Consider the following 922,746-nt stretch of genomic DNA (forward strand, 5'->3'; position numbering starts at 1 on the left):
CAGCATTTTCAGGAGTTACCGATATGCTGCTCGAGAATAAGAAGACAGGCAAACCCGGCGTTTATCACCGCATCAAAATGCACCAGGACTTTAACGGTCCGCTTAAAAAATTGGTGACCGATCTTAAGGCCATCAACAAGCGTTATGTTCAATTGGGACTTAATTTGGAAGCGGCCGATCAATTCCTGGAAGAGCGGATCTGTAAGGCGCGTAAATACCTCACCAACCTGGCCAACATTCTGTCAAGCGGTTACGTGAGTAAGGATGGCATTTTGCAGGCTGCACGCGAGATACTGGCCTCCATAGGGGAGACACATTCTGCTTACAACCTGGTACAGATCCTGCAGAACAAAGGCATCAAAGCTCAACTGATCGACCTCAGCGGCTTTGATGATCACCGGTCGTTCACCATCGATCAGCGGATCAGGAACGCTTTTCGTCATATTGACCTTAGTGACAGGATCTGCGTGGTGACCGGTTACGCAAAAGGTACCGAAGGCATCATGCGCGAGTTCGATAGGGGATACTCAGAGGTTACCTTCAGTAAGATCGCGCAGATATTGAGGCCGAAGGAGGCTATCATCCATAAAGAATATCACCTGTCGAGCGCCGACCCGGTCCTGGTGGGTAAGGAGAATTGTGTGCCGGTGGGCTACACCAACTATGACATTGCCGATCAGCTGGCCGATGTAGGCATGGAGGCCATCCATCCCAAAGCTTCAAAACCACTTGAGATCAACAATATTGACCTGCGCATTAAGAATACCTTTGAGCCGTCACACCCCGGCACGCTGATCACGTGCGATCATGTTGGTCAGCACAAAAAGGTTGAGATCATTACCGGATCAGACAAGTTACTCATCATCGATATTTACGACCCAAATATGGTAGGGCATGTAGGCACCGACCTACAGATCATGGAGATATTTGCGCGCCATGAGGTCAGCTATACGTTCAAGGCCACCAGCGCCAACAGCATATCCATCGTGATATGGGAAAAAGATCATAGCAAAAAGATGATCAGCGAGCTGACGGCCCAGTTTGAGAAGGTGAGCGTTGAACCCGTGGCTATGGTTTGCCTGCTGGGATCCAATATGGACAGGCCCGGGTTGCTTTCAAAAAGCGCAGCGGCCCTGGCAGCCGAAGGCATCAATATCATGAGTGCGGGCTTTGCCTTACGCAAGGTAAATATTCAATTTTTGGTGGAACGAGAACATTACAAGCGTGCGATCATTGCGCTGAACCACGCTATGGCGCCTGTAAAGGAAATGGAGTTGGTATGAAAGCACACAGACAACATGGACCAGCCTACTTTGCCCATCATCGCGAGATAGAGGATGTTGGCCAGATGAACCAATGCCCTATAAGGCCGGTTTGGGTCACTGATGAGCCGGAAGCTCAACTGACCAATACCGTTACGTGGCTTAGGTTACAGGCGCACCGGTTGCAGTACCGCCTATTATACGCCGATGTGGTGGTGTGCTGCACTTACATCTTGTTCATTTTTACCACGCTACGCTTTCATACCATGGTAGCATCTGACCGTTGGCTGTATGTGCTTACTATGATGGTGTTGTTCGTTAGCTGCGTAGCTTTCATAGGTGTACACCTGGCGCCTCACCGGCGTGACCGATCGCGCATGGAACAATTGGGCAACGATTGGGCGGGCTATCGTACATACCTGCAACGCTGGCCGCTGGTATTTAAAGCGTACTCAGCTTTCGTGTTGACCGCGGTACTATTGTTCGCTTACAACGAACGGTCGCCTTCAACGGGTATGATCACCGGTTTGTTAATGGTGACAGGCTTGCTCTTTGCGTTCGGGGTCAATATGATCTTCAAGACCCTGCAGGCCAGGCAACATACACAAAGCTACATAAGCCAGGCCACCGGGCACTTGAAGTAAAGGGGTAGAGATGATGATCAAACCACCATCTCTACCGTTTCTCTGAACACCAGATGAAAGTCAGGCGTTTGCAGCCAGTCGATGGTGCGGTGCATGCGTGTATCTATGGGTCCCCAACGGTGAGGCTCGCCATCCATACTGATCACGATGCTTGGCGTTTTAAAAGCAGCGGCCATGTGCGATACGCCTGTACAGTTAGAAATGAGTAGCGCCGCATTTTTGATCAATACACCCACAGCACCCATGCTTGTTTTACCTGAAGTGTTAATGGCTTCATGACGCATGTGGCTTTTAACTTCATTAATGATAGCAGCCTCTTCTTTGGTCCCTGTCAATACTACCTTGTAGCCTTGTTCGGCACAATGGTCGGCAAGTGCAGCAAAATACTGGACAGGCCATTGGCGCCAGGTTCCGCGCGAACCGGGGTGTACACACACGTACCGGCCAGGTTCAATACCCAGATCCAACTCATGATAGGCCTTTTCATCATCGGCCGTTAATGGGAATTCCAGGTCGTGGCCCTGCGATTCTACGCCCAAAAATTCCATCAATCCCAAATGTCGCTCGATCTCATGGCCGCGGTCGGGGTAGGGCATAAATAGCCCGTTATCAGGTGCATAATGTCCTTCAATGGTGTAGCCTGCTGTATATTTAGCACCAAATAGCTCTACCATCGGGTTTACCACTGATCCGTTCCCCTGCATCTGTATTGCCAGGTCATACTTACGGCTTTGCACCTCGGCGAAGAAACGCGTTACGTCCTCTGGCTTAAAAGCCTGCTCGGGCAAGCCGGGATAGCCAGGGAAATGAATGAAGTCGTTAAAATACCGGTCGAATCGTTGTATGAATGAACTGCCCCAAGGCATACCGGCCAGCGTAATTGTGGCGTCAGGATAGGCATTGCGCAAGGCCCTGACAGCCGGGATAATGCAAAGCATGTCGCCCAGTTGCAGGGCCCTGAAAATGATGATGGATCTTATTTCGTTAACGGGAAGTTTCATTGGATTCAAATAAATAGAACACGGTATTTGATAGCGCCATACCATTGCCAATACACAGAGGCAAAAGGTATCACCAGCGAGGTGACCACCATTTCGGTAACATGTTTGGCCGATAGGTCAGTATTTGCCAGGCGTTTGTAAATGAACAACGTTGTGAAGCTAAGCCAGGCCACAATGCCCACTACTAACAATTGTTCGCGCCCGGTCACCAACCCGATCAATAACAGGAGGAACGATAGGATTATCGAGTAGTACAAAAGTGGACTGATCGGTCTTATCTTTTTGCGGAATAGCTTCGGGTGCTTTTTATACAGCAGGGCATCATACATCGTTTTCTTTTGATCCTTGATGCTTACGCCCCAATTAGCGGCCCGAACCGGATGCGTCACCACGGCACCTTTGACCTTTTTGATCTCGATCTTGTTCCTGATCAGGTTGAAATGCAGGTCGCTGTCCTCACGCCAGGCCATACCAAATCGCTCGTCAAAGCCGCCCGCTTTTTCCAAGGCCTTTTTGGTACAAGCACAATTGGCCGTGATGAAATCGGCCGTTTGCAGGTTGGTTGTATTCAGCTCATGGTCAGTAGGGCGGTCGTTCTCTAAAGGTACCACCACACGTCCGGTCAGGGCAACGTCTTGTTCAGGGTCACAGTTGGCCACAATGTGCTGCAGCCAGTGCATGTGCGGTATACAATCATCATCGGTAAAGGCAATGATCTGTCCCTGGGCATTTCTCCAGCCGTGGTTACGTGCCGCGGCCGGGCCCTTTTTTTCAGGTAATTCCACCAGCCGTAAAAGCGGCCTGTCATACCCGGCCCACTGGCCGATCAGTTCCCGGGTGCGCTCGTCAGGTCCGTCGCTGATGATGATCACTTCGTAGCTGCCCTTATCGAACTTTTGCTGCAATAGTGCATCAATGCACTTTTTAAGCAAGTGCGGCCGGCGATAGGTGGGCACGACTACTGATACTACGATGCTCATTTCTCGATCACAAAAGATCCGATCACCAACGCATCGAACGGAGAGGTCCAGAAACATTCTACTGCGTCTCGCGGGGTGCAAACGATCGGTTTGCCAAGGGTGTTGAATGAGGTGTTGACCAAAACGGGTACACCAGTCTTGCGTTGAAAAGCTTTTAACAGGTCGTAATAATTTTTATGCTGATGCTCGTTAATGGTCTGTATACGGGCCGTACCATCGGTATGACGTACCGCTGGGATCTGGTCGGCCTTGTCTGGCTTTACATCATAAACAAAAAGCATGAAAGGCGAATATTGTGCACCCTCGAACCAGTTGGCCGCTTCTTCTTCCAGCACCACCGGAGCTACCGGCCTGAAATCTTCACGGTCCTTAACCTCATTAAGGCGTGCCTGCATCTCCGGCGTGATCGGTGAGGCCAGTATAGAGCGGCTGCCTAATGCCCGCGGACCAAATTCCATGCGGCCCTGGTACCAGCCAATGATCTTGTTCTGTGCCAGTATATCAGCCGTTTCTTCGGCAATGTTGTTCAGCTTACGGTAAGGCACCTTCCACAACTTGAGTGAGCGCTCGATCTCGGCATCGCTATACTCAGGTCCCCAGTAGCAATGGGTCATTTCAAATTTGAGTTCCTGGCTATCGCGTACCTTGGCATCCACATAAAGGGCAGCGCCTAAAGCCGTACCATCATCACCTGAAGCTGGCTGAACCCAAATGTTCTTGAAAGCGCCTTTGTCGCGAATGCGGGCGTTGGCTACGCAGTTGAGTGCCACGCCACCGGCCAAACAAAGATTCTCTTCCCCGGTACGTTGTTGCAACCAACTGGTCAGTTCCAGCATGCTTTCTTCCAAAACTAACTGCAAAGAGTGCGCTATATTGAAGTGATGCGAGGTGAATTCCTCATGGCGTAAACGTTTAGGGCCAAAGCGTTCCTCAAGGCGTTGATCAGTGATGGTATACTGACCGTCCTGGCCCAGCTTCACGATCTCACGGAAATCATCCACGAATTCCGGTTTGCCATAAGAAGCCAGGGCCATTACCTTGTACTCGTCAGACGAATGGAGGAAACCCAGGTAAGTGGTCACATCCTCATAAAGCAGACCCAAAGAGTGTGGCATGTTCACCTGACCGATCCTTTGCAGATCATTACCGTTACCTATGCTGTAAGTGGTGGTGGCCACTTCGCCGCGTCCGTCCACCGTCATTACCGCAGCACTCTTGAACGGTGAGCAATGGAACGCGCTGGCTGCATGAGCTACGTGGTGATCTACAAAATGCCATTTTTCACGCGGGATATTGCAGCCAATAAAGCGTTTTTGAAGATGATGAGGATAACCATCGCGCAGTTGACCCGGTGCATTAATAATCGATGAAAGGAACAGCGGGTCCCAAACGTTCCTAAAGTCATCGCCGAGTTTCGAAGAACCCTCTTCAAAAGGTATCTCTATGGTCGACTTACCTTTGTATTCGTCACCGATCAATTGATACGGGTCGAATGAATAGGCGATATGGTCAATGTCGTTGATATGTATATCAGCTACCTGAAGGCAGTAATTGATCGCATGGAATGGGAGTTCCCAAGTGGAAAAGGGCACCGGCCGTTTACCGTGTTTGAAATGAGTGAAGCGTTCTTCTTCGGTAGCGGCGAGCAGCACGCCATCTTTAATGATACACGCTGCCGAGTCGTGAAATACGGCGTTAATGCCCAATACGTACATGGATGGTAGAGTTTAGTGATGATTTTTAAATTGATCATACTAATTACAAATACCTGATACGCTTGTTTATTAAAACATAAATATTTTAATTATTACTAATTGAAGGTCATCTATTAGGTAAGATCTGCATTATTGTTAATTTTTTATGAACCGCAAACAAGAACGGCCCGCCTATGTTAGGCGGGCCGTTATCTTATAAATTAAGCAAGGTCAAACCATGGTATCGGTATAAGTACCATCATGTTGTGGCCTGAACAAGCGGCTCATGTTTTTGCGTACCACCGTAGAAGGATAGTAGATCCCGTCGGCAACTCGTCGGCCCAAATTAGCACGTAACCTGCTCCGTAACCGCGACCGCATATGCAGCACCAGTTTTTGTCGATCGATCTCGCCGCGCTCCTTCACATTATGGAGTAACCTTAGTGACAGCAGTGCCAGTAGACCACCGATCACAAAGAAGTAGTTCCAGCCTTGCAAGGCCAATAGTTTGATATCCTCCACACCATGAGCGCTTGTCCACTGGATGGTCCAGTTAAGTTGATGGCTGGCAAAAAAATCTGCCAGCGAGCCACCGATCATTGGGGCGATCGTCGAGAAGAAAGCCACCAGCATATTTTTGGTAGATATATAGGCGATGGCCTCACTGTTAGGGGCCAGTTTGATGCCAATATTAGAGATAGCCAGGTTGATACCCGCAGTAGACACTCCACTCAAAATGTGGATCACGGCCAGCATAGTAAGCATGGCGTTGGAGTTACCCGGCATAGCCGTAAAGGCGAAGGCGATGATACATGCCACATAAGTAGGACCGCAAATGCCAATGATGTTCTTGTTGCTGAAACGGTCAGAATAACGGCCCCAGAGTTTAAGCGAGATGATGCTGCTGATCTGACCAACGATGCCCAGACCAATGATGTATGCCACAGATATGCCCAGCGTGCGCATCATGTACACCGCAAAGAAAGGCGTAGCCAGATTGAGTGCGAATGCCCAAAATGAATTAAAAATAAGCAGGTTACGGAAATTGGTGTTGCGTAACGGTTTGCTGAAAAGGGTGAACAACTTATCATTGATCACGGCTGCCTTAGGTTCTGGTGTGCGCAATAGCAAGCCCACGCTGATCATGCCTAATACCCCACCCAGCATGAATAGCAGGTTATAGGTCAGTATCTCATAATGCGGGTAATGCGTCTTCACATAGTCGATGCCAACGGCGGTGGCCAGGCTCAGGGTCACGTTAAGGGTTTGCGCCAGGCGGCTTCTTTTAGAGAAGAACGAGCCAAGGCGTTCGCCGGGGATCAGGTCCTTCATCCACGAGTTCCAGGCCGCACCACCGATATCACCGAAGATGTGCTGAAAGAACAGCAGCATGATCAGCACCTGTACGCTGGTGCCTTTGGTGAAAAGGAAAGGGATCACGCCAATGGCCAGCAATGGCAACCGCGCTAAAAAGTTGAACAACGCCGTCACCGCTTTACGGTTGTTGAAGCGTTGCACCATCCAGATGGCAGCCAGCTGGAACATGGTGGTGAAAGTGGGCAAAGCGGCCAGGATACCCAACTGAAAGTTGGTAGCCCCCATGTTAAGGGCCATGGCGGTCAAAAAAGTGCCACTGGTAAACACTACCATGGCTTCGGCCGATAGGCCGTCGGCAATTACCAGATCAAGGCCTCTGTTCAATTGAACGGCCGAGATCTTCTCAGAAGGACGTAAGTTCATACCATACGGCGCTATAAGCAGCGCCTGTTCTGCGTTTAATTAATAGTTTTTAAATAGGGGGTAGCCGGTATTACCCGGCTGATCCAATAACAGCAAAACATCTGCCTTATTGCGTTAAATGCAGATATTTGCCGTAAAAATAAGTTTTTACGCAGTTCTTGCCCATAAGTTAACCCTGAGCGTACATTGATGACCTTTAATTGATAAAATAGCAAGGAACGGATCTGCACAAAACGGGGCATCGCTTCCGAGGAAGCGATGCCCCACTTGACTATGCGATGCGACTAAAAACAAAAAGCGCCTCAATGCTGAGGCGCTTTTTGTCAGATATACTTCCAGACGCTTATGGCTGGCCAGCACCGCCCGATGATCCGTAGATCGCACCGGTGGCAAAGCTGCCATCATTAGCGGCAAGCTGCACATAGATCGAGGCCAGCTCGGCTGGTTGGCCTGGGCGGCCGAATACCGTTTGACTACCAAAATTCTTAAGCTTTTCCATGCTGGCGCCGCCGCTCACTTGTAGTGGTGTCCATATCGGTCCAGGGGCCACGCCGTTCACACGGATGCCTTTAGGACCCAATTGCTTTGCTAACGATTTAACGTAGTTCATGGTAGCGGCCTTGGTTTGCGCGTAGTCATATAGGTCGGGTGTAGGGTCATAGGCCTGCTCAGAGGTAGTACCGATGATCACCGAACCCGGTTTTAAATGTGGCAATGCCGCTTTAATGGTCCAAAAAGGTGCATAAATGTTGGTCTTCATGGTCCAGTCGAATTGCTCAGAGCTGATATCCATGATGGACTGGTGCGCCTGCTGCCTGCCGGCGTTGTTCACCAATATGTCCAATCCACCAAGAGCGTTCACTGCATCCTGTACCATTTTTTGGCAAAAGGCCTCGTCGCGCAGATCGCCCGGTATGGCCACCGCTTTACGGCCGGCCGCACGTATCAGTTCTACCACTTCTTTAGCATCAGGTTCTTCGGTTGGGTAGTAGTTGATGGCCACGTCGGCACCTTCGCGGGCGTAGGCAATGGCCGCTGCACGGCCCATACCTGAGTCACCACCGGTAATAAGGGCTTTACGGCCCATCAAACGGCCCGAGCCTTTGTAGCTTTTCTCGCCATGGTCGGGGCGAGGGTTCATCTTACTCACCAAGCCCGGCCACGGTTGTGATTGCTCCTGGAACGGTGGTTTAGGATATTTGGTGGTCGGATCCTCTAAAACAGGACCGGCCGGGTAGTTCGGTGTCACTGCACTATCCGTAGCGCCTAATACGGGTGATACGGCAGCTACCGCCAGGCCCGCACCTAATCCGCCCACCAATTGGCGTCGTGTTAGTTTTTCATGTTCATTCATCGGTATATGTAGTTTAGTTAGATGTTTCAGGTAATTCGATCTGTTCAAGGTCCTTAGTGGCCGGGCCTGTCACTACTTTGCCATCAATGTCATAGCGGGCGCCGTGGCAAGGGCAGTCCCAGCTTTTCTCGCAGGCGTTCCAGGCCACGTTACAGCCCATGTGGGTGCAAACCGGGCTTAAAGCGTGTACCTTGCCAGCGTCATCTTTGTAGGCAGCCAGTTTTTGACCATCAATATCGATCAGTTTGCCGGTGCCGGGTTCCAGTTCATTGAAGCTGTCCAGATGTTGGCCCTTGAACTTGTCGGCCACAAAGTGGTAAGCTACATCGGCATTCTCTTTTATAAATTCCGTAAAGCCATCGATCGGCTTCATCCTTTTTGCGTTAAACAACTCTGTCAAAGGGTTCTCGTTCCCAAGGATCATATCGGCAAGTATCGCACCGCTCACGCTGCCCAGCATCATACCGTTACCGTTATAACCGGTAGCGCAGTAGGTGCCATCGGCCTGTAGAGGCATTTGGCCAACGTAAGGCAAACCATCCACCGGCACATAATATTGCGACGACCACTTGTACACTACGCTTTTAACATTGTAGTACTGCCTCACATAATTTTCCAGGTCATCAAATGCCTGTTCTGGGTCGTCATGGCCGGTCTTGTGATCATTGCCACCCACCAATAATAATTTTTGACCGTTCACCACATGCGAGCGGAAGTAGTGGTAAGGCTCCTGTAGGTCGTAGATCAGCGCATCGGGAACATCTTCGTGGTCAACCAATTCAACTCCCAGCACATAGCTGCGGTATGGGGCACATTTCATGTTGAACACATTGATATGTGGCGGCATGTGGGTAGCATAGATCACGTTGCTGGCTTTGATGGTGCCATTTGCCGTGGTAGCCGTGTGCACACCCTCATGGCATTGTACCTCATTCACCATCGTATGTTGCAGGATCACGCCGCCGGCTTTCAGGTATTCGTTAGCCAGAGCGCTCAAATATTTTAACGGGTCAAATTGTGCCTGACCGTCCAGCATTACAGCCTTTTGGTAGGGCACTTTTACCGGTACTTCATTCACATATTCGATCGCTACTCCTACTTTGGTAGCACCATCGTAAAGATCTTTCAATTGTTTTTCCTGTTCGTCATCCTCGGCATAAACATAACCGGGGCGGGTCTCGAGGTCGCAGTTGATCTTGTACTCAGCCACATTATCGGTGATGGTATGGTATCCATCCAGTATCGCCTGTTTGAATAGCTTGGCGCCTTCTTCTCCAAAAGCGCTTTCAGCCTCAGTGTAAGTGGTGTCGGCAAAAGTATTGATATGGGCGCTGGTACCACCGGTGGTGCCATAACCAATAGTAAAGGCCTCGGCCACTACCGTGCGTTTGCCTGCGGTCTGTAACTTCAATGCAGCCGTAAGTCCCGTGATACCTGCACCAACGATCAGCACATCATAAACGGTGCGTTCGTTAGCATGCATGACCGGGATAGACGTTTTGACCGAGCGCTGCCACGGGCTTATCTGGCGGCCGTCTCTGTTTAGCGTAGATACTTTGCTTTTCATGGAGTGATCGTTTGTAAAGCAACTACAACAGAACAATAACTTGTGTTTGAAAGGTTGTTATTTATAGTATTTATTTTATCGTTTTAATTAAGTGTTTCCAAACCAACGAGGCTAAATGGTGTTGAAACATCAACTAAACATTGTTGAAATTCAACTTTAAATTAAAACCTATGAAAGCAGCAGTTTTTCACAAACCGGGCGACATCAGTGTCGACACGGTGGATGACCCGAAGATCGAGGATGCCAATGACGTGGTGCTTAAAGTAACATCGACAGCGATATGCGGTTCTGATCTTCACATTTTGAGTGGCGGCGTGCCGCAAGCCAGCGACCTGGTAATGGGCCACGAGTTCATGGGGATAGTGGAAGAGGTCGGTCCGTCCGTGAAAAAACTTAAGGTGGGCGATCGCGTGGTGGTACCATTCCCCATAGCATGCGGGCATTGTTTTTTTTGTACCCACGGTGCCTCGCCAGCTTGTGAGAACTCCAACCACAAACATTACGGACCCGATGGCGACCTGACCGATAAAAAAGGTGGCGCCTTATACGGTTACACTGATCTGTACGGCGGCTACTCGGGCGGCCAGGCAGAGTATGTGCGGGTGCCTTACGCCGATGTAAGTCCGCGTATCGTTCCTGATGATCTGACCGACGAGCAGGTGTTGTTCTTGACAGATATATTCCCTACAGGATGGTCGGCCATTGACTGGGCGCAACTGAAAGGCGGCGAGACCGTGGCCATTTTTGGTTGCGGACCTGTAGGCCTGATGGCTCAAAAGGCTGCCTGGTTGAACGGCGCAGGCCGCGTGATCGCGATCGATCCGGTTAATTACCGTTTGGAGAAGGCCAAGGCGGTGAACAAGGTGGAGACTCTGAACCCGAACGATGTGGATGTGGTAGAAGCCATACGCCAAATGACCGGTGGCCGCGGTGCCGACGTGTGCGTGGATGCCGTAGGCTTTGAGCCCGAGCGTGGTGTGATGGACCGCATCAAATCGGCCGTTAACTTTGAGGTGGGCAGCATGAAGGTGTTGGATATGGCCTTCAAAGCGGTAAGGCGCTATGGCACCGTGACCGTGATGGGCGTGTATGGTTCGCCTTACGACAACTTCCCGATGCACCGCATCTTCGATAAAGGTATCACCATTCGCCAGGGACAGGCTCCGGTACTTAATTACATTGACCATTTGATCGATCTGGTAAAGCAAGGCAAAGTGGTGCTGGATGATATCATCAGTCATACCCTGCCATTGAGCGAAGCCGCAAAAGGTTACGAGATATTTCAGAAAAAACAAGACGACTGTACCAAGGTGGTATTGAAACCTTGGTCGTGATGAAGGTACCCCAAATAAAGGGTAAGGATCCAAACATAATTATTCACTTAAAATTTCTTCAATTTCCCCTTAATGGGATGTAAAGGAGGCTTATATTATGAATGCCAAACAATGCGCATTGATCACCGGGGCCACCAGTGGTATCGGTTTAGAGTTGGCCAAACTTTTTGCGGCCGATGGTTATGATCTGGTGTTAGTGGCTCGCGATCAGCAAGGTCTTGATTCCACGGCATCGTTATTAAAGCAAACAGGCATCGAGGTGACCACCATCTCCAAAGACCTATTCGACCGCCAGGCAGCATTTGATCTGTATGATGAGGTTATACGAAAAGGCATCCGGGTAGATGTATTGGTGAATGATGCTGGCCAAGGCCTTTACGGCGAGTTCAAGGATAACGACATTGAACGAGAGCTCAAGATCATTGACCTGAACATAGGTTCGCTCGTGATCCTCACCAAGTGCTTCCTGAAAGATATGGTGAGCCGTAACGAAGGTAAGATCTTGAACCTGGCTTCGATCGCCAGTAAAGTTCCGGGTCCATGGCAGGCAGTATACCATGCTACCAAGGCGTTCGTGTTGTCATTCAGCGAATCTATCCGCGAGGAGTTGAAAGATACCAATATCACCGTGACCGCCTTGTTACCGGGCGCTACCGATACCGATTTCTTTAATAAGGCCGGTATGCAGGAAAGCCGCATCGTGCAGGATAAAAGTTCATTAAGTGATGCCGCGGATGTAGCTAAAGATGGTTATGAGGCAATGAAGGATGATAAAGACAAAGTGATATCAGGGTTTAAGAACAAAGTACAGATCGCCATGAGCAACCTGACTCCGGACCCTGCCGTGGCGCACATGATGAACGAACAACAAAAACCGGTGAACGAATAATATGACCCACCGGCAAGTAAAGGCTCCCGCCATCACGGGGGCCTTTTTTGTGCTCAAGTTGTGTTACAGAATTGTTCTAACAAATAAACGATTTAACAAGATCCATCTGGCTACAGCAGAATGATCTAATTATTGGTAAAATAATGACATTAATATGGTTAAAAATTGCCATTTTAATAATTAAAAGCTGAGATATTTAATTAAGAAAAATATTTTAAAACTAATAAGTAAAAACGGTGTCTTTATTTGCACACTCAAGTGCGAGTGAAATAAACACTACAAAACTTATGAGAATATTTACCTGGCATATACATGGTAGTTACCTTTTCTACCTATCGCAGGGAAATTATACCATTTATATTCCTACTAAACCTGAAAAAACAGAAGGTTATTACGGTAGGGGAGAGACCTTCCCATTCGGTCCAAATGTGATCGAGATACCCGCCGAGGAGGTGAGGAACCATGAGTTCGATTGCATCGTATTCCAAACCAATCAAAATTACTTAAAAGATCAGCACGAGATATTGAGCGAGGAGCAACGGGCCTTGCCGAAGGTGTACATCGAGCATGACCCTCCACGCCAGCATCCTACTGATACTAAACATATTTTAGACACACCCGACGTGACGTTAGTGCATGTTACCCACTTTAACCGTTTGATGTGGGATAGCAACAGCACTCCAACACGCGTGATCGAGCATGGTGTTACCACTTCACCTGTAAAATATAAAGGCGACCTGAACAAAGGTATTGTAGTGATCAATAACCTGCCTACCCGGGGCCGCTTACTGGGTGCCGATGTGTTCTTGCAAGTGCGCGATCAGGTGCCTTTGGATCTGGTAGGCATGAACACCGGCAACTGGGGTTTGGGCGAGGTGCTGCATCCTCAACTGCCCGATTTCCAGAGCCGCTACCGGTTCTTTTTTAACCCGATACGATACACCAGCCTGGGGCTGGCCATTTGCGAGGCTATGATGATGGGGATACCCGTTGTTGGCCTGGCCACTACCGAACTTTCGGCCGTGATAGAGAATAGTCACTCCGGCTTTATACATACCGATGTTGACTATTTGATCGACAAGATGAATTTATTGATAGCTGATCCTCAATTGGCCCGCGAGATAGGCAATAACGGTCGCGAAGTGGCACTCAAGCGCTTCAACATACAACGTTTTGCCAACGACTGGGAGAATTTATTTGCCGAAGTTACCGCTACGAGAACTAACGCCGACCTGCTATCGGCCTAAAAACGTTTGTTATGAATACGCAGCAAAAAAGGATTGCTTTCATCAGCGAACATGCATCGCCGTTGGCCAGTTTAGGAGGAGTTGATACCGGTGGCCAAAATGTTTATGTTGCTCAATTAGCCAAGCATCTGGCCTCACAAGGTTACCAGGTAGATGTTTTTACCCGCCGCGAAAAAGAGGATGCTCCTGAGATCGTGAATTGGGTACGTGGCGTAAGGGTGATCAATGTTACCGCTGGCCCTGCTCAAATCATCATCAAAGAAGACATCCTTCAATATATGGATGATTTCCGCGATAATATGATTGCTTTCATCATTGATCAGCAATTGCATTATACGCTTGTTCATGCCAATTTTTTCATGTCGGCCCTGGTGGCCATGGGCATCAAAAAGGAGTTGGATATACCATTCGCAGTAACCTTCCATGCTTTAGGGCATGTAAGGCGCATTCATCAGGCCGAGGCCGACAAGTTCCCGGCGGAGCGTTTACTGATCGAGGAGCTGGCCGTGCAACAGGCGGACCGCATTATTGCCGAATGCCCTCAGGATAAAGAGGACCTGATCAATTACTACAACGCACCTGAGGATAAGATCACCATCATTCCTTGTGGTTTCAGTTCGTCGGAGTTTTACCCGATAGATAAAGAATGTGCCCGCAAGATCACCGGCTTGCCGCAAAACGAGCATATCCTGCTTCAACTGGGTCGCATGGTACCCCGCAAAGGCATCGATAATGTGATCCGTGCTTTAGGTAAAATGAAGCATACCGGTAAACCGGTCAAACTGGTAGTAGTAGGGGGGGAGTGCGAAGAACTGGAAGAAGAAACTTGTCCTGAGTTTGCCCGCTTAATGGACGTGGTACGCCAGAACGGTGTGGAAGGTTCAGTGATCTTCACTGGCCGTAAGGACCGCAGTGAGTTGAAATATTACTATGCTGCTGCCGATGTGTTCATCACCACACCGTGGTACGAGCCATTCGGTATCACGCCACTGGAAGCTATGGCATGCGGCACACCAGTGATCGGTTCAAATGTAGGCGGCATCAAATACAGTGTTGCCGACGGCGAGACCGGTTGGTTAGTGCCTCCGCACGACCCTGAAGCTCTGGCCGATAAACTTGACGAGGTGATCGGCGATGGAGTAGAGCTTTACCGTGCCGGCGATAACGCCATTAAGCGCGTGAACGAACACTTCACCTGGGCCGAGGTGGCCCGCCAGGTGCACTTGTTATATCGCAACATGCAACCGGTGATCGCCAGGCCGCTGGTGACCCTGAGCAGTAACGAACAGGCCGCTTGATCCCATGAACAAGGCGATATTTTTAGATAAGGACGGTACGCTGATACCTGATATCCCGTACAACGTAGACCCTGCGCTGATCACCCTGCAACCGGGCAGCGCAGATGGCTTACAGCGGCTATTGGAGAATGGCTACATTTTTATCGTCATTACCAACCAATCGGGCGTGGCCAGGGGAATGTTCCATGAACATGACCTCCAGGCGGTAGAACAGCGTATGCAAGAACTGTTGGCCACGGTCAACATCCCGCTAACGGCATTCTATTATTGTCCGCACCATCCGGACGGCACGGTGACCAGCCTGAATATCAAGTGTGATTGCCGCAAGCCTTTACCGGGAATGATCCTACGTGCCGCGCGCGAACATAATATCGAACTTTCGTCATCCTGGATGATCGGTGACATTTTAAATGATGTAGAAGCGGGGAATCGTGCCGGATGTAAGACTGTGCTTATCGATAACGGCAACGAGACCGAGTGGCTGCCCGGCCCATTCCGCACGCCCACTTATACTTGCCACAGCATCGATCAGGCGGCTAACGAGATACTAAGTCTGCAACTTGCATGAGCTGGAAAGAGGTCAGGAAAATATTGGTGATCAAGCCCGATAACATGGGCGATCTTATCATGAGCGGTCCGGCCATAAGGGCGTTAAAAGAGACCTTTAATGCTCATATCACCGTACTTACCTCAAGTATGGCAAGCGGTATAGCCAAGCTCATGCCTGCTATTGACGATGTATTGGTAGTTGACCTTCCGTGGGTCAAAACTGCTGACCGGCCGAATCCTTCAGTGTTTCAGCAGGTCGTTTCTATGATCAGCGAAGGTGAGTTCGATGCTGCTGTTATCTTTACCGTATTTAGCCAAAATCCTTTACCCACTGCCATGCTGGCCTACCTGGCCGGCATACCGCGCATACTGGCTTACTGCCGCGAAAATCCATATCATCTGATCACCGACTGGGTTCCTGACCAGGAGCCCTATGAATTGATCAAACACCAGGTACGCCGCGATCTTGACCTGGTGGCCGCTATTGGTGCAACACCGCAAAGCGAGCATCTGCAACTGATGAAAGACCCGGCCCTGAACACGATAGTAGAGGGTAAAATGACCAGCAACGGTATAGATGTTGGCAAGCCCTGGATGCTGTTACACGCCGGTGTCAGTGAGCAAAAAAGGCAATATCCTACAGAGCATTGGATACAGGTAGGTAAGCAAGTTATAGCGCAAGGATATCAGGTGATCTTGACAGGTTCCGGCTCCGAAACACTACTGGCCGCCGAACTGGCCGATCAGATCGGTGCTGGAGCTATAAGTATGGCCGGCATGTTCCCCATAGCTGAATTTGTTGAGTTGATCAGGATTGCACCAGCGTTGTTGTCGGTCAATACGGGTACTATACATATAGCGGCCGCTTGCCAAACGCCTGTGGTGGTGCTTTACGCACAAACCAATCCTCAACATACCCCATGGAACTGCCCTTCGGTGGTATTAGAATATAGTGTACCCCAACACTTACGCAGTAACAACGAGGTGATCGCACACCTCAACCGCACGCTGTACGATCAGTACAAGGCCGCCCCTGATGCTCATGAAGTGATATCGGCCGTGATACAGGTCACCTCAGGCATAACAGCCAACAACTATCAGGAATAACCGAACGTTCCCAACGAAAGATCTCATATATTAGACGGCTATAAATGACCTGTTATGGTAATATCGTACAGGGCAGTATATGGTAGCTGGCTAAGTATGTCGAACGATCTTCTGGACCGCGCTTCGTGAGATGAGCCATATCGTTCTGTCTGGCTATGCTTATTATCCATATCGATCCATACCTTGTCTGCACACAAAGCCCCTGACCGAATTACGTATTTGCCGAACAAAAAACACTATACCTGTGTATTAACAATAAATAAATGCCTTTGGACGGATTGAAGAAGGGAAAGTTCAGTTTTTCCCAGGAAACCATTAAACAAGATTTTGAGTTGCTTACCGTGGCACTCGACGCGTCTATATCAGGGATCATCATCACTGACAATCAACAACCTGATAATCCTATTATTTACTGTAATAAAGCCTTTGAGAACATAACTGGTTACAAACGTAAAGAGATCATTGGCCATAACTGTCGTTTTTTGCAAAAAGACGATCGCGAGCAGTCTGTAAAACAGGTGCTGAGAGAAGCAGTTGAAAAAGGTGAGATGTGCATCGTAGAGATCCGTAACTATAAAAAGGACGGTACACTCTTTTGGAACGAACTTTACATGTCGCCGGTCAAGAACGCCGAAGGTGTAGTGACGTATTTCATCGGCGTACAGAATGACATCAGCCGGCGCAAAGCGGCCGAGCAGGAAGTTAAGCACAACCAGGCTCAAATGGAGCAACGCATCCAGGAGCGAACCAAAGACCTGAAAGAGAGCCAAGAGTATCTTTCCAGCATTGTGCAAACGGTGAGGGAGAGTTTGATCGTACTTTCACCTGACCTGAAAGTGCTTTCTGTCAACGATCACTTTGTACGTACCTTCAAGGTAACGCGCGAAGAGACCGAAGGTGAGTTGCTGTACGCTTTGGGTAATGGCCAGTGGGATATACCTGAGCTTAAACACTTATTGGAGCAAGTACTGCCGACCAATAACCCGGTGATCGACTTTGAGGTACAGCATGATTTCCCGCATATCGGTAAAAAATTGATGCTGGTGAATGCCTACCGCATCGAATTGGAAGGTTCGTTTAAAGACCGGATCCTGATCGCGATCGAGGATATCACCGATCGCAGGGCCATTGAGCAACGCAAGGATGACTTTTTGTCGATCGCCAGTCACGAGCTCAAGACACCACTCACCACTATAAAGGGCTACATACAGATCATTAACAGGATATTACCTCAAACTGCCGACGAAAAGTTAAAGAATGCCGTGGGTAAGACCTCACTTTATGTTGATCGTTTGAACAGTTTGATCGGTGAGTTGTTGGATGTATCACGTATACAGTCAGGCAATATAGAGTTACACAGCGAACCGTTCGATTTTGACGAGATGCTTCGTGAAGCGGTGGACAGTATACAGCGGGCTACACAAGGGCACGAGATCAAGGTGAGCGGCTCTACCGGTTGTACGTTCAACGGAGATGAGTCGCACATTACCCAAGTGGTGACCAATTTGTTAAGTAATGCGATCAAATATTCGCCGGATCGCAAAAGTGTTGATGTGCATGTGGCTCAGGTAAGCGATTTTATCAAAGTATCGGTCACTGATCACGGTGTGGGTATACCACCCGAAGATCGTGACAAGGTTTTTGAACGTTTTTATCGAGTGGGTAACATTCAACAACGCTTCCCGGGTATGGGTATCGGCCTCTATGTATGTTCTGAGATCATCAAGAACCATGGCGGCACCCTTTGGGTAGAAAGCGAATTGGGTAAAGGTTCAACTTTTAATTTCACACTTCCTTTAAATAAGCACGAGGGAGGACACGATGGCGAATAAGATATTGATCTGCGACGATGACGAAGGCATATTAGATATGCTGGAAGTGATCTTTAGTTATGAGGGTTTTGACGTTACAGCCGAGACCAACAGCTTAAAGGTACACGAATTGATCCTTGCTGAAGCGCCTGATCTTGTGATCATAGACCTTTGGATGCCGGTAATATCAGGCGATCAGGTGGTAAGAGCACTGCGTGAGGACCCCCAAACGGCTCATATACCGATCATGGTCATATCGGCCAGTAATGATGGCCGCCAGATAGCTTTGGAGGCGGGTGCCGATGATTTTCAGGCCAAACCATTTGATATAGATAAATTGGTTGCCAAGATACATGACATGCTAAGCATTGCTTGATCTTAGGTCACTCGTTCATGATCCGCATTTTAGTGTTCGCATCGGCATCTGTTGTTTTGCGCCCGTTATTTGGTTATAAACATACGGAGCGAGCCTCATAATACTTATTTTATATCGATCAATATCGGCACAATATATATGCCCTTTATCATCGATACTTGTACATTATAATCGTCGTTCGTTCGTTTCAGGTCAATGCCTTGCTAAACGCACGATACCAAACCTGTAAAGGGTCAAATTTTCTAGCAGATCACATGGACAATAGTATGATCGAAAGTACCGAACAGTTCCTTTCAGGTGGTGGCGAGATGGGTAAGCTCATCCGCTCGATGGATTGGTCAAAGACCGCCCTTGGCCCGGTAGAGACCTGGCCGCAAAGTTTGCGTACTTCGGTCAGTCTATGTTTATCATCCACTTTCCCGATACTCATCGCCTGGGGCCCCGAGACCATTCAGATATACAACGATAGTTACCGCCCCATCTGCGGTGCCAAGCACCCGGCATCAATGGGGCAAAATTTTAGGATATGCTGGGAGACCGCACTCCCTGTAGTGGGCGACGCCTTTAGTCGCGGCGAACAGGGCGAGGGTACCTACATCAGCGACCAGCGCATGTTCCTTGATCGTTATGGTTACTTGGAAGAGAGTTGGATGACCTTCTCCTTTGCGCCTATTCGTGATGAGAGTGGCGGGGTAGGCGGCATATTTCACCCGATCACCGAGACCACGGTAAAAATGCTGAGTGCCCGACGCACACAAGTGCTGCGTGAACTTGGCGAGGCCATAGCCAAAGCAAAATCCATAGGCGACATTGGTACCGCTACGGCGGCCAAGTACCAGGACTATGTTCTTGATATACCCTTTTTGCTGATATATGAGGTGGATCAGATCACTCGTAAGGCCAAGCTGGTCAGTCATTCAGGTTTGACCCTGGGTACTGCCATGGCACCGGAGACGATCGATCTGGAAGCGAATGACGGACAGAACGCTTGGCCGATGGCTACTTTGATGGAGCAAGGATCCATGCAGGAAGTGAACGATCTGGAAGGCCGTTTTGGTAAGTTCGAGTGTGAGCCTTACGATATCGCTCCACACACCGCCATGATGGTACCTTTAAGGGTGAGCGGCCAGGAAGATCTTTTCGGTTTTGTGATAGCCGGCGTGAGCGCTTGCCGTGCCCTTGATCAGGATTACCGCAACTTTTATGACCTGCTTTGCAACACTTATAATACGGCGTTGTCAAACGTTTACGCATATGAGCAGGAGCAAAAACGTGCCGAAGCGTTAGCCGCTATCGATCGGTCGAAAACGGCTTTCTTTAGCAATGTTAGCCACGAGTTCCGTACACCGCTTACGTTGATGCTTGGTCCGCTGGAGGATCTGCTTAACAAACGATCGCTGCCAGAGGATGTTAAGGCATCGATCACCTCTACGCACCGCAACGCCTTGCGCTTGTTGAAGCTGGTGAACAACCTATTAGATTATAGCAGGGTAGAGGCTGGCAGGGCGCAGGCATCCTACCAAAAACTTGACCTGGCCGAATTGACCACCGACCTGGCCAGCAGCTTCCGTTCCATCATTGAGAAAGCTGGTATGCGGCTCAAGGTAAATGCTACCCCGCTCAAAAGCTCGGTGTACGTTGACCGGCAGATGTGGGAGAAGATCGTGCTCAATTTATTGTCTAATGCTTTTAAATATACATTGCATGGTACCATTTCGGTAGATCTATTGCAAGAGGGTACGGAGGCCGTGCTGAAGGTGACCGACACTGGCGTGGGTATTCCCGAAAAGGAACTGCCGCACATGTTCGAACGCTTTCACCGGGTCGAGAATTCGGCCGGGCGCACGCATGAAGGGACAGGCATAGGCCTTTCGCTGGTTCACGAGTTGGTGCACTTGCACGGCGGTGACATCAGTGTGACCAGTACCGAAGGACAAGGCAGTACGTTCACCGTACGCATACCTACCGGCAGCGCGCACTTACCACAAGAGCACGTACTCAATGTGGCTAAGGAGACCGACTCCACGGCGTTAAAGGGCGCCTTTTTACAGGAAGCTTTCAGCTTGCTGCAGGAAGAGACACAGACCCAATATACCGGCGAGGACGCGAGCATGACCGGCGACGTTGTCGTACACCAGGATTTTACGGTCACTAAAGATACCCGCATCCTTGTTGTGGATGATAACGGCGATATGCGGGCATACCTCAAACGCTTGCTGGAGCCTTATTTCACCATCGATCTGGCAGTGAACGGTGCCGATGCCCTGCAAAAGATACATGACCTTAACCCCGACCTGGTATTGAGCGATATCATGATGCCGGTGATGGATGGCAAGGCCATGTTAGAACATATTCGCCGCTCGGTAGGTACCATGCGTTTGCCGGTCATCTTTTTATCGGCCCGTGCCGGTGAAGAGGCCCGTATCGACGGGTTGGAGGCAGGTGCTGATGATTACCTGGTGAAACCATTCTCGGCAGCCGAGCTGCTCACCAAGGTTCGCGCACAGATCAAGATCGCCAATACCCGTAACCACGCCGAGCGCCAACTGCGTGATCTGCTTACCGAGGCGCCGGTGGCCATTGCCATTTACCGTACCCCGGGACACATCATTGAATTTGCCAATGCCCGTATGCTGGAGTATTGGGGAACCACCACCGACCAGGTGTTAGGCAATCATCTTTTGGATATACTGCCCGAGTTGCGCGAGCAGGGCATGGACAAGATCATGGATGATGTTTATAGCACCGGCGAACGCTTTGTGTCGGGCGAGATCGCCCTATCGTTGATTAAGAACGGTAAGCGGGAGAACAGCTTCATCAATCTGACGCTGGAAGCTCTGCGTGAGGAGGACGACAAGATCACCGGTATGATCGCCGTAGCTAACGATGTGACCAAGCAGGTGATCGCCCGCCAAGAAGTAGAAAAAGTGACCGATACGCTGACCATGGCCATGGAAGCGGCCAATATGGGTACATGGAGAAGTGATTGGGGTACCAATGATCTCATGGTCTCGGCCATTGGCAAAAGCATACACGGCATGGATGCCGATACGAATATGTCGTTCAGTGATGCGATGGAACTGGTGGTGCCTGAGCACCGTGAAAGGGTGTTGAGTGCCATACAAGAAGCAGTGACCGGTAAAGGTCGTTTTAATGAGGATTACCAGATCACGCCAATAGGTGCCAGCAAGAAAAAGTGGATCAATACCACCGGCAAAACTGAGTACAATAGTAATGGCGATGTGTTGAGCGTGGTAGGCACCCTGCTCGACATCACCGAATCAAAAGAGGATAGCCAACGCAAAGACGACTTTATTGGCATGGTAAGCCATGAGTTGAAAACGCCGCTCACGTCATTAAGCGGTTATACCCAACTGCTGCAAATGCATGCTGGCAAAAAAGACGATGCTTTTGCCAAGGACAAATTGGAAAAGGTATCGGCTCAGGTACGCAAGATGACCAAACTGATCACTGGCTTCCTGAACGTATCGCGTTTAGAGGCGGGTAAGATACACTTGGTAAAAGACACTTTCGAGATCAACGAATTGATCCGCGAGTGCGCCGACGATGCCAGAACGATCAACAGCAGTCACCAACTGATATTTGAACGTTCAGCAGATATTTACGTGAATGCCGATCAGGATAAGCTGGGCTCAGTGATAACCAACCTGATCAGTAATGCGATCAAGTATTCGCCTCATGGCCAGCGCGTCATGATCAGTGCTGTAAAGCAGGATGATCATGTACTGGTGAGCATCAAAGATGAAGGGATGGGCATTAAGGCCGATGACCTGGAACGTTTATTTGACCGTTACTACCGTGTAGATAACGTGCAAATGCAGAACATAGCCGGTTTTGGTATAGGCTTGTATCTCAGTGCCGAGATCATCAAACGCCACAACGGCCGCATATGGGCCGAAAGCGAGGTTGGCAACGGTTCAACGTTCCACTTCACGCTACCGGTGGTATAAAATATGCAAAACGCCCCTGATCGGTAATGATCAGGGGCGTTTTGCATATAAGGCCTTTCATTGCCTCAAAGTGGGAAAAGAAAAGTTGTAATATTATTTAAGCTTTGCCATCGCGTTGTACGCTGATCTTCAACCGTTCTGATGGGCAGGCGTGGTCATACAGGTGCTGTATACGTTGCGATGGGCCGATATTACCGTTCAGCCAGGTCTTTACCTCGCTGCGCTCCAGCATGGCGGGCATACGGTCATGGATCTGGGCCATGGCACTGTTGGGTGGCATAGTGATCATGGCACAGGTAGGGAGTAGCACGTTGGTCTTGATGTCGAGCCAAATGTCCCACAGGCCTGCTATATAAAAATGCTCACCATCGGCCCGCTCGATCTTGTACATTACCTCTTGCTCGCGGTTGTACTCAAAGAATGCTTGAACCTTGATGATGCAGTGCTTATGCCCGATCAGCTCGCGCCATAATGGCACAGTGTTCAAGCTCTCGATGCGGGCGTGCTTGTGTTTGCTATGGATCTTGTCATCATCAGGAGTAAGTAGACCCCAACGGTAATATTGTACCTTATCAGGCATGGCATCGGTCACCACCGGCAACATCGAGCCCGGGTTGCCCGTGCCGTTAGGCTTAGGCTGGTACTTGCGTCCATCGCGCCCGGTAATTACAGTATCCTTATTTTCCCCGATCAATACTCTTCCGCACATAGTCAATAAGTTTATAAACAAAGCTAATAAAATTAGCAAACACTTGCAAGCGATCGCCTGTAAATTAACGGGTGGTCATGATGTCGTGCCACTTGGTGGTGTACTGCTTGCTCAGGAACTCCTGTTTCATGGCCCATGTGCGCTTGTGGCCTTCGGTGGCTACGCGCAGGGTGCCACGGCCATAACGGTCATTCAGCTGATCCATCAGGTGTGCCAGTGCCTGCTGGCGGCTATTACCATAACTGCTAAATGCATTGTACTGTATCTCACCGGCAGGGATGATGCCCGTGGCTCGAACGCCCGTTTTCAAATAATTATAACCCGGTTGCCAAATGGCGCGTAATCCCTGTACACATATACGGGTGAACTCCAGCGTGCTGTTGGCCGCAAAGGGTATCTTGAGCGTAATGCTGGGGTAATGCTGATCGTGTATAACGTTATGCTTGTTGGTGCGCAGGTAAACGGTTAAGGTGAGCGCCATACTTTTTTGCTGCCTCAATTTGAGCGCCACGGTAGCCGCATGCATGGCCACGGCCTCCTCGATCATGCCCAGGTCGGTTTGGTAAGTGTTAAAGCTTTGGCTCGATTCAATGCCTTTTGACCGCTCGGCCACATCGCGGATCACGTTGCAGGGTATGCCCCAAAGCTCCTGGTGCAGGCGCCAGCCCTGCACGGTCATTTGCTGGCGTACCAGGTCGGGTTTCAAGGACCTGAACTGGCCGGCCGTTTCGATACCCATCTCCTTGAGTTTGTTATAATAGGCCATGCCCACGCCCCATACATCCTCGATCGGAAAGTCATTGATCACGCGGTCCACCTCGTCCATCGTATCTAACACCAGGTACTCCCGATGGAGTTTTTTTGCGGCCTTGTTGGCCAATTTGGCGAGCGATAAAGTCGGTCCCACGCCAATGGTGATCGGCAGGCCGGTATCATGCATCACATTATGGCTTATTTTGGCCGTGTGTGCTTTCAGGTCTAGCCCCGCCATGTTGCCCATGGCCATAAAAGCCTCGTCAATGCTGTACACCATCAGGGTATATGTGTAGCGGGCCAGGTTGTTCATGAGGCGGGCGCTCATATCGGCATATAGCGGGTAGTTGCTGCTAAAGATCACCGCATCCTTCTCACTTAGCAGGCGGCGCACCATAAATTCGGCATCACCCATTTTGAGGCCTATGGCCTTGGCCTCGTTACTGCGGGCGATCACACAGCCGTCGTTATTAGATAACACAACGATCACCCGGCCCTTTAGCTTAGGCTGAAAAAGCGTTTCACAGCTTACGTAGCAATTATTGATATCAACATGCGCAAACACGACTGTACCTCCCTATACGTTGCTGAGGGGTGATCACCGGATTAAGCGTAAGGGTGACCACGCCCCAGCACACCCAATGTTCCTGTTCGCTGATCACCACGGTCTCATCGGGCGTATTGGCCTTCAACACCAGCCGGTCCTTTTCAGGGCAATACTCGCGCGTATAAAAGTCGCCCTCGTGATAGAACACCACGATGCTGCCCGGTTGCGGCCTTAGGGCACGGTCGATCACCAGGATGTGGTCCTGACCGATCTGGTAACCGGTCATGGCCTCACTGCCCATCCGCATAAAATAAGTGTTGTCGGGGTCGATCACCGTGATATCAGTAATGTCAAGCGTAGGTTCCTCATGCGTAAGCATGGGTAGCCTGAACCCTAACACGTCTCTTTTAGTGGTCTGTTTCTTAATTCGCAACATTTTATACTAAAAATATTAGCAAATATAAGCCACCGATCTGGCAAGTCAAGTAATTGTGGAAAGATGGTGAATAATTAGCACAACCTGCGGTGATACGTAGGAGGGGCGTTGGCGGTGCTTAAACGTGTGAGCGGGAGTGAGGTGACCTTATGAAAAGATAAGCCGGGCTATCAGGCCCGGCTTACGTTTTAGTTCTTTGGAGCGGTCTTTTTAACCGATGTTTCGCTGGCTTTATAGCTTACGTTCTCGGTGCCGTCGGCCTTCTTAGGGCCTACCACCGTCTTAGAACTGCTGGCCTTGTGCTCGGTATGTTTAGCAGCGCTTCCGCTATGTTTCGAATGCTTTGACCTCTTGGTGGTCTTCACCACTTGGGTGGTCTTAGTTTGTGCATAGGTCAATGTGGTGCTCATGCCTAACATCAGCATAACGAGCAGGGTCGATACCTTTTTCATATGTATGTTTTGAATAGTTGTTTTGCTTTTAACACGGCATGCGGTCCATTTGTTCGGTTCGATGTTGGTTGGTGGGCGCATTGCAGGTCGGGGCCCTTTCCGTTGAAGCATACCCGTATCGCGCTGTGATGTTTGGCCGGGCTGCCTAATATGAGATATATCGACAAAAAGTTGAACAGAATGTTCGAGCGCTATTCGGTTATTTTGAACCGCATAACCAATTAGGATGCATGAGCCGGACCAGCTCCCGCCATGTCTCATTTGCAGAACCTGAGTTCTCAATCCTCGGTCTTAAAAAAGCTACAGTAGTACAAAAGTGCCGCTATAGGCTTCTCATTGCCGACATCGCCGCAAGGCTTTGCAGAATATTGACCTATTAAAGGAGCCGATAGACGCTATATCAGCATCAGTTCGATACGATCCGCTGGTCGCATTCTGGCTGGTTATGCCGCAACACTCAAGAACCTGTTCCCTCCACCAAGAGGTGCCAGTTACTATATATATCAATTATCAACAACAACAAAAACCACTTAATGAAACATGATGCAATTTTACTTGATCACTGAATTTGACCGAACGGCGTTGGTTAAACGCTGGTCGGTATTTTTATGTGCGCTGCTCTTGCCGCTGCTGTCGCTGGCTCAAACCCGGCAGGTAAAGGGGGTAGTGACCGATGCCACCACCGGTGAGCCCCTGGTAGGCGTTACCGTACGGGTAAAGAACACCACCTCGGGCACCAGTACCGATGTGAAGGGCGCATTCAAACTTCAATTGGGTGCCAATGCGGTGCTTACGGTATCTTACACCGGCTACGAGGCGCAAACCATTGAGGTCGGCGACAAAGAACAACTCGATGTTAAGCTTGCCCAGGGCAGTAAGGCTCTTGACGACATTGTGGTGATCGGTTACGGTGTGTCCAAAAAGCGTGATCTGACCGGCGCTATTGCCCAGATCAAGCCCGACAAGATCGCCGACTCGAACCCTAACACCACGCAAGATATACTTCGTGGTACGCCTGGCGTTACCGTAGGGCTCGACCCCTCGGCCAAGGGCGGCGGTACCATCCAGATCCGTGGTCAGCGCTCGGTATACACCGCCGGCGGCCATAATGACCCGCTGCTGATCCTGGACGGCACCATTTTTTACGGTGAACTATCAGAGATCAACCCTGATGACATCGACCAGATCGACGTGTTGAAAGATGCTTCGGCATCGGCCGTTTACGGTGCTAAATCGGCCAATGGCGTGCTCATCATCACCACTAAAAAAGGCAAGAAGGGCAAGCCCAAGATCAACCTGACCTCCAACTTAGGTTTAGTGACCATGGGTGCCAACCGCAACGTTTTCGGGCCCGACGAATACCTGCAATACCGTCAGGACTGGTACACCGCTGGTACCTACGGTGTTAACCCAACTACGGGCGCCTACGAGGCGTATCAATCGGCCTCGCAAACGCAGCCCGGTTACTACGCCAAGCCTGATGACCTGTCTAAATACGGCGTTTCATTGGCACAGTGGAGAGGTTACACCACCAATACTTCTGGCGCATCTGATAAGGAGATATGGGCCAGGCGCCTGCTGCTGGATGGCGTGACCTTGAACAATTACCTGAACGGTAATACTTTCGATTGGTATAAGCATAGCTTCCGTACCGGGTTCAACAATGATCATAACCTGAGCGTATCAGGAGCCAGCGATAGGATCAACTATTACATGTCGCTCGGTTACCTTTCTAACCAGGGCGTGGTGGTAGGCAATAACTACTCGGCCGTGCGTTCAAACTTAAAGGTAGAAGGCAAGATAACCGACAGGCTTGATATTGGTGCCAACGTGAACTTTCAACGCCGTACCGATGGTGACCTGGCGGTGGACTGGGACAAGCAGATCCGCTCTAACTCGCCATTTGCCAGTTACCGTGATGCGAATGGCAACCTTGCCGTTAACCCAATGGGCGATACCTTTGTGCCTAACCGTGGTTACAATTATGATTTTGACCGTGGCTACCGCGATCTGGATAAAGGCTACACGGTGTTCAACACCATCCTTACGGCGCGTTTAAAATTGCCGTTCAACATCACCTACTCATTCAACGGTGCGCCGCGTTTCCAGTTCTTTCATGATCGTTACTGGGAGTCGGCCAGTCATCCTAACTGGAAAGGCACCAACGGTTTAGTGAACCGTGAGGCCAGCGAACGCTTCGATTGGTCGTTCAACAACACCATTAACTGGGAGCACGAATTTGCCCGCAAGCACCGCGTTGCCGTTACCCTGGTGCAGGAGGCCGAGCAAAGACAGCGCTGGATGGACCGCATAGAGGCCCGTAACATACTCCCGAGCGATGTACTGGGCTACCACGAGACCTACTACGGCGACAAGAACAAGAGTAGCTATGATACCGACGACGTGAAAGAGACCGCCGATGGTATGCTGGCCCGTTTGTTCTACGCTTATGATAACCGGTACATGCTCACCACATCTGTACGTCGTGATGGTTACTCTGCGTTCGGGTCGTCAAACCCAAGGGCTACTTTCTTTTCGGCTGCCTTTGCATGGACGTTCACTAACGAAAAGTATTTCCATTTTAAACCGATGAGCAGTGGTAAGCTAAGGGTGTCATGGGGACAGAACGGTAACCGTTCGCTTAATAACCCGTACATCGCCCTGGCCAACTTAGGCGCAGGTGCCGGTGCCACCATGGGTTATATAGATGCCAGCGGAAACCTGATCCAGTACCGCTACCTGCTCATGGACCGCCTGGCCAACCCGCAATTAAGCTGGGAAAAAACAGAGGCGTTCAATGCTGGTATCGATTTCGGTTTCTTTAATGAGCGTATCACCGGAACGTTCGATTATTATATCACCCCAACGGTAGATATGATCATGAACCGGTCGTTGCCTGACTTTGCAGGTGTGAGTAACATTACCACCAACCTGGGCAGGGTTGAGAACCGTGGCTTTGAGTTGAGCATCAACTCGCGCAACATCTACAACAACAACTTTACCTGGAGCACCACCTTTGGTTTCTCAAAATATAAGAACACGATCAAAAAGCTGTACGGCATTTATGATGATGTGCTGGATGCCAACGGTAACCTGATCGGCCTGAAAGAGCGCGACGATATATCGAACGGTTGGTTCATTGGCCAGCCTATCAACTCGATATGGAACTACCGCGTGACCGGCATTTGGCAGGCCAACGAGGTAGATGAGGCCAAAAAGTATGGTCAACGCCCAGGCGACCCCAAGGTTGCCAACAACTACACAGCCGATGACAAGGTGAACGCAGATGGTTCGGTTACGCCGGTTTACAACAACAACGATAAGGAGTTCTTGGGTCAAAGCAGTCCGCCGATCATGATGTCGCTCCGCAACGACTTTACTTTCAAGAACTTCAACTTCTCGTTCAACATGTATTCGTACTGGGGGCACAAGAGCACTAATGGTGCCTATTTGAACCAAACCAACGGCGGATCAGAGGTGACCTACCTGTGGAACTCTTTTGTAAGGCAGTACTGGACGCCCGAGAACCCATCGAACAGCTTTGCCCGATTAGATTCGAAAGGTCCGGCAGGGGTGAACTCGCCTAACATGCTGATCGATCGCTCGTTCGTTCGCCTTGAGAACGTAACGCTCGGTTACACCATTCCTTCCAAACTATTAGCCCGGGTGAACATCGAGAAGCTGAGGGTATTTACCTCGGTACGTAACGTAGCGGTTTGGAAAAAGGACAAGAACTGGGATTACTGGGATATAGAGACCGGCTCCATAGCCCCAAGGATATTCACCTTTGGATTGAATGTAGGCTTTTAAAGATCAACACCAAAATGAAAAAACATCATTACCCCATAAAGAATAAAGTACTGAAGGCTGCCCTGATCCTATCAGGTGTAGCTACCATGCTGGGCTGTAAAAAAAGCTTTTTGCAACCCGAGCCATTGTCATTTTTTGAACCCGATGCCACCTTTACCACCCAAAGTGGTTTGGACGCCGCCATGGCCATCAGCGATCGTCACCTGCGTTCATACTGGACCTATACCTCTTATGTGGATCTGGGCCGGCCAATGAGTACCGAGTACATGTTCACCGATGTGGCCGTTGCCGGTAAGACCGATGACGGTAATATATTTGCTGACATTGCCACTCGCTTAACGCCCACCGATATGCCTGAGCGCCTGCCGTTCTTTTGGGGCGAAACGTATAATGGCATCAAATACGCCAATACCATCATCACCTATGTGGATAGGGTAGAAGGCCTGTCGGAAGCCACCAAGAACGAATACCGAGGCAGGGCAATGTTCCACCGTGCGTTCAGGTACATGGCATTGTGCTTCCAATTCAAGGATGTGCCGCTGATCACTAAGTTACTAAGGTCGCCCAAGGTGAATTACAAGTCAACCAAGCGTGAAGCGATACTGCAATTCATCACGGCCGATATGGAAAAGGCGGTACGTTGGGTGCCCGAACAATCGCAAATGAGCCTCACCGGCCTGATCAACAAAGGTGCCTGCCGCCAGTTATTGCTCAAATGCTACCTGGCTACCGGCCAGTGGGACAAGGCCATAGCACAGGCCGATACGCTGATCAACAACTCTGGCTACTCGCTTATGACAAATAATTTTGGTACCTTCATTAGCCCGTACTCCAACGTATGGCCAGTGACCCGCAACGTGATCTGGGACCTGCACCGACCCGAGAACAAAGCCATCAGTGCCAACAAGGAGGCCATACTGGTGATGATCAATCGCAACAATACCGATATGGGTATCAACATGAATGCCATCCGTAACTGGGGCCCCATGCTTGACAACGCCGCCACTACCACGCCCGATGGTAAACAGGCCGTGCGTTACTATGCACCATCCAACGCTAACTACCGTGCGCAGTATGATTACAACCGCGCACTGGGCAGGGGTATTGGTATCATCCGCCCTACTTACTACGCTCAAAAAGGTGTGTGGAACCTGAACAGCATCAACGATCAGACCGACCTGCGCCACAGCTCGGCATCAGGCAACTGGGTCACCATGGAATCGCTGAAATACAACGAGCCCAGCAGTGCCAACTTTGGACAGAACCTGCGCCTGCGTGCCACCAATGGTACGCTTTTGTGTAAGGATACCATCCGCAACTGGTTCGATTACCCACATTACAAGTACTACATCGAGGACCCGGTAGCCACCCAGAACATCAACAGTGCCGATCACCGTGGCGGAGCCGGCGACTGGTACCTTTACCGTTTGGCCGAGACCTACCTGCTACGTGCTGAAGCTAAATTTTACAAAGGCAATATAGCCGGTGCTACCGAGGACGTGAACATCATCCGCCGCCGTGCGCAGTGCAGCCGCCTGTACACTACCGTGAATATTGGCGACATCATGAGCGAGCGTGCCCGTGAACTGCACATGGAGGAGTGGCGCTTTACAGAGCTGAGCCGCGTATCATACAGCCTGGCCCTGAGCGGCAAGTCGGACGAGTGGGGCAACACCTACAGCGTGGACAACCTGGCGCAGAACAGCTACTGGTACCAGCGCATACAGCATTACAACGATTTTTATAACAAAGGCAAAGTGACCGTGCGGAACCGCTCGTACACCATCGCTCCGTACAACCTCAACTGGCCTATCCCGCAAAACGAGATCGATGCTAACGGCGGAAACCGCTTAAGCCAGAATTTTGGTTATAGTGGCTACGATGCCTCGGTAGCCAAGTGGCAGACCTGGCAAGATGCCGTGGCCGACGAAGACTCTTTTTAAACCGAAAGACCCGGACGCAAAGGCCGATCTAAAAGTCTAAATAAAAATGGCAACGTCTAAAAAGCGTTGCCATTTTTTGTATCCATCCACTCTAAAAATAAGTAATGACTCGACGTTCGTTACCGAATCAGAAAATTCAAGAAAAAACAAGAAATCCAGACAAAAAGCTATGCTTTCTTAACAAATTCAGACTTTAACGCCATGGCCCCAAAACCATCGATCTTACAGTCGATATTGTGGTCACTATCCACTAATCTGATGTTCCTGACCTTGGTTCCCGACTTTATACCATGCGGTGATCCTTTTACCGGTAAGTTCTTGATCACCACCACGCTGTCGCCATTTTGCAGGATATTACCGTTGCTGTCCTTTACAATAAAGCCTTCTTCGGCGGCGGCCTCCTCTGGCAATTTCCACTCGTGGCCGCACTCAGGGCAAACCAAAAGATCGTTCATTTCATAAGTATAGGCCGATGCGCAAAGTGGGCAGGCAGGTAATTCAACTGACATAGGGGTATCAAAGTATTTGCTGCAAAGGTACGAAATCCGACATGACAACGGTTGGTTGTAAGCATCAGTAGGTGTATACAAGCTATAAAAAGCCTGTTTGAGCTCATTATAAAGGCATTTGTTCTGTTTAAGCTTGATGCGGCAGCCGTATCAAAACTTTGAAAAGATGGTCCTGCGCAGCAAGTTCGAGCTTGCCCCGATGCGCCTCAATGATCTCGCGACAAAGCCATAGGCCCACACCTGTGCCGTTATCCAGTATGTTATTGCGGTAAAAAGCGGTGGTAAGTTCGGTGGTATCCAGCGTAGGCTGTCTGATCGCATTCTGTGTACTGATCAGCACTTGATCCTGATCAGTGTCAAAGGTCAACTTGACCTCGATCACCGTGTTAGCAACACTGTATTTGATAGCGTTGATCAATATATTGGTGAGCACGATACGTATCTTTTCCTTGTCGGCCATTAGGGTCAATTCAGGCATTTCCTCATCCAGTTTAATGCTAATGCTCAGCCCCCTGTCAGTGCAGAGCGGCTTAAGCTGATGGGCGATCTTCATGCATGATTCAGACAGATCAAAGCACTCACAATGAAGCTGTAGGCGTCCGGCTTTGATCTGGCCGATCAGTAAGAAATCCTCCACGATCTTTTGCAAGCGGCCGATCTCGGTTAGCTGGCTGCTCAAAAGTGAGGCCAACATCTCGTCGGTATCTGATCTCTTTAAAGTCACTTCTAATTCGGCCCGCATAATGGCTAAGGGCGTTTTCAATTCGTGTGAGGCTGAAGCGAAAAAGTTCTGTTGTTGTTGAAGGGACAGGTCTATCCGTTGCAGCATCTCGTTGATGGTCTCGGCCAGTACCTGCAGCTCATCCTGGCTTTGTTTTACCGGAACACGCTCTTGCAAATGTCCTGCGGTGATGCTTTTGGTCTTGTTGATGATCTGTTGTAAAGGCTTTAAAAAGAACCGTGCCAGCCAGAACGATATCAAGCCTGATATGAGCACGCTCACCAGCGTACATAACAATAGAAGCAGCAAAAGATACTGCAAGGTGGCTTGAAGGGCGCTTGAGCTAACGGCCAGCATCAACTCAGCAGGATTTTCATCACTTGCATTACTCACATAAGCTATCCTGAGCCCCAAGGTATCGCTCACGCCGGTGCGGCGGGGCAGGGGGATCTTGCCTATGGTGCCCGGGGAAGTGAATAGCTGGGTCTTGGTGCCATTAAAGTTGCGCGCGAACACCTTTATTGATGTGTTCTGGTCAGGCAAGGGGATGATGACCGGGCTCACCTCTGTTTTGTCGAGCAGTGCATTGGCGCGAGACAATAGGTAGCGGTTGTGGTCGGCAATTATCAGTTCGCGTATCTTACGGTAGCTATATAGGTTCAGCAGTATACTTAATAGCGTGAACACTAAGGCAAAAGCCATGGTGATCTTTAAGCGTATGCCATATCTTGTGCCTGATGCCATATCAACGCGCTTGCGCTTTTAACGTATAACCCCTGCCGATCACAGTATGAATAAGCGGGTGCTCGCTATCCTTATCGATCTTTTTGCGGAGTTGGTAAAGGTGTACCTCGATCACGTTGCTACCCGGGTCAAAGTTCATATCCCAAACTTTTTCGAGGATCTGGGTCTTAGTGACAACCCGTTCGGCATTGTTCATCAAGAATTCGAGTAAGGCGAATTCGCGGTTGCTTAGGTTCACAGCCTTATTGGTGCGTGTTACCTCTCTCGAGTAAAGGTCCATCTCCAGGTCCTCATAACGTAACTTAGCGGTTTGTTGGTTGGTGTTGCGGCGTTGCACGGTGCGTACCCGTGCCAGCAGTTCGTCTAACTCAAATGGTTTCCTGAGATAGTCGATCGCGCCGAGGTCAAGCCCTTTGATCACATTGTCGGTGTCGCCGAGGGCACTTAAAATGATCACTGGCACTTGCTTTCCAAAGCTTTGCAGATTCTTTAGTACGTCGAAACCATTCATGCCGGGTAGCATCAGGTCGAGTAGGAGCAGGTCGTAGTCGTTCACCATCAAGGTCTGCAAACCGGCGGAACCATCAGTAACGTGATCACAAACGTGGCCGTTCTGCGTGAGGCCTGCGCAAATGTATTTGCTCAGCTTAGGTTCGTCCTCTATCAACAGTATCTTCATCGTATCCTAAATGTTCTATCGTCAATGGTGATGCTGACCACAACATATACCTGGTCATGCTGCGCGTTCACAAAGCCTTGGTCATCATTGCGTTGCACCGCGAGAAGTTTAATGTTTAGGCCCTTTTTGATCAGTGCCTGTATATCTTCCACCTGCTCGGGCCTGAAATGGAAAAGTTTACCGCCCGACCTTAACGCCACCACGCCGCCGTAGCTATCGGTAAGTACCGTCGGCCGATCCAGAGTGAACGCTAAAGGTCGCTCTTCTTGCGGCACACGCGGAGGGGGCGGTGACTGATCAATGTTCGCTGACTTTCCGGTCCTCACATCCTTTACCGCATGCAGTTCGTTGCCTATCGCCTCGTCTTTCGGTCGGGTATCATAGGTGATCAGTACGTCCTTACCAGGCTGAGCGACAGATAGCACTGCACGGGCCGCATGAGGGTGAAACTCGTAGGTGAGCAAGCCTTCTCCGGCCTTTTCCAAACGGATGCCATTGATATCCAGATGTTCATTGTGAATGTAATCCTTTACAAGCCCCTCAATCTCTTTGAGCTCCCGGCCCGGTCGCTCCAGCGGTCTCGGTGGCAGGCCATCCACGGGCGGCGGTGGCGGCGGACCCGACCGGCCGATCTGGTAAACCAGCACGCCGATCACCGATAACAGCACAATGATACACACGATCAAAACGATCGTTACGGTCGAGAACGGTCTGGTTGGTCGGTCGGCCATGGGTGGGTTATTAAATGCTAAGCACTGATCAGCTATGTAATGCTTGTAACGCAGAACGTAAAGTGATCACAGATGTTTGAAGTATAACAATGGCCACCCGCATAGGTGGCCATTGCGTTTTATTTTAAAGATGCTATATATCATCTTACCAGATAGGTCTGCCCAGCGATCGACAGAGTTCTCGCATCGGTCACCTCGATATTCTTGGCAAGCACCACGCCTGGGCGGGGCGGCCTTTGTACGCCAGTACCTGACAGTTGAGTGCCCACCTTCAAGCTCGTTCCCAGTTGCTCAATGGCTGGAGGAGGCAAAGCGATAAAGGTTTTTGAATTAAGCACGATACCGTTGATCATGCCACGTTGATCGTGGTTCAGTTCTGATATACTGCCCGAAAAGTTGGCGGTCTTTTCTACCGGTAGGGTTTGTTCTACGGCTGGCGGGGTATCGGTAATGGTAGTGCTGCCTGCTTTCACGCTGTATAACCGGAATGCTGGACCATCTGGTGTATCATCGTATACACCATTGATGCTTACCTCGGCGCCTTTGGCAGCGGCTTTCATAAGCTGCGCGGCCAAGTGCGGCGGAAACTTAACGGCAATGTTCTTTTCGCTGCTTCTCAGGGTCAAGCCGTCATATTCGTACCGGTCGTTGGCGTTATATTCTACTACTTTGCCACTGATGCTGGTCAATGCTTTTAAAGCCTGTGACGGTGGAAATGGCCGGTCTTTACCTGCGCTTGGGCCCGGACCTTCCATGGGTCGTTGCGGGGGAGGAGCAGGAAGGTTTTGCTGGGCGTTCACTTCAAGGGCTGAGAGCACAACTACGGCGGTCAGCGTTAGGATCTTTGATGCATTTTTCATATCTCTACAGTTTTATTTCTTTAATTATTGACTCAAAGTTCCTGAGTCCAACTGAAGCGGACATGAAATGCACATTAATTTTTCTTCATCTCGTCATGAATAATGGTCACACCTGAACGATATCATTCTTGATCGCATAGAGTACCAGGCCGGCCAGGTTCTTGCTTTCGGTCTTGAGCAAAAGATTGGCCCGGTGAAAATCGATGGTCTTGGTGCTCACGAACAATTCTTCGGCGATCTCGGCATTGGTCTTTTCCAGGCAAAGCAACCTCAATACTTCAACTTCCCGCTCGGTCAAATTGTTCAGCACCGGGTTTGACCGGTTACTGTTGCTGAATTTTTTTTGCAGGGTGCCGAACACATACGCGTTCATATAATAACCGGTGGTGTGTACGCTCTGTATGGCAGTGATCAGCTCTTCCTGTGTGCAATCTTTATCAAGGTAAGCGGCGGCACCTGCACGTATCAAGCTGGCGATCAGTTGAGGTTCCCGGTGCTGTGAGAGCATGATCGTGCGTACGTCAGGATGGTCGCGTTGTATCGCTGCGTTCAACTTTACGCCATCTATGCCGGGCATGTCGATGTCTAATATGGCAATATCCGGACGGGCGGTACCGTTGGCAAGATCGTTCAGGAAGTTTTGCCCGTTGGCATAGCTGTTGACCACGTACAGGCCTTCCACATTGGCGATCGCCAACCCAAGGATCTGCCTGAATATATTTTGATCATCTACTATTACGATACCTACCTTTTCCATGAACGCCTAAAATTAAAGTTTATGCCCCATTAATGAAAGATGAGATGTGTTTTTGAACTGTTACGGCATATTATTCCGATCAGATCTGAATACTGTAAGAACAATTTCATCATAAGCAAACCTATGTCACCTTCCAAGCGTTCTGCTTCATATCACCGCCTGACCGTTCTATTCGTGCAAAAAGCTACTCAAAGCATCGGACTTACAAAGGTCATTCATGGCAATAGCCAGGAACATGAGGATGTGCTTGCCATTGAAGAACCATTAGAGATCAGGTTGGCTTACCAGGAGGCTGGCATAAGCAAAGTTAAAAGCATTTCGGTCACTATGCGTACGCCCGGCCGTGACGCTGATCTGGCCACCGGCTTTTTGTATACTGAGGGGATCATTAACAGTATCGATCAGATATCAGCCGTAGGTCAAACTGCTTTTACCTGTGCCGAGAATAAAGAGAATATCATCCAGGTAATACTTAAAGACGGCGTTGTTCCGCATCTTCAAAACACCGACCGAAACTTTTATACTACATCCAGCTGTGGCGTGTGCGGCAAAGGTTCGATCAACGCCATCCGTACCGTAAGTTCCACCGAACGCTCGCCCGATGAGTTGACGATCAGCACTGATCAACTCTACGGTCTTCCGCGTGCACTTCGTGAACAGCAAGCCATTTTTGACGATACGGGAGGCTTGCATGCCTGCGCACTGTTCAACACGTCAGGCGATCTGACGTTGTTGCGCGAGGATGTGGGCCGCCATAATGCTTTGGATAAGCTCATAGGCGCTTCCTTGCAAATGGGCCAGCTTCCGCTCAATGATCACATACTGCTGCTGAGCGGGCGTGCAAGTTTCGAGTTGATACAGAAAGCGGCGATGGCCGATATCCGTATCGTTGCAGCTATAGGTGCCCCTTCAAGCCTGGCGGTACAATTAGCCGAGGAATTCAATATCACGCTGATCGGTTTTTTACGTGATCAGCGCTTTAACATATATACATTGCCCCACCGGATATTACTATCAGTTCATGAAAATTCGTATTAAAGGAAACACCGTACGCTACCGGTTAACAAGATCAGAGGTGGATGCCTTGCAGGCAGATGGACACCTCGAAGAACATACGCAGTTCATCAGCAACACGATGACCTACGCTATTGAAAAAGCCGACGCGCCACAGCTTCAAGCTGACCTGACGCAAAATAAGATCACTTTATTGATACCTGCTCCGGCGCTTCAGGAGTGGGCCACTACCGAACAGGTAGGGATGGACCATCATATGCCGCTGCCCGACGGCGGGTCGTTATATCTGCTGCTCGAGAAAGACTTTAAGTGTATCGACGGCGACATGACCGAAGACCAGTCCGACTATTTTGAGAACCCTCATTTAACTTGCTGATATGAAACAGGATAACGAGTCTCGATCGCCCAAAGCAGAGGACCCGGCAGAGCTATCAGAACTTAAACGTTCGGAACCGGAAGATATAGCTGCCGGTTTCGAGGCAGTGTATGAATCATTTAAACATGCACTAAAGGAAGGGGGAATGATCAGGGCCGGTAAGGCGTTGCTGAACCTCAATCAAAAAGGGGGCTTCGATTGCCCGTCGTGCGCCTGGCCCGATCCTGACGATGATCGGTCGGCCATAGCCGAGTATTGCGAGAGCGGTGCCAAGGCGGTGGCCGAGGAGATCACCACCAAAAGCTTGAAGGCCGATTTTTTTGCGGGGAACTCAGTTTATGATCTTTCATTACTGGACGATTACGAGATAGGTAAGAAAGGCCGCATCGCACAGCCCATGTACTTACCCGAAGGTGCTACGCATTATCAGCCCATTAGTTGGGACGATGCTTTTAAAACGATAGCTGGTCACCTCAACCGTGCTGCTGATCCTAACCAAGCCATATTTTACACGTCAGGCCGTACCAGTAATGAGGCGGCGTTCGTATACCAATTGTTCGTGAGGCAATACGGTACCAACAACCTGCCCGATTGCTCCAACATGTGTCACGAATCTACCAGTGTGGCGCTCAAAAAACAGTGTGGATTGGGCAAGGCCTCCATTAAGTTAGATGACCTTTATCAGGCCGAAGTGATCATCATCATCGGTCAAAACCCCGGTACCAACGCACCGCGAATGCTGTCGGCCTTACGTAAAGGGCGCGAGAACGGTGCCAAGATCATCGCCATCAATCCCATGCGCGAGACCGGCCTGATCGGTTTCTCTGATCCACAGAATGTCAAAAGTGCGTTGCATCTCAATACCAAGGTATCTGACCTATACCTGAAACCCAAGATCAATACTGATCAGGCATTGCTCAAAGCTTTGCTAAAGAAGCTATGGGACGAGGAGCAAAATGCTCCGGGTACGGTGTTCGATCATGATTTCATTAGCAACTACACCACCGGCTATGACGAGTTGATGGCCGCTGTAGCGGGTTACGATGCCGATGATCTGTTGGCTTACACCGGCATCACCCAAGCCGAGATGCACGAGCTTGTAGAGATGGTTAAGAACAAGAGCAAGATCATTTTTTGCTGGGCCATGGGCGTTACACAGCATAAAAATGCGGTGAATACCATTTATGATATCATGAATATCCTGCTCCTTAAGGGCAGTATCGGTAAGCCGGGTGCCGGATCTTGCCCCGTACGTGGGCACAGCAACGTACAGGGCGACCGCACCATGGGTATTTGGGAAAAGCCTGAAAAGGCCATGCTGGATAAGCTGCAAAGTATATACGGATTTGATCCGCCCCGTGAAGAGGGTTATGATGTGGTGAAAGCCATCAAGGCCATGCACGAGGGTAAGGCCAAGATCTTTTTTGCCATGGGTGGCAACTTCTTGTCGGCAACGCCTGATACCACTTACTCGGCCAAGGCACTAAGGCAGTGCGACCTGACCGTGCATGTGAGCACCAAACTTAATCGGAGCCATTTAGTGCACGGCAAAGAGGCGCTAATTCTGCCGTGCCTGAGCCGTTCTGATAAGGATATTCATGACGGTATGGAGCATTTTGTTTCCACTGAAGGCACGACCGGCGTAGTTCAATCTTCTAAAGGGGTGTTAGAGCCTGTTTCAGAACATTTGCTGAGCGAGGTGCAGATCATTTGCCGCTTGGCTAAGGCCACCTTCGGCCCTTCAAGCGTAGTGAATTGGGATGCATTTGAAAAGAATTATGATACTATAAGGGATGATATCGAGAAAGTGGTCAAGGGTTTTGAGAACTATAACCAGCGGGTCAGGGTGAAGGGAGGCTTCTATCTGCCGAATGGTCCGCGTGAACGTAAGTTCGATACGGAGGCAGGCAAGGCATATCTGATCGTGACACCGTTCGAAAAACGTACGATGAATGCCGGAGAGCTGATCATGATGACCATCCGAAGCCACGACCAGTTCAATACTACCATATATGGATTAAAAGACCGGTATAGAGGCGTGGGCAACGAGCGACGGGTTATATTCATGAACCTCAAGAACATGGAACAGCAAGGCCTGCGTAAAGATGATGTAGTGGATATTTACAATCATCATAACGGTGTGGAACGGGTGGCACGCCAGTTCATTGTAGTGGATCATGATATTGCAGAAGGTTGTGTGGCTACCTACTTCCCAGAGACCAACGTACTGGTACCGATCGATCAAACTGCCGACGAGAGTGATCAGCCAGCATCAAAGTCGGTCATCGTAACACTGAAGAAGACGGTGCGTAATGACAGGAAGTAGCTCAGTTGAGCGCGTACTTATTTAAATATGTTGTACAAGGGCATGGTATTTGAAACCTTCAACGTGCACATACATGCTGAAGGTATATTATCATTCGTATTAGCTAAACGACCATGGATAAACAGACATTAAAGACAGGCGCACGCATATTGCTCGGTGCCAATTTGATCGTAGCAGGAGTAGGTCATTTGACCTTTGCCCGTAAAGGTTTTCAGGCACAGGTACCCAATTGGGTGCCGCTTGAAAAGGACAACACCGTAGTATATTCCGGCTATGCAGAGATAGCATTGGGAAGCGCCATTTTGTTCACGCCAAAAAAGTATCGCTCTACCGTGGGCAAGATCGCTGCTGGTTTTTTCGCAGCGGTATTCCCGGGCAACGTTGCGCAATATGAGCATCATCGCAGTGCTTTGGGCCTTGATACAGATAGAAAGCGCTTTGTTAGGCTCTTCTTCCAACCAGTACTGATCGGTTGGGCACTGGCCAGTATGAGCGATGATAAATAGGTCGTTCGATCGACCATAATTAAAAAGGGATCTGACATCAGGCCCCTTTTTGGTAGTGTTTGGGTGGCATCAGCTTCGTTACATCACATCCTACGCACTTGCGTTTGTGTGGGTTTGCTTAACTAATACTATATTGCGGTATTATAAGCCAAACGCGTTCGCACTCATGCGTCTCTTTCTTGTCATCACTTTTTTAAGCTGTTACTGTTCTGCTGTGCTAGCCGCGCCCAAATATGCGTTCACGCCCATTGATGTTAACAGCGGTCTTTCGGGTAACCAGGTCAGGAACATTGCCCAATTACCCGACGGGAGGATGGCCATCATTACCCAAGGGCTTATCAATATATATGATGGGGCCAGATTCGAATATCTTCACTACAACGAGAATAATAGCGTAAAGCTTTCGGGGTATAAAGGTTTTCATCATGTATACATGGGAGCTAACGGTTATATGTGGCTCAAGAACTATCACCAGTTGTTCATCATTGATGTAAAGCACGAACGTTTTGCGCCATCTCCTCAACAGGTGCTTCGCTCGATGGGTGTCACTTTTTCTATCAGTGACATATTTATGGATATAGCACACCGGTTGTGGCTAGTGAGTGATAATGACGACCTTTATTTGCTGCCCGAGGGCAAGGACCGGCCACAACTTTTTCATAAAAAGATCACCTCATTGGCCGGGAAAGATGATCAGGTGTATGATGTTGCGGTGTTGGATAACAAGCTTTTCCTCTTTTACCGCTCAGGTATAATGATCTGCTTTGATCTTCGTACGGGCAAAGAGGTGTATCGACAGCAGTCGCTGACCGATGAACAACGCGAAAAGTATGCTCAAACCTCATTTGTGATACCGGCCGAGCATCAGCTTTATCAACTGCGCAACGGCGTGGGCGGTGGTACCATGCTGAGTTATGATCTTGCCAAGCGGAAATGGAATACTGTGATGCAGGCCCAAAAATGGTTGAATTACCTATCGGTCGAGCAGAATGGAGGTATTTGGGTGAGCGGTGCCGAGGGGATGTGGAAGATCGACAGAACGCTTGGTGACCGAGAGTTCATTCCGCAACTACGGCTGGTAGACGGGCAGGTGATCACTACCGAGGTGAGCACTATTTTTCATGATGATCAGGGTGGCATGTGGTTAGGTACAATTAACCGTGGGTTGCTTTACTATCACCCTGATCGCTTCAAATTTAAAAATGTAGGCAAAACGCTATTCCAAATAGACCCAGGCGCCACGATCAATGTGTCGGGATTTGCGCAGGTAGATGGTCAGCATGTGCTGGTCGGTACCTTACAAGGTCTATATCTATACAATAGTGTCACCGGGGCCATGGAAAGGTTGCAAGCGGGCAACGGATCGGTTTGTTTGTCGTTGATGCCTGACAAAAAAGGAGGTGTCTGGATAGGCACCGAGAGGGATGGACTTATATACATGGATGCACGTCGTGCGTTGCATCGCTATCCTTCGTCACCATGGCAGGTTCATTCCATAACTTATCACACAGATACTACCTTAGTGCTAAGCACCAATGGTGACGGCTTTGGTATCTTCAACACGGCCAACGGTAAATATAGCCGCATCGAAGCCAGCAAGGGCGAAGGCCTCCACGATATATTCCAAACGGCCTTTATTGGCCAACGGCTTTTAGCTGGCATTTGTCCGGGTGGCTTTTTCATTTATGATACGCAAACCAAAAAGCTCAGGTTCAAGGCCGATAACAAAGACTACAACGCCATACTGGTCGAACGTGATAAGCATATCTGGCTGGGTTCGCAGGATGGTTTGCAACTGTGGGATAGTTCAATGAAAAGGCTGAGGTCCTTTTATACCACAGACGGACTGATCAATAATTACATCCAGTCGATCATACAGGTGGCCGATGGTTCGCTTTGGGTGTCAACCTCGGGCGGCCTTACCCAGATCCGCACCGTGACGGATGCCGATGGCCATAAGCGTTACCTGTTCTCTGGCTTTAACCGGTTGGATGGTGTGATCGCCAATGAATTTTGGGATCGTTCAGTATACCTGGACGCTTCGGGAAACATCTATTGGGGTGGTACGGATGGATTCAACATCTTGCCGGTCGGGCGTGCCCCTGCACCGAAATTGAAGAATAAGCCGCTGTTCGTGAGCTTCTATCTCTTCAATAAAGAGGTGGAGCGTGGTGTGGATTATGAGGGTAACGTGATCTTGAAAGACGCGTTACTACGCACACAAGAGATCACTTTGGAGCACGACCAGGACTTCTTCAGCCTTGAGTTCTCTGCCTTGAATTACGTCAATCCGCAGCAAACCTATTATCGCTACCAGCTGATCGGTGTGGACCAACAAGAACAAGAGCTCAGATCTACAGATGGTAACGGCCGCTTTAATTACACCGACATTCAGCCAGGCACTTATACGTTCAGGGTGAGGGCGTCTGACAATAGCAACAACTGGCAGGACAATTACGCGGAGGTCAAGGTCATCGTTAAAGCGCCGTTCTGGAGAACGGGGTTGGCTTATGTGTTATATGTCGTGATCGTTATAGGCGCCATCACTGCCGGCATCTGGTACTATCTTGGTAAAAAGCGCGCTAAGCTGGTGCTGGAACAAAAAGAGAAGCTGGATGAAATGAAGACCGCGTTCTTTAAAAATGTGAACGCCGAGATCAGGGAGCCGTTGGCCCATATCATAGAGCCGCTGGATACCATTTTAAAGCAAACGGAGGAGGGTAGGCTGAAGCTACGCCTGAAGGAGATACAAAACAACGCTCGTGATCTGCAAGATCTGGTTGGACAGCTATCTAAAGGGGTGCTATCGCCTGTCGAGGCTGATGAGAACGAGCTGAACATGGATGTGCTCCTTCTCAACATGCGCAAATTGCTGGACACCCAGCAGGAACGTAAGCAGCATGCCGAGGAAAAAAGCAGTAAGGAAGTGGACAATGAGACTTTGCTTACCGCTGCAGATGAAAAGCTGCTGCAGCGTGCATTGGCCTTCGTACAAACCAATATGGATGATCCGGCCTACACAGTGGAGTCGTTAAGTAAAGACATGGGTATGGATCGTACAGGTCTGTATCGTAAGCTGGTGCACATTATTGGTAAAACGCCTACCACCTTTATCAGGTCGGTCAGGCTCAAACGGGCAGCGCAACTTTTAGAAGAAGGATCAAGCGTTGCGGAGGTGGCTGACAAGGTAGGCTTCAATACGTCGAGCTATTTGACCAAGTGTTTTCAGGAGGAGTTCGGTATGACGCCATCCAACTATGTTGCATCGTTAAAACGTTCGCAAAACCTCTCTAATTGATCAAATTTCAACTAATTTGTTAAAAGTTTCAACATAATTGATAACGCCGTGCGGGTGTTGAGCATACATTTGCTCTACCAAAACGAACCAATTATGATGAAAAAGAGATCAGTGAGTGCACTTGTTTTTTGGCTTACTGTTTCAACGGCCTTAGCGCAGGGAGTGGTCAAAAGCCCGTCGGTAGCTCAGGTGAAAGTGAACGACACAGAGGTGGCGGTACAGTTCTATTCGCCCTCGATCGTTAGAGTATTCAAAACACCTGTAGGCAAGCCTTACCAGAAAAAAAGCCTGGTGGTGATCAAGACCCCCGAAAGTGTGAAGGTATCACAGATCAATAACGGCAACGACCTGGTGTTACGTTCAGCGGCCTTGAAAGTGGTAGTTGACCGCACCAGCGGAAGCTTAGTCTTTTATGACCTTGCAGGAAAACGATTATTAAAGGACAGCATCACCACCTTTACTCCAAAGGACGATGCCGGCACATCCTCCTACACTGTAAAAGGCTATTTCGTACTGGATAAAGTAGAGCCGATCTATGGTGTTGGGCAGGTAATGGACGATAAGTTCAACAGGCGTAATTCTACCTACCTCATGAAGAACGAGAATACCTTCACCTATTCGCCGTACTTTATGTCGGCCAAGGGGTATGGCGTGTATTGGGATAATTATTCGATATCTGAATTTGTCGATAAGCCCGGCGACCTATCGTTTCAAAGTCTGGGCCATTGCGCCGACTATTATTTCATGTACGGGAAGAACGCAGATGGCGTGATCAAAGAGGTGCGTGACCTTACCGGTAAAGCACCAATGCTGCCGTTATGGGCGTACGGGTTCTTCCAAAGCAAGGAGCGTTACAACACTCAAGAAGAGGGGCTTAAGGTGATCAAAAAGTATCGCGAACTGCAGGTGCCTATCGACGTACTGATACAGGACTGGCGCTATTGGCCAGAATTTAACGGCACGGATAGCGCCTGGAACTCTCAGCGTTTTGACCCGGCACGGTTTCCGGAACCTAAAAAATGGGTTGACGCGATCCATAAGCTAAACGCTAAACTCATGATCGTGACCTGGCCGGGTTTCGGGCCTAAGACAGATCAGCGTAAGGAGTTGGAGGCTAAAAAAATGATACTCAACTTTGATACCTGGCCTCCTAAGAGCGGCGCTAAGCCATATGATGTGTTCAACCCTGAGGCATTGAATATCTATTGGAAATATTTGAACAGCCGCATATTCAGTTACATTGATAACGATGGCTGGTGGCTCGATTCAACTGAGCCCGACCACATTAATGTAAAGGAGTCTGACTTTGATGTGCCAACGCATCTGGGTTCTTATCGTAGCGTCAAGAACGCTTTTTCGCTCATGCATAATGGTGGCATAGCCACGCACCAAAAGGGATTTAACCAAAACAAGCGTGTTGTATTGCTTACCCGCTCAGGTTTTGTAGGCCAGCAGCGTTACGGCTCAAACACCTGGAGCGGCGACGTGGCATCTACCTGGGATATGCTGCAAAAGCAGATACCTGCTGCGCTCAACTATACCTTGATGGGTATACCCAACTGGAACAGTGATATCGGTGGTTTCTTTGCTGGCCGTTGGAACAAGGAGGGCGGCAACAAGAACCCTAAATACCAGGAGCTTTACCTGCGCTGGATGCAATTTGGCACCTTTTGCCCCATGATGCGATCGCACGGTACTGATGTGGCTCGTGAGATATTCAACTTTGGCAGCCGTGGCGATTGGTGCTTTGATGGTCAGGAAAAAATGATCAACCTGCGTTACCGTTTGCTCCCATACACGTATAGCACATCGTGGGATGTGTCGCATAATGATGGCACGTTCATGCGTCCGCTGATCATGGACTTTATCGCTGATCCAAAGACCCACGACCTGGGTGGTCAGTATATGTTCGGTCGTTCGATCATGGTTTCGCCAGTGACCAAACCAGAGGTGACCAACTGGCCGGTTTACCTTCCTGCGGGTACACAATGGTGGGATATGTGGACCGGTGAAAAACACCAAGGCGGGCAAACGATCGACAGGGCAGTGCCAAAGGATATAATCCCGTTGTATGTAAAGGCCGGTTCCATCGTGCCCTGGGGACCAAAGGTGCAGTACACCAACGAGAAGAACTGGGAAGATCTGGAGCTGCGAATTTATCCCGGTGCTAACGGCACATTTACCTTGTATGAGGATGAGAAGGACAATTATAACTACGAAAAAGGTATCTATAGCACTATTGATATCAAATGGAACGATCAGCAAAAAAAGCTGACCCTATCGGCTCGCAAAGGCAAATTCCCGGGGATGCTGACCTCACGCAAATTTAAAGTGTGTGTAGTAAGGCCCGGTGTTAACGTAGGTATGGAGCCTAACGTGGCCACAAAAGTTGTGAGCTATAAAGGTGACCCATTGACCGTGCAGCTATAGAAAGCGAATTGTGGTAAAATGATAAATAGCATAGCTGGCATACATGGGTTTCATGCCAGCTGTGTTTAATGACCTATAGACCAATTAATGGTGATGTGTCAGTTCAAAGCTGACATGAGCTGTCTATTCATAGATAATCAACCATGTTGACCAACCTATTTGAGCGACGCTAAAAACGTTAGTGTCACCAAATAACACCTATGCAGCTAAGCTAGTTAAGCGTTGGCTGTAATGAGCGATCTATGCCTATTTGTTAATACGATCAACGCCCTAAAAAGGCGAATGGGACCGCTTTGCCAAATTTTTAACCAATAACCAAATAATAAACTATGCAGAACTTTACATTCCAAAAGTGGCTAAGAGCACCGGCACTTGCCATTTTATTATGTTTGCTGTTTTACCTGCGAACCAATGCCCAAACCAACCCGATCATTGGCCGGGTGACCGACAGCAAGTCGAACGAACCGATCGTTGGGGCGACGGTGCGGGCTAAGGCCGGCTCAGTTTCTACACAGACCGACGAGTCAGGTCGGTTCTCACTCCGGGTCACAGATACCACTACTTTGGTGATCAGCTTTGTGGGGTATCAGACCAGGGAACTTAAAGCCAGCCGCCCCGCACCCATGGTGATCACATTAGATGCCAAGACGGGTAGCCTGGACGAGATCGTGGTGGTGGGATACGGCCTATCCCAAAAAAGAGCTACGCTATCAGGAGCGATATCTACGGTAAGCGGCGAGGAATTATCGCATGCCCGCACGGCCACTGCGCCGGGTGCCTTGGTGGGCAAGGTGCCGGGTATCAATTTCAGGCAAACCACCGGTAGGCCAGGCAGTGAGCCGGCCATCCAGATCCGGAACTTCGGTACACCACTCATCGTTATCGATGGTACCATTCGTGATTATTCCAACTTTTCGCAAATGGATTTCAACGATGTCGAAAGTATTTCGGTACTGAAGGATGCCTCTGCATCTATTTATGGTATGCAAGGCGCTAATGGGGTTATCGTGATCACCACCAAAATAGGTAAGCGCAATACTAAGCCTACGGTCACCTACCAAAATTATTTTGGTATACAAACGCCATCAGGATATAACAAGCCTGCCGATGCCGTGACCTACTTGCGTGCATTGATCCAGGATGAGACCTATAATGATGTTCCGGATAACCAACGTACCATCACCCGTGCCGAATACGATAAATGGGTGAACAAGGTTGATGATGAACATACCTCATTCGATTGGTACAAATACATATGGCGTACAGCTCCTCAATATTACAACAGCTTCGGCTTCTCAGGTGGTTCCGAGAACATGGATTACTACGTAAGCGCAGGGCACCTGGTACAAAAAGGCTCGCTACGTGACTTTGAAGGCTTCAGGCGTACCAACTTTCAGGCTAACATCAACTCCAACATCAGCAAACGCTTAAAAGTAGGTGTGGGGGTGATCGCCAGGCTTGAACATACCGAGCAGCCAGGCTTACCCGGCGACGACTATGGTTTTGCCGAGCAAACCGCTTTCCGCAACCTGCCTACCCGTAAGCCTTACTATAACGATAACAAGCAGTTCCCACTCATCTCAAGCCCGGCCGATCCGCAGTTCAGCTATGGGTGGATAGGCTACAATACCTCGGGGAAGTATCAATTGGAGAACAGGGTAGTGCAGCTGAATGGCAACGTGGAGTTCGAGATATTGAAAGGCCTTAAGGCGCGCGGGTTGGCGAGTTACTGGTTCCGCAATTCGGTATCTGACCTGTTAGAGAAAGCACCGGTATTATATGCTTTTGACCAAGCCAAGCAGTCATATAACATTGCCTATCAAGGCAGTGGCCGCTATGTGGAGAGGAACTTCCAGAACAGCGAAGAACTATCGACCAACTTACAGCTGGAATACAAGCGCAGCTTTAACAAGCACAATTTTGATGTGGTGGCTGGTGCCGAGATGCGAAAGGCCAAATATCCACGCCTTTATGTTCTGGGTAGCCCAACCGCCAACGGCATCGCCTACTTGTCTACCAGTTCATTAACAGCCATTACCGATGATATCAGCTTTACCCAAAGCAGATTAGGCTATATCGGCCGTCTTGATTACGACTACGATGGCAAATACATCGCCCAATTCTCGGGTCGCTATGATGGTACCTTCTTTTACGCTCCGGGCAAACGCTTCGGCTTCTTCCCGTCAGGGTCTTTGGCGTATCGTGTATCGCAGGAGGATTTCTGGAAGAACAGCAGCTTCCTATCCAATAACATTAACGACTTCAAGATCAGAGGTTCGTACGGGGTGTTAGGTAAAGAGTTGGGTACGGCACTGTCATACATCACCGGTTACAACTATAACCAGGGCTCGGCCATACTGAACGGTGCTGAGGTGATATCAAGCCGTGTTACAGGCCTTGCTACCAGTAACATCTCTTGGGGCAGAGTATATACCATGGACTTTGGTGTTAACATTACGGTGTTGAACAACAGGTTGAGTGGTGGTTTCGACTGGTTCGACCGTCATCAAACCGGTGAATTGGGTACCCGTAACAATATCCGTATCCCAAACGAGGCAGGCTTCTCGCTACCGGCCGAGAACTTGAATGGTGACCACACCCGGGGTATCGACTTTTCACTGAACTGGAGAGATAATGTAGGCAAGGTGAATTATTGGGTAGGGGGTAACCTGACCTCATCAAGATGGATCACCGGCGAACGCTATAATCCAAGCTGGTCAAACGCCTACTCACAATATCGCGACCTCAGCAATGTGGAAGGCCGCTATCGCGATGGAAGTTTCCAATTAGTGGCTGTAGGGCAATTCAAAACCTGGGATGAGATAGCCCGCCACCCGATCGACCAGGATCACAGGGGTAACACCACCATACGCCCGGGCGACTACATCTACGCCGATACCAACAATGACGGATTTATCACCGACCTGGACATGAAGAACGTTACTTACCGCGTGAACAGCGGTACACCGTGGGTCAACTTTGCGTTCAACTTTGGCGCCAACTGGAATGGGATAGACTTTAGGGCCGATCTGGTGGGATCAACAGGCTCTACCTATGAGCAGCAGAGCTACATGCGTTATTTCGACCCGGTTGCTAACGTGTCACAATATCTGGCTGATAATTCCTCGTGGTATAATGACATCTGGAACAAGAACAGTGGGATCAGTGTGGGCAAGTACCCGCTGCTCACCAAAGGTGTGAATAATTGGATGAACACGCATTGGCCTAACAGTTTTTGGCAAACCAACGTGAACTACGTTAAGCTGCGCAACATAGAGCTGGGCTATTCGCTTCCGACATCAGTACTCAAAAAGATAAAATTCTCAAACTTCAGGATATACGTTGCCGGACAGAACGTGCTTACGGTATCGAACATGCCGGGGGGCCTTGATCCAGAGATCGTGTCCAATGCAGGTATTTCATACCCTAACCCAAGAGTTTACACTGCCGGTGTACAGGTCAAATTTTAATGTAACGATCATGAAGAACAAAATATTAGTTGCGGCCCTGTTCATGTATACAGCGGTCGTGTTATCAGGATGCGTAAAAACTAACCTGGATGCTAACCCTACCAATACCCTGCTCGAGACCAATGTTTTTAGCGATAGAGCATTGATGCTATCGGTATTGGCCAACTTTTATATATCTGTGAATTACGGTCAGCAAAATGGTGACTATGGTTCCTATCACCTGCTTGACGAGGCAAGCATCATGTATGGCCCTGCCACCACGACCGACAACGAACGGCAGATACCACGCGATTTCTACCGTGTGTATGACTACGGCCTGGTAAGGCGGATGAACCAGTTCTTGAAGGGTATCAATTCGAGCTCGGCAAAGACCGTCCTGTTGGAGTCGGATCGGTTGGATATGGAAGCGCAATGTCGTTTCTTGAGGGCCTGGTATTACTTCTGTATGGTGCGTTCGCTGGGCGGAATGCCTTTGGTGGGCGATGAAATATTCGATTACCAATCAGAGAGCGACATCCCTAAGATGCAGATACCACGTGCTACAGAGGCTGCTACTTACCGGTACATTATTAACCAGTGTGAGGCAGCTGCGACCAACTTGTCGGCCAACAAGACCACCAATGGGGCGGTGGCAAATCGCTGGGCAGCGCTGATGCTGAAAGCCCGTGCGGCGGTATATGCAGCTTCTACAGCTAAGTATGGCAGCTCTATCACACCATCGGTGCGTACAGCAGGCGGAGAGGCTGGCATACCTGCCGATAGTGCCGCTAACTTCTATAGATTAGCTTTCGAGACCGCCGAGCGCGTGATCAACCAAAGTCCTTATGTGCTGCAAAAAGATGCCTCGAACCCTGGCCTGGCATTTTATCGCGCTACCAGCGTTAAGGCAGGCAATACTGAGGTGATATGGGCCTTTGATCGGCTTGCACCCAACCAGGTGACCCAATTCACCAATTTTGTGATGCCATACTCACAACGTGATTATAGCGAAGGTAACGGCTTAGGAGCAGTGTTGAATCTGGTAGAAGCCTTCGAGAACAAAGATGGCTCCGACCCAGCCATCAAGACCACCAATGCCGATGGTAGCTACGTGTTCTATAACAGTGTCGAAGACCCGTTCACCGTGAAAGATGCTCGCCTGTGGGGAACCGTGATCTGGCCAAACGCACCTTACCGCAACGTAGCAGTTAGCTTACAGGCCGGTCAACTTAATCGTAGCGGAAGTTCGTATGTGATCAAAGCCGGAGCAGTGGGTACTAAAGATGCTTCTGGCGAATTGATCACCTCGGTCAATGGCCCGATCTCTAACTCTGACAACTATGTGAATAAGACAGGTTTCCTGGTACGCAAATTTTTGGATGAGACCGCTAATGCCGGCCTAAACCCAAGATTCAGTGAGATGTGGATGCCTAAGTTCCGTATATCGGAGGCTTATCTTATCGCAGCGGAGGCGGGCTTTGAGTTGGGCGACCGTATCACCGCTGCCGTGCAATACATCAATACGGTACGCAGCCGTGGTAACGTGCAGCCACTCACCGCGGGTACGCTCACCTTTGCCAAGATCGTGAACGAATACCGTGTAGAATTCGCTTTTGAAGATCACCGATTTTGGGATCTGAAACGCTGGAGGTTAGCCCATACGCTATGGAACGGCACCTTGAACAACCCGACCGCACAGATCTACTCGTTATATCCGTACAAGGTGGTGAGCCCAGGCGATGCCAATAATGGTAAGTGGGCGTTCATCAAACAAATATCATACAAGCGTGCCACCACACCATTGTATTTCCCTTTGACCAATTATTACGGAACGATCGATAACTCTTGGATCACAAACAATCCAAAACTGGTGATCAATCCGCTTCAGTAAACCATTAGATATTATACCAAATGAAGAATTTAATTCAAAATATAATTGGCCTTTTGGTGACACTTGCCATAGCCCTGAGCTTTGCAGGTTGCAGTAAAGAGATCGATAACCGCCAGTACCCATCATCGGTGGTGTCGGGTCGCTTTCTTTACAATGGCCAGCCTGTACAAATATTAGGTACCGCTACCGAGGATGATAATATGCTGCAGCTCACCCAGACCGGTCCGGGTACCTGGAATCCCGGCTTTATCAAGATGTTCGCCCGTGAGGATGGTACATTCACCATCAACACTTTTGATGGCGATTACTATTTGCGAATAACGCCGGGCCGTGGCCCTTGGGTGCCTAATAATGACACTGTTAGATTCAACCTGAGTTCTAAAAAAGAAGGCGTGACCTTTAATGTGACGCCGTACTTCTGGATCAGCAACTACGCCAGTACTTATACCGACTCGGTGTACACGGCCACCTTTGACCTTAACAAGGTAGTGTCCACCGCGGGGCTCGAAAGGGTAGTGGTGTACTTTGGTAATACTGCCATAGTAGATAATGTTTCAAGGATCGTTGAGCGTGGCTACACTACGCTGCAACCGGGAAGCAACCGCATCACCGTAGATCTGAAAACGCTAACATCGGCAGAAAAGGTGAGTTTGGCCAAGACCGGACTACTATTCGCACGTGTGGGCGTAAAAACGCAGGGCGTACGCGACCTCATTTTTAGCCGAACGGTGGAGTTGAAGCGGTGACGTTCCGGGCCGGTAAAGCTCTGTGGCCAGGTATGCCAGGCCGCAGAGCTTTATTTGCTGGTCTTTGGTTTAAGTTCGTAGATTTAAAATATGCAAAAATATATCACAGCTCTGTTTTGTTTGAGTTTGCCGTTCAGCGGTCAACTGTCTTACGCTCAATCGGTAAAGAAGGGTAACCCTGTACTGGAAGGCCACTATGCCGACCCTGACGTTATGTACTCCCATCTGACCAAAAAATATTACATCTACCCCACCAGCGACGGTTTCAAGGGGTGGAGCGGTAAATATTTTAAGACCTTTTCATCCACCGATCTGCACAATTGGAAGGACGAAGGTAAGATACTGGAATTAGGTAAGGATGTGCAATGGGCCGACCGTAATGCATGGGCGCCATGCATCGAGGAAAAGAAGGTCAACGGCAAGTACAAATATTTCTACTACTTCACCGCAGCGCAAAAGATAGGTGTGGCGGTGGCCGATTCGCCTACCGGGCCTTTTACTGATTTGGGCAAGCCACTGATCGCCCAGCTACCCGCCGGTGTACGGGGCGGACAAAATATCGACCCCGATGTTTTCACTGATCCGAAGACCGGCAAAAGCTACCTGTATTGGGGGAACGGCTTTATGGCCGTGGCCGAATTGGGTGACGACATGGTGTCTATCAAACCAGAGACCACCACTTTGCTGAAACCTGACCGTACTTTTAGGGAAGGTACTTACGTGTTCTACCGTAAAGGCACTTATTATTTCATGTGGTCTGAAGATGATACCCGCAGCCCTAACTACCGGGTGCGCTATGCCACTGCACCATCGCCAATAGGGCCGCTGACGATACCAGAGAATAACATCGTTATTCAAAAGGACACTACGGCCGGTATCTACGGCACCGGGCATAACTCGATATTGCAGATCCCCGGCAAAGATCAGTGGTACATCGTTTATCACCGGTTCGAGTACCCTAACGGGATCAACATGGGCGATGACGCCGGCTACAACCGCGAGGTATGCATCGACAAGCTCGAATTCAACAAGGATGGCAGCATCAAGCAGGTGGTGCCTACTCATGACGGGGTCACGCTTTCAAAAAAATAAGTGAACGCACGCCAGCTACTGAAATGGAGAGTATGGCCTAAGCTACATTCGATCAACAATGAGATACGACAAATTCTTATGGGCGGCACTAGCCGCCCTTTTCATGAACACCACGACCCGCTCGCAGCCGGTAAGTGATCGATCAAAGGTCGATCAGGACGTCCAAGCGTTGGTCATACCAACAGGATACACGCAAAACCTTCATTGGGATCTGCCGTTAGATACGGTCGGCGCCAACGGCTCTAAGATCACCTGGCGTTCCAGCAATGCCTCTTACGTGAGCGATCAGGGCAAATTGCTCAGGCGCGCACCCTTATCAGGCGGTCGGGTCAAGGTCAAAATGACCGCCACGGTAACGGCCGGGTCAGAACGGCGCACACGTACTTTTCCCGTCACCATAGCGCGTGAAGAGCCAAAGTTCGATGGTTATCTTTTCGCGTATTTTGAAGGTTCGGGACCAAATGAGTCGCAGGAGCAACTGCGTTTTGGCGCCAGTGCCGATGCGGTGCATTGGATGGCCTTGAACAATAACCAGCCGGTCATTCCATCGGCACAGATATCGGCCACGGGGGGCATACGCGATCCGCACATTTTGCGCGGAGAAGACAACAGGTCGTTCTACATGGTGGCCACCGATATGTTCACCATCAAGGACGGCTGGGGCCATAACCCAGGTATAGTAATGCTTCGGTCAAAGGATCTGATCAGTTGGTCGCATGGTGTCATTGATCTGCAAAGCAGCTATCCGCAAAAATTCCCTAATGTGCAATGGGTATGGGCGCCGCAAACTATCTATGATCCTGATGCCGGTAAATATCTGGTATACTTTACGGTGAAACTTAAGAATGACCCCGCGCTCGACTTTTACTGCGCCTATGCAAACGAAGATTTTACCGACTTTGAGAGTGAACCCCAACTAATGTTCAAAGCTAAGTATGGTGCCATTGATGGCGACATTATTTATAAGGATGGCCTTTACCACTTCTTTTACAAAGGCAACACGAAGGACGCGAATGGCAAAGAGGTGAAGAATGGCATACAGCAAGCCATCGGTAAAACCTTAAAAGGCCCGTGGGTAGAGCAGTTCAAATACCTTGATGCATACTCAGATAAGCACGTATCGGTAGAAGGCTCGGGCGTTTTCAAGCTCAACAACGCTAACACCTACATATTGATGTACGATCTGTACGGCAATTTACGATATGAGTTTCAGCGAAGTAATGACCTTTTCAACTTCACCCAGGTGCCCGAATCTTTCACCAAGAACTTTAACCCCCGTCATGGTACGGTGATCAGCATCACCCGGAAGGAAGCTAAAAAGCTTGCTGAAAAATGGGCTGGCGTGCCCGCTGAACTATTGGATACTAACATCAATAAATAAACTCCTATGAAATATCGCTTCCTTTGTCTTGTTTGGATCTGCTCGCTGACGGTCGTTTGCCTGTGTTCATCTAAAGTATCCTTTGCACAAACTGATAACGAGCCTCTGTTTCATTTCAAGTCGACAGGTAATCCGGTGATCAAGCACAAGTTCACGGCCGACCCGGCCGCACTGGTAGTAGGCGACACACTTTGGCTTTTTACAGGACATGATCAGGCCGGCGGGCAGTCAGGCTATAAGATGAAGGACTGGTGCGTGTTCTCGACCACTGATCTGCAAAACTGGACCGAATACCCGACCCCACTCAAGATAACTGACTTTAGCTGGGACCATACCGGCAAAGCATATGCCTCTCAGGCGATCAGCCGCAACGGCAAATATTACTGGTATATCAGCACCGATGGTTCGGGTATCGGAGTTGCCGTAGCCGATCGTCCGCAAGGGCCATATAAAGATGCCATCGGTAAGCCGCTCCTTACCAATGCCGATTGCTTTGCATCTAAGCATTACTGGACCTGTATAGACCCATCGGTGATGATAGATGCCGACGGTCAGGCCTGGCTGTTTTGGGGTAATGGTGTTTGCTACTATGCTAAGTTGAAAAGCAACATGATCGAGATAGACGGCAAGGTGAACAAGATCGACTTTCAGGGCATTAAATTCGAAGAAGCACCATGGATACATCAATATAAAGGCAATTATTACCTGTCATATGCGTCCGGTCTGCCAGAGAAGACGGCATATGCGATGGCAAAAAAGATCGATGGGCCTTATCAATATAAAGGCATCTTGAACGAGTTGGCGGGTAACTGCGGCTCCAATCATCACGCCATAATTGAGTTTAAGAGCCAGTGGTACTTTGTCTACCATAACGGTGGCATTGAGCGCGATGGTAACAGCTTCAGCCGCTCAGTATGTATCGACCGTTTATATTATAACCGCGACGGGACGATGAAGAGAGTACACATGACCACTGAAGGTGTTCAGGGTACCAAGAAGTGATCACTCTCCACATTGACCCGGTCATGTCTAAAAGCAGATGCTGAACACTTTTTGATCTGTGCTGTTTAAAAGGTGACTGACCTATGAGCACTTATCCGGGTACCGAATCGATCTCAGTTAACGAGGCTATTACGAAAGGCCGCCAGATGCTGCTATTGCCGCGCATCTTATTGGTTGCTGGGCTCTTCTTTTTCCTCTTTGTGTTAGCGCTCATCTTTATCGCTGTTACACAGGGTCCGCCAGAAAATGTCAAGGTGTGGGCGATCATGGGGGGGGTGGCTGTAGCCGTTGGTCTGCTGTTCTTTTGGCTTCCATATTGGTTTTGGAGCAAGCGAACCACGCAGTGGAAGCTGTGGGCATTTGGTCATGTGGATAATGTGCACGAACTAAAGATCATGGCAACTGAGGCTAACCTTTGCCCGGTTTACGGATCGGTAATGGACAAGCTACAGTTGCAAACGGCCAGCGAGCGACAACGGTGGCGCGATTTGCAAGACCGGTTCACTGTACCGGAGATCTTTAGAGATGATCCCGACGTGCCTGCGGTCTCTGAGATCCGTTATTCCAAATTCCACATGGTCGTTAACTTCCTTTTGGGCGCAGCGCTGGTGGTCACCGGGATAGCGATCTTGTTTTTGGCATTTAAAAATGATTCCCCTACGAGCTTAAAGTTGGTAGGGGCTTTGCTGACCATTGCGCCGTTATACATGATGTTCAGATCTATTGAGCGCATATTCACTACCCGTCCAGTGATCATCATGAGCAACACAGCATTGGTAACCCAACTTACAGGGCCGCTTCATTGGGATCTTGTTCATGATCAACAGGTGCGTCGCATCAATAGAGGGCGCAATACCATACGATATTTATTGATCTTCAAGCATCCAGGAGGTATGGCTGAGATCGATGTTACCGAACTGGCCATCAGCAAAGCCGAATTGGAACGTTTGATGCGAGTATACAAACACCGATATGCAGCAGGTATCAGGTAAGGTGTTTGAGGTTTCCTGAAAGTTCCGATATGCTTCATTGCAAAGCCCTGGGATACATCTTAAATCGATCTGTTGATCAGATGCCCTCTTTGTTGAGCTTTTCCTAAAAGAACTCTACCGCAACTTGATCCTGCAGCAATAGTTGTAACTTTACGCAACGGATCAATTATATACCCTTTAGTGTTAGTACGGAAACAACGATATTGGTGGGCTGGGCTTATCTTATTATACCTGTTCAACTTTTCTCGTGCGGTGGCGCAAACGTCGGCTCTCAAGTTCGATCATTTGTCGTTCAGGGAAGGCTTGGCGCAAAGCCCTATCTCTACCATTTTCCAGGATCAGCAAGGCTTCGTATGGATCGGGAACTGGAAAGGATTGACCCGCTATGACGGCTACGGCTTTCGTCGTTTCAAACACCAGGATGGCGACAGTCTGACTTTAAGCAATAACCGTGTCAACAGCATTTGTCAGGACGTTAACCGATACCTTTGGGTGGCTACGTCAAACGGCCTGAACCGGTACGATACTGCAGCCGAGACCTTTAGGCACGTCGGTATCCTCAACATCAAGGGCGGCCGTAACTTTGCTTCATCAGTGATCCAGGATGCGGATCATAACCTGTGGGTGGCCACATTTGGCGGTGTGAAGCAAGTGGACACCGCCCATCTCCAACTGACCGACCTCCCTTCATTAAAAAGCCCCGGCAACGATGAGGTGGCCAACGGCATAACCTTCACCCTATATCAGGACCGTTTGAAAGCGATATGGATCGGTTTGCGCAAAGGCGTCAAGCGATTTGACCCACGAACCAAAAAGCTTTTGACCTTGCCCAACGGCGTAGCACAGGATCAGCAACTCATGAATGCCAAGGTGTTGGTGATACGTCAGGACCGCAAGGGGTGTTTGTGGTTCGGCACTGAGACATCCGGCGTTTTCAGGTATGACCCTGCCAGCGACAAGTGTATGCATTACAGACATGTCGATGGCGATGGGAACTCGTTACGGTCCGACTGGATCAAAAGCATACTGGTACGAAACGACAATACCGTATGGATAGGTACCCGGCAGGGACTCAGTATATTTGATCAGGAGCATCAGCGGTTCGCCAACTATACCCATGATCTGGTGAACGAGCATAGCCTAACCGATAATACCATCTGGAGCTTTTTGCAGGATAAGGCGGGGGGCGTATGGATCGGCACCTTTGCGGGTGGTATCAACATCCATTACCCGGCCAATAATAACTTTACCAATATAGGTGAGCGCGTAGGCGCTGAGCTGGGCTTGAACCATCCGGTGGTGAACGCGGTGTTAGAGTACGAGCAACGCAACCTTTGGATCGGAACTTACGGCGGCGGCGTGAACCTGATCGACCGGCGCACCAACAAACATGAGTATTACTCGGTCAAGAACATCAGGCAGGGCAATTCCAGCAACGGTGTAAAGTGTATTGCCGATGATCATAAGGGCAACTTATGGATCGGCACCTTCGAGGGGCTATGCCGGTTCAATAAAGTCACCAAAGCGGCCACTTACTATAAATTTCCAACGCACGAGGGCAAACTTACTGAGAGCCTGGTGAACTGCGTACTGCCCGAGGTGGATGGCGTATGGGCCGGTACCAACGGGGGAGGTCTACAATTCCTCAAACCCGATGGCTCTTTCGTGACCATGAAGCATGATGCCAGTAATCCCCGTACGGTAAGCGATAACTTCATCACCTCGCTTATCCATGATGCCCAAGGCAATGTTTGGATCGGTACGCAGAACGGACTGAACCATTACGACCGTTCCAAAAAACAGATCACGGCCTGCTATAAACACAAGGGCGAATTTTCGCTCACCCACGGCACCGTCACCAACCTGTTCTATGATCCCAAGGGCAGGCTATGGGTGGGTACCGAAGGCGGCGGACTGAATTGCTATGATGCCCGTACCAGACATTTTTACGCTATTGATGCCCGTTTAGGCATCACTGACGAAGTGATCCATACCACCGTTGCTGATCGCGAGGGCAATATCTGGACCAGCACCGATGATGGTCTCTTCCGTATCAGGTTGCTGAATGATCAGTTCCCATTTACGGCCAGCAACACACGCATCACCCGCTTTTCTTCGAATGATGGTTTGGCCAGTAACCAGTTCCTGAGCAACTCGGGCATCCTGTCGCAAAACGGCGAGCTGTTATTCGGCGGCATCAACGGCCTTACCATATTTCATCCTGGAAGATTGTTGAAAAACACTTACAAGCCGCCGGTGGTGATCACTGGCCTGTCGATCAGGAACAAGCCGGTGGTGGTGAATGGAGAAGGTTCGCCGCTTAAAAGATCCATTACCGGAGCACAAGAACTGAAATTGAAATATGATCAGGGATATTTTACACTCGATCTTGCTGCATTGAATTACAATGACCCGTCGAACAACCAATATGCCTACCGGCTGAAAGGCTCGAGCGATGGCGATAGCTGGCATTACGTTGGGCACCAGCATTCGGCCAGTTACACCGACCTGCCCGAGGGTGATTATGTGTTCGAGGTCAAGGCCGCTAACAACAATGGTGTTTGGAATAGTACGCCTACCAAATTACATATTGTTGTGCTGCCTCCTTTGTGGCGCACCTGGTGGGCTTACGCGTTGTATGTGATCTTATTCATGGTCATACTTTACGTGGTGATCCGATTCTTCAGGAGCCGTGCCCGTTTAGAGCGCGACCTGTATCACGAGCACTTGCACAACGAACGACAGGAAGAGCTTTACCGTTCAAAGCTGAACTTTTTTACCAATATATCCCACGAGATACGCACGCCGCTCACGCTAATCATTGGTCCGTTGGAGAGACTGATGGAGGCCACGCGTGAGAATGCGCCCGTGTTCAAACAGTTAGGCACCGTGCGCAACAATGCCGACCGCTTGATGCGTTTAGTGACCGAATTGCTTGACCTGCGCAAGGCAGAAGAAGGGCACTTGAAATTATATTATGCGGAGAGCGACCTGGTGTCTCTTGCAAAGGAGATCTATCTGTCATTCCAAGACTTGGCGGTAAGCAAGAATATAGACTACACTTTCCAGTCATTCGCCGATCAGGTTTTTCTGTATTTTGATAAAGATCAGCTGGAAAAAGTGTTCTTTAATCTGCTTTCTAATGCATTTAAGTTCACGCCTAATGGTGGGCGCATCACGCTGACCATCGCGCAAGCAGCGGGAGAGGTTGTAGTAACAGTGACCGATAATGGCAAGGGTATTCCTGAACACAGCCAGAAAGACCTGTTCAAGGATTTCTTTCAGGTGGATGATCCGCAGGGCTCACCGATCGGTACGGGTATCGGCCTGGCCTTGTCCCGCAACATCGTTGAGCTGCATGGTGGCTCTATATCGGTGGACAGTAAGTTGGCCGAGGCCGGTGTTGAGGGCATGACCACCTTTACCGTGACCTTGAAACAAGGCAAAGCACACTTAGATGCCAGTCGGATCGTTGATCATCATATAGGTGCCGACGAGATCTCGCATTACCAGATACATTCTCAAGCGAATGGGTTGGCTGAGCAACAGCATAGCATAACCTCAAATGCCAATGGATCCACTATACTGGTGGTAGAGGATAACGATGAGGTAAGGCAGTTCATCATCGGGGCCTTGCAGGAAAAATATCGCGTGATCGGCGCTGCTAACGGAACGGCCGGGTTGGCTGAGGCGTTGATGCACATGCCTGATCTGATCGTTACCGATGTGATGATGCCGGAGATGGACGGTACCGAGCTATGCCGCATGATCAAGACCGATGAACGGCTCGACCATATTCCCGTCATTATGCTTACGGCCCGCGCTGGCCACATTCATCAACTGAGCGGTTATGAGCATGGCGCCGATGCGTACGTAACCAAACCTTTCAGTGTACAACTGCTGCAGTTGCAGGTGAGCAATATTTTGTCGTCTAAAAAAGCGCTACGCCAAAAGTATGCCCGCGAGTTATTGTTGCAGCCTCAACGCCCGGCCGATGTTCTGTCGCCCGATGAGAAGTTCCTGCGTAAGCTGATGGCCGTCATCGAGAAGAATATGGAAGACCCCGAGTTCGGAGTGACCGGCTTGATGGACCAGATCGGGATGAGCAAGAACGTGCTGTATAAAAAGGTGCAGGTATTGACCAACATGTCGGTAGCTGATCTGATCAAATCGGTCAGGCTTAAACAGGCCGCTCAATTGCTTGATCAGCAAAATATGGGTATCGCCGAGGTGGCTTTTGCCGTAGGCTTTAACGATCGCAAGTACTTCAGCAAGGAGTTCAAAAAACAGTTCGACCTCTCACCTTCAGAGTACGTGGCAAGCAAGGCAGCTACCACCACCACCAACTAATTATCTTTCCCTACAAAACTGACGACACCGATCAAATTGTGGCCTACAGCTGCGATCAGGGAAGATATTACCCCCATTTAAGGACGTTTGACACCCCCATTAGGCGCCCCATACGCCCATATTTGCCCTACCAATTAACCAATTAGTACTTTATGAGAATACTTTATCTGACGTAGAGCTCAAGCTCTTTATCGCTTGCTTTTTTCTTGAGCAAGGCATCATCTGCGGTGGCATGGCCCCGCCCAAAAGTGAACCAATTAACCCATAAACCTCAATACATGCACCAACTTTACAAGTTAAAAGTGTCTGTTGTTGGCGGCTATACCGATCAGTTCAAAAGCGTGGTTCGCAACCTGGTGTTGCTTCTGTTGCTTTGTAGCGGTATCAACGTATACGCCCAGCAAACCATAACGGTGACCGGCACCGTTAAAGATTCAAAAGGGGAGGGCCTGCCCGGCGTAAGCGTACGGCTGAAGGACTCTCAAACCGGTACCATTACCGACCCTAAAGGCAAGTACAGCCTTCGCGTGGCCAATAATGCTACGCTGGTGTTCAGCTACATTGGCTTCGGTACCCAGGAAGTAACGGTTGCCGGCAAACCGGTGATCGATGTGGTGATGGGCGATAACGCCACTGGCCTCAACGAGGTGGTGGTGTTAGGCTTTAACCAGCAACAAAAGAAATCATCGTTAACGGCAGCGGTAAGTACCGTAAGCGGTCGCGAGATCCTGCAATCGCCAACGGCCAATACTACCAACAGCTTAGTAGGTAGGGTTACCGGTGTTACGGCCATACAACGTAGCGGTCAGCCGGGATCCGACGGTGCCGTTCTGAACGTGCGCGGTCAATCTACCTATAACAACTCGGGTGCGATCGTGGTGGTGGATGGTATCGAGCGCCCTAACTTTGGCGACATCGACCCTAACGAGATCGAGAACATCAGTATCCTGAAAGATGCGGCCTCTACTGCTATATACGGTATACGCGGTGCCAACGGTGTGATCGTGGTGACCACCAAAGTAGGCCGTATTGGCAAACCTAAGGTGAATTATACCGGCAACTTCAGCTTGCAAACCTACACCGGCATACCTAAGGCACTGAACGCGTATGACAATACCCGTTTGATGAACGAAGGCTTGCGCAACGAAGGCCTGGCCCCACGCTGGACAAATGCCGAACTACAAAAATTTAAGGACGGGTCAGACCCCTTGGGTTACCCTGATGTGAACTGGTTCGAATACCTAACCCGTAAGCTGTACCCGCAAACACAGCACAATGTTAACATCAGCGGTGGTACCAACGTGGTGCGTTATGCCGTATCGGCCGGTTATTTGAGTCAGAGCGGCATCTTCAAAAAGTTCGATTCGCCGTTCGGCATCAACTCGCAGCCTAACTATCATCGCTATAACTTCAGGAGTAACCTCGATATCAACCTGAGCAAAAGCCTGACCGTGAGCGTAAAGCTGGGCGGCCGTATGGAGCAGCGTTACCAGCCTGCTGGTCTGCGTGCTTCATCAGGTAACTTTTCGTATGATAACCTGGAGGGTATGATATCCCGTATCCTGCAAACGCCATCTTTTGCTTACCCGGTCATGCTGCCTGACGGCCGCATCGCGCAAAACTCCGAGGTGGGTACCAACATTTGGAACCCCTTAGCGGTGATCACCCGTTGGGGTACTCGTAACGATGACAACAACACGGTAGAAAGTACCTTTAACCTGAACTGGAAACTGGATAAGATCACCAAGGGCCTGACCTTTACCACCAACTTTGGTTATGACTCGTACTACACCAGCGCTACCCGCCGTAACGCGGTATGGGCTGCCTACACCTACAACCGTCAAACCGGCGAGATCACGCTATCGAGCGATCGCCCGCGTGATGAGCCTTTAAGTACATTGATATCAGAGAGTGGTGGTACACAGCGCACCAACATTCAAACCGGTTTTAATTACAATCGCACTTTCAACAATGATCATAACGTGAGCGGCCTGTTACTCGGTACCCGCCAGCTGATCAAGGGTGAGGGTACTACACAGTACACGATACCACCGCGTGCTGCGCAAGGTATACTGGGCCGTGTCACTTATAACTTCCGCGAGAAATACTTTTTCGAGGCTGATGCAGGCTACAACGGTTCAGAGAATTTTGCCAAGGGCCGTCAATACGGTTTCTTCCCAGCCATCTCTGCCGGTTGGACGCTCACCAAAGAAAAGTTCTTACAGAACGTACAATGGCTCGACTTCCTCAAGATCCGCGGTAGCTGGGGTAAGGTGGGTAATGATCAGTTAGATCAGCGCTTCCTGTTCCTGACCAATTACGCGGTGACCACCAATGGTGTGCAATTTGGTCAGGTGACAGCGCCTACCAACGGGCAGATCGTGACGTTGCCTAATGGCACGGGTAACCCGGCCATCAACGGCCTGGGTAACGATCAGGTGACCTGGGAGACCGGTATCAAACGTAACATCGGTTTCGAAAGTGAGTTCTTCAACCACCGCTTAAAGATCAACGTCGACCTCTTTGATGAAAAACGATCAGACATCCTGACCGACCGCCGTTCGGGCCTGCTGGCCTTCGGTCACCTTTACCCATCGTTGAACGTGGGTAAGGTATACAATAAAGGTTACGAGGTAGAGATGGATTACACGCACAAGGTTGGTGAGTTCACTCTCGGGCTGAACACCCAATTATCATTCGCCCGCAACCGTATCGATAACGCCGATGAGCCCGTTGGTTCGCCCGATTACCAAAAGCTGCAAGGCCACAGGGTAGGGCAGTTCTTCGGGTACCGTACCGCAGGTTTCTTTACCTCACAACAAGATATTGATAACTCGGCCAAGGTGACCTTTACTGATAAGAGCATCCCCGGCGATCTTAAATATGTGGACTACAACGGTGATGGTGTGATCAATACTGATGACCGTGTGGCCATAGGCTACTCGCGCATACCGGAGTACACCTATAGCTTTACACCTCGTGTAGCATGGAACAATATCGCCTTATCGGTACTATTCCAGGGTGTGGCCAATGTAAGTTCCGATGTCTTCCTGTCTGAGCAGAACAACGGTCAGCAAATGTATGAGTTCATGCTCGACCGCTGGACACCGGCCACCGCCGCCACTGCCACCTGGCCTGCCATACACTCGCGTTCAAGCTCGTACCCTAACTATCAGTTGAATGATTTTGTATTGCAGAACGCTGCTTACCTCAAGATCCGTAACGCCGAGCTGTCATGGACACTACCATCCAACTGGGTAAAGGCCATGAAACTGGCTAACGTGCGGGTATTCACTAACGGGCAAAATCTGTACACCTGGACCAAATTCAGGATGTATGTGGACCCCGAGAACGTCAACTTATCCAACACCAGTTTCTCTAAACAGTCGCTGTACCCGTCATCACGTGTATTCAACTTTGGTGTCAACATTCAATTTTAAACAGTTATGAAAGCATATAAACTATTCACTGCTGTATTGGCCATGGGCCTTTTGACCCAGGTCTCTTGTCAAAAAGATTACCTCGACAGAACGCCGGGCGTTACCCTGCCCGAAGATGCTGTATTTGCCAGCCCGGTACTGGCCTCACAATATGCCATCAATGCCTATAATTTTTTGGTAGATGATTACGTGCGCTTCAACGACCATAGGGGTACCACCTCACAGGCATCTGACGAGGCGGTTACCGGTAACCTCGACCCATCGGTACTGTACCTGAACCAGGGCCTGTTCCATGACCATTCAGAAAAGGTGGCCTCGCTGAACGACATCCGTGATATATGGAGCCGTGAATATAATGGCATCAACATTACCAATACGATGCTCTCTAAAATGACCACTGTGCCATGGACCAACGCTGACCAGGCCAAAAGGGTAGAAGGGGAGATGCACTTTTTGCGCGCCTTCTTCTATTTCGAACTGATCAAGAGGTTCGGTGGCGTGCCTATCATGGATAAAGCTTATGGGGTAAATGATGACATCGACTTCCCCCGTGCCAGCTACACCGAATGCGTGAACTTTATATTGGCCGACCTGGCCAAGGCACAGGAGCAGTTGCCACGTGTAGAGGACCTGGCACTTTCAGAGAACGGCCGCGCTACCGTAGGTGCTGTTAAAGCACTGAAAGCCCGTGTATTGCTATACGCTGCAAGTCCGCTTAACAACGAGACCAACGATGTGGCGAAATGGGCCGCGGCCGCTGCTGCTGCTAAAGAGGTGATGGATATGGGCTCGTATATGTTACAGCCTACCTATAAGGATATATTGAACGTCACCTCATCTACCGAGTACATTATGATGAAGGTACGGGCCACCCGCCCCAACACAGAACCAAAAGTGATCGACTTTGCGCAATCGCCAGGCTCGGCAGGCGCTAACGGGCAAATGAATCCTACACAGAATCACGTTGACCTGTACGAGATGACCAACGGCAGGGCCATTACTGATCCTTCATCGGGCTATGATCCGCAAAAACCATATGCCAACCGCGATCCACGCATGACCTGGAACGTGATCTATAACGATGAAACTTACCAATCGCGCAAGATCGAGATGTGGTCGCAAACCAATGCAACTACAGGCGCGATCACCTACGGCCGTGATTACAATGCCAACAACATCATATACACGGCCACCCGCTATTACTGCCGTAAAATGTGGCCCGAGGTCTACATCAACAAGGTTGCGGGTGCTACCTACATCAACTTCCTGTTCTTTAGGTATGCCGAGATATTGCTGAACTACGCCGAGGCACAAAATGAGGCTGTTGGTCCGGATGCCAGCGTGTACGCGGCCATTAACCAGATCCGTGCCCGTGGCGATGTGAATATGCCTGCGCTGCCTTCAGGCCTTACCCAGGCGCAAATGCGCGACCGCATCCGTAACGAACGTGCCGTGGAACTGGCCTTTGAGGATCACCGCTGGTATGACATCATGCGCTGGAAAAAAGGTGTAGAGATCGTGGCTCAGCCAATATACGCCATGAACGTGGTGAAGAACGCCAACGGCAGCTTCACTTACACCAAAGTGCTGATGGCCACCAACTACCAAAAGGTGTTCAAGGATTTTATGCACCGTTACCCGATCCCACGCTCAGAGATATACAAGAGCCAGGGCAAACTGATACAAAATCCGGGATGGTAGGTCCCTCCGTCACAACAGGGATCACCTTATTAAATCAAGTAACGATGAGATCGAACAGATACATTTACATCATATTCACGGTGCTTTGCTGCCTTATCGCGGGCGGCAGCGCCACCGCTCAAAAGCTCGATGAGCCGATCACCATATCGGGCAAGGTACTGGATGCACAAAAGCAGCCACTGGCCGGGGTGAGCGTGTTTAAACAGGAATCAAGGACCGCAGTACAAACAGCCGCCGATGGCACCTTTAGCTTACAGGCACTGCCTACCGAGCTGATCCTGTTCCAGTACAACGGCTACATCACCCAAACCAAAAGTGCGGGCGAACTGAACAAGACCGAAGTGATCATGCAGGCCGCACTGATCGATGCCGGCGATGACGACGATGTGTACATTCCGTTTGGTGTACGCAAGAAGCGCCAGCTGACCGGTACCATCAGCACCGTAAAAGGCAGCCAATTACCGCAACTGCCATCCTCTACACTCAACAACGTATTGGTAGGGCGTTTGGCCGGCTTGTACATCCAGCAAACAGATGTTGGCCCGGGTGCTGATGCCGCCACCTTTTTGATCCGTGGGCGGTCGTCATACAACAGCAACCAGGCGCCATTGATATTGGTGGATGGCGTACAGCGCAACTTTACCGATATGGACCTTAACGAGGTGGAAAGCGTGAGCGTTTTCAAGGATGCTGCCTCGCTGTCATGGTACGGCATGAACGGTGCTAACGGCATCATATCGGTACGTACTAAACGCGGCTCGGCTACCCGTACCCGCATTACCTTTGATGCGCAGGGCGGCGTACAAACACCAATGGACATCACCCGCCCGCTGGATGCTTACACTTACGCCAACTTATATAACGAGGCGCAGATCAACAGCGGTGGCAATGCCGTTTACGATCAAACCGCGTTAGATGCCTACCGCAACGGCACCGACCCGATCAAATACCCGAACAACAACTTTGTGGATCGCTTCATTAAAAAAGCGGCACCTACTCAGCGCTATGTGGCCACCATAAGCGGGGGCAATGCCTTTGCCAGGTACTTTACCATGATCAGCTATTTTAACCAGGATGGTCTGTACAAAGGCGCCAGTAACCCGGTGTATAATTCTAACAGCAACTTCAAGCGCTATAACTTCCGTACCAACCTGGACCTGCACGTGAACAAGAACCTGGATGTACAGGTGGATGTGGGCGGCCGTATCAATGACCTAAGGCACGCCGATGCCACCAATTCAACCATATTGGGATCTATCTATACCACCCCGGCCAATGCATACCCAGTATTGAACCCTGATGGTTCGTTCGGCGGTACCTCGTTGTTCCGCACCAACCCTTTGGGTTTGCTGACCGCCGATGGCAACACTAACGACCTGACCCGCTTTTTACTGGCTACCCTTACTGCTAAACAAAAAGTTGGTTTCGTACCGGGTCTGTCTGTAAATGTGCTGTTCTCGTATGATATCCGCAGTAATTACACATCAGGCTACAGTCAGGACTTTGCCGTGTACGAGCCAGGCAGCACCGCGGGTACCTACAACTCTTTTGGCACGGCAGTGCCTTTGGCCTTCGCCAGCACCGATTTTAACAGCAACCTACGCAACAATGAGTTTTGGGGTGGTTTTGATTACGACCACAACTTCAATAAACACGGCATCAATTTTAGCACCCGCTATACCCGCAGCGTGATCGCTGCGCCAGGCTCGCTGGATGACAAGGCCGAAGGCTGGTCGAACCGGCTGACCTACAATTACAACCAGCGCTATTTTGTGGATCTGATCGGCAGCTATTCGGGTTCGCAGGTGTTCGCGCCGGGCAAACAGTGGGGATTCTTCCCGGCGGTATCAGCAGGGTGGATCATCTCTGACGAGAGCTTCCTGAAGGATGTGAAATGGCTGAACTACTTCAAGCTCCGTGGTTCGTACGGTGTGGTAGGCAGCGATGTCTACAGTCTGGGCCGCCGTTACGCTTACAACAACTACTTTAGCCGCGGGCAGGCCGGTTTTATATTCGGTACCGGTTTCGCTGCCCCGGCTGCCACCACGCAGAACGCTTTGGCCAACCCTGACCTGACCTGGGAGAAGGCCAAAAAGACCAGCATCGGTTTCGATACCAAGTTCTTTGGACAGATGATCAGCCTGAGTGCCGACTACTTCCAGGAAAACCGCAGCGACCTGCTTACTAACGCCTTGACGCCAAGTATTATTGGCCAGTCGGTGATCCAGGTGAACGCCGGTAAGGCCCGCTACCGCGGCTTTGAGACGGAGCTGAACTTCTACAAAAAGATCGGCAAGGTGGCCGTGAACGTGTTCGGTAACTACACCTACCAAAAAAGCAAGGTGTTGGCCATCAACGAAGAGGCTGGTCTGCCGTCATATCAAAAGTCATTAGGACACAGCATCAGCAGTGTGATGCAGGTGAGCTCATCGGGTACTACCTATGTGAGCAACTTCCTGCAGGCCGACGGTATCTTCCAAAGCGATGCCGAAGTGGCGTCTTCACCGGTTCAGCGTTTTGCTGGCACGGTCAAAGCAGGCGATATCAAATACAAGGACATCAACGGCGATGGCGTGATCGATAACCTCGATTTCGTACGCACCGACTACAACTTCGTTCCTAAAGCTTATTATGGCTTTGGTGGCTCGGTCAAGTATTCCAATTTTGATGTGGCCTTTACCTTTCAGGGGACCACCGGCCGTACCATCTCGATCAATAACATCGTGAACAGCGGTACCGCCAATAACGGCTACCTCAACCAGTTCAGCGTTGACCGTTGGACACCGGCTACCGCAGCAACAGCGCAGTTTCCGCGCCTGTTAGTGGCCGATCGCAACAACAATACCCAGAACTCCGATTTCTGGCTGCGTAACGGCGATTACCTGCGCCTTAAACATGCCGAGTTGGGCTATACGCTTCCGCTGAACTGGGTGAGCAAGATCAAACTGTCGTCAGCACGCATTTACCTGAGCGGTTTTAACCTGCTCACTTTTGATAAGCTCGATGGACTGAACATCGATCCGGAGATGCCGCAGTCGGGCTATGTGTTCGCTTACCCCAACCTGCGCACTTACTCACTGGGCCTAAACGTGAAATTTTAACCGTACCATACTTTGAACATCATGAAAAGTACTACATACTTCATTTATACAGCAGCCATGCTGGTGATAACCATTGCGGGCGGTTGCAAAAAATACCTTGATGACGGCAGCGTTACCGAAGGCCCCATCACCGAGCAACAGGTTTGGGCCAATAACGATTACGCCCGCGGCGTGCTCTACAGCGCGTACAATGCCGTGCAAGACCGCTACGACATCGACGATAACGGCGCCATGCAGGCATCAGCTACCGACGAGGCCGTTAACTCGAACCTGAATTCGAACATCTACACCTTCACCAACGGCACCTGGAGCCCGTTCCGTACGGTGGATGATGTGTACAGTGCTATGTATACCGGCTTGCGTCGTGCTAACCTGTTCCTGGCTAACGTGGATGGCAGCAATGTGGTGAGCGTACCCTCTGAATTAAGCACTACCACCACTTTTGATTCTACCCTGGTCGGCCAAAAGGCCAGGCTGAAAGGGGAGGCGTTCTTTCTACGAGCTTACTTCCATTTTGAGTTGCTGGAGCGTTATGGCCGCATCGTGCTGGCTACTAAAGTGCTGAGCACCGATGAAGAACTCAACCTACCACGCGCCAGCTTCGACGAGGCCGTTAACCGCATTTTGTTGGATTGCGATTCGGCCATACAACGCTTACCCGCTTGGACCAACTCATGGTCAAACAGTAACAAAGGCCGTGCAACGCAAACCGCTGCTATGGCGCTTAAGTCGCGCTTGTTGTTATACGCTGCAAGTCCGCAATATAACCCAAGCGGTGATGCGGTCAAATGGCAGGCGGCAGCCAATGCAGCCAAGGCGCTTATCGATCGTAACCTGCACTCGTTGAGTACCTCATATGCCAACGTGTTCTTGTTCGGTACGGCACCATACAACTCGGAGGTGATCTTTTCGGGCCAGCCTAGCAGCCGTAACGACATCGAGCAAAATAATGCTCCGGTAAGTTATGATGGGGCCTTAGGCCGTACCAACCCCACACAGGAAATGGTAGATGCCTTTGAGATGCGTACCACCGGCAGGCCTATCAGCGATCCGCTATCAGGCTACAGCGCTACCGCGCCATATACCAACCGTGACCCACGTTTCGACCTGGTGATCCACTACAATGGCAAGACCTATAAAAGCAAGACCATCGATACTTATATAGGTGGTAAGGATGGCATAGGCGCCAACGTGAACGCTACCAAAACAGGCTATTACATGCGTAAGTTCTTTAACGATGGTGTGACCTGGAATCAGCAAAGCAACACCAGTTCGCGCCGTCCGTGGGTGATCTTTCGCTATGCCGAAACGCTGCTGAACTATGCCGAGGCTCTTAATGAGGTGGCCGGACCTACCGCTGATGTGTTACGCAGTGTGAACCTGGTACGCCAGCGTACCGGCGTGGCATTACCGGCATTGCAGATCACTAATCCTGCCGGCAACGGCTACGTACAGCCCACGAAAGAAGCCATGCGTGAGCGCATCCGCAACGAGCGCCGCGTGGAGCTATGCTTTGAAGGCCACCGCTTTTTTGATGTACGCCGCTGGAAAGAAGGTGCACGCTTTTTCAATGTACCGGTAACCGGTATGCGCATTACCCGCAACACCAACGGTACATTCAATTACGAGCGTTTCCAGGTGCAGAATCGAGTATTTGCCGATAAGAACTACCTGTACCCGATATCACAAAGCGAATTGAACCGGGCACCGTCACTGGGACAAAACCCGGGTTATTGATACTAAACCGCCCGGCCGGCACCACCGGCCGGGCATTATACGAATACCAAATCATATGCAAAGATCACGTCTGCTTATTATTCTACTGCTAACTGTTGTTACCAACGCGTTCGCCCAGGCGCCGCTTATCCAGAACATTCAAGGGCGAAAACTGCTGAGCCTCAACGGTCGCTGGAACTACATTGTTGACCCTTACGAGAACGGCTTTTACGATTATCGGCACGAGGCCTTTGATGCCTCGGCATCAGGTACCGGCGGTTTTTACGACGACAAAAAACCAAAGGACAAAGGCGAGTTGCTGGAGTACGACTTTGAATACGCGCCTACCATGAACGTACCGGGCGATTGGAACTCTCAGGCCGAAAAGCTGGAGATGTACGAGGGAACGGTATGGCTGCGCCGCAAGTTCAATGCTGATCCGCAAAGCGGCAAACGCTACGTGCTGTATTTCGGTGCGGTCAACTACGAGTCGCACGTGTACCTGAATGGTAAAAAGCTGGGCATCCACAAGGGTGGTTTCAACCCGTTCCAGTTCGAGGTGACAGGCAAACTCAGAGCGGGGGAGAACAGCATCGTGGTCAAGGCCGATAATACCCGCCACCAGGATGAGATACCTACCATCAATACTGATTGGTGGAACTATGGCGGTATCACCCGTGATGTGTTCGTGGCAGAGATGCCGGGCACTTACATTGCTGATTACAAAGTACAGCTGGCCAAAGGCGATGCCGGCCGTATTGAAGGTTATGTGCAGTTGAACGGCAAAGACCTTTCGCAGCAAGTGACCCTCAACATTGCCGAGGCCGGTATAAAGACCACCGTCAAGACCGATGCCAGCGGCAAGGCGCTGATCAGTATCCCGGTTAAAAAGCTAAAATATTGGTCGCCCGAGGAGCCTAAACTTTACAGCGTGAACATTAGCGCCGGTACCGACGCCGTGACCGATAAGATCGGCTTCCGTACCATCCAGGTAAAAGGTACCGACATTCTATTGAACGGCAAGTCGGTGTTCCTGAGAGGGATATCCATACACGATGAGAACCCACTGCTTAAAGGCCGCAACCGCTCTACCGGTGATCTGCGTATGCTGCTTACCTGGGCTAAAGAACTGAACTGTAACTACGTAAGGCTGGCGCACTACCAACACAATGAGGAAATGATACGCCTCGCCGATGAAATGGGCCTGATGGTTTGGGCGGAGGTGCCGGTATACTGGACCATCTCGTGGCAAAACCCTGCCACCTTTCAAAATGCCCAGGGCCAGCTTACTGATCTGATCACCCGCGATGTGAACCGCGCCGCCGTGATCGTATGGTCTATCGGTAATGAGACACCGGTGAGTGAGCCCCGCCTTAAATTCATGGGCGATCTGGCCGCTAAGGCGCACAGTCTGGATGATACGCGTTTGGTATCGGCCGCACTGGAGGTTCACCGCAAAGGCAACGAGGCCATTGTTGATGACCCACTGGGCGAAAAGCTTGACCTCGTTAGCTTCAATGAATATGCCGGTTGGTATTGGGGCGGCGACCCATCGGGCATCACCAAGTACAACTTCAACATTAAATACAAAAAGCCGGTAGTGATCACCGAGTTCGGGGGCGATGCTTTGGCCGGTTACCATGCCGATGCCAATACCCGTTGGAGCGAGGAGTACCAGGAAGCCCTTTTCAAGAACCAGATCGCTATGCTGGGTAAGGTAAGCGCACTGCGCGGCATGACCCCATGGATCCTGGCCGATTTCCGCTCGCCACGCCGCCAGCACCCGGTGTACCAAAATTTCTGGAACCGTAAGGGCCTGGTATCTGAGACGGGTAAAAAGAAGATGGCCTTTTGGGTGCTCAAGAACTTTTACGACGAGGTTCAAAAGAAATATCAATAAACCAGGCATTTGCGCCCTTGATAGCTGGCCTCACCGGTCGGCTACCAGGCACACGTGCGATCATCCATTCAAGCTGATGAAAAAAAATATCTTGTTGGTGGCCATCCTGTCAAGCTCGATGGTATGTGCCTGTTCAAAGCATGGGGCTACCACTGACCCTAACCCGCAGCCTCCTGTGGTGACGTCGCCCCCGGTGACCACCGAGGGAAGCTTACGAACGGCCATGCCATTCCCATTTGGTGCGGCGGTCAATATCAGCTTGCTCAAAAGCAATGCCAGTTACAGGGCCGTAGTGGTAAAGGAGTTCAATAGCCTTACAGCCGAGAACGCCATGAAGGCATCCGCCCTCCATCCGCAGCAAACCACTTTTGACTGGACCGACGCTGATTACCTGGTAGACTTTGCCCGGCAGAACGACAAGCGCATCCATGGCCACACGCTGATCTGGTATAAATCATTACCGTCATGGATCACCAATTTTCAGGGTGATGCAGCAGCTTGGGAAAGCGTGTTCAAAACGCACATCCAAACTATCGTAAGCCACTTTAAAGGCAAGGTGACGTCGTGGGATGTGGTGAACGAGGCCTTTGAAGATGACGGAACCTTACGCAATAGCATTTGGTTACAAAAATTAGGTAACGACTACATAGCCCGTGCCTTTCAATATGCCCATGAGGCCGACCCTGACGCCCAGTTGTTCTACAATGATTACGGCAACGAGTATGGCCCCACCAAACGCACGGCCATCCTGAACCTGGTGAATAACCTTAAGAGTCGCGGCATACCGATCAACGGTATAGGTATGCAAATGCACACCCGCTACAACATGACCGAAAGTAACTGGACCACGGCCATTAATACGGCAGCACAGACCGGCCTCAAGGTGCATATCTCTGAACTGGACATTGCCATGAACCCTGACAATGACCAAAACCTGACCTTTACAGCGGCGCTGGCCAATACACAGGCACAAAAGTACCTGTACATCGTAAAGGCTTATAATGCCATACCAAAGGCACAACAATTCGGTATCACTACCTGGAACGTGAGCGATGCCGATACCTGGATCACAGGCAACTATAACCGGCCCGACTGGCCCTTGCCTTTTGACAAGAATTATAACCGCAAGCCAGCGTACCAGGGAATTTTAGATGGGGTGAAATGAGAAGCTAACCATTAAAACCAATATACCTGTTATGAGAAATGTATCATTGACCTTAGTTGCTGTATGCATGGCGGTGGGCGCCTGCAAAACAGACAAACTGGATCAGCCTGTACCCGGTAACGCCGCTGACACCAAAACAGCCCTTGCCGATACGATGAAGATCCTCAAGACCGCCAACGCCAACATACCTATAGGTGCGGCGGTAAGTTCGTCGTTACTATCATCGGTTGGGTCGGCCTACCGCGAAACGGTCAAGAGGCATTACAATGCCATCACTGCCGAGAACGACATGAAGATGAACGCGCTAAACACCTCAAAGTATGTGTGGAACTTTGCGGCCAAAAGCACCATCCCGCAATTTGCCAAGGACTTTGCTTTTGACCGTATCCATGGTCACGTATTAGTGTGGCACCGGGCCTTACCATCGCATGTTACGGCCATTTGGACGGCCAGCGCATCGGCCACGCAAAAGCGGGATACGCTGGATAATATGATGCGCCGCCACATCACCAACACCGTTGCTTACTATAGCAACAACTTTTTAGATGCCAGTGGTAAACCGTTGGTCAGATCTTGGGACGTGGTGAACGAGGCTTATGATGATTCAGGTGTACTACGCACCGGCAACGCCGCCGAAGGCAGTATCTGGATGAACTATATGGGCGAGGACTACATTGAAAAAGCGTTCCGTTATGCCCGCCAGGCGGCCAATGCCAATGGCAACACCGACCTGAAGCTATTCTACAACGATTATGGTCATGATTACAGCAGCAGCAAGCGCAACGCCATATACAACAAGGTGAACGCACTAAAATTACTTACCGAAGGTGGTAAACCTATTATTGATGGGGTGGCCATGCAAATGCACATCCGCTACAATACGCCTAAAGCCAATGTGGAGGACGCCATCTTAAAAATGAAACAGACCGGTCTTAAGGTGTTCATCTCCGAACTGGATATCAACCTGCGCACCGCAAGCGACCAATCTGCCGGTACGGTATTGTCGGCATCAGATATCGCCACGCGTGAGCTTTTGCAAAAGCAGTTGTATAAGGACGTAGTGGAGATATACACCCGCATAGTGCCGGTGAACCAGCGCTGGGGCATCACACTTTGGAACGTGGGTGATGGCGATTCGGCCTGGGGCGATGATGCTAAGGCTTGCTTATACGATCTGAACTATACGCGCAAGACCAATTTTTATTACTTCTATGATGGCTTACAGATCAGGCCATAATATCTGACACATTTTATGCGAAATATCGACCGCTTTTTTTGCCTTACCCTCACAGTATGTTTAACCGCCGGAGCTGCAAAAGCTCAAAAGAGAACTATCGACCAAAGGGTCGATAGTTTGCTCCGGCTCATGACACTGGAAGAGAAGGTGGGCCAGCTGAACCAGTACTCGGGTAAGGATGTTACCGGACCGGTGAACGCCAACAACACCAACCAGCTTAACGATATCAGCAAGGGCCTGGTAGGGTCGATGCTGAACGTGAGAGGGGTGAAGGATACCCGTCAGATACAGGCGGTGGCCCTGCGCTCGCGCCTGAAGATCCCGTTGCTGTTCAGTATGGATGTGATCCACGGTTACCGCACCGTGTTCCCGATACCATTGGCCGAGGCTGCCTCGTGGGATATGGAAGCGATTAGGAGCTCGGCCCACATCGCGGCAAAAGAGGCAGCTGCGGTAGGTTTGCACTGGACCTTTGCGCCCATGGTAGATGTGGGCCGCGACCCGCGCTGGGGCAGGGTGATGGAAGGTGCAGGCGAGGACACCTATCTCGGTTCTATGATCGCAACGGCCCGGGTGAAAGGTTTTCAGGGCGAAAAGCTGGGTGGTACAGATGCCGTGATGGCTTGTGCCAAACACTTTGCCGCCTACGGCGCCGCCATGGCGGGCCGCGACTACAACGCGGTAGATATGAGCGATAACATGCTTTGGCAAACCTATTTGCCGCCGTTCAAAGCCGCTGCTGATGCAGGTGTGGCCACGTTCATGAACTCCTTCAACACCCTGAACGGTATTCCTGCTACAGGTAACAGCTACCTGCAGCGCGATATACTGAAAGGCAAATGGGGCTACAAAGGCTTTGTGGTGAGCGACTGGGGTTCCATAGGAGAGATGGTGGCCTGGGGTTACGCTGCCAACAATGAGGACGCGGCTACCAAGGCCATTATAGCGGGCAGTGATATGGATATGGAAAGCAAAGCTTACATAGGCCACTTGACCCAACTGGTAAAAGATAAAAAGGTGGACGTTAAGCTGGTGGATGATGCGGTAAGGCGCATCCTGCGTAAAAAATTTGAATTGGGCCTGTTCGAAGACCCGTATCGTTTCAGTAATGAGGCCCGCGAACGCGAGGTGCTGAACGACCCGCAACATAAGCTGATTGCCCGCGACGTGGCCCAACGCTCGATCGTACTGCTCAAGAACCAGAACGAACTCCTGCCGCTTGCCAAAAGCGGTAAGACCATAGCCGTGATCGGTCCGCTGGCCAAAAGCAAGCGTGACCTGGAAGGTAACTGGATCCCTTTGTCAGATACCACCCGTGTCACCAGTTTGTATGAAGGCCTGCAAAGTACCGATGGCAAGAACCGCTACCTGTACGCCAAAGGCACCGACATCATGGGCCGGGAAGATGCTTTTGAGGAAGCCATAGCGACCGCTAAAAAAGCCGATGTAGTAGTGATGGCCCTGGGCGAAAGCTGGGATATGAGCGGAGAAGCCAAATCGAGGGCCGACATCAGCCTGCCGGGCAGACAAACCGAATTGTTCAACGCCATAAGCGCTACCGGTAAGCCCATAGTAGTCGTACTGATGGCAGGTCGTCCGCTCATATTCGAGGACATAGCCAACAAGGCACAAAGCGTGGTTTACGCCTGGTGGCTGGGAGCCGAGGGCGGTAATGCTATTGCCAATGTACTGTTCGGCGACTACAATCCGTCGGGAAAATTGCCGGTCACCTTCCCGCGATCGGTCGGACAGATCCCGCTGAGCTACGCCGGGTACAGTACCGGCAGGCCGGTGAAAAACCCCCGCGACATCAAGTACAAGTCGGCCTACATAGACCTACCGAACACGCCGAAATACGCCTTTGGACATGGCCTGAGCTACACTACATTTAAATATGGGAATTTGAAGATAAGTGATACAAAAATCAAGAAAAACCAAGTTTTACAAGTAAGTTTTGATTTGAGCAATACAGGCAAGTACTCGGGCGAAGAAGTGGTACAACTTTACCTGCAAGATCCCATAGCATCCGTAGCACGGCCGCTCAAAGAGCTCAAAGACTTCCAAAAAGTGATGCTCAAGGCCGGCGAGACCAAGACCATCACCTTTAAGATCGATAGCGACAAACTCTCGTTCTATGACCCACAAATGAAGTGGGTGGCCGAGCCCGGTAATTTCAACATCATGATCGGCAGTGCTTCGGATGATATCAGGTTGAATTCTTCTTTCGAATTGACAGACAAATAGTTAAGTTAAGCGATATCGTTAATTAACATCCTTGACCAACCCGTTCAGGTATACCTCCAGATCGGTATATAATGAATCGTTCTTGTGGCCTGAACCGTCGTTAGGGTTGTTGGGATCCAGGCCATGCTGGGTCTCCCAATCGTCAGGTATACCGTCCTGATCGGTATCCTTGGCTGGTGGCAAGCTCTTGAGTTCGGGCCATCCGCCCACATCTTTCTGCGAATCGATAATGCCGTTGTGATCTTTCCCCTCGGTCGGGCTTCCACCTACCAGGTCCTGTAGTATGCGCAGGTCCACCTGGTCGCGGTGTAAATTGGCCCCAACCTTTTGTATCACAGCATGATAGGCATTTGTCGCCGTCTGCATGTCGATCATCTCCACTCCAAAAGGTTTATCGATCATGGCCGCTGTGGCAGAGGTCTTTTTTTGACCTTGTACTCCCAGAGCGTTATCCTGGGTGACCTTATCATCGCCGGCCAAAACATTGCCTTTGATGTAAAATTGACCGAACGGTTCCCATGGTTCAATGATCCGGTCGGCATTTTTGACCGTGGCCGGGCCGGCCTTGTAATAGTTGTTCACCACATTGTAACGTCCTTTTTCGCCTCCATAAGTGGCGTTGCTGCCCCAATTGAATATAACGTTGTTCACAAAGTCCACCAGCTCATCCGGCTTGTTCGGAACGCTCTCTGAACCACCGAAACGCGGGTTACGGCTGGTATGGCTTGCTAAAAGGTTGTGATGAAAAGTGGCGTTCTCACCTCCCCAAATGCCCCCGTAACCGTGTGGGCCTTTTTCATGAAAGGAGTTCTTCATGCTTTCGGCCACTATGCACCACTGCATCGTAAAGTCGCGGTTCCAGTACATGGAGGCCGTTTCATCTATGGACCAGCTCATAGAACAATGATCGATAATGATCCTGCTGTGGCCCCTGCCGTTAAAAGAATCATCCTGGTGTTTACGCTCATCGCCCATCCGGAAACGCATATAACGGATGATCACGTTATCGGCATCTACGGTGGTCGTATAATTCTTGATGCAGATGCCATCGCCCGGTGCCGACTGCCCAGCAATGGTCACATCACCGTTCTTGATCACCAGCGGACTTTCGAGGGCTATGGTACCTGAAACTGAGAATACGATCGTTCGTGGGCCTTTTTGTTTGATGGCCGCTCTTAGGCTACCTGCACCATCATCATTTAGATTGGTAACTATGCACACCTTGCCACCCCTGCCTCCGCTTGTATACTTGCCAAAACCCTCGGCACCCGGAAATGCGGGTACAGGGTCATTTAATGTTTTGGAAAGTGCTGAGGCCTGGTAACCTAACGACCCTAACATCATGATGAAGAGATACTTTTTCATATCAAGGAAATGAGAAGGCTACCGTTAAGGTAGCCTTCGTTTATTTAGTAGATCAATAGCCAGGGTTTTGGGTCAGCATTGGGTTGGCATCAATGGATGGTTGCGGTATGGGCAGTACCTCCCTGCTATTAGGTTTAAAGTACTGGGCCACACTGCTGTTGTAAACTGCTGTAAGTGAGCTTACCCAATTCACTCGGGTGTATCCGCTTGGCACTGTAGAAGGTGATGGCGCGTAAAGTGAGCTACCATAATTGATCGTAGGTTGCGCGTTCTGATAGGTCATGGTCTGTGGCAGGTTATTGTAAGGTGCCTGCTTGTTGAACATGGCGGTCAGGTTGTTACGAGTATCGGTCAACGTCGAATTGAATAGGTTCCAGCGGATCAGGTCGAACTTGCGCAAACCTTCGCCACCGAATTCGAACAAGCGCTCGTTGTTGATGGCAGTAAAGAAGCCAGCCTTATCTGTCGGTATGGTGCCGATCTTGGTGGCATCGCCATTGAAACCTCTCAAGCGTACTTCACGCAAGGCGGCAATGGCCGCTGCCGATGGCCCACCGCTGATCTCGTTATCCGCCTCAGCGAACATCAGCAACACGTCGGCAAAGCGAAGGATAGGCCAGTTGATACCAAAGTATTGGGCGGCCGAGTTGACCGGGATAGCCGGGTTGGTGATCCAATCGCGACGGAACTTTCCACTTGGAAGGCCGATCAGGCGTTGTAAGGTCTTGGTGCCGTCAAAGTTGAAGAAGTAAGGGCAAATGGTCACATCACGACGGGCATCATTCGGGTCGAAAGCGTAAAAATAGGTAGGTACGGCAGTGATGCTGGAGTTACCCAAACTGGTGCTTCCGTTCACGCTCCGTGGACCGTCATAGTAGCCCAACTTGCTATCGGCCACACCCGAGCCACCGGCCATCGCTACCTCGAACATGATCTCGCCTGTAGGATCAAGGGTATGCGCATCCACATAATTCTTGAATAGGTTCTGGAAGCTGCTGTTCAGTGTATGCTGGTCGCGGCGTTGTAAAAGGTCGTTACACTCATCACGAGCAATCTGGTAGTATTTTAAATAATCGGCTGTGCGCTCTACCTGGCCGGTCTTCGTATTGAGGCGGTAACCACCTCTGGCCAAGGCTATACGGGCACGTAATCCTTTAACAGCACCTTTGGTGATACGCTCGTCGCGTACCACTTCGGTACGCCATGGCACCAGGCTTTCGGCAGTAAGCAGGTCGCTGAGGATACGTTCGTAGATCACCGTTTGATCGGTACGTGGCACGTTCAGCGTGGCTTGGTCCGATGATGGTTCCCATTGCACGGGCACATCGCCCCAATTGCGCATCAACTCGTAGTAGAACTGTGCTCTAAGGGTCAGCGCCTCGCCATGTAATCTCTTTAACAATACCTGGTCACTTGCACTACCATTGGTGTACGCCGGCATTTTGGGTATGTATTTGATGCAGATATTGGCACGCTCGATACCGGTATACAGGTTCTCAAAAGGCGCTTCTATCTGGGCATTTTGCGGAGTGGCCTGGTAACGGGCTATGTCACGCCGGTCGTTATCGGGCGAGGTGTTGCTGGCCGGGCCCACAAAATCATCGGCATCAACAGTGTAATACATACTGAGGCGGATGCCGTAGCCTGAATCGCCCGCTAAACGGGCATAAATGCCCAGCACAGTGCTGGTCGCGGTGTTAACATTGGAAAACGCTGCTTCGGTAGAGAATGCCGATACAGGCTGCTCGTCCAGGTATTTTTTACATGACCCTAAAAACGTAAGCATCAATGTGCAGCTTACTCCTAAGATATGGTATTTAAATTTTTTCATGACTTGTTTCATTATAAGCTAAGATTGACACCAAACAGATAGGTACGGCTGCGTGGGTACGCAGAGTAATCAACACCCGGAGTTACAGGAGTTCCGCGACGAGCGTTCACGTCAGGATCATAGCCGGAATAGCCGGTGATCAGCCCCAAATTGTTGCCGGTCACATAAACCCTCAGTTTGCTTATTTTGATCTTTTTCAGCAGATCGGTCTTGAAGGAGTAGCCCAAGGTCAGGTTGTTCAATCTCAGGAAAGACGCGTTCTCCACCGCCGATGAGGTAGGATAGAAGGCAGCGCTTCCGGTAACAGGGATAGAATATTTGGCGTTAGCATTGATGGCCGCTAACTGGTCAGGCGCAACACCGGTCACTACACCGTTGCTCACGCGTTGTACCACGTTACCGCTGCCGTCAATAGTTCTCCAGCGGTCGGCTGTTTGAGCTAATAAATTAGTGTTAGAGGTATAGCCGTTAGTGAACTCGATCTTATTAGCGTTAAATACCTGACCTCTCAACTGGAAGTTCACGAAAACGCTCAGGTCGATACCTTTGTAGGTGAATTGCTGGTTCAAACCGCCGGTGATCTTTGGTATAGTGTGGCCGATCACGGTCTTGTCAGCCTCGGTGATCACGCCATCGCCGTTAACATCTTTGAATTTTACCAGGCCGGGTTGAGCAACGCCGATCACTTTTGATGGGTCAACTGCACCTGATTTCAAGGTATACACTTGAGTGGCCGGGTTGTAATTGAAGTCTTCGGTCTTGTAAAAACCATCGCTCACATATCCCCAAACACTACCCACCGGCTGACCGACCTTCACAATAAAGTCTGCAGGTTGGCCTGATACACCCCATCCTGAGCTTTGCAGGTAGGAGGTTTGTCCCGGAGCAAGTGCAAGCACTTTGTTCTCGTTGTAAGAGATGTTAAAGTTAGTGCTGTAAGTGAACGACTTTTTCTGGATGATGGTGGCGTTCAACTGGATCTCGGCACCTTGATTTTGTGTCTTACCAACGTTACGCAGTTGCGTGGCATAACCTGAGCTGGTTGCAACGGGTACGTTGATCAGCAGGTCATTAGTAGTATTGCGGTAAGCATCTAATGAGATCTGGATACGGTTGTTCAGGATACCCATGTCCACACCGATATTCTTGGATACGGTGGTCTCCCATTTCAGGTTAGGGTTAGGCAAATAGGTAGGTACGAAGCCCACTGCGGTGGTGCTTTCGTTCAGGCCGTAAAAGGCGTTGGCGCTGAATGCTGGGGTGAATAGATAGTCGGGGATACGATTGTTACCCGATGTACCGTAGCTCAGACGCAGTTTCAGGTCAGATACGGCCTTTACGTTCTTCATGAATTTCTCATCAGACACGCGCCAAGCGAATGATCCCGAAGGGAAGTAACCCCATTGTTTACCCGAAGCAAATTTGGAGGAACCATCGGCACGGAAGGTGAATGTGAAGTAGTACTTTCTGTCTAGCGTATAGTTACCTCTGCCAAAGAACGAAAGTAAATGGCTGGTCGCATAGGTGTTTTGGGGGAAGGCTGGCACGATAGTACCAAGGTTCAGCTGGTTAAGGGCTGTTACCGGATCAACACCTACCGGGAACAACTTGAATTGGTTGTTCAGTGATTCGGTGTGATAGTTATAGAACTCGTTACCCAGGATCAGGTTGATATCATGATGTTTGGACTTTGCAGCAGCGTTGTTAAAGGTCAACACGTTGGAAATGTCCATGGTGTTGATGCTCGAATTCACGGTGCCTGCCAAGGGTTGGCCGTTACCATTGATACGCGCGTTCGCCGTATAAACGTCGTCAAAGCTGTTCATCTTCAGCGATGTGATATCAAAGCCCAGCGTCGATCTGAACGAGAAGTATTTGTTGAACGAGTAGTTCACGTAGCCGTTCAGGTTGGTCACGGTCTGGTAGTTCTTGCGGTATTGTGAGTTGGCATTTACTACCGGGCTCAACACACCCAGATTGTTGCCCGCGGCATTGGTCTCATCAAGGTAAGCCTGATCGATCACATCATCAGCTGCACCGGTAAGGTTGAACGGACGATATTTTACACTGTTACGTAGGTTGTTATAGGTGGAACCGCTTGCGTTCGAGGTTCCGGCGCCATTCACCACCTGAGAGTTATAACGTGCATTAAAGCCTACCTTCAAATGGTCTGACACGGTATGGTCAAAACGGAAGTTGATCAGGTTACGCACATAATCGGAGTTGATCACGGTGCCCTCATGCTGATCGTTGGTGTAGCTCAGGTTGAACTGGGTGGTCCTTGAACCCCCATTCACGCTGATGTTGTGCTGTTGTTGCAGCGCAGTACGGCCTAAGGCGATCTTTTGCCAATCTACAAATGGCACGTTCTTAAAGCGTGAAAGTGAATCGAAGCTGCGGCCGTAATTGCGGATGTACTGGGTACTGTCTGAACTTGGGCTAAAGCGGTTACGCTCGTACTGGTACACTACGAACTCGTAAGGGTCAAGCACTTTCAGCTCACGGGCCAGTTTGCTTATGCCTACGTAGCCATTGTAGTTCACGGTGGTCTTCTGTTCGCGACCACCTTTGGTGGTAATGATCACCACACCGTTGGCACCCCTGGCACCGTAGATAGAGGTGGAGGCAGCATCCTTCAACACGTCAATGGATTCGATATCCTGCGGGGAGATGCTGTTCAGACCATTCTCGACCTGCACCCCGTCAATGATGTAAAGGGGAGAGTTGTCTTGCGTGATGGAACCACCGCCACGTACACGGATCTTGATATCAGCATCGGGCGAACCTTCTGATGAAGTGACCTGCACACCTGCCAAACGACCCTGTAGTGCCTGCCCGGCCGATGCAACAGGTATGTCGCGTAATTGCTTCGCCGTTACTGATGATACGGAGCCGGTGAGGTCGCGCCTTTTTACGGTGGCAAAACCAACGGCTACTACATCGTTCAATTGTTGGGCATCATCCTGTAGTTTGATGCTCACTTGGGTTTGATCAGCGGCCACCGTAACTTCTTTGGCTTTGTAGCCAATGTAGCGGATGGTAAGCGTGACGGGGCCGGCAGGTGCATCAAGTTTAAAGCGGCCTGCGACGTCAGTTTGCGCACCGCGTGTGGTACCCTTGATCAGCACACTGGCGCCCACAATGGGGTCGTTGGTGTCCTGATGGTTCACCTGACCGGTGATCTGCCGGTTCTGTGCCCACGCCACTGTCGACAAAAGCGTCAGGAAGCAGGCGGTAAGTAAAGATCTCATCATAATGATATAATTGGGGGTTGTTAATTGGCAACAGAACATCCTGATCGTAATGGCAAAGCAAAGCCATCGCGACGTCAGATCAGCATCAGAAAGTAACAGTAATAGTTAGTTTATATTGGTCTATAGACAAGGCGCCTAGATAGCGTGATAGTAGTGCCGCCTTGCTCTGTAACAAGATTAGGGAGCTACACCGAGAAAAAAAAGGATCAGGGCCATAAAAAACTATGCAATCGTTTGCGGAGCATGTACCGAAGATCAATATTGGACCGTCAAGAGATGCTGCACAACATCGGATCAAATATCCGTATGAACGTCCTTTTTCATTTAAATGTCTTTTTGAAAATAATCTACTAATTCTATAGATATTGTTATTTTCTTATCTATATTTGCAGTGTCAAAACAATGTTCTTTGTGATACTTATCCAGAAAGACCGAGGGAAAAGGCCCTGAGAAGTCTTAGCAACCTGTACCTGTCATCGGTGTAAAAGGTGCTAATTCCTGCTTCCGGTAACGGAAGAAAGATAAGAAGGCAAGTAATACTTGTCATCCACCGCTCCTGGTTCTTCGGTATAAGTGATCACTGGTTTATTAAAAAGCATCAACTTATACACTCATGAAAAAGCTCAGTACTACATTTATCTACAAAGCCTTGTTAAGCGTCCTGTTTGTAGGAGGCGTGGGCGCTGTCAACGCACAAACTAACTCGCAAACGGCATCTACTGCAAAAGTGGCCGATGCCGATCGTGGCTATCTGGTAAAGGTGGGTGACCAGGCACCAGATGATTTTGAACTGGTATTAGATGATGGTCAAAAGACCTCTCTTAAGCAACTACGTGGAAAGGTAGTAGTATTGCAATTTACCGCCAGCTGGTGCAGTGTATGCCGTAAAGAGATGCCACATCTGGAGACCGACGTTTGGAACGCCTATAAGGATAAGAACGTGGTGCTGATCGGTGTAGACCGTGATGAGCCTTTAGAAAAAGTACAAAAGTTCCGTAAGGACATACAGGTAAGCTACCCGCTGGCTTTAGACCCCGGTGCCGATATCTTCGGTCGTTTTGCCGATAAAAAAGCAGGGGTGACCCGCAACGTGGTGATCGATTCCAATGGTAAGATCGTTTTCCTGACCAGGCTTTATGATGTGAACGAGTTCAACACCATGGTTAAGGTGATCGACGGACTTGCCGGTAAGGCATCACTTAAAGCCTCTTTATAATATTCTCAAAGCTGATATGTAAAGGTCGGTATCTGCGCCGAAGGGCACGGTGCCGACTTGCATGAGCTATATCTTCCATGACCATGACATCGAATGTCTATCTTAATATCCCGCTTGCTCCCCTTATGCAAGCAGTTGGCGACCAGCGATCACATGCGATATTTGTAAGGTGTTGTAGCTGATCATATTCATGTCCTTATAGGTCTGTGTTTCACAGATCTTAAGTATCTTAACTTTAATTCTTCCACCATTCACTTTCTTTATGAAAACAATAAAGATACTGGCCATTTTGTGCCTGGCCGGTCAGTACAACTCCTTCGCACAGAACGCGACCATCAAAGGCTTTACTGCATCATCTGCCGGTAAGCAATCACAGGCCGAACAGGCTTTCGATAAAGAGCTAAGCAACGTTCGCATTGGTCAGCACATTAAAGAGCTGGCTGCTCGTCCACATCACTTAGGTTCGCCCGGTGGCAAGGCGGTTGCCCAGGCAGTACTCCAAAAATTCAAACAGTATGGTTGGGATGCACAGATCGAGACGTATCAGGTGCTATTCCCTACACCCAAGACGCGTTCACTCGAACTCATATATCCTACAAAGTATACCGCTAAGCTGAAAGAGCCTGCCTTTGCCGAGGATGCTACATCAGGTCAGGATGGACAGCTGCCCACTTACAATGCGTGGGGAGCCGATGGCGATGTGACCGGCGATCTTGTATTTGTCAATTACGGCTTGCCTGACGACTATACTCAACTGGCCAAATTGGGCATTGATGTAAAAGGTAAGATCGTGATCGCTAAATATGGCCGCTCGTGGAGGGGTATTAAGCCAAAGGTGGCTTATGAGCACGGCGCGATCGGTTGCATAATTTATTCAGATCCTAAAGATGATGGCTTTTACCAGGGTGAGGTTTATCCTAAAGGACCGTTCAAGAATGATCAGACCGTTCAACGCGGGTCGGTAATGGACATGGTGATCTATCCCGGCGACCCACTCACACCTGATGTAGGCGCAACAGCAAAAGCCAAAAGACTGAACAGAAGCGACGCTCAGACCATTTTGAAGATACCCGTGTTACCGATCAGTTATGGTGATGCTCAGCCATTATTAGCTGCACTGGGTGGCCCGGTAGCACCGGCCGAATGGCGCGGAGCGTTGCCGATCACTTATCATGTTGGCCCAGGCAAGGCCAGAGTGCATTTAAAGATCGATCACAATTGGGATATCGTGCCTGCTTATAACGTGATCGCCAAGATCAAGGGAAGCCAGTACCCTGATCAATGGGTGATCAGGGGAAATCATCACGATGCCTGGGTGAACGGTGCCGATGATCCTATCAGCGGTTTAGCGGCCGAATTAGAAGAAGCGCGATCGATCGGCTTATTGGTAAAGGCCGGTATCAAACCTAAGCGTACGTTAGTGTACTGCGTGTGGGATGGTGAGGAACCTTCGCTATTGGGTTCTACCGAATGGGTAGAGGACCACGCCGAGGAACTGAGAAAGAAAGCAGTGGCTTACATCAATTCGGATGGCAATAGCCGTGGCTTCTTAGGCGCAGGCGGTTCTCATGCTTTGGAGGTCTTCACCAGCGAGATAGCTAAAAGCGTGACCGATCCGCAGACGGGTGTAAGTGTTTTTGAACGCAAAAGAGCTAATGACGCCGTACGCGCGTCATCGGCTAAGGCACAAAAAGCCATTTTGAAGCAGGATACTTTATCGCTGTCGGCATTAGGCACCGGATCTGATTATTCAGCGTTCCTTCAGCATTTGGGTATCCCTACGCTCAACCTCGGTTATGGCGGTGAGGATGCTGGTGGTGATTACCATTCTATTTATGATTCATATGACGACTATGTACGTTTTAAGGATAGCAGCTTTGTATACGGTGTAGCATTGGCACAAACGGCCGGCCGCGCAGTACTGCGTCTGGCCAACGCCGATGTGCTGCCATTCGACTTCACCAGTTTGACTAAGGTGATCACTCAGTATGAGACCGAAGTAAAGCAACTGACCGACCAATTGCGTGAACGCTATACTACTGACGCCCTTCTGGCCAGCACCAATAGCTACAAACTGGCGGCCGACCCTAAAGAACGATACACGGCTCCGGAAGTGAGACCCGCAGTTCCCACATTGGACCTGTCACCCTTTGACCAGGCACTGGCACGGCTCAAACGTTCCGCAACTGCACTTAATGCTGTTAGCGGCACCGCATTGACCGATCAAAAGGTAGCGCAGCGATTCAACCAGGCCGTTTATCAGGCCGAAAAGGGTTTGCTGGTAGCCGAGGGATTACCTAAGCGCCCGTGGTATCGTCACAGCATTTACGCGCCCGGCTTTTACACCGGCTATGGTGTCAAGACCTTACCCGGCATCCGGGAAGCTATCGAGCAAAATAATTGGGAAGAAGCCCGCCAGCAGATCGCTGTGGCCGCCAAAGCCATCGATCAACTCAGTACACAACTTGACCACATAACTCAAGGACAATAAGCACCTAACATTTTATGAAATATAAACTTTTACTATTCCTGTTCTTAACGGGGTGGGCGTCCTATGCCCTTGCCCAGGAGCGAAAGATAAACGGTACCGTTACTCAAGAGGGTACCTCCCAACCTTTACCTGGGGTTAACGTCAACGTTAAAGGGCAAAAGAAGAATACGCAGACAGACCCTGATGGTAAGTTCAGTATCGTGGTTCAAGGAAACAATGATGTGTTGGTCTTTACTTACGTAGGTTTTGATAATAAAGAAGTACCGGCAAGCAGCAATACCTTTGCCGTGCAGTTGAAGCCCTCCAACAATAATTTGAACGAAGTGGTGGTGGTGGCTTACGGCACAGCCAATAAAGCTACCTACACCGGTTCGGCATCAGTAGTGAACGCTGCCGACCTTGAGAAGCGCCAGGTATCCAACATCAGCCGTACGCTTCAAGGGGTGGTACCCGGTGTACAGTCGGTAGCGTCAGGTGGCCAGCCAGGCAGCGAAGCTACTATACGCTTACGTGGTATCGGCTCCGTGAATGCGTCAAGCGATCCGCTTTACGTAGTAGATGGTGTGCCATTCTCAGGTAATATCAACTCGATCAACACCGCCGATGTAGAATCTATCTCAGTGTTGAAAGATGCATCGGCAAGTGCTCTGTACGGCTCAAGGGGTGCCAATGGCGTGATCATTATCACCACCAAGCGCGGTAAGTTCAACGCCAAGCCGACCGTTACTTTCAGCGCCAACACCGGCTATTCGTCACGTGCGGTGAAAGATTATGAATTTGTGAGCACTAACGATTACTTCCAATTACAGTGGGAGGCCTTACGTAACACTCAGCTTGACCAAGGGAAGACCGCTCAGCAAGCCGCTCAATTTGCCAGTACTGAGTTGGTCAGTAACTTGAAGATCAACCCTTATGGTTCAGCATATCCCAATCCGGTGGGGCTTGATGGTAAACTTGTGGCAGGCGCTACGCCGCTTTGGGACGACGACTGGAGCAAGTCTTTAAGCCACACAGGCATACGCCGCCAGGTGGATCTGGGTATAAGTGGTGGCAGCGCCGATTCTAAATACTTTGTTTCGGGCGGATATCTGGACGATAAGGGTTTTATCGTGGGCTCGCACTTCAGCCGTTTCAATACCCGTGTCAATTACAGTACCAAGGTCAATAAATGGTTCGAGGCAGGTGTTAACGTTGCTGCATCTACCACCTCTCAGGATTCGCCTCCGCAAACCGACAGCAGCCAAGGTAACTTTGCCAACTTTGGCAGGCTCGTGGCCGATATTTATCCTGTATACGAACGAAATGCCGACGGAAGCTACAAGCTTGACGCAAGCGGCAACCGCATCTATGATTTTGGTAACTACCGCCCAAGTGCTGCGGCCACAGGCAATAATTTGCTGGGCATCGCTGAACTGAATAGGTACAACAACAAGCAGGACGCTCTGACCTTTCGCGGTAACCTGCAGTTCAATATCATTGATGGTCTGAAGCTCAAAAGCAGTGTCAATACTGATTATAACAACCGCAGTGCTTTATCTTACACCAACCCTTTCTTTGGATCAGGTATCACTGGCGGCGGTTCGGTCAGCAAGAGCGCATCACGCACTGTTGGATATACCATCAACAACTTACTAGACTATACCTTCAATGTGGCCAATGCGCATCATTTCAATGTGTTGGCAGGGCAGGAGGTGTACATTTTGAACATATCAGGTCTGTCGGGCAGCCGCAGCAATTTTGGCTTTGGCGATAAGCAAGAGCCTGCTGCAGCATCATTGCTTAATAGCTTTACCGGTAACTCTGATCAGTATAAACTATCCAGCTTTTTAGGAAAACTCGATTACAACTTCGATCAGCGTTATTACTTATCTGCCAGCTTCCGTCGCGATGGTTCGTCAAGGTTCAGCCCAAGTTCGCGGTGGGGTAACTTTTGGTCGGTAGGTGCATCATGGAACGCCAAGGCGGAAGACTTTTTAAAGAATACCTCATGGCTGAATGCTTTTACCGTACGTAGCAGTTATGGTGCTCAGGGTAACGACAACCTCGGTAGTTACTACGCTTACCAGGACCTTTACTCGATCTACAATAGCTTAGGTCAGGCTGGACTGGTGACTTCAAGGCTACCCACGCCGGGCCTCAAATGGGAGACCAACCTGAACTTTAATGCAGGCGTGGACTTTGCCATCTTAGATAACCGTATCAGCGGTACCTTCGAGGTATATCAGCGCAGATCCAAAGACCTGCTGTTCAGCCGTCCGTTGGCGCCGTCATTAGGTTATACCGCTATCGATGATAATATCGGGTCGTTACGTAATAACGGTTTCGAAGGCCAGATCAACCTGGTGCCTGTGGTCAATAAAGATCTGAAGTGGACGGTCGGTTTCAACTTTGGTCATTACAACAACAAGATCACCCGACTGCCGCAAAAAGAGATCATTGCAGGTTCGATCGGTCAGTTAGGTTCCACCAAAAAGCTGACCGTGGGAAGTTCAGTATATGATTTCTATATCCGCGAATGGGCCGGTGTTGACCCATCTAACGGTAAACCGCTTTGGTACAAGAACACTTACACCACCGATGCTGCTGGTAACCGTACCGTGACCGGCCGCACCACTACCAGCGTTTATGCTGAGGCAGATCAGTATTTTTCAGGTAGTGCACTACCTAAATTGTATGGTGGCTTTAACACCAGTTTAAGGTACAAGCGATTCGAGTTGTACGCACTAGTGGCCTATAATATCGGCGGTAAGATATTGGACCTCGACGAAGTGATGATCCTGCATACCGGTGAGAACACCGGCCGCACCTGGAGCAAAGAGATACTGAACCGCTGGACGCCGGATAACCGGAATACTGATGTGCCCCGCCTGACCACCGTTACCACCAACTGGAACAGTATTTCTACACGCTTTTTGCATGATGCCAGCTATGCGCGCTTAAAGAACGTGAGTTTGACCTATAGCCTCCCTGATCAATGGACCAGCCGCGTCGGCCTTAAAAATGTAAGGGTTTATGCACGGGGCGAGAACCTGCTCACTGTTTACGGCCATAAAGGGATGGATCCTGAGCAGGCAGTAGATGGTGTGACCTTCTATCGTTACCCTGCTCAAAAGACCTACACTTTTGGTTTGGACCTATCTTTTTAAATACTAACATCATGAACTTAAAATATACCATCAAAGCATTTTTTGTTGTCGCCGTATTGACCTTGTCGGCTTGCAGCGATGACTTTTTTGAGACCTCACCCTCCGGCGACCTGACCGGCAGCGAGACCTATTCATCTACCAAGAACATCGATGCGCTTATCAATGGTACGCTCCGCTATTTAATGGAGACCAGCACCTCGCAAGATAACCCTGGCTTGTCGGCCATCACCCTGACCCACGAGGTAATGGGAGAGGATGCCATAGCCCGTGACGGCGTGTATGGTTTTCGCGACTCGTACCCTTACCGCGACCCGTTCGATAACACCACCCGTCGGGCTTTATTCTTCTGGAGCTTCCAATATAAAGTGATCGATAACTGCAATAATATATTGGCCAATGTAGATGCGGCAAGCGGCACTGAGGCCGAGCGCCGTTACCTGAAAGGGCAGGCCTATGTCTTAAGAGGATTTGTTTACCTCAATTTGGTGAGGCAGTATCAATTTACTTACGCTAAGGATAGAAATGCCAAAGCGGTACCGGTGTACACCAAACCTACCGACCCAACATCGGCACCTAAAGCCCGGGCTACCGTGCAAGAGGTATACGACCAGGTGATCGGCGACCTTACGCAAGCCGAGACCTTGCTGGCAGGCTTCACTCGTAAAGTTAAGAACCGACCGGATGTGAATGTGGTGAAAGGTCTATTGGCAAGAGCCTACCTTACTCAAGAGAATTGGTCATTGGCAGCCACTAAGGCACGCGAGGCCCGTTCGGGGTACAGCATCATGGAAGCTGCTCAGTACACCCAAGGGTTCAATGACGTAAGCAACGTGGAATGGATATGGGGGCATCCGCAGCAGGCCGATCAAAACCTGGGTGGTGCGTCATACTTCGCCTATATAGATGTGACACCTGCCGCAGGATATCGCAGCATCATGCCTGATCCTTATTTCAGGCAGTTGTTCGCCGATGGTGATATCCGCAAAACGCTGTTCGATGTGGTGACCACCTCGACCGACCCGCTGTATCGATGGATCAGGTACAAAAAGTTCATTAATAAAGCGGATCAGTCGGGTCATATCGTACTCATGCGTTCATCTGAAATGGCGTTGATCGAGGCAGAGGCCAAAGCCCGTCAAAGTGATCTGGCAGGAGCGGTATCCGCTTTGAACGAGTTGCGCGTTAAGCGTAACCTGCCTGCTGTGGCAGCCGCCAGTTATACCCAGACCCAACTCATAGATGAGATACTGACCGAGCGTCGCCGTGAACTTTGGGGCGAAGGTTTCAGGCTTTATGATCTTTTACGCACGCAGCGTGCACCCGTACGTAAGGAGTCGGTAGAGACCGTTCGTGTAGGTTCGGCCGATGTGGTGATCAAGGGACATTATGTGCTCAAGTTCCCGGATAATAGCAATTTGGTGCCTAACAGTCCTTACTACTTATTTCCGATACCGGTTAACGAGTACAACACCAACCCGAACTTGTAGTAGTCGGGAGATATATAAATTATTTAACGCCACATTGCTTTGATCGGTAATGTGGCGTTTTTGTATATTACATAGAAGAGATCGTTCGCCGAAATATCTAGATGTGCAGGTCGACCGACAGATCAGTATCATTAAAAGATAGCATACCATCAGTATAAACACCGATCGACCGCGTAATTAGTATTTGATATTGACCATGATGAGGCCTCCAAGATCCGCACCTTTAATAATGATATTCGTCCTGATGCTTTGGGTTTCACAAAACGTTTGCGCCTTGCCGTTCAATGATGGAGCAGGTAAAGCTAATTCAAAAGAGATCATACTGATCGCAGGGACCAAAAGCCATGACCCAGGGGAACATGAATACGAGCGTACCGTGCGGCTGATCAAAGTGATGCTTGATCATTCTGGTCTCCGAAATATACACACAAGCTACTACCTCAACGGCTGGCCACCGGCCGACAGTTTGCTTGACCACGCTGATCTTATTCTCTTTGTCACCGATGGTATCGACGGTATCAACTTTAAAAGTGCGCCGTTCATGACCGATCAGCGCATGGCTGTCATCCAGCGGCAGGTCGATCGTGGGTGTGGTATCGCTTTGCTGCACTTCTCGTTGTTCACCACGCATCAGTGGGGGCAAAAGTTTTTGGAATGGGCGGGTGGATATTATGACTGGCAAGACGCCAACGGAGATAAGCGCACTTATTCGTCACTGCGAATGCTGAACGCAGACATCACCCTGCCCAGCCTAAAGCACCCGATCAGCAATGGTGTGCGGCCGTTCAAGCTTAAAGAAGAGGTTTATTACAACATGCGTTTCCAGGATAATGGAAAGCGCATTATTCCTATACTACAGGTTGACTCATTGGGAGGAAGAACTCCGCTTGGAGACGTGGTGGCCTGGGCTTACCAACGCAGGGATGGCGGTCGTGCATTCAGTGCTACGATAGGTCACTTTTACTCCAATTGGAAGGATGATAACTTCAGAAAAGTATTGATCAATGGATTGGTGTGGGCATCAGGCACCAAAGTGCCTTCTAACGGCGTAAAGGCCCGCTACTATGATGATCAGGAGGTGGCTAAGTACCTTGACCAACACTGACCACTCACACTGATAGCTAAATTAATATCAGCATCAGGCAAAAATAGACACCTGTTTATCCGTCGTTTTGTATTGTTTTGTGGTACCAATACAAAACTTATGAGAGGTTTCTATTCAAAATTCATTGTCGTTGTGGCCTGCGCCCTCAAATTAGGGTCGGCAGTGGCTCAGCCTGGATTGCAAAGTAATGCTGTCAAAAAGGACTGGTGGCACATCGAATCCATTCAGCCTTATAAGCTTCCTGTGAGCGCTACCAAAATGTCGTTCATCAAGGTAAAAGAGAACTCTTTTATTGATGACAAGGGCAAAGTAGTGGTCTTCAAAGGTCTCTCTATTTCTGATCCTGATAAATTGGTGAAGGAAGGGCATTGGAACAAAAAACATTTCGAAGTGATCAAAAGCTGGGGTGCTAACCTCATCCGTATCCCTGTTCATCCGGTAGCCTATCATCAACGTGGCGTGGAAGCTTATATCAAATTGTTGGATGAAGCGGTCAACTGGTGCTCGGAACTGGGTATATATGTGCTGATCGACTGGCATGCTATAGGCAACCTGCAAATGGAGATCCTGTCGCAAGACATGCACAAGACCACCAAAAGTGAGACCTTCAATTTTTGGCGTAACATTGCCGAGCATTACAAGGACGTACCTACGGTAGCCTTTTACGAACTATTTAACGAACCCACCACCTACGATGGCCAGTACGGTACCGCCAGTTGGGATGGCTGGAAAACGATGATGGAGCAAATGATCGATCTGATCTATGTATACAATAAGAACGTTGTTCCGTTAGTGGCCGGATTTAATTGGGCTTATGACCTTACGCCTGTGCGTGAAAATCCCATCGCCCGCCGAGGTATAGGGTACGTTACACATCCTTATCCGGGTAAGCGTGCGGTACCGCGCGAGGATAAATGGGAACTCGATTTTGGTTTTGTAGCCGATAAATACCCGGTTGTTGCCACCGAGATAGGCTTCATGCCGGGCGACGAAGACATCAATCTGAAAGATGATGGCGTTTATGGTCCATCGATAGTAAAGTACTTCAAGAAAAAGGGTATATCGTGGGTAGTCTGGGTATTCGACCCTGACTGGATCCCTCAAATGATACAAAACTGGAATTACGAACCAACGAAGCAAGGCAAGTTCTTTAGCGATGCCATGAAGAGTAAGTGATCATATCACGCATACTGCAAGCCACCGAATAATGTTGGTGGCTTTTTCATGGGCCGACCAACAGATAGTAGCAACTATTTGCAGCAGGTTGAGACCGATCGCTAAATGAGCGACTAAGCCGACATAAGGATAGGATAAAAAAGTATCATTCCATTCGATACCTTAAAACCTGAGGTACTAGCAGACTACTAACAGTGCTTAAAACACAGCCCTTAACTTTATAAGTGAGCGATAATTTCGTCTAGATAAAGTACTCTATTATGGCTTGTTATGCACTTTTGTCGATACTTGGCTAAAAAAGTATTAGAAATACGTTCATAAAACCGTGAATTTTAGTGATTATAAACCTGCCTGTATATCGGGGCTGTAACACCAACATCAGCACATCACGTAACGGGCTTTTTTGCAAGAACACACACACTGGGCTCGAGCCAGTGGCTTTAACCAATTATAAATTATGAAAAAAGGAAATTTTACTTTTTCTCCTCCACCTCCGCTGCACGATACATCTCCCATTGATCAAAGTGATCTCGTTATTTGCAGCATTTGAACCGTACAGATCTTAACTGACCAAACGATCGATTATGAACCATTCAGACCAAAAATATGAACGGCTTGTCTCTGTACGCATTAAACTGCGGCAAAGGGACGGGCTTAAGACAAAAGGCCATCAAGTAAATTTGTGGCGATCATTGCTTTTATTTTTGCTGACCTTATTTATAAGCATAGGGCAGCCAACCATCACACTTGCACAAAATGCTGCACCGGGCACCGTATCAGGTGTAGTTACTGACGACCGTGGCGAGGCCTTGGTAGGAGTGAGCATAAAGCTCAAGAACGGCCAGGCAGCGGCACAAACTGATGTACGCGGCCGTTACACCATCAAGGTACCCGGCAAGGATGCTACATTGATATTCACTTACTTGGGTTATTCACCCGTTGAAAAACCGGTAGGTAACACCACTACACTGAACGTGCAACTGGCTGCGGTGAACAGCAAACTTGACGAGGTAGTGGTTATCGGCTACGGCAGCGTGGCCAGGCGTGACGTTACCGGCTCGGTGGCATCAGTTAAAGGCGATGACCTTACCCGTAACGTGCCTGTGAGCGTTAACCAGGGCTTACAAGGTATGGTAGCTGGTGTTCAGGTTAACCGTAATGACGGTGCACCCGGTGCAGGCATCAGCTTGACCATTCGTGGTGCTAACTCATTCACCGGTAGCGAGCCATTGTACGTTATCGATGATATACCAGTGGTATCTGCTCCTACACCGGGTGGTGCGGAAGATAACTTTCAAACCATCAATGGTTTATCCTTTCTTAACCCGCAGGATGTGGAAAGCATCGAGATCTTAAAAGACGCATCAGCTACTGCTATATACGGTTCAAGGGGTGCTAACGGCGTGGTATTGATCACTACCAAAAAAGGCAAGGCAGGTAAAGACAAAGTGACCCTGATCGCCAACACCAGTTGGGCTACGGTATCTAAAAAAGTGGATATGCTGGGTGCTTACGAGTATGCCGTGTTGCAGAATGAGGCCGCGCAGAATCTGACCACTTATTACGGTTCACAGTTGTCGTTACCATTCCCCGGTAACTACGGACGCGATGCCGTGACCTTACAAAACAACGTTTACCGTCCTAAGCCTGAAGATTATATCAACGGATTACCGGCAGGCACTGTTTATCCTGAAGGATTCAAAGGCGTGAACTGGCAAGACCAGATCTTTCGCACTGCCATGACCAAGGATTACACCTTGCAAGTTGCCGGTGGTAGCGATAAGGGTAGTCACTTGATCTCGGGAAATTACCTTGATCAGGAAGGTATCATTAAACGCACCGGGTTCAAACGTTACGGTCTGCAATTGAACATCAATCGCAACGTGAGCCGCTTCTTCCAGATCGGTACCAACAGCAACGTCACCTATACCAACTATGTATTAGGTAAAACGAATACTTCGGGTGCTCAACCAAGCTTGATCAGCTCGGCTTTGTTCTTCCCGCCAACATGGCCTTTGGATGATCCTTATGCTGATGCCAGGCAACAGTACGTAAATGCCGCAGGTTTGAGTAACCCTATATTGTCGATCAACAACTCCGACGACCGTACTAAATCGGTACGTGTTTACACTACTGGCTATGCACAGTTGAACTTTACGCCTTGGCTTAACTTCAGGCAGCGTATCGGTTACAACTACAATACCAACATGCGTCAAACGTATTACAAACGTAGCATACCTGAAGGCCGTATACCTGGTGGGCAAGCTTCGGAAGCCAACAACAGCTACGCGCAGTTGACCCTCGAGTCGTTATTGAACTTCAGGAAGACGTTCAATAAGGTACACACCGTAAGTGCAGTGGCTGCGTTCACATACGAAAAAGGCCAGGCCTATTGGAATGAGCAACGCGCCAGCAACTTCCCTAATGACCTGACCGGGTACTGGAACCTTGCTGCAGGTTTGACACAAGCTCCTTTTTACAACTACCGTGAAGACAATTCACTGATGTCGGTGTTGGCGCGTATCAACTACAGCTATAAAGGTAAATACCTCGTGACCGCAAACTTTAGGCGCGATGGTTCAAGCAAGTTCACCGAGACCAACAAGTACGCTAACTTCGGTGGTTTGGCCTTTGCCTGGACAGCCAGCGAAGAAGATTTCATCCGTAACCTGGGCGCTTTCTCGAACTTGAAGCTGCGTACCAGCATCGGTGGTACCGGTAACCAGGGTATAGGCCCATATGGGACCTTGAACCGTGTTATATCGGCAAATGCTATCGTGGATAAGGATGGCAATATCGGCTCGGGTTATCGTTTAGATGATGGCCGCGGCATAGTGGATCCTGATCTGAAATGGGAGACCACCACCCAGGCTGACGCCGGTTTGGACATGGGTTTCCTGAACAACCGCTTGAACGTAACGGTAGATGTTTACTACAAAAAGACCAAAGATCTGCTTCAAAGCATTAACGTGGCCCCAAGTACAGGCTATCGTACCAAGCTTACCAATTTTGGAACTGTAGAGAACCGTGGTCTGGAGGTGAGTGTACAAGGTGCTATTCTTCAAAAAGCTGCCTTTAAGTGGGGAGTTAATGCTAACATCGCCTTCAACCGCAACAAAATAATGGACCTGCCTGCTGATCAGTTCGCTCAGCGATTGTATCACGGTGTTGATCAGGTGCTTATCCAGCGTAACGGGCAGCCGATCGGCGCTATCTATGGTTTGATCGAGGATGGCTTCTATGACAATATAGCCGAGGTTCGTGCTGATCCGCGTTGGGCCGGGTTAGATGATACGCAGCTTATTCAAAAATTGGGCACCATCAAGTATAAAGATACCGATGGCAACCGTAGCGTACTGAGCCAATCGACCGACCGTGTGATCATCGGTAACACCAACCCTGATTATACCTGGGGTATCACCAATACTTTCAACTACAAACGTTTCGATTTCAGCTTCTTTGTGCATGGCGTAATGGGTGGCGACATCATCAACACTAACCTGTTGAAAGTAAGGCTAAGCAATACCGGTAACTCTACCGTTGATGCATTTAACGGCCGCTGGACACCAGCCACTGCTGCTACCGCAACATGGCCACGTGCCGATGCCTCATCTACCATGGAATACCTTTTCTCGAACAGGTACATTGAGGATGGAACATTCGTTAGGTTGAAGACCATAAACTTAGGCTACACCTTTAAAACTCCTAAAAAGTATTTAGGCGATATCAATGTATATGGCACCGTGAGCAACGTGCTTACGATCACCAAATACAGCTGGTTCGATCCAGATGTGAACTCTTTCGGCGGCGACGCTTCGCGCCGGGGCGTGGATATGAACTCTTATCCTAATGCACGCACCTTTACATTGGGTGTTAAAGCATCTTTTTAACCGATCAAGAACCTAGAAAATGAAAAGAAGAAATATCAAAACAGCTTTGATCGCCTTTTGCGCCGTATTGATGTGCGGTTCATGCAAAAAGGCATTAGAAGAAAAACCATATTCGTTCATCGCACCCGAGCAGTTAGGCGACTCAAAAGAAGCGGCTCAGTTATGGGTGAACGGGGTAAAGAGTTCGTTTACCACCGGCGGCTTTTTTGCTTACGCCATATTCAACAGGGTATATGATGTGGATAGTGATGATGCTACCGGACCAAACTGGGCGTTCGCAGCTACCGGTGCCGGTAACTTTCAGGAAAATACCGATATACGTGCGTACTGGTTCGATCTTTACAACCTGATATCAAGATCCAACAATGCCATCAGCCGCATCACCGCCATGACGGCTATCGATCAGCCATCAAAGGATAACGCTTTAGGTGAACTGAACTTTTACCGTGCCTGGGCTTACTTTACCTTAGTAAGGGCATTTGGCCCGGTGCCGTTGTACAAGTTCTCGGTAACTGACGGAGAAGACCCAGATCAGCCGCGAGCTTCGGTAGCTAACGTCTATGCATTCATCATAGAATGTTTGAAGCTATCGGAGACCCAGTTATACAGCCGCAAGAACGCCGCTTATAAAGCTGGTACTGTAAGCCAGGAAGCTGCTAAGACCATGTTGGCCAAAGTGTACTTAAATATGGCTTCGGGGGCGTTATCAGGAGCGCAGATCACCGTATATGGCGGCCCTCAAGGCAAAAGTGGCGCACGCCTTAACCCGGTGGCCACCACTTATACCAAATCTGTAGTTGCCGGCCACGAAACTTTCAACGCCCGCGACTACTTCACATTGGCTCGTAACAAAGCTAAAGAAGTGATCGATGGTGCTGATGGCAACACCGGCCTGTTCTCGACCTGGGAGCAGATCTGGCAAAAAGGTAACCGCGGTGGCAAAGAGCATTTGTGGATGATGTACGGCCGGAGCAATAACGAGGATTTCGGTAACTTTTTGACCTATCACTATTCAGGTATCGAAGGTGCCAATGGTGCACGCGTACAAAGTGGCGGTGGTTTTTACGGCTTGTCAGATCACTGGTATAACTTATTTGAAACGAAGGACGCACGTATTCGCCAAGGCGTGGTGCATAAATGGTTGAATTACCGTGGCGATAAGCAATGGTATCCAAGCAAAGAGGTAGGCAGCACCGACCCTGCGGTAGGTTATGATCCTACTTATGCCTACTCTGACGATGATAGCCATATCGCTTTAGTGACCAAATACTATGATGTGGCGGATCGAACCGTTTTCCGTACCGATGCCGCTTACCCATGGTTGCGTTATGCGGAAACGTTACTGATCTATGCTGAGGCAGACAATGAGGTGAACGGACCTACCGCCGATGCGGTGAATGTTGTCAACCAATTGCGTACCCGCAGTAATGCCACACCGGTTTCCGTTGCTGATTTTAACCAGCAATCGTTACGCTCATTCATCGTTGAAGAACGTCGCCGTGAGCTGGCAGCAGAGGGCAGCCGCGCCTGGGACCTAAGAAGATGGGGCATATACCTGCAAGTGATGAATGCCATTGGTGCCGTTGATGCCAATGGAATCGTTAAGAGCCGTCAAAACAGGCATTTGCTGTTCCCACTGCCGATTGACGAGATCAATGGTAACAAGAACATTGATGGTAATAACCCTGGCTGGTAAGCTGATCCTATATCATAACCAATGATCAATTATGTATTATGAGAACGTTTAAATTCAAACATCATATCATCATGCTGAGTGCGGTAATGGCCGCGCTCCATCTTACAAGCTGTAAAAAAGATCAAAGCAGCGATAACGATTGTAGCGGTACTCCGGTCATCACCAAAGTGGTAAAGTCTACCGATCGTTCCGTTACACTGTCCTCCGGAGACCTGCGTCAGTTCGTGACCATACAGGGTTCGAACCTGTGTGGTGTCACCGAAGTGATGTTCAATAACATTAAGGTCACCTCGGCCGATTTTTATGCAACGGCTGACGAGATCACAGTACGCGTACCGGCCAGCGTGCCAAGTTCAGATCAGATCACCAATAAGATCACTGTCAATACCCCATCGGGTAACGCCACCACTAACTTTGTGGTCAACATACCGCCAATATCCATAACAGGTGTTGACAATGAGTACGCGCCTGCAGGTACCACCATGACGCTGCTTGGTCCAAGTTTCGGTATTTACGGCTTTACGGGCGGTAAAGGCAAAGTTTTCTTTGGTACTACCGAGGCTACCATCACCAAGGCAACGCCTGATACCTTGCAAGTGACCGTGCCGGCTGGTGTCCAACAAAATTCGGCTATTAAGGTGGTGGCCGACAATGGCAACAGTGCAACTTATAAGTATCCGTACATGGATAACACCAACCTGGTATTTGACTTTGACACCAAGACCGGAACAGCTACTGGGTTCATTACTAACAGCGCGACCCCTGGCGCTATCAGCGGCAAGTATGTCCGCGTAGCTAAAACTACCGGAACCTGGGCCGCTGATGAATTCATCAGGGGCGTGGGAAAGATCCCAGCTGATGCAGTGAGTAACCCTGATCAATATCTGTACAAGTTCGAGATCAATACGCAGGTGCCGTTCAACCAACAGGGTATTCGTATGTGGGCTGATTATGGTGATAGCGGTACTTATTATTTGTGGAATCCGACAGTATCGCCGTTCGATACCCGTGGTAAATGGATCACCTATTCGATCCCACTTCTGGATATCGTGAAAAAAGCGACCATCACGGCCCGTACCAACAACGACTACACGTTCAGAGCGATCGTTTATGGTCCAACGCCGTTCCAGATCGATCTTTCAATGGACAATATTCGTATCGTACATAAGTGATCATTTAGATATGAAAAAGACACTAAAGATATCGGGCATAATGCTAACGCTTAGCGCATCAGTGTTCGCGCAGTCAAACGCTTTTAGCCTTACCAAAATACTTAACGAATATGCTCCGACAGGAAGCACGATGGTGATCATCGGTTCACAACTGAAAAGCAATATGGTTCCCGGTAAAGCTAAGGTACTGTTCGGCTCAACGGAGGCTCCGATCACCCGCGTGACCGACGATAGCTTGTATGTAAAGGTGCCTGACAACGCTGCTCCAGGCACCACTGTGAAGGTGATCACGCCCGGCGGAGAGAAGAGCGTACCATATCCCTACAAAGACAAAAGGAACGTCATTTTTGATTTTAACTCAGGCTCAGGCAGTGACTATGTGACGAGTAGTGCCAAGCCGGGTCCGATCGATGGTAAGTACGTACGGATCGAGAAGGAGATACCCTCATGGTCGGTGATCGATCTGATCCAGGGCAACGTGACCATGCCGGCCGAGGCGGTAACTGACCCGTCAAAATACGTTCTCAAGTTTGAAGTGAACACCTTAAAGCCATTCGATGCGAACATGATCAAGATCATGATCGATGGCGACTATCATGAGGTGAACACTTATCTATGGAGAAGCAGGCAGCCATTTGATACCAAAGGGCAATGGCAAACTTACACCGTTGAGCTTGATAAGATCATCAATACACCTTTAAAAGCGTCGTTGAACAAGCATAAGTTCAAATTATCCTATCACGGTAATGGGGTGCTGGATGCTGATATGTCCTTCGATAACTTCCGTGTTGTTCCAAAAGAAAATTAAGTACTTGCAAGGGCAGCCAGGCTGCCCTTGCTCATTTAAGATGCAATGATCAAAACGATAAACAAAGCAGTTCTATTCCTGGCAAGTGTACTTTTGTTGTTGGGTTTTACTTCACAAGACTCCGTAGCACAAGAGCAAAGATTTTACTATTGGAACACCATCCAGAACTTCCGTAAGCAGGACAGTTTGCAGGCGCCACCTCAAAATGCTATACTCTTTGTGGGCAGCTCGTCCTTTACTAACTGGCACAACGTTCAGCAGATGTTCCCTGACCGTGTGATCATTAATCGGGGTTTTGGCGGTTCACAATTGCTGGATGCGAAACAATACTTTGAACAAACCAAATATCCCCAAAAGCTCAAACAGATCGTGCTTTATTCAGGCGATAATGATATTGCCTCTGGCGCTTCTGCTCAGGAGGTGTTCGGCCGCTTTAAGCAGGTGTATGAGCTTATCCGCAAAGATCAGCCTAAACTACCCATCGCCTACCTTTCTATCAAAGGTTGTCCGGGCAGGGCGCGTTCCATACCTGTAGTAAAAGAGACCAACGCGCTGATCAAAGAATTTCTGGCTATGCAGAAAAACACCGCCTATGTAGATGTCTTCTCTGCCACAATGGACAGCGAGGGGCAGCCTATTAAAGAGATCTATGTGGAGGATGGTGTGCACATGAATCAAAAAGGTTATGATATATGGGCTTCGGTGCTTAAGCCATACCTGGTGAAATAAGAAGTGAAACTAAAAATATCATTATATTTCTTTTGGATAAGTAACTGACCCGTCCTCCGTTCCCATTCATGAAAAGATCCTTGTTTTTGACTGCCTTGGTCTTGCTCGCAGTTGCCGTTAAGGCGAATGTACGTTTGTCACCTTTATTCGGCGACGGCATGGTGTTACAGCGCAATAAGCCTATCACGATATGGGGCTGGGCTGATCGAGGCGAGAAAGTGACCGTCAAATTTCAGAAGCAGACCAGGACCGCCATCGCGAACAAGGACGGCAAATGGCGGGTGATATTGAACAGCGAACCTGAAGGCGGGCCGTATCAGATGACCATCAAAGGCAAAGATCAGCTGTTGTTAAGTGATGTGTTATTGGGCGAGGTTTGGTTGTGTTCGGGACAATCGAATATGGAATTCGCCGTTCGTTCGGCCAATAACGCCAGCAGAGAGATACTGGAGGCTAACAATACTCAGATCCGGCAATTCAAAGTTCCCAACACCATATCCAAGCAGCCACAAGACGGCCTTACAGGCGGAAGTTGGCGACCGGCCACGCCGGAAAATGTGGGTGAATTTACTGCCGTTGGCTACTTTTATGCAAAAGAGCTTTACAAGCAACTGAAAGTACCCATAGGTTTGATCAATTCTACCTGGGGAGGGACCGACATCGAGACCTGGATCAGCAGGCCAGCATTGGAGAACAGCGATATATTCCGGTCAATGGCTAACGTGCTGCCACCGGCAGCAGATCTTGATGTGGTCATCAAAGCGCGGAAGGAGCAATTATTAGCTACGATAGAAAAACTACAAAGCGGCTTGCCAAAGGATACTGCCGAGATATCCAAGTGGCGGGAACCGAAGTTTGACGATACAAAATGGCCTGAGATGCCTGTCCCTGCCTTTTGGGAAGGTACCGTAGATGGACTGGATGGAACGGTTTGGCTTCGGAGGACCTTTAATATCAGTAAAAAAAATGCAGGCAAACTTGCCGAACTTCATTTAGGGATGGTCGACGATGAAGATGTAAGTTATTTGAACGGTGTCAAGGTGGGAGGGATGAAGGAAGGATATAACACCCAGCGTGTGTACCCTATCACTGCCGGGCTTTTAAAAGAAGGAGCCAACACCATTGCCATACGTGTACAAGATAACGGTGGTGGCGGTGGGGTGACCGGGAAACCCGATGATATACAGCTGTTAGTAGGTGAGGATACGATCGGTCTTGCAGGTCAATGGAAGTTCCAAGTGGCTTCTTTATCTCAGGCCACAAATAATAACGCAGACCCGAACGTTTTTCCAAGCCTGCTGTACAACGGAATGATCAGCCCATTGGTCGATCATTCGGTCAAAGGAGTGTTGTGGTATCAAGGTGAGAATAATGCTCAGCGGGCGGTGCAATACCGCACTGCCTTACCATTGCTGATCAATGATTGGCGCAAGAGTTGGAAACAGCCTGACATGCCCTTCTATATTATCCAGATCTCGAGCTGGAAAGCATCAGGCGGAGACAGTAGGCTCGGTAGCCAATGGGCCGAATTGCGCGAGGCCCAAACAATGGCCTCAAAGCTACCGAACACCGGATTGGTGGTCACGGTAGATGTGGGAGAGACCAATGACATACATCCTAAGGACAAACAGGATGTAGGTAAACGTTCGGCCGCTTTATCGCTGGCGCGATCATATGGAATGGCTTTGCCATATCAAGGCCCTTCATACAAAAGCATGCAGATCAAAAATGGTAAAGCGATGTTGACCTTTTCTGATGCTGAGGATGGCTTATGGGTAAAAGATAAATATGGCTATATTAAAGGCTTCGAGTTAGCCGGAGCCAATGAGCGTTTCTATTACGCCAAAGCGACCCTTGATGGAAACAAGGTGATACTGGAGAACCCAAATGTGAGCGTACCGGTAGCGGTACGTTATGCCTGGGCCGATGATGCCGGTGATGCCAACTTGTACAATAAGGCCGGTTTTCCACTGGTGCCTTTCCGCACCGATGACTGGAAGACCGTGACCGCTAATATGAAGTATACGATAAAGTGATGAAGTGTAACTGGACGATCGCACTGCTGATCATGCTGGCTTTAGGTATAAATGCAACTGCTTATGCACAATGCAGGCCTACTCATTTAAAGTGCGAATATCTGACCGATCCGCTCGGGATCGACACACAAGAGCCTCGTCTTACCTGGAACCTCGCCGGTTGTACGCAGGGCGGTCGCCAAGTATCGTACAGTATCGAGCTGGGGACCGACCCGGTCAAACTTGCCAAGAATGACGGCATCATTTGGCGGTCGGGTAAGGTGGCCTCTGATGATATGCTGGTGGCTTTGCCAGCTGGTAAGTTAAGTTCATTCACGCATTACTACTGGCGTGTCACCATAATTGACAACAACGGTAAAACCGCTACATCAGATGTGGCTGGCTTTGAAACGGCCATGCTTAATAAGTCCGACTGGCAGGGGGGCTGGATCACTGATGGTATCGACGTGAATGAAAAGCCTGCAGGGTACTTTCGTAAAGCGTTCAAGGCCAAAGGTGCGATCAAGAGTGCGCGAGCTTACATCGCCGCTGCTGGTTTATATGAATTACAGATCAACGGTAAAAAAGTCGGTGATCATCGGCTCGACCCCATGTTCACCTGTTTTGACAGGCGTAACCTGTATGTGACGCATGACATCACCTCGATGCTGACCACCGGCAACAATGCCATAGGCGTCACCTTGGGTAACGGTTGGTTCAACCATGTCTCGACCGCGGTTTGGTTCTTTGACAAGGCACCTTGGCGCGCACGGCCAAAGTTCTGTATGGATATACGTATCACATATCAGGATGGTACCACGGAAGTTATTAGCACCGATAATTCCTGGCGCACCTCACATGGCCCGATAACATTCAACAGTATTTACACGGCGGAGCACTACGATGCACGTTTAGAGCAAGCCGGTTGGGATACTCCAATTTTTATTGATACCACCTGGAAAAATGCCATCTACACATCAGCTCCTTCGCAACACATCGTTTCGCAACAGATGTATCCCATTCGCGATGTTAAAGAGTTGAGACCTGTAAGCGTGAAGAGGCTCTCTCCGCTTTGTCATGTGTTCGATCTTGGACAGAATATAGCCGGCGTGAGCGAGATCACCGTAAGAGGTAATGCAGGTGCCAAGCTAAGGTTGATCCATGGCGAACGATTGAAGAAGGACGGTCATGTGGATCGCTCCAACATCGACTACCACTATCGCCCAACAAATGACCAAGACCCGTTCCAGGAAGATATTTTGATCCTGTCGGGAAAAAAAGAAGATAGTTTCAGAGCAAAATTTAACTACAAGGGCTTCCAATACGTGGAGGTGGTAGCCAGCGAGCCTGTCAACCTGAGCGCTCAAAACCTGAAGGCCTACTTTATGCACAGTGATGTGCCTGCGGTAGGCAACATCAGTTCGTCAAGCACATTACTGAATAAGATCTGGCAGGCTACCAATAATTCATATCTGTCGAATCTATTTGGTTATCCAACAGATTGCCCGCAACGGGAAAAGAACGGCTGGACCGGCGATGCGCACATCGCTGTGGAGACCGGGCTCTACAACTTTGACGGGAAGACCGTGTATGAAAAATGGATGGCCGACCATCGTGATGAGCAGCAGCCCAACGGTGTGCTGCCGGCTATCATACCCACTGCCATGTGGGGGTATGATTGGGCCAATGGCCCTGACTGGACGAGCACCATTGCGATCATTCCCTGGAACCTGTACCTGTTCTACGGCGATACACGACCGTTAGAGCAGAACTACGACAACATTAAACGTTATGTTGACCACATTACCAGCGTTAGCCCTTCGGGCTTGACCGACTGGGGGCTGGGCGATTGGATACCGATCAAGTCGCGATCGAATAAGGAGTTAACTTCATCGATATATTACTTCATCGATGCCAACATACTGGCTCAGGCAGCAAAAGCTTTAGGCAAACAAGCTGATGCACAGACCTATCACGCATTGGCAATGAAGATAAAAGATGCGATCAATGCCAAATTCTATGATCAGCAAAAGGGCATTTATTGCTCTGGCTACCAAACGGAATTAAGCGCGCCACTTTACTGGCGATTGGTGCCCGATACTGAACGAGCCAAAGTGGCCAAAAATCTTGCCTCAAGGGTAGAGGCTGACGGCGGATTGGACGTCGGCTTGTTGGGGTCGAAAACTATATTGAATGCTTTGAGCGAGAACGGTTATGCTGATCTGGCTTATAAACTGGCCTCCAATGAGTCATATCCTTCATGGGGCTGGTGGATCAAGAACGGCGCGACCACACTTTACGAGAACTGGAAGATCGAAGGTAGCTCTGATATCTCGCTAAACCACATCATGTTCGGCGAAATAAGTGCATGGTATTACAAAGCGTTAGGTGGGATGTTCCCGGATCCCGGTTCGCCAGGCTTCAAGAACGTGATCTTAAAGCCAAATTTTGTTAGCGGCCTGGAGCGTTTTAGTGCAACGCATACCGGTCCGTACGGTGACATCATTTCATCATGGCAACGCAAGGGGCAAAAGGTTAGCTATGAGGTGACCATTCCGGCTAACAGTATTGCCACGCTATCCTTAAAAGCATCAGTGATCAAGGCGAGATCAGCCTCCGACGAGGTAAACTTGAGTAAACCGGTAGGTGGTAAATATATCTTACAACTTCAACCGGGGTTCCATAAGTTCGATATACAATTGTAGATTAAACGAAAACTCTCACACCTGAGAAATTCTCGCGGAACTCTTTAGGGGTACAACTCTTTTTCTTCTTGAACAAACGGTTAAAGTTCGACATGTTATTGAAGCCGCACTGGTAAGATATCTCGGTCACCGAATGGGTGGTATCGATCAGCATCCGCGAGGCATGACCCAACCTGATCTCGTTAAGACTATTAATAAACGTATTGCCGGTTCGTTTTTTGATGAAACGGCTAAAAGATTCGTCGGTCATGTTCACCAGTTTGGCCACATCATTAAGGGATATCTGATTGTGATAATTAACGTTCATGAATTCAAAGGCCTTCTCTAACCGGCGGCTGTTGTAACTGAAGTTCTTATTGTTCAAGAACGAGGTGTCAGATAAGGAGAATATCTTGCGCGAGGTAGAAAGATCGTGCAGAAGGCTGATCAGGTCCATCACTGAGTCGAAACCGCTTCGCTGACTCAAGGCCAGGATCCTTTCCCTTACCGCCTCTATGGTGCCTTGCGGAAAAGACACACCGCGTGCGCTCATATCGAACATCTTTTTGATGAAGCTTAACTGGTTGCGGCTCAAGAACTTTTCATCAAAAAGATCTTTGTGCCACTGTATGGTCACTTCGGTGATCTCGGTAGTACATTGATGGGTGAACCAGGCATGGGGAGTGTTAGGACCGATCAAAACCAATTCCAGGTCATCGATCACATCTATATGATCACCTACTATACGCTTGGCACCTTTAGCATTTAGTATCAGGTTCAGTTCGTATTCGTCATGATAATGAAGCGGAAAATTGAACTCTTTTTTGACCCTCGAAAAAATGGTGAAACAGTCAAAAGGTGTTAAGGGAGTGATCTCCTTAAATACGTTCTTGTGCAGGTTTTGCATAACGATAGGTACAGTGAATGAATTGAGGTTTACATTTTAAATGTATTTTAAAGTTAAGCTAAAGCAAAAATAAATATGAAAATTATAGGTGTTTGGCTAAAAAAGTATTAGTACTAAAACGCTGTTTTGGGCAACTTTACAATATATAAACCTGAATAGCTCTATGCCTTTTTTTACTCTAATTCATAGGTCCTGTAATGCTTGTGCCATGATAACCGGTCATGCCTTTAACGGTAAATCCCGTCATAGTGGTGTCATGATCAATAATAGTGATATGGCTAATATCCGTTAATTTAATACTTCAATAAACACGGATGAAGCTACAGGCTATTGATATAAGTATCATCGTATTCTACCTCGTCATGATGGTCATGATCGGTTGGTTCTATAAAAACAAGGCCAAGCAGAATAAGGAAAGCTACCTAATGGGTGGTAAGAAATTGCCTTGGTACATGCTGGGTCTGAGCGACGCATCAGACATGTTCGACATCAGCGGAACCATGTGGATGATCTCGCTTTGCTTTGTTTACGGCTTGAAAAGTATCTGGATACCGTGGTTATGGCCGGTGTTCAACCAGGTGTTCAATATGATGTTCCTGGCCAAGTGGTTGCGGCGCTCAGGTGCCAACACCGGGGCGGAATGGCTGGCCACCCGCTTTGGAGTGAGCGGGAAAGGCGTTAAGGCGTCACACAACATCGTGGTGGCGTTCGCGCTGATCAGTTGCCTCGGCTTCTTAGCTTATGGTTTTGTGGGACTTGGTAAGTTCATCGAGATTTTCATTCCCTGGGAATTGGTGAAAGCCTACGTGCCGTTCAACGTGGCTCCGCAGTATGTTGCGCACTTTTACGGTATCATATTCACCCTGTTCGCAATGTTCTACTCGATTTTAGGTGGTATGCATAGTATCGTGGTGGGCGATGTGATCAAATACATCATCATGACCGTTGGTTGTGTGGCCATAGCTATCATCGCTTTCACGCACCTGAATGGTAAACACCTGAACGTTCCTGCCGGATGGAGCGACCCGTTCTTTGGCTGGCGCCTTGACCTGGATTGGAGCAACATAATTGCCGATGCCAATAAGAAAATTAAAGAGGACGGCTTCAGTTTGTTCGGTATCTTTTTTATGATGATGCTATTCAAGGGCGTTTTCGCCAGTTTGGCCGGGCCACCGCCAAGCTATGATATGCAAAAGGTGCTGTCGACCAGTAGCCCAAAAGAAGCATCAAAAATGACAGGTTTCGTGTCGATCGTGCTGCTGCCCATTCGATATTCAATGGTGATCGGCCTTACGGTGCTGGCCTTGCTATATTACAACAAGATCAACATCAGCGTAAATGGCACCACCGACTTCGAACGTATACTGCCTGCCGCCATCAATACATTTTTGCCTGTCGGTATACTGGGCCTGGTATTAACCGGTCTGCTCGGTGCATTTATGGGCACCTTTTCGGGCACCTTGAACGCCGCACAAGCATACATCGTTAATGATATCTACTTGAAATACATCGACTCTGAGGCGCCTAACAAAAAGATCATCAGGCTAAATTATATAGTGGGCGTGGTAGTGGTAGCGATAGGGGTGTTGCTAGGCTTTTTTGCCAAGGATGTGAACAGCATATTGCAATGGCTGGTAGGTGCACTTTATGGTGGCTACATAGCGGCCAATATGTTGAAATGGTACTGGTGGCGATTCAATGCCAACGGCTTTTTCTGGGGAATGGCTTCGGGCATCGCCGCAGCCCTGGTGTTCCCTTTCATTTTTGACCAAGTGCTTCCGCTGTACGTATGGCCGTTATTGTTCGTGATCTCGTTAATTGGCTGTATAGCCGGAACATATACTGCTCCGCCTACTGATGAAGCGGTATTAAAGAACTTTTACAGCACCGTAAAGCCGTGGGGCTTTTGGGGACCGGTACACCGTTCGGTTACCATCGATGCTCCTGAATTTAAGGCCAATGGTCATTTCGGGCTCGATATGTTCAACGTGGTGCTGGGCATCATATCGCAATGCTGCCTTACCATACTACCCATGTACCTGGTATTATCGATGAAACTTCCGCTTATGGTCACCATCGGTATCCTAATAGTGGTGCTGAGCATTCTCAAAAAGACCTGGTGGGACAAACTCGAAGATTGATCTTATAAAGTGATACATCACATGAATACAAGTTTTAAAAGCAGACTGGATGGCCTGATGAGCAGGCACGCTGAACTTATTGACCGACCTAATCAAAAACTGACCTCACCTAACGGTATATTTCATCGGTATGAATTCCCGGTACTGACCGCAGATCATGCGCCGCTGGAATGGAGATATGACCTTAATGCGGCAAGCAATCCGTATTTAATGGAGCGTTGTGGCATCAACGCGATCTTCAACGCCGGAGCGATCAAACATGAAGGTAAGTACCTGATGGTGGCCCGCGTGGAGGGTTTGGACCGCAAATCATTCTTTGCGGTGGCCGAAAGCGATAACGGTACCGACGGATTCAAGTTCTGGGACTATCCTATAGAGATGCCCGAGACCGAGGAGCCTGACACTAACGTATACGATATGCGCCTGGTGAAGCATGAAGATGGCTGGATATACGGACTCTTCTGTACTGAAAGGCGTGACTCTTCGGCACACGAAGGTGATCAGTCGGCCGCGATCGCGCAATGTGGTATCGCCCGCACCAAAGATCTGAAAAACTGGGAGCGATTGGCCGACCTCAAGACGCCATCGCCTCAGCAGCGTAACGTGGTATTGCACCCGGAATTTGTGGATGGTAAATATGCCTTTTATACCCGTCCGCAAGACAGCTTTATAGAGGCTGGCAAAGGCGGAGGCATCGGATTTGGCCTGAGCGATTCTATTGAGCATGCCGAGGTAGAGCAAGAGATAGTGATCGATAAAAAGGTATATCATACTGTTTATGAGGCCAAAAATGGTTTAGGTCCAGCACCCATTAAAACATCAAAGGGCTGGCTTCATTTGGCCCACGGCGTACGTAATACTGCGGCAGGGCTTCGTTATGTGCTGTATATGTTCATGACCGATCTGCAGGATATTACTAAGGTGACCAACAAGCCGGCAGGGTACTTTATGGCGCCTGAAGGTGAAGAACGTATCGGTGATGTTTCCAACGTATTATTCAGCAACGGTTGGATCGCCGATGAGGACGGAACGGTATTTATTTACTACGCCTCGTCAGACACTCGCCAGCATGTGGCCACTTCCACTGTCGATAAACTTGTCGACTATGTGCTCAATACCCCAGAGGATAAGTTCCACTCAGCAGGCTCGGTACAAACCATCGCAGCCATGGTCGATAGTAACAAGAAGATCATTGCTGACGGTACTTTAGTGTAGATGAAGTTTTAAACATACCCTTAGCCGACCAGTATATTCATTCGAACATTATCCCATGAACAGGATCATTTTTATGCTGACATCTCTTGCGCTGTTCGTTTGTTCAAGCTGCGATAGGGTAGAACCATATAAAGATACCGTCGACTGGTCGAACCCCGGCGGCGACGCAGGACAGACCAAGTACTCGGCTTTAACACAGGTCAATACCAACAATGTAAAGAAGCTTAAAGTTGCCTGGACCTTCCGTTCGGGAAACATGGATGGTAACGTTCAGTGCAACCCGCTCATTATTAAAGGCATCATGTTCGTGACCACACCGTCGCAAACCTTGATCGCCGTTGACGGTACTAATGGAAAGATGCTTTGGCGTTTCAAACCCTCGCGCGACGGCGAAAAGCTCGGCGGTATCAACCGAGGTGTGGTCAGTTGGGGATCTGGCGAGGACGCCTATCTTTTTTATACAGCAGGTAATTACTTGTATAAAGTGGGCATGTACAATGGCTATGCCGACGAAAGTTTTGGCGACAAAGGTCGCGTTGATCTTAATGCTGGACAGGTAAGGTCACCTGATAAGATGGCCATTACCTCACCGGGGGCACCAGCGGTATTCAAAGATCTGGTCATCTTAGGTGCATTAAGCTGGAGCGCGCCAAGCAACGTAAGTGCTTTTGACGCCCGTACAGGTAAGCGTGTTTGGAAATTCAACACCATACCGCAACCCGGCGAATATGGTCATGATTCCTGGGGCGACAAGAACTTCTGGAAAGATGGAGCCGGCATCAACGTTTGGGGAGGTATTACGGTGGACAAGGAAAGCGGGATGGTGTTCTTCCCAACAGGGCAACCCAAAGATGACTTCTACCGTGCCGAAAACCGTGGTCAACAGCTTTACGGTAATAGTATAGTAGCCCTGAACGCTAACACCGGTACACGGATCTGGCACTACCAGGCCATACATCATGATCTGTGGGACCTGGATCTGCCATGCGCTCCTGTACTGGTCGACCTCAATTCTAACGGTAAAAAAGTAAAAGGGGTGATGCAGTTGACCAAGACAGGCAATGTCCTGCTGTTCGAGCGCAGCACCGGTAGGCTACTATCAAAGGTGGTCGAAACACCTGTGCCGGCATCGACCCTACCGGGCGAGTATGCTTACCCGACTCAGCCCAAGGTGATCTGGCCGAAACCTTTCGCCAAGCAGGTGGTCACAGCCAATGATGTAACCTTTCGTACACCTGAAGCCCGCCAGGCAGCGTTGAGAACGATCGCTGAAACGGAGCAAGGCTGGTTCCTGCCGCCTTCTAAAAAAGGTATTCTCTATTATGGCATACATGGAGGTGCCGAATGGGGCGGAGGGTCTTATGATCCGCGGGAGAATGTGCTTTACGTAAATGCCAATCAGCTGGCGTGGCTGATCAAAATGAAAGACATCAATGAGTCTGACGACCCTAATAGCGAGCCCATGAGCGCAGGCAACGCCGTATTCCTCAAAATGGGTTGCCCAAGTTGTCATGGTGCCGACCGCAAGGGACAAGGGTCTATACCCGCGCTGACCGAATTAGATAAAAAATACAAGGAAGAGGACATCGTCAATATCCTGAAGAACGGGCGTAAGGCGATGCCAGCTTTCCCACAAATAGAGGAAAAGGACCGTAAGGATCTGGTGGACCTTTTACTGAACAAAAAGAATGTACAAGCGCCAAGGTCGGTATCCGGCAAGCATGAATACCGGTCGTTAGGTTACAATAAGTTTCTCGATGCTGACGGCTACCCGGCCACGGCACCACCGTGGGGAACCTTGAACGCTGTAGACCTGACCACTGGCAAGATCAAATGGAAAGTGCCATTAGGCGAGTACCCCGAACTGACCAAAAAAGGAATGCCCATCACAGGCACCGAGAATTTTGGCGGAAGCCTGGTGACCAAAGGTGGACTGGTGTTCATTGCTGCCACACGCGATGAGAAATTTCGGGCTTTTGATAAGCACACGGGTAAGATCTTATGGGAAACAAAGCTTCCCTATGGAGGGTACGCTTCGCCAAGTACCTACGCTATCAACGGGAAACAGTACATCGTGATACCGGCCACAGGTGGTGGTAAACTTGGCGGCAAAACGGGCGATACCTACGTTGCATACGCACTACCTTAACATAACAGACCCATGAAAAAGCTTATTTATGCAATAATTTCTGCCGGCTTGATATTGTCATTGGCCGCCTTCACGATGGTGAAGCACTACAAGGGTGTCTTTGCTAAAAGCAATTTGGTGGCATGGTGTATAGTGCCATATGACGTGAAAGAGCGCAATGCCGAACAACGTGCGCAGATGCTCAATAAGCTGGGAATAACCAAACTTGCTTATGATTGGCGCGATAAGCATATTCCATACTTTGACGAGGAACTGAAAGCGCTGAAGAAGCACAATATCAAGTTGCAGGCGTTCTGGTACATGTCGGGTCCTGATCCTCAGCACGACGCTAACTTAAATACCATATTAAACGTGTTGAAGCAGAACAATGTTAAAACACAACTATGGCTCATGATGATCGGTGTGGATATGACCAACATGACTCAACAGCAAAAGATAGATACCCTTTCAAAGCCCGTGAAATATATCGCTGAGCAAGCTGCTAAAATAGGCTGTACCGTAGGCTTATATAACCATGGAGGCTGGTATGGTGAGCCCGAGAATCAACTGGCGATCGTCAAAAACTTGAAAATGCCGAATATTGGCATGGTCTACAATTTTCACCACGCCGAAGAACAGGTAAAGCGTTTCCCTAAGTTCTATCCGCAGATGTTGCCCTACTTGTATACGGTCAATATCTCAGGACTGAAAGGGAGCGACCCGGCTAAAGTGGTGCCGATAGGAGAAGGAGATTCCGAATACCAAATGGTGAGGCAGATCCTGAAAAGCTCTTACAAAGGCCCTATTGGCATTATCAACGAAGAGACGCACCCCGACGCAGAGCAAGGCCTGCTGATCAACATGCACGGCCTTGAAAAGGTGTTGACCACGATCGGTGATACTCAAGACCTCCGAACCTATCAAAGTTCCGGATCAAAATAGATCTGAACGAAACCTTACCTAAACCGATACACAGGTCTGTACTTAGTTTATCGTGGCGGTTGCTTCCTGCAACCGCTATTTTTTTGACCGTGACCTTTCCTCCAACAGCAATACCCAGTCGTTATGTGAACCTGACGTAGGCGGCGTAAAAGCCCGTTGATGGACAGCGTTATAACTGCCGATGTATCGCCTTTGACCTGTCCGTGGATCGAACCACCAAGCTTTTAGCGGTCCTTTCATTGTGGAAAGATCGGTCACTACATCTTGGCCGATCGCCAGGTAGATGATCGCTGTTGTTCGTTGACGGTTAATGGCTGCGGCGATATAAGTGCTGTCATGCTGAGCATTATTTTTGACCAATATGCTGTCAGGTATCAGCTGATGGAAACGTTCGTTGAACAGGGCTTTCAGGAACTTGATCTGTTCGGCGCCTTTGCTGTGCAAGGCTTCTTTCCAGTCACTGGTGCAGGGTATCACATAGCTGCCGCCTTTTTTGAACATCTGCCATACCGAATTGTGACCATAGGTATGTCCACAAGCGCCGGATAACAAATTCCAATAAGCATGTACCCGCACGTCATGATCATCAAAATAGCCCTTCTTGAAATGAGCTAGATCGACCAGTAAGCTGTCTCTATTCAAGATCGAAGGAGGCACGGTAGGTTGGCGGTCTAACGTCATGTAGGTCCAAAACTCTAAGGGTATGTCTTCGTAGGCCGGTTCGGCATCTAAGAAAGGCTTGGTGGGTGATTGGTGATAGTCAGTGTGGGCGAATTTATAAACGGGCATATAACGGTGAGCATGGCCGCTTTGGTAAGTGTTGAGGTCGATCCATTGGTCATTTTGAAACCACCGCGACGATGAACTTTCGCCAGCAGGATGATAAGTGATGAGTTGCTTACTCCCATTACCTTTTAGGCCGGTGGCCATCGCTTTCCAAATATTAAAAGCTTCGGAGCTGGCAACGTCGCGGTCGCCGCCCAGCATCCATATGATAGGTCTACCAGCGAATCGTTTCCCGAGATATTTTCCGTAGCTCAGTGCTTTTTGCTGGTCGATTATGACCGGGTCTTTTCCGGGGCGGTTAGATGGCACCTTGTCGGCCCATGTCGGGAGCACGGCCATATACAACCCCAGCGATGCTGCCTTTTTGATCACATGGTCAATGTGGTCAAAGAACGCCTCATTAGGTCGCGTGATTTCATTATTTAAAAAGGGTAATTGACCGTATGCGTCGGGCTTACTCAAACCACTATCTTCGGAAATAATGACGGCTTGTATCACGGTAAATCCCTGCCTGGCCCTTGTTTCCAGGTAATGGTCAGCTTCCTGATCATCAAGTTTATGAAAAAGTTCCCAGGCGGTGTCACCGAGCCATAGGAATGGCTTGCCGCGTTCATCGATCAGGTAGCGCTTGTTGGCCGACACCTTCAGCGTTTGACACTCTGCTGCCAAAACGGTACATATAAGCAAAACAGTAAACAGGAAACTTCGCATAAGAGGTAAAAATGGTCGTGCTAAAATATCCATCATTTTCAACAAAAGCCCAATTGATACGATCAGCGGAATATTCCGGATAAAATAGTATTATAAGCTGGTGGTGTGTAGACGTACTTTTGATGACAATTTATGCGATGACCTAAACATCGCACACCTGATCATTATGAGAAGATATATTTATACTGCACTCCTGGCATGCATTGGCCTGACGAGCGTGAACGCTCAGTCGTTGACAAAACTCAAAGCTGGTCCGGCGCCATTTGGCCTTAACCTGGCAGGCGCCGATTTTGGCCAGATACCCGGCACCTATGAAAAAGATTATGACTACCCGACCGCTTCGGACATTGACTATTTAAAAAGTAAAGGCTTTAGGTTGATCAGGCTGCCATTTTTATGGGAACGCTTACAACCACGATTGGGAGGACCTTTAGATACCTTTCAGGTCAATAAGCTGGTGGCTGTGGTGGACGCGGCTGAAAAAAGGAACATGCTCGTGGTGCCCGATATGCATAACTATTGCCGCCGAATGATCAATGGCGAACTTACACTGATCAATACAAAAGGTGTGACCATAGGTATGGTGGCTGATGCCTGGAAAAAGCTCGCCATGATCTTGAAAGACAAAAAAAATATTTGGGGCTACGGCATGATGAATGAGCCGCATGATATGCCTGACACCACCGCTTGGTTCAACATAGCCCAGGCGATCATTGACCAGATCAGGACCGTTGACAAAAAGAACGCGATCGTGGTGGGTGGCGATGACTGGAGCTCAGCAGCTAAGTGGATGGGCAGCAGTGATCACCTCAAGAACCTAAAAGATCCTGCCAATAATCTTATCTTTGAAGCACACCTGTATTTTGACAACGACGGTTCTGGTACCTACAAGTATACCTATGAAAATGAAAAAGGTACCCCTGAGACCGGCGTTCAACGCGCTGAACCATTTGTACAGTGGTTAAAGCAAAATAAACTAAGAGGCTTTATAGGCGAGTATGGAATACCGGATGACGATGAACGCTGGCTTTTAACGATGGATAACTTTTTAAAATATCTTCAAGCCAATGGCGTCAATGGTACTTACTGGGCGGCAGGACACCGTTGGGGCGATTATAAGTTAGCTGTGCAACCAGTGAACGGGGCCGAACGACCGCAGATGAAGGTGCTGTCAAAGTATCTGTTCGTGAAGAAGTAATAACTAACGCTACATGTCAATATTAGGCCATATCATCCGCATCGATGACATGGCCTTTTTAATTATGGAGCTTTCTGCGCAAGCGATCTCAGCAATTCCGGGTAAAGATCATCTATCTTTTTAGCGGGAGCGTACGCTCTTACTTTCTCTAACGTCGATGTGAACAATTCCATCCTGGTGAAACCTCTTGCGCCCATCACGCTGATGACCTCTTGCCTCGTTTGATCATAAAGCGACCGGTCATAATGATCACGGCAGTAAAGCAGGAAAACGCCAAAGGTCATATACTCATTAAATACTTTCATTGGGGTTGGATAGGCATATATCCCATCTGCTTTTTCGTTCACCCAGTCGGCTCTCTTCTTAAACACACTGTCAATTACCTTTTCATTGGCATATGACGGCGGACCCACGTAGTTGTGGTCTATCTCGGTGAACATTACACGGGTATTAAATATTTCATCCTGGATCTTTGAGCGTTTGGCGTCGTGCTCAAGAGGTGGCAGCACCATCAGGATCTGCGTGAAGCCTTTATCCCTGAACACTGTGGTATAATTCATCCCGTTAATGAGCGGCGAACACAAGATCAGGTAATTATTGATCTTGGTCTTAAAGTTCGTCTCAAGCCACTTCCACTGCTTAGCCAGGCTGGCTTCTGATTCATATTCGTTGATCAGCTTGGTATAATAAGCCCGGTGCTGAGCATAAAACTTTTGGAACTTTGATGTTTTAGCGAATTCAGCGATCTGCGTTCTGTAAGTATCTAACGGGTTCACGTTGATCGTTTTATTGGCTACCTGTCTTGATGGAAACACGTAAACAGCGTTTCGCTTCAGGCTTGTTCCTGAAAGATCATAGGTCATCGCGTTGCCGGTGATGAATATGTAGTTGTACAACGAAGCGGTCAGGAGCGAGTCGAACGTTTTGATGATAGGTTCGTTGGCGAAGGGCTTGAAATGACGAAGCACGTCCTGATAATAAGGGGTGCTTTGATCCACCATATCATCGTTAGCCAGTCCCGTTGGTGTGATGGCCAACATGATGTGTAATAATTCTTTAAGTGGGGTGATCTCTACGCGCGCCTTCCCATTGTTGGCCTTTTGAAATGCAGTGTCAAAACTGACCTTTTCCTGCGCAGTTGCTCGTAATAAACCTGTTGTGAATAGAAGAAAAAATAAAAGTCGTTTCAATTGCTGTGATGATTTGAGGGTTAAGTGAAAAGTAAATTTACGGCGGCAAAGGTAAAATTTTAACTGTAACGCGTGGCTTGTCAATAGCGATCATATTGTATGATGCTGTATAAGTGAGCGCAGAGGTAGCCGCAGGGCCGATCACAGCCGGTTGAATGATCATTTTGTTCTGAACATTACAGTTGTCCCTTGGCTGGTCTAAATATAACATTCGGTGATCCGAGAGGTGGATAAAAGAAAAGTGCCTTACATCATTGATGTAAGGCACTCCAACATTTGCCTGAATACCTGATGAGCTATCGCCGATCAGGAAAGGCGCTATGTATTAGTTCAAGTAGCAGTGGATCTTCATTGCCCAAGTGTTAATTTGCCTGGCTCGATCCCATATTCAAGTTTCCAGCGGTCGAGCACAGGTTGCTCAAGAGCTGTTTGACGGTACTCATCAGGTGCCATGATGGGTACACCATAAACGATCGGGTATATCCGCTGACACTTGGTGCAACTCAATAGGCCTTCCTGTATGTTCTGTTCAAGATCCTGTGCAAGTATCTTCAAGTTAAGGTCGTGCTTGTCAAAAGGACAGCAGAGTTTAGCGATGGTCTGTAATTTCATTTTAAAGCGTTCTGGTAAAGTTTAACGGTCGTTCGCGGGTCGTTCGAGCTCATAATGCCTGATATGACGGCTACGCCATCGAACGGTGCGCGCTGCCGTAATGGTGGGATGTTCTCAGGTGTTATGCCTCCTGAAACAAAAATGGGTAGCTCAGTAAGTTGACGGGCTTTTTGGACCACCTCTGGCATAACGATGGAGCAACTGCTTGCCGAGGATGATGGGAACATAGCGCAAAAGGAAACGTAGTCCAACCGTTGGTCGTGTGCCCAACGTATCACGTCCAGGTCGCCCGAACAGGTGATTCCGGCCGTGAATGGTCTGCTGATCTTACTCCGTATCTCAGCAAAATCCGGCGGGATGCTGTCGAAGTGTACACCGTCCAACTCCGGAGAGCGTAGCATTAATTGCCAGTCATTATCGATAAGCAAAGGCGTGTGATGTATCCGACAAAGGCTACCCACACGAGCGATCAATTCAAACTTGTCGGTGTGTGCCGGCCAATTATTCCAGATTTGAACGGCCGCCAATCCCGCTTTAAGTGCTTCTGCCAATTTAGTAAGCAATTCGTCGGCTCGCATTGAGGGATCGATCACCAGGTAAACTCCACCATTGATCTTTTTCGATACGTTCATCTCCATCCTTTCTTTAAAGCGTTAAAGAATGCCGCCCAATACGGGTCTTTCTCATAGTAGGGAAGTGGTTCTTCTTTGTCGTTAGTGATCAAAACACATTCGGTGTTTTCTGTGAACTCGCCGATCACTGTCCCTTTGATGTGTTCTGCGGTAAGCACCGCCAGAACTTGTTGCTCAGAACCGGTTTCTACCGCAATGATCATGGAACCAGCGCCGATACAGAACCGTGCGTCGATACCAAAGAGTTGGGTCACCTGTTGTTGCGGATGGCCGGTCGGTAGCAGCTCATTATCAATGCGGACGCCGATACCGGAAGCTTTGCACATTTCATAGACCGCACCAAGCACTCCGCCCTCGGTCACATCGTGCATGGCGGTGATCTGCTGCGTACTTGCGGCAGCCAGCGCATCAGGCAGGGATGAGATCTGGTAGAACGATTCACAACATGCATCATAAATTTCCTTGCCAAGATGGTGCTGCACCGTTTGGGGGAAGCTCATGGCCAGCACAGCAGCTGATAAGAGCGCACAATCCTTAGTTACAATGATCTTGTTGCCTGGTTTTGCTTGGCCGCTCAACCGTATCTGATCCAACGGTGCAGTAAGCAACATGGTGCCACCGCCGGCAATAGTTGAATGTTGGCCTTCGATATTGCATGTATGACCGCCGGTTATTGCCACACCAATTGCCTGACAGTATTGGTGTATGTGATCCCAATATTTTGTGAGGTCGTCCTGACCAAATTGCGGAGGTAGATTCAATACCATTTGTGCATACATAGGTGCGAAGCCCGTGGTAGCCATATCATTGGCCATCAGGTGTACCGATAGCCACGCTGATGCCGCTAAGCCTAATGAGGGGATAAGCGAAAGTGGATCACTCGTCATCGCTAATCCCATGTTATTCCCCAGGTCTATCACGGAGACATCCACACCGAAGGCCGGACCTTGTTCAACGTTCTGACGCTTATATCCTAAACGAGGCAGAATGAGTTCGTCAAAACTGCCGCCATCTATTTTTCCGGAGAATTGAGACATAACTATCGAGCGTCATTGAACTTAACGTACAATCCAAAGAAATCACCTACCGGAACACTCCATTGTTGCACAGGGAACCATTCAGGCAAACCGGTGCAGGTCCATTCTAAACTATACTCACGACCATTCAGCGCTTCCGTTATCTTCTCGATCAGTAGGGCAGGAGTGTAAAAGGTAGCAGTGACGTAGAACGGGTTCTTACCGAATAACTGCTGAACGCGGCGGCGCAATACCTTGGGCGAATTTCGATTCATCATTCCAAAGGCGATGCCATGCTTACCCACCCGAGCCGCTTCCCTGATCACCTTGACCGGGTCACGATAATATTCAAAAGTGGTAATGAATGCCACAGCGTCGAACGTGTCGTCTTTAAAGGGCATGTAATGTGAGTCGGCATTGACCAGGTCGCCCTTAAATAGATGCGCTGCCTGCCCTAACATAAAAGGAGAGAGGTCGCCGCCCGTAGCATCGATACCGATCTCGTGCCACCAGCGTGTGAAACGGGTAGTGCCACAGCCAAATTCCAGTAACTCTTTTACCCGCTGGTCTTTACCCAGCAGTTGGGCCATCACCTTTTTTTGCCAAACTTCGGCTCGTTTGTAGCGGCCTTCATACCATTGTTCGTAGGTATCAGTATGCTCACGGTTAAAGAACCATTCTTTTCGGCCTTGCCAATTGGTAAGGCTGCGGGTCATTAAGCCAAAGTCGGCGTTCTGCTTCAGATCCATTTTAAACAGGGTTAAACGTAAAAAGCCTTGCTTCGCTGCCAGATCTTCATGGCATAGAAACAAGGCTTTACCTATTGGATAGCAGCGATCGCTGCCAGCAGTTGATATCAGGCCTGTGCATCCCTACGCCGGTATTATCCGTATCAGGTTTATCGGGTATCATCTCAGCCTTTACTTGTAAGTAAACAGCACCCCGTGCAAGTATGGCGGCAATGTAGGAACTATTATGTTAGTGGGCAAATAAAAAAATGAGATCTTGTTGTTAGGTGAAGTAGTAAAAGATACTTTCCTTATCACCGGAGTAGTTGATTTTACCGAAGACCATAGGGCTTTCAAGGTCAAGCTGCAATAACGACCCGGCCGGTCATATGAATTTTTGATCACAGATAGAGCCTTTAGATCTAGAGCCGGCTATCCGCTTGAACCTTATGCCGTAAAGTTCGAAGTGAAGTAGTTGTCGATCGTTGATACCGGTAAACAGCCTTTGCATCGATGATGTAAGAGCTGTTCTATTACGGGAGACACCTATCGAAAGTTCGATCACAGTATCTCAGCTGTTTCATTCAACGTGTGTGCAACAGCTACTTTGAACACCTTGAATGACACCTTTTGATCTCCTTTACCGACTGGGGCAACTTGACATTCGTAGTGAACGAGATCATTTGCATCAAATGGGATGTGAAGGCTACAGGGTTGCCGAAGCGTCTAATATCGTATGGGATAAGGTGGAAAATACGATGCGAAGGTGGCCTCATCGCCTGAGGTTAAAAGGGGGCTTGCTGCTTTTGCCATAGCCAGGTCAAGATGCAAAGCGATAAGAGTGGCGGCACTATTAATTATATAGCTTTGTGAACTTCTGACCTATGAAAAAAGATAAAGTAGCTTATTCGATACTGGAGTTGGCTTTGGTGGCCCAAGGGGGTACGTTTAACGAAACTTTGAAAAATTCATTGGCTTTGGCTAAAGAAGCTGAGGCACTGGGCTACTCTCGTTTTTGGTTCGCTGAACATCATAATTCAGCTTATGTAGGTAGCAATGCACCCACATTACTGATCGGATATGTGGCTGATAACACTCGAACGATCAAGGTGGGCTCGGGTGGCGTAATGCTTCCTAATCACTCCCCATTGGTGGTGGCAGAGCAATTTGGAACCTTGGCGCATCTTTATCCAGGGCGTATCGAGATGGGATTGGGCCGAGCGCCCGGTACAGACGGCGAAACTGCACAGGCGATACGGTCGGACTTTATGCGCGCTGCACACTCGTTCCCGCAAGAGATCGAAAAGATCGAGCGATATTTTGCAAAAGAAAATGCTAATGCGAAAGTACGCGCCGCGATCGCGGAGGGAGTGGAGGTGCCCATCTATATCTTGGGTTCCAGCACTGACAGTGCTCACCTTGCCGCTCAAAAAGGGCTGCCTTATGCATTTGCAAGCCATTTTGCTTCAACTCATTTGCTAAATGCGCTTGACATTTACCGTCGTGAGTTTCAGCCATCAGAAACTTTGGAAAGGCCATACATTATCGCAGGGGTCAACGTCATCGTTGCTGAGAGCGATGAACAGGCTGAACGCTTGTTCACCACCCTGATCAACATGTTCGTTGGGATACTGACGGGCAGATCCCAAGGCCTACAACCACCGACCGAAATGACGGACGACTTCAGGGAAATGCTTGCCCATCCTACGGTCCATCAAATGCTCAAATACTCCTTTGTGGGCAGCAAGGATACCGTAAAGGCCAAGATCAAGGCCTTTTTGGATGAAACGGAAGCTGATGAGTTGATCATGGCTTGCAATACCTACGATTTCGAGGACCGCTTGCGATCAACGCGGCTGTTCGCGCAGATAATAGAAGAGCTCAATCAAGCTTGATAACTGGTTGACCTTCAACATTACTTATCTGACGAAACCCATAGGGACTAATAATCCTGATAATTAGCCTCGGCATTACGCCCTCATACTAACGTCCGTTGAGCTGAGTGATTATGCTCATTTCCCCTGTTTGCAGTTAGTAAAGCTGTCTTATATATTTCGAACAGCTCTTTGGTCTCGTTAAGACAAAAACAAGGCGTTTGAACAGTTATAAAAATACAAAAAGCCGCAAATTTCATATTTGCGGCTTTTTGTAAGACTGAATGGTCGTCTGCGGTGAGGGAGGGATTCGAACTTTGTTTGAAAATTAGCCCTAACGCCTATATAATGCGGTTTTTGAAAAATAGGTCTCGTTAAAGACCCGCTCAAATCATATCAACTTATATCAATCTGATAATGCAAGTTACTAATTATTCTAGATAAGAGGCGAATTTTTAGCATGTATGTTATGCAAAGAGTAGTATCGAAATTTAATTGCAGTTTAAGCTCAATCGTCGTTATTATGGTAAAACACCTGTTGATAGTTAATTGTCCTTATTCCAAACATGTGAATCTGGAATTATTTGACAGAATACCGTGCACTGGCTTTAGCCTGAAGCTACGGGGAAAGTCAATAAGATAATCGCCCACATCCAGCGTGAGCCAGCCAAATTGCAGGTTACTACAACTTGCAAGTCCCATACTTCAAAATATCAAGACCAAATACTTCAGTGGTTCCCTCAAGGTCATATCTATGGTTTAACATTCAATTTACCGCCTTCGGTATGTGCATTGAACTCCGGCGCATACATGCTTTGTACAGTGCTAATACCTGTAGCAAAATTACCTGGTTGCGTTACCCGTAAGCGATACTCCAGTACATAACTGCCTTTGGCTAACCTGTCAATAAAGAAATTAGTGCAAACATCACGGCTTACCTGGTAATAATATAAACCATCCTGGTATTTTGCAGACGATAGTACATCTAAAGGTTCGGTACCTGCCGGACGCATATCCTTCAGGTGAATGTACTCGTAGTCCCGCCCGGCTTTTAAATAAACAACCACTTTCAGCAAGTCACCGGTTTGAGGTTGGTGCAGGGCATCAACAGCCGTAAGCACTTCTCCTGCATTATCGCGTTTTACAATAAAGTATTTACGTTCCAAATGCAAATCGGTATTGGATGGTGTGATTTTATCCAATTGCTCCGTATACTGCCAGTGGAGGGCGCCCCAGCTTATTGTGTTTCCTTTATTGCTTACCTGTAACTTGCCTAACTCGGGTTTAATTTGTTCATTTACCCAGCTGGCTTTTACATACCCTGTTCCTTCTTCGGCTTTCAGATCAGGTTTTAACAGTTTCAGTGACTGACTGCTTAATTGAATATCGGTAGCTTCTGTAACGTTTAACAAATTAATTCCTTTACTCATGAGCAACGCATAACAAGCGGTGGCGGTAGCTTTTGTAGTTGACCAATTGTTTACTTGTTTGTTTCGCAACAGCCATATTTTCATCTCGTCAACAGCTTTGGTGTGGTTACCCACCTCGGTAAACAGCTCAATCATGAGAGATTGCGTTTCAACGGGTGACTCGTACCAAAACCAGCCATGACGGTTTTTTACCCAGTACATACCCATTTCGTCGGATTGCTGTGCCGATTCCAGCAGCGAGCGCATAATCTGTTTTGCCTCCTCGGTGCGTTTATACCTGTGTAGTGTGAGGGCAATAAGGCCCTGCTCATAAAAGCTTTGTTTTTGCCATTGCTTAGCAGCCTGATCTAGGTAAGCTTGCTGCACCGCCCCAAGTGGCTTGCTTAATGCTGCTTCGGTAAAGTAGCTACGGGTATACCACGCATGCACTTGTACAGGGTATAGGTGCTCCGGCTTATCTAGCTTGGCATTTTTGGTTCCAGGTAAGGCATCAGCCATTAGTTGTTTGTCCAGATAAGCCAACGCTTTTTCGGTAATGGCCTGCTGTACATAATTAGGTTTGTTAATGCGTTGTAGTTGCCCCAGCCCTGCAAGAATATGTTGAGTAATATAACGGTCAGTACGAGTGCCGCCAAACCATGGGAAGCTGCCATCTGGTAATTGCTTTTTCAGTAATTTATTTAAAGTTTGGTCTTGCTCGTAACCAAGTTTGTTCAAATCAAACAGCAAGGCCAGGCGTTTATGCTGTTCATGTTCGCTTTGCGCATTTAGGAGCCAGGGCGTTTCTTCTAACAATATATTTTTTAATTCCGGGTTCTTTTCCAGGTTTGACAAGAAGGCTTTGCTGTCGCCGGCTTTCCAGCGGTCAAGCACCTGGCTAATTTGCGGGTTTTTATTAATAATTGCGGCTGAAAGGGTGTTGGCGAAATACCGGCTAAAAGTTTGCTCGGCACACTCGTACGGATACTCCATCAGATAGGGCATAGCCTGTACCGCATACCACGCGGGGTTTTGCGTGTACTCTAATGTAAGTGTTTTGCTTTGCAAGTTGGTGCTATTCGGCTTTATCAGCTTATCAAAAGTGAAATTGCGGGTTTGGCCAGCCCGTACCAGTATGGGCACCGTTTCGGTAACCAGCATTCGGTTGCTGAGAACGGGTAGGGTGTTCTCTTCGCCATCAGTATGTTCTGCGCTTGCGGCCGTGATACGATAGGTAACCGGATTCAAACCAGCTGGTATAATCAATGTAAAGCTCAGGGCCTTGGTGCTGTTGCCGGCTATTTCAAACCTTTGCTCGCCTTGTTGCGGTTGGGCTATTAAATCGACGGGTTGCATGTTTAAGGCATTGAACCATTGCAGATGGACGGCTCCCTTCAGTGTTTGGGTGGTTAAATTAGCCAGCCGGGCCGATACGGTTATGGTATCACCTTCCCTGAAAAAACGTGGCATATTGGCGCTAATCATGAGTTGCTTTTGTGTTACAGCCTCTTGTTCCAATGTGCCCATAGCCAGGCTTTGCGTATGTGCAAAAGCTTTAAAGTGCCAGCGGGTTAAGGCATCGGGCATGGTAAAATCAATCAGTATTTGCCCTTTTTCATCGGTATGTAGTTGTGGATAGAAAAAAGCGGTTTCATTAAAGTTTTTACGTATAGTAACAGGTTTAATTAGCCTGATAGCAGGCTCTGCAGCCTTCAAATCTTGCTGAACAGGAGGATCTTTCTCGCGCATCTGCTCATCTGGTTTTACAACTGGGGGCGGAAAGCGTACTTGATCAACCTTTGGCTTACTAGTATAATCCTTACTCATATAGCCAAACGCCCTATCTTCAGCTACGGCACTACTTACGGGCGCATTGCCAACCGGTTCATCAATCCGCACAGTTTGCGTTGCATCGCCATGAATTGATTTTACACCCGGGTCGGCAGTTGGTAGATCAAATAGTCTCCTTTCTAAAATGATGGTAAGCCTCTCACTTGGTTTCGTTGATGCCTCGGTAACCTGATACTCGGGATGCGCAAATTGCAGTATAGCGTTTTTAGGTACCTTAATTCTGAAGTATCCTGATGAATTGGTACGGGTAGCTATTTTAGAATATTTTATTTTTACTATAGCGTTGGGTAAACCAAGACCTGTATTTTCGTCTGCTACCAAGCCAATTACATCGTATCCAAGCTTAATAAGCTTCGCATTTTTAAGGTATAAGGTTGCCAGTGCATTGTCTCTTAACCCTGCATTTTTTAAGTATCGGGTTTGTTCAATATACTGCGTATAATCATACCCGTAGCCGGCCAAACCCAGTTCTTCGTACTTGCGCTCAATAGGAATGTCGGGTATTCCAAAGTAGGCACTGGTTGGCGCACTTTCGGTAACATTAGCTAACTCTGTATCATCCCAGGTAAAATAGTCAGACGAGCTAGATCCTTGATTTAGGTTGTAAGCCCAACTGGCTGCCGGGGTAATCTCATCCAGCGAAGCATCATACATAGTTGCTACCATTTCGGCCATTTCTTTGGATGGTCCATCGTTGCCTACCTGCAAACGCCATTGTTCTTTCTGGCCAGGCTGCAGTTTATTGCGGTAGGTAAGTAACCGCAGAGGAAGATTTTTGCCGGTATCGTTTACGGTAACATTTTGATAAGAGGTGTATAGCCGGTTATCCTTAATCATTAAAAACTGCACCTGAATGCTGCTTTTTCCTGCCATCGGCTTTACATCAATGGTTTGCTGGCTGGTGCCACTTAGTTTTAGCCACTTAGAAGATAGCAATGTGCTGCCATCATAGGTTTCCATCAGTACCGTGGCTTCCCGGTTAATGCCTATCCTGAATTCTGCCGACTTGCCTTTTTGTATAGTTATGGATATGGGTGTCACCCAATCTTGCATCCTTTGAGCAGGCGCAGGTTCGTTAACCACCTGCAGGTATTGTATCAACTGTACAGTATCGCCCTGAAGGCTTTTGCCACTGATAGTAACCTGATAGGTGCCCGACGGCTGCTTATGTAGTTCCTGCAAATTCAGCATCGGCCGTTGTATGGTATCGGTCACGAGGTCTTTGGTGAATACCTCACCAGCTTTAGGCCACTTGGTAACATCATCTTCCTGTTGATAGGCATAATCCGGAAAACTTGCTTTAAAAACATCACGGCTTAAGAGAGTTAAATCCGGCACCGCCCATAAACGAGATTTGAACACCTGAAGTGGGTGGTTCAGCGTATATACGCTAACATTTATGTTGCCGGCCAATGGCTGGTTGTTCAGGTTAGTAAAGATTATGGGCAGTAAATGCTCAGTTTGAGTCGTTAGCTTTTCAGGTAGCGTTATGTTTAATTTAATGGGCTGGTTACTTACGTTTACTGTTTGCTCGGCAGGTTGTGTTTCGCCACTGCCGTCGGTTACTGTGGCGCTAATTTGATATTGGTACGTTAAGAGGCGTCCAACTTCATTGTCCTCGGCTTTAAACTTAATTTGAAACTCGCCGTTGTTGTCGGCAATTACCGTATCCGCCTCCAAATCATTTACTGCATCCGGAACGTCTCCATTTTCATCATCGGCAGGTTTGTCTTTGTTTTCATAATTCAAATCGATATGGTAAGCTACCCGCGCTTGTGAGATACCATAACCCGAAAAGGCGGTTACTTTGCCTTGCAGTACCACCGTATCGTTTAGACGGTAACTTTGCTTAACAGGCAAAAACGTTACCTGAAAGGTAGGCCTTTTGTATTCCTCTACACGGATACTGGCACTGCCAAGTGCTGTAGCAATCTGGAAACTACCGTTCAGCAGGCTAGGCGGCAAGATAAAAGATCCGGTTGCTGAGCCAAACTCATTGGTGCGTAAGTTTTGAGTTTGCAGCTTTTTGCCATACTGGTCTTTCAAAAAGATGTCTATAGCCTGATTCGGCAATATCGAATTTAGGCCTTTTGATTTTTGCAGTTGTAAGGCCTTGATATATACGGTTTGCCCCGGCCGGTAAATTTCCCGGTCGGTAAAAATGATGGTATGAACAGCAGGCAGGTTGTCATAATCATCATGTTGCCTGCCCGACGTGTAATGGTCTTTTTGTAACAGATAATCGTTCTGTTGTTTCAACTCAATATCGTAATATTCTTGCGCAAACTTGAATAAAAACTGGCCGTCTTTGTTTGTTATCCCTTGACTGATGATATGCTTTTGAGATTGTTTACTATTCTCATTCTTGTTAGAAACAATTACCTGAACACCGTTTAACGGCGCACCTGTTTCGCGGTGCAGTACCCTGACCTCGTGCATACCATTGGGCAGCCTGCGCGAGCTGTACGCCAATGCTGACAACTGAAATTTTACCAGTTGTGTTAATCGTTCATTGTGTGCTGAATCTTCCAGCAGCAAAACATAATGCCCGGTACTTTGCGGATTAATACTAAACTCCACACGATGTTTACGGTAGTCGTGTGGGTTGGGTAAAGTTAAAAAATCGTTCTGCACCGGTTTAATGCGCCGCAGATACAGTAGTATTTCCGGGCTTGATTGCAGTCCGTTGCCATCATAATCTTTATTCAGTTTCCGCAGCCGCTCTTGTTGTTTTTGCGTGAGCTGCAAAATTTTAAAACGGATAGCATTCAAATTACGATACTCCAGCAACGCCAGCAGAGGGCGACCGGGCACGTTTACATTTTCAACGGTTGCCGTTAGTTGTTGCTGCTTAATTTCTTTAATTAGTTGAAGAGCATTTTGTCCGCCTATACTAGTGGGAAAGTTTTTAGCCGCTTTTTGCAAATAGTATAAGGCCGTAACCAGGCTGTCTCTGTCATCATAATACTTTCCAATAAGCACCAAAGCATCTGCGCTGATAGGTTTATCGGCTACGGATGTGGCTACCTGGTTTAAACTCCGCAGGTACAAAGTGTCTTTTGGGGCAAATGATGCTCTGCTATGAATGAGTTCTAAACGTTTGATAGCTAAATCAGCCAGAGCTTCACTGCTATTATCTTTTAAGTGAAATTGCGTGCCCTGTTGCAGATAATAAATACCCTTGTAAAGCAATGACGCGGTATCTGTAGGGTTTATGGTTAAAGTAGCAAAGGTATGGTTATCGGCAAAAAGCTGACGGTCGTTTATGTTAAACGGCTTATGCGGCCGGGGCAAATCCAGCTCATCATTAAGGTAAAAATCAAGTGCCCGATGCAGCAGCAAGTCATACAAGGTTGGGCGCAGGTAGCGGGTTGCTTTATCGCCAATTAAAGCAGCATCCAGTGCATCAACAGATGTTTGCTGCTCTTTTTGCCAGTTTTGCAAGGAGCTTTGATACAGCTGGCCGGTATACTTGATTAGTGTTTGTGAATCCCAGCGGGTAAAGTCAGGATCCGGACTATCTAACCGACTGCGCCTGCTTATTTCCCAGCGGTTATCCTGATAATACTGCCAGTACATTTCGGCAAGTAACGATTGAAGTACCGGCTTTACCGGATAAATTGCTTTTTGTATATCGTTGTGAAGCCTTTTTAAAATGAGGGTAAGTGCTTCTTCCTGTAAATAGCGTTGAAAGCGGTTGCGATACAAGGCAACTTTTACTAACTGTGCGGCATCATTGTTTTTATGCGCCATTTGCTCCAGCTTATCAACCTCAGCTAATGCCGATTTTGGTAGGCCTACATTGGCTAAAGAGTCGATACGAAAAGCCTGGTTGTTGTAGTTCTGAGCAAATACGAGTTGGCAGATGCAGGTTAACGATAAAATAAGTAACCCTTTTTTGATAAACGAAACGCGGTAAGGCATAGCTTATAGTGGTTAAGCGTGGAAGGTATTAGGTGAAGGATTTCTATTAATCGAGTTTGAAAACTTTCTGCGGTATTATATTTCGAGTGAATTTATTTTTCTTCTACTACGTTATTTGCTAGTGCCTCAACATGATTGTATCTCTCCAGCGCTCTCGCCAAATTTTGTTTTATTTGTTTTACCAATATCCGCGGTCTGAGTATTTTTATTTTTGAACCAAAGCCTAACAGCTCCCTTTCCAATTCATAATTCAGGATAACCTTTATGCTGAAGACTTTTCCGTCATTCTCTTCCATCAAAAATTTTTGAGTGTGGTGCAGCGGCTTGGTGATAATGTAAGGTGCATTGGCATTGTCTATCCAAAACACCACTTCACAGTCGCGCTGACCTAGCGATTTGGTTACGCCGATGACATCATTATAATAAGTTGTCAGGTCAATTACTGTATTTTCCCGGTACACATCCTCGTGTTCCTCAATCGACTCAATCCGGTCTAAGGCCAAATTTAGTAAGTGTCCGCCCCTGCCATGGCGCATACCTAATATAAACCAGCGGTTGCGGTATTCTTTCAACAAGTATGGACTAAAGCAAAAGGTGCTGGCTTCCCGTGCCTTAAAAGATTGATAAGTGACACATAATGTTTTTTGGGCCACAATAGCCTTGCGTATCCCTTCAATATACTCGAGCCCCTTCAGATTATCATTCCTTTCAAAATCAACTACCGGCGGGCAGTGTGTTTTTTGTGAGTAGATTTTGTCCTCCAGTTTACTCACCATCTCATTCAGGTCAGCAAAGTGGTTAAAGCCTTTGAATTGCTTTAATAAGCCGGATACTTCGCTGAGCACCTGCATGTCCTGCTGGCTGATGGGGCTGTTGGTGATACTGTAGTTTTTATCGGCGTAAGTATAATACTTACGGTCGACCACAATGATCGGCGCCTCATATCCTAGCTTATTGCTGCGCATCATCTCAATATCCGCCTGTACAGACCGGCGGCTTACGCCCTTGTCAATGCCTTCAAACTCATACAGAGCGTCCGAGCAGGCATCAATCAAGTCCTCCAGCGTCCATCTCTTGTAACGGTTGCGCAGGCAGTTATCAATGGTACGATAACGAATGAGGGCATTGCGGTTGACAGGCATAAGGTTGAAATATTTTTATAAATATGAATATTATTTTTTACTACGCAAAAAGGCTGCGCACCGGCAGCCAATCTTTGCATCGTTGGTGGCGTGCATGGCTGTAAAAAGAGGGACATACACGCCTAACCAAGGGAATAGTTTTATATTAACCATTCAATCTTTAACCTGATGTTATTAACGATTACTACCACGCATTCGCCAGCTACCGACCTGGGCTACCTGCTGCACAAGCATCCGGATAAGTTGCAAACCGTCGAGATTGCTGCCGGTAAGGCGCACATATTTTACCCCGAAGTAAGCGAGCAAAAGTGTACTGCGGCATTGCTACTGGATATTGACCCCGTTGGCTTGGTACGCAGCGAAGGCCCTAGAGGAAACGACTTTGCACTGGAACAGTATGTAAACGACCGGCCTTATGTGGCCAGTTCATTCATGAGCGCGGCTATTGCCAAAGCCTATTCATCGGCCTTAAATGGCAGGTGTAAAGACAAACCGGAGTTGCCTTTGGTAGCTATGCCTTTTGAAGTTACAATGGCCGTTCTTCCGGTTAAAGGCGGTGAAGGTGTTCTTCGCATGCTGTTTGAGCCGCTGGGTTATGAGGTTACTTGTATCCGGCATGAGTTGGATCCAGCCTTCCCTCAATGGGGCAACAGCCGGTACTTCACCGTAACGCTTAAGCATAACCTTACTTTGCAGCAACTGCTATCCCATCTGTACGTACTCATACCGGTTTGCGATACCGATAAACACTACTGGGTATCGAAAGATGAAATAGAAAAGCTGCTCACCAAAGGCAAAGACTGGTTGGAGGCGCATCCTTCAAAAGAAATGATCGTACGGCGGTACTTAAAAAACCAGCGCTCACTGGCCAATCAGGCTTTAAGTGTGCTATTGAGCAAGGATGAAAGTGAGGAAGAAAGCGTTACTGAAACGGAAGAAGTGCCGGACCAGGTTGAAGAACCAAAAGTAAAGATTCATGAACTGCGGCTGCTGGCTGCCAAAGAAGTGCTGCTGCAATCGGGTGCCAAGCGGGTAGCCGATTTAGGTTGCGGCGAAGGCCGGCTCATCAAACTTTTGCTGCCCGAAAAGCAGTTCGAGTACATTTTGGGCATGGACGTGAGCTACCGCTCTCTTGAGATTGCCAAAGAGCGCTTAAAGCTGGAGCGCATGCCCGAAAGGCAGGCCCAGCGCATACGACTCATTCAAGGCTCAATGACCTACCGCGACAAGCGCCTGGAAGGGTTTGATGCTGCGGCACTGGTAGAAGTAATTGAGCATTTGGATGAACCAAGACTGGCAGCCCTCGAAAAATCGGTTTTCGCATATGCGCGTCCGGGAACCGTAGTGGTGACCACCCCCAATGCCGAGTACAACGTACGGTTTGCTAATTACGAAGAAGGCAAAATGCGCCACACCGATCACCGCTTTGAGTGGACACGCGCGCAGTTCGCTGATTGGGGTAACCGTATTGCGCACGAGCATGGCTATACCGTAACCTATCAGCCCGTTGGCGAGGAAGATGGAGAGGTAGGCGCCTTAAGCCAGATGGCTGTGTTTACTTATACCGGTCATGTAGCAGATACAGTATTTAAAACATTAGAAGCATAACAACATGTCAACTATAAAAATACCGGAACTTTCTTTAGTAGTGCTGATGGGCGCTACCGGATCCGGAAAATCAACTTTTGCCAGGAAGCATTTTAAACCTACCGAAATTGTATCGTCTGATACCTGCCGTGGTTTGGTAAGCGATGATGATAACAACCAGGCTGCTTCATCGGATGCCTTTGCCTTGGCAAGATACATCACCGGCCTGCGTTTGAAACGCGGTTTATTAACCGTAATCGATGCCACTAACGTACAGGAAGAGGACCGCCGTGACTGGATTAAACTAGCCCGCGAGTTCCACGTACTCCCAGTTGCCATTATCATTAATGTACCTGAAAAGGTTTGTGTAGAACGTAATAAGCTGCGCAGCGACCGTAATATGGGGCCGCATGTTATTCCGAAGCATATCTCGCAGCTAAAGCGAAGTTTTAAAAAGCTGAAATATGAAGGTTTCAGGCATATAATTGAGCTCCGATCACAGGAGGAGGTAGATGCTGTTACCGGAATCATCCGCGATCCACTGTACAACAACAAGAAGCAGGAGACCGGGCCATTGGATATCATTGGCGACGTGCACGGCTGCTATGACGAGTTAACAAAATTACTTACCAATTTGGGTTATGCCCATAACGGTAGCACTTGGTCGCATCCCGGAGGCCGGAAAGCGGTATTTGCAGGCGACCTGGTAGACCGCGGGCCGAAAACACCCGAGGTACTGAAACTGGTAATGAGCATGACCAAAGCTGGTACCGCCTATTGCGTACCCGGCAACCACGATGTGAAATTAATGCGCTGGCTTAACGGCAAGAATGTGCAGCCTAAACACGGGCTGGAACAATCTATTGCACAGCTGAGTAACGAAACGCCGGCGTTCAGGGAAGAGGTAAAGCGCTTTATTGATGGGCTGGTTAGCCATTATGTGTTCGACGAAGGCAAACTGGTCGTCGCCCATGCCGGTCTGAAAGAAGAAATGCAGGGTCGTGGTTCGGGTGCTGTACGGGAGTTTTGCTTGTATGGGGAAACCACCGGCGAGATAGATGAGTTTGGTCTGCCCATCCGCTATAACTGGGCCAGTGAGTACAAAGGGAAAGCGACTGTTGTATACGGGCACACTCCCGTAACGCAGGCACAATGGCTTAACAATACCATTGATATTGATACCGGCTGCGTATTTGGCGGCTCATTAACCGCTTTGCGCTATCCGGATAGAGAACTGGTTTCCGTAAAGGCAGCACAAGTTTATTGCGAACCGGTAAGGCCCTTGGACTATAAAGCGCCTGTAGCTGAACTGAGCTTACAGCATGAGAATGACCATGTGCTGGATATAGCTGATTTTACCGGCAAGCAGATTGTAGAAACTAAATATGGTAACAACGTTACCATCCGCGAGGAAAACGCTATTGCCGCCCTGGAAGTGATGAGCCGTTTTGCTGTAAATCCAAAATGGCTCATTTACCTGCCACCTACTATGAGTCCGTCAAAGACAAGCATACTGGATGATTACCTAGAATTTCCGACCGAGGCTTTTGAGTATTATAAAGAAAATGGTGCAGGTAAGGTAGTATGTCAGGAAAAGCATATGGGTTCGCGTGCGGTGGTCATTGTGGGTAAAGATGAAGATGCCATCCGCAAAGCCTTCGGTATTACGGGTGAAGGTATAGGTACAGTTTATACCCGTACCGGCAGAGCGTTTTTTAACGATAAAGCGACTGAGCAAGCTTTATTACATCGGCTAAACGAGGCCCTGATCGTCTCCGGCTTTTATGAGCGGTTTGATACCGACTGGGTATGCCTGGATACAGAGTTAATGCCTTGGAGTGCCAAAGCACAGGCTTTACTGGAAACCCAGTATGCAGCAGTCGGCTCGGCGGCAACACATGCCTTGGCCGAAACCCGCAAGGTGCTGGAGCAATTTGCAAACAGAAGCAGTGCAGCAGAAGAATTAATGAATGCCTACCAAGCGCGACAAGCAGAATCCGGCCTTTTTGTAGAAGCCTACAGGCGTTACTGCTGGCCCGTACATAGCCTGGAAGATTACAAGCTGGCACCGTTCCATATCCTGGCTACTGAAGGTAAGCAGTGGACCAGTGAGAACCATGAATGGCATATGGAAGAAATCAAACGCGTTTGCCTGGCCGATCCTGCCATATTGGTGGCAACGCCTTACGGTATTGTTGATTTGGATGATGCAGCCAGCGTGCAGGAAGCGACCGACTGGTGGCTGACCTTAACAGCAAAAGGTGGCGAAGGCATGGTGGTCAAACCGTATGATTTTATTACGACCAACAAAAAAGGCTTGATACAGCCTGCTATCAAAATCAGGGGCCGCGAGTATCTGCGCATCATTTACGGGCCCGAATATACTGAGCCGCAAAATATGAGCCGCTTAAAGGCCAGGGGCCTGGCGGCCAAAAGAGGCTTGGCTTTTCGGGAATTTGCTTTGGGCGTGGAAGGCTTGGAGCGTTTTACAGCCCAAGAGCCCTTGAGGCGGGTACACCAATGTGTGTTTGGTGTGCTGGCAATGGAGAGCGAGCCGGTTGACCCAAGGTTGTAAATCAAATTGTTAAAATAATGAATGAAACCATACGGATGAAGCTGCTCGAACTGGAGCAGCTTCATCATATAAAAATATTGTATGCCTGTGAGTCGGGTAGCCGGGCCTGGGGCTTTGCCTCGCCCGACAGCGATTTTGATGTGCGGTTTATCTATGCCAGGCGCATGCAGGATTATCTGCGGATAGCTGATACGCCTGATACGTTGGGCTTGCCGGTAAACGAAGTGCTGGATATCAGCGGCTGGGACGTGAGGAAAGCACTGCAACTTTTCCTGAAGTCGAACAGCCCTCTTTATGAGTGGCTGCAATCGCCTATTGTATACCAGGAGGATAATGACTTTACCAGTGAGTTAAAAGCAATGATGCCTCAATACTTTTCACCCAAGGCGAGTGCTAATCACTATTTATCTATGTCGCATAACACACTCATGCAGGATTTGCAGGCAGAGCAGGTAAAGCTTAAACGTTACTTTTATGCCTTGCGCCCGGCATTAGCCTGCCTGTGGGTCGTACAAGAGAAAAGAGTACCGCCTATGGAGTTTGAGCCGCTAAGGATATTAATTAAAGATGATACTGTTCAAAAGGCGATAGATGTATTGATGCTCAGAAAGCAAGCTGCAGATGAAAATGCATTGATAGCACCTGTTAATGTACTGAACGACTGGTTAACCTCGACGCTCACTTATTGTAAAGAACAAATGTCTTTACTGAATAGTACCAGGCGGACGACTGAGGAACTAGATGACCTTTTTAGGCGAGCTATAACATGATGACTTATCCCGAACTCAAGCAGCAAAAGCAACTCATCCTATTAGATTGTATCAGTGGCAGCACGGCTTATAACCTGAAGGTTGCGGGTTCTGATACGGATAAGAAAGGCGTGTTCATCATGCCGCAAAATCAGTTGTATGGCTTTAACCGGCAGGAGCAGATCGCCAATGAGAGCAATGATGAGGTATACTTTGAGATAGGCCGCTTTTTGGAACTGCTTACAAAGAACAATCCTAATATATTAGAATTGCTGAGCACGCCTCAGCAGTTCATCCTGTATAAACATCCGCTGATGAACCTGATCAAAGCCGAAGATTTCCTGTCAAAGCTTTGTTTGGAAACCTTTGCCGGTTATGCGCAAACGCAAATTAAAAAAGCACGCGGACTGAACAAGAAGATTAACAAGCCGCTGGATAGCGAGTGCAAGTCGGTATTAGACTTTTGTTACGTGGTGCAGGGAAACGGCAGCGTGCCGCTACAGGCATGGCTTAGCGAAATGGGGTATTCGCAGCAACACTGTGGCCTGACGGATCTGGCTCATTTTCGTGATGTGTACCTGCTGTACCACCAATCGCAATTAACGGATGGTAGCTGGTTTAGGGGTATTATATCCGGGCCGGATGCGGATGATGTGCAGTTAAGTCCGGTTCCTAAAGGCATAGAATCATTAGCTGTGATGAACTTTAATAAAGATGGTTATTCGGTGTATTGCCGGGAGTACCGGGAGTATAAAGCTTGGGAAGAAAAGCGCAATCAACTTCGTTACCAAAGCACGCTGTCGCATGGCAAAAGCTACGACGCCAAGAACATGATGCACACTTTCAGGCTGCTGAATATGGCTGAAGAGATCGCTTTGTATCGTGAGGTCAGGGTGCATCGAAATGACCGGGACTTTCTGCTCAATATTCGAAATGGCGAGTTTGAATTTAATGCACTGATGAAAATGGTCGAAGAAAAAATGGAACGAATCAGAGAGGTATATCAAAAATCTGCTTTGCCGGACCAGCCGAATTTGCATAAAGCGGAAGATTTATTGATAGAAATTAGAAAGCGCTTTTATGCAGGCAATTGAATTTATAGATTACTTGAGATTTAAGTATTGAAATCACAATCTTGTTTAGCTCTTTTCCAAATAAATCCATCCAAAACATAATGTGTTGATTGCGGCAAGGCGAGCAGGGGTATTAATAAGGCCAGCGTTAAAGAATCATTTATTAAAGGCAACTTATTAAAAGCCTGAAAAAATGTAGTGTGCTCACGCCAAACAAGTCCATCCCATAAGCCTTCCTCTACATATGCCAGTAGAATTAAAAATATCACAAAAACCAGCACTCCGGTATATGGCCTAAAGGCGGCCCTTAAAAGCGGCCGTTCATTTGCATTGCTTTGCTTCAATCGTTTTTGTTCCATTAGCCATACCAGCGCCATGTAAGGAATGCCATGAGAAATCACGTTTAAGGTAGTGAAAGCCATATCACCATTGTAATATACAATGCCGAAGTACCAGGATAGAAAGGTGCCCAGTACAATAAGATTACGCGGTAAATTGATTTTTTGGGACTGTAAAAAGAACACAGTCTCTTTTACTAAATAGGTTACTATTACAAAAGCATATAGCCAACTGCCAACTGTTGATATCCAAGCTGATCTAAATATCAGGAAATCACCATTAATAAACCAGTTGAACTGCCGGCCACCTGCTACATGCCAATAAACCAGTGGATATAGTGTTGCTGTGTAAATGGCCAACGTGTCTATGCGTCTATATAATTGAGCTTGTTGCTCTTTGCGGCTGTACAAGCGCATAAAGCCATATTGTTGCCTGATAAAATGAAATACTGCCAGGTAGGCCAGTATGCGCCAAAATATCATGCCATCAATATTGTACAATAAAACCCCAACCACATAGCACAGGAACGGTATTACTACCAGCATTGGCTGCTGCCTTATGGCTGATAAACGAAAATAAGTACGGTACAAAGTGCTGTATACATGCGCTACGTCTATCATTACAACAAGCAAAACCCAATATATCAATGGCATAGCTGATGTTGTTTTAAAAGCTTCGGGAAAGCAGGCCACTGCCAACAAAGCCAAAAATGGTGGAGACAAAATAAATATGCCATCCACCAGGCCCGAGCTTAACCAAGGCTGTTTATTTGGTTTAAGCGTGTTCATGCCTGCTCCAGTACTTGGGTCGCGGCTTGTATGCCCTGATGAAAAGCTTCTTCAAACACCGAAATCCCGCTTAAATCAGTGTGGGCAAAAAAGATCTGATTGTTTATAGGTTGCCGGGCCTTTGTACGCATACCTCCCCAGATATAGTTTACCGCAGGGCTGATCATCCCGTGCCCCCATAGCCATAATTCTGCTTCCTCAATATGTGGGGTGATGCCCAGATGCAGCTTTTCCATTTCCGGAATAATGATATCCAGCCATTGCTCGTAAGTGCGGGCATATGCAGCCAATCGGGACACCCGTGGTTCTTGATTGCACAAAGGCAGGTAGTAAGTAAGCACTTTTTTATTTTCGCGCATGCTTACGCTTTGCTGATTGGCATTTACATAGCCTACCGATGGCGTATTGTAAGCTACATTATCCCAGCATAGCTGCACCCCTTTTGCATACGGTAAACTATCTACGGTAAGGTTGGCTATAAGCCACGGGCTGTAGTGCATTGCTTTATAATCAATTCCTGGCCGGTTGGTGCCTTTGAGCAAGCGCTGATTTACAAACTGTGGTGATGCCATTATTACCTTGTCGGCATAAATGGTTATCGTTTGATGGAGTTGAATATCATACACTGTTACAGCAACCCGGTTTCCATCCGGCTTTATAGCGTAAGCCATCTGATTGGTTTTAATGTGTTCCGTCACCTCATCACGAAGCCTGCTCATGAGCCAGCCGTTGCCTTCGGGCCAGGTCAAAACAGCATTGTCTTCGGCATTAGCCGCTTTTCCTTTGCGGGCCGCAAAATAATGCAACCCTGCCCATGCAGATACTTTATCCGACAGGACGCCATAATCATCCTTACAGCAATAATCTAAATACCAAAGCAGATGCTCAGAGGTGAAACCGTAGGTTTTCAGGTAGTCTTTAAACGATATCTGATCTAGTTTCCTATAAGCGTTGTCTGTTGAACTTTCATCGAGCGGCAATGTAAAGGCATATCTATCATCCTTACCTTTAGCTTGCTTTAGGGTGTTAATTAGTTTAAAGAAACGGTCAATCTGTTGCTTATCTTTTGTTGGTACACCAAAGTCGGGTACCAATCCTTCCTGCCATTCGCCGTTGATCAGCAGCCGCTCTTCGGGGTCAAAGCACAAGTAATACTCGTTATAAAAGGGCAGTCTTTTGTCATTAAAGCCAGTAATTATATTATGTTGTTGCAGAAACTCTATAAGCAAGCCATCATCGTTATTCACAATGGGCAGATAGTGGGCGCCTAAGGGATATTTTGAAACAGCATTGCTGCCATAATACGCATTGCCGCCTGCATGGTTTTCCAATTCTAAAACTTCAAAGTTGTGTTCACCTTGCTTTTTTAACCAGCGCGCGGCAGATAAACCCGATATCCCGCTGCCTACAATCAGCGTCTTTACAGTTCTAGACTCGGTAGGAACGGGCAGTTGCAATTTATCGCGGAGTATGTGGCCTGCTTTGTGGTTGGGTCCGTTTAGTTTGCCTTTAATGTGTGCATAGGCCTGTTTGTGACCAGTTACTTTACTTACACAGTTTTGTAGCATAACACCACCTACTGACAAACCCGCACGCAGCAGAAAGGAGCGGCGATTGATACTGCTTAGCAACTGGCTGCGCTTATAAAACGGTCGACCACTCATCTTCAAAATATTTCACCAGTATCTGGTTATTTAAACGGTTTACGCTGGCCGGCAGCCGCGCCATATCTCTTGGAAAGTAAAGCATCTGCTCCAGCGTACCTTTTGACATAAAACGTAAACCCGGTAAATACTTATCTGGAACGTGATAGGAAGGCTTGTACATGGCCATAATATATCCCCATTCGCCAAAAGAGGGTACATAATTGTGATAGGGTACCGTATGCAAGCCCACCGATTGCAGGGTTTTTTCCACTGTCCAGAACGATTTAGGTGCTACATACGGCGAGGTGGACTGAATAACCATAATCCCGTTTGGTGATAGCAAACGCTTGATGATGCTGTAAAATTTATTGGTATAAAGTTTACCTACCGAGTAGTTGGACGGATCAGGGAAATCAATAATGATAGCATCATAGTTGGTATGCTGCATACGTGCCCAGGCAAAGGCATCGGCACTGATTACCTTTACTTTAGGTGATAGCAGCGAACGCTGGTTAAGTTTAATCAGCATTTCATTGGATTGGAAAAGCTCCGTCATGCCTTTGTCCAAATCCACCAGTGTAACACTTTTAACTTGTGGGTACTTGAGAATTTCACGTACAGCTAGTCCATCACCTCCGCCCATTACCAGTATATTTTGCGCCTGGGGTAATGCTTGTAATACCGGATGTATAAGTGCCTCATGGTAGCGGTATTCATCGATAGAGCTAAACTGCAGGTTACCATTTAAAAACAATCTTAAATCGCGCCCGCGTTTGGTTAGGATGATACGCTGGTAAGGTGTGCTTTTAGAATAGATGATGGTGTCTGCATAGGTTAAACTTTCCGAAAAACTGGTGATGACATTAGCCAGCACAAAACCGGTTAATAAAGCAATGAGACTGATGATAGATGCGCTTTTCAGATAGCGTACCGCGTTAATTTCTGGAGCAAAGCCAAAGCATACCAGCAATGCTACGCCAACATTAAGTATACCAAACAAGTAAGCGGTGCGCACCAACCCCAAGTATGGAATCAATATCAGCGGAAACACGAGCGAAGCAATGAGCGCACCAATATAATCGAATGTAAAAACTTTGGATACCAGGTCTTTGAATTCATATCGATCTTTTAAAATGCGCATGAGCAGCGGAATTTCCAGACCTACCAGTATACCGGTGATGGATACTAAGCCATAAAGTACCAGGCGGAAGGAGCTGACGCTCTCGAACACCATAAATAAAATAGTAGAACTGGTTCCGCCTACCAGTCCCACCAGAATTTCGATTTGGATAAACCATGATAGCAGGTTTTTCTCAAAGTACTTGGAAAGCCACGAGCCAATTCCCATTGAGAAAAGGTAAACGCCAATGATGGTAGAAAATTGGGTAACAGAGTCACCCAGCAGATAACTGGCCAGCGTACCAGCTATGAGTTCATAAATCAGTCCGCAGGTGGCAATAATAAAAACGGAAATAAGGAGCAGGACAGGAAGCCTTTTATGCATAACCAAAATTATTTATGATAAAAATGAGCACCGTAACCGCCGCCATGATGACCGCCTCCTGTACTATGATATTCCGTGTTGCGCTCTACATTGCCGCTTTCCCAGTAAGCAATGCCATGGAGCGTAGCATAAGTAAACCAACAGGCTATAGCCAGGGCTATGATAAGATAGAATTTATTAAGCTTTATATTTTGAGCATTCATTTCTATTCGTCGTCTGTATGATAAGGGGAGAAGTCGCTGTTCATCCAACGTTGCTTTTCAAAACGTTCCATGCGGTAATAGCAATAAAACGGGTAAAGGCACAAAAAGAAGATAGTGACCAATATATTACGCCACAGCACCACATTTTCGGTAACGGTAATTTCAATATTGGGTATAGATACGGATCCGGCAAACGGGTAAATGTTTAAATGATATTGCCCGCTCGGAATATTGGAGAGCAGTACATCGGCTGTTGTACCACCTTCCGACCAGCTTTCGCCATCTTCATAACCATGATAATATTCAATACTCTCGGTAACCTCCCAGGTTTCGTTGGTTTTGTCATTCACGAGTACAATTGTGGTTTCCGACCAGTTGTTGTCGACATTTGATGTGATATCAAACTCAAGCGGGGTTGCATTATCTACCTTGAACGACGCCGTTTTTATGGGTTTAAATTCTATATTCCGATTTGTATCTGCAATATATTGGTCCGGCAGATTAGAATCCAGTTTAGTTTGACTGCTGTCACTCACGCCAAACCGGATAGCTGTATCTATAATTCCCGCTGATACGGCAGTGGTATCCCGGTTAGCTGGTGAACTTGCGGTTAACGGCAATACTTGGCTGAATACTACTTTACTTGGCCTATCAATACTAAATATCAAAGCCACCACCAGCACAGCCAGTATAATGAATGGCGTAATCCAGGATATAGATTTCCATCGGGCATAATGCTTGGAAGGTTCATTCGGCGCAATGCCAAGCTTGGTTGAGAAATCGGCTACCGGTATTTTAAAAGCTTCTGCTATTTCGCGGGTTTCTGTGTATTCGCCTTTGTACCAATTTTTTATGTTCTTGCTATGTTTATCCTGTTCTTTAACTAACAGATAAGGCGGTGCAATAAACTCCCATGATCGCACTTTTTCTTCCAGCACGTTCCAGTCGTACTCGCCCAGTATACCTGTAATTACCGGGGTGTATTTATTAAACAAGCTATATTCAATGCCATTACATTCAGCTCCACTAATGTCATCATAAACTTTCTCCAGTTCCGGAAATTGTTCCTTGCCTGTTATAAAGTTCCATTGCCCCTGGTATTCTGACAGAAAAGCATATCCTTTGTTGAAATTGTAAAGCATGTACTCTTTCCAGTTGTAAGTGGTACCGGCTTCCACTTTTTCCATATAACCAATTACCTTATAGGGTAAGCCTTTCAGCTCGGCCTGGCTGCCCAGCGGTATAAGCGGTTTTAATTTCGGCTTTGGTGCCGGTGAATGTACAAGGTGAAAGCCTTTTTCTGAGTAGTTGATGTAAGAGTTGCAGGCGCAACAAACAAAGTAATCGCACGCTTCAGCATCGTAAAGCGTGATCTCATGTTTGCACTTAGGGCAGGTTATGTGCTGCTCTGCTGGAAATGCCTTTAAATTAATAGTTGCCATGCTTATCGGGCGATTTCCTTTTTGTGGATTTCGGTACCATCAAAAAAGCTTAGCACATCCTGATAAATACTGCGGGCTTTTGCACTGTTGTCTTTTTTATAATTAGACAAAAATACATCAAAGGTAGCCAGTTGATACTCGGGCCAGGTATGGATAGACAAATGGGATTCTGTTAGACAAACAACTGCGGTGAAGCCTCCGCCTGGAAAATCGTGATATACTTCACCTACATTCTGAAGCCCGTATTTAGTGATGAGCTGTGTAAATAACGTTTTACATGGAACATTAGATTGCAGTAAAGAAGTTTGCGCGGTGTTAAATTCAGCTAAAATGTGAAGGCCCGGTTGATAACTCATTTAAATTAATTAATCAGGCATTAAATATATTTAAATAGTTTTTAAGGGTAAAATTTAATAGTAATACAGATTTTTAGCTTTTAATACAACCGGCGTTTAATTTAGTTATGCTTGCTTTTAAATCTCCTATTATCCAACTGAAGCTGTTCTGTTAAATGTAGTTTGCAATAATTTACAGAGTTGATTTTAAAAGGTTATTGGAATATGTGAAGCGTTATTGTACTGGCTACGTAGAGGACCGTACCCATTATAACAGACATAAGTAAGCAGGGAAGATGCTATAATGCACGAAGTGAGTTTTCCTAAGGATTGGTCGTGGCCAAAACCCTAAAATGTATCTCATTAAATTTCAAACCGTCTTTTCGAACCTCGTCTTTCATTCTCTTTTACATCATTGACAGAATGCTTATAGGTTTCATTAGTTTTTATCAATAGATGGACCTCTGGGCTCAAGCGTTCGTGTAGTAGCCCGTAATCTGCAAGCTTTTGCGGATACTGTAAGGCGTTCTCTTGATAGTAGGTAAGTAAAGACCGTTGAAAACTCATAATTAACTGATTCTTTCCTGTGATACCTGTATAGATGAAATCTGACTGATCAAAATAGAAAAAATATGTGGCAACGTTTTTAAAGCTTTCATTGAAGTTGATTTTAATGTTGTTACCACTGATAATTAACCCGCTTTGTTCGATGCTTCGAAAAGCAACACGTTCAAGCGAATGCTGAGGACTATCCAAAAACAATACTACGAGAGATGTGTGATAACCTGCATGCCGGGCTTCGTCAACTAAATTTTTAAAAGAAGAGTCATTAAAGACAGTTTCTAGTATAATGTCTTTTCTTGCAGTGAGAGCTTGGGTGAATATTTCCTTTGTTCTTCCCTTATAGACATCTGTCATGATGACCTCAAATCCTTGCAAGGCATCAAGACGCGTTCGGATAAAACTTGACTTCCCGGCCGCATTAGGGCCCACCACAAAGACAAGCTCTGGTTTTCTCATCAAGGTCGAAGCTGTTTGATAATGGTATCCTGAACTTTAACAGGTAAATCATTTTCATCAGTAATGATCGTGACGCTAACTAAGTATTGTTCGCCGGTAGGTAATTCCTTGCGGTAGAATTCTCCATCACCTTCGTACCTTGCATAAAAAGGATTACCGAGTTCGAATGCCCGTTGTCTGCCGAGTTCATGAATGTTATCGATGTTAGTCAAGAGTCGGTCAACTATTGGTGATCTTTCCATATTGCAAAATACGTTATTTTAGCGGTTAAACGGTTAAAGTTCTTAAAATCCGGATAGAAAGAACAGGTGAAGTTCGCTTTTATCCAGTACCTAATACTAACCCCGTGCCAAAATTACTACTTGGCGGTTTTGCTGATTGAATTGTATTTGAAGTCCATTGCTTAGTTAAAGAAGTTCGGCGCTGGTTTCCAACCCTGTGAATCATCAGTTGTATTCCATTATGCTTGAGGAGGCAGTCTCATTTGTTTTTATTGGAAGTTATCAAATCAGAAACTGTTATCTGCAAATCATTCTCCTGCTTGAAAAGGTTACACTTTAGTTTTCTATATCTAACCTGATTTGATAGTAGGGAGGGAGGCCTTTTTTATTTAGAACATAGCCTTTTAAGTACTATTAATTATAAACTTTCATCTCCAATTAATAAGCGGGTTTAGAAAGTAAAAACCGATTAAATAAATCTTCCATGGGAAGATATTACATGTCGTCGGGAATTCTCTCTATTCATGGGCCCGGCTCTTAGCTGCACCTTTGTAATGTCAAAAGACAATAACAAAATTTAAATAAATCAAATCATGAAAAATTTCCCAATCCCAACCAAAGAACAAGTTTCTCCAGCAAACCAAACCATTTTTGATAACCTGAATGGTATGGTAGGTTTCGTACCTAACCTGTATGCTATCTTCGCTCACTCTGATACCGCCTTAAGCGATTACCTGGCTTTGCAAAACAGAAAGTCATCTATTCGCGCTAAAGAACGTGAAGTAATTAACTTAGTGGTTAGCCAGGTAAATAACTGTTCTTACTGCTTAAGCGCACATACTCAATTTGCCAAAATGAATGGTTTTACTGATGAGCAAATCCTTGACATCCGTCGTGCAAACATCAGCTTTGATCCTAAACTGGATGCTTTAGCTAAACTGGTAAAAAGCACTACTGAAAACCGCGGCCATGCAAGCGCAGAGGTGTTAGAAAACTTCTTTGCAGCAGGCTATACAGAATCTAACCTGATCGATGTAGTGATCATCATTGGCGATAAGATCATCACCAACTACCTGCATGCTTTAACTGATATTCCGGTTGACTGGCCTTTAGCTCCTGAACTGGAAGCAGCTGCCGTTTAATGATAATTCCCGGGAGGTGTACTTCACCTCCCTTTATTTCACTGCTTTAATTTTCCTGTTAACCTCTCCTAAAACAAACTACATCATGGAAACTAATAACACCCCAGCATATTTTACCCGTTTTGAGCACCTGAATATGAGCCGCAGCGCAAACGGTGTCCTAACTGTTCACTTTACTACTAACAACGGTCCGATCGTATTTACCGGTACTGACCACCGCGAATTTGTAGAGGCCTTCAGTCAGATCGCTCAGGACCGCGACAACAAAGTGGTCATTCTGACTGGTACCGGTAACGAATTCTTTGCCCAGATTGACGGACCCAGCTTAGGCGATATCACCAATCCACGCGACTGGGATAAAACCTGGTGGGAAGGTCAGCAATCGCTGCAAAACCTGACCAGCATTGGCGTACCGGTTATATCCGCCATCAACGGCCCTGCTATTGTACACTCAGAATTTGCCTTAACTGCCGATATTATCCTCGCCAGCGAAAAAGCTTATTTTCAGGATTACCCTCACCTAACTTTCGGCATAGTTCCCGGAGATGGCATGCAAACCGTTTGGGCAAGGGCATTAGGAGAATACCGTAACAAATACTTCCATTATACCCAACAAAAAATTACCGCTGCTGAAGCTAAAACATTAGGCGTTATTGCTGAAGTGCTGCCAGACAATGAAGCCCTGCTCAACCGCGCTAATGAACTGGCAGAACAGTTATTGAACATCCCGGAACTGACCCGCCGCCATATGCGCGCCATGTTTATCGCACCATTACGTAAAGCCTTATTGGAGCAGGTAGGTTATGGCTTAGCCGTAGAAGGCATCACCGCTACCGACCTTAGAATTGCTGCCGAAGAAAAAGCCAAACAACAAAATAACGCTTAAATACAAGAAATAATGGATAAACAAACTATCAATACCCCAACCTTAGCCACCGAACTGGCAGACTTTCAAACCTCTTGGAATGCTAAAGCGCCAGAAGGCTTGCAGGACAAATTCGAGAATGGAGTAGAAGAAATAAAAGCGTTGAACGATACGGCATTAAAGGTTGGTGATATTGCTCCCGACTTCGAACTGAACAATGCCTTAAACCATCCAGTTAAACTTGCTGACCTGTTAAAAAACGGCCCGGTAGTATTAAGCTGGTACCGTGGCGGCTGGTGCCCATATTGTAATATTCAACTGCGCTATCTGCAAAGTTATCTGCCTCAGTTTAAAGCCGCAGGCGCTATATTGGTTGCACTTTCGCCGGAATTGCCCGATAAATCACTAACTACAACGGAGAAGAACAACCTTGAGTTTGAAGTACTGACTGATTATAACAACGAGGTAGCGTGCCAGTTCCGTATTGTCTTTAAGCTGAACGAAGAATTGATCGACATCTACAATGACTTCCACAAGCTGGAAACCTACAATGGCGTAGCTACAAACGAACTGCCTGTTCCGGCAACCTACGTAATTGGAACCGACGGGGTAATCAAATATGCCTTTGTTGACACCGATTACCGCAAGCGCGCCGAGCCCGCAGAAATTCTAGAAGTTCTTAAAAGCTTATAACCATGTGGAATTTAAATAAAAAAAAGATACTGATCACCGGTGGCACTAAAGGTATAGGCCGGGCGGCCGTCATCGAAATTTTGAAACTGGGTGCCGAAGTGCTGTTTACTGCCCGTAACCAGGATGAGGTTGCATCCTTTGAACAGGAGCTTCAGGAGGCGGGATTCGCCGCGACCGGACTGGTTAGTGATATTGCGGATACAGCGAATCGCCACGAGGTGATTACCTGGATCGAGAAGCATTGGGGTGCGCTGGATGTACTGGTTAATAATGTCGGCATGAATATCCGTAAACCCACATTGGAATTTACAACCGAAGAGTACAAAAGGATATTAGATGTAAATCTCATAGCACCTTTTGAACTTTCACGCAGCCTCCATCCTTTATTGGTTAAAGGCCAAAATCCTGTCATTATCAATGTAGCTTCCATTGCCGGTTTTCTGGATGTACAGACTGGTTCGCCCTACGCAATGTCTAAAGCAGCTTTGATACAACAAACAAAAAATCTGGCAACAGAGTGGGCAAAAGACGGCATCAGGGTAAACGCCCTTTCGCCCTGGTTTACGGAGACACCACTTACCGAGGCGCTCCTTTTGAATGAAAGCAAAGTGCAGGACGTGCTTAGCCGGACACCTTTAAAGCGCGTGGCCCGTGCAGAGGAAATGGCAACCATAATCGCTTTCCTGGCTATGAATGCTTCCTCTTATATCACTGGTCAGAATATTATTGCCGATGGTGGCATGAGTGTTACAGCACTGCTTAGCCGCAGCTAAAATGCAACACATCACAAATCTTCAGTAATTTTTGCCTCAAAGTTTCCTTTGAATACATTAAGGGAAGTACGGCAAACATTTTTAAGTCAATTTAAATTACCTCATTATTATGGAAAATAAACAAACTGTATTAGTTGTTGGTGCTTCCCGCGGGTTGGGATTAGCCCTGGTAGAAGAATATTGCAAACGCGGATTCGACGTTATCGCGACAGTTAGACAGCAAACCGATGCATTGCAGGGTTTACAAAAACAGTATCCCGAAACCCTGGAAATACATGAACAGGTGGATGTTGTAAACCTGGATAGCGTTCGTATTTTACATAACAAGCTCAAGGGACGCAAGTTAGATGTGCTGTTTGTAAATGCAGGCATCAGTCGTGCAAATGAGTTAACTCCATTGCAGGTTGAAGAACAGGATTATATCGATATGATGCTGACGAACGCCCTTAGCCCGATGCGCGTGGTTGAACTATTTCATGAAGATTTAGTACCTAACGGAGTCATTGCACTCATGTCATCCGAATTGGGCAGTATTACCAATGCCAGCGCTTTCTGGGAGTTGTACAGTTCAAGCAAAGCAGCACTAAATATGCTGGCTAAATCATTTGCCGCCCGCCATTCTAATGATTCCAGGGCGATGCTGCTGATTGCCCCCGGATGGGTAAGAACAGACATGGGTACTCAGGATGCGATATTAGATGTATCTGAAAGTATTCCATTGGTGGTAGACGTGGTTACTCAAAACGCAGGAAAGCCCGGGCTGCGCTACGTAGATCGTTTTGGAAAAATCATACCTTGGTAAATGCATAAAAGAGCCATACAGTTGCTTGTGTAGTTGTATGGCTCTTTAAATAATCGGTCTTATAAGTCTATGGCTGCTCCGGGTGGCAATAGTTTTAACCGGTTGGCAATACCTAGGGCTGTAAAGCTTTGTTGCAATGCCTCTCCTGATTCGGTATAGTGCGACCAGCCTTCAAAATGCACCGGTATAATGGTTGAATCAGGAAATATTGACGCAGTATCCAGGGCATCGTTCGTACTCATGGTTATACTGAATGGTCCACGGGGCTTTGCTGCTCCTGCAAATATGAATACATATTTAGGATTAAATTTCTGAGCTACCTCTTCAACGCCTTCATAGAATACAGTATCGCCGGTGAGGTAAATTTGCATCTCCTTGGTCTCAACGATAAAACCTATCACGTCGCCGGTTATTTTTTCACTACCGGCCGGTCCGTGTCTTGCCGGGGTAGCGGTAATGGTTACTTCTTCGTTAAGCTTTATAGTTTCCCATGGATCCAATCCGATTGCATTGCCACCTAGTCTATCTGCGCCGACTTTCGTGGTGTACGTATGCTGAACGTCAGGTAGAAGTTTACGTCCGGCCTCATCCAGATTATCACCGTGTTGGTCATGGCTTAGCAGCACCAAGTCTATTTTTCCGATATCGGTAGTCGCCGGCCCTTCAGTTTTCCAATAGCCAAGGTTTTCACCAATCATAAAAGACTTGCCTTTAGGATCTAAAGTAGGGTCTGTCATTATTCGTAAACCACCGAAGTCTAAAATTACCGTAGGTCCACCGATGTAAGTAACACTATTCTTCTTGATCATCATTTTTAAATTTATTCTTTTTTGAGCATCCCTAAGGAGATACGAAATTTTCACAATCCTAATCTATAGGCCAGAGTAGTAGTCATACCCTTGTTCTGCCCAATAATCGCGTGGGCGCCTATCGCTGAAGCTGATCTTGCCAATACGTTTGAGATTCTTGATCCCATATTTAACGGGAATGATTAACCGGAGGGGAGCGCCATTCTCAAGCGGCACCGGTTTGGCATTCATCTCGTAAGCCAATATGGTTTGCGGATGCAGCGCGCTTTCGCGGTCGAGCCCAATGTAATACTCGCCATTAGGTGTCTCCATGCCGACATAATCTTTTTGAGCCAGGCGCTGCAGGCCATAGTGATCGACAAGGTCCGCGAATTTGAGACCACCCCAATATTGTATCTGGTCCCAGCCTTCCACACATTTGAAAGAATACACGATCTCGGTTTTAGGCAGCGCCTTAATTTCGTCTATACCTATTTTCAGTAAATCGCCACCAGGCTTAACTATTTCAAGTTTCCAGTCAGCCGGATTAAAGCCGGTATCATCAATTCCGATATCCCCATTTGTCCGCACCTCTTTAGCAGCCATTGACTTGGGATAGATCTTTACGTGGTGGTCATTGCTGAAGAACCGGCGAAAGAAAAGCTCTGTTTTATTCAGCGCCTTCCTTAAAGGTTTACGGGCACCCGCTGTTATACCCGACGTTTCTTCCGGCGAATGATAAAGCGCTTCCCAGCCCCCGGCAGCAGCGGCGCCCAAGCCTAAAAAGGTGGCAAAAGATATGAAATTCCTTCGTTTAATCTTTTTATTGATCAGTTCGTCAGGGGTTGTCGTTTTTTGATCTTTGATTTCCATAAGATTTAGTTTAAAGAAACAGGCGGCGTTTCATTTAAAACAGTTATTTCTTCGGGATCGGGTTTTTCGACAATTTCAAAGCCTGAAACCACTGAGCGGAAATTATTCCATCCCGCCAGAACTACCTGTACCACATGAATAACAAAGAAAAGCAGGTACCCGATGGTTAAGGCAAAGTGCAGGATACGGGCCAGATGATAGCCGCCGCACAGCCAGGTTGCCCAATAAAACTGAACCGGTTTGTAGATAGCCAGGCCGGTAAACACAGAACCAGCCCCCATAACAATGATGGCGGTATAAGCAATCCGCTGTGCGGCGTTGTACTTTTTTTGCGGAGGCGCCGTTTTCCGGATATGCAGATCGTGCAATACTACCAGCCAGGCCTCTTTAAACGAATGCCGGTTAGGTATCAGTTCGCGCCATTCTCCTGATATCAAGGTATAAAGCACATAAAAAACACCATTGAGCGTAAAGAACCACATGAATAAGAAATGGAATGCCATGCCTTCTGATAACCGGTGCGGGATGCTTAGCCAATTATAAAACCAATCAGGAAAAAAGCGGACGAAGGTATGACCGAAAATGGTAATCTTATAAACATCATTGGCCCAGTAAATCAGCAGGCCACTCCAGATCATAATCGTTAAAATTGGAAAGTTCACCCAGTGGGTCCACCGCATCACCAGCGGATGTTTTTCTTTGATCAATTTCATAAATCAGTACATGAAGGCGTTACTTATTAACAAGGTTTATTTTGAAGAAACAGCATTTGTAAACCTTATATCGTTCAACGGTACCTTAGCAGCGGCGCTGATCATACCATTAGTTGAATTTTGAATAAGGGCGATAATTTCTGCATACTGCCCGCCGAAGTCCGATGGAAGCTCAAGAACTGCGTTGCCGCTGCTTTTGCCATTTAGGGCTACGGTTTTAAGATTGCGCACAATCTGTACATGAGCAAGTGTATGTCCGCTATTCTCTCCTCTTTTAACATTGGTAACGCCTGACTTCTGTACAACTGCTACTATCAAAACTTCATTAGCTTTAGGTGCATCTGCATGATATTGCACCTCGATATATTTATTTCCTGATTTAACTACTGATAAGTTAAGGTGGTAAGCAGACGAAGATTGCAGCCCGGCTTTAATGGCATTCCGTAAAGTACCTTCTTCGGAACCTACAAACTCCTTTTTGCCGTTTACGATAACCTGCGGCGTATAAACCTGATCAGTATTTAACCATTTGCTGTATTGCTGCTGACGAACTGAATAAGCATGGTCGCTAAAAACATCTTTCCAGCCTAACCGGTTCCAGTAGTCAACATGGTAAGCCAGGATGTACACGGGCTGATCATGACTTTCTTTCTCAATTCTGGCAACCAGTTGGTCTGCGGGCGGACAACTGGAACAGCCCTCTGAGGTAAACAATTCAATCACAGCAAAACCCTTATCGCTTGCCGCATAAGATGACTTATCTTTAATAGGATTTGATTTTGTAAAAAGGGCGAGGCTGGACATCACGCCAACCAGCATAAATATTTTAAATGTTTTCATGTCGAAATTCATATTTCCTCCTTGGTAGGAATAAGCAATAACTCCTTACAATAATTTTTACTTTTTTTTGTAAGGTTCATCTTTTGAATCCGACTAAGCAGTCGCCGGTAAATACGGACAATAATTGCTATCGTTTATATCGAATTATTATGCAAATCGAGAAAAAGGATTTGGAGAATACAACAGCTACTTCTATCAACCCTCACCTATGGGTAAGCCGACATGCGGACTACCTTTATTCTTATGCGCTAAGTCGTTTGAATGACGAAGATTTAGCCCGCGATCTTGTGCAGGAAACCTTCCTGGCAGCGTTAGAGAAGGCTGACCAGTTTAAGGGCAACAGCACAGAACGAACATGGCTTACCGCTATATTAAAATATAAGGTAATAGACATCTATCGCAAGAAATCATCTCAGATTGTATTGAAGCCAGATATTGCTCATGCAGAAAAAGAACAGGAAGATTTTTTTGACCCTGAAGACGGGCATTGGAATGTGTCTCACCGGCCTCAACTGCTTGGAATAGAAGAAAATGATCCTTTTACCAATAAGGAGTTAGCCGCTATACTTCACCTATGTATGAAAAAGCTTCCGGTGTTGTGGCTCTCTGTCTTTACCATGAAGCATATGGGTGATGAGGCTACGGAAAACATCTGCTCCACTTTAAAGGTATCGCCGTCTAATTTCTGGGTGATCATTCATAGAACAAAGCTGAATCTGAGGGCCTGCCTTCAAAAAAACTGGATTTAAGGAGGTATTGATATGGGAGAATTAAAGAAAATTGCCTACAACTGTAAAAAGGCTACTCTGCTGATCGAAAAAAAGCAGATCGAGTCACTTACACTTCGCGAGAAACTGGAGCTGAAGATCCATCTGGCAGGTTGCTCTGTTTGCCGGATCTTTGAAAAGCAAAGCGTGATGATTAATCAGATGGTCAAAGATTTATTTAAAGAGTCAGCGCAACGCGATATCAAGCTGGCCGACGACTATAAAAAAGAATTGCAGCAGAAGATTGAAGAGAAGCTGAGCAAATAAATTTTTATTTTTTGTAAGGTCCTGCGGTTATTAACGACTACCAGAGAAAACACAATTTAATAACCAAAGACTTTAACAAAATGAAAAGCTTAAAATCAATTTTATCAGTGGCCGCAGTAGTGGCTTGTTTAACTGTTACCGCTGAAGCTAAGACCCTTACGGCTGTTGCTGACACCTCTAAAATGTCTAAAATGGACCACAAGATGGACAAGAAATCGAAGATGTCCAAAATGGATCATAAAATGGACAAGAAGGCTAAAAAGATGGATAAAATGTCTGACGATAAAATGGACAAAAAGCCAGCCACAAGTAAAATGTAATATCATGGCCCGGTGTTAAGCCGGGCCATTTTAGATTTCCTAACTCCTGATTTTTATCATTATGAATATGCTTCCTATATACTCACGGTATAAACGACTGTCTTTTATTTTGCTGCTCATTTCGGGCCTTTCTTACACAGGCCAAGCAACTGCTAAGAATTCAACTACAAAACAATTAATCTATGTCCGCGATACTGTTCCGGCTAAACCAACTGATATCAGCCCATTGCTCATCGGCGAATCCGTGCCTGCTGTAACTTTACCGGATGCAACAGGTAAACCTATTTCTTTGAATGATAAAATAGCGGTAAAACCGACGATCCTGATTTTCTACCGCGGGGGCTGGTGTCCGTTCTGTAACAGGGAACTGGCCGGCGTTCAAAGCATTGAAGCTAAACTTCGTGGATTGGGTTACCAGATCATCGCGATTAGTACAGATAGCCCGGAGAACCTTAGCAAGAGTATTGATAAGCATAAATTAACTTACACCCTTTTGTCAGACAGTGAACTTTCCGCTTCAAAACAATTCGGCATTGCATTCGTGGCGCCTAAAGCCTACGAGAAAACCTTAATTGAAGGCTCTAACGGTAAAAATGCAGATAAGCTTTTGCCTGTACCTTCTGTATTTATACTTGACACAAAAGGTACTATTCAATTCGAGTACATCAATCCGGATTTCAGACAAAGAATAAGCCCTGATCTGTTAAATGGAGTTGCGGAGGCCTTAATGAAAGATGCTAAGGCAAAAAGTTAATTAACGGTTGGAAGTAATGAAGGGCATAAAATCTTCTAAAATCCTGGTAGCATTAATATCATTATGTATGCTTGTTATAAACGGTGAGGCGGCCTTGGGCCAACATCGTACTAAAGCAAAATATGGTATAGCGTTTATTGACAATTCATGGAATGATGCGTTAAATAAGGCAAAAGCTGCCCATAAATACATATTTGTAGATGCCTATGCTACTTGGTGCGCGCCATGCAAGCAACTGAAAGCAACTACTTTCAGCGATGCCAGGGTGGCTGAATACTTTAACCGAAATTTCGTTAACCTTTCTTTGGATGTAGAGAAAGGAGATGGTGTGGCATTTGGTTCGAAGTGGGATTTACAATCCTATCCAACCTTGTACTTCTTTGATAGCGATGGCAATCTGATTAATCGCTATGAAGGTTTTATTACTTCGCTAGACTTATTAGCACTGGCTCAGAAATTGAACCAGCAAAAAAAGTAATCCTAAACATTTTAATAAGCGGTTATCTATAAGACTAACCAAGTTATGTTGTTAATATTAGCCCCACCATACCGGAGAAGTTACTGCCCGACTACAAAAAAGTCTTCGCAAAACACCTTCCAAAGGCTATCGCGAAGACTTATTCCTGGCCAGTTGTTTATTTGCAGCTAAAACATCGACCTGCTCAATAACAGGAGGTACGGCTAACAACTCCGGAGCGTGTTCCATTAAGGCCTGGGCAATCTGTCCGCCTAAATGCGCATTTCGCCCCTCTTCGGTTTCGAATGTATCGAAAATACCAAACGTAGAGGGGCCTGTTTGCAGGGCATACCAGTTGATGGTTTCTGATTCCTCCTAAGCCAGGGCTAATGCACTTTTAATAAATTCAGCCACTTCCAGCTCTTTGCCCGGTTTCGCTTCCAGGCGCGCTATTAATGCAAACTTTACCATTGTTGTAATTTTTAGTTAGTTGATAAGAAAATTTTATCTGTTGTTATAACAAGCCGGTTGTAACACCACCATCAACAACAAGATTGTGTCCTGTTAGATATGATGATTTGTCCATCGCTAGAAAGGCTATAGCTGCTGCAACTTCTCCATCTTGCGCAATCCTATTTAAAGGCGTACGCGAAGTTATTTTAGTAACCTTTGCCTCATCGGTAAAAACGTTTTTAGTTAGTGGCGTATAAGTAAACCATGGTGACACCGTATTCACCCTTATACCAGCGGAGCCCCATTCAGCCGCAAGGTTACGTGAAAGCTGTATTAAGCCTGATTTTGCCATTCCGTATGGTGCACCACTTTTTAGAACATCATAAGAACCAGCTACGGAGGCTACATTAATGATCGATGCCTTTCCGCTTTTTTCTAAAAAGGGATATAGAATTTTACATAGCTCGAAAGGAGCGAGCAAATTAGTGTCCATAAGGCTTAGCAGGTCGCCCGGCTCATAATCTTTAGAAGCTTTACGAATATTAATTCCGGCATTGTTAACTAAAATATCCAGTTTACCCCAGTTACCAGAAATCCACTCCGTTATAGCTTCACGATGGTGATGATCGGTAACGCTTCCTGCAAGGGTATGTCCGTTTAATCCCAAAACAGATAATTGCTGTTTTGTAGCAGCAAGTTCTGCTTCGTTACGGGCCGTAAACAGCACCTCAGCGCCAAGCGACGCTAATTCTTTAACTACCGCTTTGCCGATGCCTTTAGACCCGCCTGTTACCAACGCCTTCTTGTTTTCCAGATTCCAGTTCATAATTATGAAAATGAGTTGTTTTATTTTGTAGGGCGAGGAGGTATAACCTTACAAGGTTTTTGAATTTTTTCTAATCTTGCCAAGGTAAACAGCTTGCTTTTCCACCGTGGTTTTTTGTAAGCTATGTCAAATTGGCTTCTTAGATGCCACTTAACAAAAAGCACAAGTAAGAATTCACCTACTTGTGCTTTCATAAACTTCCTGTTACTACTGTTATTTAAGCGTCACCTTGATAATATTTGAAATACCGGGCAAAGTGGTAAATGTATTCGGGTTAGGAACCGCTGTTATCGGTTGACTCTCTTTAAGTGGTGTTCCTGCAAGATTGAATTGGGTGATGCCAGCGCCAGGGAACTGGTTGATAGCAGTACCGTCATCATATAACTGAATACTTCCTGATATATCACCTTTCTGGGTAGCATCTACGCCGTTGCCCGTAGTAGCAAAGAACCAGTCATTTGAAAAGCCGTACATGGTTGCTATAGCAATCCGGTCACCCTGGCCAATTGTAAGTTGTTGCGAAACAACACCACCCGGCTGACTGCCAATAACCGGCAACAATACCTTTGTATTCGGTGCTGATAGCACGTAAACTGCTTTAATACCTGGCTTGCCTTTAAGGTAGGCTGCTAACGTATCTGCATTGCCTTTTTGTGCCAATGGCGTAAGTCCCTGATTACGATCTAACTCGCCCGTTTTATAAATCGGATTATCAATACCATTGTAGACAACAACCAGTACCGGTGATAACGGTGTAAAGATCCCGGTGATACTTTCAATGTAAGCTGCCAAAGGTGTGTTGTCTCCCGCTTCGGCAATATTCGTTAAACCGTTTGCAGTAGGTTGTCCGGCTGTATAAAGCGGGTTTGGACTTTGCAAGGTTCCACCTACTATGTAAGATACAGACCAAACGCCCGGGCTAAGCGGCGTTTCATTGGCTGTTCCTCCGGAAGTATTTTCCAGGGTAAGAGTAAATACAGAATTACCTTTGTATTTTAACGTCGCTTTGACAAGCTTAGAGGCTGGCAAATAGCTGTTGCCTTGTGCATCTGTACCATTTACTTCAGTAATATTTTTTACATCCGCCGTGCCCGGATGACTGACATTTGCACTTGGCTTTTGGTTAATTCGGGTACCGTTATCCCATAATTTAATTTGAGCGGATACATCTCCTTCGATAGGATTTCCACTGTTATCGTAAACCTGTATACCCGGACTAGCAGGGGCAAAAAACAAGTCGTTAGACCAGCCGTACATTGTAGCAAAGCTGATAGCCTCACCTTTAGCAGCTGAAAACTGAATAGAAGTGGCCTGACCAGGTAAAATTAAAGCCGGAGAGCCTGAACCCTGGAAAGTTCCCGATTCTACCAAGGGTTGTGATTTAAGCACATTTTCTACAATAATAGTGGATTGCTGGGTGGGTGCTGTTGACGAATCTTTTTGATCTTTCTTGCAAGCGGTAAAGGCTAACGGTAAGATAGCTACCAATAAGCCGCGGTTGATTTTTTGAATAAAATTCATTTTAGATATTTTATCCAATTTGTCGGGCCTGGATAATTAGCCTTACATTAACTTTGTAATACAAGTGTCAGACCTTAACCTATAGAACGCTTGTATCTTCTTACCAACCCTTTCGAGATTTTAATCTTCCAATAAGCGATGATAAGAATGACAAAATCTCCTGTTAATCGGCGGTTTGTATGAGGCTAAATGACGCGAATAGAGCGTAAATGCTACTACAGAAGTAAATTTCCGGCTACTGATGACATAATAAACGGATGAGAAGTTAGGAGGTTGCCTGATACCAAGTTTCGTGAAATAAGATAAATCACTTATCTAGTAATTGAAAAATTTGTCAGTAAATTTCACTAAAATGAGCATTATAAAAATAAGTCGATACAGTGTGCCGTGGAAATTCCTGCATCGGAAATCAACAAATCATTATAAATATCCCGCCCCCTGTTTTCACCAAAGATCATCAACAATCAGGGAAACAGGGGGGTCCTCAAACGGGCTCTGCATCGCGGAGCCGTCCGGCACTTTTCAAAACAAGGGGAAGTAATCCCCCTTGTTCGCTTTAATTATAATGTAGTGCGTCCGCGCCATGACTGGCAAAATCCCGGCAAAGATCGAAGGCGGTTTGCGCCCTTTGTTTAGCCGTCCCGTCCATGATCGACTTAAATTTGGCTTCGTCGTTTTTGAAGCTGCGTACGTTTTGAAAGTAACCAGTAACGGCATTGTACGCGCCAAATACTGTTCCTGCGGTCGTCTCGATCTGCTGGGTCGGGCTGCCTAAAGCATACTCATAAACGCTGTCTACCATGTTCGTGTAATGGTAAGAAAGCTGGTCCGATTTGCCTTCGGCTAAGCTTTCTAATACTTCCTTGTTGGGTGCCATAGCGATCTGTATCAGCTTTTTAACCTCGGCATCCGTGATGCGCACTTTGGCCCACCGGTTAAACAAGTCTCCCATTTCATGGCTTAATTCTCTGCTGATACCGATAAGCGTATGCGCCTGTTTCAGCCGTTCTGCTGCGGATGCGGTGTGACGTATCTTGATTGCGCCCGAATGATCACGCATGGCTGCATTAAGCGTGTTGTTACATACAATCCTGATTGGCGTAAACGCTGCCGTTATACTACCAAAACCGTCGTGCGAAGTGGTTAGAAACAAATACTGCTCTATCCAGTCCTTAACGCCAACACGAATATAGTCGGGTAACTTGGCGGTAATAAAAACCCGTTCGCCGTTCCCTAATGCGCCTGCGGTCTCATACAAGATACCATCGCCACCGCCCACAATGGCGTCAAAAAATGAAAACACATCACGGTTCTGTACCACTTCATAATCATTGCCGACAACCCCCAAAACCTGCTCCGTGTCTGCCCGTACAGTGGCAAAAAAATTAGGTACTGAAATTTCAGGTATTATAATATCGTCGCTGCCTTCGCCTAAGTGGTTAGCGGTATCATACGTAAACAAAGGGCGTTTTTCTACAATATAGTCCAAACCCGCGTGCTGTATCGCTTCGGTACTGGTGGGATAACGGTCAATGATCTGCCCTAAACCGTGCCAGGCTTTTTCCTTTACACTCATAAAGCTGTGTTTGCCTGTTCTCTGATTGAAATTGATCTGATGTGCCATTGCTTTAATTTTTAATGTTGCGTGTATTCATGGGTATGATCTCGGTACGCAGTACCTGTACATTTTCAGTGCTGGTAATTTTTACGTCGCTGTTTTGCAGTTCTGCAATTGCGTCGTGTATAACAGGGTGTGTGGTCTTGATGGTCACTTTCACCAATAAAAAAATCTTGTCTTCCATCGCCTTAACATTGATAAGTGTTCAGAAAATCTCTAAATTCCAGTCGAAACTGTGCTGGATTGTCCTGCGCCAGTTGTTCGGCGTAACCCTCCCAATATTTGGTTGGTCAGTTCTATAAATTGCTCGTACATGGGAGTTGCTGTTTTAAGTTAATCTTTGGAAATGCTCCCGACTAAGCCGTGAGCAATAGCCGTTCAGGCATTAGGAAAAACGATGTTCGCTTCGATATCCGCCAATTTTTCATGGCAGGCATCAAAAATGAATTGTGCTACCATGCGGATCAAGTTTGGCGTATTGGTGACGAACTCACGGCGTTTATCATCCTGAATAATGAGTTTGCAGCCCTGGTAAGGGTTGCTTTCCAGTTCGTCGTTACCTTCCAGTAGTTGTACCTCAAAATCTTCTAAGGTCTTGATACGTGCGATCAAGGCTAAACGCTGGATAGACAATCGGTGGAGGTCATTTACAGATCTCAGGGTCTGCTCTAAGTTCAACGCAAATTTTTCAGGCTTAAATTTGACTTCCGCCGCTTTAGGTGCTTTCATTTCTTCGGAGGCAGGTGTGTTCGCAGGGTTAAGGGGTTGGTTATCCACTGCAGCGGTGCTGCTGGTCGTAGCCTGGGCAGGCGCAGCTTCCACAGCTTGTAAAATGTCGGCTGGTTTTTCATCGGTTGTGTTTCCATGTTCTTTAGCTTCTTTGCCTGTCAGGCTTGGGAGGTTCCTGGTTCTGTTTGCTTCAACGCTGGCTTTCACTGCTGTACCTTGTACACCGTTCGCATTTTTTTCTGCTGTTTTCATTTCTAATGAATTTTAAAAGGTTAAAAAATTTGTTTTCTCATTTCCCTCTTTCCCCAAAGACTTCCCTTAAAAGCTATTTTTCAAAAGAAAAAACGGTAAAAAAGAAAGTCAAATAAGCGGTCGTGAGCCAGAGCGGGAGAACTATAAGTCCCGAAGGGTGGCCGCAGCGAAGCGAAGGACATTATGCGTTCGTACGTGACGGCTGACCGAAGATCGACGCCGCTTTTGTCCGTTTTCGTTGGAAAATAGCACCTCAAAAAGTCCACTTTAAAAAATCAGCAAGTGCAGGAATGCAGGCAAGCGCCGCTTTTCCCGGCGAAGAGAAACAGAGCGGGTAAACAAGCGAGGTCCGGAATGATGCGCTTGCAGGACGTTGCCTTTCTTACCTCATCAGCGGATGCTTTAGCGGCACAGCCATAAGGCAGGAGCTGCACTTTTTGCCTTCTAAACTGTCAGGGATCGCAATGGCATCCTTTGCAAAAGATAAAATGGAGAGCCTGACCGAAGGGACAGCCAAAGACACCATCATAAAAATCGATGGTATATGCACTTATAGTTATTTTTAATCAGGTGATCAAGAACCCCGATCCGAATGGCTGGAATGAGCAATAAAAAGGAGATTTTATTTAGCGTATTTGCTTAAGACCACTGGCTTCCAATCCGACGATGATATAAGACAGTACATAAAGCTCCTGACCGATCATTATGTCAGAAGAGATCATCATCAACCTGGTAGACCGTTTTGGAACTATTCGGATCGCATAGGCATAGTCAAACAAGAGGTGGACCTCAAAAGATCTAAGTTTATCGATGAGAAAAAGTAAACAAATGCATTAACTGCCAGTGATCTTTCCGCTTTTAGTTTTTGCCCGGTATCCTATGTGCTCGACCGAAGCTTTGAGATCGAACATCCGAGTGATCAGAACGAACTTGAACTTGGTACAGAATTTCACGGACGGCTACTAGCTGCCAAAAGGAAATATGTCAGGGACACAGATAATGGAGATCTTTCTTCAGTAGAAACCTACAATAAGGGCATTCTTACTGTGATCAGAGCCAGCACCCTTATTTATGCAAGCCATAAGGAGCAGGAGCCTTTTTATAACCTTCAGGAGAATTTTTGGGGCGAACCAGATCATATTTTTTGGATGTGACTGGCACCAGGTTCGTTTTCGAAGAGAAATTTTCCTATAAACGTGACCCCGCCAGGCTTTCAGAGGATGAAAAGAGCTACGACCGGTATGATCAGAAAAACCGCGATCATGAAGCTGAAAAAAGCGAACGAATCGGAAATATAAGAAAGTGCATTTCTATGAGAATCACATTCTTCAGATCTATTCTTATATTAGAAATCACCCGGATAGTGTGAGGTATGGTTATCTCAGCTATTGGTACTATGATCTTGACGAGTCGGGACCTTATATACATAAATACGACGTCAAAGAGATCTTACCGACTGAAAGTTACGAACAAAAATATCAGGAGGTAAAATTAGGTATTGAAGCTTTGAGCAAAACCAAAGTTCATCTTACAGAGGCGTTAGCTATAGATCATAAAAAATGTATGAGGTGTTCTGTAAACAAGTATTGTGGCCATAAAAGGAAGCGATCAATGGTCTGACTTTTCCTTATCATCATGGTTTCTTAAGGTCGTACCTGGCTGACTTCCCTGCAAACTGGTTAACCAAATATAATTTTAGATATTCTAAATTGTTTTTAGATTTGCAAAACAAGCGAAGGTCATGGTTGTCATTAGCTATAGTACTTACGGGATTTCTTTGACATCCATGCGGGTGCTAAAGATGCGTTGAACAATTGGTACCGACTGGTGAGCCAGGCAGACTGGGCGAATTTCCATGAAGTGAGATCCATGTTTAACACAGTGGATGCTGTAGGCAACGACCGCTTTGTATTTGATATCAGAGGCAATCATTACCGCATCGTGGCAATGATCTTTTTTGATATCAGGACGGTTTATATTCGGTTCGTAGGAACACACAAGGAGTATGACCGGATCGATTGCTCGACGATCTGAGAGAACGGGCACCATAAACCGCCTATGGAGAAAGGCGGCAGAACATTCAATGGATCTTTTTGATCAACGGAACTGATGAAAGAGATAAAAAGCGAAGCCGATTACCAAGATGTAATGGCGAAGATCGACGGCCTGATGGCCAAGGGAAGCGATAAGGTTTCCAAAGAAGAACTTGCAGAGATCCGTTCTCTGGCGCAAGCCGCACAAAGCTTTAAACAGGCTAAGTATGTGATCGAGGCACCCACTACGATCGTGGGTATGATCGAAATGCGCATGTTTGAAATGAAGCTCAAACAACGTGAGTTGGCTCAAAAACTGGATGTCAGCGATGCCAAGCTTTCACTCATTATGAACGGTAAACAAAAGCCAGACGTTTCATTTCTAAAGGCGGTCCACACGCAGCTTAATATTGACGCTAATTTTTTATTAGAGCATGCCTAATAGTTGCTAACAAGCGCTCTATCAAAGCTTAACCAGACATTTGAACCCTTCGAAAGTCCTTCTGACACATGGCTTTCGTCGCTATTGAGCGCGTCGCATTTGTTACGACCTTCGCCGGTAAATCTACAAATTCCCTAATTCCGACCTTGTCCCCGTGAACCCCCGATCTATCCCTGTTTTCTTCCAATGAACATCCGAAGTTTTTCCGACCTCAAAGAGTGGATACAGGGCGTACCTAAAATGCCCTTTCTATTTGTAGGATCCCTCCTGTAGTTTCATCAACAACTATCATCGGAGCTGAAGATGCTCCGCAATTAGTGTGAACAGGTGCACCAGCACAATCAAGAACATCAATATTCTGAAATGAAGGGATCCGTCACTCAGCTAGAATATATTGTACAAGGGCAGCAAAAAGCATCGACCTTTTTAAAGGGCCGATGCTAGCAACGGTCAACTATCTCACCCATAAGTCCTATCACTTAGAAATGGTCCTAGTTCCTCCATTGTTATCAAGAACAGCAAGCAATTAATTCGCGTCTTAGGTCCCAACACCTGGAGTAATCCTTAATTCACTTGCTGTATATCTTCCGATGTGGTTAATGCATGGCGATACACGCGGTCTTGATTTACACACGCAAAGATCCTATTGATCAATTTGTTCCTTACAGCGTTCAACACCGCCATTTTTGGTTTTCCTTCAACTATAGCTTTGCGATGATAATAGAACTTGATCTCCCGGTCATGACGTATAGCATTCAGCGAACAAATATGCAGCAAAGCTTTAACGCGCCTGTTGGCTAATGGCGAGACCTTTCCTTTACCTTTGTGTAAACCGGAGTCTTTCACAAACGGTGCGACACCAGCGTAACAGGCAAATTTCTTTGGTTGAGATATATCTTTAAATTCATTGGTCGTCAAGATGATCTGCACAGCGGTCACCGGGCCGACATTAGGTACCGAAGTGATCAGCTGATTAAGTCGCTTCAATAAAGGGTCACTTTGGATCAGTGCATCTATCTCCCGCTCAATAGCTACGAGGTCAGCGTTCACAGCAAGAATGCTGTTCGTACAAAGGTCGGTCGTAACTGTATGTAATTTTCGTTTAATGAATGTACTTTGCTCTTTAAGCGATGAGCGCAGGGACATTTGTAAAGTTTGTAGCCTTGTCCGAAGTCCATCAAGCATGGCCAAGAGCTCGATTTCAGGGCGTTTGGGTATCCATAGCCGTAGCGATCTTGCGTTCTTTAGTGCATAGGAAGCGATCCTTACAGCATCGATCTTATCATATTTTCCACGTATCAGCCCCAGGGAGCTCTTGATCTGTAATGCATTTTCCAAACAGACATTTGCTTTTACTTTTCTTAATACGGAAAGAAGGTGATTGCAATAATATCCTGTGTTTTCCATACAAAAGAATGATCGCGACATCGTAAAAGAGGGGAGGGCCTTTAATTCCGTTAAAAATTGGTGAATAGCTTCAAGGTCATTGCTACCCACTTTGTGAAAAAGCAATTTTCCGTCAAACATCACAGCATAATCCAATTTGTTCTTGGAAACATCGACACCTACGATGTAATTATAATTCTTTGTTCTTTTTTTGGCCAAGCCTCTCTTCAATGATCGATCAACATCCATATTTAGTGACAAATCCAATATTTACTTAAAAATACTGTTCACATATTAAACAGCTATAAGTTGAGCGTTAAATTATCGGTCGCAGCATGACCGCAATGTCGAGACATGTTTGCAAATATCCACACCGATGAAATGCCTGAATTTCTTAGTCGTGAAGTTCTGTTTCAGCGTATCTATTAATGGTGGCGGATTAATAAGGCGACCATCGATCTCAGGTCCATTTAAATTTGCTTAATTTTCGTTCGACATTTGAGTATCGCCTCGATCTTGAGTGTCGCAAATATCGCCGCCGAGATCACAGGGTCTTTAATTTGAGGTAATTGATCATCGTGAGTCTGCTGTCCCCGTTGTTCTATAAGTGCTATCCCGATAAAGAGCATGTGCGCCATTTCGAGCTTGTCAATGTGATCATCGATCGTCAGCTCATGAAGTTCGGTGCCGACGTTGTTCATATTGTATGCCCTGATCTCATCAATGATCTGGTCGACCGAGTTTTCAATCAGTTCAAGGGTATCGAACAATTCCCGGATCTTCATCTTTTTATCATGTTACATCAAATTCAATTGCCGACGTGATGCGGAAGTTGACCACAATATCAATCCGGCGGAACTGTATACATTTATCGCTATAACGAACGATGCGTTCAGTGAGACGATCTTTGCTCACCCTACGGCTGTACAGGCAGCCTCTATGAACTACTAAACTATTCTCATATCTTAGTTGGACCACTTTCTCTATTCCATTATTAAGATGATACCCGCTGCCGCAGCCTTATAGGCGATCTTATCCTTCAAACCCTGATAACCCCAATTGCGTATCAATAGGGGGTCTTCCTTTGCAGTTACCTCTTTGTTCTCCTGGCCGACCAACAAGATCGTTCCCGCCTGATTGCGGACGCATATGTCAATCAGTTGTTTGCTGTACTTATGGGTCTGCTGCTCACAATATCGATGTTCGAGACCATGGAAGCGTTCCAGATTTTTGTGTTGACGTTTGATTCCATGGTCGTTACGGTTATAATTGACGCTTTGTTGTGCGCGCTTATATGCTGCCTGGATAGCCAGTCTTTTATAGAAGAATTCCTCTTTATTACCGATACCAAAATGTTGGCTACCGATCATAACGGTAAGAGGACGCTGCGGGGACAATGATACCTCAGCGATCACAGCACTGTCCAGTGTTTGGATCGTACGGTCCTGCCGATACGAAATGTATAAGAATATGCGCGTCCTTTCTAATTTCAAATAGCAGCCAGAGATCTTTGTTCTTCCCCGGAACACATCCCGCAAAAGATCACGCTTGTCATAACCTTTGCCGATCCAGGTGATAAACGGTACCCCGAATAAAATGAACCTGAAATTTTTACCATCCTCTGCCATGTCAAAACGTTTGATACTAATCGTACTGAAAGGCAAATGAATGTCCCTTTTAAAATTGGTCAATGACCTTTCACCCGTATAATAAAGTTTTCGGTTCTGCTGGAAGGAGACATGTAGACGACCGTTCAAAGTATTCAAGATATCAGTGGGTATCTCACCTTTGAACCGGTCGGACAATAACCGGTAGGTAGAGTTCATATGAGAACTGGTCAGTATACCATCCTTATCAGCTTTTATACTGCAAAGCTTAGCACGAGTGCCCTTGTTAAGGTACAGGATCTCTTTGATCTGTTCCTGTAAGTATAGATGCGTATAAATATAGTTCGCGCTTCTAAAGGCGATCTTTTGCCAGCTATATAATCGTTCCTGGTGAGCTTTGACCTCCGCAGCATCATTTCTATCAATGAACAATTGGATCTTACGGGTGAACATCATGCAGCTTTCTCCTTTCTCATTTGCTGGTGGGCGATCACGAAGGCCCGCTGTATATCAGCCTGCTGAATGTTCATCAATTTTGCGATCTCGGCAAAGCTGTAACTCAGTTCGTAACGGTAGCGCAGTATATTGGCCTGTTCTTCCGTAAGGCCTCCGGTGAGTACGACCTGTTTCCTGATGACCTGACCATCGGAGACAACTGCGCCGCTGATCAGTATGCTTTTGAGGAGCGCAATGGTGCTTTCGATCCGTTTAGCTGCCACGTAGCAGGATACGCCACCTAGATGCCAGGCGATACGCTCATAGTCGAAACCGTGCCGCAATAACAGATCAATCACTTGCTTTTGGCTTCCAGGCAGGCCGGGCAACACAGCGAACAATTGTGCACGTTGCCGTTCCCGCTCCATGTTTGCCGCCTCAGTAACGGCCTGGCCATTCTCTTGGCGATCGACGGATCCAGGGTCGATCATGAAGTGATCTGCTGCATTCTCGATGCCGTCAATTTGGATCAGGCCACGGTAGAACCGGGTAGAGGGAAGCCTATAATAACGATAAACCGCTTGTTTGATCTGGTCATGCAGGAAGTCATTCAAGTGTCCCAGATCCTTGATGTTCACCCTACATTGCCAAAGGCGTAAAAAGCCTTCCTGGGCGATACTGGTGGCCGCTATATCTTCCTTGACCATTCGCTGCGCCATGTAAAGAAAGTTGGGAAACAATTTGCGGTACAAAAAGGCAAATCCAATCTCTTGTGCTTCTCTGAAAAGCTCAAAGTGTACGTGGAACTCTTTGCTATATTTGACCGCTGATCGTGACATTGTGAACGCAAATTACGACCAATAGGGGATGTACCGAACCACCACTAGGTTGTAAAACACAATATCACAGTTGTTTAATACAACCCATCAGGTTGTATCGGACGCGGCAAATTTTTGATTATATTTGAGCTATGGCAGAAACAATACATATCGGAAGAAAGATCAGCCGTATCCGGGAATTAAGAGGTATGAAGCAGGATGCTTTAGCTGCGCAATTGGGTATTAGTCAGCAGGCTATATCTAAGCTAGAGCAAAGCGAAAATGTTGAAGATGAAACTTTAGAAAAGGTTGCCAAAATTTTAAACGTTTCACCAGAAGCTATCAAGAATTTTAGCGAAGAGGCTGTTTTTAATAATATTAACACTTTCCATGACAACAGTTCTTTGAACGATTATAGCTCGTTATTAAATTATCAGTGTACTTTCAACCCTATCGATAAAATTGTAGAGTTGTATGAGCGCCTGCTCAAAAGTGAACAGGAAAAAGTCGAGCTACTTAAAAATTCCAAGTAGTTATTGTGACCAAACTGTTCGTCAGCGGCTTCCCTTTAGAGATCACGGAAATGGAACTGGCCAGGATGTTGGGCCCATATGGTGATATCAGTACGATCAAGATCATCAGGGACAAACAGACCCGTAAGTGCAAAGGTTATGCATTTATCGAGATGGTCTCACCCGAAGCTGCCGAAAAAGCGATCGAGGCACTTGATGGCGTGGAGATGCAAGGCCGTCCTCTAACCGTTAAGATCACGGAAGATAAACCTGTTCTGTCAGCCACTAACTACCGTAGATCTTTTGCCGCTCCTTCAATGAAATTCAACGAGAGCTTTAAAACAGATCCATCTGGTCGTCCAAAGCGCCCAAGACGAACATTGCAATAGTATAGATCATCGTTCATTCTTTGACCCCTATTTCTTGGGTAATGTGCTCGCGAACGTGAGGGAAGTTATGTTACGCCTGCATTACTTTTCATACAAGTTCTCATAGCTTAATATTTTTGTTGTTCTATTCTATGCAATTTGGAACATAATTGTACTATTTATACAATAGAAATGTTTGTTGTATATATGATCCAATAAATGCCATTATTGTATGTTATATGAAGCTGGCAGATCATCCTTGGTACAAGTGGGGTCAGCTAACGAATCAAGCCCGATCGTATGAAAAGCAGAATGATCTTAATGGCCGACATTATCGGCAGTGGAGAATACGATCAAAGATCTCTGAAGTCATTTTAAAGATATCCCCCTATTGATGAAGATGACCAGGAGATCATTTCTGATCATCCGAGGATAAATGCATGCCTTTCAACAACAAGATAAAACAATCATTACTTTAACAATACTGGCATGTTCACGAGAAAGGGAATCAATTCAAAGGTCGGAGGAGGAGTTCTGCTAATTGCTCTAAACTTATATCAAGGTGATCCGCAACATCGGTGGCTTTAACATGGTCAAGCAGATCGGGATAGCGGCGTATCAGCTTGTTGAACCGGTCACCATAGCTCATTGATCGCCGTTAAGTTCCACACTCGCCTTGAACATATACTCTGCTAAAACGCGACGACATTTCTCAAATTCGGGATAGCCTGTTGTGATGGCGTCAAGCGCTTCATAGCTCAACGATGCTACTTGTCCTGCTTTTTGTACTTCAATATTGTCAGCAGCGCCATTCTGATCATAGAATCCACGCCCGGCAATAAGCAATTCACCCGGCCCACGGAACCATAGAGTGCGTTCTTTATACTCATCTATATAAAAGCATCTTACATAACCGTCAATCAAAAAAAACATTCGTATGTCCTTATCCTCTTCAATTATTAACAGGTCATGTTTTTCAATATCTGTAATCTGGATACAAGCCGACAGTGCCTTTACGACCTCGGGCGATAGGGGAGAGAGGTCATTCAAAAAGCCGATAAAGGATATCGCCATAGTTATTAAAAATGCCAGGCCGTAACCGGCCTGGCGAAAATCAAACCTTCAATTTATTTCTGTTGGAACGCTTTGTTTCATGAGACACCTCCTGTGTCCCTTCTGTTCTTTTGGTCTCTTTAGCAGACCTTGCTGAAGTGAAGAGCAATTCCTCCCGCCTGACCTTTTCTCTATGCTCATTGAACACCGAAACGGTCTTATATTGCGGGTCAGCGGCGATGTAATATTTTCGGTCGCCCGTTTCACCGCTTACGGTCACTTGCTGTGCATTGCCTTTTTTCAACGATCTAAGCAGGTCATCTTTCGCCTTAGGGCTTTCCATTTCCTTGATCCCTTTACCGGTAATAACCTTCTCGATGTCATAACCATAATTCTCATGATAGTGTTTCATCTTTTTGCTGCCCTTATCCGTAAGGTTCTGGTCATCTAATGCCAACCAAGCCGTATAACGCTGGCCTTCCAGATTCGTTAGTTGTTTTTGCACAGCACGTCCTTCCATCAGGTTGAACGCCTCTTTAGCAGTGACCCCATGACCTTTATTGATATAAAAGGTCTGCGCGTCTCCCTGCGCCTGTCCGTTCGCATCAGTGATCCTGGTATCGTACTTGTTAAAGAAATATATCTCCTGTTCATTCCCTGCTTTGAAATGCAAGGTATGGTCGACATTCTTATTATCGAACCGATGGGACGTGTTCAAAGTGAACTCCGGCAGCCGGGCGTTGATGTTGCGTTCCAGTTCCTCATTCATTTTGTCGCCGAACCCCAGGTTCAGCAAACTTTTCTTCAGAAATTCTGCATTTTGTGTATTCATAATTGTGGTATTTATTTTTCAACCTGGTCTTTCACAAGTGATAGGGTCAGAGTGACTAATGATGGCGCTCATTAAAGATCTGCACGCAACTAGAAGGGGCTGAGACCGATGCATGTGACCCCTCTTTTAAGGATATCTCAGTCTCGAAACTTCCGAACCTTTTTTCATTCGGCGTGTTCGTATGCCGAAGGTGATAGTTACCAACACCGATCATCTTTGCTATCGCTGTCAAAGTTCAGTACGATATAATGCCTGCCTTGAAGCGATGCGTTGCTTTTTTGAGTAATAGACCAATGGTTATAGACATTCTTAAAAGTTCAACAAATGCCGATGCATCTATGCCATAGTATGTATTCGAGATCCGACCTTTTAAGCACTTGCTCTTTGTTATATTAATTTCCCTTTTTGAGCAGTACCGGGTACTCATCGCTTAGTTTAACTTTGATCTTTTTCATCTTTTTGCTGAAAAGGTCTTTGGCGGCGTTGATACCACCCGCAGCAGCCTGTCCCGCGATGGACTGGTCCATGCTCATGATCTGCATGCTTTGTAGGGTCTGATCAGCATTATTGCTGGTCACGCCGCTCAGTTCCGCTTCAGGTGCTGGTATGCCGGGCATTCCGTCCTGGCTGAATACCGTAAGCTCGACCGGTATGATCTGGGTCCCGAGACGGATGGTCTTGATATTGACCAGCAGCCGCTGGTTAACCACATGCCCCGTGCCGAAAAGTTCCTGCCCCTTTTCCAGCAATTGTCCTTTGATCGTTGCGGTGTCGGTCAGTCTTAGTTTAACGGCCGCGCCATCGGCCACTTTCTGTTTCCCATCGATCACGGCCGGTATCGCACGGAACGGTTTAGCAGGTTCGGTAGATCTAGTTTCTTCTTTTGACGGAGCCGCATTGGGGTTCTGTATGGCCTGTATCTTATCCAGCATCTTGTCGAGTTGCTTCAACTCCGGGTCCGGCTCGTTAGCAGATGCGGTTTGTTGCCGCATCATCCTATTAAGGCGTTTGACCTGCGCCGGGTCGGGTTCATCCGCATAATGCGATGAACTTGCCTTCGGCTCATTGATCTGTTTGTTGAGTTTGGCCAGTTTTTCTTGTATGGCGTCGGCCTGTGCATCGGCATTTTGGGTGCTGTCCTGTTTTGACGTACCATTTTGATCGAGCCCGACCGCTTTGAGGAACTCGGGGGAGACGCCGTTCTGTCCCGAATCACGTTTGGCCGATTGGTAGATGGTAAGCTTGTCACTTTTCTCTTTGTCCTTGAATTGCGCCTGCGGCAGATCGGTATCGAGGCCTTTGTTCTGTACGATGGTTTGGCCGTCTCCTTTACCGCCGCCCAATGCCCAGAAAGCGAGCGTCAGGAACGGGATCACCAGTAGCGGCAATACTAGCAGGAACTTCTTTTGCTTCTCCATATTCGTTATCGTTTATGTGTTGAACTAATTGGTGGCAACTCCCCTGATGGGCTGCCGATGTTGACCGGGGTACTAATGCAGAAAACTTTTGCATCGAAGCTGATGAACCGTATACAGATCCAACCGACCAGGATAATGACCACGAAGCTTAGGATGAGCAGCCATTTACGGGTGCCGTTGTCCTTTCCGTTGAACCATTGGCTTAGCTTTTCAATTGATGTCTGTATCATGGCGTGCTGGTTGTCGTATCACGATTAATGATGGTTTCCCATTTCTCGATGAGGAAACCATGAGGGTTATTGTCGGAGCGGCCTACATTACGCAGGTAGCCTTTGGTGATCAGTACTTTGTGGATGGTCGAGGTCGCCCTTACCAGTTTCTCTTTGGCATAGCATTTAAAGAAATAGGGATAGCTATTCATATTGAGCTGAATGCTGTCTACCTGTATCTCCTGGCTGATGTTACCCGAGATGAGGTTATTGTAATAGCTTTTCTCCTTTAAGCCATTGTACTGGTTACTGGCGCTTTCATCCGCCAGGTATAAAGCCTTGCGGATATTGCCCTCGATCACTTTCTCATCCGGGTCGAGCGTAAAAAAGTAATGATGGAACATTTTGATGTGGTCACGTGCCTCCACCGGAATGTTCTCCCTGCGATCTGCTGACATCGCTTCTAATGCTTTACCATTCGCCAGTACGTACACTTTGGCATCTGCCTTTTGGTAAGCGCGAAAGGCCAGGTACATGGCGGCGATGGCGATCAGTGCACTGGTGATGATGACGAGCGCGACGATCCGTTTGTTCTGCTGGAACGCCGTTTCGATGTTTCTTAAATGACTGAACATGGTGTTTATGTTTTAGGGTTTCCATTGAGTTTTTCGGCCTGGTAGGACGATGGCTGTTTATCTGCACTCTTGTTTTGACCATCCCACGTGTAGCCGGAGTTGGTGATGATGTTACCGCTGCTTTGAGACCTCTGTCCTGATGAAACGTTGCCTATGCTACCGAGCGAATTGCGTACATTACTGACAGTTACTCCCGTCAGGTTGGTCACTTTGTTGAGCAGGCCGTTGGCACCACCGGGATGGATAATTAAACCGGTCACGGCAGGTACGGTGAAATAGCCGATGATACCGATCAGCAGGAAAATGAGATAGGCGGTGTCGGTGGAACTGAAGAACGTATCTCCGGCATTTTGCACCTGCTCGATGTCCAGTTTGAGCATATTCTCCTGCACCTTACCGATGATACTGCCAAAGATGTTGGCCACCGGTAACCATAGGAAAACGTTGAGATAACGTGACAGCCACGACGTGAGCGTATGCTGGAAGCCGTCGAACACCGACAGGCCGAAGACCAGGGGGCCGAGGATGGCGAGCACGATCAGGTAAAAAGTGCGGATGGTATTGATGCAAAGCGCAGCTGCCTCGAACACGACCTGTAACACTTCGCTCAGCCATTGCTTCACACTATTGCGGAACCTAAAGCTCGCTTTATCCATGGCGAACTTGACATCATTGCCCAGCCCGGAAAGCATGCCTTCATTTTCGCCGGTGGGATCATCGGGGTGGGTGTACTTGTACCATATGTCGCGGTCACCTTCCCCGTCATTGCCGACATACATCTGCCAAGTATCGGTCTTTTCGATAGCTGCCTGCTTGGCTTCGAGCAGTTTGGCAATGGCCGCATCGGAGTTCTTCACCATGCCTGCCGTAGCGGTCACGGTCGGCTTCATCACCCCGTTGATCATACCGATCACGGCCGGGAATAATAGGATTGCCATGCCTAAAGCGAAAGGACGCAACAGTGGGTACAGGTCGATGGATTCCGCGTTGGCGATATGCCGCCATACTCTTGCTGCGATATACCATAAGGCACCGAAGCCGGCGATACCACGCGCCACGCCGATGAGCTGGCTGCACAGCGGCATCATCTCATCATAGACCTGATCCAGCACGCTTTGCAGGCCGTGGATATCGGTTGCCAGGCCTTCGGCACGGGATAGTAAGGGAGAGACCATCCCCGTCAGGGCCAGTACGGCGCCGATGAATAGTTTCTTTTTCATAGCTATAGGTTTTTTGAGGTTTCTATTGGATACCGTAAAGCTGCTTGAGCGTCCGGGTATCGTTCAAGTCCTTGCTGCGGCCAAGGCTGAGCATGACGGCCTTACGGTTGAACCAGCGCAGGAACTGCAATTGTTCCGTGCTGTTGGTATAGATCCGGTCAATGGCACGCAGCCTATCATCATCTGTCATCCGCAACTCATTCGCTTTCATCACGGAGCCTAGGTCATCGACATTGTTATTGCTTTGCTTCACCAATTGGTCGAACACGTTATCAATGTAGCCGAGTTCCTTATTATTGAAACTGCCGCTCTTTCGAAAAAGATCGCGGTAGCGTTTGTATTCGTTCACGAGATCGTACTGCTGTTCGATGACCTGGTTTACCCTTGGGTTATCCCGCACCGCCGGGCTGACTGCCAATAAACCTGTCAGGTAAACGTTGTGCAAATTGAAGTTGCCTTTCGATAGGTTCGAGATCGTACCATAGCCCTGCTGGTAGATCTGGTAACCCTTTTTCATATCCGAGAGGATAGCCTTGAACTGCGTCAGCTTTTCGATGTTGAGCGCTAACTGTTGCAGTTCATCGGCCTGGGCATTGGCTTTCATTGTTATGAGGAGGATGCTGCACAGAATGAGCAGGCAACCTTTCCATTTATTTATCGCTTCCATATAACTTCTTTATGGTGTTCACGTCCTTAAGCTCTTTATCCTTTTGCAAAGCATAGAGCCTGACCTCTTCGGTCATTGCTGCGGCAAAACGGTAGTTGTCCTGCATGTTGTCATACAGGCGGCCGATCTGCCGCAGGCGCTGCTCATCGCTCATTTCGGTTCGGTCGTTCTCCAGTATGATCTGTAGGTCGTGTAACTGGCCATCACAATCTTTCAGCAGCGCTGTGCAGGCATCTTTTACATGCTGCTTTTCCGTTTGGTTGAGCCCCCTGGTGGCTTTGGCCTTTGCGGTCTGTTCCAGTATTTCACGCTGCCAGCGCAGGATGGCTTTGACCTGCGGGTCGTTACTGACGACCGTGTTCACCGTTTTGAGGTTCGTATAATAGCTTTCATGCAGGCCATACTCTTTGCCGACATAACTACCGATAGAACCCAGCCCGCCTTTGGCGATGTTATAGCCTTTCATGGCGTACTGCTTGTACATCCACAGGGCTGAGATCTGCTGGAGCAGGTATTTGCGCTGCGTCTTTTTTTGATCGAACCATTCGGCGAACGTTTGTGCCTGCACGTGTTGCTTGCCGATGACCAGGGTCATGGCGGCAAAGGCCAGCAGACTTTTTGCCGCTTTTTTTAGCGTGCTGGCTTTGCGGTATGCTTTTTCAATGGAAGCCATAATATTGCTTGATGGTGTTCACTTCGTTCAGGTCCTTGCTGCGGTGCAAACTCAGGATCATGTTCTGGTTATTGTATTGCTTCAGGTCCCCATAGTTCTCATCGAGACGGTCACCCGCCTTGTTGATCATCTCCAGCCGCTGCTGGTCGGTCATCTGCGTTTTACCGGGGTTGATGGCGAGCATCACCTGGTCAAGGTTCTTGGCGCTGGCATCCAGTATGCCTAAATACACTTTCTGCATCTCGGCCAGTTCCTCCGGCTTGAAATGCTTATCGGCACCGAACAGCTTCCAGGCGCGCTGATATTCCCCGACGAGAGCGACCTGTTTCATACTGACCTCTTTGACCCGCTGGTAATAGGCGATGGCCGACTTGACCTTGCGCAGTTCTTTGTAATATTCATCATAGAGTTTGCGCTGCTTATCCGTCCAGTTGGAGATCTCATCCAACCGGAACTTGGCCAACTGGTTCTCGATCGTCTTTTGGGTGTTCTGCAACCAGATCGTTTTGTTCTGCAAGCGCTGCACCTGCAGGTCGATCGCTTTGATCACTTTTTTGATGATCGTGGTGATGATCTGGTACTGGGCATTGGCCTGGTAGGTGCCGAATGACAGTATTGCGGCGATCAGTAGTATTCTCAATGCTTTCATGGCGCTTTGGTGTAAATTGTGTGACCGATGATGACCTGATCCTCTTTGAACAGCACCGGCGGTGCGTTCTCGCTGTTGATCTGCCACGTTCGTGTTTTGTGTCCCTCTGGTAGCAGCTTACCCTTACGTATCTTTTGATAACCCGTTCGCCTGGTGATAAAATTGCCGTTTACGATGAGCGTATCATCGGCCACCGAGTATTCACCTTTCAGGTGGGCGGTATAGATACCGTCATGATTGGTTGTATTCTGGCAGGCGATTGCATTGATGGCGATGATCGCTATGATCACGATAATGAGGTACTTTTTCATGCGGCTTTCTCCTTTCCTTCTTTTTCTTCCTGCACGATGACCGAAATGGCTTTTTTGATATCGCCATACTTGGCCTGGCACTTTTTCACTTTGGCCTTCTCGCTCGATTCGGTGGTATAGGTCCAGTATTCCTCGCGGCTTACTTCCGTGCGGTACACGCGGGAGAGCTGGCCGTTCAGACTGATGAACACTTCCTTGTAGCGGTACCTCGGGTCGTTCGCGCGGTTCATGCTCATGATCATCGCCGTCTCCTTATCGGTGATGCCTAAGAGTTGCTGGATCTTCGGGAAATCGTTCTGGTACTTGCGTTGGTCGAGCAGGATCTTACAGTCACTGTTATTGATGATGGCCTGTTTGACCACGGGTGAACTGATGATATCCTCGATGTCCTGCGTCACCACCAATGCTTCGCCAAAATACTTACGCACCGTTTTGAACAGGTATTTGATGTATTCGGCCATGCCTTCCCTTGCGATCGCTTTCCAGGCCTCCTCGATCAGGATCATTTTTCGCGTCTCCTTGGGTAACTTGCGCATCTTGGAAACAAAGGTCTCCATGATGATGAGCGTCACCACCGGGAACAGGATCGGGTGATCTTTGATATTGTCCAGCTCGAACACGATAAAGCGACGTTGCAGCAGCTCGAGGTTTTCGGTGGCATTGAGCAAATAGTCATATTCCCCGCCTTTATAGTACGGCCGCAACACGAACAGCAGGTTATCGATGTCAAAGTGTTTATCTTTTACCTTGCTTTCCTTCATCGTTTCGTAGAACGGGCCTTTCAGGAACTCGTAGAACGTATCGAAGCAGGCAAAGCCATCCAGTTGCTCATAGTAATGGAACAGCGCATCGGAGATCGCGATGTATTCAGAGCGTTGCACGCCTTCATCCTCTTTTTTCCATAAGGCCAGGATCATGGCCTTGATGCTTTCCCGCTTTTCAGTATCGAGCGTATCGCCTTCACCTATATGGAAGGGATTGAAGCTGATCGGCTTTTGCTCACTGTAGGTGAAGTAATAGCCGCCCACGAACTCGCATAGGCCTTCATAACTATGGCCAACATCGACCAGTACGATATGGGCACCCTGTTCATAGTAGCTACGCAGCAGGTGGTTGGTGAAGAACGACTTTCCGCTGCCCGATGGGCCTAAGATGAACTTGTTGCGGTTGGTAGTGATACCGCTCTTCATCGGTTCATCGCTCAGGTCGACGTGAAGGGGCCTGCCGCTGAGGCGGTCACCCAGCCGTATCCCGCAGGGTGACACGCTGCTCCGGTAGTTGGTCTCCAGGTTGAGGAAACAGCAGGCCTGCTCAGCGAACGTATCAAAAGTATCGTTGATGGGCAGGTCTCCCGCGTTGCCGGGCAGACCAGCCCACCAGATCTGCGGCGCACCATCCGTTTCCTGTTTGGGCTGGGCGTCCAGTTGCGCCAACGCCGAACTGACCTTGTTCTTGACCTCTTTTTGTTCATTGAGGTCACTCGTCCAGGCAAGGATATTGAAATGGGCTTTGACCGGCAACCGTTGCTGGCTGATCGCCTCATTCAGGAACTCCTGTATGGCATCATGACCGATGGCATTCTCCCGCGAGTAACCGGCGAGCGAACGCAGCCTTAGCTTTTTCGCTTCGAGCGCTTTGATCGTTTTGGCCGCATCACCGATGATGAGGTACTGGTTATAGATGTGGTCACAATCCAGCAGCGCACCGACCGGTGTGGTAAAACCCGTGCTGAACTTGGTCTTGTCCGTGCTGTAGGCATCATAGGTGACCCTTGGCCCGCACAGGGCGGGCAGGTCGTTCACATCGGCCAGGGTAAAGAGCTGGCCGTGATCATCACCGATCCGTATACCGTCCTTCAGGTGAATGTCCCGCAGTAGCGGTTTGTCGGCATCGCCCAAGAGGAAACAGTATTGTTCCAGTATACCTGCCTTAATTTCTGTACCTGCAAGTTCATCATTGCTCAACCTTCGCAGTTCCACGAGGCCGCTGTCCTCCAGTACGCGCTTGAACTGCCCGGCCTGGTCGGTGAAGTCGCGGAAATGTTCGGCGCTTACGGCTTCTTTCGGGGTGATGTGCCTGCGCATCAGCGTGCTCATGGCGCTGCTCACGGGCCTATGGTTGTTGGGACGTTTGGTGAGCATCATCAGGCAGCGATGGTCGAGATACGGCCGCTCGTTGAAAAAACGCTCGCTGGCCTGGCTCAAAAAGGTGTGCTCACCAAATGCTGCTTTGTAACCTTTACTGGTAAAACGGTCCTGTTTATGGAAGATGCTGTGTTTCGGGAGAAGCCTCACCGCTTTCACCCAGGCCTGGTGAAAGGCCATGTATTCCTCGTTGGAAAGGGTGAACAGTTCGGGCAGGCGCACCTCGAAGGCAATGGTCACATCACCATGGACAGAGACCATCGCGTCATGCTCCACTTTACAGATCGGAAAGATGTGCTCAGCGCTTTTCATAAAAGATCCTCCTTGTGCTGAATTTGATGTAATTGGGTATTTGCCGTTTGGCGGCCATTTTCATCAGGCCGTGCTCGCCATACTTATGACTGAGTTGGAAGACCTTATAGAACAATGCACTGCCCGATCCCAATATGACCGACAGGCAGATGTATATCTTGATGCCGGCCAAGTATAGGACCGTGAATAAAAGCAACAATAGCACTAAGCCTATACCCAGGTACATGATGTATTGAGCCTGAAGTCCCTTGAACTCGACAGGCCTGTTGATACCTTTATTGATCGCGTACATAAGCTGATATTTAAACGCCAAAGAATGACTTGAGAATGGTGGAGACGACGACCAAAAAGATGCAACCACCGAACCAGGCAGACGCCACCTTCCCGGTATCACCGTCACCATCCTGAAATTTCTTGTAGACCTTTACGGCACCGACCAACCCGATGATCGCGCCTATGGCGTACATCAGACTTGTGCCACCTTCAAAATAGCCTTTGACCTGGCCGGTCGCTTCATTGATACCCGCGTTGCCGTCCTGGGCATATAGGGGAAAGGTAAATGTGAGCAGCAAAAGCGTGATCACTGAGCTCCTCAGATTATCGTACCGGGAGATCTTTTTTTTAATTTCTTTGATCTTCATGATCTTGGGTTAAATGGTTACAGATAATGTTAATTGGTTTGTTCGTGAAATTCAGCGACCGTAACGGGGAAAGGGAGTTTGGACCGGGCCAGCCCAGCTATCTGTTCAATGGAACTTCGAAGGTCAATAGCTGCGAGACAACGTTCATAAGGGCCGACCAAGATCCTAAAGAGTGTGAGGAATCCTTCTTTGTCGTTGGTCTCCCGAAACGCATCAATTAGTTCGTTCGCCTGCTGATAAAGGCCTTGACCGGCTGAAGGGGGCTGATCTTTGTTCTGGTGAGTAGTGGGAGAGGTATCCCTCTTTTCGATAAGCTCATCGACTGGGGCGAATCGCAGTTCTTCCTGATCGACAAAACTGACATCTGCGCTGTCCCGAGCATCGCCCAGTACATGACCGGTCGGGCGTGGGGAGGGAGTGTCGGCGTCCGGAGGCGATCGACGCTTACTTTGAAAAGCCTTGAAAAAAGCCTCCCGATAATAGCGGGCAATGACATAAAGATAATAAAGCCCTGCAATAATGATAACGGCTGCAAAATATTGCTGCCAGGATACGTTAGACAACATGATACTTTACTTTAAAGGTCATCTGCACCATGCAGCGACCGGTAAAGCAAAGGTTGGGTCATTCGGATCATTTTATTCACACCTCATGTAGAGGTGATGTGTTTTTTTATGAGTACTGGCATGTCTCGTGCGTCAGAACTAAAAATTCATAGAGCTTTGACCATGGGCATCATGGTCGAACTTCTCATCGATCCTCCTCAACAGCGAGATCTTCAATTTATCGAGGAAAGCCGTGCGGTCCTTCTTCCGGCGGGTGATATCCGTGTATTTGTGATAATAGGCACCGAGTTCAATGTGGAAAACCATTTGGAAACAGTTCACCACCGAACGGATCTCTACATTACCGTTATTGAATACACCCGCAGCTACAAGCGCATAGATCAGCTCGATGAGGTCGGTCTTGTTAAAGGTCCAGGTCAAGGGTAGTTCCATATCTTGCTCTGTACGGGCTTCGTCCGGATTGTTGATCCTGATCAGTTCTGTGTTCAGAAACTCCTGGTATCGTTCGTTGGCAATGATATTTGACAACTTATAATCGTGGCTGGTGGAATAGATCTCATCCTCTTCGAATTTTTCCAGTTCCACATGCACATCGAAGCCACCCCTGGTAAAATAGACCCGATCCATCAGCGTTGAGCCTGAACGATAATATTGATAAAAAGCTGCGTTATGGTCGAAATACCGTTTAAGGTCGGCCAGTTCCGAGTAGATATATTCCTTGAGGTGATCTTCGGCCCCGGTAGGGCGTTTCATCAGGAAATTATAAACGCTGATAAAATAGATGTACTTGCTGTAAAAACGAGGCTTTACGACCTTAAAGAACTCGATCTCTTCATCGGTGTCCTGAAATACATAACTGGAAATGTAATTCTTAAGTTTTGCCATCGCTTTTTTACAAATCATGATAGAGCTTTTATAACGGGAGGCGAGAGACTCCCCATTCCCCGAGAGCTCATTCAACTCATTTTCCAGGGCAGTAAAAAGTCGGTCAGCTATCGTATGCATAAAGTGAAAAGGTATGTACTGTTAACTTTTACGCAATACTAAAGATAGGCGTTACCACATGTTTATCGAAAATTAACGTTTTGATGCATTATTATTAATATTTGAATTTGACGATATTTCTTATGGATCAATTTGCTAAAGTATTGATCAGTTGATGGATATCATCGCGTATCTGTTGGTAGCAGGATAGGATCAAGTCTGGATCAGCAGGTCTGACAGGAGGGATGTCCTGATAATTACGCTCTTCCTCGGCGATCGCCTGATGATCGTTCTGTATCTCATTATGGAAAACTTTATGTTCGATCTTTACGGTAGGGTCATCAGCGACCATACCCACGAAGTGTCCAGATGACAGGCCTGCGATCTTAGAAGGAGGGATGGCGAGATCAAGTTGGGTCGAACGGCTAACTGAGGTGTCGCTGCTGTTGATCGATACGCTCTCTTTTTGTTGGTTGATCTTTCCGAAACGCTCTGAGAGTTGCTTGGCTGTATCACCGGACACCTGTCCGCTGATCACATTGCCGACAATATTCATAATGACCTCTGCCTGATCCCGGCCATATTCTTTTTTAAGCTGACTATGGTCCTGTACAGCTAGTGTGACCGCCACTCTATTGGACCTGGCCGTGGCGATCAGGTTATCGATACCGTTAAAGTAAATGGTCGGGAACTCATCAAAGATCAAACTGCATTTTTGACGGCCTTTCTGGTTCACCAGCTTATTGATGCGGTTGATGTATAGGGATAGAACCGCACCGTTGACCTGTGCTTTCTGCGGGTCATTCGCCAGGCATACGATCTTTGGTGCTTGCGGGTCGTTAATATCCAACGATAGGTCATTCCCACTCAGAACATAGTAAAGTTGTGGCGATGATAATCGCGCCAGACTGATCTTTGCACTTGCGATCTGACCTTCCAGTTGATCGAACGCTTCGTTCTTCCAGGCCGAGATAAAAGGGTCGATCAAGGCCTGGATCTGGGGTTCCTTTGATAGTAGGGTAAAAAGCTCGTGATAATCAGCCTGCGCCAGTTCGATAACGTGGGGCAAGGTACAAAAGCGCCCGTTCTCATATTTCCTAAGGAACCACATGATAGCCGTCACGAAGTTGATAGGCGACTCGACGAAGAAATCACCCTGCTTCTTGATCCATTCCCGGTTCAAGCCGAGCATAATGGTCCGGCTGGCATCTAATGCATCGGTAATGTCCAGCATCGTTTCGGGCCCTAAGGGATTTGCCCGATGCATGGCCTTTTCGAGGTCGATCACATACAGAGATGGCCTGACCGGGTAGAGATGACCATATCGCAAAAGGGTGTTGTAAACGATCTTGGTCAGGTCGTCATATTTGAAGTCATATACGAGCATGGAGAATCCTTTTCTGATATGCTGAGTGATGATGTGCCTGATCACAAAATATGACTTACCCGAGCCTGGGCTGCCACAGATCAAGGTACCTCGAAAAGGGTTGATGATATTGATCCAGCTTTTGCGGACCTTGCCTTTGAGCCTATACATGGCAGGCAGGTTCACTGAATACTCATTCTCCAGCAATCGTTCCTCCTGAGGGAAGGTCTCATTCTCCAAGTTGAACACATCCTCGCCCGATCTCAACTTCAATCTTCTGAACAATAAACTCAGACCTGAGAGCAGGAGGAGATACCCCACCATGGTCAAACCTATATACAGTATAGCTTTGAAACCTGTATCAAGCCTGGTGTCCAATACAAAACCACTTAACCAAAAGAGCAAAAGCCCGGTAAGACAATACGTGATGATCGTTCCAAGGCAGATCTTCTCGTCTTTTTTGCCTTTGCTTCCCAGCAACGAGATTAGTAATGTGATCAGGCTTCCTGCCTTGGCCCAAAGCATACTTTGAAAGATGAACAACTGCGAGACCGGGAGCAGCAGCCTGTTCACGATGGTTACGCTGAGGCCCCAGCTCCGAAATGTGGTGAAGCAGCATAAATAGAAATGGATAAATAGGATAGCCAGGCTGATGAACCTTGTAAGGTCGATGACCTTTCGTAAAGCCTGTTCGTTCTCACCGGTTTGCATGATTTCATTATTTAAAGTGAATGACCTCTGCGCTTTTTCTTACGCTTTCTTTGCTGGGTATCTCCAATAGTGTCCGTACGTTCTCTTTCTCCCTGAAAAAGGACCTCGATAGCCGACCGGTCATCATAGTGTTGCCCATCATCGCTCACCAAGGATGATCTTATAGATAGATCTGTACGTAACACCATAGTTTGCTGGGGCAGAATCGCCGGATCAGTTCTCTGCGCAAAATGTTGAGAGAGACCGTTAGCGCTGTGTTCTTTGCATAGATCGCTGCCATTGAATACCGCCTTAATGTGATGATCAACGAAAGTGACGCCATACAGCCTGCCATCGTTGCTGTGTCTGAAGATGGCATCGATATTTTGATCCTTCAACTTCACCTGAAATTCAGCTGTCGTATTTGAGTTAGCAAGTACCTTGTCAATTCGATCTCTTAGTTCTACCCTAAGAACTTTTCTCAGTACCTCATTCAAGGTAAACCGCCCCTCAAGAGTTCTGATCGTTGGCTTGCCATAAATGCTACTGGCCTTAATGGGGACGCCGATCTTACCACCTTTAACATCTAAAGCCCAATAGACCAACCCGTTCTTCTCGAACATCTTCGATTCTTTGCCACCTCGGTCAGCGGTCACATTGAAGGTGTTCAGTACAGCATTCAATTCAGGAAGGCTGGTAAACTTGTAGGTGCGCAACACCTCGTTGACCACATTGGTTATTGCCCGTTTAGTTTCTGACCGACCATAGGTGACCTGCTCCAGGGATAGGGAGGGGAAAAGCTTTTGATCTTTCCTCTGATCTTCTGCCTTGATCAGTCCAAAATCTTTCTCTACCTTTTTTCTAGATAGCTCTGACGCCTTATTCGCCAGCAAATGAAAACTGATCCTATCTCCGTCCGGTCTGATATTCGTCGAAACGATATGGAGGTGCGGATGACCGGCATCGTAGTGCTGATAGACCAAATAGGGCTGCCTGCCAAACCCTAAACCTTCCATGTACTCATTTGCTATCTGCTGCAACGTTCCCTGACCTAAATTTTCGCCCATGGCAAAGTTCAACGAGACATGCAGCGCGTTGACCTGCGTACGTTCGTTCCTTCTGGTCAGGTCTGTCAACCGCTCGACCTTGTTATCAAAAGTGAGGTCACACGGTTCCTTCAGATAGCCCTGAGCCATGATCAGTTCTGCCTTTCCCGAACACACTTTGTGTTCGTTATAATTTATTGCGCCGACGATACATCGTCCGGTCTTAATTTTTGCGACCATAGTTCTGAAAAGTTTTGCATCCGCTCTTTGATCTGGGCAATGGCCGGGTCTACTTTGGTCCCGATGATCGACATCAAGGTCAGCCAGAGCCGGTTGTCGGCCGAACCATGTGCAGCGTTGATCTGCCGGACAGCTTGATTCAAACTATTGCCAATGGCATTGAGCTCCCTGCGTAATAATGAAAGCTCCTCCAGCATGTCATCCATAGAGCGGTCGCGATAGTTGACCGTCACCGGTCTCTCCAAAAGAACGCACCGAATGTACTCGCTCATTTTGCGGAAGCGTGTCTTTTTGAAACGCCGGTCGATCAGCAGGAACTCACCTGGTTTGAACCTTGTCGTGATCTTTCGTTCACGGTTCTCTTGTTCATTTTCCATACCACTCGTCATTTAAATGGACCGACTTCGGAGGATCATTGCCAAGCCCCCAGGACCGACTTTGGAGGGGAGGGCAAGATCCCGTTGTCGGACAACGGTTTATCTTGCTGATCGCGAAAAAGTGCGATCTCGGCCTTCTACAAAGTCCTCGATCCGGATTTGTTAAACTTAATACGACACACCGTAAAATGACGACTGTCGTAATCTGCGTTTGGCTTCCTGCCGATGGTTGTAGATCCATTCAGCTGCACAGACTTTCCAATTGTAAATGGTGCCGCCGGTCGGAGTCTTCCATCCGCGAGCCTGATGCTCGTTGAAGAATTCATCCGTCAATTCACCTTCGCCTTTTTGGTCAAAATAGATGTGCAAAACGTCCTTGTCAGGTGGCATGGTCGTCCCCATGCCGTCGTGAATTTGCAGGGTATGTTTGCTGCTTTGCCTGACCTCATTCGGCTGCCTTGGCAAAGTGCGTTTGGCTTTGCGTTTCATGCCATCTTGATTTGATCGTTCAACTTGCCGGAGCCCATCAGCTTTTCGATTTCCTCGGAATTGTAATAGGTGATACCACCCAGTTTTTTGAAAGGGATCAGGCCCTTGTCCCGAAGATATTGCAGTTTGCTTTCGGACAGGCGGAGCATTTTTTTGATCTCAAAAGCTTTTAGCCAATGGTGGCCAGGCTGACCAGGTTGTTCTTTCAGTAGCTTTTTAATATCGACAATTAGCTGTTGCTTAAAGTCGAGTAAGTCCTGAACCGTGATCAGCTGATTACGGTTAACTTTAAGAAAGTCCTGTGGGATTTCATTATGATCTGCCATAGCTTAAAATTTAGCGACAGCAAATGTGAAGAAGTGCAAAATAAATTTATCACACCTCATGTACGAGGTAGGGTATTTTATAGCTAAATAGGGGATGGAATTTAAATGTGAAAGCTTGATAATGTTCAGTTATCCATTATTGACCTATCTAGGTAAGTTTGATTATAGTGGTCTATTAATTAAAGATAAATTCCGCAGTTTGACTTGGGTGGCATTTGGTTGTATTAATGAAGGGCTGAATCGAATGGGATTAAGCTTGTGATTAAACAACGTCTGCAACGATTGTAAAATGGATATTTCAATTTAGAAACAACTGTGATATTTATATTCCGGTGGTGGCTTGATTTGCCTCGAACCATTTGCCCTAATAATAAACTTTGCACGAAAATTAACACAGAGATTATCAACCATTATTTGAGATTTACTAATGGATTTAGTATATTTATTTGTGATTGAGGCGGTTAAAAATCGGGCCTTATTATACCATTCAATAAATTAATAAATTTGCATATGGAAATGACATTAATGCCTACCAAACCGGGACAGATAGTATAAATTATTTCCGATGTTCCGGATCTTGAATCTTCTGACGTTTACATCGTTTCTGAAGACCCTATAGATATCGCCGATGACGATGATGTGCTTATCGTACGTCTTAACGAACTTCAGCGTAATATTCGTAATCCGGAAAAAGCGGAAAGGATTTCCGTAAAAAAAGACCAGTTAGTGGTGGTCAGCGAGGACCTTGCCAGCCACATTCAGTCATGGAACGATAAAGGAAATTAAAGTATCAGCAAATGAGTTTTTGAAGAAATAATGCCTATCCCTTCATTAAGGTTATAGAAATTAGTGAAGATGAATTTATCCTGTTACTGAACGGGCTCGACCGGGAAGACATTATCGAGTGGCTGATGTAGAATGATCCTAACGGCATTTACAGTGATGAGCAATTTCTAATAGAATTTGGCAATGTAATGCCCAGAGACGAAGGAAATGAAATAATGCTGCGCCACGCAGAAGAAAACAAAGTGGTAAAAATTTAAAAGTTACAGGTATGATCACATGCATTGGAACGTTGGAGGATGTGAAAATTTTCGTCAAACAATTGGTTAAAGAAGGATTAAACTATCATCCCGATGATGATTTTAGTCAATATATCAATATTCAGACTGACAAGCCAACCTACTCTCCGGAACAAGCCTCCCTTAGAAATAAATTAAATATTCAGTGCTTTAATGTCTGCGAGGTTCTAGGGATAGATATTTATGATGTAGCTCAGGAGGTATTTCTGATGAAAACAGGGCTGGATAAATACATCCCTTTGCCATCACAGGTTTCCTGACCTGTTTTGGCACCTTAGTTGCCTGATAGAAGATATGAGCGATGTTCATTCCAAAGAAACACGAAGTTTCAATATGTCGCGTATCCGCGGCAAAGATACGAAACCCGAATTACTCGTAAGAAAATTCCTGTTTGCGGCAGGTTTCCGTTATAGGCTGCATGACAAAAAACTTCCCGGAAAACCCGATATAGTATTACCCAAATACAAAACTGCTATTTTTATTCATGGCTGTTTCTGGCATGGCCATGAAGGATGTCGCTATTATGTTGTTCCTAAAACTAGAAGTGAATGGTGGCTGAATAAGATCACCTCCAATAAAATCAAAGACAGCCGCGATATTCTTTCGTTAAAGGAAGAAGGATGGAAAATCCTGACCATTTGGGAATGTGATCTCAAGCCTAAGGTGCGTTCTGCAACCCTCTCTCTGTTAACTGCCAAAATCGGCGGCTAATATTTTGATTATGCCTATTGTTTAAAGGCAGATTTTTCGATAGCTTTCCTGATTATATTTAACAATTAAAGACTGCTTCTGCACCATACTCAGCCACAACTGTGGCCTGATGGCCAAGCGGTGAAATTTAGCTTATGCCTATTCCAATCATAGATATTTTTGCGGGCCCAGGTGGACTGGGAGAAGGATTTTCCGCGTTTATCAATGAAGAGAACGAACGCGCTTTTAAGATCGCGCTTTCCATTGAAAAGGATACTCTGGCGCATCAAACGCTGCGGCTCCGCAGTTTTTTTCGTCAGTTTGCGCCGGATGAAATACCTGAGGATTATTACAGCTTTACGCGCGGGGAAATTACGATCAACGAATTGTATAACCGCTGGCCGGAACAAGCAACACATGCCAGACAAGAAGCCTGGTGCGGGACATTGGGTGACCCTGACGAACGCGATCTCAATGCGGTTTCCGACGATGAGGTAGATCAACGGATTAGAGAGGTGCTCAATGGCGAAACTAACTGGTTATTGATCGGAGGCCCCCCTTGCCAAGCATATTCTATTGTTGGCCGCTCTAGGCGGCAGGAAAAAATTTTGAATGAACAGACAGATAAACGGGTTGGGCTTTACAAGCAATACCTCCGCATACTGTCGGTACACAGCCCCGCGATTTTCGTGATGGAAAATGTAAAGGGGATTCTTTCTGCCGAGACCTCAGAAAATCAGGTTTTTTCAAAAATACTCAACGATTTGTCCGATCCCGCATCGTCATATTTGTCGGACAATGATGCAGCCTGTGCCGATATACAATACCCAAGTTACCGGATTTATTCATTAGTTAATACACCGGACCAGATTGATATTTATGGAAATCCGGAATACCAGCATAAAAAATTTGTTATTAAAGCCGAGGAACATGGCGTACCACAGACCCGGCATCGTGTTATTCTTTTAGGCGTAAGAAGTGATATAGATGTAATTCCTGGGATTATTCCACGGCACGCTGAAGTCCCAGTTTCAGATGTTATCGGTGGCTTGCCAGCTTTGAGAAGTGCACTATCGAAATCAGACAATACATTTGAAAACTGGCGAAGGCTGATCAGTGGTATACTTGGCGAAGCTGTAATGGATGGAGCAGATGATGCTGTAAAAGATGCAATCAGGAACCGTGCAGAAAATATGGAGGAACCACCATTTGGTACAGGAGCTGATTTTTTACCTGTTTTAGACGCAGGTACAGACTATTTGCCGGAATGGTACCTCGACCCAAGGATTGGAGGTGTGTTAAATCATGCATCCCGTGCACACATGGATAGTGACCTTCACCGGTATTTGTTTGTTTCATCATTCGGACAGGTCAGAGGGATTTCCCCAAAGCTCAGTGATTTCCCTGAACGATTGTTACCAGCGCACGGCAATGTTCGCCAAGGTATCGAAGAAAAAAAATTCGCTGATCGTTTCCGTGTTCAACTGGCAGGAAGAGCATCCAAAACAATTACAAGTCATATTTCAAAGGACGGACATTACTATATACATCCGGATCCTGCACAATGCCGGAGTCTTACGGTAAGGGAAGCCGCTCGCCTGCAAACTTTTCCGGATAATTATTTTTTCTGCGGTCCCAGAACATCCCAATTCCATCAAGTCGGGAACGCGGTGCCGCCATACCTTGCCTTTCAGATCGCTTCGGTCGTAAACCAGGTTTTTGAACAGGCTTTTGCAAATTTAGCAGATGATCTCCGCCCATAAGAAGCATGACAACTGAATCTCAACCATCAACCGAATCCGCAGAACCAAATCCTGAGTTTCTGATCAAGTCTATTGCTGAACAGGGTTATAGTTTAGAAACCGCACTTGCGGACCTGATGGATAACTCTATCTCTGCGAAGGCCGATTTGATCGAAGTAATGATCCGGATGGATGATGAGCCATTTACTCTTTTTCTTGCGGATAACGGTGATGGTATGAATGAAGACGCTCTCCGTAAAAATATGCAGTTCCCAAGCAGTTCGCCAGAGGGCAGCCGTCAGCAAATCGATCTCGGTCGTTTTGGCCTTGGTATGAAAACGGCATCTTTTTCTCAAACACGGCGGTTTACCGTGCTTTCCAGGAAAAAAGGAACCTCTGATTACTCAGGCCGTACTTGGGACGTTGATTATCTGAAAAAAGCAGGATGGAAGCTAATTATAAATACGCAGGAAGAAGTATCTTCCCTACTGGCAGCATGGCAACATTTATCAGAATCGCATCTGAACGGTTTTGATGGTTTTAAGCCAAATACGCTGGTCATTTGGCAAGGGCTGTTCAAGTTCGAAAGTTATCTGGAGACCAATAACCGACAAAAGGCGCTGAAAAAAGAAATTACTGAAGTTACCAGTGAGTATCTGGCTTTGGTCTTTCATAGATTCATGGAGCGTGCCAACAAACCGCTCCGTATCAGAATAAATAATAGTATTATAACCCCATTTAACCCTTTTCCTGAAAACGAAAAAGATTTCCGGCAAATGGAATTTCGGCAAAAGAGCTTCCGCAGTGACACGATAAAGATGGAAGGATTTATTCTGCCCTCGCGGAGTATTGAAGAAAGCCGGGATAATCACAATATCTGGACCACTAAAAATCGTGGCTTAATGGATATGGAAGGTATTTATCTGTACCGGGCGGACAGGGTTATTTTATTTGGAGGCTGGAACGGACTGATCAGGAAGGCACCTAGGCTTCAACTAGCACGTTTGCGTGTCGAAGTTGGAAACAGCGTTGATCATTTGCTTCACCTTAATGTTGCAAAATCACAGATTGCTATACCGCATGACCTGAAAAACGCATTTGAGAATTATATTACAGAACTTAAAACAGAGGCCGAAAGAGAGTATTTTAACCGCGGAGTTCATAAATTTTCAAGTGTCGGAAAGAAGGATTCAGTTCAGTTGTTTCAGCGCAGGTCTTCCAGTAAGGGAGTATTGCTGGAAATCAATACCGACTTTACGCTGGTAAGTAACTTGGCAGCTTCGCTTGATGCGCGTCAGCAATCTCAGTTTCGCCTCATTATGAGAATGGTAAATACTACTGTCAACCAGATTAAACAATCACACCAGGATGTAGGGTTTGTCGAAAACAACGATGTTCATAGAGGGCTTAACAGTAGTGATATTAAATTATTTATTGAAGAACTGAAGGCTTCAGGCATCAGTACCGATCAGATAAAAAAGGAAATATTACCTGGTCTGGGCTATTCGCTCAGTTCTTTTCCAACCGACGTACGCAACCTATTGAATCTATCTTAATGGCAAAAAATAACAGAGATTATATTGATCGCATGAAGCTTCTGGTAAGCGGCAAATTTGAAAGTTACCGTCAGGTGAACACTGCCGTAACCCGCGAATTTTTCGAGGCTCCCGGCCTTCGTGATGAGATAAGAGCTAATATGAAGATGCTTGCCGGCATGGGAATCCCTGTACCCGGCGAAGATAAGTTCGACGATCTTTTTACAATAGCGCTCAGGGAGTCCCGTCTTGCTCATACACAGGGGATGACCCCAAGCGTATCGCTCAGCAGTAAAGACGCAAGAAAACGCAGCTGGCTCACACCGCAACGAATTGCCGCTCTCAAGTGGGACGATGATGAACTCATCACGTACAGGGCGCGGTATCTGGGCTTCCTGAAGAAAATGGGGCGTTCAAGGTCTTATATTAAAGAGACAAAGAGGTCCAGCCTGGAGATCCTGAAAAAAATGGGTGATCCTTTATCTCAGGAACCATTTTTTGTAAGAGGGTTGGTAGTTGGAAGCGTGCAGTCAGGCAAAACGGCAAATTTCAATGCAGTGATCAACAGCGCTATAGATGCGGGATATGACCTGATCATTGTTCTATCCGGAATCATGGAGGATCTCCGCAGCCAAACACAAAAGCGAATTGAAAAAGAGGTAGAGGGTAAATATAAGGCCGGTAGTTTTATAGGTGTGGGCGAGATATCATCCTTTGGCTCCCTTGGTGCCTATCCTGACGTAAAACAAATCGTCGTGCCCACTTCTCCGGATACAGACTTCAGTAAATCCATTAAGGAAGCTGATTTTTCCCTGAACAATAAGAATATTCTTATTTGCAAAAAAAACACAAGTGTTCTAAAAAATCTTTTGCTCTGGCTTCACAGTTATCTGAATAAGAATAAGGATAAGATTAACATTCCCTTTCTGATTGTTGATGATGAGGCTGATAATGCTTCACTCAACAATTTAGGCGAGAAGGGGATAGAATATGCCTCGGTCATCAATGGTCATATCCGTGCATTGTTGGCTCTGTTTAACCGCAAAACTTACCTTGGATACACTGCCACGCCTTTTGGCAACGTCCTGCAGGATCGGAATGAAGCGCCGGCATTAAAGTGGCGGATCGACGAAAAAGCAGGGGGTGAAATACTTACCACCTATTTTGATCTTGAAAAAAGCCTTTTTCCTGATGATTTTATAGAGTTGCTTTTCCCACCACCAAATTATGTGGGTCCAAAGCATTTTTTTCGTACACGCCTTGACGAGGTAGTTAAGATAGACCCGCTTATAGCACCGCCGGTCAGGGACTACCGCCCGTCATTCCCGGAAAGGGTTTGGAAAGATGATGCCAGATCCGGTCAACCCGGAACACCGGCATTTGAACATACCCGTGAAACGCGGGCAGCGGCGAAGTCAGACCGTTTTCCCGTAGTTCTTCCGGAATCGCTTAAGGATGCGGTCATGTGTTTTTTCGTATCTGTTGCTATACGTATCAGCCGTAAACCGGATATGATAGACTCTGCGGTTTTTCAACCGCATAATACGATGCTGATACACATTTCCCGGTTTACGGAGTGGCAGACAAGGACAAAAAATCTTATTCAGGATTTTGTTGATGAATTGACCCGTGACCTTGATTCTGACCTGCCCTCTGATAAAAATTCTGTCTATGGTGTTTTCGAACGCATCTGGTATAAGTATTACGCATATGTTATAGAAAACATCAGCAGTTATCTGCCCCAGGGATATGATGATCCTTTTCTAATTCCTAAAACTTTTGAAGATATTAAACCACTGCTCATGACGGCGATTTCCGGTGTTGAGGTCAAAGCGATTAACAGTGAAACCAAAGATTCACTTGAATATCCGGATCACACGGAAAAGAAATATATCGCTGTTGGTGGAAACCGGCTTTCGAGAGGCTTCACGCTCGAAGGCCTGACCATCAATTACTTTATTCGTAATACTAATTTTGCGGATACATTACTGCAAATGGGGCGCTGGTTTGGTTACCGGCCAGGTTACCTGGATTGCTGTAAACTCTTTTCAACCGCAGATTCACTGGAAAAGTTCGATCAGACCACCTATACAATGGAGGATCTTGAACAGAAATTTATAGATATGAACCGCGACCCGGAGAATACACCTTCCAAGTATGCTCTGCTGGTGCTTAAACATCCGGGCACGCTCAGGATCACCCGGCCATCCATATTGAAAAATGCTAAAGAAGTAAACTGGTCATTTTCTGATCAGCTGGAACAAACAACTTGGTTCAGTCTTGATCCGGTGCGGATTAAAACTGCATGGGATGCTTTCAGGACGCATACTGTAAAGAGAAATAATCGTTTCACATTTGAAAAAAATGGTTACATGCTGATCTCAGATGCCACGACAGAGGATGTGATCAGCTTTTTAAATCTTCCCAATACTTTTCTTGACGATAATCGGAAACCAGGAGAGAACTATTTTGCTGATCTGATCGCCTTTATACGTCTGGCCAATCAAAACGATAAGCTGATCGACTGGACAATAGGTGTTAAATTAGCCGGAGCGAGTGACACAACACTTGATAAAGAAGAAACCGGATTTGTAAAGGATATACAGTTGACCCAACGCAGCGGACCTGACCCCGAAAAATCTGGAAGATGGCTTAATTATATCAGGGACGAGCACATTTTCCGTGCAGGCGGAAATTCTGCTAACATCGTGACTGGCTCTAACGATATGGCTGTAGCTCTTACGGATGAAGAAGAAGTCAAAGCCAAAAAAGATTGGCGCGACGAACTGTACATTCAGCTTAAAGCTGAGAATCCCAGTTGGACCGAGGACGAATTGCAAAAAGAGATCAGACGTAAAAATATTCCGGAAAAAGCATTCAGACAAAAGATGAATCATCGTCAGGGAGTGCTGATGATATATCTGATCGACACCGCCGAAGTTTTCAGGCACCGGGGACGCGATATAGAAGAACTTGCAGCTGTTCGTGAGCATGTTGGAACAGATATACCACTGATCGGTTATGCTATGGGAATTCCACCATTGGGCGTTGATATCGGTGGTACTTATCTGCAAAGCAGACATCATCCGGAGCCAGAACCACCTGCGCCGGATGACGACAATTATGATGACTACAAAACAATATTGGAATGATGATGACAGTTGCCGCACTTGAACCAGTATGGCCTGAACTCCTTCATTCTGGTAGTTCAGAATTTGAGTTTAGGAGAATAGATAGCATCTGTATTCCCGAATTAAATATCGGAGTGAATGGTAAACTGCATCGTTGTCTGATCCTTGAATTGCCTAAGGGAACGCTTGGCAGCTGGCCGACAGTCATCAGAGACAATCTCAGCCTTTGCTGGTATCCTGACACCGCCTACATTGTTGTTGAGCTGCTTGATGCAAGCTATAATGATCTTTTTAACGACCTTATAATTTCTATCTACCGGCAGGTTTCCGGACTGTCCCGCGCAGATGAATATATTAATGGCCTGATCCGGATCTTTAATAAATGGAGCGGTTTTTTCGACTCACGACAAACCGGACGAATGCAACCTGAAACACTCCGAGGACTAATCGGAGAACTTATCATCCTGAGAAATCTGATTGGGCCAGCAGCTCCTGATGCGGTTAACAGTATTTTGGCGTCATGGAGAGGACCTTACGATGAGGTAAGGGATTTTATTACAGATGGCCTGGATACTGAGGTAAAGACAACGGATGGCAATTCGGATATACGTATTTCCAGCGAATTTCAATTGCAAACTGAAACAGGTAAAGAACTGCATCTTGCAGTGGTAGTAATGGAACCAGACCTGACCGTTGGGATTTCATTAAAAAGCCTGGTCAACGAGATTCGGGTATTGTCTGATACTTTGCTCGCTGATCCGTCTTTATTACCTGATGCTTTATTTCAAAAGGGGTTAACCTTCAGGAATTTATCCGACTATGATAATTTCCGGTTCCGCATCCGGAGGATTATTCGTTATGACTGTTTGCAGGATGGCTTTCCTGCTCTTTTAAGAAATGACCTTCCACTGGCAGTATATCAGGTTACCTACCGGTTACGCCTCTCCCTGCTCAGTAGTTTTATCATTCAAACAACGGAAATGTAATGGAAATTGACGAATATCTGATCTACCGTAAAGAACTGCTTGCTGAATCGGCAGATAACGACGGTTTTGTACAGCAAAATCTTTTTCTTTCCGAAGTGTTGCCTTTGATGGCAGATGCCCGTTTGATCGATTCAGAAGAATGTAATGATGCCTATTATACCTATCCGCAGGACAACCTGAAAATTAACGGTTACCTGGTAAACGAATCAGGCGAACGCCTTCAGCTTTTTCTGGTAGATGAATCGTCGATTGACCTGAACGCTACAAACGAGAATTTAAAAATATCCACAAAGGTGCACTATGATACTCAGTTCAAGCGTGCGCTCCGTTTTGTTTCACAAGCGGTGAAAGGTCACCTGACCGAAGAGCTGCAATTATCAAGCCCTGTACGTGCGCTGGCTACACAACTTGCATCAGGTGCCGGTGCAGACCAGTTCGATGTAATCGAGATATTTCTTATTTCAGCGACAGCAACTGTTGACAACCGCGGCTCGTTTCCACAGCCGCGCCGTCTTGAGTTCGAAGATGAGAAACTCAGCATCACGTTTAGTCACAAGCGTGAACGTACATCTAAAGAGTTATTGGTACTCAAAAGTCTTATTGACCTGAATTTTTTATACAACGTAGTCATCTCACAGGGCAGTCGGGAGCCACTGGTTATTGATTTTGAAAAAACATTCGGCTACCGTGTTGAAGCACTGGAGGCAGCAAGTGAGGATAATTTCGAGTCATACCTTTGTGTGCTGCCCGCAATTGTGCTTGCTGATCTTTATAAACGGTACAGTTCCCGCCTGTTGGAGAAGAACGTTCGGTCATTTTTGCAGTTCAAGGGTGCAAATGCAGGCATCCGGGAAACTATTCGTAAAAATCCTGAAAAATTCATTGCTTACAATAATGGTATCACGGTAACCGCGACGCATATGGACCGGATTACAGAAAATGGGCGGATTTATATCCGGTCGCTGCGTGATTTTCAGATTGTCAATGGTGGCCAGACGACCGCAAGTATCTTTTTTACACGGAAGGACGGATTTTCTGTGGATAAGGTGCGTGTGATGGCAAAAATTAATGTTGCACGGGATGTCCCGGAAAATAAACTGGACGAACTTATATCAAACATCAGTAAATTTTCTAACTCACAATCCAAAGTATCTTCCGTCGATCTTGATTCAAGAAACCCTCAGCTTACCCGTATCAAAGCACTATCAGAGAGTATTATTACTCCGACCGGTAAACGCTGGTTTTTTGAAAAGGCCAAAGGGGAATTCAACACTAAACTACGTATCGCCGGCAATAATCGAAATCGCATCGAACGCGATTACCCGCGTGACATGCGTTTTTCTAAAGAACAATTAGGAAAATACTTCACTTCATGGGGAGACCAGCCTTATGTAGTTAAGAAGGGTGGTGACAAAGTATTCCGCTACTTTATTGATGCCATTTCAGGTGAGGATACCCTTAATAAACCTGAAATTGACAGGGCTTTTTATGAAATGCTGATTGCCAGGGTCATTCTGTTTAAAAGTTTCGAAAATATTTACGGGCAGGGGAAAAATTCAATTGGTCAGATCAGGTCTGCGGTGGTGCCATATTCAATTTCAGTAATTTACCGATACACTGACGGACAAAAGGGAGGCAGATTATTTGACCTCGCCAAGTTGTGGCTCAGGGAGGGGATTGAGGAAGATCTGTCTGAGTTTGCACGCCAGCTCATGGAGTTGATGAATGACCTGATCCGTAAATATGCTGCCAGCGATGACTTGGGCGAATACTCAAAGCGGAAGGAATTATGGGAAGGCATCAGGGAGAGTACTGAACTGAGTTCTTTTATGAACACGCAGTTTGCTACAGAGATTTTAGATAAATTTACTGTACCGAGGGGTGTTGCAAAAGAAAAGGCTGGAAAGAGAAATAAGACTAAAGAAGTCGATTTCGGATTGCTGAACGCCAATGTCACCATCTTTAGCAGAACAGCGGATTTTTACCAGAAGCTTGGGTTAAAGCTGGCTGACAAGATAACCACCGCACAACGAAAGAAGGTAGATCATATAGCTCATTGTATCGCCAGTAAAAAGGATATACTTCCTGAATATGTCGAGTTTGAAAAAGAACTTATCCGCAACGTCCGGACATCATGGCCGGATGTTTTGAATAGCATCGATATTCCGCAGCAGGACCACTGGATGATTGCATTCTACGGTATAGTTTCCCTGTACAACCGTTGTGTGTCAGAGAAGCTTGATGTATCTTCGGAATTTCAGAAGCAGCGCGAGCTGGCTAAAGTACGGGGACATAAATACTATTCAGTTTATGATGAAATAGGTAAAACGTTGGCCGGTGGCCAGCCACCCTCCATTAAATTTTTAGAAAACGTTAACTATTTTTCTCAGTCGGTACACAAGCAATAACGTCAATTATTTATATTTTTATTGATTGACTATCAATGCGATGTTTTATAAAGATTAAATGAAAGCAAAGATCTTGGACAAAAAATTAGAGGTGAGGCATGAAATTGACAGAGACATAATCAAAACGTGTTATTTGGTAAAATTGTCCCTCAAAGATTATATTCTGGCTTTACCACCTGATTATAAATCGTATTACGTTCAAAGGGAAATCGTTCATAATCCCTATCTGGATAATTTGATTAACACAGTATTGAATGAAGGCCATATCCCTTCGATCGTACTCATAATAGATTATGCCGTAAACACTGAAACATCTCCGGATTTGGATATCCAGGAATTTAAAATTTTGGATGGATTGCAGCGAACACATCGTTTAAAGGTGATTTGGGATACTATTCAACTCCTTAATGATGCGATAAAAACCTCTACCGATATTTTGGATTTTGGCAGGCTAAAAATCAGTAGAGAATACTCCAAGCAAATTAATCAAATTGAATCATCATCCAATATTCTGTCGAAACTGATCGAATATCAAAAAAGTCATCTGGATGAAAATATTGAAGACAAATTTGCCAAAAATTTCATGTGGTTTGAAGTCTGGTCAGGATTAGACCCCAATGAGGAAGTTCAGAAAATGCTTATCTTAAATGCCGGGCATAAGCCGGTTAAAACAAAGCACCAGTTAGAATTATTGTTTAATAACCTCGTGCCGATAATCACTAAAACATCTACCAGTGACTTTCAGCTGATCAAGGAAAAGGAACAATCATCGATTCAACACAGTAAAAATCGCGCTGTGGGGCATTTCCATTTTTCGCACATAATTAGTGCTGTATTATCCTATGAAGCGGGAAAACCTGTTACAACGAACATCAATTTGATTCAAAAAACTCAAAACGAAGACTTCAATGACGAATTTGATATCAAATATGACTACGATTTCTTTAAAACATTTATTACTACTATAGTAAAATTCGATAAATCGCTACAGGCTGTTTATAAAGAACTCGGTACTCAATGGTTAGGCAGAGAAATTACGCTGGTCGGTTTATTTGCTGCATCCGGCAAACTTGCAAAAGAAAAGAATAACCTTTCTTTTTACGAAGTCTGTGATATAATTGACAGGCAAATAATTCAAAATCCCCCAGTTTTGGATCTTGCTGGATTTGAAAAGGCCCGGAACAGTTTAGATCTTAGTAAGGTAAATATTGGCAATATAAATAAGACTGCTGTTTATGATGGACTTTATGATATTTTAACCGGCAAGGTAACCCAGAAGATTAATTGGCAGATTTATTTTAAGACCGGTATCGATGAGAACAATTAATGCTTTATACGATAACCTAATCTTATTGCTGGATACATTAGTTGGTGCAAATGCAGATGCATTTGAATTGACATTGGCCGAACCTGATAAAACAAAGTTTGCAACGATTATAACAAGTCTTATAGATGAGCAAAACATTGTAGATGCAGCCAGGGCCGGTGGGCTCATATATCAAAACGCTGATCTGATCATACAATCATTAAACAACCTTACTAATGATTTTCCGGGATTTTTAACGCCAAGAAAGGACCAGATTATAAGCTATCTGATTTTATTTAAATTTTTAATTAAAAATTGGACTCTTATCCCAAATCACAGATTAAGACCTGCGATTTTTAAGCTAAAAGATATTCAGATAGGCTCAATTTTACATAAAAACTATTTCTATCATGACACGGCTGATTTAGCCAATTCTGTTTTTTTGCTAACGTTAAATAATGTTACAGAATTATATGATTATCTTGACTCCTGTACAATCTCAGAGATTTTAATTTTGCATGTTCTTGTAAAATTGGATGCATCGGTAGATCTGGCTCATGACACATTTATTTTAATCAGATCGCAGCGAACCTACAATACAAAACAGATATTGTCATTCGTCAAGTTTCAGATGATAATGGAAGGAATGTTCACTCATCAGCCTTATGAAATAAATCATATCCCGGCTACAACAAATCGGAAAAGAATAAAAATTGGTAATGGCTACCACCAATTTGCGGATACATTAATGATCCTGAGTGAGTATAATTATCAAAAAGACCTCCTTGATAAATATTTAAGACTTTATCATGTACTGGAGAATAATATGTACAGGACTCAGATTGTAAAGGTTGAAAGGGAATCAACCGGCAGTGTATTTTCAATAAGGGAATTTCAGCGCCTATACAAGAAAATAACCAAAGGTGAAGAGGATGTTCTCGGCGGATTATTTAAGGATGCTTTTGAGTTGGATTATGATCCAAACCCAGTAGTTAAGTTGAAAACGTATATAATGTCTCTGCTAAAAACCGTTAGGACAGGTATGACGCCAGTAGTGATTAATGCCATGTTTACACGCATGAATTTAAATATTGATGTCAATACAGTCACCAACGGAAGCCTGCTCAGTTTTTATACTTCAGTAGTATATAAGTTTCGCAATTCAATGGTGCATAATAGAGAAACAGAGTTTCACCTAATGCACGAAACTCTTTCAAACGACATAAAGCGCTTTATTGAGCAATTTTTGATTCCGACTATGGAGGAAATGGTCATTTTATTGACTGTCGAACGGAACTCAGTTGTGTGGTACACGAACCCACATATTAGTGTCTACCAAGAGTAATTATTCAATTATCAGACACCATTTGCAGCACTTTCATAAGCTTGACAGTCCATTATATGCAGTTGTCGATTACTTTGGAAATGAGTTTTTTTATTTTCCGCTAAAACTTCTTTCGGCAACATCGGAAGCCCTCTGATAATTAATTTTGGTGTATGCGTTAGGAACGCGACACGAAAGTTGTAAGAGAAAACAGCCTTCCTAGCAATGGGCAAAACACCCTATTACGCAGCTAGACCCGTTGCCAAACTTTATATTGTAGAAACCGATGACTGATTACACAAGCAATACAATCCATAGACTAAAATAATTTTCCTTTGCTTTACTTTTCAAATATAAAGAAAATGTTACTTTTTGATCATTTGTAAATATGGTGAACAAGCAAACTACGATATATTAGGGCTTTTATCAGCCAAAATAACATCAATTAATAATTCACTTAAAAGTGCGCATTTTGCAGTTACTAAAAATCAAAAAGCAATAAAGTTTCATGATAACCCTGTTCATCTAATCGCAAATTAAATCATCGGATGGGAAATATAAATTGATCCGCACCAATTTTTGTTGCTATATTGAGGGCTATCACTTTTGCCTTGTATTGCACCATTGCCAATACTGTTATGGCGCGCTTAAACTCCGCTCAAACGCAAGCAGCTTACTGATGAATGACGAAAATCCCATAGGCATTGATATTGTAAAGCACCCTAATTCGTGAGCAGCATTGTAATTATCTTCGTATATATGTGGGAAATAACCTACTCATTATGGCAACGCAAAACCTATTTATTCCCTCGGGCATGTATTTCGGGGTAACAGATCTACCGAAAGAAGTAAATGAAAACCAAAAGTTCTCGGTCAACCTGAGTGATAACCGCCCCGAAAGGATCATTGAATATACGCCCTACGATACCTGGGTTCAGACCGAAGGCTTTCCCATGCTGGATTCACACCTTGAACTGTTGGGCCGGGCGATCAAAATCAATTTTAAGGAACTATTTTCAATTGCATGAAGCGCCGACTGACCAATGGATGAACTCGAAAAGCTTTCAGGGGAACTAAAAACCTTTGTGGCTAGGTATGACCCTGACGCTTTTATTACCCGTACCACTTCCCTAGTCAAAGGCATCACGATGCCTTCGCAGCAAGCTGCCATACGCGGTTTGATCTCACCCTTGCGATAGTTGCTTTACTTGGCTTACCTCAACCTTTCGTCCGATCCGGCAGAAGTTACCACAAGCAGTTTTCCGCAAAACGAATGGGATCATATCAAAAGGCAGCTTTACTTGATCAATGAAATCTACGATACGACTTACGGTGAACAAAAAGCAATAGCGGATAGTCAGGACGGGGAACAACTGGCCAAAAGAGCGGTAGCTTTATCGACCTATAACGCCTTTTTTCACCAAGGACCGCTTAAGTTTGAGGAACAGATCATTGAAAAGATACAGCAGGTCTTTAAGCATGTGCATAAGGAAGTGCTGGCCGGGGTAAAAATTTCACCGGACGATCTGATCGCTATCTATGACATAATGGATAATTTGCAACATCAGAAGATCAACCGCCGTTTTCGTAAGGATGAGGCGGAGGAACAGCAGTTTCTGGATGAAATCCGGCAGGGGATCACCAGCGGTGCTTTTTCTTTTCAGGAAGGCATGAGGACAATTGCCGAAAAAGACTACGAACTGTTCGAACTGGAAACAAACCCTGCCGCCGGTCATTTCTTTACCAGGGATGAATTAACGGACCGTTACGACGCGCAAAAGGTGGACGTGTTCCTATCCTCATTTTCTATTACCCGCCAGCAAGATAATGGATTTCTATTCTTTAGCGGCAAAAACAAGGTATTGTCAAAGCCGGTTTACCGGATGAACGATGGCCGGTATTTGGTCATCGACTATAAACTGTTGCTCGATGCCATCTACAGTTTCCTGACCGACGCAGCGATTGCCGCTGTCGGTGACAGTAATCGCATTACCCGGACTAGGGACAAATTTTTAGAGTCTAAAACAGCACAGATATTCCGTGATTTTTATGCAGGGGATAAAAAGGCCGTCTTTTATGAAAATTATTATGTTGATGGCTCCGAACATGATTTGCTAGTGCTTTCCAACAAAACCGCGCTGATTATTGAGGCGAAGGCCGGAAACGTGCGCGAACCTTCCTTTGACCCTGACCGGGCCTATGATAAGATCAAAAAGGACTTTGATAAAACCATTAAATATGGCTACGAGCAAACCTTTAAGATCAGGGAGTATTTTATTGACCGGCAGCCGTTTGAAATTTTCAATGAAAAAAAAGAACGCCAGGCGGCCATCAACCCAAAAGATTTCAAACAGGTGTTTTCTATTATAGTGACCCTCGAAAAGTTCGGGCATATACAGAATGACCTGGCTTTTATGCTGGAGCTGTTCGAGGACGACGTTAATCCCTGGTCGGTCTGCATCGACGACTTCGAAATATTCTTGCTGGCCATGAAAAAGAAAGGCTTTATGACCCAGGACTTTCACTTGTTCCTGAACCTGCGGCGTGTCCTGCATGGCAACCTGATCACCAATGATGAAGGCCGGATCACCGGGCATTTTCTCACCCACCGGAATTTTCTGAAAATGCGCAATGCCCACGGCACCTACCGACCGGTAGCGGCTGAGGATATGATTTATGACCAGCTGTATGAGAAGGTGCTGGGCTTCAGAGACGAGCGAATGGCCGACGTTAAAAGGGACCCGCGATACACGAAGCTATATTGATGATGTAACAGACAGCCGGGAGTTTATATAAGTTCTTCACGTTGTGCTCATCGCTCATTTGCTTTCGCCTGGTAACTCATCGCTTAATTTGGAATAGCGCCATTCCAGGTGTCGGCAATAGCCATCGATATCAGGAAATACAGAGGCGCTGTTCACACCCATGATGTGCAATTGTTTCCGGATAGCCGCGAATTGTGCAGCAGGAATGGTTACCTTGGTCAGCTTCTTGCTGAAAGTACGGTGCGTTTCAAACCTGATCATTTTGCCGCCTTCGTTGATTTTATGGACAGTGAATACGCCGGACTGCGCGGATATTCTTCTGGATACTACCGTGGAACGGAATATTTTGGTGATCTTGTTGCTTAACGGGTCGATCAGCTCTGTGTTGGTTCTGAAATCTTTGACGTCAGCATTCAATATCCAGACTACCCCGTCAAGCGGCTGTTTATTTTTGTCGATTTTCGCGGGCCTCGACACCGTGAACCACAAAGCGACTAAAGCGCTGTAGGTCCAGTCCAGCAAGCGCGTTGGCAGGCCATGATGCTGTGCCAGGGCCAGCAGGTCCCAATTATTTTCAGGCTGAAATTCAGATAAAGGCAGTATGCCCCGCTTAAATTCCTCCAGCATCAGTTTTTCGATATTGGTGATCTTTCCCTTTAAGGTTAACCGTGCCAGTTTGGGCAATAAGGGACTGTCGGAGTTCTGCCCCCGGAACAACAGGTCGGTTTTATTGCCCTTGTTTTCACTATTGGTTTTTATCTTTTCTATCAAGGCTGCATAGTCTTGGATATTTATCACTTCCTGAAAAGAATAATTAGGCATATGGAAAGGAATGAATAGTTATTTTGGTGTAACACCTTAAAGTTATCAGTTTTATTGTAACATTTGTCACACAGGCACAGTGTTGTATGGGTTATACTTCTATGCATTCGAACGTATTAAATCAAATGTCATAGATAAAATTGAAAAAAGGTATCGAAATCTCGCAAGGGTAAAGACTTCTGTAGGCAGTGTATCAAATCTCCTATACGCGGTTTATCTACAATAGATAACTATTTATTATCTATATAATTTCACTTGTATAACAAGGCTTTGCAAACCCAAAGCCTTGTTAGGACTGATTGAAAGATGAAATTGTTGTATCTCTGATTATAGCGATAATTTACTTTGAAGCATTTTCATATCTTCCTTCAGCTTCCGTTCTACCACCTTTGCATAAATTTGCGTAGTTGTAATTTTTGTATGCCCTAAAATCTTACTTACTGTCTCAATAGGTACACCATTGGACAATGTTACGGTCGTAGCAAAAGTGTGCCTGGCAATATGGAAAGTAACGTTTTTGATAATGCCGCAGCGATCAGCAATTTCTTTTAGGTAACTATTTACCTTTTGGTTTGATATTTTCGGAAAGACGCGGCCATCATACAGTGAACGTTCGTTGTCTTGATACTTATCAAGTATAGCGAGAGCTTTAGGTAAAAGCGGTACAACAACTGGAATTAAGGTCTTTTCTCGGCATGTCCTGATCCATCGGTCGCCGTCAGCACCTGTTACGATATGCTCCGGTTCCAAGTTACTTACGTCAACATAAGACAAGCCAGTATAACAGCAGAACACAAACATATCCCTAACCATTTCCAAACGCTCAATGCCAAAATTCTTTTCCTCAATAGCTTTCAATTCCAGCTCGCTTAATTGCTCTCTAATAACCTTTTGTATCTTCAATTTGTAAGTAGCGAAGGGGTCATTATTTATCCATTGGAGATTTAATGCGAGGTTAACCATCTTTTTTAAACGGATAATGTGTTTCATTACCCCGTTGTTGTTAAGCGGCTTTTGATGATCTTTAGGTTTATGGTTTCTAAGGAACACTTCGAAGTCTTTGACGAATTTATAGTTCAGCTGATGAAGGTAAATGTCGTTTGCATTATATTGTAATCCTAAGAACTTCAATAAATACCGCTGAGTGACATAATAATGTTTCAGGGTACTCCATTTCAATTCTTCAGTAGAAGTTTCGTTGTGGTAGCTTATAAGGCGGCTCAGCGAATAAACTTCTGCTTCTTCACCGAGATACAGATCTTTAACCGCTTTAGCCGATAACATTTTCCTTTTGATCTGGAGCTCTTTATAACTATTCCCGATGGCAAGCCTTACTTCTTCAAGGTAATTATTAATGGATTTGACTTCGTCTTTATTACCCTTGGCGGCTCCCTTGCCGCCGTCCCAATTTTTGGGATCAACATTCTGTTTTAATGCGATGTAAGCACGCTGCCGATTAACGGTAACGCATGCATAGATGGGTTCTTTTCCGTCTTTCGCTTTGTCAGGACGGGTGGTAAAATGAATACCGAACGACTGTGATGTTTGCATAAAATTTAATTTTTGAGTTTTAATGTTTCATACTTCATCCCGTTTCAGGTAACACAATAGGTAACACAAACACTTTGAAAATTGACTTTAAAACGTAACTTTTAACGTTGTAATAAACTGTATTTCAATTCATTGAGGTGATTTGTGTTACCTAAGTTAAAAACAAAAAACAGGTAGTCGGATAGGTAACGAGAACCTTGGCTTTACAAAGGGTTGGTAAAGGGATAATTAATGAAAAAACCCCTTAAATCGCTGATTTAAGGGGTTTTCGGGGGTAGAGCTGGTCTACTTTGTGCGCCCACCTGGGCTCGAACCAGGGACCAAAAGATTATGAGTCTTCTACTCTAACCGACTGAGCTATAGGCGCGGTTATTTTGGAGATTTTGTTTCCGGCTGCAAAGTTAGATATTTGCAGCAAATCCCCAAATTCTATATGCAAAATATTAAGAACATCATATTTGATTACGGCAACGTGATCTTCAGTATCAACTTTGCCAAGGTGCAACAGGCGTTTAATGCGTTGGGCATCAGTAATGTCGACGAATTCTACGGTCACTTGCAGCAGGATGCCATTTTTGATGCGTTCGACCGCGGGCAGATCACCGCTGCCCAATTTAGGGACAGGATACGTGAGAAAGCTGGCCGGCCCGAATTGACCGATGACGAGATCGATACCGCATGGAACAGCATCTTGGTGGGTATAGCCGAAGGTAACCACGAGCTGTTGCTAAAACTGAAGGACAAGTACCGCACGTTCCTGCTAAGTAATATCAATGATATTCATTATCAATATATTATGAAGTATCTGAAGCGTGATTTTGGCTTTGATAATAACGACCACCTGTTCGAGAAGGCTTACTACTCGCATTTCACGGGAATGCGTAAACCTGAAAAGGCCATATTCGAAAAAGTGCTGAACGAGAACGGCTTAAAGCCCGAAGAGACCTTATTCATTGATGATAGTCCGCAGCATTTGGAAGGGGCTAGGGCGTTGGGGATACATACTTTTTTGATGACAGCTCCCGATACCATACAGTTATTTGCAGAGCGCGAGCGCTTGTTATAACACACTATTCACGTGTTACAGAGCGCGGTATGCAAGAGCATGCCGCGCTTTTTTGTTGAATTTTACAGATATTTCTTGAAAAATGTTGTTTTTTCTTGCTTTTCCGAACGGCCATTGGCCCTGTCAGAGCGTTAAACTGTTACATCGGTGAAACACATTCCGTACACCAAGGGGGGCTTCAACCAAGGTCAATTAAATTTTTGCAGCAACTGTAACATACTTAATTCACATGGCGTCTGTTGGAAAAATTAATTATCACAATAGCACTCATGTCGTCCTTGTCTCGTTCTCTGTACTTACTGATTGTTCTTTTGTTCGTCTTTGTCTCCACAGGCTTTGCCCAAATTAAGCATCAGCTTAGGGGCAAATTGCTGATCAATAATAACCCGGCTTCCGGTATCTCCGTTCATTTGTTGCGGGCCAATGATGGTTCGCTGGTCAAGCTTGAATTGAGCGGTGCCGATGGCGGTTTCCTGTTCGAGGGTATGGCGCCAGGCAAGTACAATGTAGCCATTACCGATATGATGGTGACCGCTTACAGATCAGCAGATATTGAGCTGAATAAAGACCTTGATCTTGGCAACATCACTCTTAACGCGAGTACCACCGCATTGAAAGAAGTGAGCGTACGGTCGGCCAAGCCATTCATTCAGCAACAATATGATCGCACGGTGATCAATGTGGAGGGGAGCATCACGGCCGCGGGGAGCACGGCACTTGAGATATTGCAGCGTGCGCCCGGGGTAACGTTAGACCAGGCCGAGAATATTCGCCTTCGCGGCCGCAGTGGTGTGCTGGTCATGATAGATGGTAAGCAGGTACCCATGACAGGGGAGGACCTGGCTACCTACCTCAAAGGCTTGCCCGCCAACGCGCTCGAACGCATCGACCTCATTACCGAGCCATCGGCCAAGTATGATGCGGCCGGCACCGCAGGTATCATCGATATAAGGCTAAAGCGCAGCAAAACTGCCGGCTGGAATGGCAACGTGACCGCCTCATATGGGCAGGGAAAATTGCCCAAAGGCAATACCGGGTTTGACCTCAGTTACCGCAATAATAAACTCAATGTATTCACATCTTACAATTTTACACGCCGAAGCGACCGCTTGTTGCTCACCTTGCAACGCAGGTTCCTGAATGCTGATGGCAGCCTGCAGAGCGGCTTTGATCAGGACAACTATACTGATAACTTTGTGAATGCCCACTTGGGCCGTTTGGCTGCCAACTACGGTCTATCGTCCAGCACCGTGATAGGTTTTACCTCGAGTTTGTATGCGTCAGACATTCGTACACCCGGCGGTAACTACTCGCTGGCCAAGAACGATCAAGACAAGGGCGTATCATACAGCACCAATAGCTTCCTGAACTATCGCTATCGTACCAACCCGAGCTTTAACCTAAACCTTTTGCACAAGTTAGATACTGCAGGCAGGCAGCTGACCGTCGACCTTGACCAGTCGCGCTTTAACACCCGCGAAGATCAGGATTACACCACCCGGTACTTTGACCTGCAAGGCACCGAGCAGCGCCGGCCGTACCTGCTTATTGGCGACCTTGATGGCTACCTGACCGTTCGTTCGGCAAAGGCCGATTACGTGCAGCCCTTGAAAAACTGGAAGGGCCGCTTTGAGGCCGGCATGAAAAGCAGTTGGGTAAAGACTGATAATGATATCGTTTTTTACGACCGCAGTAGCGGTGCCAATGTGGTCGACCAAAGCAAGACCAATCGTTTTGTTTACAATGAGAACATCAACGCCGCATACGTTAACCTGTCGGGCAACCAGCAACTGTTCAAGTGGCAGGTAGGGGTGCGTGCCGAGCATACGCATAACAAAGGTGTGCAAACCAAGAACGATAGCACCTTCCGCAATAATTACCTACAGTTGTTCCCAAGCGCTTATGGCAGCTATCAACTCAGCAAGAACAGTGAACTGGGCCTTACTTTGAGCCGCCGTATCGATAGGCCCTCATACCGTCAACTCAACCCGTTCCGCTATTACATCAATGATAACACCTATCAAAGCGGCAACCCTTACCTGCAACCGCAGCTCACTTACTCGGCCGAGGTAACGTATACCTGGCAGCAAAAATATATCCTGTCTTACAACTACGCCCGTACCAGTAATTACATCCTGTCGCTACTGATCCCTGAGCTGGGAGCAAACAAGCAGGTTCAAGAGACCAGCCGTAACCTGGCCCGTTTCAATTATCAAAGCGTTAGTTTGAGCATACCTGTTGAGGTAGGGAAGTGGCTTAGCAGTACCAACAACATATTGGCTTACTATGGCCGCTATGTGGGCAACCTGGCCAATACCAACATTCGTAATGGCAGGGTAGCCTTCAACATTAATAGTAACAACCAGTTAAAATTGGGCAAAGGTTGGATGGGAGAGGTAACGGGCAGCTTCCAATCGGCAGAGATACTGGGATTGGAGGATGTACGCTCGATCTGCTACGGAAACGTGGGTATCATGAAGCAACTTTGGAAGAACAAAGCCAATCTAAAACTCAACGTGTCTGACCTGTTCTACACCAACAAAACCCGTGCTACCGACCGTGCCACCGGTTACCTGGAGCATTATGTGCAAACGCGCGATACCCGTGTGGCCACGCTTAGCTTCACCTATCGCTTTGGGAATACCAAAGGCCTGCCTAAACCTAAGAACGGTGGGGCGGAGGAAGAGAAGCGCAGGGCGGGTTAAGCATTGCACCTGTAGGCACATGGACCGCAAAGGATCTGGTTAAGCACCTGCAGTTGTCAAAACTTGCGCAGGCTACCTTGATAGCGCAGCGTATCGCTCACCCAATTGCCTCCCTTCGATCGCCGTTTTACAACAGTATAGCCTAGCTGTTCGCGTTGCTTGCGCTTGGCGCGCAGGTTGTAGTAGAACTCGTGCTCGCCAGTTCTCTTCATGGGGAATATCGCACCCTTGATAGGGTCATATATCTGCATGCTATCGGTATCAGTGTCTCTAAAATTCGTTCTGTACCAGTAAAAGCCATTGGGGAACGAGGTCAATTCCAGGGAGTCGGTACCTGTAGCATTGTACAGTTGTACTTGTCGAGGCGCTCCTAACACCAGGCAACCGGAGACAAAAACGGCTACGGTGCATACGAGGAGTAACGTGCGATGATGGCTCATAAAGCTTAAGTTTAGCTAAATATAAGCAGATCGTGTTCGATCGTCAAACAGTTTTAGTGTTTATCGGTCAGTTCGATACCGTTGATAGGAATGGTCATTTGTAGCTAAGGCTACTCTAATTTAATTGTCAAGTTGTCATGGGCCATATTGTGGCAAGCTATTTGAACATATATATTTGTTAAAACTTAAAATAAAATAGATCATGGCCTTAGAAATTACAGACGCTAACTTCGACGAATTAGTGTTAAAATCAGATAAACCCGTATTAGTTGACTTTTGGGCAGAATGGTGTGGCCCATGTCGTATGGTTGGTCCGGTGGTTGAAGAGATCGCTAAAGATTATGATGGTCAGGCCGTTGTGGGTAAGGTCAATGTTGATAATAACCCAGGAATCTCAATGAAATACGGTATCCGTAACATACCTGCGTTATTGTTCTTCAAGAACGGCGAGATCGTTGACAAACAGATCGGTGCGGTGCCAAAATCAGTACTGACCGAAAAATTAGGTAAGCAATTAGCGTAAGCCAAAGGCATACTTAGCATATACAAAAAGCGTTACTTTGATCAGTAACGCTTTTTTTGTTTTACTTTAGAGGGTACATGGAGCCATTAAATACCAACCAGGAACTGCGCCAGCTGGCCAACCTCGAACTGCTGGCCCGGCAGGTGGTCGAGGGTTTTATTACCGGGTTGCACCAAAGCCCGTTCCATGGTTTTTCTGTAGAGTTTGCCGAACACCGTGCCTACAATAGTGGCAGCTCCATCAAAAATATCGACTGGAAGCTTTTTGCCCGTACCGATAAATTGTTCGTTAAGCAATTTGAGGAGGAGACCAACCTGCGGTGCTATCTGCTGCTCGATACTTCATCAAGCATGAACTATCCTGAAAAGGGAATGAGCAAATTGCTGTACTCGGTGTATGCTATGGCCTCGCTCATGTACCTGTTCAAAAAACAACGCGATGCCTTCGCCCTCGGGCTGTTCACCGATAAGATCGATTGGCTAAGCCAGGCACGCTCTACCTCAACGCACCTGTTCTACCTTTTTGGCCAGCTCGAAAATGCCTATCAGGAACCGCGTACAAAGGCTTTCACCGATCTGAGCAACGTGATCCATCACCTTGCCGAGGAGGTGCACCAACGATCACTGATCATTATATTTAGTGACATGCTGGAGAACAGTATGGATGCGGCCCGCTCGCAAGCCCTTTTCGCGGCGCTGCAACACTTGCGTTATAATAAACATGAGGTGATCGTATTTAATGTGAACGATCGCCTCCACGAACTGGAGTTCGGCTTTGATAACCGCCCGCACCAATTTATTGATATGGAGAGCGGTGAAGAAGTGAAGGTACACCCGGGCCGCGTGCGCGAAAGCTACCGTGCGGCCATTGACAGTTATCGCCATGATCTGGAGCTTAAATGCGCCCAATACCAGGTGGATCTGGTTGATGCCGACATCAATAACGGCTACAACGACCTGCTGAAAGCCTACCTGGTGAAGCGAAACAAAGTGATCTGAGCAACAGGTGAATTTAGTATGAATTGTTAAGATCTTGGGTACGGTGCTTTGTTCCTTATGCTATCGATGTTTATGTACCTGATCAGCCGGGAGCCCTCAGCTTCCGAAGAGAATGGATGGACAGGACCTTTGCCTTTTACCAATATTCGCAACCGGGCGTGGTGCATTTTCTGCCTGCTCATCGGGCTTATATTCCTTACAAGATCTTTGCCCGTGGTATCCGGGTTCTTCTTCCCCGGGTTTTGACACCTGCCTTTTGTGTAAATAAGTATAACTACACAGGGATGTGTTACGTATCAATATGTAAAAAAATCAAACCATCGCCTTTATCATTTGTGTAAATAAATGTCATTTGACCCATTGTTGCGAATTAAAAATTTATGCATTTGTACAGATCAATTATGCTGTTCAAGTGTTATAACAACTAATATTATCCAGTTATATGAGACTTTCTATCGAGCGTAAAGGCGTTAAGGTAAATCCAGATCCCAAACGTGTAATTGCCCGTTTCTTTTTCAATGGTAATGAACGTTCAAAAGATGTGATACAACGTGTGATGGAGGTTGAAGAGGATAAGGTATTTGGCTTGATATCGCCATTACTGCAAGAATACTCCAGCCGTCACCGTAATATTACCCGCGTACTTAACCGCCACTGCGCTAAGTTGAAGCCTTTATTTGGCGAGTTGGGTATCGATTTCGATTCGCTTACGGTGTACCGTAAACTGCTGATCGGTTCATACTTTACTCATGAATACTCGATCGAGTCGGCCGCGTTCTTCAACCCATCTATTGTTGATGACCCCGACCAAAGCGACCTGGAAGAAGGCGAACGCCGCGTGATCATGAGCTTCAGAGCAGTGGGTGAGGGTCACATCTCCTCGATCACCTTTCGCCGCGCTTTATTTGATAAGAATAACAATATCACTGTTTTACCTGCCGGTACCTACATTGACGAGGCCGAGATCGTGCGTAACGCGGTATACAATAAAAAGCTTTTTTTTGAAAAGGCCGTGACCACACAGATCAACATTGATGTGCTGCGCGAGCTGGAAAGCAAACTCGACCATCACTTCGAGTATTCGAACCTGCGAAGAATGATCCTGGATTCGCAAAAGCTACAGGACGATGATATGCGCCGTTTGGAGTACGACAAGGTGTTGTGGCTGGCCGATTCATACTACGAGATCGTGTTCTCTTTGGATACCGATATATCTGACCGGGTGATCTTCCCGATATCTGAATATGAGCGTAAGGGTATCGAGGATGCGCGTTTTGTTAAATTCTTTAACGAGGACGGGAGCTCATCATATTATGCCACTTACACGGCCTATGATGGTTCGCTGATCATGCCTAAGCTATTGCAAACCAACGATTTTATTAATTTCCGCATTATGCCCCTGTATGGCGCCGGTTCGCAAAACAAGAACTTGGCCCTGTTCCCGCGTAAGATCAACGGTAAGTATGTGATGATATCGCGCATTGATGGTTGCAACAACTACATCATGTACTCCGATAAGATCAACGTTTGGGAAGAACCGGCGGTGTTGCAAAAGCCTAAGTTCAATTGGGAGTTTATCCAGATCGGTAACTGCGGTTCGCCTATCGAGACCGAGGACGGTTGGTTAGTGATCACCCACGGTGTAGGCCCGATGCGTAAATATGTACTGGGTGCAAGTTTGCTTAAACTAGACGACCCTGCTGTAGAGATAGGCCGCCTTAAAGAGCCCTTACTTACCCCGAACGCCGAAGAGCGCGAAGGTTACGTACCGAACGTGATCTACTCGTGCGGCTCGGTCGTGCACAATCATAAACTGATCCTACCATACGGCTTTAGCGATTATTCTACCTCTTTTGCTGAAGTGGACCTTAAAACGCTGTTGAATAAATTAAAAGAGGACGGCGTATAAGCCAGATGCTTGATATGCAGACTCGACGTAAAGCTGAGTCTTTACGGTATATCTATAAACAAGAAAGGCTGATCAAAACGATCAGCCTTTCTTGTTTATAGGTCGTCTGTCCTTGCCGAGTCGTGCCAGCGTGAACAAGCTTCTATCAGCCCAATATCTGTTGATATAGTTTGTAGTAATCATCTACCATCTTCTCGCTCGAAAAGTTGGCCACCGCCCAGTCATGGCAGGCCTGGCGGTCGATCCGGCCCAGTTGACCAACAGCTTCTACCGCCTGATTCACATCATTCACCAGGAAACCGGTCTGTTGATCTTTGATCAGTTCAGGCATCGAGCCTTTATTGAATGCGATCACCGGCGTGCCGCAAAGCATCGATTCAGCCACGCTCATACCAAATGGCTCGTTAAAGTTAATGGGGTGCACTAGGGCAGCAGCGCTACCTAAAAGCTCCTTGCGCTTATCAGGACCGGCGTGGCCTACATAAATGATCTGCTCATTGTCAATGAACGGCTCTACACGCTCACGGTAATAATTAACATCCTGAATGATGCCTGCAATGAGCAGCTTACGCCCGGTACGCTTGGCGATCTCTATGGCCTCGGCCGTTCCCTTGTCATGATGTATGCGCCCGAAGTATAACAGGTGCTCATCAGCGTTGGCACTAAAGTCAAATTCACAAGTATTTAAGCCGTTGTAAACGGTACCGATGTAATCCAGCTCCGGGCTACGGTCGGCATTACTGATCGACACATAGTGCGAACTGTCGTTGTACTTTTTATATACCGGAATGATGCGCTGCGATGAAAAACCATGAATGGTGGTGATCACCGGCGTTTTGATCAACCGGGAATAGGTAAGCGGTAAAAAGTCGAAGTTGTTATGGATGAGGTCGAACTGATCGGCCTTTTCCATCAGGTTGCTGATGTGGAGGCATTCCAAAACTTTAGCGTCCTGATTACGCTCCTCTTCGTAACCGGCCTCGCAGATCGCGTCTAACTTGCCAGCGGTCACCGAATCGCCGGTAGCAAAAAGGGTGACATCCGCACCCTTTTTGACCATTCCTTCGGCAATATTTGAAGCGACCTGTTCCCATGGCCCGTAGTGCCTGGGCGGTGTGCGCCAGGCAACGGGAGATAGTACAGCCACTCTCATGTTAGCAAACCTGTACCTTTTGACCCACCTTGTTGTATTCGTACTCCAGCTCAAATGCTTTCAGTACGGTAAGGTGTGATATCATATAAGCTAATGTACTTTCGGCACCCTGGTTACGGTTGATACCAGTGGGCATCAAACCATCGCAGCAGCCTTTTGTTTCGTGATCGTACAATGGCGCACGCAAGGTATTTTCACCCAGGAACCATTTGTAGCTCAGGAACATTTTCTCGATATACTCCGGCTGGCGCAAGGTCTCGTAAGCCTGGAAGTGCATCAGCACCATAGCCATGGTCTCGATCGCCTGCTGATCAAAGGTAGGGAAGGTACCACCACGATAATACCAGCCATCGTTACCGATCGGGCTCAGATAACCGTTAGATAGCGTCAATTTATCCAGGAAAGCCATTGATTCCAGCGCGATAGCTTTAACTTTCTCGTTGCTGGTCACTTCGTATGACATCAACAGTGCCAACGGCAGGATAGCGTTGTCATAGGTCATCACTTCCTCGAACCAATGCCACTCTGGTGATGAGGTCTTTTCATAAGCCTCTACCAATGGGTCGGTCAGGCGGATCAATTCCGCGATCATACCTTCATCGGTAGGGATGGCCTTCAGGTAAAGTGATATACCGATGATGGTGTTAGCCATACCACGGATATGCTCCAGCTTACGGAAGTGCGGGAACGAACGGTGGAACAATTCCATCGCAAATTCACGGTATGAGTTATGCGCTGCACAGCTGATCAAATGACCCAATGCCCAAATGGTACGACCGAACGAATCCTCAGAGCCAACCTCGTCCAAATAACGGCGGTCAAAGCTCAGGAAGTTACGGAAGTTACCGTCATCGGTTTGCATGTAGTGGATATAGCTCAGGTATACCGGCAGCAATTCAAATGCTTCAGGGCTTTTGTTGCGTTGGTAAGCCATCAGCGCCATGATCAGTGCGCGTGAGTTATCGTCAAGGCAGTAACCTTCTTTCAGGTTAGGGATGCCGTATTTAGCATGTTGTACGATACCGGTATCATCGGTCAAACGGATCACGTGAGCCAGGTTGAAGGCCGGCATGATCTCAGGATCAACGATGCTGTTACGCAGGATCTTGTCTCTAAAATCGTGTTTGGCGGCAGCTTCCTGAGCCACTTTGATATATTCGGCACCGATCACCGGGTAACGTAGGTGCAGGCCATACTCGTAAGCGTTGCTCTTGATCTCGGCCAGCTTATTAGGGTGGTCAAGCAGGTCGTTCACCTGGTCGGCCAGCATATCGGCATCCTTGAAATCGAACAAGCGGCCACGGCCACCATCCAACAGTTCGGTTGCATGCCAGTATGGGGTCGATACCACCGCTGCACCGGCACCTACCGCATACGATAATGTACCGCTGGTGATCTGTGCTTCGTTGTGGTATGGGGTAACATATACTGTAGCTGCGGTCAGGTAATTGATCAGCTCTTCTTCAGCAACGAATTTGTTGATGAAGGTCAGGTGATTAGATACCTTCAATTGAGCAGCCAGTGATTTCAGGTGATCACGATATTCTTCACCAGAGTGTTTAACTACACCTGGGTGAGTATTGCCCAGTATCACGTACATCACATCCGGGTGTTTGGCCACGATCTTTGGAAGAGCCTTGATCACTACTTCCAAACCTTTGTTACGGCTGATCAGACCAAAGGTCAACAACACTTTCTTGTCTTTGAAAGCGCTGATCTTTTGTACCGGATTGTTCTCTGGAGCTTCCAGATCAGGCACACCGTGTTCGATGATCTGAATTTTTTCGGCAGGTATGTCGTAGATAGAGGTCAGGAACTCTACCGCGCGGTTGCTCATCACAATGATCTTTGATGATTGCTCAGCGATCTCACGTACAATGATGCGTTGTGCGTAGCTTGGCTCGCGTAATACGGTATGCAGGATCGAGATCAATGGTTTCTCTAAACGGTTAAGTAATGGCAGAATGTAGATGCCGCTTTCGCCGCCATAGATACCGAACTCGTGTTCCATCACGCAAACATCAGCTGAGCTGGTGTTGATGTAATTAGCTGCGCGGATATAGTCTTTTTGATGATTTTGCCTAATGATATATTTGACCTCCGACGGGTACTCGTATTCTTGCAAGCTTTCCGAGTCGTTAACAGCTACTACAAAACCGCCTTCCGACAATGAATTTCGTTTGGGGAAATTAGCATTGATGGCGCGCATTAAGTTTTGATTGAACGTAGCTATTCCGCACTCGCGTGGTGGATAGGTGGAGATATAGGCAATTTTCATGTTTGGTATATAGATAGTTGTTGTTTCGAATTTGCTCGGTTCAAAAGGTGCTAAAGGTTATAGTGTACACTTGTGACCTTTATAAAGGGCATAACTACCGGCCGTTGAACATATTTATGGTTGCTAAGCCATTTTGTATCGATAGTTACCCAATAAATGCATAAACTATACCAGATCCGTAAAATAGAGGCAAAACCGCACTTAAAAAATGCTTGGAAGAAAAAGCCCGGTCATCAATGTCATGACCGGGCTTAAATTATGTTGCCGAAGTGCTCACTTACACCTGTTACGAGGCATAAAAATTCACCGCCTCGATAATGATCGCGCATGCCTCTCGGATCTGCTCATGGGTAATGATCAGTGGTGGCGCAAGGCGCATTGAGTTGCTGCAATGCAAGAACCAGTCGGTAATGATACCATGTGCGATGCAGCGGTCAATGATCTTTTTATTCAATTCGAAGCTTTCCAGTTCTGCGGCCATCATCAGGCCTTTGCCGCGTACTTCCTTAATGGCGGGGTGCGCCAGCAGCTCATGGAACAAGGCTTCCTTTTCGGGCACCTGGGCGATCAGTTCTTTACTCAGCAAAACCTCCAATGAGGCCAGTCCTGATGCACAGCAAACCGGGTGGCCGCCAAAGGTGGTGATGTGGCCTAATATCGGGTTGTCCTTCAAAGCGCCCATCACTTTGCCCGATGCGATAAAGGCGCCCAATGGCATACCGCCTCCCAAGGCTTTTCCCAACACCAATATATCGGGCACTATGCCAAAATGCTCAAAGGCGAACAATTTTCCGGTACGGCCAAAGGCGGTCTGGTTCTCATCCAGTATCAACAGCGTGCCTGTCTGGCTGCAACGTTTACGTAAGGCCTGCATATAGGTTACATCAGGCACCCGTATGCCTGCCTCGCCTTGTATGGTCTCTATCATTACCGCGGCCACCTCATCGGTGATCAGGTTCAGGTCATCCATATTATTGAAGGTGATGAAGCTGATTCCCGGTAACAAAGGCCGGTACGCGCTCTTGAACTCTTCGTTACCCATGGCGCTCAATGCACCCTGGGTGCTGCCGTGATAAGCATTATGGCAAGCAATGATCTGGTTGCGGCCGGTATGGCGCTTAGCCAGCTTCATGGCACCCTCAATGGCCTCGGCACCCGAGTTGGTAAAGTACACCGAGCTCAGCGGCTCAGGCAGGAGGGAGGTTAACTTTTCGGCAAAGCGTACTTGCGGGGTTTGCACGTATTCGCCATATACCATCAGGTGCATGTACTGATCTACCTGGTTCTTGATCGCCGCTATCACCTCCGGATCGCCATGGCCTATGTTACTTACGCCAATACCTGAGATCAGGTCCAAATAGGGTTTGCCCTCAGGGCTATACATATATACGCCCTGTGCACGCTCAAACTCGAGCATCAAGGGCATATCAGTAGTTTGAGCATTGTTGGCTAAGAACAGTTGGCGTAACGTTAACATGCCGCAAAAATACTAAAAGTTGAACGGTACTATCAATGCTGGCACAGTTAGGTATGGTTGTTGCAAAGAGATGTACATATGGCCGCAAGCCATAGCTCCAAGTGTTAACCAAAAGATAATTGAAGAAGGAGACCAAACCATGAAAGAGCAAGAGAACATGAAGAACAATGTGCAAGGCACCACCACAGCCGACCGCAACTTCACCGACCAAAAAGAGATGCAAAAGATGAAAGGCATCAGTAATTCAGGAGGCCAACGGTCAGACCAAACATCTAACCGCGATGCCAACCGAAAGCAGGAGAATAAGAAGCATTAATGATAGAGGCCCGCTAATTTTAGCGGGCTTTTTATTTTATGCTGTCAACGCCGATCAATTACCAACATCACCGACTTGTTACCTGATACTTCGATACTGATCTATAGCTATTAGTTGTATTGCTATTGCCGATATATCGGATGTTAAATATTTGATATACAGCAATCTGTGTAATTATTTCATAGTGGATATACACGCCATAGCATTGTCAGTGTAGACGTTCGGCCAGTTGGTGGATAGTACATATAGATAACCTTCGATGTCGATTTTCGTAAAAGGGATGATCAACGTATATTTACGGTACTGATAATGCCCCTGTTGAAAGCCATACTATTGGTGTGTTTTGCACTTTGCTTGACCATTGGTCGGGCTATGGCTTTACCCGTGAATCAGGGTGGTGGTGCCGATACGCTCAATACCCTCAATATTACTGATTACGAGAAGCTGGTCAAGCAATATCGTTATTACAAACCCGACTCAGCCATTTACTTTGCCAACATGGGTATTGACCATGCCCGCCGCATGCACGATGGTAAGGGTATTGCCATGATGCTGAATCAGTTGGGCATGATCGATGATAACCGAGGCGATTTTGATGCCTCTCAGCCTAAGTACATGGAGGCGCTGTCCATCTACAAACGCATAGGCGATGCAAAGGGACAAGCGGCGGTGATCATCAGGTTAGGAGTGGTCGAGCTGCGTAAAGGAAATTATGATAAGGCCATCGCCTACTTTTTACAATCATTAAAGGTAAGTGAGCGTAGTAATAATACTGCCGGGCGTATGGAGGCCTATTTAACCGTGGCCGAAGGCTATATCGGCCAGAAAAAGTTCGATGTAGCGCTCAAGTACCTCACCATTGCCGAGAAGATCAACAATACCATTCCTTTCTCCAACCTTTCGCTCAATATCTACAACAATTTTGGGGTAGTGTATCGCGAGTTAGGTTTGAACGATAAGGCCAAGGCTTATCTGCAAAAAGGCATCGCGCGAAGTGATGAACCGCAGTACCAGGGGCTTAACATTACCCTGATCAATAACCTGGCTAAGGTATACAACAAGGAGGGAAACAAGGCCAGGTCGATCGAGCTGCAACGCTCGGCACTGGCCAAGGCACGCAAGATACAGAACTACCTGCGCGAGCTGCAGACTCTGACCGGCCTGGCCGACACCTATGGCGCTGCCAACAGCAAGGAGGCGCTCTTTTATTTTAATGAAGCCTTGCAACTGGTGAGGGAAAAGGGGGCCCGCAAACAGCAGCTCGAGATACTGGGCCGCATGTCTGAACTGTACAAGCACGACCGTAACTTTGAAGTGGCGTTAAAGCTAAAGGAAGAGCAGAACGCACTGGCCGATAGTTTTTTTTATAAGGCCATGTCAAAGCAGGTGGTCAGCCTTCAGGCCGAGTACCAGTTATATCGTTCGCGGGCTAAGGTTCGGGAACTTAAACAGCAGAACAGCAGCCAGATATGGCAGCGTAACTTCTACATTGGTTTAAGTGGCGCATCGGTGTTCACAATATTTGTGATCGCCTTTTATTTCTTCCGTACACGTAAACTTAACAAGCTGCTCAATGTGGCCAATACTGATCTGATCGAGTCGAACCTGGTAAAGGATAAGCTATTCTCGGTATTGGCGCATGACCTGCGTGCACCATTTGCCTCGGTGATCGATCTGATGTATCTGCTGGAGGATGATGACGTTGAACCGGAGGAAAGAAAAGCCTTGATGAAAAAGCTGACCACTGCGAGCAACGTTACTTTAGAGACACTCAATATGCTGCTGAAGTGGGGCGAGATGCAGATCAAAGGGGTGAAGCTTAACACCATGATCTTCCAGCCCAAGCCAGCCGTGGCCAGGGTGCTGGGCCTGATCGCCTCTAATGCTGAGAAGAAGCATGTACGCGTGAAAGACCTGGTAGACCCTACGCATACCATCATGGTGGACTCAAATCACTTCGAATTTGTGGCGCGTAACCTGCTATCCAACGCTTTAAAATTTACCCCGTCGGGTGGATCGATACAGATCAGTTCGCGCGTTAACGAGGTTAGCGGCGAGGTCATCTTTTCGGTGAAGGATAGTGGTGTGGGCATTAAGGCCGAACGATTGGCCCGCATTTTTGATATTGGCAATGCCAGTACCAAAGGTACAAATAACGAGACCGGTACCAGCCTTGGCTTGGTGATCTGTAAAGAATTTATAGAGCTGAACAAGGGCCGTATATGGGTAGAGAGCATCATTAAACAGGGCTCAACTTTTCACTTCTCGTTGCCACTATTTAAGGTCACTACACCCACACCGCCCATCATTATCCCTACAGAGCGGACAACCGGCGAAGCCCATACTTAAGCTTTGACCACCAACTGCGCGGTATTGCGGCTTAGCTGCTCCAGCAGGATCTGCTTGCCTTGTGCCAATTGTTGTAGTTCCTCCGCCTTATAATGACGTAAGGTGATCAGCGATAGATCATCGTTATACTTCACATTAAAATTGGCCCTCAGATCGGTCAATAAGCGTTCGAATCGTTCGGGCACCAGGTCAAAGCATACCGAAAGGCTCAGTGCCGAGGTTTGCATCACACTGACCTTGATCTGGTTGTTGGCGAATAATTGATATACGGCGCTAAGCTGATGCTCAGTAATGAACGAATGATCTTTTGCCGATACCGATAAGAGCACCTGACGTGGCTTAATAATAATGATCGGCTTCTCGAATGCGTCTGGCCCTGACTCACTGATCACCGTGCCAGGGGCATCGGGCTCATTAAATGACCGTACCAGCAATGGGATGCCGGCGTTCTGCAACGGTTTGATCGTTTTAGGATGGATCACCGTAGCGCCGTAATACGTCATCTCGATGGCTTCAGTGTAGGATAGGCGATCGAATTTTACCGTATCATTGAATAACTTAGGGTCGGCGTTAAGAATGCCTGGTACGTCTTTCCAGGTGGTTAACGAAGTAGCGTTAAGACATGCCGCAAATATCGATGCCGTGTAGTCGGATCCCTCGCGGCCTAGGGTGGTCGTAAAGTTCTCTGATGTGCCCCCTAAAAATCCTTGGGTCACTACGATACTCTTAGACAGCATAGCCGGCAATTCGGACTGAATAGAGATGCAGGTCTTGTCCCAGTCCACCACGCCCTCGCGGTACGTATTATCAGTATGGATGTAACCTCGCACGTCCAGCCAGCGGCTGGTAATGCCGGTGTGTGCCAGGTAGGCGTTCACGATGCGGGTCGAAAGGAGTTCGCCTACTGACACCAGCTGATCATAAATAAAATCATAGGTATCTACAGGCTCATCTTCCAGCATCCAATCGATCTCTACAAATGTATTGTTGATCTCGTCGAATACCGGGTGCTGATCGCCGAACAGTTCATGAACGATCTGATAGTGATAGTTCTTGATGCCATCGTAAAGCTCATGCACGTTATCAGCTTGGTCAAAGTAGGCCTTGGCCAGCTCTTCCAGCGCGTTGGTGGTCTTGCCCATGGCCGACACCACGATCAGCAATTGTTCGTCCTGATAGCGTTTAACTATGGCGGCCAGGTTGGCCACGCCCGCTGCATCCTTTACCGATGCACCTCCAAATTTGAATACCAGCATTTATTTAGTGTATCGTGCGGTCACGGTGCCCGGCTGTATCAACGTTTTGATCTGTGCGTAAGGCACATCAACGGTGGTTTGCCCGGCGGCATATGGTTTGATCTCGTACTGATTGTATAGGAACGTTAATCCAAGAGGGGTGATCAAAAAGTTCTTGTTCAGCGCGAATCTGTCGTCCTTAAAAAAGTAATTGTCTTTCAATGAAGCCGTCTCGGTCAGGTTCTCCTGCTTGCGAAAGATCTTCTCGGCCACCTTGTTGAGTTCGGTCTCATAGCCGGGCTTGAGGATGTTCTCCAACTCTATTTTCTTGTCGGCCTTTACATCCCAATTGATGTAACGGGTCACGGTGCTGCCATGCGCGCCACCTGCATACATATAGCCATCGTAGGCAAGGGTCACCAGGCTGCTATCCTGGCGCACTACACTCACTTTGCCATCCAACTCAAAGGAAACGCCTTTGCGGTCAGGCTCGTCGCGTTTAAAATCTTTGTAATCTTGCAGGAACTGACCGGTCAGGATCTGCAGGCCCGCCTTGCCCTTTTGAGGATCGAGCAGCATGGCCAGGCGTGTTACTACCGTATCGTTAAGCAGCGGTTGGTTGTCAAATACCGGGTACTTGAATTTTACTGAGGTGCAGTTAGTGTCGGCTTTGCTCTTGCAATCATCGGCCTGGGTATTGATGGCCGTAAATTTATAGGTGAGCGTATCGGTGTATACGTTAGGGGTATCTACTTTGGGCTTGTCTTGAATACAAGAAGCCATACCTGCGCATATACCTGCTAACGTGAAAAGTTTTATTGCTTTCATGGTCGATAATTTTGTACTTGTTCGGTAGTGAGCGATGCGTTCAACCAGCCAGCCTCTAAACCTGCTTCATATTTATGGTAGAAGTTGATGGCCGGCTCGTTCCAATCCAGGACCTGCCAGCTCATGCCGTTAAAGCCAAGCTCACTCGCTTCTTGTACAATGCGATCAAATAATTGTTTGCCAATGCCTTTGCCGCGCCACTCCTCGGTCACGATCAGGTCCTCCAGGTAAAGGCGGCTGCCTTTCCAGGTAGAGTAGCGCACATAGTACAACGCAAAGCCTACGATGTAGCCTTCAACCTCGGCCACGAAGGCCTTCCATACCGGTTTAGCGCCAAAGCCGGCCTCCTCAAAGTGCTGTAGAGATACCGTGACCTCTAACGGCGCACGCTCGTAAACGGCCAGTTCGTTGATCAGTTCCAGCAGGCGGGGACAATCCTCGCGGTGTGCTACTCTTAAATGTGCGCTCATGATCAAATATCCTGAATGTCGGGCATATCGGTCTTACCGGGGCCTTGCAGCTTAACGCCCGAAGGCACCGGGTAAACACGGCCACCAAATATAGTGCTGCCCATGCGTACCATGGTGCTGCCCTGTTCAATAGCTATCTTATAGTCTGAAGACATCCCCATCGACAGGGTATCGAAATTGTCATCCTTGCGGAAGAAGCTTTGGGTGATGCCATCAAAAAAGGTATCCAGTTCGTAGAACTCTTCCTTGATCTGTTTCTCGTTATCGGTATTGGTGGCAATGCCCATCAACCCCCTGATTCGCACGTTATGCAATTGCGCGAATTCTTCGGACCGTAACAGCTCGATCACTTCATCAAAGCCCAATCCGTACTTGGTGTCCTCATCGGCAATGTACACTTGTAACAGGCAATCGATCACGCGGTGGTTCTTGGCGGCCTGCTTGTTGATCTCGAGCAACAGCTTCATGCTATCTACCGATTGTATCATGCTCACAAAAGGAGCGATGTACTTCACCTTATTGGTTTGCAGGTGACCGATCAGGTGCCACTCGATGTCCTTCGGCAGCTGTTCGTACTTCTCCACCATTTCCTGAACCTGATTCTCGCCAAAAATCCGTTGCCCTGCATCATATGCTTCCTGCAGGTCCGTTATGGGTTTGGTCTTTGATACGGCCACTAGCGTAACGTTCACACGGTCGAGTTCGGTTTTAAGGTTGGTTATGTTATCGGTAATGCTCATTTAATGCGTAAATTTGCTCAAGTGTTCCCTATGAGGCTGCTAAATTACAGAATGCGTTCATATAAGAAGTTGTTTTTTTTATTGCCATTGTTTCTGCTCGCCTGCAAAAATAAGAATGAGCCAAAAGGCATTATTTCGCAGGACGATATGGTGGATATACTGGTCGATGTGCACATCATTGATGGCAGCCTGTTCGAGATGCCGCAGCAACCCGATACCTTGTATAAATACAGCATCAATAAGTACCTGAATACATTTAAGAGCCACCGTACCGATAGCGCTACCTTCAGAAGGAGCTACGCATATTATGCCAGGAAGCCCGACGAATTGCTGGCTATCTACGACAAGGTATTACCCATCCTGAAAGGCAAGGTGGACTCTTTAGCCAAGATCCGCGTAAAGGCCGACTCGCTTTTGCGCATCAAACAGAACCAATTGAACGAAAAGTTGGCCAAACGTGCTGCCGATTCGATCGCCCGCGTCAACAAACGCAAGGCCGACTCGTTGAAAGAACTGCAGGGGCAGGGTAGTACCCGTGCCGCCGCACCCAAACAGAAGATGTTATAATGTTATATCCCGATAATAGTGCTGACAAACTGGGCTTTACCGAAGTAAAAGAGCTCATTAAAGCACATTGCCTGAGTGTTATGGGCCAGCAAATGGTCGATAAGATACAGGTGATGAACAATTTTGAACTGATCCAACGCTTTATGGGTCAGGCGCAGGAGTTCAAGAACATCCTGCAAAATGATCAGGCTTTGCCGATCAATCATTTTTACGATATCAAGTCGCTGGCCGGTAAGGTCCGCATCGAGGGTACCTTCCTGTCTGAAGAGGAATTTTTCCAGGTTCATACCTCACTGACAACCGTTTTTGCGGTGATCAGCTACTTTAACGAGCGCGCGGGTCAGTACCCCAATCTTGAGGCGTTGTTCGAGCATTTGCCTATAGAGAAGGCTATCATCAAAAAGATCGATATGGTGCTGGATGCCAAAGGCAAGATACGCCCTAACGCATCGCGCGAGTTGCAGGAGATCACCTCGGGTATCGCTAAAGCTGAGCAAGAGGCACGTCGTAAGATGGACCACATCTTCAAAAGTGCATCATCCAACGGTTGGACGGCCGATGGTACGCTGACCATTCGAGATGGCCGTTTGTGTATTCCGCTGCTGGCCGAGAACAAGCGCAAATTAAAAGGTTTCATCCACGATGAATCGGCCACCGGGCAAACCGTTTACATGGAGCCAGAGGAGGTATTCAGCCTCAATAATCAGATCCGTGACCTGGAATTTGAGCGCCGCCGCGAGATCGTGAAGATACTTACCCAACTAACCGACGAACTGCGCCCGTACGTGCCGTTGCTACTGGCCTATCATGGCCTCCTAACCAAGCTCGACCTCGTGCGTGCTAAAGCGCTTTTTGCTATCGATATCGAGGGAGAGATGCCAGCATTGGTGAACGAGCCGCGTTTACGGCTGATCAATGCCCGTCATCCTTTGCTGTTCCTGAGCTTTAAAAAGGAGCAGCGTACGGTGGTGCCGCTTAATGTACATATCGATGAAGGCGTACGCATCATCACGGTATCAGGCCCCAACGCGGGTGGTAAATCGGTTTGTATGAAGACCGTTGGCCTGCTGCAAATGATGGCCCAGGCGGGGTTGCTGATCCCGGCCGATGGTAGCAGTACAATGGGGGTGTTCAGGCAAATGTTCGTTGATATAGGTGATGACCAATCTATCGAGAGCGACCTGAGTACCTACAGTGCCCACCTGAGCAAAATGAAGCACTTTGTAGAAATGGCCAACGCCAAGACCATGATCCTGATCGATGAGTTTGGTACCGGTACCGATCCGCAATTTGGCGGACCGATAGCCGAGGCCGTGCTCGAATCATTGAACAACAAAAAGGTGCGCGGTATGGTGACCACTCACTACAGCAACCTCAAAATATTCTCGAGTAATGCCGAAGGTATAGAGAATGCATCGATGCTGTTCGATAATACACAGATGCGGCCGCTTTATCAATTGGAGGTGGGCAAGCCGGGCAGCTCTTATGCGTTCGAGATCGCGCAAAAGATCGGTTTACCGCAGCCTGTGCTCAGCCTGGCCCGCAATAAGATCGGCGATAACCAAAAAAAGGTGGATACCTTACTGGTGGATCTGGAGCGCGAAAAGAAAGAGATATACGACACTAAGGTACAGCTTAACCGCCAGCAAAAGCGCGTGAACGACCTGCTGGCCGAGAACGAAAAGCTGAAAAGCTACCTGGAAGAGAACCAGAAGGCTCTGATCCGTGATGCTAAGCAGCAGGCTAAAGAGATCATTAGCAATGCCAATAAGTTGGTGGAAAATACCATTAGCGAGATCAAGAGCAGCCAGGCCGATAAGGAACGCACCCGCGAACTGCGCGCCAACCTGGACCGCGAGCTGCAAAAGAACACCGTTAAACAAGCACCCGCAGCTGCGAAGCCTGCCGCCGACGAAGAGATCAAAGTTGGCGATTGGGTGAAGCTTACCGACTCGGAGACCACCGGGCAGGTGATGGAGATCGCCAAAGATAATTTGATCATTGCCATCGGTGATCTGCGTACCGTGACCAAACGCAAGCGCGTGCAAAAGGTGTCACGTAAGGAAGTGCCGAAGGAGATACGCCGGGCGGGCACCAGCGCGTCATCAAGCAGCGATGTGGCCAACTTTAGTCCCGAAATAGATGTGCGCGGCATGCGTGGCGAAGATGCCATCCATTCCATCGAAAAGCTGCTGGACAGGGCGATCATGATGAGCTTCGGCTCGCTCAAGATCATCCATGGCAAAGGCGACGGCATTTTGCGCAAACTGATCCGCGGCTACCTCAAAAAATACAACGAGGTAAGTCACATGGAAGACGAGCACGCAGACAGGGGCGGGGATGGCATCACTTATGTATATTTGAAGTAAGGAGATCAGATCTTATGGCTCCCTCAAGCGTCCCGCTTGTGATTCGCAAAACAACTGTTTAAAGTGGTCAGCTTAGTGTAACACTGACTAAACATTTGCTTCCAGCGTAGTCTCACACTTTACTGGCGTACGCGTGTCGGGTGTGTCCTTGGCGATCAGGTCTTTACTATTTGGTAATTAAAACGAAGGCCTTAATAACTATTCCGGTATGTGTATAGTCTCTAAGACCTTTCAACTTGGTCACACGCGGCACGCGTGCGCCAGCATGAGATCGTTAGATCAGCAACTAAAAAAATGTTTTATTTAAGCGAAAACAAGAATAAAATTTCATTCTTTGATCAATCTTTTACTCCCAGATCCAATGTCAATGGGACACTGAGTTCCGTTCTCATTTGCTCGTATTCCTTCTTGTCGTAAGGTCCATAAACATTTGAGTATTTTTTTGTCTTTGTATCAAAGAAGAGCTTTGCTCGTTTGTCGATGATCCAATACTGTTTGAGTGGACTTTGAAAGAAAGCTTGATCAGCCTGGCTTAAATTGGAGTATCTCGGCATTATACTATCTCTATCTTTTTGAACAACGACAATAAATGTTGAGTCAAAAGCAAAATTCAACACCTTGCCTCCAATAATTTGTGTTGGTGCGTCGCCTCTTATTCCTTTATCCGTGACGATAATGGGATCTCCTTCTTGTGCCGAATATGCAAGCTTATAATTATTTCCTAAATTGATGCCAGGATCTTCATTACAACTGCAAAGAAAGATTGCTAATAAGTAAGTTAATTTTCTCTGTCTCATTTGGTTACTGTTACCGAACCTCTAAACACCACCCTGTGCTGACTTACGCGTGTCGCGTGTGTCCTTTGCGAGCAGATCATCTAAATCAACTTTCAACTTGGTCACACGCCGGCACGCGTGCGCCAGCGAGGAGCGCCTTATACCTTATTTATACCGTAATAATTAACCATGAAGGTTTTTGAATTTAATAGCATATACAAGCGTAACTACCGACACGACAATATAAATAATTAACCAACGCTTATGACTTCGGATATTTGAAGCCTTGTGTACCTCACTCATGATTTCATGTTTTTTATATAGGAGTGATAAAATAAGATAAACAGGCAGAAAGAAGAAGATAATAGAAGCCATGTAAAGTGTACCTCCGCTTTTCCCAATTAAACTTGTGAAGAAAAGACTTAAATCAAAAAAATTAACAATTGAGAACAGGTTTATGAACAGTAAGAATGAAAGAGCCAACAATGCGCTTTCATAAGCTATGGGCGCCGTGTTACGACTGTTCTTATAATGATCATAAAATATAAAAACTACGTATCTCATGAGTTCTTACAAAGATATTAAACGTCTGTGCTAGCGCAGGCGTGCCGCGTGTGCTTTCTAAGATATAATTTATAAAACCTTTATCATTTGCATAGTTAGCGATCTAATATTCAGTCGCAAATAAAAAGCCCAGATGGTTAAGGTCGGGCTGAACTTGGTCACACGCGGCATGCGTCCGCCAGCATAAGTATCAACTCACTTGACTCTTAAAACAACAAAGCCCCGGCCGTAATGACCGGGGCTTTTATTTGAAAGGAGTTGTACTGTTAATTACAGTTTGCCGAGCTCTTGTACAAGGTCGATCAATTTGTTAGAGTAACCCCACTCGTTGTCATACCATGATACCACTTTCACGAAATTGTCGTTAAGGGCGATACCGGCTTTAGCGTCGAATATAGAGGTACGTGCATCACCTAAAAAGTCTGATGATACCACTTCATCCTCAGTGTAACCCAAGATGCCTTTCAATTCGCCTTCAGAAGCTTCTTTCATGGCAGCTTTGATCTGCTCATAAGTAGCAGCTGTTTTCAGGCGTGCGGTAAGGTCAACTACTGATACGTCGGCAGTTGGTACACGGAATGACATACCGGTCAGTTTACCTTTTAACTCAGGCAATACCAGGCCAACGGCCTTAGCAGCACCTGTAGATGAAGGGATGATGTTCTGGTAAGCGCCACGGCCACCTCTCCAGTCCTTAGCCGATGGACCGTCAACTGTTTTTTGGGTAGCAGTTACTGCGTGGATGGTGCTCATCAAACCTTCTTCGATACCGAACTTATCGTTCAATACTTTAGCGATAGGCGCTAAACAGTTGGTAGTACATGAGGCGTTAGATACGATGTGCTGGTCAGCTTTCAGTTGCTTATGGTTAACACCCATCACAAAGGTAGGAGTATCATCCTTAGCAGGGGCCGACATTACCACTTTCTTAGCACCAGCATCGATGTGTTTTTGAGCGGTCTCTTGAGTAAGGAACAAACCTGTAGACTCAATGATCACTTCAGCACCTACATCACCCCATTTTAGGTTAGACGGGTCTTTCTCAGCAGTTACACGGATGGTCTTACCGTTCACTACCAGGTTACCACCTTCAACCTCTACGGTACCGTCAAACTTACCGTGGGTCGAATCGTACTTTAACATATATGCCATATAGTCAGGCTCTACCAGGTCATTGATACCTACAACCTCAACATCCGGACGAGCGATAGCTGCCCTGAAGGCCAAACGGCCTATACGGCCAAAACCATTGATCCCTATTTTCATACTTTTTTTAATTTTTACTGGAATAATAAGTTAATAAATTATTGATAGGTTCTTTTACTATGTTAGCAATTAGTATGCCCGCCCTTGAGGCGGCATCCTGTAATTCTTTTTTAAAGGTGGCGGCTACCGATCCGGCAAAAAAGATCTCGGCCTCGGGGTACTGTTGCTTAAGCGGCAGCACATATTTACTGATCAGCAGGTCGAAACCTTTAGCCAATATGTCCTGTAAAAAGGGGTCCTGCAGGTTGTCGCTGTAAAACTCGGCCATTGAACTCAGGAACAACGCTGGCTGGCGCTGATGGTACACCTTTTCCATAATGATCTTACGGTCGGCATCGTACTTCTTCACGAATTTCTTGCGCAGGTTCTCAGGCAGCGTTTCGTTAAGATAAGCTTTTACGAGTTGGCGGCCCAGCCAATTACCCGATCCCTCGTCGGCCAGTATATAGCCTAAACCAAAGTTGTTTGGCTTGATCTTTTTGCCATCAAAAAAAGCCGCGTTGGAGCCACTGCCACAAATGCAAACGATACCCGGCTGGCTCTTGCTGCTGGCTATGGCCGCGCCCAGCATATCATGCTCTACATTGATGCGGGCAAATTTGAAGAACGAGGTGAAACTGTTGGTCACCGCATCCTTAAGCTCCTTGTTCACTACACCTGCACCAAAAAAATAAATGCGTTTGATCTCTTCGGCGTGGTGGATTAGGTTGATATTCTTGTTCAGCAACTGCAGGATGTGCTTTTCGCTGTTGAAGAACGGATTGATACTACTGGTCTTGAAAGAAGCGACGGTACGGCCCTTGTCGGCCAAACGCCAATCAGCATAATTAGAACCACTATAAATTACTGCGACCATGTATCGTTTTAGTACCTGTGAGCGCGGCAAATATAACAACTTTGCCGACTTTGCATGCCTAAGTTGAGATATTACGTGTAAAAATTACACCAATGTGTCGGGCACGTTTGCGTGTTATATAAGGCGCTAAATTTCACGATATACTTGCGGGTGTACATTAAAAATGTATACTTGTAATTATAGGATCTAATACACTTTGGTGACCAATGCCAATAACCTTATTTTGCACGATATAAAACACTAAGCCCTTTGGAAAAAGAAGTGATCAAATTCGAATCTGAATTCTCGATAGACTGCGTGATATTTGGATTTGAGGCCGGAGAATTGAAAGTTCTGCTCATTGAGCGTAAGGATAACCCGTACAAAGAGTGGCTGGCGCTGCCCGGTAACCTGGTGATGAATGATGAGGGAATAGAGGAAGCGGCCGTACGTATATTACACGAACTAACCGGGCTCAACAACCTTCATATGGAGCAGTTCCATACATTCGGGGCGGTCAACAGGCACCCCAGAGGACGCATTATCACGGTGGCTTATTATGCCCTGATCCGCATTGATAGCCAAAAAGAACTGCGCCCCGGTAAGCTGGCCAGTAAGGCGCTTTGGCATAGTGTTACCGACCTGCCTAAACTGGCATTTGACCATACCGAGATCTTCAAGACCGGTTTTCATAAACTGCGCCGCCGCCTGAGCTATCAACCCATAGCCTATGAGCTGCTGCCCGAAAAATTTACCCTTACTCAACTACAGCAGCTCTACGAGGCCATCTTGAATAAAAAGCTCGATAAGCGTAACTTCCGCAAAAAGATGCTCAGCTACGGCTTTTTAAAAGAGCTGGATGAGAAGCAAAAGAACGTATCTTTCCGCGCCGCCAAGCTCTACAAATTTGACCGCCGAAAATACAGCAAGATCTTCCAGAACGAGATCGGGGTAGATATGTGATGAGAGAGGTTGGAGGGCAGTTCATGGGGGGGCTGTTGGTGTCAGGAACGTTAGAGTCAGTAAGTGTGATACTTCTCACCAAGCGTTTCAGGTGTTACATCAGTGTAACGACATTCCCCAACTTTCCCCACTTTTCCGGGTCATAAAACTCGTAAAAACCCAACTTTTTCAAGAAAAAACTGCATTTATCCAAAATGTAACACCGAGTGTAACTCTGTGTGAAGCAAATGTAACAGTGAAAAGATGATCAGCTGCAACCTCGCCAACAAACAGTCCTTAAACAACAAAAGCGCCCATAGGAGGCGCTTTTGTTGTTATGTAAGATAAGTTTTATGACAGCTTGCTTGGTGCCAGTTCCAGGTGGAACTTCACCAGGTTGTCTATAGGTGAGCGGATGATGTTACCCATCTTCATACCGTTCTCGGTGACCACTTCTTCCAACACGTTACGGAAGTTATAACCTACCGAACCAATGCAGTTAAAGCTGTAGTTCTGGTAGTTAGGATAGTGGCAAACCAGGTTGCGGAAAAAGTCTTGGAAGGATGTTTTTACCAGGTTGCGGGTGTATTCGATATGCACGTTGTTATCATACACGAATTTGCTGAAACCAGCGCAAAAACGGTTGGCCAGTGGCTGTGAGTATACGCGGTCGTTCACATCATCAGGGGTTAGGTGATAGGTATCCCAAAAATTCTTGCGTACGGCCTCGGGCATATAACCACGCAGGTAATCGATCAGCAATTTTTTACCGATGTAGCAACCGCTGCCTTCGTCACCTAATATATAAGCACCTGAATCAATGTTCTGCAGGATGTCTTTACCATCATAGATACAGGTGTTGGTGCCGGTGCCTAAAATAGCTGCAAAACCTTCATTATGGCCCAGTAAAGCGCGGGCGGCAGCCATCAGATCATGACCGATGTTCACTTTAGCACCGGCAAAAACTTCCCTCATGGCCTTGGCCACGATAGCCCGTTTTTCATCGGTGGAGCAGCCGGCACCATAATAGTTCACCTCATCTATCTGGCTCTTGTCAAGGTCGGCAGGTAAGTTGTTATGCAACGACTGTACAATATATTCCGGACTTACGAAGTAAGGGTTATATCCTTCAGTATTAAAGTACACGATCTTACCTTCGTTATTCACCAAGCACCAGTTAGTTTTGGTCGAGCCGCCGTCAGCTATTAATTTCATGAGGTTTGTTATGATTAAGTGGGGTTAAATGTAGGCTTTATGTATCGATAATAAAACTAAATTGTAAAAAACACACTAACTACCGACTTACGTAAACAACTAGTTACATGAGGAAGGCCTCATCAAATGAAGAAGATATTTGCACCAAGTTATATTAGATTGCGTGTGAAAAATTACTATATATTTGCAGGCTATCTGTGTTTAAAAAATGTTCGACCAAACGTCACATCATGTTCCATCTTCCTTGCCACAACTGCATGACGTCAGGATCGCTGTTATAGGATTAGGGTATGTAGGCCTTCCATTGGCGGCGGCGTTCGCTACCCGTTTTCCTGTTGTGGGATACGACCACTCCGAAAACCGCATCACCGACCTCAAACGTGGCTATGACAAGACGTTAGAAATATCTTCGGAAGAGCTTATGTCGGTGATCATTGGTGATCGTGACCAAAATGGATTATTTTTCTCCGCTGATGTAAGCGACATAAAAGACTGTAACATATATATAGTCGCTGTACCAACGCCTACGGATGTGCATAATCGGCCGGATTTGGACCTCATAAAAAAGGCCAGTGCAACGGTAGGCTCCGTGATCAGCCGTAGCGACATCGTTATTTACGAGTCCACCGTTTATCCCGGTTTGACCGAAGAGATATGTATACCGATCGTTGAGAAGGCATCGGGGCTGACTTTCAACGCTGATTTCTACGCCGGTTATTCTCCCGAGCGTATCAACCCAGGCGATAAGGTGCATACGCTGACCAACATTATCAAGGTCACCTCTGGTTCTACACCTGAAGTAGCTGATCTGGTCGATGACCTATACAAAACCATTATCACCGCTGGAACGCATAAAGCACCAAGCATCAAAGTAGCCGAAGCTTGTAAAGTGATCGAGAACTCACAGCGTGACATCAACATAGCCTTCGTGAACGAGATCGCTAAGATCTTCAACATACTGAACATCGATACCCAAGCTGTATTAGAAGCGGCCGGTACCAAATGGAACTTCCTTAATTTTAAACCGGGCCTGGTGGGAGGGCACTGTACTGGAGTGGATCCATATTACTTGGCTCAAAAAGCCCAAGAGGTGGGTTACCATCCAGAGATTATCCTGGCAGGCCGTCGCATTAATGACGGCATGGGTACTTACGTAGCTCAGGAAGTTGTCAAGCTAATGATCAAGAACAATATCAGTGTTAAACATGCTAATGTGCTGATATTGGGTTTTACGTTCAAAGAGAATTGCCCGGATGTGAGGAATACCAGGGTTATAGACATTATATGCTCTTTAAAGGAGTATGATATTGATTGCCAAGTGTATGACCCCTGGGCCAACAAGATTGAGGTGAAGTTTGAATATGGCATTGAGCTGTTAAATGACTTGAATTCAAATTATGATGCTATCGTTTTAGCTGTAGCCCATGACGAATTTTTGCAATTAGAATATTCAGCGCTAAAAAAAAGAACTGATACGGTGATATATGATATTAAAAGTGTGATACCTGAAGATAAGGTGAGTAGTCGTCTGTGATGTAATTCTCTTATTAACAATGCCTTGCGAATTTATTTCATTGAGCGCTCTTATAGACCATGGAATTACCTGTACTTATCGATCTTCAGCTTCATTGAGTTAATGAAAAGTTATTTATTTTTGACAGACGTACGTAAAGAAAATTATTAGTGCCTTTGAAAAATTTTGACCTGCTCTTTAAATGGTGTGCTATAGTAAGCCTTCCTTTAATAATGTCCTCCTGTTCTTCGATTAAGAACGTTAAGTACTTTACAGATATTCCTGATAGCCAAAAAATCACAAATCTTGCAACTTTGAAATACGAGGAACCGCGTATTCAACCTGATGATATATTATCGATCAATATACAAACAGTTGACCCAAGTGCTACTAAGGTCTTAGCCACCGGAACACTTCAAAATTCGGCAGTGGGTGCCACCACAGCCGGAAGCACAGGGTCACAAACAATTTCTGGCTATTTGGTCGATAACAGCGGTAATATTGAATTGCCAGTGCTGGGAAAGATCAAAGTTAGCACTTTGACCACTGAACAAGCAAGAGAAGAGATTCGGGCAAGGGCCACCAAATTGTATAAAGATCCAACAGTAAATCTACGTTTTGCCAATTTCAAAATAACGGTAATGGGAGAGGTAGCTAAGCCAGGTGTATATGTAGCATCCAATGAAAAGGTCAATATATTAGACGCATTAGGCTTAGCTGGTGATATCACCATTTACGGCAAACGTGAAAATATTGCGCTGATTAGACAGTTTGAAGATGGTAGCCGAAAAATGATTAGGCTTGATTTAACTAAAAGCGAAATTTTAAACTCTCCTTATTATTACCTGAGGCAGAATGATTATTTGTATGTTGAGCCTACAAAATCTAAGGTTGTGTCTTCTGATGCTATTCAAAACAGAAACATATCTATCATCACTGCAGTTACTGCTTCCTTGATTTCACTGATTGCCATTATAATAAGTCGCAACTAACTTTATGACTAATTTGAATCATAATATAAATACAAAAACTTCAGGCGAATCTGATAGCATTGATTTAAAAGCGGTTTTTTATAAACTAATTGGTAACTGGCAGTTGTTTGTGATTAGCTTAGTTATCGCCTTGTTAGCTTCATCCATTTATTCTTATTACGCTCACCCTTCTTGGAGTATTTCAAGTAAATTGCTAGTAAAAGATGATAAAAGCAATGCTCAAGGTGCATTGAGCGGTACCTTAAGTGGAGACATTGGATCAATATTTAATGCGAAAAGCAATGCCGATAATGAGATTCAAATCATAAAATCAAGGACTTTAATGCATAATACTGTTAAAGATATGCAGTTGAATGTTAGTCTTTTTTCAAAAAATGGAGCAAAAAAAAGAGAAATTTATGAAGAAGCACCGTTTAGTGTTCATTTAATTTATAAAAGCGATACTTTGAATTATAGGGAATACCAGATTCAAGTCCTAAACAATAAAGAGTTTAATATATCTAATAGTGAAGATGAGATTGTACAAAAAGCAAAATTTGGACAAATAATTCATCTTAAACAATATGACGTTATCTTATATTATAAAAGTGGGAAAAAATATTTACCTAGATATCTAGTGTCGGTACAGGACATTAATCAAACGGTTGATATATTTTCAAAGCGCTTCGCAGCCACTCTGTCAGATAAACAAGCCACCACAATAGATCTGTCTTTTATTTATGATCATCCAGCAAAAGGCGAGGCAATATTAAATAGGTTGATGCAAATATATCTGTCTTCTAACATCCAAAGTGAAAAGCAGATAGCTGATAGTGCAATGGCCTTTATTGATTCACGGATAGTGCTCGTTTCAAGTGAGTTAACAAATATTGAGAAAAAATTCGAGAGGTTTAAAACCAACAATAATATTGCTAACATAACAGAGCAATCTAAATCTTTAGTCTCTAATGCAAGTGAATTTTATACTAAGCTTGCACAACAAGAAACACAATTAGCTGTAGTTTCAGATTTGGAAAAATATTTGAATAATCCTCAAAACAAAAATATAATACCAAGTTCATTAGTTAATCCAGCCGATCAATCATTCGGTTTAGCTATAAATGCCTACAATGAATTATTGTTAAGCAAACAAAAGGCATTGCTATCTTACACAAGTTCCAATCCAGTAATTGAAAACTTAGACAAACAAATAAATGATTCTAGAACTAACTTACTTCGTAATATAGAAACATATAAAAAGTCCTTGCAAACCGGACGAAATTCATTAGCTCAACAAAATTCTGGAATCACTGGCCAACTTAAACAATTACCTAGTAAGGAAAGAAACTATCTTGACTTTGCGCGCCAACAAAATTTAAAGCAAGAGCTATATTTATTTTTATTGCAAAAACGCGAGGAAACCGCTATCTCTCGAAATTCTACTATATCAAGCTCAAGAATCGTTGATTTTGCTAAGGCTGACTTCTTACCTTTCAAACCAAAAAAAATAATTATTTATGCTGTAGGATTTATATTAGGTCTAATAATTCCCGCTATGTATTTATTTGTGAAAGAATTTTTCAATTTAAAGATTAATAGCAAGAGCGATATTGAAAGAATAACCCCTGTAACGATACTAGGGGAAATTGGTCACAATAGTGACAAGCAAAGTTTAGTTACCGGTAACAACTCCCGTTCTGTAATTTCAGAGCAATTCAGAAGCTTGCGCACCAATTTGCAATTTGTCATAGATTCTTCTAAACCAAGTGTGATATTGTTCACCTCAAGTATGAGCGGCGAGGGTAAATCATTTCTATCCCTTAATTTAGGAAGCGCTTTATCGTTAACTGATAAGAAAGTGGTGTTTATGGAGATGGATTTACGTAAACCAAAACTGTCAGAAAGCATAGGATTGGATATAAACAATGGTTTTAGCAATTATGCTATTTCTGATGCCAACAATTATGACTATAAAAAATTATTGAAGCCTTTAAGCTTCAATAAAAATTGTTTTTTGATCTCATCAGGGCCGATACCTCCGAACCCTTCCGAACTATTAAGTAATGGAAAGCTTGAAAGACTTTTAGAAAATCTTAAAAAAGATTTTGATTATATTATTATCGATTGTGCACCCGTTGGATTAGTAACTGATGCACTAATGATACACCGTTATGTTGATTTAACTTTTTACGTGTTAAGGCAAGGATTTACCTATAAATCTCAATTACACGTATTAAACGAATTATTAGGAACAAATAAATTGAAGAACATCTATTTGATCGTCAATGATATAAAAAGTCAAAAGGCAGGCTATTCTTCTTATAAGCAAGCCTATGGTTACGGCATTGAAGAACAAGACAACTCAGTATTTTCAAAATTTAAGTTCTGGAAATAATAATCAACCTTTATTGTTTAACATCTACTAACAAAGTAAAATGAAAGTTGTAATTCTAGCAGGAGGCTTAGGCACTAGATTATCAGAAGAAACTGTATTAAAGCCGAAACCTATGGTTGAAATAGGAGGAATGCCTATTCTATGGCATATAATGAAGATTTACTCCACTTATGGCTACAACGAATTTATTGTTTGTTTGGGCTACAAAGGGTATGTTATAAAAGAATATTTTGCAAATTATTTTTTACATAAATCTGATGTTACTATTGATTTGACAAGTAATTCGTTAAGTGTTCATGATTCGCAAGTTGAGCCTTGGAAGATAACGCTTGTGGATACAGGTAACGATTCGATGACAGGTGGAAGAATAAAACGTATTAAAGATCATGTAGGCAACAATCCGTTTTTGCTTACTTATGGTGATGGCGTTAGTAATGTTAATATAGCAGAGTTAGTTAGTTTTCATAAAAACCATAGAAAAATGTGCACCGTTACTGGTGTTCAACCCTCTGGCAGATTTGGAGCACTGAATATAACACCAGAAGATCAAGTATTATCATTTATGGAAAAGCCGAAGGGGGATGGATCATGGGTTAATGGTGGTTTTTTTGTTTGCGAACCAAAAGTTTTTGATTTCATTGAAGACGATTCGACAACTTGGGAAAGTGAGCCTATGGAAAATATTGCCGCAGCCGGAGAGATGTTCACCTATAAGCATCATGGTTTTTGGAAGCCAATGGATACATTACGTGATAAACAAGAGTTAGATACGGAATGGAATGCAGGTAAAGCAAAATGGAGAATCTGGTAAATAATAAAACAATGTTTGAAAATATCTACAAAGGAAAAAAAGTACTAGTAACCGGCCATACGGGTTTTAAAGGCTCGTGGTTATGTTTATGGCTAAAGATGCTTGGAGCGGATGTTTTTGGAATTTCGAATGAAATTTATAAAGCTCCAAATCTGTATGAAGCTGCAGATATTGACAGTCAGATTGTGTCTCATATAGCCGATATACGAGATTTAAATAAAATGACCAGTTTAATTAAGAATATACAGCCTGATTTTATATTTCATTTAGCAGCACAGCCAATTGTAAAATTGGCATATGAGGAACCTGTAGACACATTTACAACTAATATAATTGGTACTGCCAATATATTAGAAGCATTGAGAGTTTTAAACTACCCTTGTATAGCTATTATGATAACAAGTGATAAATGCTATGATAATGTAGAGTGGGTATGGGGATATCGTGAAACAGATCAGCTTGGTGGAAAAGATCCCTATTCAGCATCAAAAGGAGGTGCCGAATTAATAATCAAAACTTATTTTCATTCTTACTTCAAGAAAAACTCATCTGTAAAAATAGCTTCTGTAAGAGCAGGTAATGTGATAGGTGGCGGAGATTGGGCTGCAAATCGCATCGTCCCAGACTGTTTCAGAGCTTGGGCTAGCAATGAAAAAGTAGTTATTAGGAGCCCTAATGCAACACGTCCTTGGCAGCATGTACTTGAACCACTGAGTGGATATTTACGTACAGGACAACTATTACATCAAGAGAAAATTGATAACGGTGAAGCTTATAACTTCGGTCCACCGACAGATAAAAACTACACCGTCATTGATCTTATAAAGGCATTGGCCAACGATTGGGATGCTGACAACAAAGACATTTTAAATGTTGAGGATTCAAATTTTCTGGAATCTGGTTTATTAAAATTAAATATCGACAAAGCATTATTTGACATGCAATGGATACCTACGTTGGATTTTGATCAAACTGCAATATTTACATCAGAGTGGTACAAAAATTATTATCAAAAATTGACTGATCAGGACTCTCTTCAATTTACAACAATTCAAATTGAGCAATATGTTAGAGTTGCTCAAAGCAAAGACATTTCATGGGCACTGAGATAATTAACGGTGTTTATTATAGTCCTCTTAATATAATCTCCACAACGGGTGGAACCGTTATGCACGCAATAAAAGGTATTGATGAGTTTCTGCCCTCTTTTGGCGAATGTTATTTTTCAACAGCAAAAAGTAAAGATCCGAAGGCTTGGAAAAAGCACAGTCGTATGATTTGTAACTTGTTTGTACCCAAAGGAGAAGTCAAGTTCGTGTTCTTTGACGATAGAGTAGATAGCGTCGATTACAAACAAATAGCCGAATTTAATTTAGGTCAAAGTAACTATGGTAGGTTAACAATTTTTCCTAACGTGTGGTTTGGTTTTGCTGGAGTTGCTGATAACGAAGACAGTTTGATTTTGAATGTCGCTAACATACTTCATGAACCTTCCGAAAGCTCCAGGTTGGAACCTGATACAGAAAAAATACCCTACGTTTGGAAATTTTAATTATGAAGGTACTTGTAACAGGAAGTTCTGGCATTTTAGGTTCAGATATTTGCAAGCAGTTAGAGCTTAAAGGTTGTAATTACATCGGCTTCAACTCACAGAATATCAAGCTTGATGACTTTGAAGATGTAAAAGCTAAAGTGATAGGCTTTAATCCCGATATCTTAATACATTGCGCAGCATTAACAAATGTTGATTTGTGTGAGGATGAAAGAGGACTGGCCTATACGGTTAATGTAAACGGTACACAAAATGTTGCCATGGCAGCTAATTTAGTAAATGCAAAAATGATTTACATAAGTAGTTGCGGAGTTTATGGTAACGGTAAAGCAACACCGTATATTGAAACCGATCCAACAGAGCCTCTTAATTATCACCATTTTACTAAACTTGAAGGAGAAGCAAAAGTTTTAGAGTGTTGTACTAAAGGGATAATCATAAGGCCGGGTTGGTTATTTGGTGGCAATCTCTCGCACCGGAAAAATTTTGTTGAAGCGCGGCGACGTGAGGCGTTAAATGTTAATGAGTTAAATAGTGCAAACGATAAAATTGGCTCGCCCACGTTCACATCTGATTTGGCAAAGCAAATACTGCATTTAGCACGTCAGGATGCCTATGGAGTATTTAATGCTGTAAATGAAGGGTGTGCATCAAGGTTTGACTATGTTACTGAGATAATTAGAAATTTGAATATAAAAGTAAAGGTAAATCCTGTTTCATCAAATAATTTTCAGCGTAAGGCTAATATGCCTGATAACGAGTGTCTCGAAAATTTTAATCTAAGTAGGAGTGGTTTAAATATTATGCGTGACTGGAAAGATGCACTTAAAGATTACATAGATTCACAATATAGAATATAATTATATGTATACCATAATTGGTGCTGGCCTGGCAGGATTGAGTACAGCCGATCATTTAAAGAAAGCAAATGTTGCTTTTGAACTTTACGAAGCTAAAATGCATGGTGGTGGGCATATTCATAGCGAAACAGTTAACGGGTTTACTTGGGATGAAGGGCCACATGTATCATTTACTAAATATAATTATGTTAAAGAATATTTTGCAGATAATTGTGAGCAGAAATTTTTAGAATATCCAGCAGATCCCACTAATTATTATCATCACAGCTGGATACTTCACCCTGCACAGTCTAACATGTATGCCCTGCCGGAGCCATTGAGGCAACAATGCATTGATAGCCTTTTGCACGAAAGAGCGATACAGACCGCTGAAAACTATGTGCCGGGAAATTATAAAGATTGGATAAATTATGCTTTCGGAAAGGTGTTTGCTAATAATTTGGCCGAAGTATATACTCAAAAGTACTGGACCACAAGTGCTGAAAACTTAACCACCGATTGGATTGGTAAAAGGATATATTTTCCTGCAATACACGACATGGTTGAAAGTGCTAAGGGCCCTCTTAATAAACCAACCCATTATATTAGTAAAGTAAGGTATCCAGCCAAAGGTGGGTTTTATTCATTTATAAAAAAAATTGAGAATGACTTAAATATCAATTATGGTCATGACTTAAAGTATATCTCGTTTAAGCAAAAAAGTCTACAATTTGCTAATGGCACTGTTATAGATTTTGACAAACTTGTATTAACTATACCTTTGCCAACAATAATTGCGAAAAGTGACGCACCTGCTGATATTAAATTAAGAGCAAAGCAACTTAAGTGTTCACAAGTTCTCATTGTTAATGCAGTGATAGATCATACGCCTGCCGTAACTAATCATTGGATATATGTTTACGATAATGACATGTATTCTACACGTATAAATTTTACTGATCTGTTAGCTCCTGAAAATGGAGTGAGCGGTAAATGCGGTATACAGGTTGAGGTTTATTTTTCTGATTACCGCCCGTTTAATCATGATACTCAAAGCATTACTAATCATGTTTTAAATGAACTTATACAAATGGGCTTAGTTAAAAGTATAAACCATGTTGAAAGTTATCATACTAAGTTTATCAACTGGGCAAATGTAATTTTTGATAAAGATCGGGAGCAAGCTCAAAACGCCATTTTTAACTGGCTTACAGAGGTTGGTATGGTTAGGGAAACAGAAGATATATATCCTATGACTGAGTGGGATACTAAAGAAATAACTAAACTTGGTGATGTCATTTTAGCAGGGAGGTTTGCCCAATGGAAGTATTACTGGACCGATGATTGCGTCTTGCGTGGTAAATATATTGCTGATTGTGCAGTTATTAAATAATGTGTTCTATAAAATTATACAGAAGTTAAGTTGATACCTCTGGGAATACCAGAGGTATCATAGAATCCTCAAACGAAAATAAATTTGAAAAAAAATCTTCTATATAATATTTTACTAACAGTTAGTCAATTTATCCTTCCACTAATTAGCTTTCCGTATGCGTCTCGAATAATTGGCCCTCAGGGTATTGGAACTGTTAATTTCGTTGACAGTTTTACTCAGTATTTTGTTTTAATAGCTGCTTTAGGTATTCCTTACTATGGTGTTCGAGAAATAGCGAAGGTTAAGGATGATAATGAAAAAAAGTATAAATTGTTTAGTGAAATATTTTTCATCCACATAGTTTCCGCTGTTATAATATCTTTGGTCTATTTATTAGTTTCGTTATTTATACCACAACTTCACCGGAATTTGAGTTTAGTTTACATTGGTGTCAGTATTATTATGGCTAATGTGTTTTCTTTAGAGTGGTTTTTTCAAGGCATTGGAGAGTATTCGTATATAGCAATAAGATCAATATTGGTAAGGTCTTTATCAGTTTTATTACTTTTCGTTTTGTTAAAAAATTCTAAGCAGGTAGAGGTATATTATCTGATCTTGGCAAGTGTATTTATCTTGAATGGTATATCAAATTTTTTATACATACATAAAAAAGTGAGGATTAGTTTTTCAAACCTCAAATTGGATCAGCATTTTAAGCCTCTTCTTGTTATACTTAGCTCAAGTTTAGCAATTAGCGTTTATGTATATATTGATAATATTTTACTTGGTTTCTTGCAAAATGATGAAGCTGTTGGTTATTATTCAACCTCTGTAAAAATCGTAAAAATTCCTTTAGCATTACTTGGTGCTATCAGCACTATTATAATTCCTCAAATAAGTAATTTTTATCATAAAGGTAATATTGACGAGGTTAGATCTCTAATAGATAAGTCGTTCAATTTTGTTTGTTTATTTGGTCTTCCGGTAATGATCGGTTTAACATTAAATGCCGAATTTCTTATTACAATTTTTGCGGGAGAAAAGTTCAAAAATGCCATTATCATTGTTGAGATACTTTCGCCTATCATTTTTTTGATCGGCCTAAACAATTTGTTTGGAGTGCAAATATTAACGCCAATTGGGAAAGAAAAATTTTTGTTGAGGGGTGTGATTGTGGGTATGATATTTAGCTTGATAATAAACTTACTATTAGTACCAAAATATTCTTATATAGGATCAGCTATTGCAAATGTTATAACAGAAATCATAGTTACGGCTTTTTGTTTTAAGTACTCTAAAAAGTTTATAAAATATACACCTGATTTAAAGGTACTATCTCAGTCTTTTTTTGTATCCATATTATTTTATCCAATACATAAAGCAGTTGGGTGTTTACAAACACCAGTATTATATAAGGGCTTGTTCAGTATAGTAGCTTGTGCTACAATTTATCTTGCTTTTTTCCTTTTCCTTTTTAAAAACAAATATATTGACGCAGTTAAGCATAATGTTATGAAGAAACTATCAATAAATAAAGGTTAGATGAGTATGACCAATCGTACTTGCGCGTTAATTATCACCTACAATAGGATTGATTTATTAAAGGAATGTATAGCTGCCATTAAAAAACAATATATCATACCTAATGAAATTGTAGTTGTTAACAACGCATCAACCGATGCAACACAACACTGGTTAGATCAACAAAGCGATTTGACGGTTTTAACTTTAACAACCAATGAAGGGCCTGCCAAAGCTTTTGCATTTGGGTTTAATTATGGTATTAAAGCAGGCTTTGAATGGATATGGTGTATGGACGATGATACCATACCAACTCCAGGAGCATTGAGCGCACTACTTGATTTTTATCATAAATTAAGTGAGCAGGACCAACGGAACATAGGTTTTTTGGTAAGTGAAGTGCTTTGGACCGACAATAGCATATATGTAGGAAATTTGCCATGGTTTAAAAAGCAAAATGAATCTAATCAAATTCTCGCAGCTACTTTTGTATCAAGTTTTTATAAAGTGAGCTCTATTCGCACGATTGCTTTACCAAGAAAAGAGTTCTTTCAATGGTACGTTGATGTTGAATATACTTGGCGAATATCGGAGCGATTTGATTGTTATTATGTGCCCGATAGCAAGGTTATCCATAAAACTGTGGAAAACGTTAAAGTAAAGTGGAAAAATGTAAATAATCAAAGCTTTGAAAAATATGCTGGGGGACTTACTAATTATATTTATTTAATTAAAAATAATGTATTTACGTTCTCATTTTACCAGCGTTTTAGAGGTTTTACGGCGTCTATTTTAAGGGCGTATTGGTATACATTGTCTAACACCAATAATAAAGTTAAAAATTTAGGGATTTTATATTATAAAATAAAATCCGGCTTAAAAATGCGTGTGACGGACGATTTTAGCAATTAATAATATGGAAAGTTTTAACGGTAAAAGAGTGATTCTTATAGTTCCATTTTTTTTTGAATATCATATAATGCTAAAAAAGGAATTGGAAAAAGCAGGAGCTCATGTTTTATTACTTGAAAATAAACTTCAAAAATTAGACCCTTTAGCTGTAAAATCTAAAATTTTGGCATTACGGAAGTTGGTGTACCTCTTTTCAGACTTAAAAGAAAAATATGTTAAAGAAAGCATATTGCCAAAAATTGAAAATCAAAAGTTTGATTATTTAATAGCTATCAATGGTTTTTCTATAACACCCTCTCTTGTTAAAGCCTTAAAAGTTATCAATCCACAAATAAAGACAATTCTTTATTTGTGGGACACATTAGCAATATTTGACTGGCGTAAATTATTTAACGAATTTGATAAGGTGTTAACGTTTGATAGGAATGATAGCAATAATCTAAATATAGACTATTTGCCCAACTTTTACCCCGCCAATGTTGAAAACAAAAATGCAATATCCACCAATTTCGCTTATGATCTGTTTTTTATTGGCACCCAGCATCATGATAGGTACCATTTACTAAAAAAGATATATGAAGAATGTAAAACAGACCTCAATCTTTGCATTAAGCTTTTAATCAAATATAAAGGGGCACTTCATAACAAATTAATTTATAGCATTTTTAAAAACTTAAACTCAAAAATTAGTTTTGTAAGTAACTACGTTGTTAATTATGAATTAGCCGAAAAAAAAATATCTTTTCCATTTCTCATGTACAAGGGTATGCCTTACCAAGAGATTGAAAAACTATTTAATATGTCAAAGGCTGTTTTAGACATAGATCTTCCTTATCAGGCCGGTTATTCACACAGATTAATTTTGGCTCTTGCAACTGGTAAGAAAGTAATAACCACAAACAAATGGATTGCAAACGAGAAATTTTTTAATCCAGACGTCATTAGCATAATAGATAGGAGCAATCCTGTTATAGATACTACTTGGATACATAAGAAGATCAACGAAACCCAAGGAAGCTCAATTTTAAACTTGAGAATAGATAATTGGATCACGCAGCTGGTTTCGTAGAAAACTGATGGTAAAATTCACTTACAGATATTTGATATTGCTGATACTGGCATTTGTAGCACAGGATCTGGTACTACTAGCACTTATAAATACTAACCAAATAGGCCTTGTATTTCCTGTAATTGCAGCTAAGGAAGCTCTTATAGCTATATATTTAGGAGCGATTATTTTTTTTACCCGAAAGTTTAAAATTGATTTCTTTTTGAACTCAAAATATGAGTTGCAATTGTGGTTTCTGTTAATAATAGTTGCGTTATTATATGTTATTATAGGTTTAGGAACTTTTCCGGCAACTGGTGTATTGTATGAAGGTCGTGCCATCTTTATGCCTTTAATATTATATTTATTAGGCGGTATTATGGGACATTACTTTAATAAAGATAGTTTATATTTACACAAAGTGGTTAAGTGTATCGAGACGGCTACTATCATTTTAGCATTATCAGCCATTATAGATTATTTTTTCTTGCCCGTTTCTTTTTGGGAAAATATTAAGGCCGGTAGCTTAGATACGATTAAGGGCGGCTTTACATCAAGTGGCAGTTTGCCAGACAATTTTTTCTCGGTATTTGGCAGACGCGCGTTAGGTTTAGCTATAAATCCACTATTGTTGTCTTATTTATTAATACCAGGATTATCTTTTTTTTTATCAAAAAAGAAATATCTTTTTGCATTGCTAACTTTCTCAGCAATGGTCCTGAGCTTTTCAAGACTGCCCGTGTTGGCGGTTTTAATCAGTTATGGAGTTTTTAAAACGAGATCATATGTGAAGGTTGTTTTGGTGGTAGCACTTTTCCTGCTTTTGATAAGGTATTTTGATAGGATCGTTTTTATATTTTCTGATGCATCAGCGGTAGGGCACTATTCAACATTTACTACAGGGCTTGATTATTTTCTAAATAACCCACTAGGGTATGGCGTAGGATCGGCTGGTGTGTTTGCTTTTAATTACTCCGACATGTATGCCGAAAGCGCGGTATTGAATTTATTAAACCAAATTGGCATTCTTGGTTTTTTATTGTATGTTGGAGTTATAAGCTTTGGCTTATTTAATAAAAGAACAGCTTTTAAAAATGAGATGATGTTTATGAGTTCTGCATATTTTATTACAGCTTTTCTATCGCCGCAAATTTTTGTTATTAAAGCTTCCTTTCTTTTTTTTATCCTATTAGGGATCAATAATAAATCAATTAGCAGTGCTTAAACTCGAATCCAAATTTAATATAAGTGAGTTAATAGGTCATGATGTAACATTTGCCAATCCATATTCCTGGCAACTCCTCAGCGAGGCCGACCCGAAAGCTATTGCTCAATTCAAAATATTTGTTGATGGCATTTTATTGGTAAAGGTTAATAACTTTTTTACTGGAGATAAAATCGATAGATATAGTTTTGATGATACTTCTATAGCTCCTATTGTTTTTAAATATGCTTGTGATCATAAACAGAGTATTTACTTGGCAGGAGGTGTTCCGGGAGTAACAAAATCAGCTAAAGAATATATAAGCATGAATAACCCGTCCATTAATATTATAGGTAACTGTGCGGGGTATTTTGCTTCAAATGAAGAAAGAGGAAAATCCTTAAATGAAGCCTTAAAAAGTGACATAGTGATAGTGGGGATGGGAACACCATACCAGGAGTACTTTTTAACAGATTTGCGAAACAAAGGCTGGAAAGGTACCGGTTTTACTTGCGGTGGTTACATGGATCAGCTAGTAGAAAGTAAAGGAGGAAATTACTACCCAGATTTGGTTAACAAATGGAACGTCAGAGCACTATATCGCTTATTCCGTGAACCTGGTCGATTATGGAAGCGTTATTTAATAATGTATCCGCTATTTTTATATTCTTATTTAAAAAGTAAACGCAATAAAGGATAATGAAGGTTCTATTTATCGGATTATCAAATAATGACAAAGTTAGGGGGGTTGAGCAGTACTGTATTAATATTGTGAAGTTTCTAGCTAAAAATCAAGATTTGCAAATTGATTTGTTATGCGGACAATGGCAACGCAACTATTATGATCAATTAGCTGCTGCTAATGTTAATATTTTATGTGCACCCTGTGGAAGATCAAAGCTAAAACGTCATTTTTTTCTTATAAAGTCTGTAAAGCAATTAAGCAATAGCTATGATTTAGTGCATTACTGTAATACACTACCTGTCTTCAGAAAAAACGCTGTGCCAACAGTGATTACCATTCATGATATTGCAGAGTATAAAATACGACAAAAATACACCTTAATACAAAGGCTGTATCGCAAACTGGTAACCAAGCTTTCATCTTCAATAGCCGATAAAATTATTACTGTAAGCAATTTCTCTAAGGATGAAATTGTCAATGCGTTACATATAGCGCCCGATAAAATAAAGGTTATTTACAATGGTATTAATCATTTGCCATTTCAGTTTAATTACAATACCAAAGTTGATTTTAACAATAAAAAATATATATTATATTTTGGTGTACTCGAACAAACCAAAGGTATACCTGAATTAATTAAGGCGTATGAACAAATTGCTGATCAAATAATTGATTATAATTTAATTTTCATTGGAAAGAAGGGAAATGAGTTTGAGTTTTTGCAACAACATTTATCTGATAAAATTAATTATCTCGGCTTTTTAGATTACGATGACCTATATGCTCATCTTCATTATGCATCATGTATGGTTTTTGCATCAAAATACGAGGGTTTTGGTTTCCCTATTTTAGAAGCATTTATATTTAACGACAATATAATAACTTCAAATACAAACTCACTTGGCGAAATAGGGAAGGATTTTGCCATTTGTATAAATCCTGAGTCAGTGGATGAATTATCAGATGCGATACTACAGACAATCAAATTCCCTAAAAGCTTTAAAACCGAGGAAAAAGCTGTAATACTAAACAAGTACCGCTGGGAAAATGCTGCTTATCTAACATACCAGTCCTATCGCGAATTAATAAAGAATTTATAGTTCTTGGATTAACTTATTTATGTTCCAAAAAAAAATACTATCATTTATAGTTGCACTAATTGTTATGTGCTTCTTGAATTTAGATGCATCGTACGCGCGCTTTCTTAATATTAAGGCTTACGGTGCAAAAGCAGATGGTAAAGCCAACGATACTAAAGCAATTTTAAAAGCATTGACATTGTTGAAAGACGATGATACACTTTATTTCCAAGGAAAGTTTTTAGTCACTCCCGAATATTCAATACAAAATACATGGGAAGCGGCGCCAGTAATATTTAATCTTCCTAATAAAAGGTTTACAATTTTGGGTGGGTCAACAGCAGAGTTTATTTTAGGCAACACAAAAGGAAATGCGCTATCAATATTTCGTACAGCTTTTTGCTCAACTAAAAAAATTGTTATAAAATCAATTAAGATAATTGGTAAAGGAAACAAAGGGGTAGTAGGGAATTTGATTGACGGCATTACAGTCAATGGGAGTAAGTTTGGTGAATTTAGTGATATAAGTATTGTTGATACCAAAAGGCATGGTATATATATGATTTACGGTGCGAGTTACAACACATTAAAAAACATTAATGTAAAAGGTACAAATCGTGAAATGCTTGGCTGTGGGTTACAGTTGGAAGGTGCATCAAAAAATATATTTGAGAAAATTCGGTTAATAAACATAGGTGCAAATGGCATCGATGTCAATAAATGGCAGTGCGGAGGCCTCTATAATTGCGGAAACAAATCACCTTACACTCAGGTTATCTATTCGTTAGGTAATAAGTTCAGTAAGATTCTAATTGATAATACCGGTGTTAACAATAACACTTCCTATGGTGCAGGTGGTTCTTGTAATTTTGACGATGATTATTACGGAGTTAATATAATCAATGGTAGTGATGATAACTCCTTCGATAACATTGAAATTAAAAACGTAAGGTTGAACTCGGGGGATATTTTACCCAAAAAAAGTACTTATCGTGCTGCCTTAAGATTAATGAGTGTTAAAAATTGCACATTAAAATGCAAAAAAATAGTTAACTCGGAATATGTTGCTTACTTACAAAGTGCACCTAACACCACAATTAATGTTGATTACGCAGAAGTTACGACTGAGTTGCTGTCTGAGGATAATTCGACATATACTCCAAGACTAAAGGTTAAAAAACGTTTAATAATTCATAAGCTTACTGATTTCAACTAATAAATTTGTCAGTGATTGACACTATTGATATGACCACTTCTAGAACCCAGTTATATCTTGATATAGATTCCTAAACGTGCTGCGTAAACCAATGCTTACCATTTTGGTGTTATTAATATAAATTGCGTTGGTCTCTTTACGATATAATAATCCGAGCTCAATACGTAGATTATATTTAGCGTTTAACAAGTACGCAGCTTTGGCTTCTGCATAGTAAAGGTTGGTTGCTAGACCTTGGCCAACGTAGTTACCCTCCGTTGCATAATAGCTATTAGGTAACGTATCTTCGATTGGGCCTGCATAACGTTCTTGGGTGCGGTAGTCCAAAAGTATGTTTTTACCCCAATTTGTACCATTTACATCCAGGCCATAACGGCTGTACGTCAATTGACCTGAAAGGTCAAATCGCTTATAACTATAATTCAGCATACCCAAGCCCTCTTTAAAATTAGCGCCATATGGGTGTGCTAATGATTCATTGTTATGACTGTAACCAATAACAGAGCTTGTTTGACTATAGGTATATGGCTTGGCTTCATTGTATTCAAGCAAATAGTTTAACTTGGCAATATTAAAAATATTAGTCCCTCTCAACCCCACTTGCCACCCAAACTTGTTGCGTGAGCTGCCTTTACCTGAAAAAAAATTTTTTGCTTCAAATTCATCGAGGGCAAATTGTCCATAAACTATTACTTTGTCAGTAAGTTTATATTTTCCGTTAAAGCCTATTAAAGCATTATCAGGTGAACCATTGGCAGCCTCAACAGGTCGTAAAAATATGATAGGGTGGCCATAACTAAAATCAAAACCCCGTTTGTTTCCTTGGGGATCATTATCTGCCCAAATGATAGAATCAAAAAAGCCCAGCGATAAACGGTTGGTAACGCTCCAATCTAAATAGTGAAATACCCCCCATTTTTTCTGCAGCCCCAATTGCGAGCTTATTACCGGAGCGTTTCTATCTGTCATATAATTCCACATCACGAGGTATTTTACGTCGCCTACGGTTGCGGTAATTCTAAAAAATGAATACGGAGAGCCAAAATCAGATAATAACATTGAACGATAACCATCACCGATAAAATTTTTATCATAACCAGCCGCAATATTTATGTATTTATTAGCGGTGTATGAAAGTAGTGCTGTTACGTAAGACCAATCTTTGGTTTTAGATGTTATGGAATTACGATTATATGCTTGGCCGGGAACCATACTGGTTTGGTTAACATAGGTGTCAAAATAATTAGCAAACACTGCCTGATTCTCAAATCCGCTTGTGTAAAAGTAAAAGTTCTTACCAATGGTCCCACCGATCTGGTAGCCACGCGTATTGAGCCAGGTGGTGCGCGAATCGCTAATGTCACGACCTATGGTAAGGTCTGGCAGGTAATCGGCAAAAAAGGTGTATTCATCATTTTTTATGTCGATCAAATGCTCGTTAAATAGCTTTCGGTGCACCCAGCTATGTTTAACGGAGGTATCAACACCCAGCTCCATCAATGCTTTGTAACGGGGTTGTATAACCGGGTCGGCTATAATGTATGGTTTTATTGAACTGTGGAACTTGTTACGGGTAGAATAGACCGAATCGCTGAGCTTTTGATAGAACTGGTAGCTATAAGGTTGATACTGTGCCTGTGCCAGGGCACTGCCTGCACACGTAACTAAGCCTGCGGCTGCAAATAACTTTTTGAATAGGGTAAGTTGATGTTTCTTCATAGCAGTGTTGGTGGCAAATATACTAACATAATCTAAGGAGTATATCTGTAACGCAGTGAGCGGCCTCATAAATGATCATGACAGATAAAACCAAATATATAATGAGGCGTTTACCTCAAGCATAAACGCTTAACTTAGGCGGCTGTTTCATGTCGTTTAGCTTTGGCATAACTTACCTTAATGTACCACGTCAATACCTCTGCAAATATTTTAGTTATCGGCGATCTGATGATCGACCATTATGTTCATGGCGATTGCAATCGCATTTCTCCTGAGGCACCGATACCGGTAGTTGAGATAACTCATGAAACGCATACGTTGGGCGGTGCAGGTAATGTTATCAAGAATATCAAGGCCTTAGCGTGTAATTGTAATATCGTATCGGTAGCCGGCAACGATGGTGAAGCGGAGCGGGTCATATCATTACTTGCCGAGAACGGTGTTGATGGCATGGGGTTAGTGAATGATCCCGGGCGTTGCACCACCATCAAATCACGAGTGCTGGCTGTAAATCATCAACTGATCAGGATGGATAGGGAAGTTACCCGGCCTATTGAAGCTGACGTAGAAGACGCTATCATGGCTAAACTACAAGGCATGCTCAACGACCACGACATTGTCCTGATCTCGGACTATAACAAAGGTTTGCTCACAACCTCCTTATTAGCTAAGGTGATAACTATGTGTCGTGACGTAGGCAAGCGCGTGCTGGTAGACCCTAAAGGGCTTGATTTTACCAAATACAAAGGTGCCACACTGATCAAACCTAATCGTAAAGAAGCCGGCTTAGCCACTGGCATCAACATAAGCGACCGTCAGAGCCTTGAAAATGCTTGCCGTAAATTAAAGGAATTGGCCGAATGTGAGAGTGTGATCGTTACGCTATCTGAAGACGGTATTGCTATCTTCACAAATGATCAGTTAACCGTTATCCCGACGAAGGCTTTAGGAGTGATCGATGTTACCGGTGCAGGCGACACAGTACTGGCTTCGTTAGGGGTAGCCATAGCTTCAGGACTTAGCTTGACCGAAGCATGTGAGTTCGCTAATTTGGCAGCTGCAGTAGTGGTGAGCAAGGTAGGCAGTGCAACTGCAACCATCAATGAAATAAATAGCCGCCTTTCTTAGTACATCTACATATATGGATACATCTATACAAAATATTTTTGGCGAGCATATACAAGTTGCTCAACAAACAAGGGAAGTACTCTCAGGTAAGATAGAACAAGTTTGTACCATCATTCTTGACTGCCTTTCACGTGGCAACAAGGTTCTGTTGTTCGGCAACGGGGGAAGTGCATCTGACGCGCAGCATATCGCTGCCGAATTTGTTGGACGATTTGTCAAGGACCGCAGATCATACCCGGCCATAGCGCTCACTACAGATACATCAGCCCTTACTGCTATCGGTAATGATTATGGTTTCGAACGTGTGTTCGAGCGCCAGGTAGAAGGCCTTGCTGTAAAAGGGGATGTGGTTATTGGTATATCTACAAGCGGTAATAGCCCAAATGTGCTACGCGGGTTGCAGTATGCTAAAAAGCTTGAGTGTGCGGTGATAGGCATGTCTGGTAACGATGGTGGTGCAATGAATGCGCTTTGTGACATCAATTTAGTAGTGCCCTCAACCATAACTGCACGTATACAAGAAATGCATATTTTGACCGGGCATATCATATGCCAAATGGTTGATGAGAGACTTTGAGATCTCAGTAGCCATAGCGTTAGATATAGATAAAACAAGACCCGAACAGCCTAGAAGCAGTGTCCGGCTGTCTTGTTTTTAAACGTTATGATCAGTATATAATTGGTTAAAAATTAAAATATATCTGCTATTTTAGCGAACTATTCTGAATAAGCATTTCGCTTATGGGTGTTATAATAATATGAGTCACAGATACGCAACCTTTATTAAAGCCATCAATCTTTCTGTTGATTATGTTATTCTAAATCTGAGTATGATCATTGCCTATATCATAGTCGATCGGTCATACATCATGTGGCTTAACAACCACAATTATCTTCCCATCGTTCTGGTGTTCAATCTGATCTGGCTTTTGTCAGCCAATATCACGCGGTTTTACGAACAAGTTCTGAATAAGGACTCTATTAAAACCTATAGGGGAGTGTTCAAGACCTATCTACTGTTCGTAAGCTTGATCTGTTTTACGGTATTGATCATTATCGGCACCAAAGCTTATTCGATCACGCGTCAGTACCTGTTCTATTCACTGGCCATGTTCGGCTTTTTGCTGGGCACCTGGAAGTTGATCTTTTTGGCGATACGCCGCAGCGATCGGGCATTGCTAACCGATTTCAGGCAGGTGGTGATCGTAGGTGGCGGCCGTATAGGTAACGATCTGTTGAACTTTGTAACCCACAACCCAGAGAGAGGCTATAAGATTTTAGGTTTTTTTGATGACAACCGCGGCACTATCAGTGATAACCTTTATTTGGGCGGTACAGATAAATGTATCCAGTACGTTAAGGATAACCGCGTAGATGAGATATTCTGCACGTTGCCCAATTCGGAATCAGATAAAATAGAAAAGCTGATGATGGATGCCGATAAGAACCTGATCAGGTTCAAGTTGGTGCCTGAGTTCTATTACACACATAAGCCTACCTTTGTACAAAACTTCGGGCATATACCGGTGATATCCATCAGGCCCGAGCCATTGGAGAACATGCTCAATCGTTTCTTCAAACGTTTGTTCGATATCTTATTCTCTCTGTTCATTATACTTTTTGTGTTCAGTTGGTTGATGCCTATTTTGGCTATACTGATCAAAATGAGTTCTAAAGGTCCTATATTCTTTGTGCAGGTACGTTCAGGACGTGACAATGAAGCGTTCAATTGCTACAAGTTCAGAAGCATGAAGGTAAATGCCGACTCAGATGCAAAACAGGCTACGCGCGGCGATACCCGGATCACCAAAATAGGAGCGTTCCTTCGTAAAACCAATCTTGACGAGCTGCCTCAGTTCTTTAACGTGCTAATGGGTAACATGACCGTTGTTGGTCCGCGTCCACACATGTTGAAACATACCGAAGATTATTCAAAACTGATCGACCAGTTCATGGTGCGCCACTTTTTAAAACCTGGTATTACCGGCTGGGCACAGGTGAACGGTTTGCGCGGTGAGACCAAGACCACCGAGGATATGCTGCAACGCGTTGAAGCTGATGTTTGGTACCTTGAGAACTGGTCTTTCCTGCTCGACCTGAAGATCATTTTCCTTACCTTTTGGGGTACTGTAAGGGGGGATAAGAACGCTTTTTAACTTGACCATAAATTTAATCGGTTAATATTCAGTACTCTTAACATAAATAACTTTTTTTGTTTTTGAACTTAATGAGATAACGCTATATTTGCACCTCTCAATAACCAAAGGCGCGGAAGTGGCGTAATTGGTAGCCGCACCAGACTTAGGATCTGGCGCCGCGAGGCGTGGGGGTTCGAGTCCCTTCTTCCGCACTATAAAAAAAGCTCTCATATCGAGAGCTTTTTTTATGTCCGATGTTTTTATTCCGTCACCATATCAATTTTGATAGTGAAATATTGTGGAGACAGTTACTGATGCTTACATTGGTCATTATGAAAAGATATCTTCTGCTTTTTATGATCTTGATGACGCTTTCAGCGTATTCGCAAGGTAACCTCAATAACTATAAGTATGTGATCGTTCCAGAGAGGTTCGCTTTTCAAAAAGACGATGATCAGTATGCGCTTAACAGCAGCACCAAGCTACTGTTAGAACAAAAAGGTTTTACTGTCTTTCTTGACAACAAGGATCTGCCTGCTGATGTAGCGAATAATAAATGCGCGGCGCTTACCGCCGACCTTCAAAATAATAGCGGGTTATTTTCCACCAAATTAATTTTGCTTTTAAAAGATTGCAGAGGTGAGACTGTGTTCAAAAGTGGGGTAGGTAGTAGCCGTGAAAAAGACTATGGTGCAGCATACAACATGGCCTTAAAAGATGCCTTTGTCTCATTAGAAAAGGTGCCTTACAGATACGCAGGACCAGGCGAGACGATAGCACAGCAGCCTGCGACAGTCAATGTTGCTACAACGGAGACCGTGGCGGTGAGTGATAAAAGTAATGCTCAAGCAGAAATCAAGACCAGCTTAAATACTACGTTATACGCTCAGCCTATTACCAATGGTTACCAACTGGTTGATGTTACGCCAAAGAAAGTGCTCACTTTATTGAAGACCTCGAAAGCCGACCAATTTATTGCTTACAATAATGGAGGTGTGAGCGGCGTGGTATACAAAGCCAATGGAGAATGGGTCTACGAGTACTATAAGAACGATAAACTGATAAGCGAAAAATTAGCCATCAAGTTTTAAGGAGTGATGACCGACCGGCCCTCTACTTTTCAGTATCCCACCAGATTGTGGTCTTAGGAGGCCTACCAAGTGTATAGGGTTCACCGATACGTGGTACGTTCAGCTGAATGTTAAGTTTTTCGGCAGCGGGTAAAAGCTTTTTGATCGGCTCATTCCATGGATGATCGGCCTCTTCAAATTTAGCCCAATGTATGGGCTGTAGCATATCGGCTTTGAGGTCTGTTGCTGCTTGCGCACTTTGACCAAGTAGCAAGTGGGTCCATGGCCAATTAGGGCTGTATTGACCGCATTCCAATAAAGCAAGATCAAATGGGCCGTATTTTTCACCGATCTTCTTAAAATGTGAGCTATAGCCACTATCTCCACTATAATAGATCTTGTACCTGCCTGACCGGATCACGAAAGACGCCCATAGGGTCTTATTCGATGCACTGTATGATCGGTTGCTTTTATGTTGTGCAGGGGTGGCGGTGATCTCAAGTCCGCCGCTCAATGTGGTCGACTGGTCCCAGTTGAGTTCGATAATCTTCTTTCGGTCAAATCCCCAATATATCAGGTCCGAACCGATACCTAAAGGTACTACGGCCAGTTTAATGCGGTCTTTTAGTTTTTTAAGCGTTCGATAGTCCAGATGATCGTAATGATCGTGCGAAATGATCAGCACGTCTATAGGCGGCATGTCCTTAGCATGGTAGTGGGTAGTGCCCGGAAACGCTGTCATGACGCCCGGTATCGGTCCCGCATGATCACTGAATACCGGATCGATCAGGACATTCCCTTGTTGTGTCTTGATCAGCAGAGAGGAATGGCCGAACCATACAACAGTAGGTGCAGTTGCTTTTAAACTTTTGAGGTCGGTTTTAACCCACGGCAACTGGTGAGATGGCCTGATGGTGGATGGCTTGGTCTTCAGGAATAACCAGCGTTTATGTTTAGTGGCAGAATCAAGGTTGCTGGTCTGATTTTGGAAACCGCCATTCTTGTAATTAGCTAAGCTATCCAATGCGGTCAATGCGTCGCCTTCAGGGTCTCGTCCCATCGAGCGTATCACACCGCAACTTGCCAATACAGATATCAAAAACGCTGATAATATATATCCAAACCAGTTCCTTCTCATTGAAAAAAATAACGCAATGATCAGGCCGATCATTGCGTTATCAAGTAGGTGTGGCCTTACAGCGTTTAGTCAGCGTCGATAGCTTTGCTTAGCATCCTGACCTCTTTGATAAGAAGCGGGAACGCCGGTTCAGCCATACCGCCGTGGTCAAAACCTTGCAATTCATAGAGGCGGGTCGCTTTGTGGCCCGCCAGTTTCATCATGCGCGATAGGTAAGCGTTCTCTTCGTATCGGCCATATAGTTCCATCTCCCGGTCGCCGGTGATAAGCAACATGGGAGGTGCATCAGGCCTTACAAAATATAAAGGAGCGTACTCGTCAATAGTGGGCTGGGTCTCTTTAATGCCCCGTTCTTTACGGATGGTGAAATGCGTGATGGCCTGACCACTGAAGGGGATAAGCCCCGCGATGGAATTCGCATCGATCTTGTATTTGTCCAGGTACTTTTTGTTCAACGTACACATCATGCCCAAGTAGCCACCGGCCGAATGACCTGAGATAAAGATCAGTTTGGTGTTACCGCCGTACTGTTTGGCGTGACCGAATACCCAGGCTATTGCTGCCGCGGCATCTTCGATGTATGCAGGAGCGGTGGCGGTGGGAGACAAGCGATAGCCGACCCCAACAATGATGTAACCTTTGTTCTTGAGCGCTGCCGGCAGTTCTTTCTTACCGGCAGTTATGCCGCCACCATGGAACCATACGATGGTCGGCGCGTTCTTAGCGGCCTTTGAATAATAGATATCCAGCTTGCATTGTGACGCCATATAAGGGTCTTTCTTGACCGTATCGGCGTAGTAGGGTATGTCGGTCTCTGTTACGTAATTGTCCTGCGCCGTAGCGCTGAGACCGAAGAGTATGAGAAAAACGAGTAAGTACTTCTTCATAAGTTGATCAGGTAAGCGGTAAATATGCGATTATTCGTTGAACACGTCATGGTTATAGCAAGGCTTTTACAATGCACAACGGGTAAAATACATGTAGGCGATTCTCCGAGGTATTTTTAGCTTTGGCATTTTATTGCTTTCACCATGCATTTAAAACGTATTCTTCCCATTGCCTTGGCATTTTGCTTGTCGTTATTATTGACAGACCGGACCCACGCACAGCACATCACCGTTAAGAATGGCCAGTTCATGCTGGGCAATAAGCCTTATTACTTCGTAGGGGCTAATTATTGGTATGGCGGCTTGTTGGCCATTGCTAAAGATCCTGAAGTCGGTAAAGCCAGGTTACGCAAGGAATTGGACATGATGAAAGCCAATGGCATCACAAACCTGCGTGTGCTGGCCGGTGGAGAGGGCGAAGGCCTGATGAACGGCGTGAACCGTGTGAAACCTGCCCTGCAGCCCAAGCACAATATCTTTGATCCAGAAGTGATGAAAGGCTTGGATTACCTGCTTTATGAAATGGGTAAGCGAAAAATGTACGCCGTGCTTTACCTCAGCAACGAGTGGGATTGGAGCGGCGGCTTTTTGCAGTACCTGATCTGGAACGGCAAGTTGAGTAAGGACAGTATCGAGAACAAGGTCGACTGGCCTACGTTGCAGCGCTACTCGAGCCGGTTCTATAGCTGCGAGCCTTGTGTGCAGGATTACAAAAAGCAGTTAGAGTATGTGGTTAAGCATGTGAATACCTATACCAAAAAGCCATATACGCAAGACCCGGCCATCATGGCGTGGGAATTGGCCAACGAACCTCGCCCTATGCGCCCCGAAGCGGTGGAGGCCTACAAACAGTTCACCTCAAGCATGGCTGCCCACATCAAACAGTTGGATAAGAACCACTTGGTAACCCTGGGTACAGAAGGTAGCATTGGCACGCAAGAATCTACAGAGTTATTAAAGGAGGTGCATGCGCCTGCACAGGTCGACTACCTGACCATACACATCTGGCCCAAGAACTGGCTTTGGTTTAGCGATACCAGCATCGTGAAGGGGATGCCTACCGTGATCAAGAACACCAAAGATTACCTGTACAAGAACGTGGAGGTGGCTAAAGCGCTCAACAAGCCGATCGTGATCGAGGAGTTCGGTTTGCCACGCGATCGACACTCCTTTGAGATCAGCTCAACCACCTCATCCAGAGATAAGTATTATGCATCCATATTTGAGGAACTCTTAAAAAGCAAGCAAAGCAACGGCATCATAGCCGGAGCTAACTTTTGGGCTATGGGCGGTACCTCACGACCTATACCCGGCCAACTGTTCCACAAGGATGGTGATGATATGATGGGCGATCCGCCGCAGGAGGAACAAGGCCTTAATGCGGTTTTCGACAGCGACCGCACTACCTGGGAAGTGATCAAAAAGTATGCATTGATGATCAAATAGAGCGATCGCCAAATTTGTAATGGGGTGTCGTAATAGGCCTGTGGATGGGTAGAATGCGACAATCGGCCACCTGCTCTAAGTGTTACATTTGCGTGTTGAAGTGTTACATTTGGTGTTACATTTCGATATTTTGTATGCTTTTTCTGGAAAAAGTTGGGTTTTTGCAAGTTTTGCAATGCGCGGAAGTGGGGAAAGTTGGGGAATTTTGTTACATCGGTGTAACACCTGAAACGCCGGTTTGAGTTGAACTTTTCGTTGGTCGGCAAGCTGCTGATGCCTGTCCATTAAGCTACGTATGAGGTCGGTCCTCCACCGCTCATCAGCCCTGTGTCACGAACCACAGTCGAGTGTACTGCCCGTAACGTGTGTTGATAATACTTCTTATCTTTGCGCGCTGATACGAGACCCGTCACCATTTGAGCACCATCCGGATATATCGCCTGTTAGGCTGTTGCCTTTTCCTCTTCACCTCTTTGGCCGTTCGGGCGCAGGATGAAAAAAGCATCTCGCTGCCGCAATTGCTCAAAGGCAAAAAGAACGTTACTGATACCGTTGTAACTGCCGATACCGGCCGTGTGCCGCAAAAGGACCTGCCCGATGTTTTCCGTAGCTTGTTCAAGATCAAGGCTTCACCCGAGCCCGATTCGGTGACCTCCAAGCCGCAATTCTCTTTGGTACCCGCCGTGGGTTACACACTGGTGTCGGGCCTGGCCGCCGTGCTGTCGGGCAATATCGCTTACCGTAACGGTCCGCAGGCGCGTATCTCTACCGTTGTGCTCAGCGCGTCGTATACGTTCAAAAAACAATTCATTCTGCCGTTCCATACCTACATCTGGACGCACGACAACGAATACTATTTTGTGGGCGATTATCGCTTTTATAAATATCCACAAAGCACCTTTGGGTTAGGCAGCAGCTCTGATATTCATGCCGAGGATCCGATGGATTTCTCTTTTGGCCGTTTTTACCAGACCGCCTACAAGCACATGGTGAACAATTGGTACGCGGGCGTAGGCTATAATTTTGATGCCTATTGGGGCATCTCGCACCAGGGACCGCTCAATAAGGCCACGTCAGATTATGATGCCTATGGCGTTATGGAGCGCGGTCTGTCGTCGGGCCTTACCCTCAATGTATTGAACGATTCGCGCGACAACTCTATCAATCCATCAAAAGGCTGGTACTTTGAAACCAGCTACCGTAATAACCTTACAGCTTTGGGCAGCACCGTTCCGTGGCAGTCCATCATTGTGGATCTAAGGAAGTATATCAACTTCCCGGCAAGCACGAAAAATGTGCTGGCCTTATGGTCATACAACTGGGCCGTACTGCACGGCAAGCCGCCATACCTGAGCCTGCCCAGCAACTCGTGGGACCCTAACAGCGCCACTGGTCGTGGTTATATTCAGGGCCGTTTCCGCGGGGCGCAGCTGTTCTACCTCGAGAGTGAGTATCGTTTCAACCTCACCCGCAACGGCCTGCTGGGCGGTGTGATGTTCGCTAACGCACAAAGCGTATCGGCTCAGCCAGGTACCCGCTTACAGCGCGTGCAACCGGCGTTCGGTCCGGGGTTGAGGGTCAAGCTCAACAAAGTATCCCGCACCAATATCTCCGTCGATTACGGCTTCGGCCGCCAGGGCTCGCGCGGGTTGTTCATCGATGTAGGCGAGGTGTTTTAAGTAAGCTCAACCCTTCATCGTTTTATGTCGTGATGGGAGCCTGTAATATCATTCGAGATTCGCCTTGTTCTTCTCCGTTGGTGTTCGGTCAAATAACAAGCGGCTCACTAATGGACGCACGAAAATTAGTGTCATTCGTCTTCATTCAATTTCATTACTTTTAACGCTGAATGGAAAACAAGAACGACCCGAAGACCATTAACGCGTGGGCAATGTTCGATTGGGCCAATTCGGCCTATAACCTTGTCATCACCTCCACCATCTTCCCGGCCTATTACGCGGCTATAACCGTCACCAAGGAGCATGGCGATCAAGTGACCTTTTTAGGGCACCGATTTGTGAACACCGCCTTGGCCGATTATGTGCTTGCCGCTGCCTACATGGTGGTAGTGCTACTGCTGCCCATCCTGACCTCCATTGCCGATTATAAAGGCAACAAAAAGAACTATATGCAGCTGTTCACCTGGATCGGTGGTATAGCTTGCTGTGGCCTGTACTTTTTCAAGTTAGACACCCTGGAGCTGGGCATGTTATGCTTTGCCCTGGCTGCTATTGGCTATTGCAGCGGAGCCGTTTTTTACAACTCGTACCTGCCGCAGATCGCCACGTTGGATCAGCAGGATAGGGTGAGCGCCAAAGGTTTCACTTACGGCTACATAGGCAGCGTGCTGCTGCAGGTCATTTGCTTTGTGTTCGTATTAAAACCCGATCTGTTTGGCATCACCGATGCCAGTTTTCCCGCAAGATTGTCGTTCCTGTTGGTGGGCTTATGGTGGATCGGTTTTGCGCAGATCCCATTCGCGCGTTTACCCAAAGGCCAGCCCAACACCACCAAAGTGTATGACAGCGTGATCAAGGGTGGCTTTCAGGAGCTTGGTCATGTGTGGCACAACATCCAGCAAATGCCGGTGCTGAAACGCTATCTGTCGGCATTCTTCTTTTACTCGATGGGTGTACAAACGGTCATGTTGGTAGCCACTGGTTTTGCGGCCAAAGTACTTCACCTGGCTGATGCCGAACTCATCGCCACCATACTGATCATCCAACTGGTGGCCATTGCCGGGGCCGCGCTCATGTCACGGCTATCGTCCATCTATGGTAACATTAAAGTATTGATGGGCGTGGTGCTGATATGGATAGGGGTATGTATAGCCGCATATCTCACCCAAAACAAGGTACAGTTTTACATACTGGCCGTAGTGGTGGGCATGGTGATGGGAGGCATACAGTCGCTGTCGCGCTCCACCTATTCTAAATACCTGCCGCAAAACATTACCGATACGGCCGCCTATTTCAGTTTTTACGACGTGACCGAAAAACTGGCTATTGTGATCGGATTGTTTACTTTTGGCTTTGTAGAGTCGCTCACCAACAACATGCGTAACTCGGCGTTGGTGCTGACCATATTTTTCATTGTGGGCCTGGTGCTCCTTGCATTGCTGTTAAGGATGCCTAAACAAAATTTAGAAGATCTGCCGGCCTAAGCCTGTGCCGATCGTAGTGTGATCATGAAAGTTGAGATATTTGTTCCGTGCTTTGTTGACCAATTATACCCCGATACCGCTTTCAGCACGATCAGGGTACTGGAAAAGGCCGGGTGCGAAGTTAATTATAACCCCAACCAGACCTGCTGCGGTCAGCCCGCCTTTAATGCAGGTTTTTGGGATGATGCTAAGGCGATCGGCAGCAAATTCCTGAATGATTTTGGTGATGATGATATCATCGTTACCCCGTCGGCCTCCTGCACAGGCATGGTGCGTAATTACTATAACGACCTGTTCACTAACACCACGGCGCACAACAAATGCCGTTCTATACAAGGTAACATTTACGAACTGTCTGACTTTTTGGTGAACATCCTGCAGTTCGACAGTTTTGGCGCCGAACTGGAAGGCCGCGCCGTTTACCACGACAGTTGCGCGGGCCTGCGCGAATGCAAGATCAAGGATGAACCCCGCCGGCTGCTATCAAAGGTTTACGGACTGGAGATGGTAGAACTTCCTCACAACGAGACCTGTTGCGGCTTTGGCGGCACCTTTGCCGTAAAGTTCGATGCCATATCGAGCGCTATGGCACAGCAAAAGGTAGAGAACGCTTTGGCGGTAGAAGCCGATTACATCATCTCTACAGATGCCTCATGCCTGCTCCATTTACAAGGCTACATCGATAAAAATAACCTGCCGATCAAAACCATACATATAGCCGATGTATTGGCTAACGGTTGGGGTAACGTATAGTAACAGCAAATGCATCCTAACTATAAAAAAGCTACCTGGCTATCTCTGCTTGACATGGTGCTGGGCATATTGCCGATCCTGTTGGCAGGAACTTTCAATGCGCCCGTTATCCGGTCATTAATGATCGCGATACTTATGGGCGCGGCTATCGCATTACTCATATCAATGGGTTATAACTGGATGAAGTGGGTCTTATTAGTGTTGATCAGCGTTGGATTCTTTTCATTGATCAGTGATCTGATATCGATTATCAATTCATCGAATATCACAAGTGTTGACCTGCTTAAGACCATCATTGCCATCGCAACATATATTATCGATGTTGCTATAACGGTCTTGCTTTTCAGGGTGCCTAAAACTGATGATTTCACTTCTGCCAATGCAATAAATTCTTAAAATTCCGGTTCAAGGCCTTTATTATTCCTACCTTTGTACCCCAATAAAAGATCACTCTTGTAGGTGATCAGCTAACCCATTTTTTCAAACACAGAATCATAGTTGTAGATGATCAACATTACACTTCCTGATGGTTCCGTTCGTCAGTACGACAAAGGGATCACTTCCATGCAGATCGCACAGTCCATTTCTGAAGGACTGGCCCGTAACGTTTTAGCCGCCGAGGTAGATGGCGTTGTTTGGGACGCCAGTCGCCCCATTGAGCAAGATGCCAAGGTTAAACTGCTTACCTGGACCAATGATGAAGGTAAGGCCACCTTTTGGCATTCATCGGCCCACTTAATGGCCGAGGCTTTAGAGGCCCTTTACCCGGGTACCAAATTCGGTATCGGTCCGGCCATCGAGACCGGTTTTTATTACGACGTTGACTTTGGCGATCGCACCTTTTCACAAGACGATTTTAAGGCCATTGAGGATAAGATGATCGAACTGGCCAAGACCAAGGCCGAGTACATCCGCAAGCCGGTAAGCAAGGCCGAGGCCATTGAATACTTTACCGAAAAAGGCGACGAGTACAAGCTTGACCTGATCAAGGACCTGCCTGATGGCTCGATCACTTTTTACAGCCAGGGCAACTTTACCGACCTTTGCCGTGGTCCGCACATCCCTAACACCGGTTTTGTTAAAGCGGTGAAGCTGATGAACGTGGCCGGCGCTTACTGGCGTGGCGACGAGACCCGCAAGCAACTGACCCGTATATACGCCGTTACCTTCCCTAAGGCCAGCGAGCTTACCGAATATCTGCATGTGCTGGAAGAAGCCAAGAAGCGCGACCACCGCAAGCTGGGTAAGGAACTCGAATTGTTCGCTTTCTCAGACAAGGTGGGCATGGGCTTGCCTTTATGGTTGCCAAAAGGCACCGCCCTGCGCGAGCGTTTGGTCAACTTTTTACAACGTGCCCAGGTATCGGCAGGTTATGAGCAGGTGATCACCCCTCACATTGGCCACAAGAATTTGTACGTGACCTCGGGCCACTACGAAAAATATGGAAAGGATGCTTTCCAACCCATCAAGACCCCGCAGGAAGGGGAGGAGTTCTTCCTGAAACCGATGAACTGCCCGCACCACTGCGAGATCTACAAGACCAAACCACGTTCATACAAAGATCTGCCGGTGCGCTTTGCCGAATTCGGTACTGTTTATCGTTACGAGCAAAGCGGCGAGCTGCACGGTTTGACCCGCGTACGTGGCTTTACTCAGGATGATGCGCACTTGTTCTGTCGTCCTGACCAGGTGAAGGATGAGTTCAAAAAGGTTATCGACCTGGTGTTGTACGTATTCTCGGCCCTTGGCTTTGAGGATTATATAGCACAGGTATCGTTACGTGACCCTGAGAACAAGACCAAATACATTGGCACCGACGAGAACTGGGCCCTTGCCGAGCAGGCGATCATTGAAGCAGCCGCCGAAAAAGGCCTGCCGACCGTGGTAGAGACCGGCGAAGCAGCTTTCTACGGTCCAAAGCTCGACTTTATGGTGAAAGATGCCCTGGGCCGTAAATGGCAGTTGGGTACCATCCAGGTAGATTACAATTTGCCTGAGCGTTTCGAGCTGGAATATACTGGCAGCGACAACCTTAAGCACCGCCCGGTCATGATCCACCGTGCACCGTTCGGTTCACTGGAACGTTTTGTGGCCGTACTGATCGAGCACTGTGCCGGTAACTTCCCGCTGTGGTTATCACCTGAGCAATATGTTATTTTGCCTATATCAGAAAAGTATGAAGATTATGCAAAAAAACTTTCACAGATGTTAAATAATTCCGATATTCGCGGGCTAATTGACTTCAGGGATGAGAAGATCGGACGTAAGATCCGTGACGCCGAGGTCAAAAAGATCCCATATATGCTGATCGTGGGCGAGAAAGAAGCGGCCGATGGCACGGTTTCTGTTCGTAAGCACGGTACTGGTGATCTGGGAAGTATAACCATTGAAGAATTTAAACAACAGTTAATTAAAGAAATAACCATCTAACTTGGCATTAAATAGACCGCATTTCAGAGGCCCTCGTCCTCCTTTCAAGAAAAAGGAAGCAGAGCACAACATCAATAATTTCATCAAAGCACCAGAGGTGCGCTTAGTTGGCGACAACGTTGAGCAAGGTATATTCTCTACCCGCGAAGCTTTGGCCATTGCGCAGGAGCAGGAATTGGATCTTGTGGAGATATCGCCCAACGCGGTGCCGCCGGTTTGCCGTGTGATCGACTATAACAAGTTCATCTACGAGCAAAAGAAGAAGATGAAGGAGATCAAAAGTAACGCCAAGCAAACGATCATTAAAGAGATCCGTTTCGGGCCTAACACTGATGATCACGACTTTAACTTCAAGCTGAAACATGCGATCAGCTTTTTAGAGGCCGGTGAAAAGGTGAGGGCTTACGTACACTTTAAAGGTAGGGCCATTGTTTACAAAGAGCAGGGCGAGATATTGTTACTGCGTTTTGCCCAGGCTTTAGAAGAAGTGGGTAAAGTTGAGCAATTACCTAAGCTGGAAGGCAAACGTATGTTCCTGATCGTTGGTCCTAAAGCGGCTAAAAAGTAGATCTTCAGATGTGCAGATGTGTGTGAACGCAAATGTGCAGATGAAAGAGCCAGGCGGAAATAGCAGAGATAACTTAGTGTGGTCCATTTGCACATTTATCATCTGCACATCTGCATAATTGTTATATATTCGCGTTTTAATCCGCAGTTGATAAGATAAGTAAGCAAAGCAGTTCATCTGCGAATTTATGCATCTGCACAGCTGCACATCCAAATAAATAAGTGTTATGCCAAAAATGAAGACCAATTCCAGTGCTAAAAAGCGTTTCAAGCTTACTGGAACCGGTAAAATCGCTAGAAAGAACGCATACAAAAGCCACATCTTGACCAAGATGTCGACCAAACGTAAGCGTGCCTTAGGTCACACCAGCATGGTTGCTGATGCCGACATGGGTAACGTTAAACGTATGCTTTGTATCGGAAAGTAATTCATTAAAATTTTAACCAGGTATTCGAGTATGTAAAGTTCCTCATAGGAGGGCACTCACTACCAAAAAAGCAAAAAAATGCCACGTTCAGTTAACGCAGTAGCGTCGAGAAGACGCAGGAAAAAGATCATGAACCTTGCAAAAGGTTACTATGGTTCACGCAGCAAGGTTTACACCATTGCCAAAAACACAGTAGAAAAAGGTTTACAGTACGCTTACCGCGACCGTAAGACCAAAAAGAGAGAGTTCCGCGCTTTATGGATCCAGCGTATCAACGCCGGTGCCCGTCAGTATGGTATCTCTTACTCACAATTGATGGGTAAGTTGAACGCCAGCGAGATCGGTTTGAACCGTAAAGTATTGGCCGACCTGGCCATGAATCATCCAGAGGCTTTCAAAGCCGTGGTTGACGCTGTTAAATAAGCAACTCGCTCTATATAACATCAAAAAAGCCCCGTTCATTTATTGAATGGGGCTTTTTGCGTTAAGCGCTTTTTGACGATCACGGGTTGGTGGACCATAAGCCTACTTCTTTCACAAAGGCGCGTTGCGGCAGCTTCAGGTTGTTCACCACCAAAAAGGCCAGGTCATCAGGTTGTAGCACTTTCTCTTCGTTACCATCGGTGAATTTGGCGCTCAGTGTCATTTCGGTGGCGATGGTGCTTGGGTTCACGGTCATGACGCGGATGTTGGACTTGCGCACCTCCTGCATCAGCGATTCAGTAAGGTTGATCAGCGCGGCTTTGGATGCTCCGTAAGCGCTCATCTTGGCAGCGCCCTTTAAGCCTGCGGTAGAAGCGATGTTGATCACGTCGCCCTTGCCTTGCTTGATGATGATCGGCAACACCTCGCGCAGCATGTAGAACGTACCGAACACGTTCAGTTTGAACACTTGTTCCCATTCCTCTACAGGGGTTTCTAATACGCTGCCTACGCTCAGCATGCCCGCGTTGTTGATCAGGATATCAATGGTGGTCAGCTTTTCGGTGATGCTGGCCACGGCGGCTTTAACCTGCATGTGGTCGCTTACATCGGCACTGGCAACAGCTACGCTGATAGATGGGTCTATGCGTTTGGCTTCTTCAGCAACGCTTTCAATATCTTTACTGGTGCGGGCGATCAGGCCCACGTTCACACCTTCGGCTGCTAAGGCCAGGGCCATGGCTCTGCCTAATCCTTTGCCTGCGCCGGTTATGATGGCGGTCTTTCCTTTTAATGAGTTCATTTGGTAAATGTTATCGTTCTGTTGTTCAAAAGTTGAAAATGTTGCCAAAAATAATGCAATTCTCAGCTTGAACCGAAACAGTATAACGATCAGCTCGTGGTTATGCTTGCGCGAAAAGTAAATTAAAGGGGACGGCTGAAGTGTCGCTACTTCTTATCGTCGAGGTCGAGGGCGTGGTCTACCTTGGCGTTCTGTCCACTCCAGATCTTTACCGCCGACCATGGTTGGGCAGGCGCACTCCAGTATTCGTCAGTTTCGGACAGGCCTAATGGCAGGAAGATATTGGTGCACAAGTATAAGCTGCCGGTGGTGATGTAATAATCGGCCAGGCCGGTTTGATGTCCGCAAAGGCCCAGGTTGAGCCAGCCTTTATCAGTAAAGGTGCCCGGCGCATCAAGCGTGCGGTGTACCACTGCGGTCAGCGCTCCGCGTACTTGCGCAGGGGTAAGGGATGCAGGTAAGCGCTTCTGTAATGCCATATTGGCCAAATGCTGAAAGGCACCGCCCCGGTAAGCGATCGAGCGACCGGTGGCCGCAAAGGAGCCATCGGAATTAATGAGCATTTCCTGTATCTCGGCATAACGCTTGGTGGTCTTATCCAGGAGGGTGGTATAGGCGCTGTAGGTCTTGCGCTTGTTGTTGAAGATATCCAGAATGGTTGACAGGAACGGTTGGATCACATAGCTGTTATAATAGTCTAATTTAAAGTGCGGACCGTCATTAAATAAGCCATCGCCGGCGTACCAGTGCTCCATAAATTCGCGTATCCCGAACTCCATCCGAACGGCGTCATACTCCAGGTCATACTTGCAAAAGAACGCCTCGACCATCCCGCTGAACAGGAGCCAATTATTGTAGCTGGGCATGGTGTTGCGCGTGGTCTTCAGTACGGTGATCACCCGCTGTTTGCTGGTATCGTCCAAATGTTCCCAAAGCCAGGGGCAACGGATCAGTCCTAAGGCAAAGAAAGCACCATCTACCAGCGGTTGCGGACCGTCCCATTTTAAATAGTCGTGTGCTTTAGGGTTCACAGCGTTGGCAATAGCCTTTAAGGTCCATTGACGGTATTGGTCGCGCAGTTTAATTTCCTGCGGCTGCCCGCCTTCAAGGTTGAGCCATGGGGCAATGCCGCTCAGTGTACGACCGAAGGCTTCCAGGTAGGTCACCTTTGACCGGGTGTCGCGGTCGTCAGGAGCATCGGCCAGGGCCACCACCATGTTCTTTTTCAACTCATCATTGGCCAGGTTCAAGATCACCGGACGGGCCACCTTGTCGAGCATGGCCAGATTATACGTGCGGTCGTTCACCTTTTGGCGGGTCTGCGCATAGCCAGTTGCAACCTGGATAATGAGCGCCGCACACAACATCCATACTTTGTTTTGGGAGGTGAAGTTTTGAATGTTCATGCGCGGCGTCATTGGGTTTGATAGGGTCAGGTATTGGTATCTTAATATCTTTTGAGGCAACGGATCACATCCCTGCCATTGATCGGGCCATGTTGTATTTCAAGTTGTAGGTGCCTGAGCCAACTTCCAGCTTCAGGTCCTGGCCATCTTTTTTTATGTCGCGGATGGCGTCCACCTCTTTTACCGGACGATCACCTTCGGTCACTGCAACTTGTGCGGCCTTCGGCAAAACAATAAGAGCAGTAGTGTTAACTGGGACCGTAACGGTCAGGTTCATCACATCGCCGTTGAGCGTCCATTTAGAGCTGACTTGGCCATAACCGGTCTCCAGTTGAGCATTCACCATTTTGAGGTTGCCACCCGGATGCGGCGCTATCGTGATGCGTTTATAGCCGGTACGTACATCATCGGTATTGATGCCAGCCATCACACGGTACATCCAATCGCCAATGGCGCCATAGGAGTAATGGTTAAAGGAATTCATGGATGGATCCTGCAGGTCGCCATTGGCCTTGATACCGTCCCAGCGCTCCCAAATAGTGGTGGCACCTTTTTTAACAGGGTATAACCATGACGGGTAGGTGTCTTGCAGCAGCAGGGTATAAGCTATATCATCATGGCCAAAGCGGGTGAGCACGTGGCACAGGTATGGCGTACCTAAAAAACCGGTGGTCAAGTGGTTGCCATAATCGCTGATGTTCTTCACCAGCCGATCAGCCAGTTGCTGGCGCTGATCTTCAGGTAACAGGTCAAATTGCAGGGCCAGCAAGTAGGCGGTCTGTGTGCTGGATACGGTGCGGCCATTAGGCGTAACGTACTCCTTCATAAAAGCCTTTTTGATCTCCTTTAGCAGGTCGCTGTATCTTTTTACATCATCATCTTTACCTAACACACGGGCGGCATCGATCATGATCTGGGTCGAGTGGGCGTAAAATGCTTCGGCAATGAGGGTCTTGTCGGTAACGGCTGCCTTTCCGGAATCATCGGTAGGGCTTGGGCTGTAGAAGCACCAGTCGCCAAATTGGAATCCGGTGTTCCATAAGTTATCTACCGATACACTTTGTATGTAGCCTACCCACGCCTTCATGCTCGCATATTGCTGTTCCAGCAGGCGCTTATCTCCATATACCAGATACATATTCCACGGAACGATGGTGGAAACATCGCTCCATCCGGCCACACCGGCCGATGTTTTAGGCATCATGTTAGGGATGGTCCATGGCACGGCGCCGTCCTCACGCTGATCGATCGACAGGTCTTTGAGCCACTTACTGAAGAAACCATTCACGTTCATGTTGTATGCAGCGGTACGGCTAAAGGCTTGTGCATCGCCGGTCCAGCCCAGGCGCTCGTCGCGTTGTGGGCAATCGGTAGGTACATCAACAAAGTTGCCTTTTTGCCCCCATTGTATATTGTGCTGCAGTTGGTTTAATAAGGGGTTCGAGGTAACTAAAGTACCGGTAGGCGCCATGTCAGAGTACAATGCCACTGCTCTGATCTTTGAGGTGTCCACCTTTCCGCCATAACCCTTGATACGTACATAGCGGAAGCCCTGATAGGTAAAGTGAGGCTCATACGTGCGTTCGGCATCTCCCTTGAGCACGAACTTGTTCTGGCATTTGGCACCCCGCAGGTTCAGCGTGTAAAAGTTGCCGGCTTTGTCCAGCACCTCGGCATGTTCTAACTTGATGATCTGGTTAGGGCGGCCCTTCATTTTCAGTGTTACCCAGCCTACCAGGTTCTGACCAAAATCGATCACGGTATCTTTTTGAGGGGTGATGATGAGTTTGGCCGGATGGAACACTTCATGTTTTTTGACCGGGGGGCCTACCGGCGCGATCAGCTTGCTTTGGTCTGCAGCCATCATTTTTACCGGGCGCCAGGCCTTGTCGTTATAAGTGCTCAGGTCCCAGCCCTTTTTTTCAAAACGGGTGTCGTATACCTCGCCATCATAAAATGACGAGGAGCGTATCGCACCTTCGGATGTCTTCCATTTACCGTCGGAGTTGATGGTGGTCTTGCTGCCATCGGTGTGGGTGATCTCGAGCTGATAGAGTAGGGCAAGTTCCTTGCCATAGATGTTCTTCCATTTTTCAAGCTGGCCGCGATACCAGCCGTCACCTAATACAGCGCCGGTAGCGTTAGTGCCACTGGTCAAAAGCGTGGTGACATCGTACGTTTGGTATTGTAAACGGTTCTTGTAGCTGGTCCAGCCCGGTGTAAAGTGGTCATTCCCCACGCGACGGCCATTGATAAAGCATTCGTACACACCATGCGAAGTGATATATAATCTTGCTGACCTCACGGGTTTGCTGAGGTTGAAGGTAGTACGGAACAGCGGGCTCGGGCCGTTAACGGTATCAGCTGGGTTGGGCGTCCCTATCCATTTAGCTGTCCAGTCGGCAGCATCTAGTAGCGCCATCTCCCAATAATTGACAGGGCTCCAGGCCGAGGTATTACCATGGTCATCCCAAACGCGAACCTGCCAAAAGTAGCGCATCCGTGAGCGAAGTTGCGGGCCTTCGTATTCCACAAAGGTTGAGCGGTCGCTGCTTACCTTGCCGGTCTGGTAAACGAGGTCCTTACCCTGTGCAAGTGCCTCGGCCGAGCTGCCTACGCGCAACTCATAAGCGGTTTGCATCGTGTTGCGCTGGCTCGAGGTCAGCTTCCAGCTAAAACGGGGTCTCATTATGTCGATACCGACAGGGTTACGCTGATACTCGCACGTTAGCCCATTCACGGCAAGCGTTTGGGCGAACGCCGGGATAGTGGCCGTTAGTATCATCAGCGTGAACAACCATCTTGCCTGCATGAAGCACTTGTTGAAGCGTATATAAAGAGCTTTGTTGTTTTTGCTATGTGACGGTCCGTTCATTATCGTGTGTTTAGGAGGTGTATCGATAGCCGTTATTTATTAAGGGTGAGGGTCACGTAGGTCAATTCGGTAGAGTTAGGGCCAACCATTACGGTAAATTTGCCACCCTCAGTGATCCATTGCCCATCCTTCCAAAACTCCAGGGCTCTGCGGGTGATGGGGATGGATACCTGTTTGGACTGTCCGGGCTCGAGCGTTACCCGGGCAAATCCTTTCAACTCTTTGGCGGGCCGGGTGAGCGATGATAGCTCATCATGCACATAAAGTTGCACGATCTCGTCGCCCTTCATTTTGCCGGTGTTGGTCACGGTCACCTGGGCATATACCGTCTCGCCATCGGTCATGCTGGACTGGGACAGGTGCAGGTCGGTGTATTTGAACTGAGTGTAGCTGATGCCATAACCGAAAGCAAATGTCGGATCCCAGGCGGCTTGCCATAACTCACGCGGGCGGCCCGGTGCAAGGCTATTATAAAAGGAAGGTGTTTGGCCAACGTTACGCGGGTAAGTTACGGTAAGCTTACCACTCGGGTTGATCTTGCCGAATATGGCCTCGGCCACGGCGGTGCCGGTGTTTTGGCCCAAGAACCAGCCATCCAATATGGCACCCACATGATCCTTAGCCCATTGTATGGCCGGTGGTCGGCCATGGATCAGTACCAGGATCACCGGTTTGCCTAATGCCGCCACGCGCTCCAGCAACTGCTGCTGCTGTCCGGGCAGGCTAATGTCGTCACGGTCAATGTTCTCCATCACGGTCTTAGCATCATCGCCCAGCACCAATACGTTCACGTCAGACTGGCGGGCGATGTTAAGCGCTTCTTCGATCTGGTCGGGCTTGGGGTTCTGTATGTCAGTACCTTTGCTGTAACGTACCTGCACACCGTTACCCGCCATTTGTTCAATGGCCTTCCTCACGGTGACAAAGTATTTGGGTTGCTGGGTAGAATAAGTGCCTAAACGGATGGTGTCGGCGTTTGGACCGATCACCCCGATATTCTTGATCGCGCCGGGTTTAAGCGGCAGCAGGTTGTTCTTATTTTGCAACAGCACGATGGATCGGCGTGCAGCTTCCAAAGCGAGTTCATCATGCTTTTTATCGTTCAGTACCGAAAGGTAATTTTTGCGCGGGCTGGAAAGCGAAGCATTGATCTGCGAGAAGAACACATCGGCGCCATCATCCTTGCTGCCGGTACCTTTTTCCATAAAGCTCATGTCCTTCCCCAGCGGAAACTCCTCTTGCTGCAAACGCAACAAGTATTTGTATTGTAGCACTTTGCGCACCGAATTGTCGAGTAAATATTGCGGGATGGCTCCAGCCTTCACGCCGGCAATAAGGTCAGGCCCGTAAAGACGTTTAGGTCCCCAGGGTTGTTGCCAGGCTAACTCGGTGGTCACGCCGGCTTCGAGTGCCTTCCGAATAGTCTCATAGCGGTCGGCGGTCACAAAAAAGCGGTCCTGTACCCAGCGGATATCATTATTGTCAGATACCACCAAGCCATCGAACCCATAAGTGTTGCGTAGCACGCCCACCAGCATATCAGTATTGATGTGGCAAGGAACCCCGTTCAAGCTGTGGTGGGCCGGCATAATAGCACCAACATGTGCTTCTTCCACCGCAGCGCGGAAAGGAGGGAGGTGTACCTCATGCAAACTCCGCAGCGATATCTCGACCGCTGCACCGTTTTCGCCACGGATGGGTTCTCCATCGCCTACAAAATGTTTAGCGGTGGCCACTACATGGTCTTTATCAAAACGTTGCGCACCGCGGCCTTGCAAACCATTAATGAACGCTACGCCAATGCGGCTTACCAGGAAAGGGTCCTCGCTGTAAGCTTCTTCAAAACGACCCCAACGAGCCTCGCGTACCACACCCAGCATGGGGGTATAAACCTGGTGTACGCCCAAAGCCCTGGCCTCGCGGGCGATCGCGGTGGCCACACGTTCTACCAAAACGGTATCCCATGAGCAAGCTAAACCTATCGCCTCCGGGAGAGATGTAGTACCTGATGCTACGACGCCATGTAAGGCCTCGCCCGCTTGCATGTGCGGGATGTTGAGCCTCTTGTTGGCGTTAGGGTAAAATGAAGCCAACTGATGTGCCTTTTCTTCGACGGTCATTTGCCCGATCAGTGTCTCGATGTGTTGCCGGTCTTGCGTGCTTAGCGGAAAATAGTTGAAGGGTCGAGACCCCTGACCATGTACGGCCAAGCCAAAGGCACAGCATAAGGACGCAAGCAGTACTTTGTTTCTCATTTTTCAGTATTGGCATTGTCAGGACCGGGCCTGTAGGTTAATTGATCATCACCACCATCTAAATAATAGATAGGGTGTGTACGCACACATAGCGTTTACAATGATAAGCAAATACTAATGATATAAGCAAGTGTGCGCGCACACTTTTAATTTTTCAATAATAGTAGCTATCCGGTGGTAGGAACCAAATGCAAGGTGATATATGGATCTTAGCCACAAATTTATCTTGAACTCATACCGCCTGAAACAGTAAGCGAGATATCGATCGTGTCGTCCTCATCGATGTAATATTGAAGGTTCTCCTTGGTCACCACGTCGAGCGGTAGGTGCTTCACGCTTTTTACCTGTTCTTTGAATACGAGGTGCCGAGCAAGGTAATGTATACCCCAATAGCCCTGCCCGTGTGGGTTCTGGTTGATCAGGAAGCTGATGGTGCCTTTATTAAGGTAATTGATGTTGCGGGTGATCAGGTCATACCCAACAATCCTGATGTGACGGATGCGGCGCTGTTCAAGGTACGCGGCTATCTCATAAGCCTTTGAGGTGGTCACATAAATGCTCTTAAGGTCGGGCGTGTTCTGGCAAATATCATCCAGTTGGGTAGTGAACGCCGCAAAATCGGCCCGTCGTAGTTCGGTTCGGAGCAAATGATATTTCTCGTTCAGAAGGTGCTGCGTAAAGAAGTCACGAAAGCCTCGTTCCTTGTTCATGAGGTGTGCCGAGTTGCTGGTCTCCTCATCAATATGTGCAATGAGCACGCTGCAAGGGTCAGGCTGGCCATACTCGATAAGCTTGCCCGCCAAAAAGCCGCTTTGGTATGAGTCCTGCCCAATGTAGCTTAGTCGGCCGCTGTCGGCTATATCAGTATTAAAGAACACATAAGGTATGCCTTTGTCGGTCCATTGCTCAATGAATGGTTGCGTTTCCTTGTAAAATATAGGGGGGATAAATATGCCGTCGGGCTGGCTGTCGGTCAGCTCCTGAGCTTTCTCCACAAATGATGCAGACGAGTACGGATCGAACACGAAAGGGTGAACAGCGACCTTGTAGCGTTTGAGTTCGCTTTGGGCTTTCTCGATACCGGCCTTGGGCGCATCCCAATAGGGGTCGGTCTGGTTGTCGGGCATCAGCACTGCTAAATGATACACCTTATTAGAAACCAGTGCCCGTGCCATCAGGTTAGGCTCGTAATTCATTTCACGCGCCACTTTCAGCACGCGCTCCCTGATCTGGTCAGACACGCGACCGCGGTCGTGCAGTACGCGGTCCACGGTGCCAGTGGATACATTAGCTTTAAGGGCGATATCTTTGATACGAATACTTTTCACAGGCTATTAAGCGATCTCAAATAAGAAATCTTCGAATTTTCCATCTTAACATAACACAATAATAAGATTTTGAAGTGACATGATGTGAACGTACGCTATAAAATTCAAAATAACGCATTCAAACGAATTACAACAATGTTGTGTGCGCACACAAAAAGTTTAAATAAATTTGGATTGATGATATTCGTTCATTAGGTTTGGGAAGAGAACATCGAACCGACCGTTGAACCACTTGTTCTCGAGCCCTGTATTTTATGAACAGTTCCCTTAAGTCAGCTACCATTAAAAAGGAGATAGTGCCGCTGTTGACCTACCCTTTTTCGGACCCGAGCCCTGTGCCCGAGTTCGGTAGGCTGTACCCGTACAACCGTTTTGACGGTTACACCGACAAGGGCACGATGCAGGATTGGGAAATGATCGTGCTGGAGAACGACCACATCAAGCTTTGGGTGAACCCCTCCGTAGGCGGCAAGATCTGGGGCGCTATAGAAAAGCGTACGGGGAAAGATTTCATTTACTTTAACCATGTAGCTAAATTCAGGGACGTGGCTATGCGCGGTCCGTGGACCTCAGGCGGAATGGAGTTCAATATCGGGATCATCGGTCATGCGCCGTCCTGTTCGGCCCCGGTGGATCACTTTATTCGTGAGAACGCTGATGGCAGTGTAAGTTGTTTTATTGGTGCTACCGACTGGCCATCGCGCACCAATTGGATGGTCGAGATCCTGTTGCCGGGCGATACGGCTTACTTTACCACGCGTACCATGTGGTACAACAACAGCCGGTTGGAGCAGTCTTATTATCAATGGAACAACATCGGCGTAAAAGCTGCCGGTGACCTGGAATACGTTAACCCCGGCAACCAGCGCATCGGTCATGATGGCAAGGCATTAAGCTGGCCTGTGGATGAACAAGGAAGGCAGATCTCCTGGTACGACCGCAATGATTTTGCCGAATACCGGTCGTATCACATTTTTGGTGCTTATTCTGATTTCTGGGGATGTTACTGGCACAACGACCGGTTCGGCTTTGGTACTTCGTCGGCCTATGACGACAAGCCAGGCAAAAAGATTTGGATCTGGGGGTTGTCGCGCTATGGCATGATCTGGGAGGATCTGCTTACCGATAATGATGGACAATATACGGAGGTGCAATCGGGCCGTATGTTCAACCAAAGCATATCGGCCAGCAGTCGCACGCCGTTCAAGCATGGCTCTTTCACACCGTATGTTCATGACCATTGGGATGAGCATTGGTTCCCGGTGAGCGGTATTGATGGGTTTACGTATGGCAGTAGTACATTTTCGTTCTATATAGATGGGTCGGCCCAGCCGTCGGTGCTTCAACTGGTGGCTAACCAACCATTATCAGGCGAGATCAGGGTCGCGGCAGGACAGGATGTCTTGGTTCAAAGGCATATCGAACTCGATACCCTTCAACGCGAAGATCTAACTTTGCCTAAAGGCGGCGCCAAAGACATTTGCCTATATTTTAACGATGAGTTGCTGTATGACGGACTAACGGTGCATCGACCATTAAAGCGTCCGTCACATGCACCTGCTGATGTTGATCAACATTCGGTTCATGAGTTATATACGCAAGCCAAAGAGTGGGAGCGCCAGCGTTTTTACGAACGCGCAGTGAAAGCCTACCATGTCTGCCTCGAAAAAGATCGCTATTACCCCGACGCGCTGACCGGTATGGCCGGTATCTATATCAGGCGGTGCCTTTATACTGAGGCGCAGGAACTACTGCTCACCGCGCTTTCCATAGATACCTATCACCCGCAGGCCAACTATTTGCACGGCATAGTGAACGCCATTACAGGTGATATAGCCGATGCCAAGGATGGCTTTTCGATCGCATGTCGCTCGGTGGAATACCGGACGGCTGCTTACACCGAGTTGGCCAAGCTACAGGTCCGTGAGAAGCAGTTTAAAAAAGCTTTATCGTATCTTGATAGATCGCTGGAGTATAATGTCAACAACCAGCAAGCCATTCAATTGAAGGTAGTGGTCGCTCGCTTGCAAGGAAAAGTAGACGAGGCATTAGAAGCTGTCGATAAGCAATTACACGCTTACCCGCTTGACCACGTGACGCGCTTTGAACAGTACCTTTTAGGAGAGACAGATGCATCAGCTTTCAAACAGGGCATAACCAGTGAATTACCACACGAAACATACCTCGAACTCGCCGCTTTCTATCTGGATCTGCAGTTGTATAAGAATTGTATGGAGGTGCTGTCGCTGTCGCCAGGGTATGTGATGATCACCTTGTGGAAAGCCTATGTTGCGGCCTTACAACGGTCGGCCCAGCAAGCAGATCAGTTGTTGCGTGAAGCTGTCGATATGGACCCATCGTTCGTTTTTCCGCACCGGCAGGAGGATGTGAGGGTGTTGGAATGGGCTGTTGGGCGTGAACGATCGTGGAAGCTGAATTACTACCTCGCGTTGGCTTATGTCCAAATGCTGCGGAAGGATGAGGCGCTGGAACTGCTTTTAGCGTTCGGCAATGGGCCTGATAATTACGTATTATATCTGGTGCGGGCGGAGTTGCGGCATGAGGCTAACCCCGCCGCCTGCGAGGCTGACCTGCGCAGAGCCTTGGTATTAGCGGGCACTGATCATCGGGCGGTCTTGGCACTATCAAGATTCCTGGCCGACCATGGCCGGTGGGCTGAAGCGGTGAAGGTGGTAAGTGCCGGTCATCGGGCTGACCCTGAAAATTACTATTTGGGACTGCACCATGCGGCCTGCCTGATGCACACAGGACAATACGAGCAAGGCATTGACCTCATGAACCGCTTAAAGGTACTGCCTAACGAGGGCGCTTCGGACGGGCGTAAAGTGTGGCGCGAAACACACCTCAATGCGGCGATAAAGGCTATGGACGAGCAAAACTGGGAGCAGGCACTCCACTACATCGACCAGGCCCGTATTTGGCCCGAACATATGGGCATAGGCCGGCCGTATGAGGTTGACGAGCGTTTAGAGGACCTGATGGCATTTTTGTGCATCCGGCAAGATGGTCGCGAAGGGGATACAAGTGAGCTTATCGAAAGCATCATCAGCTACCGGGATCAACATCCCGATACACCATATAGCGCAAATGATACTGCCGCTCTCTACCTATTATTACAGCAGCAGCGCACAGCACAGGCTCAGGAGCTGTTGGCCAACTGGCAATCGCAAGATCCTCAAGACCTGGCTGGGCGGTGGACGGAGGCTTTTGTAAAAGGTGATCAGGATGGCTTGAACGCTATTGGGCGGGAAGAAGTCCCAAAGCGGATACCATTGCCTTACGAGATCCTATTTGAGGACCGAAGCTTTGCTTTTATCAAAAAGATGTACGACCGGAATTGGATCAATATGCCTGCCGCCATCGAAATTAATTTGTAACCGATCATTAAAAATATAATCAAATGGCTGAACATCGATCAGTGGACCTGTCACTACACCATGGTTTGGTGTCTGACTTTTTTAAATGGCCTTCAACCCCCGAAGAGTGGGAGCCATACCGACTTACCCAGGAGCAGGTGGACTTTTTTAATGAGAACGGCTACCTGGCCAACATCAAATTTTTAGAAGAGTGGCAGGTAGATAAGCTTAACGAGGACCTGGCCGCTATTGCCGACCCTGAGCACCCGGATCATTCGCTTTTCTACCAGTTCTTCTCCAATGCTTCTACAGATAAGGATTCGGTACTATTCCATGCGCTTGGTGCCTGGCGTATCACGGCGCCGTTTCACGACATTTTGTGGAACCCGGCCTTTGTGATGGCTGCCAGCCAGTTACTGGGCAATAAGGCGGTGCGCTTTTGGCATGATCAGTTGTTTTGCAAGCCGGCCAATCATGGCGGCGTAGTGGCCTGGCACCAGGATTACTCTTACTGGACCCGCACAGGGCCTATACAGCATTTGACCTCTTGGGTAGGGCTCGATGATGCCACCACCGAGAACGGTTGCATGTATTACGTGCCGGGCAGCCACCGCTGGGGGCTATTAGACAAACCTGAACTGGCCGGCGATATGGAAGGCCTGATGGAATTCTTGACCGACGAGCAAAAGGCCCAGTTCAAACCTGTCCCGATCGAATTGAAACGGGGCTATGGAACCTTCCACCATCCGTTGTTGGTACATGGGTCATACGAGAACCGTTCGGCCCGTCCGCGTCGCGCCTATGTGCTCAACGTATTTGCCGATGGTACCATCACCAATTCAGACAAAGAACTGATGCCGGGTACGCCACACATCCCTAAAGGAGAGAAGATACAGGGACAATTCTACCCTGTGGTATTTGATCCTGCAGAGGTTTAAGCCGATGCCGACAGCACTTTGAGACGGTGAAGATATTATATTTTTGTTCGCGTTGGGGGATGGAGCACTTGCCACCTGCGGAGCTATGCCAAAAGGTGAAGGATGCCGGTTACGATGGTATCGAGACCAGTCTTCCTGACGATGAGGTAGAAGCCAAAGAACTGTTAATGGCTATTGCCGACCATGACCTGCAATGGATCGGGCAGCATTGGGATACCGTGACGCCTGACGCTGGTCAGCATATTACGGAATTTGAACAGCGGTTGCGCATGATGGCAGCTGCCAGACCGCTGTTCATTACCTCCCATACAGGCCGAGACATTTTCAGTTTTGAACAGAACATCGATCTGCTCGAACTGGCACGTCGGATCAGCAAGGAAACAGGCGTTAGCATCATTCACGAGACACATCGTGGCAAGTTCAGTTTTGCGGCACACCTGACCGTACCTTATCTGCAAAGATCACCATGGCTGCGATTAACGCTTGATATCTCTCACTGGTTCTGCGTGGCTGAAAGCTATTTGGCTGATCAAGCACCCGCCGTTGAATTGGCTATACAACATACTGATCACATTCATGCCCGTGTAGGGTACAAGAACGGTCCCCAAGTGCCTGACCCGCGCTCACCGGAATGGGAGGAAGTGTTGAACGCCCATTTGAAAATTTGGGATAAAGTGCTTAAATTACGAAAGCAGGAGGGATATGCACAGTTCACGATCACGCCTGAATTCGGTCCGTGGCCTTACATGCATCTAACTCCTTTTACCGATACACCGCTCAGCGACCAATGGGAGCTGAACGCTCATATGATGAAGCTTTTGAAATACAGGTACGCTAACCTGTGACCCGACCGACTATCATGTTACAAAGCAACGAGACCATTACTACCCCCCAGATCAATAACAGCTATGTGAGGCAGATCTGCATCATTGGCGCCTTCTTCTTTATTTTTGGCTTTATTACCTGGGTCAACGGAACGCTGATCCCCTATCTGCGCATCGCCTGCGAGTTGGAAGAATGGCAGGCCTACCTGGTCACCTTCGCTTTTTATATTTCATACACCGTAATGGCCATTCCCTCGAGTAAATTGCTCGAACGCACGGGAATGATCACCGGTATGCGGATAGGCTTGGTGGTCATGGCCGTTGGTTGTTCGTTGTTCATACCGGCGGCTTTGCTGCGTTTTTATCCCTTGTTCTTACTCGGGTTATTTGTAGGTGGTGCAGGTATGACCTTGCTGCAAACGGCCGTGAACCCATACATCACTTTATTAGGCCCTGCCAACAAAGCTGCCCAGCGCATCAGTATCATGGGTATTTGTAACAAGCTGGCGGGCGTGCTGGCGCCATTGATATTGGGTGCGATCATCCTTAACAACTCGGGCGATCTGATCAAAGAACTGGCGGCGTACAGTCCGGATGAGAAGGTGGCCCGGTTAGATGAATTGGCCCGTATGGTGATCATGCCTTACACAGCTCTGACGGCTATCCTACTGATCATTGCTTACTGCATCAAGTTCGCCCATTTGCCCGAGATCAAACCACCATCAGTAGAGGTGGAAGATGGGTCGGCGACCGCACCGGTCAAAAGTGGTAACACCGACCTACTGTTAGGTTTCATCGCTATATTTTGCGTGGTCGGGCTGGAAGTACTTGCCGGCGACACGATCGGCAATTACGGGTTATACCATGGCCTCAACCTCGATGTGGCGAAAAGCCTCACATCATTCACCTTGGCCTGTACGGTGATCGGTTACCTGTTCGGCGCGTTCGCGATCCCGCGCATGGTATCGCAAGAGAAAGCTTACCTGTATTCGTCAAGCTTAGGGATGGTAATATCGCTGGCCGTGCTCTTTGTACCTGGTATTGGGTCGGTGGCTTGTGTGGCACTTTTGGGTATGTCCAACGCACTGTTATGGCCTGCAATCTGGCCACAAGCATTGAAAGGTTTGCATGGTGCCAGGTTGAACCGTGGCGCCGCCATCCTGATCATGGGTATAGCCGGTGGTGCCATACTGCCGTTAGTATATGGCTGGCTGGCCAGAAGCACCAATAACCAGGTGGCTTACCTGCTGCTGATCCCGTGTTACTTATTTAACCTATATTATGGTATGCGTGGCCGGAGGGCGACCGCTTAAGCTTACCTTAAACTATAACGATGATCTTGCACCGTTGATCATGTTCAGAGATGTACTCGAGCCCTTATCATTACAGAGCCTGGCTACAGGAATTTGTTAGGATGACGGTTTTAGTGTAATTTTGACACCTGCATCAATACCCGCGCAAACTCTATGAAAGTAAATATCAGGATCAAAGATATCGCTTTAAAAGCCAACGTATCCACCGGTACGGTAGACAGGGTTTTGCACAACCGCGGCAATGTGAACGAGAAGGTAAAAGAGAAGGTGCTCAAGATCATCAGCGAGATGAAATATGAGCCTAACTACATTGCCCGCGCGCTGGGATCTAATAAGACCTATCACCTGGCCGCGCTGATCCCTGACCACTCGTTTGATTCATACTGGCTGGCTCCTAAAAGCGGCATTGAAAAAGCCGAAAAAGATCTGGGCAAATTTGGCATACAGGTGCATCAATACCAATTTGATCCTTTCGATGCCAAGTCATTTGTTAAGGCAGCCAAAGAGGTGACCGCCGCCAACCCGGATGGCATCTTGCTGTCGCCCATATTCTACCGCGAGGTATTGCCTTTTTTTGAGGCATGGCGCAATGAGAATATTCCTTTCGTGCTTTTCAACACGCAGATCGCCGAGTTCGATCCGTTGAGTTATATCGGGCAGGATTCTTACCAGAGCGGTTATTTGGCAGGTAAACTGATCCATTATGGCGCTAAGCAGCCCTCATCGGTATTGATCGTGCACATCGACGAGGAGATCAGCAACGCAGCTCACTTATTGAAAAAGGAGCAGGGCCTGCGCAACTTCTTCCTGCATAATGACCTGGCCGACCGTTATCCCATCGTAAAGGCCGAACTGAACCGTGCCGATATCAATTCGTTCAGGCAAAAGCTGAATGAGGTATTTGAAAGTGAACCTAACATTCGTTCGGTGTTCGTGACCACCTCCAAGGCGCACGAGATCGCTAAACACCTGGAGCAACGCCATTTGCCCGATGTGAACATCGTTGGGTATGATCTGCTTCCGCAGAACTTGTATTACCTGAACAAGGGCACCATCAGCTTCCTGATCAATCAAAACCCAAGGGGACAGGGGTATTGGGGCATAAATCAACTGGTAGAACACTTGGTGTTCAAAAAAGAGGTAGCACCAGTAAAGTTCCTGCCGTTAGATATCATCACCAAAGAGAATTTGAACTACTACTTGGACGAGGATACCAACTGATCCTGAGTTGCGCCAAATTTGATGTGCCCAAAAAATTGGGGCAAGTGGAAATTGGGCGTAGGCCAGTTGATCGGATTCCAGCTGAGGTAATGCGGCTCAGGTAATTCATCGCCACACTTATAAAAGTTTCCACGCGCTGTTGATGAAAACAGGTTTGACGACTTGTGCGCAAAGAAAACATCAACAGGAATATCCAATGTCAGTTCCCAATTCATCCGACCATCGCTACCTTTCAGCATTATATTTGAGCTGATCTTCCTGATCAATTCAACCGGTGCTACCTTGCGCTCACCACCGGGTTTGCCGTAGGCCATGTAACAGGTGCCCAGGCAATTGAACTCGAGGTTGTAATAGGTTTCGTCGTCATCAAATGAGATGAAGAACTCCACGCACGAATCCTTGTGAACAAAACTGTTAGGCTTTGTGAAGCGGGCCAATACATGGCTTTCCTGCACGTAGTATTTGAGCAACAACCGATCATGCTGATGCCCGATCGCAAAGGCGCAATCGGGCTTTTTGAGACTATCGTGCCATGGTGCTGATGTTATGCTATGCCGGGGTAATAGGTCGAGCATAGCAGAAACATCATTGATGGATCCATCCCATGCAAGCTGATCAAGTAATGGTACGATGAGGGTTTGTGATCCAGACATGGCCGGCTATCAATTAACGTTCAACGCGTTCTTTTCGGTAGCCCATTTTGTCTAACGGTGGTGCTACAAAACCGGGTAATTCATTATAAATGATCGAATTCTTTTTCAGGCGGAAGTCCAGTTTGCGGTAGTCCTTGAAGCCTGGGTCACCTATGGTCTCAAAGTTTCGCTTATCAACGTGTAGCAGCGTTGTGTCGCCCTCGACCTTATGCTCAATGTTCACCATCACGTTCATGTAAAAAAGGTTTCGTTGTGGCGAGGTTGGTCCTTGGTCAAAGTAGTTCTTCAGTTGTGGGTAGGCCGTAGAGTAGGGCGGCTGTAGGTAATTAACAGCATTCAGGCGTTTCTCGAAGAGTCCACCGCGTTTTACCACACCTTTGGCCCAGTTGTTCAACCGGCGGTCGATGTGCATGGCATAGCGGTTGTTCAGGAAGATGTTGTTGATGTAGCGGTTATCCTGCCCGCCGCCAATAAAGCCCGATACCTGCCCGGCCCGGTAAAATATATTACCGATCACATCCATACCACAGGCGCCGTCATCGTTGTAAATGGCCATGGTCTTGTTCATGCCGCCCACGTTGTGGAAGAAGTTATAGCGAACCGCATTCCCACGTTCAGACGGGTCACGGCCGATATACACCGCGCCCATATCATCCACTTCCAAAGTAGTATGATGGATATCGTTATACTCGATCACGTGGTTGTTGCCGTGTATATAAATCCCGACCGATGGACTGTTAAATATCTCGCAATTGGATATGCTGTTACCCACACCGGCGATGTAGATGCCGGGGCGATAGGTCTTCTCAATGCGGTCAAAATCATGCAGCTGGCAATTCTTAACAAAATTGTTGGCGGGGGTAAGCGTCAAACGGTCGCCGCCCTGAATGTAAAAGCCGCCTGCACCAGTATTATACAGCACACAATTCAGGATGCCGTTATCGGTACCGGCCTTGCTGTCGAACGTAGGATTCTCGTAGTTATAAGCCGGGATATCGCCCCATACACGCGATATCGGCGTGGGTGTCTTTTCGTCCTTGCTGGGCTCCATGCCGCGGCCCATGAATACGCCCATCATGCCAAGGTTGTAAAAGGTGCAGCCATCAATGCGCACATGGTCGGTCTGCTCCATGTAAATGCCCATTCCGCGGCTGGTAGCGAACCGGATATTTTCGATACGCACATTCTTCACACCGTTCAATTCCATCAGTGGAGCCTCGTTGATGGATATGTCTACCGTCTTGAGGTCTTTAGGCGGTAAAAAGTAGAGCGTATGCGAGGCGGAGTCCACGTAATATTCACCCGGTACATCTATTTCTTCGGGAATGTTGTAGGCGTAATAAGCCCTCCACGGTTTACCACTGGCAAAGCCGTAACGGGTGGTCATGGCGGTGGTGATGATGCGGCGTATGGTATCCACCTTGTCCACCGGTACCGCGTCATCGGCGTATCCCCACATAAAGAAACCCGTTAGCCAGGCCTTTTTTGGCTCCTTCCATTTGGATGGGCGCGGGTCATCATAGAAGAACGTTCCCACACGTTTGGCCACATCGGGTTTAGGATTTTTCAGGGTATCTGTCCAAGGGCGAATGGCTACCATGCCTTTACCTTCAGGAAGGCTTTCAAAAGCGGCTTCGGGTATCACCTTGGTGTAGTTCTTTAACTTCAAACTGTCGGGGTTGATCACCGAATCGATAGGAACGGTGCCCTTGTTAGGCCAGCGGGCGATCACGCCCGGGTTACTGTTAAAAAATACTTCCATCCATGACGGACCGAATGGCCGCCCGAAGCCGACCGGGCGTAGTTTCCCAGGGTCGATGTTCAACGCCTTCAGGTCGATCTGCCTGATCTTGTCCCGAAATTCCGGTTGAAAACGTGTATAAAAACCTTTATCGCTCACGGCTTTAATCATATCCGCAGGCACAGTTCTGCCGCCGTGCAGCGTCACCAGGTCCTTTCTGTAAGCTTTGATGATCAAGGCAGTGGTAGAGTTCCAGTTCTTGCCTTCTAACAGCTCGACCGAGCGCTCCACATGATAAGAGCCGCCGCGAACAACTATCTCTATCTTTTTGCTTCCGGCAGCTTTGGCCGATGCCAGGCTGATCGCTTTCTCTATAGAGCTCACGGGGTCATTTGAGGTGCCTGAAGCACTTGGCGAGCCCGAAGTCGATACATATATCTGATTTGCCGATTGGGCTTTTGCATGTGCGCTGATCAGCAAAAGCGCCGCAATTGCCGGTCGTGCTATAACGTTAAAAAAAGTATATCTCATCAGCCGGTCGTTATTTGCGTTCAACCACGATCATGTAACCCTTTGCTGGTTCCAGCGTAAGTTCTTTTTGCAGGTCAATGTTCTTTTGGTCCTGGAAATCGGTTATAGCCGGTATAGTGGCTTTTACACCATCAGGTGTCATGCCCAATGCGGCCCAATTGATGTTGAGGCGGGTCTTTTGCGCTTTGTCTGAGTAATTGGCTACCGATATCAGCACCTTATCCTTGCTTTTGTAAATGGTCACCGCGGCTTCGCTGTTGTCGGCACGTACGGGGCAAGTAGGATTCCAAAAACCGATCATGTCCTTCTTCTCGATCTGGTGTTCATCCCAAAACTTCCACATGTGCTCAGGTGTGCGCGACCGGAACCAGCCCAAACGGTTGGTGATGCCATAATTCATGCCGCGCCACATATTACCACCTTTGTTCAGCATTTGCGAGGTGAGTCCAAAGGGAATACCGCTGATCTCGACCAGCCAGTAGTCAGGTGCCAGGTCGTAGTTGCGTGCTTCCCCGATCCAGATCTGGTCAATGTAAGGCAGTTGCTCCATGTAAACGTTTAACGATGACGCGTACTTGCCGTATTGATTGTAGTGGTTCCAACTGTGCATATCAATGCGCGAACCCGGCCGCTCGCGGTCGAGGATCTTACGGGTGCGCTTCATGGTCTCACGGTCAAGCGCCAGGTCATCAAGGTACAAGCCATCGATGTTCAGATTACGACACATCCAATCCAATCCACCTAAATAGAAATTGTTGATACGGCTATCGGGCGAGGTCAACACCGCCAGATCTTGGCGGCCCTTGTATTTGCCGTGGGTAAAGGTGGCTACCCAACCCGGTATAAAATTGTCTTTAAAGTTCTGTTTCAGCCATGGGTGTACGCCTTTTGGGTTCACCAATGTTCGCGCTTCTGAACCTGGGCCCGGCATAATGATCTCGGTACCTAGGCTGCGCATGGCCCATATCTCTTTGGTATTTACTGATATCTCGCGTGTGGTGTAGTAAATCTTGGTCTTAAGACGATGGGCATGGCTACTATCAATGAAGGCCTTTAGGTCAGGAGTGTTCTCATCCATAAAAGGGTAATCGAGGTACGGGTAAATGTCCTTTTTATGATGGATATTGATGATGTTAGCACCGTGCTCGATCGCCGAAGAGATAAAATGCTTCACCGTATCAACATCGGTGTGGTAGTAACGATCGCCAAATTGAATGATCTTATTAATGGTCTTGAAAGGGGTGATCGATAGGTCGAAATCAAAGTGATAGGTTTGACCCTTGCGCAATATGCGCTGACCTGAATACGCTTTTAATAAGGCACCCTGATCGGCCGACGTGGAAGTGATATCGATGCCGCCCTTTTTACCGTTGCCCCATGATTCGGGTTCGTTGATCGGGCTGAACTCATAGTATATGTTGACCAACTGACGCTTAAAGTTAGCTCCTTTGAACTTGATCTTCAAGCCGCCGTTCACGCCTCCCATCCAAACTTCGTCCTGGTCTTTGTTGATCACATCCCATTTCCAGTTCCATTTGGCCGGACGATAGCCACCTTCTTTATCGAGGCCCATCATATAGAGCGATTTGTCTTTGGTCATGGGCAATTCCAGGTAAATATCGTCGACCGGTATGTCCTTTACAGGCGTGACATCCAGTTGATAACCCATAAAGCCATCAAATTCGGCTGATCCTTTTACCACGATGTTCACATTAGGGTTGCTGAGCGTTGTGGTCCAGCGGGTGCCGCCCGGCAGCGCATCCTGGTAACGTATGGCACTGGTAGTAAAAGGTAGCTGTTTACCATCTTTTTGTACCACGAACCTGAACTTGTTCGACAAGATAGGCTCGGCCTTAGGCATAATATAGGCATTGTTGTGGTCAAAATAACTGCTGATGTTCTGCGGCAAGCCATCGGCACCTAAGGTGATGTCGCGACCGAGTATCTTGATATAGTTATCGGTACGCTCTACTTGTTGATATCCATTGGTAATGTCGTTATCGCTGCCGATGCGGGTGTTCAACCAGGCTAGTCTCGACAGGCCTACCTCACTATCAAAGCCGTGATCAGCTATCTTGCTGCCTTTAACATGAATGTTAATGTTGACCGCCGTTGAAGGCAAGCCGGTGGCTTTGATCACCACCACGCCTTTTAGGTCGCCACTGGCGTTATCAGGTAGCTGAACGCCGAACCAAAGCGGTTGTACGTGGTTTGCGGCTACTTCAAGCTTCTTTTTATAGTTTCTTAATTTAAAGTCTACGCCCTCAGTGTTAAAGCAGGTCACATCAGTGATCTTACGCTTGGCCGCGTCGGTAACACCGCTAAAATCGGTGCCGAGGCGGTGCAGGGGCTGGCCCACCGCGTATACACCGATCTGGAACACGTAGTACTCACCCGGGCGGGCGGTGCCTTCAAAGCTGGTAAGCTGTGCTGCGCTGCGGTTCAGCCAGGGTTTGGGCAATGAATCAAGCAGGCGGATCGAATTGGACCTGTCCTCAGGGAACGTCAGGTACTTTTTACCTGGGAATTTGCCTAAGAAGCGCTTTACGCTTGCGGCGTCGGCCGGATAGGACATCTTGGTGGGCCTTAAGCCAACATCGCCGGTAAGCTGTGTCTCTCGTATGGCGTCTACATCGATGGCATGTTTCTTTTTATCCTCATCATTTTGACTGAACGCATGTGTGGTGGCACATACTAAAAGCAGGAGTAAGGTTCTCTTCATGGTCAGGTACTTGATCGCAGGTGTTAATATATAGAATATAATTGGCGAGTAGCATGAGTGTGGTAGGTGGCCTTCAGCGCATTGCGAGCATCCTGGCCTTATAAATATTCGTACTCAGCGTATCGTATCCAAAAATATAAATAAATTTTAAATTTGTGTGCGCACACAAATTGTTTTTATATATTTGTTTGCGCACACAGTTATTCCCATATCTTTACGAACACTTTATTTTATATCTAATCGCTATCGTTGTATGCAAGCACCGTTACGTTCCGTTGATACGTTAAAAAAAGTTACCGGCCATTTTAAGATCAGTGGTCAGGTGGCAAACATATACGCTTATGGTTCAGGCCATATCAACGATACGTATCGGGTAGTGAACGTCGATACAGATAAGCCGGACCACTTGCTGCAATGCATCAATTCTTACGTTTTTAAAGATGTGCCCCTGCTTATTAATAATATCAGGATCGTCACTGGTCATATTCGTCAAAAACTGCAACAGGTACCAGGCGCCAATGCAGATCAGGAAGTGCTGACGCTGATCACTACAAAGGATGATCAATATTTTTATATGGACGAGGATGGTGTCTACTGGCGTATGTACCTCTTCATTAAAGACACTCTATCCTATGACCAGGTGACCACAGCCAGGCAAGCCTGCGAAGGGGGGAAGGGGTTTGGCAAATTCCAGTCAATGCTGACCGACCTTGATGCTAACCTGCTTGGTGAAACGATCGCTGATTTTCATAACATCGAATGGCGGTTCAAGAACTTTGATCAGGCACTCTCGGCCAACGCGATGGGCCGTGCTGAGGGTGCAACTAAGGAGATCAAGATGGTGAACGCCAGGAGGGAGCAAATGGCAGCTATAATGAATATGGGCCGCCGTGGCGAATTGCCTTTACGCATCACTCACAACGATACCAAGTTCAATAACGTGCTGTTAGACAAGAATGATCAGGCGCAATGTGTGATCGATCTGGATACGGTGATGCCGGGCTACATTGCGTATGACTTTGGCGATGCGATACGTACCATAGTCAACACCGCCGCTGAGGACGAGGCCGATTTGTCAAAGATCGATGTTGACCTGGAGCTTTTTGAGGCATTCACTCAGGGCTTTTTACAAGATACTGCCAAAGCGTTGACCGAGGCGGAGATCAGCTCGCTGGCGCTGGGAGCTTTACTGCTACCCTTTATCGTAGGCTTACGCTTTTTGACCGACCACCTGGATGGCGACAAATATTTTAAGATCCGTTTCCCTGACCATAATTTACAACGCGCCCGTGCGCAGTTAAGGCTCACCGAACGCCTGGAGGAGAAGTTCACGGAGTTGCAGCAGATCATTGCAGCCGCAGCGCAGCGATACCGTACCGAGATGCTTATTAACCACTAATTATAAACCTAAATAATGAACCCTAACACCGACGCGTATGAAGAGAACCAGACCATTATCATGTTATCCTTCTGAATTAAGGATAACAAGAGCACTGTTTTCATGTGCACTGATCTTAATGATCAGCTTATTAAGCGTCCGGTCGCGGGCGCAAACCATGCCTGTAAAGGGTAAGGTGACCGACGCCGCCACCGGAGAAGCGCTCATTGGCGTTACCGTAAAAGCCTCGGCAGGTGGCGCCGCAGCTACCGACCTGAACGGTATGTTCACCGTGAACGCCGACCCCAAGGGCAGCCTGACCTTTACTTACACCGGTTACACGGCCAACACCGTTAATATCGGCGGTCAAAGTACGGTCAATGTCAAACTTACCGCCTCGAACAGGCAACTGACCGATGTGGTAGTGGTAGGTTACGGCACACAAAAACGAAAGGATCTTACGGGTTCCATCGCTTCGGTAAAGATCGAGGGTGGGCCCAAGGAAAGCGTACCTTACGTGAACGCACTGGAGGCCATTCAAGGTACTCCCGGCGTTAACGTAGGCCCGTCAACCGGTGCAGGTGTTACACCTAACATCCTGGTGCGTGGTCAAAATTCCATCAGTGCAAATACCAACCCGCTCATCTTATTAGATGGGGTGATCTTTAACGGTGATCTGAACCAGATCAACATGAACGATATCGCTACTTACGACGTACTGAAAGATGCGGCATCGACATCGATCTACGGTTCCCGTTCACAAAATGGCGTGATCTCCATCACCACCAAACGTGGCCGCAGCGATAAACCGCTGATCAATTTCAACGCTTACTATGGCCGCCAAAGCTGGACCCGCGTACCTAAAATGCGCCAGGGCGACGACTACATTCAATGGCGCCGCGACCTTGCCGCAGCAAGGGGAGCAGCTACCGACATCAATTCCGTTTTCGGTCAAACGCCATACATCCTTCGCGCCATCAATAGCGGACAGACCATCAACTGGTTGGAAGATATTCAGCAGCCGGCACCCATCCAAAGTTATGATGTTAGCGTGTCAGGCCGTTCGGAGAAGACGAATTACTACTTCTCGGCCGGGTACATCAACCAAAAAGGTGTGCTTTATAACGACAAGTTCAGCAAGCCCAACATCACCCTGAAGGTGGATAACAATATCACAGATTGGCTTACAGTAGGTGTGAATGGTTACTACTCATCCAGAGATTACTCGGGTATCCCTTCCGATCTGTACATGGCCACTTATTTGTCTCCATACAGCTACAAGTACGCTGATAACAGGCCAGACCTGCTGCAACGCTACCCTGAAGGTTTAGCATCCAACTACAACCCTTACTGGGGCAACCCAAGCACCAGTACATTAGGTTCGGTGGATGATAATATGGAAAAATATAGCAGCATACGTGGTACCGGTTTTGTGACCGTTAAGTTCCCGTTCGTTAAAGGCTTATCATACCGCCTGAACGTGAACGGCGAGCGCTCTACTGTCAATATCGCTAACTTTCACCACGAGCAATATGAGGTGAACACCTTGCTGGCGTCTGATATCGCTAACCCTACGCAGTTCCTGTCAAGGGCTTACGGTAACAAAACATCAGCCACCACTACCACTTACCTTTTTGATAACCTGTTAAGCTACACCCGCAACTTCAGCGGCCATCAAATAGATGCGTTAGTGGGTTACACCCGCGATAATACCGTGACCGAGACCTTGATAGGCAACGGTAATGACTACGGAGCGTTCGGTAGTACCGTGTTAGGTTATTATGGCCTTCAAAGTGCCACCACACAGCGTGTAACGAGCCGTTATCTGCAGGTATCTAACATTGCCTACATCGGTCGTTTAAGCTACAATTACAAAGGTAAATATTATGGCCAGGTAAGCTTTAACAGGGGCGGTTACTCGGCGTTCGCGCCGGGCAAAAAGTTCGGTAACTTCCCTGGTGCGTCGATCGCATGGGTGCCTACCGAAGAGGAGTTCATGAAGAACGTGAGCTGGTTGAATAACCTGAAGATACGTGCCTCATACGGCCAGACCGGTAATCAGGGTGTGTCGCCTTATGCTACTCAAGCCACCGTTGCTACTACTGTTGGTTCGGCCAACTACCCTTCGCCGGGTTACACCGTATTCGGGGGCACTTCTTATCAGTACAGCTTCCCATCGCAACTGGGTAATCAGAACCTGACCTGGGAGAAGACAGCGGCCGTTAACTTAGCACTAGATTTCTCGGTGTTGAAGAATCGTTTGAGCGGTACCATCGATGTGTATCGTAGCAAGACCACTGACCTGCTGTACACCCTGGCCCTGAGCCCGGTGAATGGTTTCCCAAGCGCCCTGACCAACATTGGCCAGGTGAACAATAAAGGCATCGAGGTCTCTTTGAACTCCGTGAACATGAGCACTCCAGGCGGTTTCCGTTGGGAGTCGGGCTTTGCGTTCTGGCTTAACCGCAACAAACTGGTTAAATTAACTGGTATCATCAATCCGGCTACTGGCAAAGAGAACGATGACACCGGTAACAGCCTGTTCATAGGTAAATCGTTAGGTGCGATATATGATTACACTGTGGATGGTATCGTGCAGACCAGTGATGCTGCTTACATCGCTGCCAACACAGGTGTTGTACCAGGCGACGTGAAGTTCAAAGACATCAACGGCGATGGCAAGATCACCTCAGCCGACCGTTCGGTGATCGGTTACAGCAAAGAGAACTACAACATGAACTTGTCGAATACACTGACCTACAAAAATTTTCAGTTGTACTTCAGTATCAACGCGATCATTGGTGGGGGTAAGGATAACTTTTACATGTCGACCAACTTAAGAAGCCTTAACCCAGGTGCGGTGCAGATCGGTAACTGGTTGAATCTTCCATACTGGACGCCCACGAACCCTAACAACGAGTATCCACGCGCCAACTACAACAACCCGTTGGGTTACGGCTTTTACCAGGAGCGCACGTTCGCCAGGTTACAGAACTTAGCGTTCAGCTACCTATTCCCTAAAAAGATGCTGGACCGTATCAAAGTATCGAACCTGAAGCTTTATGTGAGCGGAACCAACCTGTTCACGGCCACTAAGTGGATCGGTCTGGATCCGGCGAACGGCGCGCAGATCGGTGGTAACGGTGGGTCGACCAACACGTCGGTCAACCAGTCGACACCGATATTAAGGGCGATCACTTTTGGTTTAAATGCTGGCTTTTAATTATACACAACATGAGAACGTATAAACTGATACTAACCATGATCACGGCCGCTGTAGTACTTGTTACGGCGTCGTGTAAAAAAGATACCGACTTTTTGGAGGAGACCCAGAAAGATAACCTGAACAGCAGCAATTCCTTGCTTAATCCTGCGCAGTTCCAATTAATGAGCGCATCGTTCTACACCTACGTACAGCGCTTCTATAATTCGGCCGATGGACCGAAAGACGGCTGGTTATTGGGCCTGGGTACCGATGTTTGTTTTGACCCACGCGACGTAACCTCCAAGTACAACAACTGGAGCATTGTGAACGGTACCGATAACTACTCGGGCGATTGGTTCAACTGGCAATACATCATCATCAAGATCGCTAACACGATCATTGCCGGTGCGGCCAACCCTGCAGTTACCTGGCAAAATGATGCACAAAAGAACGCTACGATCGCCGAGGCACGTTTCTTTCGTGGTTTTGCGTACCGTAACCTGGCCAATGTTTTTGGCGATGTGCCGATCCTGGAAGCACCGGTCACCGCACCACGTAACGACTTTACCCGTAACGCACGCGCCGATGTGTATAAATTCGCGCAGGCCGACCTGACCTTTGCCGCTGCTAACCTGCCTTTGACCACCACCCAGCCTGGCCGTGTGGTACGTGCCGCAGCCGACCATATACTGGCCGAAGTTGACATCAGTTTGAAGGATTATGACGGTGCTATAGCTGCCACTACTCGTATCATTAACGGTACTGATGGTGCTTACTCGCTGGTGAACGCCCGCTTTGGCACCCGTGCATCTGAAGCCGATAAAAATTACTACTATGACCTGTTCGTGATGGGTAACCAAAACTACCAGACCGGTAACCGAGAGAGCATCTGGACCGCACAATTCGCTGTTACCGCTACAGGTGGTGCTATCCCGGGCGGGGTAACGTTCTCTACCCGTCCGCTGATCGAGCGCATGATGTGGTGCAGTTGGTACGGACAAACCAAGTTCGGTTACAATGGTACCGCGGTGGACTCTACCGGTAGGGGTGTGGCTTACGTTCGTCCTACCAATTACACCAACTACACCATTTGGCGTAATTCAGGTACCGACATTCGCAATAGCGAGACCTGTATCAAACGCACTTACTACTATGGACCTAACATTCCAGCCAGCGTGGGCCGCCCGGGTCAGGTGGCTAACAAAGCCCTGCTGACCACCCGTGATGATACCTGTATCTACATTTATCCTAACTGGAGCAAGTTCGGTACCGATAAGCATGTGAACGCCACGCCTGACGCCGGCTATGTGCGTAACTTTTACATCATTCGCTTACCTGAGACCTACTTTCTGCGTGCTGAGGCATACTTGGGTAAAAACGATGCTGCATCGGCAGCGGCGGATCTTAACGTGGTGCGTAGCCGTGCTAAGGCAACGCCTGTTGCAGCCTCTGATGTGAACATCGATTACATTTTAGATGAACGTGCCCGCGAATTATTTGGCGAGGAGTTCAGAATATTGACGTTGGCTCGTCTCGGATTAGTGTACGATCGTACGCGGCGCTTTGGCAGTCCTGAATCGGCGGCGTCGGTGCAGCAATACAACAACCTGTTGCCAATTCCGCAATCTTCCATCGACCTAAATAACGGTGCACCGATCGGGCAAAACCCGGGCTACAGATAGTCTCTTGTTCGTTTTTTTAATAGTTTAGTTAGCAAGAACGGCGGGACCACTAAGTGGCCTGCCGTTCGTTCTTTAAGGCTATATCGTTATGCGTAAATTGGGTTTGCTAACCATAAAATGGGCCTTTTGGGTTCTGGCGGTATCTTGCTTCCTCTACGCTGGTCAGATCAATGCTCAAGCACGATCAAATACCGAATCTTCAGTGTATCAATACAGCGCTCCCATAGGTTCCCGACAAGCATATCTTTGGATCCCGCCCAAGTGCGAGCAGGTGAGGGGTTTGATCGTGTCATTCGCTAACATGTTGGAGCGTCATTGGTGCGAAGACCCCATTATTCGTAAAGCAGCTGCGAAAAACGATCTAGGGATACTGCTGATCGAACCTTCGGCAACGGGTGTCGACGCTAACCTGACCGTATCCGGTAAGCAAGCATTCCTACAATTGCTGAAAGCTTTGGCCGATAGCTCGGGCTATAGCGAGATAGCGAAAGTGCCATTTATTCCCGTCGACCATTCGGTGCATAGTGTTTTTTGCTGGAACTTGTGTGCATGGTTACCTCAGCGCGTTATAGCAGCCATTCCGGTAAAGGGACAGCCTATACCAGATGATGCGAACATAGCCGGTATACCATTTTGCTACATCATTGGCGAAAATGACGAGTGGCCTTTGACCAAGAACGGCAAGCCCTTTGATCGCAACTACATTTGGCCTTACATGCGCAGTAGCGTAACAGCGTTGCGAAAGAAGGATACCAATAACCTGGTTGGAGTGGCTACCGACCTTGGCGGCGGGCATCTGGACTGGCCAACCCAGCTATCAAATTTCATGGCGCAATTTATTGAGAAAGCTTGCAAATACAGATCCAGTAAGGAAAAAGAAGGAGAGAATGCTCATGAACTTTTACCCATCGACCCGCAAAAGGGCTGGCTGACCGACACCGAAGGACTTGACCCTGACCGTTTCAAGCCGGCGCCTTACCTGCGATATAAGGGCAACCGTCAGAACGCCTACTGGTTCTTTGACGAGGAGATGGCTCGCACTGCCATGAACCTTGCAGGCGACCGTAAGGCGCGTAAAATGCAAATGGTCGGTTTTAAGCAGCGTGATACGATCATTGATCTGAACGGCGATCCTTATGTCTCGTTAGCATTTCAACCGGAAAAAGATCGAATGTCATTTGGAGTCAGATCAGTCTTTTTGGATCACATACCTCGGGAATTGCCAGGGGCTGGACGTTCATTAGGCCATGCTAAAGGACGGATAAGGCTGAGCGTGATCTGCGGACCTGCCAGGCAGATGGCTGATGGCCTCTTCAAGATCGATTTCGACCGGTATAGCCTTAACGACATTTGGCTAATGGCCAGTCACAGCGGTGATCATGACCACGGGCGCGCTGTACAGCCGGCTCGCATTCGCCTGGCGGTAAAGCTTACGCCGAACGATAACGCAAATATCTCCTTTGAACTGATCGGTGATCAGCATGCAGGTCGTTCAAAAGAGGTTCAGCTTAGAGCTAATTGCACAACGGGTTCGCCGGTCAGCTACTTTGTCAACAGCGGTCCGGCCATCGTTAAAGGTGATAAGTTATTGTTCACCGCTATCCCTAAGCGTAGCCGATACCCCATATCGGTCACCGTAACGGCTTGGCATTGGACCTATGATGACCTTGCAAAAGCTAATTATGTTGGTACCATGTCACAAAGTTTCCAGCTTACTAAGTAACGATTCACAGGCATTTCGAACCTGACCTATCGGTACGGCAACTTGTACATCAGCGATAACGCTGCGCCGTATCCTTCGCCGGTGTTACGGCCGGCAACCGTATAAAATAACGACAGGTTGAGGTTGATCCTTTTATTGAAAGAATGACCATAATTGCCCGCTACACGCACGTAATTAAAATCACGGTTGGCCAGTAGGTTGTTTACCGATCGTTTGTCAGAGCTGATAGACCTTCCTGCACCTGCATTGACGCCTAATTGGTTCCACCGATCAAGCGAATATCCAAGTGATACATCGGCCAGGTATTGCTGCGGAGCACCGGTGCCTACATATTGGCTAAAGCCCAGGTCTACGTTGTAAGAGGTCTTGCTGCTCAAACTACCACTGTTAGACAGGTGGACGGTGCCCCCGGCGTTACCCAAGCCGATATAACGTGAACTGGTGTTGGTATACAAGGGCATTATTGCGCCGGTGTACACAGAAATGTAATTGGAGTAATTGAAGTTGAAAAGATTATACGTGAGGCCCAATTGCATATCGCCTAAACTGGTGTTGTTGACCGCTCCACCCGGATAAGTGATGCGCTGATAGATGACCGGTACGCCAATATTCACATCCAATCTGTTCGATATACCATAAGCCAGGTTGACGCCAAAAGTAGTGGCATTGAAACTTTGACCATTTCCTTCGCGGTAATTGCCGTTCTGATCCCAGCGGTTTTTAGCGATGTATTGCGATAGCGAACTTGAGAGTATAAAGTGCTTTTTACCTATTGGCCAGCCAGCTTGCGCGGTACTAAAAGAAAAGAGGATAACTGAGGTGGCTAATAGAATACTTTTTTTCATTGAGTCAAGGTTTAGGATCATGGGAGAAGGAAAAATTCGCGCAGCCAGCTATACTGATGACGGTAATAGATAGGGTCGACCTCATGCGCCTTATCAGCGCTCACCCATAGTTCTTTCTGTGAAGTACCCAGTTGGTTGAACATCGCCACGCTGCATCGTGGTGGGCATAATTCATCCATCAAACCGATTCCCATCAGCACGGGGCATTGTACATCGGGCGCAAAATGCATGGGGTCGTAATAATCCCACACGCGGTACATTTCCTCCATGCTGGCCGATCGGCCTCTTCGCTTAACAAAGTTATTCAGATGCCAAACAGGTGTCTCATTCTTAGGCGGTACCTTCATGGTGATCACCGATGCTTCACGCAGGTCTGAATATAGGGGAACCTCTGTAGTGACACCTTTGATACGCTGATCTAACGCTGCCGTTACTACGGCCAAACAACCACCCTGGCTACCACCGTCAATAGCGATCCGGTTCACATCCATTCCCAGGTAGCCGTGGCTCGCCAAAAAGTCCACACCACGTAAACAGTCCATATAAACAGCACGGTAGATGTAGTTGTCCTTACTTTCTAAATGGTAATTATTATACTGAATACCGAAAGTGTTGATCGCATCTTTGCTGTTGCCATTACCTCTTACGTTCAACTGAAATACCGCAAAGTCATCCTCGATCATGCTTGGTTTCATTTCTACCAAATACCCCGGCACACGATACCTGATCGGGATGAATTTATCCTTTTTGACCGGTATAGTGAGCCATCCCTTAATCAGGGCATTACCCCATGAGCGCATCTCCACCAAGTACACCTTGATCTCGGGCGTTGAAAGGTTCTTTTGCTCGGTCACCTTATAGTCGGGTTGTATCTTGTCGAGCATTTGGCGGCTCTTTTTCCAAAAAGCGTCGAAATCGGCCGGGCGGTGTTGAGGAGCCGCGATCTTGAACGGTGCTATGCCGAATACCTTTTTGATCGTATCATCATAAGCCGTCAAATTCATGCGGATACTCAGTTGGTAAAACCCCGGTGGGTTAGGAGGAAGTTTGAACTTTACTGTTTTGCTACCCCTGCGGCCAAGCGCTATATGTACCGAGTCCTCAAAAAGCTGTTTACCCTCGTCAGTAGATACAGTGTATGAGAATTTGCCTTCCTGCTTTAAACGGTAAGTGCTTTTCAAGTCTACCTTATAATCGATGTAAGAGGCCTCATCAAAAATAGCGTTGGCTGTTCCGGCCTTCACTTTGATAAGTATCTCGCCATCTTCTTCGTTTTCTTCTTTATCGGCTCCATCGGCCGAGTGACGGGGCGGGGGCGAAATTACAGAGCCGGTCTTAGATGGTTTGACCAGTTGAGCTAAGGTAAGCGCGTGTGTGAGTAAGATCAGCATACCACAGATCAGCACAGATCTGAGACAGGTTTTAACATTCATTTAATATGATATGAGTCGGTGGGTCGATCAGGCGCAAGCTTTTCTCAACCGGTTATATAAAGTTTTGCGATTAATGTTCAAAAGGTTGGCCGTTCGCGTCCGATTATAATTCGTGTTCTTCAGAACGGTCAGGATGTGGCCCAGTTCATGCGTGTATCGACCGCCTTTGAGGAATTGAAGCATTTTTTCGGCCTTGAGGACGGTGAGTACCTCTTGTTCGTCCCCGTGTTTAAGGAGCTGCGCGGCAATGATATCGCTCGGTAATTCCTTTAAAGTGATGTATTTCCCTGTGGCCAGCAAAGCGGCACGCCTTACCATATTACGCAACTCGCGAATGTTGCCCGGCCATTCATACCCTTCAAAAAGATCTATCACATCATCATCGAACCCAGCAATGCTCCTTCCGGTCTCCGCGTTGGCCTCTTCCAGAAAGCTGTTCGCGAACAGACGGATGTCTTCGGTACGTTGGCTCAATAACGGTGTTTCAACGGTCAGTTCATTAAGGCGGTAGTAAAGGTCCTCACGAAGAGTACCTACTTTCACGGCAGAGCGGAGGTCGCGGTTGGAGGCCACAATGATCCTAACATCGATAGAATGTTCCTTTATAGAACCTACCCGTTTCAATTTCTGCTCCTGGATCACCCGCAATAATAAGGCCTGCACATCGTAGGACAGATTGCCGATCTCATCCAAAAAAAGCGTTCCACCATTGGCGATCTCAAAGTACCCGACCTTTAAGGTATCGGCACCAGTGAATGCACCCGCTTCGTGGCCAAAAAGTTGGCTTGGTGCAAGTTCGAGGCTTAAAGTTCCACAGTCCACCGCTACAAAAGGCATTTCACTGCGGTCGCTTTGCTGATGAATGCTGCGTGCCATGTGTTCTTTACCGGTACCACTGGCGCCTTGAATAACCACGTTGCATCGCGTGGAAGCAATGAGCTCGATATGGCGCTGTATAGCCTTTGATATAGCGCTGATGCCGGTCACCATTGGTCGTGCTTTAATGGGTGCTACGTAATGGTACTCAGCTTCCGCCTCCGGTTCTGTCAACGCGTTTTCGATGCATTCGATCAATTCGGCCGTGTTGAGTGGTTTCACCAGGTAATCATGAACACCGTTCCGAGCCAGCTCAACGGCCAGTTTTACGTCAGGGTAGCCGGTCATCATCACCACAAGAACATCTGGCTGATGTTGATTGATATATTGCAAAAGGTGCCCCCCGGTGGCGTTACCAAGGCGATAGTCTGTCAGCACCAGGTCTACCGGTCGCTTCAACTGCGACACTGCTGCCGCGTAATTGAAAGCGGTAAGTACATGGTAGCCTTGCTTTTGTAATAGTTTAGCCAACAGTAAAGTGGTGTTGACCTCGTCATCAACGATCAGGATGCTTTTTGGCATTATGAGTTTTATCAATTAGGGAAGCTTGAGGGTGAGGCCGAAGCATCTGCCAAATATTACTGCCGTGAACGTTAGTATACCAGGAAAACGATCGGAGTGAATATCAAAATAGGAGCCTTGCCGCCACCCTTAAACCTTCCGCAATATTATAATACCACGAGATCTTATTACCGGGTGTAAACCCGCAGTTTTCAAAACTGGGATCTTAACTAACTCGCTGGTATTTTTACCAGCTTTACAGCAGGTGTTTTTAGCGGCATACCGCCCGTTGATATTTATCCTATGTAAAGCTCATTACCGAAAAATAGATAAGTATTATGTGGTGGAAAATCGCGAAATTAGAAGCGTATTAGCATTTTGCTCGGCAAATGTCGTATAAGTTCAGGTCATTAATCTTCGGTTCATATTAGATGTCGATAAAGATCCATCAATACCCTTTGATCAAAGCGTTCATCAAAGGGTGGAAGCATCTTGTAGGGCGTACTGATGAATTTCAACTGGAGGGTCGAGTATTCCATTCTCTGATCCTGTTCAGCGCGGTCATAGCGGTCTTCAACTTGATCGTTTACCTGTTGCTTGGCGCTTACAGTGTGGCGTTAACCTTTGCGGTCAATCTCCTTTATTACGTGATATTGCTGTACTTTTCCCGCTTCAAGCACATGACTAAGTGGTGCGTCATCGTAGACGCCGTTCTGCTCAATGTTCTTTTGGCATTTAGTTATTTTGAGAACGATGGTATCGGTGGTCCGACCATTTTGATGTATAGCGCGGCTTTCATCGGGCTGTGTACCTATGTGCCTTACCGTTCGGCGTTCGCGCTATTGAGCATCAACGTACTAATGGTTTTCGGCGTGCAGTGCGCCGAGCTAAAGTTTCCGCAGTGGATCGATCACAGCTACGTTACCGCGCTTCAACGGCACACCGATATGTTCTATGTGTACATCAGTTCATCGGTATTGATCTTCCTAGCCATTTACGTATTGCGTACAAACTATCACCGCGAGAACAGGCTGGCCATTGACGAGGCTGATCATTTAGCCGTGGCCAATGCTGAAAAAAGTAAGTTGTTCTCCATCATTGCGCACGACCTACGGTCGCCGCTGGCGCAGATCAACCATTACCTGCAATTGCTGGGCCGTGTCGATATCGATGACCCTACCCGGTACAGCATTGAGACCCAACTGAGCGAGATCACCAACAATACAGGACTGATGCTCACCAATCTGCTGTCGTGGTCGCGCAACCAAATGGAAGGTAGCATGACCGTGAACCTAACACCCGTGAACGTGCTACAAGTGGTAGAGCAGGTGACGCAAACCATCCAGTACGCGGCCGCTACCAAAAACATCGATATCAATGTAAAGGTGAGTGATGATGTGAATGTGATGGCCGATGCTGACCACCTTCAGATCATTGCGCGTAATCTTTTGCAAAATGCCGTGAAGTTCACTCACCAGCATGGTAAGGTGAGCGTTGGATGTAGCCGTGAGCGTGACGATGTGATCATCCACATTCAGGACAACGGCATCGGGATGACCGCGGAGCAGCAAAAGAACGCATTCCATTCCAGCATTAAGGCCTCGTATGGCACCAATATGGAGAAAGGTGTAGGGCTTGGCCTAACGCTAAGTTATGAGTTCGTACAGGCACTGGGTGGCGAGCTTTGGTTCGAGTCAGCAGTGAACGAAGGAACCACATTTCACATCCGCTTACAATCGGCTTGAGTCGGTCGCAGGCATCACTGTGATCGAATGGAGCCAGGTTTGTGGATCGGATAGGGTGATCGCAAATCTGATCGCTGTGCTACATGACCCAACAACCTTTACCTAAGTACATCCCGGCGCTCACGGGCGTACGTGCCCTGGCTGCCTACCTCGTTTTCATCTCGCATTACGACTATGTTTTCGATGGTAGCTTCCCGCATATCGTGCAAAGATCTCTACAAGAGTTCCACATAGGGGTAACTATATTTTTTGTGTTGTCGGGCTTCCTGATCACTTATCGATATTATTATAATTTTTATCTCACGTCCGATCGGTTCAGGCAATATCTTAAGAATAGGATCGCTCGCATATACCCGATGTATTTCCTGCTTACGATCTGCGCTTTTGTATATGATTACTTGACTCGTGATGCAAATGCCGGTAGCGCCCTGCCCAACACTTTTGTTCTCTTGTTGATGAACCTTACATTTTTAAGAGGGTTCTTCAATGACCTTAAGTTCACGGGCATAGCACAAGGGTGGTCGCTCACAGTAGAGGAGTGTTTTTATTTTGCGGCACCTTTTGCTTTTTGGTTCCATAAACGATACAAAAAGCTGCTCTTGCAGCCGGTGGTGATCATTGCCACAGGTGCTTTGCTGGTACTGATGTTTGGCCATTTAGATTGGTATGGCTTCTTCGGCAACATGACCTTTATGATGATCCATACCTTCTTTGGCCGCTGTTTCGAGTTCTTTGCGGGAATATATCTGGCGCTCGTGTTATTGAACAAGGGGATGCCTAATGGTAATAGGTCGAATTATACCTACCCGGCGTTCGCACTGATTTTTGTTTGTCCGGTCGTGATGGGATTGCTACCCATACCTCATGGATGGTCGGCAGGGTTACATCATCCGATAGGCATCGTGATCAATAATTTTGTGCTTGCTTCAGTGATCGCCATATTCTTTTATGGATTGATCACCGAAGCCACCTTCCTGAAAAAGGCGTTAGCCTCACCTTTAGCCGAGCTGTTGGGTAAAAGCTCTTTCATCTTTTACCTCATCCATCTTGGCTTTTTTCGTGATCTGCTGAATAATGGTCTCAACCTGTTGAATGATCAGGTATTCGAGTGGTATGACCGCCGCCGGCTCGACTGGCATTCTCCGTTCGAGAACGATGTGGTGAACCTGGTATTGCAGTTTGTTCTCCTTAACCTGATCTCTATATTTTTGTACAAGTGTATCGAGGAGCCGTTGAATCACCGTATCCGAAGGTCCAGTTTATTGATACGGCCTAAGCAGCGCTGATCAACTGTAAATAAAAATGGCCTGTACTTGTGATCAAGCACAGGCCATTGGCTATAGTGGGCAGATCAATTAACGCTTGGCAAAAAAGCCACTCCCTTTGATCCATACCACCAGGTTGTGGCTATTCAATTGGTTGTACGCTCTGAAAGCGGTAGACGGGGCAATGCCCAACAATTTGCTTAAGGTATTCAATGACGGCAAAGGCTGGCTGCGATCAAAACTGGCGTTCTCGATAAGTTTTTGTAACTGCTGCGCCAATTGTGATGAAATAGGAACAGCCGACTTTACATTGATCTTGATCTTGTTGAGGTCGATAACGCCCGAAAAGGATGGTGCCCTTTTTGCTGGCCGCTCGGTCAGGTAAGTAGAGTTAGTATACATAGCTTAATAATTGGTTGGTGTGGCCTGTAGCCGGCGTTGGGTTCCGGCTTATTGGTTATATCCAAAATTACCGGGCTGACGTTTTTGAGTCCGGTAAAAACGTGTCATAATACCATGAGAATCGTGTCAAACTGCCTAAAAACAGTGTTTTTATTCCAGAAATGCACTGTTCTAATTTATTAGACACCCGGCACAGCGATCACATAAATTTCTTAGATTTGAGATACCAATTATTAAAAAACATCATGCTACTGTACGGCGCATGGTCGTTGAGCAAAGCCAACTGACCGGTCGGAAATAGCATGTCGACCTTTATGTCTGATCTGACGATATTTTACCGGGTGATCCGCCTTGTGCTCATCGCGTTGCTTGTGCCGCTGTGCGTGGTAGCGCAAACGCCTGAATTGCGTTTCGAGCAAATGACATCAGAGAATGGCCTGCCGCAAAACACCATACATGGTATATCAAAGGACAAATATGGTTTCATGTGGTTCGGCACGTGGTCGGGCCTTTGTCGGTTCGATGGCTACAAGTTCCGCATTTACCGGTACGACCCTGCCGATAAGAACAGCATCATAAACAGCCGGATCCACAACGTTATCACGGATAAGAACGGCGATCTGTGGATAGAGACCTTCGATACCAATATCATTTGCCGTTACAACTATCAGCACGATAATTTTGAACGCTACCCGCGCAAAGCGATAGCGCCCATGCTACTTACCCTGTTGAATCACCGTACGCATTGTCGTAACGTGGAATTTATATATGGCAACACCAAGTGGGAGATGGACGATGAGGCGAATGCCCTATTAGAGACCGACCTTAGGACCGGTATCCGCAAGCCGCGCCTCTCTGACCGTATGGACCGCTGGTCGCTCAATGATAGTTATGTGACCGATATCTATCTGGATGATAACCAATTATTTTGGGTGGGTACCTTTAGTAATGGCTTCAACAAGGCCAACCTGAAAGGAAAACCATTCCATACCCACTATCAGCACTCGGCCGGGTCGACCTCGGTAGCCGATGATATCGTCAGGTCTATAACCGAAGACAAATTTGGTAACCGCTGGATAGGTACGCGCGATAAGGGTGTGATCATGGTTAGGAAAGACCATTCGACCCTACAATTCAGGGCGGTACATAAGGATAGCTCAACCTTAAGCAGCGACCTGATCAAAACGGTTTTCAGTGACTCGAAAGGCCGCACCTGGGTGGGCACTAAAAAGGGCTTGGACCGGTACGACCCGACGAACGGGCAATTTAAACATCGCAGGATCGACCTACCGCCCAACCTATCGGTCTACGGGGTAATGGAAGATGAGGGCCATGATCTTTGGATATCAACATGGGGCGGCATCTACCAATATGTAACAGCGACCAACAAGCTGAAGTTTTTCGACCCAGCCAAAACACTGGCCAGTTCGCACGTGGTCACTATTTTGAAGGATCACCGTAAGCAACTTTGGGTGGGTACCGAAGGCGGCGGGGTGAGCGTGCTGAAATTGAATAAAGCTGGCGAACTGGAGACCGTGAGATACCTTTATCATGATGATGGGAATAAGAATTCCCTCAGCGACGATAGGGTGTACAGCATATTTGAGGACGCCGAACGCTTCATATGGATCGGTACCGGCAACGGACTAGAACGCTTCGATCAGCAAAAAGGCACCTTCAAACATTTTTCGGTGTCACCCAACGGACTGTCGAACGCCACGATCGCTGGGATCACTGAAGATGATAATAGCAATATTTGGCTGAGCCACAAGCGGGGCATATCGCGCATCAATAAAAGAACCTTTGCTGTGCGGAACTATTCGGCTCATGACGGATTGCAGAGCAACGAGTTCTCCGATGGAGCGGTATTTAAAAGTCCAACCGGAATGCTGTATTTCGGCGGTAATAGGGGGTACAACACCTTTTATCCTGATAGCATCCGCGATGATCATACCATTTCGCCCATCGTACTTACCGAATTGCAGGTATTGAACATACCGGTGGAGGTAGGTAAGGAGGTGAACGGACGGGTATTGTTGTCGAAGCCGTTATACCTCAACAACGAGATAGCACTTGATCACAAGGACAAAAGTATCGCCATTGAGTTCGCGGCGCTTGATTATGCCAGTCCTAAAGGCAACCGTTATGCCTACATGCTGGAAGGCTTTGATAAGGATTGGATCTATACTGATGCATCCAGGCGGGTAGCTACTTATTCCAATCTATCCAGCGGTAACTACACGTTCAAGGTACGCGCGGCTAATAGTGACGGGATTTGGAACCCTCAGCCACGGGTGCTTACTATAAAAGTGTATCCGCCGTGGTGGGCAAGCGGCTGGGCCTACCTGGCTTATGTGATCATAGCCGCACTTATTTTGCGTGCGGTATACATCTATTTTAGACGCTTTATTGGCTTGAAGGCCAAATTGGGGTACGAAGCGCTTGTTCACCAAAAGGAGTTGGAGTTGCATCAAAGCAAGATCGAGTTCTTTACCAATATATCGCACGAGATCAAGACGCCGCTATCGCTCATTTTGGCACCTATCGAACAGTTGAAGGAACAGATCGGCGACGACCCTAAAGCGAGTGGTCATCTGCAAACCATGGGCGCTAATGGTAGCCGGTTGCTCAAACTGATCGATCAATTGCTGGACATCCGCAGGCTGGAGAGCGGCCATGAGGTGTTGCGCAAGGAACAGACCGAGATCATCGGCTTCATCGAACAGGTCATCAGTTCATTCAAACGCTTCGCTGCCGATAAGAATATTGCCTTGGAACTCGTGACCGATATCCGGAAGCTTTATATATCCTGCGATCGCGACAAGGTAGAGAAGACCATCGTGAATCTTTTATCCAACTCGTTAAAGTTCACCAATAGCGGTGGCGCAATTCAGGTAGGATTAGATGTCGTGCGGACAGGCACAAAGTCGGAAGTGCAGATCACTGTTACCGACAATGGCTGTGGCATAGCTCAGCAAGATCAGGAGCGTGTGTTCAAGCCGTTCCAACAGGCCGGAGCGCTCAACAGGGGAGGGACCGGACTTGGGCTTTCGTACTCACGCGCTTTGATCGAGTTGCATGGCGGAACCATCACAGTGGCCAGTGATCAGGCAAACGACGGCTCCCGATATACCCGCTTTACAGTGACCATTCCTACTGTTGTTTACTCAGAGGATGAGTTATTGAATAGGGAGGTGAATGAAGAAGCATCTGCGCAGATAGAGTTGCCAGACACCTCTGATGCTTTGCCAATGCCGGTGAACGAAAGGGTAGATATAGACGGCCGCCTGCCCCTGATCCTCTTAGCCGAAGATAATTATGAGTTACGCAAATATCTAAAAAGCTGTTTTGTAGACAACTACCAGATACTGGAGGCCGAGAATGGCCTGCAAGCGCTTGATCTTTCCCGCCAGCATTTGCCCGACCTGATCATCAGCGATGTGATGATGCCGGAGATGGACGGCCTAGAGTTTTGCCGCAGGATCAAAGGCGACGCCTATACCAGTCACGTACCGGTCATCCTGCTTACTGCGCGTGCCCCTATCGAATACCAGATAGAGGGTATAGAGACCGGTGCAAATGATTACATGACCAAACCCTTCAACGTAAGGCTACTGAGTCTGAAGATGCGTAATCTGTTGTTGGAGCAACAGAAGTTGCGCGACAAGTACAAAGCAAAGGTGGTGATCCAGGCGCAGGTGAACGATGCGGTATCGCCTGATGAACGATTGCTCGACCGTTTGGTACGGTATATCGACGAAAGGATAAGTGATACCGACCTGGGTGTAGATGACCTTTGCAATGAGGTGGGCATGAGCCGCAGTCAGTTGTATCGCAAGCTAAAGGCGATCAGTGGACTCACCGTAGCTGACATGATCAGAAGCATCAGGCTAAAGCGGTCGCAAGTATTGCTGAAGGATAGCCGATACAACGTTAGCGAGGTGGCCTACATGGTAGGCTTTAACGATGTGGACTATTTCCGTAAATGCTTCAAGGCCGAGTTCGCGGTCTCTCCGTCGGAGTTTGTTAAGGCCTCATCGATGGCAGACGGCGTTAAATGATGGGATCCACTTCATAGAACACTGAATCGTCTTCTTTGATCAAATCCCAACGATCTTTTTTAAAAGTGAACGAAATACTATGACCGTTTTTTAAGCCGTAGGCCGTCTCTCTGTAATATATTGTCCAGAAACTTGACAATATTTTAAGAACTCACCAAGCGATCTGACAATATGAAAAAAGTGCATGTGTTCGCAGACAGTGCAGGACGGTTGCGGCTAAGGTTGTCAATAATTTAGTTCTCGATAAGATAGTATATCGCATTGCCAATATCATATACTACCTACTTAACCAATTAAAACCCAACGTATGAATAAACTTTTACCTGATCTTTCCGGGCTTGCTGCAACGCTCTATTTGATAATTGTTGAACCGATACTTATCAAGTGAAATACGAGCGATCAGTTAGCTCTATCCCTTTCCCATTAATCATTCCATTTAAAATTTAGACCTCGTATGAAGTGTAAATTACTTAGAGATCTTTGTGCCCTTTTTTGCCTGCTAATACTCTTTACAAGTTGCAGAAAAGCTGCCTTTGAAGAGTATTACGGCCGTCCTGACAATTTGCAACCACCCATATATCAGGTGCTGGACGCACGGGGCAACTTCAAGACGCTCCTGACCGTGATCGACCGCTCGGGTTATAAGAACACACTGAGTGCCGCCGGTTACTGGACCTTTTTTGCACCTAACGATGCAGCTTTTCAAAAATACTTTACAGATAACAACCTTACGCTGGCAGCTATAGACTCAACGGCTGCCCGTAAGATCGTGACCTACTGTTTGGTGTTCAACGCTTTCAAGACCGACCACATTGCTGATTATCAATCGCAGGCGGGCTGGGTGGCTAACAATGCTTATAAACGCCGCACGGCATATTATGATGGTTTTTACACCGGCGATGGTCCGGATGGCAGTTCGACCGTGCTGCTGTCGGCCAACCGGAACGCAGGTAATAACGCCACCAATTTTGTTTTTGGCGATAACAATAACAAGTATATACCATACTTCTATTCATCGTTCATGCAAGCCAAGGGTTTGAGTGCTACGGATTACAATTTTTTCTACCCTAACAGCACCTACACCGGCTTTAACGTTGCCGACGGCACTGTAGTTAACCGCGACATATTGGCCGAGAACGGCGTGATCCATGAGATCGATCGGGTGATATCGGCACTTCCGAGCCTGGAGCAGCAACTGGCCGGCAATAGCCAGTACAGTGAGTTCAGGAAGTTGGTAGAGCAGTACATGGTGACCTACACCCAAAATGCCGATGCTACTTCACGGTACAACACCCTTACCGGCAAAAGTAACAAGGTATATATCAAGCAATACTCCAACCTGTTGGCCTACGCTTTCGGTAACGAGAACTATGTCAAATTGCAGGACAACGATGGACAGACCGATGGATATTCTATGTTCATCCCCAACAACACGGTGTTTACGCAATACTTGAATAATACTATACTTGAGTTCTATGGCGCCGTGAACAAGTTGCCGGGCAGCATCATTGCCGACCTGATCAACTCTCACCTGTTCGCTACATCTGTATGGCCGACCAAGTTCAGCACCACCAATAACTTTTTAGGCGAGCCGGCCCGGTTCAACGTGAGCAATAACATCATTGAAAAGAAGTTGTGCAGCAACGGTCTTTTCTATGGCACCAATCAGGTGCAGGCCGCCAACGTGTTCAGCACCGTGTATGCAAGGGCCTACCTCGATCCCAACTACTCGCTCATGACGCGCATCCTCAATAATGTGAAGATAGCAGTGACCAATCCGGGCATTCGTTATACGCTGTTCATGGTGCCTGACGCTACGCTGCGTGCCATGGGTTATGATTATAATACGTCGACCGCACAATTCACGTACACCCTCAACGGTACCACGACCAGCGGCAACGGTCCGCGCGATAACCTGCAAAGGCTGATCAACCTGCATATCGTACCAACGCCTAACAATGAGCTTAATAGCCTTGCCGGCCAAGGTATCATCGAGACCTACGGCAACGAGTACATCAAGTGGAACGGCAACACGGTATTCGCCGGTGGCAACGTAGAAAAGAACCAAACGATAGGAGTGGGTGGCAATCGTGATTACGTGAACGGACGGGTTTACTACCTGAGCAGCGGTTCTATGGAATATCCGGTAAATACACTGTCGTCACAGATCGCCAAATATGCAAATACCACTACTGCGCCATACTATGATTTTTATCAATATTTGATCAGTTCAACGGCTTACAACCCGACCAATCAGGAGATAGCAGGTTTGGTGGCGGGAGCCAGCTATACCATATTTATCCCTACCAGGGCCGCTATGCAACAGGCAGTACGTGACGGTTATTTACCCGGAACGGTATCTGGCAGCACCGTAACATTCACCTACAACCCATCATCAGCTGATGATAAAGCCAAGGTGGCGCGCTTCATACAATACCACATTCTGGATGGTGCCACCATAGCTACCGATGGCAAAAAGGCTTCTACCCAAAGCGGTTTCCCTACTTTTTTAACAAATCTATTGGGTGACAAGGTAGAGATGCTGGTGTACAATCAACTAAATAACATGACCGTTACCGACAGCTTTGGCCGCGTGGCCCGAGTAGTGAATGGCACCACGTCGAATAATCTGGGTACCCGCACCTTGTTCCACCAGATCGACAATTATTTAAGATATAACCTTTAATGATCAGCGACCGATTTATGAGAAAAACCTTATACCTAATTAATTACCTGGTCGTTGCTATCTCTATCCTCTCGGCTGTGCACGCACATGCGCAAACTGCCGAACGGGTACTGATCAAAGGCCGGATCACCGACTCAAGAGATAAACTGCCTGTGGTAGGCGCTACTGTGGTAGAGCAGGATAAAGACAAGCGTACCATTACCGGCGTAGCCACCGATATTGACGGTAACTTTGCCATCAAGGTAAGCGACGTTACGCACAAGCTTTCGATCTCCATCATTGGTTACAAGACCAAGATATTAGATATCGGCACCCGTAGGATCTTCAATACCACATTAGAATCCAACGCCAACTCGTTAAGTGAAGTGACCGTTTCGGCCCGCTCACAGGTGAATAACGGTAGCGGACTGACCATCGACACCCGCGACAAGACCACTTCTACTTTTACGCTGAACGCTAAGGATGTAGAGGAATTACAGGCCACCACCATTGATCAGGCCATACAGGGACGTGTTCCCGGTATGGATATCGTGTCGAACTCGGGTGACCCGGGTGCAGGTATGCAGATCAAGATCCGTGGTACCAGTACCATCAACGGCGCTACCAACCCTCTCATCGTGGTAGATGGTGTGCCCTTCGAGACCTCAGTGCCTTCGAGCTTTAACTTTGCTACCGCCGATAACACCCAGTATGCTGACCTTTTAAGTATCGCTCCGTCCGACATTCGGGATATATCCATCCTGAAGGACGCGGCAGCTACTGCGGTTTGGGGCTCACGCGCGGCAAATGGCGTATTGATCATTAACACCAAAAGAGGTACCAGGGGTGCACCGACCATCAGCTATACTTTTAAAGGTACCACTACCCAGCAACCAAGCGGTATACCGCTGCTTACAGGTGACCAGTATTCTACCTTCATCCCGGAGATGGTGATGAACGTTACGGGCGCTCCGTTGAACACCTTTACCAACAAAGAATTTGAATATGACCCGAGTAACCTGTATTACTATAAGAACTACAGCCAGAACACCGACTGGATCAAGGCTATCTCGCGCCGTGGTAATGTGTTGGACAATAACCTTTCCATATCAGGTGGTGGCGAAAAGGCCAGATACTTTGCCTCAGTAGGTTATAACAACCAGGTAGGTACTACGGTTGGTACAGGCTTGAACAGGTTGAACACCCGTTTGAATTTGGACTACATCGTGTCTGACCGTATTCGCTTTACCACGTTTGTATCGTATGCGCATACCAACACGCAGTACAACTACGCGGCAAGTAACAACGGTACAGGAAGCGATGGTGTGCGTTCTATAGCGGCCATCCGTGCACCTAACGGGTCAATTTATGAGTACAATGAGTTCGGAATATTAACGCCTAACTACTTTACACCGGCATCGAACGTTCAGGGTCAGTACCCTGCCACTTACAACCCGGTGGCTATGGCCAATTCGGCCATCAACACCCTGGTGAATGACCGTATTACGCCCCACTTTTACATCCAGTACAATGTGGTTCCGGGTATCCTAAACGCAACAAGTGATGTGGTGTTCGACATCAATAACGGTAAACAGAACCGTTTTTTACCTCAACAGGCTACTGGTCGTCCTTACACCGAAACCAACGTGAACAGGGCTTCTATCTCTGACTACGATACTTACAACATCGCCACGAAATCAAATCTGGTCTACACGCCAAAGCTGAACCCTAAGCACTCGTTCACCGGTTTATTGTCTATTCAAACCAATGACGTGCGTTCGTTAACGCAAGGTCAGCTGGCCACCAACACAGCGTCGGACCAATTGCAAGACCCCGCCTCACCGGGCCGGTTAACAAGCGATGGCGCCATCTTTTCATCGATATCGCAATACCGCACCGCATCAGCATTGATCAATGGTCAGTACAAGTTGCTCGATCGCTACATTATCAACGCGGCTTTACGTGGCGACGGTAGTTCACGCTTTGGTTCAAGTAAACGTTACGGTCTGTTCCCATCAGTGTCGGCACGCTGGCGTATATCGGGCGAGCCTTTCATGAAAGGTACCGAAAGCTGGCTTGATGACCTGAGCTTACGTGGTGGTTACGGCGAGAGTGGTAGTGCTCCCAATGGCGATTACCTGTTCTACAATAACTATGTGAACACCACTACCAATTACCTTGGGCAATCGGGTCTTTACCCTAACAACATCCAGTTAGATAACCTGAAGTGGGAGAACCTGCAGGGTATGGATGCCGGTATCAATATCATCATGTTCAAGAACCGTTTGAACGTTGACTTCGGCGTATACCGTAACCGTACCAAAGATCTGCTCACTACGATCAATTTGTCATCGTTCAATGGCTACAACTCAGTGTTGCTGAATGCCGGTACGCTGGATAATCAGGGTTTTGAGTTGAGTATTTTCAGTACGCCATACAAGTCCAAGGACCTCATCATTGACTTTAACTTTAACATCGCTACCAACGTGAACGCGTTGCGTTCAGTATCACCGTACTATCCTACGCAAACTGGTAATACTAATACCAACGGCTCGTACTTGTCACTGTTACAGGTGAACAATCCATTGGGGTCGTTCTATGGTTACAAGTTCAAAGGCGTTTACAAAGATGCCGATGCGACCATTGCCCGTGATGCCAATGGCAATAAGATACTGAGCCCTGACGGCAGACCGGTGCAAATGCGTTTCAACTACCCGGCTACTGATTACCAGTTCCAGGCAGGTGATTCTATGTACGAGGACATCAACCATGATGGTAACATCAACTATCAGGACGTGGTTTACCTCGGCAATGGGACGCCTAAATTCACCGGTGGTTTCGGTCCGACGTTCACCATTAAGGGTAACCTGAAGATACAAGCGTTCTTCAACTTCCGCACCGGCGGCCAGATCATTAACGGTACCAAAATGAGTACCACCAGCATGTATGGTTTCAACAATCAAAGTACTGCGGTACTGCGCAGATGGCGCGTACCGGGCGATGAGACCGATATGCCACGTGCCTTGTACCGTGCAGGTTACAACTGGCTTGGATCTGACCGTTACGTAGAGGATGGAACCTTCCTGAGGTTCCGTTCGGTAACCGCCCGTTATACCTTCAATAAAGCGTTAGCTCGCAGGTTAAAGACCAAGAACTTGAGTATGTACCTCACTGCTGAGAACCTGCTCACCTTTACCAAATATACTGGCCAGGACCCGGAGGTATCTACAAGAGGCGAGGGTATCACACAGCAAACGGTAGATTACTCGACCACGCCACCTCTCAAACAGTTCACTTTAGGTTTAACCGCATCATTTTAATACCGATCAAGCTTATGTTCAAAAAATTAATATTTCAAACGCTCCTGATCGCGTCACTTACTGTTTCGGTGAGTTCATGCAACAAATACCTCGAGCTACGCCCTCAGGACGGCATCACCCGCGATAAGTTCTGGCAGTCAAAAGAGCAGATCAAGTCGGCCGTTATTGGTTGCTATATCGCTATGCAAGTTCCGTTCGGTGGTCGCCCGGCGCCAGCAGAGTCATTCTTTGTTTGGGGCGAATTAAGAGCCGATATGATAGCACCAGGCCTGGGTATGGGTGTTGACGAATTGAACGTTGTCAATGCTACCATACTATCTACCAACGGTGTTACCGACTGGCGTAACTTTTACCGGGTGATCAATTTTTGCAACACCATCATCGATTTTGCGCCCGGCGTAAAAGATGTGGATGCCACCCTTACTGATACTGAATTGCGGGGTTACCTGGCCGAGGCGCTCACCATTCGTGCACTCATGTACTTTTACCTGGTTCGCAGCTTTGGCGATGTTCCGCTGAAGCTGAAGTCCACTTCATCAGACTCAGAACTTGTGCAGTTGGCTAAAACCCCACAACCAGATGTGCTGAAACAGATCGTTGCTGACCTTAAACTGGCCGAAACGTATGCGACCACTACTTACGGCGATAACGCCAGCGACAAAGGCCGCGTGACCATTTACACCGTGTATGCCATGGAGGCCGATGTGTACCTGTGGATGGATAATTACAACGAATGTATAGCCGCTACCGATAAGATCATCAACTCCAATAAGTTCGGGTTGGTAGCTGGTAACAACAACTCCTGGTTCAATATTCTTTATGGTGTGGGCAATTCCGCAGAGAGCATCTTTGAGCTCCAGTTCGATCAGCAATCGCTCAATCCATACTTCACCATGTTCTCCACCAACCGCAGGAGGTACCTGGCAGGTCCGAACACGCTTGATGAGGTGTTCGGGGTGGATCTGGTGAATGATATCAACTTTGACCTTCGTGGTATCGATGCTTCGATCCGTCCTGATGATCAAAGCATTTACAAGTACATTGGCTTAACGCCTGATGTGGCCCGTACGCAAGATGTGTCATACGCGCACTGGATATTTTACCGCTATGCCGATATTTTACTCTTGAAAGCAGAAGCTTGTGCACAGATCGGCAGGGGACAAGATGCACTGACCATCATCAACACTTTACGTACACGTGCCCATGCCATCACTGTATCGGCTGAGAGTCCGTCGCCCGAAGATGTGGCTGGCGTGACCAACTACGTATTGCGCGAACGTGCCCGCGAACTGGCTTATGAGGGTAAGCGCTGGTATGACCTTTTGCGTAATGCCAAGCGTAATAATTACGCCCGCCTCGACCTATTGACCGCGGCAGCCATCAGATCGGTACCCGGTACCGTGCAGCAATCGGCGCTCAACAAATTGAAAGATAAGAACAGCCATTACTTTCCGATCTTTCAGTACGAGATACAGACCGATCCAAACCTGATCCAAAATCCTTTCTACAAATAGTTAGTGAACTTAATTGTAAGCAAAATGAAAAAATCAATGCAACGGGCAATGCCAGCCATGATCGTAATGACCGGCATTTTGATGGCGTTTTTGTTGAATGGTTGCAAACGTGAACATATCACTTACGGCACTACTACAACGGTGAACATGTATAGCTACCTTGAACAGGACGCCAACCAATTCTCGATGTTCAAGCAGATCATTGATAAGGCGGGTTACTCGAGCTTCCTGAACACCTACGGCGCTTATACGCTGTTCGCCTCTACCAACGATGGCGTTAAGGCCTATCTGAAAGCCAGCGGCAAGACCAGTGTAGACAATATCGATGAGGCCACCGCCAAAAAGATCATCAGCATAAGCCTCATCTCTGACACCATAGGCACACAATTATTCACTGATGGTAAGATGCGTACACCTACGACTTCGGGCCAATACCTGATCACAGGTGCGGCTAATAACAGCGGCGTGTCAAGTATCACGATCAATCGTCAGGCTAATTTGGTGAAGGGTAACATCTCCACCGGTAACGGCCTGATCCATGTGATCGATAACGTATTGCTGCCAGCCTCGTTAACACTGGCTCAAATGGTGGAGCAGGACCCAAAATACTCGATCATGTCCGAAGCGTTAAAGGCCACCGGGTTTTATGACAGCCTGAACGTGGCCAGCACCGCCCAAACCAATGTAAGCCGAAAGTATCTGACCCTCATCGCCCAAACCAATTCTGTGTTCGCGGCGGCAGGCATCCCAGACTTCAGTACCCTGAAAGCTAAATATTCGACCACGGGCAACCCTAAAAATCCTACAGACAGTTTGTATCTGTTCGTGGCTTACCGCGTGTTCCCTGAACTGGCATATCTGTCTGATGTGGTGGCCGCATCGTCGCACCCTACACTGGCCCCATTAGAGGTGACCACCAGTATGCTCGACGGCGAGAAGGTGTTGTTGAACAACGATTACTTTAACGGTGTACTGGAGCCCGGCGTCCAGATCGACCGCTCATTGAGCGACAATTCAGCATCTAACGGTGTATTGCACTCGGCTGCTGCCAACTACAAGATCAAAGTGCGCAAACCTACAGCCATCTATTTTGACCTGGCCGATCAGCCTGAGATCCGTCGTGCACCAGGTGTGTACCGCGCATTGGGCAAGGGCACTGTGCCATACATCAACGGCGACCTTGCCGACGTGTCATGGAACTACAAAGGTGCTGCTGGAGAAAAGCTTTATTACGGTACCACCGCTGCGGTTCCTGCCGCAAGCGACTGGTACTACGGGTGTGACTTCCTGATCTTTGGTGACCGTTTTAGGCCAGGTACCAATGGTATGTCTGATATTACCTTCAAGACCCCGTTATTGGTTAGAGGACGTTACAAGGTTTGGGTAGATTGGAAGCGCAACGCCGGTAACTTACCTGTGGTAGTAAGCTTTGATAATCAGGCTTTACCTAACACCTTCGCCTATTCAGAAGTGGTAAGCGACAGGGATGGTGACGCTTTGCTCGAGACCAAAAACCTAAAGCGCTATACACAATCACCGTTGACCAGCAACTCGAACGGCCACGTGAGCAAGATGGTGGGCGTGATCAACGTGACCACTACCGACAGGCACTTCATCAAGTTTGCGGCCACCGGCGATAATGGTAGCGTGAACATTTGGATGGATGTGGTAGAGTTCAGGCCTATCGATATGCCAAGCCAGATATTGCCCAAGCTGACCCGCGACGGAAAGACCGCATTTTAACGATCAGCTGCTGATCAGATCAAACACATACTGACCGACCAATAAATGAATAATTATAAGAATAGATATATGCTGGCCCTCGCGTTACTGGTAAGTACGCTGTGGGCATGCAAAAAGCAATGGAGCGACCGCACTGCCGTGACCGACCAGCAGCTGGATAAGAACCTGATGCAAAAGATACAGGAGAATAAAAGCCTGAGCACTTTTGCCGGTTATTTGACCAAGTTGGGTTACGATAAGGTATTGGCCGCATCAAAGACCTATACCGTTTGGGCACCCGATGACCAGGCACTACAAAGCGTAGATCCGGCCGTAGTTGCCGATACCGCCAAACTCCGCGTATTCGTAAATAATCACATCGCCAACCTGGCGTATTTCACTGGCGATGCCAAGCCCACCTTGCGCATCCGTACCTTGAATGGTAAAAAGGTGAATTTTTCAGCCACCACGGTAGAGGAGGCCAACATCACCGCTCCTGATCAGTACGTGAGCAATGGTGTACTGCATGTAATCAATAAGGCACTATCGCCTAAGATGAATATCTCAGAGTACGTCAGGAATTTGAGCAACGTAGGTCTATTGCACAAGGGTTATCTGCTAAGGCAGGATACGTCTTATGTGGATACTTCGAAGGCCACGGTGGCCAGCGTTGATCCCGTTACCGGTAAGCCGGTGCTGGTACCCGGTACAGGTTTGGTGAATCAGAACAAATACTTCAGGAATGTGGCAGATCTGGCCAGCGAAGATAGTCTATACACCTACTTTGTACTTACTGACGCTGCCTACACTGCTGAGCGTAATAAGGTTAGCCGCTTCTTTGCCACCAGTTCTACTGATACCACCATGAATATACTGGCCGCTTATAACGTACTTAAGGACGTTGCGGTTAAAGGCTCGATCAAACAAGCTGATCTTACCACATCGCCGCTGTTTTCGGTCAAAGGCGTTGCCGTACCTGTAAATACCAGCGCGATCGTGCAGAGCTACACTGCCAGTAACGGCATGGTGTACGTGGTAAGCAGTATGGATTTTACGCTGAGCAGCAAGATCACCCCGATCGTGATAGAAGGGGAGAAGCCAAGCTTTTTCCAACGGAGCGATAGGCGTGATAATTACCAGTACCGCACCAAGAAAGATCCGAGCGGTAATATTTATCAGGATCTGATGGTGTCGGGAGCTAACCTGCCGGCATCTTACTTTGCGGCTTACAAGATCAGCAACCTTTACACCTGCCAGTACCGTGTAAGCTGGCGCTGCATTAATGACTTTGGCTACGCCACGCCGACCAATATATCGCAGCGTTTAGGTTTCAGCCAGATCACGCCGGCTGCGGGCACTACTACGTACACCTCGCTGGTGCAGTTCCCTTATACTGCCGTCACACCGTTGAATTATAACGAAGTGATCCTTACCGGTGCACCGGTAAGTGTGGTACCGGGCGCTACCATCAACTCTACCGGCGGTACCCTCAATGTGACCAAGTACAACTCGATCAACATGTTCTTACAGGGCAGCACCGGCACCGCGCTAAATACCAACATATTTACCGCCGATTACATCAAACTTACTCCTATACTTTAATACCACAGAGCTTACTATGCAAGATTTTACCAGATCAGTTTATTTGATACTATTCTTTATGTGCGTGCTTGGTGGTATTAAAGCCCATGCGCAAACAGATAGTTTGACCAGGCAGCAGGTGGATAGCGTGGCCCGTTACAAGGCTGATTCGTTGACCCGTGCACAGGGCAAAAAGATCAGCGGCGTTTTGAAAGATGCTGCCACGGGCAAACCCGTGTCAGGTATGAACATTAGCGTGGCCCAATACTCAGCCGCCATAAGCGACGAAAAGGGTGCCTTTACCATCAGCGTACCCAATTACGATGCATTGCTATTGATCAAGGGCCAGGACTATCAGCCTAAAGAAGTGCCGCTGAAAGGCCGCAACAAGTTGCCGGTGATCATATTGTTCGAGGATGCATACAACTCGATATACGATGTGGCTAAATTTCCTTATAACACCGTGCCACTGAACCAGACAGCTAATGCCGTTAGTTCCGTGAACACGCAAGGTGCTTGGGAGCCCACCAGCTTGGAAACGGCCGACAGCTACCTGCAGGGCAAAGTGGCCGGGTTGAACGTGGTGCGCCGCTCGGGCACGCCCAACATCGGTGCTAACCTTTTCCTGCGTGGCTTCAATTCACTGGTAGGCACTAACGCGCCTTTGTTAGTGGTTGATGGAATGATCTATGACACCTTCCATTACGGAAGCTCGATCATAAGAGGCCATGTGCACAATCCCTATGGCAACATTGACCTGCGCGATGTGCAGAACATCACGGTGTTAAAGGACGCCGCGGCAAGTGCTTACGGCACTAAAGGCGCCAATGGCGTGATCCTGTTATCTACCAATGGTAACCCGGCACTGGCCACCAAGATCGACCTGGGTATCTATAGCGGTTACAACTACATCAACTCTGGCTACCGTTTGCCAATGATGAAGGCCGGCGACTATCGTACATACCTGTCAGACCTGCTGCGCACCAGCAGCATGACACCGGAGCAGATCGCTGCACAACCTTACTTTAATGACAACCCGTCGGCAGCCGGTTATGCCGACTATCACAACGAGACCGACTGGCAAAAGCAAGCCTTCAAAAATGGCTTTAACCAAAACTATAATCTTCGCGTTTCGGGTGGTGATGATATCGCCCGCTATGTGCTGTCGTTAGGCTATGCCGACAATAAAGGCATCACCCGCATGACCGACCTGAGCAGGTTCAATACCCGTTTCAATGCCGACCTGAACATAAGCCAGCACTTTACCGTGAACGCTAACTTCTCGTTCACTTACAACCAGCAAACGCTTAAAGATCAGGGTGTGTCACCAAAGACCAATCCACTTTACCTGAGCCTGGTAAAAGCTCCTTTTCTGCGTGTAAGGCAAACCAACGCCGCCGGTGTCGAGTCGCCTAACTTGGCCGATGTGGACATCTTTGGCATCGGTAACCCGGAATCGGTACTGCTAAATGCTCAGGAATATAACCGCAACTACCGTTTCTTTGGTAATCTGAATTTTAAATATCAGTTCAACCGGTACCTGTCGGCACAAACGCTTATCGGTATCACTACCGATAAGGTAAGAGAGAGCTACTTCATCCCACGTGCCGGTGTGGCTAATGATACCACGGCCACCGCAATACTAGATAGCCGTTTGGGTAGCCAGGTGCAACGTTTGTACAACATTTACAGCGATACGCGGATCAATTACAGCCGCACCTTTGACCGTATTCACACCGTTGGTCTGAACTTGGGTACCCGCTACACACAGTATAACACCTCCACCAACTTCAACTATGGTTTCAATTCTGCTCTAGATCAGCTGATCTCGGTAGGTACAGGCGACCCCGCATTGCGTCGTACCGGTGGCGAACTGGGTAAGTACCGCTGGATAAATAACTATCTAACCGCTAATTACCAGCTGTATAACAAGTACATCTTCGCGTTCAACCTGAGTGCTGATGCCTCATCGCGATTTGGTAAAGAGGCTGATGGATTGAACGTAGGTGGCGTTAAGATGGCGGTGTTGCCATCACTTTCAGCTGCGTGGGTGGTGTCATCTGAGCGCTTCATGTCAAGCCTTAATTTTATCGAACTGTTGAAATTGCGTGCCAGCTATGGTCTTACCGGTAATGATGATATTGGCAACTATGCCGCACGCCAGTACTACGTGTCGCAGAACTTGTTAGGTATGCAAGGCCTGGTACGCGCCAGCTTTGGCAACCCTTACCTTCAATGGGAATTGAACAAAAAGCTCGACATCGGCTTTGATGCCTCTTTTATGCAAGAGCGTTTAAGCATCAGTGCCGACTATTACCGCAACACCACCAGCAAAATGCTGACCCAGGAGACCGCGCCATCTGCCTCAGGCTTATTGTATGTGATGAGCAACAACGGTGGTATGCGCACAAGCGGTGTGGAGTTGTCGGTGAACGGCCGTATCATCAGCACACCTAACCTTAAATGGGACTTGGGCTTTAACATCGCCACTTACCGCAACAAGATCACCGCGTTGCCGGGTAACAGCATGCAAACCTCGTACGCTGGCGCTACTATACTTACCCAGGTGGGTATGCCAGCGGGAGTATTTTACGGTTACAAGACCAACGGTGTTTATACCACCAATGCAGAAGCAGCTGCAGCCGGAATATCTTACCGCAATGCCAAAGGCGACCTGGTACCGCAGCGTGGTGGCGATATGCGCTTTGTTGATGTGAATGGCGACAAGATCATTGACGATGCTGATAAGCAAGTGATTGGTGATCCTAACCCTGAGTTCACTGGCGGCATCACTACAGGTGTGACCTACAAACGCTTCAGCATTAACGCTTTGGTGACCTTTACCAAAGGTAACCAGGTGTACAACTATACCCGTCGCCAGATCGAATCGGGCAGCTCACCGGCAAATCAATCATTGGCCATGCTGAACAGGTGGCGCGGCGATGGCCAGGTGACCAGCCAGCCACGTGCCTCATACGGCGACCCATCGGGCAATGCCTCGTTCTCTGACCGCTGGATCGAGGACGGCTCTTACATGCGTTTGCGCACCCTTTCGATAAGCTACGATGTGCCGCTGAAGTATAAAGGATTCAAGTACCTGAAGATCTATGCTACCGGTAACAACCTGGTCACTTTCACCAAATACCTGGGTTACGACCCTGAATTTGCGCCTACCGGCAATTTGCTTACCAACGGTATCGACAATACGCTGGAGCCACAGTTCAAAACGGTACAACTGGGCGTACGCATAGGCATTTAATTTTTGATAAGACCCTGATCTGAATAAGAACATGAAAAGACACTTACATACCATAACTATCCGGGTGTTATTATCGGCCGCCATGCTGATGACCTTCTCGTGCAAAAAAATGCTCGATATTGAACCTGAGACCAGTGTTGATATCTCTAACCACTACCGCAATATCAATGATGCTAACGCCGCCGTGATCGGTATCTACGGGCAGATATTGGGCATTGCCGATCGCTATATCATCTTGAACGAACTGCGTGCCGACCTGGTGAGCCCGACCACCAATGCTGATCAGTACCTGCGCGAGATCAGCACCCACACGGTATCGGCCAACAATCCCTGGGCCGACCCACGTCCATTCTACAAGATCATCCTGAACTGTAATGATGCGCTCAAGAACTTCGACATTATGGTGAAGGCCGCAAGGATGCGACCTGAAGAATATGCGCAACGCGCCGCCGATGTGAACGCCGTACGTGCCTGGTTGTACTTGCAATTGGGCATACACTGGGGCGAGGTACCTTATGTGACCGACGCCCTGGAAGATATCGATGCGTTAAAAGACCAAAGTAAATATCCAAGGTTAACGTTCAATGCCCTGCTTGATAATTTGATCGCCAGCGTGTCTTCGGGTTACCTCGACTACTATAGCGCGGCTACCACCACTACTGGAGCCACCAGCACCTCGCTGATCACCACGGTGGATGGTTACCCTACCAATTTGTTCTTCATTAACAAACGTTGTTTACTGGGCGACCTGTACCTATGGCGCGGCCGTTACACTGATGCGGCTACTCAATACCGCTATGTGACCGAGCAAGGCTACCGTAACGACGGAGCAAGCACCAATACCGGTTTCTGGCAGTTCAAACCTAACTACAACGTGTTCAACGTGGCTTATTCAAGAGCAGGCGACGAGACGTCACTGATCGATGACAATACTTCGGTATCAGGTTGGAGAGCCATTTTTGGCGCTGCTACCCAAGGCACAGAGGTGAACACAGAGTGGATATGGTCGTTACCCTTTGATAAGAACTTTGCACCGACCAACCCGTTGATCGATCTGTTCTCGAACCAGGGCGGACGCTACCTGCTCACCGCATCCCAATATGCGGTGGATAAGTGGAACTCAGAGACCCAGAACAATGGCTTCCCTTATGATGCCCGTGGCCGTTTCTCGGTACGTAACGTAGCAGGGCAACGTGTGATCATGAAGCCTTTATATAATTACCTTACCGGTGCCAACTTTACACCGGGCAGTGTTTTGCAAAAGCAAGGACGCTGGCTGTTGTACCGCTCAGGTACGCTTAACCTGCACTTTGCTGAAGCAGCTTGCCGCGACAATTACGTTGATGTGGCTTATTCACTTACTAACGCAGGCGTTTTGCAGGTTTTTAGCAGTATTTTCCCAACACCGGCAGCGATCAGTAGTGGCCGTAACGTACCTACTGACGCTACCAACATCATGATCACCAACAAACCTGCGCCTTATGACCTTGATGCCCGCTATGGCGATGTGCCATTGTTCCGTGCACCTTGGCACAGGCAGATCGGTACCCGTACCCGGGCCAACCTTACCCTGCTGCCGATCGATATCATCAACGGCGGACCGAACCGCGGTGGCGACATGATCCGTATGGAGAACGCCATCATTGACGAGGACGGGTTGGAATTGGCCTTCGAAGGCCAGCGCTGGGGCGATCTTTTGCGCATCGCACTTCGCCGCAACGACCCAAGCTTCATCGCTTCACGGGTATATCAGAAGTTGCTGCGTGATGGCAACGGCCAGGCCGGAGCGGCTCAGACCAAGCTAAGCACTGTGAGCGGACTTTACCTGCCGTTCAAGCTTTAAGCTCATATCAACCGATAAAAACTGACGATAGCCCGGCCAATGACCGGGCTATTTTTTTGAGGTAGGACGGAGGTCAACGTTACATTTAGAGGTGCCGATACACTGGCTTTGTAACTTTATCATACTAACGAATTAGGAGACCAAACAAATGGTGGTGTATTTTCTTATTAAGAAAATGTTTCACGTCTTAGCCGCTCTCCGTTGAAAAAGGAAGATATCAAACTCTGGGATATCGACCGTATCCTTTTTGGTCAGGAGGGCCCCGCCTTTTTGCTTGAGGTATTGGCACGTACATTCCTCACTTACATTATTTTACTATTTATAGTCAGGTGGTTAGGCAAGCGTATGAGTGGACAGTTATCCGTGCTCGAAATGGCGGTGATGTTAACCCTCGGGGCTATCGTATCGGTCGGGATGCAGATACCCGACCGTGGCGTGCTGCTGAGTGCTGCGGTGCTGCTTTTTATCCTGACCTTTCAAAGAGGCTTGGCGTGGCTGGGTTTCAAAAGCCGCAAGGTAGAGAACCTGACCCACGGAACGCTGGATATATTGGTGATGGATGGCATTATGCAATTAGAAGCCATGAAGCGCTGCAGCATTTCGCGTCAGCAACTATTTGCACACTTACGCACCAAGAATATAACGAACCTGGGCGCGGTGAAGAGGGTGTACCTTGAAGCCAGTGGACTATTCAGCATTTATTGTGCTGAGGACGAACGCCCCGGTCTGCCGCTATATCCACCTATAGATGAGAAGATATTGAACGGACGGCTAAACGACGAGCTGGTATCATGTACCCACTGCGGACTGACCTGCGCCAAAGAACCCCACCAGCCCCATTGCCAGGATTGCGAAGCTAACGAATGGACCGCCGCTATCCGATGAAGATGATCGATCAAAATACCCTGAACGAGTGGCAACGCATTTTTATTGGCGAGGTGCCGGGCGCCTTTTTCATTGAACTTTTTTTCCGCGCGATCGTCATCTACCTTATTCTTGTGTTTTCCATGCGGGCTATGGGTAAGCGTATGTCCTCGCAATTGAGCCGTAATGAGCTGGCCGCATTGGTGTCGCTGGCGGCGACCATCGGTGTGCCCTTGATGGCGCCCGACAGGGGAGTGCTGCCGGCGGTGATCATTGCCATAACGGTGGTATCTACCCAGCGCATCATTGCCCGATGGGCATTCGGCAACCAGGAATTTGAACGCATATCACAAGGAAACGTAAGCATCCTGATCTGCGATCATGTGATCGATGTGAAGGAATTGGAACGCACCGGACTGTCACAAGAGCGGTTATTTGCGGAGCTAAGGTGCAACGCCGTGCTGCACCTGGGCGAGGTGGATAGATTATACATAGAGGCCAATGGCGCCTTTACGCTCATCCGGTCGGAGGAGTGCGTTAACGGACTATCTGTACTTCCCATTCAAGATCAGAGGTTTTTGGATGCCTGCAAATTTGACGATGAACAACGGGTTTGCGGCTTTTGCGGGGAGATGAAGAATAATCATTCCAATGATGCATCATGCGATAATTGCGGCCACAAGGAGTGGACACCAAGTATGTGCGCCGAACAGACATCAAAATGAAAAGCCCCTCGAACTGTTGCAAGGGGCTATAAACTACGGCACGTCCGTCTTATGGTCAGGCTGAAAGTTGTACCTGCTGCTTGAGCTGGTACCGCGGCATGATCTTGGTAATGATGGTGGTCAGCTTGTTATGATAATCTTCTTTCAACCAATCGGTATAGTTGCGGGTCACCTTGCCTACGCATTTACCATACTGCTTGATCCGCCAGTCGATCTCTTTCTGCAGCTCATTGACCAACTCCAGTGCTTCGGTCACTGATGAAGCGTTCTCCATACACATCACCGCATGCTGACGTATAGAATCGCGCAGAATGCTTTTACCTTTTTGTCCGTTCTCGATGGCTTTGTGGTATTCCCCTTGTATGTCAAAGCTTAACTGCAGGCTGTTCGGGAATTTGGCCCTCAGGTCTGACGGGATCAGGTGCGCTTCAGTGGTCGAACGGCTGTGCAGGCTTTCGGCAAATGCTTCAGGCCTTTCAAATATCAACTGCCAGTCGAGCGGCTGTTGCCATTCACCAAAGCGGTCGGTGTTGTTGCCGAGGTCAATGATGGTAAATGTCTTTTTGTTGGCCGATCGGCGTGACCCTCGACCGATCATTTGATGATAAAGGGTGATCGAGGTGGTGGCTCGGTTCAGGATCACGGTCTGTATGGATGGTTCATCAAATCCTGTGGTCAATATCGATACCGAAGTAAGGATAGCACCCTTGGTCTTTTTGAACCACTTTGAGATCTCAGCCCTGTCGGTAGGGCTGGTATGGTTGTCAAGGTGTTTGATTGCATAGCCTGCATTCTCGAACATTTGGCAAACGTTCTTTGAGGTGAAGATACCGTTATTAAAGATCAGCGTCTTCTTGTTCTTGGAATGCGATTCGTAAGCATGCAACAATAACTCGAGCATAGCAGGCGAGGAGTAAAGCTCATCAGATGTACTGATGGTAAAATCGCCGTTGATACCGGTCTTGAGGGAGTTCAACTCCACATCATACCGCCAGTTGGTTGGCTTGGCCAAAAAGCCTTGGGTGATCAGGTTCTGGATGCTTTCACCCACTACCAGTTCATGATAGTTTTTATACATGGGGATATCAGCATTTGAACTGAAAGGCGTGGCCGTAACCCCGATGATGTAAGCGTTAGGGAACTTGGCCATCAGCTTATGGAAAGAGTTGTGGTGCGCCTCATCAATGATCACCAACCCAATGTTGCTGGTATTAATGATGCCATCCTTGATCCGGTTCCTCAAGGTCTCTACCATGGCCACCAGGCAAGTACGGCGGTCTTTATGGCTCAAACGCTTCACGCTGCTGTTGATCACCCGGTTGGCTACGCCAAGTTTTTTTAACGTGGCAGAGGTTTGAGAGCAAAGCTCGGTACGGTGCGTAAGCACGATCACGCTTTGGTCGTGGTCTTTGATGAAGCGTTTGGCTATCTCCGAGAATATCCGGGTTTTGCCACCTCCCGTGGGCAACTGATATAAGATCCGCCGGTCTTTACTAACCTTTGATAGCTTATCGAAAAGTGCATCAAGGTCGCGTTGCTGGTAAGGGTACAGGTCAACGTTCTTGGCGGCGGTCAGCTGTTCCTCAGCTGTTGTATCTATATTGATGGTATCCATTGATGTATAGCTTAATTTTTATCTGATCTTTTAAAAGTTATCGTTTTAAGGATCCGCGATCCGCTTTGGTAAGCCTCTCTGAATTTGTCGACGCTGTTGTATGAAAGCTGAGGCAGTAGGCAGTATTCATACAGGAGTTCGAGCTCATTTTTTTCGAAGGGCCAGGGCTCAACGGTCAGTACGTCCTCGTCTAATGATCGTAATTGATGCGTCTGCCCATCTGGCCCCTGGCTGATCTCGACAGAGCGACCTTCCGGCTGACTCTTATGTTGGCAGATCAAAAGCGAAAGGGCATCGCACCATTCCAATAATCGGTAATCATGGTCTAACTGCGCGGTCGTCATGCCCAGCGTTTTGAGCCAAATCGTACGCTGTTTCTTCTGCTCCTTGATGAATGTTTTGACATCATCGCCAGAGGCGCCGTCGTCTTTGCAAAGGAACTCCAGGTGTATGGAGCATAATAAAGCCACATAAGTGCTCTTATTGTATGCTCGCGTCATGGTGGCCAGGCAGTGGTCGTACTGTACTTTACGCATGGCAAAATCTACCGGTCCGCCTTGTTCGGTAAGCAGGTCATCGCGTTCAAGCTCTACCTGGGCATCGTCATGTTCGGCTATGGCGATCAGCGTTTCGATCCAGTGCCTGGTACGTACCTCGTGCTTCCACTCATTGGCAATAGCCGCGGCTACCAGGCCATGCGTCCGTTGCGCTATGATCTCCCAACCCGAAGCAGTATAATTAACGATCATTATTCTTATTCACTTTAAAACCTGGTGCGGGTATGTGATCTCATGAGCACGTCCGGTCACGACCGCTCATTGATCAAAGTATCGGCTTGAACGTATTGATCAGTACCAAAGCAATGCCGATCACAGCAGGCCGCACACTTTGGTACGCTCTTTAGTTCAAATAGCTCACAATGAGCCCAAAATGACGAAGTGCTGAATTTCATCAATGGTCGCAATTCCTGAGATGCGCCCTAAATAGCGGTCAGAACCATATACACATCAAGTTTTGGACAGAAAATAAGCTCATGAATATGTCTTTATGCGGTCATATATCAGCGGTATATGATATACTTGTAGCATGAAACGTTCATGGTCACGCCTACTGATCGCTCCCCTGATGCTTTTCTCCCATTCGATGGTCGCCCAAACCGTTGCTTCAGGTCCACTAATTATCACTATTGATGCTAATGACACCGCCCAGGTGATCCACAATATCGGTGCATCGGGTTGCTGGTTCAGCGAGGGCATTGGCAAGTACTGGCCGGTAGCCAAACGTGAGAAATTAGCCGAACTTCTGTTCAGTAAAAAGATGGATAGTAACGGTCAGCCTAAAGGCATAGGCCTTTCTGCGTGGCGTTTCAACATTGGCGGTGGTACCGCAGAGCAGGGGGACAGTAGCGGCATTAAGGACTTTCGCAAACGGGTAGAATGTTTCTTAGCGCCTGATGGCACTTACGACTGGAACAAGCAGGCTGGTTACCAGTGGTTCCTGCGCAAGGCTAAAGATTACGGGGTAGAGAACCTGATCGCTTTCTCGAACACGCCGCCGGTGCAGTTCACTAAAAATGGCAGAGGTTTCAAGACAGTAAAGGACTATCAAGCCAACCTGAAGCCAGACAAATACGACGCTTATGCCGATTTTTTGACAGAGGTGATCAAACACTTTGATCAGCAAGGTCTGCATTTCAACTACATTAGCCCGGTGAATGAGCCGCAATGGGATTGGTCCAACAAACCCGGAGAGGCCAGCCAGGAGGGAAGCCCCTGGGGTAACGAGGACATTTACAAGGTGACAAAGGCGGTCAACGCATCCTTGGACAAGAAAGGGCTGAACACCCAGATATTGACCACTGAGGCGGCCATGCTGACCTACCTGTACAGCGGTAAGTCGGCCGCGGCAAGCCAGATCCAGAATTTTTATGCGCAGCAGGGTAAATATAGCTTCAGCCAAATGAAGCACGTGCCCCGCTTTGTGGCCGGGCATAGTTATTTTACCGACAGTGGCGATAGCAGCATCGTAGCGGTACGCAAGCATCTGGCCGACACGGCGCGCAAGTATGGTATCGAGTATTGGCAGTCAGAATACTCGATGCTGGGCGATGGATTTAGAGAAGGCACTAAGGAAAAGCGCAGCCAAATGGATTGTGCGCTGTTCCTGGCCAAGATCATTGATCAGGATCTGACCATTGGCAACGCGGCCGCATGGCAGTTCTGGAATTCATGGGAACCCAATACAGCAGAGTGGGATACTCGTTATTACCTCATCGCCTTAAAACCGGCCAACGCTGCTTATACCGATGGCGACTTTACCATAACCAAAGGACTCTGGGCTTTAGGCAACTACAGCCGGTTCGTACGCCCGGGCATGCGCCGGGTGAATATTGCTCGCACCGATGGCCTGGCGCCTGAAAAGATCACACAGGATGTGATGCTATCTGCCTTTACCGGCGGTAAGGACAAGCTGGTGATGGTAGCCATCAACTATACCGATAAGGCAAGAAGCATTACGCCCCAGTTCAAGGGTATGCCATCGGTAAAAAAGTATCGCACCTATGTCACTTCGGCTCAGGCTAATGACAACTTGAGGCCATCCGTCCAACGAAAAATGAACGGCCTCATCAGTTTGATGCCGCGGTCGGTGACTACCATCATTTTCAACTAATTAATTTAAACATACAGTACATGATCGGTAAAAAATTAAAGCTAGCCTGCTTGCTCCTGGGTTTGCTGAGCCTGAACGCGGCGGCTCAAAAGAGCGATAAGCAGACGTATTCGGCCTACCTGTTCACCTACTTTACAGGTAACAGCAAGAATGAAGAAGCCATTCACTTTGCATTAAGCGACGACGGTTATCATTTCAAGGCGCTCAACAGTGATCAGCCGGTCATCTTATCAACCGATATCAGCGCCACCGGTGGCGTACGCGATCCTCACATCCTGCGTGGGGCCGACGGTAAAACGTTCTACATGGTGGCTACCGATATGGTGTCGGCCAACGGTTGGGATTCTAATCGCGGCATGGTGCTGATGCGGTCGAAAGATCTGGTTCACTGGACCTCCAGCAAGATCAATGTGCCTCAAACCTTCCCCGAGTTCGCACAGGTGAACAGGGTTTGGGCGCCACAGACCATTTACGATGCCAAGGCAGGTAAATACATGGTATACTGGTCTATGCGGGCCGGTAAAGATCCAGATAGAATCTATTATGCCTATGCTAATAAGGACTTCACGGGCTTTACCTCAGAGCCTAAACAACTGTTCTATAACCCGGGCAACGGCGCCACCATCGATGGTGATATCATCGATAAGGATGGTAAGTATTACCTGTTCTTCAAGACAGAGGGTTCGGGCGCCGGTATCAAGGTGGCCGTGTCTGACCAGCTGACCAGCGGTTACGTATTGAAAGACAGATATGTACAGCAGACCACCGACCCCGTAGAGGGCGCCGGCGTATTCAAGTTGAATAACGGCCAGGGCTATATATTGATGTATGACGTTTATACCAAGGGAAGATATCAATTCACCAAGAGCATCGACCTGGAGAACTTCACGCTGATCGATAATGAGGTGAGCATGGATTTTCACCCACGCCATGGTACAGTGCTACCCATTACCGCTAAAGAAAAAGCGCGTTTGCTGGCCCAGTGGGGTAACAAGTGAGATGTTAAATAGCCGGCATAACGGCTATAAAATATAGGGTCGTGTGGTAAAGCCATACGGCCCTTTGTCGTTAAACGCATTTGGCATCGCGGCGTGACTGAAAACAACAAGTTTTTGACGGTCGCAACAGCTAAAAAGAGGGGCGAAGGTCTGTTTTGTATAAAACATGGTCTTATTTAACAATAGAACTTTAATGGGCGCAGGCTTATTTTTGATGATCACCCGAAGCATATGTTAAGGGTGTTCGAAGGAGCCAACTAGCCCGAGGTCCATAATTATAATGAACGTTTAACGACCCTGCTTACCGGCCAACACCACAGTACCAAATATGAAGAGAAGAGCATTGATCAAAGGCATGGCGATAGGATTATCGTCGGCTTACTTTTCCAAAAGCTATGCAGGCCAGTTGTTAAAAGCGCCTTATGCCGCCGGGCCGTTCCAGCCCACGTGGGATTCGTTAGGTAAATACCAGGTACCTGATTGGTTCCGCGATGCCAAATTTGGGATGTGGGCGCACTGGGGACCGCAATGCGAGCCCGAATATGGCGATTGGTATGCCCGCGAGATGTACATGGAGGGCGGCGATAAATACAAATATCACGTAAAAAAATATGGGCATCCCTCCAAATTCGGCTTTAAGGATGTGATCAACGAGTGGAAGGCCGACAAGTGGGACCCCGAGGAATTGGTGAGCCTTTACAAAAAGGCAGGTGCACGTTATTTTATGGCGCTGGCCAACCATCATGATAATTTTGACCTGTACAAAAGCTCTCATCATAAATGGAACTCTACCCGCATCGGACCTAAAAAAGACATCATTGCTGGCTGGGCAAAGGCTGCCAAGAATAACGACCTGCGATTTGGCGTAAGCGTGCATGCCGCTCATGCCTGGAGCTGGATGGAGACCGCCCAACGCGCCGATAAGAACGGTCCACTGGCAGGCATTCCGTATGACGGCAAATTGACCAAGGCCGATGGTAAAGGCAAGTGGTGGAATGGTGAGGACCCGCAGGAACTGTATGCACAGAACCACCCGTTAAGTAAGAACAGTTATGACAACGGTGCCATCCACAGCCAGTGGGCCTGGGGCAACGGTGCCTCTGTTCCTACCAAAGAGTATTGCGAGAACTTTTACGAAAGGACGATAGAACTGCTGGATAAATATGAGCCAGATGCCATCTACTTTGATGATACTGTGCTGCCGTTATACCCGATCAGTGATGCAGGACTGCGCATCGCGGCGCATATGTACAATACCAGCATTAAAAGACATGGTAAGTTAGAGGCTGTTCTGTTCGGTAAGATATTAGATGAGCAGCAGCGTAAGTGCATGGTGTGGGACATCGAGCGTGGGCAAAGCAACGAGATCGAGCCACAGCCGTTCCAAACCGATACCTGCATAGGTTCTTGGCACTACGACCGCCCGTTATATGAACGTAACGGTTACAAGAGTGCCAAAACGGTGATCCATATGCTGATCGATGTGGTGAGCAAGAATGGCAACCTGATGCTGAACATCCCGGTTAGGGGCAATGGTACCATAGACGAAAAAGAACGGGCCGTGGTGGAGGACATTGCTGCATGGATGCATGTGAATAGCGAAAGCATTTACGACACCCGCCCATGGACCACTTTTGGCGAAGGCCCGGCCATGGAGTCGGCCGCGCCGCTTAGTCATCAGGGATTTAACGAGGGTCGTAACAAGCCGTATACCGCTGCCGATATACGCTTCACCAAAAAGGGTAAGGTGCTGTATGCGGCCATGCTGGGCTGGCCAACCGAAGGTGAGGCATTAGTGAAAAAGTTGGCACTTAACAAAGTAGGCAAGATCGAGAAGGTAGGCTTGCTTGGTAACTCGGCACTACTGGAATTCACGCAAACCACCGATGGCCTGAAGATCCGCCTGCCTCAAAATGCACCGGGTAACATCGCTTATGTGTTCAAGATCGATGGCGCCATAGCGTGATCGGTACAAGATCTATTGTGATCCATCAGAAGATGAAAAAGTAAATAAACAACCAGAATTTAAGATCAAACACATACAAAAAACTATAAATATCGATCAATGTTCATACCCACCAAAAGGTTATCGCTCTTAGCATGTGCAATGCTCAGTATGTTGTGCGCAAAGGATGCTCGCAGCCAGGCCAAGCGATCTCATGTGCTTACTTCCCCCAATGGCAACATCAAACTGGTGTTAGAGAACACCTACCGCAAAGGTCAGGCCTCTAACGCTTCTTCGGACCTAAAGATATACTTCAGGTCGGGAGGTAAATTCACTGAGATCATGTCAGGTTGTGAATTAGGGTTGTTAACCGCCGATGAGCAGTTCAGGAACATGGAATTGACCAATGCCGGTAAAATAACCAGCATCAAAACAAGCTACGAGATGATAACGGGTAAACGCCGTTCGATCACCAACGTAGCCAATGAGGAGGTGTTCACCTTCACTCAACCGAATAAAAAGGAGCTCAAGGTCATCTTCAGAGCTTACAATGATGGAGTGGCTTTCAGGTATCAGGTGCCTGCTAAAAATGGGACCACCGTGAACGTTAAGGACGAGTATACCACCTACCACATCCCGGCACGAACGGCGCGCTGGGTGCAAGGTTACGACTCTGGTTATGAGCGATTTTATCCCTATAGCACTGATGGCAAAGGCGATAAAAAGCAGGAGTGGGCCTTCCCGGCACTGTTCAAAGCAAATGACGTTCCGGTATGGTATCTGATATCAGAAGCTAATAACAGCGAGGTCAATTGTGCGGCCAGGCTCAATAATTCCAAGGATGCCAATGTGTACAAGGTGACCTATCCGGAGCCTCGTAAACGGTTTCCTCAGCAGGGTGCTTTAGGGCAAACGCCCTGGACCTCACAATGGCATACCATCTCGATGGGTTCAATGGCCGATGTAGTGGGTTCGACCCTGGTCACCGACGTGAGCGAGCCAAGCAAGATTAAGGATACTAACTGGATCATTCCTGGTTCAGTATCGTGGATCTATTGGGCTTATAACCATGGCTCTAAGGACTATAAAAAGGTGGTAGAGTACGTTGATCTGGCCAAAGCGATGAATTGGCCTTACGTACTGATCGATTGGGAGTGGGATGCCATGACCAATGGAGGTAACCTGGAAGATGCCGTGAAATACGCTCATTCGAAAGGTATTAAACCGCTGATGTGGTATAATTCAGGCACCACAGATTGGTCTGACGCCACGCCTGTCGACCGGATGCGCACCAGAGAAAAGCGTGTAAAGGAATTTGAATGGTTGAATAAGATCGGTGTTTACGGTGTCAAGGTGGATTTTTTTGATGGCGACCAGCAGGATATGATCGATCTTTACCTTGGTATCTTGAAAGATGCTGCTGACCATCACCTCATGGTCGACTTTCATGGTGCTACCATACCACGCGGTTGGGCCCGTACCTACCCGAATCTGATGACCGTCGAGGCGGTATATGGTGCCGAATGGTACAACAACAATGATGTACTTACTAAAAAAGCTGCCGTTCACAACACCACGCTACCTTTCACACGCAACGTGATCGGTTCCATGGACTATACGCCGGTCACCTTCTCGAACAGTCAGCATCCGCACATCACCTCATACGGTCATGAGTTGGCCTTATCGGTAGTATTTGAATCGGCCTTGCAGAACTTTGCGGATCGTCCGGAGGCATACTTGGCACTTCCCGAAGAGCCACGCAACTTTCTCAAAACGGTCCCTGCAGCCTGGGATGATACCAAGCTACTGAGCGGCTATCCTGGTGACCATGTAGTGATCGCACGCAGAAAGGGCAATACGTGGTACATAGGCGGATTGAACGGCCAGGAGAATGCAAGAGCTATGGAAGTTGACCTGAGCCTGATCAAGCCGGGCAAAGCCAAGGTTAGCATTATACAAGATGGTGACACCGATACCACTTTTAAAACCGAGGACAAAACTTTTGATAAAGGACAAAAGGTCAACGTGAATTGCTTGCCACGCGGAGGTTTTGTGATGGTGGTTGAATAGTAGGCGCTCTTTGGAGGTTCGTCATTAAAACGCGAACAGGTTTTTACACCTGAACTTGCGAATTGAGCTAACGAAGCTTACTTTCAAAAACAAAAAAAGGTCGGTGCCAAAGTTGGTCTCGTAAGAACAGCTTGGGCTGCCGATCTTCCTGTACCAACAGCCACCATCAATATGATCGAACATACTTTTCTGTCCATTTTTTTGATCGCTGCCTTTAATATTAGCCTTGCACAGCCTAAGGCCATTTCGGTGGAGCCTGGCGTATCGCTTCAGCTATCCAAGTATAGGAAGGCTAACATCAGCGATATCAAGTATGAGCTTCGATTTGAAGTACCGGCTGCAAGGAGTGAGGCGATAGGGGCTCAGGAGACGCTGAGTTTTCAGGCAACATCTAACCTGTACCCATTGCAGATCGATCTAAAGCAGGATGCGGGTAAGGTGCACTGGGTCAAAGTGAATGGTAAAAAGGTGCCGGTCAACTTACAGCATGAGCATTTACTGATCGACCCACATGACTACCGTAAAGGCAGCAACATAGTAGAGGTCAGCTTTATTGCCGGCGATCGCTCCCTTAACCGCAACGATGAGCTTTTATATGCCTTGTTCGTACCTGATCACGCCCGTTCGGTATTCCCGTGCTTTGACCAGCCCGACCTCAAAGCCCGGTTCAAGCTTGATCTCACCGTGCCCAAAGGATGGAAAGCGCTCAGCAACGGGAAGACCATTGATTCAGCAACGACCAATGACCGAACCACCTATGCCTTTGCCGAATCGGATCTGTTGCCAACGTACCTGTTCTCTTTTACAGCAGGTAAATACACCACCGTTAGGAAGATGTTGGGCAAGCGCCCAGCCGACCTGCTTTACCGCGAAACGGACCCTAAAAAGATACAACTGAGCGTTGATTCTATATTTGGCCAGCACCAAAGTGCTATCAACTTTTTGGAGGGATGGACCGGCGTCCGGTATCCGTTCCAGAAGCTTGGTTTCGTAGCTGTTCCTGATTTTCAATTCGGCGGGATGGAGCATCCTGGGGAAGTTCAATACAAGGCCTCGAGCCTGTTCCTGGATGATGCCGCTACCAAGAACATGCGTTTGGCCCGCATCAATCTTATCTCTCACGAGACCGCTCATATGTGGTTCGGTGATCTGGTGACCATGCGCTGGTTCAATGATGTTTGGATGAAAGAGGTATTCGCGAACCTGATGGCCGACAAGGTGACCCAAAAGCTGATGGGTAACCAAACATTCGACCTGAAATTTTTGCAGGACCATTACCCGGCGGCGTATAATGTGGACCGTACAGCAGGAGCCAATCCCATTCGCCAGGAGTTAGGTAACCTTCAGGATGCTGGGTCCATGTATGGCGATATCATTTATCACAAAGCGCCCATCATGATGCGTCAGCTGGAGATGTTGATGGGAAAGGACAACTTCCAGGCAGGGGTACGTGAATATCTGAAGAAGTACGCTTACCAAAATGCCACCTGGCCTGATCTGATCAGCATCTTAAGTAAGCACACCAAGGAAGATCTTGCTGAATGGAATAAGGTTTGGGTGAACCAGACCGGCAGGCCAATTATAAATGCCCAGGTTAGATACGACGGCGACCGGATCAGCGAATTTATGCTGACCCAAAGGCCTGAAAAAGGGAATGATAAGGTATGGCCACAATCGTTCGAAGTGATGCTGATATATCCGGATCACGAGCAGCGTTTAATGGTGAATATGAATGGTAAGACCACCCGTCTTGATGCGGTGAATGGTTTGCCCAAGCCTTCACATATATTATATAATTCCAACGGCAATGGTTACGGCGTTTTTCCGATCGATGAGAGCTGGACACCAGATGAACTTTACGCCATCAAAGACCCTCTGCACAGAGCATCCTTCTACATCAATGCCTACGAGAACATGCTCAATGGCAAGGCATACACACCGATCCAATTGCTCGATCTTTTCCAGATAGGGTGTGCGGCCGAACAGGAAGAGACCAACCTGCGCTTACTGACCGGCTATATGACCGGCATCTATTGGGAGTTCCTAACGCCGGGCCTTCGGGACCAGCGTGCAGAAGAATTCGAAAAGGTCCTTTGGAACGCGTTTGAAAAGCAAAGTGGTGCTAATCACAAAAAGTTACTGTTCAATGCGTACCTGAATGTATATCGCTGTAAGTCGGCAGGGGAGCGGATCAACGAGATATGGCGATCACAACAGGCACCAGCCGGCATCAAACTTACCGAAGACGACTATATCAACATGGCGCTTACCCTGGCCGTTAAAAGTGACACGGCCACCTCGGTACTGCAACGGCAACTATCGCGTATGAAAGACCCTGACCGCAAAAAGCGTCTGGAGTTCCTCATGCCGGCTTTATCGAACAATGTTCAGGAGCGCGATGCTTTCTTTAACTCCCTTAAGCAACGCAAGGGCCGTGAAAAGGAAGCCTGGGTATCGGCGGCATTGTACTATTTGCATCATCCGTTAAGGCAGGCCACATCGATAAGATATATTCCCGAGAGCCTGAATTTGCTGGAAGAGATACAAGCCACGGGCGATATCTTCTTTCCACAATCGTTCCTCAACGCTACCCTGCGCAGCTATCAAAGCAAGCAAGTGGCCGACATGGTGAACGCCTACATCAAAGCTCATCCAAAACTTGAAACTAAGTTATTGAACAAGCTGCTACAAGGTGCCGATGACCTTTTCAGAGCCCAGCAATTGACCAACGCAAAACGACCATAGTATAACTCTATGAAATCAAATCATATATTAACGACCGGAAAACTTTTCCTCTTGCTCACGCTGACCACGGTCAGTGCCTTTGCGCAACGGGACCTTAAATTGACCTATAACAAACCTGCCAGAAAGTGGACCGAGGCCTTACCTATTGGCAACGGACGCATAGGGGCCATGATATTTGGTGAGCCTAACCAGGAGCTCCTGCAATTGAATGAGGCTTCCTTTTGGAGTGGCGGACCGGTGACCACCAAAGTGGACCCGTCGGTACCGTCGGCATTAAAAGATGTGAGGAAAGCCTTACTTGATCAGCAGGATTACGCAGAAGCCAATAAATTGGTCAGAAAGATCCAAGGGGAATACTCCCAATCCTATCTGCCGCTGGCTGATCTGCACCTGAAACAGAACACCGGTTCAACTAATTACAACAATTATACACGCGACCTGTCTATCAGCGGTAGTCTGGCGTCGGTACGTTTCAGTTCAGGTGGGGTGCAATATCAGCGTGAAATGTTCGCTTCGTTCCCGGGAAAGGCCATAGTGATGCATTTGACCGCCAGCCAGCAGGGCAAGATAACCTTCGACCTTGATCTGAGCAGCCAGGTACGTTTCCAGGTATCGGCTGATCAAAGCAACGGGTTGCTCTTGAAAGCCAAGGCACCTGCCCAGGTGGATCCCAATTACATCGATTACAACAAAGAACCGATCAAATACAGCGACAGTGCTGACTGTAAAGGTATGAGAGCCGCTTTGCAAGTACGTGCAGTGGCCAAAGGTGGCACCGTCACTACCGACCGTAACATATTACACGTTGAAAGAGCCGATGAGGTGACCTTGTACATTTGCGCGGCCACCAGTTACAACGGTTTTGATAAATGCCCGGTGACCCAGGGCAAGGATGAGCTTAGGCTTTGCCGCGACGACCTGAATATAGCATCGAAAAGCACCTGGGCAACGCTTTATCAGGCCCACATCGCTGACCACAAGCGCTACTTTGACCGCGTAAAGATCGATCTGGGGCGTACTGACGACAAGACCGCTTCAATGCCTACCGACGAGCGCCTGTTAGCGTTCAGCCGCGGGGCAAGCGATCCTGAATTGGAGGTGCTGCTTTACCAATATGGGCGCTACTTGCTGATCGGTTCTTCGCGTCCGGGTGGCGTGCCTGCTAACCTGCAAGGCATCTGGAATGATAAGATGCGTGCACCCTGGAGCTCAAATTACACGATCAACATCAACACCCAAATGAATTACTGGCCGGCTGCCATCACCAATTTAGGTGAGCTGGAATCACCGCTGTTCGAACTGGTTAAGAACCTCTCCATCACTGGACGTAGAACGGCTAAACAATTTTATGATATGCAGGGATGGGTGGCACACCACAACACCGATATATGGGCTATAAGCAACCCTGTGGGCGATTTTGGCAAAGGCGACCCTAAATGGGCCAACTGGTACATGGGAGGGCCATGGTTGTGCCGCCATTTATTCGAGCATTATCGTTTTACGCGAGACCGCCAATTCTTACAGAATGCATACCCGATCATGAAGGGTGCGGCCGAGTTCTTGGTGAACTTTTTGGTGGAGGATAAAGATGGTTACCTGGTGACCGCTCCGTCATTCTCACCAGAGAACGATTACCTGGACGATAAAGGCAAACCGGCCAATACTTCTATCGCTACCACTATGGATATGTCCATCGTTCGCGATCATTTCCGCAACTGCATAGAGGCCGCTGAGGCGCTGAACACCGACCCGGCTTTCGTTAAACTGCTCAAGCAAAAAATGGCCAAGCTCTATCCGCTCCACATCGGTAAAAAAGGCAACCTGCAAGAGTGGTACAAGGATTGGGAGGACGAGGACCCGCATCATCGTCATGTTAGTCATCTATTCGGTCTGCATCCGGGCAGGGAGATATCGCCGCTGCTGGACCCCAAATTTGCTGATGCCAGCCGCAAAACGCTGGAACTGCGCGGTGATGCCGGCACCGGCTGGAGCCTTGCCTGGAAGATCAATTTTTGGGCACGCCTGCTTGATGGCGACCATGCTTACAAACTATTACGTGACCTGATGCGCGATGTGACCGTGTCTAAAGGTGGTGGTCTGTATCCCAACCTGTTCGATGCGCATCCACCGTTCCAGATCGATGGCAACTTTGGCGCAACCTCAGGCATGACCGAAATGTTGCTGCAAAGCCACCTGAACGAGGTGCACTTGTTGCCTGCTTTACCGCAAGCCTGGAGCACTGGTCATGTAACTGGTCTGAAGGGACGTGGAAATTTTGCGGTAGACATTGACTGGCAACACGGTAAACTCACCAACGCCCACATCACCTCGCTTAATGGTGGAAGGTGCGTTTTACGCACTCAAACACCGGTGATCATCAAAGGTGTGTCTGCCAAGCCGGTAGCTTCAAAAGGTGGTTATTTGACCACTTTCAATATCGAGAAGAATAAGATCTACCAGATAGTAGCTTTATAAGTAACAAGCTCAAAAGAGTAATAAACGAGCCAGTAGACCGATACGTCTACTGGCTCGTTCACTTTAAGTCTGTGAATGACCGCAACAGATCAGGCTCATAGCATCTGTTGCTGTGCAGCGGCCATAATGAGTTCTGCCACGTTTTTTACCCCAAATTTTTGGATAAGATTCTTGCGATGAGTATCCACAGTGAGCGGACTTAAGAAAAGTTCTTGTGCAATGATCTGGCTGGTTTTCCCTGCGGCGATGAGTGCCAGTATCTCTTTTTCACGGCGAGTGAGGCGGGGGACACCTTGTAACTCATTTTTGTTAGGCCGGCTAATGATCTCCATCACCTCTTTGCTGTAACAGATATTTCCTTTCACAGCCTCGGCTATGCAGTGTCGTAACTCATCTATCGAACTATTCTTGAGTAAATAACCACTGGCGCCATTTTGTATGGCCTGCATGATAATGCTTCGTTCGGTATGGTTGCTCAGGATCAGGATGCGGGTGGAGATCGATGCCTCCTTGATCTTAAGGCACAATTCGGTCCCGCTGATATCAGGGAGCGTTACGTCCAGCAATACAAGGTCGAGCGAGTGGTCAGTGATGTAAGCCAAAAGGTCGGTCCCGGTGCAAAATCCACCGATGATATCGAGGTTATCTTCGTTGGCAAGTAAGGTCTTCAAACCCTCGATCACTATCGGGTGATCATCAACTACGGCGGTGGTCAGTTTAGGCATCAGCGTTAGTTTTTAATTCGATGTTGATGGTGGTCCCCTCATTGATCACTGACCGGAGCTCGAACTTCCCACCCAGATAGCTCACCCGGTTCCTGAGGTTTTCCAGGCCCATACCTTTGCGGCTCTGCGATACATTGGTGTCGAAACCCACGCCATCGTCTTCCACGGTGATGAAGAATACCGAGTCGTTTTGACTGCATTGGATCAGTATGTTGGCTGCCCGGGCATGCTTGATCGCGTTAGATAGCAGTTCCTGAACGATGCGATAGATATTGAGCTGCACGTTAAGGGCGATATCCTTTTCAATGGAAAAGGTCTGAAGATCGATATGCAACCCGTCGCGCATGTAAAATTCACTGAGGTCTTTGAGGGCGACCTCAAGACCAAATTTAAGTAGCGTTTCTGGCAGAAGGTTGCGGGCAATGCGGCGCAGTTCGGTCACTGATGTATCTAATTGACCAATGATCCTGTACAGGTCCTTATCCTGCGCCACCTCATCTTTGGTGTTGGTAAGGCCTGACAGGCCTATCTTGACACCGGCCAGCAGCCCACCCAGGCCGTCGTGCAGATCGCGCGCTACCCGTTCCCGTTCGTTCTCTTCGCCGTCTAACATGGCCTTGGCAACGCGGAGCTGTTGTTTCTGTTCCAGCTCGAGCAGTTGTTGCCGGTAATTGATCTCTTTTTGAGCGGCCAGTTTCCGGCTGTTCCGGGCGTTGAGTAATACGGCTGTAAGGATAGCCAACAAGGTGAGGCAGCCACTACCTAACAGCCAGTTGAAAAGCTTTTCGTTCTTTGCTTTCAGTTCGGCCTGCTTGTTCTTGAATTGCAGGTCGCTGATCTTTTTTTGGTTCTCTGCCGATCGGTACCTGGTCTCCAGTTCGTTTATCTTCACGTCCAGTTGCTTATTGTGCATACTGTCGGTGATGCGTTGATACTTGCTTTGCCATTTATAAGCATCGCGATGATCGCCCATTAGCTTGCTGGTCTTGGCCAGTTCCCTGTAAACCATTGCCTCATCATTGGCGCTGGTGAGCATAGTGCCTTCCTTCACGATGCCCAGCAATATGGATTTGGCTTTATTATACGCTTTGCGGTGTACGTACGCTTCGTAATTACGGAATAAAAGCTGCTGAAGCAGTTGCTTTTGGTTATACCTTTTGGCCAGTATAACACCTTTGTTGGCACTGGCGATGGTTTGATCATATGAACCGATAGTGGTGAAATAAAGAGCTTCGTTATAATAATAAAGCGTGTAATTAAGTGAACCCGGGAAAGGCGCCAGCAGGTCCTGCGCTTTCTTTAGCAGGACCTTCGCCATTGCGGATTTTTCTGCATAGCAATTGATGCTCACGCCATTGAGATAGGCAAATAGCAAATTAGTTGATCCAGAATCTTCTTTTTCCAGCAGGGCAATGGCTTTTTGATTATAATCATTAGCCTTCACGAACTGATAATTGTTCATCATGATGGTGGCGAGCTGCCCATAGTAAAATGCAACCATCGATCTGTCGCCCGCTTTCTCGGCATAGGGCAGTGCCTTTTGCGTAGTAATGGTGGTGATGAACTCGTACCCTTTGCCACGATTCATGATGGCATAGTTATACCACGCGGCGGCCAACTTGCCATAAGCTTTTGGTGTATGAAAAGCCGCAAGTGCTTGCTGTGCTTTAGCAAATGCAGCAGAGGCCCTCACCGTATTCCAATTAAAATAATACTGCCCTTCATAGAACTGTGACAGAGCCTTGAGGTAGGCGGAGCCGGATGAAAGCTGCCTGCCTTTTAATAGATATGCCTTGCTTTTGGTAGTGTCCTTGAATTTCCAATACTCCACCAACATGTAGCTGGCGATGGCTTTGGCGCTGTCAGTATCTCCTGACCGCAATATGGTCTCTAGGCTGTCCACATGTTTTTTCTCATTGAGCGGTACCTGCTGCTGCGCCCGCGCGGTCAGTATGAGGAGGGTAAATACGATGAACAGTGATCTTGTCATGGCAGCATTGAAGGTATGCGTCAAATATCTGTCTTGTCGGTACAAAAAGTCAAATAATGCCAGCAATAGCTGCAAAATACCTAAGATCAGGTAGATAAAATACCACCGTTTAAGGGATTTCATAGGAGTGGGGCATCCGGTAGTTTTGCGGTCTATCTATTTATTAATTCAAATAACTATGAAAAAGATCGTGATCATTTGCGCGGGCCTGCTATTATTCGGGCCTAAGCTGACCAAAGCCCAAGCTATTTTAGACAAGATCGACCGCACGGCCGACAAAGCCGACCGGGCAAGTCGCACCGCTGACCGTACCAAAAGCACAGGCGACAAACTGCTGGGCCTTTTCGGTAAAAAGAAGGATGGCACCTCGTTAGAAAAAACGACCGTTAAACTCGCCGGGGTAGATTTTTCTACCCTCAAGGCTCTTAATGATAAGCTGCAGTCGGCCAAAGGTATCGAGAGTACCAAGATGAAGTACAGTGCTTCGGGCTCATCGATCGTATTGCAGCATGCCGGCTCTACATCTGACCTTCTCAAAGTGCTGCAAAGATCAGCTCCGGACGTTTTTGCCGAGAAGAACATCGAAGGAATGGATGATGGTGAGATATCCATCAAGATCAAATAATACCTACTAAACCCTATCTACAACACCTACCCGGGCGGCCTTTCATTCCGCTTGGGTGGGTATTATTTATCTGAATACTATGAAGAACTGGATGTTCAAACGGCCCTGCGCCATCATGTTATGGGTGGCCGTGATCATAATGGGCTTTACCGCGTGCAAAAAAGGCGGCGGTGGGTCTGGCAGCGATCAGGATGTTTATATGAGTTGTAAGCTGAACGGAACGCTACACGAATTCAATTATCATGTTAATGCCAACGACCATCCGGCTACTGATACCGTGCACTTTGTGGTGATAGGTGGTTGGGAAAAAGAGGATATGGTGACCGGATTTGGCATCGATATGCAGATCGATAAAGGCGCCAAAGAAGCGACATATGTATCTAACAGTGCCGCCGGTCTATTGCTTTCGGGCAAATACTATATCCAGAACATGAAGGATGGAAAGATCGTGAACACCACCATTTACAACGGGGGGGATGTTGACGGCAGCAACTTCACCATGACCATCACCAGTTTGACCGAATGGGGTGTTAAAGGCACCTTTTCAGGCAAGCTTAGGTTGCTTGACGGCGATGAGTTCATTGCCGTGACCGATGGCAAGTTCTCGGCACCTTACAATAGAACCGGATCATAATTAAAAGAACAAAACACCATGAAGATACCATTCAAGTTTATCGCCTTGCTGATATTTATCAGCAATTTTACATCTGAATTTGTCTTAGCGCAAGACAAGCCTTTCAACGAAGACTTTTCAAGCTATCAAACAGGCGCATCGCCCCGCAGCATCAAAACCAACGGTGCAGCCATTGTTGAACACCCGACCGGGCAGGAGGGTAAATGGCTATTGGTCAAGAACCAGGCCACCTACAAGATCAACAGGCTCACACCATTTCCGGCCAAGTTCACCCTTGAGTTCGATGTGCTGGGTGCGGCCGAACAAGGGAATGAGATCGGTCCGGTTTGCTTTGGCTTTGTGAAGGATAATGCCGCACGTGAACATTTGAGCAATGCGGGCGCCTTTGTGCAATTACACTACAACGATGGCGATGCCGTGAACATTGGTAATTACGATCTGAAAAAGGAGGTTGGCACAACGTTCGATCTCATATCAACACTAAACAAACCTTTGCATGTAAAGCTGGTGGTGAACGGAACGGAAATGGCCGTTTACCTGGATGATACCAAGCTCGCCGATACAGAGCTATTTGCCCCTAAAGCTGCCAAATACTTTTATCTAAGCGGACCATGGGAGTATAAACAAGGAGCTAAACTGTACGTGAGCAACTTTAAAACTACCTTATAGTCTGATCATATCTTATAAAGGGAGATAGATCCTTACCAAGATAGCTCATCTTATAGCTATTTATTCATTGAAGACGCATGTCCTCAATGAGTAAATAGCATTTTTATTTGAGTACATTGCGCCTGATCGCTTACCGCACATAGTTCGTTGATCAGGTCGGTACTGACCGGCGGCGTGTGAGGATAAGCATGCTTCTCCAGTAAATTCCTGAGAGCCCGGTTGACCTTTTTCTCACCGATCAAGTTCACCACTTCGTTCATCACCAATAAGCCCTTATCGTAATAAAGATAGATGTCTTCGGTCCTTGCTCTATATAGCGGCGGCTCTTTTGAAAAGCCCCGTTCGTTATCATATATGCTTTTGTGGACGGTGATCTTACCCTGTACGGCAGCCGGACTCAGATAGCGCTTAGCCAGCATGAGCTCAGTATACATAGCCAGTGTCTCTGTCAGGAGTTTGGAACCTTCGCGTTCATCAGGCGCTAACTGTTGGTTGCCCCACCATTGGTGCGACAACTCATGCGCGGCCAGTTCGTTGATCACATCATGACCCTCGCCGTTCCCTAAATTGGCATGGAAGAGTGACTGCTCGGTCATGAAGATGGTGGCCGGGTAGGCGGTCCCTGCAAAGCCTTCGGTAAATGACGATATCTCTGCAAAACGGATGGTCTTGTACGGGTAGGGGCCAAAATTTGACCGACAATAATCGATAGTGCGCACTGCGTTCCTGATCAGGTGAGCTACGTTCTCAGGGTGCTTACTGTCATAGTATACCGCAACCTCGACGCCTTTGTGATTCATTTTACTGACGTGGTAATTCGCTGCCGAAAGTCCGAATCTGAAGGGAATAGGCGTTCCGGATATATACCGGAAATAAGCCCTGTCTTTTGATGTCCACTGCCGCTCCAGTTCGCCAACACCAACTACTGACTGCCCCCTCGGTACTGAAACGGTCATGTCAAGATCAATGAAGTTATTGGTACCCCGTGGAGCCTCCAGTTTAGTGAGGGGCGTAGGTGTGCCAAGTCGCCTCTTCTTCCTTTCCGCCAGCAACGATATCTCTTCATCGGTTTGATAACCAAAGCGCGGAAAATAATTGCTGATGCGGAGGAATGAGCCATTGTGCACGATGGCGTTAAAAGACTCATGACCTGTAAAGCCGTTCCATTGATAGGAGAAACTGAACGATAAAGTGGCACTGTCCCCTGGTAGTAACGGACGTTCGAGGTCAATAAGCCCGGTTCTTTCGCCCAAGGTCTTTTGGTAGCGCCCTTGACGGTACATTGCCGTTGTCATTTTGATAGCATCGCTATAATTGACAAGTAATTTATTGATAGGAGTGGGGCCGGGATTCGTTAACTTATAATAACCCTGTACTTGATAAGCATCTTTGGTGGGGTAAAGGTCGATGCTGGTCTTGACACAAGTGATCACCGGCTGGTTCATATTGATCAGTGGCCGGTAAGCCCGCTCATAGCTTTCACGCTCATCAAGTTCTTGTTGAGTACCAGTTGCCGGGACGCGGATAAAGATGTACATGCCGGTGCAAATAGCTATGCTCAACAACAGGATGCAAGCATGCATCCTGGTCTTGCTCCACGACCTGAAGCTGTGACCGATCATCACCCAAGCGATCAAGACCACACTCGAGCCAAAGATCATTCGCCAAATGAAGCTATTAGAATAATCGTCCCAGCCGTTCATTTCGCTATACCTTGCTGTGTATGCTGTCATGAAGCGCATCAAAGGGTGATCCATTCCCAGCGACTTGCCCATAGAAGTAGCCAACAAGGCGATCGCTATACAGCAGACCGTTAGTCCCAGCCATTTACTGCCGATGAGGTGCTGGATGATCAGGATAAGGCCTGCACTCATTGCCAACGGAACACCGATCAACCAGTATAAAAGCGCATAAACAGGCAGCTCTATATGTGTATATCCGTATACTAGTTGGAAAACGATACCTGTAAAGATGATCATCGTGATCAGTATGACGTTCAGCACCGTGAGCGTCATCCATTTAGATAGCAATAAGATGATTTTACCAACAGGTGTACTATTCTCGATAAGGTGGAACCGGTGATCGTGACTACGCCAGTAAAGCTCCTGTGCGTAAAACAACGTGACCAAAAGTAACAGCCCGGGCAGGTTAAAAAGTATGCGGTTCACCATGAGCCCGGTGGTAGCATATTGCTCGGGCAAACGTATGCCCTGGTCAATGCTCCCGTAAAACTCCATAGACATGTAGAAGATGAGCCCCAGACCGATCAGCGTAAATGCCCTGCTTTTTAAGACGAGTTTCATATTCTGCTTCACCAGGACCGTAATCACTGCTACGGTGTACTTAATGCCCTCAGCAGTGGTGGTTAGCGTGCGATAGGACGTTACCTTCACCGGTGAACCAGCTGCTACCTTGATCTTCGAGGTGCTATCACCGTTTTGTAGCTTGAACTGGAATCTATAATAAGTTGTGAATAATAGGGCAATGCTCAACGCGAGGTATATCAGTCTATTCAATAGTAAATTGCCGGTCATATGGATGACCGACGTGTTCTTCAACTCCACCGCCCATAGGTTGGTTTGGTGATAAAAAGCCGAAAGTCCAAATGGGTCTATCTTGGCTGCCAATTCCAATGATGCAGATGACCGCGGCAGGCTCCCGGCCATTAATGGTGAGCCCGAATAAGTGAGCAGTATGAGGTAACTGATGTAAATGAACAACCCACAGATAAAGATCATGAACTTATTGCGCGTCGACCATGCCACAGCGCTTACCAGCACTGCGCACAGGAAAAGGTTAGGTAACCCGATGAGCAACAGAGGCTGAACATAGAGCCAAAGATGAAAAGCCTGATAACCTGTACGTTCAGGAACCATCAATTGCCCGGTCATATAGCCGGCGACCAATACCGTGAAACAGAGTGCGGATAAAGCTAATACTGCGCCGAACCGGCTCAGCAGATGATCGCGCTTAACGAGCGGTGTCGCGTATAAAATAATATCGAAACGTGCATCGCTCTCTTTCAACAAGATCTGCGCGGCAAATAGAGTTGTCAAAAATATACCGGTCAGGCTAAGCAGGCCGATCATCATGGCGATGCAGTACGGTGAATTGCGGTAAATGTCGTTACCGGCGTTGAACGAGAGCTTAAGATCTATGAATATGCCTCCGGCAAAAAGTAAAATCAAGACCACATATATGGCTGGCTTTTTGAAATAAGAGCCCAACTCAAATTTTAATAGATCGGTCATGGTCAGTTAGTTGAGCTTAGTAAGTGAAAGTAGACATCCTCCAAAGTGGCGGGCACTGACTCAAAGCCATTATGTGGATCGATATTGCTATAAATGCGAATGTTAAGCCGGCCCATGCTCAAGTGCGAGGAAATGACCTGGAAACGAGCTTCGTAGTCGGCTTTGTCGGCCTTATCAATGGTTCGTTGCCACACTTTGCCTGACATGGCCGACACCAGTTCAGTAGGGGCACCCTTGGCAATGATGCGTCCCTTTTTCATGACCGCCATTTCGGTACATAGGTTCCTGACGTCCTCAACCAAATGTGTGGAAAGGATGATCACTTTTTGTTCGCCTATCTCGCTGAGTAGGTTGTTAAAACGATTCCGTTCCTCAGGGTCAAGGCCTGCCGTGGGCTCGTCCACAATGATCAGCTGCGGGTCACCCAATAGGGCTTGAGCTACCCCGAACCGCTGGCGCATACCTCCCGAGAACGTATGAACACTGTTGTTGCGCTGTTCATATAGATTGGTTTGAGCCAGCAAAGCCAAAACCTGTTCTTTTCTTGAAGCAGAATAGGTTAGCCCCTTTAACACAGCGATATGCGTGAGCAGGTCATAGGCCGATACGTTGGGATAAACGCCAAAGTCTTGCGGAAGAAATCCCAGCTGCTTCTTTAACGACAAGGGGTCTGTCAAAACATCAATATCGTTAAAATGGATCACTCCCTCGTCTGGGAGTTGTAGTCCTGCGAGGGTCTTCATCAGTGATGATTTACCGGCGCCATTGGGTCCCAAAAGGCCGAACATTCCATTGCTGATCTTTAGCGACAGACCATCCAGAGCCTTGACGCCGCTGGTGTACATTTTACTGATATTGCTTATAGTTAAGGTATTCATGATGGAAAATTTTAGGCATAGGAGTGGCCCTCCCGTGTATTTAGTGGGTTTACAGATAACATGATCAAAGGTGAAAGATCAGTCGGCTACATACTCCAAGATATCGCCCGGCTGGCAATCAAGGGCCTTGCATATCGCCTCGAGCGTATCGAATCGTATTCCTTTCGCTTTACCGGTCTTGAGGATAGAAAAATTGGCTGGGGTCATGTCTAGTATCTCCGCAAGCTCTTTACTTTGCATCTTTCTTCTGGCCAGCATCACATCTACATTTACAATAATGGCCATATCAGAGTATAAGGTCGTGTTCGTTCTGTAAGTGATAGCCTTCCCTAAATATGGCAGCCATAAAGTAGCTGAACACGCCAAGCAGCATGTGGAGTATCACCAATATCGCAAGCGGCGATTCAACGTGATAAATGACTGCGATCAGGACCGCCGCAACACCAGGTAAGATAAGATTGCCCAGATAGAATACTGTAAGATGCCTGATACCATAAGCGGTGAACAGTTTTGTTTTGGTGAATACACTGAATACATTGCCCACCAATAAAAAGAAAAGAGCATAGAGTCCCAGCAGCAGCAGGAACATGAGCATGTATCCGCTGTTATACTCACCCAATAGAAAAGGCATATCAGTGGAAGGGTAACATATCTCGAATCGTCTACCGCTATCGATAATATGGAGTGACCATCCGGTGGTCAAAGCGATGAGCGATAGCAGGAACGATAAAAAGTATCCAGCTGCCAGCACCTTGCTGACCATGGATAAAATACTTGCAATTAAGCGAACGGGTTTCATAGTGTTCTATATTACTGCAATAATACAATTAATTATTGTAAAACAATAATTAATCAAATTTTAATGCGGTCGTACAGAACAGTGATCGTCTCGTCTACGGCAACAACATCGATAATTTCTTATTCAATTCTTCACCCCGTAAGTTTTTGGCAACAATGATCCCGTTTTGATCGATCAGAAAGTTATTGGGGATCGCTGAGATCCCGTATATCAAGGCAGCTTTATTTTTATCACCATTCAGGTCGCACACGTTCTCCCAAACAAGCTCGTCTTTTTTTACAGCTTGTAGCCACTGGTTCTTGTTGTCATCCAATGATACTCCAAGTACAGCAAAACCTTTGCCTTTAAAGCGGGAATAGGTCAACGCCAGCTTTGGATTTTCCGCTCTGCAAGGCCCACACCAGGATGCCCAAAAATCTAAAAGAATGTATTTGCCTTTGATCTGAGACAACCTGACGTATTTTCCTGAAACGTTCATTTGCTCAAAATCAGCATAGTGGTCGCCCACCTTAATATCTTTGTTCAAAGCAAGATAATCGGTGATCTGCTTACCATACAAAGTAGTTTTCATTTCCGAACTTAGCTGCTGGAAAAGTGACCGAGTAGTATCCTTTCCCCAACTGGACGCGTAAACATTCAGAACATTAACTGAAACCAACGAGTTGGGATTTTTTTTGATCCACTGTTTTTCCACTGCTTGTTCGTTATGATAAGCGGCTCGCATGCGTTTTATTAAGCTCTTACGTTCAGTGCTGTCTTTCGTATTATCTAAGATCTTTTGTAAACTGTCTGCCAAAATGCGGTAAGGTTTACGCATTTCATCCAGTCGTTTGTCCTCATCTTGTGTGGCCGAGCCAGTGATCGAACCTTTTTTAAATTCGCCAGCTTTAACATTGATGCTGATAGTCGCATTCTCGAGCCAGAAGTGAACATAGTTAGTGTATCTTGCAGTATGCAGATATACCGGCACTGCTTTTTGGTCAATGCGCCCCGTCATGCTAAATTTCCCTTTCATAACGCGGCAGGAATCGATGTCTTTATCCGGCTTTGCTGTTCGTAAATAAAGCCAGGTACTGTCAGGTAAGCCTGTTACCGTGCCGTTTATCCGGTAACCCGGGGTATTTGAGATAAAAGCGAAAGCAGACAATACGCATGCTGCTGATAATAAGGTAAGAAATTTCATGATATGGCTGAATTATTTACTCAAACATACACTTGAAAAGGTTGCGATAATTTGAAATTAGACCAGCCACCTGGTATTTTCGACTGGGCGATCAATATACACTTTGGTCGAAAAAAGATAGGGCTTTGTCGAAAAAGACGCGGTGGGCGAATGCCGCTTGAGCGATAATCTCTATTTTGCATTATGAAGACGGTTCACTTTAAGATAGACAGGAAATACTTCTGGCTGGAATTCGGCTTCATCGTGTTCATATCCTTTGCTATCTCGCTCATCAGCGACCTGGAATACAGTGCTTATGAAGAACATGATATAACCAAATTCAGCAAAGAATATGGTTACCGGTTAGTGACCGGCTCGGCAGCCCTGATCTGTTACAGCATTTATTATTGGGGATTTTTAAAAGTATATGTCTTCAGGCGCAGTCTCATTGGCGTGATCATGACCAGTTTTGCATTTATCATACTTGATCGCCTGATTGAAAAATATATCGTTAACTGGTTAGTGATACATAGCGAATTTGTAACGCCTGAAACCCGTGAACGCGCAATGAGATACATGCATGCGAGGTTTGTGGTCACGTTCAATTATCCGTTGATCTCCACCATTTTTCCATTCACAGGTCTCGCTTTTGTAGTAAGGTCTTTTACGCAAGATCAGGATATGAAAGCCCTTAAAGAACAACAGCTGATCACGGAACTTAATTACTTGAAAGCTCAGCTTCATCCACATTTCTTTTTCAATACCATCAACAACATCTACGCGCTGGCCCTTAAGGGATCCGCACGTACTGCACCCATGATTGCACGGCTTGGCGACATGATGCGCTATATCCTCTACAAGACCCAACATCCAACAGTTCCTTTAACCCTGGAGCTTGCTTTTTTATCCGATTATATCGAGGTCGAAAAGTTGCGACACACGATGAATACCAAGATACAATATGATCTACAAGGCATCAGAACGAATTATGATATAGAACCGCTGCTGTTACTACCCTTCATCGAGAACGCTTTCAAGCACGGTTTGGAAGAGGAGACCGGGGACGGGTCGGTTCAGATCGTGATCTGTCAAACTGATGAAGACCTTACCTTACTGGTGAAGAATACTGTGCCACAAGACACAAGGGCAAAAGCCGGACCTGGTATCGGAATTCAGAACGTTCGTAAAAGATTGGATATATTATACCCTAACAGGTATCAGCTTAACATCAATGAGACGCCCGGTTTCCACGAAGTGACACTAATACTGACCGATCCATGATAAGATGTATCGTGGTTGATGACGAGCCCTTGGCCCTTGAGGTGCTTGAATTATTTATTGCCCGTACAACACAGCTTCAATTGGTGGCCAAATGTGGTAATGCGATCGATGCTTTCAAGGTTTTGCACGATCAGCACATCGACCTGATGTTCATTGATATCAAAATGCCTGGGATAAGCGGTCTGGACTTTGTAAGTGCTTTGAAAGAACCACCTTCAGTCATTTTTACCACGGCCTTCGCTGAACATGCTATTAAAGGCTTTGAATTGGAGGCTGTCGACTACTTGCTCAAACCCATAACTTTTGAACGATTTGAGAAAAGTATCCATAAACTGCTGAAAACGCGGCCTGTGGAGCAGGTGAATGCAAATGACCACACCTATTTCAAAGTGTCAGGCAGGCTGATCAAGATCTTTCATGCAGATCTGCTGTATGCGCGGTCAGTGAAAGACTACATTTTGCTTCATACTAAAAGCGGCAACCACTTGGTGCACATGACCATGAAGTACCTGGCCGAACTGCTGCCTTCACCCATCTTTCTGCGCATACATCGCTCATATCTGGTCAATCGGTCGGCTATAGATCAATTCGATAAACATAACGTATGCGTAGGTAAAGAGATCATTCCGGTGGGCGAGAACTTTCGTGGAAACCTGGACAAGATCACCTGATCGCTGGAAATATGTTGTAAATCGGAGGTCCTGACAATATAGTGGGGGAGAGACCGCGTTTATAGAAATAAAAAAAACCTCTAGATATTTACTCTAGAGGTTTTTGATACTCGTTTGGTATCGCTGGTGTCGGGATGGCAGGACGATAACCTATACTTGTAAATCCTTTACTGTCAACGTATTAATTGAAACAAATCAAAGCAGGTGTTCACTTAGGTAACTACCTGTTTTCATGATTAAAGATACAAATTAAGTTCTTATCAAGCAAAAGCGTTGGCTTGTTTTTAAGCCTTCTTTACAATTATTATTGCGAAACCTTTAAGTGAATTATTGTTGGAATATCTTACTTGATACTTAGTTAAAATATAAAGTGAGTTCATAATAAAATTAGGGAGGGGAACGTAACTTCATTGTTTCTAGCCTATTACGCAATAACATGTCAGTATTTGAGCTGCCTGACAGTGACGATGATCTACCATTTTGAGACGGCGCCTCCCTTAAATTAATGGTCTTGACTAAAGTATTTTTCAAGATCAGCGGTTGACTCGCTTGTTTTTAAAGTTGGTCGTGTCCGGGCGGTTTGCCGCGTGTATTTCGTGCGTTTAGTTTTCTTTGTCCATTTGGTCCGTTCAGTATAGCGAATCCGTGGATACATGTCTTGGGTGTAGCCAATACGATAGCCGTCGAGATCATATAAGATGCCATTCAGAAACCACCCTAGATGTTTGCCCCGCCAACAATATATTTTCTCGTCGACTAAGTAACAAACTGCATAGCCTTCCCAAGTGTATATAGTTTCGCTATCATCTGCGATATACATATTGGCTCTTCCGTCCGTGCCGTAAATTGAAGTTTCCATTTCTAAATTAGGTTTCTTTAGGGTAACCAAAAGTTTTTTTAATTATTTTAAAAATATAAGTGCTTAATCCTTTTTTTAGGGCCCATAATATGCTAACCCCGAAGCCAGAAATGCTGAGTATGAAGAAAAGTATTTTAGAAAACAAGGGATACACATCTGATTTATTGTACAGCAACCAAAGCAGATAAAATGAGCCTAACGTCATCACTGAGATTAGTATCCTAGATGCGACCCTGGCAATACTTTCTGCACGTTTTTTGAAAACTGGCACAAACTGATTCATCAATTGCAGATCGTGCGGGCTAAGCATGGCTTTTTTAGCAAAAGCGATTTCAATGGCTTTTAGGGAAACCACATTAAGAAAGTTATCGTCGGCAAAAGGAAAGGGAGCTTCCCAAAGCTCTACATACATTTCGTTCATCCGGGCCTCATTAGGCTTTTCATCTTTCGCAATATATTGATACACCAATGAAATTTGATGGAAATCACCTTTACTGCCATAATTACTATTTAAAATATTTCTGAAAGTATCTTTGATCCGCTTGTCGGTGAGGCTTGCGTTAGAATAGGTCAGGTCGATCACTTCTTTGATCCAGTCTGACGGCATGTCGAACTTATGTACTGCACATACAATAGCAAATATGATGAAGTTGTCATATATCCAATGATTCTCTCTGGTTATCTTTCGCTTCGAAAACTGTTTTAAGATAAGTTCCGCATCATTTTTGTTGCCCGTTTTCACGCATATAATCAAGTTAATCGCTACCTTATTCGCATCATGCGTTTCCAAGGAATGAATGCCCGTTTGAGCATGGAGGATTTCCCTCAACAGGGCCGCCATATCGGATTGCTTTAGCTGCTGTAAGTATGCCGATTGTTCTTCTATATAAACCATTTTCTGTTTCTTAAAGACTTTATAAAAGATGGATCCCAGCCGTCAACGGCTTTAAGTTTGTTCAGCTGTTCAGTTATCAGTGAGGCATAAAATAAGGTCACCGGCAATTGCGATGGTTTAAAAGTCCTGTAAGAAATGTTGGTCAAGCGATAAACCTGTTGAACAATATAAGTAGCATCTGTGAAAGTTGATCGGCGGTGTATCCTAATCAGTAAAGGGCCGGTAAATCCTTGCCGATCTGTCTTCACATCTTCCGGGCCTTTAAGCTGTAAAAGGCAAATGCCCGGCTCGAGCATTAGATTAGTCCCCCTGACCGGGGTAAGTTTTCCCTTCACATGGTTGTTGTAACGTGATGTAATACCTCGCTGGTCAAGGTCGAAAATCATATACGGATGATGTTCGCCGAACGATACAAAAGCAAACTTAATGTCGTATTGAGGATACTGAGCAATCAATTCGCCGACAACATCCACTTCGAGATCTTTCATCGGTTTAAATACATGGAAGATAATGCGGACAATTTCTCCATGATTCCAAGCCTGTTCATTAGAGATCGTATCTATAGAACCTTTTAAGCTCGAAAGTAACTCTTTGAAATAATCCTGATAGGCTACTTCTTTAGATCTATTGCTAAAGATATATTTTCCGTCGGCATTGAAAAAGGTTGTTATACCAACTACTTTGTGCTGCTGTGCCCCCGCGTAAATGTTATCACGAATGAGCGTACTGCCGATTCCAATAATGAGTTCATGCGCAATATTGGGACTTGATGGAAGTATCCAAGGTGTACCGCCGAGCTTAGCATATATTTGTAATGCACAGGAGTCTAATATGAATTTTGGGTTCCTTGCGTTCGCTTCTTTAATGAACTGTACCGTGATCCCGTGACGAAGGAGATAGGATTTGGAGAGCCAGTAGATATCCTCCGTTGGACTATTTCTTTTAAATTCCTCCTTCGTTTCAACAACAGCGATATCGAAGTCCTTATTTGATGATTCAACTGCTTGTTGTATAGCGGCCATAAAGCTGATTTTATTAAATGATTCTACCTCTACAAAATGGAAATCAATAGCGTGCAACCTGTATAATTTCAATATACCTTGGGTAAAGGTAGGTGCTTCGTTGAACCCGTCTTTAAGTCGCCCGAGGAATTGGGTGAATGCACCACTAGAATTTTTGTGACAGACGACCAAAACCTTCGGGTGGCTGACCTCAAAGAACTTTCCGTAATCATAAGGTCCAAATTGAGCTAGGCCCTTGATCGGTGAAGGGTCGGTTTTAGTTGAAGAAACATCAAACAGATATTTTGGACTCTCTAACCTTAATGCTGGAAAAGCTACGGAGCTATTTTGGCTGATGTTAAAGGTAAAACCATCGCCGTTTTTATATTCTAACCCGGAGATAATCCTAGATAATTGGCCTATTTCCTTACTTAAGATATTCGGATCGTACCGGGAAAACTCTTTTTGCTTAACGGCGGCAAGGATACTTTCCGCTCTGGAAGCACCTAAAATGAACTCCAGGTAAAGTTTGATATTGTCATGTGTTTTGTTCAGAAATAGTTCTTTTAAGTTGATGTCTTGGTTGCCCTCGTTGGTCTCAATAATGGCCCTCGAATCATTAATTGATAGTACACGTCCGAGGGCTTGAAATCGTGGAGCGACTACTTCCTGGCTGTTCTCATATTTGACCAGTTTCGCGACTTCAAGCGTGGTAATATCAAACCCCTGCTCCTGTAATTTTTGGCAATTTTGACGCAGTGCCCATTTATAAGAACTGCTAATAATCAGAAGAAATTTCTTCTTTCCGTCTATTTCAGATCGTTTGAAATCAATTTCATTTAACTTTTTGTATGAAACAGCTGCTTTTAAGCCATCAGGCAACTCCTTAATAATTAGGTTATGTTCTTCTTTAGAAGATGGAAATGTGAAGGGATTGAAAGTTGGTTTGATTTGCGGAAACTGATTTTTAAATGCACGAAAAAATATATGCCTAATCAGAGAACTGACAATCAATGGTTCCTCGTCAACGCTGAAGGTGGTTAATTCGCCTAATAATGGTAAATTGTCTTCGCCTGGCGAAATATAGATATGCTCCCCTTTTCTAAAAAAAGAATAGTTCTGGTTGAGTGTTTTACGAAGCTCATCAAGTTTTCCGTCTGTCCAAGGTATTCTTTGGATATTGAATTTATCAAAGGGGAGGTTAATTGAAAAAATATTACTGGAAAGGTTCATCAAGTTGCTCTTATATTAGGTGAATAGGCTCCAATATAGCTTTCACTGTGTGACAGTTGGATAATGGAAGCAATAAATTGCAATTTACTAAGCGCTGGCCCTCCTTGATATAGTTGTTGAAAAATAGCACAAATTAACAATCAAATCGATAGGTCTTAGCTGTTAGTACAAAGAAGGGTGTTGATCTAAGAAGCAATTCGATTAGGGGCTCGAATTGTCTTTTCAATCGATAGAAGAAAAAGTAGGATGAGAAAAATTAAGACTTGCTTAATATAAAGATCAGCCTCGATAATTTAGGGACATGACTTCGGTCGGTAATGCCTAAATCGGCAGCTTTTACTCATTGACGCAATAATAAGTTTTCGGCGTAGATATATATTACAGTACATTAGCTATATGAACCTATTACAATCGCTGCGCGTAGATCATCACTCGGTAATGCCCTCAAATTACGATGAAGATCTGGACAGAGCTATTCGTTGGTTTTTATCTTTTATTTCCAAATCTGATTGGGAGAAAAGAAAAGCACTAATAGAAAATCACATAGAGCAGGTTTTAGCTACAGCTATTGGATTACAAAATTCTGATGCAGACTCTATTCCCATCCATTTTCATCAGGATAAGATTGTTTGGTATTTGTATTTAATGGAGAAAAGCTTATATGACGCCTCATCTTATGAGCCAGTAGCAGGTGCAAGGGTACTGCCTGTCTTTCAACGAATTGGACGAAACCTTGAACAAATGCAACAAGTTGGTGGGGTTCATAAAAGAGTAAGGAAGCTAATGAATAACACGCCAAATGAAGCAGATGCGGTAATCTTTGAATTACTCGTGAGCTTACTTTGGGTTCGAAATGGCTGGAAGGTTGAGTTTATAGAAGATAAAAAAGCTAAACAACCAGACTTCAAAGCAGAAAAAGGGAAAAGAGAATGGTATGTTGAATGCAAAAGATTAGAGAAAACTTCTGACTATAGTGTGAGGGAAAAGGCAAAGTGGCTGAAAATGCTTTCTTTGTTATCGCCACTGCTCCTTAAATTAAATCTAATTCTTGACCTAGTTTTTCATGTGGAGATTCTATCGCTTCAAGATGATTTTATGGAAAGAGAGCTCTCGGAAAAACTTCCGCTAATGGTGACGCCCGGTATTATTATTTCCAATGAAATTTGGGACGTCAGCGCGTCGTTTGTCGATTATAGCGCGATTAATCTGCATCTCCGCGATTTTTCTGTTCGGTCCCCATCACCACAACTTTACCAATTAATCGGCGGGAAATTGGATAACAACCGCGGCTTCACATCAGGATATGTAGCCGATCTTTTTAGGCTTGGACCAGGCAGAGGTAACAATATTTTTGCTGATGGATTGTCGAAAGCTTATGGTGCACGATGGTCTTGCGATGCGCCAGAAGCAATCGACAAAAAAGCTCGTGATATCAAAAAACAACTTTCTAAAGCATTGGAGCAATTGCCTCAAGGCCCGAGATCAGTTGTACACATAGGCATTGAAACTTATGAAGGCGCTGATGTGGAGCGGCATCGCTTGGATAAAATCACTGCGACAGTCGAGGATATTGGATTAATAGATAAAAATTTGCAATGGGTCTACTGTCATTTCTTTCAGGCTTACGCTCCGCCTGATCAATTTTGGGTCTTTGATGAATCACTTTCCCGCTATCGAAATATTTTATCTCCATTGAACGAACCCTTGAAACATACCTCCCTCGTTGTCCCTTGGGAAAAAACGGAAGAAAATAATTTACACTGGTTTAAACCTCAACCCTGATCCTCACTGATTTAAACACAATTTATGGCAAATCATTTATCGGTCGTTCCAATTTATCAAAACTAAAACTTCTTATCTCCGACTCGGATAAACTCGGAGTAATTTCCAATTCTCCTAACTCATTTTTGTATAAAACATCCTACCTCGTACATGAGGTGTGATATTTATTTATATCAGCTTAGCACCTTTGTACTTAAACAACGCAGGGTGAATAAGCACCCAAGGTGTGTGCAGGTTGTCAGCTATTTTTATGGAAGGGTACAACTTTGTTGCAAGGGTACAACTTTAAAGTTGTACTTGTGGGACATCGGACAGGAAATTAGGTTTTAGTTTTATATCAGTTAATGAATAATTATGGCAGCAGAAATCATCACGAAGGAGGACTTGCAGGAGTTTGGAGAACGACTGCTTAGTCAAATGAAAGCAATGATCAGCGGCGGTTCAAGTGAAGAACCGAGGAAGTTTTTAAAGAGTTACCAGGTCAAGAACCTGCTCAAGATCTCAAGCAATACTTTACAAACGCTCAGGGATAACGGCACCATTCCGTTCACCAAGATCGGCGGTATCCTGTATTACAATTACGAGGATATTATGAAGGTTTTAAAGGGTGATGTGAAGAGCAAGCGGATCAGTTTCAGTAAATAGATATGTGTTCAGCGTTTAGGAGCAAGCCATGTTTTCGCTACGCTTAAACGGCTTGCTCCTTCGGAGATAAGCGAGATTTTGCACTTCGTTTAAAATCTAAGATCATGGGAAGGCCAGCTTTACAGGAAGAGGATAAAAGGACCATTCAGGTCAATATCCGGCTTACGAAAGAAGAGAACGAGATGGTTTGTAATTACGCCCATGCATCGGCCATGACACCAGCCAACTGGATCAGGCAGAAAGCCTTTATCGGCAGGTTTCCTGCCATCAAGCTGTCACCTGTAAATGCAGCGCTTTACCGGGAACTGCATAAGATCGGCGTTAATCTCAATCAGGCGGTGAAGCAACTCAATGCTGATAAACTATCACCAGCTTTCATAACCATACTGAGCGCTTTGATCAAAACGCAGAAAGACATACTCAACTGCTTAATGAAATGACAGCGGATCAGGTAAAGGGAAAAGGATTCAGAGGCGCGTTGCGCTACAACCTGCAAAAGGTGGAACATGGCAAGGCCAAAGTCCTGGATATGACCTTTACATCGGGCAAAGAGGATTCTATCATACGTGAGGTGGCTTTGGTCAGAATGCTGAGACCAAACCTCCAAAAGTACTTCTATCATACCTCCCTCAACTTTCCGCCAAACGAGAACCTGGGAGATGAACAAATGAACATGATTGCAAATGAATATTTGAACAACATGGGATTTGATCAGCACCAGTATGCCATCTTCCGGCACTTCGATGCCGATCATCCGCACCTGCATATTTTAGTTAACCGTATAGGCTACGACGGCAAAGTCGTTTCCGATAGCAAGGACTACCAGCGCAGCGAGCAGGTATTGAGGAAGCTGGAAAAGCAGCATGGCTTGACCGAAGTCATCTCCAGTAGGCAGACTCAGGAAAGGGCGATGACGAAGAATGAACTGGAAATGATGAAGCGAACGAATGTGCCGTCCTCCAAAATGCAGTTACAGGAGATCATTAAAGACGTGCTCAGCAAAAAACCAACTGCAGCACAATTCATTCAAGCGCTGGAAGCAAAGGGCATCAACGTATTATTTAACCAGGCCAGTACCGGATTTGTGAGCGGCATATCCTACGGTTATGCAGGCATGCAGTTCAAAGGCGCTCATTTAGGTAATGCTTATAAATGGCAGGCTATTAAAAATGCTATCAGTTATGAACAAGAAAGAGATCGCACAGCAATTCACCAGGCAAATGTTAGGACAAGAGAGCTCCAGCAATCAGCAAGAGCCAGTGAATCCGCCACAAGAGGAACAGCAACCGGAACTGACGGAGATACAAAGATTACTGCCGGAAATAGAAAAGCTATACAGCAAGGCGCTGGAAAACTACAGGATCAGATCAGAGCAAAAGATAGCAGATACCAGCAGGCGGATGGAGCTGATGGACAGCACAGCAACAAATCTGGCGTTCCAAATCAAAAGTATCGTATACAGCGCGGAGCAAATTCACAAAGCCAACAACAAGGTGGGCAGCAGGTGGGTTATCAGGCTTTACTTGGTAGCGATCCTATCCGGGGTTTGCTCAGCACTGATCACCCTGCTGGTGATATGGATCAAAGTGCATTGAATCAGTTCAAGCGAAAGCGTAAGAAGCGAAAAGGGCAAAGATTGGCATAACATATCTGCACTTACCCTTTGTTGATGATTGTTGCAAAAATATCAGTAACTAGAAATGCCAATAAATAAAGAGAGCCACGCTAATTAGGCTGTGGCTCCCAGACTTTTTTCAGAGGTAGTTCCAAACCCGGAATGATCTCTTTTTTGTAATTTATCTCGGTCGTAACTTTTAACGGTTACTTAAATAGGGACTTCAATTTCTTGAGTAATCCTACAAATCCGGTTGCTACCGCTATCCAAGCGCTAACCTTTTCAGGGGTTAACGAAAGCAGGGCAGCTTTCATCATCAATAAAAAAATCATTAAAATCGCTGACTTTCAATCAGCGTTACAAAGATAGGCTATGCCACAGGACGCATCAAATGTTTGTATAATTTTTTGCCGGTGAATTAGATTTCTACATTTATGGAAATGAACATTTCTATAAATGTAGAAACTTAGAAATGCGTATGAGTTTCTAATGCTTGAACCGTGCTGGTCTGGGCTATAAAAGACAAGAGCCCTATAAAGGGCTTATTATTATTTTGAATTCTTTAGAATCTCAACCTTTTCACGCTCACTAGCTAACAATTGCTCATAAAGCTTTTTGTTATGTTCAAACACTTCTACTAATTTGTCAATTGGATTGAAATTAAAAGTCCCGTTCGAACTCCAGGCACCTGCGCCACTGTTATCATTAAAAGTATTGAAGTAGTTAAATATGGACTCTTCAGTAAAGCTTTTAATTGCCTCACTCGTAATGCCTAAAGCAGATGCAATTTTATTAAGCGCTACGTCTTCAACATCAGCACTTTGTTCAATCTTAGAAACAGCTTGTTGGCTGATACCTAGTTCAGCAGCTAAAGCTTCTTGTTTCATTCCGCGAAGCTCTCGAATCCGACTAATTTTTCTTCCGATGTGTAAAGTCTCTGCCATGGCGTAAATGTATCAATTATTGTAAATGTACGAAACAACCGCATTATTGTAAAGTACAAATCGCTGTGGTTCGGCACGTAGGTACACTGCTATTCTTTTGTGTTGACGGTCAATGCAGGCCGGACACGATAGCATCAGTCATGGATTTAAAGCAATATGATGTTCAGAACTTTTACCCAAAGCATCTTGACCAGGATGAGGTCAACGAGCCATTGAAAGTGATCAGTGATTTCTTTTCCGCCGACTGGCTACCCGGACATTTGGAAAGCTTACTGGAATGGCGAAAGTATGTGATCGAAGAGGGTTATTACACGGATAAACATAAGAAGAGTCCTGCCGGATTGCTTTTCACACACCAGTTGAACGCTAAGTTGGTGGAGGCGGTTTACTTAGTCAGCCATACAAAACGGGCATTGAAGCTTGCTGATGCCATTCACATTAACTTCGATCAACAATTGCATCAGGAAGAACAGGAATGGTTGCATTATCCTGTTCACCTGTCATCCGTCGAACGCATTAATCCATATTTTGCTATTAGTAATTTCTTTAAGTCTTATTCGGTTAGTCAGTACCTTGTTCTTCTTTATGAGTGGCTGGAAACGGATTTGTCCAACTATTCTTCGGATGAGTTTTTAGATACTAGTGACGTGATCTATTTGTATGAGAATATGCAAAAGCTGTATGAAGCCGCATGGATTATCAAGCAGCGCGAGATCGAACCGACATTTAAAAAGAGCGAAGATGTGCGTGATAAGACTATAACTGTGCAGGTAAAGCGGTATCCGTTAAGACTGCCATTAATCCATTTCCATTGCAGGTTTAATGAAGCTATTACACCCGCTGAACAGCTTGGCTTAAACCAATTAGTAGAGATCATACTAAAGGAAATCGAGTCTGTATTAATGGTTATCCACCTCGGTACACATCCTGACCCTGACACGTTTTATCTTTTAATCATCACTAAGGAGCAAGACAAAACATCGGAACATCAACTCTTAGATAAGATCGAGAAAAAATGCAGTCATCTAATAAATGTTTGCGCGATCGTTCATAAGTCTGATGCCTTTTTAAGAGCACTCGAAGATGGAAGCCGCTTTTTCATCAATGCCTTGCAAAAAAATAAAATAGCTTACCAGTCATCTAGGTTCGAATTACCCGACCTACGTAATCCTGATGAAAAGTTTATCAAGAGCCAGGTAGAAGATATATGGAACCGTTGGGGTAAGCAGGGTAAGGACTTTCTCGATACTTCTTTAAACTGTTTGGATGATGGTAACTATAACCTGGCGGTATTCCTAATGCATCAGGCCGTAGAAAGCACTTTAAGCGCCATTATTCGGGTCAATTTGGGTTACCGCCTTTCTATTCATAATCTGGCAAGGCAGCTAAGGATAACGTTGATATTTACAGATGACTTGAAAAATGTGTTTGACTTTAGTGTTGCCAGCGATGTGCAGCTTTTCGAGTTGTTACAAACTGCCTATTCGGCAGCAAGATACAAAGACGACTTTGAGGTTGATAAGGAGACTGTAAGGGCATTATCGGATAAAATATGCAAGCTGTTTATAACTGCTGAAGAAATGTATCGTCAAGTTGTAGAGCAATTGGAAGATTAGCCCTCGCAGAAAGGCAGACGGTTGCATTTCACCACACGCTACCGCTCCGGGTTGCATTGCACCGACAGCCTCCTGCCGCACTGGCAATACTATGGCTCGTTCCTCTCACCAAAGAATTGCCTTTTCCCACACAAAGTAATTGACCACTGCACCGCCATCACAAAATTAGCATCGCATGAAAACTGTCAAGGGTATATAAACGCTGCAATTAATCGCTCTTTATTGGCAGCAGCGCCCTTGACAGTTTTCCTGCTTGCTGCTGCCGGTTGTTTAAGCGATGCAATAGGATGGTGTGATAATGTTCGTTACTGTAGCAACAATTGGCTACGGAGACATATCACCGCTTGATCCGTTTGTTCAAAAAGTGGTCAATGCTCAAATCATCATTTCATTATTTATGGTGTGGTTATTAGCTGAAATAGATATATGGTGGTAAATTTCCGGAATGAGCGGCAATGGTGGTATTTAGCGTAAACACATTGCTATAAGTATGGTCGCAATAATAATACACCGCTGCAAAACAAAGACATACTTCGACATAGTTTACCAAGGTCATGATTAAGCTTCGTTGAAAACTGATCGGTTGCCGCCAAACGTCATTCAATACGATTCGGCCGGTTAAAAAGTATAAAATGTCCCCTGTTAGAATAAAATGATCCAAGTCACCAAGCCACTGCTGGTCCAGCCACGCAAAAATCATTTCGCCGATAGCAAAGGCTTCGATGCTGATCTTTCTTAGTAATAGATTACGTCCGCGGGTCGCCCAGCGCAAAACACCACTCGGTGTGGCAAAAGCTGCTAATTGAGTAGATAGCCTGATCAGACGTTCAATGCCAAAATCGGGGTAACATTTGTTATTCCATATCTTGTATTGACCTTGCATTTTATAAAAACTGGTTGGCGTTCTTCTCCAACATTTCGCTAAAGGTTTGTTTCAATTGTTCACCTTGCACATAGTAGTTCAAGCAGGATCACCTCACAAAAAAATTAGGCTAACCCGTTGTCCCTCAAAAATTGTCGCACAAAATAACGGGACATACCGGCAAAAATTCTTCTCGGTTCACAAAAATCAGTTAAAAGGTCGATCAGGAGATCAAGTTGGGCTTTATTTCGCGGACTTGGGTTTGCATTAAAAATATCCAACTGCCCCAACACCGCACTCATTATTTGAGACAGTTGCAGAATCACTTCCTTTCGGTCTTTTACCAATTCTTCTCGCTGTAGAACATAAACCTCTATGGAACTTTTACCCTCATCTGTATGACTATTGATTAAACCGTTCGCAAAGTCATAAGATAAATGCGTTTCGGGATAGTCAATACAAGGATTTAATAACAAACGAATACCATCTTCTAATGTTAACTGCTCAGCAGGTGATGTCACCCAGCCGTTATTTCCCCGCATAGGAAACTGATCCAGCTTACCCCGGCCAATTCGTAAAGCTTCACCTACCACCACGTGGCGGCGGTTTTGATTGCAATGCTGACAAGAAAGCAATAAATTATCCCAATCATTAGCCAACCAATAATAGCCTGGATTTTGAGGAGTCTTTTCCTGCACTCTTCCTTTTGGCCGAAAATGCTCCACATCACCATCTGAACTGCCACGGTAAGAATTATCACAATAGGCGCATTTTATGAACACCTGTTTAAGCGCCAGTTTTACACGTTCATCATTATAATGTTTAAAATCAAAAGCCCTTGCTGGCAAAGGGCCAAAACCATACCAACTGATGGCAGCTTGGGTCTTTGCCACCCATTTTCCCTGTGGATCGGTTAAAAACGCCGGCGCCGCTGGTCGGGGAATATGAATCATAACCAATCCAATTTTTTGTTGCCAATCAATTCTTTAATTTCCGCGATCGTCTCTGCTTTTAATACCGTTTTGATTTTAAAGCCATCTTCCTTGAGCTTCTTTGCAAACGTTTCGTTTACGACTTGGTACAAAGCCTGCATTTGAGGCGTCGCACCCGGTATTTCTTCCTGCGCCAACTCGCCCGTTAAGTCAGTAATCTTTTCCTGATCTTCCGGACTTCGCTGATCTTGCTGTAACAACCGATAATAATCTTCATATTTTCGCTCTGTCGTTTCATCAAGCGTATTCAGCAAGCCAAAGAGATCCGAAGTCAACAGCTGATCTACCCGCATTAGGTTATGATCGGGTAATAATGATTTATCCAGTTTTTTGACTTGGTTTTCCCGGTCTCGCATTAGTACGACAACTTCACCGTGACGCAATCCACGCAAACATAGCGGTTCATGCGTTGAAACAATGAATTGCAGTAATGGGAAGGCTGTTCTTAAAGCAGACACGACTTTCATTCGCCAGCGCGGATGCAAATGATTACCCAATTCATCGATCAATACGACGCCTTGAGTCAAGTGATACCCTTGATTTTCCCGGCTCAAAGTGCGCATAATATCACAAGCCAAAGCCAGCATTGTACGATAACCATCACTCATTTGCGACAATCTCGCTGTATGACCACTACGAGTAACGGTTAATTCCCCCTGAAAATTAACCGCATCATGCTTCCCGAGATCCAACACGTCAAATAGAGCCGTTAAAACTCGTTTCAAAGTTTTACCATTCAAAGTACCAAGCCATTGTTCCGGATCAGTCAATGGTACATTTTGATCGAACAAATTAGCTACATTAACCGGCGATCGCAATTGCTTACCAGTTTTCGAATTACGATTCGGCAAGTTCCTGGTAGCCCCGTAACCTAACAAGAAACTAACCGGTTCTGGTATGACGCTAACGAACTCGGTTGCTGTGAATTTTAATGATAATGGTTGATCCAATTCATAGCTGTATACGTGAACGTAGCCACTTTCTTCACCAGTACGCAAAAGATCTATTGGCTCGATCTTTAATTTTTTTAGCTGACTTTCACCAGCTAAGGTAAGCGCCACCGCTTGTAAGATGGTACTTTTACCAACACCATTATCTCCCAACATCAAAAGCCAGGAAGCCTGGGTACCATCTGTCTCTTGTGTGGGAATGTCAAGGGCTAATTCTCCGATAGCCTTAAAATTAACCAACTCGATCCTGCGAATAGAGAATTGCGAAAAATCCAAAACTTGTCTCGCCTCTTCCGTGGGAGGTGGTGGGACAGTCACATTCAATTGTTGAAACATCCCCGCTTTATCCCGCTCCCATCTATAGATAACTTGCTGTAGTAAAGCTAAATAAGGTAAAACGGATCGACCGTGTTTAATTTCGTCAACTAATCCTTCGCGATGATGAGGATTATTATTGGGACCCGTCAGTAGCAAAATTAACTGCTCAGCTTCTTTTTTTCTCGCATCTACCAAAGCGCGTCGGTTCAATCCTAAAATTTCTATAGTCGCGTCACCTCGAGAGGATGCACCTCTTACTAGACCATCTAATTCGAAATTTAAATGAGCGCCCGGATCGTCGACTACCGGATCTAAAAGTAAATAACGTTCTAATTGCAATTCATTTCCCTGAGCTCCAATTCTACAACGAGTTGCCTCATCTTCTAATGGAAATTTATTAGCCTTTCGGGAATTACAATTCGGACAAACAGCGTATAAATTTTCCCATTCGTAGGCAAGCCAGTAATAATGAGGACCGTTGCCAAAACTTTCTGAAAACTTCATCTGCTTTGGGCGAAAGTTATCAATTTGCATTTCTGCGGCAACGCCCAACTGAGATTCACAATAAGCGCACTTATTATTAAAGGCCTCGATCAAAGCGGACTTGATCTCTTTGTAATAGTTGGTGTCAAATTTTAAACGTTCCTGAGAGCCATCTCGTGCGCGGTTTTCCAGGTCATCTCGCATCTGTAGATAATGGACTGATTGAAAAAAAGGTGGTGCTGGTGGACGATGAATACGGATCATATATGGATGGTGATATGGTTATAGCGAATGTAATAAAATCATAACTGAATACTATCAATCGTCCCTTTTCGCCGATTATTATATCCACACGATTTTCTTTATCTTTACGCCTATAGCTAGTCTATGCTCATCAAATTTAAAAGTTATTGTGCTAATTGAGGTCGATGTATTAGAAAATGAGATAGTTGAACAATATCCGTATGTTCTTGACATTTTATTGCGCGACAACACAACTCAAAAGAATATTCTCTGGGGGACCACAAATTACGAAGCTCTTGGAGAGTTTTATCATTTAGACCGCGAAATCACACCCGCTTTGATCACCGGAGAAAATGGCAACATCATTATGCCGCGTGTTCAAAAAAACAAGGTTCAGCAGCAAGTCAGGTCAAAAGAAATGGCAGAGGTATTTACCCCTTCCTGGATTTGTAATGCGCAAAACAATTTGGTGGACGATAATTGGTTTGGAAGGTGTCACGTTTTCAATACAGAAATTCTTACGCCGGAAGGAGAACGATCATGGGAAGTAAATCCTAATAAGATATCCTTTCCTCAGCGCAAGACTTGGAAAAGCTATGTCCGGGAACCACGCTTAGAGATGGCTTGTGGCGAAGCTCCTTACCTTACCAGCAGATATGATACAACCACAGGTAAATTCATTCCAATTGAGAATCGCATTGGGCTGCTAGACAGAAAGCTACGCGTTATTAATGAAAATGCACAATCGACCGGCGAATGGTTAAAGGCAGCACAGACAGCTTATCAAAGCATTTACGGATTTGAATGGCAAGGGGATAGTTTATTACTCGCCCGCGAAGCTTTGCTAATCACCTTCTTAGAAAACTATTGCTACAAATTCGGGAACGAACCATTATTAAAATCCATCCAATATATCGCTGAAATCATTTCTTGGAATATTTGGCAAATGGACGGCTTAAAAGGAGTGATACCTAATTCCTGTAACACGAAACCCCAAATCATTCAAGGTTTATTCGGTAAATACAACGCTAAACCTGTTTGCCAAGGATGCGAAACTGATCATATTCTTAAACATAATGGCACCTATTGTCTTATCAAGGACTGGTCGCGTAAAGACCCGGAATCGAACAGCCCAGGGAGGATAATCAGGTTTGTCGACCTTTTTAAAAAACAAGGTAAATGAAATTCACATCCTCTCTAAAACCCAAGTTAATTTACGTTTTTCGTATCAATGACGAAGCGCATAGCGGTTGCTTGAAAATCGGCGAAGCGACCTCAGATTCCAGCGAGCTATTTGGATTAGAGCCGAATAGTTCTGCTTTAAATAAAGCTGCAAAAAAGCGGATCGATCAGTACACACAAACCGCTGGCATTGCCTACGAACTGCTCTACACTGAATTTGCGGTGTATTTAGACAAGGGTGTATTTAAAGCGTTTTCCGATGTCGAAGTTCATCAAGTGTTAATCCGCTCCGGTATTCAACGAAAACTTTTCGATATTGAGCACAAAGCGAATGAATGGTTCATTACTGATCTGGACACTGTAAAAAAAGCAATAGCCGCAGTTAAGGCCGGTAGAGATTCATTGCATACGGGTGAGATTACGATTGCACAAAACCCGGTAATTTTCAGGCCTGAACAAAAAGCCGCTATTCAAAAGACCATCAAACAATTCAAAAAGGGCGACGAGATGTTATGGTTTGCCAAAATGCGTTTTGGAAAAACTTTATCGGCCTTGCAAGTTTTGAAAGAAGAAGGATTTAAAAGAACACTCATTTTAACGCATCGCCCCGTAGTTGATAAGGGGTGGTTCGAAGATTTCGCTAAGATCTTTTTTGACTCTCCTAATTATGCGTATGGGTCAAAAAATCAAGGGCATCGCTTCGCCACACTTGAAAAACTGTCCCGAGAAAACGCGTATAAATACGTTTATTTCGTTTCTATGCAGGACCTTAGGGGATCAGAACTGGTAGGCGGTAACTTCAGCAAAAACGACGAAATTTATCGTACAACTTGGGACTATATCATCATAGATGAGGCACATGAGGGTACACAAACCGAACTAGGGAAAAATGTGCTGTCAGGTCTCAAGAAGTCTCACACTAAGATATTGCAACTTTCGGGAACGCCATTTAACCTCCTGGACAGTTATAAAGAAGAGGAAATCTATACTTGGGATTATGTCATGGAGCAAAAAGCGAAAGCAGCCTGGAATAAAATTCACTGGGGTGATCCTAATCCCTATGCCGCGCTGCCGAAATTGCACATCTACACGTACGATTTAGGTAAACTTTTGCGGGGCTACATTGATGAGGAAGTGGCTTTTAATTTTCGTGAATTTTTCAGGGTAAATGAGGACGGGTCATTTCTTCATCAAAAAGACGTAATCTCACTTTTGAATTTGATATGCAAAGCTGACCAGGATAGTAATTACCCTTATTCAACAAGCGAATATCGGGACAACTTCAGACATTCTCTATGGATGTTGCCTGGTGTAAAGGAAGCCAAAGCATTAAGTCGAGTTCTAAAATCACACTCCGTATTTTCTCACTTTGAAATTGTTAATGTGGCAGGTGAAGGAGACGAAGAAGAAACCAACGAAGAAGCACTTAATAAAGTCAACAAAGCTATCGGCGAAAAGCCTCAGGATACTTACACCATTACCTTATCCTGCGGACGGCTAACGACAGGCGTATCTGTTCCGGCTTGGACCGCTGTTTTCATGCTGGCTGGATCTTATAATACATCCGCTGCTGGGTATATGCAGACGATTTTCCGCGTGCAAACTCCTGCCACCATCAATGGGAAAGTAAAAGAAGATTGCTTTGTCTTTGACTTTGCACCCGACCGAACCTTAAAGGTGATTGCAGAAACCGCTAAAGTATCTTCTAAGGCTGGAAAAACAACGGGTGAAGATCGAATAATTATGGGAGAATTCTTGAATTTTTGCCCAATTATAGCTGTTCAAGGCTCTCAAATGAAAAGTTATGACGTCAATGGAATGTTGGAGCAATTAAAAAAGACTTATGTTGAACGCGTCGTTCGTAACGGTTTTGAAGATGGCTATCTATACAACAATGACGAACTAATGAAATTGGATGCTTTGGGGCTGGAAGACTTCGATGGCCTGAAGCAAATTATTGGTAGCACCAAAGCGATCCCTAAAACCGGCTATATTGATATCAATTCCCAAGGATTTACTGATGAGGAATATGAACAGTTAGAAGTTATTAAAAAGAAAAACAAAAATAAGCTTACTGACGAAGAGAAACTGCTTTTAGGCGAAAAGAGCGAAAAGAAAAAAAATAGAGATAGCGCAGTCTCTATCCTGCGTGGCATATCTATTCGCATGCCACTGTTGATCTACGGAGCGGATGTAACAGATGAGGATGAAATATCAATAGATAACTTTACAGACCTTGTCGACAATCAATCTTGGCAAGAATTTATGCCGACCGGGGTAACTAAAAGTACTTTTTTGAAGTTTAAGAAGTATTATGAGCCTGACGTGTTCCGCGCCGCCGGTAAACGCATCAGAGCGTTAGCACGGGCCGCGGATCACTTGACCATTGAAGAAAGGATAGAACGGATTACTTCTATATTCAGCACATTCCGTAATCCGGACAAAGAAACGGTGTTAACACCTTGGCGAGTGGTTAATATGCATTTAGGGGATTGTTTTGGAGGCTATAACTTTTTGGATGAAGCGGGGGCAAGAACTTTGCCCACTCCCCAATACATCGCTCAAGGAGTAGTTACCGATACCGTATTTTCGACAAACTCAAAAGTATTAGAGATTAACTCTAAATCTGGATTTTATCCATTATACATAGCCTACAGCATTTTCCGGAGGCGTATAAGCGAAAAGTACGATGGTACGGATCCCGATACCTTAACGATTGAGCAGCAATTAACAGAATGGGATGCCACCATCGCAAAAAATATTTTTATCATTTGCAAAACGCCAATGGCAAAAAGTATTACAAAACGCACACTGATCGGCTTTAGGCATGCTAATATAAACGCGCGGTACTTCGAAGATTTAGTAGCTCAGATAAAAAATAAACCTGAAAATTTCATCAGGAAGATCAGAAATGGACAAACTTATTGGAAATCAAATAATGATACGGAAATGAAGTTCAACGCTATTGTTGGAAACCCACCATATATGGAAATGGATGGCGGAGCACAAGCAAGTGCAAAACCGATCTATAATCAATTTGTAGAAATTGCAAAAAAAATTGAGCCGCAATATATTTCAATGATCATGCCCTCTAGATGGTACTCAGGTGGCCGCGGGCTCGATGAGTTCCGTAGCGCAATGTTAAATGACAAAAGAATTTCTTTATTGCATGATTTCTTGAATCCCGAGTTAGTCTTCCCTAAAACAAATATCCGAGGTGGGATTTGTTATTTTTTATGGGATAAAAATTATAATAATGAAGTCAACCTTACTAAGGTCGTCACGCATAAAGAATCGGAAAATTCCAGCGCAGTTTTCCGCTCACTCAAACCAGCCGATGGCGGTACGTTTGTAAGACATAATGAAGCGATTTCTATCATTGAAAAAGTAAGTAAACAACAGGACTTTCAAGCCTTTTCGAAATATGTTTCCCCGCTAAGACCTTTTGGGTTTCGTGGCTATTTTACTAATGATGAAAAATTCAGGGAGACCGATATAGGTTTAAAACACCCAGTGATATGCTATGGAAAGGGGAAAAAGATCGGCTATGTGGAAAGGGACGAAATTACGACAAGGAAATCCTGGATTTATAATTACAAAGTTTTTACGGCAAGGGCAAATAATATCGGAACAGAATTGAACGATGACAACCTGAACGCTTTTGTTGGCGTACCTGGCACGATTTGTACAGAATCATATCTTGTCATGGGCGCCGAGCTAAAACTTGATCAAGTTTCAGCGCAAAACTTATGTAAATATTTTTCGACCAAATTTTTGAGATTTATGCATAGTATTGCAAAAGCGAGCCAAGATGCTACCTCAAAGACCTATCAATTCGTACCACTTCAAAACCTTACACCTGATAGTGACATAGACTGGAGTCAATCTATTTCAGCAATTGACAAACAGTTGTATACCAAATATAAACTCGATGAAAATGAGATAAAATTTATAGAGGAAATGATTAAAGAGATGTAGGGGCTCCTGTAAGCAATCCAGCGACCATTTCGCGGAACTCTTTTCGGGTCAGTAACTGGCGTCCGTTTAGAAGGTTCAAAAATAACAGACCGCCCCTCAGTTCAAAAGTTTCTCGAAAAATCAAATTTCCAGACCGGTAAGAAGTAGGATGATAATGCCCCTCTATTTTATAGCTCTCGGCGCTGGCAGGATATAACAGATATGCTGCCCCCCCCTCATAATAAAGCTTGTAAGCCAGTAATTGTCGCAGATCTTGGTCATCGGGTTTATGACGTGCCGGTCTTTTCCACTTGGTATCGATGACCATTTTTCGCCCATCCGGCAATTCGACCAAAATATCCGGTATCAATAACTTTCCGCCCGAACCGTTCGTCCAGTACTTCAACCGACGCTGCTCACTAATTTTCCAGCCAAATTGACGCTCGCAACTCTTTAACCGCCGAAAGACAAACTCTTCCCACAGGTCATTCATATTGAACATTAAGGCCAGTACTGATTCTCGTCCACCTCGCAAATCAGGATGATAATTCAGCAGGATCATCCGCGCGATCTTCAAGGCTTCCTGGTAAGGCTGCGTTTTGCGGTTCAATGAGAAACGTTTAAACAACTGCTCATCCACCGGCAACCTTTTACTTTCCGGCCATTGTGCTAACAATTGCGCGCTTCGGTCTGCTAACCGTCCGCCACCCGTCAGCCGGCAAACCGTTTCCAAACCCTGCCGCAACAATTGATGCAAAGGATGATGCCGGTCGTATTCATCATAAGCCACGAAAAAACGCTCCGCATGACAACTGTTCTCGAGCAAGTGGCGCTCAAATAACAGCCGCCCCTTCAGCGCATATTGTTGTCCCTCTTCACTCCGGTACTTTTTGGTCAGGCCGCGATGCAGTAAGGTTTCCAGTTCGGCAATGTATTTTTCAAAGTAAAGCTCCAAGACCGAATTAGCGCGCAATTTCAAATTGGCATTGCCAGCAGAATGCGGGTCTACAAAATGGCACTCTTTCAGCATTTGCAATAAAATGTCATGCCACTTGCGGCCGTCAATGTCGTCGCGGTCGATTTTAGGCAAGACTTCGATCGTCAACTCATTGATCTGGATCACACCGACATGCTCTTTAAAAGTCAGGCTGTTATCGCCTAAGCTATAATAAAGCCCATCTGTCAAGGTGTGTAAGCGGCGTATTGCGATTACCTGTGCCGGACTAAACCGGCTATAAGGCACTTTATCATATTCAAAAAAATGAAGGATCATAACTTCATTAAAGCGAGGGCGTCTATAAATAGCTTTGAATCGTTTAAGGCTGACTTATTGATCGAATAGATCTCTTTTTCATCAAATTGATCTTCATCTGCTATGGCAAAGGTCACTGCATTCGTAACTGAGGTAATAAAACCGCTGCCGATCACAAGTTGTATTTTATAATAATCCCCGAAAAAGTATTCTTGTAATAACGGAATCAGGTTATCCCGGAAGACGGTCATAAATTGATCAAGGCTATACACCTGCAAGAAATAAGCATGGCCGATCAAGTGGTCCCGATCTTTCAGGACCTCCAGGCGATCATTAACTGTTCTTAATAGTTTTTCCAAGTTGATGCCTTCATAGGCATAAGCGCGGAACAAGTCAATCTGAGCGACCTCTTGTACCTTGAAACTGTCCCAGGTCTCCTTACGGTCGATTTTGAATTGCTCATCCGGTTGTAACAGATCAAACAATTCTTGCTCGTAGACCAAATAATCTTTGTCCTCCCATGCCAAATCCTCATACTTCCATAAAAACCGCCAAACGATATGCGCAGGTGAAAGCAATTCAGGACGGGGCTCCATCTCTTTAAAACTGAACCGGCGCCTTAAAGCAGTGTCCAGCGCTTCCACGCTACGATCAGCCGTGTTCATGGTACCGATAAGGTATAAGTTAGCCGGTACGCCGAAATCATCCCGTGTATAAGGTAAGGTAACCGTTAAGCCTTCCGCATGGCCAAGTCGCTTGTCTGGTTCAATCAAAGTGATCAACTCACCAAAGATCTTGGCTATATTCCCTCGGTTGATTTCGTCAATGATCAGTACATAAGGTTTTGCTACTGGTGTTTCCGATTTGAAGAGATCGACAAACACCTCTTTTTTGACATCATCATCAAAAAATTCATAAATACTTTGCTGACTGATCTGTTTTCGGAAAAAGGTCGAAGGTGGCTGATTTAAACCAGTTGCTAACCATTCTACTTTTCTGAACTGGAAATACCCAAAGTCGTTGTTGTCGTCCCATTCGTAATCTCCTGTGATTTTGCCGATCGCATCAATAATGTGATTGCCTTTAGAGATGATTACAATATCACCGATCCGCATTTGCTGAAAAGCATACATCGCGGTAATATTATAGCGGCTGTCATTGACCAGGTCGGGAAACTCTTGAACGAACTTATCGCGATATTCCTTCCAGTTTTTTATCCCCTTAAATCCTTCAAAGTTTTGGTCGCCTCCCCAGCCTAAGCCCACACAGTTGTTTTTCAAACACCAATCATGGATATGCGGATTTTGCAAACCGCCTAACGACATTTTGTAAAATTTAGCGTTCATAAAGATATCTTTGGATTGGGCTTTTACATCCTGTAATCCACGGGCTGCGCCACAGATATTTTTGAATATCCCGGATTTGATTTCGTAGCGGACCACAGCATCTTCGTTATCAAGGACCGGTTTTAAACCCTCTACAAAGTCCTCATAGCCTAGACTTTGGTGAAAGGAAGTAAAAACGATCCGCTCTTCTACGACCAACTGATCGAACTTAGCTTTCATCTCCGTCCTTGACATGGCCGTGATATCTAACCCCATGATCTGTAGCGCTTTGTTAACGGTATGATAAGTTTTTCCCGTTCCCGGCGGGCCGTAAAGAATTTGATTTAAAGGCTGTTTCATTTTATTTTTCTCCAGCATAATTTCTTGATTCATTTGGGTGATGATTTTTCGGACCTGATTACCCACAGCGATGTCCAGTTGTCGCAGACCGGCAATAAGCTGCGGAATGGTTTGTTCACCAAAAAAAGCGATTTCTTGCTTCAAACGGATACTCCGCCCCCCCTCAAACCATTTAAACCATTCTATGCCTTCGGGCAGTTTACCGATCTGGCGTTCAAAACGTCCAGCGTTGGATTTGTGTTCAAAATGCAAGCAGATCCGAATTTTGTCTCTTTTAGCTGGAATAACTTCCAACTCGTAATGTGCACTTTTTGTATTAATGATTTTCGCTTCATCTGAAACCCACACCCAGTCACGGCGTTTGTGTTCACCACGGGTACCAGTCATTATTGCAAACCCCGGTTTTTCCAAGTCATCACGCAATGTGGTAGCGAGTTCTTCGATCAGTGAGTCGAAGGTTCGCCGATTGATCTCTAACATACGGTACAAAATATCTTGTGCGAGCAGGAAATGATGGTGATCCGCAAACGTATCCACAGGTTGATGTTGTGCGACTAACTTCAGCAATTCGGTATCATCTTGAACATAATCCACTATAAAGCCGTTAACGATGGACATGTAGTCCACGTATTTTTTCCCCGGATCGGCTGACTTTCGCCCTAGTACCTTACAGAGCGTTTGGTAAAAGGAATCTTTATAAAAAGCATAACGTTCCGGGTCATGGAAAGTTAGCAAGGTCGCAATAGTCCGTTCATCATGATGCGCCTGGCGCTTTGTGTCCGCTTCAACTTCACGGTACAAAGGACCTATCCTGGACGTAAACCGCTCACAACGCAACTGTAGATCTTCTATGTCATTAAATAATCCGCGTAAACAGTCCCGGTAACTTTCAGCTCGTTCACGCGCTAAATGATGCATCACACCAATGCCAGGCCCATAAATCAAGTTGGCAAAATTGATCTGTTTTAATTCCTTCAAAAGATCCGGTGCATCCAGATCCGGCCGGCCTTTGAAGCTTTTTAATAATTCCCACTTATACTGCTCGTCATGTAAACCCTGCTCTTGCACTAACGCCTTGTAATCACGAATCAAAGCTGGAAATGGATCCGGTTGATCATTCTTAGGACGTACCTCAAAACCGAACTGCGCTAAAAAATCATTAGTTTGCGGCCCGCCACTACGTTCCCATATTTCTCCTCCAACAGCTAAATCATGTGCTTTGCGCAATACCGCTTTTGGGGGATATGTTCGACCCTCGAAATGCAAATCATAACCAGTGGATGCATGAATTCCCTTGGGGTTGTCTTTGAGTGCCGCGATCGCTTGCAAAATATGTTCTCGGGTAATTGATTGTGGTTGAAAAGGCATAGCGTTAAAGTGCCTAAACTACTAGATAAAAAGGTTATTTTCGGGCATGCAGCTCCAAACTTATTACCAGCATATCCAGGCCGCCATTACGACTGAACTTCAAAATGCGCATCAGCAAGTCCGCATTGCCGTGGCCTGGTTTACCAACAAACAATTAATGGAGGAGCTACTAACGTTGTTAAATTAAGGGCCGCCAGGTTGAGGTCGCTATCTTAAATGATCAATTAAATTTCCGTAAAAGCGGTATCGATTACCAGCACTTTATTAATAGTGGCGGCAAACTTTATATTTCATATCAAGGCCAAAGACTGCATCACAAATGCTGTCTAATCGACCAGCAAACCGTATTAACCGGCTCCTATAACTGGACCTATTACGCGGAACATCATAACCTGGAAAACCTGCTGATCGTCCGTGATCCAACAACTTTTGGCAATTATCAGCGAATATTTGAACAAGTACTAAGGATGGCGGAGCCCATCGAACATCTTTCCAATTTTCATGCCTTTCACCAACCAATAGCAAACTTACTAACTCTTGAATACGATACCGGCGACCAAGCCCAGCAACTGGTAGAAGAACTATCTAAACTTAGCCCGGAAGCTGCCTTAATACAGTTGGAAGAGATCGGAAACACGCCCCCTAACCTCATCCGCCTGGTCATCGACAAACAACCGGAACCCGTGCGGCAACTGATCAAGAACCGGCAAGAAGCCATGAAGGGCCTATTAGAACGTTATTATAACTGGTCCTTAGAAGAATTACAGCAGCATCGGCTTACGCTGAATAAAGACTTACTGCTTCAAAATACCGAAATTCGCTGGACGCCCGAGAAGATCGTCTTGCTTGATTTCAGTGCCGTACAATTGCAACTACTCTATCAAAAGGGGCGATTTGATAACTTATCCAGGTTATTATTTGAATTAGAAGATGAAATCAGTTGGAATGACCTCTGTCAGAACTATCATATCAGCTGGACGGAAAATTTGCTTGATAAATACGCTGAACGTATCGCTTGGAATTGGGTGGTTCATCGTACTGCTTTTAACTTTGAAAAGCAACATATCCAAAAATATCAAAAGTGGTTCGATCGTTGGCATAGTATATCCTCCTGTCATAATGTTAATTGGTCCATTGAATTAATACGTAGCTTTGAAAACTTTTGGAGTTGGTATAATCTCTCTATTAATCCGAGCTTACCTTGGACGACCGAGCTATTTGAAACTTTTGAAGCTCGCTGGGATTATCACTTTCTGTCGAAGAACAATAGCTTTTGTTGGAGCAATGACATCATTGACCGTCACATCAACCGTTGGAGCTGGTCTTCGCTGGCTGAAAACACCGGCATCAACTGGAATCAGCAATTAATAGAAAAATATGTTCAAAAATGGGATCGTTTTAAATTATTCCGTAACGCCGGTATTCAATGGACGGAGACGATGATCCGTCATTTTTCAAATTGGTTTGATCAAGATATACATAGCTGGTGTAATGGCTGGACCTATATTTCCTTAGTAGATAGCCCTTGGAAAACACCATACCTTGTTAGCCAGTTCGAATCTAAATGGCACTGGTGGTATGTGGCTAAATGGCAACAGTTTGACTGGTGCTCCAGCTTTATAGAAAAATACGCAGACAGACTATTTGTTTACTACCAAGCTCGCGATGGTGGCATTGGCGGACTTTGCGAAAATTCAACCTTCCCTTGGACAGAAACCCTAATCAGAGAAAAAGCGCATGTAATCAATTATACCCATGGCAGCGGTTGGAATCACCTTTCGTCACACCCACGGCTACCTATGAACATTCCATTTCTCAAAGATTTTGTCGAAAAACTTTCGTTTTCGCAACTAAGCAGCAACATAAGCCCCAATTTCAATATAGAAATTGTAAGAACTTTTCCAGAAAAGCATTGGGCTTGGAAAGCACTATCTGACCGTCAAGACTTACTATGGTCGCCCGAGTTATTGGAAGAATTTAAAGACCGTTGGGATTGGCAGGTAATTGCTGCAAACCGTAGTGTATACGAAAAAGCACTTCGTCCCTTGCTTAATAAAACAATTTTTACCTCCATAATGACCGAAGTTTTGTCAACAAAAACTTAACAAATTCATGTCATATTACCAACTTATTCTATCATTCGTATAATAGGTAAAACATCAAAACCATTATTCTTTGCTATGGTTGTCAATGGTTGTATTTGTTCTAATACCTGTTGCCGCTCAAAAAAGGAAATATCAGGCACGATGGTAAGATAGTCTTCCAGAAATTTATGTCTTGGTGCCTTGTGTTGCATAATATCTAAAGCAGCACGTTGTAATTCAAAATATGGCTCAAAATAAGTTTCCAATGGCGGCAGCTTATGTCATCAGTATTTGAAAGTTTCTTGATTAGTTGTCTGATGTTTCTGTTCAAATCTAAACGTAGGAAACAAAACACGTCGCAATTATTAAATGCGACGTGTTGTTAAGACTAAGTTTACAGCTCGCCGTTTTCAATCACTTTATTATTACTTTAATACTCATCAGGTTTGTAGCCAATTCTTTGTCTTGGCTTAGGTTAATAATGCTGCTGAAGAAGCTCATCTAAGTACTTAAATAGTAAGTCAATTTTTCCATCTTGCTTTGTCAACGCTGACTTGATCCTTTCAATCTCTAGCCAAATGTCACTTTGTCCCGCTAAAGTTTCGCGAAGTTTAACAAAGATGTCGATGATCTGAATGCTAACCGCAATTGCTCTTTGACTCTTTAAAATGTTCGATAGCATTAAAATTCCATGCTCCGTAAATACATAGGGAAGGTACTTCGAGTGCTCACCTCGCTTTAAGGTCACAAATTGTGACCTTAAAATTTCATTTTCCTCTTTGGTTAGTTCAAACATATAATGGCTAGGGAAGCGCTCAAGGTTACGGTTGACTTGTTGCTTTAGTTTTTTTGTTTCGGTTCCGTATAGTTCAGCAAGGTCAGCATCAAGCATTACCTTTTGGCCTCTTATTAAATATATTTTGCTCATAACGACTTCGTCAGGAACAACAGGTGTGATTGATTATCCATATTTTTAAAATTTTAAGTCAAATGACGATCAAGCGACCGACAGACCTTTAAGCTTACCTTTCAACGCTGCCATATCTTCACTCACTTTCCTTTCGATAACTTTCGCATAGACTTGTGTCGAACGCATTGATGTATGACCAAGAAGCTTACTGACCGTCTCTATTGGCACTCCGTTTACGAGCGTTACCGTAGTTGCAAAAGTGTGCCTGGCCATATGAAAGGTGAGGACTTTGTTGATCCCACATAGTTCAGCAAGTTCTTTGAGGTAGCTATTCATTTTTTGATTGGATAATTTGGGGAAGATCGTTCCATTCGCCGCTGCTCGTACGTTTCCCTTGTATTTCATCAATAACCGCTCTGGTTCGTTGAGTACCGGAACATTGACGGGGATGGTGGTCTTCTGGCGAAAAGTCTTGATCCACAATCCGCCGTCCTGCCCTTTAACCAGGTTGTCTGGCGTAAGCTCCATCACATCGACGAAGGCGAGCCCGGTGTAGCAGGCAAATACGAATATATCCCTTACGACACTCAATCGAGGTAGTAGCAGATGTTTTTGCTCCAGTGCAGCCAGCTCGTCAGAGGTTAAAAAGTCTTTCTCCACGCGATCAAATTTCAATTGATACTTTTCGAAAGGGTCACGGTATAACCACTCGATCCGGCAAGCCAAATTGATCATCTTTTTGAACCGTTCAAGATGCTTCATAATCCCGTTGGTTGTTAATGGCTTTTGATGATCGACCGGCTGGTGATTGCGAAGGAATACCTCAAAATCCTGAATAAACTTGTAATTGAGCTCTGATAAAAAGAATGATCTTCTCTTTAACTTGTTACTCACAAATTCCCGCAAGTACTTCTGGGTAGTGTAGTAATTTTTCATGGTCGCTGGAGCAAGTACACCTTGAGAAGTTTCATTATGATACTCAGCAATTTCTTCAAGGGTGTGTTCATCATCACCACTTTTCAAAAAAGCGTTCTTAACCGCATCGGCACTGATCACACGCCTTTTGAGTTGTAACTCCCGGTAACATTCTCCCAATACCTGTCTTACCTCTTCCAGGTAGATGTTGAGCTCCCTGCCTTCAGCGGTCGTCGTTTTGCCCATACCTTTCCGAACGTCCCAGCACCTTGTAGCAACGCTCTGTTTGAGTGCCAGCATGGCTTTCTCTCCATTGACTTTAATTGCCGCATAAACCGGCGCTTTTCCTTCTTTGCCTTTTTCTGTCCGCAAATTGAAGTGGACACTGAATGTGTTGATCGCTTTCATAACATTGATCTAATTAAACCATTTGCATTTATTGGGTATTAAATCATACCGAATGGCATCAAAAGATCAGCTCAAATCAGCGCAAAACAACGCAGGTTCGTTGCCTTGTAATTTATTGTATTACAGTGATTTAAACCACTTTTGAATACCTCAAAAGTATGAAACGAAAAGAGGTGTTCAGTTAGGTGACGGATAACTTGCGATGATTTGATATAATTTGCGTTGGCAGGAAAACAAAAAAGCCTGTAAATCAATGATTTACAGGCTTTCCATATCGTTTGATATGTGGTATCGTCGGGATGGCAGGATTCGAACCTGCGGCCTCCACATCCCAAATGTGGCGCGATACCGGGCTACGCTACATCCCGAAAGGGTTTGCAAAGGTAAGATTATTTAACTGCTTTGCAAATTTTATTTTAACAAAGTTTAAAGTTGTTGTCATTTTTGCAATGCCGTTTCCTTTAAACTGTCGCAAAGATAGCGCGGCTTTGCGTATTTGCAAATCAAAAAATACTTTGTACGGCTAACAGGCAGGTAATGAGTACGAAAAAATACAAAACAGGCATTCCTATGGCAACATTACGTTAATGTTAGCCTGACAACACCATGGGGCAGCGACCTGCCGATGGTTCTGAAAGGGATAGACCATGTTCTGATCAAGGGGTATTGGTGATGGCTTGTGGTTAAGCAGGGTCAGCAAACTTTGCCTTCGACTTATTGTTGTTCAAATCTTTGATCGCGAAAATTCCCGTTCACACAATAATTCTATCTTTGCCAACTTATATTTCCCATAAATGATGACGGCTCAACAGATACGCCAGGCTTTCCTGGACTTTTTTGCTTCTAAAGGACATGTGATCGTGCCATCGGCACCCATAGTGGTCAAGAACGACCCAACACTCATGTTCACCAACGCGGGCATGAACCAGTTCAAAGATGTGTTTTTGGGTGAAGCCGATGCCAAAGCGCCGCGCGTTGCTGACACCCAACGTTGTTTGCGTGTATCAGGCAAGCATAACGATCTTGAAGAGGTGGGAGTAGATACTTATCACCATACCATGTTCGAGATGTTGGGCAACTGGAGCTTTGGCGATTACTTTAAGAAGGAAGCGATCGAGTGGAGTTGGGAATTGTTGACCAGCGTATATGGTCTGCAAAAGGACCGCCTGTACGTGACCTATTTTGAAGGTGACGAAAAGGAAGGATTAGTTAAAGATCAGGAAGCTTATGATCTGTGGAAACAGTTCGTAGCGGAAGACCACATCTTACCGGGCAATAAGAAAGATAATTTTTGGGAGATGGGGGAGACAGGTCCTTGCGGGCCATGTTCAGAGATCCATTATGACGGCCGCACCGATGAGGAGCGTGCCAAAGTAAGCGGCGCCACGTTGGTAAATGCAGATGATCCGAATGTGATCGAGATCTGGAACAATGTGTTCATGCAGTTCAACCGTTTAAAGGACGGCTCATTGCAGCCACTGCCGGCCCGCCACGTGGATACCGGCATGGGCTTTGAGCGTTTGGTGCGCGTGTTGCAGGGCAAGACCTCTAACTACGATACTGATGTTTTTATGCCGCTGATCCAGTTCTTGTCAGAAAAGAGTGACAAGAACTATAATGCTGCTGCCACTCCCGGCACTGAAGGCTGGAACGAAGCTGTGGCCATGCGTGTGATGGCCGATCACATCCGTGCTATCAGCTTTGCCATTGCCGATGGTCAGCTGCCATCAAACAATAAAGCGGGTTATGTGATACGCCGCATCTTGCGTAGGGCAGTACGTTATGCTTATCAGTATTTAGGTTTTAAAGAACCGTTCCTGAACCAATTAGTGCCATTGTTGGCCGACCAATTCCAAGGCGTTTTCGATGAGTTATACTCTCAGAAAGACTTTGTACAAAAGGTCGTACTGGAGGAAGAGGTCGCCTTTCTACGCACCCTTCAAAACGGTATCACGCAATTTGAGCAAGTGGTATCTGGCGCGAACGATAAGGTCATTGGGGGAGCGTTCGCGTTCGAACTTTCTGACACATTTGGTTTCCCACTGGATCTTACTGAACTGATGGCCCGCGAGCGTGGTTTTACGGTAGATGTAGATGGTTTTAACCAAGCACTTCAACAACAAAAAGATCGCTCACGTGCTGCTACGGCTATTGATACAGGCGATTGGACCGTGATAAGAGATGAGGATAGCGTAGAGTTCACTGGTTATGATGAGACCGAGGCCATCGCGCACATCGTTAAATACCGTAAGGTGAAGGCTAAAGGGAAAGAACAATACCAAATCGTGCTGGACAAAACCCCTTTTTATGCTGAAAGTGGCGGCCAGGTAGGCGACACTGGTGACCTGGTATTCCCTGACGGCGAGATCGTGAAGGTGACCGATACTAAAAAGGAGAACGGTTTGATCGTGCATTTTACAGATGTGCTGCCTAAAAGCTTGAATGATGCGCTGACGGCCATCGTTGATGAAGAACGCCGTTCAAGTATCGAGAGCAACCACTCGGCCACGCACTTGCTGCATGCGGCCATGAAACAGGTATTGGGTGCCCATGTCAATCAAAAAGGGTCTTTAGTGAATGCCGACTACCTGCGTTTCGACTTTTCACACTTTAGCAAGGTGACCGATGAGGAAATGGCACAGATCGAGGCCATCGTTAACCAAAAGATCAGAGATAATATCGCCTTAAAAGAGGAGCGAAGCGTACTTTACGCCGAAGCCATCACCAGTGGAGTTACTGCACTGTTCGGCGAAAAATATGGTGAGTACGTGCGCGTGATCACTTTTGATGATGATTTTTCGAAAGAGCTTTGCGGTGGAACGCACGTAAAGGCTACAGGTCAAATTTCCTATTTCAAGATTGTGGCCGAGAGCGCTGTAGCTGCTGGTGTACGACGCATAGAGGCCATTACCGGCATAGCGGTGGCTAATTACATCAATGAGCAAACTCAATTGGTAAGCCAGTTGAAAGATTTGTTGAAGAACCCTAAAGACATCGCCAAAAGCGTAGAAAGCCTGCTTGATGAGAACACTCGTTTAAAAAAGGAGATAGAACGCTCTGTACTGGAAAAGGCCGCAGGTTTGAAGACCGAACTGGCAGCAAAGGCAGAACAGCTGAACGGTATTAATCTAATAGCTGAAAGGGTACAGTTACCTAATGCCGAAGCGATCAAGAACCTGGCTTATCAACTGAAAGATATCGTTACTGATCTTTACTGTGTATTGGTTGCCGATATAGATGGCAAACCGAACATCACGGTGATGATTGCCGAGAATTTAGTGAAAGACAAAGGCCTCAACGCGGGCAACATCGTGCGCGAATTAGCCAAAGAGGTTCAGGGTGGTGGTGGCGGTCAACCTTTCTTTGCTACCGCAGGTGGTAAAGATGTAAGCGGTCTTGATCGTGTGCTCGAAAGAGCCAAGACTTTTATTAGTTAAAAGGTGAACAAGTTCACATACAAGGCCCGTTCGCGTTTCGCAACGGGCCTTTTCATTTTCACTTACTCACGAATAAAAAGTGTCCTCATAGCATAGGGTTTACCTTTTATGTCTTTAAAGCGTGTCTCCAACAAGAGTTGCTTACCCGAGGTGCGGATCTCAATGTAGTCGCCGTGATGTTCGGTATCCGCGGGAGAGACCAGCTTACCTTTAACCACTTTAGCGTAATAAGCATCAACACTGCTGGGCTCTTTGGTGATGGTCTGGTCGTTGATGAGCGCCGTTCCATCTTTGTCGATCGTGATGGTCAAATGCCTTTTTACTCTCGGGTTCACCCATGCGCCCTCATAGCGCTGCCTGCATAGATCGATGTCGGCTTTGGTCTGAGGTTGAGACCTGAACGCCAACAACGTAAGGCAAAGGCTTACCGAGAAGAGGGTGATCAATGCAGTGTATCTCATGAGGATGTTTTTGAGTGGCATTAGAATATTTTACCAGCTGCCACCTGCACCGCCACCACCGGTACTACCGCCGCCATAACTGCTGGAAGATGACGAACCACTGCTGCTACTGCTGGACGAGGATGAGCTGTTGCTGGTTAGCATCGGTATCACCACCGTCGTGATCACTTCTTCGTGCTTGCAATTTTGGCATACCGCGATCTTTTTGCCTTGTCCTTGCCGGCTGCGGGTAGGGCTCACAATGGTCTTCAATTCCGGCTTTTTCATGGTCTTGAAGTTGCACTGTGGACACACCGTGTACTTGCCGTAGTTGTCGGCCTTCTGCTGGATGATCTTAGTCTCACCTGATGGATCCGGTGCCAGCCAAATGTCGTATTGATACACACCAAGCTCTTCTTCCTTGCGCTGCCCCTCTGATAGGTAAGGGGTACCATCTATGTTTTGGTCACGGTCCACGCGTTGAAGGGTATTGCCGTTTTCGTCCAATAACGGTGTGAAGCGCTCGGTATACTTCTTTCGCTTTAACGACTCTATGATGAGAACAACTATAATAAGAGGGGAGAAAATGGCTGCCCACCAGGTGGCTTTGATGTATCGCTGTTTAGCGTTGTAAAAGTTAAGATCATCAAAATGGGCCTTCCTTACAACGCCCAGGGAACCTATATAAAAAAGCAGCGTTATTACTGCGAACAAGCAGCCGACGATGATCACACCACTCATAGTGCTTGATCCATCCCACATTGCAAATTTGGTAAATCCGGATACGATCAACACGACCAATACGATCAAAAATAGCGCGATACCCATACCAGCGCTCCACATCTGATATGAGTTGCTATTCTTCGTTTTGTTTTTCGGTACTGCAGGGCTTTTTTTTACAATATAGCCTATCATCAGTATGAACACGAGGCTCGTTATGGCACTTAAGATCAGAAATGTGGGGAGGTCAAAGTTGCTAACGCCCTTTTTATGGAGTAAAGCTTGAAGTTCTTTATGATTAGCCGGTTGCTGCAAATATGCGGCTACCGTTTCCATAGCAGCTATGATGCCTTGGCCATACTCTTTTTGTTTGAAAGCAGGTACCAGGTCATTTTCACCGATCAGTTGCAGGTCGTGGTCAGGTAACAGACCCTCCACGCCGTAACCGGTCACGAAGCGGTAGCGGTGCCGGTCGATCACCACCATCAATAACAATCCGTTGTCTGCGTATTTCTTACCGATGCCCCATTTGCGGAATAGCTCTACGGCTGCATCGAACTCATCGTCGTTCTCGGGCAGGTCATGGATCACTACAATGGCGGTCTGTACACCGGTCTTTGCTTCCATGGTATCAATGATGCTGTTCAGCGAAACGGTCTCTGATGATGTGAGGATACCGTCGGGGTCGCTCACGGATCCTTGGTGTAGCTCACGTGGGTTGGGTATATCATCCACCTTGTACTTTTGTTGCGCGTAACTAAACTCAAGGTTTAGGGTCAGCGATAGGAGCATCGCCATACGCAGTACATATCCAAAAAGCTGCATAGTGTTGTGAAGTGGTAAATGGTTGAATGATAAACCCACTTCGCTGAAGATAGTTTGTTAGGTGATAGGGTAGGTCAGATATATTTTTAAAAAGAACGGCCTTTCATGAATATCCACGAAAGGCCGTCCAACTTATATGTTCTAGTAATTATGCGGTCAGGTATTTGTTCAGGTGAGCCAGCAAAACGGCATCCAAACCATACACATCCTTACGGAATTGCAAGGTACCTGAACTATCGACCCAGCAGGTAACATAGGTCAGGTATACCGGCACCTTATTGCTAAGGTCCACGTTATGAGGTTCGCTGCTGCCGCTTTCCATGTCTTTCTTAATGGTCTCGAACTTGCTTCCGTCACCATATAATGCTTGAGCCAGATCAAGCGGGCGCTCCACGCGCACGCAACCATGGCTTACCGCACGCATCGGGCGGTCAAAGGCGAGCTTGGCTGGGGTATCATGCAGGTAAACGCTGCTTTTGTTTTTGAACAGGAACTTGATCTTACCTAAGGCGTTGTCATCGCCTGGGCGTTGCTTGAAACTATATTCGTCGGGGTTCACGCTACCCCAGTCAATGGTCTCTGGGTCCTCAACCATTTTGCCACCTTTGTAAGCGTCCATGTTGTGGTTCGATAAGTAGTATGGATCTTGTGCAGCCTGCACCATGATCTCTTTGGTGGCAATGCTTTTAGGGATGTTCCATACCGGATTTACCTGAGCGGTGTAGATCATGCTGTTCAGTTGAGGCGTTTCACGCGAGAACGGACGGTCCACTTTATCACTTTCGTCATATTCGGTAAGGTCGGCTTGCTTATCAACATTACGGCCTTCACCCACACAAACCTTCATATTCATGACCGATTTACCGCCTTGTACCACATCCAAACGGTAATCAGGGATATTAACGATCACATATTTGTCGGCATTAGGCTTGTTTTTCCAACGCAAGCGTTCCAAGTTCACTTTCAGCAAACGGTCGGTCTCTTCGGCACTTTGGCCTTGCACCTGAATGTTGCTCGCCAGTGCTTTTTGCAAAGCGATGTATTGCGGGTCTTTGGGTTGTATGCTATCTAAAAAGGTCTTCATATCGGCTATGCCGAACACCTTTTTCATCGATACACTGTCTGGACGTTTGGTCTCGGTATAGTAACGCGCATATATCTTACGCGGGCTGATCACACCATACTGTAAAGCGTTGGTGTAGTTGATCAGTGCATTGGCCAATGAAGCCTCCAGCTCGGCCATAGTTTGGTAAGCCTCGTCGGTGGTCTTGATCGCATCTTTGCTGTAAAATTTGTTCACCAGGTCGTTCAGTTGTTTTGCCTGGAACATCTTTGGGTCAAGTCCGTGCTCGCCAGACTTGTTCAGGTATGAGGCCAGCGTCTTAAGGTCTTCACCTTCCATGTGGTCCAATACCAACACCGGATCATAGCCATTTTGCTCATAAAAGGCGGTGATCACTTCGGGGTGATTGAAGCGTTTCTTGCGTTCGGCCAGTACCTTTTTAAATACCGGGTCGAAGCCTTCAGGAGTCACTTTGTTAAAGGCCTTGTTCTTATTCACCTTGTAAATGGTGTTGGCCATGTCTGATCGTTTGTGCTTATTACAGCTTGCCAACACTAAGGCAAGTACGGCACAGTAAAATGCGTAAAGCGAGGTGCGCTTCAACGTAGAGTAAGTAGCTATCATAGGTTGCTGATTTGACTACTCTGTACAAATGCTGTACCATGACGGCAATTAGGTGTTGGAACCGCAAATAGCGGTATTTATGAGCTACGATCGACCGATACTTGTATAGTTTACCATAACTTTACGTACCATGTCGAATACGAATGAACTTGAAGTTTGGCTGCGCGGGCCTTTACCTGACGTGCCGCCACTACTGCAACCCGTTGCTCATGCCTTGTTGCAGGCCCGTGAAGAAGTTGACCGGTTGATGGCAGACCTTGATGAGAATCTATTATGGGAACGTCCCGCCGGGCTGGCGTCGCCAGGCTTTCATCTGCAGCATATGAAGGGCGTACTTGACCGGCTTTTTACTTATGCACGCGGAGAGATGCTCACGGGGGACCAACTGGCTTACTTGAAAAGTGAAGGGCAGCCGCCAGAAGACGATCAGGTGATCGAACTTTTAGTGCGGGCTTTTAATGGTCAGGTGGAAGCTGCCATACAACAGCTGATCGCTACTGACACCACTACGCTTACCCAGGCAAGGGAAGTGGGCCGTGCGCAAGTGCCATCGACCGTGATCGGCTTGTACACCCATTCGGCCGAACATACCATGCGCCACCTTGGCCAATTGCTGGTTACAGTAAAAGTGCTTAAAGGGTAACGAGACTATTAGATCTTTCCAGGAAATCAGCTTTGGCATCAGCTCCAATACCAGGCGTATCGTCAATGTTGAGGTGGTAACCTTCATAAGTGACCCCGCCGATACAAGGGTCCTCTAAGTGACCGATCATGCAGGTATCCATATCATAAAATTGGATGTTAGGGCAGGCATATACCAAATGCAACATCGCGCTTAAGGCTATACGGCTTTCCAGCATACCACCCATCATGCAGGGGATGCCGTGCTGTGCGGCCAGGTCATGTATCTTCAAAGCTTCGTGTATGCCGCCTGATTTAGCCAGTTTGATATTGATGTAATGGCATGAGCCGGTCTTGATTTGCACCCGTGCGTCATGATGCGTGTATACACTTTCATCAGCCATGATCTTCACTGGCGATCGCTGCATTAACTCTGGCAGCATATCATTGTTCCAGGTGCGCATCGGCTGCTCGCAAAACTCTACGTCGTATGGGCCTATTGCTTGCAGCGCATATACCGCATCTTCATAGCTCCAGCCCTGATTAGCATCTATACGTATCTTCATCTCGGGGCCAACGGCCTCACGTATCTTCTGAATGCGTACGGCGTCAAGTCGGGCATCCTTGCCTAACTTGATTTTCAAAGTTTTGGCACCGCTTAATTTAAGGTCGACGGCTTTACGTGCCATCAAATCTGGGTCGGCAATGCCTATGGTAATGTCGGTCTCCACCTCTCGGCGGGTGCCGTTCAGGAATTGATATAGTGGCAAGCCTGCGTTCTTGGCCGCTATATCATATAAGGCCATGTCGAACGCGCTCTTGATGGTATAATTACCGGCGGTGAGGTCATGTAATTGCTTTAACCTTGCCGGAATATCCAGCGCGTCCTTTCCTTCCCACAAGCGGGCGAAGTCGCGTGCCATGGCCAGGCAGGTCTCCTGCGTTTCACCGACTATCATAGGGAATGCCGAGCACTCGCCAACCCCATAAAATCCGGCATCAGTATGTACCTTAATAAGCACGTTCTGTGCGTAATGCATGGTGCCGGTAGCAATAGCAAATGGCTCCATAGGAATGCTAAAACGATAAATATCGATATGCTTGATGTAGACGTGCGGACGGTTCACTAGTAGGGGCATTTATGTCGAAACAATAATAAGCAATTAAGGTGTTTGAAAAATTACGGATGTTTGCCAATAATTTTTAAGTGGCTAACACAAATTAGTTTATATTTGCGTTACTCAGATAATTAGTTGTTTTTATACCACTTTTCGGCGCCGCATGACCTGATGCGTTTTTGACTTACAGTTACTGGCCCGACAACATATCCTACTTTTAAACTACATGGCTCTCAAAAATACGCCCGGCGACTTTGATTATAACTCGACCCGCAGCAAGCTCTTACTTACCGAATATGGCCGTAATGTGCAAAATATGGTCAAATACATCGTTAACCTGCCCACCAAAGAGGAGCGTAACCGCTACGCCAATGTGGTGATCGAGTTAATGGGTTTTTTAAACCCTCACCTGCGCGATGTGGCCGATTTTAAGCATAAACTGTGGGATCACCTGCACATCATCTCTGATTACAAGATCGATGTGGATTCGCCATACCCGGTACCATCGCCTGAGGCCATTCATATCAGGCCTGAGCCGCTGGGTTATCCTCATCAGCGCATTCGCTACAAGCATTACGGCAAGACCATCGAACTGATGATCGCCAAAGCCAAAAGCATCGAGGAGCCGGCACGCCGCCAGCACATGGTACAGGCCATTGCCAACTTCATGAAAATGGCTTATGTGCAATGGAACAAGGATTCGGTGGCTGACGAAAGCATTCTGGCCGATCTTCGTGAACTATCCAACGGTGACCTTAAACTGGAAGATAACGTGAACCTGAACCGCGTAGAGTTCCGTAACCCGGTACAGAATACCCGGGCCAACAACCAAAGCAGGGGAGGCGGTCAGCAGAACAGAGGAGGCGGTCAGCAAAATAACAACCGGGGCGGTGGTCAGCAAAACAACAATCGCAACCAGCAGAACCGCAATAATCAGAACCGTAATAACGGAAAGAAATACTAAAGTTACCGACATACCGAAGGCCGGGCACCGTAGCTTTAAGTCGACCGACGATAAAGCACTTAAGGTGACCGGCCTTTTAATTTTTAAGTTTTTAAAGTGTTGGATGTTCGCCTATTTGCAGGTGTCTGTTTTTTGAACATCTTTGCACTGAATTATTTTTAACGGTTATAGTGTCTGTTAAACACTATGTGAGCAATATGAAAGATGCATTCGTAATACAGGGTGGTAAAAGATTGAAAGGCGAGATCGTACCTCAAGGCGCTAAAAATGAGGCCTTGCAGATCATCTCGGCCGTGCTGCTGACCAGTGAGAAAGTTACCATCAGCAATATACCTGATATCAAGGACGTCAATAAACTGATCGACCTGCTGGGCGACATGGGGGTTACCATAGAACGCCTTGCACCGGATACTTACTCGTTCGAGGCCAAAAATATCGACCTGAACTTTTTCCAGTCTGAGGCTTTCAAGGCCAAAGGCGGCGGTTTGCGTGGCTCGATCATGATCGTTGGCCCATTGCTGGCCCGTTTTGGCAAGGCATCTATCCCTAAACCAGGTGGCGATAAGATCGGCCGTCGTCGTTTAGATACCCACTTCCTTGGTTTCGAGAAACTGGGAGCTAAATTCAACTACAATCCTGAGGATGGTTTTTTCAATGTAGATGCCACCGACCTGAAGGGAACCTACATCCTGCTGGATGAGGCCTCTGTGACCGGTACCGCTAACATTGTGATGGCCGCTGTGTTAGCCAAAGGCACCACTACGATATACAATGCCGCTTGTGAGCCTTACCTGCAACAGCTTTGTAAGATGCTGAACAGAATGGGCGCTAAGATCACCGGTATCGGCTCTAACCTGCTTACCATCGAGGGAGTTACCGAACTGGGTGGTACGGAGCACCGCATGCTGCCTGATATGATCGAGATAGGCTCGTTCATTGGTCTGGCGGCCATGACCGGTTCTGAGATCACTATCAAGGATGTGCACTACAAAGAGCTGGGCATCATTCCAGAAGTATTCAAAAAATTGGGTATCAAACTGGAACTGCGCGGCGACGATATCTTCATTCCGGCGCAAGATCATTATGAGATCGAGAGCTTTATTGATGGGTCGAGTATGACCATTGCCGATGCGCCATGGCCAGGCTTTACGCCCGATCTGTTGAGCATTGTACTGGTAGTGGCCATTCAGGCCAAAGGATCGGTCTTGATCCACCAAAAAATGTTCGAGAGCCGTTTATTCTTCGTGGATAAGCTGCTGGACATGGGCGCGCAGATCATTTTGTGTGATCCGCACCGCGCAGTGGTGATCGGTTTGGATAAGCAGGTGCAACTGCGAGGTATCTCTATGACCTCACCTGACATTCGCGCCGGAGTGTCTCTGCTGATCGCAGCACTATCAGCCCAAGGCGAATCGACCATTTACAATATTGAGCAGATCGAGCGCGGCTACCAACATATTGACGAACGTTTACGAGCACTGGGTGCCGATATAAAGCGTATCTGATCTAACAGATACACCTTGTAACAGAACCACTGCTTGACACGATCGGGCAGTGGTTCTTTGTTTTTAGGGCTATCCGCAACCATGCATTGACCGATCGTCTTTAAAACCAACGTTTGACCTTACATACTCATACACTTACCTTTAACCTAACAACAAATGATCACTTCAACCTTAAAGTTATATAAAGAGGCCTATCAAGGACTCTCACGTGACAGCTGGTTCTTGTCGCTAGTACTGCTCGTTAATCGTAGCGGAACCATGGTGCTGCCGTTCATGACCATTTATTGCACTCAAAAACTTGGATTTGATATTGCTCAGGCTGGTGTGGTAATGTCCATGTTCGGCTTCGGTTCATTGGCAGGTGCTTATGTAGGTGGTAAGATCACCGACCGTTACGGGTTTTACGATGTGCAGTTGGGGGCTTTGTTCAGCGGTGGACTGTTGTTCTTACTGCTCGGCTTTATGCATAGCTTTTGGTCGGTGTGCTTGACCACGTTCATCCTGAGCGTTTGTAACGATGCGTTCAGGCCGGCCAACTCCACGGCGGTAGCTCATTACAGTACACCCGAGAATCGCACACGTTCTTATTCCTTGAACCGTCTTGCCATCAACCTCGGTTGGGCTTTCGGCGGGGCCTTGGGAGGCTTTTTAGCTTCGGTGAACTATCATTTACTGTTCTGGGTGGATGGGTTTACCAATATCTTTTCGGGCTTACTTTTATTCAAGCTGATGCCGCGTAGTACTACGGCCATGTCGGCCACGGTGCAAAAGGCTAAAGTGAGTGTCGGCTCGGCCTATCGTGATGGTATCTATCTTTGGTTTCTATTGTTTTGCATACTCTTCGCCGGTTGTTTCTTCCAACTGTTCACGATACAGCCCGTGTTCTTCAAAACGCAGTGGCATTTTAACGAAACATTCATCGGCATTCTCATGTCAATGAACGGGCTGTTCATCATCGCTATAGAGATGGTGATCGTGCATAGTTTAGACGGGAGGAGAAACCCATTGGTATTCATTGCCGTGGGTACACTGATCACCGGGGCAGGGTTCATTTTAAGTGATGTGTTCCCGGCAACGGCCTGGGCGGCTATCGCGATCATGTTCTTCCTGACCATTGGCGAGATCATGAGCATGCCGTTCATGAACTCATTTTGGATATCGCGCGTTACAGAAGGCAATACCGGGCAGTATGCCGCTCTATATAGCATGGCATGGTCGGTAGCGCAGATCGGCGCTCCGGCGCTGGGCAGTATAGTGGTTGAGCGCTTTGGCTATACCGTACTTTGGTGGGGAATAGGAGCGGTGAGCGTGGTAGCAGCCGCCGGCTTCATCACCTTGTATAAGCTAAAGTTCAGTGATCGTTCATCAGAGGCGCTAACGTTCGAGCCGATCAATTGATCAAGACCAAACACAAAAGGCATCTTATGTTGAGTAGATGCCTTTTGTGTTTGATCATATGATGCGTTTAGCCAAGGTCTGGATATACCTCACGGTTGGCCGAACGTAAAGTGTTTTGCAACAGGCCAATAATGGTCATCAAGCCAACGCCTCCTGGCACCGGTGTGATCCATGATGCCTTTGGAGCAACGTTCTCAAAGTCGACGTCGCCAAAAAGCTTGTAACCCGACTTAGTGACGGTAGAGGTCTCACGGTTCATGCCCACATCCACTACCACAGCACCTTCTTTCACCATATCAGCGGTGATGAAGTTCTTTTTGCCAATGGCCACGATCAGGATATCAGCATCCAGCGTAAATTTTTTGATATCTGGCGTGCGGCTATGGCAAACGGTGACGGTGCAGTTACCCGGCTGCGTATTACGAGCCATCAAAATGCTCATTGGGGAACCCACGATGTTACTGCGGCCAACCACAACGCAATGTTTGCCGGCGGTATCGATACCATACTCTTTCAGCATTAGCGTGATCCCATAAGGAGTAGCCGGAATGAATGATGGCAGGTTGCGCTGCATACGGCCCAGGTTCACCGGGTGAAAGCCGTCCACGTCCTTGCGGTGATCAATGCGTTCGGTAACCTTTTCAGGGTCGATGTGCTTGGGTAAAGGCAGTTGCACGATAATGCCGTCAATGTCCGCATCAGCGTTCAGCTCGGCCACCTTAGCCAGAAGCTCTTCTTCGGTCACGGTGTCTTCGTAACGTACCAGTGTCGACTTGAAGCCCACCTTTTCGCAATTACGCATCTTGCTGGCCACATAGGTCTCGCTGCCGCCATCATGACCTACCAGTACCGCCACCAAATGAGGTTTGCGGCCACTCTTGGCCAGATATTCTGCCGCTTGTTCGGCTATCTCTACTTTAAGTTTCTCAGATACGTATTTTCCGTCGAGTAATTGCATGAATAGAAAATGTATAAAATAAGAAAAGGACAAAGGTTGTGCCTTTGTCCTTTGTATGATGTTTGCTTAGTCTAACTTCAATACCGCCATGAATGCCGATTGTGGTATCTCTACGTTACCTACCTGGCGCATGCGTTTTTTACCTTTCTTCTGTTTCTCTAACAGCTTACGTTTACGTGAGATGTCACCGCCGTAACACTTGGCGGTCACGTCCTTACGCAAGGCACGAACGTTCTCACGGGCGATCACCTTGGCACCGATAGATGCTTGTATAGCGATCTCAAATTGCTGACGAGGCAACAGCTCTTTCAGCTTCTCACAGATCTTTTTACCAAAGTCGTAGGAGTTGCTGCGGTGGATCAACGAAGAAAGTGCATCTACCGGTTCGCCGTTCAGTTTAATATCCAAGCGTACAAGGTCGCTCTGGCGGTAACCGATCTGCATGTAGTCGAACGAGGCGTAACCTTTGGAGATGGTCTTCAGCTTATCATAAAAGTCGAACACGATCTCACCCATCGGCATCTCAAATACCAGCTCAACACGGTCGGCCGTGAGGTACGACTGGTTAACGATGATGCCGCGCTTTTGTATACATAATGACATTACCGGGCCAACGAATTCGGCTTTAGTAATGATGTTAGCTTTGATGTAAGGCTCTTCCACATACTCCAGTTTGCTTGGATCAGGAAGGTCTGACGGGTTGTTCACGATCAGCTCGTCGCCTTTGGTAGTGTAAGCGATATACGATACGTTGGGAACGGTGGTGATCACCGTCATGTCGAACTCGCGCTCCAAACGTTCCTGGATGATCTCCATGTGGAGCATGCCCAGGAAGCCGCAACGGAAACCAAAACCCAAGGCCGCCGACGATTCCGGTTCAAATACCAGCGATGCATCGTTGAGTTGCAGCTTGGCCATCGATTCCCGTAATTCCTCGTAATCTTCGGTATCTACCGGATAAATACCTGCAAATACCATCGGTTTCACTTCCTCAAAACCTTGTATACCCTCGGCCGCCGGGCGCTCGATAGTGGTGATCGTGTCTCCAACTTTTACCTCGCGTGCCTCTTTGATACCCGATATGATGTAACCCACGTCACCGGTCTTGATCACATCCTTGGGTAACTGGGTCAGTTTTAAAGTACCCACTTCATCCGCAATGTATTCCTTACCGGTGGCCATGAATTTTACACGGGTATTCTTGCGTATCTCGCCGTTAACTACCTTAAAATAAGCAATGATGCCGCGGAAAGAGTTGAACACCGAGTCGAAGATCAACGCTTGTAGCGGTGCTTCAGGGTCGCCAACAGGGGCAGGGACGCGCTCAATGATGGCACGAAGGATATCATCGATACCCATACCGGTCTTACCCGATGCGGCCAATATCTCCTCGCGTTTACAACCGATCAGGTCAACGATCTGGTCCTTAACCTCCTCTGGCATAGCGCCTGGGAGATCCATTTTATTCAGTACCGGTATGATCTCCAGGTCGTTCTCTAAAGCCAGGTAAAGGTTAGAGATGGTTTGTGCCTGGATGCCCTGCGATGCATCAACGATCAGTAGTGCGCCCTCGCAGGCCGCTATAGAGCGCGACACTTCGTACGAGAAATCCACGTGCCCTGGCGTATCGATCAGGTTGAGCACATATTTTTGACCATCCAGCTCATAGTCCATTTGGATGGCGTGGCTTTTGATGGTGATACCACGTTCGCGTTCGAGGTCCATATCGTCGAGCAATTGGGCCTGCGCTTCGCGCTGGGTAATGGTTTTGGTATATTCGAGCAAACGATCGGCCAGGGTACTCTTACCATGGTCGATGTGTGCGATGATACAAAAGTTACGGATGTGCTTCATTTCAAAACGCAAAAATAACTTTTTAAGCCGATAAATCGGTATGCCTTTGCCGAAAACCCATTACATCGTTAAAGCGCCATGCAAGAAGAATTGATAAAGCATATATTGAATTGCCTAACAGATCATTATCAAGATGATGTTAAGCTATTGTCGATACATCCGGTAACCGGTGGAGATATCAATGAGGCATATTGCCTTGATACCAGCTCGGGCAAATTGATGATGAAGCTGAATAGCAGGAGCAAATATGCTGAAATGTTCGAGCGGGAGGCACAGGGGTTAGCTGCCATCCGTTCTAGCCGAACGATCGCCGTACCGGAAGTGATCATCTACGGCCATCACCATGATGACAGCTATCTGATCATGCAGTGGATAGAAAGCCGTCGCGCCACACGGGAGGCGTCAAAGCTGCTTGGGATTCAGCTGGCAGCTATGCATCGGAACACAGCATCCGCATTTGGTTTTAAACATCACAATTACATGGGCTCGATATCCCAAAGTAACCGGCGGCATTATAAGTGGTCAGAATTTTTCGTACAAGAGCGACTGATGCCCATGGTCAAGATCGCACGTAATAAAAGCTTGTTAGAGGAAAAGGATATTGCTGATATCGAGCAATTATGTCAACGCCTACCTCAACTGTTTGATGAGGAAGCTCCCGCGTTGATACACGGCGACCTTTGGGGTGGTAACTACCTGATCAGTGCCGACGGCAAGCCATACCTGATCGACCCGGCCGTTAGCTACGGTCACCGGGAATTCGATATATCGATGACAACGTTATTCGGCGGTTTTGAAAGGGCGTTCTATGACGCTTACCAAGATGCGTTTCCACTGGCGCAAGACTGGGAGGAGCGTACTGATTTGTGGAACTTGTACCCGTTGCTGTTGCATTTAAATTTGTTCGGGCTAAGTTATCTCGGTCAGGTGAGGAGTAGTATCAAGCGGTACTTGTAACAGATCGTCTTAAAACAAGCTCAATGGCCGCTCATCCGGCGCATCGAACCAGTCGCCACTTTTATTGTCCACTTTGTTCAGGCTTTTGCCTACCTGCACTTTGAGCAATGCACTGTTCTCAATGGGTTGTAATACTTCAGCGCGTTCATCGTAAGTTAATGCAGTGTCCAGCCACACAAGTGCTTGCTCCCGGGTCAGGATCACAGGCATGCGATCATGTACCTCGCCGACTATCTGATTGGGAGTGCGGGTGATCACCGTGGCGCTTAATAATGGAGCATCAAGCCGGGTGTTGTAGTCCCATAAGCCTGCCAATAACATCAGGTCTCCGTTGGCCATGCTGAAATACCATGGTATCTTTTCCTTGGTGCGTTCCCACTCATAAAAGCCGTTAATGGCGATCACACAATGGCGCTTACCTAATAGGTGTTTGTATGAGGCCTTTTGTGTCATGTCCTCACTGCGGGCATTGTGCGTTTGAAACTCCGGGTAGGTGTTGCTCCACGACGGCACCAACGGCCAGTGAAAATGCCGAAGCGCGTCGGGCGCACGGTCGGCCAGTCCAAAGATATAGTTGCCTTTGAACGCAAAGGCATTGACGTCGCCCTCCCGGGAAGTATCGCTATCCTTGACCCCTAAGCGCTGAGCGGTCTCTGTACTGCTCGAAAAATTGACCCTGCCACACATATGATCCCGCAAATATACGATGCCTTTACATCAAGATATTCTGAGCTCTATTTTATCGCTCATTAAACTGCCATTGTTTTACGGGTTTCCACGGACCACCTAGGTACTCGAACAGGCTTAAGCCAACACCCGTGGCCGTGAAGGGTTCAAATCGTTGTTCCAGTTCGGCCTTCAGCAGGGTGGCGGTCTCCGAGGGTACCTTGTTCTGCACCGTGATGTGCGGCCAAAGCTTATGCTTGTCTTGCGGGATCAGCTTATCCCACCAAAGCTTCTGCAAATAGGCATGCAGCTGTAGAAGCAGCGGGCAGTCGATCATATAAGCTACGCCACTGCCTGTCATTTTCAAACCTGTTATATTCAATTCCATTTGCCGGTAAGTATCTGCCGCCATCTGTATATCATTGATGACCTGCGGCTGGCCGGGTGGCAAGTGATGGAACAGCGTTAGGTGCGCATCAAGGTAATTGCGTTCGGGCGGGAAATGCGACCGGCGCTTTTCATTAAAGAATTGCTGGCTAACATGGTCAAGGGTCAAGGTCAAAATGAGGGGTGGAGCGTTCATGGCTATTGAACACGAGGCAAAGGCAGAGGTTTGCCTTGATAGATACGAACGGGCTTAACACCAGTGAATCTTCGTATAGTTCGTTCCTGTCGCAGAGCTAATTTAATCAATAGTTATAAACTGAGTCATATAAGTGCGCATCGATAGCTGCGTATAAGCAGCCGACCTCCAACACGGCTATTCACGTCATCCGACGCGTCAGCGAATTTTTGCTTGTCAATTTTTGCTTTTGGATGTAACCCTGTTCAAATATTTTTCGTAGAATGGCATGCATAGTTGTACTAAACCGTTTATCGATCAAAAACGATACTATATGGCTCAATATCTACGTAGTGTTTTTTCTTCAAAGTTAATGTCATGTTCAGCCGGACATTGATCGTTCGTTAATCAACTTATTTCATCACAACGATCGATCTTTCGTTCATGCTATCATTTATCAAAAACAGATCTCTCGGGTCGCTTGAGGCATTGCGAGTGCGTGCTTTGGCCCGTCGCGTGCATCGCTTAAGCATTTTAGCAGCGCTACTTATACTGGTCAGTACGTTCCGTTCTTCGGCTCAATATGCTATCGGGGGTAGTGCAGGCACCAACCTCGTTAATTCGGTGTATTGGCTTACGTGGGATCGCAACGCCAGCAATTCTACGCTTGAGTCAGCCCCGGCCGGTTATACGCCATCAAACATCGTTAACGGTACTTATGTGTGGCGGTTCTCTCCAACGGTACGCATCACGGGTGTGATCACCAATCAGGTGCTTTCGGCCGGTGCCAGTATGACCACTTACACCCCGGGCAGCTATTATGGTGATGGGCTCGACCTCATCTATTCAGGTAATAATCTGCCAAAGCCTGACTCGCGTGGCGTGCAAAATTCTGCCATCGCTACCACCAATGGCGGCACCGTTACATTCGACATCGACATTAAGGTGGCGATACTGATCAATGGGGTATGGACAGATGTGAACTACCCAGGGATGATCATTGCTGATGCCGAATCTATCGACGTGGGCGGTGAATATATTTCGGGTAATACGCCAAACGCCATTGCCTGGCAATTGCTCAACAAACGTACCCAAGGCAATGCTGCTGACGATCATTATAAAATGGAGTTGAGCAACGGTGGCCGGTCGTTCCGTTTATTTGCAGATCTGCCACCAGGTAACTTCGGGGTACAGGCGGTCATGTTCGCACGCGGCGCGCGCAACCTGACCAATGTTTCCATGAAAGGGTCAGGCATCACCGCTATGGCCATTGGTTTTGTGTTACCCTTTGACCTGGGCGATGCACCTGCCTCGTACGGCGTTACCGGTCATTACATCGACGATTTTACTGTGACCGATTACTATCCCGGAGATGGTATCTACGCGGTGATCAATTACAATACTACACCGCTTACCCCGAAAGCCCGTGTATTCATCGGTGCAGACAATCTGGATGCCGATGGTCAACCGGTGACCGGAGTTAATGCCGACAATGACGATCTGGTAGGCAATGCTGATGAGAGCACGCTTTCACCAGCCAGCTTGCCCACAGTGAAAGTGAACCAGGTGGGCGACATCACCCTTAATTTAACGGCGACCAATAATAAGACCACTCCGGCTATTTTATATGGTTGGCTCGACTTTAACCAGGACGGTGTTTTCGGCGCTGATGAACTGATCAAGGTAACCGTGCCGGCCAATACGGTCAACCAGCCGTTCGTGCTTACTTACCCGAACGCCATGTTCGCCTCCAAGACCAAGACAGGGCCTTTATACGCCCGGTTGCGCATCACCACTACTAACCTGATCGATGATGTGTCGACCATTCAGGACGAACGCAGTGTGTCGTTCTCTGCTGATGGTGAGGCGGAAGACTACCGGTTAAAGGATATTCAGGGCGTGACCATATCCGGATCAGTGGTAGATGACGGTAACGGCAGTGCCGATAATGCCATAACAGGCACGCCACTACGCACCTTATCTGGCAAGCAATTGTATGCTTACCTGGTGAACAGCGCCGGTATTATCGTTAACAAAGCGGCAGTTGATGCTAACGGAAATTACGCGTTGGCCAATAACAATAATGGTAATTACACCGTTGCTATCTCCACTAACGATGTTGGTATAGGTGGTGCATTGGCGGCGATCGATCCCAATCTTCCTGCCGGATGGCAGGCCTCAGGTGCAGCTTATGGTACTAACAACTCGGGAAATACGGGTATCAAACCTGGCACGCCCGACCTCAGGATAGCCGTGTCTACCCCAGGCACCAGTTTGGATGTTAGCAGCGTCAACTTCGGTATCAATCAGGCTCCTGTCACCATAGCCGACGTTGGAACTACCAATATAGGTCTGCCGATCACACTTACTGTGACGGCTAACGACACAGACGCCGATGGAACGATCAACGTGACCACCGTGCAACTGATCGACCCGGCCGACAACGGCAAGAAGACCACCGTGACCATCCCTAACCAGGGAACCTATACCGTCAATACTACTAACGGACAGGTGACCTTTACACCCTTAGCTACTTTTGCGGGTAAGGCAACACCATTGGCTTATACCGTAAAAGATAATTTTGGCACCGAAAGCGTAAGTGCGCTGATCAGCATCACTATCAAGCCTGTTGGTCAGGCCGACCAGGATGTAGCGCCGATCAATACACCGGTAACCACTGTGGTCAAAGCCAATGATGGCACCGCAGCAGCCAATGCCACCGTGACCGCTACCAATGGCGCACATGGTACCACCACAGTGGATGCAAATGGCAGGGTGACCTATACACCGGCGACAGGTTACGCAGGTATAGATAATTATACCTATACGCTGACCACGCCAGATGGTGTGATATCGGACCCGATCACGGTAAGTATCAGCATAAAGCCTGTGGGTGTGAATGATGCGGATGTGACGCCGATCAATACGCCGGTGACCACTATTGTTAAAAGTAACGACGGCGCCAGCGGCATAGGCACTACGGTGACCAGTACCAGCGGATCGCACGGCACCACCGCGGTAGATGTGAACGGTAGAATAGTATATACCCCAACCAGTAATTACATTGGCAAAGATGTTTATACGTATACCCTAACCACACCCGACGGTATCGTGTCAGATCCGATCACGGTCAATATCAACATCAAACCTGTAGGGGTGAATGATGCGGTGACCACGCCACTCAATACGCCGGTAGTGACCACCGTGAAAAACAACGACGGCGCAAGCGCCAACGGCACCACGGTAACGCCTACCAACGGTTTGCACGGCATCACCACGGTTGATGCCAATGGAAGGGTCACCTATTCGCCTGTGGCAGGTTATGTTGGTACTGATGTTTATACATATACGCTTACCACGCCTGATGGCGTAGTGTCAGACCCGATCACGGTCAATGTTACTATATACGCATCATCATTAGGCCTCACCAAGGTTGCTAACAATGGTTACAGCAAAGTGGGCGATGTGATCAACTATACACTGGTGGTTAGCAACACCGGCAGCACACCGCTCACCAACGTGGCGATCACCGATGCTGGTGCCGATGCAGGTTCTATAACGCCAGCAACTATAGCTACCTTGTTGCCGGGCGCAAGCGTAACGGCCACTGCAAGGCACACTGTAGTAGCGGCCAATATCACCGCCGGCCGTTATAGTAACCAGGCCGTAGCTAATGCCACCGATGCTAATGGCATTACTATCACCAAACGTTCTGATGACCCGAATACTTCTGCAGGCGAAGATCCTACCGTTGTGAATGCCACCATAGCTCCGCCGGCTGGTTCGGTAAGCTTGACCAAGACCGGTGTATTCAGCTCATACTTCATCACCTATACCTTCTTGATCCGTAACACGGGCAACTCGGTGATCAACACCCTGGCACTAACCGATAGCAAATTGGGTTTCACCAATTCGCCGATCAATTTGCCGGCAGGTGGTTTGCAACCTGGAGCCACTGTTACTTATACCCAGAATTATACGCTTACCCAGGCCGATAAGGACGCAGGCACCGTGACCAATACGGCCAGCGTGACCGGTGTGGACGCAGGCGGAAATACCTTGACCAATACCTCTGGCACAGTGACAACCTTCCCTAAAGCGCCTGTGGCGGCCAACGATGCCGAGATCACTGGTGTTAATCAACCGGTCATTATCAAGGTGCTCAATAATGATGATAAAGGCAATAGCGCTTTCGACCTTACCTCTGTACAGATCGTTACCCAGCCCGCACATGGCACCGTTACGGTAGGTGGCGATGGCACCGTGACCTATACGCCTAATACAGGCTATGCCGGCGATGACGTATTCACTTATCGCGTTCGCGACTTGAATGGTTATTACACCAATGTGGCCACGGTGAATATCAGTATCAGTGCCATCTCGAACTTGAAGATTCCTAACGTGTTCACCCCGAACGGTGATGGCGTTAACGATGTGTTCGAGATCCGCGGTATCGAGAAGTTCACTCAGAATGAGCTGATCATTGTTAACCGGTGGGGCAACGAGGTGTTCCATCAAACCAATTATCGCAACACCTGGACAGGGGAGGGCCTAAACGAAGGAACCTATTACTACATCCTCAAAGTGAAGAGTAACGATTGGCAGGTAGCCAAAGGTTATGTGACCCTGATGCGAACCCTTAAGAGATAAATGTTGAAGTATCGTGCACCGCATTATATGAAAAGACTTTTAACCATATTATTCATACTTACTGCAGGGCGCTTGTTCGCCCAGCAGGATGCCCAGCAAAGCCAGTATATGTTCAACGGCATATACATTAACCCGGCTTATGCGGGTTACAAAGAGAACCTGAATTTTCACAGCTATTTCCGTTCGCAATGGACAGGCATTGAGGGTTCGCCTACCAGCATGTCGTTGGCAGTAGATGCCATCGCTAATAATGGCAATGTGGGTTTAGCGTTCCAGCTGGCGAGCGATAAGTTGGGCGCTCAAAGCTATCTGTCGGCTTATGCCAACTATGCCTACCGCCTGCGGATGAACGAAGAAGGCTCTTCCAGACTAGCTTTCGGGCTCGGCCTTGGCGCCATGCAGTTGGGCCTGAACGGCGCTCTGCTGAATCCTAATGATCCTGAAGTGAACATGCCGCTTACCATGCAAAGCGCCATCATCCCTGATGGAAGGGTGGGCGTCTTTTATTCTGACAACAAGTACTACGCTGGCCTTTCGGCCGATAACCTGATCGCGCAGTTCATCAACGTGCGTAACCGGGGTTTCATCGCGCAGCCTAAGCCGCACTATTACCTGACCGCAGGTGCATTGTATCCGCTATCAGAGGATGTTCTGATCAGACCGAGCTTTTTGCTGAAGGATGATAACGGTGGCCCAACCAGTTTGGACCTTAATGCGTTCATTATGTTCGGTCAAAAGCTTTGGGTAGGTGGCTCGTACCGTACCGGCGTTAAGCTGTATAACAAAAGCTACTTACAGAATGACCTGAGCTATCTGAACTCGTTCGTGGCGGCAGTAGAGGTGTTTCCACTCGAGAACCTCCGTGTGGGTTACGCCTACGATATGTCGATCGGTCCGCTGAAAGGTTACAGCAGCGGTACGCACGAGATATCGATCGGCTTTTATATCAGGACACAAAAAACAAGGATGTTAACGCCAAGATTCTTTTGATACCATGTTGAACAACGGTAATTGGATACGATCAGGCCGCGCATCTGTTGGGCGTGGGGTCATAGCAGTGGCAGCGTTCGTGCTTATGTCGGGGCAAACCGCCAAAGCGCAGTATGTACAGAAACTGGCTAACGAGCAGTACGAGCTTTATAACTACAGCAAAGCGGCCGAACTATATTTACAGGCTTATAAAAAGAAGCCTACGCTGATCACGGCCGAGAACCTGGCCAACTCGTACCGCCTGATGCGCGACTATAAAGAGGCCGAAAAGTGGTACGCGATCGTAGTGGCCATGCCTGAAAGCAAACCGCAGAACATTTTCACTTACGCAGAGGTGCTCAAGAACAACCTGCGCTATGCCGAAGCAAAAGAGCAATACAAAAAGTACTACACCCTGATGCCCAAAGCATCGCTTAAGGAGTTGAATTATTGGACCGCCTCATGCGATTCGGCCATGAAGTGGATGAAGAACCCGGTGCCGGTAACGATCGACAATGAGCAGGCGCTGAATACGCCTGAGTCTGACTGGGGAGCCGTACGTTACGCCGACCGCGTGGTATTCACATCTGACCGTACCGACAAGCTCCAAAAAGAAGAGACCAAAGTAAAGCGGCCGTTCATTTGGTTCGATGACAATTCCAGTATAGATAAACGGATATACGGCTGGACGGGTAATAAATACCTTAACCTTTACGAACGCGGCACTAGTGGCGGCGACATCAAGCCGTTCACTTTCATTGCAGGTACTGATTATCACATCGGTGCAGCCAGCTTTACAGCGGATGGCATGGATATGTATTTTACGCTGACACATCTGCTGAAAGATAAACCTAAAAAAGATACCGCCAAGATCACCACCATCAACCTGGGCATTTATCATAGCCGTTTTGATGCGGTGAACAGGCAGTGGAGCAAGCCGGAACCGTTCGCTTATAATAAGGAAAGCGAATACTCGGTTGGCGACCCTTTCATTACGCCTGATGGCCGTACCTTATACTTCGTTTCCAACATGCCCGGCGGTATTGGTGGTACCGATATTTACTACTGCACCAAAGAGACCGGCGTCTGGGGTACACCGGTCAACGTATCGTCGGTCAATACAGCTTCTAATGAACGTACGCCGTTCATCGATGCAAAAGGCAACCTATACCTGTCGTCAGACGGTGATAAAGGTATGGGCGGATTAGATATCTTCAAGGCCGTTAAAAAGGGGGATGCTTTTGCCAGTAAGCAAAACCTCGGCTATCCCATCAATTCCGCTCAAGATGATCTTTCGTATACGCTGACCGATAGCTTATCTGGTTACTTATCCTCTAACCGTACCGGTGGCAAGGGGAGCGATGATATCTACAGCTTTGCCTACAAAGCGCCGGTGCTCTATAAGTTGGAAGGATTTGTGTTCGATAAAAATACTAACGCCGTCTTGCGCAACAGCACGGTGACCCTTAACCGGATCAACGGCGGCAATGCCGTGGTCAAGACCGACGCCCGCGGACATTTCAACTTTACGATATACAACGATAACCGTTACCGCCTGAAAGGCGAAATGAACGGCTACCTGGCCGGGGTGGTAGACACCTTTGCGACGGCTGGCCTGGATCCCAACGCGCCGATACGCAAAGATATTTACCTGGAAAAGATTGTGTTGAAGAAGGCGATCAGGCTGCAAAATATCTATTATGATCTGGATGATGCATCGATCAGGCCTGATGCGGCTGCCGAGCTCGATAAGCTGATCAAGATCATGAAGGAGAACCCTACGCTGGTGATCCAATTGTCGTCACATACCGATAGCCGTGCCGATGATGATTACAACATGTCCTTGTCAAGGCGAAGGGCAAATGCCGCGATGGAGTACATCATTACGGTCGGTGATATCGACGAGGACCGGCTGATCGCCCGAGGTTATGGCGAAACACGCCTGCTTAATAAATGCAGCAATGGCGTCAATTGCACCGAGGCCGAACACCAGTGGAATCGCCGTACCGAGTTCGCGATCATCAAGTATTAGTATACTAACTAAAGGTCAATAATGTCGTTCAAAAAGCCTGTATCTCAACCGATACGGGCTTTTTTATTATAGGATGTTGGCCTCGGTTAACTGTTCGTTACAAAATAATGGCAAACAAGAAAGTGCTAAACGACCTTATTAGGGTAGACATTTTTAAGGATCTATACTTACGATATGCCTAAAACGATAATTGTTGCTAACCGCTTGCCGGTAAAAATTCAGGAAAATCATGATCAGTATACACTCATTCCAAGTGAGGGTGGGCTGGCCACCGGGCTGGGCTCGGTGTACAAACAAGGTAACAACGTTTGGATCGGCTGGCCAGGCCAGGTGATACCTGAAAACAAGAGGCCTGAGGTAGGGCAGAAGCTGCAAGAGCTGAGCTTGGTACCGGTATATCTGACACAAGACGACGTGTTGGAATTTTATGAAGGCTTTTCCAACGATGTATTGTGGCCCGTTTTTCACTACTACGCATCAACCTATACCACCTATAAACCTTCACACTGGGACTACTACCAAAGTGTGAACGAGAAGTTCAAAGAGGTGATCATGGCCAACTGTGAACCGGGTGATACCATTTGGATACACGACTATCAATTGCTATTGTTACCGTCATTGATCCGTCGCGAAAGGCCTGATGTATCTATCGGCTTCTTTTTACACATCCCATTCCCATCGCACGAGATGTTCCGGCTGATCCCATGGCGGGCGGAGTTACTACAAGGCATGTTGGGTGCCGACCTCATCGGCTTCCATACTTTTGATGATGTGCGCCACTTCCTGAGTTCGGTAAGCCGCATATTGCCGGTACCGGTGTCATCAAATATGATCACCTCGGGCGAGCGCTCTGTGATCGTCGAATCATTCCCTATGGGCATCGATGAGCAGAAATACGCGAGCATGACCTATGAACCCGAGGTGATCGAACAGGCTGCCCAGATACGGCAGATCTTTAAAGGCGGCAAGATCATCCTGGCGATCGACCGGTTAGATTACAGCAAAGGCATCTTACAACGCTTGCAGGCACTGGAGCTATTGTTGGAGGAACATCCGGAGTACATCGGTAACGTGACCCTATACATGGTCGTGGTGCCCTCGCGCGATACCGTTCCGCAATACATGTACCTGCACGATCAGATCGATAAAAAGGTAGGCAACATCAACGCCAAATACCGCACCATGGATTGGACGCCTGTAAGCTATTACTACCGTTCCGTACCACTGGAAACGCTGTCAGCCCTATACAGCACGGCGGATGTGTGTCTGGTGAACCCCATGCGTGACGGTATGAATTTGGTGAGTAAAGAATACGTGGCCAGCCGCACCAATAATGATGGCGTGCTGATCCTGAGCGAAATGGCCGGTGCATCGCGTGAGCTGATCGATGCCTTGCTGGTGAACCCTAATAATGTGATCCAGGTGAAAGATGCTATTATTGAGGCACTGGCCATGCCGTTAGAAGAGCAGCAACGCCGCATGAAACAAATGAGGCAGCTGGTAGCCAAATTCAACGTGAACCATTGGGTGCAGATCTTTATGGAGCGCCTCAACGAGGTGAAATTGCTTCAACGGTCTATGCAGACCCGTCATGTGCATTCCACCACGGCGCAATCGATCATTAACCGTTACCATAATACTGGTAAACGTATCATCTTTTTGGATTATGATGGTACCCTGGTCGAGTTCAAGCCTAATGTTGACCAGGCCGTTCCAGACCGCCAATTGTATGATCTGTTAGCCAAGCTATCGGCCGACCCAAATAATCAGTTAGTATTGATCAGCGGTCGTAAGCACGAGAATCTGGGCGACTGGTTCGGCGACAAGAACATCTACCTTATCGCCGAACATGGGGCCTGGTTCAAGCCGCCTCAGCAGGAATGGCACAAGATCAACGGACTATCTACCTCCTGGAAGAAAGATATTCACACGGTATTAGAAAAGTACGTGGACCGTACGCCGGGATCATTTATCGAGGAAAAGACCTATTCGTTGGTGTGGCATTACCGTAAAGCTCAACGTGGTTTAGGCGAATTGAGGGCCAATGAACTGATGAACACCTTAAAATTCCTGGCTACCGACAAAGGCTTACAACTGTTGCCGGGCGATAAGGTGGTCGAGATCAAGAACATGGAGATCAACAAAGGCAAGGCTGCGCTGAGTCTGGTGGATCAGGGCGATTGGGATTTTATCATGGCCCTGGGCGACGACGTGACCGATGAGGATCTTTTCAAAGCCTTGCCCGAAAGTTCGGTAACGATCAAAGTGGGGTCGGGGGCATCGGTGGCTAAATTCTATGTGCGTAACCCCAAAGAGGTTCGCGGCTTGCTGACCGCCATGACGGTGGATACCCAGGTGGCCATTTAACGATCAGTGACCATTATTTGCCAGTACCGGCTATATTTGCGGCATGGAACCCATCAAGCCCAATAGCCAGGTACTGGTCGATATAGTCAAGACCGCAATGCCTTTTGGCAAATACAAGGGTACTCTGCTTTGTGATCTGCCGGTGAGTTACCTGGAATGGATGCACAGCAAAGGTATGCCTGCGGGTAAGCTGGGAATGATGTTAAGCACCGTGCATGAGATCAAGATCAATGGGTTGATGCCTCTCCTGCAGTCGGTCAAAAACGCAGTAGGGTAAGTCTATAGCCTATCGAACCAGCCTTTTTTCCAAAAATACCATAGCTGTATAAGCCCGATAAGCAGCATGATACCTATGCAGTACACGTAACCATGCGGCTCGTAAAGTTCGGGCATGTTCAGGAAAAGGCGCTGGTTAGTGTCGGGGTCGGTGGGAGCAAAGTTCATCCCGTAAACACCCGCAACAAAGGTGAGCGGTATAAAAATGACCGATATAATGGTAAGCACCTTCATGATCTCGTTCATGCGATTGCTTACCATTGATAGATAAAGATCAATGATACTGGCACTGATCTCCTTGTAACTCTCTATAAGGTCAATGATCTGAATGCAGTGGTCGTAGGCGTCGCGCAGATAAGTTTTCGTCTCTTTGGTGATGAGCGGACTATCGGTACGGATCATGTCATTGATCTTATCACGCTCGGGCCAGCTGGCGCGGCGTAGTACGATCAGTGTACGTTTCATGTGCTGCGTATCATACATCACACTTTTATCCGGCTTGTCGTAAATACGGTCCTCAATGCTTTCCAGTTCCTCGCCGATCTGGTTCAATACCACAAAGTACCAGTCGATCAGGGTATCGAAAAGGGCGTAGCAGATGTAGCCCGGACCGTTATTCCTGATCGGGCTATTATCGGCCTTTAAACGCTTTTCCAGACCCTCAAAGTTCTCCTCGTGCGTCTCCTCAAAACTGATGATCAGGTTATCTTTCACTAACACCGATAGCTGTGTGTTCTTCAGCTCGAACTTGTCATCTTCAAAGGTGATAAGCCGCCCGGTAGCGAACACGTAATCATCATACTCGTCAAATTTAGGGCGCTGATGGTTGTTCATGATATCCTCAAGCACCAGGTCACTGATGTTGAGGTAATCGCCTATATGCTCGATCATGTCGGCATTGCCCAGCCCGTTGATCTTGATCCAGTGCGAATGATCAGTGCAGGTCTGTAGTTGTTCTTTAACGATGCTGATGTCGGCTCCTTCATTGGTGACCAGCTCGGTGGCGTTGTAGGAGTATATACGGATCTTTGGTGGCAAAGCGCCGTCAGGCACACGAATGAGGCCGGGCTTATCGCCCACGTTGCCTGCACGCCGGTTCATTTTGATCCGTTTATACTGCTTGGAGGTCATGCTTACAGGTAGTTCAGTGTTTGCGGACCCTGGTTAAAGAGCAGGTCAACGATGCTCAGATCAGGCAGGAAGCCTTTTCTTTCTTCAAAAACCTGATAATAAGGTTTTTGTTCAAGCTGTATCTCTTTTTTAGGATGAATGTCGTTACGGTGGTCGGCTAAGCCTTCATAATGTCTATGAAACTCCGTTGTATATCGAGGCTCGATATTGAGCTTCATGAACTTGAGCACCATCTGAAGCAGCTGTTCATTATAGTCGAACAGGTGCTCGAATTTTTGCTCATAAAAACGCGCAAAGTCATCCTCATAAAATTCAAAGTAGGCCGAGCGGCGATAGCATGATTGCAGGCTCATCCAGTGCAAACGCTGCCAGTTGAATTCGTAACTGATCTTCACATCTTTAACAGGGGTATGCACTTTTGATCCTTTTACCACAGGCACCACCAGGGCCAACAGGCCATCGGGGGAGTAGATGTGCGCCCGGTTGCGATAGGTCTGCTTCGGAAAATGCTCGTATTTTTCGATCAGGGTGCCGTTCCTGTGCTTGTTCAGCAAGCTGAAATAGGATACCGGCGGTAAATAAAACATAGGTAACAGGGCACCACTTTCCATCATATATATTTATGTTTGCAGCTTTAAAATTTTGCAAAAGTAATGATAAAGAAAGTTTTTTCGTCGTTGGGTGTGGCTTTGCTGTACTTGATGTCGTTATTGCCCTTCTTTATCCTTTACCTGATCGCTGATCTGCTGTTCGTGATCATCTTTTATGTGACAGGCTACCGGCGTAAAGTTGTCCAGCAGAATCTATCTAACGCATTTCCTGAAAAAAGCGCTGCCGAACGGGCTACGATCGAGAAGGAGTACTTCCGTTACCTGGCCGATCTGGTCGTCGAGACCATCAAGATGGGCTCTATTTCGCGCAGCGAGGTGGATAAACGCATGGTGGTGAACAACTTTGATGCTTGCACATCGGCTGCCTTTGCTGAGGGTCGGAGCGTGATCGCTGTGGTAGGGCATTATGGCAACTGGGAACTGGCCAGCTTAAAGTTCGGCCTCGTAACCGATCATCCACGCATCACGGTATATAAGCCGCTTAGCAACCGCACGTTTGACGAGATGTTCCGCAAAGTGCGCTCAAGATTTGGCGCTACGCTGGTGCCCATGAAGAATACCTTACGCAAAATGGCGCAACTGCGCGGAGCGCCATCTATATTGATGCTGGCCAGCGATCAAACCCCATCGCGCGATGAGGCTACGCATTTCGTACAGTTCCTGAACCAGCCTACCGCTATTTTTTTAGGTGCCGAAAAGCTTGCCCGCTCGTTAGATGCTGCCGTGGTTTTTTGTGATATGCGGCGGGTGAAAAGAGGTCATTATGTTTGTAACTTCGAGCTTTTGTTCGACCACGCCAAGGATACCGCAGAATATGAGATCACCAATACCCATGTACAACGCCTCGAAAGCACCATTAGGCAGGAGCCGCCATACTGGTTATGGTCGCACCGCAGGTGGAAGATCAAACCGGAGGACGTGCGTTAAATGAACACTGTGCCTAAGGTGGCCGTTGTGATATTGAACTGGAACGGCCTTCATCATCTTCAAAAATTCCTGCCATCTGTACTGGCTTCCACCTATCCTAACCTGCAGGTGGTAGTGGGCGATAATGCCTCCACCGACGGTTCGGTAGCTTTCCTGAAAGGGCGTTATGCCAATGAGGTAACGGTCATCGAGAACAAGGAGAACTATGGTTTCACCGGCGGTTATAACAGGGTGATGGCACAGGTAGAGGCGGACATCTATATTCTTCTCAACTCTGACGTAGAAGTTACCCCGGGCTGGATCGAACCGGTGGTACAAATGATGCAGGCCGACGAGCTTATTGCGGCGGCAGCGCCCAAGATCAAAGCCTACCGTAAAAAGGACCACTTTGAACATGCTGGCGCAGCCGGTGGTTTCATTGATAAGTTGGGCTATCCATTTTGCCGCGGGCGGTTATTTTACGAGGTAGAAGAGGACAAAGGCCAGTACGATACCTCAGGCGAGATATTTTGGGCGTCAGGCGCTGCCTTGTTCATCACAGGCCGCCATTGGAAAATGTCGGGCGGGTTCGATGAACGCTTTTTTGCCCACATGGAAGAGATCGACCTTTGCTGGCGCTTAAAGAACATGGGGTACAAGGTCATGTATTGCGCAGCATCTACCGTATACCACGTCGGCGGCGGTACCCTCAATGCCGAAGACCCATTCAAGACCTACCTGAATTTTCGCAATAACCTATTCCTGCTCAAAAAGAATCTGCCTGCCGCGCGGGCTGCCTGGGTGATCAGCATACGCTTCGGGTTGGACCTGATCGCTTTGTTGCGCTTTATGGGCGAGGGTAAACGCAAGGATGCCTGGGCTGTAAGCCGTGCGCATCAGAATTTTGTACGCAAAGTATTTCAACGTTCACCGGTAGCTGCTCGTCAAGCTTTGGGTGGTCAATTGCCACCAAACATGAAGGGGCTGTACAAAAAGAGCATTGTTTCACAGTTCTTTATCAAGAAAAAACACCGTTTTAGTGACCTTGATCCGGCTGACCTGGAGTAGGCGAGGTTACAGCCGCTGGTGGCGGCTGCATGGCGTCAGTGCCTTGAGGTACGCGTAGTACCAACTCTGGTTGGGGTTTCGGTATCTTGATGCCTTCGGCCTCAAAGGCTTTATAGATCTCGGTCAATACAACGCTTTTTAATTGCGCGAACATGGACAGATCGGCCGCCCAGAACGAAATGACCAGATCCACCGATGCCGACGATAAGGTATCGAGGTAGACCACCGGTGCCGGTTTCACCATAATATCGTCCCGGTTGGAGACCAGGTTACGAAGTAAATTCTTCACTTTATCTATATCCGTACCGTAGGCCACGCTGATGCGGAGCTCTACCTGCCGGTTATTGTCACTTAAGGTCCAGTTGATCACATGCTGCGATATCAGATCACCGTTGGGGATAATGATCTCGGCGCCGTTACCGGTAGCGATCTTGCTTGATCGTATTCCGATCTCTTTTATAGTGCCGGCCCGGTTCGATACCTCTATCACATCGCCTACTTGTACAGGTTTCTCAAACGCAAGTATAAGCCCCGATACCAGGTTGTTCACGATATTCTGTAAGCCGAAACCTACACCCACACCCAGGGCACTAATAATGATAGTGATCTTATCCAATGGAAAGCCCGATGCGCCCACTGCCAATAGGAACCCTACGCTGAACACGCCGATACGGATCAACAATAGCGAGGTTCGGTTCTTGCGATCGGCAGCGGACTTGCCAGCATGCTGGTCAGCAAAGTCGTAAAAATAACTGATCACCCGGGCGGCTACCGAGGCCAGCCAGATCACGCCTGCGAATATGATAATGCTGCCAAACGTGAACAACGTGCCACCCAACTTGCGCGATTGATTGAGGAAGCTACCCACCAGATCGAAAAAGCTGTCTTCGATACTGAGATTCTGCAACAGCATCACGAACCACATGACAGCTGCTACGATGTTGAGCACACTACGGAGCTTGCCTTGAAGTAGTTTGAAGTCGAGATATGAGCTGATGCTTTCCTTATCGATCTTATTGGCTTCCAATTGCAGGAACAGCGCCTGGATCACCGTTTGAACAAAGTAGTACAAGCACATGGCCAACCACAGGTTGAACAAGGAGGTTACCGCCACGATCTTGGCTAAGCTAAAGCGCCCTGCGATATTAAGCAATACAGAAGCGGCTTGCGCCACGATCAATAGCCACAACGCGGTACGGCTGTAGGGCACATACTTTTCGTTGGAGATATTGATATGCTTTAAGAATTTTAACGAGAACCAGGTGGTTGTAATGGCCAATAGCAGTATGATTATGCGATCCACATTGGACACCTCTACAAAAAGATTGCTGAGGCTGTACACCACCGTGATGGCGAACAATTTGAGCAAGAAGCTGAATAGCGGCGTAGGGCAAGTGCGGTAGATCAAATACAATAAAGCCGACACCGATATCATGAATAGGATCTCGACAAAAGCGATTGGTGGGGTGTTGTAAAAGTATGGAACGATCAACGAGACCACCAGTAAAGAGGAAGCGATAGGATATCCCGTCACGTATTGCGTTTGCTCAGTGATCTGTTGTGCTTTCCTTGGCAGTTTACTTATGCGTCGCTTGTTGATCACCAGCCACACGATCATCCCAAGTAGTAATAAGATGCCGGCGATGTGTTTTAACGCTTCACCGTTAAGAAGGCGGAAAAGCCGTGTATTCATCAACACGGTACGCTTCAAAGCCGATTTGAACGTACTGCCAGTGGAGTTCTTCATGTTCCACAGGTAGCCGTACTCGCAGTTGAGCGCGTTGATGCTGAAGTTGCGGATCTTGGTATTGATCAGTTCTTTTTCGTCCAGTATGGCAATGTAAACGTTGGCCAGCCGGTTCTGCATCTTGCCTACCCGCAGCAAGGCCCGCCTGTTCATCGAGTCAAGTTTTTGCGCTTTGATTTCTATCGCGGCACGTTGCTCCAAAAACGTGAGGCGCAGGGTGCTATCGCTCGGGAATATTCTGAATAACGAATCGCCGTGTATCTTGCTGATCGCTTCGTCAATGTCTACCAGGTCATCGCTGATGTCCACTAACTGGTCCTGCCAAACATCCAGCTGGTCTTGCCGCTTGTTCAGCACATCACGGATCGAGTACAGGTACCGCAGGGTACCGGCCTTGTTACGGCCGATCAACGTGCGCATCACTGTAGCGGTGCGTTCAAGATCGGGCAGAGCGGCAGCGATACGTACGGTATCTAAACCTTTACTTAATTTGTTGCTTATCTGATTGAATGACAGCGTATAGTATTCGATGCGCTGAAGTAGATTATTAGTTGAGGTATCAGAGGTTTTATAATACCGCATCATCGAATCGCGGCGCAGCATGGCAGCCCTCAACGAATCGGTGACGGTACGTTTATGTTTTTTACGGGTTTGGGCAGCGGCAAAAAAAGGCGTGATCAATGCCAGCACAAGGCAGCAGATCAGCGCGCGAAAAGCAAATGTTCTGTACATTTTGAAACTGGCAGAATACCAATGCAATGTACAACACTAACTTCAAAAAAGCGTTTGCCTCAGGGCAAAATACAAATACCAGGAATATTATCGCTGAATGAGATGCTCCACGGCCAAACGGTAAGAATCCATCCCGAAACCCGCTATCACTCCTATACAATTGGCCGCCAGCATAGAGTGATGGCGGAACGTTTCGCGCTTGTGAACGTTAGATAGATGCACTTCGATCACTGGTGTGTTGATCGCGGCGATCGCATCGGCTATGGCAATGCTGGTATGCGTATAAGCCCCTGCGTTAAGCACGATGCCATCGTGGTCAAAACCGACCTCATGCAGCTTGTCGATCAATTCGCCCTCTTTGTTGCTTTGGAAATAGCTGAACGTATGCTCCGGATAGCGTTGTTGCAAGGTCTTGAAATATTCTTCAAAACTTTGATCGCCGTAAATGGAAGGCTCTCTAACGCCAAGCAAATTCAAATTAGGTCCGTTAATGATCTGTATCTTCATGATCAGCATGATTTGTTGCGATGTTTGTTACCGAGCAACAAAGGTTTATCACCACCTTTGTGCTAGGCTAACGTGTCAAACTTAGCTATAAAACATCAGAACATAAAACACGCATGGATTGGCGGTCGGCTATAAAAGGTTTTAGGAACTATTTGCGGTTAGAGCGCTCGTTGTCTGAGAACTCTATCGAGGCCTACACCCGCGATATTGACAAGCTGCAGCAGTTCGCCGAGAGTTCGCAACCCGCTTTAAAACCGGATGTTATTGTCCTGAACGACCTGCGCCTTTTTTTACAGTGGATAAACGAGCTGGGCATGATCCCATCTACCCAGGCCCGTATCCTGTCGGGCATCAAAGCATTTTATAAATTTATGCTGATGGAGGACATGATCACGGCTGATCCGTCCGAACTACTCGAATCTCCGCGCATTCAACGCAAACTTCCCGACACGCTAAGTTATGAGGACATCAACGCGCTCATCAGCGCCATCGACCTCTCTAAGCCCGATGGTCCGCGTAACAAAGCCATGCTCGAACTATTATACAGTTGCGGTCTGCGCGTATCCGAACTAACCGAATTACGCATCTCTAACCTGCACCTTGATATCGAGTTCATTAAAGTGGTAGGTAAGGGTAATAAGGAACGTTTAGTGCCGATCAGTGATACCGCGATCAATGCCTTACAACAGTGGTTGCTGTACGGCAGGGTGCATGTAGAGGTAAAAAAAGGGGAGGAGGACATGGTCTTCCTTAACCGCAGGGGCAGCCGTTTATCGCGCGTTTATGTATTCATGCTGATCAAAGATCTGGCGTTAAGGATCGGTCTGCAAAAAACGATAAGCCCGCACACCTTTCGCCACTCATTCGCCACGCACCTGATCGAGGGCGGGGCCGACCTGCGCGCCGTACAGGAAATGTTAGGGCACGAAAGCATTACCACCACCGAGATATACACTCACCTCGACCGCGATTACTTAAAGAGCACCATCATCCATTATCATCCCCGCAGTTGAACACCGGTCCGTTCTTTACTACCAAAAAGAGTAAAATAATTTAGTCATAGTAAATTTAATACTAAAAATATTAGTATTTTTGAATTGCTATGAATGAGGAAAGGATAACCGAGAAGCTCAATATTTTGGCTGATGCAGCTAAATATGATGTTTCGTGTGCGTCGAGCGGGAGCAAGCGTAAGAATCAGAATAAAGGATTGGGTAATGCCAGTAATGGTATTTGCCACACCTACACCGAGGATGGTCGTTGTGTGTCCTTACTCAAAATATTGCTGACCAACCACTGCATCTTCGATTGTGCTTACTGTGTGTCGCGCAGCAGTAATGATATTAAGCGGGCTGCCTTTACGGTGCAGGAGGTGGTCGATTTGACCATCAATTTTTATCGCCGTAATTACATCGAAGGATTGTTCCTGAGCTCGGGTATCTTTAAAGATGCCGACTTTACCATGGAGCGTTTGGTGCGGGTAGCCAAAAAGCTACGTACCGAGCATAATTTCAATGGCTACATCCACCTCAAATCCATTCCCGGGGCAAGCGATGAGCTGATGCGCGAAGCTGGGCTGTACGCCGATCGCTTGAGTGTTAATCTTGAGATGCCTACCGAAGCTGGTCTCAAATTGTTGGCGCCCGAAAAGAACCGCCAGGAAATGATCAAGCCGATGGGCTTTTTAAAGAACGAGATCATTCAGCGTACGGAGGAGAAAGCACTATTTAAAAAAGCGCCCATGTTCGCTCCGGCAGGCCAGAGCACCCAGGTGATCATTGGTGCCACACCCGAGACGGATCAACAGGTGTTGCAGACCGCCGATCACTTTTATCGTAACTTCAATTTAAGGCGAGTTTATTACTCGGGTTATGTACCTGTACTGAGCGATTCGCGCTTGCCGGCCTTGAACACCAGTGTACCGATGGTGCGCGAGAACCGCCTATACCAGGCCGATTGGCTTATGCGTAATTATGGTTTTCACGTGAACGAGATCGTGAACGAACGGGCTCCTCACTTGGATCTGGATGTTGATCCCAAACTGAGCTGGAGCCTGCGCAACCTGCACGTCTTCCCTATAGATGTTAACAAGGCCGATCTGCAGCTGATCTTGCGCGTTCCGGGGATAGGTCTGCTATCGGCGCAAAAGATCGTGAGTGCGCGTAAGTTCGGCAAGTTGAACTGGGACCAATTGAAAAAGATAGGGGTGGCCTTGAACCGTGCCCGCTACTTTATCACCTGCAACAGCACCTCGTTCGAGCGGCGCGACCTGACAGCCATGTCGATCAAGCAGTTCATCCTGTCTACTTCACAAAGTAAGTATTTAAAAAATTCGGTCACTCAACTGGGGCTTTTTTAACGTGGGTACGGATATGACAACGCTGGTATACGACGGTAGCTTTGAAGGTTTGCTCACGGCAGTGTTCGAGATCTATGAGCACAAGCTGCAGCATGTAAAAATGCAGCGTGGTGAATGGCTGAGCACGGCCCTGTTCGAAAATGTGATCGAGGTGGTCACCGATGATAAACGCGCGGGCCGGGTGTTGCAGGGCTTACAGCAAAAGCTGAGCACGGGCGGCCTGCAAAGGCTTTATGCCGCACATATGGCCGATATTGAAAATGAGGATGGTAACCTAGTAGGTTACATCCGTTATGCGTTCGATGCCAAACAGAACATTGAGGAAGATTACGGAAACCGCTATGTATTGCGCCTGGCCGAGCTGATGCGCATGATCCGGCGTGAAAAACACCGGATGGAGGCTTTTATCCGTTTCCAGAAATTGAAGGACGAAACGTTCTATGCCGCCATTGAGCCTGACTTTAATGTGTTGCCGCTTCTCTCTCGCCATTTTAAAAATCGCTATGCTGATCAAAAGTGGCTCATTTATGATATGCGCCGCAACTATGGCTTGTTCTATGATCTGCACCAGGTCGATTTTATCGTTCTCGACTTCGCCATATCCAAACCTGACAATGTGATATCCACCTATACCGAAGATGAAGGCCTGTACCAAAATCTTTGGAAGAACTACTTTAAGAGCGTCAATATCCCTGCACGCAAAAATACCAAATTACACATGCGGCACATCCCTAAACGCTATTGGCGCTTTTTGACCGAGAAGATCTGATCGGTTATTGAGCTTAATGAGTAATATGAACTGATAAATTATTGGTATCGATCGGCGGGAAGTTTGGATAAAGCTTCCCTTTCTTTTTATGTTTGATAGATGTCTTTGGTGGATATATGATAGCATTTTGATGAACTAAATAAGTGAGTAATATTGTTGAATTGGTGATCTATTAGCCATTTTGTGATGATATTCTATATAATATTCTCAATTCGTTATAAAATCTTATCTTTATCCCATCACTATATATCATTAACAAACAACATCTAATATGAAGATAGCCGTAGTAGGAACGGGTTATGTAGGCTTGGTGACAGGCACATGTTTAGCAGAGACAGGGAACGAAGTGACCTGTGTGGACATCAACGAAAAGAAAGTGGCGATGATGAAGGCAGGCCAGCTGCCGATCTATGAGCCAGGCCTGGAACAACTGTTCCACCGCAACATCGCCCAGGGCAGGTTAACGTTCACCAATAGTTTGGCCGAAGGCATCGCTGAGGCACAGATCATCTTTTTAGCCCTGCCGACCCCTCCGGGTGGTGACGGTGCGGCCGACCTGAGCTACGTACTGGGTGCAGCAGGCGACATCGCCAAACTGATCACCGACTACAAAGTGATCGTGACCAAGAGCACCGTACCGGTAGGCACGGCCGATAAAGTGACCGCCGCCATGCAGCAGCACGCCAAAGAAGGCGTGGAGTACGCGGTGGTAAGCAACCCGGAGTTCCTGCGCGAAGGCGTAGCGGTAGAGGACTTCATGAAGCCCGACCGCGTGGTGGTAGGTACCACCGACGAAAGAGCAAGAAAACTGATGGCTGAACTATACGGACCATACGTGCGCCAGGGCAACCCGATCATCTTCATGGATGAGCGCAGCTCAGAACTGACCAAGTATGCGGCCAACTCCTTCCTGGCCACCAAGATATCGTTCATGAACGAGATAGCGAACCTGTGCGAGCTGGTAGGCGCTGACGTGGACATGGTGAGAAAAGGAATCGGTGCGGATGAACGCATCGGTAAACGCTTCCTGTTCGCCGGTATCGGTTATGGCGGCTCATGCTTCCCTAAGGATGTGCAGGCGCTGGCCAAATCGGCAGAAGAGAACAGCTACGACTTCAAGATACTGAACTCGGTGATGGAAGTGAACGAGATACAAAAGAACGTACTGACCGAGAAGGTAAAGAGATATTACAAAGGCGACCTGAAAGGCAAGCACTTCGCGCTGTGGGGTCTGGCGTTCAAACCAGAAACGGACGACATCAGGGAAGCACCGGCACTGTACATCATCGATGCACTGGTAGAGGCCGGCGCAACGGTATCAGCATTTGACCCGGAAGGCATGAACAATGTGAAGGCACTGCTGGGCGACAAGATCACGTACGCAGAGAACCAGTACGACGTACTGAAGGACGCTGATGCACTGCTGATCGTGACCGAGTGGTCACTGTTCCGCACACCGGACCTGGAGCGGGTGGAGAGCCTGCTGAAGGCGAAGGTTATCTTTGACGGCCGTAACCTGTACGACCTGGACAAGATGATCGACCGTGGTTTCTACTACAACTCTATCGGTAGAAAAGAGATCAAATAAGCATCCCGAACAATAGATCATGAAAGGCTTTGTGAGCATCACAAGGCCTTTTTCGTTGTACCATCTTTTTTTGGTAGATAACGCTGGTCAGCGTTGCTGAAAATGGGTGTTGTAATTGAAGCGATAGGTGTTTTTCTTGTAGGTTAAAATGGGTATGTGGTATACCTCAAAGTGTGCATAAATAGCCCATTAATTTACATCAGCTACACAGTAATTACTTGCATGTTACTACCGATCAATATAATTTTGTGCGCGATCAACCTACAATGTTCGTTTAACGCAAACGAACTTCACCTGGTAGTTAATGGAACAGACATTAAACAAGGATAAGCCTGAAGTAAGGCTACGAGCTTTCAGAGCTATCGACGAACCACATACCTGCCAGTTATTCATCGAAGGGCATACTCATGTACTCACCAGTATCGGCGTCACTAAAGTGACCTCATCTAAGAACGAATGGACCGAGAATCCGGCCGCGTTCGTGATGGTGGTGGAATCAATGGACGGCAAAAAGGTGTACGGAGGAGCCCGTGTACACGTGGCCGGCGGTTCGCAGCTGTTGCCTATCGAGCAGGCCACCGGCCGCATGGACCCGGGGATATTTGACCTGGTGTGGCGCTTTGCCCAGCAAGGCACTGGCGAACTTTGCGGCCTTTGGAACTCGCGCGAGATCGCCGGCTACGGTATCGGCAGTATCTTCCTGATCCGTACAGCGGTGGCTATCTCTTACCAGATCGGCATACAATCGTTATTTGCTTTATGTGCTCCATACACCATCCCGCCGGGTGAGGCCGTGGGGATGGAGATCGAACTGGGGATCGGTAACAATGGTACCTTTTATTATCCCAAGCTGGATCTGTTAGCTACCACCATGATCCTTAAGGATGTGCCAACATTGAAAAAGGCTTACGAAGAGGACAAGGCGGCCATCATGAAGATCCGCGAGAACCTCAACATCATCCGCAACGAGGTGCTGCGCAAAAAGGAGATCACTATCCATTACGAGATCGAGATACCGCACTTGGATCAGTGGGACCTCAAGGCCACCATAGCTAATGCCCAAAGCAATTACAACAGCGCCAAGTTCAAGGAAGAAGACCCTGAGATATTGTAAACTTTGACCTCACGGTCGTGTTTATTTTGAGGTGCGCACAACGTTTTTGTTTGAACGCCGTATAAATACCTCAATTCATAACCATGACCGATAATCTTTCTACCATATACCCAAATTCGGCAACAGATCTGGTATTCCGCCCGTTGTTCTTCAGGCTGGCCCTTGCTGACGATAAAAAAGCATTAGATACGCTCATCTTCGATGGGAAGATCCTGCATACGCATAACGAGATATACACACAACTTCAGGAACTGATCAAAAGCATGTACCCGGCGGAGCGTATCACGCCCGATCGGTACAGCCAGCTGATCGAAGCCCATTTGAACGGCACACCAGCCGATGAGTACGGCGTATGGGTATATTACCCTTGGAACGGCCGCCTGGTACACCTGTTGGACGAGGAAGAATTTGTGGAAGTACGTACCAACCGTAACCGCTTAAAGATCACCCGTAGCGAACAGAGACTGTTGAAGCAGAAAAAGATCGGCGTGGTTGGTCTATCAGTAGGGCAGTCCATAGCGCTTACCCTGGCTATGGAGCGCACTTGTGGCGAACTTCGCCTGGCTGATTTTGACACGGCCGAGCTAAGCAACCTGAACCGCTTGCGTACCGGCGTGCACAACATGGGCATCAAAAAAACGGTGATCGCTGCCCGTGAGATAGCCGAGATCGATCCTTACATCCACGTGAAATTATATCACGATGGTTTGACCAAAGAGAACATGGACGATTTCTTCACCGCTGACGGCAAGCTTGACCTGTTCATTGAGGTGTGCGATGGCATGGATATTAAGATCGAGAGCCGTTTCAAAGCTCGCGAGCTGCAGATACCGGTGGTGATGGATACCAACGATCGCGGTATGCTTGATGTGGAGCGCTTTGACCTCGAACCTGAGCGCCCGATATTACATGGCCTTGCGGACGGCCTCGACCCCGACAACATCAAAGACCTTTCTAACGAAGACAAGATACCTTACATCCTGAAGATGGTAGGCGCCGAGACCATCTCGACCCGCTTAAAAGCTTCGATGATGGAGGTGCAGCAATCGATCAATACCTGGCCGCAACTGGCCTCGTCGGTAGTACTGGGCGGCGCCTTAACCACTGATGTGTGCCGACGGATACTGCTGGACCAGTTCCGTTCGTCGGGTAGATATTATGTTGACCTTGACGAACTAGTGAAGGATGAGGAAATATTGTCAACAGAGGTCGATCCTTCATATATCGGTCCGCCGGAGCTGACCGAGGAAGATATGCTGAAAGCTGCCGAGCAGATCGAGGGTAGCACTGAAGGCATCACGCTTGATCAGAATATTGCTACGCAGATCGCGCAGGCCGGTGTGATCGCGCCATCGGGTGGTAACGCCCAGCCTTGGAAGCTATTGTACACTGACAAAGGTTTGCTGGTATTCCATGACGCGCACCACTCGCACTCGTTCCTTGATTTTGAGCATTTAGGCTCATATGTAGCCATCGGCGCATTGGTCGAGAACGTGGCCATCAAGGCATCTACTTTTGGCTTAAATATCAAGACCGAATATTTCCCGCTGCAAGGCGACCGCACATTGGCAGCACGGGTCATCTTTACCGAGGCAAGTTCTGCGGCCTACGAGCCTGCGTTGGAAAAAGGACTGAACATACGCGTGACCAACCGTGACAAAGTTGAAAAAGAACGACTGGCCCCGCCTGTAGCTGATCAACTGATCAGCGTGACCGAAGCATATGATGGCGCTAAATTGCAGCTCATCACCGATGACCAACTAATGAAGCAAGTGGGCGATCTGGCGGCCCGTGCCGAGATGATGCGCATCTTGCACCCACGCGGGCATTACGATACCTTCACTAACGAGCTACGCTGGAGCACCGAAGAAGCTGAACGCACGCTGAACGGCCTCGATGTGAATACTTTGGGCGCCTCTAAAGGCGAGATCGCTGCCTTGGGAGTAGCCAAGGATGCCAAAGCCATAGCCTTTTTGCGTGAACAGCAGGGTGGTATAGCCTTCACCAAAATGGTGAACAACGCCATCGCTTATTCATCGGCTATCGGTATCGTGACCATGCCGCAGTATTCCGCTGAGGATTTCGTGAAAGGTGGCCGGGCGGTGGAGCGTTTATGGATAGAGGCAAACCTTGCAGGGCTTTCGTTCCAGCCGGTGGCGCAATTGGTGTTCATGACGGCCAGGACAACCTATGATGCACCTGCCACTACCGAACAGGAAAAGCTGTATCACGCTGAAGTAAGCCAGTTACAGCAGCAACTACATGCATTATTACCGCAGATCGGCGAACAGCAACCTGTATTCATGTTCAGGCTGGCTAAGGGCGGGCAGCCAAAGGCACGGTCATTGCGCAGGCCACTTTCAGCAACGTTCAGTTATAAAGTTTAGAAGCTATAGTTGAGCTTAAAAGCTAATTACGCTATTTTTAGCACCGATATAACATTCCGTTACTCCACCCTGTATCATCCTTATAATATGAAGCGTTGGTTATCTATTTGTATCCTTCTATTAATATCTATCGTTGCGGCGCAAGCACAGATCACGTACAGTGGTCATAAGCGCATCGCTACGGTGGGCGATGGGATAGCTTATTACATCGACTCTTCAGGTAAGCATACCGTTCAGACTATACAAAACCAAGCTAACTTTACCAAGGTGAAGGCCGCGGTACCAAATCTTGGCCTTACGGATAAACCGGTTTGGCTAAAGGTGGACGTTAAAAATCAGAGTGACCTCAACGACCTGATCCTGCAATTTGATCAGCCATTATTAGAGAGTATCACCTTCTATTACCCCGCCAACGGAAGCTTTGCAGGTAATGTGAGCGGCGAACGTTATCCATTTGGGTCACGGCCCGTGAACTATCACAAGTTCCTGTATCACTTAAATATCCCTCCGGGCGGATCATCGGTTTACTATGTGCGCATCACCTCAAGCCACCCCATGCAAATGCCGGTGTTCCTGGGTGATAAGGAAAGCATAGAGGATCTAAGCATGAGTAAGAACATTCTTTTTGGAGTGTTCTTCGGCATCATCCTCGTAATGTTCTTTTACAATCTGTTCGTGTACATCTCGGTGAAAGACCCGATATATATCTATTACGTGATCTACATCCTCGTGGTGGGGCTCACGCAAACCACTATAGAGGGGTATAGCTTCCAGTACCTATGGCCTAACAATACGTTCCTGGCTACCCGTAGCTTTTTCCTGTTAACGGCGCTGGTGAACATAACCGGGCTCGAGTTCGTGCGCCAATTCCTGCACACTAAGGATTACTTACCCAGGTTAGATAAGTTCGCTTTTTTGATCTATGGCGTTTACCTGCTCGTGATCGTGCTTACTGTGCTGGGCCAGTTGCGCTTATCATACATGATCCTGCAGGGTTTCGGCGGCGTGGTGTCCCTTTATATGCTGGCCGTGGCTGTGATCATAGCCCGGAGAGGGAACCGTTCCGCCAAGTTCTTCCTGATCGCCTGGTTGCCACTCATTGCCGGTATCATTATCTGGATACTTAAGGACATGAACGTACTGCCGTACAACCTATTCACCAATTACAGTATCACATATGGTTCGGCGTTGGAGGTCATCTTGCTGTCGTTCGCACTGGCTGATAAGATCAACATCTTCAAGGCCGAAAAGGAGCGCTCGCAAGAGGAGACCTTACAAGCCTTAAAAGAGAACGAACGCATCATCCGCGAGCAGAACGTGATATTGGAGGCCAAGGTGAATGAACGAACGTTGGAATTAAGCAAGGCCAACAGCGAATTGAACGTTACGCTGGAGGACCTCAAGCAGGCACAAACGCAATTGGTAGAATCTGAAAAAATGGCCTCCCTGGGTCAGTTGACGGCAGGTATTGCGCACGAGATCAATAACCCGATCAACTTCGTGACCTCGAACATCAAGCCGTTGAGGCGCGATATCGAGATGGTGATGGATACATTGCGCACGGTAGAAGGTATAGCCATGATGGATATCACCGCCGCTGAAAAGCAAAAGCAGATCGAAGAGCACAAAGAGGACATGGACTTTGAATACCTCCAGGATGAGATCGCTCACCTGATGAAGGGGATCACCGAAGGTGCCAACCGCACGGCCGAGATCGTCAAGGGGCTGCGTATCTTCTCCCGTTTGGATGAGGACGACCTGAAGCGTGCCGATATCAACGAGGGTATCGAATCGACGCTGGTGATCGCTAACAACCTGATGGGTAAGATCAGTGTGGTCAAACAGCTTGGGCAGCTGCCACCGATCGAGTGCTATGCTGGTAAGCTGAACCAGGTGTTCCTGAACATCATCTCCAATGCGGCTTATGCGGTACACAAAAAATTCGGCGATCAGCCGGGTGGGCAAATATCCATCAAAACATATAACGACGATCACGACGTTTTCATCGAGCTTTCCGACAATGGGATAGGCATGAGCGAGAAAACGCAGAAAAAGATATTCGAACCGTTCTTTACCACCAAAGAAGTGGGCGAGGGTACGGGTTTAGGCATGTCAATTGCTTATAATACCATCAAAAAACACAATGGAAACATAACGCTGGAAAGTACTGAAGGTGAGGGGACAAGCTTTATCATAAAGCTGCCCATCATTTTTGTGATGTGAACGAACTTAATTAATGACCGTGCGTAAAAAGACCATCGAAATGTGTATTTTTAGTCACCTAACTGATATAAAACATTGATCCCCAACTCAGAAAAGATCAAGATCCTGTACGTTGACGATGAACAGGATAACCTTGTCGGATTCAAAGCGTCGTTGCGTTTAGATTACCAGATCTATACAGCGGTGAACATACCTCAGGCTACCAGCCATCTGGATAGCCATCCTGATATCAGGATCATATTCTGCGATCAGCGTATGCCCGAAATGACGGGCGTACAGTTCTTCGAAAAGATCCGCTCTACCCATCCGCACCCGGTGCGCATTTTGTTGACCGCTTACACCGATGTGGAGTCAATCATCAACGCCATCAACAAGGGTCATATTTTTAGGTACCTCAACAAGCCCTGGACCGAAACAGATATCTTATCAGCCATACAGGAGGCCAATAAGTTTTACCTCACCAACTCCATGTTGTCTGTCAAGAACGAGGAGTTGAACAAGGCCTATAACGAGCTTAACAAATTCGCCTACAGCGTAAGTCATGACATCAGGGGACCGATAGCCGGCGTGTTGGGCGCCATAAACGTGGCCCGCGAGATAGACGATGTGAACGAGATGCGCGAGATGCTGTATCTGATGGAAAAGTCATTGAAAAAGCTTGACTCGTACGTGATCAGCATGCATGATTATTATGCCATACAACGCGGTGAATTAAAGATCAAGAACATCGACTTCCAGTTGATGGTGGAGGAGATAAAGGGTTTTTACGAGGTGATATCCACCCTGGATAATATCGAATTCAAGGTGAACGTAACGCAGGATGCTGTGTTCAGGAGCGATGATACACCTTTGAAATTGGTGATCAATAACCTGCTCTCTAATGCCTTTAAGTACCAGGATCTGGAACGCCAGCACCGCTCTGTTGAATTAAACATAGAAGTTGTAAAGGGTGTGGCCACGATATATGTAAAAGACACAGGAATCGGTATATTAGGCAATCATATCGGCGAGATATTCAACCTGTTCTACCGGGCCACATCGCAGGGGCCAGGCTCAGGTTTTGGCCTGTACAACGTAAAAAGTGCGCTCCAAAAACTGAACGGGCAGATCGAGGTGAACTCGGTGATGGGACAAGGCACCACCTTTAAGGTGATCATTCCATCTATTTAACATGATGAGATTAACTTTCATAGTCATTGACGACAGCGAACTGGACCGTTTCATCCTCCGCAGGGTGATCGAGCACCTGAGCGATGGCTATGAAGTGATCACCTATCGTACCGCTTGGGAAGCGCTTGTGGATATAGAAAGGATAGAAAGAGAGACCTTTACGATGATATTCCTTGACCTGAAGATGCCGGTAATGGATGGCTTTCAGTTCATTGAGGAATTTGGTAAACTGCCCGAACACATCAAGGACCGGCACCGCATCGTGATCCTTTCTACCACTCGTAATCCTACTGACATTGCGCGGTTAATGGATAGTGATCTTGTGGATAGTATCGTAGAAAAGCCGATCACCAAGGAGAAATTCAATTCGCTTTTAGGCGCGCTTAACACTACGGCGCTTTAATGCTGCTCAACTGATCAGGAAAGCAGCTTCTGCCTCAATAAAAATTCGAGCTGGTTGTTGGAGTCTTCCAGCTTTACGTTCATTTCTTTCAATTCCGCGTTCTCAAGGTATTTCTCATAAGCGCGGTTGATCGTCATGTCCAATTCTTCCTCGTTCCATGGTTTGGCCAGGTAATGGTATATCTTGCCTTTATTCACCGCATCAACTACGGCCGTCATGTCGGCATAGCCGGTCAGCAAAATGCGCATAGGCTCAGGATCGATCTCGATCACTTTCTCCAGGAACTCTACACCGGTCATTTCGGGCATACGCTGATCGGTAATGATGATGTGCACTTTTTTAGCACTCAGCACTTTCAAAGCCTCATCGCCGCTAATAGCGGTATAGACCTGATATTTTATACGAAAGGTCGCCTTGAACGAGAAAAGATTATTCTCCTCATCGTCAACGTACAACACTGCGATCTTTTCTGATGCCATATCGATCTGATAAATAAATGTTCAACAAATGTAGTAGATATTAAATAAATGTAAGAAAAGTGAATGGGTTTGTCAATAACGCATCGCGAAAGTTACTTTTTCGTGTTGGTCAAGCTTCCATACCGATGGTTAAATATCAACACATTTCACTTAATTGAAGCCGCTCAGTCACCAAACAGACTGCTGCTCAGGTACCTGTCGCCGCGATCGCAGGCAATGAACACGATCGTACCCGAAGTAAGCTCCTGCGCGATCCTGATAGCTGCCGTGCATGCACCGCCCGAACTCATACCCGCGAATACACCTTCCACGCGGGCCAGTTGGCGCGTCATGGCGGTGGCATCCTGTTCAGATATGTCCAAGGTGCGGTCTACTCGGCTTGGGTCAAAAATCTTTGGCAGGTAGGCCGCGGGCCAGCGCCTGATACCTGGTATCGATGATTCTTCAGTTGGCTGGCAGCCCACGATCTGTATACCCGGGTTCTTTTCCTTCAAATACTTAGAGCTACCCATGATGGTGCCGGTTGTGCCCATGGCGCTTACAAAGTGCGTGATCTGGCCATCGGTATCGCGCCACATCTCAGGACCGGTGGTCTTGTAATGGGCCATATAGTTATCGGAATTAGCAAACTGGTTGAGCAAAAAGTATTCGCCTGTTGCGCCTTTGCTTTCGGCATGGTCTCGGCAAGCCTCTATATTCTCCAATAAGGTGACCTTAGCGCCAAAAGCCTCCATGGTGAGCGTGCGTTCGCGTGTACTGTTGGCAGGCATCACCAGTTCGATCTCGAGGTCAAACAGCCTGGCGATCATGGCCAGTGCAATGCCGGTGTTACCGCTAGTGGCCTCTATCAATCTCATTCCCTTGGTCACCTCGCCACGTTCGATCGCGCTGCGGATCATATTCAGGGCCGCACGGTCCTTCACACTGCCGCCGGGATTATTGCCTTCCAGTTTGGCGTATATCTTTACATTTGGATTGGGGTTCAGTTTTTTGATCTCTATCAATGGGGTATTGCCCACCAGGTCTATAATTCCAGCCATATTGATACAACTATGCTTTGCGGGTAATGTTCTGTACGGTGATCATTGGCGTATGGTACACGGTGCTGTAAGGCTCAACGCTTTGGGTGAGCCACACGTTACCGCCGATCACGCAATGATGACCGATCACGGTATCGCCACCCAAAATGGTAGCGCCTGAGTAAATGATCACATGGTCCTCTACGGTAGGGTGCCGCTTGGTGCCGGCCATATTCTTGTGTACACTAAGCGCCCCCAGCGTAACTCCTTGATATATCTTCACATACTTACCGATCACGCACGACTCACCGATCACCACGCCTGTTCCATGATCGATGTAAAAATGCTCGCCTATAACTGCCGACGGATGTATATCGATGCCGGTCACGGAATGTGCATGCTCGGTAAGGATACGTGGTATGAGCGGTATGCCCAACAAGCTAAGCGTGTGTGCGATACGGTAAAAGTAGATGGCATAGAACCCAGGGTAAGTACGCACAACCTCAAATTCGCTCTGCGCGGCCGGGTCACCCTCGTAAATGGCCTGAATGTCGGTGTTCAGCACCTCATATAAGTCGGGAAGGCGGTCGAAGAATAGGGTAGATAATACCTCGCTCTGCTGCTCATCGTGATCGCATCCTGAGCCAATGATGGCCGCAAGCTCAGAGCGGAGGGAGGATACATATTCCTCAACCGACGACAGGGTGCTGAAGGTGGGCTGGCATTGCTCAGGATAAAGCAACTTCATGATGTTCAACGCCCAGGTGGTGATCACCTGATTGGGCGCGTATCCTTTGACAACGCTCTGTTTACGAAAGAGGTAATTATAAAATTCGTCATTCATGGGTTTCGGAAGCCATGTTCAATTAATCAACTACAGAAATAGCTAAAAAGTTCGACATTATGAATTTTTGAAGATGCTCAACAGTGAACTTGTTGTGAAAGAGCATACTTCAAAAGAAAAATTGCCCTATCCGGACGATAAATGAATGGAAACCGACCATCTCCGGTTAACCTCTCGCCGTGTTGATCTGTGTCAGATAGTATCCCTGGTACGCTAAAACATGGTAAAATGATAGCACTTCCTCAGGCAAAAAGCGGCATTAAAAGTGTTACAGCGATGTAACAGAATTCCCCAACTTTCCCCACTTTTTAGTGTTACAAAATTCGTAAAAACCCAACTTTTTCAAGAAAAATCGACATTTTTCAGAAATGTAACAGCATATGTAACACTTTATAACGCAAATGTAACACCTGAAACATGCGGATGGGCCCGGCCGGTAAAACCAGAAGCGCTGATCAGCGCAATTTTTGCAAAATTGATGATCAATAAAAAGGGCCAACTGATCAAGATCAGCTGGCCCGGATATACAAATTGTGCAGAGTCTGTTAATAGAAATCGTAGCAACGTTTAGCACCCTGAAATTTGGAAGGTGTATTGCGCGATGGGAGAGTGGTCTCATATCCTAAGCTACCCTCGCTGCTGCCGCTGGTATTGCTGTAGTTAAGCTTGGAGGTCGGTGCATCATGACTAAGGCCGAAGCGTAGTTTCTCATGTCCTTCGCGGTTGATCGGCAGGTCAAATATGAATGACAGTACGAATGAGCTTGGTCCGGCCTGACCGCCGCTGCGGTACCATAGACCGGCATTCACACTACGGCGTTTGTATTGAGCACCAGCACTTACCGATGATGATGTGCCCTGCTTGTAATACACCACCGAAGGGATGAAGTATGATTTTTCATCATCGTCCATGTTGTCATACGGGTTCAGGTCCATACGGTAGCTCAGGTGACCGGTGGCACGCATAGGCATTTTTTGAGGCGAGCCGCTAAATGATTCGTTAGGACGGTTGATGTGCTGCAGGGCACCACCCGCCATAAAGTTGCCGGCCACCAGGTTGATACCCGCACCGGAGTCAAAGTAGTAACGGTTGCTCAGGGCACCCAGGTCGGCCGCAGAGGTCGAGCCGGGGATATAACCTAAACGCGGGTCCAACTGATCACCGAACACCAGCTTGCTGCGGTCGATGCTGCGGTTCCCTATACCAGCCTGTAAACCAAATGATAACACATAATTATCTCCACCCACGCTGTATGAATAGATACCTGCCAGGTTGTTGCGAAGGTAGTACGCCGTACCTTCGTTGGCACGTGTGAACATCAGACCTATACCACCTCCAAATTGCGGTACGTTGTAATCGATAGAGGCGGTCATGTAACGTAACGTTCCTGGTAACGATGACCACTGATTACGGTAGATCATATTGATCCGTAGGTCGCCCTCGAACTGCCCGTTCAAGGCAGGGTTAAGATACACCGGTGAATTAAAAAATTGCGAATACTGGTGATCCTGAGCCCTGGTGATCATGCTTGCCAGTAACATCACGGCGGCCAATAAATAGTTCTTCATGCTGTCCATCTTCCTCATCTGTCTCTTCTTACTATCTTATCAGGTGTATGGCTCCCGTGCGTCGAGGCACTGATGATCCGTACGTCATTCCTTTCCAGTCGCCACCGTTAATGTACTTGGCCTCTATTTGCCATATATACACGCCCTGAGGTAATGGTGCGCCTCTGAATGTTCCGTCCCATCCGTCAGCAGGTTCACCGCGCTCTGTCAGCTTATCGGTCTCCCAAACCATTTGCCCATAGTTGTTAAATATGCGCATGTGCCATTCCTTCAAACCTGATCCCTTGGCCATGAACGTTCTGAGTTCATTGTTAAGGCTGCCTGGTGTAAAGGCATTAGGTACAAATAGTTGTCCTGGTGTGCCTGTTATACGGACGTAGTGAACTTTAGTTGTGCCGCAATAAGCATTTGTTGTAGTTAAAGTGACCTTATATAAGCCGGTATCAGCATATGTGTGATCAGGGTTCTGTTGAGTAGATGTGCCGCCATCACCAAAGTTCCATTTCCAGCTTTTAGCGCCGTTGGTGCTAAGGTCCTGGAACGAGAACTGGTAGTTCGGATAAGTTTGCACACTATCAGGCCTTGCCCTGAACTCCGTGATCGAGGGAGACTGCACGGTCACGGTACGGGTCACGGTCTCGGTACAGCCCGTGGTACGATTGGTCACGGTCAGCTTCACGGTATAAGGTGATGCCGTGTGATCGTAGGTGTGTGCCGGAGGTGTACGCAATGTTGACGTGTTAGGGTTCTCAGGCGTAGCTTTAGGGTCACCAAAATCCCAGGTATACATCAGGTCATCCAACGAGGAACCGGCCGGAGCAGGAGTATTATTCACAAAATTGACGGTCAAAGTGGTACAGCCTACGCCGTTGTCAAAAGTGAAAGCAGGCTTAGGTCTTTCCGACACGATGATGGTCAAACCTTGCGAGGCCACGTTCTGCGCACAATCATTGCTCGCGAACAACACCACCTGGTAGGTGCCAGGCTTGGTGAAGGTGTGCATCAAATCATCAGTATTGGTCGTGGTCGTATTGGCTGTCTCATCACCCCAGTCGATGCGGTAGGTCACGCCACCCTGGCTGGTGTTCTTAAAGTTCACGGTATGCGGTGCACAACCAAAACGTTCGCCTGCGGTACGTACACTAATGCCCGAGAACAACGTACGTGGAGTTACCTGGATTGGCACTGAAGCACTACGGCCAACGCCGCAGGTGGTCTGCGCTTCCATATACACATTAAAGTTACCCTCGTTAGGCAGAGTAATGGTCTGCTGGGTCTTATTGGTGACGGTGATCGGAGCTACGGCCTCACTACCGGTGGCATCGATCACGTGGTAAACATATTTGTCATTGGTTCCGGGCGATATATTGTCGATCACCAAAGCGAATGGGGCACAACCCGTAACGCTCTTAGGCGCTATGCGGGCGATCGGCACAGCTGGTTTGATCAGTACAGTACTGGTCATCTCGGTAACGCTACAAGGTGTGGTAGCCACCAGCTTTATCTCGTAAATGCGGTCCTTGCCATCGGTACCAGCGGCAAAGGTCACCGGGTCGGGCTGGGCCTTGGTAGAGGTGATGCCGTTACCGAAATCCCACAGGTAAGTACCTGCGGTAAGCGGGGTGCTGGTATTGGTGAAGTTCACCGCTACGGTACCACAGTTCTGTGTAGCACTTTGCGTAAAGCTGGCGGTCACCTGCTTGGTAGTGGTAAAATTATGGCTGAATACCGCCGACTCACAACCGAACTTACTGGTCACGATCAAACGGATTTCTACCGTGGCACCATCAGTAGCGATAGTATAACCAGGGAAATCAATACCGGTACCGATCACCTGACCATTGGCGTACCAGGTATATTGATCGTTCACGTCAGGGTATGGTGCGGCTTTGATATTCTGTGGGGTAAGTACGAATGGGTAACATCCGGCGTCGCTCACGAACTTGTATTCTGATCTGGCGTTCGGATTTACGGTGATCGATACCACGTTACTGATGTTGGCCTGTACACCGTTGCACAGCATCGAGCTTACGATACGGCGATACATGATGTTCTTTACCAGCACCGGTGTCATATAGTTAGCGCCGGTAGCATCGGTGATGTTGGCCCAGGTAGCGCCACCGTCTATACTGCTTTGCCACTGATACATGTAGTTACCATCAGCACCGGCTGGGGTGCTGCCATTGATCTGGCCGGCAGATGTATTTACACAGGTGGTTAGCTGACCGGTGCTGATGCTGTTACCTGATATAGCAGGCTGAACCACCGCGCGAACGATATTACTTTTAGCCTCGGTACACGAGCCTGAGCTAACCGACCTGCGGAAATAAGTGCTCTCGGTGATCACCATGTTTAGGTCCTTAGCGGTTTGAGCCGATAGTACCGTCCAGGTCTGCCCGTCAACGCTGCTTTCCCAAACATAGTTGTAAGAGCCACTGCCACCGCTCGGTGTGTTGCCATTTACAGTAACATTGACGCCGGCACAGGTAGTGGCTACCGGTAAGGTCACCACGTTGTTGCTGACATCAGGATTATTGGTCACCTTCACGTCAGCATATTGTATGGTACATTGTGCCGCACCCGAAATACTCCATCTAAAAACGTAGGTCTGTCCTGGCTGTAAGCCACTTACCTGGGTATCGAATTTAGAAGCATCGGCAAACGTCACACCGCTTTGGCCCGAGGTAAGCGTCCAATTACCGGTAAAGTTTCCAGGGTCATTACCCTGCAGTTTGTAAGTAGGTTGGCTACACAGCACTGCATCCGCACCAGCATTGGCCGCTGGGACTTGCGGTTGCACGGTGATGGTGATCGTTCTCACTTCGCCATTACACATGTCGCTTGAGGCTGTATTTACGGGAGTGATGGTATAGGTCACGGTACCTACGCTGGTACTGTTATTGATCAATTGCTGATCGATCAGTTGTTTGGCTACCGGGGTGGTTTGGTCAGTTGCGCCGGTCACGCCACCGGTCACGGCCGCCGTCCAGGTGTATTGAGTAGTGCTGATGTTAGAGCTCAGTTTGATACCCGCGCTTGATCCGCTACAAACCGTATTGTTAGCCGGGCCTACAACGGTGATCACTGGCTTAGGGGCTATGGTAACGGTCAAGTTGAACGGAACTCCATCGCAACCATTGGCTTGTGGAGTTATGGTATAAATAACGGTAGCGTTGCTGGTGGTAGATGAGTTGGTGATCACATCATTGATCGGACCAGAACCCGAAGTGGCAAAACCGGCCGCGCTTGGTGAGCTCAGGCTCACTACCCAGTTATAAGTGCTGCCCGCCACGGTCGACTCTGGCGTGTAATTAACGGCACTGCCGGTACAGATGGTCTTGGCATTGGCGGTGGTCACCGTGTTGGATGGATTGATCTTCACGGTCACTTCATCGCTAATGGTCTGGCAATCGCCCGGCAATGAAGTGGTAATGGTCACCACTAATTTCACCTGACCAGCGGCACGGTCGGCGGCACTTGGCGTGTATACAGGGTTCAAGGCATTCTTATTGTTAAATGAACCGGTGCCTGTAGTGCTCCAGGTCAGCGTATTATAAACTCCATTTACTGATGAATTCAATTGTACGAGGTCGGCCGCACACACGGTTTGATCGGGTCCTGCGGTCAGGGTAGGTGCCTCCTTAAAGGTAATGTGCTGTATTTGCGAGGTAGTGGTACCGCAATCATTAGTGTGCTTCACCGACACTTCGTAAGTACCAAAGTCAGGGAAGGTGATCTCGGGATATTGGCTGTTGGCTGTGGTGCCATTGGCAAATACGGCCGCTGCGATACCGTTCTGTCCGGTCACTGTCCATTGGAAGGTGTTCGGCTTGATGTCAACACTACCCGTAAGCGTGGTGCGGGTAGGGCTGTTCGCCAGGTCATTAAATTTCAAGGTTTGGCCTTTGCCGCAAAGTGACAGGTCAGGTGATAAAGCGGCTACCGGCAGCGCAGTTATGGTGATAGACTTAACAGGGCTTTTAACGATGCCGCACGGCGAGTTAGTGATCTCCACGTATATATCGTAAACACCCGGATTGGCAAAAAGGAATTGTGGAACAGGGCTTAAAGCCGTGGTACCGTTAGCATAGGTCACCCCGGTAGATGGGGTAACGGTCCATTTATAGTTATAAACGTCACCACAAATTGCATCGGTAACTGATTGGTTGACCGGGGTAACAGGACCACTGTTGCTGCATCGTGTAGCATCTATGCTGAACGCAGCTGTTGGCGGGTCGGTAACACAAACATCCAAGGTGGCGTTGGTAGGAGGACAGTCGCTTTGCGTGTTCTCCAGCTCAATGGTCACTTTGTGCTGACCGCGGGTGGTAAAGGTCCAGGTAAATTTCTCGGTCAGTTTTTTGCCCGTAGCCTTTGGCACACCGTCAACATACCAAGTGTATGATGCATCGTTGAACTTACAGCCCGCGCTGCTGCTGCTTGAAGTAGCGGTTTGGCCAGGATCTGACGTGTTGGTGAAGGTCACCGGATTATTTACGCAGATACGTACAGGGCCGTTAAGGCTATTTTTGGGAGGAAGTAAAATCGTTTGGTTAGTGATGATCGTGTTGGGGTTATCAGCATTGGCCGGTGGAGGACAATAGGGATTGTTCAGGCTGAACTTCACCATGAACTGGTTGGTCACGGTGCCCTTATCGTTCTTCGCACCACATGACGATTTCAAATAGCGGTGAGCTAAGTGGCCACCCAGCAAACGGATCTGCGCGTAGGTGAAGTCCTGGCTCAAACCGTCGCCCCATGATACGGTGTAGCGGCTACCCGGATAGTTGCGTTGGATACCGGCTTGGGTAGTGATATCAACGTTGTAGGTCACTTCAGCCTCGCCATCCTGCAAACATTTAGAGCCCGAGTTTTGCGCACCAAAGATGATGTTAACGATGTTATTGATCAGCAGGTATGAACGTGTACCTACCACCCCATTGCTGTTCACGGCCTTTACGGTCACGGTGTAGCTTGAAGCCGACAGAGCGGGTGATTGACCGATAGGCGCTATAGCGATCACGCCGCCTTCGCTTTGCAAGGTCATGTCGTTGAACAGCGTAGCGGTGACCGTGTGGGTGCTGCTCAGCGTGCTGGTGAAATTAAATTTAGAACCGTTCTGACCAATACAGGTGCCAAAAACTTCTGCTGATGCCGATGATGTATTGGTACAAGCGGCAGCCGCTTTGAAACCAGCCGCCGCATTGATGGTGAACGGTGTTGAAGGCGCGCTTATAGTAGCCGGGTTGCTGGTTTGTACGCGAACACGATAACCGGTACCGGCCACTGCATTGGTAGGGATGGTGCCGTTCACAAAGCCGGTAAAATATCCTGTGAATGAACCTATTAAGGTGGGCGTTGTAAAGTTCCCGTTAGCGTCTGACAGAAACAGGTCATAACGGTTATTGAGTGCTATCGCCGCGGTGCTTTCATCGACCTTGATCTCGGCCGAAATGCTTGAACCCTGACCATAAGGCCCCGGGTCAACATTACGAATAGTTACAGTTTGAGCGGATACTGATTCTGCAATTGCCGTTATCACCCCTAACACTAAAACCAACCCTACAAAAAAACGGATAAATGTTCTCACCATCGACTCTTATCTATTTGAACGACCGCACTCTATCTTTGCGGTTGCTCACTTTTACGGTAAGAGCCAGGAAAGGTTATCCGTTCATTTACACTTTTTTGGGGTCATATGAACGTAAGGCAGCAGTGTTGTAGTTCCACGATCAGCGAATTAGATCTGATGACGTTATCCGTTTTCTTCTCTCAGAAAGCTTATCCAAAAAATAGATATGATACCAGAATAGCGGCAATAGCACCAGCCAGATCAGCGATCAAACTGGCAGGGATCACATAGCGGGTACGCTTAACGCTCACCGAGCCAAAATATAAAGCCACCATATAGAACGTGGTGTCTGCTGCGCCATATAACACGCTTGACAGGTGTCCTACAAAACTGTCAGGACCGAATACCTTCATGTTATCAAGCATCAGCCCACGCGCACCAGAAGCACTTAGCGGGCGCATGAGGGCGATAGGTAGCACATCAGTAAAGCGGGTATCCATATTGAAATGGCCGAATACCCACTTAAAGGCATCGGTTATGTAAAGCAATGCTCCCGAGTTGCGGAACACGCTCACGCCTACCAGCATGGCCACCAGGTAAGGGATGATCTTGACCGAGGTCTCAAAGCCACCGATAGCGCCTTCAATAAAGGCCTCGAACACATTGACCTTTTTGCGGGCTGCACCCAACACGAACAGCACGGGTATGAGGAAGAGTATAAGGTTACTCGATACTTTCGATACGGTACCGATCTGCTCCTTAGTAAGGCAAGCGGCAAAATACCATACCAGCAGACCGATAAAGGCGGTAAGTCCTAATAGCCAGCTCATTACCACGCGGTCAAAAAGGTTGATCTTTTGTTTGATGGCTACTACAAGTAAACCTGCAAGTGTGGCTACATATGTTGCTATGATACAGGGAATAAAGATATCCGTTGGATCGTGTGAACCCAATATAGCTCGCTGGGCAATAATGCTTATGGGTAATATGGTCAACCCCGAGGCATGCAGCACCATAAAAAGGATCTGTGCATTGGAGGCGGTGTCTTTTTGAGGATTAAGCTCCTGTAGACCGGCCATGGCCTTGAGACCAAATGGTGTTGCGGCATTATCAAGACCCAACAGATTAGTCGAAAAATTCATCATCATTTGGCCGGCGGCCGGATGGTTACGTGGCACTTCAGGGAACAAGCGTTGAAAGAAGGGCCCCACGATGCGGGATAAGAAGTTGATTGCACCGGCCTTTTCGCCCACCCGCATGATGCCTAACCAAAAAGCCATGGTACCGGCCAAGGGTAGGGCAATGTCCATCACGGATGCTTTTGATGAATCGAATATGCCATCGATCAATACCTTAAAGATCTCGGTATCGCCAAGAAAGATCAGCTTGAAAAGCGCGATCACAAAGGCGATCACGAAAAAACTTATCCAAATGTAATTGAGTGCCATAGCGGTGTGGTCGTGTCAGATCAGTTATAAGTGGTGATGGCCTTGTCAGACACGATGCGGATATCGTGGTCGCGTTTAATAGGATTGTAAGGCATCTTATCGGTAGAGGTATAATAGATGTTGCCAAGATCCTTGACCTTGTAATTCAGTATGCCAGAGCTTTCATCTTTGCTGAGCACAAAAGGCTCAATGGAATTGATGACCAGGTTCACCTGCTGTATCTCATCGGTGGCTATATATATGTACACCCGTCTGCCATCGGCCCTGATCTCGACCTCCGATGTGCTGCCACCTGGCAGGCTTAGTTCATATTTGATACTCCCGGTAGTTTTGGTACCAATGGCTTTTTTGTTTTTTGATATGTAGCCCTTAGAGAGCATGAATTGGTCATCATGTTGAAGGTTGTTGGTGATCAGGTATACCATATCGTCATATGAGATCAGTTTTTGCTGCGCCTTGCAGGCCAAAGCGGTGAGGCAAAACATGGATATGGCAAGTATTCGTCGCATGGTTCGGTGTTGTATGATCAAGTACGGTACAGGTGTTAAAACTATCATTTTTATGGTCTGTAAACAAAAAATTCAGTTCAAAATAATACATTAGCAAAGTTTACTAAAGCATATGCCTAACATAGAACTAAAACGTGTAAGCGCCGATTACGGCTTTGAAGCGACAGACGAGAACGGTCATACCGTGCGAATGGATACCAGCCCCGAGACCGGCGGGCAAAACTTTGGCGTTAGGCCCATGCAAATGTTATTGATGGGTTTGGGCGGATGCTCGGCCATTGATGTGATCAGCATACTCAAAAAGCAGCGTCAAGAAGTACTGGACTATAGCATGAAGATCAGTGGTGATCGTGAGGCTGGCGTTGAACCTTCGCTTTGGAAAGAAATAAATATAGAGTTCCATTTACAGGGAAATATCGATGAGGACAAGGCTAAGCGTGCCGTTGAACTTTCGATAGGTAAATACTGTTCAGTGTCGGCCACGCTTGAAAAAGCAGGTGCTAAGGTCAACTGGCAAGTATTCATTCACTCTGGCCCTGGATCAAAATAACTACTAATGTCAACTGATAATTTACACCCTTTAAGTAAGGCGATACGCATACGCGCCGAGAAAACGTTACAGAACGAGCACTCGTCGCCATTATACCTGACCAGCAGCTTCACCTTTGATGAGGCCGAGGCCATGCGTGCCGCATTTGCCGACGAGACCGACGATAATATATATAGCCGTTTCAGCAACCCAACGGTAGATGAGTTCATTGCCAAGATGTGCGCCTTAGAGAACGCAGATGCAGGCTTTGCTACCTCTACTGGTATGAGCGCGGTATTTTCATCAATATTCGCATTATTGCAACAAGGTGACCACCTGTTGTGCTGTAGTTCGGTTTTCGGCAGCACGTTCACCGTCGTGACCAAGTTCCTGCCTAAGTATGGCATCACCTGTACGCTGGTCGATGCCAATGACAAGGACGCATGGGAGGCCGCTGTACAGCCTAACACTAAAATGGTGTACCTGGAAACGCCTACTAATCCTCAGCTCGAGGTGATCGACCTGGAATGGGCCGGCCAATTCAGTAAAAAGCATAACCTTATCTTGAACGTTGATAATTGCTTTGCAACACCCCTGATACAGCGCCCTACCGATTTTGGCGCCGATTTGGTGGTACATTCGGCCACTAAATGGATCGATGGACAAGGACGTGTGATGGGTGGCGTTATCGTTGGCAGGGCCGACCTGATCAAAGAGATATACCTGTTCTGCCGTAATACCGGTCCGTCATTGTCGCCTTTCAACGCCTGGGTACTAAGTAAAAGCCTTGAAACGCTTGACGTGCGTATGCAGCGCCATTGCCAGAACGCATTGAAAGTAGCCGAGACCTTACAAAGCGACCCTAACGTGAATTGGGTAAAATATCCATTCCTGGAAACGCACCCACAGTACGCTATAGCCAAAAAGCAAATGGCTTTGGGTGGGGGTATCCTTTGTTTCGAGATCAAGGGCGGTTTGGAAGCTGGACGTAAGTTTCTGGATAACCTGCAAATGTTGTCGGTGACCGCCAACTTGGGCGATTCACGCAGTATCGCATCCCACCCGGCAAGTACCACACATTCTAAATTGACCGATGAACAACGTGCGGCTGTGGGCATCACACCGGGCCTGATCCGTATATCGACCGGGCTGGAGCATGTGGATGATATCATTGCCGACATCAAACAGGCACTCGAAAAAAGTATCTAAAACATTATCGCATTGGCGGCCATGGACCGTGGAGTACCTATACCAACGTTACACCTTTTTAGCAAGCTTGATCAGTTATTGATCGAGCTGCTGAAAGGGCTTTCTGCTGATGATTGGGATTCGCCCACTATATCGCCGCAATGGACAATAAAGGACATTGCCGCCCACTTGCTTGACGGCAACCTGCGAACGCTGTCTATGATCCGTGATGGTTATCGTGGTGACCCGCCAACCAACGTGAACAACTATCGCGACCTGGTGAATTACCTTAATGACCTGAATACGATCTGGGTGCTGGCCTATAAAAGGATCAGTCCGAAGATTTTGATCGAGCAATTGGAGAGCACCGGTCGCGAGTACGTCGACTGCCTGCAACGTCTTGAGCCGTTCGAAACGGCTATGTTCCCGGTGGCTTGGGCAGGAGAGGAAGTGTCAGAGAACTGGTTCCATATCGCCCGGGAATATACCGAGAAGTGGCATCATCAGCAGCAGATCCGTGAAGCACTGGGGCTTCAACACCCACTAATGGCCCCCGAACTCTTACAGCCTTGCCTGGAAACATTCGTGAGAGCACTACCATATGCCTATCGTGATGTCAACGCTCCGATAGGTACGATAATTAAGTTGGTGATCACTGGTGAGGGTGGTGGCACCTGGTTCGCCGAGAGAACCTATAATGACTGGCGCCTGGTCAAAAACCTATCTAACGCACCTTCCGCAGCTACTGCCACCATAACTGATTCACTTGCCTGGAAACTTTTCACTAAAGCTTTGACGCCTCAGCAAGCACACGAAGCTATACAAGTTGAAGGTGAATCGTCGCTTATCGCACCACTTTTAAGTATGGTGGCTGTCATGGCTTGATACACTATGTATCATTCTTGATACATTATACTAATCATCATATCTTAGTTCGCCTTTTGTTGTATCGCAGGATGATTCTGCTATGAACATCATTGTGAGGCGATTCCGTCAATTGTACAACTTTTGTGAATAACTCAGCTATAGCAGCTGTATGCGTGTCGACATATTTGGCATTGATGTTGAAAGCGAATGCGCGGACACAGGATAATTAAACTTAAAAGCTGCGCCCGTATATTTCACTTAAAATTACTTTTATGAAAGTATCTTTAAAAAAACTTGGCCTTGTGCTTACAGGCCTCGGCATGAGTTCATCTCTTTTAGCCCAAACATCAGACAGCACTAAAAATTATGTTAAACCATTGTCAGGTACAGGTAGCTATCGCGTATGGTCTATCGGTATCCACGGTGGTATGACCTCATTGAACACTTTGTTTCAAGACAAGACCGATTACATGACCGCTAACGAAAAGATCGGTTACGGTGGTTATGTGAAAGCACAAGTATTACACACTTTAGGTATCCAAGGTAACTTCTTTCGTGGTACTCTACAGGGTTCAGGCCCACGTGTAGCTTCTTACTCTGCTCAACGCTTTAAAACAGACATCAATTATGCAGTTGACCTGGCCGCTGTATTCACTTTGGCCAACATCAACTGGAGCAACAGCCAGACCTACATTCAGCCTTACATAAGCGCGGGTGCTGGTAACATGGCCTTCAAATCTACCTTGACCACTGCCAGTGGTGCAGAGACCAAAGTTGGTACCGATAACACTTGGTACATCCCGGTTGGTGCAGGTTTCAAGATCAACTTAGGCCCGAGCGTGAACTTAGATCTGGGTTACCAAGTTAACTTTGTGAACACTGACGGTTTGGATCAGTATTACTTAGGCGATCACCGCGACAAGTTCGGCTACGCACACGCTGGTTTAGAGTTTAGCCTTGGTAGCACCAAGAAACCACAACTGGCTACCCACAACCCTGTTGCATCTATCCGCAACGAATACCTGATGGGCGAGCGCGCTTTACAGATCCAACTTGATCAGCAAAAAGCTGAGAACGCAAAATTGCGTACCGACCTGGATGCTATGAACGCTAACGTTGCTCGTTTGACCGCTGATAGCGATGGTGACGGTGTGTTAGACATTAACGATAAATGCCCTGGTACTCCATCAGGCACTAAAGTAGACGGTTCAGGTTGCCCATTGGCTCCTCCAGTTACTAAAGTGATCGTTACTGAAGAGGATAGAAGAGTAGTTAAGGACGCTATCAAGAATTTGGAGTTCGACCTGGGTAAAGCTACTATCCGCCCACGCTCATTCCCAAGCTTAGATCGCGTTGCTCAATTACTGATCGACAAGAACTTTAGCTTGAAATTGGCTGGTCATACTGACAACACTGGTTCTGCAGAGCTGAACATGCGTTTATCAAAAGATCGTGCTGAATCTATAAAAGCTTACTTAGTAGAAAAAGGTGCTAATGCATCACGCATCGAAGCTGTAGGTTATGGTATGACCCAACCTATCGCTACCAACAAGACCGCTGCTGGCCGTCAGGCTAACCGTCGTGTCGAGTTCACGCTTTATTAATAGCAAGGCGATCGATATATAGCAAAGCCCGGTGATCATCACCGGGCTTTCTTGTTTTATTGCTTTCGGTAAAAGCACAAAAGGGTGCCGTTGTATAATCCATCACCAAGTATGAACGTTATATCAGTACATCAAACATGCACACTCATGAATAAATGTAAAAGATCATTAAGGCTTATCGCTACGGTCGCCATCGCATCTATAGCAGGTTTTCAAGCCAAGGCCCAACAGTCGGTCGACCTGATCATGGACAATTTCACCAGCTCGGTGATATCGCAGACCAATGTGCAGTTGTCCAACATCGCCATCAGGAGTGCGATGCGTAACGCAAATGCTAAAAAGGCCGTTAGAGGATCAGCATCAGCTCCTGTAACCAAGGTGAATTTAGCTTACACGCCGACCAAAGACCTTCAGGACAGAACTTTTCAGGAATTGGTAACCAAGTTGAAAACGCGTGATGCCAATGCGGCCAGCGCGGTAAACAACGCATTGGGTGCCGGTAGGGCCAGCTACGATCAACTTTTTGGTCAAATGGTGAAGGAGTCGGGTCTTCCCGCTAACAATGCTGCCACCGCTATGGCAGCTTACCTCGAGATAGCTTATGCCATAGTCAATAATGTGACCGACCAAAGCAGCATCACGCCAGCCATGGACAAAGCATTACAACGGCAGACCGCTACTTTACTCAACAAAAACACTGCTCTCACCTCGCCAACTGCAGTAGCTCAATTAGGCGAACAGTTAAAGCTGCAAGCAGTGGTTCTGTATCTTGGCTGGCAAAGCACGCTTAAGAACGGACAGTTCGCGCAATTTCGTAGCAATATCGATCAGCAGTTCAAAGGGATGGGGTTCGATCTGAGCAAAGTATCCCTTACCGCTCAAGGGTTTAAGAAGAAAGCATAGATCATTGAACTGAAAAAGGTAAGCTATCAAGCTTACCTTTTTTTCTGTCGGTCAGTTCTTTTAGGTAAAGATCGATGCTACTGTATTAATGGTCGTCTTCCCCGATCAAGCTTTTTACAGGCTTGTCAGGTTTCGCATAAGTCAAACGGTCTAAAAGCCGAGGTTGAAAATAACCGTCCAGTCCCGAGCCAGCAAGGCTGTTCGCTATAACATGGTCAATGGAACCGTCCTCGCCAACAACGTTATCGTTGATGATCACGTGCACCACCTTTCCGATCACCAAGGTGGTGCCGTTAAGCTCTATATCAATGATCTGTGCGACTTCCAAGCCGATCTTGATGAAGGAACTGGCGACGAATGGCGCTTTGTGATCTTCGTGGTAATATTCTTCCAGGCCACATTGCTCAAATTCCGACACGCCCGATGGATAGCTTGCACTGGTCTGGTGTGCTTCGCGGTAATGGTCGGCTGTTACGTTGTTAAGCGTGTATGACCGGGTATCACGAATGTTGCACAGGCTGTCATTGTTGGGGCGGGGTGGCCTCATGATCATGCCCAACAAGGCTGGGTTAGATCCCATATGAAACACCGAGCTCACGATGCAAACGTTCGGTCGCCCATTAGCACTGATCGTGCCTAATAAGTTCAAGGGCTTGTAGCCGGTGATGCTGTTCATCAGTGCTGTGCGTTGCGCTTTGTCCATTCCGGCTATCTGCTGGTCGTTCAGTACCATGTTAAAACATTCTTAATTTGCCCATGCCGCCGTCTACAGCCAGTGTTTGGCCGGTGATCCAACTTGAATCATCAGAAAGCAGGAACTGTATCGCGCTACTAATATCATGCGGCTGTCCGTAACGGCCAAGCGGGTGCCTCTTGCCAGACGCCTCTTTTTTATCGTCGCTGTTCAGCAGGTTGGAGGCCAGCGGCGTGTCGGTAAGTGACGGTGCTACCACGTTCACACGGATCTGTTGGCTGGCCAATTCGGCGGCCAAGGCTATCGCAAATCCTTCCAAAGCACCTTTTGCTGTGGCGATGCTGGTATGGTAGGGCATACCTGTGTTGGCCGCAACCGAGCTGATGAACACCACCGATGAGCCGCCCGCCGCTTTGAGCTGACGCACTACGGGCCGGGTGATACGTATCGCGCCAAGAGCGTTTATCTCAAGATCGTTCATAAGGTCGTTATCGCTTACACGGGCAAACGGTTTCAGGTTGATGCTGCCGGCGCAGTATACTAATCCATGCAACTGTTCAGGCAAAAAGCTATTGATATCGGCAATATCCTTGGTGGGGTCAGCTTCCAAAAATTCGATGCCTTCGGGCCAGTTGTCTGAACGTTTTCGGGATATGGCGTATACTTTAGCGCCTTGTTCAGTAAGCGAAGTGATCAGCGAAGAAGCGATAGATGATGACGCACCAGCCACAAGATAATTTTTACCGTTAAGATCCATTGTAAATGTTATTTAAGCAGTGTCCGTTGCAAGCGCCCGGTCATGACATTTGCTTGCTTGATACACCAATTCCTAAAGGCGGTTGACCGCTAATTGTTTCAGTAGAGATAAGGTTTATATACAGGCAGCTTTATAAACTTTATCAGCAATTTGACAACTACATCGAGCATGCTGTCTCAAGATCCAAACTTCATTAATCGTATCAATACACAGGTTCCGGCTCGTTAGGGAAAAGGTAAATCTCTGTTTATCAATCGTATGTCAATATATTCTCTTTGCGATTTTAGCGTATCATACACCGATCAACTCATGGCTTCTTGATCATTTCTGCGTCTCATCGAGGTATTTAGTGACCATTATTTTTATAGTTTTGATAATTCCAACCCTTTATATTACGCTTATCTGCTATGCAATTTCGATCAAAGGCTGTTGCCTTATGCTTTACCTCATGCTTAATGTGTTCTTTGTTGTTAACGGCATTTATGTGCCGGGCTCAAAATGGCGGCAGGCAGATCATCCGCTTTAATGATCAATGGTCATTCAGTAAAGACCCGAAGGGTACCGCATCAGCGCAAGATCAAAGTAGCCTCAATTGGACCAAAGTGACCCTGCCACATACTTGGAACGACAAGGATGTGATGGACGACGAGCCTGGTTACTATCGGGGCATTGGCTGGTACAAGCGTACTTTGGTGATACCTGCAGCGTTCAAGGGCAAACGCATTTATCTGTGCTTTAACGGCGCTAACCAGGAAACGGAGGTGTATGTGAATGGCAGTTCAGCAGGTATGCACATTGGCGGTTACACGCGTTTCAATGTAGACATCAGCGACCTGCTCAAACCTGGAACTGACCAGGTGAACGATATCATGGTGAAAGTGAACAACCGTCATAATGACGATATAGCGCCACTTAGTGCCGATTTTACGTTTTTCGGAGGCATCTACCGCGATGTTAACTTGCTTGCGGTTGAGCCTGTTCATTTCTCGACCGGCGATCACGGAACGGATGGCGTTTACGTGAGCACGCCAATTGTCTCGGAGCGGTCAGCCCAGGTAAGGGTCAAGAGCGTTGTTGAGAACTCTTCTGCATCATATCAAAAGTTTAGTGTAAGTACTGTAATTTACGATGCCACCAATAAGCTGATCACAACCCAGGTTCAGAACGTTCAGCTTGGGGCGCATCAAACCAAGAATTTCTTACAGGAGATAAAACCCATTAGCGACCCGCATTTATGGTCGCCCGCTGATCCGTATCTCTATCGGGTGTTGACCACTATCACCGATGCCAAGACCAAGCGTATCATTGATCAGGTAAGCAACCCGCTGGGATTTCGCTGGTTTCGATTTGATGCCGATAAAGGTTTCTTTCTTAACGGGAAGCCGCTGAAGATCATGGGTGCAAGCCGGCACCAGGACTATGAAGGATTGGGCAACGCCGTACCGACCGACCTTCAAGTACGCGACATGCAACTGCTGAAGGACATGGGAGGCAACTTCGTTCGTATCGCTCATTATCCGCAAGACCCGGTCATCCTGCGAACTTGCGATCGCCTCGGCATACTGGCTTCCGTAGAGATACCGATCGTTAATGCCATTACCGAGAGCGACGCTTTTACCCGTAACTGCACTGCCATGCAGGTCGAGATGATCAGACAGAATTACAACCACCCGAGTGTGATCATTTGGGGATATATGAACGAGGTGTTACTGAGGCCTAAGTTCGGCAACGACAAAGCACGCCAGGAGCAGTACTTTGGCCACATCCGCCAATTGGCTCAAACGCTGGATTCGCTGACGCGTAAAGAAGATCCATACCGCTACACCATGATCGCCAACCACGGCGACTTTGATAAATATGGCCACGTTGGCCTGACCAAGATCCCCATGTTGGTGGGGTGGAACTTGTATCAGGGTTGGTATAGCCCCGACCTGAAAGGTTTTGCGAGCTTTTTGGATAAGCACCACCGTGAGCTAAAAGACAAGCCATTGCTGATCACTGAGTATGGAGCAGATGCGGATCCGCGTATCAGATCGTTCTCGCCAGTGCGCTTCGATAAAAGTATCGAATACGCGATCAAATATCACCAGATCTATCTGAACGCTATGCTGGAGCGTCCATTCGTAAGCGGCGGCATGGCTTGGAACCTGGCGGATTTCAATTCGGAACCGCGCGAGGAGACCATGCCGCACATCAATAATAAAGGCTTGCTGACCATAGGAAGGCAACCCAAGGACACTTACTACCTGTATCAGGCTTACCTGTTAAATAAGCCGTTCGTTAAGATCGCCTCCTCGTCATGGGCCGAGCGTAGCGGGGTGGCTGACAGCACGGGTAATACTTGTACGCAATTTGTCCAGGTGGCCACGAACGCGAAAGGGGTAGAGTTATTCCTCAATGGACAAAGCTTAGGGGTACGACCGGCCACTGATCACATCAGCACATGGCGGGTGCCTTTTTTAAATGGCGACAACCGCCTCCGGGCATTGGATGCGGCAACGGGACAAAGCGATGAGGTGGTCATCAAATTTAACTTGCTCCCTACGATGCCGAGCGTACAAAACCCGATCAACGAATTAAATGTATTGCTGGGCGCTGACAGGTATTATATCGACGAACACCTCAAACAGACGTGGGTGCCCGACCGCCCTTACCAGAAAGGTTCGTGGGGCTATGTAGGAGGTGAGCTATATAAAGCCGGAAACAACCGTACTTCCTATGGTACCGACAAAAATATCGTTGACACCTTCGACGACCCCATTTACCAAACGCAGCGCGTTGGCATCAGCCAATATAAGTTGGATGTACCCGATGGAGAATACGAATTGAGCCTGCTCTTTGCCGAACTAACAGGTGGCGATGCGAAAGAAGCGTTAGCTTACAACCTTGATAACGGCCAAAGTAAAGAGCAAAAAGCTTCCGACAGGGTATTTAACGTCACCGTCAATGGCGTACCGTTTCTTCATAACTTCAATATAGCCGCTGAATATGGCCGTACTACCCCGGTCGACAAAACGATCAGGGTTCTGGTGGTGAACGGAGCAGGTATCACAATTGATCTTGCACCTGTAAAAGGGAAAACGATATTGAATGCCTTGAAATTGAGGAGGATCAACTGATGGAACGTAATAGTAGCACCTCTCGTTCAAACTGGTCGATATCAGCATTGACCAAGCGAAAAATTTTGATCCTTGCGGTCATCTTTGTCATTCAACTCCTCTCAATAAAGGTGAATGCTCAAGCGCCCATGCGGGAGGTCGTGCCCGTTAAGAGCATTATTCAAAATGTTCGGACGTTGTTGGACTACACCACCAATTATCTCGAACTGAAAAAGAGCTTCAAAGCTTATGATGTCAATAAACGTCAGATCAGTAAGGCGGAATTTCTGCATAAACTTAGGACTGGGAACTTCTTACCCTTGAGGGCTTATTCTAAAGAGGCCAACGGCGAATATTTTCTTTACAAAGTGCCGCCTTCTGCAGATCACGATATTAACAAAGTACTTAAGCAAATAGGGGATACTTACTACGGGTATTCTTTAATAGAAGGCAAGAGGTTTCCGGCTTTCGAATTTAAAGACCTGAATGGTAATATCTACAATACACAAAACACCAAAGGAAAGATCATCGTCCTTAAGGGATGGTTCATATCCTGTGTGCCATGCGCTGCAGAAATGCCCGCATTGAATAAATTGAAGGATGAGTATCGGGACCGCAAGGATATTATTCTTCTGAGCATGGCTTTTGACCGTAAAGATGCCTTACAAAGATTTTTGAAAACTCATACGTTCAATTATGCTGTTGTACCGGTCACCGCTAAATATCTTCAGCATACGTTGCATGTTACCGGTTATCCGGTGCATTGGGTGATCAACAAACAAGGCATAGTGGTGGACATGAGCTATGATATGCACGAGATGATCGCCGCCTTGAGAGCGGAGGCAGCGAAGACGCCATGAACGGCGATGAATTAGTGAGGCGGATGTCGATCGGATATAAGATATAGGGATAAAAAAAGGGAAACAACAATCGTCGTTTCCCTTTACGTACCCAGAGCCGGGGTCGAACCGGCACGGCCTTGCGGCCACAGGTGTTTGAGACCAGCGCGTCTACCGATTCCGCCATCTGGGCCTGTCCACAACTTCCTTTCAGAAGCGGGATGCAAATGTATTCAAACTATCTTTAATTCGCAACAAATATTTTGATCTGTAATAAATATCTGCGATGTCATTCAGGCGACTTTCTTTAGCCGTGTCATTAAGTGTTTCATAGTCAGCGGTAAGGGCTTCCAACTCACTGTTTAGATCATCTTCTATCGCTAATGCTTCCGCACGGATGTCGGCCACCTGTTCGGCGTTCTCTGCCTCCATTAGCCGTTCGTTAAGGTCCATCATCTCCATTAAAAAGTCGGCTGGGAGTTGCGGCTTTGCACCTTCATTTACCAGGCCGTGCGTGGTCAAAATGTATTCCAGCCGTTTGGCTGGGTCGCCCAGTGTTTGGTACGCTTTATTGTTAATGGTCGATATCTCCATGATCTCCTGCTGCTTGGCCTCATCCTCACCCGCAAAAAAGTCAGGATGATATTGTTTGCTTACCGCATAGAACTTTTTTTTCAATGTGGCTGCATCGACGTTGAAGGACTCTGGTATATCGTAAAACTCAAAGTAGTTGATCATGGTATTCAATAGTGCATAGTGCGGTACAAATATATCGGTTCGGTACCGATGGATGACCGGCGGCCGGAGTTATATACTTAACGGTTATAAAGCCTTACCTGTTCCATCAATTTTTGAGCCGCCTCTTCATCGAACTGGCCAGGCAACAGCCGCCATGTCCAGTTACCCTCGGCAGATGATGGCTTGTTCATGCGGGCACTTCCATCGGCACCGATAACGTCCTGCATGGGCAGTATCGCGATCTTGGCGGTCGATGCGTAAGCTACCCGGCTCAAAACCTCATGTATGTTACGAGATCTCACCGAACGGCCGGTGTAGCGTTCGATCTGTTTACGCATATTCTTATCCGTTTCCTGTTCATACCAACCAATGGTAGTGTTGTTGTCATGCGTGCCGGTATAAACGAGGTAGTTTTCCTGGTAGTTGTGAGGGATGTACGTGGAAGCGCCCACCTCATCGCCAAACGCAAATTGCAGAATCTTCATGCCTGGCATCTCATAAGCGTCGCGCAGGTCGTACACCGGTTGGTCAATGTCACCAAGATCCTCGGCAATGAAAGGCAATTTACCTAATGATGCTTTGATCGCTTCAAAGAAGGCTTTACCTGGACCAGGCTCCCAGCGTCCGTTCTTGGCTGTGGTCTCGCCGAAAGGTGCCACCCAATAGGCCGCAAAAGCACGGAAGTGGTCCAGTCGTACCAAGTCGAATAGTTCGATATTTCGACGTAGTCTGTCGGTCCACCACTTGTAATCGGTAGAGGCCATCACTTCCCAGCGGTATACCGGCATGCCCCATAGTTGACCGTCGGCACTAAAATGATCGGGAGGAACACCTGCTATGCCGGCCATTTGTCCCTCGGCATCCAGATCAAAGCTTGATGGGTTGGCCCAAACATCTACCGAATCATGGCTTACATAATAAGGCAGGTCGCCGATCATCTTAATATTTCGCACATGGCAGTACTCCTTAAGTCCCGTCCACTGCAACTGAAAAATAAATTGCTGCCACTTGATCTCTTCAATGTCCGCTTCATTTTGTGCGGCAAAGCGCCTGATCACTGCCGGCCTGCGCTGGCGGTATTCCAGCGGCCATTCATACCAGGGAGCATCCTGATAGTGCTGCTTTAGCACTTTGAATACGGCCAGGTCATCGAGCCAGTAGCTTTCTGCGCTGCAAAAAGCCTCGAACTTTTGATGTAACATGGAACGGTCAGCTTCTTTAAAACGGTGATAGGCCAAAGCCAACAACCTGGCTTTGATCTTCTCTACTTTGCCATACTCGGCAGTGGCGGTGGCATCTAATGCGGCCGACCTTAGATCTTCTTCCTTTAGCAAACCTGCATCGGCCAACAATTCAGGGCTGATCAACAAGGTGTTGCCTGCCATGCTACTCACCGAGCTATAGGGCGAAAAACCCTGTAATGCACTCGTGGGGTTCAAGGGAAGCAATTGCCAGTAAGTTTGCCCTGCAAGCGCAAGCTTATCAGCGAAATGGTATGCTTCAGGTCCCATATCGCCAACACCAAAGGATGATGGCAGCGAGGTGATGTGGAGTAAGATACCCGCCCCACGATCGTTATCGGGCTGCTCTAATTTAAGCAATGCCATCGGTACTGCGCCAAACACATTTTTGATACGAACGCTATTCTCGACGGCCTTTCCACTGTTGCCATTCAATAGTTCCTGCCATTGAAGCGGAGCATCAGTAGGAAGAATGATGCGCGTGTTGCGCCATTTTACTTCCTGCGGTTCGCGGTCTTGTTCGCGACAGAGTTTTGCCATGTGTAAAGGTACGACGCTCACATACCAGGTCTTTTCGTAACGCCTTGCAAAAGCGAATACATGATCGCTGTATTTGCCTTTCACCTTTAATGGCACATAAGCGCCCTTTGCGAACACTTCGGCGGCTGATCGACGTTCGTTGAACAGCCGCTGAGTGAGCCAAAGCTTGATCTTGCCGCTGTAGCGTTCTTTCCAAAGTTCGGCGGTACTTACGCCGTCCATTTCATTGAGCATGGTGTGGCGTAACTGGTGATCCACCGGACGGCGATTGTCAGGGTCTACCAGGCTCAGGTCATAAAGTTCACAACCCTGGTAAACATCCGGAACGCCCGGGCAAGTGAATTTTAACAACACCTGCGACAACGAGTTAATGATACCCATGTCTGCAATGCTGTTCTGGAATTCGGTGAATGATCGCCAGAAGTCCTTTTCGGTGTCGAGCAGGGCAGTGGCAAAATTTATGGTCGCTTCTTCGTATTCTTCGTTAGGCTTGGTCCAGTTGGAATTGGTCTTGGCTTCCCGCAGCGCTTTGGTAAGGTATTCCTTCAGGCGCTCCGCAAAACTGTCGTCGCCTTCTCCCGGCATTGGGTAGGCGCCCACCAGTGTTTGATAGATGAAGTATTCATCATTGGCATCGGGGAAGTTGTTGGCCTTTAGTCCGGCGTTCATTTCCTGCCATTGCTCAACGGTGCGGATCCAGGTCTTTGGCAGATCGCTCAACACGTTCAAGCGCGCCCTTACATCCTCGCCCCGTTTGGTATCATGGGTAGAGGTGCCGTTCATTGTCAGTGGCCATTTTTCCTGGCGGTCTTGCATTAACTTATGGAACTGTTTGGTGCTCATACCAAAAGCATCGGGCGCATCGCCCACCTCGTTGTGGCCAACAAAGCGGTTGTATGTATACATCAACGTGTCCTCAACACCTTTGGCCATTAGCGGTCCGCTGAACTGCATCAAACGCTGATAGAACTGCAATGCCCGCTTATTGTAGTCAGTGATATTCAGTTTGGGTTTCTCTAATATCACGATCTCTAATAGGTTAAGCGCAGCCTTCAATTGGGGTTTGGTTTGCTTGGCTTTCTTGAACAGTTCCTTCACGTGTTTGTACTCACCGTCTGCCAGTGGTAACTTGTTACTATAGTAACGGTACACCGGGCAAAGGATCAGCAATTCACCTATCGCTTGTTTCACCACATCCACCTGTAGGCCTTCCAGTATCTTTTTATCGGTAAGGCGCAGTCGTTTGAATAAGCGATAAAGGTTATCCAGTTCGCCGCCCATGTGCTGGGTCAGGATGGCTTCTTTCTTTTTCAGTATCTGTTCGGCCACCGGCTCATTGCTGTTGACCAGCTGGGTGTAGAATTTGTTGAATCGTCTGAGCCCGGCCTGATCGGTGAAGAGGTTATTCACCTGAGCCAGGAAATCATAGCCTGAGGTGCCTTGTAGCGCCCATTGTTCAGGCAATTCTTCACCCTCTTCTAATATCTTCTCCGCAACAATGTAGGTATCTGCGCCCGTTAACTGGCGCAGATCGTCAACATAGCGTTTAGGGTCATATAAGCCATCGATGTGGTCAATGCGGAGCCCCTGAAAAAGCCCGTCATCTACCATGCTTTTAATTGTACTATGGAAATGGGAGAATACCGCCTTATCCTGGATGTTTAAACAGATCAGGCTGTTCACCGTAAAGAAACGGCGATAGTTCATCCGCTGGTCCGATTCTTCCCAACTGCACAAGCGATAAAATTGCTGACCGGCTACTTGCCTTATATGGTCCTTAGAGGCATTGATCGTCTCCAAGCACTGCTCGATAAAGCTACTGCTTTCCTCATCGGCTTTGATGCGGGCAAATTTTTGCTTTAACGATGTCCATTTGATCGCATAGCTTCCGGCATCATCGATGTCTTGTAATGCTTTTACGTTCTTGATGAACAGTTGTACTGACCGCGGCTGATCTGCAGCGAGGTAGCTGATCACCGTATTATAAGACGAAGGACTCAAAGGGTAATAGCTATCAAAGTATTTTAGCACCAATCCCTGGCCGTCAATATATTTTATTTCCAGTTCATTGTCATTGATCACCTCGTTGATTGCTTTACCCAGAAAAGGCACCATGATCGGCTCATCAGCAAATAGCGGACTCGTCCAGGCAGCATCAAAAAAGTCGGCGTATAAGGAACGCTTACCTTTCTCCAGCACGTCCATCAGCCAGGCATTGGTTTGATGGAAACCCATGTGGTTAGGAACTATATCCTGCAACCAGCCCATGCCGGCATCCTTGAGTTTTGTATTGATGGCCTTGAATTGCTTAAGCGTACCGATCTCGCTGTTGATATGGTGAGGGTCGGTACCATCATAACCGTGGGTACTACCTGGCACAGCACCGAATATTGGCGAGGCATAAACAGTGCTTACACCAAGCTTTTGCAGATAATCGATGATCTGGCTGAATTGCTCGAAGGTGAACGAAGAATTGAATTGTATGCGATAGGTGGCTACTGGATTATACATGGGCGGTACTTACGAGTTATAGATAATGAAAGAGCGGGGCTGTATGGTTGAGCCTTTCGACGCACCCGGACCGCCCCATTTTTGATCGGCCGAATCGAACAAAGTCTCACCAGCGAGAGGGGCGGGCAGTTGCTGCATTTGATCTGAAAAGTTCATGATGACCTGAACGGCGGCTTTGTCATCCCCACGTTGCAAAAATAGAAGCTGCTGCTCTTCATTGCAGGTAGCCTTTGTTACCTTACGATCAAGTTTTTGTAAGATCGGGTGTTTCTTGCGCAGGGCGATCAGTGCCTTGTAGAAACTCAGCATCACCGCATGGTCGCCTTTTCCGGTCAGGTCCCACTGAAGTTTTGAATCGTTAAATGTTTCAACGGCCATAGGGTCTGGCGCCTCACCATCTGCATGGAACGCCTCAAATTCGGCTTTACGACCTTTGCGGACCGCCTCGGCCAGTTCGGGGTCAGTGTGGCTTACAAAATACATGAATCGGTTAGGCTCGGCATATTCTTCACCCATAAAAAGCATAGGTACATATGGCGATGCTAACACGGCTCCAGCCATCAGCTTTTGGGTCTCGAGGTCGAATAACTCACTGCTGCGCTCACCAAGCATCCGGTTGCCCACTTGGTCGTGGTTCTGGCTAAAAACGATGAACTGATCACCGGTGTTATTGGTGGCCTTGCCACCAAAGTGCTTATCGCGATGCGGCGAATACTGCCCATCATACACATAAGCGTCGTTATAGGCTTTAGTAAGGTCAGCGATCCCATTGAAGTCGCTGTAGTAACCGGTGCGGTCGCCTCCGGCGCTTACGCGCAAAGCATGATGGAACTCGTCGATCCATTGTGCATCCATACCAAACCCGTGATCAGCCAGACTGTTGATGAACCGTGGGTCATTCAGGTCGCACTCCACGATCAGGTGATGCTTGCGGCCGGTCTGCTCATTCAATTCGTCAACCTTCTCCTTCAATTCAGCCAAAAAGTGTTTAGTGCCGAGGTCCTTTATAGCGTGCACCGCATCCATGCGCAAGGCATCGACATGTACATCGCGAAACCACATCAACGTATTTTGAATGAAGTAATGCCTTACAGCATCGCAACCAGCATCATCAAAGTTAATAGCATTCCCCCACGGGGTTTGGTATTTATCGGTGAAGTAAGCGCCGTATGAGCCAAAGTAATTGCCTTCAGGTCCGAGGTGATTATATACCACATCTAATATGACCGACAGGTCTTTAGCATGGCAAGCATCAACCAATTTTTGCAAGCCTTTGATGCCACCGTAGCTGTTTTGAACGGCGTAAGGGAATACACCATCGTAACCCCAGTTACGTTCGCCTGGGAACTGTGCCACTGGCATGATCTCTATCGCGGTGACGCCAAGCTCCACCAGGTGGTCTAACTTAGCCTCTATGCCCTCGAAGTTTCCGCCGGGACCGAACGTGCCCGTATGCAATTCATATATGATGTATTCTGCAAGCGGCGGTGTGGCCCATTGGCTGTCTGTCCAGTCATAGGTCAGGTCTACAGCTTGCGAGGCACCATGTACCCCGTCCGGCTGGTACAACGACGCCGGATCGGGTAGGGGCTCTTCATCGTCTAATACAAAACGATAGGGTGTACCGTCCTTGATCTTATCGGTCTCTGCGTACCAATAGCCGTATTCGAGTTCGTCTAAGAACAGTATCTCGTTATCGTGTCCGAACTGAACAGCGGCCTGCTTTGCCTTAGGTGCCCATAGCCATATGCTGGCGTTACCATTAGCAATAGTAACGCCAGGCCTGGTATCAATTGTTCTCATAGCTTTGGTCATATACCACCGGGTGATGTAATACCACGATCGATCGGCCTTGCACTGTGATCATGCTGCCAGCCTCATAAGTTTCTTCATCCTCCACGGTGCTGTCGGTCGTATCTACGATCTTGGTCCAGTTGTCAGCATACATGCCGTCCGGTAAACGGTATTCCACCGGTTCCCAATGGGCGTTAAATATCACATAGAAGCCATCGTCGATCACCGCTTCGCCAACCTCGTTACGAGTGCGTAAAGCACGACCATTGATGAAAACGGCCACCGATCGGGCAAAGTCATGGTTCCAGTGGTCATCGCTTAGCTGTTCGCCTTCGGGCAAGAACCAGGCTATGTCCTCGACACCCTTGATAGGCGTGCCCCTGAACCAGCGTTTACGACTAAAGGCCGGGTGTTGCCTGCGGAAGTGGATCATTTGGCTGGTAAAATCGATCAGTTGCTGGTCAGCGTTCTTCCAGTCGACCCATGATATCTCGTTATCCTGGCAATAAGCGTTGTTATTACCCTGCTGGGTACGGCTCATCTCATCACCGGCTAACAACATCGGTACACCTTGCGAAAGGAATAGGGTAGTGATGAAATTGCGTTTTTGTTGCTCGCGTATCTGGTTGATGCCTTCATCGTCGGTTGGCCCTTCGGCGCCATAGTTGCATGAGCGGTTGTGACTTTCGCCGTCGTTATTGCCCTCGCCATTGGCATCGTTATGTTTTTCGTTGTAGGTCACCAGATCGTTCAGGGTGAAGCCGTCATGCGCCGTCACGAAGTTGATACTGGCGGTAGGATTGCGGAAATCATCTTTATAAAGGTCTGCACTACCGGTGAAACGCATCGCAAATTCAGACAGGGTACTTGGTTCGCCGCGCCAGTAATCGCGTACGCAATCACGGTATTTACCGTTCCACTCACCCCATCCTTGCGGGAATTTACCTACCTGGTAACCGCCCTCGCCAATATCCCATGGCTCGGCAATAAGTTTTACCTGTGATATGATCGGGTCCTGGTGGATGATATCAAAGAAAGCGCTAAGCCTGTTAACCTCGTGCAGTTCGCGGGCAAGAGTAGAGGCCAGGTCGAAGCGGAAACCATCTACGTGCATCTCAGTGATCCAGTAACGCAGACTGTCCATGATCAGGCGCAGTACATTAGGCAAGTAGGCGTTCAATGTATTACCCGTGCCGGTGTAGTCCATGTAAAAGCGTTTATCTTCGGTAAGGCGATAGTAACCCTCGTTATCTATACCCTTGAATGAAAGGGTAGGGCCTAGTTCATTACCCTCGGCGGTGTGATTGTACACCACGTCCAGTATAACCTCGATACCTGCTTTATGCAATTCTTTCACCATTTGCTTGAACTCGGTCACCTGCTCACCACATACGCCGCTGCTGGCATAACGCGCATCAGGGGCAAAGTACCCTATGGTGTTGTAGCCCCAGTAGTTGGTAAGACCGTTCTCTACCAAGTGCCTATCGGCCACAAAGTGGTGTACGGGCATCAGTTCTATGGCAGTTATCCCCAATCTTTTGAGGTATTCGATGGTCACCGGGTGACCCAGTGCCGCATAGCTGCCCCTGATCTCTTCTGGGATATCAGGATGTAACTTGGTGAAGCCTTTTACGTGGGCTTCGTAAATGATGGTGTTATGGTAGGAGATACTTGGCGGACAATCATCTTCCCAATCGAACTTAGCACTTACTACCACGCTTTTAGGAATGAACGGTGCACTATCGGTAGTGCTAAAGCTCAGGTCTTTTTCTTCGCTGTATACATCATAGCTAAACAATGAATCATGCCAATTGATGGTGCCCGAAATGGCCTTGGCATAAGGGTCGATCAGTAATTTGTTCGGGTTAAAGCGAAGTCCGTTCTGCGGTTCATAAGGCCCGTGTACGCGGAACCCATACAATTGTCCGGGCTTCAAATGAGGTACATAGGTGTGCCATATATAATGAGAGTGCTCCCTGATGTCTATTTTGATGTATTCCACCTCGTCTTGAGGGGTTTTGAACAAACAAAGTTCAACTTTGGTCGCATTGCTCGCGTAAATGGCAAAGTTCACGCCTTTGCTATCTGGTGTTGCGCCCAACGGATAAGGTTTACCTGGAAAGTTATTTATTTTCATAGTATGCAAGGAATAATTTTCAGAGCAAAATGTTTTGATATGTGAGCAAATAGGGTATTCTGCATATGTTGTTGACCGATTTGCGCGTATTAGTTCCAAAATACCCACTGAAAAAAAATGTGTTTTTCATACACTAACTATTGCATCAAAGCAATATCTGTTTATATTTGACAATCGATTGCAAAGACTTGTCGACCGACATTATTTTGGTCTTCAAATAAGCGTCGGACCATTATAAACAGATCATTCCTTACGACCAACAAATGTTATTATTAGGTATCGACATAGGCACATCATCGGTGAAGGTATCGGTGGTGGACGCCAGGTCACAACTTACACTGGCATCAGCACAATATCCTGATACAGAGTCGCCCATTATGTCACTTCAATTGGGCTGGGCCGAGCAGTCGCCTGACATGTGGTGGGAGCAGACCCAACAGGCCATGGCACGCTGCCATGCGAAAGGCGGCTATGACCCATCCGACATCGCCGCGATCGGTATAGCCTACCAGATGCACGGACTGGTACTGGTAGATAAAGATCAGCAGGTATTGCGCAACAGCATCATTTGGTGCGATAGCCGCGCTGTGCCTTATGGCGATAAAGCATTTGAACAAATAGGTGAGGAGCGAAGCCTATCGCATCTGCTCAACTCACCCGGTAATTTCACCGCCGCCAAGCTGGCCTGGGTTAAAGACAATGAGCCAGAAGTTTACAGCAAGATCGACAAGGTCATGCTGCCAGGTGACTTTATAGCGATGAAGTTGACCGGGCGGATCACCACTTCGGCATCAGCACTTAGTGAGGGTATATTTTATGATTTCAAAGATAAACAGCTTTCAACCGATGTGATGAACGCCTTCGGGTTCGAAGATGATCTGATACCCGAACAAAGGGAATTGTTCTCTGTCCACGGCGAGGTGACAAGTGAGGTGGCTCAGCAGCTTCGTCTGCGTGCTGGTATACCGGTTGCTTACAAAGCCGGTGATCAGCCTAATAATGCCTTATCATTGAATGTGCTTCAACCTGGTGAGGTAGCGGCAACGGCGGGTACCTCGGGGGTGATCTACGGCGTGAGTGATCAGCTGGCCTACGACCCACTATCAAGGGTGAATACATTTGCCCACGTCAACCATACCGAAACAGATCAACGCTTAGGTATACTGCTTTGTATCAATGGCACAGGTAGCCTTAACCGCTGGGCCAAGAACTTATTTGGCTCGGACATCGGTTATACCGAAATGAACGAAATGGCTAAGAGCGCCCCTGAAGGGAGTTCGGGCCTCCGTATACTGCCATTCGGAAACGGTGCTGAGCGCATGCTGTGTAACAAATTGGTAGGCGTGCATTTTCATCATATCGACCTCAACCTGCATGACCGTTCACACATCTTCCGTGCGGTCCAAGAGGGCATAGCCTGCGCGTTCCGATATGGTCTTGACATTATGCGCGGTAATGGAATGAACCCGACCGTGATCCGTGCAGGTAAGGCCAACCTTTTTCTGAGCGATCTTTTTGCGCAGACCTTCGTTAACGTGACCGGCGTGCCGGTAGAACTGTACAACAACGACGGTAGCGTTGGTGCAGCATTAGGAGCGGGTATAGGCGCGGGTATATTCGCTACACCGGCCGAGGCTTTTAAAGGCATGGAGAAGATACAGACCATTACTCCACAGGAGGGCAACGGAATGGAGCAGGTTTACCAGGAGTGGAAGGTATTATTAGATGCACAACTTACTGCCGAAGACTCAATAGAACAAGCGCTCGACGCACAGTAGCACCAATTTACCTAGACCATATCATTCATCAAATAAAAATTACGGACAACCCTGCAGGCCTGATCAAATGGCCGGCAGGACAATTCAAAACTTATGAGCATATTAACAGGAGACAGAGAGTATTTTAAAGGCATAGGCCAGATCAAATTTGAAGGACCGGAAAGCGACAACCCTTTAGCATACCGCTGGTATGACGAGAACCGCGTGGTTGCCGGCAAGACCTTAAAAGAGCATTTGCGGTTCGCGGTGGCTTACTGGCATTCGTTCTGCGGTAACGGTGCCGACCCGTTCGGTGGCCCTACCCATCAATTTGCCTGGGACGAGAAGGCTGACGCAGTAGAACGCGCCAAAGACAAGATGGATGCTGCGTTCGAGTTCTTCACCAAATTAGGTCTGCCATACTATTGCTTTCACGATGTGGACGTAGTTGACTACGGCAATGATGTGAACGAAAATGACCGCCGTTTGCAAGCTTTGGTAGATTATGCCAAGGAGAAACAAGCGGCCAGTGGCATCAAATTGCTGTGGGGCACTGCTAATCTTTTCTCGCACAAACGCTACATGAACGGTGCATCTACCAACCCCGACTTTCATGTGTTGGCCCACGGTGCGGCACAAGTAAAGGCGGCATTGGATGCTACCATCGCATTGGGTGGCGAGAACTACGTTTTTTGGGGTGGCCGTGAGGGTTACATGAGCCTGCTGAACACTGATATGAAACGGGAGCAGGAACACTTTGCTAAGTTCTTACACGCTTCAAAAGACTATGCCCGTAAAAATGGCTTCAAAGGTACGTTCTTCATCGAGCCAAAACCTTGTGAGCCAAGCAAGCACCAGTATGATTATGATGCGGCTACCGTGATCGGCTTTTTACAACGTTACGACCTGCTGAACGACTTTAAACTGAACCTGGAAGTGAATCACGCTACTTTGGCCGGCCATACCTTTGCTCACGAGATGCAGGTAGCTGCTGATGCTGGCCTGTTAGGCTCACTGGATGCTAACCGTGGTGATGCTCAGAACGGTTGGGATACCGACCAGTTCCCTAACGATATCAACGAGGTGACCGAGTACATGCTGGTATTCCTGCAAGCCGGTGGTCTGCAAGGTGGTGGTATCAACTTCGACGCCAAGATACGCCGTAACTCTACCGACCCTGCTGATCTGTTCTATGCACACATCGGTGGTGCCGATGTATTTGCCCGCGCTCTGATCACTGCCGATAAGATCCTGCAAAATTCCGACTACAAAAAGATCCGCACCGACCGTTATGTATCGTTCGATACGGGCAAAGGAAAGGAGTTCGAAGAAGGAAAATTGACCCTGGAGGACCTGCGTTCATACGCGATAGAACATGGCGAACCCGCCGTTACAAGTGGAAAACAAGAGTATTTGGAAAATTTGATAAACAGGTTTATTTAAGTATACTTGTTGCCGATAAACCAATTCAGATCACGTATTAACACAAAATGAAAGAACTCACCACGGGAGATTACATCGTCTTCTTAGTTTACTTCCTGATCGTTGCTGTGTATGGCCTTTGGGTATACCGCCGCAAGCGTAATGCCGACGCGACATCAAAAGATTATTTTTTGGCCGAAGGGTCGCTTACCTGGTGGGCCATCGGTTCATCACTGATCGCTTCGAATATCTCGGCAGAGCAGTTCGTGGCCATGAGCGGCAACGGCTTTACCATGGGTCTGGCCGTATCGGCCTACGAGTGGATGGCGGCTATCACTTTGGTGATCGTGGCTGTGTTCTTTATCCCGGTTTACCTGCGTAACAAGATCTTCACCATGCCGCAGTTCCTGCACCAGCGCTACAATAGCACGGTGGCTATGATCATGGCGGTGTTCTGGTTGTTGTTATACGTGATCGTTAACCTGACGTCGATCCTTTACCTGGGCGCTATCGCTGTTAACGGTATATCAGGTATCAATTTCACCGTTTGTTTGATCGCACTGGCGTTCTTTGCAGTGATCATTACCCTTGGTGGTATGAAAGTTATCGGTTTCACCGACGTTATCCAGGTGTTCTTCCTTATCCTGGGTGGTTTGGTAACTACCTACATAGCGGTGACCTTAGTAGCAGAGCACAGTGGTTCTAACGGTATCATGAATGGCTTGAAGATCATGAGCGAAAAAGCTAATGATCACTTCCATATGATCCTGAAAAAGGATAACAAGAGCTTCATCGACCTGCCAGGCTTGACCGTGTTGTTAGGTGGTATGTGGATCGTGAACCTGAACTATTGGGGTTGTAACCAGTACATCACACAACGTGCTTTGGGTGCTAACCTGAAAACTGCCCGTGCAGGTATCCTGTTCGCAGCGTTCCTGAAACTGATGATGCCATTGATCGTGGTATTGCCAGGTATCGCAGCATTCGTGTTGTACAAAGATCAGGTGTTCGATTCGGGCTCACAAGCTGCTTTGACCGACAACGCCGATAAAGCTTACCCGATCCTGCTCAATCTGCTTCCTGCAGGTTTTAAAGGCCTTTCGTTCGCAGCTTTGACCGCTGCCGTTGTGGCCTCGCTAGCTGGTAAAGCTAACAGTATCGCTACTATCTTCACACTGGATATCTTCAAGAAATTAAGACCAGATACTCCAGACAACAAACTGGTTAGCGTAGGTAAGACCACCGTTGTTGTGGCTATGATCTTGGGTGTGGTGATCTCTCCGTTCCTGGGTATCGATAAAAAAGGCGGTTTCACCTTTATTCAGGAGTACACCGGTTTCGTATCTCCGGGTATCTTCGCCATGTTCATCTTGGGTTTCTTCTGGAAAAAAGCTACCTCAAATGCGGCCCTGTTCGCTACTATCGGTGGTTTTATCTTCTCGGTGATCTTCAAATTCCTGCCTAACTGGACCGACCTTTCATGGTTGTACAAATATGGTTTCGCGGTTCCTAACAAAGATGGTGTTTACGAGATACCGTTCCTGGATCGTATGGGCTTTGTGTTCATTATCTGTATCATCGGTATGTGGATCATCAGTACCATCGAGACCGCTCGTGGCGTAAAGACCAATGGCTTAGAAGTAGATGCCTCTATGTTCAAGACCTCACGTTCATTTGCAGTAGGCGCCTTATTGATCTGCGGCATATTAGTTGCCCTTTACTCACTACTTTGGTAGTCAGCAGAACAAGCTTTGTACGAGCGGCGGCCTCTTAAGGTCGCCGCTTTTTTTTGGATATATTTTATTAAAGGAATTTGCTCATTACAAAATTGGTGATCGCCGTTCGCAAGCTGGTTACAAAGGGCGTTTTGCGACAAGATGATGATCTTTTCGAGTGTTACATTTCACTCAAAAAGTGTTACATCTGGTGTTACATTTTCGATAAATGTGGTTTTTTCTTGAAAAAGTTGGGTTTTTACGAATTTCGTAATGCCGAAAAGTGGGGAAAGTTGGGGAATTCTGTTACATCGCTGTAACACTTTTTTGCAAATGTAACATCCGCTGAAACGCTTTGTGATCGGCGGTGATTTAGGCCGATATACCGGTCGTGGAATATTTATATCGACCGTTCGATCACCCACCAGATCGTCCATCCAACATAAATGATCCGTGACAGTACCCCGGCCCCGCAACTCGAAACACAAAGCGCGCAACCGATCACTCCTCGATCTTGCGCACCATGATCACGATCAGCGCGCCCAGTAGGGCGATCAGCCCGAACGACCAGCGCATACCTGCGGCCTGGGCCACATAGCCCACAAAAGGCGGTACAAGTAAAAAGCCGAGGTAGCCTACGCTGGATATGGAAGCGATGGCAGCACCGCTGCTCAACGTAGCCGACCGGCCGGCGATACTGAACACCAGCGGCACCACGCACGATACGCCTGCACCCACCAACATAAAGCCGGCTATTGCAGGTACGGTATAGGGAAGGGCAACAGCCAGTAACAGACCACCGAATATGAACCACCCGCTGTACTTCAGCATATTCTTGATCCCAAAGCGGGTCACCATCTTATCGCCCGTGAAGCGTACGATGGTCATGGCCACCATGTAAGCCACAAAAGCACCGGTAGATGTACTGCGTGAGGCTTGTACGGCTTTCTCAAAGTATATAGCGCTCCAATCGTACATGGTGTTCTCGCAGGCCATACAGGCAAAACAGATCACCGCAAATTTGAGCATGTGTTTATCGGGAAGCAGAAACAGGGGCTTCTTCTCTACCGGTTTAGGCTTTTGGTAAAAGGTATAGCTGTAAAAGTAGGCAGATAAGATGAACAGCAAGATGCTCACGCTGCCCAAGTGGTATAATAGGCATATATTCAACTTCACCATCAGGTAGCCAACGGCAGCACCGGCAAAACCGGCCAGGCTCCAAATGCCGTGAAACGTGGTGATCACCGATCGGGTGTATAACGATTGCACACCTACCGATTGCGCATTCACCGACAAGTTCAACAAATTACGGCCCGACCCAAAGGCAAATAGGATGATGGCAAATTGCCAGGCCTCGGTAGCTAAACCCAGCAGGCAAAGCACAACGTTAAACACCATTGCCCCAAAGATCATGATACTGCGGCTGGTATAACGGCTTAGCAGGTTGCCCGTGATCGGCATGGTGAGCATGAGCCCGATAGGCAGGGCGAACAATAATGACCCCAACTGCGCCTCGTTGAAGTGCAGGCGTTGTTGCACCGTAGGTATGCGCGAGGCCCATGATGAATAGCCAAAACCTGAAATAAAAAAGAAAACAGCGCACCCGATACGAAGCTCGCGTGCCGACCTGTTGGTTGGATGGGTCATTTGCCCACAAAAATACAAAAACAGGCAGGTTAAAGTACCTTAAAACTCAACATTGTTAACTCCGCATTAAATGCACTATTCATGTCGGCACAATACGATAACTTTGCGTACTATGAACGATACCTTAACGGGCAATAATGACGCGGAGCAGCCTTACATTTTACCTTTCACGGTAAATGGGCTCACTGAGCTGATCATTGCTCGTAACACGCTGGGTAACGTTCATCCTTTGCCAGAGCCTTTGCAGGTCATCTTTTTAGCACCCAACCGCGGCCTATTCACCAGCAAGGTGAACCCTAATTATTTCCCGGTGGTGGAGGTGCAGCAGCAGGACGGCCGTTTGTGGCTCACTTGCCCTTGCCGTACGTTGCATGAACAGCTGTGCGATCACCAGGCCCGCGTGCTACTGCAATTGCTGAATAAGCCCGATCTGCGCATTTTTTTTGATGATGCCATGCGCCAGCAAAAGTTCAGAATGGTAGCGCAGGACTATGGCCTGCAACATGAACAGGTACTCGATAGCTTTTTTGAACTGACCTACACCAACGGGCAGCCGGTGATCCAACCAAGGCAAAAGGCATTAGTGGCTGTTACCGGCCCCAGCCTCGATGCCATGAAACAATTGGTGTTCCAGCCGCAGGCACCGACGCTGAACATTGATACCGACGAAAGCACCGCCCGCATTCTGGTATTCAGGCAACATAAGTTCTATAAGCATCTATTGGTCGAGTTGTATGACGCCCCGCTAAGCAAGGAGGGCCGTATCAAGAATCCGCTCGCACCGGTGGCCGCGCTCGATCAGATGTGGCGCACCAATGATTCCCTCGAACTGAAGTTTTTCGCCGCCATAGGTGCATCGCAAGCCAACGGGCATGATAAGATCGACGAGGCCGCGTTGGAAAGCCTGAAGGCCATTTTCCGCAACCCATTAGGGTTAGCCTGTTATGTTCACCAGCCCGAACGGTCGGAGAATGTGAACGCGACATCGCTTGACCGTGTGGAAGTGGGGCGCATCACTGACGCTATCAAATTCAAGGTCGAACAAAAAGGCCAGTTCTACGAAGTGTCGGCCAGCTTGATGATCTACGGGACCGATCATGACCTGGCCACGCTCGAGGTCAAATATGATTGCATGGTCGGTGTCGGTCAGGCGTTCTACCTGGTCAAAGATCTGCAAATGCTGGGCGCTATCAGGCTATTCAGTGGCGGCAGGCAACGTTTGCTCATCCATCATACCCGGTATGATCAGTTCCGCGCTCAGATCCTCGACAAATTGGAGGAGCGTAGCGCCGTGAACTATACTTACCTCAAACCGGCCACACCGCGCCAACTGAAAGATCAGGGCTTTGAACAGGGAAATGAAATGATCATTTACCTTTCAGACTTTGGTCAGCATGTGATGGTCCTGCCGGTGATGCGCTACGGTGAGATGGAGATCCCCATTCGTAGCCAAAAGATCATTCACGGGATAGATAAAAAAGGGCAATACTTCATCGTAAAGCGTAATGACGAAGCCGAACAGCAGATGCTCTCGCTACTCATCAGGCAGCATCCATACTTTGAGGAACAGATCACCGATGACCTGCAATACTTCTATCTGCACAAAAGGATCTTTCTGGATCATGAATGGTTCCTGAATGCGTTCGAAGCCTGGCGCGATGCGGGCATCACTATATTGGGCTTTAACGAGATCAGTAACAACAAGCTGAACGGCAATAAGCTGAGCGTCAACATTGATATACTAAGCGGTATCAACTGGTTCAATGTCAAGATCAAGGCCGGCTTTGGCAAGCAAAAGGCATCGCTCAAGCATCTGCATAAAGCCATCCGTAACAAAAGCAAATTCGTACAGTTGGATGATGGCACCTTGGGCGTATTGCCAGCGGAGTGGATAGCGCGCTTTGCCGATTATTTTAACGCCGGTGAGATCATTGAAGATGAACTGCATGTATCGCGCGCTAACTTTAACATCATCAACGATTTATACGATGATGAAATGCTTGACGAGGCGGTACGCACACAGCTACATACCTACAGACAAAAGCTGGCTGATTTTGAGCGGATCGAACACGTCGATGTCCCCAACGCTTTCAACGGCACCTTGCGCGATTACCAATCGCAGGGCCTCAACTGGCTCAACTTTTTAGATGAGTTCTCTTTTGGCGGTTGCTTGGCCGATGATATGGGTTTGGGTAAAACAGTGCAGATCATCGCATTCATTTTGTCGCAGCGCGAACGCAAAGGCCCGGCCACAGATCTGCTGGTGGTACCCACATCGCTCATCTTCAACTGGCAGGCCGAATTCCAAAAGTTCGCGCCATCGCTCAAGATACATACGCTTTACGGGCCCGACCGGAAGCGAAACACACAGGGCTATGAGACCTATGATGTGGTCATCACCTCGTACGGTACGCTATTGTCTGATGTGCTATTTCTTAAAGATCATGACTTTAACTACGTCTTTCTCGACGAATCGCAGAATATCAAGAACCCGTCATCGCAACGTTACAAAGCGGCCCGTTTGCTCAAGGCCCGTAACCGCATAGCCATTACAGGCACACCGGTTGAGAACAACACGCTCGACCTGTATGCGCAATTGTCGTTCGCCAGTCCGGGACTGTTGGGCAGTAAGCAATATTTTAAAGAGATCTACCTCATGCCCATCGATCAATTCAAGGTCGATACGCGCCTGCAGGAGTTAAGGGGACGTGTATCGCCATTCGTGCTACGCCGAACCAAGCGCGAAGTGGCGGCCGAATTGCCCGAAAAGACAGAAATGGTGTTGTATTGCGACATGCTCGAGGAGCAACGCAAGATGTATGATGCTTACGAGCGCGAGTTCAGGGAGTTCATATCGGCCACCACACAGGAGGAATTGCCTAATAGCTCGATGCATGTGCTGAGGGGTATAACCCGCTTGCGTCAGATCTGCGATTCGCCGCTGCTGCTAAAAGGGGAGAAGCTGCCGGGTGAGCGGTCGGCCAAGATCGAGATGCTATTGGAGCAGCTCCGTTCGCGCACCGATCAGCACAAGATCCTGGTATTTTCACAATTTGTGACCATGCTGGATCTGATCGGCCAGGCCTTGAACAAAGAGGGCATAGGCTTCGCTAAACTGACCGGCAGCACCCGCGACCGGCAAGCCGTGGTGGATGATTTTCAGACCAACCCTGACACCCGCGTATTCCTGGTGAGCCTGAAAGCCGGTGGTACGGGCCTTAACCTTACCGCGGCCGACTATGTGTACCTGGTAGACCCATGGTGGAACCCTGCCACCGAGAACCAGGCCATTGATCGTGCTTACCGCATAGGACAGGACAAGCATGTGGTGGCCGTACGTATGATCTGCACCGATACCGTAGAGGAAAAGATGATGATCCTTCAGCAGAACAAGAAGGACCTGGTGGACCGTTTGATCACCAGCGGCAACTCCCTGCCTTTGGATCGCGAAGAGCTGCTCAGCCTCCTGAAGCACCCGCATCACGCGGCGGAGAACATTTGATCGTGATGCTGAGCGTTACGTCCTGATCATCAAATTTGTAAGGGTCAATACAAAAATTTAAGAAATTAGTTTTAAGATCTGTTTAATGGTTAAATGTGACTATATTTAAGGGTCTTAAACTGGTCACAAGATCTTTTGCCTTGCGGTAGCTTTTTGCGCCGTGATGCATCCTTATCGGGCCGGTACAACAGGCCTTCAAATGCGATCTCAACACCACATCACAGCAAGCGAAAATGAGTAGAACGCGATATACGGTCGACCCATTTCCGGGGATCAGGAACTTTGAATCTGATGAGGATCATTTGTTCTTTGGCCGCGACCGCACCATTGCCGATGTTACTCAGTTACTATCTTCCACTCGTTTTTTAGCGCTCATCGGTTATTCGGGCAGCGGCAAATCATCGCTGATCAAGGCCGGCATCATTCCGGCGGTGGTACGTGGGTCAGATGCCGATCAGGAAAAATGGGCCACGATCTACTTCAGACCCGATGGCGACCCATTCCGTTCATTTGCCGAGGCGTTGATGAACAATAGCGAAGTGGATGCCTATCATGACGATGATGATCATGTGAACATCCTGGCGCGTTATCTCAAAAATGACGCACCCGACCTGCAAAAGGTACATGAGCGTTTCAGCACCGCCAGGCAACCCAACTGGCTCATTGTGATCGATCAGTTCGAGGAAGTGTTCCGCTTTCGCGATGCCGGTCTGGAAAGTGACGACCACCACGATACGCAGCGCTTCATTGACCTGATCCTATCAGGGGTGCGGTCGGCAGGGCTGCCCGTCTACGTAATGGTGTCCATGCGGTCCGATTTTTTGGACAACTGCACCCAATTCAATGGATTATCGCAGGCCATCAACAAAGGTTCATACTTGCTGCCGCGTGTAACCACCGAGGGTATTTACGACATCATTACCAAACCCGTGGCCGTTTGCCATGGGCATATCACCGACGGTTTGGTACAACGGCTCATGGCCGACCTGAGCACCGACCTTGACCAGCTACCGGTTCTACAGCATGCCATGATGCGCACTTGGGACCATTGGAAACAGCATAGCGCCACCGACTCGGAACTTTCCATCGCGCATTACGAGGCGGTGGGCACTATGTCGTCGGCGCTATCCATCCATGCGGAGGAGATATACACGGGTTTAAGTGAGCGCAAGCAACGGATAGCCGAGAAGATATTTAAAGCGCTTACCGATGTGACCGTGAGCAACAAAGGCACCCGCCGCCCGGCCCAGCTTTGGGAGCTGATCGAGCTATCGGGCGCTACCGAGCAAGAGGTGGTGGATGTGATCGATGAGTTTAGGGCACCCGGCAGGGCGTTCCTGATGCCGGTGTATACCGTTGGCCTGGAAGAGGACACGGTGATCGATATCGCTCACGAAAGCATCATGCGGATCTGGACACGGCTGCGTGATTGGGTACTTGCCGAGGAACGCTCTGCCGAACTATACCTGCGCCTCTCCAAAGCCGCCGACCTTTATCAGCAAGGTAAAGGCGGCATATGGGTTGACCCTGACCTGGCCCAAGCCGTGAAATGGCAGCAGGACGAACAACCCACCGCAGCCTGGGCTCAGCGTTATGACCCTGCCTTTGAGCGGGCCATGGCGTTCCTGACATACAGCAAAAAAGAGAACGCCTTTAAGCTTGAACAGCGCGCTCAGAAGCAAGCAAACGAGTTGCGCCGCGCACGACGCACGGCCATAATTTTAGGTACCGCGTCCGTGTTCGCCTTGTTACTGCTGGTGCTGGCTCTCAACCTCAAATTTAAAGCGGAGGCCAGCGAGAAACGAGCGCTCGATAACGAGAAACAGATGAAGGTAGAAGGCGCGGAAGCCGACCTGCAACGCAAGCAAGCCGTACTACAACAAAAAATAGCCGAACAGCAGCAAAGCATAGCCTCGCAACAACAAAGCCTGGCCGAGGAACAAAAGCTCACAGCCATTAGCGAACGTCATAACGCTGAATTGCAAAAAAGCCTGGCGATAGCCCAAGGCCGCGAGGCGGAGGTTCAACGTCAAAAAGCCGTATATCAAAAACGCCAGGCCGATACCGCCCGCGTGGCTGCACTGGATTCAGGCAAGGTGGCTGCCCGTCAGCGCGACAATGCCATTGTGGCCCGCCGCGAGGTAGAGACCTTGCGCATGCTCACCGAGGCCCGCTCGATCGCATTCAAGTCGACGCAGCTGGCCGGTGATGCGCAGAAAGATACGTTGAGCGTGCAGATGGCTTTCCTGTCGTACGTGATCAACCGCGAGTACGGTGGCACCGGCCTTAACCGCGCTATCTATGATGCGCTGAAGGCCCAACTGAACAGGTACTACAACAAAGTGTTGCGCTACACCTACGGCGTCAAGACGGATGCTGGCGGGTACGACCTCCGCAACGCGGTGTTCACGGCCAACAACGAGTTCTTTACCGCCGGTGATGATGGTATCGTGAAGCAATGGGGTATCACCAACACGCCGGTGCAGATCAGGCTTAAAAAGGCCACCAGGAGTGTGGGTGAAGGAATTACGTCGATCAACTTATCAGCCGATAAAAAGCTTCTGCTCGGCCGAACCCTCAATGGCCGCGTCATGATCTGGAATGTAGCCGACCTGACCTTGTTACCATCAATATTGCCTGACGCAGCGATCAAGGCACAATATGTCAACTTTATACCCGCAAGCAGCGGCTATCGCCTTGTGGTCAAGAGCGATAAGTTCGCGGGCATTTACAACTACAATGCCGGTGCTTACAAGCTGGTGAACCGCTACCAACTGTGCAGGTCGTCGTTCGATAATGCCTCACAGTCGGGTTGTACCCAGGTGATCGGCGATAAGGTGAACATCTATTTAGCACAAGGTAACTCGGTATGCCTGCTTACCCTAAACGATGATGCCGACCTGGTGGCCATCAACACGGTGATCACGCTGCGCGACAAGGTGAGCAGCATGACCCTCAGTAATAATGACAAACTGCTGGCCATAGGCACCGACGGCGGCAACACCGAACTTTACGATATCACCGGCTCACGCCCAACGCTTGATTCACGCTTTAACAGCCATAGTTCACGCGTGACGGGCATTACCTTTAACCGTGACCAAAGCACGCTGATCACCGGTTCGCTCGATAATACCGTCAGGCTATCCAAATGGCAAAGCAGCAAGGAGGATAAGGGTGAAGACCTCATCTTCCAGGAACGCAAGAGTTGGGTGCGCAACATTGCCGTGTCGCCCAACTATCGCTACGTATTATCGGTAGGGCAAAGGGGAATACTTCAGTTGTGGCCAGCTACCGAGCGCGTTGCCCTGCAGGAGTTGACCGACATCACGGCCGACCGTAAGCTGATCACCGGCGACGTAAAGGAGCACGACATTGAGAAAGAGATCGGTGCCGATATCTATAAAAAACTGTGGGCGGGCAAGTACAAATCCTTCGATGATTTTTGGACGGCCATGGTCACTAAATATATAACCAAAGCTTCATGAGTCGATATATACTCATTTGTTTATCAATAGTTTTGCTTGCCCCATATCAGGTAAAGGCGCAAAAGGCTGATACCTGTGCGAGTAGGCTGGCCATTGCCCGTGATATGTACGAAAGCGGTAAGCTGAACGATGCCCTGAAGTTGGTCGAGGAGTTTCAAAAATGCTCAGGTTCACGCACCAGCGAGTACTTTAAGCTGAAGGCCAAGATCTACCTCGCGCTTGATTCTAACAGTTACTCGTTGCAAAACGTGGCCGAGTATGTGCGCTCCAAGCCTGGAAATTATATTACGGATGATGACCCTGCCGTGTTCAAGAACATGGTGCGTTACGTGCAGGATAGTTTGGCCGAGCGCCAGATCTCGTCCGTATCTAAAAAGGCCGAGGATATCGACCTCACACCGGCCTCCGTGATCGTGATCAAGGCCGCCGATATGGCTAAACGCGGCTATGGCAACCTGGTCGACCTGCTAAGCGATCTGCCGGGATTCGATATATCCCGCACCAACTCGGTAACCTACGCTAATATCTACCAGCGCGGTTTCAGACAGGAGAACACCGAACGAACCCTCTTCATGATCGATGGTGTGGAGGAGAACGATGTGTGGTCGAATATCGCCTACATATCGCGCCAGTACCCGCTCACTAACATCAGCGAGGTGGAGGTGATCTATGGCCCGGCCTCAACACTGTATGGACCGCGTGCTTTTGTGGGGGCGATCAACATCATCACAAAGTCGTACAAAGATCTTACGCGCACCAAGCTACAACCATACACGGCCAGCGCCGATAGTACCCTGGGCCTGCATGCTACCGGCAATTTCTCGATCGGTAGTTACAATACCCGCAATGTGGACATTACGCTCGGCGGCAAGTCGGGCGGTTTCACTTACCAGCTATCCGGGGCTTACTATCGTTCCAATGAGCGCAACCTCGGCTTTCAAAGTTTTTACCAGTATGGTCCCGGCCAGGTAGATAAGGTGCCTAATAGCATCTACGCCACCAATTTGAACAGGTTAAGCTATAGTGGCACCGCCGCTGTGGTAGATGCCGCGTTGGCCAAGTACGGCGCCAATTACTTTCGCCGTACGGTGAACGCTAACGGTACGGTGACCGCTCGTGTGAACCCCGACTCACTCAACAGCCTGATCGGCCGGGCGCGGGCCGCCGACAAAGCCGCTATGGCTTCTACCGTGAACGGTAACCCACTTAGCTATGCCAATCAAGCGTCAGACTGGTTCCTGAGCGGCAAGATCCGTAGCGATAACTTTGAAGCAGGATTCAGGACCTGGAAGCTTCGCGAAAGTTTCAACTACTACCAAAGCCTTTACGCGGCTGGCACCAATAACGGCAGCCGATGGGCGCCGATCAACACCACGCTATACACCAATTATGATAAACGCTTAGAAAGGTTCACATTCTCGAACCTGACCTCGTACGAGATCTCAGGATTAGATAAGGCTTCTAACTTAGTAGCGGCCAATACTTTTTACAGTGAGGTTAGCCGCTTGTCGTTATTCAACCTTATCACACCGTCGGAGTTGGTGGATGGTAACCGGGTAGGTTTCACTAACCGATTCTACTACTATAAAGGGCAGCAGTTCCGTACCGATAGCAAAGTGGGTTACACATACAACCGCCTGTCGATCCTGAGCGGTTTTGAGTATCGTTACAGCCAGTTACAAGGCGACTACCTGACCTACAGCAACTACGCCACGGCCGACCCGATCGATCAAAGCACCGTGGCCTATGCACAGGAGCAAGGCACCACGGCCACCCTGCCTAAAGGTGGTAACCAGTACAACACGGTCGATATCGGTATCTATAGCCAGGCCACTTACCAGATAAAGGATTCGGTGCTGTATGCCTCCGCGGGCGGACGATTCGATCGTAACCGTGTCAACACCAACGCCGGTTTCGGTCAGGTCTTCTCACCAAAGATCGCGTTGGTAGCAGCGTTGAAGACCACTGTATTGAAGCTCATTTACTCGCAGGGTATTCAAAACCCGTCCCAGTTCACCAAGTTCTCTACCAGTACCACGCGTAACGCCAATCCAACGCTCCGTGCCGAAAAGATACGCAACTATGAAGTGGTGCTATTGAACAAACACGGCCTGACGGCTTTGAATTGGGACATCTCTGCGGCCTACTCATCCATCATTGATGCGGTATCGGGCGGTGCCGACCCTAACGACCCCACCAAGACCATCAACCAGAATAACGGGCAATATTCGATCGTAACGTCTCAAGGCAACCTCCTTTACCGCCCGCGTAATTCCCGCTGGGACGCTTACTTCAATGCCACTTACACCCGGGCCAGGCAAACGGCCAACAGCTCGGTGGCCAATTTTGAGGAACAGGTCATTGCCGATATAGCTCCCTGGAAGTTCAACGCGGGCGTTAATTACGCTTTGTTGTATAAGAAGAATAACCTGAACATCAACCTGCGTGGCAACTACGTAGATGCCAAACCGGTAGGTACAGGTACTACCGTGCCGGCCAACAGCGGTGTTAATGATACCGATAAGATACCTGCCTTTATAGTATTCAACTCGGCACTGACCTACAAGAACAAGGACCTGGAGCGCTTTACGCTGCAGTTGACGGTAAATAACCTGCTGAATACGCTGTATTACAACCCGGGACCACGTAATGCCAATGCGAACTTTACTAATGCCATATCAGGCTTTGTGCCTTATGTGGCCCAGCGCGACCGTAATTTTTTACTGACCCTAAAATACGATCTATGAAACCTCCAGTTTTGAACGCTTACGAAGTGCGCAACGCCGATTATTCGGTGGTGCATGCCGAATCGGAATCGGACTTTGATCAGTTCATTGCCGCATTGAATGTGAAGGATGGCGAAAAGGTGATCGATGTGGGAGGTGGATACGGATCAGTAATGATCAGGTTGTTGCAGCGACAACCGCAGGTCAGTTTTGCATATGACCTGTTAGATGGTGGCATGTTCCAGCTCAAAAAAGGAGAGGAGCAGATCAGCGCTTTGCTCGAGAGGCATCAAAACACTTCAGTGGTGCGGTATCTGCACCAGGATGCCGGCGAATTGACTTTGGAACCGGAACATTATGACCTGGTGATCTGTAAGATGTTCCTGCATGAGTTACCAGCCCATGTGCAGAAGAAACTTATCGGTGATCTATACAAGATCATAAAGCCTGGTGGTAGAATAGTGGTATGGAACCCTGATCTGGAAGCCGCCGATCACCGGTTCTTTGCCAGCGTGATCCGTAAAAAAGATGAGTTAGCCGGCTTTGGCTCCATGGTGCAGAACAGGCACTTTTTGCTGAACGATGACTTTCGTGACCTGATGCTGGAAGCCGGGTTCGTCAACTTTCAAAAGCTCTTTACTTTTGATTATCACCTGCACACCATCAACCGCCTCGATCAGGAATTCGCCGGCGATCGCTCCAAGCTAACCGCATGGAACGAGCATATCCTGCACATCGCCCATGAGCTGGGTGCTGATACGTTCAAAAAGCTGAACATCAACACCAATGACGACGATATCTACATTAATTTTAAACGCGGGATCTTCTCCCTGCAAAAGCCTGTTCGATAAGAGCCACCTTGAACCATAATGCCTGTTAAAGCCGCCATAGCTCATCGTATTTTTAACCTTAAAAAAGGTGAAGAAAAGGTGGTGGCTTTACTTACCGCCTACTCATTTTTTATGGGGCTGGCGTACGCTTATTTTTACACGGCCTCCACCTCGCTCTTTGTGGGTAAGTTCGAGACGTCCATGCTGCCGTACGCTTACGTGGGGCAAGGTGTGATAAGTTATATCGTATGGCTGTTCTTCAAGCGGATGCAGCGCTATGTGTCGTTCTCCAAATTGTTCATTGGCGGCGGGATCTTTCTTTTCATCAGCGTGGTAGCGCTATCGGTCGAATACTTTATTAAGCAAAGCGGCGTGGCCGTATACGCGCTGTTCGTTTGGTACAATATATTCTTGTTATTGAACGGTATAGGTTTTTGGGGTATAGCGGCCAAAATATTTAACCTAAGCCAGGCCAAGCGGTTGTTCGGGCTCATTGGTTCGGGCGAGATACTGGCCCGGGTGATCAGCTTTTTGTCGGTGCCGATCCTGTTGCACTCGATCAAAACGGCTGACCTGTTATATCTGTCGATGGCTGGTTTAGTGATCTGCCTCGTCCTGATGCCGGTGATCACGCGTTACTTACACGGGCAGATCGGGCATGCAGCGCCGCCAGCTACTAAAGAAGAAAAGCAAGCCTCATCTATCTTCAAGAACCGGTATTTCCTGCTCATATTCGTGCTGGCCCTGTTCCCGCTATTTGCCACATTCTATGTTGATTTTATCTTTTTAGGGCAGGTAAAGCTTCAGTTCGTGAACGCACAGGTGATCGGTCATTTCATCAGTTTGTTTATGGGTACCATGTCGGTAGCCGAATTTATTTTGAAGACGTTCCTGTCCGGGCGCATACTCACCAAGTATGGTCTGTTGGTCACGCTCTTGTTACTGCCGGTATTACTGCTGTTCTCCACCACGCTTGCCGCGGTGCTGGGAAGCATCTATGGTACGGCCGGGCTTTTCTTTTCGTTCATCATCCTGAGCAGGTTGTTCGTGCGGGTGGTGCGCACGTTGTTCTTCGACCCGTCGTTCCAGATCCTGTATCAGCCCGTGCCGATCGAGCACAGGTTATCGCTGCAGAGCAAGGTAGAAGGGGTTTCCAAATCCATTGGGTTCATTTTCGCCGGAGGGATGCTGCTGCTTTTAGCTAACACCCGTTCGATCGGCGTGGTAGGTTACAACTACATCTTTCTGGTGATTATTGCCGGTTGGATATGGGTATCGTACGAGCTGTATCATGAATATAAGCATTTGCTGCGGTCGGTGATATCCAAGCTATCTGGTTATCAGAAAAAGGAAGACAAGGCCAATTCATTACGGATAAGTCCGTACCTGCAACTGCTCGAACATGCTGATCATAAGAAGAAGAACATCGCGCTCGACCTGTTCAGCAAGATCATGCCTTCCAACTATGATCTGATCCTGATCCGCTTGTTGCCAAGGGCCGAGCCGGAACTGCAAGCATCCATCCTGAAGCGAATGAAACAAGGCAACATGATCATTGCGTTGCCCACCATTGACCGCTGCCTGAAAGATGAATCATTCGTGATCAAGAATGACCTCCTTGATGCACAACGTTATTTGCTGAAGTCGCAGCATTCAGACATCGGTCATTTGAAAGAACTGGCGCGATCGCCGCTCACTGACGACCGCCTTGGTGTGGCTTACCTGCTGGCGCACTTTCAGAACTATAACAGCTATAAGATACTGACCGAACTATTGCACGACCCGGTGACCCCGGTGCGTAATTCGGCGCTGATGTCGTCGGGCAATATCAAAAAACGGGAATTGTGGCCTATCATCGTGCGAAGCATCATTGATGATGAAACGGCCTACGCGGCCATGCATGCCACCCGCCACGTAGGCGAGCCTTTACTCAGCTACCTGGCCGACATGCTCAACCGTACTGACCTAAGCAAAGATAGCTACATCCGCATCGTAAAGGCCATTGCCAGTATCGATAGCGCCAAGGTCGATCCGCTGTTGCGGGCCCAACTCAACCTGGTGGAGCCGGATATTCGCAACAACATCTTCACAGCGCTCTACGACAGGCATTACCAGTTCCCTGTAAGCGAACACCCGATGATTAAGGGCTATATAGAGAACGAACTGGACACCATCGTATGGCTGTCGGCCGCGATATTGGATATTGAACCCGCCGACAACAATGCGGATCTGAAAAAGAGCTTGGAATTGGAACTGCGATACAAGATCGGGTTAACGTTCAGGTTGCTATCAATGATGTACGATGCCAACGTGATCAGCTTCTTTATCAATAGCTTTGATAACTCATCGCATGAACAACGTGCCTATGCGCTTGAGGTGTTGGACATGACCGTACCTGCCGACATGCGCAAACTGGTGATGCCGCTGCTGAATGATGTGCCCCATGCCGAACTGATCAAAGCCTATGAGGCCGACTTCATTCAACAAAAATTATCGGTAAAGGACCGGCTGATCGACATCGTTAACAAAGACCTCACTAAGATCAACTTTTGGACCAAGGCCATGGCCATTCATCAGCTGGCCACCTTTGAGGATATTGATGACCTGCTGGTAGCACAGATGCTCGCCCACAACAAGCTTTATAGCGAAACGGTGCTTTGGCACCTGAACCGGAACGACCCATACCGCCTTAGTACGCTGATCAAAAGGCTTACGCCTGTGGACGCTTACCGCGTGAACGAGCGTGTAAGACGGTTCAAGAATATGGGCCGCAAGCGCTACCTGCTTACCGACATTATTGGACGGCTTCGGACCAACGAGTTCTTCAAGAATTTGCCCATGTTCGAGTTGATGCGGTTGTGCGAGATCGGTAAGCAACAGTTCCTGGCGCAAGGAGAGGAACTGATCCTGACCGATGAGCAGGACACAGAGGCATTGTACTTTGTGCTGAGCGGCCACTTGCACATTATGGATGACCACGAGGGCATGGAGACCGACCCATCGCACTTTTACTGGTACCTACAGCATGGCTCGAGCCGGGTGCTCACGCTACAGGCCCAGGCCGACACCGTGTGGATCAAGTTCAGTGCCAGCGCCATGTTCGAGCTGTTGGCCGGCAACGACATCCGCATCAAACGAATGGTAAACACTTTAAATAAAGAGGCAGTACACGTAGCCGCCCTATGAAGAAGATATTAAACCATACTTGGCCAAAATGGCTCTGCCTGATGATGGCGCTTAGCGTTACGGTGATGTGCTATGCGCAAACGGGCAAGGGTGAAAGCGGTATACCTATACAACGGGAGTTCATGCCGGCAGACTACAAGGCCGGTGGGCAAAACTTTGCCATCGCCGCCGATCAGCGGGGTGTGATGTACTTCGCCAATTTTAGCGGCGTACTGGAGTATGACGGCACCACCTGGCGTACGATCCTTACTACCGAGCGTACCAAAGTAAATACCCTCGTTACCGATGCTCATGGACGCGTATTTGTAGGCACCCGGGGCGAGATCGGCTACCTGAAGCCTGATCAACTGGGCACCATGCAGTTCGTGAGCCTGACCGACAAGTTGAAGCAATATCACATCGCTCAACCTGACGTGATGAGCAGCTATGCAGGCAAAGAAGGTATTTACTTCATCACCGCTGATCATATCATCCTTTGGGATGGCCAAAAGATGCAGGTAAGAGGTATACCCGGTTCGCTGATCAGTGCCTTTTATCCGAACGGTAAACTGTATATGCAGCCAAAGCTGGGTGGCCTTGTCCAATTTGTGAACGGCCGTTATGTCAATATTCCCGGCGGGCAGCAATTCTCGGAGCAGGTCACGGTGAATGCCATGCAGGCCGTGGATAGCGAACATATTTTGATCGGCTCCGGTAATCAAGGACTATTTATGCTCACCAGTTCTGGAGTGACACGCTTATCGAGCACGGTTAATGTCTATCTGTCGCAGAACTTGGTCACCTGCTCCGCGCGGCTAAAGGACGGCTCGATCGCCTTTGGCACCGCGCGCGGCGGGTTAGTGGTAGTAACCGCTAAAGGTGAATTGAAACAGATCTATAGTAAGGCCAGCACCGGCCTGTATGACGATAACATCCATTACCTGTACGAAGACAAAGATCACGGCTTTTGGATAGCTACTGAAAAAAATATAACCCGCATCGAGATGCCGTCGTCCCTATCGTTCTTCAATAACAAAAAGAACGTTTATGGGAACGTGACCGGTATCACCCGGTACAAAGGACAGATCGTGATAGCAACTGATGCGGGTTTGTATACCTACAGCCCAACGGCTATGCGCTTCGTTCCGGTGCCTGGTCTGCGTATGCCTTGCCTGGATATACTGCCCATAAACGATCGGTTACTGGTGGCCGCGTCAAATGGGGTGTTCAGCTATGACGGTCAGACCGCTCAACGCCTGATGCAGGGCTATGCCTTATCGCTTTACCGGTCACGCACAAACCCTGATCACATATATGTTGGTCAGTTGAATGGTGTATCGATGCTGACCCTTACCCGTATCATTAAAAAACTTGCCGGCATTACCGCTGAGGTGCGCGAGATACAAGAGGACGAGAACGGTAACATGTGGTTCGGTGTACCCTCCAAAGGTTTGATGCGTTACACACCAGATAACGGCAAAGCGCAACTGTTCGACCAACGCAATGGGCTGCCTTACAATTCAGGCAACCATTTGAATATGGTGGATGGCAAGTTGACGGTCGGCACCATCAAGGGCGCGTACCGATTCAATGCTACGAACAACCGGTTCGAGCATGCGGAGCTGTTCAAAGGCAGCCAGGCGATCAACAATAACTGGTTGGAGCGCATGGTGCAAGGTAATGATGGAACCTTATGGGTGACGGCAGGCAATGGCACGCAGGCTACTGGCTACCGACAGACCAAACAAGGCTATGAGGCCATCAACACTGATCTGGCGTTCATCCAGCAACAACAGATATTCAGCATCTATCCGGACAAGACCGGCACTTCGGTGTGGCTCGGTGGTGCTGATCAGCTGATATTGTTCAATAACAGTGAGCATACCAATGGTGGGGAAGTATTGCCCGCACTGATCCGTTCGGTCAAGGTCAATACCGATTCGGTGCTGTTCGGTGGTACTTACTTTGACGGTAATGGCTTGCCCGCCTATAAGCAGGCCCGTTCACTGATACCCACGCTCGACCACCGCAATAACAACATCAGCTTTGAATTCAGCTCTGCATCAGCAGCAGGCGGCAATATTCAATACCGGTACTATCTGGAAGGTTTTGACACCGATACGGCTACCTGGAGCAACGCCACGGCTAAAGAGTATTCGAACCTCCCCGCGGGCAGCTATACCTTCAAAGTACAGGCCCGTAACGATGCAGGGGGCAAAAGCCCGGTGGCGGTTTACCGTTTCTCGATCGGTCAGCCTTTCTATCAAAGCATTTGGGCGTATCTTCTCTATGCAGCGGCCTTGGGTGCGGTCATCTTTGTGGTTGTGAAGCTGCGTTCCAGAAAGCTGTTAAGGGAAAAGCTGAAGCTGGAGCAATTGATCAAAGAACGCACCGCCGAGGTGGTGGTACAAAAGGAGGCCATCGAGAACCAGACCCGCGAACTGGCGGGTAAGAACAACGAGTTGGAAAAGATCAACATGATCGTTCGGTCTATCAATGCAGAGATCGATCTCGAAAGTTTGCTGCAAGCCATCTTAGACAAGGCCAAGATCATACGTGGTGCCGAAAAGGCTGCCATGCTGGTATACGATAAACCGACCAACAGTTTCAAGTTCAAAGCGAGCTACGGCTACAATACTGACATCCTTGACAAGATACACATCACTCCGGAGGACGCCCAAACGCGCTACCTGTCTGCAGCGGAGGAGATCTATGAGGATATTTATGTGGTCCGCTCGGTGAAAAGTATCCGCAATGATGAACAACTGGCAAGTGTGAACCGCGCCCGGTCGAGCCTGATGATGGTGATCCGCCTCAATAACGAGATACGCGCTTATATGATCATGGAGAACTGGCAAAAACGTAACGCTTTTGAAGAGCGCGACTTTAGCCTGCTCAAGAACTTGAAAGAGCACTTTGTGGCAGCAGTGATCAAGACCACCCTGTTGGAAGACATACAAGACACTTTAGCCAACCTGAAAGATACCCAGGAGCAATTGATCCGCCAGGAAAAGCTGGCCTCTATCGGTCAGTTGACCAAAGGTATCGTTGACCGTATACTCAATCCACTTAATTATATCAACAACTTTTCGTCGCTCTCGGCCGACTTGGTGAATGATTCATTGGAGTTGATCAACAAGCCAGAGCTCGAACCGGCCGACAAGGAGGAGGTGCTGGACCTGCTGGAAACGGTCAAGGGCAATATGAAAAAAGTGTATGACCACGGCAATAGTGCTTCACGTATCGTGAAAGGTATGGAGCGCATCATGCGCGAACGTTCAGCTAACTTTGTAACGGCAAGCTTGAACAAGATCGTGGAGACCAGTGTTCATCAGGCCGTTGCCGAAGGCACCAAAGAATTTCCAGGTATGGATGTCGAGCTGATCACGCGTTATGATGAGCAGAACGACCAGGTAGAGGTACTGCTCAATGAGATGAACACCGTGCTGCATAACCTGCTCATCAATGCTTATTATGCCGTTGCCGAACGCGGCCGCCAGCAACCCGGCACCCGTCCTCAGATCGTGGTGACCACCAGCTTGACAGCCGATGAGGCGGTGATCAGCATTCGCGATAACGGTAAAGGCATCGTTGCGCAGGAACAGAAGCAATTGTTCGCGCCGTTCTTCACCACTAAGCCTACGGCCAAAGGCACAGGTCTGGGCCTGTACCTAAGCCAGGAGATCATCAAAGAACACAACGGCTCTATCACCGTAGATACCGAGGTTGGCAACTATACCGAGTTCGTGGTGCGTTTTCCAAGGGTGCGGGGCAAACATAATTAGCAGTAAATGCTTCAACAGAACGTTAAGATATCAAGCTCCGGCTTATTTTTGCGTTTAACAGAATACCTATGATCCAAGTAACACCAGAGTGGCTTAAAGGCACCGAAGCACTTAAAGATGTGCCCACGGAGCAGTTGCAGTGGCTGATCGATAATTGCGAGCATTATGTGCTCAAAGATGGTGATCACCTTTTTGAGCGCGATCAACCTCACAGAGGCACTTATTACATTATTACCGGTAAGATCAGGCTTTACTATACACAAGCCGGGGTAAGGCGCGAGATGGCCACCTTGGCGGCGCGCAGTATCACCGGTTATCTTCCCTATTCGCGTGGCAAAAAAGCGCTCGACGTGGGCGATGCCATAGGAGAGACCCAGATCATGACGCTGGTAATGGATAAGCAAATGGAGCTGATCCGCAACCATTACGAGCTTACACAAGCATTGGTAGGCGTGATGAGCAACCGGGTAAGGGAGTCTACCGCTTTATTACAGCAGAACGAAAAAATGATGGCCTTGGGTAAGCTCTCGGCAGGTTTGGCCCATGAGCTGAACAACCCAGCGGCGGCCATCGTTCGTAATGCCGCATCACTGCGCGAGCATCTTCAAACACAACCTGAAACCTTTGCCGAATTGCTGGCCGCCAACATCGATGTGAGTAAGATCCCGTTGGTGAAGGCTGAGATCGCCCGCATTCTTCAAAATAAGAACGTGGCCAAACTAAGCTTGCGCCAGCGCAGCGACCTCGAGGACGAATTTGCCGACTGGTTGGACGAGCATGACATTGAGAACGGTTACGAGATGGCCGGTAACTTTGTGGAGCAGGGTTTCAAATGTGGCGATCTTGATGCTATTTACCAACACATGGTACCCGCGTCGGGCGCTTCAGCTGTATTTAGGTGGATCAACGATACGTTATTGTCCGACAAGATGGTGACCGATATCCACGATTCGGCACAGCGCATTGCCGGGCTGATCAGCTCCATCAAGAACTTTACGCATATGGACCGTGCACCCGATCACGAATATGCCCGGGTAGATGCCGGCATTCATAATACGCTGACCATGCTGGGACATAAATTGAAGGCCAACAACATTACCGTTATCGAAGAGTTCGACCCTGAATTACCGCCGGTGAAGATCCTGGTAGGTGAGCTGAACCAAGTATGGACCAACCTGATCGATAATGCCATTGATGCCATGGAAGCGAACGGCAAAGGTGAGCTCACCATCCGCACCCGAAAGGACAAGGAATTTGCCGAGATAACCATCACTGACGATGGTCCTGGCATCCCAGACGATGTAAAAGGCCGTATATTTGACCCATTCTTTACCACTAAACAGATGGGTAAGGGTACCGGATTGGGCCTCGAGGTAGTGCAACGTATCGTAAAGCAACAGCACAACGGTACCATCAAGGTGAACAGCAAGCCGGGGCATACTGAGTTCGTGGTTTGCATACCGATACACGGCACATCTCAACCTGAACAATAAGCTAAACGTCTACTTAAATTTTCCATATAATTACTATGAGCCGACCGATCATTTTTGCTATTGACGATGACCAGCAAGTATTGCGTGCCATAACCCGCGACCTGCGATCGCATTACGGCAAGGAATATAAGATCATGAGCACCGACTCGGCCAACGAAGCCCTTGACAGCCTGGTAGAAATGAAGAACAGCGGCGATGTGATCGCCCTATTCATCAGTGACCAGCGTATGCCCGAGATGCAGGGTGTCGACTTTTTGCAAAAGGCCGTTAAGGTTTTCCCCGAAGCAAAACGCGTGTTACTGACCGCGTACTCAGATACCGACGCCGCGATCAAGGCCATTAACGATGTGCAGCTTGATTATTACCTGATGAAACCGTGGGATCCGCCTGAAGAAAAGCTGTACCCTGTGGTAAGCGACCTGTTGGATGACTGGCATGCCCACTATACACCGGAGTTCAAGGGCATCAAACTTACCGGTTATCAATTTTCGCCGCAATCGCACGTGATCAAAGATTATCTGGGCAGTAACCTGATCCCTTACAAGTGGTATGACATTGAGCGAAATGATCAGGCAAAAACCATGCTCGACATCAACGGCCTTTGTAATGACCAGTTGCCGGTGTTATTCTTTGAGGATGGCACGTTCTTGTCTAAACCAACCATCAATGATATAGCCGAGAAGTTAGGCATCACCACTAAGCTCACCAACGAGATATATGATGTGGTGATCATCGGTGCCGGTCCTGCTGGCTTGGCCGCATCGGTTTATGGCGCATCAGAGGGCCTGCGCACATTGCTTATTGAGCGGAAGGCTCCCGGAGGACAGGCCGGTTCCAGCTCGCGCATCGAGAACTATTTAGGTTTCCCAGCCGGTTTGAGCGGGAGCGACCTTACCCACAGGGCTATTAGCCAGGCGCGCCGTTTGGGTGCCGAGTTCTTGTCGCCACATACCGTTCAGGACATTCAGGAGCGCGACGGCTACAAATATGTGATCTTGGATAATGGGGAAGAAGTGATCAGCCGATCGGTGGTGATCACCACCGGTGTCGATTACCGCAAGCTGGAGGTAGAAGGCGTGGACAAGTTCACCGGCGCGGGCATCTATTACGGTGCGGCGGTGACGGAGGCTTCGGCCTGTAAGGATAAGCAGGTGTATGTGATCGGCGGCGGTAACTCGGCCGGTCAGGCAGCCATGTACTTGTCCAAGTTCGCGCAAAAGGTACACATCCTGATCCGCCGTGAAGGGTTGGAAGCCACCATGTCGGCCTATTTGATCGAGCAGATCGGTGATACCCCCAACATTGAAGTGATGCCCTACACCGAGGTGATCGAGGCACGCGGACACAATAGTTTGGACCAACTGGTGCTGATCAATGTGAACACTAAAGAGACCCAGGTTCGTGATGCCAGTGCTTTGTACATCTTCATTGGCGCCAGGCCTTATACTGATTGGGTACAAATGGGGATCATTAAAAGCAAAGGCAACTTTATTGAGACCGGTCGGGACCTGGCCGGGTACGAAAATTTTAGGCGGTCGTGGAAATTGAAGCGTGATCCGTTCCTGTTAGAGACCAGTTGTCCCGGCATTTTTGCCGCCGGCGATGTGCGTGCCGGAGCTATGAATCGGGTAGCCTCAGCAGTGGGCGAGGGCTCGATGGCGATCAGCTTTGTACACAAGTACCTTGCTGATGTCTAATAAGCAAGAACTTGTGACGCTTGAGTTAACACCATATTGATAGTTTAGCGCCCATGCATTCAACCAACATGGACCAATATCTGCAATATTTTCAACTGCCCATCACCAACCCGGTGCTGGTGTTCGCGATCATACTGTTGGTGATCCTGATATCGCCGTTGGCATTGACGCGCATACGCATACCTGCTGTGGTGGGGTTCATACTGGCCGGCATGATCATTAGTCCCAATGGGTTGAACATTCTCAAAAAGAACTCGGCTATCGAGTTGTTCTCTACCATCGGCCTGCTGTACATTATGTTCATTGCCGGAATAGAGCTTGATCTGAACGATCTGCGCAAGCGCAAGAATAAAAGCCTGCTGTTCGGTGCGCTTACCTTTTTCATGCCAATAATGGTCGGCTTCCCGGTCTGCTATTATGGGCTGGGCTATCCGGTCATCACCTCCATATTGACCGCAAGCATGTTCGCGACGCACACGTTGGTGGCATATCCGATCGTGAGCCGTTATCAAGTAGCCAAAAATGAGGCGGTAGCGATCACCGTAGGTGGCACCATTTTGACCGACACGGCTGTGCTGATCATCTTAGCGGTGGTCATCGATTCCAAACATGGCGGGCTTACCACAGCTTTCTGGCTTAGGTTGGTGATGTCTTTGCTGGCGTTCTCGGCAGTACAGTTCCTGCTGGTGCCTCGCATAGCCAAATGGTTCTTTAGCCGGGCGGCTACCGAACGTACATCGCATTATATCTTCGTACTGTTCATCGTGTTTCTGTCGGCGTTCCTTGCACAATTGGCGGGTATCGAGCCAATAGTGGGTGCATTCGCTGCAGGGCTTGCGCTTAACCGTTCTGTTCCGCATGATTCTAAATTAATGGAGCAGATCGAGTTCGTGGGGCATGCCATATTCATACCGTTCTTTTTGATCAGTGTAGGCATGTTGGTCGACCTGCGCGTGCTGTTCAAAGGCTACCATGCCTTAATGATCGCAGGAGTACTGACCACCGTGGCCCTTGCCAGTAAATGGATAAGCGCCTGGGCCACTCAAACGCTGTTCAAGTACACGGCGCCTCAGCGCGGACTGATCTTCGGTTTGAGCGCATCGCATGCGGCCGCTACCATGGCCATCATTTTGGTAGGCTTCAAGGCTGGCATCATCGATGAGTTTATTTTGAACGGTACCGTGATCCTGATCCTTTGTACTTGTATGGTAGCATCATTTGCCACCGAGCGTGCAGCAAGGCGTGTTGCAGCTGCCCAGCAAAGCAAAGAACAACGGGTACCTGAACAAGGCATGTTAAGCTGATCAGGCTACCCGTTGTTAGAGTTAAACTTCGATTGTTATCACTCACACTTTGTAAGCTCGGTATTCACTGCGTTCACATCGTGTAACCCCATCTTGTTCCCGAACGAGTTCTCGACGTAGGTAAGCACCTGCGCGATCTGTATAGGCGCCAGGCTGCTTGCCGGCATTTGCCCGCTGTAAGCCTTACCGTTAACGATGATCGGCAGCTTAAGGCCGTTATACACGTAACAAGCTAATTGCTGTTTATTCTTTCGCAGATAGCTGCTGTCGGTAAGCGGGGGAATGAGCGCTGCTAAGCCCTCGCCCTGTGCGCCATGACAATTTTGGCAGTTGGTTTTGTAGAGTTCCTGCCCGGTAGTGTAATAGCGCATAAATTCGAGTTCTTGCTCGCTTTGACAGGAGTACACCAGTATCGCAACTAAGCCCAACAGGCAGGCAATGATCTTCGTTTTCATTGAGCGATGCTGTTCTGTGGTTCGTTCTGCAGGATCTTGATATCGGCGATCAGCTTGTCGACCTGTTCAGGCTGTGTACCATCATAGCTGCCACGTATACGCTTTTGCTTATCGATCAACACAAAATAGCCCTGGTGCACATAGCCACCCGGAGCTTTATTGTCTTCCATCACCGCCACCAGATAGCTTTTGGCCAGATCATAAGTGGCAGCCTTATCGCCCTGCAACAGCCACCAGCGGTCACCGCTAATGCCCAGGTTGTCTGCATATTTCTTCAATACCGCTACGCTATCATGTTTAGGATCGATGCTGTATGACAGGATCTTGAAGTTGTTAGAGCTCTTAAAAGCGTCGTAAACCTTCAGCATGTTGCGGTGCATCACCGGGCAAATAGAGGGGCAACTGGTAAAAAAGAAATCGGCCACGTAGATGTTGCCATCTACCGAACGGCGCGTCACCTCTTTACCATACTGATTCACGAATTTAAAGTCGGGGATGGTCTGGTATACCGTGTCGGTCACCTCTTTACCGTTCACCATTCGCGTCACCGGTTCACGGTTGCCGTAAATAGGAAGCACAGTACCAACCTTATCATCAGGTCTACAGGCGCTCAGCAGGCTTAATAACCCGAGGCCTATCAGGATGTGTTTTTTCATTTTTTGTATGGGCGTAAAAATTCGTCGGATCTTTTGATCACACTATCTAACCGTTGGTTCACTTTGACCACCATCTTTTTTTGATCGGCCATGTAGGTCATCACTTGTTCGTGGTTCTTGCCGGTATTATCCGGACTGAACTGGTGCATCCAGTTCTCCATGGCCTCATCGGCAGTATTAAGATCTTTTGACAGCTGTACGGCAGTAGCGGTGTCGCCAGTGATCTTTTTGTCCTTCAACAAACCATCGATGATCTGTTTGTTGTTGATGGCTTTCTCGTCAAGGGTCATGGCTTCATCATGCACTTCGATCACGGCGTTCAAGGCATCTTTCTCTTGCTGCTTGGTGTCAGTACAAGCGCTTAATAATAAAGTGGTTACGGCTAATATGCTAATCAGGTTCTTCATTTATTCTTCGTTTTGTTTTTCCACCAGGTCCATTCCGCATTTAGGGCAAACGCCGGGTTTGTTGGCCGTCACCTTGGGGTGCATTGGGCAAGTGTAACTTACGGCCGATGCATTTTTAACGGCATCATGGTCGTTCGGTTTAGCTGAGGGTGTGCAGGCCGATAAAAGAGCCGCGGCTAATATAAAGATCGATAGTTTTTTCATGGTGTTATTTATTTTTCAAGAACGCAGCAAAACCGAACAAAGATACAACTAATACCCCTGCTGCGGCCAGCATGCTTACGATATCACGAATGTCTTTCCCGGCCCAGGTCATGCCGAAATACTTGTGTAAGATGATGAAGGATAACCCTTCGGCACGGTCCATCCCCGCTACGCGGGTAGCCAGTTTGGCCGAGGTGGTCTCAATGTAAAGGTCCTCCTGCTTGGGGTAACTCACCTTGACCACCGGCAGGCGCTTGTTAATGAAGCCATACTCGTTAGTGAACTGCTTGATCACCTCGGTCTTGATGGGTTTAACGGTTTCCTGCCGGTAATAATTGGCAAGTTGGGTAGCCAAGGTCATGTCGCCATCGGTCAAAATTTGTCCGCTTTGTGCATCCATGTAAGTGATCTGCTTTTGCTTACCAATGACCTGGTAATAAGCACGACCGTCAAATTTAACAAGCCCAATGCGTTTGATCGCGCTGTCGGCCACCGGTAGTTCCAGGTTACTTTTCACCAGCTCGCTACGATGTATAAGTTGCTCGAATGGCTTTACGGCAGGCCGGTCGTTACGTAGCTTGACCCACAAGTGAAAGGCACCACTCACACTAAAGGCCAACATCACGAATGAAACGATAATCCCCAGCTGCCTGTGAAAGCGGTGAACGAACCGTTGGTCGGCAACTCCGCTTTCGCGGCGTTTTTGTGCGATGGTCTTGAAACGTGTCCATAGTAGACCGTATACGACCAGTCCGCTGATCAGTGAGAACGTCATAATGATCACCACCGTCAGCATCACTACATTACGAAACGTATTGCCGAACACACTGGCCAGGAACTCCCAGGTATGCAACTGCTGGAAGAAACTGAGCATGGCTTTGCGCGTCCTGTTATTGAACGTTCCGAGGCGGCTTTGGGCGGTCTCGACGTAAATGTCCATGCTATCAGCCCGGTCGAAGCTGATCTTCCATACCGGTAGTAACCGGTTGATCGGTTGGTAGTGCGCATCGAAGGTGGTCTGCAATTGGGCATGCCTAATAGCAGAGATGCTATCCTGAGTAAAATAACGGGCCAAATATTCAGCGTAAAGACGGTCGCCATTGGCCTTTTCATAGCCATCGATAGCCGAATAATACCTGTAAGTACTATCCGGCATCAGTAATTGATAATAGGTCTGCTGATCAAAGTTGACCAGCCCAAAATTGCGGACGCTGCTCAACTTATTGGTATCCATCACCTCGGCGAGACTCAGCTTCGGCGACATTTGCAGTTGGCTCATGGGCTTGAACACCTCCTGCGGAATGAACGGTCTGAACCAGTTGGACATAAATGGATGTGATACTCCGCTCAAGCACCAACAAATGACCGGCACTAAGGCAATAAGCCCTAATATGCGGTGCCATTTATAAAAATTCTTTTTCATCATGGTGATCATTTGGTTTTGGCGAAAGAATAACTAAGGCCAAGCGTGTACGTGCGTGGCGGCGCAGCGCTGTAGGTGTCACCATATTGGTTGTTCACCACAGTGGTAGCATACAGTTTGTTGCCCGCGTTGAGCACATTGAACCAAATGCCGGCGCCTTTCAACGCTCCGCTTAGCATATTGTATCCCAACCGCAGGTTGTAGATATCGTAACCGCCGTGGCGTTTGGTATTGGCCGGGTTGGTGTAGTAACCACCAATGTGCTGCCACTCAGGCGCGATACGGAAACCGGGTAAGTAGGCAGGTTTGTAAGTGGCCTCGGCGTTTGCGATCCATTTAGGCGCATTACTCATGCGGTTTCCATCATATACTATTGTGTAGGTCTTCCCGGTGGCGTAATTGGTGCGTACTTCGCTATATTCTTTATAAGTGTGCCAGGCATTGGTACCGCTTAGGCGCAGCGCCAGCTGTTGTATAGGTGCATAGGTGACCGCATATTCTACGCCGCGGTGGCGGGTGGCACCTGCGTTCTGGTTCTGGGTGGTGTTGTCAGAAAGTAGCTGGCTAATGATCTCATTGCGGCCCTCCAGATCATACAAACTCAGCTCGGTGTAAAGCTTATTGTTCAATGCGGCGAACCAGCCGCCTACCTCGTAATTATTGAAGGTGGCCTGCTTCAATGGAGTCCGCTGCCTTGAGCTGAACAGGTCGCCAGTCTCCGGTGGTTGGAAGCCTAAGCTGTAGTTGGCATATAAGCCCGTGTGATCAGCAAGCTTATAGGTCAGGCCCAGTTTGGGCGCTACGATGTTGAAGTCGTTGGTCTGCTGTTGCTTGTACTTGGTATTAGATGGCGGCAGACCGTTGCGGAAACCATAGTGGACCCGGTCATATCGTAATCCCATCACGATGCGCAGCGGATCGATCGGGTTCATCTCATATTGTGCGTATGCGGCCGTGTTGAATAGCTTGATGCGATAGTCGTCGATATAAGTGCCCGTGTTGGTAAAGCTGGTGTAGTAGTTACGCGCCAAGTCCTTAGTGATGTTAAGATATTGCGCATAGTACGAACTCGGGCTGTTATCAACATAAACACCTGCGATCAACCTCGATCGTAAAAAGTCAAGATCAACGCGGTGCTGGGCAAGTAGGCCATAGCTTTGAAAACTTTGATCGTTCACCTGACCGTTGGAGCTTTGGTAAACACCTTGTGCATTGCGTACGTCTGATATGAAGTAGCTCGGCAACTGCGCGGTAGAATTGTTGCGGTAGAAAAGGGTCACGAATGTTTGGTTGCGGGTATCCCAATCATGCTCCAACCTCGAGCTGGCCCTAAAGGCTTTTACCTTGCGGTAAGTGAAGCGCTGGTTGGCGCCATAAGTGCGGCTGTAGAACTTGGCGCTATCCAGGCTGCCCGGCGTTTGTGTGTTCAGGTAGTTGTAAGTGGCCGACGTGGTCAAGCGGGTACGGTCGTTGAACTGGTAGGTGGTCTTGATATTGCCCGAGTACTTGTCAAAGTCGGAGTAGTCCTGCCAGCTGTCTTTTTGGTGGGCAATGTATCCGCCTGCATAAAGCCCGAACTTGCCCGAGGTAAATCCACCATCGGCATCCACCCGGCGGTAATGAAAGTTGTCGCCCTGCAGTTGCACTCGGCCGGCGTATCCTGCTGGCGGGTTCTGCGTAAAGAAGTTGATGGCCCCGCCGATCGCATTACTGCCGTACAGAGAAGATGCGGGGCCTTTGATCACTTCTATGTCGCGTACGCTACTCATGTTGATCTCGTAAAGCGAATTGTGGTTGAATATCCCCGTCGGCCTGATCGGCAGGCCGTCTTCCATATACAGGTAAAGCGCATTGTAAGTGATCGGTTGACGAATGGCCATGGTGTGCTGCTCGTTCCCGAGGTTCACCATGTACACACCGGCCACCTTGTTAAGCAACTGGTAAAGGGCCGTAGCCTTGGTGTCCTGTATCTGTACCGAACTGAGTTTGCTGATCGCGATCGGTGCATCCTGGCGGGAACGAGCCTCGCGGCTGGCCGATATGATCACCGGTTGCAGGTCGAGCGGGGCGGGAGAAAGGGAAACATTAAGGTTTTGACCACTTATAGGTGTTACGATCTGGGTGATATACCCCATGTAGGACAAGCGCAATTCAGGAGCGTAAGCGATATTGAAGCGACCCTTAGCGTCGGTAGTGGTGCTTTGATGTTCAGCAGTGTTGGTCAGGCTAATGGTGACACCAGCTAAAGGTTCGTGCGTGATCGCATCGGTCACGGTGCCGTTCACCGTAGTTTGGGCCAGCAGAGTGGCCGGCAGTAATAAGAATATGAAGAATAGGATCTTTTGATACATGATTATGTAAAAGGCATAGCTATGCCTGTAAAAGTTGAATAAATGATTGAGGTTCACAGCATGTTGAATGCGTCCATCCTTCCTATGTCATCGCGAGCGCAGCGTGGCGAACTCGATGCTGATAGGTATTGAAGCATAGGGTTGCCACGTCGCTATCAGTCCTCGCAAAGACACGTTTTGGAAAACCGTAAAGCTATCAGCTTGTCGATCACGAAAGCTACCAATACTTTATCAGCGGAAACTATGATTAGATCGCACCACCATCATCGGCAGAAACGGTCGTTAGTTTATGAAGCCGACAAAGGAAAGCACATCAGAGACCGATGGGCCTAATAACCGAACCTGTGAACAAGAAAATGAGTAAGGATCTATGCTACCCGCGGAGGACGTAGGAGGGAGAGCACTACTTGCTGAGGTTGCATGGTCAGGTATGGTACCTCTACCGAGCGCAGCAGTTGTGCATGGAACTTGAAACTGTAGCTCACCGTGAAACAGGCATCCTGTATCAGGCTCTTTTGCACCTGGCGTTCGGCACTGCGTTCTTTGTCCTCTGCCTGTTTGATCTTTTTCATCAAATAGCAGCGGCCATTACAGTGCATCCATGGTTTGCTACGGTTCTCGCAAAGCTTTGCAGCGATGTAACCTTGGTTCGCTTCAAAACCCGCGTAGATGAATAGCTTACTGAAGTTAGCCATCACCATTAAGCCGATAAGCAGCAGGGCTGTAAAGCGTTTAAACATTGCCGCAAAGCTAAAACTAAAACGGCTTACCTTACAACATTTATTGATCTTTGCTGCGCAGATAATAGATCAGGTCGGTAACGGGCAACTTTGTCAGGCCGCTTTGCTTCAACACCTGACCGATCTGTGCCCTGTGATGCGTGCCGTGATTAAGCATGTGCGACAGGATATCTTCCAAACTGGTACTAAAGTGATCTCCTTTTGAGTTGGCGTAGCTTACCTTGCGGGAGAGGTCCGTGCCCATGGGACCATTTAAGAAGTTGCTCCACTTTTCAAAATTGACCTCGATCAGATAATTGAACTGTACGGCCTGCTGGTCGGGCCATAGTTCCTGCATGGGTGCGCCATCTTCTACAGCACGTGAGTACCAAACCTGCTGTGCCGATAACAAATGTGCCATCAGTTGTACGGCCTTTGCTGGTTGGTCGGCTTTAAAAATGCTTTCCAGCATCAACAGGTTAGCATAGCGGTCGTATCCTAGGAGTTTTAAAAAGTGTTGTTTCATGATCGCAGGCTTGGCGTTTTGGCAAATATATTGGCAAATAGTGTTACTTTAGCCCGTCCATCATCCAAAAACAGCAATGTGGTACACTAGCCACAATAAAATGATACTTTGAAAATGTTCTCACCTGATATCATCACTAAATTCCAACAACACGAAACCCCGTTCTACTACTACGACCTTGATCTGCTACAGCGTACGCTAAAGGCTTGTACCAATGCCGCCGACAATTACGGCTACCATGTGCACTACGCCTTAAAGGCTAACTTTAACCCAAAGGTGTTGCAGACCGTTCAAGCGGCCGGACTGGGTGCTGATTGCGTCAGCGGGAATGAGGTACTGGCCGCCATTGAGCATGGGTTCGACCGTAATAAAGTGGTGTTCGCAGGGGTCGGCAAATCTGACAAAGAGATCAACGCCGCGCTGGATGCCGATATCTTTTGCTTCAATGTGGAGTCGGTGCAGGAAATGGAGGTGATCAATGACCTTGCCGCTGCCAAAGGCAAAACGGCACGAGTGGCCATCCGCATCAACCCAAATGTTGACGCGCATACACATCATAACATCACCACCGGTTTGGAAGAAAATAAATTCGGCATCAATACCTGGCAACTGGATGATGTGGTATTTACCTTGGGCAATTGTAAGAACCTGGAGTTTTTGGGTGTCCACTTCCATGTAGGATCCCAGATCACCAACCTGGACGTGTTCGAAAAGCTTTGCGTACGGGTTAACGAATTGCACGAATGGTTCGAGGCCAAAGGCTTATTCATTAAAGTGCTGAACGTAGGGGGCGGACTTGGTGTGGACTATTACAACCCTGACAAAGACCCCATCTGCGATTTTGCTGGATACTTTAAGATATTTAAAGATCACCTGGTGGTAAAAGAAGGGCAGGAAGTGCACTTTGAATTAGGGCGTGCTCTGGTGGCACAATCAGCCTCGCTGATCTCACGTGTGTTGTATGTTAAGAACGGCCAAAAGAAGAACTTCCTGATATTGGACGCTGGTATGACCGAGCTGATCAGGCCAATGTTGTACGAGGCATATCACCATATTCAGAACCTGACCAAGGGTGATAATGATGCTACGGTGATCTACGACGTAGTAGGGCCGATCTGCGAAAGCACCGACCGTTTCCGTACCGATGTAGCACTACCCAGATCGCATCGTGGTGATCTGATCGCCGTGCGCACGGCTGGCGCTTATGGGGAAGTGATGGCATCGGGCTATAACCTGCGCGACAGGGTGCAAAGCGTATATAACGATATTGACTGATAAGGTCATGATTAAATAACTGGCACTTAACGGTGTGTTAATATGATGTAGCTATATTGGTATTAACCAAATGGAAGCATCATGAAAGTATTAGCATTCATTAGCAACATGGTATTCAGTGTGAAAGAGTGGTTGATATCAAGAAGCCTGAGGTCATCGTTTATTCACTGATATTGGAGGTACCTATTAGCTTTGCGCCGTTCGTTCGAACAAAATCTTCGTTTTTATAGTTGGAGCGTATAGATGGATGATCAGCGTATAGGCAGTGATCTGCATAAAGACCTTTTTGGCCCTGGCTTTGATTGGGGCGTATCTACAGCAGCGTTCCAAACCGAAGGCAGCTGGGATATCGATGGTAAGGACGAGTCCATTTGGGATACGTTCACCCAAAAGAAAGGTAAGATATTTGGCGGCCAGCACGCCCGTGTGGCCTGTGATTTTTACAACCGCTATGAGCAGGATATCGATTTGATCGGTCAGCTCAATATTCCTAATTTTCGGTTTTCTATCGCGTGGACACGTGTGATCAAGAATGGCGCTGGCGAGCCTAATGAGGCCGGCCTTGCTTATTACGACCACGTGATCAACTATTGCCTTGAAAAAGGCATCACCCCCTGGGTAACGCTTTACCATTGGGACCTGCCGCAGGTGCTCGAAGCGCAAGGCGGGTGGACCAACCGTCACAGTGTGCAATGGTTCAGTAACTTTGTGACCGTTTGTGCTAAACGTTATGGCGACCGCGTGAAGAACTGGATGGTGATGAACGAGCCTGCAGTATTTACCGGTGCCGGATATTTTTTAGGCTTGCATGCGCCCGGCCGCAAGGGACTGGGCAACTTTGTGCCTGCCGTACACCACGTGACCATGAGCATAGCCGCCGGGTCAAAGATCCTGCGTGCGCTGGTGTCGGGCGCCAACATCGGCAACACGTTCTCCTGCTCACACATAGAGCCATATACAGATAAACCAAGGGACGTGGCTGCCGCCAAGCGTGCCGATGTATTGATCAATCGGCTATACATCGAGCCACTGATCGGTATGGGTTATCCATATGCTGACCTACCGGTACTCAAACACATCCAACGCTATATTAAACCCGGCGACGAGGACCTGCTAACCGCCGACCTGGACTTCATCGGTTTACAGAACTACACGCGCGAGATTGTGCGCTCATCTTTCTTTACACCTTATGTTGGTGCAAAGCTGGTAGAGGCCAAGAGCCGCAAGGTGCCCCTCACCGAGATGGGTTGGGAGGTTTATCCGCAAGCCATGTACGAAGTGATCAAAAAATTTAGTGCCTACCCGCAGATCAAGAATATTCGTATCACTGAAAATGGTGCTGCTTTTAAAGATGTGCTGGAGAATGGACGTGTCAATGATGAAAAGCGTACACGTTACCTTCACGATAATTTGCAACAGGTACTCAAGGCAAAAAATGAAGGCTGCCCGGTGAATGGATACTTTGTATGGACGCTTACCGATAACTTTGAATGGGCCGAAGGCTACCGCCCGCATTTTGGTTTGATACACGTTAATTTCGATACTCAGGAACGCATCATCAAAGATTCCGGGCACTGGTACAAGGAGTTCCTGGCAGGTAACTAACGTTCACTAAACGATAGGTGCGGGCTGACCGAAGAGTTCTACAAAGAAAGTGGTGCCGCTCTTTCCATCACTATCGAACCAGATATTGCCGTTGTGCTGATCAACGATCTGCCGGCAAATAGACAGGCCCAGCCCAAAAGACCGTTCGCCTACAGTGCCTGGCCGTTTGGCGTCGGTGAACATATTGAACACCGAGGCTTTCAGGTTCTCTGGGATGCCGATGCCTTTATCGATCACCGCGATCTTGACGCAGTCGCCATTACGTACAAGCTCCACCTGAATAGTATCGCCAACAGCACTGAACTTGATCGCATTGCTGATCAGGTTGCTCACTACCCGCCAGATCTTCTCACGGCTGATCAGTAGCTCAAACGGCTCCTCAAGCAGATGCATCTCTATCCGCTGATTCTTTTCAGCTGCTTTAAAGCGCAGCAGGTCAACGCTGTTCTTAACGAGGTCATTGATGTTCACCAGCTGCATCTTCGGCTCATCGTTCACTACGTTTGTAGCCTCCATGATCTCGTTGATGAGTTCAAGCGTGTTGTTGGCCGTGTTCCTGACCAACTCAAGACTGACTTTTTGATCGTCACTACAATCATCGTCTTCAATAACTGCCCGAGTTAAGGAGGCTATGCCGCCGATTGGGTTGCGCAGGTCATGCGCTACGGTGCGTAGTATGCGATCCTTTTCCTGGTGACTGTTCTCCAGGTCAGTGTTCTGAACGCGTATCTGCTCGTTCAGTCTTTTCAAGGTCGCCAACGTCTTTTTTGAGTTTTGCCAATTTTGATAGATCAGCAAAAGTATGATCAGCGACATGCCGAACACCACTATAGCTACGGTAAGGTAAAGGCTTTTCTGATGGTTGTTCTTCTTTAGCGCGTTCACTTCGTATTCCTTCTCGAACGTGCGCAGCTGGCCATTAATGTCGTTAGCTTTGAGCTTGAGATTAGTGGTGTTCACGATAGCGTTAATGCTATCGTGTACTTTCAGGTAGCGGATCGAATTCGCCAATTGGTCCTTTTGTTCGTAATAGTCGGCCATGAGCTGGTTCCAGTCAGCTTCGGCCTCTTTGTTTTGGATCTGACCGATCAACGGACCGATCTGGTTCAATACCAGGTACATGGAGTCGGGTTGTTGCCTGATCTTGTATATCCTGACCAACTTTAGAGCGGTAACGAAAGCATCGTTATTGTCATAACCCTTTTGCAGGTTAATGGCCATGCTCTTTTTCAAGAGCCGCTCAGCCATGTCATACTCGCCCTTTTTGAGATACACCGACGCCTGATTGCCATACACCACACCCCGGGCGCTGTTCAAGAACGCTTCAGATGGCTTGAAACTTTTTGAAGGCTCGTTGATCATGGTCAGCGCCATGTCCATATATCGTAGCGCGCTGTCTCGGCGGTCGCATTTATAATAGCTGATTCCGATATTGCTCAACAGTTCCTGCCGGCGGTAAAATGTTCTTGGTAGATCAGGACAGGTAGCGCTTTCACTAAAACTCTTTTTAAAATTATCGGCCGCGGCAGCATAGTTGCCTTGTTTATAGAGCACCATGCCCATATGATAGCTAAAATCACTGAGCATACAGGTCTTCATATCCTTGCAACTGGCGGCAGCTAACTTGCCCTGATAAAAATAATAATAGGCCTGGTCATACTGACCCACGTTGAACAACGCATCACCTTTGAAAAAGCATGCCGCGCTACGAAGCTTGGCTTTCTCTTCCTGATCAGGGGCGGTATTAGCCAGATCGATAAGTTGGTTGGCATAATGTATAGCCTTTAGCTGGTTATGCATTACGGTGAAACAATAATTGTAATGCAGGGTATAAAGCCGCTTCTTTTGATCATACGATAACCGGTCCGTATCTTTTAGGGCACGGTCGGCGTAGGTGACTGCCTTTTGAAACTGCTCCTTATCGTAAAAGTGTTCGGCGGAATCGATCAGAACGTTATAATTGGCCTGATCAGCAGCAGAACCTTCGGGCGAAACATTGCAGGATAGCAGCAGTCCCGTTATGGCAAGTGATATGATCATAACCTGACCAAAGCTTTTCTTTAGCATGCTGGGCTGCCCGAATATCATGTAGTTCAGTATATTGTACAATATTACTCTTATTAAATAATAAAATATACTTTTTTAGGAGCATTCGAATAAATAATTATATCTGGTGTAAGTTAATTTTAGTCGGGCAACATTTTACCTTTGTGGCATCTATACATACTCCTATGAAACAAATGATCAAGGTGGGATTGTACGGCGCTGAGTTCTTTGCGCGGCACGGATATTACCACGAAGAGCAGATTTTGGGAAACTATTTCACGGTGACCATAGAAGCCACCTTTGATCAACAGCATCCCGACCTAAACGACGATCTGGAGCGCACGCTCAACTACGAGCACTTGCATCAGATCACCGGCAGGCAAATGAAAGAAGTGAAACAGCTACTCGAGAGTGTAGCGCAAGGCATAGCCGATGAAGTGATGGCACAATTCCCTTACATTAACAACCTCGCGGTAGAGGTGAAGAAGCTTAACCCGCCGTTAAAAGGCAGGGTAGCGGCGTCAGGCGTAACGGTGTACGTTAACGCCGGTTGATCAGTTTGTATTGGTGATCAGTCCCGGCTCATCATACTCGATCATGCGCTGGCGTTCACGCTGCGGGATAGGCACTGACCTATTATTAGCATAATCATAACTGATGCACACCGATTTACCGGTAGTGCATATCTCTTCCTCACCGTCGGCGTTGGTCTTTACCAATACATAGATCACGTCAAAACTGCTATTGCCTATACGGGAGGTACGCAGGTAACAGGCGATATTATCATCGACAGTGATCGGCTTCAGGTAATTGATCTCAGAACGGCCCAGGATCACACCGCAGGAATTGAGGTCCCATTCAACGATGTCGCGCCAGTAACGCAGGCGGGTGATCTCAAAGTAAGTAAGATATATCGTATTGCTAACGTTGCCGTAAGCATCTATGTCTGAAAAACGGATGGGTATCGGGGTCTTGAACTTGAAGTTGCTAAGGTCTTCGCTCATTTAATGTCAGATTGTCTTATCGAAAATTATTTACATGACGATATGTCATCGAAAATGCTTAAATACAGCGTTGGAACAACACTTGTACATATGCATACGAAAATAATTAAAAAGAACTTTTTCGGAGGATATAAAAATGACTTTAGTGAAATTTAACAACGGAACCCGCAAACATGTAACTGGCCCACGTTTTATCGATGTGTTCGACCCGATCTTTAACGACCGTTTCTTCGCACCATCAAACGTTGCCAAAGTGCCGGCAGTGAACATTGCCGAGACCGAGACCGGCTTCGAGATCGAGCTGGCCGTACCAGGTCTGAAAAAAGAAGATATTAAGATCAACGTAGATAAGGATGTGCTGACCGTAGCTTCAGAGGCTAAAAAAGAAGAAGCTACTGAAGGTAAGAATTACAGCAAAAAAGAATTCAGCTTTAATTCGTTCAGCCGCTCGTTCAATTTGCCTGACTCTGTTGATCAAAACAACATCGAGGCTTCATATACCGATGGTATCCTGAAGCTGGTAGTTGCCAAAAAAGAAGAGGCAAAATTACAACCACGCGAGATCGCTGTGAAGTAATTAAGCTGAAAAGAATGTTTTCATAAGTTAAGTGTTGGTTTAGTTCAGAAAAAGCCGCCAGGTATCACCGGGCGGCTTTTCTGTTATGGTCTGGGACCGGAATTTTAAGAATTTTTAGAAAAAAACAGAATTTAATATCCTGATGCATGGGATTCAGCCCATCTTGTCAATTCCTATAATTCCGGTTCTGATCTTAGTTGCGCATGTTGATGAACTGCAACGGCTGGCCAAAGTCCTCGCCGCGGCAAAGTGAGATCACGGCTTGCAGGTCGTCTATCTTTTTGCCTTGTACACGTACCTGGTCATCCATAATAGAGGCTTGTACTTTCAGGCCGCTATCCTTGATCTTCTTCACGATCTTTTTGGCAACTTCTTTATCGATGCCTTCCTTGATGCTGATCTCTTTGCGGATCATGTTACCGCTCGCATACTGCTCTTTGCCAAAGTCCAAAGCTTTAGGGTCAAGGCTTTGTTTCACCATGCGGCTAATGATCGAGTCTTCAATGGCTTTAAGGCGCATGTCGTTCTCGGTAACTATGGTCAGTTCGTTGGTCTTTTTGTCCAGGTCAACGGTGCTTTTCGAGTCATTGAAATCATAACGGTTCAGGATCTCTTTCTTGGCGTTGTTGATCGCGTTATCGAGCGTTTGTCCGTCTATCTTACTTACTATATCAAATGATGGCATAGATGTATCGGTTAAATGAGCTGCAAAGGTAGCTGCCTTTCAGGTTATAACAAACACATTAAAAATATTCAAGTTAATATTATGTTAACATCTAAATAGGCAGTTTTGCATATCACATGCATGCCGTGCAGTGTAAACTATGGCAAATAAAGAGATACCCCTGATCAACCGAGAGATAAGCTGGCTCTATTTCAACGACCGCGTATTGCAGGAGGCAGCCGATATTACGGTGCCCCTGATCGATCGGATCAAGTTCCTGGCCATATTTTCCTCTAATTTAGATGAGTTCTATCGCGTTCGCGTGGCAACCTTATCACGTTTAGCCAACCTGAACGACAAGGCAAAGGCACTACTGGGTTACAACCCTAAGAAGGTGCTCAACCAGATCAAGGCCATGGTTGTGCGTCAGGAAAAAAAATTCTACAACCTGTACGAGAACATCATTGTTAAAGAGCTGGCCGAAGAAAAGATATTTCTGCTGAACGATAAGCAGCTGAACGTATCGCGGGGTGCGTTCGTCAAAAAGCATTTTCGCGAAAAGCTGCTGTCCACCCTGGTGCCTATCATGCTTGATGATGATAAGCCGATGCCGCAACTGCATGACCGTGCCATCTACTTTTTTGTAAAGCTGACCAAGGGCCGCAAGACCCGCCTCGCACTCATCGAACTGCCCGGCAATCTTTCGCGCTTTCTAATTCTGCCCGAGACCAATCAACTCAAGTTCATCATTTTGGTGGATGATATCATTCGATATAGTTTAGAGGACATCTTCTTCATTTTTGAGTACGACAGTATGGAGGCTTACTCTATACAGCTGACCCGCGATGCCGAGCTTGACCTGGACAAAGAAGTGAGCGAAAAGTTCATTGATGCTTTGTCGAAAAGCTTGCAAAAGCGCAAGAAGGGACGTCCCATGCGGATGCTGTATGATGCTGAAATGCCGGATGATATGGTGGCATACCTGAAGCAGCGTTTAGGGTTGGGGGCTGAGAACATGATCCCAGGCAGCCGGTATCAGAACTTTAAAGATTTCATCAACTTCCCTAACGTCGGCGGGCCGGAGCTGGAATATAAGCGCACCAAGGCGTTGCCTGTTGATGGGCTGTCGTTCGGTAAAAGTTTGATGGGCTTGATCGCTGTTAAAGATCACCTGATCAGCACACCGTATCAGTCGTTCGACTACGTGATACACTTTTTACGTGAGGCAGCTATCGACCCTAAAGTAACTGAGATCAATATATCCGTATACCGTTTAGCGCAGGATTCAAGGGTGATGCACGCCCTGATCAATGCCGCGCAGAACGGTAAAAAAGTGAACTGCCTGATAGAGTTGAGAGCGCGTTTTGATGAGCAGAACAACATTCAATGGACCCGCCGATTAGAGGACGAAGGTATCAAGGTGATCCATGGCGTACCGGGTTATAAGGTTCACTCCAAGATATGCCTGGTGGTACGTATGGAGAAAGGCAAACCGGCATATTATGCCTGTCTATCCACCGGGAACTTTAACGAAAAGACCGCTCAGATATACGCCGATCATACGCTGCTTACGGCCAACAAAAAGATCACGGGTGACCTGTTGCAGGTGTTCAGGGCCATTAACAAAGGGCTGCTGCCTAAGGACCTTAAGAACCTGATCGTATCACCGATCGATTCACGTCCGGCTATTTATAAGCTGATCGATGCGGAGATAAAGAATGCCAAGGCTGGCAAAACGGCCTACATGATATTGAAGATGAATAGCCTGGCCGATGAGCAACTGATCGAAAAGCTTTATGAGGCCAGTAATGCCGGGGTTAAGATCCAGATGATCATCAGGGGGATGTGTTGCCTGGTGGCTGGAGTGCCTGGCTTTAGTGAGAACATTACCGTGGTGAGTATAGTTGATAAATACCTCGAGCATGCCCGTGTACATATATTTGCCAACGGTGGCGATGAACTGATCTACCTTACCTCGGCCGACTTTATGACCCGTAACATTGAGAACAGGGTAGAGGTGGGCTTCCCGGTGTATGATATCGAATTGCAGGAAGAGATCAAAGATATCATCAACATTCAGCTGCGTGACAATACAAAATCGCGCGAGATCAATAAAAAGAACACTAATAAATATCACCGCACCAAGGCTAAAGATCAGCACCGGTCGCAGGTGGAGATATATAATTATTTGAAACAACTTAATACCTCACTCAATTGAGATACGCCGCTATAGACACCGGCTCGAATGCCGTACGATTACTGATCGCCGATATCATCCAAAACGATGGGTCGATCACCTTTAAAAAGAACACACTGGTTCGCGTTCCGTTGCGCCTGGGCGATGATGCCTTTTTGGATCAGCATATATCACCTAAAAAAGCCGACGATCTGGTGAAGACCATGATCGCCTTCAAGAACCTGATGGACGTGTACAAGGTGAGCGATCACATGGCCTGTGCTACATCGGCCATGCGCGAGGCCAAGAATGGCCCCGAGATCGTAGAGCGTATCAGGAAAGAGGCCAACTTGGAATTGGAGATCATACAGGGCGAACGTGAGGCCGGCATCATTTACGCCAGCCATAGCAGCGTGGATCTGGATCAGAGTAAAACCTATCTGTACATCGACGTTGGCGGTGGTAGCACCGAGTTGACCGTGTTCTCTAACGGCGAACTGATCGCTGCCAGATCGTTCAACATCGGTACGATCAGGATACTGGATAACCAGGATAAGGACGAGACCTGGAAAGAGATGCAAGAGTATGTGCGTAAACATACTAAGGCATTCAAGGCGGTATATGGTGTGGGTACGGGCGGCAACATCAACAAGCTGTACAAAATGAGCGACGAGAAGGACGGCGAACCGTTGACCTATACCAAGCTTCGTTCATTGTATAACTACCTGTCTTCGTACTCGTTAAAGGACCGTATCAACGTCTTGAAATTGAATCAGGATAGGGCAGATGTGATCATTCCGGCGTGCGAGATATACACCTCGGTGATGAAGTGGGCCAACATCAAACAGATCTATGTGCCTACCGTTGGCATGGCCGATGGCATCATTCAAACGCTCATCGAAAAAAACTTGCTGAAATAATTTAAAATTGTTTTAACAATTAAAAAATATTATTACTTTTGTAATGCCCTCTCAAGGGCATGTTTTTCATAGGTAGATGTAGGGTCGGGTACGAGTTATTCGACCCTTTTTTGTGCCCCTAACTTTCGTAGCTTTGCGTTGTTGTAACACCTATGAATAAAAAGATCGTAATTGCCATTACCGGTGCCAGCGGCGCCATTTATGCTAAACTACTTTTTGAGCAATTACAGAAGCTACAAGATCAAATCGCCGATGTTGGGGTCGTCATGTCGGCCAATGCCAAGCAGGTCTGGGAGACCGAACTGGACGATGATAGCTACACGCAGCTTCCTTTCAAATTTTACGATAAGCATGATTTTATGGCGCCGTTCGCTTCAGGTTCAGCACGATATGATACCATGGTAGTGATCCCATGTTCTATGGGTACGCTGGGGCGCATTGCGGCAGGTGTGTCTGATGACCTGGTGACCCGTGCGGCCGATGTGATCCTCAAAGAGCGCCGCAAGCTGATCCTGGTAGCGCGCGACACGCCTTTGAACCTTATCCATATCCGCAACATGCAAACGGTGACCGAGGCTGGTGGTATCATTTGCCCGGCGGTACCATCTTTTTACAGCCGTCCGCGAACCATTGAAGAAGTGGCCATGACGGTAGTGAACCGCGTGATCGACCTGATGGGGTTAGAGAACGAGAGCTTCCGTTGGAACGAGGTTATTTAAATTTTCGATCGCGTTGTGAACATGTTCATACTAAGAAAAGCTATCTTAGTTGCACGACCTACCCAGGTCTTTGGAACTCTATCCTTAATCATTATGCCCCGTCAACTATTCCTTTTTATTGCTTTGGTCAGCTGCACCTTGCAAGTCAATGCTCAAGCTGTTAAAGCTTCCGTAAAAGATCTGGCCTTTATGTCGGGCCGCTGGACGCTCAAACACCAGTGGGGCGATATGGAAGAATACTGGAGCCAGCCCATGGGTGATAACCTGATGAGCAGCTACCGGTGCGTGAAAAATGGCAAAGTGCTGTTCTACGAATTTGTAGTGATAGAGCAGGAAGGCGACAGCCCTGTGATGAAGATGCGTCACTTTAACCGTGGCAACATCGCCTGGGAAGAAAAGAACAAGCCCCAAAATTACAAGCTGATGAGCATATCGGCCAATAAAGCCATCTTTGTATCGCTTGATGGAGAGGTCAAACTAAGCTACCAGCGCACGGCCAGCAATAAGCTGGTAGTAGCTTTAGACGAAAAGGACAAGAAGGGCCAGCCGCATACCGAACTTTTCAATTACACGCTTCAGGTCAACGAACCCGGCACAGCAGGATTGGTAGGTCCGTGATCTTTGCATCAACACTGGCAGCGTAATGTAATTTATTGGCTTTGATGAGGCAATATTTTTTCATATCCTTATCTTTGCGGTTTGATAATGAACAAGAAAGTTGCTTTTTACACGCTGGGTTGCAAACTCAATTACTCTGAGACCTCGACCCTGGGCAGGCTGTTGAACAACGCCGGTTTCGAGACCGTGGAGTTCACCCAGCAGCCCGATGTTTTTGTGATCAATACCTGCTCGGTGACCGAGAACGCCGACAAGAAATGCAAAAAGATCGTTAAAGAAGCACTCAAGATATCGCCTAATGCGCACGTGACCATCGTGGGTTGTTATGCGCAATTGAAACCGCAAGAGATCGCCGAGATCCCGGGCGTCGACCTCGTTTTGGGCGCTGCCGAAAAATTCCAACTGGTGGATCATCTTACTGACCTTACCAAGCGCGAAAAGACAGCCGTTTTCAATCAACCCGTTTCAGAAGCTAACGAGTTCATTTCTTCATATTCCTTTGGTGATCGCACGCGTACCTTTTTAAAGGTTCAGGATGGTTGTGATTACTCGTGCACGTTTTGTACCATACCTATGGCCCGAGGTGCAAGCCGTAGCGATACCATCGAGAGTGCAGTTGCCCAGGCATATGAGATAGCCGCCTCAGGCGTGAAAGAGATCGTACTGACCGGTGTTAACCTTGGCGATTTTGGTATACGCAATGGTGAACGCCACGACCGTTTCATTGATCTGGTGCGTGCCCTGGACGAGGTGGAAGGCATCGACCGTATCCGTATCTCCTCTATTGAGCCTAATTTACTTACCGACGAGATCATCTCGTTCGTATCCACCTCTAAGCGTTTTGTTCCGCACTTCCACATCCCGTTACAATCGGGCTCCAATAAGATCTTAGGTTTGATGCGCCGCCGCTACCGCCGTGAATTGTATGTTGACCGTGTGGCCAAGATCAAGGAGCTGATGCCCGACTGCTGCATTGGCGTCGACGTGATCGTTGGCTTTCCCGGCGAAACACGCGAGGATTTCATCGATACCTACAACTTCCTGAACGAGCTGAACGTTTCCTACCTGCACGTGTTCACTTATTCGGAACGCGAAAATACGCCTGCCGCCGAAATGAGTGGCGCGGTACCGGGTTCTACCCGTGCCGATCGTAGCAAGATGCTGCACATCCTGAGCGATAAAAAACGCCGCGCCTTTTATGATCAGCAGATCGGTAAAAGCGACGAAGTGCTTTTTGAAGGCGACAATAAGGACGGCTACATGCACGGCTTTACGCGCAATTATGTGAAGGTAAAGGCCAAGTTCGACCCTGTACTGGTGAACGAATTGAAGACCGTGAAACTCACTGCCGTTAGCGCCGATGGCGACGTTGAAATAACCGAGAGCGAAGAAATATTTGTGCATTAAGCTTATATTCGCTCCAAAATACTACCTATGTTCCCAACCATATCTGACCTGCTTCACTATCTTACAGGTTTAAATATCCCACCACTTCCGGTGCAAACCTTTGGCTTTTTTGTGGCGCTTGCTTTTATGGCTGCCTATTGGGCCTTTGTTCAAGAGTTCAAACGCAAGGAGCAGTTGGGTTATGTACATAGCTTCCAGCAAACGGTCACTGTTGGTGAACCTGCTTCAGCCGGCGAGCTGGTGGGCAACGCCATCTTTGGTTTCATCATCGGTTACAAACTGCTCGATATCGTATTTAATTACCAGCTGATGCTGCAAGATACGCAGGGCTTCCTGCTATCATCGCGCGGCAACTTGTTGGGTGGTATAGTAGGTGCAGCAGCCATCGCTTACTGGGCGTATTACGAAAAGAAAAAGACGAAACTGGCCGAACCGGTGACTAAGCAGGTAGAGGTACACCCATATGAGTTGATGAGCAATATACTGGTGTGGGCAGCCATTTGGGGATTTGCCGGTGCCAAGCTTTTCAACGCACTGGAGAACTGGGACGAGTTCATGGCCAACCCGGTCGAGATGCTGATCGGCTTTAGCGGATTGACCTTTTATGGTGGCCTGATCTGCGGCGGTGCTGCGGTATTATATATTGCTAACAAACACGGTGTTAAGCCACTTACCATGTTAGATATTGGCGGACCGGGCATGATGCTCGCTTACGCAGTAGGCCGTATCGGTTGCCAAATGGCTGGCGACGGCGACTGGGGTATCCCTAACCTGGCACCCAAACCAGGTTGGTTGAGCTGGGCGCCTGATTGGATGTGGGCGTTCAAATATCCGCACAACGTGAACATGGTAGACCACGATAATCCTATACCGGGCTGCGTGGGCAAATACTGCTATGAATTAAGACTACCGGTATACCCGACGCCATTTTATGAGTGTTTGGTATGCTTCCTGTTATTCCTGTTCTTGTGGAGCATCCGCGACCGTATCAAAGCACCGGGCGTTATGTTCGGTATATACCTGATATTGGCTGGTGTAGAGCGTTTCTTTGTAGAACTCATCCGTGTGAATACCAAATACCACTTATTCGGTATCTCCTTTACCCAGGCCGAAATGATCTCGTTGTTCATGGTGGTGGGCGGTATCGCACTGATCGTGATCGGTCGCTCGCGTTACCAGGCAAAGGGGGCCAATGCCTGAGGAAAGCGGCCTCAAAAAACTTACGCGAAATAAGTTCGCGCGTTTTCTGATATCATCAGGTTCGGGTTTTTTGGTGGATGTACTGGCCTTCTATCTGCTCGACCGTTACCTGCTCACGCAGCCGCGATACCATTTGGGTTTCACTACGGTAGAACATCACGCTTTAGCCTTGGTCATTTCTTTTACCTTGGGAGTGATGGTCAACTTTTTGGCTACACGCTACCTGGTATTCTCCGAATCAGAGTTGCCGTTCAAAAAACAATTCATGCGTTTTGCGCTGGTGGCTTTTGTGGGTTATTTTGCTAACCTTTGGGTGCTTCGTGCGTTCATTACATACTTGCATCTGGCTCCGCCGGTGGCGCGTATCACCGCTGCGCTGAGTTTATTTTTCGCCAGTTTCTTTATACATAAAGCATTTTCATTCAACTTATCGTTACGTAAACATGCTGCAACAAATAACTGATCAGGTAACCGAGGTGGCCCGCGAGGCCGGCGACTTCATTCGCCAGGAACGCAAGGGCTTCACTGCCGACCGCATCGAGTTCAAAGGACTGAACGACCTGGTATCATACGTTGATAAGACCGCCGAGCAAAAGATCGTCGCCGCTTTGCAAAAGATCCTGCCCGAAGCCGGTTTCATCACCGAAGAAAAGACCATTAACAAAACAGGGGAGCGCTACAACTGGATCATTGATCCGCTGGATGGTACCACCAACTTTATCCACGGGCTCCCTGCATTTTCGGTGAGCATCGCCTTGCAGGAGTACGACCGGCTGGTGGCGGGTGTAGTATACGAGGTGAACCAGGATGAATGCTTTTACGCTAACATCGACTCACCTGCTTGCCTGAACGGAGCCGAGATCAGGGTGAGTAATGCCCAGAGTATTTCCCAAAGCTTGCTGGCTACCGGTTTCCCTTATTATGACTTTAGTAAGCAGCAGCAGTATATAAACCTCTTCACGGAGTTGATGCGAAGCTGCCATGGCATCCGTCGTATCGGATCTGCGGCGGTGGATCTGGCTTACACGGCTTGTGGTCGCTTTGAGGCATTCTATGAGTATAACCTTAATGCCTGGGACGTAGCGGGCGGCATCGTGATACTGAAGCAGGCCGGTGGAGATGTGGTCAACTTTAGTGGCGGCAGTGAGGTGATCAACACCCGCGAACTATTGGCCACCAATGGCAAGATCACCGGCGAAATGCTCGAGGCGATCAACAGGTTCTTCAAATAAGCACTTAAACATAAACTCAATAGCTATGCAACATCAGCCATTATCGCTCAGGCCGTTCATCGGCTCGGCAGACTTTAACCTTTCAAGGAGCTTTTACCGCGACCTTGGTTTCGAGGAGGTGGTGCTAAGCCACAACCTTTCGGTCTTCAAACTGGGCGCTCACGCATTCTATCTACAGGATGCTTATATAAAGGATTGGATCGACAACTCGATGTTGTTCCTTGAAGTGGAGGATGTAGAAAAGTTTTGGGACGAACTGCAGAAACTCGACCTGACCGCCAAATATGAAAAGGTAAAACTGACGCCCATTCAAACGCTTGACTGGGGCCGCGAGTGCTTCATTCACGACCCTGCCGGCATACTGTGGCATGTTGGTCAGTTCAATAAATAGCTAACAAAATTTTTAATAACCAAGAAGCCCCGACCAAATGGTCAGGGCTTCTTGGTTTATATGCTTTTGAATTTAGTAAGCAAATATTACATCGCTTCTGACACCACCTCCTGCACCTCAGGCACCATGCGTTTCAGCAGGTTCTCGATACCGGCTTTCAGGGTAATAGTAGAGGATGGGCAACCGCTGCATGAACCTCGCAGTTCCACGGTCACCACGCCTTCGTTGAATGAACGGTAAGCGATCGCGCCGCCATCCTGCTCAACAGCCGGGCGAACGTAGTCATGCAGGATCTGCTGGATCTTTACCTCTGCATCAGTACCTTCAAATGAAACTTCTTCGTCGGCCTTGGCAGCTTGTACGGTCAGTTCCGATTCTACTGCACCTTTCACGAACTCTTTCAGTATCGCCTCAATGTCGGCCCAGTCAGCATCCTCAGTTTTGGTAACGGTAACGAAGTTGCTGGCAAAGAACACGCCGTTCACAAAAGAGAATTTATATAGTTCTTTAGCAAAGGTCGAAGCCTCGGCACTTTCTTTGGTAGGATAATCAACACTTCCATTGATCAGCAACTTGTTCACGATGAACTTCATGGTCGCTGGGTTAGGGGTCGATTCGGTATATACGTTGATGTTCATGAGTATCTGTTTTAGAATTAGAACAAATTTAAACAGCTTTTACCACTATGCCTATAGCTAATTTGTATTTGACCTCAACATGACAACATAAAATGACGCATATTTCAGCCTTTAAAGAGCCTGATCCGCCGCTTGACAAAGCAGAAGTCGCGTTCGCAAGCTCAGCGATACATGTTTATAACGTTATACGCCGGTATAGGTCCAAGGGCTGATCTGTTTCAGTTCGGCCTTCACCGCGTCACTCACCTCTAAACCATCTACAAAAACGGAAATGCTTTGGGCATTGATCTGCTGGTTAGTACGGGTGAGGTCCTTTAACGCCTCATAAGGGTTGGGAAAGTTCTCGCGGCGTAAAATGGTCTGTATCGCCTCGGCTACTACGGCCCAGTTGTCTTCGAGGTCGCGCTGGATAGCCGCTTCGTTAAGTAACAACTTGTTCAGGCCACGGATTGTCGACTTGATGGCGATCAGCGAGTGAGCCACCGGAACGCCGATGTTACGCAGCACGGTCGAGTCGGTAAGGTCACGTTGCAGGCGCGATACCGGTAATTTTGCGGCAAGGTGCTCGAACAAGGCGTTAGCCATGCCAATGTTACCTTCCGAGTTCTCAAAATCGATCGGGTTCACCTTGTGCGGCATGGCCGATGATCCAACCTCGCCGGCCTTGATCTTTTGCTTAAAGTAATTCATGGAAATGTAGGTCCACATATCGCGGTCAAGATCCATGATAATATTGTTGATGCGTTTCAGGGCATCACACTGTGCGGCAAAATTATCGTAATGCTCGATCTGGGTGGTATGCTGCGAGCGGCTCAGTCCTAAAACACTGTTCACGAAATGGTTGCCAAAGGTGACCCAGCTAATGGCTGGATACGCCACATTGTGGGCATTGAAGTTGCCCGTAGCACCGCCAAATTTAGCCGAATACGGGATGGCCTTGGCCAGCTCCAGTTGTTTTTCGATACGCTCGATGAACACCTCGATCTCCTTACCTAAACGGGTGGGTGATGCAGGCTGACCATGCGTATGAGCCAGCATAGGTACCGCTTTCCATTCTTGTGCGTAGCCTTTCAGGGTGGCCAACAGATCGTCAATAGCAGGGTAGTACACCTTCAGCAACGCTTGCTTGAAGGAGTAGGGTATAGCGGTGTTATTGATATCTTGAGAGGTCAATCCAAAGTGAATGAACTCCTTGTACTGGTCAAGTCCGCCCAGGGCATCGAACTTTTGCTTGATGAAGTATTCCACCGCCTTCACGTCATGGTTGGTCACTTTTTCAATATCCTTAATGGCTTGCGCGTCGGCTTCGCTGAACTGCTCATAAATGGCGCGTAACTGCGGGAATACCGACGCATCAACACCGGCCAGTTGTGGCAATGGATGCTGGCACAGGGCGATAAAGTATTCTATCTCGACCTGTACACGGTATTTGATCAGGGCAAATTCAGAGAAGTAAGCGGCCAGCGATGAAGTAGCGTTGTGATAACGGCCATCGACCGGCGATATGGCCATAAGCGGAGTAAGTGACATAGCGCAAAATTTTTGCAAAGGTAGCAAAGTACCCGGAACTGAACGCCTGATAAGCAACAAAGGCCGCCTCTGCTCACAAAGGCGGCCTTTTAATATGATATGCTGACCGTTAAAAGTTGAACTTTTTAAGCAGACCTGTTGATCTCAGGTGCCCGATCAGCTTATTCAGCTTACGTTCCCTGCGGCCGCCTGCATCAATGGCATCGTAAGCCAGGCCTGCGGCTACCGCATACACAGCGTGGTGCAGGGCGTCGATGGCCAGATCTTTGGGTTTTTGCTCGGTAGCTGGTGGTGCCGCATCATATTTAGGCAGCATGATCAACTCGGCTGCCCATATGGCCCCAAAATGTACCAGGGTGGCAGGTGCACCTTTTAAGCCGGCCAATCCTAACAATCCGCGTACGAGGCCCCATGAGGTTCCATAAGCGTAGTGTATCTCGTTGCTTAATTTTTCTTTCTGGCTCTCATCGGCAGGGGCAGCACCGGTCACTTGTGATGCTACTTTGATAGGCGCCTCGCTGGGCTCGCGCTTCGTGATCTTCATTTCGATCATTTGCGATAGCGTGATAGCAGCCGTACCGGCCAGGCCCGCCAGCAGGCCCTTACCAAGTGCGCTCGCCAATTCGCCGAACGCATTGTTCTCATGTATCCTTCCCATAGGTGTTGTTGTTAGATGTATAGGATGAACATCTTTTAATAATTATTGATTTAATAATTTTCTGTTACTGAAACATATAAGTGGTGATGGATGTACTTTAACAACATCTAAAATGCTATGAAAGATCAACAGAATACCCAGATCACACACCCGTTATGGCAAGCCATTGGTATCGGGGTGATAGCCGGTTCGCGCTCCATGACCGGGCCAGCACTGGCCGCACACATTTTACGCCGACACGATACTCATGAGCTGGATGGCTCAGCCTTACGCTTCTTGCGTTCAGGCACGGCCGAAACTGCTTTTAAATTGATGGCCCTGGCCGAGTTCGTGGGCGATAAAATGCCCACCGCGCCGGACCGAATAGGCCTACCCGGACTGATCGGCCGTTTTGCTACCGGCGCTTTGGCTGGTGCGGCCATGTTCAAAGCCGGTAAACGGAACACTTACCTGGGCGCAATGATCGGCGGCGGCGCTGCCATATTATCCACCTACGGTACCTTTTACCTACGCAAGTCCACGGTGAAAAGCAGCAAGCTTATCGATCCGGTGATCGGTGCGTTGGAGGATGCCCTGGTGCTTAGCGCAGGAGCCGGATTGGCTAAAGCGGCGTAATGGCCGACTCAGGGATGGCCTGCGGGAACTTGTCGTTGATATCGGTACGGATCTTAGGCAGGCTACCCGGATAGTTTTGCTGGATGAAGGTGATCATATTTTCGCGCACGTAACAACGCAGGTCAAAAGCATCTGATGAGTTACGTGCGCTTACCAGCATCCGTATCTCCATGGTACGTTCTTTAGCGTCGGTCACCTGCAGGGCTTTCACCTTGCCATCGCATAATTTAGTGTTCAGCATCAGGCGGTCAAATTCGGCACGCAACGGGGCGAGCGGTATGGTATAGTCCATATATAAGAATACTGAGCCAATGATATCGGCCGATATGCGGGTCCAGTTCTGGAATGGCTTGGTGATGAAGTAATTGATGGGTAAGATCAGGCGGCGCTGATCCCATATACGCAGCACCACGTAGGTCAGTGTGATGTCTTCTACACGGCCCCATTCGCCCTCTACCACCAGCACGTCATCTATCCTGATCGGCTGTGTAAAGGCCAGCTGCATGCCTGCCAAAAGGTTGCCTAATGAGTTCTGTGCGGCAAAACCAATGATAATACCGCCTATACCCACACCGGTCAATAGACCGGCACCTAACTTGCGGAAACTCTCGAAACTCAACAATACCAAGGCAATGGTGACGAACACAATGATAGCCACCAGCAGCTTGCGCAAGAACTTGAGTTGCGTGCGTATCTTACGTTCCTTCAAGTTGTCTGACTTGTTGAGGTCGTAAAAGTGGTACACATAATCTTCAAGCACCCGTATGGCCCTGATCAGCAGTATGGCAAAAACGATGATAAGCAGGATGCTGGTCACGCGGTCGAGCAGGGCATAGTAAGTTTTATACATCCGCATAAGCGGCATCATGGCTTTGAGCACCACCAGAGGGATAAAATAAGTGACCGGCGTACTCAGGTGAGTGATGAAGGAGCGGAAGAAAGAGTAATCGTTCTGCTTGTTAGCATATATCCGCAGCAACCTTGAAGTAACGAATTTGAGAATAAGCCCGATGATCAGGGCGGTGATAGCGATGCACAGGTTCCAAATGAACGAGGGCATGTGCTGTGAATAATCTAAAAGATCAGGCGGGAGCTTGGCTTGTATCTGCATCATGAATAGACGGGATATGAGTTAGATACCTGTAAAAGGTGGTTATAGCTGTTTTGTTTGACAAAATGCGGATAACGTGCTCCCCAGCCACAATAATGCGGCCGGCAACAAGTTATATATCGGTAGCAAATGCATTAAAAAAGCTGCAAAAATGACCAATGTCATTTTTAGGTAATTGCTTACCTAATTTTATTGATAACCGGAAGCTGATCACTATATTTGTATAGTTAGCTAAAAGACAACAAGCGGTACCCAACGGTATCTGACTATATACTTGTTCAAAGAGACTTCTTAAGAGTAGAGGTGATTGTTTTAGAGTGATTGAAGCGGGCCGGGATAATTATTCCGGCCTGTTTTTTTGACCAGAGTAGACGAGAGGAGTGGCTGCTAATATTAATTTAGCATTCATTGTTTTTTAAAATAAGTATACCTATATTTGCACCTCAAATTTTTAAACAATTAAATTATTTACGAACAATGTACGCAATAGTAGATATAGCCGGACAGCAATTTAAAGTTGCAAAAGACCAGCAGATCTTTGTACACCGCTTGCAAGGAGATGAAGGCGCTAGTATTGAATTTGACAAAGTATTGTTAGCTGAGAACGAAGGTAAATTTTCGTTAGGCAGTGCCTTGAGCAGTGCTAAAGTATCAGCTACGATCCTGTCTCATGTAAAAGGTGACAAAGTGTTGGTCTTCAAAAAGAAACGCAGAAAAGGTTACAAAAAGAAGAACGGTCACCGTCAGCAATTCACTAAGATCGCTATCACAGGCATCACTTTATAATTTGAAGGTTTAATTGGATCGGCTCAATACCGTCCGTATAATAATATTTAAGAAATGGCTCACAAAAAAGGTGCGGGTAGTTCGAAGAACGGCCGCGAATCGCATAGCAAACGCTTAGGTATCAAGATCTTTGGTGGTCAGCCTGCAATTGCCGGTAACATCATCGTTCGTCAACGTGGTACCAGACATAACCCAGATCAGAACGTAGGTATCGGTCGCGACCATACTTTGTTCGCTTTGATCGATGGTAAGGTAGTATTCAAAAAGAAAGCTGACAACCGTTCATACGTATCAGTACTTCCTTTTGAGACCGCTGACGTAGCTGTTGAAGCAACTCCGGTAACTAAAGTTGCTGTTGAAGCTGAAACCGTAGCTCCATCTGACGGTAAAGCAAAGAAAGCCGCTAAAGCAGAAGAAGCTCCAAAAGCTGAGACCGCTACAGAAGGCGAAGAAGTAGTAGCTGAGTAATTATCAGGGTATAGCCCTTATAATTCATACCATACAAAAGCCCGATCATGAAAATGACCGGGCTTTTTTGTTAGCAAATATTTTTTTTGATGACGAAATCGCTGCTGAATCTAAAGCAATAGTTGTCTACCTTACCCGCAGTACAAGGTGACCGATATTACCTCGACCATTGCAAGACATGTACATGGACCTTTGACGTGAGTTATTGGCCGTCAACAGCGCCGAAGCAAGCGTTAAAATGGTGTTACATTTGCAAAAAAGTGTTACAGCGATGTAACAGAATTCCCCAAGTTTCCCCACTTTTTAAGATCACGAAATTCGTAAAAACCCAACTTTTTCAAGCAAAAGCATACAAAAAGTTAGAATGTAACACTAATTGTAACGCTGTAACACCAAAATGTAACACTCAAGTGTGATGTTATAATGTCGCGATCGCACCCTTACAACCTCTTTAACGACCACCGATCACCAAATTCGTAACACAAAAAAAGCGACCATCCGGTTAAGGATGGTCGCTTTTTTTGTGTTATGGATCAGGCTGCTTATTTAGCAGGCTTGGCGTTCTTTACGTAAGTGTTCAGCCAGGTCAATTGCTCCCAAAGCTTGTGCATCAGGTTCTCGCGACCGCGGTAACCGTGGGCCTCATAAGGCAGGTACACAAAGCGTACGGTACCACCAAAACCTTTGATCGCAGCGAACAAACGCTCACTGTTGATCGGGTATGTTCCGGTGTTATCATCAGCATCGCCGTGGGTCAAATGCAAAGGCGTTTTGATCTTGTCAGCATAGCTGAAAGGGCTCATTTCATAATACAGCTTAGGTGCTTCCCAGTAAGTACGCTCCTCATTTTGGAAACCAAAAGGAGTGAGGGTACGGTTGTAAGCACCACTTTCGGCCAAACCAGCTTTGAACAGGTTAGTGTGCGCTAGCAAGTTAGCGGTCATGAACGCACCATAGCTATGGCCGCCTACGGCCACGCGGTTACGGTCGCCCACGCCAAGGTCTGATAGTTTGTCGATCGCTGCTTTAGCGTTCATCTCCAGCTGCTCAACAAAAGTGTCGTTAGGTTTTTTGCCATCTTTAGATACGATAGGCATTGAAGCATTATCCAACACTGCATAACCTTGGGTAACAAAGAAGATGGCACCACCCGGGTTAATGGTGATAAAGCGGTCCTTTGATCCACGGATCTGTGCGGCATCATCGGCCGAATTGAACTCCGCAGGGTAGGCCCAGATCAGTACCGGTAGCGGTCCGTCCTTTTCTTTGTTGTATCCTTTTGGCAGGTAAAGGTCGCCGGTCATGTCCACCCCGTCCGAGCGTTTGTATTTCAACTTCTCCTTGGTCACACCGGCCATTTGCGGGTAGGGGTTGGTGAAGTTGGTGATCGGGCGGTCGGCTATCCTCAGCATCAGGTTCTTGATGAAATAGTTAGGAACCTCGGTTTGGGTCTCACGGCGGGTCACCAATACCAGTTTGGCCGGGTCGAGGACGTCATACACATATTCGTACTGACCTTCCTGGCTGCGCCAAATGATGTCGCTCTTCTTGGTGTTCAGGTCAAAAGTAGCCAGGAACGGCAGGTCTCCTTTAGGTGATGAACCTACCATGTTGTTCATCAACAGTTTGGTGCCATTCTGTATAGGCATCACCACGCTTCGGCCGTATTTGTTCTTGTCGGTCACCGGTTCGCCCAGGTTACCGTAAACGTCGGTCTGGCTGCGATCCCACAGTTTCTCCATTTTGGAGTTGGTGGAGTTGTAGCGGCTCACGCGGTTCAGTTGCTTGGAACGCAGGCCTTCGTAAACCAGCGCCAGGTCAGCAGTACCCCATTGTACGTTACGGAAACGCATCTCGGTCTTGAACAATTCCTTAGCCTCCCCAGTGAACGGAGCGCTCAGGGCATACACCGCATCGTGGAAATCCACTTTTTTACGGATCAGGCCGCTATCCAAAGGCATAGCCCAGGTCACGGTAGCCGGCTCGTCGTCGCGCCAGTCGAAGCTGCGAGGCACGTTCTGCATGTTATCATAACCTGATGGTCTGATCTCGCCTGATGGCAGGTTGGCCAAAGTTTTCACCACTTTACCGGTCATATCCGTAATGGTCACGGTAGATGGGAACGCTTGAGCAGGTACCAGGTACGAGAACGGTTTGTGCAAAGTACGCATCATGATATATTTTTTATCAGGCGATACGCTTGTCACGGCATAAATAGCGGGTTTGCCAATGTAGGTCTCTACACCATTCTTGTTGATGGCCAGTTGCGAAGTGGCATAAAAATCAAAAAGCTTTTCATCATACGGCGTTTTGATCAGATCCTGATAGGTCACACTTGGCGCGGATTTACCTAAGTTCTGTTGAACCACCGGGCCGGTTGGCGTAGCTGGTTTAACAGGGGCCATAGCGGCAGGCTTACTGATCACGCGGTACATCAGGGTATTGTTATCTACCCAGGCCACACCGCCACCCATCACGTTGTTCAATGCCAACTTGTTCATTTTAGTGGCTTTTTGAGTGAGGGTATTGATCACATACAGGTCAACACTTTTGGCGTTGGTTTGCGTGATGGCGATCTTGGTTTGATCAGGGCTCCAGGTCATGCCTGTGGCATTGAGGTTGGCAGGCAAACCCACGATAGGGTAGGTCTTGTCGGTCTTGATGTTCTTTAAGGTCAGGCCACTGTAGGCGATCACCTGGCGGCTTGGCGCAAAGTTGTTAGGGTTGATACGCATACCGGCTATGCGCATCTCTGGCCTAGCCAGCTCTTCTACCGAAGGTAGAGCATTACGCTGGCTGATCACCATCCATTCGCCTTTGGAATCGATGCTGATCGATGGCGTTGGCTTGGCCAGCAGCAGATCGGTCATGGCCTGAGGTGGGCGTTGGTATACCACAGCATCCTGACCATGTGCCAGATAACTGCCCGTAAGCAGTAGCGCGATGAGTAACGGTTTTTTCATAAAGTTAATTGAGTTAAGTGGTGCTCAAGTTACCTTTATCTGCGCACAATCCTACGACGGCTCACGTTTACATCACTTTTTTTACAAAGTTGCCAACGGGTGCTAAGCAAGGGTTAGCCGTGTGAGATACTGACCGTGCTCATCCTCGTAAAGCACCTCTATATCAAAGCCATGTTCGGCCACAATAGCTGTAAGCCTTTGCTCATCAATGTATAACCAGTTGAACTCGTCGGTACGTTGCCCTTTGTATTCGTACTGGTAAGTGATCTCGCCATGATAACGGTCGGTAGGCAGATCGCCTTCATACAAGTAGGCTACGTCAGACGAATCAAAAATGATCTGTCCGCCTTTGGCCAGTAGCGTTTTTAATTGCTCCAATAACTTTGATAGACCATCAACAGTGCCGGCTAAACCAATGCCATTCATCAAGAGTAATATCGTGTCGAACTGACGCCCGCTGTATTTAAAGATGTCATCTGCACAGATCTCTTTCACTCCACGTTCCTTCATCACCGCAACAGCCAACGGCGATATATCCATCGCTAACACATCGTAACCCCGGTTCTGCAATTCTAAAGCGTGGCTACCCGCTCCGGCACCTACGTCCAACACGTTGCCCCGGCATTCGTTCAGGGCTACCCATTCCAGGTCGGGCATGTCGTCCTCATCACGAAAGTAAACATCTACGGGCATTTCTTCCTTTGGCCCGTAGCGGTTGTTGATCCATAGCTTGGCAGGAGTAAGCTGATGATAATGGTCGTGAATGGCCTGCCCGAGTACATCTTTCATTATGCTACAAAGCTACTTATCTGTAACGGGTATTTGCCTATTTTTGAGCTGATGACCTTCAATATCCCACTGCTCATTTTTCTGTTGACCGGTATGGCGCTGAGCGTTGCTTTCAAAAAGCTGACCTTAACTGCAGCGACTTGCGGTGTAGTGTGTGCCTTGCTGGTATATGCTGGCGCTGGTTATACCGGGGTGATCATGATGACCACTTTTTTTGTGATCGGTACATTAGCTACATCGCATAAAGCTTCCGTGAAACAAGTGCTCGTTACAGAAGGCCCGGAGCACCAAAGGCGAACCATCACCCAGGTACTGGCCAATGCTGGTGTTCCTGCACTTGCCGGACTTTTCTCCTTATTGACGAACGAGGGCTCAGCGATATGGCAACTAAGTATAGCCGCAGCATTTTCGGCGGCTACTGCGGATACGATGGCCTCTGAGCTGGGCACGGTATACGGTAAACGGTTCTATAACATCCTTTCCATGCGGCCTGACCAACGTGGCGCGGATGGCGTGGTCAGCTTAGAGGGTACGTTGATCGGTGTGTTGGGAAGTAGCGTTATCGCGCTTATTTCGGTACTTGGGAATGAAGGCACCCTTACGACATTCTTCCTTATAATGGTCTCTGGCACGGCAGGTAACCTGATGGACTCCATATTGGGTGCGGCTTTGGAGAGGCGAGGAGTGATCAAAAATGATATGGTAAATTTTATCAACACCCTGACCGCAGCGCTGATCGCTATAGCACTATTTGCAATGCTTTAAGCAGAGAGGAAAGATGCAGAAAGAATTGAGAAATGCTTTTGCAAATATTACGGAGATATTCTACATTTGCCACCCCAACGGAGAGGTGTCAGAGTGATCGAATGTGCCTGATTCGAAATCAGGTGTACTGTAACAGGTACCGGGGGTTTGAATCCCTCCCTCTCCGCAATTGATCAGTTATTTACGGTTCGTAACAACCGTAAATAACCGGTCATACCTTAACAAACCAGATCGAAGAAGTTCTACATCTTTTTCAGTCTATACTGCATCTCATTTTTAATACCTTCGTCCATTACGTTGGCATATTTCTTCATTACATCAATAGCATCTTTGGTTCCTATGCTATACAATGCCCAACTGAACCATTTGGCTATGGCCTCAGATTCGGCCGCGGTATACTCCAGAAAATCGAAATTGGTCTCTAATACTTTGTCAATATATTCGACGCTGGTAGGGCTTTTTAGCAATTGAATGTGTTTAGCTATTTCTTGATGTTTATGATGGTATGGATGTGACAGTAATTTATTCAGAATATCAACAAATTCAACTGATGGTCCCGAAACATCTATAAGGGTGATAACCAAGTCCAAGTTGTCCGGTTCGTTGATTTTAATTGCCCTATTCAACTCAGATATAACATATTGTTTATCTTTACAGATGTCAACTGAATAGTCAGCTAACAGATTTCCACGTGTAATGCTACCAAGTAAATAATACCTAAGTAGATCTCTGTCGTTCTGAGTCATATCAATGGAGCTTACTTATTTAGCAAATCTAAGACTTGTTGATGGCCTTACATAAGAGGCGGTCAAGTTTCTGAATAAGAAAGGCGACTCTTACATCAAATATATCATGTACAAGGAGGCCGCTAGAATTAGTAGAGAAAAGATCGCACAACTGGAAGCTGGGTCCACATTATAGCCCCTTAACCTTTAACAAAAAAGCCCCATGATGGAGCTTTTTGATCGAATAGTATCTCTGTAAAATATCTTACAACACCTTTGGCTCGTCTTCATTGGCCAAGCCGGTGGTCAGTTCAGCAGGAGGAACCTCGCACGGGTAACCGAATAAGCAGCGGGACTTCACCATGGTAGCCACTTCGGCCGGTACATGATCCTCCCAACCAGGTTGCGCTTGTTTGATCATCTCGAGAACGGTGTCAGTATGCACGTTCAAATTCCTTTCATTATAGTGTCTGATATCTTCGATCTTATTGTTAGCGATCAGGTAACGATAAAGGTCTATCAAATGCGGTGGGAGGGTGAACTTTAAACAATTAAAGATCATGCCATCGCGCAGGGTAGGATAAATGAACAACTTGACCTTACGGCTAAATAATGTGGCGAAAGATTCCAAGATACCACCTGGCAGGTTGGTGTAGTGTTCTTCAGAAAAGATGTATTCGAGGTTAGGATAGCCCATGATCACACCCATTTTAAGGTTGGTGATCTTTGATAAGAAAGCTACGACCTTGTAATACTCATGAAAATTGGAGATCATCACGTTCTGCCCAAGTGAGCAAAGAATGTCCACCCGCTCTAAAAAGTCTTTCTCATCAATATCTGCCGTGTTATCTGCGTTGCGTTCTTTGAGCGATTGCAGCGTCAATTCAGAAACGATGACCACTTTATCAGCCTCTACATCGGGCTCCTGCATAAATTGCTTCACACCGGTCTTGAGCATATCCAGGTGCACGTTGATGATAGGGCGGAAACGTCCGCGTACCACTACCACGTGCTTTTTATAGAGGATCTCTGACGGTTGCTGGTTCTTTCCATCCGGACCGAATAAGGCCGCATCAGAGAAGCCATATTTGACCAGGTGTAAACTCATCAAACGATTATCCACCTTCTGGAACGCAGGACCCTCAAAACGGATCATATCGATCTGAATGCGATCTCGCGACAGGTCGTCCATTAGCGACAGCAAGAATATCAGTGGCGACTCATTATAGTAAAAGCACGCATAAATTAGGTTAACGCCCAATATACCGATGGCTTGTTGCTGTAGGATGTTGTCATTATCGAGCATCTTGACGTGTATCACCACGTCTTGATAAGGCCCTTCAGGCTCTAATTGGAAACGGAGACCCATCCAGCCGTGGCCATCATTGGTCTTGTGGTAATTTAAGGCCGAAAAGGTACCCGCGAAAGCAAAGAAAGTGCTGGTCTTGCCGCGCTGCTCCTGCAAACGCTCGATCATAAGGCCATATTCACGTTCAAGCATGGCATTGAGACGCTGCTCGCTTACATAGCGTTTCACTTGCTGAGCACCGTATATCGCATCAGAGAAGATCATGTCATAAGCCGACATGGTCTTAGCGATAGTGCCCGATGAAGCACCGGCCTTGAAAAAATTAGCTGCCACATCTTGTCCGGCACCTATCTCGGCAAATGAGCCGTATATCTTAGGGTCTAAGTTGATGCTTAGTGCCTTTTGCTTAGTTCCGAGGGTATTATTATAGGTAGGGGGCATGTTGCAAGGGGTTGATCTGTGTGCAAAAATACGAATGCATAGCACAACTTCGTGTTAAATTGACAATTTGATGGACGAACGTTCGCACATCTATCAAGCAAAAGGCCATACCCGCTTTATGGATATGGCCCTTTACATCGAGTGATACGTTCTACAATGCCGCAGTATAGGTGCGTCTTGTAACTGTATCGTGGTCTTCCTGGCTGTCGATATCCATGTACTGCTTTAAGTTTCGCATATCTGTATCTACCATGTTTTTGAACACAGGATTCAAGATGGTGCCTAAGGCCGTACCTACGCCGCCCGCAGGAGGGGTGTAGCTGATCACCACTTCTACCAGCGTACCATTGCCGTCCTCGCTGTCCTCAAAGCGTACTTTACCGGCATTATCCAATATTGAGCCTGGTAGCGAACTCCAACCGATCGCATGACCTGGTTCGTCATGCACGATCTCGGCATCCCAGCTTACGATCTTCACGTCGGCCGGTAATTTTAGTACCCAGTGTGAGCGTTTATTGTCGATCACTTCCACACGTTCGAGGTGTTTCATGAACTTTGGCAGATTATCTAACTTGCGCCAAAACTCGTACACATCATTACGCGGGCGATTGATCACGAACGAACTCCGTACGTTCACGTTCACTGGCTCGGTGCTATTCTTTCCTAATTTGCTATATATATCGCAATGGCCCGATATACCACGGCCAAGCAAATAGCCACCGGCGCCTATTTTCAGGATACTGCTAAAAGGGCTTTTAAAGATGTGGGTAAGACCTGATAACGCCAGCTTTGCGCCGGCAGCGATCGATATGTATCGTTCAGGCCATTCCAGATTGATCGGTCCGTCGGTCAATCCTTCTATCAAGGGTTTCTTTTCTATTGCACTCAGTTCCATAATGTTTTTCTTGTAGGTACATGTGGAACAGTTGGTAGGAGTGGATGGTTTTCGTTATTAGAAAATTAGTTACCTTTTTGCATTGAGTGCAGGACAGCGTTTATTTGACAAAAGCGAATTATTTGATAGATTTGCGGCTGTACCCTAAACAATTTGAACGTTGAAAAAGATCAAGCTTGGCTTCCCTTCGTTTTTACTGGTCATTGTGGCAGCCATCATTCTTACCGGCATCACTCGTCTGATCAGTTTTTATGTTCCCTTCATGAGCAACTTTACCCCAATGGGTGCCATGGCTATCTTTGGCGGCACTTACTTCGCTCAAAAATGGAAAGCCGGTTTGCTATCAGTGATCACCCTTTTTGTAACAGATATCTTTATCAATTACCTATATACTGCAAAGCTGATCGTTTGGTACGGCAACAGCGCGCTGTGGTTGTACGCTAGCCTGATCATCATGGTATTCATTGGTTCGATGATCAAAAAAGTGAATGTTACCAGTGTGTTGCTGGCCTCATTGGCAAGTGTGGCCGTACATTGGCTACTTACAGATATAGAGCCGTGGATCAATAGCAGCTACTATGATAAAGGCCTGTTAGGTTATGGCGAATCTTTACTGATGGCCATTCCCTTCGAGCGTAATATGCTGATCGCTGATGCGGTATTTGGTGCCGCTCTTTATGGTGGTTATGAAGTATTCAAGGCACGTGCGATCGCAAAGGCCGATGTTGCCCGGCAGTCGATGAGCGCTACAGCAAGCTACTGATCAGCGTATTGACCACGCTTTTTCATAATATCCTGTAGGATCATCTCAGCATGTATGCGCGAGTTCTCGATGAACCACAGATGCGTATCCATACCGCCGCATACCACACCTGCCAGGTAAACGCCTGGTAAGTTGGTCTCCATGGTATGCTGATCATATTGCGGAATGAATTTGCCATCATCAGATAACGCTATCCCTATTTTTTTTAAAAAGTTGAAGTTGGGCTTATATCCCGTCATGGCCATCACAAAATCATTTGGAATGGTGACCATGCCATCAGGGGTCTCTATATCGACCTCCGTTTCACGTATGGCCTTCAAGTTGGAGTTGAAGTACGCTTTGATGCTGCCTTCTTCAATCCGGTTCATGATATCAGGCCTTACCCAATACTTCACTCGGCTGCTGATATCAGAGCCTCGTACCACCATGGTCACCTCAGCGCCTTTGCGGTAGGTCTCCAACGCCACATCAACCGACGAATTACTGGCACCGACCACCAACACTTTTTGTAGGGTAAAAAAGTGTGGGTCCTGGTAATAGTGCTTTACCTTAGGCAGGTCCTCACCCGGTATGTTCAAATTCACGGATATATCATAAAACCCAGTAGCAATGATGATGCGTTGAGCGCGATAAGTGGCTTTGGTACTGGTGATAGTATAGCCACCATCGTGCGCCTCTACACCGGTCACCTCTTCAAAAAGATGTAAGGGCAACTCATTACTCAGCGCAACACGACGGTAGTACTCCAAGGCATCGGTACGGTTGGGCTTTAAGTGTGGTGTAGCGAAAGGATAACCACCGATCTCCAGCTTTTCGGAAGTGGAAAAAAAGGTCATGGTAGCAGGATAATTATATAACGAGTTGACCAATGTTCCCTTTTCCAGGATCACAAAACTCAGCCCGGCCTTTTGTGCTGCCAGTCCGCATGCAAGGCCAATCGGCCCGCCACCAATGATAACGATATCTAACATAGATCAGCTTTGGTCGGCCAGCACATCCTTGAACTCCGAGTGGCTGGCAAATACAGTTTGAGCAAATGTACATGATGGAATGATCTTCATGCTACCTTTGCGCGCATAATTTACGCCAGCCTCGATCAATTGTTTGCCTAAACCCTTGCCTTCAGCCTCCGGTTCAACTTCAGTGTGATAAATGTCCATCTTACCATCGTCGGTGATCATGTAGCGCATGTCGCCCAGGCGTTGGCCATCGTCATCTATATAGAACATACCATCATCAGTGGTATGGTGGTGTTTGATCTGCATAACTTTTAATGTTTCAAGTTACAACGCACAAGTGCAGCGTTTGTGGATACAGATAAGGGATAATGGCATTGATATGATGATAACGTAGGGGGAAGCGAGGAGAACCTGCTACGAAAAGTATAGGCACAAAAAATGGGTAAGCTACTTCTATCGCACCGCTCAACTCTCTACCCTTGCTGCGTTCCCACCCTGGGGGAGTTCAAGAGGAGCTGGTCGTAAAAGACTTACCCACCGCAAAAATAGAAAAAATATCGATAGCCCGCTAACTAAATGCAAAGTAGCTGTTAAGGTACTGATGATCAATCACAAAAAGTTAGGTCAGGCACTTAACTGGTTCTTGAATGTGATCTTTTCGAGTATGCGGTAATTGGTGTTAGGGTTTAAACTTTCCTTGGCCAGTATGGTAAGCTCGTTCACCGTAAAGCTATCCGTATACTTTGCCTGCCGGAATAAAGGCCAAAGCTTGTAAAAACTATCATATGGGATTGCTTTGGTCACGGTGATGTGCGGCACAACTTCATTTTTTGCCCTTAATTGTTTTTTTAACAACTCGAACCAGTTGTCGGTACGATAGCTCGGTTTGATACGTGCGTAAATAGTAGCAGACTTTTCTCCATGAATGAAGAACTGGAATCCCTCCAGGTCAAGGGTAACAGGCGGCATGCTCTCTATCCTACGTCTGAGCATTTCAATAAAAGAACCGATCACATGTGGCTTCTGGCGGTGGGTGTTGAATAGGCTGATATGTGCGGTCCCTTTCATCCCGGGATAATTACCGATGTAGGTTGAAGCCTTTAACTTGCAGTGCTTTATCTGATGCTTGACCGTATCTGATGGTTGCAACAGGAAGAGATAATCTTGATAAGTTTCCATGGTCAAATAATTTGTTCAAAAATGCTAATAAAATTAGTATTTTATCAAGTGGATATTTAATTTTGTAGAGTGGAACTGAAAAGACATATCGTACACATCGATCTTGACTCGTTCTTTGTGTCGGTGGAGCGGAGGCTTAACCCTGATCTGATCGGCAAGCCGGTGATCATTGGTGGTTCAAAGGACAGGGGCGTGGTAGCCTCGTGCAGCTATGAGGCCAGGCAGTACGGCATTCATTCGGCCATGCCGAGCAAGCAGGCCTATAAGCTTTGCCCCGATGCCATTTTTTTGCGCGGAAGCCACGGCCGTTATTCAGAAGCATCACGCGAGGTCACCAAGATCATTCATGATTCGGTACCGGTGTATCAAAAGACGTCGGTTGACGAGTTCTACATAGACCTTACCGGGATGGAGCGCTATTATGACCCATACCAGATCGCTACCGACCTTAGGCAACGCGTGATGCGTGAGACAGGACTGCCCATATCATTCGGCATGGCCTCATGTAAGACCGTGGCCAAAATGGCCACACGCGAAGCTAAACCCAACGGGCAGCTAAGGATACCTCACGGGGAGGAAAAAGCATTCATGGCGCCTTTGAACATTAGTAAGATCCCCATGCTGGGGCGTAAGACCTGTGAGAAGCTTTACCAGTATGGTATAGAGAAGATCGGCGACCTGCACCGTACCAATATCCGTTTCCTGGAGACCATGTTCGGGAAAGCGGGGCGGTATATATGGGAGAAGGCACAAGGCATCGACCACAGCGAGATAGCGCCGCGCGGCGAGCGGAAGTCCATCTCCACCGAGCATACTTTTCACGAAGATACTGCTGATGCGGAGTTCATCGACACCATGTTGGTATCCATGGCAGAGGAGTTAGCCTTCAAGCTGCGAAGTGAGGAGATGCTGGCATCTTGCGTGGCGATCAAATTACGCTACTCAAACTTTGAGACGCATACCATGCAGGAGAAGATCCATCTTACTTCAGCTGAGCATATGCTGATACCGGCAGTTAAAAAGCTACTAAAAAAAGCCTGGAACCAGCACCGCCGTATCAGGCTTATTGGGGTAAGGCTGAGCGATCTGTGCAGTGGCAACTACCAGATCGATCTTTTTGATGATAATGAAGAGCAGATCAAGCTGTATCGGGCCATGGATACGATCAACTTTAAGTTCGGCAACAAAACGGTATGCCGGGCAGCCGGTATGGAGATCGGTCAGCGGAACTTCAACCCATTCCATCCCGCAGGTTAAACTGCTGCTACTTTTCGGCTATGTAGCCATCATAACTGATGCTGGTACGATTCGTACTGATCACCTGCAAGCTGGCGGTGCCGTTAGGGCTAACGCCCAGTATGAGCTTATTGATGTTCTGCGCATCGGTGGGCACGATCACGATCGTGGTGATGCCTTTCTTGTTGGTCTTTGGTGAGTAAGAGAACTTGGTAGAAGTGAATTTGATACCGCTTTCATTCGGGTTAGTGTAAGCCACCGAGGAATTAAAGGCTCGTCCATAAAATGGAAGGTAAGCGATCACTGAATCCGTCCTAACCACCATATCAAAATTATAATTCAAATAGATATGGCCAGTGCCATCAGGCGATATGTTGAACATTTGACCGTTCAGCATCGTGTATCCGCCTCCAAGCGGGTTGGCATAGGTCGCCTTGAACGTGAAGTGCTTGCTGTCCAACAGTTTCTTCACTTCATTAGCTTTTAACTCTTTACGGCTTTCGCGGGGTTTGTTGGTGTGCGTAGTGTCCTGAGCCATAGCCGCGTGGAGGCCAATGCCAAGATACATGGACACTATCGATATTAAAAGTTTTGCTGCTCTCATAAAGTGATGTATTTGAGGACGGTATGCTGTTAAGTATACATAGCCCGTTCACGAACTGTTTTTGTTAGACATAAAAAAAGCCGGCAGGTTTAAACCCGCCGGCTTCATCTATCTTATAAAAGCTATTAGATCAGGCTAACGCTGCGGTTAACGAACTCAGTAAGTTCAGCACCGGTCAGCAGTCCTTGTGATAACAGTGCCAGGTCGAACGCCTGCTTAGCCAATTGGGTGCGGGCCTCTTCGTCGTTGGTCTCCAGCATTTTACCGATCAGCTTATGGTTGCCGTTCACTACAACCTTGTAGCTATCAGGCATATTACCGTAGAAGCCCATACCGCCACCCATTTGCGCCATGTCCTTCATGCGGCGCATAAACTCGTCCATGGTAACGGTCACTGGTAACTCTTCAGGGTTCAAGCTTTCCAGTTCAACCTTAAAACCCGGTTTGGTGATCGCTTTTTCAAATATGTCTTTAACCTCGGTCACTTGATCATCGGTCAATACCGTGGCAGGGGCATCATCTTTCTTGATCAGCTTGTCGGCCACGTCAGCATCCACGCGTTTAAGCGAGGTCTTTTCCAGCTTTTGCTCCAAATGGCTTACAAAGTGGTTATCGATAGGAGAGTTCATCAACAAAACGTCGTAGCCTTTCTTAATGGCCGACTGGATGAACGAATCCTGCTTGGCCGGCTCGTTGGTATAAATGTACACCAACTGGCCATCCTTATCAGTTTGAGTGGCCGATACCTTCTCCTTGTACTCGTTGAGGGTGAAGTTCTCCTTAGCGGTATTGGTCAATAAGGTGAAGTCCTTAGCTTTTTCGTAGAACTTATCATCGCTGATGAAGCCATATTTTACGAACAAGCCAATGTCGCTCCATTTCTCTTCGTAAGCCTTACGGTCGGCTTTGAAAAGCTCAGCCAATTTGTCGGCTACCTTTTTAGTGATGTATGTGTTGATCTTTTTGACGTTGCTATCAGCTTGTAAAAAGCTACGCGAAACGTTCAGCGGGATATCTGGTGAATCGATCACACCATGCAGCAACATCAGGAACTCAGGAACGATGTCCTTCACCTCATCAGTGATGAATACCTGGCGTGAGAACAATTTGATCTTGTTGCGTTGGAAATCAAAGTCGTTCTTCACCTTAGGGAAGTATAACACACCGGTAAGGTTGAACGGATAATCAACGTTCAAGTGGATCCAGAATAGTGGATCTTCAGAAAAAGGATAAAGTTCTTTGTAGAATTGCAGGTAATCTTCGTCCTTCAGCTCCGATGGTGATTTGGTCCAGATCGGGTTGGTCTCGTTGATGATGTTATCGCTCTCAACGGTGATATATTTAGGCTTGCCTTCTTCGTCCTCACCTTGTGGAACCTCATCGGTACGGGTACCGAACTTGATCGGCACAGGAAGGAACTTGGCATATTTATCCAGTATCTCCTGTAATTTGTGCTTGTTCACAAATTCTTCCGATTCGCTGTTCACGTGCAGGATCACATCGGTACCGCGGGTGGTGCGTGTTCCTTCAGTGATCTCGAACTCAGTGCTGCCATCGCAGATCCAACGAGCTGGTTCAGCACCTTCCTGATAAGATAGGGTGTTGATCTCGACCTTGTCGGCCACCATGAACGCCGAATAGAAGCCCAGACCAAAGCGACCAATGATCTCATTAGCATCTTTAGCTTCCTTGAATTTCTCCATAAACTCGGTAGCACCCGAGAATGCGATCTGGTTGATGTACTTCTTGATCTCGTCGGCCGTCATACCCAGGCCATTGTCAGATATGGTGATCGTCTTGGCAGTCTCGTCGAATAATACTTCAACCTGAAGCTCTCCCAACTCGCCATTGTACTGGCCTAATGATGATAAGCGTTTGATCTTTTGCGTAGCATCTACCGCATTAGATACCAGCTCGCGCAAAAATATCTCGTTATCAGAATATAAGAACTTTTTAATGATCGGGAAAATGTTCTCGGTGTGTATCGAGATCGTTCCTTTTTCTTGCATATGATTGTTATTTTAATTAGTGATAGTGATCTCACTATATCAATGCCTGTTCCAAATATAATTCGCTTGTCAAAATGGCAGTTGGAGTTCTCCGGAGCTGTGTTATTCAGGCTTATGATTTGCAGTGGACACGTTGCGCTCGCAATGACATTTGTGTTGTGAGGTCATTAAAATTGCAACGTGAAAACCGTTCCTTTACCCTCGGTACTTTGCACCGTGATGTTGCCTTTGTGCATCAACATGATCTGCTTGCAAAGGCTAAGGCCTATGCCACTGCCTGTTTTTCGAGTGCTAAAGAATGGGATGAAGATCTTCTCTAGCAACTCTGCTGACATGCCCAGGCCGTTATCGCTTACTTTTATTAAGGTTTTATTGCCCTGTACTTCGGCCGATAGGCTGATGGTGGGTTCGGGGCGATCCTTTACTGCTTCAATGGCATTTACCAATAAATTAATGAGCACTTGTTCCAGCAGATTGACGTCGACATCGATGGCCAAATTCAGATCACGAAGGATGACATCCAGCTCGATGTTCTTCTTTTCCAGCGTTGGCAACATCAGTGTATTGAGGTTCTCGAACAATTCGTAAACCAGCGTGTGCTGCAATTCCAGCTTGGTTATTTTATTTAAACTTCGGTAGCTCTCAGTAAATTTCAACAAGCCCTCACTGCGGCGTTTAATGGTATCTATACCCAATTCAAGGTCTTCAAGGTCATGTCCAGTGGCGCTATTGGCAATATCCGAGCGCTTGAGGCGATTTTTTAAGGTATTAGCCAGAGAGGATATTGGCGCAACGGAATTCATGATCTCGTGGGTCATCACATTCAATAACTTAGACCAGGCATTAGACTCTGATTCATCCATCGCATCGCTAACGTTCTGGAAAGCCACCAATTTGTAAAGCTTATCCTCGCTACGCAGTAAACTCGCCATCAGCAATATCTTCAGCTTTTGCTGCTCATGCTGTATGGTCACCACCCGGCTATTGCCCGACCGTAATTTGATGATCTCCTCGTAAAGCTCAGGGGCGCGTTTTTCTAAAGAACTGATGTTGCGCAGGTAGGGGATGCTGATCAGGTTCTTGAATGACTCGTTGATCCAGCCTACTTCGCCGGTCTCCTGCTCGTATGATAGGATACCTGTTCCTACTAATTCTAAGATGTTTTGAAGATAGTGGTATTGCGTCTCACGCTCACGGTTGATCGTCTTGAAAGTAACGTTGATCTCGTTAAATCCCTGACGTAGAACCTGCACGTTAGAGGGGGCGTTCTTGATCGCATAATGCCTTGAAAAGTCGCGGTATTGCGCGGCCTCTGCAAATTCCTGCACCTCTTGTTGTATTTTAGTATACTGATATAATAAATTGAATATAAGATAGATAATAAAAGGTAAAGGTAAGAAGATATATAGATTGTTGTTGCTAACCAATCCATACGCGGCAGCGCACATAAAGCCGAATAGAAGCAGGATGCGCAGCAGCAACTGCCACTCGTAGCGTTTAAATATCATACTTGTTCAGGCGGCGGTAAAGGGCAGTGCGGGTCAGTCCTAACTCTTTGGCAGCTCGGGTGATATTGCCATTATGCTTTTCTATCACGCGTAAAATGGCGTTCTTTTCCATTTCGCTTAACGGAACGTTGTCAGTTAGTTGAGGCGCTTCAGGTAAAGCTGTTTCTAATGATGAAAAGATAAGGTCGTCTGGCTGCAACACGTCCTCTTCGGCCATGATCACGGCGCGTTCAATGGTGTACTGCAATTCACGTACGTTACCAGGGAATCCATACATCTGCAATTTGTTAAGTGCCTGGTTGCTGAGGTCCATAGGCGGTTTCATGTATTTGGCCGCATACATCTTTGCAAAATGACGAGCTAACACCGGTATGTCACTTGTACGGCGGCGGAGCGGCGGCATAGTAATCTCGACCGTGTTGATACGATAGATCAAGTCCTTTCTAAATTTGTTCTCATTGGCCAGCTCCTGCAACGGGATGTTGGTGGCACAGATCAAACGAATGTTAATGTCGACCGGCTTATTGGTACCCAGGCGGGTCACTTGCCGATTCTGTAATATGGTCAACAGTTTGGCTTGCTGTTGCAAGGTGATGTTGCCGATCTCATCCAGGAATAAGGTACCGCCTTCGGCTTCCTCAAAGCGACCCATACGGTCCTCTCTCGCATCGGTAAAGGCGCCTTTTTTATGGCCGAACAATTCGCTTTCAAATAGGGTATCGGTCAAAGCACCAACGTCCACCTTAATAAAAGGCTTGTTGGCCCGCAAAGACCGCTCGTGGATGGCCTTTGCCATCAGGTCCTTGCCCGTACCGTTCTCGCCAAGGATCAAAATGTTGGCATCAGTAGGCGCGATCTTATTCACCTTGTAAAAGATGTCCTGCATCACATCAGCTTCACCTAAAATGGCGGTGCTGCCTGCAGTGCTTTTAGCAACGGCTTTCGGCTTTTTAGGGCCTTCCTGCTTATCTAACAACTCACTTAGTGTTTCTAACAGGCGCTCGTTGTGCCATGGTTTCACTACAAAGTCGTTGGCGCCTTCTTTCAGTGACCGTACGGCAAGGTCGATGTGCCCATAAGCGGTGATCATGATCACACAAACGTTAGGGCGCCACTCTTTTATCTTGCGCAGCCAGTAAATGCCCTCGTTGCCGGTGTTCATGGTGCTGTTGAAGTTCATATCCAGCAACACCAGATCCACTTGGTTACGGGTGAGTATCGAGTTAATGTTCTCGGGATTCTTCTCAGTGATGATCTCGTGAACCTCGGTCTTTAACAATAGTTTCACCGCGGTGAGTACGTCAATATCATCATCAACAACTAGTACGGTGGCTTTTTTCAGTATCATGTGCGCAAATTAGGTTGGTCAATTTACTTAAATATCTTTAATATTAAGCTTTATCAGGCAAGCCTGAATACCTCAAAAGCAGCAAAAACGGAGCGAAGAAGCGTTGTTCGCTTCAATTGGTTGTTCGCCAATGTTTTAGCTATATCTAAAGGCCGCAGGTACTGTATCATAACCGCACACCCGATGTAACACAAGCGTACGGTGGTCATTACGGTTATATCTTAATTGATTGATATATAGCATTTTGAACAGTGGCACATGGTTTATATAGTAACAGTAAACAAATATTTTTAAGTGGACAGAATAATTGAAAAGAGAACGTGGAACGCTAAACGCATAGCCACCATTGCCGGCATCGCTGGTGTGGTTCTATTGATCGCGGGGAGCATTTATTTCACGTCGGGCAAAAGCAAGTTGAATGTAGATACCGAACGTATCACCATCAGTGATGTGACAAAGGGCTCGTTCCAGGAGATCATTCCGCTGAACGGTATCGTGATGCCGATCACCACTATATTTTTGGACGCTGTTGAAGGCGGCCGGGTAGAAAAAGTATTTGTAGAGGATGGAGCCACCTTAAAGGCTGGTCAACCGATATTGAAATTAGCCAACACTGACCTTGAGCTTAGCCTGGCCAATGAAGAGACAGCCGTGTTCAATGTGCTCACTCAAATGCAGATCTCGCATGATAACGCACGTCAGAATACTATCAGCAAGCTCAACCAGATGGCTGAGGTAGAAAGCGGATTAAAAGAGGCCGGACGTATCTATGAATTGAATAAAAAGCTGTATGCCCAAAAAGCTATCGGTATGCAGGAGTTCCAAAAATCGGAGAACGATTACCTGTATGCGGTGCGCCGTAAGCGGCTGACCACGCAGATCCTTAACCAGGATTCTACCGCGGTGAATCAGCAGACCAAGCAAAGCCGCGACTCCTATGCACACATGAAAGCCACTTTGGAACTGATGCGCAAAAAGGTAGGCGATCTGGTAGTACGTGCACCCGTAGATGGCCAGTTGACCGCACTGGATGCCGAGATCGGTCAAAGCAAGCAAAAGGGTGGACGATTAGGTCAGATAGATGTACTGTCGGGCTTTAAGGTGAGGGTAGATGTGGATGAACACTACATTACCCGCGTAATGAATGGCCAGACCGGGGAATTCACCCTTGGCGATAAGACCTACAAGCTGAAGATAAAAAAGGTATTTACTCAGGTAAGTAACGGCCGTTTCCAGGTCGATATGGTATTTGTTGGTGCGGTGCCAAAAGATATTCGCCGCGGGCAAAGTTTACAGGTGCGACTGGCTCTGAGCGATGAGACCCAAGCCGTACTTGTGCCTAAAGGTGGTTTTTACCAGCAAACAGGCGGTAACTGGATATTTAAATTGAGTGAGAACGGCAAGACGGCTTACCGAGTAGATATTCAACTGAACCGCCAGAATCCGGATTACTATGAGGTTACTTCAGGCTTAAAACCCGGCGACCGTGTGGTGACCTCCAGTTACGAGAACTACGGCGACATGCAAGAACTGGTTCTTAAATAGCAGTATTTACATCGGGCACTTAACGATATTAACAAGACACATCACAATTTATATGACCCTGTGATAAGGGTGGGGAGGATAAATGATCAAAATAACTAACCTTGAAAAATTCTACCGTACCGAAGAGGTAGAGACCGTTGCGTTGAACAAACTCAACATGGAAGTGAATACCGGCGAGTTCGTGGCCATTATGGGTCCCTCTGGCTGTGGTAAATCGACCTTGCTGAACATCCTAGGCCTTTTAGATGACCCCGATGGTGGCAGCTATCTGTTCAATGGCACTGAGGTGGCTCATTTTAATGAGCGTAAGCGTGCCGATCTACGCAAGCACAACATCGGATTTGTATTCCAAAGTTTTAACCTTATCGATGAGCTAACCGTGTTCGAAAATGTGGAGCTTCCATTGATATACACCGGTATAGGCGCTGCCGAACGCAAAACAAGGGTAGAAGAGGTGTTAGGCAAGATGCAGATCATGCACCGCCGAAATCACTATCCGCAGCAATTATCTGGTGGTCAGCAACAGCGCGTTGCTATTGCCCGCGCAGTGGTGAACAAACCTAAACTGATACTGGCTGATGAGCCCACCGGTAACCTCGATAGCAGCAACGGTAACGAGGTGATGGAGCTTTTGACCGACCTGAACGAGCAGGGAACGACCATCATCATGGTGACCCACTCTGAGCACGATGCAAGATACAGTCATCGCATCATTCGCCTGTTAGACGGGCACACCGTTGTCGAGAACATCATGATGTAATACCTCCACCGATCACTCACATGAAGATACCTAAACTCTTATCGACCATTTTGGTGGCTGCATCGGCGGTCTGCTCATCTGCGAGTGCCCAGGTGCAGATGCCTAATACCCTCAAGCCCGAACAGAAGGTTTATGGCCTTTCGAAGTTCTGGCAGGAAGTGAATTACAATTTTGTGTACCTCAATAAGGTTGATCGAAAAGCATGGGATAGCTTGTACACCGCTATGATACCAGTGGTACAGCAGACCAGGAACGACTACGAGTATTTTCACGAACTGCAACGTTTTTGTGCGTTCCTGAAGGACGGGCATACCAACATCTACCTCCCTCAGGCGATAGAACAGAAAATACTGACCAGCATGTTCGGTAAATACCGGTTGTTCATCCAAAATATCGACGGTCATGCGATCATCACCCGCACCAACCTAAGCATCAAGGAGGAGGTACCGGTTGGTGGCGAAGTGGTTGAAGTGAACGGACTAAGTACCGCCGCTTACATGAATAAATATGTAAGGCCCTACATCTCCTCATCTACCCAATATGTGTTAGATGATCAGGCGGCCTCATCGCTTTTACAAGGACCTGAAGGCAGCACTTACAATGTAAAGATCAAAACGCCCAAAGGAGCAGTTAAGAACTTGCAGTTGACGCATGCCCGTACCGAGGAAAAAGAGACGATACCAGCTTTTGAGGAGTCGGGGCTACTGACCATGAAGTGGTACCCCGGCGATGTGGCTTATGTAGCCTTGAACAGCTTTGGCGACCGCAAGATCGACACCCTGTTCATTCAAAAGCTTCCTGAGTTATACAAGGCGAAGTCGCTGATCATCGATCTTCGCAACAATGGAGGTGGCAGCACCAGCATTGGCGCAGCGATACTCAGCTATCTGACCAACGACAGCACTTACTACGGCTCTAAGGCTGTTAGTCGCCTGCATAGCTCGGCCTTTAAAGCCTGGGGGGTATATGTAACGCCTAAGGATACCATCAACAGCGACTGGAACAAAAAGGCTTGGTTAGATAATCATGACCTGCGGATGGAAGTGGTGTCGTCAGGCAGTGTTTACCGCAACCAAGCAAAAGAACAACGCCTGGTAGTACCCACGGCGGTGCTGATTGGTCATAACACAGCATCAGCAGCAGAGGACTTTTTGATCCTGGCTGATAAACAACAGCATATGGTCAAGATCGGACAGAATACTTTCGGCAGCACAGGCCAGCCATACTTGTTCGATCTGCCCGGGGGCGCTAAAGCACGGGTATGCACCAAGAAAGATACCTATCCTGACGGACGCGAATTTGTTGGCTACGGCATTAAACCTGACATTGAGGTAGTGACCACCGTAAAGGATCTGATAAATAACAATGACCCCGCCCTCAACAAAGCGCTCCGTTTACTTAAGAACAGCACACTGAAAAGCATAACCGCAAGTAAGACCGCATCCCTAAACTCTAAATAATATCTATATGAAGACCTTAAAACTTATCATACCTCTATTGGCCGTTTCGTTAGCGGCCAGTGCTCAACGCAAACACGAGAACATCAGCGAAAGCATTCATGAAGATGGCTCCGAATTAAAGATCGATATCAGTGGCAAGAACAATGGCCGCAACCTCGATTATCACCGACGCTTTAACGTAAAGGGCATGAGCAAGGCACAAAAAGATGCCATCATTAAAAAGGTTACCGATTCGTTAGGCCTTGCGCCACATACAGAGCCCGGTCATCCTCAAGTACCGCAGCCACCGACGCCACCAGCCTCGGTGACGAGCACCAAAAGTTCGAGTACCCATTTAGATTCAGATATACACGACGATGGTAAGACCATGCAAGTACGCATATCAGGCAATAAAGGCAAAGGCACTTTCAGCTACTCAAAAAATTTCAACGTGAAAGGCATGTCAAAAGCGGATAAGGATGCACTGATCAAACATATAACCGACTCGCTTGGTGTAAGTGACCGTGTGAACACTCATTAAACCTGACGTTATGCTCAAAAACTACATCAAGATCGCCTGGCGCAATCTGTGGAAAGGCCGGATATTCAATTTTATGAATGTGACAGGGTTATCAGTAGCGGTGGCCTGCTGCACACTGATCTTCCTGACCGTTTATTACGAGTTCAGCTATGATAGCTTCCATGAGAACATCGATAACATTTACCAGGTATATAACCGCTCGAACAGGCCGACAGGCGTAGAAGTGAGCACGGCTTGCCCGATACCTTTGGCTCCTGCTATCAAAGCTGATTATCCATTCATTAAGTATACTACCCGTTCAGGAAACTCATCCGCAGAGGTGAGGTACGGCGGGAAGACGATCGAACAGGACGTTCATTTTGTGGATCCTGATTTTTTTAAGATGTTCAGCTTTTCGTTCTTAAAGGGCAACGAGGCTGGCGCACTTTCGGGTCTGAATAGCGTTGTCTTGACCCAAACATCTGCAAAGGCCATATTTGGTACCGAGGACGTACAGAACAAGACCATTACGCTGAATATGAATGGCCAGGAAATGCCGTTCGTGGTTTCAGGTGTGATCAAAGATATTCCCGATAACTCGAGTATCACCTTCCACATGGCTGTCCGTTTTGAACATTTTACCAGCTACAAAGCGGATATGGACAATTGGAACAACCGTTCACATTTCCTTTTCCTCCAATTCAAAGACGGATACGATCCTTCCAAATTCTCTCAGCAACTAAAGCCGTTCGTGAATAGGTATTACGCTGAAAGCATCAATAATCTGAAAAAGGATGGTGCAAAGCCAGACGTCAATGGTAATTTATTTAGCCTGGCAGTCGCTCCGTTCTCTAACAATCACTTTGCCACCCAAATGGGTGGGGTAGAAGGAAGCGAGGTAAGCAAGATATATCCTATAAGTTTAATGGTTATCGGCTGCTTTATACTGGTGATCGCCTGTATAAACTTCATCAACCTGTCGGTAGCACGTGGTTTTACACGTGCACGTGAAGTTGGGGTACGTAAAACGTTAGGTGCTGGCAAATTGCAATTGCTCGCCCAATTTTGGACGGAGACCATCATGGTTTGCCTAACCTCAACACTGATCGGGCTGTTGTTAGCAGCATTGCTGATGAAGCCGTTCAAGGCTATCTTTAGAAGCCACATTGAATTGAAAATGATGGTAGAGCCTAAACAATTGCTGGGCATACTGATCATATTCATGGTGGTGACCGCCGTTGCAGGGTTTTACCCGGCGTTGATGATGATCCGCTACAAGACCGTAGCGGTGTTGAAAGGTACGATAACAGCAGGCAAGCCCGGTAAACTACGCAACACCTTGCTGGTTGTACAATTCGCACTGTCGACCTTGCTGATCATTTGCACCATCATTACCTGGCAGCAGATCACCTACCTGAACAATAAACCCTTGGGCTATAACAAGACCGAGGTCTTGAGTATCCCGGTCACCAAGGGACAGGTAGGCACCGATGCATTGCATGTGATGCGGAATGTGCTCCGTGCGAATAATGAGGTGGTCGCAGTGAGCGGCGCATACATGAACATGGGCCGCGGCAACGATGGCTCGTCCATGAGCTCCATATTGGGTTTTGAATATCAGGGCCATGAGGTGCGCACAAACATACAGCGTATCGATTACGACTATTTGAAAACGCTCGACATCAAATTGTTAGAAGGCCGCGAGTTTGACCCGGAGCGTGCAACGGATAGCTCGGCCGTGATCATCAATGAAAGTATGGCCCGTCAGTTGGGTGGTAACAAGCTTATCGGTACTCAGTTGCCCATGTTGGATGGACGCCCCAAAGCCGAGATCGTGGGCATTATGAAGGACTATAACTTCCGGTCATTACATGAAGAGATAGCCCCGTTGAGCCTAACTATGGACAAGGACTATACCATCAATTACATATTTGTAAAGGTTCGTCCCGGTAATCTGGTTCATAGTTACGATGAAATAAAACGTACCTGGAAAAAGGAATATCCTAATGCGGAATTCCTGGCCTCATGGCTTAATGAGAATACGGAGCGTCAGTACCTGAACGAAAAACGCTTATCGGGCATATTCGTGAGCGGCGCGGTGCTAGCCATCGTGATCTCATGCATAGGGTTGCTGGCCATCTCGATCATGATCGTGATACAACGCACCAAAGAGATAGGCATCCGCAAGGTACTGGGTGCTAACGTAGCGGGTATCGTGCTCATGTTATCGCAGGATTTCATCAAACTGGTATTATTGGCCGCAGTGATGGCGTTCCCGGTGGCCTGGTACCTGATGGATCATTGGCTGCAGGGCTTTGCATACCGTATCCACATCCAGTGGTGGGTGTTCGTCGCAGCAACTTTGCTGGCCATGATACTTGCCGTGATCACGGTAAGCTTCCAGTCCATCAAAGCGGCGTTGGCCAATCCAGTAAAAAGCTTACGAAGCGAATAGTTCAGTGGGCGGCCTGGTAGATAACAATACCTGGCCACCCACTAATCACCATTAACCAGTCACTACCATGTTCAAGAATTACCTCAAGATCGCCTGGCGCGCGTTGCTGAATAGCAAGGGTTTCTCGTTTATCAATATAGCCGGATTAAGTATCGGTATGGCGGCTGCCATGCTCATCGCGCTATGGATCTGGAACGAGCTCAGCTTTGACCGCTTTCATAACGACATCAACAATACTTATGTGGCTTTTAATCGGGCCAAGTTCGATGGCAGGCTCGATTGCTGGCCTACCACACCCAATCCGCTTGGTCCTGCGCTTAAGCAAGAGTACCCGGAGGTAAAGCGCAGTGTACGAGTAGGATGGAGCGAGCAGCATTTGATCGATCACGACGACAAAAAGCTACAGGCCAAGGGGTTTATTACCGATGATGGATTTCTGCAGTTGTTCAATTTCCCCGCGATCAGCGGTAATATATCAACGGCATTAAAGGAGCCTAACAGCCTGGTGATCACCGAGACCCTGGCCAAAAAGATATATGGCGACGAAGATGCCGTGGGTAAAATCATTAAGCTGGATAACCGTTTTGAAATGAAGGTGACCGCGGTCCTCAAAACGCTGCCATCCAACACAAGGTTCCAGTTCGACCTCATGATGCCCTGGAGCTTTATGAAACAACTGTATGGCCGTGATGACCCATATTGGGGCAACAATAGCTATAAGACCTACGTGCAACTTCAACCTAACACACAATTAGAAGCACTGAACAAAAAGATACGCGACATCACGATCCGTCACTCCAACCATGACGAGGACACAGAGGTTTTCTTGTACCCGCTGAGCGACTTTTACCTGCACAATAGCTTTGTTAATGGTAAGCCAGTTGGTGGCCGTATAGAGGTAGTTCATTTATTTGCGGTGATCGCATCTTTCATTTTGCTGATCGCCTGTATAAATTTCATGAACTTGAGCACCGCCCGTAGCGAGAAACGCGCCAAGGAGGTAGGTGTTCGAAAGGCCATAGGCGCACTTAAGAACTCGCTGATCGGACAGTTCCTGCTCGAGTCGGTCATTATATCGGTCATCGCCGGCGTGATATCGGTCGTGCTGGCACAAGTATTCCTGCCATACTTTAATACTTTGGTGCAATGGCATTTGGCCATACCGTATGGTTCGCTATGGTTCTGGGCCATATTTGTCAGCTTTATGCTGGTCACTGGTCTGCTTGCAGGTTGCTATCCGGCACTGTATCTGTCATCGTTCAAACCAGTGGAGGTGTTAAAGGGCACTTTTCGCTCGGCCAATGCATTGATCACACCGCGTAAATTGTTGGTGATCGTCCAGTTCACCTTTGCGGTGGTCATGATCGTGAGTACGATCATCATTCGCAGGCAGATCCAATACGCACAAGATCGTGATAACGGTTACAGTAAAGGTAATGTAGCGTTCGTTGACTTTTCGGGAGATATTGACAAGAACAAAGACCTCATCAAAAAGGAACTGTTAAGCAGCGGCGTGGCTACCGCCGTTACCATCACCAACCAAAGCTTTACCAATGCAGGTAGTAATTCGTGGGGACTCAACTGGCAAGGAAAAGCGCCTGGCTCAAAGATCGTATTCGATCAAATGGCAACGCTGGGCGATTTTGCCAAAACGTTAAAGTTGAAAATGCTCGAAGGGCGTGACATTGACCCTGAACGTTATCCTACCGATTCTACCGCCTGCCTGATCAGCGAATTGGCCTTAAAGGCAATGGGTTTTAAGCAACCTATTGGGCAGATCATTGATAAGGACGGCATCAAGTGGCATGTGGTGGGCGTATTTAAAGACTTCATCTGGGGTTCACCGTTCGATCCGCTTAACCCCATGTTCGTGATGGGGCCCGCCACCCGTTGGTCAAATAATATCAATTGGCGCTTTAGCGATCAAAAACCGATCGGTCAGTTAATGAAACAGGCAGAGGCAATATTTAAGAGATACAATCCGGCTTTCCCTTTCCAGGCTAACTTTTTAGATGAAGAGTATGCTCAAAAATTTCATGAGCAACAACGTACAGAAAGCTTGGCCGGTACGTTCGCCATTCTTACCATTATCATTTCGTGTTTAGGATTGTTCGGGCTTGCCGCATACATGGCGGCTAACCGCACTAAGGAGATAGGCGTTCGCAAAGTGTTAGGCGCGTCAGTGGCTAATATCACCACTTTATTATCTGTCGATTTCCTGAAGTTGGTGGTCGCCTCCATTGTGATCGCCACACCGATCGCCTGGTTCGCCATGAACAAGTGGCTGCAAAATTACACCTACCGGATCGAGGTAGAATGGTGGGTGTTCTTGCTGGCGGGTGGCGCTGCTGTACTGATCGCTTTGCTCACCGTAAGTTTCCAATCGGTACGTGCCGCTGTAGCCAATCCAGTAAAAAGTTTACGTAGCGAGTGATCGCTACACGTTTTCAGGCGGTGCCGGCTTTGGCCTCATCGCCTGAACTCGATTTATGATACTGATCTTCTATCACTATTAAAAGTTAGTATATGTTCGGGAATCATTTAAAGATCGCTTTCAGAAGCTTATGGAGAAACAAGGCTTTCTCCGTGATCAATGTACTTGGGTTGGTACTGGGCTTTACAGTACTGATCTTTATCGCTGAATATATCGCTTATGAGTGGAGCGCTAACCGTGATCACAAAGATCTGAAACAGATCTACCGACTGTCGTTCCTGTACAAAGATGGTAAAAGCAATTACTACATGCCCCCAGGTATCGGTGCCCGGCTGGCAACTGATGTGAGCGGCGTAAAAGCTTGTGTACGCATTGGCGATAATATCGGGAATGGCGTAGTGGCAGTTACCGATGCCTCAGGCAGTAAAAAGGTCTTTAGGGAGGAAAAGGTATCCTTTACTGATGATAGCTTTTTCAAGGTATTCAGTTTTCCGTTAGTGAGCGGCAGCGGACGACTGAACGAGCCACAGACAACAGCCATTTCCCAAAGCGTTGCACAGAAGTATTTTGGCGGTGTTGACGCCGTAGGCAAAGTGATCGAGGTGAATAACCAATTCGGTCAAGCCAATTATACGGTCACCGGTGTATATCAGGACATGGCTCAGAACTCAGATATCAAAGCCGATATCCTGCTTTCTTTCAAAACCATCGAAAGTGCGGCGTTCAGGAATAGTAACGACTGGGCCGACCCTAACACCTTCGACTCTGAGTACGCCTTCATCTACTTGCTTGCCGATGAACATGCGGACCAAGCTCATCTAGCTGACCAGGCCACACAATTGCTTCATCAACTAAAACCCGATACTCAAAATGATAAGCTTGGCCTTCAGCCGTTATCTGAACTACATATAGCTCCATCATTTAACTATCCATTCCAAACCTTTGGTAGTTTAACGCTAATGATATCATTCATTAGCGTGGCTATGCTGGTAATGGTCATTGCCTGGGTCAACTATATCAACTTGTCCACCGCACAGGCACTTAACCGGGCCAAAGATGTGGGCGTGCGTAAGGTATTAGGTGCGGCTCGGTCGCAGCTTAGCGCGCAGTACCTAATCGAGACCGTGGTGTTGACGGTGATCGGCCTGGCAGTGGCTTTATTGTTGGTGTTGTGCTTGCAAAGCACCTACAACGGCATCTTGGAAAAACAGCTCTCACTATCCATATTTGATCAGTGGTGGATATGGGCAGGCGGGGGTGCCATGATCGTAACAGGAACGCTCATTGCAGGTGGCTATGTGGCCTGGGTGCTCAGCTCGTTCGATCCGTTGGTCACGATCAGGAGCAAGGCGCTGATCAGTATCGGTGGCGTATCCTTGCGTCGTGGATTAGTGGTATTTCAATTCGCTACGTCCATCGTATTCATTGTGGCCACCATCGTACTGTATGATCAGCTCAAGTACATGCGCACGCAAGACCTGGGCATGAACGTAGATCAGCGCCTGGTGATCACCGGCCCGTCAGTGATCAATAGTTCGCAGATCGATCACTCGCTGGCCTTTGAGGCCGACCTGCGCCAGTTGCCTTTTGTAAAGCAGGTGGCTGCATCTAACAACGTACCCGGGCAAGGATACAATTTTTCGGCCGCAGGTATCACTAATATGCAACCTGCACCAGGGGATGATAAGTTTTCGTACGCAATGCTGATCGTTGACAACGACTTTTTTAGTACCTACGATATCAAGATCAAGAACGGCTCGGGTTTTAGCCCTGCTATGCTTGAACACGGATGGCCAAAGACCAAAAAGGTGATCCTGAACGAGGCAGCGGTGAAACAGCTCCGATACAAGGATGATGCTTCGGTGATAGGTAAAAAGATCAAATGGCGTGGCGATTTTGAGGTGGTAGGAGTGGTAAAGGACTATCATCATTTGGGTTTACACGAGCAGATCAAACCCATGATATTCTTGCCTGCCGTGGCCGATGGATTCTTCACCCTGAAAATAGATCAACGTGATCTGCCCGCAAGGATAGAGCAGATCCGTAGGATATATCAAAAGAACTTCCCCGCCGAGCCGTTCAACTATTCATTCCTGGATGAGGTTTATGACAAGCAGTACAAGGCAGAGTATCAGTTGGGAAACATCTTTATAGCGGCTGCCGGCACAACGGTTTTCATCGCCTGTTTGGGTCTGCTGGGCTTGGCTATGTTCGCGGCCAAGCAACGCACTAAAGAGATCGGTATCCGCAAGGTTTTGGGCGCAAGCGTGATCGACCTAATTGATCTGATATCGGCCGACCTGCTTAAAATGGTAATGATCGCCATGGTGATCGCATGGCCGGTGGCCTGGCTCATTATGGACAAGTGGCTGCAGAACTTTGCCTACCGCATACACATGCAGTGGTGGATGCTGGTGGCAGGAGGAGCGTTGGCACTGCTCATTGCGCTGCTGACCGTGAGTTTTCAGGCCATGAAGGCCGCTACCCTTAACCCCGTGAACACGCTTCGGAATGAGTGATCAAACCTGTATGATGTAGTAACACTGTATCATTACCGTACGATGTTTGTTCCGCTTACGAACGGTGGTATATTAGGTTAGTATAGTTAATTAGTTATATATCAACAACTTAATGTTTTGGTACAGATTTGATAAGCTATGGTATAAGGTCTTCAATGTATTTTTATGACCGCGTAATGTACTATCATCTTAACGATCACAAGCTAACATGTTATCACTTAAACAAATATCAAAATATTACCAGGTAAGCGGCGCCAAGGCTTACGTATTGAACCATGTTGACCTCGACATCGATCAAGGCGAGTTCGTGTCGATCATGGGGCCGTCAGGGTCGGGCAAATCGACATTACTCAATATCATAGGCATGCTTGACCAGCCATCCGAAGGTTATCATTACTTTTTAGGAGAACCCGTACATCAATTAAAAGAGAAACAACGCGCAGCGCTTTACAAGCAAAATGTGGGCTTTGTATTTCAGGCCTATCACCTAATTGATGAACTGACGGTTTATGAGAACATAGAAACGCCACTTTTGTACCAGGATGTGAAAAGCGCCGAGCGCAAAGCTTTGGTAGCCGATGCCTTGGACCGTTTCAACATCGTTGGAAAAAAAGACCTTTTTCCTTCGCAGCTTTCGGGCGGACAGCAACAGTTGGTAGGTATCGCCCGCGCGCTGATCGCGAGCCCGAAGCTGCTTTTAGCCGATGAACCTACCGGCAACCTGAACTCTAAACAAGGCGAAGAGATCATGGAGCTTTTCCAAAAATTGAACAAGGAGGATGGGGTAACGGTGATACAGGTCACTCACTCCGAAAAGAACGCCCAATACGGATCACGCATTATTCATCTGCTTGATGGAAAGATCGATTCGTCAATTACTTTGTGATCCTGCTATGCGTAACCTGATCTTTATTATTGCCCTAACGGGATGCTTTGTGCAGGCAAGCGGTCAAACCACCGACACTTTGTACAACCTGCAGCAATGTATCGATATCGCTATCAAGAATAATCTCACCGTGAAAAAGAGTGAGTTAGAAATGGAGCGTAGTCGTATTTACTGGCAGCAGCAGCGGGCTAACTTATTACCTACTTTTAATGGATCGGTCAATCATGGCATCAGCACAGGCCGTAGTATCGACCCTTTTACCAATACCTATCTTAACCAGCAGATCACCTCTGCCGATTACAATGTTAACGCCAACCTGATCTTGTTCAACGGCATGGCCATTCAGAACAGCATTCGCCGTACCTCACTGGCTTATCAGGCCGGTCAAATGGATCTTGAGCAGGCTAAGAACGACATCACACTCAACGTGATCACCACTTATTTGCAGGTGATCAACAATACTGACCTTCTTAAACAGGCCAACAGCCAATTATTGGTATCGCAGCAGCAACTTAAACGTTTGGAGGTGATGAACACGAACGGAGCCGTTCAGCCTTCGGATTACTATGATGTAAAAGGCCAGTTAGGTACCGACCGGTTGAACACTATCAACGCCCGTAACTCAGTAGACGCCTCAAAGCTCAACCTATTGTTGTTGATGAATGTCCCATACACAAAGGCTTTCAACGTACAACGACTCGATGCTACGCAATTACCGTCTGCCGAGTTCAAGCAAACAGCAGAGGAGGTTTACAGCAACGCCTTGGACAGGCTGCCGTTAGTAAAGGCATCTACCTTGCGCCGGCAAAGTGCTGAGAAACAGGTAAAAGCCGTAAAAGGCACCCTATTTCCTACCTTATCCTTATACAGCGGCATAGCTACCAGATATTCCAGCGCGGCAAGACGTTCAACGTTCATTGACTCCATGGAGGTCAACACCGGAAGTTTCATCAAGTCGCCGTCAGGTAAGCAGTCGGTGTATGAGTATCAGCAGATCTACCGTAGTGAAAAGATCGGTTATTACGATCAGTTCAAGAACAACTACAACACCCAGGTAGGCATCGGTTTGCAAATACCGATATTGAACGCCTTTCAAAATCGCAACAGGGTAGCGCTGGCGAAGATCGATCTGAGTGAGGCCCGTTACACCGAAGCAGCCACCCGCGTACAACTGAAACAGAACGTTGAACAGGCGTTCGTAAACATGAGGTCGGCATTTGAGCGCTACCAGGTGCTCACCGAACAGGTGGATGCTTTTAAGGAAAGTTTTCGTACGGCCGAGATAAGATTCAATGCTGGAGTGCTCAATTCGGTAGACTTTATCGTAGCCAAGAACAACCTTAATCGTGCCAACATCAACCTGATCAACGCACGCTACGATTATTATATTCGCACTAAAATACTTGATTATTACCAGGGAAGGCTATCTTTTTAGGGTGAATACCTACATGCGATCATGAAGTTAGCACAAAATCGACTTTTAGTTGTTGTGCTTACGATTATCTGCATGTTATGAAAAAATTAATTTATCTCACCATCATGAGCCTGGGTGTCGCGACCTTAGTTCAGGCACAACCTACTCCTCAGCTGCTACCACAGATCAGCGTAGGCATCAAAGGCGGCGCTAATCTTACAGCATTACCCACTCAGGATAGATTTGACGCCGAGGGCCGTACAGGCTACCTGGTAGGTGTATGGACAAGAGTTGGAGTGGTGGGTTGGTTCATTCAACCCGAGTTATATTTCTCGAGCAAGAACGCCAAATTCATTGACAAGAACACTGGCGCCGAGAACAAGTTCCGGGTAAATGGTCTGGACCTTCCTATATTGGTAGGCCGTCGTTTTGGGGATAATGGTCTCTACGGTCGTATCAACACCGGCCCAGTATTGTCCTTCGCTACGCGTAACAAGCAAACCCAAGACGGACCTTACAATCCCGCTATGCTCAAAATCAAAAGCCAGGGTCTTCAATGGCAATTTGGTGGAGGTATCGATATAAGTCGTCTGTCAATAGACCTGCGTTACGAGCTAGGTCTTAACAAGATCAAAAATGGCAATGAATCAAGCAATACGCGATTTAACAACTTCAACGTTGCACTTGCTTACCGCATTTTCTCTACCTAAAACTTGCTCATAGGTCAACTTGCTTCAGCGAGTTGGCCCATAACAAAAAAGGTCAGGCCGTTTAAACGGCCTGACCTTTTTTATTTGATAAGTATCGGTCTATCCCAGCATCAGTTGTTCGCCGATAGACTGTATATCAGCCGCGCTTAGGCCTGCGCTGTCGTCGGCTGTCCAGGTGTAAAGGGTGTCCTTATATATACTGATCGAGAAATCGTCAGTGGTCACATCGTAATAAGTGGTATCTCCTTCAGCATGCGTATGTACCGACGCGTGTAACTGCCGGCTGTTGATCGATAGGGTCAGTTCAAAATCTTCCATAGTGAATTAACGTAAAATAGTCAATACGGTTGTAAATAAATTACAAACGCATGAATTATTATGTCTACCTTACGGCACCTTAATTAATAAATTTAACCCAAAGCATAAATGGCATTTATCGATAATGTGTTAGAGAAGCCATCGTACGGCTGGTACGATGTGAACGGTGGTCTCTCGAAGCCGAGCGTACTCACGATCTTCAAGGAGTTCTTTTCAAGGCTTAATGTGTTCAAGACCAAAAAGAATTGGCTGCCGTTCACCAGTTGGATGATGATCGCTTGTTTGGCCGTTCCGTTCAGTTTGCTGTTGTTCAAGTATTTGAGTTGGTATACCGTTCTTATAGCCTTTGTTTATAGCATGGTGGTGATGGGTGCGCATGGCACGGTATGGTATCACCGTTATTGCACTCACCGTGCATATAAATTCCGTAACAATTTCTGGCGGTTCATCACCCAGAACATCACGCTCAAGATCATTCCTGAAGAGATATACGTGATATCGCACCATGTGCATCATGCCAAATCAGATCAGCCGGGCGATCCTTACAACGCTCAGGGGGGCTTTTTATACTGCTTTTTAGCCGACGTGAACCACCAGCCGATCGCCCGTAATATGGACGAGCATACCTACAACCGTTGCGTAAAGCTTATGAAACACACCGGACAGGTCTCGAATACCTACGAACAATATCAACGTTGGGGCTCATTAGCTAACCCGCTGCGAACCATTGGCGGCGTGATCCTCAACTGGGGTTTTTGGTACGCGGTATTCTTTTTCATCGGTGGCCACGAATTGGCTTGCACCATATTTGGCGCTGCCGGTTTTTGGGCAGTGGGTGTGCGTACCTTCAATTATGAAGGGCATGGCAAAGGGGAGGACAAGCGCCGCGAAGGAGTAGATTACAACCGTAACGATATGTCGGTGAACCAACTGTGGCCAGGCTTCGTTGCCGGTGAGTGGCACAATAATCACCACTTGTTCCCTAAAAGTGCAAGATCGGGATTTTTACCGCATCAGTTGGATCTGGCCTGGTGCTATATCAAGTTCTTGAACCTGATCGGTGGAGTGACCGAATACCACGACTCTAAAAAGAAGTTCCTTAAAGAATACTACGCTCCTCAACCAGAGATATGCAGCGTGACCGGTAAGGTACTGTTGAAGACGGCCAGTTAAGCCGTCGACTCGAAAGATAACATAAAGGGCCTGTAGCGATACAGGCCCTTTTCTTTTTCCTTTAGCTCTGTCCGTAAAAGATCGTCGGGTTAGGCCCCTGACAATGCCGCATACGCCCCCTTTGAAATGTCGAGGTTAGTTTTAATTTTACATCAGCATCAAACATCACTCTAAACACTAACACCATGTTATTAAAGATCTTTTATGTGATCGGCGGACTCATTTTGCTCGTGCTGATCGTTGCATTATTCGTAAAAAAAGACTACACCATTGAGCGCGAGATCGTGATCGAACGCCCTGTTGCCCAGGTGTTCGACTATGTAAGATACTTGAAAAACCAGGACAACTTTAGCAAGTGGAATATGACCGATCCTGGCATGAAGAAAGCTTACAAAGGCACCGATGGAACTGTTGGTTTCGTTTACTCGTGGGACAGTGCCAACAAGCAAGTAGGCAAAGGCGAGCAGGAGCTCAAAAATATTACCGATGGGCAACGTGTGGACATGGAAGTACGTTTTATCAAACCTTTCGAAGGTGTGGCCAGCTCGGCTTTTACTACCGAAAGCATTAATGCCGGGTCGACCAAGGTTAAATGGAGTTTCAAAAGCGAGATGCCGTATCCAATGAACCTGGCCCGTTTGTTCATGAACATAGAGGACATGCTGGGTAAGGATATGGATGCAGGGCTGGTAAATTTGAAGCGCGTGTTAGAAAATAAATAATTTGTAGTTGCTTAGAGGCCTGTGGCCGTTTAGCAGGCTCAACGTCTTTGCCTTCAATAGTTCACTCTATCTGTACTGAAACAATTTTTCACAATGATGCGTTCAAAGCTTCATTAACTCAACTCAACCAATCATGAAACGTTTTTTTGCTCCTTCACAACTGCCTTTCAATGCAGATCTTGCGTTGTTGGTGTTACGCCTCATCGTAGGTATCGCCTTTGTTATTCACGGCTGGGGTAAGATCCAATCGCCTACCGGTTGGATGGGCCCGCAGGCTACCATGCCTTCTATCTTTTTGGCTTTGGCCGCTATCTCTGAATTTGGCGGCGGCATCGCACTGATCCTTGGTCTGCTGACCAGGCTGGCCGCTATCGGGTTGATCGCTACCATGGCTGTGGCAGTGTATTTTCACGCATTTACGTTTGGCGACCCTTTCGTTGCCAGTAAGCAGGGCGGAGGGTCGTACGAGTTAGCGCTGGTGTACCTTGGCATCTCCTTGTTGTTATTAGCTATAGGTGCTGGTCGTATCTCGCTCGATAAACTGATCTTTGGCGAAAGATCGAACGTGCTTTAACCTAAAGATCCACATTATGCTATCATACCACGAAGCCATCAGTAGTTTTTCGGTAGATGATACCGCTAAGGCCAAAGCCTTTTACCAAGAGGTGTTGGGCTTAACGGTGGAAGAACTTGAAATGCCGGGTCTGTTGAAACTCGACCTTAAAGGCGGCCAACAGATATTGATCTATCCTAAACCTGACCATTTGCCGGCCTCGTTCACGATACTCAATCTGATGGTTGATGATGTAGAAGCTGCGGTGGATGAACTAACGCAAAATGGTGTGATATTCGAACGTTACGATCAGCCTGAGCTTCATACCGACGACAAGGGGATCATGCGAGCGCATGGTACCACTATTGCGTGGTTCAAAGATCCGGCAGGGAATCTCCTGGCGCTATTACAAGCATCTTAAAACAGCAAAGCCCCCTTTGATTATCGCAGGGGGCTTTCTTCTTATTTAAACCGACAATTATAATTTCTCCAAACTGATGTCGGCAATACCTTTGATCTCGGTCGAAAGTTCGCCTAACCAACCCAGGTCATAAGCGATCCCGGTTTGCACCTTGATAAAGTCGATACCTCGTAAGCTCACCTTGTTGCCACGGTTGTCGACCGCGTTAGCAATGTCAAGCTTGTCGCCACCGGGTGTGTTGTCTGCATAGCCATACTCAAAAGCATTGCTGGTAATGAAGGTAGGGTTGGTGCTGTTGATGTTGGTGGTAGGCAATAGTGGACCTTCTAATATCAACGTGTTCTTAGTGATCCACTCAGGATAGTAAGGTTGTTTGTGATACGTATTGGTCTTTACCACGCCTTTAACACCAAAACCATCCATCCAGGGTACATCGTTGGTCGGTACGTCGGGGCGCGAATAATAAACTACCCAGTCACGTTTATAACCCGCTTTATCAGTTGCAGATCCCGCAAGTTCATACCAAACGTCATCAGGCAGTCCGTTACCATTACTATCGCGCATTACCCAAACCACGCCGGGTTCGGCATAACCGGTCGAAGCATTATTATAAATAATGATATCCTCTTTGTTCGGCTCATTCATTACTGTGTGATCAAAGCCCAGCACGATATTGCCACCATAAGCGCCAAGGCTTACCAAACCGGTCTTACCGTTCAAAACACCTTTTGCGGCATCCATGTTCCCGCTGCTGGTATTGATAAATTGTCCAGGGGCGGGCGAATAATCAAAAAGTTGCGTTACGTAGGCGCTGCTCTGCGCGGTCACCGGCCTGGTTGGTATGGTGTTGTCCGGCTCTTCGCCACCCTTTTTACAGGCTGCGAACAAGAGTATCGCTAATGACAGAACCAGTATTATCCTCGTTCTTGATCGAGATATGGCGAACATTGATGTGATCAATAATTAATTTTTGTAATTATAATTAAATACTGCGTGTTGTGGCAATATTCCGGTCTCAAAACTGAATTTTTTGCGGCCGTTGCTTCCAAAGCAGATCACCTTGCCTACATTGCTGGTAAAACTAATGGCATCGGCTATATAAACATCATCGTTAAAATCATCGATGGTCAGGCCGTACATAACGCCGATCTTGGTGTCATCAGCTACAAAGTTGGTCGACGGCGTGCCAGTGCTTAAGTTGAGGTTCTTTAAAACCGGCGCAAAGGTAGTGGCATCACTTACGCTTAAAAGGTATTTCCTGGTCGAGAAAGCCATTGCCGAGCCATAGTCAACACCGGCCACGGTCCCGGTAGAAACTTTGGTATCGGTCAGGCTGCTGATGCGATCCAGGTTACCAGGTATGTTCTTATAATCACCATAACTGATCACGTAAATGTCGCCGTTAGGAGCAGCAGCTACCCGCACCGGGTTTTGGGTGACAGTAATATCTTTGATCTTGGTAAAGGTGCGCAAATCCACTACTGATACGGTGTTTTTGCCCGATAGCAAATAATCGCTATTGGCCACGTATAGCTTGCCGTTGGCAACTGCCAGGCCTTCTAGGTATGGGGTCAGCATCACATCAGCTTCAATATTAAGCGTCGCTGTATCTATACGGCTCACCTTGCCATCATAACGCGATACATAGGCTTTGCCCTGGTAAAAAGCAATGCTGCGTGGCAGATAACCATCGGCAGTTGAGTTAAATGAAATGCGTTTGATGGTCTTCCCGGTAGCCACGTTCATTACATCAACGAACGACTTTGGCGCACCTTGCATGCCGCTCACCACGCAATACATCTTGTTACCATAGCGCTCCAGATCAGTAGCGGTCTCACCAAGGGATGTGCCATTCACGCTTTTGTAAAAGGTCTTGTTGGCCACGTTCTTATTAATGTCGTAATAAGTGATCTCGCTATTACCCTGGCCATAGTTACCTTCGTTAAGCACATATACGCCGGCAGTGCTATTGATCTCAGGGTAAATGGTGTCATCATCCTTGCTGCATGAGCTAAATAAAAGGGCACAAGCCGCGACAACGATACCGATGTTCTGGCCAAGATGGAGTAGAGGTTTTTTCATGTTCGTATTTGTTATATATAATGTTAATAGACGAATGCAAAGCGTGAGGGGATGTCGCCGGTGGTCACCTGCCATTTCTTTTTACCCGATGGGTCAAAGCAGTACAGGGTACCCGGCGTTACATAATCCTTAGCGTCAGTGATCAGTACATCCTTAGTGATAGGGTTCACGGCTATGCCGTATGGAAGCCTGATCTGTTTGTCGGTGCCATCGGTAATGAGTGCCCGGCTTGTATGGGTCTCGTTGGTGACGTCGATGGTGCCGTATAAGTAGGGTTGGGTTGCGCTGTTCCCATTAGTGCTGATAGTATAAAGCAGGTCATCATCCATGTACATATTGCGCACCGGTAGGTCGAACACTTTTTTGATCTGCTTGGTGGTCGAGCTTATCACGAATAGTTTGGGTATGATGGACTGATAATCGCCTCTTGACGTGACGTACAGATCACCAAAACGATCGGCTTTAAGGCGCTCCAAATTGATCGCCACATCAATGCGGTCGGTCTCTTTGAAGCTATTGACATCTACAATAGATACTGTACGCTCATAATTGGAAGGGCTGTAGCCACCTGAGTTGGCCACATAGAGCTGATCGCCAATAACGGCCAGCTCTTCGGGTTGGCGGCCTACGTTCACCCGTCGTTCGATCAGTAACGAGGCTGTATCTATTTCAGCCACTATACCATTAGGCGAATTAGGATCGCCCACGGTGCCAAGGTAAGCGCTCACGTAAGCTTTGTTTTGGCTAAAAGTAATGTAGCGGCCGTTGAGCAGATCGATTTGCTTAATGCGCTTGCCCGTGCGGGCGTTAAGCACCTCGATCTTGTTTGAATTATTGACCACGATGTACAGCTTGCTGCCATACACGGCCATATCGTTAGCCACATCGCCCAGTCCTTTAGTGACCTCGGGGTTAACGGCGGCATAGACGTTTTGATGGAACAACCCCGTGGTGTAGTCTACCCGGTCCAATGAGGCCTTGTTGAGGTTCATGTTGCCTTCGTTCAAGACATATAGACCTTTGACCTTGCTCGATGGGTCGGCCGGGAACAAGGTTTGGGTCGTTTCCTCGGCAGGCTTGGGATCTTTACGGCAGCTCGCTAAGAAGATCATGGAAGCAGCGACGGCAACTGTTATATATGATAGCTTTCTGATGTTCATTGTTGACCTAATAAGTAAAACTGATGTTGAAGCGGTAATACCGGCCTGGCATAGGGTAGTTGGCGATCACATCATAATATTGATTAAAGACGTTGTTCACGTCGGCTCCTAACTTGAGTTGATGCTCATCAAGCCGGGTCTGGTAGTTCACCGATAGATCGTGTGTATACCAGGGCTCCACCCGGTTCTGTGGGATGTTGGCCCGTTGGTCGTAACGCTCGCCCGTGTACACAAAACTGTAGTTAAGGCTAAGTTTACGCCAAAGCAATCCGGCCAGTACGGTACCACTATTGACCGGCGTGTAGGGAATCTGTTGATCGGCGATCGCGTCAGCACTTGCGTCAAGGGCCTGCTGATAGGTATAGCTTAAACCGCCGTTAAATAAAAGCAAGCTATTGAGTTGCCATGTGGAGCGGATGTTGGTCTCGATCCCTTTGATGTTGACCTTGCCCACGTTTTGCATGGTCCAGCGGCGTAGGTTTTGACCCGGTACTGCAATGATCTTGTTGTCGACCTTGTTATAATAAGCGTCAGTTTGGATGCTGATCTGCTTCAACGCTCCACGTTGAAGGGCGCGCTGAAAAGTAAAGCCGGCATCATACTGACGGCTGAACTCAGGCTGCAGATCGGCGGTGCCGATGAAGGTGTAATACAACTCATTGAAAGTAGGGATGCGGTAAATGCTTTTGTAAAAGCCTCGAAACCGGAAGGATGGATCTGGCAATGGTTGCCACGACGCCATTAGCGCCGGTGTGTACTTGATACGGTCGGGCGCAGATGTGCCTGAGTTAGTATGCTCGGTTACAAAGTTGCCCAGGAGGTTGCCCTGAACATCTAACCGATCGAACTTCAACTGCGTAGCCAATGCGGCTAACAGCGTATTGCGCGTAGGTTCGGCAAAGCGGTAGATATTGCTTTGCATCGTATTTCGTATGTAATCCGTGGATAATACGGTGCTCCAAAAGGTATTGATATTGAATTTATTAACTAACGATAAATAGAGTTCTTGTTGATGGTAGCGACTATCAGACAACCCGTTTACGGTCACGATGTCGGGGTCAAGATAGCGCAACAGATCGTTGGCATATTTGGCGTGAGCCATTAAGCTATATACCTTGCCTAACCGCTGATAGGCCGACTGAATGAACAAATTGCGGTCCCATTCGCGCTGGGTATAGTTGAAACGGTTGGACACGATAGCGCCTGGCAAACCGCGTTGTGAGGTGTACAGGTAGCCTTTGACCGACCAAGAGCTGCTATCAGCCAGCTGGCCTTGAAAACCAACTTCAGACCGGAAGGCTTGTATGTCGCCGTTCTGCCTGATGGCCGTGGTGTCAAAGACGCCGTTGGTATACCTAAACTTGTACCGGCCATTTCCCTGTATATATTCGGTGCTGACCGACGAGCTAACCTTGGTGCTCAATTGGTGAGCCCATAATAGCGATGGTGCGAACAAGCCCATGGAGCCCGTTCTAATCGCTGCTTTGACCACATCATTATGCCCATCGCGGAATTGTGGAGCCTTGGCGGTCAAATAGATCGCACTACCGGCTGCCAGTCCTCTTGCCGGTTGAAAGATGGTGCTTTTCTGGGCGTTGTAAAGTTCTATCTCACCGATATTATCCAAAGAGAATTTGCTAAGATCCACCTGGCCGTTCTGAGCGTTACCCAGCTGAACTCCATCATAGAACACCGCTACCTGGCTGCTACCTAAGCTACGCACGTCCACCGTTTTTAAGCCGCCCACGCCTCCATAATCTTTGAGCTGAGTGCCTGAAAAATACCGGATGGCATCGGCTACCGAAAGGTTGTTCAGTCGTTCAAGGGCCGCGCCTCTGAGTACCTGTGCGGGTGTAGGAGAGGAGGCCGCCAACCCATTGCTGTTGCCCCATATCTGCACATCGCGCAGTTGATAGGTCTTGCTTGTATCAGGCTTGGTTTGAGCGTTCGCAACCACGCAACACTGACCGATCACCGCTAAAGTTGCGGCAACGTACTTAAAAGACAATAAATACCTGTCACGCCTAAAGGGCATGTTGGGTACGGCAGTTCTCATGTTGCGTGGTCAGTTAAAACCCACAGCGAACCGAAAATTGTACACTACAAATGAAAAACACGAAAAGTATCTTCATTCAGCTTCAATCCGCGAAAGCTATGAATAAGTTATGCGATCGGCAGGTATTCTGACTTGTTCCCCTTTACCCAGTCTTCCCGTTGGTGCGATGACCAACAGTGACCCAGATCGGATATCGGTTGAGTAGAACTTACAGCTGCGGGACAGTTCCGGAGTTACACCGGATTCCCTTTTAATTACGGTGAGGCAGTGAGCCGCCGCAAACCAAAAGCAGGGCGAAAATAGTCAATGGGCAACTAATTATGCAGAAAAGAAGAAATTAGATACAAATAGCAAGAATTTTCAAGAAAAAAGGGGTGATCATTCACCCCTTTTTAATCCAAATTTCTCGATCTTACTATATAAATGACTGCGCTGAATATCAATGTCATCCGCAGTTTTTGACACGTTCCAGTTGTTCTTTTCGAGTTTGAACTTGATGTATTCACGCTCGGCAAAATCTTTGTACTCCTGGAAGTTCTTGAATTGCTCAAAATTCGTTTTCGGAGCGGCGGCCGTCTCTGCAGCTGCCGCAGTGGAAGCTGGCAATGCCGTAACAGGAGCCGATGGGTTAGCGAACGAACGCACATCAGCATCGGTTATCACCTTATCACTCAGGATGATCAAACGCTCGATCATGTTACGCAACTCACGGATATTACCGGTCCAAGGCAAGGCTTTAAGTGCCTCTAAACCAGCTTCGCTGATGCGCTTGGTTGGCATGCCGTACTCGTTGCATATCTCCTCTAAGAAGCTGTTAGCCAGTAGTGGTATATCGTCACGGCGCTCGATCAATGGTGGCACGTGGATTAGGATTACACTCAAACGGTGGTAAAGGTCCATACGGAAATTGCCATCCTCGATCTCTTTAAGCAGATCTTTGTTGGTCGCTGCTACTACACGCACGTCCACCTCGATCTCTTTTTCGCCACCTACACGGGTAATGCGGTTCTCTTGCAAGGCACGCAGTACTTTGGCTTGTGCCGAATGGCTCATATCGCCGATTTCGTCAAGGAACAGTGTACCGCCATTAGCCGATTCGAACTTACCGATACGCTGCTTAACAGCTGAGGTAAATGAACCTTTTTCGTGACCGAACAACTCACTCTCGATCAATTCGGATGGGATAGCGGCACAATTGACCTCGATAAGCGGTGCGTTATGACGGTTCGATTTCTCATGTAACCATCTTGCTACCAACTCTTTACCGCTACCATTAGCTCCGGTGACCAACACACGCGCCTCGGTAGGTGCAACGCGATCGATTGTCTCTTTGATCTTGAGTATCGACTGCGACTCGCCTAAGATCGGGCGAACCTTCGATACTTTACGTTTTAATACTTTGGCCTCGGTCACCAAACTACCGCGATCCAGCGCGTTGCGAACGGTGATCAGTAGGCGGTTAAGATCTGGTGGTTTCGATATAAAGTCAAAAGCTCCTTTTTTGCTGGCCTCAACGGCGGTCTCAACCGTACCGTGGCCTGATATCATGATGAACGGAAGGTCTGGTTTTAAGGCTAAGCCTTCGGTCAGTACCTCCATACCGTCCATACGGTTCATTTTGATGTCGCAGAGTACCAGATCGTAATCTTTCTTTTCGATCAGTTGTAGTCCGTCGATACCGTTATCTATATCTTCTACAGTGTAGTCTTCATATTCCAAGATCTCGCGCAGCGTGTTACGTATCGCGCGTTCGTCGTCAATAATTAAAATTTTCGCCATGTTTTTCTTTCAAGGAGGAGATAGTCTCAGATGCTAATATAGAGATCTGTACATTAAAACAAACACTTGTGCTTTTGTTTGAAAAAAATAACCCTTTGTGCAAATAAATGCGCAAAGGGCTAAAAAACAGCAGCAAAATTATAAGCCGGGTTCTGTACTGCGTGAGCAGTCTCTATCATTGATCTTGACCGGTCATCGCTGGCCGGTTCCAGCAACCTACCCATCCCAACGATGGCGCAAGCGCCATACAGAAGCGAGCAACTTCCATTTCGGGACCTATTTGGTCTTTCAACTCCTGAGGTTTACCGCAGGTATGATCACCCATACCCGCCGTGAGCTCTTACCTCACGTTTTCACCCTTACCCTGCAAAGCAAGGCGGTATATTTTCTGTGGCACTGGCTGTCGCCCGCTGCAAGGCGCCTTCCCGTTAGGAAGCAGGATGCTCTATGTTGCCCGGACTTTCCTCCACCTGTATCTACAGGCAGCGATAGAGCCTTTTGCAAGGACAAATATAGCGCATTAAAGTATAACGTCAGGCCATCTTGTGATCTTCAAGCCCGATGTTAGAGCTATAACGCGTATAACGTTGGTTAAGAGCATGGTGGCATTTACATAGATAAGAACACACTTGATCTGGCCCGTGTTCATTACCTTTAGCGCTATCAGGATCACCATTTATGGACACTAACACACCGATCATACATAGCAAACCTCATTTTGAGGTGCTTGATGGCTTAAGAGGCGTTGCCGCTTTGGCGGTGGTAATATTCCACTTTATGGAATGGGTATATACTGATCCTCCAAAAAATTTTATCGGTCACGGCTTTCTGGCGGTCGACCTGTTCTTTTGCCTTTCGGGCTTCGTGATCGGTTATGCCTATGACGACCGGATGGCCGATATAGGGGTCCTTGCTTTCTTTAAAGCACGGATCATCAGGCTACATCCGTTGGTGATACTGGGTTCGGTATTAGGCCTTCTGGCTTTTTTGTTAGACCCATTCGGAGGGCATCCAGAGGCTTATAGCAGTGGGAAGATCATACTGGCGTTCGTCTGTTCATTACTGCTCATCCCGTTGCCGGTGATCGCCGATAGAGGGTTTAACCTGTTCAGCTTCAATGCGCCATCCTGGTCATTGTTTTGGGAGTATGTGGCCAATATTGTTTATGCCTTAGTGCTTTGGCGCCTTGACCGTCGCTACCTGGTAGTTATGGCATTGCTCTCCGCTGGTCTTTTGGTTGGCGTTGCCTACCGCTCAGGCAACCTGCTTGGGGGATGGAGCGGGCCAACCTTTTGGGATGGTGGAGCCCGTATAGCTTATTCGTTCACGGCCGGTCTACTCATTTTTAGATATAAGCTGATCATCCGAAATAAGTTGCCTTTTATCGTTATCGCCGTTTTGTTATTCCTGGCGTTCATTTCGCCTCATACTCAGTTCAATTCGCTTACCGAACTTTTGATCGTGCTGTTTTATTTCCCGCTGATCATTATGATCGGGGCCGGAGCCGTCATAACAAACCGCACGAAAGCGTGTTGCACGTTTTTAGGTGATATATCCTATCCTTTTTATATGACACACTATGCGGTGATGTGGATGTTCGGCAATTATTATCTCGCTCATCATCCGTCCATGTCGATACTCGCTATGATCATTCCTGTCACCACAACATTACTCATCGGGATCGCGTATTTGGTGATGATCAAATACGATCGGCCTTTTAGGAATTATCTCAACCGAAAGTTTATGGGGCGAAGATAACTTACATATAGCCAATGGTTTCACTGGTCTAATTCTCGATCGGCTTCACTTGTGGCTCCTCAATTTTGCTGGCCTTGGCATCCAGTTTTCCAAAGCGGTAAGCGAAGCTGATACCGAACGACCGGTATGGAACCCGGCGTAAACTGTAGCTGGTATAAGGTGCTCCGTTAGATGTGGCCGCATGGTCAATGGTGGTTAGCTGATCAACATATTTAGCGAACGGGTTAGTGGTGGTGAACCCTATACTAGCCATCTTATTCATTAATTGCTTGCGAAAAGCTAAGTTGTAAGTAACAAATTTGGGTGTGCGGCCCTGTATATTCTTCATTGGCGAATTATAGTTCGCAAAGGCCTCACCGATCAGATCATTTGTGAATTGGTAGCTCACATTCATATTGCCTCTGACGATGAGGGCATTAACCGATGGACCACCATATACTTTGTTAACGATGTACTTGTCTATAATGGACGTGTTGGTCCTTATGTTAAGCTTCTTGCTGAGATACACAGAACCTGATATGTTAAGGCCTGTGTTCTGTTCGGTGCCTATGTTTTGTCGGTTGGTCACGGACACGTTACGATATACTGAGTCGCCCACACGATACTGGCTGTAGAAGTTAGTGTAGGTCTTCACATCGTTGCTATTATGCCTTGAAAACAGCGCGATGTATAAACTACCACTAGACCTGAAGGAACGGTTATACCCCAGCTCGAACACATTGCCGATCTCAGGCCTTAAAAGAGGGTTACCTGTGATGATGTTGTAAGGGTCGCTCAAGTTCACAAAAGGATTCAGCTCGCGATATTCGGCCCGTTCGATACGTTTGGTATAGCTCACTTTCAATGACGATACATCGCTGAACTTATGCGAGATCACAGCAGTTGGAACTGCGGTGGTATAGGAGGGGATAGTGGTTCCAGGGAAGCCAATATGTGTATTAGTATGCTCGATGCGCAGGCCAGCCTTCACATCAATTTGTTTGAACGGCGAAGCACCCAGCGAAACGTATCCGGCGTAGATCTTGCGGTCGTATTTTAATTTGTATGATTGGCCGGGGTCATAGCTGTACGCACCGGTCTTTGCATCGTAACTATTTACGTTGGTTACGCTGTTGATATTTTGCAGTATCGTTTTGGCCCCCGTTTCTAACAACACATCTTTTGCGATCGGTTGGGTGTAATCAGCAGAGATATTGGTCTCATGGTTGGTGCCTGGATTAGTACTGGCTGACGCTGAAAAGGGTAATAGCTGGCCATTATAGATCTGCTGCTGATCGTATGACGAGTTGTTCTTACCTTGACTGTAAGTGTACAGGATCTCCAGCTCTTGTCCTTCGCGTTTGAACTTGTGTTTGTGGTCAAGGCTCCAATCGATATTGTGGTTGCTCAGGTCACTTAACGATGTCCGTTGACTAAGCACATCGGCCAGGCCCGTGGCGGTCTGTTGCTGAGCGGTCATCCCCTGATTCCGATTACCGAACTGATCCACAGTCAAAGATGCGGTAAAACTGTTGGCTTTTGAAGGTGACCAGTCTACATTGATGCCGCTATTATAGCTCTTACGCCTCACATCACTATAACCATTCTGGATCAACCGGGTAGAACGGCCAGAGGCATCTGTGGAGGTGCGATCGTTGAGGTTCATGGTGCGGGTATTGATCTGCGCATTACCGCTCAAAAATGCTGATACACCAAAGTTGTTTCGCCTTACGCTGACCGTTTCTGAGCCGTTCTGCAAACGTGTGCCGGCCGAGGCGGTCACGCTACCACTTATGCCGCGTAGCTTATCATTCTTTAAAATGATGTTGATAATGCCACCCAGGCCCTGCGCATCATACTTTGCACCCGGACTGGTGATCACCTCTATACTTTTGATCTGGCTTGCGGGTAGGGAGGCCAGCACATCATTTAAACTGCTGCCGAACATGGTGGATGGTTTGCCATTGATCAGGAATCTTACGCTTGTGTTGCCCTGCAACTCTACGTTACCGTCTATATCTACGCTCACTTGTGGCACCTTCTTCAATACATCCAGTGCAACTCCACCTTGTGAGGTCAGGTCGTTGGCCGTGTTGTACACCATTTTATCGATCATATTCTCGATCACCGGCGCCTTGGCGGTAACGGTCACTTCGTTCAGCTGTTTACTGGCGGGTATAAGCTTGATAGTGCCCAGCGTGACCGCCTTCTGATCATCGCTGATGATGACATGATCGGCCCCATACTCCTTGTATCCGATGAAGTTCACCGTTATATGGTATTCACCATTGTTGATGTTCGTCAGGGTAAAATTACCTTTATCATCGCTGGTGATGCCGCTTACAGGCTGTTTACTCCCTTGCGCAAAAAGACCCACGGTGGCATAGTCGACCGGGGCATTGGTCGTGGCATCCACGATCTTACCGGTGATCTTACCTTGGGCGAACACGATGTTGGTAATAAATATCAGTATCAGTAGAAGTGACGGTCTCATCAGGAGCAAATCTCCTCACGGAATCTGTATAAAATCTGGATGTGTTCGTTGATGCAACATGATCTGATCGGATAAAGATCATCAGCATCAAAATGATGGACGTCAATGCTAAATTTCTACAAGATCGATCACTATTTTTGAACAAAAAACTGTCATGAAGATACTGGTCATTGAAGATGAGGCAGCCTTGCGCGAAAGTATCGAAGCATACCTAAAAGAGGAGGGCAGCATCTGTGAGACCGCCAGTGATCACACCACAGCCATGGCCAAGGTGGAGCTTTATCGTTATGATTGCATACTGCTCGACATTGGCTTGCCTAATGGCAGCGGGCTGGATATACTAAGACACCTAAAGAGCCGGCAATACGCCGACGGGGTGCTGATCATTTCAGCTAAAGACTCATTGGACGACCGCCTGACCGGCCTTGACCTTGGAGCCGATGACTATCTAACAAAACCCTTCCATTTGTCAGAACTTAGGGCAAGGGTCACCGCTATTGTAAGGCGCAAGGCGTTCAATGGAAGCAGCTTTTTAAATATAGGTAGTTTGAATATTGACCTCAGCGCCAAGGAAGTAAAAATTAAAGGCCGCGTGATTAAGCTTACGCCAAAGGAGTATGCTTTGCTGCTGTACTTCATCGCTAACAAAAGCAAGGTAGTGTCTAAAAATGCTATTGCCGAACACCTTTGGGGCGATAGCGTGGACATTGCGGATAATTTTGACTTCATTTACTCCCACGTTAAAAACCTGCGTAAAAAGATAGTTGAAGCGGGTGGTAATGACCCTATCCAAGCCGCCTATGGAATGGGTTACAAGTTCACCGAGGCATGAGGCTTCTAACCAAATATGATAGGTTGAACATTACGGTGACCACCTTGATCATGGTCATCGCAGCCGTGGTGTACTATATCACCATTAGCCGTATATTGACCCATCAGGTCGATAAGGCACTTGTAGTGGAGGAGAACGAAGTGCATGATTTTGTTGCGCTTAACGGTCGCTTGCCACAAATTTTCAAGACCAATCATCAGGAGATCCAATTCATTGAGACCCGGCACCCGCTCGAACGGCGTTTTAAAGACACTGTCTACCGTGATCTGAAAGATGGCGACCTCGAGCCCGGACGGGCATTGTATACCCAAGTAAATATTGGCGACAAGATGTACCAGGTATTAGTGGTGCAATCAAAGGTAGAGACCGAGGACCTGATCAAAGTGGTCTTGCTGATCACACTGGGGCTGATCATCGCCTTGTTGACCGCACTATTTCTGGTAAATCGTGTGATTCTGTCGCGCATCTGGCGGCCGTTCTACCAGATCCTGCATCAGCTCAAGAAGTTTAGTCTGGCTGATAACAGAAGCATTAGTCCGGTCAACTCCAACATCGATGAATTCAGAGAACTTAACGACGTTGTTTCCTTGATGGCCGATCATGTAAAGGATGATTACCAAACCTTAAAGGCTTTTACGGAAAATGCATCGCACGAATTGATGACGCCCATAGCAGTGATCAACTCTAAATTGGATAGCTATTTGCAAACCGGTGACCTTAATGATGATCAAAGCAAGCTGTTGAGTGATATTTATAAAGCGGTGCGCAAGCTGACCCGCCTCAACAGGTCTATGTTGTTGCTGGCCAAGATCGAGAATCAATTGATCACCGATACTCAGATCGTAGATATTAAAGAGTTGGTGAGGGAGACCTTGGAGCACTTGGAGGAGCTTACGGCCTCGTTGGATCTGGAAGTAAAGGTAAATTTGGAAGACACAAATGTGAATGCCAGCTTGCTTTTAATGGAAGTGCTCATTGGCAATTTGATCAGTAATGCAATACGGCATAACCGAATAGGGGGCGTTTTGCAGATAGACCTTGAGCCGCATCGCCTTCAGGTCATCAATAGTGGTGTCTATGTCGCTCTTGATGTTAAGCGCGTGTTCGATCGTTTCCAAAGGTCATCTACATCAGAAGGGACCGGCCTGGGGCTGACCCTGTGCAAGCAGATCTGTGATAACTATAACATGCAGCTTGAATACCGATACTCGAATGAGTTGCATCAGTTCACTGTTGATCTAAAAGCTGGCGCTAAAGGTCAACCCTAGTGCGCCGTTCTGATAGGATGGAAGTAGCAGGGTCGAACTCATATTCTCTTTATGCTTTTCGTCTGTCTTAGTCGCTGATGTTTTATTCTTAAAAATCGCGTTCCGAAGATAGGGGTAGAGCAGATAAGCGCCCTTAGTGGCCAGGATACCAAATCCTGCCCCGGCGATCACATCGCTCAACCAGTGATCTTCGTGATAGATCCTAAAGACGCCCGTCGTGGTCGCAAAGGCATAACCTACCACGGAATAATAAGGCGACACCCCACCCAACTCCTGCGCCATGAACTCCGCTCCTGCGAACGCGTTCGCTGTATGGCCAGATGGGAAAGAAAGACGATCGCTGCCATCGGGACGTAATCGGCGTGTGGAATGCTTCAATGCATAAAGTGAAAAGCTCATCATACCTTGTGCCATCACATAAATGAGCGTGCGGTCAATAAAGGTGTTCTTACCATGAACACCGGCCAAGTTCAATCCATATACCAATACCGGCGGGGCGTATTGAAAATAATCTTCATAATGCCGTTTGAATACAAAGTTGTGTTCTTGTGCCTCCTTATAAACATAACGGTCAAGTCGGCGCATGGGCTTGATATAGAACGAGGCTACTCCATATCCAACCAGTGCCGCTGGCGGCACCAATGAAAGCGCCTTGCTACGAAGGTGCTGTACGGTATCGGGGGCTGTAAAAAGGTCCTTTTTAAGCGTGTCAACAATGTTTTTACGGGCGGTATCATTACCAGCGACCTGTGCAAAAGCGTTAAAGGAACAGCCTAACGAAAGAAGAACAACAATGATATTTTTCAAGATCCAAGCAGCTGTTGGTAGAGTTCAGCGCTACATAGATACAGTCAGATCTTGGAGAAGTTCTGGAGACGATACAGGTTTTTGATCGATATGCGTCATATCCACTATTTATCAAAGGTGTTCGGATCATTTATATATTTTGACAGGCTCACTAAGTTACAGTGAAACCGGCCTCCGCGGTCTCGTTGATTTTAGCGATGCTATTGTCAAGTTCGTCCGACGACCGCTTGATCATGGCTATCAATGAAGCCATCGTTTCCGGATCATCTACTGACGACTCCATCAATGGAATAAGGCCGGTGATATTACACAGCGGTCGCCGGATCTCGTGAGAGTTAAGCCAGGCTACTTGTTTAAGTTGCTCGTTCTGCCTTTCCAGTAATTGGCTATAGGTCTTTTGCCGGTCTATGTCCTGGATCGCACCCAGCATACGGATCGGTTCGTGAGCTGCGTTACGGATGAGGTACCCACGATCGGAAACATATTTATAGGTCCCATCGCTGCATCGATAACGATATTCCACGCTCCAGCGCTGCTGATCCCCATTCAGCAAAGCATCGAACATGGCGATCACGTCTTTCTGATCTTCCGGATGGATCTTTTGCATATTCCAAAAGGCGGCTTTCACCACCAACAGGTCTTGGTAACCGAATAGTTCCTTATAGCCATGCAGCCACTTGAGCTCGTCTTTCAGGATGTCATAATCCCAGATGACATCATTGGTTGCTTTATTAACAAGTTCAAAATCTATTACGGAACTTCTAAGCGATCTTTCTTGCTCGCTCAATTGTTTATTCAATACCTGTTCTTTTAGTAGTAAGCGGCTATACCTTGCATTTACGATCAACACGATGCTGATAATACTCACCAATAGGAAAACCAAGTTTTTGATGTCGAATAAGTATTGCAGGTCTGCTGTGGGGTCAAGCGCTTTTAGACGATTGATGAGCCAAGATCCAGAAACCAACCAGATGGTGCCTGCGATCAGGTAAACTATGATCAGCAGTAAATTGAACTTTCTCATGATAAGTATAATAGGAACAGCGAAACCCTAATTTATAAACATCATAGCAATTTAGGAAGAGATGTGTGATCAGTAATACAATCTTTAGTTCACTGTACGACCAATTTATAATCCAAAAATTTCTACTTTACCAGCTATTATATGCTTAACGGTAATTGACCATTTATCTATGGACAAGACGAAGTGAAAGCAATATTTACCTATTCCATTTAACAAATGAACCTATCGTTATGAAGACCAATATCTGCCTGTCCGAAAAAGTTGTTCTCTTTTATGCTATCCTAACACCGATCATCGCATTCGCTTCTATTTATAATCTTGTCGATGGTGTCATTCTCGGTCATGCAGCCACTTATCGCGTGGGAGTGTTCAGTTTATTTGGTTTCGTAGTTATGCCTCTCATAGTGCTGATCACCTATTTCAAAAATATCTGTACCATTACAACTGACGCCATCACCATCAACAAAGTAAATTATCCCTTCGCCAATTTCAAGTTCGCCTTGACAGAAAGGGAACGCGACTTGAAAGACAGGCCGCTCACTAGCTTATTCAAAAAGAACTATCCATTTCTTGTAATTACCGACTTACGAACCAACACTGTTGTACAGGACGTCGAGCTCAATGTGTTCAATAAAAGCTTGAAACGTATAAAAGAATTACTGCCTTTGAAAGATCACAGCTCAAATAGTGCCGAATGATATATTTTTGCGTAATGTATTTAAACTTTTGCTAAATTTAGTGCCTTGCAACTACTTGTGTGAAGCTTCTTTTGAGCGCTGGCTTTTGTTAAAGAAGAATAATGATGACGGTCTATGGTCCGCTTTGGTGGACTTTTCTAAATTCCTTTTTCTCCGGCCCTACATGGCTTCGGGCGGAGGCTTTTGATCTTAACGAGCAGGCTTTAGTAGCGGCTTTTAAAGCAGGAGATGAGGATGCATTCGAAGACGTATTCAACCAAAATTTTAGAAAACTATATGCTTTTGCCTTTAAAATGCTTAAAAACAAAGAGCAGGCGGAAGAAATAGTCAATGATGCATTCCTGATAGTTTGGGCCAACCGTGATAAACTCAATATCGAGTTGCCCATTTTGCCTTATCTATATACTGTTACAAAACGACTGGCTATAAATTCACTCAGGCAAGTCGCGAATTCTCAACGCGCCGTCGAAGAGCTGTGGAAAGTTCTGGAAAATTTCAGTAACGCGACGGAAGAGATGGTCTTATTGAACGATTTGCAACGTTATACAGACGAAAGTGTCTCTATATTGCCTCCACAACAGCAACAGGTGTTCAAAATGAGCAGATTTGAAGGTTTGAGCTATGATGAAATAGCTCAACAGCTTAATATTTCTAAAAATACTGTCCGAAATCACCTAGCTGCGGCATTAAAGACGCTAAGAAGTAGATTAAACCAGCCAAATATCTGATCAGGTGTTGCGGGATCCTTCGGAAATCAAAAATTTCAAAATAAAAATCACAACGGAATAGTACATCTTCGTTTTTCAGGTGTAATGTAATTGTTAAGCCCTAATTAAGCTTATATATTGCATGAGTAACCAACGAATATCTTATCTGCTGCGTCGGTACGCTGATAATTCCATCAGTAAAGAAGAATACTTAGAGCTGATCAGCTTTTTCAAACTGAAAGGGAACGACGACGAGATTGATACCGCGTTGGATGATATCTGGAACTCCCTGTCTCCAGACGATGTAGAGCATCATGAAATGCGCGACCTATATAAGCGCCTGATAGCCAACCCTCGTTTTCAAAGTAAAAATAAGGTCAGGAAGATGTACACCTGGTTGCCATACGCTGCTGCGGCGATCCTGGTTGTAGCTTTGTCTGTTACCCTGTACCTCCGTTATAACGTTTCAAATAAACAAAGCATCGCATTACGGTATAAAAATGACGTATCGCCCGGCTCGAACAAGGCAACACTTACCTTGGCAGATGGTAAGATCATTGATCTGGCAGGTATAAAAAGTGGCGAGTTGAACGTGCAGCCAGGGATGCACATATTTAAAACTCGCAACGGACAGTTGATCTATAAATTCGATAACAAAGGCAACAGTGTTGACGATACTGTCAGCTTTAACACCATAACCACACCAAAAGGCGGGCAATACCAAATAAACTTGCCTGATGGAAGCCAGGTTTGGCTCAATGCTGCCTCGTCTTTGAAATTCCCGATCAGGTTCGGCAGGCGCGACCGCAAAGTAACGCTTACCGGGGAAGGTTACTTCGAAGTTGCCCACAATGCTAAAAAACCATTTACCGTAATGACCGCTGATCAGCAGGTAATGGTGTTGGGCACGCGCTTCAACATCAATAGTTACCGTGATAACGCAGGTATCTTGACCACCTTGCTCGAGGGCTCCGTAAGGGTAACAGAGGCTGGGTTTGGCCAAATGATAAAACCCGGCGAACAGGCCGAATCTTCTGCCACTGGTATAAATGTAAGTAGGGTGGAAGCCGAGGATGCTATTGCCTGGAAGAACGGCTTATTCGTTTACAACGATCAGGATCTGGAAAGTATCATGAAGCAGGTTGCACGCTGGTATAATGTGCAGGTAGTTTTTGAGGACGCAAATGTGAAGAAACAGCTATACAGCGGGTCGCTGTCACGCTTCAAAGATCTATCGCAATTGCTTGAAGTTTTAGAAGCAACCGGATCAGTTCACTTTAAGATAGAAGGGAGGGTGGTCACTGCTATGAATTGATCTTTACCTCCAACACGCTTCACTGTAAAAAACGACCGGGAATGCTACCAACATCCCCGGCCTGATATATCAGTGTTCAGCATCGACTTATTCACACAATCCACTGAATCACTAACAAACAAATGTAATGAATTTTCAGGATCTCATCAGATCTGGGCATTTCCTATGCCTAAACAAATCACTCATTCGAATCATGAAACTTTCCGTTCTTTTCATGACCGCTTTTTTGATCCAGGTAAGCGCTGCGGGGTTAGCCCAAAACGTTACTTTCAAAAAGCATAACGCATCGCTCAAGCAATTGTTCACCGAAATAAGAAAACAAACGGGTTACAATGTGCTTTGGCAAGATAGCAAGGTAAATGAGCAGCTAAAGTTCGAGGCCGACTTTAAAAACGAGCCGTTACGCAACGTGTTAGATAAGACCCTTACACAGCGATCACTTACTTACACCATCGTGAACAGAACGGTGGTGATCAGACCGCAGGAGAAAGGGCTACTCGAAAAAATGGTAAGCCTGTTCAGCAATATTGATGCTAATGGTAAGGTACTTGATGTGGAAACAGGGCTGCCTCTCGCCAATGTTACCGTCACCCTGAAAGGTACTGATCGCCGTGTGTTCACTAATGACAAAGGTACTTTCCTGTTCAGGGGGATAAAGGATAACGATGTGCTGGAATTTTCATATGTCGGATATGCGACATATGAAAAGACGGCATCTGAGACCATGGTCGTCCAGCTATCGCTTAAACCGCAAAGCCTTGAGGATGTGATAGTGTCTACCGGTTATCAGCAGTTACCCAAGAACGCCATCACTGGCTCTACCACCGTAGTGGGCCGGAAGGATATAGAGAACACACCAACCTTAAATCTATTGGAGCGTTTGGCCGGCAAGGTTCCCGGTGTGCGATTTGATCTGCGTAACAATGTGATACAGATGCGCAGCACCAACAGCCTGACGTCTGATAACGTTACGCCACCACTCATCGTCATAGATGGGTTTCCAGCCGCTAATCAAAATTTGGTGACCGTAAGCACTTCCATCATAGATGGCAACCCTAATAATGGTAATAATTACCGGACGTCGGTAAAACCTAATACTTCTGTTAATTCGGTATTAAACACGATCAACCCTAATGATATTGAGAGTATCACCTTTTTGAAAGATGCTGCCGCAGCATCGATCTGGGGCGCTTCAGCTGCTAATGGTGTGATCGTTATCACCACTAAAAGAGGTCAGCGTTCAGCACCGACCATTACCTATAATGCCACTTTAAGTACATCAGCGGCTGCCAATTTTTCAAGCGCAAAAGCCATGACCAGTGGTCAGTACATCGATCTGGAGCAGGAGATGTTCGACAAAAATTTCTTTACCGATCCCAACTCTAACAGAAGGGCTGGCCCCGTAAGTGAAGCGCAGGAATGGATGTTCCGCGTAAAAAGGGGCACGGCCACCGTAGCCCAGCGTGATGCGGCTTTAAGTGAACTGGCTACCCGTTCTAACCGTGATCAATTGCGCCAGTACCTATTGCAGCACGCCTCCAGCCAGCAACATAATCTTTCCATTTCAGGTGGTGGTGTGAATAGCAGTTATTATTTATCAGCTAATTACTCGAAAGATGTACCCGTGTATCGTAGTAATTACGGTGAGACCTATTCGTTGACCTCGAATTTGAACAATGATTTTCTGAACCGACACATCTTGGTAGCTACGAATATTAACTATGTGAATTCTAAAAGCCAGGTTAACGCTGCTGTTGCGCAGGCTTTGAGCACAGGTGCTAAAGGATTTGCACCATACGAATTACTGGTTGATGCTAACGGTGGTCAGGTAAGTAAACCGATCAACTTTAATCAGCGTACAGCAGATAGCTTACAGCGCTTAGGTTACCAGCCGTTCGGCTATAACGCCATAGATGAGTTAAATTATAATAATACCATTTTGAACAAAAATGCGCTGCGTTTGGGTACATCCATAAAGGGATTGATCAACTCATGGTTGTCGGTTAGTTTGCAGGGCCAGTATCAAAAGCAGTTGACCAACCAATACAATCTGCAAAACCAGAACAGCTACGACACCCGCTATCTCATCAACAATGGCACCACTACAAATGGCACTACTCTGATCTATGGTGTGCCGAACGGCGGTGTGTACAAAACCGCTAACGGAACTTATGACGATTACAGCGTTCGTGGTCAGGTCAACGTTAATAAGAACTTTGTTGATCATCACATCGATCTCCTCGCTGGTTCCGAGATACGGCAATACAAGTATAACGGTGGTCAGCAAACCCGTTATGGCTATAACGAAGATCTGTCAACTTCGGCGGTGGTTAACCCTACGGTTTCTTATGCTACGTTGTTCGGCGGCACCTCAACGCTGGGTTATAGTGATGGTACCGTCTTTAAGAATACTAAACGTTATCTGTCTTACTTTGGCTTAGCTACATATTCATTCCGGAACAAGTATTATGCAAGTGGAAGTGTGCGTTTTGATGACTATACTAATCAGGGACTCGAACGTCGTGAAAGGGCGATACCGTTATACTCTGCGGGTTTGCGATGGAATGCCAAACGCGAAGATCTCCTGAAAGACGTTAGCTGGCTTAGCAGCCTTAACTTACGTGCCACATTGGGTACAGGAGGATCCATACCTGCCTCGGGTGCAGCTTATGCGATCGTCAATCTTGGGTCCAATGATCCATACACAGGGCAACCCACAGCCAGCATTGGTGCGCCCGCTAATCGCAGATTGACCTGGGAGACCACCCGTACCATAAACGAAGGTATTGATGTTGGCTTTTTCAACGAGAGGTTGTCCATATCGGCAGATGTTTATCAAAAACAGAATTACAATCTGCTCATCACCCTTCCTTATAATGCTACTTATGGTTATACCACCTTGCAATATAACGCCGGCAACGCTAAGGGCAGGGGCGTGGAATTCGGTATCAATGGTGTACCCATAGCCACCAAGTACTGGAACTGGCAGTCTTCGTTCAATTTCTCGTACGCTACCAACACCATTACCGATCAGCGGCTTAAAAGCACCTCCAGCCAGGGGGGCGCTCCGTTGGTGACCGAGGGTTATCCTACCGATAACATTTTTGTTTATCGCTGGGCAGGTCTGGATAACAAAGGTCAGTCGCGTATATACGCTGCAGATGGTACTATTTTAAACGTGAACGGATCACGAAGCGTTACCAATGCAGATCTGGCTTATGGTGGCCGTACCACTCCGCCTTACTTTGGTGGCTGGACCAATACCATCCGCTATCAGAACCTGAGTTTGATCGTAAGGGCCACCTACAGCCTGGGTTATAAATTCTTAATGACCGACATCACTACCAGCAACTTCCCGACCGGCACCAATGCATCAGGCTTAATAAGTAACAGTGCCCGTTTGGCCAACCGTTGGCGTAAACCCGGCGATGAAGCTGTCACCGATATTCCTGGTCTGGGAAACAACAACTTCAACAACATTAGTTGGTTCGCTGGTTCAGACCTTAACTTGAAAGATGCCGGTAACGTCCGTTTGCAACAGGTATCACTCAATTATAATCTACCGCAGGCGATATTGGGTAAAGCGCCGTTCTTAAAGGCGGTCAATGTCGGGTTCTCGGTCACTAATTTAGGCTTGATCTGGCGTGCTAATAAAGAAGGTTTAGACCCTGATTACCAAGTGACCGGACAATATACCAATCTGCCGCCAAGCGCTACCTACTTGTTCAACCTCAATGTTTCACTCTAGAGCCCTCATTCATCATGAATAATTTTAGAATACTAATCTTAAGCTGCCTGGTGTTTTGTGCCAGCGCCTGCCGCAAATATGTAGAGATACCACCTGAGCAGGTAAGAGCTTTAAAATATACCACTGACTATCAGGCACTGCTTAATTATGGCCAAACCATAGAGCCTGGTTACTCATATCCTATTTACATGGCCGATGACTTTGGCGTAGAAGATGAGACATGGTACACCCGTCTTACTTTAAGCGCACAAGTGAACAGTTACATTTGGGCTGAAAAAATATATACTTCAGCTGAGGATGATACCGACTGGGCATCATTTTACAAACAGATCAACATTTTCAATACTGTTGCTACCGGTGTAGAAGGTAGCGAGGGTGGTACCGACGTACAGAAGAAGACCATCCAGGCATCTGCATTGGTGCACCGGGCATATGCCTATTTCACACTTGTGAACATGTACGGTAAACAATATGATGGCGCCACAGCTGCAACAGATCCGGGTGTGCCACTGCTGCTCTCTCCAAGCCTTTTCGCTTCGTTGGACAGGGCTCCTGTAAAACAGGTATATGATCAGGTGAAGACCGACCTGCTTAATGCTATGCCTTACTTGCCCGATGTGGCCACGTACAACGTAAATCCGTCAAAGCTGGCTGTTTATGCATTGATGGCGCGGGTGTGCCTCAATACCCGTGAGTTCACTGAGGCCGAACGCTACGCCAACCTTGCGCTTTCTTTAAAAAATGGCTTGCTGGATCTTAATAATTATTTGGCTGCGACCCCTGTTCTGCCGCTTAAATTGGCCAACCCAGAAGAGATGTTCTTTAAACGTGCCGGGCTATTCATCTCGAACATACCGCTAAACCCGTCGGCTGTAAACTTATATGATCCTAAGGACCTTCGTTATGTGGTCTTTACCAAAGACGGCTCGGCCATACTAGGAACCAACTTTACCGTTGGGCGCGGCTTATTTCGCCAACGGTTGAACACTGAAGGTATATATATTGGCCCAAGTGTACCGGAGATGCTGCTGATCAAAGCTGAATGCCAGGCCCGTGCCGGTAATATCGCTAACGCCATGGATGCCGTTAATACGCTACGTAAAAAGAGGTTCAAGCCTGCCGAGTATTATGATCTTACAGCGAGCACCGCTAATGCCGCTTTGCATGTGGTGATCGATGAGCGTGGGCGCGAGTTCATGGGCCGCGGTTACCGCTGGTTCGATCAGCGCCGTTTGGTCAAAGACGCCGGTTTCATTAACACAGTGACGCGCAGGTTCAAAGGCGTTACCTACACGCTGGAGCCTACCAGCAACCGATATATATTCCCTATACCGGATAAATACATATTACAAAATCCAGAGCTAACACAGAATCCCAGATAAACAACTACTATGAATTTGAGTAAAAACACCACTCTGTTTTTTACCGCATCAGGTATCGCGCTGACTATATCGGCGTGCTCGCTGCTGCAAAAGAAAAAGAAAGTGGTAGCTGCTCCGGCGCGCCCTATATCGGCCGAGCAAAGACGTGCCGACAGCTTGAAAAAAGCGACGGCGCTGAAGCCTTATAATACCATTGTCACGACCGGAACAAAAACCTCACATGGCTTTTTCACGGTCCACAAAAAGGACAGCCGATGGTATTTTGAGATACCCAATAATATTTTGTATCGCGACATCCTTGCCGTTAGCCGGATATCAAAGGCATCTACGGACATGCGTCACGGTTCGTCCGGCTATGCGGGCGACCAGATCGGCGAGAGTGTGTATGATTTTGAGAAAGGTCCTGATAGTAAGCTGTTCATCCGTAGGCGGTCATTCAAAGAGATGTCGAAAGACAGCACTTCGGCCATGTTCGCCGGATTGGTTAAAAACAACCTGACCACCATTGTGGCGTCGTTCCCGATCACATCGGTTAAGCCTGATTCGTCGGCAGTAGTGGTAGATGTGACCGACTTTTTGAACGCCGACAACGATGTTATCTATTTTCAACGGAAAGAGTTCAAGGACAATGCTGGCATGGGTGGACAGCAAATGGACAAAAGTTATGTAGACCATATCAACACTTATCCTACTAATGTGGAGATCAATGCAGTAAAGACATACTCTGCAGGACAGAACCCTACCAATTCAAGCTATACCGTAGAGTTGAATTGCTCATTAGTGTTACTCCCTTCTAACCCAATGAAGCCGCGTTTGCAGGATGAACGCATCGGTTATTTTACTACCTCTTTCCGTGATTTTGACACCAAACCACAAGGTGTTTCAAACACCACATACATCACCCGCTGGCGCCTTGAGCCTAAACCAGAGGATGTGGAACGATACAAACGTGGTGAACTGGTAGAGCCTAAAAAACCGATCGTTTACTACATCGACCCGGCAACTCCAAAAAAATGGGTGCCGTACTTGATGCAAGGTGTCAATGATTGGCAAAAAGCCTTTGAAGCAGCAGGCTTTAAAAATGCGATCATGGCAAAAGAAGCTCCTACCAAACAGCAGGACAGTACTTGGAGCATAGATGATGCCAATCACGCTGCCATCATTTACCGTCCGTCAATTGTGGCTAACGCAATGGGACCGAGTGTGGCCGATCCTCGTAGCGGCGAGATCATCGAGAGCCATATCTTCTGGTATCATAACGTTATGTCGATCTTACAACAATGGTACATGGTACAAGCTGGCGCTGTTGACAAGCGCGCCCGTAAGGCAGACTTTGACGATGAATTAATGGGAACACTTATCCGTTTTGTATCGTCGCATGAGGTAGGCCACACACTTGGTCTTCGACACAATTTTGGTTCAAGTTCAACAGTTCCGGTCGAAAAGCTACGCGATAAAGCTTGGGTTGAAGCCAACGGTCACACTCCTTCGATCATGGACTACGCGCGCTTCAACTACGTTGCACAACCTGAAGATAACATTGGCAAATACGGTTTATTCCCACGCATCGGCGATTACGACAAATGGGCCATCAAATGGGGATATACCTGGCGTCCGGAATACGCATCAGCTCAAGATGAGCATAAAGCCATGGTAAAAGTAGTGACGGATTCTATTCGCAATAATCACCGCTTATGGTTCGGTGGCGAGACCGAATATTTTGACCCACGGTCGCAAAATGAAGACCTTGGCGATAACGCGATGCTGGCCGGTTCTTATGGTATTAAGAACCTAAAACGCATCGTTCCACAATTGCACAGCTGGCTAAGCAAACCTTACGAAGGGCAAGAGGAGCTCCTGAAGGGTTACGAAGGGGTTTGGGGACAACTTTCGTTGTACGTAGGCCATGTGATCAAAAATGTTGGCGGAACCTATCACACCGTGCGTGTGAATTTTGAAAACAAGCCTGTTTACACGCCTGTGCCATATACTCGCCAAAAGCAGGCCATATCATTTTTAAATAAGCAGGTTTTCGATACGCCTAAATGGCTTGATCTACCTGACCTGCAAAATGATTTTTCGATCAGTTTTCCAATCGAGTTAAGCAAGTTGCAAGAGAGCACTATTAACGGTGTGATCACCAGAATGCGATTAAGCCATATGTACACCGATGAGGTGGTGAATAAGTATAAGACCTACACCGTAGATCAATTGCTATCAGATCTGAATCATGGGATACTCAATGAAGTATATGCGGGCAAAAACGTTGATGTGTACCGCCGCAATCTTCAAAAAATGTATCTATACCGTCTATTGCAGCAAGCCTATCTGCCTAATGAGATGAATACCATTTTTGCGATGAATACATACCATTTCACAGTAAGTGATCTAAATGGCATTATGCGTAACAATCTCAACCATCTGCAGGCATTATTCAATAAAGCAACAAAAAATAAAGGGTTGAATGCTGTTACCCGTACCCATCTGCAACAGATGAATAGTATGATAACCCAAAAAGTCAACCTTGAGCGCTCGGGTTTGAATAAATAGTTTAGTTAGTTAATTAGTTATGAGTGCAGCCCGTGCTCCTTGGATATCCAAGGGTGCGGGCTTTGTTTTTTGCAGCGGTGTATATAAATTGTAAATACGAGAGAGCTCCACTTGAATTAGTTTTTTGTATCTGTACCGTTAATGTATTATGCAAATGTTACTATTGCTTTTTTTGAATGAATTAAAGACTAATTAAGCAATCAGAATGACGTTGATTATTCTACCGAACCCGGCCGAAAATAGAATAAAAAGCGCCTTCAAGATTTACCAGAAGTACTTCGGGGTTTATATTTATTTGAGTTATACCATCGATATACGAACGTCTTATCGTATAAGTCTGATCGTTGACTTGCTAACGGGGACAACTGCTCAGTGTAGCTGCAAAACTTTTGTGTAATTCATTTAATCGGTACTGTTGGTTTATCGCATAAAATGATTTAGCTATATTTGCAAATACGATTCAATTTTTCAGATTTTATAAAATTTCAGTTCGATAACAAATCATTAAAGAATTGATCACTCGGTATGAGGTTTTGATCAAGCCTTATAAAGTAAACCTGTAACATTGCTAAACACTCCATCGTTTTTATTTTAGCTCCTGCTTAAAATGCTCTTTGCGGATGAAAAAGAAAATTTCGATCAATGATATTGCGAAAGAACTCGGGGTGTCTATCACCACGGTATCTTTTATATTAAACGGCAGGGCACAGGAGAAGCGCATTAGCGAAAAACTGGTAAAAAGGGTGTTAGATTTTGTGCAGGAAGTGAACTATAAGCCAAGTTCGCTGGCTAGGAGTCTACGTACCGGCAAGACCAACATTATTGGTTTAATGGTTGAAGATATTTCCGACCCCTTCTTTTCGGCGATAGCACGTGCGATTGAGGCCATCGCATATCAAAGTGGCTATAAGATAATCTATTGCAGCACCGAAAACGCAACGGAAAAAACGCGAGAGCTGATCGGAATGTACAGTGAAAGGCATGTTGATGGTTACATCATTGTACCCCCTGAGGGCATAGAACAGGATATTAAGCTATTATTGGAAAGCGGTAAGCCTGTCGTTTTGATCGACCGTTATTTGCCAGCGATCGAAACAGATCATGTGGTTGTTGACAATGAAAAAAGTGCATATGATGCTACCTGTCATTTGATCGATAACGGTTACAAAGACATCGCATTTGTGACGATAGATTCTTTACAGCCTCAAATGCAGGATCGTTTGTCTGGCTATGAAAAGGCGATGGCGGCAAACGGGTTACCCCAATTAGTCAAAGAGATCGCTTATAAGACCAGTGAGCAGGCAATGCAGCAGATCTCTGTATTCCTTGACCGCAAAAGGGGAGTCGACGCCATATTCTTTGCTACCAACTACTTATGTGTAAGCGGACTAAAGGCCATGTCGGCTAAAAACCTCCACATACCTCAAAATATAGGTGTTGTAAGCTTTGACGATTACGAACTGTTCGAATTGTATTCTCCATCTATCAGCACAGTGTCTCAACCCACAGACAAGATCGCTGAACATGCCATCAATCTGCTCTTATCCCGGTTGAAGAAAACGGTCAGCGATAAAGTTTCCAAAAAGATCGTCGTGCCTACTTCGTTAATAATCCGAAATTCTTCGGTTAAAAAGTAAAACCCTGGTTATCAGTAACTTGTGGCAATTTTATAAAATTACAGAGATGTGATTATGAATTTGCTAAAACGTTTTACATATTTGCTACCGTTATCCTATAAACCTATAACAACCATTTAATGAGATCAAGCCTATCTAATTACAAAATCATTGGAGTTGATATCGGTGGCTCACATATTACTGCAGCGCAGGTTGTGCCCGATGATCATACTATCATGGCCGATACTAAGGTCAGGCTTAAAGTAGACGCTCATGCAGATGCCGATACCGTGATAGGCAAGTGGGCCGAAGCGCTATGTGATCTGTGTGATTCCGAAAACAGGGATGCTATTAAGATCGGTATCGCTATGCCAGGACCGTTCAATTATAATGAGGGCATATCCTTGATCAAAGGCATGAACAAGTACGAATCATTGTATGGAATGAACGTCCGCAAGCTACTATCAGAAGCGCTTGGAATAGAACCTGATAATATCGTTTTCAGAAATGATGCGGAGGCCTTTTTACATGGCGAAGTAACGTTCGGTAAGGTGCCGTTCACTTCAAAGGCTATAGGCATAACTTTAGGAACAGGTCTTGGCTCTGCTGTGAGCATCAACGGCATAACTAATGATGTTTTCAGGGCCATAAATAAAATGCATGACGGCATCGCCGAAGATTACATATCCACCCGATGGTTTCAAAAACGTTGTTTGGAATTATCGAGCGAGGCGTTAACTAATGTCGAAGCACTGTTGAACCATCAAGATACAGCCTTGAAAGATCAAATATTTAATGAATTCGGTACTAATCTGGGTTTCTTTTTAAATGCCTTTGCCGTTGACGAACAAGCTGATGTGATTATTATTGGCGGCAACATAGCGAAGAGCATGGATACGTTCATGCCTCACGTCTTAAATCAATTTGTGAACAAAGACCTAGAGGTGAGGCAAAGTGTATTGTGGGAAGATGCTGCGTTAATAGGGGCTGCGTGCAGCTGGCCAACCAAAACTCCATCCCACATCTTCGCGACAAACTAACAGCCTGTCAGATCGGATCGGTCAATAACATGCTAATTCTTTAAAACACTGGCGTAAACTTGAAACAAATCATACTCCTTTGAAAAGACGTAACTTCCTTAAACAAACAACTATTATAGGTACAGCAAGTGTTTTAAGTAGTGGTTTTGCTTATGCACTTCCTGCGGATCTTAAAGTGGTTCGAACACTTCCCGCCAAACGAAGATTCACTAGTTCAGCGGTTGAGAGCGCGATCGCCGAGTTCAGTAAAAATGTTAAAAATAAAGAGCTGGCATGGTTATTTAACAACTGCTTTCCAAATACCTTGGATACAACAGTTACCTACACTATCAATGCCGGAAAACCCGATACCTATGTTATCACCGGTGATATAGATGCGATGTGGCTGCGGGATAGCACAGCACAGGTATGGCCATATCTGCCCTTCATGAAACAGGATGCAAAGCTTAAAGACCTCATTGCTGGGGTCATCAATCATCAGGTAAAGTGCATATTGAAAGACCCTTATGCCAACGCGTTCTACAACGATGAGAACAAAGTAGGAGAGTGGGCACATGATCTTACCAAAATGCAGCCTGGAATTCATGAGCGGAAATGGGAGATCGATTCGTTATGCTACCCTATACGCTTAGCTTACCACTACTGGAAACAAACGGATGACGTGAAGCCCTTTGATGATAAATGGCAGCAGGCCGTCAAAAACATCCTGAAAACCTTCAAAGAACAGCAGCGTAAAGCGAATGATGGTCCGTATTCGTTTCAACGGAAAACTGCCTGGGCTACCGATGGGGTACCCATGGAAGGCTTCGGCTATCCGGTGAAGCCTGTTGGATTGATCTGCTCGGCCTTCAGGCCCAGTGATGACGCAACGGTCTATTCGTTCTTGATACCTTCAAACTTCTTCGCGGTGACCAGCTTAAAGCAAGCATCAGAAATGATGACCGTTATTGCTAAAGATAACGATACGGCTAACGAACTCACTGCATTGGCCACAGAGGTAGAACAGGCATTAAAGCAACATGCCGTAGTCACACATCAAAAATACGGGCAGGTGTATGCTTATGAAGTAAATGGTTTTGGCAGTTATAATTTAATGGACGATGCCAATATACCAAGCCTTTTAGCGATGCCTTACCTAGGTGCAATGGATGTAAATGATTCGATCTACCAAAACACCCGTAAGTTATTACTATCTGACGATAACCCATTCTTTTTCAAGGGTACAGCAGCGGAGGGGATTGGTGGTCCGCATATTGGTAAAGATATGGTTTGGCCACTTAGTATCATAGCGAGAGGTTTGACAAGCACTAATGATGATGAGATAAGGAACTGCATACAGACGCTTCAGCGAACACATGGAGGTACAGGATTCATGCACGAATCCTTCCATAAAAACGATCCTTCAAAATTTACCCGGAGCTGGTTCGCCTGGACAAATACCATATTTGGCGAATTTTTATGGAAGACTTACAAAACCAAGCCTCACTTATTGAACGCATAGCTAGATAACAACCAATATCATAAATCGAGCATGAGAAACTTTATTAAGGTATTTTTAACACTTGCTGTAGCTGCAGGCTTCGGCGAAGTTAAGGCGCAACGATCTGCTTACCGTAGTCATGTAAAAGATCTGTATAATGCCATTAATGCAAATTTGAAAGACCCCAGGTCAGATCTTTATTTCGAGACCACCGATCCGGCTAAGAACGAGCATCCGCACTCGTACCTATGGCCGCTTTGTGCTTATATACAAGGTGCCAATGAAATGGAGGTGTTAGAGCCTCAAAAAAAATATATGTTGCCTGTTGAAAAGGCGATAGCACAATATTATCGAGCGACACCGCCATATCCGGCTTATCAGGACTATGTGGTGAAAGAAAAAACTACAACTTTGTATTATGATGATAATCAGTGGATTGCCATCGCTTACATGGATGCCTACAAACGCAAACATGACAAAAAGTACTTAGACACATCTAAAATGATCTATCGCTTTATGATCGGTGGCTTAGATACCGTAGGCGGTGGTGGCATATACTGGCGCGAAAAGGATAATACCACAAAAAATACCTGCTCGAATGGCCCTGGTGTTTTGGTGGCATTGCAACTATATAAAGCGACAAAGAACAAGGAGTATCTAAAAACAGCTCTTGATATTTATAACTGGACCAAAAAGCATTTGCAGGCGCCCGAAGGCGTATATTATGACAACGTAAAACTGCCATCGATGGAATTGGCCAAGGCTACTTACACATACAACACTGGCACCATGCTGCAATCGGCTGTTCTACTTTACAATATCACTAAAGATAAAAAGCATTTGATCGAGGCACAGCGCGTGGCCAAAGCGGGTAAGGCACATTTTTTTAAAAATGGCCGCTTACCTAACGAGTATTGGTTCAATGCAGTGATGCTACGCGGTTATGTTGAGCTTTATAAAGTTGACAAAAACAAAGAGTGGATCACTTTTTTTGAGCAGGATGCCAACGCGATATGGGAAAAGGAACGTGATGAACACAACTTAGTTGGAAATAAAAAGGAGAAGAGATTGATCGACCAGGGTGCAATGATCGAGATCTATGCAACACTTGAGCAGGTAAAGAACATCAAATAAACAAACACTGAAATTTGAATAGCATTTGAGCAACTAAGTATTTATGCTTTGATGCTTTTACCAATCTGTTATTAACGACCTACCTGTTATACAAAACCTCTTATAAACCAATAATGACCGTTAAACCAACTTTTACCGATAAGAAGTTTCTTATCACTTTGATCTTTGTTACCTCTCTTTTTGCATTTTGGGGTATAGCGATATCGCTTGGTGATGTTTTGAACAGGCATTTTCAACAGGTACTGCATGTCTCCAAGGCGCAATCTGGCTTGGTTCAGTTCTCCATCTTCGGCGCATACTTCATCATGGGTGTTCCAGCAGGCCTATTCATGAAGCGTTTTGGTTATAAGAACGGTGTTCTGCTCGGCTTAGCGCTTTTTGCTATAGGCTCATTTTTGTTCGTACCGGCAGCAAACGCGGAATCATTTACATTTTTTCGTATCGCTTTATTTGTTTTGGGTTGTGGCCTTTCAACACTCGAAACGGTAGCGCACCCATTTGTGGCTTCATTAGGACATCAGGATACCAGCGATCAACGGATCAATTTTGCCCAAAGCTTTAATGCGTTGGGTACTATAATCGGCCCACTCATTGGCTCACAGTTCATATTTAACGGAGCTGCCGAGCAGGCGAGTGTTGGTTTAGATAAGATCAAGTTACTGTACATCATCATTGGTGCTGTAATAGCTGTTACTGCATTCTTGTTCGCCATGGTCAAGGTGCCTGCGATCACCGATGTACATGGCGTGATCACAGAGGGTGTACATGCTGAAGTGGCGCCAAAACCATCTAAAAAGTTGTTCCAGCAAACCCACTTTGTTTGGGCCGTAATAGCACAGCTTTTCAATGTTGCGGCCCAAGCCGGTACCTGGGCTTTCTTTATCAACTACGGGCACGACAAGATGGGCCTAACCGATTCTGCTGCCAGTGGTTACATGATCATTTTCATGATCATGATGCTTGCTGGGCGCTTTATAGGCACTTACTTAATGCGCTTTATCGCTCCTAATAAGCTATTAGCTGCATTTGCATTGGGCAATATTATAATGTGCCTCTTAGTAGCGCAGGGGTTAGGCTGGATCTCATTTGCCGCTTTATTCATGATCAACTTCTTTTTTAGTATCATGTTTCCAACCATCTTTAGTTTAGGTATCAAGGGATTGGGGCAGCAAACACAGCAAGCCTCATCTTTTATATCAATGGCCGTAGTAGGTGGAGCTATTTTTCCTATCATTATGGGGAAGGTGGCTGATCATGATGTAGCCACAGCATATTATCTGCCTATCATTTGTTATACCATCATCTTACTTTTTGCCACAAAATTTTATAAGGTCAAATAGCCAAAGGTCTCTGTTGTCTGATCGCTCCAGCTCATGTGGGCAACCACTACGAAATGCAGTTCTTAGCTATGTTATCTATTTGGGTATCTACCTGAACGCAGGAACTGCTAAGCATGCTAAACGAGCTTGATCCACAGTGCTTGGAGGCCAATATTTATTCTAAATAATTTACTTCAACTTTTTTGCTAAATCAATTTAGTTTATATCTTTGAAAAGAATTACTATTTGCCCAACTCTTAGTAATAACCAATTAAAACCAATTATATGAAAACTTTCTATCCATGCGCTGGCAAGCTATGGGCTTGTACGGTAAGCTTTCTCAGTGAGCCATATTTAACAAGTGCTCCTTTCACGTGAAGCTGATCATTCACGATCATCGCTTTTTCAACAAAAACACATAAACCCCAATAGAACGAATTATGAGGATATTTACTTATCGATTAAAATTATCCGGATCGTTAACGCCCAGGCCACATCAACTAAGTTGCCTGATGGTATTGTTTCTTACCTTTTTTATGCTAAATGCATTTGCGCAAACTAATCGTGTTGAAGGTACGGTAGTTGACGAAAAAGGCGAGCCATTACCTGGCGTGAACATACGGATCAAGAATACGCAGATCGGAGCTGCGACGGATGTTAACGGCCATTACGTGGTCAATGCACCTACATCTACAGGCACGTTAGTATTTAGTTCCCTCGGTTATACGACCTTGGAGCGCGATTTTACAAAAGGAGCTAAGATAGACGTTAAACTCGCGACCAGCCAAAACGCACTTAATGATGTGGTAGTGGTAGGGTATGGTACGCAAAGGCGCGCATCGATCACCAGCGCTGTTGACCAGGTGACAGCTGTCGCTATACAGGGCAAGCCTGCCGTTAACGTAACACAAGCCTTACAAGGTACTTCTCCCAGCTTGATCATTCAACAACGGAATAACGAACCGGGTGCAGGCATCAACATTAACATTCGCGGTGTAAGCACACTCGGTAACAATTCTCCGCTGGTAGTGATAGATGGAATAGTTGGTGGCGATATCAACCTTCTTAATCCCTCAGATATCGAAAGTGTATCTGTACTGAAGGATGCCGGTTCAGCAGCTATATACGGTTCACGTTCATCTAACGGTGTGATCTTAGTCACTACTAAACAAGGTAAAAAGAATTCGCGTACTCAGGTGACCTATAACGGTTTAGTTGGTGTGCAAACCCCTAAAGTGTTCTATAAACCTGTGCACGGGTATGAGAATGCTATTCTACGTAATCAGGCTAACGTTAACGCCAATCAACCGGTGATCTACAGCGCTGAGCAGATACGTAATTTCCAGCAGCAAGGAGATACGGAGTTTTTTCTGGATGCTATTTTAAAGAACGCGCTTCAGCAAAACCATAACTTAAGCCTAAGCGGCGGCACTGATAAGTCAAGTTACCTGGTTTCTGCAGGCTTTGTTGATCAGCGCAATAACCTGGTAGGGCCGGGTTTAGGTTTGCGTCGTTATAACTACAGGCTGAACATGACGAACGAGTATGGAAGGCTTAAATTGAACAGTATATTATCATACGCACATTCTGATATTAAAGATCATTCTTCCAGCACATCGACCCTTATTGTAGATGCCAGTAGGGTACCTTTGTATTATCAGTTGAAAGACGATCAAGGCCGGTATTTAACTAATAGCGTTTTGAGTGAGTTCAATCCGCTCGGCGTGTTAGAGAAAGGTGGCTACCGCAAATACAATAACGACAACATTTTTGGAAGCTTAAATGCTGAGCTTACAGTAACCAGCTTTTTAAAGTTGCGTGGTGTATTCGGCGGAACGTTGAACGCCAATCACCAATTTGCAAGGACCTTGCGTGTTGATTACTTTCCAAATGGAGTATCAGGCGCAGACCGGAACACTAATGATGAGAACTACAAAGATCTGTTGTTGAACACCCAGTTTTTGGCTGAGTTCAATAAGGTGTTCAATAAAAAGCATTTTGTGAATGTGTTGGTTGGTGTATCTAACGAATCATTCAACAGTGAACAATCGACCATATACCGCAAATTCACCGACCCTGAGTTGGGCACACCGATCTCAGAAACGGTGATCGATCCCAATTCATCCAACAGTAATCAGCGTACTAACGAAACAAGCTTAAACTCTTTGTTAGGCCGCGCCAATTACTCTTACCAGGATAAATACTATGGTGAGTTTAGCTTCAGAGTTGATGCCTCATCTAAGTTCAACAAGCAAAACCGTTCGGCATTCTTCCCGTCGTTCTCTGCAGGTTACCGTTTGAGCCAGGAAAGTTTCATGGAAAAATACCGTAACAACGTTGGTGATATCAAGCTACGTGGTTCATACGGTATTTTAGGTAACCAAAATGTTGGCAACTACCAATATCAAACTACGTACACCTCATTCCAAAACGCATACGGTTTTAATAACACCTCAGTAAGCGGCACTGGCTTTGCCTTTGCTAACCCTGACATACGTTGGGAGCGTGCAGCTACAATGAACTTAGGTGCCGATGCTACCTTCTTAAAGAATACGCTGACGGTATCATTAGATTACTTTAACAAACATACCAGGGATATTTTGATACCTCCGGCGGTACCAGGTGTGTTCGGTTCTGGCTTACCCGACTATAATGCTGGCGAAGTTCAAAACCGTGGTTGGGAGATCAACATCAATTACCGTTTGAGTGGTCGCAACCTTCGTCACACGTTCAACTTCAATTTAGGCGATAATAAGAATAAAGTGTTGTATTATGAAGGTGGCACACGCTTATCTAAATACGACGAGATGCAGGTCATCTTACAAAACGGCTTGCCTTTCCAATCTTATGTGGGCTTAAAACGTGATGGCTATTTCCAAACGTTAGACCAGATCGCGGCGGGCCCTAAGCCAGCGGGATTGGCACTGTCTCCGGGCGATATCCGTTACGTGGACGTTAACAAGGATGGCGTGATCAACGATCGTGACAACTTTGTTTTGGGTAATCCGTTCCCACGTTACAATTTCGGGTTCACCTATAACGTAGCTTACAAGCAGTTGGACCTGAGCATATTTATTCAGGGGGTTGGCCGACGCAGCACATTCGTCCGTGGCGAATTGGTCGAGCCGTTCCACTTCAACTACGGCCAAACCATGTACCAGCATCAACTCGATTTTTGGACACCAACCAATCCTGATGCTGAGTACCCTCGCCTGGCGGCTAACGGCAGTGCATCTAATGAGAATAACTTCCGTCGCGGATCTGATCTGTACATCTACAGTGCGGCATATGCCCGTTTAAAAAATGTGCAGTTAGGATACACCCTTCCTAAAAAGTTAGCTGGCAAGATCGGCATGCAAAGTTTGAGAGCGTATCTATCAGGTCAGAACCTATACACACTATCTAAGCTTAAATTTTTAGATCCTGAAGCCAGTGAATTCAATAATAGCCTAAGTGCAGGTGGTGCTAATAGTGGGCGTACGTACCCTACGCCAGTATATGTAGGTTTTGGTTTGGATGTAATATTTTAAAAACAACAATGATGAAAAATATAAAAGGTAAAGGTGTAACTCTGGCACTGCTCATACTCTTTTCGGCTTGCAAAAAGCTTGATCTGGCGCCAGTGGACCGTTTTACGGACCTAACATACTGGACAACATCAGAAAAAGCTAAAACAGTTTTGAACACAGCTTACTCGCAGATGTTCAACAACAATTATTTCTTTTTGAATGAGGCACTGTCAGACAATGCCTACAATAGCAGGGGAGACAATGAGGGCGTGGCTTCGATAGCAGCCGGTATACATGACCCATCGCTGAGCCGTTTCAATAACGAGTGGGATAATCACTACTCAGGTATTAAAACATGTAATGTTTTTCTGGAGAATGTAGATAAGGTCACCAGTATGGATGCCGGTTTGCGTGAGCGCATGAAAGGCGAGATCCGCTTCATTCGTGCATTTCAATACTTCCAGTTGTATACATGGTTTGGTGATGTTCCACTGTTCGATAAGGATATCACGCTTGACGAAGCTAAGACCATCGGTCGTACACCAAGGGCACAGGTAGTAGAGTTTGTGCTGAAAGAACTGGATGCGGCAGCAGCTATATTACCTGTTAACACAGCTTATGCAAATGCTGATAAAGGGCGTATAACTAAGGGTGCAGCCCTGGCTCTGAAGGCGCGCGTATTGCTTTACGAAGGGCGTTGGCAAGATGTAGTAACTGCCTGCGAGCAGGTTATGTCGGGCACAAACGGCACATACAGTCTCTTCTCGTCTTACGAAGGATTGTTCTTACCGCAGAACGAGTACAATAACGAAGTGATCCTGGATCTGGGTTATGTGCCATTGCTGCGTACGTATAGCAACTTTTTTGATTATGCTCCAATATCAGTAGGCGCACGTCTGAATAACTTTGCCCCAACTCAAGAATTAGTCGATAGTTATTTGATGACCAACGGTAAGACCATCAACGAAGCTGGTTCGGGTTATGATGAGAACAACCCTTACGTAAATCGTGATCCGCGTTTGACCGCAACAGTGGTTTACCACAATTATCAGTGGAAAAAACCTGATGGCACTACGCAAACCATTTATATAAAGCCAGGATCTGATCCCAATCAAACCACAAAGTTGGATGAGTATGCACCTGGTTCAGTAGCATCTGCTACAGGTTATTATCTGCGTAAATACTACGATCCAACATCCGCGAGCAACTTTCAGTCGGGTCTGAATTTGATCCTGATACGTTACGCCGATATATTGCTGATGTATGCTGAGGCCAAAAATGAGTTAGGCCAGATGACCAGCGACGTATGGGACAGAACCGTTAGAGCTTTGAGAGCTCGTGCAGGTTTTACAGATGCCGCAGCATTGACCTACAATGCTACAGGCGGTCAGGCTGGCTTACGCAGCATTATCCGCAATGAGCGCCGTACCGAGCTGGGTATGGAAGGTTTACGCATATTCGATATCAGAAGATGGCGTACAGCTGAGACCGTGCTGAACGGTTGGGCACATGGCGCCAAATATGGACCGGCTGCAGTTGATAATGGATACATCAGGGCCAACCAGCGGGTATTTGATCCGGCAAAGCATTACCTGTGGCCTATACCAAGAGAGGAGAGGAATCTCAACCCTAACTTAACTCAAAATCCTGGATGGTAATTCACTTAAACTTTAAAAAATAAGAACATGAAAAATATTATATATAAACTGGGAATGCTGGCACTGGTGCTTACCGTATGCCTAAGTGTTGGTTGTAAAAAAGATAAAGAACTTGGCAACACCAACGTATCTGAGGTGACAAATTTTTACGGCCCCACCAACAATAAATATATCAAGCTTGATCCTTTAGCCGGAACTCAAACCTTTGAATGGGAGCAAGCACGTGCCGAAGATGGCGGCCTTGTGCTTTACGAGGTTGTATTTGACAAAGAGACCGGTGATTTTTCACAACCTCTATTTTCCTTATCATCTGATGAAAAAGGAATGAAGAATAAGCTGACCATCAGCGATGCCGACCTGAATAAGATAGCGAACATGGCTGGCATCAAATCATTAGCTACCGGTAAACTTAAATGGACGGTTTGGGCATCTAAAGGCATAAATGTAAAAAAGTCTGCCACCTCCCGTTTAATTGAAGTGGAGCGTCCGGCTGGCTTTGCTGAAGTTCCTACCGAACTATATTTGACCGGTAGCGCTACTGAAGCCGGTACCGATCTGTCAAGATCATTAAAATTCAAAAAGCTTACCGCAAGTTCATATGAGATCTACACCTCACTAAAAGCTGGTACTTATCACTTTGCAGCAGGCACCAATGCATCGGCCAAAACTTACACCAATAACGGAAGCACCTTAGTTGAAGGTGGCGATATTACCGTGACTGGCAGTACCAAGGTTTACCGCATATTAGTTGAGTTCGAAAAAACCAACACTACTTTCACCGAGATCACCTCATTGGGCTTATGGTTCTCGCCCGAAAATAAAGTATTGCATGTGCTGAATTACGCAGGTAACGGTGTCTGGACCGCAACCAACGCCTTGATTGTGTTCCGTCAGGAGACCTGGGGAAGAGATGAGCGCTATAAGTTCCGTATGAGCGTTAAGGATGCTGCTGGTACCGCAAGCAACGAGTGGTTCGGCAGTGTTAACCGCGATAATAGCCGCCCTGATGCAAATACAGCTGCCTCTTACTTTAACCTAACAAAGGTTGATGCTAATCAGTACGACAACTCATTTAAATTCAATTCGGGGGCCGATAACAAGAACGTAGACATTACGGTGAACTTTAATGCTACCACCACTTATAACCATACGATAACTGTTAAATAATTTAACCATCACTGCTGCAGGGTACGACCTGCGGCAGTGGTATTAAAACAGCATAATGATGAGATCGAATCATACAAGAACGTTCGCTATGTTGGGAGCTGTATCGCTCATGACGTTAGCAAGCTCCTGCCTTAAAGATAAAGCAGTGCCTCTGTACGACGATAAGCCCTTAGCGCCCGTGGTCTACAACTGGGCTGCAACGGCCGACTCGGTACAAGATCGTACCTATACCAGCTTTCTGGCAGCCAACGGCAAGTACTTTAAAGAGAACAATGCAGATAAAACCACTTTTCATTACTGGCCAAACGCGCACGTGTTGGATGTTTTGGTAGATGCTTACGTCCGGACCAACAATGACGTATACAAACAACGCATGCTAAGTTTGCTGAACGGTATCAAAGAAAGCAATGGCTACAAGTTCCAGAATAATTTTTATGATGATATGGAATGGCTGGCATTGTCGGCATTGCGCAGCTACGAGGTCACTAATAACAGTGCATATCTTGACGCAGTGAATGTTTTGTGGACCGATATCAAGACCGGTCGTAACAGCATTGAAGGTGGTGGTATAGGTTGGACCAAAGACCGCAACTATTTCAAAAATACACCAGCTAACGCTCCTGCTATCATATTCGCAGCCCGTTTGTACAGAGTACAAAAAAATGCTGCCGACCTTCAAATAGCCCGCGAGTTATACCAATGGCTTAAAGGTAAACTTGTCGACCCAGCCAACGGGATACTTTGGGATGGCGTTAACTACAATAACGACGGGGCCATTACAAAAAATAAATACACTTATAATCAAGGGGTATTTATCGGCGCAGGCTTGGAGCTTTACAAGACCACCAACGAAGTAGGTTTTTTAAATGACGCTATCCGTACCGCGAATGCGACCATTAAAGATCTGGAATTATCGCCTGGTGGTTTGTTAAAAGATGAGGGACAGGGCGACGGTGGCTTATTCAAAGGGATCCTGATCAGGTATCTTACTTTACTTGTACAGGAACCTGCAGTGCCTAAAAGCGATAAGGATGCCATAATTAACTTCCTGAATTTTAACGCTACCACAATGTATACGCAAGGCATAAGCCGCCCGCAATTGCTTATCAATTCCAACTGGAAAAGCAAACCGGGAGCTACCGTAGATCTGACAACTCAAATTAGCGGTCTGATGATGTTGGAAGCCGCTGCAACATTGAATAAACAAGGCCTAATCAAATAATATCAAGCCGTAAAGTAAAAGCGTCCGACATAGATCGGCGCTTTTTGCTTTTGTATAGATATCACTGTATTATAGAAAGCGATGGCGTAGTGCTTTTGTGATACTATATTCATCAGTTATCATGCATATGGTAACTTGAGCTCGGTCTGGCACTTAGTCACACATTATCCTTATTTCAATATACGGTCGAGCATTGACGTAAATAAAATTCCGTAGGATAACTCCACTTTGAATGATCAACCGTCTTAGGGTGTAACGACCAAGGAAAGTATCCCAATAGTTCGACCTGCTTTCAGCAAAAGTTCAGTATCATTTCGTTTTTAAATTATGATCAGAATCAATAGACTTATTTTTTTTGTTTTTTTACTGCTTTCATGTTCAACACTCGACGCGCAGATCGTCCCGATCAAAGCCTCGGGTATTGTCGCCAGATCGATCGCGGTGTTTACCCCAGCAGGATTCGATCGATCAGAGACACCTTCCTTGATCTTAAAGCATAAATTTCAGATCACAGCTCCGGTTCCTAAAGGCTGGAAACTAAGACCCCAATTTAGTTTGAACGATGAAAAAGCGAGTGCTGTATTCGATTTAAAAGGGGAGATAAGCTTGTATGGAGGAGGTGAAGTTACCGGCCCGTTACTGAGGAATGGGCAAAGCATTGAGCTTTGGAATACCGACAATGGGGCATATGGCACCGATAACGGAAAGCGTCTCTACCAAACTCATCCATGGGTTTTAGGGGTGCGAAAAGACGGGACAGCTTTCGGGATCATCTTTGACAGTTCTTGGAAAGCCGTATTAATTACTAATTCTGACAAGATAGAGTATAGCAGTGAAGGAGCACTATTCAAAGTGTACGTCATCGATCGACGGTCTCCACAAGAAGTATTGAAAGGGCTTGCAGAGCTTACCGGAACTATGGAGATGCCTCCTCTTTGGGCATTAGGCTATCATCAATGCCGTTTTTCTTACGGAAGCGAGGAAAAGGTCAGATCGATCGCCAGTACATTCCGCGAGAAAAAAATCCCTTGTGATGCTATTTGGATGGACATCGACTACATGGAAGGATTCCGGGTGTTCACATTCAATAAAAAGAACTTTCCTGATCCTAAAACCTTGAACGACGATCTGCATAAACAAGGTTTTAAAACAGTGTACATGATCGACCCAGGCGTTAAGGTGGATAGTGGCTATTCGGTCTATCGGTCTGGCACCGCCAACGATGTTTGGGTAAAGCAACCCAACGGGAAAGAATATCACGGTAAAGTATGGCCGGGAGATTGTGCTTTTCCTGATTTCACAATGCCCCGTACCCGCAACTGGTGGTCAGGCCTTTACAAAAACTTCATGCAGACCGGTATCGATGGAATATGGAACGACATGAATGAGCCGGCTGTGAACGATAATGAACTGCCTGCTGACCATAGGCTAGGAACGATGCCCTATACTACACCTCATCGGGGTGGCGGCGATCTTCCAGCTGGCCCACATCTGCTATATCATAATGCCTATGGCCGCTTAATGGTAGAGGCTTCAAGAGAGGGTATAATAGCTGCTGATCCGGAAAAACGACCTTTCGTATTGACAAGGGCGAACTTATTAGGCGGGCAGCGTTTTGCTGCCACATGGACCGGCGACAATTTAGCCGACCCGAGGTTCATGAAATTGTCGGTACCTATGTCTCTTACACTTGGCCTATCTGGTCAACCGTTCAGCGGACCAGATATCGGCGGATTCTTAGAAAATACCAGTGGTGAGCTATGGGCACAATGGATCGGCTTTGGCACCTTTCTTCCATTCGCTCGCGGACACGCCTGTGCCGGTACGAACGATAAAGAACCCTGGGCTTTTGGAAGTGCTATTGAAAGAACTTCGCGTATCGCCTTGGAACGTCGCTACCGGTTACTGCCATACCTTTATACCCTATTTTACAACTCGTACAAAACAGGCTTACCAGTTATGTCGCCGGTATTTTTTGATGATCCGGGAGATATGCGACTAAGAAGTGAGGATCAAGCCTTTCTATTAGGTAACAAATTGTTAGTGGTACCAGCATATGCTAAGGATCCGGCTTTGCCAAAAGGAGTTTGGGAAAACCTGTCACTTGTTGAGGGGGATCGATCCGATGCATATCAGGCAAAGCTTTTTATAAAAGGAGGGAGTATCATACCTGCAGGTAAAGTAGTTCAAAGCACCACAGAAGATCTTTTAGCTCCGTTGACACTATTTGTATGCCTTGATGCTAAAGGTAAAGCTAGCGGAGAGCTCTACTGGGATGCTGGTCAAAGCTGGGCATACAAAAAAGGCGATCACAGTTTACTTAAATTTGAAGCCATTAAAAAAGGTAAGACCGTCAAAATTATCGTGTCTTCACGCACAGGTAATTACAAAATTGAAAAAGACCTAAAAGCATTACAAGCGGTAGTGATCGATAAACGCATGACATACAGGGGCTCCGGTGATCTAAAGAACGGCATAAGCGTAGTGACGAGATAGAAAACGCGAATCATTGAATATCAACATTCTCGGACAAACACTAGTCAGAGTCGTAAGCACACGAAAGGAGCTCCAAATGCAACGTAAGTAAAGCCTCTTGAATGCAATATTTAAGGGGCTTTACTGTGCTTGATAAGCGCCCGTTTGAAACTAGGACGAAATTATATGGATCGCTGTAGATGACTTCGATAAGAGGCGATCGTCATCAAAGTTGTAATGGCAGCCATGGTCATTAAACTCAGGCATCGGTTGCTTTGTAAGTGTTTTAAAACCTATTGGAATAGTAATTGTTCCTTATAATAAACACAATTAACTTATGAGCACAAGAGGAACAAAGGTGGAAAGGAATTCGGTATCGAATCAGCCACACGAGATCAAGTATGAGGCGCATAAAGAAGGTATCAGCCAACAGGCGGTATGGAATGCTAAAAGATCAGCTGGTAATCAACGCAGCGCTATAGAGAAAAAGATCAAATGATCTTGTTATTATTTAAAGATCACTAAGCCCCGTTCACCGGGGCTTTTGTGTCTAAAAACACCAGTATGAGTAGCGCATTTGTGAAGGAAAGTGAAACAGTGCAGTTAAAATATATCGCCCCAAATAGGGCGTCATTGCTGATCTTCCTTAAAAGGGAGAACGGCGGTCCTGTGCGTGAACTGCACACTCGATTTAGTAATAAATATCAGAATGAGGTCCACGAAATGAGCGATGGCCTTGGTTACATGCTCAATGACCAAGACCAATGGCAAGTGATATTAGATTAGACAGGTTCATAAATAATTTAATATAATTGGATAGGGAGCATTGTGCCCCAAAAGATCTTGAGGTCGTTCGTTGCAACATGGTTCAGCGCATGCACTTATGTAGCAAGTAACAGGATTAATCGGACTTGACTATGACGCTTTGGAAATAGTTCCTATTAAGGCAGGGAAGAGGTATTGCCTGCCATAAGCGTTGGTCATTATAATAGCGATAGCCAATGCCAGAACTTTTAAACCGACATGAACTGACTTGATACATCTTTTAGTTTAAAGATTATTGTAATGAAGAAGCCAAAGCAGCCCTTGCCCAATATAAAGGGCAAATAGGTTTTTCTTACGTTGCGCCTTAAAATGTTGACTATAAGCGTTCTGATCAACATCAATAAGCAGCTCGAAGCTATTAGACAGCCACAGATCTGTCTTTGCTGACGGTTACGAGAGGTAGATGACTATCCAACAAGCTATGTAGGAATTTTTGAGTTCCAAAGAACACATTTTGATGAAATTTTTGAAACCAAATATTGTTGCCTGTCAATGCGTTTTAGCACTTTGGGGAATGAAACATTTGATGTGCTCATAAAGTTGTATCATTAAGATGAACACTAAACAACACTCGTTTTTGTATAGAAACGGCTTAACGCTTTTCTTTCTGGGGCTTTTTATAATAACGCTGATCGCGCAGATACTTACCGGGTGGAAAGAGCATGACCAGGAGATATTGGAAAAAGGCGGCAGCAAATTATCATTGAGTGCTTATTTGCATAGTGGGCACTTCATTTCGGCAACATTCGAGAACTTCCAAAGTGAGTTCTTGCAAATGGGAATGTATGTATTACTCACTGTAGGCTTACGCCAGATCGGTTCAGCCGAATCTAAAAGCCTGGACGAAGAAGAGGATGTGGACCGCGAGCCAATACCCGGTCCTAACGCGCCAGCGCCTGTTAATAAGGGTGGTATATGGCTTAAATTATATAATCATTCACTATCCATATGCTTTTTCTTGTTATTCTTTGTCAGTTGGGGTTTGCATCTGTATGGTAGTTGGTTGGATCATAATGATCAGCAGATACTCATGCACCGCCCGCCTGATAGTGTGATCAAATTTTTAGGCGATCCCACCTTTTGGTTCGAGACATTCCAAAACTGGCAAAGTGAATTTATCTCTATCGTATCTATCGTATTCCTGACGATCTACCTACGTCAAAAGGGTTCACCTGAATCAAAACCTGTCGACGCACCTCATATGGAGACCGGCAAATGAAGAATTTAAAGACCTTTTCACTGAAGTTGGCTATCATAACGGCATTCCTAATGCTTTTTGCAGATCTGTCTTATGCTCAGGATAGCACAAGGCGGTCGTATCATTTATTCAACCCGATACCCAGATCATTGGAACGCGAAGAGATGGAAACCGACCGGCCCAATGTGACCGAAACCCCGCACACGGTAGATGCAGGCCATATTCAATACGAGACCGACCTTCTCCGGCATCAGCGCCAGAACACTGGTGAAAGCCGCGAGCGTCGTTGGCTCTACAACCAAGGCGACCTCAAATTTGGATTGCTGAAAAATACCTCCTTACATGTGATGTTTCAAACGTTCAATAGTGAGCGCAGCATTGCAACCCAGAGCAAGGAAGTTGAACGTGGTTCAGGTTTTGGTGACATTACTCTGCGTATCAAACAAAGTTTACTGGGTAATTACGAAGGCAACTTTAGCATCGCACTTATGCCATACCTTAAATTGCCCACTAACCGTTTTTCTGACAACCAAAGATATGAGTGGGGAGGCATGGTGCCCATGCTTTTACAATTACCAAATGATTGGAAAATAGGCATGCAACTCGAGGGCGACTACCTGAAAGATGATAACGAGCAGGCACGCCATGGAGAGTTTTTGCAATCGTTGGTGATAAGCCATGTGCTCTTCAAAAAACTTGAGATATTTGGCGAGACCTTTTACACTTATAATTTTAAAGACCACCACCTAAGCAATTTTATAGACGCAGCCCTGGAATTTGAGATCACGCCCGACGTTAAAATAGATGCCGGCTTGAATTACGGTTTACAACGAACCGCTCAAAAAGAATACTTTTTGGGATTTGCATTTCGATATTAGACACATCGCAACGCGTACTAAGTAGATCATCACAGCAGTGATTTCAAACCTGCCCGGTTTAAATAACCGTATTAATGTCAATGTTCTAGGGTAGTCCTCACTTGGATAAGATTACCCGTAGGTGCTCAATCAAGTGTTCAGAAACTTGGCTTTAATAAGAGCACTTGGGCGTCGTTAATAAGAAAACCCTTAAATATGCTGTTTAAGGGTTTTCGATGAATAAGTGATCAACTGTCGGTGATCCCATCAGGATTCGAACCTGAGACCTACTGCTTAGAAGGCAGTTGCTCTATCCAGCTGAGCTATGGGACCTGCTATATTTTGCGGTTGCAAATATGCAGTATTTCGATGGTAAGTACAAGCGCTGTAGAGCGAATATTTTGGCTCCGTGTTTAACGCGCTTCTTTATCTTTGTTTCTTAGTGCATTTTATGAACATCACGGTCAGTCAAATTTATATTTATCCGGTCAAATCATTAGGTGCTATCGCGTTGCAAGAGGCCGAATTAACCAGCCGTGGCTTAAAATACGACCGTCGCTGGATGCTGATCGATGAGGAGCATCGATTCCTTTCACAACGTAAATATCCTCAAATGGCCTTATTCCATTTGAGCGTAACCGATATAGGCATTCTAGTGAAGCACTCACCGACGAACGATTCGATCATCATCCCTTTTGAACCCCTCGATGATGAACGGGTCGAAGTTCAGGTTTGGGATGACACGTGTATCGGCACTTACGTAAGTACCCTTCTGGATGATTGGTTCACTAACAGGCTTGATCTGAAGTGTAGGCTTATATATGTCCGATGGCAGTTTAAGGTCTGTAGATGAGCGCTACGCGGGCCAAGGACATATCACTTCGTTCGCTGATGGCTATCCTATGTTGCTTACAAGTGAAGCCTCACTTCATGACCTCAACTCAAGACTGGCTGAACCGATAGAGATGCTCCGGTTTCGACCTAATGTGGTCGTTACATGAACCGAGCCTTATTTTGAGGACCGAATGCGCAACTTTGAGCTCTCAGGTATCAGGTTGAGCGGTGTAAAGCCTTGTGCCCGATGCGTGATGATCGGTGTCGACCCGAGAACGGCAGCTTCAGGGCCTGAGCCGTTGCGTACCCTTGCAAGGTACCGCCGTATCAAGAACAAGATACTCTTCGGACAAAATCTAATACACCACGGCAAAGGTGTGATCAGGGTAGGAGATACCATTAAAGTAAGTGAACTGTTACCGCCACTTGTATTTGATTTTTAATGCCAATCGCTAACATCCTACTTCGTTTATAATATATTTCTAAGGTTCACAAAAAAACAAGGAAGTTGTTAGATGGTTATAGGGGTATGTCAAAAGCTTTTGAGATAGATATTCCAATGAAGGACCGTCCTATGGCGGTCATGATCAAACAACGTGAAGAAGCCGAAACTGCTAACGTTTTCGATATTTACTATTGCGACGAACTTTGTGGTTGCATTTTCAAGAACGAAAACAATGTATGGATCTATGAGCCTCATGCCCATGCCGCACTGTTACTCGACGACGGACAGATACAACATTTAGGCAAAGGGATCGCTGACCAGGCGTACAACAGCTAAGCTTGAATTATCAAGCTGATGTCATACTCATGGCTTAACGAACTGAACTGGGTTCGTTTGCGTATCTTTTATTGATGAAGAACTTAAAAGCCATAATATTGACCATAACTTGCCTCATAGTTTGGCAAGCCAGCACCTTTGCGCAAAGCAAAAAGAACAGTACAGAAAAAGCCACCTTTGGAATGGGGTGCTTCTGGTGTACAGAAGCTATATTCCAACGACTAAAGGGTGTCACTAAGGTCGAGTCGGGTTACTCAGGAGGTAAGGTGATCAACCCAAGCTATGAGGACGTGAGCAGCGGATTAACCGGCCATGCCGAAGTGATCCAATTAACCTTTGACCCATCAGTGATCAGTTACAAGGATCTGCTAGAGGTGTTCTGGAAAATGCATGACCCCACCACATTGAATAAACAAGGGGCTGATGAAGGTACTCAGTATCGCTCGGTGATATTTTATCACACCGCGGAGCAAAAAGCGCTGGCGAGCGCTTACAAGGCCGAATTGAACAAACAAAAGGTTTATCCGAACCCGATAGTCACTGCCATTGAGCCATACAAGAACTTTTATGTGGCTGAAGACTATCATCAGAATTATTATAAGCTAAATAGTAGCAAGCCCTATTGCCGGTTGGTGATCCAGCCAAAGGTGGATAAACTTGAAAAAGTATTTAAACAAAAACTTAAGCCTTGATATAGGAAGGTTATAATGCGAACGGCCGTGCTGAGATCAATATGCACGGCCGCTCTTAGCACTATTGCGACGACCTATTTTTAGCTTTGCATATTTACATACGAGATGATACAGAATGAGACGGAACGGCTGGGCGCTGTTGATAGGTTCATGCAATTAGATGCCGGGATCAAAAAGGACCTGAAAGATCTTGTAGAACTGGTTGCCAGGATATGCGATGTACCTATAGCCATCATCAGTATCATTGACGACAAGACCCAATGGTTTAAGGCGTCCGTAGGTGTGGGCAATATGAGCAGCAATGATAGGCATCTCTCCATGTGTCAGGAAACTATCAAGCAGGAGGATGTCTTGGAGGTGTATGATGCCACGCAGGACCTACGCTTTGCCCAACTCCCAGCGGTTGTTGGCCAACCTCAAGTACGTTTTTATGCTGGCGCGCCATTAGTCACTTATGATGGGCATCCAGTAGGGACTTTATGTGTGATAGACACCAAGCCATTGCGATTGACCGAACTCCAACGAGATACTATCAAGATATTTACCAAGCAGATACAAAATTTGTTGGAACTCAATTGGAGTACACAAACACTTCTGCAACAAAATACTAACAATAGCATACAAGAAAAGCTGATCGAAGAGACCGAGATCAAGCTGAAAGCAGTATTTGATAGCTCGAAGGATATACACATATTAGTGGGTCAGGATATGCAGGTGTTGGCGTACAATCGATCAGCACAAAATTACATACAGCAACTTTATGGCAGATCGATCTCTTTGGGTTCCCATCTGCTCAACATTATCGACCCGGCGGTATTCAATAATGTGGCCGATCATGTAAAGAATGCCTACAATGGAATGTCATCAAGTGTTGAGTGGTTATCACAGGAGCCAGGCGCAGATCCATGTTGGCTGGAAGTGAGTTTTGAACCGGTGAATAACAACCACGGTCGTTACATTGGAGTAGCCATCAACGCTACCGATATCACGGCACATAAAGTGAACGCCCAACAGATCAGCTTGCAGAACGAAGCATTACAACGGATAGCTACCATACAATCGCATGAGCTGCGCCGTCCGGTAGCATCTATAATGGGATTGATGGAGGTTATGAAACTTGACGAGAATTATGTGGCCAATAGCTATCATCCCATGATGGAAGCTACGATCAATGAATTGGACAGCAAGATCAGGGGTATCGTCCGTGAATCAGAGCAGACCATCAGCAATACTGTAGAAAGGTCAACAAGGCTTAATTAACCCAGCGGTCTTGTCAGAAAGAGCCAGCTCTGCTGAATACCTTATCGAGGTCATCTACCTCAAACCGGTAATTCAAAAAACTCGGTACGTTCACACTTTCCACGATCTTCCATTCTTCTAACTCGTTAATAAATTGAGGTGCCGGTAAGCGCGCATGCTCAGTTGCTTGTGTGTAAAAGATCTGCTTTTGTGGATGATGTGGCGCACAGGCATTGAAGATGTGGCCAAAGGCATCATGTGCTATAATGGCTATTACAACACCGATACAGTCTATCAGATGTATCAAATTCACGGGCGCCTTTCCATTAGGTATATTCGTCTTGCCAGCAAAAAATCTTCCCGGATGCCTCCCAGGACCGATAAGTCCGCCAAAACGAAGAATCGTTGTTTGAGTGATCGGCAAATTCTGAAGGATAATTTCAGCGAATAGTAAAGCCTGGATAGATGGTGTTGCCGGGTCGATAGGGGTGTCCTCATTGACTGTGCTACAATTGTCTAGGTAAACACCTGTCGAGCTGATATAGATGACCTTTGGTATCGCATGTGCTTTGACCAGGTCGCTCAAACGCTGCATTTTTTTTATATGATCGTTGGGGTCTCCGCTACGCAATTTAGGTGGAAAGGCCACGACCAGCATATCACATTCAAAAAAGGAGTCATCTACGGTCGTGATCTCGCTTGATAGGTCGATCACATAAGGTTCGATGCCAGCGTCCCTGAGTTCGGCCAGGCGCTCGGTGGATGTAGTGGAACCCTTTACGTGGTGTCCGTCTTTTATAAGTGTTCGTGCCAGAGGCATGCCGAACCAGCCGCAACCTAATATACTGATCATGTCGCAAATTTAGTCGTTTAGATCCATCATGTGCCCGATCAAGACATTCATGGCTCGAAATTAGATGAATGTACAAAGTGAAGAAAATTTTATTTTTTGGCGACAGCCTCACTGCCGGCTACGGACTGCGTGATCCACGGACCACATCCTTACCCGCGCTCATACAGCAACGTATCGATATTGATAAGCTGCCTTACCAGGTAATTAATGCCGGGCAAAGTGGCGATACCACTTCGGGTGGTTTGTTGCGGATCGATGGCTATCTTGATCAGGCGATAGACGTGTTAGTACTTGAATTGGGAGCTAATGATATCTTACGCGGTATACCACCGCAAACCACATCGACCAACTTACAGGCTATCATCAATAAGGTCAGAAGCAGGCATCCAAACGTGAAGATGTTGCTGTTAGGAATGGAGCTTCCGGGATGGATACCTGGCGCTTTTGCTGGTGCGTTTCGCTCAGTGTTCGCGCAAGTGGCAATGAAGAATGATATGGCTTTTGTACCTTTTATGCTTGAGGGGGTTGCCGGTATCAGGCATTTGAATCTGCCCGACGGTCTGCACCCCACGGCCGACGGGTATAAGATAATTGCTGATAGGGTCTGGCCAGTGCTGGCCACACTGCTTGGCCATCAATAAACATTCAATTTAACACTTCATTATTTAGGGGATAATAATAGCTTTGCTGCCATAGTATATCATCGTAACTATTCCTATGTCAGAAACACCCCCGCAAGACTCGATCACGTTACCAAAAGTGATATTTGGTACCAGTGGGTTGGGTAATTTATATGTGGCCCTGCCGCACGAAGAGAAGCGTGCCATCGTTAAAGCTTACATCGAAAGCAGCCCTAAACCGGCAGTATTCGATTCGGCTGGCAAGTATGGCGCAGGTCAGGCGTTAGAATCATTAGGAAAGTGTCTTGAAGATCTGAACGTTGACCCCGCCGATGTACTGATCAGCAATAAACTGGCCTGGGTAAGGAGTGAACTTATCACGCCCGAACCCACTTTCGAGCCGGGTGTCTGGAAAGACCTGAAGTTCGACGCCGTTCAAAAGATCAGCTACGAGGGCATTATGGAATGCTATGAACAGGGTAACGAATTGCTCGGCAAATATCATTCGCAATATGTATCGGTGCATGACCCAGACGAATACTGGGCAGCAGCCACTGATAACACCGATCGCGAGAAACGTTACCAGGATGTTCTGGATGCTTATCGCGCGTTGACCGAATTAAAGACGCAGGGCAAGGCTCAGGCGGTAGGCGTAGGAGCAAAAGATTGGCGCAGTATTCAACGTATAGACCAGGACGTTAAACTCGACTGGGTGATGATCGCCAACAGCATGACCGTGCACAGCCATCCTGACGATCTGCTTGCTTTTATGCGTAAACTGCGCGACCAAGGCACGGTGGTCATCAACTCGGCGGTGTTCAATGGCGGATTTTTGACCGGCGGCGATTATTATAACTACCACCTGATCGATAAAGAAAGCGCCGACGGACAGGCACTTTACACTTGGCGTGAACGCTTTTACGACGTTTGCAAAACGCATAGTGTTGAGCCAGCAGCAGCATGTTTACAGTTCGGCTTAGCGGCACCGGGTGTTAAAAGCGTAGCGCTGAGCACTTCAAATCCAAAACGCATACCGCATAACATTGCGCTGGTAGATGCACACATACCCGAACAATTTTGGCAAGATCTGCTCGACCAGCACTTAATAACCGAGCAAGGTTACGAGTTGGTGAAAAAGTGACCCATTTAGGTTACGTGTAACCGTTCATATGTTCGATATTTAACAATACAATATATCCTCCAATGAAATTGATAAGATTTGGCCAACCGGGTCAGGAGCGCCCAGGGGTTTTGATCAATGATAAACGTTATGATGTTTCAGGTTTCATTCCTGATTTCAATGAATCCTTTTTTGAGACCGACGGTCTGGAAAAGCTAAAAGCTGTTGTTGAAGAACATGGTACCAACCTGCCAGAAGTTGCTGAGGACGAGCGTGTAGGTTGCCCGGTGGCGCGTCCATCTAAATTGCTTTGCATAGGCTTGAACTATGCTGACCACGCCAAGGAGACCGGTGCGCCATTGCCACCGGAGCCGGTGATCTTCATGAAAAGTACTACCGCGGTGGTTGGTCCTTTCGACGATGTCATCATTCCTAAAAACTCGGTAAAAACTGACTGGGAAGTAGAATTAGCAGTAGTGATCGGCAAAAAGGCAAGCTATGTCGACGAAGCCGACGCCGCTGATCATATAGCAGGTTACATGCTGCACAATGATATATCTGAGCGTGAGTTTCAGTTGGAGCGCAATGGAACGTGGGATAAAGGCAAGGGGTGCGATACTTTTGCACCGCTTGGCCCGTTCATGGCCACTCCGGATGAAGTAGCCGACCCTGATGCGCTTCGCCTGTGGTTAAATGTGAATGGCAAAAAGATGCAGGATGGCAACACCTCAAATTTCATCTTTAACGTGCCTTTTGTTATTTCGTACGTGAGCCAGTTCATGACCTTGTTACCGGGCGATATCATTTCTACCGGTACACCTGCAGGTGTAGGTTTGGGCTTTAACCCTCCTGTATACTTAAAACCAGGCGATGTGATGGAATTAGGCATCGATGGGCTGGGCACTCAAAAGCAAACCACCGTAGCTTACGGCGCTTGATCAGCAATATTGAAATTGAAAAAGCCCTGCTCACTTACATAGCGAAGCAGGGCTTTTTATTTGGCTATGACCATTGTTCGGAAATATCACTTATCGGTACAACTATATATACTAAGCTACCGTATAACAGTTTATGGTATGATATAGATCTTTGTGTGTAAATAATGTATTTTAGCCATCATATTGCCGCATTTTAATATTTGCCAAGCAACCAAAGTTCACAACTGAAAGCCGACCTGTTAGTATATATATGACAAGTACCGATAAGCGCTTAAGCATCGTTTATGCATGCGATAATAATTTTGCCCCGTTACTGGCGGCATCCATCAGATCGCTTGAGCTCAATTCTCCTGGTTCACAAAAAGATATTTACATCATTGATGATGGCATCAGTGCATCGAGTCGTAAAAAACTGATTGATTCGGTAACTAGTAAAGAGATCGAGTTAAAGTTCGTGCTGGTGAAAGATGTGGTAGGCAAGATCAAGATCCCTTACTTCAACAATGCCGCGCTCCCGGTCACCACGTTCTTCAGGTTATTCGTTCATACTTTTATTCCTGAGGGTACTGAGCGGGTGCTATACCTTGATTCTGATATGATCGTGCTTGGCAATGTAAAAGAGCTATGGGAGATCGACCTTGGCAACAACATCATTGGTGCAGTACAGGATCCTGGTATCAAAACGCTCGGCTGTGAATGGGGTGGAGGGGTACGCAACTGGAAGGAACTCGGTTACCAAAGTGAGGACAAATACCTGAATGCGGGTCTGTTATTGATCGACCTCAAAAAGTGGAACGAGTTCGATGTATGTAACAAAGCTTTAGATGCTGCGGTAAAACATCAGAAATATATCGTATACGGCGATCAGTACTGCTTAAATGCGGTATTGGCCAATCGCTGGCTACCATTGGACCCTGAATGGAATCACTTAGTGGATAATGATAAACCAGGTGCCAAGCTGCTTCATTACATCGGCAACAAACCGATCTATACCAACTATACTTACAGCCAAAAATATCGCGACATCTTTTTTGAGTACCTCAATGGTACGGCCTGGAAAAATCTCAAACCTGTAGGAGCATTTACCCGCAGGATGCGCATGATCAAACGTTTTATCAGAAAGATAACCGGTTAAACAAGATCATGGCTAAGCATCACTTTGACCGCGTAACACTGCTGATCACCCACTACAACCGTAGCAGGTCGTTAGAGCACTTATTGAAACGCTGCATCGAGGAAGAGCTATCGTTTGAAGAGGTAGTTATTTCTGATGATGGCAGCAAGCCCGAGCATTTGGAATATGTGAAAGGGCTGAAAGAAACTTACAGTTTTCGATTGGTGACCACTCCGCAGAACAAAGGGCTGGGTAATAACATCAACAAAGGTCAGGATGCGGTCACTACGCCCTATACGCTTTACGTACAAGAAGACTTTGAACCTACAGCCGACTTCGCGCCTAACTTTGTTAATGCGGTGAAGTTGATGGATACCGAGAGCTGGGATTTGATCCGGTTCTACACCTTTCCGTGGGCTCCATTTCCTTACCTGCGCAACTATAAGTATGGTTATGCGGAGATGCTTTATAAGCCTGACCTGTGGCATCTCAACCACCTGAAATTTAGGTTGTACAGCGATCACCCTCATCTACGGCGCACCAACTTTTTCGACAAGTTCGGCCGTTACCTTGAAGGGCAGCGGGGCGATCCCACCGAATACAACATGTGTATGCAGTTCATCCTGAAAGGGGGCAAGGCGCTGATGTTCCAGGGACCAGACCTTTTTCTGCACGAGGCTGGTGGTATCGAACCCAATACCATGGTGCGCAGCAAATGGAAGTTAAGCAACTCAGCGCTGATCAGGCTGATGCGTTTCATGTACCTGAAAGGCAAGGTGATCAACAGCACTATTAAATTAAATAAACTGAAATAAGATAACCATCCCATAGGTGGTCGTCACGTAGCCCCGATCCATGTTCGCCAAGCTGAAACCGATCCTGCAAAAGTTGAAGAACCCTCACATCGTTAACCTGATAGGTAATGCGGTGATGTCTGTGTTGAATACTTTACAGGTGGCCGTGTTGCTCAACTATTTGCCCATGGATAAGATGGGTATATGGTTCTTTTTCCAGGCCACCATTGGTTTGATCGATACCTTTAGGGCTGGATTGATAACCACGGCATTTATCACGTCATACGCCGGAACAACTAAAGAACGTGCTGCTGAGGTGGCAGGTTCTGCGTGGTTCTTATCCACATTGATCACACTTGTATTTGTGCTGGTGAACGTCGTCTATCTGGTGATCCCATATCATGTACCTGACATGGGCACCGACCTGTTCATCCGTTGGTTCGGTCTGGTGTTCATCATCACTTTACCGTCGTTCATTGCCAGCTGCGTAGCCCAGGCTGAGGCGCGTTTTGATAGGTTATTGTATATCAGGTCTGTCAGCACAGGGTTGTCGATCGCCATTGTGCTAACACTCATCCTTACCAATAACATTAGCCTCATGACGGTGGTATACGGTGGCTTTGTGGCGGGTGGTGCTACCAGTTTAATGACCATTCTGCTTGGCTGGTCACGCATCGATACCTTTTTTAAGAAAAGCATTCCAACTGTAAATGCGTTGTTCAATTTTGGAAAGTACAGTGTAGGGACAGCCTTAGGAAGCAGCATGTTCCGCAACTCTGATACGTACATCATTAAGTATATGCTGGGTGACGCTGCCGTTGCGGTATACAACCTAGGCCTGCGCTTAATGGAACTGGTGGAGATACCTCTACGCAGTTTTGCTGCTACCATTATGCCTCCGTTATCTGCTGCTCATAATCAGAACAACAAATACCATGTGATATATCTGCTCAAAAAGTATTCAGGTTTGCTTACTTTCCTGCTGTTGCCAGTGGTAGTGGGCTCGCTATGCTTTGCCGAGATTGCTATCTGGATAGTGGATAAAAAATACCTAAGTACCGAGGCTGCCAACGTATTGCGGGTATTCATGACCTTTGCCTTATTATACCCGGTAGAACGTTTTATGGCTTTGGCCCTGGATGCCACCAACCAGCCACAAGTGAACGCGGTGAAGCTTATATTCATGCTGGCTGCCAACGTGATCGGCGACTTTCTAGGCGTATGGATATTTGGCAATGTGTACGGCGTAGCCTTTGCAACAATACTACCGGTGCTCACTGGTATGGTGATCAGCTACAACTGGCTGCAGCGGTATGAAAAGTTCACCCTGCGTGATGTATACAAGATCGGCTGGCTCGAGACCACCTGGCTTCTTAAAGACACCTGGGCCATGATACGGAAGAAGAAACAGAAGGTAGCATAGCCCGTTTTTTCCGTACTTTTTCTTTACGCGAAATCATGTCAGACAGGGTGAGATTGATCACCTAAAATAAATTCTACAAAATCTATAGACTTTATAAATTATTATTCTATATTTGTCTCAGTTCACGAACGTTCTTTGTTATACTTATCCAGAAAGACCGAGGGAAGGGCCCGATGACGTCTTGGCAACCTATACCGGCTATATGCTGGGTAAAAGGTGCTAATTCCTGCTCCTGATCATAAAGGAGAAAGATAAGCCAACAAGTAGACCCGTACTTGTGATATCACGCTGCGCAACACCCGCATTCTTTTTGGTATAAGTTGATGAAGATGATCAAACAATTAACATCAATATCAAAAGCCATGAGAATTTATCTTGACAACGCCGCGACCACTCCCTTAGATAAAGAAGTATTTGACGCCATGACCCCGTACCTGCTTGACCACTACGGCAACCCGTCGTCGCATCATGAGCAGGGTAGGCGCGCGCGTCATGCCATTGAGGAATGCCGAAACACCATTGCTGGTCTATTGAATGCATTGCCCGAAGAGATCATTTTTACCTCAGGAGGCACCGAGGCTGATAATACCGCTATACTTTCTGCCGTGCATGCGGCCGGTATCGGTCATGTGATCACCACCCGTTTTGAGCATCATGCGGTGTTGCATACCCTGCGCGACTTACAGACCAAAGGCTTGATCAAAATAAGCTTTATTGATAATGATGCGCACGGGAACCTTGACCTGCAACACCTGGAACAACTATTGGCAAGTAACACCCGGAGTTTGGTATCAGTTATGCATGCCAATAACGAGATCGGCAACCTAAACGATATCGAATATATAGGCCAGCTATGCGAACGTTACGATGCTCTGTTCCATACAGATACCGTGCAAACGGTAGGGCACTACCGCCACGACCTGCAAAAACTTAAGGTCCATTTCCTGGCTGCTTCGGCTCACAAATTTCATGGGCCTAAAGGCGTAGGATTTCTATACTGCCGTAAAGGGACACCACTGATACAATTGATACATGGGGGAGGTCAGGAGAAGAAACTAAGAGCCGGCACCGAGAATATACATGGCATAGTAGGGCTTACTACTGCCTTACAGATCGCCTATGCAGAGATAGATGAGCATCAGGCTTACATACAGCAGCTGAAAGATCACTTTATCAAAAGACTGCTTAATGAGGTACCCGAAGTCAGCTTTAATGGTAACTCTGCCCATGCTGATAAGAGCTTGTATACCGTATTAAATGTTGGACTGCCTGCATTGGAGTATAGTAGCCTGCTCCGATGTTTGGACGAGCAGGGCATCTCCGTATCAGGCGGTAGCGCTTGTTCTACCGGTTCTTCTTCACATGTGTTGCAGGCCATCAACACGTCGGCACATAAAGACAACGTGCGCTTCTCATTCAGTAAATTCAATACCATTGCCGAAATTGACAGTGTGATCACCATATTGTCGAACATTTATCAAACCTTAGCAGCATAACCAATATTAACCTATTACATCATTATTAAACAATAAAGACCATGAGTTTAAGATTAGGCGATAAAGCCCCCAATTTTAAGGCACAGACCTCGCAAGGCGAGATAGATTTTTACGAATTTTTAGGCGACAGCTGGGGAGTATTGTTCTCGCACCCGGCCGATTATACACCGGTTTGTACCACGGAGCTTGGCCGCACAGCCGCTTTGAAAGATGAGTTCGAGAAACGTAACGTAAAAGTGGCTGCATTAAGCGTAGATTCGGTAGAATCGCATCATGGCTGGATCAGTGATATCAACGAGACCCAAGATGTGGAAGTGAACTTTCCCATTATTGCCGATGAGAACCGTGAGATAGCCGAAGCGTATGATATGATACACCCTAACGCGTCACTGACCGCTACCGTGCGTTCATTATTCATTATCGCGCCCGACAAGACCATCAAACTGATCATTACCTACCCTGCATCTACTGGCCGTAATTTTCAGGAGATACTGCGTGTGATCGATTCCCTGCAATTGACCGCCAACTATAGCGTGGCTACGCCAGCCGACTGGAAAGAAGGAGAGGACGTGGTGATCACTCCAGCCGTTAAGGACGAAGAGATCGAGAGCCGTTTCCCTAAAGGACATACTCGTGTTAAGCCTTACCTGCGTTTAACGCCGCAGCCGAACAAATAACACCATCGGTATTCATAGCAAAAGGCCTCTTGTATGTCAAGAGGCCTTTTGCAATTTTAGATCATGGCGAAGAATTTTAATTTAAAAGCCGAAGACATCAAAGACCTTATTCCTCGCATGGGCGGATGCATGGCTACTGATAAGATCACCGTTGATGGCTTAAAGGTAAATTATATGTATCGCGAAACGCCGGACAACGAGATAGATAGTGGTTGGCGTTTCCTCTCCGGCACTGAGGATCAGGAATATCTCGATAACGCCGAGAACACGATGGTGTATGATGTCAATACGATAGCTAATTACGATCCGGCTATCATTCCGTACCTCCATCTACCTTATCCGGTCGAACTGGAGCGAGCAGGTGCGGGCGACCACTTCGATATTGTCACGCAATGAACCTGGAAGTCGAAAGCTATACTATTGATCAACTTTCAATTCGTCAACGAATATGTAGCTCTGGTTGCCTTTACTTTCATGCCATGCTGGTAATTGGCCATATTGCTTAGCAACAACTTTGATATAACGTGCGCGACCGTTGATAGAAGCTGTGAAGGTCTGTGTTTGCGAAGCAAGGCTCTCTATCCCAACTTTAGTGGCCACAGTAGCAACGGTTTTAAAATTCTTGCCATCGTCGGATAACTGATATTCCACCTGCTTAGGGAAAACTATCCAGGCACCGGTATCCTGAAGCGTACCCAGGCTGATGTGTTTGATCGGCTTTACCTGCCCCATGTCTACAACCACTTCAAGATCTTTACCCTGAAAGCCCTGCCAATAGTTGCCCATACGCCAGTTTGCGGTGCCTTCTGCGCCATCCACCAAAGCATCGTCACCCGATGCGGCATAATTAGGCAGGTATTTGCTCAGTTGCGTGATCTTTAAGTTGGAATTGAAGAGGGTAAAAGTTCCTGAGTTCACAAAGCTGGTCTTGCCCTCTTTGATCGCTATCGCTCTAACAGTGGTCGTACCGGTAAAGGTCAACGGTCTTAGATAAACATTAGATGATGCGTTGGGTATGCTGCCATCCAATGTGTAATAGATCTTTGCTTGCGGATCTGCACAGTTCATGGCTACATTGATCTGCTGTTTGAAGGTCCGACCAGTAGTAATAAACGCCGGGTTGGGTACGATCAATTGTTCACTGATCTTTGATGTTGGCCGTTCCAGGTCCTGCACGAACAGCTGATTAGGCAAACGCCCGGTGAACACATCAAATTCGCCGCCATCTGCAATGTCCTTGTAGTCGATAAATAGCTTATTATAAGGCTTTTTAGCCAGGTTCATACCCTGCAGGTAAGTGTTATTCAAGCCAACGGAAGCTCCCGAATTGGTAACGACGAACTTCTTGCCGTTCTCGAGCGTTACAGTCGCTTTATCAAATTGCGGCAAGCCGATCATAAATTGTTGCTGACCCGGCGCTATATTGTAAAGGCCCAAAGCACTCATAACATACCATGCAGACATCTGCCCACAATCTTCATTTCCGGCCAATCCATCCGGTTTAGCACTGTATTGAGTTCTAAATATTTCGTTCAAACGCATCTGCGTTTTCTCGGGGTTGGCGGTAAAGTTGTACAGATAGGCCATGTGATGACTTGGCTCATTGCCATGCGCGTATTGACCGATCAGTCCGGTAATGTCGGCTTGTTCACGGCCACTCAGCTTATCGGTAGTGGTGAACAATTCATCCAACTTAGCCTCGAACTTTTCGCGGCCACCTAAGCTGTTCATCAGTCCTTCTACATCCTGCGGAACAAAGAAGCTATAGTGCCAGGCATTTCCTTCTGTGTAATTATTGTTGACCTCAGTAGGATAGAACGGCGTATACCAACTACCGTTTACCCGCGCCTGCATGAACCCATTTTGCTCATTGAAAACGTTCTTCCAATACTGCGCCCGCTTACTATAAGTATCATGGTCCTCATTGCGGCCCATCATTTTGGCCATTTGAGCAATGCAGTAATCATCATAGGCATATTCCAGGGTTTTTGATACTGACTCTGATTCGGTATCGCCGAGCACCAAGCCGTTCGTGCGATAGGCGGTAAGTCCAAATTGATCACGGTTGACTGAGGCTTTCATAGCTTCCAGCACTTTACCGGCATCAAAATCGCGTATGCCTTTGCTGTATGCATCAGCGATCACTGGTATGGCATGATTCCCGATCATGCACCAGGTCTCGTTAGAGGCCAATGGCCATACCGGAAGTGTGCTAGCCTGCTCATACATTGCTAGAAACGTTTTGATAAAGTCTAGCGTCCGCTTTTTGTCGATGAGTGTCAACAGCGGGTGTTCGGCCCTAAAGGTATCCCAAAGCGAGAACACCGTGTAGTAGTTGAATCCTTGAGCATTATGTACCTTGCCGTCAAGTCCACGGTATTGGCCGTCAATATCGCTGTATACGTTTGGAGCCATCATGCAGTGGTACAGCGAAGTATAAAAAATGGTCTGCTTGTTCTTTGCATGGTCAACTGCGGGAGCGGCCCTAGGTCGGGACCGTTGTGCGTATGGGTAACCACCATTGTTGGTGTTGACCGGCTGTTGGTTCGACTGTGGTCCGCCGCCTTCCACTATGATCTTATTCAGTTCAGTGTTCCAGGCTGCTTTAGCTTGCTTAACGGTCTGTTTGAAATCAAAGTCATTCAGATCAGCATCCAAATTTTTTAAAGCTCCATCAGCACTTACTGATGATATGCCTACCTTAACCAACACTTCATTAGGGTCATTGAATTGCACGTACATCTTGATATTCTTTCCCTCAAGCTTTTGCTTTCCAGGCTGGGCTATTTCGTCAGAGGCTATGCTATAGGTGCTGAAAGGTTTAGAGAATTTGGCGTAAAAATATACGTACTGGTCCTTTGCCCACGAGGAGGACCGTCGCATTCCGCGTATCTCATGGTCATTGACCACCTCTATCCACGAGTCCAGCACCTTGTCTCGATGTTTCAGGTCGATCACAATATTCGCCTTATCCGTATAGGGGAACGTATATCGGTGTAGTCCAGCACGCAAGGTTGCTGTCAGTTCTGCCTTAATATGGTATTTGTCCAGGTAGGTCTTGTAATAGCCGGGCGATGCCTCTTCATTAGCCTTTTTGAATCCTGAGCGGTATTCCGAATTATTCAAACGTGGAACACCGGTGGTCGGCATAAAAAGTATATCACAGTAGTCTGGAACACCTGTGCCGCTCAGGTGGGTATGTGAAAAGCCGTACACCGTAGTATCGCTATAATGATAACCCGAGCAGCCGTCCCAACCTTCCAAGCGGGTATCAGGGCTTAACTGTACCATTCCAAATGGCAAGGTAGCGCCAGGAAAGGTATGTCCATGGCCACCCGTACCGATAAATGGATCCACCAACGGCGTGAGATTTTTCTTCTTTTGCGCGTTAGCGCTAATAAAAGAAGCTGATAATAAAATAGATAAAGAGAAAGAACTGACCTTTTTGAACAGGTGGATAGACATACCGGCGTTATACTTGGTTACAACGCCAAAATAGTCAGTTTAAAATTACTTTACAATAGACGGTACGCTATACAACGCGTCAGTTTTCAAGACGAAAATGGTCAGCATCTTTCAAAAAAGGCATATAGCGGCGGGTCTTTTCTAATTCTTCAGGACTGATACTGAAGGTGTAGATATCCTCTTCATTAGGTTTGTAATAAATGACCTTACCGTTTGGGTCAATACACATAGAGTCGCCAGAGTGGTGTACCTCATTACCATCATAACCAAAACGATTCACAGCGATCACGAACGATTGATTCTCGATAGCACGAGCCGGGATCAGCGTTCGCCAGTGCAGCGAGCGCTTTTCCGGCCAATTGGCCACCAATAGTAGAATATCATAAGGGTCATTGATATCGTTACGTAGCCACACCGGAAAACGAAGGTCATAACAGATGCCCAATAAGATCTTCCAACCGTTCAATTCCACCACAAGCTTTTCGGTGCCCGCGGTGTAGGTCTTATCCTCATTTCCCATCGCGAATAGGTGTCGCTTATCGTAATATTGAGAAGTTCCGTCAGGACGCATCCAGATCATGCGGTTATAGAACTTGTCGTTCTCCTTGATAATGAGGCTTCCTGTTACCACGCACTCATGCTTGCGGGCTATCGTTTGCATCCATTGCATGGTCTTACCGTTCATGGGTTCAGCAAGCTTCTCAGCATCCATACTAAAGCCAGTATTGAACATCTCAGGCAACACGATAAGGTCGGTATTCGGTATAGATGACAGGCGTAAACCTATGTTTTGCAGGTTCTTATCAATGTTCTCCCAAAACAGGTAGCCTTGATAAGTAGTGATCTTTAAATTTTCCATAGGCATCGGCATATGAACGAGTTAAACGAAACAGGAAGTGCAAGTAACCAAAAAATTATAATTTCATCAACCTCTCGATCGCTTTCTCAAGCGTTTCCTGCTTTTTGGCAAAACAGAAACGTAGGATATGATGGTCGGTCGCTTTATTGTAAAAGGCGGAGACCGGTATAGAAGCCACGCCATGCTCGCGGGTTATCTGGATAGCCAGGTCAGTGTCCTTCATATCACTGAATTTCCGATAAGAGACCGACTGAAAATAAGAACCGCTGCATGGAAGCAGCTCGAACTTGGTATTAGCCAGACCAGATCTGAAAAGATCTCGCTTTTGTTGGAAAAATTTCGATAAAGTCAGATAATGTTCCTCATTTTTTAGATAATTAGCGATGCCCACCTGCACAGGGGTATTCACACTAAAAACGAGGTACTGATGTATCTTCCGGAACTCCTGCATCAACGCAGCCGGAGCCAGACAGTAGCCCACCTTCCAACCGGTGGTATGAAATAACTTACCAAAGGAGGCCGCGATAAAGCTGCGCTGCTGCAACTCCGGATATCGGGCCATGCTGTGGTGCACCTCGCCATCATATATCAGGTGTTCATAGACCTCATCGCTCAGGATCAGTATATCACGGTTCCTTACAATGGTGCTTAGCTCTTCTATATCCTCCTGATGTAAGATGGTAGCCGTAGGATTGTGGGGCGAGTTCAGAATGATCATCCGTGTTCGGTTGGTGATCAGCCGTTTCACCATTTCCCAATTGATGCGGTAGGTGGGTGGTTCCAGTTCCAATGACTTAACAGTACCGCCCATTAGCTTGATAGCCGGTGCATAACAGTCATAAGCGGGTTCAAAAACGATCACCTCATCATTTGGATGTATAGCCGCACAAATGGCCGTGAAGATGGCTTGAGTACCGCCGGCCGTGATAGTGATCTCGGTGTCAGGGTCGTAGGTAGCGCCATATAGATCTTGCACTTTTTGAGCCAGTTGTTCTCTTAGCGGCATCCAGCCCGCCATGGGGGCGTATTGGTTTTGACCGGCTTTCATGGCCTGGTTCACCAATTCTACTAATTCGGGGTCGCAATCATAATCGGGGAAGCCTTGCGACAGATTTATAGCACCGACCTCGTTGGCCAATGCCGACATCGTTGTGAAGATCGTTGTTCCTGTTTGAGGCAGTTTAGAGGCAGACATCATTAAGGGCTAAAATAGTTAATTAGAAGTAAAAAGCGGTTTTTTTCTAACAACATTCAAATACCGTGTGTCACAAATGTTTACTTTAGTAGGATGAAGCGTTATCAATATCTACCTTTCATTTTGCTCCTATTCGCCGTTATCAGTTGTCATCAAAAACCTAAGAACGGCGCGCCGGTGGTAGGCTTTGTTGATGCCTTTGAGGATGCGACCATTGCCCAGGCCAAGACCGGTTTTGAGGATGCGTTGGCCAAAAATGGGTATAGCCAACAAAAGGGAAATATCGAGATCGAATATCAGAACGCACAAGGGAGCATTCCTACACTGACGCAGATCGTCAATAAGTTCGTTTCCGAGCCGGTCGATCTTCTGGCTACCAGCACTACGCTGGCCTCGGTGACGGCTTCCCAAAAGACCAAGACCATTCCCATTTTCATGATGGTATCGCCCACGCCAGAGCGTGCCCACTTGGTCGATGCGAACGGTAAGGCTCCGGCCAATTTGTTCGGTACCGTGGAAGACCTGAACTATATAGATACCTCATTTTTGCTGATCCCCAAGCTGCTTCCTAAAAAGAACGAGCAGTTGGTAGTGGGTATGATCTACAACCAATCGGAGCCACAATCGGCTGATGCCATGCAGCGCATCAAGGAACTTGCTGGTAAGCTGAACATATCTTTGATCGCGTTACCGCTCAATTCATCAGCTGATGCGCAATTGGTCACTCGCTCGCTATTGGGCAAGAACATCGATGCGTTCTTTGCCAATCCTGATAATACCGTATTCTCCGCCTTCGAGACCATTTTGAAGGCTTGCGAAGAGAGACACGTTCCCATCTTCACTAGCGAGGCTGGTCTGGTACAGCGCGGGGCGGTGGCAGCCTTCGGTGCCGACATTTATCAGTGGGGTTACCAATCGGGCCTCCAGGCAGCTCAGTATCTAAGAACGCACAAAGTGTTTGGACTCAAGCCAGAGATGGTCAAGGTGCGCAAGCGTGTTTATAACGCGGCAGTTGCCAAAAAGTACAACATCAACGTTCCTGCAGGTTTCGAGGCCGTCAAATAAGATATGGATCTGTATCTCGCAGCGTTATTACAGGGTTTGTGCTTTTCAGGGATGGCGGTAGGCATTTACCTTTCCATGAAGATATTTAACATCCCCGATATAACTACCGATGGCAGCTATGCCTTGGGAGGGGTGATCACCGGTGTTTTGCTGATCCATGCGTTCCCATTGTATGTCACCGCCCTGATCGTGTTAATCGCCGGGGCCATAGCTGGGGCGTTTACGGCGTTCATCCATACCAAGATCAGGATCAACGCATTGTTGGCGGGTATCCTGGTGATGACGGCGCTTTATTCGGTCAACCTCACCATTGCCGGCCGGTCTAACCTTCCGCTGATCGGTACTTCTTCTGTTTTCGACTTGATACGTTTGACCAATGAGCCGACCATCAACTCATTGATCGTCATTGTCATCATTAGTGCGGTGGTCATTATCACGGTCGGCCGATCATTAAAGACCGACTTTGGCCTGGCCATGCGTGCTACTGGTAACAGCGAGACCATGATCCGTGCCCTGGGTGTGAATACCGACCGGATGAAGATCATTGGTTTGGCTATTGCCAATGCACTAACGGCTTTGAGTGGCTTCCTGATCACGCAGCAGCAGGGGTTTGCTGATGTGAATATGGGTATCGGTATCGTGATCATCGGCTTAGGTTCGGTGATCATTGGCGAAACGCTTATCAACTGGTTACGGGTCACCTCCATTATGCTTAGCCTGGTGCTGATATTGGCAGGCGCTATCATTTTCCAGATCGTATTGGCCGTTACGCTCGACCTCGGTGTAAACCCTAACCTGCTCAAAGCTGTTACCGCTATATTAGTATTATTGATCGTGGGCATACCACGCTTAGCATTTGACCGCCATGATCAGGTTTGAACAAGTAAGTAAGACCTTTAATAAAGGTAAGGCCAACGAGGTGCAGGCCGTTAAGCCGCTTGATCTCACAGTGGACAATGGCGACCATTTGGTGATCGTGGGGTCGAATGGGTCAGGCAAAAGCACACTGCTTAACCTTACGGCTGGCAGCTTACTGCCTACAAGTGGTCGTATACACTTTGATGATACCGAGGTGACACGCATGCCTGACCATGAACGCAGCCGTTGGATCGCGCGCGTATTTCAAAACCCATTGAGCGGTACCGCACCCGACCTGAGTATATTAGATAATTTTAGGTTAGCTGCTTTGCGTACAAAAAGCAAAGGCTTACGCATAGGCACCAGCGATGCGTTCAAAAAGCAAGTACAGGACAAGGTCTCCATACTGAATATGGGATTGCAAGATAAATTGGGCCAGGCAATGGGGACACTGTCAGGTGGGCAACGCCAGGCATTGACCTTATTAATGAGCGTGATGGATGAGTGCAAGATCCTACTGCTTGATGAACCTACCGCCGCACTCGACCCGCGATCGGCCGCCTTGGTCATGTCAACCGCCGATAAACTAATTAAAGAGCTTAAACTGACCGCAATATTGATCACTCATAACCTAAAAGATGCACATCAATATGGCAACAGGCTCATTCAGATGGATGATGGAGACATTATTCGCGACTTATCTACTGAAAGTAAATTAAATTTAACGCAAGTGGACCTATTTGCCTGGTTCAGTTAATTAACTGCTGGTATTGGCAAAGTAGTTGTATAGGTGGTGATACCTATGAACAACAATAACAAATTTGCTCCTATAAAAGATGCTTACCAACTAGTGCAAGGCGCTAAGATCAAAGGCATTAAACACGAAGAAGTTTTTGAGTTAGGCCATTACGATGCCGATAAAAGAGGCTATACTATATATCCGTATGAGGACGGGATCAAGTTCGACGATTTCAGTGTGATAGTGAACGAGCGTGAGCTAAAGACCTATTACCTGATCGAAGAGATCAAAGTGACCGCCCCAATGCTGGAAAATCGCTCCATGGTATCAGGCATGGACAGGTTGGGCATGGCCAGCTAAGTCATAAAATGCCCGAACTGTTAAGTAAGTACTTCAGCTTAACACAAAGTTTATTACCCATTACCACACGCTTAACCTTGGGCTAATAGTTTTGATGCTTCAACAAAAACACATTTATGAAGCGTTACTTACTCTTATTAGCATTAGCCATAGGTTTGGCAAGTTGTAAAAAAGACAATGATCAGATCACTGAGCCGGAGTTCTTCGTTAATGAAGACCCGGCTACTTTTGCTGAGATAGGTTCGATCGACATTGGCGATGCCGGCGCGGCCGAGATATCAGCCTTTGACCCAACGACCAACCGCCTGTTCGTGGTGAACAACAGCTCGGTGAACAAGATCGACGTGCTGGACATGAGTGACCCTACTAAAATGAAGGTCATTCATTCTATCCCGATGGCTACCTACGGCGGTTCGGTCAACAGCGTATCTGTTTCTGAAGGCAAGGTGGCAGCCGCTATCGAGTCAACCAACAAACAAGCCAATGGTAAAGTAGCCGTGTTCAACACCAGCAATTACAATGAGCTAAAAGTGGTGACCGTAGGTGCACTGCCCGATATGGTGACCTTCTCGCCCGACGGCAAATTCATCATCACCGCTAACGAGGGCGAACCAAGCACCGATTACAGCAATGACCCTGTAGGCTCTGTATCGGTGATCTCAGTTGCCGATAACTACAGCGTTTCTACCCTTGATCTTTCAGGTTTTGCAGGTCAGCGCGCCGCTTTGGCTTCCAAAGGGTTCAGGATCTTCGGCCCATCTAATGACTTTGCGAAGGACATCGAACCCGAATATGTGGCCGTTTCTGAAGACTCGAAGACCGCATGGGTGACCTTACAGGAAAACAATGGCATTGCTAAGGTAGACCTGGTGAACAAAGCGATCACTGGCATATTCCCGTTAGGCTTTAAAGACTATAATACTGATGGCAACGAGATCGACCCAAGCGACAAGGACGATAAGGTAGGAACCTTTGCAAAATGGCCTGTAAAAGGCATTTATATGCCTGATGCGATCGCGGTTTTTACATCTGGTGGCGTGCCATACCTTTTTACTGCTAATGAAGGTGATGCTCGTGAGTATACTAACTTTGTGGAAGCTAAGCGCGTTAAGGATATCAAGCTTGATGCAACGGCATTCCCTAACGCGAAGGACCTTCAAAAAGATGCACAGTTAGGCCGCCTGAACATTACCACTACCTTAGGCGACACCGATGGTGATGGCGACCTTGACGTTATTTATTCATTTGGCGCCCGTTCATTCAGCGTTTGGAATGGCAACGACGGCACACAGGTATTCGACAGCAAGAACGAACTGGATGTTAAGGCAGTTGCTGCCAATGTTTATGACGACAACCGCAGCGATGATAAATCGATAGAGCCGGAAGGCCTGACCGTTGGCAAAGTAGGCAACAAAATGGTAGCTTTTGTAGGCATGGAGCGCATTGATGCCGTGGCCATGTATGATATTACCGTACCCACCAAGCCGGTATTTTTACAATTGGTAAAATGCGGTGATGCCCCTGAAGGTGTATTATTTGTACCTGCTGCCAAGAGCCCTACCAAAAAGAGCTTGTTGATCGTGAGCAGCGAAGATGACGGTATGGTGAAAGTATTCACCCCAAAAACGATCTGATACCGATCCCCTTTAAACAAAAAGGCGTCCTGCTATGCAGAACGCCTTTTTGTTGGAATGAGCCGAAAGACTATTTTTCTTTACGGGCTTTGGTCACTTCGGCCACGACTACTGCGCTGGCCTTATTGCCAAAGTCGTTACGTACATAGGTCAGCACATCGGCTATTTGTTTATCGTTCAAGTAATTGAAAGACGGCATCGTATTGTTGTACATCTCGCCTTCGATCTCCACACGTTCGCTAAAGCCGTTCAGCACGATCTTAGCCAGCTTATTCTTATCGCCCAGCACATAGCTGGTTTTGATCAGCGGTGGGTTCAAGTTCTGTACGCCACCACCATCGGCCATGTGGCAGCTCAGGCAATACTTTGTGTACACTGCTTTGCCAGCAACGGCCGAACCGGCGCCTGAAGTTGCAGGTGCAACCTTTTTCTTGACGCCGTTTTGAGCTTGAACGGTGCCGATGGAACCTGCTGCCATTAGCAGGAATAAATAAACAGGCTTCATTTTATTTTTTGTTGTAAATGATACGGTAAATAGTTCCTTTCAGGTCGTCGCTCACATATAACGAACCGTCAGGACCTTGTGCAAGTCCACAAGGCTTGTGGTCCACACGGCCGCTGGCGGTCTTTTCAGGTGAGCCGGCAAAGTTATCAGCAAATATCTCGTACTTGCCAAATGGCTTACCATCTTTGAACGGCTGGAACACCACAAAGAAACCTGCCTGTGGTTCAGGGGCACGATTCCAAGAGCCGTGGAAAGCGATGAACGCACCATTCTTGTAACGGGCCGGGAACTGGTCGCCAGTATAGAACAATAATCCATTAGGAGCCAGGTGACCAGGGAACGCTGCGGCAGGGTCAATGATACCCGATGGGCCTTCCTTTTTGCCGTCGCCACCATACTCAGGTGCAAGCATTTTTTTGTGCAGATCCTGGTTGTAGTAAATGTACGGCCAGCCGGCATTGTCACCTTTCTTTAAAGCATACATACATTCGGCAGGGTAAATGGATGATTCCTGAACGGTATAGTATTTTGGGAACAGGTCGTGCAGTTGGTCACGGCCATGCTGCATCACATACAGTTGGTCATTTTGCTGGTTCCAGTCAAGCCCAACTACGTTACGCAAACCGGTGGCATAACGCACGCCATCTTTGTAGGTCTGGTTAGGCTTATCGGCCTTAAATTGCCATATACCACCTGCGGAGTCAAGGATAGGGCAGCCTTTGCGACCCATCGAACCGGGGGTGCGGTCTTTCTCCTGGCAAGAGTTAGAGTAAGCGCCTACGTTGACATAAATGTTGCCGTTATTGTCGAGCACTACTGATTTAGATTCGTGCTGACGACGGTTGATCAATCCAGTGATTATCTTTTCGGGCGATGATGGGTCAACCACCTGGTGTTTTTGGTCCAGCTTGTAACGGAACACTTCCTCGTCTGATGATGCGTAAAGGTAACCGTTCTTAATATACATACCGGTACCACCGTAATTGCCAAAGCTTTTTACGTCCTCTAGCTTACCGTCGTTATTGGCATCGTGCAGCCATACGATACCGCCGCCATCTTTAGGGCGGTTCAACTTAGCGTAAACGTCGCCTTCAGGGGTAACGGCTATATGCCTGGCGCGACCAACATTTTCAGCTGCCCGCAAAGCGCCGAAACCCTGCGGCAACTTCAGCCCGGCGTTATCAGCATCGGGAGTTACGTTAACAGTATCGTTATGGCCCGAATTGAACCATAAAAGGCCGGCAACTGCCAGCACAGGCAAGAATGAAGAGAGTACGATCTTTCGTTCCATTGGTAAATTGGTTGTTCCCTCAAATGTAGATCATTAGCCGCTTAATTGCTCTTCCGTTGCCTAATAATGTTGTTACAACGTGCATGTTTTTGTTCTGTGATGAATGATCACATGGCCGAATAAACCTTGCGACCCTGCGCATGTCATATCAACAAATAACAACGATATGAAAAAGTTCATTTTACCCATTATAATAGCTGCAGGTACTTTTATTGGTACCACTGCAAAGGCACAGATCAGCATCAACTTCAGGATCGGTACTCCGGTAGTGACCCGCTGTTTGCCTCCGCCGCAGCCGGTCGCTGTATATGATGATTATTATTACCTGCCAGAGGTAGAGGCATACTATTCAGTGCCCGAACATTGCTACTACTACATGGACGGCGGACGCCGCTGGGTAAGCGCCGCTTACCTGCCGGGCCGTTATCATGATTATGACTGGCGTTCGGCACGTCGCTACCAGGTAAGGGCAGTGAGGCCATTTGAGCAACACTCGGTGTACCGCAACCGTTTTGGCGGTAATTGGGGTGGCAACTGGAACGATGACCGCACCTACGCATATCGGGACCGCTATAACGATCGCAGGGATAACAACAGAGGCTACGATCGCCGCCCATCGGACTCACCTTACGACAGCAACAATACATGGAGCCGAGACAACGGACGCTTTAACGATAACCGTGTATCCCCTTATGAAGGGCGCCGCGGTGGTTACGACAGGCAACAAGGCGGCAACTGGCAGGGTGGCCAACCACAACAGAACGGTGGCGGCAACCAATGGGGCGACCGTAACGGCGGTGGAAGATCGAACAGTAATTATCCTCAGGGCCGTGGCAATGACCAACGCAACAACAACGACCAGTACCGAAATGGTCCGCGTGATGGCCGCATGCAAATGGCTAATGTTCAGCGTGTGTCTTTCTGAGCATCATAACTCCATCATATATCAAAAAGGGCTGCCTTTGTCAGGGCAGCCCTTTTATTTTTCACCTTGCATGCTCAGTATGCGCTGGCTTCGTCAAGTTTAGCTACATCTTCCGCAGACAGCTTTATCTCGACCGACCTTGCCAACTCCTTTAGCTGCTCAACACTCGTCGCGCTGGCGATAGGAGCGGTCACGGTTGGCCTTGCCATTACCCAAGCCAATGAAATGGCTGCCGGAGATGCATTGTGCTCTTTCGACGAATCATCCAGAGCCATAAGGATGCGCTGGCCACGATCGTTCAGATATTTCTTAATACCCTGACCGCGTTTACTTTTGTTGAGGTCGTTTTCGCTTCGGTATTTCCCGCTTAAAAAGCCGCTGGCCAAAGAATAGTAAGTGATCACGCCAAGGCCGTATTTTTTGCATAACGCTTCCAGCTCCTCTTCATAGCCTTCACGGTCATAGAGATTGTATTCCGGCTGTAAGCTTACATAGGAGGGAAGACCTGATCGTTCACCGGTCTCTAATGATTCTTTCAAACGCTCTGGCGAAAAATTCGAAGCGCCGATGTAACGCACCTTTCCATCTTTGATCAGCTGATTATACGCCTCCAGCATTTCCTGCACGGCGGTATCCTTATCATCGTAATGCGATTGATACAGGTCGATATGGTCGGTCTGTAATCTACGCAATGAATCTTCAACACCTTTCAAGATGTATGCCTTTGACAGGTTCTTCTTGCTGTCATTAGCCGTCATCGAACTACCGACCTTGGTCGCAATGATGACATCGTTACGCTTGCCGGACTTTTTGAGCCAGTTGCCAATAATGGTCTCTGATTCGCCGCCCTGGTTGCCCGGTGCCCAGCGTGAGTAAACATCAGCAGTATCGATGCAGTTCAAGCCATGGTCAACAAAGGCATCGAGCAAGGTGAACGAGGTGCGCTCGTCAATGGTCCACCCGAACACGTTGCCACCAAATACCAGCGGCGCTATACTGAGGTCCGATCTACCTATCTTTCTGTTTTCCATCGTTATACCATTGGTGTGGTATTACCGGCCTGTTCGGCAAGTTCATCTACCCATCCAGCAAAATAAGGTTCGGTGCCGGCAACACGTTCCCATTTGCCTTGAGGGTTACGGCCGATCACTAAATGAATGGTCTCGTCAATGGCTTTAAATTCATATGCACTACTGTATCCCGCAAGGTCAAGGGCAGTGGCCACACCCTCCACAGGCGTGTCAGATCCGGTTAGTACGGCGTCAAATTGTTGTTCCATCTTCTTAAATATATATCGGTTGCACTAATGTTATAACTAATGAATGTGTTTGAACGCTAATTGTTTGTTACACCATAAAGTTGATATCAAAGAGGTTTAGGTTTAACGTGATATGTCACTGTTATACAATATAGTGGTACACTTTAAGTTATATTTTGAAACTATTAATTACAGGGCCTGTTATCCCAACATTATAAACTGATCGATGCTATTCGAAAAAAAACACTCTTATTTCCAGGTAGCGCAAGGCGTTTGGGGAATGCGTATATTATTTGTAAATGTTTACATGATCGCCAACCGCCGGGGATTTCCTAAAGGTTGGGTATTGGTAGACGCTGGCATACAGGGCTCATCTCAACGGATCATTGACATGGCCGAAAGCTTGTTCGGCGTAGGCGCTAAACCATCGGCAATCATACTGACCCACGCACACTCTGATCATACCGGCGCTTTGGAAGAGCTATTGAAGCACTGGGACGTTCCGGTATATGCACATGAACTTGAGGTCCCTTACCTCACCGGCATGTCATCATATCCACCGCCAGATCCTACAGTAGGCGAAGGACTGATGTCGTTGATGTCGCTATTGTTCCGCCGTGATCCACTTGATATCAGTAATAACATTCGCATCATTGATATCGAGAACGGTATACCTGAACTTCCAGAGTGGCGCGTGATCCATACACCTGGTCATTCACCGGGTCACATCTCGCTGTTCCTTCCACTAAATACAACGCTCATCGCAGGGGATGCGTTCGTTACCACTAAGGCCGAGTCGGCCGTACATTTATTAGGGAACATCAAAAAGATATCGTCCCCACCCCGGTACTTCACCACCGATTGGGTAGCTGCTGAAGCGTCCGTTAAAGTGCTATCTTACCTGGAGCCCCGTATAGCGGCTACCGGTCATGGACCGGTGATGCGAGGAAGGGAATTGCAATTGGAACTACGCCGCTTAGCGGAGAATTTTGAGCAGATGGCCATACCAAAAGGCGGTCGTTATGTAGAAGAGGCGGCACTGGCCGACGAAAGCGGTACTTATTATGTGCCACCGTTCCGCACTACCAATAAATTTAAAGCGGTGGTAGGACTAATGGGTGCGATGGCTGCTTTTGCCGTCACCAAGGCATTTGTTAAGTAACCATTGATCGTTCAATAAAAACAAGAAGGGCTGCCTCATAAAGAGGCAGCCCTTCTTGTTTAGCTGTGTTTTATTTTACAAGAATATAGGTCTGTCCAATTTCATGGCTATGCGGTATGCCGCGTTCATCAAACCTACGTGGCTGTATGCCTGCGGGAAGTTACCCCATTGGCTGCCATCCTCATGAGCCACATCCTCGCTGAACAGCAATAGGTGATTACTGTATTTGATGATGTTCTCGAACTCGCGAATGGCATCGTCCACACGGCCAACACAGGCCAATGCTTCTACATACCAAAACGCACAGATCAGAAATGTGGTCTTTGGCTTACCAAAATCATCGGCGTGCAGGTAGCGGTAGAAGAGGCCGTGCTCGGTCCTTAACTCAGCTTCCAATGCTTTCAAGTGATCTTTGGCACGATCAGACGTCGGATCAAGATAGTTCATCATGATCAACTGTAGCGTACTGGCATCTAAATGTTTACTACCAGCAGCATTAGTATATACTTTACGTTCAGGGTCATAACAACTTTCGATGTGAGCAGCGGCACGTTCTTTCATGGCGATAGCACGGTTGATCAGCTCCTCGTTGTTGATCGTACGTGCCATCTTTTCGGCAGCCGATGCACCGGCCCATTGGAACAGGTTACTATAGCAATGAATGTTGGCCATATTACGGAATTCCCATATACCCGCGTCCTTTTCATCAATGGTACGCTCGATCTTGCTTAATAGATAGTCCACCCATTTGGCCGAATCCTTACGCTCGTCAATGATAAAACGATGATCGGTATACAAAGGCAGTACCGACACTAATACTTGTCCGTAAATATCGTTTTGAATGTGCTCTGATGCCTGGTTGCCGATCCGCACCGGCTGGTTGCCTTCATAACCTTCCAGGTCAACGGTATACTCTTCCAGGTCGTGCTCGCCGGCTATGCCGTACAGTGGCTGATAGCGAAAATTCTCAGAAAAAGAAATGTCGGTCACGTAATTAAAGTACTTCTCCATTTCCTCAAAATGCCCGATGTGATTGAGCGAGCTGATCACATAGAATGTGTCGCGCAGCCAGCAGTAACGGTAATCCCACGTACGCCCGCTACCCGGGTGCTCAGGCAGGCTGGTGGTACTGGCGGCAATGATCGCACCAGTATCTTCGTACTGGTGTATCTTCAAAGCCAGGGCCGAGCGGATCACATAAGGCTGGTAGAAACCGGCAATGGATGAGTGCTTGATCCAACGGCGCCAGTATTGTACCGTCTCTCTCAAAAAGCGTTCAGCAGTGCTTATCAATGGAGCTTCCAACGGCTCGCCATAGGTAAGCACTAAATACTTACAGTCGTTAAGAATAAAGGCGTGATCATCAAATATGTAGCTGATCGGTATGTTGGTGGTCAGCCTGATGCGTTCCTCGCCACCCAGGTATTGAATGTGATTGCTTCCGCGGTTAACGGTCAATTCTTTTTTACCGTAATCGGTCACTGGACGGCATTTGACCCGCACTCGTGGCGAGCCTTCTAACACCTCGATCTTACGGATCAGCATGAGCGGCTTGTAATAACGCGCGTGTTCCTGAAAGCGCGGCGCAAAGTCGGTGATGCGGTACTTGCCGCCCGCAGCGACCGTGATCTCGGTGATCAGTACGTTGGTATTCTCGAGGTAATATTGATTAGAAGTGTATTCCCCATCTGGAAGGATCGAGAACTCGCCGCCTTTCTTTTTATCCAGCAATCCGCCGAAAACGAATGTGCTATCAAAACGTGGCCAGCAAAGCCAATCAACGTTCGTATTCTTATTAATGTGTGCCAGGAAGGCGCAGTTTCCTATAATTCCGGTATTATACGTATGCTTCATCAGGTGATCAGTTGTTGGTCGGGGATGGTGCTATGAATTTCCCTTATGCAACAACAGACACCGCTTAATGTTGAAAGTATTTGGATATAATGAGGTGTGGTGTACGTAACCCTGACGATGGGATACACTATATGATATCATATACTCGAATCCATACATTTGATGCTTTAGTTAAATACCACAAGTACAAAAGGTTAACTTAACAAGCTAAAAAAATTAAATTATTATTGGATGATCCAAAATTTATATATTTGAGTAAATAATTCGCTGCACAACTAATTTATTTTGCTGGATCACACCATTTTATAACTTCAGTTCGGCCTTATTATTAACTACCAATAAACTTATAAACTTAAATTATGAAGACTGGAAAAGTAAAATGGTTCAACACTCAAAAAGGCTTTGGCTTTATCATTACTGACGAGGGCAAAGATCTTTTTGTACACTTTAAAGATGTTGAAGGCGGCGTAAATGCCATTAAAGATAACGACACCGTAGAGTACGAAGTTGAAGAGGGCCGCAAAGGGCTTCAGGCAGTACGCGTTAAAAAAGTGTAACGACCGTAAGCACCAATATATAAACTTAGATACAGAACCCCTTTTAAGGGGTTTTTTTGTGGGTTATCATTATATTAGAAGCCGCGGATCAACGCTTTACTGATCCCATTGATAAATCCATGTCTGATATCGCTATTACTAAAAGCACTAAGAACGTTGTCTTTTTGGTCATTGTGGCCGCCCTTGGTTACTTCGTTGACATTTATGACCTGCTGATCTTCTCCATAGTTCGGGTACAAAGCCTGCACGACATTGGCGTCACTGATGCCGAAATGCGTACCAAAGGCGAGTTCATCATCAATATGCAAATGTTCGGCCTGCTATTGGGCGGCATTTTGTGGGGCGTCATTGGTGATAAGTACGGCCGTATCAAAGTGCTGTTCGGTTCCATACTCTTGTATTCACTGGCTAACTTTGCCAATGGCTTTGCCACCACTTATACTTTCTATGCTATAGTTAGATTCATCGCCGGTATAGGTCTGGCGGGCGAATTAGGTGCCGGCATCACACTGGTAAGCGAGACCATGAGCAAAGAAAAACGCGGTTACGGTACAGCACTTGTAGCCGTGATCGGTTTGTTCGGTGCTGCGGCAGCTGCCACTGTAGCCAAATTTGGCTGGCAAAATGCTTACTTCATTGGTGGTGGTTTGGGTGTGCTATTGTTGCTGTTGCGCGTTGGCACGTTCGAATCAGGCATGTTCAAGCACGCCGAGCAAAGTGGTGTATCGAAAGGTAACTTTTGGATGCTATTCACTGATCGTAAACGCTTTATCAAATACTTGTGCTGCATCCTTATTGGTATGCCATTGTGGTTCGTAGTGGGTATACTGATCACCCAATCGCCCGAGATCGGTAAGGAACTGGGCTCTGCTGAGCCTTTGAGTGCTGGTACGGGTATCATGTATACGTACATTGGCCTTTCCATAGGGGACATGCTGGCTGGCCTTTTCGCTCAGTTGACCCGTTCGCGCAAACTTACGATGCTGGTGTTTCAGATCATGTCTGTCATCAGTGTGGTGTACTACCTCAATCAGCATGGTATCACACGGTCACAATTCATCGGTACTTGCTTGTTTATCGGGGTCTTCATCGGTTATTGGGCTACGTTCTGCACCATCGCTTCGGAGCAATTCGGCACCAATATCAGGGCTACAGTGACAACTACGGTACCCAACTTTGTACGGGGCGCATTGATCCCGATCACATTAGGCTATGAATTCTTCGTTCACTATTTCAAACAACAAGGTTACACCAATAGCATCATCATTAGCGCGTATGTAATGATGGGGCTGGTGACCATCATTGCCTTGATAGCCCTCAGTCAACTGAAAGAGAGCTTTGGCAAAGACCTCAATTACATCGAGTATGACCAAGACCCTGATGCTTTACAAGCAGCAGGGTCCTGAATTGATACGCAAGGTTAGTTGTTAGATACATTTTTTGCAACTTTGCCACGATGATCAGCAAAGAGACCATAGCCAACGACTATAAGACCATACAGGACGAGATATGCCAAAGCCTTGAACAGCTGGATGGCAGCGCCCGATTTGAAGAGGAGCTTTGGAGCCGCGACGGCGGTGGCGGCGGCCGCACACGCGTGATACAGAACGGAAACATCCTGGAAAAAGGTGGAGTGAACTTTTCGGCTGTGGAAGGTAAACTACCTGACAGTGTTAAGAGAGCCTTAAAGGTAGACCACGACGACTTTTTTGCTACCGGAGTTTCCATCGTTATTCACCCGAACCACCCTTGGGTACCGATCATTCACATGAACATCCGTTACTTCGAAATGCCGTCATCCATTGAAGGGGGGGAACCGTTACGCTGGTTCGGCGGGGGTATCGACTTGACCCCGCATTATGTGATCGAAGATGATGCCCGCTTTTTTCACGGAACCTTAAAAAGCGTTTGCGACCAATTCAACGCAGGCTTTTATCCTCGCTTCAAGACCTGGGCCGATGACTATTTCTTCATCAAACACCGTGACGAAACGCGTGGTGTAGGCGGCATATTTTATGACCGGCTCACCGCTACGGATGACATCAGCTGGGAGAATATATTTGAGTTCTCCCAAGCGGTAGGCCGTACCTTCGCGCCCATGTACACCGAACTGGTGAACCGCAACCGCAATCGCTCATTTACCGAAGCTGAGCAGCAATGGCAATACCAACGCCGTAGCCGCTATACAGAGTTCAATCTGGTATATGACGCCGGTACCAAATTCGGTCTGGAGACCAACGGCCGTATCGAATCGATACTCATGAGTTTGCCACCTACAGCCAAATGGTTGTACAACTACGTGCCTGAGCAAGGCAGCCAAGAAGAAAAGACGCTTAGCCTGCTCAAAAAGAACATAAACTGGATATAACACATTCCCTATGAGATACAACAAGGTCCTGATGATCACGATCGCTGCCCTAAGCCTGGCTTCATGCGGTGATCATGCCACACTGAAAGGCAAATGGAAATATGCCGGCGGCATTTACGACGGAAAAAAGGAGGGAAGTACCGAAGGCTATCAACTTGAACGTACATACACCTCCAAAGCCTTTGAAGCGAACATGATCGAGGCTAACGTCGAACCACAAAAGTTTCAGGCCGGCAACTATGAGCTTAAAGGCGACACATGCATCGAGACCGAGACCTTTAGTACTCAGCCATCCAAACTGACCAATGTTGGCGTGCATTACCATTACCAGGTGAAGAACGATACGCTCACGCTCAAAGCTAAGTTGCCGACCGGCATGGAGGTAGAAGAGTACTGGACCAAGCTCAAATAACACCTACCTAACATATTGATCGATGGCTCGAGCAGATGTTGGCAAGTAAGCTGATCAATGAGCTAAACAGGGCGATCAAAGCCGAAAAAGTTACTCACATAAGGGGTATAACTTTACGGTATTAGCTTCAGATCTTATATCTTCGCAGGTCAAATAATTTACTTTTACCTAAAGTTTAGAGCAGATCTTTCTTACTAAAAATTCCAAATGGCTGAAGATAATTCACAGAACGAGGACAGGATCATTCCAATAAATATAGATGAAGAGATGCGGTCGGCCTACATTGATTATTCAATGTCGGTTATCGTATCGAGGGCACTGCCCGATGTACGCGACGGTTTGAAACCCGTTCACCGCCGTGTACTGTTCGGTATGCTTGACCTGGGACTGAGCAGTGGTAAACCATACAAAAAATCGGCACGTATAGTAGGTGAGGTGTTGGGTAAATACCACCCGCACGGTGACTCCTCGGTATATGATACAATGGTACGTATGGCTCAGGATTGGAGCTTGCGTTATCCATTGGTAGAGGGCCAGGGTAACTACGGATCGATAGACGGTGACAGCCCTGCGGCAATGCGTTACACGGAGGCTCGCTTGCAAAAGATAGCCGAAGAGATGATGGCCGATATCAATAAAGATACGATCGACTATCAACTCAACTTTGATGATACGCTGGAAGAACCAAGCGTGTTACCTGCCAAGATACCTAACCTATTGGTGAACGGTGCTTCGGGTATCGCTGTAGGTATGGCCACTAACATGGCGCCTCACAACCTTACCGAAGTGATCGACGCCACCGTAGCACAGATCGATAACCGCGACATCGAGGTTTCAGAACTGATGCAATACATCAAAGGTCCTGATTTCCCTACCGGCGGTATCATATACGGTTATGAAGGCGCTAAGGATGCTTTCGAGACCGGTCGTGGCCGTATCATATTGCGCGCCCGTGCCGAAATTGAGACCTTTAATAACGACCGTGAACGCATCGTGGTGACCGAGATACCTTACCAGGTGAACAAGGCTCAAATGATCGAGCGTACGGCCGAACTGGTGAATGAGAAAAAGATAGAAGGCATTTCCACGATTCGTGACGAATCGAGCCGCGAGGGTATCCGCGTGGTTTACGAGGTGAAACGCGATGGAAACGCCAACATCGTACTCAATAACCTTTACAAATATACCTCGCTGCAAACCTCTTTCAGCGTGAACAACATCGCGCTGGTAAAGGGCCGCCCAATGCTGCTCAACCTGCGCGAGCTGATCCACCATTTTATCGAGCACCGCCAGGAAGTAGTGGTTCGCCGTACCCGTTACGAGCTGGCCGAAGCTGAAAAGCGTGCACACATCCTGGAAGGCTTACTGATCGCACTTGACCATTTGGACGAGGTGATCCGTTTGATCCGCGCCTCACAAACTCCCGAAGAAGCACGCGACGGGTTAATGAGCCAATTCGGCTTGAGCGAGATACAGGCACGTGCGATCTTGGATATGACGCTGCGTCGTTTGACCGGCCTGGAGCGTGATAAGATCAAAGAGGAGTACGCCGAGTTAATGAAGACCATCGATTACTTGAAGTCTATCCTGGCCGATCCTGCATTGCAGATGAAGATCATTAAGGACGAACTGCTCGAGATCAAGGAGAAATATGGCGATGAGCGTAAGACCGAAATGGTTCACTCAAGCGCCGAAATGATGACCGAGGACTTCATCGAAGATGAGGAAGTGGTGATCACCATATCGCACGAAGGCTACATCAAACGCACACCGTTGACGGAGTACCGCCGTCAGGGCAGGGGAGGCAAGGGTGCTATCGGTAGCAATAGCCGTGATGAGGATTTCATCGAGCACTTACTTGTGGCATCCAACCACAACTATATGTTGTTCTTTACCGAGGCCGGGCGTTGTTTCTGGCTGCGGGTGTTCGAAATACCTGAAGGTACGCGTACCTCTAAAGGCCGTGCCATTCAGAATATCATCAATATCCCTAAAGAGGAGAAGATCAAAGCATACATCAAGGTGAAGAACCTGAAAGACCAGGACTACCTTGAGAACAACTTCATCATTATGTGTACCAGCAAAGGTACCATCAAAAAGACCTCGCTCGAGGCGTACTCTCGTCCGCGTTCTAACGGTATCAATGCCATTAACATCAATGATGGTGATACATTGCTTGAAGCTACCCTCACCACCGGGACCAGCGAGATCGTTATGGCGCTAAGATCAGGACGTGCGATCCGTTTCAACGAGTCTACCGTGCGCCCAATGGGTCGTACCGCTACCGGTGTTCGTGGTATCACTTTGGAGGATGACAAAGATGAGGTAGTAGGTATGATCGCCATCAACGATGCCGAGACCACTGTACTCGTGGTATCTGAGAAAGGTTACGGCAAACGCACCGATATCGAGGATTACCGCGTTACTAACCGTGGCGGTAAAGGTGTTAAGACCATCAGCATAACCGAGAAAACAGGCAAACTTGTTGCCATTAAAGATGTTACAGATACTGACGATCTGATGATCATCAACCGTTCAGGTGTGATCATTCGTATCGCGATGAATGAGTTACGTACCATGGGTCGTGCTACTCAAGGTGTTAAACTGATCACCTTGAAAGGTAACGACGAGATCGCTTCAGTAGCCAAGATCGAGCACAGTGAGGAAGAAGAGCTTGAACAAGCGATCGATAACACATTGAACACCAACGCGAGCGATGTAGGTACCGAAGATACCGACAGCCCAAGTGCTGACGCTCCGGAAGATACAGAAAACGAATAAAGCATGATATCAGGTCGAAAGATCGTTATACTGACCCTATTTGTGTTGTTCACCGCACCGGTGGCTTTTGCTCAGTCAGAAGCGTTGAAGGTCGTGGTGAACAACCTTGCTTATTACCGCCAAAAAGGTGAGCTTAAGTATTTAAGCAACGCCAAAAAATCGGTAGATAGTTTGATCAAGACTAAGTCGGATTCATCTAACCTAAGCAAGAACCTTTACAAAGCGATCGTTTACTCGAGCATCGCCTATTTGGATTCGACGAACCAACTCAATCAACCGGCCGACCTTTTTCCGAAAACGGTAGCACTGGTAGACAGACTGGCCGAGAACAAGAGGATCTACAAATACCAGAACGAGCTGAACTTCGCCAAGCGCTGCCTGGCCAATGTGTTCATTCGTAATGGTTTCCAACAGATCAGGGACCTGGACCTGAACAATGCGGTCAATTCATTCGTCAGCGCCAAAAGTTACGCACCTGATTTCCCGCAGATCAACGCCTACATCGCATACGCCAATACACGCGCAGGTAGGTTGAACGAAGCTGTAAAGTTCTATGATGAGCTGATCCAATCAGACAGCGTAAAGCTGGAATACGTAATTGCTGCCACCAACATTTACAAGACGCTGGGAGACACCACTAAAGCTATCGAGACGCTGAAAAGGGGTAGAAAACTTTTACCTAACGACCGGTCACTGTTATTGAACGAAGCCAACATTTACAACGATCAGCGCAATTACCGGGCTTTAGAGCCGTTATTAAAAGATCTGCTGGATAGTTATAGTAGCGATGCCGAGGTAATATTTACCGCAGCTAACTGCTACGATCATTTAGGTCAGTATGACCGCGCCGAGTCATTGTATCTGCGTGCCATAGACCTCAACAATGCCGCTTATGATCCGGTATTTAACCTCGGATTGATCTACTTAAAGCGTAGTGCCGGGCTAAAAAAACCTGAAGACGCTGAAAAAGAACGTGCACGTGCAGCTCTTTGGTTGCAAAAGGCATATGAAATGTCGCCGAAGAACGTTGATACTTTAAAGTTGTTACAACTGATATATGCCAAGAATGGCAATGATGATCAATTGAATTACATAAATAATAAATTGCAACAGTTAACAAACTAAGTCCTCATATGAAAAATAAGTTTTTAATGGCGGGCGCCATTTGCCTTTTCTCGGCAACAGCTTTCGCCCAAAAATCAGAATTATCAACGGCGCAGTCAGAGTACGATAAATACGAGACCTTGCGTCAAAATAAGAGCACGGCTAACATGGCCGCTACCAGTTTGACAACTGCTAAAACGTCTATCGATAAAGCATCAGCTAACGAAAAGACAGCAAATCTTCCGCAAACTTACGCCTTAAAAGGCGCTATTTACGGTGTGTTAGCTTACAGCGATACCGTGGCCGCGACCTCAACACCGCTATTCAACACTGCTGCTGAAGCTGTAAAAAAAGCAAAGGAGACCGACACAAAAGGGGAGTACAAGAAACTGACCGACGCCGCGAACCAATATTTAGCGTACTACCAGTTGAATAAAGGTGTAAAAGAGTTTCAAGGTCAGAAATTCGAAGATGCTTATAAATCTTTCGATGCTTACCGCACTGTTTATCCCGAAGACACCACTGCGATATTCTACACTGGTTTAGCAGCTGCTAACTCGAAAAATTACCCAGCAGCTATCGCCCAGTACAAAAAGCTGGTAACCACTAATTACAGCAAGCGTGCCGACATCTATGCTGATCTTTCGAACATCTATTTGATGAGCAAAGATACCACAGCGGCATTGAATGCAGTTAGCGAAGGTGTGAGCAAATTCCCTAACAGTGCGGCACTGCGTGGACGTGAGGTAGAGATCGCTTTGCAACAAGGCAAACAAGCTGAATTTGTTGGCAAGATCGAACAAGCTATCGCAACAGACCCTAAGAACAAGACACTTTACTTTTACTCAGGTGTAGCGCATGGTAAGATCGCTGAAGCAAGCGAAAAGGCTGCTAAGGCTGCAAAAGATCCTGCTGCTAAGGCTGCTGCGTTGAAGACCAGACAAGAGAACCTGGACAAAGCTGCTGCTGCTTATCAAAAAGCCGTTGAGTTGGATCCGAATTACTTTGATGCTAACCTTAACATGGGCTACGTGTTAATGACGCCAGCTGTTGACGATTACAACACCGCTAATAAATTACCACAAGCCAAGCAAAAAGAATACAATGCCTTGATGGCAAAAGTTACTGCCGCTGTAGACAAAGCAAAACCATACCTGGAAAAAGCTGTTGAGCTTGATCCAAAATCTGCAGCTGCATTAGGTAACCTTCGTAACTATTACATCATTAAAAAAGATAACGTAAAGACCGCCGAGATCAAAAAGAAGATCGATGCTTTACAATAATAAAATTGAAGAGCCCTCATAAGTAGGGCTTTTCTTCAGGACATATTACTTAACATAATGTTAATTATGAGAATTATATTTGGTCGAAATAAATTGAGGTTTTTAGTGATAACGGCAAGATGTAATCAGATGATCACCAACAAAAAAGACGAACCATTCTGATCCGTCTTTTTTGTTTATCGAAGTGTTATCTTATTTCAGCGACGCGTTGATCGCTTTGGCCGAATCTAAATGCTCCTGTAGCTTTGGTACGGTTTTGTTCGCATATTTATTGATGGTCTTATTGGTATTGCGGCCTGCGTCTTTAAAAAGCTCGATCACCTTGCCGTGATCCATCACCATCATATTCATATAAGCTTTATCAAAAGCTGGTCCGCTTAATTGCGAAATGCTATCGATCATTTGCTGATGTTCCTGACTTAATGAGTCAGAATATGAAACGTATTTTTCGTCAGCGATCTTTTTCAACTCGTTGCCGGCCGCTGTATGATCAGTGATCATCATTTTGGCAAAAGCCAGCACACGTGGATTCTGCGACTTTTGTTCGGCCACGGTTGCTGCCTTTATCTCAGTAGCGCCAGCTTCAGTAGCTTTTTTCACAAAAGCCAGACCCATGTCATCCACCAAGGTCTTTTGGTTATAATTCTTGGCTTTTCTATTATCGCCGCATGATGTTGTTGACAGCGCTAAAGATGCGATGACGCTGAAATAAAGTATGTTTTTCATGTTGAGAGATGATGGTTAGTACTTGGAATATCTAACAATCAAATCTGCAACTGGTTTACGAACGATCACATTAATGTCAAAACTACGCTTACGCCAAATTACGACCTGCGTTAACGATGCCGTAAACGGTACGGATCACCAGTTTGCTGTAAGCGTTCCGAAGTTCTTCATCCTCCACATTCTTCAATTTTTGTAGTGCAAAATGTTGTATCACAACTAAAGGTAGCACGATACGTTCACGCATGGCTATCGATCGCTTTTCTATCGGATATTCCTGCATCAGGAACTCTGTACCGGTCAACTCGAGCAATAAGGCTTTGGTCAGATCATATTCTTCTTTTAATGATTTCCAGAACTCACCATATTTTTTGTCGTAACGTAAGTGTGCGGTAACCCGGAAGTCTGACTTCGACATCGACATCATACAATTATCGATCATGGTCTTAAAAAAGCCTGAATCTTTGTACAGGTCCACCGCGGCTTGCCATTTACCATCTTTTTTAGCCTTCTGTAATGCTGAGCCCACGCCATAAAAGCCAGGAACGTTCTGTTTCAACTGGCTCCACGAGGTCACGAAGCTGATCGCACGCAGATCTTCCAGTTTCAATGGAGCGCCGGCGTTACGCTTGGTTGGCCGGCTACTGATGTTGATGCCTGAAAGCAATTTAAGCGGACTCATGTTCTCCAGGTAATCAGTGAACAACGGATGCTTACGTAAGGCCATGAATTTGTCGAAGCTTTCGTTGGCCATCAGCGATAGTAATTCTTTGTCCTTATCGTTCAATTCATCACTATGGTTAAGCTGTAGCGCTGAAGTGATGCCGGCGTTCACCAACTGCTCTATGTTGAACTTTGCAGTTTCGATGGATCCGTATTGTGAGCTCACGGTCTGGCCTTGGATGGTCAGTTGAATATGCTTGTTGGCTATCTCTTTGCCCATAGCTGCGTAGAAACGGTGTGTTTTGCCACCACCACGTGCGGGTGGACCTCCCCTCCCATCAAAAAATGCCAGGTCGATACCATAGGTCTTGGTGATCGCGGTCAACTCGACCTTAGCCTGATAGATAGACCAGTTGGCCATCAGGTAGCCACCATCTTTGGTACTATCCGAAAAGCCGAGCATGATCATCTGTTTGTTGCCGCGGCGTTTCAAGTGTTCTTGATATACAGGATGCGTGTAAAGCTTTTCCATTACGCCGGCCGCATGCTGAAGATCGTTCACGGTCTCGAATAATGGCATAAAGTCTACCGTCAGATCTTCTTTGGTCCAGCCACACCACAGGAACAAGTTCATCAGTTGTAGAATGTCTGATGCTTGCTGGCAATTACTGATGATGAAGCGGTGGCAGGCCTTTTCGCCGTTGTTGCGTTGTATGTCATGCATCAGCCTGATGGTGCACAAGGTGTCAGTGATCATTGGGTCGATCCCCTCCTGCTCTTCCTCGCTGCATGGCAGGTCAACTTCATTGAAGCTGATCAATTTTAGCTTCTCCTCTTCGCTCAGGTCGGCATAGCCTTCCGCAGGTAAGCCATTGTAGGTTTCCGGCTTTTCTAAACCGAATTGGAATACGCTACGCAATACGCGGCTATCCTGACGAATGTCCAATCCGGCAAAGTAACAGCCGTACAAGCGGATCTTGAGGGCCAGGTCCTCCACTAATTCAACAAATATTCCGTTATGCTCCTTGATCTGCGTGTCCTTGATGTTTTGCAAAAGGCCAAGCATTTCCTGTTGCAGGTCGCCGGCATCTGGCTTAGGATTGAAAGCATTATCATATAGCAACTTGCCGATCTTTTCCATTGGCTCTTCAACCCCTCTGAAGGTGATACGGCGTTTCAGGATCCGGTAGTCACGGTAGTAACACCTGAAGATGATCTGCCTTAATGTTGCGGCTACGGTGCGTGTTGAATTGGTCTTCACGTTCGGGTTACCATCTCTGTCACCTCCAGGCCAAAAGCCCAGTTCAAAGATCTGATGAGGAAGCAACTCCGAGCCAAATTCGCCGTTAAGGCGAGTCTGGATGTTGGCCAGCGCATAATAGAACACATGCTCCAAGAACCAGATGAGGCTGATCGCTTCATCGACAGGTGTTGGAGATGTTTTATTGAAGAACGGTGTTTTACCCAATTGCTGTAACAGCAGGTTCACCGTATTGATGTCATTGGTCTTAAGCGCCTCAATGAGGTCGGTCATGATGGTGAGTACCGTGCCAGGGTAAAATTGTGTGGGATGCGCGGTAAGGACCAAGCGCAAGGAAAAGTCTTTTAACTGTTCGCTTACACGTTCGCGCAACTCATCGCTGTGCGCGATCTGCTGCATCAGGCCATGTAATGTACCGCTTTCATCACCCCGGTTGATCTTGCTGAACGATGAGTCTTCAATAGCATCGAACAACACCACCTGCCTCTCAATATATTGAATGAAGCGGAACAAGCGGTTAATGTGCTCTCGCTCGTCTACACCAGGAACGCGTTCTTCAAAGAATGAATCGATGATCTCGGAAGGTGACTTTAGCGCAGCCACGCCTTTTTCGCAGTGTGAGCTAAAAAAAGGAAGCAGTATGCCGGTGTCCTTTACCTGGTAGAATGGTAGTGTGAGGAACAGGCTGTTATATAACTCGAAGCGGGTAAGTACTTCCTGGTTAAAAACGGTCTCGCGTTGGCTTGTGGTATGTGGTACGCTCATGTTTTAGTATAAGGTGGCCGCTTGCATGCGCAGGCGGTAAAACGCGGTCAAAATACGCATCTTATGCATAAAAACTCAAAACTTCCCGCATAAATTATAGTTATTCAGTAGACTTTTAATTATTTGTTACTTGCTACACAGTTTATATACATTTGTAGCGCGACCTATCGGCACCACTCAGTTTCATGGCTAAACACACCCGCGAAATAAAGACCTTCTTTTTTAGCCAATATTTCTCTGACGGTTTGCGCATCAGCATGGGCTTATTGCTCCCGGCTCTCTTATTTGCGCAAATGGATATGCTGCAAACCGGCTTGACCATTTCCTTGGGTGCGGTTTGTATGACGGTATTGGACAATCCGGGGCCGTTATTGCATAAGCGCAACGCCATGCTGATCGGAAATGCGGTTGTATTCCTGGTGGCTGTGCTTACCGGTTTTGCCCGTTACAACTTATGGGTGCTGGGCACGGTGGTCACGATACTCGCCTTCATCTTTTCCTTTTTAGTGGTATATGGCAACAGGGCCGCATCGGTAGGTACTGCTGGTCTGCTGGCCATGATCTTCATCATGGATAAGGCGCTTACGCCTGACAAGGTTATACCTTACAGCCTTACCGTATTGTCAGGTGGTATATGGTATATGCTCATGAGCATGCTCTTTTTCGGTATTCGCCCCTATCGTGCCGCGCAACAGGCTTTGGGCGAGAATATCCGGGATATCGTAAAGTTCCTGCGTATCAAAGCCGACTTCTACTTGCCCTCGACCGACATCGACGATAATTACCGTAAACTGGTATCAGAGCAGATACATGTAAGCCAGCATCAGGATACTTTGCGTGAACTGCTCTTTAAAAGCCGTTTGCTGGTAAAGGAGTCGACCAATTATAGCCGTATGCTGGTTCTTACCTTCGTAGACCTGGTCGATCTTTTTGAGCAAGTGATGGCCACCCATTATGATTACGGCCAAATGCGCGACAAGTTCGGGAAAAGCGGTATCCTGAGCGACATTGGTCACCTCTTGCACCGCATGGCCGACGAGCTGGATAACATAGGCTATGCTGTACTGTCCAACACCTCCTATCACTCGAATGTGCGTTTTTTACCAGAGTTAGAAGAGCTCAAAGTGAAGATAGACGCGATGGGAAATACCGAACAAGGCAACAGTAACATGGTGCTGAAAAAGGTACTGGTGAACCTGCGCGACCTCAATAAGAAGATCATCGATATTTATCGTTACCACAAGATCCGCAACCTGAAAAAGCCCATGGGCAGGTCATCGGCTGTGGAGTATGATAAATTTGTGGCCCGGCAGGATTATTCGCCGCGCCTATTGTTGGACAACCTTAACTTTCGGTCTGCAACATTCAAATTCGCGTTGCGGGTATCGTTGGTGTGTTTGTTAGGATTTATCATTACCAAGAGCAGCGCGCTGCTTCATTTCATCAATGCTGTGACCGGCAAGCATGTGGCCTTCGGTCAGCATAGTTACTGGGTACTGCTTACCATAATTGTGATCATCAAGCCTGCGTTCGCATTATCCAAGCAGCGCAACATTGAGCGTTTGATAGGTACTATTGTGGGCGGACTTATCGGTGTGGCCATTTTGACGTTCGTAAGGAATGACACCGCACAATTCTTGATCCTGGCCGCGTTAATGATCGGTGCCTACAGCTTCATTCGCACTCACTATGTAGTGGCCATCATCATGATGACGCCTTATGTGTTGATCCTGTTCAAGTTCTTGGGTGTAGGGCATTTGAATGTGGCCGAGGAACGGGTGATCGACACCATCATCGGTTCGGTGATCGCATTTGCGGCCAATTATCTCATTTTTCCTACATGGGAGTCGGATCAGTTGCACGAGAGTTTACATGAGGTGATCACTGCCAATGTAGAATACCTGATCAAGATCGGCGAAAGTATAGCCGGGATACCAGTGAATACCACAGCTTATAAATTGGCCCGTAAGGAAGTTTACATCAAATCAGCTAATCTTTCAGGAGCTTTTGAGCGAATGGCATCCGAGCCGCGGGCTAAACAACATAAAAGCAAAGAGGTGCATAGGTTCGTGGTGTTGAATCATATCCTTTCATCATACATCGCTACCATGGCATCCGTAGTGACGTCGAAACCGACCTATGAGAACAAGGCCGACAATGTAAAAATGATCCGCCGTGCGATAGTGGCCTTAAATGAAAGCTCCAAAAAGCTTGGTGGTAAGGTCATTGAGTTCTCGAACGAACTGACAGTACCAAATGAACGGTCGTCTGTACCAGCCAACCAATTATCCCCTGATGAAGCTCTGCTGACCGAGCAATTAGGATTCATCCACAAGATCGCTCATGATATCGCCAAGGTTACCGACAACATCTTGGCATAACGAGATATCCAGTTGTCTTATCGCAATTCGCAGACGAATACCCATAAACCAAAAAAGCCAGAATTATCTAGCTTTTTATATGTAATAGTTGATTTTTAGTGGGCTATTGTGGTGTTCAACTTACTATTGCGGTAGCCGTACGAGAAATAGACCACTAAACCCAGTACCAGCCAGATCAGGAAGCGAAGCCAATTGGTGTAGCCCAGCTCTGTCATCAAATAAAAGCAGCTCAATAAACCGAGTACCGGTATCAATGATAAGTTCTTCATGAAGGCCAGAACGGTCAGCGTAGCCGACAAGATCAGGAACAATGCGAAGGGGAATTGTTGATGACTATCAGGCGCTGAAAAAGCATTGATAATGTTAGAACGGAAGAAAAAAACTCCACCAATGAACAGCACCGGCACGATCCATTTTGCGTTGACATATGGTATCTTAAAGCGACCTTGATGAGCTTCTTCCTTAGGCAATAATAACACCCCACCGCATACCAGCACGAACGCAAATAAAGTACCTATACTGGTCAGGTCGGTCACCTCGGTCAAATTCATGAATAAGGCTGGAACGGCCACCACGATACCGGTGATGATCGTAGCGAACGATGGCGTTTGATACACCGGGTGAATACGCGAGAAAGCTTTGGGTAACAGACCGTCGCGGCTCATGCTCATCCAGATACGAGGCTGCCCTAATTGAAAGATCAGCAACACGCTGGCCGTGGCTATCACGGCACTAATAGATATCACATAGCTGATCTTCTTCAACCCGACTTTTGCAAAAACGAATGCCAGCGGGTCCCCCACTTGCAGGTCTTTATAATTAACCATGCCAGTAAGCACCAGGGCGATCAGCACATACAGTACCGTACAGATGATCAGCGAATAGATCATTCCTTTAGGCAGGTCGCGCTGGGGGTTCTCGCATTCTTCAGCAGTGGTAGATATGGCATCGAAACCGATGTAGGCAAAGAATACACCTGACACGCCTTTCATCACGCCGCTGAAGCCATTAGGCAGGAAAGGATGCCAGTTGGCTGGTGTTACATAAAAGAAGCCTAAAAGGATCACGGCGATCACCACCCCTATCTTAAGCATTACCATACCATTGGTCACGCGCTTGGTCTCGCGGATGCCGATGTATACCAAATAAGTGATCAGCACGACGATAAGTAACGCTGGTATATTAGCGATCAATTTGAAGTTACCAGATCCTGGCGCTGTGGCCCAGGCAGCAGCTTCCGCTCTCAAACGGTCGGTCACCTCGCCCAGGTTGCCCGCAGCTGTAAGCTCCTGCAAACGCATGTGTCCTTTAAATGCCGAAAAGTAATCCATAGTGAGGTACTCGGGCAAATGCACATGGAATCCTTCGAGCAGATTCACGAAATATTCGCTCCAGGATATGGCCACGGCTATATTGCCGATAGCATATTCCATCAGCAGATCCCACCCAATGATCCAGGCGATCAGCTCGCCGAACGAGGCATAAGCGTAGGTGTATGCGCTGCCAGCTACCGGTATACGGGATGCAAATTCAGCATAGCACATAGCCGAGAACCCACAGGTGATCGCTGTCAACACGAACAAAATGGTAACACCCGGACCACCGTTGAACGATGCCGTTCCGATAGTAGAAAAGATGCCCGCGCCCACAACGGCCGCGATACCCATCAGGGTAAGGTCTTCAGTACGAAGTTCTTTTTTGAGATGTCCGCCGGTGTGCTCGCTGTCGCTAAAACCGCTTTGTACGTCGGCTAATATTTTATGGAGAGATTTTTTTCGAAATAAACTTTTCGACATGGATCAATATTACGTTCAACTACCAAACATAACCATTTTTTACGTGAATACGGATAATGTGCTTAATTTGTACCATGAACACCCGTATAACCGATGTACTCCATCATATACGATTTTTTTTGCTGCCGTACCTGATCATCCTGATCACGTGCATCATCATCAAGATCACTCATAGCCGCGAGGCCATTTATTTTGCGGTGAACGCCCGCCACTCTGACCTCGGTGACCTCATATTCCCCTACGTGACCGACCTCGGCGAAGGCTTTATGGTAGTGAGCGTAACGCTGATCATGCTGCTGTTCAGTTACCGTAAGACCATACTCATCATCACCAGCTTTGCCTTCAGCGGTATCATGGTGCAAATATTCAAACACCTTTTTCGTGCGCCAAGGCCTATCGTTTACTTTGAGAAACAGCTTGACCACATACACTTTGTAAAAGGTGTAGCCATGATGCATACCAATAGCTTTCCGTCGGGGCATACGGTAACGGCTTTCTCCGCAGCAGTAGTGCTATCGTACTTAGCGGTCAATAAACGTTGGGGCTTTATTTATTTGCTGGTGGCAATTAGTGTGGCATACTCACGCATGTACCTGAGCCAGCACTTTTTTGAGGATGTTACGGCCGGATCGATCGTGGGAAGTATGAGTACCCTTATGTGGGTCACGTGGATGGACAACCGCCCATTTATGCATGCCCAGCGCGTGAGCAAAGGACTGCTCAGGCGCTGAGCCGCCAAATTTAATATTCCAGCGGTACTGTAGGTTCTTTCTTACTGGTCGACATGATCATCATGGTCTGGAAGGTTTTAACCACCGGTATACGGCTGATCTTATCCATGATCAGTTGCTCATAAAGCTTGATATCACGTACGTATACCTTCAACAAAAAATCGCATTGACCGGTCACGTGATGGCATTCGGTGATCTCTTTGATTTTCTTGATCTCGTTCAGAAAAATATCAATGGTGTTGCTTTTATGGAAGTCGAGTGAAACTTGTATAAAGGTCTTGATACCCAGGCCTAACTTCTCTTCGTCCACCAAAGCGTGGTAGCTTTTGATGTATTCGGCATTCTCTAATTTGCGTACACGTTCCAGCGTTGGAGCAGGAGATAATCCTATCTCGTTCGATAGCTGCAAGTTGGTTATCCTTCCGTTCTCTTGTAATATCTTTAAGATCTGTAGATCGATCTTATCTAATTCAGCAGCCATATAAAAAGTTCAGTTGCGGTATCTCGCAAAATAAAATTTTTTATCGACAATGAAAAACAAAAGTTAATTCTTTACATTTTAATGTTTAGATTAGCCTAAATTATAAATTAGGCTCCCATAAATGCATTCATTTACAGAGGAAAACTATTTAAAGGCCATCTATCATTTGCTGATGCGTACATCCAACGCCACAACAAATGATATTGCGGCAGCTATTGGCACCAAGGCTGCCTCGGTGACCGATATGCTCAAAAAGTTGGCCGATAAAAAGCTGATCAACTACGCACGTTATCAGGGCGTAACGCTAACCGAGCAAGGCCGGCAGGTCGCCTTGGCCATTGTGCGCAAGCACAGGCTATGGGAATACTTTTTGGTCAAGAAACTAAATTTTAGGTGGGATGAGGTACATGACATGGCCGAAGAATTGGAGCACATTTCGTCCACCGAACTCATTAACCGGCTGGACAGTTTTATGGGATGCCCACAATTTGACCCTCATGGCGACCCTATACCCGATGCCGATGGTCAGATCAGCGTTCAGCAGTTACAACAGGCCACCAGTATGGCCGTAGACCAAAGCGGCGTCATCACCGCTGTAGCTGACCATACGGCATCTTTTTTACAATACCTCGAAAAAAATAACCTGATGATCGGCAACACGATCACGGTGACCGATACTACCGATTATGATGTATCGGTATTAGTTAAAGAGAACGATCAAAAGATCAACATCAGCCACGAAGTGGCTAAGCATATATTGATAGCGATATGAACATGAACAGCGAGTCGTTAGGTGACGTACATGGTTCGGTAGACACACAGGGCAAGACCGGCTGGCGCAAGATAGCTGCCTTTATTGGTCCGGCTTATCTGATCAGCGTGGGTTATATGGATCCGGGCAACTGGGCCACCGATCTTCAGGCCGGCAGCCAGTTCGGTTATAAACTGATATGGGTATTGCTGCTGTCGAACTTGATCGCCCTGCTTTTGCAATCCTTAAGTGCAAGGCTGGGCATAGTGCGCGGTTTAGACATTGCCCAGGCATCCAAGAACGCGTATCCGCGCTTTGTGAACCTTTGCTTGTACATCCTGGCCCAGATATCCATTATTGCCTGTGACCTGGCCGAGGTGATCGGCATGGCTATCGGTCTTCAACTGCTATTCGGCTTGCCATTGATATGGGGAGTTTCTATCACCATGCTGGATACCCTGCTCCTGCTGTTTCTGCTCAATAAAGGTATGCGGCGCTTGGAAGGCTTCATCGTATCACTGATCTTCATCGTAGGGCTATCGTTCTTCATCGAGATGATCATCGTGGAGCCCGACCTGCCCGAGCTCGCCAAAGGATTCATTCCCACAAGTTTGGACCATAGCGCGTTATACATCTCGATCGGTATCATTGGAGCCACAGTGATGCCGCACAACCTGTACCTCCACTCGTCCCTGGTCCAAACTCGTAAGATCGATCGCAGCGAGAGCGGCATACGTAATGCCATCAAATTTAATTTTTGGGATACCACCATCGCGCTCAACCTGGCCTTTTTGGTCAATGCGGCGATATTGATCCTGGCCGCGAGTGCCTTTTTTAGAAATGGTTTTCACGAGGTGGCCGAGATCGAGGATGCGCATAAATTGTTGAACAATATCTTCGGTTCTATGGCGCCTAAACTGTTCGCCATAGCGCTGATCGCGGCCGGGCAAAGTTCTACCATCACCGGTACCCTGGCAGGGCAGATCATTATGGAAGGCCACCTCAATCTGCGTATAGCGCCATGGTTAAGGCGGTTGCTCACCCGTATGCTGGCGATCGTACCGGCCTTTTGCACTTTGCTGTATGCCGGCGAGACAGGCCTCGGCCGTTTACTGGTGCTTAGCCAGGTGGTATTGAGCTTACAGTTAGGCTTTGCGGTTATACCGCTGATCCATTTCACATCCGATAAAAAGAGCATGGGCGTATTCGCCAATAGCACGTTGGTAAAAGTATTCGCCTGGATATTCGCTGCATTGATCGTTGGTTTGAACGGCCGTTTGGTGGTGGAAGAGATCAGCAAGTGGGGAGCCGAGAATCAAGGATCTGATGCGCTGATCAGCTATGTGATCACCCCTATCGCTATCGCTATCGGCGTGCTGCTGTTGTATGTATTTGTCAAACCATTCATCAGCAAACCTGCGACCGACCATGTTTCGGTACCGCATGGGTTGGCTTCGGTGTTGAGCGATATCGATGCCATCACCTTTAAAAAGATCGGTGTGGCTATCGACTTTTCCAGGAACGACCAGAGCGCCATCAAGCATGCGATCATGCAGGGTGGTAAAGAGGCCGACTACGTACTCATACACGTGGTAGAGACCGCAGGGGCCAACTATCACGGCAAGCAGGTAATGGACCGCGAGACGCAAAGCGACCTCGATAACATGAATCTTTACGTAAATGCGTTGGAACAATTGGGCTACCGGTCGGTGGTACATATTGGTTACGGGCACAGGGCTCAGGCCATTGCCGGCGTGGTCAAACAGGACAGCATCGACTTTTTGGTATTGGGATCACACGGGCATAAAACCTTTAAAGACCTGATTTATGGCACTACTGTTGATACGGTAAGGCACCTGATCACTGTGCCGGTACTGGTGGTTAAGCCCACCCGGAAATAATTTTGCATATTTGCAGGCTTTACCATGAACGAGCAACTCTACATCAAGAATAAGAAGGCGTATTTTGAATACCATGTACTGGACGAATATACGGCCGGTATCAAGCTTTTGGGTACTGAGATCAAATCCATACGTGAGGGAAAGGCCAATTTGAACGATGCGTTCTGTACCTTCATTGATGGACAGTTGTATGTACGCAACCTGCACATCTCTGAATATTCACACGGGTCGTTCTATAACCATGAGAGCAAACGAGACCGGGTACTGTTGCTTAACAAAAAGGAACTGAAGAAGTTAAAGACCCGCACCGAAGAAAAAGGTTTCACCATCATACCGCTGGCCATGTTCATCAGCGAGCGTGGTTTTGCCAAGCTGAAGATCGGTTTGGCGCAAGGTAAAAAGCTGTTCGACAAGCGGGAGACCATGAAGGAGCGTGACAACAAGATCGAACTAAGCAGAGTAATGAAGCGCTAATGAGCGCTTTTTTTATATGAACATTCCTCACAAATAGAACGAGACGACCGGCTTATTGATCGATCATCAATTTCGCAATGAAGCGTCGTGATCAGCCTGCCCGGGTCTGATCGCGGCAAGCAGCACGCACTTGCAGGTGTTACATTTCGCTCAAAAAGTGTTACATCCGCTGTTACATTTTGGTAAAATGTCGTTTTTTCTGGAAAAAATTGGTTTTTTACGAATTCCGCAACAATGTAAAGTGGGGAAAGTTGGGGAATTTTGTTACATCGGTGTAACACCTGAAACGGCTGGGAATCACAAAAAATGATAAGCCTTGAACGCTTGAGAGCCCGGATATTTACCTACATTTCGGCCTTATTAACATCATCTCATCCGCAATGCCAGAACCTTCATATATGTACCAAGTAGCCGATGCTTACAATGGATATTTGTTCGCTCTCAAACGGGTGGAGATCCGCCGCAAGGAATGGATAGAAGTACGTAAGCACTTGCTCCTTGACCGCCTTAGAACTATCAAGGGTCAATTCAATATCGATGCACAGGTCCAGGAACTGGAGGTACCTAATACCATTGGAGCGGTAGCGCTTGTCTTTAACAGGGTCGATTCTGGGATCACCAAAAAGGACACACTGCCTCCGCAGGTTTACGGATTGGATCCTGGCTCGCTTGCGTTCACACAAAGTACCAACGGTACCGTCTCTGTGTTCGTGATGATGCCCAAGATCGAAGAGCATACCCGTGAGTCAACCCCTGATCTGCTTCGGATAGTAGAGCCGGAAGAGTTAGATGAAAAGTTGATCGATGAGCTATTTGTTGAATTTATGTACCTGCTAACAGCGTGGCATATTGGTTCGTAGTACCGTTCTGCTGTGCGCAACATCACGAACTTTAAACGCACTGGTGCGACCTACCAGGCCTTATCTCCTACCAGCGGTACGAAACGGAATGTATCGAGTTCCACACGCTCGTAGTCGTTGTCGCCTACTTTGAGTATGGTCACCATCTTTTGCTCATTCTCGTTGCCTACTGGTATCACCAACAGGCCGCCAATGTTAAGTTGTCTAAGCAGTACTTCGGGCACGGTGGGTGCACCTGCCGTAACAATGATCTTATCGTAAGGTGCATGCTGCTCTATACCTCTCGAGCCATCGCCTAAAAAGAAATGCGGACGGTACCCCATGTAGGGCAACACCTGTATAGTACGCTCATAAAGCTTCTCCTGGCGCTCAATGGTAAATACCTCGGCGCCCAGCTCCATCAATACGCAGGTCTGATAACCTGAACCGGTACCGATCTCCAGCACCTTTTGCCCTTTATGGATATGAAGCAACTCTGACTGGTACGCGACCGTATATGGCTGAGAAATGGTTTGGCCCTCACCTATGGGAAAGGCAATGTCCTTGTAAGCCTGTGCCCAAAAGGTCTCATCAAAAAAATAGTGGCGGGGTACTTTGCCAATGGCTTGCAATACTTTCTTATCCTCGATGCCTTTTTTCTTCAGGTCTTCTACAAGCCTTTTGCGGGCACCTTTTTCGCGATAATTATCAATGTATTTATAAGCCATTTACAACGCAAAAATAAGTCAAAAAGCGCACATTTCAGTCAACGGAGGTGTGCTTTAAAGCTTACCCAAGCGCAAAGCATTGGTGTTTAGCTGGGTAAACGTACGATCACCACTTTTACATCAATAAGGGTCAACATCCGCCTGAATGATACAGCCTTTGCTTAATTTGGTGGTATTGAACTGTAAGATAATGTCTTTGATCACCGCTTTCACCTTTACGATCGATATACCGTCCTTCTCGAACTTAAGCATGATCGACCGGATGTAGTAATTGCGTATACGGCTGATCAGCGGCACTTCAGGACCGATCACGCGATCGCCAAAGTGTTTGCGCAACTCAGTGGCCAGGTATTCGGCCTGCAGGTAAAGCTTCTCCGGTTCTTTATGCTTGATGTCGAGATTAATCATGCGGTAGAATGGCGGATACTTAAAACCCTTGCGTTCCTCGATCTCGGTCAGGTATAACTCCTTGTAATCGTTACGGATCACCTGATCGATTACCCGGTGGTGCGGGTTATAGGTCTGGATCACTACCTTTCCTTGTTTACCCCTGCGGCCTGCCCTGCCGCTCACCTGAGCCAGCATCTGGAAGCTGCGTTCGTTAGCACGATAATCAGGGTATTTGAGCAGGCTATCGGCATTGATGATACCGATCACCGTTACGTCCGAAAAATCGAGCCCTTTGGCCACCATCTGTGTACCTACCAGTATGTCGATACGCTTCTCCTCCAGGTCATTCAGCAGGTTCTGGAATGAGTTTCGTGCTCGGGTGGTATCAAGGTCCATACGCGCAATGCGGGCATCAGGCAACAGCACCTGTAGTTCGTCCTCTATCTTTTCAGTACCAAATCCCTTGTATTCCAAATGTGTGGAACCACAAGCCGGGCAAATGGTCAGGGTCTCTTCCTTGTAACCACAGTAATGGCAATGCAGATTACCGCTGCTTTTGTGGTAAGTCAAACTCACATCGCAATTGATACAAACCGGCGTAAAGGCACAAACCCGGCAGATGAGCACCGGTGCATAACCTCTACGGTTTTGGAACAGGATCACCTGCTCTTTATTTTCAAGTGCCTGTTCTATGTCTCTCATCAGTACGCTGGTAAAGTGCGAGGTCATGGTCTTGCGCTTCGTCTCCTCGGTGATACTTACCACCTCGGTATCAGGCATGCTCACGCCGCCAAATCGCTCTAATAACTCTACTAAGCCGAACTTACCTGTGCGGGCATTAAAGTAAGATTCAAATGATGGTGTGGCCGAACCTAATAGCACCTTAGCACCGTAACGGCCCGATAGATAGATGGCGGCATCGCGTGCGTTGTAGCGTGGCGCAGGATCAAATTGTTTGTAAGAGCTTTCATGCTCCTCATCCACCACGATCAGTCCAAGCTCATCAAAAGGCAGGAACACGGCCGACCGCGCTCCTAAAACCACTTTGTATTCGTGGTTAAGTACCTTTTGCCAAACCTCTACCCTTTCATTATCACTAAAGCGAGAATGGTAAACACCTATATCGTTCCCAAAATACTTGCGCAGCCGTTCGATGGCATGCGTGGTCAAAGCGATCTCGGGCAGCAGATAAAGTACTTGTTTACCTGAATAAAGGGCTTCTTCAATAAGGCGGATGTAGATCTCTGTCTTACCCGATGAGGTGACGCCATGCAGCAACACCACCTCCTTTTCAGTGAACTGCTGCTTTACTTCCTGTAAAGCATGTTGCTGTAATTCACTTAATTGAAAGTTAGCCACATTGTCGAACTCCTCAAAGTAAAGCCGGCTCACATTGCGCTCCTCGATGATCAGTACTTCCTTATCGGCCAGTGCTTTTATAGTAGCGGCACTCACGCCGCTGGCTTCCATCAATTCGTTCCTGGAGATCATTGGCCGTTCGCGGCTCAGCTTCATGTAGGCCAGTATGGCATCAGCTTGTTTGGGTGCGCGGCGTTCCAGGTCGGCAAATAGTTCGCGGCGCATCTCGGGCTCATCATATAGTGAATTGAGCCTGATGTAGGCACGCTTACGGGGCTTGTAACGCTCGCTTACCTCTTCAGAGATGTGGATGATATTTTTATCGAACATGGACCGCAGCACCGGCATCACGATCTTTTGGCCCAGCAGTTTCACGATGTCGCTCACCGAAAGCACTGGTTGTATGTCCAGCGCATCAACGATCAGGTATTCCTTATCATGCAGTCCTGACCGGTCAATATTACCATCGGGGTTCAGCATGATCTTGGTCTCGCTGGCCAGTTTTAATGCGGCCGGTAAAGCCGCGGCCATCACCTCGCCGGTGTTGCACAGGTAATAGTCGGCCAGCCATTTCCAAAACTCTAACTGGCGGGTGGTCACCACGGGCTTGTCGTCCAATACATCGAGCAGGTATTTGGCCTCGTACTTTTCAGGTGCATCGGTGGTCACCCGATCGATCACCGCGGTGTACATTTTGCTTTTGCCAAATTGCACCACCACTCTTTTGCCGGGCGCAACGGCCTCGTTCAGCTCATATGGCACGCGATAGGTGTAGTTGCGCGCTATGGCCAACGGCAAGATCACCTCTACAAATAACGTAAGGCGGTCATGATGGTGGGTATCTGCAAATTCGAGCATCTTATTTTTGTTTCCATGCGGCCAATGCCAGGGTAACCCAGCCGCCAATGAACAACAAACCTCCTATCGGGGTGATCGGTCCCAGTACGCGCAACCAGCTCCAACCCAATATAGAACTGCATGATAGCAGGTACAAAGAGCCCGAAAAGAATAAGATACCCAGCGTGAACAACCAGTAACTGGCATAGGTTAGCCCGGTAGTTACCCGTCCAAAAGTGGCCAGGAACAACAAGGCGAGCACATGATAGAAATGATATTGCACCGCCGTACCCCAAACCTGCAGTTGCTGAGGCTCCAGTTTGGCCTTGAGGCCGTGGGCACCGAAAGCGCCGGTGATCACCGCAAGCGCACCGAGCAATGCAGCGGTAATAACGATCTTTTTATTCATGACAGATATATAGTTCGCTAAAGTAATCAATTGCAAGTATTCCTTTATCGGCACACATCAAAGATCTACATTTGCCAAACCCTGTTATATATGAAACGACTCATCATCATCACCGTCATTTTGATCGCCGCCACCGTGATGGTGACCGTTACTTACTTTAAGAACCTGAACCCACCTGGGCTGCAAACCACCAAGGTGATCAATGCCATACCCCCAAGCGCGGCGCTGATCTTTGAGTTCAATAACGAGGCAAGTTTTTATGATGCGTATGACAAGAATCAATTGTTCGCTACCATTACCGGTGCGGCCAAGATGCGTGAGCTACATACTTTACGTAAAGCACTGCTCAATAACGAGCTGATCCGCCAGTTCTATGATGAGCAGGATGTATTCATCTCCCTGCATGCCTCACCCGGCGACAGTTTAGAATACCTGATCACCGTTGCGGCCAAAACGCCGGTAGCCAAACAGATCGGTGTGATCGGGATCAAACAAATGGACGTGGCCGGTAAAAAAGGGTTCAGCTTTCATGTAGACACTTTGCAAAAGGACCTTTACCTGGCCGAAAAGGGAAACAATATATGGATGGCCAGTTTCTCGAAACCGTTGCTGGAAGAAGGGCTGAATTACAAGCCGCAGGATAAGGACCCGATATTTGAGGTGTTCCCTGATCAGCAACATGCCACTACGCTGGCCACCCTTTACATCAATTACACAAACGCCGGCGAACTGGTCAAACAGTTCTACCGCCGTGATAACGTGGAGCTATGGTCGGGCTTGAGCACCTTGCCGGCCACATCGGCGCTAAGCCTTAATTTTAAAAGTGATGCCTTCATGTTCAGCGGGTTCACCCAACCGTTGAAGGGTGCGCCCGGAAGCTACCTCGAACTGTTCAAGACCATGAAGCCTGTAGAGATGCATTTGAAGGACCTTTTCCCGCTCACCACCGCATATAGCACCAGCTACGGCTTTGATAACGTGGAACATTTTATTAAAGCGCTGCACCAGTGGCAGCACCGGGTAGGTTTTGATAAGGATAAGAAAGCGCTGTTCGGCCGTATCAAGCAAGAGACCGGCGTGCAACTGGACAAAGAATTTGACCTACTGCTCGACAATGAGTTCGCGGTACTCACCACCCGCTTTCAAGAAAAGCTGGCCATCATCAAAATGAAGAACGGCGCATCCTTACGCCCGTTCCTGTTCAACGTAAGCAACATGACCACCGATAATATTGGCCAGTTCAAGTACGATCAGATCCCGCTATTCCTGATCGGTGACGCCCTGGTGCCTTTCCGCAGGCCATACTTCACCGTTATCGATAATTACCTGGTATTAGGTACTACCCAGCGTGAGGTGAGCAATTTCAGCGAGAATTACTTTAACAATGAGTTCCTAAGCAAGCGTGCGCCTTTTATCGCATTCAATGATCTGTTGCCCCAGCGCAGCAATATCAATTACTTCATCCACTTTAAAAACGCTGGCTACGTGTTCAAACGACTGTTAAAGCCCGACGCTTATAAAGCCTATGAGCGCAGTCCGGGCTTGAGCGATCACTATGCAGGTGCTTATCAACTGGCCGCATCCGATAAAGAATTTTACACTAATTTTTGCATCCAGCTTAACCAGCCCGATAGCACGTTGGCCAAATAGCGTAACCGTTTTTTTACAAAAAATAGCGTTAGGTAACGATAAAAGCATATCTTGGGGCGTCTTATATGCTTTGATAACGATATCATTATCGCTTAATGAACAAACTGCTTTTAACCCTTCTGATGGTCGTTGCAAGCGCCTCGGCATTTGCGCAGCGGTTCTCACAATATAACACCGGCACCCTTTTCGAGTCGTTCGAAAACCCGTCGGCATCGGCTTTTATCCCTGATTCGAGCCGCCAGTTCGCCTTTAGTTTGCTTCCCAACCTGGGCGGTAACGTCACCTTGCAAGGCAACGTTCAACGCACGCTCAAATCAAGGCTATTCCTGGGGAGTTATGACAATTCGAACATCACTGCAGGAATGCGTTCGCCCAATATCATGTTCGCTAATGTGAATGCCTACATCGGGATGTTCAAAATGTTCACCAGCCTTAGCGGTAAGCAGGAAGTGGGCGTTTCGTACCAGATCAAAGGCACCGGCACTGGCAATGTTACCGATGAAAGTGTTGCGATATACAATGGTTTGGGTGCTTTTCCGGCCAATAACTATAATAATATCTTCAATAGCAACGCTTTTTACGAGTCGTACCACCAGTTCAGTGTGACCTATAAAGAAAAGGTGACGCACAACTTTAGCTTTGGTGCAAAGATGAGTTTGCTGTCAGGCATCGCATATAATAAATTATATGTGACAAGATCAGCGCTGAGCGTGATCGATCGCGTCAATGGCGTGGCCGACCTCAGCTTGGCGGGGTTCTTCCAAAGTAATTATGTGTTAGGACAATTTGGCAAGCGCGATCTGCTGCCTAACTTTAAAAGTCCGGGTCTTGCGGGTAGCTTGGGTGCCACAGTGATCGCTCCGGCAGGCATCATCGTTCAAGGTAACTTGAAGGATATCGGTTTTATTCGTTGGGGAAGCGGCTTCACCAACTATAGCTTTAACGCCACCCGCCGCATGTACAACCTAAACACCGCGCAGCGTGAAGATGCAGTGAACGATGCCATTACCGGCCTGATCGAAACCAAACCGACCACCAAGGCCGACTACAAACCCATCGTTGGCCGGGCAGAATTGTCGGTAGCGAAAAAATTCATGTTGGGCGATGGCATCAGCTATCTGCCTACCGCCATCGTGTCTAAGAACGTATTTTTACAGGGTACCGCAGCAGCACTGACCAACAATGTACAGTTCGGGATATTGGGCATAGGCGTGAACGGGATACTGCATGAGAACAAGCTTTTTGACCTGGGCTTACAGGCCATGATCAAGACACCTAATGTGGAGATATTTGTGGGAAGTGAGCAGGTAAGCCGGTCGGCGAACCTATTGAGCGCTAATGGCGGGAACGTAAGCGCGGTGAACAAGGATATGTCGTTCTCAGGAGCGAACGTTTACTTTGGCTTCTCGTTCAAATTCGGCAAAAAGATCGAACGCTGGAGAGGCGAAAGCTACTGGCCTAACGGTCATGAGCAAGGCCCACTGGGCAAGTGGTGGAACCGCAACGTATCGCAATAATGAAGTGCTTGGTCAGGCTTTTTTACCGGCGATAAAGTCTTTCAAGTAGAATGGCTCGTAATAGGCCACATCCTCGAATTCCTTAGCTTCTAATTTTTGCAGGGCCCGTCTGGTCAGGAAAGTGGCCGAGTTGATCAGCTCGGTATCGAACAGCGCATTTGGATGTTTACCCAACACTTCGCGACACTTGGCAGCGCCATCGCCAAAGAATAATATCTTGTGACGCTCGAGTACCTCGGTAAAGCTGTGCTCATCTATGATCTGCGCCGAAGTGGGTTCTACTCGGTCGCCCTGAGCGTCGAATAAAGCCGTATAGACCTCCATCCTACGCGCATCGATCATTGGGCAAAGCCACACATTTTGTTCCGGTGCGTGAGCGATCATACCATCGACCATGGCTTGCAAGGTCTCTACAGCGATCAGGGGCTTGTCTAATGCATAACACAATCCTTTGGCAGTAGATACACCTATCCGCAATCCGGTGTACGATCCGGGGCCGCTGCTTACGGCTATGGCGTCAAGGTCGGCATAGGTCAGGCCTGCTGTCTTAAAAACTTCTTCAATAAAAACGGTGATCACCTCGGCGTGTATGTTGCGCTCGTTAAGTTCACGAACGGCGATCACCTGGCCGTCGCGTGTCAAGGCCACCGAGCATGCGGTGGTAGCGGTCTCTATTTGAAGTAGTAAACTCATAACTATCAGGGTACGGGGTCATGGCCATGGCCTCCCCAGGGGTTGCACCGGCCAATGCGTTTTAAGGTTAACCAGCCTCCTTTGAAGGGGCCGTACTTTTTGATGGCCTCCACCCCATACTGGGAGCAGGTGGGCGTATAACGGCATTGGGCACCCAGCAAAGGCGACAACAGCTTTTGATAAAGCCGGATGAGCAGCACGAACAGCCCACCAATGGCCTTATTGATCAGCTTTAGCATGGCTGGCGTTTACCTGTTCACACAATTGCCCCATTAGCCTGATCATCTTTTTGTCCATAAAGGCCATGTCGTTGATCTCTTTACCTATGTAAGCCACTGATAGGATCAGCTGACCAGCATTTGCGGCTAAAGGGGTGTAAAGCAGTTCCTGTTTATGCAGTCGATAGGCCTCACGGGTACGGCGCTTGATCAGGTTGCGGTCCACCGCGCGTTTGAAACGCTTTTTGGCCGCCGTGATCACCACTTGCACCTGTGCTGGTAGCGGTTGAGGCGCGGGCATCCACATCACACGGTATGGGTAACACAAAAAGGAAGAACCGCTACGAAAAAGCTCATCAATGAGCCTTTTATTACATAGCTTCTCTTCCTTTTTAAAAGTGTACATATTGCTTAACTGGTATACCGGTAATATCAAATAACGGCACCAACTCCGTCATTGCGGAGCAAGCAACCTGTATTATGCTTTGTGACGACGCTCGTCAGATACTGACAATCTTTTTCTGCCTTTGGCTCTTCTTGCAGCTAAAACCCTACGGCCATTAGCAGTTGCCATACGCTCACGGAAACCGTGTTTGTTCCTTCTTTTACGCTGAGATGGCTGGAATGTTCTTTTCATGATCGTTATGTTGTATTCGTTATTCCTTATTTAAAACGGAGTGCAAATTTAGCGTTTTTATTTAAGTTTTCAAATATCACAAATACTATTTTCATACCATCGTATAAAATGTATATTACCCATCAAAACCGCATCTATGAAACGCCTGCTGCTTGTAATGATACTTTGCTCTCCACTTTTGCTGACGGCGCAAAGTTATAAGATATATGATACTACCAGGCAAAAAGAGATCACCACCGATGAGGTAGTGGCCTTGATGGACAAGGCCGACGTGCTCTTCTATGGCGAGGAGCACAACGACTCTGTAGGACATAAACTGGAGTTAGAGCTTTTCAGCAAGTTGGTGCAGCGTTATCCTGCTAAAGCGATCTTGTCGTTAGAGATGTTCGAGACCGATACCCAACCTGTGCTGAACGAATACCTTGCCGGATTGATAAGAGAAAAGAATCTGGTGAATGATGCCCGTGCCTGGAACAATTATAAAGACTATCGCCCTATGGTAGAGCTGGCCAAGGAAAAGCACATCCCAGTGATCGCGGCCAATGCCCCCGGTCGTTATACTAACCGTGTTACGCGACTTGGACTTGCCGGTCTGCAGCAACTGGACGCTACTGCCAAAGGATGGCTGGCGCCACTACCTATCGATACAGCTACCGGCGCATACTATCAAAAGTTCGTGCAGATCATGGGCGGGCACGGTGCAATGGGTGGCATGCAGATCTACCAATCGCAAAACCTGTGGGATGCCACCATGGCCTATAGCATTGCCAAATACTTGAAGGCTCATGCAGGCAGTAAGATCATGCAGGTGAACGGCAGTTTCCACAGTGAAGACAAATTAGGTGCAGCGGCACAACTAAAAAAGTACGCGCCCGCTGCACGTATGATCAATATAGCCACCTACGCGGTCAGCGACCTAAAACAGGTTGGCTGGAGCAAGTACAGTAAGGACAACGACATCATTATCTTGACCGACGCCCAACTGCCCCGAAGTTTCTGATCTTACTTTCTGGCTAACAGGTCGCGAATCTCGGTCAGTAATACCTCTTCTTTCGTGGGTGGTGGTACTACGGTCGGCGCTACAGCTTCTTTCTTCTTGAATTGATTGATAGCTTTGATGAATAAGAACAGAGCAAAGGCCACAATAATGAACGAGATCACCTGTGACACGAAATTGCCATACTTGATCGCAGTGCCGGGTATCACCAATTGACTTAGGTTGGTCAAGTTGGCTGCCTTTAGGGCCGGGGTAAGTATAGCCGGGGTGATAATATCATCGACCAGCGAGCTAACGATCTTACCAAATGCTCCACCTATCACAACTGCAACGGCAAGGTCAAGTACGTTGCCTTTTACGGCAAATTCTTTAAATTCTTTAATAAATGACATAAGCTAAAAGATTGAGTATCGAGCTAATTTAATATTAAACATGGCACAATAAAAATGTTTGTTGTTCATTGAAACAAAAAATGCCGTATCGCATTAACCTTAAACTATACAGATCTTACTTTTTGTTTAATAGCGCCTTTCGTGTATTTTTGGCGGACCATTTCCTATGTTAAAACAGAATCTTCAGCAAAAACTCTTACAAAAGTTATCGCCTCAGCAAATACAGTTCATTAAACTGTTGCAGGTGCCTACCGTATCATTAGATACCCGGATCAAAGAAGAACTGGAAGAGAACCCCGCGCTGGAAGACCTAAGTTTGACCAACATGAGCGAACCCGAGGAGCAATACCCGGACCGCGACCCTGATGACGATTATTCATCAGACCATGAAGAAAGCAACGACTTTGACGAGTTCAACATCGATGATTACCTGCAGGATGACAACCTGAACGATTACGGCTCACGTTACGACCAGAACGGCGACGATGAAGAGGACCGCAAGGAAATGCCGATCGCTATCCAGAGTTCGTTCTTCGAAAATTTGCAGGCTCAGCTTGACCTGGTGCCTTTAAGTGATAAAGATTTTCGCATCGGTCAGCAGATCATTGGCAGTTTGGATGACGATGGTTACCTGCGCCGCCCGATCATGTCATTGACGGACGACCTTGCTTTTTCGCAAAATGTTTTTGCGGAGGATGAAGAAGTTGAGGAAATGCTGAAGCTGATTCAAACCTTTGATCCTCCGGGCGTTGGTGCGCGTAGCTTGCAGGAATGTTTGCTGATCCAACTGCGCCGTAAGGATGCTACCGACCCGATCATCAAGAAAGCGATACTGGTGGTCGAAAATTATCTGGAAGAGTTTACCCGTAAGCATTACGACAAATTGGAGCGTGCACTGAGCATGAATTCAATAGAGCTACGCGGAGTAGTGAACGAGATCTTAAAATTGAACCCCAAACCGGGGGATTCGAACGAGGTGAATACCAAGCAACAGCAGGTAATTCCAGACTTCCATATCACCAATAACGACGGCACCCTTATACTGACCCTCAATGCCAAGAATGCGCCCGAACTGCGCGTAAGCCGCTCCTACCAGGAAATGTTCGAGCATTATGACAAGGCCTCTCAACGCGACAAAAAGATGAAAGAGGCGGTCCAGTTCGTAAAACAAAAATTGGACTCAGCCAAGTGGTTCATCGATGCGATCAAGCAGCGCCAGCAAACCCTGCTCAAGACCATGAACGCGATCATGCAGTATCAGTATGAGTTCTTCTTAACGGGTGACGAAAAGAACCTTCGCCCAATGATCTTGAAGGACATCGCCGATCGCATCAATATGGATATCTCTACCGTATCGCGCGTGGCCAACTCTAAGTACGTGCAAACTGAGTTCGGTACGTTCCTGCTCAAATCATTCTTTAGCGAGGCCATCCAGACCGAGAGCGGCGAAGAAGTGTCTAACAAGGAAGTAAAGAAGATACTGGAAGAATGCATAGGCGGCGAGGACAAGCGTCACCCACTGGCTGACGAAAAGCTTACGGACATCCTGAAAGAGCGTGGTTACAACATAGCCCGCCGTACCGTAGCCAAATACCGTGAGCAAATGAACATTCCGGTGGCACGTTTGCGTAAAGAGCTTTAACGATAGCTGCATATCGGTTCTTAGTTCAATTTTTTTCTTTTGCATACTGCGCATGCAGTTCGCTAAATGGAGGTGCCTTTGTTGTGACCACGTTAGCGTATAAACACGTGTATGTGTGAGGTATAAAAACTAAACCGCGCGGTTGAAGTTATATGCTCATCACCACTACTGTATTTGCACACACATTACACATTACCGATACATGGAATCCAAACAACTATTATCTGACGATCCGGCTATTTTAAAGAAACACTTCGTACATCACCTGAACAGGGTGTATTACGGTAAACGGTATCTGTACTCCAACCTGCCCAAGCTTATCGATCGCTCATCCTTTAAAAGACTACAGCAAGGCATAAAGGAGGTTTGGGAAGATGTAGGCCGACAGATCGAACGTATAGAAAAGATCTATGAGCTTATTAAAGCGGAGCCCGACAAAGAGAACTGCGTGCCGATCATCGCCGTGTTCGAGGATGCCTTTGATCCTCAGGATTACCATACCGAAGATTGCATGTTGAATGACATCGATACTATTTTGTACCTGCAATTACTCGAACACGTGAACATCACCTCGTACCGCATGCTCAAAATGCTGGCAAAACGTTTGGATCATACCGAGGTACAACAACTATTGCAGGAATGCTACGATGAATCAAAAGAAGATGATCACCTTTTCCAAATGATCACTGATGAATATGTAGGCCGTTCCTAAACGGTCCCTGAAAATAATAAAGCCCCGACCGAATTGGCCAGGGCTTTATTATTTTACGAAGCTGATCAGTTGCTTATGAATGCTGGATAGCGTTGTTCACGTCATCGGCCTGATCTTTAAAGCGATCTTTACCTTCTTCATATTTATCAGTGGCATATGATTCAGCCTGATCTTTGTAATCAGCGGCTGCGCCAACGGCATCATTCCATTTTGATTTGGCTTTTTCGGCTACCGAATTACCATATTCTTTTACGTTAGAAGCTGTCGACTGTGCTTTATCTTTAGCTCTGTCAACAAGGTCATTTACGTAATCGGCAATATCTTCTCTCAGTTCCGAACCACTTTCCGGAGCCAGTAATAAGCCGATCGCTGCACCGGCGGCAGCGCCCACTAAAAGTGCTGCGATAACTTTAGTTTGATCTTTCATGCTCGTTCAATTTGTAGATGATTATACATTCCATAACGTTAGAGCAACGTTTGTGTTTGAAAAACATTAAAAAGTTTTAAAGGTCAACTGGTTACGCAGATCAGGCTTGGTCGGTACTGATCGGTAAGGTAAAATGGAAGGCAGCTCCTTTGTTCTTTTCGCTCAATACCCAAACGCGGCCGTTATGGCGTTTCACGATCTCGGCCACTACGTACAAGCCAATGCCAAACCCGGAGAAGGTCTGTTCGTTGCGTCCCTCAACCCGGTAAAAGCGGTCGAATATCTTAGCTTGTTCGGTGGTATCGATGCCGATCCCGTAATCACGAACGATAACGGTCACCTCCCTTTCGCTGATCTCCACATCCACATCTACCCTATCGCTCTCGGGCGAGTACTTGATCGCGTTGGTCAAAAAGTTGGTCACCACCTGGGCTATGCGGTCACGATCGGCGTAAATACTGATCGTAGGCGGTAAGCCGCTATAAATGATATCGTGCTGTGACGAGGTATGCTGAACCTCATCTACGGTCTCCTTGATCAGGTCGTGCAATGTGAACACCTCGCTATTCAGGCTCAAGCGGCCACTTTCCATTTTTGATACATCGAGCAGATCAGTGATCAGGCGGGTGAGCTTGTTGATCTGCTTGTTCACGGTAGAAAGTGAGCGCATCAGGAACTCATCATGCTCGCGCTTGGCGTAAATGGTGAGCAATAGTTGAACGTACGCCTTGATCGATGTGATCGGCGTTTTCAGCTCATGGCTGGCCATTCCTATAAAATCGTTCTTGACCTGCTCATGCTCCTTCATTTCAGTAATATCCATCCCCGAACCTATATAGCCTTCAAAAACATTGTCGTCGGTAAAACGCGGTATGCCTTTCATGCCTATCCAGCGGTAATCACCGTCTGAGTGCCGCATCCGGTACTCCATATAGAACTCCTGCCGGTTCTCGAACGCCTCCTCGTAGGTATTCAGTACCATGTCATGGTCCAACGGGTGCATCAGGTCACTTTGCAGGTAACCATTATCTGCAAGCAAATGCGGAACGCTGGCAAAGCTTGTCCAGTTCTTATTCAGGAAGGTGATACGTTTATTAGCGCCGGTCATCCAGATCAGCACCGGGGCCGAATCGGCTATATCCCTGAAACGCCGCTCGCTTTCCTGTAATGACCGCTCGTAGCTTTTACGCTCGGTGATATCCATACACGAACCTACGTAACCGGCAAATTCCCCCGATGATAGGTAGCGTGGCTTACCCGTAGCGGCCACCCACTGCACACCGCCATCGGCCCGTACCACCCTAAAGTCGAGCTGAAAGGTGTTCTTGACGGTCAGCTCCCTAATAAAGGTGCTGATCACGCGGTCTCGGTCCTCTGGCATCACGTATTCGATCCACCCGCGGCCCATATGATCTTCGTAAGGATGGCCTGTCCATTGCACCCAGGTGTGATTCACAAAGGTCATGTTGCCTCGTTGATCCACGGTCCACAGGGCGGTACCGGCGGCATCGGTAATATCTTTAAATAGGAGTTGCTGTTCGATGGTGTGGCTACGGATCAATACACGGTCGGTCACATCAAAGCCAGATATGGTAACACCCGTTATGGCACCATCACGGTCAAGCAACGGCGAAAAATACAGGTCGTAAAACTTGGTGCTTCGCGATGACCGGTCCTTATGATCGGGATCATGAACCGGTAGCTCGTACAAGCGGGTGGTACGGCCACTGTGGTAGGCGGCCTCTATGTTGCGAAAGGTGCCCTCACCTAATTGAGGCCATGCTTGGCGCATAGGTAGTTCAAGCGCGTCGTGCCCTTTGAACAAGCGGCTGAATAGCGGGCTCATCCATACGCAAACGCCATTAGCTCCCCTTACTACGGCAGCTATGCCATCAGTATGCCCGAACAACTGCATAAGCGCAGCGTTGGCCTGGTAGAAACCACCGTAAAGATCGGTATGTTCAGTTTCAGGTAGCATAGGTCAGTTATATATACTAATTTCCTTTTTTAATTACATATTAACAAATAATATTTTTAGGTAAATTGCGCTAAACGACATCATTAACGCGGGTGTACTCCTAAAAGTGTTAAAAAAGGGTTATCCGCCGAATAAATTATTTTCAAATAGTTGTAGTTTTACCCTCTACTTGGACGTGCGCCGCTGTGAACTCTTGGGTTTTTACCTTGGTGCGAACGGATCTTGTTATCGAAAAAAGATCCGTTGTCCGGTATTAGTTGCCTGCTGGCTTTTTAAGTAAATGACGATTCAACAAGTAGATCTTACCAATTGCGACCGCGAACTCATCCACATACCAGGTAAGGTTCAGTCGCACGGATTTCTGGTGGCCATTGATGGCAGTTACGTGATCAATTATGTGAGCGAGAATCTATCGGAATACTTACCGATAGCCGCTCGCGATCTGTTAGGTAAGCCCGTAGCGGAACTGGAAGCTTTGATCCAGGTGGAGGAGATTGGCTTCATCACCCAAATGATCCAGTTGGGTAAGCACGCCAAAAGCTTTGAGACCATAAACCCCTACCATGTAGATATACATGAGGAAGGTTACAACCTGATCATATCGCAGTCGGGCCCTAATTTTCTACTTGAATTTGAGCCGGTGAGCACCGACACCGAAGTCGATATACAGAAGACCATTGGCCGCTCGGTTACCGAGATGCTGACGGGGCGCCAGCTTAAGCATTTGCTTGAGAATGCCGCCGAGCAGATCAAGACGCTGATCGGTTATGACCGTATCATGATCTACAAGTTCCTGGATGACGGGCATGGTGAAGTGATCGCCGAGGTAAAGGAAGACCACCTTGAACCTTTTTTAGGCTTGCACTACCCAGCTACCGACATTCCGCAGCAGGCTCGCGAGCTTTACAAGATCAACCTGACCCGCATCATCACTGATGTGAACAAGGAAGATTCCCGTATCATCACCTTAGCTGATGACGGAGAGGCTAAACCACTCGACCTGACCCACTCGGCACTGCGTGCGGTATCCCCCATACACATTCAATATTTGAAGAATATGGGTGTTGCCTCGAGCTTCAGTATCTCCTTATTATACCGTGACCAGCTGTGGGGTTTGATCGCTTGTCATAGCTATTCGCCACGCTTTATCAATTTCAAGGCGCGCGAGGCATCCAAGCTGATCGGTCAGATCATTTCATCGGCGCTTGAATATAAGCAAGACGAGGAGAACACTGCAAAGAGCAACGAATACAAAACGGCTTTAGAAGTATTGGCCAGCACCTTGAACAAGGGTGGCAATATTGCCGATGCCATCACCAAAGGTGTCATCACCGTACAGAACGTTACGGATGCCACCGGTGTTGTCGTATTTTACGAGGACCAGTTACTTAAATTGGGCAGTACGCCCGGCGATGATGAGCTTAAAGCTTTAGCCGATTGGTTAAAGCAAAACATGGCCGACAAGTTATACCACACGCATCAATTGCCTGAGGTGTATCAACCGGCTCGCGCTTACAGTGCCGTAGCTAGCGGTTTGTTGGCCATCAGCCTGTCTAAAGAGATGGGCGAAATGATCGTATGGTTCAAGCCGGAGCAGATCACCACCATCAATTGGGCGGGTGACCCTAATAAGCCGGCCGAGTTAAATGCCAATGGCAGCTTGTCGCTTTCGCCCCGCCGGTCTTTCGACGTATGGTCGCAAACGGTCAAACACACTTCAGAGCGCTGGACCCGTGAAGAGATCACTTCGGCCCTCAAGCTGCGCGAGGACGTGGTATTTGCCATTAACCGCCAGGCCAACGAGATCCGTACGCTGAACGAAAAGCTTAAACAGGCTTACGAGGAATTGGATACCTTCAGTTTTACGGTGTCGCACGATCTGCGCACACCGCTATCGACCATCAAAAATTATTCGGAACTGTTGCTGGAATCGAATACCAGTTTGGATGATGATGCACGACGCATTTTAAATAAGATCATTGGTGGTGCCGACAAGCTCAACTTCCTGATCAAGGAAGTATTGAATTACTCTCGTGTGGGCCGTGCCGAGCTTCATAGCATGGACATCGACATGAAGCAATTGCTTAACGAGCTTAAAGGCGACCTTTCCATCGCATTCAAATTGCCTGATCTGGAGTTCAAAATTGGGGACACTCCGACCATTAATGGCGACAGGACCATGATCACGCAGGTTTTCCTGAATTTACTCAATAATGCTATAAAATACTCGGCCCGTTCAAATCCTCCTACCGTTTCGGTAGAAGGCCGTGAGTACAATAACGAGGTCATTTACATCATTAAAGATAATGGCGTTGGTATAGATGTAAATTATTTTAACCGTATATTTGACCTGTTCAAACGTATGGACAACGTGCGCGACTACGAAGGCACTGGTGTTGGCTTAGCCATTGTGAAAAGGATAATTGAAAAGCACAACGCCCGCATATGGGTGGAGAGTGAATTAGGTGTTGGCACGATATTTTATATAGCTTTTAGAAAAACCGACAATGGGCGCTCCTGATATATTATATGTTGAGGACAACGAAGACTTTATCGACGTTGTTGAGCGGGCCATGGGGCAGATCGATGGTAATACCACCATACATACCATAGAGGACGGAGCCCTGGCTTTGACCACCTTGGAAAAACTGATCGAGAACCGGGTAAAACCACGCCTGATCATCATTGACCTTAATTTACCGGGCCTTTCAGGCCTCGACCTTTTGCGCAAGATCAAAGAGACCCCTGCCCTGCGCTATGTGCCGGCGGTAATGTTCTCCACTTCTGATAATCCTAAGGATGTACGCACCTCACTCGAGTTTGGTGCAAATGCTTATGTGACCAAGCCGATGGGCTACAATAACCTGGTCAAATGCCTCAGCTCGATGCATGATTTTTGGCTTAAGACCACAGCTCCACTTATCTGATGTTTGCAAACAACTTCATTATTTCGGAGGTTGTTGGTTCATGAAAAATAAGCTTATCCTTTTCGTAGCTTTATTATGCAGCGCTTGTAGCGCACGCAAACAACCTGCTGCCGATTGCCAGGTAAGCCCATGTACCATGGAGTTTAAATTGATCACCGCACAGCTGATCAGCACCTCGGGCACCGAGATCAAGTTCAAGTCGTATAAGATCATTGATGTGGCCACCGGTAAGGAGGTCAACAACAGATCTGAGCTCCCTAACACACAGGAGAATACTACTGTTTTAGTGATCGCCGACGACAGCCAACTGCGCAAACTGGCAGACAAAGGCACTGATCTTCAGTTGCAGATCACTCTCAATGATGACAAGATCATCAAGGCCAACTACAAAATATCAGGTGGAAAATGTGCCTGCCACGTCTCCAAGCTGGAAGGGCCAGACCAGGTGGATATCGACGGAATGTAAGCGGTAGACCTTATCGGCCGCTATATTTGCTTTTTCAATTTTTTCCATGACCACGATACCGCACAAACTTAACTCTCGAAAAGATGAGATCGCTACAAGCTTTATGGCTTTGGTAGATCAGCATATGGAGGAGTTGATGGCTGGCAAGGCTAAGCGCCGAATGTCGGCAGTTGATTTTGCCGGGCTTTTGTTCATCGCTCCGCGACATCTGACCAATACACTGAAGGCAGCATTGGGTCATTCGCCATGCGATGTGATGGAGAACCGTATACTGAATGAAGCGATCAAGCTGTTGAATGAGACCGATCTTTCGGTGGCCGATATCGCATACAAATTTGGCTACCAAGAGCCCACCAACTTTATTAAATTCTTTAAAGGCATGAATGGAGTAACTCCTTTACAATATCGTAAAGGCCAAAAGCTCGCCTCTTGAAAATACTGACGTCTGCATCATTTTTTTGACCGTACCGCTCTCTACCTTTGTCAAAGTACAATAACCATAAACTAAAAACATCTTCAAAATGACAACATCTAATAAGATAGCCCTCGTGACCGGCGGTAGCCGCGGATTAGGTAAGAATATGGCGATCGCCATTGCAAAAAAAGGTCTGGACGTGATCTTGACCTATAACAGCAAGCAGGACGAAGCTGCAGAAGTGGTAAAAGAGATCGAAGCATTAGGTCAAAAAGCTGTTGCCTTACAACTGAACGTGGCCGATTCAAAAAGCTTTGACAGCTTTTACGGCCAGGTAAAACAAGCGCTGAAAGACACCTTTGGTACCGAGCACTTCCAGTACTTGGTGAATAATGCCGGTGTAGGCTTGCACGTGTCGTTCGCTGAGACCACCGAAGAGCAATTCGACAACCTGGTGAACATTCACCTTAAGGGCGTATTCTTCCTTACACAAAAGGCATTACCACTGTTGCAAGATGGCGGCGGTATAATTAACATATCGAGTGGGTTAGCGCGCTTCTCGTTCCCCAACGCTTCAGCTTATGGTACCATGAAAGGCGGTGTAGAAACACTGACCCGTTATATGGCCAAAGAACTGGGTAGCCGTGGCGTGCGCGCCAATGCAGTTGCGCCGGGCGCGATCGAGACCGACTTCAACGGGGGGGCCGTGCGCGACAATGCCGAACTGAATAAGGCCGTAGCTTCACAGACCGCCTTAGGCCGTGTAGGTTTACCAGATGACATTGGTGGTGTAGTAGCATTCTTATGCACCGACGAAGCCCGCTGGGTGAACGGACAACGGATCGAGGTATCAGGCGGCATGATGCTGTAAATAGCTGCTCTCCATTGAACAAAACAAGCCACGTGGTCATTCCATGTGGCTTGTTCTGCTTATGGCTGATCAGAACTCTTCCCCGATCAACTCGCGGTTAATGAACGCCGCTGACACCGCACCCATGGCCACCGCATTTGCTACCGACCGCAATGGTGAACTGTTATCTCCAGCGGCATAGATGCCATCAACTGAGGTTTTTCCGAATTGGTCTACTTGGATCAGTCCCGTTTCGGTTAATTGACAACCAAAATGCTCAGGCAGTTCGCAATGTTGTGAGAATGGCGAACGGCTGTAGATCGCATTGATACGATAGGTATCACCGTTGGCACAGATCAACTCGCTGAGGTGACCTTTATTATGTATCAGTTCTGAAACATTTTCCGTCACTATGCTGATGTTCTTTCGGTGCAGTAGTTCGATCTTGTCGGCTTCAAGTTCTAAGGGGCCGTTGCTAAAGACGGTCAGCTGATCGGTCCAGTTGCTGATGAGTTTCGCAAGGTCATAAGCATCGTTGCCTTTGGACAATATCCCTGTTGGCTGCTGCTTCACCTCGTACCCATGGCAGTAAGGGCAATGGATCGCGGTGATCCCCCAGCAATCTTTAAAACCGGGGATGTCGGGGAGCTGATCGTTGATCCCGGTGGCAAACAAGAGTTTCTTAGCATGATAGATACCCCCGTCATCTGTATGAACTGTAAATTTATGGTCCACCCCGTCAGCTTTGGTCACGGTCGCATTCAGCAGGGTAACGGTTGGGTAAAGGAGCAACTGCTCTCGTCCTATGATTAATATCTCTTGCGGTGTAGCGCCGTCGCGCGTCAAAAAGTTATGCGAGTGTGGCGTTGACCGGTTACAGGGTTTTCCGCTATCGATCACCAGTACTTTACGTAGTGCACGGGCAAGGGTCATGGCTGCTTGCAGGCCAGCGTTACTGCCGCCAACCACGATCACATCATAAGTTGCATTGTTAGTCATAGCGCAAACATAATAGTAAACATATTTATATGCCACATAGTTGCGTTACGGTAACGTCATTTTATCACCATTCGTATTGCTGCCTCAGCTTTTCCTCTTCCAGATCAAGTTGCGCCACATATTTGTTGATCAGCTCCTCCTCATACTCTGCTTTGTTGTTCATCTTTTGCAATACCTCGCGTTGAGCCTCGATCACCTGCGTGAAGATCTTATGATATTCGTGTTTGATCTCGTGTGCTTGCTCGTCGGTCAGCTCCTTCCTGGCCTCTAAAAAGGCGTTCTCGCCCTCATATCGCTCCAGCATCGCTTTCACCAGTGCGTTACGGCGTACGTATTGATAGTATGGTCTGCTGTTGAGTAAGGACAACGCCCGATCCTTCATCTTGATCTTGATGCGTAGCTCCTGTTCCTCGCGCGATAGCGGATAATCGCGCTCCGGCTCATTGAACCATTGGATAACCAATGGCAGGGTAAGTCCCTGAAATATCAGCGTGACCAAGATGACCGTGAATGTGATGAACAGCACCATATTACGCTGTGGAAAAGGCTGGCCATTTTGTAACGTGAGCGGGATAGACAGCGCTGCCGCGAGCGACACCACGCCCCTCATACCCGCCCAGCCTATAATGATCGGGCTCCTCCAACCGGGCCGGTCATCGGCGGTCTTGATAAAGCGGCTGATAAAGACCGTGAACAAGGATGCGCCTTGCGTACAAATAAGGCGCACTACCATAACGGCCAACGAGATGATCAGTCCGTACTTGATCGCTTCATGCAGCCGTTCAGCACCGAGACCTTTCACTACCGTAGGCAATTCTAAACCGATCAACATGAACACGAACCCATTGAACACGAACCCCACCGCCGACCATACGTTCAAGCTTTGCAGCCGGCTGGCATTGTTCAATATCTCATGGTTTCGGTTAGATAAAAAAAGACCACCGCTTACTACGGCCAACACACCTGATACATGAAAATGCTCGGCTACCATGTACATGCTATAGGGCGCTATAAAACTAAGTGCCGTATCGATACTGGCTGTGGTAGGCAACCAGCGGTGTATGGCGTAAAAAATGAGCGCCAAAGCCAGCCCGATCAGCGTACCGAATATGATCACCACAAAAAAATCGGTAACGGCTTCGCCTATGGCAAAACTACCTGTCATCACGGCGGCTATCGCAAAACGGAAGATCACCAAACTCGAGGCGTCGTTCAGTAAGCTTTCACCCTCTATGACACTCACCACTCGCTTGGGCACTTGTATGCCTTTGAGTATCTGTGTGGCCGATACCGCATCGGGTGGCGAAATGATGCCCCCAAGCAGGAAGCCAAGCGCTACCGTAAAACCGGGTATCAGGCTATGCGATATATAGGCCATAATGCCTGCCGTAATGATCACGATCACAAAGGCAAAGGAAGCAATGATGCGGCGCCACTTCCAAAAATCTTTCCAGGAGGTTTGCCAGGCAGCATCATACAACAGCGGAGGCAAAAAGATCACAAAGATAGCCTCAGGACTAATGTTGATCTCGGGCACCGAAGGAATGGCCCCAATGATCAGTCCGCCGATCACCAACACGATCGGGTATGACACCTTGATCTTTTGCGCCAGCATCACCAAAAAAAGGATAGCCAATAGCAGACCTATATAATACAGCACGAGCTCATGCATACGTAAAAGCAGTAAGTAAAGAGTGAGTTAATGGCTTTACAACAATTCAGCATGTCTAAAAGTTGTTGCACCATATTTATTAAGTGTCGAGTAAAGCAATAGCAAATAATTAAACACAAATGGTGATCCGGTTGTTGAACCATAGCATTTACAACAAATACCATGGATAGCATAAACCAACAACAGCCCGAAGAGAACTATAAAGAGCTGCAGGGCGAAGAAGCCAAGAAAAAGATCAAAGAGCTGGCCGATAAAGGTACCTGCTTTTTTTGCTCGAACATCAAGACCGGAGTACCTTTCTCTACTCGTCCTATGGCCGTACAAAAGATAGACGACCAAGGCAATTTCTGGTTCCTGAGCGCTGATGACAGCCATAAGAACGAAGAGATATCGCACGACCCATTTGTACACCTGTTGTTTCAAGGTTCTACACATTCAGATTTCCTGAACATATACGGCATTGCCGAGGTGAGCAAGGACAAAGAAAAGATCAAGGAACTTTGGGAACCGATACTGAAGACCTGGTTCACAGAAGGTGAGGACGACCCAAGGATCACCGTGATCAAAGTGGAGCCTACCGAAGGTTACTACTGGGATAACAAGCATGGCAATGCCGTTGCATTTGTGAAACAAGTGGCTGGTGCCGTGTTGGGCAAAACCCTCGACGATTCGATAGAAGGTAAATTAGAGTTATAATTGGCAGCTAAAATGACAATACCAACAGCCCGCTTAATTTAGATGCGGGCTGTTCTGTTTATATATAATATCTCGCTGAGCCTTCCGCCTGATCACTGCTCAAGCCGGGCAGCTTTACGATGTGTGCTGTAGATCGCCTCGAGTTTGGGGTCGATGTTCCTGATCAAGAAAATACCGGTCCCTCGTTCTCGGGCTAAAGCATTTGTCACCCGACCTGTCCGCTGAATACTGTCCGCCATTGGTGCAAGGTCACTCACGTCGTCATCATCACTTACATAGATCAGGTACCGTGCATGAAGTACGGGCGGCGCCCATAACGCAAAACTGCTGCTGAGCGATACCAACGGCGGCAGGTCATACTTTTTACTGTAGATATGGATAGCGGCCGCTTCACCGTAATTGTCGGCAAATACGATGGCTTGCTTGCGTTGCTCAGGTGTGAGCTGATGATAAGCTTCTGACGCCTTTTTCGCCATCTCCTCCCACCCGAACATATCTGCATAATCCTGCGTTAGTGGATGTTTTTGCTGGTCCTCCCAGGTCACGGCAAAATTCATGGCAGGCACATTGGTTCTAAAGTAACGGAAGAGACCTAACGTTTTGTCAATATTCAGTACCGGTAATATCAAGGGTAATAAGATCAGGTTGGGCGCGATAAATAGTACCAGAGCGACCGATCGCGCGATATAATTTCGAAGCAGGTAGCTTATCCCTGCCCCACCGGCGGCGAACAGCATTGGATAACCGGCCAGCAGGTAATAAGCCTTCCCATTCATTTTAAGCAGGAATGCAAACACGATCAAATAAGCGAGGCCCACAAAGCGATGATCACGCATTACGTTACTGAACAAGAGGAAGCCAAGACCTATAAGCCATACCATCACTGACGCGCCGTGGATAAGGAACTGCGGAACGATAAAGTCGGCTGCAGAAACGTGCTCCAGTTGCTGATGTTTAAGCTCCGTCATGTGCTTAACGATAGGCCAATGATGTGCGTATTGCCACCACACGTTGGGCAGGAAGATCAGCGTAGCGATACCGATCGCGATCAGTGTATGCCTGTTCCACAACAGCTTGCGCTGTGGGCTGATGATCATTCCCAGTAATAGCGCACCGGCAAAGAACGCCATAGTGTATTTATTCAGCAAACCGAATCCGGTCGCTACGCCAAGCCAGTACAGGTATCGCACTTCCTTACTGTTTACATAACGAACTGTGAGATATGCGGCGAGCAGCCACCATAACTGATCAAATACCACGGGCTGGAACAGATAGCCACTGGCGGCCATACCCGGTGAGAAGATCACGCACAGACAAGCCAGTGCTATGGCAAAACGTTTGCCACCGAATTCGATGGTCAACAGCCCGGTGAGCCACACCATGAGGCCGCTGGCCAGTGCAGTAAAAACTCTTGCGGCCATCACACTCGAACCGAATGATGTAGTGCTGATCTTGGCCAGTAGAGCGATCAGTGGCGGCACTTCCATATATCCCCAATCGAGGTGATCACCCAGCGCGAGGTGCAACATCTCATCGCGGTGGAAACCATAATGCCCGCCGGCCAAGAGGTTCAATAGCAACTTGAGCGCTACAAAAAAGCCGATCAGTGGGAAATATTGACGTTCTAAAGAAGGTTTTGATGCTGACATGGCAAGGTGTTCGGCTAAAAATACCAAATTGCCGCTGATATTTGAAGGCCTATGAAACTCCACATCAAGAATATGGTATGCCACCGGTGCAAATTGGCCGTGGCAGATATATTGCATCAGAACGGCTACCACCCACACGACATCAACTTAGGCGAGGCTGTTATAGATGAAGAGCTTACTGGCTCCCAACTTCAGGAGCTTGATGAGAAGCTAAAGCATGTAGGCTTCGAGCTGATCGATGATAAGAAGGCCCGACTGGTAGAGAAGATCAAGAATGCGGTCATTGAGCTTGTGCATCACAGCGAAGGTTTGCCTACCGTTAATCTTTCCACCTACCTGTCACAAAAGCTTGACCTGGTATACAATCACCTTAGTGATACCTTCTCAGACATGGAGGGCACCACCATAGAGCGTTACTATATAGCCCAGCGCATTGAGCGGGTGAAAGAATTGCTGATATACGATGAGTTGACCCTTAGCCAGATCGCTGACCAGCTGGGCTACAGCAGCGTGGCTTATCTCAGCAATCAATTCAAAAAAGAGACCGGACTTACACCCAGCCATTTCAAACAGATCAGGGAACATAAGCGACGCAATATTGAAGAACTGTAAATGTTGCAACATTTGCCAGTTATAGTGTAAACCTAAAGAACGTTATTAAGGTAACTTTGTGATATAGATCATGAATATGAAACATACCTATAACGTTACCGGCATGACCTGTGCCGGTTGTCAATATAAAGTGCAGCACCTTCTATCGCAGGTCGATCACGTGACCGGTGCTGAAGTGGACCTGGAACATGGCAAAGTGACGTTGAACATGGATCAACATGTGAACACCACCGACCTGCAAGCCGCGCTGAAGGAATATCCAAAGTATCAGTTAACCGAAGAGAAAAGTGCGGCCATGCCGATGAACATGGCTATGGATGATACCGACAAGCGCACCTGGTTTGAGACCTATAAGCCCATCGTGATCATCTTCGCTTACATCTTGACGGTTTCGATCATCGCAGGTTCTACCATTCTGGGTTTCGATGAGCGGGTGGCTATGCGGGTTTTCATGGCGGGCTTTTTCCTGGTGTTCTCCTTTTTCAAGATGCTCGACCTGGATGCCTTTGCCGACAGCTATGCCATGTACGATGTAGTGGCTCGCAAGTTCAAAGGCTGGGGTTACATTTACGCACTGCTCGAACTGACCTTAGGAATAGCTTATGCGACCAACTTCAACCCGGTGATCACCAACGTTGTCACACTGGTGGTGATGTCGGTGAGTATCATTGGAGTATTAAAAACGGTCCTCAACAAGCAGAGCATCCAGTGTGCCTGCCTTGGTGCAGTATTCAATTTGCCCATGAGTACGGTCACTATCATCGAAGATGGCCTGATGATCATCATGAGCGCGTTGATGCTTTTCATGAGCTAGGCTTAAATGAGCCTATAAAACAAAAGGAGCACCGGTCATCCCGCTGCTCCTTTTTTATTTGACCAAGATCTTATAGCTCAGATCTGGCTGTTCTTGTTTCTCAACAGGTGGTCGGCCAGTACCAATGCGGCCATCGCCTCTACGATCGGAACTGCACGTGGCACCACACATGGGTCATGACGGCCTTTACCTTGTATCTGTGCGGCGTTGCCTTCCGCATCTATCGTATTTTGATTGGTCATAATAGTGGCCACGGGTTTGAACGCCACCTTGAACTCGATCGGCATCCCATTGCTGATTCCACCTTGTATACCGCCCGAAAAATTGGTACGGGTACGCACCTCGCCTTCAACGTCCTTTACAAATATGTCGTTATGTTCTGATCCCAGCATCTCTGCGCCGGTAAAGCCCGAACCGTATTCAAAACCATGAACGGCGTTGATGCTCAACATGGCCTTGCCCAGGTCGGCATGCAGCTTGTCAAATACCGGTTCACCCAACCCTACCGGGCAGTTAGTGATCGTGCAGCTTACCTTACCTCCTATCGTGTCGCCTTGCTTACGTATCTCATCAATACGGGCGATCATCTCTTCGGCTGTGGCTGGGTCAGCACAGCGTACGATGTTGGCCTCACGTATTTGGATGAACTCGTCGGCATCCTGAATACTGATGTTGGGCGAGTTGATGGTGCCTACACTACTCACATGAGCCAGCACCTCTATACCATGATGTTTCAACAGCAATTTGGCCACTGCCCCTGCGGCCACACGGGCAGCGGTCTCACGGGCCGATGATCGACCACCACCCCGGTGATCGCGTATGCCATATTTGGTAAAATAAGTATAATCGGCGTGCGACGGGCGGAACACGTCGGTGTTGTGGCTATAATCTTTTGAACGTTGGTCCTCGTTCGGGATGATCATGGCAATGGGCGTACCGGTGGTCTTACCCTCGAACGTGCCCGACAGGATCTGTACCGTATCGCTCTCCTTACGTTGCGTGGTGATCTTGCTTTGGCCGGGTTTGCGTTTATCCAACTCGGCTTGTATGTATGCCAGGTCAATATCCAGACCGGCCGGGCAGCCGTCTATGATCACACCGATGGCCACACCATGCGATTCGCCAAAGGTCGTTATCCTGAACAATTGCCCTAAAGTATTACCCGCCATGTTGAATTTTGTATGATAGTGAATGGCAAATATGTGATTTTTTGATGTAATAGTTCACTAAAAATAGCGGCGAGACCAGCCGGAAAGCCATTTGAGGCCGATGGGCACCTTCACAACACTATTGTTTGCTACTTAAATACTTCCTACTTTTCAGCGTTTATCTTATCTACATCTATGAACCTTACCTCTGACCTTAACCCTCGCGCCAGAAAGTTCTTGATCGGCGGGATCGCACTTGCTGCTGTCATCATCATCTCGGTCATCATCATCAGGAAACGTCATCGCGACAAGATCGACCCTGCATTTAGCCGATACATCGAATCATACACCGCCGGGGTCGTTTCCAGACAAGGACCTATCCGCATCAAGCTGGCCAACGAAGTGCAAACCAGCCATGCCCGCAACGAGCAATTGAAGGATGGTATTTTCGACATCTCGCCATCGGTAGACGGTAAAGCCTACTGGGTGGACGAAAAGACCATTGAGTTTAGGCCCGATAAAGGCATGAAGCCTGACCAACAGTATGAGGTAGAATTTAAGCTGGACGAGGTAGCCAAAGTTGAGGAGGACCTTGACGAATTCAAGTTCAGTTTCGAGACGGTCAAACCCGACCTGACGGTAGAGTACGATGGCCTGCAAACAGCCACCAATACCTCCCTCAACAAAATGAAGCTGACCGGTGTCGTTTCGACGGCGGATGTGGAAGACCCCACGCTGGTAGAAAAGATCTTGTCTGTCAATTATGGCACGCCTACCAAGATCACGTGGGAACACAATGCGGCTGCCCGTACACACCGTTTCGTGGTCAATAACATTCAGCGTTCAGCTACGGTAGCCACCAATTTGGAAGTGACCTATAATGGTGATGCCCTTAACATAGATAAAAAGGAAAGCACCAAAATGGAGATACCCAAAATCGGTGACCTGAAGGTGATGGCCATTAAAGCCGTGCAAGATCAGGAACAGTATGTGCTGGTACAACTCTCCAACCCCATCATGGTGGGTCAGGAATTGAGCGGATTGACCGGCATTAGCAATACTGAAGATGACACCTATACCATTGACGGTAGCCAGATCAAGATATACGCCGCCAAGCGTCTTGAAGGCAATTACACCGCCTTTGCGAACGAAGGTATCGAGGATATTACGCACAAAAAGACCAACAAAGCCTTTACGGCCAACCTGTTCTTTGAGAACAGGCTACCATCGGTGACCATACCCGGTAAAGGGGTCATCCTCCCCGATTCAGGTAAGCTGTTGATGCCTTTCGAGGCGGTCAATCTGAACGCGGTGGATGTAAGCATCATTAAGATATACGAGAATAACATCCCTCAATATTTCCAAACCAATGGCTTCGATGGTAATTACCAGTTAAGGCAGGTAGGACGACCTGTACTGCAAAAGACCATCAGGCTGGATACCGACAAAGGTTTGAACCTGACCCGCAAGAACCGCTTCATGCTGGATGTTGACCACCTGATGCGTACCGAACCTGGCGCCATTTACCGCGTGGTGATCGGCTTCAGGCAAGAGTACTCGCTTTTTAAATGCACAGCCAAAGGCCAAAGCCGGGTGACCGAGAACTCGGACAGTGAAGGCGAAGAAGGCGGTTACGAAGGCGAAGAAGGTGGCGGATACGGCGAGAAGATCGATGAGGACGATGAGTTTTGGGCTCGTTATGACAATTACTACCCATCGGGCTACAAATGGGAAGAACGTGAAGATGCTTGCAGCCGGTCATACTACACCAAAGACCGCTGGGCCACCCGCAACATTTTGGCCTCAAACATTGGCCTGATCGCCAAACGGGGTACCGATAATAGCATGGTGATCGCTGTGACCAACATCATGGATGCGCAGCCCATGAGTGGCGTCACGCTGGAATTGCTTGATTACCAACGGCAGGTGATAGCCACCAGCAAGTCTGACGGCGACGGACTTGCCAAATTTGCGGTGAAACGGAAGCCATACCTATTAGTGGCCAAGAACGGTGACGAACGCGGTTATTTAAAATTAGACGATGCCAGTTCGCTGCCGTTAACACGGTTCAACGTGGGTGGCGAAGAAGTACAAAAAGGACTGAAAGGATTCATTTACGGCGAACGTGGCGTATGGCGTCCTGGGGATTCCATTTTTGTGTCGTTCATTCTCGAAGACAAACAGCATACTTTGCCGGCCGACCACCCGGTAGATTTTGAACTATACGACCCTAAGGGACAGCTGTATACACGAATGACTCGCACCCGGTCGTTAGATGGGTTTTACAGTTTCCATACGGCTACCAATACCTCCTCGCCTACCGGCAACTGGAGCGCTAAGGTAAAAGTGGGCGGTGCAGTGTTCGAAAAGATGGTAAAGGTGGAAACCATTATGCCTAACCGCTTGAAGATCGACCTGTCGTTCGGTAATCGTGCACAACTGACCAAGGGCAGCACGACAGATGGCAGGCTCAATGCCCGGTGGTTGTTCGGTGGCGTGGCGCAGAACCTGAAAGCTAAGGTTGATGCCTTTGTATCCGCCCAACGCACCACCTTTAAAGGACTGGATGATTACACCTTCGATGACCCGACACTTGCATTCAACACGCAAACTCAAACAGTATTTGATGGCAAACTGGACGAGAATGGCAATGCCGACATTAACGCCGACATCAACGTACAGGAACAGGCTCCCGGTCAATTGCGTGCCAACTTCCTGGTCAAAGTGTTCGAGCCGGGAGGCAATTTTAGCATACAGCAAACCACCCTCCCTTACAATGTTTATGGCGGCTATGTGGGCATCCGCACGCCTGAGGGCAAACAACTGAGCGGTATGCTCGAGACCGGCAAGGAACATTCAGTGGATATTGTGGACGTGAACAGCAACGGACAGATCAATGCCGGTGTACGCGATGTGCAGGTTGAAATGTATAAGATACAATGGCGCTGGTGGTGGGATAAGAGCGAAGACGAACTAAGCAACTTTACCCAGGATCAGTATAATAAACTGGTGGTCAACACCACAGTACGCCTGAACGGTGGTCGCGGCAAATGGAACTTCAAGGTAGATAATGACCATTGGGGCCGCTACCTGATCAAGGTAAGAGACCCGCAAACTGGTCACTCTACCGGTAAAGTGGTATACCTTGATTGGCCTAATTGGGCCGACCGCCTGCAGCAGGACAATGCCACCGAAGCGGCCATGTTATCCTTCACGGCCGCCAAGCAAAAGTACAAAGTTGGCGAACAGGTGACCTTGACCATCCCTACCGGAGCTGCCGGGCGTGCCTTGGTCAGCATCGAGAACGGTAGCCATGTGCTCAAGACCGACTGGATCAATACCGAGAAAGGTCAAACCCGGTACAGCTTCAAACTGGAACCTGGCATGGCCCCTAACGTGTTCGCTACCGTGACCGTATTACAGCGGCATGCGCAAACCTTGAATGACCTCCCTATTCGTCAGTATGGCGCACTGGCCATTGAGGTGGAAGACCCCGAGACCGTACTCAAACCCGTGATCAGTATGCCTGACAAGATCAGGCCAGAGACCCGCTCTGAGATCACTGTATCAGAAACGTCGGGCAAAGAAATGACCTATACCGTGGCTCTGGTAGATGAAGGTTTACTTGACCTCACTAACTTTAAAACCCCAGACCCGCACAAGGCTTTCTACGCTCGCGAGGGTTTGGGTGTGAAGACCTGGGATCTTTTCGACTACGTGATAGGTGCCTTTGGTGGTGGCCTGGAGCGCATCCTAAGCATTGGTGGCGATGGCAGCGGCGTAGGCAATGGGAAGAACGTTCAGGTGAATCGCTTTAAACCAGTGGTCAAATTCATGGGGCCGTTCAAACTGGGCAAAGGACAAAAGCAAACGCATCAGTTCATCCTGCCGCAATACATTGGTTCAGTACGGGCTATGGTGATCGCTGGTCATGACGGAAGCTATGGCTTTGCCGAAAAGCCTGTAGCGGTTAAAAAGCCACTGATGATACTGGCTACCCTGCCACGTGTGCTGGGCCCGTCAGAAAAAGTGCAGCTTCCGGTAACCGTGTTCGCCACGGAAAGTAACTTGAGGACAGTGACCGTTAAGGTGGTGTCCAACGCTTTCAGCAACCCCGGTAGCAGCTACCAAAAAGTGGTGACCTTTAGTAAACCGGGTGACCAGCTGGTATCGTTCGACCTGGATGTGAAAAGTTTTGTTGGCGTAGGCAAAGTAAAGATCACCGCCCAAAGTGGTAGCGAAAAAGCAGACTTTGACGTTGAACTTAACGTGCGTAATCCTAACCCGCCGATCACCAGCATTATCGAGAAAGAGCTTGGGCCGGGCGAATCATGGAGCACGGCTTACACCGCTTTAGGCATGGGCGGTACCAACAAAGCTACGTTGGAAGTATCGAGCATACCGGCGCTCAATTTGAGCAAGCGTTTAAGCTACCTTATCCAATATCCGCACGGTTGTGTGGAACAGACCACCTCCTCAGTGTTCCCGCAATTGTACCTTGGCCAGTTGATGAGCCTTGATGTCCGTCAGAAACAAATGACCGACCGCAACATCAAAGCGGCCATCTCGCGCTTGAATGGCTTCCAGGTGCCGGGTGGCGGCATGAGCTACTGGCCTGATGGTGGCGAACCTGACGAATGGGGCACCAACTATGCCGGTCACTTCATGTTGGCGGCGCAGGCCAAAGGCTACGTGTTGCCGGTGGGCTTCCTGGATCAGTGGAAGCGTTTCCAAAAGCAAAAAGCACAGAACTGGTCGCCTGACCTGTATAAGTTCTATGATTCGGGTATCACGCAAGCTTATCGCTTGTATTTGTTGGCAATGGCAGGTGTACCTGAATTGGGCGCGATGAACCGCTTAAAGGAGATGAAGTATCTGAGTCCGGAAGCCAAATGGCGTTTGGCCGCCGCCTATAAGCTGGCCGGCCAACCAGAGGTTGGTTCACGCATGGTAGCCAACTTGCCGCTTACCGTGAAGCCTTACCGGCAGATGGCCTACACCTACGGATCTGACCTGCGCGATGAGGCCATGATCCTGGAAACACTGACCTTGTTGGGACAGCGCCAAAAAGCATCAAGATTAGTCTACACCGTGGCCGCCAAGTTATCGCAAGACGAATGGTATAGTACGCAGACCACTGCCTACTCGCTGTTAGCGGTGGCTCTACATTGCGGACAGAACCGCTCAGGCAACCGTTTACAATTTGATGTTCAGGCTGGTGCGTTGAAGAACAAGGTGAACACCGACGAATACCTGTGGCAAAACCCGATCAGCTCGAGCGGTGGTAATGCCATGATCCGTAACAGTGGCAAAACGCGTTTATACATCAGGCTGATCCAGCAAGGGCAACCGGCATTGGGCCAGGAAGTGCCGACCAACATCAACCCTGATGTGCTACAAATGAGCGTGAACTATTACTCGCTCACGGGTAAACCTATTGACCCATCGGTGTTGAAACAGGGTACCGACTTTGTGGCGCAAGTGATCATCAAGAATTCGGGACAGCGAGGCAATTATGCTAACATGGCACTCACACAAATATTCCCGTCAGGTTGGGAGATCCTGAACACCCGTATGCTCAATAATGATGAGGTATTCAAGTCATCACCATCCGACTACCGTGATGTGCGCGACGACCGGGTAAATACTTACTTTGGCTTACCGGCCGACAAGGAAGTGACCTATTATGTGATGTTGAACGCCTCGTACACCGGTCGTTTCTACTTGCCTGCGGTGTATTGCGAGGCCATGTATGACACTTCCATCAACGCGCTGCAAAGTGGCCAGTGGGTAGAGGTGGTCAAATAAACCAGAAAAATTCAGATACAGAACCGGTCGAAGAATCACCGAGCGAGATGATCGCGAGTTAAGATCCTCGGCCGGTTCTTTATAGACGAGTGCAAAAGAAAAAAGGTAAGAGCGTTGATGGGTGCAGGTATTATGAGTAAATTGAAAAAGCCGAAGGTGTACATATCTTTGGCTTTGCTCTTTGTGGCCTTGATAACGTTCTGGTTCTGCCTGCCTGATCCGTTGTTCGATAAACCTACCTCATTCGTGATCGACGACGAAAAGGGCGAACTTTTAGGTGCCGCGATAGCGCCCGATGGACAATGGCGTTTCCCTTATGATGGTGCAGTGCCCGATAAGTTCAGGCAATGCATCATTGCTTTTGAGGACAAACGCTTTATGCACCATCCCGGCGTAGATGTGCTGGCCATTGGCCGGGCCATTAAGCAGAACTTTCGGCATGAGCGGGTAAGCAGTGGCGGCAGTACGCTGACCATGCAGGTCATCCGCCTGGCCACCGATCACAAGCGCACCTACTGGTATAAATTCATCGAAATGTTCATGGCTCTTCGCCTCGAACTCACCTATAGCAAAAAAGAGATATTGGCCCTGTACGCCAGCAACGCTCCTTTCGGTGGTAACGTGATAGGCTTGAACGCCGCCTCATGGCGCTACTATGGACGTGGTCCGGACAAGTTATCCTGGGGCGAGACCGCAGCCATGGCCGTGTTACCCAATGCTCCTGCCTTGGTACACCCCGGCAAGAACCGCGGCTTGCTCTTAAAAAAGCGTAACCGCCTGCTCGACAAACTTGCCGATCAGCACATCATCGACAGCACCACCGCCCAACTGGCAAAGCTGGAGCCCATGCCCGATAAGCCCTTGCCGCTTCCACAGGTAGCTCCTCACCTTTTGGAACAGTTCAAGGCTGAGTACGATGCAAGTAGCCATGCTTCAACCCGCCTACGCACTACGCTTAAGGCCGGTCTTCAACAACAAGTGACCGACATACTGGAGCGTCATCACCGGATGTTGCGGGCCAACCAGATCAACAATATAGCGGCCGTAGTTCTCGATGTAGAGACCGGCGCTGCGCTGGCGTATGCGGGCAACATCTTTCACCCCGGTGATGCAGAGTTGCAGAGCAGCGTGGATGTCGCCAATGCGCCACGTAGTCCGGGTAGCACGTTAAAACCTTTGCTGTATGCATCCATGCTGCATGATGGCTTTATCTTACCTAATACCCTGATACCTGACATTCCTACCCAAATAGCCGGGTACCACCCCGAGAACTTTGATCTGGGTTACGATGGCGCGGTGCCTGCCTCAAGGGCATTAGCTCGCTCACTCAACGTCCCAGCGGTCAAGATGCTACAGCGATACAAGTACGAACGCTTTTATGATGTATTGAAGCGGGCAGGAATAACCACCCTTACCCAACCGGCCGACCATTATGGCCTTTCGCTGATCCTAGGCGGTTGCGAGAACACCCTTTGGGAACTGACCGGTGCGTACGCCAGCATGGCCCGGGTGCTCCACCATTTTAATCGAACGGGGCGCTACACTCAGGCCGACTATCATCACCCCGTTTACCGCCCCACACAGCGTACAGACCGGCCCAATGAAAAGAACGGCTTACTGGACGCAGCATCGATCTACTACACCTTTCAGGCAATGGAAGAAGTAATGCGCCCCGGGGAAGAGATGTTATGGCAACAGTTCGGGTCTACCCAACGCGTGGCCTGGAAGACCGGCACCAGCTTTGGTTTTAGGGATGGCTGGGCGATCGGCGTGACCACCAGGTATGTGGTGGGCGTTTGGGTGGGCAACACCACTGGCGAAGGACGCCCCGACTTGACCGGTATCAATACTGCCGCACCGGTCATGTTCGAGATATTCAGGCTGCTGCCGGTCACCCGCGAGTGGTTCAAAGCGCCGGTGGATGATATGGTGAAGATCGGCGTGTGTCGCGAAAGTGGCATGAGGGCAGGTGAAAATTGCGAACATGTTGACGATACCTGGGTGCCCGCTCCCGGCTTACGTACGCCCGTTTGCCCGTATCACCAATTGGTACACCTGGATGCGAGCGGCAAGTGGCAGGTAAATGCTGATTGTGCTTCGCCGGATCAAATGCGCCATCAAAAATGGTTCGTGCTGCCGCCATCTATGGAATATTATTACAAAGCGCGCAATTATCAATACCGAACCTTACCACCCTTCCGGACTGATTGTGGCGTGGCCGAACGGCAGCAGGCCATGGAGGTCATCTATCCAAAAGATCAGGCCAAGGTCTATATTCCGCTCGAGGCCGACGGTAACCGCGGCCGCATGATCTGCAATGCGGCGCACCGGCAACCGGGCACCAAGATATTTTGGCACCTTGACGACCGCTACATCGGTGAAACACATGGCCAGCACCAGATCGCCATCGCCCCGTCGGCAGGTATGCATGTATTGACCTTGGTAGATGGTAATGGCAGCACCACCAAAGTGCGGTTCACCATACTGGACAAAGAGACGGGCCATTGATGCTTCAGAACGATCGTGTTACATTGGAAGAACTTAAAAGATCATCCCTATATTCAAGCTCGCTGATCACTATTCACATGAAGAAACTCTTACTTGTCCTCACCATCATTTGCCCTTACATCAGTTTAGCCCAAAAGTTAAGCCCTGCCGAACTTGCCCGCTGCAAGGCCCAGGTGCAACGGGTGACCATTATCCGCGACAATTGGGGCGTACCGCATATTTACGGCAAGACCAACGCCGATGCGGTTTTCGGTTTGATGTATGCGCAGTGCGAGGAGAACTTCAAAGGTATCGAGCGAAACTACCTTTATCAGTTGGGTAAGCAGGCCACGGTGGATGGTGAAAGCAGCTTGTATCAGGATATCCAACTGCAACTTATAGCTGACAGCACAGAGGCGATCAAAGAGTATCAGACCAGCCCGCTTTGGTTCAGGAAGCTAATGGATGCATTTGCCGATGGCATTAACTATTACCTGTATAAGCATCCGCAGGTAAAGCCAATGGTGTTGCATCATTTCAAGCCTTGGTATGCCTTGATGTTCACTGATGGCAGCGTGGCAGCTACCATCACAGGTGGCATCACGCTCAACGAGACCAAGCAATTCTACAGCGGCGCTGACGCCAGGTATGGTCGTATTAAAACAATTAAGCCCGTTAACACGGAGGATGTAGATGGGCATGTATTCGGGATTGAGATAGGCTCCAACGGCTTTGCTATATCGCCTAAGCGGTCGGCTACCGGGCATGCTATGTTATACATTAATCCGCATGTGCCGTTCTACTTTAGGTCGGAGGTGCAGATCAGCAGCGAGGAAGGTTTGAACGCTTATGGGGCCGTCACTTGGGGGCAGTTTTTCATCTATCAGGGCTTCAATGCCCACTGCGGTTGGATGCACACCAGCAGTTATGCCGACGTGGCCGATGCTTATGCCGAAAAGGTCACCCATCAGAACGGCAAATGGTACTATGAATATGATGGTAAGCAGCTCCCCGTGACAGAGCGTGACCTGCTGATCGATCGCAAGAATGGCGATAAGATAGAGACCGTCAAGATCAAAGGATATTACACGCATCACGGGCCGGTGCTGGGCAGCCGTGACGGAAAATGGTTGGCGCTCAAAGCTAATAACCGCTCGTACAAGGCCTTACTCGAGTCATGGCTCATCACCAAAGCCAATACCTATATACAGTACGTTAAGGCCATGGACCTACTATCCAACGCCACAAATAATACTGTATACGCAGATGATAAAGGCAACACGGTATTTTGGTATGGCAACTATATGCCTAAACGCGACCCGAAAGTGGAATGGACGCTACCGGTAGATGGTACCACTAAAGCTACTGAATGGCAAGGCCTGCATCCGTTAAAAGAGATCGTGACCGTGATGAACCCGGCTGGCGGATGGATACAGAATTGTAACGCCACACCGTTCACTGCTGCAGGTAAAGACAGCCCCGACCCGTCCAAATATCCAGCTTATATGGCACCTAACGGACAGAACTACCGTCAGATCAACGCGCAAAAGTTGCTCGATACCAAGGACAAGTTGACCCTTGATGACCTGACCGCTCTGGGATATGACCGCTACCTCACAGCATTCGACGCGCTGCTGCCGCCTTTGTTGAAGGCTTATAATACCTCTTCCGATACGGCTTTGCTGTCACGGCTTAGGCAACCTATTTACTTGTTGACCCATTGGGACAGGTGTTCGGATGTAGCTTCCATAGCTACCACAGTAGCCATCGAGTATAGCACCGCTATGTTTGCGTTGCTACCCAAACCTACAACTACCGAGGCAGGCACTTACCAAACTGACCGTGTTGACCAACTCCTGAAGGAGCTCAAACCACAACAACTGCTTGATATATTGGATAATACCATAACTACCCTCAACAAAAGGCACGGCAACTGGATGGTGACCTGGGGAAGCATTAACCGTTACCAACGCCCAGCCGACGGTATGAGCTTTGATGATAGCCAGCCAAGCGTACCGGCCGCATCAGTGGCATCGGTGTTCGGGCAGTTGCCATCATTTGTTACCCGCGGTGGCAACGGTACCAAAAAGCGTTATGGTTATTCGGGCAACAGCTTTATAGCCGCCGTAGAGTTTGGCCCTAAGGTAAAGGCCAAGTCACTGATCACTGGCGGACAGTCGTTTAAGGCTGGTTGCCCGCTGTTCACTGATCAGGCGCAAATGTACCTCGATGGTAAGTTCAAGGATGTGTTATTCTACAAAGAAGACGTGCTCAAGAACGTTTGGCAGCGCTATCACCCCGGCCAAACCAAGCATCAATATACCAACAAAGGCGACTGTTTGGATGATTGATCATGGCGGAAGCATGACCTATGAGCGATCATCAAATTCGCAATAACGCACCATTACACAACTTACCGGAATAACGAACGGCTGGTGTAGTTCTTTACAGGTGTTACATTTTGGTGTTTCCGTGTTACATTTGGTGTTACATTCTAGAAAAATGTTGTTTTTTCTTTAAAAAGTTGGGTTTTTACAAATTTCGCAACGCTAAAAAGTGGGGAAAGTTGGGGAATTCTGTTACATCGGTGTAACACTTTTTAACGCAGTTTTTGTGCATTCTTGGTAGAACCTTTCACCTTCATGTTGACAGTATAGATCGCCTTTGAGGCGGTGATGAAAAGCGTGCGGCGATCAGGTCCACCAAAGCATACGTTACCCGTCCACGGTTCCTCGATGCGGATCAGTCCCAACTTGTTTCCCTGCGGGTCAAATATGGTCACGCCCTTCCCGCCTGTCAGGTAAACGTTTCCTTCATCATCCAGCGTCATTCCGTCAGATCCCATTTTGGTAAATAACTGCTGATCGGTCAGCTCCCCCTTTGTGCCAATGGTGAAGCGGTAGGTCTTACCAGCCTTAATGTCGGCCACGAACAGATACTTACCATCCCTGCTTCCGGCTATCCCGTTCGGTTTCAACAGTGCCGAACTGGCCACGATCGGCTCATGTCTGCCTGCAGGAAGGTAATACACCTTTTCGCCATCGAGCGCTGAGGTGGTACGCGTCCAGTAATTGCGTTGATAGTATGGATCGGTAAAATAGATACCGCCCCGCGCATCCATCCAAAGGTCATTGGGTCCGTTCAGTCGTTTGCCGTCAACGCCGGTGAGTAAGGTCTCGTGTTGGCGGCCGGTAGCATCAAAACGCCACAACTCGCCCTGATCATCAGCACAGGTCACCAGATGGCCTTTGGCATCAAAGAACGTCCCGTTCGAGCGTCCGGCCTTGTCGGTGAATAGTGATAGCTTGCCGTCCGTTCCGTACTTCCATATCGTGCTATTTGGCTGGTCGGTAAAATAAACGTTACCCTTGGCATCGGCAGCAGGTCCTTCGGTAAATTCGAACTGTTTGCTGATCATTACCGGCTTGGTGCCGGGTGCTATCAGGTTGGCAGGTCCGTAAGTGCTATCGCTTTGAGAAGCTATAATGCTTACCTTTGCAGCCGGTACAGAGCGTGTGGTTAGCTGTAAAATACTGATGGCCAATGGTATTGTAGCTATCAGGCTGAGCTTGACGAGTGTTCTCATATCGTGTAGATGGATGCCGCCAATATCGGCGTATGTATCTGCAAAACAAAGCGCACTGCTATCGATTTTACTTTTACATGTATTCAAAAGAACAGGCATCACAGATCAGGCAACAATTTTGGACCACCTTTGGCCAATACATCGCACCGCATTTGTCGGCCGAGGGCACCAAAGTAAATTGGATCAATTACCGCACGGGCATTAAACACGTCAACTTTAGGATGCAGGCCTTTAACCGGTCGGCCACCATAGCGATCGAGATCAGCCACCCCGACCCGGGCATACAGGAGTTGTTCTTTGAACAGTTCAAAGAGGTACGCTTACTGCTTTACAGTGCCTTGAACGAAGAATGGGAATGGGCCTTGCACGACCAGGACGAGTACGGCAAGATCGTGAGCCGTATCTACAAAGACATCAACGGTGCCAGTATTTTCAATAAAGCCGACTGGCCTGCGCTGATCTCGTTCTTTAAACCCCGCATTATAGCATTAGATGAGTTCTGGAGCGATGCCAAATACAGTTTTGAAGCCTTGAAGTAATTATTTGGACTTGAACAGCCCGAATTTGAGAATACAATAAATAGCCCTTACCCCATCGCGCCAGCCGATCTTCTTGCCTTCGTAGTAGGTGCGGCCGTAGTAAGATATGCCTACCTCATAAATGCGGATGTGCGGGATGCGCGACATTTTGATCGTTACTTCCGGCTCAAAGCCAAAGCGCTTTTCGGTCAGGTTCAATCCCTGCACCATCTCGGTCTTGAACAGCTTGTAGCAGGTCTCCATGTCGGTAAGGTTCAGGTTCGAGAACATGTTGGAGGCAAAGGTCAACCAGCGATTACCGATGGTGTGCCAAAAGAACAAGATGCGGTGCGGGTTGCTACCCATAAATCGTGAGCCATATACCACATCGGCAAAGCCATTCACTACCGGTTTCAGCAGGTCATTATACTCTGATGGGTCATACTCAAGATCCGCATCCTGAATGATCAGGTATTCGCCCGTGGCTTTAGAGATACCTGTATGCAGTGCCGCGCCTTTACCCTGATTAACCTCGTGCTTAAAATACTGGATGTTCATATCAGGATTAGCCGCGCGGTAGTTCATGATCGCCTCCTCGGTGTTGTCTTTTGAGCAATCGTTCACGATGATCAGCTCTTTTTCGATATCATTCACCAGTTGTACCTCTTTGATCTTGTTCAGGATCAGGTGGATGGTACGCCCTTCATTGTAGGCCGGGATAACGATAGATAATTTGCGGATCAGCATAGTTAATTATGGATATGAACTTTAACCGCATGATACCATGCCGTTATGAGTTTTGATAAGGGCAAAAGTAATATCATTGCGCTAACAATCATAAAGATCGCGTTACTTTGTGTGTTATTACAACTCCCACTAATTGCTATGCTCGATAATTTAGACTGGTATAATTTGATGGTGCTCGATATCGAGACCGTATCGCAATACCGTCATTTTAACGAGGTGCCCGAGCATTTCAAGGCCCTGTGGGATAAAAAGACCACCTACCAGCGCAAGGAAGAAACAGCGGAGGATTTTTACCGTAACGCAGCCATCCTGGCCGAATTTGGCAAGATCATATGTATATCGGTCGGTGTGTTCACCCGTGGAGGCGGCTTCAGGGTACGGTCATTTGCCGGGCATGATGAAGGCGCCTTGCTGGAGGCTTTCGCCGAGATGTTACACGGCCGCTCGCCAAACATGGTGCTTTGCGGGCACAATGTGAAGGAATTTGACCTGCCATACATTTGCCGCCGCATGCTGGTGAACGGTGTGATCCTACCGCCGCAACTCCGGATAGCCGGTAAGAAGCCATGGGAGGTGTTCCACCTGGATACTATGGACCTTTGGAAATTTGGCGACCACAAGAACTTTACCTCACTGAACCTGCTGGCAGCCGTATTCGACATCCCTACCCCAAAAGATGATATTGACGGCAGCATGGTAGGCCACGTGTACTGGAACGAGGATGACCTGCCCCGCATTTGCAATTATTGCCAAAAGGACGTGATCACCACCGCGCAACTCCTTAAACGCTTTAACAATGAGGATCTGCTAACGGATGACATGATCACCGTTGTTGGCTAACAATGCTCCTTGTCATGCTGAACTCGTTTCAGCATCCCATTGACAGGATCGCTACACAACCACTTAGTTAACTTGAATAGGAGATGCCGAAACAAGTTCGGCATGACGGGTTTTATTTCCTGATGGCTTTAAACTCCCCTCTTGAGAGGGGGCGTACCGGACCGAGCAAAGGCAGGGGTGTGTCTTGCCGCCCCAATAAGAAACGCCGATGTATCCCATTATTTTGCCTATATTGACCCCGGCAATGCTGAACATCACTGACCTGCAGATCAAATTCAGAACGTCGGACGGTTGGTTCGCGGCGGTGAAGGGCATTACCTTTCAGATCCGGCGTGGCCATACGCTCGGCATTGTGGGCGAATCAGGCTCAGGCAAGTCGGTCACCTCACTCGCGATCATGCGCCTGCTCAACGCGTCTGGAACTCAGATCAGCGGAAGCATCCAATTCGATGATATCGACATCGTGAATGCCTTTGAAAAGGACATGCGCAGCATACGAGGCAACCGCATAGCCATGATCTTTCAGGAACCCATGACCTCGCTTAACCCGGTGATCACCTGCGGAAGGCAGATCACGGAGGCTATTGAGTTGCACCGTGGATCAGACCCCTCCACTGCACGGCAACAAGCGATCGACCTTTTTAAGGAGGTGCAGCTCCCCCGCCCCGAAGCTATATTTGACAGCTACCCGCATCAACTTTCGGGCGGTCAGCGCCAGCGCGTGATGATCGCCATGGCCCTCAGCTGCGACCCTGAACTGCTTATTGCCGATGAGCCGACCACCGCATTGGATGTGACCGTGCAAAAGACCATCATTGACCTGTTGCTCAAACTCAAGGCCGAACGCAACATGGGGCTGCTCTTCATTTCCCACGACCTGGGCGTGGTAAGCCAGATCGCCGATGAGGTGCTGGTGATGTACAAGGGCAACATGGTTGAGAGTGGCACGGCAAAATACATCTTTACCGATCCTAAGCACCCATATACACAAGGCTTATTGGCCTGCCGGCCATCGCCCAAACAGCACCTGAAAATGCTGCCGGTGATCGGCGATTTTTTGGAGACAAGGCCCGATGGACAACTGGCCAGCACAGGCCTCAGCATAGCTGCAGTGAACCAACGCTTTGCTTATGCTGAACAAGAGGTAAGTGAACGTAAGCAACTATTATACAAGCAGGAACCACTTTTAAAAGTAAACGGCTTATGTACCTGGTTCCCTGTTCGGTCGGGCTGGTTCGGCAAACGTAAGGAACCGATCAAAGCCGTGAACGACATCACGTTCGAGGTATACCCCGGAGAAACGCTGGGCCTGGTGGGCGAATCGGGCAGCGGCAAAACGACCCTTGGCCGGAGTATACTTCGATTGATCGAACCTACCGCAGGCAGCGTGATCTACAATGGTACCGACCTGCTGAAATTGAACAAAGATCAGCTGCGTGCAATGCGCCGCGAGGTACAGATCATTTTTCAGGACCCTTACTCCTCGCTCGATCCGCACCAAACCATTGGCCAGTTGCTGATGGAGCCTATGCAGGTACATCAGTTGCATGGCAATGATGCGCAACGTAAGCAAAAGGTGCTTGAATTGTTGCAACGGGTCAACTTACTGCCCGAACATTTTGACCGTTATCCGCATGAATTTTCGGGTGGGCAGCGGCAGCGTGTGGTGATCGCACGCGCACTGGCATTGGAACCGCGCTTCATCATTTGCGATGAGTCTGTCTCAGCCCTTGATGTATCGGTACAGGCGCAGATCCTGAACCTGCTGCGCCAGTTGCAACAAGAGCTCGGCCTTACATACATATTTATCTCGCATGACCTGTCGGTGATCCGCCATATATCTGACCGGATCATGGTGATCAACAAAGGCCAGATCGAGGAGATATCCGAACCTGACGCTTTATTTGAACACCCCAAAACCGCTTACACACAAAAGCTTATCGCTTCTATTCCGCAGATCAGCATCGCCTCATAATTGGCGCAACTTTACTGCTTTACGATTGTTATTTACCCATACGCTGTATACACATTGATCGTGTATATTAGCCCTATAGTGTTACACTAAATGTCTAAAAAGAAAAACATCAATAATTCTGTAAAACAAGTACTTACGCAGCTTGTGCTGGACGTATTTGAACAGAATGGCCAAAAAGAGGCCCTGAATTACAAGCAAGTTTCCTCGAAACTCAACATACGCGAACCCGAATCGCGCGAGACCATACTGGAGATCCTGAAAGACGAAGCGCGCAAGAATACCTTACAGGAGATAGCGCCCGGCAAATTCAAGATCGTGGAACTGAAGACCTTTGTTGAAGGCAAGGTGGATATGACCGCTGACGGTTCGGCCTTTATCGTGACCGACGATGAGTTCGAGAACGACATCTACGTAGCTCCACGCAAATTGCGCACCGCCCTTAACGGCGACCGTGTAAAGGTATATGTGTACGCCAAAAGTAAAGGCAAGCGCAAGGAAGGCGAAGTGATGGAGATCATCAAACGCGCTAAAATGGAGTTCACCGGTGTGGTGAAGCTCTCCGAGCGGTTCGCATTTTTTGTCCCGGATGACCGCAAGATGTTGCACGATATCTTTATACCGTTGGGTGACCTGAACGGTGCCAAGAATGGCGTAAAAGCCGTTGCCGAGATCACCGACTGGCCAAAGGACGCCAAGAACCCTATCGGTCGTATCAAGACCGTATTAGGTGCCGAGGGTGAGAACGATACCGAGATGAACGCCATCCTGGCCGAGTACGGCTTCCCGCTCTCGTTCCCTGCCGAGGTGGAACGTGAATCGGAGGCGATACCTGAGGAGATATCGGCCGAGGAGATCGCTAAACGCCGCGATTTCAGGCCTGTACTGACCTTCACCATCGACCCTTTTGATGCCAAGGACTTTGATGATGCCATTTCCTTTCAAAAACTGGAGAACGGCAATTATGAAGTTGGTGTGCACATTGCAGACGTAGCTCACTACATCGAACCTGATTCGGCACTGGATAAGGAGGCTTATGAACGGGCTACATCGGTTTACCTGGTCGATCGCGTGATACCGATGCTGCCTGAGCGCTTGTCGAACGGCTTATGTTCGTTACGCCCGCATGAGGATAAATTGACCTTCGCTGCCGTTTTCGAGATGAACGATGCGGGTCAGGTATTGAGCGAATGGTTCGGCAAAACGATCATCCACTCCGACCGCCGCTTCACTTACGAAGAGGTGCAGGAAGTGATCGAGACCGGCCAGGGAGACCACGTTGAAGAGATACATACGCTGAACGCACTGGCATATAAGCTACGTGAGGCCAAGTTCAAGAACGGCGCTATCAGCTTTGAAAGCACCGAAGTGAAATTTAAACTGGACGAGCAAGGCAAACCGGTAGGCGTTTATGTGAAAGAACGCAAAGATGCCCACAAGCTGATCGAAGACTTTATGCTGCTGGCCAACCGCAAGGTGGCCGAATTTGTGAGCAAAAAAGGCAAGGGTAAAAAGAAATTTGCCTTTGTTTACCGCGCACACGATGCACCTAACCCTGAAACGCTGGGCAATTTTGCCCAATTCGCGGCCCGGTTCGGTTACAAGATCAACATGCGTACGGATAGGGAGATCGCTAAGTCGCTCAACCACCTCATGCACGATGTGGAAGGCAAAAAAGAACAGAACGTACTGACCCAACTGGCCATACGCTCGATGGCGAAAGCGGTATATACCACCAAAAGCAGCAGCCACTATGGCCTTGCGTTTGACCATTATACGCACTTCACCTCCCCTATACGCCGTTACCCCGATGTGATGGTGCACCGTCTGTTGTTGCACTATCTGGAAGGTGGCCAATCGGTCAACGCCGAGCATTACGAGGTATTGAGCAAGCACTGCTCGGAGATGGAAAAGAAAGCGGCCGATGCGGAACGCTCCTCAGTTAAATACAAACAGGCCGAATACCTGCAAGACAACATCGGTAGCATATTTGATGGCGTGATATCGGGCGTTACCGAATGGGGTATGTACGTGCAGATCATCGAGAACAACTGCGAGGGTATGATCCGCTTGCGTGACATCTCTGACGATTTTTATACGCTCGACGAAAAGAACTATGCCATCATCGGTCAGCGTAAAAAGAAGGTGTATCAACTGGGCGACCAGGTGCGCATAAAGGTAAAAAAGGTAGACCTCACAAAAAAACAAATAGATTTCTCGCTGGTGCAAGATCAAGTATCTTAGCACCGCATTATTTTATGAATAGACTTACTGATCTGCAGCAACTGATCGAGGACGCTGTTGCTGGGCTTGAACACCCTGCTTCGCCGTCTGAACTGTATGAGCCCATCACTTACATCTTATCTGTCGGCGGCAAGCGCATGCGTCCCGCCCTATTGCTCATGGCCTGCGACCTATTTGGTGGCGATGTGCAAAAGGCCATCAACCCGGCACTGGCCATCGAGGTGTTCCACAATTTTACGCTGGTACACGACGACATTATGGACAATGCCCCGCTACGTCGTGGCAAAATGACCGTGCACGAGAAATGGGACCCTAACGTGGCCATTCTATCGGGCGATGTGATGCTGGTACAAGCTTACCAGTTCATTATGCAGGTAGATGATGCCATCCTGCGCCAGGTGATCGATGTGTTCAACAAGACCGCTATTGGCGTTTGTGAGGGACAACAATTCGACATGAACTTTGAGCGTCAGGACAGCGTGGCCGTTGATACCTACCTGAATATGATCCGCCTTAAAACGGCCGTGTTATTGGGTGGTGCATTAAAGATCGGCGCGCTGATCGGTGGTGCCTCAACGACCGATGCCGACCTGCTTTGCACCTTTGGCGAGCAGTTGGGTATCGCTTTTCAGCTACAAGATGATATACTGGACGTTTACGGCGACCCCGACAAGTTCGGCAAACAGGTAGGCGGCGATATCATCTCTAATAAAAAGACCTTTTTGCTGATCAGGGCACTTGAACTGGCCACCGGTGAGGACAAGGACACCCTTGACCGCTGGCTACAGACCACCGACGCCGACCCTGCGGAAAAGGTATCGGCAGTGACCGCTATCTACGATCGCCTAAACATCAAACAAGCTGCCGAGCAAGCCATGCATGAATTTGCCGAAAAAGCATTTAATGCACTGGACAAGATCAGCCTGCCTATCGAGCGTAAGCAATACCTGCGCGATTTTGCCGACGGATTGATGGTTCGGGAGAAGTAAACGGAGCTTAAGATGTCATTGTTCAATTGCAACCGTAAATGACCTTATACCGATTAGCCCATCATCAATGAAAAAGCTGGAAGGCAAAGTAGCACTGATCACAGGTGGCGAATCAGGTATCGGCCAAAGCATCGCTGCTGAATTTGCTGCGCAGGGTGCGGATGTGATCATCACTTACCTGGCCGACCACGAGGCGGCGCAGAGGACCTATAGCGTTGTTGAAGAACACGGCTGCAAGTGTACTATGATACAAGCTGATGTGAGCGACGAAAACAGTGTTGCTTCTTTGTTCGATCAAGCATTAGTAAAGCATCATGACATCCACATTCTGGTCAATAGCGCAGGTGTACGAAGTGCAGATAAATTCACCCACGAGCTGAGTTTCGAAGAATTCGAGCGGACGGTGAGGATCAATTTGTTCGGTACGTTCCTGATTTGTAAGCGGTTCGTGCAGCACCGCCTACAGGCGGGCGGCTACGGGCGAGTGATCAATATTAGTTCTATACATGAAGAGGTGGTGAGCCCCGGCAAGACCGAATATTGTGCTTCAAAAGCTGCATTACGAGGGTTCACCCGGTCATTAGCACTGGAGGTAGCTGACCAACAGATCACCGTCAATAACATCGCGCCCGGCATGATCTTGACACCGATGAATCAAAGGGCCATGGACGACCGACCCTATCGTGAGGAACTGGAGCAACGCATACCACTCAAAAGGTCGGGTACGGTTGAGGATGTAGCCAAAGTGGCCGTTTTCCTGGCGTCTGATGATGCGAGTTACCTCACAGGCACCACGCAATTTGTCGACGGTGAGTTGATGCTCAACCGTGCTAAAGGAGCCCGGTAGAAGGCTCTATTGAACATCTCTGATCATTAGTTATTCTTCATCATCATACCTGTCGTTTCGCCAAGGGTAAGCCGTATTTGAGTAACCTCGGTCTTCCCAAAAACCATGCTTGTCTTCGGTCATAAACTCTATACGCTTGATCCATTTGGCGCCTTTCCAGGCATAAAGCTGAGGCGTGATCATACGCACCGGTCCGCCATGCTCAACGGGCAGCGGTTTGCCTTCAAAGGTGTGTACCAACAGCACATCAGGCTTTAAGGCCTCGGTCAATGACAGGTTGGTGCTATAGGTATCATACCCGTAGCACATAATATGGGTCGCATCATCTTTGGGCTGCACCAACGCGGCAAGATCAAGCAGGCTCACACCCTTCCACGGCATGTTGAGTTTTGACCAGGTGGTCACACAATGAAAGTCAGACGTATCCTTGGTTTGTGGCATATCCATGAATTGCTTCCAAGTCAGCTTTACGGGGTTCTCCACTGCGCCATCAATGGTCAGCCGCCAGCGATCTAACGAGATGTTGGGTTGGTAACCGAGGTCGAGCACCGGCCATTTCATGGTAGCCGTTTGCCCGATAGGGATAGCCGGCATGCCATGACGATTGATAGGCCCGGAACCTTTTGGCGCATCGTCGGCCACTGAAGGCGTGCCACGCATCTGCTCTTCAAAACGTGCCTTGAGTTTCATGCGGGCATCCACGATCCGTTGCAGTTTATCGTTGTCGGTCATATTCAAATTTAAGCTATCGATACCAAAGCCGGTCCATGCCGGTCATTTTCTTTTTAAAAGAAGTTGAACTCCCGTTATCAGATATCAGCTCAAGTAATCACCCGACCATTGTAAGCGAGACGGACGATATTATTGCTTTATAAGCGCTTGGTCAAATGTAAAGTGTATTCCACTATTCCCAAATTGGAGTTATTATTATCTATATAACTTACAGTATTATAGTTACTTACATCTGCATAAATAGAGTATTTATCAAAGCAAAGCATCATGCAGTATCTCTACCGGGTGCATAGCTCTGATGCTTGCACCATCTTTGATCTGGTGGCGGCAGCTGGTACCTGTAGCCGCAATGATGGTATCAGGTTGGCTATTCCTGACCGAGGGCAACAGCACCAGTTCGCCGATCTGCATGGATAGCTCATAGTGTTCCTTCTCATAACCGAACGAGCCGGCCATGCCGCAGCATCCTGACGGGATGGTCTCAACGGTGTAGCCCGATGGCAACGTCAGGATTTTTTGCGTGGCCGTCAAGGCGTTCCAGGCCTTTTGCTGGCAATGTCCATGCAACTTGATGTGTTTCTTCGCTGTAGTGAATTGATCAGCCCTGATGCGCCCCGCAGCCGCCTCATCGGCAAGGAACTCGTCGATCAACAATGCATGCTGAGCCAGTGCCTTTGCATCGGCTAACTGGTCATCGTCTACCAGGTCAGGGTATTCATCTCTAAAGGTCAGTATAGCCGAGGGTTCGATCCCGATCAACGGCGTATCAGCACTGATCAGCGGCGCCAACGAGCGCACATTCTTTTGAGCGATATTTTTTGCTTTCCGTAACAGGCCTTTTGATATAGCAGCCCGGCCGCTCTCCGTGTGTTGCGGTAACAATACCAAATAACCTAAACGCTGCAATAACTCCACCGCATTGATGCCGATATTCACGTCCTGATAGTTCGTGAACTCATCAATGAATAAATATACTTTTTTTGAGTGTTCGTTTTTTATATACTTATTTTTCAGACAATTAAACCATTTACGTAAGGTAATTGAACTAATGAGTGGAATGCTTCTTTGTTCGGCAAAACCCACCATCTTTTTGGTCATCTTGCCAATGCCTTCATCGCTCATGAACCAGTTGTACACGGCTGGTAACAACGAACCGAACCTGGCCGATGCCGCATAACCGGCAATGATGCGCGACCGCAAAGGCACGCCATTGGCATCCTGATAATGCTGTAAGAATTCTGCCTTTAGCTTGGCCATGTCCACATTGGATGGGCACTCCGACCGGCAACCTTTGCAGCTTAAGCAAAGGTCCATCACCTCTTTGATCTCCGGATGATCGAACCGGTTCAGCTTATCCGAATTGGTCAGGAAGGTTCGCAAGATGTTCGCGCGCGCGCGAGTGGTGTCCTTCTCATTGCGTGTGGCCATATATGATGGACACATGGTCCCTCCCATCAAGTGCGACTTGCGACAATCACCCGAACCATTGCATTGCTCAGCATGCTGCAATACGTTCTGCCCATGATAGCGGAACACCGTTTTGAACTCCGGCGTACCCTGTCCCGGTCGGTAACGCAGCATGGTATTCATGGGCGGCGTGTCAACGATCTTATTAGGATTAAAGATGTAGTGAGGGTCCCAAGTGTTCTTGATCTGTTTGATCAGCTCATAATTGCGCGTGCCGATCATTTGCTCAATGAACTCGCCACGTAACCGGCCGTCGCCATGTTCGCCGCTCAAGGAGCCATTATAACGCTTAACCAGCGCCGCTATCTCCTGCGCTATGGTGCGGAACAGCCGGTTGCCCTCCTCGGTCTTCAAATTGATGATCGGGCGAAGGTGTAGTTCCCCTGATCCTGCGTGCGCATAATGCACCGAATACAGCCCGTACTTTTTCAGGATTCGGTTAAAGTCGGCTATGTACGCGGGCAGGTCATGCACATCCACGGCAGTATCCTCGATCACGGCCACCGGCTTTTCATCGCCCGGCATATTGCTGAGCAATCCTAAACCGGCTTTGCGCAAGGTCCATATACGTTTAGTGTCATCGCCAAAAAGCAATGGGAAGTGATAGCCCACCCCGGCCTCTCGCATTTGCTTCTCTGCTTCTTTCGCTAAAGCGATCACTTCCTCGCGAGTGTCGCGGGCATACTCCACTACCAAAATGGCACCAGGATCGCCCTGTACAAAGAACCGGTTCTGACTTTGCTCGGGGTTATCTTTGGTACGCTCCAATATATAGTGATCGATCAGCTCACTGGCGCGGGGATGGTGCTGCAAGGCGATCAGGTTGGCCCGCAATGCTTCATCAATGCTATTGAAATGGATGCAAAGCAGTCCGCTTACCGTGGTGGGGATAGGCACCAGGTTCAGCTTGATCTCGGTTATGAAAGCCAACGTACCTTCCGACCCGGCAATGAGCTTACATAGGTTGATATCTGGCCCATTGGCTGTAAAGGGCGAGGTTTCCAGTAACACGTCGATCGCGTAGCCGGTATTTCGCCTTTCGATGCTTGGCTTGGGGAACTGCCGCCGTATCTCCACCTGGTTCTCATAATTGCTCAAGGTGCTGCGGATGTGCCGGTGTATCTGAGCCTCGAGGGTATCGCCATGACATTTGTCCATGAACTGGTCAAAGGTCAGCGTGTTGAAAGTGACCTCCAAACCATCGCTCAGCAGTGCTTTAACTTCAAGCAGGTGCTCACGTGTACTGCCATAAACCACCGAGTTGGATCCACAGGAATTGTTACCCACCATGCCACCGATCATGGCTCGGTTGGCCGTGGAGGTCTCCGGACCGAACATGAGTTGGTACGGTTGGAGGTACAGGTTCAACTCATCGCGCACCACACCAGGCTGCACACGCACCCAGCGCTCGGCCTCGTTCACCTCTAAAATGCCCGTAAAATGCTTTGATACGTCGACCACGATGCCATTGCCCACTACCTGTCCAGCCAACGAGGTGCCAGCAGCACGCGGGATCAGCGAAGTGCCCTCTGCCCTTGCAAAACGGATCAGCTCTTTGATGTCATCAACCGACCGTGGCGTGACCACCGCCAGCGGCATCTCCGAGTAGGCCGATGCATCGGTAGCGTAAAGCGTCCGGATGGTTAGGTCGGTATACAGTTCGCACGACAGACGGCTGGCAAGCTCCGTCAGCTTTTGGTCCATGCCGCTCATGAGCGCGTTTGCTCCGTGTAGGTACTTTCGAATATCTTATCGGCGTTAGTGGTCTCGAAACCCTCGCGCCTTTGTGCTGCGGTCAACGCCTCCGCCGGGACATCGCTGAATTGAGGTAGCGACAACCGCTCGGCAAATTCCACGTAGCTACCGGCGATGCTCATAGTATCGCCTTCGGCAAAGGTCGCCTCCTGCATCTCTGCCACGGTACTACTTTGCTTGAGCAGGCCATCCGCGCTGACCTTGATCTTACCGCCTGCATCGTTCAGCTTTATGCCTAAGCCCTCTACAAAGTCGTCAAAGCGTTGTATGGTATCATAGCCGTCCTTCAACGCATGCACGCTGATCGTATAATGGTTGAGGTAATAGCGGTTGTAGATCACCCACGCGGCGTACTCGCTTTCATTAAGCAATGTAAGATAGTCGCTCCTGGTGGGCAGTTGCCACAGTGAGCGGTGGAAGAACTCTCCTATCGCTTCACCATCGTTCAGGTCAAGCTGATCGACCGGGTCGGTAGTGATGTGATCAGTGTAGCGATGTATGATGCTTTGAACCTCCGGCGATAATTCATCCACCATCAGCTCACTCATGAAGATGCGTGGGTACCTTTCCGCTGGTGGTGCATACCAATAGGCGTTCAGCTTTTTGGCTTCAAAATAATAATGGTCGCGCTTGGTGTAACCATGGTGCAAAAATATCTTCTCGAACGATGCGATACCCAGGTTAGGCACTCCTAACGCACGGAAAGCGATATGATCATTCACGATCTCGTGCTGCTCACGCACGATCCCTTGCGCGATCATGGCATCAGTGATACGTTTGACCGCCGGCACCTTGGCCTGGTAGCGGTCGAAAAGCATGTTGAGGAATATATCTAAGGGTGTTCCCTGGTCAAAATTCATAGGTCGATGATATACGTTAGGTAAATATAGCTGTTTTACCCGCGACCAAGAACGCGAAGCCCATAAAAGCCGAACAGCCGCACTACAAAGCACGGCCGTTCAGGCATTGATATGATGAATATACAGGGTGCGATAGAGTGTTATTCTTTGCTGGCCAACACTTGTTGTGGGGCAGCGTTCAGGTTGTTCATATTAACGGTTGCGAAGATCACACCTTCGGTATAAGCGCTGCCTTTTATGGTCAAGGTGCTGGTAGCTTTGGTCAGTGGAGACACTACCACTTGGAAACCTTTTGCATTGACAGTGCTTTGCAGGTTGGCCATGTTGTATTGCTCGTTAGCTTTTTGCACCATTTGAGCGTACAGGTCCTGGTGTTGCATGTAGAAGCTGTGGAAGTTGGTAGCGTGGTAGAATTTTTCCAGTAAGCTACCGTAGCGTTTGAAATCGATCTTGTTCAGGTCTATACGGTAATCGGCTTTTAAACCAAAGCGGCCGTTATTCATTTGGAAAGCGAACAGGCCATCAACATAGTTCTTCACGAACTCAGGGTTGCGGGTCAGTTGAGCATTTAGCTGTTGTATACCTTTGTCGTTCTGATGTTTACCGAAGAACTTCATCAGTTCGGTATAGTAAGCGCTGTTGTGGTCTACCATGTTGGTATCTTTTTGAGCAAGCTCGGTCAAAGCCAGCATGGTGTAGCCTAATTCTACTGCTTCAGAGCTTTGTGCTACCACCTTGCCGGTGTTCGCTTTAGCATATTTAGAAGTGAAGCGAGAAGCGATGTTTTGAGTTTGGCAGCTGCTGAAGAAAACTACTGCTGAGATGATGATAGCGGCGAAAGTAAAGTTCTTTTTCATATCAGGGGTCTTAAAAATGTTGTTGTAATTATTGTTGTTGTTATGTGATAAGATATAGGCAAGTTAAATGCCTTTTAACTGAATGCCTGTCTTACTCACCCCGAAAAGTGATCCTACGATATCAAAAAGGCCATTTTTAGCCGTGCCATAACTTTCGCGAACAATATCGCTTTTTTTGCGTTGTGGTTAACTTTCCACGGACCACTACCCGTAACGGGAAAAAAGCGGGGAATTATTGGGGAATATTGAAGCCTGATCGTGATGCGGCTTTGAGGGAAAAGTTCATACTTTTAGCGCGGTATCTTGCTTAACGATGCCTTAATTGCCAAACCCAAAAAAATACATCTATAAATGGAGATCGATACCTCAACTAAAGGAACATCTAAGGCCACAGCAAAGGCCAGCATAGCCCGGGCTCATTATCAAACAGTGGTACACAGCGGCAGCCACGCTATCATAGCTGATGAGCCTACCGAGCTCGGCGGCACCAACTTAGGAATGAACCCGTTCGGGCTGTTGCTTTCAAGCCTGGGCAGCTGTACGGCTATTACCCTGCGCATGTACATCGACCGTAAGATGTGGGTGGTGGATGAGATCAACATCGACCTCGAGGTATTTGAGGTGCCTGATGGCAACCAAATCGAGACCCGCATCCAATTCAAAGGCGACCTGACCGAGGAGCAGACCCAACGCTTGTTCAGCATAGCCGAAAAATGCCCCATTCATAAACTGTTGGCAGGCAACATCAAGCTCGAGACAAAGATCATCTAACGAGCATTGCTCCGCATGTTAAGATTGGCCATAAACAAAAGAGCCCCATTCATGATGAACGGGGCTCTTTTGTTTTTTTATTTGACGGTCTTCTGTTCGCGATCGTCTAACACCTTTTGTATCTCTTTGATAAAGCGGACGTTGGCATCTTTCAATTTGGGGTCACCGTTGTACGCTTCGTCAAATAACACCTTCTTGGTCTTTTTAGCGTAAACGAACTCGATCAAAAAATGAGGCGTGATGCGCTTCTTGCCATTTTCGGTATCGCCTTCCTCAACGTTAGGAAAGTTCCAGAAACCAAGGTCGGCCGCCTTGCGGTGCAGGTACAGCAGGTCATCTTTAGATAACTTCATGTTGAAGTTCTTGATGTTACCACTTTTGGTTCGGTATTGATACTCTCCGGTTTTGGAGTTGTATTTATTCACCAGGCTGTCGCCCATGCCATACTCAAAGCGCAGGTACTGAAAATCGGAAAAACGGTATGGCGCGTTCTTGATCATCATGCCATAGTAGTAACCGCAATAAAGCAGTATGGGCACGATGATGGTGCAGGCGAAAAATATCTTTTTAGTTCTATCGGTCATTTTCAGGGGATAATTAAGCGTTACTATGGATAGGCCGCAAAAGTAGTAACTCCATCACAATTTAACGTCTTCAATTAATGGTAATGTTAGCGGTTAGTCTTTCAAGTCGCCTTCCCACTTGCTTACTACGGCAGTAGCCATGGCGTTACCTAATACGTTAGTAGCCGAGCGGCCCATATCCAGCAGCGGATCGATACCGATCAGCAGCGCCAAACCAGCTTCAGGAATGTTGTACATGGCAATGGTACCGGCGATCACCACTAACGATGCACGCGGCACACCGGCTATACCTTTACTGGTCAGCATCAGCACCAACAACATCGACAATTGCTGAGGGAACGCCAAATGTATACCATATGATTGTGCGAGGAACAACGAAGCGAAGGTCATGTACATCATGGAGCCGTCGAGGTTGAACGAGTAGCCCAAAGGCAATACAAAGCTCACGATCTTGTTGTTGCAACCAAAGCGCTCCAATTCCATCAATATACGTGGATAAGCTGCCTCACTGGTAGATGTACTGAACGCGATCAGCATCGCATCCTTAATGCGGTTCACCAGCGTGAACGCACGAGTGCGTAGCACCATAAAGCCGGCCAGTATGATCACCAGCCAAAGAACCAGTAACGAGAAATAGAACTCGCCAATGAATACTGCGTAGGTGGATAAGATACCCAAACCCTGACGCGCTATCACCGCAGTGATAGCACCGAACACGGCTAATGGAGCAACCTTCATCACATAACCCGTGATCTTGAGTATCACGTGCGCTGCGGCATCCATGAACTGGATGATCACGTCGCCCTTTTCGCCAATGGCACCGGTGGCCACACCAAAGAACAAGGCGAACACCACGATCTGTAGTATCTCGTTGTTAGCCATCGACTCAATGAAGCTCTTAGGGAACACATGGGTAATAAAGTCGCGCAGCGATAACGCCGCTTTTTTGATATCAGTGGTCAAATGGCTGTCAGGCAATGGGATATGCATGGTCTCGCCTGGTTTGAACAGGTTCACCAACAGCATACCTAATAACAAGGACGCTAACGAGGCACTCAGGAACCAAAGCATGGTCTTGCCGCCAATGCGGCCCACGGCGCTTATGTCGCCCACCTTTGCCACACCTACTACCAGCGTAGTGAACACCAAGGGAGCCACGATCATTTTGATCAGGCGTAAAAAAACATCACTCAGGATCACAAAGCCTTCCAGTTTGCCTTCGCGTATGGTATCACTCTCTTTACGGGCCTTTACCACAGCGGCACGCTCGGTCTTGAGGGCGGCAAATTCGGTAACGGTGGTATCTTTCAGCCTTACTATACGGGTGTCTATCGCACGAACGGTGGAATCAGCTTTTACTATATTGTAGTTATATTCCTTAATTACTTTAACATTGTAAAAATATCCTACGATAACACCCAATACAAGGGCAATAAAGATATAAAGCGTTAGTTTACTTTGTTTCATGCAAGGGTTTAAAGGGATAAAACTACGATAATTTACAATTTTGCTAAAATTAAACTGACGGATGGGGATAAATACTTACACGTTACAGTCGGTAAAAAAGGAACTGCAGCACCTTGATCAGGCCCGCCTGGCCGAGCTATGCCTGCGGTTGGCCAAGTATAAGAAGGAAAGCAAAGAGCTACTCACCTACCTGCTTTTTGATGCCCATGATGTGGCCGGGTATACTGACAGTGTAAAGCAAGAGATGGATGGCTTGTTCATGGAGTTGCCCAGTCACGCTTACAACGCCGCTAAAGCGCTGCGCAAGATATTGAGACTGGTGACCAAGCACAGCAGGTTCATGGCCTCAAAGCCTGCCGAGATCGAGCTGCTGATCCACTTTTGCAAGCTGTATGTAGAGCACGTGGACAAGCGCGCCAACTACAAACCCTTACGCCAGATCCTGGTCAGGCAATTGGAAAAGGTGGTCAAGTTGATATCGGCCCTACATGAGGACCTTCAGTACGATCACCGCACCGACTTAGAAAGTGTAGTGAACGAGGCTGATGCCAAATTAAGCTGGATAAATAAAAAGGACTATCTGTAACAATCAGCTGCCCTGCCACATCTAAACCCTACAACAACTAAACAACACATCAGTGAATGATAAGGATGCTGCCTTTAGGCAGATATTTGAATCGAACTCCAAAAAGATATTCCGCCTTTGCCTCGGTTACACCGGGGATGAGGACGCGGCACATGACCTGTTACAGGAAACATTCGTAAAGGTTTGGCAAAACCTCGACAAGTTCCGTAACACGGCGCTGATATCTACCTGGATATACCGCATAGCGGTGAACACCTGTTTGACCTACCTGCGGTCAGAGAAACGCCAGGCCAAGGAAGAGCTTACCCCTCAACTGGCCGAAACGCGTAAGGAGGACCTGTCGGAAAAGAATGAACAGGTGGCATTATTATATAAATGTATAGCCAAACTTGAAGAGTCAGAAAGAATTATCATCACTATGGTGCTCGATGAGTTGCCATACCCCGAGATCGCCGAGATATCAGGTATATCTGAAGGCAACCTGCGGGTCAAGATCCATCGTATAAAACAAAAGCTAACCGATCTATATAATCATTATGAAAGACTTTGAACACCTGATATCGGTTTGGCAGGAACAACCAAAGCAGCCCCGGCTTTCGGTAGATGATGTGCTGAAACAGGTAAAAAAAGGGATCAACAAACTGGGGAGCCGTGTATTGTACGGCATTATCGCTATATCGGTCACGATCATATTCACGGCTGGGCTAACCTTGTTCGCGGTGTTCGAGCGCCGCTTGAGTTATATAGGGTTATTCGTGCTGTTGTTCGGTATGATCGCCTATTTGATCCTGCAGATCGGTGATTACCGTACCATCACCCGTCAAGATCTGACCCTTGACCCGGCCGCTTACCTGAACAGCTTAAAAGAATATCAGAAACGGCGCGCTTACCTGCACGGCCGGTTCTATTACGCCTTTGCGTTGATGACCTGTCTGGGTATCTCCTTTTATACTATAGAGGTGTTCCAGAACAAACCGCTGATGTTCAAGGTCACGTACTACATCTTTTGTGCTATATATATACTGTTCTGCACTTTTTACCTAAAGGACCGCTTTATACAGCGCGAGCAAAAACGCGTGAGTTACCTTATCGAACGCTTGGAACGACTGGAAGGACAATTTGAATAACACACCGGAATTAAATATCAGTTTGAAGCATGTAACGGCCGATGACATTCGTTTACTAGCCAGTATGAGCCGGGAGACCTTCTATGCCGCGTTCGGACATCTGAACTCCGCTGATGATATGGATGCGTATACTGCAAAGGCTTTTGGTCATGACCAGTTGTTGAGTGAGATAGCCACTCCCGGGTCGACCTTTTATTTTGCCATACTGAATGAACAAGTGACCGGCTTCATCAAGATCAATACAGGCCACGCACAAACTGAGTTTAAGAACCGCAACAGCCTGGAGGTGGAACGATTATATGTGCTCGCTCAACATCAAGGCAAAAAGATCGGTAGCCAGATGCTGGAAGCCGCGGTGAGCATGGCTGTTGAGCAACAGCGCGACATGATCTGGTTGGGAGTTTGGGAACGCAACGCTAACGCCATCCGGCTTTACGAGCGCATGGGCTTTATGCATTGTGGAAACCATGATTTTATGCTGGGCGGTGATCGCCAAACAGACCTACTCATGTGCCGCGATCTGAAGTAATAGTAAATTTACAAGACTCGATCTGATCTGCTCAAAGTTCGATGCTTATATTCGGACATGAAGATCTTTACCCTTGCGCTTACTTTCTCTTTACTTAGCTCATCAATAATATACGCTCAAAAGAAAGGCTACTACCCTCCTGCCGGTTCTTGGGAAATGCGTTCCCCCACTCAAATGGGACTTAACGATGAAGCCATTCAGCGAACCATAGCTTTTGCCAAAGCTCACGAAGCCAAAGCGTCACGCAACGGTGAGTTATCGCAATTCCAGAGTTTTGGGAAGGAACCATTCAGCGAAGCAGTGGGCCCGCTTACCGACCGTGGCGATGCAACGGGTCTGATCATCTATAAAGGATATATCGTTGCCCAGTGGGGTCAACCCAAAAATGTCGAGATAGTCAATAGCGTATCCAAGAGCTTTCTGTCTACGCTGGTCGGTTTGGCGGTGGATCGCGGCCTTATCCGCAGCACGGCCGATACTGTGGCTAACTATGTTCCGTTCGTTGAGTTATACGACCCTAATAGTAACGTGACTCAGCGCACCGCTATGCAAAATAGCCTGATCTATCCTTTTGCTTCGGCGCATAACAAACGCCTGACGTGGGACGTGATGCTGCGGCAGACCAGTGATTGGGAAGGTACCCTGTGGGGCAAACCTGATTGGGCCGACCGTCCGCAAGGGGACATAGAACAATATAAAGACCGCAAGCGCAATGAACCGGGTGCCGTATATAAATATAACGATGTAAGGGTTAACGCCCTTGCACTGGCTGCTACATCGGTTTGGCGGAGGCCCTTGCCGCAGGTTTTAAAAGAAAATATCATGGATCCGATCGGTGCTTCTACCACCTGGCGTTGGACGGGCTACCGTACCTCGTGGATCGTGTTGGACGGTCAACCCGTACAATCGGTAAGTGGCGGCGGGCATTGGGGCGGCGGCATGTTCATGAACGCTTTTGATATGGCTCGCTTCGGTCTGCTCACTGTGCGCCGTGGTAATTGGAATGGCAAGCAACTCATCAGCCAGCAATGGGTAAAGCAGGCACTTACTCCTACAACGGCCAATACAGGCTATGGGTATATGAACTGGTTCCTTAATACCGACAAAAAGCTGTTGCCGTCGGCCGCAGAGAATGTATGGGTACACATTGGCAACGGTACTAACATGATCTACTGCGATCCTGATCATGAGCTGGTTATGGTGGTACGCTGGATCGAGAGCCGGGATATGGATGGTGTTGTTAAGAGCCTTTTAGAGGCCTTGAAGAAGTAGTTGAGCGTCAATTTGTAACGAAGTGCTCACAAAATTTAATTTTTTTATTTTTATTCTTGACAAATTAAATTTTACTCGTAGTTTTACATCGTTCAAAACAAGCAATGAAAATTAATAGCACTTTCGGTTTTGGTTTCTTCTACTTTTACTTTAGCGGTAAGAGCCGGGACTGATATGCTTAACTAAGACATAAGAAAAGATCAGAAAGTCCCGGCCCAACAGCCGGGACTTTCTTGCTTTAACAGGGTTATGGAAAACAATAGACCACGAGTAGCGATCCAGGGCATCCGCGCTTCCTTTCACGAAGAGGCCGCTTTCCGGTATTTCGGTACTGACATACAGACCGTCGAGTGCAACTCCTTCAAACAAACGTTCGAGGCGTTAAAGAACAAGCAGGCCGACTACCTGGTGATGGCCATCGAGAATAACATCGCTGGTAGCATCTTACCGAACTACTCTTTGTTGCGGAGCTACAACTTCCCTATCGTGGGCGAGGTTTACCTGCCGATCCAGTTGCACTTCCTCACCTTGCCAGGTGTAAAGTTCGAGGATCTGCGCTACGTGATATCGCACCCGATCGCCCTGCGCCAGTGCATCGACTTTATTGACGAGTACCCGCACATTAAGGTGGTGGAGAGTAACGACACCGCAGCCTGCGCTAAACGTGTACGTGATGAGCAACTGACCGACACCGCTGCCATAGCGAACGCACTTGCAGCCAACCTGTACGAGCTGGAGATCAAGGAACGCCGCATCGAGAGTAATAAAAAGAACTTTACCCGTTTCCTGATCTTTACCACGCATGAGAATGCTAAAAAGGTGACCGCCAATAAAGCGTCATTATGCTTCCAGGTGAGTAACGAGGTTGGCGCATTAGCTAAGGTGTTGAACATACTGGCCGAACAAGAGATCAACATGAGCAAGATCCAAAGCATGCCGGTGTTGGGTAAACGTAACGAGTACAACTTTTACCTCGATATTGAATGGAAGAACACCGACCAGTATGACAAGGCCATTCGACAGATCCTGAATTATACGCACAACTTCAATATACTGGGCGAGTACGAACGCTACATTGACGAGGTGATCTATTAGTCAATGCAACACTTTAATAAATAACATAATCAACTTAATTTAAATACATAACTGCCGGAGCATCGAACCCTCCGGACCTAAAACAAAGAATATGAAACTTGATCTTAAAATACAGCCCCTAAGCTCATGGATCACTGCTAAAAGTGAACCATTACTGATCGCCGGCCCTTGCAGCGCCGAGACCGAAGACCAACTGGTAGCCACTGCCCACTTACTGGCAGCCACCGGTAAAGTGACCGCCCTGCGTGCAGGTATATGGAAACCACGTACCCGTCCGGGTGAATTTGAAGGTATCGGTAGCATCGGTTTAGAGTGGTTAAAACGTGCTAAAGCTGAAACTGGCCTGCCTACCGCGGTAGAGGTCGCTACAGGCAAACACGTTGAAGAGGCTTTAAAAGCTGGTGTTGATATTTTTTGGGTAGGTGCCCGCTCTACCGTTAATCCGTTCACTGTTCAGGAGATCGCTGATGCCCTGCGCGGTGTGGATATCCCGGTGATGGTAAAGAACCCGGTAAATCCTGACCTGTCGTTATGGATCGGTGCCTTAGAGCGTATCAATAACGCCGGTATCACTAAGCTGGCCGCTATTCACCGTGGTTTCTCATCGTTCGAAAAAACGGCTTTCCGTAACGAACCGATGTGGGATCTGGCCATCAACTTAAAAACTCATGCGCCTGAATTGCCGATCATTTGCGATCCAAGCCACATCTCGGGTAATCGCGAGCTGATCCCTTACGTATCGCAAAAAGCACTTGACCTGGATATGCAAGGTTTAATGATCGAATCACACATCGATCCTTCAGTGGCCTGGACCGATGCAAAACAGCAACTTACTCCTTCGGCTCTGGCTGAACTGATAGAGCGTTTGACCCTGCGTCACTCTGAAGTGGTGAATGCTGATGTAAAAGACAAACTGACCGAATTACGTAGCAAGATCGACAAGATCGACGACCTGGTGATCCAGAAATTAGCTGAGCGTATGCAGATCGTTGAGCAGATCGGTAACTACAAAAAAGACAACGGCATCACCATTTTGCAAGTTAACCGTTGGGACGAGATCCTTCAAAAACGCACTAACTATGGCAAAGCCTTAAAGTTGAGCGGCGAGTTCACCGAGAAATTACTGGAATTGGTACACAGCGAATCGATCCGCAAACAGACCGAGATCATGAACGCTGGCCAGTCTGAAGCAGCGGCTCAAGAGCAACTGTCGCATTCGTAATTTTCCACCTCGTCATTGCGAGGAACGAAGCAACCTCTGCGTAGGCTCACCAGCCAGTAAGTTTAAAGGGGCTTCATTCCTCGCAGTGTCGTTTTAGCAGATTCCATGTCAAAAAATATAACGGTTAGCCGCAGTAATAAAGTGGTTAATGCTACTATTCAACTTACCGGATCCAAAAGCGAATGTAACCGCGCTTTGGTGATCGAGGCGTTAAGCGGTGGCAAGGTCAAAGTGACCAATGTGTCAGACGCTGCGGATGCCGTCACTCTTTCGGGTATACTGCGTAATGCAACGGCTGATGCTCAAGGTTCGCCGCGCACAGTGGATATCGGTCCTGCCGGCACAGCAATGCGCTTCCTTACCGCTTACTTTCCCCTGCAAGATGGCGAGATACTGCTTACCGGTACCGAACGCATGAAGCAACGCCCTATCGGCATCCTTGTAGATGCCATGAGAAAGTTAGGCGCACGTATCGATTATGCCGAGAACGAAGGATTCCCTCCTTTGCACATCAAAGGCGGTTTTGATCAAGTAACCGATACCATCACCGTTCAAGGTGATATCAGCAGTCAATACATTACGGCCTTGTTGCTCATCGCTCCTAACCTTCCGAAAGGACTGGATCTGCATATCGCAGGTGAACTGACCTCTCGCCCTTATGTGGAGATGACCTTGAGCATGCTCAAACAAGCCGGCATTCGCTATGAGTGGAACGATAACGTCATCAGTATCCCTAACCAAGAATTTTCTGAAACGCAGATCTGGGTTGAACCGGATTGGAGTGCGGCCTCGTACTGGTATTCGGTAGCCGCATTGGCTGACGAAGCAGAATTGTTCCTACCTGGATTGACCTCTTACAGCCTGCAAGGAGATAGCGTGATCACCGAACTTATGGCTAACTTCGGCATCACCTCGCAATTTAAAGACGGTGGTGTACATTTAAAGAAAGAGCCTAAGCCGGTCACACGCAAGATATTTGACCTTAAAAGCTGCCCTGACCTGGCGCAAACGCTGATCGTAGTTTGTGCTGCCTTAGGCCACGAGGCTACGTTTACCGGCTTGGAGACCTTGAAGATCAAGGAGACCGACCGCATCGCTGCACTGCAAAATGAGTTAGGCAAAATGGGCGTAAAACTGATCGAGAAAGGTCAGGTGTATAAACTTGACTGTTCAGAGAAGTTTGTCCCCGAGCACATTACTATAGCTACGTACGAAGATCACCGCATGGCCATGGCATTTGCGCCGCTTGCGCTGATTATCCCAAATGTAGAGATCGAAGAAGCCGAGGTGGTCAACAAGTCATACCCGGCATTTTGGGATGACTTTGCGAAGGCTGGGTTTGAGGTGAGATAGCTTACAGTAACATCCGCTTTAAACGTCATTGCGAGGAACGAAGCGATCTCTAAATTATGCACGGCTGAATTGGCCTACGCAGAGATTGCTTAGTTCCTCGCAATGACGTCTTTTATTTTATGCAGAAGTTTTTACACCTCCGCAGCAACAACTTCTTCTTTAGCCTGATGTGGGCGGCCGTTCTTGAAGGCTTTTCGTGGGGTTAGTCCCAATAGTTCGAACATCGCCATATCATCATCAAATGATGGGTTCGGTGTGGTGAGTAATTTCTCTCCGGCAAATATCGAACTGGCACCCGCCATAAAGCATAATGCCTGTTCAACAGTGCTCATTTCGGTGCGGCCAGCCGATAAACGCACCTGCGTACGTGGCATGATAATACGCGCGGTGGCTATCATACGTACCATGTCCCAAACCGAAACGCGAGGCTGATCAGCCAACGGGGTACCTTGAACGGGTACTAAAGCGTTCACTGGTACTGATTCCGGATGTTGTGGCAGGTTAGATAGCGTCCTCAACATTGAGATACGGTCCTCTTCAGTTTCACCTAAACCAATTATACCACCACTGCAAACCGATATCTTAGCTTTGCGAACGTTGTGCAAGGTCTGTAAACGATCGTCATAAGTACGCGTGGTGATGATGCGTTTGTAATCGTCCTCTGAGGTATCAAGGTTATGGTTGTAGGCATACAGACCGGCATCGGCCAGGCGCTGTGCTTGCTGCTCGGTAAGCATACCCAGGGTACAGCAAACCTCCATATCCAGTTGATTAACGGCTTGAACCATCTCGATCACCTTGTCAAAGTCGCGGTTGTCGCGCACTTCGCGCCAGGCGGCACCCATGCATAAGCGTGATGCACCACCAGCTTTGGCCTTTTGGGCAGCAGCTACTACCTCCTCTTTTGGTAAAATGGCATGTACGTTCACACCGGTCTGGTAACGGGCCGCCTGAGGGCAGTATGCGCAATCCTCAGGGCAACCGCCTGTTTTTACCGAGATCAGCGAACTGATCTGTACTTCGGCGTAATCCTTATTTTCGCGGTGAACGGTGGCCGCACGATAGATCAGGTCTAACAGCGGGCTATGGTATATGTCAGAGATCTCCTCTTTTGTCCAGTCGTGTCTAACTTCGGTCATGTAAGTAAAAGTTTCGGTTACAAATCTACAACAAAAGCTTTGTTGCGAACCACAATGGCATCAAAAATCCTACGCAGTCGGTGAAAGTGGTAATGATGATAGATGAGGCCACTGCAGGGTCGATACCCACTCTCTTGAGTAACAAGGGTATAGTAGCCCCTGTAAGGCCCGCAACGATCAAATTGCCCGTCATGGCCAGGAACATCACCAACCCCAGCATGGGGTTGGCATCATAGAACATTGCTACCACGAAAACGATCAGTCCGGTGGCCGCGCCATTGATCATTCCCACCAAAAATTCTTTGCGCACGGTGCTATAGGCCTGCTGATCGGTCAGATCGCTTAGCGATATACGCCTAACGGTAACCGCCAAAGCCTGGGTAGCAGCGTTACCACCCATACCTGCAATGATGACCATATAGGCAGATATGACCGGTAGCTTTTTAGCGACATCATCAAAACTACGGATCACGGATGCCGCCAAAAATGCGGTGGCCAGGTTTATCACCAACCAAGGCAAGCGACTCTTGATCGCATCCTGCCATTTACCAGCCAATTCCTCATCTTCCGATACACCCGATATCTTCAGAATGTCCTCAGTATTTTCTTCCTGTAGCACGTCAATGATATCATCGACCGTGATACGGCCCAAAAGCTTCATGTCGTCGCTTACTACCGGTACACTAGTGAGATTATATTGCGAGATCAGCTTAGCTACCTCCTCCTGGTCGAGGTCGGCTTTCACAAAAACAAAGTCAGTGTTCACCAGCTCAGCTACGGTCACTTGTTTCTTGGCTTTGATAATGTCCTTTAGCGAGAGGATCCCCATCAGCTTATCCTCATCGTTCACCGCGTAAAGCGTGTAGAATTCCTCCATCTCCTCAGAGAGTCGAATGATCTCTTCCAGCGCTTCGTTCTTGGTGAGTTGGGTATTTACCTTGATCAGCTGGGTATTCATCAACCCGCCCGCCGTATCATCCTTATAACTTAGAAGTGTACGAATATTCGAGGCGTCCTCCTCGTCAAGATCGCCCAGGATCTCTTGCTGGTCGCTTTCATCAAGCTGGGCGATAAGGTCAGTAGCGTCGTCGTAATCAAGTTCTTCAACGATCTCGGAGCGTTTTTCGGGGGCCAGGTTCACCAACAGTTCGGCGGCGTCCTGCTCCTCCTCCATTTCGGCGATAACCTCAGATGCATCCTCAGTAGGCAGGATATTGATGATGCGCTCACGCTCCTCAGGCAGTAACTTATCGAAAAGAATAGCGATCTGCGAGCTATGGTACTGACCCAGAACCTCTTGCAGGTCGGCATCGGTACCCTCAAGGGCAACCTTGATCCGCTGTAGATCTGATCTGTCTAATTCGAAGGACTGCATGGCTGCACAAGTTACAAAATGCAGCCCAAAAGGCATAAAAAAGGGGTGATATGTGATTACCCCGCGTCATTTGGTCTAAGTATGACCTGAAGATCAAGCCACTTTTTTCAACTTGTAAGAGGTGTTGTCGTGGTTGATCACCAGCTCGTTATGATCGATGGACTCGATCATGATCTTGCGCTCGCCCATACGGTCATAGTTGTGGATGAGAAGATAAAATCCCTCATCGTTACGGATGATCCTGAATGGTGACACGATAGTGCCGGCCGGTCGCGTTTCTTTAAAATAATTGATCCTCAATAAATGGGACACAAAATCAAATTCGAACCTTTTCTCATTCTCGAGATAGATACCGATCGGCAAGGCGTTCATGATGTTTGATGGTTAGCTGTTAATTTTCCTGGTATGGTCCCCTATCTGCAACGTTACGAGCACCATCAGCGTGGCGCTAACCCTGAAGCAGATGAGCGGTCAGATTATATATACCATTCAACTTGCCGATTGTTTGCTCGATCTTATTTCTTCGTACCGAAATTTCTATCGTACAGCGGTTGTCAGCCTCTTGCCTGATGATGGTAGCCTGCTCGGCCTTGATCACCTTCATCACATCGTTCATCTGCACATGGTCAAAAGTAAGGCGATAAATGTCGCTGATCACTTTTTCTTCGATGCCGGCTGCCTGTAAACCCATCTCGGCCGAGGTACGATACGCATTGATAAGCCCCGGTACGCCAAGCAACTTACCGCCAAAGTAACGCACCACCACGATGAGTGCATCGGTCACATCCTTAGACAACATGACATTTAGTATGGGCCTTCCGGCAGTGCCCGACGGCTCCCCATCATCATTCACCTTGAACACCGACCGGTCGGGCGAAAGACGCACTGCCCAGCAGTGGTGGTTGGCTTTGGGATGTTCCTTTTTTAGCTGGTCCACTAAAGGTTTGATCTCCGAAAGTGACCTCACCGGGTAAACGTATGCGATAAATTTGCTGCCACGATCAGTGAAGATAGCCTCGGCCTTTTGTCTGACCATTAAGTAAGTATCGTTAAAAAGCATATGGATCAGGAAGCGTAAGCGATCACCGCAATAGCCACCACGGCCAAGGCGATACCGATCTTGTGTAATGAACTGAGTTTCTCTTTGAATACGACCAATCCCACCAAGGTACCAACGGTGATCACGCCGATATTCATGGCCGTGAACACCGTAGATGGGGTACCGGCCAAAGCCCGGTGAGCCTTCAGGTAGAACAGGATGTTACCGAAGTTGAAAACACCCAGTATCCACCCGAACACGATGTGCCGGAACAGGAAACGCTTATGTTTGAACTTGATCTGGTACACAGAGCCCAACAGGGCCACCACAAATGAAGCCACATAAACCAGTAACAGCGAAGCGTTATAAGGCGAAGTGGTACTAAGCGCCATGCGCTTGAAAAGGACATCGATCGCGCCAAAGCCAAGGAACACCCCTAACAGGTAAAGCCAGGTGTTCTTGTTGGTTTGAGTGACCACATGTTTTTTTTGCCAAGGGATCAAACACATGATAGCACCAAAACCCAACAGGATACCACTGATCTTAAGCCAGGAAAATTTATCACCAAAAACCAGGAACGCGGCACTTAACGAGATCAGTAACGATAAGCGTTGAGCTACATCGGTACGTACGATGCCTGCGTTACGTACGGCTAACGACATTACGTAAAAGATCAGCGGCAGCAGAATGGCCAGCAGCAGGTAAATATCGAGCGGCGGGTGCTCGATGTTTCTTACGTCAGGTTTAAGGAATATCCAGGTAAGGATGGCCGCCATGGAATAGTTCCAGGTGATGGCCTGCACCACATTGATCTGATAGCGCCGCGCCATTTTCAATAAAATGGAAACGAACACGCTACAAACAACACTTAAGAAAATGTATAACATTTGTGTTTTTTACTTATTATAGATGATGCGCAACTGATCCTCGCCGACATTTACCGTTTCACCGATCCTTCCGGAACATACCGGTGCTTTGATACCCTCGGCCAGCATACCCTCGCCGGTAAAGATACGGGCCTCATCCCACAGACCGGCCTCTATGAAACTATTCAGCGTTTTTGCGCCCCCCTCAATGATCACCGATTGTATGTCCTGCAAATAAAGTTGGAAAAGGATATATTGCGGAACGAAGCGCTCAAAGTCCTCCAGTTGGATATATTTGGTCTTTCCTTGCACATCGAACTTGACAGCATTGAACACTAACGTCTCTACTGAGTTATCGAACAGATGCAGCTCAGTGCTGAGCTCCAGCTCACGATCGATCACCACACGCTTAGGTGAGCGCCCCTGCCAGTAACGCACATTGAGTTGAGGGTTATCAGCCAAAGCGGTGTTCTTCCCTACCAGCACGGCATCTTCTTCGGTACGCCAGCGATGGACCAGCTTCTTCGACTCTTCGCCAGTGATCCAGTATTGAGAGCCATCCTCAGGAGCAAAATAGCCGTTAGCGGTTTGCGCCCATTTTAAGATGATATATGGCCGCTGATGCTGCACCCTTGTGAAGAAACGCTTGTTCAAGTCCCGGCACTCCTCCTCCAGCACCCCGGTGATCACTTCTATACCGGCCTGCTGCAAACGCTCGATACCCTTACCGTCCACCTGCGCAAATGGATCGCGGCAACCTACTACCACATGAGGTATGCGGTGCTTGATGATCAGGTCAGCGCATGGAGGGGTTTTGCCGTAATGCGCACAAGGCTCTAAGGAAACATATATCGTGCTTTGGCGAAGCAACTCTTCGGCATTGTCGTACTTTTCCAGAACGGTTTTCACTGCGTTCACTTCGGCGTGCGCCTGCCCATAAACCTGGTGATAGCCCTCGCCGATCACCTTGCCGTTATGAACGATCACTGCCCCTACCATAGGGTTAGGGCTTACTTTGCCTATGCCAAGCAACGCCAGGTCGATGCAGCGCTGCATATAAATTTCGTGAGTGGGCATGGCACAAAAGTAGGTTTTATGTTTCTTTGTTGGATGATAACGGTCAAAGATGCTTACCATACTTTTAAGACAAGGCTTGAACCCCTGTATGCCGCCCAGGAGATCGAGGCGCTAACAAGCCTAGTGTTAGTGGAATTAACCGGCCGATCGCGCGCCCAACTTAAAGCTTTCGGCGATTCGAAGCTTACTCATGATCAGGTTGAAAGGTTAACCAACGTTCTTGACCAGCTCCTGACCGGCATGCCTGTTCAGTACGTTTTAGGTTATACAGAGTTTTATGGTCACACCTTTAAGGTGACGCCCGCGGTATTGATACCACGCCCAGAGACGGAAGAATTAGTGGAGTGGGTAGCGCAGACCATTGGTCATCAACAAGGCCTTAAACTGATGGATATCGGAACAGGAAGTGGCTGTATACCTATTTCTTTAAAGTTAACAAATACTGAAAATGAGCTATATGCGGTCGATATATCATCTGAGGCTTTAGATATCGCAAAGGAAAATGCTGTATCTAATCAAGCTGACATCACCTTTGTGGAGACCGATATTCTTAAGCCTTTACCTGCACAGATCGCTGTCGAGCGGTTCAATGTGATCATTAGCAATCCTCCTTATGTGACCGGTGCTGACAAACGGCAGATGCATAAGAACGTAACCGATTTCGAGCCACATATGGCGCTGTTCGTACCCGACGATGACCCACTCCTTTTCTACGTACGCATAGCCGATGTCGCCCAAAAACTATTGGTTGATGGTGGGTATCTGTTCTTTGAGATCAATGAAAGTTTTGGTCAAGAAACGTCAACTATGTTAGCCTCAAAAGGCTTTAAAAACATTGAGCTCAGGCAAGACATGAGCGGCCGTGATCGAATGATCCGGTGTGTGCGATAGCAGGAGACCTATATACACTTACGAATTGAAGCTTTCGTTATTTGGCCTTGTAACCACTTTGTTACCTAGCGACAAATATTGGTGGGCGAGGCGTTGACCGTCAACTGGTGAACTCCAACCCATCGCCAACATTTCCATTACAACTGTACTAAAGCAATTTATCGCGATCATGAGCATTGATGGTAAATGACGAACATCATAATGCACATGATCCGCTTGCGTCATAGTATCTGAGTAAGCCGAATGTTGCCTGTTCAGCACTTGATCATGCAAAACAATTCTGGAATATGCCTGTTGCCCTATTTTATACCATGAATCCTATAGAATTACATCAAATAGCTGACCTTGGCTCTGAAGTTGCCCGTCTGCTCAAAAATGAGTTGGGACCTATCGGTGAGGTACGCGCAGCCACTAATCAGATCGTGGTATCTATCTCCCGTTTCCATGTCGAGCACAACCTCGGTAATACGCTCCAACAGATATATCGCTCCGTTGATCAGCATTTTCCCGTACGCCGGGAACATTTATCTCTTATCATCAAGGATATGGACGGCATTCACGAGAATTCTTTTAAGATCTGGAAATCGAGTACTTAAAAGTATGATAATGACCGAATAAAAAGGTCGGTCCGTGATTCACGGACCGACCTTTTTTTATCAATGCTCTTATCAATATCAAGCGAATAAGGCCGAAAAGCGCTTCAGAGCCATCTTGACATCACCGGCCGATATCTTGCCTGTAGAAGCCAAATGCTGTACTTCTTCCATATCGCTATTGAACAGGTCACACAGTTCACGCCAGATCGGTATGCCCAGCATCTCTATACATTCTACTTGCGTTGTACTGGCGTATCGATCGTTCTCTATCACCTCACAGATCGCCTCCAGATCGCTCTGGCTAAATTTCAACAAGCCAGATACACGTTTACAGGTCTTACACATATTCAGAATTTCATTCGGGTGATCGTTTTACGATGCACTTGTATCCAAGGTTACACTTTCAGGTTTTGATCACGACAAATAGATGTCCATTATCCGCTCAACTTTAAATAGATAGGACAATTGGCAAGAGCCTTTGCCTGAAGTGAAGCTGCCTATTCATTCATCCCTTGGCGGGTTATCGCTAGTAACAGCAGAAATCTTATTTTTGTAGCGATGACCGATCTTAATGAATATGAGTGCGAAATGCTTGACACCATGCTCGAAGCATTTGGCATTCCTGATAGTTTAACACGCACACAGATACTCGAACTATTTGACCAGGACGAGGCCCTTGCCTACTCTATGGTCAGGGCACTGCTACGCGAGGGATTGGTGATGATATCGGGCAGCCACGGTGATTTTGAACTACCGGACAAACTGATCCTTAAACCCAAGGGCGAAAAGTTCCTGAAAGAAGGTGGCTTTACGCGCCGGTATCATGCCGAGCAGGAAAAACCGCGTGAGGTTGGTGGCACGCTGGCCAAGCTGCAGCAACAGAACATGCGCTTGCAGAATGTTAAGCTTAACCAGGAGACCGACATCCGCAACCTGAACAAAAAGATTGATATGTTAAGGATACGGGAATACATTTGGTGGGGACTTATCGCTTTGGCTCTTTTGATAGGGTTCCTGCTGGGCCGGTGGGTAGGCTGATTCACCATTACCTTGGGTCATTGGAGGTAAGCCATTATCAGTCAAATTTTTATCATATCCCTCTCAAAAAGTGACCAGCGTCACTTTTTTATTTGCGGGCGGTCATTCTGTAAAAATCCTTAGCTTCGGATATTTGAACCACCGGAAAGCATGGATAACGTAGCACTGCTGAACGCCATTATCGAGAACGCGATAGATGGCATTATCACCATAGATGAACGCGGCCTGATCGAGAAGATCAATCCTTCGGCATGTGCTTTATTTGGTTATGCGCCTGAAGAAGTGACGGGCAAGAACATCTCTTGCCTGATGCCTCCCCCCGACCGCCAGAACCACGACCAATACATCAGCCGTTACCAGCACACCGGCCATGCTCATATTATTGGCATAGGCCGCGAGGTCAAGGGATTGAAAAAGGACGGTACGATATTTCCGTTCAGGCTGGGCGTAAGCGAGGTACAGTACTCCGGCCGCAAGATCTACACCGGCTTCATCCATGACCTTACCCGCGAAAAACAAGCCGAAGAACGCCTCATTGAACACGCTGCCGAATTGGAAGAACAGGTGGAACAGCGCACCCGCTCCTTAAAGGAGACGGTGGACGAGCTACAGTCGGCCAAGGAAGAGGTGAGCCGGTCATTAGAGAAAGAGAAAGAGCTTAATCAACTCAAAAGCCGGTTCGTGTCTATGGCTTCACATGAATTCCGTACCCCTTTGAGCTCCATACAGTTATCAGCATCGCTGATCGCTAAATACGCGGAAAATTTCAACAATGATAATATCATTAAACATACCGGCAAGATCAAGAACTCGGTAGGCAACCTGACCGGTATCCTGAATGATTTCCTGTCGTTAGAGCGACTGGAAGCCGGCAAAGTGGCGCCGGTGGACGGACAATTCGATATAGTGAAGTTTGCGGAAGAGATCACCGAGGAGATGCAGCACATCGCCAAAAAGGACCAGGTGATCATTTACCAGCATACCGGTAAGGCCAATAAGGTACAGCTGGACCAGGCATTGCTCAAGAACTGCATCATCAACCTGATCGGTAACGCCATTAAGTATTCAGGGGAAAACACCTTCATTGAGTTCAACACCAGGATAGCCGACGACGTGCTCGAGATAACGATCAAGGATAACGGCATTGGCATCCCTTTAAGCGACCAGAAACACTTGTTCGAAGCGTTCTTCAGGGCGCATAATACCGGCAACATCCCAGGTACTGGTTTGGGGCTCAACATCGTGACCCGCTATGTGGAGCTCATGAGCGGTACCATCCAATTTGAGAGCCGTGAGGGCGAGGGAACATCATTCATTTTATCATTTGCAGTTCAAGCATGAAGAACATTTTGATCATTGAAGACAATGACGATATACGTGAAGGCACGGCAGAGATCCTGGAGCTATCGGGTTACCACGTATCGCAGGCCAACAATGGCCGCACTGGCGTTGAGATGGCCTTGCAGAACGTGCCTGACCTTATTCTTTGCGATATCATGATGCCCGAGCTGGATGGTTACGGCGTGCTGTATATGCTGAGCAAAAATCCGGCTACCTATACTGTACCGTTCATCTTCCTGACCGCCAAGGCCGAACGTACCGACCTGCGTAAGGGCATGGAAATGGGCGCTGACGATTACCTGACCAAACCTTTCGATGATATTGAGCTGCTTAATGCGATCGAAAGCCGTTTAGCCAAGCAAAAAAAACAAGAAGAACACTACGGCCGTACATTGAACGGACTGGAGCGGCTGGCCGCCGGCAACGGTAAGGGCATGGCCGAGCTTAGACAAATGATCAGCAGCCGTAAAATGAGACAAATCAAGAAAAAGCAGATACTGTTTTACGATGGTGATGAACCGCAGGGCGTATACATCGTACTTAAAGGATCGATCAAGACCTTTAAACAGGCCAGCGACGGCCGTGAGCTGACCACCGGTATTTACAAAAATGATAGCTTCCTGGGCCTACACGCGATCCTGACCGATACCCCGTTTACTGACACAGCCGAGGCGGTCGAGCATTCGACCGTTTGTTTGCTGGCCAAGGATGCCGTAATGGACCTGGTGAACAGACACCCGGACATAGGCCAGGAGTTCTTCAAGATACTGGTTGACCACATAGCGGAGAAAGAGGAACAGTTATTAGAGCTGGCCTACAACTCTGTCCGTAAGCGGTTGGCTCAAACCATCCTGCGCATCAGCAGGCAGTCCACCGATCCACTGAATTTTAAGGCATCGCGTGAGGAATTGGCCTCAATGGCTGGCATCGCTTTGGAGACCGTGAGCCGCAATATTTCCGATTTCAAGGACGAAGGCATCATCGAGAAAAAAGGTGGCACCATCCAGATCCTGGACATTGAAAAACTCATCAAAATGAAAAATTAACCCACCGACCTGATCGATAGATGTCTCGATGTTTAGTCGAAGATAAATGTTGACTTCTAGTAAAAAGGGCTCACTTTGAAGTGAGCCCTTTTCGTTCTGGGGTTCTAGCTGCCAATATCCAAGTGAAGGGCATTAAGGTGCTCTTCCGACCGGCTTAGGTCTTCCCACATCCGTTTAGCATGCGTACTTGCTTCATCAGCGATCTGTGGTATCAGTACTTTATAGTAAGCTATGCCTGCTTGTAATTGGTCTTTGAATTTTAGAAGATACTTCTCTTTTTTCTCCGTCCAACTGGTCAGATGCCGTTCTATATCTTTGCGCAAGTGCTCGATGTAAATATTCAGTTCATTGATGAACAAATCAGGCCGCTCTACATTCTTCATAAGATCGATCTGGCCATAAATGTGTTTCACCATTTCTTCCAGCTTATAGATGCGTTTAAAATAAGCCAGGTTAGGTCCGGGGCATACGGCAACTGCGCTACTCTCTCGTGGCTTGAGCATATCATTCTTAATGTAAGCAGATGCACACAAACCCTCGCATAAGCAGGTCTTTTCGGTAATTGCCTGAAAGCGTTGTAAGCGGTCAGTTTCCGCAAGTTCAAGTTTTTCCAGCTGATCGATCTTGAGTTGCTGGTACTGCCTCGATGCCGTACAAATAGGATGCTCGGTGAACTCGGTGTTGGTACACAGATACTTTTTGGTACAAGGGCTTCCGGGTCTTCCACTTTCTATACGCGCTAAACGTTGATGTTCGATAGAGCTTCCTCTAAAATTATTGAACAACACACCCAATGGTGAGGCGTCGCTCACGTAATGGTCATCGCAACCCGATTCGGCAAGCCTTTCAAGGGTTTGCTGATCAACATTGGTGGCCTCGGGTACCAGCAAGAATGGACTGCCCCACCCTGTCCCGTCCAACCCATAGCGCTTCATCAGGAACTCATCCTCTGCAGCTGTACCAATACCTCCCTGCACACTGATGCGTTGAACAGGCGCCTCGTCACAACTTAAGCCTTTCAGGGTCAATGCGGCACGGTACATATCATATAATTCGTCGCGCATGGAAGTTCTTTTCAACTTGAACTCTTCCAATATGGGTCCCAGCAACAAGCCTTCAGTAGCAAAGGCATGCCCGCCACAATTCAAACCCGACTCGATTCTGAACTCAGACACCCAAATACCTTTTTTGGCCAAAAACTTGGCTTGTATCAAGGCTGATCGCAGGTCGCTCACTTTTAAGATCACCGTCTTCTTGATCTCACCATGTTCATCAGGGAAAAAGTCAGGAAAACGCTCCAAATAGCTGTAAAGTTTCGGATTCATACCGGCAGATAGTACTATCGCTGACCGTAAAGTGCTATTGGCAAAGCCTCGCAGAGCGGCCAAGGCATCGGTATTCTCATCGCCTGTGTACTGACCATCAGCATCAAAATTCATCTTGTCCACCTTCGACATGATATTGACGTCTATCCGACCCGCCGCTATCCGCGAGGCAAGCAAGCGTTGGAAGATCATCTTGCTTTCACAGTCCGGGTATTCCTTCATCAACTCGTAACCATGTTTTAAGGTAGATGACGGCGGCAACAGATCAAAGTACCGGTCAATGTCGTGCCCCATTCCCACCGGTTGCGATCTGATCTTTTTCATCTGTTCTTGAACCAACTGGTCGAGCAAGTTAAGATAGGCGGTTATGCGCCGGGCTCGACTGTCCGGTTCGTTTTTGTGGATGGGCATATAGTCAAGGGCTTCCTGCATGCAATGAAACTGGCGCATGCGTTCGACGAGTTCATCGTCAACGATGGAGACCGTGGATGTGATACCGTAACGAGCGACCTTGAGCGGAGTATCGATCGAAAAGCCTAAACCTAAAACGGGAATATGGAAAGTGTGTGCCATGTGAGATCTTTTAGAATGAAAAAAGCGGCCTTTTGAACCGCTTCCAGAGATGAACCTAATTGTTATTATATAATGAAGATTAGCGCCATAGCCAAGTGCAACAACACGCTAACGCCGAACAGGGCCAACGCCGCACGTATACCAGCGCCCCCCATGTTAGCGATCAGGTTAGTAAAAAAGCACACCATAGTAATTGCCAATACCGCAGCCGGTGCATCAAAGTAATACATCAGCACGGCAGGTAGCGGCAGGAACAACACGCCGTGCACCACCAGTATCACAAAGAACCAAAGGGTATGATTTTGCTTTTGGCCGTCGGCAAAACTGGCGAGGCGAGTCCAAAGGTTGGTCTCTTGTGCATCAGCGGTATCATTGAGGATCCAATTAGCTGCAGGGGCGGTGGTTTTTAAAGTAGCCATGATATTTGTGTTTTGATATACAAATATCCTTTGTGCGAACCGGCGGTGCCATGACGCCGGTCAGCCGAAAAAGTGATCGTGCGCACAATTACGCATTGACGGCAGCCGATGTCATTATGTAAAATGATTTAAAAACCAAAGAGCCCTTATGTAAGGGCTCTTTGGTATAAGGCAGATATAAGGTCGATCGATCAAACGCTATAGCGCATAACGAAGTGTGATGCCGAACGTGCGCTGATCGCCCAGCACCGCAGCATACTGACCGGCGTTACCGCCTGCAGGCAACAGTTGCTCGAAATAATTTTTATTGAGCAGGTTACGGCTCCATACATAGGCTGATACACCTTTGGCCACCCTGAAACCCGTGCGGGCATTGATCAATGTGTAACCATCAATATTCAAGTAAGCTGATGGTGAAGGGCTTGACGAGAATGACGAACGGAAGAAACCATCCACCGCAAAGAAGAATTTGGTGTCCTTACTGATGTATTTGGTAGCTGTAGTGAACTCACCGCCTAAAGAGCCAGCCCATTTGGATATGCCTGGAAGCAAGCTACCTGATATGTCCTTAAAAGCTACTTGCTGTCCGTTCACGGTCAAACCGGTCTCCTCGAGCGGAAGTGGCGCGTTAGTGAATTTGACGTACTTAGCATCTGTATAACTTGCGGCACCGTAAAAGCTGAAGTTACGGTTAGCGCGGTAGTTGCCATCGAACTCCAAACCCTTTACATTCACCTTGTCGGCGTTGGCAATGTAGCCACGGTTAACGCCCAGTTCGGGTGATTGTACGTTGGTCTGGTAATTCTTGATATCCGAATTGTGGAAGTTCAGGTTCAGGATCAGGTTGTCTAAAGGCGTGGTCTTGATGCCTACTTCATAATGCTTGGTCTTCTCGGGCTTGATCACGGCTAAGCTCAGGTCGGGTGTGGTGCCACCCACCACACTTGGCAAACCGGCCACGTTAACCCCTACCGGCTTAAAGCTGGTAGAATAAGTGGCAAAGGCGTTGATCCGTTTACCTGGGCGATAAGCAGCGGTAAGTGAATAAGTAAAGTTCTTTTCATCTGCATCGGCCACATACTGCTGGCTGCTGTAAACACCGTTCTTGATCTTTTGCAGCTCATTTTTCACTGCGGTGCTGTAGCTGGTAGAAGCGATGTCTAAACCGCCACGAGCCACGCGGTTATAATACACATCCTTGTTGTCATAATTGTAACGTACCCCTGGCAGGATGTGGAAGCTTTTGTACACCTCCAGATCGGCACTTGCAAATGCTGCTGCGCTTTGCGACTTAATGGATGCATCAGTATAAATACCGTATCCCTCTAACAAGCCAGGGGTTGCCCACAGCTGATCGTTGGTGACACCGGGAGTGTTGGCGTTATTACCTGTTGAGCTTTTAGCGAACCTTGCCTGAGCCGAACCAGACTCTTCAGTACCGTTGATCTTCACATCCTGATCAATGTAGAACAAACCTACCACACCGCTCAACTTTTCAGACAACTGACCGGCATACCGTACCTCCTGCGACCAGTTCCGGTGCTTGGCCGGATTTTGCGATTTAGATAGAACGGCCAAACCGGTAAAGTCACGATCATTAGATGGGTCCCAATTCCAATATCGCCATGCGGTGGTACTGGTGAGCGTTCCTGGACCTATCTTAAAGTCGCCATTTAATGATACTCCACCCAATTGGTTGCCCGAACGCCATGGCGTATCATGGTCTATCACCCGGTCAAAGGCGTTCAAACTCGGCAATTGATAATTAAGGTCAGCAATAATGTTGTTGAACTGACGATAAGCGGCGCGCTTTGTCGTTACCACGCCAGCCACTACTTGCGCATAACCATCTGGTTTTTGATCGGTGATATCGCCCGCCAGCGTGATCGCTACGTCATCATTCGGTTTAAAAAGTAATTGGGCACGACCACCGAGATTATTGATATCGTTAGTAGCGCGGCCGGTACGGATGTTTTGCACTAAACCATCGCGCTGCGTACCAGAGAACGATAAACGCCCCGCGAACTTTTTACTTAACGGACCTGATACCGAAGCCTTGGCTTGTATATAGCCGTAGTTACCAAAACTGGTCTCGAAGGTAGCCTCCGGAGTAAAGCTTGCTTTGCGGGTAGTAATGTTGATGGCGCCGGCACTGGTATTTTTACCGAACAGCGTTCCCTGCGGACCGCGCAGCACTTCTATACGTTCGATGTCTAAAAAGTCGAGCGTGGCCGCAGCAGGACGGGCATAATAAACGCCATCCACATAAAAACCTACGCCAGGATCTAATCCATCATTGGTAAGTCCGAATGGTGAGCCGATACCCCTGATGTTGATCCCTGTATTACGAGGATTAGACGAATACAATTGTACCGATGGAATAAGCTCTTTTACACGGTTCACGTTGAACGCGCCCGACTGATCGATCTGTGCGCCGCCCACCACAGAGATAGGGATAGGCACTTCCTGGTTCACCTCCACCCTTCTGCGCGAGGTCACCACGATCTGGTCGAGCAAAGCATTCTCTACCAATACCAGATCAATTGGCTGCTCCTGTATCTTCAATATCTGGAAGTCCTGAGGTTTAAAACCAATGGAACTGGCTTGTAAAAAGAAAGGCGGCTCCTGTTTGGTCTGGATCTTAAAGACACCGTTATCGTCGGCGCTGGTAAATGTTTTGGTGCCGCGCACGCCCACTGTTGCGCGAGGTATAGGACTACCGTCGATACGTTTAACGATGCCCGTTATAGTTACCTGAGCGAAAGATGCGCTTGCCGTGACCAAAAGTACAAATAGTATGAGTAATGCTTTTTTCATGAGTTATGAATATTGTTTAGTAGAATGATCGGATGTTTAGTGTATATGTAGCTGATCGACAGACACGATTCTCCCTTGCCATTATTTAAGGCGATCAGATAAAATGAAAGATCTAGTATATGTGCCAGATATGACCCGACAGGATCAGCAACAACAACTCATAACGAGTGGTCGCGAGGTCGATAGAAAGGATACGGTCAAGATCAAGGGCTGAAAATTCATTTGTGTATGCTGCTGCTTTATAGCGCAAATATATATTTCCATACTTAATCTACCAAATCTATAGATTAAATAGTTATGGCTTTTGAAACAGATCTCTATCGCACCTCTTCTGCATCCTTATGATGGATATGACGAAGAGCAGACCACGTTCTCAAACAAAATCAATAATTTGCATTTATTACGATATATATTGAATATCATGAGTACAGAAAAAGCCATATTAGCCGGCGGATGTTTTTGGGGAGTTGAAGAACTGATCAGGCACTTACCCGGCGTCACTTCAACGGTGGTTGGTTATACGGGAGGCGATGTGCCGAACGCAACCTACCGCAACCACGGAACCCATGCTGAAGGCATTGCCATCACCTTTGACCCTGACCAGTTGAGCTACCGTAAACTGCTGGAATACTTTTTCCAGATACATGACCCTACCACCCGTAACCGCCAGGGGAATGACATAGGTACCTCCTACCGTTCTGCCATCTTTTACCTGACCGACGAACAACGCGATACAGCCAACGCTCTCATCCAGGAACTGGAAGCCTCAGGCAAATGGCCTGGCAAATTCGTGACCGAAGTTGCACCCGCAGGCGATTTTTGGAACGCCGAAGAAGAACACCAAGACTACCTGCAAAAACACCCCTACGGCTACACCTGCCATTACGAACGCCCCGAGTGGACGTTATAAGAGTTACCGAAATAAAAAAAGCGCTTGAGTGATCAGGCGCTTTTTTTTGTGGAGCCGGAGGGAACGCTAAAAATTGCATTACAAGCTCTCTTTTGGTATTATTTTGTCGGTTAACAGCCCTGCTCACCGGGCGCTCACCAAAAGGCCACTAATTGACCCTTATATTATGCTACTTAGTGTATTGAGATAAAGTTATAATTTTTTTGTGATCTATTCAAATTAAGTGATAATTAATCTGCAAGATCGCGATGAATGCTACAAGCTAATTTTCACCTAAATCGAAATAATTGTATAGGAGGCTTGGTAAATGTAAAGATTGAATTCTTCATTGGTATGCTCAAGGCTTCACCAGCCAGGCGCGGCTTAGGGCTGACAATTATAAAGAGTAAGATCAAGTTGCTGAACGGAACGGTCAATATCACGTCGAGCACCAACCGCGGGACCTCTGTTGAAGTAAAGATCCCGTACCGTGCATGGGCTTGAGCTGATCATATATAAATTGATACAACGGTAGTGAGATGGGCAGTGCTGTAATACAGTTTCAAATCATATAATCGTTTAATATATCATCTTCTGCTTAGAGAAGCTGGGCTACATTTGATGTTTTTTTAATTTGGATCAGTTAGCATAGATCTAAGAGCAGTGTTTGAATTTCATGTCTATGTTTCATAGTAGATCAGGTTTGAAATTCCGTGTCTGTTTGCGATAAAACTTCTACAAGTTGTAAAGTGTTGATAGGAAAACATTTGTCTATGCCGACCGAAAGCATCTACTTCAAATTCCGCGACCGGCTGAACTTTTCGCCCCACGAGTTCGAGGTCGGCAGGCCAATCTTTCAGAACCGGGAACTGGAGGACAACTTTTTCTTTTTGAAGATCTACCAGCTAGAGGAAAAGAAGTTCGCTGGTTTATACAACTTCCACTTGGCCTACTTTTCCGAAAAGCATCCTAACAAGGAGCAGGAGTTCTTTGACCATGTACTATATGCGATCAACACGCGTATCGATCACTTTAGGCGGCAAGAACCTATCCGCCCGGCCTACGCCCGGAACATGGCCAGCGCAAAAAAACTTGAGAGGTTCAAGGTGTTCCTCAAGACCATTGACCGTTGGCATAAATTGGAACCCATCGAGTCGGTGATCGCGGAGAAAGACCGTGAGATCGACCGGCTAACCGGTTTGTTAGCCAAGTCAGAAGCTGACCTGAAAGAAGCACGCATGTACGATGCAGCCGAAAAGATCAACATCACCAAAGGTGGCCTGGCTGCTTTCATGGACCTGATCAAGAAGATACAGGTATTGACCTTTGATGAGAATGGCAAACTCGTCAATGCACAAACACAATCCCCCTGGTATAAGATGATCGCCAAGTACTTCAAGCATGGCGACAAGGATATCTCCATCGATACCGCCCGCAACTACTTTCCGGCTACCAAAGGCGACAAACCTCCCAAGTTCATCGAGATCACTGAGAAGGACAAACGGTATACTATCATTGCTAAGGGTAAGCAGTAGGCATTTATCCCTCCATTTCTGACCAAATGCCTTCATTGGTCATACAAAAAGCACTTTCCGTATTGACATTTGGACCATTGCGTTCATGCGGCTGCATGCATATCCCCGATAAATAGGTATGCTGAAAAAGGAGGTAACAGAAGCTTGGAAGTTGAGCATTTATGATGACGCTTTATGCCTATGAGGCTAAAGCGATGAATGCGGGTACGGCTACCCGCAGTGGTAAAGAGAATAAAGAATGGAAGGATCGTGATGGCAGCGATAGAACTGATCACCAGGGAAGACCTGAACGAATTTAAGAGTGAGCTTTTAACAGAGATCAAAAAGCTCGTACAACTGGACCGGCAAGGCCAGTCGAAGAAATGGTTAAAGAGCAACGAAGTGCGCAGGCTCCTCAAGATATCACCGGGTACTTTACAGAACCTGCGCATCAACGGGACATTAAGCTTTACCCGTGTCGGTAGTATCATGTATTACAAGCTGGAGGATATCAACAAGCTATTGGAAGGAGGTCTGTCATGAGTTTATTCAAGACAGCGATCAGACCTAACGGTATATCGCCCGATACGGCAGAAAATGAATTGGCCTCATACGGCCAATTACTCAGACGGATGAGCAGTGATGAACGGCTGAACGCGACGCATGTGGGACTGTTCACCGGGCTTTTTGTCCACTGGCAGCGCAGCGGTTTTGTAAGCCCGTTCGCGGTGACCCGCAGAACGGTCATGGCCCATAGCAGGATAGCTTCCATTGTCACTTATCATAAGTGCATCAAGGAACTGGATGAGTATGGTTACATCCGTTACCAGCCAAGCTACCATCCCAAGAATGGAAGCCTGATCTACTGGATATTTGGCCACTGAAGTGGCCGTGTTCATGGCCGTTGGCATAGCTACCAATCAGATGGGCTATGCTTATCGTCAGGACACTGGCCTGTCCTGTTTTCAAAAGAAGCAAGTTTGTCCCCTTTGCCCTGAAAGGGCTTAGGGGACAAACTTGCCTTTTTCTCCGGTTGGTCGCAAAAGGTGGATCTCGGAAATGACAGAAGAGGCATGCAGATGATCGCTGAAGAAAATAGTGTCGAAAAGTAGGTCCAGTTGGAACAGACAGTAGTTAAGAGAGGAACTGAACACCGAAGCGCTAGCCCTAAACATCCGGGAGGTGCGCCGAAGAAGAAGAAGATCAAAAAAGACCAAGTTGTCCGGTTAAGGTTGAGTGCCACAGAGCATTTTATGGCACAGACGAAAGCAAGATCAGACGGGATAAAGATCAGTGACCTGGTTCGGTCAGCACTCAAAGGTGCGAAGGTTGGTCCACGGTGGTGACCGAAAGACCAGCAGACCTTGAACGTACTTAGAGGGATGGCCAATAAACTGAACCAAAGACCAGGGCAGCCAATCACCTAGAAGTATGGGCTCTATATCGCAACCGGTAAGGAACAAGTGAAAAGGCAGGAGTTACCGGGGCAGATAAAATTTGGTACGAGATAGATGATGCGATCAAAACAGCGATGCGGAATATGGAAAGCATGAATGAACTGAAAGATAAGCGTCTGCATAACGGCATAGAGGTCATCTACAAGTACCGCAGCGGAACGAATGAGGTCTATCCTACCGTTGTGCCCTTACGTTCCATAGAGATTCCGACGTCAGGTCCACTAGTCATCAATGTGACTTGTCCATTTACACCGTCACCAACGCCAATGACGTTCCCAAAAGTTGAATTTATTGCAACCATGTCTGGTATTACGTGGCTTGCAGGTTCACTATTCCACAATGTTCAGAGCGCGGTTTTATCCAATTTGGCGATTTGAGTCATAAAATCCATTCCACCACGAATCCAAGGTGAGGCCTCTGGTAAGCCCGAAACTTCTCGAACCACCACATCTGCTGAGGCGATGTTGACCATCCATTTTGGCAGTAAATAAATAAGACCTATCGCCTTATTGATATATCTGCCCATCTTTAGGTTTGATGGTGTCCCATTATGTGCTTTAAGCCCCTTCCCATCAACCCCTCCAGTCGGATCGACCCTATTAACAGAATCATTCCCCATCCCAACGTAAGGAGAAGAATATTGCCCTGCAGGATCACTGATTAACCATCTGCCAATGCCTCCATTGTGCATGCGCAGTTCAAAGTTGTTACAGCATGTAATCGGATTCTTCTCGGCGTATGCTTCCTGATATTCTTAACGGTAGCCTACACCGCCGTTATGACCTATACTACAATAACGGTAATAATGTTATAGTCAGTGTAGAAATATCTCGGGTATGCGCAAAACTATTTTTTGAGAATTAATCTAATTTGTTGAGAAACAGGATACTTTGAGAACGGGAAATTAAAAAACTATGTGATTATATTAGTAAAGCAATAAGATTCCCAATTTATTAATAAAGACAAATCAGATTCTTAAATATTATTTTGGTTCACCATTAGCGATAACCTGCCCTTCCCGTAAATCAACGTTGATGTAGTCGACGTTTTTTTTATATTGTCCTCCATCACAATAAAGAGAAAAAAAGTGCTCATTGTCAGCAGCTGAATAATATTTAATTTTTTTATATTTAGAATATACTTGCGTTTCAAGCCCCCCGTTATTTAAAACTACCAAATAACTGGAAGGGTCATTAAAAATAAAGGTCAAGGTGTTTAGATTAGATGTTAGTATATAATCCGATTTTGGTGAATATATTTTTTCATACTTTGTTGGAATTATATAGCATTTGCCACCTATCCTCCTCCAAACAGTTAAGCATTTACTCCCATCGTTATTATAATAATACTCTCTATTGCTATCAAGATAAAAATAAAAAGATATAACACACAACGTGATTATGGTCAATATTTTTAAAAAAGAATTTCATTATAGTAAATTTAGAAATCTTACTTAAACAGTCTTTTATATTTTTCAATTAACGCTTTCTGACCGTGTATAAAACCTGAGAACTCGGCGGCTTGTGTCGATATACCTTCTGAAGAAAATCTTTTGTCTTGCCAACTCTGAAGGAAATCAAATCCCAATCTGGCATGAAACCAATCTAAGTAATTTAACCCGGCTACATACCCAGCAGCAAAATTGCCAATGTCTCTAGCGGAAGTGTATGTAGTAATCCCGTTATTATCATAACCATGTACTCCATTAAAATACATACCTCGGTAAAAATAATCGTAATTAGAATAATTGAAATCACCAGGTTTAGTGCCTGCCCTTTTGAAATCAAGAATTTTTCCACCTGTAGCATTTGCCATATAATTTAATAAATTGAGATTTTTATTGTCTATAATCATATTATTGAGAAAATCTATTCCGCTACAGTCCCAAGGAGATATTGTACCCTGCCAAGTTTTGGTGTCAGAATTATAAAAAGAAGTTAAGGTCAATGTTTGACCATAATTTCTCCTGTCCTTTTTCCGCTTGCATCAACTACGTATATGTTTCTATCATTGTCGTGGATGTTTCCTCCAACTACAGTATATGTGCCGTCGCTGTTTTTTATTACATCTGTGCTTGGATCACCTCCATCTTTATCCTTGAAAATGGTCGGGTTGTTAGCCATTCCGATATAAGGAGAATTTCCGATATTCTTTGGATCACTACTTAACCACCTGCCGATACGTCCATCATACATACGCAGGTCAAAGTTGTTCCAACCCGTGATCGGGTCTTTCTCTGCATAAGCACCCTGGTATTCGTAACGGTATCCGACACCGCCGTTACGGGCTATGCTGCCATATGGATAGTAATCGTTATAGGTCAGCACATCTACTGTCCCGTCGGCTTTCTTGTTGCGGTTGATGACTACTCTTACACTACCTACATTGTCGCGCAGTTCGTATGCATAAGCATTAGAGGCATAGGTATAGGTTCCTAACCTGCCTGATCCATATATAGGGGCCTCTGTAATGTTGCTCCCGTTATAAATGGCCAATATATTACCGCTTGGGTCGTACATATAATAGGTGATAGCTGGAGTGCTCCCTGTAAGATCGGTACGGCTGATCCGATTGCCTGCCTCGTCGTACGTGTAACTTACTTTCAGGTCGGTCATTGCTTCGTTGGCATATACGCCTGTGACACTCCTGTTTACATCTTATTTTAAATACATGGTAAAGGGCACTCCTGCCTGTTGCGCGCATTTTAGCTGCCCCAGATCATCGTATGTGTAGCTGGTATACCCGTTGACGTTTTGCAGTTTATTGATACTGGCCTGGTATTGGTTGCCATTAAAGTCATCGCTTAGAGCGCCTGCTGCATTGGTACGTTGAAGTGTCTTGATATTGCCATTAGGGTCGTAGCTCAGGTTTTGTTCCCTGAACTGTGCTCCGGGTGTAAAGCTGCCGCCGTTAAGGTCGAGTGTGCCCCAGGTAGCGTTTATATCGCCTGTTTGCGGCCGAGCGATGAATTTAACTCAGTAATGACAAGTGAGCACCTTGCGTTTTCCTCAAGATCTCAACACCCGCAATTTAATTATATAAAAAATGTTCATTCTCCTTAGAATTCAACATGCAATAGTAAATTTTTTTATCTTTATTACCTTGTATTTCAATGCTAGTAATACCAAATCTTGTTTTGACAAGTACAATTTTATGCCTTTCTAAACTTTGTTCTGAACCATCTTGTTTCTTGAAAATAAGAGATTGACTTACTTGATCAAATAGACATCTTGGAGAAAAAAAAATCTCCATATACGCGCTACAAAAAAATGCAAACAAAAGACCGTAACGTAGATTAAGTATAATGGCAAAAAATTCATAATAAATACGAATACGATGAAAAATAAATGAACAGATGAGAACATGAAAGGAACGATTCTGCCCCAAAAGAAAATATTGTCTTTAGAAATTTTAATCATGATTAATATCTAAAAGCTGAATGCTGTTTAAAAACAATTTTTCCGGTTAATATTGTTACATTAAAAATGCCGCCTTTCGTCCCCATACCGAGTTCCGCACCTAACTTTTTTTGGGCAAGGTCATAATAACCGTTTAACTCTACTGCTGTTAATCCAACTGCACCTCCTAATTTCACTTCTTGGATTTCTTTATTTGAAGAAGTCTTGATTGATGCTTCAAAGCCTCCTGAGATACCTTCATGAGCGATATCGAATCCTGCTGACCAGTTGTAGTTATCCCTATGTATCAAATCCCACTTATTTTCTAACCACCTATAACTGGCTAGTGTTACTGATCCCATGTTAACATCAAATCCCTCCAATCCTTTAACTAAAGCAGAAGCTCTAAAGCCTAAAGTTAACTCGAAATTAAAATCAAAATAAACATCAACCCCGTTGAATGTATAATCTTGCACAGCTTTGAACCTAGTTATGGTTGGAACCCCTTTGTCGGTATACCCAACAGATGCATAGCCCGTTAGTCTGTCTCCTTCCCAGCCGCTAATTTCCGCTCCTGGATGACTACTAATAAAATCTCGGCCTTGATTCGATATCCAATCAGGGCCAAATAGCCAATTTTTTAATTCCTGCCAAAAAGCGCCGTCAGAATCAAAACCATTAACGGCATTAGACCATGTCTTCGTAGTAGATAATGCACTCATCCGTGATGCTAGGCTAAGAAATAGAAAAGCCCAGCTTGTGGGCTGGGCCTAGTATGGTGACTACACAGTTGTCCGAAGTCAGAGACATTCGAACATCGGTACGCTACGGACAACGGGCAAGTAATCACATCTTAAAACAAATTTTTATTTTCCATTTTTTCCATATAATAGGATAATAATTCTAATGTAGCCGGATCTTTTGCTAAAGAGAAAGCCTTATAATCATTGTCCTTTTCGTCATAAAACATATATAATTTTTTCTTATTTAAAATCGCCCAGTACTTTCGACTATGATCTCCTAAACTACCAAATCGAACTAAAAGAATATTGGGTCCTGGACGGTAAAGTTCAATACATTTTTTAACAAAAAAGCTGTTTCTAAATGCATCTATTTTAAAATTTTCACTTTCTGAAAAATTGCCCGTCTTTACTAAAAAATCAAAGAAGTCGTTTTTGTGTGACGAAATTCTATAATCCTTATCAACAAAGCTTGGTTGTTGTGCCATGGCAGGTGAAATAACCTTTAAACAAATAATTGTTATTAAGAAAAGGGTGTGTTTTATCATTTGATTTTAGGGTTTGATTTCTTTATAATATTTCAACTGATTTTGTTCCGGTAATTTTTCCATTTGTTCATTGGTAGCTTTGGGGTTATTGATTCTTCTTGATCCCTTATCCGTGACATGGGTAAGTTCATGTGAAGCTACTGCGCCTATATGATCTTCTTGAGTATATTCATCACCTTTTATTTTTTCACCCGCAACTATAGTTGATCGTACGTAACCTGGTGGCGCTGTTGTGTTCTCTTTAATTGCTTTTTCATAAATCACGACAGCTTCACCTACAACCTTACCATTTTTATCAGGTGTTGGAGTAGACATTCCCTGTGTAACTGCTCCATTTTTATCCTTAATTACGTCTGTTTTGTTAATACTTATTTCTGTTTTTATATCCGACCTTAATGTCTTATCTAAAAGCTCCCATCCAACTTTTGTTTTCATTAGCGCATTTCCAATGTTTTTAGTGTCCGCTGAAGCATTTGATGACCAGACAATACCCGATTTACCAATTTGATAATATACTGGTTTTCCATCTCTTCCAACAATCCACTCTGGTTTCATCCCATCAGGATCAACAAACCTTATATGATTATTAAATCCATAGTTGTACGGAGAATACCTTCTCATCTTCTCCGCCAGCGGATCCACACTTGTCCAACGTGCAATCACCGGGTCATAGAATCTGGCACCATAGTCGTATTGACCCAGCTCCTCCTGTAACTCTTTCCCATTGTAAAGATACTTGTTATTGCTACTTACCGCTCCTGTTTTCCCTAAGCCGAACGGATAGTAGTCGTCCTGCTGCAATACTTCCGCCTGTCCACTAACAGGGTTACGGTACATCGTCGTCCTCACATTACCTAAATGGTCCTTCAGATCGTATCTGAAAGAATAAGAGGTACCGCTCCTGAGCGCTGTGCCCTCTTCATGCTGGATAAGCTCTATCGAGCCGTTGTTGTACTGTACACCTCCCACATAATCCGTCGTCACACCGCCGCTAACTTTCCTTATCTTCTGCCCATTTGCCAGGTAAGTGTAGCTCGGTCCCCCGCTATAAGATTCAGGCAAGTTCAATAAGTTGTAGATGATCGTCTTATTCAGCCTACCATCCGTCGCAGCATCACCATTCGCATCATAAACGTAATCCGTCAACGTCAGGCCTGATACGGATCTTAGCTGGTTACTTTGTCCATTATTATAATATGTATAGTTTCGGCTTGTACCATCACGTTGAAGCGTCTGAATGTTGCCCATGCCATCGTAGCTCAGTGTTTCGCCCATCCCCGATGCTATCCCCGAAAGCAGCCTGTTCAACTTATCGTATGTATAGTTGAATGTATTTGCCGTACCGTTATTGTTATAAGCCTGTGAACTGATGTTACCGTTCCATTGCGGCGTAGCTCCGCTGTTGTAGGCTAATTGCATGGTGAACTTGTCTGATGTGCTTTGCGTCATCCATCCACGCTCATTATAAGTGAAAGCGATGCTTTGCAGGCCGTTACCAACCTGTTTGTTCATGAGCTGTCCGACCTCGTTATAAGTCATTTTGCTCAGTAACACACTATCACCGCCATTTATACGTTCCCAGCTCTCCTTCTTCCTTCCCATATGGTCGTACCAATAGCGCTTATAAACAGTGGTCGTCAGGCCGTTCGTGATATGGATACGGTTCGAGGTGAGTAGCTCATCAGTAAAGCTGTAAGTGTTGTCCGTGACGTCGGTACCTCCCAGATGGTTCTGTGCCTTGCTTTGTATCAGTCGCCCCTCGTCGTCATAATAGTTAGTGGTCAATAGCATCGTGTTCGTCCCCAGCACATTGACCATTGTACCCGTAAGTAGGCTCTTTACGCTATTGGTCTGATCACCTGCCACTCCGCCGAAGATGTTGCCTGGAAAAGTGTAATCATCGTAATAGTTGACCGTCAACAACTGCCCAAAGCTTCCTTGGGGTATGGCATTGTTACTATAACCACTATTTTGTCCATCAACATCGTTAGGTACGCGTTGCTCCCATTGCCCTACTGAATTTGCGATATTCTGAAGGTCTTGCCTGATATTGATATTTGGTTGACCTCCATGTAGATCATCGATCCAGACCCCGGTCATCACCACCCTACCCAAACCATCGTACTTCGTGTAGATCATTTGCTGCGGACTTTTGCTCCGTTGATTGGCATTTTGGGTCATGACCACTTGGTCAAGCATGTTGTAAACCATAAACTCCCAGCCCTTGCCTGGAACCTTTTTCTCGACCAGCCGCTTCCGCCCATCATAAAGATACTGCTAACAGAAGGTTTCCTGAGTCTCCTGGTTCGGTACACTGTTGTCTGCGTTCGCTCCAGGCGGTAGCACAAAGCTCAGATTGCCCAGGTCATCGTACACATAATAAGTGCTTAAGGTCTCGATACTGCTATCCGGCTTGCGGTTGAAGTTGCGCTTAAGTACCACATGCCCCTCTTTATCTGTGTATTCATACACCTGTCCGGCCAGACCATCCGATGGTTGCCAGTTCTCATCCTTGATCACGGTCAGATACAACTCATTCGCGCTATAATTACCGGTGCTGCTTAAGTCGCGCTTGTACTCCTCCCCTGTCGTTTGCACCATTGTGGCCTCATAAAGCCTTACCGTGTGTGCGGCATCAGCATTATTGTTACTGCTATACTCTGTTCTTACCGTATGTTGCCCCGGTTGCCATGGGCCTCCGGGTGCACCTTGTTCTACCTGTCGGTTCAGCGGTGAGGGTTCGAACACGGTCGTTGCGTAAGGCGTTGGTATTCTTACCAGGCCATTGCCTAATTGGTCCCCGCTGTTCCCTGTACCACCAGGGTGATAGAAGCTTTGCTGCGCGCCCGTTAAGGCATCAGCTCTATAGCTACCTACTGCACCTGCCGCTGTCGTGTAAGGCAAGTACTTTACCGCCTCCCTACCGAACTGATCATACGCTACCGGTTGGATCACGTCCTTCGTCCCGTCGGGGTTACCTTTGACCTGTACCGTTTGTAGTGGCCTGCCCAACCCATCAAAGCTATAATATGGTGCATGGTAGGTCCGCGCTGGCTGAGGTTCTGTTGCAGGATGGCTCATCGGTATATTACAGTACGTACAACATGTTCGTGCTCAGCAAAAAGGTCAATGTCTTCCTCAACTTCTTTCAAACCCTTCCTTTCACTCAAGGGAACGTTTATAGTAAGAGCATCTATGATCTTTCAGCAGGCATCAAATTGGGGCTTATGAACAACAAAATGCAGCTGAACGCTTAGCTGAACGCTTCTGTTGATGATATCCTTAAAAGTTATGTCAGCCGTGGTGACCTATATTTTAAAGATCTTACTCAGACCTATAACAATTATTACGATCAAAGGAGATCGACCATAAGCCTGACCTATACGTTCGGAAGATCAAAGGTCACCGGAAATAAAAAGCAGGTGAACTTCAGGGAGACCCAACGAGCTAACTAGCTATTTTCACATACATGAATAGATCGTCAAGCCGATAAGTGTTTTGAATAGTTATTTCGATAGAAGCTGTGCAAGACCACGCCAAACGTTCTAAAGAATGGCGTGACCTTAAAGTCGGTGATCATTATAATGAGAACGAGGAAAGCTACCCTGATATGTTACTCTACACCTGGCGAGACCATATAAACCTCGTTGGAGCGATGTTCCTGCTTGCCCGCGATCGCACGAGCAGATTCATCCATCGTATCTTGATCACTGAGGTGCAATTGGCAAGAAAAAGCTACATGGAACTATTACTGCGTCAATTCGGAAGATAAAGAAATAAGCGACCCGGCTATTGAACGATACCTGGACGCGCTTGGCTTCAAAGCGCTCAAAACTAGGCTGAGCGGGAGATGAACGGTTTGGTGCGCAAGATCAGTGACCTTAAGGGCAGCAAAATGCGTATGCCGGAAATGGAGGCTATACTGGAAGAACTCTTTCGCACTTTCATTGGTGATGCTACCTGTTTCTGTTTCAGGAGCTTGGGAGCATTCTAACCCGGCGAGTAGATGCCTATAAACATAGCAGCCTTCTTTGTTAAAGCGGGCCAACGTTAACGGGATACTTCAGGCGTCAGGTATCTGCATTTGGTGACCCACCAGTAACATTTGTGTCTTACCGTACTAACGAGTATGTTATAAGCTAACGCATCAACGTTCAAGCACTCACAGTAAAAGATGGAAAAGGTATCTGACTTTCGCTTTGACCTTGTTCATTCTTCAAAAGATACCCCGCCAAACCGTGTTCGATAGGCGTTATACTTTTTTCCGAACTTCTCCAGGATGATCACTGAATACTGGTTCATGCCGTTCCCCTCCTTTTTTACTAGTTCAATGAGTGACTTAAATGTCATGACCGGCATTTTCTGATCTCTTTATCTTGATAGCTTCTTTCCGCAAGTTCGTCCTCCCTTCTAAAGAACATGGGATATTGACCGCGATACAAGCAAGGACACAATAATTTATAGGTCACCAATTTTTCCCCTGACACTATCTCGTAAGAGCGCGCGTCCTTTTGGATATTGCCGGTTTTAACAATAAAATACAGGGTTCCTTTTGTTAGCACTGCTTGGTCCTGTCCATAGGCCCTTCCGACGGATAGCAATAACCCAAGTAAAATAATCTTAATGGCAGTCATAAATCATGTAGCTTTTTATCACGTTCTTGCGGTCTATGCAAGTTTGATCACTCTCGTCAGCCAGGCACTTTTGAACGGTTGTGCTTTTCGAAGGCCGACCCTAGCTACGCCCCTGTAATCTTCATAGTGATGCCTGGGGCGGTCTGACGGCAGGTTGCTGGGTTACTACGAACTTTTGATACCCATGACGATACGGTTCAAACAACAGAATAACTACCTGAGCCCGTCGGCTATAAATTACTAACTACTTGATCTCCGATACTGACCTATGAGATAAATCCTGTTCTTTGCGTTTAAAGAGTTGAGGTTGATCAAATATAGCCAGATCAAAAAAAATTTACAAGACCCGGTTGACGATATATATCTAATCTTGATCGTGAGTGGTTCTTAATAGGTATGACATATCTAACTTACTCAAAACACTTAATCATAAAACAACTTGCACTGCCACCATGATAAGTTACCCCCTGATAAATTTCGACTATTTCAATCGTTGGAAGTGCACCGCACCGTATTATTACACCCCTCTAGGTGCCCGACACATTTTTTCGTGCTGCCACCAGCATATGCTAGGTGGTGCCATCAAGAACACGTAAGGGTTCATAAAATTGTCTTTTTCGTCAAACCTCTCCCCTGTTAGTACCGGGATGTCCGCGAATGATGTATTCTTTGGTAAACGCTGACGTTAGACTGATAGATGAGGTGATTTTGTAGATGTTGTGATTGGCTTGTCCTGCGTACAAGCCAATGCAGCCGTACAATATTTAGCTGTTGCTATGGCAGCCGGATTAGCTTGGGCATCTTGAGCTTCCGAAATGGCCTGTTCGTGCTTACAGGCGCAAAATATAAGCCATAGCAAGGCCGCTACGCTCGCTTTTACATGGGTTAGACCCATTATATTGGCTGTAGGTGTTAGCCTGTAGTTACCTTAAGGTTGACCTGATACCTGTAATGCTGACTTGATGCAGCTTAAGGGTGCGGTCTGACGTTATGAATAGTTGATCAAAAGGCGTTCGTGGAAAAACGATATCGGTTTGTGTGGTCAAACCCTCGTCCACGAATAGTTCAGCAGATGCGACATCTACCAGCAACTTAAGCGTTAACTGGTTATGATGGCTTATGCGAGGTGCCAGCACTTTGCGGGCAAAATTTTGATCAAAGCTTACGTTCCCGGACCTACGCCTGTCTACATAGATCTGGTTGGCTGCTTTATCAAAGCCAATTAACAACTCGTCGCCTTTGGTGTTAGCAAGCTTGATCTCAAAGCTTGCTGTGATCGTCGTATTTATGTCGAGCAGGTACTGCGAGTGCAGAGACTTTACATAAGCTGATAGATCCAGCCGTTTACGCACGAACTGTTTGTTAAGTACTTTAGTAGCCTGTGTGATCTGGCTGATCTCTTTAACAGGCGCAGAAGCCAGTGAAAGCGTTCCGTTAGCCTTCACCAATTTTAACTCCCTTGGAAATGTGTTGGCACCGCGCCAGCCATCAGTAGGTACCTTGTTGGCATAATCCCAGTTGCTCATCCACCCCATAAATATTTTGCGTTTACCGGTGTTTGAAAAGGTTACACCGGCATAGTTATCTACGCCGTAATCTATCCAGCGAGTGGCTGTGTTATCCGGGGTAAATGTTTTGCCATCAAAATTGCCGATGAAGTACTGGGTTGCCGATCCGCCATTGGGTCCGCCCGGATTGATGCTCACCAGCAATACCCATTTCTTTTGTCCGTTGTAGTCCAAGCTGAAAAGGTCCGGGCATTCCCAAACTCCGCCGTGTGCCCCTAAACCGTCACCAAACTCACTCAATCGGGTCCAATTTTTAAGATTTTTTGATCCGTAAAAAGTAACCGTTTGCTTTGTAGCCAAAGTCATCACCCATTGCTTTGAGGCCTCGTTCCAACTCACCTTGGGGTCGCGAAAGTCCCAGATACCGGGGTTTGGCAATACCGGATTACGGTCATACTTTTTCCAGTGCTTACCTTCGTCGGTACTGTAGGCAATGCCCTGGTATTGGTGCCTGCCGGTTTTAGCTTCCTCAATTTTTTGATTGTGATAAGTATAAATGGCCACCAGCGCATTTTTGCCAAAGCCCGCTGTGTTATTCACATCAACCACTGCACTACCTGAAAATATGGCACCTAAAGAATCCGGGTACAAAGCAATGGGTTGCTCCTCCCAATGCATTAAGTCTTTACTGGTAGCATGCCCCCAATGCATAGGCCCCCAAGTGGTACCACCCGGATTATACTGAAAAAAAAGGTGATAAGTGCCATTGAGATAGACCATACCATTGGGATCATTCATCCAGTGGGCCTTGGGCGAAAAATGATACTGCAGCCGGAAAGGCTCATTCACTCGTTTAGCTTGCCCAAACACCGACTCACAAAAAACCATTGAACTCATAAGTGTAATTACGCCAAACCAACGCAACCTCCTTAAACCCTTAACTGTTGACATGAATATATATATCTGTTAAAATACGTTATACGACAGGCCGCCAACCAGAACTGTAGAGAGGTACTCAGTTTCCTTTATAAGTACCTTTAAACATTACTTTAAACTGGTTTTAGCCGCCTGCCTAATTAATGTCTGATGATCTTTAGATCACTCAGGCCAACCTGCATACCGTCGGCTGTGATATTCCAGGTATTGTTTACACTGTAAATACGATTCGTCAGCGCTACTTCATCGTTAACGTACAGCACTGCTATCGATCCATCTATAACAACGCTGAACTGATAAGTTTTGCCGGCCTCAAAGGTGAAGGGCACGCGTGTAATTTCGACTCCGTTGTTATATGCCGCAATACGTTTAGCCGCTGGCTCAAATTTGACATGATAAGTACTGGTTTGATCAGCTTTGGCGTTAAAGCCCATTGTAACTGTTCCAGTCAAATTATTTAAAGTGAGGGTACCTTTTATTTTCAATGTACCATCAATAGCGGCAAAACGGGCGGCTGCCATAGTAGTAGTCCCGTTCAAGATAAGCTGTGTTCCGATCGAACTCACGGTTCCGGATTGACCTTTCAATTCGGCAGCGCCTTCTTTAGTAAAATATCCATTAACAGATGCCGGGCTTCGCACGCCCAGTTTATTATCAGTGCGTTGTACAACTTCGTGAGTGATGAGGTTACCTCCCCAAGTACGGTTTCCATTATCATTTTCCGGGTTACGACGATGCGCCCAGGCAAACAGGTAGGTGGTCGTTCCGTCAGATGCAGGCCGGCCGGCATAGAATTGATGGCCATCGAACATATCGTTGCCACCGGCGGGTTTAAGCCATGGGCCGGCTGTAGAAGTCGCTACCCGATAATGCGTGCCGGGCATATCGCTCCAGTCCTCTCCAAAAAACAAGTAGTAGCGGTTGCCTATTTTCCGAATGTCGGCACATTCAAGCATCAAATAGTCGCCTTCAACCGTTAGCGGCCCTCTGATCTGCCAGTTATCCGTTGCCGGGTCCTGCGTTCTATAGACGAGAATAACGCCTTTGCCTCCCTGCTGTGTGCTCACTAACATCCAATATTCTTTAAATTCGTCATTATAGAATACGTCAGGATCACGAAAATCGCTGGCCGAATAATCAGAGGGTGCTTTCAATACGAACGATGACCTTTTGGTCCAGGTTTTCAGATCTTTGCTGGTGGCATACATCACCGCTTCGCGGGTGTTCGCGCTCGTCCAGGCCGGATTACTGTTTTGCAGCCATCCTGAAGTACCGTTATGTCCGGTATAATAAAAGTAATAGGTGTCTCCAGCCTTTACCAAAGACCCCGTACCTACCAGTTGGTCTTGGGTGGATGCGTTGCCGTAAGGGATCACCTGGCCGTCATAGCTATAATCGACCAGGTTCTTCGTGCTAAATTTATGAATGTCATGCTGCCCTGTACTGCTTTGTTTAACTGCGTCCGGGGCATCATGCAAGAAAAACAGCTCGAACTGCCCGTTCATGTAGTAAGGCATTACATCCCCAACCCAACCAGTGCGGTTAGTACTTGCATTGCCGGAGGCAACCGTAGGTTTAGGGTAAAGCGTGAACTTTTGTTCCTCGTATGGTTGGGCGGCAACCGTGCCCGACTCCTTTTTACAGGATGTCATGGCCATGACCAGCGTTGCAGCCAGCATTAATTTTTTATAGATCATCGTTGGATGTTTTTATGGTGAGTACCGGCCGGCGTTAGCACGCCGGCCGGATGCTTATTTGGTTTTTAAATAATTAACGGCGTTTTGAGTGACCCGTTTAATGTTAGGCAAGTAGCGATTGGTGGTGCTGCCGCCATTCAGTGGCTCAGAATACCAGTCATAAGCACCGAAAGCTATGATAATAACCTTACCACTTCCGTTGACCGCAGGCCATTCGGCAATGCCGGCACGACCGTTCAACTGGTCATCCCATGCTTCTGACGCCAGATTGGTTCCGCCAGTTTGGGTACTCCAGTTAGTAGCGTTACCGTAACCGCCCCAATCATTTATGTACCACCACGCCGTATGGTTAAGCCGGAAAGTACCTTTTTCGAGTAAGTAGGCTTTACCAGGTGCGAACGTCTCTAATCCCTGAAACACCGGATGACTCTCTTTACCTTTGAAAGATATGCCCCAGTCGCTGCCGGTCTCTACAAATCCGGCCGGAGGGAAATCCCCAAATACGTTATTAGGGCCGCGACCAGCAGGTACGATACCCAATGCTTCTACATACCGGGTGGCGAAGGTAGTTAGCAACAAGCTGCCGCCGCTAGCACGATAAGTTTTTAACGCATTAATTACAGCAGCACTGGTTGCGGCCGACGGCAGATCCTGAGCCGAATCGTAAGCCCACCACATTATTTTGTAGTTGGATATCTTTTTACCTGTTTCAATGCTTTGGAAAGAAACATAATCGGCTGTCGGGTAAGTGGCAAAAAACCAATCGGCTGCAGCTTTTTCGTCGGGGTTCGTAATGGCGGCCCGCGACGAGGCTACGCCTAAAAATGCATATTCACTGACAGAATTACTGATCACATTAACGCTATACACCACCGAAGATGCACCTGCGGTCACCGTGTAGTTGACGGGCTGAGTGAAGTTTTGAGCCAACCCTGATGCGGGCGCTATCGTTACCCCACTCTGCAAAGCGATCTCCGGTGTAAGTCTAGACAGATCGGCACCATCAGGTAAGATCAGCGTAATGCTTTTACTTTCATGGTTAATGGTGCCGCTTACACCTGCTATTTTGAAACTGTTGAGTGGCGGCACTATATTAACGGTCACCTGATAATCTTTGTACACATTTCCATTCATTACCCGGAATTTGACCATGCCGGTAAAGTTCATAGGCTGGCCAGATGCAGGTGATGAAACCGCACCTGGCGGCATCTGTATCACAGGCGTTAGCGCGGCAACATTGGCACCGTAAGGTAGGTTAATCACCACCTTACCACTATTTTGGTCGATCAAGCCTTTCACGTTGTTGATACTAAAATCAGAAAGCTCAACGGCCGAATCGGTTTTAAAGTTGTCGTTGCGATCTTTTTTGCAGCTGAGGTGTAACGTCAGCATGATGCCCAGCATCAGTAGCCGGCATAGTATATTCTTCTCCATAGTTATTATTATAATTGGTTAATAGCCGGGATTTTGTACATAAAGCCCCTCGCTCCAGAATATCTGGTTTTGTGGTATAGGCAAGTACTCGTCGCGCCCTTTGGTAAAACGAGCTGTCTGGAAAATGCTTCTGGCCGGGCGCTCCACAGCAAAAAAACCATTCATCACCTGTTCTGCTATACCCCATCTTACCAGGTCAAAAAAGCGTTCGCCCTCCAGCGCCATTTCCAGCCTGCGTTCAAAACGAAGCGCTTTACGTGCGTTGTCCTGCGTCCAGTCAATATTGGTTCCTTGTATATAAGGCTGCACATTGTAACGGGAGGTAGGCTGCCCATTGGCCAGTACCAGTTTAGCCGTGCTTTTTGCAGCGCGTGCCCGAATTTCGTTGATGATCGGTAGTGCCTCCTGGTGGCGTCCTAACTCGATCAAAGCCTCGGCCTTAAACAGCATCACATCGGCCAGCCTAATGAGGATGCGGGCTTTGGTATTCCCGAAAAACGGTGCAACGTTGATGAATTCCTCCGGGGAAACGTTCTCTTTTATAGAGTTATAAGTTCCATAGATAGGAATGTTGCGACTCCAGGCTTCGGTAACTACCCGGGTCGGGTCATATTTCCACGGCACACCAGGACGCGAAACGGTGTGGTCCAACCGCGGATCTACCGTATTGTTACTAAAATCAACATTTTGGCTGCTGTAAGTATCTAAAAGCGGTACGCCTGTGGCACTGGTACGGAAGGCGTTAACCAAATTTTGCGACGGTTTTTTAAAATCACAGCATCCTATGCCTTGTGGAACGGTAAGCATGTCACCGTAGTTCACCCGGCCTCGACCTGCACCATCGTTGGTCGAGAACTGGACTGAAAGAATGGCCTCCTGTCCGTTCTCAAATGAGCCCGTTGTAAAGTTATTAGCAAAATCAGGCTGCAATTTGTAGCCCGAAGCCAGTACGGCATTGCTGGCGTCCAACACCTGTTGCAGGCGTTGCTGATCGATGCTGGTCACGCCGTGCTTATCATCCTGCTTGTAGGCCTGGAACAAACGTGTTTTTGCCAAAAATGCATAGGCTGCATATTTGTTGGCCCGCCCGATCTGCGGTTGGCTGGCCGGCAGATTCTGCGCAGCGAACTCAAAATCTGCTGCGATCTTATCCAGGATCTGATCGCGGGTGTAGCGATCGTTCGGCTCCAGCTTATATCGATCAGCAGGTAGATCTTCGTCGATATAAGGGATATTTTTAAAAAGGTTTTCCACCATCAGGTACCAGTACCCCCTTAACAGCCTCAATTCTGCCTTACGGGTGTTCAGCAGCGGAAAATCGACCGTAGTAAATTTGTTGAGCACGCGCAGTCCTTCGTTAGCACGGCGAATGCCCACATAAATATTAAACCATATACCATCGTAATTCCACTGGTCAGGACGCGAATTGGTAAAGGTTTCCATAAAATGGAAAACGTCACCATCGCTGATACCGCCGCCGCCTTTGTAGGCATCGTCGGCCCGAACGTCGCCATACTGATACATACTAAAGGCGCGATTGATCTCGTCGTTTCCTAATTGCGAGTAGGCGGCGATCACAAAGCCTTCCACCTGCTCAGGTGTTGACACCTGGTCTTCGTTCAGGGTAGCTTTAGGGTTCACATCCAGTTGCTTTTGGCAGGATGTGAGGCCAAGTATCATCAAAGCCACCTGATATACATATTTTCTCATAACGTGTTATAATGGTTGCTATTAAAATTTAAGGTTTATCCCGGCGGTCACTACTAATGGATTCGGGTATCCGTAAGCCGGAGTTTCTGGATCAAGGCCGGTAAATGATCTGGATCTATACAGAATGGCCAGGTTGTCGCCACCTATGTATGCCCTGAGCGTTTTTACCTTTATCTTAGACAGTAAGGTGTTACCAAATGTGTATCCCAACTGTGCATTACGCAGTTTTAGATAAGCGCCGTTCTCTATAAAATAAGTGGAAGGGCGCGATTCGAAATTGACATCCGTCAATGAAAGGGCGGGGATCGTAGAATTCGGATTAGTTGGCGACCAGGCATCCAGCAAGCGGGATCCTTTGTTAGAGTTGGTTTCCGTAGCGCTCCAAAAATCCGTGAACAATTTGGTTTCGTTACGTACATCAACTTTGCCAACGCCCTGCAGTAAAAAAGACAGATCAAAACCTTTGTAGTTGATCACGGCATTAAATCCATAGGTAAATTTGGGCAATGGGTTACCTATCCAGGTGCGGTCAAACTCATTGATCACTCCATCATTGTTTAGATCACGATAGCGGATGCGGCCCAAACCTTTACCATTTTGTGCCGGAGCGTTATTGACCTCGTCTGTCGTGCGGAATAGACCATCAGCCACATAGCCAAAAAACGAGCCCACCGTACGACCCAGTATATTTTGGCCACGGCCGTCGCCGCCATAAGCATTAACCACTTCAGTAGGCAAAGCTGTAATTTTACTGCGAACGATGTCCATGTTACCGGTCAGGTCGATAGACAGATCTTTGCCTATCTTGCTGCGGTGCCCTAGTGTCAACTCAAACCCGTTGTTTTGCATCGATGCACCGTTGACCCAAGTATTGCCCCCTTCGCCAAGCACACCGATATAAGGCGGCAGCAATAAAATGTCGGACGTTTTTTTGATATAATACTCCACGCTGCCGTAAAGCTTTTGATTTAGTATCGAGAAATCCAGACCGAAGTTAGACATGACGGTGGCTTCCCATTTTAGGTTAGGATTGGCATTCTGCGACAGGTAGAAGCCAGAAGGTAGTACTCCTGTCTTTTTGCCCTCGATATCGTAAGCGGTGATGTTATAGTTAGGCGAGTAGATATTGAAAATAGCATTGTTCGGGATCTCCTGGTTACCGGTCTTACCCCAGTCATAGCGTAATTTCAATTCATCAACATGAGTGGCCAGCTGTTTGAAAAAAGGCTCCTCGCTGATGCGCCATCCGGCTGAAAACGCCGGGAATATGCCGAAACGGTTGTTCTGCCCAAATCTTGAGGAACCATCATAGCGCAATACGCCCGAAAGCAGATAACGGTCTTTAAATGAGTAATTGGCTTTACCAAAGTACGAGAAGAGCGTGTTTTTGGCTCCGTAGCCGCTGTTATCCTTAGCTCCTGTTCCGGCATCTAGGTACATGTAGTCCGGATCTTCCAGGATATAACCCAGGCGCGAGGCCGAAAATGAGTTTACCTTTTCGCTGTAAAATTCGGTCCCAGCTACGGCGTTAACGCGATGATCACCTTTTACCAGGTCATAATTCAGCGTATTTGTCCAGGTCAGTTTTACGTTATGCGTTTGTACGTTCACGACCTGATTCACATCATTGATCAAGTAACCGCTCTGGTACTTTTTCTGCCAGTTTCTGGAAGTATAGTCACCATAGTCAAATCCAATGTTCGATCTGAACTGCAGGCCCTTCCATAATTTGGCCTCGGCAAAAAAGTTACCAAATACCCGAAAAAAGTCATAACTGTTTTGCCGATTATCTTCCAGCACCCTCACCGGATTTTGGCGGTCGTTCATGCCCGAAACCGGGCCACCCCACCCTTTGCCATCCACTGTATGTACCGGAATAATGGGTAGTGCTTGTATAGTAGCGTTGATAATATCAGCACTTACCTCGCGGGTTTTGTTCAGGCTCAAATTCTGGCCGAGAGTAATTACGCCATTAAATAATTTGTAATCGGAGTTTAACCGGGCCGAGATACGGTTAAAATCAGTGGTTTTGATGATGCCTTGGTTATCAAAATAGCCTAAAGACCATAAGTAATTACCATTAGCCGTACCGTTAGAAACCTGTACATCATAATTTTGCGTCACGCCCAAACGTGATACTTCGTCAAACCAATTGGTGTTGGCCGATTTTAAAGTGTGTGCGTCGTCCAGGTATTCGGCTACCGTTACGCGGTTAAGCACGGGCTGATTGGTGGTCGGGTCAACGTTCCAGTCAAACTGATAACGCAAACCATTCGTGTTCGGGTCTGCACCGCTGTTTACGTTGGCTTGCCACAACGCGCGGCCAAAGCCTTCTGCATCCAGCATTTTGATACGCCGCGCATAAGTGGACAGGGCGGTGTAAGCATTCACATTAGCCTGCATCACCCCATTTTTGCCATGTTTGGTAGTTACTATAATAACCCCGTTGGCTGCCCGCGATCCATAGATGCTTGCGGCGGCGGCACTCTTAAGCACCTGTATAGATTCGATGTCAGCCGAATTAAGTTCGCTCAGGCTCGCTTTGGTAGGTACCCCGTCAATGACATACAGCGGGTTGTTGTCGTTAAGCGTACCAATACCCCGTATACGTACTGTAACGGGCGAGCTTGGGGCACCATTACCGGTGATATACATACCTGGTACCTGACCTTGCAAAGCTTTGATAGGATTGGCAACGACCTGCTTTTTCATCTCGCTCACGTTGGCAATAGCCACTGAGCCGGTCAGATCTTTCTTGCGCTCGGTCTGGTAACCGGTAACTACCACCTCATTCAACGATCTGGCATTGGCCTCGAGTACCACGTCCATTTGCGAACGTCCCCCTAGGTTGATCTCCTGGATATTGTAGCCGATATAACTGAATACCAGTACCACGTTGTTACTGCTTGTGGTGAGCTTGTACATACCGTTCACATCAGTACTGGTGCCGCCTGTTGTGCCTTTTACAGCAATATTAACGCCCACGAGTGCTTCGCTCTTAGTATCAGTAACCTTACCGGTCACCCTTGCAACGTTTTGCGCATTAGTAGTAAGCCAAAAAAATGGCAATAGAAAGATCAGTAGAAAATTTCTCAATTTCATCTCATCATTAAATGGTTTATAAATATGGTTATTGGTTCGTTGGTTAGTGGGTGCGGAATGCTATCCTGAACCCGGTTTGCGTGGTAGCATACTTTTTCGGATCATACAATAATAAATGCGGTTTATCAAATTTTATCCGGCAGCCAGCACCCGCTGTGATGCCTGCGGCACCAGATCAACATACTTTTTTTGCCAGATGAAGCGTTCCAGATCGTGCTTAGAATAGTCGGGACAGGCCCCAGGCTGCGCAGTGATGAAAGCACCCATTGCAACTGCATAATCCAGCACTACATCAAGCGGCTCCTGAGTCAGCTTATTTGCTAGGAAAGAAGCTAGAAAAGCATCACCCGAACCAATGGTGTCGGCCACCTCGATAGCGTAGGTTGGATGATCATAGCGCAGTTCGCGGGTATAATAGGTTACCCCTTTGCTTCCTTTGGTGATCAGCACCTCGTTTATTTCGAAGAGATCAAATAGCAGATCAATGGCCTTCTGCTCGCTGTTACTTGGTGGGCACATCCACCGGGCGATCAGCATCAGTTCGGCTACGTTCAGTTTAACCATGTCGGCCTTCTCCAGCAAGGAGATGATCAGATCGTGCGAATAAAACGGCGCCCGCAGATTTACATCAAACACCCTGTATTTAGCCCGTTCAATTAAAGCGAACAGTGTTTCGCGGCTCTGCAATTCGCGAGCACTTAAGCTGCCGAAAACCAAGGCATCTGCCTTTGCTGCAACCTCAATGATCTCTGGCGTGCAAATAATATGGTCCCAAGCCACTCCATTTAATATATCATAGGTCACCTCGTGATCTTCTCCAATTCTGGCCTGTACTTCACTGGTAGGAAAATTGATGTTTTGCTGGATATGACCGGTAGAGATCTCGCGCGACCGTAAAAAATCGATCAGCATATCACCAGCCTGATCATTTCCTACACTGCTGATCAGTTCGGCCCGTATACCCATTTTATGCAAGTGATAAGCCACATTCATGGGCGCGCCGCCAGGCTTACGCTGCCCCGGCAATACATCCCATAATATTTCACCGTAACAAACTACTAAAGGGATTTTATCTTTTTTCATAAATTTTAAAGATCTAATGCATGATCAAATTATTACCGATCTGCTCTAACGATCTCCCTTTGGTTTCCGGCATCATGCGCCATACGAAAAGCAGTTGCAGCACCATCATTGTCCCGAAAAAGAAAAATGTGGTTGCACCGCCCAGCTTTTCGGCCAGATAAGGAAAGGTAAAGGCGATCAAGGCGGCCATCACCCAGTGTGTAGAACTGCCCAGCGTTTGTCCCTTAGCGCGTATCTCGTTAGGAAAGATCTCAGAAATAAATACCCAGATCACCGCCCCCTGTGAAAAAGCAAAAAATGCGATAAAAACCATTACATAAACCGGAATGGCAAACCCACTGAACTGGCCGGAGTAAAAAGTATAGCCGACCAAGAACAACGAACCGATCAAGCCTATTGAGCCGATCAGCATTAACAAACGACGACCCACCCTGTCGATCACATTAATGGCGATCAGCGTGAACACAAAGTTGATTAAACCGATACCCACCGTAGATAACAGCGATGAATGTGCACCCAAGCCAGCCATTTCGAATATGCGCGGGGCGTAATATATAATGGCATTGATACCCGACACTTGGTTAAAAAAAGCGAACAATATGGCCAGCACCACTGGGGCCTTGTATTGGCCCGAGAACAGGCTTGGGCTACGCTCATCTTTATTGCCTAGATCGGTTCGCTGAATCGAGGCCAGCTCTTGCTCACAGTTAAGTGGGTTGATAACCCGTAAAATGTCCAGTGCTAAAGCGTGGTTCCCTTTCTTGAGGATGAGCCAGCGAGGGCTTTCGGGGATAAATTTGATCAGGATGATAAATAACATTGATGGGAAGGCCTGCACACCCAACATCCAGCGCCATGCAGTTTCGCCTCCCTGCCCTATTAAGTAGTTGGAAAGGTAAGAGATCAGGATACCCAGCACTACATTAAACTGGAATAAGCCTACCAAGCGTCCACGACGGTCGGCAGGCGAAACTTCAGATATGTAAATGGGTGCTGTTACCGAGGATGTTCCAACCCCCAAACCTCCTAAAAATCTGAACGTTAGGAACACATACCAGTTGTCGGCTAGGGCAGTGCCTATAGAAGATAGCAAATAAGCCAGGGCTACAAAATATAAGGTGTTCTTACGCCCGAATTTGTCTGACGGACGCGAACCGAATAACGAACCGATAACCGTGCCTACTAACGCGATAGAAATAGTAAGGCCATGTTGAAATACTGACAGCCCCCAAAATTGTTGGATAGATCTTTCGGCCCCTGAGATCACAGCGGTATCAAAGCCAAATAAAAAGCCGCCAAGAGCCACCACCATGGACCAGGCCAAAACGGAATGTTTCCTCATAAATAAAAAGTATAATTGGTTAACTGTCCGAATGTCGGCAGGCCTGCCGTATCTGGGTGATAGTTTTCGTATCAATTTTCTTCGATATCATATTTATTCGCAAACATCTAAAATTCAATCATTTAATCACGTTTCAACCGATTTAAATTTATATTCTTCTTCAAAATCGTTCCGTCAATCTACGGATACGTACCAAAAACAGCAGCTACTTTACAGGTACTCATGGGCAGAGCTTTGTATTTAATATCTGTTTGCTTAGTTTTGAGTAACAGGACTCTGCTGCCTGCTTATAAACCAACTATATTTAAACCACCAATTATGTATTCAGGCACTTTCAGAGGGCTGAGCTTTTGCTCCGCTTTATGTTCGCTTTTATTGCTATTGCTCACAGGATGCGGCCACGGGAAAAAGGATCATGAATATAGGATCGGTTTTTCGCAATGCATCGGTTCTGATATGTGGAGACAAACCATGCTGCAGGAAATGAAGATGGAGTTGTCTCTGCATCCCGGAGCAAAGTTTATTTATAAGGATGCCGATGGCGACAACAACAGACAGATCGAGCAAGTGAACGAGATGTTGAAGGAAGGGGTAGATATTTTGATCATCTCTCCTAACGAAGCTGAGCCGCTTACGCCTGTCGTTGAAAAGGTATACAATAGTGGTATACCGGTTGTTGTGCTCGACCGTAAAACATCGACGCAACAATACACAGCCTACGTTGGAGCCGATAATTACCAAGTAGGCAAAATAGCGGGTGAATACATAGCTTCCTTATCTGACAGCCCTATTGATCTTGCAGAGATCACAGGCTTGGCAGGCTCATCTCCGGCAATGGAACGCGAGCGTGGGTTTATGGATGGTATTGCCGGGAAAGCGAACGTCAAACTGAAAGTGAAGGTACACGGCAACTGGCTGCGCAGTGTTGCCATCAGCCAGTTGGACAAAGTAAAAGATCAGCTTAAGGACGTTAATTACATTTTTGCGCACAATGATGTAATGGCAGCAGGTGCACGAGCATTTTTAAACCAGCTTGCCCCGCACAGGCCTATCAAGATCGTTGGTGTGGATGCCTTGCCCGGCCAGGGTGGCGGATTGCAAATGGTATCGGATGGTGTATTGAATGCGAGTTTGCTTTACCCTACAGGCGGCAAAGAGGCTATCGAAACTGCTTTTCATATACTTAACAATGAGCCGTTCAACAAGCTAAATATCATGCAATCCTTGGCGATCGACTCGGCCAATGTACAACTAATGAAACTGCAATGGAACCGTATCAACAGCCAGCAGCATGATATTGAGAGCCAGCGCAGCTTGCTACAGGAACAAAGAATCGTTTACAACAACCAGAAGATCATAATGAATATTATAGTGATCACGCTGGTGCTGGCCATCGTTTTTGGAGGGCTAGCCTTTTTCTCGCTTATTGAAAACCGTAAGGCCAATCGCAGCCTTGAGGCTAAAAATCAAGAGATACTGGCCCAACGTAACCAGTTGGTAGAAATGTCGGCCAAAGCCGATGCAGCGAACGAGGCTAAGTTCAATTTTTTCACCAACATTTCTCATGAGTTCCGTACGCCTTTAACTTTGATCCTTTCGCCGCTCGACGAAATGTTAAAAGATGATGGAAAACATGGATCAGAAAACAGATCGCTGAAGGTCATACAGCAAAATGCCTTCAGGCTACTTGGCCTGGTAAATCAGTTACTTGATTACCGTAAATTGGAATACGATAACCAAAAGGTTAAGGTCTCCGAAAACGACATAGTAGGCTTTGCACGGAAAATTACCGACAGTTTCAGGCATCATGCACAAAAACTTAACGTCAATATGATCGTGACCAACGAAGCTAAAGTGATCAAAAGCTGGTTTGATCCACTGATGCTGGATAAGGTATTTTTTAACCTCATTGCCAATGCACTCAAATTCAGTAACCAAAAGGGGACCGTAAGAATCAATATACGCAAGGATCAGGACAAAGCCGTTCTGATAGAAGTGCAGGATAATGGCTTAGGCATGAGCAGGGAAGATGCCGAGCAGGTGTTTGACCAGTTTTACCAGGCCGACCATGCGCCTATTTTAGGTTCAGGTATAGGATTAACCCTAACCAAACAGATCGTTACCCTTCATCATGGAACGATCGAGGTAAAAAGTGAGAAGTGGAGGGGCAGCACCTTCACAGTATCGCTACCGTTGGGTCATGCCCATTTTTCGGATAGCCAATTGCTACACCAAACCCCTGTTTTACCGGATGTAGCAGAAAGATCAAGAACATATACGGCAGATCTGGATCAGCTTCCCGACGTTGCTAAAGGGGATGTACTAAGCAAGCCCAAGGAATACTCTGTACTCATTGTCGAAGATAACCCCGATCTGTTACACTATCTGGAAGAGAAACTGAGTGAACATTTTGAAATTTATAAAGCGGCGAACGGCATATCGGCTCTGCAATCGGCTATCGAGCGGGTACCCGACCTGATCATTTCTGACGTGGTTTTACCGGAATTATCAGGCAAGGGGCTTTGTGAAAGATTAAAATCAGACTTCCGCACGTCACATATTCCTGTCATTTTGCTTACCGCACAGAACAGCTTAGAACAACAAATTTCGGGCATACATGCGATGGCAGATGCATATCTTACCAAGCCATTTGATATCGGTTATTTGCTGGCCACCATGCAAGGTTTAATTAAGAACCGGATGAAACTGAAAGAGCGTTTTACAAGTGATAATGAATCAAGCGAAAAGGCACCTATTGCCAAAACGCTTGACCATAAATTTGTTAACGATTTTTTAGGCATTGTTGAACAAAATCTAGGCAACGAAAACTTTGACGTCGAAGAGATATGTAGCTTGCTCAGCATTTCGCGGGTGCAACTTTACCGAAAGGTTAAAGCGCTTCTAGGCTGTAGCGTGGCGGATTATATCCTTAACCGTAGACTCAAACGAGCTAAATACTTACTGACCAATAGCAACAAATCAATAGCCGAGATCACTTACGAGATCGGCTTTTCTAATCCTAATTATTTTTCTACAGTGTTTAAATCTAAATATAACAGCACTCCATCAGAGTTTAGGAGGCAGCATCTGATCTCGTCGTAAGTATTAGACTGGCTATGAAATGCTTAAGCAGTTGCCAAATAGTACATGGATCTTTGCTTTTTTTACACCTTGACCGGCAGATGTTAGCATTAATAACTAGTTATCAGTTGCATCTATTCAAGATATCTTTCTTTTCAAGATGAAGTTATTCAACAACCGATAGTCTATACATTGGTACCTCAACAAAGCTAGCCTGTAGGATTTGGCGTGGCATCTGACCTTCAATAAAGGATCAACGGCACTACTGGTCAAGCCAGAATATTTATAGCAAATTAGTTTCAACTGGACGCCCATTATCATCGGCTAACATTCAGGTTCAACTTAAATAGCCCATCAGATATGGTCACATCTAAATTTTGCATGTGAGTTATCGCCACGTCTCGAGTGGTGTACTTCTCATCGATCTTGTTGCCCATTATTTCCACCTCGCGGCAACCATCCAATAGCAATGCTGATCGTTGCCAAGTGTACGGTCGATATTTATCGGTCTTGCTGATGCGGTTGTTATCAAAACGCAGTCCTCGTACAGAGACCGCTCTCACTAATGGCGCATCAAATACTTTGAATTGATTGTTAACGATGTGGATGTTTTGATGATAGGGTTCGCTCTTATCATTTTGCGGTTGGTGCGATGGGGTGATACTGATCACAGCCTCCCCCCACTCGCCACGGTTCCCATGCTTATTGCCCGAGGTAAGGCAGTTGTCAAATAGGTTATTCCTGATCTGGACGTTAGTTGTCGCTCCTGATTCGAACCAAAAGCTAAGATCTCCCTCAATAAGTATGGCCGTGCCAGCGGTACGGAAATAATTGTTCTCGATCACTACACGTTTTGGGGTGGTCACCAATATCCCCCGGGCGCGGTTCCTTTTCAAGATCTTACAATTTCGAAGTTCCAGCCCAGCGGTCCAGGTCTTATTTTCCATAAAATCGCCGCCGCTGATGTTGGTGGGTACAGAAGTCGTGAACGTGAGCACACTGCCATCTTTGTCCTTTTTGATCGAACCGACCACATGAGGCACACTCCGCTGTGCAGTAGCCTTATTGATGAACCAGACGCTGTCGCCCGCGGTGGTCAAACGGGAATCTTTAAGCAACATGGTATTCTGATCAATGACCTTAAGGATAGCCATATTGCGCCCGTGAAGGTTGATAAAATCATCACCTTGGCCGGTATGCGCACAGTTATCGACCTTGATCACGCCTTTACAATTCACAAAGTTGGTGGCATCGGCAGTACAACTGAACACCCTGCCCTTCTGATCGTTCACACATATGGAGGCGTTCTTCATGGTCAAGTTCTCAGTACGCTCGGCCCTGATGCCGAAACCCAGCGCATAATAGATCTTCATATCCTGTAAGAGTACGTTCTTGCTGTTTTTGATGTATATGCCTACCGTACCATAACGAATATGGTATAAGGCCACATAAGTGCCCACTTCCGGCTTAAAGTTGGTTTTGCCATGGAACCTCACCATTCCTCCCGGCAATTGCTCAGCCTTGCTTTGAAAGATATCGCCCAGCGGAGCATCCCAAGTGTTATATACCACTTCTTTGGTCACTTTGTCATACAGCGTTCCGTACATTTTCGATACCGGGTATTTCCAGCCTTCGCCCGTAAATTTGATCGTATCGCTTTCTATTTGGTAGGGATAGGCGCTCCGGTCTATCTTAACATCGATACAAGTATCAGTAACGGCGGCTATCTGGCCCTGCGACGTGAACGGGCGATCCCAATCCACCGAAAAATTGCGCAACGTGACGTTATTACTCGAATCAACATTGGCGATCTGCATGTTACCATGGAAGATGAATTCTGAGTCACCGCCATCTATCGTGGTACCGTTTTGCTTGAACAGGTTCATGCCAATGGTGGAAGAACTGCCCTGTCCCTCACGAGGATAAAGATCATAACGTCCTTTAGGGAACTGGATGGTCACGTTGGTCTTCCCACGGCAATAACTTAATGCACGGCTCAGTGCGGGTGTAGCATCCGTGTACGTATTAGGGTTAGCGCCAAAGGCCGTGATACTGATCGTCTCCTGCGCGAAAACGCTATTCAACAGGCATAGCAGCAGCATGACCATGCCCATTATTTTAAGTGTATAGTTCGCCATGTGATGAATGTTTAAATAAATCTATTTGCTATGCCCCGATACTGAGCGAACCGACCAGCACCACCTGGAGTGGTCTTAAGGGTGTCCAAAAGAACATCGAGACCCCTCACAAATAAGCCGACCGTTCTTATCCAGAAATTTGCTACAATAACCTGCATTTTTATGGATTTATGGAACAATTGACCGCGTTGGCCTTGTACACTGATCTGTCGGTAATGTAATTACCATCAACCTTGATATTGGTCGCCTTGAGTTGCTTTACATCATCGAGATATAAGGCTGGGCGAACGTCCGGGTTAGCCAACCTGACCTGGAAATTATCGATATGGATGTTGCTGGCATGGCGTATAAATAGCCCTGATGCGGGCAAGGTCCAGCCGAACATGCGGTTCTCCGGGTATTCCTGGTCCTTCTCAGGCACTTTGCGGTCAGCGTCCTGGCGGGTACCGCCACCAACACTGTTGACCATAATATCCCGTAAGGTCACGTTCTGCACATCGAAACCTTCCACCCCAGCGATCATGCTCGACATGCGGCTATGGCAGGTGGCAGTAATGTTAGAGATGATGACGTTCCTGAAGCTGCCGGTAGGATTTTTACGACTACCCAACCGCATCAGTATAGGCGTTTGCACACCTGTCATGGTGATGTTGGATATGGTCACCTGGTCCAAAGCGCCGCCATCTACGACCTCAAGGGCGATGCCGGATATTCCGGTAATTTCCTGGTCAATGAAGTGATCAGCTTTTTCGGCCCATTTATGAAATGGTGATTCTGTTGCTCGGCGTAAAGTGCAATTACTGATCGAGATATTTTTGAAGCCACCGATCGAACCGGTGCCCATTTTGATCAGGTTACAATTAGATGCAGCGATACAGTTAGTGATGGATATATTCTCGGTGACTCGTTTGCTGGGGTCCTCGTTTTTCAGGCAAATGGCATCATCACCCGAGTCGATGTTACAACCTGTGATAATGATGTCCTTACCATCTATATCGATACCATCGTTGTTAAAGTTAGCATGCGAGTAGATGGACACGCCTCTCACCATCACATGCTCGCTACCGAACAGGCGCAACGTCCAAGCGGCTGAATGCAACAGATGAACATCCTCTACCAATACATTTTTGCAATTCTTGAAATACAGGATGTACGGGCGACCAGCGGCTTCCTCCCCGATGGGGAACTTGCCACCGTTACCGAAAAGCGTCCCCTGACCGGTCACCGATACGTTCTGTACCTCGTCCGCAAATACCAAACTCGGGTATTTGGCCCCATTGGCAATAGCGCTGATCTTGGCTCCGGCATAAAGGTGGAGGTTCACGTTATTGCGCAGTGAGAGTCCTCTTGATAAGAACTCGCCGCCGGGCACTATTACTTTGCCGCCACCTTTAGTGCTGCATTCATCGATCGCTTTTTGTATGGACGCAGTATTATCTGTCCGGCCATCGGCCTTGGCGCCATAGTCGGTGATCAAAAGATCTTTAGCTGACGCGGTAAATGCTGCCACCGTAAGCGCTACCATAGCCGCCAAGCGTTTTACATTTATTTTCATGTGAGATGTTTAAAATACCTATGGACAAATGTTATTTAAGATACTCCCTGATCTTTAGCCCGCTATTATTCCTAATGTAGTCGATCACGACCGATGCTCCTGCCATTGCTCCTTCGGTAGTGGGATGTACACGATCGGCGATGAAATATTTGTTGGAGGCGTCCTGGCCTTCTTTCTCATACCTGTCGGCTAGTATATTATTCAGGTCCAGGAACAATGCCTTTTTGCTATCAGCTATTTCCTTGCTCCATTTGCCGTAAGTGTCGCTAACCCTGCCCATCTTGCCATCTTTCCAAACGTTCTTGGGCACAGGCGAACACACCACTTCTGTAGCACCTTTACTTTTGGCTTCATCCACCATGCGGCTCAGGTACCAACCATACGTGTGCACCACTTCAGGTGATCGGGTAAAGTGGTTATGCACCGTGATCGAATCATTGCCTATCCCTCTCAAGCTGCCTCTTGCCCGCAGCGTATCATTTACAGGGCTATCATCGTTATGGCCGAACTGAATAAACACCACATCGCCACGTTTTAGTTGCGCTACCAAAGGTTTCCACATGCCTTTTTTGGCTACAATAGGGTCGTGAAATACACCTGTATAAAAAGTACGGCTACTGGTACCTGATACGGCCCTGTTTTGAATGCTTACCTTGGTGGTATCAAAATATTGGGCAATGAACTTGCCCCATCCGCCTGCCACGGTAGAATCGCCTACCAGGTAAACGGTGGGCTTATCGGCCTTGATGAACGAAAAAAGGATAAAACACAGGCCTGCCAACAGCAAGCTTAGAGATAATTGGTTCTTTTTCATATTATGGAATAAAATGATCATTTAACTATAGCATTTAAACGCGCGGCCCAACCGCCGCCCGGTGCCAGGCTTACCTTGATCTTGCTGCCTGGGTTTATAGTGATGGTCTGTTTTTTATAGTCGGTAGCGTCACGGTCGGCATTGATACCGTCTTGCATGATCACTGCGGTGAAAGCTGATCTGCCTAACGGCGAGAGGTCCACCTCGATATCACGTGCCGTCCAATTATTGAGCGCCGCAACGAACCAGGTGCTACCCTTACGGCGTGCCACCACAGTGTACTCGCCTACCTTGCCGCCAAGCGGTATGGTCTCATCAAAAACCGTTGGAACGGCGGCGATAAAGTCGGTCGACTCCTGTTCTTTCATGTAAACCGTCGGATTGTCAGACATCATATTAAGCGGGGCCTCGTAAGTGATGTATAGCGCGATCTGGTGGCAGCGGGTACCTTGGCTCATCGGCATGCTGTACGACGTAAAGTATTGCTTTTTGGTAGCGTTACGCATGGCGCCAGGTGTATGATCCAGCGGACCTGCCAGCATCCTGATATATGGCACCAAGGTCTCGTAGCCCGGAAAGTCCACTTCCTTACGTAGTGCTTTAAAGCTTTCGATTCCGAACACACCTTCGAAATTAAGCACATTGGGATAAGTACGGTTCAAGCCGGTGGGTTTATACGCTCCATGAAAATCGACCAGTAATTGATGCTCAGCGGCCTTTTTGGCGGCACGATAATAGAAGCCCACCATCTTTTGATCATCCCTGTTGATAAAGTCTATCTTAAAACCTTTGATACCCATTTTGGCATAGTGACCATAAGCCTCATCCATTTTCTCGTTCACGGTGTACATGCCCGTCCATAGCCAAACGCCTACATTCTTGCTTCGTCCGTAGTCAATGATCTCTTGCAGGTTCAGGTCGGGGATCACTTTCATAATGTCCGCTTTCTCTGACCATCCCTCATCAAGCATAATGTATTCTAATTTATTAGCAGCGGCAAAATCAATGTAGTACTTATAAGTAGTGGTATTGATACCGGCCCTGAAATCCACCTTCGAGATATTCCAATCGTTCCACCAATCCCAGGCCACCTTGCCGGGTTTTATCCAGCCTATGTTGGATACACGTGACGGTGAGGCCAACTCATACACCAGATCATTGTTCAACAGGTCCTTGTCTTGCGCGCTTACGGCGATGACACGCCACGGCAAGTTTCGCTTGCCGCTGATCTTGGCGATAAATCGCTCCCGGCTTGTGATCACCGACTGTACATTGTTATATCCGCCGCGCTTCTCTGTTTGAGGGTATGGAGCCATTTCAGAGGTAAGCGAGTTAGGTGTTTCGCTTCTTTTAAGGTACATGCCCGGATATTCCTCCAGATCGGCTTCAGTGATCACCGCTTTTTTGCCATCAGCCAGTTCGACCAATAAGGGTAAAAAGGCCAGCGAATCCTTCTTCATTGAACTTAATGCCACGCGGGTATAGGTATTTTCGAACGAGGTTTGGTACTTATCACCAGCACTACGTTTAGGATCGATGAAAGGGATGATTGCCTGGGGATCATCCGCGAATACGTACGATGACCGTTCAGACAACACCGTCACCAGGCCTTTTTGATCAAGCACGAAGCGGTAGGCAACACCCTGATCATAAGCCCTGAATTGCACCTGGTAGCCGCCTTTGCAGTCGAGTACCAATTCCTGATGGTGATCGTTCACAATTCTTTTTTTGTAGAGCTTGGTATCGATCACCTTGTTCACATCGGTCTTTGTAGCGCGTGACACTTTTACCCGGCTACCCAAAAGCTGACCTTGCAGTTGCAGATCAATGGCCGAAGGTTCAATGACCGTGGTGCCATCATGTTTGACCGACCAAAGCAATCGCTCACCGGCATCGATCTTGACAGATAGCTTGTGATCAGGTGAAGTTATTTCATAATGCTTGTCGCCTTGTGCCTGTGCACGGTAGCTCAACGTAAGCAATGCGATAATGGTGAAAAGCTTGATCTGATGCATCACACGCTTGCGGTCGGTAGGTGCCGAAAGCTGTAGTATACGCCTGGATATTGTATGATAAGTAGTTCGTTTCATGGTATTATTTAATAGCGGGTTCAACCTTTTGCTTCCATAGTTCAATAGAGCCGGCTATATAGGCAGCCTGTAGTTTGCGGATAGCTGGTGTGTAGTGGGCGTGGTCAACAAAACGGTCGTTTCCCTGGGCCTCGGTGAAGGTGTAAAGGTCTATCTCGGGTACTTTACGTGCCGTGAACACCTCATCGGCGATCTCATTGTATCGCTTAATGTCTTTATTAAATCGGTTAAACCCTTTGTTCCGGCGGTGGATGGAATCAATGATGCCGGTGGTCCTGATCCAGATCATCGGGATCTTCTTTTGATTGATCAGGGTGTAAATTTGCTCAAGGTTACTCCGATAATCTTTTTCTTCTACAGCAGGTCTACCGGTCTTCGGATCTTTTTTCACGTCGTGCAAACCACAATTGAGTACAAAAAGGTCTGGGTCAAACGAGGGATCATTTACCCTGGTACGCAGGTATTTGAGCACCATACGGGAGTCGCCCCCGTTAGAACCTACCGGAAGATCAAGGTTAACGAATGCCAAGGAATCGCCCGTCTTGCGTTCGATCACATAGTCGTTCCCTAAAAACTTTTGCAGATCAGTGCCATATTGAAGCGAAATGCTATCGCCCAAAAGGAATAGCCGCTTAGGCTTCATCATTATAAATGAGCAGAGCACTATTGAACACGCGACAACAACTGTTATTTTAAAAATATTCTTCATGCGTTTGATGGACGATGTTATTGATCGGTTAGTTAAGAGTAGGGCGATCGGTCATTTCAAAGGTGAGTTGTCCGCCTTCCATGATATCGGCATGGCTGATGTAAGGAAGTGTGTAGCGTTTACCGTTAAGCTTGATACTTTCTATATACCGGTTACGCTCGCTCAGGTTATTGGCTACTACGGTAAATGACCTATCCCCTACCCTCAGGGTGGCTTTTTTAAAGGCCGGCACACCGAACACATATTGCCCTGAAGCCGGGTTTACCGGGTAAAAGCCCAATGTGCTGAAAATGTACCAGGCACTCATTTGCCCGCAGTCGTCGTTGCCGCTCAGGCCATCGGCCTTGTTACTGTAAAGCGTGTTCACAATGGTATTGATCTTCTCCTGCGCCTTATGCGGAGCACCAGCCAGTGTGTATAGATAGGCAACGTGGTGACTTGGCTCGTTCCCCTGAACGTATTGACCGATCAGCCCGCTGACATCCACAGTGGCGCCATCGCCATATACTTTTGATTCGAGCGTGAACAGGCTGTCCAGCTTAGCAATGAACCTCGCCTTGCCACCCATCAATTTTATCAGGCCGTCGACATCCTGCATCACGTGCCAGGTGTAGTGCCAGGCATTGCCTTCGGTGTAATCGCCCCCTGAGGTGGAGGCATGCGAGATCTTGAATGGGTCGAAAGGTGTGACCCACGTTCCGTCACTCTTTTTACCTCGCATCAGATCGGTGGATCGGTCAAAAAGGTTGTGATAGAAACCGGACCGTTTAGCGAACATTTGCTGGTCTGCTGTTTTGCCCATGGCCTTGGCCATCTGAGCAGCGCTCCAATCATCCACGCCGTTCTCGAGCGTGGTCGACACAGCTTCTACCTTGTACAGATCCGATGGCAGATAACCGTATCTGTTGTAATGGTCCCAGTTCGAATTGCGGTGATTGACCGTTAAACTGGTCCGTATAGCCTCATAAGCCTTTGCTGTGTCATAATTGCGGATGCCTTTCAGATAGGCATCGGCGATCACAGGCACGGCATGGTTACCGATCATGCAAAAATTCTCATGCCCCCACAAGGTCCAGATGGGCAGGTAACCAACTACTCTATAATGGTCGATCATGCTGGCCACGATACCGTTGGTCTTTTGCGGATACAGGATGGTATACAGCGGATCCAGCGCCCTAAAGGTATCCCACAATGAAAGGGTGGAATAATAGGCCTTTGCCTTTGATGTATAAACTTTATTGTCGGCGCCGCGATATTGACCGTTCACATCGGCCATGTTATTAGGCGCTATCAAGGCATGATACAAGGCTGTGTAGAATATCTGCTGCTGCGTTCTCGAACCCTCAATGTTGACCCGCGAAAGCTCCTGCTCCCATTGCCGCTGCGCATGCTGATGCACCTGGTCAAAGCCCAGACCTTTAGCCTCTGCGTTCAGGTTTTGGCGTGCATTCTCAATGCTCACGCTGGATATGCCTACCTTGACCTGCAACTGCGAGCCAGCAAGCTTATTGAAGTGTAATACTACCCGCTGATTACGTTTGGCTGCCGGATCAGACACCCAGGTATAGTTGCGGAAAGGCTGATCAAGCTGCATCACAAAGTACACGTGCTTGCGCCCGGCCCAGCCATCGGTAATGGTGTAACCCGACAGCGTATTGCGGCTTTCCATCTTGAAGTTGCTCTCTGCCACGTGAGCGTCCAGCCTACCCGGTGATCCACCTACGAGCCCGTGACGCAGATCGAGCAATACATTGGCCTGCTGACCAGCTGGGAACGTATAACGATGCACACCCACATGGGCCGCCGCTGTAAGTTCGGCCTTAACACCAAAGGTTTTGAGTTGTACCGAGTAATAGCCTGGGCTTGCTTTTTCTTCCTGGTGTGTGAAAGTACTTTTATAATACTCCTGAGGCTTCACTTGACCAATAAATGGCATGAGCAGGATATCGCCCAGATCTAAAGCACCCGTGCCGCTCAGGTGGGTGTGCGAAAAGCCGAGAATGGTGCTATCCTCATGCCGGTAACCGGCGCAATATTCCCAGCCTGCATAGCCCGTTTCGGGGCTTAACTGCACCATTCCATTGGGCACCGTGGCTCCCGGAAAGGTATGCCCGGTTCCGCCCGTTCCAATAAAAGGGTTCACATAGCTAACCAGTGTTGGCCTTTGAGCATAAGCTATCGTACCTATACACAAACAGTAGATAATAAAAACTGATCTTTTCATAAGAGTATCGCTTGCTGTAGATCTTACAGCTTTAAAAGGAGCATCATTAAAAAAGGCCGGGCAATAAGCACCCCTCGACCGCGCAATAAGCGCCCGTCGCCCGGCCTGATCAATATATAGGTTTATGTATGGTTGAGCTTAGTAACCTGGATTTTGTATCAGGTTGGTGTTGGTAGACAGGTCCCTGCTTGGGATCGGGTACCAGATCTTGTAAGGTTGAAAGTTCTGTTTGATCGACACAGGATCCTGGCCGGTGAACATAATGCTGGTGCTTAAGCTGTTCACCACAGAGGCGATCCTACCTGTTCTGATCAGGTCAAATCTTCTCCAACCTTCCGCGGATAGTTCGCGTTCACGCTCGTCGAGCAACTCATCCATGAAATTCGCCTTCAAATATGCTGTGGTGATCGCACTTACTTTAGTCACATCATCCCCGCATGCCCTAAGCCTCACCTCGCGAAGCAATGCCCTTGCACCAACTTCATCACCGGTTTGAAAACGGGCTTCTGCATAGGTCAAAACGATGTCGGCAAAGCGAAGGATGGCGAAATCAGCTTCACCGCCGTAGATCGCGATACCTCTGGCGGTCTTGGCGGTGGGGTCATCTTCGCGCCACTTGTTATTACATAAGTTACTCAGGTTGGCCAGAACAGGATCGGGTGTGTAATATTTATAATTCTCGATGATCACAAAGTTGGTCGTGGTATTGAGATAACCGCTGTAAGAATTGATGCGACCATCATTGGCGTTCAGTTTAGTATAGGCTTCCCTTACCGGGCGCAAAAAGCCATTGGTACCCGAGTTGGTACGGTAATTACCCCTCGGGCCGGACAGTTGCGAAAAAAGGATATACTCCTGATTACCATTAGGCCCGGCTTGTACGATCATCATATTCTCATCGCGAGCTGCCTTTTCGGTAGATGATAGGAACAAATAGTTGAATGGCCTGATCATTCTGTAGCCACTATTATCGTAGATATCCTTACAATAGTTCAACGCCTGGGCATAAGCATCGTTCACGTTCACCCAATCAAAACTGTTCAATGGAAAATTGGGCGACTGCCCTACGTTGTTCTGTTTGCATGAAGCTTCGTATATAAAAAGTTTGGCTAAAAAACCCGCTGCAGTATACTTATTGACGCGTCCGGCAAGGGTGGCGCGGGCAGGTAACACCGCATAAGCAGCTTTCAGATCTGCTTCTACCTGCTGTAGCACTTGCTGTAAGGAAGCCCTTGGAGATGAGATGTCAGGAACGGTGCCGGTGATCAATGGTACACCACCCCAAAGCCAGCCTAAGTAGGCATAGAACATTCCCCTTAGGTATTGTGCCTCGCCCACGATCTGCGCACGCCTGGTGGTGTTCATAGATATAGAGGGTACCTTTTCAATAATGAAGTTGGCACGGTTTATACCTGCGTATAAGCTAAAGTACGAGTACCATATCAATGGGTTCTCCGCAGTATAAGTGTAGTTATTGAAAGGCAGCAACTCCGGCACACCAGCGGTATTACGGATATCCTGGGTCAGATCATCCACACCAAGGTTGGTCATATAATGCATACCCCTGCCCCAAAGTGCCTGGTTACCCAAACCTTGTACGCTGGGCGTATTTAACACGTCGTACACACCGGTAATGGCCAGTTCGGCATCGCTGGCGGTCTTGTAGAAGTTTCCGGTAGATACAACGGAATATGGCGTTTCATCCAGCATCTTTTTACAGGACCCGCTAAGTATAGCGATCCCGGCTATTAAGAGAACAAGAATTCGTTTCATGATTTAAAATTTGATATTAAGTCCAAAAATGACCGAGCGTTCGCGCGGGTACGAGATATTATCAACGCCGGGTAGTAAAGCTGAGTAAGATGTGATCTCGGGATCGAACCCGCTGTATTTGGTCCAGGTATGCAGGTTAACACCGGTAACATACAGGCGCAAACCATTGATCCCGATCTTTTTGAGCGAGCGCAGGTTATTGATATTATAACCAAGCGTGACGTTCCTTAAGCGTAGGTAAGAGCCATCTTCTGTATAATAAGACGACACGTCCAACTTACCCTGACCGTTAAGCCTTGGATACTCGTTCGATGGGTTCTCCACCGTCCAGCGGTTGAACCAGTAACTTTCAGTAACGTTGGCGAACTGAGACTGACCAGCCTCCAACCGTGAACGGCCAAGGTTCAAGATGTCATTCCCGTATGACCAATTAAATAAGACATTCAGATCAAAGTTCTTGTAAGTAAAACCGTTACTGATACCTCCGTAATGTTTAGGGTTACTATTGCTGATCACGGTTTTATCGGCATCGTTGATCACGCCGTCATTGTTCAGGTCCTTATACTTCAGATCGCCTGGCCGTGCCGACCTTGAAGAGATAGTTGGCACACCCGACCCAACAGTATAGGTGAACGTATTTAAATTGTTGTTGGTAACAGCAGACGGCGAAACGGTGGCCCCTGCCGAGTTCTTGATGATCGAAAAATCGCTCAACTGGTAAATACCATCTGACACGTAACCATAAGCGGTACCGATCGGCTGGCCAACGATCACACGCCCAACAGTAGATATGGCACCACCATACACCGTAACTGGTATGTAGCTGACGCTACCTAACGATACCACCTTGTTACGGTTCATGGATATGTTGATATTACTGGTCCACGAAAAACTACCCTTTCGGATATTGATCGTGTTAAGGGCCAGTTCGATACCCTTGTTATCTATCTGCCCCAAATTTTGATACTGGCGCATAAAGCCACTTTGCGATGGGATATCAGCCTGTATCAACAGGTCTTTGGTCTGTTTGAGATATACGTCGGCGGTCAGGCTTATACGGTCTTTCCAAAGGCTCAGATCCAATCCGGCATCATAGGCATAAGTAGTTTCCCAGGTCAGGTTAGGATTGGCGATCGTGTTTGGCGCATAACCAAGCGATGCCGTGTTGGACGCATTGGAATAATACACCGGCGACAGGGTGGCCAGTGACTGGTACGGAGGGATACGTTCGTTACCCGTCAAACCATAGCTACCCCTGAATTTCAGATCCGATACCACGCTTTGTTTCTTCATGAAACCCTCTTCGGATACACGCCAGGCAAGTCCCAGGCTGGGGAACAGTGCCGACTTATGATCAGCCGACAATTTAGAGGAGGCATCATTACGCAAGGTGGCGGTAAGTAAATATTTGCTCTTGTAAGCGTAATTGATCCTTGCGAACTCTGATAAACGGATATAGCGTTGCTTATCCGTACTTGCGGGCATGGGCAAAACATTTGCCGTGGCAATGTTATCGAGTGGATTGATATTTTGAATATCAAAGCCTTGACCTTGCCAACGGTAGGTCTCCTGTTGATAGGAGTTGATCTCGAAACCAAGCAATGCTGTTAACGAGTGGTTCTTAGCAAAGCGTTTATTGTAGTTAAGCGTACTGGATTGATACCAATTGATCGTATTGCTGGTATTCAACAACGCCAATCCGTTGGTCGGGAACCCCCACGAAACGGTAGAAGGATAGAACTCTCCGTTCTTAGAGAAGGTCATCACCGCACCTGCGCGCGTATCAAAATTAAGTCCATTGATGATCCTGTAATTGGCATTGATATCGGTCAGTATCCTTGTTAATGGGCTTCGTTTATAAGAAAGGTTAGCAAAGTCTACCGGGTTAGAGAAAGCGCCACCATCGGGATCAAGAGCCAGTTGTGTAGGATCTGGTGCGTTAACAGGCCTGGTAAGCAGCAGGTTCTGGATCAGGCCGTTATAGTTCCTGACATCGTTGCCGCCATTTGAGGCCACACCTGAACCCAAGGCATGTGATAGATTGATGTTGGTCCCCAGCTTAAGCCTGTCCGTTGCGCTATGGTTTATTTTCATGAGCAAGCCATAACGCTCGTACTTGTTGTTCACGATCAGGCCCTGCTGGTTCAGGTAAGATGCAGAGGTCAAAAAGTTGGTCTTGGCGTTACCTCCGCTATAGCTAACATTATAGCTTTGAACGGCAGCCGTGCGCAGCGCCTCTTTTTGCCAGTCTTGCGACTTAACTCCGCTCAGATCCTTCACCCGGTCATTCACCACATCAAATAACTGGTCGTTATTGAGGTCATCGGCATAGTTACCATCGGCAGTTCCATTGGCTAACCGGTAACTGGCATAGTCCTGCGCGCCCAGCATTTGTATGTGTTTAGGATTCCATGCCAATCCGCCATATGTGTTCACCTCCAGTGATGAGGTATTGCTTTTGCCGGTCTTGGTGGTGATCAGGATCACGCCATTAGCACCTCTTGAGCCGAAGATGGCCGTAGCCGAAGCATCTTTAAGTACTTCGATAGAGGCGATATCGTTAGGGTTTATACCCGATAGTGGGTTGGTCAAAGCGGTACTGCCTATGCCCGATGAGGCAGCTTCAGCGTTATTCACGTCGATCTGCACCCCATCGATCACGTAGAGTGGTTGAGTGCCCGAGTTGAACGAATTGGTACCGCGGATGGTCACGTTCACGGCGCTGCCTGGTTCACCCGATGATGATGTCACCTGCACACCAGCTAAACGACCCTGCATGGCTTCCATGAATGATACTGACTTGGCCTGCTGTATCTCTTTCTCTTTAATGCCCGCAACCGAACCGGTAAGGTCTGATTTGCGCTGCGTACCGTAACCTATCACCACGATATCATCGAGACGACTGCTGATCTGTTTCATTACAAGCGACAACGGCGTGTTGCCGGTAATTTGCACTTCGCGGGTCTCAAAACCCACCATGCTGAACACCAGCACCGCACGGTCGTCAGGCACGTTGATGGTGTACTGTCCGTTGGCCGCGGTCACTGCGGCAACGCCCCCGCCTTTAACACGGATGTTCACCCCTGGTAATGGTTGTTTGGATTCATCGGTAACTACACCTTTGACCTGAATAGGTGGTGCATGCGCCTTAGGAGTACTTTTGATGACCACGATGGAACGGTCATCATCATTAATGGTAAAGCTTAGTCCGTAAGGCTGTAATATTTGTTTGAGTGCTTCAGGTAACGACACGTTCTTAAGCTCGACAGAGACCTTTGAAGCGCTGCTGATCATCTCAACATTATAAATGAAATTGTATCCTGTAGAACGGTGTATCTTGTTGAATACCTCCTTCATCGTTGCATTATCTGTCCTCAACGTTAAAGTTTGAGCCAGTCCTCTGGCACTCACGTTGAATACAAAGGCGATCAAGAGTATGTAGGTGATCCTCATGACACGAATAAGCTTATGGCATGGGCGTAAAGGGACAGCCCACGTATCCGCAAGTAAAATTTTGTACATTTGAAAATAGGTTTGATCAAAAATTGGTCTTTTAGGGAGATCTTGACCGCCTGTAGGAGTTCACAGCTCTTTGACCGGAAAGCGTTGGCGCGCTTTTCGGTCTTTTCTAAACAATGGCGATCAGCGTTTTAAAACTGTTAAGGCATTACGCTGACCCTCCTTCCATTGATCTTAAAGTGTACAACTTCAGTTTGTTCAAGATTGCGTAACAGATTATGAAGTCCGTTCCTGACCAGGTAGCTGCCGCCAAAATGGCGGCCTTTTACACGTGGGTCTACCTCCACATCCACATCAAAGGCGCGCGATACGGTCTGCATCAATTCTTCTATCGTGGCATCTTTAAATAACAATACGCCATCCTTCCAGCCAAGCACCTCGTTAAGATCTGCTGTTGACACATCGAACCCGCCTGATGCATCAGCCTTTTGCGCCTGCTGACCCGGTTTCAGTAAGCAGGAACTGTTAGCATCGAATACCTTGACCGAGCCGCTTGTCAAAGTGGTTACCACACGGTCATCATCAGGATAAGCACTGATATTGAAATGCGTACCTAAAACCTGTACCGTTTGCGATCTTGAACGTACCTTGAACGGTTTGTTGTCCATATGCTGAACCTCGAAATAAGCTTCGCCTGAGAGTTCGACCACACGTTCTGACGGCCCAAAATCGGTCGGGAACGTAAGTACCGTTTGGGAGTTGAGCCATACCTTGCTACCATCTGGCAGCACCAGCTCATATCGCTTTCCACGCGGTATATCGATCTTATTGACAGTAAAGCCGCTTATGTTATCGTTACTCCTGTTATTTGAGCTATAAGTAAGTGTACCGTTAGCATCTTTTGATATTACTGCCGAGCCCAACGAGGTGATCACTCCTTGCTTTTGCTGTTCAAGGTCAACTTGCTTACCATTGGATAAGGTGAGCACAATAGATGAGGTATGCTTGACCGAATTAGTAGATGCGACAGGCATAGCCTTGTTCGCAGTATCATATTTCAAGATCAACAGGCCAGCCGTTAAGACGATCACGATGATCGCTGCTGCTGCGGCAACCTTATAGTAAGATCTTATTGACCTTACTTTGGCCTCTGGCTGAGCTTTAGCATGCTTGATATTGGTCATCAACCGTTGAAAAGCCTCATCAGTGTCGAACTGCCCGGTCATCCGCGCATCTTCCTGAGCCAGTTTTTCATCAAAAATCCTTTTTAACAGCGCTTTGTTACGGCCGTCACTATTCAACCATGTCGCGAGCTCAACGCGTTCATCGGCCGTAAGTTTATCTCTCAAAAACCTGATGATCAGATCACTGGTCCTTAAACTGTTCTTTATTTGTTTTGGCCGCATAGCTCCGTTCGATTTCACATAGAAACGGAACTCGTGCCGCTCATCTTCAAAGGTTTTCAAAATTTATTTAAAAATTATTACCGGTGACCAGTTCACAGTGGTGTTAAGCATCATTTGCCTATTTTTTAAAATATATTCACTTATCGCACTTAGTGTTAAAAATTTATGTTCATAATTGTAAACCGATTTATACCTGCGACTTACTGACCGCTTTTAGTCCTCATTGCCCTCTCATGGTGTGCGTGGCTATATAGGTTGGTGCAGCACCTAATTATGGAGAACGTCATGAGTGAACTGCTTTACTGCGATAGCGATGATGAACTTTTGAGTAAGTTCAGGATAGGTGATGAGAAAGCATTGAACCAGATCTTCAGTAAATTGTACGGTGGGTTGTGCTTTTTTGCGTCTAGATTCACTACAGATATCGGCATTGCCGAGGAACTGACCATTGATGTCTTCCAAAAAGCTTGGGACCGTCGGGAAACCTTCCATGAGCTCACGTCTTTAAAGGCTTTCTTATATATCAGCATTAAGAACGCTTCGCTCGACCATATCGACAAGGAAAAAAGGCGAGCGCTTCGTATGTCCAATTTCTTTAGTGCCTATAACGAAATGGAAGCGGCTGTGATCGACAATATCATCCACACAGAAGTGATCAACGAGTTGCGGCAAGAGATAGATGCCCTTCCCGAACAATGCGCAAAGATCATGAAGATGTTGTATCTACTGGAGATGACGCCTGATGAGATCGCAGTAGAACTTAACATTTCCCGAAATACCGTTTACAGCCAGAAGCTGCGAGGGATATCGCTACTCAAAAAGCGATCGGCGACTTTTCAATTGGTCCTACTGGCCCTCCTGTTCACGAACTGATCGCCACTTTTGCCATCAGAACCTTATAAGAGGCAAGCGGGCTCGGATCACACTTAGGCCACCTGTCATTTTTTTGCCTGCTAAAGAGGAAGCCCTTTAAACTTTGCAAGAACATGGTCTGCTCCCATTGAAAAGTCCTTCCAAAGTTACCGCTAGACCGCACGTTGCTCTTTGTTACTGCTCGTTAATAAGATCTGTTGTTTACTAGGCAAACCACTGTAAATGTTAGGACTGGCTAATGGAGTAACAGCCTTCTCAAATTGAGTTGCTGATAGACCAAGCGGCATATGGAGGAAATGCCAAGGTGCTGTGTGCTTATACTCAGGCGAGTTGCGTAGCTCATCAGCCCACTTACTTACGTCTGCCATGCTCTTACCATCTAAAAGGTCAGCTACTGCTGCTTTAGCTTGTGGTGTTAGATGGCGTTCTGCCATGAGAGCTACAATGCGGTGACCGGTGAAACCCATGATATGATGAACAGACTCGTGATGAATATCAATGATAAAGCGATAGGTCGTTTCATGCTACTAAGTTAGCGATGCTCTCCGCATCATCAGAAGCTCTGAAACATTCCTGAAAGGAGTTTTCAACACACCTGTTGAGAAAAGGCATTGACGGGATCGTTTAAAGTCTATAGATTTGCTAATATTATTAGCAACTCAAGATGCGTAAGACACTCGTTAGTCCAAAGGAATTTATACAGTCAGGATTCACTTCACCAGCTGATGAGTATGCGGTACCCGATCTCAATCTTGATCAAAAGCTTAAACGCGATCCCGAAGCGACCTATCCTGCACGGATGGGTGGTACCGCAATGGAGAAGGCAGGGATACCTGATAACTCTTACTTGCTATTCGACAGAGGTGTTACCCCTAAGAACGGTGACATCGTGTACGTCTGGTACAGGCAGGATAAGCTCATACGCTTCTTTAAAAAGGTCGGTCAACAGGTCATATTGTACGCTGCTGACGTTAAAGTGCCGGAAATTATCGTTGAGGATGAACTAATACTCATAGGCGTGATCACCTGGTCGCTCAAGTGTCACTTACCGCGTGAGTTCCCAAATGTGAAGACATGGTAGCGATAGCAGATTGTGTGGGGTTCTATGCGGCCTATCACCAAAGTACAGAGCCGCACCTAAAGGGTGCACCAGTGGTCGCATTGAGTAACAACGACGGCTGTATCATTGCGCTTAGCCCCGAAGCAAAAGCCTTAGGGGCGGTAAGATGTTCCGCATGGTATATGGTGCAGGAGGAATACGAAGCCAAAGGATTTAGAGCCTTCAGTAGTAATTACCGAGAGTACCAAGCCATGAACAAACGGTTGATGAAGATCATGGCACGCTATGTACCCCGTTTGGAAACCTACAGTATCGATGAGTGCTGGATGGACCTTGCGGGCATAAACGACATTGAGGCCATCGTACCTAAGCTGATCAAGGATGTAAAGCAGCTTACAGGGATACAGATACGCATTGGAGTGGCACCGACCAAGACCTTAGCAAAGGTAGCGATCAACTTAGCCAAGACGACACCTGATAACTTCTGCATACTGGATAATAGTGACCGCATCCAGTCAGCGCTACGTTGTATCGCTATCGAAGACCTATGGAACGTTGGTGCGCAATATGCTGCGCTATTACATCGAAATGGTATCCGTACAGCTGCTCGTCTATCGGTCACACCAGAGTATTGGGTAAGAAAGAAAATGACCGTGTTAGGCTGGCGTACCTTGCAGGAACTGAACGGTATCCCTTGTTTGGACCTCGTTGAGGTGATGAACCCCAAAAAGAACATTGGTGTAGGTCGTTCCTTCAAAAAGACCACCTCTGATGAGCAAACGTTGGTCGATGCAGCTACTTACTATAGCTTTCGGTTATCAGAGAAGCTGAGGGAAGAGAAATTGGTTGCGACCGTCTTACAAATTAAACTGCGCACCAACAAATGGCGGGTCGACACCGCACAGCATCAGCCATGCATGGTCTTTCATTTGGACAAAGGCATAAGCAATGGCTTAGATATCACCAAGCATGCTCAACAGGCTGTGCGTTCGATCGTTGCAGCTAACCGTAAAAGCAGAGCACAGTACAAGTACATGAAATTTGAGATCAATGCGAGTGGACTTGTGCCGGAGGATGAGAACCAGATCCTCATTGGCGACCAGTTCGATGCTGGTGCCAAGAACCGATTGAGCCGGGCTATTGATATGATCAACCTGCAATTAGGTAAGGGTAAGGTATGCTTTGCTAACAACCTGAGTGCATGGAAGCAGGACACGAAGGACAAGTACATCATGAGGCAGGAGTACAAGACGCCCAATTATTTCACGGACTGGAATGAGGCACCGATACTACACTGATGCTATTTGAGAGTTTCAATATCACTATCTCTTACAGGAATATGGCCTGTGAGTTCGAGATCAGGGAGCGGTACGGTGACCCGATGGTTCGCGCATTCGAGATCGTGCAGGGTGGTATCGCTATCCTGCTTTTGACTTTTAAAGAATACAAATGGTGCATGTCTATCATCAGCGGGCTACACCCAGTAGTGAAACAGGATGTTAAAGACCTTGTTAGTGAAGAGTTGAAGGAAACGTTAGGAACAGCTATAACACTTCATTACCAGTTGTTCACTAACAATAAGATCAAAAAGACAGCTTAACGATATCGGTATGTGCGGAAGAGTAGAGTTCAGCAATAGTGCAGTGGTCGCAGAGCGATTAGGTGTCAAGGACAGCGATGTAGCTCGTGAAGGGGATAATAATGCTTTTCCTTATAAGGGAACGTTTCTATTTGGTCTGGTAGACAAGGCACCTGATGTGTTAAGGCATTTGCACTGGCCGTTAATACCGTCTTGGTGTACGACCTATCCCGAGTACCAGACCTCGAACGCCCGAAGTGAGGATATGCACAACAAGGCATCCTTCAAGCACCTATTAGGGCAACGTCATTGTGTGATCGCGGTCGATGGCTTCTATGAATGGAAAGGCAAGGGCAAGGACAAAGTGCCATATCACTTCAGCATGGCCGATGGTAGTATGATGATGTATGCAGGGCTATGGGATTACAATACCAAACTGGAAGCACCTGTGTTAAGCTGCACCATTATCACACGTGAACCGAACGAGATCATTGGAGAGATACATGACCGTATGCCGGTGATCTTGACGCTTGAACAGGTGAAGATATGGCTGGACAGAGAGTTGCCATACAGCGAACGTGCCAAGGTGTTACAGCCGATCGAGAATAGCGCCCTCATCAGGCGTGTGGTCGGTAAGAGCGTCAATGGTGCCGGTAACAAGTCAGGTGACTGGTTCGATGCCAAAGACGAAGATGGTACTTGTTTATTTTAATATTGAACGGCCGTCAAGGTAATAAGGAAAAAGCGATGCTGATCTTAGAAGATATTTTATATGGAAGGTTCGCTGTTGAAGGCGTACTGGAAGAGCTGATCTTATCAGCGCCTATGCAACGCTTGAAAGGTGTACATCAGGGCGGTGCAATATTTTTGGTTGATCCAACGCAGCAGCATACGCGCTTTGAGCACTCATTAGGCGTGTTTTGGTTAGTTCGCAACTTTGGCGGTAGTGTCGATGAACAGATCGCAGCCTTGCTGCATGATGTGTCACACACGGCGTTCTCTCATGTTGGCGATCAGGTATTCGAACGCCCAGGCGAGGATTACCACGAGCAGATCTTTGAGGAGGTGATCGCAAGGTCGGAGATACCTATGGTATTAGAGAAGTACGGCTATGATCAGGCGTTGAAGCACTTTGAGGACCACAGCCTTTTAGAACGACCATTACCCGAGTTATGTGCAGATCGTATCGATTATACGTTACGGGATCTGTATCATGCCGGCATGGTCGGTCTTGGTGACGTGAAGCATTTTCTCACAAGCCTCACTGTAGAGGGTAGGCAATTTACATTATCAACTGACATAGCTGCACGCTGGATAGCCACACAGTTCAAGAAGCTGAATGAGCAGTACTTTAAAAAACCGCAATACCTGTTCGCAAACCACCGTATGGCAGGACTACTGAAGGATGCTTTGTCGAACGGCACTTTAAAAACATCAGACCTTCAACTGGACGATAAGGCAGTGCTTCATAAACTACGTTCAGCAGGATACGCTGACCAGATCTCATCGATAAGCGCCTTGGAGGGCTTTGAGACCTTCGGTGTCAAGGGTGCTGCCGAGCTTGTCAAAAGAAGGGAACTGCATCCAGCAGTATCTATATAAAAGCTATATTGCATGTTGATCACACATTATGATTTCCTGAGTATGACGGAGACCGAGCAGTACGACGCTGTTTGGGGTGGTACGTTCCTAGGGGACCGTAAGCATGATAATATCTGGGTTCAATGCTATAGCTTAGGCAACTTCTATGTGGAGGTGTTCTATGACAGCACAGGTAATGAGATAAAGCGTATTAGGTCATTCTCAAAGGTTGAGCAGTTAGCTCCATACCTGTAGTCTGCGAATTTTCTGAATATATGGTATTATTTGAGTGATTTTGAACAAGAAATGCGCAGCTACTTAATGCTGACCTCCTTAGTTTACTTTTAAAAAAGTGTCCTTGAACATTCCAATATGAGGCTAGCCTCTCAAGGGCACAACGATGAGGTAAGCTGATCATCTCACTATCATTAAACAGTTCGACCTACATTAGCTGATGTGTTGTGTACTGCGCAAAAGGGTGCAACGATATGCACATGGGTGATGCCGCTCGCGAACCTATAATCCCCAAAAATTATAAAGTTTATAATTTTCTGTATAGACCGAGATCCATGAAGATCTTAAAAAGGCAATATCGCAATGCTCTAATTGAAATCACAAAATCGGTTTAACCGAGTACTCGCTAAGCCAGTAGATCAGTTGTCTGCCATAAATTTAAACTTCTATCAGGCAATAAGCAATGCAAACTGATGCTTCGTTTAAGAAAGCTTTAAATTGATCTCAAATATTTTAAAGTCACCAAACTACGGTTCGAATCCCAATGGCTTCCCGGCGACCGGCAGCAGAGCAAGACTCGAATCGTTTTGATAGTCTAGATTATTGCCAATGTAGAAGGTCAAGGTATCATAGTGAATGAACCCATTATTCTTCGATCAGCTTCACTTAGATTTTTAACGGCATTCATTTACTCAAGATCATAACTGATCCAAGCTTCGTCACAAACCACCCTTAATAGTAACGGAACCGGTCGTTTTAATTACCCCTATTAGACGCCAGGTCATAGATGTTGATCTGAGTATAGTTGATCATCGCTTACCATGTTGCAATGTCAACAGCTACAAAAATTTATATATTAGCCCTAAAGTGAATGATCTAAAAATACATTTGGCCGCGAACTGGAAGCTGAAAGAGGAAGAGATAGACATTTTCCTTTCTGCATCTGACTTGATCACTTTACAGAAAGGTGAAGATTTTTTCTTACCGGGTGCAGTATGCGACAAGATCGGTTTAATAAAAAACGGATTAATGAAATGCGTTTTGGTTGAAAATGAGAAAGAAGTCATTTTTGAGTTCGCATATGAAAATAGCTTCATTGCAGATTATTACAGCTTTGTAACAGGTACGCCGTCAACTAAAGTCATCACTTGCTTGGAACCAACGATCGCTTACGTGATCACCAGACAAAAGTTGAGAGAGCTAAGCAGCAGATATCCGTTCATGGAGCGTATGAGCATGATAACGAATGAGCAGTTGTTTGTCAGAATGCATGAAAAGCTTACCTCGCTTCTGCTGGACTCGGCAACGGTTCGTTATCAAAAGTTGATCACGGCAAGGCAGGACCTGGCTCAGCGCATTCCGCAATATTTATTGGCTTCTTATTTAAATATCAAGCCTGAAACTATAAGCAGGATCCGCAAGCGAATGGTAAAAGTGCTTTCTTGACTTAGGTCAACTCCTTTTTTAGACGCTCCGTCTTAGCTTTACCGTATCTGAGTAGCCATAAAAAGGGCCAAGCCATGCTCAGCGAAGAAATGAGAACTGAACTCCTTTTACAACAAACCACAGATGCCTACACATGGACGAACAGGTTATTAGAATCTTTGCCGATCGAAAAGTGGGAGATCTCACCACCAGTTATAGGATCAAACGCTTTATGGCAAGCCGGTCATTTGCTGGTAAGTTTTTATTATCATTCTATACTAGTGATAAGAGGTCATCAACAAACCATTTTACAAAGCATACCGCTTAAGTTATATGGCCAGTTGTTCACACAGGATGCTCCGGCTACGGCAGTGGGCCAGGTGAACCCTTATCAACTTGCTGAAGATCTAAAAAAGATGCAGGAGCATTCGCTTACCATCATCAAAACGATCAATGAAGAGGAACTATTGACAGAGCTGGAGCCGACCGGCTTTGTTCACCCTGTTGCAAATAACAAACTAGGTGCACTAGATTGGAACATCAAACATACACTTTGGCATTGCGGACAATTAGCACTTATTAAACGGGTGATCGATGCGCGGTATCAATTTGATCTACAGCTGAAATAGCTATAGGCATAATTCTACATTCTCCTAAATCTAGTACAAGAAAACCAACATCCCCTTTAAAGAGATACAAAACTATGTAAGTGACATCACTTATACCTATTTAGATCATCTGGCAAGGTCTCTTTAGGCGTGTTGGTCACCTTCTGTCCTCTGTTCAACTTGTAGACGAGCGTAAGCCTGATCCGGCTGGTATTGGGCTTGTTAGTGTAAGAAGCGGAATAACCTTCATAAAAGAGGCCATTATGGTACCGGTAAGTATTGAACAGGTCATACCATTTTAGCGCTACGAAGCACTTGGAGGGCACCATTGTATAGTCTAGACCCACGTCCGCTTGCCAGCGTTTGGCTTGCCTCGTTTGGTAAAGCTCCATTGCGGACCGGTAAAATACTGAGGTCTCCAGGTTGAACTTTTTTGAGATCTTATAATCGTTACTGAATGATACGCTACAATATTTGTTCATCTTATGTTGATCTAATCGATCAGAAGAGGCTGATCCGTGTTCATACTTGTACATCTCGCCATAAAGATTCAATTGCCCCTGTAGCCTGATGCTCAGCATTGAATAGTTCAACGATACACTCGAATAGTAGTCATTCAGATTAACGGCATTCTCAGGGCGTTCGAGCGAGTTAAGTGTGTTCTCTACCTGACGGTTCACCAGGAATACCTGACCATTAACACGATTATAGCCCAGCGAAGCACTCAAAAAGTCCCAAAAGGAGTTATCTACTGAAAGGGTGTATCTTTTAGATGGCTGCAAATGAGGATTCCCGGTCCGGTTCTTAAATTCGTTGATATAAAGTACGTAAGGGTTAAGATATTTATAATCTGGCCGTGACAATCCGGACGTTAGTTTTAAGGTGCTGGAGATATTTTCTTTATGCCAGCTTATAGCCAGGTTAGGCAAATAGTTCAAGTAGGTTTGTTTCACGCTACTCTTTTTACCCAAGAACGCGCTTTCCGTCCAGGTACGCTCCATGCGTACGCCCGCACTAAATGACCATGGTGCCATCTTAAGAATATAACGGAGGTAGCCAGCTTGGATGCGCTCCGTATATCGCAGATCATCTGAGCGGCCCATATCACGCCTGGTTATGCTGGTTGTTATCAGGCTGTCATAGCTCACTTTATTCGTAACGTCTCCATTTGTAAATTTCAGGCCTGCTTCCAATGCCGCGTGATGGTACGGAACCTCGTAATCCGCGCTCAGTATTTGCTGATGGCCTTGCAGGGGAATGCTGGCCCTTATCGTAGGCGGCGTAATGCTGTTACCCTGTACATCCGTCAGTCTGTTGTTATAGAATTGCATTTGGTCGCTGTACCCCGTCCGGTAACCATAACTAACATCAAGTACCGTTCCATTGGTATCGGCTTTGTACCGGTAATTTAAGGTCAGTGATGTTATATTCTCCCGGTTCTTTGCAGCACTGTTGTAGAGCAGATCAAAGTTGTTAGCCCCATGATAGCGGCCGCTGTCGTTAAGATTTCCCTTGGAATTATTCCAGTTAGAGATCATACTGAAACTCAACGCATTTTTGCGGTTAAGATCATAAGCTAAGGTCGTGTAAATGCTTGGCGTGTGAACTCTGGATCGATTGTCCCGCTGATAGTTGACCAGCGTCAAAGGCAACTGTGCAGGTCCATACAATTTCTGGCCGCTTTCACTAAAGTAACTGCTGTTGTTAGTGTAGTTCAAAGATACATTACCATTGAACCCACTTTCAACCCAGCCTCCAAATAAGCTGTGCTGATGGCTTACATACCTGTCTAGGGTGATGCCGTTGGTCAGCGTTACCTGGTAACCGTCGGTCAACCTTTTCTTTAACACCACATTCAATACGCTGCCCCCCGCAGCATCATACTTTGCAGAACCTCCATTGGTCAGCTCCACTTTGTCCAGTGCGCTTGCCGGCATTGACTTCAGCAGGTTCAATACCTGTGCTAATTGCATCGTCTGCTGTTTACCATCGAGCAAGATGGTAATGGCATCCGACCCGTTCACCCGAATAATCTGATCATTTTCTACCCAAACGCCGGGTAACTTTCTAAGTATTTCCAATGCATTATCGCTGTTGATACCGGGCAGCGTGGTAACATCATAAATGATCTTATCACCTTTCACCGTGACCAGCTTTTTACGCTCCTTGATAGAGACTTCAGCCAGTTGAACAGGTGATGGCTCCAGCGTCATTATCAACCTTTCACTTTTTGTGGTTAATGCTAATAAGCGAAGGACCGGGCGGTAGCCTAACAGTGATGCTTGGATGGTATAGTTTCCTGAATGAATGCCGGTAAATGTAAATGAACCTGCCGTGTCCGTAACTATTTGTTTTTTAACAGCCTGATCTGCTTTCTGAGTTAAACTCACCGTAACATGTGACAATGGCCGCCCGTCGGGACCAATGATAATACCGGAACAGGAAAAGAGGGCTTGACAGTAACCAAGCATGTTTATTGAGCCAAGTAGTAGCGTAAGTAGTAATTTTTTCATTTGATGATAAGAGTTCGTTTGGGATCGATCGGCCGAAAGTGCGAAGCGTGACCGTACGTTCAAAAATTATTATCCCAGTCCTGTGATTATCTATCCAAACCGGTAACAGGCGTTATAATTGTATCAGATCAAGTACGAATCCCTGTTGGAATAGCCAATGACTTGGTTGGGATAATATATTTATCCCGCTTAGTTATTCTGTTTACCTTTAAAGCATGAGGAAAAAAGAGCGCTGGTACTTATTAGCCGGATGGCTATTATACTTAGTCTTTCTGACCATAGCGGAGTTATTGAACCTTACCCACAACAAAGCTTCATTGCTCAGCTTCTCTTTTTATCTGTCCTGCTTAGCCTGCTTCAGTTTATCTTATACGATCGCTTTTCCTTTAGCTGCGGGCAAGCACAGGATGATCAAATTGGTGACCGGGTTATTGCTCAGTGTTGCGATCTTTGTGATCTGCCGGTACCTGTTAGAGGAAGTACTCTTCAATTACCTATTTGGCATCCGTAATTACAACGTTAGAACATCCTGGTTGCGTTACTTCGTTGATAATGTATTTTACGCTTCGCTGGTCACCACGGTCAGCGCTGCTATGTACAGCGGATTCCATACGCTCCATCAGGAACAGGAGAACAAAACACTGCGGGAAGAAAAGATGAAAGCGGAACTGTCCTTTCTAAAAAGCCAGATCAATCCGCATTTTTTGTATAATACGCTTAACTATTTCTACTCGCTGGCTTACCCTGTATCTGAGCAACTGGGTCACGCGGTCATTCAGCTTTCTCATTTGATGCGTTATATGCTGACCGATGCTTCAGGCAGCGATGTGCCTTTACAGAAAGAGATCGAATACATTGAAAACTACATCACTTTATACCGAATGCTGTTTGAAGAACGCTTCTTTGTAAAGCTTCAAGTAGAAGGCAAGGTTGACCTGGGACAGATCGTGCCCTTGATACTGATCGGATTTGTGGAGAACGCGTTTAAACATGGCGTTGTAAACGATCCTAACCACCCTGTGATTATCACTCTTAAGATTAAGGACGGCCAGCTACTATTTCGAGTCATTAATCAGATCAGTACCGCTCAAAAAGACCATTCTACCGGAATTGGACTTAGTAATATCAAGCGACGGTTAGACCTGATCTACCCTAATGCACGCCATCAGCTTGACATCAAAACCAGTCAGCAGTTCTTCGAGGTCAACCTGAGTATTTTACTTTGATCTCCCTTTAACTTACTAAAATCAATAATATATAAATATGATCCGCTGCCTTGCCGTCGATGACCAGTCCTATGCTACAAAGATCATTATGGACCATATCGCCAAAGTGCCCTTCCTTGAGGCGGCAGGTCATACGACCAATGCCATAGAAGCTCTAAGCCGGGTACAGCAGGGAGATATTGACCTGGTATTTTTGGATATACAGATGCCTGACCTTACCGGCATACAATTTTTGAAATTGTGTACTGGCAAATGCAAAGTGATACTTACAACGGCCTATCCGGAATATGCATTGGAAGGTTTTGAACAAGACGTGGTGGATTATTTGCTAAAACCTATTCCATTCGAACGTTTTCTGAAAGCTGCCCATAAAGCGCAATTCCTGATCAATGCCGCAAAAGCAAAGGGTAGTGACAACACCATGAGTTCAATACCCGGCCCAACGCAGCAAGGATATTGTTTTGTTAAAAGTGATAGTAAAAGTAAATTCATCAGGATCGATCATAACGATATCTTATATCTGGAAGGTATGAGAAACTACGTATCTTTGATGACACATGACCGGCGTATCATGATCTACCGCACTTTGAGGGACTTTGAGTCTGAACTTCCGCAGCCGCCATTTTACCGGATCCACAGATCCTATATTATCTCATTAGACAAAGTTAGACTTGTCAACGGGAACACCGTCTACATTGGTGATCAGACGATTCCCATTGGAGAAACTTATCTTACTTCTTTTCTAAATATCATTCAGCCCAAGTTGTAGAGATTCGACTGGAATTAAGCATCGTCAGCTAAATCAATACGACCTTACCTTACTCATCAATTCCAGAATGAATCACATCATTTCATAGACATGATTTCGCAAAGACGCTGACGGTCTCGTGATATCTCTCGATTGTTGTGTGTATTCCATTCGAGTTCTGTTAGGCCTCAGACCATTACTAAGAAGTCTTTGTTTTAGTCACCCTTTTCAATCAATCTTCATTGTAGGCGGAAGTTTCTATAATATTATCTAAGCTTTTCCTCTGATCGTCTAAAAAACTGAGTTCTCAATAACTCTCATCTACACTTTGCCTTCTCATGATATTCAACATGCGTTTCAATACCCGAAGATATGGATATTGCCGGTTTGCACGAAGCTTACGGGATGTTCGAAAAGATCGATCAGGTTCCAGTCCGCTACTCCTTTGTAATCGCCAAGACTATAACCGGCTAAAGCGCCGATCGATAAGGCCGTACTGGCTTGATGGTCCGCTGCCAATGAGATCACGCCGCCTTTGAACTTTGCAGCATAGGTACTTGCTAAGATGATCAGCCGGTCGCTTAGCAAATAATACCGGCTTGACCTGCAATGGTAATGTAAGCCTCCGGCAAGCTGAATTTTGGAGGTCTTCCGGAACGCATATTGTCCAAGGAGTTGGAACAATCGCAGGGTCCCCTGATCACTGCGGAAGGCCTAGTTGGATGTCGGTTCTGATCTATTATCCGCAGCATAGTCCGCATCCGTTCCCGTACCGCCCGTAACCTGGTTTCGCTGGTATGATGCATCGATCCTGAATGCCCTGGTAGCTTCCCTTGATATATGATCGATAGGAAACGACCCTGTGAAATTTTAATTCCGACAAAGCAACCATGCCGCAGGTCGTTACGGCTCCGCCATACATAGTGGACTTGAGCATACCTGACAGCACTTCACCGCCAACGCAATCAATACCGCCCGCGTATTTTGCTGCAGCTAAAGGCTCGGCAGCGAAGGTAGACGTGAAGTCATTCCTGTTCATCAGTTCCGCAGCGCCTAAAATTATCATTAAATGGTCCGGGTCCGGTCTCCCGGTTATTGCTGTCACCCGGTACCCCATCTTATCAAGAATAGCCACTGCAATGCTGCCAACGCCAACGCTCGCACCGCTAACCAATACCTTTCCGGCATCTGGCTGTACACCTGAAAGAAGCAGTTGTTGTACGGAAAGTCCAGCGGCTAAACCTGCGGTACCAAAGATCATCGCTTCTTTCTCCGTCATGTTCGCCGGTAATGGCAATGCCCAGTCCGCGGGTATGGAGATGTAACCACCGAAACCACCCCATGTGTTCATACCCAGATCGAATCCTGTGACCAAGACCTTTTCTCCAGGCTTAAATGAATCTGTTTTTGAACGAATGACCTCACCCGCTGCGTCTATACCCGGCACATGCGGGAACCGGGGGGGCCACACCACGCTTACATGACGCAGATAGCGCATCGTTATAATTTAGTGAAGAATAGCTGACCTTAATCAATAGGGCCTGTGGAGGTAGATCCTTTGTATTAACGGACCCGATCTTTCTTTCAATACTATCGTTGATCTCAGTGACCTGGAAAGCGTTATAGTCGTAGTCCATAGCGATCTTTTGATAACTAAATTGGCTACCTTTAGTTCATCAAACAATAACTTACAATTTATACCGTGACAGCACGTAGTATAGTATTGTTGACCATCAACGTAAGCATCTATGGAAAATTTGGGTGATCAAGAAGTTAAATGGTAAGCATCTGTCCTTAGCACCTTTCGTAGTGCAGTATCTCACTCTGTTTAATAGATGGGATCTTTATAAACTTTGCCCTTCTTTGATCTCATCACTGGCGCGTAACAAAATTTTTTCTCCCGCTTTAATGTTACCGAACACTTCGGTATGATCGTCTCCAATCACACCCTCTTTAACATCGGCAAACACGGCTTTACCTTCTTTGATCTTAATAACGTACTCACGTTCGGTTGAACGTACTATGGCATTATTAGGTACAGTCAAAGTTTTTGCGCCTAGCACAAGCGGTATTTTAACTTCCCCATACATACCTGGTTTTAAACGCTGATCGGCGTTGGGAACGTCAACTTCAATTGCCTCTGAACGCTGGTTACCCAAAGCATTTGCCGAGCGGCTGATAAATGCCTTATTATCTTTATCGGGCAGGGCATTAAACACAAAAGATACTTTTTGTTTTAGGTCCACCTTATCTACATAGGCTTCGGGTATCATTACCTCCAACCTTAGCTTACGCGTATCCTGTAACACCAGCATAGGCTGGTCAGTTGATTTGCCCGGCCCCACCAAGGCTCCTGATGATACGTTACGCTGTACGATCATACCATCGAACGGCGCACGAATATTTAAGTACGCCTGTATATCACGCATGGATGCCGCATTTGACCGCTCTGACAATACCACAGCCTCATCGGCCTTCATTTTCGAAAGTGCGTTATCCAAATCTAGCGGTGATACCGCTCCTTCTTCTTTGGCCGCTTCCTTTAAACGGCGGTATTTTTCGCGGCTTGCATTGGCCGATTCCTGCGCCTGCAAAAAACGGGCATTAGCCGATTGCACTTGCGACAGCATCTCAGGAGCTTCAAGTACAGCCATTAGTTGACCTTTTTTCACCAAAGAGCCGCGATCGACCTTCATTTGCTTAACAAAGCTGTTTATTTTGGCAAATATATTTACTTCGTTAAATGGTTTTAATTGCCCCGGTAAGCGCACATAACTCGATAGCGCCTTTTCAGAAACTGTACCGGTTTCAAACTTATCGGCAGCAGCCTTTTTCTCGGTCATATCTACCGGTTTATCAGCGTGGGAGCAGCTGCTTAAAGCAATGGCTGAAAACAACACTGCGAATATTTTAGATCTCATTTTTGTTATTGATTTAATTGCAAGGTTTCGTCAGTTGGAACTAATGATTCATTATCGGGCATTAATGATGGTGACTGGTAGGTTGATCTATTTTGTACCCACGCAAACACCAGCGGCAGTATGAACAGGGCAGCAATGGTTGATGCAAATAAACCACCGATAACCGCACGGCCAAGCGGTGCACTTTGTTCGCCGGCCTCGCCCATGCCCGATGCCATCGGTATCATACCGGCTATCATGGCCAAACTGGTCATTAAAATAGGGCGTAAACGTACCGAAGCACTGGTAACGCTGGCTTTGATCGCATCGCGGTGATCAAGGCGAAGCTTTTCGGCATTGGTCACAATAAGAATGGCGTTAGCTACCGAGACCCCTACCGACATAATCATACCCATATAGCTTTGCAAATTGAGGGTTGAGCCGGTAAGCAACAATGCCGCTATAGACCCGAGCACTACTGCAGGCACGGTTGACAATACCGTTAGCGATAATTTAATAGATTGGTAGTTGGCAGCAAGTAAAAGGAAGATCACCAGAATGGCGAACAACAACCCGTTTTGCAAGCTGGAGAGTGTTTCCGTTAACAACCCCGACATGCCCTGAACCTGGGTTACAATACCTTTAGGTGGCGTACCCAACTCATCAACTGCCTGTTGAACGGCAGCGGTAGCCGTGCCCAGATCTTTGTGGTGAATGTTCGCACTTACCGTTAAATACCGGCGTGGCCCCATTCGGTCATATTCGCCCGGTACATACACGGTCTTAAATTGAGCAACATCGCCCAATACCGGCGTGCTTTGCCCTTTTACTAGGGGTATTTCACGTATTTCGTCCATGTTATTCATTACGTATTCAGGTATCTGCACCTGCACCTGGTACGTATTGGAAGCCTTTTCATCCAACCACTGGTTTTTTTCGGAGAAACGGCTTGATGATGTACTTGCCGTGACCGAGCGTGCTATTTCGCTAACGCTCAAACCCATCTGTGCTAACTTTAGCCTGTCAAGCGTAATTTTCACTACCGGAAACTTTAGAGGCTGGGCAATCTGCACGTCTCGCAGGTAATCAATTTTTTTGAGCTTGTTTACCAACTTATTGCTGAACGCCTCAATTTGAGCCATGTCTTTACCTGCAACGGTGACCTCAATAGGAGTTGCGGCGCCTTGGCTCATGATCTTTTCGGTCATGTCAATAGGTTCAAAGGATATCCTCAGCTCCGGCATGGCGTAGGCAATGTTTTTGCGCAGCGCTTCCTTAAAATCGTCCATGTTTACTTTGTACTCCGCATCCAGGTTAACTTGCAGTATGGCTTCATGCGTACCTGTGTTAAACACATACAAGTTACTCACACCATAACTGCTGGGAATAAGACCAACATAGCCTGAGCTTATCGCCACATGATGATTTGATGTACTGTCAATAATCTGCAGCACTTGCTTAAGCTTGACCTCTGTTCGCTCCAAACGGGTACCATCGGGCTCTTTGATACGAATTTGAAACTGCCCGTTATTGAGTTTGGGCATCATATCTTTACCAATAATAAAAAAGCCGCCTAAAGCAAGCGCCAGCACTCCAATAAGGTAAGCAATCACAATAGGTTTTCTGGCAGGTATCCAGCGCTGTAGAAAATTCATGAAGCGCAGTTTTATGCGCTCAAACAGGTCATTTTGCTCAGGGTGACTCTTCTCTTCATGCAGGTGTCGCTTAACCTGCTGCCTTTCTTCATTGTCAAGCGCTTCGCCAGCATGGGCATGTACTTCTTCATGTTGATAATGCTGGTATTGTTCGGCCTTGATCATCCAGTTACTTAAAATTGGCACCAGCGTTTGTGCAATAATGTACGACACGATCATGGTTAAACCTATGGATAACGATAGCGGCAGGAACATAGCACGGGGCACGCCCTGCATCATAAATGACGGTGCAAATACAGCCAGTATACAGAGCAAAATAAGCAGCAACGGAAAGGCAATTTCCTCACAGGCATCATAAATAGCAAGCTTTTTTGATTTGCCCATTTCAAGGTGCTGGTGTATGTTCTCAATAGTTACCGTAGCCTGATCTACAAGAATACCAATTGCCAGCGCCAATCCGCTCAGGGTCATAATGTTGATGGTTTGTCCAAAAAAGCCAAGCACCATCACACCAATAATGATAGATACCGGAATGGTGATCACTACAATTAAACTGCTGCGCCAATCGCGCAAAAAGAGCAATACCATTAAGCCGGTAAGTATGGCTCCCAGGCCGCCCTCAGTAAGCAAACTCTCAACTGCGTTTATAACAAATACTGATTGGTCAAATTCATATGATACCTTAACATCATCAGGCAGTAAACTTTGCATGTCGGGTATTTTAGCTTTCAAGGCTTGTACTACTGCCCAGGTAGACGCGTCGGCCGTTTTAACAGCAGGAATATATACTGAGCGTTTTCCGTTGATCAGTGCATAACTTACCGTAACATCGGCACCATCGCTTACCCGCGCCACGTCTTTAATAAACACGGGCGACCCGTTCTTACTGATCACCGGTATGTTACCAAAATCTTCCACCTGTTCAATGAGCGAATTCATGGTAGTAACGTACATGGTATTGTTCATACGCAGGTTACCCGAAGGCGACATTACGTTGTACTTGGCCAACGAGGCAACCACTTCATCGGGTGTAAGACTGTAGCTGCGCATTTTTGTAGGATCAACGTTGATAATTACCGAACGTGAATTTGCCCCGAACGGCGGCGGTGCCGAGAGCCCAGGAACAGACGAGAAGGTCGGCCTCACACGGGTGGTCGCCAGATCATAAATATCTTTAAGGCTGCGTGTTTTTGACGACATAACCAGCTGCCCCACCGGCAATGATGATGCATCAAAACGCAATACCTGTGGTGGCAACGCACCGGGCGGGAAGAACTTCATGGAGCGGTTTACCTGCAAGGCTACCTGTGCCGAGGCTTCGCCCATGTCGGTGCCTTCGTAAAACATGAGCTTGAGCAGAGTTAAGCCCTGTATGTTTTTTGCGGTGATGCTTTTAATTCCGTTTACGTACAAAAACTGATCTTGTAAACGAGTTGAAAAAAAGCCCTCCATTTGCTGCGGCGACATGCCCCCGTACGATTCGATCACGTACATGGTAGGCATGTTTAATTGCGGAAAAATATCTATCGGTATTTTAATAGCGCTGAGTACCGAAAACAGTAAAAGGCTTATGGTGATAATTACTGTTGTAACCGGCCTTTTTAGCGCTGATGTAACCATTGACATAGCTCTTATTAATTAAGTAGATTGATAACTGTATTGACCTGGTTTTCGGTAACTGCCTTTTGAAATAGCGCCTGCACGTAACTGTACCTGGCTGATATTAGATCGATTTCGGCCCGGTAAAGCAAGTTAAGTGCGGCGTTAAGCTCAATAATGTCGGTAAGTCCGTTTTTATAAAGCGAGAACTTTTGACGGTAGGCTGCATTAGCTGCCTTTAGCTGATTGGGTATTTCATTCAATCGTTCTAAAGCGGTGCTCACGTTAGCATCGGCCTGCATAGCGCTTGCGTTAAGCAGGGTTCGCTGTTCGTTCAGTTTGTTAAGCGCATACAGCGATGTTATCTTTTGTGTATTCACCTTAATTTGCTTGCGCTTTATATCAAACAAATTATAAGTGATGCCCACACCGATCAAATAATTTTCGCGTTGAAAACCCCAGCCTGTATGCAACGGCTTAAAGTTCTGCTCGGCATCTAAACTTGCACCACGGCCCCAAACTGCTGCTTGTAATACTACTTTGGGGTTATAGCTTTTCTTTACCGCCTCCTCGCGCTGTAAGCTGCTGTTGTATAATGACGAATAATAGCTTACGAGCGGGTGGTTAAGGGTATCGGCATTAAACAACTTCATTTCGGCCGATTGTCCGTATAGCTTGCTTTCGGCCGTAGTATCAGGAATAATGGTTTGATACGGCAGCCCACTGATCGCTGAAAGTTTAAGCTGTATTTGCTTTGATTGATTAGTAAGCTCAATATAATTCAGTCTCGATTTTGACAGTTCGGCTTCAGCGATACTGGTATCAACACCTGCGCGTATGCCGCTCCGGGCCAATGCTCTGATCGATCTGCGTATTTCTTTATTACGCTCAATGTTGCGAAGCTGTATAGCCTCATACTCCTGCAGGCGTAAAAGCTGCAGATAGTTTTCAATAGTATAAGCCTCCAGGTTATACTTTGATGTAGCAAACTGAGTTTTTTGCACTTCAATATCAGCTTGGGCTGCGTTATTTTGCGCCCTATATGATCCAAAATTGTACAGCTCCCAATCAAAAGCTGCGATACCCAGGTTGGTTAAAACGGTAGTGGTATTGCTTTCATCGCGCACTCCACGGTTGTTTGATGGTACGATGCCATAACCAAAATATGGTCCGCCCACGTTATTGTTGGTACCGATATTGGCCTGGTAGTTTAGCTTTAAATTAGGAAGCCAGTTTAAGCCGGTTTCGCGGGCTTGTGCCTCTTTAACTAATATTGCCGACGAATCTGTTAACAGCGTAGGAGCCGATTGACTGACCTTTTGCAGTAGGTACTTTAAGCTCATACTCGGTGGAGCTTGTGCATGTAATAGCCAGGGTGCCAAAAGCAAAAAGCCAAGGCACCAGCTAAATTTAAAACGTAGCATTTTAAAGTTTAATGATTTGGGAACGATGCTGAATAAAAACAGCGCATTGCAGGTCAACACGCTAATAGTCATCCCGCCTCAAAAGGCTGAATAACCAGGTAGCACCGGCATCATTAAATAGTAAGGTTTCGGTTAAGCAGGTAAATAGGCGTAGCATGCCGTAAAAATGCCTTACTAAAAGAGTTTGACAAGTTAAGGGCAAGCTTTGATTGCCTTGTAAGAAATGAGAGTAAGGTAAGCAAAAATGCATTCGTCGTGAGATCGAATGCACGCGCATTACAGCGTAGTAATTGTCGTATGATGATCGATCGGGCGGCGGCCTCATCCAAAAACTCGGGTTTGCGTTTGGCGAATATTTTTACAAGTAAATTGGTTTCGTCCTTATCACGTAGCTGCTCATAAACACTAAAGCCCATAAATGGCTTGGCAATAAATATTATTGCTGCAAGGAATAGTATAAGTTTAATGCTATTAAGCTGGTTCATCTACGAAGCTTTGCGAATTATAGTAAACTAACGCATAAAGTTGGGGTTTTGTAGCTTAGGCACAGGTTGTAACGAAAAAGTTGCAGTCCAAGGCATTTTACGACCGTAATTCCGCTTGCCTTTAAATATCGTTGTGGAAGACACGCTATCTTACAACTGCTGGCCCCTCAAACTACGTGTGACAATCGAGCATTTAAACCGATATCAACTGATTCGGTCGAGTGCAGTTATTGATGTGTTCGCTGTCTGCCCTGTTCCTCATTCTCAATTATCCTTTATTTTGTGGGCGATTTGATATATTTTTATCGTCAATAGGGCGTGTTACCTATGTAGCTACTTTAAACGAGAAGGTCTTTGCAATCCGACGCGGCGAGCTAAATATACCGGATTTTACGCTGATCGGGCGAATCCGACCTACCAGATCATCCGCGTGCTGGTGCTCGCTTTCATGCTCATCGTCATTTTCCTTACCTGCCTGGTTCGGATCCTCCGATCTTCAAGGGAGTTTCGGTCTTCATGGGGGTATTGCTCACGTTTGGTTCAGCAGGCGCATTGAGTAATGTGGTAGCGGGGCTGGTATTGACCTATATGCGGGCATTCAAGATCGGCGACCGGGCAAAGATAGGCGACGTCACAGGGGATGTGATCGAAAAAACGGTGCTGGTCACCCGTGTCAAGACCACAAAGAACGAACTGATCCCGATCCCCAATTCGACGGTAATGTCCAGCCATACCACCAACTACAGCAGTGAGGCACCGACGAACGGCCTGATCAACAACACGACCGTTACTATAGGATATGACGTACCCTGGCGGCAGGTCCACCGTTTGTTGATCACTGTGGCGGGTCAAACAATTCACATTGAGCAAGAACTTGCAACCTTTGTGTGGCAAACCAGCCTCGACGATCACTATGTAAGCTACAACGTCAACGCCTACACCAAGCAGGCTAACAAGCAGGCCATGATCTATTCCAGCCTTTATGCCAATATCCAGGACCGTTTCAACAAAGAGGGTGTAGAGATCATGTCACCGCATTATCGGGCACTGCGTGATGGAAATACGATCACGGTCCCGGCCAAATATCTAACTGAGGACCATGAAGCGCCAGTATTCAGATTGCCGCGTCGTGAAGACCCAGTACCCAACCCGCCTGAGGATGGCAGATAGCGTTACTGTTGCATTTCGTCAACTACGGCTAAACAATTTTCTCTTTGAGCCATTAACAATGGATAAAGATAGGAGATCACTATTGGGATGTGATGATCGTAGACGTGGCCCTGTTCTTATGGACAGGATTCACTTACACCAGAAAAGAGAAAGCGATAGATACGGATTCGCTCCAAGTATCTGACGATAAGTCAAAAGCCAGAACTGTTCGCATTTGCCGGGAAAGAATTTGCTTTAGGCGCATGATATTGGCGGCCATGAACGGAAAAAGCAGCGGAAAAGCTAGCCCATCAATATTCTCTAATTATGGCGGCACACATATGCCGCGTTTTATTATTGTGTTATCATAGGAGCCGTATTATATTGTAGTTTCAACCCGTCCCGTCATGAATATCAACGAAATATTGACCATCACCATTGTACTGGCTGCCATCTTTGCCTACCTCAATCATAAATACATCAAGTGGCCACCAACCATTGGGATCATGATCCTGTCTTTGGCGGCCTCTCTATTACTGGCCACTTTTGGACCATCACATTCGTTGTTATCTGAAAAAGCGATGCAATTGGTATCGTCTATCGACTTTCAGGAAGTGCTGATGAACTTCATGCTGAGCTTTCTACTATTTGCGGGAGCGATACATATTGATGTCGAAAAGCTGAAAGCGCAAGGTTTACCAGTGATCGTGCTGGCCACGGTCGGCATCTTGATATCCACATTCGTGATCGGTGGCTCGATGTGGATCTTACTTAGTTGGTTCGAGCTAAACATTCCATTTATTTATTGCCTGCTTTTCGGCTCGCTGATCTCCCCCACAGACCCGATCGCGGTGCTGGGATTATTAAAAGCCGCCAGAATACCGGAAACGCTTGAATTGAAAATTTCCGGTGAATCGCTGTTCAATGACGGGGTTGCGGTGGTGATCTTCATTACCATCGCTGAAATCGCGCGCTCCGGTGGCGCGAATGTCTCTTTCCTGGACGTTTCTAAGTTATTCCTGCAAGAAGCTGTTGGCGGGCTCGTATTCGGTGCCGTGGTAGGCTATATCGGCTTTTTGGCACTGCGATCTATTGACGATTACAAGGTTGAAGTAATGATCACACTGGCCATTGTGATGGGCGGCTATTTCGTAGCCGGACACTTGCATTTATCGGGGCCATTGGCCATGGTGGTTGCGGGCATTATAACCGGGAATAAATCGAGGTCTGAAGGGATGTCAGATATTACGCGCGATTATTTGGGTAAGTTTTGGGAACTCATCGATGAGATACTGAACGCGGTGCTCTTCCTGCTGATCGGCTTTGAAGTATTGGTGATCAAGGTCAACGGGACCTTACTGCTTATTGGCGGGATCGCGATCCTGCTGGTTCTGCTTGCCAGGTGGCTGGCGGTGGTCATTCCGGTCACTTTTATGCGTAAATGGGTAAAGTTCGAGCCTAACGCGGTCACTATCCTGACTTGGGGTGGGCTTCGGGGCGGCATTTCCGTAGCCTTGGCATTATCGCTAAGCAGTCAAATGTACCGAGATGAGTTCGTGCTGATCACCTATGTCATTGTTGTCTTCTCTATTCTGGTACAGGGATTGACCATTGGAAAACTTGCCGGGCGTTTGCAGCGCAGCTAAGCATCATTACTATGGGAGAAATATCCAAAGCTATAGAAAACTTCATCGCTCATCGTTTCAGTCTACAAGAAGACCGGGCGGAGGAACTGGTGATCGTCGAGTCCATTCGTAAAAATGTCGACTTTAAGGGCGCTAATCTTTGGGCGCTAATATTCGCCATCTTCATCGCCTCTATTGGCCTGAACGTAAACTCGACGGCGGTCATCATCGGTGCGATGCTGGTATCGCCGATCATGGGACCGGTTATGGGTATTGGCCTGGGTATCGGCATCAATGACCTAGAATTGGTTAAAAAAGGCGGCAAAAACCTACTGGTCGCTACGCTCTTCAGCGTCCTTACGTCCACCATCTATTTTTACATCACCCCGCTGCATGAAGCACAATCAGAGCTTTTAGCGCGAACTTCGCCGTCGATCTGGGATGTATTTATAGCCTTTTTTGGCGGCATGGCGGGCATGGTCGCGGCTTCCCGCAATGAACGCAGTAATGTTATTCCGGGTGTGGCCATTGCTACCGCACTGATGCCCCCGTTATGTACGGCGGGGTTTGGCCTGGCCACGGGGAGCTGGCTCTATTGTTTAGGTGCTTTATACCTGTACTTTATCAATAGTGTCTTTATCGCCATCGCGACATTTTTGATGTCAAGGTATCTAAAGTTATCGCGTAAGCATTTCGACGATCCCGGTATCGAGAAGAAGGTGACGCGCTACATGGTGATCGTAGTGCTGATCACGATCATCCCGAGCATATTCATGGCGTACCGGATCGTTGACCGAAGTATTTTTGAGACCAACGCACGAAAGTTTGTCGATGAGCGATTCCGTTTCACCAATACTCAGGTCGTATCCAGGTCTTATCACTACGGTACAAAGGACAAGGAGATCGATCTTTTGCTCATCGGTGCTGAACTGACCAAACCCGAACTGGATTCTTTGCGACTTCACCTTAATGATTACAAGTTACAGGGCGTAAAACTGAATATCCGGCAGGGCCTTAATGCCAAACAGGAGATCGACTTTTCACAGATCAAGGCCAGTATCATGGAAGACGTCTTCAGCAGACAACAGCAAAATGATACCGTTAAGCAAAGAACACAGGTGGCAAGAACCGCTGTCGCGGACACGAATGTATTGCGGGAGCTTAAGATCCTTTATCCCGCTATTCGCTCATTTGGTATCAGTGATATGGTCATTTGGCCGGCCAGTTCCGGCAAGCCAGATACCACAAGGGTTGCTGTGGCTGAGTTTCCGGTCAGCCTGAAGCAGACTGACCGGATCAAACTACAACAGTGGCTTCAGGTAAGGTACCGAAATAAGAAAGTAAGACTTTTGACCCGGTAATTAAGTTCAAGACCGCTTTGAATATCGAAGCCCTTCAAGATCATCAGGTGTTTCAATTGCCGGTGTATTGAACCTCGGGAAAAATAGCGAGCTGAAATATTGCTGTATCTTCTTACACCCGATCAATTTGCCTTAAACCTTGTCATAAACAAGTCTGGCAGGCTGCTGTTGTCTTTTGATCAACTCATATTCAATGGCTAAATTGGAGAATTCGCTGATATTGACCACCTGATTCCGACGGAAACTGACCACCGATTCCGCGGGAAAGTGACCACCTGATTCCGGAGGAAACTGACCACCCCGAACGAGCCACTTATGCTGTAGAAGCAGCCATATTTTTGGAGGTTTTAACACCTACCAATTATGGCTAATACTACGATAAGCATGAGTAAGATAAGACAGATCCTAAGGATGTACAGCCAGGGCCGCAGCAAGCTATCGATAGCGGCCCAGACCGGCGTGTCACGCAATACCGCAAAGGAGTATCTTGTTGCGTTCGATGCCAGCGGCTTTACGTTCGAAGGGATCAATACCCTTAATGATAAAGAGCTGGAGGACTTCTTTGGAAAAGCAATGAACGCCCCCCGGACAAGCGTATGGTGGCCCTGCAGCGCTGTTTCCCGCAGATAGATAAAGAGTTAAAGCGAGTCGGTATGAACCGCCGCATTTTGTGGGAAGCTTATATCAAAGAGTTCCCTGACGGGTTCAAGTACACCCAATTCTGCTTTTATTACAACCAGTGAAAAGCCCGCGTGAACCCCACGATGCACCTGGATCATAAAGCCGGTGATAAGCTGTATGTGGACTTTGCCGGTGAAAAGCTAAGCATAACGGACAAGGATACCGGTGAGGTCATTGAGGTCGAGGTGTTCGTTGCTATCCTTGGTGCCAGCCAGTTAACTTACGTAGAATCTGTGCTGAGCCAGCAGAAAGAAGACTTTATAGCAGCCTGCGAGAATGCCCTGCACTTTTATGGTGGCGTACCTGCCGCCATCGTTCCCGACAACCTGAAGGCTGCCGTTACCAAGAGCAACCGCTATGAGCCAACGCTGAACGATACCTTTGCTGACTTTGCCGACCATTACGGAACGACCATCTTACCAGCGAGGGTGTACCGCCCTCGCGACAAAGCGCTGGTAGAAGGAGCTGTTAAGATCGTTTACAGCCGTATCTACGCACCTGTTCGCAAAGAGGCCTATCATACCCTTGCCGAGCTGAGCACAGCGGTCAAAGTCGCTTTAGAAGCACATAACAGCCAGCCGCTCAAAGGCCGCAATTACAGCAGAAAGCTCCAGTCCTGGGGAAGATAGAACGCCAGGCGCTCTCGCCATTACCTGCATTACGTTATGAGTTCAAACGCCAGCACCAGGCTACCGTAATGAAGAACGGTCACGTATGTCTGGGTATCGACAAACACTATTACAGCGTTCCGTACCGCTTCATCGGCAGGAAGGTCAAACTACTTTATTCCCGCACCAACGTCGAGGTCTATTACCACTATGAGCGTATCGCTATGCACAGGCGTATCAAAAGCCCTTACAGCTATACTACTGACAAAGATCACCTGGCTTCTACACACCGCTTTATGACCGAATGGACACCCGATAAGTTCCTGGAATGGGCGGCATCCATTCACGAGGATGTGAGGCTTTATATCCTGAAGATACTGGACCGGAAGCAACATCCCGAGCAAGCCTACCGCTCCTGTATTGGTATCCTAAGCCTGGCACGCAAGGCAGGTAACGAAAGGCTGGCCAGTGCCTGTAGGCGTGCCCTCGGTTATGGCGTGTACAACTACAAGAGCATACAGCAGATACTGGAGAATAAAATGGACAACTACGAGGATAGCTTATTTGCTGATGAGTTGCCTATGCCCAGTCATGACAATATCCGGGGAGAGAACTACTATAAATAACCATTAATGAACAGATCGATATGAATACGAACACCTTGGACAAACTTCGCAAGCTGAAGTTCTTTGGCATGTACCATGCCTTTAAAAGCTGCCTGGAAACGGGCCAAACCGCTGAATACACTACTGATGAACTGCTGGCCCACCTGGTAGAGGCCAAATGGGACGACCGGCAGAACAGGCGCATAGAGCGTACGATCATGTACGCCAAGTTCCGCCATAAAGCATCGGTAGAGAACATTCATTATCATGCAGAGCGCAGCATCGACCGCAACCAGGTGATGCGTTTGGCAGACTGCCACTTTATTGACCGTAATGAGAACCTGCTGATCACAGGCAGCACCGGTATCGGTAAAAGCTATATTGCTTCTGCTATCGGACACCAGGCCTGCATACTGGGTTACCGCGTGTTCTATGCCAGCACGCCTAAGCTCTTTGCTAAGCTGAAGATGGCCAAGGCGGATGGTTCCTACATGAAGGATGTCGCCAAACTGGAACGCCAGCAACTACTGATCCTCGACGACTTCAATATACAGCCTTTTGATGCACAGAGCCGGGCCGCACTGATGGAGATCATTGAGGACAGGCACGGTAAGACATCGCTGATCATCGCCTCTCAGTTGCCGGTCAGTAAATGGTATGAGGTCATTGGTGAAAAGACGATCGCTGATGCTATCCTCGACCGCATCGTGCATGATGCGCACCGCATGGAACTAAAGGGTGAATCCATGAGAAGAAGACGACCCGCTGAAGCTGAAAAAAGCTATCTGGAAAATCATCTTTAAATAACTACTTTTAACAACGCTTCTACAGCGTTCGCTGCGCTCGTACGCCAGCACTTTAGGTGGTCAATTTGCCACGGAATCACCTGGTCAACTTCTCCGTATTATACATGTATGTGACCCTAACACCCAAAGAATATATGCAGGATCATCTTATCAGATCACAAATAGATGGTTTGTTATGCTGCGATTACGGAATTAATGATAGCAGCCAGATTATCCACATCAAATGGCTTCTCAATAAATCTGTCAGCTCCAGCTTCTTTGGCAATGATCCTACCGTCAATAGCAGCGGAGAACAGAATAACCGGGATATGTGCCAGTTGCGGGGTCAGTTTGATCTCTTTGGTCAGTTGGTCACCCGGCAGCGGCATCCAAATATCGATCAGCATCACATCGGGTCTTTCCGCGATAGCCTGATCGATCATTTTACGGCTATTGATCTGGGTAATGACCCGGAAACCTGCAAACTCTAACAACATGCCCGTCATGTCCAGTATATCCACATCATCATCACAAACCAAAACTTTACAGGGCGGCATTTTCATAAGTTTACGTGTGCAATTATAGTGCCCTTAATTGTAGTGAGTTACCGGGATCTCGAACCAGAAGTTGCTGCCTTCGCCTAAAGTACTTTCCACGCCGATCTTTCCGCCATGCCGTTCAATGATCTCGCGGCATAGATACAGGCCGATACCAAAACCCTTGGTGGTCTTCATATGTTCTCCTTCTACACGGTAAAAGCGGTCGAATACGAACGGAAGATCTTTTTCAGGAATCCCCATGCCTTCATCTTTCACGCATACACGCACTTGTCTATTTTGCGTTACTGCAGACACATTGATCGTTGTTCCCTGTGGGGAATATTTGACCGCATTGTTAATGAAGTTGATCAGTACCTGTTCTATTTTGTCCTCATCGGCCAGGACAGGTGTATGTTCCACCGGATGATAGACGATCGTATGCGAGGTGATCGTGGCAAGTGACTCGGATTCGGCTGCCTTGACCAGATCGGCCATATCGAAAGGTTTGTGATCGATCTGTATCTTACCCTCGCCGATGCGGGCTACGTCCAGAAAGCCGGTGATCATACTGGCCATTTTATCTGTCTGCCGGTTGGCCTTGGCCGCAATATTGCCGGAAAAATTATCATTGTTCTTTTTGGCGTTCAACTCAAGCATTTGCAGATATCCACGTAAAGAGGTCAAAGGTGAACGCAGCTCATGGCTGACGATCCCGATAAAGTCACTTTTTCGCTGCTCGTCCTGCTTTTGCTGAGTGATATCGATGATAACGCCGGTAAATGCCGTCAGTTCTCCCGTAATATCTACTTTGAGATTACCCACCGCATGTACCCACCTGATCAACCCATCATGTTTGCCTTTGACCGTGTAAGACATATCATAGTTACCGCCATCCACGATAGCCACCTCGATAGCCTTGGCTACCTGTTCACGATGATCTTCGGTGATCTGCGCGATACAATCCGCAACGGTAACTTCTTCCTCAGGTAAAAAGCCGAACAATTGCCGCAGACGGGTATTCGCGATCAGTTTACGGGTTTGCGCATTGATGTGCCAGGTACCAAAGTTTGCGGCCTCGATGGCGAACTGCAGGTTGTTTTTGGCAGCTTTTACTTCCTGTTGTAACAGGTAGCTTTGGGTGATATCCTGCGCGATGCCAGAAAAACGATAGGCTTTGCCATCCGCATCAAAGAAGGCCTTACCGCAGCAATGCAGCCAGCGTAACCTTTCATCTTCTGCACCGACCGTTCTGAACTCGATATCATATGAGCCCCCGGAGGCAGGATCGAGTGCATACCGGACAGCCTCGTTGACCCTAAGCCTATCTTCGGGGTGCATGTACCTCAACACCTGTTCGTAAGGCACCACGTCATCCTTGGAGAACCCATACAGTTCCTTACAGCGTTCGTCCCAGATGACCATGTTGTTTATGATATCCAGGTCCCAGGTACCTACGTCTGCCGCTTTCATGGCAAAGCGCAGCCGCTCTTCCTTGATACTTACTTCCCGGTATAGCTTATCACGCTCTTCCTGTACGGCCTGTAACGCCTCATTGGTCGAGATCAGTTCCTCATTGGTGACCTGATACTCTTCATTAACGGCATTCAGTTCTTCATTGATGGCCGTGAGTTCTTCATTGAATTCCTGTAGCTGCCTTTCGCTTTCTTCCAGTTTTTGCCGGGCTTCCACAGTCGCCGTGATATCCACCACGGTTCCAATGAAACGCCGGGGTTCGGCTTGTTCGCCAAAATACACCTGGCCAACTGCTCTCACCCAGGAAATATGTCTGTCTGCAGCATCTATGACACGGTATTCGATATCATATGACCCGCCGGTCAGTGACCGGTCATAGGCATCAGCGACCGCCTGCAGTGTTCTTTCCCGGTCTTCGGGATGCAAGCCGTCTGCAAAATCACTGCTGTAGCCAATTTCTTGATGCGCACTTACGCCAAAGATCTGACGGCAGCGGTCGTCCCAGTATAGCTGGTCATTGACCACATCCAGATCAAAGACGCCTAAGTTTGTCGCTTTTTTTGCCAGCTCAAGCTGGGTCAGGGCCGCATCCACCTCCAATTTTGCATTACGCTGATCGGTCACGTCATTCGCCACGATCTGCACGCTGATCACCTCGCCATTTAAATTTTTGATCGGCTGATAGACGAAATTGAAGTAGGCGGTCGCCCATTGCTCATCACGCGCTACCATTGTCTTGACATCATCACCGTAAAGCGTATGACCTGCCTCTTTGATCTGTTTGATAAGATCGGTCAAAAAACGGCTCTCGGCTTCAGGCAAAACATCTGGCAGGGACCTGCCGACAGCCTGACCGTTCAGGTTCCATAGTTCCAGGAGCCTGCGATTGGCGGTATCTATATTAAAACTAACCGCATCGATGACGCCTACGGCAACAGGTGCGCCTTCCAGAAGTAGTTTAGCCTTCTGGTCAGTGATCGTTAGGGTATCATGCGCTTTGTTCAATTGCTCGTAAGCGCTTTTGATTTCTTCACTAGACGCCTGCAGCTCTTCATTCAGGTTTTGCAGTTGACGGGCGTACAAACTGCGTTCGGTGGTATCTATAGCCGTGTTGATCACGCCGTAAATAGCACCGTCAGCATCGATGAGCGGTTTGAAAGAAAAATCGAAGTACTTGGTTCGCAGCTCTCCATCTACCAGCAGCTGGGCTTGTCCATCCGGGTTATGGTACGCTTTTCCTGTGGTATAAATATCCGTCAACAGTTCGAAAAAGCCTTGTTCCCGTATCTCGGGTAAAGCATCCAACAGGTTCATTCCGATGACCGTGGACTCTTTGGACCAGATCGCCAGCATCTGCGGGTTGACCGCACCGATCAGATGTTCAGGACCTGTGAATATAGCGGCTCCTATCGGAAGTGCATTAACCAAAGTTTGTTGAGCGTAAGGGGAAAGCATGCGGGCAAAATATTATCAAAAGTAATTAATTTAATTAACAGGACATCAATTTTCAGTTTTGGCGCATTTTCGGATCAATATCAGCATCAGTGTGATAAGTGTTAATAGCTAACAGATCGATCTGGCGTCAAAGCGCGGGCCTTGTATCAAAGGATGATCTAACTATTTGCTAAGTTAGCACCCAGGTCGACAGTGATGGAAGTCTCTGAGGAGCCTTCCGTCAAAATGGGGATGCTGAAGTAAAAGGTAGAGCCTTTTCCAAGTTCGCTTTCTATCCAAACCTTGCCCTGGTGGCGCTTCAATATCTCTGAAGAGATGAACAGACCCAAACCCAATCCTTCGAACCGCATGGCCGTGTTATCGACGCGGTAATAACGGTCAAATAATTTATTGACATGGGTGGGATCGATCCCGATACCAAAATCCTGTACAGAAACTATCAAGCGGTCGGATTCCAATTCACTGTTGACAATGACCTTCTCACCCTGTGGGGAATACTTGACCGCATTGGAAAGAAAGTTGTTCATGACCTGCTCCAAACGAAAATGATCTCCGGTAAAACTGATATCTACAGCATTTGTCAGAATAATTTCATGCTTGGCCGCCATGTGCCGGATGTTCTCCACACTTTCGGTCAGTAACTGTCTAAAGCTGAAAGGCTGCATATCATACTCCAGCTTACCGGAATTCATCCGGGTCACATCCAGCAGGTCAGCTATCAGCTTTTCCAGGCGCTTGATATGATCTGCGGATTTCTGTGCAAAGCCTGCTATACGGTTGATATCCCCGCCCCGGAGCAGAAGCTGATTAAAAGCTTTGATACTGGTAAGCGGCGTTTTAAGTTCATGGCTGGCGATCGATATAAATTCATCTTTCTTCTGCTCGTTGATCTTTTGCAGATCGATATTCGTATTAGTACCTAGCCAAAGTTGGATCCTGCCATTCTCGATCAACGGTACGGCACGACCCAAGTGCCATTGGTAATTACCATCGGCGAACAACAACCTGAATTCAACGACATACTCATTACCGTTCTCGATCGCGTGTAGCCACAGATCCATCGCCTGGGGCAGATCTTCCGGATGGATAAATCGCTGCCACCCTTCACCAACGATAGCATCCATGCTTGCCCCGAAATCTTTGATGACCACCTGGTTCACGTAATCTATCGCGCCTGATGCGTCCGCGGTCCAAACCTGCTGCGGTATCGTATTCAACAGAAAGCTAAAGCGTTCCTTGCTTTCCTGTAACTGCCCGATCATCTCGTGTAAGTGTTCCTGCGTGCTGACCAGTTCCTCATTCGTGGAGGCCAACTCTTCATTAGAGGCGACCATCTCCTCGTTGATCGCGCTCAACTCTTCATTGGAAGCCGCCAGTTCCTCGGTTGTTTCCTGCAGATCTGCCTGGCTTTGCTCTAATTGCTGACGCGACCGGACCGACTCGGTCACATCGACCACAGATGCCAGGATTGATTCTACCTTCTGGTCCTCGTTAATGATCGGATCATATGAGAAGTTCACGTAAATATTCTTCTCAGATCCATCCGGATGCTTGATCAGTACCGGTAATTCCGGAAAGGCGATACTTTCAGCGGTATCGAATACACGGGCGAGAAGTTCCGGAAAAGGCTGTCCAACCAGTTCCGGGAACACATCGATCAATCTTTTCCCCAGCGTTTGGACGGCATTACGCTGCCAGATCTCGTACATAGCGGCATTCGCCTGTTCTATGACCAGTTCCCGTCCGCTCAATATCGTCATCGCGACCGGTGTGGTCTGCACCATCGCTTCCAGTCGGTATTTAGCCGCCCCGATAGCTTTATTGGCCAGCACCTGTTCGGTAACTTCTGTAGCTACGATCATAACACTATGCGTATCTCCGTTCTCATCCTTGATCGGCTTGAAAACAGAATTGGTAAAGATCTGTCGCAGCTCGCCATCGTATTCCATCAATCCCGGTGCTTCGCTGCCATAATAAGCTTCACCGCTGGCATACACATTTTCAAGGATCTGGAAAAATGCCTGTCCCTGGATCTCCGGCAGTGCGTCATAAATGGTCTGCCCGATCACAGCAGAAGACTTGCCCCATATCTTAAGTATATATTGGTTCGCTTGTTCTATGATAAAATTGGACCCGATCAACACGGCGATCGCAACCGGTGCATCATCAATCAGATAGCGCATCTTGGCCTCGCTGGAGGTCAGCAAAGCAGTTCGTTGCGTTACACGGTCTTCTAATTCGGCATTTAACTGGTTGAGGTGTTCCTGCGTCTGTTGCAACTCTTCGTTAATGGAACTCAGCTCTTCATTCGCTGCCGCCAGTTCCTCATTGAGGGCTTGCTCGTTCTCCAGATTATGCAAGTGTAACTTTTCCTGTTCTACCGCCTTGCGTCCTAATACCACGTCAGTAACATCTGATGCGGTATGCAACATACAATAAACAAGACCGTTGGCATCTTTAATAGGCCGGTATTCATAATCGTAATAACTTGTTTGCAACCTGCCATTGTTTTCGAGAACTGCGGGTACACTTTTCCCAGAAAAGATCTGCCCGGTTCGGAATGTGCCTCGCATTTGTTCGATAAACGGTTGTCCGACCAGTTCTGGAACAGCGATCTCTAAAGGAAGGCCAACGATGTCTCGAGACTTACCCCAGAACCGCAACATCGCTTCCGTCACTGCTTCAATGATCAGATCCTCAGTAGTGTAAATGGCCGTAGCGATGTGTGAGCCGGAAAAAATGTTTAGCAATTGATCACTACTAAGCAGCCTGGTATTATTCATATAATAAAAACAAAATGATAAAGGTAATCAAATTTATTCCAGACTTGATCTCAATTAAAATGCCATTTTACGGTACGAAAACTTTATATTTGGCTAGTAGATAGGGCGTGTTACCTATGTAACTACCTTATAGAACAATAAATACAGCTCATCATTGAAAACAATGATGTAAGGAAATAGGTTCGAGCCCAGGTGGGCGCACAAAGTGGAACACATCCACACCCCGAAACCCTCTAAATAGCTTATTTAGGGGGTTTTTTGATTAATTATCCCCTTCCTAACCCCAAAGAAAGCCAAACTTCTGAACACCTAACTGACTACCTGAGATTAGTTTCTACCTTAGGTGTTCAAAAGTAACGTAACACGCTGATAAGTAATTTTTTAAATGGATTAAAAGCTAAAGAAAAGAAAACGCCGTGGGTACTTTTGAACACCTGAAAGCGAAGCTGAAACAGGATGTAACTAATTCATTAATCATTAAAAATGTTATTGTATGAAAACATCGCAGTCATTCCGCATTTACTTTACGATCAAGAGTGATAAGGAGAAGGATGGCAAAGCACCACTATATGTAGTGGTTACTATCAACAAGGAAAAATGCTTTATTGCCTTAAAGCAAAAAATGGTTGACATCAGTATTTGGGATTTTGGAAAGGGAGCCGCCAAAGGCACTAAGAATGAAATTAAAGAGCTGAATGCCTATCTAGAAGAGGTAAGGCTTAAATTAGGTAACTGTTATAAGGAGTTACAATTAAAAGGGAAGCTGATCAATACGAGATCGATCAAAAGTCTTTTCCTTGGTGAAAAAGAAGAAGCATTTACGTTGAGCAGCCTAATAAGCTACCATAATGAAACGGCTACCACGGATTTAAAGTGGAGTACGCTTAAGCATTATTATGTTACCCAGCGCTACTTAAAGAAGTTTTTGGAACAACACTATAATGCTACTGATATATACCTCCGTGAACTGAATTATAAGTTCGTGAAAGACTTTGAAGTCTACTTGCGTAACCACAAACCGAAAGATCATCAGAAGCCGCTTAATAACAACGGGGTGATGAAACACATTATAAGGTTAAAAAAAATGACTAACCTGGCATTGAATCTCCACTGGATAGATGCAGACCCGTTCGCCACTTATAAACTCAAAATTCAAAAAGTAAATAGGGAGCAACTTTCTGATCTTGAGTTAAAGGCCATTGAAGAAAAGATATTTGGTGTTGAACGTTTGGAAATGGTGAGGGACATGTTTGTCTTTTGTTGTTATACAGGTCTTTCGTATGTAGATGTAAGCAACCTTGAGGCCGAGCATATAGTAACGGGCGCTGACGGCGACAAATGGATCAGGACATGCAGGGAAAAGACCCTTATCCCTGTTATTGTACCGCTGCTACCTAAAGCATTAGCCATTTTAGATAAATACAAAGACAATGAACGCGCTTTGTATGATGGGCGAGTATTTCCTAAAATTTCAAATCAAAAAGTAAACAGTTATTTAAAAGAGATAGCTGACCGTTGCGATGTAACTAAAAACGTTACCTTCCATATTGCCAGACACACATTCGCGACTACTATAACATTATCCAATGGTGTACCTATTGAAACTGTGAGCAAGATTTTAGGTCATACCAAAATTACAACCACTCAGATTTATGCGAAAGTTGTAGAACGGAAGCTCAAGGAAGATATAAATGCCTTGAAACAACGGCTAACTAAATAAACGCACATGTAAGTAAAGTAAAAAGAAAGCTTGATCATTTTTCAAGCTTTCTTTTTTACTGCCGGTGCTTTTACTGAATTAACCGGGATAAAGTTGATAAGTGTTGCGGTGTCTTTACCATTATCGTTCCAAACACACTCTTCCGAACCCCAATATAAAGCCAGGTATTTATCATCACTGTTATTATATTTTTTGAAACCGTTAGTTCCTTTTGTAGTGTAAATAACCACAGCCTGATCTTTTGCTAACTGATATTCTGGAAATACATAGATGTGTCGGAACTCATTAGAAATCATTTCGTTTTCATCAAAGGTGCGGTCAACTAATGCAAATCCTTTGGTACTAATAGGCGCTGTCGCTTTTAACCAAACTTTTTCTTCTTCAACTGAACTACCGTTCAGGACTCTTGTAATTTCTAAAGTAAATTTCTGTGCCATAAAATTATAATTGGTTATACAAATTTTAAAAATTGCTAAATCAATTGCGGGTTTACTGCTTAAAGTTTTACTATCAACTTACGACAACTACCGCTTACCGGGATGCTCTCCACCACCTAGCCAATCACCAGTTATATGCCAAACCTCATAATGATACAGCCAAAGTGCGGTCCAGGGAATAATAGTTTCGCTAATGAGGTCGCTTGATTTAAATTCTCCATATATAGGCCGGTAAAGGCATAAACGCTCTTTTGAATATAAATGCTCCGGCATTTCACCTTTAGAATTCTTTTCAATTTTAGGGTTAAGCAACGTGATATCTGGTAAATGTCCCAGTTTATAGGCAATCCGAACCATGTAAGAAATGCTTCGGGCGGTAGGTTGTAAATCTCCCACAGCTTTGAGCGTGTTCCCTATTACATTTGTAGCAAATCCAGGCCATTTGATTTTAATTGCCTGAGCTTGCTGTAAAATTGGCTTCGCCGTTAATAAACTATTATTAAAATACATTAGTCTCCAAAAAAAGTGTTTGACTTAACTACTGCGCTAGCTACTGTACCAGCCTTGACCATGTTACCGGTCTCCCTGCTTATTCCCAAATTCTGAGCCTTACGATAACTTTCAAGTAAAGTGGTTTGCTCACGTTGCGCCTTGGTAAATAGGTCATCACCAAATAAGCCCTTTAATATGCGGCTTTCGGTGAGCACTCCGTGCTGTTTCTTTAACTCCTGCCACTCGCTATACAGATGTACAACAAATGCTTTAAAGGCTGTGTAATACTGTGGCTCGGAATCCCACTTATCTGTAAAATCCTCCTGGGGATTTACAGGATTGAGAATCTTTAGCCGGGATGGCAGATAGTTTACATTATGGCGTATTTGGTTTACGATATTTTCAACCGTATCAAAAATACTTTCTTCTCCATTGTAATATAACCCAGCGATAGTTGTTAAAATAATGCTTGAAGTTTTATAGCTATCATCACCTTGAAAGTAAATATCTCGGTAACGCTTAATGAGCTGCACCGCACGTTGCAGTGGTTTTTTATACTTAAAGTTATCAGCAGGAATATTTTCTGCTCTCAGCGCCTTTTCCAATAAGCTAACCTTTACGGTATTTGCCCGGTCAATAAACCACTTCGCATATCCGCGCGGGTTGCTGCTTACCCATCTTCCTAATTCATGGTCAGGAACACAAAGCCTGTTGTCATCCCAATCAAATTCCTGTATACCAGGTAGAATGTCCATATGAAAATCACCGGAATAATTCAGACGTATACAGCGTTTCTTTAATTCCATCATTCCCTTATACGTCTCGTGTTCACTCAGCCTGCGTTTCAGTTCCTGATATATGCGTTGAGGGGTATGCGAGGTGTGATTTGTTTTGATGTGCAAGGCAATATCCAGGTCGAACTCGTCTTTACCGATGGGTTTTACCGTGGTAAGGATACGTACTGAACCATGTGGATATAGTTCGTAAGAATAAGGCTTAAAGAACTTTTCATCTTTTTCTATCCAGGATTTGATAGCCTCGTAATGCCCTTTCATCCTGTCGTAACGGCTATCGCCGAGTTGTAATGATTCAGCCATCCTATCCAGAATGTCGTCTATCTGCGCTTGTCTATTGTTTAAATATATCATAGGGGTAAAATTTTGAATGTATGAGGTAATATGGTGCGCCCATTATTGGTAGCGCCTTTTCTAATTTCGTCAGGGGTTGCAAAAACGATTTGTTCGTTATGGTTGATCAAATCGGCGATAGCTTTTTTTTGAGCATCAGTTTCCGGACGTAATTCATAAATCTCTGCATAACGAAATTCGTCTATCGGATAGACTGGTGATTTTAAAACGCCTTCAGTATGCTTACAGATAAATACGTACTTCACATGTTTGAAAATATCTTCCTGTAATAAGCCGGGCTGCACTAACTCCTCGTAAAACTCACGCCAAGGGTCCATTTCCCGATTTTTGCGGCTTTCAAACCATTTAATAAAATCAATCAGGTCTTTACGCTTCTTCAGGCGTATTCGCAGATCGTGATCTGTTTTTTCATCACGCGGCACATGGTCACACGGTTCAACCCCAAGTTTATCAAATAACTCGCGGTTCTCTTCTTTGAAATATTTGAATGCGCCGCCAATTGGTTGATATCCCACTCGGTCATTTTTATGCCGCTTTATCAAGACATACCTACCATTCACTTCTATCCGGAACAAATAGGCCACAGTAACGCGTACCGGCTGACTGGCTTTAAATATCTTTGTCTTTAGCAGATTCCAATGCTTTTTATTCTCTATTAAAAACACAATCAGATCAATAGCCCCGCTTAAAACAAAACCCAAAGCGATCTTGAAAATGGTAGATTTAACATCGGTTGCTGTAATAAAAATGCAGGCTATAAAACCCGCGATACCTATTAAAAAATTGATCTTACCTTTTAAATTCATATACTCCTTTCTTTTTTTTAACTTCCCTTGTTTTTTAAGCTCCGGATTATTTGCCCCTCTAATAAGTATATAACCGGATGTTTAAAAAAGTCCCCCACTTGGGGGAAAACCTAACTAAGCCGGTTATTATCACTATGATTTTAGGACCTCACTATAGCAATAATCAAAGACGGTTTTCAACGTTAAAAGAAAACGATTGGAAAGTTGTCCTCAGAAAAAGCGCCAAACACATACGTATAAGATTAAGACAAAGGACCTTGAGTGGCGCCCATAGCGCTGGAAATCTAGGTACTAATCCGGTTGAACATTACTTGGAAATTGCCTATACCAAATTGCTGGGCGGTGAATGGGAATGGAAAGAAAAGTTTACATTACTAGAGCAGATGATCCGTTTGATCGATCATGAAATAAGTGCTGAAGTTGAAAAATATAAAACACCTAAATCAAAAGCGTTGAGAATCGAATATACCGATATCACAGATGAATTTTATATACCAGACGACACGCAGGTAACAGTAGATGAAGAAAAGACGTTTAAGGAGCAATGTGAGGCTTTGAAACATGCGGCCGCTGGCGATACCGAATTAGAAATGATATATGAAGCTATCTGTGAAGGGATGAAAAGAGCTGAGATTGCCGAACTGTTGGGTAAAACCCCAAAGCAGTTTGATAAGCTGAAAGAGAAATTGGTTAATAAGGTAAAAAAATCACAACAATCCTGAAGCTATGCCGACCAATAAGCAAATTTTAAATAACCTATATGGGTTAATGTTGGAGATCAACTACCAGCAAGACGATAAGGATGTGTTGGCGGAATTAGAGGCTAAACCAGACTCGGTGGTTAATAACCACCTGCTAAAGATCAAACAATTAACAGCTAAGTTAAAAGCTGAAGCAAACCGTCAGCGGTATGCAGACGCCGTGAGCCAACTTCAACTTTTAAAACAAAAAGGCATTGAAGAATTTAAAAAACTGTTTAGTCCAAGCGATCAGACCAAATTAGTGCCGATGTTCAATCGGTTTACCGAACTTTCCCAAAAAGACGAGCAGGAGATTTTAGAAGATCAGGAAATGCTACATTTTATGGAAATACTTAAAGATAGGGCAAACGAGACTGATAGCAATAATGGTTAACCCTGGTACCAAAGCACTTCAGCTTCTTCATGAAATCGGTTGGTCAAAACCTGGCGATCTTTCTATGGAGGATATCGTTTTCTCCCTAAATGGTATTTTAAAATTCCAACCCCTATCCGGTTCAGAGGGGCGTATATTGATCAAAGGTGACAACGCCATCATTACGGTAAACTCTGCTATCAGTTATGAACCAAGAAAAAATTGGGTGATCGCCCATGAGATCGGACATTTCTGTCTTCATAAAAATGTGGTGCCCCTATTTTCGGATACCGACAAAACACTATCTGATTGGTTTCAAAAAGGTCCGCAGGAACAACAGGCAAATGACTTCGCATCGGAGTTATTGATGCCATCGCCATTGTTTAAACACAAAGTTTCAGGTAAGAAACTTAATATTTCTCTCATACAGGATACTGCCAATTATTTTAATGTTTCGTTGATTGCCACATTCCTTAAGTACCGTTTTTTGGGAGACTTCCCAGTGATGATTATTTTTATTGAAAATGGGCTAATCAAATGGAAGCAGTATACGCAAGGCTTCCCATTTGAGTACATCGAGTATGAAAGCAAAGTGCCCGTTTATACAGTTGCCGGTGATTTATTTTACAATAACACAAAAGAAGAAAGCCCCGAAAAAGTGGATGCCATAGAATGGTTTCCGGATGACTTCAATATCAAAACTAGAAAGACATGGCAACTTTGGGAGCAGTGTTATAGGGTTTCTGATACTGGTATTGTTTCATGCTTGTGGACGTTTTAATTTCAAATACTATCGTTTTTATAAGTGTTAATTAATCCTGAACAAGGCGTTTAAGACTTTACGTATGGCACACGTGCATCATTTTCCAATTAAGCCTCTCATCGAATTGGACGTTCATAATTAATGAAGTTTTTTCCACGTTGAAATAAACATAATGAATTGGCAAGAATATCAAGCAGCGGTGTCTGCTTTTTTTAAATCAATTGGCGGGACGGCGACAGTAGACGCACCTTTAAAAGGTGTTCGCGGGCATCACAAAATTGACGTTCTAGTCCGACTAAAGGTTTTTGGTATCGAAGCGCTTTGGATTGTGGAATGTAAACTTTGGAAAACGTCAGTTCCAAAAGAAAAGGTGTTAACGCTTCAGCAAATCGTTCAGGACGTGGGCGCTGACCGAGGATTTTTGATGTCCGAGTCTGGTTTTCAATCCGGTACGATCAAAAGTGCCAATTCCTCTAATATTACGCTCAGTTCGCTGAGCGAATTGCAAGATATGGCCGTCGAGGAACTGATCAAACTGCGCTTTAAATCAGTGTCCGTCAGCCTGAATGATTTGACTCATCGTCATTATGCCTTTATGCCCCAGGATAAGTTTAGTAAAATTCAATCCATGGATATTGTTTTAGAATCATTGGCAGACATGTTGTTGATTCGTACAGAATTATTTAAAGTACATGGCAAACGCTTTCCGGTTTTCCTCGCAGCAGAAACGGTTCATAATGTTAAAGAGTTTGTTGAAGCTGCTGAGCGTATTTTAACAAAAGCTGAGGGCGTCATTCATCAAATTGAGGAACAATACAACCACAATTTAATCACCGGCCGCAAAGTATTAGCGGACACCAAAGACTTAACTGATCAACTCGTTGCACGTGCTAAGGAAATCGCCCAAGCACATATCGCTCCTGAAAAGAAAGATGAACTGAGATTGGGTGGGGTGACGATTATGAAAAAGATTGGCGATGCGATGATTGAACTTCGCGGTTATACAACGAATACCTCTTTTCGCTATTTGCATAATGTCCATCGTGTGTTGATTGATGAACTTTACCTGGATTTATTGAATGAAAACCTGACTGATGCCGACGTAGCCAAAACCGGTAATAATCTGAAAAAAGCTTTTACCGAGTTTGAAAGTTTTTTTCAGCCAATTATTATCCCGCCCGCTCCAAATACATCTGGATCAGCAAAAAATGATGAGATATAGGGCTCACCTAAACTGCCGATAGGGCAACTGGACAAATTTAAAGCGGTGCAAGTGAGCTGAATACTATTGATCAGCGCACCCGCGTCTCTCCAAATCAGAGAGTCAGCATTTTCGTATTTACTATTCGTTCTCTGCGAATGGGCCACAAACCATAACAAAGTACCCCGTCCAATATTGACAATCTTATTGATATGGATAATAAAGGGCGCAATAACCACTTCGTTCATGATGAGATTTAGGGAATGATCAAATGGATTGTAGTAGTAAAAATGCTCTCTATGAAACATGGTGGAATTGTACACGATGATGTCAATAGGATGTCTTGCACCCGCAGAGGGAGCGCCGCGGTGCGTAAGGATGTAACCATTCTCCTGTAGGTGAAGGTTTTTGACCTTTGCGGTATACCATAATAATTGGCTCAGTTGAGTAAGCATCACCGCGTTGAATTTCCGGGTAGACCTTCTATTAGTGATGACCTTGCCAAATGGTATCATAAGTAATGTTTCAGGACAGGATAGCTTGATCCGGTCACCCAGCTGATATTCGTAACCGGTGACTGGTTCTTCCGTAAGTTTGACGTGTGGATTTTTCACCGCTCAGCATTTAAGGTCCTAAAAGTATATTGGTATTTTTGGCAGCCACGGCATTTGCCGCAGGCCACGTCACCGGTATGGCAAGAATGTGCCCAATGCAGTAATGAATTAGGAATGCCGGAAATCTGAATAAGCTCGACCGAGGACAACTCGATAGCGGGCGCTACTATCTGAATATGTCCTTCCTGGTATTGCATCAAATCATTGATCCGCTCGTAAAACCCTGCGGTGCCATCTTTGTGAAAACCGTCCGACTTTACGGAACCGACCATCAGTTCATCCAGGCCCAAACTAATTCCCTTCATACACGCTAGGGTCACTAGTAACTGGTTGCGATAAGGCCACCATTCAGGAGAAGGTGAACCCACTACGGCGCTGCCATTGATTAGATCGCCGCTACCCAGGCTGCTACAGTCAATGGTTATGACTTCATGAGTCATACCCAGTTCATGGGCAATGATTCCGCTAACTTCCAATTCTTTTTTAGCAGCGGCCTGTCCATAATCAAGTGAAATAGCGATATTAGGTCTTTTCCAGTAGGCCAGCGATACGGAATCTAAACCACCCGATAATAAAATGGCTTTACGCATCAATTTTAGCGAGCGCCCAAAGGCTTTTGTAAAGTGCCGTGGTTAAGTCTTTTTCTATCGTGCAAGCAGTGCCCTCCAGCATCTTGATACTTTCCGAGGTTTCGTTCTCTACATAGCCAATGACCGTACATTCTTTAGCAACAGCGAAACCGATTTCAAATAAAGTTCCCGAATCAAGGCCATCGAGGACAGCAAGCACCACTTTCGACTCGTTTAGACCCTTGATATCCAGTGGCACCACGGTGGAAGCCTCGCCGAGGCCGACGTGATGCCAGGGCGAAAATACTTTGATGTTCATTGAACGTAAACACTGGTAGATTTCATTAATAAGCCAGCGTTCGGAAAACGTAAAAAATGGACCCGCTAAATACAACTGCGCATCAGGATACGCTTCAATTAAAAACGGCTTGATCTCTGGGTCACTTTCGAATGACAAGAAATTAAAATTGCGCGTATTGCAATAAACCGCAGTATCCCAGGAGGCATTTCTTGCTGCCATAATCGGGTCGTCTGACAGTTCCCAGTGATGGGCAAAAGACGCTGCGAAAACATCTCCAGACCCAATTGGCCAAATATTTTTTGTTTCATAAACGGGAATGACTTGCTCTTGGCCATTGATCGTCTTTACCAAAGCACCCTTCGCACCCATTTTGAGCACCACGACTTCTGCTCCCTCTTTTTCAAAGAAGAAATCCTGTATTGCTTGAATGTCGCCGTTATGAGCCCCGGTCATCCTTCTGGCTTCCGCGATGTTCACGACGATAGCCAATCGTTTAGCGGTGGAACCGGTAACCGAAAACAAAATCGGATGTACAGGCGATTGTGGATCGTAAATGACTTTATTACCGCAAACCACGCCGTTCCCTTCAATCATGCCATAATATAGAATCACCTCGCCGTTGATCGTCATTACATTTCCTTGGCTATTGAGGGTGTCAGGTCGAGGGACAATCAAAGGGTCGGCCATCGGGTAGTCGTAACGGAATTGGACCAGATGCGGAGTTGGGTATACCGTATATTGAAAGTTAATTTCCTCGGCTAATTGAGTAAGGTATTCTCCTGTACGACTATTGCCAAAGGTGTGATATTGGATTTTTTGATCGGGACGCAGCCGTGACAATGCCCAACAGGCCCTTAAGCCTGATCCAAATGTCTTGTCCCATCTTGGTTCAAAACAGTATTCGTCGTAAGTGCCGCCAACAACAATCATTACGCAAAAATTAACAATTCACACGATCCGCCCACCAAAGAGGTGATACGACCCTGATAATCATATCCGGCATTGATACAGTAAAGGAGGTCTGCTGTCGTCGCGCTGGATGAAAGTACACTTCCAACTAATTGTCCGGTTGCCGTAAATGCCTGAACCGGGCCTGTGGCACTTCGTAAATTTATCGTTAGAATATCTCCGACCTTCAAGGTTACTAAAACAGCCGCGCTGGGAGACATGATGGTCCCCCTTCCGGTTAGCGTAGTACAGTTAGGCGGGGTATTGACACTGTTATCATCTGACGAAGTATCGAAATCGTTGTTGTTTCCTGACATGATAATTGGCTTAGTTGATGTGCTTTAACGCATTCAATGCTAATCTATTAGTTTTTTTCATGAAATCCCAAATAATTGCATCCATAATAGCAGATGATACTTCCAAAGCATCACAAAATGAGAGGTATTGCTGCTCTAAATCCAAATAATATTTAGTCAAATCATATTCTTTCTGATAGAAACCGGCTAACAACCCAGCTCTTAAAATATGAATGTCCAGTATCGCTACCCGCTCACTGTCCAGCCAGTTCCGCGTGATCCATGATGCTGTTTTCAGGCCAATACCATCAACTGTTAATAGCCAGTTTCGTAATTCCAGGTCACTGTGTTGTGGAATGTTATCCAGGTCATTTCGATTCAGTAGTTTGAAAATGTATTTGCTCTTTTGATTATAAAACCGGTAGGTAATCGTTCTGCCATCCGTTAATTCAAATGGTCGAACTAGAGCCTGGTATAATTCCAATTGAGTAACTTTAGGCTTGATCAATTTTTTAGTTCTGAGTCGTTCAAATGCCGCCAAGCCGACCTCGGATGGCATCCCAAAACCTCCGAGCAAGCACACGACGATCTCTTCCAAAATGTTATTTCCCAGTTTGTATAACTTCCTTGGTTCGCGACGCTGCATATATGTCATATATTGAATCTTCCAAAAGGCCGGAGTATAAAACTGTGCACAGTCACCCCATTTAACACCGGGCATCAATTCATGATCCTCATGCGGAAGCTGTCGAGCGGCATCACATAATAGCTGCCATGCCTGATCTTGCTGATTTCTTATAGTTTTCATATTGTTTGTTCTTTATAGAGCTTATGTAATAAATTATATATCCAGCCTGCAGCTAGTTGCAAGTCTTTTGACCATATGTCCTGATCAACCGATTTGATTTTTTCGACGATGTGTGTTATAATACTTGCATTAACCTTTTCCTTGCCGAGTTCATCCAAGGCGAGTATCAAAAGCCCGCTGGTAGAGTCTGAAAGAGCGAGTTTCTTAGCCGTTGTAGACTTAAAAATCAACCGCTGGCTGCCAAGTTGTATACTACGTGGCTCACCATCTGTTAAATAGATCAACTCATTAGGCTCAACCGACGTCATTCCCAATTTATAAAGGGCAAAGTGGCCAGCCGGCCTGATCCTGACCCGCTCTTTCTTTGCAATCGCCTTCGCTATTATTTCAGGAGCAGGCACGGCGAAATTTTTGCCTCCTTTTAAATAAATTCCATGACCCAATCGCTCCAGTTGTTTCTCCTTAGCATGGCGGCTTAAACTCATTTTAATCGCATCCTCACTGCCTAAGCCACGGAAATCTATGGGAAACACCAATTCACCCGCTTTCAGCCGGCTGATTCTTCGAGCAATTTGTTGATGAGTCGAGTTCAAATTGTTACAAATATATCTAAAAAGGTAACATATAATTAACCTAAACAATGTGATTTTACACCACTGTTTATCTCGTAACCGCAAACTTATCGAAGGTTCAGTTTCTACAGATTACTGTAGCTTTAACTGGAAATACAACTTTAATATCTGAATACAAAATACCCTACCTCGTACATGAGGTGTGATAAATTTATTTTGACATTCATCACATTTGCTGTCGCTAAATTTTAAGCTATGGCAAATCATAATGAAATCCAACATGACTTTCCTAAAGTAAACCGTGATCAGTTGATCACGGTTCAGGACTTGCTCGACTTTAAGCAACAGCTTATCCTTGACATCAAGAAGCTACTCAAAGAACAATCCGGCCAGCCGGGCCACCAGTGGCTGAAAGCTTTTGAGATCAAAAAAATGCTTCGGCTATCTGAGAGCAAATTGCAATATCTTCGGGATAAGGGCCTGATACCTTTTAAAAAATTAGGTGGTATCACTTACTATAATTCCGAGGAAATTGAAAAGCTGATGGCTTCCGGCAAGTTGAACGATCAGATGAAGATGGCATGAAACGGAAGGCCAAACGCACTGTGCCGAATCTGCCGAATGAGGTCAGGAAAAGCAGCAAACATACCCTGCAAATTCACGACGGCATGGGGACGACCATGCCACCTGACAAGGACGTTTTGCTGATCTATTTTGATCAAAAAGGCGAAGGTGAATTGGCTGACCAGTTCTTCAACGAGCAGAATGCTCGCGGGTGGACGACTCCCACCGGTGGCATCATTTACAACTGGAAAGTATGTGCAGCTGAGTGGATTTACAACCATCGGCAAGAACTGAAACGTAGGTTGAGGCAGTCACCATTTTACAGTGAATCTTTTTAAGTAATGATGTTAACCAAATCCGAATCGAGGACATTGCAAAAGGATGAGATTGCATTTTTGAGCAATCAGCAAGATAAACCGTTGTCGGACAACGGAATCTTGCCCCCCTTCCAAAGTCAGTCCGGGGACATTCCAAAAATCCTCCGAAGTCGGATTTTTAGATGATGTGAGTTATGGAAATTGAAGAAGAAAACAGGTTACGAAAGATTACCACGAGGTTTAAACCCGGTGAATATTTACTGATCGACAGGCGGTTTAAAAAAACACGCCTCCGCAAGATGAGCGAGTACATCAGATGCGTTTTGCTGGAGAAACCGATCACCGTGAACTACCGTGATAAGTCTATGGATGAGATGCTCGAAGAGCTGGCTTTACTGCGCCGGGAGCTCAATGCCATCGGTAATAATCTGAACCAGGCAGTCCGTCAGATCAACGCTGCACATGGTTCCGCAGATAACCGTTTATGGCTGTCGCTTATGTCTATAATCGGGTCCAAAGTTGATCCTGCCATCGCCCAGATCAAAGACCGCATGCAAAACTTTTCAGAACTATGGTCGCAAAAATTAAAACCGGACGAAGCATCCTCGGGGCAATAAATTACAATGAGCATAAGGTGCGTTTAGGCAAGGCTGAATTGATCCTGGCACAGGGTTATTTGAAGGAGCCGCTTGACCTGTCTTTCAGTGACAAGGTGAACCGGTTGACTGACCTGACAAAACGGAATGAGCGCACACAGGTCAATGCCTTACACGTGTCATTGAATTTTGCTGTTAGCGAAAGATTAGACAAATGGACACTTCAGCAAATTGCCGATGAATACATGGAAGGCTTAGGATTTGGCATGCAACCGTACCTTGTGTATCAGCATTACGATGCCGGGCATCCTCACCTGCATTTGGTATCTACCAACATTAAACCGGATGGTGAAAGGATCAGCTTTCATTTGCTGGCTAATAAAGCCTCTGAGCAGTCGCGAAAGCAGGTAGAGCTAAATTATGGATTAGTCAAGGCAGAAGATCAAGGCAAAGCACAACATAACATAAAATCTCTATCCCTGGAACAAGTAGCTTACGGGAAATCAGAAACTAAGCAGGCCATCACTAATGTCGTAAGTGAGGTATTGCGAACATACAAGTTTACCAGTATCCCGGAATTCAACGCGGTTCTAAACGCCTTTAACGTGACGGCTGACCGGGGTTCAAAAGAATCCAGGATGTATGAGAAAAACGGGTTGGTATACTGGGCACTGGATGGTAAAGGCAGCAAGATCGGCGTTCCCATCAAGGCTAGCAGTATCTACGGTAAACCAACGTTAAAAACCTTGGAAGGACGTTTTGCTTTAAATGAGGTGCTACGCAAATCATTTAAAGAGCAGATAAAGCATACGATTGATAATCTGCTAAGTAAACCGTTTGGTAAAACCGAGTTTCAGTTAAAGCTTAAGGAACAGAATATTGAAGCCATTTTCCGGCACAGTGAGGATGGCCGGTTGTATGGGGTAACCTTTGTCGATCACAGCGCAAAAGCTGTCTTTAATGGCAGTGACTTAGGTAAAAGCTACAGTGCCAACAGCCTTTCCCAAATTTTCGCACAATCAACGGAAAGCACTAAACCAGGCCAAAGCGCAGATCCATCCGGCATTTATCATTTTCCTGATAATACTGGAATAACGGGTAATAACAACTTCAACAGTGGCGGTGCATTCCTAGAAGCCTTATACCAGGACGAAAAACAAGATATGGCAGCCATCAGCAGGCTACAGCAAAGAAAGCGCAAGAAAAAACGCAGAGGGCATTCACTTTAAATTTTACAGTCATGCAAACAGGTGAAAACGAACAAGCATTAAGAAGGATCATTGATTTTACCCGGTTTATCAGCCTGGCAATTCTTATCCTTCATTTTTATATTTCCTGCTATGCTGCATTTAAGCATTGGGGGTTGACCAAGCCGGTCGTTAACAGTATCCTACTGTCTGTCTCGAAATTGACAGTCTTCAAAAGTGTGCTTTATGCAAAACTTTCAGCACTATTCGCTTTGATGATTTCCTTGTTAGGCAGCAAGGGGAAAAAAGATGAGAAGATCAATCTTAAAACAATCACTACCTATGCATTGATTGGCTTGCTGTTATACTTTATCAGTGCAGTATTCCTCAACGTCAACTATTCGGTATCAATCAGAGCATCACTATATATCGGCATAACCTCGTTAGGGTATCTACTGATTTTGTCAGGACTAAGTGCCCTGTTCAGAATGCTCAAATTGAAGCTGGCTGATGACATTTTTAACAAAGCCAACGAATCATTCCCGCAGGAAGAGCGGTATCTCGACAATGAGTATTCGATTAACTTGCCTGCTTGTATAATACGGAGAAGTTGACCAGGTGATTCCGTGGCAAATTGACCACCCAAAGTGCTGGCGAACGAGCGCAGCAAACGCTGTAGAAGCGTTGTCAAAAGTAGTTATTTAAAGATGATTTTCCAGGTAGCCTTTTTCCGGTTCTGCGGGTCGCCGCTTTCTCATGGATTCCCCCTTTAGTTCTATCCGGTGCGCATCATGCACGATCCGGTCAAGAATAGCATCCGCAATCGTCTTTTCACCAATGACCTCATACCATTTACTGACCGGCAGCTGAGAGGTAATGATCAGTGAGGTCTTACCGTGCCTGTCCTCAATGACCTCCATCAGGGCAGCCCTGCTCTGTGCATCAAAGGGCTGAATGCCGAAGTCATCCAGGATCAGGAGTTGTTGCCGTTCCAGTTTGGCAGTTTCCTTCATATAGGAGCCGTCCGCCTTGGCCATCTTCAGCTTGGCAAAGAGCTTGGGCGTACTGGCATAGAATACACGGTAGCCCTGTATGCAGGCCTGGTGGCCGATAGCAGAAGCAATGTAGCTTTTACCAATGCCGGTGCTACCGGTAATCAGCAGGTTCTCATTACGGTCCACAAAGGTGCAGTCCGCAAGGCGCATCACCTGGTTGCGGTCAATGCTGCGGTCAGCATGGTAATGGATATTCTCCACCGATGCTTTATAGCGGAACTTGGCGTACATGATAGTGCGTTCGATACGCCTGTTCTGACGGTCGTCCCACTCGGCTTCCACCAGGTGGGCCAATAGCTCATCGGTAGTGTATTCGGCGGTCTGCCCGGTCTCCAGGCAGCTTTTAAAGGCATGATACATGCCAAAGAACTTCAGCTTTCGAAGCTTGTCTAAAGTGCTTGTGTTCATTATTGATGTTGTTTAATGGCTATTTGTAGTAGTTCTCTCCCCGGATATTATCATGGCTGGGCATGGGCAGCTCGTCAGCAAATAAGCTGTCCTCGTAGCTGTCCATCTTGTTTTCCAGTATCTGCTGAATGGTCTTATAGTTGTAAATGCCATACCCGAGCGCCCGCCTGCAGGCACTGGCCAGCCGTTCGTTACCGGCTTTGCGCGCCAAACTCAGCACACCAATGCAGGAGCGGTAGGCCTGCTCGGGATGCTGCTTGCGGTCGAGTATCTTCAGGATATAAAGCCGCACATCCTCATCAATGGTGCCCGCCCAGTCCAGGAACTTGTCGGGTGTCCATTCCGTCATAAAGCGGTGCGTGGAAGCCAGGTGATCCTTATCGGTGGTATAGCTGTAAGGGCTTTTGATGCGCCGGTGCATGGCAATGCGTTCATAATGGTAATACACCTCGACATTGGTTCGGGAGTACAGCAGCTTGACCTTTTTGCCAATGAAGCGGTACGGTACGCTGTAATAGTGTTTGTCGGTGCCCAGGCAGACATGCCCATTCTTCATTACGGTGGCCTGATGCTGCCGTTTGAACTCATAACGCAATGCCGGTAAGGGCGAGAGTGCCTGGCGCTCGACCTCTTCGAACTGAAGCCTTCTGCTGTAATTGCGGCCTTTGAGCGGCTGGCTGTTGTGTGCTTCCAGCGCTGTTTTGATGGCTGCGTTCAGTTCAGCCAGCGTGTGGTAAATCTCCTTACGTACCGGTGCGTAAATGCGGCTGTAGATGATCTTAACGGCACCTTCCACCAAGGCCTTGTCGCGGGGACGGTACGCCCGGGCGGGTAAGATGGTGGTCCCATAGTGATCTGCAAAGTCAGCAAACGTTTCGTTCAAGGTTGGCTCATAGCGGTTGCTTTTAATGACAGCAGCTTTCAGGTTATCCGGAACGATGGCCGAAGGTATGCCGCCATAAAAGTGCAGGGCATTCTCACAGGCCGCTATAAAGTCCTCTTTTTGCTGGCTCAGAACAGCTTCAGCATAGGTCAGCTGGCTGGCACCAAGAATAGCTACAAATACCTCTACCGTAATGACCTCGCCGGTTTCTTTGTCCGTAATGCTCATCTTTTCACCCGCATAGTCCACATACATCTTGTCTCCGGCCTTGTGGTCCAGATGCATGGTCGGGTTGACGCGCGCTTTCCACTGGTTGAAAAGAAAGCAGAACTGGGTGTATCCATACCCGTCAGGGAACTCTTTGATATAGGCTTCCCAGAGGATGCGGCGGTTCATGCCGACGCGCTTGAGTTCTTTGTCTATCTGGGGAAAGCAGCGCTGCAGGGCGAGCATACGCTTATCCGGAGGCCGCTCGTTGCTTTTGCCAAAGAAGTCCTCCAGTTCTTTATCATTAAGCGTGTTAATCTCCTCGAACGTAAAGCCACTGGCATCGAAGGCGGCAAAGTACTTCTTTGCCGTATTGCGGGACACGCCGATCTGGGCAGCGATGGAGAGCTTGCTGCGGCCTTGGGTGTACATCCTTAAAATCTGTCTGATCTTGCTCATGCTGATTGTAGTGTTGGCCATAGCTGAAGGGTTTATCCTTCAAAAATATGGCTGCTTCTACAGCATGTGCGGCTCGTTCGGGGTGGTCACTTTCCGCCGGAATCAGGTGGTCAGTTTCCCGCGGAATCGGTGGTCAGCTTGCGCCGGAATCAGGTGGTCAATATCAGCGTATTCTCCACCTTTGCAGCAGATCGCAAAGATAATATCCCTGTTGAGGCAAGGGATCACATCAAAATGTTTCATCATTACTTTTTCACGCTTGACCCTGATGAAAAAGTGATCAACGCGAACATTGGAAAAGCACTATATCTGGCCGATGAAAGCGCCAAAAATCAATACAACGATTTTAAGGAAAAGAGCTACTATAACAACCTTATCTCGGGTAATATCAGCCAACAAGTTGTGGTGGACAGTGTTCAACTCGACATTGATCAGTATCCTTATTACTTCAAATGCTTTGCTACGCAAAAGCTTATCCGCGCTACATCGACGATCAATCGCAGTCTGGTTACCCAGGGTTATCTCAGAAATGTGGCACGTTCAGATAATAACCCTCACGGATTTCTGATACAGCATTGGGAAACATTAGCCAACAGGGATACCACGCTTCAACACCAATAGCCATGAAAACACGCAGTAATGATAACAGCTCATCCACCGCGATGAATGACAAAATAGCGAAAGTGGTCTCAGCTTACATTGTAAGCGTTCAGGCTAAAATAGCAACAGCAATCGCTGAGCGGTTTAATGCCTACAGCGCTCGTAAACAAAAGCTCGTGCTGTTGAGTATCGCAGCCATCACAATTGCCATCCTGTTAGCCGGGCTGTTTACCAATTCTTATACGATACCTGCCATTAATCAGTCCTATAAACCTGCAACACATATCGGCATAGCATCCGACGTCAACCTTTCCGGCGGAACGGACGCACAATTAACAGATTCATTAACTAAAAAAATGATTAAATCATGGAAGCAACACTCAAACAAGGCAGACTGCCTGCACACGCTCCCGAATTTTTGAAAGAGCGTAAATTCTTAATGATGATACCGGTACTGATCTTTCCTTTTCTAACGATGGCCTTTTGGGCGTTGGGTGGCGGACGGAACAGTAACCATTTAACTGGCGAACAGACGGCGGTGAAAGGGCTGAACACCACTTTACCGCAAGCTCAATTTAAAAATAGCAGCGATCAGGACAAAATGGGAATTTATCAAACCACGCTTAAGGATTCGGGTAGTTTTGCTACAGGCGGTGTCAGTCAAAGTTTTGATAGCTCGATGGGGTTTACAGATCAACAAGCAATTCAAAGCAAGGCACAAAGTACATTTTCTTTATCGGGTGATCTGACATCGAGCGATGCCAATGAAGCCAAGATTCAGGCAAAGCTGGCGCAAATCAACAAACAGATTAATCAGCCTTCCTCACAGGTACAAACGGGCGGTTATGAGCCGCAGCTAAATTCCGGTACGGAGGTTAAGCGACTGCAAATGATGATGGCTTCCATGAATAGCGGCAGTGGTGAAGACCCGGAAATGAAGCAGCTTAGTCGCATGCTTCAGCAGATCAATGATATTCAAAATCCTGACAACTCCAATAACGTCCTTCGCACCCGCTCACTGAAAAATCGTAACCATGTCTATGCAGTAACTGCGGCAAATGACGACGGTGATGACGACGGCGATGGTTCAACCGTAAGTTATGCCAGTAACCGGTCAGCTGACCGGCCGGGTACGGAAGGCAACACGATTCAGGCAGTTATTCACGAAGATCAAACGTTGGTCAGCGGTGCGGTGGTTAAACTGCGGCTGGTGGACGGAATTTATGTTAAAGGCAAAATGATTCCTAAAGGCAGCTTCGTTTACGGCACGTGTGCCCTGAACAACGAACGCTTGGAAATCAAGATTGCCAGTATACGCTACCTGAATAACATCTTGCCAGTCGCACTGACTGTGTATGACCTGGATGGTCTGGAAGGTTTATATGTGCCTGGGTCCATCAGCCGCGACGCTGCTAAGAACGGAATGGGTAACGCCGTTAGCTCCATGCAACTGATGACCATGGATCAGTCGTTAGGCGCACAAGCAGCCGGGGCCGGTATCGAAGCCGCTAAAGGGCTGTTCGGCAAAAAGGTTAAACAGATTAAGATCAAAGTCAAAGCCGGGTATGAAGTTCTGCTTAAGGACAACAATGACCGCGATAATTAAGTAGGTAATATGAAAAGATTAACAGTTATATTTTTCCTTGCGTTGATAGGGAAAATAGCGTTTGCACAGGACACTGCCTATGTAAGCCACGACAAGGCAACAGCATTATTTTTTCAAGGGCCAGTAAAAGTGCTCGGCAGCCAAAGCAGCAAGTACGTGATTACGGACAAAGGCAATGGGGTGTTAACGATTAAAGCAGTCGCGTCGAATTTTAAAAATGTTACGCTCAGTGTTCAGGATCAAAGCACCAAAAAAGTCTACAGCATTCCGGTAGCTTATTCTTATGGACGAGCAGGACGACGGATTGGTTACGGTAAAACGCTTGTGAGTAATCTTGTAAATGACAGGCCGGAACTTGCTGAAGAGACAATTGCACAACAGATAGCATCAGGAAAACGTGCAGATGTAGCTACTCATGAAAAAACGGGAGGTATAAAAGCCTGGATCAATAAAGTTTCGCTTGCAGGTAACCGGATCTATTTGCGGCTGGATCTGCGAAATCGCTCGAACCTGCCTTACGGAATTGATTTTGTCCGATTCTATATTCGTGACCGCAAAACCGTGGACCGGATGGCAACCCACGAACAGGAGATTGTGCCGCTTTACAGCACTTTACGTAGTCGTACAGCCGTGGTCAAAGACCATGAAGTTGCGAAAGTATTTGCCTTTAAAAGGTTTTCACTATCGGAAGACGAGGCGCTATTCATCGAGGTTTACGAGCGTTCGGGTAACCGGCACCTTTATTTACAGATCAGGCAGGACAATCTAGATAATATCAAGGTCATCCCGGTACCATCAAGGACTCCGCTGACGCTGGCCGCTAATTAACAATCATCTAATTACCATTTAATTCATAAAGTCATGAACACACAAAATGCAGAATTCTTAAAAAAGAGCCTTTTGAACTTAGGCTTTGGGGAAAAACTGAATGCCGAACTTGACCGGGAGATCGAAGCAAAAACGCCGGAGTTCAAGTTAGGCTTAAGCCACGAGTTCAATCAGAAAACAGTCGATTACATGCTGCACTTTAAGGCAGGTGATAACCAGGATATGTATTTTTTTAACAAATATGATGCGAACATCCGCCATGAAAACGATTCTGAAAAAGATGTCAGCCAAACCTTTTACATCAACAAAGGTAACGGTGTGACCGCTAAAGAGGCTTTCAACTTAATGGAGGGACGTTCTGTACATAAGCAGCTCACCAATCTTGAAAATCAGAAATACCAGGCCTGGCTTACGCTGGATGACCAGAATTTAACAGACAGCGGCAACAAAAAGATCAAGCACTACCACGAAAATTATGGGTATGACTTAGAAAAAGTGATCGCAGGCAAAGGTATTAAGGAGTTGGAAGACCCTAAAGCAAAAGACGATGTGTTTCGTTCTTTGAAAAAAGGCAATGCTCAGCAGATCACTGTAGCACATGCGGACGGTAATAAAAAATATTTTATCTCAGCGAACCCACAGTTTAAAACTGTGGACCTGTTTGACCATCAGATGAAAAAGATCAAACGTGAAGAATTGTTAGGAACCAGTACGAAAACAACCAAAAGCTTAAAAACGCCTTCTCAGTCGCAGGAGAAATCGCAAAAAAAAAAGCAGTCGCGCAAGAGCAAAATGAGTGTTTAACATTTCATGCAACAGGCCAACGAGGCCTGTTGCTATTTACTTTAGATACTTTATTATGAAAACATTAGATGAGGCACAAAATGTATTATTGAGCGTATCTGACGAGCAGTGGCTGAAACTCGTGGGAATGCTTACCTATGGTGTGTTAGAGCTCAATGCCCGCAAGTTGTCAAAAGTAGAGGTCATGTATAGTGTAGGTCATTACCCGGCCATGCATTTTCGTTTAACGACTATTCTAGATGATCCGACTGATGGAAACCCTTTACCACAAGTATCCGGATTCCGGTTTGCCTTCGACCAGGATATTGATGATGACGTATATATTGAATCCCTTAGTTCAGACGGGTTTTGGGACGATTACTTAGAGAAAATGAGAATTACGCACGTTTTTACGACAAACGAGGTTGGAGTCAAAAAGCTTTATCGATTCATAAACGATGAGTTGCACCTTTGGGATGCCAATTCAGTTGCTCAAATTACAAAGCCAGAGCAAGACGTATGGAGAGATTTAAAAACTTATGATGAGCCGTAATATAACTCGCTTAATCAACATTAAGCATTCTCTAACAGAAATTCGCGTCAATATTAAGCTGAGCATGAACTGTTTTTAGGAAAAAAACATCTGGCTTTTGGAGTCCAAACAAGTTATAGTGTATAGTACAAATTTCTGATTATATATAGCTTGTAAGATATTTTCATCAATTGACGAACTTATATCTAATTAAGCGAGCACCGGCCGTTATATATTTAATGAGCGCAAAAGGCCTCATTCTACGGTTGTATAAGCAACCTCAAATTAAACTTTGTTGGTCAAATTTCATCCGTTACTCATATTTTGATATGATAATAACTTTAGACAATGAACTTGCCAACCTATAATTTTTTTCGCTGAAGCAACCCTGTCTAAATTTCAATTGCTTAGCTATATAAGCGAGGCCCACGCACTGCATAGATCACCTTCGATGAGCGTGTAGCACCTCATCCTACGGCTTTGCAGGAAGCCTCAAATATCTTTGGATTACAGCAGAAACCTTGTATATACTATCGCCGCAACCAAAACAGAATTTAAAAAAAGTGATCAATTGATTCAAACTAGTGAGTTGCAAAATTTGAACTTTGATTTGTCTTTAGGAATTACAGCAGACCGTTGCGTAAAATATTTAGTGAGCGCTTGCGCCTCACCCTACGGCTTCACAAAATGCCTCAAATGTTTAGTGTTTACATAAAGAAAACTACCCGTTGCAAATCTCACCTTTTAAGTATTCAAAGGCTGTTGCAAAGAACTCTAAAATGCTTTAATTAATCTATATAGTTTTGTCAGTTGGTAATAAGCCAGTTACTTCACGATAGAGCCCGTACTTTGAATTCCTCTAATCGAGAATTACTGAGTGATATAAAATCCTCATTCTATGGTTGTTCAAACAGCCTCAATTTTGATTATTCAACAATCAAATTTATTCCAGCCATATCGGCTTTGTATGCGATCTTTTCCTTCAAACTGAAGTAACTCCAATTTTGTAATAAAAAGGGTTCTTCCTTGGCTATTTGCTCTTTTGCTCCTTGATTGACTAATATTAAGTTTCCTGCTTTATATTTTATGCATAAATCAATAAGCCGCCGACTATATACATGTAATTTATATTCAACATACTTTTTTTCCATGTCTTTATAGTGCTCAACACTTTTTAATTTTCGCTTTCGCCCTTTCCCGCCTCTATTGAATGATGCTCCCTTCTGCACTCGATTTCTGGCTGCCTGAATAGCCAGTCGCCGGTAAAGAAACTCCTCTTTATTTCCTATCACATGCTCATAATCATTTATTTTAGCTATAATAGGATGCTCAAGAGAAAGTGATGCTTCTGCAATAATTTTACTGTCAAGTTCAGCATGTTTTTTTTGATATTCAAATGTCGCCAACCAAAAGACCTTACCTTTGTCTAATTGGATTGAACTCATCCTTAATTTTGTTTTGCCTTGAAGCACACCTTCAAGCAAACCTTTTTTATCCTGTGTATCTTTGCCCAAAAACGTTCTAAATGGAATTTGAAATAGTCTAAACGAAAAATTTCTACTATCATTCGTCCTTGTCAATTTTGAAATCACTTCAGGCCCAAATGGAAGAGGAAGATTTTTTTTATAATTTCTTAAAGATCTTTCACCTGTTTGATACTCCTTTTTCTCGTTATTAAAAGTTGAAATGAGTAATTGGTTCAAATTGCTTAGGATATTGGTAGGTATTTCTCCTTTGAAATGATTCGACAAAACCCTGTATGTAGTATTTGTTTTCGAGGAAATTAACATACCTACGTCTTCTTTTTTATTGTCAGTTAATTTTAATCTGACGTCCTCAGTAAAGTAGAAGAAGTCCTTCACTTGATCCTGAACAAACTGGTGCGTCATAATTTGGTTTGCTGCTCTAAAGCATACTCGTTGCCAGGCATATAGTTTTTCTTTGGCTTCTTTAATCATTAATTCATCTTCCGTATCAATCAATAATTGAATACGGCGTGTCAGTACAACATTTTCTGAACCCATATTACATTGCCTTTCTTAATTCAAGATTGTATGTTTGAAGTTGTCGGGTAGAGGATTGCCTTACCTTATGATTGATCTTGGTTTTCGACTTTTTTATGGATGCAAAAGCATTGAGAAATTGTTGTTGTACATGTGCTTGTGAAAGGTTAAGAGCAGCGGCGATTTGTTCAAAACTATATTGTAATTCATATCTCAGGTTCAAAATTTCAAGCTGCTCCGCGTCTAAATTTCCCTCAAATACAATGGGTGTCTTTAGCGATACAGGCCTTTCAATCTTCTTCGTACTAACTAGAATGGATTTAATTGCTACAATAGACTTTTCAACCATTTTGGCTATTTCGTAGTCTGATATTCCTCCTAAATGATAAGATATTCTATCGTAGCTAAATGAATATTTTAGACATAGTTTAATAAATAACTGCTGCTCATATTTTAGATTCGGTAAGACATCGAAAACTTGTTTAAGTCTTTGCTGATGTTGAATTTCAAATTTTTCAAAATCAACTTCGTTAAATATATCTTCATCCTCCGACTCACGATTATGCCCTAACAAAAAATCTTGATAATTGGGATATTCATCAAGCATTAGCAAACTTCTATGAAATTGAGTAGAGGATTTCTTGTAATATGAGCGACTATTACTTTTGGTTTGATCAGAAAGGAACGATGTTACTGAATTCAAGTCAGAAATATTATCTCGCATTAACCACAACTTAAGAAATGCTTCCTGTGTTATGCTATCCGCTACAACATTATTTTTAACCATACGCATACTTTGCCAGAAGTAAATTTTATAATATGTATTATATAAGTAGGCAAATCCTGCCTCGTCGCCAATCTTGTATAGCCGAAAATTCAGATTAATTAGTTTAGCTCTCATTCCTAAAGGTTTGGTAATATTTCACCAAATTAAGATCCGAACAATTGATTAGCAATTAATTGAAGGTTGTATTAAACAGATGGCTGGTTGTAAATTACAACCTAACTGATTGTATTTTACAACTTGCGTGGTTGTAACCTGACGCAAGAATTTTTAATTATATTTGATTTATGGCAGAAACAATTCATATTGGCAGAAAAATCAGTCGCTTAAGAGAGCTTAGAGGTTTAAAACAGGATGCACTTGCGGCCGAATTAGGAATATCTCAACAGGCCATATCTAAAATCGAGCAAAGTGAAAGTCTGGAAGACGAAACCTTAGAAAGGATTGCGAAAGCTTTAGGCACTACCCCAGATGCCGTGAAACATTTCAATGAAGATTCGATATTCAATAACATGAATAATACCTTTCATGACAACAGCATTCTAAATAATAGTAATTATCAATGCACCTTTAACCCTTTAGATAAGGTTGTCGAATTATATGAGCGCCTTTTAAAAAGTGAGCAAGAGAAGGTTGAATTAATGAAAAAGAAGGAATAAAAGGTAAGCTCGTCGAGCGACAATTCCTGGTCATCTGAATATTAAACAATTTTCAAAATGGCGTCACTAAAAAAACATGCAATAATGTTGAAATTGCTATTTAGGGGCTACAGTGAAGCAAATAGTAAGGACGAATTATATCTTCTTAATGAACTAAGGAAGTCGGAATCCATAGACGATTTTAATAACATCTGCCTTGTACTCGGAAAATCTGGAGGACTATTTTGTGTACCTACGTTAATGGCTTTCGGAAAAGATACCAACAAAGACAAAGCCGCTACCGCTATAAACACGATTACTCAAATAAAGAAAAGAGTGAGCGATGTAGCCAGTCTTGAATTGCAAGATTTTTTCTCTCAATCTTTTTGGGAAATTCGCTGGGTTGCAAGTAATGAACGATTTATTAGTTATGCTGCATGTATTGCAGGATTTTTTGGTAACGGAAGCCTTTTTATCGAAAAATTAATAGATGATATTGGGGAAAAGCTAATGCGAGAAATTTATGTTGACATTTTTCCGCACGAAAGCTTTAGGGAGTTGCGCTTATGTACGTCGGGCTGGGAAGCAAAAGAAGATTTTATACAGGTTTTGTCGGAGGTACAAACTGATTCATTAATGCAAAGTGTAATGCTAGACGGGACAATTGTTAAAGGCCCGGAAGCTTTATACAAAGAAAACATGGTAAATATGCGTTGCGATTTTCTTCTTACAAGGTTAAAGTTCAACGTAGATTACTCAAGCTTTCACTATTTATTGAAGGTAGCAGGTCGCTTAAATGAACCGGATTGAATTTATGTTACCATTTATCATACTTGATAATCTCAAGCCTCTCTGGATTAGCTTGTTAGCTTCATAATGCATACCGAAATCCCATCTTTCTCTACCATTAAAGTACCAAAACGAGGCAAAGCCTTGAGCGAATACCGTGAATCGCCGCAAATGTGGTCTATTGGAGATTGATCTTTTTCAAAAGAAAGCTGTCGTAGAAGCTAACGATAGTGGTTATCTCAGCCTATAGAAATGCTAAATCTTTGTATGTTCATCCAACCAAGCAAAAAAGGCGTTACCTTTTACAGGATAACGCCTTTTACGTTTAGCTGGTTAATATTAGCTATTGCTGTTATTTCTTTTTGACCACGGTATGCGGCTGTGGAACAACCGGCCTGGATACATTGGGATTAACGCCTTCCCTGATCATTTGCGTGGGTGGAGGTGTCGGTTTTTTTATTTCTTGCGCCATTGTCGTATGGTTTTATATTTAAACGTATGGTGGTGTCCTTATATTTCAAGTTAAGATCAACCGGTATGACCGAATCGATCTTCACCTTCTGCACTTTGTCCTTTCCTTTATTGATCCCAAAATCAATGCCAAAGGGAATGATTAACAAACTTAATGCAATTAAGGCATAAATCATGTATTGATGACACTGAAATCTTTGAAAAATTTTTGACTTATTGTTCTTCTGGTTGATACCCGCACTTTTAATAAGTTCTTTAAGTATGTACTCATCAAACTCTTTCTTAGCCTCCGCAATACTTCCCGCAGGGGTTGCACCTGGCTGTGAATGGTAGAAGCTGACCAACCCCTGATAATAGTTGTCCAATACATCAGTATCATTCAGGTAGGCATAATCATAACCATTGTGCAAATCAGAAAACGCCAGTATCAAATGATAAATGGATTTGCCTAAGAGGAATAAAGAAAGTCCACCGATCACCGCGAAAATGATCGTCAAAATGATGTTATCGCTAAAATCAAAATTGGTGGACGCAAAGTACAATCCTGCGATCAACGCCGTAAGTATTCCTATGGGTGTAGACAGCGACGCATTGATCTCGTTCTTCCTGTCAAGTGACCTGTCATACTGATCTTTATAAAAGGCTTCGTGCTCCATAAAACTTGCACTGCAAATATAAAGCGTTTGTAACGCAAATGGATACAAAGCATGAGGTATCGTTTAGGAATAAGTTATCCTCGGAGACTTCGACGGCTGTCATCGTCATAAAACGATATTGGTACCATTACCGTGAGTAATGATACAGGGCCTATATCATTCTTGTAAAGTTGCTAAATCCGAACTGAAAGACGGAACACCCTTTTGTTATCTTGAGAACTAATGATGTTTGATGCTGTCCCTGCGGCCAGGCTTTCCGCTCTATCTTTTCTCCAAAAAGGATGCCGCTGCAATCCTTGACAGGTGACCGGGTCTAGTCATCATACTGCCGGAATTTCAGCTCCTGCATTTTTGCTGCCGCGCAAAAGCATCCGCTTAAAGCCGTTGACAGGAAATGTCCTGCAATCCCATCATTCCGGCTTCACTCGTTTACCCGCTTCGTTCCACTTGCCGGGAAAAGCTTCGCTTACCTGCATTCCTGGCCTTGCCGACGTGATTCAGATGAGACTTTTTTAGCTGCTATTTTCCAACGAAAACGGACAAAAGCGGCGTCAATCTCGGTCAGCCTTCACGTACGAACGCATAATGTCCTTCGCTTCGCTGCGGCCACCCTTCGGGACTTATAGTTCTCCCGCTCTGGCTCACGACCGCTTTTTTGACTTTCTTTTTTACCGTTTTTTCTTTTGAAAAATAGCTTTTAAGGGAAGTCTTCGGGAAAAGAGGGAAACAAAAAACAAATTTTTTAACCCTTTAAATCTTTTAAGATGAAAACAGCAGAAAAAAATGCGATCAGTGTACAAGGTGCAGCAGCAAAAGCGAATGAAACTAACAAAACACAAAACCGCCCAAGCTTAACAGGCAAAGAAGCTAAACAAGATGGAAACACAACTGATGAAAAACCCGCCCAAACCCCGCAGACTGCGGAAGCTGCGCCTGCCGAGGTTAAGACCGATAGCCCAGTTGCAGTGGATAACCAACCCGTTAACCCTGCAAACACACTTGCCACCGAAGAAGTGAAAGCCGAAGCACAGGCCGAACCCGCCAAAACAGAAGAGGTCAAATTTGAGCCAAAAAAGTTTGCGCTCAATTTAGAACAAACCCTAAAATCGGTGAATGACCTGCACCGCCTATCTATCCAGCGTTTAGCGCTTATTGCCCGTATCAAGACCTTAGAAGATTTTGAGGTACAACTACAGGAAGAGAACGACGAACTGGAAAGCAACCCGTACCAAGGCTGCCGGCTTATAATTCAGGATGATAAACGCCGTGAATTCGTCACCAATACACCCAACCTTATCCGCATGGTCGCACAGTTCATTTTTGACGCCTGCCATGAAAAATTAGCAGACATCGAAGCGAACATCGTTTTTCCGAATGCCTGAACAGTCATCGCTCCCGGCTTTACGGTCGGGAGCATTTTCAAAATTTTACTAAAAAGCATATCCCATGTACGAGCAATTTGTAGAACTGACCGACCAAATTTTTTGGGAAGGTTACGCCGAACAGTTGGCGCAGGAGAACCCCGCACAGTTTCAAATGGAATTCAGCGATTTTTTGAACACCTATCAATTTTAGGGCAATGGAAGACAAGATTTTTTTATTGGTGAAAGTGACCATCCAAACCACACACCCTAGCATACACGATGCTATCACGGAATTGCAAACCAGCACCGTTGTTGTTGGCAGCACGGCAAATGTAGAAGTGTTGCAAACCGAGATCATCCCATTAAATACCAAAAACTCTAAAAATTAAGATCATGGCACATCAACTCAATTTTAATCAGAAAACAGACAAGCACAATTTTATGAGTGTCAAGGATAAGGCCTGGCATGGCTTAGGACAAATTATTGACCGCTACCCGACCAGCAGTGAAGCCATTCAGCATGCCGGTTTGGACTATATTGTAGAGAAACGACCCTTATTCACCTATGATACTGCGAACCATTTAGGCGAAGGCAGCGACGATATTATCATACCTGAAATAACAGTACCTAATTTCTTTGCGACCGTCAGGGCAGACACCGAGCAGGTTTTAGGCGTTGTCGGCAATGATTACGAAGTTGTGCAGAACCGGGATGCTTTTTCATTCTTTGACGCCATTGTCGGCGGTGGTAACGGCATACTATATGAAACGGCTGGTGCATTGGGCAATGGCGAGCGGGTTTTTATTACCGCGAAACTGCCTGATTATATCCGTGTTGGCGTTAAAGACTGGATAGAACAGTATCTGTTTTTAACAACCTCGCACGATGGATTAGGCAGTATCACGGCAGCGTTTACGCCCATTCGCATCGTATGCAACAACACGCTTAACGCAGCCATGCGTAATCATTCGGGGGCTATTAAAATTCGGCATACGGCCTCGGCAGCCGAACGTTTGAAACATGCGCATACTTTGATGGGTATCAGCAGGGAGTTGAGCCACGAAATGGAAGGCTTGTTTAACCAGTGGGCGAAGGTGCGAATTACCGATGCAGAGGTGAAAAAGTTGATACAGATTGCTATGGCATCGAATAAACAAGTACTGGAGAACTTAGCCGAGGGTAAGTTGGATCAGCTTTCTACACATTACACGAACATCGTCGACAGCGTTTATGAGTATGCTTTAGGCAGCCCGACCCAGCAGATCGAGACGAACGCAGGAACAGTATTTGGCGCGTACAATGCCGTGACTGGTTACTTTCAAAATGTACGCAGCTTCAAAAGCGAGGAAGCCAAATTTAAATCCATTATGGACGGCACAGCCAAGCAACGGGCGCAGGTTGCATTTAACTTGTGCAAGGATTTTGCAACTCACGGCGGTGAAGCATTAATTTACAACTAAATAATGGATAAGGGGGAGCAATCCCAATGTCATTAAGTTAAGTATATATTGTTGTTTTATAATAGGTTAGAGCATAGTGCTCCCTCTTGTTTTGATTTTTAGAAGGCTACGAGCGTATTGAGATAGCCAAGTATGACAAAGAAATCGCAATAAATAAGCAGAATAAACGACCCACATAATAAATTTAAGTGATGATAAAGAACAATATAGCATTGGTAATATTTTTTGTTCAACTTATCAGCTTTTTATAGTGCTCATTTATTTCATTACTTTCAACATATTTTATTCGATATTCAAAATATGACTTTTAAAAAAAACATTTATTTATTTTATTCGATAGTGATCTTACTATCAGTGCAATTCATCTCGGCTTTTGGCCAGCCGATAGACAAGAAAACTCCTGCTGAAAAAGTGTTTTATGAATGGTTAACCGCTATTAATTCGGGTAGTGCACAGCAAATAGAAGCGTATAAAACCACTTATCATAAAAAATGGTCGGTACAAAGCATGCTCGATACCTGGGAACGAACAGGAGGCTATCAGGTAGTGCGGGTAGAAAAAAACTCCCCCTTAAATCTTACTGTATTAATTCAGGAAAAAGAGTCGGACGCTTTGCATCGGGAAAGTATAACGGTAGATACGGGCGGTAATACAACCAATGTTAAAATGATGATTGAAGATATAAGCCGCCCTTCGGATTTGGCTATCTATAGGTTGTCACAAAGTGAAGCAATCAAAGCGTTGATAAAACGCGCGGATACGCTTACAATGGCCGGTAAGTTTTCTGGAGCAATATTGGTTACTTCAGGTAAAAAAATATTATTAAAGCGTGCCTGGGGAGAAATGGATAAGGATAAGCATATATTGAATACAAGCCAAACAAAGTTTCGCAACGGGTCTATGAATAAGATGTTTACCGCAATTGCCATACTGCAGTTGGTTGAAAAGGGAAAGGTATCAATGGATGGCACGGTTGGAGATTATGTTAAAGATTATCCAAATAAAGATATTGCCGGGGTAACTGTCCGCAGATTGCTAAACCATACCGGTGGCACGGGTGATATCTTCGGTCCCGAGTTTGATGCTAATCGGGCCAATCTCAAAGATAATGCTGATTACGTCAAATTATATGGATCAAGAGGCAGTGATCAGACCAAAGGATTTTCCTATTCCAATTACGGCTTTGTTCTGCTTGGAGAAATCATCAGCAGGGTAAGCCATATGTCTTATTATAATTATGTAGACAAATATATCTTTAAGCCTGCCCAAATGAACAGCACAGGTGAGTTACCTGAAAACGTTCACGTTCCCATGCGCTCAACTGGATATATGCGAGTGAAAGGGGCTTGGGTAAAGAATGATGAAACTTTACCTTATAGGGGTATGGCTGCGGGTGGCGGTTATTCTACAATAGATGACATGTTAAGATTTGTTAACGCGCTCAAAACCGGGAAGCTTATACCGAAACCGATGCTGCGCTTGGCAACGAAGCCTTACTATCACGACGCTCCATCAGGCTACGGATATGGGCTGGGTTTTGAACTATATGGTAACAAACAATTAACCAGCTTCGGCCATGAGGGTGGCGCAGATGGCATGAATGGTGAATTGCGTGTTTTTCCAATGCTTGATCGCGTGATCGTTGTGCTAAGCAATTTAGATCCACCTTCCGCGCATCGCCTTGTTGATTACTATTCCCTCCGCATGCCAACAGAATAATGTGATTTTGCTCATAATCAACTAATTTATTATAAAATTTTTCACCAAAAAATCTAACAATAAGAAAATAGACGGCTTAAAACGAGCGAAGGTATGACTGGAGTATCGCTAAAGTCTCATCAAATCAACTTTAAATTGCTCTTTTGTAATTAGTTAATGCCTGATATTTGCTTCTTGCTTTAACCGTTATTCGTTGATGAGCATATTTTCGGTTGGGTCTAACAGGTTCAATATGCTGCATAAATAATGCTTCTAATCTTTTTAGTATTTTTTCAGGATTGTAGATCATAAACACATCTACAATCCTGTTTTTCATTATTCCAAAAGCGATATTACGATTGATTTTATAATTATGCTTTCTATTCTCATTGATTCTAATTAGGAGACTTTCGCATGGCTTGGCTATGATTTCCTGTAGGTTAGACAGAAAGAATGTAATATAGAAATCCTGCATAATGGTAGCAACCTTTTGCCCGCTAAAAGCTTCCAGTTGCAACTGGTTTTTAATCGTGTCGTATTTAGTTTCTATTCCCCAGCGTGCAAAATATAATTCCTTAAATACATCGTAAGGGTAATCTGTTTTGTTTAACAAGTTTGTGGCTAAAACCTCTATGGTGCCATCATCCAGTATAACTTTAATCAATCGCACATTAATAGCTGATCCTACAGGGACGATAAATCCATGTTTATACAGTTCTTCCGAGGAATATTTATTGGCCTTGAATAAGGCGAGGGTATCATTTTCCACGCTATCAACAAATGCTTTTACTTCTTTACAGAACCCTAAAGGGCACCGCATCAAAAATGGCTGTGGTTCCTCCCTGTTCTGATGAAGAAAGAAATTGGCGAAGCCAGGATAACCACGATCATAAATCAACAACATGTCAGATGAATAAAACGATACCCAATGTTGAGCCAGTTTTTGTTCAGCCACCTTAATCGGAAACATGTCCGCCCGGATCGTGATACCGTTAAGAATGTCAAAAGCAGATAACACCTGCCCCATAGCCATTTCTTTAATATGGTTTCCCTGTGTGCCAAAATGTGCGGTTACATCATCTGTATTGATTAAACAGGCTATAGAGCCGTCTATCGCGATTAGCCTGAAGCCATTCCAGCGCTTAACCTGTGCGGCGTAATGCCTATAAAAACTTTCTACCAGTATCTCGTTTAAGCAACCAAAAAACAGGTCTTTGATCTTCATTCGTTGCTGGCAAAAAGCTGATTTGGTCACTTTGGTTTCCTCACTATTTATCAACCGATAAAAGTCGGCAATCTCAATGCTGTAACTTTTTCGGAAAAAATTGATCAGCATTAATACCAAACGTTCAAAACCGAGTTTGCGGTTTCGTGAAAAGTCGTTTTTCGATACGGTAAAGAGTTCTTTTAAATCTCGCTCTGTAGCCGACAACGTAATAAAGGTCTTTAAATCTGAAATGACTTCTAAGTTTGCATTCATACCACAGTTTTAGTTTTCAAATGCTTAAAGAACTGGAATTCTCCCGGTTTTTTAACTGTGGTTGCCTTCGAAATCCCTTAACTTAATGACATTGGGAGCAATCCCTCTTGTTTTTAAAAATTGCCGGACGGCGGGCTATCGCCCGCCCGTTTGAGGACGCCCCCTGTTTTCCTGATTGTTGATGATTATGGTGAAAACAGGGGGCGGAATATTTATGATGATTTGTTGATCTCCGATGCAGGAATCTCCACGGCATACCGCATTGACTCCGCATAAAATTTTTCTGTTCGCTCCCTGGGCTCACCTTTGACCAAGAATCTTCCATCTTTTAACATGAAGTGAAATTCAGCACCGTCGAAAATGAAGATCTTAGTTTGCAGGAAGTTTTCTGCTTCTTCAAGATTATCAAAGTCCGTACGGCATACAAAAAAGCCGTCTGGAGAATGATAAAAGACTGAGTAGGTTGTTGCAGCCATAGGTAAAGGTTTTTACGCTAAGATCGGATTTTTTGTTAGCTTGCCGCATTCTTAGCCGAACTTACGGCTAATTGTGATAAGGTTTAGGTTGAAAGCCCCTTGCAGCGAGTGCTAAGGGGCTTTTCTTATTTTGTGCTTTCCATTTATACCGCGATCATCAGGATTTGAAGATATTACCTACCTTTGCCTTGTGAAAGTAGTCTGCTTGATCCTTGCTTTTTTTGTCCTGATCTTGTCGGGCAGGCCTTGTTGTGCAGATCGGGAATGTGAAACAAAAAGCAAAGTAACCAAGTCAGTAAACGATCACCAAACGCGTAAAGAAAGAGAGTGTGAGGGTTGTTCACCTTTCTTTTCTTGCGGTTCATGTGTCGGCTTTATTATATCAAAACCGGTTATCCATCAGTTAGAATTCATTGCCGAACAGCCTCAGCAAAATTACGCGCCCTACTGTCAGCCTGACCCAAAGACTGTTTCCCTTGCCATTTGGCAACCCCCACAATTGAGTTAATTCGCTTGTATAGCCCTACGTGTGGCTAATTCTTATTGAAATTAACTTAAATATATCTTAATGAAACGACTTCTTGTGCTCATTGCAGCACTACTATATACTGCATTAGCTTATTCCCAAAACACCTTCAAAGCCGTGATCAAAGACGGTAAAACCAACGAACCTTTAATAGGTGTTACAGTACTTTTGCAGGGTACGACCAAAGGTGCAACAACTGATACAGCAGGAAAAGTATTGATTACAGATATACCCAATGGCATGCAGGTTTTCCAGTTCCGTTACGTGGGCTATGAAACCAGGCTAGATACCTTGATCTTTCCACTGACAAGTTCCGAACCCTTAGTCATGCAGTTGACCCCTTCAGGTGAGGGCGAAGGAGAAAAGCTCACCGAAGTAACCGTGTCGGCCACGCGAAGCAGCCGCACCATTGCCAATACCCCTACACGGGTGGAAGTGATATCAGGCGAGGAACTGGAAGAAAAAGGCAATATGAAACCAGGCGATATCCGTATGCTGCTTGCCGAAAGCACGGGTATTCAAACGCAGCAAACTTCGGCCACCAGTGGCAATGCGGCTATCCGCATACAGGGACTGGATGGCAAATACACACAGATCATCCGTGACGGATTCCCACTGTATGCAGGGTTTTCAGGTGGCTTAGGGCTGTTACAAGTAGCGCCTCTTGATCTTAAACAGGTAGAGGTTATCAAAGGTTCTTCTTCAACATTATATGGTGGCGGAGCTATAGCCGGTCTGGTAAACTTGGTTTCCAAAACACCAACAAATGAACGGCAACTTAACTTTTTACTTAATGGTACATCAGCTGCCGGTTTAGACGCAAGCATGTTCTATGCCCAGAAATTTAACAAAGTGGGCGCTACCATTTATGCGGCGTATAACCACGGCTCACCATATGATCCTTCAAGTTTTGGTTTGACTGCTATACCTAGATTTGACCGCTATACTTTCAATCCAAAGTTATGGCTATATTTCAATGACCGGACATCACTTAATGTTGGTATTAACGCTACAACTGAAAACCGGATCGGTGGGGACTTCGAGTATATTAAAGGCCGGGGAAGCGCCAACCATTCTTATTTTGAACGTAATAAGACCGGCCGGTATAGCAGCCAGTTACAACTGGACCACAAATTGAATGAAAAGGAAAAGCTGACATTTAAGAACAGTGTAAGTTATTTTGATCGTACCATCACTTTGCCAGACTACCGATTTTCAGGAATACAGGTGTCAACTTTTACCGAGGCAAATTATTCGAGAAAGGGTGAAAAGTCGGATTGGGTCGCAGGTTTGAATATACTGACTGATCATTTTCATGAAGAAAGGCAAAGCAGTATACCTCTACGTAATTACAGCTATAACACCATAGGTGGTTTTGTCCAAAACACACTAAACGTAACACCTAAAGTAACATTAGAAAGCGGTATAAGAGGTGATTATCACAATGATTACGGTTTTTTCTTTCTGCCAAGAATATCTGGGTTGTGGAAAATTAATGAACACTTCTCGACCCGTTTAGGTGGTGGTTTAGGATATAAAGCGCCTACAGTATTCACCGAGGATGCCGAGCGGATACAATTTCGGAACGTATTGCCATTAGCTATATCGTCAACAAAAGCGGAGCGCTCATACGGTGCTAATTATGATATTAACTACCGGACTTCCCTGTTTGGTGATGAAGTTGGATTTAGCGTTAATCAACTTTTTTTCTACACACGTATTAACGATCCTATCTTGCTGACCGCCCTTTCCAACGGCAATCTGCAATATCAGCAGCCCCCCGGCGATCTCAACACAAAAGGCATGGAGACAAATGTGAAACTTACCTATGGTGATCTTAAACTCTTCATCGGCTACACACTGGCTGATGTAACCCAACACACGAATCAAACAATTACCGATTATCCGCTCGTTTCACGTCACCGGCTCAACAATGTACTCATGTATGAGTTAGAAGATAATTGGAAAATTGGCGCTGAAGCATATTATTTCAGTCCGCAACGCTTAAATGACGGCCTTATGGGCAAAAGCTACTGGACAGCAGGGTTTATGGCAGAAAAAATATGGGAACATTTTTCACTGTTCATCAATTTTGAAAACATCACTGATACGCGCCAAACCAAATTTGATACGATCTATACCGGCAGCATTACCAATCCAACATTCAGAGACATCTATGCTCCGTTAGATGGCTTTGTGATCAATGGAGGTTTGAAAATCAAGCTATAAATGGCTGTTTAATTATTAATTATGGAACAAATACCTAATCATAAATTTGACCAAGATATTAAGACAGATCGTCCCCTGATCAAAGATGAGCTACCTAAAGCAGGAATTTCAGACCCTCAAGATGCTAAAGAGGAAGAAGAGGGTTGGCGCGGCCACTGGCCGCTGCTCACCGCTCTTTTGATCCTTTTCGTGATGCTGACGCTGGAATATGGATTCAAGTGGCAACCGCCGTTTCCGGTGAATCTGATCGTTTTTTTAATTGCCTTTGGACTGTCTGGCTATAACGTACTGGGCATGGCCTGGCGTAAGGCGAAGCACTTCGATTTCTTTAACGAATTTTTCCTGATGAGCGTGGCTACCGTTGGTGCTTTCAGCATTGGGTCTTACAACGAGGGCGTAGCCGTAATGGTCTTTTACTCAATCGGTGAGTGGTTTCAGGATGCAGCGGTGAACCGCGCGAAAAAAAGCATCAAGGCATTGTTGGATATCCGGCCGGATAAGGTGACGGTGATGCGTGACGGCAAGCCATCGGAGGTTGACCCGAAAAGCGTCCAAGTGGATGAGATCATCCAGGTGAAGGCAGGTGAAAAGGTAGCATTGGATGGCGAGCTTTCTTCGGATTCGGCCAGCTTCAATACCGCAGCGCTGACGGGTGAAAGTAAGTCGGACACGAAGCGCAAGGGCGAAAACGTATTGGCAGGTATGATCAACCTGGATAAAGTGAGCGAGGTTCAGGTCAAAGCCTTATTTAAAGACAGCAAACTGAGCCAGATACTGGAAATGGTGCAGGATGCCACCGCACGCAAATCGCAGACGCAATTGTTTATCAGCCGCTTTGCCAAGATTTATACGCCTATCGTCTTTGCCTTGGCCTTACTGGTATGTTTTGCACCTTATTTCTTTACGGACACCTATAACTTTCATCAATGGTTCTATAGGGCCTTGGTGTTTCTGGTGATCAGCTGTCCGTGCGCGCTGGTAGTATCTATACCGCTGGGCTACTTTGGGGGTATCGGGTTAGCTTCACGCAATGGAATATTGTTTAAAGGTTCCAACTTCTTGGACGTGATGACGAAGATCAATACGGTCATCATGGATAAAACGGGAACCCTTACCAAAGGCGTGTTTAAGGTGCAGGAAGTGAAAGCCGACGGACTCAGCAATGATGAATTGGTGGGGATGGCAGCGGCTATCGAAGTCAATTCGACTCATCCTATCGCCAAAGCGGTGGTAGCTTATGCTGGCAATAAGGCGAAAGCTATCAAGGCAGAAAATGTCGAAGAGATCTCCGGCCATGGCTTGAAAGGCACGATAAACGGTAAAGTGGTGCTGGCTGGCAACGCGAAGCTTTTAAAGAAATTCAATATTGCCTATCCTGGTGAAGTGGATGGTTTGGTTGATACCGTTGTCGTCCTGGCTGTCGATAACCGATTTGCAGGATACATCACGATTGCAGACGAAATTAAAGAAGACGCGAAAGATGCTATTGTGCGGATGCACGATCTTAAGCTGCAAACCGTCATGTTATCCGGGGACAAGCAAGCCGTCGTGGATAAAGTAGCGAAGTCCTTGGGTATAGATAAAGCCTTTGGTGATCTACTGCCGGACGGTAAAGTTGAAAAGGTACAGGGCTTTAAGGATGCTGGCAGCCGCATCGCTTTCGTAGGTGATGGCGTGAATGATGCGCCGGTGGTTGCTTTGGCAGATGCTGGTATCGCAATGGGCGGCTTGGGTAGTGATGCCACCATTGAAACGGCAGATATTGTTATTCAGAACGATCAGCCTTCTAAAATTACGACAGCTATCCAGGCAGGTGAGATCACCAGCCGTGTGGTTTGGCAAAATATCACCATTGCTATGGTCGTGAAAGTGATCGTATTGGTTTTAGGTGCAGGCGGGGTAGCGAACCTTTGGGAGGCAGTGATTGCAGATGTGGGAGTTGCATTACTCGCTATCTTGAATGCCGTGCGAATACAACGGATGAAACTTTAACAGCTAAAATATTTCAACAAATATTACGTTACTTAATTCAATGAAAGTCTTATCGGTTTTTCTGATCATGTGTCTGTTTTTCCTTTCTGCGTCGAGCGGGCTGGTTCAGGCGGGTTCGAAAACTGATCGGCATTCCTGTTGTAAAAAGTCGGCTGATACAATGAGCTGCCACTCGGAACATCAAAAGCAAAGTGGTGATTGTGGTCAGCCAGGTTGTGCTCAGATGTTTTCCTGTAGTTCGTGCGGATTTATTCCCGTACCAGCCGTTAAACTTCAGCGCACGTTTGCATTTTACCTGCCGAAACCAGTTGCACCCTTTATCATTGGTGATTTATCTGTTTACCATCCATTAAGCTGGAAGCCGCCTAAAGCTTGTTAAATAATCCGACACAACCTGACCTTGAGTGTAACGAATTATTTAAAAGAAAAAAATACAACGATGAAAAAAGTAATGTTTAGTGTGCTGGCAATTGCTTTTGCGGCAACCTCAGTAATGGCTAATGGTAATGCACCTGTTAAAGGAGGAAAAGCAAAACAGGCTACTTGCACCAGCTGTCCTAAAGGACAAAAATGTGCCAAGACAACCTGTACCAAAGCAGATTGCTGCAAATAAACTGTAATGCAATAATGAGGAAGCCCCGTACTTGTATACGGGGCTTCACTTTTAAAAAGCTTTTCTTAACCGCTCGGCCAGTTCATCCGACAACGGACTGTCAATAATTGCATTCGCCGCTTTTTTGATATCATAATCAAAGCGGATAAACTCTGCTTTGATGTTACCGCCGATGGTTAGTATTACATAACCGCCACGTGGGTCGCCATCTTTGGGCTTACCGACAGACCCGGTGTTGATCACCTGCTTATCGCTGATGTTGCGGTGATAAGGCAAATGTGAGTGAGCCACGCAAAGGATATCGGCTTTAACAGCATCCATCATTTGGATGACTTCATCTTCGGGCATGTCTTCCAATACGTATTCGTCGATCTTGCGCGGGCTGCCGTGTACCAGCAGGATCTGAAAATCGGCATATTCCAAGCGGATGTGCGCAGGTAAGGTATTGAGATAAGCCCGGTTGTCGGCCGTCACCAGTTCGTAAGCATAGCCTTTGGTCTTTTCATCATGGTTGCCTTTCAGCGTGGCGATACCGCGTTTTCGAACCTCGGCAATTACCTCATTCGGCCAAATATTATAGCCGATCAGGTCGCCCAGGCAATACACCGCGTCAGGTTTTCGTTCGTCAACGCTGGCCAGCAACGCCTCAAAGGCAGGCAGGTTGGCGTGTACATCGGAAAAAAGTGCTATTCTCATTAGCCGTTCCTTAACATGTCTGCGTATTCATTAGGCAGCGGACTGTCTTCAACGGCTTTAGCTGCCTTTTCAATGTCATAATCAAAACGGATAAACTCGGCTTTAATACTGTCTTTATCTGTTTTTGTGCTGTTTTCTGCAATGTGTAACAACACATAGCCGCCTCTTGGGTCTTTATCTTTAGGTTTACCCACTGAGCCGATATTGATCGCATGATAGAACTGCTCATTAGCAGAAAGTACGCGGTGATATGGCTGGTGGGTATGGCCGAAGCACAATACATCGGCATCCGCCTGCTCCATAATGCGTAGCATACTTTTTTCGTCGCGATCCTCAAACAGGTATTCGTTCACCTTCCGCGAGCTGCCATGTACCAACAGCACGTTTAACTTATCGTTGTTGAGTTGATACTCTAAACGAATGTGTGCCGGTAAGGTGCGCAAATACGCCCGCTGCTCATCTTTTACGATCTCGTTCGTATAGCTGATGGATATTTTACCCATCGCTTTTTCTTCATCGGTTTTATAAGCGCAGCCGCAATCATCGCTGTGACGGCCAATACCAAAGTCATAGTTGCCGGTAATGCAGGGAATCCCGCGTTTGCGGATCTCGTCGATCACTTCATTGGGCCAGATGTTATAACCTACCAGGTCACCCAGGCAGTAGATCGCATCAGGTTTACGGGTTTCCACATCGGCAAAGAAAGCTTCCAATGCAGGCATGTTGGCGTGGATATCAGAGAATAAGGCGATTTTCATATTCAGGTAGTAGGTATAATAGTTTTATTAGCGTAATATTTTTTGCGGAACCAGAAAGCGAGATTGACCAGTGCGATCAGCGCAGGCACTTCCACCAGCGGGCCGATCACCCCGGCAAAGGCTTCACCGGAGTTGATTCCGAATACCCCGATAGCGACCGCAATGGCCAGTTCAAAGTTATTACCGGTAGCGGTAAAGGCGATTGAGGTGCTGCGTGAATAGTCCGCACCAAATGACTTACCGATAAAGAAGCTGGCAATAAACATGATGGTAAAATAGATCACCAGCGGGATGGCGACGCGTACCACATCAAAAGGTATCTGTACGATCAGGTTGCCTTTTAAGCTGAACATCACAATGATCGTAAATAGCAACGAGATCAGCGTAATGGGCGAAATGAAAGGCACATATTTGGTATTGAACCATATTTCGCCCTTCAGTTTAATGAGCGCATAGCGGCTGATGACACCAGCAGCGAATGGGATGCCTAAATAGATACCCACTGATTTGGCGATCTCCCCAATGGTAATATTCACTGCCAATCCTTTCAGGCCGAACAATGGTGGCAAAAACGTGATGAACACGTAAGCATAAACACTGTAGAGCAATACCTGGAAGATGCTGTTCAGGGCGATCAGTCCGGCTGCATATTCGCGGTTGCCTTCAGCGAGTTCATTCCAAACCACCACCATCGCGATACAGCGGGCAAGGCCGATCAGAATCAATCCGACCATATAATCCGGGTGGTCACGCAGCAAGGTAATTGCCAGGATGAACATTAGTATAGGCCCGATGATCCAGTTCAGCACCAGCGAGGCGCTCAATACCCTGGTATTACGAAACACTTCGCCCATGTTCTCATATTTCACTTTGGCCAGCGGCGGGTACATCATTAATATCAAGCCGATAGCTAACGGGATATTTGTCGTACCGCTTGAAAAAGAGTTAATAAAGGTCGCAGTCGAAGGAATAAAATAACCCAGGGCCACGCCGATAGCCATCGCCAGGAAGATCCATAACGTCAGGTAACGATCGATAAAACCTAATCTCTTTCTTTCAGCCGCCGGGGCACAGTCATTTGCGCTCATATGTTCTGTTAATTGTTGGTGTTTAATTCAAAATGTTGTTGGGCGAAGTTCTTTGCATAGACCTTGATCAGGTCGCGCACCCTGCGAAACTCGTCCAAGACTGCTTCCGGCGTGCCCGTGGCTTTGGCCGGGTCAGGGAAGTTTTCATGATATCGCTCTACCTTACCGGGAAAGAACGGGCAGGCTTCATTGGCATTATCGCAAACGGTGATTACGATATCGAACGGGATGCTTGCATATTCATCCACATGGTTAGAGGTGTGTTTGCTAATATCGATATGGTCTTCTGCCATCACACCAATGGCTTTAGGGTTCACGCCATGTGTTTCAATACCCGCGCTGTAGATCGTCGCTCGGTCGCCTGCGAAGTGACGCAGGTAGCCTTCAGCAATCTGGCTACGGCAACTGTTTCCCGTACATAGGACTAATATATTTTTCATTTTACAAATTGAATTGTCTTTTCTTGCGCTCTTTAATCAATTCCAACTGAATTACTCCTTTTTTCAAGGAGATATACGTCCCGCCACACGCCATACTGCTTTGCGACCTTTTCACGGTAGCCGATAATACGAAATCCCAGTTTCTCATGAAGCTTAACGCTCGCCTCATTCTCAGGAAATATACCGGCTTGCAGCGTCCACAGGTTCGCCTTCTCACTTTTTATGATCAGGTGTTGTAAAAGTGCCTGGCCTACCTTATGCCCGCGAAAACTTTCGCTCACGTAAACGCTGACTTCTGCAACTCCGGCATAAACGCAACGATTCGATACCGGCGCTAATGCAACCCACCCCGCTACTTTACCCGTGCCGGTTATGGCTATAAAACGCAGGTCAGCTAAATGGCTTTTATTCCAGTCTTCCCACTCAGGAGCTTCAGTTTGAAAGGTCGCCTGACCGGTAGCAATGCCCTCCAAATAAATTCTTCTAACATCCAGCCAATGCTCAGGTTGTAAGACAATAATGTTCATCGTTACATCCTGATTATTTAGCAGCAACCAGAACCTGGAGCGCAACTTGGTGCTTCAGCAACTAAATTTTTTAGCTGAATATTAGGTTTCACTTCCACGGCAGGCGTGCAGCACTCTTCTCCTTTTTCGTTGGTGCCACAACTACCGCCACGAGTGATCGCCTTACATTGGACGGCATCCGGACGGAGATCCACGATCAAATTTTCACCATCTATTTTTAATTCTTTTGGCAACATCTGACGAGTATCAAACTGCGCGTTTCCAAATTCAATCTTTACTATGGCATTAGGGTTAAGCGGAAGCGCTTTCTCTACGAGGTCTACTATAGACAACGCCTTGCGCACTTTCATTGACCGTAATTGCTGTTCTTCCTCAGGAACCCATAATTGAACGATCACTTCAGTCCAGGCATTCATGACACCGCCACAATCGACAGAGGTAATCGGAGCTTGTTTGATTTCAGTGATATGGTAAGAGGCTTCTACCCATGTATTTTCTGCATATTGAAATTGCAGGTCTAATGTTGGATTAGCCTGTAATTGTTCTTTAAAAGATTGCCATTTTAAGGTTTCCATATTTAAGACATTAAGTTGTTTATTGCAATATTGCGATGATTACGTATAAATTTTTTTAACAACAGGATGTTGGAACTTTATAAAGGTTAAAAAAGTTGTTAAGCTGATCTTGTAGCAACGTCCATGCTTTAGGCTCAATACAGTAGCAAACACTTACACCTTCTATAGTGCCTTGAATCAGCCCGGCATTTTTCAATTCCTTCAAATGCTGTGAGATTGTTGGTTGAGCTAATCCCAACTCATCTACCAAGTCACCGCAGATACAAGCATTTGCACTAATGATATGTTGAAGAATGGCGATGCGTGCAGGGTGCGCAATTGCTTTCAACATAACAGCTAATCTGTTCTGCTCTTCTGTGAATATTTCCGTCTTTGTAAGTCCCATAAACTATATTGCAATATTACGATATAGCGATTAATTTTCCAAATTTATTCTCTTTTGTTATATTTGAATAGTCAATAAAGTGGGCACCTAACTAAGCACCTGAAGATTGACTTTCTTTGTAACTAGCTGATAATAAGCACATTTTAGAAATAGGTTCGAGCCCAGGTGGGAATCACCAACTGGAGATTTCCTTAAACACCTGACGGCAATTTAGATCATCGCTGATCGAGTGATCCTCTCCCCAATTTGGGGGATTTTAAGATGCGCGCTTGTTGCAGGGGATCAAATAGTTACCTTAGTTCGGATATGCAATTCGAACAGATCGTGTCTTATTTCCTTCCTATTATTTTATGTATTTATAAAGTTCTTTGCTCGATCTGAACATCGATCACTAACCTGATCACCAAAAGTGACCAACGGTCACTTTTGATTAAAAAAATCATGTACTCATCCCGCTTACGATAATTTCCGAATACGTTTCCAGCAGACCCGTTCTTTTAAGTTTGACGATATCTTTAATGAAGACCTTCTTGGCCTCGATAAAATTCATCAGCCCCATACAGCTTCCCCAAATGATATATGTACAATAAGTTGGATCCAACTCCCTCTTGATAAGGCCATCAGCCTGGCAACGGACAAGGTATGTCGTAAAATAACTTTTGATCTCTGAACTTACGCTTAGATAGCTTTTGATATCGCTTTGAAATCCGGCCTTTCCATGTAAATAAATAGCTCAAAATAAACCAGATGCTCCAAATAGAACCGATTAAAGGCCATGATCATTTTACGTAAAGCCATTAAGGGATCCTGCTCTTTTACCTCAGCTTGTGTAAAGTACTTAAGCAACACATGCAAGGCTTTAACACTCACCTCTGCAAGCACGTCATCTTTGCTTTTATAGTACTTGTAAATGGTACCCTTAGCAACGTCTAAATAAGTGACCATTTTATCTATCGTAAAATCATGAACTCCAACATTCAATAGAACGCGGTCCGCAGCATCCACGATATGTTGCTCTCTTGTTGCTTTAGGTAGATGTTTATGTTTAGCGATCATTAAAGTGACTGTTGGTCACTTTAATACATTAAAAGACCATATTGTTCTAAGTATGTAAAAAAGATCTTAATTCCTATCTTGGTGCTTAAGCTTTTCATGCAAGACTTAAAAAAATTCTTGATCTCAAGGGTCAACATGACCGAAGAGGATCTTACAACCGTCATCAGTTATTTTAGACCCAAGGTATTGGACAAGGGAGATCTGCTGCTCAAACGCGGGCAGATAGCGACCTCATATTATTTTTTGAGAAGCGGTGGTCTGCGTTTTTACTATGATGAGGACCATGAACTAACCGCCTGGATCGTGCAGCCTGGCGAATTTTTTACGGAGATCTCCAGTTTGAGCCCGGAAAGACCCACCAGATTCAATATCGAGGCGGTGGAGCATGCGGAATTATACTATATCAGTAAGAAAGATATGGAACTGCTTTACAAGCAATTACCCGCCTGGCAGGAATTCGGCCGCAGAACGTGGGAAGGAATGGCCATCCGTATGATCGACGAGATCATCCGGTTCCAAACCATGACCGTCGAAGAACGCTATCTCGAATTTTTAAAAAAGCCGGGCTTCATGCAGCTGATATCCGTGAAACAAATGGCCTCTTACCTCGGCATAACCCCCAATGCCTTGAGTCGCATCCGGAAAAATCTGCGCTAACTGCGTATTCTACCAAATGGTAGTTCGGCTGGGCAGAGATCCCCATAGTTTTGCAGGACAAATACTTTAAAACTATGGAGGATCTTATTTTAGTTGCTGGAGCTACCGGTGATCTGGGTGGCAAATTATGCAGATCATTACTTGATAAAGGCGCACGCGTACGTGCCCTTATCAGGGAAGAAAGCGATCGGAAAAAGGTCGAAGAATTACGGCGATCCGGAGTGGAGGTGGTCGCGATCCGCTTTAAGGAGGAAGATGGATTGATCACAGCATGCAAAGGCGTTTCCTGCGTTATCTCTGCACTTGCAGGTTTGCGCGACGTGATCATAACTGCGCAAAGCCAATTGCTGAATGCCGCCATCAAGGCTGGCGTTCCACGCTTTGTTCCCTCGGACTTTTGTACCGACTTTACTCAAATAGAACCGGGGGAAAACAGGAACTTCGACCTGCGCAGGGAGTTTAAGGACATCCTTGACGCCAGTGACATCCAAGCGACCTCCATTCTCAATGGAGCATTTGCATACGTTCTACGATATGATATCCCACTACTGGATACCAGGTCAAAATCCATAACTTATTATTCCGGCAAAGCTGATTGGCAGATCGACTTCACCACTGTAGAAGATGCGGCCGCCTTCACAGCATGCGCGGCATTGGATGCTGATGCGCCAAGATCCTTACGTATCGCAAGCTTTCGAACGGATCCTGATGAACTGGCAGCACTCACCCAAAAAGTCTTTGGTGAACGTTTCGATCTTAATGAAAAAGGTACACTGGAACAGTTCTCAGCTTATATTAAAAAGACACGCGCAGAAGATCCTGAAGGAGAGAGCCAATTGTATCCGCAGTGGCAGCAAATGCAATATCTCCACAGCATGTTCGCCGCGCATCACCACACTTTGGATAACGACCGGTATGCCGGGTTAACATGGCATACTGCAGAAATGACACTCAAAGAAATCAACAACAAAAAAGCTTAAAATGGAAAAGAAATATACTGATGAAGAACTCGTTAAGCATTGGCCGAACTTTACAAGCCACATGATCGAAGTGAACGGTACGCAACTGCATTTTGTAGATAGTTTAGGCGAGGGCCCTATTTTGATATGTCTGCCTGGCTGGCCGCAAACCTGGTATTCTTACCGTTCCGTAGCGGTGCCTTTGTCTGAACATTGCAGGGTGATCGTCGTAGATATCCGAGGCATGGGCAGTTCGGCAACACCACCTTCTGGCTATGACAAGAAAACAATGGCGACCGATGTTTACGAGCTGATGAGATCATTGAATGTTGACAAAGCTTATGTTTTAGGTCATGATATAGGTGGTATGGTGGCAGCCAGCTTAGCGCACAACTACCCAAATATCGTTGATCGGTTGATCCTAGCTGACGGGCTTCATCCCAACGAGGGAATGATGCAGATGAAACTCCTGCCCTCTCCGGGAACGTTCGGCGAAAAGATAGATCATCAGCAACCTTACACCTGGTGGATGAGTTTTAACCAAGTTAAAGGACTGCCAGAACAATTACTGGAGGGGCGTTACCGGTACCTGCTCGATTGGCTTTTTGATCATGTAATGGTGGATAGTTCTAGGATCTCTGATCTTGAAAGGAATGTGTATGCATCCGTTTACGATCAGCCGGAACGTATACGTGCTTCTAACGGCTGGTACCAATCTTTCAATCAGGATATTGAGGACGCCAAAAATTATTTAAAGCTACAGATGCCGGTCTTAGGCATAGCCAGCAATGTTTCTTCCGGCTTTTATCAGTACGCTTTACCAGCCATAGCGGAAAATTACGAACTGGTGAATTTGGAAAATACCGGCCATTATATGTTTGAAGAGGATCCTTTGGGTGTATATGAAGCGATCATGGCGTTCTTGAAAAGCGGAAGATCTGGTGATGACTAGGATCGCTGTATACGGATCATTATTAATAATTTTGCAAAGCCCTTTATTTGATCTAGTAGGTAATTCCTAAACTAACTGAACTGATCGATATTACGAAACCTTACAAGGGAAGATGAGTTCTTTTATTCAGCTCTTAGCGGTCATTAACTGCTCTTGCGCATTGTACGGCTAAATGATCGTGTGATGATCAAGTTATGAATATCCTTGATTTGGTTAAAGGTGTGCAAGCGTAAGGTTCCACTTTTGTGTCCATAAAACATTATTCATATGGAACATCAAGATCAAATTCAACCCATAGCACTGGTGACCGGTGCGAATCAGGGTGTAGGTAATGAGATCGCTAAAGCACTTTCTGCTCATGGCTATATCGTTTACCTGGGCTCGCGAAAATTGGAGAATGGAGAAACGGCCGCAGGCGAGATCGGCGGAAATGCTAAAGCGGTACGATTGGACGTGACAAATAACGATAGTATCCAGGCAGCCATGGCAAAGATCAGCAGTGATCACGGCCGGCTCGACCTGTTGGTAAATAATGCAGGTATATCGCACGGTGGAACCGCACCCAAGGGTCCTGATGAATTAATGGCTACCGGCCGCGCCGTGAACGTCTCGCTGGACGAGGTACGCACCGTTTGGGAGACCAATGTTTTTGGTGTGATCGCTGTTACGCAAGCTGCTTTACCACTATTGCGGAGATCATCAGCAGCACGTATCGTGAATGTATCCAGCGGGCTGGGGTCCCTCACCTGGATCTCTGATCCTAAATGCTGGGCACGCGAAAATTTCGGTATCGTGTATGCAGCATCTAAAACTGCTTTGAACGCGGTAACGCTCGCTTTCGCATTAGAGCTGGAAAAAGAAGGCATCAAAGTAAATGCGACTAGCCCGGGTTACACGGCCACGGCCCTGAACAACTTTCAGGGAACAGACAGCCTGGAAGTGGGATCACGCGAACCGATCCGCGTCGCCCTAGAGATGGACGGCCCTACCGGCGGCTTTACCGGCCCGGATGGTGAACTTCCGTGGTAAGGTCGTATCTTATAACAGTATATCATATGACCGGCGGCTGAAACAGGTACCGGTCATATTCATTATTATTGATCATCGAAATGGACAAGCCAAAGATCCCGAAAATAGGATCGATCAGAGAAGTACACCGCATGTTGGATCTGCCGGGTCCCAGGCATCCCTTGATCACGCTTTTTGACACACGCGATGAACGGATCGACCTGAGCCGCTTACCGGTCAGTTATGTGACCACTCTGTATAAGATCTCCTTCATCGAAAATTTAGGCGGTAAGTTCAGATACGGGCAGGGCTATTATGATTTTGATGAAGGAAGTATGGTCTTCACCGCACCCAATCAGGTAGTTGGCAGCACCGCTATCTATAGAGGTAACGAGGGATATTCGCTGATCTTTCACCAAGATCTGTTACAGGGTTATCCACTGGCTGCTAAGATCAGGCAGTATGGCTTTTTTTCTTATTCCTCGAACGAAGCCCTTCACCTCTCTGAGCAGGAAAGAAAGACAGTTACGACCATTTTTGGGATCATTGAAGAGGAATTGAACAGTCGTATCGACGATCTCAGTCAGGAAGTGGTCATCGCTCAGATAGAACTACTGTTAACGTATGCAAAGCGCTTTTATAAGCGTCAATTCCTCACCAGGCAAGCGGCGACGAGTGACCTGCTTCAGCAATTCGAAACGGCCTTGAATACCTACTTTCAGAATGAAAGGCCGGTCGTTGAGGGTTTGCCTACCGTGCAGCAACTGGCGGATCGACTGAATTACACGCCTAACTATTTAAGTGATATGTTACGCTCGCTCACCGGCCTAAACGCACAGCAGCACATTCATCAACAGCTGATCGAACGATCTAAAGATCTACTTGCGACAACGACCTTGACCATTAGCGAGGTGGCCTATCAGATGGGTTTTGAGCATCCACAATCGTTCAGCCGCCTATTCAAGATCAAAACGCAATTATCACCGGCCCAATTCAAAGCGTCTTTGAACTGATGTATTGGGGATGGGTTCGCAAGAACGAACTTCCAGACAGTTTTAAATTGATCTGAATAGTGACCCGATCAAGCCAACAAAAGGCAACGCCCACTTCTCAGCACAACTAAGGCCTATCGCTACGCTTCCTGATCAATCGGCAGATCGCATAAATGCCTGGTATCATCGGCAGGATGGCGGTATACATCCCGGCGAAATAATACTCACCTGTCGTCTTGTAATAGTAATTAGGCATCGCGTCGATGTGCACACCCTTGATCTCTCGACTGATCGAGCTGATATTGCCCGGCTCCAGTTGAGGACTAATTAGCGGAAAAATAAAATGGGTGAATTCTGCGACGCCGGGACCAATAAAGATAAAACAGGCAACGAATCCGGCAAGTGGTATCTTTTTATACAAGCCCCAAGTGGTCAGTGTATAGATGGTGGGCCCAACCAAAGCAAAGACCATCAAAAAGCTTCTCTCACTCCAAGGGATATTGAACAGCCGGCTCATGGCTGGCCCAAAACCGCTCAGGTATTCTTCGATAATGTGAATTTGCAGACCAGCGACCGTGAAAACAAATAGCGGCAGCATGACCTTTGGTTCTACCGGACGTTTTAGATAGATGAAATACCATAGGAACAATGCGAGGATCGCAGAACCGCCGACAATAATTACCGGCGGTAAGCCGATCTTGATATAGCCGATCAAGGGTAAGATCATGCAGCAAATGGCTGCGATGATCAAGCTGTATCGTTGAACTTTTGATGTTCGCATCGGCAAAGCTGCCCATAACCCTCCGGGTATTATTTATCATATGATAAAAACTAACGTATGGCCCTGATCCGGCTCAACGATACCTGCGTGATACCGAGGTATGACGCGAGGTCTGCCAGGCTGATCCGCTTTAAAAGCTGACCCTGTTCAACGAGGAAACGATCATAACGTTGTTTGGCATCCTCTTCCAGCATTTCACTGATCCGTTTCATCATGTTGATCGATGCGGCTGTTACAAGGGAACGGAAAAATCGCTCCAGGCTATGATGCCTGTCACACAACTCGTCCATATCTGCCTTGCTAATATAACTGATGGTTGCCGGCTCCAATGCTATGATATCATATGTCGACGGCGTATGCTGAAAATAACTGTCCAGCACAGTGAATATTGAGTGCTCGGCAAAGAACCGCATAATGAACTCTTTGTCCCCATTATCGAAACAGGTTTTGGTCAATCCCGCCTCAATGAAATAAATATATCTACAAACCCGGCCCGAAGCTAATACATGGTCGCCTTTATCAAAATGTACCGTTCGGATCGTTGTTTCAAGCGCTTCTCTGGCCCTATCATCCAGCGGTGACAGCAGATCAGCAAATTCGGGTAACCGGCTTGTCATGCTGACCACCACTTCAACGGTAATTCGATTTGGTCGGCACTATCCACCACCAGGTTTGGCTTATAGGCATAGCGATCGACCTCTTCCCGATCCGCAATACCCGACAACACCAGGATGGTTTTAAAGCCCATATAAAGTCCGCCGATGATATCCGTTTCCATGGTATCACCGATCACGGTCGTTTGTTCCGGACGCAGGCCCATGTAAGCAGCAGCAGAGCGCATCATGACAGGGCTGGGTTTACCGATGACAAAGGCCTCGCGACCGCAGCCTTCCTCGATCATGGCAGCGGTAGCGGCAATGCCCAGATTGTTCCAGCCGGCCTTCCTCGGAGAAGGGTCCCTGTTGGTCGCAATGAAGCGGGCGCCGTTCAGGATCATATCAACAGCCGTTCGTACCATCTTCAGATTGAATTCAACGCCTTCGCCGAGGATCACAAAATCCGGATCCTGATCTACCAGTTGAATACCATGATTTTCCAGGCTTTTCAAGAGTCCGCCTTCGCCTAATACATAAGCAGTGCAGTTTGGAAATTCTTCTTTCAGGAAAGTTGCAGTCGCCATTGCGCTGGTGTAAATATGTTCTTCAGTAACACCGCTGATGCCCAGCTTTTCCAGCTTCTCCAATGCTTCCCGACGGCTGCGGGAACTGTTATTGGATAAAAAGGTAAAATTGATCCTGTCCTTGAGCAAACGCTGAACAAAAACGTCACCGCCCTTGATCAAGTCCTCACCGGCGTAGATCACACCATCCATATCGATCATTAGTCCGTGTTTCCCCATGCTAATAAGGCACTTTATGCTTTTTGGATCGTTTTATTAAGGTCACTATCCCCGCCCTGTACGTTCGTTAACACCATGATCACTTTTACAACGACCATGGGTATCATCATGGTTCATTACCCATCATCACTAACATTAATTGATGAGTCATTTTACGCCATGTTTCTATTTAACCGTAGGCTTCTAATAAGATCTTTAGACACATCAATGTTCATTTTACACAGAAAGATCGATCACTAGAGTTGCCCAAATGTCAATGTGTAGAGCTGATGATTCTGACGAGCTTCAATTCTCTTATCTCAGGTGTGTTTTGATTTCCAAACCCGAAAGCCGGTATCCTCCATTCCATTTCTTCTGATGGTGATCATAATGTCTTCATCACGATCCGGGAATTGACTTTCGATCAATTCCTTGATCTCTGTTTGCAACTCTTCCAATTCACCTACATTTTTGGGTTCGACGGTTATGACGGGTTGTCCCATAAAAGAGCTCAGCTGACCTGAATGACTACACTTTTCTTTCAATAGGGCTGTTACCTTAGCTGCGAATGTTTCCATTAACACCTAACGGTTCCACAACCTATATGTTTGAAAATCAAACTTAATTTGTCGTTATATTAAAATTTGTTAATTGACAGATCATTATTAAATCACTATAGCTTTGAATCATGAGTTATAAATTCGGCAGCAAATAATACAGCAGTAGCAAACTACCGGCGATCACACCGATGGTCAGTGTTAATAGCAAGGTGGAATGCGGCCTGAAATCGGCATTGAGCAGATGCTTTTCCACCTGCCTGTATCTCAGGTAACCGATCAAAGCTGCAATAGCACCAACACCAACTAAACAGAACCCGATCACTCCCGAAAAGCCTGTGACCGGCGTGGATGGATGCCCGGTGACCGCTATGGACAATTGCCGGACGAAAAGCGAGAATTTCACGACAACGAAACCGAATCCCATGAGGGCGATACTGGTTCTGATCCAGGCCAGAAATGTACGTTCATTAGCTAAATGGTCGCTGACACTGTCCTTAAGGCCATTGTTATTCATTCTGATCTTCTCCTTTCTCAATCTGCCTGGCCATGTCGCGATGGACGCTGATCATGAGCAATACCCCGCAGAAGACCAACGAAAAACCGGCGAGGTGTATCCATTGAAAATCCTCGTGCAGGAGCACATATGACAAGACCAGTGCGCTGACAGGCATCACGCCCATAAAGGAGGCGGCGATGCTTCCCTCTACCTTGCTGATACCTTTATACCACAGTACTGAACCAAGGCCCATGGTGACCAGGCCGTAGGCAACGAGGTAAAGCCAGTCCTGCGGCTCCACCCCTGAGACCTCGAATCTTGGATATTGCCATACCCCCATTGGAATGAACAGGACGAACGCCAAAAGTGCAGAGATCCCTGCGACCTCTTCTGGAGGATAGTTTTTTGTAAGCGCTTTGCCCATCAGTGTATAACTCACCTCGCAGCAGACCGCCGCAAAGATCAGTATCATACCTAACCATGGGTGCTGACCTGCCGAATTTGCCTCATCTGCCCTGAACACTTGTAGGACCAGTACGCCGCCAATGGCCAGGGCCAGTGCGAGTGATCGTTTCCAGGTGACGGGATCTTTAAAGAAAAGAATAGAAGCGATAGCCGTGACGGCTGGTGTCGTGCTCATCACCACACTGCCGGTGACCCCGCTCACCAACTTCATTCCGTACAACATCAGTGCTGTGAAACCCAATGTTCCGAATAGCGCAATGCCGAACAACAGCCACCGGTCTCTGCCTTTATATTTCCGAATATTTCTGAGATCGATGAAAGGCCAAAGGACCAAAAAAGCCAGTAACACCCGTAAGCCACCGGCGATGAAAACTGGAAAGACCTTCGTGACCAGGCCACTGAGCGGTGTGGCACTCCCAAATAGGACCATTCCCATGAAGAGCTGAGCATAGACGATAGGACCGGTACGCTTACTTGTCATAACAGTTCAACCCATCATCAAATAAATGGTTTGCGTCTGTTTAACAGACATGCAGGCAGTATCAAGGCTTGACCAGGACCTTTATATCTACGTTGAACACGTCAGACAGACAGATCAGCTGTTCTACACGTAATTTACTATATCCCAATTCCAATTTGCTATAGGCGTTCTGTGATATCCCCAATGTCGATGCGACTTGATCTTGCGAGAGCCCCTGTTGGATACGAATAGTTCGGATATTATCAACGATCACAGATGCTTTGCGGGTATACTTTCTATCCATGGCTACCAATTCTTACAAATCCAGCTTAAGATCAACGATGAAAGAAACCGCGGAGATCATTTCAGCTCTTTGCTTTTAACAATAAGAGTGCCACTGTGGTCATCCTTGTTGTATGAAATAAAACCATTGTGAACAGTAACGGGACTCATTGATGTTGATCAATAGTTCTTGATTCGGGGTAGCGAAGTATTCGTTATTTGCCGATCAGGAACAATCCGCCTATACTCAGCAGGTAAACGAGCAGAACGGCCAACGAGTCTATCCCCATGCGCATGTACTGTTTTGGGGACCGAAAGATCAAGCCCACGCTATAGATCAGTGTTAGCAAAAGCGCAACGCCGGTCAGGTATATATCAGACGGATGTGCCTGAGGAAGTGATGGTTTTGCAGCGATAGCGGAGGCCAGTAGAAAAAGGACGGGCAGAAATGCATTCCCACCCAGGATATCGCTCACAGCAAGCTCATGGTCACCCTGCTTTATAGCGGCCAGCCCGGTAGAGATCTCAGGAAGGGAAGTTGCCAGGGCTAATATGGTCGCTCCGAACACAAGACCATCCAAATGTATCTCTTTGGCGAGAGCCTCCCCGCTCATTTCAAGCAATAAGCCCGCAACCAAGGTCAAGATCGCACAAAAGAGAAAAAGGCTTACCACTTTAGCTATTGATCGACCACGATCATGCTGTTCTTGGAGCTTTTCAGGATCCCCAGCCCCCGACACCCGATCATCATGACCCATGGCTTGCTTTTTCCAAGGCAACCCCTTCCCTGCTTCTTTGACCAGCAACAAACTTACCAGCCATACCAAAGCGATCATGACATTTGCCGGGGAGATACCGAACAGGGAGACCTTGGAAGGCAGCTGATGCCCGATCACCACCAACGTCAGGACAGCTGCTACGGCAAGCGTTTCCAGCAATAAGGTCATAGACGCGGCCACATGGGTAAGTGCCCCCTTTTTCCCTAAGCCAAATACATCTAACACTACCAGGACCAATGTTTGCAGCGCGATACCACCCAGAATGTTCCCGGTGGCCAGGTCTAAACTACCTTTCAATGCAGCACTGATCGTAATGGCGATCTCGGGTAAGTTGGTCACTATAGCCAATATGATCGTACCCCCTAAGGCCTGACCTAAATGGAACCGGTCGGACAACGCATCTGTGGTCTTAGATAAACGTATGCCTGCCCACCAAATGGCGGCCGCGGCAGCAATAAAGATCAACAGTAATATGGGCAAGGACAAAGATGGAAGCTGCATGGGACCAGTTCAGAAGTGTAACGGCAATGTTCGGTAAAGCGGCCTATCGCCAGTTTTGTTTTGGGATAGTTAAAGATCTTGAATGCGTGTTCCGTCAGATCGGAACAGCCGCGTTGATGTAGCGTACGAGTGGGTACCGGGTCTTAGACCATCGTCCAACCATAGATCAACTGTAACGAGAATGACTATTGGAAGGTATGGGTAAATGCACCATTTATAAATGATCATTGATGAAAAAGTTATCGTTCCCCCTCCTCGCCTTTGTATTCTTCCTCACTATATCATGCACCAAAAACAACAGCGAACGAACGGCCTGTACAGGACAGTATGTTTATCCGACCTTGAAGTTCAAGGTGATCGACAAGACCACCAGAGCGGATCTTTTCTTTTCTTCAACACCTACCTATCTTCTTTCAGATATTAAGATCATCTTTAAGAATGGCTCGAATAGATCAGATCCGATACGGCCAACTGTGGTCAGTAGAGAGACTTCAAAATATTTCTCTTTCACAGCTCCAAGGGTCCTTCCGACCGACACCTGTATCATTAAGATAAAAGCTCTAAAAAGTGATACTTTAGTATATACCATTGCCAGATCTTCAGGCACTTGCCCCCTCTGGTTCGTTAATGGTGTCATCATCAACAGATCATCTCCCCCGGTGACGTTGATGATCAACGAGACCCTATCCATTCCAAAGGACCTATGAACAATTATCACGAAAATATTTATTGCTTCCAGGTGATGACGAACGTCAGCACTTTTACTAGTACGATCTTAACAGGAGCGATCCTGATCTTTTAGAAAACGGATCACTGTAAGGCCTGAAGGTAGACCTAGTGAGAGCGGACCGTCCCCGAGCCATAGATAGACTATTTTCTTCTCCGATCTTTGATCAGGCATGAACATCGTCTAAGATGTAGATACAGCGTCACAAAAATTGTTGTGGTTCATTTATCGGAAGACAATAAGGTCAATATATACTTAATGACTTGGGGCGCCTCCTCTCGGTCGTTCACTTTTACGGCATCCGTATTGATCTTATCAATGCCGTTGACCTTGCATCCCGCAGGGCCAGGCCGATATATATCACTGAAGATCCTTGCGAGAAATTCACCTATGGGCTAGATCACTCACAGGTGTCTACGTGAATTTTCACGTATGATCCTCGCATTTACGCGCCATAAAAATACCGCCCAGATCCCGATAGCAATACTATAGGAGATCCAAGGATCGTCCTTCATGATCATAGTATTCCAAAGCGCTATGGTCGAAATAATGCAAGTTAAGATGAATCGAATGAGTGTTCTCATATAAAATATAGTTATCGATCACCTGACAGACCATCTATTGAATGACTTTCTAAAAGCTCGTTCAGAAAGTAGGTGTGGCGTTTCGATTTTCTTGTTCTAACGGACGTCCGCAAGCCAAAGGCCTTTTGAAATGCCGATAGGCTCAGCCGATCGAGTGAAAATTGACGGGTTCCTTGGTTACAGGAGATGGCCACTTGATCTTTGACCAGCGTGAAGGTCACCCACTGTTGCTTCAAGGCAAGGGCGATCTTGATATCGATCAAAGGGGCGAGCAGGTCGTTGCCAAAGATGAGCTCAAATCGCCTATTTTTATAACGAGCGCAAAGGTATCGTATCTGCTTTGGTAGAGGAACATTACCCAAGGCGATCAGGCTCACCGCGTTGAGATCAGGGTAAAAAGATGAATGGAGGGAAAGGTAGGCGACCAAAGTCCAGCTTTTCATTTTCCTGGTTATCTGCAATGATTATTTCAATATGGACGCCTTCTGCTAATTTTTGCATCAGGATATCATACAGGTCCTCGTCCGTGAACCAGCCGGTAGCAATCAGTATTTCAAATTCTGCCTTTTGAAGTTCACTTTGAATCTTGGTGTATATATCCTTATTGTCATTGATCACTTGCTGATCCATCAATTCCATATTATTTTGCTATTTAGATATAGTTGATTAGAAGTTGCATGGCTATATTAGAAGCTTCATAATTTGATGGTAGCTCAAAAGATAATCAATTGAGCTAATGAGCCTTCAGTGATGAAATTTTAGGTTAGGTAAAGTTTAACCGTTTCAAGAAATTGCGCTCGTAATCCATATATCCCTTCCAGAGCTGAGATGTCATGACGCGTAAAATTCTTATCAGCTCCGGCAATGCCTATACTTAGCTTCTTGGTGTTAAAGTAGAAGCGGCAGATCGGCTTGCGGTTGTTATCATCCAGGAGGATGGCGCAGTAGGACTGGGCATCTCGCATCACGACCCTTTTAGTATCAATGACCTCGGCAAGAATAGACTTCACGATCATATGCCCCATGATCTCTTCGGGTGTGGTGATGATCTTATCATCAGCTTCCGGTGCTACAGCCGCCGTCTGGGTGGGCTTTTCCTGAATCGTTTCCGGTAGCGTGTCCACTTGTAGTACGGTTTTCAGCTTTTCATTGATGATCTCGCTCACGTACAATGCACAAGCTGTTTTTGTAATGGATTTGAATTGCTCTAATACCTTTTGAGTCATGGCACTTGGGTATACTTTCTTGGCGAAATACCGTACGAAATCATCCGTGGGTTCGGAAAAGTCCTGGTGCAAGTGATGCTTGATCTGGTTCAAGAATTTTAGCTCACTGGCCGTATTGGTGATATTGTCGACGTTGAAATAGGATTTATGAAATTTTTTCAGTTCCCCGATCTCGTTCTCTTTAATATCCGTGATCTTGAATTCAAAGAAGGGTTTGTCATCCATTTTATTAGGCGTGACCAGGTCAGTGTAAAAACGATACTCCACGCCGTTGGTAAGCAGGCTGAATTTGGCCTCCGTGGTATGAAAATAGCGGAACAGCTGGGAATTATGCGGATTGAGGTCCTGTGTATAATGCTTGCATTCGATGAGCAGTATAGGTTTGCCTTCACTTAAAATGGCATAATCTACCTTCTCTCCCTTCTTGATACCGATGTCCGCTATAAATTCCGGGCTGACCTCAAAGGGGTTGAATACGTCATAGCCCAGCAGTTGAATGAACGGCATGATCAAAGCATTTTTCGTCGCTTCTTCGGTTTGTATTTGCGGACAGAGTTTATCAACCCGCGCAGCAAATTGTAAAATTGAATCTTTAAAATCCATAGTTATGTAATTCGGTTAAGGTTTAGTTGCGTTTTTATTACAGATCGATCAGGTGCTTAAAATTATGAGTCGGATACCACCGGGCATTCAGGCAAACTCAGCAAATTATCAGGCGTGTCCCGGTCAGCTTCGGTTCTCAAATACTTATTCCCGTGACGTAATGCCAGAATAATTTTGCGCACAGGCCCGTTCACGCTGATGTAAAAGTTATACTGACCCTGCTCTATACACAGAATCGCTTTGGGCAAGGATAACATCCACCTGGAGCCTCTAAGCAGGCCTCCCACACGTTGTATGCGCTAATGGCCGCTGGACCTGTACGTATTACGGATACAGGATATTTGTACGGGCTCTGCCATATTGATTTAGGATCAATTCGTGTACTGCACTTCCACGCGCCTGTTTTTCCTTCGGCCAGCTTCTGTACGGTTGGTGGCGATCGGATCATTGATACCTTTACCCTCCGCAACGATTTGCGAAGCGGAGACACCTTTACTGATGAGATAGGCTTTATAGGCATCAGCTCTGGCTTGCGAAATCACCTGATTATAAGCAGCGTCCCCTTCGCTGCTCGCATAACCCCAAACATAAACCCTTAACGCCGGATCTGCTTGTAGCTGGCGCTTGAACTGCGATATGACAGTTTTGGCAGGGGATCGAGGAACAGAAGATCCTGCCGAGAAGACGGCCGCAATGCGTGGCGCAATAGTATTGGGGCCTTTGACTTGATCAGCTGACTGAACCGCCTTCTGATCACTTTTTGCTATTGCCGGCTCGGATGGAGCGGAAGGCGCTTCGGCTACAGGGTCAGTTTTACTGCTTGAAGCATCAACTGCTGCCGTCGCAGGTGATCCATCAGTTGCTGAATTTCTAAGCGTTTTATCCGCCATCAGGGTAGTGTTCTTGCTCAAAGCAGAACTTGTGCCGGGTCTCTGAAGAAAATACCAGGCGACCCCGCCGGCGATCAGCAGCGTCAGTGCTGCATAAATCCAGTAAGGCTGCTTTTTGCTTAGTTCCGTCATGGGCTGATCATCGTTCTTGGACAGATCAAAACCGGGACGTTTAGGAGAGTCGGTCGACTCTTCATTTTTTTGTAGATCAAATGCCATGGGTCTTTAATTTAGGTATACATATCAACTAAGGTCTGCAAACTGCCGGTATGGGCCCTGCCCATGGCTTCGAACTCCCAGGCTGTACCTGCACGGTATAGCCGACCGAATTCGACAGCGTCCTCGTTCGTGTAGTGTTCTTTGAGTTCATAGCGGGTGATTTCTTCGCCGGTGTTTTCATTGACGATGCGGATATAGCAATCGTCGACCTGTCCGAAATTTAGGTTCATTGTTCTGCGGTCTTTTTTGTTGTCATTCGGATACTTGCAGATGGAACAACAAATAATGATCTGTTCGATCCTTTGATCGACCTTGGACAGGTCGATGAACATATCCTCATCATCTTCTCCGTCACTGCGTTTGCCGTCCGGATCATCAATGGCACCAAGGATAGCGCCGTCCTCAGTGACCGGGCGGTCTAAGCTCGTTTCAACAGCATCTTTCACGCAGTTGCCCATGCGTACCTGACCATAGAAAACGAAGTAAGAATCTGACGGGATCTTAAAATTCGCGCCGATGGCGAAAGCGGAGACATCCAGATCGAACTCCGGGCCACCAGGCTGGTCGTTCGGATGCCAGCCCATACCGATCTTTACCCGGGATAAGCCCGGGGCTGCTTTGGATAAGGAGAAGCGTTCCCCTTTACTTAAATTGAAAGCCATACATATATAAATTAAGTTTACTGATAAAGGTCGACGAGCGTGGCTAGTCCTCCGTTAAAGGCCTGTCCCAATGCTTCTACTTCCCAAAATCCGCCGCTCCGTGAAATAGAGGCGACGACCAATGAATCCTCCTTGCTGAAATGTTCATTTAAGGCGTACTCGCACAGCACAGTGTCGTCATCCGTATTGCGGATATAAATGGACGCATTCTTCACATGACCAAAATGATGCTGCCGTTCTTCTGATGCGTCGATAGTGACCGCTAGGTATAGGAACTCCACGTTCGTGTCTATTTTACTCAACTCGACATGAATTGCTTCATCGTCCCCTTCGCCTGCCCCGTCCCGGCTGTCACCCGGGTAGATCACGGCACCATCGGGACTGGCAGGATTGTTATAAAATACAAAATTTTCATCCCTGCCCAGTTTGCCGTCAGCACCCAGGAGAAATATGGAAAGGTCTAGATCTACTGGAAAGCCGTTGACTTTAGCCGTATCCCAGGCAAGGCCCGCGGTGATGCGGTGAAGCCCTGGTCTTTGCTTTTCCAGGGATAGCGGAGATTTCTTTTTTAATTGAATAGCCATAGGTCTATGTTTTTTTTTTAGGCGCCGGTAATGGCGGCGGCGGTATGGATCTAGGTGTATTTGATTTTGTTGGTAATGGCGGTGGGGCGGTGATCATTGGCTTCTTCGGCACGGGAAGGGACGGCTTCACCGCCGATGGCGGTAATGGAGGCAGCCTAGGCGGCACTATGGGTTTATGGATCTTCTTGACCTGATCTATTTGGTCAAAAATCTGTTGCATGGTCACCTCTTTATCCTGAGAAGTGATACTGATCAAATGCGGGTAAGCTTTAAGCAAACGCTCCGAAAAATAAGGCGTCTGTATCTGTTCATTAACCAGCACCACGCTCACCTGTTCCGGTTCAAGGGCCGCCTGTAGCAACAGCTCAGTGATCGCCGTAGTGACCATGAGGTCTCCCGTGTGGTATTGCAGGCGCTCTTCGACGCTTTTGAGCGGAACCCTGAACCAGTAACGATCACCGTTGTTCAATTCAGCATCGCCGCTCATGATCATTTGATCCGCTGACAGCAAACCAGAGCTAAAAGGCAATAATGCGCTGATCTCTTTGGATAAATTCAGTTGCAGATAAGGATTTTGTTCTACAATATAATCTACTATCATTTCAGATAGTATCCTGATACGGGGATCAGCACCCTGTCCCTGGATCGCCTGCACTTTTGGGGCGGCATCCGCACCTTTAGAATACACTTCAAGATAAAGCGTGTCATTTAGTCCTGTCAACAGTAATATCGCACGGTTTGGATTTGCATGTTGAAGGTACTCGACCAAGGCCTGATTGTATTGCAGTATAGCTATATTGCCGTAGCCAGCCTCTGTGAACATCTCAGCGATCAGCGTTTGTTCTGGAATGTCCAGATCAGGCTCAAATACAAAGGCCAGCGGCAGATTGGCCCGGTACGATTCGATGGAATCGCTTTTATACAACACAGAATTTAAAAAGTACGCCAGCAGCTGCTCTATACCGTAGTACAGCAGTTGCTTAACCCTTTTGGAACTACCGTGGAGGGTAAAGTGCCTGCTAGGATCTTTGATCAGTTCAAAATAGTTGCCAAAAGCATCTGGGTCATTTTGGAAAAATCGTTCTTTCGCAGCTGCACCGAGATCAAATTGGTTATCCCTGACGTAAAAGTAAAGGGGCACATCATGAATGCCTTTTAGCAACAGGGGTGCATGTTGCTTACCCTCGGTCCGGTACCAGGTGGTAACAGCGCGTTTGGAGATCCGTATGACGATACCGTACTGCATTCTCAATTCGCTTTGATGCCGGCTAACAAATGTTTTTCAAAAAACTTCATGCCTTCCAGGATAATGACAGGTGCGACATAATCAAATTTTTTCTGTTCCTGCCGAGTCCGGTTTTGTGCCGAAATAAATTCAGGGATAGACTTGATATAATTTTCAATGTTCATATCTTGAAAACCCTTTATGAAATCCGCTGGTGTCATCTTTAGACCGAACATCGATGAGCTTACTTTGTAAAATAGATCGGCGAAATCCATAAAGCGTGGGCAAGGGTCTTTGCCTGGTTCTACTTGGTAGAGGAAGTGGGAGCCGATATGTTCGATCATCTCCGGTAGAATGGAGTTAGTTGATAAAAGCCGTTCAACCTGCCCGCCCGGTTTGACTATACAAAAATTCTCCTCCCCTAAAATCTCGATAGCCTGCTTATTTTTGGGTACCAGGATACGGGTCTGGCCGGTAGGAATAGCAAGTCCTTTGGACACTTCATATTTAACATCAGCATTATTATGTTTTCTTTGCGAATTGATGTCAATGATCTGGAAAGGATTCAGAGACACGGGGACGATCGTTTGTCTGGCCACCGCTTCCCCGCCAATACCACGCAGGAACATCTGGGTGTAATAATCGCTGGCTGCTCTTTCGTCCACGGCGCTGAACCAGTCGAACATGCGTGCTCCCTTTCCTGCGAATGCTATCCTGACTTTTGGTGGGGTGGCCTTGACCAGCGGACTAGTACCATTCGCTTCGACGATAACCGTACGCAGCTTGTGGACCAACTGTCCGGCATAGAACATGATAAGCCCGGTAATGTATAGATTGATGCTCATCATTTCCTTACATTCGGCAGCAATAAGCCGGTAGAATACATCAAAATCTGTGTCCTCCAATCGATCGACCACTTGCTCGAAATAATAGGGAGCGGTATTGGTCGAAAACTTGTCCTCGCCAGTATTGAGTCCCTGGATGCTGATCTTTTTCTGCTCGCACATAATAAGCAGTACGCGCTTGAAATTAGCCGAGTGCTTGGTGGCCTGAGCTAAGCGCTCGGCAGCGAACCGGATCGAATTTTGTTTGATCATTGCCTTGCCATTCCCTAGATCGGATAGTACGGTGATATCCGTAGTACTGCCACCAATGTCAAAACAAAGCAGTAACTCCCCCTGGCTGACCGCATAACCATCGTTGGGGCGCAACATGTAATTGGCGACCGCACACGCTTCTGAAAGCGATTCGTCATCATTTAGCGTTTCAAAATCAAAGTTGAAGGGACCGTTATCAGTACGGATATTTACTTCGGCCGGTATGGTGGTTTTGGGTGTTCCCCAGCCGTTCTCCTGAGGAGGAACCAATGCTGGTATCGACCAGGAATTGGCCGATCGTTCCCCCCAAGCGGATGTCTGACCGCTAGTTTCGCTTGCTGACCAGCCGCTGGTTTGGCCGGTCGTCCAGCTCGGCGTATCCGTCTGCCCGATATCACCCAGATCAGACGGCCTACGGGTTTTCAGCTTAACCGGGCTGTTCAAAGGATTGATACTGATCAATGAATCCCATATTGCCCGGTATTCGCTTAGCAGGTCCTTACCCATGGAAGAGGGATAGGACCATTTCAGCGTATAAGGTTCGTGATTATCGACGAACAGCTGCGCGTAGATATGCAATAGCAGGGAACTCAGATATGCCGTTTTATAGCTTTTATCCAGGCTGCGTGCCGACCATTTCATATTATACACCAGTTCGGCGCTGCCGACACGGTTGTAACTCAAAAAGTAGCGGTGGTCCTCAGCCGTGTTGATCGGTAAATTTTTTTCAAAACATGGGAATCCTCCTTTGACCGCTTGTGCCAACAACGATTCTTGTAGCAGGCCGCTATCATTGACCACGCGTCTGGTGTCATGTATGGTCAGCACAGATTTTATCGAGTTGGTTAGGATCTCGTCGTTCTGAAAGAAAAAGATCTCGTCTTCGACCGCCGGGCGTTCGTCATTATTTTTGTTATCGTTACCTAGTAGCGAGATCCGCTTGTTACTCAGCCGTAATTCTTCACAGACCTTTCCGGTACTGGCTGACCAATAGGCCACCGAAGTATTGGTACTGCCGAAATCTACACCTAAATATGCCGGGGCAAGATTACGCATGCTATTGAGCATATTTACCGGAATAGTTTGGCTGTTGACCGTACCGGTGTATCGGATGATGCCAAAACCACATTCTGATCCTGCATGAGAGAAACGAATGCCTTTAAAGGGTTGATTGCTTTCGTAGATTTCGTATTTATACTTGTTGTCTGCAACCGCGTTATTGGAAGCAACATGGAGCTTAATATCCAAGCCTTTAGTGGCATCTGTCGTCAGCACCCTGCCTTTGTTCGCCAGATAAAGAGGTTGATCCTGATCGTCCAGCAAGATCCGGAAGAAGTCGTCCCGGACGTTTCCGATAAACGGACTTGCCTGAAATTTTGAATCGTTATGTGGCAATTCGGAGTACAGGAAGTAGCGCCCCCATTGTTTGGAAATAAAGTTAGGCCATAGCAGGATATCCCGTCCCCTGATCGTATCCCTGATGACGGGATAAACTACCTGTTTGGTGATCTCATTACCAGCATCCGTGATCAGTTTCATCTGTACGATCAGCTTCTCTCCATCCAGCTGGCCCGGATCATAAATAGCACTGATCCTGGAGCGCACATGGGTGGCATCGGTCAATCCGATCAAGGATTCTAGGTTTGCGCCAAATACGTTCAGTGCCAGTGGCGTTAGCGGTAGCGAGAAATAAGCGTAAGCGTTCGGTTGTCCTTTAGTTTCCGCGCTGAGCAGAAGAATAGGCTTGTCATGCAGGTAATGCCTGGACGTAACGCCGCTCTTGCCAAAGTCGAACTGTACGATTTCTGTAGCATCCGGTAAAAGCAGATCTTTGGGATCAAATGCAATACTCGCATCAGAGGTCGCATCGGTAGAGATCACGCCTTCTGACCCGTATAGAACAGTAGAGTAATTAAATAACCTGGCAAAAGGCTGCAAAAAGAGACTGCCAACTTCAGGCGGGGTTTGATGTTCCAGTCTGCCAAAGTTTCTTCGTTGTTGATACGCCACCATGTCGTTCATCCAACTGCGGATCGCAGCGGCGATATTGCTGTAATCAGGGCGTAGATCTTCTGGCAATGAACTGAACTGGGTCCGGAATGATTCGATCTGGTTGTGGATATGCGCAGCATAACCGTAGATCTTATAAAGTTCCTCAGGTTTGAGATCTGAACTTAGCGGATCGGTCAGCCGGCCAGTACCCACCTGGATAAATGGAAGCCGGTCTTTCAACTGATAGGCAACCGATGTAAAGAGGAAACAATCCGGCGAGGTTCCACCTATCACCTGTCCTTTATATGAAATGACATCTAAAAAAGGAATTTTCGGGGTGTTGTCGGCCAGTTGCTGGTCGCACCATAGCGGCTTACGTTCAAATAGAGCATTACCGAAAGCTCCTTTGGGTTCGTAGAGATTTATGGTCTCTGCAATGGATAAGCCGTCAGAATAAGCTAGATCTACGCGCTGGATGGCAATATCCTTGTAGTTGAGCGCGAGACAACTGATGAGTCCTTTCCACTCTTCCAACAGGGTCTTGTAAAAAGCTAAAAGGCCAAAGGCTTCGGCGTCTTTGTCCTGAATAGCATTGAAAGCATGCTCGAACATGCCTGCACGAGCGAAAACAGTAGGCATGCCCGATACGACCGACCCAATATTGGCTGAAGAGGTACCCGATTGATCAGTTTTGATCTCTGGTATGATAATGTGCTTAGTGAAGGTTTCCAGCTGGGGTATTTTATCCCATGCATGGGCGACGCCTTGCGGCTCTGTCGCCGATCTTACTTTAATGACAAGCGCCTTAAGGGTATTACTCATGATTTGGTCGGATTAGGTTGAAAGCCCTGAGAAATGGTGATCGCATTGTAGAGGTGCGCAAGAAATCTTTCCTTCGTCGTATGCACCTGTTGCTCAGCCGAAGGCGCAGATTCGATCAGCTTTTTTACAAACGTATCATAACGGCTGCTAAGCAGACTCTTAGGCCAGTGATATCTGGCATCAGTGAACAATGTCCCAACATCCAGCTTATGAAGCTCGCTGTGGTTATCAGAGAATGCTTTGCTGTTAAACAAAAAATTACCGGGAGCAATACTATTCCTGATCTGGTAAAGCCACCCGGGTATAAATTTATCGCGGTCGAACGTGTACGCAAAATATTTCAGGTAATCATTAATTGCAGTACAGGCAGAATCGTCAATGCTGCTGTACTGATCAATTTTATTTCTATGCAGAAGATCAATGAAAGCCTTGATCCCGGCATCACCCATTGCCCCTCCATTGGCCGAGAGAGAAATATGTGCCAGAGAGAAGAAGGCGCCCATTTTGTTGGCCAACACTTCGCCGGCGCGATCACTGCTGCCTACCAGATCTTCCGCAGTAAAGGTGAATGCCTGATTGGCGAATGGAACGGCTTTGTACAGGTACTCAGCCTTAGTTCCGTCTAGCAGAGAACTTCGATTAAAGAAATCGTATGCCGCACAGGCAGCCACTAATTCGGTAATGTGGCAGGCATTCTTTTGGTCCGCGCCACCTGTGATCGTTTTGTTGGAACTTTGGCCCTCATCTGCTTTTTTGCTTTCAACCGGCCACCCAATATGGTACAATAACTTATATGAGCGCTGAACGGTGGTATCACTGTGATAGAATTGGAGGGCAGCCTGGCTGTTAAGCGGAAAGTACGATGCATCAGCGATCACGCTGTCTTCCCGATTAATTCGTTGCTTATCATCAGGCTTCCTGAAAGTGAAATATTCTGTCAGAAGTGTGGCCCCGAATTTTGTCTTCGTCAGGTCTATACTTGATGCGCCTCTGGAACGGATCTCCACAAAGTCTTTCAACGCTCGCGGAAGCACGGGAATAGATGACGCGCCGGTGCCGCCAAATACAGATCCGAAAATGAATACCCGCGCTGCCTCTCCAGCCTGCTCCAGTTTTGACATAAACTGTTCAAGTTCTCTTTCCTGGGGTTGTACTTGCATACCTGCAGCAACATTTCTAGCTGCCTCCATGATACCATGGTACATGAGTAAAGAGCCCAAATGTGTTTGGGCCCGATAGCCATGGGCCAGGTTAAATCCCTGCACGGTGTGTTCATCCAGGAAAAGATCCGACAGCAATTTGTTATCCCGCTGCTGTTCCTGCTGTCCGGTGGTCAGTTTTGCGATGTTACGGTAGTTCTCCCGCCCTTTAATAGAATAGTTGGTAAAGAACCGATAGAGGTTCAGTTTAGCTGAAAAGAACGTATCTACATTGGGTGTGCCCCCCGCTGCAGTATCTGAGGTCTTGATGCGGTTATATAGCCTAATAAGCTCTTCTACTCTGCCTTTGTTGCCGTTGGTTTGATCGGTATCCAGCGTTAGTACTTCAACTTCGCGGTTATTGAACATACCGATGGCACAGAGGTGTACAAAAGATTCCAGGCAGCGCATTCCGGTGCCGCCGATGGCGATCACAAATAATTTATCCATAGTAAGGAATGATTAAAACCAATGACCTATCTTGCCGTTTCTGAAGATCCTGCTAAGTAGAAAGCCCAAGCCTATGTAGGTGACAAAAGCTATCGCGGTGCTTAGACTCAAGGCATTGATGTACCGTTTGATCACCATGATATTTGCTTCAGGTTTGAAGATAAAGTAACCCAGCAAAAAAGTTACTGTCGGATTTAGCACGGCCAGTATCCAGAACCAAGCTTTTCTTCTTGCCGGGTCTTTGGGCCGGCTTCCCTGTTCAAAATTGATCGCATTAGCGATGAGTGAGGCTGTGAGTAAAAGTACCAGTGTGGTCATCCCTCCGAGTACGTAGGCTGTTGTATTTTGCATGATCTTATTGTTCAGTAGTTTTGATATAGTAGGTGTAAATCGTTCTGTTGTGGGGTCTGGCATCTTCAAGGGCACTTTTGACCGACTCGAACAGGGCACTGTTGATCACGCCTTCGGCATTGACCCATTTGAATTTGCTGAGTACAGGATTGCCAGTATTTGGAGTGACTTCGCGAACGACCAGATCGATCCGAATAAGCCCTTTGGGGTCAGGTATATGAGCGGCCTTAAAAGCCGGGGCAAAGGCAACACCGATCTCCGTATTTTTAATATCGGTAGCTTGAGTGTTTTTTAAAAGGGCCGTATTCAATATGAACATACCGCCTAGTGCAGGACGATCATCAGGATGGTAACGAAATGAGGCTTTTACCGTGCCATCCGGTTCGTAACAGGTTAAAGCTACTGGATCTTGTTCTCCTTCAGCGATCTTATTCTCCCCGTCATTGCCCTTTATGATATGCGGACGGTGCTTCGTCACTTCAATAGATCTAGCGTAGCGTTCAAAATCTTCCCTCACAGCATATGTTTTTACATCTAAAACCGGCTTGGTGTAGCTATCTGCTTCACTCAGATCTATGTACAACTTTCGGAAAAGTTCATGGAAGGTGTCACCATAATCAGCTTTGACTTGTTCGATCGTTTGCCAATCCACGCCCAGTGGGTAGTATTCAAAAGCTTGATCGTTCAAACTCCCGTTAATATAATCTGACTGCACATCCAGTACATTCTTTTGTTTCTCGCTTTGAGCCATTTTGTCCTGAAAGATGCCCCCTATACTGGCGTTTGGATAATCCGTTCGGATCGCGTAGGGGTTTGCGGACAGCGTAAAACGGTTGGGTAACACGGTCATAGCAGATGAAAGCCGGTCGATAAGGCTTTCTCCACTTGCTCTACCTTTGGTAAAAACGGTGAAGTAGATATGCTTATCGACATTACCTTCTCTATAGTCGGCAATATAAAAGGTGATAGAATTACCGGCATTGATCCATTTGGAAAAAGCGATCTTCAGGTAAGCCGTCGCGGTTACCTCTTTATCATCCTGCCATTCTTCAAAATCAGTGACCAGCAATGCGTCATTGCCACTGTTTACGATTTTTTCGACAGCGGCTTGTATAGGTGCGCGTCTGTCCAAATATTGTTTAGGATCGTTGACCAGCTGGCCGAGTTGCGTGCTGTTCGATACGGCTATAGGGGTTACCATACCCTGAACCAGCTTATAAACTTCCAGTTTACTATCGAGCAGAGTGTTGAAGCAATGGGCCATCAGTTCGCGGATGGCCGGTGTACCAAAGGCCGTGTACATGCCGGCCGAAAAGTCGACATACATGGCGGGTGCTCCTTTTGGCAATTGAATACTGCCTGTTTTTAAGTCGTTGTAAGCTTTAAGTGTACCTACAAATCCTGAAGTTTTATAAAGATCAGGAAAGAGATCATTATCTCCGTATCTGCAGGAGGTCAGACATAAGACGGCCAGGACCAGGCATTTATTCAGGGTCTTCATATTAATTATCGTTAAATACAGGTTAGTTTTTTTTCAATGCGTTTTGCACCTCTTCCGGTATTACAACAGCAGTTGTTTTCCGGGTCGGCATGTTGAACAGCAGAGAGGTTAGTACCGGAATGATGAATACTGCAACAGTAAAGACGGATATATAGATATCCATTTCGCGGCCTTCTAGGGACTGCGCCAACGCTGTTTCCGGATAATAGTGTGCATAAAGCGCAAGTACCAATTTTAGGCCAAGAATACCGATAACTAAGAAAGCTACGTTTTCCAGAAAAGGAAACTTCTCGATGAGTTTGACAAAAGCCTGTGCAACAAATCGCATGGCTAGTATGCCAATAAAAACACCGATATAGATGAGGTTGATATTATCTGTAAATGCTACGGCAGCAAATACATTATCAACGGAAAATGCAAGGTCCATCAGTTCGATCAGTGCTACTGTTGCCCAGAAAGTTCCGATGCTACCGACCGTCACTCTATAAATCCAGCCTTTTTCTTTGGTCAGTTCCAGCTTCTCTTCCGCCTCCTTGCCTTTACTGCGGAAATAATCCACCGCTAGGTAAATTAGATAAAGGCCCCCCAAGGGTTTTAGCCACCAGATCTTGACCAGCCAGGCAGCCAGGAATAAACACAGACCACGCATTAGATATGCACCTACAATACCATACTTAAGCGCTCGGCTACGCTTAGCTTTTGGTAGATCGATGACCATCGTTGCGAGTACAGCGGCGTTATCGACCGACAATAAGCTTTCAATGACGATGAGGTTTAGAATGATCAGTAAGCCTGCTTGTATATCGTCGCCTAAAAGCGTGTGTAAAAAATCCATAAGTCTGATTAATTTGTGATAAGGTTTAGGTGTAAGTATTTTAGGCGTTTATCGGTTCTAGCTATATAGCACGTACGATCTACAATTAAAGAGCTTTAATAGAGCTATCTGGTGTAAACCGTCCGCTTTCATTTTTCAAAAGTTTACCTCTTAGATCTGCTTGTTTGCTAATTTATGTTTCTAGAAGGCAGACCGTTTTGTTGCTTTTCTTGGCTTCTCGTAACGATATTCTCTTAGTTCGATAATTGCAGTTGCTTAATCCCCTACAAGTAGATGTCAAGTGATATTTTTTTGCGTATTGACTATCACACACATAGACCTTCGCAGTATCCATGGCAGAAGGCTTTAAGCTGACCAGAAAAAACAGAAAGAGTGTTTTCATATCTTATTGAACTGGACCAATTATTTGTTGTAGATCACTGATTGCCGATCTCGAGGAATAACCATGTAAAATAGTTGCTATACAATGTGCTACATTTCATCTTGGGTTTGCACTAGCTCTTGTGGCAGGCCGGGGAACAATAAACGCAGCCGTCTGCCTTGGAATAATGCTTGTTAGCAGCGGTTACTGCAGTACTGCACGTATCGTGGTATCCCAGGTCGATCTTGCTGATCACCAGAGGCAAATAAAAACAGCCTTCCTTGTGAACTTCATGGTCACCTGTAATGGGCTGTGGATTGGTATTGACGTAATATTTGGGCATAACAGCATTTGTTTGAATATCCAAAAGTAAAACAGCTGTCGCAGTATGAATTACGGGTTCCCGTAAACCTATAAATTATTAATAATGCTGAGGGTTAGTTTGGAAAACGAATAAGACAATCATAGGCAGCCATAACTAAAATAGCCCTATGTAAATGATCGCAGTTCTCCACGGGTGGGCTTCAATGCTCTATGAGATTTTTATAGGAGGCCCGCATCTTTACAACATGCGACCAACTGCTCGTTGTTAGTAAAGCCTAAAGCTTCTCTCATGACATTCAATTTTTTTTCTACGCTGCTTAGGCTTGACGGGCGTACGCTCATCCCTTCTAGGTAGGTAGGGATCTCTTTTTGGCGGACACCTTTTGAAAGCAAAGTAATAAGGATTAGATCGTATGCAGTAAATTGATATACCGGTCCCTTTTTTAGAGAGCCACTTAGCTGCGATGGCATATAAATACGTCCCTCTTCAACCTTCTTGAGGGCGTCGGTCAGTTCCTGTGAATCTTGCCTACCTTTGCATACATAGCCGTTTATCTGTAATTCATTAAATAACGGACGGATCATCTCAGGCTTATGCTCTCCTGAAAATATCAATACTTTGATCACAGGCTGCAACGCACGAGTCTTTTGGATGAGTTCTCTGCCATCTTTGATGGTAGATGAATTTCCTTCATCCACAAAAGACAGGTCAGTGACAAGCAGGTCGTAAGGGTTTTCGTTGCGTAGGCCTATCTGAATACGGGCATAAGCATCATCACAATCATATACGTAGTCCGCATCGGTCTCTGAAAAATCTTTAATGATCTTTCTTAAGGAAATACTGGTCATCTGGTGATCTTCGGCGATCAGAACGCGCTTGAACATAAGGTCTAAGTGTTAGGCAAGGGGTATAAACATTTGAATGAGTAAGCCCGCCCCATTGTTGCTGCCAAAAGTAATGGAACCATTCATGGTCCTGATACGGTTTCCCGTATTAGTCAAGCCATTCCCAAATTTCGTAGGTTGTGGTAGACCTACGCCGTTATCTTGATACCAGATATGTAAGCGATCAGTGTCCCGCTGGAATCTAAGGACCACACGGTCAGCCCGGCTATGTTTTTTCATGTTGATCATAAGTTCCAGCAACACGTTTTTGATCTCATTGAACATGTGAACTCTTACGGAGTTCCAAGTGTTAGCCTCATTTCCGGCAGTGATGATCGTCATTCTAGGGCTGCTGAACGAGGTTAGCATATCAGTTATTTCTCGATCGAGATCCTGATAGTTAAATTCCAAGGAGCGGTTGTAAGAGATCGCGCGTGATTGCTTGTACAAGATATCGATCCTGGTGGCAAGTATCTCTTTGTCCAACTCTGGCTGATGTTCGATCTCAGCCATTACTTGATAGAGCCCGTTAGCCACGACATCGTGAATCTTCTTCGAGGTACTAAGTTGATATTCCTGCAGATCCTGTTTGGCCTTCGCTTCGGTCTCCACTTGTTTTCTACGGGAACGTTGCGAGAAAATGATGACTCCCGCAATTGCCATGGTCAGTATAATGAATATTGCCGCCCATTGCTTCGCTATTTGATAATTCTTTTCAGAATTTTCTTTTTGTAGCCTGAGTTTATCCGCTTTGTGCCTTTCTGTGTTGTAACGAATCAACGCGAATTGATTCTTTGCAGCGTTCCTTACGGTCTGTAAGCTATCATTCAGCTGATCATAGCGGGTAAAATATATTTTAGTTAGTTGAGGCGGACTAACCTTGATCAACTTTTGCAGCGCTTCGAGCTGATCGTCGGCGCTGTGCAACCGCTGCGCTATGCTATACATACGACCTGCATAATCAAGCGCAGAGTCAGGCATTGAATTCATATAGTAATCAGCTAAATGAGCATAACTGGAATTCTGTCCCCAAAGATCGTTTTCATGTTGCCGGATGGCCAAAGCCCGGCGCAGCTCCGGGGCAGCAGGATAGGTTGGGTCGCAGAGCCATTGGGTGGTCGCCATATTGGTCAGTATCCGGGCTTGAACTTTAGCGGTAGTCCCTTTGGATCTGATAGCCATTTGGTACAACTTTAGTGCTTGGGCATATTTCCTTTTGTGCCGGTAAGCATTGCCCTGGTTGTTCAGAATGGTAGGGACGAAGGCGGGGTCTTTGTTCGTCGAAAGCGCTTGATCATAATAGCTGATAGCATCCGTGTAGTTCCGTAACTTGGTGGATGACATACCCAGCTCATTGTAATTATTCGCTAAATCGTTCCGACCCTTGGCATCCCGGGCATTTAAATACCTCAAAGAAGAGGTAAGGCTTTCCTGGCAACCGAAATGGTCCCCGGCGTCACTTTGCAACATCGCCATCGTAGTGTAAGCGAGCGCGACCTGTTGGCTGTCGGGCGATTCGGTGACCACCTTGTTGAAATAATAAAATGCTGAATCCTGATCGGTACTTAGAAAAGCATAAGCTTTATCGTAATTTCTATAATCGGAAGCAGGTAACGGTGTCGCTTTCTTCTGGCAGGAGAACATCGTTAGTAGTAAGCTGCTTATAATTAGGAACAATAATCTCAAGAGGGGGAACTTTGTTCCTAAGATAATAAATACTAAGCGGAGAAACAGAACTGTGGAAAATAAAGTAAGGCAAGTTTAAGCTTGCCTTACGAAGGGACCACATAGGGATTATGGTTTTGGATGCGGAGGTGGCGGCGGCGGAAGATGGCCATCATCGCCGCCTGTATCTTCGTCACCTTGAGTGGTGATCACTGTTCCTGGACCATGAGGTAAATTTGGAGGCACAGGGCATCCTATAGCCAATAAAATGGCAACTAACATTTCAAACATTTTTCTACTTTTTAAAGGGTTGATCACTATCGCAGGCTACCACGGCTCTCCCCGTGCGCAGCGTTGCAAACCGGGCAAGCATCACTGCCTGCATGTTTTTGGGAAGTAGTGAAGCATTGATCGCAGAAGTGGTCTCCCGCTTCCCAAGCCAGGTTTCCGCTGCTGCGCTCCCTACTCACTGTTGTTACCGGTTGAGTGCACAAACCCCGCTAGCTATCGAGGTGTCATCCGATGACGAAAGCAAAAGTATAGCGTTTAAAATGCTTTATATCAGGCCCTTCCGAGGTTTCCAATCATTCCGGCCGGAATCCTACGGAAATCCGTAAACTCCGATGTGAATCCGGAATTACCTTTAAAGATTATTTGAATTTCTTGATGAGCTTTGACAAATACCGATCACAAGTGCTGGAGTATTACAAGAAAGAACTGGCGGCAGGCCGGCTTTTTTTTGCTGTTCCTTATCCAACACCAGCTAAGATCAAGACCGGATGTTTAGAAGTATTGGAAACCAGATATGATACTAAAGACGAATTATTTTTGCGTTCCTATTTTCGGATGGGAAACAGCCTAGAATTTGGTCCTGCTGTCCGAAGATTTGATACCGACAAGTTCCGGCCGTTAAATTCTTACTTGAGAGATCATTCAAGAAATCCGAGTCCTGAACATATCGAGTTACTGGCTTGGCTGATCGATTATCCGGGCAGACCCTACCGGCCAAGTTATGAGCTAACTTATCAAACATCAGCTGAGGCCAGACCAACAAATACGGGCACGACGGCAACGGTCGATCAGGCAGATGATTTGCATGGCAGCACCGAAGTTGAAATCCCGTCGCCCGTTGATCGGGAACAAGAAAAAATGGCCGATCAAGCTTCCGAACCGTCGTTGTTCGATTCAAACGGAGAATTGAGTGACCGAACCAATTACGGCCGTCCGATAAGATCATTTTGGAAGCAAAAAGCGCTGTATGCATTATGCGCCATGTTATTGTTTTCTGTAGGTATAGTCTTTTGGTATGTAAATACTACTAAAAGGACTCCGAAAACTGGGATGGTTGTCCCTGTGATAGGACAAAAGGGGTGTGTTATGTGGAAAGATGACCATTACGAGCCGATATCCTGCCAGCACTCGGTTAATGGTCTTGGCTCATTTGGTATAAATGAAAGCACGGTGCGAAATTTAAAAAGGATCACGCACCCTGACACAATAACCCCAGAAAGTATTAAAAAAGTTTGGTATGTTAAGGTTGATGGCTATTTGGAATATTACACCGCCAGCGGTTTTCACCCTATTTATACGGAACGGCGCTTAAAACCACTAACAGCCTATATGTATAATAAATACTTATTTCACTACGCCGATAAGACGAAAAAGTAAGCTGGCTCTTTGAACTAGCTTATAAAATGATCGTTTCTAAGATATTCGATATAGTAGATGCAATTACTTAAAACTTTTTAACGTATAATCTTGGATTGTTTGTGGTATCGATAAAATTCATTACGCGTTCGGAAAGATTAACTTTGCAAATCTCATAGCCCTATAGGTTTTGCTTATTACCGGTCATTCGGCTGCTATAATTAAGGTAATGTTATCGAATTATCTTTAGAATGGACATGCTCATAAACGACAAAGCCTTTAGTTTAAAATAGATCTTTTGGATAAGGAAAAGACTATTAATACTTCGATGGAAAGATAATATTAAGCGAATAGATACACCTTCGTCGCGATCTATTTTAAAGTTTTATCTCAGGAATAGATCAAAAGGTTGGCCTTGTAGAAGAAGGTCAGCCTTGAGGTGTTGCCCTGTATTAGTTCTGAAGTAAAGATCTCATATTCTTTGATAAGCAAAAGCAAGCCATGTTTTGGGCAGCCCAAAACGGCTTGCCGGGAACTTGTACCCTATCCTGTTTCACTCTGTTCAACATGATCTGATCTAAATAAAGATGAGATCCTTTTGAAGGCAGGACCACTTTAAATCACCGCTGGTCTGAATTGAACCATCACCTTGCTTGCTGGTATTGACGGCTTTGTCAACGTAAAAGGAAGGTCGTCTGCTTGATGGCTGATATTCTTAAACGTGGGCATTCTGACAGAGAAGTGGCCGAAATGGCGGTCGAAGCTTGTGGTGAGCGAAAACCATCGCATCCGTTGAACTAATACATTTCCTGCATTGTTATATAGAAAGTTCAGACAGTCATCCGAGCTTGCAGGACTACCATTAAATATCAGCAGGCGCTTACTCACCGTATACATTTTTATCTTTACAAGTTGAAACCTATCTGATATGATCAAACTCTTCGTAAGCGGCTTCCCTTTAGGAATAGATGAAATGGCTTTGGCCAAACTGATCGCACCGCATGGTGACATCGCCACCATTAAGCTCGTGCGTGACCGGCAGACCAGGATCTGTAAAGGTTATGCATTTGTGGAGATGGCTAGCCTCACCGATGCTGAGAATGCGATCATCGCACTGGATGGCGTAGTGATGCAGGACAGAGAACTGACCGTTAAGATCAATGAGGATAAGTCTGAATCGGTAAGACCACGCTTCAACAAGCCGTCCGGCCAATATTCAAAGACCTCATATAATAGGTCCAACGAAAGTAGAGATACACTCACAGATGACACTCGAGCAAAACGCCCGCGCAGGCCGAGGGTGTAATAGTAATAAACTCTAATAACAATAAAGCCAGTGAAACTATCACTGGCTTTATTGTTAGACGGCTCTCGTTGATCCGAACGTTACGACCGACCAACATGGAGTTATGAGCAATTGAGAACTTTAGATCTCTTCTCGATCACTGATGACCAACACCTAATGCAACGGTCTATATATCAAATTGATCACTGGTGGTAATGCATAAACAAGACCATTATACGGTATGGACCGATAGGTCGAGTACGTATCGATCCCCAACTTTGAGCTCGATAATGAGTTAGGACAGTACTCGGTCTCAAATAGATAAAATACCGGAACAAGGAATGCCTGGCCTTTCAACTTTCGGTTGTAGGCTATACGCTTTAATGCAGCAGAATCCAATTGATGCTTCATCCGAGTGAATTCGACCCTAAAAAGAGGATCGGCACTGTCGGATAACATCATATCACCGATCGTACCGTCTTTATTGACCTGGACGATCAAATTGGTCATCGTCGGTATACAAGAAGATCGAAGTTCTTCAGGATAATGAAAATTTTTCAGGAAACTCCCAATAAAACGCTTTTCATCCTCCTGCGCAAAGCAAACTGTGCAACAGAATAGTGATACGATAAAAAGACATGATCGAAGATCAACGACACCTTTGACCTTTATTTCCATTTGCTTTTTTGTGATCTTAGTCAATACTAACGATCCTATTCCCGGAATGACATTTGGCGGTTGCTTTTGAGAAACTTAGTTGATGCTACTAACTATCTTCCTGCGATAGCACGGTGGAATTACCATAAAGTACCTGATCATGCCTTACCCTTGTAAGCAACCAAAAGAGGGAAGGCATTATCTCGTTCTGACTTTGCCAGCACTAGCTTAGTTCGTTAGCCAGGCCATAGCTTCGTCAAGTGCTTTATCTTTCTCTTTATCCTTTTCCGTAGCAACCTTTAAGTCAGGCTTTATGTCAGTTAAATAGCTTTTCTTGTTACGATCAGCTGCGTAGCCAGTTGCCAAATAAAGGTAAGCACCCGTTGAAAGCTTAATACTCTGGTTGGTGGTCATGTAGCCTGCTGTTGGTTCACCGAATAGTTTAGTATCGGGTCTGCCTACAAAACTTAGGGTGGCCATTTCACCGCTGCTACCTGTGTTGGGCCCTATCAATACTGCGATCTTACTATCCTGTTTTCGTAAAGTGTATGGCCTTTTAACAGAGACCTGTTTGCGTCCGTCAACATCGAAACTTCCCTTATTATATGTCCAAACATTTCTTGTGCGGTCTTTGCTGTCAGGATATACAAAATAACCTACTGTGCCCTCGCCTATCAGTGGCCCTAAACCTGCGATCATTGGGGCCATATTGCCACCACCGTTCTGCCGCATGTCGACCACCCAGCCTTTGATCTCCTGTTGGGTATCAGTGTCCATGATCAGATCTTGTATACGTTTGGCGAAGTTCACACTAGCTGTATCACTGACAGACCCAAAGCCAGGAACAGCAATGTAACCAATATCTCCTTTAAGCAACTTACCTTCGGGCTGCAGTATAACGTTATTGCGTATGGCATAACTTTGTGCACTGGTTTTGGTTTTGTAGTTGGAATGCTTGTCACCTGCTAAGCGGAGCCTTGAAATGATAAAGTCCAGAATAAGCGGGCTTTCTTCCATTGTAAGACCACTTGCTGCGAGTGTTTTAATACCCATATCGACAGCCTGCCAGTTCACTGAATCGGCATAAATTGATCGTTTTCTCACGAGGCTAGTGATCTCTCCAGCAAATTTGATCAGATCTTTGGATGCCTCACCACTTGCATTGGGCAGTTCTTGTAAGGCAAAATCGTCCAGCCAAACCGTACCATTTCCCATCAAATAAGCGCCCAATTTTACTCTTCTGGCGTTAGTATCGGCAAGAAATTTAAGGGTCAGTTGCTTCCAATCATTGGTCCCGCTCAAGCCGGAATCCTGCATCTGTGAGGTTCTGGTACTGATTATCCTATTTCTACTATCCCAAACTTGGCAAAAAAGCTGAACACTGCTACTTACGTCTTTAGTCTTAACGTAACAGGTCAGCAAGATCTGCTTCAAAGTGTCCATCTTAATAGTGGTGGCTTGATAAATGGACTGCCTGCCTTGCAAGCTTTCGGTTCCTTGAATTTGCAAAGATCTGTTGCCTGTTCTATGTTCGTCAGTGGCGACCTTCATGGTGTACCCCTTTTCGGCAGTACCTTCCCAGAATAGAGGCTGAGTACTTAGCGTATCCGAAACTGCTTCAAAGCCAGGATCAGAGATTTGAGCATAGGCTGCGGTAACAACGAAGCATAGAAATATAAAGGTATAGAGTCGCTTCATTTGGCAAATGTAGTAAGTCTTTAAGGGTTCCATATAGCGGTTTCGCATAAGCTTGCCTGGCTGTATGAACTGCAGGGTGATACCTTTTGCTTTCACACCGATCCCTACTCCTTGTTACTAAATTTCGGTCCGTTATCTATCCTGATACAAACGGGTTTGCCCTGCTCTGAATATTTCGTTCTATGATCTTATTTACCCGAATGGCTGGGATGGTATAGGCGGGTTCTAAAGCAATAGCTTCCCGGTCACCGTCATCAATAATATTGAGCGCACGAAACCTTCTCTTGTCCACAAGCACATCCCACATAAAGTCCAACCTACCAAGTATGTCCAGCATATTCCGGCACGACTAAGGGTATCTCGACGTGTGCAGGCACACGTGTGCGGACCTTTGCGGCGATCCATCGTTTGACTGATTAAGTTTAGGCCTTTTCGTCCTTCAAGCAGTCCGACTTTTAGGAGGGGTTATTGCTTAAGGTTGATGGACATTTAGATACTGTTATAATCCACTTTCGGTCATCGGCTTACCTAAATAGAAATCGATCACCTGCCTTTTGAAAAGCAGGTTGTATTTTGCGTCGATCAAATCGAATTCCGATCGATTATAAGTCGTGATCGCGATGTTAAAATCAAGTGCATTAAGCAGCCCAGCCTGATAGCGTTTTTCACTTAGGGCATTTAGTTTTTTAGCCGCTTCAAAACCTTTCTGAGCCACTTCTAATCGCTTCTGAGCTGTATGCAGGTCGGAGAGTGCGAGCCTTAGAACCCGGGTCATGTTGTCGACGGCGACCTGCTGATTAATAAGTGCTGAATTATACATGATTTTTGCTTTACGTATATTCACCCGGGCGGTCGAATGATTAAAAATGGGTATTTGAAGACTGAAACCTGCGGATTGATAGATGTTATCAGCTAATTGATCAAAAAAAGCATATTTTTTTGATGTTGAACGTAAAGCAGGCGATAGCACAGGCTGATTTGTGCCTCCGACAACACCTACCGTATCAAATCCAACTTGCTGAGGTGGCGTAATCAAGGTTCTCGCGTTGGAGTAGCTTGTTCCTATAGAACCAAAAATCGAAATTGTTGGGTATAACGCCCCTTTAGCAATGGTTATCGCGTGGTAAGCCGCCTTCGTCTGTAGACTGGCAAGTCGAATATCAGGATTTGTCAATCGAGCCATCTCAATTAATCCCACGGTATCAACATACCCGTCACTGATCGATACTTTGTTAAGATCTGGCCTATGTAGCTCGATAGCCATATCGGGCATTTGTACCAATTGTTTCAATGTAGACCAATCTATTTCTAACTGATTCTGTATCGTAGCTGCACTATATTCTGCGCCAGCCTGTTGTGCTTGAGCTTGAGATACATCGACTACGGATTTATTACCAGCAGTTAGTCCCAACTGAACCTTCGCAACGTTTTCCTTAGCGATTTTTATCTGTTGCTGAGCTGCATCAAGTAAATCTTGATCGGTTAATATCTGTACATAGGCCATCACCGTAGATATCGTTAGGTCATACCTTAGTTTGGCTATATTACTTTGATCTATCTGAAATAGTAGCTTGTTTTGGATAATTTGATTCCTTAATATCCCACCTTGAAACAATATAAGTTGTGTACTTAAATTTCCGTTCATCAACAACACCCTTTGAGTCAGATAGTTGTATGTAGAAACATCAAGCGTGCGTCCCCAATTAGCTGATGCTTGAGGACTGGCTGTTAGAATTGGCAGAAGGTTGTTTTTGGACTGTTTAATGTTCTCTATTGATAAAGTGGCATCAAGTTGTGCCTTCTTGATCTGTAAATTCCTTGTTAATGTAGAATCTATCGCCTGGGCCAATGTAAGTTTTACTTGTCCGGAGCAGATCGGGTGGCAACCCAATATAAATACAGCAAAATAGATGAAAGTTCGACGAAACATTTTATTATCGTTATCCGGCTAAACTTAGGCGATATTTCAAAGTTTCAAACACAAAAACGGTTAAAATAGAATGGATAAGAGTGTTAAAACCCAATTGTGCATTGATCTTCGTTAATGCTGTTTGAAATAATTGACCTACGACCTCTTCTCGACCTTTTTTTCTTAGAATGGGTCCGTCAGACAGATCACGTACATGGTTGACCCAACGGCCTATACCGCTTTCAATACTTTGATCTATTCCCATTATCTGATCGTATAGGTCAGTAACTGCCTCTTTGTTTTCAATAAATTGATCACTGAAAAAATCGTAAATAATTGCTCCTGAATTATCTTTAGGCGGCGCGAAACGTTGAGTTTGAATGATGAATTTTAGTACGTCTTTTTCTGAAAGTTCTTTAGTTAAAGCTTTTACTAATCCAAACATTAAGCTAAGGCCAAACGACAAAATAGCATTATCATTTATACGCCGTTCTGCAAGCATTTCTACTATTAGAATAGATATGATATCAGTAAATTCAGGGAAGTTCTCTTCGACGACTTTATAGCGTCCGTAATGTATAGAATTATTGGGAATTTCCATAAAGAGACCATTTGAACTATTTCCAACTTGGCCGCTTGAAAAATCATGTTCTGGAAAAATGCGCTTGAAATGAATATCCAAAGCTTCAGCGGTCACAGCTGCCAAGTCCATGTCGACCTGAATGGAAAACTGAATATTAGCTCTTTCGTGATAGCTGAATGCTAATTTAAATGATGGTCGTTGCGAAAATTGGTGAGACAAAAAGTAGTTGATCTCGGTTTTGATTATACGGCTCCAGGCTTGCTTCGGGGCAAAGATCGATAAACACAACCATTTTTTTTTAGTATTCATATTGAGATGCACTTATATCCAAAGTCCATGTAAATGGTACCTTTCCCAAACCCAGTTTCGTTAACCTTCATTTTCCGACCTTTTAGATTTTTTTCCATGATATTTCGAGTATCATAGAAGTGAAGAAAATCCCATAGCATCAACAAAGCTTTTTTATTTCTCAACTCCTGGTAAATTTGAGTCTGGGTATCTGTACTTCGGTAGTACGCGGTTCTTTGACCCTCCATTTGCTGCAAGTATCGTTTCGATCCATCATTATAACAAAGCGCAATACGATCGGCAGTACTGGTCCAATTACCTACGGCCCAATCTATTTCCTTAAGTGAATTCTTAAAATGAAAAACTCTTTCCTCGTAGGCATATTTATATAAATTAGCCATAAAAAGTGAATTTTCAATAAGAGTTCCTTCCTTGAACACACCATTTTTGTACAAAATAATGATAGAGGACTCCCACGGATTTATATAACTAACTAAAACATTATTAATGGACTTGGTGGGCAGCATGTACCTCTCGTGATCGCTATGCGGAATATATTTCAGAAATTTCGGATCGTCGAGTATCACGCGTTTTAGCCCTGCCATCTCTAAACGATTGACAAAGTCGTAATCTTCAAACCCATGTTTATTTATACGCTCATCAAACCCTCCAACTTGTAAAAAGTGATTTTTTTTGACGCAAACCTTTCCCAATACATCTCCAGGAGGACGAAACCCCTTTTTAGTCTTATAAAAATCTATTGGTGTTAAAACGATCGATACCTTGTCTTTAAATAACGAATTGGTGTAAGAGGCGAAGCACGGGCCGGTAAAATAATCGGCCCACATGTTACAAAGTATTTCACCAGTAGCAAGTTTAAAAGCCAAGTTTTTTGAATGGCTAGGATTCCATGTTTGTGGTTCCGATGTTCTGTAATAACGGATCACCCCCACCTCAATTAGATCATTGAACTCTGTAATTAGCCATTCGCTTAGACCGTCTTTTGAATTGTAATCTAAAATAACAAATTCTAAGTTGGGATAATCCTTGTTATCCGCAATGTTTTGCGCAAGCGTCTGCTTAAGATGATGCAAGCGATTCATGCAAACTATACAAATCGATATTCTAAGGTGCTCTTCAATCATATCGTAAAGTCGACTTAGATTACTTTGTTTTCCGGCGACCCAGGCGAGTGAATGCGGTGGTCGGAGGTTCATTGGTCAGGTCAAAGATATAAAAACGATGAAAGTCTTTTATGCTAGCTTGAGCACTGTTACATGTCTCAGCACGAACAATAATTCTTATAAATGGGAAAGCTCTAAGGTTCATACTTAATAATCTTACGCTACTTGTACGCTTTTGATTATCCTCTGGGTTAAAATTAAATTTATTTGTCAAAAATTTGGAATTATAGTTAAAAGTTACAACCTTGACTTCGAATAAATTATGACCTTATCATCCTTCAGGATGACTCAACCACCAATACCTCATTTACCTAAAGTTAAATCACCATGAAGAGAATTGCACTTCAGACCTAAATGCTTAGACATCAGTAATTCGTTTTTTAGATAGGAGTTATCATATATCGATACAATTATATTAACCTTATGGCCCATACCTTCACAACAGATCTTAAATCAATTGCTCAAAACTATCTTGAATTAATCAACACCAAGGTCACCAGATCAACTATTGGCCAAGCAATCGAAGAAAATCCCTTTTTTCCTAGCTTATATTCTTTGAGTCATACTTTTAGTAAGTTCAATATCCCGAATACAGCCTTTCAGATCCCAACCACCGAATTCGACGATTACGAGATACATCTTCCATTTGTAGCGTTTGTTAAATTCATTGACTACGGTGAAGATTTTATTTTGATCACTGATGTCAGTGATGACACAATTACATATCTTGATAGTAATAAAAAGAAAGCAACCACAGAAAAAGATAAGTTTTTAAATCGGTATAAAGGACCTTTAAAGAGTGGTGAGTTTTTTTTCCGAGACATTCTCTGGTACGCAGAGCCAAACGTTCTAAGTGGTGACCCTGAATACAATACCGCTAAAGACAAGGAAAGGGGCTCAACTTATCAAAAGTACCTTTTGGGTTTAAGTGGGGTGGTCATATTCTTATCATTCATATTTCTTAATTTGTCAAATGGACACGTTATTTCGTTCCTAACATTATTAATACTGAAAACCATTGGTGTAGCCGCTGCAGGACTACTGTTATTATATGAGATCAATAAAAATCATGCTTTCGTTAGGAATATATGCTCTGTGAACCGCAAAACTGACTGTGACGCCGTTCTTAGCAGTCAAGCCTCAAAAATATTTGGGATCAGTTGGGGGGAGATCGGCTTTTTTTATTTCGCCGCTTCTACTCTCGGATTATTATTTCCAACCGTGTCGTGGCAAACAAAACTCATATGGCTTTCAATAGCTAATGGCTGTGCATCTCCATATATTATTTTCAGCATATATTATCAATGGAGAGTTCTGAAACAGTGGTGTGTTCTTTGTCTCACTGTGCAGTGCGTTCTGGCTGCTGAGCTAATTTGGTGTATTTTCCATGTTTGGAGTACTCCTCTTTCAATTTTTCCACAGGACCAATCAGCTCTAATCCCAGCTGTAGCCTGTATTTTGCTACCGATCGCGGGCTGGTTTACCTTAAAACCTTATCTAATAAAAGCAAATGATTACCACTTTTATAAAAATGCATATAAAAGATTGCAGTATAATCCAGACATCTTTGATAGTATGCTCAAGCAGCAAATCGAGGCACCCGACGGCTGGCAATCTTTGGGGATCGATATCGGAGATCCAACCGCGGAGAATACAATAATAAAAATTTGCAATCCTTATTGTAATCCTTGTGATCAAGCACATCCGGTCCTAGAAGAAATCATTGCTCACAATGATAATGTAAAACTCAAGGTTATCTTCATCACTAGGAATAGTGAGTTCGATAAAGGGCTTCCTGTAGTAAAACATTTATTATCGATAGCGTCGGAAAGCAGCAAAGAATTTGTTCAAGGTGCGTTGGATGATTGGTATCTTAATGTAAATAAGGATTATAACAAGTTCAAAGTAAAATATTCCCAATACAACAATTTTGAAGAACAAGGTTACAAAGTGGATGCTATGAGGAAATGGTGTGATGATGCAAATGTCACCCATACGCCCACCATATATTTTAATGGGTATCTTCTTCCTGAAAATTATAGCATTCATGAATTAAAGAATATTTTATAAGAAATTCTATGGCCGTAGACTAAGGGAATGCTGAAAACCTTTAAAAGAGTAGGCGACAAATCAATTTATTTACAATGAAAATTAAACAGAAGTTAAGCTTAAAAAACATTCAGAATGTTTTAAGCAATCAAGAGATGAAAAAAATTATGGCGGGAAGCGGTGGCGGTATAAGCTGTGGTTCTTGTAATAGCCATCCAGGTTACACTTGTGCTGACCAAAATAATGGATTCTCCGATCACGTTTGTATGTGCGGAGCCGTATCAAATTACTTATATTGTTAAGGAACTTATCGTTCCTTCTTTAAGGGAGTTTTGTCTTTTGAAAAAGACGATTAATCACTTTGAGGCGTCTGGTATCAAGATCTGATTTTGATGCTAGACGCTTTTATATTATGGTTCTTATTCCTAAGCTTGCTCAAGGCGCTTGATCAATACATTTGAAGAATAATTGACGCTAAAAAATGTTTATAAGTGATTATCAACTTACCATTATTGACCTGTCATGATCTTCAAACATAGAACAATAGCCTTCATCATATGCTATTACGGACCTTTTCCTTGGTACTTTAAGTACTTTATCAAATCCTGTACCTTCAATCCTTCTGTTGATTTTTTTATTGTCACAGACAACATACAGACACATGAGGTCACGCCTAATGTAAAATTTATAAACCTTAGTCTTGACGATGTTAAAAATTTAATTGAGCAGAAGCTTGGGTATAGTGTTAGTCTGTCTTATCCATATAAGCTGTGTGATTTTAAGCCGACCTACGGACTCGTATTTTGGGACTGGATCAAAGAGTATGATTTTTGGGGGCACTGTGATATCGATATCATTTTCGGTAATATAAGAAACTTTATCACAGATGGTCATCTTGATCAATACGACCTGATCAGCGTGCGGCATGACTTTATCACCGGATATTTTCTTCTTTTTCGAAATAATACAAATTTAAGAACCTTGTTTAAAAAAAGTAAGGACCATAAAAAAGTTCATCAAAGTTCGATTTATTTCAATTTTGATGAGACCAATTATGCTCATAATAAAATGATCGACGAGGACAAGTCTTTTGAAGAAGTGACAACGGAGATCGAGAGTATGATGCATGTGATCAAGAAGAAAGACAACGCTATCAACGCCTATTTTGATACTCATATATTGGAGGGTACGCCAGGTAAGTTAAAATGGGAGGCGGGCGAACTTGTCTTTGCTAACAGGTATGAGATACTTCTATATCATTTGATACACTTTAAAAGATCTTCCAAAGAAAAAGATAACCTTGGTAAGCCTTCCGATACCTTCAAAGTGAGTAGCACCCGTATATATCGTTAACTAGTAATTGCTTGCATGATCAAAAAGAATTACAGATTTCCATTTCAACCTTGCTATGAATATCTTATTGGTAAATCATAAGAATCCTTCGTCGATAAGCTCATTCTCCGGAACTTCTTTCTTCATGTCCCGTCACATCAACCAGTTATTTGAAAATGTCACTGAATTAGATATTATTGAATATAGCGATATCACACGTAGTTCGCCTATGGGTAGTCTAAAAAAGTCGCTTTTATCTTATAATAGGCAATTGACAGCGTATTTACAGCGTAATACTGTTAATCATGATTGGATAATTTGCCAAGGTGGCAATGCGGTCGTTCCCTACTATACTCACGAGGTGCCGATCGTTTATTGGCACGATAGTACATGGCATACTTATCTTCAAGCATATCTGACCCGACAAAAATTCCAAGATTTTAAACATAATTATCCAAGGTTTTACTTGTGGGATAAACGAGCTCTTGAACGTTCAGATGTGATCGTCTTTTCTTCAGAATTCATTGCTGATGCTTGCATAAAAAACTATAAGATACCGGCAAGTAAAATTGAGATCGTGCCTTTCGGCGCAAATTTACTTTCAGCACCAGATTTTGAACAAGTATTACGAGCTATTGAGTCTAAACTTCAATCGGAACAACTTAATTTGACCTTTTTAGGGAAGGACTGGGAGCGTAAAGGCTTGCGAACGGCCGTCTTACTGACGGAAAAGCTGAATCGAATAGGCATTAAAGCATCCCTTAATATCCTTGGCTGTGATCCGAGGTCCAGTTTTATCAGGAGATGTCCATATGTTAAGATGCTTGGGATCATTGATAAAAACAGAGAAGAGGATGTATATTTTTTGAGTCAAACACTTTTGAATTCACATTTTTTGATCCATCCTGCAGTAGCGGAGCCATTTGGCATTGCATTATGTGAAGCTAATGCGCATGGGGTCCCAATTCTAAGCATTGCCAGAGAGGGTCCGCAGACTATAGTAAGAGAAGGTCAAAATGGACATCTATTTGCTGCGAATTCGTTTTTAAAAAAGGCGATGGACACTATATGCATGTATAAAAGGGATAATGACATTTATAGCAAACTTTGTTCATCATCTTGGAATGAGTATACACAAAGATTGAACTGGATGACCAATACATTAAAATTAAAGGAAATCCTTTTAAACAGATCTTAATATCTGCTCATTATCTCATTTATGATGACCATGTCGACAAACTGCTGAAATATTGCCGACACTTTTTCTCTTACACAAGATCAACAAGGCGAAGTATTCGCTTACCACATTTTGTATCAGTATAATCGTGAACTATGCCGTGTGCCCCCAAAAGGTCTTACAAGTTGAATAAAATTTCATCTACAGTGAGCGATTAGATAAGGTGTCTATTTTGTCTTCTTTCATTCACTTCATTGATCTTGAGTGACCCGGAGTATGTTGCGATAGATTCGTTGAAAGACGGAGGCTTTCTCAGTGATGATCTGAGCGTCAGCAAGCATTCCTTGCTTTAAAGATATCGGCTTATGGGAATCACTAACGTTGGAATTGATCAGTTGGACCTTGGACAGGAATATACTATCCTTGTAAGGAACATCACTAATAGTGCTAATTTTCCCCACTAGTTGCCCGTATTCTTCGAATGGATAACCTTTCAATCTTATTAAGACGGTTTGCTCTACTTTGATCTTCCCTATGTTGTCATGCGGTACATACATTTCTCCGAAATAATCAGCATTTCCTGGATTTATGTAGAACACTTCTTGGCTCGCATGCAATACTTGATTCTGTTGTATGATCCCAGCGAATGACACTTTTCCTGATTGTGATGCTGTCAACAGATACTTGCTTTTCCAATCTTCAGCAGCACTGATAAGACTATTTAAAGCTTGTAGAAATTTTTGCTTTTCGTCCCTTGCCTCATTTTCCAATTCGAGCATTTCTTTTTCTTTACCTGCATAATCATTTTCCAGAGTGAGGATCGTTGCATTGGTTTGGATCAAAGGGTTTTGTTTTAATATATAACGGCTTTCGGCCGCTCTTAGCTCCGCCTTCGTTTCTGCCCCATCATCATTCAACTTTTGATTCATCTGATATTCATCGTGAGCAAGTTTAAGATCACGTTCCGCCAAATGTTTCTGCAACGTCAACTCCTGACGTCGCTGGCTGATGTTTGATAAGCTCATTTGAATGTACGCTTTTCTTTTTTGATAGATCCCGCTATGAAGCATAGATTCATAATCTATTAAACTTTGTGTAAAAGTTTGATAAGCGTTTTGTATTTCGCCAACGGAAAAATTCCTATCTCGAGTACCACCAAGAAAAACTGCTAAGTCCACCTCAGATAAGGTCGAACTTTTCAATTTGTACAGACGCGCAAGCAACGATAAGACATCGTTATGATTGGCCGTACTTTCTAGGTAACCTAAAGGTTGACCTGACATGACCATTTGATTTTCGTGGACAAGTAGCGTATTTAATTTCGCTGTTAATTTAGTCACCACCGCCTTTGGTGCATCAGCAGAAATAATCTTAAGTTGCGTTTTGACCACTTCTGGGAATTGAATCCTGGTCGCTAAGACCAGAAGCATTATAAGTACACCGGCATATATCATTATACCCCACCGTAACAACCATGGTGATTCAGCACCTATGATATCCTGTACTTCTTCTGAATGACGATCTTGTCGATCAGAACTATTATTCCATATCGGCATTGTTTTACTCTCCTAATTCCAATTGATTCTTTACAAGCTGGTAATACTCCCCTTTTGCAGCAGATAATGTCTGATGAGTTCCTTGTTCGACGACAACTCCACTTTTCATTAGAATGATGTTATCAGCATGGCTAACGGTGCTTAATCGATGTGCGACAACGACGACCGTACGGCCCTCGAAGAACCTTTGAAGATTTTGAATGATCACTTTTTCGTTATTGGCGTCTAAGGAATTGGTCGCTTCATCGAAGAATATATATTGAGGATTCTTATAAACAGCACGGGCGATCAAAATGCGCTGCTTTTGCCCCTGACTTATGCCATTACCTTCTGAGCCGATCTTGGTGTTTAGCCCTAGTGGTAAACCATCGATCAAGTCTTGAACATTTGCTATCTTAATAGCATGTTGTAACTGCTCTTTATCTGGATATTCATCACCAACAGTGATATTACGTGCGATCGTGTCCGAAAAGATAAAGCCATCCTGCATGACCACTCCACACTCTTGACGCCAGGTCTTAAAGCTGATCTTGTTTAAGGGCATTCCTCCAACGGTTATGTTTCCTTTTTCAAACTCATAAAAGCGAAGAAGGAGTTTTAAAAGCGATGTTTTGCCACTGCCGCTCATTCCTACTATTGCAGTGGTCTTACCTTGAGGAATATCAAGTGTGATATTTCTAATGACAGGGTCATTACCTATGCCAGGATATCGAAAGATCAAATTAGATATTTTGATACTTTTATCTTCAGGCAATGTATGTTCATAATCCACTTCGGCAGGTTCTTCATCTTTGATCTGGTGTATTTCGTTCAAACGCTCTAAACTTATTTTCGAATCTTGGAAACCCTGCATAAAAGAAAGAAGCTGTTGAATGGGACTGTTTAATTGTCCTAAAATATATTGCAGTGCTACGAGGCCACCTAGTGTCAAACTGCCATGTATCACAGCTTTGGCGCCTAAGTAGGTTATTATCAAATTGGCGCCCTCATTGATAAGGGTAGACCCTCCTTGTTGGAATTGGCTAAGGGCTAATACTTTGATCTTATACTTAAAAATCCGGGCTTGTATGTGTTCCCAATCCCATCTCTTTTGACGCTCGCAATTGTTCAATTTGATTTCTTGCATGCCACTTACTAGCTGTACAATCATGCTCTGACTGGAGGATTCAATCCCAAAGCTTTTATAGTCAAGAACTCTTCTCTGCCTAAGAAAAATAGTTATCCACAATAGATATAAACCACTACTTATCAAATAAACAAAAAATATAGTTCCATTTAATCGCGCAAGCACGATCGAGAAGACTGCTAAATTAAATACAGAAAATATTGCGTTTAATGCAATACCTGTTAAGAAGGTCTCGATACGCTTTTGATCATTCATTCTCTGCATGATATCTCCCGTCATCTTGACATCGAAAAAACTTATTGGTAGCTTCATAAGCTTTATCAGAAAGTCGGTCAGGATAGATATATTGATCCTTGTACTAATATGCAATAGAATCCATGATCTGATGAATTCAATACTCACTCTCCCTACAATCAATGCTGTCTGCGCGATCAGCACGACACTAATAAAGCTGATATCCTTTGTGTTAATGCCTACGTCAACGACCGACTGTGTTAAAAAGGGAACAGCCAGTTGCAGTAAGCTTCCAATCGCCAAGCCTAGGAATATTTGCGTAATCAGTTTACGATAACTCTTTAAATAATAGAAGAGAAATGACCACTTTATTTTCTCATTAACCTCCTCATCGCCAGCATAGAACATCGGAGTTGGTGTCAAAATCAATGCTACTCCCGTTTCGTCTTCGGTAAGCCAGTTAGACTTGAATTCTGACTCATTCAAGGTTAGAATTGTATCTGCTGGATCTGCTATTCTATACCGTTTATTGTTGGATCTTAATAGGACAACGAAATGGGATTGTCGCCAATGTAAGATGATAGGCCCTTTTATCTCCGACAGTTGATGCAATTTTAATTTAACCCCCAAAGATTTAAATCCTATTTTCTCAGCTCCGTCGCTCAACCCAAGCATTGATACGCCGTTTTTTGAAATCCCGCATTTTAACCTTAAGGTTTGTAGGGTGTAGTTCATGCCATAGAACTTTGCGATCATGCGCAGACAGGTAGGACCACAATCCATTTGGTCTGGTTGTCTGTAATATTTGAAACGAGCCATTTTAAACTACTTAACTAAAGGATATTGAGGTTATAAGGCAATCAGTTGATCTTGCCAGTAGAACGATAGATTTTGGTAGGAGTAATTCGAAATCTATCAGGGACGCTGACCCACTTACGCTTTGGAAGGTAAATTTTTTTGAGACGGATCAAATGGTATAACAACACGTCATACTTCCCTCTATAAAGTAATTTGCCTTCTTCCCAGATCAGTCTCCCTGGATTGCCTTCAATAATGTGTAGGTCGAAGTACGCTCTTATTTGACCGCTTGCTTCCATTTTCTTGACAACATGCATCATACTTTCGATCTCTGTAGCAACTTCGAAGTAAGGCATTCCATCAGTGAATTTCTCATGGGCAAAGTTAGTCTCATCAAAACAATAGTGTTTATCGCTAGTGAATACTAACTCGTAATCTTTGCTATTTTCAAAAAGACGGTTTATTGATGATATATTTTTGAATATAAGGAAACAACCAGGAATCCAATCCGGACGGACACTAATAACATCATATGTAGACAGGACCTCAGGAGTGATAAAATCACGTATAGAGCCATAAATTAGATCAATGTCACTGTGTGCCCAGTAATCATATCCGTTTATCAGGTCGGAAAATATAATTCCGTAAGCTGGTTTAAAATCACACATTTTGTAAGCCTGCTTGATGCTGATCGGCAGCCGCAACTTTTCTGAAGCAAGCTCGCTTACATCAGCTAATGTTTTGTAAATGAGCTTAACATTTTCAGGAACAGTATCAGAAAAAGAATGATCGTCGGTGACAATGAAAAAGGTCACAGTTGGGTTAAATCCGCAAGAGTGTACATAATACCGAAAATACCATGGAAGTGGTCCAAAATAACAAGAAATGACGGCAAGGCTTTTCATTAAAATCAGTTTACTATTGGCATCTTATAAAGCATAAACAAAATAGCTATTTTCTGAACCATTACAACCATTTACATGGAAAAAGCTTTGTTGCTTGATAGCGAAGGTCAAGTCAGCTGCATGAGGTCATCGAATAATAGAGAATTAAGTGAAGAGCTTTGTAATTCCGCTGTTGATAACGTCCAGAAATTGAAGTGGCCTAACTTACTTTAAAGTATGACGTAAGGCCACTTTAATTCCACTTTTTTCGATTAGTTTAGCTTATCAGTATTGATGGGATCTTTAATCAAAGCTGAATCAGTAATTAGAGCGCAAACCAATTCAAAACTTTCCTATGGCGACTCAGGATGACATAGATGCAACCCTAAACATTTTCCCAAGAAAGTTGATCGGAAATAAGCGGTTCAACAATTCATTAAAGGCACGGAATGCTCATTTGCTCGGAAAGCGTTTACTTGGCAATACAGCTGTTAGGGACGATGACATCAATGCAAATATACTTATCAGCATGCAGAACGACTTAAACAAGGAGTCTTCGGTACATTTCTATATTGATCATTTACAAGCGTTGTACTCTTTGCAAGCCGTTTCCCTATCGGAGATACTGATTTTCCGCCTTAATTTAGAACATGAATTTAAGTCATCGAGAAGCCCGGTAAAACTTTACATAAATACACTTATATACGCCGTTCGGCGTATGAAGAAAAATTCAGGTAGCAAAGAGAAAAATTCAGATCAGAAGCTAACTCAAACGTTATTTCTTACGTATGCGAACCTGTGTCTATACGATGTAACCACACAAATTCAATATCTGTCCGAACTCAACATTTGGATATCACTTTTACTGAATTGCCTAAGCTCTTTCGAAGGGGCGCACACAAGTAGAGCGCTTAAAAAAAGTTCGTCAGTTTTAAAGCTCTTGTCTTTCACACATTACCTATTTGTTGAGATCTCTAATTATTTCAAAAATCCAACTTTTTTGATGGTAAGTGACTATATCGATTCATTTGGTCAGAATGATCTAGAAAGAGCCGGGGTAGTACATGACCGGAAAGGCACAACAAATTTTGACGAAATATTCGACCAATGTCAACTGTTTCTCTTTAGTCAAGTAAATCAATTTCGCAAGATTCTCCGGCAAACCACAAGCGATAAAACCCGTCAAATATTAAGATTGATCAACGAATGGTACTTGTTTGAGGCAAGTGCACAAGCAAAGGAAAGTAGTGACCATAAGATATTTTGGTTGATGATGTACGAACTGTTTTTTAACCACGTGTTGTCATCCATAGTTCATCTTGAAAGTATCAACGTGCGGTTGATCCAAAGAAAGCTTAAAATTGTTCTCGTCCGTTTGAAAGCGGATTTTACTCAAATTAGTGTGCAAACGACCAGCGTTTTAGATCCTTCCTTGTACAATCATCGGATCCCCACTTTCAATGATCCAAATACAGAATCACTTGACCTGGAAAAATTTCCAATTATTAATATGACATCACAACTACTTGTCATTCGTATCTTAACGATACCTTTTGGCAGGTCAATTACCGTATTGAACGAGGTGAGGCAAGAATTATTAAAAACTTGGCTGTCAACGATGAAAGGGCGATCAATTAAGGCCGCCATAACGGATTTTGTGAAATTTTTTAACATTGAATTGCGGGCATCATCTATAGAGGAAGCACAACTGCGATCCGTATTTAAATTAGAACTCGCGAAATACAAACTAGGTTCAAAATTGAATATATGTGAAATCAGCGAAGTAAGTTGTGGCGAATATGTAGAAAAGGTCAATTACCTCTTAGACGACCTGGAGCGCCTTAGTGATTGTAAACTTTGCCTATCAAAGAATATAAAGGTGTTAAAGGTGTTCTGGTGTGATTCTGCCAAAGTATGGACCTTTACATTCGCAGCCAAATGGGTCAGGCACAACAGAACTCATGTCGTGATTAACTACCAAGCTATGACAAATGAAGTTCAAGAATTTGAGATCGACGAGTTTAAGTACATATTGTTAAGATTTTTTAGAAGTACTCGTAAAGGTGCAGACGCGCTTATTCATATGCTTGAAAGGATTCACTTTGACGAATCAGAGTTGGTGTCAGCTCAGAAAGCTATTTTGACCAATATTGCGCACATGATCGCCATGAAAATAATTGTAATTGTCGAATGATCATATGAAACGAATCTCCTTCTGCATAACCTGTTTAAATAGGTTTCATCAAGTTTCGAAAACGTTACCTAAAAACTTATTAGACAATATCGATAAGCGTGACATTGTGGAATTTATTTTGATTGACTTCAATAGTACCGACGGCCTTAAAAGCTGGATCGAAGAAGATTTTAGTGAGTTTATGAAAGATGGTTATTTGAAGTTTTATCACACAGATCTGTTAAAAAGCTGGGACTGTTCTATAGCCAAAAACACTGCACACTTGCACGCTACCGGAGATATCGTCGTCAATTTGGATTGTGACAATTACACAGGACCTTCTGGAGGCTTGTTTGTATTAGACCAGTTTGAACGATATGGAGAAAATATAATTCTGCATCAATCAAGTAGTGAACCACTGGATGGATCATTCGGCAGGATTGGATTGGCTAAAAGATATTTTGAGGCAGTTGGCGGATATGATCAATCATTTGATCCTATGGGCTATCAAGACATTGACCTTATCCATAGACTTCAAATTTTTGGATTGAACTATATCTCGCAGCCGGCTAATTTATATAACCAAGCGATACCGAACACTAAAGAAGACAGTGTAAAAAACGCAAAATCATCCAAAAATTATTATAAAATGACGTTAGCGAATATGCGGATATCTAAAAGGAAAATAGACCGCGGAGAAATCATTGCTAACAAAGGACAATATGGTATCCTGATCAAATAAGATCAGTATGAATATGATCCTTTATTCTTAAACAAATTATCAAAGCCTAAAACATCATCATTGAAACTGCTGAAATAATCTCTAATATTGCTAAAATCGCCTTCTATCATTGAATAAAACATTAGATCTTTAAATTGACCTATATCTCCGGCCGTAAATTCATCTAGAAATGCATAATATCGTGACCACACGTATTGATAGGTATTGTTTATCGTACCGATATATTCCTTCTCCAAATCATCGCAATCTGCCGGTGGCACCTGAGGGGGAACGTATGATGTCGAAGTGATCTCATCAAGAATTATTTTCTCAAACGCAGTAGCACATTCTATCTTGATTTTTGTCTCATCAATCACCTCTTTGATAACCGTTTTACAAAAATCATCTGTAACCCCTTCCATGACCAAACCTAAATTTCTGGTTGTTTTACTTTCTGAACCATCTAAATTAGCAAATGAATCCCCATTCTCATGTTTCAGATTGAAGCCAAATTGTACTCGGTGAATACTGTCCTTAATGCTTTTGGCTTGATGACGATCAAAACGAAATTTATAACTTGAAAACGTGTTAAAATGAATTGAATCGTGAAAATAGGACCTCAACAGTTCAAGTGTGGTGATGTTTATGTTATACTTTTTCTTAACATAAGACCCAAGTAATGAACCAACGGAGACCTGCTCAATGTTATAATATGTCTGATATTTTGAATAAAAGCCACCAAAGTTAGTCACTGAATCTTCAGGTGTAACGCTTAGTTTATCGAGTCCAATGAATGCTCGGTCTATTGGAAAAAATTCGTAGTTTTCAACACTATCATCTAGTTTAGCATAAAATGCTTCCACGCCTTTGTGAAACAGCGCGACATTTATCCTTTCCCTTAAGACTGGGTCTGAAAAAAATTTAGATAGTGGAACATATCTTATATCACTAAACTTTTCCTCAATTATATTAAAATGAAAGAGCCTTAAAACGTTTATATAATACTTAAGTTCCCTTTTTTGAACCGGATTTCCTAAAAAAATTTCCATATAGTAGTATATTAATTGAATGATTAAAAACGTTTGGAATTCGGAATGAACTATCAAACATGAATTGTTCAGAACGAGTTGATGGGGCAATATGCTTCACTATCAAGCTTAACGAATTCAACTCAATGAGCAGATTTGTTAAGCTATAGAATAGAAAGCAGTTGATCAAAATCTGACAATCATTCGCCTTATTGTTGTTACACTATACATCATCAAATGTAATGTGTTGCACTTACCGATTCTTTGCTAACTCGACCATGGTGGTCAAATCCTCGGCCATTTGATCGGTGGAACCAGAATAACCATTCTCCGTGAAACAAATTTTGCCGTGTTTGTCAATGATGATCCGAGTGGGTATACTTTCTACTCGAAAAGCATTGGCCACCAAATTTTGCTTGTTCGTCTTAGGATCTTGTTTGTCGAAATATACATCGAAATTGAATTTTGAATCAGAAATATACTTCATCGCTAGTTCTTTGTAGTTATTAGCATTCTCCCAAGTATCAATAAACATAAACTGAACCGTACTGTCGTCCTTATAACGATCGACCACACGCTGCGACGCCGGGAAGGATTCTTTACAAGGAGTGCACCAAGTGGCCCAGAAATCTATGATTATGGTCTTACCTTTCAAACTTGTCAACGATACGACATTACCATTACTGTCCTTCAATGTGAACGATGGGGCTTGCTTGTTCGTCATTTCAGCTCGCAAGCGTTCCCTGATTTTTACTTGGATCAATTTATTTATGTCATTCAAGTATATCTCATAGCCATTTTCACTACCATGGATTTTAACGTAATTGTCTTTCATGGTCTGCATCAAGTCCTCAGTCCGGTACCCTGCGTCAAAAACCTTATTGATAACGGACATTGATTGTTTCGCGTCACCTAATGCAGATAAGATTTTTGCATAAAGTTCATAAACGTCAGGATTAAAAGACGGTCGCTCAATGTAAAGTGGTTTTAACAATTTCTCTGCCTCCTCATATTTATCTTGTCTGTATAATATCAAGGCTAATCTTGTCTTGTAGCGCACCACTTTTTCATTGATCTGTTTATTCCACTGGCCATCAGTTAAGGTCACTGGCTTGTAACTGGATGGATTTTTAGCTATCTCACCAATAAGTTGAACCATTGATGTAGCTGGCTTTTCTGCAAATGCTGCCATACGCTTATTTGCCGTAAAATGACTTGTCATCTTGTCAAATTCTTCAGCCAACGCCAATTTATTCCGAATGGTTTCAACATAGTGTTGATATCTTTCTAAACTATCCTTTTGCAGATAGTTGATCGCAAGAATTCGCCTCATGTCATCATAATTGACTTCTTTAGCTGCAGAAGAGCCTTCAGGTGCTACCTTTAGTAAGCTGTTGAAGATATTTACCTTATCATCTAAATTTTTTGATTCATAAAAACTTTTAACAAGATTCGCCGGAGGCAAGCTAGTCTCAATTATTTGACTATAACCCTGTAACGTGCTAAAAAAGATGAGAAAAAAAACTGTGAACTTTTTCATAGAAGGAAATGGTTATTTAAAACTGGCTATTAATGTATTCGAGAGATGATCAAATAGATAAGAACATTTCTCACCTAAGACGTTATAATTCTCTAACCAATTCATCAGGGCTGAAACAGTGGTCTCCGAATCATCTAAACCAAATATAATTGGATTATACTATAATTCCTATCGTTGGGGTTAATAGAATCTTGACAAGTTAGTCGACTAACCTAAAGTTCACAAGATCTTTATGGCCTTATTTACAACGCTCCAGACTCATTGATCCTTTAAAGTTATAAGTAATTTTGATCAGTCCGGACTATTTATTTAAGTCATTTATGACCGCTTAGTTATGATATCTTTAACTGGAAAATTAATTTAGCTCTCCAAATTAAGCATTTTGATATTTGTTAATGAAAGAAAGCGATTTGAACTGTATTGACAAATTATCACGTTAAGCAGCACGTCCTATATGTTATCGCCGCCAAATACAAGAACTTTACTGGGAGCATTCGGTCATTAGGTGTAACATCTATTTAAATTTCTACAATTGACTGTTTGTGCGCTATAGGATATTAGGCCTGTATTATAAATTTTTGTGAGTTACGTTAACTGCGTGACTTGTTATGGGTCAAGGTAGTAGGCATAAGTCTCGGCATATTAGATAACGGCTTTCTGAATTAGTAACCCCTATTTATACACCTTGACTTCAACATTTTCTATCAGACAATGAACTTTGTAAGGCTAATCATTATCAGGTAAACTTCGCCATTCAACCTTGTTACCTTCTATTGACTCAAGTATCGACTGTGGGACGTAACTTTGTCACTTCTAAATCTACATGCGCCTAGTATCTATCACTGATTGACAAAATCGAAAGGTCAAATCGTGAAATTAAGCTCAACTGTAAGTGTTTAAGCTTTAAACATGACTTTGTTATACAGATAAAAATTTTTAAATATCCCAATAGGTGTCCATCATTAAGAATTGATCATGCAGATCAGTTCACACTTTTTTTTGCCGTTTCACGTTATTGGGTGACACTAAAAATGTTAACCAATTTTGATATGACATAATTTGATGAGCAGACCTTTTCGATTTCAATAACCTATTTATTTTTTGAGAATAAAATAAACAAGTATTCTGCCGAACGTTAAGCCTTCGTGATAGCTCATATGAGCTAATTTTACCTTTAGTTACATAAAGCAACATTACTAACTGGAACGCAACAGGAAGCGATATTTTACAGTTTTCAAACACTGTTCCACGTTGAGCTGACTCGATATATCCACATTTTGTACAGCGCCGGCTGTAGGGTGAATTTCCGCCACAATATAAAGTGTATTCACAGCGTCTGCAACTGTATCCTGTTTGTGCCCATTTAAGTCCTGCCAATAATTCCATGCAGGCTGAATCATCAGAGAGTATCTTTCCAATCTCATCAAATTCATTGGCTATTTGCAATGACGTATCGTTCATTTTCATATCAGTTGCCTAATATCGTACCATTTGAATGCTTTAACTTTATCTATACTTTCTTTTATTTAAGCACCAGCTTGAAAGCATTGTCCTAATGTCAGTGCTTAATTAACAATTTGCCAAGTTAATACTGGTTTACCTTTTTCCAAGCGGTCCTGACGCAGCAGTGCTTCGAGGTAGTAATAGTCGGCGTAGCTGATGGGCACATCGATCTCGCTGTTGGCCGGTTTGTGGCCGGTGCTGTGCAGCAATATAAAGCCCTGGCTTTCGCCTGGTTTGGCCTGATAGTTCTTGCTCAGGCTATTGGTCATCTCGTCGGCCATTTTGCGGTATTGTTTGCCGTTCTTGCTGTAAGTGCTCAACTCATAAAAGGCCGAGGCCATGATCGCTGCTGCCGAAGCATCACGTGGTGCGTTCGGGATATCGGGCGCGTTAAAGTCCCAGTATGGCACCTTGTCGGCCGGCATGTTGGGGTTGGTCATGATGAATTTAGCTATCGCTTCAGCCTGCTTCAGGTACCTGAGATCTTTGGTCTCGCGGTAGCATAAGGTGTAACCGTACAATCCCCAGCCTTGTCCCCTTGCCCAGGCCGATGCATCGGCGTAACCCTGGTGGGTCTGTTTGTGTACCGCAGCGCCTGTTTCCGGATCATAATCGATCACGTGGTACGAGCTAAAGTCAGGGCGGAAGTGGTTCTTCATGGTGGTGTTGGCATGCTTGATGGCAATGTTACGGAACGAGGTATCGCCCGACAGCTTGCTGGCCTCGAACAGCAGTTCCAGGTTCATCATGTTATCGATGATCACCGGGTAAGGCCATTCTTTGCGCCCGTCCCATGATTTGATCGCGCCTACTTTAGGGTTGAAACGGGTGCTCAAGGTTTTAGCCGCCTGGATGATCACATCCTTGTAGTGGGCATCCTTGGTCAAACGGTAACCGTTGCCTACGCTGCAATAGATCTTGAAACCTACGTCGTGGGTTCCCTTGTCAAATTGTTCCGGCTCGATGAAAGCGGTGTAGGTCTTGGCAGCATCCTTCCATTTTTGATCATGGGTATACTCGAAAAGGTACCACAACTCGCCGGGGAAGAAGCCGCTCACCCAATCACGTGAGGGGATCATGACCAGTTCGCCGGCCGCGTTCAGTGTACGTGGCGATACCACGTTCGGTTTGGTAGCTTTTTCTTTGGCCTGCGGAATCGCTTTGAGCATCACGTCCGTTTGCTTTTCTGCAAATGGGATAGCTTTCTTGGCGTTGTGTTGCGCGCTGGCTGCCGTGACCAGCATGCCGAGCGCTAAGGTTAAATGTATCTTCTTCATCATTTGGTTTGAGTGTCATTATTCTTAAGAGAGCTACTATTTAGCTTTTTGAACGCGGTTGAGCACCAGTTGCCAGTCGAGGTATTGATCGCCCATCACCTGTTTAACGACCTTCACCATCAGCGGATCAAAGTGATCGGCCAGCGATAGTACGATGATACCGTTCTTAGGCTCGAATGGATGACCGGCCACGTAGCCTTTCTCACCGTTTGCGGCACGGTCGCGGTCGAACTTGACCTTACTGTTGGCAAATTCGCCGTGCTTTTTCTCGCCGGTAACGAACGGCAATAGGAACTGCACCGACCGCTGTACCGATGAGCCTGTTGGCGATACAAAAGCATAATAATTCTTACCGCTACCCCGCTGTACGGCGATCATGGCTTTTAGCAATGGCTCGAGGGTGTAAATGTGGTAATGCAAAGCATCGCGCTCGGCAAAGTCATAGCTGGAACCGTCCTCGTACAGGTTCTGTACCAGTTGCTGTTCGACCAGCTTGTTCACCGTATCACGATAGCGGTCGGCGTGAATGGCGTACACCACCTGCGCGATCACCTTGATCCGATGCGAGTTCCAGTTGTTCTTGGCGGTCGACTTATCGGGTCTGGCGAAGGGGCTGTTGATCTCGGCCACGGCTATGCTTTCCATCCAGGTATCGATCAGCTTGCGGTCGGCCTTACTTATCTGATCACGGATAAGGTCATAGCCGGTAAAGAATTCTTCCAGCTTGGTCTCATCGATCGGGTCGCCGTTGGGCTTGTTCACTTTGGCCCAGGCCAGCAGGTAATCAATGGCCTTTTTGAGATAGTCGCGGTTATCATAAAGCCTTGAGCAAAGCGCCAGGGCATATACCTTTGGTCCGTCCTCCACTGCCTTAAGGCTCGCCGTTTTGACAGGATCGCCCATGAGTAGTCCTTGTGAGTGTACCAAGGCCACCGGACCGGGTGTTTCGGCCAATGCTTTACGGGCTGTCTTTTCAAATACCTCGAATTGGCCTTTCACCTGCTGATCGGTATCGATCGCCTGTTTTAACTTTTTAAGCTCACCGGCGGTCAGGCTTACAAATTGTGCCTGGGCCGCAATGGCCATACCTATCAATAGCAGTAGTGGAGCGATAGCTTTTCTCATAAGGTAATTATCATTGGTTGGCGGACCGGTCGGTCAATTCAAAGTTAGTACGTAAGGTGATATGGTCCGAAGAATTTCCGATCATTAATTTGAACTCGCCCGGTTCGGCGGTCCACTTCATTTGCTGATCATAGAACGACAGCATCTCCTTGTTGATCACAAATTTGATCGACTTGCTTTCGCCCGGCTTTAATGATACCTTTTCAAAGCCTTTTAGCTCCTGTACAGGTCGCGTCACGCTGGCCACTATATCCTGCAGGTAAAGCTGTACCACCTCTTCGCCGGCATATTTACCGATATTTTTGAGGTTACAGGTCACGGTGATGGAATCGGTATCTACAAAAGCTTTTTTATCCAGCTTAAGATCACTCAGCTCAAAGGTGGTGTAACTCAAACCATACCCGAACGCATAACGTGGACTGTTGGGCATGTCGAGATAACCTGAACGGTAACTGCCCGCCAGATCGGTCGGAGATGGACGCCCTGTACTTTTGTGGTTATAATACACCGGGATCTGTCCTTCGCTGCGCGGGAAGCTCATGGTCAGTTTACCGGCGGGATCATAATCGCCGAACAATACATCGGCAATGGCATTACCCGCCTCGCTGCCCAACCACCAGGTGTGCAGTATGGCTTTAGCATTATCGGCGATCCAGTTGAAGATCATTGGCCTGCCCGACATGGTCAACACTACCACCGGCTTGCCCGTGGCTTGTACGGCCTTCACCAGTTCTTCCTGCACGCCCGGTATGTGGATATTAGCCTTGCTTTTGGCTTCGCCGCTCATATCGTAAGCCTCGCCAACGGCCATGATCACCACATCGGCTTGTTTGGCAGTAGCAACTGCCTCGGCAAAACCCGATTTTGAGGTATCGGTGATCCCGCAGCCTTTGGCGTATAATAACCTGGTATTTTTACCCAGTTTGTTCTCCAAACCTTCGTAAACCGATACCAATTTGTCATTATCCCACTTGACCGACCAAAAGCCCATCATATCGATATTCGACTTACCCAACGGGCCGATCACGGCTATGGTCTTGGTGTTCTTGGATAAAGGCAGCAGTTGACCGTCGTTCTTCAACAGCACGATGCTACGCTTGGCCACATCACGTGCTTTGGCGCGGTTGGCATAACTGTTCAACTCTTTTTTCTCACGCGCCTCATTGCTGAAACGGTAAGGATCATCAAAAAGCCCAAGCTCAAATTTTTTACGCAGGATGCGGCGTACGGCATCATCGATGATGGCCACGTCCACCTTTTTATCATTAACCAGTTTGACCAAGCTGGTGATGTATGCACGGCCTTCCATGTCCATATCGCTGCCGGCCTTAATGGCTATCTCGGCGGCCTGGGCAGGGTCTTTGGCGAACCCATGTGGGATCATCTCTTTGATAGAGCCCCAATCGCTCACCACGAAACCGGTGAAGCCCCATTTGCCTTTTAAGATGTCGCGCTGCAAGTAGCTGTTGCCGGTGGCGGGTATGCCATTCAGATCATTGAACGAGTTCATGAAGGTGGCGGCACCTGCATCCAGTGCGGCCTTGAACGGTGGCAGGTAGGTCTCCCACAACGTTCGGTCGCCCATTTCGACGGAGTTATAATCGCGGCCGCCAATGGCAGCGCCGTATGCGGCAAAGTGTTTCACGCAAGCCATTACGGCATCCAGGTCACCCAGTTGTTTGCCCTGGAAGCCTTTCACCCGCGCCTTGGCGATCATTGAGCCGAGGTAAGTGTCCTCACCTGCTCCTTCCATCACCCTGCCCCAGCGTGGGTCGCGGGCAATATCAACCATTGGGGCGAATGTCCAGTGTATACCTGCCGCGGCCGATTCTGCAGCGGCCACCCGGGCCGATGTCTCGATTGCCTTCATATCCCATGACGAAGCTTCGGCCAATGGTATGGGGAAAGTGACGCGGTAACCGTGTATCACATCCAGCCCGAAAAGCAGCGGTATCTTTAACCTCGAACGCATGGCCAGTTCCTGTACCATGCGGGTATCCTTTGCGCCACGCACATTCAGCATCGAGCCAACTTTGCCGGTCTTTATATCTTCATACTTGCTCGAATTCTCGGTGAGCGGACCGGTAGCCAAACGGTCGCTGGTATACTGATTCAATTGGCCTACCTTTTCTTCAAGGGTCATTTGAGCCAGCAACTGGTTCAACCGCTCGTCCACCGAGCGTGTGTTGGCCGGCCTGGCCTTCTGCGCTATGGCGCCGTAATTTATTCCCGAAAAAACAAGGGCAAGCAATATTTTTTTATGCATATATCTCATTAATAAGTATTGCCGTGCGGTTTTACCCACACGGCAACACAAGGTTCAGGTCGGGCATCATTCAGATAACCAAAGGTCACACATCAATTCTATGTTGGTCCGTTATTGCACGATCTTATCTAATGGTGCCACGTTAAGCTCAGCACCTGCATAACCTTTGTTCTGGTTGATGCGGCCGGTGATATTAAGATCGATCTCGCGTTGCGGTATCGGCCATAGCACGTGATATGGCGATATCGTATAACGATTGCCTGAGTTGGTCACCACATTTGGGTTTTTATAGAAATCATTTTTCTCCATCACCCTATCGTACATAAAGTTATTGGTCGAGAAAGTTGCGATGTTGTAGGTTTTACCGTTATAGGCAGGTATACCTGTTTGTGCGAATATGTAGGCCATACGGGTAAGCTCTGTTTTACGAGGCTCTTCCCAGTATAACTCACGCTGACGCTCATCCAGTATGGTACCGATGTTCACCGAACCTGCGTCAGTTAACAACTGCGCTTGGGCACGTACTCTGACCTGATTAAGGTCAGCCATGGCCAGTGATGTTTGTCCTTTCCAAACGTAGGCTTCAGCACGTAGCAGGTAGGTCTCGGCCAAACGGAACACATACCAGTCGGTATTAGTACCACGCGGCGGGGACCAGTTCTTGTCAGATGCGAATTGGCTTGAACCAATGAATACCTTATAGTGCGGCCAACTGAACCATGCACGGATGGTATCACGTGGACCGTTAACGAATCGAGAGGCAACATTGTCAGCGGTATATTGCTCCAGCTTTTTACCGTACCAGTTAGGATCAGCGTTGGTACCGCTTTTAAGGCCTGGATTGTTATACACTAGGTCGGTCATATTGATCCAGTTACCCGGTGCATGGCGCAGGTCAGTATTATCGGTCCAGATGTACTTGGTAGCATATGGCGTACCACGTAGACGGCCGATACCACGACCATACAGCAAGGTCAACGGGGTCTCGGCGGTGATCGCATCCGACATGCCCGGCTTTCTTAGACCCGGAGTAAGAATAGTACCGTTATGCCACATCGGGCAGCAGTTACGCATTACTTGTGATCCGTTAGGGGTAGCACCTTCCAGGTTCTCTCGATCAAGCACGACGTACAAGGCTTCGGTATTTGCACCGGCAGCTTTATTCTCTGGGCGATGAAGATCCCAGATCACATTCTTGGTAGCATCTGCACCATTCACGCCAAAGCGGCCGGTCATTAACTTGTATGGGCCGTTGATAGCCACGTTGCAAGCTGCGATGGCTTCATCGAATAAGCCCAGGGCCAGATCCACTTTAGCCAGTAAGTGAGCGGCAGCACCTTTGGAAACGGTCCCTTTAGGGTTGGAATCATTCAGGTTGGCCACAGCAAAATCAAGATCTTCTTTCATCTTACGCAAGATGACAATGCGCTGGGTCGAGAAATAGCCGTTGTTGATCTGCTTCTCTTCTTTCAATACCAGCGGCACATCACCGAACTCGTGTACCAAACGGTAGTAACGGTAGGCACGGTGGAAATATGCTGTTGCAAGCGTTTGGTTACGGGCCGCAGGTGTCGGCCAGGTCGCGTTATCGATACGGCTAATGATCACGTTCGCATCTTTGATACCGTTATACCAGGCGTACCAGTAACGAGCGATCTTATTGAAATCATCGCTATCCAGATTAGCCGTTGGTGTGATACTGGCATTCAAATTTTGGGCGGGCGTTGTCTTATCGGTGGTACCCTCGACCGCAGCATCGGTGAATAACGACTCTGTCAATAGCGGGGCGGAATCACCAAAGAACTCAAAACGTACGCTCGCGTTGAGCGCGTTAAGTGCGTTCGCAAATGCCACTGGTGATGTCAAGGTAACATCAGGCGTAAATTTAGAAGGTGCCTCGGGCACCAATTCACTGCGTTTGGTACAACCTGCGGCCACAAATACCGCGGCAATGGCAATACCTGCTACTATATTTTTGTTAAGATTTTTCATATTTCACAAATCTTCTGATCCGGTTAAAAATTCAAGTTAAAGCCAGCTGCAAAAAATCTTGGAGTTGGACCATCGTTCTGCGGGTCCCAGAATTGCCATCCGGTCATCACATACGGGTTGGTGGCATTAATGAACACTTTAGCGTTCTGAACGCCCAGGCGTTTACAGATGTCCTGAGGAATGGTATAACCTAATGATACGTTCTGGATACGCACGAACGATGCTTTGCGCCATACGTTCACGGTAGTACCAGACTGCCCAGAGCTTAAGCGGGCATAATCATTGATCGGGTTATCAGGCGTCCAGTATGGTTGTACATATGAGTTCATACGCAGGAAACCAACGCTACCCGGGTTGTTACGCGCTTGATTATATTGTCTTAATTGTCCGATGTTCGAGATCAACATTAAAGAGAAGTCGAAATTCTGAAGGAAGTTGATGTCGTTACGGAATGACCAAGTGAATTTAGGACTCTCAGAACCCAGGAACTGTTTGTCGTTGTTGTCCCAGCGCTGGTCGCCGTTCACGTCCTCCAATTTGAAGTCACCAGGGCGCAATCCGATACCGGTTTTGGCGTTGATCGCCGCGATCTCAGTTGCATCACTTTGTTGCCATACGCCGAGTATTTTGTAATCCCAAACGGCATTGATATCATGGCCTATGAACCATCCGTTACCGATGTCATCATTCTCACGGGTGATGGCGTTGCCGTTAGCATCAGTGGTCTGATACTCGCCATAGAGGTGTTTGATCTTATTACGGTTAAGGAAGAACGTTCCGGTAGCGCTCCAATTAAAGTTACGGCTCTTGATGATCTTGCCATCCAAGGAGACCTCGATACCTTTATTATTCACTTCACCGATATTCGTAGACACTCTAGAGTTGGCATTACTTCCACCGATCTGAATGTTGTTGGCATTGTTGTAGCCTTGTACCCAAGGCAACTCTTGTCTTACCAGCAGGTCAGTGGTGTTCCGGTTATAAACATCGATACTACCACTTAAACGGTTGTTCAACACCGTGAAGTCCAAACCGACGTTCGTACCTACGGTACGCTCCCATTTCAGTTGCTGGTTTTGCAAGGTAGCAACATAGATAGCTGTATTATTGGTGACCGTACCGCTTCCGTCCTGCGTCGGATACCGGTTAATGTTCATGGTCGCTAAGGCCAGCGACGGATCAGCCGTTCCAGATGGAAAACGGTTACCGTTAGCGCCATAGGTCACACGCAGTTTACCATAATTTAGCCATTTGAGGCCATCCTTTTTCATAAAGCCCTCATCACTAAATACCCAGGCAACAGCGCCAGATGGATAATAGCCATAAGGATTATTCAAGCCGAAGACGGAGAAGCCGTCTCGACGAAAAGTACCGGTCAAGATGTAACGACCTTTGAAGGTGTAGTTCAGACGTCCCATCAGGCCGCTCGCATTGTAAACACGATCATCGCTGCTTTCGACCGGTAAGGTACCGGCACCGATATTGTGATAGCCCAGAACATCAGTTGGGCTGAACTGGCTGTTGTTGGTACGTGTATACCAGGTATTATATTTCTCCTTGTTCAAAAGTGCGGTGACATCGAAATTGTGTTGACCGAAGGTTTTGTTCCAGGTCAGAATGTTGTCCAGGTTATAGCGGTAACGGTTCTCCATGGAGCGGTAAGCGGTACCACTCAGGTTGTTAACGGCGATCTCGTTAGGGTTACGACCAGGACGGAAAAAAAAGTCACGGTACGATTCGATCTGAGGAGAAAAGTTAAGATTATATTTGATACCAAAAGGCAGATCCACACGAGCGAAAAGGTTCGAGAACAACACGTTCTGAATGTTCACGTTATCGTTATATACCATACCCAGGAAAGGGTTACGTTGGTTGAGACCACTATCATCAGTAGCGATACGGCGTAACGAACCATCGGCATTGTACAGGTCACCATAAGGCGATGAATTGATGATCTGCGTCCAATCGGCCTCATGGCGGTCAATAGCACCAAGGTTGAACGGATTATTGTCGGTGGTCAGACCGCTTTCGTCGCGGCTTGAGAACTGGCTATTAGCACCGATCGTCAGGAACTTGGCCACTTTGCCTTCAAGGTTGACCCTGATACGTCCGTCCCTGAAATAACCACCATTGATGAGGTTTTGGTTCTTGGTATAGTTGCCTGAGAAATAGTACTTGACGGTTTCGCTGGCCCCTGACAAACTCGCTGTGTAATCCTGGCGGATACCGTTACGGAAGATCAGCTTCGACCAATCGGTCACTTTGCCATTTTTATAGTTATTGATCTCATTATTAAACAAGCCCAGGCGAGTCAACCAAACTGTGGTAGGGTCACCTGTCGAGGAACCCATGAACTGAGCCAGGGAAACACCGTCAGGAAGGGCATTAGGGTTGCTATAGAAATAATAAGGGTTATTGGTATTAGCACTCCTTGCAGCGTCAGCACGCCAGTTCAGGAAGTCCTCGCCTTGGTAGAACTTCTGGTTCTTAGCTAATTGAGCGATACCAAAGTTGGCGTTCAGGGTGATACGAGGTGCGCCGTTGCGCCCTTTTTTGGTAGTGATCGCCACTACACCTCCAGCAGACTGAGCACCATAGACCGCTAATGCACTTGGATCGCGTAATACGTCTATACGATCGATATCATTGGGGTTGATGTCGGCCAATTGACCGAAGTAGATCACACCATCCAACACGATCAGCGGCTGCACGTTGCCTGACAAACTCGCTTTACCACGTACCTGCAGATCGCCGGTACCACCGCCTTTAGCCGACGTATTGAAGGCAACTGATACACCAGGTATGTTCCCCCTGATAATATCGGTAACACTGGTCGGGTTCTCGTTCTCTAGCCTGTCGGCTTTGATACTTGAAATAGCACCTGTAACGTCCTTTACGGCACGGGTACCGTAACCGACCACCACCACGTCGTTCAGGTTATTGGCAGTGGGCATAAGTTTGATATCAATGTTCCTATCGGCACCAACGGTGATGATTTGATTCACAAAACCCACGTAGGTGTATGTGATGCTTGCGCCTTGGGGAGCGTTGATAGAGTAATTGCCGTTAACATCGGTCTGTGTAGCGGTGTTACCACCGGAGACCTTGATGGTCACGCCTGCTAGTGGAAGACCGGTATTGTCAAAGACCTTTCCCTTTATAGGGGTCTGAGCAAATACCGAAGTAATGCTGGTCAGTACAAATAATATGAGATAAGTAATAAGTCTTTTCATATAGTTTTTTTGGTTTAATCATTGGACAATTTTCGAGAGACATGGACCTCGTCCATGACCATCGGTTCATTCAAAAACTCTCTGTTTCATTGATGATCCACGGCAACCTATGCTACTTAGGGCGGTATAAAATCCGTCCAATAGCGGCGTTGTCATGGCTTTAAGATCGGGATGTTGTGTTCGTAAAACTGGTTAGTTGTTACAGAATTTAGGTCTGTTTAGCAAATGTAGGATGAAAAAGACCAGATGCGCAAGTAAAAAATCACGTAACAACTTAATAAACAATTAATTACCAATCCACATGATACGCTTAAGCAACAGGTGAACGATCTGCAGATGTCTGTTTATGAGCTATTAACGATATTCCACTGTTATTTGGTAATACGCTAAAACAACAATAAACTTTTTTTACTTTTTGTGTCAACTAAGGCTTAGAGTGTGATAAAAGAAGCGTTATAGAGAGGTCAGTGAATGGATCTTTACTTACAAATAGACAAGGCCTCACTTTACGATTAAGTGATCAGCGCGATAACTTCACAAATAAGATTGGAAATGAAAGGTAAGACAAGAATCATAGGCAGGCCAAATATCTTGCTGAAGAGACTGTTGAAACCATTTGCACTTGTGGTCCGTGCTCAACTGATTAATGCTTTGTTTAATAGAAGTTGGTCGACCCGAGATACGAACATTCAGCAGGTCTGTAAAGAACGATAATCATTCGTAGCCTCCCTCGGCTCAGCAGGCGTAGATTTGCATCAGGAATCTAGCATCAGTATCCAACATCTATAAGTGAGCCGCTCGATGCATAGCCAGGCGATCGGATACCCCCCCATGACATCGCTCAATGATCAGTTACTCGTCCTACTCGATAATTGCGGTCAAGTATCAAATGAGCATGCACAAAGGTATGGCCAACAAACCCGAACGCTCCAACGAAAACATTTTGCCCATCATCTGCACCGATCATCGCATCCACCAAAGGCGACCGAAGAGCCTTGAGCAGCCCGACCCGGCCTAATGCAATGATGCGAGGTCGGGCGAAGCAGTGGGACGAAGGTCGCTTTTGGAAAACCATTCGCAGCCGCTCTTGGCGCAGCAAAAGTGCGGCCGGTGTAGGTTCCAATCAGGAATAGCAGCGGCATCCTTTCCCTGGAGGGAAAGATACAGCGAATAGCTCGGTCCGCCGGAGATGCCTGGATAAAAACCCTTAAAATGGTGTGGAGAAATTGATGGACCATGATCCGGTGAACGTATCTATAAGACAACAAATAGGTTGCTTACCTTATTCACTGATATTATGAACATTGGATGCAAGATGAGCGCGTGCAGCGAGGGTTTAGGAAAAGACGCGATCACATTTGAACAAACGCGCCTATTTTCCGTATAACGTCGTCAACTTAAATAGACAATGATCAAGATCTTCATCGTCGGTTTTCCCCGGACCATGGACGAACCCGCTATAAAAAGAATATTTGATGAATACGGTGATGTAAATACCGTTACCGTGATCACTGACGAGGAGAGTGGTCAAAGCAAGGGATATGCCTTTGTGGATATGCAGGATGAGGTGGGTGCACTGCTCGCCATCAAGCAACTCCATGGTAGTGAGCTCGAGGGCCGTACCCTGAATGTCCGCCTTGCCGACCGTCCCGCACGCACACGCAGGGAGGAAACACCAGCCTACCAGAAACGTTATGAAAAGGTGGCGCCACCGAGACAACGTCGCCGGCGCAGGAACGCGTCATGATCTTCCCCAGCTATCACTAAAATTCGTTATTGACGGAGGAGATCATCTAAGATCTCAACACGGACATTTTGTATCCTTAAAAAAAGCTTTATATCTTCCATACAAGTTTTTTGAGGGTCTAAGTTCTTGCTTGGTCGAACCAGAAGTGGTCAATGAAAAAATAAAGATACCGGAACGAGCTATATAGAAAAAAGGGTAACGATATGGCAGATGGCACAGGTCCTAGGTAAACGATATTCGACAAAAGATCAAAGTTTAGAGAAAATGAGAATACCGTTCCGCGCATACTAATATTTTTAGTAAATTAGATTTGGTAAGTAATTTATCTTACCTCCTAATTGATCAAACTATGTCTGATAATTTCAGTCATGAACAAACCGTTCGGATCAACTTGGTCTTAAGCAAAACTCAATGCCCCCAACATGGCATAATCCCTCATTTTAAAGATGGCCAGTTAATTGGCTGTGAGAAATGTGAAGATTTTAGTAGAAGATCGATTGATACCGTCTTAAATGCACTGGCTGATGATCTTGGCAATTCAGTTTCAGGATCACTCGCCTAAAGAAGGTTCTCCTGTAATTCCATTACGAATTTGCTTGGGGAAAATTTATTGTAAAGCAGGTAGTTCTGATGCCTTGCTCTGGTGATCGCTACATAGAATACCCTTCGTTCTTCTGCGTTGTCGAACTTATCTCCTTCGTGCAGCAGATAGCTCAACATCGGGTCATCGGCGATCTCAGAAGGGAAACCGTAAGGTCCGGAATCAACATCCAGTAATATCGCATGGTCACAGGTCATCCCTTTTACCTTATGCGCGGTGTGATACTCGATCGCGAGTCCGGGGAAACGTCTTTTGATCGTAATGTAGTTGGTCGGTATATTACGCTGGTAACGACCGATCAGGAATACGGTCGCCTTAGGATCCTGATCGGTTATTGCCGTAAGGATGTTGTTTATATGTTCTTCCTTAATCCTGTTGCGGGCGACCTTATCGCTCCCGTTCAAAGATGAACCATAGAAGCTGAATGATGGCGCTTTGGCCACGTGGTCAGCCTTCAATCGCTTCTTAAGCTGTGATGGGTTCCTTTGGATGAAACGGCTGGAAACATCCAGGATCTGGTCATTAAAGCGGTAGGTCTTTAAGATGGCCGTTTTACTCGTATAGCCGAAATGTTTCTCGAATTCGGTGATGATGGATATGTCGCTGCCCGTGAAGCGGAATATCGATTGCCAATCATCACCGACCGCATAGATCTTCACGCCGGGGTTTTGCTTTCTGACAGCCTTTAATAATTCATATCTTCCTAGCGACATATCCTGGAACTCATCGACCAATATGTACTTATACGATTCAGTGAATCTGCCATTAGCCAAATGCTTCGTGGCATAGATGATCATATCATTAAAGTCGATCGTTCTGGTTCGTTGCAGTTCGCTTTGGTACGCCTTGTACAGATGGCTGAACACCCCAAGGAACACTTTTAGCCGCCGGTCACCTTTTATAGCGGAGAGTTCTTCCGGGGTCTTGCCATTGGACTTCATTAAACCGAGGAATGTGTAGACCAGGTTCATGAATTCTTCATAGTACACATACTTTTTGACCATCTCCAGAAGCTGTTCAGGGCTTCGATGTTTTAACTCCACCCCGGCTTGGGACAGCCGCTTCTTCAGGTTGCTGATCAGAACCCCTTCCTTATTTTCAAAGGAGTAGGTCTTGATGAACTTCGTCTCATACTTTTGATGTATCTCTTCCTTCCAATTGATACCTGCATGATAATACTCGCGCGCAGTGTGGTAAGGCGGTTTGGTATTGAACCATTTGGGCACATCACCGTTACGGTCGATGCCATAATGTTCATGCCATATCTGATGATCGGTCAGGTAAAAGTCGGGCTGGTAGGGGCCACGTGTCGGATCGCGGTCCTCTTCATTCAACGGGAAGTGTTTTTGGTACTCATAGTTCAGACCGAACAGGCAAAAGAAGTTGGCGATCTCCATCTCTTCCTTGCTCTTGACCCTAACCCCGTCAAGGGTAGTATTATCAAAGTTCTTTTCATGTCTGAGGTACTCGTCCTTGCTCTCATAGCCGAACTCATCCCGTTCCGGCCGGGCAAAGAGCGTGATGAAGTTCACAGCCTTTTTTTGAAAGTCGCGGTCGTTCAGAAAGAGGGCATCGAAGCTGGCTTGCAGGAAGGTCTTGGCATACTCAGGCACTCCATCAAAAGCCAGCCTGATCTCGTCCGTTGAACAATGTCGGGTGACCATGTTCCCATACCCATTAAAGGTCTTGACCTGCAACTGGTCAGCACCGGGTATACCTTCACAAAAACGCATCGACCTTTGATACATTTCGGTCACCGCATTATTCGTAAATGAGATGACCAGCAACTCTTGCGGTGTCGCTAGTTTCTTCTCGAGCAGGTAAGCGACCTTCCCTGATATGGTCGTCGTTTTCCCGGTGCCTGCACCGGCGATCACCAGGTTATTGTCCTCGTCCCGGATGATCGCGTCGATCTGCTCATCTGACAATGGATATGGCTCCAGCCGGTCAAAAAGATAAGCGAACTTTTCTCGCTCTTTAATGACAAATTCGTCATTATAGGTCCTACGGATCGAGGCGGCATGATCGTATAAATATATAAAACTCCTGATGACCAGCATCTGCTCTTCTTCCAGTCCGACCTTTTCGAATTCTGGATGAATGGCGTTACGCAGATTTAGGTATCTGTTGAGGTATCTTTGCTCGTCATAATAGGCAAAGTAGCGGTCAAAGTTCACCAGTGAATTGAAAACGATATCAGCCTGCCCGAGGTCACCTATCAGTGCTAAAAGCTTTGGCCGGATCTTCTTTTCGAACAGCCATCTTTTGTAAAGGAACCAGATACCTACGACCGATAAGACCAGGAGCATGGTCTTGATGATCCGGGTGGTATCATAGCGTCTGACTGACATAGCGAATAGCGGCTTGTGGGTTAAGGTTTTAAATGCGCAATAAAGTGAACTTTTGTCGTTTTCGCAAACAGATAGCATTGAGCAGGCACATTGCATAGCCTCGCACCGCCGTAAACAGACCAAAGGGTCATCATCCGCATCCTATCCCCCCTTTAATGATCAACAGCTAACACGTCTCCCAAACTTACCCAGCACCTGCTTGTTATACACCAGTACGATTCGCATGTTCATAATAGCGAACTGGCTCTCAAATATGGAAACTGCATTACCTGGTCTGTTCATTTATCCGGACCTTATCGACGAGGAAAAAGAACAACAATTGCTTAACGAGATCGATAGCCAGACCTGGATCGTGGACTACCTGAGGCGATTACAGTATTATGGTTTCCGAAATGAACTGGAAAAACCGTATCCATTGATACCCTTCCCTATCCCTATGCCGCCGGTCATCCATCAATTGGCCATGGAACTTGTCGAACAAAAGATCATTGATCTGCAGCCCGACCAGGTGATCATCAACGAATATGTACCGGGTGAAGGCATCAAGCCGCATAAGGACAGGGCCTATTATGAGAATCAGATCTGCGGCGTTAATCTGGGAAGCAGTTGTGTGATGCGCTTCATCAAGGGCGATGGCGTGGAGGTATTTGATATAGAGATACCAAGGCGGTCGGTCTATGTGATGCAGGACGATGCCCGTAAAAAGTGGAAGCATGCCATACCGCCACGCAAAAAAGATAAGGTGGATGGCGAAGTACATCATCGGGATAGACGAGTGTCCATTACCTATCGCAAAGTTAAGCCCAAGCAGGTGCACCCGATCGATCCGCAAGGTAAAGTAGCCAAGATCTTACAGGAAACATTTCATATCCGCCCGGAGCAGATCACACTGCTTAGTAAAAGGTGAATATAGTTCGATCAAAGTAGGCTATTCAGCCGCTCGTTCAGCCCCCACTTCGGAGGGAAAAAGTAGTTGATGTCATGATCGATGCGGCAATAGACCTGCTTGATCTTTGTACGGCCGGATATCCCGCTGATCTCGGGATGGGCGACACGTGCGTACTTATCAGTTTCACAAAAGAGATTTTGGCAATCGATCAGCTGCAAGGGCCTTCCCCATAAGGTCTTAAATTCGATGTCTAAGCGCTCGAATTCTTGTTCCTGCCTGTCGGTCACATACCGTATGATGTCCGCTTCGGTATAGCCGCCCAGCTCACTAAAGCATTTGCGGATACCGTCCCTGGCACCAGGACCAGGCATCACAAAGTCCATCTCACTGAAATCGGTCAGGGTACTGTAGTTGATATCTATCGCATACTGGTAAGCCAGGAACTTGCCTATCGTGGGATAGCTTAGCAAAAGTTGATACACTGCTTCCAGCGATACGGCATGCTGGACCTGTTCCGCTAAGCGTGACCGCATCATGTGTTCGATCAGTTCAAGATGATTCTCATGTTTGCGGGTATGACCATAAGCACTGGTACCTGAGGTCATCAGATAAGCGCCGGAATAGATCGGTCCGCCTGCCCTGATCGCTTCATCCAATACCTGAGCATATCTTTCTAACGAAAAGTCACGCCAGGTCACCTGACCGAACTCCTGCTCAAAGAGTTGCCAGGTCTCGATCTTGTTGAATAACTTGAAAAGGATAATGCGGAACAAGAGCTCTTCAGGCCTTTGATCGCCAGTATAAATAACTTCTTTGATGAGGTATTGACTTACCCGGTCTGCCGCACGATAGGCATTCGTGAACTTATGCTTAAGCAATATCGGGTCGGTGGTCAGTTGAGCTTTTCCTGCAAGCCGAGCAAAAAAGATGTCCTGCCGCGCTGCCGCGAACTTCCAGTAAGTATCCAATACTTTAGAAGCAACAGGAGGCCGTTGGTTGATATGGATGTTCATGGACGAGCTAATGACCACTGACCATTCACGGAATTGATGCTACTTAAAAGCGCCCGGTTGATCTGGTCATACAAATAGAATGACAGGTCCTCATATCGTTGTGCATCTTCTTCTTTCTCAAATCCGAGATCGTTCCAGGAACCCATTCCGCCAAACACATGGGCGGACATCGCAGCATATAATAGCTGCAAAGCCGGTCGGTCATAACCATTTTCGTTGATCTGCTCACTGTACCAGTTGTTGGAGGGTGCAGCACCGTTCAATACGTTAAGGGCACCTTTGAAGATATCTGCCCAATTGTTGAGCTCATGTTCGCGTGCGAACGCTTCAATGTCTATCAATATGTCCTTGAAGGTCTCTCTGATCTGCATCGTATCAGGACAAAAGTCAATGGTATCGGTCTGACCGACCGTTCGGCCATAACTTACTGACCATATTTTGCGTTCAGGATCGTCCTGCCGGGCAACTACCCACCGCGGTGCCCAAAAATCGGAGTAGGACGGATATATCGCCTCCATAAGCCACGTTCCACCACCGCCCACAAAGCCGGCCATTTTATGGTCGGGGGTACGGTCAGGCCCTTCTTCCGAAGGATGGTAATAGGCTTTTAATTGATAGCAGCCATCACCTTTAAGTACATTGAACCATGCGATAGGATCCGCAGCGATCATTTGTTCTCTGGCTGTACCATCAGGGTCAGTTGCCAGGTGGAGAAATTCTATCGTGTTGCAAAACTGGAAGGTGATATTGTTGGGATAATATCCCGGTGCTACTTCCCCCTTTGATAAAAAGTAGTTACCATGGGTGATCAGTGATAAAAGCTGGCTGGTCGTTCCGTTCATAAATGATCGTATGTTCTCATTGATAAGAACGTGACCTGCCAATATGTTTACGTTTTTACCCTTTATTTACAAAAGATCGTTGATCGGCCAGCAATGGCAGAAACAAAGCAAAAGGTGTCTCGTGTATCGGCGTCTGCTCAAAAATCCAAATTGCCTTCGACATTCTCGCTCACAATTCATCGATCAGATCTTAAGATCGTATTGACCATATTACAGATATCCTTATTTTTGAAATTATGGCAGAAAGGATCCCCAAAAAAGGAATATTGGAATACATTGAGGGCTTGCAATCCTATTTTGGGATCCTTTATGTAACATTCGTTGCGATAGGGATGCTTTTCGAATATCAACGTTACCAGGTTTATGGCATCAACATTTTCCTGTTCGCTGACATTTTTGATTTTTTACTCGCCCCGTTAAGAGATATAAGCGTACTACTTTATATCCTTCTGTCTATGACCATCATTTATATACTCTTGAAGGCTGACGAGTACTTGAGGCAACAAAGACCGGCGTGGTATCGCAAGACGACATTTGGCCTGGACGGTAAAAGCTGGTTCCCGATACTACATCGTCTCTCATATGGCGCATTGTTCATATTTTATCTGTATATCTCGTCATTAAGCATAGCGAAGAAAAGTAAGCAGATGATGTTGACCTCAAACAATCACTACCTTATACGAACCAATGATGATAAGCTGGTGAAAGCTTACATCTTGGGAAGAGCAAAAGACGATCTAATACTTTTTGACGTAAGCAACAAGGTAACGATCATGCCCTTAGGCTCTATCAGATCAATGACCAAGTGACCGTCATTATCTTGAACCTGCTGACCAAGCGAAAGCCATGAGTTCAGCATTCCTATCTTTATTTATGCAGTTAAAGGTCTGCGATCGATCCTAATCTCTTTATAATTTGATCATTATACCTAATAGTTTTACTTCACTAAAGGATCATATTAGAAGGGACTATTGTGAAAATCTATTTTTTAGTCTTAACTGTTTTTAGCCAACTTTGGTAGATCGGAAACCAGACCCGATCACCATTGGATCCGTTACATAGAACGATGATGCCGCTTTTCGTTGGCAGGTCCGAAAATAGAGCGGCACTCCAGCCTACATTTTCTCCGGTGTGTCCTATGGTTCTGAAACCTTCATAATTCATAAAACGATATCCCAGCCCGCTCTCACCTTCATTGGAACTTGGAAGAACAGGAGTTTCCATTAACTTGATGGTGCTCGGTTTCAAGACTGTATTCAATTGTTTTGGATTACAGTTAATTGACAATTCTGCAAAATGTGCTGGATGTTTGATAGTGGTCTGAAGTCCAGCCGCTGCTTTTTCAGTGAAGATCCGGTTTTTTATAGGATTACCATTCTCGTCATATGCCGTTGCTGAAGTAGCCATCATTTCTGCTGTCCATTCATAATTGGTATTCTTCATTCCAAGTGGCAGGAGGATATTATTTTTTAATATAGGTGGCAAAACTCTGGTTCGTTCTCTCTTCAAGGAGCAGTTGTGCAAGAGTGTAGCCTCCCCCGGAATAGTCCCATTTAGTTCCCGGCTCGCTGATAAGATGTACGGTTTCACCATTGCGTTTGGTTTTTCCGTTCAGCGATTCTTCCAGACTTAACAGTGGTAATCCTTGGTCTGATCCTCCGTAACCGTGTACTGAAAGTCCTGCAGTATGGCTCAAGATCCGTCTTAGTGTTACTCTTGATCTGTCAAATTCAGATTCCGGCAGATGCCATCGGGTTAGATACTGATCAACGGGATCGTCCAGTTTGATAAACCCCTTTTCAGTAAGCTGCATAAAGCCCCAGGCAGATACCAGCTTGGAGATAGAACCAATATTAAAGATCGTTTCAGAAGCTACTGGTTTTTGCTTGCAAGATCCGCATAACCAATCGATTGTATCCAAGCAATCTTTCCATCCCTTATCACGGATACTGCTACTCCGGGAACATTATTCTTCACGGTAAGTTCATTACCTACTGTTTCAATTTCTTTATACAGCGGATCTATTGTCTGAAGAATTGCATTCTGGGAATGTCTAGTTGCCGAACAAGAGAAAATCATTCCAAAATAGACGATCAATAAGGTAAATGAAAAGAAGCTTTTTAGGTGAATGTTATTTTTCATAAATTTTAATGAGCCAATATTTTAATATTCAAAATAATGATCAGATGCAATAAAATATTGATATGAAAGAACTAAGCTAATGAAATAATTAACACCTATTCTCAACAATAAGTGGTTGGGGAACTATAGGATTTGTTTGAGACGATCACCGCTTATGGCGATACCCAAATACGCAGTATTCACTGCATCTGCTTTTTCCGATTTCTGTTGAGTTATGCATCGATTCCTTACAGTTTAGCTGAACCGATTGAGATGCCTGCCTAATAGGATTGGCCTGCGGGATGTGAGGAAAGTAAAGGTAGCCAGATCACAGCTTCAATCACTCTAGCGATTAACGTTATTATAAAGAATAACTTTCAATTCAACATTGCTCATAATTTTTTCACTGCGGCTCTCAATAGAACAAATTTAATAACGATATACTAAAGGGATAATTACAAGGCTGCGCTGATCGGTATTTTTACTGGAAGCGGTCTGCACACTGGGGAAGAGTACCAGTGTCAACCATCACAATTTTCCAGTGAGGTGTCTTTTTTTGACCTAAATCAAATAATTGTTAATTATTGGTTATTATTTTAGAGCTTGAACGAGAGCCTATGAAAAAGATATTACTTGTATCGGCCTTAGTTTACCTCTTATTATCCGCTTGTAAGAAAGATGCTTCACTCGAAGTTAAACAAGTGGAAACGACCGCCACTGAAAGAATCACCAAAGAAGAAGTTAAAGATTGGTATGATACGGTCAAGAGCTCCAATTCATACAAAAAAGAAAGTGCCGGTAGTACCAATGAACATTTCTCCATTAGCCAATTAAAGTTTGATTTAGACAGCTTGAGCTCCGTCAAAAGTCAGGGCGGGAATATCCTGATGACAAATACCAATGGTAGGGTCAAAAAAGAGAGCTTGAGTTACGGGTATCGAAGGATAAGCTTCTACAAGAATGAAGCTGGTGAGATCAAATTTCGGATCTATGAGATCGTCCCTGACATCAAATATTATCTTTCGAAAAGAGGTAAGATAGAAAATGACTTCACCGGGAACATTTTGATATTTGACGAGAACTATAAACTGATCGGCGGCAACAGGCTAGTGAATAATAAAGTAGTGGCAGGGATAAGACCGATGGGCCAGCCGGAGTCAGGTGCTGCTAAAAAAGTGACCATGTCCTCCATCACCGCCTGTTCATCCGGATCAGATGTCTCGGTATCATATGGCGAGAATGGCATGTATGAAGTTCATTATTATTACTATTCGACCTGTTCAACGGTAGCGATACAAGATGAGATGCCAAGTACCTTTCCGAGCGACATGGGCGGTGGTGGCGGTGGTGGTGCGATCGGCACCCCTCCAGCGGCTGACATTCCACCGGTGGTCATCCCGCCAACACCATCACCCAAGATCGACCCAAAAAAATTCATGGATTGCTTCGGTACCATCTCTGATGATGGTGCTAAATTTGAGGTCAAAGTGCTGGTACAGCAAGCTGAACCCGGTTCTACTTATGGCTATGGACAGAATTCTGTCGGTCATACCGCTTTACAACTGACCAAAACGGGAGCCGATGGACAAAGTATCACGCAAGTGGTTGGGTTCTATCCTTCCGATCATAGCAGCTTCCAAAGCCCAGGGGAAGTGCACGACAATGGCGATCTAATGGACTATAATATCAGCGGCACTTATCAATTAGACGCCCAATCTTTCCGGAATGTAAAAAATTACATTTCTGAGCCGACACCGATGTACAACCTCTTTGATTTTAACTGTACTTCGTTCGCTTATAATGCGATGCTTACTGGTGGTGTTACGCTGCCAAGCGCAACAGGTTATCTAAAACTACCATTGGTCCCGAACACTGCAGGAGCATTGATGACGTATGCTTTTGACGGCCCGTCGATAATGGTACCGGCAGATATGCCGGGTGTATTAGGTGAGGGAATGCGCCAACAAAATAGTCCTAATGTAAGTACTGCCGATGGTGCCGCACCTGCGAGCCACGGCCCATGCAACTAACTATGAAAAAAATATATTGGATACCGCTAGCTACATTGGTTGCGATCATACTAATCAATTTTTTCCCATTTCGCATGGTCACTTATCTTTTTAAAGAAGAT

General features: G+C 46.7%; 732 protein-coding genes, 6 tRNA genes, 2 other RNA genes, 2 pseudogenes and 4 riboswitches (2 of these 746 only partly in view). Of the genes and pseudogenes, 408 read left to right on the forward strand and 334 right to left on the reverse strand.

The features are described 5' to 3' along the window. Both LLH06_RS07260 and LLH06_RS07265 read left to right on the forward strand, forming a co-directional pair. Positions 1-1,283, forward strand: partial view of an aspartate kinase gene (locus LLH06_RS07260; protein ID WP_228172604.1) — the 3' portion only. 169 nt of this gene lie to the left of the window's left edge; only the last 1,283 of its 1,452 coding nucleotides appear in the window; its start codon lies beyond the left edge, outside the window; its stop codon occupies positions 1,281-1,283. Further along, positions 1,280-1,906 carry a hypothetical protein gene (locus LLH06_RS07265; protein WP_228172605.1) on the forward strand — a complete coding sequence of 209 codons (627 nt, stop codon included), beginning with the start codon at positions 1,280-1,282 and terminating at the stop codon, positions 1,904-1,906. Before LLH06_RS07260 ends, LLH06_RS07265 begins: the two co-directional genes overlap by 4 nt. 17 nt (positions 1,907-1,923) lie before the next feature. On the opposite strand, the gene LLH06_RS07270 is transcribed toward LLH06_RS07265, so the two are convergent. The 6 genes from LLH06_RS07270 to LLH06_RS07295 all read right to left on the reverse strand — a co-directional run bounded on the left by LLH06_RS07270 (position 1,924) and on the right by LLH06_RS07295 (position 10,242). Beyond that, entirely contained in the window at positions 1,924-2,907 is a 984-nt protein-coding gene (locus LLH06_RS07270; RefSeq protein ID WP_228172606.1) for a glycosyltransferase family 9 protein, read from the reverse strand. Between the two features lie 5 nt (positions 2,908-2,912). Continuing rightward, complete coding sequence (locus LLH06_RS07275) at positions 2,913-3,887, reverse strand: glycosyltransferase family 2 protein (RefSeq protein WP_228172607.1); 975 nt, start codon at positions 3,885-3,887, stop codon at positions 2,913-2,915. Further along, entirely contained in the window at positions 3,884-5,602 is a 1,719-nt protein-coding gene (locus LLH06_RS07280) for a carbamoyltransferase family protein (RefSeq protein WP_228172608.1), read from the reverse strand. The genes LLH06_RS07275 and LLH06_RS07280 overlap by 4 nt, the downstream gene beginning before the upstream one ends. A gap of 210 nt (positions 5,603-5,812) precedes the next feature. Further along, positions 5,813-7,321, reverse strand: coding sequence for an MFS transporter (locus tag LLH06_RS07285; RefSeq protein ID WP_228172609.1), 1,509 nt, complete (start codon positions 7,319-7,321; stop codon positions 5,813-5,815). 343 nt (positions 7,322-7,664) lie between these two features. Then, entirely contained in the window at positions 7,665-8,675 is a 1,011-nt protein-coding gene (locus tag LLH06_RS07290; RefSeq protein ID WP_228172610.1) for an SDR family oxidoreductase, read from the reverse strand. A gap of 13 nt (positions 8,676-8,688) precedes the next feature. Continuing rightward, complete coding sequence (locus LLH06_RS07295) at positions 8,689-10,242, reverse strand: FAD-dependent oxidoreductase (RefSeq protein ID WP_228172611.1); 1,554 nt, start codon at positions 10,240-10,242, stop codon at positions 8,689-8,691. A 170-nt stretch (positions 10,243-10,412) separates the two neighbouring features. Between LLH06_RS07295 and LLH06_RS07300 the strand changes: the two genes are divergently transcribed. From LLH06_RS07300 to LLH06_RS07340, 9 genes are all read left to right on the forward strand, one after another. Beyond that, on the forward strand, positions 10,413-11,576 hold the full coding sequence (locus LLH06_RS07300; RefSeq protein ID WP_228172612.1) for a zinc-dependent alcohol dehydrogenase: 1,164 nt from the start codon (positions 10,413-10,415) through the stop codon (positions 11,574-11,576). Between the two features lie 97 nt (positions 11,577-11,673). Next, a complete protein-coding gene (locus tag LLH06_RS07305) occupies positions 11,674-12,465 on the forward strand; it encodes an SDR family NAD(P)-dependent oxidoreductase (protein ID WP_228172613.1) in 792 nt (263 codons plus the stop codon). A 287-nt stretch (positions 12,466-12,752) separates the two neighbouring features. Next, positions 12,753-13,712 carry a glycosyltransferase family 4 protein gene (locus LLH06_RS07310; protein ID WP_228172614.1) on the forward strand — a complete coding sequence of 320 codons (960 nt, stop codon included), beginning with the start codon at positions 12,753-12,755 and terminating at the stop codon, positions 13,710-13,712. 11 nt (positions 13,713-13,723) lie between these two features. Next, positions 13,724-15,010, forward strand: a complete 1,287-nt coding sequence (locus tag LLH06_RS07315) for a glycosyltransferase family 4 protein (protein ID WP_228172615.1) — start codon at positions 13,724-13,726, stop codon at positions 15,008-15,010. 4 nt (positions 15,011-15,014) lie between these two features. Then, positions 15,015-15,578: a D-glycero-alpha-D-manno-heptose-1,7-bisphosphate 7-phosphatase gene (locus tag LLH06_RS07320; RefSeq protein WP_228172616.1), complete on the forward strand. Its 564-nt coding sequence runs from the start codon at positions 15,015-15,017 to the stop codon at positions 15,576-15,578. Then, positions 15,575-16,666: a glycosyltransferase family 9 protein gene (locus LLH06_RS07325; RefSeq protein ID WP_228172617.1), complete on the forward strand. Its 1,092-nt coding sequence runs from the start codon at positions 15,575-15,577 to the stop codon at positions 16,664-16,666. The genes LLH06_RS07320 and LLH06_RS07325 overlap by 4 nt, the downstream gene beginning before the upstream one ends. A 263-nt stretch (positions 16,667-16,929) precedes the next feature. Continuing rightward, on the forward strand, positions 16,930-18,498 hold the full coding sequence (locus LLH06_RS07330) for a PAS domain-containing sensor histidine kinase (protein WP_228172618.1): 1,569 nt from the start codon (positions 16,930-16,932) through the stop codon (positions 18,496-18,498). Further along, the gene (locus LLH06_RS07335) at positions 18,488-18,853 is read left to right on the forward strand and encodes a response regulator transcription factor (RefSeq protein ID WP_228172619.1); all 366 of its coding nucleotides are present in this window, start codon (positions 18,488-18,490) and stop codon (positions 18,851-18,853) included. Before LLH06_RS07330 ends, LLH06_RS07335 begins: the two co-directional genes overlap by 11 nt. 254 nt (positions 18,854-19,107) lie before the next feature. After that, complete coding sequence (locus LLH06_RS07340) at positions 19,108-22,824, forward strand: ATP-binding protein (RefSeq protein WP_228172620.1); 3,717 nt, start codon at positions 19,108-19,110, stop codon at positions 22,822-22,824. A 97-nt stretch (positions 22,825-22,921) separates the two neighbouring features. On the opposite strand, the gene LLH06_RS07345 is transcribed toward LLH06_RS07340, so the two are convergent. The 4 genes from LLH06_RS07345 to LLH06_RS07360 form a co-directional block, all read right to left on the reverse strand. Next, complete coding sequence (locus LLH06_RS07345) at positions 22,922-23,533, reverse strand: SOS response-associated peptidase (RefSeq protein WP_228172621.1); 612 nt, start codon at positions 23,531-23,533, stop codon at positions 22,922-22,924. 64 nt (positions 23,534-23,597) lie between these two features. Further along, a complete protein-coding gene (locus LLH06_RS07350) occupies positions 23,598-24,851 on the reverse strand; it encodes a Y-family DNA polymerase (protein ID WP_228172622.1) in 1,254 nt (417 codons plus the stop codon). Beyond that, positions 24,835-25,269: a LexA family protein gene (locus tag LLH06_RS07355; RefSeq protein WP_228172623.1), complete on the reverse strand. Its 435-nt coding sequence runs from the start codon at positions 25,267-25,269 to the stop codon at positions 24,835-24,837. The genes LLH06_RS07350 and LLH06_RS07355 overlap by 17 nt, the downstream gene beginning before the upstream one ends. Positions 25,270-25,457: 188 nt before the next feature. After that, entirely contained in the window at positions 25,458-25,721 is a 264-nt protein-coding gene (locus tag LLH06_RS07360) for a hypothetical protein (RefSeq protein ID WP_228172624.1), read from the reverse strand. 540 nt (positions 25,722-26,261) lie between these two features. Here LLH06_RS07360 and LLH06_RS07365 point away from each other — a divergent pair. Both LLH06_RS07365 and LLH06_RS07370 read left to right on the forward strand, forming a co-directional pair. Beyond that, positions 26,262-29,531, forward strand: coding sequence for a SusC/RagA family TonB-linked outer membrane protein (locus LLH06_RS07365; protein WP_228172625.1), 3,270 nt, complete (start codon positions 26,262-26,264; stop codon positions 29,529-29,531). A gap of 14 nt (positions 29,532-29,545) precedes the next feature. Next, complete coding sequence (locus LLH06_RS07370; protein WP_228172626.1) at positions 29,546-31,474, forward strand: RagB/SusD family nutrient uptake outer membrane protein; 1,929 nt, start codon at positions 29,546-29,548, stop codon at positions 31,472-31,474. A gap of 167 nt (positions 31,475-31,641) precedes the next feature. Here LLH06_RS07370 and LLH06_RS07375 read toward each other — a convergent pair whose 3' ends face one another. The 6 genes from LLH06_RS07375 to LLH06_RS07400 all read right to left on the reverse strand — a co-directional run bounded on the left by LLH06_RS07375 (position 31,642) and on the right by LLH06_RS07400 (position 36,475). Beyond that, positions 31,642-31,983 (reverse strand): zinc ribbon domain-containing protein YjdM, encoded by a 342-nt coding sequence (locus LLH06_RS07375; RefSeq protein ID WP_228172627.1) that lies wholly within the window; start codon positions 31,981-31,983, stop codon positions 31,642-31,644. A gap of 127 nt (positions 31,984-32,110) precedes the next feature. Further along, entirely contained in the window at positions 32,111-33,448 is a 1,338-nt protein-coding gene (locus tag LLH06_RS07380) for a HAMP domain-containing sensor histidine kinase (protein ID WP_228172628.1), read from the reverse strand. Position 33,449: 1 nt separating this feature from the next. Then, positions 33,450-34,127 (reverse strand): response regulator, encoded by a 678-nt coding sequence (locus tag LLH06_RS07385; protein ID WP_228172629.1) that lies wholly within the window; start codon positions 34,125-34,127, stop codon positions 33,450-33,452. Then, on the reverse strand, positions 34,124-34,858 hold the full coding sequence (locus LLH06_RS07390) for a hypothetical protein (RefSeq protein ID WP_228172630.1): 735 nt from the start codon (positions 34,856-34,858) through the stop codon (positions 34,124-34,126). The genes LLH06_RS07385 and LLH06_RS07390 overlap by 4 nt, the downstream gene beginning before the upstream one ends. Positions 34,859-34,998: 140 nt before the next feature. After that, positions 34,999-35,718, reverse strand: coding sequence for a hypothetical protein (locus LLH06_RS07395; RefSeq protein ID WP_228172631.1), 720 nt, complete (start codon positions 35,716-35,718; stop codon positions 34,999-35,001). Between the two features lie 106 nt (positions 35,719-35,824). Then, positions 35,825-36,475, reverse strand: a complete 651-nt coding sequence (locus LLH06_RS07400) for a response regulator transcription factor (protein ID WP_228172632.1) — start codon at positions 36,473-36,475, stop codon at positions 35,825-35,827. A gap of 123 nt (positions 36,476-36,598) precedes the next feature. Between LLH06_RS07400 and fdhD the strand changes: the two genes are divergently transcribed. The 22 genes from fdhD (at position 36,599) to LLH06_RS07510 (ending at position 77,832) form a co-directional block, all read left to right on the forward strand. Further along, the gene (gene fdhD, locus LLH06_RS07405; protein WP_228172633.1) at positions 36,599-37,513 is read left to right on the forward strand and encodes a formate dehydrogenase accessory sulfurtransferase FdhD; all 915 of its coding nucleotides are present in this window, start codon (positions 36,599-36,601) and stop codon (positions 37,511-37,513) included. Beyond that, on the forward strand, positions 37,497-37,865 hold the full coding sequence (locus LLH06_RS07410; protein ID WP_228172634.1) for a DUF7009 family protein: 369 nt from the start codon (positions 37,497-37,499) through the stop codon (positions 37,863-37,865). The genes fdhD and LLH06_RS07410 overlap by 17 nt, the downstream gene beginning before the upstream one ends. Position 37,866: 1 nt before the next feature. Then, a complete protein-coding gene (locus LLH06_RS07415) occupies positions 37,867-40,191 on the forward strand; it encodes an FdhF/YdeP family oxidoreductase (RefSeq protein WP_228172635.1) in 2,325 nt (774 codons plus the stop codon). 113 nt (positions 40,192-40,304) lie between these two features. Continuing rightward, positions 40,305-40,697, forward strand: coding sequence for a DoxX family protein (locus LLH06_RS07420; protein WP_228172636.1), 393 nt, complete (start codon positions 40,305-40,307; stop codon positions 40,695-40,697). A gap of 214 nt (positions 40,698-40,911) precedes the next feature. Next, positions 40,912-43,995: a helix-turn-helix domain-containing protein gene (locus tag LLH06_RS07425; RefSeq protein WP_228172637.1), complete on the forward strand. Its 3,084-nt coding sequence runs from the start codon at positions 40,912-40,914 to the stop codon at positions 43,993-43,995. A gap of 93 nt (positions 43,996-44,088) precedes the next feature. Next, entirely contained in the window at positions 44,089-46,425 is a 2,337-nt protein-coding gene (locus LLH06_RS07430; RefSeq protein WP_228172638.1) for a glycoside hydrolase family 31 protein, read from the forward strand. A 329-nt stretch (positions 46,426-46,754) separates the two neighbouring features. Beyond that, positions 46,755-49,895: a SusC/RagA family TonB-linked outer membrane protein gene (locus tag LLH06_RS07435; RefSeq protein WP_228172639.1), complete on the forward strand. Its 3,141-nt coding sequence runs from the start codon at positions 46,755-46,757 to the stop codon at positions 49,893-49,895. 10 nt (positions 49,896-49,905) lie between these two features. Further along, the gene (locus tag LLH06_RS07440) at positions 49,906-51,765 is read left to right on the forward strand and encodes a RagB/SusD family nutrient uptake outer membrane protein (RefSeq protein ID WP_228172640.1); all 1,860 of its coding nucleotides are present in this window, start codon (positions 49,906-49,908) and stop codon (positions 51,763-51,765) included. 20 nt (positions 51,766-51,785) lie between these two features. Further along, positions 51,786-52,511: a DUF3823 domain-containing protein gene (locus tag LLH06_RS07445; RefSeq protein WP_228172641.1), complete on the forward strand. Its 726-nt coding sequence runs from the start codon at positions 51,786-51,788 to the stop codon at positions 52,509-52,511. Between the two features lie 90 nt (positions 52,512-52,601). Further along, positions 52,602-53,603, forward strand: a complete 1,002-nt coding sequence (locus LLH06_RS07450) for a family 43 glycosylhydrolase (RefSeq protein WP_228172642.1) — start codon at positions 52,602-52,604, stop codon at positions 53,601-53,603. Between the two features lie 58 nt (positions 53,604-53,661). After that, positions 53,662-54,984 carry a glycoside hydrolase family 43 protein gene (locus LLH06_RS07455; protein ID WP_228172643.1) on the forward strand — a complete coding sequence of 441 codons (1,323 nt, stop codon included), beginning with the start codon at positions 53,662-53,664 and terminating at the stop codon, positions 54,982-54,984. Positions 54,985-54,990: 6 nt separating this feature from the next. Further along, positions 54,991-55,986, forward strand: coding sequence for a glycoside hydrolase family 43 protein (locus LLH06_RS07460; RefSeq protein ID WP_228172644.1), 996 nt, complete (start codon positions 54,991-54,993; stop codon positions 55,984-55,986). An 83-nt stretch (positions 55,987-56,069) separates the two neighbouring features. Next, positions 56,070-56,978, forward strand: a complete 909-nt coding sequence (locus tag LLH06_RS07465; RefSeq protein ID WP_228172645.1) for a hypothetical protein — start codon at positions 56,070-56,072, stop codon at positions 56,976-56,978. 180 nt (positions 56,979-57,158) lie between these two features. Then, positions 57,159-61,328 (forward strand): two-component regulator propeller domain-containing protein, encoded by a 4,170-nt coding sequence (locus tag LLH06_RS07470; protein ID WP_228172646.1) that lies wholly within the window; start codon positions 57,159-57,161, stop codon positions 61,326-61,328. Between the two features lie 278 nt (positions 61,329-61,606). Next, positions 61,607-64,768 carry a SusC/RagA family TonB-linked outer membrane protein gene (locus LLH06_RS07475; protein WP_228172647.1) on the forward strand — a complete coding sequence of 1,054 codons (3,162 nt, stop codon included), beginning with the start codon at positions 61,607-61,609 and terminating at the stop codon, positions 64,766-64,768. Positions 64,769-64,774: 6 nt separating this feature from the next. Beyond that, on the forward strand, positions 64,775-66,469 hold the full coding sequence (locus LLH06_RS07480; RefSeq protein ID WP_228172648.1) for a RagB/SusD family nutrient uptake outer membrane protein: 1,695 nt from the start codon (positions 64,775-64,777) through the stop codon (positions 66,467-66,469). 44 nt (positions 66,470-66,513) lie between these two features. Next, on the forward strand, positions 66,514-69,570 hold the full coding sequence (locus tag LLH06_RS07485) for a SusC/RagA family TonB-linked outer membrane protein (RefSeq protein WP_228172649.1): 3,057 nt from the start codon (positions 66,514-66,516) through the stop codon (positions 69,568-69,570). A 21-nt stretch (positions 69,571-69,591) separates the two neighbouring features. Then, on the forward strand, positions 69,592-71,307 hold the full coding sequence (locus LLH06_RS07490; protein WP_228172650.1) for a RagB/SusD family nutrient uptake outer membrane protein: 1,716 nt from the start codon (positions 69,592-69,594) through the stop codon (positions 71,305-71,307). Between the two features lie 55 nt (positions 71,308-71,362). Next, a complete protein-coding gene (locus tag LLH06_RS07495; RefSeq protein WP_228172651.1) occupies positions 71,363-73,186 on the forward strand; it encodes a glycoside hydrolase family 2 protein in 1,824 nt (607 codons plus the stop codon). A gap of 76 nt (positions 73,187-73,262) precedes the next feature. Continuing rightward, entirely contained in the window at positions 73,263-74,351 is a 1,089-nt protein-coding gene (locus LLH06_RS07500) for an endo-1,4-beta-xylanase (protein WP_228172652.1), read from the forward strand. A 31-nt stretch (positions 74,352-74,382) separates the two neighbouring features. Continuing rightward, complete coding sequence (locus tag LLH06_RS07505; RefSeq protein WP_228172653.1) at positions 74,383-75,588, forward strand: endo-1,4-beta-xylanase; 1,206 nt, start codon at positions 74,383-74,385, stop codon at positions 75,586-75,588. A 15-nt stretch (positions 75,589-75,603) separates the two neighbouring features. After that, positions 75,604-77,832: a glycoside hydrolase family 3 N-terminal domain-containing protein gene (locus LLH06_RS07510; RefSeq protein ID WP_228172654.1), complete on the forward strand. Its 2,229-nt coding sequence runs from the start codon at positions 75,604-75,606 to the stop codon at positions 77,830-77,832. A gap of 18 nt (positions 77,833-77,850) precedes the next feature. Here the strand turns inward: LLH06_RS07510 and LLH06_RS07515 are convergent, their stop codons facing one another. From LLH06_RS07515 to LLH06_RS07525, 3 genes are read right to left on the reverse strand one after another with little or no spacing between them, the layout of a single operon-like run. Next, positions 77,851-79,197: a pectate lyase gene (locus LLH06_RS07515; protein WP_228172655.1), complete on the reverse strand. Its 1,347-nt coding sequence runs from the start codon at positions 79,195-79,197 to the stop codon at positions 77,851-77,853. A 52-nt stretch (positions 79,198-79,249) separates the two neighbouring features. After that, the gene (locus LLH06_RS07520) at positions 79,250-81,028 is read right to left on the reverse strand and encodes a RagB/SusD family nutrient uptake outer membrane protein (protein WP_228172656.1); all 1,779 of its coding nucleotides are present in this window, start codon (positions 81,026-81,028) and stop codon (positions 79,250-79,252) included. Between the two features lie 11 nt (positions 81,029-81,039). Further along, positions 81,040-84,282 (reverse strand): SusC/RagA family TonB-linked outer membrane protein, encoded by a 3,243-nt coding sequence (locus LLH06_RS07525; protein WP_228172657.1) that lies wholly within the window; start codon positions 84,280-84,282, stop codon positions 81,040-81,042. Positions 84,283-84,697: 415 nt separating this feature from the next. Continuing rightward, a riboswitch (SAM riboswitch) is annotated at positions 84,698-84,810 on the forward strand. Positions 84,811-84,895: 85 nt separating this feature from the next. Between LLH06_RS07525 and LLH06_RS07530 the strand changes: the two genes are divergently transcribed. The 13 genes from LLH06_RS07530 (at position 84,896) to LLH06_RS07590 (ending at position 107,918) form a co-directional block, all read left to right on the forward strand. Beyond that, a complete protein-coding gene (locus tag LLH06_RS07530; RefSeq protein ID WP_228172658.1) occupies positions 84,896-85,498 on the forward strand; it encodes a peroxiredoxin family protein in 603 nt (200 codons plus the stop codon). A 262-nt stretch (positions 85,499-85,760) separates the two neighbouring features. Next, positions 85,761-87,989, forward strand: a complete 2,229-nt coding sequence (locus tag LLH06_RS07535; RefSeq protein ID WP_228172659.1) for a transferrin receptor-like dimerization domain-containing protein — start codon at positions 85,761-85,763, stop codon at positions 87,987-87,989. A 14-nt stretch (positions 87,990-88,003) separates the two neighbouring features. Next, positions 88,004-91,135, forward strand: coding sequence for a SusC/RagA family TonB-linked outer membrane protein (locus LLH06_RS07540; protein WP_228172660.1), 3,132 nt, complete (start codon positions 88,004-88,006; stop codon positions 91,133-91,135). A gap of 11 nt (positions 91,136-91,146) precedes the next feature. Continuing rightward, positions 91,147-92,622, forward strand: a complete 1,476-nt coding sequence (locus tag LLH06_RS07545; protein ID WP_228172661.1) for a RagB/SusD family nutrient uptake outer membrane protein — start codon at positions 91,147-91,149, stop codon at positions 92,620-92,622. 244 nt (positions 92,623-92,866) lie between these two features. Continuing rightward, positions 92,867-93,727 (forward strand): ThuA domain-containing protein, encoded by an 861-nt coding sequence (locus tag LLH06_RS07550; RefSeq protein WP_228172662.1) that lies wholly within the window; start codon positions 92,867-92,869, stop codon positions 93,725-93,727. Positions 93,728-93,826: 99 nt separating this feature from the next. Then, positions 93,827-94,903, forward strand: a complete 1,077-nt coding sequence (locus LLH06_RS07555; RefSeq protein ID WP_228172663.1) for a glycoside hydrolase family 5 protein — start codon at positions 93,827-93,829, stop codon at positions 94,901-94,903. Positions 94,904-95,607: 704 nt separating this feature from the next. Then, the gene (locus LLH06_RS07560; protein WP_228172664.1) at positions 95,608-98,793 is read left to right on the forward strand and encodes a SusC/RagA family TonB-linked outer membrane protein; all 3,186 of its coding nucleotides are present in this window, start codon (positions 95,608-95,610) and stop codon (positions 98,791-98,793) included. 19 nt (positions 98,794-98,812) lie between these two features. Next, positions 98,813-100,489 (forward strand): RagB/SusD family nutrient uptake outer membrane protein, encoded by a 1,677-nt coding sequence (locus LLH06_RS07565; RefSeq protein ID WP_228172665.1) that lies wholly within the window; start codon positions 98,813-98,815, stop codon positions 100,487-100,489. A gap of 38 nt (positions 100,490-100,527) precedes the next feature. Continuing rightward, entirely contained in the window at positions 100,528-101,661 is a 1,134-nt protein-coding gene (locus LLH06_RS07570) for a glycan-binding surface protein (protein WP_228172666.1), read from the forward strand. Between the two features lie 10 nt (positions 101,662-101,671). Next, a complete protein-coding gene (locus LLH06_RS07575; RefSeq protein WP_228172667.1) occupies positions 101,672-102,469 on the forward strand; it encodes a glycan-binding surface protein in 798 nt (265 codons plus the stop codon). A gap of 45 nt (positions 102,470-102,514) precedes the next feature. Next, complete coding sequence (locus LLH06_RS07580; RefSeq protein WP_228172668.1) at positions 102,515-103,198, forward strand: GDSL-type esterase/lipase family protein; 684 nt, start codon at positions 102,515-102,517, stop codon at positions 103,196-103,198. Between the two features lie 134 nt (positions 103,199-103,332). Then, complete coding sequence (locus LLH06_RS07585; protein WP_228172669.1) at positions 103,333-105,234, forward strand: sialate O-acetylesterase; 1,902 nt, start codon at positions 103,333-103,335, stop codon at positions 105,232-105,234. Next, positions 105,234-107,918, forward strand: coding sequence for an alpha-L-rhamnosidase (locus LLH06_RS07590; protein WP_228172670.1), 2,685 nt, complete (start codon positions 105,234-105,236; stop codon positions 107,916-107,918). The genes LLH06_RS07585 and LLH06_RS07590 overlap by 1 nt, the downstream gene beginning before the upstream one ends. A gap of 1 nt (position 107,919) precedes the next feature. Here the strand turns inward: LLH06_RS07590 and LLH06_RS07595 are convergent, their stop codons facing one another. After that, a complete protein-coding gene (locus LLH06_RS07595) occupies positions 107,920-108,804 on the reverse strand; it encodes an AraC family transcriptional regulator (RefSeq protein ID WP_228172671.1) in 885 nt (294 codons plus the stop codon). A gap of 314 nt (positions 108,805-109,118) precedes the next feature. Here LLH06_RS07595 and LLH06_RS07600 point away from each other — a divergent pair, with 314 nt between their 5' ends. The 4 genes from LLH06_RS07600 to LLH06_RS07615 are packed head-to-tail and all read left to right on the forward strand — an operon-like array spanning position 109,119 to position 115,230. Beyond that, a complete protein-coding gene (locus LLH06_RS07600) occupies positions 109,119-110,945 on the forward strand; it encodes a sodium:solute symporter family protein (RefSeq protein WP_228172672.1) in 1,827 nt (608 codons plus the stop codon). A 21-nt stretch (positions 110,946-110,966) separates the two neighbouring features. Beyond that, on the forward strand, positions 110,967-112,160 hold the full coding sequence (locus LLH06_RS07605) for a glycoside hydrolase family 130 protein (RefSeq protein WP_317206724.1): 1,194 nt from the start codon (positions 110,967-110,969) through the stop codon (positions 112,158-112,160). A gap of 55 nt (positions 112,161-112,215) precedes the next feature. Further along, positions 112,216-114,309, forward strand: a complete 2,094-nt coding sequence (locus tag LLH06_RS07610; RefSeq protein ID WP_228172673.1) for an outer membrane protein assembly factor BamB family protein — start codon at positions 112,216-112,218, stop codon at positions 114,307-114,309. Positions 114,310-114,321: 12 nt separating this feature from the next. Next, a complete protein-coding gene (locus LLH06_RS07615; protein ID WP_228172674.1) occupies positions 114,322-115,230 on the forward strand; it encodes a sugar phosphate isomerase/epimerase family protein in 909 nt (302 codons plus the stop codon). A gap of 75 nt (positions 115,231-115,305) precedes the next feature. Here LLH06_RS07615 and LLH06_RS07620 read toward each other — a convergent pair whose 3' ends face one another. Next, positions 115,306-116,685: a glycoside hydrolase family 140 protein gene (locus LLH06_RS07620; protein WP_228172675.1), complete on the reverse strand. Its 1,380-nt coding sequence runs from the start codon at positions 116,683-116,685 to the stop codon at positions 115,306-115,308. A gap of 208 nt (positions 116,686-116,893) precedes the next feature. Between LLH06_RS07620 and LLH06_RS07625 the strand changes: the two genes are divergently transcribed. Next, a complete protein-coding gene (locus LLH06_RS07625) occupies positions 116,894-117,925 on the forward strand; it encodes a glycoside hydrolase family 5 protein (protein WP_228172676.1) in 1,032 nt (343 codons plus the stop codon). 62 nt (positions 117,926-117,987) lie between these two features. Here the strand turns inward: LLH06_RS07625 and LLH06_RS07630 are convergent, their stop codons facing one another. The 5 genes from LLH06_RS07630 to LLH06_RS07650 all read right to left on the reverse strand — a co-directional run bounded on the left by LLH06_RS07630 (position 117,988) and on the right by LLH06_RS07650 (position 122,124). After that, a complete protein-coding gene (locus LLH06_RS07630) occupies positions 117,988-119,115 on the reverse strand; it encodes a DUF4932 domain-containing protein (RefSeq protein WP_228172677.1) in 1,128 nt (375 codons plus the stop codon). A gap of 348 nt (positions 119,116-119,463) precedes the next feature. Further along, positions 119,464-119,727 carry a Trm112 family protein gene (locus tag LLH06_RS07635; RefSeq protein WP_228172678.1) on the reverse strand — a complete coding sequence of 88 codons (264 nt, stop codon included), beginning with the start codon at positions 119,725-119,727 and terminating at the stop codon, positions 119,464-119,466. Beyond that, a complete protein-coding gene (locus tag LLH06_RS07640; RefSeq protein WP_228172679.1) occupies positions 119,724-120,365 on the reverse strand; it encodes a thiamine phosphate synthase in 642 nt (213 codons plus the stop codon). Before LLH06_RS07640 ends, LLH06_RS07635 begins: the two co-directional genes overlap by 4 nt. Continuing rightward, the gene (locus LLH06_RS07645) at positions 120,356-121,396 is read right to left on the reverse strand and encodes an AIR synthase-related protein (RefSeq protein WP_228172680.1); all 1,041 of its coding nucleotides are present in this window, start codon (positions 121,394-121,396) and stop codon (positions 120,356-120,358) included. The genes LLH06_RS07640 and LLH06_RS07645 overlap by 10 nt, the downstream gene beginning before the upstream one ends. Positions 121,397-121,398: 2 nt before the next feature. After that, positions 121,399-122,124, reverse strand: a complete 726-nt coding sequence (locus tag LLH06_RS07650) for a class I SAM-dependent methyltransferase (RefSeq protein ID WP_228172681.1) — start codon at positions 122,122-122,124, stop codon at positions 121,399-121,401. Positions 122,125-122,227: 103 nt separating this feature from the next. Continuing rightward, a riboswitch (TPP riboswitch) is annotated at positions 122,228-122,330 on the reverse strand. Positions 122,331-122,987: 657 nt separating this feature from the next. On the opposite strand from LLH06_RS07650, the gene LLH06_RS07655 reads away from it, so the two are divergent. Continuing rightward, on the forward strand, positions 122,988-123,998 hold the full coding sequence (locus LLH06_RS07655) for an LLM class flavin-dependent oxidoreductase (RefSeq protein ID WP_228172682.1): 1,011 nt from the start codon (positions 122,988-122,990) through the stop codon (positions 123,996-123,998). A 731-nt stretch (positions 123,999-124,729) separates the two neighbouring features. Here the strand turns inward: LLH06_RS07655 and LLH06_RS07660 are convergent. Further along, positions 124,730-131,161, reverse strand: coding sequence for an alpha-2-macroglobulin family protein (locus LLH06_RS07660; protein ID WP_228172683.1), 6,432 nt, complete (start codon positions 131,159-131,161; stop codon positions 124,730-124,732). A 92-nt stretch (positions 131,162-131,253) separates the two neighbouring features. After that, entirely contained in the window at positions 131,254-132,303 is a 1,050-nt protein-coding gene (locus LLH06_RS07665; protein WP_228172684.1) for a helix-turn-helix transcriptional regulator, read from the reverse strand. 168 nt (positions 132,304-132,471) lie between these two features. On the opposite strand from LLH06_RS07665, the gene LLH06_RS07670 reads away from it, so the two are divergent. The 4 genes from LLH06_RS07670 to LLH06_RS07685 are packed head-to-tail and all read left to right on the forward strand — an operon-like array spanning position 132,472 to position 138,308. Further along, the gene (locus LLH06_RS07670) at positions 132,472-133,911 is read left to right on the forward strand and encodes a 3' terminal RNA ribose 2'-O-methyltransferase Hen1 (protein WP_228172685.1); all 1,440 of its coding nucleotides are present in this window, start codon (positions 132,472-132,474) and stop codon (positions 133,909-133,911) included. A 4-nt stretch (positions 133,912-133,915) separates the two neighbouring features. After that, entirely contained in the window at positions 133,916-136,465 is a 2,550-nt protein-coding gene (locus tag LLH06_RS07675; protein WP_228172686.1) for a polynucleotide kinase-phosphatase, read from the forward strand. A gap of 17 nt (positions 136,466-136,482) precedes the next feature. Beyond that, a complete protein-coding gene (locus LLH06_RS07680) occupies positions 136,483-137,235 on the forward strand; it encodes a nucleotidyltransferase domain-containing protein (RefSeq protein ID WP_228172687.1) in 753 nt (250 codons plus the stop codon). Next, positions 137,232-138,308, forward strand: a complete 1,077-nt coding sequence (locus LLH06_RS07685) for a DNA polymerase beta superfamily protein (protein WP_228172688.1) — start codon at positions 137,232-137,234, stop codon at positions 138,306-138,308. The genes LLH06_RS07680 and LLH06_RS07685 overlap by 4 nt, the downstream gene beginning before the upstream one ends. Positions 138,309-138,328: 20 nt before the next feature. Here LLH06_RS07685 and LLH06_RS07690 read toward each other — a convergent pair whose 3' ends face one another. Genes LLH06_RS07690 through LLH06_RS07700 form a run of 3 tightly spaced genes read right to left on the reverse strand, consistent with a single transcriptional unit; the run spans position 138,329 to position 142,564 of the window. Then, a complete protein-coding gene (locus tag LLH06_RS07690) occupies positions 138,329-139,414 on the reverse strand; it encodes a hypothetical protein (protein ID WP_228172689.1) in 1,086 nt (361 codons plus the stop codon). Beyond that, complete coding sequence (locus LLH06_RS07695) at positions 139,411-141,078, reverse strand: FAD-dependent oxidoreductase (protein WP_228172690.1); 1,668 nt, start codon at positions 141,076-141,078, stop codon at positions 139,411-139,413. Before LLH06_RS07695 ends, LLH06_RS07690 begins: the two co-directional genes overlap by 4 nt. Continuing rightward, positions 141,056-142,564, reverse strand: coding sequence for a polyamine aminopropyltransferase (locus tag LLH06_RS07700; RefSeq protein ID WP_228172691.1), 1,509 nt, complete (start codon positions 142,562-142,564; stop codon positions 141,056-141,058). Before LLH06_RS07700 ends, LLH06_RS07695 begins: the two co-directional genes overlap by 23 nt. Before the next feature lie 23 nt (positions 142,565-142,587). On the opposite strand from LLH06_RS07700, the gene LLH06_RS07705 reads away from it, so the two are divergent. Beyond that, entirely contained in the window at positions 142,588-142,788 is a 201-nt protein-coding gene (locus LLH06_RS07705; protein WP_228172692.1) for a hypothetical protein, read from the forward strand. Here LLH06_RS07705 and LLH06_RS07710 read toward each other — a convergent pair. The 4 genes from LLH06_RS07710 to LLH06_RS07725 all read right to left on the reverse strand — a co-directional run bounded on the left by LLH06_RS07710 (position 142,770) and on the right by LLH06_RS07725 (position 145,806). After that, the gene (locus tag LLH06_RS07710; RefSeq protein WP_228172693.1) at positions 142,770-144,209 is read right to left on the reverse strand and encodes a DUF4178 domain-containing protein; all 1,440 of its coding nucleotides are present in this window, start codon (positions 144,207-144,209) and stop codon (positions 142,770-142,772) included. The two genes, LLH06_RS07705 and LLH06_RS07710, sit on opposite strands and share 19 nt — an antisense overlap. 2 nt (positions 144,210-144,211) lie before the next feature. Next, positions 144,212-144,565, reverse strand: a complete 354-nt coding sequence (locus LLH06_RS07715) for an S-adenosylmethionine decarboxylase family protein (RefSeq protein ID WP_228172694.1) — start codon at positions 144,563-144,565, stop codon at positions 144,212-144,214. Between the two features lie 342 nt (positions 144,566-144,907). Next, entirely contained in the window at positions 144,908-145,564 is a 657-nt protein-coding gene (locus LLH06_RS07720) for a zeta toxin family protein (protein ID WP_228172695.1), read from the reverse strand. Beyond that, positions 145,564-145,806 (reverse strand): hypothetical protein, encoded by a 243-nt coding sequence (locus LLH06_RS07725; RefSeq protein WP_228172696.1) that lies wholly within the window; start codon positions 145,804-145,806, stop codon positions 145,564-145,566. Before LLH06_RS07725 ends, LLH06_RS07720 begins: the two co-directional genes overlap by 1 nt. 572 nt (positions 145,807-146,378) lie before the next feature. Here LLH06_RS07725 and LLH06_RS07730 point away from each other — a divergent pair. From LLH06_RS07730 to LLH06_RS07750, 5 genes are all read left to right on the forward strand, one after another. After that, complete coding sequence (locus LLH06_RS07730) at positions 146,379-146,927, forward strand: carboxymuconolactone decarboxylase family protein (RefSeq protein ID WP_228172697.1); 549 nt, start codon at positions 146,379-146,381, stop codon at positions 146,925-146,927. An 85-nt stretch (positions 146,928-147,012) separates the two neighbouring features. Continuing rightward, the gene (locus tag LLH06_RS07735) at positions 147,013-147,813 is read left to right on the forward strand and encodes an enoyl-CoA hydratase/isomerase family protein (RefSeq protein WP_228172698.1); all 801 of its coding nucleotides are present in this window, start codon (positions 147,013-147,015) and stop codon (positions 147,811-147,813) included. A 12-nt stretch (positions 147,814-147,825) separates the two neighbouring features. Beyond that, entirely contained in the window at positions 147,826-148,485 is a 660-nt protein-coding gene (locus LLH06_RS07740) for a peroxiredoxin-like family protein (RefSeq protein WP_228172699.1), read from the forward strand. A 2-nt stretch (positions 148,486-148,487) separates the two neighbouring features. Continuing rightward, the gene (locus tag LLH06_RS07745) at positions 148,488-149,258 is read left to right on the forward strand and encodes an SDR family oxidoreductase (protein WP_228172700.1); all 771 of its coding nucleotides are present in this window, start codon (positions 148,488-148,490) and stop codon (positions 149,256-149,258) included. A gap of 109 nt (positions 149,259-149,367) precedes the next feature. Then, complete coding sequence (locus LLH06_RS07750) at positions 149,368-150,060, forward strand: SDR family NAD(P)-dependent oxidoreductase (RefSeq protein WP_228172701.1); 693 nt, start codon at positions 149,368-149,370, stop codon at positions 150,058-150,060. A gap of 59 nt (positions 150,061-150,119) precedes the next feature. Here LLH06_RS07750 and LLH06_RS07755 read toward each other — a convergent pair whose 3' ends face one another. The 4 genes from LLH06_RS07755 to LLH06_RS07770 are packed head-to-tail and all read right to left on the reverse strand — an operon-like array spanning position 150,120 to position 153,274. Beyond that, positions 150,120-150,872 (reverse strand): MBL fold metallo-hydrolase, encoded by a 753-nt coding sequence (locus LLH06_RS07755; RefSeq protein ID WP_228172702.1) that lies wholly within the window; start codon positions 150,870-150,872, stop codon positions 150,120-150,122. 60 nt (positions 150,873-150,932) lie between these two features. After that, positions 150,933-151,721 carry a molybdopterin-dependent oxidoreductase gene (locus tag LLH06_RS07760; RefSeq protein WP_228172703.1) on the reverse strand — a complete coding sequence of 263 codons (789 nt, stop codon included), beginning with the start codon at positions 151,719-151,721 and terminating at the stop codon, positions 150,933-150,935. Between the two features lie 5 nt (positions 151,722-151,726). Next, positions 151,727-152,434, reverse strand: coding sequence for a cytochrome b/b6 domain-containing protein (locus tag LLH06_RS07765; protein WP_228172704.1), 708 nt, complete (start codon positions 152,432-152,434; stop codon positions 151,727-151,729). Positions 152,435-152,470: 36 nt separating this feature from the next. Continuing rightward, entirely contained in the window at positions 152,471-153,274 is an 804-nt protein-coding gene (locus LLH06_RS07770) for a DUF1223 domain-containing protein (protein WP_228172705.1), read from the reverse strand. A gap of 149 nt (positions 153,275-153,423) precedes the next feature. On the opposite strand from LLH06_RS07770, the gene LLH06_RS07775 reads away from it, so the two are divergent. From LLH06_RS07775 to LLH06_RS07795, 5 genes are all read left to right on the forward strand, one after another. Then, positions 153,424-154,023 (forward strand): sigma-70 family RNA polymerase sigma factor, encoded by a 600-nt coding sequence (locus tag LLH06_RS07775; RefSeq protein WP_228172706.1) that lies wholly within the window; start codon positions 153,424-153,426, stop codon positions 154,021-154,023. Positions 154,024-154,035: 12 nt separating this feature from the next. After that, entirely contained in the window at positions 154,036-154,308 is a 273-nt protein-coding gene (locus tag LLH06_RS07780; protein ID WP_228172707.1) for a hypothetical protein, read from the forward strand. 80 nt (positions 154,309-154,388) lie between these two features. After that, complete coding sequence (locus LLH06_RS07785; protein ID WP_228172708.1) at positions 154,389-154,628, forward strand: hypothetical protein; 240 nt, start codon at positions 154,389-154,391, stop codon at positions 154,626-154,628. A 67-nt stretch (positions 154,629-154,695) separates the two neighbouring features. Beyond that, positions 154,696-155,382 (forward strand): peroxiredoxin-like family protein, encoded by a 687-nt coding sequence (locus LLH06_RS07790; protein ID WP_228172709.1) that lies wholly within the window; start codon positions 154,696-154,698, stop codon positions 155,380-155,382. Positions 155,383-155,398: 16 nt separating this feature from the next. Next, positions 155,399-155,860, forward strand: coding sequence for a thioredoxin family protein (locus LLH06_RS07795; protein WP_228172710.1), 462 nt, complete (start codon positions 155,399-155,401; stop codon positions 155,858-155,860). Positions 155,861-156,353: 493 nt separating this feature from the next. Here LLH06_RS07795 and LLH06_RS07800 read toward each other — a convergent pair whose 3' ends face one another. The 5 genes from LLH06_RS07800 to LLH06_RS07820 all read right to left on the reverse strand — a co-directional run bounded on the left by LLH06_RS07800 (position 156,354) and on the right by LLH06_RS07820 (position 161,238). Further along, the gene (locus LLH06_RS07800) at positions 156,354-157,118 is read right to left on the reverse strand and encodes an SDR family oxidoreductase (RefSeq protein ID WP_228172711.1); all 765 of its coding nucleotides are present in this window, start codon (positions 157,116-157,118) and stop codon (positions 156,354-156,356) included. Between the two features lie 213 nt (positions 157,119-157,331). Then, entirely contained in the window at positions 157,332-158,639 is a 1,308-nt protein-coding gene (locus LLH06_RS07805; RefSeq protein WP_228172712.1) for a spondin domain-containing protein, read from the reverse strand. A gap of 556 nt (positions 158,640-159,195) precedes the next feature. Next, positions 159,196-160,263, reverse strand: coding sequence for a DUF932 domain-containing protein (locus LLH06_RS07810; protein ID WP_228172713.1), 1,068 nt, complete (start codon positions 160,261-160,263; stop codon positions 159,196-159,198). 4 nt (positions 160,264-160,267) lie between these two features. Continuing rightward, on the reverse strand, positions 160,268-160,441 hold the full coding sequence (locus LLH06_RS07815; RefSeq protein WP_228172714.1) for a hypothetical protein: 174 nt from the start codon (positions 160,439-160,441) through the stop codon (positions 160,268-160,270). Between the two features lie 194 nt (positions 160,442-160,635). Further along, the gene (locus LLH06_RS07820) at positions 160,636-161,238 is read right to left on the reverse strand and encodes a hypothetical protein (protein WP_228172715.1); all 603 of its coding nucleotides are present in this window, start codon (positions 161,236-161,238) and stop codon (positions 160,636-160,638) included. 1,827 nt (positions 161,239-163,065) lie between these two features. Here LLH06_RS07820 and LLH06_RS07825 point away from each other — a divergent pair. Both LLH06_RS07825 and LLH06_RS07830 read left to right on the forward strand, forming a co-directional pair. Then, complete coding sequence (locus LLH06_RS07825) at positions 163,066-163,272, forward strand: type II toxin-antitoxin system HigB family toxin (protein ID WP_262909385.1); 207 nt, start codon at positions 163,066-163,068, stop codon at positions 163,270-163,272. A 75-nt stretch (positions 163,273-163,347) separates the two neighbouring features. Continuing rightward, positions 163,348-163,713 (forward strand): helix-turn-helix domain-containing protein, encoded by a 366-nt coding sequence (locus tag LLH06_RS07830; protein WP_228172717.1) that lies wholly within the window; start codon positions 163,348-163,350, stop codon positions 163,711-163,713. 564 nt (positions 163,714-164,277) lie between these two features. Here LLH06_RS07830 and LLH06_RS07835 read toward each other — a convergent pair. From LLH06_RS07835 to LLH06_RS07850, 4 genes are all read right to left on the reverse strand, one after another. Continuing rightward, positions 164,278-165,348, reverse strand: a complete 1,071-nt coding sequence (locus LLH06_RS07835; RefSeq protein WP_228172718.1) for an IS110 family RNA-guided transposase — start codon at positions 165,346-165,348, stop codon at positions 164,278-164,280. Positions 165,349-165,569: 221 nt separating this feature from the next. Next, complete coding sequence (locus LLH06_RS07840; RefSeq protein ID WP_228172719.1) at positions 165,570-165,884, reverse strand: hypothetical protein; 315 nt, start codon at positions 165,882-165,884, stop codon at positions 165,570-165,572. 198 nt (positions 165,885-166,082) lie between these two features. Continuing rightward, entirely contained in the window at positions 166,083-167,162 is a 1,080-nt protein-coding gene (locus LLH06_RS07845; protein WP_228172720.1) for a hypothetical protein, read from the reverse strand. Further along, on the reverse strand, positions 167,159-167,980 hold the full coding sequence (locus LLH06_RS07850) for a sigma-70 family RNA polymerase sigma factor (RefSeq protein WP_228172721.1): 822 nt from the start codon (positions 167,978-167,980) through the stop codon (positions 167,159-167,161). The genes LLH06_RS07845 and LLH06_RS07850 overlap by 4 nt, the downstream gene beginning before the upstream one ends. A 131-nt stretch (positions 167,981-168,111) precedes the next feature. On the opposite strand from LLH06_RS07850, the gene LLH06_RS07855 reads away from it, so the two are divergent. After that, positions 168,112-168,492 carry a helix-turn-helix domain-containing protein gene (locus LLH06_RS07855; protein ID WP_228172722.1) on the forward strand — a complete coding sequence of 127 codons (381 nt, stop codon included), beginning with the start codon at positions 168,112-168,114 and terminating at the stop codon, positions 168,490-168,492. Between the two features lie 5 nt (positions 168,493-168,497). Next, positions 168,498-168,860, forward strand: a complete 363-nt coding sequence (locus tag LLH06_RS07860) for an RNA recognition motif domain-containing protein (protein ID WP_228172723.1) — start codon at positions 168,498-168,500, stop codon at positions 168,858-168,860. 624 nt (positions 168,861-169,484) lie between these two features. Here LLH06_RS07860 and LLH06_RS07865 read toward each other — a convergent pair. The 20 genes from LLH06_RS07865 to LLH06_RS07960 all read right to left on the reverse strand — a co-directional run bounded on the left by LLH06_RS07865 (position 169,485) and on the right by LLH06_RS07960 (position 185,687). Continuing rightward, positions 169,485-169,913 (reverse strand): Crp/Fnr family transcriptional regulator, encoded by a 429-nt coding sequence (locus tag LLH06_RS07865; RefSeq protein ID WP_228172724.1) that lies wholly within the window; start codon positions 169,911-169,913, stop codon positions 169,485-169,487. A gap of 40 nt (positions 169,914-169,953) precedes the next feature. Continuing rightward, positions 169,954-170,724 carry a hypothetical protein gene (locus LLH06_RS07870; protein ID WP_228172725.1) on the reverse strand — a complete coding sequence of 257 codons (771 nt, stop codon included), beginning with the start codon at positions 170,722-170,724 and terminating at the stop codon, positions 169,954-169,956. A 392-nt stretch (positions 170,725-171,116) separates the two neighbouring features. After that, on the reverse strand, positions 171,117-172,142 hold the full coding sequence (gene traM / locus LLH06_RS07875; RefSeq protein WP_228172726.1) for a conjugative transposon protein TraM: 1,026 nt from the start codon (positions 172,140-172,142) through the stop codon (positions 171,117-171,119). Positions 172,143-172,147: 5 nt separating this feature from the next. Continuing rightward, positions 172,148-172,372 carry a hypothetical protein gene (locus LLH06_RS07880; RefSeq protein WP_228172727.1) on the reverse strand — a complete coding sequence of 75 codons (225 nt, stop codon included), beginning with the start codon at positions 172,370-172,372 and terminating at the stop codon, positions 172,148-172,150. Further along, positions 172,369-172,986 carry a conjugative transposon protein TraK gene (gene traK, locus LLH06_RS07885; protein WP_228172728.1) on the reverse strand — a complete coding sequence of 206 codons (618 nt, stop codon included), beginning with the start codon at positions 172,984-172,986 and terminating at the stop codon, positions 172,369-172,371. The genes LLH06_RS07880 and traK (LLH06_RS07885) overlap by 4 nt, the downstream gene beginning before the upstream one ends. Before the next feature lie 5 nt (positions 172,987-172,991). Continuing rightward, entirely contained in the window at positions 172,992-174,206 is a 1,215-nt protein-coding gene (traJ, locus tag LLH06_RS07890) for a conjugative transposon protein TraJ (RefSeq protein ID WP_228172729.1), read from the reverse strand. A 22-nt stretch (positions 174,207-174,228) separates the two neighbouring features. Then, entirely contained in the window at positions 174,229-174,873 is a 645-nt protein-coding gene (locus LLH06_RS07895; protein ID WP_228172730.1) for a TerB family tellurite resistance protein, read from the reverse strand. Beyond that, the gene (locus LLH06_RS07900) at positions 174,857-175,546 is read right to left on the reverse strand and encodes a hypothetical protein (RefSeq protein ID WP_228172731.1); all 690 of its coding nucleotides are present in this window, start codon (positions 175,544-175,546) and stop codon (positions 174,857-174,859) included. Before LLH06_RS07900 ends, LLH06_RS07895 begins: the two co-directional genes overlap by 17 nt. After that, positions 175,533-176,195: a conjugal transfer protein TraI gene (locus tag LLH06_RS07905; RefSeq protein ID WP_228172732.1), complete on the reverse strand. Its 663-nt coding sequence runs from the start codon at positions 176,193-176,195 to the stop codon at positions 175,533-175,535. Before LLH06_RS07905 ends, LLH06_RS07900 begins: the two co-directional genes overlap by 14 nt. Beyond that, a complete protein-coding gene (locus LLH06_RS07910) occupies positions 176,192-176,506 on the reverse strand; it encodes a hypothetical protein (protein ID WP_228172733.1) in 315 nt (104 codons plus the stop codon). The genes LLH06_RS07905 and LLH06_RS07910 overlap by 4 nt, the downstream gene beginning before the upstream one ends. Further along, positions 176,503-178,962: a TraG family conjugative transposon ATPase gene (locus tag LLH06_RS07915; protein ID WP_228172734.1), complete on the reverse strand. Its 2,460-nt coding sequence runs from the start codon at positions 178,960-178,962 to the stop codon at positions 176,503-176,505. Before LLH06_RS07915 ends, LLH06_RS07910 begins: the two co-directional genes overlap by 4 nt. Beyond that, positions 178,949-179,254, reverse strand: a complete 306-nt coding sequence (locus LLH06_RS07920; protein WP_228172735.1) for a DUF4133 domain-containing protein — start codon at positions 179,252-179,254, stop codon at positions 178,949-178,951. The genes LLH06_RS07915 and LLH06_RS07920 overlap by 14 nt, the downstream gene beginning before the upstream one ends. Before the next feature lie 10 nt (positions 179,255-179,264). Beyond that, positions 179,265-179,603: a DUF4134 domain-containing protein gene (locus LLH06_RS07925; protein WP_228172736.1), complete on the reverse strand. Its 339-nt coding sequence runs from the start codon at positions 179,601-179,603 to the stop codon at positions 179,265-179,267. 29 nt (positions 179,604-179,632) lie between these two features. Continuing rightward, positions 179,633-180,169: a hypothetical protein gene (locus tag LLH06_RS07930; protein WP_228172737.1), complete on the reverse strand. Its 537-nt coding sequence runs from the start codon at positions 180,167-180,169 to the stop codon at positions 179,633-179,635. Positions 180,170-180,307: 138 nt separating this feature from the next. Further along, positions 180,308-181,054 carry an RteC domain-containing protein gene (locus LLH06_RS07935; protein ID WP_228172738.1) on the reverse strand — a complete coding sequence of 249 codons (747 nt, stop codon included), beginning with the start codon at positions 181,052-181,054 and terminating at the stop codon, positions 180,308-180,310. A 247-nt stretch (positions 181,055-181,301) separates the two neighbouring features. Next, complete coding sequence (gene mobC / locus LLH06_RS07940; protein WP_228172739.1) at positions 181,302-183,230, reverse strand: conjugal transfer protein MobC; 1,929 nt, start codon at positions 183,228-183,230, stop codon at positions 181,302-181,304. Between the two features lie 11 nt (positions 183,231-183,241). Continuing rightward, the gene (locus tag LLH06_RS07945) at positions 183,242-184,432 is read right to left on the reverse strand and encodes a relaxase/mobilization nuclease domain-containing protein (protein ID WP_228172740.1); all 1,191 of its coding nucleotides are present in this window, start codon (positions 184,430-184,432) and stop codon (positions 183,242-183,244) included. A 17-nt stretch (positions 184,433-184,449) separates the two neighbouring features. After that, positions 184,450-184,872 (reverse strand): plasmid mobilization protein, encoded by a 423-nt coding sequence (locus tag LLH06_RS07950; protein WP_262909386.1) that lies wholly within the window; start codon positions 184,870-184,872, stop codon positions 184,450-184,452. A 168-nt stretch (positions 184,873-185,040) separates the two neighbouring features. Then, positions 185,041-185,361 (reverse strand): hypothetical protein, encoded by a 321-nt coding sequence (locus tag LLH06_RS07955; protein WP_228172742.1) that lies wholly within the window; start codon positions 185,359-185,361, stop codon positions 185,041-185,043. Further along, on the reverse strand, positions 185,358-185,687 hold the full coding sequence (locus tag LLH06_RS07960) for a helix-turn-helix domain-containing protein (protein WP_228172743.1): 330 nt from the start codon (positions 185,685-185,687) through the stop codon (positions 185,358-185,360). The genes LLH06_RS07955 and LLH06_RS07960 overlap by 4 nt, the downstream gene beginning before the upstream one ends. Before the next feature lie 1,054 nt (positions 185,688-186,741). Here LLH06_RS07960 and LLH06_RS07965 point away from each other — a divergent pair. From LLH06_RS07965 to LLH06_RS08015, 11 genes are all read left to right on the forward strand, one after another. Further along, a complete protein-coding gene (locus LLH06_RS07965; protein WP_228172744.1) occupies positions 186,742-187,029 on the forward strand; it encodes a hypothetical protein in 288 nt (95 codons plus the stop codon). 34 nt (positions 187,030-187,063) lie between these two features. Further along, positions 187,064-187,480: a very short patch repair endonuclease gene (locus LLH06_RS07970; RefSeq protein WP_228172745.1), complete on the forward strand. Its 417-nt coding sequence runs from the start codon at positions 187,064-187,066 to the stop codon at positions 187,478-187,480. 134 nt (positions 187,481-187,614) lie between these two features. Continuing rightward, positions 187,615-189,222: a DNA cytosine methyltransferase gene (locus LLH06_RS07975; RefSeq protein ID WP_228172746.1), complete on the forward strand. Its 1,608-nt coding sequence runs from the start codon at positions 187,615-187,617 to the stop codon at positions 189,220-189,222. Positions 189,223-189,227: 5 nt separating this feature from the next. Further along, positions 189,228-190,757 carry an ATP-binding protein gene (locus LLH06_RS07980; protein ID WP_228172747.1) on the forward strand — a complete coding sequence of 510 codons (1,530 nt, stop codon included), beginning with the start codon at positions 189,228-189,230 and terminating at the stop codon, positions 190,755-190,757. Then, a complete protein-coding gene (locus LLH06_RS07985) occupies positions 190,757-193,888 on the forward strand; it encodes a Z1 domain-containing protein (RefSeq protein ID WP_228172748.1) in 3,132 nt (1,043 codons plus the stop codon). Before LLH06_RS07980 ends, LLH06_RS07985 begins: the two co-directional genes overlap by 1 nt. Then, positions 193,885-194,853: a PD-(D/E)XK motif protein gene (locus LLH06_RS07990; protein WP_228172749.1), complete on the forward strand. Its 969-nt coding sequence runs from the start codon at positions 193,885-193,887 to the stop codon at positions 194,851-194,853. Before LLH06_RS07985 ends, LLH06_RS07990 begins: the two co-directional genes overlap by 4 nt. Beyond that, the gene (locus LLH06_RS07995) at positions 194,853-197,261 is read left to right on the forward strand and encodes an AIPR family protein (RefSeq protein WP_228172750.1); all 2,409 of its coding nucleotides are present in this window, start codon (positions 194,853-194,855) and stop codon (positions 197,259-197,261) included. The genes LLH06_RS07990 and LLH06_RS07995 overlap by 1 nt, the downstream gene beginning before the upstream one ends. A gap of 58 nt (positions 197,262-197,319) precedes the next feature. Beyond that, entirely contained in the window at positions 197,320-198,588 is a 1,269-nt protein-coding gene (locus LLH06_RS08000) for a hypothetical protein (RefSeq protein WP_228172751.1), read from the forward strand. Continuing rightward, positions 198,575-199,912 carry a hypothetical protein gene (locus LLH06_RS08005; RefSeq protein WP_228172752.1) on the forward strand — a complete coding sequence of 446 codons (1,338 nt, stop codon included), beginning with the start codon at positions 198,575-198,577 and terminating at the stop codon, positions 199,910-199,912. The genes LLH06_RS08000 and LLH06_RS08005 overlap by 14 nt, the downstream gene beginning before the upstream one ends. Before the next feature lie 761 nt (positions 199,913-200,673). Then, positions 200,674-200,919 (forward strand): hypothetical protein, encoded by a 246-nt coding sequence (locus LLH06_RS08010; RefSeq protein WP_228172753.1) that lies wholly within the window; start codon positions 200,674-200,676, stop codon positions 200,917-200,919. A gap of 180 nt (positions 200,920-201,099) precedes the next feature. Next, positions 201,100-202,656: a hypothetical protein gene (locus LLH06_RS08015; RefSeq protein ID WP_228172754.1), complete on the forward strand. Its 1,557-nt coding sequence runs from the start codon at positions 201,100-201,102 to the stop codon at positions 202,654-202,656. A 54-nt stretch (positions 202,657-202,710) separates the two neighbouring features. On the opposite strand, the gene LLH06_RS08020 is transcribed toward LLH06_RS08015, so the two are convergent. The 3 genes from LLH06_RS08020 to LLH06_RS08030 all read right to left on the reverse strand — a co-directional run bounded on the left by LLH06_RS08020 (position 202,711) and on the right by LLH06_RS08030 (position 205,396). Beyond that, positions 202,711-203,478: an FRG domain-containing protein gene (locus LLH06_RS08020; protein WP_228172755.1), complete on the reverse strand. Its 768-nt coding sequence runs from the start codon at positions 203,476-203,478 to the stop codon at positions 202,711-202,713. 327 nt (positions 203,479-203,805) lie between these two features. Further along, entirely contained in the window at positions 203,806-205,029 is a 1,224-nt protein-coding gene (locus tag LLH06_RS08025) for a site-specific integrase (RefSeq protein ID WP_228172756.1), read from the reverse strand. A gap of 293 nt (positions 205,030-205,322) precedes the next feature. Beyond that, positions 205,323-205,396 (reverse strand) — tRNA-Ile (locus LLH06_RS08030). A gap of 66 nt (positions 205,397-205,462) precedes the next feature. Between LLH06_RS08030 and LLH06_RS08035 the strand changes: the two genes are divergently transcribed. Beyond that, complete coding sequence (locus tag LLH06_RS08035; RefSeq protein ID WP_228172757.1) at positions 205,463-206,095, forward strand: HAD family hydrolase; 633 nt, start codon at positions 205,463-205,465, stop codon at positions 206,093-206,095. Positions 206,096-206,463: 368 nt separating this feature from the next. Then, entirely contained in the window at positions 206,464-208,800 is a 2,337-nt protein-coding gene (locus tag LLH06_RS08040; RefSeq protein ID WP_228172758.1) for an outer membrane beta-barrel protein, read from the forward strand. A 56-nt stretch (positions 208,801-208,856) separates the two neighbouring features. Here the strand turns inward: LLH06_RS08040 and LLH06_RS08045 are convergent, their stop codons facing one another. Further along, the gene (locus LLH06_RS08045; RefSeq protein WP_228172759.1) at positions 208,857-209,240 is read right to left on the reverse strand and encodes a hypothetical protein; all 384 of its coding nucleotides are present in this window, start codon (positions 209,238-209,240) and stop codon (positions 208,857-208,859) included. Positions 209,241-209,442: 202 nt separating this feature from the next. On the opposite strand from LLH06_RS08045, the gene trxA reads away from it, so the two are divergent. The 3 genes from trxA (at position 209,443) to LLH06_RS08060 (ending at position 212,670) form a co-directional block, all read left to right on the forward strand. Further along, entirely contained in the window at positions 209,443-209,763 is a 321-nt protein-coding gene (gene trxA / locus LLH06_RS08050; protein ID WP_228172760.1) for a thioredoxin, read from the forward strand. 77 nt (positions 209,764-209,840) lie between these two features. Continuing rightward, positions 209,841-210,761 carry a DUF58 domain-containing protein gene (locus LLH06_RS08055; protein ID WP_228172761.1) on the forward strand — a complete coding sequence of 307 codons (921 nt, stop codon included), beginning with the start codon at positions 209,841-209,843 and terminating at the stop codon, positions 210,759-210,761. A 442-nt stretch (positions 210,762-211,203) separates the two neighbouring features. Next, the gene (locus LLH06_RS08060; RefSeq protein ID WP_228172762.1) at positions 211,204-212,670 is read left to right on the forward strand and encodes a glycoside hydrolase family 130 protein; all 1,467 of its coding nucleotides are present in this window, start codon (positions 211,204-211,206) and stop codon (positions 212,668-212,670) included. Between the two features lie 145 nt (positions 212,671-212,815). On the opposite strand, the gene LLH06_RS08065 is transcribed toward LLH06_RS08060, so the two are convergent. The 3 genes from LLH06_RS08065 to LLH06_RS08075 form a co-directional block, all read right to left on the reverse strand. Next, entirely contained in the window at positions 212,816-213,823 is a 1,008-nt protein-coding gene (locus LLH06_RS08065; protein WP_228172763.1) for a glycosyltransferase family 4 protein, read from the reverse strand. A gap of 1 nt (position 213,824) precedes the next feature. Then, a complete protein-coding gene (locus LLH06_RS08070; RefSeq protein ID WP_228172764.1) occupies positions 213,825-216,101 on the reverse strand; it encodes a glycosyltransferase family 4 protein in 2,277 nt (758 codons plus the stop codon). Between the two features lie 286 nt (positions 216,102-216,387). After that, positions 216,388-217,578 carry an aspartate aminotransferase family protein gene (locus tag LLH06_RS08075; protein WP_228172765.1) on the reverse strand — a complete coding sequence of 397 codons (1,191 nt, stop codon included), beginning with the start codon at positions 217,576-217,578 and terminating at the stop codon, positions 216,388-216,390. 70 nt (positions 217,579-217,648) lie between these two features. Here LLH06_RS08075 and LLH06_RS08080 point away from each other — a divergent pair, with 70 nt between their 5' ends. Together LLH06_RS08080 and LLH06_RS08085 are read left to right on the forward strand one after the other, a co-directional pair. Beyond that, complete coding sequence (locus LLH06_RS08080) at positions 217,649-217,894, forward strand: hypothetical protein (RefSeq protein WP_228172766.1); 246 nt, start codon at positions 217,649-217,651, stop codon at positions 217,892-217,894. Positions 217,895-218,266: 372 nt separating this feature from the next. Next, positions 218,267-220,243: a tetratricopeptide repeat-containing sensor histidine kinase gene (locus LLH06_RS08085; protein WP_228172767.1), complete on the forward strand. Its 1,977-nt coding sequence runs from the start codon at positions 218,267-218,269 to the stop codon at positions 220,241-220,243. On the opposite strand, the gene LLH06_RS08090 is transcribed toward LLH06_RS08085, so the two are convergent. Genes LLH06_RS08090 through LLH06_RS08105 form a run of 4 tightly spaced genes read right to left on the reverse strand, consistent with a single transcriptional unit; the run spans position 220,240 to position 223,516 of the window. Then, positions 220,240-221,499, reverse strand: coding sequence for an aspartate kinase (locus LLH06_RS08090; protein ID WP_228172768.1), 1,260 nt, complete (start codon positions 221,497-221,499; stop codon positions 220,240-220,242). The two genes, LLH06_RS08085 and LLH06_RS08090, sit on opposite strands and share 4 nt — an antisense overlap. Next, complete coding sequence (locus tag LLH06_RS08095; RefSeq protein WP_228172769.1) at positions 221,500-222,306, reverse strand: DUF3298 and DUF4163 domain-containing protein; 807 nt, start codon at positions 222,304-222,306, stop codon at positions 221,500-221,502. Continuing rightward, positions 222,303-222,776 carry a GNAT family N-acetyltransferase gene (locus LLH06_RS08100; protein WP_228172770.1) on the reverse strand — a complete coding sequence of 158 codons (474 nt, stop codon included), beginning with the start codon at positions 222,774-222,776 and terminating at the stop codon, positions 222,303-222,305. The genes LLH06_RS08095 and LLH06_RS08100 overlap by 4 nt, the downstream gene beginning before the upstream one ends. A gap of 2 nt (positions 222,777-222,778) precedes the next feature. Continuing rightward, positions 222,779-223,516 carry a YggS family pyridoxal phosphate-dependent enzyme gene (locus tag LLH06_RS08105; RefSeq protein ID WP_228172771.1) on the reverse strand — a complete coding sequence of 246 codons (738 nt, stop codon included), beginning with the start codon at positions 223,514-223,516 and terminating at the stop codon, positions 222,779-222,781. A 51-nt stretch (positions 223,517-223,567) separates the two neighbouring features. Here LLH06_RS08105 and LLH06_RS08110 point away from each other — a divergent pair, with 51 nt between their 5' ends. Both LLH06_RS08110 and LLH06_RS08115 read left to right on the forward strand, forming a co-directional pair. After that, complete coding sequence (locus LLH06_RS08110) at positions 223,568-224,083, forward strand: DUF4296 domain-containing protein (protein WP_228172772.1); 516 nt, start codon at positions 223,568-223,570, stop codon at positions 224,081-224,083. After that, a complete protein-coding gene (locus tag LLH06_RS08115) occupies positions 224,083-226,452 on the forward strand; it encodes an endonuclease MutS2 (RefSeq protein WP_228172773.1) in 2,370 nt (789 codons plus the stop codon). The genes LLH06_RS08110 and LLH06_RS08115 overlap by 1 nt, the downstream gene beginning before the upstream one ends. A 338-nt stretch (positions 226,453-226,790) precedes the next feature. Here the strand turns inward: LLH06_RS08115 and LLH06_RS08120 are convergent, their stop codons facing one another. The 3 genes from LLH06_RS08120 to LLH06_RS08130 form a co-directional block, all read right to left on the reverse strand. Next, positions 226,791-227,249: a hypothetical protein gene (locus LLH06_RS08120; protein WP_228172774.1), complete on the reverse strand. Its 459-nt coding sequence runs from the start codon at positions 227,247-227,249 to the stop codon at positions 226,791-226,793. Positions 227,250-228,062: 813 nt separating this feature from the next. Then, entirely contained in the window at positions 228,063-229,058 is a 996-nt protein-coding gene (gap, locus tag LLH06_RS08125; RefSeq protein WP_228172775.1) for a type I glyceraldehyde-3-phosphate dehydrogenase, read from the reverse strand. A gap of 7 nt (positions 229,059-229,065) precedes the next feature. Continuing rightward, a complete protein-coding gene (locus LLH06_RS08130) occupies positions 229,066-229,914 on the reverse strand; it encodes a hypothetical protein (protein ID WP_228172776.1) in 849 nt (282 codons plus the stop codon). Between the two features lie 249 nt (positions 229,915-230,163). On the opposite strand from LLH06_RS08130, the gene LLH06_RS08135 reads away from it, so the two are divergent. Beyond that, the gene (locus tag LLH06_RS08135) at positions 230,164-230,856 is read left to right on the forward strand and encodes an NUDIX hydrolase (RefSeq protein ID WP_228172777.1); all 693 of its coding nucleotides are present in this window, start codon (positions 230,164-230,166) and stop codon (positions 230,854-230,856) included. Positions 230,857-231,186: 330 nt separating this feature from the next. Here the strand turns inward: LLH06_RS08135 and LLH06_RS08140 are convergent, their stop codons facing one another. Next, positions 231,187-232,050 (reverse strand): N-acetylglucosamine kinase, encoded by an 864-nt coding sequence (locus tag LLH06_RS08140; RefSeq protein WP_228172778.1) that lies wholly within the window; start codon positions 232,048-232,050, stop codon positions 231,187-231,189. Between the two features lie 208 nt (positions 232,051-232,258). On the opposite strand from LLH06_RS08140, the gene LLH06_RS08145 reads away from it, so the two are divergent. The 15 genes from LLH06_RS08145 (at position 232,259) to LLH06_RS08215 (ending at position 249,171) form a co-directional block, all read left to right on the forward strand. Further along, positions 232,259-233,584 carry a nucleotide sugar dehydrogenase gene (locus LLH06_RS08145; RefSeq protein ID WP_317206725.1) on the forward strand — a complete coding sequence of 442 codons (1,326 nt, stop codon included), beginning with the start codon at positions 232,259-232,261 and terminating at the stop codon, positions 233,582-233,584. 155 nt (positions 233,585-233,739) lie between these two features. Continuing rightward, positions 233,740-234,555, forward strand: a complete 816-nt coding sequence (locus LLH06_RS08150) for a polysaccharide biosynthesis/export family protein (RefSeq protein ID WP_228172779.1) — start codon at positions 233,740-233,742, stop codon at positions 234,553-234,555. Positions 234,556-234,568: 13 nt separating this feature from the next. Then, positions 234,569-236,929 (forward strand): GumC family protein, encoded by a 2,361-nt coding sequence (locus tag LLH06_RS08155; RefSeq protein ID WP_228172780.1) that lies wholly within the window; start codon positions 234,569-234,571, stop codon positions 236,927-236,929. 40 nt (positions 236,930-236,969) lie between these two features. Next, positions 236,970-237,740: a glucose-1-phosphate cytidylyltransferase gene (gene rfbF / locus LLH06_RS08160; RefSeq protein ID WP_228172781.1), complete on the forward strand. Its 771-nt coding sequence runs from the start codon at positions 236,970-236,972 to the stop codon at positions 237,738-237,740. Continuing rightward, a complete protein-coding gene (gene rfbG / locus LLH06_RS08165; RefSeq protein WP_228172782.1) occupies positions 237,725-238,852 on the forward strand; it encodes a CDP-glucose 4,6-dehydratase in 1,128 nt (375 codons plus the stop codon). The genes rfbF and rfbG overlap by 16 nt, the downstream gene beginning before the upstream one ends. After that, on the forward strand, positions 238,837-239,292 hold the full coding sequence (locus LLH06_RS08170; RefSeq protein ID WP_228172783.1) for a dTDP-4-dehydrorhamnose 3,5-epimerase: 456 nt from the start codon (positions 238,837-238,839) through the stop codon (positions 239,290-239,292). The genes rfbG and LLH06_RS08170 overlap by 16 nt, the downstream gene beginning before the upstream one ends. Positions 239,293-239,294: 2 nt before the next feature. Continuing rightward, on the forward strand, positions 239,295-240,152 hold the full coding sequence (locus tag LLH06_RS08175; protein WP_228172784.1) for an SDR family oxidoreductase: 858 nt from the start codon (positions 239,295-239,297) through the stop codon (positions 240,150-240,152). A gap of 4 nt (positions 240,153-240,156) precedes the next feature. Beyond that, entirely contained in the window at positions 240,157-241,524 is a 1,368-nt protein-coding gene (locus LLH06_RS08180; protein WP_228172785.1) for a protoporphyrinogen/coproporphyrinogen oxidase, read from the forward strand. 84 nt (positions 241,525-241,608) lie between these two features. Then, a complete protein-coding gene (locus LLH06_RS08185) occupies positions 241,609-243,048 on the forward strand; it encodes a flippase (protein ID WP_228172786.1) in 1,440 nt (479 codons plus the stop codon). Between the two features lie 6 nt (positions 243,049-243,054). Further along, positions 243,055-243,939 (forward strand): glycosyltransferase, encoded by an 885-nt coding sequence (locus LLH06_RS08190; protein WP_228172787.1) that lies wholly within the window; start codon positions 243,055-243,057, stop codon positions 243,937-243,939. 4 nt (positions 243,940-243,943) lie between these two features. Beyond that, positions 243,944-245,008 carry a CgeB family protein gene (locus LLH06_RS08195; RefSeq protein ID WP_228172788.1) on the forward strand — a complete coding sequence of 355 codons (1,065 nt, stop codon included), beginning with the start codon at positions 243,944-243,946 and terminating at the stop codon, positions 245,006-245,008. 37 nt (positions 245,009-245,045) lie between these two features. Then, the gene (locus LLH06_RS08200; RefSeq protein WP_228172789.1) at positions 245,046-246,212 is read left to right on the forward strand and encodes a hypothetical protein; all 1,167 of its coding nucleotides are present in this window, start codon (positions 245,046-245,048) and stop codon (positions 246,210-246,212) included. Then, positions 246,205-246,891, forward strand: a complete 687-nt coding sequence (locus LLH06_RS08205; protein WP_228172790.1) for a WecB/TagA/CpsF family glycosyltransferase — start codon at positions 246,205-246,207, stop codon at positions 246,889-246,891. The genes LLH06_RS08200 and LLH06_RS08205 overlap by 8 nt, the downstream gene beginning before the upstream one ends. Then, positions 246,891-247,976, forward strand: a complete 1,086-nt coding sequence (locus LLH06_RS08210) for a glycosyltransferase family 4 protein (protein WP_228172791.1) — start codon at positions 246,891-246,893, stop codon at positions 247,974-247,976. The genes LLH06_RS08205 and LLH06_RS08210 overlap by 1 nt, the downstream gene beginning before the upstream one ends. A 19-nt stretch (positions 247,977-247,995) precedes the next feature. Beyond that, positions 247,996-249,171, forward strand: coding sequence for a glycoside hydrolase family 55 protein (locus tag LLH06_RS08215; RefSeq protein ID WP_228172792.1), 1,176 nt, complete (start codon positions 247,996-247,998; stop codon positions 249,169-249,171). Between the two features lie 39 nt (positions 249,172-249,210). Here LLH06_RS08215 and LLH06_RS08220 read toward each other — a convergent pair whose 3' ends face one another. After that, complete coding sequence (locus LLH06_RS08220; protein ID WP_228172793.1) at positions 249,211-250,890, reverse strand: gliding motility protein RemB; 1,680 nt, start codon at positions 250,888-250,890, stop codon at positions 249,211-249,213. A 180-nt stretch (positions 250,891-251,070) separates the two neighbouring features. Between LLH06_RS08220 and rfaE1 the strand changes: the two genes are divergently transcribed. The 5 genes from rfaE1 (at position 251,071) to LLH06_RS08245 (ending at position 255,247) form a co-directional block, all read left to right on the forward strand. Continuing rightward, on the forward strand, positions 251,071-252,018 hold the full coding sequence (gene rfaE1 / locus LLH06_RS08225; RefSeq protein ID WP_228172794.1) for a D-glycero-beta-D-manno-heptose-7-phosphate kinase: 948 nt from the start codon (positions 251,071-251,073) through the stop codon (positions 252,016-252,018). A gap of 13 nt (positions 252,019-252,031) precedes the next feature. Continuing rightward, entirely contained in the window at positions 252,032-252,595 is a 564-nt protein-coding gene (locus tag LLH06_RS08230) for a D-sedoheptulose-7-phosphate isomerase (RefSeq protein WP_228172796.1), read from the forward strand. Positions 252,596-252,776: 181 nt separating this feature from the next. Beyond that, positions 252,777-254,174, forward strand: coding sequence for an undecaprenyl-phosphate glucose phosphotransferase (locus LLH06_RS08235; RefSeq protein WP_228172798.1), 1,398 nt, complete (start codon positions 252,777-252,779; stop codon positions 254,172-254,174). Positions 254,175-254,286: 112 nt separating this feature from the next. Further along, positions 254,287-254,368, forward strand: a tRNA-Leu gene (locus LLH06_RS08240). A gap of 102 nt (positions 254,369-254,470) precedes the next feature. Continuing rightward, the gene (locus LLH06_RS08245; protein WP_228172799.1) at positions 254,471-255,247 is read left to right on the forward strand and encodes a hypothetical protein; all 777 of its coding nucleotides are present in this window, start codon (positions 254,471-254,473) and stop codon (positions 255,245-255,247) included. Between the two features lie 22 nt (positions 255,248-255,269). On the opposite strand, the gene LLH06_RS08250 is transcribed toward LLH06_RS08245, so the two are convergent. After that, positions 255,270-256,364 (reverse strand): MBL fold metallo-hydrolase, encoded by a 1,095-nt coding sequence (locus tag LLH06_RS08250; RefSeq protein ID WP_228172800.1) that lies wholly within the window; start codon positions 256,362-256,364, stop codon positions 255,270-255,272. Between the two features lie 65 nt (positions 256,365-256,429). After that, positions 256,430-257,251: an alpha/beta hydrolase gene (locus tag LLH06_RS08255; protein ID WP_228172801.1), complete on the reverse strand. Its 822-nt coding sequence runs from the start codon at positions 257,249-257,251 to the stop codon at positions 256,430-256,432. Positions 257,252-257,395: 144 nt separating this feature from the next. On the opposite strand from LLH06_RS08255, the gene LLH06_RS08260 reads away from it, so the two are divergent. From LLH06_RS08260 to rplT, 9 genes are all read left to right on the forward strand, one after another. Further along, positions 257,396-258,697, forward strand: coding sequence for a glycoside hydrolase 5 family protein (locus tag LLH06_RS08260; protein ID WP_228172803.1), 1,302 nt, complete (start codon positions 257,396-257,398; stop codon positions 258,695-258,697). A gap of 416 nt (positions 258,698-259,113) precedes the next feature. Further along, complete coding sequence (locus tag LLH06_RS08265; RefSeq protein WP_228172805.1) at positions 259,114-260,376, forward strand: BamA/TamA family outer membrane protein; 1,263 nt, start codon at positions 259,114-259,116, stop codon at positions 260,374-260,376. A gap of 170 nt (positions 260,377-260,546) precedes the next feature. Next, a complete protein-coding gene (locus LLH06_RS08270; protein WP_228172807.1) occupies positions 260,547-261,860 on the forward strand; it encodes an MFS transporter in 1,314 nt (437 codons plus the stop codon). 24 nt (positions 261,861-261,884) lie between these two features. Further along, positions 261,885-262,613: a (Fe-S)-binding protein gene (locus LLH06_RS08275; RefSeq protein ID WP_228172809.1), complete on the forward strand. Its 729-nt coding sequence runs from the start codon at positions 261,885-261,887 to the stop codon at positions 262,611-262,613. Between the two features lie 9 nt (positions 262,614-262,622). Beyond that, positions 262,623-263,009: a hypothetical protein gene (locus tag LLH06_RS08280; RefSeq protein ID WP_228172811.1), complete on the forward strand. Its 387-nt coding sequence runs from the start codon at positions 262,623-262,625 to the stop codon at positions 263,007-263,009. A gap of 108 nt (positions 263,010-263,117) precedes the next feature. Next, entirely contained in the window at positions 263,118-265,043 is a 1,926-nt protein-coding gene (gene thrS, locus LLH06_RS08285) for a threonine--tRNA ligase (RefSeq protein ID WP_228172813.1), read from the forward strand. Between the two features lies 1 nt (position 265,044). Beyond that, complete coding sequence (gene infC, locus LLH06_RS08290) at positions 265,045-265,611, forward strand: translation initiation factor IF-3 (protein WP_228172815.1); 567 nt, start codon at positions 265,045-265,047, stop codon at positions 265,609-265,611. 226 nt (positions 265,612-265,837) lie between these two features. Then, positions 265,838-266,038: a 50S ribosomal protein L35 gene (gene rpmI, locus LLH06_RS08295; protein ID WP_228172817.1), complete on the forward strand. Its 201-nt coding sequence runs from the start codon at positions 265,838-265,840 to the stop codon at positions 266,036-266,038. Positions 266,039-266,116: 78 nt separating this feature from the next. Further along, entirely contained in the window at positions 266,117-266,461 is a 345-nt protein-coding gene (rplT, locus tag LLH06_RS08300) for a 50S ribosomal protein L20 (protein ID WP_228172819.1), read from the forward strand. 79 nt (positions 266,462-266,540) lie between these two features. On the opposite strand, the gene LLH06_RS08305 is transcribed toward rplT, so the two are convergent. From LLH06_RS08305 to LLH06_RS08325, 5 genes are all read right to left on the reverse strand, one after another. Then, positions 266,541-267,263, reverse strand: coding sequence for a 3-ketoacyl-ACP reductase (locus tag LLH06_RS08305; protein WP_228172821.1), 723 nt, complete (start codon positions 267,261-267,263; stop codon positions 266,541-266,543). Between the two features lie 146 nt (positions 267,264-267,409). Then, on the reverse strand, positions 267,410-268,669 hold the full coding sequence (locus tag LLH06_RS08310) for a DUF2264 domain-containing protein (protein WP_228172823.1): 1,260 nt from the start codon (positions 268,667-268,669) through the stop codon (positions 267,410-267,412). 64 nt (positions 268,670-268,733) lie between these two features. Beyond that, positions 268,734-271,544, reverse strand: a complete 2,811-nt coding sequence (locus LLH06_RS08315) for an alpha-L-rhamnosidase (protein WP_228172825.1) — start codon at positions 271,542-271,544, stop codon at positions 268,734-268,736. Positions 271,545-271,576: 32 nt separating this feature from the next. Further along, positions 271,577-273,799 (reverse strand): glycoside hydrolase family 3 N-terminal domain-containing protein, encoded by a 2,223-nt coding sequence (locus tag LLH06_RS08320; RefSeq protein ID WP_228172827.1) that lies wholly within the window; start codon positions 273,797-273,799, stop codon positions 271,577-271,579. 221 nt (positions 273,800-274,020) lie between these two features. Further along, positions 274,021-275,127, reverse strand: coding sequence for a LacI family DNA-binding transcriptional regulator (locus tag LLH06_RS08325; protein ID WP_228172828.1), 1,107 nt, complete (start codon positions 275,125-275,127; stop codon positions 274,021-274,023). A gap of 254 nt (positions 275,128-275,381) precedes the next feature. Here LLH06_RS08325 and LLH06_RS08330 point away from each other — a divergent pair, with 254 nt between their 5' ends. The 5 genes from LLH06_RS08330 (at position 275,382) to LLH06_RS08350 (ending at position 282,800) form a co-directional block, all read left to right on the forward strand. Then, positions 275,382-278,525, forward strand: a complete 3,144-nt coding sequence (locus LLH06_RS08330) for a DUF5107 domain-containing protein (RefSeq protein WP_228172830.1) — start codon at positions 275,382-275,384, stop codon at positions 278,523-278,525. 23 nt (positions 278,526-278,548) lie between these two features. Continuing rightward, a complete protein-coding gene (locus tag LLH06_RS08335) occupies positions 278,549-279,442 on the forward strand; it encodes a phytanoyl-CoA dioxygenase family protein (RefSeq protein WP_228172832.1) in 894 nt (297 codons plus the stop codon). 26 nt (positions 279,443-279,468) lie between these two features. Then, positions 279,469-280,287 (forward strand): sugar phosphate isomerase/epimerase family protein, encoded by an 819-nt coding sequence (locus LLH06_RS08340; RefSeq protein WP_228172834.1) that lies wholly within the window; start codon positions 279,469-279,471, stop codon positions 280,285-280,287. A 14-nt stretch (positions 280,288-280,301) separates the two neighbouring features. Beyond that, positions 280,302-281,579 (forward strand): sugar MFS transporter, encoded by a 1,278-nt coding sequence (locus LLH06_RS08345; RefSeq protein ID WP_228172835.1) that lies wholly within the window; start codon positions 280,302-280,304, stop codon positions 281,577-281,579. A 153-nt stretch (positions 281,580-281,732) separates the two neighbouring features. Further along, entirely contained in the window at positions 281,733-282,800 is a 1,068-nt protein-coding gene (locus LLH06_RS08350; RefSeq protein ID WP_228172836.1) for a substrate-binding domain-containing protein, read from the forward strand. Here the strand turns inward: LLH06_RS08350 and LLH06_RS08355 are convergent. Genes LLH06_RS08355 through LLH06_RS08365 form a run of 3 tightly spaced genes read right to left on the reverse strand, consistent with a single transcriptional unit; the run spans position 282,776 to position 288,447 of the window. Then, entirely contained in the window at positions 282,776-283,453 is a 678-nt protein-coding gene (locus LLH06_RS08355) for a carbohydrate-binding family 9-like protein (protein ID WP_228172837.1), read from the reverse strand. The genes LLH06_RS08350 and LLH06_RS08355 overlap by 25 nt on opposite strands. Before the next feature lie 13 nt (positions 283,454-283,466). Next, entirely contained in the window at positions 283,467-285,725 is a 2,259-nt protein-coding gene (locus tag LLH06_RS08360) for a right-handed parallel beta-helix repeat-containing protein (protein WP_228172838.1), read from the reverse strand. A 10-nt stretch (positions 285,726-285,735) separates the two neighbouring features. Next, entirely contained in the window at positions 285,736-288,447 is a 2,712-nt protein-coding gene (locus LLH06_RS08365) for a glycoside hydrolase domain-containing protein (RefSeq protein WP_228172839.1), read from the reverse strand. 253 nt (positions 288,448-288,700) lie between these two features. Between LLH06_RS08365 and LLH06_RS08370 the strand changes: the two genes are divergently transcribed. The 4 genes from LLH06_RS08370 (at position 288,701) to LLH06_RS08385 (ending at position 296,435) form a co-directional block, all read left to right on the forward strand. Beyond that, positions 288,701-289,846 (forward strand): phosphotransferase enzyme family protein, encoded by a 1,146-nt coding sequence (locus LLH06_RS08370; RefSeq protein WP_228172840.1) that lies wholly within the window; start codon positions 288,701-288,703, stop codon positions 289,844-289,846. A gap of 118 nt (positions 289,847-289,964) precedes the next feature. Then, the gene (locus LLH06_RS08375; protein ID WP_228172842.1) at positions 289,965-293,048 is read left to right on the forward strand and encodes a SusC/RagA family TonB-linked outer membrane protein; all 3,084 of its coding nucleotides are present in this window, start codon (positions 289,965-289,967) and stop codon (positions 293,046-293,048) included. An 11-nt stretch (positions 293,049-293,059) separates the two neighbouring features. Further along, positions 293,060-294,712: a RagB/SusD family nutrient uptake outer membrane protein gene (locus LLH06_RS08380; protein ID WP_228172843.1), complete on the forward strand. Its 1,653-nt coding sequence runs from the start codon at positions 293,060-293,062 to the stop codon at positions 294,710-294,712. A gap of 286 nt (positions 294,713-294,998) precedes the next feature. Continuing rightward, entirely contained in the window at positions 294,999-296,435 is a 1,437-nt protein-coding gene (locus LLH06_RS08385) for a hypothetical protein (protein WP_228172844.1), read from the forward strand. Positions 296,436-296,461: 26 nt separating this feature from the next. Here the strand turns inward: LLH06_RS08385 and LLH06_RS08390 are convergent, their stop codons facing one another. The 3 genes from LLH06_RS08390 to LLH06_RS08400 are packed head-to-tail and all read right to left on the reverse strand — an operon-like array spanning position 296,462 to position 300,111. Next, positions 296,462-297,280: a transporter family protein gene (locus LLH06_RS08390; protein ID WP_228172846.1), complete on the reverse strand. Its 819-nt coding sequence runs from the start codon at positions 297,278-297,280 to the stop codon at positions 296,462-296,464. A 17-nt stretch (positions 297,281-297,297) separates the two neighbouring features. Beyond that, the gene (locus LLH06_RS08395) at positions 297,298-298,713 is read right to left on the reverse strand and encodes an acetylxylan esterase (RefSeq protein WP_228172847.1); all 1,416 of its coding nucleotides are present in this window, start codon (positions 298,711-298,713) and stop codon (positions 297,298-297,300) included. Positions 298,714-298,740: 27 nt separating this feature from the next. Further along, on the reverse strand, positions 298,741-300,111 hold the full coding sequence (locus LLH06_RS08400) for a sigma-54-dependent transcriptional regulator (RefSeq protein ID WP_228172848.1): 1,371 nt from the start codon (positions 300,109-300,111) through the stop codon (positions 298,741-298,743). A gap of 410 nt (positions 300,112-300,521) precedes the next feature. On the opposite strand from LLH06_RS08400, the gene LLH06_RS08405 reads away from it, so the two are divergent. Both LLH06_RS08405 and LLH06_RS08410 read left to right on the forward strand, forming a co-directional pair. Further along, a complete protein-coding gene (locus LLH06_RS08405) occupies positions 300,522-301,835 on the forward strand; it encodes a sensor histidine kinase (protein ID WP_228172850.1) in 1,314 nt (437 codons plus the stop codon). A gap of 83 nt (positions 301,836-301,918) precedes the next feature. Further along, positions 301,919-303,121: an acyltransferase family protein gene (locus tag LLH06_RS08410; RefSeq protein WP_228172851.1), complete on the forward strand. Its 1,203-nt coding sequence runs from the start codon at positions 301,919-301,921 to the stop codon at positions 303,119-303,121. Between the two features lie 69 nt (positions 303,122-303,190). On the opposite strand, the gene LLH06_RS08415 is transcribed toward LLH06_RS08410, so the two are convergent. Then, complete coding sequence (locus LLH06_RS08415) at positions 303,191-303,502, reverse strand: GntR family transcriptional regulator (RefSeq protein ID WP_228172852.1); 312 nt, start codon at positions 303,500-303,502, stop codon at positions 303,191-303,193. 314 nt (positions 303,503-303,816) lie between these two features. Here LLH06_RS08415 and LLH06_RS08420 point away from each other — a divergent pair, with 314 nt between their 5' ends. The 10 genes from LLH06_RS08420 (at position 303,817) to LLH06_RS08465 (ending at position 325,056) form a co-directional block, all read left to right on the forward strand. After that, complete coding sequence (locus tag LLH06_RS08420) at positions 303,817-307,563, forward strand: hybrid sensor histidine kinase/response regulator transcription factor (RefSeq protein ID WP_228172853.1); 3,747 nt, start codon at positions 303,817-303,819, stop codon at positions 307,561-307,563. A gap of 562 nt (positions 307,564-308,125) precedes the next feature. Then, a complete protein-coding gene (locus LLH06_RS08425) occupies positions 308,126-310,249 on the forward strand; it encodes a fasciclin domain-containing protein (protein WP_228172854.1) in 2,124 nt (707 codons plus the stop codon). A 17-nt stretch (positions 310,250-310,266) separates the two neighbouring features. Then, complete coding sequence (locus LLH06_RS08430; RefSeq protein WP_228172855.1) at positions 310,267-313,548, forward strand: SusC/RagA family TonB-linked outer membrane protein; 3,282 nt, start codon at positions 310,267-310,269, stop codon at positions 313,546-313,548. 14 nt (positions 313,549-313,562) lie between these two features. Continuing rightward, positions 313,563-315,062: a RagB/SusD family nutrient uptake outer membrane protein gene (locus LLH06_RS08435; RefSeq protein ID WP_228172856.1), complete on the forward strand. Its 1,500-nt coding sequence runs from the start codon at positions 313,563-313,565 to the stop codon at positions 315,060-315,062. Positions 315,063-315,086: 24 nt separating this feature from the next. Then, positions 315,087-316,805 carry a fasciclin domain-containing protein gene (locus tag LLH06_RS08440; protein ID WP_228172857.1) on the forward strand — a complete coding sequence of 573 codons (1,719 nt, stop codon included), beginning with the start codon at positions 315,087-315,089 and terminating at the stop codon, positions 316,803-316,805. A gap of 45 nt (positions 316,806-316,850) precedes the next feature. Continuing rightward, positions 316,851-318,386, forward strand: a complete 1,536-nt coding sequence (locus LLH06_RS08445; protein ID WP_228172859.1) for a fasciclin domain-containing protein — start codon at positions 316,851-316,853, stop codon at positions 318,384-318,386. Between the two features lie 16 nt (positions 318,387-318,402). Further along, entirely contained in the window at positions 318,403-321,624 is a 3,222-nt protein-coding gene (locus LLH06_RS08450; protein ID WP_228172861.1) for a SusC/RagA family TonB-linked outer membrane protein, read from the forward strand. Positions 321,625-321,655: 31 nt separating this feature from the next. Further along, the gene (locus tag LLH06_RS08455) at positions 321,656-323,467 is read left to right on the forward strand and encodes a RagB/SusD family nutrient uptake outer membrane protein (RefSeq protein ID WP_228172862.1); all 1,812 of its coding nucleotides are present in this window, start codon (positions 321,656-321,658) and stop codon (positions 323,465-323,467) included. A 201-nt stretch (positions 323,468-323,668) separates the two neighbouring features. After that, positions 323,669-324,352 (forward strand): DUF421 domain-containing protein, encoded by a 684-nt coding sequence (locus LLH06_RS08460; protein WP_228172864.1) that lies wholly within the window; start codon positions 323,669-323,671, stop codon positions 324,350-324,352. Between the two features lie 2 nt (positions 324,353-324,354). After that, positions 324,355-325,056, forward strand: a complete 702-nt coding sequence (locus LLH06_RS08465) for a DUF421 domain-containing protein (protein WP_228172868.1) — start codon at positions 324,355-324,357, stop codon at positions 325,054-325,056. Positions 325,057-325,111: 55 nt separating this feature from the next. On the opposite strand, the gene LLH06_RS08470 is transcribed toward LLH06_RS08465, so the two are convergent. Together LLH06_RS08470 and LLH06_RS08475 are read right to left on the reverse strand one after the other, a co-directional pair. Continuing rightward, on the reverse strand, positions 325,112-326,671 hold the full coding sequence (locus LLH06_RS08470; RefSeq protein ID WP_228172869.1) for a DEAD/DEAH box helicase: 1,560 nt from the start codon (positions 326,669-326,671) through the stop codon (positions 325,112-325,114). Positions 326,672-326,682: 11 nt separating this feature from the next. After that, positions 326,683-327,420 (reverse strand): DUF3891 family protein, encoded by a 738-nt coding sequence (locus LLH06_RS08475; RefSeq protein WP_228172871.1) that lies wholly within the window; start codon positions 327,418-327,420, stop codon positions 326,683-326,685. 337 nt (positions 327,421-327,757) lie between these two features. Between LLH06_RS08475 and LLH06_RS08480 the strand changes: the two genes are divergently transcribed. From LLH06_RS08480 to LLH06_RS08505, 6 genes are all read left to right on the forward strand, one after another. Continuing rightward, positions 327,758-329,341: a glycoside hydrolase gene (locus tag LLH06_RS08480; RefSeq protein ID WP_228172873.1), complete on the forward strand. Its 1,584-nt coding sequence runs from the start codon at positions 327,758-327,760 to the stop codon at positions 329,339-329,341. Between the two features lie 20 nt (positions 329,342-329,361). Further along, positions 329,362-330,339, forward strand: coding sequence for a glycoside hydrolase family 43 protein (locus tag LLH06_RS08485; RefSeq protein WP_228172875.1), 978 nt, complete (start codon positions 329,362-329,364; stop codon positions 330,337-330,339). Positions 330,340-330,667: 328 nt separating this feature from the next. Beyond that, entirely contained in the window at positions 330,668-332,305 is a 1,638-nt protein-coding gene (locus LLH06_RS08490) for an alpha-L-fucosidase (RefSeq protein WP_228172876.1), read from the forward strand. A 195-nt stretch (positions 332,306-332,500) separates the two neighbouring features. Beyond that, positions 332,501-334,354: a glycoside hydrolase family 97 protein gene (locus tag LLH06_RS08495; RefSeq protein WP_228172878.1), complete on the forward strand. Its 1,854-nt coding sequence runs from the start codon at positions 332,501-332,503 to the stop codon at positions 334,352-334,354. A gap of 171 nt (positions 334,355-334,525) precedes the next feature. Then, complete coding sequence (locus LLH06_RS08500; protein WP_228172879.1) at positions 334,526-337,099, forward strand: M1 family metallopeptidase; 2,574 nt, start codon at positions 334,526-334,528, stop codon at positions 337,097-337,099. Positions 337,100-337,108: 9 nt separating this feature from the next. Further along, entirely contained in the window at positions 337,109-339,574 is a 2,466-nt protein-coding gene (locus LLH06_RS08505) for a glycoside hydrolase family 95 protein (RefSeq protein ID WP_228172880.1), read from the forward strand. 95 nt (positions 339,575-339,669) lie between these two features. On the opposite strand, the gene LLH06_RS08510 is transcribed toward LLH06_RS08505, so the two are convergent. Both LLH06_RS08510 and LLH06_RS08515 read right to left on the reverse strand, forming a co-directional pair. Continuing rightward, entirely contained in the window at positions 339,670-340,299 is a 630-nt protein-coding gene (locus LLH06_RS08510; RefSeq protein ID WP_228172882.1) for a response regulator, read from the reverse strand. After that, positions 340,292-342,412: a sensor histidine kinase gene (locus LLH06_RS08515; RefSeq protein ID WP_228172884.1), complete on the reverse strand. Its 2,121-nt coding sequence runs from the start codon at positions 342,410-342,412 to the stop codon at positions 340,292-340,294. Before LLH06_RS08515 ends, LLH06_RS08510 begins: the two co-directional genes overlap by 8 nt. Before the next feature lie 55 nt (positions 342,413-342,467). Here LLH06_RS08515 and LLH06_RS08520 point away from each other — a divergent pair, with 55 nt between their 5' ends. The 3 genes from LLH06_RS08520 (at position 342,468) to LLH06_RS08530 (ending at position 344,217) form a co-directional block, all read left to right on the forward strand. Next, positions 342,468-342,914: a hypothetical protein gene (locus tag LLH06_RS08520; protein ID WP_228172886.1), complete on the forward strand. Its 447-nt coding sequence runs from the start codon at positions 342,468-342,470 to the stop codon at positions 342,912-342,914. A 79-nt stretch (positions 342,915-342,993) separates the two neighbouring features. Then, positions 342,994-343,548 (forward strand): hypothetical protein, encoded by a 555-nt coding sequence (locus tag LLH06_RS08525; protein ID WP_228172887.1) that lies wholly within the window; start codon positions 342,994-342,996, stop codon positions 343,546-343,548. 18 nt (positions 343,549-343,566) lie between these two features. Beyond that, positions 343,567-344,217 (forward strand): hypothetical protein, encoded by a 651-nt coding sequence (locus LLH06_RS08530; protein WP_228172889.1) that lies wholly within the window; start codon positions 343,567-343,569, stop codon positions 344,215-344,217. 83 nt (positions 344,218-344,300) lie between these two features. On the opposite strand, the gene LLH06_RS08535 is transcribed toward LLH06_RS08530, so the two are convergent. From LLH06_RS08535 to LLH06_RS08555, 5 genes are all read right to left on the reverse strand, one after another. Further along, positions 344,301-347,468: a M1 family aminopeptidase gene (locus tag LLH06_RS08535; RefSeq protein WP_228172890.1), complete on the reverse strand. Its 3,168-nt coding sequence runs from the start codon at positions 347,466-347,468 to the stop codon at positions 344,301-344,303. A 2-nt stretch (positions 347,469-347,470) separates the two neighbouring features. Beyond that, a complete protein-coding gene (locus LLH06_RS08540; RefSeq protein WP_228172891.1) occupies positions 347,471-348,346 on the reverse strand; it encodes an ABC transporter ATP-binding protein in 876 nt (291 codons plus the stop codon). Positions 348,347-348,424: 78 nt separating this feature from the next. Next, positions 348,425-348,631: a helix-turn-helix domain-containing protein gene (locus LLH06_RS08545; RefSeq protein ID WP_228172893.1), complete on the reverse strand. Its 207-nt coding sequence runs from the start codon at positions 348,629-348,631 to the stop codon at positions 348,425-348,427. A 1-nt stretch (position 348,632) separates the two neighbouring features. Next, positions 348,633-349,109, reverse strand: a complete 477-nt coding sequence (locus LLH06_RS08550) for a hypothetical protein (protein ID WP_228172895.1) — start codon at positions 349,107-349,109, stop codon at positions 348,633-348,635. 130 nt (positions 349,110-349,239) lie between these two features. Continuing rightward, complete coding sequence (locus LLH06_RS08555; protein WP_228172896.1) at positions 349,240-350,328, reverse strand: TlpA disulfide reductase family protein; 1,089 nt, start codon at positions 350,326-350,328, stop codon at positions 349,240-349,242. Positions 350,329-350,511: 183 nt separating this feature from the next. Between LLH06_RS08555 and LLH06_RS08560 the strand changes: the two genes are divergently transcribed. Both LLH06_RS08560 and LLH06_RS08565 read left to right on the forward strand, forming a co-directional pair. After that, on the forward strand, positions 350,512-351,588 hold the full coding sequence (locus tag LLH06_RS08560; protein ID WP_228172897.1) for a sensor histidine kinase: 1,077 nt from the start codon (positions 350,512-350,514) through the stop codon (positions 351,586-351,588). Continuing rightward, complete coding sequence (locus tag LLH06_RS08565; RefSeq protein WP_228172898.1) at positions 351,585-352,259, forward strand: LytR/AlgR family response regulator transcription factor; 675 nt, start codon at positions 351,585-351,587, stop codon at positions 352,257-352,259. Before LLH06_RS08560 ends, LLH06_RS08565 begins: the two co-directional genes overlap by 4 nt. Before the next feature lie 502 nt (positions 352,260-352,761). Here LLH06_RS08565 and LLH06_RS20770 read toward each other — a convergent pair. The 3 genes from LLH06_RS20770 to LLH06_RS08575 are packed head-to-tail and all read right to left on the reverse strand — an operon-like array spanning position 352,762 to position 356,247. Beyond that, entirely contained in the window at positions 352,762-353,118 is a 357-nt protein-coding gene (locus tag LLH06_RS20770; protein WP_394800317.1) for a 4-fold beta flower protein, read from the reverse strand. Between the two features lie 7 nt (positions 353,119-353,125). Further along, the gene (locus tag LLH06_RS08570; RefSeq protein ID WP_228172899.1) at positions 353,126-354,013 is read right to left on the reverse strand and encodes a hypothetical protein; all 888 of its coding nucleotides are present in this window, start codon (positions 354,011-354,013) and stop codon (positions 353,126-353,128) included. Beyond that, positions 354,001-356,247, reverse strand: coding sequence for a Piwi domain-containing protein (locus LLH06_RS08575; protein WP_228173279.1), 2,247 nt, complete (start codon positions 356,245-356,247; stop codon positions 354,001-354,003). Before LLH06_RS08575 ends, LLH06_RS08570 begins: the two co-directional genes overlap by 13 nt. 396 nt (positions 356,248-356,643) lie before the next feature. Here LLH06_RS08575 and LLH06_RS08580 point away from each other — a divergent pair, with 396 nt between their 5' ends. The 4 genes from LLH06_RS08580 to LLH06_RS08595 all read left to right on the forward strand — a co-directional run bounded on the left by LLH06_RS08580 (position 356,644) and on the right by LLH06_RS08595 (position 360,319). Then, complete coding sequence (locus LLH06_RS08580) at positions 356,644-358,029, forward strand: hypothetical protein (RefSeq protein WP_228172900.1); 1,386 nt, start codon at positions 356,644-356,646, stop codon at positions 358,027-358,029. Positions 358,030-358,383: 354 nt separating this feature from the next. Further along, positions 358,384-358,674 (forward strand): helix-turn-helix domain-containing protein, encoded by a 291-nt coding sequence (locus LLH06_RS08585; protein ID WP_228172901.1) that lies wholly within the window; start codon positions 358,384-358,386, stop codon positions 358,672-358,674. A gap of 104 nt (positions 358,675-358,778) precedes the next feature. After that, positions 358,779-359,114 carry a plasmid mobilization protein gene (locus LLH06_RS08590; RefSeq protein ID WP_228172905.1) on the forward strand — a complete coding sequence of 112 codons (336 nt, stop codon included), beginning with the start codon at positions 358,779-358,781 and terminating at the stop codon, positions 359,112-359,114. After that, positions 359,111-360,319: a relaxase/mobilization nuclease domain-containing protein gene (locus tag LLH06_RS08595; protein ID WP_228172907.1), complete on the forward strand. Its 1,209-nt coding sequence runs from the start codon at positions 359,111-359,113 to the stop codon at positions 360,317-360,319. The genes LLH06_RS08590 and LLH06_RS08595 overlap by 4 nt, the downstream gene beginning before the upstream one ends. Positions 360,320-360,837: 518 nt before the next feature. On the opposite strand, the gene LLH06_RS08600 is transcribed toward LLH06_RS08595, so the two are convergent. Further along, on the reverse strand, positions 360,838-361,233 hold the full coding sequence (locus tag LLH06_RS08600; protein ID WP_228172908.1) for a helix-turn-helix domain-containing protein: 396 nt from the start codon (positions 361,231-361,233) through the stop codon (positions 360,838-360,840). 140 nt (positions 361,234-361,373) lie between these two features. On the opposite strand from LLH06_RS08600, the gene LLH06_RS08605 reads away from it, so the two are divergent. Beyond that, positions 361,374-362,849, forward strand: a complete 1,476-nt coding sequence (locus LLH06_RS08605) for a HEPN domain-containing protein (RefSeq protein WP_228172910.1) — start codon at positions 361,374-361,376, stop codon at positions 362,847-362,849. Between the two features lie 298 nt (positions 362,850-363,147). After that, on the forward strand, positions 363,148-363,285 hold the full coding sequence (locus tag LLH06_RS20775; protein ID WP_394800318.1) for an ion channel: 138 nt from the start codon (positions 363,148-363,150) through the stop codon (positions 363,283-363,285). On the opposite strand, the gene LLH06_RS08610 is transcribed toward LLH06_RS20775, so the two are convergent. The 3 genes from LLH06_RS08610 to LLH06_RS08620 form a co-directional block, all read right to left on the reverse strand. Continuing rightward, positions 363,259-363,732, reverse strand: a complete 474-nt coding sequence (locus LLH06_RS08610) for a hypothetical protein (RefSeq protein WP_228172912.1) — start codon at positions 363,730-363,732, stop codon at positions 363,259-363,261. The two genes, LLH06_RS20775 and LLH06_RS08610, sit on opposite strands and share 27 nt — an antisense overlap. A 104-nt stretch (positions 363,733-363,836) precedes the next feature. Then, entirely contained in the window at positions 363,837-364,664 is an 828-nt protein-coding gene (locus LLH06_RS08615; RefSeq protein ID WP_228172913.1) for an HNH endonuclease family protein, read from the reverse strand. Continuing rightward, entirely contained in the window at positions 364,661-366,718 is a 2,058-nt protein-coding gene (locus LLH06_RS08620; protein WP_228172914.1) for an AAA family ATPase, read from the reverse strand. The genes LLH06_RS08615 and LLH06_RS08620 overlap by 4 nt, the downstream gene beginning before the upstream one ends. A 148-nt stretch (positions 366,719-366,866) precedes the next feature. On the opposite strand from LLH06_RS08620, the gene LLH06_RS08625 reads away from it, so the two are divergent. Beyond that, a complete protein-coding gene (locus tag LLH06_RS08625; RefSeq protein ID WP_228172915.1) occupies positions 366,867-367,880 on the forward strand; it encodes a hypothetical protein in 1,014 nt (337 codons plus the stop codon). Then, on the forward strand, positions 367,877-371,857 hold the full coding sequence (locus LLH06_RS08630; RefSeq protein WP_228172916.1) for an Eco57I restriction-modification methylase domain-containing protein: 3,981 nt from the start codon (positions 367,877-367,879) through the stop codon (positions 371,855-371,857). Before LLH06_RS08625 ends, LLH06_RS08630 begins: the two co-directional genes overlap by 4 nt. Here LLH06_RS08630 and LLH06_RS08635 read toward each other — a convergent pair. Next, a complete protein-coding gene (locus LLH06_RS08635) occupies positions 371,844-373,109 on the reverse strand; it encodes an McrC family protein (protein ID WP_228172917.1) in 1,266 nt (421 codons plus the stop codon). The genes LLH06_RS08630 and LLH06_RS08635 overlap by 14 nt on opposite strands. Further along, positions 373,106-376,141: an AAA family ATPase gene (locus tag LLH06_RS08640; protein ID WP_228172918.1), complete on the reverse strand. Its 3,036-nt coding sequence runs from the start codon at positions 376,139-376,141 to the stop codon at positions 373,106-373,108. The genes LLH06_RS08635 and LLH06_RS08640 overlap by 4 nt, the downstream gene beginning before the upstream one ends. 182 nt (positions 376,142-376,323) lie before the next feature. Between LLH06_RS08640 and LLH06_RS20780 the strand changes: the two are divergent. Then, positions 376,324-376,590 (forward strand): annotated as a pseudogene (locus LLH06_RS20780) (phospholipase D-like domain-containing protein); the annotation flags it as partial. Positions 376,591-376,608: 18 nt separating this feature from the next. Then, positions 376,609-378,246, forward strand: coding sequence for a hypothetical protein (locus tag LLH06_RS08645; protein ID WP_228172919.1), 1,638 nt, complete (start codon positions 376,609-376,611; stop codon positions 378,244-378,246). 23 nt (positions 378,247-378,269) lie between these two features. Here the strand turns inward: LLH06_RS08645 and LLH06_RS08650 are convergent, their stop codons facing one another. From LLH06_RS08650 to LLH06_RS08665, 4 genes are all read right to left on the reverse strand, one after another. After that, positions 378,270-378,491, reverse strand: coding sequence for a hypothetical protein (locus tag LLH06_RS08650; protein WP_228172921.1), 222 nt, complete (start codon positions 378,489-378,491; stop codon positions 378,270-378,272). Between the two features lie 209 nt (positions 378,492-378,700). After that, positions 378,701-379,153 (reverse strand): ORF6N domain-containing protein, encoded by a 453-nt coding sequence (locus LLH06_RS08655; protein ID WP_228172922.1) that lies wholly within the window; start codon positions 379,151-379,153, stop codon positions 378,701-378,703. Positions 379,154-379,222: 69 nt separating this feature from the next. Further along, complete coding sequence (locus LLH06_RS08660) at positions 379,223-380,458, reverse strand: site-specific integrase (protein WP_228172924.1); 1,236 nt, start codon at positions 380,456-380,458, stop codon at positions 379,223-379,225. A 294-nt stretch (positions 380,459-380,752) separates the two neighbouring features. Further along, positions 380,753-380,826: transfer RNA gene (locus tag LLH06_RS08665), tRNA-Pro, on the reverse strand. Positions 380,827-381,255: 429 nt separating this feature from the next. Between LLH06_RS08665 and alaS the strand changes: the two genes are divergently transcribed. Continuing rightward, complete coding sequence (alaS, locus tag LLH06_RS08670) at positions 381,256-383,895, forward strand: alanine--tRNA ligase (RefSeq protein ID WP_228173280.1); 2,640 nt, start codon at positions 381,256-381,258, stop codon at positions 383,893-383,895. Positions 383,896-383,957: 62 nt separating this feature from the next. On the opposite strand, the gene LLH06_RS08675 is transcribed toward alaS, so the two are convergent. The 3 genes from LLH06_RS08675 to LLH06_RS08685 form a co-directional block, all read right to left on the reverse strand. After that, positions 383,958-384,356: a hypothetical protein gene (locus LLH06_RS08675; protein WP_228172925.1), complete on the reverse strand. Its 399-nt coding sequence runs from the start codon at positions 384,354-384,356 to the stop codon at positions 383,958-383,960. Positions 384,357-384,386: 30 nt separating this feature from the next. Then, on the reverse strand, positions 384,387-385,880 hold the full coding sequence (locus tag LLH06_RS08680; RefSeq protein WP_228172927.1) for a TPM domain-containing protein: 1,494 nt from the start codon (positions 385,878-385,880) through the stop codon (positions 384,387-384,389). A 148-nt stretch (positions 385,881-386,028) separates the two neighbouring features. After that, a complete protein-coding gene (locus LLH06_RS08685; protein ID WP_228172929.1) occupies positions 386,029-387,567 on the reverse strand; it encodes a L,D-transpeptidase scaffold domain-containing protein in 1,539 nt (512 codons plus the stop codon). Between the two features lie 130 nt (positions 387,568-387,697). On the opposite strand from LLH06_RS08685, the gene LLH06_RS08690 reads away from it, so the two are divergent. Continuing rightward, positions 387,698-388,210: a DinB family protein gene (locus LLH06_RS08690; RefSeq protein WP_228172931.1), complete on the forward strand. Its 513-nt coding sequence runs from the start codon at positions 387,698-387,700 to the stop codon at positions 388,208-388,210. Here LLH06_RS08690 and LLH06_RS08695 read toward each other — a convergent pair. Next, positions 388,200-389,327, reverse strand: a complete 1,128-nt coding sequence (locus tag LLH06_RS08695) for a mandelate racemase/muconate lactonizing enzyme family protein (RefSeq protein ID WP_228172933.1) — start codon at positions 389,325-389,327, stop codon at positions 388,200-388,202. The two genes, LLH06_RS08690 and LLH06_RS08695, sit on opposite strands and share 11 nt — an antisense overlap. Positions 389,328-389,532: 205 nt before the next feature. Between LLH06_RS08695 and LLH06_RS08700 the strand changes: the two genes are divergently transcribed. From LLH06_RS08700 to LLH06_RS08710, 3 genes are all read left to right on the forward strand, one after another. Continuing rightward, entirely contained in the window at positions 389,533-390,270 is a 738-nt protein-coding gene (locus LLH06_RS08700; protein ID WP_228172934.1) for a DUF4290 domain-containing protein, read from the forward strand. A gap of 197 nt (positions 390,271-390,467) precedes the next feature. After that, positions 390,468-391,775, forward strand: coding sequence for a UDP-N-acetylglucosamine 1-carboxyvinyltransferase (murA, locus tag LLH06_RS08705; protein WP_228172936.1), 1,308 nt, complete (start codon positions 390,468-390,470; stop codon positions 391,773-391,775). Positions 391,776-391,931: 156 nt separating this feature from the next. Continuing rightward, positions 391,932-393,173 (forward strand): MDR family MFS transporter, encoded by a 1,242-nt coding sequence (locus tag LLH06_RS08710; protein WP_228172938.1) that lies wholly within the window; start codon positions 391,932-391,934, stop codon positions 393,171-393,173. A gap of 67 nt (positions 393,174-393,240) precedes the next feature. On the opposite strand, the gene LLH06_RS08715 is transcribed toward LLH06_RS08710, so the two are convergent. Both LLH06_RS08715 and lepA read right to left on the reverse strand, forming a co-directional pair. Further along, complete coding sequence (locus LLH06_RS08715; RefSeq protein WP_228172939.1) at positions 393,241-394,131, reverse strand: bifunctional 5,10-methylenetetrahydrofolate dehydrogenase/5,10-methenyltetrahydrofolate cyclohydrolase; 891 nt, start codon at positions 394,129-394,131, stop codon at positions 393,241-393,243. Between the two features lie 66 nt (positions 394,132-394,197). Then, the gene (gene lepA, locus LLH06_RS08720) at positions 394,198-395,985 is read right to left on the reverse strand and encodes a translation elongation factor 4 (RefSeq protein WP_228172941.1); all 1,788 of its coding nucleotides are present in this window, start codon (positions 395,983-395,985) and stop codon (positions 394,198-394,200) included. 78 nt (positions 395,986-396,063) lie between these two features. On the opposite strand from lepA, the gene LLH06_RS08725 reads away from it, so the two are divergent. Then, positions 396,064-396,942 carry a fructosamine kinase family protein gene (locus LLH06_RS08725; protein WP_228172943.1) on the forward strand — a complete coding sequence of 293 codons (879 nt, stop codon included), beginning with the start codon at positions 396,064-396,066 and terminating at the stop codon, positions 396,940-396,942. Between the two features lie 9 nt (positions 396,943-396,951). Here the strand turns inward: LLH06_RS08725 and LLH06_RS08730 are convergent, their stop codons facing one another. Together LLH06_RS08730 and LLH06_RS08735 are read right to left on the reverse strand one after the other, a co-directional pair. Continuing rightward, positions 396,952-397,629, reverse strand: coding sequence for an SOS response-associated peptidase (locus LLH06_RS08730; protein WP_228172948.1), 678 nt, complete (start codon positions 397,627-397,629; stop codon positions 396,952-396,954). 52 nt (positions 397,630-397,681) lie between these two features. Next, positions 397,682-398,191: a 2'-5' RNA ligase family protein gene (locus tag LLH06_RS08735; protein ID WP_228172950.1), complete on the reverse strand. Its 510-nt coding sequence runs from the start codon at positions 398,189-398,191 to the stop codon at positions 397,682-397,684. Positions 398,192-398,614: 423 nt separating this feature from the next. On the opposite strand from LLH06_RS08735, the gene LLH06_RS08740 reads away from it, so the two are divergent. From LLH06_RS08740 to LLH06_RS08760, 5 genes are all read left to right on the forward strand, one after another. Further along, a complete protein-coding gene (locus LLH06_RS08740) occupies positions 398,615-402,820 on the forward strand; it encodes a CshA/CshB family fibrillar adhesin-related protein (protein ID WP_228172952.1) in 4,206 nt (1,401 codons plus the stop codon). Between the two features lie 27 nt (positions 402,821-402,847). Continuing rightward, positions 402,848-403,810 carry a PorP/SprF family type IX secretion system membrane protein gene (locus LLH06_RS08745; RefSeq protein ID WP_228172954.1) on the forward strand — a complete coding sequence of 321 codons (963 nt, stop codon included), beginning with the start codon at positions 402,848-402,850 and terminating at the stop codon, positions 403,808-403,810. 4 nt (positions 403,811-403,814) lie between these two features. After that, a complete protein-coding gene (locus LLH06_RS08750) occupies positions 403,815-405,821 on the forward strand; it encodes an OmpA family protein (RefSeq protein WP_228172956.1) in 2,007 nt (668 codons plus the stop codon). 174 nt (positions 405,822-405,995) lie between these two features. Beyond that, a complete protein-coding gene (locus tag LLH06_RS08755; protein ID WP_228172958.1) occupies positions 405,996-408,188 on the forward strand; it encodes a bifunctional alpha,alpha-trehalose-phosphate synthase (UDP-forming)/trehalose-phosphatase in 2,193 nt (730 codons plus the stop codon). Positions 408,189-408,231: 43 nt separating this feature from the next. Continuing rightward, entirely contained in the window at positions 408,232-408,465 is a 234-nt protein-coding gene (locus tag LLH06_RS08760; RefSeq protein ID WP_228172960.1) for a DUF3820 family protein, read from the forward strand. 2 nt (positions 408,466-408,467) lie between these two features. On the opposite strand, the gene corA is transcribed toward LLH06_RS08760, so the two are convergent. Next, positions 408,468-409,595: a magnesium/cobalt transporter CorA gene (corA, locus tag LLH06_RS08765; protein WP_228172962.1), complete on the reverse strand. Its 1,128-nt coding sequence runs from the start codon at positions 409,593-409,595 to the stop codon at positions 408,468-408,470. A gap of 2 nt (positions 409,596-409,597) precedes the next feature. Beyond that, positions 409,598-410,182 carry a WbqC family protein gene (locus tag LLH06_RS08770; RefSeq protein WP_228172963.1) on the reverse strand — a complete coding sequence of 195 codons (585 nt, stop codon included), beginning with the start codon at positions 410,180-410,182 and terminating at the stop codon, positions 409,598-409,600. A gap of 66 nt (positions 410,183-410,248) precedes the next feature. Here LLH06_RS08770 and LLH06_RS08775 point away from each other — a divergent pair, with 66 nt between their 5' ends. Then, positions 410,249-411,133 (forward strand): lysophospholipid acyltransferase family protein, encoded by an 885-nt coding sequence (locus LLH06_RS08775; protein ID WP_228172965.1) that lies wholly within the window; start codon positions 410,249-410,251, stop codon positions 411,131-411,133. Continuing rightward, positions 411,134-412,180 carry a glycosyltransferase family 2 protein gene (locus LLH06_RS08780; protein ID WP_228172966.1) on the forward strand — a complete coding sequence of 349 codons (1,047 nt, stop codon included), beginning with the start codon at positions 411,134-411,136 and terminating at the stop codon, positions 412,178-412,180. Here LLH06_RS08780 and LLH06_RS08785 read toward each other — a convergent pair. Beyond that, positions 412,149-414,659 (reverse strand): mechanosensitive ion channel family protein, encoded by a 2,511-nt coding sequence (locus tag LLH06_RS08785; protein WP_228172967.1) that lies wholly within the window; start codon positions 414,657-414,659, stop codon positions 412,149-412,151. The two genes, LLH06_RS08780 and LLH06_RS08785, sit on opposite strands and share 32 nt — an antisense overlap. Positions 414,660-414,746: 87 nt before the next feature. Beyond that, positions 414,747-415,166, reverse strand: a complete 420-nt coding sequence (gene aroQ / locus LLH06_RS08790; RefSeq protein WP_228172968.1) for a type II 3-dehydroquinate dehydratase — start codon at positions 415,164-415,166, stop codon at positions 414,747-414,749. Positions 415,167-415,279: 113 nt separating this feature from the next. On the opposite strand from aroQ, the gene xerD reads away from it, so the two are divergent. The 9 genes from xerD (at position 415,280) to LLH06_RS08835 (ending at position 427,179) form a co-directional block, all read left to right on the forward strand. Next, positions 415,280-416,179 carry a site-specific tyrosine recombinase XerD gene (xerD, locus tag LLH06_RS08795; protein WP_228172969.1) on the forward strand — a complete coding sequence of 300 codons (900 nt, stop codon included), beginning with the start codon at positions 415,280-415,282 and terminating at the stop codon, positions 416,177-416,179. Positions 416,180-416,268: 89 nt separating this feature from the next. Further along, the gene (locus tag LLH06_RS08800) at positions 416,269-417,525 is read left to right on the forward strand and encodes a putative DNA modification/repair radical SAM protein (RefSeq protein ID WP_228172970.1); all 1,257 of its coding nucleotides are present in this window, start codon (positions 416,269-416,271) and stop codon (positions 417,523-417,525) included. Between the two features lie 13 nt (positions 417,526-417,538). Then, positions 417,539-418,294: a TIGR03915 family putative DNA repair protein gene (locus tag LLH06_RS08805; RefSeq protein WP_228172971.1), complete on the forward strand. Its 756-nt coding sequence runs from the start codon at positions 417,539-417,541 to the stop codon at positions 418,292-418,294. Positions 418,295-418,565: 271 nt separating this feature from the next. Continuing rightward, positions 418,566-419,882 carry a UDP-glucose dehydrogenase family protein gene (locus LLH06_RS08810; protein ID WP_228172972.1) on the forward strand — a complete coding sequence of 439 codons (1,317 nt, stop codon included), beginning with the start codon at positions 418,566-418,568 and terminating at the stop codon, positions 419,880-419,882. A gap of 304 nt (positions 419,883-420,186) precedes the next feature. After that, a complete protein-coding gene (locus LLH06_RS08815; protein ID WP_228172973.1) occupies positions 420,187-420,996 on the forward strand; it encodes a hypothetical protein in 810 nt (269 codons plus the stop codon). Positions 420,997-421,079: 83 nt separating this feature from the next. Next, entirely contained in the window at positions 421,080-423,383 is a 2,304-nt protein-coding gene (locus LLH06_RS08820) for an Rv1355c family protein (RefSeq protein ID WP_228172974.1), read from the forward strand. Positions 423,384-423,470: 87 nt separating this feature from the next. Beyond that, positions 423,471-425,606: a sensor histidine kinase gene (locus LLH06_RS08825; protein WP_228172975.1), complete on the forward strand. Its 2,136-nt coding sequence runs from the start codon at positions 423,471-423,473 to the stop codon at positions 425,604-425,606. A 75-nt stretch (positions 425,607-425,681) separates the two neighbouring features. Beyond that, the gene (locus tag LLH06_RS08830) at positions 425,682-426,776 is read left to right on the forward strand and encodes a hybrid sensor histidine kinase/response regulator (RefSeq protein ID WP_228172976.1); all 1,095 of its coding nucleotides are present in this window, start codon (positions 425,682-425,684) and stop codon (positions 426,774-426,776) included. Position 426,777: 1 nt separating this feature from the next. Beyond that, positions 426,778-427,179, forward strand: coding sequence for a response regulator (locus LLH06_RS08835; RefSeq protein ID WP_228172977.1), 402 nt, complete (start codon positions 426,778-426,780; stop codon positions 427,177-427,179). Positions 427,180-427,193: 14 nt separating this feature from the next. Here the strand turns inward: LLH06_RS08835 and LLH06_RS08840 are convergent, their stop codons facing one another. The 7 genes from LLH06_RS08840 to LLH06_RS08870 form a co-directional block, all read right to left on the reverse strand. Then, on the reverse strand, positions 427,194-427,658 hold the full coding sequence (locus LLH06_RS08840; RefSeq protein WP_228172979.1) for a response regulator: 465 nt from the start codon (positions 427,656-427,658) through the stop codon (positions 427,194-427,196). Between the two features lie 164 nt (positions 427,659-427,822). Next, positions 427,823-428,698, reverse strand: a complete 876-nt coding sequence (cysM, locus tag LLH06_RS08845) for a cysteine synthase CysM (RefSeq protein ID WP_228172981.1) — start codon at positions 428,696-428,698, stop codon at positions 427,823-427,825. 10 nt (positions 428,699-428,708) lie between these two features. Further along, positions 428,709-429,521, reverse strand: a complete 813-nt coding sequence (epsC, locus tag LLH06_RS08850; RefSeq protein WP_228172982.1) for a serine O-acetyltransferase EpsC — start codon at positions 429,519-429,521, stop codon at positions 428,709-428,711. 545 nt (positions 429,522-430,066) lie between these two features. Further along, the gene (locus tag LLH06_RS08855) at positions 430,067-431,107 is read right to left on the reverse strand and encodes a PorP/SprF family type IX secretion system membrane protein (protein WP_228172984.1); all 1,041 of its coding nucleotides are present in this window, start codon (positions 431,105-431,107) and stop codon (positions 430,067-430,069) included. A 13-nt stretch (positions 431,108-431,120) separates the two neighbouring features. Further along, positions 431,121-436,682, reverse strand: coding sequence for a PKD domain-containing protein (locus tag LLH06_RS08860; protein WP_228172986.1), 5,562 nt, complete (start codon positions 436,680-436,682; stop codon positions 431,121-431,123). A 188-nt stretch (positions 436,683-436,870) separates the two neighbouring features. Further along, the gene (locus tag LLH06_RS08865) at positions 436,871-438,109 is read right to left on the reverse strand and encodes a nucleoside recognition domain-containing protein (RefSeq protein ID WP_228172988.1); all 1,239 of its coding nucleotides are present in this window, start codon (positions 438,107-438,109) and stop codon (positions 436,871-436,873) included. A 20-nt stretch (positions 438,110-438,129) separates the two neighbouring features. Beyond that, the gene (locus LLH06_RS08870) at positions 438,130-438,618 is read right to left on the reverse strand and encodes a hypothetical protein (RefSeq protein ID WP_228172990.1); all 489 of its coding nucleotides are present in this window, start codon (positions 438,616-438,618) and stop codon (positions 438,130-438,132) included. A gap of 112 nt (positions 438,619-438,730) precedes the next feature. On the opposite strand from LLH06_RS08870, the gene LLH06_RS08875 reads away from it, so the two are divergent. From LLH06_RS08875 to LLH06_RS08895, 5 genes are all read left to right on the forward strand, one after another. Further along, positions 438,731-439,168, forward strand: coding sequence for an OsmC family protein (locus tag LLH06_RS08875; RefSeq protein ID WP_228172992.1), 438 nt, complete (start codon positions 438,731-438,733; stop codon positions 439,166-439,168). A gap of 6 nt (positions 439,169-439,174) precedes the next feature. Next, on the forward strand, positions 439,175-440,356 hold the full coding sequence (locus LLH06_RS08880) for a trans-sulfuration enzyme family protein (protein WP_228172994.1): 1,182 nt from the start codon (positions 439,175-439,177) through the stop codon (positions 440,354-440,356). A 21-nt stretch (positions 440,357-440,377) separates the two neighbouring features. Continuing rightward, positions 440,378-441,220, forward strand: a complete 843-nt coding sequence (locus tag LLH06_RS08885; RefSeq protein WP_228172996.1) for a maleylpyruvate isomerase family mycothiol-dependent enzyme — start codon at positions 440,378-440,380, stop codon at positions 441,218-441,220. Between the two features lie 254 nt (positions 441,221-441,474). Beyond that, positions 441,475-442,806: an OmpA family protein gene (locus tag LLH06_RS08890; protein WP_228172998.1), complete on the forward strand. Its 1,332-nt coding sequence runs from the start codon at positions 441,475-441,477 to the stop codon at positions 442,804-442,806. Positions 442,807-442,953: 147 nt separating this feature from the next. Then, positions 442,954-443,709, forward strand: a complete 756-nt coding sequence (locus LLH06_RS08895; protein WP_228173000.1) for a DUF6683 family protein — start codon at positions 442,954-442,956, stop codon at positions 443,707-443,709. 85 nt (positions 443,710-443,794) lie between these two features. On the opposite strand, the gene LLH06_RS08900 is transcribed toward LLH06_RS08895, so the two are convergent. Then, positions 443,795-444,442 carry a flavin reductase family protein gene (locus LLH06_RS08900; RefSeq protein ID WP_228173007.1) on the reverse strand — a complete coding sequence of 216 codons (648 nt, stop codon included), beginning with the start codon at positions 444,440-444,442 and terminating at the stop codon, positions 443,795-443,797. Position 444,443: 1 nt separating this feature from the next. After that, positions 444,444-445,160, reverse strand: a complete 717-nt coding sequence (locus tag LLH06_RS08905) for an SDR family NAD(P)-dependent oxidoreductase (protein WP_228173009.1) — start codon at positions 445,158-445,160, stop codon at positions 444,444-444,446. Positions 445,161-445,642: 482 nt separating this feature from the next. Between LLH06_RS08905 and LLH06_RS08910 the strand changes: the two genes are divergently transcribed. Together LLH06_RS08910 and LLH06_RS08915 are read left to right on the forward strand one after the other, a co-directional pair. Next, entirely contained in the window at positions 445,643-448,279 is a 2,637-nt protein-coding gene (locus LLH06_RS08910; RefSeq protein ID WP_228173011.1) for a glycoside hydrolase family 2 TIM barrel-domain containing protein, read from the forward strand. Beyond that, on the forward strand, positions 448,279-449,118 hold the full coding sequence (locus LLH06_RS08915; protein ID WP_228173013.1) for a TlpA family protein disulfide reductase: 840 nt from the start codon (positions 448,279-448,281) through the stop codon (positions 449,116-449,118). The genes LLH06_RS08910 and LLH06_RS08915 overlap by 1 nt, the downstream gene beginning before the upstream one ends. A gap of 88 nt (positions 449,119-449,206) precedes the next feature. On the opposite strand, the gene LLH06_RS08920 is transcribed toward LLH06_RS08915, so the two are convergent. The 5 genes from LLH06_RS08920 to glgX all read right to left on the reverse strand — a co-directional run bounded on the left by LLH06_RS08920 (position 449,207) and on the right by glgX (position 458,058). Further along, positions 449,207-449,290, reverse strand: a tRNA-Leu gene (locus tag LLH06_RS08920). Positions 449,291-449,307: 17 nt separating this feature from the next. Beyond that, positions 449,308-449,835 carry a Fe-S protein assembly co-chaperone HscB gene (gene hscB, locus LLH06_RS08925; RefSeq protein ID WP_228173015.1) on the reverse strand — a complete coding sequence of 176 codons (528 nt, stop codon included), beginning with the start codon at positions 449,833-449,835 and terminating at the stop codon, positions 449,308-449,310. 77 nt (positions 449,836-449,912) lie between these two features. After that, a complete protein-coding gene (gene treY, locus LLH06_RS08930; RefSeq protein ID WP_228173020.1) occupies positions 449,913-454,127 on the reverse strand; it encodes a malto-oligosyltrehalose synthase in 4,215 nt (1,404 codons plus the stop codon). Between the two features lie 9 nt (positions 454,128-454,136). After that, positions 454,137-455,930 carry a malto-oligosyltrehalose trehalohydrolase gene (treZ, locus tag LLH06_RS08935; RefSeq protein ID WP_228173021.1) on the reverse strand — a complete coding sequence of 598 codons (1,794 nt, stop codon included), beginning with the start codon at positions 455,928-455,930 and terminating at the stop codon, positions 454,137-454,139. Then, positions 455,917-458,058: a glycogen debranching protein GlgX gene (glgX, locus tag LLH06_RS08940; RefSeq protein ID WP_228173022.1), complete on the reverse strand. Its 2,142-nt coding sequence runs from the start codon at positions 458,056-458,058 to the stop codon at positions 455,917-455,919. Before glgX ends, treZ begins: the two co-directional genes overlap by 14 nt. A 263-nt stretch (positions 458,059-458,321) precedes the next feature. On the opposite strand from glgX, the gene LLH06_RS08945 reads away from it, so the two are divergent. The 3 genes from LLH06_RS08945 to LLH06_RS08955 all read left to right on the forward strand — a co-directional run bounded on the left by LLH06_RS08945 (position 458,322) and on the right by LLH06_RS08955 (position 462,973). Further along, positions 458,322-459,836 (forward strand): xylulokinase, encoded by a 1,515-nt coding sequence (locus LLH06_RS08945; protein ID WP_228173023.1) that lies wholly within the window; start codon positions 458,322-458,324, stop codon positions 459,834-459,836. Between the two features lie 93 nt (positions 459,837-459,929). Further along, the gene (xylA, locus tag LLH06_RS08950; protein ID WP_228173024.1) at positions 459,930-461,258 is read left to right on the forward strand and encodes a xylose isomerase; all 1,329 of its coding nucleotides are present in this window, start codon (positions 459,930-459,932) and stop codon (positions 461,256-461,258) included. A 47-nt stretch (positions 461,259-461,305) separates the two neighbouring features. Next, positions 461,306-462,973, forward strand: a complete 1,668-nt coding sequence (locus tag LLH06_RS08955; protein WP_228173025.1) for a sodium:solute symporter family transporter — start codon at positions 461,306-461,308, stop codon at positions 462,971-462,973. A gap of 480 nt (positions 462,974-463,453) precedes the next feature. On the opposite strand, the gene LLH06_RS08960 is transcribed toward LLH06_RS08955, so the two are convergent. Continuing rightward, the gene (locus LLH06_RS08960; RefSeq protein WP_228173026.1) at positions 463,454-464,599 is read right to left on the reverse strand and encodes an MFS transporter; all 1,146 of its coding nucleotides are present in this window, start codon (positions 464,597-464,599) and stop codon (positions 463,454-463,456) included. A 112-nt stretch (positions 464,600-464,711) separates the two neighbouring features. On the opposite strand from LLH06_RS08960, the gene LLH06_RS08965 reads away from it, so the two are divergent. The 9 genes from LLH06_RS08965 (at position 464,712) to LLH06_RS09005 (ending at position 486,586) form a co-directional block, all read left to right on the forward strand. Next, on the forward strand, positions 464,712-468,101 hold the full coding sequence (locus LLH06_RS08965) for a DEAD/DEAH box helicase (RefSeq protein ID WP_228173027.1): 3,390 nt from the start codon (positions 464,712-464,714) through the stop codon (positions 468,099-468,101). A gap of 233 nt (positions 468,102-468,334) precedes the next feature. Further along, positions 468,335-471,586 carry an nSTAND1 domain-containing NTPase gene (locus LLH06_RS08970; RefSeq protein ID WP_228173028.1) on the forward strand — a complete coding sequence of 1,084 codons (3,252 nt, stop codon included), beginning with the start codon at positions 468,335-468,337 and terminating at the stop codon, positions 471,584-471,586. Between the two features lie 32 nt (positions 471,587-471,618). Further along, on the forward strand, positions 471,619-474,333 hold the full coding sequence (locus LLH06_RS08975; RefSeq protein ID WP_228173029.1) for a TonB-dependent receptor: 2,715 nt from the start codon (positions 471,619-471,621) through the stop codon (positions 474,331-474,333). Beyond that, positions 474,330-475,163, forward strand: coding sequence for a class I SAM-dependent methyltransferase (locus LLH06_RS08980; RefSeq protein WP_228173030.1), 834 nt, complete (start codon positions 474,330-474,332; stop codon positions 475,161-475,163). Before LLH06_RS08975 ends, LLH06_RS08980 begins: the two co-directional genes overlap by 4 nt. An 18-nt stretch (positions 475,164-475,181) precedes the next feature. After that, the gene (locus tag LLH06_RS08985; RefSeq protein ID WP_228173031.1) at positions 475,182-478,328 is read left to right on the forward strand and encodes a hypothetical protein; all 3,147 of its coding nucleotides are present in this window, start codon (positions 475,182-475,184) and stop codon (positions 478,326-478,328) included. After that, on the forward strand, positions 478,325-482,092 hold the full coding sequence (locus LLH06_RS08990; protein WP_228173032.1) for a sensor histidine kinase: 3,768 nt from the start codon (positions 478,325-478,327) through the stop codon (positions 482,090-482,092). Before LLH06_RS08985 ends, LLH06_RS08990 begins: the two co-directional genes overlap by 4 nt. Before the next feature lie 68 nt (positions 482,093-482,160). Beyond that, positions 482,161-483,585 (forward strand): sensor histidine kinase, encoded by a 1,425-nt coding sequence (locus tag LLH06_RS08995; RefSeq protein WP_228173033.1) that lies wholly within the window; start codon positions 482,161-482,163, stop codon positions 483,583-483,585. A gap of 35 nt (positions 483,586-483,620) precedes the next feature. Beyond that, positions 483,621-485,282 carry a response regulator gene (locus LLH06_RS09000; protein WP_228173034.1) on the forward strand — a complete coding sequence of 554 codons (1,662 nt, stop codon included), beginning with the start codon at positions 483,621-483,623 and terminating at the stop codon, positions 485,280-485,282. A 53-nt stretch (positions 485,283-485,335) separates the two neighbouring features. Further along, the gene (locus LLH06_RS09005) at positions 485,336-486,586 is read left to right on the forward strand and encodes a cation:proton antiporter (protein ID WP_228173035.1); all 1,251 of its coding nucleotides are present in this window, start codon (positions 485,336-485,338) and stop codon (positions 486,584-486,586) included. Positions 486,587-486,624: 38 nt separating this feature from the next. Here the strand turns inward: LLH06_RS09005 and LLH06_RS09010 are convergent, their stop codons facing one another. The 8 genes from LLH06_RS09010 to LLH06_RS09045 all read right to left on the reverse strand — a co-directional run bounded on the left by LLH06_RS09010 (position 486,625) and on the right by LLH06_RS09045 (position 493,327). Then, entirely contained in the window at positions 486,625-487,041 is a 417-nt protein-coding gene (locus tag LLH06_RS09010; RefSeq protein WP_228173036.1) for a c-type cytochrome, read from the reverse strand. Beyond that, positions 487,038-487,697, reverse strand: a complete 660-nt coding sequence (locus LLH06_RS09015; protein ID WP_228173037.1) for an SCO family protein — start codon at positions 487,695-487,697, stop codon at positions 487,038-487,040. The genes LLH06_RS09010 and LLH06_RS09015 overlap by 4 nt, the downstream gene beginning before the upstream one ends. Then, positions 487,694-488,104 (reverse strand): hypothetical protein, encoded by a 411-nt coding sequence (locus LLH06_RS09020; RefSeq protein ID WP_228173038.1) that lies wholly within the window; start codon positions 488,102-488,104, stop codon positions 487,694-487,696. Before LLH06_RS09020 ends, LLH06_RS09015 begins: the two co-directional genes overlap by 4 nt. Further along, a complete protein-coding gene (locus tag LLH06_RS09025) occupies positions 488,105-488,308 on the reverse strand; it encodes a heavy metal-binding domain-containing protein (RefSeq protein WP_228173039.1) in 204 nt (67 codons plus the stop codon). 4 nt (positions 488,309-488,312) lie between these two features. After that, positions 488,313-489,734, reverse strand: coding sequence for a PepSY-associated TM helix domain-containing protein (locus LLH06_RS09030; RefSeq protein ID WP_228173040.1), 1,422 nt, complete (start codon positions 489,732-489,734; stop codon positions 488,313-488,315). Positions 489,735-489,739: 5 nt separating this feature from the next. Beyond that, entirely contained in the window at positions 489,740-492,082 is a 2,343-nt protein-coding gene (locus tag LLH06_RS09035; protein ID WP_228173041.1) for a TonB-dependent receptor, read from the reverse strand. Between the two features lie 368 nt (positions 492,083-492,450). After that, positions 492,451-492,822: a hypothetical protein gene (locus tag LLH06_RS09040; protein WP_228173042.1), complete on the reverse strand. Its 372-nt coding sequence runs from the start codon at positions 492,820-492,822 to the stop codon at positions 492,451-492,453. Positions 492,823-492,862: 40 nt separating this feature from the next. Continuing rightward, positions 492,863-493,327: a DinB family protein gene (locus LLH06_RS09045; protein WP_228173043.1), complete on the reverse strand. Its 465-nt coding sequence runs from the start codon at positions 493,325-493,327 to the stop codon at positions 492,863-492,865. Between the two features lie 114 nt (positions 493,328-493,441). Here LLH06_RS09045 and lysA point away from each other — a divergent pair, with 114 nt between their 5' ends. Further along, the gene (gene lysA, locus LLH06_RS09050) at positions 493,442-494,602 is read left to right on the forward strand and encodes a diaminopimelate decarboxylase (protein ID WP_228173044.1); all 1,161 of its coding nucleotides are present in this window, start codon (positions 493,442-493,444) and stop codon (positions 494,600-494,602) included. A 243-nt stretch (positions 494,603-494,845) separates the two neighbouring features. After that, the gene (locus LLH06_RS09055; RefSeq protein ID WP_228173045.1) at positions 494,846-496,207 is read left to right on the forward strand and encodes a GH1 family beta-glucosidase; all 1,362 of its coding nucleotides are present in this window, start codon (positions 494,846-494,848) and stop codon (positions 496,205-496,207) included. A 6-nt stretch (positions 496,208-496,213) separates the two neighbouring features. On the opposite strand, the gene LLH06_RS09060 is transcribed toward LLH06_RS09055, so the two are convergent. Further along, positions 496,214-498,247 carry an ATP-binding protein gene (locus LLH06_RS09060; RefSeq protein WP_228173046.1) on the reverse strand — a complete coding sequence of 678 codons (2,034 nt, stop codon included), beginning with the start codon at positions 498,245-498,247 and terminating at the stop codon, positions 496,214-496,216. Between the two features lie 191 nt (positions 498,248-498,438). Here LLH06_RS09060 and folB point away from each other — a divergent pair, with 191 nt between their 5' ends. Next, positions 498,439-498,807 (forward strand): dihydroneopterin aldolase, encoded by a 369-nt coding sequence (gene folB / locus LLH06_RS09065; protein WP_228173047.1) that lies wholly within the window; start codon positions 498,439-498,441, stop codon positions 498,805-498,807. On the opposite strand, the gene LLH06_RS09070 is transcribed toward folB, so the two are convergent. Beyond that, positions 498,808-499,257 carry an acyl-CoA thioesterase gene (locus tag LLH06_RS09070; RefSeq protein WP_228173048.1) on the reverse strand — a complete coding sequence of 150 codons (450 nt, stop codon included), beginning with the start codon at positions 499,255-499,257 and terminating at the stop codon, positions 498,808-498,810. It lies immediately after the preceding gene. Between the two features lie 136 nt (positions 499,258-499,393). Between LLH06_RS09070 and LLH06_RS09075 the strand changes: the two genes are divergently transcribed. After that, positions 499,394-499,834, forward strand: a complete 441-nt coding sequence (locus LLH06_RS09075) for an Hsp20/alpha crystallin family protein (RefSeq protein WP_228173049.1) — start codon at positions 499,394-499,396, stop codon at positions 499,832-499,834. Positions 499,835-500,027: 193 nt separating this feature from the next. Here LLH06_RS09075 and LLH06_RS09080 read toward each other — a convergent pair whose 3' ends face one another. Next, complete coding sequence (locus LLH06_RS09080; RefSeq protein WP_228173050.1) at positions 500,028-500,519, reverse strand: YajQ family cyclic di-GMP-binding protein; 492 nt, start codon at positions 500,517-500,519, stop codon at positions 500,028-500,030. A gap of 139 nt (positions 500,520-500,658) precedes the next feature. Here LLH06_RS09080 and ppk1 point away from each other — a divergent pair, with 139 nt between their 5' ends. The 9 genes from ppk1 to LLH06_RS09125 all read left to right on the forward strand — a co-directional run bounded on the left by ppk1 (position 500,659) and on the right by LLH06_RS09125 (position 509,161). Then, positions 500,659-502,716 carry a polyphosphate kinase 1 gene (gene ppk1, locus LLH06_RS09085; protein ID WP_228173051.1) on the forward strand — a complete coding sequence of 686 codons (2,058 nt, stop codon included), beginning with the start codon at positions 500,659-500,661 and terminating at the stop codon, positions 502,714-502,716. Beyond that, positions 502,713-503,594 (forward strand): Ppx/GppA phosphatase family protein, encoded by an 882-nt coding sequence (locus tag LLH06_RS09090; RefSeq protein WP_228173052.1) that lies wholly within the window; start codon positions 502,713-502,715, stop codon positions 503,592-503,594. The genes ppk1 and LLH06_RS09090 overlap by 4 nt, the downstream gene beginning before the upstream one ends. A 152-nt stretch (positions 503,595-503,746) precedes the next feature. Next, positions 503,747-504,313, forward strand: coding sequence for a UbiX family flavin prenyltransferase (locus LLH06_RS09095; RefSeq protein WP_228173053.1), 567 nt, complete (start codon positions 503,747-503,749; stop codon positions 504,311-504,313). Positions 504,314-504,406: 93 nt separating this feature from the next. Next, on the forward strand, positions 504,407-504,931 hold the full coding sequence (locus tag LLH06_RS09100) for a DUF6265 family protein (protein WP_228173054.1): 525 nt from the start codon (positions 504,407-504,409) through the stop codon (positions 504,929-504,931). Between the two features lie 87 nt (positions 504,932-505,018). After that, a complete protein-coding gene (gene mtaB / locus LLH06_RS09105; RefSeq protein ID WP_228173055.1) occupies positions 505,019-506,338 on the forward strand; it encodes a tRNA (N(6)-L-threonylcarbamoyladenosine(37)-C(2))-methylthiotransferase MtaB in 1,320 nt (439 codons plus the stop codon). Positions 506,339-506,365: 27 nt separating this feature from the next. Continuing rightward, positions 506,366-507,538 (forward strand): prolipoprotein diacylglyceryl transferase, encoded by a 1,173-nt coding sequence (locus LLH06_RS09110; RefSeq protein ID WP_228173056.1) that lies wholly within the window; start codon positions 506,366-506,368, stop codon positions 507,536-507,538. Beyond that, complete coding sequence (locus tag LLH06_RS09115; protein ID WP_228173057.1) at positions 507,531-508,001, forward strand: GtrA family protein; 471 nt, start codon at positions 507,531-507,533, stop codon at positions 507,999-508,001. The genes LLH06_RS09110 and LLH06_RS09115 overlap by 8 nt, the downstream gene beginning before the upstream one ends. Then, positions 507,982-508,770: an inositol monophosphatase family protein gene (locus LLH06_RS09120; RefSeq protein ID WP_228173058.1), complete on the forward strand. Its 789-nt coding sequence runs from the start codon at positions 507,982-507,984 to the stop codon at positions 508,768-508,770. The genes LLH06_RS09115 and LLH06_RS09120 overlap by 20 nt, the downstream gene beginning before the upstream one ends. A gap of 25 nt (positions 508,771-508,795) precedes the next feature. Then, positions 508,796-509,161, forward strand: coding sequence for a VOC family protein (locus tag LLH06_RS09125; RefSeq protein ID WP_228173059.1), 366 nt, complete (start codon positions 508,796-508,798; stop codon positions 509,159-509,161). A gap of 86 nt (positions 509,162-509,247) precedes the next feature. Here the strand turns inward: LLH06_RS09125 and LLH06_RS09130 are convergent, their stop codons facing one another. The 3 genes from LLH06_RS09130 to LLH06_RS09140 all read right to left on the reverse strand — a co-directional run bounded on the left by LLH06_RS09130 (position 509,248) and on the right by LLH06_RS09140 (position 511,987). Further along, positions 509,248-509,799, reverse strand: coding sequence for a NifU family protein (locus LLH06_RS09130; protein WP_228173060.1), 552 nt, complete (start codon positions 509,797-509,799; stop codon positions 509,248-509,250). Positions 509,800-509,982: 183 nt separating this feature from the next. Continuing rightward, a complete protein-coding gene (gene purB, locus LLH06_RS09135; RefSeq protein WP_228173061.1) occupies positions 509,983-511,329 on the reverse strand; it encodes an adenylosuccinate lyase in 1,347 nt (448 codons plus the stop codon). Between the two features lie 109 nt (positions 511,330-511,438). Further along, positions 511,439-511,987: a hypothetical protein gene (locus tag LLH06_RS09140; RefSeq protein WP_228173062.1), complete on the reverse strand. Its 549-nt coding sequence runs from the start codon at positions 511,985-511,987 to the stop codon at positions 511,439-511,441. A gap of 117 nt (positions 511,988-512,104) precedes the next feature. Here LLH06_RS09140 and LLH06_RS09145 point away from each other — a divergent pair, with 117 nt between their 5' ends. Beyond that, a complete protein-coding gene (locus LLH06_RS09145; protein WP_228173063.1) occupies positions 512,105-512,602 on the forward strand; it encodes a DUF4126 family protein in 498 nt (165 codons plus the stop codon). Here LLH06_RS09145 and LLH06_RS09150 read toward each other — a convergent pair. Beyond that, positions 512,589-513,716 carry a mechanosensitive ion channel family protein gene (locus LLH06_RS09150; protein WP_228173064.1) on the reverse strand — a complete coding sequence of 376 codons (1,128 nt, stop codon included), beginning with the start codon at positions 513,714-513,716 and terminating at the stop codon, positions 512,589-512,591. The genes LLH06_RS09145 and LLH06_RS09150 overlap by 14 nt on opposite strands. 474 nt (positions 513,717-514,190) lie before the next feature. Between LLH06_RS09150 and rplU the strand changes: the two genes are divergently transcribed. Beyond that, a complete protein-coding gene (gene rplU / locus LLH06_RS09155) occupies positions 514,191-514,499 on the forward strand; it encodes a 50S ribosomal protein L21 (RefSeq protein ID WP_228173065.1) in 309 nt (102 codons plus the stop codon). A 54-nt stretch (positions 514,500-514,553) separates the two neighbouring features. Further along, positions 514,554-514,967, forward strand: a complete 414-nt coding sequence (gene rpmA, locus LLH06_RS09160; RefSeq protein ID WP_228173066.1) for a 50S ribosomal protein L27 — start codon at positions 514,554-514,556, stop codon at positions 514,965-514,967. Positions 514,968-515,509: 542 nt separating this feature from the next. Here rpmA and LLH06_RS09165 read toward each other — a convergent pair. Together LLH06_RS09165 and LLH06_RS09170 are read right to left on the reverse strand one after the other, a co-directional pair. Next, a complete protein-coding gene (locus tag LLH06_RS09165) occupies positions 515,510-517,930 on the reverse strand; it encodes an alpha/beta hydrolase family protein (RefSeq protein ID WP_228173067.1) in 2,421 nt (806 codons plus the stop codon). A 102-nt stretch (positions 517,931-518,032) separates the two neighbouring features. Then, positions 518,033-518,719: a class I SAM-dependent methyltransferase gene (locus LLH06_RS09170; protein ID WP_228173068.1), complete on the reverse strand. Its 687-nt coding sequence runs from the start codon at positions 518,717-518,719 to the stop codon at positions 518,033-518,035. A 51-nt stretch (positions 518,720-518,770) separates the two neighbouring features. Between LLH06_RS09170 and LLH06_RS09175 the strand changes: the two genes are divergently transcribed. After that, on the forward strand, positions 518,771-519,484 hold the full coding sequence (locus tag LLH06_RS09175; RefSeq protein ID WP_228173069.1) for a DUF92 domain-containing protein: 714 nt from the start codon (positions 518,771-518,773) through the stop codon (positions 519,482-519,484). Positions 519,485-519,563: 79 nt separating this feature from the next. Next, positions 519,564-519,650 (forward strand) — tRNA-Ser (locus LLH06_RS09180). A gap of 76 nt (positions 519,651-519,726) precedes the next feature. Here the strand turns inward: LLH06_RS09180 and LLH06_RS09185 are convergent. From LLH06_RS09185 to LLH06_RS09195, 3 genes are all read right to left on the reverse strand, one after another. Beyond that, the gene (locus LLH06_RS09185; RefSeq protein ID WP_228173070.1) at positions 519,727-520,074 is read right to left on the reverse strand and encodes a hypothetical protein; all 348 of its coding nucleotides are present in this window, start codon (positions 520,072-520,074) and stop codon (positions 519,727-519,729) included. Positions 520,075-520,474: 400 nt separating this feature from the next. After that, entirely contained in the window at positions 520,475-521,959 is a 1,485-nt protein-coding gene (locus tag LLH06_RS09190; protein WP_228173071.1) for a TonB-dependent receptor, read from the reverse strand. Between the two features lie 151 nt (positions 521,960-522,110). After that, positions 522,111-522,854: an SRPBCC family protein gene (locus tag LLH06_RS09195; protein WP_228173072.1), complete on the reverse strand. Its 744-nt coding sequence runs from the start codon at positions 522,852-522,854 to the stop codon at positions 522,111-522,113. Positions 522,855-523,014: 160 nt separating this feature from the next. On the opposite strand from LLH06_RS09195, the gene LLH06_RS09200 reads away from it, so the two are divergent. After that, positions 523,015-523,617, forward strand: coding sequence for a DUF6580 family putative transport protein (locus LLH06_RS09200; protein ID WP_228173073.1), 603 nt, complete (start codon positions 523,015-523,017; stop codon positions 523,615-523,617). Here the strand turns inward: LLH06_RS09200 and LLH06_RS09205 are convergent. From LLH06_RS09205 to LLH06_RS09220, 4 genes are all read right to left on the reverse strand, one after another. After that, entirely contained in the window at positions 523,611-524,588 is a 978-nt protein-coding gene (locus LLH06_RS09205) for a YpdA family putative bacillithiol disulfide reductase (protein ID WP_228173074.1), read from the reverse strand. The genes LLH06_RS09200 and LLH06_RS09205 overlap by 7 nt on opposite strands. A 3-nt stretch (positions 524,589-524,591) precedes the next feature. Then, positions 524,592-524,882, reverse strand: coding sequence for a GNAT family N-acetyltransferase (locus LLH06_RS09210; RefSeq protein ID WP_228173075.1), 291 nt, complete (start codon positions 524,880-524,882; stop codon positions 524,592-524,594). Positions 524,883-525,013: 131 nt separating this feature from the next. After that, positions 525,014-525,112: signal recognition particle sRNA small type (gene ffs / locus LLH06_RS09215), an RNA gene on the reverse strand. 88 nt (positions 525,113-525,200) lie between these two features. Continuing rightward, entirely contained in the window at positions 525,201-525,755 is a 555-nt protein-coding gene (locus LLH06_RS09220; protein WP_228173076.1) for a 2'-5' RNA ligase family protein, read from the reverse strand. A gap of 69 nt (positions 525,756-525,824) precedes the next feature. Between LLH06_RS09220 and dinB the strand changes: the two genes are divergently transcribed. After that, positions 525,825-527,012, forward strand: coding sequence for a DNA polymerase IV (gene dinB / locus LLH06_RS09225; protein ID WP_228173077.1), 1,188 nt, complete (start codon positions 525,825-525,827; stop codon positions 527,010-527,012). Positions 527,013-527,019: 7 nt separating this feature from the next. On the opposite strand, the gene LLH06_RS09230 is transcribed toward dinB, so the two are convergent. From LLH06_RS09230 to LLH06_RS09245, 4 genes are all read right to left on the reverse strand, one after another. Beyond that, positions 527,020-527,595, reverse strand: a complete 576-nt coding sequence (locus tag LLH06_RS09230) for a DUF4251 domain-containing protein (RefSeq protein WP_228173078.1) — start codon at positions 527,593-527,595, stop codon at positions 527,020-527,022. A gap of 125 nt (positions 527,596-527,720) precedes the next feature. Then, entirely contained in the window at positions 527,721-529,604 is a 1,884-nt protein-coding gene (htpG, locus tag LLH06_RS09235) for a molecular chaperone HtpG (protein ID WP_228173079.1), read from the reverse strand. A gap of 167 nt (positions 529,605-529,771) precedes the next feature. Beyond that, a complete protein-coding gene (locus tag LLH06_RS09240) occupies positions 529,772-531,112 on the reverse strand; it encodes a sensor histidine kinase (RefSeq protein WP_228173080.1) in 1,341 nt (446 codons plus the stop codon). Further along, positions 531,102-532,460, reverse strand: coding sequence for a sigma-54-dependent transcriptional regulator (locus tag LLH06_RS09245; protein WP_228173081.1), 1,359 nt, complete (start codon positions 532,458-532,460; stop codon positions 531,102-531,104). Before LLH06_RS09245 ends, LLH06_RS09240 begins: the two co-directional genes overlap by 11 nt. Positions 532,461-532,754: 294 nt before the next feature. On the opposite strand from LLH06_RS09245, the gene LLH06_RS09250 reads away from it, so the two are divergent. The 10 genes from LLH06_RS09250 (at position 532,755) to LLH06_RS09295 (ending at position 547,142) form a co-directional block, all read left to right on the forward strand. Continuing rightward, positions 532,755-534,005 carry an efflux RND transporter periplasmic adaptor subunit gene (locus LLH06_RS09250; RefSeq protein ID WP_228173082.1) on the forward strand — a complete coding sequence of 417 codons (1,251 nt, stop codon included), beginning with the start codon at positions 532,755-532,757 and terminating at the stop codon, positions 534,003-534,005. 82 nt (positions 534,006-534,087) lie between these two features. Continuing rightward, positions 534,088-534,765, forward strand: coding sequence for an ABC transporter ATP-binding protein (locus LLH06_RS09255; protein ID WP_228173083.1), 678 nt, complete (start codon positions 534,088-534,090; stop codon positions 534,763-534,765). A 20-nt stretch (positions 534,766-534,785) separates the two neighbouring features. Then, the gene (locus LLH06_RS09260; protein ID WP_228173084.1) at positions 534,786-536,225 is read left to right on the forward strand and encodes a S41 family peptidase; all 1,440 of its coding nucleotides are present in this window, start codon (positions 534,786-534,788) and stop codon (positions 536,223-536,225) included. 7 nt (positions 536,226-536,232) lie between these two features. Then, positions 536,233-536,745 carry a hypothetical protein gene (locus LLH06_RS09265; RefSeq protein WP_228173085.1) on the forward strand — a complete coding sequence of 171 codons (513 nt, stop codon included), beginning with the start codon at positions 536,233-536,235 and terminating at the stop codon, positions 536,743-536,745. Between the two features lie 10 nt (positions 536,746-536,755). Then, complete coding sequence (locus LLH06_RS09270) at positions 536,756-539,179, forward strand: ABC transporter permease (RefSeq protein ID WP_228173086.1); 2,424 nt, start codon at positions 536,756-536,758, stop codon at positions 539,177-539,179. A 67-nt stretch (positions 539,180-539,246) separates the two neighbouring features. Beyond that, positions 539,247-541,613, forward strand: a complete 2,367-nt coding sequence (locus LLH06_RS09275) for an ABC transporter permease (RefSeq protein ID WP_228173087.1) — start codon at positions 539,247-539,249, stop codon at positions 541,611-541,613. A gap of 92 nt (positions 541,614-541,705) precedes the next feature. After that, the gene (locus LLH06_RS09280; RefSeq protein ID WP_228173088.1) at positions 541,706-544,132 is read left to right on the forward strand and encodes an ABC transporter permease; all 2,427 of its coding nucleotides are present in this window, start codon (positions 541,706-541,708) and stop codon (positions 544,130-544,132) included. Positions 544,133-544,340: 208 nt separating this feature from the next. After that, positions 544,341-545,018 carry an ABC transporter ATP-binding protein gene (locus tag LLH06_RS09285; protein ID WP_228173089.1) on the forward strand — a complete coding sequence of 226 codons (678 nt, stop codon included), beginning with the start codon at positions 544,341-544,343 and terminating at the stop codon, positions 545,016-545,018. Then, the gene (locus LLH06_RS09290) at positions 544,987-546,453 is read left to right on the forward strand and encodes a TolC family protein (RefSeq protein ID WP_228173090.1); all 1,467 of its coding nucleotides are present in this window, start codon (positions 544,987-544,989) and stop codon (positions 546,451-546,453) included. Before LLH06_RS09285 ends, LLH06_RS09290 begins: the two co-directional genes overlap by 32 nt. A 77-nt stretch (positions 546,454-546,530) precedes the next feature. Then, entirely contained in the window at positions 546,531-547,142 is a 612-nt protein-coding gene (locus LLH06_RS09295; RefSeq protein WP_228173091.1) for a porin family protein, read from the forward strand. A 99-nt stretch (positions 547,143-547,241) separates the two neighbouring features. Here LLH06_RS09295 and LLH06_RS09300 read toward each other — a convergent pair whose 3' ends face one another. Continuing rightward, positions 547,242-547,460: a hypothetical protein gene (locus LLH06_RS09300; protein WP_228173092.1), complete on the reverse strand. Its 219-nt coding sequence runs from the start codon at positions 547,458-547,460 to the stop codon at positions 547,242-547,244. Between the two features lie 108 nt (positions 547,461-547,568). On the opposite strand from LLH06_RS09300, the gene LLH06_RS09305 reads away from it, so the two are divergent. The 4 genes from LLH06_RS09305 to LLH06_RS09320 all read left to right on the forward strand — a co-directional run bounded on the left by LLH06_RS09305 (position 547,569) and on the right by LLH06_RS09320 (position 550,329). After that, positions 547,569-548,633: a fatty acid desaturase gene (locus LLH06_RS09305; RefSeq protein ID WP_228173093.1), complete on the forward strand. Its 1,065-nt coding sequence runs from the start codon at positions 547,569-547,571 to the stop codon at positions 548,631-548,633. Positions 548,634-548,818: 185 nt separating this feature from the next. Then, the gene (locus LLH06_RS09310; protein ID WP_228173094.1) at positions 548,819-549,355 is read left to right on the forward strand and encodes an SRPBCC family protein; all 537 of its coding nucleotides are present in this window, start codon (positions 548,819-548,821) and stop codon (positions 549,353-549,355) included. A 133-nt stretch (positions 549,356-549,488) separates the two neighbouring features. After that, positions 549,489-549,929 carry a DoxX family protein gene (locus LLH06_RS09315; protein WP_228173095.1) on the forward strand — a complete coding sequence of 147 codons (441 nt, stop codon included), beginning with the start codon at positions 549,489-549,491 and terminating at the stop codon, positions 549,927-549,929. A 16-nt stretch (positions 549,930-549,945) separates the two neighbouring features. Further along, a complete protein-coding gene (locus LLH06_RS09320; protein ID WP_228173096.1) occupies positions 549,946-550,329 on the forward strand; it encodes a VOC family protein in 384 nt (127 codons plus the stop codon). Positions 550,330-550,386: 57 nt separating this feature from the next. On the opposite strand, the gene LLH06_RS09325 is transcribed toward LLH06_RS09320, so the two are convergent. The 6 genes from LLH06_RS09325 to rnpB form a co-directional block, all read right to left on the reverse strand. Next, complete coding sequence (locus LLH06_RS09325; protein ID WP_228173097.1) at positions 550,387-551,277, reverse strand: cell surface protein; 891 nt, start codon at positions 551,275-551,277, stop codon at positions 550,387-550,389. 15 nt (positions 551,278-551,292) lie between these two features. Further along, a complete protein-coding gene (locus LLH06_RS09330; RefSeq protein WP_228173098.1) occupies positions 551,293-552,411 on the reverse strand; it encodes a YncE family protein in 1,119 nt (372 codons plus the stop codon). 23 nt (positions 552,412-552,434) lie between these two features. Then, entirely contained in the window at positions 552,435-553,571 is a 1,137-nt protein-coding gene (locus LLH06_RS09335) for a YncE family protein (RefSeq protein WP_228173099.1), read from the reverse strand. Positions 553,572-553,578: 7 nt separating this feature from the next. Continuing rightward, positions 553,579-555,627, reverse strand: coding sequence for a TonB-dependent receptor (locus LLH06_RS09340; protein WP_228173100.1), 2,049 nt, complete (start codon positions 555,625-555,627; stop codon positions 553,579-553,581). A 100-nt stretch (positions 555,628-555,727) separates the two neighbouring features. Beyond that, positions 555,728-555,929, reverse strand: a riboswitch (cobalamin riboswitch). Between the two features lie 76 nt (positions 555,930-556,005). After that, entirely contained in the window at positions 556,006-557,406 is a 1,401-nt protein-coding gene (locus tag LLH06_RS09345; protein ID WP_228173101.1) for a sigma-54-dependent transcriptional regulator, read from the reverse strand. Between the two features lie 125 nt (positions 557,407-557,531). Then, positions 557,532-557,911, reverse strand: an RNA gene (rnpB, locus tag LLH06_RS09350) — RNase P RNA component class A. A 173-nt stretch (positions 557,912-558,084) separates the two neighbouring features. On the opposite strand from rnpB, the gene LLH06_RS09355 reads away from it, so the two are divergent. Further along, positions 558,085-559,164 carry an acyltransferase family protein gene (locus tag LLH06_RS09355; protein WP_228173102.1) on the forward strand — a complete coding sequence of 360 codons (1,080 nt, stop codon included), beginning with the start codon at positions 558,085-558,087 and terminating at the stop codon, positions 559,162-559,164. A 28-nt stretch (positions 559,165-559,192) separates the two neighbouring features. On the opposite strand, the gene LLH06_RS09360 is transcribed toward LLH06_RS09355, so the two are convergent. Further along, positions 559,193-561,637, reverse strand: coding sequence for an outer membrane beta-barrel family protein (locus tag LLH06_RS09360; protein WP_228173103.1), 2,445 nt, complete (start codon positions 561,635-561,637; stop codon positions 559,193-559,195). 154 nt (positions 561,638-561,791) lie between these two features. On the opposite strand from LLH06_RS09360, the gene LLH06_RS09365 reads away from it, so the two are divergent. Together LLH06_RS09365 and LLH06_RS09370 are read left to right on the forward strand one after the other, a co-directional pair. Continuing rightward, positions 561,792-562,469, forward strand: a complete 678-nt coding sequence (locus LLH06_RS09365; RefSeq protein ID WP_228173104.1) for a response regulator transcription factor — start codon at positions 561,792-561,794, stop codon at positions 562,467-562,469. Then, positions 562,466-563,737, forward strand: coding sequence for a sensor histidine kinase (locus tag LLH06_RS09370; protein ID WP_228173105.1), 1,272 nt, complete (start codon positions 562,466-562,468; stop codon positions 563,735-563,737). Before LLH06_RS09365 ends, LLH06_RS09370 begins: the two co-directional genes overlap by 4 nt. Here the strand turns inward: LLH06_RS09370 and LLH06_RS09375 are convergent. Then, the gene (locus LLH06_RS09375) at positions 563,708-564,544 is read right to left on the reverse strand and encodes a phosphatase PAP2 family protein (RefSeq protein WP_228173106.1); all 837 of its coding nucleotides are present in this window, start codon (positions 564,542-564,544) and stop codon (positions 563,708-563,710) included. The two genes, LLH06_RS09370 and LLH06_RS09375, sit on opposite strands and share 30 nt — an antisense overlap. 151 nt (positions 564,545-564,695) lie before the next feature. Next, entirely contained in the window at positions 564,696-565,568 is an 873-nt protein-coding gene (locus tag LLH06_RS09380; protein ID WP_228173107.1) for a PAS domain-containing protein, read from the reverse strand. 230 nt (positions 565,569-565,798) lie between these two features. Here LLH06_RS09380 and LLH06_RS09385 point away from each other — a divergent pair, with 230 nt between their 5' ends. The 19 genes from LLH06_RS09385 (at position 565,799) to LLH06_RS09475 (ending at position 595,489) form a co-directional block, all read left to right on the forward strand. Further along, a complete protein-coding gene (locus tag LLH06_RS09385) occupies positions 565,799-566,266 on the forward strand; it encodes a hypothetical protein (RefSeq protein WP_228173108.1) in 468 nt (155 codons plus the stop codon). 101 nt (positions 566,267-566,367) lie between these two features. Continuing rightward, the gene (locus tag LLH06_RS09390) at positions 566,368-566,994 is read left to right on the forward strand and encodes an RNA polymerase sigma factor (protein ID WP_228173109.1); all 627 of its coding nucleotides are present in this window, start codon (positions 566,368-566,370) and stop codon (positions 566,992-566,994) included. 121 nt (positions 566,995-567,115) lie between these two features. Next, a complete protein-coding gene (locus tag LLH06_RS09395; protein ID WP_228173110.1) occupies positions 567,116-568,288 on the forward strand; it encodes a FecR family protein in 1,173 nt (390 codons plus the stop codon). A 193-nt stretch (positions 568,289-568,481) separates the two neighbouring features. Continuing rightward, on the forward strand, positions 568,482-572,036 hold the full coding sequence (locus LLH06_RS09400) for a SusC/RagA family TonB-linked outer membrane protein (protein WP_228173111.1): 3,555 nt from the start codon (positions 568,482-568,484) through the stop codon (positions 572,034-572,036). Between the two features lie 14 nt (positions 572,037-572,050). Then, positions 572,051-573,418 (forward strand): RagB/SusD family nutrient uptake outer membrane protein, encoded by a 1,368-nt coding sequence (locus LLH06_RS09405; RefSeq protein WP_228173112.1) that lies wholly within the window; start codon positions 572,051-572,053, stop codon positions 573,416-573,418. A gap of 9 nt (positions 573,419-573,427) precedes the next feature. After that, complete coding sequence (locus LLH06_RS09410) at positions 573,428-575,968, forward strand: zinc-dependent metalloprotease (protein ID WP_228173113.1); 2,541 nt, start codon at positions 573,428-573,430, stop codon at positions 575,966-575,968. 620 nt (positions 575,969-576,588) lie between these two features. After that, positions 576,589-577,605, forward strand: a complete 1,017-nt coding sequence (locus LLH06_RS09415) for a LacI family DNA-binding transcriptional regulator (protein WP_228173114.1) — start codon at positions 576,589-576,591, stop codon at positions 577,603-577,605. A gap of 119 nt (positions 577,606-577,724) precedes the next feature. After that, on the forward strand, positions 577,725-578,624 hold the full coding sequence (locus tag LLH06_RS09420; protein ID WP_228173115.1) for an ROK family protein: 900 nt from the start codon (positions 577,725-577,727) through the stop codon (positions 578,622-578,624). A gap of 79 nt (positions 578,625-578,703) precedes the next feature. Next, the gene (locus tag LLH06_RS09425; protein ID WP_228173116.1) at positions 578,704-580,125 is read left to right on the forward strand and encodes a glycoside hydrolase family 125 protein; all 1,422 of its coding nucleotides are present in this window, start codon (positions 578,704-578,706) and stop codon (positions 580,123-580,125) included. 30 nt (positions 580,126-580,155) lie between these two features. Then, positions 580,156-581,238 carry a glycoside hydrolase family 76 protein gene (locus LLH06_RS09430; protein WP_228173117.1) on the forward strand — a complete coding sequence of 361 codons (1,083 nt, stop codon included), beginning with the start codon at positions 580,156-580,158 and terminating at the stop codon, positions 581,236-581,238. 113 nt (positions 581,239-581,351) lie between these two features. Then, on the forward strand, positions 581,352-582,578 hold the full coding sequence (gene fucP, locus LLH06_RS09435) for an L-fucose:H+ symporter permease (protein WP_228173118.1): 1,227 nt from the start codon (positions 581,352-581,354) through the stop codon (positions 582,576-582,578). A 491-nt stretch (positions 582,579-583,069) separates the two neighbouring features. Beyond that, the gene (locus LLH06_RS09440) at positions 583,070-586,087 is read left to right on the forward strand and encodes a SusC/RagA family TonB-linked outer membrane protein (protein WP_228173119.1); all 3,018 of its coding nucleotides are present in this window, start codon (positions 583,070-583,072) and stop codon (positions 586,085-586,087) included. Positions 586,088-586,095: 8 nt separating this feature from the next. Next, entirely contained in the window at positions 586,096-587,724 is a 1,629-nt protein-coding gene (locus LLH06_RS09445) for a RagB/SusD family nutrient uptake outer membrane protein (RefSeq protein WP_228173120.1), read from the forward strand. Between the two features lie 27 nt (positions 587,725-587,751). After that, complete coding sequence (locus tag LLH06_RS09450) at positions 587,752-588,891, forward strand: SusE domain-containing protein (protein WP_228173121.1); 1,140 nt, start codon at positions 587,752-587,754, stop codon at positions 588,889-588,891. Between the two features lie 55 nt (positions 588,892-588,946). Then, positions 588,947-590,113 carry a glycoside hydrolase family 76 protein gene (locus LLH06_RS09455; RefSeq protein ID WP_228173122.1) on the forward strand — a complete coding sequence of 389 codons (1,167 nt, stop codon included), beginning with the start codon at positions 588,947-588,949 and terminating at the stop codon, positions 590,111-590,113. Between the two features lie 327 nt (positions 590,114-590,440). Beyond that, a complete protein-coding gene (locus LLH06_RS09460; RefSeq protein WP_228173123.1) occupies positions 590,441-592,609 on the forward strand; it encodes a TIM-barrel domain-containing protein in 2,169 nt (722 codons plus the stop codon). Positions 592,610-592,925: 316 nt separating this feature from the next. Beyond that, positions 592,926-593,087, forward strand: coding sequence for a DUF3606 domain-containing protein (locus LLH06_RS09465; RefSeq protein ID WP_228173124.1), 162 nt, complete (start codon positions 592,926-592,928; stop codon positions 593,085-593,087). An 879-nt stretch (positions 593,088-593,966) separates the two neighbouring features. Continuing rightward, positions 593,967-594,632 carry a DUF6766 family protein gene (locus tag LLH06_RS09470; protein ID WP_228173125.1) on the forward strand — a complete coding sequence of 222 codons (666 nt, stop codon included), beginning with the start codon at positions 593,967-593,969 and terminating at the stop codon, positions 594,630-594,632. Continuing rightward, positions 594,629-595,489 carry a transporter gene (locus LLH06_RS09475; RefSeq protein WP_228173126.1) on the forward strand — a complete coding sequence of 287 codons (861 nt, stop codon included), beginning with the start codon at positions 594,629-594,631 and terminating at the stop codon, positions 595,487-595,489. The genes LLH06_RS09470 and LLH06_RS09475 overlap by 4 nt, the downstream gene beginning before the upstream one ends. Before the next feature lie 238 nt (positions 595,490-595,727). Here the strand turns inward: LLH06_RS09475 and LLH06_RS09480 are convergent. Continuing rightward, positions 595,728-595,801, reverse strand: a tRNA-Arg gene (locus LLH06_RS09480). A gap of 118 nt (positions 595,802-595,919) precedes the next feature. On the opposite strand from LLH06_RS09480, the gene LLH06_RS09485 reads away from it, so the two are divergent. From LLH06_RS09485 to LLH06_RS09505, 5 genes and pseudogenes are all read left to right on the forward strand, one after another. Further along, positions 595,920-596,321 (forward strand): MOSC N-terminal beta barrel domain-containing protein, encoded by a 402-nt coding sequence (locus LLH06_RS09485; RefSeq protein WP_228173127.1) that lies wholly within the window; start codon positions 595,920-595,922, stop codon positions 596,319-596,321. A gap of 49 nt (positions 596,322-596,370) precedes the next feature. Beyond that, a pseudogene (locus LLH06_RS09490) lies at positions 596,371-596,745 on the forward strand (MOSC domain-containing protein). Between the two features lie 86 nt (positions 596,746-596,831). After that, positions 596,832-597,083, forward strand: coding sequence for a hypothetical protein (locus LLH06_RS09495; protein ID WP_228173128.1), 252 nt, complete (start codon positions 596,832-596,834; stop codon positions 597,081-597,083). A gap of 74 nt (positions 597,084-597,157) precedes the next feature. Further along, positions 597,158-597,775, forward strand: coding sequence for a peptide-methionine (S)-S-oxide reductase MsrA (gene msrA, locus LLH06_RS09500; RefSeq protein ID WP_228173129.1), 618 nt, complete (start codon positions 597,158-597,160; stop codon positions 597,773-597,775). Positions 597,776-597,880: 105 nt separating this feature from the next. Then, positions 597,881-599,035: a GAF domain-containing protein gene (locus LLH06_RS09505; protein ID WP_228173130.1), complete on the forward strand. Its 1,155-nt coding sequence runs from the start codon at positions 597,881-597,883 to the stop codon at positions 599,033-599,035. Positions 599,036-599,048: 13 nt separating this feature from the next. Here the strand turns inward: LLH06_RS09505 and LLH06_RS09510 are convergent, their stop codons facing one another. Further along, positions 599,049-599,867, reverse strand: a complete 819-nt coding sequence (locus LLH06_RS09510; RefSeq protein WP_228173131.1) for an SDR family oxidoreductase — start codon at positions 599,865-599,867, stop codon at positions 599,049-599,051. Positions 599,868-599,944: 77 nt separating this feature from the next. Between LLH06_RS09510 and LLH06_RS09515 the strand changes: the two genes are divergently transcribed. The 9 genes from LLH06_RS09515 (at position 599,945) to LLH06_RS09555 (ending at position 608,445) form a co-directional block, all read left to right on the forward strand. Then, positions 599,945-600,508: an arylesterase gene (locus tag LLH06_RS09515; protein ID WP_394800322.1), complete on the forward strand. Its 564-nt coding sequence runs from the start codon at positions 599,945-599,947 to the stop codon at positions 600,506-600,508. Positions 600,509-600,584: 76 nt separating this feature from the next. Further along, on the forward strand, positions 600,585-601,628 hold the full coding sequence (locus LLH06_RS09520) for an aldo/keto reductase (protein WP_228173133.1): 1,044 nt from the start codon (positions 600,585-600,587) through the stop codon (positions 601,626-601,628). Between the two features lie 62 nt (positions 601,629-601,690). Then, complete coding sequence (locus tag LLH06_RS09525) at positions 601,691-602,545, forward strand: fumarylacetoacetate hydrolase family protein (protein WP_228173134.1); 855 nt, start codon at positions 601,691-601,693, stop codon at positions 602,543-602,545. Between the two features lie 250 nt (positions 602,546-602,795). Then, on the forward strand, positions 602,796-603,680 hold the full coding sequence (locus LLH06_RS09530; RefSeq protein WP_228173135.1) for a glycosyltransferase family 8 protein: 885 nt from the start codon (positions 602,796-602,798) through the stop codon (positions 603,678-603,680). A gap of 8 nt (positions 603,681-603,688) precedes the next feature. After that, complete coding sequence (locus LLH06_RS09535; RefSeq protein ID WP_228173136.1) at positions 603,689-604,474, forward strand: glycosyltransferase; 786 nt, start codon at positions 603,689-603,691, stop codon at positions 604,472-604,474. Between the two features lie 40 nt (positions 604,475-604,514). Beyond that, entirely contained in the window at positions 604,515-605,876 is a 1,362-nt protein-coding gene (locus LLH06_RS09540; RefSeq protein ID WP_228173137.1) for a lipopolysaccharide biosynthesis protein, read from the forward strand. A 141-nt stretch (positions 605,877-606,017) separates the two neighbouring features. Continuing rightward, positions 606,018-606,134: riboswitch (SAM riboswitch) on the forward strand. A gap of 104 nt (positions 606,135-606,238) precedes the next feature. Beyond that, on the forward strand, positions 606,239-607,372 hold the full coding sequence (locus LLH06_RS09545) for a cysteine desulfurase family protein (RefSeq protein ID WP_228173138.1): 1,134 nt from the start codon (positions 606,239-606,241) through the stop codon (positions 607,370-607,372). Positions 607,373-607,413: 41 nt separating this feature from the next. Next, positions 607,414-608,049: a peroxiredoxin gene (locus LLH06_RS09550; RefSeq protein WP_228173139.1), complete on the forward strand. Its 636-nt coding sequence runs from the start codon at positions 607,414-607,416 to the stop codon at positions 608,047-608,049. Positions 608,050-608,112: 63 nt separating this feature from the next. After that, a complete protein-coding gene (locus tag LLH06_RS09555; RefSeq protein WP_228173140.1) occupies positions 608,113-608,445 on the forward strand; it encodes a DUF2185 domain-containing protein in 333 nt (110 codons plus the stop codon). A gap of 21 nt (positions 608,446-608,466) precedes the next feature. Here the strand turns inward: LLH06_RS09555 and LLH06_RS09560 are convergent, their stop codons facing one another. From LLH06_RS09560 to LLH06_RS09570, 3 genes are all read right to left on the reverse strand, one after another. Further along, positions 608,467-611,514: a GH92 family glycosyl hydrolase gene (locus LLH06_RS09560; protein WP_228173141.1), complete on the reverse strand. Its 3,048-nt coding sequence runs from the start codon at positions 611,512-611,514 to the stop codon at positions 608,467-608,469. A 79-nt stretch (positions 611,515-611,593) separates the two neighbouring features. Next, entirely contained in the window at positions 611,594-612,373 is a 780-nt protein-coding gene (locus LLH06_RS09565) for an amidohydrolase (protein ID WP_228173142.1), read from the reverse strand. A gap of 55 nt (positions 612,374-612,428) precedes the next feature. After that, entirely contained in the window at positions 612,429-613,571 is a 1,143-nt protein-coding gene (locus LLH06_RS09570; RefSeq protein ID WP_394800323.1) for a methionine aminotransferase, read from the reverse strand. A 90-nt stretch (positions 613,572-613,661) separates the two neighbouring features. On the opposite strand from LLH06_RS09570, the gene LLH06_RS09575 reads away from it, so the two are divergent. The 5 genes from LLH06_RS09575 to LLH06_RS09595 all read left to right on the forward strand — a co-directional run bounded on the left by LLH06_RS09575 (position 613,662) and on the right by LLH06_RS09595 (position 618,224). After that, the gene (locus LLH06_RS09575) at positions 613,662-614,633 is read left to right on the forward strand and encodes an ABC transporter substrate-binding protein (protein WP_228173143.1); all 972 of its coding nucleotides are present in this window, start codon (positions 613,662-613,664) and stop codon (positions 614,631-614,633) included. 3 nt (positions 614,634-614,636) lie between these two features. Further along, complete coding sequence (locus LLH06_RS09580; protein WP_228173144.1) at positions 614,637-615,512, forward strand: ABC transporter permease; 876 nt, start codon at positions 614,637-614,639, stop codon at positions 615,510-615,512. Further along, on the forward strand, positions 615,499-616,248 hold the full coding sequence (locus tag LLH06_RS09585) for an ABC transporter ATP-binding protein (RefSeq protein WP_228173145.1): 750 nt from the start codon (positions 615,499-615,501) through the stop codon (positions 616,246-616,248). The genes LLH06_RS09580 and LLH06_RS09585 overlap by 14 nt, the downstream gene beginning before the upstream one ends. Before the next feature lie 45 nt (positions 616,249-616,293). Further along, on the forward strand, positions 616,294-616,590 hold the full coding sequence (locus tag LLH06_RS09590) for a hypothetical protein (RefSeq protein ID WP_228173146.1): 297 nt from the start codon (positions 616,294-616,296) through the stop codon (positions 616,588-616,590). Between the two features lie 116 nt (positions 616,591-616,706). Further along, entirely contained in the window at positions 616,707-618,224 is a 1,518-nt protein-coding gene (locus LLH06_RS09595) for a choice-of-anchor I family protein (RefSeq protein WP_228173147.1), read from the forward strand. 70 nt (positions 618,225-618,294) lie between these two features. Here the strand turns inward: LLH06_RS09595 and LLH06_RS09600 are convergent, their stop codons facing one another. Continuing rightward, on the reverse strand, positions 618,295-618,729 hold the full coding sequence (locus tag LLH06_RS09600) for a c-type cytochrome (RefSeq protein ID WP_228173148.1): 435 nt from the start codon (positions 618,727-618,729) through the stop codon (positions 618,295-618,297). 1 nt (position 618,730) lies between these two features. Further along, entirely contained in the window at positions 618,731-620,020 is a 1,290-nt protein-coding gene (locus tag LLH06_RS09605) for a PQQ-dependent sugar dehydrogenase (RefSeq protein WP_228173149.1), read from the reverse strand. A gap of 166 nt (positions 620,021-620,186) precedes the next feature. Here LLH06_RS09605 and LLH06_RS09610 point away from each other — a divergent pair, with 166 nt between their 5' ends. After that, a complete protein-coding gene (locus LLH06_RS09610; protein ID WP_228173150.1) occupies positions 620,187-620,945 on the forward strand; it encodes a hypothetical protein in 759 nt (252 codons plus the stop codon). A 74-nt stretch (positions 620,946-621,019) separates the two neighbouring features. On the opposite strand, the gene LLH06_RS09615 is transcribed toward LLH06_RS09610, so the two are convergent. Continuing rightward, entirely contained in the window at positions 621,020-621,976 is a 957-nt protein-coding gene (locus tag LLH06_RS09615) for an aldo/keto reductase (RefSeq protein WP_228173151.1), read from the reverse strand. A gap of 2 nt (positions 621,977-621,978) precedes the next feature. After that, positions 621,979-622,224 carry a hypothetical protein gene (locus LLH06_RS09620; RefSeq protein ID WP_228173152.1) on the reverse strand — a complete coding sequence of 82 codons (246 nt, stop codon included), beginning with the start codon at positions 622,222-622,224 and terminating at the stop codon, positions 621,979-621,981. A gap of 205 nt (positions 622,225-622,429) precedes the next feature. Between LLH06_RS09620 and LLH06_RS09625 the strand changes: the two genes are divergently transcribed. Continuing rightward, positions 622,430-623,365, forward strand: coding sequence for an MBL fold metallo-hydrolase (locus LLH06_RS09625; protein ID WP_228173153.1), 936 nt, complete (start codon positions 622,430-622,432; stop codon positions 623,363-623,365). Between the two features lie 75 nt (positions 623,366-623,440). On the opposite strand, the gene LLH06_RS09630 is transcribed toward LLH06_RS09625, so the two are convergent. Beyond that, the gene (locus tag LLH06_RS09630) at positions 623,441-625,219 is read right to left on the reverse strand and encodes a glycoside hydrolase family 15 protein (protein ID WP_228173154.1); all 1,779 of its coding nucleotides are present in this window, start codon (positions 625,217-625,219) and stop codon (positions 623,441-623,443) included. Between the two features lie 359 nt (positions 625,220-625,578). Between LLH06_RS09630 and LLH06_RS09635 the strand changes: the two genes are divergently transcribed. From LLH06_RS09635 to LLH06_RS09665, 7 genes are all read left to right on the forward strand, one after another. Continuing rightward, entirely contained in the window at positions 625,579-625,776 is a 198-nt protein-coding gene (locus LLH06_RS09635; protein ID WP_228173155.1) for a cold-shock protein, read from the forward strand. Between the two features lie 119 nt (positions 625,777-625,895). Continuing rightward, entirely contained in the window at positions 625,896-627,182 is a 1,287-nt protein-coding gene (locus LLH06_RS09640; protein WP_228173156.1) for an MFS transporter, read from the forward strand. 50 nt (positions 627,183-627,232) lie between these two features. Beyond that, a complete protein-coding gene (hemF, locus tag LLH06_RS09645; RefSeq protein ID WP_228173157.1) occupies positions 627,233-628,144 on the forward strand; it encodes an oxygen-dependent coproporphyrinogen oxidase in 912 nt (303 codons plus the stop codon). 10 nt (positions 628,145-628,154) lie between these two features. After that, the gene (locus LLH06_RS09650) at positions 628,155-628,556 is read left to right on the forward strand and encodes a hypothetical protein (protein ID WP_228173158.1); all 402 of its coding nucleotides are present in this window, start codon (positions 628,155-628,157) and stop codon (positions 628,554-628,556) included. A gap of 207 nt (positions 628,557-628,763) precedes the next feature. Continuing rightward, on the forward strand, positions 628,764-631,337 hold the full coding sequence (gyrA, locus tag LLH06_RS09655) for a DNA gyrase subunit A (RefSeq protein WP_228173159.1): 2,574 nt from the start codon (positions 628,764-628,766) through the stop codon (positions 631,335-631,337). Between the two features lie 3 nt (positions 631,338-631,340). Next, positions 631,341-632,462 (forward strand): tetratricopeptide repeat protein, encoded by a 1,122-nt coding sequence (locus tag LLH06_RS09660; protein ID WP_228173160.1) that lies wholly within the window; start codon positions 631,341-631,343, stop codon positions 632,460-632,462. An 8-nt stretch (positions 632,463-632,470) separates the two neighbouring features. Further along, on the forward strand, positions 632,471-633,724 hold the full coding sequence (locus LLH06_RS09665; RefSeq protein WP_228173161.1) for a tetratricopeptide repeat protein: 1,254 nt from the start codon (positions 632,471-632,473) through the stop codon (positions 633,722-633,724). Between the two features lie 192 nt (positions 633,725-633,916). Here the strand turns inward: LLH06_RS09665 and LLH06_RS09670 are convergent, their stop codons facing one another. Both LLH06_RS09670 and LLH06_RS09675 read right to left on the reverse strand, forming a co-directional pair. Then, the gene (locus tag LLH06_RS09670) at positions 633,917-634,450 is read right to left on the reverse strand and encodes a DUF4142 domain-containing protein (RefSeq protein ID WP_228173162.1); all 534 of its coding nucleotides are present in this window, start codon (positions 634,448-634,450) and stop codon (positions 633,917-633,919) included. 88 nt (positions 634,451-634,538) lie between these two features. Then, positions 634,539-637,136 carry a phosphoenolpyruvate carboxylase gene (locus tag LLH06_RS09675; protein WP_228173163.1) on the reverse strand — a complete coding sequence of 866 codons (2,598 nt, stop codon included), beginning with the start codon at positions 637,134-637,136 and terminating at the stop codon, positions 634,539-634,541. Between the two features lie 185 nt (positions 637,137-637,321). Here LLH06_RS09675 and LLH06_RS09680 point away from each other — a divergent pair, with 185 nt between their 5' ends. Next, positions 637,322-639,517, forward strand: coding sequence for an FUSC family protein (locus tag LLH06_RS09680; protein WP_228173164.1), 2,196 nt, complete (start codon positions 637,322-637,324; stop codon positions 639,515-639,517). A gap of 95 nt (positions 639,518-639,612) precedes the next feature. On the opposite strand, the gene LLH06_RS09685 is transcribed toward LLH06_RS09680, so the two are convergent. Continuing rightward, entirely contained in the window at positions 639,613-641,313 is a 1,701-nt protein-coding gene (locus LLH06_RS09685; protein ID WP_228173165.1) for an amino acid permease, read from the reverse strand. 74 nt (positions 641,314-641,387) lie between these two features. Between LLH06_RS09685 and LLH06_RS09690 the strand changes: the two genes are divergently transcribed. Then, the gene (locus LLH06_RS09690) at positions 641,388-642,044 is read left to right on the forward strand and encodes a phosphatase PAP2 family protein (protein ID WP_228173166.1); all 657 of its coding nucleotides are present in this window, start codon (positions 641,388-641,390) and stop codon (positions 642,042-642,044) included. Between the two features lie 10 nt (positions 642,045-642,054). Here LLH06_RS09690 and LLH06_RS09695 read toward each other — a convergent pair whose 3' ends face one another. Next, on the reverse strand, positions 642,055-642,525 hold the full coding sequence (locus LLH06_RS09695) for an Lrp/AsnC family transcriptional regulator (protein WP_228173167.1): 471 nt from the start codon (positions 642,523-642,525) through the stop codon (positions 642,055-642,057). Between the two features lie 121 nt (positions 642,526-642,646). On the opposite strand from LLH06_RS09695, the gene LLH06_RS09700 reads away from it, so the two are divergent. The 4 genes from LLH06_RS09700 to LLH06_RS09715 all read left to right on the forward strand — a co-directional run bounded on the left by LLH06_RS09700 (position 642,647) and on the right by LLH06_RS09715 (position 646,511). Next, positions 642,647-643,297: a metal-dependent transcriptional regulator gene (locus LLH06_RS09700; RefSeq protein WP_228173168.1), complete on the forward strand. Its 651-nt coding sequence runs from the start codon at positions 642,647-642,649 to the stop codon at positions 643,295-643,297. Further along, positions 643,294-645,177, forward strand: a complete 1,884-nt coding sequence (locus LLH06_RS09705) for an Nramp family divalent metal transporter (RefSeq protein WP_228173169.1) — start codon at positions 643,294-643,296, stop codon at positions 645,175-645,177. Before LLH06_RS09700 ends, LLH06_RS09705 begins: the two co-directional genes overlap by 4 nt. Before the next feature lie 24 nt (positions 645,178-645,201). Further along, positions 645,202-645,651 carry an SsrA-binding protein SmpB gene (smpB, locus tag LLH06_RS09710; protein WP_228173170.1) on the forward strand — a complete coding sequence of 150 codons (450 nt, stop codon included), beginning with the start codon at positions 645,202-645,204 and terminating at the stop codon, positions 645,649-645,651. 380 nt (positions 645,652-646,031) lie between these two features. Continuing rightward, complete coding sequence (locus LLH06_RS09715) at positions 646,032-646,511, forward strand: hypothetical protein (protein WP_228173171.1); 480 nt, start codon at positions 646,032-646,034, stop codon at positions 646,509-646,511. A gap of 50 nt (positions 646,512-646,561) precedes the next feature. On the opposite strand, the gene LLH06_RS09720 is transcribed toward LLH06_RS09715, so the two are convergent. The 3 genes from LLH06_RS09720 to LLH06_RS09730 all read right to left on the reverse strand — a co-directional run bounded on the left by LLH06_RS09720 (position 646,562) and on the right by LLH06_RS09730 (position 650,213). Beyond that, on the reverse strand, positions 646,562-647,218 hold the full coding sequence (locus LLH06_RS09720) for a protein-L-isoaspartate(D-aspartate) O-methyltransferase (protein ID WP_228173172.1): 657 nt from the start codon (positions 647,216-647,218) through the stop codon (positions 646,562-646,564). Between the two features lie 120 nt (positions 647,219-647,338). Then, positions 647,339-649,825, reverse strand: a complete 2,487-nt coding sequence (gene priA, locus LLH06_RS09725; protein WP_228173173.1) for a replication restart helicase PriA — start codon at positions 649,823-649,825, stop codon at positions 647,339-647,341. A 1-nt stretch (position 649,826) separates the two neighbouring features. Then, on the reverse strand, positions 649,827-650,213 hold the full coding sequence (locus tag LLH06_RS09730) for a DUF423 domain-containing protein (protein ID WP_228173174.1): 387 nt from the start codon (positions 650,211-650,213) through the stop codon (positions 649,827-649,829). A gap of 90 nt (positions 650,214-650,303) precedes the next feature. Between LLH06_RS09730 and LLH06_RS09735 the strand changes: the two genes are divergently transcribed. Both LLH06_RS09735 and LLH06_RS09740 read left to right on the forward strand, forming a co-directional pair. Continuing rightward, the gene (locus tag LLH06_RS09735) at positions 650,304-651,863 is read left to right on the forward strand and encodes a hypothetical protein (protein WP_228173175.1); all 1,560 of its coding nucleotides are present in this window, start codon (positions 650,304-650,306) and stop codon (positions 651,861-651,863) included. A 95-nt stretch (positions 651,864-651,958) separates the two neighbouring features. Continuing rightward, the gene (locus tag LLH06_RS09740; protein WP_228173176.1) at positions 651,959-653,380 is read left to right on the forward strand and encodes a DUF5723 family protein; all 1,422 of its coding nucleotides are present in this window, start codon (positions 651,959-651,961) and stop codon (positions 653,378-653,380) included. Positions 653,381-653,392: 12 nt separating this feature from the next. Here the strand turns inward: LLH06_RS09740 and tsaB are convergent, their stop codons facing one another. From tsaB to rpmH, 4 genes are all read right to left on the reverse strand, one after another. Further along, on the reverse strand, positions 653,393-654,073 hold the full coding sequence (gene tsaB / locus LLH06_RS09745; protein ID WP_228173177.1) for a tRNA (adenosine(37)-N6)-threonylcarbamoyltransferase complex dimerization subunit type 1 TsaB: 681 nt from the start codon (positions 654,071-654,073) through the stop codon (positions 653,393-653,395). A gap of 5 nt (positions 654,074-654,078) precedes the next feature. Then, positions 654,079-654,312: a membrane protein insertion efficiency factor YidD gene (yidD, locus tag LLH06_RS09750; protein WP_228173178.1), complete on the reverse strand. Its 234-nt coding sequence runs from the start codon at positions 654,310-654,312 to the stop codon at positions 654,079-654,081. Beyond that, a complete protein-coding gene (locus tag LLH06_RS09755; RefSeq protein ID WP_228173179.1) occupies positions 654,293-654,697 on the reverse strand; it encodes a ribonuclease P protein component in 405 nt (134 codons plus the stop codon). Before LLH06_RS09755 ends, yidD begins: the two co-directional genes overlap by 20 nt. Positions 654,698-654,769: 72 nt before the next feature. Then, positions 654,770-654,928, reverse strand: coding sequence for a 50S ribosomal protein L34 (gene rpmH / locus LLH06_RS09760; protein WP_157542256.1), 159 nt, complete (start codon positions 654,926-654,928; stop codon positions 654,770-654,772). A gap of 136 nt (positions 654,929-655,064) precedes the next feature. Between rpmH and LLH06_RS09765 the strand changes: the two genes are divergently transcribed. Continuing rightward, positions 655,065-655,928, forward strand: coding sequence for a ChaN family lipoprotein (locus tag LLH06_RS09765; RefSeq protein ID WP_228173180.1), 864 nt, complete (start codon positions 655,065-655,067; stop codon positions 655,926-655,928). 2 nt (positions 655,929-655,930) lie between these two features. On the opposite strand, the gene mscL is transcribed toward LLH06_RS09765, so the two are convergent. Next, positions 655,931-656,317, reverse strand: coding sequence for a large-conductance mechanosensitive channel protein MscL (mscL, locus tag LLH06_RS09770; protein ID WP_228173181.1), 387 nt, complete (start codon positions 656,315-656,317; stop codon positions 655,931-655,933). 166 nt (positions 656,318-656,483) lie between these two features. Between mscL and rpoN the strand changes: the two genes are divergently transcribed. Both rpoN and LLH06_RS09780 read left to right on the forward strand, forming a co-directional pair. Continuing rightward, positions 656,484-657,959 carry an RNA polymerase factor sigma-54 gene (gene rpoN / locus LLH06_RS09775; protein WP_228173182.1) on the forward strand — a complete coding sequence of 492 codons (1,476 nt, stop codon included), beginning with the start codon at positions 656,484-656,486 and terminating at the stop codon, positions 657,957-657,959. 202 nt (positions 657,960-658,161) lie between these two features. After that, positions 658,162-658,671 carry a DUF892 family protein gene (locus LLH06_RS09780; RefSeq protein ID WP_228173183.1) on the forward strand — a complete coding sequence of 170 codons (510 nt, stop codon included), beginning with the start codon at positions 658,162-658,164 and terminating at the stop codon, positions 658,669-658,671. Between the two features lie 73 nt (positions 658,672-658,744). On the opposite strand, the gene LLH06_RS09785 is transcribed toward LLH06_RS09780, so the two are convergent. Next, complete coding sequence (locus tag LLH06_RS09785) at positions 658,745-659,098, reverse strand: YtxH domain-containing protein (protein WP_228173184.1); 354 nt, start codon at positions 659,096-659,098, stop codon at positions 658,745-658,747. Between the two features lie 100 nt (positions 659,099-659,198). Continuing rightward, on the reverse strand, positions 659,199-661,076 hold the full coding sequence (locus LLH06_RS09790) for a PAS domain-containing sensor histidine kinase (RefSeq protein WP_228173185.1): 1,878 nt from the start codon (positions 661,074-661,076) through the stop codon (positions 659,199-659,201). Positions 661,077-661,356: 280 nt separating this feature from the next. Between LLH06_RS09790 and LLH06_RS09795 the strand changes: the two genes are divergently transcribed. From LLH06_RS09795 to LLH06_RS09815, 5 genes are all read left to right on the forward strand, one after another. Further along, a complete protein-coding gene (locus LLH06_RS09795) occupies positions 661,357-663,597 on the forward strand; it encodes an ATP-binding protein (protein ID WP_228173186.1) in 2,241 nt (746 codons plus the stop codon). Beyond that, a complete protein-coding gene (locus LLH06_RS09800) occupies positions 663,584-664,003 on the forward strand; it encodes a response regulator (RefSeq protein WP_228173187.1) in 420 nt (139 codons plus the stop codon). The genes LLH06_RS09795 and LLH06_RS09800 overlap by 14 nt, the downstream gene beginning before the upstream one ends. A gap of 40 nt (positions 664,004-664,043) precedes the next feature. Beyond that, on the forward strand, positions 664,044-664,469 hold the full coding sequence (locus LLH06_RS09805; RefSeq protein ID WP_228173188.1) for a PHD finger domain-containing protein: 426 nt from the start codon (positions 664,044-664,046) through the stop codon (positions 664,467-664,469). Between the two features lie 46 nt (positions 664,470-664,515). Then, on the forward strand, positions 664,516-664,902 hold the full coding sequence (locus LLH06_RS09810; protein WP_228173189.1) for a helix-turn-helix domain-containing protein: 387 nt from the start codon (positions 664,516-664,518) through the stop codon (positions 664,900-664,902). Positions 664,903-664,990: 88 nt separating this feature from the next. Beyond that, positions 664,991-665,755 carry an SDR family NAD(P)-dependent oxidoreductase gene (locus LLH06_RS09815; RefSeq protein WP_228173190.1) on the forward strand — a complete coding sequence of 255 codons (765 nt, stop codon included), beginning with the start codon at positions 664,991-664,993 and terminating at the stop codon, positions 665,753-665,755. A 69-nt stretch (positions 665,756-665,824) separates the two neighbouring features. Here the strand turns inward: LLH06_RS09815 and LLH06_RS09820 are convergent, their stop codons facing one another. Both LLH06_RS09820 and LLH06_RS09825 read right to left on the reverse strand, forming a co-directional pair. Next, positions 665,825-666,733 carry an NAD(P)/FAD-dependent oxidoreductase gene (locus LLH06_RS09820; protein ID WP_228173191.1) on the reverse strand — a complete coding sequence of 303 codons (909 nt, stop codon included), beginning with the start codon at positions 666,731-666,733 and terminating at the stop codon, positions 665,825-665,827. Positions 666,734-666,797: 64 nt separating this feature from the next. After that, entirely contained in the window at positions 666,798-668,405 is a 1,608-nt protein-coding gene (locus tag LLH06_RS09825; RefSeq protein ID WP_228173192.1) for a Na+/H+ antiporter, read from the reverse strand. Between the two features lie 162 nt (positions 668,406-668,567). On the opposite strand from LLH06_RS09825, the gene LLH06_RS09830 reads away from it, so the two are divergent. After that, entirely contained in the window at positions 668,568-669,101 is a 534-nt protein-coding gene (locus tag LLH06_RS09830; protein ID WP_228173193.1) for a pyridoxamine 5'-phosphate oxidase family protein, read from the forward strand. 92 nt (positions 669,102-669,193) lie between these two features. On the opposite strand, the gene LLH06_RS09835 is transcribed toward LLH06_RS09830, so the two are convergent. Further along, a complete protein-coding gene (locus LLH06_RS09835) occupies positions 669,194-670,750 on the reverse strand; it encodes an ArnT family glycosyltransferase (protein ID WP_228173194.1) in 1,557 nt (518 codons plus the stop codon). 51 nt (positions 670,751-670,801) lie between these two features. Between LLH06_RS09835 and LLH06_RS09840 the strand changes: the two genes are divergently transcribed. Together LLH06_RS09840 and LLH06_RS09845 are read left to right on the forward strand one after the other, a co-directional pair. Continuing rightward, positions 670,802-671,362: a helix-turn-helix domain-containing protein gene (locus tag LLH06_RS09840; protein ID WP_228173195.1), complete on the forward strand. Its 561-nt coding sequence runs from the start codon at positions 670,802-670,804 to the stop codon at positions 671,360-671,362. 70 nt (positions 671,363-671,432) lie between these two features. Further along, a complete protein-coding gene (locus LLH06_RS09845; protein ID WP_228173196.1) occupies positions 671,433-672,176 on the forward strand; it encodes a heavy-metal-associated domain-containing protein in 744 nt (247 codons plus the stop codon). A 77-nt stretch (positions 672,177-672,253) separates the two neighbouring features. On the opposite strand, the gene aroC is transcribed toward LLH06_RS09845, so the two are convergent. Continuing rightward, positions 672,254-673,345 carry a chorismate synthase gene (aroC, locus tag LLH06_RS09850; protein WP_228173197.1) on the reverse strand — a complete coding sequence of 364 codons (1,092 nt, stop codon included), beginning with the start codon at positions 673,343-673,345 and terminating at the stop codon, positions 672,254-672,256. Positions 673,346-673,519: 174 nt separating this feature from the next. Between aroC and LLH06_RS09855 the strand changes: the two genes are divergently transcribed. The 3 genes from LLH06_RS09855 to LLH06_RS09865 all read left to right on the forward strand — a co-directional run bounded on the left by LLH06_RS09855 (position 673,520) and on the right by LLH06_RS09865 (position 683,970). Further along, the gene (locus LLH06_RS09855; protein ID WP_228173198.1) at positions 673,520-679,132 is read left to right on the forward strand and encodes an alpha-2-macroglobulin family protein; all 5,613 of its coding nucleotides are present in this window, start codon (positions 673,520-673,522) and stop codon (positions 679,130-679,132) included. Between the two features lie 132 nt (positions 679,133-679,264). Continuing rightward, positions 679,265-681,640 carry a penicillin-binding protein 1C gene (gene pbpC, locus LLH06_RS09860; protein WP_228173199.1) on the forward strand — a complete coding sequence of 792 codons (2,376 nt, stop codon included), beginning with the start codon at positions 679,265-679,267 and terminating at the stop codon, positions 681,638-681,640. Between the two features lie 77 nt (positions 681,641-681,717). Continuing rightward, positions 681,718-683,970, forward strand: a complete 2,253-nt coding sequence (locus LLH06_RS09865; protein WP_228173200.1) for a penicillin acylase family protein — start codon at positions 681,718-681,720, stop codon at positions 683,968-683,970. Positions 683,971-684,218: 248 nt separating this feature from the next. On the opposite strand, the gene LLH06_RS09870 is transcribed toward LLH06_RS09865, so the two are convergent. Next, positions 684,219-685,205 (reverse strand): SMP-30/gluconolactonase/LRE family protein, encoded by a 987-nt coding sequence (locus LLH06_RS09870; protein WP_228173201.1) that lies wholly within the window; start codon positions 685,203-685,205, stop codon positions 684,219-684,221. A 77-nt stretch (positions 685,206-685,282) separates the two neighbouring features. Between LLH06_RS09870 and LLH06_RS09875 the strand changes: the two genes are divergently transcribed. After that, positions 685,283-685,744 carry a DUF4268 domain-containing protein gene (locus tag LLH06_RS09875; protein ID WP_228173202.1) on the forward strand — a complete coding sequence of 154 codons (462 nt, stop codon included), beginning with the start codon at positions 685,283-685,285 and terminating at the stop codon, positions 685,742-685,744. Here LLH06_RS09875 and LLH06_RS09880 read toward each other — a convergent pair whose 3' ends face one another. After that, positions 685,745-686,470, reverse strand: a complete 726-nt coding sequence (locus LLH06_RS09880) for a glycosyltransferase family 2 protein (protein ID WP_228173203.1) — start codon at positions 686,468-686,470, stop codon at positions 685,745-685,747. A 138-nt stretch (positions 686,471-686,608) separates the two neighbouring features. On the opposite strand from LLH06_RS09880, the gene LLH06_RS09885 reads away from it, so the two are divergent. From LLH06_RS09885 to LLH06_RS09905, 5 genes are all read left to right on the forward strand, one after another. Then, positions 686,609-687,310: a 3'-5' exonuclease gene (locus tag LLH06_RS09885; protein WP_228173204.1), complete on the forward strand. Its 702-nt coding sequence runs from the start codon at positions 686,609-686,611 to the stop codon at positions 687,308-687,310. Between the two features lie 208 nt (positions 687,311-687,518). After that, entirely contained in the window at positions 687,519-689,285 is a 1,767-nt protein-coding gene (locus LLH06_RS09890; protein WP_228173205.1) for an ABC transporter ATP-binding protein, read from the forward strand. A 90-nt stretch (positions 689,286-689,375) separates the two neighbouring features. Beyond that, complete coding sequence (rnr, locus tag LLH06_RS09895; RefSeq protein WP_228173206.1) at positions 689,376-691,526, forward strand: ribonuclease R; 2,151 nt, start codon at positions 689,376-689,378, stop codon at positions 691,524-691,526. A 14-nt stretch (positions 691,527-691,540) separates the two neighbouring features. Next, positions 691,541-692,515, forward strand: a complete 975-nt coding sequence (locus LLH06_RS09900; protein ID WP_228173207.1) for a polyprenyl synthetase family protein — start codon at positions 691,541-691,543, stop codon at positions 692,513-692,515. Positions 692,516-692,582: 67 nt separating this feature from the next. Further along, entirely contained in the window at positions 692,583-693,362 is a 780-nt protein-coding gene (locus LLH06_RS09905) for an SDR family NAD(P)-dependent oxidoreductase (RefSeq protein WP_228173208.1), read from the forward strand. Positions 693,363-693,392: 30 nt separating this feature from the next. Here the strand turns inward: LLH06_RS09905 and LLH06_RS09910 are convergent, their stop codons facing one another. The 4 genes from LLH06_RS09910 to LLH06_RS09925 form a co-directional block, all read right to left on the reverse strand. Beyond that, positions 693,393-694,094, reverse strand: coding sequence for a sulfite oxidase-like oxidoreductase (locus LLH06_RS09910; RefSeq protein WP_228173209.1), 702 nt, complete (start codon positions 694,092-694,094; stop codon positions 693,393-693,395). A 252-nt stretch (positions 694,095-694,346) separates the two neighbouring features. Next, positions 694,347-697,265, reverse strand: coding sequence for an FAD-binding and (Fe-S)-binding domain-containing protein (locus LLH06_RS09915; RefSeq protein ID WP_228173282.1), 2,919 nt, complete (start codon positions 697,263-697,265; stop codon positions 694,347-694,349). A 5-nt stretch (positions 697,266-697,270) separates the two neighbouring features. Next, positions 697,271-698,176, reverse strand: a complete 906-nt coding sequence (locus tag LLH06_RS09920) for a DUF1338 domain-containing protein (protein WP_228173210.1) — start codon at positions 698,174-698,176, stop codon at positions 697,271-697,273. 140 nt (positions 698,177-698,316) lie between these two features. After that, positions 698,317-699,033 carry a DUF4932 domain-containing protein gene (locus LLH06_RS09925; protein WP_228173211.1) on the reverse strand — a complete coding sequence of 239 codons (717 nt, stop codon included), beginning with the start codon at positions 699,031-699,033 and terminating at the stop codon, positions 698,317-698,319. Between the two features lie 351 nt (positions 699,034-699,384). On the opposite strand from LLH06_RS09925, the gene LLH06_RS09930 reads away from it, so the two are divergent. Then, positions 699,385-699,804, forward strand: a complete 420-nt coding sequence (locus tag LLH06_RS09930; protein ID WP_228173212.1) for an OsmC family protein — start codon at positions 699,385-699,387, stop codon at positions 699,802-699,804. 77 nt (positions 699,805-699,881) lie between these two features. Here the strand turns inward: LLH06_RS09930 and LLH06_RS09935 are convergent, their stop codons facing one another. Both LLH06_RS09935 and LLH06_RS09940 read right to left on the reverse strand, forming a co-directional pair. Continuing rightward, positions 699,882-700,388, reverse strand: a complete 507-nt coding sequence (locus LLH06_RS09935) for a hypothetical protein (RefSeq protein ID WP_228173213.1) — start codon at positions 700,386-700,388, stop codon at positions 699,882-699,884. Positions 700,389-700,481: 93 nt separating this feature from the next. Beyond that, entirely contained in the window at positions 700,482-701,855 is a 1,374-nt protein-coding gene (locus LLH06_RS09940; protein ID WP_228173214.1) for a dicarboxylate/amino acid:cation symporter, read from the reverse strand. A gap of 61 nt (positions 701,856-701,916) precedes the next feature. Between LLH06_RS09940 and LLH06_RS09945 the strand changes: the two genes are divergently transcribed. From LLH06_RS09945 to aroA, 8 genes are all read left to right on the forward strand, one after another. Then, the gene (locus LLH06_RS09945; RefSeq protein WP_228173215.1) at positions 701,917-702,441 is read left to right on the forward strand and encodes a hypothetical protein; all 525 of its coding nucleotides are present in this window, start codon (positions 701,917-701,919) and stop codon (positions 702,439-702,441) included. Positions 702,442-702,493: 52 nt separating this feature from the next. Beyond that, positions 702,494-702,991, forward strand: a complete 498-nt coding sequence (locus tag LLH06_RS09950) for an RNA polymerase sigma factor (RefSeq protein WP_228173216.1) — start codon at positions 702,494-702,496, stop codon at positions 702,989-702,991. Then, positions 702,978-703,568: a hypothetical protein gene (locus LLH06_RS09955; RefSeq protein WP_228173217.1), complete on the forward strand. Its 591-nt coding sequence runs from the start codon at positions 702,978-702,980 to the stop codon at positions 703,566-703,568. The genes LLH06_RS09950 and LLH06_RS09955 overlap by 14 nt, the downstream gene beginning before the upstream one ends. Continuing rightward, a complete protein-coding gene (locus tag LLH06_RS09960; protein ID WP_228173218.1) occupies positions 703,561-704,097 on the forward strand; it encodes a GNAT family N-acetyltransferase in 537 nt (178 codons plus the stop codon). The genes LLH06_RS09955 and LLH06_RS09960 overlap by 8 nt, the downstream gene beginning before the upstream one ends. Before the next feature lie 57 nt (positions 704,098-704,154). Continuing rightward, positions 704,155-705,369 (forward strand): serine hydrolase domain-containing protein, encoded by a 1,215-nt coding sequence (locus LLH06_RS09965; RefSeq protein WP_228173219.1) that lies wholly within the window; start codon positions 704,155-704,157, stop codon positions 705,367-705,369. Between the two features lie 249 nt (positions 705,370-705,618). After that, the gene (locus LLH06_RS09970) at positions 705,619-706,464 is read left to right on the forward strand and encodes a prephenate dehydratase (RefSeq protein ID WP_228173220.1); all 846 of its coding nucleotides are present in this window, start codon (positions 705,619-705,621) and stop codon (positions 706,462-706,464) included. Between the two features lie 91 nt (positions 706,465-706,555). Further along, entirely contained in the window at positions 706,556-707,686 is a 1,131-nt protein-coding gene (locus LLH06_RS09975; protein ID WP_228173221.1) for a chorismate mutase, read from the forward strand. Between the two features lie 105 nt (positions 707,687-707,791). After that, positions 707,792-709,039 (forward strand): 3-phosphoshikimate 1-carboxyvinyltransferase, encoded by a 1,248-nt coding sequence (gene aroA, locus LLH06_RS09980; RefSeq protein ID WP_228173222.1) that lies wholly within the window; start codon positions 707,792-707,794, stop codon positions 709,037-709,039. A 131-nt stretch (positions 709,040-709,170) separates the two neighbouring features. On the opposite strand, the gene bioB is transcribed toward aroA, so the two are convergent. From bioB to ribD, 6 genes are all read right to left on the reverse strand, one after another. Next, entirely contained in the window at positions 709,171-710,178 is a 1,008-nt protein-coding gene (gene bioB, locus LLH06_RS09985) for a biotin synthase BioB (RefSeq protein WP_228173223.1), read from the reverse strand. Positions 710,179-710,203: 25 nt separating this feature from the next. Next, on the reverse strand, positions 710,204-711,553 hold the full coding sequence (gene mgtE / locus LLH06_RS09990; protein WP_228173224.1) for a magnesium transporter: 1,350 nt from the start codon (positions 711,551-711,553) through the stop codon (positions 710,204-710,206). 93 nt (positions 711,554-711,646) lie between these two features. After that, complete coding sequence (locus tag LLH06_RS09995) at positions 711,647-711,925, reverse strand: hypothetical protein (RefSeq protein WP_228173225.1); 279 nt, start codon at positions 711,923-711,925, stop codon at positions 711,647-711,649. A gap of 76 nt (positions 711,926-712,001) precedes the next feature. Continuing rightward, positions 712,002-712,589: an IMPACT family protein gene (locus tag LLH06_RS10000; RefSeq protein ID WP_228173226.1), complete on the reverse strand. Its 588-nt coding sequence runs from the start codon at positions 712,587-712,589 to the stop codon at positions 712,002-712,004. A gap of 29 nt (positions 712,590-712,618) precedes the next feature. Then, positions 712,619-713,479: an EamA family transporter gene (locus LLH06_RS10005; protein WP_228173227.1), complete on the reverse strand. Its 861-nt coding sequence runs from the start codon at positions 713,477-713,479 to the stop codon at positions 712,619-712,621. Between the two features lie 9 nt (positions 713,480-713,488). Next, positions 713,489-714,535 (reverse strand): bifunctional diaminohydroxyphosphoribosylaminopyrimidine deaminase/5-amino-6-(5-phosphoribosylamino)uracil reductase RibD, encoded by a 1,047-nt coding sequence (gene ribD, locus LLH06_RS10010; protein WP_228173228.1) that lies wholly within the window; start codon positions 714,533-714,535, stop codon positions 713,489-713,491. On the opposite strand from ribD, the gene prmC reads away from it, so the two are divergent. After that, entirely contained in the window at positions 714,524-715,426 is a 903-nt protein-coding gene (prmC, locus tag LLH06_RS10015) for a peptide chain release factor N(5)-glutamine methyltransferase (protein ID WP_228173229.1), read from the forward strand. The two genes, ribD and prmC, sit on opposite strands and share 12 nt — an antisense overlap. 311 nt (positions 715,427-715,737) lie before the next feature. Continuing rightward, positions 715,738-716,022 (forward strand): hypothetical protein, encoded by a 285-nt coding sequence (locus LLH06_RS10020; protein WP_228173230.1) that lies wholly within the window; start codon positions 715,738-715,740, stop codon positions 716,020-716,022. 78 nt (positions 716,023-716,100) lie between these two features. Here the strand turns inward: LLH06_RS10020 and LLH06_RS10025 are convergent, their stop codons facing one another. Then, positions 716,101-716,367, reverse strand: coding sequence for a hypothetical protein (locus LLH06_RS10025; RefSeq protein ID WP_228173231.1), 267 nt, complete (start codon positions 716,365-716,367; stop codon positions 716,101-716,103). A 213-nt stretch (positions 716,368-716,580) separates the two neighbouring features. Here LLH06_RS10025 and LLH06_RS10030 point away from each other — a divergent pair, with 213 nt between their 5' ends. From LLH06_RS10030 to LLH06_RS10040, 3 genes are all read left to right on the forward strand, one after another. Beyond that, a complete protein-coding gene (locus tag LLH06_RS10030; RefSeq protein ID WP_228173232.1) occupies positions 716,581-717,060 on the forward strand; it encodes a hypothetical protein in 480 nt (159 codons plus the stop codon). A gap of 150 nt (positions 717,061-717,210) precedes the next feature. After that, complete coding sequence (locus tag LLH06_RS10035; RefSeq protein ID WP_228173233.1) at positions 717,211-718,401, forward strand: PAS domain-containing sensor histidine kinase; 1,191 nt, start codon at positions 717,211-717,213, stop codon at positions 718,399-718,401. After that, positions 718,398-719,447 (forward strand): response regulator, encoded by a 1,050-nt coding sequence (locus LLH06_RS10040; protein WP_228173234.1) that lies wholly within the window; start codon positions 718,398-718,400, stop codon positions 719,445-719,447. Before LLH06_RS10035 ends, LLH06_RS10040 begins: the two co-directional genes overlap by 4 nt. Before the next feature lie 104 nt (positions 719,448-719,551). On the opposite strand, the gene LLH06_RS10045 is transcribed toward LLH06_RS10040, so the two are convergent. From LLH06_RS10045 to LLH06_RS10055, 3 genes are all read right to left on the reverse strand, one after another. Next, a complete protein-coding gene (locus tag LLH06_RS10045; protein ID WP_228173235.1) occupies positions 719,552-721,345 on the reverse strand; it encodes a hypothetical protein in 1,794 nt (597 codons plus the stop codon). Positions 721,346-721,410: 65 nt separating this feature from the next. After that, on the reverse strand, positions 721,411-721,764 hold the full coding sequence (locus LLH06_RS10050) for a hypothetical protein (protein WP_228173236.1): 354 nt from the start codon (positions 721,762-721,764) through the stop codon (positions 721,411-721,413). Between the two features lie 198 nt (positions 721,765-721,962). Then, complete coding sequence (locus LLH06_RS10055) at positions 721,963-724,581, reverse strand: TonB-dependent receptor (protein WP_228173237.1); 2,619 nt, start codon at positions 724,579-724,581, stop codon at positions 721,963-721,965. A gap of 421 nt (positions 724,582-725,002) precedes the next feature. Between LLH06_RS10055 and msrA (LLH06_RS10060) the strand changes: the two genes are divergently transcribed. The 6 genes from msrA (LLH06_RS10060) to LLH06_RS10080 all read left to right on the forward strand — a co-directional run bounded on the left by msrA (LLH06_RS10060) (position 725,003) and on the right by LLH06_RS10080 (position 727,868). After that, entirely contained in the window at positions 725,003-725,491 is a 489-nt protein-coding gene (gene msrA / locus LLH06_RS10060; RefSeq protein ID WP_228173238.1) for a peptide-methionine (S)-S-oxide reductase MsrA, read from the forward strand. Between the two features lie 333 nt (positions 725,492-725,824). Next, positions 725,825-725,974 (forward strand): ATP-binding protein, encoded by a 150-nt coding sequence (locus LLH06_RS20785; protein ID WP_394800329.1) that lies wholly within the window; start codon positions 725,825-725,827, stop codon positions 725,972-725,974. Positions 725,975-726,243: 269 nt separating this feature from the next. After that, positions 726,244-727,005 (forward strand): hypothetical protein, encoded by a 762-nt coding sequence (locus tag LLH06_RS10065; RefSeq protein ID WP_228173239.1) that lies wholly within the window; start codon positions 726,244-726,246, stop codon positions 727,003-727,005. Positions 727,006-727,166: 161 nt separating this feature from the next. Next, entirely contained in the window at positions 727,167-727,304 is a 138-nt protein-coding gene (locus LLH06_RS10070) for a hypothetical protein (protein WP_228173240.1), read from the forward strand. Further along, entirely contained in the window at positions 727,258-727,527 is a 270-nt protein-coding gene (locus LLH06_RS10075) for a helix-turn-helix domain-containing protein (protein ID WP_228173241.1), read from the forward strand. The genes LLH06_RS10070 and LLH06_RS10075 overlap by 47 nt, the downstream gene beginning before the upstream one ends. After that, complete coding sequence (locus LLH06_RS10080) at positions 727,524-727,868, forward strand: hypothetical protein (RefSeq protein ID WP_228173242.1); 345 nt, start codon at positions 727,524-727,526, stop codon at positions 727,866-727,868. Before LLH06_RS10075 ends, LLH06_RS10080 begins: the two co-directional genes overlap by 4 nt. Before the next feature lie 916 nt (positions 727,869-728,784). Here the strand turns inward: LLH06_RS10080 and LLH06_RS10085 are convergent. The 8 genes from LLH06_RS10085 to LLH06_RS10120 all read right to left on the reverse strand — a co-directional run bounded on the left by LLH06_RS10085 (position 728,785) and on the right by LLH06_RS10120 (position 736,208). Then, a complete protein-coding gene (locus LLH06_RS10085; protein ID WP_228173243.1) occupies positions 728,785-729,132 on the reverse strand; it encodes an RHS repeat-associated core domain-containing protein in 348 nt (115 codons plus the stop codon). Between the two features lie 291 nt (positions 729,133-729,423). Then, complete coding sequence (locus LLH06_RS10090) at positions 729,424-729,651, reverse strand: hypothetical protein (protein ID WP_228173244.1); 228 nt, start codon at positions 729,649-729,651, stop codon at positions 729,424-729,426. Between the two features lie 239 nt (positions 729,652-729,890). After that, on the reverse strand, positions 729,891-730,256 hold the full coding sequence (locus tag LLH06_RS10095; protein ID WP_228173245.1) for a hypothetical protein: 366 nt from the start codon (positions 730,254-730,256) through the stop codon (positions 729,891-729,893). A gap of 128 nt (positions 730,257-730,384) precedes the next feature. After that, positions 730,385-731,056, reverse strand: coding sequence for an RHS repeat-associated core domain-containing protein (locus LLH06_RS10100; protein WP_228173246.1), 672 nt, complete (start codon positions 731,054-731,056; stop codon positions 730,385-730,387). A gap of 806 nt (positions 731,057-731,862) precedes the next feature. Next, positions 731,863-732,561: a hypothetical protein gene (locus tag LLH06_RS10105; protein WP_228173247.1), complete on the reverse strand. Its 699-nt coding sequence runs from the start codon at positions 732,559-732,561 to the stop codon at positions 731,863-731,865. 131 nt (positions 732,562-732,692) lie between these two features. Beyond that, positions 732,693-733,127 carry a hypothetical protein gene (locus LLH06_RS10110; protein WP_228173248.1) on the reverse strand — a complete coding sequence of 145 codons (435 nt, stop codon included), beginning with the start codon at positions 733,125-733,127 and terminating at the stop codon, positions 732,693-732,695. Positions 733,128-733,133: 6 nt separating this feature from the next. Beyond that, positions 733,134-735,326, reverse strand: a complete 2,193-nt coding sequence (locus tag LLH06_RS10115) for an RHS repeat domain-containing protein (protein ID WP_228173249.1) — start codon at positions 735,324-735,326, stop codon at positions 733,134-733,136. Positions 735,327-735,404: 78 nt separating this feature from the next. Continuing rightward, complete coding sequence (locus LLH06_RS10120; protein WP_228169169.1) at positions 735,405-736,208, reverse strand: DUF6443 domain-containing protein; 804 nt, start codon at positions 736,206-736,208, stop codon at positions 735,405-735,407. Positions 736,209-736,231: 23 nt separating this feature from the next. Between LLH06_RS10120 and LLH06_RS10125 the strand changes: the two genes are divergently transcribed. From LLH06_RS10125 to LLH06_RS10135, 3 genes are all read left to right on the forward strand, one after another. Next, positions 736,232-736,384 carry a hypothetical protein gene (locus tag LLH06_RS10125; RefSeq protein ID WP_228169170.1) on the forward strand — a complete coding sequence of 51 codons (153 nt, stop codon included), beginning with the start codon at positions 736,232-736,234 and terminating at the stop codon, positions 736,382-736,384. Positions 736,385-736,650: 266 nt separating this feature from the next. After that, the gene (locus LLH06_RS10130; protein ID WP_228169171.1) at positions 736,651-736,899 is read left to right on the forward strand and encodes a hypothetical protein; all 249 of its coding nucleotides are present in this window, start codon (positions 736,651-736,653) and stop codon (positions 736,897-736,899) included. Between the two features lie 78 nt (positions 736,900-736,977). Continuing rightward, complete coding sequence (locus LLH06_RS10135) at positions 736,978-737,121, forward strand: hypothetical protein (protein ID WP_228169172.1); 144 nt, start codon at positions 736,978-736,980, stop codon at positions 737,119-737,121. A gap of 1,563 nt (positions 737,122-738,684) precedes the next feature. On the opposite strand, the gene LLH06_RS10140 is transcribed toward LLH06_RS10135, so the two are convergent. From LLH06_RS10140 to LLH06_RS10170, 7 genes are all read right to left on the reverse strand, one after another. Beyond that, positions 738,685-740,166: a glycoside hydrolase family 32 protein gene (locus LLH06_RS10140; RefSeq protein ID WP_228169173.1), complete on the reverse strand. Its 1,482-nt coding sequence runs from the start codon at positions 740,164-740,166 to the stop codon at positions 738,685-738,687. A gap of 179 nt (positions 740,167-740,345) precedes the next feature. Next, positions 740,346-741,902 (reverse strand): glycoside hydrolase family 32 protein, encoded by a 1,557-nt coding sequence (locus LLH06_RS10145; protein WP_228169174.1) that lies wholly within the window; start codon positions 741,900-741,902, stop codon positions 740,346-740,348. Positions 741,903-741,956: 54 nt separating this feature from the next. Then, on the reverse strand, positions 741,957-743,336 hold the full coding sequence (locus LLH06_RS10150; RefSeq protein ID WP_228169175.1) for a DUF4960 domain-containing protein: 1,380 nt from the start codon (positions 743,334-743,336) through the stop codon (positions 741,957-741,959). Between the two features lie 18 nt (positions 743,337-743,354). Further along, positions 743,355-745,046 (reverse strand): RagB/SusD family nutrient uptake outer membrane protein, encoded by a 1,692-nt coding sequence (locus LLH06_RS10155; RefSeq protein ID WP_228169176.1) that lies wholly within the window; start codon positions 745,044-745,046, stop codon positions 743,355-743,357. A gap of 21 nt (positions 745,047-745,067) precedes the next feature. After that, on the reverse strand, positions 745,068-748,148 hold the full coding sequence (locus LLH06_RS10160; RefSeq protein WP_228169177.1) for a SusC/RagA family TonB-linked outer membrane protein: 3,081 nt from the start codon (positions 748,146-748,148) through the stop codon (positions 745,068-745,070). Positions 748,149-748,280: 132 nt separating this feature from the next. Next, on the reverse strand, positions 748,281-749,231 hold the full coding sequence (locus tag LLH06_RS10165) for a carbohydrate kinase family protein (protein WP_228169178.1): 951 nt from the start codon (positions 749,229-749,231) through the stop codon (positions 748,281-748,283). Between the two features lie 13 nt (positions 749,232-749,244). Beyond that, a complete protein-coding gene (locus tag LLH06_RS10170) occupies positions 749,245-750,573 on the reverse strand; it encodes a sugar porter family MFS transporter (protein WP_228169179.1) in 1,329 nt (442 codons plus the stop codon). 318 nt (positions 750,574-750,891) lie between these two features. Here LLH06_RS10170 and LLH06_RS10175 point away from each other — a divergent pair, with 318 nt between their 5' ends. After that, positions 750,892-753,675, forward strand: a complete 2,784-nt coding sequence (locus LLH06_RS10175; RefSeq protein ID WP_394800275.1) for a hybrid sensor histidine kinase/response regulator transcription factor — start codon at positions 750,892-750,894, stop codon at positions 753,673-753,675. A gap of 296 nt (positions 753,676-753,971) precedes the next feature. Here the strand turns inward: LLH06_RS10175 and LLH06_RS10180 are convergent, their stop codons facing one another. The 9 genes from LLH06_RS10180 to LLH06_RS10220 all read right to left on the reverse strand — a co-directional run bounded on the left by LLH06_RS10180 (position 753,972) and on the right by LLH06_RS10220 (position 769,882). Beyond that, on the reverse strand, positions 753,972-755,792 hold the full coding sequence (locus LLH06_RS10180) for a right-handed parallel beta-helix repeat-containing protein (protein ID WP_228169181.1): 1,821 nt from the start codon (positions 755,790-755,792) through the stop codon (positions 753,972-753,974). Between the two features lie 160 nt (positions 755,793-755,952). Further along, positions 755,953-757,347 (reverse strand): glycoside hydrolase family 28 protein, encoded by a 1,395-nt coding sequence (locus tag LLH06_RS10185; protein ID WP_228169182.1) that lies wholly within the window; start codon positions 757,345-757,347, stop codon positions 755,953-755,955. Between the two features lie 31 nt (positions 757,348-757,378). Then, on the reverse strand, positions 757,379-758,161 hold the full coding sequence (locus LLH06_RS10190; RefSeq protein ID WP_228169183.1) for a rhamnogalacturonan acetylesterase: 783 nt from the start codon (positions 758,159-758,161) through the stop codon (positions 757,379-757,381). A gap of 17 nt (positions 758,162-758,178) precedes the next feature. Next, a complete protein-coding gene (locus tag LLH06_RS10195) occupies positions 758,179-760,251 on the reverse strand; it encodes a glycoside hydrolase family 97 protein (RefSeq protein ID WP_228169184.1) in 2,073 nt (690 codons plus the stop codon). Positions 760,252-760,255: 4 nt separating this feature from the next. Next, positions 760,256-760,897, reverse strand: coding sequence for an SGNH/GDSL hydrolase family protein (locus LLH06_RS10200; protein ID WP_228169185.1), 642 nt, complete (start codon positions 760,895-760,897; stop codon positions 760,256-760,258). Between the two features lie 91 nt (positions 760,898-760,988). Further along, positions 760,989-763,184, reverse strand: coding sequence for a GH92 family glycosyl hydrolase (locus LLH06_RS10205; protein ID WP_228169186.1), 2,196 nt, complete (start codon positions 763,182-763,184; stop codon positions 760,989-760,991). 138 nt (positions 763,185-763,322) lie between these two features. Beyond that, positions 763,323-764,957, reverse strand: a complete 1,635-nt coding sequence (locus LLH06_RS10210) for a RagB/SusD family nutrient uptake outer membrane protein (RefSeq protein ID WP_228169187.1) — start codon at positions 764,955-764,957, stop codon at positions 763,323-763,325. 3 nt (positions 764,958-764,960) lie between these two features. Beyond that, positions 764,961-768,410, reverse strand: coding sequence for a TonB-dependent receptor (locus tag LLH06_RS10215; RefSeq protein ID WP_228169188.1), 3,450 nt, complete (start codon positions 768,408-768,410; stop codon positions 764,961-764,963). A gap of 206 nt (positions 768,411-768,616) precedes the next feature. After that, positions 768,617-769,882, reverse strand: coding sequence for a FecR family protein (locus LLH06_RS10220; RefSeq protein WP_228169189.1), 1,266 nt, complete (start codon positions 769,880-769,882; stop codon positions 768,617-768,619). A gap of 225 nt (positions 769,883-770,107) precedes the next feature. Here LLH06_RS10220 and LLH06_RS10225 point away from each other — a divergent pair, with 225 nt between their 5' ends. Next, complete coding sequence (locus LLH06_RS10225) at positions 770,108-770,695, forward strand: RNA polymerase sigma factor (RefSeq protein WP_228169190.1); 588 nt, start codon at positions 770,108-770,110, stop codon at positions 770,693-770,695. 152 nt (positions 770,696-770,847) lie between these two features. On the opposite strand, the gene LLH06_RS10230 is transcribed toward LLH06_RS10225, so the two are convergent. Beyond that, positions 770,848-771,162 (reverse strand): S1/P1 nuclease, encoded by a 315-nt coding sequence (locus tag LLH06_RS10230; protein ID WP_228169191.1) that lies wholly within the window; start codon positions 771,160-771,162, stop codon positions 770,848-770,850. Between the two features lie 197 nt (positions 771,163-771,359). Here LLH06_RS10230 and LLH06_RS10235 point away from each other — a divergent pair, with 197 nt between their 5' ends. The 8 genes from LLH06_RS10235 to LLH06_RS10270 all read left to right on the forward strand — a co-directional run bounded on the left by LLH06_RS10235 (position 771,360) and on the right by LLH06_RS10270 (position 777,203). Then, positions 771,360-771,776 (forward strand): LexA family protein, encoded by a 417-nt coding sequence (locus tag LLH06_RS10235; protein WP_228169192.1) that lies wholly within the window; start codon positions 771,360-771,362, stop codon positions 771,774-771,776. Then, on the forward strand, positions 771,770-773,053 hold the full coding sequence (locus tag LLH06_RS10240; RefSeq protein WP_228169193.1) for a Y-family DNA polymerase: 1,284 nt from the start codon (positions 771,770-771,772) through the stop codon (positions 773,051-773,053). The genes LLH06_RS10235 and LLH06_RS10240 overlap by 7 nt, the downstream gene beginning before the upstream one ends. Further along, positions 773,053-773,355, forward strand: coding sequence for a hypothetical protein (locus tag LLH06_RS10245; RefSeq protein WP_228169194.1), 303 nt, complete (start codon positions 773,053-773,055; stop codon positions 773,353-773,355). Before LLH06_RS10240 ends, LLH06_RS10245 begins: the two co-directional genes overlap by 1 nt. Positions 773,356-773,365: 10 nt before the next feature. After that, on the forward strand, positions 773,366-774,046 hold the full coding sequence (locus tag LLH06_RS10250) for an SOS response-associated peptidase (protein WP_228169195.1): 681 nt from the start codon (positions 773,366-773,368) through the stop codon (positions 774,044-774,046). A 35-nt stretch (positions 774,047-774,081) separates the two neighbouring features. After that, positions 774,082-774,936, forward strand: a complete 855-nt coding sequence (locus LLH06_RS10255) for an HD domain-containing protein (protein WP_228169196.1) — start codon at positions 774,082-774,084, stop codon at positions 774,934-774,936. 12 nt (positions 774,937-774,948) lie between these two features. Further along, positions 774,949-775,170, forward strand: a complete 222-nt coding sequence (locus LLH06_RS10260) for a hypothetical protein (RefSeq protein WP_228169197.1) — start codon at positions 774,949-774,951, stop codon at positions 775,168-775,170. A gap of 846 nt (positions 775,171-776,016) precedes the next feature. Further along, positions 776,017-776,595 (forward strand): Crp/Fnr family transcriptional regulator, encoded by a 579-nt coding sequence (locus tag LLH06_RS10265; protein ID WP_228169198.1) that lies wholly within the window; start codon positions 776,017-776,019, stop codon positions 776,593-776,595. Positions 776,596-776,684: 89 nt separating this feature from the next. Continuing rightward, the gene (locus LLH06_RS10270; protein ID WP_228169199.1) at positions 776,685-777,203 is read left to right on the forward strand and encodes a DinB family protein; all 519 of its coding nucleotides are present in this window, start codon (positions 776,685-776,687) and stop codon (positions 777,201-777,203) included. Between the two features lie 86 nt (positions 777,204-777,289). Here the strand turns inward: LLH06_RS10270 and LLH06_RS10275 are convergent, their stop codons facing one another. Then, positions 777,290-779,695: a TonB-dependent receptor gene (locus tag LLH06_RS10275; protein WP_317206673.1), complete on the reverse strand. Its 2,406-nt coding sequence runs from the start codon at positions 779,693-779,695 to the stop codon at positions 777,290-777,292. A gap of 215 nt (positions 779,696-779,910) precedes the next feature. Between LLH06_RS10275 and LLH06_RS10280 the strand changes: the two genes are divergently transcribed. Continuing rightward, the gene (locus LLH06_RS10280) at positions 779,911-780,921 is read left to right on the forward strand and encodes a sensor histidine kinase (RefSeq protein WP_228169201.1); all 1,011 of its coding nucleotides are present in this window, start codon (positions 779,911-779,913) and stop codon (positions 780,919-780,921) included. 37 nt (positions 780,922-780,958) lie between these two features. Continuing rightward, positions 780,959-781,690: a LytR/AlgR family response regulator transcription factor gene (locus tag LLH06_RS10285; protein ID WP_228169202.1), complete on the forward strand. Its 732-nt coding sequence runs from the start codon at positions 780,959-780,961 to the stop codon at positions 781,688-781,690. A 336-nt stretch (positions 781,691-782,026) separates the two neighbouring features. On the opposite strand, the gene LLH06_RS10290 is transcribed toward LLH06_RS10285, so the two are convergent. The 6 genes from LLH06_RS10290 to LLH06_RS10315 all read right to left on the reverse strand — a co-directional run bounded on the left by LLH06_RS10290 (position 782,027) and on the right by LLH06_RS10315 (position 789,732). Next, a complete protein-coding gene (locus LLH06_RS10290) occupies positions 782,027-782,353 on the reverse strand; it encodes a hypothetical protein (RefSeq protein WP_228169203.1) in 327 nt (108 codons plus the stop codon). A 55-nt stretch (positions 782,354-782,408) separates the two neighbouring features. Continuing rightward, positions 782,409-783,167: a zinc-binding dehydrogenase gene (locus LLH06_RS10295; RefSeq protein WP_228169204.1), complete on the reverse strand. Its 759-nt coding sequence runs from the start codon at positions 783,165-783,167 to the stop codon at positions 782,409-782,411. A gap of 346 nt (positions 783,168-783,513) precedes the next feature. Further along, positions 783,514-784,512, reverse strand: a complete 999-nt coding sequence (locus tag LLH06_RS10300) for an efflux RND transporter periplasmic adaptor subunit (RefSeq protein WP_228169205.1) — start codon at positions 784,510-784,512, stop codon at positions 783,514-783,516. 83 nt (positions 784,513-784,595) lie between these two features. Next, positions 784,596-787,850 carry an efflux RND transporter permease subunit gene (locus LLH06_RS10305; protein WP_228169206.1) on the reverse strand — a complete coding sequence of 1,085 codons (3,255 nt, stop codon included), beginning with the start codon at positions 787,848-787,850 and terminating at the stop codon, positions 784,596-784,598. 8 nt (positions 787,851-787,858) lie between these two features. Then, positions 787,859-789,247, reverse strand: coding sequence for a TolC family protein (locus tag LLH06_RS10310; protein ID WP_228169207.1), 1,389 nt, complete (start codon positions 789,245-789,247; stop codon positions 787,859-787,861). Between the two features lie 113 nt (positions 789,248-789,360). Further along, entirely contained in the window at positions 789,361-789,732 is a 372-nt protein-coding gene (locus LLH06_RS10315; RefSeq protein ID WP_228169208.1) for a hypothetical protein, read from the reverse strand. Between the two features lie 516 nt (positions 789,733-790,248). Here LLH06_RS10315 and LLH06_RS10320 point away from each other — a divergent pair. The 7 genes from LLH06_RS10320 to istB (LLH06_RS10350) all read left to right on the forward strand — a co-directional run bounded on the left by LLH06_RS10320 (position 790,249) and on the right by istB (LLH06_RS10350) (position 796,564). Continuing rightward, positions 790,249-790,902, forward strand: coding sequence for a mechanosensitive ion channel family protein (locus tag LLH06_RS10320; protein ID WP_262909307.1), 654 nt, complete (start codon positions 790,249-790,251; stop codon positions 790,900-790,902). Positions 790,903-791,288: 386 nt separating this feature from the next. Beyond that, complete coding sequence (locus tag LLH06_RS10325) at positions 791,289-792,527, forward strand: cation:proton antiporter (protein WP_228169209.1); 1,239 nt, start codon at positions 791,289-791,291, stop codon at positions 792,525-792,527. Positions 792,528-792,538: 11 nt separating this feature from the next. Then, positions 792,539-793,867: a TIGR00341 family protein gene (locus tag LLH06_RS10330; RefSeq protein ID WP_228169210.1), complete on the forward strand. Its 1,329-nt coding sequence runs from the start codon at positions 792,539-792,541 to the stop codon at positions 793,865-793,867. Between the two features lie 384 nt (positions 793,868-794,251). Next, the gene (locus LLH06_RS10335; RefSeq protein ID WP_228169211.1) at positions 794,252-794,497 is read left to right on the forward strand and encodes a hypothetical protein; all 246 of its coding nucleotides are present in this window, start codon (positions 794,252-794,254) and stop codon (positions 794,495-794,497) included. Positions 794,498-794,619: 122 nt separating this feature from the next. Next, complete coding sequence (gene istA / locus LLH06_RS10340; RefSeq protein ID WP_228169212.1) at positions 794,620-795,177, forward strand: IS21 family transposase; 558 nt, start codon at positions 794,620-794,622, stop codon at positions 795,175-795,177. 68 nt (positions 795,178-795,245) lie between these two features. Then, a complete protein-coding gene (locus LLH06_RS10345) occupies positions 795,246-795,782 on the forward strand; it encodes a Mu transposase domain-containing protein (protein WP_228169213.1) in 537 nt (178 codons plus the stop codon). 20 nt (positions 795,783-795,802) lie between these two features. Then, entirely contained in the window at positions 795,803-796,564 is a 762-nt protein-coding gene (gene istB, locus LLH06_RS10350) for an IS21-like element helper ATPase IstB (RefSeq protein WP_228169214.1), read from the forward strand. A gap of 176 nt (positions 796,565-796,740) precedes the next feature. On the opposite strand, the gene LLH06_RS10355 is transcribed toward istB (LLH06_RS10350), so the two are convergent. The 3 genes from LLH06_RS10355 to LLH06_RS10365 form a co-directional block, all read right to left on the reverse strand. Continuing rightward, a complete protein-coding gene (locus tag LLH06_RS10355) occupies positions 796,741-797,103 on the reverse strand; it encodes a response regulator (protein WP_228169215.1) in 363 nt (120 codons plus the stop codon). Positions 797,104-797,136: 33 nt separating this feature from the next. Continuing rightward, complete coding sequence (locus tag LLH06_RS10360; RefSeq protein WP_228169216.1) at positions 797,137-800,013, reverse strand: PAS domain-containing protein; 2,877 nt, start codon at positions 800,011-800,013, stop codon at positions 797,137-797,139. Positions 800,014-800,171: 158 nt separating this feature from the next. Further along, positions 800,172-802,796 (reverse strand): PAS domain-containing protein, encoded by a 2,625-nt coding sequence (locus LLH06_RS10365; RefSeq protein ID WP_228169217.1) that lies wholly within the window; start codon positions 802,794-802,796, stop codon positions 800,172-800,174. A gap of 493 nt (positions 802,797-803,289) precedes the next feature. Here LLH06_RS10365 and LLH06_RS10370 point away from each other — a divergent pair, with 493 nt between their 5' ends. Continuing rightward, complete coding sequence (locus tag LLH06_RS10370) at positions 803,290-804,516, forward strand: site-specific integrase (protein ID WP_228169218.1); 1,227 nt, start codon at positions 803,290-803,292, stop codon at positions 804,514-804,516. A gap of 41 nt (positions 804,517-804,557) precedes the next feature. On the opposite strand, the gene LLH06_RS10375 is transcribed toward LLH06_RS10370, so the two are convergent. The 4 genes from LLH06_RS10375 to LLH06_RS10390 all read right to left on the reverse strand — a co-directional run bounded on the left by LLH06_RS10375 (position 804,558) and on the right by LLH06_RS10390 (position 807,399). Next, positions 804,558-804,953: a hypothetical protein gene (locus LLH06_RS10375; RefSeq protein WP_228169219.1), complete on the reverse strand. Its 396-nt coding sequence runs from the start codon at positions 804,951-804,953 to the stop codon at positions 804,558-804,560. A gap of 87 nt (positions 804,954-805,040) precedes the next feature. Beyond that, positions 805,041-805,463, reverse strand: a complete 423-nt coding sequence (locus tag LLH06_RS10380) for a hypothetical protein (RefSeq protein ID WP_228169220.1) — start codon at positions 805,461-805,463, stop codon at positions 805,041-805,043. Further along, positions 805,463-806,593, reverse strand: a complete 1,131-nt coding sequence (locus LLH06_RS10385; RefSeq protein WP_228169221.1) for a nucleotidyltransferase domain-containing protein — start codon at positions 806,591-806,593, stop codon at positions 805,463-805,465. The genes LLH06_RS10380 and LLH06_RS10385 overlap by 1 nt, the downstream gene beginning before the upstream one ends. Beyond that, a complete protein-coding gene (locus tag LLH06_RS10390; protein WP_228169222.1) occupies positions 806,590-807,399 on the reverse strand; it encodes an SMODS-associated NUDIX domain-containing protein in 810 nt (269 codons plus the stop codon). The genes LLH06_RS10385 and LLH06_RS10390 overlap by 4 nt, the downstream gene beginning before the upstream one ends. 77 nt (positions 807,400-807,476) lie before the next feature. On the opposite strand from LLH06_RS10390, the gene LLH06_RS10395 reads away from it, so the two are divergent. The 4 genes from LLH06_RS10395 (at position 807,477) to LLH06_RS10410 (ending at position 810,497) form a co-directional block, all read left to right on the forward strand. Then, positions 807,477-808,121, forward strand: a complete 645-nt coding sequence (locus tag LLH06_RS10395) for a sigma-70 RNA polymerase sigma factor region 4 domain-containing protein (protein WP_228169223.1) — start codon at positions 807,477-807,479, stop codon at positions 808,119-808,121. Between the two features lie 4 nt (positions 808,122-808,125). Next, positions 808,126-808,533: a hypothetical protein gene (locus LLH06_RS10400; protein ID WP_228169224.1), complete on the forward strand. Its 408-nt coding sequence runs from the start codon at positions 808,126-808,128 to the stop codon at positions 808,531-808,533. After that, positions 808,526-809,293, forward strand: coding sequence for an ImmA/IrrE family metallo-endopeptidase (locus LLH06_RS10405; RefSeq protein WP_228169225.1), 768 nt, complete (start codon positions 808,526-808,528; stop codon positions 809,291-809,293). Before LLH06_RS10400 ends, LLH06_RS10405 begins: the two co-directional genes overlap by 8 nt. Positions 809,294-809,447: 154 nt before the next feature. Beyond that, entirely contained in the window at positions 809,448-810,497 is a 1,050-nt protein-coding gene (locus tag LLH06_RS10410; RefSeq protein WP_228169226.1) for a restriction endonuclease, read from the forward strand. Here the strand turns inward: LLH06_RS10410 and LLH06_RS10415 are convergent. The 5 genes from LLH06_RS10415 to LLH06_RS10435 all read right to left on the reverse strand — a co-directional run bounded on the left by LLH06_RS10415 (position 810,434) and on the right by LLH06_RS10435 (position 814,605). Beyond that, positions 810,434-811,090: a SagB family peptide dehydrogenase gene (locus LLH06_RS10415; protein WP_228169227.1), complete on the reverse strand. Its 657-nt coding sequence runs from the start codon at positions 811,088-811,090 to the stop codon at positions 810,434-810,436. The genes LLH06_RS10410 and LLH06_RS10415 overlap by 64 nt on opposite strands. Further along, positions 811,087-811,680, reverse strand: a complete 594-nt coding sequence (locus tag LLH06_RS10420; protein WP_228169228.1) for a 7-cyano-7-deazaguanine synthase — start codon at positions 811,678-811,680, stop codon at positions 811,087-811,089. The genes LLH06_RS10415 and LLH06_RS10420 overlap by 4 nt, the downstream gene beginning before the upstream one ends. Beyond that, the gene (locus LLH06_RS10425) at positions 811,673-812,890 is read right to left on the reverse strand and encodes a PfkB family carbohydrate kinase (protein WP_228169229.1); all 1,218 of its coding nucleotides are present in this window, start codon (positions 812,888-812,890) and stop codon (positions 811,673-811,675) included. The genes LLH06_RS10420 and LLH06_RS10425 overlap by 8 nt, the downstream gene beginning before the upstream one ends. 345 nt (positions 812,891-813,235) lie before the next feature. Next, complete coding sequence (locus LLH06_RS10430) at positions 813,236-814,012, reverse strand: 8-oxoguanine DNA glycosylase (RefSeq protein ID WP_228169230.1); 777 nt, start codon at positions 814,010-814,012, stop codon at positions 813,236-813,238. Then, complete coding sequence (locus LLH06_RS10435) at positions 814,009-814,605, reverse strand: DUF6088 family protein (RefSeq protein ID WP_228169231.1); 597 nt, start codon at positions 814,603-814,605, stop codon at positions 814,009-814,011. Before LLH06_RS10435 ends, LLH06_RS10430 begins: the two co-directional genes overlap by 4 nt. A 234-nt stretch (positions 814,606-814,839) precedes the next feature. Between LLH06_RS10435 and LLH06_RS10440 the strand changes: the two genes are divergently transcribed. The 5 genes from LLH06_RS10440 (at position 814,840) to LLH06_RS10460 (ending at position 817,862) form a co-directional block, all read left to right on the forward strand. Then, positions 814,840-815,169, forward strand: a complete 330-nt coding sequence (locus tag LLH06_RS10440) for a helix-turn-helix domain-containing protein (RefSeq protein ID WP_228169232.1) — start codon at positions 814,840-814,842, stop codon at positions 815,167-815,169. Next, complete coding sequence (locus LLH06_RS10445) at positions 815,166-815,486, forward strand: hypothetical protein (protein ID WP_228169233.1); 321 nt, start codon at positions 815,166-815,168, stop codon at positions 815,484-815,486. Before LLH06_RS10440 ends, LLH06_RS10445 begins: the two co-directional genes overlap by 4 nt. Before the next feature lie 173 nt (positions 815,487-815,659). Continuing rightward, complete coding sequence (locus LLH06_RS10450) at positions 815,660-816,082, forward strand: plasmid mobilization protein (protein WP_228169234.1); 423 nt, start codon at positions 815,660-815,662, stop codon at positions 816,080-816,082. Further along, positions 816,037-817,290, forward strand: coding sequence for a relaxase/mobilization nuclease domain-containing protein (locus LLH06_RS10455; RefSeq protein ID WP_228169235.1), 1,254 nt, complete (start codon positions 816,037-816,039; stop codon positions 817,288-817,290). The genes LLH06_RS10450 and LLH06_RS10455 overlap by 46 nt, the downstream gene beginning before the upstream one ends. 11 nt (positions 817,291-817,301) lie before the next feature. Then, the gene (locus tag LLH06_RS10460) at positions 817,302-817,862 is read left to right on the forward strand and encodes a YWFCY domain-containing protein (protein WP_228169236.1); all 561 of its coding nucleotides are present in this window, start codon (positions 817,302-817,304) and stop codon (positions 817,860-817,862) included. Between the two features lie 87 nt (positions 817,863-817,949). Here LLH06_RS10460 and istB (LLH06_RS10465) read toward each other — a convergent pair whose 3' ends face one another. Both istB (LLH06_RS10465) and istA (LLH06_RS10470) read right to left on the reverse strand, forming a co-directional pair. Then, entirely contained in the window at positions 817,950-818,711 is a 762-nt protein-coding gene (istB, locus tag LLH06_RS10465; RefSeq protein ID WP_228169237.1) for an IS21-like element helper ATPase IstB, read from the reverse strand. A gap of 19 nt (positions 818,712-818,730) precedes the next feature. Next, positions 818,731-820,260 (reverse strand): IS21 family transposase, encoded by a 1,530-nt coding sequence (istA, locus tag LLH06_RS10470; protein WP_228169238.1) that lies wholly within the window; start codon positions 820,258-820,260, stop codon positions 818,731-818,733. A 138-nt stretch (positions 820,261-820,398) separates the two neighbouring features. Here istA (LLH06_RS10470) and traK (LLH06_RS10475) point away from each other — a divergent pair, with 138 nt between their 5' ends. From traK (LLH06_RS10475) to LLH06_RS10500, 6 genes are read left to right on the forward strand one after another with little or no spacing between them, the layout of a single operon-like run. Then, complete coding sequence (traK, locus tag LLH06_RS10475; RefSeq protein WP_228169239.1) at positions 820,399-820,881, forward strand: conjugative transposon protein TraK; 483 nt, start codon at positions 820,399-820,401, stop codon at positions 820,879-820,881. A 2-nt stretch (positions 820,882-820,883) separates the two neighbouring features. After that, positions 820,884-821,282, forward strand: a complete 399-nt coding sequence (locus tag LLH06_RS10480; RefSeq protein WP_228169240.1) for a hypothetical protein — start codon at positions 820,884-820,886, stop codon at positions 821,280-821,282. Further along, entirely contained in the window at positions 821,228-822,466 is a 1,239-nt protein-coding gene (gene traM / locus LLH06_RS10485; protein WP_228169241.1) for a conjugative transposon protein TraM, read from the forward strand. The genes LLH06_RS10480 and traM (LLH06_RS10485) overlap by 55 nt, the downstream gene beginning before the upstream one ends. A gap of 9 nt (positions 822,467-822,475) precedes the next feature. Further along, positions 822,476-823,294: a DUF4138 domain-containing protein gene (locus LLH06_RS10490; RefSeq protein WP_228169242.1), complete on the forward strand. Its 819-nt coding sequence runs from the start codon at positions 822,476-822,478 to the stop codon at positions 823,292-823,294. 33 nt (positions 823,295-823,327) lie between these two features. Further along, complete coding sequence (locus LLH06_RS10495) at positions 823,328-824,098, forward strand: hypothetical protein (protein WP_228169243.1); 771 nt, start codon at positions 823,328-823,330, stop codon at positions 824,096-824,098. 55 nt (positions 824,099-824,153) lie between these two features. Continuing rightward, entirely contained in the window at positions 824,154-824,630 is a 477-nt protein-coding gene (locus LLH06_RS10500) for a hypothetical protein (protein ID WP_228169244.1), read from the forward strand. 905 nt (positions 824,631-825,535) lie between these two features. Here the strand turns inward: LLH06_RS10500 and LLH06_RS10505 are convergent. Further along, on the reverse strand, positions 825,536-826,633 hold the full coding sequence (locus tag LLH06_RS10505; RefSeq protein ID WP_228169245.1) for a hypothetical protein: 1,098 nt from the start codon (positions 826,631-826,633) through the stop codon (positions 825,536-825,538). A 1-nt stretch (position 826,634) separates the two neighbouring features. Beyond that, entirely contained in the window at positions 826,635-827,513 is an 879-nt protein-coding gene (locus LLH06_RS10510; RefSeq protein ID WP_228169246.1) for a sigma factor-like helix-turn-helix DNA-binding protein, read from the reverse strand. Positions 827,514-827,683: 170 nt separating this feature from the next. On the opposite strand from LLH06_RS10510, the gene LLH06_RS10515 reads away from it, so the two are divergent. Continuing rightward, a complete protein-coding gene (locus LLH06_RS10515) occupies positions 827,684-828,055 on the forward strand; it encodes a helix-turn-helix domain-containing protein (RefSeq protein ID WP_228169247.1) in 372 nt (123 codons plus the stop codon). A 57-nt stretch (positions 828,056-828,112) separates the two neighbouring features. After that, complete coding sequence (locus tag LLH06_RS10520; protein ID WP_228169248.1) at positions 828,113-828,844, forward strand: hypothetical protein; 732 nt, start codon at positions 828,113-828,115, stop codon at positions 828,842-828,844. Between the two features lie 389 nt (positions 828,845-829,233). Here the strand turns inward: LLH06_RS10520 and LLH06_RS10525 are convergent, their stop codons facing one another. After that, a complete protein-coding gene (locus LLH06_RS10525; RefSeq protein WP_228169249.1) occupies positions 829,234-829,950 on the reverse strand; it encodes a hypothetical protein in 717 nt (238 codons plus the stop codon). Positions 829,951-830,714: 764 nt separating this feature from the next. Here LLH06_RS10525 and LLH06_RS10530 point away from each other — a divergent pair. The 5 genes from LLH06_RS10530 (at position 830,715) to LLH06_RS10545 (ending at position 834,494) form a co-directional block, all read left to right on the forward strand. Then, positions 830,715-831,332 carry a hypothetical protein gene (locus tag LLH06_RS10530; RefSeq protein WP_228169250.1) on the forward strand — a complete coding sequence of 206 codons (618 nt, stop codon included), beginning with the start codon at positions 830,715-830,717 and terminating at the stop codon, positions 831,330-831,332. A gap of 64 nt (positions 831,333-831,396) precedes the next feature. Further along, entirely contained in the window at positions 831,397-831,525 is a 129-nt protein-coding gene (locus LLH06_RS20695) for a hypothetical protein (protein WP_262909309.1), read from the forward strand. Positions 831,526-831,529: 4 nt separating this feature from the next. Further along, the gene (locus tag LLH06_RS10535; RefSeq protein ID WP_228169251.1) at positions 831,530-831,703 is read left to right on the forward strand and encodes a hypothetical protein; all 174 of its coding nucleotides are present in this window, start codon (positions 831,530-831,532) and stop codon (positions 831,701-831,703) included. 4 nt (positions 831,704-831,707) lie between these two features. Next, positions 831,708-832,775 carry a DUF932 domain-containing protein gene (locus LLH06_RS10540; protein WP_228169252.1) on the forward strand — a complete coding sequence of 356 codons (1,068 nt, stop codon included), beginning with the start codon at positions 831,708-831,710 and terminating at the stop codon, positions 832,773-832,775. 225 nt (positions 832,776-833,000) lie between these two features. After that, on the forward strand, positions 833,001-834,494 hold the full coding sequence (locus tag LLH06_RS10545; protein WP_228169253.1) for a serine hydrolase domain-containing protein: 1,494 nt from the start codon (positions 833,001-833,003) through the stop codon (positions 834,492-834,494). A 130-nt stretch (positions 834,495-834,624) separates the two neighbouring features. Here LLH06_RS10545 and LLH06_RS10550 read toward each other — a convergent pair whose 3' ends face one another. Together LLH06_RS10550 and LLH06_RS10555 are read right to left on the reverse strand one after the other, a co-directional pair. Continuing rightward, the gene (locus LLH06_RS10550; RefSeq protein WP_228169254.1) at positions 834,625-835,953 is read right to left on the reverse strand and encodes an IS4 family transposase; all 1,329 of its coding nucleotides are present in this window, start codon (positions 835,951-835,953) and stop codon (positions 834,625-834,627) included. Between the two features lie 212 nt (positions 835,954-836,165). Then, positions 836,166-836,429 (reverse strand): hypothetical protein, encoded by a 264-nt coding sequence (locus LLH06_RS10555; protein WP_228169255.1) that lies wholly within the window; start codon positions 836,427-836,429, stop codon positions 836,166-836,168. A 190-nt stretch (positions 836,430-836,619) separates the two neighbouring features. Here LLH06_RS10555 and LLH06_RS20790 point away from each other — a divergent pair, with 190 nt between their 5' ends. The 4 genes from LLH06_RS20790 (at position 836,620) to LLH06_RS10570 (ending at position 841,789) form a co-directional block, all read left to right on the forward strand. Continuing rightward, positions 836,620-836,937, forward strand: a complete 318-nt coding sequence (locus tag LLH06_RS20790) for a DUF6660 family protein (protein WP_394800276.1) — start codon at positions 836,620-836,622, stop codon at positions 836,935-836,937. 60 nt (positions 836,938-836,997) lie between these two features. Then, positions 836,998-839,184 (forward strand): TonB-dependent receptor, encoded by a 2,187-nt coding sequence (locus LLH06_RS10560; RefSeq protein ID WP_228169256.1) that lies wholly within the window; start codon positions 836,998-837,000, stop codon positions 839,182-839,184. A 21-nt stretch (positions 839,185-839,205) separates the two neighbouring features. After that, positions 839,206-841,176: a heavy metal translocating P-type ATPase gene (locus tag LLH06_RS10565; RefSeq protein ID WP_228169257.1), complete on the forward strand. Its 1,971-nt coding sequence runs from the start codon at positions 839,206-839,208 to the stop codon at positions 841,174-841,176. Positions 841,177-841,576: 400 nt separating this feature from the next. Beyond that, positions 841,577-841,789: a hypothetical protein gene (locus LLH06_RS10570; RefSeq protein ID WP_228169258.1), complete on the forward strand. Its 213-nt coding sequence runs from the start codon at positions 841,577-841,579 to the stop codon at positions 841,787-841,789. 51 nt (positions 841,790-841,840) lie between these two features. Here the strand turns inward: LLH06_RS10570 and LLH06_RS10575 are convergent, their stop codons facing one another. From LLH06_RS10575 to LLH06_RS10610, 8 genes are all read right to left on the reverse strand, one after another. Continuing rightward, a complete protein-coding gene (locus LLH06_RS10575; RefSeq protein WP_228169259.1) occupies positions 841,841-842,485 on the reverse strand; it encodes a metallophosphoesterase family protein in 645 nt (214 codons plus the stop codon). Next, positions 842,485-843,243, reverse strand: coding sequence for a metallophosphoesterase family protein (locus LLH06_RS10580; protein ID WP_228169260.1), 759 nt, complete (start codon positions 843,241-843,243; stop codon positions 842,485-842,487). Before LLH06_RS10580 ends, LLH06_RS10575 begins: the two co-directional genes overlap by 1 nt. A gap of 2 nt (positions 843,244-843,245) precedes the next feature. Next, positions 843,246-844,331 carry an ACR3 family arsenite efflux transporter gene (gene arsB, locus LLH06_RS10585; RefSeq protein ID WP_228169261.1) on the reverse strand — a complete coding sequence of 362 codons (1,086 nt, stop codon included), beginning with the start codon at positions 844,329-844,331 and terminating at the stop codon, positions 843,246-843,248. A gap of 8 nt (positions 844,332-844,339) precedes the next feature. After that, on the reverse strand, positions 844,340-844,771 hold the full coding sequence (locus LLH06_RS10590; protein WP_228169262.1) for an arsenate reductase ArsC: 432 nt from the start codon (positions 844,769-844,771) through the stop codon (positions 844,340-844,342). 32 nt (positions 844,772-844,803) lie between these two features. Continuing rightward, positions 844,804-845,298 carry a GNAT family N-acetyltransferase gene (locus LLH06_RS10595; RefSeq protein ID WP_228169263.1) on the reverse strand — a complete coding sequence of 165 codons (495 nt, stop codon included), beginning with the start codon at positions 845,296-845,298 and terminating at the stop codon, positions 844,804-844,806. 17 nt (positions 845,299-845,315) lie between these two features. Further along, positions 845,316-845,873: a DUF6428 family protein gene (locus LLH06_RS10600; protein ID WP_228169264.1), complete on the reverse strand. Its 558-nt coding sequence runs from the start codon at positions 845,871-845,873 to the stop codon at positions 845,316-845,318. 55 nt (positions 845,874-845,928) lie between these two features. Continuing rightward, a complete protein-coding gene (locus LLH06_RS10605; protein WP_228169265.1) occupies positions 845,929-846,258 on the reverse strand; it encodes an ArsR/SmtB family transcription factor in 330 nt (109 codons plus the stop codon). A 678-nt stretch (positions 846,259-846,936) separates the two neighbouring features. Further along, positions 846,937-847,314, reverse strand: coding sequence for a TetR/AcrR family transcriptional regulator (locus LLH06_RS10610; protein ID WP_228169266.1), 378 nt, complete (start codon positions 847,312-847,314; stop codon positions 846,937-846,939). 96 nt (positions 847,315-847,410) lie between these two features. Between LLH06_RS10610 and LLH06_RS10615 the strand changes: the two genes are divergently transcribed. From LLH06_RS10615 to LLH06_RS10635, 5 genes are all read left to right on the forward strand, one after another. After that, positions 847,411-847,971: a Crp/Fnr family transcriptional regulator gene (locus tag LLH06_RS10615; protein WP_228169267.1), complete on the forward strand. Its 561-nt coding sequence runs from the start codon at positions 847,411-847,413 to the stop codon at positions 847,969-847,971. Positions 847,972-848,045: 74 nt separating this feature from the next. Next, positions 848,046-848,951 (forward strand): NmrA family NAD(P)-binding protein, encoded by a 906-nt coding sequence (locus tag LLH06_RS10620; RefSeq protein ID WP_228169268.1) that lies wholly within the window; start codon positions 848,046-848,048, stop codon positions 848,949-848,951. 1 nt (position 848,952) lies between these two features. Then, positions 848,953-849,882, forward strand: a complete 930-nt coding sequence (locus tag LLH06_RS10625; RefSeq protein WP_228169269.1) for an alpha/beta fold hydrolase — start codon at positions 848,953-848,955, stop codon at positions 849,880-849,882. A 267-nt stretch (positions 849,883-850,149) separates the two neighbouring features. Then, positions 850,150-850,911 (forward strand): SDR family NAD(P)-dependent oxidoreductase, encoded by a 762-nt coding sequence (locus tag LLH06_RS10630; protein ID WP_228169270.1) that lies wholly within the window; start codon positions 850,150-850,152, stop codon positions 850,909-850,911. 80 nt (positions 850,912-850,991) lie between these two features. After that, positions 850,992-851,903, forward strand: coding sequence for a helix-turn-helix domain-containing protein (locus LLH06_RS10635; RefSeq protein ID WP_228169271.1), 912 nt, complete (start codon positions 850,992-850,994; stop codon positions 851,901-851,903). Between the two features lie 106 nt (positions 851,904-852,009). Here LLH06_RS10635 and LLH06_RS10640 read toward each other — a convergent pair whose 3' ends face one another. The 8 genes from LLH06_RS10640 to LLH06_RS10675 form a co-directional block, all read right to left on the reverse strand. Further along, a complete protein-coding gene (locus tag LLH06_RS10640; protein WP_228169272.1) occupies positions 852,010-852,609 on the reverse strand; it encodes a hypothetical protein in 600 nt (199 codons plus the stop codon). Between the two features lie 104 nt (positions 852,610-852,713). Beyond that, positions 852,714-853,280, reverse strand: a complete 567-nt coding sequence (locus LLH06_RS10645; protein WP_228169273.1) for a Crp/Fnr family transcriptional regulator — start codon at positions 853,278-853,280, stop codon at positions 852,714-852,716. Beyond that, positions 853,277-854,035 carry an HAD-IIA family hydrolase gene (locus tag LLH06_RS10650; RefSeq protein ID WP_262909311.1) on the reverse strand — a complete coding sequence of 253 codons (759 nt, stop codon included), beginning with the start codon at positions 854,033-854,035 and terminating at the stop codon, positions 853,277-853,279. Before LLH06_RS10650 ends, LLH06_RS10645 begins: the two co-directional genes overlap by 4 nt. 326 nt (positions 854,036-854,361) lie before the next feature. Further along, the gene (locus LLH06_RS10655) at positions 854,362-854,619 is read right to left on the reverse strand and encodes a hypothetical protein (protein WP_228169275.1); all 258 of its coding nucleotides are present in this window, start codon (positions 854,617-854,619) and stop codon (positions 854,362-854,364) included. Positions 854,620-854,734: 115 nt separating this feature from the next. Continuing rightward, the gene (locus tag LLH06_RS10660; protein WP_228169276.1) at positions 854,735-855,115 is read right to left on the reverse strand and encodes a YidH family protein; all 381 of its coding nucleotides are present in this window, start codon (positions 855,113-855,115) and stop codon (positions 854,735-854,737) included. Further along, positions 855,108-856,043: a DMT family transporter gene (locus LLH06_RS10665; RefSeq protein ID WP_228169277.1), complete on the reverse strand. Its 936-nt coding sequence runs from the start codon at positions 856,041-856,043 to the stop codon at positions 855,108-855,110. The genes LLH06_RS10660 and LLH06_RS10665 overlap by 8 nt, the downstream gene beginning before the upstream one ends. A gap of 61 nt (positions 856,044-856,104) precedes the next feature. Next, positions 856,105-856,326, reverse strand: coding sequence for a helix-turn-helix domain-containing protein (locus LLH06_RS10670; protein WP_228169278.1), 222 nt, complete (start codon positions 856,324-856,326; stop codon positions 856,105-856,107). Between the two features lie 193 nt (positions 856,327-856,519). After that, positions 856,520-857,584 carry a sodium:calcium antiporter gene (locus tag LLH06_RS10675; RefSeq protein WP_228169279.1) on the reverse strand — a complete coding sequence of 355 codons (1,065 nt, stop codon included), beginning with the start codon at positions 857,582-857,584 and terminating at the stop codon, positions 856,520-856,522. A 230-nt stretch (positions 857,585-857,814) separates the two neighbouring features. Between LLH06_RS10675 and LLH06_RS10680 the strand changes: the two genes are divergently transcribed. Then, the gene (locus tag LLH06_RS10680; protein ID WP_228169280.1) at positions 857,815-858,291 is read left to right on the forward strand and encodes a hypothetical protein; all 477 of its coding nucleotides are present in this window, start codon (positions 857,815-857,817) and stop codon (positions 858,289-858,291) included. 615 nt (positions 858,292-858,906) lie between these two features. Here the strand turns inward: LLH06_RS10680 and LLH06_RS10685 are convergent. From LLH06_RS10685 to LLH06_RS10750, 15 genes are all read right to left on the reverse strand, one after another. Next, the gene (locus LLH06_RS10685; RefSeq protein WP_228169281.1) at positions 858,907-859,338 is read right to left on the reverse strand and encodes a hypothetical protein; all 432 of its coding nucleotides are present in this window, start codon (positions 859,336-859,338) and stop codon (positions 858,907-858,909) included. Next, the gene (locus LLH06_RS10690) at positions 859,283-859,534 is read right to left on the reverse strand and encodes a phospholipase D-like domain-containing protein (RefSeq protein ID WP_228169282.1); all 252 of its coding nucleotides are present in this window, start codon (positions 859,532-859,534) and stop codon (positions 859,283-859,285) included. Before LLH06_RS10690 ends, LLH06_RS10685 begins: the two co-directional genes overlap by 56 nt. A gap of 119 nt (positions 859,535-859,653) precedes the next feature. Further along, positions 859,654-860,724: a type I restriction endonuclease gene (locus LLH06_RS10695; protein ID WP_228169283.1), complete on the reverse strand. Its 1,071-nt coding sequence runs from the start codon at positions 860,722-860,724 to the stop codon at positions 859,654-859,656. A gap of 62 nt (positions 860,725-860,786) precedes the next feature. Continuing rightward, positions 860,787-861,011 (reverse strand): DUF3892 domain-containing protein, encoded by a 225-nt coding sequence (locus LLH06_RS20795; protein ID WP_394800277.1) that lies wholly within the window; start codon positions 861,009-861,011, stop codon positions 860,787-860,789. An 84-nt stretch (positions 861,012-861,095) separates the two neighbouring features. Beyond that, on the reverse strand, positions 861,096-861,833 hold the full coding sequence (locus tag LLH06_RS10700) for an OmpA family protein (RefSeq protein ID WP_228169284.1): 738 nt from the start codon (positions 861,831-861,833) through the stop codon (positions 861,096-861,098). A gap of 11 nt (positions 861,834-861,844) precedes the next feature. Further along, positions 861,845-862,495, reverse strand: coding sequence for a TerD family protein (locus tag LLH06_RS10705; protein WP_228169285.1), 651 nt, complete (start codon positions 862,493-862,495; stop codon positions 861,845-861,847). 17 nt (positions 862,496-862,512) lie between these two features. Further along, entirely contained in the window at positions 862,513-863,079 is a 567-nt protein-coding gene (locus LLH06_RS10710) for a TerD family protein (RefSeq protein WP_228169286.1), read from the reverse strand. Positions 863,080-863,083: 4 nt separating this feature from the next. Further along, positions 863,084-864,325 (reverse strand): hypothetical protein, encoded by a 1,242-nt coding sequence (locus tag LLH06_RS10715; protein WP_228169287.1) that lies wholly within the window; start codon positions 864,323-864,325, stop codon positions 863,084-863,086. Between the two features lie 2 nt (positions 864,326-864,327). Then, complete coding sequence (locus LLH06_RS10720; RefSeq protein WP_228169288.1) at positions 864,328-868,215, reverse strand: acetate and sugar kinases/Hsc70/actin family protein; 3,888 nt, start codon at positions 868,213-868,215, stop codon at positions 864,328-864,330. Beyond that, entirely contained in the window at positions 868,212-869,864 is a 1,653-nt protein-coding gene (locus LLH06_RS10725) for an FtsZ/tubulin family protein (protein WP_228169289.1), read from the reverse strand. The genes LLH06_RS10720 and LLH06_RS10725 overlap by 4 nt, the downstream gene beginning before the upstream one ends. Before the next feature lie 12 nt (positions 869,865-869,876). Continuing rightward, positions 869,877-870,215 (reverse strand): hypothetical protein, encoded by a 339-nt coding sequence (locus tag LLH06_RS10730; protein WP_228169290.1) that lies wholly within the window; start codon positions 870,213-870,215, stop codon positions 869,877-869,879. A gap of 4 nt (positions 870,216-870,219) precedes the next feature. Continuing rightward, positions 870,220-871,716, reverse strand: coding sequence for a hypothetical protein (locus LLH06_RS10735; protein WP_228169291.1), 1,497 nt, complete (start codon positions 871,714-871,716; stop codon positions 870,220-870,222). A gap of 22 nt (positions 871,717-871,738) precedes the next feature. Next, positions 871,739-872,551, reverse strand: coding sequence for a DUF475 domain-containing protein (locus LLH06_RS10740; protein ID WP_228169292.1), 813 nt, complete (start codon positions 872,549-872,551; stop codon positions 871,739-871,741). Between the two features lie 904 nt (positions 872,552-873,455). Next, positions 873,456-874,121: a response regulator gene (locus LLH06_RS10745; RefSeq protein WP_228169293.1), complete on the reverse strand. Its 666-nt coding sequence runs from the start codon at positions 874,119-874,121 to the stop codon at positions 873,456-873,458. 12 nt (positions 874,122-874,133) lie between these two features. Then, positions 874,134-875,765, reverse strand: a complete 1,632-nt coding sequence (locus LLH06_RS10750) for a tetratricopeptide repeat-containing sensor histidine kinase (protein WP_228169294.1) — start codon at positions 875,763-875,765, stop codon at positions 874,134-874,136. 687 nt (positions 875,766-876,452) lie between these two features. On the opposite strand from LLH06_RS10750, the gene LLH06_RS10755 reads away from it, so the two are divergent. Beyond that, positions 876,453-877,454, forward strand: coding sequence for a hypothetical protein (locus tag LLH06_RS10755; RefSeq protein WP_228169295.1), 1,002 nt, complete (start codon positions 876,453-876,455; stop codon positions 877,452-877,454). Between the two features lie 907 nt (positions 877,455-878,361). Next, entirely contained in the window at positions 878,362-878,739 is a 378-nt protein-coding gene (locus LLH06_RS10760) for an RNA recognition motif domain-containing protein (protein WP_228169296.1), read from the forward strand. 864 nt (positions 878,740-879,603) lie between these two features. Here LLH06_RS10760 and LLH06_RS10765 read toward each other — a convergent pair. The 4 genes from LLH06_RS10765 to LLH06_RS10780 form a co-directional block, all read right to left on the reverse strand. After that, on the reverse strand, positions 879,604-881,073 hold the full coding sequence (locus tag LLH06_RS10765) for a S41 family peptidase (protein ID WP_228169297.1): 1,470 nt from the start codon (positions 881,071-881,073) through the stop codon (positions 879,604-879,606). Between the two features lie 499 nt (positions 881,074-881,572). Further along, positions 881,573-883,003: a TolC family protein gene (locus tag LLH06_RS10770; protein WP_228169298.1), complete on the reverse strand. Its 1,431-nt coding sequence runs from the start codon at positions 883,001-883,003 to the stop codon at positions 881,573-881,575. 10 nt (positions 883,004-883,013) lie between these two features. After that, entirely contained in the window at positions 883,014-883,874 is an 861-nt protein-coding gene (locus LLH06_RS10775; RefSeq protein WP_228169299.1) for a hypothetical protein, read from the reverse strand. Then, on the reverse strand, positions 883,871-885,070 hold the full coding sequence (locus LLH06_RS10780; RefSeq protein ID WP_317206674.1) for a glycosyltransferase family 2 protein: 1,200 nt from the start codon (positions 885,068-885,070) through the stop codon (positions 883,871-883,873). The genes LLH06_RS10775 and LLH06_RS10780 overlap by 4 nt, the downstream gene beginning before the upstream one ends. Before the next feature lie 390 nt (positions 885,071-885,460). Between LLH06_RS10780 and LLH06_RS10785 the strand changes: the two genes are divergently transcribed. From LLH06_RS10785 to LLH06_RS10800, 4 genes are all read left to right on the forward strand, one after another. After that, positions 885,461-887,107: a vitamin K epoxide reductase family protein gene (locus tag LLH06_RS10785; protein ID WP_228169301.1), complete on the forward strand. Its 1,647-nt coding sequence runs from the start codon at positions 885,461-885,463 to the stop codon at positions 887,105-887,107. A gap of 74 nt (positions 887,108-887,181) precedes the next feature. Continuing rightward, positions 887,182-887,388, forward strand: coding sequence for a hypothetical protein (locus LLH06_RS10790; protein WP_228169302.1), 207 nt, complete (start codon positions 887,182-887,184; stop codon positions 887,386-887,388). A gap of 220 nt (positions 887,389-887,608) precedes the next feature. Continuing rightward, positions 887,609-888,439 carry a DUF6625 family protein gene (locus tag LLH06_RS10795; RefSeq protein ID WP_228169303.1) on the forward strand — a complete coding sequence of 277 codons (831 nt, stop codon included), beginning with the start codon at positions 887,609-887,611 and terminating at the stop codon, positions 888,437-888,439. 55 nt (positions 888,440-888,494) lie between these two features. After that, complete coding sequence (locus LLH06_RS10800) at positions 888,495-889,616, forward strand: glycosyltransferase family 4 protein (RefSeq protein WP_228169304.1); 1,122 nt, start codon at positions 888,495-888,497, stop codon at positions 889,614-889,616. A 230-nt stretch (positions 889,617-889,846) separates the two neighbouring features. Here the strand turns inward: LLH06_RS10800 and LLH06_RS10805 are convergent, their stop codons facing one another. Genes LLH06_RS10805 through LLH06_RS10815 form a run of 3 tightly spaced genes read right to left on the reverse strand, consistent with a single transcriptional unit; the run spans position 889,847 to position 894,214 of the window. Then, positions 889,847-891,151: an HlyD family efflux transporter periplasmic adaptor subunit gene (locus LLH06_RS10805; RefSeq protein WP_228169305.1), complete on the reverse strand. Its 1,305-nt coding sequence runs from the start codon at positions 891,149-891,151 to the stop codon at positions 889,847-889,849. A 4-nt stretch (positions 891,152-891,155) separates the two neighbouring features. After that, positions 891,156-893,330 (reverse strand): peptidase domain-containing ABC transporter, encoded by a 2,175-nt coding sequence (locus tag LLH06_RS10810; RefSeq protein WP_228169306.1) that lies wholly within the window; start codon positions 893,328-893,330, stop codon positions 891,156-891,158. A gap of 41 nt (positions 893,331-893,371) precedes the next feature. Next, complete coding sequence (locus LLH06_RS10815; RefSeq protein ID WP_228169307.1) at positions 893,372-894,214, reverse strand: DUF6625 family protein; 843 nt, start codon at positions 894,212-894,214, stop codon at positions 893,372-893,374. A gap of 334 nt (positions 894,215-894,548) precedes the next feature. Between LLH06_RS10815 and LLH06_RS10820 the strand changes: the two genes are divergently transcribed. After that, on the forward strand, positions 894,549-896,387 hold the full coding sequence (locus LLH06_RS10820; protein WP_228169308.1) for a hypothetical protein: 1,839 nt from the start codon (positions 894,549-894,551) through the stop codon (positions 896,385-896,387). A 4-nt stretch (positions 896,388-896,391) separates the two neighbouring features. Continuing rightward, a complete protein-coding gene (locus LLH06_RS10825) occupies positions 896,392-897,108 on the forward strand; it encodes a glycosyltransferase (RefSeq protein ID WP_228169309.1) in 717 nt (238 codons plus the stop codon). Positions 897,109-897,110: 2 nt separating this feature from the next. Here LLH06_RS10825 and LLH06_RS10830 read toward each other — a convergent pair whose 3' ends face one another. From LLH06_RS10830 to LLH06_RS10865, 8 genes are all read right to left on the reverse strand, one after another. Continuing rightward, positions 897,111-898,136 (reverse strand): hypothetical protein, encoded by a 1,026-nt coding sequence (locus LLH06_RS10830; RefSeq protein WP_228169310.1) that lies wholly within the window; start codon positions 898,134-898,136, stop codon positions 897,111-897,113. A gap of 232 nt (positions 898,137-898,368) precedes the next feature. Beyond that, positions 898,369-899,655 carry a redoxin domain-containing protein gene (locus LLH06_RS10835; protein WP_228169311.1) on the reverse strand — a complete coding sequence of 429 codons (1,287 nt, stop codon included), beginning with the start codon at positions 899,653-899,655 and terminating at the stop codon, positions 898,369-898,371. A gap of 987 nt (positions 899,656-900,642) precedes the next feature. After that, positions 900,643-901,122, reverse strand: coding sequence for a hypothetical protein (locus LLH06_RS10840; protein ID WP_228169312.1), 480 nt, complete (start codon positions 901,120-901,122; stop codon positions 900,643-900,645). A gap of 98 nt (positions 901,123-901,220) precedes the next feature. Further along, positions 901,221-902,435: a glycoside hydrolase family 88 protein gene (locus LLH06_RS10845; protein WP_228173284.1), complete on the reverse strand. Its 1,215-nt coding sequence runs from the start codon at positions 902,433-902,435 to the stop codon at positions 901,221-901,223. Positions 902,436-902,471: 36 nt separating this feature from the next. Next, positions 902,472-903,560: an alginate lyase family protein gene (locus tag LLH06_RS10850; RefSeq protein ID WP_228169313.1), complete on the reverse strand. Its 1,089-nt coding sequence runs from the start codon at positions 903,558-903,560 to the stop codon at positions 902,472-902,474. Positions 903,561-903,570: 10 nt separating this feature from the next. After that, complete coding sequence (gene bglX / locus LLH06_RS10855) at positions 903,571-905,826, reverse strand: beta-glucosidase BglX (RefSeq protein ID WP_228169314.1); 2,256 nt, start codon at positions 905,824-905,826, stop codon at positions 903,571-903,573. Positions 905,827-905,937: 111 nt separating this feature from the next. Continuing rightward, on the reverse strand, positions 905,938-907,818 hold the full coding sequence (locus LLH06_RS10860; RefSeq protein ID WP_228169315.1) for a RagB/SusD family nutrient uptake outer membrane protein: 1,881 nt from the start codon (positions 907,816-907,818) through the stop codon (positions 905,938-905,940). Positions 907,819-907,841: 23 nt separating this feature from the next. After that, complete coding sequence (locus LLH06_RS10865) at positions 907,842-911,051, reverse strand: SusC/RagA family TonB-linked outer membrane protein (RefSeq protein ID WP_228169316.1); 3,210 nt, start codon at positions 911,049-911,051, stop codon at positions 907,842-907,844. An 844-nt stretch (positions 911,052-911,895) separates the two neighbouring features. Between LLH06_RS10865 and LLH06_RS10870 the strand changes: the two genes are divergently transcribed. The 3 genes from LLH06_RS10870 to LLH06_RS10880 all read left to right on the forward strand — a co-directional run bounded on the left by LLH06_RS10870 (position 911,896) and on the right by LLH06_RS10880 (position 913,360). After that, on the forward strand, positions 911,896-912,069 hold the full coding sequence (locus LLH06_RS10870) for a hypothetical protein (RefSeq protein ID WP_228169317.1): 174 nt from the start codon (positions 911,896-911,898) through the stop codon (positions 912,067-912,069). A gap of 390 nt (positions 912,070-912,459) precedes the next feature. Next, the gene (locus LLH06_RS10875) at positions 912,460-912,798 is read left to right on the forward strand and encodes an RNA recognition motif domain-containing protein (protein WP_228169318.1); all 339 of its coding nucleotides are present in this window, start codon (positions 912,460-912,462) and stop codon (positions 912,796-912,798) included. Between the two features lie 349 nt (positions 912,799-913,147). Further along, positions 913,148-913,360 (forward strand): hypothetical protein, encoded by a 213-nt coding sequence (locus LLH06_RS10880; RefSeq protein WP_228169319.1) that lies wholly within the window; start codon positions 913,148-913,150, stop codon positions 913,358-913,360. On the opposite strand, the gene LLH06_RS10885 is transcribed toward LLH06_RS10880, so the two are convergent. Next, positions 913,357-915,750: a UvrD-helicase domain-containing protein gene (locus tag LLH06_RS10885; protein WP_228169320.1), complete on the reverse strand. Its 2,394-nt coding sequence runs from the start codon at positions 915,748-915,750 to the stop codon at positions 913,357-913,359. The two genes, LLH06_RS10880 and LLH06_RS10885, sit on opposite strands and share 4 nt — an antisense overlap. A 253-nt stretch (positions 915,751-916,003) precedes the next feature. Between LLH06_RS10885 and LLH06_RS10890 the strand changes: the two genes are divergently transcribed. Beyond that, positions 916,004-916,657, forward strand: a complete 654-nt coding sequence (locus tag LLH06_RS10890) for an alpha-ketoglutarate-dependent dioxygenase AlkB (RefSeq protein ID WP_228169321.1) — start codon at positions 916,004-916,006, stop codon at positions 916,655-916,657. An 11-nt stretch (positions 916,658-916,668) separates the two neighbouring features. On the opposite strand, the gene LLH06_RS10895 is transcribed toward LLH06_RS10890, so the two are convergent. Next, positions 916,669-917,652 (reverse strand): nucleotide kinase domain-containing protein, encoded by a 984-nt coding sequence (locus tag LLH06_RS10895; RefSeq protein ID WP_228169322.1) that lies wholly within the window; start codon positions 917,650-917,652, stop codon positions 916,669-916,671. Beyond that, entirely contained in the window at positions 917,649-918,494 is an 846-nt protein-coding gene (locus LLH06_RS10900; RefSeq protein WP_228169323.1) for a hypothetical protein, read from the reverse strand. The genes LLH06_RS10895 and LLH06_RS10900 overlap by 4 nt, the downstream gene beginning before the upstream one ends. A 236-nt stretch (positions 918,495-918,730) precedes the next feature. On the opposite strand from LLH06_RS10900, the gene LLH06_RS10905 reads away from it, so the two are divergent. After that, positions 918,731-919,303 (forward strand): hypothetical protein, encoded by a 573-nt coding sequence (locus LLH06_RS10905; RefSeq protein WP_228169324.1) that lies wholly within the window; start codon positions 918,731-918,733, stop codon positions 919,301-919,303. A gap of 172 nt (positions 919,304-919,475) precedes the next feature. Here the strand turns inward: LLH06_RS10905 and LLH06_RS20700 are convergent, their stop codons facing one another. The 3 genes from LLH06_RS20700 to LLH06_RS10915 are packed head-to-tail and all read right to left on the reverse strand — an operon-like array spanning position 919,476 to position 920,636. Further along, positions 919,476-919,937 carry a serine hydrolase gene (locus tag LLH06_RS20700; protein ID WP_262909315.1) on the reverse strand — a complete coding sequence of 154 codons (462 nt, stop codon included), beginning with the start codon at positions 919,935-919,937 and terminating at the stop codon, positions 919,476-919,478. 19 nt (positions 919,938-919,956) lie between these two features. Then, positions 919,957-920,415 (reverse strand): serine hydrolase domain-containing protein, encoded by a 459-nt coding sequence (locus LLH06_RS20705; protein ID WP_262909316.1) that lies wholly within the window; start codon positions 920,413-920,415, stop codon positions 919,957-919,959. Continuing rightward, positions 920,367-920,636: a beta-lactamase family protein gene (locus LLH06_RS10915; protein WP_228169325.1), complete on the reverse strand. Its 270-nt coding sequence runs from the start codon at positions 920,634-920,636 to the stop codon at positions 920,367-920,369. The genes LLH06_RS20705 and LLH06_RS10915 overlap by 49 nt, the downstream gene beginning before the upstream one ends. Before the next feature lie 596 nt (positions 920,637-921,232). Between LLH06_RS10915 and LLH06_RS10920 the strand changes: the two genes are divergently transcribed. Together LLH06_RS10920 and LLH06_RS10925 are read left to right on the forward strand one after the other, a co-directional pair. Next, entirely contained in the window at positions 921,233-922,645 is a 1,413-nt protein-coding gene (locus tag LLH06_RS10920) for a hypothetical protein (RefSeq protein ID WP_228169326.1), read from the forward strand. Positions 922,646-922,647: 2 nt separating this feature from the next. Further along, positions 922,648-922,746 carry the 5' end (the start) of a hypothetical protein gene (locus tag LLH06_RS10925; RefSeq protein ID WP_228169327.1) on the forward strand. Its footprint extends 279 nt past the window's final position, so only the first 99 of its 378 coding nucleotides appear in the window; the start codon lies at positions 922,648-922,650; the stop codon falls past the right edge of the window.

The sequence above is a fragment of the Mucilaginibacter daejeonensis genome (assembly GCF_020783335.1).
In the GTDB taxonomy this organism is placed as follows: domain Bacteria; phylum Bacteroidota; class Bacteroidia; order Sphingobacteriales; family Sphingobacteriaceae; genus Mucilaginibacter; species Mucilaginibacter daejeonensis.

Bases quoted from the DNA above. Each gene is read 5' to 3' on its own strand.
- LLH06_RS07265 (WP_228172605.1), top strand. From the start codon at position 1,280: ATGAAAGCACACAGACAACATGGACCAGCCTACTTTGCCCATCATCGC.
- LLH06_RS07270 (WP_228172606.1), bottom strand. From the start codon at position 2,907: ATGAAACTTCCCGTTAACGAAATAAGATCCATCATCATTTTCAGGGCC.
- LLH06_RS07275 (WP_228172607.1), bottom strand. From the start codon at position 3,887: ATGAGCATCGTAGTATCAGTAGTCGTGCCCACCTATCGCCGGCCGCAC.
- LLH06_RS07280 (WP_228172608.1), bottom strand. From the start codon at position 5,602: ATGTACGTATTGGGCATTAACGCCGTATTTCACGACTCGGCAGCGTGT.
- LLH06_RS07285 (WP_228172609.1), bottom strand. From the start codon at position 7,321: ATGAACTTACGTCCTTCTGAGAAGATCTCGGCCGTTCAATTGAACAGA.
- LLH06_RS07290 (WP_228172610.1), bottom strand. From the start codon at position 8,675: ATGAATGAACATGAAAAACTAACACGACGCCAATTGGTGGGCGGATTA.
- LLH06_RS07295 (WP_228172611.1), bottom strand. From the start codon at position 10,242: ATGAAAAGCAAAGTATCTACGCTAAACAGAGACGGCCGCCAGATAAGC.
- LLH06_RS07300 (WP_228172612.1), top strand. From the start codon at position 10,413: ATGAAAGCAGCAGTTTTTCACAAACCGGGCGACATCAGTGTCGACACG.
- LLH06_RS07305 (WP_228172613.1), top strand. From the start codon at position 11,674: ATGAATGCCAAACAATGCGCATTGATCACCGGGGCCACCAGTGGTATC.
- LLH06_RS07310 (WP_228172614.1), top strand. From the start codon at position 12,753: ATGAGAATATTTACCTGGCATATACATGGTAGTTACCTTTTCTACCTA.
- LLH06_RS07315 (WP_228172615.1), top strand. From the start codon at position 13,724: ATGAATACGCAGCAAAAAAGGATTGCTTTCATCAGCGAACATGCATCG.
- LLH06_RS07320 (WP_228172616.1), top strand. From the start codon at position 15,015: ATGAACAAGGCGATATTTTTAGATAAGGACGGTACGCTGATACCTGAT.
- LLH06_RS07325 (WP_228172617.1), top strand. From the start codon at position 15,575: ATGAGCTGGAAAGAGGTCAGGAAAATATTGGTGATCAAGCCCGATAAC.
- LLH06_RS07330 (WP_228172618.1), top strand. From the start codon at position 16,930: ATGCCTTTGGACGGATTGAAGAAGGGAAAGTTCAGTTTTTCCCAGGAA.
- LLH06_RS07335 (WP_228172619.1), top strand. From the start codon at position 18,488: ATGGCGAATAAGATATTGATCTGCGACGATGACGAAGGCATATTAGAT.
- LLH06_RS07340 (WP_228172620.1), top strand. From the start codon at position 19,108: ATGGACAATAGTATGATCGAAAGTACCGAACAGTTCCTTTCAGGTGGT.
- LLH06_RS07345 (WP_228172621.1), bottom strand. From the start codon at position 23,533: ATGTGCGGAAGAGTATTGATCGGGGAAAATAAGGATACTGTAATTACC.
- LLH06_RS07355 (WP_228172623.1), bottom strand. From the start codon at position 25,269: ATGTTGCGAATTAAGAAACAGACCACTAAAAGAGACGTGTTAGGGTTC.
- LLH06_RS07360 (WP_228172624.1), bottom strand. From the start codon at position 25,721: ATGAAAAAGGTATCGACCCTGCTCGTTATGCTGATGTTAGGCATGAGC.
- LLH06_RS07365 (WP_228172625.1), top strand. From the start codon at position 26,262: ATGATGCAATTTTACTTGATCACTGAATTTGACCGAACGGCGTTGGTT.
- LLH06_RS07370 (WP_228172626.1), top strand. From the start codon at position 29,546: ATGAAAAAACATCATTACCCCATAAAGAATAAAGTACTGAAGGCTGCC.
- LLH06_RS07375 (WP_228172627.1), bottom strand. From the start codon at position 31,983: ATGTCAGTTGAATTACCTGCCTGCCCACTTTGCGCATCGGCCTATACT.
- LLH06_RS07380 (WP_228172628.1), bottom strand. From the start codon at position 33,448: ATGGCATCAGGCACAAGATATGGCATACGCTTAAAGATCACCATGGCT.
- LLH06_RS07385 (WP_228172629.1), bottom strand. From the start codon at position 34,127: ATGAAGATACTGTTGATAGAGGACGAACCTAAGCTGAGCAAATACATT.
- LLH06_RS07390 (WP_228172630.1), bottom strand. From the start codon at position 34,858: ATGGCCGACCGACCAACCAGACCGTTCTCGACCGTAACGATCGTTTTG.
- LLH06_RS07395 (WP_228172631.1), bottom strand. From the start codon at position 35,718: ATGAAAAATGCATCAAAGATCCTAACGCTGACCGCCGTAGTTGTGCTC.
- LLH06_RS07400 (WP_228172632.1), bottom strand. From the start codon at position 36,475: ATGGAAAAGGTAGGTATCGTAATAGTAGATGATCAAAATATATTCAGG.
- fdhD (WP_228172633.1), top strand. From the start codon at position 36,599: ATGTCACCTTCCAAGCGTTCTGCTTCATATCACCGCCTGACCGTTCTA.
- LLH06_RS07410 (WP_228172634.1), top strand. From the start codon at position 37,497: ATGAAAATTCGTATTAAAGGAAACACCGTACGCTACCGGTTAACAAGA.
- LLH06_RS07415 (WP_228172635.1), top strand. From the start codon at position 37,867: ATGAAACAGGATAACGAGTCTCGATCGCCCAAAGCAGAGGACCCGGCA.
- LLH06_RS07420 (WP_228172636.1), top strand. From the start codon at position 40,305: ATGGATAAACAGACATTAAAGACAGGCGCACGCATATTGCTCGGTGCC.
- LLH06_RS07430 (WP_228172638.1), top strand. From the start codon at position 44,089: ATGATGAAAAAGAGATCAGTGAGTGCACTTGTTTTTTGGCTTACTGTT.
- LLH06_RS07435 (WP_228172639.1), top strand. From the start codon at position 46,755: ATGCAGAACTTTACATTCCAAAAGTGGCTAAGAGCACCGGCACTTGCC.
- LLH06_RS07440 (WP_228172640.1), top strand. From the start codon at position 49,906: ATGAAGAACAAAATATTAGTTGCGGCCCTGTTCATGTATACAGCGGTC.
- LLH06_RS07445 (WP_228172641.1), top strand. From the start codon at position 51,786: ATGAAGAATTTAATTCAAAATATAATTGGCCTTTTGGTGACACTTGCC.
- LLH06_RS07450 (WP_228172642.1), top strand. From the start codon at position 52,602: ATGCAAAAATATATCACAGCTCTGTTTTGTTTGAGTTTGCCGTTCAGC.
- LLH06_RS07455 (WP_228172643.1), top strand. From the start codon at position 53,662: ATGAGATACGACAAATTCTTATGGGCGGCACTAGCCGCCCTTTTCATG.
- LLH06_RS07460 (WP_228172644.1), top strand. From the start codon at position 54,991: ATGAAATATCGCTTCCTTTGTCTTGTTTGGATCTGCTCGCTGACGGTC.
- LLH06_RS07465 (WP_228172645.1), top strand. From the start codon at position 56,070: ATGAGCACTTATCCGGGTACCGAATCGATCTCAGTTAACGAGGCTATT.
- LLH06_RS07475 (WP_228172647.1), top strand. From the start codon at position 61,607: ATGCACCAACTTTACAAGTTAAAAGTGTCTGTTGTTGGCGGCTATACC.
- LLH06_RS07480 (WP_228172648.1), top strand. From the start codon at position 64,775: ATGAAAGCATATAAACTATTCACTGCTGTATTGGCCATGGGCCTTTTG.
- LLH06_RS07485 (WP_228172649.1), top strand. From the start codon at position 66,514: ATGAGATCGAACAGATACATTTACATCATATTCACGGTGCTTTGCTGC.
- LLH06_RS07490 (WP_228172650.1), top strand. From the start codon at position 69,592: ATGAAAAGTACTACATACTTCATTTATACAGCAGCCATGCTGGTGATA.
- LLH06_RS07495 (WP_228172651.1), top strand. From the start codon at position 71,363: ATGCAAAGATCACGTCTGCTTATTATTCTACTGCTAACTGTTGTTACC.
- LLH06_RS07500 (WP_228172652.1), top strand. From the start codon at position 73,263: ATGAAAAAAAATATCTTGTTGGTGGCCATCCTGTCAAGCTCGATGGTA.
- LLH06_RS07505 (WP_228172653.1), top strand. From the start codon at position 74,383: ATGAGAAATGTATCATTGACCTTAGTTGCTGTATGCATGGCGGTGGGC.
- LLH06_RS07510 (WP_228172654.1), top strand. From the start codon at position 75,604: ATGCGAAATATCGACCGCTTTTTTTGCCTTACCCTCACAGTATGTTTA.
- LLH06_RS07515 (WP_228172655.1), bottom strand. From the start codon at position 79,197: ATGAAAAAGTATCTCTTCATCATGATGTTAGGGTCGTTAGGTTACCAG.
- LLH06_RS07520 (WP_228172656.1), bottom strand. From the start codon at position 81,028: ATGAAAAAATTTAAATACCATATCTTAGGAGTAAGCTGCACATTGATG.
- LLH06_RS07525 (WP_228172657.1), bottom strand. From the start codon at position 84,282: ATGATGAGATCTTTACTTACCGCCTGCTTCCTGACGCTTTTGTCGACA.
- LLH06_RS07530 (WP_228172658.1), top strand. From the start codon at position 84,896: ATGAAAAAGCTCAGTACTACATTTATCTACAAAGCCTTGTTAAGCGTC.
- LLH06_RS07535 (WP_228172659.1), top strand. From the start codon at position 85,761: ATGAAAACAATAAAGATACTGGCCATTTTGTGCCTGGCCGGTCAGTAC.
- LLH06_RS07540 (WP_228172660.1), top strand. From the start codon at position 88,004: ATGAAATATAAACTTTTACTATTCCTGTTCTTAACGGGGTGGGCGTCC.
- LLH06_RS07545 (WP_228172661.1), top strand. From the start codon at position 91,147: ATGAACTTAAAATATACCATCAAAGCATTTTTTGTTGTCGCCGTATTG.
- LLH06_RS07550 (WP_228172662.1), top strand. From the start codon at position 92,867: ATGCTTTGGGTTTCACAAAACGTTTGCGCCTTGCCGTTCAATGATGGA.
- LLH06_RS07555 (WP_228172663.1), top strand. From the start codon at position 93,827: ATGAGAGGTTTCTATTCAAAATTCATTGTCGTTGTGGCCTGCGCCCTC.
- LLH06_RS07565 (WP_228172665.1), top strand. From the start codon at position 98,813: ATGAAAAGAAGAAATATCAAAACAGCTTTGATCGCCTTTTGCGCCGTA.
- LLH06_RS07570 (WP_228172666.1), top strand. From the start codon at position 100,528: ATGAGAACGTTTAAATTCAAACATCATATCATCATGCTGAGTGCGGTA.
- LLH06_RS07575 (WP_228172667.1), top strand. From the start codon at position 101,672: ATGAAAAAGACACTAAAGATATCGGGCATAATGCTAACGCTTAGCGCA.
- LLH06_RS07580 (WP_228172668.1), top strand. From the start codon at position 102,515: ATGATCAAAACGATAAACAAAGCAGTTCTATTCCTGGCAAGTGTACTT.
- LLH06_RS07590 (WP_228172670.1), top strand. From the start codon at position 105,234: ATGAAGTGTAACTGGACGATCGCACTGCTGATCATGCTGGCTTTAGGT.
- LLH06_RS07595 (WP_228172671.1), bottom strand. From the start codon at position 108,804: ATGCAAAACCTGCACAAGAACGTATTTAAGGAGATCACTCCCTTAACA.
- LLH06_RS07600 (WP_228172672.1), top strand. From the start codon at position 109,119: ATGAAGCTACAGGCTATTGATATAAGTATCATCGTATTCTACCTCGTC.
- LLH06_RS07605 (WP_317206724.1), top strand. From the start codon at position 110,967: ATGAATACAAGTTTTAAAAGCAGACTGGATGGCCTGATGAGCAGGCAC.
- LLH06_RS07610 (WP_228172673.1), top strand. From the start codon at position 112,216: ATGAACAGGATCATTTTTATGCTGACATCTCTTGCGCTGTTCGTTTGT.
- LLH06_RS07615 (WP_228172674.1), top strand. From the start codon at position 114,322: ATGAAAAAGCTTATTTATGCAATAATTTCTGCCGGCTTGATATTGTCA.
- LLH06_RS07625 (WP_228172676.1), top strand. From the start codon at position 116,894: ATGAGAAGATATATTTATACTGCACTCCTGGCATGCATTGGCCTGACG.
- LLH06_RS07635 (WP_228172678.1), bottom strand. From the start codon at position 119,727: ATGAAATTACAGACCATCGCTAAACTCTGCTGTCCTTTTGACAAGCAC.
- LLH06_RS07640 (WP_228172679.1), bottom strand. From the start codon at position 120,365: ATGGAGATGAACGTATCGAAAAAGATCAATGGTGGAGTTTACCTGGTG.
- LLH06_RS07645 (WP_228172680.1), bottom strand. From the start codon at position 121,396: ATGTCTCAATTCTCCGGAAAAATAGATGGCGGCAGTTTTGACGAACTC.
- LLH06_RS07650 (WP_228172681.1), bottom strand. From the start codon at position 122,124: ATGGATCTGAAGCAGAACGCCGACTTTGGCTTAATGACCCGCAGCCTT.
- LLH06_RS07655 (WP_228172682.1), top strand. From the start codon at position 122,988: ATGAAAAAAGATAAAGTAGCTTATTCGATACTGGAGTTGGCTTTGGTG.
- LLH06_RS07660 (WP_228172683.1), bottom strand. From the start codon at position 131,161: ATGCCTTACCGCGTTTCGTTTATCAAAAAAGGGTTACTTATTTTATCG.
- LLH06_RS07665 (WP_228172684.1), bottom strand. From the start codon at position 132,303: ATGCCTGTCAACCGCAATGCCCTCATTCGTTATCGTACCATTGATAAC.
- LLH06_RS07670 (WP_228172685.1), top strand. From the start codon at position 132,472: ATGTTATTAACGATTACTACCACGCATTCGCCAGCTACCGACCTGGGC.
- LLH06_RS07675 (WP_228172686.1), top strand. From the start codon at position 133,916: ATGTCAACTATAAAAATACCGGAACTTTCTTTAGTAGTGCTGATGGGC.
- LLH06_RS07680 (WP_228172687.1), top strand. From the start codon at position 136,483: ATGAATGAAACCATACGGATGAAGCTGCTCGAACTGGAGCAGCTTCAT.
- LLH06_RS07685 (WP_228172688.1), top strand. From the start codon at position 137,232: ATGATGACTTATCCCGAACTCAAGCAGCAAAAGCAACTCATCCTATTA.
- LLH06_RS07690 (WP_228172689.1), bottom strand. From the start codon at position 139,414: ATGAACACGCTTAAACCAAATAAACAGCCTTGGTTAAGCTCGGGCCTG.
- LLH06_RS07695 (WP_228172690.1), bottom strand. From the start codon at position 141,078: ATGAGTGGTCGACCGTTTTATAAGCGCAGCCAGTTGCTAAGCAGTATC.
- LLH06_RS07700 (WP_228172691.1), bottom strand. From the start codon at position 142,564: ATGCATAAAAGGCTTCCTGTCCTGCTCCTTATTTCCGTTTTTATTATT.
- LLH06_RS07705 (WP_228172692.1), top strand. From the start codon at position 142,588: ATGAGCACCGTAACCGCCGCCATGATGACCGCCTCCTGTACTATGATA.
- LLH06_RS07710 (WP_228172693.1), bottom strand. From the start codon at position 144,209: ATGGCAACTATTAATTTAAAGGCATTTCCAGCAGAGCAGCACATAACC.
- LLH06_RS07715 (WP_228172694.1), bottom strand. From the start codon at position 144,565: ATGAGTTATCAACCGGGCCTTCACATTTTAGCTGAATTTAACACCGCG.
- LLH06_RS07720 (WP_228172695.1), bottom strand. From the start codon at position 145,564: ATGAGAAAACCAGAGCTTGTCTTTGTGGTGGGCCCTAATGCGGCCGGG.
- LLH06_RS07725 (WP_228172696.1), bottom strand. From the start codon at position 145,806: ATGGAAAGATCACCAATAGTTGACCGACTCTTGACTAACATCGATAAC.
- LLH06_RS07730 (WP_228172697.1), top strand. From the start codon at position 146,379: ATGAAAAATTTCCCAATCCCAACCAAAGAACAAGTTTCTCCAGCAAAC.
- LLH06_RS07735 (WP_228172698.1), top strand. From the start codon at position 147,013: ATGGAAACTAATAACACCCCAGCATATTTTACCCGTTTTGAGCACCTG.
- LLH06_RS07740 (WP_228172699.1), top strand. From the start codon at position 147,826: ATGGATAAACAAACTATCAATACCCCAACCTTAGCCACCGAACTGGCA.
- LLH06_RS07745 (WP_228172700.1), top strand. From the start codon at position 148,488: ATGTGGAATTTAAATAAAAAAAAGATACTGATCACCGGTGGCACTAAA.
- LLH06_RS07750 (WP_228172701.1), top strand. From the start codon at position 149,368: ATGGAAAATAAACAAACTGTATTAGTTGTTGGTGCTTCCCGCGGGTTG.
- LLH06_RS07755 (WP_228172702.1), bottom strand. From the start codon at position 150,872: ATGATGATCAAGAAGAATAGTGTTACTTACATCGGTGGACCTACGGTA.
- LLH06_RS07760 (WP_228172703.1), bottom strand. From the start codon at position 151,721: ATGGAAATCAAAGATCAAAAAACGACAACCCCTGACGAACTGATCAAT.
- LLH06_RS07765 (WP_228172704.1), bottom strand. From the start codon at position 152,434: ATGAAATTGATCAAAGAAAAACATCCGCTGGTGATGCGGTGGACCCAC.
- LLH06_RS07770 (WP_228172705.1), bottom strand. From the start codon at position 153,274: ATGAAAACATTTAAAATATTTATGCTGGTTGGCGTGATGTCCAGCCTC.
- LLH06_RS07775 (WP_228172706.1), top strand. From the start codon at position 153,424: ATGCAAATCGAGAAAAAGGATTTGGAGAATACAACAGCTACTTCTATC.
- LLH06_RS07780 (WP_228172707.1), top strand. From the start codon at position 154,036: ATGGGAGAATTAAAGAAAATTGCCTACAACTGTAAAAAGGCTACTCTG.
- LLH06_RS07785 (WP_228172708.1), top strand. From the start codon at position 154,389: ATGAAAAGCTTAAAATCAATTTTATCAGTGGCCGCAGTAGTGGCTTGT.
- LLH06_RS07790 (WP_228172709.1), top strand. From the start codon at position 154,696: ATGCTTCCTATATACTCACGGTATAAACGACTGTCTTTTATTTTGCTG.
- LLH06_RS07795 (WP_228172710.1), top strand. From the start codon at position 155,399: ATGAAGGGCATAAAATCTTCTAAAATCCTGGTAGCATTAATATCATTA.
- LLH06_RS07800 (WP_228172711.1), bottom strand. From the start codon at position 157,118: ATGAACTGGAATCTGGAAAACAAGAAGGCGTTGGTAACAGGCGGGTCT.
- LLH06_RS07805 (WP_228172712.1), bottom strand. From the start codon at position 158,639: ATGAATTTTATTCAAAAAATCAACCGCGGCTTATTGGTAGCTATCTTA.
- LLH06_RS07810 (WP_228172713.1), bottom strand. From the start codon at position 160,263: ATGGCACATCAGATCAATTTCAATCAGAGAACAGGCAAACACAGCTTT.
- LLH06_RS07815 (WP_228172714.1), bottom strand. From the start codon at position 160,441: ATGGAAGACAAGATTTTTTTATTGGTGAAAGTGACCATCAAGACCACA.
- LLH06_RS07820 (WP_228172715.1), bottom strand. From the start codon at position 161,238: ATGAAAACAGCAGAAAAAAATGCGAACGGTGTACAAGGTACAGCAGTG.
- LLH06_RS07830 (WP_228172717.1), top strand. From the start codon at position 163,348: ATGAAAGAGATAAAAAGCGAAGCCGATTACCAAGATGTAATGGCGAAG.
- LLH06_RS07835 (WP_228172718.1), bottom strand. From the start codon at position 165,348: ATGGATGTTGATCGATCATTGAAGAGAGGCTTGGCCAAAAAAAGAACA.
- LLH06_RS07840 (WP_228172719.1), bottom strand. From the start codon at position 165,884: ATGAAGATCCGGGAATTGTTCGATACCCTTGAACTGATTGAAAACTCG.
- LLH06_RS07845 (WP_228172720.1), bottom strand. From the start codon at position 167,162: ATGATGTTCACCCGTAAGATCCAATTGTTCATTGATAGAAATGATGCT.
- LLH06_RS07850 (WP_228172721.1), bottom strand. From the start codon at position 167,980: ATGTCACGATCAGCGGTCAAATATAGCAAAGAGTTCCACGTACACTTT.
- LLH06_RS07855 (WP_228172722.1), top strand. From the start codon at position 168,112: ATGGCAGAAACAATACATATCGGAAGAAAGATCAGCCGTATCCGGGAA.
- LLH06_RS07865 (WP_228172724.1), bottom strand. From the start codon at position 169,913: ATGGCGATATCCTTTATCGGCTTTTTGAATGACCTCTCTCCCCTATCG.
- LLH06_RS07870 (WP_228172725.1), bottom strand. From the start codon at position 170,724: ATGAATACACAAAATGCAGAATTTCTGAAGAAAAGTTTGCTGAACCTG.
- traM (WP_228172726.1), bottom strand. From the start codon at position 172,142: ATGGAGAAGCAAAAGAAGTTCCTGCTAGTATTGCCGCTACTGGTGATC.
- LLH06_RS07880 (WP_228172727.1), bottom strand. From the start codon at position 172,372: ATGATACAGACATCAATTGAAAAGCTAAGCCAATGGTTCAACGGAAAG.
- traK (WP_228172728.1), bottom strand. From the start codon at position 172,986: ATGTTCAGTCATTTAAGAAACATCGAAACGGCGTTCCAGCAGAACAAA.
- traJ (WP_228172729.1), bottom strand. From the start codon at position 174,206: ATGAAAAAGAAACTATTCATCGGCGCCGTACTGGCCCTGACGGGGATG.
- LLH06_RS07895 (WP_228172730.1), bottom strand. From the start codon at position 174,873: ATGGAAGCGATAAATAAATGGAAAGGTTGCCTGCTCATTCTGTGCAGC.
- LLH06_RS07900 (WP_228172731.1), bottom strand. From the start codon at position 175,546: ATGGCTTCCATTGAAAAAGCATACCGCAAAGCCAGCACGCTAAAAAAA.
- LLH06_RS07905 (WP_228172732.1), bottom strand. From the start codon at position 176,195: ATGAAAGCATTGAGAATACTACTGATCGCCGCAATACTGTCATTCGGC.
- LLH06_RS07910 (WP_228172733.1), bottom strand. From the start codon at position 176,506: ATGAAAAAGTACCTCATTATCGTGATCATAGCGATCATCGCCATCAAT.
- LLH06_RS07915 (WP_228172734.1), bottom strand. From the start codon at position 178,962: ATGAAAAGCGCTGAGCACATCTTTCCGATCTGTAAAGTGGAGCATGAC.
- LLH06_RS07920 (WP_228172735.1), bottom strand. From the start codon at position 179,254: ATGTACGCGATCAATAAAGGTATCAACAGGCCTGTCGAGTTCAAGGGA.
- LLH06_RS07925 (WP_228172736.1), bottom strand. From the start codon at position 179,603: ATGAAGATCAAAGAAATTAAAAAAAAGATCTCCCGGTACGATAATCTG.
- LLH06_RS07930 (WP_228172737.1), bottom strand. From the start codon at position 180,169: ATGTTGTCTAACGTATCCTGGCAGCAATATTTTGCAGCCGTTATCATT.
- LLH06_RS07935 (WP_228172738.1), bottom strand. From the start codon at position 181,054: ATGGCAAAACTTAAGAATTACATTTCCAGTTATGTATTTCAGGACACC.
- mobC (WP_228172739.1), bottom strand. From the start codon at position 183,230: ATGCAAACCGGTGAGAACGAACAGGCTTTACGAAAGGTCATCGACCTT.
- LLH06_RS07950 (WP_262909386.1), bottom strand. From the start codon at position 184,872: ATGGAAAATGAACAAGAGAACCGTGAACGAAAGATCACGACAAGGTTC.
- LLH06_RS07955 (WP_228172742.1), bottom strand. From the start codon at position 185,361: ATGAAACGCAAAGCCAAACGCACTTTGCCAAGGCAGCCGAATGAGGTC.
- LLH06_RS07960 (WP_228172743.1), bottom strand. From the start codon at position 185,687: ATGGCAGATCATAATGAAATCCCACAGGACTTTCTTAAAGTTAACCGT.
- LLH06_RS07965 (WP_228172744.1), top strand. From the start codon at position 186,742: ATGATCACATGCATTGGAACGTTGGAGGATGTGAAAATTTTCGTCAAA.
- LLH06_RS07970 (WP_228172745.1), top strand. From the start codon at position 187,064: ATGAGCGATGTTCATTCCAAAGAAACACGAAGTTTCAATATGTCGCGT.
- LLH06_RS07975 (WP_228172746.1), top strand. From the start codon at position 187,615: ATGCCTATTCCAATCATAGATATTTTTGCGGGCCCAGGTGGACTGGGA.
- LLH06_RS07980 (WP_228172747.1), top strand. From the start codon at position 189,228: ATGACAACTGAATCTCAACCATCAACCGAATCCGCAGAACCAAATCCT.
- LLH06_RS07985 (WP_228172748.1), top strand. From the start codon at position 190,757: ATGGCAAAAAATAACAGAGATTATATTGATCGCATGAAGCTTCTGGTA.
- LLH06_RS07990 (WP_228172749.1), top strand. From the start codon at position 193,885: ATGATGATGACAGTTGCCGCACTTGAACCAGTATGGCCTGAACTCCTT.
- LLH06_RS07995 (WP_228172750.1), top strand. From the start codon at position 194,853: ATGGAAATTGACGAATATCTGATCTACCGTAAAGAACTGCTTGCTGAA.
- LLH06_RS08000 (WP_228172751.1), top strand. From the start codon at position 197,320: ATGAAAGCAAAGATCTTGGACAAAAAATTAGAGGTGAGGCATGAAATT.
- LLH06_RS08005 (WP_228172752.1), top strand. From the start codon at position 198,575: ATGAGAACAATTAATGCTTTATACGATAACCTAATCTTATTGCTGGAT.
- LLH06_RS08010 (WP_228172753.1), top strand. From the start codon at position 200,674: ATGGCAACGCAAAACCTATTTATTCCCTCGGGCATGTATTTCGGGGTA.
- LLH06_RS08020 (WP_228172755.1), bottom strand. From the start codon at position 203,478: ATGCCTAATTATTCTTTTCAGGAAGTGATAAATATCCAAGACTATGCA.
- LLH06_RS08025 (WP_228172756.1), bottom strand. From the start codon at position 205,029: ATGCAAACATCACAGTCGTTCGGTATTCATTTTACCACCCGTCCTGAC.
- LLH06_RS08035 (WP_228172757.1), top strand. From the start codon at position 205,463: ATGCAAAATATTAAGAACATCATATTTGATTACGGCAACGTGATCTTC.
- LLH06_RS08045 (WP_228172759.1), bottom strand. From the start codon at position 209,240: ATGAGCCATCATCGCACGTTACTCCTCGTATGCACCGTAGCCGTTTTT.
- trxA (WP_228172760.1), top strand. From the start codon at position 209,443: ATGGCCTTAGAAATTACAGACGCTAACTTCGACGAATTAGTGTTAAAA.
- LLH06_RS08055 (WP_228172761.1), top strand. From the start codon at position 209,841: ATGGAGCCATTAAATACCAACCAGGAACTGCGCCAGCTGGCCAACCTC.
- LLH06_RS08060 (WP_228172762.1), top strand. From the start codon at position 211,204: ATGAGACTTTCTATCGAGCGTAAAGGCGTTAAGGTAAATCCAGATCCC.
- LLH06_RS08065 (WP_228172763.1), bottom strand. From the start codon at position 213,823: ATGAGAGTGGCTGTACTATCTCCCGTTGCCTGGCGCACACCGCCCAGG.
- LLH06_RS08070 (WP_228172764.1), bottom strand. From the start codon at position 216,101: ATGAAAATTGCCTATATCTCCACCTATCCACCACGCGAGTGCGGAATA.
- LLH06_RS08075 (WP_228172765.1), bottom strand. From the start codon at position 217,578: ATGTTAACGTTACGCCAACTGTTCTTAGCCAACAATGCTCAAACTACT.
- LLH06_RS08080 (WP_228172766.1), top strand. From the start codon at position 217,649: ATGTACATATGGCCGCAAGCCATAGCTCCAAGTGTTAACCAAAAGATA.
- LLH06_RS08085 (WP_228172767.1), top strand. From the start codon at position 218,267: ATGGCTTTACCCGTGAATCAGGGTGGTGGTGCCGATACGCTCAATACC.
- LLH06_RS08090 (WP_228172768.1), bottom strand. From the start codon at position 221,499: ATGCTGGTATTCAAATTTGGAGGTGCATCGGTAAAGGATGCAGCGGGC.
- LLH06_RS08095 (WP_228172769.1), bottom strand. From the start codon at position 222,306: ATGAAAGCAATAAAACTTTTCACGTTAGCAGGTATATGCGCAGGTATG.
- LLH06_RS08100 (WP_228172770.1), bottom strand. From the start codon at position 222,776: ATGAGCGCACATTTAAGAGTAGCACACCGCGAGGATTGTCCCCGCCTG.
- LLH06_RS08105 (WP_228172771.1), bottom strand. From the start codon at position 223,516: ATGAGCATTACCGATAACATAACCAACCTTAAAACCGAACTCGACCGT.
- LLH06_RS08110 (WP_228172772.1), top strand. From the start codon at position 223,568: ATGCGTTCATATAAGAAGTTGTTTTTTTTATTGCCATTGTTTCTGCTC.
- LLH06_RS08115 (WP_228172773.1), top strand. From the start codon at position 224,083: ATGTTATATCCCGATAATAGTGCTGACAAACTGGGCTTTACCGAAGTA.
- LLH06_RS08120 (WP_228172774.1), bottom strand. From the start codon at position 227,249: ATGAGACAGAGAAAATTAACTTACTTATTAGCAATCTTTCTTTGCAGT.
- gap (WP_228172775.1), bottom strand. From the start codon at position 229,058: ATGAAAATAGGGATCAATGGTTTTGGCCGTATAGGCCGTTTGGCCTTC.
- LLH06_RS08130 (WP_228172776.1), bottom strand. From the start codon at position 229,914: ATGGTCGCAGTAATTTATAGTGGTTCTAATTATGCTGATTGGCGTTTG.
- LLH06_RS08140 (WP_228172778.1), bottom strand. From the start codon at position 232,050: ATGAAATTAATAGCTGACGGCGGCTCGACCAAAACTAACTGGTGCTTG.
- LLH06_RS08145 (WP_317206725.1), top strand. From the start codon at position 232,259: ATGTTCGACCAAACGTCACATCATGTTCCATCTTCCTTGCCACAACTG.
- rfbF (WP_228172781.1), top strand. From the start codon at position 236,970: ATGAAAGTTGTAATTCTAGCAGGAGGCTTAGGCACTAGATTATCAGAA.
- rfbG (WP_228172782.1), top strand. From the start codon at position 237,725: ATGGAGAATCTGGTAAATAATAAAACAATGTTTGAAAATATCTACAAA.
- LLH06_RS08170 (WP_228172783.1), top strand. From the start codon at position 238,837: ATGGGCACTGAGATAATTAACGGTGTTTATTATAGTCCTCTTAATATA.
- LLH06_RS08175 (WP_228172784.1), top strand. From the start codon at position 239,295: ATGAAGGTACTTGTAACAGGAAGTTCTGGCATTTTAGGTTCAGATATT.
- LLH06_RS08180 (WP_228172785.1), top strand. From the start codon at position 240,157: ATGTATACCATAATTGGTGCTGGCCTGGCAGGATTGAGTACAGCCGAT.
- LLH06_RS08190 (WP_228172787.1), top strand. From the start codon at position 243,055: ATGACCAATCGTACTTGCGCGTTAATTATCACCTACAATAGGATTGAT.
- LLH06_RS08195 (WP_228172788.1), top strand. From the start codon at position 243,944: ATGGAAAGTTTTAACGGTAAAAGAGTGATTCTTATAGTTCCATTTTTT.
- LLH06_RS08210 (WP_228172791.1), top strand. From the start codon at position 246,891: ATGAAGGTTCTATTTATCGGATTATCAAATAATGACAAAGTTAGGGGG.
- LLH06_RS08215 (WP_228172792.1), top strand. From the start codon at position 247,996: ATGTTCCAAAAAAAAATACTATCATTTATAGTTGCACTAATTGTTATG.
- LLH06_RS08220 (WP_228172793.1), bottom strand. From the start codon at position 250,890: ATGAAGAAACATCAACTTACCCTATTCAAAAAGTTATTTGCAGCCGCA.
- rfaE1 (WP_228172794.1), top strand. From the start codon at position 251,071: ATGTACCACGTCAATACCTCTGCAAATATTTTAGTTATCGGCGATCTG.
- LLH06_RS08230 (WP_228172796.1), top strand. From the start codon at position 252,032: ATGGATACATCTATACAAAATATTTTTGGCGAGCATATACAAGTTGCT.
- LLH06_RS08235 (WP_228172798.1), top strand. From the start codon at position 252,777: ATGAGTCACAGATACGCAACCTTTATTAAAGCCATCAATCTTTCTGTT.
- LLH06_RS08245 (WP_228172799.1), top strand. From the start codon at position 254,471: ATGCTTACATTGGTCATTATGAAAAGATATCTTCTGCTTTTTATGATC.
- LLH06_RS08250 (WP_228172800.1), bottom strand. From the start codon at position 256,364: ATGAGAAGGAACTGGTTTGGATATATATTATCAGCGTTTTTGATATCT.
- LLH06_RS08255 (WP_228172801.1), bottom strand. From the start codon at position 257,251: ATGAAGAAGTACTTACTCGTTTTTCTCATACTCTTCGGTCTCAGCGCT.
- LLH06_RS08260 (WP_228172803.1), top strand. From the start codon at position 257,396: ATGCATTTAAAACGTATTCTTCCCATTGCCTTGGCATTTTGCTTGTCG.
- LLH06_RS08270 (WP_228172807.1), top strand. From the start codon at position 260,547: ATGGAAAACAAGAACGACCCGAAGACCATTAACGCGTGGGCAATGTTC.
- LLH06_RS08275 (WP_228172809.1), top strand. From the start codon at position 261,885: ATGAAAGTTGAGATATTTGTTCCGTGCTTTGTTGACCAATTATACCCC.
- LLH06_RS08280 (WP_228172811.1), top strand. From the start codon at position 262,623: ATGCATCCTAACTATAAAAAAGCTACCTGGCTATCTCTGCTTGACATG.
- thrS (WP_228172813.1), top strand. From the start codon at position 263,118: ATGATCAACATTACACTTCCTGATGGTTCCGTTCGTCAGTACGACAAA.
- rpmI (WP_228172817.1), top strand. From the start codon at position 265,838: ATGCCAAAAATGAAGACCAATTCCAGTGCTAAAAAGCGTTTCAAGCTT.
- rplT (WP_228172819.1), top strand. From the start codon at position 266,117: ATGCCACGTTCAGTTAACGCAGTAGCGTCGAGAAGACGCAGGAAAAAG.
- LLH06_RS08305 (WP_228172821.1), bottom strand. From the start codon at position 267,263: ATGAACTCATTAAAAGGAAAGACCGCCATCATAACCGGCGCAGGCAAA.
- LLH06_RS08310 (WP_228172823.1), bottom strand. From the start codon at position 268,669: ATGAACATTCAAAACTTCACCTCCCAAAACAAAGTATGGATGTTGTGT.
- LLH06_RS08315 (WP_228172825.1), bottom strand. From the start codon at position 271,544: ATGAACGGACCGTCACATAGCAAAAACAACAAAGCTCTTTATATACGC.
- LLH06_RS08320 (WP_228172827.1), bottom strand. From the start codon at position 273,799: ATGAGAAACAAAGTACTGCTTGCGTCCTTATGCTGTGCCTTTGGCTTG.
- LLH06_RS08330 (WP_228172830.1), top strand. From the start codon at position 275,382: ATGAACAGTTCCCTTAAGTCAGCTACCATTAAAAAGGAGATAGTGCCG.
- LLH06_RS08335 (WP_228172832.1), top strand. From the start codon at position 278,549: ATGGCTGAACATCGATCAGTGGACCTGTCACTACACCATGGTTTGGTG.
- LLH06_RS08345 (WP_228172835.1), top strand. From the start codon at position 280,302: ATGTTACAAAGCAACGAGACCATTACTACCCCCCAGATCAATAACAGC.
- LLH06_RS08350 (WP_228172836.1), top strand. From the start codon at position 281,733: ATGAAAGTAAATATCAGGATCAAAGATATCGCTTTAAAAGCCAACGTA.
- LLH06_RS08355 (WP_228172837.1), bottom strand. From the start codon at position 283,453: ATGTCTGGATCACAAACCCTCATCGTACCATTACTTGATCAGCTTGCA.
- LLH06_RS08360 (WP_228172838.1), bottom strand. From the start codon at position 285,725: ATGAGATATACTTTTTTTAACGTTATAGCACGACCGGCAATTGCGGCG.
- LLH06_RS08365 (WP_228172839.1), bottom strand. From the start codon at position 288,447: ATGAAGAGAACCTTACTCCTGCTTTTAGTATGTGCCACCACACATGCG.
- LLH06_RS08370 (WP_228172840.1), top strand. From the start codon at position 288,701: ATGCAAGCACCGTTACGTTCCGTTGATACGTTAAAAAAAGTTACCGGC.
- LLH06_RS08375 (WP_228172842.1), top strand. From the start codon at position 289,965: ATGATCAGCTTATTAAGCGTCCGGTCGCGGGCGCAAACCATGCCTGTA.
- LLH06_RS08380 (WP_228172843.1), top strand. From the start codon at position 293,060: ATGAGAACGTATAAACTGATACTAACCATGATCACGGCCGCTGTAGTA.
- LLH06_RS08390 (WP_228172846.1), bottom strand. From the start codon at position 297,280: ATGAAAAAAAGTATTCTATTAGCCACCTCAGTTATCCTCTTTTCTTTT.
- LLH06_RS08395 (WP_228172847.1), bottom strand. From the start codon at position 298,713: ATGAATGTTAAAACCTGTCTCAGATCTGTGCTGATCTGTGGTATGCTG.
- LLH06_RS08400 (WP_228172848.1), bottom strand. From the start codon at position 300,111: ATGCCAAAAAGCATCCTGATCGTTGATGACGAGGTCAACACCACTTTA.
- LLH06_RS08405 (WP_228172850.1), top strand. From the start codon at position 300,522: ATGTCGATAAAGATCCATCAATACCCTTTGATCAAAGCGTTCATCAAA.
- LLH06_RS08410 (WP_228172851.1), top strand. From the start codon at position 301,919: ATGACCCAACAACCTTTACCTAAGTACATCCCGGCGCTCACGGGCGTA.
- LLH06_RS08415 (WP_228172852.1), bottom strand. From the start codon at position 303,502: ATGTATACTAACTCTACTTACCTGACCGAGCGGCCAGCAAAAAGGGCA.
- LLH06_RS08420 (WP_228172853.1), top strand. From the start codon at position 303,817: ATGTCTGATCTGACGATATTTTACCGGGTGATCCGCCTTGTGCTCATC.
- LLH06_RS08430 (WP_228172855.1), top strand. From the start codon at position 310,267: ATGAGAAAAACCTTATACCTAATTAATTACCTGGTCGTTGCTATCTCT.
- LLH06_RS08435 (WP_228172856.1), top strand. From the start codon at position 313,563: ATGTTCAAAAAATTAATATTTCAAACGCTCCTGATCGCGTCACTTACT.
- LLH06_RS08440 (WP_228172857.1), top strand. From the start codon at position 315,087: ATGAAAAAATCAATGCAACGGGCAATGCCAGCCATGATCGTAATGACC.
- LLH06_RS08445 (WP_228172859.1), top strand. From the start codon at position 316,851: ATGAATAATTATAAGAATAGATATATGCTGGCCCTCGCGTTACTGGTA.
- LLH06_RS08450 (WP_228172861.1), top strand. From the start codon at position 318,403: ATGCAAGATTTTACCAGATCAGTTTATTTGATACTATTCTTTATGTGC.
- LLH06_RS08455 (WP_228172862.1), top strand. From the start codon at position 321,656: ATGAAAAGACACTTACATACCATAACTATCCGGGTGTTATTATCGGCC.
- LLH06_RS08465 (WP_228172868.1), top strand. From the start codon at position 324,355: ATGATCGATCAAAATACCCTGAACGAGTGGCAACGCATTTTTATTGGC.
- LLH06_RS08470 (WP_228172869.1), bottom strand. From the start codon at position 326,671: ATGGATACCATCAATATAGATACAACAGCTGAGGAACAGCTGACCGCC.
- LLH06_RS08475 (WP_228172871.1), bottom strand. From the start codon at position 327,420: ATGATCGTTAATTATACTGCTTCGGGTTGGGAGATCATAGCGCAACGG.
- LLH06_RS08480 (WP_228172873.1), top strand. From the start codon at position 327,758: ATGAAACGTTCATGGTCACGCCTACTGATCGCTCCCCTGATGCTTTTC.
- LLH06_RS08485 (WP_228172875.1), top strand. From the start codon at position 329,362: ATGATCGGTAAAAAATTAAAGCTAGCCTGCTTGCTCCTGGGTTTGCTG.
- LLH06_RS08490 (WP_228172876.1), top strand. From the start codon at position 330,668: ATGAAGAGAAGAGCATTGATCAAAGGCATGGCGATAGGATTATCGTCG.
- LLH06_RS08500 (WP_228172879.1), top strand. From the start codon at position 334,526: ATGATCGAACATACTTTTCTGTCCATTTTTTTGATCGCTGCCTTTAAT.
- LLH06_RS08505 (WP_228172880.1), top strand. From the start codon at position 337,109: ATGAAATCAAATCATATATTAACGACCGGAAAACTTTTCCTCTTGCTC.
- LLH06_RS08510 (WP_228172882.1), bottom strand. From the start codon at position 340,299: ATGCCTAAACTGACCACCGCCGTAGTTGATGATCACCCGATAGTGATC.
- LLH06_RS08515 (WP_228172884.1), bottom strand. From the start codon at position 342,412: ATGAAATCCCTTAAACGGTGGTATTTTATCTACCTGATCTTAGGTATT.
- LLH06_RS08520 (WP_228172886.1), top strand. From the start codon at position 342,468: ATGAAAAAGATCGTGATCATTTGCGCGGGCCTGCTATTATTCGGGCCT.
- LLH06_RS08525 (WP_228172887.1), top strand. From the start codon at position 342,994: ATGAAGAACTGGATGTTCAAACGGCCCTGCGCCATCATGTTATGGGTG.
- LLH06_RS08530 (WP_228172889.1), top strand. From the start codon at position 343,567: ATGAAGATACCATTCAAGTTTATCGCCTTGCTGATATTTATCAGCAAT.
- LLH06_RS08535 (WP_228172890.1), bottom strand. From the start codon at position 347,468: ATGACCGATCTATTAAAATTTGAGTTGGGCTCTTATTTCAAAAAGCCA.
- LLH06_RS08540 (WP_228172891.1), bottom strand. From the start codon at position 348,346: ATGAATACCTTAACTATAAGCAATATCAGTAAAATGTACACCAGCGGC.
- LLH06_RS08545 (WP_228172893.1), bottom strand. From the start codon at position 348,631: ATGGCCATTATTGTAAATGTAGATGTGATGCTGGCCAGAAGAAAGATG.
- LLH06_RS08550 (WP_228172895.1), bottom strand. From the start codon at position 349,109: ATGGTCAGCAAGGTGCTGGCAGCTGGATACTTTTTATCGTTCCTGCTA.
- LLH06_RS08555 (WP_228172896.1), bottom strand. From the start codon at position 350,328: ATGAAATTTCTTACCTTATTATCAGCAGCATGCGTATTGTCTGCTTTC.
- LLH06_RS08560 (WP_228172897.1), top strand. From the start codon at position 350,512: ATGAAGACGGTTCACTTTAAGATAGACAGGAAATACTTCTGGCTGGAA.
- LLH06_RS08565 (WP_228172898.1), top strand. From the start codon at position 351,585: ATGATAAGATGTATCGTGGTTGATGACGAGCCCTTGGCCCTTGAGGTG.
- LLH06_RS20770 (WP_394800317.1), bottom strand. From the start codon at position 353,118: ATGGAAACTTCAATTTACGGCACGGACGGAAGAGCCAATATGTATATC.
- LLH06_RS08570 (WP_228172899.1), bottom strand. From the start codon at position 354,013: ATGGTTTATATAGAAGAACAATCGGCATACTTACAGCAGCTAAAGCAA.
- LLH06_RS08575 (WP_228173279.1), bottom strand. From the start codon at position 356,247: ATGAACCTTTCCAGTAATATTTTTTCAATTAACCTCCCCTTTGATAAA.
- LLH06_RS08580 (WP_228172900.1), top strand. From the start codon at position 356,644: ATGAACCTATTACAATCGCTGCGCGTAGATCATCACTCGGTAATGCCC.
- LLH06_RS08585 (WP_228172901.1), top strand. From the start codon at position 358,384: ATGGCAGCAGAAATCATCACGAAGGAGGACTTGCAGGAGTTTGGAGAA.
- LLH06_RS08590 (WP_228172905.1), top strand. From the start codon at position 358,779: ATGGGAAGGCCAGCTTTACAGGAAGAGGATAAAAGGACCATTCAGGTC.
- LLH06_RS08595 (WP_228172907.1), top strand. From the start codon at position 359,111: ATGACAGCGGATCAGGTAAAGGGAAAAGGATTCAGAGGCGCGTTGCGC.
- LLH06_RS08600 (WP_228172908.1), bottom strand. From the start codon at position 361,233: ATGGCAGAGACTTTACACATCGGAAGAAAAATTAGTCGGATTCGAGAG.
- LLH06_RS08605 (WP_228172910.1), top strand. From the start codon at position 361,374: ATGGATTTAAAGCAATATGATGTTCAGAACTTTTACCCAAAGCATCTT.
- LLH06_RS20775 (WP_394800318.1), top strand. From the start codon at position 363,148: ATGTTCGTTACTGTAGCAACAATTGGCTACGGAGACATATCACCGCTT.
- LLH06_RS08610 (WP_228172912.1), bottom strand. From the start codon at position 363,732: ATGCAAGGTCAATACAAGATATGGAATAACAAATGTTACCCCGATTTT.
- LLH06_RS08615 (WP_228172913.1), bottom strand. From the start codon at position 364,664: ATGATTCATATTCCCCGACCAGCGGCGCCGGCGTTTTTAACCGATCCA.
- LLH06_RS08620 (WP_228172914.1), bottom strand. From the start codon at position 366,718: ATGATCCGTATTCATCGTCCACCAGCACCACCTTTTTTTCAATCAGTC.
- LLH06_RS08630 (WP_228172916.1), top strand. From the start codon at position 367,877: ATGAAATTCACATCCTCTCTAAAACCCAAGTTAATTTACGTTTTTCGT.
- LLH06_RS08635 (WP_228172917.1), bottom strand. From the start codon at position 373,109: ATGATCCTTCATTTTTTTGAATATGATAAAGTGCCTTATAGCCGGTTT.
- LLH06_RS08640 (WP_228172918.1), bottom strand. From the start codon at position 376,141: ATGCCTTTTCAACCACAATCAATTACCCGAGAACATATTTTGCAAGCG.
- LLH06_RS08645 (WP_228172919.1), top strand. From the start codon at position 376,609: ATGGCGGAGCCCATCGAACATCTTTCCAATTTTCATGCCTTTCACCAA.
- LLH06_RS08655 (WP_228172922.1), bottom strand. From the start codon at position 379,153: ATGAGCAAAATATATTTAATAAGAGGCCAAAAGGTAATGCTTGATGCT.
- LLH06_RS08660 (WP_228172924.1), bottom strand. From the start codon at position 380,458: ATGAAAGCGATCAACACATTCAGTGTCCACTTCAATTTGCGGACAGAA.
- alaS (WP_228173280.1), top strand. From the start codon at position 381,256: ATGACGGCTCAACAGATACGCCAGGCTTTCCTGGACTTTTTTGCTTCT.
- LLH06_RS08675 (WP_228172925.1), bottom strand. From the start codon at position 384,356: ATGAGATACACTGCATTGATCACCCTCTTCTCGGTAAGCCTTTGCCTT.
- LLH06_RS08680 (WP_228172927.1), bottom strand. From the start codon at position 385,880: ATGCAGCTTTTTGGATATGTACTGCGTATGGCGATGCTCCTATCGCTG.
- LLH06_RS08685 (WP_228172929.1), bottom strand. From the start codon at position 387,567: ATGATAGCTACTTACTCTACGTTGAAGCGCACCTCGCTTTACGCATTT.
- LLH06_RS08690 (WP_228172931.1), top strand. From the start codon at position 387,698: ATGTCGAATACGAATGAACTTGAAGTTTGGCTGCGCGGGCCTTTACCT.
- LLH06_RS08695 (WP_228172933.1), bottom strand. From the start codon at position 389,327: ATGCCCCTACTAGTGAACCGTCCGCACGTCTACATCAAGCATATCGAT.
- LLH06_RS08700 (WP_228172934.1), top strand. From the start codon at position 389,533: ATGGCTCTCAAAAATACGCCCGGCGACTTTGATTATAACTCGACCCGC.
- murA (WP_228172936.1), top strand. From the start codon at position 390,468: ATGAAAGATGCATTCGTAATACAGGGTGGTAAAAGATTGAAAGGCGAG.
- LLH06_RS08710 (WP_228172938.1), top strand. From the start codon at position 391,932: ATGATCACTTCAACCTTAAAGTTATATAAAGAGGCCTATCAAGGACTC.
- LLH06_RS08715 (WP_228172939.1), bottom strand. From the start codon at position 394,131: ATGCAATTACTCGACGGAAAATACGTATCTGAGAAACTTAAAGTAGAG.
- lepA (WP_228172941.1), bottom strand. From the start codon at position 395,985: ATGAAGCACATCCGTAACTTTTGTATCATCGCACACATCGACCATGGT.
- LLH06_RS08725 (WP_228172943.1), top strand. From the start codon at position 396,064: ATGCAAGAAGAATTGATAAAGCATATATTGAATTGCCTAACAGATCAT.
- LLH06_RS08730 (WP_228172948.1), bottom strand. From the start codon at position 397,629: ATGTGTGGCAGGGTCAATTTTTCGAGCAGTACAGAGACCGCTCAGCGC.
- LLH06_RS08735 (WP_228172950.1), bottom strand. From the start codon at position 398,191: ATGAACGCTCCACCCCTCATTTTGACCTTGACCCTTGACCATGTTAGC.
- LLH06_RS08740 (WP_228172952.1), top strand. From the start codon at position 398,615: ATGCTATCATTTATCAAAAACAGATCTCTCGGGTCGCTTGAGGCATTG.
- LLH06_RS08745 (WP_228172954.1), top strand. From the start codon at position 402,848: ATGAAAAGACTTTTAACCATATTATTCATACTTACTGCAGGGCGCTTG.
- LLH06_RS08750 (WP_228172956.1), top strand. From the start codon at position 403,815: ATGTTGAACAACGGTAATTGGATACGATCAGGCCGCGCATCTGTTGGG.
- LLH06_RS08755 (WP_228172958.1), top strand. From the start codon at position 405,996: ATGCCTAAAACGATAATTGTTGCTAACCGCTTGCCGGTAAAAATTCAG.
- LLH06_RS08760 (WP_228172960.1), top strand. From the start codon at position 408,232: ATGGAACCCATCAAGCCCAATAGCCAGGTACTGGTCGATATAGTCAAG.
- corA (WP_228172962.1), bottom strand. From the start codon at position 409,595: ATGACCTCCAAGCAGTATAAACGGATCAAAATGAACCGGCGTGCAGGC.
- LLH06_RS08770 (WP_228172963.1), bottom strand. From the start codon at position 410,182: ATGTTTTATTTACCGCCGGTATCCTATTTCAGCTTGCTGAACAAGCAC.
- LLH06_RS08775 (WP_228172965.1), top strand. From the start codon at position 410,249: ATGATAAAGAAAGTTTTTTCGTCGTTGGGTGTGGCTTTGCTGTACTTG.
- LLH06_RS08780 (WP_228172966.1), top strand. From the start codon at position 411,134: ATGAACACTGTGCCTAAGGTGGCCGTTGTGATATTGAACTGGAACGGC.
- LLH06_RS08785 (WP_228172967.1), bottom strand. From the start codon at position 414,659: ATGTACAGAACATTTGCTTTTCGCGCGCTGATCTGCTGCCTTGTGCTG.
- aroQ (WP_228172968.1), bottom strand. From the start codon at position 415,166: ATGAAGATACAGATCATTAACGGACCTAATTTGAATTTGCTTGGCGTT.
- xerD (WP_228172969.1), top strand. From the start codon at position 415,280: ATGGATTGGCGGTCGGCTATAAAAGGTTTTAGGAACTATTTGCGGTTA.
- LLH06_RS08800 (WP_228172970.1), top strand. From the start codon at position 416,269: ATGAATGAGGAAAGGATAACCGAGAAGCTCAATATTTTGGCTGATGCA.
- LLH06_RS08805 (WP_228172971.1), top strand. From the start codon at position 417,539: ATGACAACGCTGGTATACGACGGTAGCTTTGAAGGTTTGCTCACGGCA.
- LLH06_RS08810 (WP_228172972.1), top strand. From the start codon at position 418,566: ATGAAGATAGCCGTAGTAGGAACGGGTTATGTAGGCTTGGTGACAGGC.
- LLH06_RS08815 (WP_228172973.1), top strand. From the start codon at position 420,187: ATGGAACAGACATTAAACAAGGATAAGCCTGAAGTAAGGCTACGAGCT.
- LLH06_RS08820 (WP_228172974.1), top strand. From the start codon at position 421,080: ATGACCGATAATCTTTCTACCATATACCCAAATTCGGCAACAGATCTG.
- LLH06_RS08825 (WP_228172975.1), top strand. From the start codon at position 423,471: ATGAAGCGTTGGTTATCTATTTGTATCCTTCTATTAATATCTATCGTT.
- LLH06_RS08835 (WP_228172977.1), top strand. From the start codon at position 426,778: ATGATGAGATTAACTTTCATAGTCATTGACGACAGCGAACTGGACCGT.
- LLH06_RS08840 (WP_228172979.1), bottom strand. From the start codon at position 427,658: ATGGCATCAGAAAAGATCGCAGTGTTGTACGTTGACGATGAGGAGAAT.
- cysM (WP_228172981.1), bottom strand. From the start codon at position 428,698: ATGGCTGGAATTATAGACCTGGTGGGCAATACCCCATTGATAGAGATC.
- epsC (WP_228172982.1), bottom strand. From the start codon at position 429,521: ATGAATGACGAATTTTATAATTACCTCTTTCGTAAACAGAGCGTTGTC.
- LLH06_RS08855 (WP_228172984.1), bottom strand. From the start codon at position 431,107: ATGAGGAAGATGGACAGCATGAAGAACTATTTATTGGCCGCCGTGATG.
- LLH06_RS08860 (WP_228172986.1), bottom strand. From the start codon at position 436,682: ATGGTGAGAACATTTATCCGTTTTTTTGTAGGGTTGGTTTTAGTGTTA.
- LLH06_RS08865 (WP_228172988.1), bottom strand. From the start codon at position 438,109: ATGGCACTCAATTACATTTGGATAAGTTTTTTCGTGATCGCCTTTGTG.
- LLH06_RS08870 (WP_228172990.1), bottom strand. From the start codon at position 438,618: ATGCGACGAATACTTGCCATATCCATGTTTTGCCTCACCGCTTTGGCC.
- LLH06_RS08875 (WP_228172992.1), top strand. From the start codon at position 438,731: ATGCCTAACATAGAACTAAAACGTGTAAGCGCCGATTACGGCTTTGAA.
- LLH06_RS08880 (WP_228172994.1), top strand. From the start codon at position 439,175: ATGTCAACTGATAATTTACACCCTTTAAGTAAGGCGATACGCATACGC.
- LLH06_RS08885 (WP_228172996.1), top strand. From the start codon at position 440,378: ATGGACCGTGGAGTACCTATACCAACGTTACACCTTTTTAGCAAGCTT.
- LLH06_RS08890 (WP_228172998.1), top strand. From the start codon at position 441,475: ATGAAAGTATCTTTAAAAAAACTTGGCCTTGTGCTTACAGGCCTCGGC.
- LLH06_RS08895 (WP_228173000.1), top strand. From the start codon at position 442,954: ATGAATAAATGTAAAAGATCATTAAGGCTTATCGCTACGGTCGCCATC.
- LLH06_RS08900 (WP_228173007.1), bottom strand. From the start codon at position 444,442: ATGGTACTGAACGACCAGCAGATAGCCGGAATGGACAAAGCGCAACGC.
- LLH06_RS08905 (WP_228173009.1), bottom strand. From the start codon at position 445,160: ATGGATCTTAACGGTAAAAATTATCTTGTGGCTGGTGCGTCATCATCT.
- LLH06_RS08910 (WP_228173011.1), top strand. From the start codon at position 445,643: ATGTGCCGGGCTCAAAATGGCGGCAGGCAGATCATCCGCTTTAATGAT.
- LLH06_RS08915 (WP_228173013.1), top strand. From the start codon at position 448,279: ATGGAACGTAATAGTAGCACCTCTCGTTCAAACTGGTCGATATCAGCA.
- hscB (WP_228173015.1), bottom strand. From the start codon at position 449,835: ATGATCAACTACTTTGAGTTTTACGATATACCAGAGTCCTTCAACGTC.
- treY (WP_228173020.1), bottom strand. From the start codon at position 454,127: ATGTATAATCCAGTAGCCACCTATCGCATACAATTCAATTCTTCGTTC.
- treZ (WP_228173021.1), bottom strand. From the start codon at position 455,930: ATGAGAACAATTGATACCAGGCCTGGCGTTACTATTGCTAATGGTAAC.
- glgX (WP_228173022.1), bottom strand. From the start codon at position 458,058: ATGAAAATAAATAACTTTCCAGGTAAACCTTATCCGTTGGGCGCAACA.
- LLH06_RS08945 (WP_228173023.1), top strand. From the start codon at position 458,322: ATGTTATTATTAGGTATCGACATAGGCACATCATCGGTGAAGGTATCG.
- xylA (WP_228173024.1), top strand. From the start codon at position 459,930: ATGAGCATATTAACAGGAGACAGAGAGTATTTTAAAGGCATAGGCCAG.
- LLH06_RS08955 (WP_228173025.1), top strand. From the start codon at position 461,306: ATGAAAGAACTCACCACGGGAGATTACATCGTCTTCTTAGTTTACTTC.
- LLH06_RS08960 (WP_228173026.1), bottom strand. From the start codon at position 464,599: ATGACCCATCCAACCAACAGGTCGGCACGCGAGCTTCGTATCGGGTGC.
- LLH06_RS08965 (WP_228173027.1), top strand. From the start codon at position 464,712: ATGAACGATACCTTAACGGGCAATAATGACGCGGAGCAGCCTTACATT.
- LLH06_RS08970 (WP_228173028.1), top strand. From the start codon at position 468,335: ATGAGTAGAACGCGATATACGGTCGACCCATTTCCGGGGATCAGGAAC.
- LLH06_RS08980 (WP_228173030.1), top strand. From the start codon at position 474,330: ATGAAACCTCCAGTTTTGAACGCTTACGAAGTGCGCAACGCCGATTAT.
- LLH06_RS08985 (WP_228173031.1), top strand. From the start codon at position 475,182: ATGCCTGTTAAAGCCGCCATAGCTCATCGTATTTTTAACCTTAAAAAA.
- LLH06_RS08990 (WP_228173032.1), top strand. From the start codon at position 478,325: ATGAAGAAGATATTAAACCATACTTGGCCAAAATGGCTCTGCCTGATG.
- LLH06_RS08995 (WP_228173033.1), top strand. From the start codon at position 482,161: ATGATCCAAGTAACACCAGAGTGGCTTAAAGGCACCGAAGCACTTAAA.
- LLH06_RS09000 (WP_228173034.1), top strand. From the start codon at position 483,621: ATGAGCCGACCGATCATTTTTGCTATTGACGATGACCAGCAAGTATTG.
- LLH06_RS09005 (WP_228173035.1), top strand. From the start codon at position 485,336: ATGCATTCAACCAACATGGACCAATATCTGCAATATTTTCAACTGCCC.
- LLH06_RS09010 (WP_228173036.1), bottom strand. From the start codon at position 487,041: ATGAAAACGAAGATCATTGCCTGCCTGTTGGGCTTAGTTGCGATACTG.
- LLH06_RS09015 (WP_228173037.1), bottom strand. From the start codon at position 487,697: ATGAAAAAACACATCCTGATAGGCCTCGGGTTATTAAGCCTGCTGAGC.
- LLH06_RS09020 (WP_228173038.1), bottom strand. From the start codon at position 488,104: ATGAAGAACCTGATTAGCATATTAGCCGTAACCACTTTATTATTAAGC.
- LLH06_RS09025 (WP_228173039.1), bottom strand. From the start codon at position 488,308: ATGAAAAAACTATCGATCTTTATATTAGCCGCGGCTCTTTTATCGGCC.
- LLH06_RS09030 (WP_228173040.1), bottom strand. From the start codon at position 489,734: ATGATGAAAAAGAATTTTTATAAATGGCACCGCATATTAGGGCTTATT.
- LLH06_RS09035 (WP_228173041.1), bottom strand. From the start codon at position 492,082: ATGTATCAAAAGATCCTATTCTTCATATTCTTATTACTGCCGGCCACT.
- LLH06_RS09040 (WP_228173042.1), bottom strand. From the start codon at position 492,822: ATGTTTAAACGCTTTACAGCCCTGCTGCTTATCGGCTTAATGGTGATG.
- LLH06_RS09045 (WP_228173043.1), bottom strand. From the start codon at position 493,327: ATGAAACAACACTTTTTAAAACTCCTAGGATACGACCGCTATGCTAAC.
- lysA (WP_228173044.1), top strand. From the start codon at position 493,442: ATGTTCTCACCTGATATCATCACTAAATTCCAACAACACGAAACCCCG.
- LLH06_RS09055 (WP_228173045.1), top strand. From the start codon at position 494,846: ATGGATGATCAGCGTATAGGCAGTGATCTGCATAAAGACCTTTTTGGC.
- LLH06_RS09060 (WP_228173046.1), bottom strand. From the start codon at position 498,247: ATGATCATATCACTTGCCATAACGGGACTGCTGCTATCCTGCAATGTT.
- folB (WP_228173047.1), top strand. From the start codon at position 498,439: ATGAAACAAATGATCAAGGTGGGATTGTACGGCGCTGAGTTCTTTGCG.
- LLH06_RS09070 (WP_228173048.1), bottom strand. From the start codon at position 499,257: ATGAGCGAAGACCTTAGCAACTTCAAGTTCAAGACCCCGATACCCATC.
- LLH06_RS09075 (WP_228173049.1), top strand. From the start codon at position 499,394: ATGACTTTAGTGAAATTTAACAACGGAACCCGCAAACATGTAACTGGC.
- LLH06_RS09080 (WP_228173050.1), bottom strand. From the start codon at position 500,519: ATGCCATCATTTGATATAGTAAGTAAGATAGACGGACAAACGCTCGAT.
- ppk1 (WP_228173051.1), top strand. From the start codon at position 500,659: ATGGCAAATAAAGAGATACCCCTGATCAACCGAGAGATAAGCTGGCTC.
- LLH06_RS09095 (WP_228173053.1), top strand. From the start codon at position 503,747: ATGAATAAAAAGATCGTAATTGCCATTACCGGTGCCAGCGGCGCCATT.
- LLH06_RS09100 (WP_228173054.1), top strand. From the start codon at position 504,407: ATGCCCCGTCAACTATTCCTTTTTATTGCTTTGGTCAGCTGCACCTTG.
- mtaB (WP_228173055.1), top strand. From the start codon at position 505,019: ATGAACAAGAAAGTTGCTTTTTACACGCTGGGTTGCAAACTCAATTAC.
- LLH06_RS09110 (WP_228173056.1), top strand. From the start codon at position 506,366: ATGTTCCCAACCATATCTGACCTGCTTCACTATCTTACAGGTTTAAAT.
- LLH06_RS09115 (WP_228173057.1), top strand. From the start codon at position 507,531: ATGCCTGAGGAAAGCGGCCTCAAAAAACTTACGCGAAATAAGTTCGCG.
- LLH06_RS09120 (WP_228173058.1), top strand. From the start codon at position 507,982: ATGCTGCAACAAATAACTGATCAGGTAACCGAGGTGGCCCGCGAGGCC.
- LLH06_RS09125 (WP_228173059.1), top strand. From the start codon at position 508,796: ATGCAACATCAGCCATTATCGCTCAGGCCGTTCATCGGCTCGGCAGAC.
- LLH06_RS09130 (WP_228173060.1), bottom strand. From the start codon at position 509,799: ATGAACATCAACGTATATACCGAATCGACCCCTAACCCAGCGACCATG.
- purB (WP_228173061.1), bottom strand. From the start codon at position 511,329: ATGTCACTTACTCCGCTTATGGCCATATCGCCGGTCGATGGCCGTTAT.
- LLH06_RS09140 (WP_228173062.1), bottom strand. From the start codon at position 511,987: ATGGGAAGGATACATGAGAACAATGCGTTCGGCGAATTGGCGAGCGCA.
- LLH06_RS09145 (WP_228173063.1), top strand. From the start codon at position 512,105: ATGAAAGATCAACAGAATACCCAGATCACACACCCGTTATGGCAAGCC.
- LLH06_RS09150 (WP_228173064.1), bottom strand. From the start codon at position 513,716: ATGATGCAGATACAAGCCAAGCTCCCGCCTGATCTTTTAGATTATTCA.
- rplU (WP_228173065.1), top strand. From the start codon at position 514,191: ATGTACGCAATAGTAGATATAGCCGGACAGCAATTTAAAGTTGCAAAA.
- rpmA (WP_228173066.1), top strand. From the start codon at position 514,554: ATGGCTCACAAAAAAGGTGCGGGTAGTTCGAAGAACGGCCGCGAATCG.
- LLH06_RS09165 (WP_228173067.1), bottom strand. From the start codon at position 517,930: ATGAAAAAACCGTTACTCATCGCGCTACTGCTTACGGGCAGTTATCTG.
- LLH06_RS09170 (WP_228173068.1), bottom strand. From the start codon at position 518,719: ATGAAAGATGTACTCGGGCAGGCCATTCACGACCATTATCATCAGCTT.
- LLH06_RS09175 (WP_228173069.1), top strand. From the start codon at position 518,771: ATGACCTTCAATATCCCACTGCTCATTTTTCTGTTGACCGGTATGGCG.
- LLH06_RS09190 (WP_228173071.1), bottom strand. From the start codon at position 521,959: ATGCCCCCTACCTATAATAATACCCTCGGAACTAAGCAAAAGGCACTA.
- LLH06_RS09195 (WP_228173072.1), bottom strand. From the start codon at position 522,854: ATGGAACTGAGTGCAATAGAAAAGAAACCCTTGATAGAAGGATTGACC.
- LLH06_RS09205 (WP_228173074.1), bottom strand. From the start codon at position 524,588: ATGTTAGATATCGTTATCATTGGTGGCGGGCCGATTGGCCTTGCATGC.
- LLH06_RS09210 (WP_228173075.1), bottom strand. From the start codon at position 524,882: ATGCAGATCAAACACCACCATACCACTGATGATGGTATGTTCTATATA.
- LLH06_RS09220 (WP_228173076.1), bottom strand. From the start codon at position 525,755: ATGGAAACTTATCAAGATTATCTCTTCCTGTTGCAACCATCAGATACG.
- LLH06_RS09230 (WP_228173078.1), bottom strand. From the start codon at position 527,595: ATGAGAGCAGCAAAACTTTTAATATCGATAGTGTCCATGTATCTTGGC.
- htpG (WP_228173079.1), bottom strand. From the start codon at position 529,604: ATGCAAGAAAAAGGAACGATCTCGATACACACCGAGAACATTTTCCCG.
- LLH06_RS09240 (WP_228173080.1), bottom strand. From the start codon at position 531,112: ATGATATTTAAACGCTACGAGTGGCAGTTGCTGCTGCGCATCCTGCTT.
- LLH06_RS09245 (WP_228173081.1), bottom strand. From the start codon at position 532,460: ATGATACTGAAAAAAGCCACCGTACTAGTTGTTGATGATGATATTGAC.
- LLH06_RS09255 (WP_228173083.1), top strand. From the start codon at position 534,088: ATGATCAAAATAACTAACCTTGAAAAATTCTACCGTACCGAAGAGGTA.
- LLH06_RS09260 (WP_228173084.1), top strand. From the start codon at position 534,786: ATGAAGATACCTAAACTCTTATCGACCATTTTGGTGGCTGCATCGGCG.
- LLH06_RS09265 (WP_228173085.1), top strand. From the start codon at position 536,233: ATGAAGACCTTAAAACTTATCATACCTCTATTGGCCGTTTCGTTAGCG.
- LLH06_RS09270 (WP_228173086.1), top strand. From the start codon at position 536,756: ATGCTCAAAAACTACATCAAGATCGCCTGGCGCAATCTGTGGAAAGGC.
- LLH06_RS09275 (WP_228173087.1), top strand. From the start codon at position 539,247: ATGTTCAAGAATTACCTCAAGATCGCCTGGCGCGCGTTGCTGAATAGC.
- LLH06_RS09280 (WP_228173088.1), top strand. From the start codon at position 541,706: ATGTTCGGGAATCATTTAAAGATCGCTTTCAGAAGCTTATGGAGAAAC.
- LLH06_RS09285 (WP_228173089.1), top strand. From the start codon at position 544,341: ATGTTATCACTTAAACAAATATCAAAATATTACCAGGTAAGCGGCGCC.
- LLH06_RS09290 (WP_228173090.1), top strand. From the start codon at position 544,987: ATGGAAAGATCGATTCGTCAATTACTTTGTGATCCTGCTATGCGTAAC.
- LLH06_RS09295 (WP_228173091.1), top strand. From the start codon at position 546,531: ATGAAAAAATTAATTTATCTCACCATCATGAGCCTGGGTGTCGCGACC.
- LLH06_RS09300 (WP_228173092.1), bottom strand. From the start codon at position 547,460: ATGGAAGATTTTGAACTGACCCTATCGATCAACAGCCGGCAGTTACAC.
- LLH06_RS09305 (WP_228173093.1), top strand. From the start codon at position 547,569: ATGGCATTTATCGATAATGTGTTAGAGAAGCCATCGTACGGCTGGTAC.
- LLH06_RS09310 (WP_228173094.1), top strand. From the start codon at position 548,819: ATGTTATTAAAGATCTTTTATGTGATCGGCGGACTCATTTTGCTCGTG.
- LLH06_RS09315 (WP_228173095.1), top strand. From the start codon at position 549,489: ATGAAACGTTTTTTTGCTCCTTCACAACTGCCTTTCAATGCAGATCTT.
- LLH06_RS09320 (WP_228173096.1), top strand. From the start codon at position 549,946: ATGCTATCATACCACGAAGCCATCAGTAGTTTTTCGGTAGATGATACC.
- LLH06_RS09325 (WP_228173097.1), bottom strand. From the start codon at position 551,277: ATGTTCGCCATATCTCGATCAAGAACGAGGATAATACTGGTTCTGTCA.
- LLH06_RS09330 (WP_228173098.1), bottom strand. From the start codon at position 552,411: ATGAAAAAACCTCTACTCCATCTTGGCCAGAACATCGGTATCGTTGTC.
- LLH06_RS09335 (WP_228173099.1), bottom strand. From the start codon at position 553,571: ATGAACATCAGAAAGCTATCATATATAACAGTTGCCGTCGCTGCTTCC.
- LLH06_RS09340 (WP_228173100.1), bottom strand. From the start codon at position 555,627: ATGAGAACTGCCGTACCCAACATGCCCTTTAGGCGTGACAGGTATTTA.
- LLH06_RS09345 (WP_228173101.1), bottom strand. From the start codon at position 557,406: ATGGCGAAAATTTTAATTATTGACGACGAACGCGCGATACGTAACACG.
- LLH06_RS09355 (WP_228173102.1), top strand. From the start codon at position 558,085: ATGGACACTAACACACCGATCATACATAGCAAACCTCATTTTGAGGTG.
- LLH06_RS09360 (WP_228173103.1), bottom strand. From the start codon at position 561,637: ATGAGACCGTCACTTCTACTGATACTGATATTTATTACCAACATCGTG.
- LLH06_RS09365 (WP_228173104.1), top strand. From the start codon at position 561,792: ATGAAGATACTGGTCATTGAAGATGAGGCAGCCTTGCGCGAAAGTATC.
- LLH06_RS09370 (WP_228173105.1), top strand. From the start codon at position 562,466: ATGAGGCTTCTAACCAAATATGATAGGTTGAACATTACGGTGACCACC.
- LLH06_RS09380 (WP_228173107.1), bottom strand. From the start codon at position 565,568: ATGAGAAAGTTCAATTTACTGCTGATCATAGTTTACCTGATCGCAGGC.
- LLH06_RS09385 (WP_228173108.1), top strand. From the start codon at position 565,799: ATGAAGACCAATATCTGCCTGTCCGAAAAAGTTGTTCTCTTTTATGCT.
- LLH06_RS09390 (WP_228173109.1), top strand. From the start codon at position 566,368: ATGATGACGGTCTATGGTCCGCTTTGGTGGACTTTTCTAAATTCCTTT.
- LLH06_RS09395 (WP_228173110.1), top strand. From the start codon at position 567,116: ATGAGTAACCAACGAATATCTTATCTGCTGCGTCGGTACGCTGATAAT.
- LLH06_RS09400 (WP_228173111.1), top strand. From the start codon at position 568,482: ATGAAACTTTCCGTTCTTTTCATGACCGCTTTTTTGATCCAGGTAAGC.
- LLH06_RS09405 (WP_228173112.1), top strand. From the start codon at position 572,051: ATGAATAATTTTAGAATACTAATCTTAAGCTGCCTGGTGTTTTGTGCC.
- LLH06_RS09410 (WP_228173113.1), top strand. From the start codon at position 573,428: ATGAATTTGAGTAAAAACACCACTCTGTTTTTTACCGCATCAGGTATC.
- LLH06_RS09415 (WP_228173114.1), top strand. From the start codon at position 576,589: ATGAAAAAGAAAATTTCGATCAATGATATTGCGAAAGAACTCGGGGTG.
- LLH06_RS09420 (WP_228173115.1), top strand. From the start codon at position 577,725: ATGAGATCAAGCCTATCTAATTACAAAATCATTGGAGTTGATATCGGT.
- LLH06_RS09430 (WP_228173117.1), top strand. From the start codon at position 580,156: ATGAGAAACTTTATTAAGGTATTTTTAACACTTGCTGTAGCTGCAGGC.
- fucP (WP_228173118.1), top strand. From the start codon at position 581,352: ATGACCGTTAAACCAACTTTTACCGATAAGAAGTTTCTTATCACTTTG.
- LLH06_RS09440 (WP_228173119.1), top strand. From the start codon at position 583,070: ATGGTATTGTTTCTTACCTTTTTTATGCTAAATGCATTTGCGCAAACT.
- LLH06_RS09445 (WP_228173120.1), top strand. From the start codon at position 586,096: ATGATGAAAAATATAAAAGGTAAAGGTGTAACTCTGGCACTGCTCATA.
- LLH06_RS09450 (WP_228173121.1), top strand. From the start codon at position 587,752: ATGAAAAATATTATATATAAACTGGGAATGCTGGCACTGGTGCTTACC.
- LLH06_RS09455 (WP_228173122.1), top strand. From the start codon at position 588,947: ATGATGAGATCGAATCATACAAGAACGTTCGCTATGTTGGGAGCTGTA.
- LLH06_RS09460 (WP_228173123.1), top strand. From the start codon at position 590,441: ATGATCAGAATCAATAGACTTATTTTTTTTGTTTTTTTACTGCTTTCA.
- LLH06_RS09465 (WP_228173124.1), top strand. From the start codon at position 592,926: ATGAGCACAAGAGGAACAAAGGTGGAAAGGAATTCGGTATCGAATCAG.
- LLH06_RS09470 (WP_228173125.1), top strand. From the start codon at position 593,967: ATGAACACTAAACAACACTCGTTTTTGTATAGAAACGGCTTAACGCTT.
- LLH06_RS09475 (WP_228173126.1), top strand. From the start codon at position 594,629: ATGAAGAATTTAAAGACCTTTTCACTGAAGTTGGCTATCATAACGGCA.
- LLH06_RS09485 (WP_228173127.1), top strand. From the start codon at position 595,920: ATGAACATCACGGTCAGTCAAATTTATATTTATCCGGTCAAATCATTA.
- LLH06_RS09495 (WP_228173128.1), top strand. From the start codon at position 596,832: ATGTCAAAAGCTTTTGAGATAGATATTCCAATGAAGGACCGTCCTATG.
- msrA (WP_228173129.1), top strand. From the start codon at position 597,158: ATGAAGAACTTAAAAGCCATAATATTGACCATAACTTGCCTCATAGTT.
- LLH06_RS09505 (WP_228173130.1), top strand. From the start codon at position 597,881: ATGATACAGAATGAGACGGAACGGCTGGGCGCTGTTGATAGGTTCATG.
- LLH06_RS09510 (WP_228173131.1), bottom strand. From the start codon at position 599,867: ATGATCAGTATATTAGGTTGCGGCTGGTTCGGCATGCCTCTGGCACGA.
- LLH06_RS09520 (WP_228173133.1), top strand. From the start codon at position 600,585: ATGTCAGAAACACCCCCGCAAGACTCGATCACGTTACCAAAAGTGATA.
- LLH06_RS09525 (WP_228173134.1), top strand. From the start codon at position 601,691: ATGAAATTGATAAGATTTGGCCAACCGGGTCAGGAGCGCCCAGGGGTT.
- LLH06_RS09530 (WP_228173135.1), top strand. From the start codon at position 602,796: ATGACAAGTACCGATAAGCGCTTAAGCATCGTTTATGCATGCGATAAT.
- LLH06_RS09535 (WP_228173136.1), top strand. From the start codon at position 603,689: ATGGCTAAGCATCACTTTGACCGCGTAACACTGCTGATCACCCACTAC.
- LLH06_RS09540 (WP_228173137.1), top strand. From the start codon at position 604,515: ATGTTCGCCAAGCTGAAACCGATCCTGCAAAAGTTGAAGAACCCTCAC.
- LLH06_RS09545 (WP_228173138.1), top strand. From the start codon at position 606,239: ATGAGAATTTATCTTGACAACGCCGCGACCACTCCCTTAGATAAAGAA.
- LLH06_RS09550 (WP_228173139.1), top strand. From the start codon at position 607,414: ATGAGTTTAAGATTAGGCGATAAAGCCCCCAATTTTAAGGCACAGACC.
- LLH06_RS09555 (WP_228173140.1), top strand. From the start codon at position 608,113: ATGGCGAAGAATTTTAATTTAAAAGCCGAAGACATCAAAGACCTTATT.
- LLH06_RS09560 (WP_228173141.1), bottom strand. From the start codon at position 611,514: ATGTCTATCCACCTGTTCAAAAAGGTCAGTTCTTTCTCTTTATCTATT.
- LLH06_RS09565 (WP_228173142.1), bottom strand. From the start codon at position 612,373: ATGGAAAATTTAAAGATCACTACTTATCAAGGCTACCTGTTTTGGGAG.
- LLH06_RS09570 (WP_394800323.1), bottom strand. From the start codon at position 613,571: ATGATGTCTGCCTCTAAACTGCCTCAAACAGGAACAACGATCTTCACA.
- LLH06_RS09575 (WP_228173143.1), top strand. From the start codon at position 613,662: ATGAAGCGTTATCAATATCTACCTTTCATTTTGCTCCTATTCGCCGTT.
- LLH06_RS09580 (WP_228173144.1), top strand. From the start codon at position 614,637: ATGGATCTGTATCTCGCAGCGTTATTACAGGGTTTGTGCTTTTCAGGG.
- LLH06_RS09585 (WP_228173145.1), top strand. From the start codon at position 615,499: ATGATCAGGTTTGAACAAGTAAGTAAGACCTTTAATAAAGGTAAGGCC.
- LLH06_RS09590 (WP_228173146.1), top strand. From the start codon at position 616,294: ATGAACAACAATAACAAATTTGCTCCTATAAAAGATGCTTACCAACTA.
- LLH06_RS09595 (WP_228173147.1), top strand. From the start codon at position 616,707: ATGAAGCGTTACTTACTCTTATTAGCATTAGCCATAGGTTTGGCAAGT.
- LLH06_RS09600 (WP_228173148.1), bottom strand. From the start codon at position 618,729: ATGAAGCCTGTTTATTTATTCCTGCTAATGGCAGCAGGTTCCATCGGC.
- LLH06_RS09605 (WP_228173149.1), bottom strand. From the start codon at position 620,020: ATGGAACGAAAGATCGTACTCTCTTCATTCTTGCCTGTGCTGGCAGTT.
- LLH06_RS09610 (WP_228173150.1), top strand. From the start codon at position 620,187: ATGAAAAAGTTCATTTTACCCATTATAATAGCTGCAGGTACTTTTATT.
- LLH06_RS09615 (WP_228173151.1), bottom strand. From the start codon at position 621,976: ATGGAAAACAGAAAGATAGGTAGATCGGACCTCAGTATAGCGCCGCTG.
- LLH06_RS09620 (WP_228173152.1), bottom strand. From the start codon at position 622,224: ATGGAACAACAATTTGACGCCGTACTAACCGGATCTGACACGCCTGTG.
- LLH06_RS09625 (WP_228173153.1), top strand. From the start codon at position 622,430: ATGCTATTCGAAAAAAAACACTCTTATTTCCAGGTAGCGCAAGGCGTT.
- LLH06_RS09630 (WP_228173154.1), bottom strand. From the start codon at position 625,219: ATGAAGCATACGTATAATACCGGAATTATAGGAAACTGCGCCTTCCTG.
- LLH06_RS09635 (WP_228173155.1), top strand. From the start codon at position 625,579: ATGAAGACTGGAAAAGTAAAATGGTTCAACACTCAAAAAGGCTTTGGC.
- LLH06_RS09640 (WP_228173156.1), top strand. From the start codon at position 625,896: ATGTCTGATATCGCTATTACTAAAAGCACTAAGAACGTTGTCTTTTTG.
- hemF (WP_228173157.1), top strand. From the start codon at position 627,233: ATGATCAGCAAAGAGACCATAGCCAACGACTATAAGACCATACAGGAC.
- LLH06_RS09650 (WP_228173158.1), top strand. From the start codon at position 628,155: ATGAGATACAACAAGGTCCTGATGATCACGATCGCTGCCCTAAGCCTG.
- gyrA (WP_228173159.1), top strand. From the start codon at position 628,764: ATGGCTGAAGATAATTCACAGAACGAGGACAGGATCATTCCAATAAAT.
- LLH06_RS09660 (WP_228173160.1), top strand. From the start codon at position 631,341: ATGATATCAGGTCGAAAGATCGTTATACTGACCCTATTTGTGTTGTTC.
- LLH06_RS09665 (WP_228173161.1), top strand. From the start codon at position 632,471: ATGAAAAATAAGTTTTTAATGGCGGGCGCCATTTGCCTTTTCTCGGCA.
- LLH06_RS09670 (WP_228173162.1), bottom strand. From the start codon at position 634,450: ATGAAAAACATACTTTATTTCAGCGTCATCGCATCTTTAGCGCTGTCA.
- LLH06_RS09675 (WP_228173163.1), bottom strand. From the start codon at position 637,136: ATGAGCGTACCACATACCACAAGCCAACGCGAGACCGTTTTTAACCAG.
- LLH06_RS09680 (WP_228173164.1), top strand. From the start codon at position 637,322: ATGGCTAAACACACCCGCGAAATAAAGACCTTCTTTTTTAGCCAATAT.
- LLH06_RS09685 (WP_228173165.1), bottom strand. From the start codon at position 641,313: ATGTCGAAAAGTTTATTTCGAAAAAAATCTCTCCATAAAATATTAGCC.
- LLH06_RS09690 (WP_228173166.1), top strand. From the start codon at position 641,388: ATGAACACCCGTATAACCGATGTACTCCATCATATACGATTTTTTTTG.
- LLH06_RS09695 (WP_228173167.1), bottom strand. From the start codon at position 642,525: ATGGCTGCTGAATTAGATAAGATCGATCTACAGATCTTAAAGATATTA.
- LLH06_RS09700 (WP_228173168.1), top strand. From the start codon at position 642,647: ATGCATTCATTTACAGAGGAAAACTATTTAAAGGCCATCTATCATTTG.
- LLH06_RS09705 (WP_228173169.1), top strand. From the start codon at position 643,294: ATGAACATGAACAGCGAGTCGTTAGGTGACGTACATGGTTCGGTAGAC.
- smpB (WP_228173170.1), top strand. From the start codon at position 645,202: ATGAACGAGCAACTCTACATCAAGAATAAGAAGGCGTATTTTGAATAC.
- LLH06_RS09715 (WP_228173171.1), top strand. From the start codon at position 646,032: ATGCCAGAACCTTCATATATGTACCAAGTAGCCGATGCTTACAATGGA.
- LLH06_RS09720 (WP_228173172.1), bottom strand. From the start codon at position 647,218: ATGGCTTATAAATACATTGATAATTATCGCGAAAAAGGTGCCCGCAAA.
- priA (WP_228173173.1), bottom strand. From the start codon at position 649,825: ATGCTCGAATTTGCAGATACCCACCATCATGACCGCCTTACGTTATTT.
- LLH06_RS09730 (WP_228173174.1), bottom strand. From the start codon at position 650,213: ATGAATAAAAAGATCGTTATTACCGCTGCATTGCTCGGTGCGCTTGCG.
- LLH06_RS09735 (WP_228173175.1), top strand. From the start codon at position 650,304: ATGAAACGACTCATCATCATCACCGTCATTTTGATCGCCGCCACCGTG.
- LLH06_RS09740 (WP_228173176.1), top strand. From the start codon at position 651,959: ATGAACAAACTGCTTTTAACCCTTCTGATGGTCGTTGCAAGCGCCTCG.
- tsaB (WP_228173177.1), bottom strand. From the start codon at position 654,073: ATGAGTTTACTACTTCAAATAGAGACCGCTACCACCGCATGCTCGGTG.
- yidD (WP_228173178.1), bottom strand. From the start codon at position 654,312: ATGCTAAAGCTGATCAATAAGGCCATTGGTGGGCTGTTCGTGCTGCTC.
- LLH06_RS09755 (WP_228173179.1), bottom strand. From the start codon at position 654,697: ATGTACACTTTTAAAAAGGAAGAGAAGCTATGTAATAAAAGGCTCATT.
- rpmH (WP_157542256.1), bottom strand. From the start codon at position 654,928: ATGAAAAGAACATTCCAGCCATCTCAGCGTAAAAGAAGGAACAAACAC.
- LLH06_RS09765 (WP_228173180.1), top strand. From the start codon at position 655,065: ATGAAACGCCTGCTGCTTGTAATGATACTTTGCTCTCCACTTTTGCTG.
- mscL (WP_228173181.1), bottom strand. From the start codon at position 656,317: ATGTCATTTATTAAAGAATTTAAAGAATTTGCCGTAAAAGGCAACGTA.
- rpoN (WP_228173182.1), top strand. From the start codon at position 656,484: ATGTTAAAACAGAATCTTCAGCAAAAACTCTTACAAAAGTTATCGCCT.
- LLH06_RS09780 (WP_228173183.1), top strand. From the start codon at position 658,162: ATGGAATCCAAACAACTATTATCTGACGATCCGGCTATTTTAAAGAAA.
- LLH06_RS09785 (WP_228173184.1), bottom strand. From the start codon at position 659,098: ATGAAAGATCAAACTAAAGTTATCGCAGCACTTTTAGTGGGCGCTGCC.
- LLH06_RS09790 (WP_228173185.1), bottom strand. From the start codon at position 661,076: ATGCTACCTGAAACTGAACATACCGATCTTTACGGTGGTTTCTACCAG.
- LLH06_RS09795 (WP_228173186.1), top strand. From the start codon at position 661,357: ATGACGATTCAACAAGTAGATCTTACCAATTGCGACCGCGAACTCATC.
- LLH06_RS09800 (WP_228173187.1), top strand. From the start codon at position 663,584: ATGGGCGCTCCTGATATATTATATGTTGAGGACAACGAAGACTTTATC.
- LLH06_RS09805 (WP_228173188.1), top strand. From the start codon at position 664,044: ATGAAAAATAAGCTTATCCTTTTCGTAGCTTTATTATGCAGCGCTTGT.
- LLH06_RS09810 (WP_228173189.1), top strand. From the start codon at position 664,516: ATGACCACGATACCGCACAAACTTAACTCTCGAAAAGATGAGATCGCT.
- LLH06_RS09815 (WP_228173190.1), top strand. From the start codon at position 664,991: ATGACAACATCTAATAAGATAGCCCTCGTGACCGGCGGTAGCCGCGGA.
- LLH06_RS09820 (WP_228173191.1), bottom strand. From the start codon at position 666,733: ATGACTAACAATGCAACTTATGATGTGATCGTGGTTGGCGGCAGTAAC.
- LLH06_RS09825 (WP_228173192.1), bottom strand. From the start codon at position 668,405: ATGCATGAGCTCGTGCTGTATTATATAGGTCTGCTATTGGCTATCCTT.
- LLH06_RS09830 (WP_228173193.1), top strand. From the start codon at position 668,568: ATGGATAGCATAAACCAACAACAGCCCGAAGAGAACTATAAAGAGCTG.
- LLH06_RS09835 (WP_228173194.1), bottom strand. From the start codon at position 670,750: ATGTCAGCATCAAAACCTTCTTTAGAACGTCAATATTTCCCACTGATC.
- LLH06_RS09840 (WP_228173195.1), top strand. From the start codon at position 670,802: ATGAAACTCCACATCAAGAATATGGTATGCCACCGGTGCAAATTGGCC.
- LLH06_RS09845 (WP_228173196.1), top strand. From the start codon at position 671,433: ATGAATATGAAACATACCTATAACGTTACCGGCATGACCTGTGCCGGT.
- aroC (WP_228173197.1), bottom strand. From the start codon at position 673,345: ATGGCGGGTAATACTTTAGGGCAATTGTTCAGGATAACGACCTTTGGC.
- LLH06_RS09855 (WP_228173198.1), top strand. From the start codon at position 673,520: ATGAACCTTACCTCTGACCTTAACCCTCGCGCCAGAAAGTTCTTGATC.
- pbpC (WP_228173199.1), top strand. From the start codon at position 679,265: ATGAGTAAATTGAAAAAGCCGAAGGTGTACATATCTTTGGCTTTGCTC.
- LLH06_RS09865 (WP_228173200.1), top strand. From the start codon at position 681,718: ATGAAGAAACTCTTACTTGTCCTCACCATCATTTGCCCTTACATCAGT.
- LLH06_RS09870 (WP_228173201.1), bottom strand. From the start codon at position 685,205: ATGAGAACACTCGTCAAGCTCAGCCTGATAGCTACAATACCATTGGCC.
- LLH06_RS09875 (WP_228173202.1), top strand. From the start codon at position 685,283: ATGTATTCAAAAGAACAGGCATCACAGATCAGGCAACAATTTTGGACC.
- LLH06_RS09880 (WP_228173203.1), bottom strand. From the start codon at position 686,470: ATGCTGATCCGCAAATTATCTATCGTTATCCCGGCCTACAATGAAGGG.
- LLH06_RS09885 (WP_228173204.1), top strand. From the start codon at position 686,609: ATGCTCGATAATTTAGACTGGTATAATTTGATGGTGCTCGATATCGAG.
- LLH06_RS09890 (WP_228173205.1), top strand. From the start codon at position 687,519: ATGTATCCCATTATTTTGCCTATATTGACCCCGGCAATGCTGAACATC.
- rnr (WP_228173206.1), top strand. From the start codon at position 689,376: ATGTCTAAAAAGAAAAACATCAATAATTCTGTAAAACAAGTACTTACG.
- LLH06_RS09900 (WP_228173207.1), top strand. From the start codon at position 691,541: ATGAATAGACTTACTGATCTGCAGCAACTGATCGAGGACGCTGTTGCT.
- LLH06_RS09905 (WP_228173208.1), top strand. From the start codon at position 692,583: ATGAAAAAGCTGGAAGGCAAAGTAGCACTGATCACAGGTGGCGAATCA.
- LLH06_RS09910 (WP_228173209.1), bottom strand. From the start codon at position 694,094: ATGACCGACAACGATAAACTGCAACGGATCGTGGATGCCCGCATGAAA.
- LLH06_RS09915 (WP_228173282.1), bottom strand. From the start codon at position 697,265: ATGGACCAAAAGCTGACGGAGCTTGCCAGCCGTCTGTCGTGCGAACTG.
- LLH06_RS09920 (WP_228173210.1), bottom strand. From the start codon at position 698,176: ATGAATTTTGACCAGGGAACACCCTTAGATATATTCCTCAACATGCTT.
- LLH06_RS09925 (WP_228173211.1), bottom strand. From the start codon at position 699,033: ATGAAAAAGAACTTTACTTTCGCCGCTATCATCATCTCAGCAGTAGTT.
- LLH06_RS09930 (WP_228173212.1), top strand. From the start codon at position 699,385: ATGGAGATCGATACCTCAACTAAAGGAACATCTAAGGCCACAGCAAAG.
- LLH06_RS09935 (WP_228173213.1), bottom strand. From the start codon at position 700,388: ATGACCGATAGAACTAAAAAGATATTTTTCGCCTGCACCATCATCGTG.
- LLH06_RS09940 (WP_228173214.1), bottom strand. From the start codon at position 701,855: ATGAAACAAAGTAAACTAACGCTTTATATCTTTATTGCCCTTGTATTG.
- LLH06_RS09945 (WP_228173215.1), top strand. From the start codon at position 701,917: ATGGGGATAAATACTTACACGTTACAGTCGGTAAAAAAGGAACTGCAG.
- LLH06_RS09955 (WP_228173217.1), top strand. From the start codon at position 702,978: ATGAAAGACTTTGAACACCTGATATCGGTTTGGCAGGAACAACCAAAG.
- LLH06_RS09965 (WP_228173219.1), top strand. From the start codon at position 704,155: ATGAAGATCTTTACCCTTGCGCTTACTTTCTCTTTACTTAGCTCATCA.
- LLH06_RS09970 (WP_228173220.1), top strand. From the start codon at position 705,619: ATGGAAAACAATAGACCACGAGTAGCGATCCAGGGCATCCGCGCTTCC.
- LLH06_RS09975 (WP_228173221.1), top strand. From the start codon at position 706,556: ATGAAACTTGATCTTAAAATACAGCCCCTAAGCTCATGGATCACTGCT.
- aroA (WP_228173222.1), top strand. From the start codon at position 707,792: ATGTCAAAAAATATAACGGTTAGCCGCAGTAATAAAGTGGTTAATGCT.
- bioB (WP_228173223.1), bottom strand. From the start codon at position 710,178: ATGACCGAAGTTAGACACGACTGGACAAAAGAGGAGATCTCTGACATA.
- mgtE (WP_228173224.1), bottom strand. From the start codon at position 711,553: ATGCAGTCCTTCGAATTAGACAGATCAGATCTACAGCGGATCAAGGTT.
- LLH06_RS09995 (WP_228173225.1), bottom strand. From the start codon at position 711,925: ATGAACGCCTTGCCGATCGGTATCTATCTCGAGAATGAGAAAAGGTTC.
- LLH06_RS10000 (WP_228173226.1), bottom strand. From the start codon at position 712,589: ATGGTCAGACAAAAGGCCGAGGCTATCTTCACTGATCGTGGCAGCAAA.
- LLH06_RS10005 (WP_228173227.1), bottom strand. From the start codon at position 713,479: ATGTTATACATTTTCTTAAGTGTTGTTTGTAGCGTGTTCGTTTCCATT.
- ribD (WP_228173228.1), bottom strand. From the start codon at position 714,535: ATGCCCACTCACGAAATTTATATGCAGCGCTGCATCGACCTGGCGTTG.
- LLH06_RS10020 (WP_228173230.1), top strand. From the start codon at position 715,738: ATGAATCCTATAGAATTACATCAAATAGCTGACCTTGGCTCTGAAGTT.
- LLH06_RS10025 (WP_228173231.1), bottom strand. From the start codon at position 716,367: ATGTGTAAGACCTGTAAACGTGTATCTGGCTTGTTGAAATTTAGCCAG.
- LLH06_RS10030 (WP_228173232.1), top strand. From the start codon at position 716,581: ATGACCGATCTTAATGAATATGAGTGCGAAATGCTTGACACCATGCTC.
- LLH06_RS10035 (WP_228173233.1), top strand. From the start codon at position 717,211: ATGGATAACGTAGCACTGCTGAACGCCATTATCGAGAACGCGATAGAT.
- LLH06_RS10040 (WP_228173234.1), top strand. From the start codon at position 718,398: ATGAAGAACATTTTGATCATTGAAGACAATGACGATATACGTGAAGGC.
- LLH06_RS10045 (WP_228173235.1), bottom strand. From the start codon at position 721,345: ATGGCACACACTTTCCATATTCCCGTTTTAGGTTTAGGCTTTTCGATC.
- LLH06_RS10050 (WP_228173236.1), bottom strand. From the start codon at position 721,764: ATGGCTACTTTAAAAACCACCGCCCCTGCAGCTAATTGGATCCTCAAT.
- LLH06_RS10055 (WP_228173237.1), bottom strand. From the start codon at position 724,581: ATGAAAAAAGCATTACTCATACTATTTGTACTTTTGGTCACGGCAAGC.
- msrA (WP_228173238.1), top strand. From the start codon at position 725,003: ATGAGTACAGAAAAAGCCATATTAGCCGGCGGATGTTTTTGGGGAGTT.
- LLH06_RS20785 (WP_394800329.1), top strand. From the start codon at position 725,825: ATGCTCAAGGCTTCACCAGCCAGGCGCGGCTTAGGGCTGACAATTATA.
- LLH06_RS10065 (WP_228173239.1), top strand. From the start codon at position 726,244: ATGCCGACCGAAAGCATCTACTTCAAATTCCGCGACCGGCTGAACTTT.
- LLH06_RS10070 (WP_228173240.1), top strand. From the start codon at position 727,167: ATGATGACGCTTTATGCCTATGAGGCTAAAGCGATGAATGCGGGTACG.
- LLH06_RS10075 (WP_228173241.1), top strand. From the start codon at position 727,258: ATGGCAGCGATAGAACTGATCACCAGGGAAGACCTGAACGAATTTAAG.
- LLH06_RS10080 (WP_228173242.1), top strand. From the start codon at position 727,524: ATGAGTTTATTCAAGACAGCGATCAGACCTAACGGTATATCGCCCGAT.
- LLH06_RS10085 (WP_228173243.1), bottom strand. From the start codon at position 729,132: ATGCACAATGGAGGCATTGGCAGATGGTTAATCAGTGATCCTGCAGGG.
- LLH06_RS10095 (WP_228173245.1), bottom strand. From the start codon at position 730,256: ATGGCAAATGCTACAGGTGGAAAAATTCTTGATTTCAAAAGGGCAGGC.
- LLH06_RS10100 (WP_228173246.1), bottom strand. From the start codon at position 731,056: ATGACCGACCTGAAAGTAAGTTACACGTACGACGAGGCAGGCAATCGG.
- LLH06_RS10105 (WP_228173247.1), bottom strand. From the start codon at position 732,561: ATGAGTGCATTATCTACTACGAAGACATGGTCTAATGCCGTTAATGGT.
- LLH06_RS10110 (WP_228173248.1), bottom strand. From the start codon at position 733,127: ATGATAAAACACACCCTTTTCTTAATAACAATTATTTGTTTAAAGGTT.
- LLH06_RS10115 (WP_228173249.1), bottom strand. From the start codon at position 735,326: ATGCTTGACCAAGTGGTCATGACCCAAAATGCCAATCAACGGAGCAAA.
- LLH06_RS10120 (WP_228169169.1), bottom strand. From the start codon at position 736,208: ATGAGCCATCCTGCAACAGAACCTCAGCCAGCGCGGACCTACCATGCA.
- LLH06_RS10125 (WP_228169170.1), top strand. From the start codon at position 736,232: ATGTTCGTGCTCAGCAAAAAGGTCAATGTCTTCCTCAACTTCTTTCAA.
- LLH06_RS10135 (WP_228169172.1), top strand. From the start codon at position 736,978: ATGAACGGTTTGGTGCGCAAGATCAGTGACCTTAAGGGCAGCAAAATG.
- LLH06_RS10140 (WP_228169173.1), bottom strand. From the start codon at position 740,166: ATGAGTTCAATGGTTTTTTGTGAGTCGGTGTTTGGGCAAGCTAAACGA.
- LLH06_RS10145 (WP_228169174.1), bottom strand. From the start codon at position 741,902: ATGATCTATAAAAAATTAATGCTGGCTGCAACGCTGGTCATGGCCATG.
- LLH06_RS10150 (WP_228169175.1), bottom strand. From the start codon at position 743,336: ATGGAGAAGAATATACTATGCCGGCTACTGATGCTGGGCATCATGCTG.
- LLH06_RS10155 (WP_228169176.1), bottom strand. From the start codon at position 745,046: ATGAGAAAATATGTATATCAGGTGGCTTTGATGATACTTGGCCTCACA.
- LLH06_RS10160 (WP_228169177.1), bottom strand. From the start codon at position 748,148: ATGAAATTGAGAAATTTTCTACTGATCTTTCTATTGCCATTTTTTTGG.
- LLH06_RS10165 (WP_228169178.1), bottom strand. From the start codon at position 749,231: ATGAAAAAAGATAAAATCCCTTTAGTAGTTTGTTACGGTGAAATATTA.
- LLH06_RS10170 (WP_228169179.1), bottom strand. From the start codon at position 750,573: ATGAGGAAACATTCCGTTTTGGCCTGGTCCATGGTGGTGGCTCTTGGC.
- LLH06_RS10175 (WP_394800275.1), top strand. From the start codon at position 750,892: ATGTATTCAGGCACTTTCAGAGGGCTGAGCTTTTGCTCCGCTTTATGT.
- LLH06_RS10180 (WP_228169181.1), bottom strand. From the start codon at position 755,792: ATGGCGAACTATACACTTAAAATAATGGGCATGGTCATGCTGCTGCTA.
- LLH06_RS10185 (WP_228169182.1), bottom strand. From the start codon at position 757,347: ATGAAAATAAATGTAAAACGCTTGGCGGCTATGGTAGCGCTTACGGTG.
- LLH06_RS10190 (WP_228169183.1), bottom strand. From the start codon at position 758,161: ATGAAAAAGAACCAATTATCTCTAAGCTTGCTGTTGGCAGGCCTGTGT.
- LLH06_RS10195 (WP_228169184.1), bottom strand. From the start codon at position 760,251: ATGAAACGAACTACTTATCATACAATATCCAGGCGTATACTACAGCTT.
- LLH06_RS10200 (WP_228169185.1), bottom strand. From the start codon at position 760,897: ATGATGAAGCCTAAGCGGCTATTCCTTTTGGGCGATAGCATTTCGCTT.
- LLH06_RS10205 (WP_228169186.1), bottom strand. From the start codon at position 763,184: ATGAAAAGATCAGTTTTTATTATCTACTGTTTGTGTATAGGTACGATA.
- LLH06_RS10210 (WP_228169187.1), bottom strand. From the start codon at position 764,957: ATGAAACGAATTCTTGTTCTCTTAATAGCCGGGATCGCTATACTTAGC.
- LLH06_RS10215 (WP_228169188.1), bottom strand. From the start codon at position 768,410: ATGAGGATCACCTACATACTCTTGATCGCCTTTGTATTCAACGTGAGT.
- LLH06_RS10225 (WP_228169190.1), top strand. From the start codon at position 770,108: ATGAGTGAACTGCTTTACTGCGATAGCGATGATGAACTTTTGAGTAAG.
- LLH06_RS10230 (WP_228169191.1), bottom strand. From the start codon at position 771,162: ATGGGTTTCACCGGTCACCGCATTGTAGCTCTCATGGCAGAACGCCAT.
- LLH06_RS10235 (WP_228169192.1), top strand. From the start codon at position 771,360: ATGCGTAAGACACTCGTTAGTCCAAAGGAATTTATACAGTCAGGATTC.
- LLH06_RS10240 (WP_228169193.1), top strand. From the start codon at position 771,770: ATGGTAGCGATAGCAGATTGTGTGGGGTTCTATGCGGCCTATCACCAA.
- LLH06_RS10245 (WP_228169194.1), top strand. From the start codon at position 773,053: ATGCTATTTGAGAGTTTCAATATCACTATCTCTTACAGGAATATGGCC.
- LLH06_RS10250 (WP_228169195.1), top strand. From the start codon at position 773,366: ATGTGCGGAAGAGTAGAGTTCAGCAATAGTGCAGTGGTCGCAGAGCGA.
- LLH06_RS10255 (WP_228169196.1), top strand. From the start codon at position 774,082: ATGCTGATCTTAGAAGATATTTTATATGGAAGGTTCGCTGTTGAAGGC.
- LLH06_RS10260 (WP_228169197.1), top strand. From the start codon at position 774,949: ATGTTGATCACACATTATGATTTCCTGAGTATGACGGAGACCGAGCAG.
- LLH06_RS10270 (WP_228169199.1), top strand. From the start codon at position 776,685: ATGAGAACTGAACTCCTTTTACAACAAACCACAGATGCCTACACATGG.
- LLH06_RS10275 (WP_317206673.1), bottom strand. From the start codon at position 779,695: ATGAAAAAATTACTACTTACGCTACTACTTGGCTCAATAAACATGCTT.
- LLH06_RS10280 (WP_228169201.1), top strand. From the start codon at position 779,911: ATGAGGAAAAAAGAGCGCTGGTACTTATTAGCCGGATGGCTATTATAC.
- LLH06_RS10285 (WP_228169202.1), top strand. From the start codon at position 780,959: ATGATCCGCTGCCTTGCCGTCGATGACCAGTCCTATGCTACAAAGATC.
- LLH06_RS10295 (WP_228169204.1), bottom strand. From the start codon at position 783,167: ATGCGCTATCTGCGTCATGTAAGCGTGGTGTGGCCCCCCCGGTTCCCG.
- LLH06_RS10300 (WP_228169205.1), bottom strand. From the start codon at position 784,512: ATGACCGAGAAAAAGGCTGCTGCCGATAAGTTTGAAACCGGTACAGTT.
- LLH06_RS10305 (WP_228169206.1), bottom strand. From the start codon at position 787,850: ATGTCAATGGTTACATCAGCGCTAAAAAGGCCGGTTACAACAGTAATT.
- LLH06_RS10310 (WP_228169207.1), bottom strand. From the start codon at position 789,247: ATGCTACGTTTTAAATTTAGCTGGTGCCTTGGCTTTTTGCTTTTGGCA.
- LLH06_RS10315 (WP_228169208.1), bottom strand. From the start codon at position 789,732: ATGAACCAGCTTAATAGCATTAAACTTATACTATTCCTTGCAGCAATA.
- LLH06_RS10320 (WP_262909307.1), top strand. From the start codon at position 790,249: ATGGGGGTATTGCTCACGTTTGGTTCAGCAGGCGCATTGAGTAATGTG.
- LLH06_RS10325 (WP_228169209.1), top strand. From the start codon at position 791,289: ATGAATATCAACGAAATATTGACCATCACCATTGTACTGGCTGCCATC.
- LLH06_RS10330 (WP_228169210.1), top strand. From the start codon at position 792,539: ATGGGAGAAATATCCAAAGCTATAGAAAACTTCATCGCTCATCGTTTC.
- LLH06_RS10335 (WP_228169211.1), top strand. From the start codon at position 794,252: ATGAGTAAGATAAGACAGATCCTAAGGATGTACAGCCAGGGCCGCAGC.
- LLH06_RS10345 (WP_228169213.1), top strand. From the start codon at position 795,246: ATGAAGAACGGTCACGTATGTCTGGGTATCGACAAACACTATTACAGC.
- istB (WP_228169214.1), top strand. From the start codon at position 795,803: ATGAATACGAACACCTTGGACAAACTTCGCAAGCTGAAGTTCTTTGGC.
- LLH06_RS10355 (WP_228169215.1), bottom strand. From the start codon at position 797,103: ATGCCGCCCTGTAAAGTTTTGGTTTGTGATGATGATGTGGATATACTG.
- LLH06_RS10360 (WP_228169216.1), bottom strand. From the start codon at position 800,013: ATGCTTTCCCCTTACGCTCAACAAACTTTGGTTAATGCACTTCCGATA.
- LLH06_RS10365 (WP_228169217.1), bottom strand. From the start codon at position 802,796: ATGAATAATACCAGGCTGCTTAGTAGTGATCAATTGCTAAACATTTTT.
- LLH06_RS10370 (WP_228169218.1), top strand. From the start codon at position 803,290: ATGAAAACATCGCAGTCATTCCGCATTTACTTTACGATCAAGAGTGAT.
- LLH06_RS10375 (WP_228169219.1), bottom strand. From the start codon at position 804,953: ATGGCACAGAAATTTACTTTAGAAATTACAAGAGTCCTGAACGGTAGT.
- LLH06_RS10380 (WP_228169220.1), bottom strand. From the start codon at position 805,463: ATGTATTTTAATAATAGTTTATTAACGGCGAAGCCAATTTTACAGCAA.
- LLH06_RS10385 (WP_228169221.1), bottom strand. From the start codon at position 806,593: ATGATATATTTAAACAATAGACAAGCGCAGATAGACGACATTCTGGAT.
- LLH06_RS10390 (WP_228169222.1), bottom strand. From the start codon at position 807,399: ATGAATTTAAAAGGTAAGATCAATTTTTTAATAGGTATCGCGGGTTTT.
- LLH06_RS10395 (WP_228169223.1), top strand. From the start codon at position 807,477: ATGTTTAAAAAAGTCCCCCACTTGGGGGAAAACCTAACTAAGCCGGTT.
- LLH06_RS10400 (WP_228169224.1), top strand. From the start codon at position 808,126: ATGCCGACCAATAAGCAAATTTTAAATAACCTATATGGGTTAATGTTG.
- LLH06_RS10405 (WP_228169225.1), top strand. From the start codon at position 808,526: ATGGTTAACCCTGGTACCAAAGCACTTCAGCTTCTTCATGAAATCGGT.
- LLH06_RS10410 (WP_228169226.1), top strand. From the start codon at position 809,448: ATGAATTGGCAAGAATATCAAGCAGCGGTGTCTGCTTTTTTTAAATCA.
- LLH06_RS10420 (WP_228169228.1), bottom strand. From the start codon at position 811,680: ATGCGTAAAGCCATTTTATTATCGGGTGGTTTAGATTCCGTATCGCTG.
- LLH06_RS10425 (WP_228169229.1), bottom strand. From the start codon at position 812,890: ATGATTGTTGTTGGCGGCACTTACGACGAATACTGTTTTGAACCAAGA.
- LLH06_RS10430 (WP_228169230.1), bottom strand. From the start codon at position 814,012: ATGAAAACTATAAGAAATCAGCAAGATCAGGCATGGCAGCTATTATGT.
- LLH06_RS10440 (WP_228169232.1), top strand. From the start codon at position 814,840: ATGGCAAATCATAATGAAATCCAACATGACTTTCCTAAAGTAAACCGT.
- LLH06_RS10445 (WP_228169233.1), top strand. From the start codon at position 815,166: ATGAAACGGAAGGCCAAACGCACTGTGCCGAATCTGCCGAATGAGGTC.
- LLH06_RS10450 (WP_228169234.1), top strand. From the start codon at position 815,660: ATGGAAATTGAAGAAGAAAACAGGTTACGAAAGATTACCACGAGGTTT.
- LLH06_RS10455 (WP_228169235.1), top strand. From the start codon at position 816,037: ATGGTCGCAAAAATTAAAACCGGACGAAGCATCCTCGGGGCAATAAAT.
- LLH06_RS10460 (WP_228169236.1), top strand. From the start codon at position 817,302: ATGCAAACAGGTGAAAACGAACAAGCATTAAGAAGGATCATTGATTTT.
- istB (WP_228169237.1), bottom strand. From the start codon at position 818,711: ATGAACACAAGCACTTTAGACAAGCTTCGAAAGCTGAAGTTCTTTGGC.
- istA (WP_228169238.1), bottom strand. From the start codon at position 820,260: ATGAGCAAGATCAGACAGATTTTAAGGATGTACACCCAAGGCCGCAGC.
- LLH06_RS10480 (WP_228169240.1), top strand. From the start codon at position 820,884: ATGAAAACACGCAGTAATGATAACAGCTCATCCACCGCGATGAATGAC.
- traM (WP_228169241.1), top strand. From the start codon at position 821,228: ATGGAAGCAACACTCAAACAAGGCAGACTGCCTGCACACGCTCCCGAA.
- LLH06_RS10490 (WP_228169242.1), top strand. From the start codon at position 822,476: ATGAAAAGATTAACAGTTATATTTTTCCTTGCGTTGATAGGGAAAATA.
- LLH06_RS10495 (WP_228169243.1), top strand. From the start codon at position 823,328: ATGAACACACAAAATGCAGAATTCTTAAAAAAGAGCCTTTTGAACTTA.
- LLH06_RS10500 (WP_228169244.1), top strand. From the start codon at position 824,154: ATGAAAACATTAGATGAGGCACAAAATGTATTATTGAGCGTATCTGAC.
- LLH06_RS10505 (WP_228169245.1), bottom strand. From the start codon at position 826,633: ATGGGTTCAGAAAATGTTGTACTGACACGCCGTATTCAATTATTGATT.
- LLH06_RS10510 (WP_228169246.1), bottom strand. From the start codon at position 827,513: ATGAGAGCTAAACTAATTAATCTGAATTTTCGGCTATACAAGATTGGC.
- LLH06_RS10515 (WP_228169247.1), top strand. From the start codon at position 827,684: ATGGCAGAAACAATTCATATTGGCAGAAAAATCAGTCGCTTAAGAGAG.
- LLH06_RS10520 (WP_228169248.1), top strand. From the start codon at position 828,113: ATGGCGTCACTAAAAAAACATGCAATAATGTTGAAATTGCTATTTAGG.
- LLH06_RS10525 (WP_228169249.1), bottom strand. From the start codon at position 829,950: ATGGAGCACGAAGCCTTTTATAAAGATCAGTATGACAGGTCACTTGAC.
- LLH06_RS10530 (WP_228169250.1), top strand. From the start codon at position 830,715: ATGAAAACAGCAGAAAAAAATGCGATCAGTGTACAAGGTGCAGCAGCA.
- LLH06_RS20695 (WP_262909309.1), top strand. From the start codon at position 831,397: ATGTACGAGCAATTTGTAGAACTGACCGACCAAATTTTTTGGGAAGGT.
- LLH06_RS10535 (WP_228169251.1), top strand. From the start codon at position 831,530: ATGGAAGACAAGATTTTTTTATTGGTGAAAGTGACCATCCAAACCACA.
- LLH06_RS10540 (WP_228169252.1), top strand. From the start codon at position 831,708: ATGGCACATCAACTCAATTTTAATCAGAAAACAGACAAGCACAATTTT.
- LLH06_RS10550 (WP_228169254.1), bottom strand. From the start codon at position 835,953: ATGAATGCAAACTTAGAAGTCATTTCAGATTTAAAGACCTTTATTACG.
- LLH06_RS10555 (WP_228169255.1), bottom strand. From the start codon at position 836,429: ATGGCTGCAACAACCTACTCAGTCTTTTATCATTCTCCAGACGGCTTT.
- LLH06_RS10560 (WP_228169256.1), top strand. From the start codon at position 836,998: ATGAAACGACTTCTTGTGCTCATTGCAGCACTACTATATACTGCATTA.
- LLH06_RS10565 (WP_228169257.1), top strand. From the start codon at position 839,206: ATGGAACAAATACCTAATCATAAATTTGACCAAGATATTAAGACAGAT.
- LLH06_RS10575 (WP_228169259.1), bottom strand. From the start codon at position 842,485: ATGAGAATAGCACTTTTTTCCGATGTACACGCCAACCTGCCTGCCTTT.
- LLH06_RS10580 (WP_228169260.1), bottom strand. From the start codon at position 843,243: ATGAAAATCGCCTTATTCTCTGATATCCACGCCAACATGCCTGCATTG.
- arsB (WP_228169261.1), bottom strand. From the start codon at position 844,331: ATGAGCGCAAATGACTGTGCCCCGGCGGCTGAAAGAAAGAGATTAGGT.
- LLH06_RS10590 (WP_228169262.1), bottom strand. From the start codon at position 844,771: ATGAAAAATATATTAGTCCTATGTACGGGAAACAGTTGCCGTAGCCAG.
- LLH06_RS10595 (WP_228169263.1), bottom strand. From the start codon at position 845,298: ATGAACATTATTGTCTTACAACCTGAGCATTGGCTGGATGTTAGAAGA.
- LLH06_RS10600 (WP_228169264.1), bottom strand. From the start codon at position 845,873: ATGGAAACCTTAAAATGGCAATCTTTTAAAGAACAATTACAGGCTAAT.
- LLH06_RS10605 (WP_228169265.1), bottom strand. From the start codon at position 846,258: ATGGGACTTACAAAGACGGAAATATTCACAGAAGAGCAGAACAGATTA.
- LLH06_RS10610 (WP_228169266.1), bottom strand. From the start codon at position 847,314: ATGATCGCTAAACATAAACATCTACCTAAAGCAACAAGAGAGCAACAT.
- LLH06_RS10615 (WP_228169267.1), top strand. From the start codon at position 847,411: ATGCAAGACTTAAAAAAATTCTTGATCTCAAGGGTCAACATGACCGAA.
- LLH06_RS10620 (WP_228169268.1), top strand. From the start codon at position 848,046: ATGGAGGATCTTATTTTAGTTGCTGGAGCTACCGGTGATCTGGGTGGC.
- LLH06_RS10625 (WP_228169269.1), top strand. From the start codon at position 848,953: ATGGAAAAGAAATATACTGATGAAGAACTCGTTAAGCATTGGCCGAAC.
- LLH06_RS10630 (WP_228169270.1), top strand. From the start codon at position 850,150: ATGGAACATCAAGATCAAATTCAACCCATAGCACTGGTGACCGGTGCG.
- LLH06_RS10635 (WP_228169271.1), top strand. From the start codon at position 850,992: ATGGACAAGCCAAAGATCCCGAAAATAGGATCGATCAGAGAAGTACAC.
- LLH06_RS10640 (WP_228169272.1), bottom strand. From the start codon at position 852,609: ATGATCTTACCCTTGATCGGCTATATCAAGATCGGCTTACCGCCGGTA.
- LLH06_RS10645 (WP_228169273.1), bottom strand. From the start codon at position 853,280: ATGACAAGCCGGTTACCCGAATTTGCTGATCTGCTGTCACCGCTGGAT.
- LLH06_RS10650 (WP_262909311.1), bottom strand. From the start codon at position 854,035: ATGGATGGTGTGATCTACGCCGGTGAGGACTTGATCAAGGGCGGTGAC.
- LLH06_RS10655 (WP_228169275.1), bottom strand. From the start codon at position 854,619: ATGGAAACATTCGCAGCTAAGGTAACAGCCCTATTGAAAGAAAAGTGT.
- LLH06_RS10660 (WP_228169276.1), bottom strand. From the start codon at position 855,115: ATGAATAACAATGGCCTTAAGGACAGTGTCAGCGACCATTTAGCTAAT.
- LLH06_RS10665 (WP_228169277.1), bottom strand. From the start codon at position 856,043: ATGACAAGTAAGCGTACCGGTCCTATCGTCTATGCTCAGCTCTTCATG.
- LLH06_RS10670 (WP_228169278.1), bottom strand. From the start codon at position 856,326: ATGGATAGAAAGTATACCCGCAAAGCATCTGTGATCGTTGATAATATC.
- LLH06_RS10675 (WP_228169279.1), bottom strand. From the start codon at position 857,584: ATGCAGCTTCCATCTTTGTCCTTGCCCATATTACTGTTGATCTTTATT.
- LLH06_RS10680 (WP_228169280.1), top strand. From the start codon at position 857,815: ATGAAAAAGTTATCGTTCCCCCTCCTCGCCTTTGTATTCTTCCTCACT.
- LLH06_RS10685 (WP_228169281.1), bottom strand. From the start codon at position 859,338: ATGAAAAGCTGGACTTTGGTCGCCTACCTTTCCCTCCATTCATCTTTT.
- LLH06_RS10690 (WP_228169282.1), bottom strand. From the start codon at position 859,534: ATGGAATTGATGGATCAGCAAGTGATCAATGACAATAAGGATATATAC.
- LLH06_RS10695 (WP_228169283.1), bottom strand. From the start codon at position 860,724: ATGGATTTTAAAGATTCAATTTTACAATTTGCTGCGCGGGTTGATAAA.
- LLH06_RS10700 (WP_228169284.1), bottom strand. From the start codon at position 861,833: ATGGCATTTGATCTACAAAAAAATGAAGAGTCGACCGACTCTCCTAAA.
- LLH06_RS10705 (WP_228169285.1), bottom strand. From the start codon at position 862,495: ATGGCTTTCAATTTAAGTAAAGGGGAACGCTTCTCCTTATCCAAAGCA.
- LLH06_RS10710 (WP_228169286.1), bottom strand. From the start codon at position 863,079: ATGGCTATTCAATTAAAAAAGAAATCTCCGCTATCCCTGGAAAAGCAA.
- LLH06_RS10715 (WP_228169287.1), bottom strand. From the start codon at position 864,325: ATGCAGTACGGTATCGTCATACGGATCTCCAAACGCGCTGTTACCACC.
- LLH06_RS10720 (WP_228169288.1), bottom strand. From the start codon at position 868,215: ATGAGTAATACCCTTAAGGCGCTTGTCATTAAAGTAAGATCGGCGACA.
- LLH06_RS10725 (WP_228169289.1), bottom strand. From the start codon at position 869,864: ATGGATAAATTATTTGTGATCGCCATCGGCGGCACCGGAATGCGCTGC.
- LLH06_RS10730 (WP_228169290.1), bottom strand. From the start codon at position 870,215: ATGCAAAATACAACAGCCTACGTACTCGGAGGGATGACCACACTGGTA.
- LLH06_RS10735 (WP_228169291.1), bottom strand. From the start codon at position 871,716: ATGAAGACCCTGAATAAATGCCTGGTCCTGGCCGTCTTATGTCTGACC.
- LLH06_RS10740 (WP_228169292.1), bottom strand. From the start codon at position 872,551: ATGGATTTTTTACACACGCTTTTAGGCGACGATATACAAGCAGGCTTA.
- LLH06_RS10745 (WP_228169293.1), bottom strand. From the start codon at position 874,121: ATGTTCAAGCGCGTTCTGATCGCCGAAGATCACCAGATGACCAGTATT.
- LLH06_RS10750 (WP_228169294.1), bottom strand. From the start codon at position 875,765: ATGTTCTCCTGCCAGAAGAAAGCGACACCGTTACCTGCTTCCGATTAT.
- LLH06_RS10755 (WP_228169295.1), top strand. From the start codon at position 876,453: ATGAGCTTTGACAAATACCGATCACAAGTGCTGGAGTATTACAAGAAA.
- LLH06_RS10760 (WP_228169296.1), top strand. From the start codon at position 878,362: ATGATCAAACTCTTCGTAAGCGGCTTCCCTTTAGGAATAGATGAAATG.
- LLH06_RS10765 (WP_228169297.1), bottom strand. From the start codon at position 881,073: ATGAAGCGACTCTATACCTTTATATTTCTATGCTTCGTTGTTACCGCA.
- LLH06_RS10770 (WP_228169298.1), bottom strand. From the start codon at position 883,003: ATGTTTCGTCGAACTTTCATCTATTTTGCTGTATTTATATTGGGTTGC.
- LLH06_RS10775 (WP_228169299.1), bottom strand. From the start codon at position 883,874: ATGAATACTAAAAAAAAATGGTTGTGTTTATCGATCTTTGCCCCGAAG.
- LLH06_RS10780 (WP_317206674.1), bottom strand. From the start codon at position 885,070: ATGAACCTCCGACCACCGCATTCACTCGCCTGGGTCGCCGGAAAACAA.
- LLH06_RS10785 (WP_228169301.1), top strand. From the start codon at position 885,461: ATGGCCCATACCTTCACAACAGATCTTAAATCAATTGCTCAAAACTAT.
- LLH06_RS10790 (WP_228169302.1), top strand. From the start codon at position 887,182: ATGAAAATTAAACAGAAGTTAAGCTTAAAAAACATTCAGAATGTTTTA.
- LLH06_RS10795 (WP_228169303.1), top strand. From the start codon at position 887,609: ATGATCTTCAAACATAGAACAATAGCCTTCATCATATGCTATTACGGA.
- LLH06_RS10800 (WP_228169304.1), top strand. From the start codon at position 888,495: ATGAATATCTTATTGGTAAATCATAAGAATCCTTCGTCGATAAGCTCA.
- LLH06_RS10805 (WP_228169305.1), bottom strand. From the start codon at position 891,151: ATGCCGATATGGAATAATAGTTCTGATCGACAAGATCGTCATTCAGAA.
- LLH06_RS10810 (WP_228169306.1), bottom strand. From the start codon at position 893,330: ATGGCTCGTTTCAAATATTACAGACAACCAGACCAAATGGATTGTGGT.
- LLH06_RS10815 (WP_228169307.1), bottom strand. From the start codon at position 894,214: ATGAAAAGCCTTGCCGTCATTTCTTGTTATTTTGGACCACTTCCATGG.
- LLH06_RS10820 (WP_228169308.1), top strand. From the start codon at position 894,549: ATGGCGACTCAGGATGACATAGATGCAACCCTAAACATTTTCCCAAGA.
- LLH06_RS10825 (WP_228169309.1), top strand. From the start codon at position 896,392: ATGAAACGAATCTCCTTCTGCATAACCTGTTTAAATAGGTTTCATCAA.
- LLH06_RS10830 (WP_228169310.1), bottom strand. From the start codon at position 898,136: ATGGAAATTTTTTTAGGAAATCCGGTTCAAAAAAGGGAACTTAAGTAT.
- LLH06_RS10835 (WP_228169311.1), bottom strand. From the start codon at position 899,655: ATGAAAAAGTTCACAGTTTTTTTTCTCATCTTTTTTAGCACGTTACAG.
- LLH06_RS10840 (WP_228169312.1), bottom strand. From the start codon at position 901,122: ATGAAAATGAACGATACGTCATTGCAAATAGCCAATGAATTTGATGAG.
- LLH06_RS10845 (WP_228173284.1), bottom strand. From the start codon at position 902,435: ATGAAGAAGATACATTTAACCTTAGCGCTCGGCATGCTGGTCACGGCA.
- LLH06_RS10850 (WP_228169313.1), bottom strand. From the start codon at position 903,560: ATGAGAAAAGCTATCGCTCCACTACTGCTATTGATAGGTATGGCCATT.
- bglX (WP_228169314.1), bottom strand. From the start codon at position 905,826: ATGCATAAAAAAATATTGCTTGCCCTTGTTTTTTCGGGAATAAATTAC.
- LLH06_RS10860 (WP_228169315.1), bottom strand. From the start codon at position 907,818: ATGAAAAATCTTAACAAAAATATAGTAGCAGGTATTGCCATTGCCGCG.
- LLH06_RS10865 (WP_228169316.1), bottom strand. From the start codon at position 911,051: ATGAAAAGACTTATTACTTATCTCATATTATTTGTACTGACCAGCATT.
- LLH06_RS10870 (WP_228169317.1), top strand. From the start codon at position 911,896: ATGATCAGTTACTCGTCCTACTCGATAATTGCGGTCAAGTATCAAATG.
- LLH06_RS10875 (WP_228169318.1), top strand. From the start codon at position 912,460: ATGATCAAGATCTTCATCGTCGGTTTTCCCCGGACCATGGACGAACCC.
- LLH06_RS10880 (WP_228169319.1), top strand. From the start codon at position 913,148: ATGTCTGATAATTTCAGTCATGAACAAACCGTTCGGATCAACTTGGTC.
- LLH06_RS10885 (WP_228169320.1), bottom strand. From the start codon at position 915,750: ATGTCAGTCAGACGCTATGATACCACCCGGATCATCAAGACCATGCTC.
- LLH06_RS10890 (WP_228169321.1), top strand. From the start codon at position 916,004: ATGGAAACTGCATTACCTGGTCTGTTCATTTATCCGGACCTTATCGAC.
- LLH06_RS10895 (WP_228169322.1), bottom strand. From the start codon at position 917,652: ATGAACATCCATATCAACCAACGGCCTCCTGTTGCTTCTAAAGTATTG.
- LLH06_RS10900 (WP_228169323.1), bottom strand. From the start codon at position 918,494: ATGAACGGAACGACCAGCCAGCTTTTATCACTGATCACCCATGGTAAC.
- LLH06_RS10905 (WP_228169324.1), top strand. From the start codon at position 918,731: ATGGCAGAAAGGATCCCCAAAAAAGGAATATTGGAATACATTGAGGGC.
- LLH06_RS20700 (WP_262909315.1), bottom strand. From the start codon at position 919,937: ATGAAGAATACCAATTATGAATGGACAGCAGAAATGATGGCTACTTCA.
- LLH06_RS10915 (WP_228169325.1), bottom strand. From the start codon at position 920,636: ATGAAAAATAACATTCACCTAAAAAGCTTCTTTTCATTTACCTTATTG.
- LLH06_RS10920 (WP_228169326.1), top strand. From the start codon at position 921,233: ATGAAAAAGATATTACTTGTATCGGCCTTAGTTTACCTCTTATTATCC.